This is a genomic window from Streptomyces sp. NPDC037203 (genome assembly GCF_055605065.1).
The window spans coordinates 373,128-1,040,178 of sequence record NZ_JBVJUC010000002.1 but is presented as its reverse complement, the minus strand read 5'-3'; the positions used below and the strand labels follow the sequence as shown (position 1 = coordinate 1,040,178).

Here is a 667,051-nt window from a genome sequence, read left to right as displayed (position 1 = left end):
AACACATCGGTGGCGGCGGCGAGTTCCCGCAGCAGGGTCAGGGTCTGATCCGTGATCAGGTGCTTGCTGTAGTCGATGTACAGATCACCGACCCGCAGCGTGTACCCGGTGCCGCGCTCGGGGTCGGCGGCGAACAGCTCCCTCAGATGGGTGCCGGCCAGCTCCTCCCGGTGCTTGGCGAGAGCGGTCCACTCGGGCGTCTGGTTGAGCCTGGTACGGCCGTCTGCGTTCATTTCCGACTTCCGCCTTCTTTCGTGCCTGTCCCAGAGGTTCCAACCTAATTGATCACCTGGGGACGCGGGCCGCCACGGCGCCGTCCTCGGGCGCGGCGACCGGGGCGTCCGCCGACGGGTATCAGCGCGCGGACGGAGCGGGCGGCGCCCGGAGGACGGGAGGCGGAGCCGGCCCGGCCGGGGCAAGCACCGTCGGGGCCGCACTGCCGCATCGGGGTGGTGGTGCCGGTGACGCTCCGCTGGGGCAGGTCGGATGCGAAGACCAGGACGAGGAGCGCTGCGGCCCACGCCGTACCCGCGCGCAGGACAGCACGCAGGAAGACGGCCAAGGCGGCCGGCAGCGCGATGGCGGGCACGGCGACGCGCCGCAGTCGCCCGGAGCCCCCGCGCCGTGTGGGCACTCTCGTCTCCCCCGCCGCCACCGTCGTCACAACTCCCCCTCGCGGTCGTCGCCTTCACAAGAACCGTAGAGGGTGCCACTGACAATCGGTCGGACGCGAGCGGCGGATACGGCTCCGGCCGGGCACCCGAGGGTGCCCGGCCGGGCCTCGATGTCTAGATCTCGCCGCGCAGTTTGGCGAGTGCCTCGGCGAGGATCGCCTCGCCGTCCGCGTCGCTGCGCCGCTCCCGCACATACGCGAGGTGCGTCTTGTACGGCTCGGTGCGCGGCGGGTCCGGCGGGTTGTCCCGGTCCTGGCCGGCCGGAAAGCCACAGCGCGGGCAGTCCCAGGTGTCGGGGACCTGTGCGTCGCTGGCGAAGCTCGGCTGGGTCTCGTGCCCGTTGGAGCACCAGAAGGAGATGCGCAGTCGCGGTGCGGACTCGCCGCGCTCGGCCTCGCCCATCGGCCCCGCCCCGACCCGGCTTCCCCGGATCGCGTTGCCACTTGCCACGGTCGTAACTCCCTGCGTGATGGTGCCGCGAAGCGAGTCGGCGTACCGCTTCGCTGCGAGCGCCTCAGTCTACGTAAGGCCCAACGCGCGTCCAGTGATGGGAGTTACCGCCCCCGCACTCAGACGCAAGCCCCATGATAGGCCGCGCTCGGGAGCGCGCGCCGGACATGGGGCTCGACGTACGGAATGTGTGCGCCTGGAAGGCCGGGATCAGCCGTTCGTCTTCATCAGGATGCCGAGGACCACGATGCACGCGAGCCACAGCACGCCGACCACGACGGTGATCCGGTCGAGGTTGCGCTCGGCGACCGAGGAGCCGCCGACGGAGGACTGCATGCCGCCACCGAACATGTCGGAGAGGCCGCCGCCCTTTCCCTTGTGCATCAGCACCAGCAGCATCAGCAGCAGGCTGAAGACGATCAGGGCGATCGAGAACCCCAAAACCACGGCTGGACCAACTTCCTCGGATTCGGATGGACGACGGGGGCACGGCACCTGGGCCGTGCCCCCGCAAGAGTACGACGTATCGCGGCTACCGCCTACTCACAGTCGGCGCCGCCGCACCGTCACTGATCGCGGAAGCGCACGATCTTGACGAACTCGTCGGTGTCCAGCGAGGCGCCGCCGACCAGGGCGCCGTCGATGTCGGCCTTGGCCATGATCTCGGCGACATTGCCCGACTTCACGGAGCCGCCGTACTGGACGCGGACCTTGTCGGCCACGTCCTGGGAGTACAGCTCGGCGACCTTGGCGCGGATGGCGGCGCAGACCTCCTGGGCGTCGTCGGCGCCGCAGACCTTGCCGGTGCCGATGGCCCACACGGGCTCGTAGGCGATCACGATCGTCTCGGCCTGCTCGGCCGGGAGGTCCTTCAGGCCGCCCTCGACCTGGGCGAGGGTGTGGCCGACGTGGTTGCCCGCCTCGCGGACGTCCAGTTCCTCGCCGACGCACAGGATCGGGGTCAGGCCGTGCTTGTAGGCGGCCTTGACCTTGGCGTTGACGATCTCGTCGGTCTCGTGGTGGTACTGGCGGCGCTCGGAGTGGCCGATGACCACGTAGGTGCACTTCAGCTTGGCCAGCATCGGGCCGGAGATCTCGCCGGTGTAGGCACCGGAGTCGTGCTGCGAGATGTCCTGGGCGCCGTACTTGATCTTGAGCTTGTCGCCGTCGACCAGGGTCTGTACGGAGCGCAGGTCGGTGAAGGGCGGCAGGACGGCGACCTCGACGGCCTCGTAGTCCTTGTCGGCCAGGGCGAAGGCGAGCTTCTGGACGTGGGCGATGGCCTCGAGGTGGTTGAGGTTCATCTTCCAGTTGCCCGCCATCAGCGGCGTGCGGGTGGTCATACGGGGTCAGTCCTCCAGTGCGGCGAGACCGGGAAGCGTCTTGCCCTCGAGGTATTCGAGGGAGGCGCCGCCGCCGGTCGAGATGTGGCCGAATGCGTTCTCGTCGAAGCCGAGCGTGCGCACGGCCGCGGCGGAGTCACCGCCGCCGACGACGGTGAAACCGTTCGAGTCTACGAGCGCCCGGGCGACCGCCTTGGTGCCCTCGGCGTAGTCGGGGTGCTCGAAGACGCCCATGGGACCGTTCCAGAACACGGTCTCGGCGTCGGCGAGCTTCGAGGCGTACAGCGCCCGCGTCTTCGGGCCGATGTCCAGGCCCTCCTGGTCGGCGGGGATCTTGTCCGCGTCGACGGTGTCGTACTGGCTCGGCGCCTTGGTCTTCAGGTCCGGGAACTCGCGGGAGACCAGGACGTCGACCGGGAGCAGCAGTTCCACACCGAGCTTCTCGGCGCGTTCCATGTACTCGGTGACGGCCGGGATCTGGTCCTCCTGGAGGAGGGAGATGCCGACCTCGTAGCCCTTGGCCTTGAGGAAGGTGTAGGCCATGCCGCCGCCGATGAGCAGCCGGTCGGCCTTGCCGAGCAGCTGGTCGATGACGGCGAGCTTGTCGGAGACCTTGGCACCGCCGAGCGCGACCACGTAGGGGCGCTTGACGTCCTCGGTGAGCTTCTTCAGGACGCCGACCTCGGTGGCGATGAGGTAGCCGGCGTAGTGCGGCAGCCGGGCCGGGAGGTCGTACACGGAGGCGTGCTTGCGGTGCACGGCGCCGAAGCCGTCGCCGACGTAGACATCGGCGAGGGCGGCCAGCCGGTCCGCGAACTCGCCGCGCTCGGTGTCGTCCTTGGCGGTCTCGCCGGGGTTGAAACGCAGGTTCTCGACGACGGCGACCTGGCCGGGCTGAAGGCCGTCGACGGCGTCGTGGGCCGCGGGGCCGACCGTGTCCTGGGCGAAGGCGACCGGGGCGCCGAGCAGTTCACCGAGCCGCTCGGCGGCGGGCAGCAGCGAGAAGGCGGGGTCCGGGGCGCCCTTGGGGCGGCCCAGGTGCGAGGCGACGATCACCTTGGCGCCCGCGTCCGCGAGGGCCTTGACGGTGGGCAGCACGGCGCGGATGCGGCCGTCGTCGGTGATCGTCCCGTCGGCCAGCGGCACGTTGAGGTCGGCGCGGACGAAGACCCGCTTGCCGCTTACGCCGTCGGCGAGAAGTTCGTCGATCGTCTTCATTGAGTGGACTCCTGAGGAGGGCTCGTGGTGCACCTTGATCGTATGAGGACGTGCTCCATGCGTGAGACAGGGCCCGGCCAGCGCGACGGTGCGCTGGCCGAGCCCTGCTCTCATGTCACGGTCGTGCTGCTGCGGTCTTCGGCGCTTCAGAGCTGGTTGCCGACGAAGACCGTGAGGTCCACGAGGCGGTTGGAGTAGCCCCACTCGTTGTCGTACCAGCCGATGACCTTCACGTTCTTGCCCTCCTGGACCATGGTCAGGGAGGAGTCGAAGGTGCAGGACGCCGGGGCGTTGACGATGTCCGAGGAGACGATCGGGTCCTCGGTGTAGTCGAGGAGACCCTTCAGCTCGCCCTCGGCGGCCTTCTGGAAGGCGGCGTTGACCTCTTCCTTGGTGACCTCGCGGCTGAGCTCGACCACCAGGTCGGTGACGGAGCCGGTCGGGACCGGGACGCGCATGGCGAGGCCGTCCAGCTTGCCCTTGAGCTGCGGCAGGACCAGGGCGGTGGCCTTGGCGGCACCGGTGGTGGTCGGGATGATGTTCTCGGCGGCGGCGCGGGCGCGGCGCAGGTCCTTGTGCGGGAAGTCCAGGATGCGCTGGTCGTTGGTGTACGCGTGCACCGTGGTCATCAGACCCTTGACGATGCCGAAGTTCTCGTCCAGGACCTTCGCCATCGGGGCCACACAGTTGGTGGTGCAGGACGCGTTCGAGATGACGTGGTGGTTGGCCGCGTCGTACTTGTCCTGGTTGACGCCCATCACGATGGTGATGTCCTCGTCCTTGGCCGGAGCCGAGATGAGGACCTTCTTGGCGCCGCCGGCCAGGTGCTTGGCGGCGTCCTCGCGCTTGGTGAAGATGCCGGTCGACTCGATGACGATGTCGACGCCCAGCTCGCCCCACGGGATGTCGGCCGGGTTGCGCTCGGACAGCACCTTGATGGTGTGGCCGTCGACGGTGATCGTGTCGGCGGTGTGGGAGACCTCCTGCTTGAGGCGGCCCAGGATCGTGTCGTACTTGAGCAGGTGGGCCGTGGTGGCCGTGTCACCCAGGTCGTTGACAGCCACAACCTCGATGTCCGCACCCTGCTCCAGCAGTGCGCGGAAGTAGTTACGGCCGATGCGGCCGAAGCCGTTGATGCCTACGCGGATCGTCACGAACCGATCTCCTCGTTGGTACGCCGGCCACGCGAGCCGGCGAGCTCTGTTTGGGATGTCCCCGACCACCACCGACCCTACCTCTCCGAGGGCCCCTCGGTGACATCGAGATGGCGCATACATGGGCAGGCGTTTCGTACCTGGCAGTAGAGGTACGGACCCTCTCGGATCGGCAGTTGATTCACCCGTTTTTGCTATCGAATGTCGCCCCTTGGTGACGTCGATGTCACTCGTTCGTGAGCGGGTCGGCTCACCTGTTCACTACCCCGATTTCGCACCGTTGATGGGGCCTGCGCTCACCTGTGGTATGCCCTCCTCCGGCGCGCCCGAGGAGGGCATACGAAAGCCGGTGCCGACCCCCTCGGACGGGGGTCGGCACCGGCCTGTCGGTTACCGGCCGCGGCGTGCGGCGTGCGGCGTGCGGCGGCTCAGCCGGCCAGGTTGTCCGCGAGCTCCTCCGACAGGTTCGCCTCCGTGCCCGGAATGCCCAGGTCCGAGGCGCGCTTGTCGGCCATGGCCAGCAGCCGGCGGATCCGGCCCGCGACCGCGTCCTTCGTCAGCGGCGGGTCGGCGAGCGCGCCCAGCTCCTCCAGCGAGGCCTGCTTGTGCTCCATGCGCAGCCGCCCGGCCGCCGCGAGGTGCTCGGGCACCTCCTCGCCGAGGATCTCCAGCGCGCGCTGCACCCGCGCCCCCGCGGCCACCGCCGCGCGGGCCGAGCGCCGCAGGTTCGCATCGTCGAAGTTGGCGAGCCGGTTGGCCGTGGCCCGCACCTCGCGGCGCATGCGGCGCTCCTCCCAGGCCAGCACCGACTCGTGCGCGCCGAGCCGGGTCAACAGCGCGCCGATCGCGTCACCGTCCCGGACGACCACGCGGTCCACCCCGCGCACCTCCCGCGCCTTGGCGGCGATCGACAGCCGGCGGGCGGCGCCGACCAGCGCCAGCGCGGCCTCGGGCCCCGGACAGGTCACCTCCAGGGAGGAGGAACGGCCGGGCTCGGTCAGCGAGCCGTGCGCGAGGAACGCCCCGCGCCAGGCCGCCTCCGCGTCGCAGGTGGCCCCCGAGACCACCTGCGGGGGCAGCCCGCGGATCGGCCGGCCGCGGCCGTCGACCAGGCCGGTCTGCCGGGCGAGCTGGTCCCCGCCCGCGACGACCCGGACGACGTAGCGCGAGCCGCGGCGCAGTCCGCCGGGCGCCATCACGATCAGCTCCGAGCTGTGCCCGAAGATCTCCAGGATGTCCCGCTTGAGGCGGCGGGCCGCCATCGCCGTGTCCAGCTCCGCCTCGATCACGATGCGCCCGCTCACCAGATGCAGGCCGCCGGCGAACCGCAGAATGGCGGAGACCTCCGCCTTCCTGCAGCAGGTCCGGGTGACGGGAAGCCGGGAGATCTCGTCCTTCACCGCTGCCGTCATCGCCATGGGCCGATCCTTCCATGCATCCGAAAAATACGGTCGTACGCGGCGGCCAACAGCTCCGGGTCGTGCCGGGGTGTTCCGTCGGTCCGGGCCACCGGGGCCAGCTCGACCGCGGCTCCCAGCCGCTTGGCGGCTTCGGTGAGCGAGTCGCGGTCGGGCACGGCGGCCTCGTCGGCCAGCACCACGTCCAGGGCGAGTTTAGGGGCGTGTCGCCCCAAAACCTCCAAATGACGCTGCGGGGAGAAGCCGTCGGTTTCGCCCGGCTGCGGCGCGAGGTTCAGGGAGAGGACTTTGCGGGCCTTGGTCTCGGTCAGGGCGTCCAGCAGCTCGGGCACCAGCAGATGCGGGATCACCGAGGAGAACCAGGAGCCGGGACCGAGCACCACCCAGTCGGCGTCCAGGACCGCCGCGAGGGCCTCCGGGACGGCCGGCGGGTCGTTCGGCACCAGATGCACGGACTGCACCTCGCCGGGTGTCAGCGCCACGGTGGCCTGTCCGCGCACCGTGTCCACGGCCTCCGGTTGCTCCGGATCGTGCCCCTTGACGAGGGCCTGGAGCTCCAGCGGCACGGCGGACATGGGCAGCACCCGTCCGTGCGCGCCGAGCAGCTTGCCGACCAGGTCCAGCGCCTGGACGTGGTCGCCGAGCTGCTCCCACAGGGCGACGATCAGCAGGTTGCCCACCGCGTGGTCGTGCAGGTCGCCCTGGGACTGGAAGCGGTGCTGGATGACACGGGACCACGTCTGGCCCCAGTCGTCGTCCCCGCACAGCGCGGCCAGCGCCTTGCGCAGATCGCCGGGCGGCAGCACACCCAGCTCGTCGCGCAGCCGTCCGCTGGAGCCGCCGTCGTCGGCCACGGTGACGACGGCGGTGAGATCGCCGGTGATCCGGCGCAGCGCGGCGAGGGAGGCGGACAGGCCCATGCCGCCGCCGAGCGCGACGACCTTGGGCTGTGCGCCCCTGCGGCGGGGCCGGCCCCCGCGGGCCTCGGCCGGGCGGCTGGCACGGGTCTCACCCGCGCGGCCGGAGCGAGCCTCGGGCACCACCCGGCGCAGCCGGCCCAGCCGCGGTGTACGTTCCGTCATTCCCGTCCCATGTCCCGGTGTACGACCACCGTTTCCACACCCTCGGCCGCAAGGCGCGCGGCGAGTTTCTCCGACATCGCGACCGAGCGGTGCTTGCCCCCGGTACAGCCGATCGCGATGGTCACATAGCGCTTGCCCTCACGGCGGTAGCCGGCCGCGATCAGCCGCAACAGCTCGGCGTAGCGGTCCAGGAACTCCTTGGCGCCGGGCTGGTTGAAGACGTAGCCGGCCACCTCCTCGTTGAGACCCGTGAAGGGGCGCAGTTCCGGGACCCAGTGCGGGTTGGGCAGGAAGCGCATGTCCGCGACGAGATCCGCGTCGACCGGGAGGCCGTACTTGAAGCCGAAGGACATCACGGTGGCCCGCAGCTCGGGCTCCTCCTCGCCGGCGAACTGGGCGTCCATCTTGGCCCGCAGCTCGTGCACGTTGAGGCTGGAGGTGTCGATCACCAGGTCGGCGTCGCCGCGCAGTTCGCGCAGCAGTTCCCGCTCGGCGGCGATGCCGTCCACGATGCGGCCGTCGCCCTGGAGCGGATGCGGGCGGCGCACCGACTCGAAGCGGCGCACCAGGGCCTCGTCGGAGGACTCCAGGAAGACGATCCGCCGGGTGACGTGCTTGGCCTCCAGGTCCGCCAGGGACTCGCGCAGATTGTCGAAGAAGCGCCGGCCGCGGACGTCCACCACGACCGCGATCCGCGCCACGTTTCCCTGGGAGCGGGCGCCCAGTTCGACCATGGTCGGGATGAGGGCGGGCGGCAGGTTGTCCACGACGAACCAGCCGAGGTCCTCCAGACACTTCGCGGCCGTCGAGCGGCCCGCTCCGGACATGCCGGAGATGATCACCAGCTCGGGGATCGCCGCTTCGGGGACCCCGGCCGCCTCGCCGCCCGTACTCACCTGTGCTCCGTTGTCGTCGCCCGTGTCCTGGCCGGTCTCCTGGCCCGCGGACCGCGGGGCGGTCTCCTCGCCCGGATCCGGGTGGGCCTGATCTCGGCGCTGTGCGGGCTGTGCGTCGTGCTCGGTCATGTCTCCTACCCCCGTCGTTCGTCCGGGGGACCCGCGGTCACGGGCTCCCCCGAGGAACCCGCCGTCGTCTCGGGTTCCTCGTCTTCCATGATCTCTCCGGTCGCCGTGTTCACGGCGGGTGCGGCCGGGGCCGACCGGGCGAGGGCCGCGGCGATGGTCTCGGCCGTCTTGCGGCCTATTCCGGGCACTTCCTGGATCTGTTCGATTGTGGCGGACCGCAGCCGCTTCACCGAGCCGAAATGCTTGATGAGCGCCTGTTTCCTGGTCTCGCCGAGGCCGGGGACGTCGTCCAGGGGGCCGGCGCGGAAGCGTTTGGCGCGCTTGGTTCGCTGGTAGGTGATCGCGAAGCGGTGTGCCTCGTCCCGCACACGCTGGAGCAGATACAGGCCCTCGCTGGTGCGGGGCAGCACCACGGGGTCGTCCTCACCGGGCAGCCAGACCTCCTCCAGCCGCTTGGCCAGGCCGCACACCGCGATGTCGTCGATCCCCAGTTCGTCCAGCGCCCGCCGGGCGGCCGCGACCTGCGGCTGACCACCGTCGACCACGACCAGCTGGGGCGGATACGCGAACTTCCGGGGCCGGCCGTCGTCATCCTTGAGGGAGCCGTTGAAGGGGCTTCCGAGAGGATCGTCGGGAGGGGCGGGCTCGGTGGTGGTCAGGGGGGCGGACCGGGGGGTTTCCGGGGTGGCGGGCACGCCGGACGCCGGGGCGGCGGGGGTGGGGGCGTCCGCGTCGGTGCGGATGCCGGAGTCCGGGGCGGCGGGAGCGCCGGAGTCCGTGCGGGCCGGGGTCGGCGAGGGGACGGTGTCGGTGGGCTCGGCCGGGGCGCCCTGCGGCGCGGTGCCGGAAGCGACGGGCGCGGGTCCGGCGTCAGCAGGCGCGGGCTCCTCGCCGGTGAGCGGGGCCCCGGCGTTCGCGGGCGCGGCTCCCTCGTCCGTCCGTGCGACCCCGGTGCCGACAGGCGCGGCCGGCCCGACCGTGAGCACGCTGTCGCCGTCGCTGCCCGGCTCCTCGCCGTCGGCCCACTCCCCCGTCCGCTCCTTCTCCGCGAGGTACCGCTTGAAGCGGCGGGTGATCACCTCGTGCATGGAGCGGACGTCGTCCTGGCCGGCGAAGCCCTTGATCTGGAAGCGGCGGTACTCGCCCTTGCGCTGGAGGCCGTCCTCGAAGACGACCATGGAGGCGACCACGTCGTCGCCCTGGAGGTGGGAGATGTCGTAGCACTCGATGCGCAGCGGGGCGCTGTCCAGGTCGAGGGCGTCGGCGATCTCCTCCAGGGCGCGCGAACGGGTGGTGAGGTCGGAGGCGCGCTTGGTCTTGTGCAGGGCGAGCGCCTGCTGGGCGTTGCGCTGCACGGTCTCCATGAGCGCCTTCTTGTCGCCGCGCTGCGGGATGCGCAGCGACACGTTCGACCCGCGGCGGCCGGTCAGCCACTCCTGGACCGGCTCGACCGGCTCGGGCAGCGCCGGGACCAGCACCTCCTTGGGCACGGCGTCTCCAGTCTCCTCGCCGTACAGCTGCTGGAGGGCGTGTTCGACCAGGGCGCCGGTCGTGATCTCTTCGACCTTGTCGGTCACCCAGCCGCGCTGGCCGCGGACCCGGCCGCCACGCACGTGGAAGATCTGCACGGCCGCTTCCAGTTCGTCCTCGGCGACCGCGATGAGGTCGGCGTCGGTCGCGTCGGCGAGCACGACCGCGCTCTTTTCCATGGCCTTCTTCAGGGCCCCGATGTCGTCGCGCAGCCGGGCGGCCCGCTCGTACTCCATGTCCTCGGCCGCGTCCATCATCTGCTTCTCCAGGCGGCGGAGGTAGGTGCCGGTGCGGCCGGCCATGAAGTCGCAGAACTCCTCGGCCAGCTCCCGGTGGTCCTCGGGGCTGATCCGGCCGACGCAGGGGGCGGAGCACTTGCCGATGTAGCCGAGCAGGCAGGGGCGGCCGGTGCGGGCGGCGTTCTTGAACACGCCCGCCGAGCAGGTGCGCACCGGGAAGACCCGCAGCAGCAGATCGACGGTGTCCCGGATGGCCCACGCGTGTCCGTACGGCCCGAAGTACCGCACGCCCTTCTTCTTGTGACCGCGCATCACCTGGACGCGCGGGAACTCCTCGTTCATCGTCACCGCGAGGTACGGGTAGCTCTTGTCGTCGCGGTACTTGACGTTGAACCGGGGGTCGAACTCCTTGATCCAGGAGTACTCCAGTTGCAGTGCCTCGACCTCGGTGGACACCACGGTCCACTCCACGGACGCGGCGGTGGTCACCATCGTCCGGGTGCGCGGGTGCAGGTTCGCCAGGTCCTGGAAGTAGTTCGCCAGGCGCTGGCGCAGGCTTTTCGCCTTTCCGACGTAGATCACCCGGCGGTGCTCGTCACGGAACCTGTACACCCCGGGGGTGTCCGGGATCTCACCCGGCCTGGGGCGGTAGCTGGAGGGATCGGCCATGTCTCACACCCTACTGGCGAGCACCGACACCGCGTCGGGCCTGTGGATAACCCCGGCCACGCGGCTCGTCCGGGGACACCCGCGCCGACTCCCGGCGCGCCGGCCCGCCGGCCCCGTGCGGGCCGTGGGGGACGCGGTCCGGCCAGTAGTACGGGGCGTACGACCTCAAGGTGTTGTCGGGTTCTGGTCAACACGCTTCAATGCGGGGGAACTCGGGGCCGGCACGCGCAGGAAGGGGCGCGGCGCGCGCAGCCAGGGGCGTCCACGGCGCCACGGGGGTGGCCCCGCACACCCGCGCAGGCGGTCCGACCAGCCGTCGTGACACCGACAGAAAGGCCCCTCGGCATGCGGCATGCCCTAGAGCACGCTGACCTCCCCACCGGGGAACTGGACACGGCCCTGCGGGGCGGCCCCTTCCACGTGGCGCTGCGTGCCGCGATCGCCGCGCGCGGCCTGCCGCTCCAGCGCGTCCAGCACCATCTCTCGCGCCACGGCGTCAAGGTCGGTGTGACCAGCCTGAGTTACTGGCAGCAGGGCGCGCGCCGCCCGCAGCGCCCCGAGTCGCTGCGTGCCGTCCGCGCCCTGGAGGAGATCCTCCAGCTGCCGGACGAATCCCTGATCCGGCTGCTGGCCGAGTCCGGCCGGTGCGGCGAGGCCGAGGCCCCGGCGGGCCGCTCGTACCGCTCCCTGGTCGAGGCCGCGGGCGTACTGGACCGGCTCAGGGCCGAGCTGGACCGGCCGGCCGACAGCGGGCTGCACACCCTGGGCCACCACGAGTGCGTCCGGATCGGCGCCGGGCGCGAGCTGATGGCCCGCGAGGCCCATCACATCGTGCGCGCGCACCGCGACGGCGTCGACCGCTTCCTGGTCGTCCACCAGGGCGACCCCGGCTGTGCCCCGCACGAGATGAGCGTGCGGGCCCTGGAGAACTGCCGCACGGGCCGCGTCCGCCGGGACCAGGACGCCGGTGTACTGGTGGCCGAACTGCTCTTTGACACCCGGCTGCGCGCCGGCGACACCTTCCTCTTCCGCTACGCCGTCGAGGACGGCACGGCCGGCGCCGCCCACGAGTACCTGCACCGGTTCGACGCGCCCGGCGGCCAGTACGCGCTCCAGGTGCGCTTCGACGCGTCCGCGCTGCCCCTGCGCTGCCGGCGCTTCACGCAGCACTCCCCGGAGGCTCCGCGCACCGTCCGGCAGGAACTCTTCGTCACCGGGCCGCATCACTGCGCGCATGTGGTCGAGCCGCGCATCAGGCCGGGCATCGTGGGCATCGCCTGGGACTGGCCCCGGTGAACGGGACCGCGCCGTCCGCCGGCCGGTGCGACCGCAGGAGTCGGCGGCGCGGGATCAGGCGGCCGGACCTGCGACGATCCTGCCGTTCTGCGTCTTCACCGACAGCTCGGTCAGCGGCTCGGTGGCGGGCGACTGGACCACCTTGCCGGTCACGGCGTCGAACTCGCTGCCGTGACAGGGGCAGATCAGGGTCGTCCCCTGGAGCTTGTTGATCGGGCACCCGGCATGCGTGCAGACCGTGCTGTACGCCTTCAGCGTGCCGCTCTTGTCCCGGCTGACCACCACGTTGTGGTCCCGGTAGAGCTTGGCACCGCCCTTGGCCACCTCGCTCTCCGCGCCGAGGTCGACCGAAGCGGTCGGGGTGGCGGCCGAGCCGTCGTTCCCAGGTGCGGAGCACGCGGCCAGGCCGAGCCCGGCGACCGGGACCACGGCGGCCCCTCGAAGGACGGTACGGCGGCTCGCGGAAGGACGCGTGGGCATCTCGGACTCCACTGGTCAAGGTGTTGTACACGGCGACGATACGGGGCCCGGTTTCGCCCCCGTGAGCCGGGGTGGGGAGCGCGAGGACCGGAGGAGACAAGCACCAGGGAAGCGCGTTCCCTAGGGCGAGATCGAGCGCGTAAACGCTTGCGCAAGCGTTTACGCGGGGGCGGCCGGTGGGGTACCTTCCCGGCCGGAGGGCGCCCGTCCGGGCGGCGAGGAGGGGAAACGATGGCCACCATGGCGGACGTCGCGCGGAGCGCCGGAGTCTCCGTGGCGACCGTCTCCCACGTCCTCAACGGCACGCGCCCGGTGTCGCCCGGCACCCGCCGGGCCGTCCTGGACGCCGTGGACGAGCTCGGCTACACGCCCAATACCCTGGCCCGCTCCCTGGTGACAGCGCGCACCCGTTCCATCGGGCTCGCGGTGTCGGCGGTCAGCAATCCGTACTTCACCGAGATCCTCCAAGGCGTGGAGACCGCGGCCCTGGAGTCCGGCTACGGGCTGCTCCTGGCCGACCCGCACGACGACCCCCTGCACGAGCGCAAGGTCGCACAGCTTCTCCATGAGCGCCGGGTGGACGGCATGATCGTCGCCCCGTCCGCGCGGCCGGGCGAGCTGGTCGACTACCTCGGCCGCCATGCCGTGCCGACCGTGTTCCTGGACCGGCTGATCGATCCGACCGGGCCCGGTGGTGCGCCGGACACCGCGGCCGCGGTCGCCCCGTTCTTCGATCAGGTCTGTGCGGAAAACGCCGCGCCGACGGCCCGCCTCGTCGCCCATCTCGCCGGGCTGGGGCATCGCAGGGTCGGTCTGATCGCCGGGCTGCCGGGGCTCAGCACGACCCGTGAGCGCGTCACGGGCTACCTGGACGGCCTCGCCACCGCGGGCCTCCCGTACGACGGCCGCCTTGTGGTGTCCGGCGACTCCGAGTCCGCCGGTGCCGAGCGGGCCACCGCCGCTCTGCTCACCCTCCCTGACCCGCCCACCGCCCTCGTCACCGCCAACAACGCGATGACCCTCGGCGCCCTGCGCGTCCTGCGGCGACGCGGTCTGTCCGTGCCCGGCGACATCGCCCTGTGCTGTTTCGACGACTTCCCCTGGGCCGACCTCTTCTCGCCCCGGCTCACCGCCGTCGCCCAGCCCAGCCGGGAGCTGGGCGCCCGCGCCGTACGGCTGCTGCTGGAACGCCTGGCCGAGCCGGAGCGGCCGTCCCGCACCGTGCGGCTGCCCTGCGCGTTCGTGCACCGCACTTCCTGCGGCTGCCCGGAGAGACCCGAGCGGCCCGAGGCAGCCGTGCCTGCCGCGTCGTCCGTCCTGTCCGAGATCCCGCCCGAGCCCCCGTCCGAGAAGGGAACCGCCTCGTGATCGTCGTCGCCGGTGAGGCACTGATCGACCTGGTACCGCAGGGCCCCGGCGCCCTCGCGGCCCTGAAACCCGCGCCCGGAGGCGGTCCGTACAACACCGCCCTGGCCCTCGGCCGGCTCGGCTCCCCCACCGCCTTCTGCTCCCGCACGTCGCACGACGCCTTCGGCGAGGCGCTGCTCGACGGGCTGCGGCGGGCCGGCGTCGAGGTGTCGGGGGTCCAGCGCGGGCCGGAGCCGACGACCCTCGCGGTGGCCACGATCGACGACGGCGGTTCGGCGTCGTACTCCTTCCATGTGGAGGGCACCGCCGACCGTCTCTTCACCGCGCCCGACGTGCTCCCCAAGGGCACCCGCGCGGTGTCCTTCGGCACCCTGTCGCTCGTCCTGGAACCGGGGGCGAGCGCCTATGAGGAGCTGATGCGCAGGGCGGCCGGGCAGGGGCTGTTCACCGCGCTCGACCCGAACATCCGGGCGGGGCTCATCCCGGACGCGGACGCCTACCGGGAGCGTTTCGCGGGCTGGCTGCCCTCGGTGACGCTGCTGAAGGTGTCCGCGGAGGACGCGGCGTGGCTGGGCGGGACGCCGCGCGAGTGGCTGGCCGAGGGACCGTCGGCCGTGGTGGTGACGCGGGGCGGCGAGGGTCTGACCGTCTACACGCGGGACGGCGGGGAGTGCTCCGTGCCCGGTGAGAAGGTCGATGTCATGGACACCATCGGTGCCGGTGACACGGTGAACGCGGCGCTGCTGCACGGTCTGTCCGCCCTGGACGCTCTGTCGCGGGAGGCGCTGGCCGCCCTCGGGACGGAGGGCTGGGCGCGGCTGCTGCGCTTCGCGGCGCGTGCGGCGGCGATCACCTGTTCACGAGCGGGGGCGGAACCGCCGTACGCGGACGAGCTGGGTGATGTGTGAGCCGTCCGCTCGCTGTCTGCTCTTGTCAAGGAGCGGCCGCCGGTTCATGCGGCTGATGGTGCAACGAACGGCGCCCCGCGGGGAGTTCCCGCGGGGCGCCGTATTTCTGACCGGATGTCAGGCTTTGGCCGTCCGCGTCGTCTTCTTCGCGGGCGCCGCCTTCTTCGCGGCCGTCTTCTTCGTGGCCGCGGCGGCCTTCTTGGTCACCGCGCTGTCGGACTTGGCCGTCACCGTCTTCTTCGACGCCGTCCCGGCCGCCGCGGTCTTCCTGGTGGCGGCCGTCTTCCTGGTCGCGCGCGGCGCCTTCACGGTCTCCGCGTCGCTGACCCGGTCGCCGAGGATCTCGCGCAGGAACTTGCCGGTGTGGCTGGCCGGGACCGCGGCGACCTCCTCGGGTGTGCCCTCGGCGACCACCAGGCCACCGCCGGCGCCGCCCTCGGGGCCCATGTCCACGAGCCAGTCGGCGGTCTTGATCACGTCGAGGTTGTGCTCGATGACGATGACCGTGTTGCCCTTGTCGACCAGGCCGCCGAGCACCTTCAGCAGCTTGCTGATGTCCTCGAAGTGCAGACCGGTGGTCGGCTCGTCCAGGACGTAGACCGTGCGTCCGGTGGAGCGCTTCTGCAGCTCGCTGGCGAGCTTGACGCGCTGCGCCTCGCCGCCGGAGAGCGTGGTGGCGGACTGGCCGAGGCGGACGTAGCCGAGGCCGACGTCGTGCAGCGTCTTCAGGTGGCGGGAGATCGCCGGGACCGCCTCGAAGAAGTGCATGGCCTCTTCGATCGGCATGTTCAGCACTTCGGCGATGGACTTGCCCTTGTAGTGGACCTCCAGGGTCTCCCGGTTGTACCGGGCGCCGTGGCAGACCTCGCACGGGACGTAGACGTCCGGGAGGAAGTTCATCTCGATCTTGATGGTGCCGTCGCCCGCGCAGTTCTCGCAGCGGCCGCCCTTGACGTTGAAGGAGAAGCGGCCGGGCTGGTAGCCACGGACCTTGGCCTCGGTGGTCTCGGCGAACAGGCGGCGGACGTGGTCGAAGACACCGGTGTAGGTCGCCGGGTTGGACCGCGGGGTGCGGCCGATCGGCGACTGGTCGACATGGACGACCTTGTCCACCAGGTCGTCGCCGGCCACGCGCGTGTGGCGGCCGGGGACCGTGCGCGCGCCGTTCAGCTCGCGTGCCAGGTGGGTGTACAGGATGTCGTTGACCAGAGTGGACTTGCCGGATCCCGAGACGCCCGTGACCGCCGTGAACACGCCCAGCGGGAAGGACACGTCGATGTCCTGGAGATTGTTCTCGCGGGCGCCGTGCACGGTGAGCTGGCGCGAGAGGTCGCGGGGGCGTCGGACGTCCGGGAGCGGAATGGCCTTGCGGCCGGACAGGTAGGCGCCGGTCTGCGACTCGGTGTTGGCGAGCAGTTCCTTCAGGGAGCCGCTGTGCACCACCTTGCCGCCGTGCTCACCGGCGCCGGGGCCGATGTCCACCACCCAGTCGGCGACCTTGATGGTGTCCTCGTCGTGCTCCACGACGATGAGGGTGTTGCCCATGTCGCGCAGCCGGACCAGGGTCTCGATCAGCCGGTGGTTGTCGCGCTGGTGCAGGCCGATGGAGGGTTCGTCCAGCACGTACAGAACGCCGACCAGGCCGGAGCCGATCTGGGTGGCCAGGCGGATGCGCTGGGCCTCGCCGCCGGAGAGGGTGCCGGCCGCGCGGTTGAGCGAGAGGTAGTCCAGGCCGACGTCGACCAGGAAGCGCAGTCGCTCGTTGACCTCCTTCAGCACGCGTTCGGCGATCTTCTTGTCGCGGGCGCTCAGCTTCAGCTCGCCCAGGAAGTCCGCGCAGTCGCTGATGGACATCGCCGAGACCTCGGCGATCGACTTCCCCATGATGGTGACGGCGAGGACGATCGGCTTGAGGCGGGTGCCCTGACAGGAGGGGCAGGGCACCTCGCGCATGTAGCCCTCGAAGCGCTCGCGGCTGGCGTCGCTCTCGGCCTCGCTGTGCCGGCGCTTGACGAAGGGCACCGCGCCCTCGAAGGGCGTGGTGTAGACCCGCTCGCGGCCGTACCGGTTGCGGTAGCGCACCTCGATCTGGGTCTTGTGGCCGTACAGCAGGGCCTTCCTGGCGCGCTGCGGCAGACCTGCGAACGGGATGTCCGTACGGAAGCCGAGCGCGTCCGCGAGCGCGCCGATCAGGCGGCCGAAGTAGTCCTTGGTGTGTCCGTGCGACCAGGGGTGGATGGCGCCTTCGTCCAGGGACTTGTCGGGGTCCGGGACGATCAGCTCTGGGTCGACCTCCATGCGGGTGCCGATGCCGGTGCACTCGGGGCACGCGCCGAAGGGCGAGTTGAAGGAGAAGGAGCGCGGCTCCAGCTCCTCGAACGACAGATCGTCGTACGGGCAGTACAGGTGCTCCGAGTACATGCGCTCGCGCTCGGGGTCGTCCTCGGGGAGGTCGACGAAGTCGAGCACGACCATGCCGCCGGACAGGCCGAGGGCGGTCTCCACGGAGTCGGTGAGGCGGCGCTTGGCGGAGTCCTTCACCGTGAGGCGGTCGACGACCACCTCGATGGTGTGCTTCTCCTGCTTCTTCAGGGTCGGCGGTTCGGACAGCTGGATGGTCGTGCCGTCCACCCGCGCGCGGGAGTAGCCCTTGGTCTGGAGGTCGGAGAAGAGGTCGACGAACTCGCCCTTGCGCTCGCGCACCAGCGGCGAGAGCACCTGGAAGCGGCTCCCCTCCGGCAGCTCCAGGACCTTGTCCACGATGGCCTGCGGCGACTGGCGCGTGATCGGGCGGCCGCACTCGGGGCAGTGCGGCTTGCCGATGCGCGCGAACAGCAGTCGCAGGTAGTCGTAGACCTCGGTGATGGTGCCGACGGTCGAGCGGGGGTTGCGCGAGGTCGACTTCTGGTCGATGGAGACCGCCGGGGACAGGCCCTCGATGAAGTCGACGTCCGGCTTGTCCATCTGTCCGAGGAACTGCCGTGCGTACGAGGAAAGCGACTCCACGTAGCGCCGCTGGCCCTCGGCGAAGATCGTGTCGAAGGCCAGGGAGGACTTGCCCGACCCGGACAGACCCGTGAAGACGATGAGCGAGTCACGAGGCAGGTCGAGCGAGACATTCTTCAAGTTGTGCTCGCGCGCGCCACGGACGATGAGACGGTCGGCCACGCCGGTCCGCACCTTTCTTGGGAGAAGTGACAGGGGCGAAGCCCCCGTGCTTCTTCACACTAGGGGGAGCCACTGACAACGCCGGTCGGATTGCCCGGTTGCATAACAATCCCCGGCCTTCCAGCATGCCCGACGCCACCTTCGACCATATAGCACGCGCATTCGAATTACGGATGAGCTTCGCCAGCTTCACCCGAACGTGTGGCGCGGCTAGGGTCGGGCCCATGATTGATCACGCTCATGACCTGGCATGTGTACGTGAGGCGACCGAGCGGCTGCTCAGCGCGGTCGCACAACTGGACAACGCCTCACTCGCCGAGGCGTCACGGCTTCCCGGCTGGACTCGCGGCCACGTCCTCGCCCATCTCGCCCGCAACGCGGACGCGCTCGTGAACGTCCTCGAGGGCCGCCCCATGTACGCGAGCGCCGAGGCGCGGGACGCGGACATCGACGGCGGCGCCGCGCGCCCCCTGGAGACCCAGCTCGCCGACCTGCGCGAGACGGCGGACAGGTTCCAGGCGGCGGGGGACGCGCCCGCGGACTGGACGCGCACGGTGGAGCTGCGCAACGGGGTCACCGACGACGCGGCGCGGCTGCCGTTCCGCCGGTGGGGCGAGGTGGAGCTGCACCATGTGGACCTCGGGATCGGGTACGAGCTGCAGGACCTGCCCGCCGAGTTCCTGGAGCGCGAGACCGACTTCCTGACCCGGCGCTTCTCCGGCAACCCCGAGGTCCCCGCGACCCTCGTCACGGACGGCACGCACGCGTGGACCACGGGCAGGCCCGCGGACAAGCCCGAGATCACCGTCTCGGGCACCCCGGCCGACGTGATCGGGTGGCTCGCCGGCCGCCGCGATGGCTCCGCCCTGACGACGGACGGCGGTGACCTGCCGAAGCTTCCGCCGCTCTAGGTTTCGAACGCGCGGCGCGGCAGAGCGGTCGCCGGCGCCGAGGCGGAAGTGGCGGGCGGGACAGTGCCCCGATCGTCAGTGGGGCACCGCTCCCCGCCCGGACGGCATAGGCTGATCGTCATGACGTACACGGGCGAGGTCAGGGTCGGCGGGCCGGCGGATGTGCACGAGCTCAAGGACCTGATGATCACGAAGATCGCGGTCGGGCCGATGGACAACAACGCCTACCTGCTGCGCTGCCGGGCCACCGACGAACAACTCCTGATCGATGCCGCGAACGAGCCGCGGACGCTCCTGGGGATGATCGGTGACGACGGCATCGCGTCCGTCGTCACCACCCACCAGCACGGCGACCACTGGCAGGCGCTCGCCGAGGTCGTGGCCGCGACGGGCGCGCGCACGTACGCCGGCCGCGAGGACGCGCCCGGCATCCCGGTGCCCACCGACGTGCCCGTGGACGACGGCGACGTCATCCGGGTGGGGCGGGTGGAACTCACCGTGCGCCACCTGGTGGGGCACACACCGGGCTCCATCGCGCTGGTCTACGACGACCCGCACGGCCATCCGCACGTCTTCACCGGCGACTGCCTCTTTCCGGGTGGTGTCGGCAACACGTACAAGGACCCGGAGGCGTTCGCCAGCCTGATCCACGACGTGGAGACGAAGATCTTCGACACGCTGCCGGACGAGACCTGGGTCTATCCGGGACACGGCGACGACACCACGCTCGGCGCCGAGCGCCCGCATCTGCCGGAATGGCACGCGCGCGGGTGGTGAACCCCGGCCGCTCGCAAGGGGCGTGCCGTACACCCGGCGCGGACGCCGTCCCGCACCCCGTGTGAACGTTTCGCACGCGCCAGGCACGCGCGCACGCTCCCCCGGCCCGGTGGCACGCGGTCAACTGGTCACAGCCCCGCTCGGGTTGACGGCTCCCGAGCGGCGGGGGCCGCCGGTCTGCCCACCCCACCCGGTCCGGCGGCCCGGCCAGGTCCCGTGTGCGGGTGTCCGGGACCGCGTTCACACGGCCGCAACACCCGCTCCCACTATGCGGACAAAAATGGTCGTGACCTCGACAAAGGCCGAGTTCACTGCCACTCTCCCGCCATGCACCTCGCTCCCCGCACAGTGCGCCGCGCGGTAGCGGCCGCCACCGTCGCCCTGCTCGCCACCGCCGTCGGCTGCGCCCCGCAGCCCGAGGCGAAGTCGCCGGCCACCGGATCCGGTTCGGCCGGCACGAGCTGCGCCAAGGGCAAGCTGGCCACCAAGACGTCCGGAAAGCTGACCATCGCGACGGACGAACCCGCGTACGAACCCTGGTTCAAGGACGACAAGCCCGCCAACGGCAAGGGCTTCGAGTCCGCAGTCGCCTACGCGGTGGCCCGGCAGCTCGGGTACGGCAAGGACGCGGTGGTCTGGCAGAGCGTGCCCTTCAACAAGGCGTTCGCGCCCGGTGTGAAGACCTTCGACTTCGACATCAACCAGGTTTCGATCAGCGCCGAACGCAAAAAGGCCGTCGACTTCTCCTCCGGCTACTACGACGTGCGCCAGGCCGTCATCGCGCTCAAGGACGGCAAGGCCGCGAAGGCGAGGAGCATCGCGGACCTGCGCGACCTCAAGCTGGGCGCCCAGGTGGGCACCACCAGCCTCGACTACATCACCGACGTGGTGAAGCCGAAGCAGGAGCCCGCCGTCTACGCCAAGAACGACCAGGCCAAGTCCGCCCTGAAGAACGGTCAGGTCGACGCCGTCGTCACCGATCTGCCGACCGCTTTCTACATCACCTCGGCCGAGGTGACGGACGCCAGGATCGTCGGTCAGTTCGAGAACCAGGGCGGCACGCCCGAGCAGTTCGGCCTGGTGCTCGACAAGGGCAGCGCGCTGACCCCGTGCGTGAGCGGCGCCGTGGACGCCCTGCGCAAGAACGGCACGCTGGCCCGGCTCGACCAGCAGTGGCTGTCCGACGCCGTCGGCGCCCCGGTGCTCAAGTGACCGTCATCAAGGGCGAGTCCGCGCGGGAGGGAGCCGACGACGAGGACGGCATGCCCGGCGACGACTACGTGCCCTCCGGGCGGCGGCTGGAGCGCGAGCGCCACAAGCGGGCGCGGGCCCGCCGCGCGACGGCCGTCGCGGCGCTGTCCACCCTGGTCACCGCCGCCGTGCTCTACCTGGTCGTGGTCGACGCGCCCGGCTGGCCGCGCACCAAGGAGACGTTCTTCAGCGCCCAGTACGCGCGCGAGGCACTGCCCAAGGTCCTCCAAGGGCTGTGGCTGAACGTCCGCCTGCTGGTGATCTGCGGGATCGCCGTCCTGGTCCTCGGCATGCTGATCGCGATCGCGCGGACCCTGCGCGGCCCGGTGTTCTTCCCCCTGCGCGTACTGGCGGCGGCATACACCGACTTCTTCCGCGGACTGCCGCTGATCATCAATCTGATGATCGTGGTCCTGGGCGTGCCCGCGCTGCGGCTCCAGGGCGTCACGGTCGATCCGGTACTGCTCGGCGGTACGGCGCTGACGCTGACGTACTCGGCGTACGTCGCCGAGGTGTTCCGGGCCGGCATCGAGTCGATCCACCCCTCCCAGCGCGCGGCGGCCCGCTCCCTGGGCCTGACCAACCGCCAGGCCCTGCGCTACGTGGTGCTCCCGCAGGCCGTGCGCCGGCAGGTGCCGCCGCTGCTCAACGACCTGGTGTCGCTCCAGAAGGACACCGGCCTGGTGTCGATCGGCGGCGCCGTGGACGCCGTACGGGCGGCCGACATCATCGTGGGCCGCAGCCTGAACTACACGCCGTACATCGTGGCGGGCCTCGTGTTCGTGGCGCTGACCATTCCGATGACCCGCTTCACGGACTGGGTGACGGCCCGGCTGGACCGGCGGCGGGAACAGGGGGGATCCCTATGAGCGACGCGCCTGTGCTGCGCATGGAGTCGGTCCGCAAGACCTTCGGCGAGTCGGTGGTGCTGCGGGACGTCGACCTGGAGGTCGCCCCGCACACGGTGACCGCGCTGATCGGCGCCTCCGGCTCCGGCAAGTCGACGCTGCTGCGGTGCGCCAACCTCCTGGAGGAGATCGACGACGGCGCGATCTGGCTGGACGGCGAGGAGATCACCGATCCGCGGACCGACCAGGACGCGGTGCGGCGCCGGATCGGGGTGGTCTTCCAGGCGTACAACCTCTTCCCGCACATGACCGTGCTGGACAACATCACGCTCGCCCCGCGCCGGGTGCACGGTGTCTGTCGCGCCGAGGCCGAGGAGCGGGCCAGGGGGCTGCTGGAGCGCCTCGGGCTGGCCGGCAAGGCGAACGCCTACCCGGACCGGCTCAGCGGCGGCCAGCAGCAGCGGGTGGCGATCGTACGGGCCCTGGCCGTGCGGCCCCGGCTGTTGCTGCTGGACGAGATCACGGCCGCGCTCGACCCCGAACTGGTCGGCGAGGTGCTGGAGGTGGTCCGGGGGCTGAAGGACGAGGGCATGACCATGGTGCTGGCCACCCATGAGATGGGCTTCGCGCGGGACGTCGCCGACCAGGTGTGCTTCCTGGACGGCGGCGTCGTCCTCGAACGCGGCACCGCGGAGCAGGTGTTCGGGGATCCGCGGCAGGAACGCACCCGGCGTTTCCTGCGGCGGATCGTCGAGGCGGGCCGCCTGTAGGACCGCCGCAGGGCCCTCCTGGGCGCGGGGCTATGCGTCGGCCCGCGCCGCGCCCAGGAGGGTCACGACGCGCTCGACGCCGAACGCGTAGCCCTGCACACCGCAGCCCGCGATCACGCCGTCGGCGCGCAGGGAGACGTACGAGTGGTGCCGGAACGACTCGCGCCGGTGGATGTTGGAGATGTGCACCTCGATGACGGGCATGCCGTCGCAGGTGTTGAGCGCGTCCAGGATCGCCACCGAAGTGTGGGAGTAGGCGCCGGGGTTGATGACGATCCCGCAGTGGCCGAGCCGGGCCTCGTGAATCCAGTCCACCAGTTCGCCCTCGTGGTTGGACTGCCGGAAGTCGATCGTGCCCCCGTGCGCGGCCGCCGCCTCGGCACACAGCGCCTCGACGTCGGCGAGGGTCTCCTTGCCGTAGATCTCCGGCTGGCGCTGGCCCAGCAGGTTCAGGTTCGGCCCGTTGAGGATCATGATCGGGGCGTTGGCCAGGGTGCGGGGCACGGTTCCTCCGGTCGTTCCGGGCGGTGCATCCGCGACCGCCGCTCGTCCCCGGTCTATCACGGCTCCGGCGTGCGCTCCGGCTCCGTGCCCCACTCGCCCCGTCGCGCGCTTCGACCACTCGGTCACCCCTGTACGCCCCCGTAACCCGCGATCACAGCGGGTAGTTGAAACGCCATGTACGACGTACGCCCTGTCACCAGGGTCTCTCTGCCGCGCCTCGCCGCCGCCTCCCTCGCCGGTAGCGCGGTCGAGTTCTACGACTTCTACGCCTACGGGACCGCGGCGGCACTGGTCCTCGGGCCGCTGTTCTTCCCCTCGTTCTCGCCGGCCACCGGGACGCTCGCGGCGTTCGCGACGTTCGGCGTGGGCTTCGTGGCCAGGCCGCTGGGCTCGGTGCTGTTCGGGCACCTCGGGGACCGGCGCGGGCGCCGCCCGGTGCTCATCGCCTCGCTGCTGCTCACCAGCGCCTCGACGATCGCGGTGGGCTGTGTGCCCTCGTACGCCTCGATCGGCTTGGCCGCGCCCGTGCTGCTCCTGATGCTGCGGTTCCTGCAAGGGCTCGGGCTCGGCGGCGAGTGGGGCGGGGCCGTCCTGCTCACCGTCGAGCACGCCCCCGCCGGACGGCGCGCCCTGTGGTCCAGCATTCCGCAACTGGGGCCCGCGATCGGCTTCATGCTCGCCAACGGGGTGATGCTGGCGCTGTCCTCCGGGCTCTCCGAAGCGCAATTCGCGCAGTGGGGCTGGCGGGTGCCGTTCTGGTCGGCCGCCGTGCCCGCGCTGGCCGGGCTGTGGCTGCGTTCGTCGCTCGCCGAGAGCCCCCGGTTCCTGGAGATCGACGACCACCCGCGCGTGCCCCTCATGGAGGTCGTACGGCATCACAGACGGCCGGTGCTGCTGGCGGCGGGGGCGCTGTCCGCCGGGTACGCGGTGTTCTACGCGGTGACCACCTGGTCGCTGTCGTACGCGACGGAACGGCTGGAGGTGAGCCGGAGTGTCATGCTGATCTGTGTCATGGCGGCGGTGCTCGTGCAGGCTCCGCTCATCCCCGCCGCGGCGATGCTGGGCGACCGCTACGGGCGCCGGCCGATGTGCGTGACCGGATGCGCGGCCTGCGCGCTGTGGATGCTGCCCATGGTCTCGCTGCTGGCGAGCGGCGAGCCGCTGCTGATGTTCCTCGGGATGCTGGGCGCGCTGCTCGCCTTCGTCACCGTGTTCGCGGTGGTCTCCGCCTATCTGCCGGAGCTGTTCGACGCGCGGGTGCGCTGCACGGGCGCCGCGGTGGGCTACAACCTCGGCGGGGTGTTCGGCGGCGCGCTCACCCCGATCGTGGCCACGGCGCTCGCGCAGGGCGGCGGGCGCGTTCCCTGGGGCGTGGGCGGCTATCTGACCGGCATGGCACTGCTCAGCCTGGGGTGCTTCGCGCTGCTGCCGGAGACGAACCCGGCGCCCGTACCGGCGGTGGAGACGGTGGCCGGCCCGGTCAGGGGTTGATCGCCAGCTCCAGGTAGGCCGCGAACAGCACCAGATGGACGCCGCCCTGCAAGGGGGTGGCCCGGCCCGGCACCACGGTCAGCGAGGCGACCACCACCGTCAGCGCGAGCAGCAGCATATGGACGGGATCGAGGCCGAGGACGAGCGGTCCGGGCAGCCAGACGGATGCCAGCGCCACGGCCGGGATGGTCAGTCCGATGCTGGCCATCGCCGAGCCGAGCGCAAGGTTGAGGCTGGTCTGCACACGGTCCCGGCGCGCGGCGCGCAACGCGGCGATGGTCTCCGGGAGCAGCACGAGCAGGGCGATGATCACACCGACGACGGCCTGGCGCAGGCCCGCCGCCGCCACACCCGCTTCGATGGCGGGCGACACGCCCTTGGCCAGGCCGACCACGCCGATCAGTGCCAGGGCGAGCATGGCGAGGCTGATCAGGGCGGTGCGCCTGGACGGGGGGCTGGCATGGTCCTCGCTGCTGATGACCTCCCCCTGCCGGGTGATGGGCAGGAAGTAGTCCCGGTGCCGCACGGTCTGGGTGGTCACGAACAGGCCGTAGAGGATCAGTGAGGACAGCGCGGCGAAGGTCAACTGGAGCGTGGAGAACTCCGGCCCCGGCTTGCTGGTGGTGAAGGTCGGCAGCACCAGGCTCAGCGTGGCCAGGGTCGCGACCGTCGCGAGCGCGGCGCCGGAGCCCTCGGGGTTGAAGACGGCGGTGCCGTGCCGCAGCGAGGCGACGAGCAGGCAGATGCCGACGATGCCGTTGCAGGTGATCATCACGGCGGCGAAGACGGTGTCCCTGGCCAGAGTGGAGCTTTTGTCGCCGCCGTCGGCCATCAGCGTGACGATCAGCGCCACCTCGATGACCGTGACGGCGATGGCCAGGACCAGGGAACCGAGGGGTTCGCCGATGCGGTGGGCGATCACTTCGGCGTGGTGCACCGCCGCGAGGACGGAGCCGGCGAGCACCACCGTCACCAGGGCGATGACCGGGCTGGGCATGGCCCGGTGCCAGGTGAGGATCAGCAGGACGACCGCGAGCACCGGCACGGGGATCGTCCAGCGCCGGGCGAGCGATCGCAGCCAAGTGATCATGCCGCGATCGTCGCAGAGAGCCACATGGTTCGCATTCCGTCCGTTCCGGATGCTTCCGTCCCTTCTTCGCGGCGCCCGGTACCGGCTCCGGGCCGGGCGCCGCGTGTCCGATCGTGTCCGGTGGAGGGGCTTCCGCGACCGGAGGCCCCTGCGTGGGTGGTGGCCCTGACGAGGCGTGCGAGCCGGTGGTCAGATGTCCACGGACTCCTTCTTCCCGGCCCCTTCGGTGTCGGCGCCCACGGCCTCGGCCGCCTGCTTCCTGGAGGCCATGAGGCTGGTGACCGTGGTGATGACCAGGACTCCGCAGATCACGCCGAGCGAGACCGGGATGCTGATCACGGGTACCGGGACGCCCGACTCGTGCAGGGCGTGCAGCACGAGCTTCACGCCGATGAAGCCGAGGATGACCGACAGGCCGTACGACAGGTGAACCAGCTTCTTCAGTAGGCCGCCGAGGAGGAAGTACAGCTGGCGCAAGCCCATCAGCGCGAAGGCGTTGGCGGTGAAGACGATGTACGGGTCCTGGGTCAGGCCGAAGATCGCGGGGATCGAGTCCAGGGCGAACAGGATGTCGGTGGTGCCGATGGCGAGCATCACGACCAGCATCGGGGTCATGACCCGCTTGCCGTTCTGCCGGATCCACAGCTTGGTGCCGTGGTACCGGTCGGCGACGCCGAACCTGCGCTCCGCGGCCTTCAGCAGCCGGTTCTCCTCGAACTCCTCCTCGCCCTCGTCGTCGGCGCGGGCCTCCTGGACGAGCTTCCAGGCGGTCCATATGAGGAAGGCGCCGAAGAGGTAGAACACCCAGGAGAAGCTGGTGACGATCGCGGCTCCGGCGGCGATGAACACCGCTCGCAGCACCAGGGCTATCAGGACGCCGATGAGCAGGACGCGCCGCTGGTAGAGGGCGGGGACAGCGAACTTCGTCATGATCAGCACGAAGATGAAGAGGTTGTCGACGCTCAGCGACTTCTCGGTGATGTAGCCCGCGAAGAACTCGCCGGCCGGCTGTCCGCCGCCGAAGACGAGGAGGCCGAGGCCGAAGAGACCGGCCAGGACGATCCAGACGACGGTCCAGACGCCCGCTTCCTTGATCGAGACCTCATGGGGCTTGCGCCCGATGAGGAAGTCGAAGCCGATCAGGGCGGCGAGGCCCACGACGGTCAGGACCCACAGGGTCATCGAAACTTCCACGGCTACCTCCGGCATTTCGAGATGGCAAGCACAGATGCGTTGTCACTGCCGGAGGTCTCTTCCACCCGCACGGGGGCCGACGCCCCGGAACCGGAACCGGTCCGTACTGACGGGTGCGCCGCAGTCAGGGAGTACTCCCCTCCGCACGGAAAACAGTACCCCAATAACCAAGCATTGGTAAAGAGAAAGGCAAAGAAAGATCAAAAGCGCACGTCAGGCATCCTTTACCTGCACTTGGTCCGAGCCGTGGCGATCTCGCCGAGCACCTGCTCCACGATCCGGCTGCCGGCCGGGACGAGCGCGGGCTCGTAGGTCCAGGCATGGCCCACCCAGGGGTCCGTGAAGTGCTCGTCAGGGACCGGGGTGAGGCGCGTCAGCGAGCGCCACAGCGGGTCCAGCAGGGGGCCGTAGGCGGCGGCGTCCGCGCGATCCGCCACCAGCAGAAGGTGGACGCCGACGGCCGGGCCCTCGTCCGCCAGGTAGCGCAGCCGCGTGACGGCCCGGTCGTCGAAGCCGTGCGGGAAGTCGTTGACGATCAGCAGCTGCTGTGCGGTGTCCACATCGTCCGGCAGCGACGCGGCCACGCCGCCTCGCATCGCCATCTGTACCAGATCGACCCGCCGGGTGAGCCGCTCCAGCTCCTCCCTGACGCCCGCCGCCCCGGTCGCGGGCAGCGCCGCGAGCACTCCGGCGCCGGTCAGCGGCCACAGCGCGCGTGCGCCCGCACCGGCCGGGTCGATGACCCGCACGGCGAACTCCCCCGCCGGATGCGCGGCGAGCAGCCGCACGGCGAGCGTCACCGCCGCCTCCATGGCCGACTGCCGCGGCGCGTCCGAGTCCGTGAAGGAAGCGCCGGATATGGCCGCGGTCCCGCTGTCGATCCACAGACCCTGCTCCAGCGGCAGTCTGACCAGCAGCGGGATGCGCAGCGGGAGGCTCTCGGGCAGATACAGATCGCCGAGCCGAAGCGCCATCGGTGGCTCGGCGGGCACACGGTAGCCATGCCAGACGGGGCTGTCCCAGCGGGCGTAGGCGGGCGGGAGCGCCGGTTCCACCACCTCGGATTCCGCGGTGAGCTGGGCGAGGTCGCGGTCGAAGGCGACGCGGGCCCGGTCGACCAGTTGGTCCCGGCGGGTCCGGGCCGCCTCGCGTGCGGCCGCGTTCCCGTCGCCGAGGCGGGCACGCGGGTCGGCGAGGGCCTGGTCGAGTTCCTCGTCCAGGCGGCTGTCGGCGAAGCCGACGGCGCTGCGGTACGCGGCCGTGGTGCGCGCCAGGTCCTCGAACATGCCCCAGACCTGGTTGTACAGCCGCTCGTGCATCGACCAGCCCACGGCATCGCCCGCGACCGGCGGCGCGGGCTGTCCGTCGGCGGCAGGGGAGGCCGGCGGGCGGGGCGGGGGTGGTGCGGTGCGTCCTGTGCGGCGGGGATGCGTGTAGTCGACCGGCCCACTGGTGGTGGGTACGTCCTCTGGCTCCGCAGGGCCGTAGGGGCTGCCGCGGTCCGTGCCGTCCGCGCGGTGCGTGTCGTGGTCGTATGCGCCTGTGGGGCCGGGTGCCGTCGTTCCCTGTATGAGGGTGGCGAGTGCGTCGGGCTCGGGCAGGCCATGGTCGGCGAGGAGGGCCGGGAGGCCGCCGGCGTATCCCTGGCCCGTCGCGCGGATTTTCCACGCGCCCTGTCTGCGGTACAGCTCCAGGGCGACGACGGCCGTCTCGGTGTCCAGGCCGGTGATGGTGTAGCGGGCGGTCCCGGTGCCGTCGGGTCCGTGCACCGCGGTCTGCGGGGCGGGGACGGCGCCGAAGCGGTGCGGGCCCGCGGTCCCGGTGGGCAGGGTGAGGAAGACGCCGACCCGGTGGACGTCCTCGGGCACGGCCGGCAGGTCCACGGCCAGGCGGTGTTCGGCGGCCGCCCGCCGGGGGACCTCGATGCCGGGGAGCGCGGGGGCGCCGGGGTGGGCGACCCTCCGGGGGCCGTGCACCGTGCCGTTCTCGTCGGCGAGCGTGGCCCCGGCCAGGACCGGGGCTCCGGCCCGGATCCGGATCTCCAGCCGGACCCGGAGCAGCGGATGGTTCTGCCCCCGCACCAGCTCGGCCGTCATCCCCGTCGCCCCCGTGCCGTGTCGTCGTAAGGCCCCGCCCGCCGGACCCGCGTCTACAGGTGCGGCAGGATCGCCGGCATCAGGTCCTGGAAGGTGCGCCCGTTGGCGGCCGTACCGAGCGCGGTCATCGTCCAGCCCGAGCCCGCCCGGTGCACCTTGGCCATGATCTGGGCGGTGTACTCGCCGCCGCCGGCCAGCGTGTAGCGGGCGAGTTCCTGGCCGTTGGACTCGTCCACCAGACGGCAGAACGCGTTCTCGACCTCCTGGAAGGTCTGGCCCGTGAAGGAGTTCACGGTGAAGACGATCTGGTCGATGTGGACGGGGACGCGCTGGAGGTCCACGAGGATCGCCTCGTCGTCGCCGCCCTGACCGGCGCCGCCCACCAGGTTGTCGCCGGTGTGGCGCACCGACCCGTCGTCGCTCACCAGGTGCCGGAAGAAGACGACGTCGACCGGCTGCTTCTCGGCGAAAAGCACCGCGGAGGCGTCCAGGTCGATCTCCTTGGTGCGCGAGCCGAACAGGCCGCGGCGCTTGGCCGCCTGCCAGCCCAGGCCCATGCGGACCGCGGTGAGGGTGCCCCCGTCGTTCTTCTCCAGGCTGATGGCCTGACCCTTGGCCAAGTTGACCGACACGGCTGAATCCCCTCTCGAAGGTCCCCTGTTGTCGCGCATCGCGCGGCTGATCAGAACCCTACGCAGGGGCACCGACACCGCCGAACCCCGGCCCGCGCTTTGTGTCGGTGTTGCAACACTCCGCGTGTATGCCGAGGTCCGGCGGTATGTCCCGGATCAGGCGATGCCCGCCTCCCGCATCTGGCGCAGCTCCTTCTTCATCTCGGAGACCTCGTCGCGCAGCCGGGCCGCGATCTCGAACTGCAGCTCAGCGGCGGCGGCGCGCATGCGCTCGGTCATCTCCTCGATCTGTTCGGCGAGCTCGGCCGCCGGACGGTCCGTGGGCACCGCGGCCGCGGCCTTGCCCTTCGCGCCCCTGGCCGCCTTGCCGCCCTTGAGTGCCTTGTCGCCCAGCGCGGGGACGGGGGCCTTGGCTCCCTTGCCGTCCTTCGACTTGCGGTAGCCGCTGCCGAGGAGCTGCTCGGTGTCGACCTCCTCGCGGGCGATCTGCGCGACGATGTCGTTGATCTTCTTGCGCAGCGGCTGCGGGTCGATGCCGTTCGCCTTGTTGTAGGCGATCTGCTTCTCACGGCGGCGGTTGGTCTCGTCGATGGCCCGCTCCATCGCCGGGGTGATCTTGTCGGCGTACATATGGACCTGGCCGGAGACATTGCGCGCCGCGCGGCCGATGGTCTGGATCAGCGAGGTGCCGGAGCGCAGGAAGCCCTCCTTGTCGGCGTCGAGGATCGCCACCAGGGACACCTCGGGCAGGTCGAGGCCCTCGCGGAGCAGGTTGATGCCGACCAGGACGTCGTACTCACCGGCGCGCAGTTCGCGCAGCAGCTCCACGCGGCGCAGGGTGTCGACGTCGCTGTGCAGGTAGCGCACCTGGATGCCCAGTTCCAGGAAGTAGTCGGTGAGGTCCTCGGCCATCTTCTTGGTGAGCGTGGTGACCAGGACGCGCTCGTCCTTCTCGGTGCGCTTGCGGATCTCGTGCACCAGGTCGTCGATCTGGCCCTCGGTGGGCTTGACGACGACCTCGGGGTCGACCAGGCCGGTGGGGCGGATGATCTGCTCGACGACGCCGTCGGAGCGCGACAGCTCGTAGTTGCCCGGAGTGGCCGACAGGTAGACGGTCTGGCCGATGCGCTCCTGGAACTCCTCCCACTTCAGGGGCCGGTTGTCCAGGGCGGAGGGCAGGCGGAAGCCGTGCTCCACGAGGGTCCGCTTGCGGGAGGCGTCGCCCTCGTACATCGCGCCGATCTGCGGGACGGTGACGTGTGACTCGTCGATGACGAGCAGGAAGTCGTCCGGGAAGTAGTCGAGCAGGGTGTTGGGCGGGGAGCCGGGCGAGCGGCCGTCGAAGTGCATCGAGTAGTTCTCCACGCCGGAGCAGGTGCCGATCTGGCGGAGCATCTCGATGTCGTAGGTGGTGCGCATCCGCAGCCGCTGGGCCTCCAGAAGCTTGCCCTGCTTCTCCAGCTCGGCCAGGCGCTCGACCAACTCCTTCTCGATGTCGTTGACGGCCCGCTCCATGCGTTCGGGGCCGGCGACGTAGTGGGAGGCCGGGAAGACGTACAGCTGCTGGTCCTCGCTGATGATCTCGCCGGTGAGCGGGTGGAGCGTGGACAGGGCCTCGATCTCGTCGCCGAACATCTCGATGCGGACGGCGAGCTCCTCGTAGACCGGGAAGATCTCGATGGTGTCGCCGCGGACGCGGAAGGTGCCGCGGGTGAAGGCCAGGTCGTTGCGCGTGTACTGGATGTCGACGAAGCGGCGCAGCAGCTCGTCCCGGTCGACCTCGTCACCGACTCTGAGGGGGACCATGCGGTCCACGTACTCCTGCGGGGTGCCCAGGCCGTAGATGCAGGACACGGACGCGACCACGACGACGTCGCGGCGGGTGAGCAGCGAGTTGGTCGCCGAGTGGCGCAGCCGCTCGACCTCCTCGTTGATCGAGGAGTCCTTCTCGATGTAGGTGTCCGACTGGGGGACGTACGCCTCGGGCTGGTAGTAGTCGTAGTACGAGACGAAGTACTCGACCGCGTTGTTCGGGAGGAGCTCGCGGAACTCGTTGGCCAGCTGGGCGGCCAGGGTCTTGTTCGGCGCCATCACCAGGGTGGGGCGCTGGAGCTTCTCGATCATCCACGCGGTGGTGGCGGACTTGCCGGTGCCGGTCGCGCCCAGCAGGACGACGTCCTTCTCGCCGGCCTTGATGCGCTTGGCCAGCTCGGCGATGGCCGCCGGCTGGTCGCCGCTGGGCTGGTAGGGACTGACGACCTCGATGGGCGCCACCGAGCGTTCGATGTGGGAAACGGGCCGCATGCCATCAACCGTACGACCCCCCACTGACAACGGAGCCCGGTCAGCGGTTCTGCGGGGTGCGGGCGCCCTGCCGTACGGGCCCCCTGCCGGGGTGTCGGTGCAGGTGAGAGGCGCGGCGTGGGCCGGTGCGGGGGGCGAGGGAGGTCGCGGGGACACCAGGTGCGGGCAGGGCGGGTGCCTGCTCGGGGCGGCGCAGGACCAGCATCGGGTCGAGGATCACGACGACACCGGCGAGGACCAGGAGGACGAGGGGGCCGAGCAGCATGGGGACGAGGGCGGAAGCGTCCGGTGTGTCGGCGGTGGTCTCGGCGGTGCCGTCGAGGTGGACGCGGAGGGCGGCCATGGCCGTGTAGTGCATGCCGCTGACCGCAAGGCCCATCAGAAGGCTCGCCCCCACGCTGGGCAGCAGGCCGCGGGCGCGTCCGGCGGCCCACAGGGCGGTGGTGGCTGCGGCGACCGCGATGACGACGGAGGCGACGACGGTGGGGGTGCTGTAGGCGAAGTTGCCGTGGAAGCGCATCCCGGCCATGCCGAGGTAGTGCATCGAGGCGAGGCCCAGCCCGGTGACGGTGCCGCCGGTGAAGAGTGGCGCCCCGGTGGCGCCCCGGTAGCCGACGATGAAGACACCCACGCCGACCATGACGACGGCGAGCCCGAGGCTGGCGTAGGTGACCGGCTCGTCGTAGTGGACCGGGGCCCCTTCGATGCTGAAGCCCATCATGGCGACGAAGTGCATGGTCCAGGTGCCGCAGCCGAGCGCGGCGGCGCCGAGGGCCAGCCAGGCCGGTCGTCGCGAGTGCGTGACCAGCAGGGACCGGGTGATGCAGCGCAGCCCGAGGGCGCCGCCGAGGCAGGCCATCAGATAGGCCACCAACGGGGTGACGGCCCCGTAGCCGAAACCGTCGACCGTGCCCTGCATCCGCGGCTGCCCTTCGCTTTCGTCTGTCCCGGAAACCCCGAAAATGCGCGCCGTACCAGGACCACGCGGGCGGCCGGGAGTATCGCTGAGAGTATGACTGCCACCGGAATGGTCGAACGACTTTCCGACAAAGAAACACGGGCTTGCCCCACTTGTGAGCCACTGGTGAGCGCTCGGCGGCGTCTTACCGGCATATGTGACCTTGGTGCGGCCGCGTCCCGCTGCCGCTCTGCTGTCACTCTGGTGCTGTCGGTTGCCGGTCCGTCCCGGGGTGCCGGTCCGGTGCCGTGGTTTTCCGTTCGACGCGAGGAGTAAGCATGCAGACGCGCCTGGTCGCCGTGATGACCGCCGTGGTCCTGGCGGTGTTGTCCGCGGTGGCCCTGGTGAGCCTCACCTCCGACGCCAAGGCGGGCGTCCGGCCGCCCTTGGTGATCGCCCACCGGGGTGCCCCGGCCCACGCTCCCGAGAACACGCTGCCCTCGATCGACGAGGCGGCGCGGCTGGGCTCCACGTGGGTCGAGAACGACGTCCAGCGGACCAAGGACGGCCGGCTGGTGGTCATCCACGACGACACTCTGAAGCGCACCACGAACGCCGAGAAGGTCTTCCCCGGCCGGGCGCCGTGGAAGGTGAAGGACTTCACCGCCGCCGAGATCGCCCGGCTGGACGCGGGAAGCTGGTTCTCCCCCGCCTTCGCGGGCACGCGCGTGCCGACGCTGGAGCAGTACATGCGCCGCGTCGAGCGCAACCACGAGAGTCTGCTCCTGGAGGTCAAGAACCCGGAGCTGTATCCGGGCATCGAGCAGCAGATCCTGAAGGTCCTCGGCAACGAGGGCTGGCTGGACCGCGGCCATCTGAAGCGGCTCGTCGTGCAGAGCTTCAGCGCGGACACTGTGCGGACCGTGCACGAGCTCAAGCCGGCGCTGACCACGGCCTACCTCGGGGCACCCCCGGTCTCGCAGCTGAAGCAGTACGCGCGCTTCGCCGACCTGATCAATCCGTCGTACGGATCACTCACCAAGTCGTACGTGTCGGCGGTGCACGGCGTCCGCGGGCCGCACGGCCGGCCGCTCGGGGTGTACGCCTGGACGGTGGACGACAAGGCCACCGCCCGCAAGGTCGCGGGGTACGGCGTCGACGGGATCATCAGCAGCAAGGCGGACGTGGTGCGGGCGGCGCTGGACCCGAAGTGAGCCGGTCCGCGGCCGGGGCGTAGGGGCGGGATGCCGGTGCGGGACCGGGCGGTGGGCGCGGGCGGTGCGGGGCAGGCGGGACGGATCGGTAAGCGGGGAGGCCGGGGCGGGCGGGCCGGGGCGGCGGGCGTTGTCAGTGGTGGGTCGTACCGTGGGCGCATGGACAGCCATGGGCAGGACGAGCAGCGGGTGGTGTGGACCGTCGTCGGGACCGACATCGGACCGCTGCTGCTGGCGGCGACCAGGCACGGACTGGTCAACGTGGTCTTCCACGCCACCGACGCGGTGCGCGAACGGACGCTGGAGCGGCTGGCGGCGTGGTCCGGCAGCGCGCCCGTGGCAGATCCGCGGGCGCCGGTGCTGGTCGAGGCGATACGTCAGCTGCGGGCCTACTTCGCGGGCGAGCGGCGGGACTTCGAGCTGCCGCTGGACTGGTCGCTGATCTCCGGGTTCAACCGGCAGGTGCTGCGGGAGCTGGCGACCGGGGTGCCGTACGGCAGCGTGGTGGGGTACGGCGATCTCGCCGGCCGGGTCGGGCAGCCCGGCGGGGCGCAGGCGGTCGGCGCGGCGATGGGCGCCAATCCGCTGCCGGTGATCGTGCCGTGCCACCGGGTGGTCGAGCGTGACGGCGGAATCGGGGGGTTCGGCGGCGGGCTGGAGACCAAGCGGCGGTTGCTCGCCCTGGAAGGGGTGCTGCCGGAACCGCTGTTCTGAGCGGTCGCCCACCGGATCCGGCCAGGGCCGGTCGCCGTTCGGCCAGGTACGGCCGGCTCGTGTGCGCCGCCGGGCCTCCCGGTGTTTAGCCGTGGCCGGTGCCCGCCAGGGATAGCGGCAGGGACCGGCGGACAGGAGGCGGGCACATGGTGCTGGTGGTGTCGGAAGAGGTCCGGGAGGCGATCGCGGCACGGCGGCCGGTGGTGGCCCTGGAGTCCACGATCATCGCCCATGGTCTGCCCCGCCCGCGCAATCTGCTGGTGGCCCTGGAACTGGAGGACGCGGTACGCGCCGAGGGCGCGGTCCCGGCGACCGTCGCCGTGCTCGACGGACGCCCGCTGATCGGCCTGGACAAGGCTCAGCTGGAGCGGGTCGCCCAGGGCGGTGGCATCCGCAAGCTGGGCCATCGCGATCTGCCGTTCGCCGTGGCGACGCGGGCGAGCGGGGCGACCACCGTGTCGGCGACCGCGCGGCTGGCGGCGCTGGCGGGCATCCGGGTCTTCGCCACCGGTGGACTCGGCGGGGTGCACCGGGAGTGGACGGTGACCCAGGACGAGTCGGCCGACCTGGGGCTGCTGGCGCGGACCGGGATCACCGTGGTGTGCGCGGGCGTGAAGTCGATCCTGGACGTGCCGGCGACCCTGCAACGGCTGGAGACGCTGGGCGTGCCCGTCGCCGGGTACGGCACGGACCGGTTCCCCGGCTTCTACCTCTCCGACTCGGGGTATCCGGTCGACTGGACGCTGAGCGGCCCGGAGGAGGTCGCGCGGGTGATGCGGGCCCAGGACGCGCTGGGCGGGGCCGAGTCGGCGCTGATCGTCGCCAATCCGGTGCCGGAGGCGGAGCAGCTCGACCCCGAGCTGCACGCGCGTGTGCTCGGCGAGGCGCTGGCCGCCTGCGCGGAGCAGGGCGTCACCGGTCAGGCGGTGACCCCGTTCCTCCTCGACTACCTGGTGCGGCACACCGACGGCGCGTCGCTGCGCGCCAACCTGGCGGCGGTGCGTGGCAACGTGCGGCTCGGGGCGCGGATCGCCACGGCGTGGGCGCGGGGGTGACCGGGGCCCGTACGGGGGCGCTCCTGGTCGTCGGGGACGTCGTCACGGACGTGGTCGTCCGGCACCGGGGGCCGCTCGCGACCGGCACGGACACCGCCGCGGTGATCCGGACGGTGCCGGGCGGCGCGGGTGCCAACGTGGCCTGCTGGGCCGCCCACTCGGGCCGTGCGGACGTACGGCTGCTCGGCCGGGTGGGCGCGGACGCGGTGGCGTGGCACGAACGGGAGCTGGTCGCGGCCGGGGTGCGGCCGCTGCTGGTGACGGACCCGCGGGCGGCGACCGGGACGGTGGTGTGCCTGGTCGACGCGGGCGCGGCGGCCGAACGTACGTTTCTGACGGACAGCGGGGCGTCCTTGCGGCTGGAGCCGGCGGACTGGTCGGACGCGTTGCTCGACGGGGTCGACTGGCTGCACTTGTCGGGTTATCTACTCTTCACGGAGTCGAGTCGGGCGCTCGCGCGGATCGCGCTCGATGCCGCACGCGCACGGGGCGTGCCGGTCAGCATGGATCCGGCGTCGGCCGGCTTCCTGCTGGAGCTGGGGGTGGACCGGTTCCTCGCCTTCGCCGAGGGGCTGGACGCGCTGCTGCCCAGCCGCGACGAGGCGTGCCTGCTGACGGGGCTGGCGGAACCGGCCGACGCGGCGGCCGAGTTGAGCCGTGCCGTCCCGCTGGTGGTGGTCACGGCGGGGGCGGACGGAGCGCTGGTGGTCCGCTCCGGGGGCGCGCCGGTGCGTGTCCCGGCCGTACCGGCGAACGCGCGCGACACCACGGGCGCCGGTGACGCCTTCACCGGCGCCTTCCTCGCCGCCCTCCTCGCGGGCGCGGACCCGAGGGAAGCGGCGGTGCGAGGGTGCCGGGCGGGCGCGCGGGCGGTGGCACGGACCGGCGGCAGACCACCGCGTCCGGGGCGGGTGGCCGGGGAGGGCGTGACGCGGGGCGGCTGAGGAGCGTGCCGGGCGGGGCGGCCGAGAGAACCCGTCGGGCGAGGCGGTTGCGCTCGCGCCGGTCGAGCCGGGTGAGGGCAGGTCGGTCGCGCGAGAGGTGCTGTGCGCCGCGTCGAGGGGGCGGGCTATGCCTTGCGGCCCCATGCCGAGATCATCGGCGCCGTGGTCAGGTCCATGCCGCCGGTCTCGACGTTGGAGAGGTGCTGGTCGATCTCCTCGTCGGTGGCCAGGCCCGCGTCGAGGAGGCGGCCGCGGATCTGGCGGACCGTCGCGGCTTCCAGGGCGGTGCACGCGGGCGAGGTCACGGGGAAGAAGCCGTCGGCCTCGACGTCGCGCAGTCCGGCCTCCCGGAGCAGGCGCGGCAGTCGGCGGCCGTAGGAGAGGTCGGCGCCCCGTTCGGCGAGCAGGCTGCGGAAGCCCTGGCGGAGCCGGTTGGCGAGCCGCTGCTCGGGGCCGTACTCGTCGGGGCAGGTGAGCGGCTGGAGGGCGGGGTCGGCGTCCTCGATCAGCAGTCGGCCGCCGGGCTTCAGCGCCTGGATCATGGACCTCAACGCGCGTGCGCGGTCCGGGACATGGACGAGGACGAGCCGGGCGTGGACCAGGTCGAACCCCTCCCCCGGCGGCTCCTCGGCGCCCACGTCGTGGGTGCGGATCTCCACCGGCGGCTGGTCCACGGGGGCCAGCCGGGAAGTGTCGATGTCGGTGGCCACGACCGTGCCGTCCGGCCCGACCTTCCGCGCGAGCCAGGACACCACGGAGGTGCCGCCGGCCCCGACCTCCCAGCAGCGCCAGCCCGGCTCGATACCGAGGGCCTCGATGTGCCGGAAGGTCGTGGGGTCGAACAGGGTGGCGAACGCGTCGAAGCGCTCCCCCGCCTCGCGCTGCCGGTTGTCCAGGAGATACCCGTCGGATGCTGTCATGACGGGCATCATCGCAGGTGACTGGCGGGTCCGGGCGGTCGGCTCCACTGGCGCGAGGGGCCGGCTCCGCGGGGGCGGACGGACGGTTCGGCGGGGGCGGCCGGTCGGTTCGGCGCAGGCGGACGGGGGTTTTCCACAGGCGGGAACAAAGCGGAATTCCCTGTTTCCACAGGCTTGCCCGCTCTTTGCCCGAGACTGGCACACTTTCGAGCCAGGGCGCCGAAGCGCCGCAGGGGGAGAACCACGCGAGGAGACCCGGATGTCCATGGCAGGGAATCTGCGGAAGGTCACGAAGCTGGGCGCGGCCGACGGTCTGCGCAAGGTCGCTCAGCTGGCCCGGCGGCGGCCGCGCGTGGACCTGAGCCATCCCGCCCGCTCGCCGCTGGGCTCCTCCGTGGTCAACTGCGTGATGTACCAGGACGGCATACGGGTACCGCAGTGCACCGATCTGCTGGAAGCCGTGCGGATGGTCCGCAAGACCGGCGAGGGCTTCGTCTGGCTGGGGTTGCACGAGCCGACGGACCGTGAGTTCGCGGGCGTGGCCGAGCTGTTCGACCTGCATCCGCTGGCGGTGGAGGACGCGGTCGAGGCCCATCAGCGGCCGAAGCTGGAGCACTACGGCAACACTCTGTTCGCGGTGTTCAAGACCGTCTGCTACGTCGAGCACGAACGGCTGACCGCGACCAGCGAGGTGGTGAACACCGGCGAGATCATGGCCTTCGTCGGTGAGGACTTCGTCATCACGGTGCGGCACGGGCGGCACGGCTCGCTCGGGCCGCTGCGCGAGGAGCTGGAGGCACACCCGCACCAGCTCTCCAAGGGGCCGGCGGCGGTGCTGCACGCGCTGGCGGACCATGTGGTCGACGGCTATCTGAGCGTGACGGACGCGGTGCAGGCCGACATCGACCAGGTGGAGACGGAGGTGTTCTCGGAAGGGGGTGCGCGGCTCGATCCGGGGCGCATCTACCAGATGAAGCGTGAACTGCTGGAGCTGAAGCGGGCGGTGATGCCCCTGGCCCGCCCCGTGGAAGACCTTGCCACCCGGCCCCTGCGGGTCGTCGCCCCCGACATACAGGCGTACTTCCGGGATGTGCTCGACCACCTGACCCGCGCCACGGAGCAGATAGCCGCCTTCGACGAACTGCTCAACTCCATCCTCCAAGCGCACCTCGCGCAGGTGACGGTCGCGCAGAACGAGGACATGCGGAAGATCACGGCATGGGCGGCCGTGATCGCCGTACCGACCATGGTGTGCGGGGTGTACGGCATGAACTTCGACCACATGCCGGAGCTGCACTGGCGGTTCGGCTATCCGCTGGCCATGGGGGTGATGGCGGCGGCGTGCCTGGCGCTGTACCGGGGGTTCCGCCGCAACGGGTGGCTCTGAGCCGCGACGGCCGCCTTGACCGGCCGTACGCCGGGCGGCGGGCGGGTGCCGGTGTCCGGTACGGGCGGTGCGCGCGACGCGGCCGTTCCGGTGGGGCAGGCGCCGGAGGTCAGCCGCGCCAGGCGGGGTGGCGTGGATCGTCGGCGCGGACGAGGACGTCCGCCGTGGTGGCCGGGTCGCTCTCCGCCTCGTAGCGTTCGAAGGCGGGAAGCGTCCAGTGGTCGGCTTCGGGAGTGCGGCGGCGCAGAGCGGCCGGGGACAGGAGGACGTGGACGGTCAGGTCGAACGGGAACCAGTGGCGCAGCAGAAGGGGGCCGTGAAGCAACAGAACGCCGCCGGGCGGGAGTTGGACGTACGGGCTGCGGGTGGCGCGGTCGGTGGTGGGGTCCCACAGGTCGGGCAGGACGCGCCCGCTGCCGCCGGGGTCGAGCGGGCCGAACACCTCGCGCCACAGGGCGCCGGTGTCGTACCAGCCGCCGTAGTACGACTCCGCGTCGCGCCGTCCGTGTTCCAGGCGCAGTGAGGCGGGGCGGAGAAAGCCCTCCGCTCCGACGACCAGCGAGGGTCGGCCGCGCACCCGGAGTGCCTCGCCGACCCGTTCGGCCAGGTCTCCGGGGTGGGCGGCCGGGGCCCCGTCGACGGCGACGCGCAGCCACGCGCCACCGTCGGCCGGCACCGACCCGGCAAGCCGGTCGGCGAGCAGTCCGGCGAGCCGTTCCCAGGTGATCGCTTCGAGTCGCACGGGGCCATGATGCCGGGTGGGAGAGGGGGGTGGGTGGGGGTGGGGGGGCCGGGGGGAGCCCCCCCTGTCTTTGGCCGAGCCATCGCGGATCCCCCACGCACGCACCACCAGGACGCGCCACAAAGAGGTCACGCGGAGAGAAGCCCAAGGGACGAGGACCACACGGACAGAGCCGGGGCCGAAAGGCAGCGCACCGAACGGGGAAGGAAACAAGCATGGAGACCCCCTCAACTCCCCTCCCTGCACACGGGCTTGTCGTCATCCAGCCCCTCAGGCACCAGCGCTGTTCGGCCTGTCGGCGTGGGCCGCTCTCCCTGCTGGTGCTGGAGGACGGTGCTCCCCGCTGCCTGGGCTGTGCGGATCTCGGGCATCTGGTCCTTCTGCCGCGCGGTGACACGGCGCTGACGCGCAGGTCGCGGGAGGAGAGCGCGTTGTCGGCGGTGGTGGTGCGGTTCAACCGGCGCAAGGGCCGTTACGAGCGGCAGGGTGTGCTCGTGGAGGAGGCGGCGCTGGCGCGGGCCGAGGAGCGGTGTCTGGCGGACGCGGAGGCCCGGCGCCGGCGGCGGGCACGGGACGCGCGGCGCAGAGGGGTGGAGGACGAGCGGTTCGCGGCGGCGTTCGCGGCGGAGATACTGCGGCTGTTTCCGGGCTGCCCGGCGGAGCGGGCGCGGGCGATCGCGGCGCATGCCTCCGTGCGGGGCAGCGGACGGGTGGGGCGCAGTGCGGCGGGGCGGGCGCTGTCCGAGGGTGCGGTGATCTCGGCGGTCGTGGCGGGTGTACGGCATGTGGACACGCCGTACGACCAGCTGCTGATGAGTGGGGTGCCGCGGTACGAGGCCCGGCGCCGGATCGTCCCTGTCGTGGAGGGCGTGCTGCGGTCGTGGCAGGGGGGCGAAGAGGAGGGCGTGGGCTGACGGTACGGGGGCCTGCGGCATCGGCTACAGAGTGTGACCCTCGCTGCGGACTGCGATACCCACCGCCCCGGACCCGCTCCGTCGCCCGCTCTGCGCCGCCCCCCGTGCGGTCGTATCGTGGCCAAAAGAGTGCCGATATGTGTCGCCCGGTGGCGTACGGCCGGTCGGGTGGGCGGTGCGGGGTGCCCGTAGGCGAGGAAGATGATCATGGCCGATCCCAAGGGGTTCATGACCACGCCGCGTCAGGAGTGGGCGCGGCGGCCCGTCGGGGAGCGGGTGCGGGACTGGGACGAGGTGTATGCGCCGGGGGCGCTGCTGCCGATCATCAGCAAGCAGGCGGACCGGTGCATGGACTGCGGGGTCCCCTTCTGCCATGACGCCTGTCCGCTGGGCAATCTCATCCCCGAGTGGAACGACCTGGTGGCCCGCGAGGACTGGCGGGCGGCGAGCGAACGGCTGCACGCGACGAACAACTTCCCCGAGTTCACCGGGCGGTTGTGTCCGGCGCCCTGTGAGGCGGGGTGTGTGCTGGCGATCAACCAGCCGGCCGTCACCATCAAGAACGTCGAGTGCGCGATCGCCGACCGGGCCTGGGAGGAGGGGTTCGTGCCGGCGCGGCCGCCGGAGCGGTTGTCGGGGAAGACGGTCGCCGTCATCGGCTCAGGGCCCACCGGGCTCGCCGCCGCGCAGCAGTTGACGCGGGCCGGGCACACGGTCGCGGTGTACGAGAAGGACGACCGGATCGGTGGGCTGATGCGGTACGGCATCCCCTCGTTCAAGATGGAGAAGCGGCATCTGGAGCGGCGCCTGGAGCAGATGCGTGCCGAGGGGACGAGGTTTCGGACCTCGATGTCGGTGGGCCGGGATGTCGACGCGGCGGAGCTGCGGACGCGGTACGACGCGGTGGTGCTCGCCACGGGCGCCACGGCGTGGCGGGAGCTTCCGGTGCCGGGGCGGGAGTTGGAGGGGATACATCAGGCGATGCGGTATCTTCCGCTTTCCAACCGGGTGGGCGAGGGGGATCTGGAGGTCTCGCCGTTGTCGGCGGCGGGGCGGCATGTGGTGATCGTCGGCGGCGGGGACACCGGGGCGGACTGCCTGGGCACGGCGGTGCGGGAGGGTGCCGCGTCGGTGACCCAGCTGGACATCTACGCGCAGCCGGGCACGGAGCGCGACGAGTACGCGGAGCCGTGGCCGACGTATCCGAAGGTGTACCGGTTGTCGCCCGCGCACGAGGAGGCGGCGGAGCTGCGGACGGCGCCTGCGGCGGACGCGGACGCGCGATTGTTCGCGGCGTCGACGCTGCGTTTCACCGGAGACGAGGGCGGGCATGTGCGGGCGCTCGAACTGGTGGAGGTGGACGAGCGGCGGCAGCCGGTGCCGGGGACCGAGCGGACGATCCCGGCGGACCTGGTGCTGCTCGCGCTGGGGTTCTCGGGGCCGGACCGGGAGGACGGGTTGGTCGAGCAGTTGGGGCTGGCGCTCGACGCGCGGGGCACGATCGCCCGTGACATCGGTTTCGCCACCAACGTTCCGGGGGTGTTCGCGGCCGGGGACGCGGCGCGCGGGCAGTCGTTGATCGTGTGGGCCATCGCGGAGGGGCGGGCGGTGGCGGCGGCCGTCGACCGGTATCTGACGGGTAGTTCGCAGCTGCCCGCACCGATCTCGCCCGGAGACAAGCCGATGCGGGTGTGAGCCGGGGGCGGCTGCCCGCCCGTGGGCACCCGCCGCCCCCGCCGCACTCACCGACCAGGACTTACGCCCCCCGCTCACGCCCCCCGCTCACGGCTTACGAGCTACGGCACCGTATCCGGGAATCACCCCGTCGTCCTGGCCCGGTACCGGCTCGCCGAGTTCCGGGTGCCACTTGTGGACGACCTCGACGCCGGGCTCGACGAGTTCGAGGCCGTCGAAGAAGCGGGTGAACTCCTCGCGGGAGCGCAGGGCGATGGTGATGCCGGCGCCCTTGAGCTTGTCGGTGGCGGTGGCGGACTCCTCCGGGGTGAAGTCGGAGGTGGCGTGGGTCATCATCAGGTAGCTGCCGGAGGGCAGTTCGGACAGCAGGCGGCGGACGAGTTCGTGCGCGCCGTCCGCGTCCGTGATGAAGTGCAGCAGGGCGATCAGGGAGAGGGCGACCGGCTGCTTCAGGTCGAGGACCTCGCGGGCGCCGGCGATGATCGCGTCCGGGTCGCGCACATCGGCCTGGAGGTACTCGGTGGCACCCTGGGGCGTGCTGCGCAGCAGGGCGGCCGCGTGGGCGAGCACGATCGGGTCGTTGTCGCAGTAGACGACGCGGGCGTCGGGCGCGACCTGCTGGGCGACCTGGTGCAGGTTCGGCTCGGTCGGTATGCCGGTGCCGATGTCGAGGAACTGCCGTACGCCCTGCTGGGCCAGCCACCTCGTGGCGCGGTGCATGAAGGCGCGGTTGACCCGTGCCATGACCGGCACGCGGGGTTCGAGCGCCAGCATCTGGCGGCCCATTTCCTCGTCGACGGGGTAGTTGTCCTTGCCCCCGAGGTACCAGTCGTACATCCGTGCGGGATGTGGCTTGCTGGTGTCGATCTCGATGGCCGTCGGGTCCTGCCCGCTCATGCGGCACTCCGTAAGCGTCTGTGGTGATGGTCGGTCAAGTCTTTGGTCAAGCCTGTTGTCAAGAGCAGAAGTCGAGCAAGTAACAACACAAACGACACGTGTCAGGAAAGCAGGAAGTCGGCCTCCCCCGCCTTGGCTCCTTCTATGAAGGCGGTCATCTCGTCCGTGGTGTAGATCAGGGCCGGTCCGTCGGGGTCGGTGGACTGGCGTACGGCGATGCGGCCGTCGGCCAGTTTCATCGCCTCCAGGCAGTTGCCGCCGTTGCCGCCACTCCAGGGCTTGTGCCAGCCCTCGCTGCCCAGCTCCCGTGCGGGCATGCCGTTGTAGACGCGGGCACGCGGCTCGATGCGTTTCATTCACAGCTCCTTGCAGAGATCCTGGAGGATCTCCTTCGTGCGTTGTGCCGTGGCGGCCTGCGCCGCCATGCGGTCCATGACCTCCAGGTGGGTCGCCACCTCGGCGCGCGCGTCGAGGTAGACCGCACCGGTCAGGTACTCGCTGTAGACCATGTCCGGCAGTTCTGACATGGCGAATCGGAACAGCACGAAGGGCCCGTACGTCCCCGGATGCGGGCCGTTCTCGAACGGGGCGACCTGAAGCGTCACATTCGGCAGGCTCGCGGCCTCGATGAGCCGTTCGAACTGGGCGCGCATCACCTCGGGGCCGCCGACCGGGCGGCGCAGGGCGGTCTCGTCCATCACGGCCCAGAACCGGGGAGCGTCGGGGCGCCGGAGGAGTTCCTGGCGGCGCATGCGCAGCGCGACATGGCGCTCGATGTCGTCCGGGCTGGTCTGGCCGATCGCCCCGGATCTGAGCACTCCGCGCGCGTAGTCCTCGGTCTGGAGCAGTCCGGGGACGAAGTGCGGCTCGTAGGAGCGGATGAGGCTCGCGGCACCCTCCAGGCTGACGTACATGGAGAACCAGTTCGGCAGGATGTCGTGGAATCGCTGCCACCAGCCGGGGCGGTTGGCCTCCTCGGCCAGCTGGACGAAGGCGTCGGCCTCCTCGTCGGGGACGCCGTAGGCCTTCAGCAGCAGCTGGAGGTACGGAATCTTGAGGGCGACCTCGGCCGTCTCCATGCGGCGGACGGTCGCGGGGGCGACGCGCAGTACCCGCGCGGCGTCCTCGCGCTTCAGTCCGGCGCGTTCCCGCAGGTCCAGCAGGCGCCGTCCGAGGACCACCTGACCCACCGTCGGCGCGGACCGCGGTTCGCTCACGCTCCCACCTCCACCGAAAGCCTTCTTCCGAAGGAACCCTGACAGCCCTGCGGCGCCGTTCGAAGACTCACTCGGAGATCGGGTCGGACCCCCGATGGACCCAATCGGCGCCGCGCGACGTGCTGTTGCGAGCAGTGTGCCACGGCGCCTGACCGAGTCACAGCGCACTCTGCATTTTTCAGAGTGACCCTTGCCAAGTGTCCGCGGCGGGGCGATAGTGGCAGGCGTGATTCCGTCCGCGCCTTTAGGAACAGACGCCGCCGCAGACCGTCCCGGTCCCGGCGCCGCGACGGCTGCGGCCCCTCGGGGCGGCGCCGCCGTCGAGCGCCGGTTCCGCTTCGAGCTGGCCGCGCATCCGGGTTCCGTCGCTCGGGCCCGGCGCCTGGCGCGGGCCCGGCTGACCGGCTGGTCGGTGTGCGCGGACACCTGTGACAGCGCGGCTCTGGTCATATCGGAGCTGGTCACCAACGCGATCGTGCACACCGCCGGTGAGCGGGTCGTGTGCGAGCTGCATGACCGGGACGGTCTGGTGCGCATCGCCGTACGCGACGAGGGCTGTGCCCCCGGCGAGCCCCACCCGTCCCCGCAGCGCCCCGACGAGGAGCACGGGAGGGGGTTGCTCCTCGTCGAGGCGCTCTGCCGGTCCTGGGGCGCGCGGGAGCACGGTTCCGGACTGCTGGTCTGGGCCGAGCTGGTGCGGGACGAGCTGTCTCCGGGTTCCGCCGGGCCGCGCGCCGACCTGGGCTGGGGTGCGGCACGCCCCAAACCGGACCGGCCGGACGGCTCCGACGGCGACGAGCAGGCCGAGAACCCCGGCATGGAGCACCACGGGGCTCCTGGCACGGACCATGGCTTGGATCACGGTATGGACGGTGACATGGGTACCGACCGAGTCGGGGACGCGCTGGAACAGCCCGCGCTCCGGGTACCGGCGCAGCATCCTGCGCACGAGGCGCCCGGCCGGCCTCCGCGGCGGACCCCGGACCACCGGTGGCACGGGGCGCAGGAGCGGTACGGCGTGCCGGAGCGCCGTCCTCACCGCGCCCCCGAGCAGCGTCTGCGGGAGCGGCCGTGACCGGCGCGGCGGGCCGGGGGCGGCACGGCCTCCGGGATTCCGGCAGGCGCCTCGACGTCCGCTCCGAGGCCGCCGGGTCCGAGCGGGCGATGGGGATGGACACCCTGGTACGACTACGGCGCCGCCGCTCCGCCTCGGAGCCACTCCTCCGCCTCCAGGTGCCGGAAGGCATGGCGGTGCCGCTCGGCTGCGACGCCGTGGGGGTGCCCGACCGGCTCGGGCCGCTCGTCGTGTCGCGGCTGCCGCGGCTGGGCTGTGTGTACGCCGACGAGGCCCACTGGTGGTGGCTCGTCCCCTCGGACTCCGACTACGCCCTGCCGTGGCCGGAGCCCGCCCAGTACGCTCCGGGTGCCCTGGTCAGGGGCGCCGCCCGGCTGGTCCACCGTCCGGGCGGGACGGCTCCGTACACCCCGCCGATCCCCCTCTACCTGGCGCTGTGCCGGGCGACGGGCACGACTCCGGACTGGTCGCGCACCGTCACCGCGTAAGCGCGTCGTCACCGCGTAAGCGCACCGCTGCCTAAGCGCGTCGTCATCGCCGCGCGCGGCTCATTCGACCGTTTCGCTCCGCCGTACGATCACCAGGAAGGTGTCCGTCGCGAGGTCCATGACGACCTCCGCGGGCAGGCCCTCCAGACGCCGCGCGTGCGCGAACTCCTCGGCGGGCCAGGATCCGCGTGGGCCCCCGGCGGGAAAGCGTTCGAGCACCGTTCTCCCGTTCACCATCGCGTACCTCCACAAAGCGTCGTCCTGCTTGGAGTGAACGCTTCGCGGGGGCCGAACGCTTCGCCCGGTGACCCTACTGAGACATGCCTGATACGAATCCGGCACAGATAGTGACGTTTCGGTCATCTATCGGCACGCAGCGTGCTGTGCCTGTCAGAAGTCGTACTCGTCGTGCAGGCGCAGCGCCTCGCTTCCCGCGGGGCGGCGGCCGAGGGCGGTCAGGTCGAGGAGGGCGGTGGTGGTTCCCAGCGCGTCCAGGTCCGCGTCGTACACCGAATAGGTGTGGAAGACCCGGTCGTGCTCGCGCAGGAAGCAGCTCAGGCCGGGTCGTTCGACCGGTTCTCCGCCGTCCCGCACGGTGGCCTCGAAGTCCTCGTTGAAGTCGCCCGGAGCCGAGGAGTACCAGGGCACCGCCCAGCCCATCCGCGCCTTGAACGGCAGGATCCGGGTGAACGGCGCCCGCGAGACGGCGGCGAACGAGGTGTCGCGGGCGCGCAGCTGGGCGAGGTGGCCGAGCTGGTCCAGGAAGGCGGCGCAGCACGGGCAGCCGGTCGTCCACTCGGGGGCGAACATGAAGTGGTGGACGACGAGTTGGGAGCGCCCTTCGAAGAGGTCGAGAAGGGTGGCCTTGCCGTCGCCGCCCTCGAACAGATACTCCGGATCGACCTCGACCATGGGCAGCCGCCGCCGCTCGGCGCCGAGGGCCTCGCGCGCTCGTTTGACCGACTCCTCCCGGCGCCGCAACTCCTCGCGCGCGGCGCGCCATTGCTCGCGCGAGACGATCTCCGGTAGCGACATGGGCCCTCCTGTCCGACGGTCGGTTCGGGGTGGTGACCGGCGGCGGAGGCGGAACTCATCGCCCAGGCGGGGATTTTCTCCGGCAGGTTTACGACGCCGCTGTCCGCCAAGTCGGACCCAGCGCCCCGGCGACGATCTCCTCGGCCCTGGTGACCGCCGCGCCCAGTGCGTCGGGAGTGGCCCGCAGCCGACCCGTCACCTCGTCGAACTCCCTTAGCCCGGCGCGCTCCAGCAGCCGCTTCTCATTGGTGATCCACTCGCCGCGGGCCGCGAGGACCGCGTGGGCCGTCTGGGCAGCGGCGGCGGCGAGGGCACCCGCGGTCTCGGTGAGGCGGCCTTGGGGCGCGTGGTTGGCCCCGGCGTAGCCGAGGGTGGCGCGGGCGGTGCCGCCCCAGTGCTCGGCGGCGGTACGGCGCAGCCGCTCGGGGTAGCCGGCCGGGCGGGGCAGTTCGCCGCGGAGCACCTGGTTGAGGGCGAGTTCGGCGACGATCAGGTAGGTGGGGATGCCGACGAGGTGGAACAGCAGCGGCTCCACCCGGAACCGTCCCTGTTCCGCCTCGGCCAGCTCGTGTTCCACGACTTCCAGGTCGCGGTAGTGCACATCGACGCGTCGTCCGTCGATGGTCAGCCAGGCGCCGCCGTTGAAGACGCCGCCGCCCCAGCCGCCGAGTTCGCCGACCTCGCCGGGCCAGCCGAGGGCGCGCAGGTCGGCGGGGTCGAAGGGACCGCGGTAGTAGACCGCGAGGTCCCAGTCGCTGTCCGGTCGGTGGGTGCCCTGTGCACGGGAGCCGCCGAGGGCCACCGCGCGGACGGTGGGAAGCGCGGCCAGCCGGTCGGCGGTGGCGGAGAGGAATCCGGAGTCGGGGCCGGGGGCGCAGTCGGGTCCGGGGCCGCCGGGGAGGGGGGCGGCTGCTCCAGGACGGGCGTCCGGGTCGGGGGGAGGCATGGGGCCAGTCTGTGTCATGGTCCGCCGGGTGCGCTCGCGGCTTTCCCCATGTCCCTTGCCGTGCCCTGTAAATGGGGTGCGCGCGCCTCCGCCGGAGGCCGATGATCGGGAGATTGTCCGCCGAGTGTCGTAGGAGCAGCTCCGTGATCCAGCGCATCGCCGTCCCCACTCTTCTTCCACCACCCGCGTCCTCACCCGGTGAGATCGTCGGACCGGGCGATGCGGGGCGTCGGGCCGGGCAGCTCCTGGAGATCAGGGCGACGCCGGTGGTACCGGGCGGCACGGAGGCCGAGGTGCGGGTCCGGCGCAACGAAGGGGTACGACGATGACCGGTGTCGTCCTCCGGCGGGCGCGGGCCGCCGACGCGCGGGCCGCCGCCGATGTCTGGCTGCGCTCCTTCGCCGCCGCACTGCCCACGGTCGTCCGGCCGCGCACCGACGACGACGTCCGCGACTACTTCCGGGACGTCGTCGTGCCGCTGCGGGAGACCTGGGTTGCGGAGGAGGACGGGGAGCGGATCATCGGGGTGATGGTGCTCGACGGACAGTTGCTGTCCCAGCTGTATCTGGAGCCGGACCGGCGGGGGCTGGGGCTCGGGGACCGGTTCGTCGCGCTGGCCAAGGAGCGCAGCCCGGAAGGGCTGACCCTGTGGACCTTCCAGGTCAACAAGCCCGCCCACCGTTTCTACGAACGCCACGGTTTCCTCGTCGCCGAGTCCACGGACGGCAGCGGCAACGAGGAGCGGGAACCGGATGTGCGGTACGTCTGGCGGCCCTGAATCCCACGGCACGGCCCATCGCGGCGGCTGGGGTGGCGGGGGGCGCGATGGGGCGGGGCGCGGTTCAGGACACCGGTAGCGGCGACTCAGGGCACCGGAAGCCCGGCCGTCCGTGCCGCCGTGCCCAGTACCTCGCGCAGCATCGCCGGGGTGAGCTTGCCGGTGAAGGTGTTGCGCTGGCTGACGTGGAAGCAGCCGAACAGATCCAGGCCGTCGAGCGGGACATGGGCGCCGTGGGCGAAGGCCGGGCGGGGGCGGGGCACGGTCCATCCGGCCTCGGTGAACGCCGGCAGCGCCGCCTGCCAGCCGAAGGCCCCGAGGACCACCGCGGACCGCAGCGTCGGGCGCAGCAGCTTCAGCTCCTGGACCAGCCAGGGGCGGCAGGTGTCGCGCTCGCCGGGTGTCGGCTTGTTGGCGGGCGGCGCGCAGTGCACGGGTGAGGTGACCCGGACGCCGTACAGCTCCAGGCCGTCGTCGACGCGGTCCGACGTGGGCCGGCTGGCGAGTCCGAGATCGTACAGCGCCTGGTACAGCACATCGCCGGAGCGGTCGCCGGTGAACATGCGGCCGGTGCGATTGCCTCCGTGCGCGGCCGGGGCCAGGCCGATGATCAGGAGCCGGGCGTCGGCGGGTCCGAAGCCGGGCACCGGGCGGCCCCAGTACGTCCAGTCCGCGAAGGCGGCACGCTTGGTCCGCGCCACCTCCTCGCGCCACTCCACCAGCCGGGGGCAGGCCCGACAGCCCGTGACCCGCCGGTCCAGCCGGGCAAGGGGGCTGCTGTCGTCCATGGGATCACCGTATGCCCAAGGCGTCGCCGCCCATGCCGGCGACCGGCCCCGCACACCGGCCGCCCCGCACGCTGCCTCCGCACGCGACGCCCCCGCTCCCGGACGGCCCCCACTCCCCCGTGGGCCTTCGACCGCACCGGAAATACCGTCCGGATCGCCCGGCCCGTGGAGTTAAGGTCAGGACATGGCTGTGGAGGATACGGACGAGAACGTGCACCGGGGCACCGGCGGGCGGACCGGGGCGGGACCTGCCGCGGGCACCGAGGAGGCCGGAGCGCAGGCCAGCAGGCCGGCGGACACCGAGGCCCAGCTGACGGTCGCCCCCGAGGCAAAGCCCGCGGAGGACACCGAAGCGAAGCCCGTGGAGGACGCCACGGTCGATCCCAAGGTCGCCGCCGCGGTCGCCGCCGCCGAGGCCGCGGGTCCCGGCAGCGGCGGGACGGTCCGGATCGACAGCTGGATCTGGGCCGTACGCCTGGTCAAGACGCGGTCCCAGGGCGCCACCGCCTGCCGTGGTGGGCATGTGCATGTGAACGGTGAACGGGTGAAGCCGGCCTACGCGGTGCGGGTGGGCGACGAGATCCGCGTGCGGAACGAGGGCCGGGAGCGGATCGTGGTCGTCAAGCGGCTCATCCGCAAGCGGGTCGGAGCGCCCGTGGCCGTGCAGTGCTACATCGACAACTCCCCTCCGCCGCCGCCCCGCGAGGCCCTCGCCGCCGTCGGTCTCCGCGACCGGGGCACCGGGCGGCCGACCAAGCGCGACCGCCGGGACATCGAGCGGCTGCGCGGTCTCATGCCGCCGGGGTTCAGCAGCGGCATGAGCGGGCGGGAGGAACGGCCCCGCGGGCGGTGACGCGGATCGCCGGACGCGCCGACCCCCGCCCCGGCGTCCGTTTCCCATCCATCGCACCCACCGAGCCCGCTGCATCCCCCGGCCCGCGCATCGCATCCGTCGGGCCCACCGCGCCCCGAGCGCCCACCGCGGCCCAGGGTGCCTACCGCCTCCGCACGGCCCGTACCCATGTCCCGTCCTCCGTCAGGTACTTGTCCACCGCCAGCCCCGCCTCCGCCAGCGCCGATTCGAACTGTTCCTTCGTCAGGGGCCGGGCGAGGAAGGTCTGGGTCCAGGTGCCGTCCGGGAAGTCGTACGCGACATGGACGGAGTCCACTCCGCCGCCGACGGGGGTCACCGAGGCGACGCGCACCGTGAAGCCGGCCGGGTCGGTCCGCTCTCTCGGCACATTCGTGTGGTAGTCGGCGCCCTCCCGCTGGATGAGTACGCAGCCGCCGTCGGCCACATGGCGGGCGCAGGTGCGCAGCAGGCCCCGGCGCACCTCCTCGTCGCCGGCGTGGACCAGGAACGAGGCGAGCAGCACGACATCGAACTTCTCGCCGTCCAGGTGCAGTTCCTCGATCGGGGCGCATATGGTGCGTGCCCCGTGGATCCGGGCCAGCATGTCGCCGGATTCGTCCACCGCGGTGACCGTGAAGCCGCGCTCCAGCAGGGGGTGGGTCATCCGGCCGGCCCCGCTGCCGAGTTCCAGGATGTGCGCCCCGGCCGGTACCGCCGCGGCGATGATGTCCGGCTCCGGGCCGACCGGCAGACGGGAGTAGACCTCCACCGCGCAGCCGTCCGGGGTGATCGCACCCGAGCCTGTGCCTTCGTATCCCTCACGCATCCCGACCGTCATGCCCGGAGAACGGACCGTCCCCGCCCTCCCGTTCCCGTTCGGCCGCAGTTCACCCGTTCGAGCGATGCGCCGCCGACCGGGAGCACAGGGGGCCGGACCAGCGGGGCCAGAGCCGACGGAATCGCCGGCCGCCGTGAGTGCGCCCCGCCGCCCTGCCATAGGGCGCCCCCACCATGAGTGCGGCCCGCCGACCTGGAGAGTACGTTGCAAGGAGGAGTGGTGTTCCGATGCGTACAGGGAGTGAACCGGCGACCGCGCGCAGTGCTCTGCGGGCGCGGTTGTGGCTGTGTGTGTGGGGGCTGGTCTGGACGGTCTTCGGCACGGCGGTGTTCGCGCTCGTCGGACGCCCCGGCTGGGCGGTCGGATGCGGGGTGCTGCTGCTGATCGTCACCGTCGACATGGCCATGATCGTCCGGCACCTCCGACAGGGTCCGCACTACCAGCCCGGCCGGGACGTGCCGCCGTACCAGCCACCGGACGACGAGGAACCCCGCGGTCTCCGGCTACCGCGGCGCGGACCCTCCCACCCCCGGCCGCCACGCCACCGGCACCCCTGAGGGACGTCGGCCCTCCGGCCGCGGGGTCAGCGCTCCGGCCACCCGGCCTCAGCCGTCGAACCGCGCCGCCTTCAGATACTCCGGGTTCGGATCCAGCGCCGCGGCCAGCCGGAAGTGGCGCTTGGCCTGGTCGGCGCGGCCCTGCCGCTCGTAGGTGCGGGCCAGGGCGAAGTGTGCGAACGCGTTGTCCGGCTCACGCTCCAGGACGATGGTGAACTCCAGCTCGGCGGGCCGCAGTTGCGCGGCGGCGAAGAAGGCGCGGGCGCGCAGCAGCCGGGCCGCGGTGTTCTCGGGATGGGCGGCGATGACTCCGTCGAGCAGCTTCACCGCGCCCCGCGGATCCCGCGCGTGGAGCAACTGCTCGGCGGCACGGAAGTCGATGACATGCGTCTCCGGAGTGGGTCCGGGGGAACCGCTGGTCTCGGGCACTGCTGAGTCCTTCCCTCGTTCCCGCAATTCAACGCCCCTCGCCGGGCCGCTATTCCGCAGGCCGGTCCCCGGCGGAGGTACCGCGGGCCCGGCGCGTCAGGTCGTCCCAGACCGCGTCGACCCGCTTGCGCAGCTCGTCCAGGGGGACGTCGTTGTCGATCACGATGTCGGCGATCGCGCGCCGCTGCTCGCGCGTGGCCTGGGCGGCCATGCGGGCGCGGGCGTCCTCCTCGGTCATTCCACGCAGCCGTATCAGCCGGTCGAGCTGGGTCTCGGGGCTCGCGTCCACCACGATCACGAGGTCGTACAACGGCGCCAGGCCGTTCTCGGTGAGCAGGGGTACGTCGTGGACCACCACGGCGTCGGGGGCCGCGGCCTCCTCCAGCTCGCGGGAGCGGGCGCCGACCAGGGGGTGCACGATCGAGTTGAGGACCGCGAGCCGGTCCGGGTCGGCGAAGACGATCGAGCCGAGGCGGGGCCGGTCCAGGCTGCCGTCCCCGGCGAGGATGTCCGGGCCGAACGCCTCGACCACCGCGGCGAGGCCGGGGGTGCCGGGCGCCACCACCTCGCGCGCGATGCGGTCCGCGTCGATCAGCACGGCTCCGTGCTCCACGAGCAGCCGCGACACCTCGCTCTTGCCGGCGCCGATCCCGCCGGTCAGGCCAACTTTCAGCATGAGCGGAAGCTTAGGCCCTGCCACCGACAGTGGCAGGGCCGGAGCCCGGACAGCGGCGGCGGCTCGGGGTTCAGGCCTCGCCCTCGCGCTCCGCCAGGAATCGCTCGAACTCGCGCCCGATCTCGTCGGCGGACGGGATCTCCACCGGCTCGGCGAGCATGTTGCCCCGCGTCTCGGCGCCCGCCGCCGCGTCGTACTGGTGCTCAAGGCCCTGGACGAGGGCGGTCAGCTCCTCGTCGCCCTCCTGGATCTGCCGGTCGATCTCGGTCTGGGTGCGCCGCGCGTCCGTGCGCAGGGAGTGCGCGATGCCGGGCAGGACCAGGCCGGTGGCGGCGGTGATGGCCTCCAGGACGGTCAGCGCGGCGTCCGGGTACGGGGAGCGCGCGATGTAGTGCGGGACGTGTGCGGCGACGCCCAGGACGTCGTGGCCCGCCTGCATGAGCCGGTACTCCACCAGCTGCTCCACGCTGCCGGGCACCTGGGCCTCCTCGAAGGGGCTGGTGTGGCCGGGGACCAGGTCGGCGCGGTTGCCGTGCGGGGTGAGGCCGACGGGGCGGGTGTGCGGGACGCCCATGGGCAGGCCGCTGAAGTTCACGGACAGGCGGACGCCCAGCCGGTCGGCGATCTGCCGTACCGCCGTGGCGAAGCGCTCCCACTCCACGTCCGGCTCGGGTCCGGACAGCAACAGGAAGGGGGCGCCGGTGGCGTCCTGGACGAGATGGACCTCGATCGCCGGGGTCTCGTAGTCGGTCCAGCGGTCGCGTTTGAAGGTGAGCAGAGGCCGGCGGGCCCGGTAGTCCACGAGCCGGTCGTGGTCGAACCGGGCGACGACCTGGTGGGGCAGTGAGTCGAGCAGCCGGTCGACGATGAGGTCACCGGTGTCGCCCGCGTCGATGTATCCGTCGAAGTGGTAGAGCATGACAAGGCCGGCCGATTCCTGGGCGAGCGCCATGTCGACCACGGCCAGGCCCTTCGGCTCCCATGCGTACAAACCCTGCGGATCAAGCACTGTGACCGCTCCTCCTCCTGTTCCATGCCTACAACGCGCCCTTGACCGGGGGCATTCCCGCCACCCGTCGCTGATCAGCGATCTCCCGCAGGCCGTCTTGACGGTCCGTCACCTGGTCCGTACCTTCGCGGTGCACTGTTCACCGTGTCGGCCACGATTCACGTATGAGATCGCAGCTCGTGCGTACGAGATCGCCCCGGAACAGGAAGGCACCCCCCATGCGCATATCCATGCCGCTCACCTCCCTGCTCGCCGCGGCCACCGTCACCGGTGGTCTGCTCCTCGCCACCCCCGGCCCGGCCAGGGCCGCCTCGACGGTCGAGGTGGCCACCGCGGCCCAGCTGAAGACCGCGCTGGCCGGCGCGCGGCCCGGCGCCACGATCCATCTCGCGGACGGCACCTACAAGGGCAACTTCAGCGCGTCCACACCGGCCACGGCGTCCGCCCGCATCACCCTCACCGGCTCCGCCAAGGCCGTCCTCACCGCGAGCGGCGGCTACGGACTGCATCTGAACGGTGCCTCCTACTGGACGGTCAGCGGGCTGACCGTGACCGGCGGCCAGAAGGGCATCATGATCGACGCGGCGAAGGGTGTGATCGTGGACGGTGTCACGGTGCACGGGCTCGCCATGGAGGGCGTGCACTTCCGCGATTCCAGCACGGACGGCGTGATCAGGAACTCGAAGATCTACGACACCGGGAACGACGGCGACGGCATGGGCGAGGGCGTCTATGTCGGCACCGCCGGCACGCTGTCCGACCACAGCGACCGGGTCCAGATCCTCGGCAACACCATCGGCCCCGACGTGGGCGGCGAGAACGTCGACGTCAAGGAGGGCACGACCGGCACACGGATCGTCGGCAACGCCTTCGACGGCAGCGGCCTGACGGGCGCCCACTACGACGACTCCTGGGTCGATGTGAAGGGCAACGGCGTCCTGGTCCAGGACAACACCGGCACCCATACCAGCAACGACGGCTACCAGACCCACACCCAGCAGCCCGGTTGGGGCTGCGGCACGGTCTTCAAGGGCAACCGGTCGACCCTGACCGGAGCCACGGGACCCGACCAACTGGCCATCGACGTCACCAATAAGGCCCCCGACTGTACGACGACGGTCTACACCTCGAACACGGTGACGGGCGGCAAGGGCCTGACGAATATCGGGGTGACGTCCTGACGAGGGCGCGCCGTCTGCCGGGCCCCGGAAAACCCTGAGGGGCCCCACCTCGGAAGATGGGGCCCCTCGGCAGCTACCTGCTAAGCCTCAGCGGTGGGGAATCCCCCCGCCAAGGGGATTCAGCTCTGGCCACCCGCGAGCTTCTCGCGGAGCGCGGCCAACGCCTCGTCCGACGCCAGGGCGCCGGAGGTGTCCGCACCCTCGGAGGAGTACGAGCCACCGGTCGCGACCGGAGCCGCAGCCTCGCCGCCCTCGGCCGCGGCAGCGGCGTCGGCCTCGCGGGACTTGATGACCTGCTGCTGGTGCTGCTCGAAGCGGGACTGCGCCTCGGCGTACTGGCGCTCCCACTCCTCGCGCTGCTTCTCGTAGCCCTCGAGCCAGTCGTTGGTCTCGGGGTCGAAGCCCTCGGGGTAGATGTAGTTGCCCTGGTCGTCGTAGGACGCAGCCATGCCGTACAGGGTCGGGTCGAACTCGACGGCGGCCGGGTCGGCGCCGAAGGACTCGTTGGCCTGCTTCAGCGAGAGGCTGATGCGACGGCGCTCGAGGTCGATGTCGATGACCTTGACGAAGATCTCGTCGTTGACCTGGACGACCTGCTCCGGGATCTCCACGTGGCGCTCGGCCAGCTCGGAGATGTGGACCAGACCCTCGATGCCCTCGTCCACGCGGACGAACGCACCGAACGGAACCAGCTTCGTGACCTTGCCGGGCACGACCTGGCCGATCTGGTGGGTGCGGGCGAACTGCTGCCACGGGTCTTCCTGGGTCGCCTTCAGCGACAGGGAGACACGCTCGCGGTCCATGTCGACGTCGAGGACCTCGACGGTGACTTCCTGGCCGACCTCGACAACCTCGGACGGGTGGTCGATGTGCTTCCAGGACAGCTCGGAGACGTGGACCAGACCGTCGACGCCACCCAGGTCCACGAAGGCACCGAAGTTGACGATCGAGGAGACCACGCCGGAGCGGACCTGACCCTTCTGGAGGGTCGTGAGGAACGTCTGGCGGACCTCGGACTGGGTCTGCTCCAGCCAGGCACGGCGGGACAGGACCACGTTGTTGCGGTTCTTGTCCAGCTCGATGATCTTGGCCTCGAGCTCCTTGCCGACGTACGGCTGGAGGTCGCGGACACGACGCATCTCGACCAGGGAGGCCGGCAGGAAGCCACGGAGGCCGATGTCGAGGATGAGACCACCCTTGACGACCTCGATGACGGTACCGGTGACGATGCCGTCCTCTTCCTTGATCTTCTCGATGGTGCCCCAGGCACGCTCGTACTGGGCGCGCTTCTTCGAGAGGATCAGGCGGCCTTCCTTGTCCTCCTTCTGGAGGACCAGGGCCTCGATCTCGTCGCCGACGGCCACGACCTCGTTCGGGTCGACGTCGTGCTTGATCGAGAGCTCGCGGCTCGGGATGACACCTTCGGTCTTGTAACCGATGTCGAGCAGGACCTCGTCCCGGTCGACCTTCACGATGACGCCGTCGACGATGTCGCCGTCGTTGAAGTACTTGATCGTCTCGTCGATCGCGGCGAGGAAAGCTTCCTCGTTACCGATGTCGTTGACCGCTACCTGCGGGGTGGTGGCGGTGGTCTCGGTGCTGCTCGTCATGTGGGAAAGGGCTCCGGTACGGACATTGAAGTCGTAGGTACTGCTTACGCCGGGAGCCTGTTTCGCTCTGCAGAAGCCGGACAGCCAAGGAAGCGCCACCTTTTCAGGACACCGGGTGCCCGGTGGCGCCTCGAGAACCGAGGGGACATACATACAGATGCGAGCGCAGCCTGCTACGTCTGAGGCGCGCAGGCCCGCAGCGCAACTTGTAGCATACGGGGGCAGCCGGACAGGGTCAATGCGCGAAGGCGGACACCAGGGGCGGATCGCCGTATACCCGGCAGGAAATGTCCCGTATGGCCGCGTGGCAGGGCTGTGCGACCCCCTTCGGCGGCGTACCGCCGTCCGGTGGTCGGGACGGAAGATTACGACGAGGGAGCCGATCATCCAAGAGTCCGAACGGCCCGAGCCCGAGGGGTTCGAGCCCGAAGCCACCCGCCGTGACGCCGATGTCGCGGAGAGCAGCCGGGCCAACCGGGGCTGGTGGGACCGCAACGCGGACGAGTACCAGGTCGAGCACGGCACGTTCCTCGGCGACGACCGCTTCGTGTGGGGCCCGGAGGGGCTGGACGAGGTGGAGGCCGAGCTGCTCGGTCCGCCGGAGGAGCTGAAGGGCAAGGACGTCCTGGAGATCGGCGCGGGCGCGGCGCAGTGCGCGCGCTGGCTGGCCGCCCAGGGCGCCCGTCCGGTGGCCCTGGACCTCTCGCACCGCCAGCTCCAGCACGCGCTGCGCATCGGTGGATCGTTTCCGCTGGTGTGCGCGGACGCGGGCGCGCTGCCCTTCGCGGACGGCTCCTTCGACCTGGCGTGCTCGGCGTACGGCGCGCTGCCGTTCGTCGCCGATCCGCGGCTGGTGCTGCGCGAGGTGCGGCGGGTGCTGCGGCCCGGCGGCCGGTTCGTCTTCTCGGTGACCCATCCGATCCGCTGGGCGTTCCCGGACGAGCCGGGTCCCGAGGGCCTGGCGGTGTCCGCCTCCTATTTCGACCGCACGCCCTATGTCGAGCAGGACGAGCAGGGCCGGGCGGTCTACGTGGAGCACCACAGGACGCTGGGCGACCGGGTGCGGGACATCGTGTCCGCCGGGTTCCGGCTGGTGGACCTGGTGGAGCCGGAGTGGCCGGCCTGGAACACCTCGGAGTGGGGCGGCTGGTCCCCGCTGCGGGGCAGCCTGATTCCGGGGACGGCCGTCTTCGTGTGCGAGCGGGACTGAAACGTCCACGATCGGGGGAGGCGGGGGCGGACCCTCCGGACGGGGGGGCCGGCTACGGGTTCGCCCGGACGAGGGACGCCGGGCGGGTTCGGGGGTCGTACGACACTTGAGGGCGTGATCCGTTACGACGCCCTGGACGCGCTGCCCGTGCGCTCCGCCCTGCCCGCCCTGACCGACGCGCTCGCGGCCGGCGGCACCGCCGTCCTGGTGGCGCCGCCCGGCACCGGCAAGACCACGCTGGTGCCGCTGGTGCTGGCGGGGCTGGTCGGGGACGGGCCCGCGCGGCGGGTCGTGGTGGCCGAGCCTCGGCGGATCGCGGCCCGTGCGGCGGCGCGCCGGATGGCGTGGCTGCTGGATGAGCGGCCGGGCGAGAGCGTGGGCTTCACGGTGCGCGGCGAGCGGGCCGTGGGGCGGCGCACACGGGTGGAGGTCGTGACCACGGGGGTGCTGCTCCAGCGGCTGCAGCGCGATCAGGAGCTGGCCGGGGTGGACGTCGTGGTGCTCGACGAGTGCCATGAGCGGCATCTGGACGCGGACACGGTGGCAGCCTTCCTGTGGGACGTGCGGCAGGCGCTGCGGCCGGAGCTGCGACTGGTGGCCGCTTCGGCGACCACGGACGCCGAGGGGTGGGCGCGGCTGCTGGGCGGTGCGCCGGTGGTGGAGGCGGCGGGGACCGCGCATCCCGTGGAGGTGGTGTGGGCGCCGCCCGTGCGCCCGGTACGGCCGCCGCACGGGATGCGGGTGGATCCCGCGCTGCTCGCGCATGTGGCGTCGGTGGTGCGGCGGGCGCTGGCCGAGCGGGATGGTGACGTGCTGTGTTTCCTGCCCGGAGTCGGCGAGATCGCGCGGGTGGCCGGTCAGTTGGGCGACCTGGGCGGCGTCGAGGTGCTCCAGGTGCACGGACGGGCACCGGCGGGCGTCCAGGAGGCGGTGCTCTCGCCCGGTGAGCGGCGGCGGGTGGTGCTGGCGACGTCGGTCGCGGAGTCCTCGCTGACGGTGCCCGGTGTGCGGGTGGTGGTGGACTCGGGGCTGGCCCGCGAGCCTCGGGTGGACCACGCGCGCGGGCTCAGCGGGCTGACGACGGTACGGGCGTCGCGCGCGGCCGGGCGGCAGCGGGCGGGGCGGGCCGGGCGGGAGGCGCCGGGCGCGGTGTACCGATGCTGGGCGGAGGCCGAGGACGGCCGGCTGCCGGCGTTTCCGGCGCCGGAGATCAAGGTGGCCGATCTGACGTCGTTCGCCCTTCAGGCGGCCTGCTGGGGCGATCCGGACGCCTCTGGTCTGGCGCTGCTGGATCCGCCGCCGGGCGGAGCGATGGCGGCGGCGCGCTCCGCGCTGTCGGCGGTGGGCGCGGTGGACCGCGCCGGGCGGCCGACGGAGCGCGGGGTACGGCTCTCCCGGCTCGGGCTGCACCCGCGGCTGGGGCGGGCGCTGCTGGACACGTCCGGGGCGGGGGCGGAGGTGGTCGCGCTGCTCTCGGAGGAGGTGCCGCGGGAGTACGGCGACGATCTCGCCGGGGCGTTGCGCTCCGCCCGGCGCGGGGGCGACGGCTACGCGGCGCGCTGGGCCAGGGAGGTGCGGCGGCTGCGGTCCGCCTCCGCGGAGGTTTCCCGCGCACCCGCCGACGCCGGCCGGCCGCCGGTTGAGGCCGGGGAGGAGAACCTCGTCGGGCTCGTCGCCGCGTCGGCGTTCCCCGAGCGGGTGGCGAGGCTGGACGGTGGGTCGTACCTGATGGTGTCCGGGACGCGGGCCGAGCCGGCGCAGGGGTCGGCGTTGCGGGGGGCGCCGTGGATCGTCGTGGCCGTGGCCGACCGGCCGGGCGGCAAGGGGCATGCGCGGGTGCGGCTCGGGGCCGCCGTGTCCGAGGAGGTGGCGCGGGCGGCTGCGGGCGCGGCGCTGGACGAGCGGGACGAGGTGCGCTGGGCGGACGGTGATGTCGTGGCCCGGCGGGTCGAGCGGCTCGGGGCGATCGAGCTGGCGGTGCGGCCCCTGCGGGACGCCGCGCCGGAACTGGTGCGTGCGGCGCTGCTCGAAGGGCTGCGGCAGGAAGGGCCGGGGCTGCTGCGGTGGACGCCGGACGCGGAGGTGCTGCGGCAGCGGCTGGCGTTCCTGCGCGCCCGGTTCGGGGAGCCGTGGCCGGACGTGTCGGACGAGGCGCTGGTCGCGGGGTCGGAGCGGTGGCTGGAGCCGGAGCTGGGCCGGGCCCGGCGACGGGCGGATCTCGCGCGGATCGACGCCGGGCAGGCGCTGGCGCGGCTGCTGCCCTGGGCGAGCGGGGAGGCCGTACGCCTGGACGAGCTGGCGCCCGAGCGGCTGGCCGTGCCGAGCGGGTCCAGGATCCGGATCGACTACGGGGATCCCGAGCGGCCGGTGCTCGCGGTCAAGCTCCAGGAGATGTTCGGGCTGCGCGAGACGCCGTCCGTGGCGGGCGTGCCGCTGCTCGTGCACCTGCTCTCCCCCGCGGGCCGGCCGGCCGCCGTCACGGCCGATCTGGCGTCGTTCTGGCGGGACGGCTACAAGGCCGTGCGGGCCGAGCTGCGCGGCCGTTATCCGAAGCACCCGTGGCCGGAGGACCCGGCGACGGCCGAGCCCACCCGGCACACCAACGCGCGGCTCCGGCGCTGACCGGTCGCGGCCGGGTCGGCGCAGGGGCGAGGGCGGGTCTCCGGACGCCGTGCGGTCGTGGTGGCGGGCAGGGGGCGGCCGGGCCTTCGGTGGACGGGCGGCCCGCGGACGGTTCCCTGACCGGGCGTCGGCACGGACGGACGGCGCCCTCCTCGCGGGGGGCGGGGAGGGCGCCGTCGGGGTCCGGTCGGGTCAGGAGGTGGCGGATGCGCTCGGGGACGGGGACGGGCTGGTCGTGGCGGTGCCGTCGGCGGCCACCGTCAGCCGGACGGTGAGGGTGCCGCCGCCGGGCGTGGTGATGCGCAGCAGGAAGGTGCCGGTGGTGTCGTCCGCGTACAGCTTCGGCAGCGTCAACTGGCCCTCGGCGTCGGTCTTCAGCCCGGTGAGGGTGCGTACGGCCTTGCCGGTGGCGTCCTTGAAGTAGGGGCCCTTGTCGTTCTCGGTGGCGTCGATGGCGGACGTGACCAGGGTGGCGGTGGCCGCGACCTGGTCCGCGACGGCGCCCTTGTACGTCGCCTTCACCTTGACCCGGTCGGCGAACTCACCGCCCGGCGTGCAGGTCAGCGGGGTGTCCCCGGCGGTGACGGCGGTCAGCTCGTCGGCGCCGCGTTCGGTGACGGTCGCCCGGTAGTCCACGCCCTTGACCGAGCGGCCCACGACGGTCGCGGTGACCTTGAAGTCGCCGGTCTTCTCGCCCGCCGTGAGCACCGGCGCCTTGGCGATGCCCCGGGCGTCGGTGGTGACCGTGGCCACGTCCTCGCCGTCGAAGGTGGCGTCGGAGTCCGCGGAGACGGTGAACCGGATCCTGACCTTGGCCACCGGGGCGCCCGACGCGGTCTCGGCGCGGGCGCTGATCGTCCCCGTGAAGGCGTGTCCGGCCATCGCGGTGAGCTTGGTGGTGACCGTGGCCGCGTCTTCCAGGTGGTCCACCGTGTCGGTGGGGGTGGGCGGGGCGGGCGTCCCCGGCGGGCGCGGGGCCGGGTCGCCGCCGTCCTGGCCGCCACCGGGGTCGGTGGGCGAGGGGCCCGGCCGGCCGCCCTGGTCCTTCGAACCCGGCTTGCCGTGGTCCTTCGGGCCGGGCTTGCCCTGGTGCGGGTCCACGGGTGCCGGCGTCGTGCGCGGGGTGTCGTCGTCGCTGCGGTGGCCGGGCGCGGGCCCGGTGCCGTCGGGCACGGAGTAGGTGCCCTTGCTGTAGTACTCCATCCACGACAGGACGGTGTTCAGGTAGTCCTGCGAGTCGTTGTAGCCGAGGATCGCGCTGTGCAGGTCGGCCTCTTGGGACAGGTCCCGGTCGCCGCGGCACAGGTAGTGGCCGGCGGCGAGGGCGGCGTCGTAGATGTTGTTGGGGTCCTTCTTGCCGTCGCCGTTGCCGTCGCGGCCGGCCCAGGCCCAGGTGGACGGGATGAACTGCATGGGTCCGACGGCCTGGTCGTACTGGGCGTTGCCGTCGTACGCGCCGTGGTCGGTGTCCTTGATGAGCGCGAAGCCGTTGCCGTCGAGGACCGGTCCGAGGATCGGTCGCAGCGTGGTGCCGGCGGCGTCGACCTCGCCGCCGCGCGCCTGGCCGGACTCCACCTTGCCGATGGCGGCGAGGAGTTGCCAGGGCAGGTTGCAGCCGGGCTTGGAGGTGCGCAGCTCCGCCTCGGCCTTCTTGTACGCGTCGAGGACCGTGGCGGGTATGCCGGCCTCGCCCGCGCCCTGGACGACGGGAGGGCCGGCACTCGGCGAGGGGCTGGGGTTGGGGCTGTTCAGGGGCGGCAGGTCCGTGTAGTACGGCGAGTTGCCCGTGGCGTCGCCGCCCGCGGCGGGGTCCGGTACGGGGGCGGAGGCGCCGGCCGTCGCCGGTCTGCCGTGGTCCTCGCCGGTCGCTCCCGGAGCCTGGGACGCGGACAGAGCCGCGACCGCCGCCGCGGCCACGGCGGTGGTCGCCGCCCCCTTGCGCAGCCGCCTGCCGAAATGCGCCGCCATAGAGTGAACCCCTCCCAAGGACGTCCTGCGTCCGTATCCACATGTGTGTCCCGCCTTGGTCTGACGTACGACCCGGCGTTCCGGTTGCCCCTGTGCCGCCCTTTCACCTGTGCGATGGGTGTCGGCCCGTGCGCCCGGCACGGCGCCGCAGGCGACCCTACGACAACTTGCTTTGCGGGGGCACCCGTTCGTGCCCGATTTTCACCGGTTGGCCACCTGCCGTTGGGGTGGGCACGCCCGGCGCTGCGCCAGGGCGGTGACGCTGGCCCGCTCTTGAGTTCGGGGGGAATGGCCTGCCGTCAGAAGGCGGCGCGCGGTCCGGGGTCGCGCGGGTCCCGGCGGGCCGGGCGTTCGGCGAGGGGCGCGACGAAGACCGTGAGGGTGGGGCGGGGGCGGGACCTCGGCACCAGGGTGAGGGTGAGCGCGAGATAGCCGCGGGCCAGATCGGCCCACTGGCGCCAGTCGGGGGCCCGGCCGGCCAGTGCGGCGGTGCGAGTCCGGGCGGCGCGGTCCTTGAGCCCGCGCCGGGCGTTCCGGGCGGTCCTGCGCAGGGCCGTGGCGGGGTCGGCGGGGATGCGGGCGGTGCTTGCGCCGGCCGCGAGGGCCGGGACCGGCGAGGCGGGCAGTGCCTGCGCCGAGGCGGTGTCCGCCCAGACCCGGCTGACTGCCTCGGGCGTCCGGCGGTGAAGCATGCGTATACCCATGCCCGCAGTGTTGCGGCTGCGGAGGGCGGGAGGCGTTTTGGCGGGGGCCACGTGAGTGACGGTCCCGCCGGGGGTTGAGCCGTCTTTGTGGTGCTGGTGCGGAATGGACGATTCCGGGTTGCGGGGACGGCGGGCCGCAGGGGGTGCCGTATTCCGTCGGAGTACGGCACCCCCGCGCAGGTGCGGCCCGGATGCGGCCCGGATGCGGCGGGCGCCGCGGGGAGCGCGGGGGTGCCGCGCGGGCCCGGCAGGACCCGAGCGAGAGGCGTCAGTGCGCCGCCGACTCCCAGTCCGGGCCGACGCCGACCGAGACGTCCAGGGGGGCCTTGAGGGTCACGGCGTTGGACATCTCGTGGCGGACGAGTTCCTCGACGCGGGCGCGCTCGCCGGGGGCGACCTCCAGGACGATTTCGTCGTGCACCTGGAGGAGCATCCGGGACTTCAGGTCCGCGGCCCGCAGGGCGGAGTCCACCTTGAGCATGGCGATCTTGACGATGTCCGCCGCCGTGCCCTGGATGGGCGCGTTGAGGGCCATCCGCTCGGCGGCCTCGCGGCGCTGGCGGTTGTCGCTGTTGAGGTCGGGCAGGTAGCGGCGGCGGCCGAAGACGGTCGCCGTGTAACCCGTGGCGCGGGCTTCGTCCACGGCGCGGCGCAGATAGTCGCGGACGCCGCCGAAGCGCTCGAAGTACGCGTCCATCAGGGCGCGGGACTCCGCCGCCTCGATGTTCAGCTGCTGGGAGAGGCCGAACGCGGACAGGCCGTACGCCAGGCCGTACGACATCGCCTTGATCTTGCGGCGCATCTCCGCGTCCACCGCGGCCGGCTCGACGCCGAAGACCTGGGCGGCGGCGGTGGTGTGCAGGTCCTCGCCGGAGGTGAACGCCCTGATCAGGCCCTCGTCCTCGGAGAGGTGCGCCATCACGCGCAGCTCGATCTGGCTGTAGTCGGCGGTCATCAGGGACTCGAAGCCCTCGCCGACGACGAAGCCGCGGCGGATCGCCCGGCCCTCGTCGGTGCGCACCGGGATGTTCTGGAGGTTCGGGTCCGTGGAGGACAGCCGGCCGGTCGCGGCCACCGTCTGGTTGAAGGTGGTGTGGATACGGCCGTCGCCCGCGATGGTCTTGACCAGGCCCTCGACGGTGACGCGGAGCTTGGCCTGCTCGCGGTGGCGGAGCATGATCACCGGCAGCTCGTTGTCCGTCTGGGTGGCGAGCCAGGCCAGGGCGTCGGCGTCCGTGGTGTAGCCGGTCTTGGTCTTCTTGGTCCTGGGCAGGGCCAGCTCGCCGAAGAGGACCTCCTGGAGCTGCTTGGGCGAACCCAGGTTGAACTCGTGGCCCGCGGCCGCGTGCGCCTCCTTCACGGCCTGCTGCACCGCACCGGCGAACATCTGCTCCATCGCGTCGAGGTGCGCGCGGTCCGCGGCGATGCCGTGCCGCTCCATGCGGGCGAGCAGGGCGGAGGTGGGCAGTTCCATGTCGCGCAGCAGATCGGCGGCGCCGACCTCCTCCAGGCGGCCTTCGAACGCCTCGCCGAGGTCCAGGACGGCGCGGGCCTGGATCATCAGGGCCTCGGCCTCGGCGGCCTCGTCCGTGCCGAAGGCCAGCTGGCCGTCGGCCGCGGCGGCGGGGGCAAGCTCACGGTGCAGGTACTCCAGGGACAGCGCGTCCAGGTCGAAGGAGCGCCGGCCGGGCTTGACCAGGTAGGCGGCGAGCGCGGTGTCCATGCGCACGCCGTCGATGCGCCAGCCGTGCTCGGCGAAGACGCGCATGGCGCCCTTGGCGTTGTGGAACACCTTGGGGCGCCCGGCGTCCGCCAGCCAGGCCGCGAACGCGTTCTCGTCGGCCTCGTCGAGTTCCGCGGGGTCGAACCAGGCGGCCGCTCCACCGGCCGCCGCCAGGGCGACCTCGGCGACCGAGCCGGTGCCCAGCGCCCAGGTGTCGACGGTGGCGACGCCCAGGGGCTGCGTGCCGTGTTCGGCGAGCCAGGGGGCGAGCTCACCGGTGCGCAGGACGGTGCCGTCGACCTCGACGCCCTCGGTGGTGACCGGGGTGGTCTCGGCCTCCTCGGCGCCGGGGTCGACGGCGAAGAGGCGCTCGCGCAGGGACGGGTTGCGGATCTCCAGGGTGTCCAGGATCATCGCGACGCCCTTGCGGTCGTACGGCGCGCGCTCCAGGTCGGTGACCGACTTCGGCAGCTCGACCTGGCGCTCCAGCTCGGTGAGGACGCGGTTGAGCTTGACCGATTCCAGGTGGTCGCGGAGGTTCTGGCCCGCCTTGCCCTTGACCTCCTCGGCGCGCTCGACCAGCTCGGCGAACGAGCCGAACTGGTTGATCCACTTCGCGGCGGTCTTCTCGCCGACGCCGGGGATGCCGGGGAGGTTGTCGGACGGGTCGCCGCGCAGGGCGGCGAAGTCGGGGTACTGGGCGGGCGTCAAGCCGTACTTCTCGAAAACCTTCTCCGGGGTGAACCGGGTCAGCTCGGAGACGCCCTTGGTCGGGTAGAGCACGGTGGTGTGCTCGCTGACCAGCTGGAAGGAGTCGCGGTCGCCGGTGACGATCAGTACGTCGAAGCCCTCGGCCTCGGCCTGGGTGGCGAGGGTGGCGATGATGTCGTCGGCCTCGAAGCCGTCGACGGCGAAGCGCGGCGCGTGCATCGCGTCCAGCAGCTCGCCGATCAGCTCGACCTGGCCCTTGAACTCGTCGGGGCTCTTGGAGCGGTTCGCCTTGTACTCGGTGAAGCGCTCGGAGCGCCAGGTCTTGCGGGAGACGTCGAAGGCCACGGCGAAGTGGGTGGGCGCCTCGTCACGCAGGGTGTTGGCCAGCATCGACGCGAAACCGTAGATCGCGTTCGTCGGCTGGCCCGTCGCGGTGGTGAAGTTCTCCGCGGGCAGCGCGAAGAACGCGCGGTAGGCCAGCGAGTGCCCGTCCATGAGCATCAGCCGGGGACGGTCGCCGCCGGGGGTCTTGTCGGTCTTCTTCGATGCTGTCTCTGCCACGCCACCGATCCTGCCACGCCCCACTGACACTCCGGACCGCGTGCGCCCGCGGGCCGCCTCCGGCGGGGGCCGAGCGGGACACGAGCGGGACAGGAGACGACGGCGGACCGCCGGGCGGACAGGCGCCGGGGCCGGCCACCGAGTGGAGATGCCCCCCCTCCCCGCCCTCATGGAACCGCCCGTTCCCGGTGTCGGTGCCCCGTGGGAGGATCGGGCCCGTACGTGGGAGACGCAGTCGAAGGGGAGCGTGCGATGGCGACGAAGCCGCCGAAGGGTGATCCGGTGCAGGACGCGCCGCAGGTCGCGGAGCCGAAGCACGCGGCGGCGGGGCTGCCGGCCATCGGGCACACCCTGCGGATCGCACAGCGGCAGATGGGGGTCAAGCGCACCGCGCTGACGCTGCTGCGGGTGAACCAGAAGGACGGCTTCGACTGTCCGGGCTGCGCCTGGCCGGAGCCGGAGCACCGGCACACCGCGGAGTTCTGCGAGAACGGCGCGAAGGCGGTGGCCGAGGAGGCCACCCTGCGCCGGGTCACCCCGGAGTTCTTCGCCGCGCACCCCGTCGCCGACCTGGCGACCAGGAGCGGGTACTGGCTGGGCCAGCAGGGCCGGCTCACCCATCCCATGTACCTCCCCGAAGGGGCGGCGCATTACGAGCCGGTCACCTGGGAGCGCGCCTTCGGCATCATCGCCGAGGAGATCGCCGCGCTCGCCTCCCCGGACGAGGCCGTCTTCTACACCTCGGGCCGCACCAGCAACGAGGCGGCGTTCCTGTACCAGCTGTTCGCGCGCGAGCTGGGCACGAACAACCTGCCGGACTGTTCCAACATGTGCCACGAGTCGTCCGGCTCGGCGCTCACGGAGACCATCGGCATCGGCAAGGGCAGCGTCCTCCTGGAAGACCTCTACCAGGCCGATCTGATCATCGTGGCAGGCCAGAATCCGGGCACGAACCACCCCCGGATGCTGTCCGCGCTGGAGAAGGCCAAGGCCAACGGCGCGAAGATCATCAGCGTCAACCCGCTGCCCGAGGCCGGCCTGGAGCGGTTCAAGAACCCGCAGACCCCGCAGGGCATGCTCAAGGGCGCCGCCCTCACCGATCTGTTCCTCCAGATCCGCATCGGCGGCGACCAGGCACTCTTCCGTCTTCTGAACAAGCTGATCCTGGAGACCGAGGACGCGGTCGACGAGGAGTTCGTGCGGGAACACACGCATGGATTCGAGGAGTTCGCCAAGGCCGCGCGGTCCGCCGACTGGGAGCAGACGCTGGCCGCCACCGGTCTGGGCCGCGCGGAGATCGAGCGGGCGCTGGAGCTGGTGCTCGCCTCCGAGCGGACCATCGTGTGCTGGGCGATGGGTCTGACCCAGCACAAGCACTCCGTGCCGACGATCCGCGAGGTCGTCAACTTCCTGCTGCTGCGCGGCAACATCGGCCGGCCGGGTGCGGGTGTGTGCCCGGTGCGCGGCCATTCCAACGTGCAGGGTGACCGCACGATGGGCATCTTCGAGCGGCCCGCGCCCGCCTTCCTGGACGCGCTGGAGCGGGAGTTCGGCTTCGCTCCCCCGCGGGAGCACGGCTTCGACGTCGTACGGGCGATCCGCGCGCTGCGCGACGGCGAGGCGAAGGTGTTCTTCGCCATGGGCGGCAACTTCGTCTCCGCGTCCCCGGACACGGAGGTGACCGAGGCGGCGATGCGGCGGGCGCGCCTGACGGTGCATGTGTCGACCAAGCTGAACCGCTCGCACACGGTCACCGGCGCGCGGGCGCTGATCCTGCCCACCCTGGGCCGCACCGAGCGCGACGCGCAGGCGAGCGGCGAGCAGTTCGTGACCGTCGAGGACTCCATGGGCATGGTGCACGCCTCGCGCGGCCGGCTGGCGCCCGCGAGCGGGTATCTGCTGTCCGAGCCGGCGATCGTGTGCCGGATGGCGCGTGCGGTGCTCGGGGAGCGCAGCGTCGTGCCGTGGGAGGAGTTCGAGAAGGACTACGCGGCCGTCCGCGACCGTATCGCGCGGGTGGTGCCGGGGTTCGCGGACTTCAACGCGCGGGTGGCCCGGCCCGGCGGATTCGCGCTGCCGCACGCGCCGCGCGACGAGCGCCGCTTCCCGACCGCCACCGGCAAGGCGAACTTCACGGCGGCGCCGGTGGAGTACCCCGAACTGCCCGCGGGGCGGCTGCTGTTGCAGACGCTGCGCTCGCACGACCAGTACAACACCACGATCTACGGCCTGGACGACCGCTACCGGGGCATCACGGGCGGCCGCCGGGTGGTGCTGGTGAACGCCGAGGACGCGCGGGCGCTCGGGTTCGCCGAGGGGACGTACGTGGACCTGGTGAGCGAGTGGCGGGACGGCGTGGAGCGGCGGGCGCCCGGCTTCCGGGTGGTGCTCTACCCGACGGCCCGCGGCTGCGCGGCCGCCTACTACCCGGAGACCAACGTGCTGGTGCCGCTGGACGCGACGGCCGACACCAGCAACACCCCGGCCAGCAAGTCGGTGATCGTACGCCTGGAGGCGCACGTGGAAGGCCGTCTGGAACAATCGGCGACCGACTGAGCGTTCGCTCAGGTTAAGACAGGTGTACGACGAACGGAGCCGGCCCATGGGCGAGCAGCAGCAGGTGCGATTCCCGCAGGAGGTCATCGAGGAGTACGCGGCGCTCGGCGTGGACCTGCCCGCCCTGTTCTCGGCCGGCGACCTCGGCACGCGGATGGGCGTGCAGATCCTGGAGGCGTCCGCCGACAAGGTCGTCGGGACGATGCCGGTGGAGGGCAACACGCAGCCGTACGGCCTGCTGCACGGCGGCGCCTCGGCGGTGCTCGCGGAGACGCTGGGCTCGGTCGGCGCGATGCTGCACGGCGGCAGCACCAAGGTCGCGGTCGGCGTGGACCTCAACTGCACGCATCACCGCGGGGTCCGCTCGGGCCTGGTGACCGGCGTGGCCACGCCCGTGCACCGGGGCCGGTCGACGGCGACGTACGAGGTCGTCATCAGCGACGAGCAGGGCCGCCGGGTGTGCAGCGCGCGGCTGACCTGCATGCTCCGCGACCTCGGCGCGCGAAACGGCGAGCAGGCGCCCGCGGCGGTCTGACGGCTCCTCAACGAAAGGCCCGGCCCACTCCCCAAAAGGGGTGGGACCGGGCCTTTTTGTCTCCGATACCGCGCCATCCCGCATACGGAAAGTGGAATTCCCGCGTCCGGCCGAGACGACCCCTTGACGGCTCGTGAGACGGAGACGGATATACCGGCGCCCGGCCGACCGAAATTGCTGTACACCGCACCTTTATTTTCCGGCGTAACGCTGCGTAACACGCGCGCAATAAGCCCCCTTCCGCCTCCGGCGCGGAGCCGCGCCCGCGGGTGATCTTCGCCGGGCGCCCCTGGGGCGCGGGGCTCTCCGGGCCGCGACCTCGGCACGAGGGCCAACCGGAAGTGCGCATTCTCAAAATGTGGACCTCGGGGAAATTCCGCCAAACCGGCCGAGAGTATCCCCGGCGGAACTTTCCCGTCCACGCCGTCATAACAAGAAAGTCACAAGGAAGCCCACGGCGCTGCCCAGGTCTCCATAGCGGGCTTAGAGTCACGGCCAGTCACCGCTCCAACGGGAGTTCGGTACCAACGCGGCTCTACGCCGTCCCGTTCCAGGGACCGCCCATGCCTGCGGAAAGGATCGATTGTGCGACAGCGTTCTCTGGTGATTCTCGCCTCCGTTCTGACGACCGGGGCTCTGACTCTCACCGCCTGCGGCTCCCGCAACAACGACAGCAAGGGCGGCGACAGCGGCAACGTGACGGTCACCATCGGCGTGGACGCGCCGCTGACCGGCCAGAACTCCGCGACCGGCCTCGGCATCCAGTACGGCGCGCAGATAGCGGTCGACGACGCGAACAAGAACAAGACCGTGCCCGGCGTCACCTTCAAGGTCAAGGCCCTGGACGACAAGGCGATCCCGGCCACCGGCCAGCAGAACGCCACCCAGTTGGTCGCCGAGAAGGACGTCCTCGGTGTGGTCGGCCCGCTCAACTCCGGTGTGGCCACCCAGATGCAGCAGGTCCTGGACACCGCCAACCTGGTGGAGATCTCCCCGTCCAACACCTCCCCCGAGCTGACGCAGGGCAAGAACTGGCAGACCAAGAAGGTCCGTCCGTTCAAGACCTACTTCCGCACCGCGACCACCGACGCCCTCCAGGGCGCGTTCGCGGCGGACTACGCCTTCAACGGGCTGCACAAGAAGAAGGCGTTCGTCGTCGACGACAAGCAGACCTACGGCGCCGGCCTCACCAAGATCTTCAAGGAGCAGTTCACCAAGCAGGGCGGCACGGTCATCGGCACCGACCACGTGAGCGTGGGCGACCGCGACTTCTCCACCCTCGTCACCAAGATCAAGAGCTCCGGCGCCGACATCCTGTACTACGGCGGCCAGTACGACGAGTCCCAGGTGCTGACCAAGCAGCTCAAGGACGCCGGCGCCAAGATCCCGCTGTTCGGCGGCGACGGCATGTTCACCCCGACCTACATCCAGACCGCCGGCAAGGCCGCCGAGGGCGACCTCGCGACCTCCATCGGCGTCCCGGTCGACACCCTGCCCGCCGCCAAGGACTTCGTGGCCACCTACAAGGCCAAGAAGTACCCCGGTGACTACGGCACCTACGGCTCGTACTCCTACGACGCCACCACCGCGATCATCAAGGCCGTCGGCCAGGTCGTGAAGGACGGCAAGCTCCCGGACGACGCCCGCGCCAAGGTGGTCGACGCCGTGCAGCACAACTCCTTCGAGGGCATCTCCGGCAAGATCTCCTTCGACGAGTTCGGTGACACCACGAACAAGCAGCTGACCGTCTACCAGGTCGTCAACGGCGCGTGGAAGGCCGTCAAGAGCGGCGTCGCCAACCCCAAGTAGCCCGCGGCACACACCGCGACACCCAGGGCCGCGCGGCACTGACCACCGTCACCGCGCGGCCCGCCTTCTACCGCCCTCTTGACTCTCCCCACCACATGGAGGCCATGCGGTGAACACCCTGCCGCAGCAGCTGGCCAACGGGCTGTTCCTCGGCTCGATGTACGGCCTGATCGCCATCGGGTACACGATGGTGTACGGCATCGTCCAGCTCATCAACTTCGCTCACGGCGAGATCTTCATGACGGGAGGCTTCGGCGCCCTCACGGTGTATCTCGTCCTGCCGCACGGCATATCCATGTGGATAGCCCTGCCGGCGATGCTCGTCGGCGGCGCCCTGGTCGCCGTACTCATCGCCGTCGGCGCCGAACGCTTCGCCTACCGGCCGCTGCGCGGCGCGCCACGCCTGGCGCCCCTCATCACGGCCATCGGTCTCTCGCTCGCGCTCCAGCAGCTCGTCTTCAACCTGTACCCGAACGCCAAGTCCGCCCGTGTCTTTCCGCAGCTGCCGTTCGGGCCCTACCACCTGGGCTCGGTCACCGTGCAGAGCGGCGACCTCTTCCTGATCATCGCCGCCCCGCTGTGCATGGCGGTCCTCGCCTTCTTCGTACGGCTCTCGCGCACCGGCCGCGCCATGCAGGCCACCGCGCAGGACCCGGACACCGCCCAGCTGATGGGCATCGACACCAACCGCATCATCGTGATCGCGTTCGCCATCGGCGGCCTGTTCGCGGCGGTCGCGGGCACGGCGTACGGCCTCAAGTACGGCGCCGTCGACTACCAGATGGGCTTCCTCGCCGGTCTCAAGGCGTTCACCGCGGCCGTCCTCGGCGGCATCGGCAACATCTACGGCGCCATGCTCGGCGGTCTCGTCCTCGGCCTCGCCGAAGCCATGGCCACCGCCTACATCGCCAACATCCCCGGTATGCACCAGCTCGGCGGCCAGGGCTGGGCGCCGGTGTGGGCCTTCGTCCTCCTCATCCTCGTACTCCTCATCAGGCCACAGGGCCTGCTCGGCGAACGCGTCGCGGACAGGGCGTGAGCACCATGACCGACACCACCCTCCAGACCCCGGCAGCGCGCGGCCCCCTGCCGCTCCCGCCCGCCGTGGCCCGGCCGCTCATCGCCGCCGGCGCCGCCGGCACCATCGCCAGCGCCTTCATGAGCTGGACCTGGACGCCCGACTTCCCCGGCAATCTGACCATCTACGGCTACCCCGCCGGCCTGCAGATCCTGGCCCTGGTCGCCGCCGCGCTCACCCTGCTGCACGTGCTCGCCGTCTGGCGGGTCAGGGGCCTGGGCTGGCTCAACCCGTCGGGCGCCACCAGCCCGGTGCTGCTGACCAGCCTGTCGGCGTTCACCGTCTGCTGGTTCACCGGCATCGCCATCGCCGTCGACCTCGGCGGCCTGGTCAACCTGGATCCGGGCGCGTACGTCGCGATGGTGGCCTCCGCGCTCTGTGTCCTCGGCGCGCTCGCCCTGCCCCGCCCGGCATTGGGCACCGGCCTCAAGGGCTACCTCACCAAGCCCGAAAAGCCCCGCCCCGGCACCCTGTCGCCGCTCGCCGAGCGCGCCGTCGTCACCGTCGGCACCGCCCTCGGCCTGGTGGTCTTCACCTACGGCATCGGCATCAACGACGACGACAGCGAGACCTTCATCGGCTTCCTGCTGGTCTGCGCGTTCGCCGCCTGGGGCCTGGTGCACGCCGGGCTCCTCGACCGGTACGCGACCATGTCCACCCGCCACAAGGGCTTCGCGGCCTGCCTGGCGTTCGTGGCCGCCGTGATCTTCCCGTTCACGCAGAGCGACGACCACAACGCCAACATCGGCGTGAACATCCTCATCTTCGCCACCGTCGCGCTCGGCCTGAACATCGTCGTCGGCCTCACCGGACTGCTCGACCTCGGCTACGTCGCCTTCCTCGGCGTCGGCGCCTACGCGGCCGCTCTGGTCTCCGGCTCCGAGTACTCCCCCATCCACGCGCAGTTCCCCTTCTGGGCCGCCGCCCTCACCGGCATGGCCGCCTCGCTGGTCTTCGGCGTCCTGATCGGCGCGCCGACCCTGCGGCTGCGCGGTGACTACCTGGCCATCGTGACGCTCGGCTTCGGAGAGATCTTCCGTATCGCCGTCAACAACCTGGACGGCGACTCCGGTCCGAACATCACCCGCGGTCCCAACGGCATCACCCAGATCCCCGACATCAAACTCTTCGGGTTCAACCTGGGCGACGCCCACACCCTCGGCTCGTTCACCCTCGGCCGGTTCGCCAACTACCTGTTCCTGATGCTGATCATCACGGCCATCGTGGTGCTCGTCTTCACCCGTGCCGCCGACTCCCGTATCGGCCGCTCCTGGATCGCCATCCGCGAGGACGAGACCGCCGCGACCGCCATGGGCATCAACGGCTTCCGGGCCAAGCTGATCGCCTTCGCGCTCGGCGCCTCCCTGGCGGGCCTGGCCGGCACCGTGATGGCGCACGTGAACTACAGCGTCAACCCGCAGCCGTACCAGTTCGCCGGGGCCGCGCCGCCCAACTCGGCCTTCCTGCTGGCCGCCGTCGTCCTCGGCGGCATGGGCACCGTCAGCGGCCCGCTGCTCGGCGCCAGCCTGCTGTACCTCATCCCGGAGAAGCTCCAGTTCATGCAGAACTACGAGCTGCTCACCTTCGGTGTCGCGCTGATCCTGCTCATGCGGTTCAGGCCGGAGGGCGTCATCGCCGACCGCCGCCGCAAGCTGGAGTTCCACGAGACCGGCCAGCTCGACGTACCGGCACAGACGACGCTGTCCGAGGACGCGGCCGTCACCAAGGCAGGGGCGTGAGGAACCATGACGACACCTGTACTCGAAGCCCGTGACGTGACCATGCGGTTCGGCGGTCTGACCGCCGTACGGTCCGTGGACTTCACGGTGAACAGCGGCGAGATCGTCGGCCTGATCGGGCCGAACGGCGCCGGCAAGACCACCTTCTTCAACTGCCTCACCGGCCTGTACGTCCCGACCGAGGGCACCGTCGCCTACCAGGGCAAGGTGCTGCCGCCCAAGCCGCACCTGGTGACGCAGGCGGGCATCGCCCGCACCTTCCAGAACATCCGCCTCTTCGCCAACATGACCGTGCTGGAGAACGTCCTCGTGGGCCGCCACACGCGGACCAGGGAGGGCCTGTGGTCGGCGCTGCTGCGCGGCCCCGGCTTCCGCAAGGCCGAACGCGAGTCCGAGGCGCGGGCCGTGGAGCTCCTGGAGTTCGTCGGACTGGCCGGCAAGCGCGAGCACCTGGCACGCAATCTGCCCTACGGCGAGCAGCGCAAGCTGGAGATCGCGCGGGCGCTGGCCAGCGAGCCGGGCCTGCTGCTCCTGGACGAGCCGACGGCGGGCATGAACCCGCAGGAGACCCGCGCCACCGAGGAACTGGTCTTCGCCATCCGGGACATGGGCATCGCCGTCCTCGTCATCGAGCACGACATGCGGTTCATCTTCAACCTGTGCGATCGCGTCGCCGTGCTCGTGCAGGGCGAGAAGCTGATCGAGGGCACCTCCGAGGTCGTCCAGGCCGACGAGCGGGTCATCGCCGCCTACCTGGGCGAGCCCTTCGAGGGCGATCCGGGCGCGGCGGAGGCCGCGGAGGTCGAGGCAGCGGAGGCCGGAGCGGCCCCGGCCGGGACCGCCGGGGCCGGGACCGCCGGCGGCGAGACGGCCGGGGGCGAGGCGGCGGGATCCGGGGCCGCCGAGGGTGAGGCGGCGGGGACCGCCGACAGCACAGAGGGAGAGACCCAGTGACCGCACTGCTGGAGGTCGAGGACCTCAGGGTCGCCTACGGCAAGATCGAGGCCGTCAAGGGCATCTCGTTCAGCGTCGAGGCCGGCCAGGTCGTGACCCTCATCGGCACCAACGGCGCCGGCAAGACGACCACCCTGCGCACCCTGTCCGGGCTGCTCAAGCCGGTCGGCGGCAGGATCCTGTTCGACGGCAAGCCGCTCACCGGCGTCCCGGCGCACAAGATCGTCGCCCTGGGGCTCGCCCACTCCCCCGAGGGCCGGCACATCTTCCCGCGTCTGAGCATCGCGGAGAACCTCCAGCTCGGCGCCTTCCTGCGCAAGGACAAGGACGGCATCGAGCGGGACGTCCAGCGTGCCTACGACCTCTTCCCGATCCTGGGCGAGCGGCGCAAGCAGGCCGCGGGCACCCTCTCGGGCGGCGAGCAGCAGATGCTGGCCATGGGCAGGGCGCTGATGTCCCGGCCGAAGCTGCTGATGCTGGACGAGCCGTCCATGGGCCTGTCGCCGATCATGATGCAGAAGATCCTGGCGACGATCGCCGAGCTGAAGTCCCAGGGCACCACCATCCTGCTGGTCGAGCAGAACGCCCAGGCGGCGCTCTCGCTCGCCGACCAGGGCCATGTGATGGAGGTCGGCTCGATCGTGCTGTCCGGCACCGGACAGGACCTGCTGCACGACGAGTCGGTCCGCAAGGCGTATCTGGGCGAGGACTGACGCCCTGCGCGTACGGCGATGCCCGCGGCCCCCGGCGAGGGGGGCGCGGGCATCGCCGTACCGCCGGGGCTCAGCCCTTCTTCGCGGCCTTCTTCTCCTCGTTGTCCGTGATCACGGCCTCGGCGACCTGCTGCATCGACATGCGGCGGTCCATGGAGGTCTTCTGGATCCAGCGGAAGGCGGCCGGCTCGGTCAGGCCGTACTCGGTCTGGAGGATGGACTTGGCGCGGTCGACCAGCTTGCGGGTCTCCAGGCGCAGGGTGAGGTCGGCGACCTCCTGCTCCAGCTGCTTCAGCTCCGTGAAGCGGGAGACGGCCATCTCGATCGCCGGCACCACGTCGCTCTTGCTGAACGGCTTGACCAGGTACGCCATCGCGCCGGCGTCCCGCGCGCGCTCGACCAGGTCGCGCTGGGAGAAGGCGGTGAGCATCAGGACCGGGGCGATGGACTCCTCGGCGATCTTCTCGGCCGCGGAGATGCCGTCCAGCTTGGGCATCTTCACGTCCAGGATGACCAGGTCCGGCCGGTGCTCGCGGGCCAGCTCGACGGCCTGCTCGCCGTCGCCGGCCTCACCGACGACGGTGTAGCCCTCCTCCTCCAGCATCTCCTTGAGGTCGAGCCGGATCAGGGCCTCGTCCTCGGCGATGACGACACGGGTCGTCAGCGGAGGCACGTGCGACTTGTCGTCGTCGGGCGCGTCTACGGGCTGGGGCGACTCGGCGGTCACGGGGGCTCCTCGTTCGGTGCAGGGGTACTGCTGACAAGAGCCTACCTAGCTACGGTATGGTGGACGCGCGGAGGGTCGGGGGAAACCTTGGATTCTGCGAGCCCCGGTAGCCCAATTGGCAGCAGGCAACGGATTCAAAACCCGTACAGTGTCGGTTCGAGTCCGACTCGGGGCACTTTTTCCTTGTTTTCCAAGGTCACCGGTTTTCCCGATTCACAGGTTTGTGCGGGCCCCTTCGACAAAGGGGCCCTTTTCGTATGCCGGACGGACGGCTACGCCTCCGGGTCGTTCTCGCCGATGCGGTGGACGCGGACCAGGTTGGTGGAGCCGGAGACTCCGGGCGGGGAACCGGCCGTGATCACCACGAGGTCGCCCTTCTCGCAGCGGCCGTACCGCAGCAGCAGCTCGTCCACCTGGTCGACCATGGCGTCCGTGGAGTCCACGTGCGGGCCGAGGAAGGTCTCGGCGCCCCAGGTGAGGCTGAGCTGGGAGCGGGTGGCCGGCACCGGGGTGAAGGCGAGCAGCGGGATCGGCGGCCGGTAGCGGGAGAGCCGGCGGGCGGTGTCCCCGGACTGGGTGAAGGCCACGAGGAACTTGGCGCCGAGGAAGTCGCCCATCTCGGCGGCCGCGCGGGCGACCGCGCCGCCCTGGGTGCGCGGCTTGTTCCGCTCGGTCAGCGTCGGCAGCCCCTTGGCCAGCATGTCCTCCTCGGCCGCCGTGACGATCTTCGCCATGGTGCGCACGGTCTCCACGGGGTACTTGCCGACGCTGGTCTCGCCGGAGAGCATCACCGCGTCCGTGCCGTCGAGGACCGCGTTGGCCACGTCGGAGGCCTCGGCGCGGGTGGGCCGGGAGTTGTCGATCATGGAGTCGAGCATCTGGGTGGCGACGATGACCGGCTTGGCGTTGCGCCGGGCGAGCTTGATGGCACGCTTCTGGACGATCGGCACCTGCTCCAGGGGCATTTCCACCCCGAGGTCGCCGCGCGCGACCATCAGTCCGTCGAAGGCGGCCACGATGTCGTCCAGGTTGGCGACCGCCTGCGGCTTCTCGATCTTGGCGATCACCGGGAGGCGGCGGCCCTCCTCGGCCATGATGCGGTGCACCACCCGGATGTCGTCACCGCTGCGCACGAAGGACAGGGCGATGACGTCGACGCCGGCGTGCAGCGCCCAGCGCAGGTCCTCCTCGTCCTTCTCCGACAGGGCGGGCACGGAGACGGCGACACCGGGCAGGTTGAGGCCCTTGTGGTCGGAGACCATGCCGCCCTCGACCACGCGGGTGCGCACGCGGGGGCCGTCGACGGCGGTGACCTCCAGGCAGACTCGGCCGTCGTCCACCAGGACGCGCTCACCGGGGGCGACGTCACCGGCGAGCCCCGCGTACGTGGTGCCGCACCGGTGGCGGTCGCCCTCGACGCCCTCTTCGACGGTGATGGTGAATTCATCGCCGCGTTCAAGGAGTACCGGTCCTTCGGCGAACCGGCCCAGGCGGATCTTCGGACCTTGAAGGTCGGCGAGGATTCCGACACTGCGGCCGGTTTCGTCGGCAGCCTCGCGCACGCGTTGGTAACGCTCCTCGTGTTCGGCGCGGGTGCCGTGGCTGAGGTTGAGGCGGGCGACGTCCATTCCGGCCCCGACCAGTGCCTTGATCTGGTCGTACGAGTCGGTGGCGGGCCCCAATGTACAAACGATCTTTGCTCGGCGCATGGTTCGAGCCTAGGGCTTACCCGCCGGTAGAGATTCCGGGCGGCATGACCACTCAACAACCTTCAGGTGAAGCCTTATTGACAAGTGTTGAATTGTGCGGGCAGCCGCTCCTATGAGCGAATTCGCTCACCGTTCTTCGACGAGCGGAGTGAGCCGCTGGGCGGAGTGCCGGGCCTGGGGAACGGCGGAATGCGGTTCGCGCAGCCCGAAGGTGGTGAAGGCCGTACGGGCCGGAAGGGGGTACGACTCCTTTCCGGTGAGCGAGTTGAGGATGGTGGCGCCGCGCCAGGCGGCGAGGCCCAGGTCGGGGGCGCCGACGCCGTGGGTGTGCAGTTCGGCGTTCTGGACGTAGACGGAGCCCTTGACCGAGGGGTCGAGGACCAGGCGGAAGTCGGCGTCGATGCGCGGGCGCTCGGCGGCGTCGCGGCGCATATAGGGGTCGAGCCCGGCGAGCAGCCGGCCGAGGGGCCGCTGCTGGTAGCCGGTGGCGAGGACGACGGCGTCGGTGGCGAGCCGGGAGCGGCTGCCCTCCTCCAGGTGTTCCAGATGGAGTTCGATCTTGTTGCTGGCGATCCGGCCCGCGGTGCGCACGCGCACGCCGGGGGTGAGGACGGCGTCGGGCCAGCCGCCGTCCAGGGTGCGCCGGTACAGCTCGTCGTGGATGGCGGCGAGGGTGCCGGCGTCGACGGCCTTGTGCAGCTGCCACTGGGCGTCGACCAGCCGGTCGCGGACGGGTTCGGCGAGGGCGTGGAAGTAGCGGGTGTAGTCGGGGGTGAAGTGCTCCAGGCCGAGCTTGGAGTACTCCATCGGCGAGAACGCGGGGCTGCGGCCGATCCAGTGCAGCCGCTCCGCGCCGGCCGGGCGGCGGCGCAGCAGGTCGAGGAAGATCTCGGCGCCGGACTGCCCGGAGCCCACCACGGTGATGTGCCCGGCGGCCAGCAGCTCCTCGCGGTGGTCGAGGTAGTCGGCGGCATGGCAGACGGGCAGCCCCTCGGCGTCCACCATGGGCTTGAGGGGGGCCGGCACATGGGGGACGGTGCCGACGCCGAGGACGAGGTTGCGGGTGTAGGCGCGGCCGAGGGCGTCGGCCTCGCCGTCGGCGTCCAGCTGGGTGAAGTCGACCTCGAACAGGTCGCGTTCGGGGTTCCAGCGGACGGCGTCGACCTGGTGGCCGAAGCGCAGTCCGGGCAGGCTCTCGGCGGCCCAGCGGCAGTAGGCGTCGTACTCGGCGCGCTCGATGTGGAAGCGCTCGGCGAAGTAGAAGGGGAACAGTCGCTCGCGGGTCCTGAGGTAGTTGAGGAAGCTCCAGGGGCTGGTCGGGTCGGCGAGGCTCACCAGGTCGGCGAGGAAGGGCACCTGGATGGTGGAGCCCTCGATGAGCAGGCCGGGGTGCCAGCTGAAGCCGGGCCGCTGTTCGTAGAAGACGGCGTCGAGTTCGGGCAGCGGGTGGGCGAGGGCGGCGAGGGAGAGGTTGCAGGGGCCGATGCCGATACCGACCAGGTCGCGGGGCGCGTCGGGGTCGCGGCGCGGCAGCAGGGAGGTGCGGGCGGCCGTCTGCGGAGCCGGGTGGGGGGTCATCTTGGGATGCTTCCTTCGACGAGTTTCAACAGGTGGGCCAGGTCGTCCGGCCGGGTGTGGGGGTTGAGGAGGGTGGCCTTGAGCCAGAGGCGGCCGTCGAGCCGGGCGCGGCCGAGGACGGCACGGCCTTCGTGCAGCAGCTCCCGGCGGACACCGGCCACGGCGGCGTCGGTGGCCTCGGCGGGGCGGAACAGGACGGTGCTGATGACGGGCGTGTCGTACAGCTCGAAGCCGGGGTGCGCCCGGATGAGCGCGGCGAACTCCCGTGCCAGGTCGCAGACGTGGTCGACCAGGGCGCCGAGGCCGCGGCGGCCGAGGGTGCGCAGGGTGACCGCGGCCTTGAGGATGTCGGGGCGGCGGGTGGTGCGCAGGGAGCGGCCGAGCAGGTCGGGGTGGCCGGCCTCGGTGTCGTCGTCGGCGTTCAGATAGTCGGCGCGGTGGTGGAGTACGGAGAGGTCGGCCGGGTCGGCGACGGCGAGCAGGCCGGCGGCGACCGGTTGCCAGCCGAGTTTGTGCAGGTCGAGGGTGACGGTGTGGGCGGCGTCGAGTCCGGCGAGCCGGGCGCGGTGCCGGTCGCTGAACAGCAGTCCGCCCCCGTAGGCGGCGTCGATGTGCAGCCGGGCGCCGTGGGCCGCGCACAGGGCGGCGATCTCGGGCAGCGGGTCGATGAGTCCGGCGTCGGTGGTGCCGGCGGTGGCGGCGACCAGCAGGGGGCCGGGGAGCGCGGTGAGGGCGGCGTCGAGGGCGGCCGGGTCGAGGGTGCCGCCGGGGGTCGGGACGAGCACCGGGTCGGGCAGTCCGAGCAGCCAGGCGGCGCGGGCCAGCGAGTGGTGGGCGGAAGCGCCGCAGACGAGCTGGACGCTGCCGTGGCCGGCCTCGCGGGCGAGCAGCAGGGCGAGTTGGTTGGACTCGGTGCCGCCGGTGGTGACCAGGGCGTCGGCCAGTCCCGCCGCGCGCGCGAGGTCCCGCGCGACGACGGCTTCCAGGGCGGTGGCGCCGGGGGCCTGGTCCCAGGAGTCGAGGGAGGGGTTGAGGGCGCTGACCGCGAGGTCGGCGGCGGTGGCCACGGCGAGGGGCGGGCAGTGCAGATGGCCGGCGCACAGCGGGTCGGCGGGGTCGGCGGCGCCCTCGGCGAGGAGCCGTACGAGAACGCGCAGGCCGTCCGGGTCGCCCTCGTCGGGCAGTACGTCCCCGAGCGCGTCGGCGACCCGGCGGGCGGTGGCCTCCGGTCCACCCGCGGGCAGCGGGCCGCCGCGCGCCTCGCGGCCTTCCGCCAGCGCGTCCAGCACGGTGCCGAGGAGCGGGCGGAGGGCGTCCGGGCCGTGCGGGCCCGAGGCGAGGGGCTGGGTCGGCATGGGCTTGCCTCCGCTCTCGGGGCTGCTCGGGGCGCGCCGGGTGGGCTCCGGGTGGTACGGGAAGAGGGGCGTGGGTCCCCTGTCTCCAACGAGCGGAACCCGTGCGTGGGTACTGCCGTACGGGGAAAACTTGTTGGAGCCGGTGCCCGGCACTACCGTCGGCCGGATGGTGGAAGCGTGGATGCTCGACGTGCCCGGCGAGCGGGTACTGGTGCGTGAACTCGGCCCGGCGGACGAGGCACCGCTGATCCGGCTGTTCGAGGAGTGCGAGGACTATTTCCTGGCGGCCACCGGGCTGCCGTCGGCGCCGGGCGATGTGCAGAGCCTGTGCTACGCCCTGCCCGAGGGCGCGTGCCCGGACGCCAAGGTGCTGCTGGTGCTGGAGCGGGACGGGGTGGTCGCGGGCGTGGTGGACGCGGTGCGCGACCATCCGGAGCCGGGCGCGGTGGCCGTCGGCCTGTTCCTGCTGGCTCCCTGGGCCCGCGGCCGGGGCCTCGGCGGCACCCTGGCCCGCTCCCTGCTGGCACGGGCCGGCGACGCTCCCCTGGTGACGGCGACGGTTCCGCCCGGCTGGCATTCCGGCGAGCGCTTCCTGGAGCGGCTCGGCTTCGAGATCGACCCGGCCCCCGGACCGGGCGCCGCGAACCGGCGGCCGGGCCCACGGGAGGGGGCAGTGCGACGGGCGGTACTGCGACGGCGGGACGGGGCTTCCTGAGCCACCGCCGGAGCCAGGACGAAACCGGGGCCGCAGCGGGGCGGGACCGGAGCCGGAGCCACGGGGTGGACCGGAGTTGGGGCCGCGGGGGGGGGACCAGAGCCGAGGCCGGGGCGGAGTGAAGTCGGAGCCGGAGCCGGGGCCGCGGCGGGACCGGAGTCGGGCCAGGACCGGGACCGGTGCTGCGGCTGGGACCGGGGCCATGGCCGACGCCAAGACCTGAGCCGCGGCCGGAGTCGGGCCTGGGCTGCGGCTGAAGCCGGGGCCGAAGTTCGGGCCGGCGCCAAGACCTCAGCCACGCCGGAGTGGGGGCCAGGACTGTGGCCAGGACTGTGGCCAAGACCGGAGCCGAGGCCAAGAGACGAGCCGAGGCCAGGAGCCGAGCCGCACCCAAGGCCGGAGCCGGGGCCAGGACCGGGGCCTGAGCCGGGCCGAAGTCCGGGCCGGGGCCGGGGCCAAGACATGAGCCGCGGCCGGAGTCGGGCCTGGGCTGTGGTCAAGTCCGGAGCCCAGGCCAAGACCTGTGTTGCGGCTGGAGCCGCGGCAAGGAGCCGAACCGCAGCCAAGGCCGGGGTCAGGACCGGGGCCGCGGCCAAGGCAGGAGTCGGGGCGAGGGTGTTGCACGGCGTCGGGATCCGTGTCGCCGGGGCCGCGGCGCGAACCGGCCTCTAGGCCGCGGCGGCGCCGAAGTCCGGGGCGTGGTCACGGGCCCAGTGGGCGAAGGTGCGGGCCGGGGTGCCCGTGATCCGCTCGACCGTGCCGGTGATCTCCGGGGGGACGCCGATGGTGGCCTCGAAGGTTTCGAGGAGGCGGGCGAGCGTGTGCGGGTCCAGGTACGGGAACAGCTCGGGGCCGGCCGTGCGGGGGTCGGCCTCCACGAAGGTCAGCTCCCGGCCGACGGCCGCGCCGATCGCCGCGACCTGGCCGGCGTTGGTGATCGCCTCCGGCCCGGTCAGGCGGTGTACGGCGCCCTCGTGGCCGTCGTCCAGGAACGCGCGCTCGGCGACGGCGGCGATGTCGTCCTCGTGGATCGGCGCGGTGACCGCGTCCGCGTAGACGCCCCGGACGGTGTTCCCGGCACGGATCCGGGGTGCCCATTGCAGGGCGTTGGTGGCGAACGCGTTGGGCCGCAGGAACGTCCACGCGAGGCCGCTGTCGCGGATCAGCCGCTCGGCGGTGGCGTGCAGGGCGTGGATGGGGTGGGTCTCGTCGGCGCCCTCCTGGACGATGCCGCTGGAGAGCAGGACGGCGTGCCGGACCCCGGCCGCGCGGGCCGCCGCCAGCAGGGGTGCGGTGACGGCCTGCGCGTAGAGGAAGACTCCGGTCACCCCGTCGAACAGGGCCGCGGGTTCCTCGGACCGGAACCGCACCACCTCGGCCCGCTCGGGCAGCGCGGCCCGCTCCGGATCGCGGGTCAGCGCGCGTACCGGCCGGCCCGCGGCGAGGAGTCGGTCCACCAGGGCGCGGCCCACGTTTCCGGTCGCGCCGGTCACTGCGATCACGATGGTTGCCTCCCGGCTCGGTCGATCATGTCGGTGCACCGAGCCTAGGGGGGCGGTGCCGGGCGCCGCACGGACCGGCGGCGCCCTGGGCGCGGGTCCTACCGCCGTGCCCCGCCCTCGCGGGCCCGCAGCGCGCGGCCCAGGTCGTCCAGGCGGTCGGCCAGGGCGCGGCGCAGGGACGGGGTGAGGTCGTCGCGGTCCAGGCATGCCTCGCCCAGACGCAGGTGCTCGGCGTCCACGGCGTGCACCGGGAAGCACCAGCGGCCGGCGGAGGCGGCGATGGCGTGGCCGCGGCGGGCGGCGAGCGGGACCGACTCCTCGTAGAAGCGCGGCACGTACTCCCGTAGCAGCTCGGCCTGTTCGGGCTGCCAGAAGCCGTGGGCCGTGGCCTTGAACAGGTAGTTGGACAGCTCGTCGCCGCCGAACATCGCCGCCCAGGCCGCGCGCTTGGCCTCCGGGTCGGGCAGGGCGGCGCGGCAGCGGGCGGCGCCCTCCTGTCCGGTGGCGCTCGGATCACGGGCGAGTTCGGCGGCGATGGCGGCCTCGTCGGTGGCGCCGAGTACGGCGAGCCGGGCGAGGACGCGCCAGCGCAGGTCGGGGTCGAGCTCGGGGCCGCCGGGGACGGTGCCGTCGGCGAGCCAGGCGGCGATGGTGTCCGGGTGGGCGGCCACGTCGATCAGCTGGCGGACGGCGATCAGCCGCAGGCCGGGCTGGTCGCCGTCCTCGGTGCGGCGCAGCAGGTCGCGGCAGAGGGCGGTGAGGGTGGCGAGCGCGGCCGGGCGCTCCTCGGCCGGCAGGTACTGGTCGGCGATCTGGCCGCGCGCGAAGTCGAGCACGCCCTGCGTGACGGCGAGGTCGGTCTCGCGCGGCAGATGGGCGCGGGCGATCTCCAGGTAGGCGGCGGGCGCGAGTTCGCCGTCGCGCACCGCGTCCCGCAGGGAGTTCCACACGATCGCGCGGGTGAGCGGGTCGGGCAGTCCGGACAGGCTGCTGCGGACCGTCGCGAAGGACTCGGCGTCGAAGCGGACCTTGGCGTAGGTGAGGTCGCCGTCGTTGAGCAGGAGGAGCGCGGGGCGCTTGCCGATGGGGCGCGGGGTGTCCTGCGGGACGTCGAGTTCGAGGCGCTCGCGCAGGATCAGCCGGTCCTCGTCGGCGACGTCGTGGTCGTACAGCCCGGCGACGATGCGGTGCGGGCGGCTGCCCCGGTGGTCGACGGCCAGCGTGCAGGCGCCGTCGGCGGTCTCCACCACGGGCGTGAGGGTGTCGACGCCGGTGGTGCGCAGCCAGCTGTCGGCCCAGGCGCGCACATCGCGCTCGGTGACGGAGGCGAGGGAGTCGAGGAAGTCGGCGAGGGTCGCGTTGCCGAACCGGTGCCGGGCGAAGTGGGCGTTGATGCCCGCGAGGAAGTCCTTCTCGCCCAGCCAGGCCGCCAGTTGGCGCAGCGCGGAGGCGCCCTTGGCGTACGAGATGCCGTCGAAGTTGAGCAGGGCGGTGGCGGCGTCGTCCACGCCCTCGGGGGCGACCGGGTGGGTGGTGGGGCGCTGGTCCGCTTCGTACCCCCACGCCTTGCGGGTGACGCCGAACTCGGTCCAGGGGTCGGTGAAGCGGGTGGCCTCGGCGGTGGTCTGGTAGCCCATGTACTCGGCGAAGGACTCGTTCAGCCAGATGTCGTCCCACCACTTGAGGGTGACGAGGTCGCCGAACCACATGTGGGCCATCTCGTGCGAGATGACCATGGCGCGCAGCTGGCGCTCGGTGTCGGTGACGGCGGAGCGGTAGACGAACTCGTCGCGGAAGGTGACCAGGCCCGGATTCTCCATGGCGCCCGCGTTGAACTCGGGCACGAACGCCTGGTCGTAGGAGTCGAAGGGGTACGGCTCCTCGAACTTCTCGTGGTAGCGGTCGAAGCACGCGCGCGTGACCTCGAAGATCTCCTCGGCGTCGGCGTCGAGGTGGGGCGCGAGCGAGCGGCGGCAGTGGATGCCGAAGGGCAGCCCGCGGTGCTCGGTGCGCACCGAGTGCCAGGGGCCGGCGGCGACGGCGACCAGGTAGGTGGAGATCGGCGGGGTGGGCGCGGCCCGCCAGATGCCGTCGGCGCCGCGCTCGGTGACGCCGTTGGCGAGGACGGTCCACTCCTCGGGCGCCTTGACCGAGATCTCGAAGACGGCCTTCAGGTCGGGCTGGTCGAAGGCGGGGAAGACCCGCTGGACGTCGTCCATGGCCAGCTGGGTGTAGACGTACGCCTCGCCGTCGACCGGGTCGGTGAAGCGGTGCATGCCCTCGCCGGTGCGCGAGTAGCGCATGGCCGCCTCGGTGCGCAGCTCGTGCTCGCCCGCGGTGAGGTTCTTCAGCAGCAGCCGGTCCTCGCGCAGCGCGTCCGGGGTCAGGGGCTGTCCGTCGAGGGTCACGGAGCGCAGCTCGGCGGGCTTCACTTCGAGGAACGTGTCCCCGTCGGACCGCGTGGTGAACCGGATCACGGTACGGCAGTCGAAGGTCTCGTCCCCGGTGGTGAGGTCCAGTTCGACCGTGTAGCGGTGGACGTCGAGGAGCTGAGCTCGGAGCTGCGCTTCATCGCGCGTGAGTACGGACATGGACGCCATGCTGCCTGATGGGACTGACAGCGCACAGCGGAGGAGCGTTACACGGTTATTATCCGACCTACCCTTTTCTTCCCCTTGTTCGGGATTCGGTGTCCGGGCTCCGGGTTCCGGATTCAGCTGCCGTTGGTGTCCTCGGCGATGCGCTCGTGGTGTCTGATCACCTCGGCGATGATGAAGTTGAGGAACTTCTCGGCGAACGCGGGATCGAGCTTGGCGTTCTCGGCGAGCCGGCGCAGCCGGTCGATCTGGCGGGCCTCGCGGGCCGGGTCGGCGGGCGGCAGCTGGTGCACGGCCTTGAGCCGGCCGACCTGCTGGGTGGCCTTGAAGCGTTCGGCGAGCATGTGGACGACGGCCGCGTCGATGTTGTCGATGCTGTCGCGCAGCCGCTCCAGTTCCTGGCGGACCGCGGGGTCCACGTCACCCGTACCGGTGTTGCTGGTGGTCATGGACGCCCACCCTATGTGGTCGGCGGGTGTGGCTCGTGCGGTGTCCGAGGGGTGGATCACCGGGGGGTCGTCCGGGTCCGGGACCCGGTCGCTCCAGCCGCCGGGGACGCTGCGGCCCTGCTGGGCGCGGAAGCGGGCCGGGGCGAGGCCGACGCGCCGGGTGAACAGGCGGGAGAAGTAGGCGGGATCGTCGTAGCCGACGCGGCGGGCGACGGCGGCGACGGGCAGTTCGGTGGCGGCGAGGAGCTCCTTGGCGCGGCCGAGCCGGATGCCGAGCAGGTAGTCCTTCGGGGTGCAGCCGGCCGCCCGGCGGACCGCGCCGCGCAGTTCGGCGGTGGTCATGCCGTGCCGGGCGGCGTGGTCGGCGACGCTGAGCGGGGCGCAGGCGTCCCGCGCGAGGGCTTCGAGTACCTGGTCGCCGTCGGGGGCGAGGTCGGCGCGGGCGCGGCGCAGGGCGACGAGGAGTTCGTGCACGGCGGCGCCGGTCTCCACCTCGAGGAGGGGGTTGCCGCGGCGGGCGGCGCGGGCGATGCGGGCGACGACCGCGCGTGGTCCCGCGGCGTCGGAGAGGGCCACGACGGGCCGTTCGGGCTCGATGTAGCCCAGCTCGGTGTAGGTGCCGGTGGCGGGCCCGGCGAAGTCCACGAAACCCTCGTCCCAGCCGGTGTCCGGACCGGGTGCGTAGTGGTGGGGCACGCCGGGGGTGAGCCAGAGCAGCGCGGGCGCGGTGACGGTCGTACGGCGGCCGTCGGCGCCGGCGTACCAGCCGCCGCCGGAGCTGATCACGACGGCCACGTGGTGGTCGAGGGTGCGCGGGCCGACGGTGGGCAGCGCGCCGTGCTGGAGTCCGACGCCGAGGCAGACCAGGCCGAGGCGGTGGTGGGCGGGGCCGGGGCTGAAGAACCGCATCCAGGTCTGGTACACCGCTGCTCCTCCCGGCGTCGGCGGCGGCCGGTTTTTGTCCAAGTGGTGCCGATCTTCGTCCATGGCGCGGGGCACCGGAAGGGATGAGCCTTGGCGGTATGGGCGAGTTCACCGTGGGCGAGAGGGACTTCCTGCTGGACGGGCGGCCGGTGCGGCTGCTGTCCGGCGCGCTGCACTACTTCCGGGTGCACGAGGAGTTGTGGGGGCACCGGCTCGCGATGCTGCGGGCGATGGGCCTGAACTGCGTGGAGACCTATGTGCCGTGGAATCTGCACGAGCCGGCTCCGGGGCGCCACCGGGACGTGGCGGCGGTGGGCCGGTTCCTGGACGCGGCGCGCGCGGCGGGCCTGTGGGCGATCGTGCGGCCCGGCCCCTATATCTGCGCCGAGTGGGAGAACGGCGGTCTGCCGGCCTGGCTGACCGGCGAGCTGGGCCGGCGGGTGCGCACACGGGACGAGCGGTATCTGCGCCGGGTCCGCGACTGGTTCGGCCGGCTGCTGCCCGAGATCGTGCCCCGGCAGGCCGACCGCGGCGGCCCGGTGGTGCTGGTGCAGGTGGAGAACGAGTACGGCAGTTACGGCTCCGACGCGGGCTACCTCGCCGGACTGACCGCCTTGTTGCGCGCCGGGGGCGTCACGGTGCCGCTGGTCACCTCCGACGGCCCCGAGGACCACATGCTGACCGGCGGGTCCGTGCCCGGTGTGCTCGCCACGGCGAACTTCGGCTCCCGCGCGCGCGAGGCGTTCGCCGCGCTGCGCCGGCACCGTCCCTCGGGCCCGCTGATGTGCATGGAGTTCTGGTGCGGCTGGTTCGACCACTGGTCCGGCACGCCCGCCGCGCGCGATCCGCGGGAGGCCGCCGAGGCGCTGCGGGAGATCCTGGAGTGCGGCGCCTCGGTGAACCTCTACATGGCGCACGGCGGCACCAGCTTCGGCGGCTGGGCGGGCGCGAACCGGGGCGGCGAGCTGCACGAGGGCGCCCTCCAACCGGATGTGACCTCGTACGACTACGACGCCCCGGTGGACGAATACGGCCGCCCCACCGAGAAGTTCCGGCGCTTCCGGCAGGTGCTGGCGCGCTACCGGGAGGGCCCCTTGCCGAAACTCCCGCCGGAGCCCGCGCGATTGTCCTCCCCGGTCGGGGTCCCGCTCACCGGATGGGCGCCCGTGGACGCCGTCCTGGCCGCTCTGGGCGGCGAGGAGACGACACGCCCCCTGGCGCCCACGTTCGAGGACCTGGGTGTCACGCGCGGCCTGGTCCGCTACGAGGTGGACGTGCCCGGACCGCGCGAGCCGTACCCGCTGACCGTGCGGGGGCTGCGGGATCTGGCCGTGGTGTACGTCGACGGGGTGCGGGCCGGGGTGCTCACCGAGGCGGAACCCCGGCTGAAGGAGCCCGTCGCGGGTCCGGCGCGGGTGGAGCTGTGGGTGGAGTCCCTCGGCCGGGTGAACTACGGGCCGCTCCTGGGCGAGGCGAAGGGGATCACCGGGGGCGTGCTGCACGAGCGGCAGTACCTGCACGGGGTGCGGGCCCGCGGGCTGGACCTGGACGCGTTCGAGGACGGCGTGTCCGCGGTGCCGTTCGGCGCGCCGCCCGCCGCGGGGGCGCGGGGACTGTACCGGGGCACGGCCACGGTGCTCGGGACGGCCGGGGACGCCCGGCTGGAGCTGGCGGGCCTGACGCGCGGTTTCGCGTGGATCAACGGCTTCTGCCTGGGCCGCTACTGGTCGGCGGGGCCCCAGCGGTCGCTGTACGTCCCCGGTCCGGTGCTGCGGTCGGGGGCGAACGAGGTGTGGGTGCTGGAGCTGGCGGGCACGGAGGAGGGCGGGGTGGCGCCGCGGCTGCTGCCGGTGTGAGGCCGGGGCCGCGCCGGGTGTCTCCGGGCGGCGGGGCGCCTACCCTGGAGGAGCGGTGCGGGCTCGGGCGCGGCGGTCGCGAGGGCTCATCGGCTGTCGGGGTCTGGGGGTGCCGACGTGGCGAACGGCGGGCCGGTGGAGCACGGGTTCCCGCATCTGGAGACGGTGCGGGCGGCGATCACCGCGCTGTACCGGCGGCTGTCGCCGACGACCGTGCGGACGTTCCCGGTCAGCGTGGCCCCCGCGGACGTGGCGTTCCGCGACACCGACGACCTGCATCTGGGGGCGCAGCGGGTGGCCCGCGCGCTGGTGCGGCACTTCCGGCTGCCGGACGCGCGGCTGATCGTCGGCTTCCGGGAGATGACCCATGCGGCGAACGTCGAACTGGCTGCGGGCCCCGAGTACTTCGTGGAGCTGAACGACCGTTTCCGCACCCATCGCCGGGACATCGGCGCGGCGCTCGCGCACGAGGTGGCGCACGTGTATCTGCACCGCCTGGACCTCGCCTTCCCCACGACGGCGGAGAACGAGATCCTCACGGACACGGTGACGACGTACCTGGGCGCGGGCTGGCTCCTGCTGGACGCCTACCGCGAGGACTCGCTCTCCTCGCAGAAGCTGGGCTACCTCACCCCGGAGGAGTTCGGCTATGTGCTGGCCAAGCGGTCCCTGCTGTTCGGCGAGGACCCCTCGGTCCGGTTCACCAGCCCGCAGGCGTACACCGCGTACACCAAGGGCCTGGCCCGCGCCCGGCAGGACGCCCGGCAGCCCCCGCTGGCCGGCGCCGGCTGGGCGGGCCGCCACCGCTACGCCCACGACCGCCGCCGGGCCGGGCCGGCTCCCGCGGGCGTCCCCTACTCCTTCGGCTCCGACCCCGCGGGCCGCCGCCACGTCACCTTCCCCTGCCCGACGTGCCACCAGCGGATCCGGGTGCCGGTGCGGGGGCGGGTACGGGCGCGGTGCGGGTTGTGCGGGACGGTGCTGGAGTGCGACACGTGAGGCGTCCGGGAGGGGGCTGAGCGGGGGCCGTGCGCCGCGCACAGCCGGGTTCAGGCGGGGCGGACGATGCCGGCGGCGCGGGCGGCCGACAGCCAGGAGGGGAACTCGCCGACGAGACGGTCGTACAGCTCGGCGTCGGGGACGCGCCGGGGGTCCTCGCCCGCGTGGAAGAAGCCGGCGTTGTCCACGATCCGCTTGCCGGGCACCGGGAGTTCGTCCAGTCTCCGCAGGAAGTCGAACTGCTTGCCGTGCGGGTCGCCGAAGCCGACGAACTGCCAGAACAGGGGCAGCTTGGCGGACTTGCAGAGGTGGCGTTCCGCGGCGAGCTTGTTGATCGGGCCGCCGTCGGTCTGGAAGACGACCAGGGCGGGGTCGGTGGCGCCGCCGTCCAGGTAGTGGTCGATGACGGCGTCCATCGCCAGGTGGTAGCTGGTCTTGCCCATGTGGCCGAGCCCGGCGGCGATCCGCTCGACGCTGCCCGCGTGCCCGGCGAGGGGTATGTCGGTGACGGCGTCGATGCCGGTGGAGAAGAACACCACCGGCACCCGGCCGTCGTCGTCCAGGTGCGCGGACAGCCCCAGCACCCGGTCGGCGAACGCCTGGACGCTGCCGTCCTGGTAGTACGGCCGCATGGAACCGGAGTGGTCGAGGACGAGGTAGACGGCGGCCCGCAGCCCGTCCAGGCCGTGTTTGCGCAGGCTGACCCCGGCCGAGCGGTAGGCGCCGACGAGCGCGGGCGCGGTCTCCTCCACCTTGCGCAGGCTGATCGCGGCCATGGCCCCCTCCGGCTGTTCCGAGGAGCCGAGCCTACGTGAGGCGCGGACGGGGGAATTTCAACGGCGCCTGCCCGGTCGTCCGGTCGGGGACAGGTGGGCAGGCGCCATTGGTGTTCCGCACGCCTTTGTGCGGGACGCTCCAGGGGTGCCGTCAGACCGCGAGCGCGCGGTCGGTCGGGCGGATCGGGGCCGGCAGGTCGCTGGCCCCGGTCAGGTAGCGGTCGACGCCGCGGGCGGCCGAGCGGCCCTCCGCGATCGCCCAGACGATCAGGGACTGCCCGCGGCCGGCGTCACCGGCGACGAACACCCCCGGCACATTGGTCTGGAAGTCGGCGTCGCGGGCGATGTTACCGCGCTCATCGAGGTCTAGACCAAACTGCTCCACCAGGCCGTTCTCCCGGTCGGTGCCGGTGAAGCCCATCGCCAGGGTGACCAGCTGGGCCGGGATACGGCGCTCGGTGCCCGGCTTCTGGGTGAGCTTGCCGTCCACGAACGCGACCTCGGCCAGGTGCAGCCACTGCACATTGCCGTCCTCGTCGCCCTCGAAGTGGGTGGTGGAGACGGAGTAGAGCCGCTCGCCGCCCTCCTCGTGGGCCGAGGTCACCTTGTAGAGGATCGGGAAGGTGGGCCAGGGCTGCCCGGTCGGGTGCCGCTCCTCGTTCGGGCGGGGCATGATCTCCAGCTGGGTGACCGAGGCCGCGCCCTGCCGGTGGGCGGTGCCCACGCAGTCCGCGCCGGTGTCACCGCCGCCGATCACGACGACGTGCTTGCCCTCGGCCGACACCGGCGAGGTCACGTAGTCGCCTTCCTGGACCTTGTTGGCCAGGGGCAGGTACTCCATCGCCTGGTAGATGCCCTTCAGCTCCCGTCCGGGGACGGGGAGGTCACGGGCGGTGGTGGAGCCGGCGGCGATCACGATGGCGTCGTAGCGCTTCTTCAGGTCGCGCGCGTTCAGGTCGCGGCCGATCTCGACGCCGGTGCGGAAGCGGGTGCCCTCCGCGCGCATCTGCTCGATACGGCGGTTGATGTGCCGCTTCTCCATCTTGAACTCGGGGATGCCGTACCGCAGGAGGCCGCCGATGCGGTCCGCGCGCTCGTAGACGGCGACCGTGTGTCCCGCGCGGGTCAGCTGCTGGGCGGCGGCCAGGCCGGAGGGGCCCGAGCCGATCACCGCGACCGTCTTGCCGGACAGGCGCTCGGGGATGCGCGGCACGACGTGCCCGCCGTCCCACGCCTTGTCGATGATGGAGACCTCGACGTTCTTGATGGTGACCGGCTGCTGGTTGATGCCGAGCACGCAGGCCGACTCGCACGGTGCCGGGCACAGCCGCCCGGTGAACTCCGGGAAGTTGTTGGTGGCGTGCAGCCGCTCGTAGGCGGCGGCCCAGTCCTCGCGGTAGGCGTAGTCGTTCCACTCGGGGATCAGGTTCCCGAGCGGACAGCCGTTGTGGCAGAACGGGATGCCGCAGTCCATGCACCGGCTGGCCTGCTTGCCGATGATCGGTAGCAGGGAGCCGGGGACGTAGACCTCGTTCCAGTCCTTGACGCGCTCACCGACGGGGCGGGTCCTGGCGACCTCGCGGCCGTGGTTGAGGAAGCCCTTCGGATCAGCCATTGGTCGCCGCCTCCATCATCTTCTCGGTGATCTCGGTCTCGGAGAGACCGGCTCGCTCGGCGGCGTCCTTGGCGGCGAGCACTGCCTGGTACGTGCGGGGGATGATCTTGCTGAACCGGGTCGCGGCCGTGTCCCAGTCGGCGAGCAGCTTCGCGGCGACGGTCGAGCCGGTCTCCTCGGCGTGCCGGCGCACCACGTCGTGCAGCCACGCCTTGTCCGACTCGTCCGGCTCCTGGATGGCGTCCGCGTTGCCCGCGTTGACGTTGTCGGGGTCGAGGTCGACGACGTAGGCGATGCCACCGGACATGCCCGCCGCGAAGTTGCGGCCGGTCGGGCCGAGGACGACCGCGTGACCGCCGGTCATGTACTCGCAGCCGTGGTCGCCCACGCCCTCGGAGACGACCAGCGCTCCGGAGTTGCGCACGCAGAACCGCTCGCCGGTACGACCGCGCAGGAACAGCTCGCCGCCGGTGGCGCCGTAGCCGATGGTGTTGCCCGCGATCGTCGAGTACTCGGCGAGGTGGTCGGCGGCGCGGTCCGGGCGGACGATGATCCGGCCGCCGGACAGGCCCTTGCCCACGTAGTCGTTGGCGTCGCCCTCCAGGCGCAGCGTGATGCCGCGCGGCAGGAAGGCGCCGAAGGACTGGCCCGCGGAACCGGTGAAGGTGATGTCGATGGTGTCCTCGGGCAGGCCCGCGCCGCCGAACTTCCGGGTCACCTCGTGGCCCAGCATGGTGCCGACCGTGCGGTTGATGTTGCGGATGGCGACCTGGGCGCGCACCGGCTGGGCCTCGGTCGCCTCGTTCGCGGCCAGGGCGTCGGCGGCGAGCTTGATCAGCTCATTGTCCAGGGCCTTCTCCAGGCCGTGGTCCTGGGCGGTCAGCCGGTGGCGGGCGGCGCCCTCGGGCAGGTCCGGGACGTGGAACAGCGGCTCCAGGTCCAGTCCCTGCGCCTTCCAGTGGTCGACGGCCCGCCGCACGTCCAGCACCTCGGCGTGGCCGACGGCCTCCTCGATGGAGCGGAAGCCCAGCTCGGCGAGGAGCTCGCGGACCTCCTCGGCGATGAACCGGAAGAAGTTCACGATGTGCTCGGCCTTGCCGGCGAAGCGCTCGCGCAGCACCGGGTTCTGGGTGGCGATGCCGACCGGACAGGTGTCCAGGTGGCAGACGCGCATCATGACGCAGCCCGAGACGACGAGCGGCGCGGTCGCGAAACCGAACTCCTCGGCGCCGAGCAGCGCGGCGATGACCACATCGCGGCCGGTCTTGAGCTGACCGTCGGTCTGTACGACGATCCGGTCGCGCAGCCCGTTGAGCAGCAGCGTCTGCTGGGTCTCGGCGAGGCCCAGTTCCCAGGGGCCGCCCGCGTGCTTCAGCGAGGTCAGCGGGGAGGCGCCGGTGCCGCCGTCGTGGCCGGAGATCAGCACGACGTCCGCGTGCGCCTTGGACACCCCGGCCGCGACGGTGCCGACGCCGACCTCGGAGACCAGCTTGACGTGGATCCGGGCGCGGGGGTTGGCGTTCTTGAGGTCGTGGATCAGCTGGGCCAGATCCTCGATGGAGTAGATGTCGTGGTGCGGCGGCGGGGAGATCAGGCCCACGCCCGGCGTCGAGTGCCGGGTCTTGGCGACCCAGGGGTAGACCTTGTGGCCGGGCAGCTGGCCGCCCTCGCCGGGCTTGGCGCCCTGGGCCATCTTGATCTGGATGTCGTCCGCGTTGACCAGGTACTCGGAGGTGACGCCGAAGCGGCCGGAGGCGACCTGCTTGATCGCCGAGCGGCGCGCGGGGTCGTACAGGCGCTCCGGGTCCTCGCCGCCCTCACCGGTGTTGGACTTGCCGCCCAGCTGGTTCATGGCGATGGCGAGGGTCTCGTGCGCCTCCTTGGAGATGGAGCCGTACGACATCGCACCGGTCGAGAACCGCTTGACGATCTCGCTGACCGGCTCGACCTCCTCGACCGGGATCGGCGCCCGGTCCGAGGTGAAGCCGAACAGGCCGCGCAGGGTCATCAGGCGCTCGGACTGCTCGTTCACCCGCGAGGTGTACTTCTTGAAGATGTCGAAGCGGCCGCTGCGCGTGGAGTGCTGGAGGCGGAAGACCGTCTCCGGGTCGAACAGGTGCGGTTCGCCCTCGCGGCGCCACTGGTACTCGCCGCCGATGTCCAGGGCGCGGTGCGCCGGGGCGATGCCGGAGGCCGGGTACGCCTTGGCGTGGCGGGCGGCGACCTCGCCGGCGATGACGTCGATGCCGACGCCGCCGATCTTGGTGGCGGTGCCGTTGAAGTACTTCTCCACGAAGGCCTCGTCCAGGCCGACGGCCTCGAAGACCTGGGCGCCGCGGTAGGAGGCGACGGTGGAGATGCCCATCTTGGACATGACCTTCAGGACGCCCTTGCCGAGGGCGTAGATCAGGTTCTTGATGGCCTTCTCGGGCTCGATGCCCTGGAGGAAGGTGCCCGCACGCAGCAGGTCCTCCACCGACTCCATGGCGAGGTACGGGTTGACGGCGGCGGCGCCGTAGCCGATCAGCAGGGCGACGTGGTGGACCTCGCGGACGTCGCCGGCCTCGACCAGCAGGCCCACGTGGGTGCGCTGCTTGGTGCGGATGAGGTGGTGGTGGACGGCGGCGGTGAGCAGCAGCGAGGGGATCGGCGCGTGCTCGGCGTCGGAGTGCCGGTCGGAGAGGACGATCAGACGGGCACCGTTCTCGATGGCCGCGTCGGCCTCGGCGCAGATCTCCTCTATGCGGGCGGCCAGCGACTCGCCGCCGCCGCTCACCCGGAACAGACCGGAGAGGGTCACGGCCTTGAAGCCGGGCATGTCGCCGTCGGCGTTGATGTGGATGAGCTTGGCCAGCTCGTCGTTGTCGATCACCGGGAAGGGCAGCAGGACGGACCGGCAGGAGGCGGCGGACGGCTCCAGCAGGTTGCCCTGCGGGCCCAGCGCGCTGCGCAGGGAGGTGACCAGTTCCTCGCGGATGGCGTCCAGCGGCGGGTTGGTGACCTGGGCGAACAGCTGGGTGAAGTAGTCGAACAGCAGCCGGGGACGCTCGGACAGGGCCGCGATCGGGGAGTCGGTGCCCATGGAGCCGATCGGCTCGGCGCCGGCGCGGGCCATCGGGGCGAGGATGACGCGCAGCTCCTCCTCGGTGTAACCGAAGGTCTGCTGGCGGCGGGTGACCGAGGCGTGGGTGTGCACGATGTGCTCGCGCTCGGGCAGGTCGGCCAGCTCGATCTCGCCGGCCTCCAGCCAGTCCGCGTACGGCTCGGCGCCGGCGAGGGCGGCCTTGACCTCGTCGTCCTCGATGATGCGGTGCTCGGCGGTGTCCACGAGGAACATCCGGCCGGGCTGGAGGCGGCCCTTGCGGACGACCCGTGCGGGGTCGATGTCCAGGACGCCGACCTCGGAGCCGAGGACGACCAGGCCGTCGTCGGTGACCCAGTAGCGGCCGGGGCGCAGGCCGTTGCGGTCGAGTACGGCGCCGACCTGGGTGCCGTCGGTGAAGGTGACGCAGGCGGGGCCGTCCCAGGGCTCCATCATGGTGGCGTGGTAGCCGTAGAAGGCGCGCCGGGCCGGGTCCATGGTGGCGTGGTTCTCCCAGGCCTCCGGGATCATCATCAGCACGGCGTGCGGCAGCGAACGGCCGCCGAGGTGGAGCAGCTCCAGGACCTCGTCGAAGGAGGCGGAGTCGGAGGCGCCCGGAGTGCACACCGGGAAGAGGCGGTCCAGCTTCTCCGCGGGGCCGAACAGGTCGGTGGCCAGCCGGGACTCGCGGGCACGCATCCAGTTGCGGTTGCCCTGGACGGTGTTGATCTCACCGTTGTGGGCGACGAAGCGGTAGGGGTGTGCCAGCGGCCACGACGGGAAGGTGTTCGTGGAGAACCGGGAGTGCACCAGCGCGATCGCGGAGGCGAAGCGGCGGTCGGACAGGTCCGGGAAGAAGGGCTCCAGCTGGCCGGTGGTCAGCATGCCCTTGTAGACGATGGTGCGCGCGGACAGCGAGGGGAAGTAGACGCCCGCCTCGCGCTCGGCGCGCTTGCGCAGCACGAACGCCTTGCGGTCCAGGGCGATGCCCTCGCTGGCCCCGTCGGTCACGAAGATCTGCCGGAAGGCCGGCATGGTGGAGCGGGCGGTGGCGCCCAGCAGCTCGGGGGCGACCGGCACCTCGCGCCAGCCGAGGACGGTCAGGCCCTCCTCGGCGGCGATGGCGTCGATGGCCGCCGCGGCGTCCTCGGTGCCCTCGGGGGGCAGGAAGGCGATGCCGGCGGCGTAGGAACCGGCGGCGGGCAGCTCGAATCCGGCCACCTCGCGGAAGAAGGCGTCCGGCACCTGCGAGAGCAGGCCCGCGCCGTCGCCCGAGTCCGGCTCGGAGCCGGTGGCGCCGCGATGCTCCAGGTTGCGCAGCACGGTCAGTGCCTGCTCGACCAGGGTGTGGGAGGCCTCGCCGGTGAGAGTGGCGACGAAACCGACGCCGCAGGCATCGTGTTCGTTGCGGGGGTCGTACATACCCTGCGCAGCAGGGCGAGCATCCATGAACGACCAGTTCTGGCCGTTCTCGGAATGCTGGGACGGCTGGCGCGGCGTACGCATCGGCTCTCCCGTCGTCGTCATGTGGCATGTGGCGTGTGCCGAGGGACGACGTTGGCCCTCTGCGGAGATGGCGAAATTTCGTGCAGGTTACATGATGGCCCGGTTCTCGGGAAGCGGATACTCCGTTTCATCATGCGGACACCGCGGGAGTTCATGGCCGGTGTCCGGGAGCCGCGCGGGGCGGCCGGGTACCGCACGAAACGGCCGGAGCCGCATGGCGCGACGACCGTGTGCCGCACGGGGCGGGCCGGCCGCCGCGGTGGCGGCGAACGCGTGTGGGTGGACCGCTGCGACACCATCGGTCGGATCGGTGTCCATCGGTCCGGGGGGAGCAGGGGGGTCTTCGTCGGCCCGCCCCGCAGGGGGTGCGGCAGGCGTCATTGCCCACGGCGCTTACGGCTCATGCCCCGCGGTCATGCATCCGAAACCAACGGGTAACGGCTACTTATTCGTCATCCCGTATAAGTACCGGTCGCGCCTTATCCTACGGCCGTTCCGAACAACGTTCCCAGGGCGTACGTCACACCGGCGGCCGCGCCGCCCAGCGCGAGCTGCCGCAGGCCGCTGAACCACCAGCTGCGCGCGGTCACCTTGGCCACGACGGCGCCACAGCCGAACAGTCCGATGAGCGCGAGCAGCAGGGCGGGCCACAGATCGGTCGCGCCGAGCAGGTACGGCAGCAGGGGCAGCAGCGCGCCGAGGGCGAAGGAGCCGAAGGAGGAGACGGCCGCGACCAGCGGGGAGGGCAGGTCGCCGGGATCGATGCCCAGCTCCTCGCGGGCGTGTATCTCCAGGGCCTGCTCGGGGTCCCTGGAGAGCTGCCGGGCGACTTCGCGGGCCAGCTCGGGGGTCACGCCCCGCGCCACGTACAGCGCGGCCAGCTCGTCCTCCTCGTCCTGCGGGTGCCGGCGCAGTTCGCGGCGCTCGACGTCCAGCTCGGCCTCGACCAGCTCCCGCTGGGAGGCGACGGAGGTGTACTCGCCGGCGGCCATGGAGAAGGCGCCGGCGGCGAGGCCCGCGAGTCCGGTGATGACGATGGTCTGGTGGCCGACGGAGCCGCCGGCCACGCCGGTCATCAGGGCGAGGTTGGAGACCAGGCCGTCCATCGCGCCGAAGACGGCGGGGCGCAGCCAGCCGCCGTTGACATCGCGGTGCGTGTGGTTGTCGCGGTGCGCCTCGTGCAGCGCGGCCTCGGTTTCGATGAGGGCCATGATCCTCTTCCCCGATTTAGCTTAGCCAAAGCTAACTTTGGACGAGTTCTACTTTTCGACACCACAGAATCTACGTCGTCACTGATCGCGCCGCCAGCAAGGAAAGGCTGGGCTTACCTGCGGCTTTGCGGTTCCCGAGGGCCACCGGTGGCATCGCCGGCCGACACTCCCCCGCCCCCGCTCCGCGCCCGGCCGTCCGAACACTCCGTCGCGCTCACGGAGTTCGACGCCCGCCGCACCCAGGACGCCGACGGCCCGGCCGCGCTCCGTCCGCACGGTCGGCGCCCGGCCGGTGGAACTCGCCGGACTCCCGGAAACCGCGCAACCGGCCCGGCCCGGAGGATGATTCGGGCATGACGCCCAAGCAACCCAAAGGCACCGGACAGCCCGATCTGGACGAACGGATCACCGGCGCCCTCGTCGGCGCGGCCGTCGGCGACGCCCTCGGCGGGCCGGTGGAGGGCTACTCCCCGGGCCGGATCACCGAGCGGCACGGCGGCCCCGAGCACGGCGTCGCCGGTCTCCGGGGCGGCGACGCCCGGCGCACCGCCGGCCCGCTCGCGCCGTACCCCCGGGGCGACGGCCACGTCACCGACCGCACCCTGACGACCCACGCTCTGGTCCGGGTCTACGACCGCGTCCGCGACCACCTCGACGCCCGCACGCTCGCCGAGCACCTGGTGCCGGACGTGACGACCGACCCCCGCTGGGGCCTCGGCACCAACCTCGACTGCGGTGCGGCGATGTGCATGGCCCCGGTCGGCCTGGTCAACGCGGCCGACCCGCGCGCCGCGTACACCGAGGCGCTGGGCATCGCCGGTGCCCACCAGTCCTCGTACGGCCGGGAGGCGGCCGGTGTCTTCGCCGCGGCCGTCGCCGCCGCCACCGCGCCGGACGCGACGCCGGACTCGGTGGTGACCGCCTGCCTCGCGCCGGCCAGGGACGGCACCCGCGAGGCGATCGAGAAGGTCTGCGCAGTGGCGTACCGGCACAGCGACGTCGTATCGGCGCTCGGTCCGCTGCGGGCGGCGGTGGAGCCGTACGCCACGGTCGGCCCGGATCACCGGTCCCCCTCGCCCCCCTCACGGCTGCACTCCATCGAGGAACTGCCCGTCGCGCTGGGCCTGTTGGTGGTCTCCGGCGGTGACTACCGGCACGCGGTGCTCGGTTCGGTCGGCTACGGGCGGGGCTGCGGCTCGATCGCCGCCATGGCCGGTGCCCTCGCGGGCGCGCTCGGCTCGCCGGTGCCGCAGGAGTGGGCGAAGACGGTCGCGGAGGCGAGCCGCCTGGACCTGTGGCAGCCGGCCCGCGTCCTCGCCCAGGTCGCGCGCGAGGTCTTCGCCCTCGACCGCGCCCGGCGCCGCGCCCGTGAACTGGCCTTCGCGGCCCTGGGCGGCGCACCGGACACGAGCGACGCGTTCCCCTGCGACCGGGGAGGCGCGCCGTGCTCCGCCTGACCTGGGTACAGCCCGAGGACCTGCTCGGCCACGAGCTCCGCCAGGCCCGGCTCGACGGCCGTGAGCCGTGCCGGATCGAGGAGCGCTGGCGCGCGGCGGGCGGCTCGGACGCACCGGAGCACGCGGGCGCCTCCCCGCACCGCGTCTCCCGCTATCTGCGGCTGCTCGCCGAGGACCTGCTGGACGAACTCGCCGATCTGCCCAGCCGGCTGGCCGACGACGAACCGACCGAGCTGTCCGCGATCCGGGCCGCCTGCCCCGACTGGCCCACCGCGCGGCCCTCCGGCACGCCGGGACCGCTCGCGTACGAGGCGTCCTGGCTGGGCCGGGCCATCGGCTGCCTGCTGGGCAAGCCGGTCGTGCAGCTCCCTCTGGAAGCGGTGCGCTCCCTCGGCCGGGCGGCCGGGAACTGGCCGCTCTCCGGCTACTTCACCGCACGGGGCGTACCCGCGGAACTGCTCGACGCGCACCCGTGGGACCGCCGCTCGGCCGCCACCTCGCTCGCCGAGAACATCGACGGCATGCCCGCGGCCGGCGACCTCGACCATCCGCTGCTCCACCTGCTGCTGCTCCAGCGGCACGGAAAGGGCTTCAGCACCACGGACGTCGCCCGGCTGTGGCTGGAGGAGCTGCCGCCCGGCCGGACCGGCACCGCCGAACGCCTCGCCTACCGCAACCTCCTCACCGGCGTGGAACCCCCGTACACCGCCCGGTACCGCAACCCCTTCCGGGAGTGGACCGGCGCCCTGGTCCGCGCCGACGTCCACGGCTGGACCCATCCGGGCGACCCGGCCGCCGCGGCCGAACAGGCATACCGCGACGCGGTGTTGAGTCACACGGCCAACGGCGTCTACGCGGCCATGTTCACCGCCGCCGCCCTGGCCGCAGCGGCCACCGGCGACCACGACGTGCACGCCTGCCTGCGGGTGGGCCGCTCGGTCGTCCCGCACCGCTCCCGGCTGGCCCACGCCATCGACCACGCCGTCCGACTGGCCGCGTCCCACGACGACTTCGACACCGTGGTGGACGAACTCCACGCCCGCTACCTCCCCGCCCACCCCTGGATGCACGCCCTGCCCAACACCGCCTTGCTGGCCGCCGCGCTCACCCACGCGGACGGCGACTTCACCGGCTCGGTCGGGCGGGCGGTGGCGGGCGGCCTGGTCACCGATTCGGTCGGCGCGAGCGCGGGCAGCATTGCCGGGCTCCTCGCGGGCTCCCCCGCCGCGCTCCCCGAGCGCTGGCGGGCCCCGCTGAAGAACCGGCTCGCCACCTCCGTCGCCGACTTCGACGGCACCGGCTTCGACACCCTCGCCCACCTCACCCGTCTGGAGGCGAACCGCCCATGACCCATATCGCCGTCCTCGGCAGCACCAACATGGACCTCGTCACCTTCGTCGCCAGGGCCCCGCGGCGCGGCGAGACCGTGACCGGCCGGGAGTTCCGCACGATCCCCGGCGGCAAGGGCGCGGGCCAGGCGATCGCCGCCGCGCGGGCCGGTGCCACCGTCTCGATGATCGGCGCGGTCGGCAACGACGCGGCCGGGGCCCGGCTGCGGGAGACCCTCGAACACTCCGGCGTGGACACCGACTTCCTGCGCACGGTCGAGGGCCCCTCCGGCACCGCGCACATCGTGGTGGACGACGAGGGCGGCAACTCCATCGTCGTCATTCCGGGCGCCAACGGCACCGTCGACCACCTCTCACCCGGCGACGAGGGGCTGATCGCCACCGCCGACACCCTGCTGCTCCAGCTGGAGATCCCGCTGGCCGCGGTGGTCGCGGGCGCGGCGGCGGCCCACCGGCACGGAGTGCGGACGATCCTCACCCCCTCCCCCGTCCAGCCGTTGCCGCCCGAACTCCTCGCCGCCACCGACCTGTTGGTGTCCAACCAGCACGAGGCGATCACCCTCACCGGCCGCACCGACCCGCGCGAGGCCGCCACCGCGCTGCTGGAACTGGTGCCGCGCGCGGTGGTCACCCTGGGCGCGACCGGCTGCCTGTACGTCGCGCGGGACGCCCCCGAGCCGCTGGTGGTGCCCGCGCCGCGGGTCGAGGCCGTGGACAGCACAGGCGCGGGCGACACCTTCACCGGGGCGCTCGCGGTGGCCCTCGCCGAGGAGAAGCCCGTACGGGAGGCCCTGTCCTGGGCGGCCGCCGCGGCGTCCCTCTCGGTGGAGCGGGCCGGGGCGTCGGCGTCGATGCCGTACCGCCCGGAGATCGACACCCGGTTCACCGCATGAGCGCAGGGGCGGGCGACACTGCGGCACGCGCCGCGGCGCTGGAGGGGGTGCGGGTGCTGGACCTGGCGACCCTCTTCGCCGGGCCCATGGCCGCGACGCTGCTCGGCGACTTCGGCGCCGAGGTGATCAAGGTCGAGCATCCGGGGCGCCCCGACCCCTGCCGGGGGCACGGGCCGGCGAAGGACGGGATCGGCCTGTGGTGGAAGGTGCTCGGCCGCAACAAGCGGGCGATCACCCTGGACCTGTCCCGGCCGGGCGGCCGGGCGATCCTGCTGCGGCTCGCCGCCACCGCCGACGTCGTGATCGAGAACTTCCGCCCCGGCACGCTGGAGAAGTGGGACCTGGGCTGGGCGGAGCTGTCCGCGGCCAATCCGCGCCTCGTGCTCGCGCGGGTCACCGCGTTCGGGCAGTTCGGGCCGTACGCCCACCGGCCCGGATTCGGCACCCTCGCCGAGGCGCTGAGCGGTTTCGCCGCGCTCACCGGGGAGCCGGACGGACCGCCGACGCTGCCGCCCTTCGGGCTGGCCGACTCCATCGCGGGTCTCACCACCGCCTACGCCGTGCTCACGGCGCTGGCCGCGCGGGATCGCACCGGCGCCGGGCAGGTCGTGGACATGGCGATCATCGAGCCGATCCTGTCGGTGCTCGGCCCGCACCCCAGCTGGTACGACCAGCTCGGTTACGTCCAGGAACGCACCGGCAACCGGTCCGCGAACAACGCCCCCCGCAACACGTACCGCACCGCCGACGGCACCTGGGTGGCCGTCTCCACGTCCGCGCAGTCGGTGGCGGAGCGGGTGATGCGGCTGGTGGGGCGGCCGGACCTGATCGAGGAGCCCTGGTTCGCGACGGGCGCGCAGCGGGCCGCGCACGCGGAGGTGCTGGACGCGGCGGTCGGCTCCTGGGTCGCCGCCCGCACCCGTACGGAGGTCATCGCGGCGTTCGAGAAGGCGGAGGCGGCGGTGGCGCCGGTGCAGGATGTGCGGGACGTGTTCGAGGACCCCCAGTACCAGGCGCTGAACACGGTGACGACCGTGCCGGACCCGGAGCTGGGCTCGCTGCGCCTCCAGAACGTGCTGTTCCGGCTGTCCGCGACGCCCGGCGCGATCCGCTGGGCCGGCCGGCCGCACGGCGCGGACACCGACGCGGTCCTCACCGAGCTGGGCCTGGCCCCGGCCGACATCGCCGCCCTGCGCGCCGAGGGCGCCCTGTGACCGCGGGGACCGGACCCCCGTGGTCGCCACGGCGCCGGTGACCGGCGATGCCGGGCTTCGCGGCGGGGCCGGTCGCACGCGCGAGGGGCGCCCGGAGATCTCCGGGCGCCCCTCGGCGTCGTACGAACCGCTCGTCAGGTCTTCTTCGGCGCCGACTCGGCTTCCTCGGCCGCCGCCTTCGGCTCGTCCGCAGGCTCCGCGGCGGGCGTGCCGGCCTCGGCGTCCGGCTCCCTGCCCGCGGCCGAATCACCGGAAGCACGCGGCTCCGAGTCCTCCGCCGGGCCGCCGGAGGCGAGCGGCTCCACGATCTCCTCGCGGCCCGGACGCAGGCGGGCCGAGAGGATCATGTAGGTGACCGCCAGCAGGAAGACGATCAGTGCCGTCCAGTCGTTGAGGCGGAGGCCGAGGATGTGGTGGGCGTCGTCCACCCGCATGTACTCGATCCAGCCGCGGCCCACGCAGTACGCCGCGACGTACAGGGCGAACGCCCGGCCGTGGCCCAGTGCGAAGCGGCGGTCGGCCCACATCACCAGGAAGGCGACGCCGATGCACCACAGGGACTCGTAGAGGAAGGTCGGGTGGTAGTAGCCCGGCACCCGGCCGCCCTCGGAGGACGTGATGTGCAGCGCCCAGGGCAGGTGGGTCTCCCTGCCATACAACTCCTGGTTGAACCAGTTGCCCCAGCGCCCCATGGCCTGCGCGAGGGCGATGCCGGGCGCCACCGCGTCGGCGTACGCGGGCATCGGGATGCCACGGCGCCGCGCCCCGATCCACGCGCCCAGCGCCCCGAGCGCGATCGCGCCCCAGATGCCCAGGCCGCCCTGCCACACCTTGAACGCGTCCACCCAGTCACGGCCGGGGCTGAAGTACAGCTCGTAGTCCGTGATCACGTGGTAGAGACGGCCGCCGACCAGGCCGAACGGCACGGCCCACACCGCGATGTCGGCGACCGTGCCGGACCGGCCGCCACGGGCGACCCAGCGCCGGTTGCCGAGCCAGACGGCGATGAAGACGCCGATGATGATGCAGAAGGCGTAGCCGCGCAGCGGAATGGGGCCGAGGTACAGCACCCCGCGGGACGGGCTGGGAATGTAGGCAAGTTCCATGGCAAGTCCGACGCTACCGTGCCGGGCCCCGGCGGCACCAAGCCGCCTGGCTACGGGTCCATAACAGGGACATGGGATTCGCCCGCCCGCGGCCCCCTAACCCCGGTCCGCCGACTCCACCAGCTGCTTCAGCTTGGCCGGGGACATCGTCTGGTCCTGGTAGATGTTCTTGCCGCCGAGCAGCACCGTGGGCGTGCCGCTGAAGTTGCCGCTCTGGAACGCCTTCTGCGAGCGGTTCACCCAGCTGTCGTGCGTCCCCGCGTCCACACACTTGCGGAACGCCGGGGTGTCCAGGCCGCCGACCTTGCCCGCCAGCGTGATCAGCTTGGCGTTGCCGGCGAAGGCGTCGTCGGTCTCCTTGGGCTGATTCGCGTACAGCGTGTCGTGGTAGTCGCGGAACTTCCCGGCGTCCTGGGCGCAGGCCGCCGCGTTGGCCGCGCGCAGCGAGCCGGTGCCGCCGAGATTGCCGTCGATCAACCGGACCAGGTGGTACTCGATGCGGAGCTTGCCCGCGTCGACCAGCTCATGGAGCGTGGGCCGGTACGCCGCCTCGAAGGCCTGGCAGGCGGGGCAGCGGAAGTCCTCCCAGATCGTGAGCGTCGACTTCGCGCCGTCCTTGCCGACCGGGATCGCGAGGCTGTCCTTGCCCTGCGCCCCGGAGGGCGCCACGACCGGGCCCGCGCTGCCGCTCGCCTTGTTCTTGCCCGCGTTCGCGGCGATCACGCCGATCACCGCCGCGAGGGCCAGCACGCAGGCGACGCTGGCGCCCACGATCAGCGCCCGCCGCCGCTTCTCCGCGGACTTCTGCTTCTCGCGCTCGACCGCCAGCCGCTGCCGGGCGGTCCGCTTTCCGTCACGGTTCTTCTCGCTCACACCCCCAGAACGAACCGGGGAGGCGCAGCGCGCCTCCCCGGCCCGAGGTCCACCCGTTCGAGTGACCGGAATGCCCGATACATGACGACCGGGCCGTGCCAGGGCGTCCGGCCGCGCCCCGTGGTCGCGGCCGGCGGCGCCCCGCGGTCACGCCTGGCCGCGCACGCCCTTCGCCAGGTCCCCGGCCAGCTCGCGCACCGCCGCCAGGCCGGACGCGTGGTCCGGGGCGTCCAGCATCCGCTTGACGAAGGCCGATCCGACGATCACACCGTCGGCGAAAGTGGCGACCTCTGCGGCCTGGACCGCGTTGGAGACGCCGAGGCCGACGCAGACGGGCAGTTCGGGGCGGCTGACGCGGGTGCGCTGCACCAGGTCCTGGGCCTGTGCGCCGACGGACTCACGGGTGCCGGTGACGCCCATGAGCGAGGCGGCGTAGACGAAGCCGCTGCCCGCCGCGGTGATCTCGGCGAGCCGTGCGTCCTTGCTGCTCGGCGCGACCACGAAGACGGTGGCGAGGCCGTGCTTGTCGGCGTGCTCCCGCCACAGCGCCGACTCCTGCACCGGCAGGTCGGGCAGGATGCACCCCGCGCCGCCCGCCTCGGCCAGCTCGGCGGTGAACCGCTCGACGCCGTAGCGGTCGATGGGGTTCCAGTACGTCATCACGAGCACGGGCTTGCCGGTGGCCGCGTGCGCCTCGCGCACCGTGCGCATCACGTCCGCGATCTTGACGCCGCCGCGCAGGGCGATGTCGTCGGCGGTCTGGATGACCGGGCCGTCCAGCACCGGGTCGCTGTGCGGCAGGCCCACCTCGACCACGTCGGCGCCGCCGTCGAACACGTTCTTGATCGCCTCGATGCCGCCGTCCACGGTCGGGAACCCGGCCGGCAGGTAGGCGATCAGCGCGGCCCGGCTCTCGGCCTTCGCGGCGGCGAGGGTGTCCGTCAACAGCTGGATGTTGCCGCTCACTTGGCGTCCCCCTCGATCTCGGCGGTGGCGGCGGCGTCCGCGGCCACCTCGGCGTCGGTGTCGTACAGCCCGAAGTAGCGGGCCGCGGTGTCCATGTCCTTGTCGCCGCGCCCGGAGAGGTTGACGACGATCAGCCCGTCCGGGCCCAGTTCCCTGCCGACCTCCAGGGCCCCCGCGAGGGCGTGGGCGCTCTCGATGGCCGGGATGATGCCCTCGGTGCGCGAGAGCAGGCGCAGGGCCTGCATGGCGGCGTCGTCGGTGACCGCGCGGTACTCGCCACGGCCCGAGTCCTTGAGGTAGGCGTGCTCGGGCCCGATGCCGGGGTAGTCCAGACCGGCCGAGATCGAGTACGGCTCGGTGATCTGGCCCTCCTCGTCCTGGAGGACGTAGGAGCGGGAGCCGTGCAGGATGCCGGGCTCGCCCGCGGTCAGGGTCGCCGCGTGCTCGCCGGTGTCGATGCCGTGGCCGGCCGGCTCGCAGCCGATGAGGCGGACGCCGGCGTCGGGCACGAAGGCGTGGAAGAGGCCGATGGCGTTGGAGCCGCCGCCGACGCAGGCGACGGCCGCGTCGGGCAGGCGTCCGGCGCGCTCCAGGATCTGGCGGCGGGCCTCGACGCCGATGACCCGGTGGAAGTCGCGGACCATGGCCGGGAAGGGGTGGGGGCCCGCGACGGTGCCGAACAGGTAGTGGGTGCGGTCGACGTTGGCGACCCAGTCCCGGAACGCCTCGTTGATGGCGTCCTTGAGCGTGCGGCTGCCGGACTTCACGGCCACCACCTCGGCGCCGAGCATGCGCATCCGGGCCACGTTCAGGGCCTGGCGCTCGGTGTCGATCTCGCCCATGTAGATGGTGCAGTCGAGGCCGAACAGCGCGCAGGCGGTGGCGGTGGCGACGCCGTGCTGGCCCGCGCCGGTCTCGGCGATGACGCGGGTCTTGCCCATGCGCTTGGTGAGCAGCGCCTGGCCGAGCACATTGTTGATCTTGTGTGAGCCGGTGTGGTTCAGGTCCTCGCGCTTGAGGAACACCCGTGCGCCACCGGCGTGTCCGGCGAACCGGGGCACCTCGGTGAGCGCCGAGGGGCGGCCGGTGTAGTTGACCATCAGGTCGTCGAGTTCACGGGCGAACTCGGGGTCCTGCCTGGCCTTGTCGTACTCGACGGCGACCTCGTCCACGGCGGCGACGAGGGCCTCCGGGATGAACTTGCCGCCGAACGCTCCGAAGTAGCCCTCGGAGCTGGGGACCTGACCCTCCGGGTCGGGGAAGAAGTAGTTGCTGGGCATGCGGAAACCTCACGGTGAGTGCGGTGAAGAGACACGGTTCGCCGTGGGGCGGGAGGCCGGCTGCGGGCCGTCAGTGGCCCGTCGCGCTCACGCGGTGGAGCCGCGCATTCAGCTCTGCCCCGCGCCCCTGAAGGCCGGCCGGTGCCATCGCATGCCGTTGACCTGGCCGGGCTCGTCGCCGATGACATAGCGGACCCGGCGGCCGTGGACGCGGCGCGCGGGCGCGCGGCAGCCGCGGGGGCGGCAGCCGCGGGCGAGGCGCGCGTAGCGGTCCACGGTGGTCGTCGCAGTCATCGGAGGGCAGCCTAGTGGAGGATCAGTCGCGGCCGTGCCGCAGCGCCGGGTGCTCGCCGGCGGCGACCATGTCGGAGACGGCGGTCCGCGGGTCGCGGCCGGTGACCAGGGACTCGCCCACCAGGACGGCGTCGGCGCCGGCGTTGGCGTAGGCGATCAGGTCGTGCGGGCCGCGCACACCCGACTCGGCGACCTTGACGATGCCCTCGGGGATCTCCGGGGCGACCCGCTCGAAGGTGCCGCGGTCGACCTCCAGGGTCTTGAGGTTGCGCGCGTTGACGCCGATGATCCGGGCACCCGCGGCCACCGCGCGCTCGGCCTCGTCCTCGTCGTGCACCTCGACCAGCGGGGTGAGGCCGATGGAGACGGCGCGCTCGATCAGGGACTCCAGGGCCGGCTGCTCCAGGGCGGCCACGATCAGCAGGGCGAGGTCGGCGCCGTACGCGCGGGCCTCCCACAGCTGGTACGAGGTGACGATGAAGTCCTTGCGCAGGACCGGGATGTCCACGCGGGCGCGGACGGCCTCCAGGTCGGCGAGGGAGCCGCCGAAGCGGCGCTGCTCGGTGAGGACGGAGATGACGGCGGCGCCGCCCGCCTCGTAGTCCGCGGCGAGTCCGGCCGGGTCGGCGATCGCGGCCAGCGCGCCCTTGGAGGGGCTGGAGCGCTTGACCTCGCAGATCACCTTGACGCCGTCGCCCTTGAGCGCGGCCACCCCGTCCTTGGCGGCGGGTGCTTTGGCCGCGCGCTCCTTGAGCTCGTCGAGGCTGACGCGTGCCTGCCGCTCCGCGAGGTCGGCACGGACTCCGTCGATGATCTCGTCGAGCACACTCACGCGAGCGGCCCCCTTTCAGACGGTTCGTTCCTTCGGGTTCCTTCAGGTGGTGGAAACCCGTGGTCACTCGATGGTATCCGGAGCAGGGCCGGAGCCTCGCATCCGGTGGACGCCGGTTTCACTTCCTGGACACCGGCGCCGCAGGTCAGGGGTGCAGCCAGGCACCGAAGGGCAGGTTGCGGACCACGGTGAACACCAGCAGCAGGCCGCCGAGGGCCCACATCTGGGCGTTGCCCGGGGCGAGCCGTGCGGGCCGGCCGCGCCACGCCCGTACGGCCCAGACCACCCACAGCACCGCGAAGAGGACGTAGCCGGCCACGGCGGGCGCGTTGTCGTGCAGAGCCGCCACCAGGTCCCCGTGCACGAACGCGTGCGCGCTGCGCAGCCCGCCGCAGCCGGGGCAGTACAGGCCGGTGAACCGGTAGAGGGGGCACACCGGGTAGTGGCCCGGATGGTTCGGGTCGACGGCCCCGACGTAGGCGAAGGCACCGGCGACCGCCGCGAGCACACCGGCGGGGGTGGCAAGGCGCCACCACCGGGGGGTGGGCGGAGCGGCCCACACGGGCCGGGCGGGGGCGCCGGACCAGGCGAGAGCGGCCGGAGCGGCCGGGTGCGGGGCGGTCCGGGCGGGGGGCGCGGCGGGCGGGGCCGGTCGGTTGGCGGCGGTCACGTCAGGCATTCTCGCCGACACGGCGGCCGTGCGCGCGGGAGAGCCCTCTGCCGTGCCCTGGGACGCGAAAGGGCGGTCCGGGTCCGTCAGGGACTCCGGTCCGCCCTCGGGGAAGAGGTGCCGTACCCGGCGGCTCAGCTCTCCACCGCGACCGGCTCGCGCATGGCGATGGGGGTACCGCCGACCATCTTGAGCGGCTTGGCGCTGGCGCCGAGACCCATGGCCTTCATGATGCCGCCGACGAGAGCGCCACCGATGATGAGCGCCATGCCGACCCAGAAGCCGATGGTGTTGGCCATCACCATGAAGGCGCCCGCGACCAGGAAGCCGATGAAGGAAATGATGACGCCGGTCCAGGCCGCCGGGGTGTGACCGTGGCCGTGGCTGCTGCCCGCCATGTCTGTGCTCCTCGTTGCTGTGTACGTGTCCCAGGAGAGCGACGTACGTGTCGTACGGCGCCGAGCCCGCCCGTCACTGTCCGAGCCGGACGCTCGCCGTCCATTGTCCCGTACGCCTGCGCGCGCCGGACGCGGGGGTGGCGTCTGGTTCGCCACATCCGCGCGGGGTCAGGTGCCGGTGGGGTCCTCGCCCCGGTCCAGGGCCTTCCAGATCTCCTCGGGCCGCTCCGGGTCGACCGGCCTGGCCGCCTTGCGCGGGCGGTCGGTGCCGCGTTCGTAGCGCCCGGACATGGCGGGCCAGCCGCTGCCGAAGCGGAGCGCGAGCAGGCCCGCGAGCAGGATCAGCAGGCCGCCGACGGCCGCCACGTAGGGCCAGCCGGTGTGGCTCAGCGCCGCGACCGTGGCGGTGGTGTCGCCGCTGGCCTGGGCGGCCTTCTCGTCCAGCGCGCTGTCGTCGGAGGCGGAGAAGAGGGCGGCGGCCATGATGCCCGCGCCGGACAGCGCGAGCAGAGCGGCGACGAGGAAGCGGCCGGCCCGGCGGACGGCGAAGACGGCGACGAGCGCGGCGAGGCCCACTATGGCGAGGGCCGCGGGCACGCCCGTGACCTCGCTGCCCTTCGCGGTGAGCGGGAACGCTCCGCCGGCCACCGACGCGGTGCCCTCCGCCCAGCGCTGCCGGCTGGCGAGCAGCGCCACGGCCGCGCCGAGCGCGCCGAACAGGAGGGCCATGGCGAGGCTCCGGCGGCCGGTCCGGGCGGGCGCGGCGGCTTCGGAACGGGGGTGAGGAACAGCAGTCACGTACTCCACTATCGCCTGAACCCCCGCCGAAGCGTCATCCGGGGTTCCGTGCGGCAGGATTCCCTGAGCCCGGCCCGGACGAAGGACCCTGGCGGCCGAGCCGGTTGGCGGTGTGCACCGCCCGCAGCACCGCCGCGGCCTTGTTGCGGCACTCCTGGTCCTCGGCGACCGGGTCGGAGTCGGCGACGATGCCCGCTCCGGCCTGCACGTAGGCCGTGCCGTCGCGCAGCAGGGCGGTGCGGATGGCGATCGCGGTGTCGGAGTCCCCGGCGAAGTCCAGGTAGCCGACGCAGCCGCCGTACAGCCCGCGCCGGGACGGTTCCAGTTCGTCGATGATCTGCATCGCGCGGGGCTTGGGGGCGCCGGAGAGGGTGCCGGCCGGGAAGCAGGCGGTGAGCACGTCGAAGGCGGTGCGGCCGTCGGCGACCCGCCCGGTGACGGTGGAGACGATGTGCATCACGTGCGAGTAGCGCTCGATGGACATGAAGTCGACCACCTCGACCGAGCCGGGCTCGCAGACCCGCCCGAGGTCGTTGCGCCCGAGGTCGACCAGCATGAGGTGTTCGGCGCGCTCCTTGGGGTCGGCGAGCAGCTCGTCGGCGAGCGCCTGGTCCTCCTGCGGGGTGGCGCCGCGGTGCCGGGTGCCGGCGATGGGGTGGACCATGGCCCGGCCGTCCTCGACCTTGACCAGCGCCTCGGGGGACGAGCCGACGACGTCGAATCCGTCGAAGCGGAAGAGGTACATGTACGGCGACGGGTTGGTGGCCCGCAGCACCCGGTACACGTCCAGGGCGCCGGCCGTGCACGGCGTCTCGAAGCGCTGGGAGGGGACCACCTGGAAGGCCTCGCCCGCGCGGATGCGCTCCTTGACGTCCTCCACGGCGCGCCGGAAGTCGGGGCCGCCCCACAGCGCGGTGTACTCGGGCAGCTCGGAGGGCGGCAGCACGGCGGGGGGCTGGGCCACCGCGCGGGTGAGGTCGGCCTCCATGGCGTCGAGGCGGGCGACCGCGTCGTGGTACGCCTCGTCCACGCCGGTGTCCAGGTCGTTGTGGTTGATCGCGTTGGCGATCAGCAGGACCGAGCCCTCCCAGTGGTCCATCACCGCGAGGTCGCTGGTCAGGAGCATGGTCAGCTCGGGAAGCTTCAGGTCGTCGCGCTCGCCGGGGCCGATCTTCTCCAGGCGGCGCACGATGTCGTAGCCGAGGTAGCCGACCATGCCGCCGGTGAAGGGGGGCAGGCCCTCGGTGTGCGGGGTGTGCAGGGCCTGGAGGGTGGCGCGCAGGGCCTTGAGGGGGTCGCCGTCCGCGGGGACGCCGACCGGCGGGGTGCCGAGCCAGTGGGCCTGGCCGTCGCGGGCGGTGAGGGTGGCGGCGCTGCGGACGCCCACGAAGGAGTAGCGGGACCAGGAGCGGCCGTTCTCCGCGGACTCCAGCAGGAAGGTGCCGGGGCGTTCGCCGGCCAGCTTGCGGTAGAGGGCGACGGGGGTGTCGCCGTCGGCGAGGAGCTTGCGGGTGACGGGGATGACGCGCCGGTCGGCGGCGAGCTTGCGGAAGGTCTCCAGGTCCATGGCGGCGGGCCTCACTGGTCCGCGCCGGACGGCAGACCGGCGTCCTTGAGCAGGACGTCCTCGTCGAAGCAGGTGCGCGCGCCGGTGTGGCAGGCGGCGCCCTCCTGGTCGACCTGGACCAGCACGGTGTCGGCGTCGCAGTCCAGCGCGACCGACTTCACCCACTGGACGTGCCCGGAGGTGTCGCCCTTGACCCAGTACTCCTGGCGGCTGCGCGACCAGTAGGTGCAGCGGCCGGTGGTCAGGGTCCGGTGCAGCGCCTCGTCGTCCATCCAGCCGAGCATGAGCACCTCTCCGGTGTCGTGCTGCTGGGCGATGGCGGGCAGGAGGCCGTCGGCGCTGCGCTTGAGGCGGGCGGCGATCTCCGGGTCGAGGCTGCTGGGCCGGGGGGTTCCGGGCGTACTGGTCATGGGTGCCATTGTGCCGCGCGCCACCGGCAGTGCCGGGCGGGTGTCCACTGCGCGGACCGGTGGCTGGTCGTAGGCTGACCCCATGTCGACCTTCGCCAAGCGTGAACGGCTCCTGTTCGCCGACCTCTTGGAAACCGTGGGCCCGGACGCGCCGACCCTGTGCGAGGGCTGGCGCACCCGCGACCTGGCCGCGCACGTGATCGTGCGCGAGCGCCGCCCGGACGCGGCCGGCGGCGCGCTGATCAAGCAGCTCGCGCCGCGCCTGGAGAAGGTGATGGCGGAGTACACCGCGAAGCCGTACGAGGAGCTGATCCAGCTGATCCGCACGGGGCCGCCGCGGTTCTCGCCGTTCCAGGTCAAGCAGGTGGACGAGGCCGCGAACACGGTGGAGTTCTACGTGCACACCGAGGACGTGCGCCGGGCGCAGCCGGACTGGAGCGCGCGGGAGCTGGACCCGGTGTTCCAGGACGCGCTGTGGTCGCGCCTGGAGCGCACGGCGCGGCTGCTGGGGCGCGGGGTGCCGACGGGGCTGGTGCTGCGCCGGCCCGACGGGCAGACCGTGGTGGCGCACAAGGGCGCGCCGGTGGTCACGGCGACCGGGGAGCCGTCGGAGCTGCTGCTGTTCGCGTTCGGCCGGGACCGGGCGGCCCGCGTCGAGGTGGAGGGCGAGGCGGACGCGATCGACAAGCTGCACTCCTCCAAGCAGCTGGGGCTCTGACGTGGGAGGCCGCCCGTGATCAAGGTCGCGATGACCGGGGTGTACGTGGACGACGTGGCGCGGGCGCACGCCTTCTACACGGATGTCCTCGGCTTCGAGACGCGCACCCACATGGATCTCGGTGACGGCACGCCGTTCGTCACGGTCGGCGCGCCCGAGGGAGCGCAGCCGGACCTCCAGCTCCTCCTGGAACCGGGCGAGGGCCCGATCGCCGAGTCCTACCGCCGCGCGCTGTACGAGGCGGGTATCCCCTGCATCGTCTTCTCCGTGGACGATCTCGCCGCCGAGCACCACCGGCTGAGCGGGCTGGGGGTCCGCTTCCCGCACGGTCCGCGGGAGCAGGGGCCGGTGCTGGCGGCGGTGTTCGACGACACGTGCGGCAATCTCGTGCAGCTGGTTCAGCCGAAGGGATGAATGCCGGGGGGAGCCTCAGCCGGGCAGCTCGGCGCGGCGCAGGGCCGGTACGACGAGGGCGACGACCCCGCCGAGGGCGCACACGAAGGCGCTGACCAGGTAGACGGGGCCGAGCCCGAAGGCGCCGATCGCGGCGGCGGCGAGGGGCATGCTGAGCGGGGTGAGGCCGAGGCTGATCAGGCTGGAGACGGCGGTGACCCGGCCGAGGTAGGCGGGGTCGGCCCGGGTCTGGAGCAGAGCGCCGCACATCGCGCCGCTGAGCCCGGTCAGCAGGCCGACGAGCAGGGCGGTACCGGCGGCCGCCCAGAGGCCGGGCGCGTAGGCGAGGGCGCCGATGGCCGCGGACCCGGCGACGATGGTGACGCCGACGAGGAGGCCGGCGCGCGGCAGCCGTCCCCGGAGGGTGAGCAGCAGCGAGGCGGCGCCGGCTCCGACGCCGAACCCGGCGAGCACCCAGCCCATCCCGGAGGCGCCCCAGCCGCGGTGGTCCGCGAGCAGGGTCAGGCCGACGTTGAGCGGGCCGACGAAGCCCAGGTCGCCGAGGGCGATGGTGAGCATCAGCGGGGCGAGGACGCGGTGGCCGCGGATGTGGCGCAGCCCGGCCGCGAGGTCGGCCCGCGCGGTGGTGCGGGGGGCGTCCGCACGGTCGCCGGGCAGCTCCCGTATCCGTACAGAGAGCAGCAGGGGCACGGACACGGCGATCAGCGCTCCCGCGAGGGCGAAGGCCGCGGGGGCGCCGCCGGCGGCCACGGCGAGGCCGCCGAGCGGGGCGCCGACGACGCTCGCGAAGCGGATGGCCAGGCCGCGCATGCCCTGGACGCGGGCCAGCTGGTCCTTGCCGGTGACCCGCGCGGGGAGGGCGCCCACGGCGGGCACGAACACGGCGTCCACGGTGCCGAAGACCAGCGCGAGCAGGGCGAGCGGCCACAGTCCGGGGCGGGTGAGGTACAGCAGGGCGGCCACCGCGAGGACGGCGGCGCAGCGCAGGGCGTCGCTGCCGATGACGACCCGCCGGGGCCCGAGCCGGTCGGCGAGCACTCCCCCGCCGAGCATCAGCAGGGCACGGGGCAGCGCACTCGCCGACATCACCAGCCCGGCCTGCGCCGCGGTGCCGGCCCGTACGGCCGCCCAGGAGAGCGCCAGGTAGTACACGCTGTCCCCGAGCATGGAGCACGTGTAGGCGGCCAGCCACCGCCGCACCTGGGGGTCCCGGTGGGCTTGGACGGGGGCCGGGGTGACGAGGGTCGAGCTCAAGTCGGGTTCCTTGTGAGGCCGGGACGGAAGGGCGGCTGCCACCGGCGCTCCCGCCCGTCCCCGCTCCGGCCCGTGACCGGCCCGGCCGCGGGAACGCGGAAGCGCACGGGTCAGCGCACCGGATGCCCCGCCCCGCGCAGCGTCTCCTTCACCTCGCCGATCCGCAGGTCGCCGAAGTGGAAGACGGAGGCCGCGAGGACCGCGTCCGCGCCGGCGGTGATGGCCGGCGGGAAGTGGGCCAGCGCGCCCGCGCCGCCGGAGGCGATGACCGGCACGGAGACGTGCTTGCGGACGGCGGAGATCATCTCCAGGTCGTAGCCGTCCTTGGTGCCGTCGGCGTCCATCGAGTTCAGCAGGATCTCGCCCGCGCCCAGCTCGGCGGCCCGGTGCGCCCACTCGACGGCGTCGATGCCGGTGCCCCGGCGGCCGCCGTGCGTGGTCACCTCGAAGGAGCCGGACCCGGTGCGCCGGGCGTCCACCGACAGGACCAGCACCTGGCGGCCGAAGCGCTCGGCGATCTCACGGATCAGCTCGGGGCGGGCGATCGCCGCGGTGTTCACGCCCACCTTGTCGGCGCCCGCCCGCAGCAGCTTGTCCACGTCCTCGGCGGTGCGCACGCCGCCGCCGACGGTGAGCGGGATGAACACCTGCTCGGCGGTGCGGCGCACCACGTCGTACGTCGTCTCCCGGTCGCCCGAGGACGCGGTGATGTCCAGGAACGTCAGCTCGTCGGCGCCCTCGGCGTCGTACACCTTGGCCATCTCGACGGGGTCGCCCGCGTCGCGCAGGTTCTGGAAGTTGACGCCCTTGACGACCCGGCCGTTGTCCACGTCCAGGCAGGGGATGACTCGGACCGCCAGGGTCATGACTGCTCAGGCTCCTCTGAATGCTTCAAGCTCTACTTCGACCAGGATGCGCGGGTCCACGAAGCCCGCGACCACCAGCAGGGTGGAGGCGGGGCGCACGGAGTCGAACAGGTCCTTGTGGGCCCGGCCCGCCTCGTCGACGTCGCGCACATGGCTCAGGTACATACGGGTGCGGATCACGGACTCGATGCCGAGACCGAACTCCTTGAGCGCCTCCAGGGCGTTGCCGAAGGCGACCCTGGTCTGCTCGTACGGATCGCCCTCGCCGTACAGGACCGTGCCCCGGAAGGGCGTGGTGCCGCCCACCGACACCCGGTCCCCCGCCGCGACGGCGCGTGCGAAACCGAAACTCTCTTCCCAGGGACTCCCGCTCTGCACCCGCCGTACGGCATCCGATGTCATGACGCCACAGCCTCCAAGGCCTCTTCCAGGGTGAACGCCTTCGCGTAGAGGGCCTTCCCGACGATGGAGCCCTCGACACCGAGGGGCACCAGTTCGGCGATGGCGCGCAGGTCGTCCAGGGAGGAGACGCCGCCGGAGGCGACGACCGGCCGGTCGGTGGCCGCGCACACGTTGCGCAGCAGTTCCAGGTTGGGGCCCTGGAGAGTGCCGTCCTTGGCGATGTCGGTGACGACGTAGCGCGCGCAGCCCTCCTTGTTCAGCCGGTCCAGCGTCTCGTAGAGGTCGCCGCCGTCGCGGGTCCAGCCGCGGCCGCGCAGGGTGGTGCCGCGCACGTCCAGGCCGACCGCGATCCTGTCGCCGTGCTCGGCGATCACCTTGGCGACCCACTCGGGGCTCTCCAGGGCGGCGGTGCCGAGGTTGACGCGGGTGCAGCCGGTGGCGAGGGCGGCAGCGAGGGTGTCGTCGTCGCGGATGCCGCCGGACAGCTCCACCTTGATGTCCATGGCCCCCGCCACCTCGGCGATCAGCGCGCGGTTGTCACCGGTGCCGAAGGCCGCGTCCAGGTCGACCAGGTGCAACCACTCGGCGCCGGACCGCTGCCAGGCGAGCGCGGCCTCCAGCGGGGAGCCGTAGGAGGTCTCGGTCCCGGACTCGCCGTGGACGAGGCGTACGGCCTGGCCGTCGCGCACGTCGACGGCGGGGAGGAGTTCGAGCTTGGCCATGGTCTACAGGGTTCCGATCCAGTTGGTGAGGAGCTGGGCGCCGGCGTCGCCGGACTTCTCGGGGTGGAACTGGGTGGCCCACAGGGCGCCGTTCTCCACCGCGGCGACGAAGGGCTTGCCGTGGGTGGCCCAGGTGACCTTGGGGGCGGCGATCACCGGGTTGTGGGTCTCCTGCGTCCAGTCGTGGACGGCGTAGGAGTGCACGAAGTAGAAGCGGGCGTCCGCGTCCAGGCCGGCGAACAGCTCGGAGTCGGCCGGGGCGTCCACGGTGTTCCAGCCCATGTGCGGCACGACGTCGGCCTCCAGCGGTCCGACGGTGCCGGGCCATTCCTCCAGGCCCTCGGCCTGCACGCCGTGCTCGATGCCGCGCGAGAACAGGATCTGCATGCCGACGCAGATGCCCATCACCGGGCGGCCGCCGGACAGCCGGCGGTCGATGACCCAGTCGCCGCGGGCGTCGAGCAGGCCCCGCATGCAGGCGGCGAAGGCGCCGACGCCCGGTACCAGCAGGCCGTCGGCGTTCATCGCCGCGTCGAAGTCACGGGTGATCTCCACGTCGGCGCCGACCCGCGCGAGGGCGCGCTCGGCCGAGCGGACGTTGCCGAAGCCGTAGTCGAAGACGACGACCTTCTTGGCTGTCGCGGTCAATTCCACACCTCCAGCCGCATGACACCGGCGACCAGGCACAGTCCGGCCGCGAGGGAGAGCAGCACGATCAGGCTGGTGGGCATCTTCTGCTTGGCGAAGGAGATGATGCCGCCGACCAGGAAGAGGCCGACGACGATCAGCAGGGTCGACAGACCGGTCATGGGTTACAGCGCGCCCTTCGTCGACGGGAGGATGCCGGCCGCGCGCGGGTCGCGCTCGGAGGCATAGCGCAGCGCCCTGGCGAGCGCCTTGAACTGGCACTCCACGATGTGGTGGGCGTTACGTCCGTACGGTACGTGAACGTGCAGCGCGATCTGCGCCTGGGCCACGAAGGACTCCAGGATGTGGCGGGTCATCGTGGTGTCGTACTCGCCGATCATCGGCGCCATGCGCTCGGGCTCGGTGTGCACGAGGTAGGGGCGGCCGGAGAGGTCGACGGTGACCTGGGCGAGGGACTCGTCCAGCGGCACCGTGCAGTTGCCGAAGCGGTAGATGCCCACCTTGTCGCCGAGCGCCTGCTTGAAGGCGGCACCGAGCGCGAGGGCGGTGTCCTCGATGGTGTGGTGGGAGTCGATGTGCAGATCGCCGTCGGTCTTCACGGTCAGGTCGAACAGACCGTGCCGGCCGAGCTGGTCGAGCATGTGGTCGTAGAAGCCGACGCCGGTGGCGATGTCGGTCCGCCCGGTGCCGTCGAGGTCTATCTCGACCAGGACCGAGGTCTCCTTGGTGGTGCGCTCGACGCGCCCTACGCGGCTCATGCCTCAAGCTCCTTCTTGACTTCACGTGCGGCGTCGAGGAACGCGTCGTTCTCCGCGGGGGTGCCGGCCGAGACCCGCAGCCATCCCGGTACGCCGTTGTCCCGGACCAGGACGCCCCGGTCGAGGATCTTCCGCCAGGCCTCGTGGGCGTCGGCGAACCGGCCGAACTGCACGAAGTTGGCGTCGGACTCGACGACGTCGTAGCCGATCGCGCGCAGTTCGGCGACCAGCCGGTCCCGCTCGGACTTCAGCTGCTCGACATAGCCGAGCAGGGTGCCGGTGTGCTCCAGGGCGGCCAGCGCGGTCGCCTGGGTGATCGCCGACAGGTGGTACGGCAGCCGGACCAGCTGGACGGCGTCCACCACGGCCGGGTCGGCCGCGAGGTAGCCGAGACGCAGGCCCGCGGCGCCGAACGCCTTGGACATGGTGCGCGAGATCACCAGGTGCGGGCGGCCGTCGAGCAGCGGCAGCAGCGAGTCGCCGTGGCTGAACTCGACGTACGCCTCGTCCACGACCACCATCGACGGCTTGGCCGCCTGCGCCGCCTCGTACAGCGCGAGCACCGTCTCGGGCGGGATCGCGTTGCCGGTGGGGTTGTTGGGGGTGGTGAGGAAGACGACGTCCGGCTTGTGCTCGGCGATGGCGCGCTCGGCGGCGGCCGGGTCGATCGTGAAGTCCTCGCCTCGGGGACCGGAGATCCAGCCGGTGCCGGTGCCGCGCGCGATGAGCGCGTGCATCGAGTACGACGGCTCGAAGCCGATCGCGCTGCGGCCGGGGCCGCCGAAGGTCTGGAGCAGCTGCTGGATGACCTCGTTCGAGCCGTTGGCCGCCCAGACGTTCGCCAGGGTCAGCGGGAACTTGCCGGTCTCGCTGAGGTACTTGGCCAGCTCGGTGCGCAGCTGGACCGCGTCCCGGTCGGGGTAGCGGTTCAGGCCGCGGGCGGCCTCCCGGACCCGCTCGGCGATCCGCTCGACCAGCGGCTCGGGCAGCGGGTACGGGTTCTCGTTCGTGTTCAGGCGGACGGGGACGTCCAACTGGGGCGCGCCGTAAGGGGACTTGCCGCGCAGCTCGTCCCGGATGGGAAGGTCGTCGATCCTTACGTCGCTCACTTGCTCTCCGGTACCTTCCAGCCGAACCTCGCCTTGACCGCCGCGCCGTGCGCCGGCAGGTCCTCCGCCTCCGCCAGCGTCACCACGTGGTGCGCGACCTCGGCGAGCGCGTCCTTGGAGTAGTCGACGATGTGGATGCCGCGCAGGAAGGACTGCACGGACAGGCCCGAGGAGTGGCAGGCGCAGCCGCCGGTGGGCAGCACGTGGTTGGACCCGGCCGCGTAGTCCCCGAGGGAGACGGGGGCCCAGGGGCCGATGAAGATCGCGCCCGCGTTGCGTACCCGGTCGGCGACGGCGGCGGCGTCGGCGGTCTGGATCTCCAGGTGCTCGGCGCCGTACGCGTCGACCACCTTCAGGCCCTCCTCGACGCCGTCCACCAGGACGATCGCGGACTGCCGGCCGGCGAGGGCCGGGCGGATCCGGTCGTCGGTGTGCTTGGTGGCCGCGACCTGCGGCTCCAGCTCCTTCTCCACCGCGTCCGCGAGGTCCGGGGAGTCGGTGACGAGGACGGCGGCCGCGAGCGGGTCGTGCTCGGCCTGGCTGATCAGGTCGGCCGCCACGTGCACCGGGTCGGCGGTGTCGTCGGCGAGGATCGCGATCTCGGTGGGTCCGGCCTCGGTGTCGATGCCGATCCGGCCGGTGAAGTAGCGCTTGGCGGCGGCCACCCAGATGTTGCCGGGGCCGGTGACCATGGTGGCGGGCGGGCAGGACTCGGTGCCGTAGGCGAACATCGCGACGGCGGTGGCGCCGCCCGCCGCGTACACCTCGTCCACGCCGAGCAGCGCGCAGGCGGCCAGGATCGTCGGGTGCGGCAGGCCGCCGAACTCGGCCTGCGGCGGCGAGGCGAGCGCGACGGACTCGACGCCGGCCTCCTGGGCCGGGACCGCGTTCATGATCACCGAGGAGGGGTAGACCGAGCGGCCGCCCGGCGCGTACAGCCCGACGCGCTCGACCGGAACCCACTTCTCGGTCACCGCGCCGCCGGGGACGACCTGGGTGGTGTGGGCGGTGCGGCGCTGCGCGCGGTGCACCAGGCGGGCGCGCCGGATGGACTCCTCCAGGGCGGCGCGCACGGCCGGGTCGAGGCCGGTCAGCGCGTCGGCGAGGGCGCGGGCCGGGACACGGACGGATTCCAGCCGTACTCCGTCGAACTTCTCGGCGAAGTCGATCAGCGCCGCGTCGCCGCGATGATGCACGTCCTCGCAGATCGGACGCACCTTCTCCAGGGCGGCCTGAACGTCGAAGTCGGCTCGGGGCAGCAGGTCACGCAGGGCGGGACCCTCGGGGAGGGCGTCGCCGCGCAGATCGATTCGGGAAATCACGGTTCCAATTCTCTCAGACCCCCGTCCGTAGTCGTCCGCACGTATCAATGGCTGATACAGGCCGCGGGCCAATGCCTGGTACAGACGCTGGCCGGAACCCGGAAGATCCCGTTCACCACGGGTGTTCCGTGCGTCACTCAGCGGGCATCAACCGCGGGACGAACCACCCGGACGGCGGAGAAAGAGGGAACAGCGGTGACCGAGGGGACCGGCTTCGTCGCCGGGGACCTGCCGGACGACCTGACCGCGGCCGAGGCCGGCATGTGGCAGGCCTTCCGCAACGGCAGTGTGTACGACCTGAGCAGCGGCGACACCGTCGTGGACGACCCGCACGGCGGGCATCCGTGGGGGCCCGAGCGGTCCGTGCGGGCGCGCATCATCGCCTGGCTGCTGCTGGACGGGCCGCCGGCGCTGGCCGGGCGGGTGTCCGCGCTCAAACTCGCCGGGGTGCGCGTCACGGGCACCCTGGACGTGGCGGGCGGCACCGTGCGGCCGTACGCCGAGCTGCGCGACTGCCGCTTCGACGAGCAGGTGCTGGTGCCGGAGGCGCGGTTCAGCACGCTGCGGCTGGTGAACTGCTCGGTGCCGCGCCTGGAGGCGGCCCGGCTGCACACCGAGGGCGATCTCCATCTGCCGCGCTGCCGGTTCCAGAGCGGGGTCCGGCTGACCGACGCGCACATCGGCACCGATCTGCTGCTCAACCAGTCGATCGTGTACCGGGACCGCAGCGGGCGCTCGATCTCCGCGGACGGCCTCAACGTCGGCCAGGACCTCCAGGCGGAGCTGCTGGAGTCGCACGGCGAACTGCGGCTGCGCGGCGCCCAGATCGGCGTCTCGCTGAGCCTGCGCGGCGCGCGCCTGTCCAACCCGTACTCCAGGCTCGCCCTGAACGCGCCCCAGCTCAGTGTGGAGCGCACCCTGTACCTGACCCCGGCCGGGGTGGGGAACCCGCTGCTCAGCGGGACCACACCGGCGCGCGGGACCCGGATCCAGCGGTTCGAGTGCCAGGGCGGGCTGCGGCTGGACGACGGGCGGTTCGGGGACGCGGTGGACCTGGAGCAGGCCCGGTTCACCCTCACCGACGACCAGGAGCTGTCGCTGCGCCGGGTGCACGCGCCCGAACTGCGTTTCCTCGGGGACGGCCCGCAGCGCGGCAAGGTGGTGCTGTCGGGGGCGCAGATCATGAATCTGGTGGACCGCGCGGGCGCCTGGCCCGGCGCCGGGCGGCTGCACATGGGCGGCTTCACCTACGAGAACCTGGTGCCGCAGGGTCCGTTCCCGCTGGCCCGGCGCCTGGACTGGATCGCGGCGGCCACCGCCGAGTACGCCCCGGAGCCGTACGAGCGCCTCGCCTCGGTGCTGCGGCAGGCCGGGGAGGACGAGGACGCCCGCGAGGTGTTGCTCGCCAAGCAGCGCAGGCGCCGGGAGACGCTGCCGCTGGCGGGCAAGCTCTGGGGCTACGCCCAGGACCTGGCGGTCGCGTACGGCTACCGGCCCGGCCGTGCCGCGGTGTGGATGGCGGTGCTCTGGGCGGCCGGCACCCTCGCCTTCTCGCACGCGACGCATCTCCCGGCCAACCACGACGACCGCCCCTACTGGAGCTCGGCCCTGTTCACCCTGGACCTGCTGCTGCCGGTGATCGACCTCGGCCAGGTCGGCGAGTGGCAGCTGCGCGGCCCCTGGCAGTGGCTGTCGGCCGCGATGATCCTGCTGGGCTGGGTACTGGCGACGACGGTGGCGGCGGGCGCGACCCGGCTGCTGCGGCGCAGCTGACGTCGCGGCAAGCCGGGCCGCGGCAGCGGGTGCGCGGTCATGTGCGGGCATGTGCGGGCATGTGGGTAAAGGCCGCCCTTGACCGTCCTCTCCGCACAAAACTCGAACAGTCGCCCTTTGCCGGTCCTTGACCCTGGGCCGTACAACCTTCCATGACTTCCCCCAAGCCTCTGGCGCAGCCGCGACCTGCGGACTTTCAATGGTCCGCACCATGGTTCCGCTGCCCTCCTTCCTCCGCCGCTCCTGGATGTCCCGACCTTCCGCGCGCCCGGCCGGAGGGATCGCCTCCGGGGACGAAGCCGTGCTCGACGCACCCGACGACCGGCTCTCGCCCGCGCTGGTCGCCGCCGGGCAGGGCGAGTACCGCGCCGCGGCCGAGCTGCTGGCCGGCACCCGCGCCGCGGCCGAGTGGGAGAACCACGACGGGTACGCCCGGCGGCTGGCCGCCTTCGCCCGGCTGCGCTCCGAGTGGTTCGAGGACTGGCGGGCGGCCGAACCGGACGACCCCGGCGCCCTGCTGGTCGCGGCCCAGCTGGCGGTGGACCGGGTGTGGTCCTCGCCGGCCCGTGCCGAGCTGCTGCGCGAGGTCAGCCCGCTGATCACGGCCGCCGCGCGGGCCGACGACCGGGACCCGGTGCCCTGGCGGATCGCCCTGGACCACGCGCGCGGCTCGCGGGCCGGGCACCGCTACTTCGAGGAGCTGTGGGAGGCGGCGCTGCGCCGCGACCCGCACCACTACGGCTGCCACGTGGCCGCCCTCCGCTACCTGGGCGCGTTCTGCTGCATCCGCTTCGGGGACACCCCGCACGTGCCGAGCGCCGCGCACCACGCCTGCTTCGACTTCGCCGAGCTGGCCGCGCAGGACGCCCCGGCGGACTCGCTGGTGCAGGCCCTGCCCGCGTGGGCGGCCTACGGCTATCTGATCGAGGGCGGCGGGCCCGGAGTGACCCGCGAGCGGCTGGACGAGGCGGCCGACCGCGCCCTCGCCCTGTCGGCGCGGTTCGCGGCGGCCGAGCCGTGGCCCGCCGCGGTGCGCAACAAGCTGCTCTACGTGCTGCTGCGCCTGGACCGCGGCGAGGACGCGCGCGCCCTGGTGCGGCTGATCGGCCCCTATGTGACCTCCTCCCCCTGGGACCGGTTCTCGGACGACCCGCTCGGCCACTTCCTGCGGCTGCGCGAGCACCTGCTGTCGGGCGGCGGGACACCCGCCGCGGCCGGGCTGCTGCCGGCCGCCGGGGACGTGGTGCCGGGACACCGCGGACACCACCGCGCCGCGGACCATTAGGCTGGGGCGCCGTGACCACCGTCCGTCTGCCCCTCTTCCCGCTGAACACGGTCCTCTTCCCCGGACTCGTGCTCCCGCTGAGCGTCTTCGAGGAGCGGTATCGCGCCATGATGCGCGAGCTGCTGAAGACCCCCGAGGAGGAGCCGCGCCGGTTCGCCGTCGTGGCCATCCGCGACGGGTACGAAGTGGCGCCCAGCGCCCCCGGCATGCCCGACCCCACGGCGGAGCCCGAGCGCGGGCCGGCCGCGGGCTTCGGCCCGGACCCGCTCACCTCCTTCCACCAGGTCGGCTGCATCGCGGACGCCGCCACCATCCGGGAGCGCGCCGACGGCACCTTCGAGGTGCTCGCGACCGGTACGACGCGGGTGCGGCTGCTGTCCGTGGACGCCTCGGGGCCCTGTCTGACGGCCGAGCTGGAGGAGCTGGCGGAGGAGCCGGGCGACGAGGCGGGGGCGCTCGCGGAGGGCGTGCTGAGGGCCTTCCGGCAGTACCAGAAGCGACTGGCGGGGGCACGGGAGCGGTCGCTCGCCACGAGCGCGGAGCTGCCGGACGAACCCAGCGTGGTGTCGTACCTGGTGGCGGCCGCGATGATGCACGACACGCCGACCAAGCAGCGGCTGCTCCAGGCGCCGGACACCGCCTCCCGGCTGCGGGACGAGCTGAAGATCCTGCGCGGCGAGACCGCCATCATCCGCAACCTGCCGTCGCTGCCCGCGTCCGAGCTGACGCGGACGCCGACCAGTCTGAACTGAGCGCGCATCCTCATGGCGAAGAAATCGAAGAAGCAGCAGTCCGGCGGGACCCCGGCGACGGTCGCGCTGAGCGCGGCGGGCGTGGAGTTCACGGTCCACGCCTACGAGCACGACCCCGCCCACCCCTCCTACGGCGAGGAGGCCGCGGAGGCGATGGGCGTCTCCCCCGACCGCGTCTTCAAGACCCTGGTGGCCGACGTGGACGGCAACCTCGTCGTCGGGGTCGTCCCGGTCGCCGGCACCCTCGATCTGAAGGCCCTGGCCTCGGCGGTGGGCGGCAAGCGCGCCGCCATGGCCGATCCGGCCCTGGCCGAGCGCACCACCGGCTACGTCCGCGGCGGCATCTCCCCGCTCGGCCAGCGCAAGAAGCTCCCCACCGTCCTCGACGACTCGGCCCTCGGCCACCTCACGATCTGCGTGTCGGCGGGGCGGCGGGGCCTGGAGGTGGAGCTGGCGCCCGGCGACCTGGCGGAGCTGACGGGAGCGGTGACGGCGCCGATCGGACGGGGCTGAGGGGCCGGGCGCGGGACGGGGCCGAGCGAGCGGGGCAAGGGGGCCGGGGTCGAGCCCCGAGCCCCCGCCGGGCCGGGACCCTGCCGCGAGCGGTGCGCCGCGGCTACGGGGCGGGGGTGAGCGGTGCCTCGCCGGGCTGCTGCGGCTCGGGGTCGCGGGGGCCGAACAGCGCGGTGAGCCCGAGGTGCGCCAGCACCGCGGCGAACGGCCAGGACAGCAGCGCCGCCTTCGCCCCCAGGCGCAGCGGCGCCGGGAAGGTGACCCCCTTGCCGACCGCACGGGCGTGGGCGATGACGTCGGACGTGGGCCCGAGCCACACGCCGAGCCGCCAGGCCAGCAGGGAGCCGAGCAGTCCGCCGAGCGCCAGCCCGACGACCAGCGGTACGCCGCCCCGCCTGCGCCACAGGAAGGCCGCGAGCCCGCTCACCGCGCCGAACGCGAGCGCCAGCAGGGTGAAGGTGCCGTCCACGCCGACCGCCTGCTCGCCCTCGCTGTCCTTGAGGTAGACCACCCAGCTGTTGCCCGACTGGTCCCCCACCAGCGGCACATGGGGTGCCAGCCGCCACCACAGCAGCCCGAGCAGCGCCCCGCACACCGCCGTCAGCACGGCGATCACGGCGCCCTCGCGCACTTCGGTCTTCATTCCGGGGCCGTCCTCTTCGGGGGCACCCGCCGTCGGCACCCCGGCGGGCGGCGCCTGCCAGACCTGGTGCGCGGAGTGGTCGTGCGGGGGCGGGGGCGGGTTCAGCGGTGCGGTCACCCTGCCATCGTGCCAGGTCGGCCTGTGCGCCGCGTCACCGGACGGCGGCCCTGCGGTACGCCCACGCGGCCGCGGCCAGCGAGACCACTCCGACCCCCGCGCACACCCCCAGGTCAGCGAAGACGACGGCCCAGTCCGGATGCGCGCCGAACGTGCGGGCGTACGCCTCCACGCCGTAGGTGGAGGGCAGCAGGTCCCGCGCCAGCCGGATGATCTCCGGCATCCGGTCGGCCGGCAGCACCCCGAGCAGCAGGGCGGCCGACATGCCGAGCTGCCCGAGCAGCGTGGCCAGTTCGGGGCGGGGCGCGAGCAGGCCCAGCGCCGCGCCGAGCCCGGACAGCGCGGCCCCGGCGAGCGGCACGACGGCCAGCAGCACCCACAGGTTGGCCAGCGGCAGACCGAACAGCACACAGCCGAAGACGGCGGTCACCAGCGTGCCGGGCACGGTGAAGGAGGCGTACGCCGCGGCCGTGCCCAGCACCACCGCGGCGGGCGGCACCGGCAGTGTGGCGTAGTGGTCGAGGCCGCCGCCGGCCCGCAGCTGCCCGAAGTACTGGGCCAGCAGGTTGAGCGCGACGAACGCGACGACGAGCACGGAGGAGCCGGCCACCACGGACCGCGCCTCGAAGCCGTTGTCGACGACGCCGCGCATCATCACGGTGATGCCGATCGACTGGAAGGTCGCCACGAACAGCAGCGGGATCCGCGCCACCCTCGCACGGGACAGCTGCGCCCGGTACACGGCCGCCAGCGACGGCCACAGCCGCGCCGCGGGGGCGAGCTCGGCCGCGGCCGGCCCCGCCTCCGGTACGGCGGTCCGGGCCCCGTCGGGCAGAACCTGCGCGGGTACGACACTCACGACGAGCTGCTCCTCTTCCCTACGGCAGCCGTACCGGCCCCACCGGGTACGGCCCGCGCCCTGTGTACGGCCCGCGTGCTCATGCCTTCACCAGCCCCTGCCGGGCGGCGCCGCCGAGGGCCAGGTAGACGTCCTCCAGGCTGGGCGTGGCCAGGGTGAAGTCGTCCAGGGCGGCGAAGGCGGCGCCGCCGGTCACCGTGGCGACGGCGGCGCGGGCCTCCTCGGGGGCGAGCCGCAGCGTCCAGCGCCGACCGGACTCGACCGCGCGCTCGCGCAGCACGGCGACCTCGGGCACCTCCAGCGGCGCCCGCTCCCGCCACACCAGCTCCACCCGGACCTCGCCGGCGACGCGTTCCTTCAGCCCGGCGGGGGTGTCGCAGGCGATGACCCGGCCCCGGTCGAGCACGGCGACCCGGTCGAGCACGGTCTCGGCCTCGATGACGTTGTGGGTGACGAGGAGGACGGTGGTGCCGCGTTCGGCGCGCCGCCGGTCCACGGCCGCCCAGACCGCGCGCCGGGCCACCGGGTCCATGCCGGTGGTCGGCTCGTCCAGGACGAGCAGCGGGCGCTCGCCGACGAGGGCGGCGGCGAAGGTGGCGAGCCGGCGCTGCCCGCCGGACAGCTTCTTCAGCGGCCGCCCGGCGATCGGGGTGAGCCCCAGCTCCTCCAGTACGGCGTCCCGCTCGGCTCGCGCCGCCCGCGCGTCCAGGCCGCGCAGGCGTCCGGTGGTCTCGGCAGCGAGGGAGACGGTCAGCTCGTCCAGGGCGGTGGACTCCTGGCCCAGGTAGGCGAGGAGCCGTGCGGCCCGCTCGGGGTGGCGCACGATGTCGTGGCCGAGGATCTCGACGCTGCCGGTGTCGGGGCGCAGCAGACCGGTGAGCTGTCGTACGAGGGTGGACTTGCCGGCGCCGTTGGGGCCGAGCAGCCCGAAGATCTCGCCGCGCCGTACCGTCAGCTCCAGGGCATCGGTGGCCCGCACCTCGGGGGTGCCGGGTGCGCCGCGGCGGCCCTTGACGGCCGGATAGGTCTTGGCGAGCCCGCGTACGCGGACGACCTCGTCCTGCCGAAGTGCCTGCCCCACGCGCGTACTCACAAGGGGAGAGGGTACGGGGTCCGGCCCCTTTACCCACCCTTGGGGCCACCCGGAGCAACACCGGGCGCGGAGCCGGTGTGCCCCCGTCCGGGCCTCGTACCGGCCCCGTGCGGCCCGCTCCGCCTCACACCGGTCGCGGCTCCCGGCCTCGTCCCCGCCGCGCCGCTCCCCCGTGCCGGGCGCCGCCTCACTCCCCCGCGTTCGCGGGTTCCGCCGCGGCCGGGATGTCGCACTCGCGCCAGAAGCCTGCCCGAATGGCGTAACGGTCGTGCTCGTCGATCTGGTCGTCCTTGTGCGCGAGCAGCCCGAAGCGGGCGGCGTAGCGCAGCAGCTCCCCGTCGATGCGGTGCGGGATGCGCGGGTACATCTGGGACAGCCGCTGGAGATGGCTCTGGTCGCCGAGCCGGGAGATCCAGCGGCGGGCGAAGACCTGCCCGACCTCGTACGGATCGCCGCCGACGGTGGTGATGTCCTCCTCACGGTCGGCCCAGCGCTGCTCGGCCGTGGTGAGCTGGGCGAGGGTCGGCATGGCGGCGGCCTCGGCCGGTTCGGTCACCGCGCCCGGCCGGTCCACCCAGCCCTTGTCGGAGGACCAGCGCAGGGTCGCGGTGGCCGGCTGCTGGGCGGTCTGGACGGCGCCGGGGGCGCGCAGCGCGGCGAGGTCCTTGGGAGTGGGGACGCCCTTGGTCACCGGCACCCGCTCCTGGGTCCCGTTCGCGGCGGCGTCGCCGGCCGGGCGCGTCTCCTGCTCGGCGGAGCGCTCGGCGGCCGCGGCGAGCGCGGACTCGGGCAGCGGCGCGGAGAGGATCGCAGCGATCTCGGGCCGCGGCACCGGCTGCGGCGCGCACACACCGGTCAGCTCCTTGGCCCGGACCGCCTGGGTGATCCACGCCCGGTCCAGGACGCGCCGCTCGTCGGCCTCGGCGACCAGGTCCTCGGACTGGTTGTAGTCCCCGTCGGCGGCCTGTACGGCCCACAGGTGGACGGCGACGCCATGCTCCTTGGCCGCCATCATGCCGGGCAGCAGATCGCCGTCGCCGGTGACCAGGACGACGTCGGAGCAGGCCCGGTTGCGGGCCAGCTCGGTCAGCTCGGCGTGCATGGCGGCGTCCACGCCCTTCTGCGCCCAGCGCCCGTCACTGCGCGTGAGGGCGCCGAGGCGGACGGTGACGCGGGGCATCACGCGCAATCTGCGGTGCTCGGGCTGCGGAACCCGGTCGGGGGCGCCGTCGAACCAGTAGATGCGCAGCAGGGGGCGCTCGGTCTCGAACTCCGCGCGCTCGCGCAGCGCCTGGATCAGCGCGGGGTGGTCGACGGTGATCCGGGACCGCGAGGGCTCGCCCGCGAGGAGACTGGCGGCTGCGCCCAGCAGATACCCGGCGTCCACCAGGACGATGCAGCGGTCCACGCGACTCACCCTCTTTCCGGGAGGTTTTGCTTCGGACTTCCTTCGAGTCTGCCCGACCGCGCGGGGGTTAACGGCCCGAACTCGATCTTCGGCGTGGCGTTTGCGGCTGTTACCCGCCAACCTACCCTGTCACACAGGGTAATTGTCCGACATGCGATTGATGTCAGCTTATGTGAATCTGAATCCGGTCCTGGCCCCCAGATCCCCCGCAGGAGGCAGATCACCATGGCCAAGAACAAGAACCGCAAGCAGGGCGGCTCGCAGAACCGCGCCGCGCAGCACGCCGGTCCGGCGCACGAGCAGACGCAGCACGCCGCGGAGTCCCACGAGTCCCCGGTGACACACATCCAGGGCAGTTCCGGTGATACCGGGCGCGGCCGGAAGCAAAAGAGCTTCGGCCACAACTAAGGGGCGCTGGACGCCTGTTGCGTAAGAAAGAGGGGCGCACCCGCCGCGGGTGCGCCCCTCTCGCGAACTCGGCGCCGCGCCGCCGGCAGCCCGCTCAGCCCGCCAGGCAGGACGGGCCGAGCAGCACCTTCAGGTCACCGAACAGCGCCGGGTCGGGCTTGACCCGGTGCCGGTCCAGGCGCAGCACCGTGGTCTTGCGCGGGCCCTGGAGCTTGATCCGCACCTCGCTGTCGCCCTTGTGGTGGCTGAGGATCTCGCCGAGGCGGCTGACCATGGGCGGGGTGACCCGCGTCGCCGGGATGGTGAGGACCACCGGCGCGTTGGCGCCCGCGTTGGACAGGTCCGGGACCATCAGCTCCATGGCGACGAGCCGGGGCACGTCCTCGCGCTTGTCGAGGCGGCCCTTGACGAACACCACGGCGTCCTCGACCAGTTGGGTCGACACCAGCTGGTAGGTGGCCGGGAAGAACATGCACTCGATGGAGCCCGCGAGGTCCTCGACGGTGGCGATCGCCCAGGCGTTGCCCTGCTTGGTCATCTTGCGCTGGAGGCCCGAGATGATGCCGCCGATGGTGACCACCGCGCCGTCCGCGTGCTCACCGCCGGTGAGCTGGGAGATGCCCGCGTCGGCCTTGTCGGACAGCACGTGTTCGAGGCCGAACAGCGGGTGGTCGGAGACGTACAGACCGAGCATCTCGCGCTCCTGGGCGAGCAGATAGGTCTTGTCCCACTCCTCGTCGGTGAACTGCACGTCGAGACCGAAGCCGGGCTCGTCGGCGCTGTCGTCGCCCATGCCGCCGAAGAGGTCGAACTGGCCCTCGGCCTCCTTGCGCTTGACCGCCACCACGTTGTCGATCATCGGCTCGTACTGCGCCGTGAGGCCCTTGCGGGTGTGGCCCATGGTGTCGAACGCGCCGGCCTTGATCAGCGATTCGGTGGTGCGCTTGTTGCAGACGACCGCCTCGACCTTGTCGAGGTAGTCGGGGAAGGAGGCGTACTTCCCCTTGGCCTTGCGGCTCCTGATGATCGACTCGACCACGTTGGTGCCGACGTTGCGCACCGCGGAGAGGCCGAAGAGGATCACGTCGTCGCCCTGGGCGGCGAAGTTGGCCTCCGACTCGTTGACGTTCGGCGGGAGCACCCGGATGCCCATGCGGCGGCATTCGTTGAGGTACACCGCCGACTTGTCCTTGTCGTCCTTGACGGAGGTCAGCAGTCCGGCCATGTACTCGGCGGGGTGGTTGGCCTTGAGGTAGGCGGTCCAGTACGACACCAGGCCGTACGCGGCCGAGTGCGCCTTGTTGAAGGCGTAGCCGGCGAACGGGACCAGCACGTCCCACAGCGCCTGGATGGCCTCGTCGCTGTAGCCGTTCTTGCGGGCGCCGGCCTGGAAGATGGTGAAGTTCTTCGCCAGCTCCTCGGGCTTCTTCTTGCCCATCACACGGCGCAGGATGTCGGCCTCGCCGAGCGAGTACCCGGCGATGATCTGGGCGGCCTTCTGCACCTGCTCCTGGTAGACGATCAGGCCGTAGGTGACGTCCAGGACCTCCTTGAGCGGCTCCTCCAGCTCGGGGTGGATCGGCGTGATCTCCTGCTGCCCGTTCTTGCGCAGCGCGTAGTTCGTGTGGGAGTTCATGCCCATCGGGCCCGGCCGGTACAGGGCCGACACGGCGGAGATGTCTTCGAAGTTGTCGGGCTTCATCAGCCGCAGCAGCGAGCGCATGGGGCCGCCGTCGAACTGGAAGACGCCGAGGGTGTCGCCGCGCTGGAGCAGTTCGAAGGTCTTGGGGTCGTCCAGCGGCAGGGACAGCAGGTCGATGTCGAGGCCCTTGTTGGCCTTCACCATCTTGACCGCGTCGTCCATGATCGTGAGGTTGCGCAGGCCCAGGAAGTCCATCTTCAGCAGGCCGAGCGACTCGCAGCTCGGGTAGTCCCACTGCGTGATGGTCACGCCGTCGGTGTGCCTGACCCAGACCGGGACGTGGTCGGTGATGGTCTCGCTGGACATGATCACGCCGGCCGCGTGCACACCCATCTGCCGGACCAGGCCCTCCACACCGCGGGCGGTGTCGATGACCTTCTTCACGTCCGGTTCGTTCTCGTACATCGCCCGGACCTCGCCCGCCTCCGAGTAACGGGGGTGGCTGGGGTCGGTGATGCCGGACAGCGGGATGCCCTTGCCGAGGACGTCGGCGGGCATGGCCTTGGTGATGCGGTCGCCCATCGCGTACGGGTAGCCCAGCACACGCGCCGAGTCCTTGATCGCGTTCTTGGCCTTGATGGTGCCGTAGGTGCCGATCTGGGCGACCTTGTCGGCGCCGTACTTCTCGGTGACGTACCGGATCACCTCGGCGCGCCGGCGCTCGTCGAAGTCGATGTCGACATCGGGCATCGAGATGCGCTCGGGGTTGAGGAAGCGCTCGAAGATCAGGCCGTGCGGGATCGGGTCGAGGTCGGTGATGCCCATGGCGTAGGCGACGATCGAGCCGGCCGCGGAGCCTCGGCCGGGGCCGACCGCGATGCCGTTGTTCTTGGCCCACATGATGAAGTCGGCGACCACGAGGAAGTAGCCGGGGAAGCCCATCGAGATGATGACGTCCATCTCGTAGTCCGCCTGCTTCTGGCGGTCCTCGGGGATGCCGCCGGGGAAGCGGCGCTCCATGCCGCGGCGGACCTCCTCCTTGAACCAGGTGACCTCGGTGTACCCCTCGGGGATGTCGAACTTCGGCATCAGGTCGCGCTTCTCGAACATGCCGGTGGTGTCCACCATCTCGGCGATCAGGAGCGTGTTGGCGCAGCCCTCCTGCCAGGCGTCCGAGGAGTCGATGGCGTACATCTCGTCCGTGGACTTCAGGTAGTAGCCGGTGCCGTCGAACTTGAAGCGGTCGGGGTCGGAGAGGTTCTTGCCGGTCTGGATGCACAGCAGCGCGTCGTGAGCGGTCGCCTCATGGGCGTACGTGTAGTGCGAGTCGTTGGTGACCAGCGGGGGGATGCCGAGCTTCTTGCCGATCTCCAGGAGGCCGTCGCGGACCCGGTGCTCGATGTCGATGCCGTGGTCCATCAGCTCCAGGAAGTACTTGTCCTTGCCGAAGATGTCCTGGTACTCGGCGGCGGCCTTGAGCGCCTCGTCGAACTGGCCGAGGCGCAGCCGGGTCTGCACCTCGCCGGAGGGGCACCCGGTGGAGGCGACGATGCCCTCGGACCACTGGGAGATGGTCTCCTTGTCCATCCGGGGCCACTTCTGGAGCCAGCCCTCGGCGTAGGCGTCGGAGGACAGCCGGAAGAGGTTGTGCAGACCGGTCCTGTTCACCGCCCACATCGTCTTGTGGGTGTAACCACCGGAGCCGGAGACGTCGTCGCGCTTCTGGTGCGGCTGGCCCCACTGGATCTTGCGCTTGTTGCGCCGGGACTCGGGGGCGACATAGGCCTCGATCCCGATGATCGGGGTGATCCCGGCCTTCTGCGCGGAGTGGAAGAAGTCGTACGCGCCGTGCAGGTTGCCGTGGTCGGACATGGCGATGTGCGTCATGCCCATTTCATTGCAGGCGTTGAACATGTCCTTCAGCCGCGCGGCACCGTCCAGCAGCGAGTACTGGGTGTGGACGTGCAGGTGCGTGAACGGCGGCTTTGACACGGTTCGGCCTCCAAGGAGAACGTCAGGCGACGGGCGGGCGGACACTCTGGGGGACAGCCTCGAATCCTATGCCCTGCCACTGACAGCCGGGACGGATCCCCGCGTACGGTCGGGCGGGAACCGGGCACTCCCGCACGGCGTCGCCCGTTGGAGACGGCGAAAGCACTGTCGTATCCATGGACGCACAGTGACGCACCACTCCCGCACCAGGAGGCATCCCGCGATGTCGGATTCCCAGCCCGGCGCCGAGCAGCGCGGCGAGGAGATCCTCGCCGTGTTCGACACCGCCTTCGGCAGGCTCCTGGCCGCCGACCCGGCCGCGTTCCGGGTGAAGTTCCGGAAGATGGCGGCCTCGGCCTTCGCCTTCTACCGGGGCACGGCGTGCCTCTTCTACCACGACATCGACGCCGAGCGGCGGGGCGGCCCCTATCTGGACGACCGCACCTCGCGCGTATGGATCCACGGCGACCTGCACGCGGAGAACTTCGGCACGTACATGGACTCGTACGGCCGCCTGGTGTTCAACGTGAACGACTTCGACGAGGCGTACGTCGGCCCCTTCACCTGGGACCTGAAGCGCTTCGCCGCCTCGATCGCGCTCCTCGGCTACGCCAAGGCGCTCGGCGACGACCAGATCAGCGAGCTGGTGACGGTCTACGCGGCCGCCTACCGGGAGCGGATCCACGCCCTGGCCACCGGCGCCAAGAGCGACGAGGTGCCGCCGTTCACCCTGGACACCGCGGAGGGCCCGCTGCTCGGCGCGCTGCGCGCGGCCCGCTCGATGACCCGGTTCGAGCTGCTGGAGTCGATGACCGAGATCCGCGACTTCGAACGCCGGTTCACCTCGGGGCCCGGCACGGTCGAGCTGGACGCGGCCGACCGCTACAAGATCCTCGCGGCCTTCGACGGCTACCTGGAGACGCTGCCCGACTCCTCCCTGGCCCGCCCCGACTCCTACCGGGTCAAGGACGTCGTGGGCCGCCGGGGCGTCGGCATCGGCTCGGCCGGGCTGCCGTCGTACAACATCCTCCTGGAGGGCCACAGCGACGCCCTGGAGAACGACGTCGTGATCTACATCAAGCAGGCCCAGACCCCGGCGGTCTCCCGGCACATCACGGACCCGGCCATCGCCGGGTACTTCCAGCACGAGGGCCACCGCACGGTGATCTCCCAGCGCGCCCTCCAGGCACACGCCGACCCGTGGCTGGGCTGGACCGAGCTGGACGGCGCGGGCCAGCTGGTCGCCGAGATCTCGCCGTACGCCGTCGACCTGGACTGGAGCGAGCTCGACGACCCGGAGGAGATCGCGCTGGTCGTGGCCGACCTGGGCCGGGCCACGGCCACCATGCACGCGGCGGCCGACGACACCTCCGGCGAGTCCCTGGTGCCCTTCTCCACCGAGCGGGCCATCGACGCGGCGATCGCGGCCGACGAGGAGGGCTTCGCCCCCCTGCTGGTGGACTTCGCCCACACCTACGGCGCCCGCGCCCGCGCGGACCACCAGATCTTCGTGGACCTCTTCCGCAACGGCCGGATTCCGGGGCTTCAGGACGCCTCGCCGAGGCGGTAGCGTGCGGGTACTCACAGGCCCCCTTTAGGGGTCCCTTACTCCGGTTCGTGACAGACTCTGCTCTCGCTATGGACATATCCGGGACCTATCTCAGAGCCGTACGCGCGGTGCTGTTCACGGCCTTCGTCGTGACCCTCGGCACCGCGTCGCACGTGCTGCTGTCCCGGACGCCGCTGCCGGCCGCGACCGTGGCCGCGGTCGCCGCCGGAGTCTTCGCCGGCGCGTACGCGCTGGCGGGCCGCGAGCGCGGCTTCGGCCGGATCGCGGCCCTGCTGGTCCCCCTGGAACTGACCGCCGACACGGTGTTCACCACCGGCCAGCGGACCTGCTACGGCCCGGCGGGCGGCCCGGTCGCCGGACCCCTGCACGCCTTCGGCTTCGACCTGCTGTGCCACGGCGGCGCGGTGGGCACCCCGCTGGCCCAGGTGAGCCGCGGCCAGGCCGCCGGTGTACTGGCGCATGCCTCCCCGGCCACCGCCTGGCTGCTGCTCGCCGCGCACATCGGCGTGAGCCTGCTGGCCGCCGCCTGGCTGCGCCGGGGCGAGCGGGCCCTGGTGCAGCTGCTGCGCGCGGTGGCCGCCGCCTCCTTCCGGCCGCTGCTCCTCGCGGTGGCCGCGGTCACCGTACGACTCCTTCCCGAGGGCCGGCCGCCCCGCCCGGCCCGGCACCCGGCCGCCGTCCGCGACCGGCTGCTCGCGCACTCCCAGAAACGGCGTGGACCGCCGTGCTCCGCCCCGCTCACCGCCTGGTGAGCGACCTGGAGCACCCCACCCGTATCCCGCGCACGTCAGGTGCGCGCCCCCCAGGGAGAACACCCACATGAGCAAGCGGAACAGCCAGGCGGCGAAGACGGCGGCCCGAGAGCGGCTGCGCGAGGAGCGCGAGCGCCAGGCCAAGCGCGCCAAGGCCAGGCGCCAGGCACTGGTGGCCGGCGGCATCGTGGTCGTCCTGGCCGCCGCGGGCGGCATCGGCTACCTGGTCGTCCAGGCCAACAAGCCCGGCCACTGGGAGAAGATGAAGACGGCCAAGGTCGTCGCGCCCGCCCACACCGAGGGCACCGACGGCACCACGGTCGTCATCGGCAAGGCGAGCGCCAAGAAGACCCTCAAGATGTACGAGGACCCGCGCTGCCCGGTGTGCGCCCAGTTCGAGCAGACGGTCGGCACGACGCTGCACAAGGACATCGAGGACGGCAAGTTCAAGTACCAGTACGTGGGTGCCACCTTCCTGGACGCCCATGACAACGGCCAGGGCTCCAAGAACGCGCTGAGCGCGCTCGGCGCCGCGCTGAACGTGAGCCCCGAGGCGTTCCTGGACTACAAGTCCGCGCTGTACTCCACGAAGTGGCACCCGGACGAGAACGACGACAAGTTCAAGGACGACAGCTACCTCATCAAGGTCGCCGACACCGTCCCGGCGCTGAAGAACAACACCACGTTCCAGAACGCCGTCAAGAAGGGCACCTACGACGCCTGGGCGATGGCCATGTCGAAGCAGTTCGACGACAACAAGGACGGTGTGACCGGCACTCCGGGCTTCGTCATGGACGGCAAGCAGCTCAACGGCGGCAACATGATCACGTCGGTGGCCGAGTTCAACAAGATCATCGACGCGGCCCTCAAGAGCTGACGGCTCCCTGCGGGCCGCCGGACTCCGGGGTGCCGGCACCCTTTCGGAAACCGACGGCCCGGTGAAGGGCGGGCGAACATTGCCTGTTCGCCCGCCCTTTCGCCCTACCGGCCGGTAACCTGATCGGCCGTGACCAGTCGAAACAGTTCGCTGCCGGCCTCCCAGGGCCCCAACTGCCTTGCCCCCAGCCGCCGTACGGTCGTCAAGGCCGCCGCGGCGACCGCCGTGCTGGCCGGGCCGCTCGCCGCCGCCCTTCCGGCCCGCGCCGCCGCCCAGGCCCCCGCCTTCCTGCACGGCGTGGCCTCCGGTGACCCGCTGCCCGACGGCATCCTGCTGTGGACCCGCATCACCCCGACCCCGGACGCCACCCCCGGTTCGGGCATCGGCCCGGACACCGCGGTCAGTTGGGTCGTCGCCACCGACAAGGCGCTCACCCAGGTCGTCAGCCGGGGCTCCACCACCGCGACGGCCGCCTCGGACCACACCGTGAAGGCCGACATCCGCGGCCTCCAGCCGGCCACCGACTACTGGTTCCGCTTCTCCTGCGGCGGCACCGACTCCCCGGTCGCCCGCACCCGCACCGCCCCGGCCGCCACCGCGGACGTCGCCGGGCTCCGCTTCGGCGTGGTCACCTGCGCCAACTGGGAGGCGGGTTACTTCTCCTCGTACCGCCACCTCGCCACGCGCAACGACCTCGACGCCTGGCTGCACCTCGGCGACTACATCTACGAGTACGAGTCCGGCGAGTACGCGGCCCGCGGCAAGGTGGTCCGGCAGCACGCCCCCACCAACGAGATCATCACGCTCGCCGACTACCGCACCCGGCACGGCAAGTACAAGACCGACCCCGACCTCCAGGCCCTGCACCTGAAGGCACCGGTCATCGCGATCTGGGACGACCACGAGTTCGCCGACAACGCGTGGTCGGGCGGCGCGGTCAACCACACCGAGGGCGCCGAGGGCACCTGGACCGCCCGCAAGGCCGCCGCCAAGCAGGCCTACTTCGAGTGGATGCCGGTGCGCCCGGCGATCGAGGGCACCACCTACCGGCGGCTGCGCTTCGGCAAGCTCGCCGACCTGGCCCTGCTGGACCTGCGCTCCTTCCGCTCCCAGCAGGTGTCCGGCACCAGCGGCTCGGTGGACGACGCGAACCGCACCATCACCGGGCGGGCCCAGCTCGACTGGCTGAAGGCGGGCCTGAAGGCGTCCGACACCACGTGGCGCCTGGTCGGCAACTCGGTGATGATCGCGCCGTTCGTCATCGGCTCGCTCACCGCCGACCTGCTCAAGCCGCTCGCCAAGCTGCTCGACCTGCCGCAGGGCGGCATAGGCGTCAACACCGACCAGTGGGACGGCTACACCCACGACCGCCGGGAACTCCTCGACCACCTGACGTCGAACAGCATCGGCAACACCGTCTTCCTGACCGGCGACATCCACATGTCCTGGGCCAACGACGTGCCGGTGGACGCGGGCACCTACCCGCTGTCGGAGTCGGCCGCCACCGAGTTCGTCATCACCTCGGTGACCTCCGACAACCTCGACGACATCGTCAAGGTGCCCGAGGGCGTGGTCTCCACGGTCGCAGCGCCGCTCATCGAGGCCGCCAACCGGCATGTGCACTGGGTGGACACCGACCGGCACGGCTTCGGCGTCCTCGACATCACCGCCGACCGCGCCCAGATGGACTACTACGTCCTCTCCGACCGCACCGACCCGAACGCCACCGCCTCCTGGGAGCGCTCGTACCGCACCCGCACCGGCACCCAGAAGATCGAGCGGACCTACGACCCGGTCTAGGGACTTACCCCGGATCGTGCCGGGGTCGCGGAGCCTAGGCGCTCCGCAGGCCGTCGAGGAAACCGAGTGCCACGCGCCAGGTCGCCTCGGCGGCCTGCGCGTCGTAGTCCGGCAGGCCGGGGTCCGTGTACAGGTGCCCGGCCCCGGCGTACCGGTAGACCTCCACATCGGCGCCCGCCCGGCCCATCCGGAGGTACCAGGCGCCGAGCCAGTCGTCCGTCTCGAACGGGTCCGGCTCGGCCACGTGCAGCTGCACCGGCAGCTCGTCCACGTACGCGTTCGGGGCGATGTCCGAGGTGCCGTGCACCAGCAGCAGCCCGCGCGCCTTGTCGTCGCCGAGCGCGAGGGTCTGCGCCACGGAGGCGCCCAGCGAGAACCCGGCGTAGACCAGTCCGCGCTCGGAGTACGGTGCCGCCGCCAGCACGGCCCGCTTCAGCAGCTCCTCCTTGCCGATCCCGTCGCCGAACTCCATGCCCTCCTCGACGGTGTCGAACGTCCGGCCCTCGAAGAGATCCGGCGTCCACACCTCGTGGCCGGCCGTGCGCAGCCGCTCGGCGGCATCGCGCACCGCGGGCCGGAGCCCGTAGGACGAGTGAAAGAGCATGATGTTCATGAGCCCATGGTGCCAGCCGCGGGTGCCCGGCCCCGGAGCGGGACAAGTCACAGGTTCACGATCGCCGTAGCCGGTTACGTTCCAAGGCATGGAGACCGTACTGCGCCCTGTCGTCGTGGTCGGCGCGTCCGTGTTCCTGACCGTCCTCGTCGGCTGGGCCACGGACCTGCTGCTGCGCAAGGCGGACGAACGCCACCCCGAGACCCCCCTGTGGGGCCGGCTGCGGCGCGCCCGCGTTCCGTACCAGCTGGTTCTATGCGCCGCCCTGCTCAGAGGCTCCTACGACCAGGCGGAGCTGCTGGAGGAGCACCGGGTCGGCATCGGGCGCACCCTGACCCTGGTGCTGATCGGGGCGGCGGCCTGGCTGGTGATCCGGATCGCTGGGGCCGTGGTCGAGACGACGTACAGCCGCTACGCGCGCGCCCATCACGACGCGGCGCGGGTGCGCCGGGTGCGCACCCAGGTCACGCTGATCATGCGCGTGGTCTCGGCGATCGTCGGGGTGGTCGCGGTGGCCGCGATGCTGCTGACCTTCCCGGCGATGCGCGCGGCGGGCGCCTCCCTGCTGGCCTCGGCCGGTGTGCTCGGCATCGTGGCCGGCGTCGCCGCGCAGTCGACACTCTCCAACCTGTTCGCCGGGCTCCAGATAGCCTTCGGGGACATGGTCCGCATCGGCGACACGGTGGTCGTGGACGGCGAGTGGGGCACGGTCGAGGAGATCACCCTGACCTTTCTGACGGTACGGACCTGGGACGAGCGCCGGATCACCATGCCGGTGTCGTACTTCACCTCCAAACCCTTCGAGAACTGGTCGCGGGGCACCTCGCAGATGACCGGGATCGTTTTCTGGCAGCTCGATCACAGCGCGCCGCTGGAGGCGATGCGCGAGAAGCTGCGCGACATCCTGCGCCACTGCGCGGCCTGGGACGGCCGCGCCGCCAACCTGGTGGTCACCGACTCCACCCCCAACACCATCGAGGTGCGCGCGCTGGTGACCGCGAAGGACGCCGACGACATCTGGACGGTCCGGGTCGCGGTCCGCGAGCAGATGATCACCTGGCTGTCCGCGGAGCACCCCTACGCGCTGCCCCGTGTCAACACCGCGGACGCGGTGCTGCCGCCTTACCGCGTCCCCGCCCCGGACCGCCACTCCCTGCGCAAGGCGTACGAGTTCCCGCGCACCGGCCGGGGCTGAGCGGGGTGGGGCCGCCGGCCGGCGCGGCTTCGCTCAGTGTCCGCGTTCCGCGCCCCCGTTGACCTGGATGATCTGGGAGGTGATGTGCCCGGCGGCGGGCGAGGCCAGCCAGTGCAGGGTGGCGGCCACATCGCCCGGTTCGCCGGGGCGGCCGGTGGAGGTCTCGGCGATGAGCTGTGCGCGCCGCTCCTCGGGCAAGCCGTCGCCGAAGAAGCCGGTGTCCTCGATATAGCCGGGCGCCACCACGTTCACGGTGATGCCCCGGTGGCCCAGCCGGCGGGCCAGATCATGGGCGTACGGATGCAGCGCGGCCTTGGACGCGGCGTAGGCGCCGGTGCCCGAGCCGCGGTAGGCGGCGATGGAGCTGAGAAAGAGCACCCGGCCGCCGGGCTCGGCGAGCCGCTCCTCAAGGGCCTCGGTGAGCAGCGCCGCGGTCAGCGTGTTGAGTCTGAAGGCGGTGGTCCAGGCATGGGCCACCCGGTCCAGCGGGTCCTCGCTCCCGGCCGGGGCTTCCAGGCCGCCGGAGCCCCCGGCGCTGTGCACGAGCACGTCGACGGTGCCGAACTCACGGGCCACGAGGCGGGCGACCTCGCGCACGTCGGCGGGCTCGGTGAGGTCGGCCGCGTGGGTGAGCGCCCCCGGCACCCCGGCCTTCTCCAGCACCTGCGCACGCCGCCCGAGAAGCAGCACCCGGTCCCCGTCCGCGGCGAAGGCCCGTGCCGTCGCGAGGCCGATGCCCGTGCCGCCACCACTGATCACGATGTTGCGAGTCATGATCCGAGAGTAGGAGTCCCCGGCGGACGGCGCTTCCGGTTATCCACAGCCGCCTCATATTCGTATGACCGGAGGTACACATCCGGCCTGATCGCCTGATCCAAACGAGAGGCCCTAGCGCAGGCTGCGCACGTCGAGGTGGCGCAGGACCCGGTCCACGATCTCCGGGTCCATCCCCGGTTCGCTGCGCGCGGCGAGCACCTCGTGCCGGGCCGCGCTGAGCATCTCGCCCTGGATGCGCCGGATCCGCTTCAGCCGCTTGGCCCGCTGGTGCTGTGCCTCCCGGCGCTCCTCCTCGCCCATGTCGGGGCTGATCCGGATGCCGATGTCGAAGGCCTGCCGGAGCATCTGCTCGGACAGTTCCTCGGGCAGCTCCTCCACCTGCTCGATCTCCCGCAGCCGCCGCTTGGCCGCCTTCGCCGCGCGCACCGCGAGATCCTTCTCGTACTCCTTCTCCCGCTCGGCGTCGGCCCGCACCCGCAGCCGCCTGACCAGCCACGGCAGGGTCAGTCCCTGGATCACCAGGGTGGCGACGATCACCCCGAAGGCGATGAAGACGATCTCGTCCCGGTCGGGGAAGGGTCCTCCGGCGTCGGTCTTCAGCGGGATGGCCAGCGCCAGCGCGACCGAGGCCACCCCGCGCATCCCGGACCACCACATCACGACCGTCTCCCGCCAGCTCGCCGGGATCTCCTCGTCCAGGTCCCGCCGGGCGTGCAGCCGTTTGGTCAGCCAGGTCGCCGGCAGCAGCCACAGCAGTCGTACGACGATCACCACGCCGGCGACGGCGGCCGACCAGCCGAGCAGTTCGCCCCACCGTCCGCTGGCCGTGCGGATCGCGTTGTGCAGTTCCAGGCCGATCAGGCCGAAGGCGACGCCCGTGACGAGGGTGTCGATGATGTCCCAGAAGGTGTGTCCGGCCAGCCGGGTCATCACGTCGTCGGCGCCGGTGGCGTACTCGGACAGGTAGAGGGCCGTGGTGAGCACGGCGAGGACGCCGGAGCCCTGGAGCTTCTCCGCGAGCACATAGGAGGCGTAGGGCACCAGCAGGGTCAGGCCGATCTGGAGCGTCGGGTCCCCCAGCAGGTCCATCACCCGGTTCGCGCCCCAGCCGAGCAGCAGTCCCACGGCGACCGCGACCACGGCGGACAGCACCAGTGCCAGACCGGCCCGCCAGGGCGAGAAGACGCCGCTCACCGCGGCGGCGATCGCCACGTGGTAGAGCACGATGGCCGTGACGTCGTTGAACAGCCCCTCGCCCTCCAGGATCGACACCAGGCGGCGCGGCAGCCCGAGTTGCCCGGCGACGCTGGTCGCGGCGACCGGATCGGGCGGGGCGATCAGGGCGCCCAGCGCCACGGCGGCGGCGACCGACAGTCCGGGCACGATCGCGTGGGCCACGACGGCGACGCACACCATGGTCACGAACACCAGGGCGACGGCCAGGGTGAGGATCGGGCGCCTGTTGGTCGCGAACTGCCGCCAGGAGGTGCGCCGTACGGCCGCGTACAGCAGCGGCGGGAGCAGTCCCGGCAGGATCAGCTCGGGCGGGATGTTCACGTTGGGCACGAAGTCGGCCACCGCGAGGACCCCGCCGAACAGCGTCATCAGCACCGGGGCCGGCACCCCGAGGCGGTCGCCCACCGGGACGCTCACCAGGGCCCCGAGCAGCAGGGCGAACAACAGAGCCAACTGATCCAAGGCCGGCGCTCCGGGGTCGACAGGGTGGGCGAGGCTTCAAGCCTGCCATGCCGCCCGGCCCCCGGCCGTTTCTGCGCATCGCCTCGGGGGTGCCGCCACACCCTGTTCACCGGCTCTTTCGCCGGCCGTCACAGGGCGCGGCGCATCGCCCTGTGGGGTATGCCGGCGTCCGGGAACTCCGGTCCGTAGGCCGCGTAGCCGAGCCGTTCGTAGAAGCCCAGGGCCCGCGTCTGCGCGTGCAGGTCCACCGCGGTCAGGCCGCGCGCACGGGCCGCGTCCTCGATGGCCCGCACCAGGGCGGCGCCGACGCCGAGCCCACGCGCCTCACGGGAGACCGCGAGCCGGCCGAGGGAGCCGACGGAGGGGTCCGCGCCGGTCTTGGCGACGGCCGCCTCGCCGGTCAGCAGCCGGCCGGTGCCCAGCGGGGCGCCGTCCGCGCCCAGGGCCAGCACATGCACGGCGACGGCGTCGTACGCGTCGTACTCGATGGTCTCGTCCACGCCTTGTTCGCGGACGAAGACCTCCTTGCGCACCGCGAAGCACGCCTCCAGGTCGGCGGGACTCTCGGCGACGCGGACGGTGCAGGTCATCCGTAGGTCTCCTCGCGGACCTGGTCGAGGGCCTGCTGGAGGTCCTCGGGGTAGTCGGAGGCGAACTCCGCCCAGCGGCCGTCGCCCGGATGCTCGAAGCCGAGGCGCACGGCGTGCAGCCACTGGCGGGTGAGGCGCAGCCGCTTGGCCAGGGTGGGATCGGCGCCGTAGGTGAGGTCGCCGACGCACGGATGGCGGTGGGCGGCCATGTGGACGCGGATCTGGTGGGTGCGGCCGGTCTCCAGCTTCACGTCGAGCAGGGAGGCGGCGCGGAATGCCTCGATGAGGTCGTAATGCGTCACCGAGGGCTTGCCGTCGGCGGTGACCGCCCACTTGTAGTCATGGTTGGGGTGGCGGCCGATCGGGGCGTCGATGGTGCCGCTCGTCGGGTCCGGGTGGCCCTGGACCAGGGTGTGGTAGCGCTTGTCGACCGTGCGCTCCTTGAACTGGCGCTTGAGCGAGGTGTACGCGTACTCCGACTTGGCCACCACCATCAGGCCGGATGTGCCCACGTCCAGGCGGTGCACGATGCCCTGGCGCTCGGCGGCGCCGGAGGTGGAGATCCGGTACCCGGCGGCGGCGAGGCCGCCGATGACGGTCGGTCCGGTCCAGCCCGGAGAGGGGTGCGCGGCCACGCCGACCGGCTTGACGATCACGACCACGTCATCGTCGTCGTGCACGATCTCCATGCCCTCGACGGGCTCGGCGACCACCTGCACCGGCGCGGGGGCCCCCGGCATCTCGACCTCCAGCCAGGCGCCGCCGCGCACCCGCTCGGACTTGCCGACGACCGCGCCGTCGACCTGCACCTTGCCGGACGCGGCCAGCTCGGCCGCCTTCGTGCGGGAGAAGCCGAACATGCGGGAAATGGCGGCGTCGACGCGCTCGCCCTCCAGGCCGTCGGGCACGGGCAGGGTACGGATCTCGGGAAGCGTGCTCACCCGTCGAGTATGCCGGACGGGCGGGGCGCCCCCGACCGGGCCTGTGGAAAACCGGCTCCGGCCGGTCCGCCGGGGCCGTGCCGTCAGTCCTTGTGGACCGTGCCGTCCGGGTCCAGACCGCGGAAGGAGAGCAGCACGATCAGGATGCCGCCGCACACGATCGCCGAGTCGGCGAGGTTGAAGATCGCGAAGCCCTTGGGCGCGATGAAGTCCACGACCTGGCCCTCGAAGACCCCCGGCGCGCGGAAGATCCGGTCGGTGAGGTTGCCGAGCGCGCCGCCGAGCAGCAGGCCGAGCGCGATGGCCCAGGGGAAGCTGTAGAGCTTGCGGGCCAGACGCATGATCACCACGATCACCGCGGCCGCGATCACCGTGAAGATCACGGTGAAGGCCGCGCCGAAGCCGAAGGCGGCGCCCGGATTGCGGATGGCGTTCAGTTCCAGCAGGTCCCCGACGAGCTTGATCGGCGCATGGCCCTCCAGCTTGGCCACCACCAGCGTCTTGCTGATCAGGTCGAGCGCGTACGCGAACGCGGCCACGGCGAACAGCACGGCGATGCGGCGGCCGCGGCCGGTCCGCTCCGGCGCCCGTGCCGCCGTCTGCTCAGGGGCCTGATGTGCGCCGTCCTCCGGGGTGTCCGGCGTATTGATGATGCGCTCCGCCTCTGCCACGTGCGTCCCTCGACCTAGGTACCTGACTGAGGACGAGACTACGGCACGCTCCGGCGGCCCCACACGCTCAGGAGCGGCGTTCCTGCTTCTGCTTGCACTCCACGCACAGGGTGGCCCGCGGGAAGGCCTGCATCCGGGCCTTGCCGATGGGTTTGCCGCAGTTCTCGCACAGGCCGTAGGTGCCCGCGTCCAGTCGCTCGATCGCGCGTTCGGTCTGGGTGAGCATCTCGCGGGCGTTAGCGGCCAGCGCCAGCTCGTGCTCGCGGGTGATGTTCTTGGTCCCGGTGTCGGCCTGGTCGTCGCCGGCACCGTCCCCGGAGTCGCGCATCAGGCCGACGAGCGACTCCTCGGACGAGCTGATCTCCCGCCGCAGCCGCTCCATCTCGGACTGGAGCTCCGCACGCGCCTCGGCGACCTCCTGCGCGGTCCAGGGGTCCTCACCGGGGCGCACCGCCAGCTCGCCGGGCTCCGCCGCGGCGAGGCGCGCCTTGGGAACGGCGGTGTCCTCCGCCGTGACCGTGCCAGGAGTCTTCTTCGCAACCACCTTGGTGGCTCCCGTCTGCTTGGCGGCCCGCGCCGCGCCCGCCTTCTTGGCCGTGCTCTCGTCGTCCGGCTCCGCCTTGTGGGCCACGGTCTTCGCGGCCTTCCTGGCGCCCGGTTTCTTCGCCGCGGCCTTCCTGGCCGGCGTCTTCCCGGCCGCCGGGGTCTCCCGCGCGGCCGCCGTGGTCTTCCCGGCCGCCGCCTTCTTCGCCGGCGTCTTCTTGGCGGCCGTCTTCCGCGCCACCGGGTGGGCGTCGGCCTCCTCGGCCCCGCCCGTCTGCTCCAGGACCGGCTTCACGGCGGCTCCCTTCCCGGCCGCGGCCCTGGTGGCCGCAGCCTTCCCTTCCCCCTCCCCGGCCGCGGCCTGCCCCGCCGCCGTCCTGGCAGCGGCCTTCTCGGCAGCGGTTGTCTCGGTATCCGTCTTCCCGGCCACGGCCTTCTTCGCGCTCTTTCTCGGCACCATGGCCGCGGCCCCTTCACATAGGGTGATCTTGCTCGCGAATCGTGCTGGGACGATAAATCGACTTGCCTCCCGCGGCAACGGGGCACACCGCCCGATTCGCCCGCCCGCACCCCCGCGCGGCGGGCCTGCATCCGTTGTGCCCAGCTCCCCGCGGGGTAATCCGCCGCGCCGGGCATCACCCCGGCCACCCTCGCCATTCGGGGCACCCACCACCCGCGCCGGGCCCCCGGCGGCCTCCGCCCCGAAAAGCGGTCGGCCGCTGTCCGCGGGGCGCCGTACACTGGGCGCAGCGAGAAGCGTGGATGGGGACGAGTAGCGGCGTACGCAGCCCAGAGCGACCCGGGGACGGTGGAAGCCCGGGGGCGAGCGCGACGTGAAGATCACCCCGGAGCCGCCGGAAGAAAGCCGCAGCCGCAGGGCAAGGCCAGTAGAACCGGCTTCGCGAACCCAATGAGGGGGCTCACCCGCGGCCGAGGCCGTGGCGGGCCAAGGAGGGTGGTACCGCGGGAGCGCGCCGCACACGGCGTAGGAATCGAAGCTCTCGTCCCTCCGACGGAAGGCAGCAAGTCCGTTGGAGGATGCTCGCAGATGACAGCGCCGACGTACCGCCAGGTGCCCGCACAGGTCGACCTGCCCGCGCTTGAGCACGCCGTGCTCGACTTCTGGCGTGAGCAGAAGATCTTCGCCAAGACCCTGGAGCAGTCCGAGGGCCGCCCCGAATGGGTGTTCTACGAGGGGCCGCCCACCGCCAACGGCATGCCCGGCGCCCACCACATCGAGGCGCGCGTCTTCAAGGACGTCTTCCCGCGCTTCCGCACCATGCGCGGCTACCACGTGGCCCGCAAGGCCGGCTGGGACTGCCACGGCCTGCCCGTGGAGCTGGCCGTGGAGAAGGAGCTGGGCTTCTCCGGCAAGCAGGACATCGAGGCGTACGGCATCGCGGAGTTCAACGACAAGTGCCGCGAGTCCGTCACCCGGCACACCGACGCCTTCGCCGAGCTGACGACCCGCATGGGCTACTGGGTCGACCTGGACGACGCCTACCGGACCATGGACCCGGAGTACGTGGAGTCGGTCTGGTGGTCGCTGAAGGAGATCTTCGGCAAGGGCCTGCTGGTCCAGGACCACCGCGTCGCCCCCTGGTGCCCGCGCTGCGGCACCGGCCTGTCCGACCACGAGCTGGCGCAGGGCTACGAGACGGTCGTCGACCCCTCGGTGTACGTCCGCTTCCCGCTCACCTCCGGCCCGCTCGCCGGCGAGGCCGCGCTCCTGGTGTGGACGACGACCCCCTGGACCCTGGTCTCCAACACGGCGGTCGCCGCCCACCCGGAGGTCACCTACGTCGTCGCGGCGAACGGCGAGGAGAAGGTCGTCGTCGCCGAGCCGCTGCTCGCCAAGGCGCTCGGCGAGGGCTGGGAGCCCACCGGGCAGACCTTCACCGGTGCCGAGATGGAACGCTGGACCTACCAGCGCCCCTTCGAGCTCGTCGAGTTCCCGGAGCCGGCCCACTACGTGGTGAACGCGGACTACGTGACCACCGAGGACGGCACCGGCCTGGTCCACCAGTCCCCCGCCTTCGGCGAGGACGACCTCAGGGTCTGCCGCTCCTACGGACTGCCCGTCGTCAACCCGGTGCGCCCCGACGGCACCTTCGAGGAGGACGTGCCGCTGGTCGGCGGCGTCTTCTTCAAGAAGGCCGACGAACAGCTCACCGAGGACCTCAAGCAGCGCGGCCTGCTGTTCCGGCACCTGCCGTACGAGCACAGCTACCCGCACTGCTGGCGCTGCCACACCGCGCTGCTCTACTACGCGCAGCCCTCCTGGTACATCCGCACGACGGCCGTCAAGGACCGCCTGATCCAGGAGAACGAGAAGACCAACTGGTTCCCGGAGACGGTCAAGCACGGCCGCTTCGGCGACTGGCTGAACAACAACATCGACTGGGCGCTGTCCCGCAACCGCTACTGGGGCACCCCGCTGCCGATCTGGCGCTGCGAGGACGACCACCTCACGTGCGTCGGCTCCCGCGCGGAGCTGTCCGAGCTGTCCGGCACCGACCAGTCGGAACTCGACCCGCACCGCCCCTACATCGACGCGGTCACCTTCGCCTGCCCGCACGAGGGCTGCGGCAGGACGGCCACACGCGTGCCGGAGGTCATCGACGCCTGGTACGACTCCGGTTCGATGCCGTTCGCGCAGTGGGGCTACCCGTACAAGAACAAGGAGCTGTTCGAGAGCCGTTACCCGGCCCAGTTCATCTCCGAGGCGATCGACCAGACCCGCGGCTGGTTCTACACGCTGATGGCCGTCGGCACCCTGGTGTTCGACAAGTCGTCGTACGAGAACGTCGTGTGCCTCGGCCACATCCTGGCCGAGGACGGCCGCAAGATGTCCAAGCACCTGGGCAACATCCTCCAGCCGATCCCGCTGATGGACCAGCACGGCGCGGATGCGGTGCGCTGGTTCATGGCGGCGGGCGGCTCCCCCTGGGCGGCCCGCCGGGTGGGCCACGGCACCATCCAGGAGGTCGTCCGCAAGACGCTGCTGACGTACTGGAACACGGTCGCCTTCCAGGCGCTGTACGCGCGCACCTCGGACTGGGCGCCGAGCGCGGCCGACCCGGCCCCGGCCGAGCGCCCGCTGCTGGACCGCTGGCTGCTGTCCGAACTGCACGCCCTCACCGACCAGGTGACACAGGCGCTGGAGGGGTACGACACCCAGCGCGCCGGCAAGCTGCTGTCCGCGTTCGTCGACGACCTGTCCAACTGGTACGTCCGCCGTTCGCGCCGCCGCTTCTGGCAGGGCGACAAGGCCGCGCTGCGCACGCTGCACGAGGTGCTGGAGACGGTCACCCGGCTGATGGCCCCGATCACGCCGTTCATCACCGAGCGGGTGTGGCAGGACCTGATCGTGCCGGTCTCGCCGGGCGCGCCCGAGTCGGTGCACCTGGCGTCGTGGCCGGAGCCGGACCTCGGTTCGATCGACCCGGAGCTGTCGAAGCAGATGGTGCTGGTGCGCCGGCTCGTGGAGCTGGGCCGGGCCACGCGCGCCGAGTCGGGCGTCAAGACGCGTCAGCCGCTGTCCCGTGCGCTGATCGCGGCGAGCGGTTTCGAGACCCTGGACGGCGAGCTGCACGCGCAGATCACGGAGGAGCTGAACGTCTCCTCGCTGGCGTCGCTGTCCGAGGTCGGCGGCTCCCTGGTGGACACCACCGCCAAGGCCAACTTCCGTGCGCTGGGCAAGCGGTTCGGCAAGCGGGTGCAGGACGTGGCCAAGGCGGTCGCGGCAGCCGATGCCGCCGCGCTCTCGCTGGCGCTGCGACAGGGCACGGCGTCGGTGGAGGTCGACGGTGAGACGATCACACTGGCGCCGGACGAGGTGATCATCACCGAGACGCCGCGCGAGGGCTGGTCGGTGGCGTCCGACTCCGGTGCGACGGTGGCGCTGGACCTGGAGATCACGGAGGAGCTGCGGCAGGCGGGGCTCGCGCGTGACGCGATCCGGCTGATCCAGGAGGCCCGCAAGAACAGCGGCCTGGATGTGGCGGACCGGATCGCGCTGCGCTGGACGTCCACGGACCCGGCGGTGATCGCGGCGCTGAACGAGCACGCCGGGTTGATCGCGGAGGAGGTCCTGGCGACGGACTTCGCCCAGGGCGAGGCCGACGACAGCTTCGGGGACGCCTTCACCGACGAGGGGCTGAGCCTGGAGTTCCGGCTGCGCAAGGCGTAGGTGCCGGTAGCCACTTGAGCGAAGGGCCCGGTCTCCGACTCGGAGACCGGGCCCTTCTTGGCGGTGCCGGCTCGGCGCCCTTGGCGTCCCCGTGCCCTGAAAGCTCCGGCATACCCCGGTCGGAAGGGGCACCGCACACACAGTTTGAAAGGGCACCGCGCACACAAGAACGCGGCCCCGGACCGGAGTCCAGGGCCGCGTTCTCAGCGCTGCCGACGCCTACGGCGTACTACTCACCGTGGCCGGCGCTCAGTTGTCGTCCTCGTCGATCAGGAAACCGCGCATCGGCGAGGGGGCCTGGCCCATCGGGGACGGGCCCTGGGGGCGGACCGGAGCCATCGGCTGGGTCATGGCGGGCGTCATCTGCTGCTGACCGCCGTAGGACGGGCCGGACGACTGGGAGGGCGAGCCACCCATCGACTGGTTGCCGCCGTAGGACGGGGCGCTCGCGCCGGCCGGAGCCATGGAAGGCGCCGGGGACGGCGGCAGGGACGCGGCGGCCGGGGTGCGCGGCGGGGCCAGCGAGTCGTCGGCCTGGGTCTCCAGCTGGCGCAGCTGCGACTCCAGGTACGACTTCAGGCGCGTGCGGTACTCGCGTTCGAAGCCGCGCAGGTCCTCGACCTTGCGCTCCAGCGTGGCGCGAGCGGACTCCAGGGAGCCCATCGCGACGCGGTGCTTCTCCTGCGCGTCCCGCTCCAGGGCGTCGGCCTTGGCACGGGCGTCACGCTCCAGACCCTCGGCGCGGCTGCGGGCCTCGCCGACGATCTTGTTGGCCTCGGAGCGGGCCTCGGCGATCGCCTGGTCGGCGGTCTGCTGGGCCAGCGAGAGGACACGGGCGGCGCTGTCGCCGCCGGGGCCCTGACCGGGACCGCCCATGGGACCGCCCATCGGGCCACCCATCGGACCGCCCATGGGGCCACCCATCTGCTGCTGCATGGGCGGCTGACCGCCCATCGGGCCCTGACCCATCGAACCCTGGCCCATGCCGCCCTGGCCCATGGGGCCCTGTCCCATCGGACCCTGGCCCATCGGGCCGGGACCCTGCGGACCACCCTGCCCACTGGGACCGGCGGGCAGCTGCGGGGCACCGCTCGGCAGCTGGGGCGGACCACCCATGGGGCCACCCATCTGCTGCTGCGGCGGGCCCGATATGCCGGCGGGTACCGGAGCGCCGGGACCTCGCATGCCCTGCTGTTGCTGCTGTTCCTGCTCCGGAGGCTTCCGGGCGTTCTGTTGGTTCTGCGCCGCGGCCCGCGTGGCGGCGGCCAGCTTCGCGCGCAGGTCCTCGTTCTCCCGGAGCAGGCGGGTCAGTTCGGCTTCGACCTCATCGAGGAAGGCATCGACCTCGTCCTCGTCATAGCCTTCTCGGAGGCGGACGGTCGTGAACTGCTTGTTCCGCACGTCCTCGGGGGTCAACGGCATCTCTTCACCTCAACGTAGTCATCGGCAGTCGGCAAGACCGGATCGTCCACACGCTCATCTCACGAAGTTCTGCACGATGGCGATGAGAATGTAGACGATGATCATCAGTACGAAGAAGGACAGGTCGAGCGCCACGCCCCCGAGACGCAGCGGCGGAATGAACCGCCGCAGAAGCTTCAGCGGTGGATCGGTGACAGTGTAGGTGGCCTCCAGTACGACCACCATCGCCTTGCCGGGTTGCCACGAGCGGGCGAACTGGAAGACGTAGTCCATGACCAGCCGGAAGATGAGCACGACGAGAAACACCATCAGCGCGATGTAGATCACCTGCGCGAACACGCCCATGGCCTGTGTTTCCCTCTCCCCTGTTCCGAGCTCTTGCGTACTGCGGTCCGGTCTGCGTCTCAGCTCTGGTTGAAGAACCCGCCCTCTGCGATGCGGGCCTTGTCCTCCGCCGTGACATCGACGTTAGCAGGAGACAACAGGAACACCTTCTGCGTCACCCGCTCGATACTGCCGTGAAGACCAAACACCAAACCGGCCGCAAAGTCGACAAGTCGCTTCGCATCTGTGTCATCCATCTCGGTCAGATTCATGATCACCGGGGTGCCCTCACGGAAGTGTTCCCCGATGGTACGGGCCTCGTTGTAGGTCCGCGGGTGCAATGTGGTGATCCGGTAAGGCTCTCGTTCCGACACGACCTTGGGCATGATCACCGGCGCGTTCTTCTCCAGGGACTGACGTTCTTGTGTGATGGACGCCACGGGCGCGATCCGCGCCGGGCGACCCGATTCCGCGGGTAGCGAAGCCGCTCTGGAGACCGGTTCGCGAGGCGCCGGAGGCTGCACCACTCGCACCGATTCATCCCTTTGGGGCTGATGTGCATCATGCGGTTGATGCAACGGCTCGTGCCGTCGGTGGTCGCGCTCGGGCTCCGGGTCCAACTCGGGCTCGAAATCGTCATCGGGGTCGAATCCGCGGCCGTCGTACCCATCGTCCTCCACGAGGCCGAGGTAGACCGCCATCTTGCGCATCGCGCCGGCCATGCTCTGAGTCCTCCGCTCTGTGGTGGATCGGCTGACGACTGCCAAGTGCCCGCGATCCACGCGGTCGTTGTGTCCGTTTCGCGAACACTGACCATATTTTCTGCTGTGGTCCGACTTCCTGGCGACGTTACCCGAGCCGGGGACGGACGCCGAGTACCGCAGTGCCGACGCGCACATGTGTCGCCCCGGCCGCCACGGCCTGCTCGAGGTCCGCACTCATCCCTGCCGACACCATGGTTGCAGCCGGATGGACTCGGCGCAGGTGGGTCGACAAATCCATGAGGCGCTCGAACGCCGCCTGTTCGCGTCCCGCGTACTCGCCGGTGAGCGGAGCGACCGTCATCAGACCGTCGAGCCGCAGCCCCGGCGAGCCGGCGACGAGGTCGGCCAACTCTTCGATTCCTTCGGGGGCTACACCCCCGCGCTCGCCCCGGCCGTCGGCACCGGCGTCGAGCGCGACCTGGATCAGGCACCCCACTTCGCGCCCGGCGCGCACCGCCTCCTTGGAGAGCGCGGTGACGAGCCGCGCGCGGTCGATCGACTGCACGACGTCGGCGTAACCGACCACGGAACGCACCTTGTTGGTCTGCAACTGGCCGACAAAATGCCATTTCAGGGGCAGATCCGCACAAGCCGCCGCCTTCGGCGCGGCGTCCTGGTCGCGGTTCTCGGCGACATGGCTCACACCGAGTTCCGACAGGAACCGCACATCGCTCGCCGGGTAGGTCTTGGTGACCACGATCAGGGTCACGTCCTCCCGCCGCCGGCCCGCGGATGCGCAGGCGCGGGCGATGCGCTGCTCCACATGCGCCAGATTCCCGGCGAGTTCGGTCTTACGGTCCGTCATGCCCCATCAGTCCAGCCAGACATAGGCCGCGAGCCGCCCCGTGGTGCGGTCCCGGCGGTAAGAGAAGTGGTCCCCCGACTCCAGCGTGCACACCGGCGAATGCGCCCGGTCGCACACCCCGAGCCGGTCGAGCTGCGCGTGCACTCCGGCGCTCACGTCGACCGCCGGTGTGCCCCAGCTGGTTTCAGCGTGCGCCGTCGGCTCCACCGCCGCCACCTCGGCCCGCATGGTCTCCGGCACCTCGTAGCACCGGCCACAGACGGCCGGCCCGGTGCGGGCGACGATCCGCTCGGACACGGCGCCGAGTTCGACCATGGCCCGTACGGCGGCGGGGACGACCCCCTTGACCATGCCGGGCCGGCCCGCGTGGGCCGCGGCGGCGATCCCCGCGACGGGGTCGGCGAGCAGCACCGGCACGCAGTCGGCGGTGAGCACGGCGAGGGCGAGTCCGCGCCGTGCGGTGACGAGGGCGTCGACCTCCGGCGCGGGCCGGGTGCCCCAGGGCTCGTCCACCACGGCCACCTCGGCACCGTGCACCTGGTTCATCCACACCACGCGGGCGGGGTCCAGGTCGAGTGCCCTGGCGGCGAGTTCCCGGTTGGTCCGGACCGCCTCGGGCGTGTCGCCGACCGCGCCGCCGAGGTTCAGCTCCTCATACGGAGCGGCGCTCACCCCGCCCCACCGGTCGGTGAAGGCGAAGTGCGCGCCGCTGACGCTCTCGCGCTGTCCTATCACTTGAGGAAGTCCGGGACGTCCAGTTCCTCGGCCGCGCTGTCCGAGTAGGCGGGGCGCGGCGCCGGGGTGATCGGCGGGGCGACCGGGATGTCGGCCACCGGCTCGGGGGCCGGCTCCGGCTCCTCCTTCGGCTTCACGCTGCCGAGCGAGCCGAAGGACGGACGGCTCTCGGACTGCCGTACCGGAGCGGGCTCCTCGCGGCGGGCGGGGGGCGGCGTGGACGCCGAGCCGAGGGTGCTCTCCCGGCGGGCCGGCGGCTGGCCGCCGTCGAAGCCGGCCGCGATCACGGTGACGCGCACCTCGTCGCCGAGGGCGTCGTCGATGACCGCGCCGAAGATGATGTTGGCCTCGGGGTGGGCGGCCTCGCTGACCAGTTGCGCCGCCTCGTTGATCTCGAAGAGGCCCAGGTCGGAGCCGCCGGAGATGGAGAGCAGCACGCCGCGGGCGCCGTCGATGGACGCCTCCAGGAGCGGCGAGGAGATCGCCATCTCGGCGGCGGCCACCGCGCGGTCGTCGCCGCGGGCGGAGCCGATGCCCATGAGGGCCGAACCGGCCTCGGACATGACCGACTTCACGTCGGCGAAGTCCAGGTTGATCAGGCCCGGAGTGGTGATGAGGTCGGTGATGCCCTGGACACCGGAGAGCAGGACCTGGTCGGCGGACTTGAAGGCGTCCAGGACCGAGACCTGGCGGTCCGAGATGGACAGCAGCCGGTCGTTCGGGATGACGATGAGGGTGTCGACCTCTTCGCGCAGCTCGGCGATGCCGTCCTCGGCCTGGTTCGCGCGGCGCCGTCCCTCGAAGGTGAACGGGCGCGTGACCACGCCGATGGTGAGGGCGCCCAGGGAGCGCGCGATGTTGGCCACGACGGGTGCGCCGCCGGTGCCGGTGCCGCCGCCTTCACCGGCGGTCACGAAGACCATGTCGGCCCCCTTGAGGACCTCCTCGATCTCCTCGCGGTGGTCCTCGGCGGCCTTGCGGCCGACGGCCGGGTTGGCGCCGGCGCCGAGTCCGCGGGTGAGTTCCCTGCCGACGTCCAGCTTGACGTCGGCGTCGCTCATCAACAGCGCCTGCGCGTCGGTGTTGATGGCGATGAACTCGACACCCTTGAGACCGACCTCGATCATCCGGTTGATGGCATTGACACCACCGCCGCCGACACCGATGACCTTGATGACTGCGAGGTAGTTCTGCGGTGCTGCCACGTCGAAGGCCTCTCGCCTCGAATTACGTCGTCGCCACCGGGCGGTTGCCCGCGCCGTGACGACAGATGCCGAATGGGACGGTCCGTAGCGCCGACCCGAACCCTAAGCCTGAAGTTTAGGGTTACCAGTGTGTCTGTTCCCTGGAGTCTTCTGAACAGGACACTAAGTCGACAAGTGGCGCCCGTTCAACGAACACGCCGAACCTCCCGTTTTTCTTTTCACCCTATGTGATCAGCCATAGCCGTGCCCAACCAGGGTGCTGGCCTGCACTGATGCGCGTCAACTCGCCGATGACGCAGGGGCGGTGGGGACGCTGACGTCGAAGTGGCGCGCGCCGGGAGCTGCTTTCATGAGTGCCGTGAGGGTCCGTGCCTTGGCGCGGCCGCTCTCCGCGCTTCCCCAGGCCACGACGCGGCCGTCGGTCAACTCCAGCCGGATGTCGTCGTAGGAGTGGACCTCGACGGTGCCGGTGAGGCGGCGGACGGGGCCCGGCAGTTCGCCGGCGACCAGGACCGCCTCGCGGGTCAGCCGGTCGGTGCCGAAGCGCCGCAGGCTCGCGGCGGCCGAGCCCGAGGCGGACACCGACATCCGCAGCAGCGGGATGCCTCCGGGCGCCTGGGAGACGGTGGCGAACCGGACACCCTTGTGGTCGACTTCGAGGAAGTTCCCGCCTTTTCGGACCAGGAGGACCGCGGTCCGCTCGGTCACCTTCAGCTCGATGCCGTGCGGCCAGGAACGGGACACGTCGACCGTGTCAATTCGTGGCAGTTTGCGACGGGTTCGGGCCGCGATGGCTTCGGTGTCGACCGACATCAGGGGCGCTCCCACCGGTACGGCGGCGGCGGCACGCACCTCGGCGGGCGTCAGCACCCGCGTTCCGGAAACCGGGACGCGCTCGACGCGCAGCCACGGGGAGCCGTACAACACCCATACCGAACCGGCCGTTACGAGCACCACGACCAGCGCCAGGATGACGATCGTACGAAGACGTAGTCGCTTTATCGTTCGGGCGAGCGGCGGGCCGGACGACTCCTGCTGGCGTTCCCCACGTTCACGAGTCGCTGGTCCGGCCACGCCCACTACCCTTTCGTCATACGGTCCTAACGGCGCGAGGCGATGGCCTCGTACACCATGCCGACGAGGAGGTCGTCGGCGTCCCGGCGGCCGAACTCGCTTGCGGCGCGGGACATCTCGTAGAGCCGGTGCGGGTCGGCGAGCACGGGCAGCACGTTGTTCTGTACCCACTCGGGCGTCAGTTCCGCGTCGTCCACGAGGAGTCCGCCGCCCGCCTTGACCACCGGCTGGGCGTTCAGCCGCTGTTCGCCGTTGCCGATGGGCAGCGGTACGTAGGCGGCCGGCAGTCCGACGGCGGAGAGTTCGGCGACGGTCATCGCGCCCGCGCGGCAGAGCATCATGTCGGCCGCGGCGTACGCGAGGTCCATCCGGTCCAGGTAACTTACCGGGATGTAGGGGGGCATCCCCGGCATCTGCTGGACATGCGGCAGTTCGTTCTTCGGGCCGACCGCGTGCAGGATCTGGATGCCGGCCTGCTGGAGCCACGGGGCGACCTGCTGGACGACCTCGTTGAGCCGGCGCGCGCCCTGCGAGCCGCCGGAGACCAGCAGCGTGGGCAGGTTGGGGTCGAGGCCGAAGCGGTGCCGGGCCTCGGGGCGCACGGCGGCGCGGTCCAGCGTAGCGATGGAGCGGCGCAGCGGGATGCCGATGTAGCGGGCGCCGCGCAGCTTGCTGTCCGGCGTGGAGACGGCGACCTGCGCCGCGTACCGGGACCCGATCTTGTTGGCCAGGCCGGGGCGGGCGTTGGCCTCGTGGATCACGATGGGCACGCCGAGCCGCTTGGCGGCGAGGTAGGCGGGCAGCGCGACGTAGCCGCCGAAGCCGGCCACGGCGTCCGCCTTGGTGCGTTCGAGGATCTGCTCGGCGGCCTTGATGGTGCCGCGCAGCCGGCCCGGAACGGTGATCAGCTCGGGAGTGGGCTTGCGCGGCAGCGGCACCGCCGGGATCAGCGCCAGCTCGTAGCCGCGCTCCGGGACGAGCCGGGTCTCCAGGCCGCGCTCCGTGCCCAGGGCCGTGATCCCCACGCTCGGGTCCTGCCTGCGCAGGGCGTCCGCGAGGGCGAGCGCGGGCTCGATGTGGCCGGCGGTCCCTCCACCGGCGAGTACGACATGCACCGAAATTCACCGCTCTCCGGACGAACGCGCCGCCGAGGCACGCCGTCGCATCGTGTTCCATCTCCGAGGCCCCCGATCCGCTCCGGGGCCTCCCGCCCGCTTTCTACCAAAGCGAGGTTGCCGCAGCGCAAGCGCCGTCCGCGCAGCGGGGTCGTCGCGCGCGAACGCGATCAGCAGCCCGATGGCGAACATGGTCGGCAGCAGGGCGGATCCTCCGTAGGAGAACAGCGGGAGCGGGACACCGGCGATCGGCAGCAGGCCGAGCACCGCACCGATGTTGATCACCGCCTGAGCGATGATCCAGGTGGTCACGCCTCCCGCGGCGTACCTCACGAAGGGGTCTTTCGTGCGTCCGGCCACGCGGATACCCGCATAGCCTAGAGCCGCGAACAGGGCGAGCACCGACAGTGTCCCCGCCAGGCCCAGTTCCTCACCGGTGACCGCGAAGATGAAGTCGGTGTGCGCTTCCGGCAGTTGACCCCATTTTTCCACACTCGCGCCGAGGCCGGAGCCGAAGAGTCCGCCGGAGGCGAGCGCGTAGATGCCGTGCACGGCCTGCCAGCAGTCGGCGCCGCGGGCCCGCGGTTCGGTGGCGCCGATGCAGGCGAGGCGGGCCATCCGGTTGGGGCTGGTCTCGATCAGGATCACCCCGATCACCACCGCGACCGACAGGACGCCCGAGAACAGCCGGGTCGGCGCGCCCGCGAGCCACAGCAGTCCGAACAGGATCGCTGTGAGAATGATCGCGGTACCCATGTCGCCGCCCAGCATGATCAGTCCGAGCAGCAGGAAGGCGACCGGCACCAGCGGCACCAGCATGTGCTTCCACTGGGTGAGCAGCTTCCGCTCCTGCTTGCGGGCGATCAGGTCGGCGCCCCACAGCACCAGGGCGAGCTTGCCGAACTCGCTGGGCTGGATCTGGAAGGAGCCGCCCAGCGAGATCCAGTTCTGGTTGCCGTTGACCGACATCCCTATTCCGGGGACCTGCACCAGGGCCATCATGAAGACGGCACCGGCCAGGATCGGATAGGCCAGCGCCCGGTGCAGCTTCACCGGCATCCGGGAGGCCGCGAACAGCAGGATGCCGCCGATCACGGCGGCCAGCAGCTGCTTGCGGAAGAAGTACGAGCCCGGCAGCGACATCTGGAGCGCGGTGACCTGGGAGGCCGAGTAGACCATCACCAGGCCGAGCACCGTGATCAGGACGCTGCCGCCGACGATCAGGTAATAGGCGGTCAGCGGCCGGTCCCAGGCCCGCCGGGCACGCGTGACGAACCGCTGTACCGGGTTCTCGCGCACGGACCTGGACAGGACGGGCCGCCGGGAGGCCCGCTGCACGGGGGGCTTTCCGGTACGGCTACTGGGCATCGGCGCCTCCACTGGACGTCGGCCGCCCCACGCGTCCCTCCCTGGGATCCACCCGGCGGGCGGCCGGGATCAGGCGCGGAGTTCGCCGACCGCCGTCGCGAACGCGTCACCGCGCTGGTTGTAGTTGGTGAACATGTCCATGGAGGCGCAGGCCGGAGCGAGAAGCACCGTGTCGCCGGCGACCGCGAGCCGCCTGGCCTCCGTCACCGCCTGGAGCATCGCCCCAGTGTCGGTCCGGTCGAGGTCGACCACGGGTACTTCCGGGGCGTGTCGCGCAAGGGCCTCGCGGATCAGGGCCCGGTCGGCGCCGATCAGGACGACGGCGCGCAGGTGCTTGGCCGAGGCGGCGACCAGTTCGTCGAAGGTCGCGCCCTTGGCGAGGCCGCCCGCGATCCAGACGACCGACTCGTACGCCGCCAACGATGCCTGCGCGGCATGGGTGTTGGTCGCCTTGGAGTCGTCCACGTAGGCCACGCCGTCGATGTCGGCGACGTGCTCGATGCGGTGGGCGTCCGGCCGGAAGGCGCGCAGTCCGTCCCGTACGGCCTGGGCGGGCACCCCGAAGGCGCGCGCGAGGGCCGCCGCCGCGAGGGCGTTGGCGATGTTGTGCGGGGCCGGCGGCCGGACGTCGGAGACCTCGGCCAGTTCCTGCGCGTTCTTCTGCCGGTTCTCGACGAAGGCGCGGTCGACCAGGATGCCGTCCACGACGCCGAGTTGGGAGGGTCCGGGGGTGCCGAGGGTGAACCCGACGGCCCGGCAGCCCTCTTCGACGTCGGCCTCGCGCACCAGGTCCTCGGTGACCTTGTCGGCCACGTTGTAGACGCAGGCGACCTGGTTGCCCTCGTAGATACGGCCCTTGTCCGCGGCGTACGCCGCCATGGAGCCGTGCCAGTCGAGGTGGTCGGGCGCGAGGTTGAGGACGGCGGCGGAGTGGGCGCGCAGCGAGGGCGCCCAGTGCAGCTGGTAGCTGGACAGCTCCACGGCGAGGACGTCGTACGTCTCCTCGCCCAGGACGGCGTCCAGCAGCGAGACCCCGATGTTGCCGACGGCCGCCGTGCGCAGCCCGGCCGCCTCCAGGATGGAGGCGAGCATCCGCACGGTGGTGGTCTTGCCGTTGGTGCCGGTGACGGCCAGCCAGGGGGCCGCGTCGGGTCCCCGCAGCCGCCAGGCCAGCTCCACATCGCCCCAGACCGGCACGCCCGCCTTGTCGGCCGCCTGGAACAGCGGCTTGCCGGGCTGCCAGCCGGGGGTGGTGACGATCAGCTCGGTGCCCTCCGGGAGGGTCGCCCCGTCGCCCAGGCGCACGGTGATGCCGAGCGCCCGGAGCCCTTCGGCCTGCTCGCGGGCGCGGGCGTCGTCGCCTTCGTTGACGACCGTGACGATCGCGCCGCGCGCGTGCAGGGCCCTGGCCGCCGGGATGCCGGAGACGCCGAGTCCCGCGACGGTGACGTGCATGCCCTCTACGTCGAAGGGCGCCGAGCCGGTGGTCATTTTTCCGCTGCCCATCCCGCGTAGAAGAGGCCGAGTCCGACGATCACGCAGATGCCCTGGATGATCCAGAAGCGGACCACGACCAGGACCTCGGACCAGCCCTTGAGTTCGAAGTGGTGCTGGAGTGGCGCCATCCGGAAGACGCGCTTCCCGGTGAGCCGGAAGGAGCCGACCTGGATGACGACCGACATGGTGATGAGGACGAACAGACCGCCCATGATGGCCACCAGCAGCTCCGTGCGGGAGAGGATGGCCAGGCCGGTGAGGACACCGCCGAGGGCGAGCGAGCCGGTGTCGCCCATGAAGATCTTCGCCGGCGAGGTGTTCCACCACAGGAAGCCCAGGCAGGCACCCATCAGCGCGGAGGCGACCACGGCGAGGTCGAGTGGGTCGCGCACCTCGTAGCAGGCGGCCGGGTTGGTCAGGGTCTGCGCGTTGGCGCAGGACTCCTGGTACTGCCAGACGCCGATGAACGTGTAGGCGCCGAAGACGAGGACGGAGGCGCCGGTGGCGAGACCGTCCAGACCGTCGGTCAGGTTCACGCCGTTCGACATCGCGAGGATCATGAACAGCGCCCAGATGACGAACAGCACCGGGCCGATCGACCAGCCGAAGTCCGTGATGAACGACAGCTTGGTGGAGGCCGGGGTGTTGCCGCGGGCGTCGGGGAACATCAGCGCCAGTACGGCGAAGGCGATGCCGACGATCAGCTGGCCGGCCATCTTCGCCTTCGCCCGCAGGCCCAGCGAACGCCGCTTGACGATCTTGATGTAGTCGTCCAGGAAGCCGACCAGGCCCATGCCGACCATCAGGCCGAGCACCAGCAGACCGGAGAACGTCGGCGGCTTGCCGGTGATCACCTTGGACAGGAAGTACGCGGCGACCGTCGCCAGGATGAAGGCGATACCACCCATGGTCGGCGTACCGCGCTTGCTGAGGTGCTCGCGCGGGCCGTCGTCGCGGATGAACTGGCCGTAGCCCTTGCGGGCCAGGAGCTTGATCAGCAGCGGGGTGCCGACCAGGGTGAGGAAGAGGCCAATGACACCCGAGAACAGGATCTGGTTCATCATCGGGCGGCAACCTCACCCTCGGCGCCGGTCTCCAGCAGCGCCGCGGCGACACCTTCGAGCCCCACCGAACGGGACGCCTTCACGAGGACGACGTCCCCCGGACGCAACTCGCTGCGCAACAGGTCGATCGCCGCCTGTGCGTCGGACACGTGCACCGACTCCTCACCCCACGAACCCTCGTTATATGCGCCCAGTTGCAGCCAGGAGGCCTCAATCCCCCCGACGGCGACGAGCTTGCTGACGTTGAGCCGGACGGCGAGCCGTCCGACGGCGTCGTGCTCGGCGAGCGCCTCGTCCCCCAGCTCGGCCATCTTGCCGAGCACCGCCCAGGTGCGCCGCCCCTTGCCCATGGCCGCGAGTGCCCGGAGGGCGGCCCGCACGGACTCGGGGTTGGCGTTGTAGGCGTCGTTGACGATGGTCACGCCGTCCGGGCGCTCGGTGACCTCCATGCGCCAGCGGGAGAGGGAGCCCGCCCCGGAGAGCGCGGTGGCGATCTCTTCCGCGGACATGCCCAGCTCATGGGCGACGGCGGCCGCGGCGAGCGCGTTCGACACGTGATGCTCACCGTACAGGCGCATGGTCACATCGGCTGCACCGGAGGGTGTGTGAAGCCTGAAGGAAGGCTGTCCGGTGTCCGTGAGTCGTACATTCTCGGCACGTACGTCCGCTTCGGCCGACTCTCCGAAAAGGACCACCTTCGCCTTGGTTCGCGGTGCCATGGCGCGCACCAGCGGGTCGTCGGCGTTGAGGACCGCCGCGCCGTCCTCGGGCAGCCCCTCGATGATCTCGCCCTTGGCCTGCGCGATCTGCTCGCGTCCGCCGAACTCGCCGATGTGCGCGGAGCCGACGTTGAGGACGACGCCGATCCGCGGCGGGGTGAGGCCGGTGAGGTAGCGGATGTGGCCGATGCCGCGGGCGCCCATCTCCAGGACCAGGAAACGGGTTTCCTCGGTGGCGGTGAGGGCGGTCAGCGGCAGCCCGATCTCGTTGTTGAACGAACCCGGTGTGAACACCGTGGGCGCCTTGTCGCTCAGCACCTGGGCGATGAGGTCCTTGGTGCTGGTCTTGCCCGCCGAGCCGGTCAGGGCGACGAGGGTCGCGCCGAGCTTGCCGACGACGTGCCGGGCGAGGGCACCGAGGGCGTTCTGGACGTCCTCGACCACGATCGCGGGCACACCGACCGGGCGCGACGCCAGTACGGCGACCGCGCCCGCCCCGACGACCTGCGGTGCGAAGTCGTGGCCGTCCACGCGCTCGCCGACGAAGGCGGCGAACAGGCTGCCGGGCACCACCTCGCGGGAGTCCCGGACGACCGGTCCGGTGACCTCGACGGACGGATCCGGTATGTCGTGCGTCTGCCCGCCGACGACAGCTGCGATCTCGGCGAGGGAGAGGGCGATCACAAGTTCATCCCTGGGTCTTCTGGATAGCTTCGCGAAGCACCTGGCGGTCGTCGAAGGGACGGACCACACCGGCGATGTCCTGGCCCTGCTCGTGGCCCTTGCCCGCGACCAGCACCGTGTCGCCGGCCTGGGCGCGGCCCACGGCGGCGGCGATGGCGGCGGCCCGCTCCTCGAAGAGGAGCACCTCGCCACGCTCGTGCGCGGGCACGGACGCCGCGCCCTGGAGCATGGTCGCGAGGATCGCGAGCGGGTCCTCGGAGCGGGGGTTGTCCGACGTCAGTACGGCCGTGTCGGCGAGCCGGGCCGCGGCGGCGCCCATCGGGGCGCGCTTGGTCTGGTCGCGGTCGCCGCCGCAGCCCAGGACGATGTGCACCCGGCCCTTGGTGACCTTGCGCAGTGCCTTGAGCACCGACTCGACCGCGTCGGTCTTGTGGGCGTAGTCCACGACCGCGAGGTAGGGCTGCCCGGCGTCGACGCGCTCCAGGCGGCCGGGGACGCCCGGAACGGCGGCGATGCCGTCGGCGGCGGCCTGCGGGTCGAGGCCGGCCGCGGCGAGGGCGACGATGGCGGCGAGGGTGTTGGCCACGTTGAAGGGTCCGGCCAGCGGCGACCTGGCCTGCACCCGCTCGCCGTTCGGGCCGAGGACCGTGAACGTCGAGTCCAGCGGGCCCACGTGGACGTGCTCGGCGCGCCAGTCGGCGTCGGGGTGGCCCTCGGCGGAGTAGGTGACGACGGGGACGGTGGCCTCGGCGGCGAGGCGGCGGCCGTACTCGTCGTCCGCGTTGACGACGCCGAGCCTGCTGCGCTTCGGCGTGAAGAGTTGTGCCTTGGCCCGGAAGTAGTCCTCCATGTCGGAGTGGAACTCCATGTGCTCCGGGCTGAGGTTGGTGAAGACCGCGATGTCGAAGACGCAGCCGTCGACCCGGCCGAGGACCAGGGCGTGGCTGGAGACCTCCATGGCGACCGCCTCGGTGCCGCGCTCGCGCATGACGGCGAACAGGGCCTGGAGGTCGGTGGCTTCGGGGGTGGTGCGCTCGGACTTGATGCGCTCGTCGCCGATGCGCGTCTCGACGGTGCCGATGAGACCGGTGGCCTTCGCGCTCTTGAGGCCGCCCTCGACCAGGTAGGCCGTGGTGGTCTTGCCGGAGGTGCCGGTGATGCCGATCTGGAGCAGGTCGCGGCCCGGCCGGCCGTAGATGGTGGCGGCCAGTTCGCCCATCAGGGCCCGCGGGTCGGGCACCACCAGGACCGGCAGGCCGGTCGCGGCGGCGCGCTCGGCACCGGCCGGGTCGGTCAGCACGGCGGCCGCGCCGAGGCCGGCGGCCTGGGTGACGAAGTCGGCGCCGTGCAGGCGGGCGCCCGGCAGGGCGGCGTACAGGTCGCCGGGGCGGACGGCGCGCGAGTCGTGGGTGATCCCGGTGATCTCGGCGGCGGCGTCCGGGGCGGCGGCACCCAGCTGATCGGCCAGCTCCGCGAGGGGTGTGGCGGAGACGTGGACCGGTCGCGGCGGTCCCGGATATGTCACGGAAGCGCCCTTCTGGGTGGTTTGGGACTGATCAGCGTGTGGCACGGCGGTGAGCGTACCGGGCGTACCGGCCTCGGAGCGAAGCGAGGGCTCGGGGCCCGCGTGGTTCCCGGGGCCTGGGGTGATCGTCGTCACTGGCTGATTCCTGTGCTTTCGGTGCTGGTCAGGGCTTGTAGTCGACCGGCAGGTTCGCGGGCGGCGCGCCGGTGGGCGGGACCTGGAGGGTCTTCAGGGCGAACTCCATGACCTTCTTGTAGATGGGCCCGCAGATCTGGCCGCCGAAGTAGCCTCCGGAGGTGGCGTTCTGGATGGCGCAGTAGACGGTGATGCGGGGCTTGTCCGCGGGGGCGAACCCGGCGAAGGACGAGGTGTAGCCGCGGTACCTGCCGGTGGCCGGATCCACTCGGTTGGCGGTGCCGGTCTTGCCGGCGACGTTGTAGCCGGGGATGCGCGCGGAGATGCCGGTGCCCTGTTCGTCGTCGACCACGGACTCCAGCATCTCGGCGACCGATTTGGCGGTCTTCGCGCTGACGACCCTGGTCTCTCCGGGCTTCGCGGCCGGGGTGAACCGTCCGTCGGGCCCCTTGGTGCCGCGAATCAGGGTCGGCTGGATGCGGACGCCGCCGTTGGCGATGGTCGAGTACACGGAGGCGGCCTGGAGGGCGTTGATGGAGAAGCCCTGCCCGAAGGGGATCGTGTACTGCTGCGAGGTGGACCACTTCTGCGGCGGCGCGAGGATGCCCGGCGTCTCGCCGGGGAAGCCCAGCCCGGTGTAGCTGCCGATGCCGAACTTGCGCAGGTAGGAGTAGAGGACCTGGTTGGCCTGCGGCTGGGTCTTGCCGAGCTGGCCGGTGGCGAGGATGGTGCCGATGTTGCTGGACTTGGCGAGCACGCCGTTGAGCGTGAGGTTCCAGGTGGCGTGGTCGACGTCGTCCTGGAACAGCCGGTCGCCGCGGTGCAGCCGGTTGGGTACGACGACGTGGGTGAGCGGGGTCGCCGCGTCCTCCTGGAGGACGGCCGCCATGGACATCACCTTGGCGGTGGAACCGGGCTCGTAGGCGTCCTGGACGGCCGCGTTGCCCAGGGCGTCCGGGTCCGCCTTGGAGAGGTCGTTGGGGTCGAACCCCGGCGCGTCGGCCATGGCGAGGATCTGGCCGGTGCGGGTGTCCTGGACGACGACGTAGCCGCGGTCGGCCCTGGACTTCTTGACCTGCTGGGTGATCGCGTCCTGGGCCGCCCACTGGATGTCGCGGTCGATGGTCAGCTCGACGTCGGAACCGGGCACCGCCGGGGTCTCGGCGGAGCCCGCGGTGGGCACCTCGCGGCCGCCGGACTGGGCGTAGCGGATCTTGCCGTTCTTGCCCGCGAGCTGCTTCTCCAGCATGCGTTCGATGCCGCCGCCGCCCTTGCCGTCGGCGTTCACCCAGCCCAGTATCGCGGCGGCGAGGTCGCCGTTGGGGTACACGCGCTGGCTGCTGGGGTCGGCGAAGACCCCGGCGAGTACGTTGACGGCGCCGGCCTTCTGGGCAAGCGCCGACTTCAGGTCCTTGATCTGCTTCCAGACCTGGGGGGTCTGCCGGGTGGCGAGCCGGGTGTAGCGGGAGTTCTTGTCGGCGGGCCGCAGCTTCTTCACCAGCGTGGCCTGGTCCTGGCCGAGGATCGGCGCGAGCAGCGCGGCGGCCCGCTCGGGGCCGTCGCTGATCTTCAGCTGCTTGGCGCTGAACATCGTCGGGTCGGCGGTGATGTCGTAGGCGTCCTCGCTGACGGCGAGGGCCACGCCGTTGCGGTCGGTGATCCCGCCGCGCTCGGCGGCCAGCGTGTGGACGACATACCGGTTCACCTCGGCCTTCGCGGCGTACGCGCTCGCCTCCACGGCCTGCACCTGGAGCAGCCGCACCACGAAGGTGAGCAGCACCAGGCCGAGGGCGAGGCCGACCAGGCGCAGCCGGGGTCGGGGGCTGCCGAGCCGCAGCGGGCGCTGCACGGGCACCCGGCCCGCGCTCGGGCGCCGGGCGGGACGGGCGCCGGGTCCTTGCTGCCGGCGGCCGGCGCCCTGCGGCCGGGGCGGCTTCGCGGGGCGGGGCACGCGGCGGCGCGGGGGTTCCCTGTCGGACACTTCCGTCACCTGCCGGGGGTCGGGGTGGGAGCGGACTGGGGGGCGAGGGCGGTCGGGGCCGTAAGGCCGGGAACCGCCGGGGCGGCGTTCTGCGGCGGGGCGGGGCTCGGCGTCCCGGTGGCCGTGAGGCCGGGCGGCGGGGTGAGGGTCAGGGACTCGGGGGCGGGCGGGCCGTCGAGGACGGCCGCGGGGGAGGCCGCGCCGGGTACGCCCCTGACCGTGCCGTTCGGATCGAGGAAGGCGGGGTCGCCGCCGGGGACCATGCCGAGTTCACGGGCCCGGCGCTGCAGGGCGTCGGGGGACGAGTAGGCGTCGATGTCCCGCTGGAGGGCCTGTTCCTCGTCGGTGAGGTTCTGGGTCCGCTTCTGGAGGTCGGCGAGTTTGAAGGAACCCTCGCTCAGGGCGGAGTTCAGTACCAGCAGCCCGATGAGGCCGCCGCCGAGGAGCAGGACGACGAGGAGGACGAAGGGGGTGCGGGCGGCCTTGGCGCGGCCGGCCGGAAAGAGCCGGGCGAGCCGGGCGGCCCGCCCTTTCAGTTCGGGTTTCCTAGGCACCGCTCCCCCAGTGAGTTCCGAGGACCGAGGCCCCGCGGACCAGCCCACCCGTCCGGCTCACTCGGCGTCCTCCCTGATGCGTTCGGCACCCCGCAGCCTGGCGGGGGCGGCCCTGCGGTTCTCGGCGACCTCCTCCTCGGTGGGAAGTTCGGCACCGCGGGTGAGCAGCTTGAGTCGCGGCTGGAAGCGCTCGGGCACCACCGGCAGTCCGGGCGGCGCGGTGTTCGCCGCCCCCGCCGCGAACACCTGTTTGACGAGCCGGTCCTCCAGCGAGTGGTACGACAGCACGGCGACCCGCCCGCCGACCGCGAGGGCCCGCACGGCGGCCGGGATCGCCCGCTCCAGGACCGACAGCTCGCCGTTGACCTCGATGCGCAGCGCCTGGAAGGTGCGCTTGGCCGGGTTGCCACCGGTGCGCTTGGCCGCCTGCGGCAGGGCGTCGCGGATCAGTTCGACCAGGCGGGCGCTGTTGCCGAACGGCTCCTTCTCGCGCTCGCGCACGATCGCCCCGACGATCCGCTTGGCCTGCTTCTCCTCGCCGTAGGCACGCAGGATCCGCACCAGCTCGCCCGGCGGATAGGTGTTGAGGACCTCGGCGGCGCTCATGCCGGTCGTCTGGTCCATGCGCATGTCGAGCGGCGCGTCCTGGGCGTAGGCGAAGCCGCGGTCGGCCTCGTCCAGCTGCATGGAGGAGACGCCGAGGTCGAACAGGACGCCCTGGACGCGCGGGACGCCCAGCCGGTCGAGGACGTCGGGCAGCTCGTCGTAGACGGCGTGCACCAGGGTGGCCCGCTCGCCGAAGGGCGCGAGGCGCTCCCCGGACAGGCGCAGCGCCTCCTTGTCCCGGTCGAGGCCGATCAGCCGGGCCTCGGGGAACCGGGTCAGCAGCGCCTCGCTGTGCCCGCCGAGACCGAGGGTGCAGTCGACGACCACCGCTCCAGGGCGCTCCAGGGCGGGTGCCAGCAGGTCCAGGCACCGCTGGAGCATCACCGGGACGTGTCGACTCTGGCTCAAGGGGGCCTCTCATTCCGGCGAGGCGCCGTGCGCACCGCGGGCCCCCGCCAGCTCGTGAACAGGGGGACGGCCGGCGCCGGAAGCGTCAGCCGACCGGGAGCGGGAGGAGGCCGAGCCGTACGTACGCGCCGCGCACGCGGGGAGACGGGTCCGGGCGGGTGCCGGGTCTCCGTGGTTTCACCAGCAGGGAGAGCCACGCCTCCCGCTTCGCGTCACTTTAGTCCACGGTGTCTCACGGTCAATCAACCGGCCTGCGCGTCGCGCACCGCCTCCGCACGGACGCCGCCTTTCGAACATATTCACCCTCCCGGCCCTGGTTTGCCGTCCGTATGGGGTAGCTCACAACAAGCCACGATGATGTTCTTTGTCCGCTCTCACAGCGGGCCATGTCCGCGGGTGACCAGTAACGTCATGAGTATGTCGACTTCCGCAGCAATTCCCACTGGATCCGACGGCGCCATAACCGGTGGCGGCACCGTTACCGACCGCCTGGTGGAGGCCAACCAGCGGTACGCCGCCGAATTCACCGATCCCGGCATGGACGCCCGTCCCGTGCTCAAGGTCGCCGTCGTGGCGTGCATGGACGCCCGTCTCGACCTGCACGCCGCCCTCGGCCTGAAGCTGGGCGACTGTCACACCATCCGCAACGCGGGCGGGGTGGTCACCGACGACGTGATCCGCTCCCTGACCATCAGCCAGCGGGCGCTGGGCACCCGCAGCGTCGTCCTCATCCACCACACCGGCTGTGGCATGGAGACGATCACCGAGGAGTTCCGGCACGACCTGGAGATGGAGGTCGGCCAGCGCCCGTCGTGGGCGGTGGAGGCTTTCCGGGACGTCGACCAGGACGTACGGCAGTCGATGCAGCGGGTGCGTACCTCGCCGTTCCTGCTGAGCACCGAGGACGTGCGCGGTTTCGTCTTCGACGTGCGCACGGGCGCGCTGCGCGAGGTCGACCCGGCCTGACCGCCGCCCGGCCCGCTCCGGGGCACCTCCCGTTCCGGCTGCCGCCCCCGAGGCGTTCCCCGCCGAGACGTATCGAAAGCCTGATCGAAAAGCTCGTACGACCGACATCGTTCGGGCAGTTGTCCACAGGCGGTGACACGAATCGGTAACGACAGCGAGAATGCGGTGTGCGACATCGCGCGGAACCATTTCCGCGTGGTGTCCGTGTTTCGGGGTGGGCCGGCCGCGATCAAGCGCGCCGGCCCGGCGGAGAACGGGCCGAGGAGGGCCGGGTGACGACCTATGACGGTCGAGGGAGCCTCAGCGAGCTGAGCGCCACGGTGGAGCGGGTGCGCGGTTCGGTGGAGGACGTGATCGAGGGCAAGCCCGAGGTCGTACGGCTCGCGCTGACCGTGCTGCTCGCCGAGGGCCATCTGCTGATCGAGGACGTCCCCGGCGTGGGCAAGACGATGCTCGCCAAGGCGCTGGCGCGGTCCATCGACTGCTCGGTGCGGCGCATCCAGTTCACGCCCGACCTGCTGCCCTCGGACATCACCGGCGTCTCCATCTGGGACCAGCAGCGCCGCGACTTCGAGTTCAAGCCGGGCGCGGTCTTCGCGCAGATCGTGATCGGCGACGAGATCAACCGCGCCTCGCCCAAGACCCAGTCGGCGCTGCTGGAGTCCATGGAGGAGCGCCAGGTCACCATCGACGGGCAGACCTATGAACTGCCCGCCCCGTTCATGGTGGTGGCCACCCAGAACCCGGTCGAGATGGAGGGCACCTACCCGCTGCCCGAGGCCCAGCGCGACCGTTTCATGGCCCGCGTCTCCGTCGGCTACCCGAGCGCGGAGGCCGAGCTGCGGATGCTGGACGTACACGGCGGGGCCAACCCGCTGGACGACCTCCAGCCGGTGGCGCACGCGGACGAGATCGTGAAGCTGATCGACGCGGTGCGCGGGGTGCACGTCGCCGAACCGGTGCGGCGGTACGCCGTGCAGCTGGTCGCCGCCACCCGTGTCCACCCCGACCTCAGACTCGGTGCCTCGCCGCGCGCCACCCTGCATCTGCTGCGCGCGGCGAAGGCGTCCGCCGCCCTCGCCGGCCGGGAGTACGCGCTCCCGGACGACGTGCAGGAACTCGCCGTGGCCGTCCTCGCGCACCGGCTGCTGCCCACCGCGCGGGCGCAGCTCGACCGCCGCGGCGCCGAGCAGGTGGTGCAGGAGATCCTCCGGCACACCCCGGTGCCCGCGGCTCCGGGCCCGCGCGGCGGACTCGACGGCATCGGCCGGGGCGTACCGGCCTATCCCCAGCAGCCCCCGCGGGGCCTGTGATGAGCGCCGCGGGGCGGGAGCGGACGGCGGACGAACGCAGGGAGGCGGGCGGGTTCCGCACCGCGCTGGCCGGTCTGACCACCCGCGGCCGCTCCTTCCTGGCGGCCGGGATCGCCGCCGCGATCTGCGCCTACGCCCTGGGCCAGAGCGAACTGCTGCGGGTCGGCCTGCTGCTGGCCGTGCTCCCGCTGACCTGCGCGACCGTGCTCTACCGCACCCGCCACCGGGTGACCGGCACCCGGACACTCGACCCCGCGCGCGTCCCGGCCGGCGGCGAGGCCCGCGTCCGGCTGCGGATGGACAACGTCTCCCGGCTGCCCACCGGACTGCTGATGCTCCAGGACCGGGTGCCGTACGTGCTCGGGCCCCGGCCCCGGTTCGTGCTGGACCGGGTGGAGCCGGGCGGCCGGCGCGAGGTGTCCTACCGGGTCCGCTCGGACCTGCGCGGCCGCTATCCGCTCGGCCCGCTCCAGCTCCGGCTCACCGACCCCTTCGGGATGTGCGAACTGACCCGCTCCTTCGCGGAGTCCGACACCCTCACCGTCGTCCCCCGCGTGGTCCCGCTGCCCCCGGCCCGGTTCGCCGGCGAGGCCAGGGGCTACGGCGAGGGGCACCGGCGCGCGCCCGCCCTGGCCGGCGAGGACGACATGATCCCGCGCGGCTACCGGTACGGCGACGATCTGCGCCGCGTGCACTGGCGGTCCACCGCGCGCTACGGCGAGCTGATGGTGCGCCGCGAGGAACAGCCCCGGCGCGCCCGCTGCACCGTCCTGCTGGACACCCGCGGCGGCGCCTACGAGGGGGCGGGCCCCGACTCGGCCTTCGAGTGGGCCGTCTCCGGCGCCGCCTCCGCCCTGGTGCACCTGCTCGAACGGGGCTTCTCGGTACGGCTGCTGACGGACACCGGCAGCGCCGTGCCCGGCGAGAGCGCCGAGGGCTTCGCGGGCGGCGGCCAGGACGCCGCGGACGCGGCCGGGCTGATCCTGGACACCCTCGCGGTGATCGGCCACTCCGGCGGCGAGGACTTCTCACGGGCCCACGACGCGCTGCGCGGCGGCGAGGGCCTGCTGATCGCCTTCCTCGGCGACCTGGACGAGGAACAGGCCACCGCGGTCGCCGGGCTGGGCCGGCGCGGCGGCGCCGTCGCCTTCGTACTGGACCCGACCGCCTGGACCCGTGACCCCGCCGAGCCCCCGCCCCCCGGCGACCCGCACACGGAACGGCTGCGGCTGCTGCGCGACGCGGGCTGGACGGCGTGCGCGGTGCCGCGCGCCGCCGCCCTCGACGAGCTGTGGCAGCAGGCGGACCGCGAGCGCTCGGGACTGGCCGCGGTGGCGCGTGAGGCGCGCGCATGAGCGGGCGGGCGCGGCTGACGCTGTGCGCGGCGGCGGCCACCCTGATGGCCTCCTGCGCGCTGCTGCCGCTGGTGAACGGACCGTCCTGGCTGCTGGAGCTGGTCCCGCTGGTGGCCGTGCAGAGCGGGGTGGGCGCGGCGGCACGGCGGGTACCGCTCGGACGGCCGCTGACCGTGGTGGCGCAGGCGGTGGCCACGCTGCTGCTGCTCACCCTCGTCTTCGCCCGCGGCCACGCGATCGCCGGAATGATCCCCGGCCCGGACACCTTCGCCTACCTCGCCGACCTCCTGCGGCAGGGCGCGCAGGACGTGAGCCAGTACGCGATACCGGCGCCGCTCACCGACGGCATCCGGCTGATGCTGATCGGGGGCGCGCTGCTGATCGGCCTGCTGGTGGACACCCTCGCGGTGACCTTCCGCAGCGCGGCGCCGGCCGGGCTGCCGCTGCTCGCGCTGTACTCGGTGGCCGCCGGGCTTTCCCGCGGCGGAGCGGACTGGCTGTGGTTCCTGGTGGCGGCGGGCGGCTATCTGATGCTGCTGCTCGCCGAGGGCCGGGACCGGCTCGCCCAGTGGGGCCGCGTCTTCGGTGCCACGCCCCGCGACCCGGACGGCGGCGCCCTCGCTCCGGTGCGCACCGGTCGGCGGATCGGCGCGGTCGCCCTCGGGGCGGCCGTGCTGGTGCCGCTCGCGCTGCCCGCGATGCAGGGCGGCCTGCTGGCCGGGGAGGGCGCCGGAATGGGCACGGGCCCCGGCGGCACCATCTCGGCGGTCAACCCGCTGGTCTCGCTGCGCGACAGCCTGAACACCACCGACGACCGCACGGCGCTGTCCGTGCGCACCAGCTCCGCCGACCTCTCGGACCTGTATCTGCGCATCGTCTCCCTGGACGACTTCGACGGCACCACGTGGAAGCCGGCCCAGCGGCACATCGTGGGCGTGCCGGACACGTTCCCGGCGCCGGCCGGGCTGAGCCCGGACGTCCGGCGGGACACCCTGCGGACCACGGTCCAGGCGGCGGACTGGTACGCCCAGGACTGGCTGCCGATGCCCTACCCCCCGAGCAAGGTGCAGATCGGCGGCAGCTGGCGCTACGAACCGGTCGGCATGACGCTGGTGGGCGACCACGGCCAGACCACGCGCGGCAAGACGTACGACGTGACCAGCCTGGACGTGCGGCCGACCGCGGCGCAGCTGGCGTCGGCGCCCGAGCCGCCGGCCGCGCTGCGGCGGGCGTACACCACGGTGCCGGACTCGCTGCCGAAGGTGGTGGCGCGGACCGCCCGCGAGGTCACGGCCGGCGCGAGGAACCACTACGAGGAGGCCGTCCGGCTCCAGGACTGGTTCTCCACCGACGGCGGCTTCCAGTACGACACGCAGGTGGCGGTCGGCAGCGGCCCCGACGCGATCGCGAACTTCCTGGAGAAGAAGCAGGGGTTCTGCGTCCACTTCTCCTTCGCGATGGCGGCGATGGCCCGCACCCTCGGCATCCCGGCGCGGGTCGCGGTGGGCTTCGCGCCCGGCACCCCGCAGGCGGACGGTTCGGTGGCGGTGACCCTGAAGGACGCGCACGCCTGGCCCGAGCTGTACTTCCAGGGTGTGGGCTGGACGCGGTTCGAGCCGACGCCGACGCGGGGCGTGGTGCCGTCGTACGCCCAGTCGGTCACGCCCGGCACCTCGCAGCCGGACCAGTCGCTGCCGTCCAGGAACGGCTCCGCGCAGCCCTCGGCGGCCCCGTCGGCCGGTTCGGACTGCGCGCACGATCCGGGGATGTGCGACGCGCCGTCGCCGGCGGCGGCCCCGTCCGGGGGCGGCGTCGGTCCGGGCCCGTGGTCGTTCGCGCTGATCGCTCTGGCCGTGCTGGTGCTGCTCGCCGTTCCGTTCGCGCCGTTGCTGTGGCGGGCCCGGCTGCGGTCGGTTCGGCTCGGTGGCCACGCCCGCACCGGCGAGGGGGCGGCGGCGCGGACGCCGGCCGCGTGGCAGGAGCTGACCGACAGCGCCTGGGACCTGGGCATCGTGCCGGACGAGTCGCTGACGCCGCGGAGCGCGGCCGACCGGATCATCCGCCTGGGCCGTCTCGACGGAGCAGCGGGCGACGCGGTGCACCGTGTCGCCACCGCTCTGGAACAGGTCCTGTACGCCCCCCGGCCCCGCCCCGCTCCGGGGGTGGCCGACGACGTACGCCGGGCCGCGGCCGCCCTCTACGGCACGGCCTCCCGCGGGACGCGCCTGCGGGCCCGTTTCCTGCCGCGCTCGACGGTCCGGGTGCTGTGGGCGGTCGCCGCCCGCTGGTCGGCGCTGCGCGCACGGGCGACGGCGGCCCGACCGCTGGTTCGCCGCCCGCGTTCCTCGGAGCGTTAGCCGCCGCGGGGGCGCCGCCGCGGTGGGGGCTCCGTGGACCGTGGGGCGGCGGCACGGGCGCGGCAACGCCTGAGGGGTGACCACCGGTACGGGTGGTCACCCCTCAGGAAAGCTCAGGTACGCCCGGCCGGACCGGCGGAGCGCTACCGCCCCTGTTCGTCCCGCCGTCTCTGCCACCGCTCCTCGATGCGATCCATCATGGACCGCTTGGGCCGCAGCGGGCGCCGCACGGCACCCGCGGGTTGTTCCCCCGGCTTGGGCGCCTTGCGCCAGCCCGTGACCGCGAGCACCGCGCAGCCGAGCATGACGAGGAAACCGACGACGCTGACCCAGATCAGCTGGGCGACCATTCCGGCCATGAGGAGCGCGATACCGACGAGGAAGCCCGCGACCGCCTGGTAGACCCGCCGCCGGGTGTACGTACGCAGCCCGCTTCCCTCAAGCGCTGACGCGAACTTGGGATCTTCGGCGTACAGCGCTCGCTCCATTTGCTCGAGCATGCGCTGCTCGTGCTCCGAGAGCGGCACGGAGTCCTCCTCATCGTGCGGTCGCCGGGGGCGACCCGGGGGGTCCCTTCAGGATAGGCAGGGAATCGCCCCCGTGAAACCCGCCCCTCTGCGCCAACTGACCAACCGGGGTCCCGCCATGGCCGTCCCGACTCGCCGATGCTTCCATTCCCCGGCGGCCGACCCGTCATGCCGGGTGGTGTACCTCGATCATACGGCGCAAACCCCTCGATCGGGGGGCTTGTGCTGTACTCCATCCGCCGTCGATGCCCTGATCAGCGGCGGGTCGGCCCGTGACTCAGACCTCCGCGGCACCCGGCGTCTCGCCGAGCACGTGCAGCTGGGTGGCCACGGAGTGGAACGCGGGCAGCTCGGCCGCCGCCGCCTCCAGCCGCAGCAGCGCGTCCAGCGCGGCGGGCTCGGTGTCCACGAGGACGCCGGGCACCAGGTCGGCGAAGACCCGCACGCCGTGCACCGCGCCGACCCGCAGGCCCGCGTCCTCGACCAGCGCGGTCAGCTGGTCGGCGGTGAAGCGGCGCGGCATCGGGTCGCCGGGGCCCCAGCGGCCGTCGGGGTCCTGGAGGGCCTGCCGGGCGTCGGTGAAGTGGCCGGCGAGGGCGCGGGCGAGCACGGCGCCGCCGAGGCCCGCGGCCAGCAGGCTGAGCACGCCCTCGGGGCGCAGGGCCGCGACCGCGTTGCGCACGCCCTCGGCCGGGTCGTCCACGTACTCCAGGACGCCGTGGCACAGCACCGCGTCGTAACCGCCGCGCTCGACCACGTCGAACAGGCCGTGGGCGTCGCCCTGGACGCCCTTGACCCGGTCGGCGACGCCGGCCTCGGCGGCGCGGCGCTCCAGTGCGAACAGCGCGTTCGGGCTGGGGTCGACCACGGTGACCCGGTGGCCGGCCCGCGCGAGCGGCACCGCGAAGTTGCCGCTGCCGCCGCCGGTGTCGAGGACGTCCAGCGCGTCCCGTCCCGTCGCCTTGATCCGCCGGTCGAGGGCGTCCTGGAGGACCTCCGAGACCACGGCGGTGCGCAGCGAGGCGCGGGTGCCGGAGCGGTCGGAGCGCAGCGAGGCCGTATGCGGGTGGTGAGGGGAGACGGGCGGGCGCATCGGGTCCGACACGGCAGTGGGCTCCTCGGCAGGGCTGGACGTCTTTCAGGCTTCTCCACCCTATTGCCTCCGGCGCTCCGCCTGGTCATCGCGGGCGCCGCCGCCGTGTCCGTCTCGCTCGGCGGACGCCGGGCGCACCACCTGTGGTCAGCCCGCATCCGGTAGGTCACCGCGGCCTCCCGGACGGCCCGCCTCCCCGGTGTCCGGGCGGGGCCGGGGCAGGACCGGCTGGAGGGCGAGCATCCGCTCGACGAGGCGCAGGAACATCGCCGCGTCACGTATCAGGTCGTCGGCGTCCCGACGGCTCGCGGCGCCCCGGATGCCGGCCTCGGCGCGGGCCCGGCGGGCGGCGCCGGAGGCGAACAGGGCGCTCCATTCGGTCAGTTCGGGGGCGATCTCGGGCAGCACCTCCCAGGCGCTGCGGATCCGGGCGCGGCGGCGCGCGGTGGTCTCGGGGCGGCCGCGGGCGGCGAGCACGGCGGCGGCGGTGCGCAGGGCGGCGAGGTGGGCCGTGGCATAGCGCTCGTTCGGCACTTCGAGGGCGGCGGCCTCTTCCAGGCCGGCGCGCGCCTGGGCGAGCAGGTCGAGGGCGGCGGGCGGGGCGGCGGCCTGCCGGAGCACGGGGTGCACATCGCTCGCCGGGCCGGTCGCGGAGGGGACGGCGCGGTGCAGTGAGGGGGCAGGGCCGAGGGGGCGGCGCCGGGATGCGGCGGCCGCGGACGAGTGGGCCATGACGAACCTCCTGTCGTCTGGGTCACGGCACGGGTGCCGTATGTGCCCCATCGTGAGGTATGCCACTGACAATCCGATCCGACCTGGGCTTTTGCTCCGGGCGATGACGGGGCATATTTTGTACTGACCAGTCAGTTCAAAACACCGAACCGCAGGGGGGCTTGTGGACGGCGCGCACGTCACGGCCGAGCACCTCGGGCTCAGGGGACCGCGGGGGTGGGCCTTTCGCGGCATCACCCTCGACGCGGAACCCGGCTCGCTGACCGCGATCGAGGGACCGTCCGGCTCCGGCCGTACGTGTCTGCTGCTCGCGCTCACCGGACGGATGAAGTCCACCGAGGGAGTAGCCACCGTCGGCGGATCCACACTTCCGGGACACCTGGCCGCCGTGCGCCGCGTCAGCGCGCTCGCCAACGTGGCCGGGGTGACGGATCTGGAACCCGCCCTGACCGTCGGCGAGCATCTGCGCGAACGCGCCCTGCTCCAGCGCAGGTTCGGCGACTCCCTGCGCGAGCTGCTGCACCCGCGGGGCCGGCGCTCGCACGAGGCGCGGCTGCGTGTCGACGCGGCGCTCGCCGCGGCCGGACTCGACCTGGAGTCGCTGCCCAAGGGCCCCAGGACGGCCGTACGCGACCTGGAGCGGGTGCAGGAGCTGCGCCTGTCCATCGCCCTGGCCCTCGTCGGCCGGCCCCGGCTGCTGGGCGTGGACGACCTCGACACCAAGCTGTCGGAGGCCGAACGCGCCGACGTGTGGGGCCTCCTGCGCTCCCTGGCGCGCGCGGGCACGACGGTCCTCGCGGTGTGCCGTACCGCCCCCGAGGGCTGCGCCGCCGTGTCCACGGGAGGCGCGGAGGACGCCGCGGACCGGGGCCCCGCGGACCGCACCGAGGAGGACGCCGATGCGCTCGCCTAGGCTGGCCGCCCTCGAACTGCGGCGCTTCGGGCGCGGCAGGCTGCCGCGCGCCGCCCTCGTCGCCCTGCTCGTGCTGCCGCTGCTCTACGGCGGCCTGTACCTGTGGTCCTTCTGGGACCCGTACGGCCGCCTGGACCGCATCCCGGTGGCGCTGGTGAACGACGACAAGGGCGCCACCGCGGGCGGCAAGAAGATCAGCGCGGGCGACGACCTGGTGTCCGGGCTGCGCGACAGCAAGACCTTCGACTGGCACGAGGTGAGCGACGCCGAGGCCCGCGAGGGCGTGGAGAACGGCACGTACTACCTGTCGCTCACCATGCCGCGCGACTTCAGCGCACGCATCGCCTCCAGCTCCGGGGCCGACCCGGAGACCGGCGCCCTCCAGGTGCGCAGCAACGACGCGAACAACTACATCGTCGGGCAGATATCCCGCACGGTCTTCAACGAGGTCCGCTCGGCGGCCTCCAGCAAGGCGTCGCGGTCCTTCCTGGACAAGATCTTCATCTCGTTCTCCGACATCCACGACAAGACGGTCACCGCCGCCAAGGGCGCCGACAAGCTGAACACCGGCCTGGGGAAGGCCGCGAAGGGCTCCAAGGACCTCGCCGACGGGCTGGTGGACGCCAAGAGCGGCAGCGGAAAGCTCGCCAAGGGCATCAAGAAGCTGGACACGGGCTCCGGCGACCTCCAGCAGGGCTCCCAGCAGGTCGCCGACGGCACCAAGGCGCTCGCCGACAAGGTCGACGGCGTCTACGCCCAGGCGGGCCCCTTCCTCAAGGCCAACCAGAAGACCATCGGGGACACCGCGGGCCTGGTCGCCGACTCCGCCAGGACGGTCCAGGACAACCTCGGCACCCTGGTGAAACGCGCGCCCCTGGCGGCGAAGGCCGCGCATCTGTCCGCCACCGTCCTCGCGGACTTCTACAAGGAGCGCTGCGAGACCGCCACCGTCCCCGATCCGGCCTGCCCGCAGCTCAAGAAGGCGAAGCAGGCCGCCGAGGACGTGGCCGGCGTCGCCGACGACCTCGACACGCTGATCGCCGACCAGAACGGCGATCTGACGACCATGCGGGACAACCTGGGCACCCTGCGGAAGCAGGCGACCGCCCTCCAGAAGGCCGCACCCCACCTCTCCGAGGACGTCCACGACGCCGTCGAGAAGATCGACAAGCTGAACGACGGCGCGCAGCAGGTCGCCCAGGGGGCCAAGAAGCTGCACACCGGCCTCGCCACCGCCGACACCGGCGCGACCACCCTGGACGCGGGCATCGGCACCGCGGAGACCGGCGCCCAGACCCTCGACGGCGGCCTGTACAAGCTGACCGACGGCTCCGGCAAGCTGGCCGGCGGGCTGCACGACGGCGCCGGGAAGATCCCCGACTACGACAAGCACGACCGCGACCGGCGCACCGGCGTCATGGCCGACCCGGTCCAGCTCGCCTCCCACGACCTGCACAAGGCGCCCAACTACGGCACCGGCTTCGCCCCGTACTTCATCCCGCTGTCCCTGTGGGTGGGCGCGATGGTGGCCTACATGCTGATCGCGCCGCTCAACCGGCGTGCCCTGGCGGCCGGTTCCCCGGCGTGGCGGATCGCGCTCGCGGGCTGGCTGCCGGTGGTCGCGGTGGGCGTGCTCCAGGTGGGCGCGCTGATGGCCGTACTGCACTGGGGGATCGGGCTCCGGATGCTGCGGGCCACCGGCACCATCGGCTTCCTGCTCCTGGTCGCCGCGTGCTTCGCGGCCATCGTGCAGTGGCTCAACGCCCGCTTCGGCCCGGCCGGCCGGATCCTGGTCCTCGCCCTGCTGATGCTCCAGCTGACCTCGGCGGGCGGCACCTATCCGGTGCAGACCAGCCCCGGCTTCTTCAACCTCATCCACCCGTACCTGCCGATGAGTTACGTCGTGACGGCGCTGCGCCGGCTGATCACGGGCGGCGGGCTCGGCCCGGTGTGGCAGGCGTGCGCGGTGCTGACCGCGTTCACGGTGGGCGCCCTCGCACTGACCGCGCTCGCGGCCCGCAAGCGGCAGGTGTGGACGCTGGACCGGCTGCACCCGGAGCTGAGCCTGTGAGCCCCGCACCGGCCCGGCAGGCCCCGGCACCTGTGAGAATCGGTGCCATGGAAAGCAGCAGCGCCAGGTCCGGCGGCAGCACGCGCCGGGAGGCGACCCGGCAGAAGCTCTACGAGGCGGCCGTCACCCTCATCGCCGAGCAGGGCTTCTCCGCGACCACCGTGGACGAGATCGCCGAGCGGGCGGGAGTGGCCAAGGGCACCGTCTACTACAACTTCGCGAGCAAGTCGGTCCTCTTCGAGGAGCTGCTGCGGCACGGGGTCAGCCTGCTCACCGCGTCCCTGAAGGAGGCCGCGGAGCAGACCGCGCACGAGGGCGGCAGCAGGGTGGACGCGCTGGACGCGATGGTCCGCGCCGGCCTGGTCTTCATCGACCGCTATCCGGCCTTCACCCAGCTGTACGTGGCCGAGCTGTGGCGCACCAACCGGGCCTGGCAGTCCACGCTGATGGTGGTGCGCCAGGAGGCCGTCGCCGTGGTCGAGGGCGTGCTGCGCGCGGGGGTGGCGGGCGGCGAGTTCAGCGAGGAGATCGACGTCCAGCTCACCGCGGCGGCCCTGGTCGGCATGGTCCTGGTGGCCGCACTGGACTGGAAGTCCTTCCAGCCGCAGCGCTCCCTGGACGATGTGCACGCGGCCCTGTCCCGGCTGCTCCAGGGCCGGGTCAGCGGCAGGGTCTGAGCCACCGGGTCGGCGGCACCCCCGCACGGCATGCGAAAGGCGCCGGTCCGCTCCCGGACCGGCGCCTTCGCGCTCCCCCCGTACCCCCCGTCTCCCCCGTCTCCCCCTGGGTCGTGGCCAGGCTGCGGGCGCCGTTCCGCCGCCCCGTGCCGGCGGTTCCGGGCCGCGCCCCCTTGCCGGGTTCCACTCTCCCGTGCCGGCCCCCGCCGGCACATCCGTGCGCCTACTCATCCGGTGACCTAGGTACGGATACTCAGACCGCGCGTACCCGCCGCGGGACGACCGCCCTGCGCCCTCGCTACGATCGCCTGCGTGTCCGTGCTCCCGCTCGTCTTCACCAGTGGCTGGGCCAGCGGCATCAACGCCTACGCGGTGGTGCTGCTGCTCGGCCTGTTCGGCGTGACCGGGGTGAGCGACGACGTGCCCCGGACCCTCCAGCGGCCCGAGGTGCTGATCATCGCGGGCGTGCTGTTCCTGTGCGAGGCTGCCGCCGACAAGGTCCCCTACGTCGACTCGGTGTGGGACTCCGTGCACACCGTGATCCGGCCCGCCGCGGGCGCCTGGGTGGGCGCGCTGCTCGCCGGGCACAGCGGCTCGTACTCCGAGGTGACGGCCGCGCTGATCGGCGGTGCGACGGCGCTGGCCAGCCACTCGGTCAAGGCCGGCACACGGATGGCGGTCAACGCCTCGCCGGAGCCGTTCAGCAACATCGCGCTGAGCATCGGCGAGGACCTGGGCGTCGGCGCGCTGGTCTCCTTCGCGATCTTCCATCCGCAGGCCGCCGCGGTCGTCGCCGCGGTGCTGCTGGCCGCCGGACTGGCCGCGCTGTTCTTCCTCGTCTCCCGCATCCGGCGCTTCCTGCGCCGCCGCGCCCAGCGCCGGGAGGCGCGCCGGCCGGCCCCGCGGGTGCCCTGAGCTGCCCGGACCCCGCCCGGCGGCCGGATTGTCAGTGGTGGTCGCTAGAGTCGCAGACATGGCACGGATCGCGGTGATGGGCGCCGGTATGGGCGCGATGGCGGCCGCCGCCCGGCTGGCCGTCGCGGGCCACCGGGTGGTGGTGTACGAGCGCACGGACACCTACGGCGGTGCCCTGCGCCGCTTCGAGCGGGACGGATTCGGCTTCGACACCGGTCCGGGGCTGCTGACGCTGCCCGCCGTCTACCGCGACCTGTTCGTCAAGACCGGCAAGGAGCCGCTGGAGGACCGCGTCGAGCTGGTCCAGGTCGACCCGTCCGCACGGCACCTCTTCGCGGACGGCACCGAGGCCGCCCTGCCGAACGCCTCGCGCGCCGGCGTCGTCGCCGCGCTGGACGAAGCGCTGGGCGGTGGCGCGGGCGGCCGCTGGGGCGACTTCCTGGTGCGGGCCCGCGAGGCCTGGGACCGCACCCGCCGGCCGCTGCTGGAGGAGCCGCTGTGGCCCGACTGGCGGGTGCTGACCCAGAAGGAGCCCTATCCGGCGGTCCCGCACAAGCGGCTGCTGCGCACCCGTCGGGCGGCCACCCTGGCCGAGATCGGCGCCTGGGAGCTGCGCGACCCCCGGCTTTCGGCGCTGCTCGCCGGATACGCCCTGGCCTACGGCGTCGACCCGGCCACCGCCCCGGCGAGCGCGGCCGTGCTGCCGTACATGGAGCACGCCTTCGGCACCTGGTATGTGCGCGGCGGGATGAGGGAGTTGGCACGCGCGGTGTACGAGCGGTGCCTGGCGCGGCGGGTGGAGTTCGTCTTCGGCGCCGAGATCACCCGCGTACTGCACAAGGACGGCCGGGCGGCCGGGGTCGAGCTGGCCGACGGGACGCATGCCGGGGCCGACTTCGTGGTCGGGGCGGAGCCCTGGCGGCTGGGCGGTCTGGTCGAGGGCGCGCCGTACGGACCGGGGGCGGTCGCGCCGGAGCCCGAGGACCGGTTTCCGGGGCGGCTGGTGGTCTGCCTCGCCCTGCGCGGCGCCCGCGAGCCCGGCGCCGCGCATCGCACGGTGGTGCACTCGGCCGACACCGAGGGCGAACTCGGCCTGTTCCGGCACGGCACCCCGCCGGAGCTGCCGACGGTCCGCGTCGACCGGCCCGACGACCCGGCGCTGCGCCCCGACGACGGGCACGAATCGATGGTGCTGACGGCGACGGTCCCCGCGGCGACGCGGTACGACTGGGGTGCGCCGGGTGTCGCCGACGCGTTCGCCGAGCGCATGATCACCGCGGCCGAGCGCGCCGTGCCCGGCCTGGGGGAGCGGATCCTGTGGCGCGCGGTACGCACTCCCCTGGACACCGCGCGGGAGACGGGCGCCACCGGGGGCGCGGTCCCGCCGCCGGCCCTGGCCGCGCCGCAGGGCGTGCTGCACCCGGCCAACACCACGGCGATACCGGGCCTGTTCGCCGTCGGCGGCTGGTCCCATCCCGGCGGCGGGCTGCCGCACGCGGGCATGTCGGGCGCGCTGGTGTCCGGGCTGATCGTGGAGGGGCCGGACTTCCGGGGCTCGCAGTGACCCCGTGAGCCGGGCCCGAGAGCCGGGACCCGTGCGCCGGGGTCCGTGAGCCGCTTCGGCCCCGGCCCGCCCGGCTCCCGTCGTCTCAGTAGCGGTACTGCTGCTGCTCGTCGTACCCGGCGCCCGGCTGCTGCTGGCCGTGGCTCTGGTAGGGGTACGGCTGCTCCTGCTGGGGTTCGCCGCCCTGGCCCTCGTCGGTGCGCTGCTGCGGCACCCACACCCCGCCGGCCGGGGTCTCCCCGTAGCCGCCGGTGGCGTAGGGGTCCTGGGTGTAGTCCTGCGGGGCGTAGCCGGGGTCGTAGCCGGTGCCGGCGTAGGACTGGCTGCCGATGTAGGGGTCGGAGTAGTTGGCGTAGCCCTGCTGGGGGGCGGCGTCGTATCCGTACCCCTGTTGCTGTGCGTAGCCGGAGTAGTCGTAGGACGGGTCCTGCTGGGGGGCCGCGTGGGTGGCGGTGTCGCCGTAGACGCCGTAGTTGCCGGTGTCGTCGGGCAGGGGCTGCGGCTCGTAGACGGAGCCGGTGTCGGCGGCCGGGGGGCGCGCGGGGGTGAAGACGTCGTCGCGGTCGTAGTCGTCGTACGCGTCCGGGGCGGAGCCGTCCTGGGCGTAGCCGTCCTGAGCGGCGGCCGGGTCCTCGTCGGCGCCGGTGGGAGCGGGGGCCGGGGCCTGCGCGGTGCGGGTGTTGCGGTCGCCGCGGCCGCGGCGGCGCTTGCTGCCGCCGGACGCCACGGCGCCCGCGTCGGGGCGCCGGACCGCCCAACCCGCCGCGAAGCCGCGGCGGAAGGAGAGCGTCACGAGGGTCTGGCCGACGGCGAAGGCGATCGCGCCCGCCCCGATGACGAGGACGGACGGCATCATGACGCCGACCACCACGCCGAGGAAGCCGGCGAAGGCGAGCAGCCGCCAGCGCAGGCGCGCCTTGTACTGCAGCAGCACCTCGCCGAGCAACCACAGCGCGACGCCGCCGAATGCGATGTAGAGGACCGTCCAGCCCATGTACGCCCCTCTCCCAGTGGCCGTTACGCAGTGTGTCGCAACAGGGTGCGGCAGGTCTAGGCCCGCGGGGGGTGGTGCAGGCCCAGGTTCTCGTAGATCTCCAGGGTCGCCGTGGAGCTGTTGAGCGTGATGAAGTGCAGTCCGGGCACGCCTTCGGACAGCAGTCGCGCGCAGAACTCCGTGGCGAATTCGACCCCGATCGAGCGTACAGCCGCCGGATCGTCCTTCGCCGCGAGGATCCGCTCTTTGAGGGCGTCCGGGAACCGGGCGTTGCTGAGCTTGGGCAGCCGCTCCAGCATCCGCACGCTCGTGACCGGCAGGATCTCCGGGATGACCGGGGTGTCGCAACCCGCCTCCACCACCCGGTCGCGCAGCCGCAGATAGGACTCCGGCTGGAAGAACATCTGGGTGATGGCGTAGTCGGCGCCCGCGCGGCACTTGTCCACGAAGTGGGCGACGTCGGTGTCCCAGTCCGTGGAGCGGGGGTGCATCTCGGGGAAGGCGGCGACGCCCACGCAGAAGTCGCCCGACTCCTTGATGAGGCGCACCAGTTCGGCCGCGTAGGTCAGGCCCTTGGGGTGTGCCACCCACTCGCCCATGGGGTCGCCGGGCGGGTCGCCGCGCACGGCGAGCATGTTCCGGATCCCGGCGTCCGCGTACTGGCCGATGATGTTGCGCAGTTCGGCGATGGAGTGGTCGACGGCGGTGAGGTGGGCGACCGGGGTGAGCGTGGTGTCGGCGACGATCTGCTGCGTCTCCCGGACGGTGCCCGCGCGGGTCGAGCCGCCGGCGCCGTACGTCACCGAGACGAAGTCGGGGGCGACCGCCTCGACCCTGCGCAGCGCGGTCCACAGGCTCCGCTCGCCCTTGGGCGTCTTCGGCGCCGAGAACTCGAAGGAGTACGTGGTCTTGCCGCCGGCGAGCATGTCACGCACGGTGCGCGCGCGATCAGTCCTGGTGGATGCGGTTCCGAGGGCCATACCCGCAGGTTAGCCAGGGGACGCCGGTCCCCCAACCGCACTCCGGGAATTTGCCGGAATTGTCGGTTTGTCGTCCACCCCTTGGGACGGGGCCCCGAGACGTCGCCGCTCAGGCCTTCCGCAGCCGCCGGGCGAACTCGGCTGCCGCGGCGCCCGGATCGTCGGCCTCGGTGAGCGCGCGCACCACGACCACCCGGCGGGCCCCGGCCGCCAGGACCTCGTCCAGATTGCCGAGATCGATGCCGCCGATGGCGAACCAGGGGCGCCCGGTGCCGAGCGCGGCCGTGTACCGGACCAGGTCCAGGCCCGGTGCGGGGCGGCCCGGCTTGGTGGGGGTGGGCCAGCAGGGCCCGGTGCAGAAGTAGTCCACGCCCTCCTGGACGGCGGCCGCGGCGGCCTCGTCCTCGGTGTGGGTGGAGCGGCCGATCAGCACGTCGCCGCCGAGGATCGCGCGGGCCGCGGGGACCGGCAGGTCGCCCTGGCCGAGGTGGAGCACATCGGCGCCGGCGGCGTGGGCGACGTCGGCCCGGTCGTTGACCGCGAGGAGCCGGCCGTGCCGGGCGCAGGCCTCGGCGAAGACCTCCAGGCAGGCCAGCTCCTCGGCGGCCTCCATGCCCTTGTCGCGCAGCTGCACGATGTCGACACCGCCGGCCAGCACCGCGTCCAGGAACTCGGGCAGGTCGCCCTGGCGCCTGCGGGCGTCCGTGCACAGGTAGAGCCGGGCGTCGGCGAGCTCGGCGCGGGCGGTGTCGGGCATGCGTGGTCCCCCGGAGTCGGTGTGCGTGCTGGGCGGGTGGTGGCGTACGGCGCGCGGGGCGTCGTACACCACCCCTCGGCGGTCGGGCCCGGACGGCCCGCGGGCGGTGGGCCCGGACGGCCCTCATGTGGTCCGGCTCAGACGGCGAGCGCCTGGGCGCGGCGCTTCACCTCCGTGCCGCGATTCTCGCTGAGGGCCTGCGCCGGGGTGCCCGGCAGGGTCGGGTCGGGGGTGAAAAGCCATTCGATCATCTCTTCGACCGTGAAGCCGTCGTCCCGCAGGAGCGTCAGGGTCCCGGACAGGCCCTTGACGACCTTGTCCCCGTCGATGAAGGCGGCGGGAACGTGCAGCGCGCGGTTCTCACCCCGGCGTACGGCGATGAGCTGGCCGTCCTTGACCAGCTGCCGCACCCGCGTCACCTCGACGCCGAACTGTTCGGCGATGTCGGGGAGGGTGAGCCAGGCGGGGACGAGCGCGTCGATCTTCGTGTCAATCTCGGTCACGGGTACAGGGTAGGCGCTCGGCCGGGTTCGGCGCTTTACGCCGGTGGCCTGGCGGGGGCTCAGTCGGCCGTGGCGTCCTTCAGCGGCCGGCTCGGGTCCGCCAGTGCCTCCGGGTCGAGGGCGCGGCCCGCCTCGATCAGCTTGCGGCCCTGGGCGAGGTCGCGCGGGCGGCCCACCGCCAGCAGGGCGACCAGGCGGCCCTCGCGCAGCCAGCACACCGTCCAGGCGGGGCCCGCGGGATCGCCGCGCCAGACCAGCCGGTCGGCGGCGGCATGGTGCCCCGCGTACTGGACGAAGCGGCCGAACTGCTCGGACCAGAAGTACGGCACCGGGTCGTAGACGGCGCTCTCGCCGAGGATGCCGGCGGCGACGGTGCGCGGGCCCTGGAGGGCGTTGTCCCAGTGGTGCACGAGGAGGCGTTCGCCGTAGCGGGCCGAGGGGAAGGACGCGCAGTCGCCCACGGCGTACACATCGGGCGCGGAGGCGTGCAGCCGGGCGTCGGTGACGACCTCGCCGAACGCGCCCAGCTCGATGCCCGAGCCGGCCAGCCAGCCGGTGGCGGGGCGGGCGCCGATGCCGACGACGACCGCCCCCGCGGGCAGCCGGGTGCCGTCGGCGAGTACCACCGCGCCGGGCTCGACGCGCTCCACCCGCGCGCCGGTGCGCAGTTCGGCCCCGCTGTCGGCGTACCAGCCGGCCATGGGGGCGGCGACCTCGGCGGGCAGCACTCCGGCGAGCGGCCGGTCGGCGGCCTCGACGACGGTGACCGCGCAACCGGCCTCGCGGGCGGCCGTGGCGAACTCGGCGCCGATCCAGCCGGCGCCGACGACCACGATGTCGTGCTGCCGGGCGAGCACGGGCCGCAGCCGTTCGGCGTCGTCCAGGGTGCGCAGCAGATGCACGCCGGGGACGCCCTCGCTGCCGGGCAGGGTGACCGGCTCGGCGCCGGTGGCCAGCACCAGCACGTCGTACGGCACCGGGCCCGCCTCGGTGTCCAGTTCATGGTCGGCGGGGCGGGCGCCGAGAACCTCGCAGCCGAGCCGGAGGCCGACGCCGAGCGCGTCGAAGTCGAGGTCGAACGCGGAGCCCTCGGCCTTGCCGAGCAGCACGGCCTTGGACAGCGGCGGCCGGTCGTACGGCTGGTGGGGTTCGGCGCCGATGACGGTCACCTCGCCCGTGAAACCCCGTTCCCGCAGCGCGACCGCGGTCTGCACCCCGGCCATGCCCGCGCCCACGACGACCACGCGCCGCGTCCCTGCCGTGCCCTGCCGGGCTGTCTGCTCGCTCACCCGATCACCTTAGACAGATGACGATCAGTCAGTCAGCGGGTGTGCACGGTGAGCTGTTCCACGACGCTCGTGCCGGAGCCCGGTCCGGACTCCCACTCCCAGGTCTCCTCCAGGCGCACCCGGCCGTCGGGCAGTTCCACGACCGTGGAGACGCAGTGGCCCGAGGCCGTGCTGCCGTCGGTGCGCAGCTGCACGTACCGGAAGTCCAGCCGGTCGCCCGCACGCGTGCCGACCAGATGGCCGCGGACGATGTCGCCGCCCTGGTACTCGGCCCAGACCGCGCCGTCCCGCTCGTGGTAGGCGAAGCGGGTGCGGGTACCCACCTGACCTGCGGACTGGTCGGCGACGGGGGCGAGGATCAGACCGTCCAGCGACGGGGCCATGGGCGAGGGCTCCCTTACGGGTGACGAGGGGGGCGGGCTAGGGTGGCCACCGTACAAGCACTCGCGGGAGCCCGGACGCACCGGGCTGAGAGGGAGGCTGGCGGCCTCCGACCGTACGAACCTGATCCGGGTCATGCCGGCGAAGGGAGGGGCTGGACGCCCATGTCCACACGTACGCCCGACACCTCGGGAACCTCCGACGTCCTCGTCGTCGGGGGCGGGATCATCGGCCTGGTGACGGCCTGGCGCGCGGCGCGCCGCGGGCTCGCCACGGCCGTGGTGGACCCGGTACCCGGCGGCGGGGCCGCGCAGGTCGCGGCCGGGATGCTGGCCGCGGTCACCGAACTGCACTACGGCGAGGAGACGCTGCTCGCCCTCAACCTGGAGTCGGCGCGCCGCTACCCCGGCTTCGTGGCCGAGCTGACCGAGGCGAGCGGCCGGGACCTCGGCTACCGGCGCTGCGGCACCCTCGCGGTCGCGCTGGACGCCGACGACCGCGCCCATCTGCGGGAACTGCACGCCCTCCAGCAGAGCTGCGGCCTCGACGCGCAGTGGCTGCCGGGCCGGGAGTGCCGCCGTCTGGAGCCGATGCTGGCGCCGGGCGTGCGCGGCGGCCTGCGGGTGGACGGCGATCACCAGATCGATCCGCGCCGGCTGGCCGCGGCGCTGGTGATCGCGTGCGAGCGGGCCGGGGTGGTGTTCCACCGGGTGTGGGCCGAGCGGCTGGACGTCGTACGGGACCGGGCCGTCGGGGTGACCACGGCGGACGGTACGGCGCTCGCCGCCGGGCAGGTGGTGCTCGCGGGCGGCAGCCTCAGCGGGCGGCTCGCGGGGGTGCCGCGGGAGGTGCTGCCGCCGGTGCGGCCGGTGAAGGGGCAGGTGCTGCGTCTCGCGGTGCCGAAGCGGTACGCGCCGTTCCTCAGCCGGACGGTGCGGGCCGTGGTCCGGGGCGGGCAGCTGTACCTGGTGCCGCGGGAGAACGGCGAGCTGGTCGTCGGCGCCACCAGCGAGGAGCAGGGCTGGGACACGACGGTCACCGCGGGCGGGGTGTACGAGCTGCTGCGCGACGCGCACGAGCTGGTGCCGGGCATCACCGAGCTGCCGCTCACCGAGACGCGGGCGGGGCTGCGGCCCGGCTCCCCGGACAACGCGCCGCTGCTCGGGCCGTCCGGCCTCGCCGGGCTGCTGCTGGCCACCGGGCACCATCGCAACGGGGTGCTGCTCACGCCCGTGACCGGGGATGTGATGGGGCAGTTGCTGGCCGGCGGCCCGCTGCCCGAGGAAGCCCGTCCGTTCACGCCGGGGCGCTTCGGCGCGCCGCGCACACAGCAGCTGGAGCAGACCGCATGAGCGCCGTGCCGTCCACCATCACCATCTCCGTCAACGGGCAGCGGCGGCAGGTCGCGCCGGGGACCGCGCTCGACGCGGTCGTACGGTCCCTCGTGCGGGCCCCCGCCGGGGTGGCGGCCGCCGTCAACGAGACCGTCGTACCGCGCACGCGGTGGGCCGGGACGGCGCTCGCCGAGGGCGACCGGGTCGAGGTGCTGACCGCGGTACAGGGGGGCTGAGCGGTGACCGACGATCGCCTTGTCATCGGGGACGCGGCCTTCGGGTCGCGGTTGATCATGGGGACCGGCGGGGCGCCCAGCCTCGACGTGCTGGAGCGGGCCCTCGTGGCGTCCGGGACGGAGCTGACGACGGTCGCGATGCGGCGGGTCGATCCGTCCGTGCACGGCTCGGTGCTGTCCGTGCTGGAGAAGCTCGGCATCCGGGTGCTGCCGAACACGGCGGGGTGCTTCACCGCCGGAGAGGCCGTGCTCACGGCGCGGCTCGCGCGGGAGGCGCTCGGTACGTCGCTGGTGAAGCTGGAGGTCATCGCCGACGAGCGGACGCTGCTGCCGGATCCGGTGGAGCTGCTGGAGGCGGCGGAGACGCTGGTGGACGACGGGTTCACGGTGCTGCCGTACACCAACGACGATCCCGTGCTCGCGCGGAAACTGGAGGACGTGGGGTGTGCGGCGGTGATGCCGCTGGGGTCGCCGATCGGGTCGGGGCTCGGGATCCGCAACCCGCACAACTTCCAGCTGATCGTGGAGCGGGCGGGGGTGCCGGTGATCCTGGACGCGGGGGCGGGGACGGCGTCGGACGTGGCGCTGGCGATGGAGCTGGGGTGCGCGGGGGTGATGCTGGCGTCGGCGGTGACGCGGGCGCGGGAGCCGGAGGTGATGGCGGCGGCGATGCGGCACGCGGTGACCGGCGGGAGGCTGGCGCGGCTCGCGGGGCGGATACCCCGGCGGTACTGGGCGGAGGCGTCCTCTCCTGCCGAGGGCCTGGCCGCGTTGGACCCCGAGCGCCCGGCGTTCTGACCTCCGAAGGCCGGACGGACGCCGCCGACGGCGCTGGCGCCCCGTGGGGGCGGTCGACGTCGGTGGCTGTCCGGTCGCGGGGGTGGATTCAGGGGGTCGGGTGGCCGCCGGCTCCGGTGGAATGTGGCGTGGCCGCGTAAGAAGCGTCACAGGTGGGCTTCAGTGGGCAGGTGGGAGAGGCCGGCGGGGCCGGGGCGGGGTCGGGGGCTCGTAGACTCGCCGTGTGGATATGACCCTTCAGGACGCCCTCGTCGGGCACGTGCTCGACGGTCGGTATCGCGTGGACGCGCGGATCGCGGCCGGCGGGATGGCGACGGTGTACCGGGCGCTGGACACGCGCCTGGACCGGGTGCTCGCGCTGAAGGTGATGCATCCCGCGCTGGCGGCCGACGGCGTCTTCGTGGAGCGGTTCATCCGCGAGGCCAAGTCCGCGGCCCGGCTCGACCACCCGAACGTGGTGCAGGTCTACGACCAGGGCACCGACGGGTCGTACGTGTACATGGCGATGGAGTACGTCGCCGGGTGCACCCTCCGTGACGTGCTGCGCGAGCGCGGCGCCCTGCGCCCGCGTGCCGCGCTGGACATCCTGGAGCCGGTGCTCGCCGCGCTCGGCGCCGCCCATCGGGCCGGTTTCGTGCACCGGGACATGAAGCCCGAGAACGTGCTGATAGGCGACGACGGCCGGGTCAAGGTCGCCGACTTCGGCCTGGTCCGCTCCGTGGACACGGTGACCAGCACGACCGGCTCCGTGCTCGGCACCGTCGCCTACCTCGCCCCCGAGCAGATCGACCAGGGCGCCGCCGACCCCCGCGTCGACGTGTACGCCTGCGGTGTCGTCCTGTACGAGATGCTGACCGGCGCCAAGCCGCACTCCGGTGACTCCCCCGCGCAGGTGCTCTACCGGCACATCAACGAGGACGTCCCGCCGCCCTCCGCACTGGTGCCGGGGCTCGCGCCGCAGCTGGACGAGCTGGTCGCCTCGGCCACCGCCCGCACCCCCGAGCTGCGCCCGTACGACGCGGTCGCGCTGCTCGCCGAGGCCCGCGAGGCCCGCGCGGCGCTGACCGGGGAGCAGCTGGACGCCGTACCGCCGCAGGCGAGGACGGTGGAGCACGAGAACGCGGAGAACCGTACGAGCGTGATCCCGCGCGCGCTGACCGTGCCCGGACCGCTTAGCGTCGACGGGGACGGCGACGGCGTCAGCCGCACCGCCCGCTTCCAGGCCGCGCCCGTGCCGCCCCCGCGCCGGTCCCGGCGGCTCGTGCTCACCCTCGCCGTCGCCGTGCTTCTGGTGCTCGGCGCCGGCACCGGGATCTGGTACATCAACTCCGGCCAGTTCACCAAGGTCCCCCCGCTGCTGACGAAGACGGAGGCACAGGCCCGGAACCGGCTGGCGGACGCCGGGCTGGAGGTCGGGAAGGTGAAGCGGGCCTACGACGACACCGTCGAGCGCGGCACCGTGATCAGCACCGACCCGGCGGCCGGGGCCCGGATCCGGGACCACGACGCGGTGACGCTGACCGTCTCGCTCGGCCCGGAGACGGTCAAGGTGCCGGACCTCGCCGACCTGCCGCTCGCGAAGGCCAGGCAGAAGCTGAAGGCGGCCGGCCTCGAACCGGGCATGGTCACCCGGAACTTCAGCGACGACATCGACCAGGGCGCCGTGATCTCCACGGCCCCCGGCGCGGGCACCGAGCGGCACGCGGGCTCCGCGATCGCGCTGACCGTCAGCAAGGGCAGCCCCGTCGACGTGCCCGACGTCACCGGCGACGACCCGGCCGACGCCCGGCAGGAGCTGACGGACGCCGGGCTCAAGGTGAAGATCGCGAGCGAGCAGGTCGACTCCGAGTACGACAAGGGCAAGGTGGCCCGGCAGAGCCCCGGCGACGGCAAGCAGGCCGCCGCGGGCGACACGGTGACGCTCACCCTGTCCAAGGGCCCGCAGATGATCGAGGTCCCGGACGTGACCGGCGACAGCGTGGACGACGCCCACCAGGCGCTGGAGGGCGCCGGGTTCAAGGTCAGCGAGGACCGCGGGCTGCTCGGGCTGTTCGGCGACACCGTGAAGAAGCAGTCCGTCGAGGGCGGCGGGACGGCGCCCAAGGGGTCCACGATCACGATCACCATCAGGTGAGGGCCGCGGGACCGGTGAGCGGGTTCACGCCCGCCGCCGGTCCGGGCCCCCCGCGGACATGACACCCTGGACAGGTGAGTCCCGTTTCCCCGTCCCGCCCTCCGTCCCTCCCTCGCAACCCCGTCGGCGGCCATGTCCCGGTGGCCGGCGGCCTGCACTCCGTGGGGCTGTCGTACGCCCGTGAGCTGAAGGCGGAGACCGTCCAGGTCTTCGTGGCCAACCCGCGCGGCTGGGCCACCCCGGCCGGCAACCCGAAGCAGGACGAGGCGTTCCGCGCGGCCTGCGCCGAGGAGTCGATCCCGGCGTACGTGCACGCCCCCTACCTGATCAACTTCGGCTCGCACACCGAGGCGACGGTGGAGAAGTCGGCCGAGTCGCTGCGGCACTCGCTGCGGCGCGGCCGGGAGATCGGCGCGCTCGGCGTGGTGGTGCACACCGGCAGCGCGACCGGCGGCCGGGCCCGCGAGGTGGCACTGAAGCAGGTACGGGAGCACCTGCTTCCGCTGCTGGACGAGCTGACCCATGACGACGACCCGTTCCTGCTGCTGGAGTCCACCGCGGGCCAGGGTGCCTCGCTGTGCTCGCGGACCTGGGACTTCGGGCCGTACTTCGAGGCGCTGGACGCCCACCCCAGGCTGGGCGTCTGCCTGGACACCTGCCACATCTTCGCCGCCGGGCACGATCTGACCGGCCCGGCCGGGATGCGCCAGACCCTCGATCTGCTGGTGGAGACCGTCGGCGAGGGGCGGCTGAAGCTGATCCACGCCAACGACTCCAAGGACGTGGTGGGCGCGCACAAGGACCGGCACGAGAACATCGGCTCCGGGCACATCGGCGAGGAGCCCTTCCGCGCCCTGATGAGCCACCCGGCGACCGCGGGCGTCCCGCTGGTCATCGAGACTCCGGGCGGCAAGGAGGGCCACGCGGCGGACGTGGCCCGGCTCAAGCGCCTCAGGGACGGCTGACGCGAGCCTCGGGGGCCGGTGGCCGGGCCGTCACAGCTCCGGCCCCTCCCCCGGTTCCTCCTGGTAGGAGTAGCGCTGCTCCTTCCACGGGTCGCCCACGTTGTGGTACCCGCGCTCCTCCCAGAAACCGCGCCGGTCGGCCGTCATGTACTCCACGCCCCGCACCCACTTGGGCCCCTTCCAGGCGTACAGATGGGGCACGATCAGGCGGACCGGGAAGCCGTGCTCGGCGGTCAGCAGCTCGCCGTCCTTGTGGGTGGCGAAGAGGGTGCTCTCGGAGAGGAAGTCCGTGAGGCGCAGGTTGGAGCTGAAGCCGTACTCCGCCCAGACCATCACATGGGTGACGTCCGGGGCCGGCGGGGCCAGCTCCACGATCGCGGCGGCCGGCACCCCGCCCCACTCCGCGCCGAGCATGCTGAACTTGGTCACGCAGTGCAGATCGGCCACCACGGTGGCGTACGGCAGGGCCGTGAACTCCTCGTGGCTCCAGCCGTGCTTGTCGCCGTCGGCGGTGGCGCCGAAGACCCGGAAGTCCCAGCGCTCGGGCCGGAACTTGGGCACGGGTCCGTAGTGCGTGACCGGCCAGCCGCGCTGGAGTCGCTGCCCCGGCGGAAGCTCGGACCCTGCCGTTGCTCCAGACTCTCGCTCCACCGGATGACCCATGTAACCATCCTGACAGACCTCGGGCAGTGCCCTTGACCGCCCCCATCCAAAACGGGCAAATGACATCAAACCTCAGCGTATTTACTAAGTACGCACTTACTGGACGATCTTCGCGTCCGGTGCAATCATGCGGCCCACACCCTCCCCCGATATCCGTGCGGGAGACATCCGCGTGGAAGGAGCCGCTGCGATGCAGGGCGACCCCGACGTCATCGAACTGCTCAACGAGCAGTTGACCGCCGAGCTGACGGCGATCAACCAGTACTTCCTGCACTCCAAGATCCAGGATCACCGGGGGTGGTCCAAGCTCGCGGAGTACACCCGGCGCGAGTCGTTCGACGAGATGCGGCACGCGGAACTCCTGACCGACCGCATCCTGCTGCTCGACGGGCTGCCGAACTACCAGCGGCTCTCCCATATCGAGGTGGGACAGACGGTGACCGAGATGTTCCGGGCCGACCGGCAGATCGAGGTCGAGGCGATCGACCGGCTGCGCCGGGGCGTGCAGATCATGCGCGACAAGGACGACATCACGTCCGCGAACATCTTCGAGGCGATCCTGGCCGACGAGGAGCACCACATCGACTACCTGGACACCCAGCTGGAGCTGGTGGACAAGCTGGGCGAGGCGCTCTACATCTCGACGCTGATCGAGCAGAACCAGCCGGACCCGTCGGGGCCGGGCACCAGCAGCTTCTAGCGGCGCGCCTAGGCGGCGTCGTCCAGCCGGTCGAGGGTCGCCGGGGAGCGCTGTTCGATCAGTTCGCGGCGGGGGCAGGCGCCCCGGCCGAGCAGCGCCTGGATGCGCCGTACGCAGCGGCCGCAGTCCGTGCCCGCCTTGCAGGCGGAGGCGATCTGGCGCGGAGTGCCTGCGCCGTCCTCCGCGTGCTGCCGGACCTGGGCCTCGGTGATGCCGAAGCAGCTGCACACGTACACGCGGACTCACCTCCCGACGGGATCGCCGTAGCTCTGCCACCCCGTTCCCGGTGAGGCAAACCTAACCTTACCCGTCGCTTCGCGACCGCAAAAGGCCGAGGGGCGCGGATCGCATGTGATCCGCGCCCCAGCGGCACCGTCGGCGAACCGGTCGCCTACTGGTCCCGGTACATCTCCGCGACCAGGAACGCCAGGTCCAGGGACTGGCTGCGGTTGAGCCGCGGGTCGCAGGCCGTCTCGTAGCGCTGGTGCAGGTCGTCCACGAAGATCTCGTCGCCGCCGCCCACGCACTCGGTGACGTCGTCGCCGGTCAGCTCCACGTGGATGCCGCCCGGATGGGTGCCGAGGCCCTTGTGCACCTCGAAGAAGCCCTTGACCTCGTCGAGCACGTCGTCGAAGCGGCGGGTCTTGTGCCCGGAGGCCGCCTCGAAGGTGTTGCCGTGCATCGGGTCGGTCACCCAGGCCACCGTGGCGCCGGACGCCGTGACCTTCTCGACCAGCTCGGGCAGCCGGTCGCGGATCTTGTCGGCGCCCATGCGGACGATGAAGGTCAGCCGGCCCGGCTCCCGCTCGGGGTCGAGGCGGTCGATGTACTTCAGCGCCTCCTCGGCCGTGGTGGTCGGGCCGAGCTTGATGCCGATCGGGTTGCGGATCTTCGAGGCGAACTCGATGTGCGCGTGGTCCAGCTGCCGGGTGCGCTCGCCGATCCACACCATGTGCGCGGAGACGTCGTACAGCTTGCCGGTGCGGGAGTCGACGCGGGTCAGGGCGGACTCGTAGTCCAGCAGCAGCGCCTCGTGCGAGGAGAAGAACTCGACGGTCTTGAACTCCTCCGGGTCGGTGCCGCAGGCCCGCATGAAGTTCAGCGCGTTGTCGATCTCCCGCGCGAGCTGCTCGTAGCGCTGGCCGGAGGGGGACGTCTTCACGAAGTCCTGGTTCCAGGCGTGCACCTGGCGCAGGTCGGCGTATCCGCCGGTGGTGAAGGCACGCACCAGGTTCAGCGTGGACGCCGAGGCGTGGTACATCCGCTTCAGCCGCTCGGGGTCCGGGATGCGGGCGGCCTCGGTGAACTCGAAGCCGTTGACGGAGTCGCCCCGGTAGGTCGGCAGCGTCACCCCGTCGCGGGTCTCGGTCGGCTTGGAGCGCGGCTTGGAGTACTGCCCGGCGATCCGGCCGACCTTCACCACGGGCACGGAGGCCGCGTAGGTGAGGACGGCGCCCATCTGGAGCAGCGTCTTGAGCTTCTGCCGGATCTGGTCGGCGGACACCGCGTCGAACGCCTCGGCGCAGTCGCCGCCCTGGAGGAGGAACGCCTCTCCCTTGGCGACGGCCGCCATCCGGGCACGCAGCTGGTCGCACTCGCCCGCGAAGACGAGCGGCGGATACGACTCCAGCTCCGCGACGACTTCGCGCAGAGCCACGGGGTCGGGGTACTCGGGCTGCTGCGCCGCGGGCAGGTCTCGCCAGGTGTTGCCAGCGCTCGCGCTGGACTTAGCGTTCACGGTCACCTTGTACACATTACGGGGTCGTATCCCCTGCCCCACGAGTCGCCCGGAACGTGAGACGCGGTGACTGAGTCGTGGACGGTGGTGGTGCGGTAGGGTCTTTCGCATGTTCGCGCTTTCCAACCGGAACTGGTGGTGGACCGCTTCTTCGGCGGCCCACTGATTCGCGCGCACCCAGACTTCGCGAAGGCCGCCCGAGGGGCGGCCTTCGGCGTTTCCGCGGTCGTTCCTCTCCTTCAGCCGATTCCTCACCTGATCGAGTAGGAGCCCGACCCGTGGACCTCATGGACCTGCTGTCCGACCCCCGCCCCTTCGCCCTGCTGCGCCGCCGTCTGCCGGGCCGCGCCGAGCACCCGGTGGAGGTGCTGATCGGCCCGGTCGGCAGCCGGGACCGGCTCGCCGAGCTGCCGGACGAGGGCCTCGCCCTGGTGCCGTTCCGGCAGATCCGCGAGCGCGGCTTCGACGTCCGCGACGACGGCACCCCGCTGCTGGTGCTGACGCCCGAGGAGTCGTACGAGATCCCGCTGGACGAGGCGCTGCGGCAGCTCCCGGCGCACGCGGTGCGTGTCGAGGGCGGCGGCTTCGACGTCGGCGACGAGGAGTACGCCGGGATCGTCGGGCGGGTGCTGGAGCGGGAGATCGGCGGCGGTGAGGGCGCGAACTTCGTGATCCGGCGGACGTACGAGGGGCGGATCCCGGACTTCGGCCGGGCGGACGCGCTGGCGCTGTTCCGGCGGCTGCTGGAGGGCGAGCGCGGGGCGTACTGGACGTTCGTGGTGCACACCGGAGAGCAGCAGGGGCCCGGAGGGCATCGCCTGGAAGGGCAGGAGACGGGCGGGCGCACCCTGGTCGGCGCGAGCCCCGAGGTGCATGTGCGGATGTCCGGCGGGACGGTCGTCATGAACCCGATCAGCGGGACCTACCGCTATCCCGCCGGAGGGCCGACGCCGGAGCACCTGCTGGACTTCCTCGCCGACGGCAAGGAGATCGAGGAGCTGTCGATGGTGGTCGACGAGGAGCTGAAGATGATGTGCACCGTCGGCGACATGGGCGGGGTCGTCGTCGGGCCGCGGCTGAAGGAGATGGCGCACCTCGCGCACACCGAGTACGAGCTGCGCGGCAGGTCCTCCCTGGACGCCCGCGAGGTGCTGCGGGAGACCATGTTCGCGGCGACGGTCACCGGGTCGCCGGTGCAGAACGCGTGCCGGGTGATCGAGCGGCACGAGGTCGGCGGGCGCGGCTACTACGCGGGGGCGCTGGCCCTGCTCGGGCGGGACGCGGGCGGCGCGCAGACGCTGGACTCCCCCATTGTGATCCGCACCGCCGACATCGGCGCGGACGGGCGGCTGCGGGTGCCGGTCGGGGCCACCCTGGTGCGCGGCTCGGAGCCGGCGGGCGAGGTCGCCGAGACCCATGCGAAGGCGGCGGGCGTGCTGGCGGCGCTCGGGGTGCGGCCCGGTCGGCCGCGCGCGGAGCGGGAGCTGCCCCGGCTGGCCGACGACCCGCGGGTGCGGGCCGCGCTGGACGGGCGGCGGGCCCGGCTCGCCCCGTTCTGGCTGCGGATGCGGCAGCCGTCCGCCGAGGTGTGCGGGCATGCCCTGATGGTCGACGGCGAGGACACCTTCACCGCGATGCTGGCCCACCTGCTGCGCTCGACCGGCCTGGAGGTGACGGTACGGCGCTACGACGAGCCGGGGCTGCGGGCCGCGGTGCTCGCGCACGAGGGCCCGGTGGTGCTGGGCCCCGGCCCCGGCGACCCCGGCGACCTCACCGATCCGAAGATGCGCTTCCTGCGCGAGCTGACCCGGACCGTCGTGCGGGAGCACCGGCACGGGGTGCTGGGCGTGTGCCTGGGCCATGAACTGCTCGCCGCGGAGCTGGGGTTGGAGATCGTCCGCAAGGAGGTGCCGTACCAGGGGGCGCAGACGGAGATCGAGCTGTTCGGGCGCCACGAGACCGTCGGCTTCTACAACAGCTTCACGGCCCGCTGCGACGAGGAGGCGGCGCGGGAGCTGGCGGCGCACGGGATCGAGGTGAGCCGGTCGGCGGCCGGTGAGGTGCATGCCGTACGGGGGCCCGGTTTCGCGGGGGTGCAGTTCCACCCGGAGTCGGTGCTGACGCTCGACGGGGCGGCGATCGTCGGTGAGTTGATGGGGCGGCTGCGCGGCGCGAGCGCGTTCTGAGACGGCCGGCCGGGGGCTGTGGGCCGGTGCCGGCCCACAGCCCTGAGTGGCCGCTCGGTCCCTCAGCCGAAGAACACCCCGACCTCCTCGTACAGCTTCGGGTCGACGGTCTTCAGCTTGGCGGTGGCCTCGGCGAGGGGCACGCGGACGACGTCGGTGCCGCGCAGGGCGACCATCTTGCCGAAGTCGCCGTCGCGGACGCAGTCCACGGCGTGCAGCCCGAAGCGGGTGGCGAGCCAGCGGTCGAAGGCGCTGGGGGTGCCGCCGCGCTGGATGTGCCCGAGGACGGTGGTGCGCGCCTCCTTGCCGGTGCGCTTCTCGATCTCCTTGGCCAGCCACTCGCCGACCCCGGAGAGCCGCACATGCCCGAAGGAGTCCAGCGACTGGTCCTTGAGCACCATCTCGCCGTCCTTGGGCATGGCGCCCTCGGCGACCACCACGATCGGGGCGTACGACGCCCTGAAGCGCGAGGTGATCCAGGCGCACACCTGGTCGAGGTCGAAGCGCTGCTCGGGGATGAGGATGACGTTGGCGCCGCCGGCGAGGCCCGAGTGGAGGGCGATCCAGCCGGCGTGCCGGCCCATCACCTCGCAGACCAGGACCCGCATATGGGACTCGGCGGTGGTGTGGAGCCGGTCGATGGCCTCGGTGGCGATGTTGACGGCGGTGTCGAAGCCGAAGGTGTAGTCGGTGGCGGACAGGTCGTTGTCGATGGTCTTGGGCACGCCGACGCAGGGCACGCCGTACTCGCCGGACAGTCGCGCGGCGACGCCGAGGGTGTCCTCGCCGCCGATCGCGATCAGGGCCTCGACCTCCTGCTTGGCGAGGTTGTCCTTGATCCGGCGGATGCCGCCCTCGATCTTGAGGGGGTTGGTCCTGGAGGAGCCGAGGATGGTGCCGCCGCGGGGCAGGATGCCGCGCACGGCGGGGATGTCGAGGGGGACGGCGCGGCCTTCGAGGGGGCCCCGCCAGCCGTCCCGGAAGCCGACGAACTGATAGTCGTACTCCTGCACGCCTTTGCGCACGATGCCTCGGATGACGGCGTTGAGTCCGGGGCAGTCGCCGCCTCCGGTCAGTACTCCGACCCGCATGGAAATGTCCCTTCACCCGCAGTGCCTGACGTTTCGTCACGCTAATGGTGATGCGCGTCACACCGGGAGAGGCGGTACGGGTGAATCGGGGGGATTGCGGCGGGAACCGGGGGCACGACCGCCGGAGCGGGGCGCTACTCGCCGTCGAGGCCGCGTTCGATCGCGTACCTCACCAGCTCGACGCGGTTGTGCAGTTGGAGCTTGCCGAGGGTGTTCTGGACGTGGTTCTGCACGGTGCGGTGGGAGATGACGAGGCGTTCGGCGATCTGCTTGTAGCTCAGGCCCTTGGCGACCAGCCGCAGCACCTCCGTCTCCCGCTCGGTCAGCCGGGGCGCGCCCGGCCGCCCGGCGTCGGGCGCGGGCGCCGGTTCGGCGGCCAGCCGCCGGTACTCGCCGAGGACGAGGCCGGCGAGGCCCGGCGTGAACACCGCGTCGCCGACGGCCGTGCGGCGCACCGCGTCCAGCAGTTCGGCGGTGGACGCGGACTTCAGCAGATAGCCGGTCGCGCCGGACTTCACCGCCTCCAGGACATCGGCGTGCTCCCCGCTCGCGGACAGGACCAGGACGCGCAACGCCGGGTTGTGCGCGACGAGTTCCTTGCACACCTGGACACCCGGCCTGGCGGGCAGGTTGAGGTCCAGGACCAGCACATCGGGGGCGGCGGCCTTGGCGCGGCGCACGGCCTGGTCGCCGTCGCCCGCGGTGGCGACCACCTCGAAGCCGGACTCGGCCAGGTCACGGGCGACCGCGTCGCGCCACATGGGGTGGTCGTCCACCACCATGACCTTGATCGGGTCCTGCCGCTGTGTCATCGCCGCTCCGCCTTCTTCCCCCGCGCCGCAACGGCGCCCTTCGGTACCTTCAGTTCGACCTCCGTGCCCTGGCCGGGCACCGAGATCAGCTCGGCGCTGCCGCCGAGGTCGCGCAGTCTGCCCCGGATGGACTGGGCGACGCCGAGCCGCCCCTCGCCCTCCGCCTCGGCGAGCCGGCCGTCCGGGATGCCGGGCCCGTCGTCCCGGACGGTGACGAGGACGTCCTCCGGCTCGTCCTCGACCAGGATCCAGGCCCGCGCCCCCTCGCCGGCGTGCCTGCGCACATTGTCCAGGGCGGCGCCGACGGCCGCGGCCAGCTCGCGGGCGGCGGCCGGGGGCAGCGGCACCGGGGCGCCGGGCTCGGCCAGGCTCACCCGGTCGCGGGCGAACGGGGCGAGGAGGGTGCGCAGATCGACCGGCCCGTCGCCGTCCGCCGCTCCCGCCGTCCCGGCGGCGGGTCCGACACCGCCCCCGCCGGCCGGCGCGGTTCGGGGAACCGGCGGCAGGCCGCCGGAGACCAGGGTGCGCAGGGCCACCTCCTGCTCCCCGGCCAACCTGCCCAGTTCGGCCGCCTCGCCGCCGAGGGCGGTGCCGCGCCGCTTCACCATCGCCAGCACCTGGAGCACGCTGTCGTGGATGTCCCGTGCCAGCCGCTCCCGCTCACGGGTGGCGGCATCGATCTCCAGGGCGCGGGCGAGGGTGCGCTCGGAGGCGCGGGCCACCTCCACCACGTAGCCGATGCCGATGGAGGCCACCCACACGAGGATCAGGCTGTGCACGGTGTCCCGCGCGAACTGGCCGCGCTCGACCAGGTTGGCGGCGGCCACCGCGGTGGAGGCGACGGCGGCCCAGCGCCAGCCGCCCTTGACCGCGAAGGCGAGGACCGCGCCGCCGGTCCATATCGTCGGCAGGGTGGGGCCGCCCGCGGCCCGCTGGTGGCTGTCGGCGAACGCGGTGAGCAGGACGCCGGCGAGGCCGATGGCCAGGTCGGCGGCGAGGAAGCCCCTGGTGCAGTCGGCCGCGCCGCGCACGCGGGGCAGGGTGGCGAGGGTCCAGACGGCGAGGACGGCGTCGTAGCCGACCGCGATCCACGGACGGGTGAAGTGCTCGTACGAGGTGACGCACAGGCCGAGCGCGTACAGCATGGTCAGCACGCGGTAGCCGGCCAGCGCCCGCCACAGCGGCAGCTCCACCGACATCCTCAGCACACGCTCGCGCCCGGCCATCCCCCGCGCCCCCCGTGAACCCCGTAGGCCCGCTGCGGTTACCTGCTCTCCGCGTCCTTCGCCTTCTCGGCTTCCTTCTCCGCCTTCTCCGCCTTCTCCGCTTCCTTGGCCGCCTTCGCCGCCTCCGCGATCTGCCGCTTGGCGGCGGTCGCGTACATGTCGACGTACTCCTGGCCGGAGAGCTTCATGATCTCGTACATGACCTCGTCGGTCAGCGCCCGCAGCACGAAGCGGTCGTGCTCCATGCCCTGGTAGCGGCTGAAGTCGAGGGGCTTGCCGATGCGGATGCCCGGCCGCATCAGCTTCGGCATCACCTTGCCGGGCGGCTGGATCTTCTCGGTGTCGATCATCGCCACCGGGATGACCGGGGCACCGCTCGCGAGCGCCACGCGGGCGAGGCCGCCGGGCTTGCCCCGGTAGAGCCGCCCGTCGGGCGAGCGGGTGCCCTCCGGGTAGATGCCGAACAGCTCGCCGCGCTCCAGCACCTCGATGCCGCTCCTGACCGCGGCCTCGCCGGCACCGCGCGCCCCCGAGCGGTCCACCGGGAGCTGGCCGACGCCCTTGAAGAACGCGGCGGTGAGCCGGCCCTTCACACCGGGCGTGGTGAAGTACTCGGCCTTCGCGATGAAGGTGACCTTGCGGTCCAGCATCGTCGGCAGGAAGAACGAGTCCGAGAAGGACAGGTGGTTGCTGGCCAGGATCGCCGGGCCCTCGGCCGGAATGTTCTCCAGCCCCTCCACCCAGGGCCTGAAGGCGAGCTTCAGCGGCCCTCCGATGGCGACCTTCATCGTGCCGTACAACACCCGTGTGCCTCCCGTTTCCGTCGGACAGACCATAACCCGCTGGACCGTCAAAGCACCCGACGGCCCTGGTCGGTGTCCGTGCGGTCGCGTACCGTGAAGCACATCCGCGTGTTCTCCGCGCCCCGGCCCGACGGCGGCGGGGCCCTTCCCCAGGAACAGGAGCGTCGAAGGTGCCGGTTCTCCCTGGAGCCGAGCCGTACCGCCACTCCGGCGGCGAGGTGGGCGTCCTCTTCTGCCACGGCTTCACCGGCTCCCCGCAGTCACTGCGCCCCTGGGCCGCACACCACGCCGCGCACGGTCTGACGGTGTCGCTGCCCCTGCTGCCGGGACACGGCACCCGCTGGCAGGACATGCAGGTCACCGGCTGGCAGGACTGGTACGCGGAGGTGGACCGCGAGCTGCGGCTGCTGTCCGAGCGCTGCTCGCGGGTGTTCGTCGCGGGCCTGTCCATGGGCGGCGCCCTCGCGCTGCGGCTGGCCGCCCTGCACAGCGAGCGGATCAGCGGCGTGGTCGTCGTCAACCCGGCGAACAAGGTCCACGGACTGTCCGCGTACGCCCTACCCGTGGCCCGGTACCTGGTGCCCTCCACCAAGGGCATCGCCAGCGACATCGCCAAGGACGGGGTGGCGGAGACGGGTTACGACCGGGTGCCGCTGCACGCGGCGCACTCGCTGCGCCGGTTCCTGCGCCGGCTGGACGGCGAGCTGCCCCGGATCACCCAGCCGCTGCTGCTGCTGCGCAGCGCCCGGGACCATGTCGTACCGGCCGTCGACTCGGCGCGGGTGCTGAGCCGGATCTCGTCCGCGGACGTCCGGGAGATCGTGCTGGAACACAGCTACCACGTCGCGACGTTGGATGTGGACGCGGACCGGATCTTCGAGGAGAGCCTCGGTTTCATCGGCCGGCTCGCACCGATTCCGGGCAAGGAAGGGACGGCCGCAGTTGGCTGAGCACGATCCGGGTCCCGAGGGCCGGGAGGACCGGGAGCCGGAGGAGAACGGGCTGCGCTTCGACGAGGACGCCGCCTGGCGGGCCATCGTGGCCGGGTACGGCGAGGAGCCGCCGGACCCGCCGGGCAGCAAGCCCTTCAAGCCGGTGGAGGACCTCGCGCTGCTGGAGAAGGACGCGCTGCTGGAGAAGCTGGAGCAGGACGCGGCGGCGGACGAGGGCGCCGGCAAGAAGGAGGACCCGCGGCCCGCCCGGCCCCCGCTGGGCAGCTCCGTCTCCTTCGCACCCGGCGTCGGCCCCCGCGACCATCACGCGCCGGAGCCGTCCGAGGACGACTTCGACGAGGACGACGAGGGCCACTTCGTGCCGCCCGAGCCGCCCCCGCTGGACACCGGCGACACCACGTCCAGGTTCGCCTGGCTGGGCGTGATCGGCGGGCCGGTCCTGCTGCTCCTGGCGGTGCTGCTCGGCTGGGACATGACCTGGTGGCTGACGACCGCCTGCATCGGCGGCTTCCTCGGCGGCTTCGCGACGCTGGTGGCGCGGATGCGGACGGACGAGGACGACGACGACGATCCGGGCCGGGGGGCCGTGGTCTAGCGGCCCTGGCCGGGGACCGGGGGCCGTGGTCTAGCGGCCCTGGCCGGGAGCGGCTTCCGACCCGGTGGCCGGGACGCGCAGGGCGGCCAGGACCGGGAGGTGGTCCGTGGCGGCGGCCAGGTCGGCGCGCGTGACGCCCGGCTGGTCCTCGGGAACCCCGCAGCCGAGGACCTCGATGCCCTTGGTGGCGAACACCGCGTCGATACGCCGTCCCGGCGCGCTGTGCGTCCAGGTCTCCTCGCCGCCCCACGGGGCCACCGTCCGGCAGTCCTGGAGGGCGCCGGCGAGCAGCCGGAAGGTGCGGCCGTCGGGGCCCTCGTTCAGATCGCCGCCCACGAGCGCGTGCTCCACACCGAGTCCGTCGAGCCGGTCGAGGAGCAGACCGCCCTGGGCGTAGCGCTCGCCGCCGTCGAGGCCGAGGTGGCAGCTGACCACGCCGAGCCGGGCGCCGCCGAAGCGGACCACGGCGGTGGCCAGACCGCGCCGGTGCAGGCCGGGGGTGAGGGGCAGCAGGACGTCCTCGGTGCGCTCCACGGTGGCTCGCAGCGAGCACAGGATCGCGGGTCCCGCGCTGGTGCCGCCGCCGGTCAGGACGACCAGACCGCAGGCCCCGGCCAGCCGCGCGAGCTTCTTGCGCCAGCGGAAGAACCGGGGCGCCTCCTGGAGGAGGACCAGGTCGGGGGCGCAGGCGGTGATCACCCGGACGAGGGCGTCGGTGTCGTCGCGCAGCGAGCGGATGTTGTAGCTCAGGACGCGGAGGACGGCTGAACCATCGGGTTCTGTGTGGGAGTTGGGGAGCGGCGCCATGTGGATCAATGTACGCCGCGCTGTCGGGAGCGGGCGACTGTGCCGGCCCGGGGGGCGCGGGGAACTGCGCGACGAGCCACGTCGAACGGGCAGCCGCACACGAACCTCGCGCCCCGAGCTGTTCGCGTCCCGCTTACATGATCGGGTCGGGCTCGCGGGCCAGGTCCGCCGCGCCGACCATGCCCGCCTTGTTGCCGAGCTGCGCCGCGATCACGTCGGCGACGGGGCGCCAGTTCCCGCCGACCAGCCACCGCTTGTACGACTTGCGGATCGGGTCGAGGACCAGCTCGCCCTCGTCGGAGAGGCCGCCGCCGACGATGAAGGCGGAGGGGTCGAAGAGGGAGGCCAGGTCGGCGAGGCCGGCGCCGGCCCAGCGGGCCAGCTCGCGGTAGGAGTCGACGGCGACCGGGTCGCCCTGCCGGGCGGCCATGGAGATGTGCTTGCCCTCGATGCCGTCCGGGGTGCCGTCGCCGAGCGAGAGCAGCAGCTCCGCGTTCTCGGGGGTGGCGTTGGCGCGCTGCTTGGCGTAGCGGACCAGGGCGCGCCCGGAGGCGTACTGCTCCCAGCAGCCCTGCGAGCCGCAGCCGCACAGCAGGCCGTCCGGGACCATCCGGATGTGGCCGAACTCGGCGGCCACGCCGAAGTGTCCGCGGCGCAGCTTGTTGCCGATGATGATGCCGCCGCCGAGACCGGTGCCGAGGGTGATGCAGATGACGTTGCGGTGGCCCTTGCCGGCGCCGAACTTGTACTCGCCCCAGGCGGCGGCGTTGGCGTCGTTCTCGACCACGACGGGGAGGCCGGTGCGGGCCTCGACCTTCTCCTTGAGCGGCTCGTTGCGCCAGTCGATGTTGGGCGCGAAGTAGACGGTGGAGCGCTGCCGGTTGACGTAACCGGCCGCGCCGATGCCCACGCCGACGATCTCGTGCCCGGCACGCGCGCCCTCCACCGCGGAGGCGATGGCGTCCACGATGGCCTCGGGCGTGGTGGGGGTCGGCACCTTGAAGGTCGAGAGGATGTTGCCTTCCTCGTCGACCACGCCGGCCGCGATCTTTGTGCCGCCGATGTCGACGCCGATGGTGAGTCCCATGAATCCCTCAGTTTCGGTCGAGCCCCGCTACGGCCAACCGTACCCGAGGCCCCTGCGGGCGAGGGCTTCAGTCCAGGTCGATGCGCTCTCCCGAGCCGGTGCCCTCGCCCCGGTCGCGCCCCTTGCCGTCGCCCTGCTCCCCCCGCCACTCGTCGGCGAGGCCGGACGGGCCGGAGGTCCAGCGGCGCTCCTGGGACTGGACGGCGGAGCGGTAGGCGGCGAGCAGTTCGCCGCCGGCGGCGGCGAGGTGGTCGAAGACGCCGGGGTTGCGCTCGATGACGGGCTCGACGGCGGCCTTCGCCTGCTGGACGACCTGCTTGACCATCTGCTGGGCGGCGGGTCCGGCGAGCGCGCCGAGGGGGGACTGGAGGCCGGACAGCTTGTCGGCCACCGTGTCCACGAGCTTCTTCAGTTCCTCGGCGGCGGAGCCGGGGGGCGGGCCGTAGCTGGTGCGGTGGCGGGCCTTCTCGGCCTCCAGGTCCTCGGCGCAGGCCGTGGCCCAGGCGTCGGCGTCGCTCACCCGCGGCTCCTCGTGCGGCTCGGCGGGGCGCTCATCGCTCATGGCGGACTCCTGACTGCGGTACGCCCTTACCCCTACGACGTTACCCGAACAGCAGGGGGCCGTTCACCGTGCGGCGGCGGGCCACAGGCCGGGATCGGGGGCGAAGCGCACCCGCAGCTCGCCCTCGCGCAGTCCGGCCCCGGAGACGGTGCAGCGGCGCAGGGCGGAGGGCAGGGAGACGATCCGCCGGAAGGAGCCCGTGGTGATCACGAGTTCGTCGCCGCGCCGGATGAGGTCGAGTTCCTCGCGTATGGCGCCGGGCAGCGGGATGTGCCACACCAGCACCCCGTCCTCGGCGATCCGGTCGGCGACGGGCCACTCGACGGGGCGGGCGGTGTCGGCGACGGCGGGTACGGCGAGGGCGGCGAGGTCGTCCGGGCCGTGCGGGTCGCGGCCGAGGTGCGGCACGGGGTGCACGGCGCACTCCCCGTCGTCCTCCCACTCCCTGAGCGCCTTGCGCTGCTGGGCGGCCAGGGCGGCTAGCCAGGTGTCCGGGGTGGTGTCGGGCAGGACGCGGTTGGCCACGAGGGCCTCGGTGCGCAGGCCGCGCAGGGCGAGGCCGAGGCGGGCGGTGCGCAGGGCGTCCAGGGCGGCGGGGCCGGGTTCGGCGACCAGGCGTACGGCGGTGTCGCGGTCGGTGAGCACGGCCTCCACGGCGGCCAGCTCCACGTCCCAGCGACCGGCCGTCTCGTACAGCCAGTCGGCGGGCATGGGGACCCCGGCGAGCCGGCCGAGCACCGGGCGCAGGGCACGGGCGGCCTGGCGCTCGGGAGGCAGCAGGCGGCGCAGATAGCGGCGCAGTTCCTCGGGGAGGGAGAGCAGGGCGAGGGCCTGCGGGAGGGGTGGCAGGTCGACGACGAGGAGGTCGTACTCCTCGCAGAGCGCGGCGTCGCGCAGCGCGCGCAGGAACGTCAGCTCCTCGGCGCCGGGCAGCGGCGTGACCTCCTCGGCGTCCAGGCGGGAGGCGCCGAGCAGGTCGAGGACGCCGGCGGCGCGGCGCTGGAACTCGGCGAGGTCCTGGCGGAAGCCGGCGGCGGCGTCGGGGCGCCAGGCGGTGAGCCGGGGCGCGACCTCGACGGGCCGGGCCCCGGTCGGCACTCCCAGCACCGCGCCGGGGGTGTCCGCGCGCTCCGCGCTCAGCAACAAGGTCCGACTGCCCTCACGGGCGGCACGCAGCGCGGTGGCGGCGCCGACGGTCGTCCGCCCACTGCCACCGGGCCCCGTGATCAGGATGGTCCGCATAGCTCCGAACGGTAACGGACACTCCGCGCGGTGCGCGGCGGCGAGGGAACGGGGGCGGGGCGCGACGGCGGGCGCGACGGCAGGACGGGGACGGCCGACCAGGGTCGGGCGGGGTCGGCCGGGAGTCGGGCGGGGATTGGGCGCACGGCCCGGCCGCGCGACGGCAGGACGCGGACAAGCAGCCCGGTGCGACGGCCGACCGGGATCGGGGGACCGACCGGGAGCGGTCGTACGGCGCGGTGCCGACGGGGGTGCTTCCTACCGCCCGGTGCCTCCCGTCGGCGGACCCGACGGCAGGACGCGGACAGGCGGCCCGGCGCCGGCGGGGTGCCTCCCGCGCCCGTCCGCCCGTGCCGTCCCAGAGCCGCACGGCTGCCCGCGGCCGACGAGCTCCTGTGGTCCCGCCACTCATCCGACCGAGCCGGGTGGGAGGCGGGCAGGAGGGGTCAGGGGGTTTCGACGCGCTTCTTCAGGCCGGCCAGGGCGCGGTCGATGATGACCTTCTCCGCCTTGCGCTTGATCATGCCGAGCATGGGGATCTTGACGTCGACGGTGAGCCGGTACGTGACCTCCGTGCCGCCCGGTCCCGCCGGCCGCAGCAGGTAGGACCCGTCGAGCGAGCGCAGCATCTGGGACTTGACCAGCGTCCAGGAGACCTCGTTGTCGCCGGCCCAGGTGTACGCCAGCGTCTGGTCGTCCTTGATCGCACCGGCGTCCATGACGAGCCGTACCTGCTCGGCACGCCCCCGCTCGTCGGTCTTGAGGACCTCCGCCTCCTTCACCTCGCCGGTCCAGTCCGGGTAGCGCGCGAAGTCGGCGATCACCGCCATGACGTCGGCCGGAGCCGCCTCGATCGTGATGCTCGAACTGGTGTGTTCCGCCATCGCCGTGGCTCCTCCAGATGCGGACCGAAGAGACTCTTGCCGTGCGCGACCTGCGCAGGTGTGTGCAGCGTGAAGGCTACCGTGCGCCCGCCTCCCCCCGGCCCCCGCCCCGTCACCACTCCAGCGCCCAGGGCTTCCCGGCGCTCGCGAAGTGCCCCACGTTCACACACTCCGTCGCCCCGATCCGCATCCTGCGCACCAGCGGCTGGTGGACGTGCCCGAACAGCGCGTACCGGGGCCGGGTGCGCCGGATGGCGTCCAGCAGCGCCCGGCTCCCCCGCTCGAAGCGGCGCGCGACGGTGTCGTACACCAGCTCCGGCACCTCCGGCGGGATGTGGGTGCACAGCACGTCGACCTCGCCCACCGCCTCGACCTTCGCGGCGTACTCCTCGTCGGAGATCTCGTACGGCGTCCGCATGGGCGTGCGCAGTCCCCCGCCGACGAACCCGAACGTCCAGCCGCCGATCTCCACCCGCTGCGCGTCGAGCACGGTGGTACCGGGACGGGCGTATTCCGGCCACAGCCCCGGCATGTCGACATTGCCGTAGGTGGCGTACGTCGGAGTGGGGAACGCGGCGAAGAGTCCGGCGTACTGCTTGCGCACCGCCTTCTCGATGGCCGTGAACCGGTCGCCCTCGATCCCGCTCCACAGCCCGGCGCCGAACGCGCGGGCCTCCTCGAAGCGCCGGGCGGTGCGCAACTCCACGAGCCGGTCGGCGTTCTCCTCGCCGAACAGGTCGGGGAAGATGCCGCGCGAGTGGTCGGCGTAGTCGAGGAACAGCACCAGGTCGCCCAGGCAGATCAGGGCATCGGCACCCTCGCCGGCCCGCGCCAGGTCCCGTGCGTTGCCGTGCACATCGCTGACCACATGGACCCGGTGCCGGCTGCTTCGAGGGGGTGTGGATGCCATGGCGATCAAGCGTAGGCGTGTGTGCCGCAGGTGAACAGTCCCGGTCGTGGCCTGCGGTTACTCGCCCGTCGCGAAGGCCGTGGACTACTGTGCGCGAAGGAACGCCATCGCGTGTGACGCAGCGAACATCTGGCCGGGACCCCCTGTCGGGAACCGCATACCGACGGGTAACGTCCGGGCAGTCCAGTCGTGCTCTGGGTTTCAGCCACCGGTAGCCCCGAGCACCAGCCCGAGCCTTGGACCGCACCGTCGCAGCACACAACGTCGTGGCGCCGGCGCCCTATGAGGAGCAGCAGTCTTGCGCGAGTTCAGCCTTCCGGCCTTGTACGAGGTCCCTGCGGACGGAAACCTGACCGACATCGTCCGCAGAAACGCCGCGCAGCATCCCGACGTCGCCGTGATCGCCCGCAAGTCCGGCGGGGTGTGGCAGGACGTGACGGCCCGGCAGTTCCTGGCCGAGGTGCACTCCGCGGCCAGGGGGCTCATCGCCGCCGGGGTGCAGCCGGGCGACCGCGTGGGCCTGATGTCCCGGACGCGCTACGAGTGGACGCTCCTCGACTTCGCCATCTGGAGCGCGGGCGCGGTGACCGTGCCGGTGTACGAGACCAGCTCGCCCGAGCAGGTGCAGTGGATCCTCTCCGACTCGGGCGCGACCGCCTGCGTCGTGGAACTGGACGCGCACGCGGCCGCGGTGGAGGCCGTACGCGAGACGCTGCCCGCACTGAAGCACGTCTGGCAGATCGAGGCCGGCGCCGTGGAGGAGCTGGAGCGGCTCGGGCAGGACGTGTCGCAGGAGACGGTGGACGAGCGCTCCTCGCTGGCCTGCGCCGACGACCCGGCCACCATCGTCTACACCAGCGGCACCACCGGCCGCCCCAAGGGCTGTGTGCTCACCCACCGCAGCTTCTTCGCGGAGTGCGGCAACATCGTGGAGCGGCTGCGTCCACTGTTCCGCACCGGCGAGTGCTCGGTGCTGCTCTTTCTGCCGCTCGCCCACGTCTTCGGCCGGCTGGTGCAGATCGCGCCGATGATGGCGCCCATCAAGCTGGGCTGCGTCCCGGACATCAAGCACCTCACCGATGAACTGGCCGCGTTCCGGCCGACGTTGATCCTCGGCGTGCCGCGTGTCTTCGAGAAGGTCTACAACTCCGCGCGGGCCAAGGCGCAGGCGGACGGCAAGGGCGCCGTCTTCGACAAGGCGGCCGACACCGCGATCGCCTACAGCCGGGCCCAGGACACCGAGTCCGGACCGTCGCTGGGGCTGAAGATCAAGCACAAGGTCTTCGACAAGCTGGTCTACGGCAAGCTGCGCGCGGTCCTCGGCGGCCGGGGCGAGTACGCCATCTCCGGCGGCGCCCCGCTGGGCGAGCGGCTCGGCCACTTCTTCCGGGGCATCGGCTTCACGGTGCTGGAGGGGTACGGCCTCACCGAGTCCTGCGCGGCGACCGCGTTCAACCCGTGGGACCGGCAGAAGATCGGCACGGTGGGGCAGCCGCTGCCCGGCTCCGTGGTGCGGATCGCGGACGACGGCGAGGTGCTGCTGCACGGCGAGCACCTGTTCAAGGAGTACTGGAACAATCCGGGTGCGACGGCGGAGGCGCTGGCCGACGGATGGTTCCACACCGGGGACATCGGCACCCTGGACGAGGACGGCTACCTGCGGATCACCGGCCGCAAGAAGGAGATCATCGTCACAGCGGGCGGCAAGAACGTCGCCCCGGCGGTGATCGAGGACCGTATCCGCGCGCACGCGCTGGTCGCGGAGTGCATGGTGGTCGGCGACGGGCGGCCGTTCGTCGGCGCGCTGATCACGCTGGACGAGGAGTTCCTGGGGCGCTGGGCCGCGGAGCACGGCAAGCCGGCGGGTTCCACGGCGTCGTCCCTGCGCGACGACCCGGACCTGAACGCGGCGATCCAGGACGCGGTGAACGACGGCAACGCGGCGGTGTCCAAGGCCGAGTCGGTGCGCAAGTTCCGCATTCTCGCCGCCCAGTTCACGGAGGACTCGGGCCACCTCACCCCGTCGCTGAAGCTCAAGCGGAACGTGGTGGCGAAGGACTACGCGGACGACATCGAGGCGATCTACGCCAAGTAGTCGGCCCCGCCTTGCGGCTGACAGGGCGTCAGTCGCGAGGCGGTGTTCACAGAAGGTCCTTCAGCCGCTCCGCGAGCAGGTCCCAGCGCCACTTCTCCTCCACCCACCGGCGGCCCCGCTCCCCCATCCGGCGGCGCAGCGCGGCATCGCCCAGCAGCGTGACGACGCGGTCGGCGGTGTCGAGCACGTCGCCGCCGCGCACCACCCAGCCCGTCTCCCCGTCGAGGACCGCGTCCGGCGCGCCGCCGGAGTCGCCCGCGATGACCGGCAGGCCGGTCGCGGACGCCTCCAGGTAGACGATGCCGAGGCCCTCGACGTCGAGGCCGCCGCGGCGGGTGCGGCAGGGCATGGCGAAGACGTCGCCGGCGCCGTAGTGGGCGGGCAGCTCGGACCAGGGGACGGCACCGGTGAAGCGGACCGAGGGGGCGACGCCGGTCTCGCGGGCGAGCCGGCGCAGGTCCTGCTCGTAGGGGCCGCCGCCGACGATCAGCAGCACGGCGTCCGGCTCGGCGGCGAGGATCCGGGGCATGGCCCGGATCAGCGTGTCCTGGCCCTTGCGCGGCACCAGCCGGGAGACGCAGACGACGACCGGGTGGTCGGTGAGGCCGAGCCGGGCGCGCACCTCGTCGCCGCCGGAGGCCGGGTGGAAGGTCTTCTCGTCGACTCCGGGCGGCAGTTGCACCATCCGCGCGGCCGCCTCGGCGGTGAGCGCGCCGGCGATCCGGGAGCGGGTGTACTCGCCCAGATAGGTGATCGTGTCCGTGGTCTCGCCGATCCGGCGCAGCAGCTGCCGGGCGGCGGGCAGCTGGGCCCAGCCGGCCTCGTGCCCGTGGGTGGTGGCCACCAGGCGCTCGGCACCGGCCCGGCGCAGCGCGGGCGCCATCAGCCCGAGCGGTGCCGCGGCCCCGAACCACACCGAGGTGCAGCCGTGCTCGCGCAGCAGCCCGGCCGCGCGCCGGGTCGCGCCGGGGGTCGGCAGCAGCATGGTCGTACGGTCGCGTACGACGGTGAAGGGCTGCTCGGCGTCGAAGGCGGCCGTCGCCTCGATCCCCTCGCGGCCGCGCTTCCAGGTGGAGGCGTAGACGACCAGCCGGCCGGGGTCCAGGCGCAGCGCCATGTTGTGCAGGAAGGCCTGGATGCCGCCCGGCCGGGGCGGGAAGTCGTTGGTCACGATCAGGGTCTTGTGCATCGCCGCCGACCCTACCGAATCGGCCGCCGACCGGCGCCGGGCGGCGGCCGGTGCGTTGGCACGGTCCGGGGTGGTCGGGACATCATGGTCCGCGACACGGGACTCGAATCGGAAACGAACGGCAGGGGAAGACGTGGAGACCAAGGACGCCCGGCGCTCGCCGGCGTACCTGCTCGCGACCTGGTGCGTCACCCGTGTGGTGCTGCTGCTCCTTGTCCTCGGGGTGTACGTCCTGCCCGGCCCGGACGTCACCACGGACGTCTCGGTGATCTACCACAACTGGTACGAGGTGCTGCGCCAGGGCACGTTCCCGCTGGACGACGTCACCTGGCAGTACCCGCCCGCCGCCGCGCTCCCGATCCTCGCCCCCGCCCTGCTGCCCTTCCTCTCCTACCCGCACGCCTTCTTCGCGCTGGCGTGCTTCGCCGACCTGGCGGTGCTGGTGCTGCTGCTGCGGTCGGCCCGGCACCCCGGCCGGTCGCGGCGCGGGGCCTGGGTGTGGGTGGCGGGCGTCCCGCTGCTCGGGCCGACCGTGTACGCGCGCTACGACGTGATGGTGACCGCGGTGGCCGTGGCCGCGCTGCTCGCGGGGGTCCGGCATCCGCGGGTGATGGGCGCGCTGGCGGCCTTCGGGGCGCTGCTGAAGGTGTGGCCGGCGCTGCTGCTGGCCGGGGCGGTGCGGCGCCGGGCCTGGGTGTCGGCGGCGGTGACCGGGGCGGTGCTCGCGGCGGTGTTCACGGCGACGATGCCGGGCGCGTTCGCCTTCCTGGCCTTCCAGCGGGAGCGGGGCACGGAGGTGGAGTCGCTGGGTGCCCTGGTCTTCCATGTGGCCCGGCACTTCGGCTGGAGCGGGCAGGTGCTGCTGAACTACGGCTCGCTGGAGTTCCTGGGCCCGTACGTGCCCGAGGTGAGCGCGGCGGCGCTGGCACTGAGCGTGGGCGCCTTCGGCTGGCTGCTGCTGTGGCGGTTGCGGGCCCGCCGCTTCCCCCCGCACACCCTGGCGGACGCGGCGCTGACCGCCGTCCTGCTGTTCACCGTCACCAGCCGCGTGATCAGCCCGCAGTACCTGGTCTGGCTGATCGGCCTGGCCGCCGTCTGCCTCACCCACCGGGTGAGCCGCATGACCGCGCCCGCCCTCCTGATCCTGGCCTCCTCCCTCCTGACCGTCCTGGAATTCCCCATCGGCTTCGTCGACGTGGTGACGAGCGACTGGTACGGCATCGCCCTGATGGCCCTGCGCAACGGCCTGCTGACCGCCGCCACCCTGCTGGCGGCCCACCGCCTGTGGCGTACGACCGTCTCCCGCGACAGGGCCGTCACCGCCGAACCCGCCGAGCCGGAACTCAGCGCAGCTCGCTCCTGACGTACTTCTGCCAGCGGGCCGTGAAGGAGGCCGGTGTCAGGCCGAGGATCCGGTGGAGGGCGCTGGTGAGGGCGGTGGGGCGGGTGGGGCGGGTGCCGACGGCGCGGTAGAAGGCGGTCAGGCGGGCCGGGCCCCACTGGTCGGCGATCATGCGGCAGGCCAGCCAGCCGCCCTCGTAGGCGCGGGCCAGCTCGGTGGGGTCGCTGGTGAAGCCGAAGTCCTTGTCGGTGGGGAGCGCCGCGGGGACCTGGCCGGCGTCGACGGCGCGGGCCAGCTCGGGGGCGGCCTGGGCCGGGGTGCGGTCGGTGCCCAGGTAGCCGATCCAGTCGGCGTAGCCCTCGGAGAGCCAGAGCGGGGTGGCCACGGTGGTGTGGGCGCGGGTGGCCACGTGGGTGGTCTCGTGGGTGAGGACGACCTGTTTGCCCATCGCGCCGAGGACCGCGTACGCGTCCGGGTTGATCACCACCCGGTCGGCCGGCGTCTGTCCCGCGCCCCCCGCCTCCCCAGTGGTCACGGCGGCGATCCCCCGGTAGTTCGCGGCGGGCGAGCCGAGCAGACCGGCCATGCCCGTCAGGGACGCGGGGACCAGGACGACCACCCGGCGCGTCCAGTCGGTGCCCCACGCCCCGGACACCGCCGGGACCGCCTCGTCGGCCATCCTGGCGTACGCCCGCAGATCGGCCGCCGGCTGCCCGGTGCCGAGCACCAGGCTGTGCGCGCCGGGTACGGCGGTCACGGTGCCCTGGTCCCACAGCTGCTGCCCGGACGTCCCGGCCGGCCGGTCCGCGGTGACGTACCAGGTGCCGGAGGTGGTGCGGGTCAGGGTGAGGGTGCGCCGGGTGTCGACGGGGGCCCGGTCGTACCCGGCGACCCGGTAGCTGAGGTCGGCGTCGGCGGTGGCCCCCGCGGGGGTGCGGCGCAGGGTGGTGATCCGGTAGGCCCAGGAGGCCAGCGGCAGGGCGCGCAGCCTGGTGTACTCGGCGCCCGCGCCCGTCGCGCCGTACGCCTGCGCGTCGTGCCGCAGCAGCGCCGCCGAGCGCAGGTCGAGGAGGTGCTGCACCTCGGCCTTCGCGGAGTCGGCCGCCGACCGCCCGCCGCACCCGGCCAGGAACAGCAGCAGACACAGGGCCATCGCCCCGACGCTTCTCACCCGCCTGCCACCGGCCATCACACGATCGTACGGCGCGCCGCGCGGGCGTCAGGGCCTGGTCACCGAGGAGATCGGCATCATCCCCACCGGGTCGTAGCGCACCGCCGCCCCCGGATGCGGGGCGTGGATCACCTGGCCGTGGCCGACGTACATGGCCACATGGCTGGCGTCGGAGCGGTAGACCACCAGGTCACCGGGGCGGGCCTGGGAGAGCGGGACGCGCCGCCCGGCGTACCGCTGCTCCTGGGAGGTGCGCGGCAGCTGGACGCCGGCCTGCGCGTACGCCCACTGCATCAGGCCCGAACAGTCGAAGCCGGAGGGCCCGTTGGCGCCCCAGACATAGGGGCGGCCGAGCGCGGAGCGGGCGGCGGCCAGGGCGGCGGCGGCGCGCGCGCCGGGCGCACCGGCCGCGCCGGTCAGGGCGGACAGGTCGAGGCGGTCGGGGCCGGCCGAGCGGGAGGACCGGTCGTAGGCCGCGCGGTCGGCCGCGGACAGCGAGTTCAGCAGCTGCCGGGCCCGCGCGAGCTTGCCCTCCACCGTCCGCTTGTGCGCGGCGACCGCCCGGCGGCTGCGGTCCAGCGCGTCGAGCTCGTCGGCCGCCTCCGCCCGCTCCTGGCCCAGCTCGCGCAGCGCGGCGCGCAACTCCCGCAGCCGGCCCGCCTCCTGGGCGCTGATCCGGTCGAGGGTGGCGGCCTTGTCGAGGTAGTCGTCCGGGTCGTCGGAGAACAGCAGCGCGACGGCCGGATCGATGCCGCCCGAGCGGTACTGCGCCCCGGCCAGCGAACCGAGCTCCTCGCGCAGCGCGTTGACGTCCTGCTGGCGGCGGGCGACGCGGTCCTGGGCGTAGCGGACCTCGCGGCGCAGCGCGTCCGTGCGTTCCTGCGCCTTGTCGTAAGCCTGGGTCGCCTGCTCGGCCTGGGTGTAGAGCCGGTCCACCTCGGCGCGGGCGTCGGGGTGCGGCGCGGCGTGCGCCGGTACCGAGCCGAGGGCCGCGGCGGCGGCCGACAGGGCGCACAGGGCTGCTGCGGCACCCCGGTCGAATCCGGCCGGTGTGCGGTGCTGACCGGACGGTGCAAGGCGGCGATGGGAGCCCACGGGTTGCCGAACTCCTTCCACTGGCTGACAGGACGGCGTTCCCCGGCGCCTGGGGACGGGGAGGCCCCGGCGCCGGGGAAACGCGGCAGACAGTAGCCGTGCGGAAGGGCCGCGGCCAAAGACCGCGGCGGCGACGAAGAGTGACGCCCCGCCGCTGACGCAGGTCACCGGCGGGGCGTGGAGTCAGTTTCCGTCCCGTGGATTCGCCCGATCGGACGACCTCCTCCGGGAGCGTCGGGGGTTTAAACCCGGACGCCGAACTGGAAGGGCATGTCGGACATCGCCTCATAGCGCACCACGGCACCGGTGTGCGGGGCGTGCAGCACCTGGCCGTTGCCCGCGTACAGACCGACGTGGTGGATGTCGCCGTAGAAGAACACCAGGTCGCCGACCTTGAGGTCGCTCTGGTTGTAGATCCGGGTGCCGATGTTGGCCTGCTCCTCGGAGGTGCGCGGGATGGAGACGCCGGCCTGCGCGTAGGCGTAGGAGGTCAGACCCGAGCAGTCGAAGGAGGAGGGGCCGGTGGCGCCGTAGACGTACGGCTTGCCGAGCTGGCCCTGGGCGGCGGCGAAGGCGGCCGCGGCCCTGCCGGAGGCGGGCGGGGCGTCGCCGAGGTTCACGCGCTCGCTGGAGGAGCGGTCGGCACGCTGCTGCTGGGCGGCGAGGTCGGCCTTCTCCTTGGCGGTGAGGCTGTTGAGGATCTTCTGGGCCGCGGCGAGCTTGGCCTGGACTTCCTTCTTCTTGTCGCCCAGTTCGGTGCGGGTGTCCGCGAGGTCCTTGAGCTTCTCGGTGGCCTCGGAGCGCTCCTGGGCCAGCTCGCGCTGCTTGGCCTGGATCTTGCGCAGCGCGTCGACCTGCTGGCTGCTCAGCTGGTCGAGGGTGGACGCCTTGTCGAGGAAGTCGTCCGGGTTGGAGGAGAGGAACAGCTGGACCGAGGGGTCGATACCGCCGGAGCGGTACTGGGCCGTGGCCAGCGAACCCAGGCCGTCGCGCAGCTTGTTGAGGTCTTCCTGACCCCGCGCGACGTTGTCCTGGATCGTGGAGATCTCCTTTTGGAGCTGCTGCTGCTTCTCCTTGGCGCCGTTGTACTTCTCGGTGGCCTGCTCGGCCTGCTGGTACAGGTTGTCGACCTTGGACTTGACCTGGTCCTTGCTGAGCTTCTCGCTCGGCGCGGCGTTCGCGGCGTTCGCGCTGAGCACGACCGCTGCGGCGGCTGCGGTGGTCAGCACGGTCACGCGTGCACGGCTCTGCTGTTTGGGTCGACGGTGGGACGCCACGGAGGACGAACTCCTTCTTGTGAGTGTTCACCCGTTCGGAGGTTCGAGCCCCGACCCTAGTGACCATGTTGTGATCATTCAAATCCTCACGGCAAAAATTCCCGTCACGCAATGCATTCTTTGCACACAAGCCACAAGCTGTGATGACGGATTGACCCTACGTTGCGTGACGGGCTGACCAATTCGGGCATTGCGTATGCCCGTTGGGCCTTCAGGACAGTCGCTTCAGAAGTACCGCAGAGGCCACGGGGCGGGCACCGGCCCGCGCCACGCCGTCGGCCACCTCACGGTCGGTGGAGGCGACGATGACCGGCCGGCCCGGCGGCTCCGCGCGCACCAGCTGGCGGATCAGCTCGTCGGCCGTGACGCCCGGCTTGGAGAACAGCACCCGCACCCCGCGCGGCGGCGCGAGCAGCACCGGCGCGGCCAGCTCGGCGCCGTCGAAGACGCAGGTCACCTCGGCGCCGGTCTGCGCGGCGAGCGCGGACAACTGGCCCAGCAGCCGCAGCCGCTGCTTCTCCAGCGGCATCTGCGGATAGCCGGTCTTGGTCACGTTGTAGCCGTCGACGACCAGATGCGCCTGCGGCAGAGCGAGCAACTGGTCGAGGATCGCCGGGTCGTGCTCGGACAGGGCGCGCGCCGCGATGTCCTTCGGTGTCATCCGGCCCGGCTCCACCGCGTCGACGGTCTCGGCCGGCCGCACAGACACCGGCGGCAGCGCCAGCTCGCGGCGCAGGCCCTGGGTGGCGTCCAGCAGGGTGTCCAGCAGCAGCCGTACCCGCATGTCCTCCACGCTGCGGCCCTCGCGGGCGGCCCGGCGGGTGGCCTCCAGGGCCGCCTCCGCCTCGCCGAGCCGCGTCTTGAGCCGCCGGGACTCGCTCTCCGCGGCCGACACCCGAGCGCCCGCCTCGGCGCGTACGGCGTCCATCTCGCCCTGCGCCTTGCGCAGCGCTGCCTCGCCCCGGCGCACATCGCTCTGCGCCGAGCGCAGCTTGCGGTTCAGGGACTCCAGGTCCCGCTTCGCCGACTCCAGCTCCGCGCGCAGCCGCTCGGTCTCGGTTCTGGTCTGCTCGCGGGCGCGGTCCAGTTCGGCGCGCAGCCGCTCCAGTTCGGCGCGGCTCTCCTCGTCGGCCCGCTCGGCGTCGGCGCGCTGGGCCTCCTCGCCGGCCGCGGTGACCAGCTTCACCCAGCCCGCCGGGCGCAGCACACAGGCCGCCGCCGCCACATCGAGCGGGTCGGCGGCCGCGGGCACCGACCCGGCCTCCAGGGCGCCGGCCAACTCCGGCTGCGCGGCGCGGAACTTCTCGCCGATACGCTGCCGGAACAGCGTGTCGGTCTCCAGCGCCGCGGCCATCGCGTTCCCGGCGAACTTCGCCCGGCGATTCGGGGCGAACCGGACGTACTGTCGCAGTTGTGCGGGCAGTTCGGCCACGGTCAGCTTGCCGAAGCACTCCGAGACGATCGCGACGACCCTGCGGCGCACCCCGTCGGGCAGCGGACGGTCAAGCACCTCGGCGGTGCCGTCGCCCGGCCCCCCGCTCGCGCTCTCCACCATCCGTCACACCCCACTACCTTGCCGAAACATGCCTCTTCGGGCCCGACCCGGCCCCGTCAGGAGCCGGCGCCCGGCCGGTCCACGAGTTCCACCTGGTCCACCGCGTTGCACCAGCGGCAGCGCACCGATTCGATGGTCTCACCGACCACCTGGCGCTCCTCCACCGTCGGCTCGCCCGCGAGGTCGAGGTGGACGTACTCCACGACCTTCGAGGAGCGCGTGACGTCGAAGCGGGTGAGGTTGCCGCACAGGGTGCAGCGCCATCGCGTCGTGGCGGTCGGCTGGGGAACCGTCATCATGCCCTTCTCGGGTCGGTCGGAGCGCGCCGGCGGGCCGACGCGTGTGGCTCGTAACCCTACGGCCTGGGGGCCTGTCGCCGCCCGTCCGTTCGCGGCGGCGAGGCGGTCTGTCAGCTTGCGTCCGGTTACGTCATGCTCTGTGTTCATGATCAGCGAGTGGAGCGCGGCGGCCGGCAGGACCTTCAGGACACTCCGGGACGCGCCGATGACGTACGGCCTGATCGCCCTGTGCTGCCTGATCTTCGTACTGGGCCCGGCCTCCGGGATCGTCCCCGGATACGGCACCGGGTACGTACTCCAGGACGCGCAGCGGGTGTACTTCCGGCACTGGGGGGTGGTCCCGGCCGAGCTGTTCGCCGGTCCGGGGGCGCATGCGCTGGCCCCGGTCACGGCGCTGTTCGTGCACGGCAACTGGGTGCATCTGCTCGGCAACATGCTTTTCCTCCTCGTCTTCGGTGTGCTGACCGAGGAGCGGATGGGCCGGGTGGAGTTCACCCTCTTCTACGTCGGCTGCGGCTATCTGGCGCTGCTGGGGTACGCGGTCGCCAACGACACTTCCGAGCAGTCGCTGGTGGGCGCGTCGGGGGCGATCTCGGCGGTGCTCGGGGCGTTTCTCTTCCTGTTCCCGCGGGCCCGTGTCACCAGTCTCCTGCCGTTCCTCTTCTTCCTGCCGCTGCGCTTTCCCGCGTGGGTCGTGCTGCCGTTCTGGGTGACGCTCCAGTGGCTGGCGGCGGGGCGCTCGGTGCAGGGGCCGGGGGTGGCGTATCTGGCACACCTGGTGGGGTTCGGGGCGGGGTTCGTCTACGCGTGGGTGCGGTACGGCCGCTCCAAGGACCCGGAGGGCGGCCTCGGCGGGGCGGTGGCGGGAGACGGGCGGGCTAGAGTGAAATGCGCACCCGAACCGGCCCCCGAGGGAGAGAACCAGCCGTGATCACCGCGATCGTCCTCATCAAGACCAGCGTGGACCGGATTCCCGAGATCGCGGAGCAGATCGCCTCGCTGGAGTCGGTGAGCGAGGTCTTCTCCGTCACCGGTACGTACGATCTGATCGCCATGGTGCGGGTGCGGGAGCACGAGGATCTGGCCGATGTGATTCCGGGCCGGATCAGCAGGATTCCGGGCGTGGAGGCGACGGACACGCATGTGGCGTTCCGTACGTACTCGCAGCACGACCTGGAGGCGGCGTTCGCCATCGGCCTGGACTCCTGACCGTCCGCCGAAAGCCGCCCCACCAACTCGTCCGGCCTTTCACGCCACCGGCACGCAGCGTCCCTGCTCCGTCCGGTACGTCCACTTCGCACCCTCGGTCACCAGCTGTCGCACGGCCGTGACGAAGCGGTCCACGTGCTCGTCCGGGGTGCCCGCGCCGAAGCTCACGCGGAGGGCGTTCAGGGACGGTGCGCCGCACTCGGCCGGGGACTCGGGGGCCGTGCCGAGCAGGGTGCGCAGCAGCGGGTGGGCGCAGAAGAGGCCGTCGCGGACGCCGATGCCGTACTCGGCGGAGAGCGCGGCCGCGAAGTGGGAGCTGTTCCAGCCGTCCACCACGAAGGAGAGCACGCCGACCCGCGGGGCCTCGTCCCCGAACAGGGACAGGACCCTGACCTGCGGAATCCCGGCGAGGCCCGAGCGCACCCGGTCGATCAGGTACTGCTCGCGGGCGACCAGCGCGTCCCAGCCGGCCTCGGTGAGGGCCGTGCAGGCGGAGGCGATGGCGTAGGCGCCGATGACGTTCGGGGAGCCCGCCTCGTGCCGGGCGGCGCTCTCGTGCCACTCCACTTCCACTCCCCCGTCCGCGCGCCGGGCGACGCTGCGGCTGGCGCCGCCGCCCGCGAGGTACGGCTCGGCGGCCCGCAGCCAGTCGGCACGCCCGGCCAGCACGCCCGCGCCGAAGGGGGCGTACAGCTTGTGCCCGGAGAAGGCGACCCAGTCGACGTCCAGGTCGGCGAGGGAGACCGGGTGGTGCGGGGCCAGCTGGGCGGCGTCCAGGACGATCCGGGCGCCGTGGGCGTGCGCGGCGGCGGCCAGCTCGCGCACCGGCCACAGCTCCCCGGTGACATTGGAGGCGCCGGTGACGCAGACCAGGGCCGGCCCGTACGGCTCCCGGTCGGCGAGGGCCCGCTCCAGCGTCTGGACGGCCTGCCGCGGGCTGCGCGGCGCGTCCAGGTAGGTGACCCGGTCGTCCCGCCAGGGCAGCAGCGAGGCGTGGTGCTCGGTCTCGAAGACGAAGACCTGGCAGTCGGCCGGGATCACCCGCGCCAGCAGGTTCAGCGAGTCGGTGGTCGAGCGGGTGAAGACCACCTGGTCGCCGGCGCGGCAGCCGAGGAACTCCGCGACCGTGCGGCGGGCCTTCTCGAACAGGTCGGTGGAGAACTGGGAGAGGTACCCGGCACCCCGGTGGACGCTGCCGTAGTACGGCGCGTAGGCGGCGACGTCGTCCCAGACGCGCTGGAGGGCGGGGGCGCTGGCCGCGTAGTCGAGGGCCGCGTAGGTGATGGTGCCGCCGGTGACGAGCGGAACGGTGACATCACGGCCCAGAACGGGCAGCGGGGTGCAGATCGACGGGCGGACGGCAACGGTGGAGACAGACATGGGGGAACTCCCGTGAGGACGCACGCCGCGGGGGGGCGTACGGAAGAAAAGTGAAAGGGGTGCGCGGAGGCGGGGCTCGGCGGCCCTAGCGCATTCGCTTGCTCACGGAAGGCTCCCTCGACCGACCAGGACCCCTGGCCCGGCGCTGTCGAGAGCGCCCGAGGGGTCCGCGCTTGCCGTAGACCTCGCTGCCTACGACCTGGTCCTCACCCGGGGCACCCCGCCACGGACGGAGGGTTGCCGGACAGTCGGCCGGGGCCTCATGACTGTCACTCATGACCTGTCAGGGAACGTACGCGAAAAGATCGAGGTCCCGCAACCCGTGTCCGGATCGCGGGACGATCAGCCGTCGGACGGCGCGGTCAGGCGTTGCTGGCGGCCACCCAGCGCTCCAGCGTCCTTTTTGCCGCGCCCGAGTCGATGGACCGCGCGGCCTTCGCCATACCGGCCCGCAACTGCTCGGTGAGCGGCGCGTCGGTCGGCTCCAGCGCCGTCAGCGCCGCCGCCGAGTTCAGCAGCACGGCATCCCGTACGGCGCCCCGCTCGCCGTCCAGCACCCGGCGGGCGACCTGCGCGTTGTACGCCGCGTCCGCGCCGCGCAGGGCCTCCAGGGAGACCGGCTCGATGCCGGTGTCCCGCGGGTCGAAGACCTCCTCGGTGACCTTGCCGTCGCGTACCACCCACACCCGCGAGGTGCCGGTGACGGTCAGCTCGTCCAGCCCGTCGTCGCCGCGGAAGACCAGCGCGGAGTTGCCGCGCTCGGCGAACACCCCGGCCACCACGGGTGCCATCCGCGGGTCGGCGACGCCCACCGCCTGGGCGCGCACCTGGGCCGGGTTGGTCAGCGGACCGAGCACGTTGAAGGTCGTACGGATGCCCAACTGGCCGCGTGCGGCAGCGACATGGCGCAGCGCGGGGTGGAACTTGACCGCGAAGCAGATGGTGATGCCGGCTTCCTCGGCGACCTCGGCGACCCGCTTCGGGGTCAGCTGGAGGTTGACGCCCAGCTTCTCCAGGACGTCGGAGGAGCCGGAGGCGGAGGAGGCGGCGCGGTTGCCGTGCTTGACGACCTTGGCGCCGGTGCCCGCGACCACGATCGAGGACATGGTGGAGATGTTCACCGTCTTGGCGCCGTCGCCGCCGGTGCCGACGATGTCCACCGCCGGTCCGGGCACCTCGATCACGTTCGCGTGCGCGTACATGGTGCGCACGAGACCGGAGATCTCCTCGACGGTCTCGCCCTTGGCGCGCAGCGCGACCATGAAACCGGCGATCTGGGCGTCGGTCGCCTCGCCCCGCATGATCAGGTCCATCGCCCAGGCGGTGTCGTCGGCGGACAGGTTCTGACCGGTCAGCAGGCCGTTCAGCAGGGCGGGCCAGGAGCGGCCCGCCGCGGTGTCGCCTCCAGCGGGGGTCACAGCGCTCATCAGCCGCTCCTCGGGAAAAGTCGTACTCGGTGGTGCTCGGCGGGGAAAACCCGTACCCACCCTATCGAGCCCCCGGCACGGGGAAGGGCCCCGTCCGGCTCGCGGACGGGGCCCTTCTGTGGCGTGGCGACGCGGGGATCAGTGGTGGCCGTGGCCGCTCGTGATCTCCTTGTACTCCTCGGAGGTCGGCTTCGGGATCTGGTTGTCCTCGCCGTAGTAGGCGTTGGACAGCTTCACCCGGAGCTTCTCGGACGCCTTCACCTTGCGCTCGACACCGTTCTCGTCGACCGCGGGGCCGATCTCGGCCGGGGCGTACTGCGTGTGCGTGGTGAGCGTGTGCAGCTGCTCCTGGCTGAGCGGCTCGTGCACCTCGATGAACTCACCGTGCGGCAGCCGCTTGATGATGCCGGTCTCGCGGCCGTGCAGCACCTTGTCGCGGTCGCGGCGCTGGAGGCCGAGGCAGATCCGCTTGGTGGCGATGAACGCGATGACCGGGCCGACGAAGAAGAAGATCCGGACGAACCAGGTCACGGAGTTGATCGACAGGTGGAAGTGGGTGGCCCACAGGTCGTTGCCACCACCGACCAGCGTGATCATGTACATCGTCACCCAGGCGACACCGAGACCGGTACGGGTCGGGGCGTTGCGCGGGCGGTCCAGGATGTGGTGCTCGCTCTTGTCGCCGGTGATCCAGGACTCGATGAACGGGTAGAGCGCCATCGCGCCCAGGACCACGCCGAACAGCACCAGCGGGATGAAGACGCCCAGGACCAGGGTGTGGCCCCAGAAGTTGATCTCCCAGCCCGGCATGAAGCGGATCAGACCCTCGGCGAAGCCCATGTACCAGTCGGGCTGGGCGCCGGTGGACACCTGGTCCGGACGGTAGGGGCCCATGGCCCAGATCGGGTTGATCTGCGCGACCGCGGCGATGGCCGCGATGACACCGAAGACCAGGAAGAAGAAGCCACCGGCCTTGGCCATGTACACCGGCAGCAGCGGCATGCCGACGACGTTGTTGTTGGTCTTGCCCGGACCCGCGAACTGCGTGTGCTTGTGGTAGAAGACCAGGATCAGGTGCGCCACCATCAGGCCGAGCATGATGCCCGGCAGCAGCAGGATGTGGATCGAGTAGAACCGGGCGACGAAGTCGTGGCCGGGGAACTGACCGCCGAAGAGGAAGTACGAGATGTACGTGCCGACGATCGGCATGGACAGGATCGCACCCTCGGTGAAGCGCACACCGGTGCCGGAGAGCAGGTCGTCCGGGAGCGAGTAACCGGTGAAACCGGTGAACATGCCGAGGACGAACAGCAGGAAGCCGAACAGCCAGTTGATCTCACGCGGCTTGCGGAACGCGCCGGTGAAGAACACGCGCATCATGTGCACGAACATGCCGGCGAGGAAGATCAGCGCGGCCCAGTGGTGGATCTGCCGGACCAGCAGACCACCGCGCACGTCGAAGGAGATGTGCAGGGTCGAGTTGAAGGCCTCCGACATCATCTGCCCCTGGAGCGGGACATAGCTGCCGTGGTACACGACCTCGTTCATCGACGGGTGGAAGAACAGCGTCAGATAGACACCCGTCAGGATGATGATGATGAAGCTGTACATGCACACTTCGCCCAACATGAACGACCAGTGGTCGGGGAAGATCTTGCGCATGTTGGCCTTGGCCAGGGAGTAGATCCCGAGCCGGCCGTCGGCCCAGTCGGCGATCCGCTCGCCGGCCGGTGCCTTCCCGCGCGCGCGGGAGGTCTCGTTCGCTGCAGTACTCATCCGCGCTCCCAGAATGCAGGACCGACGGGCTCCTCGAAGTCGCCGAGCGCCTGGAGGTAACCCTCACTGTCCACACCGATGCGCAGCTGCGGCAGGGCGTGGCCGGCGGGGCCGAAGATCACTCGGGCGCCGTCGGAGAGGTCGAAGGTGGACTGGTGGCACGGGCACAGCACGTGGTGCGTCTGCTGCTCGTACAGCGAGATCGGGCAGCCGACGTGCGTGCAGATCTTGGAGAAGGCGACGACGCCCTCGTGCGACCAGTCGAGCTCGCGCTTGTCCTTGATGTTGTCCGGCTGGAGCCGGACGATCATCAGGGCCGCCTTGGCCAGCTCGTTCTGGAACTCCTCGTCCGTCTCCTCCAGGCCGTCCGGCTTGGCGAAGGTGAGCGAGCCGACGGCGATGTCCTCGGGGCGCAGCGGCTGGTTGGTGTTCATGTTGACCAGGCGCTTGCCCTTGGCCCACAGGGTGTGCCGCAGCGAGGTGCCGGGCAGCGGGCCGAGGTCGCGCAGCAGCATGACGCCGGAGAGCGGCACCAGGGCCAGCGCGCCGAACATCGTGTTGCGGATCAGCTTGCGACGGCCGAGCGCCGACTCCTTGGCGCCCTGGCGGAAGTCCGCGTGGACCTTCGCCCGGACCTCCTCGGGGGCCGCGATCGCGTGCCGCTCGTCGGCGACCTCGACGTCGGACATCAGGGTGCGGGCCCAGTGGACCGCGCCCGCGCCGATGCAGAACAGCGCCACGCCGAGGGTCAGGCCGAGCGCGAAGTTCAGCGCGCTGATGTGACCGATCGGGAAGACGAAGATGTTCTTGTCGTGCGGGATCGTCACGTACGAGACGATGAAGCCGACGGTGGCCAGCATCGAGATCGTGAACAGCAGGGCGACCATACGCTCGGACCGCTTGGCGGCCCGCTCGTCGATGTCCTGGATGCGGTGCTCGTGGGGCGGCAGCCCCGGATCGGCGAACGGGTTCTCCTCGTCCGCGATCGCTACCGCGCCGCGCGCGTGGTCCTGCTCAGCGGGCAGGTTCTCTTCTGGAATGTCTTGGCTACTCATGACTTCTTGGCCTTTGCGGTCCGAGCGGCGACCCAGACGGCGACGGCGATCAGCGCGCCGAGACCGAAGATCCAGGCGAACAGGCCCTCACTGACCGGCCCGAGGCCGCCCAGCTCCAGACCGCCCGGATTCGTCGTCTGGCTGCTGTCGATCGCGTGCAGGTACGCGATGATGTCCTTCTTGTTCTGGGAGGACATCGTGGTGTCCGGGAAGGACGGCATGTTCTGCGGGCCGGTCTGCATGGCCTCGTAGATGTGCTTCGGGTCGACACCCTCCAGCGTGGGCGCGAACTTGCCCTCGGTGAGGGCACCGCCCTTGCCGGTGAAGTTGTGGCACTGCGCGCAGTTGGTGCGGAACAGCTCGCCACCCTTGGCGATGTCCGCGCCGTCCGGACCGTACTGCTGCTTGGTCGGCACCACCGGACCGGCGCCCAGCGACGCGACGTACGCGGCGAGCTGGTCGATCTGGGTCTGGGTGTACACGGTCTTCTTGCGCGGGACCTGGGCGCCCTGCGAGGTCGCGGCCGGCATACGGCCGGTACCGACCTGGAAGTCGACGGCCGCGGCGCCCACGCCGACCAGGCTCGGCCCGTCGGAGGAGCCCTGCCCACCGGTGCCGTGGCAGCTGGCGCAGCCGACCTCGAAGAGCTTCCTACCCTCCTTGATGGTCAGGGACTGGGAGCCTGCGTCGGCCTGCGCCTTGCCCGCGGGCGCGAACGCGGTGTACAGCCCCCCCGTGGCCGCCAGCGCGAGGAGTAGGACGACGACCGCCGCCAGCGGATGGCGTCGTCGTGCGGAGAGCTTTTTCACGGATTACCCCGGTGTCAGGATCTTCTGCGTCGGTGCTTCTGGACTTAGCGGGAGCGGTCCCGGCTACTTGATCAAATAGATCGTGGCGAAGAGGCCGATCCAGACGACATCGACGAAGTGCCAGTAGTAGGACACGACGATGGCGGCCGTCGCCTGCTCGTGGGTGAACCTCTTGGCCATGTAGGTGCGGCCGAGGACCAGCAGGAAGGCGATGAGACCGCCCGTCACATGCAGGCCGTGGAAGCCGGTGGTCAGGTAGAACACCGAGCCGTACGGGTCGGAGGAGAGCGAGAGGCCGTCCTCCTTCACCAGGCTCGTGTACTCGTAGATCTGACCGCCGATGAAGATCGCACCCATGATGAAGGTGAGGATGAACCAGCCACGGAGCTTCTTCACGTCGCCCCGCTCGGCCGCGAACACGCCGAGCTGACAGGTGAGCGACGAGAGCACCAGGATCGTGGTGTTCGTCGCGGAGAAAGGCACATTGAGGCTTGAAGCCATGTGCTTCCAGTGAGCCGGTCCGGTCACCGACCGGAGGGTGAAGTACATCGCGAAGAGGGCCGCGAAGAACATCAGCTCGGAACTCAGCCAGATGATGGTTCCGACGCTGGTGAGGTTCGGCCGGTTGACCGACGGGTGCGCGTGCCCGGTTTCTACTGTCGTTGCTGTCGCCACGACCGACATTATGTCGGTCGCTTATCTCGCCCTCACTCCGGGGGGTGCCGTTCGGAGTGTTGCTGCCCTCCGAACCGGTGTTGACGTGGTGTTCATGGGAGTAACATCCGCCCAAACGGCCCCGTCCGTCCTGTCCGTACGACGCCGACGTCGACCCGGAGGAACAATGCAGCCGACCGCCACTGTGCTGGTCTACAGCGACGACTCCAACACCCGCGAGCAAGTACGGCTGGCCACCGGGCGGCAGCCCGCGCCGGACGTGCCCCGAGTGGAGTTCGTGGAGTGCGCCACGCCCGCGGCGGTGCTGCGCGAACTGGACCGCGGGGGCATCGATGCCTGCGTGCTCGACGGCGAGGCCGTCCCGATGGGCGGCATGGGGATGTGCCGGCAGATCAAGGACGAGGTGTTCCAGTGCCCGCCCGTGCTGCTGCTCATCGGGCGGCCCCAGGACGCCTGGCTGGCCACCTGGAGCCGTGCGGACGCCGCCGTGACCCTGCCGGTGGACCCGGTGGAGTTCGCCGCCTCGCTGGCCGCCCTGCTGCGGCGCAAGAGGCTGGTGAGCGCCTAGCGCGACGGGGCGCGGGTCCGTGCCGGCGCACGGCCCGCGCCCCGTCGGAACGCTGCTCACACGGCCGCTGGCTGGAGGCGGACCGTGTCCGCGGAGGACTGGCCGTTGGTCTGGGTGCCGGTCAACGCGGAGCCCGTGCGCCACTTCTTCCAGGTGACGTTCCAGTCGCCGAAGCCGTTGCCGAAGGGTTCCATCGGCCGGCCGTTGGAATTGACGACCCGGACGATGTCACCTGGATGGACGGTGTCGAAGAACCAGCGCGCGTTGGACGTACTCATGCCGGTGCAGCCGTGGCTGACGTTGGCGTACCCCTGTGAGCCGACCGACCAGGGCGCCGCGTGCACGTACTCGCCGGACCAGGTCACTCGGGTGGCGTAGTACACGGGCAGGTCGTAGTTGTCCCGGCTGCCCTCGGCGATGCCGACGGTGACGCCGCGCATGCGTACGAAGTACTGCTTCTCCAGGACCACCTTGACGCCGTTGCGGGTCTCGTAGCCGGGCTTGCCGGTGGTGACCGGGATGCTGTTGATCACAGCACCGTTCTTGAGCACCGTCATCTCGTGCGCGGAGGCGTCCGTGAGGGCCTCGATCCGGTCGCCCGTGGTGAGCTTCACCGGCTTCGACTTGGCGCCCCACAGCGCGTCGCCGATCTTCACGCCGTCCAGGTTGCTGTGCACCAGGATCGTGGCGTGGGCGGGCCAGTAGTCCTTGGGCCGGTAGTGGAGTTCCTTGCCGCTCACCCAGTACCAGGAGCCGGGTACGGCGGGCACGGAGTCCACCCGCAGGCCGCGCTCCACGACGGCCCGCTGCGCCTTGTCCTTGACCTCCTGGCCGAGTTGGGCGGTGATGATCTGCCCGACGCCGTACTGGCCCGTGTCCGGCCCGAAGGTGACGCCCAGCTGCTTCTTGGCGGTGGGCTGGGTGGTCTCGAAGCTGAGGACCTTGCGGCCGGGCGCCCCGTCCTCGTCCTCGGTGCTCACCGTGACCGTGTAGCGGGCGCTCGCGGCCAGCGGGGAGGTGCTGTGCCAGCGACTGCCGTCGGCGGTGAGTTCGCCCGCCACATAGCGCCCTGTGGAGTCCTGGGCGGTCACGTCGGTGATGCGCCCCTCGTCCTTGACGGTGACCTCCAGGGGCTTGTCCGGGTCGGCCCGCTTGCCCGCTTCGGTGGGCGCGTTGAAGGAGATCAGGCCCGCCGCGTCGTACGGCGTGGCGGACAGGGGATCGCCGTGCGAACCGCAGGCGGTGCTGCCCGCGCCCAGGGCGGTCACCAGCACGGCACAGCTGACGACGGTACGGGTCCGCGGAATGTGGTTCATACGATCACGCTATGAGATGGAGACCCTACTGGCGCGGTAGGTAACCCATACGAGGGAACGACACTCCCGCATCCGAGGGACACCCCGTACGGACGCCGAAAAGCCGGGAGCCCGGACCCTCCTGACGGGGGGTCCGGGCTCCCGGAGTGGAACTCGATGTCCTACTGGGTGCGGTTCTCACCGTGGTAGTACTCGAACACCCAGCCGAACAGACCGATCACGATGAACGGCGCGGAGAAGTAGATCAGCCACCAGCCGACCGCGATGCTGAGGAAGGCGATCGCGCCGCCGAAGCCCAGCATGAGCGGCTGCCAGCTGTGCGGGCTGAAGAAGCCCAGCTCGCCCGCGTCGTCCGCGACATCGGCCTCCTTGTCGTCCTGCGCACCGGCGTCCACCCGGCGGGCGGTGAAGCCCAGGTAGAAGCCGATCATGATCGACAGGCCGAAGGCCAGGAAGAGTGCCGTGGTACCGGCTGGCTCCTTCGACCACACGCCGTACACGACGGCCATGATCAGGATGAAGAAGCTCAGCCAGATGAACATCCGGCCCTGGATCTTCACTTGCCGGCCTCCTTGCTGTCCGCGACGGCAGGCGCGTGACCGGCGTACTCGAGCTGCTCGAGCGCGGCGATCTCGGGGTGGTGCAGGTCGAACGCCGGGGATTCACTGCGGATCCGCGGCAGGGTGGTGAAGTTGTGCCGCGGCGGCGGGCAGGAGGTCGCCCACTCCAGCGAGCGGCCGTAGCCCCACGGGTCGTCCACGCCGACCGGCTTGCCGTACTTGGCCGTCTTCCAGACGTTGTAGAGGAACGGCAGGATCGACAGGCCGAGCACGAACGAACCGATGGTGGAGACCGTGTTCAGCGCGGTGAAGCCGTCGGCCGCCAGGTAGTCGGCGTACCGGCGCGGCATACCCTCGGCGCCCAGCCAGTGCTGGACGAGGAAGGTGGTGTGGAAGCCGATGAACAGCGTCCAGAAGGTGATCTTGCCGAGGCGCTCGTCCAGCATCTTGCCGGTGAACTTCGGCCACCAGAAGTGGAAGCCGGCGAACATGGCGAACACGACCGTACCGAAGACCACGTAGTGGAAGTGGGCCACCACGAAGTACGAGTCGGAGACGTGGAAGTCCAGCGGCGGCGCGGCCAGGATGACACCGGTCAGACCACCGAACGTGAAGGTGATCAGGAAGCCGGTCGCCCAGAGCATCGGCGTCTCGAAGGACAGCGAGCCCTTCCACATGGTGCCGATCCAGTTGAAGAACTTCACACCGGTCGGTACCGCGATCAGGAAGGTCATGAAGGAGAAGAACGGGAGCAGCACACCGCCGGTGACGTACATGTGGTGCGCCCACACGGTCACGGACAGACCGGCGATGGAGATCGTCGCCGCGATCAGGCCCATGTAGCCGAACATCGGCTTGCGGGAGAAGACCGGGATGATCTCGGAGATGATGCCGAAGAACGGCAGGGCGATGATGTACACCTCTGGGTGGCCGAAGAACCAGAAGAGGTGCTGCCACAGCAACGCGCCGCCATTTGCCGCGTCGAAGACATGCGCACCGAACTTGCGGTCCGCCTCCAGGGCGAACAGCGCGGCGGCCAGCACCGGGAAGGCCAGCAGGACCAGCACACCGGTCAGCAGCACGTTCCACACGAAGATCGGCATGCGGAACATCGTCATGCCCGGAGCGCGCATGCAGATGATCGTGGTGATGAAGTTGACCGAGCCGAGGATGGTGCCGAAGCCGGACAGGGCCAGACCCATGATCCACATGTCGGCGCCGGCGCCCGGCGAGCGGACCGCGTCCGACAGCGGGGAGTAGGCGAACCAGCCGAAGTCGGCCGCGCCCTCGGGGGTGAGGAAGCCACCCACCGCGATCGTCGAGCCGAACAGGTACAGCCAGTAGGCGAACATGTTCAGCCGCGGGAACGCCACGTCGGGCGCGCCGATCTGGAGCGGCATGATCCAGTTCGCGAAACCCGCGAACAGCGGCGTCGCGAACATCAGCAGCATGATCGTGCCGTGCATCGTGAACGCCTGGTTGAACTGCTCGTTCGTCATGATCTGCAGGCCCGGACGGGCCAGCTCGGCGCGCATGAGCAGCGCCATGACGCCGCCGATCAGGAAGAACGCGAACGACGTGACGAGGTACATCGTCCCGATCGTCTTGTGGTCGGTGGTCGTCAGCCACTTCACCGCGGAATTGCCGGGCTGCTTGCGCCGAACCGGCTGCTCGTCCACGTACGAGCCTTCAGCGGCCGCGGCACCCTGGGGTTCGTTGAGGATGCTCACAGGTTGTTCGTCTCCCGGTTCTTCTCGTGGCTCGTCTGCGCGATGCCGGCGGGAATGTAACCGGTCTGCCCCTTCTTGGCGAGGTCCTTGAGGTGCTGCTCGTACGCCGCCGGGGAGACGACCTTCACGTTGAACAGCATCCGGGAGTGGTCGACGCCGCAGAGCTCGGCGCACTTGCCGAGGAAGGTGCCCTCCTTGTTGGGGGTCACCTGGAAGGCATTGGTGTGGCCCGGAATGACGTCCTGCTTCATGAGGAACGGCACCACCCAGAAGGAGTGGATGACGTCACGCGAGGTCAGGACGAAGCGGACCGTCTTGCCCTTGGGGAGCCAGAGCGTCGGACCAGGGTTGCCGGTCTGCGGGTTGCGCGTGCCCGGAGTGCCGACGTCGTAGACGCCGCCGGCGTGCGCCGGGAAGGCGGCCTTGAACCGGTCGGGGATCGCGGACAGGTTGGTGTCCGTCTTCGCGTCACCCGAGACACCGGGGACGTTCTCGATGTAGTTGAAGCCCCAGCTCCACTGGAAGCCGACCACGTTGACCGTGACGTCCGGCTTCTTGTCGAGGCTCAGGAGCTTCGTCTCGTCCCGTGCCGTGAAGTAGAACAGCACCGAGATGATGATGATCGGGACCACCGTGTACAGGGCCTCGATCGGCATGTTGTACCGGGTCTGCGGAGGTACCTCGACCTTGGTGCGGCTGCGCCGGTGGAACATGGCGCTCCACAGGATCAGGCCCCACACCAGCACGCCGACGGCGAGCGCGGCAGCCCAGGATCCCTGCCACAGGGAGAGGATCCGCGGAGCCTCTTCCGTGGTCGGGGTGGGCATGCCAAGGCGGGGGAAGTCCTTGTATGTGCAACCGGTTGCGGTCGCCAGGACCAGGCCCGCGGTCAGTGCCTGCAGCAGCTTCCGCCGCATCGGGCGCCGCGGCGAGCGGTCGGAGCCGTTGGGACTCACGTAGCGCCTTCCCGAGAGTCTCGCCCGCGCGGTCGGCTGCGGCCTTCTCGCTGGTCGGTCGCCGCCCTGCGTCGGGCAGGGGTTTGGATGTTTATGCGGACCAAACCCTAGCCGACGCCCTCCGGGGGTTCGCGGGGAGGGGGGCATACGCGTCGCGCCTCACTCAGTTGGGGTGCGGATGGGCGCCCAATAGCTCGGGTTGTGTGGATTTGGGGGGAGCGCGGGGGTGGGTCGCGCCCGGCGGCGCAGCCGCTCCGGACACGGCTCCGCGCCCCCCGGGTGAGGTCGGCTCACCAGCGCTTTAACGTTGGACCGTGGCCTACTTCGACGCGGCTTCCGCCGCTCCTCTCCATCCTGTCGCCCGTCAGGCCCTGTTGGCCGCCCTCGACGACGGGTGGGCGGACCCCGCGCGGCTGTACCGGGAGGGGCGCAAGGCGCGGATGCTGCTGGACGCGGCGCGGGAGGCGGCGGCCGAAACGGTCGGATGCCGGGCGGACGAACTGGTCTTCACCTCCTCCGGGACACGGGCCGTACATACGGGTGTCGCGGGGGCGTTGGCCGGAAGACGGCGGGTGGGACGCCACCTGATCGTGTCAGCGGTCGAACATTCATCCGTCCTCCATTCGGCGGAACTGTTCGAGGCGGAGGGCGGGTCGGTGAGCCGGGTGCCGGTGCTCCGGACGGGCGCCGTCTCCCCCGCGGGCTACGCGGACGCGCTGCGCGCCGACACCGCGCTCGCCGTGCTCCAGTCGGCCAACCACGAGGTGGGGACCGTCCAGCCGGTGGCGGAGGTGGCCGAGGTCTGCCGGGCGGCCGGGGTGCCGCTGCTGGTGGACGCGGCGCAGTCGCTGGGGTGGGGACCGGTCGGGGGCGGCTGGTCGCTGCTCGCGGCCAGCGCGCACAAGTGGGGCGGCCCTTCGGGGGTCGGGCTGCTCGTCGTACGCAAGGGGGTGCGGTTCGCCGCCCAAGGCCCGGCGGACGAGCGGGAGTCGGGGCGGGCGCCCGGCTTCGAGAACATCCCGGCCGTCGTCGCGGCGGCCGCGTCCCTGCGCGCCGTACGGGCCGAGGTGGCGCGGGAGGCGGTACGGCTGCGGGAGCTGACGGAGCGGATCCGGGCGCGGGTGCCGCGGCTGGTGCCGGACGTGGAGGTGGTGGGCGACCCGGAGCGGCGGCTGCCGGGGATCGTCACCTTCTCGTGTCTCTATGTCGACGGGGAGACCCTGCTGCACGAGCTGGATCGCGAGGGCTTCGCCGTCTCGTCCGGCTCCTCCTGCACCAGCAGCACCCTGACCCCGAGCCACGTCCTGAAGGCCATGGGGGTGCTCAGCGAGGGCAACGTCCGCGTATCGCTGCCGCCGGGCACGGCGGAGGAGGACGTGGAGCGCTTCCTGACCGTGCTGCCGGGTGTGGTCGCCGGGGTGCGGGAGAAGCTGGGCGCGAGCGCACCGGTCGCCGTCGCCCAGCCGGACGCCCTGGTCGTGGACGCCCTCGGCAAGCGCTGCCCCATCCCGGTCATCGAGCTGGCCAAGGTGTTCCCCGGCGTCCCCGTGGGCGGCATCGTCCGCGTCCTCTCGGACGACGAGGCGGCCCGCCTGGACATCCCGGCGTGGTGCGAGATGAGGGGACAGGAGTACGCGGGCGAGGAGCCGGCGGAGAAGGGTAAGGCGTACCTGGTCCGCCGGCTCGGCTGAACGGCGTCGTCAGCGCAGGTGCCGGCGGACCTCGTCGCCCGCCTCGTCGCCGTACGCCTTCACGAACCGCTCCATGAAGTGACCGCGGCGCAGCTGGTACTCCTGGGTGCCCACGGTCTCGATGACCAGCGTCGCGAGCATGCAGCCCACCTGCGCGGCGCGCTCCAGCGAGACGCCCCAGGCCAGGCCCGACAGGAACCCGGCGCGGAAGGCGTCGCCGACACCGGTGGGGTCGGCCTTGCGCTCCTCCTCCGCGCAGCCGACCTCGATCGGGTCCGCGCCGGCCTGCTCGATGCGCACGCCCCGCGAGCCGAGCGTGGTCACCCGGTGGCCGACCTTCGCGAGGATCTCCTCGTCGGTGAGGCCGGTCTTGGTCTGGATGAGGCCCTTCTCGTACTCGTTCGAGAACAGGTACGTCGCGCCCTCCAGCAGTATCCGGATCTCCTCGCCCTCCATGCGGGCGATCTGCTGCGAGAAGTCGGCGGCGAACGGGATCGAACGGGACCGGCACTCCTCCGTGTGGCGGAGCATCGCCTCGGGGTCGTCGGCGCCGATCAGCACCAGGTCGAGGCCGCCCACCCGGTCGGCGACCGTCTTGAGCTCGATCAGCCGGGCCTCGCTCATCGCGCCCGTGTAGAAGGAGCCGATCTGGTTGTGGTCGGCGTCGGTGGTGCACACGAAGCGCGCGGTGTGCAGGGTGTCGGAGATGCGCACCGACTCGGTGTCGACGCCGTGCCGGTCGAGCCAGGCCCGGTACTCGTCGAAGTCGAAGCCGGCCGCGCCCACCAGGATCGGCCGGGTGCCGAGCTGGCCCATGCCGAAGGCGATGTTCGCGGCGACACCGCCGCGGCGCACGTCGAGGTTGTCGACGAGGAAGGAGAGCGAAACCGTGTGCAGCTGGTCCGCGACGAGCTGGTCGGCGAACCGGCCGGGGAAGGTCATGAGGTGGTCGGTGGCGATGGAGCCGGTGACTGCGATGCGCACGACGGGGATTCTCCTGCGGAATAAGAAGGTGCGCGCGAGAGCGCTCGTGGGAAGGGCGGCGATGGGAGACGGGGCTTCGATGACAGTTCACGCTACCCGGTGGGGGCGGGCGCTGTAGTTGACGAAACTACCCGATAGTAGATCTTTCTTCGCGAGCTCGACCGTGCCTACGGTGCCCTCATGACGAACCTCAAGGGCTCCTCGTCCACCGGCTCCGGCGCTCCCGTCTCCCCCGCCCCCGGCGATCTCGAAGGCGGCCTCGACACCCTGCGCGGCGACTGCGCCCGGATGGCCCAGCGCTGGCCGGCGCCCGCGCGCTCCGCGTCACGGCCGGTTCCGCCGTCCCGCATCCGCAAGGTCTCCGTGTCGCAGCGCTCCGTCCGGCTGCTCGACGGCATGTCCGACTACGGCGACTGATCCCCGACCGGACCCGCTCACCCGTACGGCGTAAGCGCGGGAACCTCCCGCTTCCCTCCCTCGTCCCACCGTCGTCCCCTCACGCGGGGCACGCGAACACGGACCGGCGACGGCGAGGAGCGATGCGGTGAACACGGAGCGACCCGAGACCGAGGTACGGGACGGACAAGGGGCGGTGCGGTCCGGGCGGCGGCGCTCGCGTGCCGCGGTCCTCTCCGTCGCGGCCGCCGTCCTGCTGCTCGGGGGCGGTGGCGCGTACGTCGCGGCGAGCGACGCCCCGAGCGGTCGTACGACCCCCGCCGCGGCGGACTCCGGCACTCCCCCGCCGCTCACCCTGGACGACCTGGCGGATCCGTACGGCGCCCACTACACCGCGTCCGGCGCGCTGCCGAAGGGGCCCGGTTCGGCGCCGGTGTACGGCGCGGGGACGCAGGTCCGGGAGGAGCAGGTGGTCCGGCTGGCCAGGGCGCTCGGGGTGAGCGGGACGCCGGTGGCCGAGGGGCACGGCTGGCGGATCGGCGGCAAGGACGGCTCGGGACCGAGTCTCCAGGTGAACAGGGACGCGCCGGGCAGCTGGACCTTCAGCCGGTACGCGCCGGGGACCGACGACTGCGGGAAGGGACCCCTGTGCGCGCCCGGACCGGTGGGTCCGACCGGGGCGCCGGTGAGCGCGGCGGCGGCCGAGAAGGCGGCGGCGCCGGTGCTGAGGGCGGCCGGGCTGGCCGGTGCGCGGACCGACGCGGACCAGGTGATGGGCAAGCAGCGGGTGGTGACCGCCGACCCGGTGGTGGGCGGGCTGCCCACCACCGGCTGGGCGACCGGGCTGACGATCAGCAGGCAGGGCGAGGTGGTGGGCGGCCACGGGCTGCTGTCGACGCCGGTGGAGGGGGCGTCGTACCCCGTCCTGGACGCGGAGCGGACCCTCGCGCTGATGAACGCGGCGCCGAAGGGCGACCACCGGATGGGGCCGGGCGGCTGTCCGGGCCCGGCGCGGTTCGCGACGCGGCTGGAGGGGCCGTGCGGGTCGGCGTCCCCGGCGTCCGGGGCCGCGGTCACGGTGGAGAAGGCGGTGTTCGGGCTGGCCGCGCACCCGGTCGCCGGCCGGCCGGCCCTGGTGCCGTCCTGGCTGTTCGTGACGCGGGGCTCGGGAACGGTGTCGTACCCGGCGATCGACCCCCGCTACCTGGTCTCGTCCCCGGCGTCCCCGACGGCGGCCCCCGAGAACCCCGTCAAGATCACCGGCTACACGGCCGCCGGCCGAAACCTCACCGTGGGCTTCTACGGCGGTCTGTGCGCCGACTACACGGCGACGGCACGGGAGAGCGCCGACCGGGTGGCGGTCACGGTCACCGAGCACCGGCAGGAGGGCAAGGTCTGCCCGCTGATCGCCAAGGAGTTCACCCGGACCGTGCATCTGAAGGCGCCGGTGGACGGCCGGAGGGTGGTCGGTGCGGACGGCGCGCGGATCCCGCAGGCCAAGCCGGGCGCGCTGCGGCCGTCGTCCTCCTGAGGGCCGCGGCCCTGCCGCACCGCGCCGCCCCGGCCAGGCCGGGCCTCGCACCGCCAGCGGCCCGCGCCCGGCCGACGAACAGGGCGGCGAGCCCCGCTCACGGGGCTCGCCGCCTCTGTCTCTTGCTCTCCCGGCTGGAGCGACGGCTCAGCTGAAGGAGTCACCGCAGGCGCAGGAGCCGGTCGCGTTCGGGTTGTCGATCGTGAAGCCCTGCTTCTCGATCGTGTCCACGAAGTCGACGGTGGCGCCGCCCAGGTACGGGGCGCTCATGCGGTCGGTGACGACCTTGACCCCGCCGAAGTCCTTCTCCACGTCGCCGTCGAGCGAGCGCTCGTCGAAGAACAGCTGGTACCGCAGACCGGAGCAGCCGCCGGGCTGAACGGCGACGCGCAGCGCGAGGTCGTCACGGCCTTCCTGGTCGAGCAGGGCCTTGACCTTGGCCGCGGCGGCGTCGGTCAGGATGATGCCGTCGCTGACGGTTGTGGTCTCGTCCGATACGGACATCTACATCTCTCCCGGTTTGTACGGAGACTGCTTGCCGACGAGTGCAACCGGCGCTTCCGCGGATTCATTCCGGGCCGGGCGTCACGTGGTCGCGATTTTGCTTTCTGCCCCTTCATGCTCGCATACGCGCGCGAAGGCGCACAGCGTCCCCGTGGGGGATCCGTGCCCCCGTGCGCGGGCCGGGATTCACGTCACATGGACACAATGGCCATCGTCAAACTGACGTGAAGCGTTTATGATAGATAACGTCAGATAGACGAGAAATAGAAAGGGTGCGTGCCGTGACCACCGCCCAGACCCCGGAGCTCGACGTCCAGCCGACTCCGCTCGCCCTGTTGCTGCTCGGCCGCGAGGCCGACCCCAAGAGTGAGCGGGGTGTCGAGTGCCCCGGCGATCTGCCCTCGCCGTCCGACCCCGCCCTGGTCGAGCGCGCCCGCGCCGCCAAGGAGAAGCTCGGCGACAAGGTGTTCGTGCTCGGTCACCACTACCAGCGTGACGAGGTGATCCAGTTCGCCGACGTCACGGGCGACTCCTTCAAGCTGGCCCGCGACGCGGCCGCGCGCCCGGAGGCCGAGTACATCGTGTTCTGCGGTGTGCACTTCATGGCCGAGTCGGCGGACATCCTCACCTCCGACGACCAGAAGGTCGTCCTGCCCGACCTGGCGGCCGGCTGCTCCATGGCCGACATGGCGACGGCGGAGCAGGTCGCGGAGTGCTGGGACGTGCTGACCGAGGCCGGGATATCCGGGCAGGTCGTCCCGGTGTCGTACATGAACTCCTCGGCCGACATCAAGGCGTTCACCGGCAAGCACGGCGGCACCATCTGCACGTCCTCCAACGCCAAGCGGGCGCTGGACTGGGCGTTCGAGCAGGGCGAGAAGGTCCTCTTCCTGCCCGACCAGCACCTCGGCCGCAACACCGCGGTGCGGGACATGGGCATGTCCCTGGAGGACTGCGTCGTCTACAACCCGCACAAGCCGAACGGCGGCCTGACGGCGGACGAGCTGCGCGCCGCGAAGATGATCCTTTGGCGCGGCCACTGCTCGGTCCACGGCCGCTTCAGCCTCGACTCGGTCAACGATGTGCGTGCCCGCATCCCCGGCGTGAACGTGCTGGTCCACCCGGAGTGCAAGCACGAGGTCGTGGCCGCGGCGGACTACGTCGGCTCGACCGAGTACATCATCAAGGCGCTGGAGGCGGCGCCCGCCGGCTCCAAGTGGGCGATCGGCACGGAGCTGAACCTGGTCCGCCGCCTCGCCAACCGCTTCGCCCCCGAGGGCAAGGAGATCGTCTTCCTCGACCGCACGGTCTGCTTCTGCTCCACCATGAACCGCATCGACCTCCCCCACCTGGTCTGGACCCTGGAATCCCTCGCCGAGGGCAACCTGGTCAACCACATCCAGGTCGACCAGGAGACGGAATCCTTCGCGAAGCTGGCACTGGAACGGATGCTGGCACTGCCGTAACCGCGGACGGCACGACGCCCTGCGCCTGGTCTCGGGGGCGGGGCGTCGCCGTACGTGCCGACGACGGACGACATGGGTGACGCCGGCCGGGCGGGGCCCGCGCGCACCACATGACCCACCTCCGGTCGTACCAGGCGGCCCCCATGTGCGGGCGTCGTACTGTTCCTCCCGTGACCACTCTCGAACGCGCACGTTGCGAGCTCAAGGCGCATCCGCTCGCGCTCGATGCGGCGCTCGCCGGGGCTGTTCTCGTCTGTATGGTCGCCGGGGCCTTCGCCGCTCCGCGGGATGGTGGCGGTGTCAGGTGGGAGGTCCGGGCGCCGGCCGCGCTCAGTCTGCTGCTCATGCTGCTCGCCGCCGTCGCGCTCGTCTTCCGGCGCCGTGCCCCCCGTACCGTCCTCGCCCTCACCGGCACCTTCTCCGTCGTGGAGTGCGTCACCGGGGATCCGCGTGCGCCCGTCACGATGTCCGCCGTCGTCGCCCTGTACACCGTCGCCGCCACCACCGACCGCACCACCACCTTCCGCGTCGGCCTGCTCACCATGACCGTGCTGACCGCCGCCGCGATGCTCGCCGGTCCGCTGCCCTGGTACGCGCAGGAGAACCTGGGCGTCCTCGCCTGGACCGGCATCGGTGCCACCGCCGGGGACGCGGTGCGCAGTCGCAGAGCCGTCGTCCGGGCCATCCGGGAACGCGCCGAACGCGCCGAGCGCACACGGGAGGAGGAGGCCCGTCGCAGGGTCGCCGAGGAACGCCTGCGCATCGCCCGCGACCTGCACGACGTCGTCGCCCACCACATCGCCCTGGTCAATGTGCAGGCCGGCGTCGCCGCCCATGTCATGGACAAGCGCCCCGACCAGGCCAAGGAAGCCCTCGCCCACGTCCGCGAGGCCAGCCGCAGCGCGCTCAACGAGCTGCGCGCCACCGTCGGCCTGCTGCGCCAGTCCGGCGACCCGGAGGCACCCACCGAACCCGCCCCCGGCCTCAGCCTCCTCGACGAGCTGGCCGGCACCTTCCGCAGCGCCGGGCTGCCCGTGCAGGTCGCCCGCGCCGACCAGGGCACCCGGCTCCCGGCGGCCGTGGACCTCGCCGCGTACCGCATCGTCCAGGAGGCCCTGACCAACGTCCGCAAACACGCGGGCGCGGGCGCGCGGGCCGAGGTGAGCGTCGTACGCGTCGGAGGGGACATCGAGATCACGGTCGTGGACGACGGCACCGGCATCCACGCCGGGGGCCCCGAGCCCGAGTCCGGCGGCGGGCACGGACTCCTCGGCATGCGCGAACGCGTCGGCGCGCTCGGCGGCACCCTCACCACCGGCCCCCGCTACGGCGGCGGCTTCCGCGTCCATGCGATCCTGCCGGTCAGCACCACCGACACCCGCATCGACGGCCGTACGACGGCACCGGGGGAGCCCGTATGACCATCCGTGTCCTGCTCGCCGACGACCAGGCCCTGCTGCGCAGCGCCTTCCGGGTACTGGTCGACTCCGAGCCGGACATGGAGGTGGTGGGCGAAGCGTCCGACGGCGCGCAGGCGGTGCTGCTGGCCAGGGAGCGGCGCCCCGACGTCGTCCTCATGGACATCCGCATGTCCGGCACCGACGGACTCGCCGCCACCCGCCTGATCGGCGAGGACGCGGAGCTGGCGGATGTCCGCGTGGTCATCCTGACCACCTTCGAGGTGGACGACTACGTCGTCCAGTCGCTGCGCGCCGGTGCGTCCGGCTTCCTCGGCAAGGGCAGCGAACCCGAGGAACTGCTCAGCGCCATCCGGATCGCCGCGGCCGGCGACGCCCTGCTCTCCCCGGCCGCCACCAAGGGCCTGATCGCCCGTTTCCTCGCCCAGGGCGACGGCGACGACGGCCGCGCCACCCTCGGCTCCGAGCGGCTCGGCACGCTCACCGTCCGCGAGCGCGAGGTCCTCGTCCAGGTCGCCGGCGGGCACTCCAACGACGAGATCGCCGAACGCCTCGCGGTCAGCCCGCTGACCGTGAAGACGCACGTCAACCGGGCGATGGCCAAGCTCGGCGCACGCGACCGGGCGCAACTCGTGGTCATCGCGTACGAGTCCGGTCTGGTCCGGCCGCGGGTGGAGTGATCTCCACCCGCGCACCCCCGTACGTCTCCACCCGCGCACCCCGTACGTCTCCACCCGCGTGTACTGCGCGCGGAGTAGGGGCCGGGTAAGGAAACGGGACCTGCGGCTTACGGACCGGGCCTCCCCCATGGCCGAGGGTGGTGAGGGTGGTGATGTGGACGCTCACCGGCGTCCCGCCATCGCTGTCCTGCCGCTTCCTTTGTGTCCTCCGTGAACGGAAGCGCTTCTGCCGCTCACAGAAGAGAGACCCACACCCATGTCCTGGCTGTCCAGATTCAGCCTCGCCCAGCGGGCCCTCGTCGGCCTGGTCTCGATCGTCGCCCTGGTCTTCGGCGCGATCGCGATACCCCAGATCAAACAGCAGCTGCTGCCCACCATCGACCTGCCCATGGTGTCGGTGATCGCGCCGTACCAGGGCGCCGCGCCCGATGCGGTCGAGAAGCAGGTGGTCGAGCCGATCGAGGACGGCCTCCAGGGCGTCGACGGCGTCACCTCGGTCACCTCCACCGCGGGCGAGGGCAACGCCGTGATCATGGCGTCCTTCGACTACGGCAACGACACCAAGCAGATCGTCGCCGATGTGCAGCAGGCCGTGAACCGGGCCCGCAACCAGCTGCCGGCCGGGGTCGATCCGCAGGTGATCTCCGGCTCCACCGACGACATGCCGACCGTGGTGCTCGCCGCCACCTCCGACAAGGACCAGCAGGCGCTCGCCGACCAGCTCGACAAGACGGTCGTACCGGCCCTGAAGGACATCGACGGCGTCGGCCGCGTCCAGGTCACCGGCGTCCGCGACCTCCAGGTCGCCGTCACCCCCGACGATGCCGAGCTGGCGCGGGACGGCCTCACCCCCGCCGCTCTCGCCCAGGCGCTCCAGGCGGGCGGCGCGAGCGTCCCGGCCGGCTCCTTCGACGAGAACGGCGCCAACCGCACCGTCCAGGTCGGTGGCGGCTTCACCACGCTGGCGCAGATCAGGGACCTCACCGTCACCGGCGCGGACGGGCACAAGGCCGTACGCCTCGGCGATGTGGCCACCGTCAAGGAGCAGCCGGCCCCGGCCGACTCCCTCACCCGCACCGACGGCAGGCCCAGCCTCGCCGTCAACGTGACCATGGACCACGACGGCAGCGCCGTCACCATCTCCAAGGGGGTCAAGGACAAGCTGCCCGGACTGCGCGCGCAGCTCGGCACCGGCGCGAAGCTGACCGTCGTCAGCGATCAGGGTCCGGCCGTCTCCAAGTCCATCAAGGGCCTGACCACCGAGGGAGCGCTCGGCCTCCTCTTCGCGGTGCTGGTCATCCTCCTCTTCCTGGCCTCGCTGCGCTCGACGCTGGTCACCGCGGTCTCCATCCCGCTGTCCGTGGTCCTCGCGCTGATCGTGCTGTGGATCGGCGGCCTGTCCCTGAACATGCTCACGCTCGGCGCGCTGACCATCGCCATCGGCCGGGTCGTGGACGACTCGATCGTGGTCCTGGAGAACATCAAGCGGCACCTGGGCTACGGCGAGGAGCGCCGGTCGGCGATCATCGAGGCGGTGCGCGAGGTGGCCGGCGCGGTCACCTCCTCCACCCTCACCACGGTCGCGGTGTTCCTGCCGATCGGCCTGGTCGGCGGCATGGTGGGCGCGCTGTTCGGCTCCTTCAGCATCACGGTCACGGCGGCCCTGCTGGCCTCGCTGCTGGTCTCGCTGACCGTCGTACCCGTCCTGTCCTACTGGTTCCTGCGCGCCCCCAAGGGCACCCCCGAGGACGCGGCTCAGGCCCGCCGCGCGGCCGAGGAGAAGGAGGCCGACAGCCGCCTCCAGCGCGCCTATGTGCCCGTGCTGCGGTTCGCGACGCGCCGCCGTCTCACCAGTGTGCTGATCGCGATCGTCGTCCTGGTCGTCACGTTCGGCATGTCCGGCCTGCTCAAGACCAACTTCTTCGACCAGGGCGAGCAGGAGGTCATCACGGTCAAGCAGGAGCTGAAGCCCGGTACCAGCCTGGCGGCGACCGACGCGCAGGCGAAGCGGGTGGAGAAGCTCCTCGCCTCCACCAAGGGCGTCAAGGACTACCAGGTCACCATCGGTTCCTCCGGCTTCATGGCGGCCTTCGGCGGCGGCACGGACACCAACCAGGCGTCCTACCAGGTGATGCTGGAGGACTCGACGTCGTACGACAGCGTGCAGCGGCACCTGGAGAGCGGTCTGAAGGGCCTCAAGGGCATCGGTACGACCACGGTGTCGGCCGGTGACGGCTTCGGCAGCCAGAACCTCAGCGTCGTGGTGAAGTCCGCGGACCCGGCGGCCCTGCGTACGGCGGCCGAGCAGGTCCGTGCGGCGGTGGCCGGGCTCGACGGCGTCACCGACGTCACCAGCGACCTGTCCACCAGCGTGCCGCGGATCTCCGTGACGGCCAATGCCAGGGCGGCCGCGGCCGGTTTCGACAACCAGAAGCTCGGCGCGGCGGTGGCGCAGGCGGTGGGCGGTACGACGGCGGCGAAGGCGACGCTCGACGGCACCGAGCGCGATGTCGTCGTCAGGTCGGCCAAGCCCGCGACGACGGTGGCGCAGCTGAGGAACCTGCGGCTCGGGCAGGTCAGGCTCGGGGACATCGCCACGGTGAAGCTGGTGGACGGGCCGGTCTCGCTGACCCGGATCGACGGCCAGCGGGCCGCGACGATCACGGCGAAGCCGACCGGGGACAACACGGGCGCGGTCAGCACCCGGCTCCAGTCGAAGATCAAGGCCCTGAAGCTGCCGGCGGGCGCCGAGGCGCAGATCGGCGGGGTGACGTCCGACCAGAACGACGCCTTCAAGAACCTCGGCCTCGCGATGCTGGCCGCGATCGCGATCGTCTTCATGCTGCTGGTGGCGACGTTCCGGTCGCTGGTCCAGCCGCTGATCCTGCTGGTGTCCATCCCGTTCGCGGCGACGGGCGCGCTCGGGCTGCTGATCGTCACGGGGACCCCGATGGGTGTCCCGGCCATGATCGGCATGCTGATGCTGATCGGCATCGTGGTGACGAACGCGATCGTGCTGATCGACCTGATCAACCAGTACCGGGCTCAGGGGCACGGCGTGGTCGAGGCCGTGATCGAGGGGGGCCGCCACCGGCTGCGCCCCATCCTCATGACGGCCCTGGCCACGATCTTCGCCCTGCTGCCGATGGCCCTGGGCGTGACGGGCGAGGGCGGCTTCATCGCCCAGCCGCTGGCGGTCGTGGTGATCGGCGGCCTGATCACGTCCACACTGCTGACGCTCCTGCTGGTGCCGACCCTCTACGCGATGCTGGAGCTCCGCAAGGAGCGCCGCGCGAAGAAGAAGTCGGCCAAGCACCAGCCGCCGGCCCCGGCCGAGCCGGACCTGGCCCGCGTCTGACGACGGTTCCCATCCCCGCAGGGGCGTCTCCGCATCCGCGGAGACGCCCCTGCGGGCTTTCTCCGGCCGGCCGTCCCGCGTTCCGGGTCGGCCGCAATCCGTTTGTCCCGGCGAACCGCGCCGCCCTGACGTGAGATCACTTCACCGAGACGTTCCCCGGAAGCACGCCGCAGAGCGGGCACGTCCCACCTCGCGGTCCCGCGCCGGCCCGGCCCGGCGGCCCCGAGGTGCTGTTCGGCGGCTTCCAGCCCGCCGCGATCGAACGCGTCGGGCGCTGGGGTGACGGCTTCCTGGCCGCCGCGACGGCGAACCGCGCATCGTCGCGCAGGTCAATGTCGCGCTGGGCCCGGCGGACGTGGTCGACGACGCCCGAGCCGCCATGCACGCGTGCTACGCGTTCACCGGCATGGCCGACCGGATGGTGGCCGGGATGCTCAGCACGCCGGCCGGGATCCGCGAGGCGATCGCCGGCTTCGCGGACCTCGGTGCGGACGAGGTCATGCTCTACTGCCACGGCCTCGACCCGGACCAGGTGGACCGCCTCGCCGACGTCCGGTGACAGGGGTTCCTCGGGGCCCGTTCAGTCCGGGATCAGGCCGTCTTCGCCGAGCAGGGCGCGGACCTCGGGCAGGGAGGCGTCCGGGGCGGGGAGGATCAGGTCGGAGGGCTGGAGTTCGGCGTCCGGGAGGGGGGTGCCGAGGCGGCGGACCGCGGCGAGGAGGGCGCCCAGGGTGCGCCGGAAGCCCTCTTCGTCGCCGCTCTCCGTCTCGGCCAGGAGTTCGTCGTCCAGCCTGTTCAGCTCGGCGAAGTGGGAGTCGTCCAGCCTGACCTGGCCCTCCCCCATGATCCGTACGATCACGTCGGCCTCCTCGGCTCGTCTCCCGGCGGCACCCCCGCCACCGCTTGCTACTGCTTGTCGAAGCGCGGGGTGTCCTGCGGCTGCTGCTGGGGCTGCCCCTGTCCGGTGCCGCCCTCGATGGCCTGCTGCTGGCTGCCTCCGGCCAGCTCGGCCTTCATGCGCTGAAGCTCCAGCTCTACATCACTACCACCGGAGAGCCGGTCCAGCTCGGCCGCGATGTCGTCCTTGGCCATGCCGCTCGGGTCGTCCAGGGCACCGGAGGCGAGCAGCTCGTCGATCGCGCCGGCGCGCGCCTGGAGCTGCTGCGTCTTGTCCTCGGCCCGCTGGATCGCGAGGCCGACGTCGCCCATCTCCTCGGAGATGCCGGAGAAGGCCTCGCCGATACGGGTCTGGGCCTGGGCGGCGGTGTAGGTGGCCTTGATGGTCTCCTTCTTCGTACGGAAGGCGTCCACCTTGGCCTGGAGGCGCTGCGCCGCCAGGGTGAGCTTCTCCTCCTCGCCCTGGAGGGTGGCGTGCTGGGTCTCCAGGTCGGTCACCTGCTGCTGGAGCGCGGCGCGCCGGGACAGCGCCTCGCGGGCCAGGTCCTCGCGGCCCAGCGCGAGCGCCTTGCGGCCCTGGTCCTCCAGCTTCCCGGACTGCTGCTGGAGCTGGTTGAGCTGGAGCTCCAGACGCTTGCGGCTGGTCGCCACGTCGGCGACCCCGCGGCGCACCTTCTGGAGCAGCTCCAACTGCTTCTGGTACGAGTAATCGAGGGTCTCGCGCGGGTCCTCGGCCCGGTCAAGGGCCTTGTTCGCTTTCGCGCGGAAGATCATCCCCATACGCTTCATGACACCGCTCATGGGCTTCGCGCGCCCCCTTCTGACGGACTCCAGCTCACCGATCCTGCGACAAGACCCACAGTACGGGCCCTGCGTCCATTACCGCACTGTCCGGGGCGTGATGCGCTCATCCCCGAGAACGACTGCGGAGAGTGCCGCTCCGGCGCAGGGAGGAGGCCGCCCCTCACCCCGGCCCGTGCGAACGCCCCCTCTGCGTCCTGTAGACGCACGGTGTTGCCGGATCGTTCCCGGCCGGGCTGCGGTCCATGCCCCGGATGCCCTTACCCTTGGTCTTTGTGTTCCGTAGCCGTGCCAAGGAAGAGAAGTCCCAGGCCGACAAGCCGGTGAACTTCTCCAAGCAGCCCCGTGACCCGCAGGCCCCCAAGGGCAGGCCCACGCCCAAGCGCAGTGAGGCCCAGTCCCAGCGCCGCAGCGTCGCCCATACGCCGACGACGCGCAAGGACGCCTCCAAGCGCCAGCGCGAGGAGCGCCGCCTCGCGCTCCAGAGGCAGCGGGAGGCGCTGGCCAGCGGTGACGAGCGCTATCTGCCGGCCCGCGACAAGGGCCCGGTCCGCAGGTTCGCCCGCGACTGGGTGGACTCGCGGTTCAACGTCGCGGAGTTCTTCCTGCCGCTGGCGATCGTGATCCTCGTGCTCAGCGTGGTGCGGGTGCCCTCGATCCAGAACATCGCGCTGCTGCTGTGGGCGCTGGTGATCGTCCTGATCGTGGTGGACGCCGCCGTCAGCGGTCTGCGGCTGAAGAAGCGGCTCAAGGAGCGCTTCCCGGACGGCAACACGCGCGGCGCGGTGGCCTACGCGCTGATGCGCTCGCTCCAGATGCGCCGGCTCCGGCTGCCGAAGCCGCAGGTCAAGCGCGGAGAGCGACCCTGAGCGCAGACGCTTTCACCGGGGGTGCCGCGCACTCCTGGCTGGACAAGGTGGGCGGGCTCCGCGATGTCGTACGCCAGGAACTGGTGGCGCGGCAGCTCGACGAGCAGATAGCCGGGCGGTTCCCGGTCGGGCAGCGGCTGCGGGTGCTCGACGTGGGGATCGGGCAGGGCACCCAGGCCCTGCGCCTGGCCCGCCTCGGCCACCAGGTGACCGGGGTCGAGCAGGACCCGGTGATGGTCGCCGCGGCGCGCGAGGCGCTGAACCGGGAGCCGGTGGGCATCCGGGAGCGGGTGCGGCTGGTGCAGGGCGACGCACGGGACACCGGCGTGCACTTCCTGCCCGGCAGCTTCGACCTGGTGCTCTGCCACGGCGTGCTGATGTACGTCGCCGAGCCCGATCCCCTGGTGGCGGGGCTGGCGCGGGTGCTGGCGCCGGGCGGGCTGCTCTCGCTGCTGGTGCGCAACGGCGACGCGCTCGCCATGCGGCCCGGTCTCGCCGGTGAGGCGGCGGGCGCGCTGGCCGCCTTCGACACCACCGCCTACACCAACCGCCTCGGCCTGAACGTGCGGGCCGACCGGCTGTCCGAGCTGACCGCCACCCTCGCCGGCATCGCCGCCCCGCTGCACGCCTGGTACGGCGTGCGGGTCTTCACGGACCTGGCGGCGGACGACGCGCCGCTGCCGTACGACCTGGAGGCGCTGCTCGCGGCCGAGGAGCGGGCGGGCCGCACGGACCCCTACCGGGGCGTCGCGGCGCTGCTGCATCTGTGCGGGGTTCGGGGCTGAATCCCGAGGGCGTACGGCGCCGAGCCCGATAGGGGCAATACGGCGGGCCCGCCGGTCGGCGCGCGGTCAGACTCGGTACATGGCCGCTTCCGCACCCCGCGCCCCCTTCCCCCGCCGCCTCCCGATGTCCTCCTGCCGCCTGCTCGCGGCCGTCGTCCTGCTGTGCTGCGCGGCGCTCACGGCGGGCTGCGAGGGCCCCGGCGTCCCGAGCGCCGGGCGGCCGGACGCGGCGACGGCGAGCCCGGTGACCGTGCCGCTGGCGGCGGGCGATCTCCAGAGCGCGTACCAGCGGGTGATCAGGCAGGTGCTGCCCTCGGTGGTGCAGATCGAGGCGAGCCGTGATCTGGGCTCCGGGATCGTGTACGACGACCGGGGGCACATCGTCACCAACGCGCACGTGGTCGGCGACGAGAAGACCTTCCGGGTGACCACGGCGGGCAACGAGGAGCCGCTCACCGCGAGCCTCGTCTACTCCTACCCCCAGCAGGACCTCGCCGTGATCAAGCTGGACCGGGTGCCGGACGGGCTGAAGCCCGCGGTGTTCGGGGACTCCGAGAAGGTGGAGGTCGGCCAGATCGTGCTGGCGATGGGCTCGCCGCTCGGGCTGTCGTCCAGCGTCACCCAGGGGATCGTCTCGGCGACCGGACGGACCGTCAGCGAGGGCAGCAGCGGCGGCGGTACGGGCGCCACCATCGCCAACATGGTGCAGACCTCGGCGGCCATCAATCCGGGCAACAGCGGCGGCGCCCTGGTCAACCTGGACGGGCAGGTCGTCGGCATCCCGACGCTGGCCGCGGCCGACCCCAACCTGGGCAGCGCGGCGGCCGGGATCGGCTTCGCCATCCCCGCGTCGATGGCGCGGACCATCGCCGGTCAGATCGTGCGCGAGGGGCGGGTCGTGGACTCGGGCCGGGCCGCGCTCGGCATCACCGGGCGGACCGTGGTGGACGACCGCCTCCAGCCGGCCGGGGTCGCCCTCGCGAGCGTGCACGGCGGGGGCCCCGCGGCGCGGGCGGGACTGCGCACCGGCGACATCGTCACCAGGGTCGGCGACCAGCCCATCACCACCATCACCTCGCTCCAGGAGGCCCTGGCGGCGGACAAGCCGGGCCAGCGGACGACGGTGACGTATCTGCGCGACGGAGCGCGGCGGACCGCGCAGGTGACGCTCGGCGAGCAGTGAGAGGGCGAGGAGGGGCGCGGCCTTGCGGAGTACGGCCTTCGGAGTACGGCCGGCCGGGTGCCCCCGGTCCGCGGAGCGCGCCCCTCCTCACCGGGGGTCAGGAGGCGTCGGCGTGCAGGCTCATCGGACCGTAGATCTCGGTGGTCTCCTCGAACAGCCGTACCTGGTCCGCGCCGCCCTCCAGCAGCGTCCGCCAGTGCTCCCCCACCCAGGACTCGGCGTCCCCCTGGGTGCCGAACTCCTCGGGCTGGACGGCCGGCTGGACCTCCGTCCCGTCGGCCTTCTCGAACCGCCACGTCCATGCCGTCATCTGGGCCTCCTAGTGATCCGACACCTGCTGGAAGAGTAGACGGAAGCGCAATACCCGATCGGACAGGCGAAAATCGTCCCGTGGAAGTGACTCTGCTCGGTACCGGCGCCCCCGCCGGCCTGCCCCGCCCCGACTGCCCCTGTGCCGCCTGCGCGACGGCGCTGGGCCCCGACGCGCGGGCGGCCACCGCGATGCTGGTGGACGGCGTGCTGCTGCTGGACCTCACGCCGGGCGCGGCCTTCGCGGCGGCGCGGGCCGGGCACTCCCTCGGCGGGGTGCGCCAGGTGCTGCTCTCCCACCCGCACGACGGGCCGCCGGTGGAGGTGCCGGCCGGGCTGCCGCATCCGGTGCGGGTGCCGGACGGGCGGGAGCTGACGCTGCTGACGGGGCATCGGGTGCGGGCGGTGGCGATGGACGCGGGCGGCACGGGGTACGCGGTGACCGGTCCGGACGGGCAGCGGCTGCTGTATCTGCCGCCGGGCGGGGCACCGGCGGGTCTGGAGGGGGCGACGGCGGAGTCGTACCACATGGTCCTCGCGGACGTCGTGGGCCGGCCCGACGCGCTGGCCCGGCTGCGGGCGGTCGGTTCGCTCGGGCCCACCACGGATGTGCTCGCCGTCCATCTCGACCATGATGTGCCGCCCGGCCGTGAGCTGCGGCGGCGGCTCGCGGCGGCGGGGGCGCGGGCGGTGCCCGACGGTACGACGCTGGTGGTCGGCGCGTACGAGGACGTGCCGGACGTGCCGCGGCGCACGCTGGTGCTCGGCGGGGCGCGCTCCGGGAAGTCGGTCGAGGCGGAGCGGCGGCTGGAGTCCTTCCCCGAGGTGCTGTACGTGGCGACGGGCGGGACGCGGGGCGGGGACACGGAGTGGGCGGCGCGGGTGGCGACGCACCGGGAGCGGCGGCCGGGGTCGTGGCGTACGTCCGAGACGACGGATCTGGTGCCGGTGCTCGCCGAGGACGGACCGCCGGTGCTGATCGACTGCCTGTCGCTGTGGCTGACGGATGCGATGGACGCGGTGGGGGCGTGGGACGACGCGGAGTGGGCGGGCGGGGGCGAGAAGGCGCTGCGCGAGCGGGTGCGGGAGTTGGCGGAGGCGGTGCGGTGCACGCGGCGGACGGTGGTGGCCGTGTCGAACGAGGTGGGCTCGGGGATCGTGCCGGCGACGGCGTCGGGGCGGCGGTACCGCGACGAACTGGGGCGACTGAACGCGGCGTTCGCGGGAGAGTGCGAGGAGGTACTGCTGGTGGTGGCGGGGCAGGCGGTGGTGTTGCGGGGGTGAGGGGCGCCCTGCGTGGGGCGGGGCGCGGCTGCCGGCGCTACGGCACCTCCGCCGCGGCGGGTTTGCGGGCCACGATTCTGTGGTGGGACAGCCAGGGGATCCGGTGGATGCCGGTCAGGAGCGTGCCGGGCGGGATCTCCGCGGCGGTCGGTGCCCAGCCCGCGCCCAGGACGATGTGACCGCCGGGCCGCAGGACCAGGTACGCGCAGCGGAGATCGGCCGGGTCGGTCGGCGGGGTGAGGAGGCTCACCACGTCGTAGCGGGAGTGCAGGCGGGCCGCCACGTCCGGCAGACCGCCCCGGTACGCCTCCTCCACCCGGCCCTCCGCGAGCGCCCGCTCCACCCGGTCCGTGGGGTCGACGCCGTCGAAGCTCGTGTAGGGGAAGAACCGCTTCGCCGCCTCGGGGAAGCGGCCCTCCCCCGTGCCGACGTCCAGCCAGCTCTCCGGTTCGGGGAGCCTTGAGAGCGCGCGGGCGGTGAGGTGGTGCCGGATCCGGGCCAACTGGTTTTCGCAGAAACCTGGTTGGTCGGCAGGCTCCAGTGTGCGGGGCGAGGGCGGCATGGACGGCGGCTCCCTGTGCGACATTTCGCTGCAAAACGGAACGTATGGGATGCCGATCTTGGACGCAACGACATCGCCGGGTCGTGAGGGCGATGTGGCGCGGAAGCGTTCGCCCGCTGGCGGTACTGTTCGGCGAATGAGCAGGATTGATCTGGACGACTTCACCGATCTGATCGAGCGCCCGGACGGGGGCGTGCGCCGTGACGCCGAGGCCCGGCGGGAGCGCCAGATCGTGCCGCCCGGAGCGCTGGGGCGGCTCGACGAGCTGGGCGAGTGGCTGGCCGCCGCCCAGGGCGCCGTACCGGTGCGGACCGTCGAACGGCCGCGGCTGATCCTCTTCGCCGGCGACCACGGCATCGCCGGACGGGACGTCTCCGCGCGGCCCGCGGGCGGCACGCGGGAACTGGTGCGCGATGTGCTGGAGGGCGTGAGCCCCGCCGCGGTGCTGGCGCGCCGGCTCCGGGTGCCGGTCCGGGTCGTGGACATGGCCGTGGACTGCGACCCGGCCGACTTCCCCGAGGAGGTCGGGCGGTACCGGGTGCGGCGCGGCAGCGGCCGTATCGACATCGAGGACGCGCTCACCGAGGAGGAGGCGGACGCCGCGCTGCGGGCCGGTATCGCGGTGGCCGACGAGGAGGCCGACTCCGGTACGGACCTGGTGGTGCTCGGCGACCTCAGCGTGGGCGGCACCACCGTGGCCGCGGTGCTGATCGCGGCACTGTGCGGGACCGACGCGTCGGTGGTGACCGGGCGGGGCGGCGTGCCGATCGACGACCTCGCCTGGATGCGCAAGTGCGCGGCGATCCGGGACGCGCTGCGGCGGGCGCGGCCGGTCCTCGGCGACCAGGTGGAGCTGCTGGCGACGGTCGGCGGGGCGGACCTCGCGGCGATGACCGGGTTCCTGCTCCAGTGCGCGGTGCGCAAGCTGCCGGTGATCCTGGACGGCGTGGTGGGCGCGGCGTGCGCGCTGGTGGCGCAGCGGGTCGCGTTCCGGGCGCCGGACTGGTGGCTGGCGGCGCACGACAGCGGGGAGCCGGGGCAGCGGAAGGCGCTGGACCGGATGGCCCTGGAGCCGCTGCTCCAGCAGGGCGTCAAGGCCGGCGAGGGCCTGGGCGGGCTGCTGGCCCTCCCCCTGGTCCAGGCCGCGGCGGCACTGGCCGCGGAGATGCCGGAACGCCCGGAGACCGAGAAGGAAGCGGAGAGCGGGAAGGAATCGGAGGCCGGGGAGGAATCGGAGGCCGGGGAGGGGTAGCCGACGGGAAACAGCCGGCCCAAAGGGCCGATTGGCACCCCTTCGTTCGGGCAACCCCCATATGATCCGTCTCCATGGGAGATACCCGGATTGCCGTTCCGCCGCGGGTCGAGGCGGGGCGGGGAAGTGAGGTCGGGCGGCGGCCGGGTGGGCTGTCCTCCAGGGCCGCCGCCTTCGCCGTCTGGTATCTGCGGGTCATCGCGTTCGTCAACTTCCTCACCGCGGTGTGGGTCTCGCTGTACCAGGACGTGCGCCGGCACAACCAGGACGACTTCTTCACCCCGTACCTGCTGACCGCCGGCTTCGCCTCCGGTGTGTTCACCGCGTTCCTGGCGATCACGATGCGGCGCCGCAAGCGCGCGGCCTGGATCCTCAACCTCGTGCTCAGCGGTGTCTTCCTCGCGCTGTTCGCGTTCGCCATGGCGTTCCCGGAGATCCACCGGTACGCGCAGAACTGGGTGTCCCTGGTGCTGACCGCCGCGTTCGTCGCGGCGCTGCTGGTGGGGCGGCGGGAGTTCTACGCGAAGGGCGACCGCGCCAACCCCCGGCTCGCGGCCACCGTCGCCGTCGGCGGCGGGCTGGCCGCCAGCCTGCTGGCCGGGCTGCTGGTGACGGTCACCAACCAGGCGCCGGACGCGGCCCGTTCGACGTTCCGGGAGCGCTGGCACTACGGCACCCTGCGCCTGATCTCGGTCTCCGCCGACGAGCGCCACTTCCCCGGCATCGCCCCGCCCACCTGGGCCGACGTCGCCGTCAACGTGCTCAGTACGGCCCTGGTCCTCGCCGTGTTCTACGCCGCCTTCCGCTCCCGGCGCGCCGTCGACCCGCTCACCGCGGACGACGAGAAGCGGCTGCGGGAGCTGCTGGACCGGCACGGCGAGCGGGACTCGCTCGGCTACTTCGCGCTGCGCCGGGAAAAGAGCGTCATCTGGTCGCCGACCGGCAAGGCGGCCGTCGCCTACCGCGTGATCGGCGGGGTGAGCCTCGCCTCCGGGGACCCGCTCGGCGACCCGGAGGCCTGGCCGGGCGCGATCGTGCCGTGGCTGGAGGAGGCGCGGGCGCACGGCTGGATCCCGGCGGTGATGGGGGCGAGCGAGGAGGCGGGCACCGTCTACCACCGGCACGGCCTGGACGCGCTGGAACTCGGGGACGAGGCGATCGTGGAGGTCGCCGACTTCACCCTCGACGGGCGGGCGATGCGCACCGTACGGCAGGCGTACAACCGGGTGCGGCGGGCCGGGTACCAGGTGCGCGTGCGGCGCCACGAGGACATCCCGGCGGCCGAGATGGCGCTGCTGGTGGAGCGCGCGGACGCCTGGCGGGACGGGGCCACCGAGCGAGGGTTCAGCATGGCGCTGGGGCGGCTCGGGGACCCGGAGGACGGCCGGTGCGTGATGCTGGAGTGCACGGACGCCGAGGGCCGGCCGCGCGCGCTGCTGTCCTTCGTGCCGTGGGGTCCCGGCGGCCTCTCGCTGGACCTGATGCGGCGCGACCGCGACGCCGAGAACGGGCTGATGGAGTTCATGGTCATCGAACTGCTGCGGCGCGCCGGGGAGATCGGGATCACACAGGTGTCGCTGAACTTCGCGATGTTCCGCTCGGTCTTCGAACGCGGGGCGCGGCTCGGCGCCGGACCGGTGCTGCGGCTGTGGCGCTCGCTGCTCAGCTTCTTCTCCCGCTGGTGGCAGATCGAGTCGCTGTACCGCGCCAACGCCAAGTACCGGCCCATCTGGGAGCCGCGGTTCCTGTGCTTCGAGAAAAGCGCGGACCTGCCGCGCATCGGCCTCGCCTCGGCCCGCGCGGAGGGCTTCCTGGAAGCGCCGGGACTGCCCGGCTGGCTGCACCGAGGACGGCTCGGCGCGCGCCGCTGACCGTACCGAGGTAGGGAATGTCGTATGGGATCGCTCGCCCGCTGGGCCCGCGCCGAGTGGGGGCCGCTGTACGGCACCGTGCGCGGACCCCTGCGCGGACCGCGCCCGTGGGCGACGCCGGTGACCGCGCTGCCGATGACCGCGCTGGCGGTGCTCCTGACCGCGCTCCTCCAGTTCGCGCAGAACCGGCCGTGGGGTTTCCGGCTGGTGCAGGGCCTCGGCGCGGTCCGGGCCGAGGACCCGTTGTGGCTGAGCCTGCTGCGCACTCCCCTGTCGCTGTTCGTGCCCGCCCTCGACCTGCCGGTGTGGGGGGCGCTGGCGCAGATCCTGCTGGTGTTCGGGATCGCCGAGCTGTGCCTGGGCTGGCGGCGCACGCTCGGCATCGCGTATCTCGCCACGCTCGCCGGGACGCTGTACGCGCGCCTGGGCATCACCCTCGGCGCGCACGCCCCCTTCGGGCTGCCCTGGACGGACGCGCAGGTGGTGGACACCGGCCCGTCCGCCGCCGTGGTGGGCCTCGCGGTGTTCGTGGCCTGGCGGCACGGGGCGTACGCCACGGCGGGCGCGGTGACCGTGGCGATGGTCGCGGAGGTGCTGATGAAGGAGAACCTGGCGGGCAAGGAGCATCTGGCCGCGCTGATGGCGGTGGGCTCGCTGTGCCTGGCGGTGGCGGTACGGCACCGCCCCTGCCGGCTGCTTCAGGGACGACTGTCGGGCAACCGGGCCGGGGCGGGGTCGGGCCTGCCGCCGATCCAGTCCTGAAGGGCGCGGCTGCGGGGGGTCCAGCGGCGGTCGTGGCGGTAGGCGCGCAGGGTGGCCCGCGCGCGGGCGCGGGGGCGGCGGCCGTAGAAGCGGCGGGCCCAGAAGGAGTCGGGGCGGGCCAGCCGGAGCGCGCCGACCAGGGCGACCAGCGGCACGACCGCGCCGAACACCGCGGTGCGGGTCTTGCCCTTGCTCAGCGCGACCAGGGAGAGCAGGAAGTTGGCGGCGATGTTGGCGACGGCCGTGCCGCGGTCGGCGAGTTCCTCCCGGCTCAGGTCGTTGACGCCGAACGGCGCGAATCCGGAGAGCAGCAGTCCCACCAGGGCGGCGGTGAGCACGACGGCCTCGACGCTCTTGCGGCCCTCCTCGGTCCAGTAGACGTCGTTCAGGTGCAGGATCAGCGCGAACTCGTCCAGGACCAGGCCCGCGCCGATCCCGAACACCACGGCGGCGAGCGCTCCGCCGGTGCCGTGCCGGTCGCTGGCGACCGCGCCGAAGCCGCCGACGACGGTGAGCACCACGCCGGGGACCACGTGGTGGATGTGCAGCCCGCCAGCGCTGACATTGCGGAACGGGCCCTTGCCCGCCCGGATCAGACGGGTGATCACCCGTGTGACGACGAACGTCAGCAGGAAGGCGGCGAGGGCGAGCAGCAGCGGAAGCTTGCCCGGTTCGACGATGTTCCGCATCCACCAGTGCCCCATGTGCGCACTTTATCCCCGGTGCCCGGCCCGCGGCGGTCCCCCGGTCGCCGGGTAGCCTGCGCCGATGCGCACGTCCTCGCCGCCCACCGCCCTCGACGGCCTCCGGTTCGCCTTCGGCACGCTCACGGTGCTGCCCGTACGGGTGCGCCGCTGGGACCGGGGGGCCGCGCGCGGGGGCATGCTCGCCGCCGCCCTCGTGGGCCTGGTCGCCGGCGTCCTCGCGGCCGCCCTCGGGCTGCTCCTGCTCCTGCTGGGCGCGGGCCCGCTGCTCGCCGCCGTCGGCTCGGTCGCCGTACCCGCCGTCCTCACCCGCGGCCTGCACCTGGACGGGCTCGCCGACACCGCCGACGGGCTGGGCAGCGGCAAGCCGGCCGAGGAGGCGCTGCGCGTCATGAAGCGCTCGGACATCGGTCCGTTCGGGGTGCTCACCCTGGTTTTCGCGCTGCTGGCCCAGGTGGCCGTGCTGGCGCAGTCGTACGGCGACGGATGGGCGCGCGGGGCCGCGGCGGCGGTGATCTCCGCGGTGACCGCCCGGCTCGCGCTCACCCTGGCCGCCCGCACCGGGGTGCCGGCCGCGCGGCCCGAGGGGCTCGGCGCGGCCGTCGCGGGGGTGGTGCCGGTGCCGGGCGCGCTCGCCGTCACCGTGCTGTGCGCGGCGGGCGCGGCCTTGTGGGGCGCTGAGTGGGGCCCGTACGGCGCGCTGCGCGCCGCGGTCGCCGTGCTGTTCGCGCTCGCCGCCGCCGAACTCCTGCTGCGCCGCTGCCTGCGCCGCTTCGGCGGGGTGACCGGGGACGTGTTCGGCGCGCTCGCGGAGACGGCCGCGACGGCGTCCCTGGTGGTGCTGGCCTTCGGCCGCTGACGAACCGGGAGCCAACTCCGGTGCGCGAGGGGGTGCTTGACCGCGAATGGGGCGTCCGGCGGGGGGCGGCGGCCGCCGCGCCGCGTACGGGTGAAGACCGCGGGCATGAGCGCGGGCGGGCGCGAGCGTACCCTCGTCCCCTGGGTGTTCGCCCACCAGGCGGGGACCCCGGTTGCCACCTGCCCCGGACCTGGACCCAGGGTCGGCTGTCGGGCCCGGTCGACCCACCCCACCGCAACTTCACACCGGAAGCGAGAATTCACCACCGTGACTGCTCTGACTCTCAGCACCGCCGCGGCGCCCGGCCTGCGGGCCGACGCGATCGTGATCGGTGTCGCCAAGGGCGCCAAGGGCCCCGTCGTCGCGCCGGGCGCCGAGGCCGTGGACAAGGCGTACGACGGCAGGCTGGCCGGCGTCCTGGAGACCCTCGGCGCCTCGGGTGCCGAGGGCGAGCTGACGAAGCTGCCCGCCCCCGCGGGCTTCAAGGCCCCGCTCGTGGTGGCGGTGGGCCTGGGCGCGGAGCCCGGCACCGAGGACGGCTTCGACGCCGAGGCGCTGCGCAAGGCCGCGGGTACGGCGGCGCGGACGCTCGCCGGCGCCAGGAAGGCCGCGTTCGCGCTGCCCGTGGACGGCCCCGGCGCGCTGGAGGCGATCGGCGAGGGCGCGCTCCTCGGCGCGTACTCCTTCGACGTCTACAAGGAGAACAACGCCAAGGCCAAGGGCGCCCGCGCGAAGAACGGCAAGGCCCCGCTGGGCGAGGCCGTGCTGCTCGGCGGCAAGCCGCGGGACGCCGCCCACAAGGGCGCCCTCGCCCGCGCCGTCGCGGTCGGCGAGGAGCTGAACCGCGCCCGCGACCTGGTCAACACCCCGCCGAACGACCTCACCCCCGAGGGTTTCGCGGGCATCGTGCAGGCCGCGGCCAAGGAGCACGGCCTCAAGGTGCAGGTGCTCGACGAGAAGGCGCTGGTCAAGGGCGGCTACGGCGGCATCCTGGGCGTCGGCGGCGGCTCGGCCGCGGCCCCCCGCCTGGTCAAGATCGCGTACACGCACCCCAAGGCCGAGCGGAGCCTCGCCTTCGTCGGCAAGGGCATCACCTACGACTCGGGCGGCATCTCGCTGAAGCCGGCCGGTCACAACGAGACGATGAAGTGCGACATGGCCGGCGCCGCCGCCGTGTTCGCGGCCGTCGTCGCCGCGGCCCGGCTCGGTCTGGAGGCGAACGTCACCGGCTGGCTGGCGCTGGCCGAGAACATGCCGTCCGGCTCGGCGGTGCGTCCGGGTGACGTGCTGCGCATGTACAGCGGCAAGACGGTGGAGGTGCTCAACACCGACGCGGAGGGCCGGCTGGTGCTGGCCGACGCGCTGTGGGCGGCGTCGCAGGAGGAGCCGGACGCGATCGTGGACGTCGCGACGCTGACCGGCGCGATGATGGTGGCGCTGGGCAGCCGGACGCTGGGCGTCATCGCCAACGACGACGCGTTCCGCACCACGGTGTACGAGGCCGCGGAGGAGACCGGCGAGCCGGCGTGGCCGATGCCGATGCCGGAGCACCTGGCCAAGGGCCTGGAGTCCCAGGTCGCCGACATGACCAACGTCGGCGAGCGGTGGGGCGGCGGCCTGCTGGCCGGCCTCTTCCTGCGCGAGTTCGTGGGCGAGGGCATCCCCTGGGCGCACCTCGACATCGCGGGACCGGCCTTCAACGAGGGCGGCCCCTTCGGGTACACGCCGAAGGGCGGCACCGGCACGGCGGTGCGGACGCTGGTCCGCCTCGTGGAGCTGACGGCCGAGGGTGAGCTGGGCTGACGCTCGCCCGCCCGCCGGCCGGGACCGCACGGTCCGTGGCGCATCCTCGGGGGCGCGGGGGCTGCTCGCGCAGTTCCCCGCGCCCCTTCGGGGCGCTCGGGGCGCCCGTAGTGGGACGTCTCACACACCAGCCCGGCGTCTCGTCCGCCTCCAACAAGTGCAAAGATGGAGCCCGGCAGGACAGGGCCCCCACCGAAGGGCCGAAGCATCAAGCGGCCGGACACCAGCCGCCCGCCGGTCATCGGAGATCGGCGCAAGGCGCACATGCATGGAGGACGTGACGTGGCGAACGACGCCAGCACCGTTTTCGACCTAGTGATCCTCGGCGGTGGTAGCGGTGGTTACGCCGCGGCCCTGCGCGGGGCGCAGCTGGGCCTGGACGTCGCCCTGATCGAGAAGGACAAGGTCGGCGGCACCTGCCTGCACCGGGGCTGCATCCCCACCAAGGCCCTGCTGCACGCGGGCGAGATCGCCGACCAGGCCCGCGAGAGCGAGCAGTTCGGCGTCAAGGCCACCTTCGAGGGCATCGACGTACCGGCCGTGCACAAGTACAAGGACGGCGTGATCGCCGGCCTGTACAAGGGCCTCCAGGGTCTGATCGCGTCCCGCAAGGTGACGTACATCGAGGGCGAGGGCCGGCTGTCCTCCCCCACCTCCGTCGATGTGAACGGTCAGCGCATCCAGGGCCGCCACGTCCTGCTGGCGACCGGCTCCGTGCCGAAGTCGCTGCCGGGCCTGGAGATCGACGGCAACCGGATCATCTCCTCCGACCACGCCCTCGTCCTGGACCGCGTGCCCAAGTCCGCGATCATCCTCGGCGGCGGTGTCATCGGCGTCGAGTTCGCCTCCGCGTGGAAGTCCTTCGGCTCCGACGTGACCGTGATCGAGGGCCTCAAGCACCTCGTGCCGGTCGAGGACGAGAACTCCTCGAAGCTGCTGGAGCGCGCGTTCCGCAAGCGCGGGATCAAGTTCAACCTCGGCACCTTCTTCCAGAAGGCCGAGTACACCCAGGACGGCGTCAAGGTCACCCTCGCCGACGGCAAGGAGTTCGAGGCCGAGGTCCTCCTCGTCGCCGTCGGCCGCGGTCCGGTCTCCCAGGGCCTCGGCTACGAGGAGCAGGGTGTCGCCATGGACCGTGGCTACGTCCTGGTCGACGAGTACATGCGGACCAACGTCCCGACCATCTCCGCCGTCGGCGACCTGGTCCCGACCCTCCAGCTCGCGCACGTCGGCTTCGCCGAGGGCATCCTGGTGGCGGAGCGTCTGGCCGGTCTGAAGGTCGTCCCGATCGACTACGACGGTGTCCCGCGGGTGACGTACTGCCACCCCGAGGTCGCCTCCGTCGGCATCACCGAGGCCAAGGCCAAGGAGATCTACGGCGCGGACAAGGTCGTCGCTCTGAAGTACAACCTGGCGGGCAACGGCAAGAGCAAGATCCTGAACACCGCGGGCGAGATCAAGCTCGTCCAGGTGAAGGACGGTGCCGTGGTCGGCGTCCACATGGTCGGCGACCGCATGGGCGAGCAGGTCGGCGAGGCCCAGCTGATCTACAACTGGGAGGCGCTGCCGGCCGAGGTGGCCCAGCTCATCCACGCCCACCCGACGCAGAACGAGGCGATGGGCGAGGCCCACCTGGCCCTGGCCGGCAAGCCGCTGCACTCCCACGACTGAGCCCTCGGTCACGGGCGCGACGACACAGACTTCCGCAATTCGTAAGGAGCAACCGAAACCATGGCGGTTTCCGTAACCCTTCCGGCGCTCGGTGAGAGCGTCACCGAGGGCACCGTCACCCGTTGGCTGAAGGCCGAGGGTGAGCGCGTCGAGGCCGACGAGCCGCTGCTCGAGGTCTCGACCGACAAGGTCGACACCGAGATCCCCTCGCCCGTCTCCGGCGTGCTGGCGTCCATCAAGGTCGCCGAGGACGAGACCGTCGAGGTCGGTGCCGAGCTGGCCCTGATCGACGACGGCAGCGGCGCCCCCGCGGCTGCCCCGGCCCCCGCGGCCGAGCCCGCGCCGGCTCCGGCTCCGGCCGCCGAGGAGGCCCCCGCCGCCCCGGCGCCGGCCGCCGAGGCCCCCGCCGCTCCCGCCCCGGCCGCCGCCCCCGCCGGTGGCGCCCAGGGCACCGACGTGGTCCTGCCCGCGCTCGGCGAGTCCGTCACCGAGGGCACCGTCACCCGCTGGCTGAAGTCGGTCGGCGACTCCGTCGAGGCCGACGAGCCGCTGCTCGAGGTCTCCACGGACAAGGTCGACACCGAGATCCCGGCGCCTGCCTCCGGCGTGCTGCTGGAGATCGTGGTCGGCGAGGACGAGACCGCCGAGGTCGGCGCCAAGCTCGCCGTCATCGGCGCGCCGGGCGCGGCTCCGGCCGCCGCTCCGGCCCCGGCCGCCCCGGCCCCCGCCGCCGAGCCCACCCCGGCGCCCGCTCCGGCCGCCCCCGCGGCTCCGGCTCCGGCCGCCGCCCCGGCTCCGGCTCCGGCCCAGGCCGCCCCGGCGCAGCCCGCCGCTCCGGCCCCGGCTCCGGCGCCCGCGCCGGCTCCGGTCACCCCGGCCACCGCGCCGACCTCCCCGACCGCCACCCAGGCGACGGACGAGGGCGCGTACGTGACCCCGCTGGTGCGCAAGCTCGCCGCCGAGAACGGCGTCGACCTGGCCACCGTCAAGGGCACCGGCGTCGGCGGCCGTATCCGCAAGCAGGACGTCATCGCCGCCGCCGAGGCCGCGAAGGCGCCCGCCGCCGCTCCGGCTCCGGCCGCCGCGGCCGCGCCCGCCCCGGCCGCCAAGAAGGCCCCGGCGCTGGAGGCTTCCCCGCTGCGCGGCCAGACCGTCAAGATGCCCCGCATCCGCAAGGTCATCGGCGACAACATGGTCAAGGCGCTGCACGAGCAGGCCCAGCTGTCCTCGGTCGTCGAGGTCGACGTGACGCGCCTGATGCGGCTGCGCGCCGCCGCGAAGGACTCCTTCGCGGCGCGCGAGGGCGTCAAGCTCTCCCCGATGCCGTTCTTCGTCAAGGCCGCCGCGCAGGCGCTGAAGGCCCACCCGGTCATCAACGCCAAGATCAACGAGGCCGAGGGCACGATCACCTACTTCGACACCGAGAACGTCGGTATCGCGGTGGACTCCGAGAAGGGCCTGATGACCCCGGTCATCAAGCACGCCGGCGACCTCAACATCGCGGGCATCGCCAAGGCCACGGCGGAGCTGGCCGGCAAGGTCCGCGCCAACAAGATCACCCCGGACGAGCTGTCCGGTGCGACCTTCACCATCTCCAACACCGGTTCGCGCGGTGCCCTGTTCGACACGATCATCGTGCCGCCGGGCCAGGTCGCGATCCTCGGCATCGGTGCCACGGTCAAGCGTCCGGCCGTCATCGAGACCGAGGAGGGCACGGTCATCGGCGTCCGCGACATGACCTACCTGACCCTCTCCTACGACCACCGCCTGGTGGACGGCGCCGACGCGGCCCGCTACCTGACGGCGGTCAAGGCGATCCTGGAGGCGGGCGAGTTCGAGGTCGAGCTCGGCCTCTGACCCCGATCGGGGCTTTTGGCCTGATCAAGCGGTACGACACCCCGTCCGGAACGTTCCGGGCGGGGTGTTCGTGTTTGTCGTCCCGCCTGCCGTGTAAGCCTCGTCTCACCTGTACGGGAGCGCCCTCCGTACACGCTCCCGCCGACCGAACCCGCCGTATTGTCTAGAGGTCAGCCCCCTGGGAGGAGCCCTCATGACCGCGCCCGTAGTCCACTCGCTGCGCGAACAGATCCGCGAGCACATCGTGGAGGGGATCGTCAGCGGGCGCTGGCAGCCGGGCGAGCGCATCGTGGAGCGCCGTATCGCCACCGAACTGGAGGTCAGCCAGACCCCGGTGCGCGAGGCGCTGCGGGAGCTGGAGACGCTGCGGCTGATCGAGTCCGCGCCGAACAAGGGCGTCCGGGTCCGCAACCTCACCGCGGCCGACCTGGAGGAGAGCTACCCCGTCCGGGCTGGGCTGGAGGCCATCGCCGCCGAGCTGGCCGCCGACCGCCTGTCCGCCGACTGCTCGGCCCTGGAACCCCATGTGCTGGCCCTGTACGAGGCCGACCGGGCCGCCGACGGCACCGCACAGGTGCGGCACACCGTCGGCTTCCACCGCGAACTCGTGCGCGCCGCCGACAACTCGGTGCTGCTGCACACCTGGGAGGGCCTCGGCATCGAGGTCTTCACCGCCCTGTCGATCCGCTGGCTGGGCACCGTGCAGCAGTCGTACGCGGAGGAGCACGAGGAGCTGGTGCAGGCGTTCAAGCGCCGGGACCCGCGGATCGCGGAGCTGGTGAAGGCGCACGTGCTCGGCTGCGCCCCGCGCGCCTGACGCCCGGCTGATGCCCGCCTGACGCGACGCACCCGAGCGCAGCCCCGCTCACCTGCGATTTCTCTGATCAAAGTCGGCACCGGGTGCCCGGTTCCAAGGCACCCGGTGCCGACTTTCTTGGAATCGAGAGGTTTTGCCGGTCAACCCTTTGATCGATCATCGATCAGGGAGTTACAGTCACCGACGGACTTCCACCCGAGGTCCGCCTGCCCTGTCCTGCCAAAGACCAAGGGCACCCCCGAACCCTTACCGATGAGGGAACCCCCTTCGACTGAGGAAGGCGGCGACATGACCGACCCCCACGCCATCCAGCCGAGCGAGCTCGACCAGCTCCCGGACCGCGACCCCGAGGAGACCGCCGAATGGCAGGCCTCCCTGGACGCCGTGGCCAGGGAGGCAGGCCCGCATCGCGCCGCGTACCTGATGCGGCGCACGCTGGAGCGCGCCGAGGCGGGCGGCGTCGCGCTGCCGAAGCTGCTGGAGACGGACTACGTCAACACCATCCCCACCTCCGCGGAGCCGGCCCTGCCCGGCGACCCGGAGATGGAGGCCCGGATCACCGCCTGGAACCGCTGGAACGCGGCCGCGATGGTCACCCGCGGCAGCAAGCACGGCGTCGGCGGCCACATCGCCACCTTCGCCTCCGCGGCCTGGCTGTACGAGACCGGCTTCAACCACTTCTTCAAGGGCAAGGAGGGTGACGGGTCCGGCGACCAGCTGTACATCCAGGGCCACGCCTCCCCCGGCATCTACGCCCGCGCCTTCCTGGACGGCCGCCTGAACGAGGCGCAGCTGGACAACTTCCGCCAGGAGGCGGGCGGCGACGGCCTGCCGTCGTACCCGCACCCGCGCCGGCTGCCCTGGCTGTGGGAGTTCCCGACCGTCTCGATGGGCCTCGGCCCGCTGTCGGCGATCTACCAGGCGCGCTTCAACCGCTACCTCACCAACCGCGGCATCAAGGACGTCTCGGCCTCGCACGTATGGGCGTTCCTCGGCGACGGCGAGATGGACGAGCCGGAGTCCACGGCGGCCCTCGCGCTCGCCTCCCGCGAGGGTCTGGACAACCTGACCTTCGTCATCAACTGCAACCTCCAGCGCCTGGACGGCCCGGTCCGCGCCAACTTCAAGATCGTGCAGGAGCTGGAGGCCCAGTTCCGCGGCGCCGGCTGGAACGTCGTCAAGACGCTGTGGGGCACCGCCTGGGACGAGCTGTTCGCGCTCGACACCACGGGCGCGCTGGTCCGCCGGCTGCGCCAGGTACCGGACGCGCAGGTCCAGACGTACCAGACCCGCGACGCCGCCTACATCCGCCAGGACTTCTTCGGCGCCGACCCGGCGCTCGCGGAGATGGCGAAGCTGCTCAGCGACGACAAGATCCTGGAGTGCTTCCACCTCTCGCGCGGCGGTCACGAGGCGAGCAAGGTGTACGCCGCGTACAAGGCGGCCGTCGAGCACAAGGGCGCGCCGACCGTGATCCTGGCCCAGACGGTCAAGGGCCACACCCTGGGCGACGGCTTCGCGTCGAAGAACGCCAACCACCAGATGAAGAAGCTGACGGTGGACGAGTTCAAGACGATGCGGGACCTGCTCGAACTGCCGATCAAGGACAGCGACTTCGTGGACGGCGTGGTGCCTTACGGCCACCCCGGCGTCGACTCCCCCGAGGTCCGCTACCTCCAGGAGCGCCGCGCGGCCCTCGGCGGCCCGGCCCCGGCCCGTCGTACGCACCCGCTGGCCCCGCTGCCCGCCCCGGCCGAGAAGGCGTTCGCCTCCTTCGACAAGGGCTCCGGCACGCAGAACGTGGCGACCACGATGGCCTTCGTCCGCCTCGTCAAGGACCTGGTCCGCGACAAGGAGACGGGCAAGCGGTGGGTGCCGATCGTCCCGGACGAGGCGCGCACCTTCGGCATGGAGTCGCTGTTCCCGTCACTCGGGATCTACTCTCCCAAGGGCCAGACGTACGAGCCGGTCGACCGCGACCAGCTGATGTACTACAAGGAGGCCAAGAACGGCCAGATCCTCAACGAGGGGATCACCGAGGCCGGTTCGATGGCGGACTTCATCGCCGCGTCCACCGCGTACGCGACGCACGGCGAGGCGATGATCCCGTTCTACATCTTCTACTCGATGTTCGGCTGGCAGCGCACCGCCGACCAGATGTGGCAGCTCGGCGACCAGCTCGGCCGCGGCTTCCTCGTCGGCGCGACGGCCGGCCGCACGACGCTGACGGGCGAGGGCCTCCAGCACGCCGACGGCCACTCGCCGGTGATCGCCGCGACCAACCCGGCCGCGCTGTCGTACGACCCCGCGTTCGCGTACGAGATCGCGGTGATCGTCCGCGAGGGCCTGCGCCGGATGTACGGCGAGGCCAAGCCGGGCGAGGACCAGAACGTCTTCTACTACCTCACCGTCTACAACGAGCCGCTGCCGCAGCCCGCGAAGCCCGGTGTCCCCGGCGTCGACGAGGGCATCGTCAAGGGCCTGTACCGCTTCAACACCGCGGAGTCCGCGGGCGTGACGGTCCCGGCGAACGCCCCGCGCATCCAGCTGCTGGGTTCCGGTACGGCGATCCACTGGGCGCTCGACGCGCAGCGCCTGCTGGCCGAGGAGTGGGGTATCGCGGCCGACGTCTGGTCGGCGACGTCCTGGACCGAGCTGCGCCGCGACGCGCTGGAGGCCGACGCGGCCCTGCTGCGCGGCGAGGAGCGCGTGCCGTTCGTCCGCCAGGCGCTCCAGGGCGCCGAGGGCCCGGTCCTCGCGGTCTCCGACTACATGCGCCAGGTCCCGGACCAGATCGCGCAGTGGGTCGAGCAGGACTGGTCCTCGCTCGGCACCGACGGCTTCGGTCTCTCGGACACCCGTCCGGCCGCCCGCCGCCACTTCGGCGTGGACGCCGAGTCCATCGTGGTCGCCGCCCTCGCCCAGCTCGCCAAGCGCGGCGAGGTCAAGGCGACGGCGGTGAAGGAGGCGCGGGAGAAGTACGGCCTGTAAGCACCGCGGGCGATCAGGGAAAGGGGTACGGCAGGCTGCCGTACCCCTTCTCTGTCGGTGCCTCCCGGCATCATGGGGCCATGCGTGCGGCCCGGCTCATCAAGATGGTGCTCCTCCTCCAGACGCGGTCCTGTATGACCGCCGGCGAGCTGGCGCGGGAGCTGGAGGTGTCGGAGCGGACGGTGATGCGGGACGCGCAGGCGCTGTCGGAGGCGGGTGTGCCGGTGTACGCGGACCGGGGGCGCACCGGCGGGTACCGGCTGGTCGGCGGGTACCGGACGCGGCTGACGGGGCTGGCGCGCGGCGAGGCGGAGGCGCTGTTCCTCAGCGGGGTGCCGGGGGCGCTGCGGGAGATGGGGCTCGCGGACGCGGCGTCGGCGGCCCGGCTGAAGGTGGCGGCGGCGCTGCTGCCCTCCCTCCAGGACGCCCCCCGTACCGCGGCCCAGCGCTTCCACCTGGACGCGCCCGGCTGGTTCCGCGCGCCCGAGACGCCCGCGCTGCTGCCCGCGCTCGCCGAGGCGGTGTGGGACGACCGGTGCGTCACCGCCCGGTACCGGCGCGGGGACGGCGAGGTGGAGCGGCTGCTGGAGCCGTACGGGCTGGTGCTGAAGGCGGGCGCCTGGTACCTGTGCGCGCGGGTGCCGGACGCGGGGGCCTTGCGCACCTACCGCGTCGACCGGTTCGCCTCCGTGGCCGCGGCGGACCTCCGCTTCGAGCGCGACGAGGACTTCGACCTCCCCGGTTACTGGGCCGCCCAGGCCGAGCGGTTCGCGCGCTCGCTGCTGCGCGCCGAGGCCGTCGTACGGCTCTCCCCCGAGGGGGTGCGCCGGCTGCCGGACGCCGTCGGCCCGGCGGCCGCGCGGGAGGGGCTGGCCGGCGCCGGGGAGCCGGACGGGTCGGGATGGGTGGCGGTGACACTGCCGGTGGAGTCGGAGGAGGTGGCGTACGACCAGCTGACCGGGCTGGGGCCCGAGGTGGAGGTGCTGGCGCCGGGGAGCCTGCGGGAGCGGTTCGCACGGGACGCGGCGCGGCTCGCGGAACTGTACGGCGCGGGCTGACACGGCCGTCGTCATCCCGCGTGCGCCCCACCGGCGCAGGCCCGATGCTGGAGCGGTGATGGACGAGACGGAGTTCTGGGAGCTGGTCGACAGCACGCGCGAGGCCGCCGGGGGCGATCCCGAGGACCAGGCCGAGCTGCTGGTGGACCGGCTCACCCAACTGGACCCGGAGCAGGTCCTGGACTTCGCCCGTCATTTCGAGGCCCGCTACAACCGCGCCTACCGCTGGGACCTGTGGGGCGCCGCCGCGGTGCTCCTGGACGGTGCCGATGACGAGGCGTTCGACTTCTTCCGGTGCTGGCTGATCGGCCAGGGCCGGGAGGTCTTCGAGGGCGCCCTGCACGACCCGGACGCGCTGGCCGGGCTGCTGGGCGACTTCGACGAGGAGGTCGACGGCGACGCCGAGGAGCTGGGATACGCGGCCGACGAGGCGTACGAGCAGCTCACCGGCACCGTGGCGGCCGACCTCGGCCTTCCGCCGGCACCCGCGGAACCGGCGGGCACGCCGCTCGACCCGGAGGACGACGCGCTGCTCGCCCGCCTCTACCCGAGACTCTGGGAACGCTTCAGGGGCTGAGGGACGGCCGGGACGACGCCGGGGCGGGGCGGCTCGGCGGATGCGAGACGGGCGTGCTCGGCGGATGCGAGACGGGCGTGCTCGGCGGATGCGAGACGGGCGTGCCGGGCTGGTGTCGGGCGGGCGCGGACGTGCCCGGCGAGGGCGTGGCGGGCGGGTGTGCGGCGGGTCGGGTGGGTGTGAGGGGCCGGTTCGGCGTAAGGGGCCGGTGCCGGAGGGGGGCGCGGCCCTGGAGGCGGGCCGCGGTCTCCCTGATCTCGGGCAGCCGGGCGGTGAGGGCGGCGCCGGGGCAGTTGGTCATGAAGCCGTCGTCGTGACCGGCGATGGCGGGCAGCATGACGGTGGTGCCCGCGCGGAAGCGGCTGTGCCCGTTGCTGGAGACCAGCCGTACCCGCTCGCGCGGATCGATGTCGGCCAGGCCCAGTTTCCAGGCGGCGAGGGCCGCGATGGCGTCGGTCATGGCCCGCGGCACCGGCACCCCCGCGGTGAAGGTGCCGATCGCGGCGATCCCGGCGGTGCGGTGGTTGAAGCCCTGCGCGTGGGCACCGGTGACGGCCCGGTCGACACCGCCCGCGCGGCCCTCGTAGATCGTGCCGCAGCGGTCGACGAGGAAGTTGTAGCCGATGTCGTCCCACCGCCGGGCGCCGGTCTGGCCGGCGTACAGGCGGCGGATGATCTCGGGGGTGTCCGCGCACCGGTAGCCGTTGGGCGAGTCGGTGTGGTGCACGAAGACGGCGATCACCCTGTCGTCGTAACGCGGCGGCGGCTGGGAGTGCCCGGTGGCGCGGTCCAGCCAGGCGGAGCGCGGCACGATCAGGGGCCGCCCGGCGAGATGGGCGCCCGCGGTCCCCGGCAGGGCGGAGCGCAGGTCCAGCGCGGCGGGCCGGTCGGGCGGGATCACGGCGGACCGCTCCGCGCCGCGTGTGTACAGGGCGAGCGCGAGGACGGCCAGCAGACCGGGCAGGGAGCCCAGCAGCACCAGCAGCGGGCCGGGGACGATCCTCCTGGCCCTTCGGACGACGGACATGAGCCCACTGTCGAGCCGGCCGCCACTGCCCGCGATGTGCGCTGTGCCACCTGGCGGAACCAACGTCCCGGTCCGGGACGTTTCTGCGGGTAGCGGCACACGTGGCCGGTTCGCCGTCGGCGCCCGATCATGTACCTGTGACCCTTCAGCGGGCCCGGCCCGCCCGTGTGCGGGGTGCGAAGAGAAAGGCGGCTCCGTGGACCTCCTCGATCTGCTGCTGGTGCTGGTGATCCTCCTGTACGCCGCGTCCGGTTACCGGCGGGGCCTGGTGGCCGGGTGTGTCTCGCTGGCCGGGTTCGTCGGCGGCGCGGTCGTCGGCGTCTGGGCGCTGCCGTGGGTGACCGGCCAGGTGGACCGGGGCACGGCGACCGCCACGGTGCTCGCGGTGCTGACCGTGCTGGTGCCCGCCGCGGTGGGCCATGAACTGGCGGGCCGGCTCGCGCTGCGGCTGCGCGGCGGCCTGGACCGGGGTCCGCTGCGCGTGGTGGACGGCGTCGGGGGCGCGGCGGCCAACACGGTCGCGGTGCTGATCGTGGCCTGGGTGGCGGCGAGCGTGCTCAGCGCGGCCCCCTCGCCGGCCCTGACCACGGCGATCCGGGACTCCTCGCTGCTCGGCGCCGTGCAGCGGACGATGCCGGACACCACGCCCGCCTGGTTCTCGCGGGCCACCTCGGCGCTGACGGACGCGGGCTTCCCACAGGTCTTCAACCCGTTCGAGAACGAGTCGACGGCGCAGGTGCCGCGTCCCACCGGGGACAGCGTGACGGCGGCCGCGACGAACGCCGCCAAGGCGAGCACGGTCAAGATCGAGGGGGTCTCGGGCAGCGAGGGCCGGGAGGGCAGCGGGTTCGTGTACGCGCCGGGGCGGGTGATGACCAACGCGCACGTGGTGGCGGGCATCGCCCGGCCGAGCGTGCGGGTGGGCGGGGTCGGCCCGGTCTACCCGGCGCGGGTGGTGCTGTTCGACCCCGACCGGGATGTCGCGGTGCTGTACGTGCCGGGGCTCGACGCTCCGGTGCTGCGCTTCGACACCGGCGCCTCGCGCGGGGACTCCGCGGTGGTGGCGGGCTATCCGCAGGACGGCAGCCTGAATCTCCAGGCGGCGACCGTGGGGAACCTGGTGCGGGCGACCGGGCAGAACATCTACAGCGACGGCGCGGTCACCCGCGAGATCTACTCGATCCGCTCCACGGTCCGGCCGGGCAACTCCGGCGGGCCGCTGCTGACGACGGACGGGCGGGTGTTCGGGGTGGTGTTCGCCCGCTCCACCTCGGACGCCGAGACGGGATATGTGCTGACGGCGTCCGAGGTGGCCTCGGACGCCCGGCGGGGGGCCACCGCGACGGCGGCGGTGGACACGGGCGCGCTGGTGGGCTGAGCGGGCGGTGCGGGGCGCGGCGCCGTCACAGGGCGCGGCCCATGCAGATGTCGTCGACGTACGCGCCGTCGAGGAGGAACTCGCCCGGCAGGACGCCCTCGACGGCGAAGCCCTCGGCCTCGTAGAGCTTCCTGGCCGGGGTGTTGTGGCCGAGCACGCGCAGGGTGAGGCGGCGGGCGCCGCGGGCGCGGGCCTCGGTGACGGCGGCCCGGATCAGCGCCCGCCCCAGGCCCCGGCCGCGGGCCTCCTCGGCGACCACGAATCCCTGGATCGTGAGGACATGGGCGTGGGTGGGGAGCGGGATCGTCTGGGCGAGGCGGACGTAGCCGGCGACGCGGCCGTCCAGCTCGGCGAGGAGGAAGTCGCCGGGGTGGTGGCGCTCGTCGAAGACCGGCGGGTACGGCGGCTCGGGGCGGGGCATCACCGCGTGCAGGGTGGACCAGGTGTCGCGTTCGAGGCGGCCGAGGGCCTCCTCGTCGGCGAGCGTGGCGGGGCGTATGTGCGGCTCGGGCATGGGGGCCACCTTAAGCGGGGCGGTGCGGGGGACCCAGCGGGTTTCCGTGTCCCGTGCTCCCGGCGCGCGCGGGCGCTTCGTGGTGGCGCGCGAGGGCGCTGTGCGGCGCACGGAACGGATGTGACCGTATGCGACCTCCATGCGACCGTGCTCTGTCGATGCGCGACTCCTTACGACCGATCACGGCCCTGATACTCGACGCGAACTCGCGTATCGCTGAAGCCGGTTGGGGGCACAACGTCTCCACCGACCGCTCAGCGCAACCACAGGAGGGGCCTCGTGCTTGAGCCCGCGAACCAGGTGGACGTCGTCATCGTGGGGGCCGGCATCGCCGGTCTCTCGGCGGCCCACCGGCTCACCAGCGCAGGAGTAACGACCGCGGTCCTGGAGGCCGCCTCGTGTGTCGGCGGCCGCATGTCGACGGAGAAGGTCGACGGTTTCCGGCTCGACCGCATCGGACAGCTGCTGTCCACGGCGTATCCCGAGCTCCGGCTGACGCCTGGGCTGGACTCCCTGGTCCTGCGGCCCTTCGCGCCGGGCGTGCTGCTGCACCGCGACGGGCGCACCCACCGGGCGGGCGCGCCGGCGAGCGGGGGAAGCGCGAGGGGCGCACTCCATGCGGTGCGCGCCCTGGCGAGCGCCCCCAGGGGGGTGGCGGCGCCGCCCGGCCGGGGCGCCCCGGTGGGCGGCGCGATGGACCAGGCGCGGCTGGGCGCGGCGCTGAACCGGATCGCCGCGATGCCGGTCGAGCGGCTCCTCGCCCGGCCGGAGCTGCCCGCCGCGCAGGCCCTCGCGGCCCGCGGGGTGCCGGCCCGCACGATCGAGGGGTTCCTGCGGCCGCTGCTCGCCGCGCTGCTGTGCGACCCGGAGCTGACGACGTCCAGCAGGTGCGCCGACCTGGCGCTGCGGGCGTTCGCGGGCGGGCGGCTGTGCGTGCCGGAGGGCGGTGCGGACATGCTGCCGGAGCTGCTGGCGCGGGCGCTGCCGCCGGGCACCGTGCACACCGGGGTGCGGGCCACCTCGGTGTCCACGACGTCGGTGACCACGGCGGAGCACGGGGAGATCCGCTGCCGTGCGGTGCTGCTGGCGACCGACGCGCGCTCGGCGGCGGAGCTGCTGCCGGGGCTCAGGGTGCCCCGGTTCCACCCGGTGACGGTGGTCCACCACACCACGGACGAGTCGGCGGGTGCGTTCTCCACCGGCGCCTCGCTGCTGCTGGACGCGGACCGGGGCGGGCCGGTGGCGCACACGTCGGTGCTCAGCAACGTGGACCCGAGCCGGGCGCCGGAGGGCCGGGTGCTCATCTCCTCGACGGTGCTCGGCACCCCGCCGGAGGGGGTGGACACCGCGGTCCGCATCCACCTCTCCCGCCTCTACGGCACCTCCACGCGCCGCTGGGAGACGCTGGCCGTGCACCACACCCCGGAGGCGGTCCCGGTCATGCGGCCCCCGCACGACCTGCGCCGTCCGGTGCGGCTCCTCGCCGGCCTCTACGTCTGCGGCGACCACCGCGGCACCAGCACCCTCCAGGGCGCCCTGCACTCCGCCCACCGCGCCGCCCGGTCCATCCTCTCGGACCTCGGCGCCGCGGGTTCCCTGCACAGCGCCGACCCGGCCCGGACGATGCCGAGGGCCGCCTGACACCCCGGCGGTGCCGGGCGCCGTCGCGGCGGGCTTCGTTTCGGCCCCGGCGAACGGCCGGACCGGCCCGGCACCGCCGACCACCACCGTGGCCACCGTCGGGCTCAGTTCAGGGCCGCCACCTTCTCGTGGTACGTCCGGACCGGGGCCGCGTCCTTGTAGGGCTCCAGGCGGCGTTCGAAGTCGCGGATGTACTCGATGGCCCGCGCGCTGCGCATGTCCGCCGCCTGGGCCGCGGCCTCGGTGGCCAGCGCGCACGCCTGGTCGAGTTCGCCGAGGCCGAGGCGGGCCGTGGCGAGGACGACCCGGCAGAACAGCCGACTGCGGGCGTACGCGGGCGCGCGCAACTGGAGGGAACGCTCCGCGTGTTGCGCGGCCGCCCGGAACTGCTGGAGATCCCGGTAGCAGTGCCCCAGCTCGTCCGCGAGCTGCGCCTCGTCGAAGAACCGTGCCCAGTACGGCACGTCGTCCCCCGGCCGAGCCGCCTCCAGCGCCCGCTCGGCCCGCGCCAGCGCGGCCGTGCACGCCCGCACCTCCCCCAGCACGCCGTGTGCCCGCGCCTCCGCCGCGTGCAGCAGCGACTGCACGGCCGGCGGTCCCCCGGTGCCGATCCCCTGCTGGGCGACCCGCGCGAGCTGCACCGCCTCCCGGCCGTGCCCGAGGTACACCGCCTGCCTGCTCATCGTGACCAGCACGAAGGAGCCGTACGGCCGGTCCCCCGCCGCCTGCGCGAGCCGCAGCGCCTGCACGAAGTACCGCTGGGCCAGCCCGTGCGCCGCGATGTCGTACGACGTCCAGCCCGCCAGCCGGGTCAGGTCCGCCGCCGCCGAGAACAGCCGGCGCCCGGTGTGCTCGTCGTAGCTGCCGCGCAGCATCGGCTCGCACTCGTGCTCCAGGTAGCGCACCAGCGCCTGCCGTGCGTGTCCGCCGCCGAAGCGGTCGTCCAGGGTGCGGAACAGCTCGCCCACCGAGCGCAGCGCGGCGATGTCGCCCCCGCCGACCCGGTGTCCGGGGACCCGCTCCAGGGGTCCGCGCGTCCGGGGCCGGCCGGCCGGGGGCCGCGGCACGCCCGGCCGGCCCTGGGCGGGCACCCGCGGCGCCGGCTCCCTGGCCACCCGTTCGTCGGGCTTGCCGATCAGCCAGTCCCGGCTCGGCACCACGAGTCCCGCCGGGGTGAACGCGATCTTGCGCAGTTCGGCGTGGCTGCCGGAGTCCTTGCGCCACAGCCCGCTGACGATGTCCACGGCCTCCTGCGGGGTGGCCGCGAACTCCAGCCCGGCGTACACCGGCGCGCACGCGTCCAGGCCGAGGTCCTGGGCGGAGAGCCGGCGTCCGAGCCGGCGGGTGAACACCTCGGCGATCAGCGCGGGCGTCGTCCCCCTCGGCTGCTGGCCGCGCAGCCAGCGGGTGACGGAGGTCTTGTCGTATCTGAGATCCAGCCCGTGTTCGAGGCCGAGCTGGTCGACGCGCCGGGCCAGACCCGCGTTGGAGAACCCCGCCTCTGCGATGAGCGCGGCGAGCTGACGGTTGGGGGTGCGCTGCGCGGGTCGGTCCGTCATCGGTGGTGCGGTCTCCTGCCTCCGGGCCTCGTTACGTGCCGGGATTGCCTGTGAGCAGCCCTTTTGGCCTCATGAACGGCGCGAATGTAGCGGAGAGTGAGCACCCGCTCTGATACTTCAGCTTTCATTCATCCGATCGTGTGAGGATTGCCCGCAGGGCTGACGTCCCACGGACGGACGTACAGTGGCGTGGGCGCGTGACGTGCCTGACATCGCTAGGGAGGCGCTTGCCGTGAGTGAATTGCGGTTCGTCCGTATGGGGTTCGGCGCGGAGGCCGTCGACTACCAGGAGGCATGGGACGAGCAGCGCCGGGTGCACGCCGCCCGGTTCGCCGACGAGATCCCGGACACAGTGCTGCTCCTGGAGCACCCCCCGGTCTACACGGCGGGCCGGCGCACCGAGGACAGCGAGCGGCCGCTGGACGGCACCCCGGTGATCGACGTGGACCGCGGCGGCAAGATCACCTGGCACGGCCCCGGCCAGCTGGTGGGCTACCCGATCCAGAAGCTCCCGCGCCCGGTGGACGTGGTGGCGCACGTACGGCGCCTGGAGGAGGCCCTGATCCGCACCTGCGCGGAGTTCGGTCTGGAGACCACCCGCGTCGAGGGGCGCAGCGGTGTGTGGGTGCTCGGCGACCCGGTCGAGCAGCGGCCCGCGCTCGGCGGTCTCTCCCTCGACTTCGACCCCCGGCTGACCGACGAGGAGTTCGACCCCCGCCTCAACGGCCCGGAGTACGCACCCTCCAACGCCGGCCAGCGCCGCGAGGACCGCAAGATCGCCCAGATCGGCATCCGGGTCGCCAAGGGCGTCACCATGCACGGCTTCTCGTTCAACGTCTGCCCCGACATGAAGTGGTTCGACCGGATCATCCCGTGCGGCATCCGCGACGCGGGCGTGGCCTCCCTGGCCGGCGAGCTGGGCCGGGACGTCACGGTGGAGGAGGTCGTGCCGGTGGCCGAGAAGCATCTGCGGGACATCCTGGAGAACGCCGACCTCAGGCCGCGGCCGGTCGAGAAGGCGTCGGCCTGACGGAACCCCCGCGCGGGAATGCGCCCTGCGGTCATGAGGTTGATCTCGGCGCCAGGGCGTGCAGAACACGGGCGTACCCTGGGGGACGCCGAAGAATCAAAGCTGAGGGAGCCGGTCGTGTCCGCAGTCGCACCCGACGGACGCAAATTGCTGCGCCTGGAGGTCCGCAACAGCCAGACCCCCATCGAGCGCAAGCCCGAGTGGATCAAGACGCGGGCGAAAATGGGCCCCGAGTACACCAAGATGCAGAGCCTCGTGAAAAGCGAGGGCCTGCACACGGTCTGCCAGGAAGCCGGCTGCCCGAACATCTACGAGTGCTGGGAGGACCGCGAGGCCACCTTCCTCATCGGCGGCGACCAGTGCACCCGGCGCTGCGACTTCTGCCAGATCGACACGGGCAAGCCCGAGGCCCTGGACCGCGACGAGCCCCGCCGGGTGGGCGAGTCCGTGGTCACGATGGACCTCAACTACGCCACCATCACCGGCGTGGCCCGCGACGACCTGCCGGACGGCGGCGCCTGGCTGTACGCCGAGACCGTGCGCCAGATCCACCGGCAGACCGCCGGGCGCGCGGAGGGCCGTACCAAGGTCGAACTGCTCGCCCCGGACTTCAACGCGGTCCCCGAGCAGCTGGCCGAGGTCTTCGAGTCCCGCCCCGAGGTCTTCGCGCACAACGTCGAGACGGTGCCCCGGATCTTCAAGCGGATCCGCCCCGGCTTCCGCTACGAGCGCTCCCTGAAGGTCATCACCGACGCCCGCGACTTCGGCCTGGTCACCAAGTCCAACCTGATCCTCGGCATGGGCGAGACCCGCGAGGAGGTCAGCGAGGCCCTCAGGCAGCTGCACGAGGCCGGCTGCGAGCTGATCACCATCACGCAGTACCTGCGCCCCTCCGTGCGCCACCACCCGGTCGAGCGCTGGGTGAAGCCGCAGGAGTTCGTGGAGCTGAAGGAGGAGGCGGAGGAGCTGGGCTTCTCCGGGGTGATGTCCGGCCCGCTGGTGCGCTCCTCGTACCGCGCCGGGCGCCTGTACCAGATGGCGATCGAGAAGCGCGGCAGCTACGTGGCGAGCCAGGCGGTGTGAGCACCGCCCGACGGCGCGGTCGCCCCGCGACCCCTCCCCCCGGTGTGTGAATTCGCGCACAAGTAATTACCGGCCAGTAACGGCTTGTTCGACGCGGTCCTGACCGTCCTCGCTGATGAGGGCACCCGTCAGGGCCGCGTCAGGGTTTGCGGCCGCCGTATCAAGGTTTCATCGGTGTTTGACCGCTGGGACACGCCCTGGTAACACCGATCAGTGACCCTCGAATCACGCCTCGTACACCACCCGCTCGCAGGGGGTATCTCGACCATGCAGGCCCCGCCGGTACGCGCCACCGCCATCCCCTCCCTCACCGACGCCCTCCGCGCCGTCGAGTCGCTGCTGATGAGCGGCGGCCAGCGCACCGCCCGCCGCAACGCCTGGACCTCGGTCCTGGAGGACCGCCGCCGGGCCAGGGACCGGGTGGAGGCGCAGCGCTTCTACGAGCGGTCCGCGGACGGCTCGTAGCCCCGCCGCCCCCGCGGGCACTGCCGTCGTCCGCGCTCCCGGCGCCACGTAGACTTCGTGCCATGGCGAGGAAGGAAACCGCGGCGGACGCCGCGAATGCCGGGCGACTGAAGCAGATCGCCCTCACATACAAGATGACCCGCAAGGTCGACTCCAAGATCGGCCTTGTGCTCTCGGCCGTCGGGCTCGGCACGCTCGCGGTGTTCCTCGTGATCGGCTTCTTGCTGGGCCACCCGGTCTACCTGGGCATCTTCGGTCTGCTGGTGGGTCTGCTGGGGGCGGCGGTCGTGTTCGGCCGCCGGGCCGAGCGGGCCGCCTTCGGCCAGATGGAGGGCCAGCCGGGCGCCGCGGCGGCGGTGCTGGACAACGTCGGCCGGGGCTGGACCACCACCCCCGCGGTGGCGATGAACCGCAGCCAGGACGTGGTGCACCGCGCGGTCGGCAAGGCCGGCATCGTGCTGGTCGCCGAGGGCAACCCGAACCGGGTCAAGAGCCTGCTGGCCGCCGAGAAGAAGAAGATGAACCGCATCGTCGCCGATGTGCCGGTGCACGACATCATCGTGGGCAACGGCGAGGGCCAGGTCGAGCTGAAGAAGCTGCGCACCACCATGCTGAAGCTCCCGCGCGTGCTCACCGGTCCCCAGGTGACCACCACCAACGACCGGCTGCGCGCGCTCGGCGACCTGATGAGCAACATGCCGGTGCCGAAGGGTCCGATGCCCAAGGGCATGCGGATGCCGAAGGGCGGCAAGAGCGGCCGCTGAGCCGCGACGTGCAACGCGTACGACGATGGGGGCGCCCGGTGTCACACCGGGCGCCCCCATCGTCGTACTCCTCGTCCCGGCCCCTACGGGTTCCCGGCCCTCACGGGTCAGACCCGGACCTCGACCGTCTTCGCCAGCCGGTCGTGCAGGCCACGGCCGTCGCGGTCCCAGACCAGGGCCGGGATGGCGAGGCACAGCAGGACGGTGCGCACCAGGGAGCGCAGCGGGTTGACGGTGCCGGTCCCCAGGGCCACGACCCGGATGCCGAACAGGCGCTTGCCCGGAGTGAACCCGATGGTGCCGACCAGCAGGGCGCTCATGACGAAGAAGACCCCGAGGGCCCAGTTGCCCGTGCCCTGGTCGTAGCCATGGGTGATCAAGCTGTATGCGATCAGCAGGCACAGCGCCCAGTCGACCGCGATGGCCCCGAGCCGCCTGCCCGGCCGGGCCAGCGAGCCCGGACCCTCCTCGGGCAGCCCCAGCTGTTCCCCCCGGTAACCGAAGTCCGCGCCGGCGTCTTCCATGGCCGCGCGAGGGCCGGAGAGCCACGATCCGAGTGCCTGCCTGTTGTCCACCCGACCACGGTACTGCGTCCCCATATGACCGGGGGACGCCGGGGTGTCCCGGAGCTACGGTGGACGAGTGCCCGGTTAACTTCTGCGAAACAATCGGGTCACGCCGGAGAAATCACCCGTCCCTAGGGTCGGGACGAGCGTGTGCCACCGCACTGGCCGCACGAACGATCTACCACCCCGGCGCGGACGGCCGGGAGTAGGAGGAGCTGGATGTTCCAGAACGCCGACGAGGCCAAGAAGTTCATCGCGGACGAGGACGTCAAGTTCATCGACGTCCGGTTCTGCGACCTGCCGGGCATCATGCAGCACTTCACCGTGCCCGCCGAGGCGTTCGACCCGGACGAGGAGCTGGCCTTCGACGGATCGTCGATCCGCGGCTTCCAGGCCATCCACGAGTCCGACATGGCGCTGCGGGCCGACCTGTCCACGGCTCGGGTCGACTCGTTCCGCCGGGACAAGACGCTCAACGTCAACTTCTTCATCCACGACCCGATCACGGGCGAGCAGTACTCCCGCGACCCGCGCAACGTGGCCCGCAAGGCCGAGGCGTACCTCGCCTCGACCGGCATCGCGGACACCGCGTACTTCGGCCCCGAGGCCGAGTTCTACGTCTTCGACTCGGTGCGCTTCCAGACCAGCGCGAACGAGTCCTTCTACCACATCGACTCCGAGGCGGGCGCCTGGAACACCGGTGCGGTGGAGAACAACCGCGGCTACAAGGTCCGCTACAAGGGCGGCTACTTCCCGGTCGCGCCGGTGGACCACTTCGCCGACCTGCGCGCCGAGATCTCCCTGGAGCTGGAGAAGTCCGGCCTGAAGGTGGAGCGCCAGCACCACGAGGTGGGCACGGCCGGCCAGGCGGAGATCAACTACAAGTTCAACACGCTGCTCGCCGCCGCCGACGACCTCCAGCTGTTCAAGTACATCGTGAAGAACGTGGCCTGGCGCAACGGCAAGACCGCGACCTTCATGCCGAAGCCGATCTTCGGTGACAACGGCTCGGGCATGCACGTCCACCAGTCGCTGTGGAGCAACGGCGACCCGCTGTTCTACGACGAGGCCGGGTACGCGGGCCTGTCGGACACCGCCCGCTACTACATCGGCGGCATCCTCAAGCACGCCCCCTCGCTGCTCGCCTTCACCAACCCGACGGTGAACTCGTACCACCGCCTGGTGCCGGGCTTCGAGGCGCCGATCAACCTGGTGTACTCGCAGCGCAACCGCTCCGCCGCGATGCGCATCCCGATCACCGGCTCCAACCCGAAGGCCAAGCGCGTCGAGTTCCGCGCGCCCGACTCCTCCGGCAACCCGTACCTCGCCTTCTCGGCGCTGCTCCTCGCGGGCCTGGACGGCATCAAGAACAAGATCGAGCCGGCCGAGCCGATCGACAAGGACCTCTACGAGCTGGCTCCCGAGGAGCACGCCAACGTCGCGCAGGTCCCGACCTCCCTCGGCGCCGTCCTCGACCGCCTGGAGGCCGACCACGAGTTCCTCCTCCAGGGCGACGTCTTCACGTCCGACCTGATCGAGACCTGGATCGACCTCAAGCGCACCCAGGAAATCGCCCCCCTCCAGCTGCGCCCGCACCCGCACGAGTTCGAGCTGTACTTCGACGTGTGACAGACCCGTCGCACGACCGGGGCCGCCTCCCGCGAGGGAGGCGGCCCCGGTCGTGTGTCACGGCGTGAGTGCGTCAGGGCACCACGACCACCACCACGGGCGAGTTGTAGCCGTAGCCGAAGCCGTTGTTGAAGCCGAAGAAGCCGCCGCGATTGAAGCCCCGGTTGAAGCCGAAGCAGTTACGGCCGTAGCAGCCGCGGTTGGTGCTGACGTGGGTCTGGGTCGACGCCGACGCGGTGCTCGCGGTGGCCACGGTGGCCCCGCCCGCCAGCAGCACGCCGACGGCGGACACCGCGGCGAGACGCCTCGCGCGCTGTGCATTCATCGAACTGCCCTCCTTCCATTCCCCCGGCGCCGTTTCGGGCACCGGAAGATGGCCGCACCCGCGCCTTCGGCGGGACACGGTCGTGGGTGATGCCGCCTGTATTCAGGAAGCAGGGCTGACGTTCCCCTGGTCGGCGGGGATGGCGCACGTCCGGCGCACCCTGCGGCGCGGCTCTGCTGAAAATGCTAGCGGCCGGATCAGCACCCGGCATCCGGACGCGAATCGGGCGTAAACGGGCTGCTCAGGGGCCCTGTGCAACCTTTCGTACCGCTCAGGCTTCCTCTTTCCGGGGGGCCGACGGGATCATGCCCCCGTAACTGTCCCGACGAGGAAGGTTGAACGGGGAATGTCTGAACAGGACGATTGGCAGCAGGAGTTCGATCTTCGCTGGGCGAACTCCGCCCCGCACAAGGAGCCTTCCGCCCGCGCCCGGATGCTCGCCGCCCGCTGGAAGCAGAACCCCCCGGACCCCGCCCCCTTCCGCGCCGACCCGGAGCCCGCGGGGCCCCGCCGCTCCTCCTGGGTGTCCACCGCGGTGGTCCTCGGCTGCGTGGCCGCGGTGATCGTGCTGCTGGGGTACGCTCAGATACGTGACGGTTACTGACCGATCACGGAGAGCCACGGAAAGCCGTCGGTCGGGTGAGCGGGCCGTCCGGCCCCCTCCCCATATCGTGCGGCAGGTGCACACTGGACAGCGGGACGAAGGTGCCTGACTGCGGGGTGATGCGAGATGCGGAGCCGCTTGAGGAGCGACCGGCGACTGACCGTGCGGATGACGGTCACGATGTTTCTGCTCGGACTGCTGTACGTGGCGTTCATCGCCGCGCTGCTCGTACTGCTGAAGTCCTGGCTGCTGGTCGTGGTCCTGATGGCCGCGATGTTCGTGGCACAGTTCTGGTTCTCCGACCGGATCGCGATGTTCGCCATGCACGGGCGGGTCGTGGAGCGGGAGGAGTACCCGGAGCTGCACGCGGTGGTGGACCGGCTGTGCGCGATCGCGGACATGCCGAAGCCGACGGTCGCCGTGTCCGACATGGAGATGCCGAACGCCTTCGCGACCGGACGCAACGCCGATCACGCCGTGGTCTGCGTGACCACCGGGCTGCTGCGCCGCCTGGAGCCCGGCGAGCTGGAGGGCGTCCTCGCGCACGAGCTGTCGCACGTGGCGCACAAGGATGTCGCCGTGATCACCATCGCCTCCTTCCTCGGCGTGGTCGCGGGCCTGCTGGTGCGCTTCGCCTTCTACTCGCAGATCTTCGGCGGGGGCCGCAGGGACCAGAACACCGCCGTCGTCTTCGCGGGCGTGATGGGCGTCTCGGCGGCCGTGTACGCGATCAGCTTCCTGCTGATCCGGACGCTGTCGCGGTACCGGGAACTGGCCGCCGACCGCGCGGCCGCGCAGCTGACCGGGCGCCCCTCGGCGCTGGCCTCGGCGCTCACCAAGGTCACCGGGGACATCGCCCGCATCCCGACCAAGGACCTGCGTACGGCCCAGGCGTTCAACGCCTTCTACTTCACCCCGGCGACCGGCAAGGAGCCGGGCATCGAGCGGTTCTTCTCCACCCACCCGACGCTCCAGCAGCGGCTGGACCAGCTGGGCCGGATCTCGGCGGAGCTGGGCGAGACCGTACCGGGGGAGGCCGACCGGGCATGAGCGGGACTTCGGAGAGCAGCGGAACGGAGAACATGGCGCTGTCGCGGAAGGCGGGCTGAGCATTGGGCCTGCTGGACATCCTGCTGGGGCGCACCAAGCCCGTGGCCCCGAACCTCGACCAGTTGTTCGCACTGCCCTCCGCCGCCATCACGCTCCAGGCGGCGATGGGCTTCGCCCCGACCGGGCGGGGGGCGGTGTGCTTCGCCACCGTGGAGGGCGCGGCCTTCGAGCAGACCCACCGGGAGGTGCAGGCGCTGCTGGACGCGGACGCGGAACGCGCCGGGACGCCGGTGGAGCTGCGCCGGGACGACTACGGCTACTCGTGGCTGGTCTCGCGCCGCTCCCCCGACCAGCTGCCGCAGCTCGTCAACGATCTGCACGCGGTGAACAGTTCCCTGGAGATCAACGGCTTCGGCCCGCAGCTGCTGTGCTCGCTGGCCGGCTTCGCCGACGACTCGGGACGCGCTCTCGCGCTCGTCTACCTCTACAAACGGGGCACCTTCTACCCCTTCGCCCCGCTGGCCGGGGGCGGCGAACGCCGGGACAACGCGCTGGAGCTCCAGGTGAAGTCCGCACTCGCCGACGATCTGCGGATCGAGCAGGACCTGTCCCGCTGGTTCCCGGTGTGGGGCGCCCCCGGTCTGTGAGCGCCCCGGCGCAGGCGGGCCGGCGGCGCCGGGCGGTCCCGTGGGGGGCGTGCCCGGCGCCGCGGTGGATCAGCGGCTGTAGCGCATCAGCGCCCGCACCATGCGGCACGTGGTGTCGGACGGCGGGCGCATGCCGATCGTCTCGGCGGTGTCCCGGATGGTGTCGTCGTGCGCCTGGTCCGGCAGGTAGACGCCGGAGTCGAGCAGGGCGATGGCCAGGCGCATGGCCTTCAGGCGGCGGTTGTGCGCGACGTACCACTCGCGGGGGCGGCCGGCCGGCAGGGGGCGCTTCACGGCGGGCTCGTACGGCGAGTCGAACAGCACCGGGTGCCGGGTGGTGGACTGGGTCGGCGACGGCTTCGGCTTGAGAGCGGCAGCGGGCACGGGCATCCTCCAGACGCGATCAGGGCGCCGGCCGGCGAGCCCGGCGACACCCTCGAACACTGCTTCTATTCTACGGCCGACCACTGACAAAAGGCCCTGGCCACAAGGGCTTTGGGGGCTGCCGGTACAGGGGTTGCGCACGGGTTCTCGCGTACCGTGGAGACATGGAGATCTGGATCAATCCGGCCTGTTCGAAGTGCCGCAGCGCGATCAGCCTGCTCGAAGCCGAGGGCGTCGGCTACACCGTGCGGCGCTATCTGGAGGACGTGCCGAGCGAGGACGAGATCAAGGCCGTACTCGGGCGCCTCGGCCTGGAGCCGTGGGACATCACCCGGACCCAGGAGGCGGCCGCGAAGGAACTGGGGCTCAAGGACTGGCCGCGGGACGAGGGTGCGCGCCCGCGGTGGATCCGGGCGCTGGCCGGACATCCGAAGCTGATCCAGCGGCCCATCATCACGGCGGACGACGGCACGACGGTGGTGGCCCGGACGGAGGAGGCGGTACGGGAGGCGATCGCCCACGACTCCGCGTCCCGCTGACGGGACGTCGCACGGCCGACCACGAGCCGGGCGGGCGGCGCGAGCCGGGCGGGCGGTGCGCGGGGGTCAGTCCGCCAGGAAGGCGGCCAGCCGGTCGCTCAGCTCCGGCGGGGCAGGCTTGGGCAGGGCGTGGTGGGAGACGCCCCGCGGTACGGCGGTGGTGACGTGCCGCAGCAGCGCCCCGGCCGCCGCCGTGACCCGGCTCGGGCCGTGCACCTTGCCGGCCCCGGCCGCGAGCGGCAGCGCCGGCACGTCGAGCGCGCGCGGCGCCCGTGCGTCCGGGCGCGGACGGGGGCGGGGGTGCTCAGGCCGGGGGCGCCGACGATGTCGGGGGCGTACACCCGGTGCGTACGGGCGAGGCCGGTGGCCTGGGCGTACCAGGAGGGGGAGGGGGCTTTGCCGCCGCCCGGCGGCGGGAGTGCCAGGCATCGCTGCCGTAACCGTGATCCGGGACACAAACCCCCAGGTAACACGGGGTTCACATCAGGGCAATGGCCGGGAAACGCCCTGTTGACAGGCTTCCGGGCAGATCGACAGACGGCGCACGGCGCCGCACGGCACCCGCGAGTGCGCCCGAACCACCCCGAAGGATGTGTCCCCGTGACCTTCAAGGCCGAGTACATCTGGATCGACGGCACCACGCCGACGGCCAAGCTCCGATCCAAGACGAAGATCATCGCGGGCACTCCGGCCGGTCTCGACGCACTGCCGCTGTGGGGCTTCGACGGCTCCTCCACCAACCAGGCCGAGGGCCACGCCTCGGACCGTGTGCTCAAGCCGGTCTTCACCTGCCCGGACCCCATCCGCGGCGGCGACGACGTGCTGGTGCTGTGCGAGGTCCTGAACACGGACATGACGCCGCACGCCTCCAACACCCGCGCCGAACTGGCCGAGGTCGCCGCCCGGTTCGCCGCGCAGCAGCCGGTCTTCGGCATCGAGCAGGAGTACACCTTCTTCGACGGCACCCGCCCGCTGGGCTTTCCCGAGGGCGGCTTCCCGGCCCCCCAGGGCGGCTACTACTGCGGTGTCGGCGCCGACGAGATCTTCGGCCGCGAGGTCGTCGAGGCGCACCTCGACAACTGCCTGAAGGCCGGTCTCGGCATTTCCGGCATCAACGCCGAGGTCATGCCGGGCCAGTGGGAGTTCCAGGTCGGCCCGCTCGCCCCGCTGGAGGTCTCCGACCAGCTGTGGGTGGCCCGCTGGCTGCTGTACCGCACCGCCGAGGACTTCAAGGTCTCCGCGACCCTCGACCCCAAGCCGGTCAAGGGCGACTGGAACGGCGCGGGCGCGCACACCAACTTCTCCACCAAGGCGATGCGCGAGGGCTACGACGCGATCATCACCGCGTGCGAGGCGCTGGGCGAGGGCTCCAAGCCGCTGGACCACGTCAAGAACTACGGCGCCGGCATCGACGAGCGGCTGACCGGACTGCACGAGACCGCCCCGTGGGACGAGTACAGCTACGGCGTCTCCGACCGCGGTGCCTCGGTGCGCATCCCGTGGCAGGTCGAGGTGGAGGGCAAGGGCTACATCGAGGACCGCCGCCCGAACGCCAACGTCGACCCCTACCTGGTGACCCGCCTGATCGTGGACACCTGCTGCACGGCGCTGGAGAAGGCCGGCCAGGTCTGATCCGCCCCGGAACTCCGTCAGGGCCCTCAGGGGCGCCCGCCGTTCGCGGCCGGGCGCCCCTGAGGTGTGTCCGGTGCCGCTCGGCGCGTGCGTCCGGGTGCGCCTCGGCGCGTGCGTCCGGGTGCGTCTCGGCGCGTACGGCCGGTGTGCCTCGGCGGGTGTGCGCCGGCGGAACCCGACCGGTGCCCGGAAGCCCCCGCCGGTCTCCATGCCCGGCCCACCTCTGTCCACATACCGAGACACCGATTCGGCCTTCTCCACACCGGCAACTCGCTGATCAGGGGCTTGACTACGGCCCCCGAGGCCCTCGCAACGCAGACTTCACGCCAATGACACGTCCAACCTGTGAGAGGACTCTCGTGCCCGGCGCGCGCCTCTGCTTCAATGGGCGCATGGCCAGCTTCCAGAAGATCACCGCGACGGGTCGTCACGACCTCGAGCCCTTCTGGCCCTCCCGCCAGCATCACGACTTCGACCGGGTGTGTTGTCGCGCGATATCCGCGCGGGCCCTGTGAAGCCGTAACCCCGGCCTTCGGCCAGCGCGGAACGACGTACGTCCCGGCGCGCCCCGACCACGAATCGCGGCCGCCGTCCCTCCCGACGAACCTCTCGCGCGAAAGAGCTGACCTCTCATGGCGACCACTCGTTCCGTCTCCCCCGTCTCCGCCGCCGCTCCCGCCCCCTCCGCGACCCCTCTGAACGCTCCCGCCCGGCACCGGCTGCGCGCCGTCGACCGGGACGAGGTGGTCGACGTGGCGGACTTCCTGCCGCCGGGCGCCACCTGGCTGCCCGCACCGCAGCACACCCTGCCCGTCCTGCCCGGCCGCCCGCCGATGGTCGGCTACCTGGTGCTGGTCCCCGCCGACCAGCAGCCGCCGTTCCTGCCGGTCGCGGTGCCGGACCAGACCGGGCAGGCGGAACAGGCCGGGCACGCGGTGCAGCCGGGCGCCGACCGTACCGGCCGGGCGGCCGCGGCGGTCCGGACGGCCCCCGAACCACTGGTGCGGATCGACGCCGGGCGCCGCACCGCCTTCATCGAAGGCCGCGAACTCGACCTGACCTACCTGGAGTTCGAGCTGCTCGCCCACCTGGTGGCGCATCCGCACCGGGTGCACACCCGCGACCAGCTGGTCACCACGGTGTGGGGGTACGGCCATGTCGGCGACGGCCGCACGGTCGACGTCCACATCGCCCGGCTGCGCCGCAAGCTGGGCGCCGAGCACCGCCGGACCATCCAGACCGTGCGCCGGGTCGGTTACAAGTACATTCCGCCGACCGGCCGCTGAACCGCCGCTTCCGCCCTCGGCGTAGCCCCGCACCGCCCCCCGCCTGACCGGGCAGGCTGCCCGGTATGAGACTTCTGGTACTGGGCGGAACGGAGTTCGTGGGGCGCGCCGTGGCCGAGGCCGCCGTCGGGCGCGGCTGGGAGGTGACCGTCTTCAACCGCGGCAGCCGCCAGCCACCGCCCGGAGCAAGGGCGTTGACCGGCGACCGCACCGCGCCGGGCGGACTGGACGCGCTCGCCGAGGGCGCCTGGGACGCGGTGGTGGACACCTGGTCGGCGGCCCCGCGCGCGGTACGGGACACGGCCCGCCTGCTGCGGGGCCGCGCCGGGCGGTACGCGTACGTCTCCAGTTGCTCGGTGTACGCCTGGCCCTGGCCGGCCGGGCCCAGGGAGGGCGCCGCGCTGGTCGAGGGCGCGGCGGACGCGGAGCCGCGCGCGTACGCACAGGACAAGCGGGGCGGTGAGCTGGCCGCGCTGGAGTCCTTCGGCGCGGACGGCTCGCTGCTGGTGCGGGCGGGGCTGATCCTCGGGCCGTACGAGAACGTGGGCCGGCTGCCCTGGTGGCTGAGCCGGATCGCCCGCGGGGGCCCCGTCCTCGCGCCCGGCCCGCGCGACCTGCCGCTCCAGTACATCGACGTCCGCGACCTGGCGGACTGGCTGCTCGGCGCCCTGGAGCAGGAGTCGAGCGGCCCGTACGACCTGGCGAGCCCGCCCGGTCACACCACCATGGGCGCGCTCCTCGACGCCTGCCTCGCGGCCACCGGTGCGGACGCCGAGCTGTGCTGGGCCGACCCGCGGACGGTTCTGGACGCCGGGATCGAGCCGTGGACCGAGCTGCCGGTGTGGGTGCCACCGGGCAGTGAGATGTACGACGCCGCCCACGGCTGCGATGTGTCGCGGGCGCTCGCCACCGGGCTGGTCTGCCGGCCGGTGGCGGCGACCGTCGCGGACACCTGGCGCTGGCTGACCGGCATCGGCGGCACCCCGCCCCGGCAGTCCGACCGCCGCGCGCTCGGGGTCGCGCCCGAGGTGGAGGCGCAGGTGCTGGCCGTGCTGCGAGACGGCGTCCCCGGCGCCGCTTACCCGGCTGGCGGCCGCGAAGGGCTGGGGAAGTAGCCGGCACCACCCGAGCGGGGGTGCACCTAACCCCACCCGAAGAGGGGGGCCCGGACCAGTGACCCGTGCCCCGCGCCTCGGCCAGACTCGCGGTATGAACAGCGACACCATGCGTGACCGGGCCCGGCAGTCCCTGCTCTGCGCCGTGCGGGGATTGGCGCTGGCCCTCCTCACGCTGCCCTTCGGCATAGCGTTCCTGGTGCTGACCCTGCTCTCCCTGGCTTTCATCCCGCTCGGCATCGGACTGCTCACGACTCCCCTCGTGCTGACGGGAGTCAGGGCCCTGGCGGACGTGCGCCGCAGGCTGGCGGCCGAGTGGTGCGGGGTGCGGATCCGCGCGGCGTACCGGCCGATACCGCGCGGCACCAACCCGTGGACCCGTGCCTTCACGATGCTCGGCGACCCCCAGACCTGGCGGGACCTGCGCTGGCTGCCGGTGGACATGACCGCGGGCTTCTTCACCGCGCTGCTCCCGGCCGTGCTGCTGTTCTACCCCGTCGAGGGGCTGATGCTGCCCTTCGGACTGTGGCGGGCGTATGCCCAGGGGGGCACCTACTGGTACGCGTTCGTCCCGGTCAGCGGTGAGGGCGGTGCCATCGTCGCGGCTCTGCTGGCCCTCGTGGTCCTGCGGGCCGCCCTGCGGTTCACGCCGAGCCTGCTGACCGCGCACTTCCGGCTCGTCCGGGCGGTGCTGGGCAACGGCGAGGGCGAACTCGTCGAGCGGGTCCGGGTGCTGACCGAGACGCGGCGGGACGCGGTGGACACCTCCGCCGCCGAACTGCGCCGCATCGAGCGGGACCTGCACGACGGCGCCCAGGCCCGCCTCGTCGCCATGGGCATGGACCTCGGCACCGTCGAGATGCTGCTCGACAAGGACCCGGCGCAGGCCCGGCAACTGCTCGCGCAGGCCCGCCGCAACTCCGCGGACGCCCTGGAGGAACTGCGCGACCTGGTCCGCGGCATCCATCCGCCGGTCCTCGCCGAGCGCGGACTCGGCGACGCGGTGCGGGCACTGGCACTGCGGCTGCCGCTGCCCGCCGAGGTCACGGTGGAGCTGCCGGGCCGCGCCGATCCGCCGGTGGAGTCGGCCGCCTACTTCGCGGTCAGCGAGCTGCTCACCAACGCGGCCAAGCACGCGGGCGCCGACCGGATATGGGTGGATCTGCACCACACCGACGGCCGGCTGCGGATCACGGTCACCGACAACGGCAGGGGCGGCGCCGCGGTCGGTGCCGGCTCCGGGCTCGCCGGGGTCGAGAAGCGGCTCGGTACATTCGACGGCGTCCTGGCCGTCAGCTCCCCCGCGGGCGGCCCCACCATGGTGACCATGGAGATTCCGTGCGTGTTGTCCTAGCCGAAGACCTCTTCCTGCTGCGCGACGGGCTGGTCCGGCTGCTTCAGGCGTACGACTTCGAGATCGCGGCGGCCGTCGAGTCGGGCCCCGAACTGACGCGGGCGCTGGCCGAGTCGCGGCCGGACGTGGCGGTGGTCGACGTACGGCTGCCGCCCACACACACCGACGAGGGCCTCCAGTGCGCCCTGGCCGCCCGGCGCGCCCGGCCGGGGCTGCCGGTGCTGGTCCTCTCCCAGCACGTGGAGCAGTTGTACGCGCGCGAACTGCTCGCGGACGGCGAGGGCGGGATCGGGTACCTCCTCAAGGACCGGGTGTTCGACGCGGAGCAGTTCGTGGACGCCGTACGGCGGGTCGCGGCGGGTGGTACGGCGATGGATCCGCAGGTCATCCAGCAGTTGCTGGCCCGCGGCGGGCCGGCCGGGGACCGGCCGCTGGACCGGCTCACCCCGCGCGAGCGGGAAGTGCTGGAGCTGATGGCCCAGGGCCGGTCGAACGCGGGCATCGCCGCCCAACTGGTCGTCACCGAGCGGGCGGTGGCCAAGCACACCTCCAACATCTTCGGCAAGCTCGGCCTGGAGGTGTCGGACGACGACAACCGGCGCGTGCTCGCGGTGCTGGCGTATCTCGACGGCGGGTCCCGCTGAGGGCCGGCCGCCGGCCCGAATCCGGCGACCCCAAAGGCACATGTGTGCGAGGCTGACGCGGTGAACCAGGACTGGGAAGACCGGGTGGACGCCGCCTGGGCCGGCTTCGAGCGCGGCGAGTACCCCGAGGAGCGGGCGGCGGAGTTCCGCGCCCTGATCGACGGCCTCGTCGCCGAACTGCCCGGCGACAGCCCGCGGGGCCCCTTCGAGCGGGCCTGCGCCTTCGACTCGACCGGGCACTCGGACCGTGCCGTGCCGCTGTACCGGGAGGCGCTGGCGCGCGGCCTCGACGGCTACCGGGGACGGCGGGCCCGGATCCAGCTGGCGAGCTCGCTGCGCAACACCGGGCAGCCGGAGGAGGGCGTGCGGCTCCTCACCCCCGAACTGGACAGCCCGAGCGACGAGTTGGACGACGCGGTGCGTGCCTGCCTGGCGCTGTGCCTGTCCAGCCTCGGCCGCGACCGCGAGGGCCTGTCCCTGGTGCTGGAGGCACTGGCCGCCCATCTGCCGCGCTACCAGCGGTCGATGACCAACTACGCGCGCACGTTGGCCGGTCCGGAGATCTGAGAGGGCCGGTTCCGTGGCCGCGGCGCCCGTCCCCTCCCTGAACTCACCGAACCGGCAGGCCGAACGCGCTGAGCCCGAGGGCCCGAACGCGCCGCTTCCGGCGGACCGGACGCGTCCGGTCCGCGTCCCGGACCGGCCCGCACCCGACGCCCGGACGCGCCGGCGCGGCGCTTGACGGTGACCAACCAAGGACTCGCTCGTTTTCCCGGACGTGCAGTCACAGGATGTAGCCCAGCGTCACGCGCCCGCCTCCGGACCGGCCGACGTCGAGCAGGCCGAAGCCACGCTCGTCGAGCACTACCCACGGCTGGTCCGGCTCGCCTATCTGGTATTGCCGCCGGGCCTCGGCCGCGGGCGCCGGGTGCTGACCGCACACGCCCTCACCCAGCGCGCCCTGCCCCGAGGCAAGCAGGCCGACCGGATCCCGGCGCAGTCCTCGGGCCGTACCCCCGCCCGCCGGGGCTCCGCGGAGCCTGCGGCCCGCCCGGACGACCCCGGCTACGCCTATCTGCGCGAGCGCGTCCTGCGCGCCGCCCTCACCGCCGCGCGCCCGCGCCGGGCCCTGCCCCAGCCCCTGCCCCGCGTCTGGGGCCTGCGGCTGCTCCCCCGCTCGGGCGGCGCCGACGAACTCGCCCTGGACCAGCGGCTGTCCAAGCTGTCCGCACCGGCCCGCGCCGCCTACGTCCTGCGCGGCCTGGACGGGCTCTCCGACGACGACGTCCGCGAGCTCCTGGACGCCGCCGGGGTGGACGATCCGGGCGGCGCGCTCGCCATGGCGAACAGCGTGCCCGCCCAGCCGGGCCTGCTGTCCTCGCCCGAGTTCGACCCCTGCACCCTCCAGGCCCGGCCCACCGACCTGCTCCGCCGCCGGCAGCACACCAAGGCCGCGCTCGGCGCCGCGGCCGCCCTCGCGGTGTGCGGGGCGCTGCTCGGGCTGCCGCACTCCGGCTGGGGCCCGGACGGCGCCGCCGCCCCCGCCTACGCCGGTAACCCGGCCGCCCAGGCCGCCCTCGACCCGGCGAAGCTGACCCGCGTCTCCCCCGCCGCCTGGCACACCGCGGCCCGGACCGACTTCTCGGCCTGGCCCGCGCGCGGTCCGCTCACCGGCGACCAGGACCTGCTGCGCCGCGCCCTCGCGGTCTGGGCGCGGCCCGGTCGCAACGTCCGGGTCTCGGCCACCCCCGGCACCCAGACCGGTGGCCCGGCGGGCCCGCCCCAACTGCTGTACGCGGGCCAGGTCGACGCGGCCCGTGTGGTGATCCTCTACGACGGCCTGCGCATCGCCCGCTACGCCGAACCGGCCGACGGCACCCAGGGCGCCGCCCTGGACTTCGCGCGGGTGGACGGCGCGACCGGCGCCGAGGCGAGCGCCCTGGTGCTCGGCCGCGCCGACGGCAATGTGCAGTACCTGCTGGCCCCCTGGGTGAAGAAGGCGGCCACCCGCGACCTGATGAAGCCGGCCGCCGCACCCACCCCGCTCGCGGTCCACGGCGGCGTCACCGCCCCGCTGACCAGCCCCGCCCTGGCGACCGGCAATTGCACCTCCTGGACGGTGCTCCAGGTGACCGGCGGATCCGGCACCCAACTCGCCACCGACCTCGGCGAGCTGGTCCCGGCCCGCCTCACCGCGGGCCGCCCCGGCGCCACCGGCGAGGCCGCGACCGCCGGAGGGCTCCAGGCGTGGGCGCCGTTCGCCTGCTCGCTGGCCACCGAGCGTTCCTCGGGCGTGCGCGGTGTCAACGTCTGGGACTTCGCGGAGCAGCCGCTGCCCGACGGCAGCGGGGCCGGGCAGTGGGCCTGCACCCGCGCCGAGACCTGGCGCGGCGACGGCGCCGCCGCGCTGGCGCAGTTCCGCGTCCCCGGCTCCCGCTACGGCGCGGTCACCGCGAAGGGCACCGGCACCGCGGCGTGCGGTCCGCGCGATCCGCATGTGCTGGCCGGGGTGCTGTGGAAGTCCCGCGGCGGGCACTGGTACCTGCTGGCCGCGGGGTCCCCGGACACGGTGGCGATCCACGCCAGCGGCGGGATCACCGCGTCCGCGCCGGGCTCGCTGCTGGTCGCCAAGGCCACTCAGGGAGCGCAGGCCCAGCTGAAGGGCACGCTGGCGGGCGGCCGGGCGATCGAGGGGCTGCACTAGGACCCGTGGGCGTGGGGCGGGGCGAGGCGCTGCTGACACCACCGTAAACAACCCGTGCCCCACCCCTTCTCAGGGCGTCTACCCGTCAGTACATTGACGCCATGTCTCATAAGCAGGCCCGGCCGGTGGAGTCCGAGCGCATCGCGCTCAAGGCCCGCAACGTGTCCTTCTCGTGGGAGGACACGCCGCTGCACTGGGTGCCCGGCGATCCGTTCACCACGCACACCATCAACGTGCTGCACCTGCTGCTGCCCGCCGGCGAACGCTGGTTCGTGCACGTGTACAAGCAGGTGCTGCCGCTGATCACGGACGAGCGGCTGCGCGAGGACGTCATCGGGTTCATCGGACAGGAGGCGATGCACTCCCAGTCCCATGACGAGGTGCTGCCGCACCTGCGCGCCCAGGGCCTGGACCCGACGCCGTACACCGCGCAGGTCGACTGGTTCTTCGAGAAGCTGCTCGGCGACCGCACCCTGCCGCCGGGCCGGGCGCGCCGCTGGTGGCTGCTGGAGCGGGTGGCGCTGATCGCGGCCATCGAGCACTACACCGCGTTCCTCGGCGACTGGGTGCTCGGCGCGGCCGAACTGGACCGGCGCGGCGCCGACCCCACCATGCTGGACCTGCTGCGCTGGCACGGCGCGGAGGAGGTCGAGCACCGCTCGGTCGCCTTCGACCTGTTCACGCACCTTGACGGCAGCTACCGGCGGCGGGCCCGCACCTGGGCGAGCGCGTTCTCCGCCCTGCTGTTCCTGTGGCAGCGCGGGGTGCGCTTCTTCATGACCAACGACCCGACGCTGACCGACCCCAAGGCGTCCTTCAAGGACTTCCACGCCCGCGGTCGCGCGGGCCTGCTCCCCGGCACCGGCGCCATGCTGCGGTCCATCCCGCGCTATCTCGGCCGGGACTACCACCCGTCCCACGAGTTCTCCACCGCGCGGGCCGTCGCCTATCTGGCCGCCTCCCCCGCCGCGCTCGCCGCCGAGCGGGCGGAGCACTCCGTGCGGGGCGCCGCCTGATGCCCAAGCTGCGTACGGTCGCCCTGGTCGCGGGCGCCGCCCTGCTCACCCGCAGCGCGCTGCGCCGCCGCGTCGAGGTCTCACCGCTGTGGCCGATGCCCTCGCTGGAGACGCCGGTCTCCGGCCGGCCGCGCTCGCGGTCCCTCAGACTCCTGCTCACCGCGCACGAGACGATCGCCGACGGCGTCGTACGACTGCGCCTGGAGGGCACGGAGTTGCCGCGCTGGACGCCGGGGGCGCATCTGGACCTGGTGCTGCCCTCGGGGCTGGTGCGGCAGTACTCGCTGTGCGGGGATCCAAAGGACACCTCGTCGTACACGGTCGCCACCCGGCTGGTGGCGGACGGGCGGGGCGGTTCGCGGGAGGTGCACGAGCAGCTGGCCGAGGGCATGGAGCTGGAGGTGCGCGGGCCACGCAACCGGTTCCCGCTGGTCGAGGCCGGGTCGTACGTCTTCGTCGCCGGCGGGATCGGCATCACCCCGGTGCTGCCGATGCTCCGGGCGCTGCCGGAGGGTGCCGCGTGGCGGCTGCTGTACTGCGGGCGGACGCGGGCCTCGATGCCCTTCCTGGAGGAGGTGCGCGAGCTGGCCGGGGACCGGCTCACGCTCGTCGCACAGGACGAGGACGGGCGGCCCGACCTGGACGCGCTGCTCGCACGGGTGGCGCCTGGCACGGCGGTGTACTGCTGCGGTCCCGAGGGGCTGATGGAGGCGGTGGCGGAGCGGGTGCCCGAGGGGGCAGCGCTGCATCTGGAGCGGTTCGCGCCGCGCGCTCCGGCGGACGGGGACACCGCGTTCGAGGTGGAACTGCGGCGCAGCGGGCGCACGGTGAGCGTGCCGGCCGGCTCCTCGGTGCTGGCCGCCGTGCGCCGGGAGCTGCCGGGCACCGTCTACTCCTGCGAACAGGGGTTCTGCGGGACGTGCCGGCAGCGGGTGCTGGAAGGCGAGGTGGAACACCGGGACGAGCTGCTCACGGACGCGGAGCGTGCCGACTCGATGCTGATCTGTGTGTCGCGGGCCCGCGGCGAACGCCTCGTGCTCGATCTGTGACGCACCGATGCCCTGAGGCACCGGTGTGAACACCGGCCCCGGTCCGGACCGTTGGCGGCCGGATTCGCTCGGTAAGGTGTTCGTATGGGTACCGGGGTGCGCCGCAGGATGGGTGTCGAGGAGCGACGGCAGCAGCTGATCGGTGTCGCTCTCGACCTGTTCAGCCGCCGCTCGCCCGACGAGGTCTCCATCGACGACATAGCGGCGGCCGCGGGCATCTCGCGGCCGCTGGTGTACCACTACTTTCCGGGCAAACTCAGCCTGTACGAGGCCGCGTTGCGGCGTGCCTCCGAGGAGCTGAAGGCCCGCTTCACCGAGCCGCACGAGGGGCCGCTGGGCGAGCGGCTGCTGCATGTGATGCACCGCTTCTTCGCCCACGTGGAGGAGTACGGCCCCGGATTCTCGGCCCTGATGCGCGGCGGGCCGGCCGTGTCCGCGACCGGCTCTCGCGAGAAGGAGCACGTCTCGGCCACCAACGCGCTGATCGAGGACGTGCGGCAGGCGGCGTACGACCAGATGCTCTCCCATCTGGGGATCGCCGAGGCGCCCCCGCGCCTGGAGCTGGTCATCCGCTCCTGGATCTCGCTCGCCGAGTCCACGGCGCTGATCTGGCTGGACGGCCGCCGCATCCCGCGCGAGGAGCTGGAGCTCCAGCTGGTGCACGACTTCGCCGCCCTGGTCGCGGTGAGCGCGGCACGGGACGAGGGCATGGCGGACGTGCTGCGCACCATGCTCGAGAACGAACCGGCCGACGGCCCCTTCGCGGAGCTCGTCGGCCGGCTGGTCTCGCTCGGTTCCTAGGGCCTCTCGTTTGGATCTTGCCGGGCTCGCGGGCCCTGGCACCGCGCCCTGATCCGGCCTGATCCAAACGAAAGACCCTAGCGGTCGGTCACCGGTCGGACTTCCGGTACGACGGGTCGAGGTCGCGGACCTCGGCCGAGGCGTGCAGGGTGACCCCGTCCTCGGGGCGCACATGCCGGGCGAGCAGTTCCAGCACGGTCTCCGTGAGCCTCGCCTTCGTCTCCTCGGTGCGGCCGGCGAGGAGACCGATGGTCACGTGCACGATGGCGTGCCGCCGCTCCCCGGTCCCCTCGTACCCGTACACCGCGGTCCCGTCGCGGAGCACCGTCTTGCATGCCTCGGGCTTCGCCGCCGCGATCCCGACGACCGCCTCGTGCAGTTCCCGGACGAAGTCGCCGGCCTGCGCGGGCTCCTTCCAGACCTGGGTGTGGTCGACGGTGATCTGCGGCATGAGCACTCCTGTTCCGGGGGGGGACGGCCCGACCCTACTGCGCCGCCCGCCTGAAGACCGCCACGGTCCGCGCCGGGACGGTGAAGGTGCCCGAGCCGGCCGCGTAGGAGGAGGTCTTCACCACCGGGTCCGCGCCGGACGCCTGCACCGGGTGCAACCGGTAGGCGGTCCCGGCCAGGGCGGGGACCGTCTGCTGCCGGGTCCCCGGAGTGGCGTTGAAGACGACGACCAGGTCGCCGAGCTTCATCGTGATGACGCCCGGTGTCTCGTCCGTGCCGGACAGCGGGAAGGACAGCTCGCTCTGCACCTGGCCGGCCGTGCCGAGCGCGAACGCCTTCTCGGTCGTACGGATCTTCAGCAGGTCCTGGTAGGCGGCCGAACTGCCCTCGATCTGGGGGCAGCCGACCCTGACCGAGGCCAGCAGCGGCTTGGCGTACGCCCACTTGTCCTGGTTGCCTGACGCCATCGGCAGGCCCCGGCCGAAACCGTTGCCGTCGGCGCAGTTCCAGTGGATGGCGTTGAACCAGTCGCCGCTGTCGAAGGAGTTGCGGTCCAGCGACTTCGAGCGCAGCAGGTCGGTGCCGGCCTGCGACAGGGACGGGCCCTGGGAGAGGGTGGCGGTGGCCATCGCGAGGACCTGCATCCGGGCCCGGTCCGCCGCGGACGTGTCCTTGGGCAGCTTGTAGGCGAGGGCGTCGAACAGGGACTCGTTGTCGTGGGCGTCGACGTAGGCGAGGGCGTCGCCGGGCGCGTCCGCGTATCCGGCGGGCGAGCCGTTGTAGTCGATCTCGGCGCCGGTGACCTCCTTGCCGTCGGTGTCCGTGAAGTGGTACTTGGCGAGGTTGCCGGTCAGCCCGACCTTGATCAGGTCCTGGTAGTGCAGCAGCCGGGCCTTCTGCTCGGCCGAAGTGCCGTTCGCGGCCGATCCGTTGGGGTCGGTGTAGAGGCCGGAGGCGAAGCCCTGGACGCCGGGGTCTGCGTCGAAGGGGCTTCCGCCGCGCACCGCGTCGCGGGCCCGGTCGGAGAAGGTGGCGATGCCGGTGCCGGCCATGTTGGCCTGGGTGGCCTGCACGAAGCGGGCGTTGTCGGCGACCTCGCCGAAGTTCCAGCCCTCGCCGTACAGGATGATCTTCCTGCCGTCGACGCCGTCCTTCTTCAGGGTGAGCGCGTCGAGGGCCTTGCGGACGGCGAGGATGTTGGCCTTCGGGTGGTGGCCCATGAGGTCGAAGCGGAACCCGTCGACCTTGTACTCCTTGGCCCAGGTGACGATGGAGTCCACGACCAGCTTGCCCATCATCGCGTTCTCGGGCGCGGTGTTGGAGCAGCAGGTGGAGTTCGCCACCGAGCCGTCGGCGAGCAGCCGCTGGTAGTAGCCGGGCACGATCTTGTCCAGGACGGAGGTGTCCGCCTGGCCGCTGGCCGAGGTGTGGTTGTAGACGACGTCCATCACGACCCGCAGGCCGTCCTGGTTCAGCCCCTGCACCATCTGCCGGAACTGCCTGGTGCGCGCGGTGCCGTCCGGGTCGGTGGCGTAGGAGCCCTCGGGGACGGTGAAGTGGTACGGGTCGTAGCCCCAGTTGTAGGCGTCCTTCGCGGCGCTCGCGGCCACGCACGCCTGCTGCCGGTCGGAGTCGGCCGGGTAGGCGGCGAGGTCGCAGCCGGGGCTCTGCTGGTCTGCCTTCTTCTCGGGCACGGTGGCGAAGTCGAAGGCGGGCAGCAGGTGCACGTACGACGTCCCGGACTTCGCCAGCTCCTTGAGATGCCGGGAGCCGTCGCTGTCCTTGTCCGTGAAGGCGAGGTAGGTGCCCCGGTCCTTCGCCGGGACGGTCTTGTCCGCGATCGAGAAGTCCCGTACGTGCAGCTCCTGGATCTGCGCGTCCCTCAGCGGTACGGCCTCGGGCTTGCGCAGGGTGGACCAGCCGCTCGGGGCGAGGGACGGGTCGTCCAGATCGGCGACGACGCTGCGCTCGGAGTTCGCGGTGAGGGCGACCGAGTAGGGGTCGGTGACCTTGTTGGTGACCATCCGGCGGACGCTGGGCGCCCACACTCTGACCACGTACCGGTAGGTTTCGCCCTTCCAAGACGCGGGTCCGGTGAGCGACCAGACGCCGGTGGTGTCGTCGCGGTGCATGGGCTCGATCCGGCCCCCGATCTCCAGACCGACGCTCTGGGCGGTCGGCGCCCACACGGACAGGGTCGGCTTTCCGCCGTGGAGGACCGGGCCGAGCCGGGCCTTGGTGGCGGTCGGGTACAGGTCGTCCAGGACGCCCGCGATCTGCACGCCGGTCGCGGCGAGCACGGCACCATCGGCGGCGCGCTGGGAAGCGACCAGCTGACCGGTGAGCGCCTCGCGCACCCGACTGCGGTCCCGCGGGTCCACGGACCAGGCCGTGTAGTCCTTCAGATAGGGGAACCTGGCCTTCTGGGCATCCGTGAGGGTGGTCTTCTCCAGCCGCAGCCAGCGCTCGTCGTCGCTGGTGAGGGTCCCGTCCTTGACGGCGATGGAGCCGTCGTGGGAGTAGACGAGCTGGGTGGAGGCGGCGCCGTCGGCGCCGTCCCAGGCGACGGTGTCCCTGTCGATCCAGACCGCCTTCGAGGTGGCCGGGTCGAGGGCCGCGGCGCTGCCGGCGGGCTGCGGCAGCAGGTGCTTGTCCTGGCCGTTCAACAGCCACACCTCGTAGCCGTCGGCCTTGAGGTCCAGGGACTGGTCGGCGGCGAGGTCCTTCTCGTCGCCCTTGTGGATGATGTAGCTGAGGCTGGTGGCACCCGCGGCGAGCGGGACCTCGAAGACGGCGCCATAGGCATCAGTCTTCACCGGCTTCAGCGGGGCCGACCAGTCGGTGGGGTTCGCGGCACCCGTCCAGACGTGCAGGCCCCAGCCGTCGTAGTCGCCGTCGGCGCGGTGGTAGTGGAGGACCGCCTTGGTGGTGTCCGGCGCGGGGTACGACGACGGCCGCTGGGTCTGGACGCCGTCCTTGCCCTGCTGGACCCAGACCTCACCCGTCTTGGTGACGTCGATGCTCCGGTCGGCGTCGCCGTCCTTGTTCCCGTTCTTGTCCACGACCAGGAAGCCCACGTTCGAGGCGCCCGGCCTGACCTTGACGTAGGCGAAGGCGCCCCAGGCGTCCCGGCCGGTGAAGGGGTGCCCGGCCGGCCAGGTGGTGGCCTCGCCGTCGGCGATGTCGCCCCAGGCGTACAGGCCCCAGTCGGCGTAGTCGCCGTCGGTGCGCTGGTAGTGGACGATCACGTAGTCGCGCGCGGAGGCGGTGGGCGGGGCGGGCGCGGGTACGGCGCCGGTGGTGCTGTGCGCCGTGGCGCTCGCGGTGTGTCCGGCGCTGTCGGTCACGACGGCCTTGTAGCGCAGCGCGGTACCGGCCGGGACCTTGCCGCTCAGGGTCTGGGTGACCTGGTAGGGCGCGTGGTCGGCGGAGCCGAGGACCTGCCACTTCGCGTCGCCGACCTGGGCGGCGAAGACCACCCGGTTCAGCTGCCCGCCGGTGACGTCGGCACCGACGGTCACCGTGCCGGTGGCGCCGGCGGCCGGGGCGTCCAGGGTGAGGGCCGGCCTGGTGGCCGGCTTGTCGAGCGGGCCGGACGCCTTGTAGACGACGGCGGACTCGGCCGGGACGGTCACGGTGACCCGGCGCTCGCCGTCGGAGCTGACGCTGCCGGTCGCGCCGTAGACGCCCCGGTACGGCATCCCGGCCGAACCGGTCGCGAAGGTGGCCGTCCTGGCCTCACTCGCGTTGTTGAAGGCGACGATGTACTCCTGGCCGCTCCTGGCGTCGGTGCGGGTGAAGGCGTAGATCCCGGCGCCGTCGGCGGCGTACCGCTCGCTCTGGACGCCGTCGGTCAGGGCCGGGTTGGCCTTGCGCAGCGCCGCGAGGCCGGCGATCTGCCGGTACAGCGGCGCCTTCGTGTCGTAGGAGTCGTCGGCGTGGGTGCGGTCGGTGCCGATCTCGTCGTCGGCGAGGTAGGCGGGCACCTTGGAGGCGAACATGGTCTGGCGGGCTTCCTTGTCGCCGCCGTTCCCGGTGAAGCCCTGTTCGTCGCCGTAGTAGACGACCGGGTTGCCGCGGCTGAGGAACATCACCTCGTTGGCCAGCTCGTCCTTCTTCAGCAGTTCGGCGTCCGGGGCGTTCGGGTTGTCCTGCTTCAGGAAGTACCCGATGCGGCCCATGTCGTGGTTGCCGAGGAAGGTGACCTGCTCGTACGCGTTGGCCCGGTCGGTCGTGTACTTGTAGTCGTCGCCGAGGACGCCCGCCAGCTTCCGCGCGCTCGCGCCCCGGGAGGCGTAGCCGCGGGCGGCCTGCTGGAAGGGGAAGTCGAGGGTGGCGTCGAGGCGGCCGCGGGTGACGTAGGGGGCGGTGACCGAGGTGTCGGTGTCGTACGTCTCGCCGAACAGGAAGAAGTTCTTCCGGCCGTGCGCCGCCGCGTAGCGGTCGAGTGCGGTGGCCCACTGGGTCCAGAAGGGCAGGTCGACGTTCTTGGCGGTGTCGATGCGGAACCCGTCGACGGCGAAGTCCTTCACCCACCGCTCGTAGATCCGCTCCATGCCGTGCACGACCTCGGGACGCTCGGTCCACAGGTCGTCCAGGCCGTCGAAGTCGCCGTAGGTGCCGGACTCGCCGGCGAAGGTGGAGTCGCCCCGGTTGTGGTACATCGTCGGATCGTTGAGCCAGGCCGGGACCTTGGACTCGCTGGTGACCCGCGGGGTGTACGGGAAGGAGGCGGCGGAGACGGCCGGGAACTTCTTGGTGCCGTCCGCGTAGTCGGCGTCGTCGAAGGGCCTGCCGTCCTTGGTGAGGTACGGGTAGGCGCCCTTGGAGCGGTAGTCGGAGGAGTTCTCCTGGTTCGTCACCACGTCGGCGGTGTGGTTGGTGATGACGTCGAAGAAGACCTTCATGCCCCTGGCGTGGGCCTTGGAGATGAGGTCCTTCAGGTCCTGGTTGGTGCCGAAGTGCGGGTCGACACGGGTGAAGTCGGTGATCCAGTACCCGTGGTAGCCCGCCGAGGCGTTGGCGCCGGTCCCCTGCACCGGGATGTTCTTGAAGATGGGTGCCAGCCACAGGGCGGTGGTGCCGAGTCCCTTGATGTAGTCCAGCTTCCGGGTGACGCCCTTGAGGTCGCCGCCCTGGAAGAAGCCCTCGTCGGTGGGGTCGTACCCGGTCGTCATGCGCGAACCGGTGAGCCCGCCCCGGTCGTTGGCCTTGTCGCCGTTGGCGAACCGGTCCGGCATGAGGAAGTAGAACTGCTCGTGGGTGTCGCCGTGCCGGGCCGGCTGGGCCGCGAGGGCCGTGTCCGACGGGGGCGGGGGCGGGGTGGCGGCCTGCGCGGCGGGCGCGGCCAGTGGCTGCACGAGTGCGGCCGTGAGCGCGGCGACGGCGAGGGCCGCGGCTCTCCTGCGGTGGGTGGTGCGACGCCGTGCGGGCGTCGGCCATCTTGGTATCACAGGCAAGAACTCCTTGCGATGGCGGCTCGATCGGGGCCGACCCGAGGCCGCGGCTCGGGCCTCGATGCCGGGCGCCCGCGCGACCGTACCGCCCGCGAAAGGCTTGCAGCAAGAGTCCTGAAACAGGCGGAAAGAAATTTCAACCGCAGTGGCCCGCATCGCCATGGGGGTGCGATGCGGGCCGGCTCCCGGTTCAGCAGGAGGACTTGCCGGTGTAGATCGCCAGCGCGGTGTTCGGGGCGACCGAGGCGGTGAACCAGCCGGTGCCGTTGACCGTCACCGTGGTGTTGTTCTGCACGTTGCAGTAGGTGCCGGCGGGCAGCGAGGTCTGGAAAGAGCGGTTGGCCGTGGTGCCCTCGTGGTTGACGACCACATAGCCCTTGGCGCCGCGGCCGAAGGCGATCAGGTTGTCGCCGTCGTCCCACCAGTTGGAGACCGGCTGCCCGCGGGTGGCGTTGCGGAAGGCGACCATGGACTTGATCTCCGGCCAGGCGTGCTGGCATTTCCAGCCGTCCTGCCAGCAGGCGTTGACCTGACCGTTGTTCGGCGGGCCCGCGTCGGCGTCGCTCCACTCGTAGCCGGAGTTGATGTCCGGGGCGCCGTAGGGCCAGGCCAGCATGAAGACGTTGGCCAGCGTGTAGTTGGCGCCGTCCTTGTAGTTCAGGGTGGAGCCGTTGCGCTCGGTGTCGTGGTTGTCCACGAAGACCCCGGCAACGTTGCCGGGCAGATAGCCCCAGCCCTCGCCGAAGTTGTTCAGGTAGGCGAGCTTCTCGCTGTTGAAGACGCGCTTGAGGTCGTAGGCGTAGCGGAACTCCTGGACGTCCCCGTTGCCCGTGTACTCGGTGGGCTGGACGGCCTCGCCCGCGCCGTAGATGACCTCCTGCTTCCAGTAGACGCCGGGGTTGGTCAGCCGGCTCTTGATGTTCGCCAGGTCGGCGGCGGCGATGTGCTTGGCCGCGTCGATGCGGAAGCCGTCGGCGCCGAGGGAGAGCAGGTCGTTCATGTACCCGGCGATCGTCGCGCGGACGTGCTCGGAGCCGGTGTCCAGGTCGGCCAGGCCGACGAGTTCGCAGTTCTGGACGTTCGAGCGGTCCTGGTAGTTGTCGACCGGTGTCCGGCAGGTGTGGAAGTCGGAGTCCGAGTACAGGCCGGGGTAGCTGTACTTGGTGTACTGCGTGCCCCCGGTCCCGGTGCCGCTGCCGGCCGTCATGTGGTTGACGACCGTGTCCACCACGACCTTCACGCCGGCCGCGTGGCAGGTGGAGATCATGTTCTTGAAGGTGCTCCGGTCGCCGAGCCGGCCCGCGATCTTGTACGACACGGGCTGGTACGAGGTCCACCACTGGGAGCCCTGTATGTGCTCCTCGGGCGGCGAGACCTGCACATAGCCGTATCCCGCGGGCCCCAGCGTGCTGGTGCACTCGCGGGCCACCGAGGCGTAGTTCCACTCGAACAGGACGGCGGTGACGTCTTTGGTGCCGGGTGGGGAGGCGGCGGCACTCGTCGGGGTCATGACAAGGGCGGCGGCCGCGAGGGCGACCACCCCCGAGAGGGTCTTGCGTACCATGTGGGGTTCCTTCGTCGCTGAAGGTACTTTCTGCAAAGTTTCAGAAACCTTGCGGTGACGCAGATGTTAAAGGCCCGCTGCCGGAAAAGGCAGCGGGCCGAAGAGAAGTTGATGCAAGAAATTTCACACGGGGCGTCAGACCGCCGCGGTCCACCACACGGTGGTGTCGGCGGCCACCTTCGCCTCGCCGCCGGTCTCGGCCACCTCACCGCTCGCCAGCAGCACTCGGCCGTACGCCGGGGTGGTCACCGACTCACCCGTGGTGTTGGTGACGCACACGAACTCGCCCCGGCGGAAGGCCAGGACGCCCTCGGGCGCGCGCAGCCACTCCAGGGTGTCCCCGGCGCCCAGGCCGGGCTGGGCACGGCGGGCGGCGAGGGCGGCGCGGTACAGCTCCAGGGTGGAGCCGGCCGCCCCGGTCTGCGCCTCGACGCTCAGCTCGCCCCAGCCCTCCGGCTGCGGGAGCCAGCTGCCGCCGTCGCCGAAGCCGTACGACGGGCCCGTGCGGGTCCACGGGATCGGCACCCGGCAGCCGTCGCGGAAGCCGTCCTGACCCGCGCCGCGGAAGTACGCGGGGTCCTGGCGCACCTCGTCGGGCAGGTCCACGACGTCCGGCAGGCCCAGCTCCTCGCCCTGGTAGAGGTAGGCGGAGCCGGGCAGCGCCAGCATCAGCAGGGTGGCGGCGCGGGCCCGGCGCAGGCCGAGTTCGCGGTCGCCGGCGGTGCGGATCTGGGTGCCGAGGCCGGGCGGGTTGGCGAAGCGGGTGGCGTGCCGGGTGACGTCGTGGTTGGACAGCACCCAGGTGGCCGGGGCGCCGACCGGGCGCATCGCCGCCAGCGTGGAGTCGATGACCGCGCGCAGCTCCGCCGCGTCCCAGGCCGTCGAGAGGTACTGGAAGTTGAACGCCTGGTGCAGTTCGTCCGGGCGGACGTAGTTGGCGGTGCGCTCGACGGTCGGGGTCCACGCCTCTGCGACGAAGATTCGCTCCGGGGGTTCCCCTGGCCGAAGGCTGGGGGCGTACTCGTCGAGGATGGTCCGCCACTGCCGGTAGATGGCGTGCACGCCGTCCTGGTCGAAGAACGGCATGACATCGTTGCCCAGCAGTTTCAGCTGCTCGCCCGCGCCGAGGTCGGGCAGCCCCTCGGCCTTGACCAGGCCGTGCGCCACGTCGATGCGAAAGCCGTCCACGCCCATGTCCAGCCAGAAGCGCAGGATGGAGCGGAACTCGTCGCCGACCGCCGGGTGTTCCCAGTTGAGGTCGGGCTGCTCGGGCGCGAACAGGTGCAGGTACCACTCGCCGGGCGTGCCGTCGGGCTCGGTGACACGGGTCCAGGCCGGGCCGCCGAAGATGGACTCCCAGTCGTTGGGCGGCAGTTCGCCGTCCGCGCCCTTGCCGGGGCGGAAGTGGTAGCGCTCCCGCAGCGGGGAGCCGGGGCCCTCGGCGAGGGCGCGCTTGAACCACTCGTGCTGGTCGGAGGAGTGGTTGGGCACCAGGTCCACGATGATGCGCAGGCCGAGCCCGTGGGCCTCGCGGATCAGCGCGTCGGCGTCCAGCAGGGTGCCGAACATCGGGTCGACCGCGCGGTAGTCGGCCACGTCGTAGCCGGCGTCGGCCTGCGGGGAGGCGTAGAAGGGGCTGAGCCACACCGCGTCGACGCCGAGGTCGCGCAGGTACGGCAGGCGGGAGCGTACGCCCTCCAGGTCGCCCATGCCGTCGCCGTTGCTGTCGGCGAAACTGCGCGGGTAGACCTGGTAGATGACCGCCTCCCGCCACCAGTCGCGGCGGTGGCCGGCGACGGTGGCGGTGGCGGAGTCGGTGGCCGGGGCGGCGGTGTGCTGCTGGCTCATGGCTTCCTTGGTGGTGACGGAATTCGGGATGGGGGCACCCCCCGGCTCGAGCGAGGCGGCCGCGATGTCAGCGGGGTCGGAGGGACACCGCGGCCGCCTACCCGCGCGGCCAGGCGCGCGGGAGCCTCTGGTGGTGCGGGCGCGTCAGCCCTTGGTGCCGCCGGAGGTGAGACCGGTGACGAGGTTCTTCTGCACCAGGTAGAAGAACACCGAGACGGGTATCGCGATCAGCACCGCGGTGGCGGCCATGTAGTTCCACTCGGCGTCGTGCTCGCTGACGAAGGTCTGGAGGCCGACGGCGAAGGTGTACTTGGAGTCGTCCAGCATGAAGGTGGTCGCGAAGGCCACCTCGGCGACCGCGGTGATGAAGTTGTAGAACGCGGCGACGGCCAGGCCCGGCCGGGCCAGCGGCAGGATCAGCCGGAAGAAGGTGCCGAACGGGGTGAGGCCGTCCACCCGGCCCGCCTCGTCGATCTCGATCGGGATCGTGTCGAAGTAGCCCTTGAGCAGCCAGGCGCTGTACGGCACCGCGGTGGTGCAGTTGACGAGGATCAGCGCCCAGTAGGAGTCGATGAGACCCAGGTCGCTGAAGATCTGGTACATCGGCACGATCAGGACGGCGATCGGGAACGCCTGCGTGAGCAGCAGGACCCACATCAGCTGCTTGTGGCCGGGGAAGCGCATCCGGGACACGGCGTAGCCGGTGGTCGCGGCGAGCAGTACGCCGACGACGGTGGTGCCGAGGGCCACGATCATCGTGGACTTGAACCAGCTGAAGAACTCGGTGTGCTGGAGCACGAAGCCGTAGTTGGAGAAGCTCATCTTCCCGGCGATGCCGCCGGGGTGCAGGTAGTCGTTCTTGTCCGGCCCGAGCGAGAGGTAGACCAGCCAGGCCACGGGCGCCAGCGCGACGAGGCTCGCGACGATGAGGCCGGCGTGCAGCAGGACGGTGCCGAGGGGGCCGCGCTCGCCCGGTCGGCGGCCCTGGCGGGCGGGCTTCGCGGCGGGGGCCGGTGCGTCGGCCGGCTTTGCGAGGGTGGTGGTGCTCATGGCGGCGGCTCCTGCGGCGTCAGACGGCGAGCTGGTCATTGCGCTTCAGCCAGCGGAAGTAGAAGGAGGTGAAGACGGTGACGATCGACAGCAGCAGTACGCCGTACGCGGCGGACTGGGCGAAGTCGCGCGGCTGCTGGCCGAAGCCCAGGTAGTAGGCCCAGGTGACGAGGATCTGGGCGTCCGGGGCGCTGGTCGGGCCGAACAGCAGGAAGATGATGGCGAACTGGTTGAAGGTCCAGATGACGCCGAGCAGCACCACCGTGGAGCTGACCGAGCGCAGGCCGGGCAGGGTGACGTGCCGGAAGCGCTGCCAGGCGTTGGCGCCGTCCATCCGCGCCGCCTCGTACAGGGCGGTGTCGATGGACTGGAGGCCGCCGAGCAGCGAGAGCATCATGAACGGCACACCGCACCAGGTGTTGACCATGATGGCGGCGAAGCGCTGCCAGAAGGTGTCCTCCAGCCACTGCGGCTGCGGCAGGTGCAGCGCGTGCAGGAGCTGGTTGAGCACTCCGGAGTCGGAGAGCATGATCCGCCAGGAGAAGACGGTGACGAAGGTGGGCACCGCCCACGGCAGGACGAGCAGCACCCGGTAGACGGTGCGCCCGCGCAGCTTCTGGTTCAGCATCAGCGCGAGGCCGAGGCCGAAGGTGTAGTGCAGGGTCACACAGGCGACCGTCCACACGATCGTCCAGATCATGTGGGACCAGAAGCGGTCGTAGGACAGCGGGCCCCACAGGATGTTCTTGTAGTTGTCCAGCCCGACGAACTTGTAGGTCGCGGCGATGTGGTTGACACCGATGGTGCGCGCCGAGTTGAGGCTGTTGGCGTCGGTCAGGGTGAGATAGAAGCCCCGCACGAGCGGGTAGCCGACGAGCACGGCGAGCACGATGACCACCGGGGCGATCATCGCGTAGGCGTACCAGTATTTCTGGAGGCTGTTCCGCATGCGCTGCCCCAGCCCTGGCCGAGGCGCGCGGTCACCGCGGCTCTTGCCGGTCACGCGGTCGATGGCGACTGTCATGGTTCGACACCTTCAGATGGTTCAAGGATGGCCGGGCACAGGGCGGGGGCCGCCGGCTGCCTCCTCGTGGGTGAGGCAGCCGGCGGCCGTCCGGGCTTACTTGGCGAAGTCGGGGACCAGCTTGCCGATCGCGATGTCGGCGTTGCTCAGACCCGTGTCCAGCGACTCCTTGCCGCTGGCGATCTTCGGCAGCTCGGTGTCGAGCGGCGCCCACAGGGAGCCGTACTCGGGCAGCGACGGGCGGGGCTGGGCGGCGGACAGCACGCGCTGGAAGCCGGCGGTGCCCGGATCGGCCGTCACCTTGGCGGTGTAGGCGTCCATGCGGGTCGGCAGGGTGGCGTTGTTCAGCGCGATGGTCTCCTGGGAGGAGGCCGACGTCATGAAGTTGACGAACTTCAGGGCCGCCGCCTGGTGCGCCTTGTCGGAGCCGGCGTACACCGAGAGGTTGTGACCGCCGGTCGGGGCCTCCGCCTTGCCGGTGGAGCCGGCCGGGACGACCGCGACGCCCAGGTTGGCCTTGTCCTTGAAGGCGCTGCCCTTGTAGATGTTCGTGTTCTCCCAGGGGCCCTGGATGATCGCGGCGACCTTGCCGCCTGAGAACGCGTCCATGATGTGGGCGTAGGCGTCCGGGGTGGTGTCGGCCTTGTGCAGGCCCTTGCCGGAGAACAGGCTCAGCCAGGTGCCGAACGCCTTCTTGGCGGCCGGCGTGTCGATGGTGACCTTCTTGGCGTTCACGTCGACGGTGTCGGTGCCCTCGCCGTACAGGAACGGCTGGCCGTAGTAGCCCTGGGTGGAACCCCAGTAGCCGTCGGCGCCGGTCTTGTCCTTGATCTTGGCGGCGTCGGACTTCAGCTCGTCCCAGGTCTTCGGCGGCGTGGTGATGCCGGCCTTCGCGAACAGGGCCTTGTTGTAGACCAGGGCCAGGGTGTCGGTGACCAGCGGTACGCCGTAGGTCTTGCCCTCGTACTGCGCCTGCTTGACCAGGTTCGGCTCGAACTTGGCCTGGTCGGCAAGGGCCTCGGTGCCGTCCAGCGGCAGGAAGTAGCCCTTCTTGGCGAAGGCGGGGGTCCAGCCGACCTCGGAGCGCAGCACGTCCGGGGCGCCGGAGGCACCCGCGGCGGTGTCGAACTTGTTCTGCGCCTGGTCGAAGGGGACGTTGACGTACTTGACCTTGATGTCCTTGTTCGCGGCTTCGAACTTCTGGACGAGCGCTTTGTACGTCGGTGCCTCGTTCGTGGCGTTGGAGGTGTCCCACCAGGTGATGGTGACCGGCCCGTCCGACTTGCCGTCGCCGCTTCCGCCGCCACAGGCCGTCGCCGCGAGGGCGAGGGACGCCACCAGTGCGGAGGCCGCTATGCCACGCCGCATGAGTTCTCCTTGAGGGTTAAGCCCGAGTGATGCCGACTGCGCCGATGGAGGAGGCTGCCGGGCGACAGGGAACGTAACAGCGATGTAAGCATTACGAAAGGCCTTGCAGAAAAAAAGTGCAAGGGAACCCGATGGTTACCCTGTCGTTACCGCTCAGCGGCTTGCGGCAACGTGTGCAAGACTCTGCAAGCTCTTGCCACCGACGCACATAGACGAACTCGAGGGAGCGCGATGAGGCAGCAACCCGCAGGGGGTCGTTCGACCGGGCGAGCCCGGCGCCCGAGCGGTGTGCAAGGCGGGAGACGACCGGTACAGTCCAGTGGCGTGACCACACGGCTTGCCGACATCGCAGCGCAGGCGGGGGTGAGCGAAGCGACCGTCAGCCGGGTCCTCAACGGGAAGCCGGGCGTCGCCGCCACCACCCGCCAGTCCGTGCTCGCCGCACTCGACGTGCTCGGCTACGAGCGGCCGGTGCGCCTGCGCCAGCGCAGCGAGGGTCTGGTCGGACTGATCACGCCGGAGCTGGAGAACCCGATATTCCCCGCCCTGGCGCAGGTCATCGGGCAGGCGCTGACCCGCCAGGGCTACACCCCGGTGCTCGCCACCCAGACGCCGGGCGGCTCCACCGAGGACGAGCTGACCGAGATGCTGGTGGACCGCGGGGTGGCGGGCATCATCTACGTCTCCGGGCTGCACGCCGACACCACCGCCGACATGCAGCGCTACGAGCGACTGCGGGCGCGGGGCGTGCCGTTCGTGCTGGTGGACGGGTTCTCACCGCGGGTGCAGGCGCCGTTCATCTCCCCTGACGACCGTGCCGCGATGACGCTCGCGGTGACCCACCTGGCCTCGCTCGGCCACACCCGGATCGGGCTCGCGCTGGGGCCGAAGCGGTTCGTGCCCGTGCAGCGCAAGATCGAGGGCTTCCTGCGGGCGATGCAGGACCAGTTGGGGCTCGGCGCCGAGATGGTGGAGACCGAGCTGGTGCAGCACTCGCTGTACACGCTGGAGGGCGGTCAGGCGGCCGCGACGGCGCTGATCGACCGGGACTGCACCGCGGTGGTCTGCGCCAGCGACATGATGGCCCTCGGCGCCATACGGGCCGCCCGGCAGCGGGGCCTGGAGGTCCCGCGGGACGTGTCCGTGGTCGGTTTCGACGACTCCCCGCTGATCGCGTTCACCGATCCGCCGCTGACCACGGTCCGCAAGCCGGTCCCGGCGATGGGTCAGGCGGCGGTGCGCACGCTCCTGGAGGAGATCGGCGGTACGCCCGCGCCGCACAGCGAGTTCGTGTTCATGCCGGAGCTGGTGGTGCGCGGCTCGACGGCATCGGCGCCGCATCTCCTGCGTACGTCGTAGAAACGTGCGCGGCGGACCCGACTTTGGGTTGATCGGGCGCTGAGGCCGTTTTCTGGCAGACTTGATGCCCATGAGTGACTCGACCGTGACGCAGTGGGAAGGTCGCGAAGAGGCGTCCGGACCGCGGGCCGACACGGGCAGGGACGGCAGCCCGGCGCGCGGTGTGCTGGGCCGGCTGCGGCGGCCGCGCAGACCCCGGCTCTGGTTCGAGATCCTGTTGATCGCGGTGAGTTACTGGACGTACTCGCTGATCCGCAACGCGGTGCCGGAGCAGAAGGCCGAGGCGCTGCGCAACGCGGACTGGATCTGGCGCACGGAGCACGCGCTGGGCATCGACGTCGAGCGATCCGTCAACCACGCGGTGAACGCGGTGACTTGGCTGATCATCGGCATGAACTACTACTACGCCACCCTGCACTTCGTCATGACGCTCGGCGTCCTGGTGTGGCTGTACCGGTGGCATCCGGGCCGGTACGCGGCCGCGCGCCTCGCGCTGTTCGCCACCACGGGGGGCGCGTTGGTGGGCTACTACCTGTTCCCGCTCGCCCCGCCCCGCCTGATGCGGGGCGGGGGGTTCGTGGACACGGTGATGGTGCACCACACCTGGGGCTCGATGGCCTCCGGGGACCTCAAGCACATGTCCAACCAGTACGCGGCGATGCCGTCCATGCACATCGGCTGGTCGCTGTGGTGCGGGCTGACGATCTTCGCGCTGGCGTCGGTGCCCTGGGTGCGGGTGCTGGGGCTGCTGTATCCGCTGGCCACGCTGCTGGTCATCGTCTCCACCGCCAACCACTTCTGGCTGGACGCGGTGGGCGGCGTCCTCTGCCTCTCGTTCGGGTTCGGGGTGGCACGGGTCTGGTACGGAGCGGGGCCGTACGCCCTGCCCCGCAGGGTGCGCGAGGGCGCGGGCCGCCGGCCCGGTTACGCCTCGTCGTCGTAGAAGAGTTCCTCCATGACCATGCGGGCCTTGCGCGTCGTACGGCCGTAGGCGTCCAGCATGTCGCCGGCGTGGCCCTCGCCGTAGCCCAGGTAGCGGCCCACCGCGGCCAGCTCGCGGGGCTGGGTGGGGAAGGTGTCGCCCGCCCGGCCGCGCACCAGCATCACCGCGTTGCGCACCCGTGTGGCCAGCACCCACGCCTCGTCCAGGGTGGCCGCCTCCTCCTCGCCCAGCAGGCCCGCCTCCCGCGCGGCCGCCAGCGCGGCGCGGGTGCGGGTGGTGCGCAGGCCGGGGATCTCGTGGGCGTGCCGCAGCTGGAGCAGCTGGACCGTCCACTCCACGTCGGAGAGGCCGCCGGGGCCCAGCTTGGTGTGCAGCCGGGGGTCGGCGCCGCGGGGCAGCCGTTCCGACTCCATGCGGGCCTTCAGCCGGCGGATCTCGCGCACGGAGTCGTCGGTCAGGCCGCGCGCCGGGTAGCGCAGCGGGTCGATCAGCTCGACGAAGCGGCGGCCGAGGTCGGCGTCGCCCGCGAACGGCTCGGCCCGCAGCAGCGCCTGGGACTCCCAGACAAGGGACCAGCGGCGGTAGTACGCCGCGTACGACTTCAGCGTGCGCACCAGCGGGCCCGACTTGCCCTCCGGGCGCAGGCCGGCGTCGATCAGCAGGGGCGGGTCGGCGCTGGGGAGCTGGAGCAGCCGGCGCATCTCGGCGACGACCTTGTTCGCGGCGGCGGCGGCCTCGTGCTCGTCCACGCCCTCCTGCGGTTCGTGGACGAACAGCACATCGGCGTCGGAGCCGTAGCCCAGTTCGTGGCCGCCGAACCGGCCCATGCCGATGATCGCGAACCGGGTGGGCAGCGTGTCGCCCCAGCCGGCCCGGACCACCGCGCGCAGCGTGCCAGCCAGGGTGGCCGCGGTGAGGTCGGAGACGGCACCGCCGACGAGGTCCACCAGGGCGCCCTGGTCGGCCTGAACGGGGGTGGCGTCGGTGCCGTAGGAGGCGACGATGTCGGCGGCGGCGGTGCGGAAGAGTTCGCGGCGGCGCACGCCGCGGGCCGCGGTGACACCCTGCTCGCTGTTCTCCGCCCGGCCGACGGCGGCCAGGATCTCCTGTTCGAGCGCGGCACGGCCACGGGGCGTCAGACCGCTCGCCGCGCCGTCCCCGTCGCCGAGCAGGGCGACCGCTTCGGGGGCGCGCATCAGGAGGTCGGGGGCCAGCCGGCCCGCCGACAGCACGCGGGCCAGGTTCTCGGCGGCGGCGCCCTCGTCGCGCAGCAGGCGCAGGTACCAGGGGGTCTTGCCGAGGGCGTCGGAGACCTTGCGGAAGTTCAGCAGACCGGCGTCCGGGTCGGCGGAGTCCGCGAACCAGCCCAGGAGTACGGGCAGCAGGGTGCGCTGGATCGCGGCCTTGCGGGTGACGCCCGAGGCGAGGGCCTCCAGGTGGCGCAGGGCCGCGGCGGGGTCGGCGTAGCCGAGGGCGACCAGGCGTTCGCGGGCGGCCTCGGGCCGCAGCCGGGCCTCGCCGGGGGCGAGCTGGGCGACGGCGTCCAGGAGCGGGCGGTAGAACAGCTTCTCGTGCAGCCGTCGTACGACGCCGGCGTGCCGCTTCCACTCGCGGTTCAGCTCGGTGACGGGGTCGGCGCGCAGGCCGAGGGAGCGGCCCAGGCGGCGCAGGTCCTCCTCGGCGGTGGGGACGAGGTGGGTGCGGCGCAGGCGGTAGAGCTGGATGCGGTGCTCCATCGCGCGCAGGAAGCGGTACGCCTCGTCCAGGCGGGCGGCGTCCTCGCGGCCCACGTAGCCGCCGGCGGCGAGGGCCTCCAGGGCGGCCAGGGTGCTGCCGCTGCGCAGGGCGGGGTCGGCGCGGCCGTGGACCAACTGGAGGAGCTGTACGGCGAATTCGACGTCCCGCAGGCCGCCGGGGCCGAGCTTGAGTTCGCGGTCGACTTCGGCGGCGGGGATGTTGTCGACCACGCGGCGGCGCATCTTCTGCACGTCCGCCACGAAGTTGTCGCGGTCGGCGGCCTGCCAGACCAGGGGGTGCAGCGCGGCCAGGTATTCCTGGCCCAGGTTCTCGTCGCCGGCCACCGGGCGGGCCTTGAGGAGGGCCTGGAACTCCCAGGTCTTCGCCCAGCGTTGGTAGTAGGCGAGGTGGGAGGAGAGGGTGCGGACGAGGGGGCCGTTGCGGCCCTCGGGGCGGAGGTTGGCGTCCACCGGCCAGATGGAGCCCTCGACGGTGGTCTCGGAGCAGATCCGCATCAGGTGGGAGGCGAGGTTGGTGGCCGCGCGCAGGGCCTTGGTCTCGTCGGTGCCCTCGGTGGCTTCCGCCACGAAGATCACGTCCACGTCGGAGACGTAGTTCAGTTCGTGGCCGCCGCACTTGCCCATGCCGATCACGGCGAGGCGGCAGGCGGCGGCGTCCTCGGGGGCCGCGGCCCGCGCCATGGCCAGGGCGGCGCGGAGGGTGGCGGTGGCGAGGTCGGCCAGTTCGGCGGCGGTCTCGGCGACGTCCGTGGTGCCGCAGACGTCGCGGGCGGCGATGGACAGCAGGCAGCGGCGGTAGGCGACGCGGAGGGTGACGGGGTCGGTGGCGTCCGCCAGGCAGCGTTCGAATTCCGTGACGCCGGGGTGGAGGTCCTGGGGCTCGTAGGTGACCAGGGCCTGCCAGTCGGAGGGGTGGCGGGCGAGGTGGTCGGCGAGGGCGGTGGAGGCGCCGAGGACGCCCAGGAGGCGGTCGCGCAGGGGTTTGGCCGCGAGGAGGGTGTCGAGGAGTTCGCGGTGGGAGTCCGGGGCGGGCTGGGCTTCCAGGAGGCGGACGAGGCCGTGCAGGGCGAGGTCGGGGTCGGCGGTGGCGCCCAGGGCTTCGAGGAGGAAGGGGTCGTCGCGGACGTGGGCGAGTCCGGGGGTGTCGAGGAGGCGTTCGGCGGCGGTGGCGTCGGTGAAGCCGTGTCGGAGCAGGCGCGTGAAGGTGCTGCTTCTGCGGCCCGGCGTCATGTTCGGGGCTCCCCTCGGGGTGGCTCTGGTCCTGGAGGGGAGCGTAGTCGCCTGCGGCGGGCTGTGCCGGGTCGGGTGGGGGGTGGGCGTGGGGTTGGGGGTGGGGGCGGCAGCACGGTGGGTGCGGGTTCGCGTCGGGTACGGCAGCAGACGGATGCCTGCGGCGCAGGCGCGGCGCCGTCGTGGCCTTTGACGCGCCTCGCAGGGGCGGTGCGTCGGTGCCGCGCCGGGTGGTGTCCGTCCTCGGTCCGGCGGTCCGGGGGTTCAGGGGTGCGGGGGGTTTTCGCCGGCCGCTGCGGGCGGACACCACCCGGCACGTCCCCTCCCCGCCGTGCGCGGGTGCGGCAGCGTCGTGGTGAGGAGGGTCGTCTGCATCGTCTCCGCCGCCTTGACGGCCGCGTCGCCGCAGCAGTTGTTGAAGAGGAGATGGACTTCCTCGGTGCGGGTGGCCAGGTGGTGGACGCGGGGGAGCCAGTCCGTCAGCTCCTGGGGGGTGTAGTGGTGGCGGAAGCGGTCCTCCTTGGTGCCGGTGCCCCAGTGGGGGCTGTGGCCGTGGAAGCGGATCAGGGAGAGGTGGGGGGTGGTGACGAGAGGGGTCGGGGGGAGGGTGGGGGCGTCCACGGAGACGGCGGTGGCGTTCAGGTCCGTGAGGAACGGGAGCGTGCGGGCGCTCTGCCACCAGGCGGGGTTGCGGAACTCCACGGCGAAGGGCCAGTCGCGGGCCCGTTCGCGGGCCGCGCGGATGAAGGTCTCGGCGGCCGGGCCGGGGGTGAGGGACGGCGGGTACTGGAAGAGGAGGGTGCCGAGGCGGCCGGCGGTGCGCAGGGGGGTCAGGGCCTCGGCGTAGCGGGTCCACACCTCGGTCAGGAGGGCGTCGTCGCGGGGGTGGCCGCGCAGGTCCGGGGGGAGGGCGGAGGGGCGGGTGGGGTGGCCGGTGAGGAGGGCGTGGGCCTTGACGTCGAAGCGGAAGCCGTCGGGGGTGCGCTCGGCCCAGTGGGCGGTGGTGCGGGCTGTCGGCAGGGCGTAGTACGGGGAGTCCACCTCGACCACGGGGAAGCGGGTGGCGTAGTGGCGCAGGCGGCCCTCGGTGTCGCGGTGGCCGGGCGGGTACCAGCCGCTGGCCAGGAGGGCGCGGTCGGTCCAGCCGCAGGTGCCGATGAGGATGTTCGCCATGGGAGCGGGGGTACCCAGTAGTTCACCGGGTTTTCATCGCGGGGGGTCGGCCGGCGCCGGGAAGGAGCATTCTGGCGTGTGCATGCTCAGTTCGTACGTCAACCCCGATCCTCCCGGAGGTCGTTGTGTCCGGCAGTTCCCCGTTCCGCCGTACCCGTACCGCCATGGCGTCCGTGGCTTCCCTCGTCGCCGCGACCGGTCTGTGGGCCGGACTCGGCGGTGAGACCGCGCAGGCCGCGAGTGGTGTGCCCCGCCCGGACCACGTGGTGGTCGTGGTGTTCGAGAACCACGCCGACAGCCAGGTCATCGGGTCCTCCAGCGCGCCGTACATCAACTCGCTGAAGAGTGGCGGGGCTTACCTGTCGCAGTCGTACGCCATCACGCATCCCAGTCAGCCGAACTACTTCGCCCTGTTCTCGGGGGCGACCCAGGGCATCACGGACGACAGCTGCTACACGCCGGGGTTCTCGTCCGCGCCGAACCTGGCGTCCGAGCTGATCGCGGCCGGGCGCAGTTGGGCGAGTTACAACGAGTCGCTGCCCAGCCAGGGATCGACCGTGTGCAGCAGCGGGAAGTACGCGCGCAAGCACAATCCGTGGTTCGGGTTCGCCAACGTGCCCACGTCGAGCGCGAAGACCTTCGCGCAGTTCCCGGCGGACTACTCGACGCTGCCGCAGGTGTCGTTCGTGACGCCGAACCTGTGCAGCGACATGCACGACTGCTCGGTGGCCACCGGGGACACCTGGCTGAAGAACAACCTCGGCGGGTACGCGAGTTGGGCCAAGACGCACAACAGCCTGCTCGTCGTCACCTTCGACGAGGACGACTCCAGCAGCGGCAACCGGATTCCGACCCTGCTGTACGGGCAGCCGGTGGTCGCGGGGTCGTCCAGTTCCGTCACGTACAACCACTACGACGTCCTGCGCACCCTGGAGGACAGCCAGGGGCTGAGCGCGCACGCGGGCAACGCCGCCACCGCGAAGGACATCGGCGGGATCTGGGCGTCCTCCTGACGAGGGGCTTCCCGGCCCAGGTGCGCTGGGCCGGGGAGTCATCCACTCCGCCCAGGAATAGGAGGAGTCCCGCGGTGGAGCCGTCCGCTCCGGTGCCGCGCGGCCCCTGCGGGGGCGGCTACAGCACCGGCAGGTTCTTCCGCAGCTCGAACGCCGTGACCTCCGAGCGGTACTCCTCCCACTCCTGGCGCTTGTTGCGCAGGAAGAAGTCGAAGACGTGCTCGCCCAGGGTCTCGGCGACCAGGTCGCTGCGTTCCATCAGGGTCAGGGCCTCGCCGAGGTTCTGCGGGAGGGGTTCGATGCCCATCGCGCGGCGCTCGGCGTCCGAGAGGGCCCAGACGTCGTCCTCGGCGCCCGGCGGCAGCTCGTAGCCCTCCTCGATGCCCTTCAGGCCCGCGGCGAGCAGGACGGCGTAGGCCAGATAGGGGTTGGCGCCGGAGTCCAGGGAGCGGACCTCGACGCGGGCCGAGCCGGTCTTGCCGGGCTTGTACATCGGGACGCGGACCAGGGCGCTGCGGTTGTTGTGGCCCCAGCAGATGTACGAGGGGGCCTCGCCGCCCGCCCCCGCCGTGCGCTCGGAGCCGCCCCAGATGCGCTTGTAGGAGTTGACCCACTGGTTGGTGACCGCGGACGCCTCCGCGGCGTGCTTGAGCAGGCCCGCGATGAAGGAGCGGCCCACCTTGGAGAGCTGGTACTCCGCGCCGGACTCGTAGAACGCGTTGCGGTCGCCCTCGAAGAGGGAGAGGTGGGTGTGCATGCCGCTGCCGGGGTGCTCGGAGAACGGCTTCGGCATGAAGGTGGCCTGGACGCCCTGCTCCAGCGCGACCTGCTTCATGACCAGGCGGAAGGTCATGATGTTGTCGGCGGTGGAGAGGGCGTCGGCGTAGCGCAGGTCGATCTCCTGCTGGCCCGGTGCGCCCTCGTGGTGGGAGAACTCCACCGAGATGCCCATCGACTCCAGCATCGTGATCGCCTGGCGGCGGAAGTCCATGCCGACGCTGGTCGGCGTGTGGTCGAAGTAGCCCGAGTTGTCGGCCGGCGTCGGGCGGGAGCCGTCCAGCGGGCGGTCCTTCAGCAGGAAGAACTCGATCTCCGGGTGGGTGTAGAAGGTGAAGCCCAGGTCGGAGGTGCGGGCCAGGGCGCGCTTGAGGACGTAGCGCGGGTCGGCGAAGGACGGAGAGCCGTCCGGCATCAGGATGTCGCAGAACATCCGGGCCGTGCCGGGGGTCTCCGCGCGCCACGGCAGCATCTGGAAGGTGGACGGGTCCGGCTTGGCGATCATGTCGGACTCGTAGACGCGGGCGAAGCCCTCGATGGCGGAGCCGTCGAAGCCGATGCCCTCGTCGAAGGCCTGTTCCAGCTCGGCGGGGGCCACGGCGACCGACTTGAGGAAGCCCAGCACGTCCGTGAACCACAGGCGTACGAACCGGATGTCGCGCTCCTCCAGGGTGCGGAGCACGAACTCCTGCTGCTTGTCCATCTTCCGATTCCCCATCCTTGCTGGTCAGGAGCATCCCACCACAACACCGTTTCATCCGTGTTGCGGACCTTGATCGCCCCGACGTCCACCTACTGAACGCCTCTCCTACGGCAGGTGTACTGCCCTGCCGCCCATCTTGCCTGTCGGCGGCGGCATCCGTAACGGCCGGGCCGGGCGGGGCGTGGGGCGGCCTCTTGAATTTGCATCGCGAATGAGAATTTTTCGTCCCCTGTTTCCGGCGGGCGGCCCTTCGCGCCGTTCAGGAGAGCGGGGCTCCGGCAGGGCGCAGGGAGATGCCCAGCAGCACCGGGCCGGTGGGGTCCGTGACGAGCTGGTCCAGGGTGATCGGGTCCAGGAAGGCGCAGAACGCCTCCCGAGCCCGGCGCAGGGCGTCGCGCAGGCGGCAGTCCGAGCGCAGCGGGCAGGGGGTGGCGCCCTCGCACTCCACCACCTCGCCGTCGCCCTCGAAGGCGCGCACGATCGCGCCGACGGAGGCGGTGCGGCCGCGTTCGGTGAGCGCCAGGCCGCCGCCGCGCCCGCGCCGGGCGTCGAGCAGGCCCAGGTGCTGGAGCTCGGCGACGACCTTCGCGGCATGCGTGTAGGGCACGCCCATGTCCTCGGCGACCTTGCGGGTAGCGGGCGTGTCGTCGGTGGACACGGCGAGGCGCATCAGGATGCGCAGGGCGAGGTCGGTGGACCGCAGCAGCCTCATGGCGCGAGCGTAAATAATACGCATCTCGGGTGCAAATTCAACGCCTTTGCCGCGCTCGCTCTACGGCACTCCCCCACTCCCCCATTACGATCAGCGGGCTCCACCCCTGTCCGCCCCCTTTCCCCAGAAGGACATCGCCTCATGGGTTCCGCCAACAACAGCAACAGCGCGGCACGCAAGGCGCGCATCGAGGAGATGCGGCGCGCGGAGCGTTCGCGGGCGCGCCGGAACCGGGCGCTCGTGATCGCCGCGTCCGTCGTGGTCGTCGCCGGGCTCGTGGTGGGCGGTGTCGTGCTCATGGACGACGGGTCCGGCAAGAAGGACACGACGGCGAGCGGCGGCGACGGCAAGAGCGGCGGCGACACGAGCAGCAAGAGCTCCGGGGACTCCGGGCACTTCACCACCGGGAAGGACGGCGTGCGCGCCTGGCAGGGCACGCTGTCGCGGACGCACGTGACGACCCCGGTGTCGTACCCGATGCACCCGCCGGTCGGCGGCAACCACAACCCGGTGTGGGCCGATTGCAACGGCGACGTCTACACGCAGCAGCTGCACGACGAGAACGCGGTGCACTCGCTGGAGCACGGCGCGGTGTGGGTGACGTACACCGCCAAGGCGCCCAAGGCCGATGTGGCGGCGCTCGCGGCGAAGGTGAAGAAGACGCCGTACTCGCTGATGAGCCCCTACGAGAACCAGGCGGCGCCGCTGATGCTGTCGGCATGGGGCCACCAGGTGGCGGTCAAGAGCGCCAAGGATCCCGAAGTGGACAAGTTCTTCGCGGACTTCGTGCAGGGGCCGCAGACGCCCGAGCCGGGCGCCTCGTGCACCGGTGGGGTGATGAAGTGAGCCGGCGCACCCTCGGCTGGGGGGCGGGAGCCGCGGCGGCGGTGCTCGTCGCCGCCGGTGCCGTCACGTACGCGGTCGCCGACTCCGGCTCGGGTGGCGGCAAGGCGGTCCTGCGGGTCCCGAGTGCGGACTCGGCGGACGCGGGCTTCGCGCGGGACATGGCCGTGCACCACCAGCAGGCCGTCGAGATGTCGTACATCGTCCGCGACCACACGAAGAACGAGGACGTGCGGCGGCTCGCCTACGACATCGCGCAGACGCAGGCCAACCAGCGCGGGATGCTGCTCGGTTGGCTGGATCTGTGGGGGCTGCCGAAGGTGTCCGCGGACCCGCCGATGACCTGGATGGGCATGGGCGGCATGGTCACCGCGAAGGACGGCTCGCTGATGCCCGGTATGGCCACCAATACGCAGATGAGGAAGCTCGCGACCCTGAACGGCAAGCAGGCCGAGATCTTCTACCTCCAGCTGATGACGAACCATCACAAGGGCGGCATCCACATGGCCGAGGGCTGCGTGGCCAAGTGCACGGTGGGCGTGGAGAAGCGGCTGGCCCAGGGCATGGTGGACGCGCAGCAGTCGGAGCTCCAGGTGATGGCCGGGATGCTCAAGGAGCGCGGAGCCGCACCGCTCTCCTGACCAGGGAACAACTCCCTTCGTAATACAGCTGTAAGGAAAAACAGCCCAAATCCCCCTGGATGACGGTTACTTGAGTCTCTCTTTTCGTCCCTTTTACCTGGCATGAACGGTTCATCGGCCAGAGTTGCCCCCATCGTGTGATCCATTCGCCGGCTGTTCACCACCGCCGCCGGCCGGCGCGGAGCCGCGTGTACCTACCTACTACGTGCATGCGCAACGCATCGCAGGGGGTTCTATGAGATCCAAGAGCGCCAAGACGCGCGCCGTGAGCATGGCAGCCGCGCTGCCCATGATCGCCGGTGCGCTGGCGCTGGGCATACCCGCGGCCCACGCCGCGGACAGCCCCGCCCGTAACGCCCTGAAGGGCACCAAGCCGCTGTGGGCCACGGCCAAGGCGGACAAGGGTGCCACCAGCAATGGCGCCCAGGTCAAGGCCCGCGTCTACCTGGCCGGCCAGGACTCGGCGGGCCTCGCGGCCTACGCCAAGGCCGTGTCGGACCCCAGCTCGCCGTCCTACGGCAAGTACCTGTCGGCCAAGCAGGTCCAGGCCCGCTACGGCGCCACCAAGGCCCAGGTCGCCGCCGTCAAGTCCTGGCTGAAGTCGGCCGGTCTGAAGGTCACCGAGGTCACGCAGCACTACGTCGCCGTCTCCGGTGACGTGGCCTCCGCCGAGAAGGCGTTCGGCACCCAGCTGCACAACTACGCCAAGGGCTCGAAGACGTACCGCGCCCCCGTGCAGGCGGCCTCCGTCCCGGCGTCCCTCAAGGGCACCGTGCTGACCGTCACCGGTCTGGACAGCGCCCCGCACAAGGCCGACCACGACGACACGCTGCCGCCCCCGGACGCGGTGTTCAAGAACGCCGGTCCGTTCTCGTCGTACTACGGCTCGAAGACCGCGAGCACGCTGCCGGACGCGTACGGCACCAAGCTGCCGTACGCCGTCAAGGGTTACACCGGCAAGCAGCTGCGCTCGGTCTACGGCGCCGGCAAGTACACCGGCAAGGGTGTCCGCGTCGCCATCACCGACGCCTACGCCTCGCCGACCATCGCCTACGACGCCGGCACGTACGCGGCGAAGAACGGCGACAAGGCGTGGAAGACCAGCCAGCTCAAGCAGGTGCTGCCGGCCGCCTACACCAAGACCGACGAGTGCAAGGCGTCGGGCTGGTACGGCGAGGAGACCCTCGACGTCGAGGCCGTGCACGCGGTCGCGCCGGACGCCGACGTCACCTACGTGGGTGCGGCGTCCTGCTACGACGACGACCTGCTCGACTCGCTGAGCAAGGTGGTCGACAACCACCTGGCCGACATCGTCTCCAACTCGTGGGGCGACGTCGAGGCCAACCAGACGCCGGACCTCGCGGCCGCCTACGACCAGGTCTTCCAGCTGGGCGCGGTGCAGGGCATCGGCTTCTACTTCTCCTCCGGTGACGACGGCGACCAGGTCGCCAACACCGGCACCAAGCAGGTCGACACCCCGGCCAACTCCGCCTGGGTGACCGCCGTCGGCGGCACCTCCCTCGCGGTCGGCAAGGGCGACAAGTACCTGTGGGAGACCGGCTGGGGCACCGAGAAGTCGAGCCTGTCGGCCGACGGCAAGAGCTGGGTCAACTTCCCCGGCGCCTTCACCTCGGGCGCGGGCGGCGGCACCAGCAGCACGGTCGCCGAGCCGTACTACCAGAAGGGCGTCGTCCCGGACTCGCTCGCCAAGGCGAACAACGCCTCCGGCAACCGCGTCGTCCCGGACATCGCGGCCATCGCCGACCCGAACACCGGGTTCCTGGTGGGCCAGACGCAGACCTTCCCCGACGGGTCGCAGCAGTACAGCGAGTACCGCATCGGCGGCACCTCGCTGGCCGCGCCGACCATCGCGGCGGTCCAGGCCCTCGCCGAGGAAGCGCGCGGCGGCAAGGCGATCGGTTTCGCCAACCCGTCGATCTACGCCAAGTTCGGCAAGGATGGCGTCTACCACGACGTCACGGACAACCCCACGGGCCACGGCCTGGGCGTCGTCCGCGTGGACTACGCCAACGGCATCGACGCCACCGGTGGCCTGCTCTACTCCGTCCGCAGCCTGGGCAAGGACAGCTCCCTGTCCGCCACCAAGGGCTACGACGACGTGACGGGCGTCGGCTCCCCGGCGGACGGCTACGTCGCGTCGTACGCCAAGAGCAACGGCAAGAAGCACTGAACGGCTCCACCGAGCTGAACTGAGCTTCGGAAGAAGGGGACGCGGGGCTTTTAGGCCGCGCGTCCCCTTCGTGTTGCCCGCCCTCAAGCTCGGCGCCGCGCGCGGTCGATTCCCGTTCCAGGGGTTCGATAGGGTCGTATCTCCCTGACGCGGGAGACAGTCGCATGACCTTGATCGTGATCGCGCAGACGACCGTCGACGACGAGGAGCGGGCGCAGGTCCTCGCGCGTGGCGCGGTGGAGAACCGGCTGGCGGCCTGCGCGCACATCGATCCGCCGTTCACCGCGGTGTACCGGTGGCAGGGGGCGGTCGAGACGGCGCGGGAGTGGCGGATCTCGTACAAGACGACCACGGAACGGCTGCCGGACCTGGAAGCCTGGGTCGCCGAGCGGCACGGCTACGAGGTGCCGGAGTGGATCACACTGCCGGTGACCGGGGGGTCCGAGGCGTATCTGCGGTGGGTGGCCGAGGAGTGTTCGGCGGGGGCGGCCGGGTGACGCCCCACGTCGGGGGTGCGTCACCCGGCCCCTGGAGCGCCGCGCCGTGCGGGTCGGGTCAGCGGACGCGGACCGTGACCACGGTGGAGGTGTGCAGGCGCGCGGGGTGGCGGTCGTGCTTGTTCTTCAGGCCGTAGAGGACCGCGCGGAATTGCAGGTCGCCGCGGTGGGCGGCGGAGCCGTGGGCGGTGACGCGGGCGCCGTCCTCGACCGCGGCGCTGCACGTCTCCTGGTGCCATGCCTGCTTGCCGCTGCGCTCCTCCAGGCACAGCTGGTGCAGGAAGCCGGCGCTGTCGTCGTCGCCGTCCGCCTTGATCGTGAACGTCTTGCCGACGTGCGCCGTGCGCGGTGCCGTGATCTCCACGTCGCCCTTGGCGAACGCCGGTACGGCGGCCAGCGTGACCGAGGCGAGCCCCAGTGCGCCGATCACGGCCGCGCGAACGCCCCGCGACTTCTTCGTTCCGTTCATGCGTTTCCCTCCCCTGGGTCCCCCGGCATCCGGCGAGACCCGCTTCATCACGAAAGCGCCCGATTGCGCCTCGCTGGTCCTTGAGAGGGCCGGAGAGGCGGGTCGGGTTGGGTCTCGCCGGGCGGCTTTACGAAACCATGCCGAATCCTCCGGGGGCCGCCGGGCGGTACGAGTACGGGGAGAGGCTCAGGCGACAGGCAGTCCCAGGGCACGCAGCCGGGCGGCAAGACGGTCCGGTGCGAGGTGGTCCGGCAAGTGCGGGCTTCGAGGGGGCGTGCGGGGGTGCGCAGGCGGGCGTGCGGCCCATCGGGGAGCGATCCCTTTCACGCGAACGAGGGACGCCTCTGGGCCGTTCGGGCGACGCTGGGCATGTCGCCGTTTGTCGGCCGATGGGTTGGAACAGCACTGCATCGACACTGCGGCGACCCCCTGCTCCGGCCGGGCCCCTCGCGGGGTACTCCGGGCCGGGGGCCGTCCGATCTCGTCGGCGTGAAAGGTGAGTCACTTCATGACCCTCGGACTTCGCAAAGCCGTCACGGTGGCAGTTCTCACGGTGACAGCCTCGTTACTGCCGGCCGTCAGCGCCACGGCCTCCGCGCCGAGCGCCGGCGCCCGCGCGGCGGGCAACTACTGTCTCGCCAACACCTGGGAGACCCCTGAAGTACGCACCCGCCCCTGCGACGGGTTCGACCGCGGGCAGCACTGGACCGTCCGCGGCCAGCAGATCAGCCTCACCTACGCACCCGGCTACTGCCTCGCCAACACCTGGAACACCCCCGAAGTACGCACCCGCCCCTGCGACGACTTCGACCGCGGGCAGCACTGGACGATCAGCGGCGACGCGATCAGCCTGACCTACGCCTGATCCGCTCCGGGCCGCCGGCCCGAGGCCACCGCCCTGTCCGGACTTCCCGGCCGGGACCTCCGAGGCGTCCGAGGGGTTCCAGGGGTCCGGACAGGGCGCAGCGGACGCGGGGGCGATGCCCGGTCAGCGGTGCAGCGCCCCCGCGTCCTCCGGCAGGTGCGAGGTGACGACCCGGCCCGCCGAGGGGGCCGCACGGCGGCGGTCCACCGCGTACGCCGCGCCCGCCACGGCCAGTCCCAGCACCGCGAGCGCCGCGCCCGCGAGGGCCGGGGAGGTCGTACCGAAACCCGCGGCCAGAGCGATGCCGCCGACCCACGCGCCGCCCGCGTTGGCCAGGTTGAACGCGGCCTGGTTGGCGGAGGAGGCGAGGGAGGGGGCGGCCGAGGCCTTCTCCATCACCATCAGCTGGAGCGGGGAGCCGGTGATGAAGGCGGCCATGCCCAGCAGGGTGACCGCCACCGCCGCGCTCCACTCCGCCCGCATCAGCAGCGGGAACAGGGCCAGGACCACCGCGAGTGAGGTCAGTCCGCCGAACAGGGTGCCCCGCAGGGAGTGGTCGGCGAGACGGCCGCCCAGCAGGTTTCCGGCGGTCGCGCCGACGCCGAACAGGGCGAGCAGGAGCGTCACGTTCGTCTCGGCGTAGCCCGCCGCGTCCGTCAGCATCGGCGTCACGTAGCTGTACGCCGCGAACAGGGCGCCGAAACCCGCCACCGTCGTGCCGAGCGCCAGCCACACCGGCAGGGAGCGCAGCGCGGCCAGTTCACCGCGCAGGCCGGTCGCGGAGGTGTGGGTGTGGTCGTGCGGGATCAGCAGGGCCAGGGAGGCGATCGCGGCGAGGCCGATCGCGCTCACGCCGAGGAAGGTGGCCCGCCAGCCCAGGTGCTGGCCCATGAGCGTCGCCGCCGGGACGCCCGCGATGTTGGCGACCGTCAGGCCGAGGAACATCAGGGAGACCGAGCGTGCCTTGCGCTCGGGCGGGACCATGCCGGTCGCCACCACCGCGCCCACCCCGAAGAACGCCCCGTGCGGCAGCCCGCTGAGGAAGCGCGCGGCGAGCAGGGAGCCGTTGCCGGGGGCGAAGGCCGACAGCGCGTTGCCCACGACGAACAGGACCATGAGGGCGATGAGGACGGTACGGCGGGACATCCGGGCCGTGACGGCGGCCAGCAGCGGGGCGCCGATGACGACGCCCAGCGCGTACGCCGAGACCAGATGGCCGGCCGAGGGTATGGAGATGTGCAGGTCGGACGCGACGTCGGGGAGCAGTCCCATCATCACGAACTCGGTCGTACCGATACCGAAGGCGCCGACGGCCAGCGCGAGCAGGGCCAGGGGCATGGAGGGGCCTGTGCCTTTCCGAAGCGGAGGGGGAAGCGTCGTACCGTAAAGTTCAGTTACGGAACAAAGTCTCTCAGGCCCGCTATTCCGGCAGGTTACGACGGCGTGTCCAGGTTCACACGGGCGGCCACCGGAAGATGGTCGCTGCCCGTGCGCGGCAGGATCCAGCTGCTCTCCGGCTCGACGCCCTTGACCATGATCTGGTCGATCCGCGCCATCGGGAACGCCGCCGGCCAGCTGAAGCCGAAGCCGCTGCCCGCCGCGCCCTGGGTGGAGCGCAGCTGGGAGGTGACGCCGTTGAGCGAGCGGTCGTTCATCGTGCCGTTGAGGTCGCCGAGGAGGATGACCCGGCTCAGCGTCTCGTCGGCCACGGCCTCGCCGAGCGCGCTGGCGCTGGTGTCCCGCTGCCGCGCGGTGAAGCCGGCCTTCAGCTTCACCCGTACCGAGGGCATGTGGGCGACGTACACCGCGACCGGCCCCTCGGGCGTGGTCACGGTCGCCCGCATCGCCCGCTTCCAGCCGAGCTTGATGTCCACGGCCCGCACGCCGGTCATCGGGTACTTGCTCCACAGCCCGACCGTGCCCTCGATCGCGTGGTACTTGTACGTCGAGGCGAGCGCCCCCTCGTAGACCGGCACCTTGGACGCGGGGATCTCCTCCAGCGCGAGGACGTCGGCGCCGGAGCCGGCCACGGCGCGGGCGGTGCCGACCGGGTCGGGGTTGTCGGCGTTGACGTTGTGCGTGGCCACCATCAGGTCGCCGCCGCCGCCCGCCTTGTCGGTGAGCAGCCCGCCGAAGAGGTTGAGCCAGACGATCGCCGGGAGGAGTACGGCGATGAGCGTGATCGCCGACTTGCGCCACAGGCCGAGCAGCAGCAGGAGCGGGACGAACACGCCCAGCCAGGGCAGGAACGTCTCGGTGAGGCTGCCCAGGTTGCCCACGGTGTTGGGCACGTGCGCGTGCAGCAGCATCACGAGGGCGAGCAGCAGCGCGAGTGCGGCGAGGACGGCGCCCCGGCGCCAGATGCCGGGATCGTTGCGCCAGGGGGCGAACATCCGGTGCAGCAGGCGCCGAAGCCGGGATCCCGGTCGCTCGGGCCCCGAGCCGCCGTCCGCCGTCTCCGTCATGTATGCCTGCTGCGCCATACCGCCTGCCTCACTGCCCGCCGTGCACACCGTTCGTCCCCCGTTACTCCGACCCTAGGGGATGATCGGCTCCGTTCTCGCCGTCCCATGACGGCCGTACGGAAGACGATGACGAACGGGTGGCACGGGGAGTTCCGGTCAGCGGTGCGTCGCCCGCCGTCTGTGACAAAACATGCACATCAGTGCGACGAGACTGTGGAGCTGACGGGCCGTAGGCCCTCCAGGGTGGTGTCCACGATGCGTGCCGCCAGGTCCTCGGGGAGGTCCCCGTCGGGGCGCATGACGGTGCGCACCAGCATGGCGCCGACGAACATGTCGTTGGCCAGTTCGAGGTCGATGTCGTCGCGCAGTTCCCCGTCGCGCCGGCCGCGCCGCAGCACGTCGAGCATGAGGACGCGCCGGGGGGCGACGACGCCCGCGTGGTAGGCGGCCCAGATGCGGGGGCTGGACTTCATCTGCACGTACACGTTGTGCAGGATCGCCGAGGAGCGGCTGACCAGACCGCGCTGGCGCAGGGACTCCAGGATGACGATCAGATCGTCGCGCATGGAGGTGCCGGGGAGTTCGGGGTCGGGGGGTTCGGCGGTGCGCAGCACGTCGACGAAGAGTTCCTCCTTGCCGCTCCACCGGCGGTAGATGGTGGCCTTGCCGACCCCGGCGGTGCGGGCGATGCGCTCGATGGACAGCTCGGCCAGGGGTACGCCGTCCTCCAGGAGCTGCATCACGCCCTCCAGGATGGCCTGTTCCACGGCCTCGCTGCGGGGCCGGCCCCGAGCGGGTCCGGCAGGGCAGGACCGGTTCTCGGCAAAGCTCACGTCAATCCGTCCTCTCAGTGTGCTGCGGAAATTGTCCCGCAGCCGCCTCCCTCCCCCGTGGAGCCGCCGTGGAGCCGTTCATGGGCCCGCGGGGAACGGCCGGTCGGCCGTCCCCCGCGGGCCCATGACGTCAGTCCATCGCGGCGACCAGCTCCTGGTCTTCGGTCTCCTGCTCGTTCGGCCGCGCCTTGCCCGGCAGGTACAGGGCGGTGATCACGGCGCCGATCAGCGCCACGCCCGCGCCCCAGAAGGCGGTGACGTGCATGGCGTGCAGGAAGGCGTCGTCGGCCGGGCCGACCAGGAGCTTGCCCTGCGGGCCGAGCTTGTCGGCGATGCCGAGGGTGGCCTCGATGGAGTCGCCGGCCTTGCCGCGCAGTGCGGCGGGCAGCACGGTGAGCTTGTCCTCGATGCCGTTGCGGTAGGCGGTGGCGAGCACCGAGCCGAGGACGGCGATGCCGAGGGCGCCGCCGACCTGGCGGAAGGTGTTGCTCAGCGCGGAGGCGGAGCCGGCCTTCTCGCGCGGCAGCGCCTGCATGATGACGACGGAGGTCGGCGTCATGATGTGCGCCATGCCGGTGCCCATCAGGAAGAAGACGATCTCCAGCAGCCAGATCGGCGTGTCGCTGTCGAAGGTGGCGAAGGTCGCCAGGGTGCCGGCGATCACCACCAGGCCGGCGGTCGTCGTGGCCTTGTTGCCGAACCGCTGGACCACCAGGCGGGCCCGCGGCGCGAAGATCATCTGCGCGGCGGCCAGCGGCAGCATCAGCAGGCCGGACTGGAGCGGCGAGTAGCCCCGCACGCTCTGCATGTAGAAGACTGAGAAGAAGGTGACGCCCATCAGCGCGAAGAAGACCAGCGCGATGGCGGCCATGGCGCTGGAGAACACCTTGTTCTTGAAGTAGGTCACGTCCAGCGACGGGTGGTCGCTGCGCTTCTCGAACACCACGAACGCGGCGAGTACGACGATGCCCGCGCCGATCGTGGCGAGCACGGTCGGGTCGGTGAAGTCGGCCAGCTGGCCGCCCTTGATGATGCCGTAGACCAGCAGGACGAGGCCGACGACGGACAGGACGACGCCGACCGGGTCGAGGCGGCCGGGGTTCGGGTCGCGGGAGTCGGGCACGAGCCAGAGCATCAGCACCAGCGCGATGACCACGATCGGCACGTTGACGAAGAAGACCGAGCCCCACCAGAAGTGGTCGAGGAGGGCGCCGCCGGTGATCGGGCCGATGGCGATGGCGAGGCCGACGCCGCCGGCCCAGATGCCGATGGCCTTCGGCTGCTCCTCGCGCTCGAAGACGTTCATCAGGACGGCGAGCGTGGCCGGCATGACGAACGCGGCACCGAGGGCCATCAGCGCGCGGTAGGCGATCAGCTGGCCCGGAGAGCCGGACTCGGCGGCGAGGGCGGAGCCGATGCCGAAGACGGCGATGCCGCCCAGCAGCACCTTCTTGCGGCCGAGCCGGTCACCGATCAGACCGGAGGTGAACAGCAGGCCCGCGAAGACGAGGGTGTACGCGTTGATCGCCCACTCGATCTGGCTCTGAGTGGCGCCCAGGCCGACGGGGGCCGGGGTGGAGATGGTCTTGATGGCGACGTTCAGGATCGAGTTGTCGAGCACCACGATGAGCAGGCTCAACATCAACACACCGAGGATCGCCCAACGGCGGCGGTGCACCGCCTCAGGTATGCGAGAGGCAGGGACGGAAGTTGTCATGTGTTCGAGCGTAGGGGTATTCCGATACGGAACCGTCTCGTATCGGAATCTCTTTGCCGATAACTTACCCGTTCGGGGGATTGACATTGCCCGGAAGCGGAGGCTGGGGTTCGGGGCCGGGGAGGATCACGGGACCCCCTCTGGCCCTGGGTGGCACGAGGTGCCACCATGGGAGCGATCCGGGGACGCCGTCAGGGCGCCTCGAGATGACTTGAAGGAGCCGTTGCCATGACGCAGCTTTCGGCTGCCCAGAACAAGCCCTCCGACGGCAGCAAGACGCTGTACGGAGGGAAGGGCACGCGCCGCATCACGGTCCGCGACATCGCCCTCGCCAAGGAACGCGGCGAGAAGTGGCCCATGCTCACCGCCTACGACGCGATGACCGCGTCCGTCTTCGACGAGGCCGGCATCCCGGTCCTGCTGGTCGGCGACTCGGCGGGCAACTGCCACCTCGGCTACGACACGACGGTGCCCGTCACCCTGGACGAGATGACGGTGCTCTCGTCGGCGGTCGTCCGGGGTACCAGCCGCGCCCTGATCGTCGCCGACCTGCCCTTCGGCACGTACCAAGAGGGCCCGGTGCAGGCGCTGCGCTCGGCCACCCGGCTGGTCAAGGAGGCCGGGGTCGGCGCGGTCAAGCTGGAGGGCGGCCAGCGCTCGCACGAACAGATCCGGCTGCTGGTCGAGGCCGGCATCCCGGTCATGGCCCACATCGGGCTGACCCCGCAGTCCGTCAACGCGATGGGCTACCGCGTCCAGGGGCGCGGCGAGGAGGCGGCGGCGCGGCTGCTCCAGGACGCCAAGGCGGTCCAGGACGCGGGCGCGTTCGCGGTCGTGCTCGAACTGGTCCCGGCCGAGCTCGCCGCCGAGGTGACGCGCTCGCTCCAGATCCCCACGGTCGGCATCGGCGCCGGTCCCGACACCGACGCGCAGGTCCTGGTGTGGACGGACATGCTGGGCCTGACCTCCGGGCGCGTGCCCAAGTTCGTCAAGAAGTACGCCGATCTGCGCGACGTGATGGGCACCGCGGCGAAGTCCTTCGCCGAGGACGTGGTCGGCGGTGCCTTCCCCGCGGAGGAGCACTCCGTCCACTGACCGCGCCCCGCGCGTCCCGGCCCCGGACCACCACGGCACCACCCGGCAGCCCCGTCGATCGTCCCCCGTCGGCGGGGCTGCCCCCGTGCCGGATACCGTGAGGCCCGGTGGACGTCCGGGGGGATGTCCGGTGGCCACCCCTGGGGGGAAGATGACCGCGCCGCACCGCGACCCGGACGACGTGAACGACGTGAACGGCCGCCTGGTGGCGGCGGTGCTGACCGGGGACGCCCGCGCGGTGGCGGACTGCCTGGCCGAGGGCGCCGATCCGCATACGCCGGGGCCCGACGGTCTTCCGCTGCTGTGCGCCGCCGTGCGCGGATTCGACCACGCGAGCGCCGGGGCGCTGACGGACGGCGGCGCCGACCCGGACGTCGTCCTGCCGGACGGGACGACACCGCTCCTGCGGGCGGTCGACCTCGGTTCCCCGGCACTGGTCGGCGCCACGCTCGGCAAGGACCCGCGGCTGCGGATCGCCGGGAGCGAGCGGCAGCGGCTGCTCGACCTCGCCCGGCACTGGCACGAGACCGGTGCGGCCGGGGAACTGCGCCGCCGTACAGGGGACTTGGGCCCGGTCGCCCGGCGGACGGTCGAGGAGGAGTACACGGACATCGAGGAGCTGACGCTCGGCGGACTCACCGTCCGGGCGGGCCACGGCGGTGTACTCAGCGATCTGGAAGTGTCGTTCGGCGTCCTGCCACCGGTGGCCGAGCTGGTGGCGCGGGCCGTGCCGTACCCGGACGGGCTCGACGCCAACTGGTCCGCCGCGCGGCACGCCCTCGCCTGCCGCAGGAACCCGCGGGACTGGTCGGAGCTGGCGGCCCTGCGCCGGCACCCCGACCCCGTGCACCGCCGGCTGCTCGCCGATGTCCTGCGGTTGCGGCGCTTTTTGGCGGATCACGTCGGCCGTCCGGACACCGCGGGGGACGCCGACTTCCTGGCCCGGTGGGCACGGGACGAGCCGGACGGCGAGGTGCTCGCCTCCGTCCTGGAGGTCTACACGGACGCCGGCCATCCCGGACAGGAGGCCATCGGGCTGCGCCATGCCGGTCATCCCGATCCGCGGGTGCGCCGCGCGGTGCCGTACTGCCTGCCGCCGACCGGGGCCGCCGGGCGCGTCCTGCTCGGTCTGGCGCGCGACTCCGACGCCGGGGTCCGGCACGTCGTCGCCGAGGTCCTCGGCCGCTCCCCCGACCCGGCGGCGGTCCGGGAGAGCCTGCTCGCCCTGCTCCGGGACCCCGATCACGCCGTCCGGGTCCGGGCCGCCGCCTCCCTGGCCGGCTCCCCCGACCGGTCGGCCGCGGTCACGGAGGCGCTCGCCGCCCTGCTGGACGAGGCGGACCAGAGCCTGCGCCTGGAGGCGGCTTACGCCCTCGCCGTCCGCGACGACCCGCGCACCGATACGGCGTACGAGCGGGTGGGTCCGCTCGGGCCCGGCTTCGAGCACGACCACCGGGTGTCCGCACACTGGCGCTACCGGGTCCGCAACCGGCCCGGCGGCAGCTGAGGAGAGCGCTCCGGGCCGCTTCCGGAACCGGCCGCCTCAGCGGCGCTCCGCGACGGCAACGCGGCCCGAGGCCAGGGAGGCGCGGCTCCGGGACGGGGTGCCGAGGGAGCGGGCGACGGTGAGAAGGTCGTCATCGGAGGTCACGCGCAGGCCGTACGCGCCGAGCAGGGCGGCCATCCGCGCCGGCTGCCAGAGGGAGAGCCAGGGCTCGCCCCCGGTGGCGGAGTCGCCGAGCAGCCGGGCCAGCAGACGGCCCGCGGCGGCCTTCAGGGACGGGGCCTGGTAGTTGACGACGAGGCTGCTGCCGGGGGCCGTCCGGGCGGTGAGGGCAGCCAGGGTGGCGCGCACCTGGTCGCGGGTCAGATAGGGGACGACGCCCTCCCACAGCCAGGTCGTCGGCGCCGAGGGATCGTGTCCGGCGGCGTCCAGCGCGGCGCCGAGATCACCGGCGGCGAAGTCGACGGGGGTGAACCGTACGGACCGGGCGGTGGTCGGCAGACCGGGGCCCGCCTCCGTGAGGCGGGCGCGTTTGTCCCGCTGGGAGGCCGGATGGTCGACCTCCCAGACATCCGTCCGCGCCAGCTCCGGCAGCCGCCACGCACGGGTGTCGAGACCGGCGCCCAGGATCACCAACTGGCCGGCCGGGCGGGCGCGCAGCGCCTCGTCGATCGCGACCGTCCGCGCCGCCACCACCTCGGCGCACGCCCGCACGCCCTCGTACGCCATGCGCGCCTGCCGGCCCCCCGGCGGGGTGCCCGCGCGTACCTCGTCCACCGGCGTGCGCTCCCCGGCCCGCAGCAGCCGCACCGCCACCGGATCGGCGAACCGGCCCACCGCTGCCCTGCCGTCGGCGGCCGCCCGCCCCTGGCAGACCAGCACCGCCGTACGGCTCGCCGCGCGCTCGTTCTCGCTCATGCGGCCGATTCAACACCACCCGCCACCACCGCGTGCGGGGCTGTCGGCGCCCTGTCGGCTCGCTGTCGGCGGTTTGTCGGTGGGGCCTGGCACTGTCGGGGGCATGACGCGAATCGATGAGAACCCCGGCGGCGGACGCAACGCCGTGACGGTGCGGGGACTGGTCAAGCACTACGGCGAGACCAAGGCGCTGGACGGCGTCGACCTGGACGTGCGCGAGGGCACCGTGATGGGTGTGCTCGGACCGAACGGCGCCGGCAAGACCACGCTGGTGCGGATCCTGTCGACCCTGATCACCCCGGACGCCGGGCAGGCGACGGTGGCCGGGTACGACGTGCTGCGGCAGCCCCGGCAGCTGCGCAGGGTGATCGGTCTGACCGGCCAGTACGCCTCCGTGGACGAGAAGCTCCCCGGCTGGGAGAACCTGTACATGATCGGCCGGCTGCTGGACCTGTCCCGCAAGGACGCCCGCCACCGCGCCGACGAGCTGCTGGAGCGGTTCTCCCTGACGGAGGCCGCCAAGCGCCCGGCGAGCACCTACTCCGGCGGTATGCGCCGCCGGCTGGACCTGGCCGCCTCGATGATCGGCCGCCCGGCCGTGCTGTACCTGGACGAGCCGACGACCGGCCTCGACCCCCGCACCCGCAACGAGGTGTGGGAAGAGGTCAAGGCCATGGTGGGCGAAGGCGTGACCGTGCTGCTCACCACCCAGTACATGGAGGAGGCCGAGCAGCTGGCCTCGGAGCTGACCGTGGTGGACCGCGGCAAGGTGATCGCGACCGGCGGCATCGAGGAGCTGAAGGCACGGGTCGGCGGCCGCACCCTGCGCGTGCGTCCGGCGGACCCGCAGGAGCTGCGCCCGCTCGCCTCGATGCTGGACGAGCTGGGCATCACCGGTCTCGCCGCCACCACCGTGGACGGCGAGACCGGCACCCTGCTGGTGCCGATCCTGAGCGACGAGCAGCTGACCGCGGTGGTCGGCGCGGTCACCGCGCGCGGCATCACCCTCTCCTCCATCACCACCGAACTTCCCAGCCTGGACGAGGTGTTCCTCTCGCTCACCGGCCACCGCGCCGGCGACGCCCAGGACACCGAGCCCGCCGACGCCCGCCAGGAGGTCGCCGTATGAGCGCCTATCCGTCTCCCGCCACCGCCGACGACGTCCGCATCCCGCTGCGCGGGCACCTGCGGCACACCGGCGCGCTCATCCGGCGCAACCTGCTGTGGATCCGGCAGGACCCGGAGTCGATGTTCGACGCGCTGCTGATGCCGATCGTCTTCACGCTGCTGTTCGTGTACGTCTTCGGCGGCTCGATCGGGCAGGCGCTCGGCGGCGGCCAGGAGAGATACGTCCAGTACGTCATTCCGGGCATGCTGGCGATGATGAGCATGACCCTGTCCCAGGGCGTCGGCACCGGCTTCAGCCAGGACTTCAACAGCGGTGTGATGGACCGGTTCCGGTCGCTGCCGATCGGGCGCGGCTCGGTGCTGTTCGCGAAGATCGCGGTCGAGCTGGGCCGGATGCTGTTCGCGACCGCCATCCTGATGGTCGTCGCCGTGCTGGTCGGCTTCCACATCACCAGCTGGCCGGGGCTGTTCGCGACCGTGGGTCTGTCGGCGCTGTTCGCCTCCTCGATCATGTGGGTGTTCCTCACCCTCGGTGTGATCCTCAAGAGCGCGCAGTCCGTGCAGGGCGTCGGCTTCCTGGTGCTGTTCCCGCTCCAGTTCGGCTCCTCGATCTTCGCGCCGACCTCCTCGATGCCGGGCTGGCTCCGGGCCTTCACCGACTACAACCCGCTCTCCACGCTCGCCGACGCGGCCCGCGGCCTGATGACCGGCGGCCCGGTGACGCACGATCTGTGGGTGACCGTGGGCTGGTCGGTGGCGATCACCGCGGTGATGGCGCCGGTCGCGATCCACAAGTTCCGTACCAAGAGCTGACGTTCACGCCGGTCTCACAGCAGGGCGGTGGCCTCCGCGAGGCAGAGGCCACCGCCTTCGGCGTACGCCCGCTGGTACGACTTCTCGTCCAGCGCCTCGCGGATCCGGCCCTCGGTGATGGCGCGGGCCCGGCGCTCCACACCGGAGAGGACATGGCCGGCCGGCAGCAACCGGTCGGCGGCGGCCAGCATCCGGGCGGCGTCGGCGGCGCGGGCGCCGGAGTCGGTGCGGGCGAGCGCCATGGCGCCCACGGTGAGGGCGGTGGAGGACAGTTGGGGGATGACGGCCTCGGCGAGCGGGTCGGTCGCGTGCCCGAGCGCCGCGCGGATCTTTTCCAGCGCCTCCGCGTCGCAGTCGTCCATCGCGTCCACCCAGGCTTCCTGGCAGAGCAGCAGCGCGTCGAAGACGACGAAGTTGGCGATCCGGAACTCCGCGCGCAGCAGCCGCAGTTGCTCCCGAGCCTCCGCGGTGCGCCCGGTCAGACCCAGCCAGCAGGCCAGGAAGAGGCGGGCGGCGGGCATCGCCTCGGTGTGCATGACGTCCTTCCGCTCCACCACCTCCCGCAGCAGCCGCTCACCCTCCTCGTGCTCGCCCGACTCCATGAGGACACTGCCGAGGCGGGCGCCGAGCACGGCGGTCTGGGCGCGGGCACCGAGACGTTCGGCGTGCTCGATGGCCGCCCGGTAGTCGGCGGCGGCCGCGTCGTACAGGCCCTTGCGCTCGCGGGCCTCGCCGCGCGCGGACAGCGCCTCCGCGGTGCCCCAGTCGTCGCCGATGCGGCGGTAGATGGCGAGCGCCTCGTCGGCGTCGCGGGTGGCGTCACCGGCCCAGGCGGTGCGGTTGGCGAGGAAGTTGGCGCGCATCTGGAGGGAGCCGGCCAGCTCCCACTCGAAGCCGGGGGTGTCGCGGCAGGTCTCCACGTTGGCGTCGGCGATCGTCCGTATCCGCTCCGCCCCGCCCGTGAGCATCACGGCGAAGAACCACACCACGCCGGGCGACCGGCAGGTCTGCGGCAGCCCCGGCTCGTAGACCTGGGCGACGATGCGCAGCTTGGCCTGGGCCGCGGGGGTCTGCCAGGCGTCCAGCTCGGTGTCCATGCAGGAGATATGGGCGAGGTGGACACCGCGCCGGGCCTCTTCGAGGACTTCGCCGGTGTAGGGCGGCGGGGTCTCGGTGCAGCGCTGCCACACCGGCTCGGCGCGGCGCACCGGTTCGGCGAACGGGTCCGGTCCGAGCGCCATCACCTCACGGCACCAGGTGCGGGTCTCCATGCGCTGGTCCCGCATCTGCCAGAACCACAGCAGGGACAGCACCAGGCAAAGCCCCTCCTGTTCGTCGCGCGCGGCGACGGCGTGCCGCAGGGCGGTGCGCAGGTTCTCGTACTCCAGCTGGAAGCGTTCGATCGCGGCGCGCTGCCGGGGGCCGCGCAGCAACGGGTCGGTGGTGCGGGCGAGTTCGCGGTAGTACGTCAGGTGGGCGCGCTCGGCCTCGGCGCGGTGGCCGTTCTCCGCGAGCCGCTCGGCGGCGTACTCGGCGACGGTCTCCAGGAGCCGGTAGCGCATGGTGCCGTCGGCCGAAGGGGCGGCCACCACCAGGGACTTGTCGACCAGGGAGCCGAGGGCGTCCAGGGCGGCGGGCCCGCACACGGCCTCGGCGGCGGCCAGGTCGCAGCCGCCCGCGAAGACGGACAGCCGGGCGAGCACGGCGCGTTCGCCGGCGTCCAGCAGGTCCCAGGACCAGTCCACGACGGCGCGCAGGGTCTGCTGGCGGGGCAGCACGGTGCGGCTGCCGGAGGTGAGCAGCCGGAACCGGTCGTCGAGGCGGTCCGCGATCTGGCGGGGCGTCAGCATCCGCAGCCGGGCCGCCGCCAGTTCGATGGCGAGGGGCAGTCCGTCGAGGCGGCGGCAGATCTCGGCGCACGCCGCCGGATCGTCCGCGACCCGGAAGCCGGGCCGGGCCGCCGCGCCGCGCTCGGCCAGCAGCCGCAGCGCGACGGGTTCCGGCAGCGGCTCCACCGGGCGTACCAACTCCCCCGGCACGCCGAGGGGTTCGCGGCTGGTGGCGAGGACGGTCAGCTCGGGGCAGTGGGCCAGCAGCCGTTCGGCGAGCCGGGCGGCGGCGTCGATGACGTGCTCGCAGTTGTCGAGGATGATCAGCATCCGGCGCCGGGCGCAGTGCTCCACCAGCCGGTCCAGCGGTCCGTGCCCGTCGACCACCGCGCGCATGCTCTCGGCACCGGCGCCGTGCAGCACGGTCTCGCGGGCGCCGATCGCGGTGAGGACGGCCTGGGGCACGGCCTCCGGGTCGTCCACGGGGGCGAGTTCGGCGAGCCACACCCCGTCGCGCACAAAGTGGCGTACCGCCTCCGCGGCCTCCTGGGAGAGCCGGGTCTTGCCCGCGCCGCCGGGCCCGAGCAGGGTCACGAGGCGGGCGGTCGCGAGGTCGGCGCCCAGGGCCGCGAGGTCGGCTTCGCGGCCGACGAAGGAGGTGAGGCGGGCGGGGAGGTTGCCCTGGGCGGGCCCGTCGGGGGCGTGGGAGCGGGCGGGCGGATGGAGCGGTCCGGGGGCGGGGGACGTGTGGGACGTCCGGGACCGCTCGGGCGGGTGGTGCCGGTCCGGAGTCCGGTACCGGTCGGGGCCGTAGTGCCGGTCGGGCGTGTGGTGCGGGTCGGTGGGGGTATGGGGGCCGGGGTGGGGATCCTGGACGACATGGCCGACCAGGCCGCCGGTCGGCGCGCCGGTGCCGCCGCGGGCGCCGGACCCGTCACGCCGACCGCTCCAAGCGCGCCGCGCCGCACCCGGATCGCGGTCGGGCCCGCCGCCCGTGCCCAGCAACTCCGCGTGCAGGGCGCGCAGTTCGGCACCCGGATCGGAGCCGAGGCGCTCGGCGAGGAGGCGTCGTACGTCCTCGTACCCGGCGAGCGCCTGGGCCGGACGGCCGAGGTCGCGCAGGGCGCGCAGCCGCAGCGCCTGGAGGGGTTCGTCCAGGGGGTGGGCGTCGCACAGGGCGGTCAGTTCCGGCAGGGCGTTCTCGGCCTGCCCGAGGGCGAGGGCGGCGGCGTGCCGGGCGCGCTGGGCGTCGAGGCGGCGCGTCTCCCAGCGGGCGGCCTCGGCGGTGCGGTCGGGCAGGTCGGCGAGGGCCTGGCCGTGCCACAGCGCGAGGGCGTCGTCCAGCAGATTGGCGGCCTTGGCGGGGTCGCCCTCGGCGAGGGCGGCGAGGCCGTCGCCGGTCAGCCGGTCGAAGCGGTGGAGGTCGATGTCGTCGGCGGTGGCGGCGAGCCGGTACCCGCCGTCGGCGGAGGCCACGGCGTCCGCGCCGAGCGCGCGCCGCAGCCGGCCCACGAGCGCCTGGAGTGCGCCGGCGGCATCGGCGGGCGGTTCCCCGGCCCAGACCTCGTCCACCAGCACGCCCACCGGCAGGGTCCGCCCGGCCCGCAGCGCCAGCACGGTGAGCAGCGCACGCAGCCGCGCCCCGCCGACCGGGACGGCCGTACCGTCGGGGCGGAGCGCCTGGGTGGGGCCGAGAAGGCGATAGCGCACGGGGTCCATTGTCTCCGGGGGCTCGGGAAGCGGTCGGGGGGTGGTCACCGGAGGCGATCGGCGCATCCGGCGGGGTCACCGGAGGCGGCAGCCGCATCCGGCGGGGTCACCGGAGGCGGCAGCCGCTTCCGGCGGGGGTCAGCGGGCGCGGCGGGCGCTCCCGGTGATGTCCAGGGTGACGAGGACGCCCACGGTACGACGGACGCGGACCGGGCCGACCGCCGCGCCGAGGACGGTCTCCCCGAACCACCTCGGGCAGGTGTCGGCGGTCTCCATTGTCACGGACCCGGCAACCGGGTCGAGGCGGCACCCCGCAGCGGCGGGGTGAGAGGTGTGCGCGCCGTAGGAGACCAGCGGCCGGGTCACCTCGTCACCCACCTCGAACGGCTCCCCGCGGCAGCCCGGCCGCCAGTCCGCGTGGAACACCCTCTTCCGTGGCATTCACCCACTCTCCAGGAACCGGACGGCGCGTGCGAGACGTTTTCCGCGTGCCGGCCGGTATCGCCCCGCCGGCCGAGCCGCCCACCCGCCTGTCCACCGCCCGTACGGTGGGCGTACATCCCCCAGCTCAGGAGCCGCCGATGACCACCGCCACCACCCGACGTCCCGGCGACCGCGGGATCAGCCCGGTGTTCATCGGGATCCTGGCCGTCGCCGCCGTGGCCGGCTGGGCCACCTGGACCGGGTACGCGGCGCGGCCGGGTATCGCGGTGTTCCTGTTCGTGACCGCCGCCTGGGTCGTCTCGTTGTGCCTGCACGAATACGCGCACGCGCGCACCGCCCTGCACAGCGGCGACATCACGATCGGCGCGAAGGGCTATCTCACGCTGAATCCGCTGAAGTACACGCACGCGCTGCTGAGCATCGTGCTGCCGGTGCTGTTCGTGATCATGGGCGGGATCGGTCTGCCGGGCGGCGCGGTGTTCATCGAGCGGGGCCGGATCCGGGGCCGCGGGCGGCTGAGCCTGATCTCGGCGGCGGGCCCGCTGACGAACGCGCTGTTCGCGGCGGTGTGCACCGCGCCGTTCTGGCTGCACGCGCTCGACGGGGTGCCGATGACCTTCCGCTTCGCGCTGGCGTTCCTCGCGCTGCTCCAGGTGACGGCGGCGCTGCTGAACCTCCTGCCGGTGCCGGGCCTGGACGGGTACGGCGTGCTGGAGCCCTGGCTGCCGTACGGCGTGAAGCGGCAGGTGGAGGCGTTCCCCATGTTCGGGCTGCTGATCGTGTTCGCGCTGCTGTGGATCCCGTCGCTGAACAGCGCGTTCTTCGGCCTGATCGACGGCATCCTGCGCGGGCTCGGGGTGGAGACGGCCTACTCGGACTGCGGGTACTGGCTCTACCGCTTCTGGAGCGGCACCCCGGAGGTGTGCGCGGTCAGTTCGTGACCGGCTCCTCCCGCGCGGCGGCGCGGGCGCGCTTGACGTAGTACCAGGTCATGTTGGACGACAGGCCCGCCAGCAGCACCCAGACGATCCCCAGCCAGCTGCCCTGCACGAAGGAGACCACGGCCGCGGCCAGCGAGAGGGCGCAGACGACGAGGGTGTAGAGGGCGATGCGGGGCATGACGGGTGGCTCCTGTCGGGGGACACTGCTACGCGAACAGTGTCCCCCATGGCCATGGCCGGCTCGCCGGAAGGTCGGCCCGCGCGTGCCGGACGAACGGCTCACACGTCGGTGAGCCGGAGCCCCGCGTGCGCCTTGTAGCGGCGGTTGACCGAGATCAGGTTGGCGACCAGGGACTCGACCTGGTGGGCGTTGCGCAGCCGGCCCGCGAAGATGCCGCGCATGCCGGGGATGCGGCCGGCCAGCGCCTGGACGATCTCCACGTCGGCACGCTCCTCGCCGAGCACCATGACGTCGGTGTCGATCTGCTCGATCTCCGGGTCCTGGAGCAGGACGGCGGACAGATGGTGGAAGGCGGCGGTGACCCGCGAGTCCGGGAGCAGGGCGGCGGCCTGCTCGGCGGCGCTGCCCTCCTCGGGCTTGAGCGCGTAGGCGCCCTTCTTGTCGAAGCCGAGGGGGTTGACACAGTCCACGACGAGCTTGCCGGCCAGGTCGGCGGCGAGCGACTTCAGCGTGTCGCCGTGCCCGTCCCACGGTACGGCGACGATCACGATGTCGCTGCGGCGCGCGGTCTCGGCGTTGTCGGCGCCCTCGACGCCGTGCCCGAGTTCGTCCGCGGCGGCGCGGGCGCGGTCGGCGGACCGGGAGCCGATGATCACCTTCTGGCCGGCCCTGGCGAGCCGGTAGGCGAGGCCCTTGCCCTGCGGTCCGGTGCCGCCGAGCACGCCGACGACGTACCCGGAGACGTCGGGCAGGTCCCAGGGGTCCTTGGCGGGGGCCTTCTGTGCGCTGTCGGTAGAGGTCATGGGGCGACTCTACGTCGCCGGACGCGGCCACGACCGGGAAGATCGTGACGCGGCCGGGGACGGGCGGGGCACGGCCGGAAAGGCCGGGGTGCGGCGGGGGCGGGCGGGGAGATCCGAGAGTGGCCGGGGACGGGCGGAGTGCGGCCGGGGCACGGGCGGGGTGTGGCCGGGGACGGGCGGAGTGCGGCCGGGGCACGGGCGGGGAGACCCGAGAGTGGCCGGGGACGGGCGGAGTGCGGCCGGGGCACGGGCGGGGTGTGGCCGGGGACGGGCGGAGTGCGGCCGGGGCACGGGCGGGGTGTGGCCGGGGACGGGCGGAGTGCGGCGGGGGCGGGCGGGGAGACCCGAGTGCGGCCGGGTAGGCCGAGGTACGGGCGGGCACGGGCTGGGTGTGGCCGGGGACGAGCGGGGTGCGGCCGGAAAGATCCGGGGAACGCCGGGGGCGGCCAGGGATGGGCGGGGTGCGGCCGGGGACGGGCGAGGAGCGACCGGGGATGGGCGGGGTGTGTCCGGAAAGGCCGGGGTGCGGCGGGGGCAGGCGGAAGGCGGAGGCACGGCCGGGCAAGGGCGGGGCGCCGCCGGGAAAGTCCGGGGGCGGCCGGGGACGGGCTGGGTGTGGCCGGGGACGAGCGGGGCGCGGCCAGAAAGGTCCGGGAGCGGCCGGGAAGGCCGAGGCACGGCGACCGGGCAAGGGCGGGGCGCCGCCGGAAAATCCGGGGCGGCCGGGTGGAGCCGGGGGGCGGCCGGGTGGGTCCGAGTGCGGCCGGGAAGGGCGGGGGTGGGGAAAAGCGGTTGATCCGGTGCCCCGGCTCGTCCGAGCATGCTCAGGGTGACCTCCGCGCTGCTTCCCGATCTCGCTCCCTGGCGGGCCTCCGCGGACTTCCGCCGACTGTGGAAGTCCGGGCTGATCAGCAATTTCGGCAGTTTCCTGACCCTCGTCGCGCTGCCCGTCCAGCTGAAGGACCTCACCAACTCCACGACGGCCGTCGGAGCGATCGGCGCGGTGGAGCTGCTGCCCCTGATCGTGTGCGGTCTCTACGGCGGTGCGCTCGCCGACGCCCTGGAGAAGCGGGGCCTGATCATGTGGACGGAGGCCGGCCAGGGCCTGCTCAGCGCGGTGCTGCTGCTCAACGCCCTGCTGCCGAGCCCCGCCTGCTGGCCGCTGTACGCCGTCGCCGCGCTCTCCTCCGCGCTCGGCGCGGTGCAGCGCCCGGCCCTGGAGTCGCTGTGGCCGAGGATCGTCGCCCATGAGGACATGCCCGCCGCGGCCTCGCTGAACTCGCTGCGCTGGACGGTGGGCGGCGTCGCGGGCCCCGCGCTCGCGGGGGTGGTCGTGGCCTACGCCGGCCTGCCCTGGGCGTACGCCGCCGACGTGCTGACCTTCGCCGTCTCGCTGGCGTACATCGCGCGGATCGCGGTCTCCCCCGCCGCGCACGAGGCCGCGAAGCCCTCGCTGCGGGCGATCGCGGAGGGCGCCCGGTACGCGTGGAGCCGCAAGGAACTCCTCGGCACGTACGTCGTGGACATCGCGGCGATGACCCTGGCGATGCCGCTCGCCGTGCTGCCGTTCCTCGCCGACGAGCTGGGCGCCGACTGGGCGCTCGGGCTGATGTACGCGAGCATCCCCGCGGGGTCGCTGCTGGTGAGCCTGGTCAGCGGCTGGGCCTCGCGGGTGCACCGGCACGGCCTGATGGTGGTGCTGGCGGCGGCCGGCTGGGGCCTGTCGATCGCGGCGGTGGGGCTGACCCGGAACGTCTGGCTGGTGCTGCTCCTGCTCGCCGTCGGCGGCGGGTTCGACATGGTCAGCGGCATCTTCCGGTCCGCCATGTGGAACCAGACGATCCCCGACGAGCTGCGCGGCCGGCTCGCCGGGATCGAGCTTCTGTCCTACTCCGTGGGGCCCCAGCTGGGCCAGGTCCGCGCGGGCGGCCTCGCCGCGTGGACGGGGCTGCGCACGTCCATCGCGTGCGGCGGCCTGGCCTGCGCGGGCGTGGTGGGGCTGCTCGCGCTGTGCCTGCCGGGCCTCATGACCTACGACGCCCGGACGAACCGGCACGCGGTGCGGATGCGGGAGCGCCGCGCCGAGGCCGCCGCCGCGAGGGCCTGATCACTTCCCGCCGGCGTCACCGGGGCCCCCGGAGTCACCGGAGTCCGCCCTGGAGGCGTCGTGCCACCGCGGGTCGTTCTCCCACTCCACATTGCGCTCGGCCGCCAGCTCCATCGCGTGCCGGGCCTCCTCGGGGGAGGCGTACGGCCCGAACCGGTCCTTGCCCGGACAGTCGGGCCCTTCCTCGACCTTCTTGTGCTCCAGGCAGTAGTACCACTCGCCCGGCTTGCCCACGGTGCGCTTCTTGAACAGGGCCATGGACCGCTCCTCTCGCCGACCACCGACATGTTCCCCCATGTCCGCGTGGATAGACTCCCTGACATGTCTGGCCAGTCGCTGCTCGTACCGGGGGAACAGTCCCCCATCCGTTCCGTTCCGGGGAACATCCGTCGCCCGGAGTACGTCGGCAAGCCCGCGCCGGCGCCGTACACCGGGCCCGAGGTGCAGACCCCGGAGACCGTCGAGGCGATGCGGGTCGCCGGGCGGATCGCCGCGCGGGCGATGGAGGAGGCCGCGAAGATCATCGCGCCCGGCGTCACGACGGACCAGCTGGACAAGGTGGCCCATGAGTACATGTGCGACCACGGCGCCTACCCGTCCACGCTCGGCTACCGCGGCTTCCCCAAGTCCCTGTGCACGTCGGTCAACGAGGTCATCTGCCACGGCATCCCGGACTCGACGGTCCTCAGGGACGGCGACATCGTCAACCTGGACGTGACCGCCTACATCGGCGGGGTGCACGGCGACAACAACGCCACGTACCTGGTCGGGGACGTGGACGAGGAGTCGCGGCTGCTGGTGGAGCGCACCCGCGAGTCCCTCGACCGGGCGATCAAGGCCGTCAAGCCGGGCCGGCAGATCAACATCATCGGCCGGGTCATCGAGTCGTACGCCAAGCGGTTCGGCTACGGCGTGGTGCGGGACTTCACCGGCCACGGCATCAGCTCGTCGTTCCACTCGGGGCTGATCATCCCGCACTACGACAGCCCGCACGCCACCACGGTGATGCGGCCGGGCATGACCTTCACCATCGAACCGATGCTGACGCTGGGCACCCACGAGTACGACATGTGGGACGACGGCTGGACGGTCGTGACGAAGGACCGCAAGCGGACCGCGCAGTTCGAGCACACGCTGGTGGTCACGGACGACGGCGCGGAGATCCTGACGCTGCCCTGAGTGCCGCCCCACGACGGAAACCCGCCCCTGCGAGGGCGGGTTTTCTCTTGTACGATTTTACCGACACGATGTCGGCAAAGAAGCCGACACGGAGTCGGCAAGGCCATTGACTTAGGTAAGCCTTACCTTAAAGGATGTGCGTCATGGACTCCTTCTCGCGCCTCATCCGCACCGCGTCCCACGAACAGCACACAGAGGCGGAAACCTCGACGTTCATGAGCGATCTGCTCGGCGGCCGGCTCGGTGTGGACGCCTACGCCCGCTACACCGAACAGCTGTGGTTCGTGTACGAGGCGCTGGAGAGCGCGGCCGGGCGGCTGGCCGGGAACCCGGTCGCGGGTCCGTTCATCCGGCCGGAACTGCTGCGGCTGGCCGCGCTGGAGCAGGATCTGGCACATCTGCGGGGCCCGGACTGGCGGGCGGCCCTGAGCGCCCTGCCCGCGACCCGCGAGTACGCCGACCGGGTGCGGGAGTGCGCCGCGCGGTGGCCCGGCGGCTATGTCGCCCACCACTACACCCGCTACCTGGGCGACCTGTCGGGCGGTCAGATCATCCGCGACCGGGCGGAGAAGACCTGGGGCTTCGCCCGCAAGGGCGACGGTGTGCGCTTCTACGTCTTCGAGGAGATCGCCAACCCGGCCGCGTTCAAGCGCGAGTACCGGGAGCTGCTGGACCGGATACCGGCGGACGACCTGGAGAAGCAGCGCGTCGTGGCCGAGTGCAAGCGGGCGTTCGCCCTGAACACGGCCGTCTTCCGGGCTCTGGGCGAGGAGTTCGCGCTCTCCGCCTGACCCGCGGGCCGCCGCCGGCTCAGCGCTCCAGGAAGACCCGGCCGCCCAGCTCCACCCAGCCCGCCGGCTGCGGCGCGGTGAGGAGCTGGGAGCCCCTGCCCTGGGTGATGTTGAGGGCGCGGTCCAGCCGGGCGGTGAGCTGGATCGCGGCCGCGCCCGTGGCCTCGTCCTCCTCGATGCCGTCGCCGCGACCGGGGAAGCCGCGCGCCCTGACCCGCCCGGCCGCCTCGTCCTCCCACGCCCAGGCGTACAACCACGCGCCGGGTGCGGGCACCTGGAGCGCGTCGACCTCCGCCGGCGTGGCGTACTGACGCAGAGTGCGCGGCTCGGGCCACTCCGGGCGGGCCTCGATCCAGCAGAACTCGCCGTCCTGCCGGGCGCCCACCACACCGGCGGGGACGACGAGTTCGGGCACGTCCAGCAGCCAGGCGGCGCCGACGCACGGGTATCCGGCGAACGGCAGCCGCGCGGAGGGCGTGTAGATGTCGATCTCGCCGCGCTCGGGGTCGTCCACGAACACGGTCTCGCTGAAGCCGAGTTTGGCGGCGAGCGCCTGCCGGTCGGCGCGCTCGGGCAGCCTGGAGCCGTCTCGGACGACGCCGAGCTCATTGCCGTAGCCGCCGTGCGGTGCGCAGAAGACGCGCAGTACGTCGTAGTCGGTCACACGGGAATTGAAGCACCGCCCACCCCACGCGCGCGTCCCGGAGCGGGCCGCCGGTCGCCGGCCCGAGGGGCACCCCGTGAGAGCCGGATCACGCCCCCCGAGGGTATGAGGAGGGTAAGGCTCAGGTAAGTTAGGGCAGCCTCACCACACTGGATCGTCAGGGAGTCCGTATGCGTGCCGTCCGTCCGACCGTCATCGCCGCCGCCACCGCGGCCGCCTTGACCGCCCTCGCGGCCTGCACCGCCAAGAGCGAGGCCACGGACGGCGACGCCATCCGGGTCACCGCCGCCGACTCGGCGTGCGACACCTCGGCCACGTCGGTCCCCGCCGGCCAGGTCACCCTGAAGATAGAGAACAAGGGCTCGCGGGCCACCGAGGTGGAGATCCTCTTCCCGGACGACCGGATCGTCTCGGAGAAGGAGAACATCGGCCCCGGCACCAAGTACACGCTGACCGCCGAGGTGAAGGCGGGGTCGTACGAGATAGCCTGCCGCCCCGGCATGAAGGGCCACGGCGTCCGGCAGAAGCTCACCGTCACCGGTGGTTCCGCGGCGGCCGAGCGCGATCCGAAGCTGGACCAGGCGGTCGCCGAGTACCGGCAGTACGCCCAGGACCAGGCCGACGCCACCGTGCCGCTCGCGCAGAAGTTCGCCGACGCGATCAAGGCCGGCGACCTCGACGCCGCCAGGAAGGCGTACGCCCCCTCGCGCCTGGGCTGGGAGCGCACCGAGCCGGTCGCGGAGTCCTTCGGTGACATCGACCCGAAGACCGACACCCGCGCCGACGGCCTGGAGAAGGGCCAGAAGTGGACCGGCTGGCACCGCCTGGAGAAGGCGCTGTGGGCCGACAAGAAGATCGGCGCCGCGGAGAAGACCCTCGCCGACCAGCTCGTGAGCGACCTGAAGGATTGGCAGCGGCGGGTCGGCAAGGCCGAGATCACCCCGACGTCCATGGCCAACGGCGCCAAGGAGCTGCTGGACGAGGTCGCCACCGGCAAGGTCACCGGCGAGGAGGACCGCTACTCGCACACCGACCTGGCCGACTTCGAGGGCAACGTCGAGGGCGCGCAGAAGTCGTACGAGCTGCTCAAGCCGGTCGCCGTGCAGAACGACCCGGCGCTCGCCAAGGAGCTGGACAAGCAGTTCGCCGCGCTGGACAAGGTGCTGGACGGCTACCGCTCGCAGCAGACCTCGTACGGCTTCGTCTCCTACGACAAGGTCACCGAGGCCCAGCGCAAGGAGCTGTCGGACGCGGTGAACGCGCTCGCCGAACCGCTGTCGAAGCTCGCCGCCGCGGTCGTCAGGTAAGGGCCGGGCGGATGACCGAGATCGAGGAGAGCCGTCCCTCGCGCCGGGCGCTGATCGGCTGGGGCGGGGCCGGGATCGCGCTCGGGGCCGTGGCGGCCGGGGGCGCGGTGGCGCTGACCGACACGGGTCCGGGAACGGCGGAGGCGGCCGGCGGCGCGGTGCGGTTCCACGGCGCCCACCAGGCGGGCATCGCGACGCCCGTGCAGGACCGGCTGCACTTCGCCGCGTTCGACGTGAAGACCGACGACCGCGAGGAGTTCGTCCAGTTGCTGAAGGACTGGACGGCGGCGGCCCGGCGGATGACCGCGGGCAAGCCGGTCGGCGCGGGCGCCTACGGCGGGCTCCCCGAGGCCCCGCCGGACGACACCGGCGAGGCGCTGGACCTCTCCCCGTGCCGGCTGACCCTGACCATCGGCTTCGGGCCCTCCCTGTTCGACAAGTTCGCGCTGCGCGGCAAGCGGCCGGAAGCCCTCGTCGACCTGCCCGCGTTCCCCGGCGACAACCTGGACAGGACCCGCACCGGCGGCGATCTGTGCGTCCAGGCCTGCGCGGACGACCCCCAGGTCGCCGTGCACGCCATCCGCAACCTCGCCCGCATCGGCTTCGGCAAGGTCGCCGTGCGCTGGTCCCAGCTCGGCTTCGGCAAGACCTCCTCGACCACCCCGGACGCGCAGACCCCGCGCAACCTGTTCGGCTTCAAGGACGGCACCCGCAACATCGCGGGCACCGAGACCGGCCGGCTGGAGAAGCACGTGTGGGTCGGTGACGGGGACGGCCCGGACTGGATGACCGGCGGCTCGTACCTGGTCGCCCGGCGCATCCGGATGAACATCGAGACCTGGGACCGCACCTCGCTCCAGGAGCAGGAGGACGTGTTCGGGCGGGACAAGCGCGAGGGCGCGCCGGCCGGCAAGGCGGGCGAGCACGACGAGCCGTTCCTGAAGGCGATGAAGCCCACCGCGCACGTACGGCTCGCGCACCCGGACGCCAACGGCGGGATCACCATCCTGCGCCGCGGCTACTCCTTCACCGACGGCACCGACGGCCTCGGCCGGCTGGACGCGGGCCTGTTCTTCCTCGCCTACCAGCGCGATGTGCGCCACGGCTTCATCCCGCTCCAGCGCAGGCTGTCGGCGCACGACGCCCTCAACGAGTACATCCAGCACGTGGGTTCGGCGGTCTTCGCCATTCCGCCGGGTGTCCGGGACGCCGACGACTGGTGGGGCCGTTCACTGTTCTCGAAGGAGGCGTAGCCCGTGATCTCCAACTACCTGATCGGCCTGCGGGAGGGCCTCGAGGCGTCGCTCGTCGTCTGCATCCTGATCGCGTACCTGGTCAAGACCGGCCGCCGGGACGCCCTGCGGCCCATCTGGACCGGCATCGCGGTCGCGATCGCGCTGGCGCTGGGCTTCGGCTGCGCGCTCGAATTCGGTTCCCAGGAAATGACGTTCCAGGCTCAGGAGGCACTCGGCGGTTCGCTGTCGATCGTCGCCGTGGGCCTGGTGACCTGGATGGTGTTCTGGATGCGGCGCACCGCCCGGCACCTGAAGTCCGAGCTGGGCGCCAAGCTGGACGCGGCGCTCGCGATGGGCACCGGCGCGCTGGTCGCCACCGCCTTCCTCGCGGTCGGCCGGGAGGGCCTGGAGACCGCGCTGTTCGTGTGGGCCTCGGTGCACGCGGCCGGCGACGGCACCCCGCGCCCGCTGATCGGCGTCGCCCTCGGCCTCGCCACCGCGGTGCTGCTGGGCTGGCTGTTCTACCGGGGCGCGCTGCGCATCAACCTGGCGAAGTTCTTCACCTGGACCGGCGGGATGCTGGTCGTGGTCGCGGCGGGCGTGCTGGCGTACGGCTTCCACGACCTCCAGGAGGCCGGCTGGATCCCCGGACTCACCCACCTGGCCTTCGACATCAGCGACACCGTCGAGCCGGACAGCTGGTACGGCACGCTGCTGAAGGGCGTGTTCAACTTCCAGCCGGACCCGACGGTCGTCCAGGTCACGGTCTGGGCCCTGTACCTGGTCCCGGTGCTCACGGTGTTCCTCGCCCCGGTAGGGTTCGCCTCCGGGAAGGGGAAGGTGAAGGAGCCCGATGACCAGGGAACGCAGCCCTCGACGGCTTCGCCGGCGTGACCGGAACGCACTGCTCGCGGCGGCGCTGACCGCCTTGTCCTGCACGGCGAGCGGGTGCGTGGTGGTGCACGGGGAGCGGGTGGTGGTGCCCGGCGCCACCCGGACCGAGGCCGCGAAGGCGGTGACCGCGTTCACCGAGGCGTACAACAAGGCGGACAAGGCGTACGACCGTTCGCTGGACGCGCCCTATGTCACCGGGCCGTTCGCCGACATCGACGCCGCCCGGCTGAAGGCGGGGCATGCCGGCAGCCCGTCCGGCAACGCGAGTCACGTCCCGCTGAAGCTGTCGGACGTGAAGATCACGATCCCCCGGAAGGCGGGCTGGCCCCGCTGGTTCCTCGCGGACGCGCGGGCCAACAAGGGCGGTGACTACCGCTGGCTGCTGGTGTTCACGCGGGCCGACCTGGGCCAGCGGTGGCGGGTGGCGTATCTGACGCTGGCCGCGCCCGGCGCCGTGCCGCGGTTCGCGAAGGACAAGGACGGCTGGGGCGAGGCGGTGCCGGTGTCCTCCACGCGACTGGCGGTGGAACCCGATGAGTTGAGCCGCTCGTACGCCGACTACCTGAAGAAGGGCGGCACGGCGTTCGCCGACGGGCCGAACACCAGCGAGTTGCGCGCCTACCGCCGGACTCAGGCCCGCAAGCCGGGTCTCGTGCGCCAGTACATCGACCAGCCGCTGACCCATGGCGACTATGCCCCGCTCGCGCTGCGCACGGCGGACGGCGGTGCGCTGGTCTTCTTCAGCACGCACCACTACGAGAAGGAGACCGCCGCCGCGAACACCTCGGTGCCGACGCCCAGCAAGGCCGTGCAGGCCCTCACCAGGGGCGAGATCCACCAGTCCCTCACGCTGGAGTCGGTGGCCGGGCAGGCAGCGCTGGACCCGGCGGGCAAGGGGAAGGTGTCGATCGTGGCGAAGGTGAACGGTGTGACGGGGGCGAAGGGCGAGTAAAACCGCCGGTCAGTTGCGCAGCGGCCAGGGCCCATCGAGGTGCGAGGCGGTCTCCCCGGCGGCGTGCCGGGCGCAGGCGTCGGTGAGGGATTCCAGCAGGGTCAGGGGCTCGGGCAGCGGATGCTCGGGGCCGCGCACCCAGCGGACCTGCTGCCCGTCGTCGCCGGGCAGGCGGGCCGGGGGCACGAGGACGTAGGAGCCCCGGCAGTGCCAGCGCAGGCCGGGGTGTTCGGCCATGGTCTCGGGGTGGCAGTCCAGCTCGCAGGGCCACCACTCGTCCTCGTCCTCGGGGGTGCCGCGGGTGAGGGTGAAGAACAGCATCCGGCCGTCGTCGCTCTCGGCGACCGGCCCCACCTCGACGCCCTCGGCGAGCAGCCGCTCCAGCGCCTCCCGGCCGGCCTCCAGGGGCACGTCCAGGACATCGTGGACCATGCCGGTCGCGGTGATGAAGTTGGCCTGCGGCTGGTGCCGGGCCCAGCGCTCGATCTGCGGGCGGTCGATCGTGGACTGCGTCTGCCAGGCGAACGACACGGGGTGCCGGGCCGGCGTGGGACAGCCCACGCGGTCGCAGGAACACCGGTAACCGGGCGCGGGGTGGGCGGCCGGCGCGAGCGGAAGTCCGGCCTCGGCGGCGGCGAGCAGCAGGGCCTCACGGCCGTCGTCGGCGGCGGCAGCGGCTTCCTTCGGGCGGCGTCCACGCAGCCACTGGGAGAGTTTGCCCTGCCGGCCGCTCCGGCCGTCGAACGTCCCGCTCATCAATCCCCTCGCCTCGCTGGTGTGCGGACAGCATGCCTCATGGTCCCACCTTCGTGCGCTCCGGGGGGCGGCGGGTGGATACGGGGGGAATCGGACGCGAGGTGCCTCACATCGCCGGTTCCGGGGGCCAGGCCGCGCCCCAGTCCGTGTCGCGGGCCGCCTTGTACAGGTCGCCGTGGCGTTTGGTGATCGTCGTACGGCTCAGTCGCCCGTCCGCCTCGCACAGATCCAGGAGCACCTGGCCCTTGCGGATCTGGGGGCGGCGGACGACGCGGGCGGGGGCGGGCGCGGCGGGCAGGCGGGTGGCGGCGACGTAGGAGAACTTCTCGTCCTCGTAGGCCAGGGAGCCGCCCTTGACCCGGCGGTGCAGGGAGGAGCGGGGGACGCGGGCGGAGAAGTGGCACCAGTCGGTGCCGGGCGCGATCGGGCAGGCGGCGCTGTGCGGGCAGGGCGCGGCGACGCGGAACCCGGCGCGGATCAGCCGGTCGCGGGCCTCGATGACCCGCGCGTACCCGGCAGGCGTGCCGGCCTCCACGATCACCACGGTCTGCGCGGCGGCCGCGGCGGCGTCCACGAGCGCGGTGCGGTCGGACTCGGTCAGCTCGTTCAGGACGTACGACACCGTGAGCAGGTCGGCGGGGTCCAGGGCGAGCGCGGCGCCGATGCGGGCACGCTGCCAGCGGGCTCCGGTCAGGGCGGGGTTGGCGGCGGCCAGCTCCCGGCCGAGGGCGAGCGCGGGCTCGGCCCAGTCGAGGACGGTGACCGGGCGGGTGCCGGCCCAGGTGTCGGTGACCGCCCAGGTCGCGGCGCCGGTGCCGCCGCCGACGTCCACATGGCTGCCGGGCACCCAGCCGGGTACGGCGTCGGCGAACGCCGCGAGGGCCGAGCGCACGGCCTGGAAGGTGGCCGGCATCCGGTAGGCGGCGTAGGCGGCGACGTCGGCGCGGTCGCGGAGGATCGGCGCGTGGGTCGGGGTGTCGCCGCGGTAGGTGGCGATCAGCCGTTCGACGGCGCCGGCGGCCTGGCTGGGCGGGAGTCCGTCGAGCATCTCGGCGAGGCTTCGGCGGAGGACGTCGGCCGGTGGTACGGGGGCGGTCACCTGGAGATTCTATGGCGCACACCGAACCCCCCGAACCGACCCCGCCCCACCCGAGGGCCCTCGCGCGGAGACGACCCACCGGCCCTGCCCCGCCGACGACCCACGCCACGGAATCCCCGGACCGGCGCCGGCCCCGCCAACGGCTCACGCGCCGAAGGCGACGTACCGGTCCCCATCCGGCCAAGGGCCTGCGCGGTGGGAGCAACCTACCGGTCCCCGTCCGACCGACCGCCCACACGGCGGAGACGGCCGACCGACCCTGACCCGCCCCTGCCCAGCCGACGGCCCGCGCGCCGGAAGCGACGCACCGGTCCCCGCCCAGCCGACCGCCCACACGGCGGAGACGGCCCACCGCCCCTGAACCGGCCCCGGCCCGCCGACGGCCCGCGCTGTCGGAATCCCCGGACCGGCCCCGCGACGGCCCGCGCCGCGGAATCCCCGGACCGGCCCCCGCCCAGCCGACGGCCCGCGCGCCGGAAGCAACGTACCGGTCCCCACCTGACCGACAGCCCACCCGGCGGGAGCGATGTACCAGTCCCCATCCCGCCGACCGCCCACAAGGCGGAGACGGCCGACCGGCCTCGAACCGGCCCGACCCCGCCGACGACCCGCGCTGTCGGAATCCCCGGACCGGCCCCGCGACGGCCCGCGCCGCGGAATCCCCGGACCCGCCCCCGCCCAGCCGACGGCCCACGCGCGGGAAGCGACGTCCTGGTCCCCACCCGGCCGACAGCCCGCCCGGCGGGAGCGATGTACCAGTCCCCGTCCCACCGACCGCCCACACGGCGGAGACGGCCGACCGGCCCTGACCCCGGCCCCTGCCCGCCGACGGCCCGCGCAGCGGATCGGCGGCGGTCCCGTGCCGGGTCGGCTGAGGGTGCCGGGTCGGCTCCCTCACACCACCGCCCGTGCCAGCCATGTGCCGAGCGCCGCCCTCGGGGTGCTGTCCGGGGGGCGGCGGCGCGGGTGGACCGTGTTCGCGAGGAGGACCAGGAAGGTGTCCGTCGCCCGGTCGAGGACCAGGGAGGTGCCGGTGAAGCCGGTGTGCCCGGCGGCGCCGCGGCCGGCGAGGGCGCCCATGAACCAGGGCTGGTCGAGGGTGAAACCGAGGCCGGGCGGGGCGAGGAGGAGGTCGGTGAACTCGGGGGCGAGGATGCGGGCGGGGCCGTAGGAGCCGCCGGCCAGCAGGGCGCGGCAGAAGACGGCGAGGTCGCGGCCGGTGGAGAAGAGGCCGGCGTGCCCTGCGATGCCGCCGAGGGCCCACGCGTTCTCGTCGTGTACGACGCCCCGCAGCATCCCCCGGTCGGCCTTGGCCCACGGCCGCCACTGGTCCTCGGTGGCCGCGGCGCCCGGCCAGGGCCCGAACCCGGTGGCGGTCATGCCGAGCGGGCGGGTGATGCCGTTGCGCACGAGGACGTCGAGGGTGCGGCCGGTGACGCGCTCCAGGACGAACTGGAGGAGCAGCATGTTCAGGTCCGAGTACCGGTACGTGCCGGGCGGGCTCGACGGCGCCTCGGCGCGCAGCATCGTCAGCCGGGCGGCGCGGTCCGGGCAGTCGTACAGCGGGAGTTCGGGGCGCAGCCCGGAGGTGTGGCTGAGCAACTGCCGTACCGTGACCCGGTGTTCGGCGAGGGTCCGGAACTCCGGCAGGTAGTGGCCCACCGGGGTGTCCATGCCCACGGTGCCGCGCTCGATCTGCTGCACCGCCGCGACCGAGGTGAACAGCTTGGTCAGGGAGGCCAGGTCGAAGGGGGTGTCGACGGTGGCCGGCACCCGGTCGGCGGGCGGCAGTTCGACGCCCGTGTCGGTGCGGGGGTCGTAGGAGGAGTAGCGGACCGCCCAGCCCGCCGCCTCGGCCACGGCGATCACGGGTCCGCGTCCGGCCACCACGACCGCGCCGGGTGCCCAGGGGCGCGGCCCGGCGGTGCGGGCGTGCACCTCGCCCACCAGGTGTTCCAGCGCTCCGGGGTCCAGCCCGGCCCGCTCCGGTGTGTCGGCGCGCAGTCTCGGTGCGCTCAGCTCTCGTCTCCTTCCGACCCCGCACGGGTGTGCTCCCGCGTGTTCCAGGGACGGCACATTCCCACGAAGCAGGCCCCCGCGACCAGTGCGGCCGCCAGTTGGACGACGGCCATCGGAACGGCGGTGCGCTCCCCGGCGATCCCGACGAGCGGCGAGGCGACCGCGCCGACGAGGAAGGAGGAGGTGCCGAGCAGCGCGGACGCCGATCCGGCGGCGTGCTTGGTGCGCAGCAGGGCGAGGGTCTGGGCGTTGGGCATGGTCAGGCCCATCGCGGACATCAGCACGAACAGCGCGGCGGCGATGGGCGCGAGCCCCACCTCGCCGAGGACGCCGGTGGACATCAGCAGCAGCGCGGTCGCGGCGAGCGTGATCACCGCGAGCCCGGTGGCCAGCACCTTGTCCAGGCTGACCCGGCCGACCAGCACCTTGCCGTTGATCTGTCCGGCGACCACCAGGCCGACCGAGTTGAGGCCGAACAGCAGGCTGAAGGTCTGCGGGGAGGCGCCGTAGATCTCCTGGATCACGAACGGGGACGCCGATATGTAGGCGAACAGCGCGGCGAAGGCGAAGCCCCCGGCCAGCATGTAGCCGGTGAAGGGCAGGTCGGCGAGGAGCGAGCGCATCGAGCGCAGGGCGTGCCCCACTCCCCCGCCGTGGCGGCCGGCGGGCGGCAGGGTCTCGGGCAGTCGCAGCCAGACCAGCGCGCCGAGCAGCGCCCCGATCACGGTGAGCACCAGGAACACCCCGCGCCAGTCGGTCACCCGCAGGATCTGCCCGCCGATCAGCGGCGCCACGACCGGCGCGACCCCGGAGATCAGCATCAGGGTGGAGAAGAAGCGGGCCATGGCGACACCGTCGTACAGGTCGCGTACGACGGCCCGCGCGATGACGATGCCGGCCGCGCCCGCGAGGCCCTGGACCAGCCGGAAGGCGACCAGCGTCTCGACGTTCGGGGCGAGGGCGCACAGGGCGGTCGCGACGAGGTTCACGGCGAGCCCGATCAGCAGCGGGCGGCGCCGGCCCCAGCGGTCGCTCATCGGGCCGACGACCAGCTGCCCGAGGGCCATGCCGAGCAGGCAGGCGGTGAGGGTGAGCTGCACGGTGGCGGCGGGCGCGTGCAGGGACCGGGTCACCTCCGGCAGCGAGGGAAGGTACATGTCCATGGCGAGCGGGGGCGTCGCGGTGAGGCCGCCGAGGACGAAGGTGACGAGGAGGCCGGTGCGGCGGTCGGCGGGGGGCGCGGTGGCGGTCTCCGGATCTTCCGTCCGCGGTGTCGGTGCCGCCGCGTGCTCGGGCATGAGTCCCCTCCCTGGGTCCAGGCGTCCCGGCCGGGACGCCTTGCTTGAAACTTCCACTGAAGCGCGCCTCCCATGTTCCCAGCTCGGACAAACTGCCGAGGAACATACGGACGACGAAGTGGACGCCTACGCTCCGTGCCATGACTGACACCCAATCGAAGATCGCGGTGGTGACCGGCGCCGGTTCCGGGATCGGCCGGGCGGTCGCCGTGGAGCTGCTGCGCACCGGCTGGTCGGTGACGCTGGCCGGACGGCACGTCGAGACGCTCGAGGAGACGGCGGCCCTCGCGCCCGCGGCGCCCTCGATCGCCGTCCGCGCCGACGTGTCCCGGCCCGAGGACGTGGCGACGCTGTTCGAGGCGGCCGTGGACCGGTTCGGCCGGCTGGATCTGCTGTTCAACAACGCGGGCACGTTCGGGCCCGGCGGGGTCCCGGTCGAGGAACTCCCCTACGACGCCTGGCGGCACGTGGTGGACACCAATCTCAACGGGGCGTTCCTGTGCGCGCAGGCCGCGTACCGGACGATGAAGGAGCAGACCCCGCAGGGCGGTCGGATCATCAACAACGGATCGATCTCCGCGCACGCGCCCCGCCCGCACTCGGTCGCCTACACCGCGACCAAGCACGCGCTGACCGGCCTCACCAAGTCCCTGTCCCTGGACGGGCGTCCGTACCGGATCGCGGTCGGGCAGATCGACATCGGCAACGCGGCGACGGACATGACGCGGCGGATGAGCACCGGCGTGCTCCAGGCGAACGGCGAGACGGCGCCGGAGCCGATGATGGACGTGGCCGAAGTGGCGTGCACCGTACGGCACATGGCGGAGCTGCCGCTGGAGGCGAATGTGCAGTTCGCGACGGTGCTGGCGACGGCGATGCCGTACATCGGACGCGGCTGACCCCCGACTCCCGCCCTCGGCACGAACATTCGCGCCACCGGAAATCCAACAGCCTTGCCCTTGCGCCCCGTTGATCCCTCGTGCTCAACTCTTCTCCACAAGAGCTTCACACTTGGAGCGGACGCATTCCGAAGCCACCGCGAGGGGGGATACGGCGGTCGTTCCACCGCACCGGCCGTCGCACCGAGGCGGCCCGGCCGCCGGTGGGCGACCGCCGTACGGCGTCAGCGCCGGTGCCGGCCACCCGGCTGGTCGGTCGGGGCCGGCGGCTCCGCGAGGTCCGGCTCCGCCGCGCGGGGCGCGGGGGGCCTGCCGGTACCGGCCGCGTCCCGCGCCGCGAGGGACCGGCGGCGGCGCCGCAGCAGGAAGCCGCCCGCCGCCGCGAGCAGGGCCGCGGTGCCCGCCGCGCCCTCCACGAGGCGGTCGGCGGAGGGACCCTTGGCCGGTGCGCCCGCCCCGCCGGCCTGCCCGCCCGCGTGTCCGGGCGCCGCGGACGCGGTCGCGCCGCCCTCGCTGAGCGGCTCGACCAGCGTGCCCACCGGCCGGGCCGTACGGCCGCGCGTGAAGCCCCAGTCGAGGAGGGCGGCGGTCTGCTCGTAGACGGCGTTGCTGCCGGTGGCCGGGTGCATGACCGTGACCAGCAGGGTGCGGCCGTCGCGGGTGGCGGCGCCGGTGAAGGTGTTGCCGGCGTGGCTGGTGTAACCGTTCTTCACGCCGATCAGGCCGTCGTACGTCTTCAGGCCCCACGCCCCGGTCAGCAGGCGGTCGGTGTTCTGGATCTGGAAGGTCTTCTTGCCGCCGGCCGGGAAGTTTGCGGTGCGGGTGCCGCAGTAGCCCCGGAAGTCGGGGTCCTTCAGTCCGTGCCGGGCGAAGAGGGTCAGGTCGTACGCCGAGGAGAGCTGGCCGGGGTGGTCGAAGCCGTCGGGACTGACCACATGGGTGTCGAGGGCCTGGAGGTCCCGCGCCCTGGCCTGCATCTCGGCGACGGTCTTGGCGATGCCGCCGTTCATGTGCGCGAGGACGTGCACGGCGTCGTTGCCGGAGCGCAGGAAAACGCCCTGCCACAGTTGCTCGACGGTGTAGGTGATGCCCGCCTTGATCCCGACGAGGCTGGAGCCGGCCGGGACGTCGGAGATGTCGGAGTCCTTGACCGTGTACTTCTCGGTGCGGTCGAACTTCTTCAGCACGGTGTCCGCGAACAGCATCTTCAGCGTGGACGCGGGCGCGAGCCGCTGATGGGCGTTGAAGGAGGCGAGCACCTCACCGGTCGTACCGTCGGCGACCAGCCAGGCGCGGGCCGTGAGCAGCTTCGCGGGCACCCCGGTGGCGCCCTCCACCTGGAGGCCGCCGCGGGCCAGCCGTTCGCCGCCGATGGCGGTGACCGGGGGCGCGGCGAGGGCCGGGGCGGCCGCGGACAGGGGAAGGGCGGCGGCGGGCAGAGGAAGGGCGGCGGCCGTCAGCCCGAGGACGGCACGCCGGCTGAGCCGGGAGGATTCGCGCACTCCGGGACGGTACACCGCGCCGAGCAGCGGATTCGGCAGCGAAGGGGGATGACCGCCAGGGAATTTGCCACGTTATGAAAATCTGACCGATGAACGTGACGTGCCCAACATGAGCAGCTTCACGCCTGACCGGTCTCGAACCGCGAGATCCGGCCGTCCTCGTCGACGGTGAAGTTCCACCGGGTCTTCATCTCGCCCCAGGTGTCGTTGCGGTAGCGGGCGACCAGAGCGCGTCCGCCGCGGGACTCGTTGTCGACGTCGATATGCCCGCGGGAGGAGAAGATCTCCTGGTCGATCCAGTCGGCGAGATCGCGGTCGGTGCCGTCGTCGGACATGGTCGCGCCGGGCGCGAGCAGGGCCAGGAAGCCGTCGCGATCATGGGCGTTGACGGCGTTGACGAAGGCCCGGACGACCGGGTCGCTGAGTTTGGCTGGCTGAATCGTCATGGCGCCAGGCTCACACCGGGCCCCCGGCCCCGCCACCGGAACCCACGCTTGGATGCGTCCGATGGTGTGACCGGTGTGGCGGTGGTAACACGGGAGAGGCTTCGTCGTACGACCTTCGCTGTGTCTCTGTCCCGCTCTCTCCGACGCCTTGGCTTGGGAGTCACCATGACCTGTTACGACCGACGTGATCTGGGCCTGCTGCTGCTCCGGCTGGGCACGGGCGGGGTACTGGCGGCGCACGGCGCGCAGAAGCTGTTCGGCTGGTTCGGCGGCCACGGTCTGGAGGGCACCGGCCAGTTCATGGAGTCCGTCGGCTACGCCCCCGGCAAGGCGAGCGCCACGGCGGCGGGCCTCGCGGAGACCGGCGGCGGCACGCTCCTCGCGCTGGGCCTGGCCACCCCGGCGGCGGGCGCGGCGGCCGCGGGCGCCATGGCGGGGGCGGCGGCGGTGCACGCGCCCAACGGCTTCTTCGCCCAGGAGGGCGGCTACGAGTACGCGGCGACGCTGGGCCTCGCCGCGGTGGGCCTCGCGATCACCGGTCCGGGCCGGCTCTCCCTGGACCACGCACTCGGCCACGTCCTCGACCGCGGCTGGATGGTCCCCGCCGCCCTCGCGGCGACGGCGGCGGGCACGGCGGTGGTGGTGGGGGCGCGGACGAGGCGGGTACGGGCGAAGAAGGAAGGCCGGCAGGGCGCGCTGTTCGAGGAGTTCGAGGAGGAGTGAGCCGCGCGCTCGCACGGCGTGCCGGACACCCGCCCGTGGCAGGCTGCCCCGCATGACCGACCAGCACCCCGCTCCCCTCGCCCTCTGGCCCGCCATCGACGAACTCTTCTCCCGCCTGGAGGCCGCGCAGACGCCCCAACCGGGCCGGGAGGGCCTGCTGTTGCGCATCCTCAAACTGTCCGAGGAGGCCGGCGAGGTCGCGGAGGCGGTGATCGGCGCGACCGGCCAGAACCCCCGCAAGGGCGTCACCCACACCTGGGACGACGTCCAGGCGGAACTGTGCGACGTCGTCATCACCGCCCTGGTCGCTCTGCGGACCCTGACCCCGGAGGCGGGCGAGGTGTTCGAACGGCATCTGAGGGGGGTGCGGGAGCGACCGCTGAAGCCGTCGGCGTAGCCTCCTGTTCGGTTGGCCACCCGCGCCGGACCGGCGGATCGGCGGTGCCGCCCGGCGTGCGGTCAAGCTCTCGTCACTTGGTGAAGACGAGACTGACGTTGTGTCCGCCGAAGCCGAACGAGTTGGCCAGCGCGGCAGACCACTGACCGGTGCGCCGCTCACCGCGCACCACGTCCAGTTCCACGCGCGGGTCGAGTTCGTCAAGATTGCGCGTGGCCGGCATCGTGCCGTCCCTGAGCGCGAACAGAGCGGCCATGGCGCCGACCGTCCCGGACGCGCCCATCATGTGACCCGTCATCGACTTCGTGGCCGTCACCGCGGCGTCGCTGCCGATGACCCGAGTGATCGCCTCGGCCTCCGCCAGGTCACCGGACTCCGTCGACGTGGCGTGGGCATGCACGACCCCGATGTCCTGCGGGCCCAGGCCGGCGTCGCGCAGGGCCAGTTGCATGGCGAATGCCTGGCCTTCCGCATCGGAGGCCGTGATGTGGTTCGCGCTCGAACTCACAGCGCTGCCGGCCAGCGTGCCATAGGCACGTGCTCCACGGGCTCGCGCGAACTCGGCACGTTCGAGCACCATCATCCCCGCGCCCTCGCCCATGACGAACCCGGAACGCCTGACGTCGAACGGGCGGGACACGGCCTCTGGGTCCATGGACTGCGTCGACAATGCCTTCATCTGGGCGAACGCCGCGATGGTGAAGGGGTGCAGGCATGCCTCCACCCCGCCTGCGACGACCACGTCCGCCCGCCCGCTGCGGATCAGGTCCTGCCCCATGGCGAGCGCCTCCGCGCCGGACGCACAGGCACTCACCGCAGTCCTGGCGCCTCCCTTCGCGCCCAGGTCCATACTCACCCAGGCGGCCGGTCCATTGGGCATCAGCATGGGGACCGCGAACGGCGACAGCCGCCGAATGCCGGCGCGTTCGAAGATGTCGTCCTGCCCGAGCGTGGTGAGGACACCACCGGTCCCGGTACCGATGACGACGGCGAGTCGTTCCGGTTCGACCTCCGGAGTACCGGCGTCCTGCCATGCCTCGCGCGTGCTGAGGATGGCGATCTGCTCACCGCGGTCCAGCTTCCTTGCCTCGGTCCTCGGGAGGAGGGCGGCAGGGTCCACCGTGAGCCCGGCCGCCACGTGCACGGGCAGGTCCGCGGCCCACTCCTCCTCCAGGAAGCGCACCCCCGACTTTCCGTCCAGTAGCGCCGCCCACGATGACGGCGCATCGGCTCCCACCGGCGTCATCGCCCCGACACCCGTCACCAGCACACGACCGTTACGGGTCACACACGCCTCCTTGAATTGTCCAGATGCTACATAGCACCTAGCTTGCCCTCACGGAGATCATGCCAGCGCTCACAATGGAGATCAGGCCAGGAGCCGACCGATTTGGAAGTGAGGGATTGTCAGATTCCAACAATGCGATCCCGTGAGCGGGAGCGCACGCTCGCTCAGCTCCGGCCGTCCGTCACAGCGAACTGCGCGGCGACGACCGCCAGCCAGCCGCTGGGTGAGTACGGCGCGGGAGGGTCGACCTCCATGCCGAGTTCCGCGACGGCGAGGGCGTAGCCGGACTCGTCCAGGTCCAGCGCGAGCAGTTCCTGCAACTCCCCGACGAGGCGGGCCACAAGGTGGCGGTCGGTGGAGTTCCGGTGGTCCTCGACGGCGGAATGATGGTGCCAGGACTGGATCTCGCCTTGGGGCAGGCCGACGTCGGGGATGGCGTAGAACTCGCCGAGCCGCAGCCGGTGCCGCCCCGGCGGGTTGTCGGCGTACTCCCGCAACTGCCGTTCGGCGCCGGCGAGGGCCCACGGCCGCGCTTCTCCCGCGCGGGCCAGGCCGCCTTGATACTCAACCGCGCCCGCGTGGACTGCGCGAGCCAGCGGTGGATGAGCTGCTCATTGGCGGTGACGACCTGCTGGGTGGCCCATTGGGCGGTCTCGCGGTCGGGGTAGGTGGCGGATCGGGTGCGCACCGTCGGTACTCCCCTGGGGCTGTGGGCGGCGGTCGGACTGTCGCGGACGGTTCAGCCGTCCTCGAAACGCCAGAGCACCAGGACGTTCTCGTCCGAAACCCCGATGAGGCAGATGTCGACGGTGAGGCCCGCAAGGACGTTGGCGTGGAACGACGAGGCCAGGAAGTCGGCCTCCGCACCGTACTCCGCATGCCCGTGATTGGTGAAGAAGAGCGCGCTGTCCCCCACGGTCGCGAGGACTTCTCGCAGACAGGTGTCACGTTCCGCGTCGGGGACGCGAAGGGAGGGGTGTGGGCCGTACAGAAGAGACCCGACCGAGATCAGCCCGGCCAGCTCCAGTGCCTGGGCAGCGGAGATCTCCAGGAGGCTGTCCCGTAATTCTCCCAAGTCAACCTGCCGGAGTACGGCATTCCCCCGGATGGCATTCATCACCGTGTCGTGCCAGTCCGATTCGCCGCGGGTGGCGAGCACGGCGAAGGACTGACGCTCGTCGAAGCGCCCCCGTGCGCAGGCGGGCAGGTCCCTCGCCGCGCTCGCCCTGGGGTCGCCTGCTGCGGTCTCTCGGTCGGGGTAGGTGGCGGATCGGGTGCGCATGATGGATCTCAGTCCTCGGAAAAGGCCCAGAAGACTCCGGCCTCAGAGTCGGAGACAACGACGAGGCCGCAGTCGGTGGTGAACTCGGACAGGCAGTTCCACTCGGTATCAGGATTCATGAGGTTGGCGTTCGGATCATCCCGAGCCTCGGCCGCATTCGTATAACATCTGGCATCCCGGCCGAAGCGAGAGAGAATCTCCTTGGCACAGACGACGAGCCGCTTCTCACGGTTTGCGAAATCCGGGATATTGATCGACTGGTAGAACTCCCCTTGCAGAGCGACCAGCAACTGCGTGGCGGATTCCCTCCCCACCGGGTACAGGAGCCTGTCGAATTCTTCGAGGCGAAGGGCGGCGAACGGCTTCTCGTCGGTCGCCGCGGAAGCGCTGCTCGGTGGGGGGACGATCAGGGCACTCCAGTCGCGCGGGTCCTTGGCCTCGAGCATCATGACCGCCTGCACATCGCGGCGCCAGTCGTCCTGGGTCCGCGGACCCACCGCCGCGAAGGCGAAAGCCCCGCCGAACAATTCCAGCAGGCCGGCCTGCCAGGAAGCGGAATCGAGCACCCTGCCTCCTTTCGTGGCTACGGCTCGTTGCTCACGCCGCGAGAGTCATTGGATTTCATCGAAGGGTTGCCGGGAGAGCTATGAACAACGCTGAGTCCTCGACCGACGCAACCGACCTCGCTTGGTTCAAGAGCAACTACAGCGGACCCGAGGGCGGCCAGTGTGTGGAGGTCGCGGCTGGTACGAGAACCGCCGTGTCGCGCGAGGCGTGGGCGGGGTTCGTCGGGTCGGCTTCGCCGGAGGCGTAGGCGGCAGACGAGTCGGGCTGTACGCCGGGTTCTGTTCTCCGGGGCCCTCGCGGGCCCCGGAGCGACGGCCATCCATCTAGGGCCGGCGTTGCCGCCGGCCTCGTGCGGTCTACCCGCGGACTCGGGCGGGCAGCCCTCGAACGTCCGCGCAGAGCGCTTGTGACGGCGCTCCTTTTGACCTTGCTCCGGGTGGGGTTTACCTAGCTGCCCAGGTCACCCTGGGCACTGGTGGTCTCTTACACCACCGTTTCACCCTTACCCAGTGCCTGAGCACCGGGCGGTTTGCTTTCTGTGGCACTGTCCCGCGGGTCACCCCGGATGGCCGTTAGCCATCACCCTGCCCTGTGGAGCCCGGACGTTCCTCGGGAAGCCCCCTAGGGGGACTCCACGCGGCCGTCCGCCCGGCTCGTCTGCCGTGCCGACCATGGTACCGGTCGTACGCGCCGCCGCGGACCGGCCGCCGTCCCCAGCACCGAGCCCGCCAGGATGAAAGCGAAGGCCAGGAGCACGGTGAGGGTCAGGGGCTCGTGCAGGACGGCGGCGCCCGCGGCCACCGCCACCGCCGGGTTCACGTAGGTGATGACCGTGGCGCGGGCGGGGCCCGCCTCCTTGATCAGCTCCAGGAAGGCGACGAAGGCGAGGGCGGTGCAGAGCACGCCCAGCGCGGCGAGGGCGGCCAGGGCCTGGGCGGAAGGGAGCGTGGCCGGGCGGGTGAGGGCGGCGGCGGGGGCGTAGACCAGGGCGGCCAGGGTGAGACAGGGGGCCGTCAGATGCAGGGAGGGGACGTCCCTTAGGTGGCGGGCGGCTATCAGGGGTGCCGTGGCGTAGCCCACGACGGTGAGCAGGACCTCGGCGAGGGAGCGGGCGTCGCCGCCGGTGAGGTGGGGCAGGGCCAGGACCGCGACCCCGGCGAGGCCCAGGGCGAGGCCGGTCAGTCGCCGGGCGCCGAGGTGTTCCGCGGTGCCGAGGAAGCGGGCCGCGAGGAGGCCCACGATCGGCACCCCCGCGATGAGCAGGCCGGACGTGGAGCTGGACAGGTGCCGTTCGGCGTCGGTGAGGGTGAACCAGGGGACGACGATCTCCAGGACCGCGAAGGCCAGCATGGGCCGCCAGTGGGTGCGGACGGTGCGCGGCAGGCCGCCCTGGCGCAGCGCGAACGGCAGCAGCAGGGCCGCGCCCAGCGCGCAGCGGGTGAACACCAGGAAGGGCGGGGACACCTCGGCCACCGCGACCTTGATCAGCAGATAGGGGATGCCCCAGACCACTCCCATCAGGGAGAACAGGAACCAGCCACGTGCAGTCATGCGGCGAGTCTCGGCCACTCCCTCACCGGGTGTCTTGAACGCTGTTGCGGTACGCCGCCGGGGTCACCCCGAGCACCCTGCGGAACCAGCGGGTCAGATGCGCCTGGTCCGCGAAGCCGACGAGGCCCGCCACCTCCGCCGGCCGCAGCCCCGCCTCCAGCAGCGCCCGCGCCCTGCCCACCCGGTACTGGGCGAGCCAGGCGTACGGCGGTATGCCCGTCGCCGTACGGAAGGCCCGCAGCAACTGGTACCGGGAAAGGCCCAAGTCGGCGGCGAGCGAGGCGAGCGTCGGCGGGGCGGTCAGCTCGTCGGCGAGCCGGTCGCGGACCGTGCGCGCGATGCCGGCCGCGCCGGGGACGCGGTCGGGCACCGGCCGGGCGGTGGAGTGCCGCCGGGCGAGCGCGGTGAGCAGCCAGGGAAACCGGGACTCGGCCTCCAGCGGGTCCGGGCAGGCGCCGAGCTCGGTGTGCGCGCGGGCCAGCGCCAGGGCCAGCTCGGGGTCGTCCAGCAGGGGTTCGGGGAAGTGCGGGGCGCCCCCGGCGGTGCCCTCTCCCAGCAGGGACGGCTCGGCGTACAGGGCGCGGTAGGCGTAGCCGTCGGTGGCGTTGGCGGGTCCGCCGGTGTGCATCTCGCCGGGGTCCAGTACGACGATCGTCCCGGCGCCGGTGCGGATGTGGCCGCCCCGGTAGTCGATCACCTCGTACCCGCCGACGCAGACCCCGATCGTGTACTCGTCGTGGGCGTGCGGGGCGTAGGTGTGGCGCCGGAAGCTCGCCGTGAGCAGGTCGAGCGGCGGCCCCTCGCGGCCGAGTCTGGTCCGCCGCCACAGGGCCCGTTCGGGTCCGGATGCGATCACTGCCTCGGTCATGGACGCCCCCCTCGTCGTACGGCGGTCACGCCGCCCGCCATCGGGAACGCCGGACGGGCCCCGCTTCCTTCCACGCGACCGGCGACGCCGAGCCCGTGCCCCCTCCGGCGGCGTCAGCGCTTGGGCGGCGGACACGGAGGGCGACATGGGGAGCGCCGCCGGCGGCCGCGCGCTCTGCTGGACGCCGGGGAGCCGGACTCGCACCAACTGGCCGCTATATCCTGCGTGTTGGGGCAGATCGAGGTCTCTCCCGTGGCCGCCGGGGCCGGGAGTTCCTCGTACTGATCGGCATCGGGGCGCGGTCCGGGGAACGCGCGCGTCGGAGGGGAGGACGCATGAGGGGCGTGCGACGGCTGGTGCTGCACGAGGCTCGGGTGTTCGGGAGTCTCGCGCTGTGGGTGGGGAGGCGGCGTCAAGGGACGGAAGGCGGGCGGGAGTTCGGGTACGCGCGCGGACAGGGGGCGACGCTGCTGGGGCTCGCGTTCGTCTGCGTGGTCGAGACGATCGGGGTGTCCGTGATGCTGCGCGACTGGCCCCTCGCGCACGACGTCATGCTGGTGCTGGACGTCTACACCGTGCTGCTCGTCCTCGGCCTGCACGCGGCCGGTGTCGTGCGGCCGCACGTGCTGACCGGGGACGTCCTGCGGGTGCGGTACGGGGTGCACGTGGACGTGCGGATACCGCTGGACGCGATCAGCTCCGTACGGCGGGAGACCCGGACGACGCACGAACGGGCGGAGGGCGAACTCGATCTGCCCGTCGGGGCGCAGACATCGGTGACCGTCGAACTCGCCTCTCCTGTCCGGTACTTGACGCTGCTCGGGCGACGGAAGGAGGTACGGGTGGTACGGCTGTACACCGACGAACCCGCGGCGCTCGTGAGGACGCTCACACCGGCGTGAACAGGGGGTTCGCCGGGCCGGAGGAGGCGCGGGGCGCGGGCGGCACCCCGTACGCTGGCGGCTGAGCGCAAGTGAAGGAGTACGTGTTGCTGGTCCTGCTGCCGCCCTCGGAAGGTAAGGCCGACTCGGGCGAGGGCGCCCCGCTGCGGCTGGAGTCGCTGTCCCTGCCGGGGCTGACCGGCGCGCGCGAGGCCGTGCTCGGGGAGTTGGTCGGGCTGTGCGCGGGCGACGAGGAGAAGGCGCGCGAGGTGCTGGGGCTCAGCGAGGGGCTGCGCGGCGAGGTCGCGAAGAACGCGGCCCTGCGCACGGCCGGCGCCCGGCCCGCGGGGGAGATCTACACCGGTGTCCTGTACGACGCCCTCGATCTGGCCTCCCTGGACGCGGCGGCGAAGCGGCGGGCGGCGCGCTCGCTGCTGGTGTTCTCCGGGCTGTGGGGCGCGGTCCGGGTGACCGACCGCATCCCCTCCTACCGCTGCTCGATGGGGATCAAGCTGCCGGGTCTCGGCGCGCTGGCCGGGCACTGGCGGGCGCCGATGGCCGAGGTGCTGCCGGAGGCGGCCGGGAACGGGCTGGTGCTGGACCTGCGCTCGGCCGCGTACGCGGCGGCGTGGAAGCCGAAGGGCGAGGTCGCGGGGCGGACGGCGACGGTACGGGTCCTGCACGCGCCGACCCGCAAGGTCGTCAGCCACTTCAACAAGGCGACGAAGGGGCGGATCGTACGCTCCCTGCTCTCGAACGGCCTGGCACCCCGCGACCCCGCCGAACTGGTGGAGGCGCTGCGCGAGCTCGGGTACGCGGTGGAGGCGCAGGCCCCGGAACGGCCGGGGAAGGCATGGGGGCTGGATGTGCTGGTGGAGGAGGTCCACTAAGGACCGTTGCGCTGTGCGCAACGGTGATTGCGGAGGGTGTGGCGGCTCGCGACGATGAGGGCATGATCCCGCCTGAGCCCATGCCGTTGCCGCCGTTGCCGCCGCCGTCGTCGCCGTCGCCGTCTCCGTCTCCGGTCGACTCCGTGCTCGATCTCGCGGCCGTCGTGCCGGTGGTCGTGCTCGCGGACGCCTCCGCCGCCGTGCCGCTGGCGCGGGCGCTCGTGGGCGGTGGGTTGCGGGTGGTCGAGGTGACGCTTCGCACGCCCGCCGCGCTGGAGGCGATCCGGGCGATCGCCGAGCAGGTGCCCGAGGCGGTGGTCGGGGCGGGGACGGTGATCACGCCGGAGCAGGTGGCGGCGGCCGTGGGGGCCGGGGCGCGGTTCCTCGTCAGTCCCGGCTGGACGGAGGGGCTGCTGGCGGCGATGCGGGGGTGCGGGGTGCCGTTCCTGCCGGGGGTGTCGACGGCGTCGGAGGTCGTGGCGCTGCTGGAGCGCGGGGTGCGGGAGATGAAGTTCTTCCCGGCGCAGGCGGCGGGGGGTACGGCGTATCTGCGGTCGCTGGCCGGGCCGTTGCCGCAGGCGCGGTTCTGCCCGACCGGCGGGATCGGGCCGGCGAACGCGGCGGAGTATCTGGCCCTGCCCAACGTCGGCTGCGTGGGCGGGAGTTGGATGGTGCCGGCGGACGCGGTGGCGGCCGGGGACTGGGCGCGGATCGAGGGTCTGGCGCGGGCGGCGGCGGGGCTGCGGGGGCCGGCGTCAGCGCAGGTGTGAGGTGTCGTTGAAGAGGCGGACGCTCGCGTTGCCGTCGGCGTAGTACGCCACGGCGGACAGGGAGGCGGCCGAGAGTTCCATGCGGAACAGGGACTCGGGCGGGGCGCCGAGGGCGAGGCGGACGAGGGTCTTGATCGGGGTGACGTGGGTGACGAGCAGGACGGTGCGGCCCGCGTGGGCGGTGACCAGCTCGTCCTTCGTGACCGCGATGCGGGCGGCGACCTCGGCGAAGCTCTCGCCGCCGCCGGTGGGACGGGCGGCGGGGTCGGCGAGCCAGGCGTTCAGGTCGTCCGGGTAGCGGTCGCGGACCTCGCCGAAGGTCAGGCCCTCCCAGGCCCCGAAGTCCGTTTCGCGCAGGCCGTCTTCGAGGACGACGTCCAGGTTCAGGCGGGCGGCGACGATCTCGGCGGTCTCGCGGGTGCGGGCGAGGGGGGAGGCGAGGATGGTCTGGACGGTGCCGCGGCTCGCCAGGGCGGCGGCGACGCGGTGGGCCTGTTCGCGGCCGGTGTCGGAGAGGGGCGGGTTGGTGCCGCCGCTGCCCGAGAATCGTTTCTGGGGTGTCAGGGGGGTTTCGCCGTGGCGGAGGAGGACGAGGGTGGCGGGGGCACCGAGGTCGGGGGCGGCGGACCAGCCACGGGCGGAGGACTGCTGCCGGTCTGAGCTACGGAGGTGCTGCCGGCTTCCCTCACGCGGGGTGCCCCCCATCGCGGCAGTGGCACGAGCGCCCGCGGCTACGGCGGAAACAGCCGCCGACTCCACGCGCCGATCACCTGCGGCGGGGCCGGGGGCCGCCTCAGCGGCACGGCTGCCCTCGGCCGCGGCGGACGGCTCCTGCGGGACAGACGGCGACTCAGCGGCACGACCGCCCGCAGGCGGGGCGTGGGCGGGCGTCGGCTCGGCGGCGTGGCTGCCCTCGGCCGCGGCGGACGGCCCCTGCGGGACGGACGGCGGCTCAATGGCCCGACCACCCGCGGCTACGGCGGCTGCACCGGCCTCCCCGGCGGCCGCGGCCGCGCTCCCCGTCCCGGCTTCGGCACCGGTTTCCGCTTCCGCCCAGGCTTCCACTTCCGTCCCGGCGTCGGCGGTCGCCTCAAGCTCCGCCGCCGACTCCCCCGCGCTCCACTGCTCCCCCCGTGCCCCCGCGTCCATCGCCTCGTTGGCCAGGCGGTCGGCGTGTTTGTTCTCGGCGCGGGGGATCCACTCGTACGTCACGCGGTCCGGCGGGAAGACGTTCCGGGCCTGCGTCGCCAGGGGTTTCAGCGAGGGGTGTTTGATCTTCCAGCGGCCGGCCATCTGCTCGACGACCAGCTTGGAGTCCATGCGGACGTGGACGGTGGCGGCGGGGTCCAGGGTGCGGGCGGCGCACAGGCCGGCCAGCAGGCCGCGGTACTCGGCGACGTTGTTGGTGGCGACACCGATGTACTCGGCCGCCTCCAGCAGCGTCTGCCCCGTCGCCGCGTCGCGGACCACCGCGCCGTAGCCCGCGGGGCCGGGATTGCCCCGCGAGCCGCCGTCCGCCTCGACGATGAACTCCCGCACGCCGTAAGCCCCCTACAGCCCGGACTCGGCCGTACGCACCAGGATCCGGCGGCAGTTCTCGCAGCGCAGCACGGTGTCGGGGGCGGCCGAGCGGACCTCGTTCAGCTCGGTGATGGCCAGCTCCTGGCGGCAGCCCTGGCAGGTGCGGGCGTACAGCTTGGCCGCGCCGATGCCGCCCTGCTGCTCGCGCAGCTTGTCGTACAGCTTGAGCAGGTCCGCCGGGACGGAGCCCGCGACGACCTCGCGCTCCTTGGTGACGGACGCGGCCTCGCGGTCGATCTCCTCGAACGCGGCGTCCCGGCGGCCGGTCGCGTCGTCGATCTTCGACTGGACGGAGGCGACCCGCTCGGTCAGCTCGTGCACCCGCTCCTGCGCGGACTCGCGGCGCTCCATGACCTCCAGGACGACGTCCTCCAGGTCGCCCTGCCGCTTGGCGAGCGAGGCGATCTCGTGCTGGAGGTTGGCCAGGTCCTTCGGCGAGCTGACCGCGCCGGAGTCCAGGCGCTGCTGGTCGCGGGCGGCGCGCTGGCGCACCTGGTCGACGTCCTGCTCGGCCTTGGTCTGCTCGCGGGCGGTGTCGCTCTCCTCGGTCTGCGCGGCCACGAGCAGGTCGCGCAGCTGGGTGAGGTCCTTGTTCAGCGTCTCGATCTCGGCGTGCTCGGGCAGCGACCTCCGCTTGTGCGCGAGCTGCTGCAGGCGGACGTCGAGGGCCTGGACGTCGAGGAGACGGATCTGGTCGGCGGGCGCGGCGTTCAGTTGGGGGCTCCCATTAGCTAGTGGTGGCGGAGGACGCCGCGTGGGCGGTCCAGGGGTCGGTGACCGTCTTGGAGACATGGACCCGCAGGTCCCAGCCGTGGCGGTCGGAGATCTCGTCGAGCTGGCCTGCGGCCTGTTCGCACCAGGGCCACTCGGTGGCCCAGTGCGCCGCGTCGAGCAGCGCGAGCGGGGACTGCGCGACGGCCTCGGAGGCCGGGTGGTGGCGCAGGTCGGCGGTGAGGAAGGCGTCCACGCCGGCCGCGCGCACCTGGTCGAAGAGGCTGTCGCCGGAGCCGCCGCTGACCGCGAGGGTGCGGATGACGGCCTCGGGGTCACCGGCCACCCGGATGCCCTGCGCGGTGGCGGGCAGCCGCTCGGCGGCGCGTGCGGCCAGTTCCCGCAGGGTGAGCGGGTGGTCGAGTTCGCATACCCGGCCGAGGCCCCGACGCCCGTGCGAGTCGGTGGGGTCCGGCACGAGGGGGCGTACGACACGGACGTCGAGCGCGCCCGCGAGGGCGTCGGAGACGCCCGGATCGGCGGTGTCGGCGTTGGTGTGGGCGACGTGCAGCGCGATGTCGTTCTTGATCAGGGTGTGCACGACCCGGCCCTTGAAATGCGCGGCCGCGACCGTGGTGGTGCCGCGCAGATAGAGCGGGTGATGGGTGACCAGCAGGTCGGCGCCGAGCCGCACGGCCTCGTCGACGATCTCCTGGACGGGGTCGACGGCGAACAGGACTCGGGTGACCTCCTGGTCGGGGTCGCCCACGACCGTGCCGACCGCGTCCCAGGACTCGGCCCGCTCGGCGGGCCACAGGTTCTCCAGCGCGGCGATGACTTCAGACAGACGGGGCACGGGAAAAGGCTACCTGGCTGTTCGGCGGGGCCGTACCGCGTCCGCCCCGCCCGGCCGCCCGCAGCACAGTCATGCCCGCGTCCTCAGAGGAATCGCTTCTGCGCCACCCGTATGTGTGAAGCGGGGGACGGCGCCCCGCACGGCCGTGCGTTCAAAACTAGCTTCGTCGCCGGAGGTGACCGAACGATGACGGTCTGTGCCATCGATGCCCCGTCCGCCGGTACGGACGACCGCTCCCCGGAGCGCGGTTGCGTGCTCACGGCGGACGGCGCGTACGCCGCGCGGCTCGCGCGGAGCGGTGACTCCTGGTTCCCGGAGCGCTGGACGCTGGACGGCCCGGAGCCGTACGCGGTGCCGCTGCCCGGCAATCAGCCCGAGGAGCCCGGCACCGAGCTCCAGCCGCTGGCCGACGGGCGGGTCCTGATCCACCGGCGGGCGGGGGTACGGCACCTCTTCGCGCTGCTGTACCCGACCGGGCCCGGCACCGGGGAGCTGCCGCTGGGCGCCATGGAGTGCGCCGGAACCGGTGTCCGGCTCGCGCTGCTGCCCCCGGCGCCGGGGGGCGCGCGGGCGTACGCCGTCACGGTCGGCCCCCGCGGCAGCGCGGTGTGGCAGGTGGCGGGCGGACCGGGCGGGCCCGAGCGGCTGGTGGAGGTGCCGGGGCGCTGTTCGGGCGGGGTCTGGCTGGACCGTGCCGGGCTGCTGCTGGCGCTGGACCGGGAGCTGGAGGGGTGCGTCAAGACGGTCGTGGTGGACCTGGAGCGGGGCGAGGTGACGCCGCTGCTCCAGATCGCGCCGGGCAGCGACGACAGGCTGCTCATGGCCGACCCGGACAGCGGGCTGCTGCTGATCTCCTCCGACGCCCCCTCGCCGGGGCGGGCCCGGCTGGGCTGGGGCGTCCTCGGCTCGACGCTGCCGGTGCGCTTCCCCACCTCGCTGCGGCTGCCGGAGTGCACGGCGGTGCCGTTCGCGATCCAGCCGGGGCAGGTGCTGGAGCCGGAGAGCTGCGGGGTGGCGCTGCGCATCGAGGGTCCGGTGGGCACCTGGGTGGGCGTCTGGCGGCCGGCCGAGCGGCGGGTACGGCATGTCGCCGCGCCCAAGGGCTGGCTGACCGGGGCGGGGCTGTGGACCCCGGAGGGCGTGCTGCGGCTGCCGTATTCCACCCGCGAGACACCGTGCGGGGTGGCCGAGCTGCGGGCGCCGGCGGGCGGGCCGCGCACGGGGGCGGACGGGGCCGGACCGGCCGGTGCGCGCGAGGCCGGGCCGGCCTCCGGCGCGCCCGCCGAGAAGGGGGCCGAGGCGGCCGATCCGGGCCCCGCGGAGCCGGCCCCGCCGCGTCCGGTGCCCTTGGCGCAGGCGCCTCTGGGACGTCTTGTAACGAACTAGTGCCGGTTGGCGTGTGCGCCTGGATTCGGCCCGTGGTGTGCCGGTTACACTCCTCCGGCTGTACGAAAGATGATGTTGACGGGGTGAATACGTCCGATGAGCGACACCAGCACGACGCAGCAGCTGTCTGCCGACTCTCTGGAGAACGCCGGCCACGGCCGGCACCGCGGCCCGGTCTCGGCCACGGAGACTGACACGTCTCCGCACGGCCGGCACCGCAAGACCGCCGAGGAGACCGCCGAGGCGGCTGCCTGAAGGTAGCGAGGACGAGAGGGGGCACCCGACGGGCGCCCCCTCTCGTCGTGTCGACACCCGTTCGCCGATACCCGTCTCAGCCGGTAACTGCTCCAGCCGGTACCCGGCTCAGGAGTGCGCCACGACCGTGTCCGCGAGCACGGGCGCGTCGTCCCGTTCGGCGGCGCTGACGGCGACCCGCAGCCGGCCCGCCTGCCCCCGCCACACGCGGACGCGCAGGGTCTCGCCGGGGAAGACGACGCCCGCGAACCGGGTGGTGTACGAGCGCACCCGGCTCGCGTCGCCGTCGAGGAGGGTGTCGACCACGGCCTTGAGCGTCATCCCGTAGGTGCACAGCCCGTGCAGGACCGGCCGGTCGAACCCGGCGAGCCTGGCGAACGCGGGGTCGGCGTGCAGAGGGTTGAGGTCGCCGGAGAGGCGGTACAGGAGGGCCTGGTCCGGGCGGGTCGGGCGCTCGACGGTGCGGTCCGGCTCGCCGTCCGGTTCCGGCAGCCGGGCCGAGGGGCCCCGATCGCCGCCCCAGCCGCCCTCGCCGCGCACGAAGATCCGTGCGTCATCCGTCCACAACGGGCCCTCGGGGCCGGCCACTTCGGTGCGCAGCACCAGCACGGCGGCCGTGCCCTTGTCGTAAACGGCCGTGATGCGGGAGGTGGCCGTGGCGCGGCCCTCGACCGGGATGGGCCGGTGCACGCGCAGGGCCTGTCCGCCGTGCAGCACCCTGGCCAGGTCGACGTCCACGCCCGGCATGGACAGCCCGGCGGTCACACCGGGTTCGCCCGCGCCCGCGACGGTGGCGAAGCTCGGCAGCACCCGCAGCCGGTCCTCCAGCGTGTAGCGCAGCTCGTCCGGGTCGGTGGCGGGGCGGCCCGCGCCGATGCCCAGGTGGTAGAGCTGGACGTCCTTGGCGGTCCAGGCGATCTCGACGGAGCGGGGTGCGGCGGCGAGGGCCTTGGCCGCGTCGACGGGCATGGGGCTCCTCAGAGGTCCTCGGGTCTGGAACGCGTCCAGACCGCCGCCCCTTGTATAGCCCAGCCGTCCACGGCTGTGAAGGTTTCCGACGGTACGCAGGCTCTCCTCGGAACCGGTGACATTCGTCCTGCCCGAGTCCGTACAAGCGCGTCTACCCGCGCGGTGGGCCCGGCCCCTACCGTCGCAGGCATGACACAGAGGGACGGGGACGCCATCGCCGGGGCCGGGCGGCGCGATGACAGAGGGGCACGCGCCCGGTGCCGGTGCGATCATCGTGCTGACGGGCTGGCGACTGGTCCTCGGATCGTACGCCGTGTTGTCGTACCGCCGTGCGGCGGAGACCGTCTGACCAGGGGGAACGAAGAGATGTCGGCGTGGCGGAAGATACGGTGCCAGGTGCGGGCCTGGCAGGCACAGCGGCTGGAGTGGAAGGCGCAGCTGGACCGCTGGAAGACGGAGAACGAGCGGTTCAAGGCCGACGCGCGCGCCGCCCGGAAACGGGGTGAGGCACCGTCCGTCAGCGATCCCGGACCGCCGCCCACCGGCTTCGCGCTGCTGCCCTGGCTGCTGCTGGGGATGGGCGCCTTCTCCAACCTGCTCCAGGGGAGGACCCCCAACCCGCTGATCGGCGGGCTGGGCCTGTTCGTCTTCAACTCCCTGTACATCTACGTCACCTTCCGCTCCTTCGAGCGGGCCAAGCGCGAGGAGCCGCGCACACGGGTGGCGCTGCTGCTGATGGCCCTGCTGACCACGGGCCTGGCAGTCGGTTACGGCGGCAACTGGCTGGCGTTCTTCCCGCTGCTGGGCCTGGCCGCGGGCGCCGTCCTGCGCGGCCCGTGGCTGGGCCGCTCGGCCATCCTGCTGGCGGTCTACGCGGCCGTGCTCTCCGGGGCGCGCGGCGACTGGTCGGAGGCGGCGAACGTCGGCTACGCCACCTTCCTGTCCACCGTGGTGACCGCGGCGATCCTCGGACTGGCCGAGGCGGTACGGGAGTTGCGCGCCGCCCGTGAGGAACTGGCCCGGCGCGCGGTGGAGAAGGAGCGGCTGCGCTTCTCGCGCGACCTGCACGACCTGCTCGGGCACACCCTGTCGGTGATCGTGGTGAAGTCGGAGGCGGCCCGGCGGCTGGCGCCGCGCGACCTGGACGCGGCGCTGGGCCAGGTCGCGGACATCGAGTCGGTGGGCCGGCAGGCGCTGACCGAGATCCGCGAGGCGGTCACCGGCTATCGCGAGGGCAGTCTGGCGACGGAGTTGGTCCGGGCCCGCTCGGCCCTGCTGGCGGCGAGCGTCGAGCCGGTCTTCCACCAGTCCGGCACCCCCCTCGACCCCCGGACGGAGGCCCTGCTGGGCTGGGTGGTCCGCGAGGCGGTCACCAATGTGCTCCGGCACAGCGACGCGAGCCGCTGCGAGATCGCCGTGACCAACGCCGCGGAACGCGTCCGGCTGACGGTCACCGACGACGGCTCCGGCGCCCCGGTGGGCCGCTCCGCGCAGGGCATCGTCGGCACCGGCCTCACGGGCCTCACCGAACGCCTGGCCGCCGCGGGCGGCTCCCTCACGGCCGGTCCGGCTCCCCGCGGCGGTTTCGCGGTGACGGCGGAACTCCCGCTGGCCGACGAGGAACTCGCCTCGGTGGGGGCGCGGCCGCCCGCCGCGGGCTGAGCGGAGCGGCCGTACGCTGAGCCCATGGACGAGACGCCTCGGGAGGCGATCCGGGTCCTGCTCGCCGAGGACCAGGGCATGATGCGCGGCGCGCTCGCCCTGCTGCTCGGGATGGAGCCGGACATCGAGGTCGTGGCGCAGGTGGCCGCGGGGGACGCGATCGTGGCGGAGGTGCTCCGGCACGGGCCGGACGTGGCGCTGCTGGACATCGAGATGCCCGGAATGAGCGGGCTGGACGCGGCGGAGGAGTTGCGGGCGCGGGCGCCGGGCTGCCGGGTGCTGATCCTGACGACCTTCGGGCGGCCGGGGTATCTGCGGCGGGCCCTGGAGGCCGGGGCGGGCGGGTTCCTGGTCAAGGACGGGCCGGTGGAGGAGCTGGCGGCGGCGATCCGGCGGGTGCTGGCCGGGGAGACCGTGGTAGATCCGGCGCTGGCGACGGCCGCGCTCAGCGCCGGGCCGAACCCGCTCACCCCGCGCGAGCGCGAGGTGCTGAACGCGTCCGTGGACGGGGCGACCGTCGCCGATGTCGCGGGCCGGCTGCACCTGTCCGAGTCGACCGTGCGCAACTACCTCTCCTCGGCCATCGGCAAGACCGGCACCCGCAACCGCGCGGAGGCGGTGCGGGAGGCCCGCCAGCAGGGGTGGCTGTGAGACCGCGACCGGGAGCGCCGGCCGGCCAGGCGGCGGCTGTGGCGGCGGGACCGGCCGCGGCGGCGGCGCGACCGAGCAGGCGGCGGCTGTGATGGCGTGGCCGGCCACGGCAGCGGCGGCGGGACCGGCCGCGGCAGTGCCGGACCGGCCAAGGCAGTAGCGGCCGGACCGGCGGAGGAACCGGTCAGGAGACCGGCGGCCAGGGCGGTCCCGCAGCCTGCGAGGCAGCAGTGGTGACGCGACCGACCACGGCAGCGGCGGCCGGACCGGCCGTGGCAGTGACCGCACGACCGGCCACCGCAATGCCGGACCAGCCACAGCAGTAGCGGCCGGACCGGCGGACGAGACGGTCAGGGGACCGGCGGCCAGGGCGGTCCCGGAACCTGCGGGCGGGGCGGTCGTGGGATCGGCGGTGGGGATGGCCGCCGTACGCGGTCACTTCTGCGGCAGGTGGCGCGGCAGCCAGAGCAGCATCAGCAGCGCGCCGCCCAGCAGGACCGCCGTGGAGGCGCGGAAGGCCAGCGCGTAGCCGTCGGTCAGGGCCTGCGGGCCGGTGCCGGTGCCCATGCCGGTGGCGGCGATGGTGGACATCACCGCGAGGCCGAGCGAACCGCCCATCGTGCGCGAGGTGTTGATGAGCCCCGAGACCACCCCGGCCTCGTGGTGCGCCGCCCCCGATGTCGCGAGGGCCGCCAGCGGGGTCATCGCCAGACCGGCGCCCAGCATCATCAGGATGCCGGGGCACATGATCGCGGTGACGTACGCCTCGTGCGCGCTCATCGTGGACTGCCAGGCGAACCCGCCCGCGGCGATCAGCGTGCCCACCACCGCCACGCCGCGCGGCCCCGCCGTGCGCATCAGCCGCGGCGCCACCTTGGAGCCGATGATCACGGCCAGCGAGCTGGGCACCAGCGCGGCGCCCGCCTCCAGCGGGGAGTAGCCGAGCACGTTCTGCGCGTACAGCGTCATGAAGTACCACATGCAGAACATCGCCGAGCCGGACAGCAGCATTGCCGCGTTCGCCGAGGCCACCGGGCGCCTGCGCAGCAGGCCGAGCGGCATCAGCGGCGCCGGTGTGCGCGCCTCGACCAGCAGGAACAGGGCGAGCAGCAGCACCCCGGCGGCCAGCGGCAGCAGGCTGGCCGGGGCGGTCCAGCCCTTCTCCTCGGTGCGCGAGATGCCGTACGCCAGCGTGCCCAGACCGGCGGTGACCAGCAGCGCACCGGGCAGGTCGAGGCGGCGGCCGTCCCCGGCACGGCTCTCCACCAGCCAGCGCAGCGAGCCGGCCAGTACGACCGCGCCGACCGGCACGTTGATCAGCAGCACCCACCGCCAGGACAGCACGTCGACCAGGACGCCGCCGACGAGTCCGCCCGCGGCGCCGCCGCCCGCGCCGACCGCGGCCCAGGTGGCGATGGCCCGCGCGCGGGCGGCGCCCTCCGGTACGGCGGCGGTCAGCAGGGTGAGGGTGGAGGGCGCGAGGACGGCCGCGCCGAGCCCCTGCACCGCGCGGGCGAGCAGCAGTTGCCAGCCCTCCTGGGCGAGGCCGCCGCCCAGTGAGGCCAGGGTGAACAGGCCGAGGCCGACGAGGAACATCCGCTTGCGGCCGTACAGGTCGCCGGCCCGGCCGCCGAGGAGCATGAACCCGGCGAAGGCGATCGCGTACGCGTTCACCACCCATTGCAGGCCGGACGCGCTGAGGCCGAGGTCGGTGCGCATGGAGGGCAGTGCGACGTTCACCACGGAGACGTCCAGTACCACCAGGAACTGCCCGGCGCAGGCCAGGGCCACCACCAGCCAGGTCGGGGGCGTCGTGCGTCGGGATATGAGGGGCGGGGTGTCGGCGGTCTCCAGCATGGATGTCATGGTCTCAGGCCGGTTGCGGTCCTTGCATCGGCATTTCGGACCAGGGGGTCCTACCCCGCGCGGACTACGTCGTCCGGCCCGTACCGATCCCGTTCGCGCCTGACGGAAAGTCAGAAACCCATAGGATGGTCAAATAATCATTAGAGGCCCGAAGCAACGGAATAGTTGCTCGTGCATACGAGGTTTACCCCGCACTTATGTCTTACGGGAGGCCGCACTCAATGACCCACACGACGACCGACGAACCGCGTCGCGAGGCGAGCGGGGCCGTCGTCCCGGTGCTCGCGTTCGCGGGCATCGTGGTCGCGGTGATGCAGACCCTGCTCGTGCCGGTCATCAAAGACCTGCCGCAACTGCTGCACACCGCGCCCAGCAACGCCAACTGGGTACTCACCTCGACCCTGCTGTCCGGCGCCGTCGCCACCCCGATCATGGGCCGGCTCGGCGACCTGTACGGCAAGCGGCGCATGCTGATCGCCAGCCTCGCCGTCATGGTGATCGGCGCGCTGGTCAGCGCGCTCACCAGCCAGCTGCTCGTCATGATCGCCGGCCGTACCCTCCAGGGCTTCGCGATGGGCGCCATCCCCCTCGGCATCGGCCTGATGCGGGACATGCTGCCGCGCGAACGCCTCGGCTCCGCCATGGCCCTGATGAGCTCCTCCATAGGCGTGGGCGGTGGCCTCGCCCTGCCCGCCGCCGCGCTGGTCGCCCAGCACACGGACTGGCACGCGCTGTTCTACGGCGCCGCCGGCCTCGGCGTCCTCGCCATCGCCCTCACCCTGCTGACCGTCCCCGAGTCCCCGATGCGCGCGGCGGGCTCCTTCGACCTGCCCGGCGCGCTCGGTCTGTCCGCCGGTCTGGTGCTGCTCCTGCTGCCCATCACCAAGGGCAGCGACTGGGGCTGGTCCTCGGCGACCACCCTCGGTCTGTTCGCCGCGGCCGTCGCCGTGCTGCTGCTGTGGGGCCTGTACGAGCTGCGCGCCAAGGCGCCGCTGGTCGACCTGCGCACCACCGCGCGCCCCGCGGTCCTCTTCACCAACCTGGCGTCGATCATGGTCGGCGTCGCGTTCTACGTCGTCTCGCTCGTCCTGCCCCAGCTGCTCCAGCTCCCGCGGGCCACGGGCTACGGGCTCGGCCAGTCGATGGTCGTCGCCGGTCTGTGCGTGGCGCCGCTGGGCCTGACCATGATGTTCACCGCGCCGGTGTACGCCCGCCTGTCCGCCCGCTACGGCCCCAGGACCACGCTCATCATCGGCCTGCTGATCATCGCGCTCGGCTACGGCGGCGGGCTCGGCCTGATGCAGGCGCCCTGGGAGACGATCCTCACGTCCGTGATCCTCGGCGCGGGCATCGGACTCGCGTACTCCTCGCTGCCCGCGCTGATCGTCGGCGCGGTGCCGGCGTCGGAGACGGGCGCGGCGAACGGGCTCAACACGCTGATGCGGTCCATCGGCACGTCGGTGTCGAGCGCCGTCATCGGGATGGTGCTCGCCAACACGGCGCACACCGTGGGCGGCATGGCGATCCCGACGATGCACGGGTTCCGGGTGTCCTTCCTCATCGCGACGGGGGCGGTGGCGGCGGGCCTGGTGCTCGCCCTGTTCCTGCCGAGGACGGGCCGCCCGGTGCAGCAGCTGCGGCCGCTGGCCGGCAGCGAGGAGGACGACGCCGTGCTGGAGGCGGCAGAGGAAGTACTGCGCGGATTCCGCGGGCGGGTTCTGGACGCGAGCGGCGTTCCGGTCGCCCGTGCCAAGGTGACGCTGATCGACCGGCGCGGCCGGCAGGCGGGGGCGGCCGTCTCCGACGACGACGGCCGGTACGAGCTGGTGGTGCCGGCGCAGGGGGCGTACGTCCTCGCCGCGCGGGCGTTCGGGCACGGGCCGCTCGCTTCGGCAGCGACGCACTCCGGTCAGGAGTCGGTCGAGATGGACCTCGCCCTGCCGGGTGAGACGGTGAGCCTGTAGCGCCTCGGGGGGCGCCCCCGTGACCCCTGTCGAAGAGGTGTACGGCAGCATGGGGCGCGCACGCTGCCGTACGACCGAAAGGGCGCCCATGCCGGTCCTCGCCCCCCAGCCCGAGATTCTCGCCGCGTTCGAGGCGGCCAAGGGGTTCATGCCCGTGGACGAGGGGCTGGCGCTCTACGCGGCGGCGGTGGAGGCGGGGGCGCTGGGGTTGCCCCTGCTGGAGGTGGGGACGTACTGCGGTCGGTCGACCCTGCTGGTGGCCGACGCGGCGCGGGCGGCGGGGGTGACCGCGCTGACCGTGGACCACCACCGGGGCAGCGAGGAGCAGCAGCCGGGCTGGGACTACCACGACCCGGAGACCGTGGACCCCGAGGTCGGCCTGATGGACACGCTGCCCGCCTTCCGGCGCACGCTGTTCCGGGCGGGTCTCGAGGAGCACGTGATCGCGCTGGTCGGGCGGTCGCCGCAGGTCGCGGCCGTGTGGGGCAGCCCCCTGGGGTTCGTGTTCATCGACGGCGGCCACACCGACGAGCACGCGAACGCCGACTACGAGGGCTGGGCCCCGCACATCGCCGAGGGCGGGCTGCTCGTCATCCACGACGTCTTCCCGGAGCCCGAGGACGAGTTCACCGGCCAGGCCCCCTACCGGGTGTACCTGCGCGCCCTCGGCTCCGGAGCGTTCACCGAGGTGGCGGTCGCCGGTTCGCTGCGGGTGCTGCGGCGCACGGGGGCGGGGATCTGAGGTCCCGGTTAGAGTCGCTGGCGTGTCCTACACCGGTCAGCAGTCCGAACCCCCGCAGCGGCGTCGTTCCCGGCGGGGGCCGCTTGTCGTCACGCTCGCCGCGCTGCTGGCCGGGGGGCTGATCGGGTGGGGTGTGTACGAGGTGGCGGGCGACGGGGGTGCGGCGGATGCCGGGGCCCCGGCGGAACCGGCCGCGCCCACCTCGCCGTCCGCCGCCTCCCCCCGCGGCGACGGCAAGGCCGCCGCCCCGCTCGCGGGCAAGGTCGTCGTGGTCGATCCGGGGCACAACACCGGCAACTTCCGGCACCCGGCCGAGATCAACCGCCAGGTGGACGTCGGCAACGGCCGCAAGGAGTGCGACACCACCGGCACGTCCACCGACGACGGGTACGCGGAGGCGCGGTTCACACTCGATGTGGCGCACCGGCTGCGGGCGTTGCTGGAGCGGCAGGGGGCCACCGTGCGGCTGACCCATGACGAACAGGGCCCGGACTGGGGGCCGTGCGTGGACGAGCGGGCGCGGATCGGCAACGAGGCGCACGCGGACGCGGCCATCTCGATCCACGCCGACGGGGCGCCGGCGGGCGACCGGGGCTTCCATGTGATCCTGCCGGGCACCGTGCACGCGGGCGCCGCCGACACCCGGCCGATCACCGGCCCCTCGCGCGAGCTGGGCGAGCGGGTCGCCGCGGACTTCCGCCGGGTCACCGGTGAGCCGCCGTCCAACTACATCGGGCACGGCACCGCGCTCGACACCCGCACCGACCTCGGCGGTCTCAATCTGTCAACGGTTCCCAAGGTGTTCATCGAGTGCGGCAACATGCGCGACGCCCGCGACGCGGCGCTGCTGACCAGCGGCTCCTGGCGGCAGAAGGCCGCGCAGGGGTTGTCTGAGGGAATCGTGAGTTTCCTGCGCGAGTCCTGACCGGGGTCGTGACCAGCCGGACAGCCGGATCTTGCGGACGGTAGTGTCTACCGACGACGAGACGACTCACGAAGGACCTGAAGTGAACATCCGCTCCCTCACTAGAGGCGACGGCGTGGTGATCGGAGCAGCGGTGTTGCTGTTCATCGCGTCGTTCCTCGATCTCTACTCCTACTCGGCCGCCGGCTACTCGGACAGCCAGAGTGTGTGGGACAACCTCGGGACGGGCCTCGGCACGTACATGGGGGCCGTCATCGGTGCCGCGCTGATCGTGCTCAACCGCTGCATGCCGCAGCAGCGCAAGGTACTGGGCCTGGACCTGGGCATGGTGGGCACGGGCTTCACGATCCTTTCCGCGTGGACCCTGTTCTGGACGCTGGTGGACGTGCCGGACCACATCAGCGCGGGTGCCGGGCTCGTGCTCGGGTTCATCGCCGCGCTGGTCCTCGCCGGCGCGGCCGTCGCCACCCCGCTCGTCCCGGCGCTCCAGGGCGCGCTGCTCCCGGCCCCCAAGCCGGTCGCCCCGTCGCCCTACGGCGCCCAGCCGCCCGCCGGTTACGGCTATCCCGGCGCCCCGCAGCAGCCGTACGGCGCCCAGCCGCAGCAGGGCCAGCCGTACGGCCAGCAGCAGCCGGCGCCCGCGCAGGGTGCCGCGCCGCAGCAGGCCGCTCCGGCGGACTTCTCGCCGTTCTGGTTCGCGGTGCCGGTGACCCGTCCGCTGTTCGCGGAGGACGGCTCGCCCACCCCGATCGCCGAACTGGCGCCGGGTACCTGGTACTTGGCGGTCGAGCAGCGCGGTGCCGCGCTGGTCGCGCAGACCCAGGACGGTCGTCGCGGCGTGCTCCAGGACACCTCGGGCATCCAGCGCGGCTGAACAGCACCCCACGCACCACCAGGCAATGGCCCCCCGCCCTTCCGGGCGGGGGGCCGTTGCCGTACAGCTGCCTCCGGTCTGCTGCCTGACGTCACGTCAGGAGGGCGCCGTACACGGTAGGTTCGGGGTGTTCACTGGCCGCCGTTGCGGAGCTGAGCCGCCGACGGCACCTTGTTCTGGACCGGGGCACCCGCACTCTTCCCCGCGTCCTTCACGTGGTCGATGACGTTGGTGAAGTCGCCCGCCGCGCCGGTGTCACCGTGACGCAGCTTGGCCGGCAGGTCCTTCAGGTTGTCGATGCTCTTGCTCAGCGGCGCGAGGGCCTTGGAGAGCAGCGGGTCGCCCTTGGCGTTGCGCTCGGCGGCCTTCAGCCGGTTGTAGGTGAACAGACCGGCGACACCGGCCTTCACCAGGGCCAGCCTGCGCCCGTGGGCGCCCTTCTTGAACTTGCCCGCCTTCCACGGCTTGTAGATCCACTCGTAGGTGGCACCGGCCGCGAGGCCCGCGTTCGCCACGAACCTGGTCTTCGCGAACCGCTGTTTCTCGGCGGAGGTGGTGGGGCTTGGCGCGGCCGCGGGCTGGTCCAGGGCCGCGGCGGTGACGTTCGCCTTGGGGTCGTGGCGGGCGCCGGCGTTGCTGTTTCCGCAGGCCGTCGCACCGGCCACCAGGGCGCAGCACAGGGTCAGCGCCACGCACAGACGCCGTATCGGTACAGGCACGAGGTCCTCCCGACGTGTCTTTCCGAGTGGGGAGCTTCCTCCTCCACCGTTACTCCGCCTCCGTGGTTACGCCACTCGGGGGACACGCCGGGGAACGCGCCGGGTCGGCTCAGCAGCAGTCCGGGTCCAGGCCCGCCGGGAGGTGCGTGCCGCCGAAGACCGCGCAGGTGGCCTCGTGTCCGCCGAGCGCGGCGACCGCCAGCAGCAGGGACCCGGCGGTCCAGGTGGTCAGTTCGCGCGGCCAGATCGCGTCGTCGTCGAAGACGTAGCCCGTCCAGTAGAGGCCGGACTCGGCGTCCCGCAGGTGCTGGACGGACTTCAGGATCTCCAGGGCCCGGTCCGACTCCCCCACCGCCCACAGCGCGAGCGCCAGTTCGCAGGACTCGCCGCCGGTCACCCAGGGATTGGGCACGACGCAGCGCACCCCGAGGCCCGGCACGACGAACCGGTCCCAGGACGCGGCTATCCGCGCCCCGGCCTCCGCGCCGGTCAGGGCGCCGCCGAGGACCGGGTAGTACCAGTCCATCGAGTAGCGGTCCTTGTCCAGGAACCGCTCCGGGTGCCTGCGGATCGCGTGCCGCAGCGCACCGGCCGCCAACTCCCAGTCCGGCTGGGCCTCTTCGCGCTGCTCGGCGATGGCGAGCGCGCAGCGCAGCGCGTGGTGGATGGAGGAGCTGCCGGTGAGCAGGGCGTCCGCGGTGGGCGTCCCGTCGTCCTCGCGCCGCCAGCCGATCTGCCCGCCGGGCTGCTGGAGGCCGAGCACCCACTCCACGGCCGCGTAGACGCAGGGCCACATGCGGTCCAGGAACGTGTCGTCGCCCGTGGACAGGTAGTGGTGCCAGACGCCGACGGCCGTGTACGCCACGAAGTTGGACTCGCGGGCGCGGTCGGTGACCTCGTCGTGGGCGCCGTCCGCGTAGGCCGCGTACCAGGAGCCGTCCTCGTTCTGGTGCCGGGCGAGCCACAGGTAGGCACGCTCGGCGGCCTCGTGCTCACCGGCCGCGTCCAGGGCCATCGCGGCCTCGGTGTGGTCCCACGGGTCCAGGTGGTGGCCCCGGAACCACGGGATCGCGCCGTCCTCCCGCTGCACGGCGAGGATGCCGCGTACGGTCGCGGCGGCCTGCTCCGCGGTGAGGACTCCGGGCAGGACGAGGTGTTCTGTCCGGGGGGTGGTCACTGGGCGGCCGCCTCCTCGGCGAGCCGGGGCAGGTGGGGCTTGGTCGCGTAGACCACGAAGCTCTTGCCCATCACGGGGTTGAGCGTGCGCTCGGCGAGCCGGGTGGCCAGCGGCTTCTTCATGATGTCCCAGACCAGGAGCTTGTGGTACGCGCGCACCGGCAGCGCCTTGTCGTTGTCGACGCCGAAGGCGCACTTCAGCCACCAGTAGGGGGCGTGCAGGGCGTGCGCGTGGTGGCTGCCGTACGGCTTCAGGCCGGCCCCGCGGACCTTGGCCACCAGTTCGTCCGCCTTGTAGATGCGGATGTGGCCGCCCTCGACCTCGTGGTAGGCGTCGGACAGCGCCCAGCAGACCTTCTCCGGGCCGTAGCGGGGCACGGTGATCGCGATCCGGCCGCCGGGGCGCAGCACGCGCACCATCTCGGCGAGGACACCCTTGTCGTCGGGGATGTGCTCCATCACCTCGGAGATGATCACCACGTCGAAGGAGTCGTCCGGGAAGGGCAGCGCCAGCGCGTCGCCCTCCAGCGCGGTCGCGGTGGCGCCCTCGGGGGCCTCGCCGGCCTCCTTCATCGCCGCGAACCACGTGGCGACCTCGCGGATCTCCTCCGCGTTCTGGTCGAGGGCCACGACTCGGGCGCCGCGCCGGTAACACTCGAACGCGTGCCGGCCGGCTCCGCAGCCGAGGTCCAGGACGCGGTCTCCCGGAGCGATGGGGAACCGGGAGAAGTCGACGGTCAGCACGTGGCCCTGCTTTCGGGATAGACGCTGGTGTCACTCGGGGAGGCCGTGGAAACGGCGGCGGCGGAAGCGGCCGCGGGACGGCCGGGAGTCTGGGGCGCCGGGCGGCGGGGGGCCGCGGTCAAGGCGCCCGAGGAGCGGGCGATGGCCTCCCGGTACCGCGCCACCGTGCCCTGCGCCGCGCGGGCCCAGGTGAAGTTGGCCAGGACCCGCTCGCGGCCCGCCGCGCCGAGCCGGGCGCGCAGCCCGGCGTCGCCCAGCAGCCGGCCGAGCCCGGCGGCCAGCGCCCCCGCGTCGCCGGGCGGCACCGCGAGGCAGGTCTCGCCGTCGCGGCCCGCGACCTCGGGGATGGCGCCGCCGGTCGTGGCGAGCAGCGGCGTCCCGGTGGCCATGGCCTCCGCGGCGGGCAGCGAGAACCCCTCGTACAGCGAGGGCACGCAGGCGACCTCGGCGGAACGGATCAGGTCGACCAGTTCGGCGTCCGAGATGCCCTTGACGAACTCGACGGCGCCGTCCAGGCCGTACCGTTCGATCGCCTGGGCGACCGGCCCCTCCGCGGGGCGCTTGCCGACGACGACGAGGTGCGCGGCCGGGTGCTCGGTGCGCACCTTGGCCAGCGCCTCCACGAGGAACACCAGCCCCTTGAGCGGCACATCGGCGCTGGAGGTGGTGACGATCCGCCCCGGCACCTCGGGCACCGCGGGATCCGGCGCGAACAGGTCGGTGTCGGCGCCGATGTGCACCACGTGGATACGGTCCTGCCGCACCCCGAGGTGGTCCACGATCTCCTGCCGGGAGGTGCCGGAGACGGTGAGCACCGAGGGCAGTCGGCGCGCGACCCGCTTCTGCATGCGGGTGAAGGCGTACCAGCGGCGCACCGAGTACCGGCGCTGCCAGCCGTCGGCCGCGTCCAGTTCCAGCTGCCGGTCCACGGTGATGGGGTGGTGGATGGTGGTGACCAGGGGCGCGCCGATGTCGCCGAGGAGGCCGTAGCCGAGGGTCTGGTTGTCGTGCACGACGTCGAAGTCGCCGCGCCGGGCCCGCAGCATCCGGCGGGCGCGCAGCGAGAAGGTGAGCGGCTCGGGGAAGCCGCCGGTCCACATCGTGCCCACTTCGAGGGCGTCGATCCAGTCCCGGTACTCGTCGCGGCCGGGGGTGCGGAAGGGGTCGGGCTGGCGGTAGAGGTCGAGGCTCGGCAGCTCGGTCAGGGTGAGCGCGGGGTAGCCCTCGTCGAGCACGGGGTAGGGCTGGGAGCCGATGACCTCGACGCGGTGTCCGAGGCGGGCCAGTTCGCGTGAGAGGTGCCGTACGTAGACGCCCTGGCCGCCGCAGAACGGGTTCCCTTTGTAGGTGAGGAGCGCGATGTCGAGCGGTCGCTCCCCGTCGGCGGCGAAGTCCTCACGGGCACCCGCTTGCCGGGCCTCGGCGGTCACTCTGTGCCCCCTTCTGCCTGCACTGTCCCGCGAGACTACGACGGGACGCTAATCTAGAACAAGTTTCAGACTTGATCGTTCGAGAGCCTCTGAATCTACCGGCAGGTAGGGGTGCTGTGAGCAGTGGATCAGGTGATTCGCGCCACGGCGCGGCCCCGCCGCGCCGTGGCGATCACATGCCCTGCCGACGCCCTCACCGATTGTCACGGAACGGGGACCCATGCCTGCGGAAGCCAGTACGTCGCGCACTCCCCCGCCGCCCCTCACGGAGCGTCAGGAGGCCCGCCGCCGCCGGATCCTCCAGGCGAGCGCGCGGCTGGCGGGGCGGGGCGGCTTCGACGCGGTGCAGATGCGCGAGGTGGCCGAGTCCTCCCGAGTGGCCCTGGGCACGCTGTACCGCTACTTCCCGTCCAAGGTGCACCTGCTGGTGGCCACCATGCAGGACCAGTTGGAGCGGATGCACGGCACCCTGCGCCGCCGGCCGCCCGCCGGGGACACCGCCGCCGAACGGGTCGCCGAGACCCTGATGCGGGCCTTCCGGGCGCTCCAGCGCGAGCCGTACCTGGCCGACGCGATGGTCCGCGCGCTGACCTTCGCGGACCGCAGCGTCAGCCCCGAGGTGGACCAGGTCTCCCGGCTGACCACGGCGATCATCCTGGACGCGATGGACCTGGACGACGACCCGACCCCCGAGCAGCTCTCCGCCGTCCGGGTCATCGAGCACACCTGGCACTCGGCCCTCGTCACCTGGCTCTCCGGCCGGGCCTCGATCGCCCAGGTGAAGGTCGACATCGAGACCGCCTGCCGCCTGATCGACCTGCCGCGCCCCGGCGGGGCGGCCGCGACCGGGACCGAAGGGCTGCGGCCCCGGTAATTCCCTTGCCGGCACGGGTCCTCGGGCTGCTAGACAGGGTCATGGACCCTGTGCAGCGGCTGCTCGCCGAGCGCGCGTGTGAGCGCCTGATCCTGGAGTTCGTCCACCGCCTCGACCTCGGTGAACCGGCCACGGTGGCCGAGCTGTTCACCGAGGACGGCAGCTGGGAGTGGCCCCCGCCGGGAGACGGGCGGGCGGTGCGGGGCCGGGCCGCGCTCGGGGAGTACTTCGGCGCCCGGCCCGCCGAGCGGCTCTCCCGCCGGCTGATGTCCAACGTCCTGGTCACGGTGGCCTCCGCGGAGACGGCGACGGCGGTGTCGTACTTCTCCACCCACCGCGTCGACGGCCACACCGGCGGCCTGGTGCCCGCCGGGCCGCCGGTCCAGGTGGGGCACTACGAGGACCGGTTCCGCCGCGTCGGCGGGCGCTGGCTGTTCACCTCCCGAGTGCTCCACCTGCCCTTCGGCGGGCCTACGCCCAGGGTTTGAGCCCGGCCAGGAAGTCCCGCTCGGCGGGGGTCAGCGGCGGGCCCGCGAGGGCGGGCAGCGGCGGCCCGGTGAGGGCGTGCAGGAGGGCGTCGGGGCGGAAGAGGCGGCTGGGCGGGGTACCGAGCGTGGTGACGTCCCAGAGGGCGGCGGCCGCGGCGTAGGAGCCGGTGGCCGCGCGGTTCAGCCGCCGGGAGTAGGCGGCGGCCAGCCGGTCCGCGGGCGTGGCGCGGCCGCCCTCCACCCCCGGATACAGGACATCGGTGCCGACCGCCGCCGTCCACGGCCCCTGTGCCGCGCGGGCCACCGCCCGCTGCACCCGCCGGGCCAGACCCGGCGCCTCGATGCCGTTGTCCCGCACCGCCCGCGCGAGGACGCGGGCGCCGAACGCGGCGGCCGACATGCCCTGCCCGTAGATCGGGTTGAAGGTGGCCGCCGCGTCCCCGATCGCGACCAGCCGCTCCGGCCACAGGCGCGCCTTCTCCAGGTACCGGCGGGAGTTGCTGGTGCTGCGGCTGACGTGCACCGGGCCGAGCGGCTCGGCGGCCTCGATCAGCCGGCCCACCAGGGGGCTCGGCAGGTCCAGCGCGTACGCGACGAAGGCGTCCGGGTCCTTCGGGGGCTCGCTGCCCCGCATCCCGCCGAGGCTCACCATCCACTGGCCGTCCTCGATCGGCACGATCATGCCGCTGCGTCCGGGCCGCCCGCTCCAGGGGTCGGCCTGCACCAGGGTCATCGGCCAGTCGGGGGCGCCGGGCGGGGTGCGGTAGACGCGGGTGGCGTTGGCGAGGCCGCTGTCGACGTGCCGCTCGGGGATCCCGTGCACGCCGAGGACGTCGAGCCAGGGCAGCAGCCGGGTGCCCCGGCCGCTCGCGTCCACCACCCAGTCGGCGTCCAGGTCCGCCGGGGGGCCGCCGTCGGCCGCGGCCAGCCGTACGCCGGTCACCCGCCGGGCACTGCCGCGCAGCCCGCTCACCCGGCCGCGGCACACCGTGACGTTGGGGTACGTGTCCAGCACCGCCCGGCGCACGCCCCACTCCAGCAGCGGTCTGCTCGCGGTCATGGTGACGTAGGTGCGGTGCCGCCAGCGCCGGAACCAGCCGACCGGGGAGAGGGTCAGCAGGTCCGAGCTGAGCGCCGTCTGTCCGGCCCCGGCCGCCACCAGCCGCCCCCGCAGGTCCGCCCCCGGCAGCAGCTCCTCCATCACGGCGAGGCCGCCGGGCATCAGCAGATGGGCGTGCCGGGACTGGGGTACGCCCTTGCGGTGTCCGGGCCCCTCGGGCAGCTCGTCGTGGTCGAGTACGACGACCTCGGACACGGCGGGCGCGAGCGCCGCGGCGGCGAGCAGTCCGGCCGGTCCGGCCCCGATGACAACGGCTTTTCGTGCGTTCACGATTCCCCATTCCTCTGCTGGGACGTCCGGCGGGACGTCCGGTGACACGTGCGCGGGGACGTCCGGGCGCGCGCCGGCTCGGGGCGGCGCGCGCCTCGGGTGCGTTCCCTCAGCTCCGGGCGGTGCGTGCCGCGCCCTCCCGCGCCGCCCTGACCACCGGCGACCCGGCCAACGCCCGCGCCAGCCGCACCAGTTCGCCGGTGTCGGAGAACAGCGCGGTGTGCAGCCGTGAGCCCGGCTCCGGGTCCTGAGGGGGCCGGGGCCGTCCTGCCTGGCGGGCGGCGTCCACGACCATGGCGGCCGCCGCGATGAAGTGCGCCTCGCCCGGTGGGCTGCCCTGGCCGCGGGCCTGCCGGTACGCCGTCTCGCGCACCCGGCCGTCGCAGCGGGACTGGAGGGCGAGCAGCGCGTCGAGGATGCGCAGCTCGCGGTAGTACAGCCGGCCGCGCGGCAACTGCCAGCGCGGAGGCGCGGGTTTGGGCGCGGTCGGCACGTTCCGCAGCTCCGCCCACAGGGGGCCGAGCGCCCGGTAGTCCCAGATGCTGTGCCACTGGGCGAGGGTCGCGGGCAGCAGCCGGGGCAGCACGAAGCCCGCCGCGCACAGCAGAGCGCCCAGCGCGGCGGCGCGCGGGGCCACGCCGGTGGACAGCCGGTCCAGATCACCGCCCGCCCAACGGGCCGCCACCGCGGCCGACTTGGCGCACTCGAAGCCGAGCACGTCCACGGCCAGGCCGGCCATGATGAGCCGCAGCCCCGTCCGCAGGATGCCGGTCACCTCACGGGACCAGCGCAGGCACACATAGATGGTGATCACCGCGCAGGCGCCGTGCCCGAGGAGATAGAGCGCGATCATCTCGCGCATGTACGGCGTGTTCGCGTAGTAGGTGTCGAGGTCCCGCAGCCGTTCGACGGGTGCGTGGGCGAGCGCGAACAGCGTGATGACGGCGATGATCACCAGGCTGTACACGGTGGCGACCCGCACCACCTGGCGCCGTACCCGTTCGGCGGGGCCGCCGCGCCAGTTGATCAGCAGGATCAGCAGGGAGGCGCTGTAGGCGGAGATGACGCTGTAGGTCATCGGGGCACCGAAGTTGGGGACGCGGGTGAGATGGTTGACCGCGCCCAGGGTGACGGGGGCGGAGCAGAAGAAGCAGAGCCCGCCGAGGAAGATGGACGCGCAGGTGGAGGCGGTCAGCGGGTCCCGCAGGGCGAGCCGGGGGCGGCGGAAGATCAGCAGGGCGGTCGCGGTGAACAGGCTCGCCACCGTGTACACGATCAGGCTCATGGTGCGGCGGCCCCTTCAGCAGACGGCCAGGGCGCGGTCGCCGGTGCCCTCGGCGAGGGCGTCGGAGATGCGCAGCAGCGCCGGGAGATCGGGCCGGCCGGCGAGCGGTACCACCGCGTCCGCCCGTTCCTCGTGCAGCGCCCGGACGGCGGCGGCGATGGCCGCGGCCCACGCGGCGGCCTCCGCCTGCTGCGGGTCCGCGCCGCCCCGCGACCGGTCGGCGTACGTCTGCCGGAACAGCCCCGCGTCGAGGTGGCGCCCCAGATGGTGCAGCCCGTTGTAGATGGAGCTCTGCCGCCAGGTCAGCCAGCGGGTCGCGGAGGGCCACAGCGGGCGCGGCGCGCGCAGGCTCTCGCGGGTGAGCAGCCCGGTCAGCGTCCGCTCCAGCGGGCCGAGGCGCGCGTACGCCCGCCAGCAGCGCGCCCGCAGGGCCAGGAAGGGGGCGAACAGCGGGATGACGATGCCGACGACGGTGACCGCGGCCCCGAGCCCGGCGCAGGCTGCCGGGAACGTCGTACCGAGCGCGGACCAGTCCCGGCCGCACCAACGGGCGGCGACCGCGACGAGTTTGGCGGCGCTGTAGCCACCGCCGACGAGGTTGCCGACGCCCATCAGCACCAGGCCCGCGCGCAGCGAGCCGCGCAACTGCCGGGCCCAGGACAGGGACCGGCACGCGGTGACGAAGACGGCGGTCAGGTGCGCGCCGAGGTACAGGACGATCATCTCGGCGATGTACGGCGTGGTGGCGTAGTACGTGTCGAAGTCCGTACGGCGTTCCACGCTCGCGTCGCCGAGCAGGAACAGGGCGGCGATGCCCGCGAGTACGGCGGTGTAGCCGAGGGTCCAGCGGCGGATCGCGCGGCCGGTGCCGGGGCCGCCGCGCCAGCGCAGGACGAGCGCGAGGGAGGCGGCGCCGTACGCGGTGACGGTGCCGTACGTCAGCGGGGCGGCCAGGTTGGGCACGCCGCTGGCGCCGTTGACGTACCCGACCGTGCCGGGGGCGCCGAGCAGGAAGCACAGCGAGGCCAGGGCCAGCACACCGCTGAGGGTGAGCAGGAACGGGTCCCGCCAGCGGCGCGCCAGATCGGGCGCCTTCGCCAGCAGGCCGAGCCACAGCAGTCCGCAGCTGGCGTAGTTGATCAGGTCGCTCACCTTCTGGCACCGCGGTAGTTGAGGGCCGCGCCGATGCGTCCGGCGAGGTCGTCGTGGCCGGAGGTGTGTGCCGCGTACACGGAGTCGGGGGACGCTTTCAGCCAGGGCCGCAGCCGGTCCCCGATCAGCATGCCGAACAGGTCCGCGCGCTGCTCCGCGGCCTCCAGGAAGCGGGTGCGGGCGGCGGTCGCCACCGCCGCGTCGGGGCCGGCGGGCGCGGGGGCGCCCTCGGTGTGCGCGGCGCGGTGGGCGGGGTCGTCGTCGGCCATGTGCCACAGCTCGTGGCCCAGGATCACGAGCTTCATCCAGGGCGGGGCGTCGGCCTCGATGACGATGTCGTCGCGGCCGCCGCGCTCGATCCACAGCCCGGTCGCGGCGGTCTGCGGCGGGAAGTTCGCCTGGTGGACGACGATGGGACGACCGCGCCAGCGGATCGCGGACTCCACCAGGGCGTCCAGCAGATCGCCGGGGTCGGCGGGGATCGGCACGCGCAGGGGGTCGATCAGCTCGTTGGCGAACCGGCGCATCTTCCTGGTTGTCCGCACCATTCCCCCGGAGGCTGCGAGCGGTCACGTCTGACCGCAATATGCCAACTCCGGGCCGCTCGGGCCAGCTTCACCCGTCCGGCCCGGTCGGCACAAATGCGATGTACTTCGCCAACGGGACACCGCCCGCCCCGCCCCCTGGCCGAAACCGCCACTGCGCGCCCCGCGTGCCACCGGCGCTTTCAGCCAACCCCGGTGGGGCCCTCGTACCAGCAGGGCGTGCAGCCGCCGCAGCCCGGCGAGCAGCGAGCCCTCCCGGTGTTGTCATGCCGTGACCCTCATCACCGTCACGGTGTGCTCACGGGCCCTCCCCGGCGCCGGCGGGGCTGCCGGTAAAGTGGCGGGGTCGTCATCACACCCGTACGGGGGGAAGCCGGTGCAAGTCCGGCGCTGACCCTTCCCCACTTCCCGGCTTCGCCCGAAGCGGGGAGACCCCGAGCCGTGAGCCGTTCCCAAGGAACCGGTGAGCCGGAATGCCCCGCAGCGGACGTGACCGGCTCGTGTGCGTCGGCCGCTCGCCGCGCACGGCACCGTCGAGGTACACGGAGCCGAGCCGCTCGGGGCCCTCCCGTGCGCTGCCCGGCTCCCCGCAGGGAGAGGCACCCGCCGACCATGAACGTCCGCCGCACCGCCGCGGCTCTCGCCGCCATAGGCGTGCTGGCAGCCGCCGCACCCGCCGTGGCCGCCGGCCCGTCCCCTTCCCCCAAGGCATCGGTCCCGGCCGGTCTCTACGGCACATCGGACCCCACCTACGACGGTGTGTGGCGCCAGTCGCTCACCCTCGTCGCCCAGCGCACCATCGGCTACCGGCCGGCCCTCGCCGCCGTCGACTGGCTCACCGGCCAGCAGTGCGCGAACGGCTCCTTCGCCGCGTTCCGCGCCGCCCCCGCCAGGGCGTGCGACGCCAAGACCGTGGTGGACACCAACAGCACGGCCGCCGCGGTGCAGGCGCTGCACGCGACCGGCGGCCACGACGCCGCCGTCACCAAGGCCGTCGACTGGCTGAAGTCGGTGCAGAACAAGGACGGCGGCTGGGGCTACAACCCCGGCAGCCCCAGCGACGCCAACTCCACCTCCGTCGTCGTCGGCGCGCTGACCGCGACCGGCGCCGACCCGGCGGGCGTGCGGAAGTCCGGCAAGTCCCCGTACGACGCGCTGGCCTCCTGGTCCATCCCCTGCGACCAGGACGGCGGCGGCGCGCTGGCCTACCAGCCGGACAAGAAGGGCAAGCTGGCCGCCAACGCCGACGCCACCGCGGCCGGGGTGACCGCCGCGCTCGGCAAGGGCTTCGTGGCCGAGGCCGGCAAGGCCCCCGCCGCGGACGGCTGCGCCAAGGCCGGCCACCCCACCCCGGCCCGGATCGCCGACAACGGCGGCGCGTACCTCGCGGCGGCGGTCGCCAAGACCGGCCACCTCATGTCCGTGCTGCCCGGCGCCACCGACCAGCCCGACTACGGCAACACCGCCGACACCGTCGTCGCCCTCGCCGCGGACGGGCGCACCGCTGCGGCGAAGCAGGCGTACGCCTACCTGGAGAAGCACGCCGGCCCCTGGGCCGCCCAGACCGGCCCGGCGGCGTACGCCCAGCTGATCCTGGCCGCGCACGCGGTCGGCGCCCAGCCCGGCGACTTCGGCGGCACCAGCCTCGTGACCGCCCTCAACTCCCTCGGTCCGGCCCCGGCGATGAAGGACGCGGCCGCGAACCCGGCCAAGGCGTCCGACGGCACCTCGCACGCCGGGGTCTGGTGGAGCGTCGGCATCTGCCTCGTCGCGGGCATCGGCATCGGGTTCCTGCTCAGCACCCGCAAGAAGCGGCAGCCGTGACCGCCGTCCGCCGTGCCGTGCCGGTACTGCTGGCCGCGCTCGCCCTGCTGCTCGGCACGGGTGCGGGGCAGGCGGCGGCCACGGGGTACCGCTACTGGTCGTTCTGGGAGCGCTCCGGCGGCCACTGGACGTACGCCACCCAGGGCCCCTCGCTCGCCCGGCCCGAGGACGGCGCCGTGGAGGGGTTCCGCTTCTCCGTGAGCGCGGACTCCGGCGACGCGAGCAAGCCGCGCGGTACGGCGGACTTCGGGACGATCTGCGCGGGGACGGCGGCGAAGCCGGGCACGAAGCGGGTGGCGCTGGTCGTCGACTTCGGCGTCCCGGCGGACGCACCCACCGGCGAGACCCCGCCGGCCCGCCGCACCGCGTGCGCACGGGTCGCGCCCTCGGCCTCCGCGGCGGAGGCCCTGGCCGCGGTGGCGAAGCCGCTGCGGTACGACACGAATGCCCTGCTGTGCGCGATCGCCGGGTATCCGCGGAAGGGGTGCGGCGAGCAGGTGTCGGCCGACCGCGGGATGACGAAGCCGGGCCGCACGGAGAACCGGACCTCTTCCTCCGACGGACCGTCACTGGGGCTGCCGATCGGCGCCGGTGTCGTCGTCCTCCTGGCGGGGGCGGCGGTGTGGCAGTTCCGCCGGCGACGCGTATGACTCCGCCGGAGCGGCCGGCGGGGGCGGAACGCGTGGTCTTCCGCGGGCGGGAGGGCGGCCGGGGCGGGGACCGTCCTGCCCCGTCCGCCGTACCCGGCCGCGGGCCGACCGCGACCGGTCGCGCGGTTCCCCGCGCCCCTGGCGAGTCGCGGTCCCGTCGGCTGCGAAGTGCCGCGGCCGCGGGCGGTCGTGCCGCTCGGGGCGACGGGGGTCCCCCCGCGCCGGCGGAGCCGGCAGTGGCGGAGGGCGGGCGCGGCACCCGGCAAGCGCCGGTGAGCGAGGCCGCCCCCGGACAGCACCGGCGTCGCGCGACCGTGCATCCCGGTGCCTGGTGGCTGTGGGCGATATCGCTGGGGACGGCGGCGACCCGTACCACCAATCCCCTGCTCCTCGCCCTGCTCATCGCCGCGTCCGGGTACGTCGTGGCGACGCACCGCTCCACCGCCCCCTGGGCCCGCTCCTACTCGGCGTTCGCCAAGCTCGCGTTCGCGGTGCTGCTCATCCGCCTGGTCTTCGCGGTGGCCCTCGGCTCCCCGATCCCCGGCACCCATGTCCTGCTCACCCTCCCGGAGATCCCCCTCCCGCACTGGGCGCAGGGCATCCGGCTCGGCGGCGAGGTCACCGCGGAGGCGCTGGTCTTCGCGGCGTACGACGGGCTGAAGCTGGCCACCCTGCTGATCTGCGTCGGCGCCGCGAACGCCCTCGCGAGCCCCTCCCGCCTGCTGAAGTCCCTGCCCGGCGCCCTGTACGAGACCGGCGTCGCCGTCGTCGTCGCCCTCACGTTCGCACCGCACCTCATCGCCGACGTCCAGCGGTTGCGCGCCGCCCGCCGGCTGCGCGGTCGCCCGGACCGGGGCGTGCGGGGCCTGCTCCAGGTCGGACTCCCGGTCCTGGAGGGCGCGCTGGAACGCTCCGTCGCCCTCGCCGCCGCCATGGAGGCCCGCGGGTACGGCCGCAGCGCCGACGTCCCCGCACGGGTGCGCCGTACGACCGCCGCCCTCACCCTCGGCGGTCTGCTCGGCGTCTGCGCGGGCACGTACGGGCTGCTCACCGCCGAGGGCGGCGGGTACGGCGCCCCGCTGCTGCTCGCCGGGGTCGTCGCCGCCCTCGCCGGACTGCGCCTGGGCGGCCGCCGCTCGCTGCGCACCCGGTACCGTCCCGACCCCTGGGGCGCCCACGCCTGGCTGGTCACCGGTTCCGGCGTCGCCGTGGCCGCGCTGCTGGCCCTCGCCTCGGCCCGTTCCCCCGAGGCCCTGCACCCCGGCGTGGTCCCGCTGGCCGCCCCCGCCCTGCCCCTGTGGCCGGCCGCGTCGGTCCTCCTCGCCCTGCTGCCCGCCTTCGTCGTCCCGAGGGAGCACTCGTGATCCGCTTCGAGAAGGTCGGCGTCACGTACGACGGCGCCGCCGAACCCACCGTCCGGGACGTCGACTTCGAGGTGCCGGAGGGTGAACTGGTGCTGCTCGTCGGCCCGTCCGGGGTCGGCAAGTCCACCGTGCTCGGCGCGGTCAGCGGTCTCGTCCCGCACTTCACCGGCGGCACCCTGAGCGGCCGGGTGACCGTGGCCGGCCGGGACACCCGCACCCACAAGCCCCGCGAACTCGCCGATGTCGTCGGCACGGTGGGCCAGGATCCGCTCGCCCACTTCGTCACCGACACCGTCGAGGACGAACTCGCCTACGGCATGGAGTCGTTGGGCCTCGCGCCCGAGGTGATGCGCCGCCGCGTCGAGGAGACCCTCGATCTGCTGGGCCTCGCGGGGCTGCGGGACCGGCCCATCGCGACCCTCTCCGGCGGTCAGCGCCAGCGCGTGGCCATCGGCTCCGTGCTCACCCCGCACCCTCGGGTGCTCGTCCTCGACGAACCGACGTCCGCGCTGGACCCCGCCGCCGCGGAGGAGGTCCTCGCGGTCCTCCAGCGCCTCGTGCACGACCTCGGCACGACCGTCCTCCTGGCCGAGCACCGCCTGGAACGCGTCATCCCCTACGCCGACCGCGTCGTCCTGCTCCCCGCCCCCGGCACACCCCCCGTCACCGGCACTCCCCAGGACGTCATGTCGGTCTCCCCGGTCCACCCCCCGGTCGTGGCCCTGGGCCGCCTGGCCGGCTGGACCCCCCTCCCCCTGACCGTGCGCGACGCCCGCCGCAAGGCCGGTGACCTGCGGGAGCGCCTTGCCACCGCGGCGCCGGGCGGACCGGCCGCCGCAGCCGCTCCGACCGCGGGCGATCGTGCCGCAGGAGCGACGGGGAGGGCGGGCGCAGCGGCCTCCCGCGAGCGCGGGCAGGCGGCCCCGCTCCCGGCCACCGGCACCACCGGGCGCCTGTTCCGGCGCCGTACCAGGACCACCACCGCGCCCGGACAAGCCCCCATCGCCACCGCCCGCGACCTCACCGTCCGCCGCTCCGCCCGCACCGCCCTCCACCACGTCGATCTCACCGTCTCCCCCGGCGAGACCATCGCCCTCATGGGCCGCAACGGCGCCGGCAAGTCCACCCTGCTCAGCAGCTTCGTCGGCCTCCTCGAACCCACCAGCGGCACGGTGACCGTCGGCGGCCACACCCCCCACCGCACCCCGCCCCGCGCCCTGATCCGCCAGGTCGGCCTGGTCCCCCAGGAACCGCGGGACCTCCTGTACGCCGACACCGTGGCAGCGGAGTGCACCGCCGCCGACCAGGACGCCGACGCCTCCCCCGGCACCTGCCGCGCCCTCCTGGACCGGCTCCTGCCCGGCATCGCCGGCGGCACCCACCCCCGCGACCTCTCCGAGGGCCAGTGCCTCGCCCTCGCGCTGGCCGTCGTCCTGACCGCCCGCCCGCCCCTGCTCCTGCTGGACGAGCCGACCCGCGGTCTGGACTACGCCGCGAAGGCCCGCCTGGTCACCGCGCTGCGCGAACTCGCCGCCGAGGGGCACGCGATCGTCCTGGCCACGCACGACGTGGAGCTGGCCGCGGAGATCGCCCACCGGGTGGTGCTGCTGGCCGAGGGCGAGGTGATCGCGGACGGCCCGACGGCGGAGATCGTCGTGTCCTCCCCCTCCTTCGCCCCGCAGGTGACCAAGATCCTCGCCCCCCAGCGGTGGCTGACCGTCTCCCAGGTCCAGGAGGCCCTGGGATGACCCAGCCCCCGCCCGCGCCCGCCACCACTCCCGCACCCGCCACCGCGCCCGCCGCCGGCCGCATCCGCGCCGTCCGCCTCGGCCCCCGCTCCGTCGCCGCGCTCGCCCTCGCCACCGCCGTCGGCGTGGTCGCCTTCGGCTGGCCCTTCCTCGCGCCGCCCGCCTCCCAGCTCAACGCCCACGCCCAGGACGCCCCCTGGCTGTTCGCGGGCCTGCTGATCCTGCTCGTCGCGGTGGTCGCGGCCACCATTTCGGAGTCGGACCTCGGCCCGAAGGCGGTGGCGATGCTGGGTGTGCTCGCCGCCACCGGTGCCGCGCTGCGCCCGATCGGCGCGGGCACCGCCGGGATCGAGCCGATGTTCTTCCTGCTGGTGCTCAGCGGCCGGGTCCTCGGCCCCGGCTTCGGCTTCGCGCTGGGCTCGGTGACGATGTTCGCCTCCGCGCTGCTGACCGGCGGTGTCGGCCCCTGGCTGCCGTTCCAGATGCTGTCGATGGGCTGGTTCGCGATGGGCGCGGGCCTGCTGCCGGGCCCGGTGCGGCTGCGCGGCCGGGCCGAGCTGCTGCTCCTGGCCGGGTACGGCTTCCTCGCCTCCCTCGCCTACGGCACGGTGATGAACCTGGCCGGCTGGCCCTTCATGGGCGCCACCGCCTCGGGCATCTCCTTCCATCCGGGCGCCTCGGTCGCCGCCAACCTGGCCCGCTTCGCCGCCTACTGCCTGGCCACCTCCCTGGGCTGGGACCTGGGCCGGGCCCTGTGCACGGTGGTGCTGACCTGCGCGCTCGGCCCGGCGGTGCTGCGCGCGCTGCGCCGGGCCACCCGGCGGGCCGCGTTCGAGACGCCGGTCACCTTCGACGAGCCCGGTGCGTGAGGGGCCGTACCCGCGCGGTGAGCGGGCCGGTGAAGCAGCCCACATGACGCAGCTCACCTACGAAGCGGGATCGTAGCGGCTTTTGTCCGATACGTTCCACTGGACACCCTCTCCGACCTGCGGTTTGAGAGCTGCGCCACAGAATGCTCATTCCCGCCCCATCCGGCCACAACTAGTAAAAGGGGTGATTGCGGACGGATTTCCGGGCTGCTTATCTGTTCGACGTCGCCAGGCACCACGAGCCCCCAGGGGCTCACGCCGGCTCTCCCCGTCCCCGACGCAAGAGGTGCTCCGTGTCCGTCTCCGTCATCCGTCGCATCGCTTCCCCGAAGAAGGCCCTCACCGTCGCCGCCGTGGCCGCCGCCACCGCCGGCATGGCGCTGTCCGCGGCGCCCGCCCAGGCCGCCGCCCCGGCCTCGGCCTCCTCGGCGCAGGCGATCGCGCACAAGATGATCCCGGACGCCGCGCAGTTCAACGCGTTCAGCCAGATCGTCCAGCGCGAGAGCGGCTGGAACCCGACCGCCACCAACGCCTCCTCGGGCGCCTACGGCCTGGTCCAGGCGCTGCCGGGCGCGAAGATGGCGTCCGCGGGTGCCGACTGGAAGACCAACCCGGCCACCCAGATCAAGTGGGGCCTGGACTACATGAACTCCCGCTACGGCAGCCCCGCCAAGGCCTGGGCCTTCTGGCAGGCCAACCACTGGTACTGAGCCGGCCCGCGCCGCAGCCGCGACATCGAGAAGCACCCCCGCCGCCCGCCCGGCGAGGGTGCTTCCCGCATGTCCGGGGCATTGCCGGCCGGCCCGTGGTGAAGTGGTTCCCGCCCCCGCCCGTCCGGCGAACCGGAGGAACCGTGACGACCCCGCCGACCCCGCCGACACCCCCGACGCCGCCCGCCCCCGACGCCGCGGCGGCTCCCGCGCCGGACCCGGAGGCGCGCGGGCTGCGGCTGGTGCTCGTGCTGATCGCGCTGACCGTGGTGAGCGGTCTGATCGACGCCGTCAGCTATCTGGGCCTGGGCCGGGTCTTCACCGCGAACATGACCGGCAACGTGGTGGTGCTGGGCTTCGCGGCGGCCGGGGCGGCCGGGTTCTCGGTGCCGCGCACGGCGACCTCGCTGTGCTGCTTCCTGATCGGCGCGGTGGCGGGCGGCCGGGTGGCGGCCCGGTACGGGGGCGGGTCCCGGCGCTGCTGGGCACGGCTGACGCTCGCGGCCGAGGCGGTCCTGGTGGGGCTGTCGGCGGCGGTCGCCATCGCCTGGCCGGGCCGCACCGGCACGGTCTACGCCCTCATCGCCCTGACCGCCTTCGCGATGGGCGTGCGCAACGCGACGGTCCGCAAGCTCGGGGTCCCCGATCTGACGACCACGGTGCTGACCATGACCCTGACCGGCCTGGCCGCCGACTCCCGCCTCGGCGACGGCACCGGGCACCGCTCCCCGCGCCGTACCGCCTCGGTGATCGCGATGCTCGGCGGCGCGTTCCTCGGCGCGTGGCTGGTGCTCCACCACGGCCTGGGCGTCCCGCTGCTGATCGCGGCCGCCGGCTCGGCGGCGCTCGCGGTGTGCGCCTCCGGCAAGGAGTGACGGCGCCCGGCCGGGGCGCCCGCTATCTCACCGGCACCGGCTCCATCAGCCCGGCCGTGGTGCGGGCCGTACCCCTCGCCGCCCGCGGCCCCTGGACCACGTACGACAGGGCGAAGCCCGCGGTGACCACCACGGCGCCGCCCACCGCGTCGAGCACCCAGTGGTTGGCGGTGGCGAGGATGGCGCAGACGGTGAAGAAGGGGTGGAGCAGGCCGAGGGCCTTCATCCACCACCTGGGGGCGAGCACGGCGATGACCACACCGCACCACAGGGCCCAGCCGAAGTGCAGGGACGGCATCGCCGCGTACTGGTTGGTGAGGGCCGTCATCGCGCCGTAGTCCGGGTGGGCGAGGTCCTGCGCGCCGTGCACGGTGTCGATGAAGCCGAGGCCCGGCATCAGGCGCGGCGGAGCCAGCGGGAACAGCCAGAAGCCGATCAGGGCGAGGAAGGTGGCGAAGCCGAGGGAGGTGCGGGCCCAGCGGTAGTCGACGGGACGGCGCCAGTACAGCACCGCGAGGACCGTGAGCGGCAGCACGAAGTGGAAGGACTCGTAGTAGAAGTCGAAGAAGTCCCGCAGCCAGCCGATCCCCGCGACCGTGTGGTTGAGCCAGTGCTCGATGTCTATGTGCAGGAACCGCTCGATGTGCACCACGATCCGCCCGTGGTGCTCGGCGATGGCCCGGCCCCGGTCGTCCCCGCTCGCGCCCGCGGCCAGCCGGACCTGCGCGTACGCGGCGTACACGACCCGGATCAGCAGCAGCTCCAGCAGGAGGTTGGGGCGGGTGAGGACCCGGCGCAGAAAGGGCAGCAGCGGGATGTGCCGGAAGCGGGCGGGGACCGCGGGGGCGTACTCGGTCGGGACGGGCTGCCGGTAGTACGGCGAGGTCCGGGACAGGAACGGTACGGCGACGGCGGCGGCCAGCGCCGCGACCAGCACCAGTTCGTCGCGCAGGGCGTACAGCGCGGGGGTGTTCGGCAGCATCATCTTCGCCGGCAGGGTCGTCACCAGCACCACCGCGACCGGCCACACGGTGCGGTCCGAGGCCCGGCGGCCGACCCGGCCGACCACCGCGAGCAGCAGCCACAGCAGCTGGTGCTGCCAGGTGGTGGGCGAGACGGCCACCGCGGCGCAGCCGGTGATCGCCACGGCGAGCAGCAGCTGCCCGTCGTGCGCGTAGCGGGCCGCGCGGCGCAGGGCGAGCACGGAGACGGCCGCGCCGAGCAGCAGGAAGAGGGTGATCTCCAGCGGACCGCTGAGGCCGAGGCGGAGCAGGGCGCCGTGCAGGGACTGGTTGCCGAGGGCGTCGGCCTTGCCGCCGAGGCCCACGCCGGCCGGGTGGCGCAGCCAGTAGGTGGCCGAGTCGTGCGGCAGCGCGGCCCAGGCGAGCGCGGTCAGCCCGGCGAAGGTGCCGGCGCCGGTGAGGGCGGCCCGGCGGCGGCCGGTGCACCACAGCAGCGGTACGAACAGCAGCACGGTGGGCTGGAGGGCCGCGGCGAGGCCGAGGCACAGCCCGCTCGCCCGCTGTCCCCGTACGGTGAAGCAGCCGAGCAGCACCAGCAGGACCGGGATGATGCTGGTCTGGCCGAGCCAGAGCGCGTTGCGCACCGGCAGCGAGAGCATGAGCAGGCTGATCGCGACCGGCGTGGCCAGCAGGGAGGTGCGCCGGCTCACCGGCTGGGGCAGCGCACGGGCGGCGACCACGCCGAGCGCGACCACCAGCAGCAGGCTGGCGAAGGTCCAGCTCCAGCCGAGGGCGGCCTCCGCGGCGCGGGTGAGCGGCTTGAGCACGAGCCCGGCGAGGGGGGTGCCGGTGAACTGCGTGGAGTCGTAGAGGGAGCCCTTGACGTGCAGGACGCCGTTCGGGCCGACCCATGTCTCCAGGTCGGTCAGGCGCTTGCCGCTCGGAGTGGTGAGGACGGCGGTCAGCTGCCGGACGGCGAGGATGGCGGCCACTGCCCACAGCGCGAACCGCGCCGCGCGCAGCCGCCCCCCGGCATCCGCCGGACCGAAGCCGTCCCCCGGTCCCGCCCCGTGTTCCACATTCGCCACGCCTCGTCGGCCTCCCGCCCCGTTTTCGTCCCGCCGTGCGTCGTTCACGCCGGGTCATCCCCACGCAACCCTACGAGGCTCGCAGACCCCCTGGAAGGGGAAGCAGGCAACCCCCGGTTCACCTGGTACCCGCTCCCCTTTTGTCCGGATGTTTGTCCGGATGACGTCAGCGCGGGGGGCCTCGGTTGCGCCGCGGGGGCGCGAGAAGGGTCACAGCCAGGGCGCCGGCAGGCGGCTCGTGAGCGGGCGGAGTTGCCTGTTGACACGCCCTTTAGCTGCCCTATGCACGCATCCGCGTACGGCGCGTAAGGCCGCAATCAGTGCCTATGGTCGGTATTCGGCCCTTCGCACGTCCGGTGTTCCCGCCGGTGCCGCCGGGGCCGCGTCTCTGTCCCCGTCGAAAGGCAGGCGAGCCCCGTTTTGGCGACCGTCACAGCCGTCACCCCCCACATGAAGGCCCGCGGGGCCGCGCCGTCGGCCGCCCGCGACGTCACCGTCACCGATCCCGCGCTCGTCCGGCGCGCCGTCAAGGCGGCCGCGCTCGGCAACGCGATGGAATGGTTCGACTTCGGCGTCTACAGCTACATCGCGGTCACCCTCGGCAAGGTCTTCTTCCCGTCCGGCAACCCGACGGCCCAGCTGCTGTCGACGTTCGGCGCCTTCGCGGCGGCGTTCCTGGTGCGCCCGCTCGGCGGCATGGTCTTCGGCCCGCTGGGCGACCGGGTGGGCCGGCAGAAGGTCCTCGCGGTCACCATGATCATGATGGCGGCGGGCACCTTCGCGATCGGTCTGATCCCGTCGTACGCCTCGATCGGCGTGGGCGCGCCGCTGCTGCTGCTCGCCGCGCGGCTGGTGCAGGGCTTCTCCACCGGCGGCGAGTACGCCGGTGCCTCGACCTTCATCGCCGAGTACGCCCCCGACAAGAAGCGCGGCTTCTTCGGCAGCTGGCTGGAGTTCGGCACGCTCGCGGGCTACATCGGCGGCGCGGGTCTGGTGACGCTGATGACGGCGCTGCTCCCCTCGGCCGACCTGCTCTCCTGGGGCTGGCGCGTCCCGTTCCTGATCGCCGGTCCGATGGGCCTCATCGGCCTGTACCTGCGGATGCGCCTGGAGGAGACCCCGGCGTTCGCGGCGGAGGTCGAGAAGGCGGAGGCGTCCCGGCCGAAGGTGCCGCTGCGGGAGATGGTGGCGGGCCAGTGGAAGGCGCTGCTGCTGTGCATGGGGCTGGTGCTGGTCTTCAACGTCACCGACTACATGCTGCTGTCGTACATGCCGAGCTACCTCACCAGCGAGCTGAAGTACAACGAGACGCACGGGCTGCTCGTCGTGCTCGGTGTGATGGCGCTGATGATGATCGTCCAGCCGTTCGCCGGGGCGCTGACCGACCGGGTCGGGCGCCGGCCGGTGATCGCGGCGGGGTGTGCGGGCTTCCTGTTCCTGTCCGTCCCCGCGCTGCTGCTGATCCGCCAGGGCAGTCTGCTCGCGGTGGCGCTGGGCATGGGCGCGCTGGGTCTGCTGCTGGTCTGCTTCACGGCGGCCATGCCGGCGGCGCTGCCCGCGCTCTTCCCGACGCGGGTGCGGTACGGGTCGCTGTCCATCGGGTTCAACGTCTCCGTGTCGCTGTTCGGCGGGACGACGCCGCTGGTGGTGACGGCGCTGATCGGGGCGACGGGGAACATGATGATGCCCGCGTACTACATGATGGGCGCGGCGGTCATCGGCGGGTTCGCGGTGTGGCGGATGTCGGAGTCGGCGGGCCGCCCGCTGCCGGGTTCCGCACCGGCGGTGGAGAACCGGTAAGCGCGGTACGGCCGGGCCGCCGCCGACACTCCGGTCGGGCAGGTGGTCCACGACGACGAGCTGGACGGCGGCCCCGCCGCCGTCACGGCCTTACGGGGACGCGCACGGCGGCCCGTGCCGTCCCCGCTCCGCCGCCCCTGGTCTGATCCCTCCCCCGGACTCCCGGCCGATCCTCTCCCCGTCTCCGCGCGCCAACTGAGATGATCGGAAGACGGCAGCGGGCCGGCGGCCTCGCCAGGCACTCGGGAAAGGCAGCAGGCACATGAGCGGGCAGCAGCTCTGGGACGACGTCGACGACTACTTCATCAGCAACCTCTCGCCCGACGACGAGGCGCTGCGGGCGGCCCTGCGGGAGAACGACGCCGCCGGGCTGCCGCCCATCGGGGTCACCGCCGCCCAGGGCAAGCTGCTCCAGCTGCTCGCCCGGCTGCAGGGCGCGCGCACCATCCTGGAGATCGGCACGCTCGGCGGCTACAGCACCATCTGGCTGGCCCGCGCCCTGCCCGAGGACGGCAGGCTGGTCACCCTGGAGTACAGCGCCCGGCACGCCGAGGTGGCCACCCGCAACATCGCGCGCGCCGGCCTCGACCGGATCGCCGAGGTGCGGGTGGGCCCGGCCCTGGAGTCGCTGCCGAAACTGGCCGACGAGAACCCGGCCCCCTTCGACCTGGTCTTCATCGACGCGGACAAGGCCAACAACCCCCACTACGTGGAGTGGGCGCTGCGCCTGACCCGTACGGGCAGCCTGATCGTCCTGGACAACGTGGTGCGCGAGGGCCGCGTCGCCGACCCGGACACCACCGACCCGGAGATCGTCGGCACCCGTACGGCCATCGAGCTGATCTCCTCCCACCCGAGGCTCAGCGGCACGGCCATCCAGACGGTCGGCAGCAAGGGGTACGACGGCTTCGCGCTCGCCCTCGTACTGGGCTGATGTACTGGGCTGAGGCCCCTGCCGACCGCGGGGCCTCAGAGCTCGTGGCAGAAGCCGACGCTCACGCTGCGCGGCCCGCCGCGGTCCTGGACGGTGATCTCGCCGGAGCCCCCGCGCGGCAGCGGCACGGTGGCGCCGGGGGTCAGGAGCCGGGCGCTCCCCCCGGCCGTCAGCCGCACCTCGGACGCCGGGTCGGGCTGGGAGCCGCGCAGCCAGGTCAGTTCCCAGGTGCCGTCGGCTCCGCAGCGGAACTCCAGGTGCGCGCGGGAGACGAACAGCCAGTCCTCGGGGGTGACCAGCCGGCACCCGGCGGCGTCCCGGCCGACCCGCAGCACCGCGCCGGGCGCGCTCGGCGCCTGGGCCATCGTCATGCCGGCCGTGGCCCCCGCGTCGGCCGCGGAGACGGCGACCATGGTGAGTTCGAGCACCTGCGTTCCCCCTGAAACCTCGTTGCGCGACGGGCGGTTGCCCTGCGCGCCGCCGCCGCATGATAAGACGCCCGGCCGGGCCCCGTCCGGCACACTGGGGTCATGACCGAGCGAAAGCCACCCGGCGTCCCGTTCGAGTCCTGGGTCGACAAGCAGATCCAGGAGGCCCAGGCGCGCGGAGAGTTCGAGCGGCTGCCGGGAGTGGGCGAGCCGCTGCCCCCGGAGGTCGAGTCCGGCTACGACGAACTGTGGTGGGTCAAGCGGAAGATGGCGCGCGAGGGCCTCGCCGTGCTGCCACCCGCGCTGGCCCTGCGCAAGGAGGCCGAGGACGCGCTGACGGCGGCGTACGCGGCGCCCTCGGAACGGATGGCCCGGAAGATCATCGAGGACGTCAACGCCAAGATCCGAGACATGATGTTCAAGCCGCCGCCGGGCCCCCCGCTGGGGAAGAAGCCGTACGACGTGGAGGACGTCCTCGGCGAGTGGCGGCGGCTCAGACAGCCCCGCCCCTGACCCGAGGGCCGGGGCCGCGGCCCTCGGGTCGAGCAACGGGCCCTAGCCGTGCAGCAGGCGTTCCGCCAGGTCGCGGTAGTCGCGCAGCGCCAGCCGCAGTTGTTCGGTGCCGGTCTCGTTCGCCGCGCCCCGGTCCTCGCCGTCCTCCCAGGACATGCGCAGGCTGCGGCGGCGCCGGGTCACGGCCTCGCCGAACCGCGCGGCAATCTCCTCCAGCGCCCGGTCGGCCTCCTCCACGGCCGCCCTGGGCCGGTCCACGAACCCGGCCGCGACCTGCCGCATCCGCTCCTCCCAGCGCTCGGTCTCCTCGCGCGGCAGCAGCGGGGCGGCGGCTGGCGACCCCGCGTCCCCGCCCGCGGGCCCGGCGCCCATGCCGGCTCCCGTGCCGGTCCCCGCCGACGTCGCCGTCGGCCAGGCGTCCGGCGCACTGCCCTCGGTGGCGCCCGCCTCGCGTGTGCTGACGTCTCCGGGCGAGGGCACGCCCAGCCCGTTCTCCGGCATCCGCGCCATGTCCGGGGCGGGCGCGGACGTCCCGAGGTCGCCCTCTCCGCGCGCGGTCATGGACCGGTCACGCCCGGCCGCGTCCGGATCACGCCCGGCCATACCTGAATCGGGTCCGGCCCTACCGGGTTCCCGCCCGGTCGGCATCCCCGTCTCGCGCCCGCTCGGCGCTCCCGGCCCACGCCCGCTCGGCGTCCCCGGCTCGCGGCCGAGTGTGCCCGGATCGCGGCCCGGCGCGCCCATCCCCTCGGTACCGGGCCGCAGCCCCTCCGTGCCGTGCTCCTCCCGCTGCTCGGCCTCCGGCACCCACTCCTCGTCCGGCGGGCGGGCGTAGCGGCTGGTGGGGTACCGCTCGTCACCGGGGCCGTTTCTCCTGTCCGGCATGGTGTTCGTCCCTTCTTCGCTCGCGGATGGGCTGCTTCGGTCAGGCCGCGCGGTGGCGGCCGGACGCCGACGCGCCGCTGCCGGCACCGGTCAGGTCGTCGAACAGCTCGTGCGCCCCGACCAGGGCGGCGCGCATCTCCTCGGTCCCGGCGCCCGGCGCGGCACCGGCCCCGGCCCGTGCCATCCGGTGGACCCGGCGGTAGCCGTCGATGTGCTCCGCGTGGTGCACGGACAGCGCGGCCAGCTGCTCCTCGTACCGTCCGCCGTCGGGGTAGCCGCGGACATGCGCGACCTCCCCGAGCAGCTGGTCGGCCTCGGCCACCGCCTGCCGCGGGGACTCCACGAAGTGTTCCTGGACGCTCGTCCAGCGGGCCGCGTACCGCTCCCGCTCCTCCGGGGCGAGGGGCCGCTCGCGCAGGTCGCCGTGGCGTTCGAGGCGCTCGTTCAGCTCGCGTTCCGCGGCGCGCGTGTCCCCGTCGTGGGCGGCCACGGTCCGGTCGTACTCGGGGCCGAACCGCCGCTTCAGACCGGGTCCGGCGCCGCTGCGACGGCCGATCAGCATCGTGACCAGCGCGGCGACGACCACGAGCGCCACGATCACGACCAACAAGATGATCAAGCCAGTGGACATGGTTGCCTTCCGCTCGGATCGCGGACCGGCCCGGCCGACCGGTCCCCTTACCGGGTCTCCCGGAAGCCCGCCCACAAACGGCACACGACGCTCACCGGGGGCCGGGCCCGGAAAACCGCTCGGACCGGTGTGCTCCGGCGCCGCACAATGACCCGCATGACGACATGGACGATCACCGCCGAGGCGCCCGGCTCCCCGGTCGCCGCCGCGCTGTGGCGGGCGTACTACACGGAGGTCAGCGACCGCTGGTACCTGCACTACGAGGGCCACCGCACCGACCCGGTGGAGCTGGAGCGGGAGATCGCGGCCGCCACCGGCGCCGAACTCGCGCCGCCGGCCGGGCGGTTGCTGGTGGGGTGGTACGACGGGACACCGGCCGGCAGCGCGGGCGTACGGCTCCTCGATCCCCAAACCGCCGAACTGACCCGCGTGTTCGTGGCGCAGGGCCTGCGCGGCAAGGGCGGGGCGGCACTCCTGGTGGCCGCCGCCGAGGACGCGGCCCGCGCGCTCGGCGCCCGCCGGATCGTCCTCGACACCCGCGGCGACCTCGTCGAGGCCCGCGCCCTGTACGCCCGCCTCGGCTACACCGAGACCGAACCGCACAACTCCAGCCCGTACGCCGAGCACTGGTTCCGCAAGAAACTCGTCAACTGATCCCCGGCGCAGGCGGGTTGTGCGGATGGGCGGTGGCGGTGTGCGGGCGTTCGCGTTCGGCGCCGCACAGTTCCGAGGACAGTTCCTTCACCAGTTTCACCAGGTCGGTCGAGCGGCCCGGCTGCCACCAGTCGCCGAGCAGTTCGGCGAGCGACTCCTCGCGGGCCACGGCGAGCCGTTCGGCGGCCTCCCGTCCGGCGGCGGTCAAGTACAGCTCCAGGCCCCGGCGTTCGGCCAGCCGCCGCTCCTCCACCTGGCGGGCCGCGTCGAGGACGGCCTCCAGCGGGACGGGGCTGCGCTCGGCCAGCACGCCCGGTTCCACGGAGCCGTTGCGGCGAATGCGCAGCAGCAGCCAGCTGGCGGCGGGCAGCAGGTCGTATCCGGCCCGCTCGGTGATGCCCCGGTAGATCTCGCGGCGCCCCTCGCGGGTGCCGAGCACCGACAGGGCGCGGCACACCTCGTCGTAGGAGGAGCGCTGGACCGGGTTGGGCGGGAGGGTCTCGGAGACGTCCGGCGCGGTGACCGAGCCGCGCAGCGGGTCCTCCTTCAGCAGCCAGGCCAGCAGGAAGCCGAGGAGGGCGACGGGGGCGGCGTAGAGGAAGACGTCGGTGATGGACGAGGCGTAGGCGTGCAGGGCGGCGGGGCGCAGGGCGGGCGGCAGGCCCGCGATGCCGCGCGGGTCGGCCTTGAGGGTGTCGGCGCTGATGCCGGGCGGGAGACGGACGCCCGCGAAGGCGGCGGCGAGCTTGTCGGCGAGGCGGCTCGCGAAGACCGTGCCGAAGATCGCGACGCCGAAGGAGGCCCCGATGGAGCGGAAGAAGGTGGCCCCGGAGGTGGCGACGCCCAGGTCCTCGTACGAGACGGCGTTCTGCACGATCAGCACCAGGACCTGCATGACCAGGCCCAGGCCGAGGCCGAAGACGAAGAAGCAGGCGCTCATCTCGGCGGTGGAGCTGGTCTCGTCCAGGCGGTGCAGCAGGAGCAGGCCGATGGCGGTGACGGCGGTGCCGGTGACCGGGAAGACCTTCCAGCGGCCGGTACGGCTGACGATCTGCCCGGAGACGGTGGAGGACAGCAGCAGCCCGAAGACCATCGGCAGCATGTACACCCCGGACACGGTCGGGGAGACGCCGTGCACGACCTGGAGGAAGGTCGGCAGGTAGGTCATCGCGCCGAACATGGCGAAGCCGACGATGAAGCTGATGACGGCGGCGAGGGTGAAGGTGCGGATGCCGAACAGCCCGAGCGGGAGCACCGGTTCGGCGGCCCGCCGCTCCACGGCCACGAACGCGACCGCGAGCAGCACCCCGGCCACCGCGAGGGCGACGATCTGCGGGGAGCCCCAGGCCCAGGTGGTGCCGCCGAGGGAGGCCACCAGGACCAGGCAGGTGGCGACGCAGGCGATCAGGAGGGTGCCGAGGTAGTCGATGACGTGGCGGGCGCTGCGGACCGGGATGTGCAGGGCGGCGGCGATCACGGCGAGCGCCACGACGCCGATGGGCAGGTTGACGTAGAACACCCAGCGCCAGCTCAGATGCTCGGTGAACAGGCCGCCCAGCAGCGGTCCGAGCACGCTGGTCGCGCCGAACACGGCGCCGAACAGGCCCTGGTAGCGGCCCCGGTCGCGAGGCGGCACGATGTCGCCGACGATCGCCATCGACAGCACCATCAGCCCGCCGCCGCCCAGGCCCTGGAGCGCCCGGAAGCCGATCAGCTGGGGCATGTTCCGCGCCATGCCGCACAGCGCCGAGCCGACCAGGAAGATCACGATGGCGGTCTGGAACAGCTTCTTGCGCCCGTACTGGTCGCCGAGCTTGCCCCACAGCGGGGTCGCGGCGGTCGAGGCCAGCAGATAGGCGGTGACCACCCAGGAGAGGTGTTCGAGGCCGCCGAGGTCGCTGACGATGGTCGGCAGCGCGGTCGACACGATGGTCTGGTCGAGCGCGGCGAGCAGCAGCCCGAGGAGCAGCGCCCCGATCGAGACGAACACGCCGCGCGCCACGTGTTCCTCCCCGCTCACGTCCTTCGCCGCACCGTGCGTGTCCAGGGCCATGGCGACCTCCCTCGGGGCTCGGGGCTGGGATGCGCCTCTTCCATCCTGGGCGGAGACGCCGTTCACGGCCTGTCGAGTCCTGCGGATGCGGAGGCGATGGGCATACCCTGTGCGGCTTCGGGGGGTCCGACGGTGATCTGGGCGGCGTCTCCACACGCCCCGTGCGGCACGCCGTCAGCACGTATCGGCCGGCCCGCGGCGTCCAGGGCGGCCCCCTGGGCGGGTACGGGCCGCGGACGCGGGCGAGCCTCGGAGACCTCCGGGCCGTGGGACCGGCGGGCGCGGCCACCCGGCCGTCAGCCGATGTGCAGCCGGATCCCGCCGCCCGGCAGGGCCGCCACCCGCACCCGCGTCAGGTCGGGCACGACGACGTCGGGACCGTGGGCGGCCGCGCGGGGGCCGACCCCCACCACCGTCATCCCCGCGGCCCGGCCCGCCGCGATGCCCGCCCCGGAGTCCTCGAAGACGACGCACTCGGCCGGGGCGACGCCCAGCTCGGCCGCGCCCTTGAGGAAGCCCTCGGGGTCGGGCTTGCTCGCGCCGACCGACTCGGCGGTGACGCGGACCGCGGGCAGCGGCAGCCCGGCGGCGTTCATCCGCGCGGTGGACAGGCCGACGTCCGCCGAGGTCACCAGGGCGTGCGGCAGATCGCGCAGCGCGGCGAGGAAGACGGAGGCACCGGCGATCTCGACCACGCCGTCCATGTCGGCGGTCTCCTCGGCGAGCATCCTGGCGTTCTCGGCGAGGTTCTGCTCCACGGGCCGCTGGGGCAGCAGCGCGGCCATCGTGGCGTGGCCCTGGCGGCCGTGGACGACCTTCATCACCGCGGCGCCGTCCAGCCCGTGCCGCTCCGCCCAGCGCCGCCAGACGCGTTCGACCACGGCATCCGAGTTGACGAGGGTGCCGTCCATGTCGAGCAGCAGGGCGCCGGCATCGAGGACGGTGGGGGCGGGGGCGGGGGTGGCCGTCATCGGCAGTGGCTCCAGGAACGAGAGGCCCCGCACGAAGCGGCGGGGAGGGACAAGGCGGCCCCGCCCGCCGGTCAGGGAAAACGGGCGGGAGCCACTTTGTTTTTCTACGGTACAAAACACGGCGGCGTTCCCGCCACCACCCCCCGCGATGATTCACCCGCCGTTCGCCTCGGCTCGCGGGCGCCGGGCTCAGCCCGCGACCGCCTCGTACAGGCTCCAGATGCCGAGGCCCAGCATCAGCAGCGCCGCGATCCGCGTGATCAGCCGCAGCGGAACCTTCTTCATCAGGGCCTTTCCGCCCACGATGCCGAGCCCGGCGACGGCCCACAGACCGAGCACCGCGCCGAGGCCGACGGAGATCGGGTCGTCGTAGCGGGCGGCGAGGTTGGCGGTCATGATCTGGGTGAGATCGCCGAACTCGGCGACCAGGATGAGCATGAAGCCCGTCCCCGCGACCCGCCAGAAGGACTGGTCGGCGGGCTTCTTGATCTCCTCTTCCTCCTCGCCCTTGCCGAACAGCAGCATGGCGGCGCCGCCGAGGAAGAGGAGACCGGTGATGGCGTGCACGAGCCGCTGGGGCAGCAGGGTGAGCACGCTGCCCGCGGCCACCGCGAGCACGACGTGCACCAGGAAGGCAGCGGCGACACCCGCGAAGACATAACTGGCGCGGTACCGGGTGCCGAGGACGAGACCGGCGAGCGCGGTCTTGTCCGGCAGTTCGGCGAGGAAGATGACGCCGAAGACGAGCGCCGTCACGGTGATGCTGATCAAGGGTCCTCAATCGGTCGGGGCCACCCCGCCGAGAGTGCGCTCCGTCCTTGCGACGACACCTCGGCACGGCAGCACACTGGGCGCCCGCGCCTGGTCGCGCGGACGTGCACTGCTTGCCGAAGGTCTCGCTGGGCGGAACCAAGGGTCCGCCTCCGGGCGCCGGCTCAGGCTCGCTGAGCAGTATGTCGACGGTCCGGCGAGGAGCTACTCCCCTTCTGCGCCCCCCATGATACGGGACGGCAAAGTCCACCCTTGAACCTTGCCCTGACATGCGCATGTCACTAGCTTCTTACGGGGCGCTCACCCACCGGCCACACCCCACCGCGAGCATTCCCTGACCGGCGACCAACGCCCCACCCCCACAAGGGAGTTCAGCCATGCCCACGTTCTACGCGCGTCGACGCCTGAGCATACTCGCCGGCCTCACCGGCATGGTCGCCACCGCCGCGCTGTGCAACTCCCCCACCGCCTCCGCGGCCCTGCCGACGCCCGTCGCCGCGTCCACCGCCCGCAGCCACCTCTCCCGGCTCACCGTCGCCGCCGAGGACCGCACCGGCTACAGCCGCGACAAGTTCCCGACCTGGATCACCATCGAGGGCACCCGCAACACCCGCGAGTGGATCCTCAAGCGGGACGGCACGAACGTCGTCACCAACTCCGTCTGCACGGCCACCAGCGGCAGCTGGTACTCGCCGTACGACGGCGCGACCACCTCGCATCCGTACCCGCCATAGCGAATTCGACCTGACCCCCCGGTCGGACCGTCGGCGGCATGTCGGCCACACCTCACGTGAGCAGGCTCCGTCGACGAACCACACACTCCCCTGCGAACCGATCGCGACGAACCGACCCCGATCCCCCCGTATGTCATGAGCATGACTATTCACAAGGAGTTCCCCATGCTTTCTCCTGCTCGTATATCAACTGCCGCCGGCTCCGCCCTCGTCCTGGCGGTCAGCGGTCTCGTCCTCGGCGTCGGCGTCGGCACGGCGCAGGCCAGCACATGCTCGCAGTCCCGCCTGCCGCTGCCGGACTCCTCCTGCACGCCTGGCGCGTACAACCCCGATGTCACTCAGTCGACCATCAACTCGACCATCTGTGTCTCCGGGTGGACCAGCACCGTTCGTCCGCCGACCTCCTACACCAATCCGCTCAAGGTGCAAGGCATCGCCGACTACGGCTACTCGGACACCAACACCGCCGATTACGAGGAAGACCATCTCGTCCCCCTGGAACTTGGCGGTGCGCCGCGCGATCCCAGCAACCTGTGGCCGGAGCCCCATTACGGCTCTCCCACCGCGTACACCAAGGACGGCGTGGAGACGAAGCTGAAGAACGCCGTGTGCGATGGCCGGATCACCCTGTCCGCCGCGCGCTCAGCCATCAAGACGAACTGGACCACCGCGCTGAATGTCACCGGTATCGGCTGACCGCAATGAACCTGGCCGGTGAATCGCGCATCGGGCGACGCCGGCCAGTTCCAGCCCGTCAGTCACTCGTATTGGGCGAGCCTCCTCCGTGGAGACAGATTGCGGCTGAGGCCGACGATTCTCCCGGCGGGTCTGCGGGTGCCGCGGAAGCCGACGCATCCTTGGCACGGTGCCGTTCGATCCGGCTGCGTAGCTCCGGGCTCCGGTAGAGGCAGGTAGGCGCGAGCAAGTGGACCACGGCCCAGCGCCAGGCGGCCGGGACCCGGCCACCTGGATTCCGTCGCGCACCGCGTACGACTGCACGTACGTCCGCGCCTGGGTGCAGGTGAAGTACTACTACAACCTGTCCGTCGACCCGGCGGAGAAGACCGCGCTCCAGAACGACCTCGCGGGCTGCTGACCCGGCCACCGCGCAAGGGGGCCCGGCCGGTCGACTCCGGCCGGGCCTTCGCGTACGGCCGCCACGGCATCGCGCCCGGCCCGGAGCACCGGCCGCCGCACCCGGCCTCAGCACACCGGCGCGCGTGCCCGGCCCCGGAAGACCGGCGCCTGTGCCCGGCCTCAGGACACCGGGTGCCTGCGCATCAGGTAGCCCGCCGCCGCGCCCGCCCCGAACAGCGCGGCCAGGGAGACACCGGTCGCCAGCCAGGTGGCGCCGAGCCAGCGGGCGCCGAAATAGCCGAGCGCGACGCTGTAGGCGGCCCAGGACAGACCGGCGAGGGCGGACCAGGGGAGGAAGTCGCGGGCCCTGCGGTGGGCGGCGCCGGCGCAGAAGGAGACGACCGAGCGACCGGCGGGCGCGAAGCGGGCGAGGACGACGAGCGCGCCGCCGCCGCGGGCGAGGGCACCGCCGAGGCGCTCCTGTGCGGTGGTCAGCCGCCGGGAGCGGGCTATCGCGCGGTCGAGGCGCGCTCCGCCGCGCCAGGCCAGCCGGTAGGCCACCAGGTCGCCGAGGAGCGAGGCCGCCGCGGCCAGGAGGACCAGGGCCAGCAGGCCCGGCAACCCGTGCGGGACCCGGCCGGTCGCCGCCGTCGCCGCGCCCGAGCCCGCGGCCGCCGCCGTGCCCGCCGTGATGACGAGCACACCGCTCGGCAGCACCGGCAGGAACACGTCGAGCAGCACGGACAGGGACACCACGGCATAGATCCACGGTCCGGCCGCCAGCGACCCCACACTCTCGAACACGTCTTCTCCTGTTACTTCCCCCGATGACAGCCGTACAGCGTACGCCGGGGGGTGTGACAGGAGGGGCGCGGGGGGCCGCGGAACCGGTCGAACAGGACGGCGCCCCCTCCCCGGACCGGCCGGGAAGGGGGCGCCGTGAGGACGCCGGGGGCGTGGGGTGATCCGTCAGGCGGCTATCGGGGCCCGCTCCGGGACGGGCTCGCCCTGCGCCGCCGCGCGCCGGGCGAAGATCCGGTCGAGGCCGAAGGCACCGGAGCCGGTGAAGACCAGCAGGAGGAAGGCCCAGCAGAACATGACCGCGGGCTCACCGCCGTTCTGGATGGGCAGCAGGGCGTTCTGCTGGTGGATGTCGAAGTACGCGAAGGCCATCGAGCCGGAGGCGATCAGCGCGGCGCCGCGGGTGCCGAGGCCGATGAGCACCAGGGCGCCGGCGACCAGCTGGATCACGGCCGCGTACCAGCCGGGCCAGGTGCCGGCGGCGATGGTGCCGCCGTGGGTGCCCATGGCACCGCCGAAGACGCCGAACAGCGAGGCGGCGCCGTGCGCGGTGAAAAGCAGGCCGACGACGATGCGGAACAGCCCGAGGACATAGGGCTGCGCGGAATGGAAACGAGCGGAAGGCATGGGGAGTCGACCCTCTCGGTGTCGGGGCGGCACGCCGGGGGACGGGCGGGCCGGTGGGGGCGGCGGTACCGAATGAGGGGTATAGGTTAGGCGCCCCTAACCATTGCTTGCAAGTTCAAGTTCTGGCCACCGTTCCACGTCTGGTGGAAGCCCTGACCCCGACCCGACAGCATGTAGGGTCGCATGCGTCTCCGCGCGGGCGCCCGAAAATATGACCGAAACTGGGCTTGGCCGACCGGATCGCTCGCGGGAAGGGCGCTCCGGGGGACGCGGGAGCCGCCCAGTCACGGGCGTTCCTCCGCTTCCGCGACGGCGCGTGGCCCGTGCCCGCGCACCTCCAGGCCCCCGAGCAGTTCGGCCGTGGCACGGGCCACGGCGGCCACGGCGGCGTCGAAGACCTCACGGTTGTGGGCGGCGGGGGCGCGAAAGCCCGAGACCTTGCGCACGTACTGAAGCGCGGCGGCATGGATGTCGTCCTCCGTGGCCTCGGTGGGCAGCACGGGCGGACGCAGCGTCTTGATACTCCGGCACATGCCTTCAGTCTCGCGCCGGAGCGGGGGCGACGGGAGGGGTGGCGAGAGGAGTGCGGGAGGCCGGGAATGCCCAGGAGGCAAAAGGAAAGGCAAGGACGTCACCGGACTCCTTGCCACTCTCAACGTATAGCGCATGGGGGGCCTTGCGGCAAGGCCCCCCTGATGCCGCAGAATCACGCGTCCGACCCCAAAGCCACCGAAACGGGGAGCCGACCGTCACCGAAGGCAGAAGACCACCGGCCACCACCGCGCCCACCGCCACCTGCGAGACAACGCCCTCCCTCACCCCCGTCCGCCCCTCCGCCCCTCCCTCTCCCCCCTCGAACCGGAGCCTCCCCGTGCCCACCGCCACCAGCGCCTTCGACCTCCCCGACCGCCTCTCCGCCAAGGCGGCTCCCGAGCTGATCGCCACCGACGACGACCACTTCGCGGCGATCGCGCGGTGCCTGGAGCGGACGATCGCCGACGTCTCCGGCCAGCTGGACGAGGAGCGCCGGGCCCCCGGCGGCCTGGGCCGGCAGGCGCTGGACCGGGACGCCGAGGTGCACCGGCTCACCGCCCGCCTGCGCGCCCTGCGCCGCTTCGGCCTCGACCTGTGCCTCGGTCGGATGGTGAGCGCCGAGAACCCCGGCGAGCCGGTCTACGTCGGCCGGCTCGGGCTGACCGACCACACCGGCCGCCGGCTGCTGCTGGACTGGCGTTCCCCGGCCGCGGAACCCTTCTTCGGCGCCACCCACGGCAATCCGATGGGCCTGGTGAGCCGTCGCAGGTACCGCTGGGCGGACGGCCGTATCCGTGACTACTGGGACGAGGTGTTCGCCCCGGACGTGCTGGAGGGCCATGCCGCGCTGGACGACCAGTCGGCGTTCATCGCGAGCCTGGGCGGCACCCGTTCACCGCGGATGCGCGATGTGCTCGGCACCATCCAGGCCGACCAGGACGCCATCATCCGGGCGGGCTCGCGCGGCGCCCTCGTCGTGGACGGCGGCCCCGGCACCGGCAAGACGGTCGTCGCCCTGCACCGCTCCGCCTACCTCCTCTACTCCGACCCGCGCCTCGGCCACCGGCGCGGCGGAGTGCTGTTCGTCGGCCCGCACCGGCCGTACCTGGCGTACGTCTCCGACGTGCTGCCGAGCCTCGGCGAGGAGGGGGTGCGGACCTGCGTGCTGCGGGACCTCGTCGCCGAGGGCGCGACCGCGCGCACCGAGCCCGACCCGGAGGTGGCCCGGCTGAAGTCGTCCGCGCGGCTGGTGGGGGCGATCGAGCGGGCCGTACGGTTCTACGAGGAGCCGCCCACCGAGCCGCTGACGGTCACCACCCCCTGGGGCGACCTCGAACTGACCGCCGCGGACTGGGAGTCGGCGTTCGACTCGGCCGAGCCCGGCACCCCGCACAACGAGGCCCGCGCACAGGTCTGGGACGAACTCCTGACGGTCCTGGCCGACCGGCACGACGGCGGCGCCCCCGCCGAGCTGCTGCGCAGGTCGCTGGCGGGCGACCGGGAGCTGCGCACCGCCTTCGACCGCTCCTGGCCCCTGCTGGAGGCGGCCGACCTGGTCGGGGACCTCTGGTCGGTACCGGCGTATCTGCGGCTGTGCGCCCCGTGGCTCACCCCCGAGGAGGTACGACTGCTGCGGCGCGCGGACGCGCAGGCGTGGACGGTGTCCGATCTGCCGTTCCTGGACGCGGCGCGGCAGCGGCTCGGTGACCCGAAGGCGGCGGTGCGCGAGCGCCGGCGCAAGGCGGCGGTGGCCGCCGAACACGCGCGCATGGCCGGGGTCATCGACAACATGCTCGCGGCCGACCACGACGGCGAGGGCGCGGTGACGATGCTGCACGGACAGGACCTGCGGGACGCCCTGATCGACGAGACGGTGCTGCCGACCGCCGAACCGGACGAGCTCGCCGGGCCGTTCGCGCACATCGTGGTGGACGAGGCGCAGGAACTCACCGACGCGGAATGGCAGATGCTGCTCTCGCGGTGCCCCTCGCGCAGCTTCACCGTCGTCGGCGACCGCGCCCAGGCCCGGCAGGGGTTCACCGAGTCCTGGCAGGAGCGGCTTGCCCGAGTCGGCTTCGGGCGGGTCGAGTTGGCCGCGCTGACCGTCAACTACCGTACGCCGAAGGAGATCATGGCGGAGGCGGAGCCGGTCGTCCGGGCCGCGCTGCCGGACGCCAATGTGCCGGTCTCGATCCGCGGCAACGGACTGCCGGTGCGCCGCGGGGCGGCGGCCGAGCTGACCGCGGTCCTCGACGACTGGCTCGCCGCCCACCCCGAGGGCACCGCCTGCGTCATCGGCGCCCCGGCCTTCCGGCCGGCCGGCCCGCGCGTCCGCTCCCTGACGCCCGGTCTGTCGAAGGGCCTGGAGTTCGACCTGGTGGTGCTGGTCGACCCGGAGCGCTTCGGGGAAGGTGTCGCGGGGGCGGTCGACCGCTATGTGGCGATGACCAGGGCCACCCAGCAGCTGATCATCCTCACCACCCCGGACTCCGGGGCCGGCTCCCCCGATCATGAACACCCGTTCGGATGAACCTGCCGATCGACCTCGCACCCGTAAATCGAACAGGCGTAGCATTGTCGTGTGGCTACGACCTATGAATTCCCCAGTGACCTCCTCGCCGGCCAGGAGGAGCTGCACCAGGTCAGGGCCGAGCTGTCGGCCCTGCTCAGGCGGCTGCCCTGGTCGGTCGAGCCGGCCGACGGCTTCAGCGACGACAACGGCTGGCGCAAGGTGGAACGCCCCGCGTCGCCGGGCTGGACGGCCGACGAACAGGCCGAGGTGGAGAAGCTGCGCCGCCGCGAACACGAACTCGCGGTGTTCATCAGCACCCACCGCTTCTGGGCGGAGGTAGCCACCGAGCAGCGCGTGCAGGCACGCAGCCGGCTGAAGCACGTCCGCGAGGAAGAGACGTCCGGGGACCCCGGAGATTCCTGACCGGCCGATCCGCTCCGACCAGCCGGCCACCGCCTCCGGGGCCTCCGCCCTGACCGCGGTCCTCGCGTGCCGTGCGCCGGCGTGGACCGACGCGAGAAGCCCCCGGCCGACGACGGCCGGGGGCTTCTCCCCTCTACTGTGGGCGCGGACGGTTTCGAACCGCCGACATCCTGCTTGTAAGGCAGGCGCTCTACCCCTGAGCTACGCACCCGTGTCCTGAGCGGGTGCCCAGGTCGAGTCGACAGCCTACCCTGCCCGAGCCGGTGCACGGCAAACCCGAGCGCGGCGGGAAAGGCCACCGCGCACACGGTGAACTGACGGGCCCGTGTGTTCGTCTGTACAGGGTGGGAGAATGGCACCCCAGGGCGGATCACAGCACGGGAGAGGGATGTGACGGCGAGACCGGGCACGCCAGTGACACAGTCGTACCCGCCGTCGTCCGGCCCGCGGACCCGGCACGGGGCGAGCGCGGGTCTGCGTGACGCCCTCGCCCTGATGAGCCTGCCGGTGCTCGTCGCGCTCACGCTGCCCGCGGCGTTCGCGGGCGGTGGCACCCGGCGCTGGTTCGGCGGCCGGGCGGAGAGTCAGCGGGCGCAGGCCCAGGAGGCGAAGGACGCGGCGGCCACCGCGTTCTACGAACTGGACACCGCCCAGCGCGACCTGCGCATCTCGATCGAGACCATCACGGCCGTGGACGACTCCCCCGCCGCCCGCCGTGCCGCCGCCGACTTCGAGGGGCTGGGCCGGCGGATCGACGAGGTCAGCCAGCGGTACATCCAGGCGGTCGACGCCCATGACCTGGACCGCGCCGATCTGGAGGCCGGTGCGGCGGGGCGGGCCCGCACCGAGCTGACGGCGGCGCGGGACGAACTGGTGCGGGTCAAGCAGGAGCTGGACCGGTTCGGCAGCTCACTCGCTCCGCTGCTGGGCTCGGCCGAGACCCTGCTCGCCCGCGTCGCGCCCGCCGTGGAGCGGGCCCGCCAGGCGCTGCTGGCCGCGAGCAACGCGCTGGACGGCGTCCGCGAGCAGGGGCTGCGCGCCGACGACCTCGCCGGCCGGCTGGCCGCGCTGGCACCCGAGCTGACCAGGCTGAACGAGGGCGCGGGCCGGCACGGCGTGCAGCAGACGCTGGAGCGGGCCGAGCGGGTGCAGCGGGAGGCCGGGGCGATCCGGGCGCAGGCCGGGGAGCTGCCCGGCAAGGCCGCCGAGATCGATCACCGGCTGGTCTCGCTGCGCACCCGCGCACAGGCGCTGACCACGCGCGCCGGGCAGGTGGACCCGGTCCTCAGCGAGCTGCGGCGGCGGTTCGCGGCGGCATGCTGGCAGGACCTCCAGCAGGTGCCGGCGCAGGCGGTGGAGAACGTACGGCAGGCCGAGCGGAAGCTGGACGAGGCGCGGGCCGCGCGGGACGCGCAGCGCTGGGCGGACGCCACCTCGCTGCTGTCGACGGTGCGGGCGCTGCTGAACGCGACCGATGACGCGGTCTCGGCGGCTGGCGACCGGCTGGCGAGGCTGAACGCCGTGCAGAAGGATCCGCAGGCGGAGATCGAGCGGACCCGGTTCGCGATCCGGGACGCGCAGCGGCTGGCGATGGCCGGGCGGGCGGCGCCAGATCCGCGCCACGCCCGGCCGCTGGACGAGGCGGTGGCCCGGCTGGAGCGGGCGGTCGCGGGTCTTCAGGGCGGCCGGCATCCGGACTACTGGCACTTCCTGACGGAGACGGAGGCGGTGCGGCAGGCGGTGGCGCAGGTGGTCGCCCGGATCCGGGAGGACCGCGGGGGCGTCGCGCACTGAGGGGCGGCGCCGGCGGTCCGCCATGTTGCCGGTTGACCCGGTTCGGGCGGATATTTGATGGAGCCACGTTCTGGGATGGACGGCCGCCGCCAGCGCCCGAGGGAGGCCGAGATGGCCGCACACGCAGCGCACACGCAGGAAAAGCAGCGGATCCGGTTCGATCAGCATCTGCCGACCGATCACCGGCTGAACCTGGTGTACCGGGTCGGCGCGGGGCTGATCGGCGCGTTCCTCGTCGTCTTCGGGATCCTCGGCCTGATCAACCACATCGGGTTCTTCGACATCGGCGGCGCGACCGTCGCCGGGCTGAACACGAACGGCACCCTGAGCGTGCTCTCGATCTGCATCGGCGCGCTGCTGCTGGTCGGCATGGTGATCGGCGGGAACGTCGCCTCCACCCTGAACATGGTGCTGGGCATCCTGTTCCTGCTGAACGGGTTCCTGTTCCTGGCCCTGCTGGACACCCCGGACAACTTCCTGGCGTTCCGCATCCAGAACGTGCTGTTCAGCTTCGTGGTGGGGCTGCTGCTGATGACCTTCGGGATGTACGGGCGGGTCGGTCACGCCCTGCCGCACGACAACCCGTACTGGCGGGCCCGCCACCCCGAGTCCTCCCCGCGGGAGGAGCCGGAGCGGCGGGACGACCGGCGAGGTCAGGTCCTGTAGGCGTAGTAGTACGCCGTCGGGTAGGACGCGACGAGGCTGGCCACCGACCTGTTGTAGGTGTTGGTGGAGTGGTACGTCACGTAGGGGACACCGGAGCTGTCCCGGTAGGTGACGACCATGGAGTGGTCCTTGGACCCGTCCCGGTTGAAGTCCATCTGGATCACGTCACCGAGGTCCGCCTGGTAGACGTTGGCGAGCGGGGTGACGCGCTTGGAGGACAGCGCGAACCAGGAGAACTCGTTGACGCCGACGAAGGAGTCGGACTGGATGTCGGCGGTGCCGAACCACTTGGTGTAGTCGTCGGTGTAGCCGGGGACGTGCTTCCAGCCGCCCGCCTTCAGCACCTGGCTGACGAAGTTGGTGCAGTCGCCGCCGGCGCCCTCGTTGTTGTAGTTCGGGTACGCGGTGTTGTAGTGGTTCCAGTACTTCTGCGCGTAGGCGACCATCGCCTTGTAGTCGTACGTACCCCCGGTGAGCTTTTTGGGGTTCGCCGGCGCCGGGTAGCTGGTGGCCGCGCGGGGCGCGGTGGGCGGGCCGTCGTCGGACGAGGTGGCGGGCTTGTCGTCCTTGGGCGCGGCGGGCGTGGCGACCTGGTTGACGGCGAGGTAGCCGTCGTCGGTGTCCTTGATGCCCGTGAGCTGCCAGTCGCCGTCCCGGCCGGCCTGGAAGGTCAGCTCGTGGTGGGCCTGGAAGCCGGTGGTCTTCGGGCCCTTGGCCGGGGTGGTGCCGGGCTTGTAGGTCAGCGACGTGGTCTCGGTGACGGCGACCTTGGCGCTGCGGCCGTGCACCTCGGTGGCGTCGAGCGTCACCGAGGTCGTGCCGGCGCTGTACTTCTCGCCCAGCTTGGCGAGCCGGTCCTTGCGGGCGCGCAGCTGGCCGAGGGCGGAGGACTGCTCGCGGTTCTGGCCGCCGGAGAGGCGGACGGAGCCGTGGAAGCCCTTGGTGTGCTGAGTGCGGCCGCCGGTGGAGCCGTCCACCAGGGCCTGGGTGCGGTCGGTGAAGACCGCGTCGGCGAGCTTCTGGAAGGTCGCCTTGGTGGCCGCGTCCACGGTCGGGTCGTTGGTGACCGCCGCGCCCGCGCTCCAGTTGGGTATGAGCGCCACACCGGCGACGACGGCGGCGGCGGAGGCCCCGACGATGGTGGTGCGACGCCCCTTACGGCTGAGTCTTCTCGACTTCAATGATGTTCCCCTCTATGCCGGTACACCTACCGGGAGGGGGCATCTTCGCATGGCTTCCGGGGCGTGTGTGAAGGGGGTTGCACAAGTGGAACCTCGCCTGCTTTTACGTCATTTGACGACCGTGGACCAGTCCGGGGACTGCGCGGGGTCGAGGCTGCGCAGGGCGGCGAGCGTCGAGGGCTTCTGGACGTCCATCCAGTCGGCGAGCTCCTTGAAGGACACGCACTTGACGCCCTTTTTGGTGCAGATCTTCGGGATGATCTGGTCGATGGCCTTCATGTAGATGCTGCCGTTCCAGTGCTCGAAGTGGTTGCCGATGAACAGCGGCGCGCGGCTGCCGTAGTAGACGCGGTCGAAGCCGGCCATGTAGGAGTCGACCGTCTGCTGCTGCCACAGCGGGTACTTGGCGGCATCGCCGTCCGTCTCGCCGTTGGACTGGTTGTAGAGGAAGTTGAAGTCCATCGACAGACCCTGGAACTTGCCGTTCTCGTACGGGAGCATCTCCAGCGGGAAGTCCCAGACGCCGTTCTTCTTGGCGGGCCATATCTGGAAGTCGCCCGGCGAGCTGGCGTCGTAGCGCCAGCCGTAACTCTTGATGGCCTTCAGCAGGTTGGGCTGGCCCTCCAGGCAGGGCGCGCGGCCGCCGGCGACCTCCTGCTTGAAGTCGAAGGGCAGCGGCGGGATGTCGGTGTAACCGGTGTTGGTCTTCCAGTTCTCCACGAAGGAGTAGAACTGGTCGATCTCGCTTTTCCACTGCTCGACGCTCCAGTCGCCGCCGCCCTTGGCGCCGCAGAAGTGGCCGTTGAAGTGGGTGCCGATGTCGTTGCCCTGCTCGTAGGCGAGGCGGAGCTGCTCCAGGGTGGTGCGGATGTGCTCGTCGGTCGGGTAGTCGATGGCAGCGTCGCCGGGCTGGTGCATCGGGCCGTGGTAGAGGTCCTTCTTGCTCTTGGGCAGCAGGTAGATGCCGGTGAGGAAGAAGGTCATGTGAGCGTTGTACTCCTTGGCCATCTCCCGGTAGTGCGAGAAGAGATGGTCGTCGCCCTCCAGGGCGCCGTCCCAGGAGAAGACGACGAACTGGGGCGGCTTCTCACCGGGCTTGAGCGGTACGGCCTTCAGCGTGCCCTTCTGCGGCCCGGTGTAGGAGGTGGAGCCGTCGCCGAGGACGTGGGTCTTGCCGTCCCACTTGGCGGACGCGGAGGGCTTGGGGGCGGCCGTCCGGCCGTCCTTGCCGGAGGCGGCGGTGGGCGTGGTGTCGTCGGGGCGGCTCAGCGCGAGGTAGCCGGCCACCAGCGAGGCCACGACGAGGAAGGCGGCGAGCGTGAAGATCTGCGGGCGGGTGGCGGCGGGGAGGCGGCGGCCGGGGGCGCGACGCCGGCCCCGGCCCGGCTGTTGCTTCTTGCGAGACATGCGCGGCTCAATCTCCGTGTGGGCGAGGGAATTTCAGGGCCCGGCGCGCTCAGTCCAGGCCCATGGCGGCCGACCAGAGGGCGTAGGGCACGGTGTCCGGCGAGGCACCCGCGAGGCCCTTCAGGGGCAGCGGCTCCAGGGACTTGGCCAGGTCCATGCGGTAGACGACGACCGCCGTGGACACGGAGCCGGCCGTCCCCGCGTACCAGGCGGCGGTGTTCTGGTCCGCGCTGCCGTCGCCGGTGGCGCCCTGGGCGGCGGTGCCGGCCTTGCCCGCCACGTCCGGGGTGGTGACGTCCGGGTGGGCGGCGCGGAAGGAGTCGGTGAGCGCCTGATCGACGTCCTCGGCGACCCGGGCGCCGACCGCGCGGGTGGGGCGCGGGGTGGCCAGGGCGACGGGGGCGCCGTTGCGGGTGATGCGGCGCACCGAGTACGGCTCCGTGTGGGTGCCGCCGGCGGCGAAGGTGGCGTATCCGCTGGCCATCCGGATGGCGCTGGGCGTGGAACTGCCGAGCGAGAGGGCGGGCACCTGGGGGCCGATGCTGGCGGACAGCAGCCCGGATGCCTGGGCGGTCTGGCGGACCTCGCCGAGGCCGGTGTCCATGCCGAGCTGCATGAACGGGGTGTTCACCGATTTGGCGAGGGCCTCGCGCAGGGTGATCCGGCCGTACGACTTGTCACCGTCGTTGTGCGCGGCGACCTTCTTGCCGCTGCGGTCCCAGTAGGGGCCCTCGGGGGTGGTGACGGGGACGGCGTTGTCGCCGTCGTAGACGGTGTCGGGGGTGACCGGGGTGGCGGGCCCGCCGCGGGTCGTGTGGACGCCGTGTTCGAGCCCGGCGGCGTAGACGAAGGGCAGGAAGGCGGTGCCGGCCGGGACGGTGGTGGCGTTGGACTCGTTGTAGCCCTGGGTGCGGTGGTCGGGGCCGCCGTAGACGGCGAGGATCCGGCCGTCGGTGGAGACGGAGGCGGCCCCGTAGTGGCCGTCCTTCGCGGTGTCGGGGTCGTCCCGCTCGGCCTGCTTGCGGGCCTTGGTGACGGCGTCGGTGAGCGCCTTCTCCCGCTTGCGGTCGAAGGTGGTGTAGATCTGGTAGCCGCCGAGGTCGAACTGCTGGTCGGTCAGGTGCGCGGCCTTCTTGGCGTACTGGGAGGCCAGCTCCACCAGGTAGTCGCTCTGCTCGCCGGTGTTGTAGAGCGGGTTGGACTTCAGCGGCTCGGGAAACGTCTTGTACTGGGCGCGCTGGGCCGGCGTCAACTTGTGGATCTTGACCATGCGGTCGAGGATCCAGGACCAGCGGGCCACCGCGCGCTGGTGGTTGGCCTTGCCCAGGGTGGGGTCGTACAGGCCCGCGCCCTTGAGGAGTCCGGCGAGCATGGCCGCCTCGGACGCGTTGAGCTTGCTGACGTCCTTGCCGTAGTAGGCCTGGGAGGCGCGCTGGATGCCGTAGGTGCCGCGGCCGAACCAGCTGGTGTTGAGATAGCCCTCGAGGATCTTGTCCTTGCTCATCTTGTTGTCGAGCTTGAGCGAGATCATCGCCTCGGTGAACTTACGGCTGACCGTCTGGTTCTGGTTCAGATAGACGTTCTTCACGTACTGCTGGGTAATGGTGGAGCCGCCCTGCGTGTCGCCCTCGCCCACGGTGCGGAACAGGGCCCGGCTGATGCCCTTCACGGAAATGCCGGGATCGGAGTAGAAGGTCTCGTTCTCCGCCGCGAGCACCGCCCAGCGGACGTCCGGGGGGATGTCCTTCAGGGGCATCGCCTGCCGCTGCACCCATCCCGTACGGGCCATCGGGGTGCCGTCGGACCAGAAGTAGACGTTGTCCTGCTGGGTGGCGTACGAGTTCAGGTCGCTCGGTATCCCGGTGAGGGCGTACGCGCTCACCAGGAAGACGCCGAGGAGGCCGAAGGAGGCGAGGGTGCCGCCGAGCCACTGCCGCCAGGAGGGCGTCCAGCGCCGCCAGCCGGTGCGGCCGGGGCGGGGGTAGGCGGGCTTGAGGCGGCGGGCGAAGCGCGCGAGGGGGCGCAGGTACGGTGCGAGCCGGCTCGTCAGTGGCGCGAGCGGGCCCAGTATTCGGGCCGTCGCGCTCCCGGCGCGCTCCCGCGCGGAGGGGCGAGCGCTGCGCCTGCGTGCGGCCCGCCCGCCGCCGGGCGACGACTCGGGCGGCGCGGCCACGCGCAGCTGCATCGTCTCGTCGGCTCTCAGGGCGTCCACTCTCAGATGGAGGGTCTGGTCGGCGTCGAGCGGCTGCTGCCCCCGGCCGGAACGGCCCTCCCCCTGCGACGCATCGGTCACTATGCGTCTCCCCTCCGCACTCGCTCTTGCTCGCGCGGTGAGCTGAGCGTCCTCGCAACGGCCGTTCACAAGTTATCAGCGAAGTTTTCGAATCCTCCGCACGAGCTCCTGCTGTAGCCAAACGCTCATAAAACATTGAGGCCGCGCCCGCGCGCCGCCGTTACCCTGTGCTCATGCCTCGCTATGAGTACCGCTGCCGGAGCTGCGGCGACACGTTCGAACTGAGTCGGCCGATGTCGGAGTCCTCGGCGCCGGCGGAATGCCCGGCCGGGCACACGGACACGGTGAAGCTCCTGTCCGCCGTGGCGGTGGGCGGCAGCGGCGGCTCACCGGCCCCGGCATCCGGTGGCGGAGGCTGCTGCGGCGGGGGTTGCTGCGGCTAGCCGCCGGGGCACTACCGCCCGGCTTCCCGCAGGAACTCCCTCAGGATCCGCTCCCCCGCCAGGACCCCCCGCTCCGGCAGCGCGCTGATCCGCGGGGCCAGCCAGCCGGTGTCGGCCAGTTCGCCGTGGCCGGGGCGCCACCCCCGGTCCGCGGCCAGCAGCAGGTCGGCATCGAGCAGGGAGTCGCCGGCGGCCAGGGTCAGCTCCGCGCCCGTGCGGCGGGCCACCTCCCGGACGGCGGCGCTCTTGGTGAGCGGTCCGGGGACGGCGTAGAGCTTGCGGCCCTGGAGCGAGATCGTCCAGCCGCGGTCCTCCGCCCAGGCCGCCAGTTCCTTCACCCACTCCTCCGGCAGCAGCTCGCGCTCGACCACGAGGTAGGCGAAGAGGTCCTCGGCGACCCGCTGCTTGCGCAGCCACACGGGGTCGCTGGTGCGCGCCAGATGCTCCTGGACCTCGGCCAGCGGCGCGCACTCGTCGGCGAGCCGGGCCAGCACCAGAGCGTGCCAGTCGCGGTCGGTGACCCCGTCGACCAGCAGATGGCCGCCGTTGGCGCAGATCGCGAACGCGGGCGGCGGGCCGGGCAGGTTGATGCGCCGGTACTGCTTGCGGGTGCGGGTCGTGGTCGGCACGAACACGGCCGCGTTCCCGAGGTCGGTCAGCAACCGCGCCGCCGTCTCGGTCATGTACGACAGCGGTCTGTTCTCGTGCACCTCCACGCACAGCAGCCGGGGCGCGCGGGCGTCCGGCATGGTCAGCGCGAGGGCCGCCGCGGAGTAGATCAGGGTGCGGTCGAGGTCGCTCGCCACCAGCACCGGCATCAGACGTTCACCGCCTTTCCGTCCGCGCCGGTCGCCCCGCGCGTGTACCGGGGGTGGATCAGCCCGACGCAGCTGTACGGCAGTTCGTCCACCTCCTCGACCGGCACCCCGCGCTGCTGTGCGAGCAGCCGGACGTGGTCCAGGTCGGCGCCCGCGTCCTTGTGGGCGAGGATCTTCCAGGGCACCCGGCGCAGCAGCACCCGCGTGGTCTCGCCGACGCCCGGCTTGACGAGGTTCACGTCGTGGATGCCGTACTCCTCGCTGATCCGCTCGACGGCCCGCCAGCCCGCCCAGGTCGGTGTGCGGTCCTCGGCCAGCAGCTCCTTGACCTCCTCCGCCACGCTGTCGGCGACCTCGGAAAAGCGTGCCTCGACGGCGTCGAGGAAGGCCAACGAGACGTCGAGATGGGCGAGTTCGCGGTAGAACTTCGCGCCGTGGAAGTCGTCCGGCCCGACCAGGTCGGCGCGCAGCACCGTGCGGGAGATCAGCCCGGAGACGGTCGAGTTGAGGCAGGCGGAGGGGACGAGGAAGTCCTCGCGGGTGCCGTAGGTGCGCACGCAGGAGCCGGGGTCGGCGAGGACGGCGATCTCCGGGTCGAATCCGGCGACGCCCTCCTTGCGCTCGAACTCCTCGACGGCCTGGACGAGTTCACGGGTGATGGCGCCCTTGCCGGTCCAGCCGTCCACGAACACCACGTCGCGCGGGTCGTGGTGGGCGGCGAGCCAGCGCAGCGCGTTGGCGTCGATGCCCCGGCCGCGCACGATCGACACGGCGTAGTGCGGCAGTTCGAGGCCGTGCCGGAACCGCGCCCAGCGGCGCATCAGCACGCCGACCGGGGTGCCGGCGCGGGCCAGCGACACCAGCACGGGGCGCGGCGACCGCTCGGTGAGGACCGTGTCGGTGACCACGCCGACGGCGCGGGCGATCCGGGCGGCCGAGGTGGCGAGGGCCGCGTGGAACAGCTCCTGGTACCGCGCGCTGGGCTGGTACTCCACGGGCAGCGACTCGGCGTAGTGCGCTCCGCCGCGCTGGACGGCCTCCTCGCGCTCCTCGGTCGGCGCCTCCAGGGTGACGTCGGAGAGGTCCTGGAGCAGCCAACCGACCTCGTCGGGCGGGTACGAGGAGAACGCGGGGCCGCGGAGGGGCTCGGGCAGCATGGCCGGCCTTTCGGGAGCGTGCGGGGGCTCGGGGACGAAGGAGGGGACGACGGCGAGCAGCACGTGCGGCACCTGCTCGGCGAGCCGCGCGAGCAGGCCGTCCGGGGCGTGCAGCGCGGGGGTGTCGCCGGCCGAGTCGACCACGGCGACGACGGCGTCGAAACCGCCGCCGGCCACGTTGTAGGCGTAGCGCTCCTTGGGCCCGTCGGCCGGCTCGTCGTGCGCGGGGAAGACGATGCGGCTGCGGATCGCGTAGCCGGGATCGTCCACCGCGAGCACCGGCGACCGGGTGGTGGTGGAGAACCGCACCTCGCCGTCCAGCACCCGCTCCAGCTCACCGGCGAGCCGGAGGGGGGCGTACATCAGCTCCTCGGAGCCGAGGACCAGGATCTTCCCGGCGCCGGCGGGGAGGGCGCCGGATATTCGCCCGGCCATCGCGGGGAGGGCGGCCTCCAGGCGGGCGCGGTGGGCGGGGGTGAATCCGTGCCGGCCCCCGTCGGGAAGGCCGGCCGGCCAGTCCAGGTCCACCGACTCGGGGGCGCGGGGCGGGACGTTCCGCGGCTGCGCCCCCGAGTCGGTGGCAGCCGCGTGAGGCCCGCCCCCGCTCTCGTACCGCGCGACCAGCGCCCGTCCTTTGTCCAGCACGTCCTCGGGCAGCGTCACCACCCCGGACGCGGCGGACACGAGGTCCACCCGCGCCCCGATCTCCCCCGCGAACCGCTCCAGCCGCCGGACGTCCCGCGCAGGCCGCATGTCCACCAGCGCGACCACCACGTACCGGCGCCGCGGATACCGGGCGTGCAGATCGCGGATCGTGTTCAGCACCGTGTTCCCGGTGGAGAACTCGTCGTCCACCAGCACCAGCGGCCCGTCCCCGCCCAGCAGTCCGGGGTCCGACGGCAGCAGCAGATGCGAGGTGGCGTGGGAGTGCGACTCCTCGAACCCGCCCGCGGGGGTCACTCCGGCGACCGGCCGCCGGGTGGAGTGCAGGTACGGCGCCGTGCCGAGCCCGTCGGCCACCGCGTGCCCGAGTCCCGTCGCGGTCTCCGCGTAGCCGAGGACGACCGCGCGGGCCGCCTCGGCCGGGCCCAGCAGCGCGTGCACCCGGCGGCCGAGCCGCACCCCGTGGCCGTACACCACCGACGGCGTCTGCGGGACGTGCTTGCCGAGCACGTGGGAGACGAGCAGATGGGCCCGCTTGGGGTTGCGGCGCAGGGCGAGGCCCAGCATGGCCCGCAGGTCCGCGCCGCTTCGGCCGTCGGTGCCCTCCAGTCCGATTCCGAGTCGCTCGGCGACCCAGCTGCCGGACCAGACCCCGTCGTTCACTGCGTTGTTCATGCGTTCCTTGCTGTGTTTCCCCGGACCGGGGTGGTCAGCCGGGTATTCCGGCGGCGAGCAGTTCCACGAAGTTGACGTCTTCGCGCGCGACGCCGAACACCTCCGCGCGCAGCAGGATGCGCTCGGCCCAGGCGCGGTGGGGTTTCACCTCGTTCATCTTGTTCGTGTAGGCGGACCTGAGGACGCCCCCGCCGCCGCGTTCCGGCCGCAGGATGTCCTGGGCGTCGCTGTATTCCTCGTGGCTGACCACGGACAGCGCGTGCACGGGCAGGACGTGGGAGGGGTGTATGCAGGTCTTGCCGAGCAGGCCGTTGGCCTGGTCGAGGGAGATCTCCCGCAGCAGCCCGTCCATGGCGTGCTCCAGCAGCTTGGCGCGCAGCTCGGCGGCCTGCACCTCCAGGAAGGGGCTCTGCCGCAGCTGGGGCTTGAACATGCGCTCGGAGAGACGGAAGTACTCCCACACGGGCCCGGTGACCGTGAACCCGGTGCCGTCGGCGCGGCCCAGCATGTTCACCACGTCGGCGATGACGGACGCGACGACCTGGACGTCGTACGCGGTCATGTCGGGGGCGCGGCGCAGGCCGTAGGAGGAGCAGAAGTCGGTGACGCCGAGGCGGAGCGCGAGGACGCGGTCGCGGTACTTGTCGACGGCGCGGAAGATGCCCTCCAGGGTCTCCACGCGCGACTCGCGGTAGAGCAGCTCCGGGGATTCCAGGACCGGCATGGCGAACAGCCGCCGCCCGACGCCGGCCTCGGCGGCGGTCAGGGCCTCCAGGAAGGGCAGTCCGCGCTCCCCGGTGAACTTGGGCAGTACGAATCCGGACAGCAGCCGCACGGACGGGCCGAGGCGGCGGACGAGGTCGGGGATCTGCTCGGGGGTGCGCACCCGGACGAACAGCAGCGGGGGCTCCGCGCCCGGCCGGGAGGCGAGGTCGGCGAACTGCCGGACCAGGTTCTCCTCACCGGCCGCGACGTCCGCGTCGCCGATGGAGTCCTCCAGGCACAGCACCATGGAGACCACGCCGTTGCCCGCCTGCTTGAGGACGTCGTCGGCGAGCCGCGGCCGGGTGGCCGGGCTGTACAGCGTGGCGCCGAGGGCGGCGGCGAGCAGTCCGGCCGGCGAGTCGGTGGTGAACGCGCACGGCTCCCGGTGGAAGAGGCGCTGCCGGACCTCGGGGGCGATATGCCCGAAATGACGCATAAGACTCCCCAAGAGATATGGCCCAGAGATTGAGGATTCGGTAAAGGGTGGCCGGTAATAGTACGTAGGGAGACCTGTCCGGGGTTCCCTCCTGGTGTGAATTTCCGGTAACTCCACCATGTCGGCCGCCGACACCCCCCGCATTGTCGTGGCCAGGGCCGAGAGGGCAGGATGACGGGCATGACGCACGCGATGCTGAAAGGGTCGAACGTCCCGCTGGAGGCCACCACGGTGCGCGCCGTGCTGCGCTGGACGCCGGGGACGTCGGTCCCGGACGTGGACGCGTCGGCACTGCTGCTGGGCCCGGACGGCCGTGTGCGCTCGGACGAGGACTTCGTCTTCTACAACCAGCCCCGGCACCCGTCGGGGAAGGTGTGGCGGCTGGGCAAGAAGCGGGTCGCCGAGGGGCTGACCGACACGATCCAGTCGGAGCTGGCGGGGGTCGAGCCGGAGATCGGACGGATCCTGCTGGTGGCGTCCGCGGACGGGGTCACCTTCGACCAGGTGCCGAATCTGAGCATCACGCTGTACGACGCGGCCGTCGCGGACGGCGAGCCGTGGGCGGTGTTCGAGATCAGGCCGGAGACCGGTGCGGAGACGGCGATGATCTGCGGCGAGCTGTACCGCCGCGGGGAGGGCTGGAAGTTCCGGGCGCTGGGCGAGGGCTACTCCGACGGTCTCAAGGGCCTCGCCACGGATTTCGGCATCTCGGTGGACGAGTCGGAGGAACCGGAGCAGCCGGCGGCGGACGAGGGCGTCACCTCCTCCCAGCCGCTGCCCCCGGAGCAGCCGACCTCGGCGGTGCCACCGCAGCCGGCCTACGGTTTCCCCCCGCCGGCCTCGGCACCGGCATACGGCTACCCGCGGCCCGCGCCCGCGCCGTTCGCCCCGGACCCGGACTTCCGGCTGCCGCCGCAGGGCCCGCAGTTCATCGGGCGGTAGGAACCGGGGACGGCGGAACCGTCCCCGTGGATCAGACCTTCGTCTTGTATCCCCGGCCCCACTGGAGCCCCCACCCGTACAGCCGGTCCAGTTCGGCCTGGAAGCCGTAGACGAACTTGACCTCGCGGCGGACCATCAGCTCGCCCTTGACGTTCTCGATCAGCAGGACGGCGCAGGAGCGGGCCTGGGGGTGGCGTTCGTCCAGGCTGATCTCCAGGCGGGGGCCGCTGCTGGGGTACAGGGTGACGATGGCGTGCGTGCGGTCGAACGCCGGGGTCTGGTCGTAGATGTACACGAAGACCAGGATCCGCTTGATGGCCTCGCGGTGGTCGAGGTTGATGTACATCGTCTCGCCGGAGCCCGAGCCGAACCGGTCGTCACCGCTGATCTTGATGTACGGCGCCGCGTTGATGTCGCCCAGGTAGTCGCCCAGCGGCTGTACGACGCCCTTGGTGCCGTCGGTCAGTTCGTACAGGCAGCCCAGGTCGAGGTCGACGTCGACCATGCTCTGCCCGTGGCCCTGGATCTCCGGCGGCTTCAGGGCCCTGAGGGGGTGCCGCAGCAGGCTGGGGCGCTGGGCGTCGAAGTCGGAGGTGCGCATCCGCCAGGTGAGGTTGACGCGCAGATGGCCGGTGGCCGCGCCCTGTTTGGTGAGGGACGCCGAGTGCCGCCGCTTGGTGAGTTCGATGGCGTTGGTCGCGTTGCCGGAGTCGAAGTCGACCGCGCGAGCGCCCAGCAGTCCGTCGAAGAAGCCCATGTCCCGCCCCCAGGTCGTCGTCCCTCATGCGTCCGGGGCGGCCGGCCGCGCCCGCCGCCCCGAACAGAGCGTTCCTCATGGATCAGGGTGTCACACCCCGGAGGGGACCCCGGCCTTCTCCCCGCTGCCGCCTTCGGCCGCGGCGAGGGCCCGGTTGCGCCGCACGGAGGACCAGAAGGACAGGGCGATCAGGACGACGCCGACGAGGCCGGTGATCACCTCGTTGATCTCGTGCTGGATGGTGACCATGAGGATGATGGCCAGGGCGCCGATCGCGTAGTGGGCGCCGTGCTCCAGGTAGACGTAGTCGTCGAGGGTGCCCTGGCGGACCAGGTAGACGGTGAGCGAACGGACGTACATCGCGCCGATGCCGAGGCCGAGGGCCATCATCACGATGTCGTTGGTGATGGCGAAGGCGCCGATCACGCCGTCGAAGGAGAAGGACGCGTCCAGGACCTCCAGGTAGAGGAACATGAAGAACGCGGCCTGGCCGGCCAGCAGCACGGCCGACTTCTGCTTGCCCGAGCGGGCGGCCTCTTCCTCCGCCTCGTGCTCGCGCTCCTCCTCTTCTTCGAGGCGGTCCTCGAAGAAGCCGGAGAGACCGCCGACGATCATGTACGTGATCAGGCCGGCGATGCCGGAGATCAGAACCGTCTGCGCCTTGTCGACGTGCGCGCCGCCGTGCTGGTGGGCGTGGGTGGCGAAGGTGAAGGAGGTGACCAGCAGGACGATCAGGGCGATGCAGACCGACAGCATGTCGACCTTGCCGAGCTTGGCGAGCGGCCGCTCGATCCACTGGAGCCACTTGATGTCCCGGTCCTCGAAGATGAAGTCCAGGAAGATCATCAGCAGGAACATGCCGCCGAAGGCCGCGATCGCCGGGTGGGCATCGGTGACGAGCTGCTGGTAGCGGTCCTTGTCGGCGAAGGCGAGGTGCACCGCGTCGACCGGGTTGAGCTTGGCGGTGATGGCCACGATGACGACGGGGAAGACCAGCCGCATGCCGAAGACTGCGATGAGGACGCCCACCGTGAGGAAGATCTTCTGCCAGAAGGCGTTCATCTTCTTCAGGATTCCGGCGTTGACCACCGCGTTGTCGAAGGACAGCGAGATCTCCAGGACGGCGAGGATCGCCACGACCCCGAAGGCCTCCCACCCCCCGTAGAACACGGCGGCCACCAAGCCGATCGCGGTGACCGCGAACGACCAGCCGAAGGTTTTCAGTAGCACTGGTTACCCCATCGTGTTGTGGGGGCGCCTCCCCTGAGGGTCTCCCCCGCGCCGAGCACGGCTTTACGAAACGTTGACCCCAAAGTCTAGAGCGATGCCGCGCAGCCCCGACGCGTACCCCTGACCGACCGCCCGGAACTTCCATTCGCCCTGGTAGCGGTACAGCTCGCCGAAGATCATGGCGGTTTCGGTGGAGGCGTCCTCGCTGAGGTCGTACCGGGCGAGTTCTTGACCGTCCGACTGGTTGACCACCCGGATGAACGCGTTGGAGACCTGTCCGAAGGTCTGGCCGCGCTCGTCGGCCATATGGATGGAGACCGGGAAGATGATCTTCTCGCACTGCGGGGGCACCTTGGCGAGGTCCACCAGGATCGACTCGTCGTCGCCCTCGCCCTCACCCGTGAGGTTGTCACCGGTGTGCTCGACGGAACCGTCCGGGCTCTTGAGCTGGTTGTAGAAGACGAACCACTCGTCGCCCATCACCCGGTTGTTGGCGCCGCACAGCAGCGCGCTGGCATCCAGGTCGAAGGGGGCGCCGGTGGTGGAGCGCGCGTCCCAGCCGAGCCCGATCATGACGTTGGTGAGGTTCGGTGCGGCCTTGGAGAGGGAGACATTGCCTCCCTTGGCGAGCGTCACGCCCATGTTTGCTGGTCCTCCCCTGACGGTGCTTCCTGTTTCCTGCGCGTCCGGCGCCGGCCGTAAACGGCGCGGCGCCGGACGGTGTACCAGCTGTCGGACGTCGGACGTCAGACGTTGACGCCGAAGTCCTGGGCGATGCCGCGCAGCCCGGACGCGTAGCCCTGGCCGATGGCGCGGAACTTCCACTCCGCGCCGTTGCGGTACAGCTCGCCGAAGACCATGGCGGTCTCGGTGGAGGCGTCCTCGCTGAGGTCGTAGCGGGCGATCTCGGTCTCGCCGGCCTGGTTGACGACGCGGATGAACGCGTTGCGCACCTGGCCGAAGGACTGCTGGCGGTTCTCGGCGTCGTAGATCGACACCGGGAACACGATCTTGTCGACGTCGGCGGGGACGGCGGCGAGGTCGATCTTGATCTGCTCGTCGTCGCCCTCGCCCTCACCGGTGATGTTGTCGCCGGTGTGCTCCACGGAGCCGTCGGGGCTCTTGAGGTTGTTGAAGAAGACGAAGTGCTGGTCGCTGATGACCTTGCCGGAGCTGTTCAGCAGCAGCGCGCTCGCGTCGAGGTCGAAGTCCGTGCCGGTCGTGGTGCGCACGTCCCAGCCGAGTCCGACGATGACGGCGGTCAGGCCCGGTGCCTCCTTGGTCAGCGAGACGTTGCCGCCCTTGCTGAGGCTGACTCCCACGAGTCCTCCATGTGGTGTCGAGGGGCGGGGAGCCCCGTCGTGCTTCGGATATGGGATCAACGAGCCGATCCTAGTGACGAGTTCCCGCCCCCCGCAGACCCTGGACCCGAAGGTTCCCAGGTTCGGCCGACCGGCCGACTAGAGGGTGTCGAGCGCCTTCACGTACTCGTTCAGGTCGCGCGCGTCCGGCAGCCCGTTCACCACGGTCCAGCGCACGACGCCTTCCTTGTCGATGATGAAGGTGCCCCGCACCGCGCAACCCTTGTCCTCGTCGAAGACGCCGTAGTCACGCGAGACGTTGCCATGCGGCCAGAAGTCGCTGAGCAGCGGGTATTCCAGGCCCTCCTGCTCGGCGAAGACCCGCAGGCTGTGGATGGAGTCGTTCGAGACGGCGAGCAGCTGCGTGTCGCGGTCGGCGAACTTCGGCAGGTTGTCGCGCAGCTCGCACAGCTCGCCGGTGCACACGCCGGTGAAGGCGAAGGGGTAGAAGAGCAGGACCACGTTCTTCTCGCCGCGGAAATCGGCGAGCCGCACAGTGCGGCCGTGGTTGTCCTTGAGCTCGAAGTCGGGTGCCTTGTCGCCGACCTGGATCGCCATGTCGTGCTTCCCTTCGGTGGGCTGTTCGGGTGAGAGCACAGCAAACGCTCGGTTCCACCCTACGCAGCGATCACCTGGGTTCCGGACGGGCCGGGGCGAGATCCGGCCCGTCCGGTCGCGGTCACCGCTTCGACTTGGCCGCCTTCGGCGTGGCCAGCCGGCTGCCGCTCCAGTCCTTGCCGACGCTGACGCTCTTGGCGGCGGTGAGGCCGGCCGTCGTCGCGGCTTCCGAGATGTCGCTCGGCTCGACGTATCCCGAACGGCCGGTCTTCGGCGTGAGGAGCAGAATCGCGCCGCCCTCTTCGATGTACGTGGTGGCATCCACCAGCGCATCCGTCAGGTCGCCGTCGTCGTCACGGAACCAGAGCACGACGGCGTCGGCCACGTCGTCGTATTCCTCGTCCATCAGGTCGCCCTCGATGGCTTCCTCGATGGCCTGGCGGAGTTCCTGGTCGACGTCCTCGTCGTAGCCGATCTCCTGGACCACCTGTCCGGGCTGGAACCCCAGCCTGGCGGCAGGGTTCGTCCGCTCCTCCGCGTGGTCCGCGGTCGCGCTCACGGGTTGCCTCCTGATCATGTCTGGTGAATATCTCAGCCACGCGCGTGCGCGAAGCATTGGCCGTAGTCCACACGGGCGGGGCGGATAGCGCAAGTACCCGGCCGTCCTGACCGCCGAAACGGTGACGATCCCGGCCGTGTCGTGGCAACTCCTGGCACCGTATCTCGATTCCGCGCCACCCACATCACCCGCATGTGCCCGGTTTGCGCTCGGCGGAATCTTCCGCGGCCGGAACCATCGAACAACTTTGCCAAGCGCGTCACACCTCGGGCGTATCGTTGCGTTTTGACCGGCGGTGTGCTCCGGCGGTACGCGGGGTGGCGACGGTGGAGATGACGGACGTCCTCCCGCGGTACACGATGGGGAACGGCGCGGGCACTGGCAGTAGGCATGAGCGGCAGTGCCGACGAGCAGTAGGCACGAGCAGCGACAACCGGCCCTCCGACAGGTAAGGAACAGCGTGGCTTCCGGATCCGATCGCACCCCGATCATCATTGGCGGCCTTCCGAGTCAGGTTCCTGACTTCGATCCCGAAGAGACCCAGGAGTGGCTCGACTCCCTCGACGCCGTCGTGGACGAACGCGGCCGGGAGCGGGCCCGCTATCTCATGCTGCGGCTGATCGAGCGGGCCCGCGAGAAGCGCGTGGCCGTGCCCGAGATGCGCAGCACGGACTACGTCAACACGATCCCGACCAAGAGCGAGCCGTTCTTTCCGGGCAACGAGGAGATCGAGCGCAGGATCCTGAACGCGACCCGCTGGAACGCGGCCGTGATGGTCTCGCGCGCCCAGCGGCCCGGCATCGGCGTGGGCGGCCACATCGCCACCTTCGCCTCCTCGGCGTCCCTCTACGACGTCGGCTTCAACCACTTCTTCCGCGGCAAGGACGAGGGCGACGGCGGCGACCAGGTCTTCTTCCAGGGCCACGCCTCCCCCGGCATCTACGCCCGCGCCTATCTGCTGGACCGGCTCACCGAGCACCAGCTGGACGGCTTCCGCCAGGAGAAGTCGGCGTACCCGAACGGACTGTCCAGCTATCCGCACCCGCGCTCCATGCCGGACTTCTGGGAGTTCCCGACGGTCTCCATGGGCCTCGGCCCGCTGGGCGCGATCTACCAGGCGCGGATGAACCGCTACATGGAGGCGCGCGGCATCGCGGACACCTCCAGGTCGCATGTGTGGGCGTTCCTGGGCGACGGCGAGATGGACGAGCCGGAGTCGCTCGGCCAGCTCACGCTCGCGGCCCGCGAGGGCCTGGACAACCTGACCTTCGTGGTCAACTGCAACCTCCAGCGCCTGGACGGCCCGGTGCGCGGCAACGGCAAGATCATCCAGGAGCTGGAGTCGGTCTTCCGGGGCGCCGGATGGAACGTGATCAAGCTGATCTGGGACCGCTCCTGGGACCCGCTGCTGGCCCAGGACCGGGACGGCGTCCTGGTCAACAAGATGAACATGACACCGGACGGGCAGTTCCAGACGTACGCCACCGAGTCCGGCGCGTACATCCGGCAGCACTTCTTCGGCGACGACCACCGGCTGCGGGCGATGGTCGAGAACCTGACCGACGACCAGATCCTGCACCTGGGCCGCGGCGGCCACGACCACCGCAAGATCTTCGCGGCCTTCAAGGCAGCCAAGGAGCACAAGGGCCAGCCGACGGTCATCCTGGCCAAGACGATCAAGGGCTGGACGCTGGGCCCGAACTTCGAGGGCCGCAACGCCACGCACCAGATGAAGAAGCTGACGGTCGACGACCTGAAGCGCTTCCGGGACCGGCTGCACCTGCCGATCTCCGACCGGGAGCTGGAGTCCGGCCTGCCGCCTTACTACCATCCGGGGCGGAACTCGGAGGAGATCCAGTACATGCACGACCGCCGCAAGGGCCTCGGCGGGTACGTCCCCACGCGCGTCGTGCGTTCCAAGGCGCTCGCGCTGCCGGACGACAAGGCGTACGCGACCGTGAAGAAGGGCACCGGTCAGCAGTCCATCGCGACCACGATGGCCTTTGTGCGGCTGCTCAAGGACCTCATGCGGGACAAGGAGATCGGGCGGCGCTTCGTACTGATCGCGCCGGACGAGTACCGCACCTTCGGCATGGACTCCTTCTTCCCGAGCGCGAAGATCTACAACCCGCTCGGGCAGCAGTACGAGTCGGTGGACCGGGAACTGCTCCTCGCCTACAAAGAGTCGCCGACGGGCCAGATGCTGCACGACGGCATCTCCGAGGCGGGGTGCACGGCCTCGCTGATCGCGGCGGGGTCCGCGTACGCGACGCACGGCGAGCCGATGATCCCGGTGTACGTCTTCTACTCGATGTTCGGGTTCCAGCGCACGGGCGACCAGTTCTGGCAGATGGCCGACCAGCTCGCGCGCGGGTTCGTCCTCGGCGCGACCGCGGGTCGTACGACGCTCACCGGCGAGGGGCTGCAGCACGCCGACGGGCACTCGCAGTTGCTGGCCTCCACGAACCCGGCGTGCGTCGCGTACGACCCGGCGTACGCCTACGAGATCGCGCACATCGTCCAGGACGGGCTGCGGCGGATGTACGGCAGCTCGGCGGAGCACCCGCACGGCGAGGACGTCTTCTACTACCTCACCGTCTACAACGAGCCCATCCAGCACCCCGCGGAGCCGGCCGGGGTGGACGTCGAGGGCATCGTCAAGGGCATCCACAAGCTGTCCGACGGCCCCGGCGGGGAGGTTCCGGCGCAGATCATGGCGTCCGGTGTCGCGGTGCCGTGGGCGCTCGAGGCGCAGCGGATCCTCGCGGAGGACTGGAACGTACGGGCCTCGGTGTGGTCCGCGACGTCCTGGAACGAGCTGCGGCGGGAGGCGGTGGCCTGCGAACAGCACAACCTGCTGCACCCGGAGGAGGAGCAGCTGGTGCCGTACGTGACGCGCAAGCTGAGCGGCTCGGAGGGGCCGTTCGTGGCGGTGTCGGACTGGATGCGGTCGGTGCCGGACCAGATCGCGCGCTGGGTGCCCGGTCCCTACCAGTCGCTGGGCGCCGACGGGTTCGGCTTCGCGGACACGCGGGGGGCGGCGCGGCGCTTCTTCCACATCGACGCGCAGTCGATCGTGGTGGCGGTGCTCACGGAGCTGGCACGGGCGGGGAAGGTGGATCGCTCGGTACTGAAGCAGGCGATCGACCGGTACCAGGTGCTGGACGTCACCGCGGCGCATCCTGGTGTCGCCGGGGGCGACGCGTAGTCCAGGTCTGCCGGGGCGGGCCGGGGGCGGGGTGACGCTCGCCGGCACCGGCAGGGTGCCTCCCCCGAGGGGGCACCCCCACCGGCGGGCCCCCACCCGGCGGCCCCCTCGGCGGTCTACAGACGCGCACCGCCCCCCTCCTGCCGTGCGCGTCTGCAAACCCGGCTACCGGTGGAAACTCTGTCCCGCCCCGGCCGCGCCACGCCAGCGAACGCCCCGCACATCACCCGGCCGGGCGACCGCGGGTCAGATGTGACCCACGCCGGCCCCCGCCTCCGCGTTGTCCCCGCGCTTGGTGAGCAGGGCGACCAGGACCGCGACCACGGCGACGCCCGCGGCCACCAGGCACGCGAGGCTCATCCCGGAGATGAACGTGTCGTGCGCCACGGAAGTGATCTTGGCGGCGACCGGCGCCGGTATTCCCTTCTGCACCGGCGCCACACCTGCCTGCACCGCCTCCGACGCCTGGTCCAGCTGGGCCGGAGTCAGCGGCGGCAGCCCCGCGCGGGACCAGTTGCCCGGCAGCGCGCTGTCGACCTTGGACGCCATCACCGCGCCGAGCACCGCCGTACCGAGGCTGCCGCCGATCTGCATGGCGGCCTGCTGGAGACCGCCGGCGACACCGGACAGCTCCATGGGCGCGTTGCCCACGATGACCTCGGTCGCGCCGACCATGACCGGGGCGAGGCCGAGGCCGAGGAGGGCGAACCAGATCGACATCACGCCGCTGCCGGTGCCGGCCTTCAGCGTGGACATGCCGTACATCGCGATCGCGGTCGCGGCCATGCCGCCGGCCAGCGGGATCCGCGGGCCGAGCTTGGTGATCGCGGCGCCGGCGAGCGGCGAGGCGACGATCATCATGCCGGTGAGCGGCAGCAGGTGCAGGCCCGCGTTCACCGGGGACATCCCGTGCACGTTCTGGAGGTAGAAGGTCACGAAGAACAGGCCGCCCATGAAGGCGATGGCCATCAGGACCATCAGGACCACACCGGCCGACAGCGGCACGGAACGGAACAGGCCGAGCGGCACGAGCGGTTCGGCGACCCTGGTCTCCCAGAACGCGAAGAACGCGAAGAGGAGGACCGAGGCGGCGATGAAGCCCCAGGTCCTGCCGTCGCCCCAGCCCCAGCCCGGCGCCTTGATGAGGGCCCAGACGAGGCAGAACATCGCGCCGGACAGCAGGGCGATGCCGAGCACGTCGAAGGAGCGCGGGGCGTTGCGCGCGCGGTGGTCGAGCAGGATCAGCAGGCCGAGGACCAGGGCGATGGCGCCGACCGGCACGTTGATGAAGAACACCGACTGCCAGTTGACGTGCTGCACGAGCACGCCGCCGAGGATCGGGCCGCCCGCGGTGGACGCGCCGATCACCATGCCCCAGATGCCGATGGCCATGTTGAGCCGCTCGGCCGGGAACGTGGCCCGCAGCAGGCCGAGCGCGGCCGGCATCAGCAGCGCGCCGAACAGGCCCTGGAAGACGCGGAAGGTGACGACCGCGGCGATGCTGTGGGACAGCCCGATCGCGCCGGAGGCGGCGGCGAAGCCGGTCACGCCGATGAGGAAGGTCTGCCGGTGCCCGAAGCGGTCACCGAGCTTGCCCGCGGTGATCAGGGTGACCGCGAGGGCGAGGAAGTAGGCGTTGGTGATCCACTGCACGTCGGCGAAGGTCGCGTGCAGATGGTCGCGGATGGCCGGGTTGGCGATGGCCACGATGGTGCCGTCCAGGGCCACCATCATGACCCCTACGGCCACGGTGATCAGGGTGAGCCACGGGTGGCCGCGCATCCCGGTGGGCGCGGCCTGCTCCGCCGGGGCCGACGGGGCTCCGTCGCCCGGCCCCGTCGCGTCGATGGTGGTCTGACCAGTCATGCGTTCGAGACTAGTGACAGCCACTGACAGTTGACAAACAGTTTCATAAGTCGGTGACTGACAGGGCAGACTGTCGGTCCACGCCGATCCACTTCGATCAGGCCGGATGTTCGGAAAGGGGCCGTCGAGGGGCCATGGAGACGCTGCGCGAACGCAAGAAGCGGCGCACTCGGGAGTCGCTGCTGCGGGCCGCTCTCGAACTGTTCACCACGCAGGGGTACGAGCGCACGACGGTGGACGAGATCGCCGCGGCCTGCGACGTCTCGCAGCGCACCTTCTTCCGCTACTTCGCGGGCAAGGAGGACGCGGCCTTCGCGGTGCAGGAGACGACGGAGGCCCTCTTCCTGTCCGCCCTGCGCGCCCGGCCGCCGCACGAGGCTCCGATGGAGGCGCTGCGGCACGCCCTCCTCGAGGACTGGGAGCCGATCCGGGAGACCGTCGAGTCCACCGTGCCGATGGAGCTGTATCTGCGGATGTACCGGACGATCGAGTCGACGCCCGCGCTGCTCGCCGCCCATCTGCGCCGCTCGACCGCCGTCGAGGAGTCCCTCGCCCGGCTACTGGCCGAGCGGGAGGGCGTGGACGTGGACACGGACCCCCGGCCGCGGCTCGCGGTGGCGGTGTTCGGCGGGGTGATTCGGGTCACGGAACGGCAGTGGTGCCTGGGCCGGGACTTCAGCCTGGAGGCCGTCAGATCGCTTACCGCCGCCTACCTCGATCAGGTGAGTTCGGCCCTCCAGGGGAACTGGCGCGCGGGCTGAGGCCGTTGGCACCATGCCGCGAAGATCGGCACAAGTGTGTCCGGGGGGCCGCCGACGGGGTGTTCGGCAGATCGACCGGGACCGGCCGAAAAGATCGTTCACCGCGTGTTCGATCTCCGTCGAAACGTGATCCCGGTCACTGGGTTACCGCGAGACCGTCCCGTTCTCCTAGTGTGTCCTCCCAGTGACTTCCTTCGACCCCTCCTCCCCGCAACTCAACGTCTGGCGCGCGATGCTGGCGCTGGCCGTCGTGTTCGTGATGCTCGCCACCACCGGCTGGACCGCCCTGCACACCCACCGCGAGTCGGGCCCGCTCCAGGCGTCGCTCGACCAGTGGACGCACGGCACCCTGCACGGACAGCGGCTGCCGGACCCCGAGGCCGGCCCCGCGCGACTCACCCGCTTCTTCGTCTCGCTCTCCGCCCAGGACCGCGGCCGCCTCGCGCACCGCTATCCGCTCGCGGTGGGCAACATGAACGGCGCGCCGGCCGCCCTGCGCTACCAGGCGAACCACATCGCCCTGGAGCAGCAGCGCGACGTCGAGCGCGAACGGATGCACGACAACCGGCTCAGCACGGCCGGCCAGCAGGACGCCGGCCGTCGTATGCACCGCTACGAGTCGCTGCTGACCCCCGGCCGCCAGATCCTGTCCTTCGACCCGGCGGGCGCCGGCCGCATCGCCGAGGTCTTCGGGAACCTGGCCACGGCGCAGCGGATCTCGGTCGTCGTCCCCGGTGTCGACACCGATCTGCTCACCTTCCAGAAGACCAACCGCCCCTACACCGCCCCGGTCGGCATGGCCAAGGCGCTGTTCGCGGCGGAGCACACCGCCGCCCCGAAGACGCGTACGGCCGTGATCGCCTGGGCCGACTACACCGCCCCCGACGGCCTCGGGGTGGACGCGGCCACCGGGGCACGCGCGGCGGAGGGCTCTCTGCGGCTGAACGCGCTGCTGCGGGCCCTGCCCGGCCGGTCCCCGGTGTCGCTGTTCTGCCACAGCTACGGCTCCGTGCTGTGCGGGGTCGCCGCGCACGACATGCCCGCACGGGTCGCCGACATAGCGGTGGCCGCCAGCCCCGGCATGCGCACCTCCAAGGCCGCCGACCTCGGCACCACCGCGCGCGTGTGGGCCATGCGGGACGCCACCGACTGGATCCAGGACGTGCCGTACCTGGAGCTGGGCGGGCTCGGGCACGGCGCCGATCCGGTCGCCGCCGGCTTCGGGGCGCGGGTGCTGTCCGCGCGGGACGCGCAGGGCCACGCCGGGTACTTCACGCCGGGCACGGACAGCCTGCGCAACCTCGCCGACATCGGCACCGGCGCGTACTCCGCGGTGACGTGCGCCGACGGAAATGACGGGTGCCGCTCCGGTCTGCCCGCCGCGACGACGGCCCAACGCGCGTAGAAACAGCAGGAAGTGCGGTCCGCGAAGGTGGCGACGGAGGAGGTCGGGCCGCATACGATGAGCCGCATGGGTGACGTACTGGCGGGTTTTCATGCCGTCTGGGAGTTCGAGTCCGACTCCGTCCTCATCCGCTACGAACGGGGGATTCGAGCACCGAAGCTGTTCCAGGCGCTCGGAGAGCGGCGGATTCCGCTGTCCGCGCTGGAAGAGGTCACGCTCGCGCCGGGCCGGCGCGGCACCCTCGTCCTGCGGCTGGTGCCCCGAGCGGGCGCGGATCCACTCATGGACGCGGCGGACGGGCAGCTGAAGGAGGGTTCCGATCCGTACCGGCTGGTCGTGCCGGCCGAGCGGGAGTCCCAGGCGGCGTCCTGCGCCGAGGAACTGGCGGCGCTGCTGACGGAGTCGGGGCCGGCCGACCGGTATCTGGTGGCCGCGCCCACGGCGCCGCTCCAGTTCAAGGCGTACGACGGGAAGGCGACGTTCGACGGGACGTCCGTGCAGTTCCGCTGGTCCTGGACGGGCGCGTCCACGGCCAAGTGGAAGGCGGGCGACCGGAGTTACGCGGTCGCCGAGCTCAGCGGGGTGGAGTGGCGCTCGCCGGAGGCCCTGAAGGGGTTCCTGCGGCTGCGCGCCGCGGGCACGGAGCCGGTACCGGAACCCGACCAGGACCCGGCGGCGGTGGTGTTCGGACTGGGCTACGGCCCGGTGCACGAGTCGCTGCCGTTCGCCGCGGCGGTGCTCGCGGCCGTACGCGCGCGCCGGCCGGTGCCCGCGGTGCCGCAGTGCCGCCGCGACCCCGCGGACATCGCCGAGCGGATCAGGCACCTCGGGGAACTGCACCAGGCCGGGCTGGTGACCGACGAGGAGTTCGCCGGCAAGAAGGCCGAGTTGCTGGCCGAGCTCTGAGGCGTCCGCCGGGTCCGGCGGGGCGCGGGGCGGTCGGCCGCGCGGCCCCCGCGTTCCCGCCGGGGCCGGCCTACGCCTCCCTGCCCGCCGACGTGAACGTCATGTCCGCGTACCGGTCGCCCGCCACCTTGCCCGCGATCGGCTCCAGCCGGTCGAGCTCGTCCCCGGTCAGGGTGATCCGGGTCGCGGCCACGTTCTCCTCCACCCGGCTCGCCTTGCGGGTGCCCGGAATGGGGATCACCGGGAGGGAGTCGACCGCGGCGCGCTGCTGGACCCAGGCCAGGGCGATCTGCGCCGGGGTGGCGCCATGGGCGGTGGCGATGGCGCGCAGCGGCTCCAGGAGGGCCGCGTTGGCGGCGGCGTTGTCACCGGTGAAGCGGGGCTGCTGACGGCGGAAGTCGTCGGCCGGCAGATCCTTGTCCGCGTCGGCGAACGCGCCGGTGAGGAAGCCCCGGCCGAGCGGCGAGTACGGCACCAGGGCGACACCCAGCTCCCGCGCGGCCGGCACGACATGCGTCTCGATGTCCCGGCTGAACAGGGACCACTCCGACTGCACGGCCGCGATCGGGTGCACGGCGTGCGCGGCGCGCAGCTCCTCGGCGGTGACCTCGCTGAGGCCCAGGTGCTTGACCTTGCCCTCGCGCACCAGCTCCGCCATCGTGCCCACGCTCTCCTCGATGGGCACGTTCACATCGCGGCGGTGCATGTAGTAGAGGTCGATCACGTCCACGCCGAGCCGCTGGAGGCTGGCCTCGACGGCCGCGCGGATGTACGGGGGGTCGTTGCGGATGATCCGCTTGGTCGGGTCGTCCTCCGGGATGGACAGGGCGAACTTGGTGGCGATCACCACCTCGTCGCGGTGGGCCCGGAAGAACGGGGCGAGGAACCGCTCGTTCTCGCCGGCGCCGTACGCGTCGGCGGTGTCGTAGAGGGTCACGCCCAGCTCCAGGGCGCGGTCCAGGGCGGCGCGCGCCTGGCCGGCGTCGGTGGGGCCGTAGGCGAAGCTCATGCCCATGCAGCCGAGTCCCTGCACACCGACCTCGGGCCCCTGTGCGCCCAGGCGGGCCGTCGGAATCCTGGTGTCGGTCATCGCTTGTTCCCCTCGTCGGCGTAAAAGTTGATCTTGTAGTCGAGCACGGCGAGCGTCTCCCGCAGCTCCGCGATCCGGCCGAGCACGTCCCGGCGGGTCTGCTCCAGCAGCTCCTGCCGCTCCCGGTAGGTCCCGGCTCCCTCGCGCACCAGCTCCGCGTACCTCACCATGTCCGCCACCGGCATGCCGGTCAGCCGCAGCTTGGACACCAGGTGCAGCCAGTCCAGGTCGCGGTTGGTGTAGCGGCGCTGACCGGTGTGCGAGCGGTCGACGTGCGGCATCAGGCCGATCCGTTCGTACCAGCGCAGCGTGTGCGCGGTCAGGCCGGTGCAGGCGACGACCTCGCTGATCGTGTAGCTGTCCTGGCCGTCCGGGCGCGGGTGGCGCGGGGGCCGGGCGGAGCAGATGTCGGCGGGGTGGGAGTCCTCGAGCGTCGCAGGCGTGGTCTGCATCACCGTCATGCCTCAACGCTATGACGTTGGAGTGCGCTCCAAGCAAGCCGAGCCGGTGAGAAATCCGCACGACCGGGCGCCGGGCCGGTGGATAGCCTGCGGGCCATGAGTCTCGCACGCCGGGCCGCGCCCGAGGATGCCGCCGAAGTACTGCGCCTGCGCCAGGTCATGATCGACTCGCTGGACCGGCCGGGCTTCACCGGAGAGACGGGCTGGCAGGCCGAGTCCCTGCCGCTGCTGCGCGAGCGGCTCGCCGGCGCCGGCAGCGACGGCGGCGGTGACTTCGCGGCGTTCGTCGTCGAGTCGCCGGACCGGCCGGGCGCGCTGGCCGCGCTGGCGGCGGGCACCGTGGACTACCGCGTCGGCACCCCCCTCAACCCGCGGGGCCGGGTCGGCTACGTGTTCAGCGTGGCCACCGACCCGGACGCCCGGCGCCGGGGCTACGCGCGGGCGTGCATGGACGAGCTGCTGACCTGGTTCCGGGAGCGGGGCGCCGGTCATGTCCTGCTCACCGCCTCGCCGGACGCGCGGCCGCTGTACGAGTCGCTGGGCTTCACCCGTGATCCCGACCCGTCGATGCGGCTCGTGCTGTGAGCCGCATAGGCTCGGCGGCATGTCGTTGAACAGCCTGGCGTCGATCGAGAACTGGCCCGTGCCCACCGCGGCCGCGGGTGTCGTCCGAGCCGACGGGACCGTGCTCGGGACGCACGGACCCCTCGCCCACCGCTTCCCCCTCGCCTCGGTCACCAAGCCGCTGGCCGCCTACGCGGCGCTGGTGGCGTACGAGGAGGGGGCGATCGAGCTGGACGAGCCGGCCGGGCCGCCCGGCGCGACGGTGCGGCATCTGCTCGCGCACACCTCGGGACTCGCCTTCGACGAGCACCGGGTGATGGCACCGCCCGGAGAGCGGCGGCTGTACTCCAACGCCGGGTTCGAGCAGCTCGGCGACCACATCGCCAAGGCGACGGACATCCCGTTCGCGGACTACGCGCGGCAGGCGGTGCTGGAGCCGCTGGGCATGACGTCCACCTCGCTCGCCGGCTCCCCGGCGAAGGACGGCGTCTCGACGGTGGCGGACCTGCTGCGGTTCGCGGCGGAGGTGCAGGCACCCCGGCTGCTGGACGCGCGTACGGTCGTGGAGGCGATGACCGTCCAATTCCCCGGCGCCAAGGGCGTGCTGCCGGGCTACGGCCACCAGAACCCGAACGACTGGGGCCTCGGCTTCGAGATCCGCGACGGCAAGTCCCCGCACTGGACCGGGAGTTCCTCCTCCCCGCGCACCTTCGGCCACTTCGGGCAGGCCGGCACCTTCCTGTGGATCGACCCGGACGCGGGCCTCGCCTGCACCGCCCTGGCCGACCGCGCCTTCGGCCCCTGGGCCGTCGAGGCATGGCCGGTCCTCACCGACGCGGTGCTGGCCGAGACGCGCGGCGTGCGCTGACCAGCGGTCCGGCGGCCTCCCCCGGCCGCAGCACGGGCGACCTGACCGCCTGGCGCGACGGCGAGGGCCGAGCCGTCAGCCGGTCATCTCCCACACCAGCAGCTCGGCCGGGGTCACCGCCACCGCCGACAGGTCCCGCGCGCCGGTGATCCGGGCCGCGTCCCCCGCGCCCAGCTCCACGCCGTCCAGCAGCGCCCCGCCGCGCACCACGTGGACGTACAGGTACGGCGCGTCCGGTACGGCCGTCCGCTCCCCCGCGCCCAGCCGGCGCACATGCAGCACCGCGCCCGCGGCCGGGACGGCGTAGGGGGTGGCGTCGGCGATGCCCGGCACGATGTCGTACGACGGTTCGCCGCCCGGCTCCCGCGGCGCCAGCCACATCTGGAGGAAGGCCAGGGGGCCCGGCCCGTCGTTGCGTTCGACGTGCCGGACGCCCGCCGCCGCGCTGAGGTGCTGGACGTCGCCCGGACGCACGGTGCGCCGGTGGCCCGAGGAGTCGCGGTGGGTCAGCTCGCCCTCGATCACCCAGGTGACGATCTCGGTGTGGCTGTGCGGGTGTTCGCCGAATCCGGCGCCGGGCGCGAGCCGTTCCTCGTTGCAGGCGATCAGCGGGCCGAAGCGCACATTTCCGGGGTCGTAGTGCGGGCCGAAGGAGAAGGCGTGGCGGGTCTCGATCCCGGCCGCCGGGTCCCCGCCCGGATAGCGCTCGGCGGCGCGCCGTACGTCGATCACGAGCCCACCGTAGCCCCGCGCCCGGTGCGCGCGGACGCCGGGTCGCCGACCCGCCGACGCATGGTCCCGTCCGGATAAGGCACCCTTGTCCCCGTGCCCGAACCCGAATCCCACCCTGGTGACCCCGCGGCATCCGCCGCCCATACGCACGCCGCGACCCTGAAACGGCTGGAGAAGTCCTCCGGGAGTCTCGCCGCCCAGGCCATCGCGCGGATGGACGAGACCCTGCCGTGGTACCGGGCCATGCCCCCGGAGAACCGGTCCTGGATCGGGCTGGTCGCCCAGGCGGGCATCGCGGCGTTCACCGAGTGGTTCCGGCATCCGGGCGCCCCGCAGGCGATCTCCACGGACGTCTTCGGGACCGCGCCGCGCGAGCTGACGCGGGCGATCACGCTGCGGCAGACCGTGGAGATGGTGCGCACCACCATCGAGGTCATGGAGAGCGCCATCGACGAGGTGGCCGCGCCGGGTGACGAACGGGTGCTGCGCGAGGCGCTGCTGGTGTACGCGCGGGAGATCGCCTTCGCGACCGCCCAGGTGTACGCCCAGGCCGCCGAGGCACGCGGTGCCTGGGACGCGCGCCTGGAGTCGCTGGTGGTCAACGCCGTGCTCAGCGGCGAGGCCGACGAGGGCGCGGTCAGCCGGGCCGCGGCGCTGGGCTGGAACTCGCCGGAGCATGTGTGCGTCGTCCTCGGCACCGCGCCGGACGGGGACAGCGAGCTGACCGTGGAGGCGATCCGGCGGGCCGCGCGGCACGCCAAGCTCCAGGTGCTCACCGGCGTCCTCGGGGACCGCCTGGTGGTGATCGCGGGCGGCAGCAACAACCCGCTCGCGGTGGCCAAGTCGCTGATCGGGCCGTACGCGGCCGGTCCGGTGGTCGCCGGTCCGGTGGTACCGGACCTGCTGGCCGCCACCCGGTCCGCGCAGGCCGCCGCGGCAGGGCTGAAGGCGTGCACGGCGTGGCAGGACGCGCCGCGGCCCGTGCTGGCGGACGATCTGCTGCCGGAGCGCGCGATCGCGGGCGACCCGAGCGCCCGTGAGCAGTTGGTGGAGGAGATCTACAGACCGCTGGGAGAGGCCGGATCGGCGCTCCTGGAGACCCTGAGTGTGTACCTGGAGCAGGCGAGCAGCCTGGAGGGCGCGGCGCGGATGCTTTTCGTTCACCCGAACACCGTGCGCTACCGGCTCCGACGTGTGACAGACGTCACCGGGTGGTCGCCTTCGGATGTACGATCCGCGTTCACGCTGCGGATCGCGCTGATCCTGGGGCGCCTGGCCGACGGTGACCCCCAGGCATAGGGTTTTGTCGGAGGTCAACAAAAGCCCTCCATGTTCTTCGTCCCTGTCCCCACGGGCGGCCGTGCCCGTACCCAAGAGAGAGTGTGAGAGTGCTCGTACTCGTCGCTCCCGGCCAGGGCGCCCAGACGCCCGGCTTCCTGACCCCCTGGCTCGAACTCCCCGGTGCCGCCGACCGTGTCGCCGCCTGGTCGGACGCCATCGGCCTCGACCTGGTGCACTACGGGACCCAGGCCGACGCCGACGCGATCCGGGACACCGCCGTGGCCCAGCCGCTGCTGGTCGCCGCCGGGATCCTGTCCGCCGCGGCACTCGGTGCCATGTCGGAGATCGCGCCGGGCGCGGTGGCCGGGCACAGCGTCGGCGAGATCACCGCGGCCGCCTTCGCGGGCGTGCTGTCGGACGCCGCGGCCCTGAAGCTGGTCCGCACCCGCGGCCTCGCCATGGCGGAGGCCGCCGCGATCACCGAGACCGGCATGTCCGCGCTGCTCGGCGGCGACCCGGAGACCTCGGTCGCGCACCTGGAGAAGCTGGGCCTGACGCCGGCGAACGTCAACGGCGCGGGGCAGATCGTCGCGGCGGGCACGCTGGAGCAGCTGGCCGCGCTGAACGAGGACAAGCCCGAGGGCGTGCGCAAGGTCGTCCCGCTCAAGGTGGCCGGTGCCTTCCACACCCGGCACATGGCTCCCGCGGTCGATGCGCTGGCCGGGGCCGCCGCCGGGCTCGCGCCCGCCGATCCCAAGATCGCCTACGTCTCCAACAAGGACGGCAGGACCGTCGCCTCCGGCGGCGAGGTGCTGGAGCGCCTGGTCGGCCAGGTGGCCAACCCGGTGCGCTGGGACCTGTGCATGGAGACGTTCAAGGAACTGGGTGTCACCGCGCTCATCGAGGTGTGCCCCGGCGGCACGCTCACCGGACTGGCCAAGCGGGCGCTGCCCGGCGTCAAGACGCTGGCCCTGAAGACCCCCGACGACCTCGACGCGGCCCGTGCGCTCATCACCGAGCACGTCGACGCCTGACGCCTAAGGAGCCGTAGATGGCGAAGATCAAGCCCAGCAAGGGCGCCCCGTACGCGCGCATCCTCGGTGTCGGCGGCTACCGCCCGACCCGTGTGGTGCCCAACGAGGTGATCCTGGAGAAGATCGACTCCTCCGACGAGTGGATCCGCTCCCGCTCCGGCATCGAGACCCGGCACTGGGCGGGCCCCGAGGAGACGGTCGCCGCGATGTCGGTCGAGGCGGCCGGCAAGGCGATCGCCGACGCCGGTATCGACGCCTCGCGGATCGGCGCGGTCGTCGTCTCGACGGTGTCGCACTTCGCCCAGACCCCGGCCATCGCCACCTCGATCGCCGACCAGCTCGGCACCGACAAGGCGGCCGCCTTCGACATCTCGGCCGGCTGCGCGGGCTTCGGCTACGGCCTCACCCTGGCCAAGGGCATGGTGGTGGAGGGCTCCGCCGAGTACGTCGTGGTGATCGGCGTGGAGCGGCTCAGCGACCTGACCGACCTGGAGGACCGGGCCACGGCCTTCCTGTTCGGCGACGGCGCCGGCGCGGTCGTGGTGGGCCCCTCCGAGGAGCCGGCCATCGGCCCGACCGTATGGGGCTCCGAGGGTGACAAGTCCGACATCATCAAGCAGACCGTCCCGTGGGACCGCTTCCACATCGGCGACGTCGGCGAGCTCCCGCTGGACAGCGCGGGGAACATCAAGTTCCCCGCGATCACGCAGGAGGGCCAGGCGGTGTTCCGCTGGGCCGTGTTCGAGATGGCGAAGGTCGCCCAGCAGGCGCTGGACGCGGCCGGGATCACCTCGGAAGACCTGGACGTCTTCATCCCGCACCAGGCCAATGTGCGGATCATCGACTCGATGGTGAAGACTCTCAAGCTGCCGGAGCATGTCACGGTCGCCCGTGACATCCGCACCACCGGCAACACCTCGGCCGCCTCGATCCCGCTCGCCATGGAGCGGCTCCTGGCGACCGGGGAGGCCAAGAGCGGCGACACCGCGCTCGTCATCGGATTCGGGGCGGGTCTCGTCTACGCCGCCACGGTCGTTACCCTCCCCTAGGCACTCCGTGCCGGATCATGCGATCCGGTGGGGAGACCAATGCCACCAACCCGTCTGGATTATCGAAGAAGGAGCGCCTGACATGGCCGCCACCAAGGAAGAGATCGTCGAGGGTCTCGCGGAAATCGTGAACGAGATCGCCGGTATCCCGGTCGAGGACGTCGAGCTGGACAAGTCCTTCACCGACGACCTGGACGTCGACTCGCTGTCCATGGTCGAGGTCGTCGTCGCCGCCGAGGAGCGCTTCGACGTGAAGATCCCGGACGAGGACGTCAAGAACCTCAAGACCGTCGGCGACGCGACCGACTACATCCTCAAGCACCAGGCCTGAGCCATTCGCTGAGGCCCTCTGGTCCGGCAGGCCGCGAGGCCGCCGGGCTGCAAGGCCCCGCCACCCGGCGGTGGCGCCGTAGATTCCCGCATCCGTTGGAGAAAGAATTCCCGTGAGCCCGACCAATCGCACCGTGGTCGTCACCGGTATCGGCGCAACCACACCGCTGGGTGGCGACGCAGCCTCGTTCTGGGAGGCCCTGGTCGCCGGCACGTCCGGTGTCCGCCTCCTGGAAGAAGACTGGGCGGCGGACCTGCCGGTCCGCATCGCCGCCCGGATCGCCGTCGAGCCGGGTGAGATCCTCCCCCGGCCGCAGGCCCGCAAGCTCGACCGCTCGGCGCAGTTCGCGCTGATCGCCGCGCGCGAGGCGTGGCAGGACGCCGGCTTCACCGCCAGGGCCGGCGAGGACGCCTCGGTCAACCCCGACCGGCTCGGCGCGGTCATCGCCTCCGGCATCGGCGGCGTGACCACGCTCCTCGACCAGTACGACGTGCTGCGGGAGAAGGGCGTCCGCCGCGTCTCCCCGCACACCGTGCCGATGCTCATGCCCAACTCCCCGGCAGCCAACGTCGGTATCGACCTGGGCGCGCGCGCCGGCGTGCACACCCCCGTCTCGGCCTGCGCCTCGGGCGCGGAGGCCATCGGGTACGCGGTCGAGATGATCCGCACCGGGCGTGCGGACGTGGTCATCGCCGGTGGCACCGAGGCCGCGATCCACCCGCTGCCCATCGCCGCGTTCGGCAACATGATGGCGATGTCCAAGAACAACGACGACCCGACGGGCGCGTCCCGGCCCTTCGACGCGGGCCGCGACGGCTTCGTGCTCGGCGAGGGCGCCGGTGTGATCATCCTGGAGTCCGAGGAGCACGCGAAGGCCCGCGGCGCCCGGATCTACGTGGAGGCGGTCGGCCAGGGCATCTCCGCCGACAGCCACCACATCACGCAGCCGGAGCCCTCGGGCAACGGCATCGCGCAGGCGCTCCAGAACCTGATGGACAACACGGACCTGAAGCCGGCCGAGGTCGTGCACGTCAACGCGCACGCCACGTCCACCCCGCAGGGCGATGTCGCCGAGATCAAGGCGCTGTGGAAGGTGTTCGGCGACGACGTCGAGCACATGGCGATCTCCGCCACGAAGTCGATGACCGGTCACCTGCTCGGCGGCGCCGGCGGCATCGAGACCGTGGCGTCGATCCTGGCGCTGGTGAACCGCACGGCGCCGCCGACGATCAACGTGAAGGACCTCGACGCCGAGGTCAACGCGGACATCGTGGTCGGCGAGGCGCGGCAGTTGCCGCAGGGCCGGATCGCCGCGCTGAACGACTCGTTCGGCTTCGGCGGCCACAACGTGGTGCTGGCGTTCCGCACGATCTAGTACGTGCCTGCGAGTACGCACAGGGAAGGGCCCCCACCGGCTGGTGGGGGCCCTTCCCGCGTCCATGGACCACCGGGTGGTACTCAGACCACCTGGTGCAGCCACCGCACCGGCGCGCCCTCGCCCGCGTAGCGGAACGGTTCCAGTTCGTCGTCCCACGGCTTGCCGAGCAGCTTGGCGATCTCGGCCTCCAGGTCGGTCTCCTCGCGCTGGGAGCGGGTGAGGGCGGCGCGCAGCCGGTCCTCGGGGATGAGGATGTCGCCGTGGATGCCGGTGACGGCGTGGAAGATGCCCAGGTCGGGGGTGCAGCTGTAGCGCTCGCCCTCGGCGGTGGCGCAGGGTTCCGCGGTGACCTCGAAGCGCAGCAGGTGCCAGCCGCGCAGCGCGGAGGCGAGCTTGGAGGCGGTGCCGGGCCGGCCCTGCCAGGAGAACTCCGAGCGCCAGGTGCCGGGGGCCGCGGGCTGCCGGATCCAGTCCAGGTTGACGCGCGTGCCGAGCACCCCCGCGACGGCCCACTCGACGTGCGGGCACAGCGCGCGCGGCGCGGAGTGCACGTACAGAACTCCACGTGTCGTCACCGGAACCTCCGGGCAGAGCGGGACATCTTGCTGGCTTGCTGGCGGCCGTGGCACGAACGGCCGCGCTGATGGCGAGGCTACCTTGCGGCGGGGCAAGGAGGGTGACGTACCGTCGGTCCCGGTGCCAGGAATCCTTCACCATTCACCCAGTGGGACGCTTGTACGGGCCCCGTTCGTTCCAGCGGCCCGGACACCGGGAACCCTCGCACGTTGTCATGGGGAAAGCACCACTTCGAGCGAGGAGAACACCAGGGATGCGGAAGCGAAGCCACCGGGCGCGGCTCGCCCTGGCCGTGGCGGCGGCCACCGTGCTGGGCGTCGCCGGGTGCGACACCGGGGGCTCGGCCGCGACTCGGGGCACCGCGGCCAGGGCCGCCAAGGCGCCGCTGTGGAACCGCAGTCCGGCCTCGATCGCCGCGGTCGGCGACTCCATCACCCGTGGCTTCGACGCGTGCACGGTGCTGTCGGACTGCCCCGAGGTGTCCTGGGCGACGGGCAGCGACGCCCAGGTGGACAGTCTGGCGGTGCGGCTGCTCGGTGCGCGGGGCGCGGCCGCGCACAGCTGGAACTACGCGATGACGGGCGCCCGGATGGCGGATCTTTCGCAGCAGATGGCGGACGCGGCGAGTCGCGACCCGGAACTGGTCACGGTGCTGGTGGGCGCGAACGACGCCTGCCGCTCCTCCACGAGGGCGATGACCCCGGTCGCCGGCTTCCGCGCGGACTTCGAGGAGGCCCTGCGCACGCTGCGCGCGACCGCGCCCAGGACGCAGGTGTACGTCGCGAGCGTGCCGAACCTGAAGCGGCTCTGGGAGCAGGGCCGGGGCAATCCGCTGGGCAAGGAGGTGTGGAAGCTCGGCATCTGCCCCTCGATGCTGGGCGACGCCGACGACCTGGGCGCGGCGGCCGAGCACCGGCGCGACCAGGTGGCGGACCGGGTGGTCGCCTACAACAAGGTGCTGAAGGAGGTCTGCGCCGCCGACCGCCGCTGCCGCTTCGACGGCGACGCGGTGTACGACTACCGCTTCGGCACCGGCCAGCTCAGCCAGTGGGACTGGTTCCACCCCAGCAAGGACGGCCAGGCCCGGCTGGCGGCGATCGCGTACCGGACGGTCACGGCCGCCGGTCCGGTGGCGTAGCGTCCGCCTCCCGGTACCGGGCCAGTTCGGCGGCCAGGCGGCGCATGGCCGTCCGGTTGGCGCGGCGCATCGTGGCGCGGACGACGGGGGCCAGCAGGCGTTCGGGCAGCGGGGCGCGCAGCCAGGTGTAGGTGAAGGAGACGCGGCTGCCGCCGTCCGGGAGCGGGGCGATGGTGTATATGCCGTGGGCCTGGCGGCGGCCGGCGGCGCTGACGTTGTGCTCGACGATGCGGTGCGGCGGGCGGGAGTTGATGACCTCGATGCCGACGTCGGTCCTGGTGCCGCCCAGGGCGGCGGTGACGGTGGCGCGGGCGCCGAAGCCGCGGCTCGGGCCGCTGCAGCGCCAGTCGGTCAGGTAGTGGTCGGTGAACCGCTCGTGGTGGGCCAGCACATCGAGGAAGTCGTGGACCTGTGCGGGCGGGCAGGGAACCTGGGTCGACACGGTGACGGGTCGCATGACCGCACGCTACAGAGGTCCGGGGCGGTCACCTAGGGTTTTGGCATGAGCGAACTCTTCGGCACACTTCCCGACGGCACCGAGGTCCACCGCTGGACGCTGGAGCGGGGCGGCACGCGGGTGGAGATCCTGACGTACGGCGGGATCGTACGGTCCGTCGAGGTGCCGGACCGGGCGGGCCGGACGGCGGACGTGGTGCTCGGGTTCCCCGGCCTCGACGGCTACCTCGCGCATCCGGAGCCGTACCTGGGCGCGCTGGTCGGGCGGTACGCCAACCGGCTCGCGGGGGCGCGGTTCGCGCTGGACGACGCGGTGTACGCCCTGGAGCCGAACGAGGGGCCGCATCTGCTGCACGGGGGTGCGCGCGGGTTCGACAAGCGGGTGTGGGAGGCGACGGCGGTCGGGCACGGGGTGCGGCTGGCGCGGGTGAGTCCGCACGGCGAGGAGGGCTTCCCCGGCCGGCTCGACGTGGTGGTGACGTACACGCTGGACGCGTCCGGTGCGCTGCGGATCGCGTACGAGGCGACGACGGACGCGCCGACGGTGGTCGCGCTCACCAGCCACGGCTACTTCAACCTCGCGGGCGCCGGGACCGGTTCGGCCGCCGGGCACGAACTGCGGCTCGCCGCCTCCCGGTTGACGCCGGTCACCGGGGAGCTGATCCCGACGGGCGAGCTGCGCGACGTGACCGGCTCGCGCTTCGACTTCCGCGAGGCCCGCAAGGTGGGCACGGGCTACGACCACAACTTCGTGCTCGACAAGGGAGTCACGGCCGCCCCCGAGGAGGTCGCCGAGCTGCACGACCCCTCCTCCGGCCGCACCCTCACGGTCTCCACCACCGAGCCCGGCCTCCAGCTCTACACCGGCGACCACCTCCCCGCGCCCTTCGCCCCCGGCGACGGGATCGCCCTGGAGACCCAGCACTTCCCGGACTCCCCGAACCACCCGTCCTTCCCGTCCACGGTGCTGCGCCCCGGCGAGGTGTACCGCTCCGAGACGGTGTACGCCTTCTCCGTGCGCTGAACCCGCCGGCCCCGCCTGATGCGGTCAGGCCAGGGACTCCGGTGCGGGTACGACGACGCCGTACAGGTCGGCGACGGTGGCCAGGGCGCCGAGGTGGACCGCGGGGGCGTCCAGTTCCCCGCCGGTGACCGGCAGCGCGCGGGTGGCGCAGGCGTCGGCGACCACCGTGGGGCGGTTGCCGCGCAGGAAGGCGCCCTGGGCGGTGAAGGCGACGCACATGTGGGTCATGAATCCGGCGATGACCAGGTCGCCGCGGCCGGCCTCGTCCACCAGCCGGCCCAGTCCGGTGCCGTGGAAGGCGTCGGGCGCCTGCTTGACGACGACGGGCTCGCCCTCGGCCGGGGCGACGCTCGGGTGGATCCGCCCGATCTCGGCGCGGATGTCGTAGGGGGTGCCCTCGCCGCCGTCGTTGACGACGTGGATGACCGGGGTGCCTTCCCGGCGGGCGCGCTCCAGCAGCCGGGCCGCCGCGCCGAGGGCGGGACGCCAGCCGTCCAGCTCCATCACGCCGGTGGTGTAGGTGTTCTGGTAGTCGATCAGGACCAGCGTGGCGCCGGCGAGCTTCGGGGGTGTGTCGTCGAAGCCGTTCAGCTGACGCAGCGTCGTTCGGGGCATGGCAGAACCACCTTGTGCGGTCGGGAGTCGGGAGCGGCGCACCGATGCGGCGGCCGGTGCCCTCGACGCTATGGCGCTCCCCCGCACGTCGGCAATGACGTCTAACATGCAGAAACCGACGCCGCACAAGCGGACATCGCCGCGTTCCACCGCCAGGGGGGTCTGTGCACACCGTCGACCGGCTGATCGTTATCGTCCTCTTCGACCAGGTCGACCTGCTCGATGTCACGGGGCCGCCGGAGGTCTTCCATCTCGCCCGGCGGGAGACGGAGGAGGCCGCGGCGTACGAGGTCCTCCTCGCGGCCGGGACCCCGGATCCCGTCGTCACGGCCGCCGGGGTGCGGGTGCTGCCCGATGCCACCTTCGACGCGCTGGCGGCCCGGAGCATCGACACCGTGATCGTGCCGGGCGCGGTCGAGGCCGACGGCGACGGCCGGCTGCGGCCGGCGGTGGATCCGGTGGTCGTACGGCGGGTGCGGGCGCTCGCCCCGCGGGCCCGGCGGATCGCCTCGGTCTGCGTCGGGGCGCACATCCTCGCGGCCGCCGGGCTCCTCGACGGCAAGCGGGCCACCACGCACTGGTCGACCGCGCCGCAGCTCGCCGCCGACCACCCGGCCGTCCGGGTCGACGCCGACCCGATCTTCATCCGCCAGGGCGAGGTGTGGACCGGCGCCGGCATCAGCGCCTGCCTCGACCTGTCCCTCGCGCTGATCGCGGACGACCTCGGCGAGGCGGTCGCGCTGCGGGTCGCCCGGCAATTGGTGATGTACCTGAAACGGCCCGGCGGGCAGAGCCAGTTCAGCGTCCCGCTGGAGCAGCCGTCCACGACCCGGCGGATCGAGGACCTGCGCCACTACATCCTGCGCCACCTCGCCGAGCCCCTCACGGTCGGCCGGCTCGCCGGGTACGCCCACATCAGCGACCGGCAGCTCACCCGGATCTTCAAGAACGAGCTGGGCACGACCCCGCACGCCTACATCGAGTCGGTCCGCGTCGAACGCGCCCGCAACGAGCTGGAGTCCACAGACGCCACCCTCGAACGCATCGCCGCCGCCTGCGGGTTCGGCACCCCCGACACCCTCGTCCGGGCCTTCCGCCGCAGGCTGGACACCACGCCGACGGAATACCGCCGCCGCTTCCGCACGACGCCCGGCTGAGATCCCGGCGCGGTCAGCCGTCCGTGGCCCGCGCGGGGGAGGCGGGCTCGGATTCCGCCGGGCCGGACTCCTCGTCCAGCAGGTCCCGCGCCAGCAGGGTCGCGCCGGCCACCGCGCCGGGCATCAGGAAGACGGCGACGAAGGGGACGAGGAAGGCGAGGCCGAGCGGGGTGCCGTAGCCCCAGACCAGGAGGCGGCGGGAGCGCAGGAGGGCGAGACGGGCGCGCAGGTCGAGGCCCCGGCGCTGCAAGGGGATCGAGGTCAGCTCCTCCGCGAGGAAGAAGCCGGTCACGAAGAAGCCCAGCACCGGTATCACCGTCTGGCCGACGACCGGCAGCAGGCCGAGCGCGAACAGCAGGACGCCCCACACCGCCGCCCGGACCAGGACGCGGACGCTGTCGCGGGCCGACAGCCACAGCTCGCGCCAGAAGGGGAGCGCGGACCGGGGGGCCGTACCGTCGGGCGACCGGGAGGCGTCCACCCGCTCCGAGAGGTTGTCGTAGAACGGCTGTCCGATGATCAGCGTCACCGCGGTGAAGGTGAGCACCGCCAGCAGCAGCCCCAGCGCGAACAGCACCGCCGTGAGGAAACCCCGGAACAGCGTGCCCCAGGGGCCCGGCCAGTGGTCCGCGAAGGGCGTGGCCCCAGTCACCGCGTCGTCGCCCCATATGGCCAGCGCGATCAGCGCGGCCACGTACAGGACCAGTGCTATCAGGCCCGGCAGCAGGGCGAGACCGTACTGCCGGCCGTGCCGCGCCACCCACCGCTGGCCCTCGACCAGGTACTTGAATCCCGCCCCCAGATCACGCATGGCGGAAACCTTACGCGTCGAGCACGCGCCGCAGCAGATCCCGCAGCGTCCCCCGCTCCTGCGCCGACAGTCCCGCCAGCGGCTCGCGCGCGAAGTGCAGCCCCTCCCGCAGTTCGCGGGCCACCCGCAGCCCCTCCTCCGTGGCCGCCGCCATCTTGACGCGGCGGTCGGCGGGGTCCGGGCGGCGCTCGGCGAGGCCCCGCGCCTCCAGGCGGTCCATGATCCCCGTCACGTTCGACGGCTCGCACTTGAGCTTCTGTGCGAGCTTGCGCATGGGCAGCGGCCCGAGGGAGAGCAGGCTGAGGAGCTTGGCCTGCGCACCGGTCAGGGCGTGCTCGGCCGCCGCCTCGTCGTAGTCCGCGTGATAGCGCGCCACGACCTCGGCGATCAGTTCGACGACGTCCAGGGTGAGCTGGTCCGGACGGCGGGGATGCGGTGGTGCCATACCCCCCAGCCTACCCGGTTACTTGACAATCTTAAATATTCAGCCTAACCATTGTTTCAGGTAGTGAAATAAATGAAAGGCACCACCGCGATGACGACGAACATCAACCGCGAATGGCACCTGCTCAGCCGCCCCGTCGGCTGGCCGAAGCCGGAGGACTTCGCGCTCGTGGAGACGCCCGTCCCCACGCCGGGCGAGGGGCAGATCCTGGTACGGAACACGTACCTCTCCGTGGACCCGTACATGCGGGGCCGGATGAGTGCCGCGAAGTCGTACGTCGAGCCGTTCGAGCTGGGCAAGGCCATGCAGGGCGGCGCGGTCGGCGAGGTGATCGAGTCCCGCGCCGAGGGGATCGCCGCCGGCGACCACGTGCTGCACTTCCTCGGCTGGCGCGAGTACGCCGTGCTGGACGCGGAGCACGCCGTGAAGGTCGACCCGGAGGCCGCGCCGCTGTCGGCGTACCTCGGGGTGCTCGGCATGACCGGGCTGACCGCGTACGCGGGCCTGCTGCGCACCGCCTCCTTCAAGGAGGGCGACATCGTGTTCGTCTCCGGCGCCGCCGGGGCCGTCGGCAGCCAGGTGGGGCAGATCGCGAAGCTCAAGGGTGCCTCGCGGGTCATCGGCTCGGCCGGCTCGGACGAGAAGGTGCGGCTGCTGGTGGAGGAGTACGGCTTCGACGCGGCGTTCAACTACAAGAACGGCCCGGTGTCCAAGCAGCTGCGCGAGGCCGCGCCCGACGGGATCGACGTGTACTTCGACAACGTCGGCGGGGACCACCTGGAGGCGGCGATCGGCTCGCTGCGAGAGGGCGGCCGGATCGCCGTCTGCGGCATGATCTCGGTCTACAACGACACCGAGCCCGCGCCCGGCCCGCGCAACCTGGCGCGGCTGATCCAGACGCGGGGCCGGATCGAGGGCTTCCTCGTCAACGACCACCGCGACCTCCAGCCGCAGTTCGTGCGGGAGGTCGGGCCGTGGGTGGCCTCGGGACGGCTGAAGTACCGGGAGACCGTGGTGGAGGGCATCGAGAACACCCTGGAGGCGTTCCTGGGGCTGCTGCGCGGCGACAACACCGGGAAGATGGTCGTCAAGCCGTAGCCCATGGGCATTCCGGGCCACTGGGTGGGGATGCGCCTCCCCACCCGTGAGGGCCGTCACCCGGCGGCCGTCGCCGCCCGGTGCACCGCCCGTACCAGCCGGTCGTTCTCCGGCGCCGCTCCGTAGGGGAAGGTGAAGCGGCGCCGGGTGTACCCGTACGCCAGGCCGGCGTGCGGGTCGGCGAACGCCTGGGTGCCGTTGGCGCCGCTGTGGCCCACGGAGCCGGCGCCCAGGACGGGGTGCCAGAGGTCGGCGGTGGCCTGGAAGCCGAGGCCGAAGGACCGGTGGTCGCGGGTCACCAGGTCGTAGCCGGCGGAGTGGATCCGGCCGAACTCCGCGATCGTGTCCGCCTTCAGCAGCGGCGCCTTGCCGTCGACCTCCCCGATCATCGCCGCGTACATCCGCGCGAGCCCCCGCGCCGAGGCGATCCCGCCCGCCGAGGCGGGGCCCTTGGCGCGGATCAGCGGGTCCTCGTACAGCCGCTCCAGGACGGTCGGTTCGGCGCCGTGCCGGTTGAAGGCGATCGCCTCCAGGGTGTGCGGGCCGCGCGGCGAGGCGTCGATGAGCGCCTGCTGTCCGGGGGTGGGGAGCAGCGGCTGGGGGCCGCGGAAGCGGGGTTCGGCGGTGGCCGGCAGGCCCAGGTGGAAGTCCAGCCCGTAGGGGACGCGGACCCGGTCCTCGTACAGGTCCTGGATCGTACGGCCCGTCGCCCGGCGCACCACCTCGCCCGTCAGCGCGCCGATGACCAGCGCGTGATAGCCGAACGCGGCTCCCGGTCGCCAGAACGGCCGCTGGTCGGCGAGGTGTTCGGCGACCGCACGGTCGTCCGCCAGCTCGGCGCGGGTGAACCCGGCGTCCGTGCCGACCAGTCCGGCCCGGTGTGCGAGCAGGTCCCTGAGGGTCAGCTCGCCCTTGCCCTCGGTGGTGAACTCCGGCCAGTAGTAGGTGACTTTGCGGTTCAGCTCCAGCGTGCCGTCCTGCACCAGCAGCGCCGCGACCAGGTGGGCCGCGCCCTTGGTGGCGGAGAAGACGCCGTACAGCGCCTCGCCCGTCCCGCTCGGGCCCGCCCACAGGTCCACGACGCACCGCCCGCGCACGTAGGCGCACAACTGACCCTCGTAGTCGTCCCGTTCGGCCGCGACTAATGCGGCGAATTCCTCCCTGACCGCCTCGAACCCCTCGGCGACCGTGCCGTGCACGGCGTTGTTCTGCGTCATCCGCACTCCTTCGGAACCTGTCCCTGTAACGACTCAACCGCCGTGACGTCCCTTCGGTGTCATCGATGCCCCGAACGGCCGATGGCATGGGAGAGGCGCAATTCCGGCGGTCCGGTGCCGTTCAGGTCCCGATCAGGTGCACCACCAAAGGAAGCGGTCGCAGGTGCGGGTCGGGGACGGCGCCGGGGGTGGCGCGGAGGTCGCGGGGGCGGTGGTGGGGGGCGGGGCGGCCGGCGGTGTCGTGGGCGCGGTGCTGGGGACCGTGACGGGCGAGCCGCCGCCGGTGGTCGCGGACGGCGGCGCCTTTGCCGTACCGGTTGCGGAGGCGGAGGGCGAGGCGGAGCCGCTGGCCCCCGCGGACGGGGACCCGCTCACGGAGGCCGTCGCGCCGGAGGTCGCCGGGCCGTTGGCGGCCTGGAGCGGGGCGGTCGTCCGACCCGAGGGGCTGGAGCCGCCCTGATCGTCGGCCGAGGTGTCCTTGACGGTGGCCGTACCGCCGCCGGTGAAGGGCAGTGGCGCGTCGGTGCCGAGTTCGGCGAGGCCGAGGCCGGCCGCCGCGAGCAGGAAGCCGGCGGCGAGGAGGACGGTACGGCGACGCCGCCGACGGTGTGCGGCGGCCTTGCGGCTCCGCCGCTCCGCCCGGCCCCCTGCGGGCTCCGGGAGCTCTCCCCCCATCCCCTGTCCGGGCTCCCCGGCTTCCGGCTCCACCCGCGCCGGACCGGGTATCCGGTCGGCCGGTTCGGCCGGTGCTCCGCACCCCGGACAGACCAGGGCGCCGTTGAGGTGCCGTCGGCACGGGAGGCAGTAGTCCATGACGCGGGAAGACTAGGGTCGACGCGCGTCACGTTCCTAGGCACGGCTGTGAATGTTTGGTGCGGGATCGAAAACGTTCTCGAAAGACGCCGGTACGGCGACGACCGCCCGCACGGTCTTGCCCGGCGGCGACTCGCGCGGAGTCAGTACGTCGGCGCAGGCGGGAGGCCGCCGCCGGGAACAGGCAACGCAAGGCTATGGCCTGCAACAAGACGTCCCCGCCCGGATCGGCCCCGGACGGGGACGTCGTCGCGCCTGAGATCAGACGGTCCCCTCGATGCGTTCGAAGATGTCCGCGTCCGTCTCCCGCTGCCAGGCGGGCAGGTCGGACCAGTCGGCCACATAACCGGGCTTCGGGTCCTCGAAGTGCCTGAACATCTGGGCGGTCCAGCAGATCGCGACGAATCGGCCCTCTTCCCCAGCTTCGCCCAGAGCCCGGTTTAGGCTCCCTCCCTGTGCTGGGAGCACCGGATCGTCTGACCCACTACGCTCCGGGCATGGCCGACGAACCGCTCTCCCAGTGGGCCGAGCGTCGCGACGCGAGGATCGGGGAGCTCCGCGCCGTACCCCTCGTGACCGGTGACGGCCCGAGGGCATCGCATCTGAACCCCGATGCGCCCCGTGCGATCCAGCGGTGGAACGGCCATCTGTGGGAGGCGCACGGCTTCGCGGCGGACCTCGCGGAAGCAAGGCGCATCCTGTTTCCCCGCGCCGAGGCCGCCGCCGCTCCGGAGGCGTCACCGAAGCTCGGCCCCGGAACGGGCAGGCATCGGAAGCCACCGACGCCCTGATCGCCTCCGCGCAGGACGCTTTGGTCCCACCGGCCGCCCGAGTCTGCGGGGCGACGCCCACGATTCCAGGAAAACGGCCCCTGAGAGGCGGGCGGCCCGGTCAGGCGTGCGCGAACTCCGGTTCCACCGCGGGGGCGACCCGCTCGGGGCGCATCAGGATCAGGGCCAGGGCTCCGGCGGTCAGGCCCACGACTCCGGCGACGGTGAAGCCGGCCCGCAGGGCGTGCGCCGCGGCGCCGTGCAGGGCCTCGGCCAGTCCGGCGCGGCCGACGGCCGGGGTGGCGGCCAGGACGTGCCCGGCACCGCCCCCGGAGAGGGCCCGGCCGAGGGCGGCGGCGCCCTGGATCCGGTGGTCGGTGAGCCACGCGGCCGACGAGGACGCGAAGACGCTGCCGAGGACGGCGATGCCGATGGCGTGGCCCAGCTGGCGTGCGCTGTTGGTCGCGCCCGCGGCCATCCCGGCGCGCTGCCAGCCCACCGCCGCGGTCGCCGAGGAGCCCAGCGTGGGCAGCGTGGCGCCGGCTCCGACGCCGATCACCGCGTAGCCGACGATCAGTGCCGTCCAGTCGGAGCCCGCGCCGATCAGCAGGCTCTCGGCCAGGGCACCGGCACCGATCAGCACCATTCCCCCGCCTATCAGCAGCTGCGGGCGGACGCCGTGCAGGAAGCGGCCGGCGACCAGCGAGGTGCAGAACGAGGCGGCGGACAGCGGCAGTCCGGTCAGCCCCGCCTCCAGCGGAGTCAGGCCGAGCAGGGACTGCAGCCAGATCGACGTGTAGGCGAGCATCGCGAACGCCGCGACGTTCACCGTCAGCGACGCGATCATGATGCCGGTGAACGAGCGGCTGCGGAACAGGGAAAGGTCGAGCATCGCGTGCCGCGAGCGGGCCTGGACGGCCAGGAACACGACGAAGGCGACGACGGCGAGGGCGAACAGGCCCAGGACCGCCCCGGAGGTCCAGCCGTGCTCCTGCGCGCGGATCACCGCCAGGACGAGCGCCGAGGCGGCCACCGTGAACAGGACGGTTCCCGCCCAGTCGGGCCGGCGTCCCGGTGTGGGCCGGTCCGCGGAGAGCGCCTTGGCCGCGAGCCAGACCGCCGCCACGCTGATCGGGATGTTGACGTAGAAGATCCACCGCCAGTCGGCGGCCTCGGTGAGCAGACCGCCGAGGACGGGGCCGACCGCGGCGGCGGCGCCGGAGACCGCGCCCCACACGCCGTAGGCGGTACCCCGGTCGCGCCCCTGGTAGGAGGCGTTCAGGAGCGGGAAGGCGGTCGCGAACATCGCGGCGCCGCCCAGGCCCTGCACGGCACGGGCCGTGATCAGCGTGCCCGGATTCGGCGCCGCGCCGCACACCGCGGAGGCGAGCGCGAAGGCCACGAGGCCGGCCAGGTAGACGCGCCGGTGCCCGGTCAGGTCGGCAAGCGCTCCCACGCCGAGCAGCACCACGGCGAGGGCCAGGGCGTAGGCGTCGATCACCCATTGCAGCGAGGCGAACGTGCTGTGCAGGGCGAGGGACATGTCGGGGAGGGCGACATTCACGATGGTGACGTCGATCAACAGCATGAACGAGCCGAGACAGACCGCCAGGAGGGGCAGCCATTTACGCATGGGAACACGCGTCCTTTCCTCTGGTACGCCCACCACCCTCGGCGAGCGCCGGACCGTGCTCCAAACCAGCCCCCCGACTCGGTCCGAAACCTCCACACCGCCGCCGCTCATGGAACGATCGACTCATGCCCGACACCCTGGACCGACAGATCATCCGCGCCCTGCAATGCGCGCCACGCGCCCCGTTCGCCCGGATAGCGGAGGCCGTGGGCGCCTCGGAGCAGACCGTCGCCCGCCGCTACCAGGCGCTGGTGCGCAGCGGTGTGGTCCGTGTCCACGGACGGGTCGCGCCCGCCGCGTACGGGCAGGTCGAGTGGGTCGCCCGGATCGCCTGCCGGCCCGACCGGGTGGGGGCGCTGGCCGAGGCCCTGGTGCGCCGCCCCGAGGTGTCGTTCGTACGGCTCGCCTCGGGTGGCTCGGAGATCATCTGCCTGCTGCGCTCCTCGGCGGGCGACTCCGGGGACACCGTCCTCCTGACGGAGCTGCCCCGCACCTCGGCCGTGCTGAACCTGCACATCGACATGATCCTGCACGACTTCGGCACCGGGCTGTCCGCCGAGTGGAACGGCTACGGCGGCCGGCTGACGGCCGGACAGCAGGCCCTGCTGACCGCCGGCACCGCGCCCCCGTCCGGGCCGTACCTCGAGGTCACGGACGACGACGGGCCGCTGCTCGCCGCGCTCGCCGACGACGGCCGTGCCACCCATGCCCGGCTGGCCGCCGAGACGGGCTGGAGCAAGGGCCGGGTGCTGCGCCGGCTGGCGGCGCTGGAGGAGTCCGGCACCCTCTCCTACGACGTGGACCTGCTCCCCGAACTGCTCGGGCACCATCTGCACGCCACGCTCTGGCTCCGTGTCCCGCCGCACCGTCTGGAGGCGGTCGGCGAGGAGATCGCCCGGCACGACCAGATCGCCTTCGCCGGTGCCATCAGCGGGCCGGACAACATCATGGCCATCGCCATCTGCCGCGACACCGACGACCTCTACCGCTTCCTGACCCGGCAGATCGCGTCGATCCCGGACATCGGCGGCTACGAGGTGAGCATCCGCGTCCGCGGCTTGAAACAGGCCGGTTCCCTCATCACCGGGGGCCGTCTCACTCCGGCCCCGCGGCCGTACGTCCGCCCCAGGGGCGCGGGCCGCGGTGAGCCGCCCCGCGGCGCGAAGGGGTCGTGACCGGACCCCGCGGGGCACAAGGCCCTCCCCCTACGGGTTCTCCCACGCCGCCGGTTCCGCGGCCAGCGTGCTGACCGGGTCCGGCAAGCCGCCCGCGGCCAGGTCCCCGATCGTCACGCCCTCCAGGATGCGTCGGACGCCCGCGCGCAGGGCGATCCAGAGGGGGAGCAGGGGTTCGGCCGTGCCGGTGTAGGTGAGGCCCGTCGGGCGTTCGCCGCGGACCGAGACGATCGGGCCGTCCACGCCCCGGATGACGTCGGCCACGGTGATCGCCGGGGCCTCGCGGGCGAGCCGGTAGCCGCCGCCCCCGCCGCGCCGGCTGTCCACGATCCCGGCGCGGCGCAGATCGCCGAGGATCCCCTCCAGGAACTTGTGCGGGATCCCCTGGGCGGCCGCGATTTCCTCTGCTTTCACCGGCCCGTTACCCTGCCGTACGGCCAGCTCCAGTACCGCCCGTACCGCGTAATCCGCCCGTGCCGAGATCCTCATGGGTCCATTGTGGGTCGTCCGCGCGTGGAGAATGGCCGCACCCGCGCCCCGAAGATCGCCGGGAGGATCCACCTTGGCGCTCAGCAGACGTACCTTCAGTGCCCTCACCGGCTCGGCCGCGCTCGGTCTCGCCCTCGGCGGCAGCGGCGGGACCGGGGCGCCCTCGGCGTACGCGGCCCGCAGCGTGCCGACCGGTCCGGTGCCCGCCGCGCCGCGCGCGGACGGCGAGCACCACACCATCGGGTACGACCGCTACTCCCTGCTGGTGGACGGCAGACGGCTGGTCGTGTGGTCGGGCGAACTGCACCCCTTCCGGCTGCCGAGCCCGTCGCTGTGGCGGGACGTGCTCCAGAAGATGCGCGCGCACGGCTACAACGCCGTGAGTGTCTACGTCGCCTGGAACTACCACTCCCCCGCTCCGGGCACGTACGACTTCCGCGGCGTCCGCGATCTGGGCCTGTTCCTGCGCACGGCCGCCGAGACCGGGCTCTACGTCATCCTGCGCCCCGGCCCGTACATCAACGCCGAGGTGGACGGCGGCGGTTTCCCCGGCTGGCTCACGGCGGCCGAGGGGCGGGCGCGCTCGGCCGATCCGGCGTACCTCGCGCACGTGGACGAGTGGCTGACGCAGGTGAACCGGATCGCCCGCGAGCACCTGTTCACCCAGGGCAAGGGCACCGTGCTGCTCTACCAGATCGAGAACGAGTTCGACGCGCGGGTGGGCTCGGCGGACAGCAGCGCCTACATGTCCCACCTGTACAAGAAGGTGCGCGCCGACGGCATCGACGTACCGCTGTTCCACAACGACAAGGGCCGCAACGGGTATTGGACCCCCGGCTCCTTCGACACCGGTGGCGAGCGCGGCGGTTGGCTGTACGGCTTCGACGGGTACCCCTCGCCGTCCCAGACTCCCCCGGACTGGGGGGCGTTCGGGCCCGGCGGGGCGAAGGGCGGCGCCAGTGCCTCGCCCACGACGCCCGGATTCGTGCCCGAGTTCGGCGGCGGCTGGTTCGACCCGTGGGGCGGTTCCTTCTACGACGGCAAGGGGTACGCCGAGGCCCGCCGCACCCGCGACGCCGCCTACGAGCGCCGCTTCTACCTGACCAACCTCGCCAACGGCATCACCCTGCACAACGTCTACATGACCTTCGGCGGCACCTCCTGGGGCTGGCTGCCCGCGCCGGTCGTCTACACGTCGTACGACTACGGCGCCGCGATCGACGAGGCCCGCAACGTCACCGCGAAGATCGCCCCGATGCACCAGCTCGGGCATCTGCTGCAGCGCGTCCCCGACTTCGCCAAGCTGGACCGCGCGGCGGAGGTGCGTGCCGAGGGGCTGAAGGTCTACCACCTGGCCAACCCGGACACCGGCGCCCATGTGTACGTCGCCCGGAACGACGGCACCGAGGCGGTGACGGCCGAACTGCCCACCGCCGAGGGCGAGGTGCGCGTCACCGTGCCCGGCAAGGACGCCAAGCTGCTGGCCACCGGCCTGTCCCTGGGCAAGCGGAAGCTGAAGTACGCGACCGTGCAGCCGACCATGTGCCTGACCGCCGGGCGGCAGGACGTCGCCGTGTTCACCGGGCGCAAGGGCGAGATGGCCGAGCTGGTGCTGCACTGCGACACCGACCCCGACGTCATGCGGCTGGACCCGGAGGCCGCGTGGGGGGTGGACGACACGGGCCTGCACGTCAACGCCCCGCTCGGGCAGAGCGGACTGATCCGCGTGCTGGTGGAGAAGGGCGACACGGACACCCCGCTGCTCCTCCTCTTCGCCGATGACGCCACCTCCGTGCGGCTGTTCCCGTACGACACCGCCTCCGGCTCCCTGCTGGTGTACGGCCCCCAGCTGCTGCGCCACGTCGAACTGCGCGGCTCGGAAGTCCACTTGAGCGGTGACATCACCGATCCGACGAGCGTGGAGGTGTGGGGGCCGCGCGGCATCTCCAGCCTGGTGTGGAACGGGCGCAGGCTCGCCACCCGTGTGACGATGTCCGGCAGCCTGATGACCACCCGGATGCTGCCCGCGGTGCCGGAGGTCCGGTTGCCCGCCCTCGGCTCCTGGCGGATGCGCCGGGAGAACCCCGAGGTGGGCCCGAGCTACGACGACTCCACGTGGAAGACCGCCGACAAGAAGACGTCGTACAGCACCACGGCCGTCCCGGAGGGCCAGCCGGTGCTGTTCGCGGACGACTACGGCTTCCACTACGGGGACGTCTGGTACCGGGGCGTCTTCGACGACTCCACGGACATCTCCGAGGTCGCGCTCGGCTACAGCACCGGCACCCAGGGGCTGTTGATGGCGTGGCTGGACGGGGAGCCGCTGGGCACGCACCGGATGCCGGTGCCGGACGCCGCCACGATCCGCAGGGGCACCTGGTCGGACACGGCCTCCTTCCCGGTGCGCGAAGCGCTGCGCTCGCCCGGCCGGCATGTGCTGTCCGTCCTCGTCCGGCGGATGCAGCACGACCAGGACGGCACGTCGCAGGACACCCACAAGGCCGCGCGGGGCCTCACCGCCGCGGTCTTCAAGGGCGCCTCCCCGAAGGTGCGCTGGCGCATCCAGGGCGAGGGCCGTCCCGACCCGGTGCGCGGGCCGCTGAACAACGGCGGTCTGCACGGGGAGCGTTCGGGCTGGCATCTGCCGGGGTTCGCGGACGGGGACTGGGACACCGTGGACTTCCCGCGCGCCGAGCGGTATCAGGGGGTGACCTGGTACCGGACGACCTTCCGGCTGGCCGTGCCCGGCGACGTGGACGCGTCGATCGGGCTGACGCTCCAGGACGATCCGTACCGGGCGTACCGGGCCCAGATCTTCCTCAACGGCTGGAACATGGGGCAGTACATCAACGACGTGGGCCCGCAGCACACGTTCGTGCTGCCGAACGGGGTGCTGCGCACGCGGGGCGAGAACACGCTGGCGCTCGCGGTCCTGTCCGAGTTCACGACCCTGTCGGGGCCCGGGGAGGTCGGGCTGACCCTGCTCGGGAAGGCGGCCGGCGGGTTGGTTGTGTCTTGAACCACGCCTCCGGGATCGCGTGACGCGGGCGTGTCCCGGCACGTACGCTCGACGGAACCGCGGCGGCGCGCGGCGGTGCGCGGCGGTGCGCGGCGGGGAGTGCGGGCAGGAGCGGCGGACGCGGGAAGGGGACGGATGGGTATCGCGGGCGCGCGACGGCGGGCGGTACGGCTGACCGCACGACTGCGACGCTCCGGCGACTCCGGCACGGCCATGCGCTCCCTCGCCGGCGCACTTGCCTCGGCGGTCCGCGCCCGGCCCGAAGTACCCGCTGATGTACGGGGGTTGTGCCGGGCGCTGTGCGAGGAGATGAGCGTGCTGCGCGGCGGGCGGCCGCTGGAGCTGCGGTTCGAACGCTTCCCGGACGAGATCGAAGTGACCGGTCTGTGGGTGGAGTTCGCCGACTTCGACCTGGTCATCGTGGAGGACCGGGCCGAGGATGTGCAGCAACTGGTGATCCTCGGACATGAGTTGTGGCATCTGCACGCCGGGCACCGGCACCACCACATGGCCGGTGACGCGGCGGCGCGAGCCCTCGCGGACGCCCCCGGCTGGCCGGACAGGGCGCTCACGGTGGCCGCGCGCGACGGGTCCCGCGAGGCGGACGAAGCCGAGGCGGACGACTTCGGGCACCGGCTCGCCACGCTGTTCCGGACCCGGCCCGGCGGGTCCGGGGGCGCGCCGTCCGACCCCCTGCAGCGGGCGCTCGGCTATCGCGGGCGGGGCGGAGCGGCGCGGTGAGCACGCTGGCGCTGGACCCTTCGGCGCTGCTCGGCCGGCTGTACATCTCCTTCTGGATCCCGACGGCGCTGCTGACCGCCGCGCTGCTGCTGAAGCTGCCCACGATCATCCGGCTGTGGCGCGACCCCCTGCTGCGCGCGGTCGGCGGGGTGCTCCTGTTCGCCTGCACGGTGTTCGTGTGCTGCATGCCGTCGATGATCCACCGGATGAACGTGCTCACCGGAGTGCCCAACTTCGCGGCTCCGCTGTGCTATTCGCTGATCGCCGCGAACTCCGGGGCGGGGCTGCTGTTCATCGTCACCTGGCGCAACGGGCTGCCCGAGCGGTCCGCCGTCACCCGGCGGGCGACACGGTGGATCGTCTCCGGGTACGCGGTGGTGATCGTCGCGCTGTGGGTGCTGTTCGCGCTCGCCGACGTGCCGGTGGAGCGGGTGCGGGACCTCGACACGTACTACGCCCGTACGCCCTTCATGCGCGAGGAGATCCTGCTCTATCTGCTGGCCCACACCGTCGCCTGCGCGCTGAGTGCCCGGCTGATCTGGAACTGGGTACGGGACCGGGGGCTGGACGCGTGGCTGCGGTGGGGGCTGCGGCTGCTGGGCGGCGGGTACGCGCTGAGCCTGCTGTACGACGCGGCGAAGGTGACGGCGGTGGCCGCGCGCTGGCTCGGCCGGGATCCGGACTGGCTCAGCACGAACCTGGCGCCGCCGGTGGCCTCGCTCTCCGCGATCCTGCTGGCGGCGGGCTTCATCCTTCCGCACGCCGGGCAGGCCCTGCACGAGCGGTACCGGGTCCGGCTGGCGCATCACCGGCTGGGACCGCTGTACCGGCTGCTGCGCTCGGCGACCGGAGCAGGCCCGCGGTTCTCGCTGCGCGCCCCGGCGGAACTCCGGCTGACCCGCCGCGAGACGTACATCCGCGACGCCCTGCTGCCGCTCGCCCGGCGCGTGGACACGGAGCTGACGGACCGGGCCTACACGGCGGCCCGCGCGCTGGGGCATCCGGCGGCGCGGGCGCGGGCGCTGTCGGCGGCGGTGGGGGTGCTGGACGCGATCGAGAACGGGAGCGCGGCGGGGACGGCCGGCGACTGCGCCCCCGCGTCGCTGCTGCGGGACATCGCGTCCATCTCGTCGGCGCTGCGGCGGCCGAAGACGGTGGCGACGGTGCGCGCGCTGGCGACGGCGGCACCGGTCCGGGGGGTCGGGGTTCCGGAGTAAGGGGCCCGCGGGGGGCGTCCCGGCGCGGTGCCGCCGGTCGGGAGGTGCTGCGTCCGCCCCTCGCTCCAGGGCACCATGGATCCCGTGGCTCTTGATTTCCAGTTGGTGTTGCTGCGTCGTATGGCCGATCACAATCCGGAACTCGTGGACGAGGCCCGGAAGACGCTGGGCGTGTCCATCGCGGAGATGCGGGAGGCCAACAAGCGGTGGCAGGCGATGGTGCGGTCGCCCGGGGCGCGGGGGGCCGCCGCGCGGTACCGGTCGGTCTCGGGGAACCCGAGAGCACCGAGCCGCGCAGGCTCGGGGACGTCGACTGCGAGGCCCGCCGGTGGGCGCTGCCCCTGTGGCCCGACCTCCGGTTCGAGGTACTCGTGGGTCCCGACGGCGCCGTATGGAACGAATGGCTCGTACGGGCGCCCGGCGCCGCGCCCCCCGGCCTGCGCACCGTGGAAGACCTCGTCCCCTGGTCCTGCACCGTGGACGAACTCGCCCGCGCCTTCCCCCCGGCCCGCCCCCTGGAGGGCACCGCCCCCACCCGCTGGGGCCTCGCCTTCACCGCGCCCGACCGGGACGGCATACCCCACGAGATGGTCGCCGAGTTCACCTGGGGGCTGCTCCAGCGCACCGCGCGGGTCGATCCCCGGACCCCGCGCTGAGGATCGCCGCCACCGTGCGGGGCAGGGACTCGGGGTGCAGGAAGAGGAAGAGGTTCGGCTCGACCAGTTCGAGTTCCATCAGGCGGGGAGTGCCGTCCGGGCCGTCGGCGAGGTCCACGCGGGCGTAGAGGAGGGGCGCGGAGGCGGCGGGTACGGCCGCCAACGCCTTGTCCGCCACGGCGAGTTCCGCGTCCGTCGGCTGCCAGGGGGCGAGGTCGGGGTGGGCGACCTTGTCGGCGTCGTACGGGGTGCCGGGTGAGAGGACGGCGCCCTTGCGGCTCGCGTGCAGCAGGCAGCCGCCGAAGAACTGGAGGGCGCGTTCGCCGGTGGCGTCGATGCCCTTCAGGTAGGGCTGCACCATCGCGGTGAAGCCCTCGGCGTGCATCCGCGCGAGGTGCCGTACGGCCGTTACGTGCTCGGCGGGCGTGTAGCGGGCGGCGAAGCGGGCGCCCGCGCCGGAGGTCGGCTTGATGACGTACTCGTGGTCCGTGGGCAGGGCGGGAGAGGCGTCCTGACCGGGGGCGAGGTAGCGCGTGGGAACGGTGGGGACGCCGGCGGCGGCCAGCTCGCCCAGGTAGCGCTTGTCGAGGTTCCAGCGGATGACCTCGGCGGGGTTGGCGATCCGGGTCGTCCGGGCCACCCGGTCCAGCCAGGCCGTGAACTCCGCCGCGCGCCAGCTGTAGTCCCAGGTGGAGCGGATGACGACGAGGTCGTACACGGACCAGTCGATGTCGGGGCCGTCCCAGTAGGGGGCGTCGGCCTGTGCGCCGGCCTCGTTCAGCGCCCGCACCAGCACCGGCAGGTCCGCGTCCCTGCTCGGGGCGGCGCCGGGGTCGTAGGTGGCGAGGGCGATGCGGGGCACGGCGGGACTCCCTGTCGTACGGCGTGCGGACACCCGCGAGGCTAACAAGCGGCCCGGAACCGGGACAGGGGGTTTGACCTTCACCTTTGGTGAAGCCCCAGCATCGGTGGCGGACGACGGGAGACGGGGGCGCGATGGAACCGCTGACGATCGGGGCGTTCGCCCGGCTGAGCCGGCTGTCACCGAAGGCACTGCGGCTGTACGACGAGCTGGCGCTGCTGTGGACCGGGTCCCGGCTGGCGCTCGCGCACATCGGGGACTCGCGGGCGTATCTGCTGCGCGGTGGCGAGCTGTACCGGATCACGCGGGACCACCGGGTCTCGCCGCGGGGGCTGCTGCTGTCCAAGGCGCTGACCGGTGGCGCGGAGGTCGTCCCGGATCTGTGCCTCCGGGAGCCGCTGTCCGGGGACCGGTACCTGGTGTGCTCCGACGGGCTGACGGAGGCGGTACCCGATGCCCGTATCAGGGAACTGCTGGCGTCCGCCGCGGGGCCGGCGGAGCTGGTCGCGGCGGCGCGGGCGGCGGGGGCGCCCGACAACGTGACGTGCGTCGTCGCGGACGTGTCCGTCCGGGCCGACTGACTCGCCCTCCCGCCCGCCGGAAACGGTCGGCTGGGAGGCGGGAGCCGGGGGACGGCCCCGTCCACGCACGGTCGTCCCCCGGTCGATCCTGGTGTAGGAAGGGGCTGAACGGTCGCGAGAGTGAAGGGGTGCGTGGGTGTCCTCGCTTTTTCCTGGTCTGGTCGGTGGGCCGCGCGAGCGGTCCGCGGTGCGGTTCGGTGAGCGTTCGCTGACGTACGGCGGTCTCGCGGACGCCGCCGCCGCGGTGGCCCGGCGCGTCCCTCGGGGCGGTCGCGTGGCCGTGTGGGCGACGCCCGAGCTGGAGACCGTGGTCGCCGTCGTCGGCGTGCTGCTCGCCGGTGCCGCCGCCGTGCCGCTCAACCCCAAGTCCGGGGAGAAGGAGCTGGCCCATATCGTCTCGGACAGCGCCCCCTCCCTCCTCCTCGCCGCTCCGGGCGCCCGACTCCCGCGGGCGCTGGGCGACATGGAGCGCGTCGACGTCGACGCCGGCGCCCGCGCGGACGCCCCGCGCCCCGAACTCCCCGGCGACGCCCCCGCCCTCGTCGTCTACACCTCCGGCACCACCGGCCCGCCCAAGGGCGCCGTGCTCCCCCGCCGGGCCCTCGCCTCCACCCTCGACGCGCTCGCCGACGCCTGGCAGTGGACGGAGGACGACGTGCTGGTGCACGGGCTGCCGCTGTTCCATGTGCACGGGCTCGTGCTCGGCGTCCTCGGCCCGCTGCGCCGCGGCGGCTCGGTGCGGCACCTGGGGAGGTTCTCCACCGCGGGCGTGGCCCGCGCGCTGGCCGAGGGCGCGACCATGCTGTTCGGCGTGCCGACGATGTACCACCGCATCGCCGAGGCCCTTCCCGGCGACCCCGAGCTGGCCGAGGCGCTCGGCGGGGCCCGGCTGCTGGTCTCCGGCTCGGCCGCGCTGCCGGTGCACGACCACGAGCGGATCGCCGCGGCCACCGGTCGCCGGGTCATCGAGCGGTACGGCATGACGGAGACGCTGATGAACACCAGCGTCCGCGCGGACGGGGAGCCGCGGCCGGGGACGGTCGGCGTGCCGTTGCCCGGCGTCGGGCTGCGGCTCGTGGAGGAGGACGGGACGGAGATCGGCGACCGGGACGGGGAGACCGTCGGGGAGATCCAGGTCCGCGGGCCCAACCTGTTCACCGAGTACCTGAACCGCCCCGACGCCACCGCCGCCGCGTTCACCGCCGACGGCTGGTTCCGTACCGGTGACATGGCCGTGCGCGAGCCCGACGGGTATGTGCGGATCGTCGGCCGCAAGGCCACCGACCTCATCAAGAGCGGCGGCTACAAGATCGGGGCGGGCGAGATCGAGAACGCGCTCCTGGAGCACCCGGCCGTCCGGGAGGCGGCGGTCACCGGGGAACCGGACCCGGACCTGGGCGAACGGATCGTCGCCTGGATCGTCCCAGCCGACCCGGAAACCCCGCCCGGCGCCCAGGAGTTGGCGGACCATGTCGCCCGCCGGCTCGCGCCGCACAAGCGGCCCCGCGTCGTCCGCTACCTGGAGGTGCTGCCCCGCAACGACATGGGGAAGATCATGAAACGGGCCCTGGCCGCCGACACCGTTCCCGGTGCCGCCGCCGATGCCTGAGCAGCGGCGCACCGCGCGCGAGGTGCTGGCCCTCGTCACGGACGACGGCACCTTCGCCGAACTTCCCTCCCCCGAGCGGCGGTCCGGGCCGGACGGCCCGCTCGCCTGGCAGGGGTACGACGCCTCGCACGCCCGCGCCGCCGAACGCACCGGCGAGCGGGAGTCCGTCGTCTGCGGCACAGCGACCGTCCAAGGTACCCGCGCCGTGCTGATCGCCTTCGAGTTCGGCTTCCTCGGCGGTTCCCTGGGCGAGCGCACCGGGGACCGGCTGGAGGGGGCGTACGCACACGCCCGTGCGCACCGGCTGCCGGTCGTGCCGTTGATCGCGACCGGGGGCAGCCGGATGCAGGAGGGCATGGTCGCGCTGACCCAACTCCAGCGGGTCGCCCGCCAGTCGGCGCTCACCCGTGCGGCGGGACTGCCCCAGATCGCCGTCCTGCGCGACCCCACGACGGGCGGCGGCTGGGCCACCCTGGGCGCCGGCGCGGATGTGATCCTGGCCCTCCCCGGTGCCCAGGTGGGCTTCGCCGGCTCACGCGTCCGCCCGGCCGACGCCGACCCCACCGCCTACACGGCCGAGGCCCAGATGGCCGCGGGCGCGGCGGACGCGGTCGTCCGGGCGGAGGAACTCAAGGAGGTCCTGGGGGTGTGGCTGCGGCTGCTGTCGGGGACGAGCCAGGCGCCGACCGCGTCCGCCGACCACCCGCTGCCCGCGCCCGTCCCGGCGGCTCTCGCCCCGACCGGTCTCCCCGCCACCGGCTGGGCCGCCGTCCGGCGCGCCCGTGCACCCGAACGCCCTCGCGCAGGCGCCTACTTGGACGCCTACTTCGCGCACCGCGTCCACCTCCGCGGCGACCGGTGCGGCGGTACCGACCCCGACGGCATCCTCTGCGGGTTCGGCGAGCACCAGGGCCGTACCGTCGCGTTCGCCGCGCAGACCGGGGTGGGGACGCGGCCCGCCGGGTACCGGACGGCGGCCCGGCTGATCCGGCTGGCGGACCGGCTCGGGGTGCCGGTGCTGACGCTGGTGGACACCCCCGGCGCCGCGAACGACGCTCAGGCCGAGCGGCAGGGCGCCGGCGCGGCCATCGCCGAGGTGTTCGGGGCGGTGGCCGGGGCGCGGGTGCCGGTGACCACACTGGTGATCGGCGAGGGCGGCTCCGGCGGCGCCCTCGCCCTGGCCGCACCGGGCAACACCTGGGCCACGCCGGACAGTTACTTCTCCGTGATCGCCCCGGAACTGGCCGCGGCCATCCTCAAGCGCCCGGAAGGGGAGATCGAGCACACCGCCGACCAGCTCCGCATCCGCCCACAGGACCTGGTGGAGCTGGGGGTCATCCGGGGCATCGTCGGGGCCACCGGCGCGGACGGCGCCTCCTGAGGGGCGCGATGCGCGGCTCCGCCGCGGGGGCGCGGACGACCACCAGGCGCCCGCGGCCCCGCCGCACCCTCGGGGGCGTCCCCTACGGCTTCCGCACCCCCACCGCCCTGATGATCTCCTCCGAGACCGACCCGCCCCTGTCGTCCCGCGCCGACGCCCGCAGGGAGACGGACGCCGCACCCGAGGGCACCGACAGCGTGCCGTGCCACGACGCCCCGGCCCCCGTCAGCCGCACCTGCCGCCAGCTCGCGCCCCCGTCGTACGACACCGCCAGCCGGCCCCCGCCGAGCGTGCCCGTCCCGGTGGCGCCCGCCAGGTGGCTCGCGCCCAGTGTCACCGGCAGCCGCCGCCCGGCGGGCACCGTGCCGGCGAGGTCGGTGGGCAGGCCGTAGGAGAGGTTGATCAGCGGCAGTGTCGTCGCGTGGTCGTCCGGTGTCCGGGCCGAGCGGAACGTCCACGCGGTGTGTCCCCGCGTGGCGAGGCTCCAGTGGTCCGCGTCGAGGGCGGTGTCGGTCACGACCCGGTACGTGTGCTCGTCGGCCGGGGCGTCCCGGACGAAGGCGGTCGAGCCGGACTCGCGGTCGGCGAGGGTGCCGTCCTGGTAGACGGAGGTGGTCTGGGTCATGCCGCTGTCGCCCCAGACATCGCCGAACCCGGTGTGGTCGGGGCCCGAGTCGCCCCAGCCCGGCGTGTTCAGCTGGATCCGGTTCCCGGTGCGCTGCTCGCCCCAGCCGAGCCCGGTGCCGAGCCAGGGGTGCCACACCGGCTGGAACCAGTGCAGCCGGGGCCGGCTGCCGCCCCGGTAGCGGACCGGTCCGCCGCGTTCCTCCAGGGTGCCCGCGCCGATCGTGACGGACTCGGTCCACAGCTGGCCGGGGCCGGTGGAGACGTAGTCCGTGCGCTCGGCGGGCAGGTCGATGTCCTCCTGGAAGCCGACGCCGACGGGGAAGGCGCCGGTGATGGAGTAGCGGAACTCACCGCCGCTCGTCGGCCGCGCCGCGTGGAACGTGACGTGCAGGGCGGCGAGTCGGCGCGGTGCGGGACGGTAGGTGAGGTCGCGGTCGGGGATCGAGCCGGTGTGGCCCTCGGAGAGGTCGTACACGTAAGGGGAGTCGGGGGTGCCGGTCATGTCGGCGGTCGGGTGGGCCCGCAGCCGGGCCGCGTCCGCCTGGTTCACCGTGGCGATCGGCAGCGGGCGGTCGGTGTCGTCGTCGTTGCCCCACCAGTCCATCAGCCGTCCCGGCGCGTCGTCCGTGACGAACAGCGCCTTGGCGCCCGCGTCCTGGGCGGCCCGTGCGAGGGCCAGCGGGTCCGCGCCGGTGGCGAGGTGTGCCAGCACCGCCTTGCCCGAGGCGGAGGCGGGCACGGGACCGTCGCCGACGTCCACCAGCGGGAGCCGGTGCCGTCCGGCGGTCAGGGTGCCGCCCGGCTGGACGGTCGCCTCTCCGACGCCCCTGACCTCCAGTCGCGGCTTCGCGAGCCGCCATACCGTGCGGTACTCGAAGGTGCCCTGGGTGACCTCGGGGGTGGGCGCGGCGAAGACGCTGTCGTAGGTGAGGGGCACCTGGACCGTGGCGGACAGGTCGGTGCCGTCGGCGGAGCGGTCGTACTCCATGAGGAGCTGGCGGGTCTCGGTGCGCCGGGGGACGGCCGCCTCGATCTCGCGCAGCCTGGTGCCGTCGAGGGTGATGTCGCTGTCGTGGTCGAGGGTGACCTCGGGTGCGCAGAGGAAGCCGAGGCCGAGCGAGTCGGCGCCGTGGCTCCCGTGCACGTCGAGGAAGGAGGTGAGGGCGTAAGTCCCCGGTTCGAGGCGCAGTTTGAGGGTTCCGGAGTCGTCGACGTGATCCGACTCGGGGTCCGCGTTCCGGGCGAGTCGCTGCACGGTGAGGTCGGCGGCCGCGGGGTTGCCCGCGCGGTCCTTGACGTGGACCGTGAGGGTGTATCGCTCATCCTCCTTGACCAGCCCGAACACGGTGTGCGCGCGCACCGTGCCGGTGTCGTCGGTGGCCGTGATCCGGCCGCTGGTGGTGCCGACCGGCGCCCTGGAGCCGTCGCCGGTGACGGTGGTGGTCGCGGTGCCGTGCGCGGGGACGGTGAGGGAGGTGTCGGCGAGGGTGGCGACGCCGTCCGGGGCGCCCTGCGCCGAGAGGGTCAAGTGGACGGCGGTGGCCGAGGAGTTGGTGTAGGTGAGGGTGCGCGTGACCGGCTTGTCCGCGGGGTAGGGCCAGCGGTAAAAGCCGAGGTCGGCGCTGCCGGTGGCGGTCACCGTGGCCCGTACGGCGTCCGGCACGCTCACCCGTCCGGCGCCCACCGTGTAGGCGGAGGCACCGAGTTGCTTCGAGGTGGACATCAGCGCGTCCTTCAACCGGGGGCCGGTCCAGTCGGGATGCTCCTGCGCGAGCAGCGCGGCCACCCCGGCGACGTGCGGCGTCGCCATCGACGTACCGCTCATGGTGGTGTAGTAGCCGCTGCCGTCGGTGAGTTGGGAGCGGGCGGCGAGGATGTCCACGCCGGGGGCGGACAGGTCGGGCTTGAGGGCGTCGTCGCCGCTGCGGGGGCCCGCGCTGGTGAAGGAGGCGGGCTGGTCGGCGGAGTCGACCGCGCCGACGGTCAGGGCCGCGTCGGCGGCGCCGGGCGAGGTGATGGACGAGGGGGCGCCGGCGTTTCCGGCGGCGACCACGAACAGCGCGCCGGTCTCCTGGGCCAGGCTGTCGAGGGCCTGCGACATCGGGTCGGTGCCGTCGCCCGGTTCGCTGGAGCCGAGGCTCATCGAGACGATCCGGGCGCGCACGTCCCGCGCGGCCCACTCCATCCCGGCGATGATCTGCGACTCGCTGCCGGAGCCCGTGTCGTCGAGCACCTTGCCGACGGCGAGGGTCGCGTCCGGCGCCACGCCCTTCTCCTTGCCTCCGGAGGCGGCGCCGCTGCCGCCGATGGTGGAGGTGACATGGGTGCCGTGGCCGTCGCGGTCGGCGACCTCCTCGCCGTCGACGAAGCTCTTGGACCGGCTGATCCGGTCCACCAGGTCGGGGTGGGTCGGGTCCGCGCCGGAGTCGAGGACGGCGACGGTGACGCCCTTGCCGGTCAGTCCGGCGCCCCACGCGCTCGGGGTGCCGATCTGGGCGTTGCTCTCGGCCATGTCGGCCTCGACCCGCCCGTCCAGCCACACCGTCTGGACGCCGTCACCGCGGGTGAACGACCGCCAGAACGCCGTCCCCCGGCCCGCCTCGACGGCCGCGCCGCGCAGGCTGGGCAGGCTCCGGGTGCGGGAGGTGCCGGCCGGGGCGGCGGCGGGGACGCGGGTGTCCGCGCCGTAACCGACGATCAGCGGGAGGGCCTTGGTGCGGGCGTCGGTGAGGCCCTGGCGGATCAGCGCGCTCACGTCGAACAGCCGCTTGTCCAGCCTCCCGGAGCGCAGGTACGGCTGCGCCTCGTCCGGTACGACGGTCAGATCGCCGTTGCTCGTCTGCGTGCGCACGGCCCCGGTGGCGCCGCGTGGCCGCCGCACGGTGACGGTCTTCCTGCCGTGCCCGAGACCGGTGACGGTCACCTGGTCGCCGGTGACCAGGGTGACGGTCGCCGGAGCGGGGCCGGAGTGTCGCGCCGCCGCGTCCGCCGGTGCCGGTCCGGTCCCCGCGGCGGCGGTCGCTCCGGGTACCGGCACCCCGGCCAGCACGAGCCCCGCCGACAGCAGCGCCGCCCGGCGTCCGACCGGCCCCGCGGCCAGGCGTCCGGCTGGTCCTCTGGTCATCCGCGCCCTCTTCCGCGTGCTCCGTCCCGTCCGGACCGCGCGCCCACGGCCCGTCCGGGACTGTCGTGTACATGCTTTTCGGGTCGGCACGAGTGTGGTGCGCGCGCCGGGGGCGCACAGGGGGCCGGGCGTGGCGGGTTGTCACGGTGGCGGGTTCTCGCCACACCGCGCCGGTTGACCCGCTCGGGCGTAATGAGTGGGACGGCCGAAGGCCCGTCCGTACCATGGTGGTTGCTCACAGGTCTGCGACGAGGGGGAGCGAACGGCGGCATGGACCAGCTGGTGGAGTTCAGGACCGAGGACGGCGCGCTCGTCGTGGTGGAGGGGGCCGGCACCACCCCCCGGCCGGGCACCCGGCTGGTCTCGCGCGGCGACGAGATGGTGCGCGCGGCGCAGACCTTCGAGGGCGCGCTGGACGGCGTGCGGGCGGCGGCGGAGGCCGCGCTGCGGGTCTTCCGGGACGGCAGTCTGCGGCCCGACTCGGTGGAGATCGAGTTCGGCGTGAAGATGTCCGCGGAGGCCGGCGCGATCATCGCCAAGGGGTCCGCGGAGGGCCAGTTGGTCGTCAAGCTCCACTGGACGCCGGGGAGTTCGCCGGGCGGGGCGCTGCCCGGCGTGCCGGGTCAGGCCACCGCCGCACCGGAGTCCGCCGAGCGCCCGTGAACAGCGCCGCCTGGCATGCCCGGATCCACTGCGGCCATGAGGTGGGGGCGGGTTTCCTGGTCACCGCCCGCCGGGTGCTCACCTGCGCCCATGTCGTCCGCTCCAGCGGCCGGGACCCGGTGACGGTGGTCTTCCCGCACGCCAGGGAGCTGGGCGAGGTCGCCGCGTCGGTGATCGCGCACGGCGGCTGGGCTGGCGGCGCCACCGACCCCGGTGACGTGGCCGTGCTCGAACTCGACCGCGACGTCCCCCTCGCCCCGGCCGGTTTCGCACCGCCCGGCGCCGCGTACACCGAACCGCACCCCCGGCTGCTCGCCTACGGCTTCCCGGTCGGCTACGACGAGGGCACGCTCGCCGAATACCGGGCTGTCTCCGGCCAGTTGATCGCGGGCGAGTGGCTGGAGCTGGTGGCTTGGCAGGGGCACGGGCAGCCGATCGAGGCCGGGTTCAGCGGGGCGGCGGCGACCCTGCCGGACGGCCGGGTGGTCGGCATGGTCACCTCGGCCGCGGAGGCGCCGCAGGTGCGCAAGGGCCGGATGCTGCCGCTGGACGTACTGGCCCGGTACTGGCCCGAGCTGGGCGAGCTGGTGCCCACGCCGGGCCACCGGGCGGACATCCTGCGGGAGCTGTACGGACTGCTGCGGCGCCTGCCGGACGCCCGCGCGTGCGATCCCAACCGGCTGTACGTGGACGCGGTGGGCGCCTTCGGGCCCCCGCTGCCCGAGGGCGGGTTCCCGACGCTCAAGGCGGCCGCCGCCTACGTGCAGTGGGAGGTGCCCGATCCGGCGGCGGTGGACCGGTTCGCGGGCCGGCTGCGGGACGTGGTGGGCGCGGGACCGGCGACGGCACCCGCCCCGCCGGCCGCCAGGGCCCCGCAGGCCACCGAGTCCGCGCCGTTCGCCGAGGCAGCCCGGACCCCGCAGGTCACGCGGGCCACGCCGGTCGGGGGCCTCCCGGAGGGCGGGGGGCCCGAGCAGGCGTCCCCGCGCTGGGCGCCGGTCGTCGTGGAGATCGACCACAGCGGCGCCGGGCCCGACCAGGTGACCGTGGAGGTGTCGGCGTACCGCGACGGGCAGCGCCGCCCGGTGGGCACGCGCCGGCTGCCGCGCTCCGGCGTACGGTCGTACGTCCAGCACCGCATCGACGAGGCCGTCGCCCATCTCGACCCGGACGCCGAGGAACTGGTGACCTTCGTGCTGCCGCGCGAATGGCTCAACGAGGCGGTGGCGCACTGGGAGTGCGGCGCGGACGACAGCACGCCGCTCGGCTGCGCCTACCCCCTCGTGGTGACCGACCGGGCGCGGCACCGCAGCAACCGGCTGCGACACCAGCTGCGCAAGAAGTGGCAGAAGCTGGACGCCGGGCGCCCGGTGCGGGTGCACCGGGTGGAGTGCGGCAGCCAGGAACGGCCGCCCAGCCTGCGCAAACGGCTGTGGGACGACGACGCGGGGCTCGCCGGGTTCGCGGTCCCGCCCGCGGCGGCCCGCGAGCACTTCGAGATCGGCCTCACCGTCCCGGTCCCCATCCTGCTGTGGTCCCGTACGGGCTGCCCCGCCGGGGCACACGGCGAACCGCCGTACGCGCGCGCGGCGGGCGGCGGACCGGGCGGGTACGAGGACCCGCGCCCGGCCCGCGGCGGTCCCCGCGACACGGCCGCCGCCGGCACCGCGACCGCCGCACCGCCCCGCCCCGAAGCCCCCGCCCGCTGCCCCGGCACCGCCTTCCTGGACCAGCTCGCCGCCTCCGTCGCCGGGGTCCCGCCAGCCGAACTCCCGCGCCACATCCTCTCGTTACGGGTGACCGCGGACGCCGCCGACGAACCCGAGCGGCACTGGGCCCGCAATCTCCAGCTGCTCTGGGACGACCCCCGCTGCTTCCCCGAGCCCGCCGCCGGCCTGCGCTCCCCCGTCGACTGAACCGCCCCGCCCCCCACCACGGAGAAGAAGAAGCCATGCCCTTGTGGCCCGTCTACACCGGTACGAGCGCGCCGCACGACGGCATCACGCACCTGCCCCCGCCGCCGCCCTGGCGCGCCTTCGACGGCGGCCCGGTGCTGGATGCGCCGGACGCGGCCGCCGACCGCGCGGCCGTCTCCCCCGACCGGGTGCACCGCGCCGAGACGTACCGGGCCACCGAGGAGACGGTGCAACTGGTCAACGCGGCCCTGTACCTGCGCCGCCCGCTGCTGGTCACCGGCCCGCCCGGCACCGGCAAGTCCTCCCTGGCGTACGCCGTCGCGCGCGAGCTGCGGCTCGGCCCGGTGCTGCGCTGGAACATCACCAGCCGCAGCACGCTGCACGACGGGCTCTACAGCTACGACCCGCTGTCCCGCCTGTACGCGGCCCGGCAGCGGGCCGCGCACCAGGAGAGCGGGCCCGAGGCGCCGGACGAGTCGGGGATCGAGCACCATCTGCGCCTCGGCCCGCTCGGCACCGCCCTGCTGCCCTACGCCCGCCCCCGCGCCCTGCTCATCGACGAGATCGACAAGAGCGACCTCGACCTGCCCAACGACCTGCTGAACGTGCTGGAGGAGGGCCAGTACCAGATCCCCGAGCTGGTGCGCGCCGCCCGGCTGGCCCCGGACGGCACCGCGTGGGTCCCGGCCGACAGCACCGGCGAACCGGTGCCGGTGGTGCGCGGCCAGGTCCGCTGCCGTGCCTTCCCGTTCGTCGTCCTCACCAGCAACGGCGAGCGCGAGTTCCCGCCCGCCTTCCTGCGCCGCTGCGTCACGCTCCACCTGCGACGGCCGGACGACCGGCACCTGGCCGACATCGTCCGCGCCCACCTGGGCGAACCGGACTCCTACGCGCGGGAGTTGATCGGCCGCTTCCTGGACCGCACCAGCGCCGGGGACCTGGCCACCGACCAGCTCCTCAACGCGATCTACCTGGCCCGCACCAGCAACCTGGACACCGGGTCCCTGGACCAGCTGGCCGAGCGGCTGATGCCGCACCTGGGACAGGGCACGCAGACCGATGTCTTCTGACCCGCGGGGCACCCCGGACACCCCCGGCTGCCCGGACGCCCCGGACGCCCTGGCCCGTCTCGCCGCCGTACTGGCCGAGGCGGGCCAGGGCGCGCCCCCGACACCGCGCGAACTGGCCGAACTGCTCTGGCTGGCCGGCCACATGGCCCCCATGGGCACGACGGACACCGGAACCACCGGACCGACCGGAACCACCGGATTCACCGGCAGCGGGGACCCGGAGGACGCCGGGGACCCCGAGGGGATGGGCGGCGACGGCAGCACGGAGCCGGAGCCGGGACCGGCGCCCGAACCCGCCCGCGCACCTCGGCCGCCCGAGGGGGAGCGTCGCCCGCCGCGCCCCGCCCCCGACACCCCCGCCCGCGTCCCGCTGCACCTGCCCTCCCCCGCCCCCTCCACGGAGCGCGCGCCGCACGCCGCCCTGATGGCCCCCGCGCCCCCGATGCTGCCCCACCCGCTCGCCCTCCAGCGCGCGCTGCGCCCCCTGCGGCGCCGGGTGGACGCGCCCATGGGCCGGGAGCTGGACGAGCTGGCGACCGCCGACCGCATCGCCCGGCTGGGCGCCGATCCCGACCACTGGCTCCCGGTGCTGCGTCCCGCCCGCGAGCGCTGGCTGAGCCTGAACCTGGTGTACGACGCGGGTCCCACGATGCCCCTGTGGCGGCCCCTGATCCAGGAACTGCACACCGCGCTGGCCCAGTCGGGCGCCTTCCGCACGGTCACCCTGTACCGCGCCGGAGCCGACGGCACGGTACGCGGCCCGGACGGGCACCCGTCCGCCGACGGCCGGAGCGTCACCCTGCTGATCAGCGACTGCATGGGCCCGCAGTGGCGGCAGGGCCCCGCCGGCACCCTGTGGTACGCCACCCTGCACCGCTGGGCGCGCCGGATGCCGCTGGCCGTCGTACAGCCGCTGCCCGAACATCACTGGCGGGACACGGCGTTGCCCGCCACGCCCGGCCGGCTCTCGGCCCCGTACCCGGCGGCGCCCTCGGCCGCGCTCACCTTCACGCCGTACGACGCGCCGGAGCCGGACTGCGGGACGGAGCAGGACGGCGCGGCGGGCGCGGTGGTCCTGCCGGTGCTGGAGCCCGAGCCGCGCTGGCTGGCGAACTGGGCCGGGCTGATCGGCGCGCCCGGCGGCACCCGGTTCCCGGCGGCGGCGGCCCGGTTGACGCGTCCGCTGCCGGCCGACGCCGAGGACCGTACGGACGTCGGCCGGCTGTCCGCCGAGGAGTTGGTGCTGCGGTTCCGGGCGACGGCGTCCCCGGAGGCGTTCCGGCTGGCCGGGCATCTCGCGGTGGGGCGGCCCGATCTGCCGGTGATGCGGCTGGTGCAGGCGGCGGTGGAGCCGGAGCCGCGGCCCCGGCATCTGGCCGAGGTGGTGCTCAGCGGCATGCTCGTCGCGCTGCCCGGCGCACCGGCGGGCTCGTACACGTTCCGGGAGGGGGTGCGGGAGCTGCTGCTGCTCGGGCTGCCCCGGACCGAACGCAATCGCACCGTCGAACTCCTGGAGCGGATGGGCGAGTTCATCGACGATCTGGCGGGGCGGGCGCCGGGCGGGTTCCGGGCGGTGGTGCCGTCTTCGGGGGGCGCGCCGACGCCGGTGGAGCGGCAGCCGGTCGCCACGCTCAGCGAGGAGAGCGTGCGCAGGCTGGCGCCGGCCGGTGGCGAGCGGCTGCTGGCCGGCCGGTACCGGCTGGTGCGCAAGTCGGCGACCGGGAGCGGGAGTTGGGTCGCCGAGGACACGTGGAACGGTGGCGCCCCGGTCGTCGTGTGCCGGTATGCGCGGGGCGAGTGCCCGGAGCCCTTCGAGCAGCTCTGCCGGGATCTCGCGAAGGTGCGGCATCCGGGGATCGCGCGGGTCCTCGACCACGGTTTCGCCGAGGGAAAGCCGTACCTGGTGCGGGAGTTCGTGGCGGGGCCGACGCTGCACGAGCATCTGGCGGACGCCTCGTACCGGCCGCACACCGACGAGGTGCGCGTCCTGCGGCGCGGGCTCCGCGAGGCGGCCCAAGCCCTGCACGCCCAGGAAGGCCCGCGCGGCGAGCTGGACGCCCGGTCCGTGGTGCTCTCCCCGAACGGGCCGGTGCTGACCTGCCTGGAGGCCGCGCCCGTCGTTCCGGGGAGCCGGGAGCGGACCATGGCGGCGCTCGCGGACCTCCTCGTCACCCTCTGGGGCAGCACCCAGGTCCTCTTCACCACCGGCGATCTCACCGGGCGTCCGGAGGCCCGCATCACCCTGGAAGCCGCCGTGCACGAGGTCTTCTCCCGCTCGCTGTCCCCCGAGCGGTTCCGGGTGGAGGCCCGCGCGGACGGCTACTGGGTGCGCACCGATCCGTACGCCTATCTGCTGCCGGTCCTCGTCGCCGTCCTGCGTGAACTCCCCCTCGCGCTGGCCGGTCTGTCCGAGCCGATGTGGCTGCGGGTGGTGTTCGGGGCGCCGTCCGTCCGGCCGCCGCGGACGGCCGGCGGCGTCGACGTCCTGGTGCCGCCCGCGCTGTACGACGAGTTCGCCGCCAGCTCCGCCGCGGGGGACGCCCCGCCCTTCGAACCGCTCTACCGCGACGACGCCCCGGACGCTCCCCCCGCGGCCTGGTACTGCCCGCTCACCGCCGAGCGCCCCGAACGGGAGCTGGTCCAGGGGCCGTTCATCACCCGCGACCTGCGGGAGCTGGGCGTGCCGACGCCGGGGCGTACGGCCATCGTGCACACGAGTCCGGACGGCACGCTCGCCCTGTTCGACCCGATCCACCCGTACGCCCCCCGCCCGGAGACCTACTACACGGTGGACCTCACCGTGCAGCACGCCCGGCACCCGCTGTCGCTGCCCAGTTCCGGGAAGGCCGTGTTCAGCGCGGTGGCGGAGCTGACCTGGCAGGTGACCGACCCCGTCGCCTTCGTCCGGGCCGGTCCCCCCGGCGTCGCCGCCCGGCTGCTCGACCATCTGCGCGACGCGGCGGCCCGGATCACCGGGCGGCACCCGGCGCGCCGGGCGAACGCGGCCGAACGCGCCCTGAACGACGGGGTGCGGGACTGGCCGGTGCCGGGGCTCACCGTGTCGTACACCGTGCGGCTGGCCGCGGACAGCGCCACCGGACCCGCGCCCGCCGCCGCCCGGCCCCCCGAGGCGCTGCTCACCGGGGCCGAGTGCGTGCTGTTCGGCTTCGACGGGCCCCTCACCCGGCTGTTCACGGCGGCGTCCGCGCGCGCGGCCGTACTCGATCTGCTGAACGTCGTGGCCGAGCACCGCGATCCGCGGGACGCGCTGGCGGGGCGACCGCTGCCGGCGGCCGCGGGGGCGGCGGGCCTGGAGGCATTCCCGCATCCGCTGGATCTGCTGCGCGCCTTCGCCCACGACCGGCTCGGACCGGTGCTGCGGGACCGGCTGGAGGAGCTGGAGCTGGCCGCCGTGCCGGACGCGCCGATGACGCACCGCTCGCTCGCGCTGGTGCGGGCGCTGCACGCGTCCGGGCGACGGGTGAGCGTGGTGTCGGACGTGAGCTCCCGTGCGGTGCAGCGGGGCGTGGAGTCGTACAAGCTGCCGCTCGCGGGGGTGCACGGGCGGCGCGAGGACCTGGGTCTGCTGACCCCGGACCCCGGCACCCTGCTGCGGGCCCTGACCCATCTCGGCCGGCCGGCCGGGCGGGCCGTGCTGCTCGGTTCCTCGGTGGCCGAGCTGACGGCGGCCCAGCGGCTCGGCCTGCCCTTCATCGGGTTCGCCCCGTCCGCCGCCGGGCGGCGGCTGCTGCGCGAGGCCGGCGGGGCGGCGGTCGTCTCCTCGCTCGAACCGCTCCTGGAGGCGGTACGCGCCGGCTGACCCGGCGACACTCCGGGCGGCCGGTGATGAACGCCCGTTCGGCGGCGCCCCGCCCGGCCCCCCACAAAAGGCGGTCCGCCGCGGGTGGCGCGCAGGATACGGAGAGTAAGGAATTCGCCCCGCGCTCGGAGGAGCTGCCGTGTCCGTCAGCCTGGAGCAGTTGCGCCGCTGTCACTTCGCCGTCGACCTGGGCGCGGCCCGTACACGGGTGTATGTGAAGGGCGCGGGACTCGTCGTGGACCAGCCCTCGGTCGCGGCCGTGAACGGGCGGACCGGTTCGCTGATCGCGGTCGGCGACTTCGCGGAGCAGATGACCGGCCGCACCCCCGACTACATCCGGGTCGTGCGGCCCATCTCCGGCGGCACGGTGGTCGACATCGACATGGCCCAGCGGATGCTGCGGCATCTGATCGGGGACAAGATGCGCCGGGCGCTGCGCCGCAAGCCCCGGCTGCGGGCCGCCGCGTGCACCCCGCACGACGCCGATCCGCTGGCCCAGCGGGCGACGATCGAGACGCTGCTCGGGCTCGGCGCGCGCCGGGTGGAGCTGGTGGACACGCTGATCGCGGCGGCGGTGGGCTGCGGGCTGCCGGTGGAGCGGCCCGAGGCCACCATGATCATGGTGTGCGGGGCGGCGGCCACCCAGGTCGCGGTGCTGTCGCTGGGCTCGATCGTGACGGCCGAGCGGATTCCGGTGGGCGGCGAGGCCGTGGACCACGCGGTCGTGCAGTATCTGCGGCACGCGCACGAGCTGCTGCTGCCGAGCCAGTCGGTACGACCGCTGCAACTGGCCCTGGCCGGGAACGGGTTGACCCCGCAGGGCCCGCCGCAGACCGAGATCAACGGCCGGGACGTGGCCACCGGGCTGCCGCGCACCGTGCGGGTGGAGACCTCGGCGGTGCGGGAGGCGATCCAGACCCCGCTGACGGCCGTCCTGGACGGCATCGGCAAGGTGCTGCGCGAGTGCCCGCCGGATCTGGTGGCCGATCTCGCGGACCGCGGGATCATCATGGTCGGCGGTTCGGCGCTGCTGCCCGGTCTCGACCAGATGGTGCGCGAGGCCACCGGGATGCCGGTGTTCATCGCCGAGCGCCCGGACATCTGCGCGGCCCGCGGGCTCGGCGAGATGCTGGAGGGCCGGATCGAACCACTGGTCCTGGACCCGCTGGCCGCGTGAACTCCCCTGCGCGGGGCGGGCGTTCAGTAGGCGTGGTCGGCCGTGACGTCCGCCGACAGGTCGAGCCGGCGGCGCGCGGTCTCGGGGCGCAGGCCCATCAGAAGGTGGGTCAGGGCGTCCACGGCGGCGAGGTGGGCGATCCGGCTGGCGGAGGTCTCCAGGCCGAACACCAGGTCCTGGCCGCCGGCGACGAGCACCGGGCCGCTGGTCTCGCTCAGCGGTGAGCGGGCGTAGCTGGTGAGCGTGACCACGGTCGCCCCGGCCCGCCTGGCGCGGCGGGCGGCGTCGACCGTGGTGCGGGTGGCTCCGGTGTGGCTGATGGCGAAGCACACGCCGTCCGCCGGGAGTTGGGCGGCGGCGAGCTGGGCGGTGAGGGGGTCGGGCGGCGCGTCGACCTGGCAACCCAGGGCGCGCAGCCGGTAGGCGACGTCGAGGGCGACCGCGCCGGAGAGCCCCGCGCCGATCACGACGACGCGCGACGCGGCGTGCAGGGCCTCGGCCGCGGCGGTGAGCGCGCCGGGGTCGAGGGTCGCGGCGAGGCCGTCCAGGGCGTCGCGGGAGGCGCCCAGCGTGGCGGCGAGCGCGTGCGCGGCGGGCTCGTCCACCGGTGGCGGGGGCGGTGCGGGCGCCTGCCGCGCGGCCTCCAGCTTCAGCTCCTGGAACCCCCGGAAGCCGAGCCGCTGGCAGGTGCGGACGACGGTGGAGGACGCGGTGCCGGCCAGCGCGGCCACGTCGCTGACGCTGAGGTGGACCAGCGCGGCGCCCTGTTCGAGCACCACCCGCCCCACACGGGCCTCGGTCTCGCGCAGCTCGGGCAGCCGGGCCCGGATCCGGGCGGACAGGCTGGCGGAATTTCGTTCCATGCGATTAGCGTACCGTGGAACTAAATTCCACCATCGCAGTCCCGGCCCTCCGCCTCCCGCTCGCACCGCCCCGCCAGGAGTCGCTCCGCCATGCCAGGAACCATGTCCGCGCCCGTGCTCGCCGCCGTCCTCACGGCCGCGGTGCTGCACGCCGTCTGGAACTCGATCGCCCACCGGATACCGGACAAACTCATCGGATTCACGCTGATCAGCGTGGCCTGCACCGGGTGCGCGGCCGTCCTGGTCTGCCTCACGCCGCTGCCCCCGGCGGGCGCCTGGCCGTTCCTCGCGGCCTCGGCCGCGCTCCAGGTCACCTCGCAGCTGTTCCTGCTGCGCGCCTACGAGCTGGGCGACTTCGGGCAGATGTACCCGCTGGCCCGCGGCGTCGCCCCGCTGCTCGTGGCCATCGCCTCGGTGACCCTGCTCGGCGGCACGCTCACCGCGCTCCAGGGGGCGGGGGTGCTGCTGGTCTCCGGGGGCCTCGCCGCCCTGGCCCTCGCCTCCGGCCGCATCCGGCGCGCCCAGCTTCCCGCCCTCGGCGCCGCGCTCGGCTCGGGGACGATCATCGCGTCGTACACCCTGGTCGACAGCATGGGCGTACGGCATACACCCGACGCCCTCGCCTACACCGCCTGGCTCTTTCTGCTCCAGGGCCCGGTCATCCCCGCGATCGCACTGGCCCGGCGCCGCGGCGGGCTGCTCGACCGGGTGCGCCCGGTCCTCGGCACCGGGCTGCTGGGCGGTGTGCTGTCCATGACGGCGTACGGCCTGGTCGTCTGGGCGCAGGCACACGGCGAGGTCGCCGCGGTCGCCGCCCTGCGCGAGACCGGCATCCTGGTCGCCGCGGTGATCGCCACCCTGCTGTTCCGGGAGCCGTTCGGACGGCTGCGGCTGGTGGCGGGGGCGGTGGTCCTGACGGGGATCGGGCTCATTCGCTAGCTGGAGCGAGCGGTGCTCGGGCGGTCGTGCTCCGCCGTATGGGTCTCCGCTTGTGCCCGGTGGGCGGCTGCGATCGCGCAAGCGGCGCGTACGAAGGCGGCGACGGCCGGAGAGCGGGCTTCTCGGGGCCAGGCGACGGCCAGTGTGCAGTCCGGCAGGTCGCCGACCGGCCGGTAGGCGACGCCGGGGCGCGGGTTGTGCCGGGCGACCGAGGCGGGCGCGAAGAACACGATGCCTCCGGTCTCGACGAGGCTGAAGATCTCCGACAAGTTGGAGGCTGTTCTCGCCGCCCCCCGAGGCGGGGACGGCGTGGTCCGGCCGGTGTCGGCCGGCGCGCCGCCGGGGAGCTTCCGGCCGGCCAGGTCCGCCAGGCACAGCTCGGTACGGGCGGCCAGCGGGTCGGTGGCCGCCATGGCGACCAGGACCGGCTCGGTCAGCAGCGGCTCACTGTCCAGCCCGCGGTCGTCCATGGGGCGGAGCACGAGTGCGACGTCGGCAAGGCCGGCGCGCAGTGCGCGGGGTTGATCGCCGAATCCTCCGAGGACCAGTTCGGGGGGCAGGGCGGCGGGGTCGCTGCGGTAGGCGTCCAGGATCTGCGGCAGCAGGCCACCGTCGATGTCGGCCTTGAGCGCGATCCGCAGCCGCGGCGACGCACTGCCCGCGTGCCGAGCCCGGTGGGCGGCGGCGGTCACCGCCTCCAGGGCGGTTCTGGCGTCGCGCAGCAGGACCTCTCCGGCGCCGGTGAGTCTCACCTGCCGGGTGGTCCGCTCGAACAGCGCCACACCGAGCTGTCGTTCGAGGTCCCGGATCGTACGGGACAGAGGGGGCTGCGCCATCCCCAGCCGGACGGCGGCACGCCCGAAGTGCAGTTCCTCCGCCACCGCGACGAAGTAGCGGAGCTGCCGCACCTCCAGGTCATTCATATCTCCAGGGTATCAATCGCGACCGAGGTGGTCCTTCACCTGCGGCGTTGCGCCGAGTTCACTGGAGAGCGACCGCCCGGTACGCCCCGTGGGGCCGCCGTCGACCGCCCTGGATGGAGGCATTCGTGATCGCATGGAGGCACTCGTGATCGTCATTACCACGCCGACCGGTGACATCGGCCGGCAGGTCCTGGACCGCGTCCTGGACAGCGGCGAGGCCATCCGGGTCATCGCCCGCGATCCCTCCCGCCTCCCGGAGCAGGTGCGCACGCGGGCGGAGGTGGTGGAGGGCTCACACGCCGGCACCGCCACGATCGCGAAGGCGCTGGAGGGCGCCGACCGCCTGTTCTGGCTCGTGCCCCCGGCCGGCTTCCGGGACGCCGGTCCCGCCGGCGACTACTACGCGGACTTCAGCCGGGCCGCGGCCCGCGAAGCCGCGAGCCGGGGCGTGCGGATCGTGCACGTCACTTCCCTGGGGCACGGGTACCGGGGCGAGGCGGGGCTTCTGTCGGCCGCGCTCGACATGGACGAGCTGATCGAGAGCGCCGGTGTGCAGTACCGGGCCCTCGCCCTGCCGTTCTTCATGGAGAACATCCTTCGCCAGACCCAGTCGATCGCACAGCAGGGCGTGTTCTCCCTGGCGAACGCCGCGGACCGGCCGTTGCCGACCGTCGCCACCCGCGACGTGGCCGCCACGGCGGCAGCCCTCCTGCTGGACACCGCCTGGAGCGGTCAGGCCCGCGTTCCCCTGGTCGGCCCCGACAACCTGACGCCCGACGCCATGGCCGGGATCATCTCCGAGACCCTGGGCCGTACCGTGCGCTACCAGCAGGTGCCGCTCGCGGACTTCCGGGCCCGGCTGGTGCAGCACGGCGCGAGCCCTTCGCTGGCCCGCGACATGGCGGCCATGGTCGACGCGCAGAACCACGGCATCTACGACGCCGAACCCCGCGACCCGGCCTCCGCCGCCGCCACCGACTTCCGCCAGTGGTGCCAGACCGTCCTGAAGCCGGCCGTCCAGTCCTGACCGACCTTCAGAGGTACAGGTGTCCCCCTGCCAGGGGGCAGCGGGGTGCGCGGGGGGCTCACCGCTCACGAGACACCTCGCTTCCCGGCGACACGGACCACGCCCGCGCGCTGTTCCGGCCGCTGTTTCGACCACAGGGGGTGTAGGCGCCCGCACGCAGGGCAGGCGAGCGCGTGGCGCCCTTGGGACCGAGCGGGAGGGGAGACATGACCTCAGCGGGACTCGCAGCTCACACCGTGGGACTGGCCGCGCTGGTGATCGACACCTGCCAGGAGGGCCGCCGCGCCCTGCTGACGGCCCGCGGCGAACTGGTCCACGGCGGCACCGGCACCCTCGGCGACACGCTGGCCGCCCTGCCGCCGGACATCACCGCGGTCGAACTGGACCTGGCCGGGGTGTCGTTCCTGGACACGACGGGCCTGGCCTGTCTCGACCTGCTGAGCGAGTACGGCCGGCGGCACGGCGTACGGGTCACCACCCGCGGTTGGCGGGGCCAGCCGCGGCGCGTCCTGGAACTGGTCGGCCTGGACACGCGGGACCCGCTGCGCACCCGTGCGACCGCCGCGCCGGACCCCTCGGTCCGCACCGCCTCCGCGGTCGCCCGCGAACGCGCCGAGCAACTCGACCTGCTGCGCCTGGAGATAGCCCAGCTCCGGCACGCCCTGGATTCCCGCCCGGTGATCGACCAGGCCCGCGGCGTCCTGATGGCGGCCCACGGCTGCACACCGGACCAGGCCTGGGAGATCCTGCGCGAGGCCTCCCAGCACTCCAACACCAAGCTCCACCACGTCGCCGCCGCCATCACCGCGAGCGCGGCACCGGACGGCCCGCCCCCACCGGAACCCCTGCGCCGCGCCCTGCGCACGGCGGCGGCCCACCACGCCCCTTGAGGCGCGGGCGACTTCAGTACGGCAGCACGCGCCCCGACGGCGTCCTGCGATCGATCTCCTGCTCCCGCGGCGCGATGGGCCGCCGGCTGACACGTACCCGGATCCGACGGTCCATGACGCCTCCCTCTGCCTACATCGGTAGGGGGTCCGTGCCCACGGGAGAGCGACTTCAAGCCCCGCGACCGCCACGGATCCACGCGGCGACCTCCGTGCGCCGTACGGGACTTACCCGCGCTCGCCGAACGGATCGACCGCGATCGACTCCTGGACACCGAGCAACCGGCACTCACCGGTCACACCGTGCACGGAGACCTGGCAAGGCCCGTAGCAGAAGTACTTCTCTTCCCTGATGGCGACATACTGCGGACTGGAGTTGGCAGCCCGCCAACCCACCCGCACCCCAAAGGGGGCAGCCGGGGGGTCGCTCCTGAGAGGTCAGGTGGCGATCGATTCTGCTCTGGTGGGGCGGGTGGGACTCGAACCCACGGCCGACGGATTATGAGTCCGCTGCTCTAACCGGCTGAGCTACCGCCCCATAGCGGCGTGTCGCGTACAAGTGTGCGCGCCGTCTGCCGCAGCATAGCCGCTCATACGATCTCCTGCTTCGGATGGTCGGCTTCCGCGCTGCTCACGACCTTGAGGACATCGGTGCAGGCGCGACGGTTCCCGCGGACATGAAAAAGGACCCCTGAGGGGCCCTCGTTCAGCGTGCTCCCCCGACTGGACTCGAACCAGTAACCTGCCGGTTAACAGCCGGCTGCTCTGCCAATTGAGCTACGGAGGACCGAAGCTCCCCCGACTGGACTCGAACCAGTAACCTGCCGGTTAACAGCCGGCTGCTCTGCCAATTGAGCTACGGAGGATCGCCTCGATTGCATCGAACGCCCCTCCCTGGGTATTCGCCGGGGGGCGGTCGCTCGCTGCGACACATACATTAGCGCAAGCAGGGGGGTGCTCCGCCAATCGGTACCCTCGGGCACCGCGTCGCACCACAGACCTACGCACGGGAAGGGTGGCAGCCATGCGCTACCGGCTCACGTTCATCGCCGGAGTGGCCCTCGGTTACGTACTCGGCACACGGGCCGGACGCGAGCGCTACGAGCAGATCAAGAAGTCCGCTCGTCAGTTCGCCCAGAACCCGGCCGTCCGCAACACCGCCGAAACCGCCGCCCAACAGGGCCGCGCGTACGCCGGCAAGGCCGTCCACACCGTCTCCGACAAGGTCGGCGACCATGTGCCGTCGTCCGTGGCCCAGCGGGTGCGCTCGCTGCGGGACCGCGCCTCGGGCGGCTCCGCGGGCGACGACTGGGGCACCAGCAACACCTAGCGCCTCGCGCATACGGCAATATTCTCCGCATGGGGATAGTCGCCGGTCTGGACAGCTCACCTGATTTCACCCGCATCGTGGTCTGCGACACGGACACCGGTGCCGTGCTCAGGCAGGGGTACGCCCCCCATCCGGTCGATGCGCCGGAGGGGACCCGCCCGAGCGACGTGGACCCCCAGGCCTGGCTGCTCTCCCTCGGGGAGGCCGCCGGCGGGGGTCTGCTGGAGGGCGTCCAGGCCATCGGCGTCTCCGCCCAGCAGCACGCGCTGATCCCCCTGGACGCCCAGGGCAACACCGTGCGCCCGGCCCTCGTCGGCGGTGACCGGCGCGCGCAGGCCGCCGCCGCCGACCTCGTGGACGCCCTCGGCTCCCGCGAGGCGTGGGCGCAGGCCGTCGGCTGTGTGCCGGGGGCCGCGCAGCCGGTCACCAAGCTGCGCTGGCTCGCCCGGAGCGAACCCGAGAACGCCCAGCGCACCGCCGCCCTGCTCCAGGCCCACGACTGGCTGGTCTGGCAGTTGCTCGGCCGCCCGGCCCGGCGCACCACCGACCGCGGCGGGGCCTCCGGCACCGGGTACTGGTCCGCGGCCACCGGCACCTACCGCCCCGACCTGGTCGACCTGGCGCTCGGCCACCAGGCGATGCTGCCGGAGGTGATCGGCCCCGCCGAGGCGGCCGGCACGACCCCGGAGGGGCTGCTGATCTCGGCCGGGACCGGGGAGACCATGGCGGCCGCGTTCGGGCTCGGGATCGGGCTCGGGGACGCGGTGGTGTCCCTCGGCGCCTCCGGCTCGGTGATGGCCGTGCACCCGCAGGCGCTGGCCGACCAGTCAGGGATGATCACCTCGCTCGCCGACGCCACCGGCATGCACCTGCCCGTCGTCACCACCCTGAACGCCGTGCGCACCCTGCGCGGCACCGCCGAACTCCTCGGCCTGCCCGACCTGGGCGCCCTCTCCGAGCTGGCGATGAAGTCCACACCGGGCGCCCACGGCCTCGTCCTCCTCCCCTACCTGGAGGGCGAGCGCACCCCGAACCTGCCGCACGCGGCGGGCACCCTGACCGGGCTGCGGCGCGAGTCGATGAAGCCGGAGCATCTGGCGCGGGCCGCGTTCGAGGGCATGCTGTGCGGGCTCGCCGACGCGCTGGACGTGCTGCGCGGGCGGGGCGTGGAGGTGCGCCGGATCTTCCTGCTCGGTCCGGCCGCCGAGCTGCCCGCCGTGCAGGCCGCGGCGCCCTCGCTGTTCGGCGCGCAGGTCGTCGTACCGCAGCCCGCGGACTACACGGCGATCGGCGCGGCCCGGCAGGCGGCCTGGGCGCTCGGGGTCTCGCAGGGCACGCTGGACCCGCGCACCCCGCCGGCCTGGCAGGGCGCGGCGGCGCAGATCCTGGAGCCGGGCGAGGAACTGGCCGCCGGGCAGGCGGTGCGGCAGCAGTTCACGGCGGTACGGGAGCAGACCCACCCGGCCGCGTTCCACTAGGCGGCACGAATCCAGGGACGCGCAGCAAGAGGAACAGAACGCCTCAAACCACCCCGTAACAACCAGCACCCATAAGGCCCTACGCGAATCCGCTGTCGGGTTAATCAGTTGAGGTAACGCGGGTGGAGTGTCGGACGATAGGGGCCAAGGGCAGACCGACCTGCCCCTGCCGCCCACTCCGAGAGACGTAGCGTGCTCATACGACTTCTACGGACCTATCTCAGGCCCTACAAGAAACCCATAACCCTTCAGGTCCTGCTCCAGTTCCTGCAGACCTGCGCCACCCTGTACCTGCCCACCCTGAACGCCCACATCATCGACAACGGCGTCGTGAAGGGGGACACGGGTTACATCCTGTCCTTCGGCGCCCTGATGATCGGCATCTCGCTGGTGCAGGTCGTGTGCAACATCGGCGCCGTCTACCTGGGCGCCCGTACCGCCTCGGCGCTCGGCCGGGACGTGCGCGGTGCCGTCTTCGACCGGGTGCAGTCCTTCTCCGCCCGTGAGGTGGGTCACTTCGGCGCGCCCTCGCTCATCACGCGGACGACGAACGACGTCCAGCAGATCCAGATGCTGGTCCTGATGACGTTCACGCTGATGGTGTCGGCGCCCATCATGTGCGTCGGCGGCATCGTGCTGGCGCTCGGCCTGGACGTGCCGCTGTCCGGGGTGCTGATCGCGGTCGTGCCGGTGCTGGCCGTCTGCGTGACCCTGATCGTGCGCAAGCTGCGGCCGCTGTTCCGCACCATGCAGACCCGCGTGGACAGGGTGAACCGGGTGCTGCGCGAGCAGATCACCGGCAACCGGGTCATCCGCGCCTTCGTCCGCGACGAGTACGAGCAGGACCGCTTCGGCCGGGTCAACGGCGAGCTGACCGAGATGCAGCTGGCCACCGGGCGGCTGCTGTCGCTGATGTTCCCGATGGTGATGACCGTGGTGAACGTGTCCTCCATCGCGGTGGTGTGGTTCGGCGCGCACCGCATCGACAGCGGCGGGATGCAGATCGGCGACCTGACGGCGTTCCTCGCCTATCTGATGCAGATCGTGATGTCCGTGATGATGGCCACCTTCATGTTCATGATGGTGCCGCGCGCCGAGGTGTGCGCCGAGCGCGTCCAGGAGGTCCTGGAGACGGACTCCAGCGTGGTGCCGCCGCTCGCGCCGGTCACCGAGCTGCGCCGGCACGGGCATCTGGAGATCCGCGCGGCCGGCTTCCGCTATCCGGGGGCCGAGGAGCCGGTGCTGCGCGCGGTCCGGCTGGAGGCCAGGCCCGGCGAGACCACGGCCGTGATCGGGTCCACCGGCAGCGGCAAGTCGACCCTGCTCGGGCTGGTCCCGCGGCTGTTCGACGCCACCGAGGGCGAGGTCCTGGTGAACGGCGTGGACGTCCGCGAGGTCGATCCGGCACTGCTGGCACGGACGGTCGGACTCGTGCCGCAGAAGCCGTACCTCTTCGCGGGCACCGTCGCCACGAATCTGCGCTACGGCAATCCGGACGCCACCGACGAGGAGCTGTGGCACGCGCTGGAGGTGGCGCAGGCCAAGGAGTTCGTGAGCAGGCTGGAGGGCGGCCTGGACGCGCCGATCGCCCAGGGCGGCACCAATGTGTCGGGCGGTCAGCGCCAGCGGCTCGCGATCGCGCGCACCCTCGTGCAGCGACCGGAGATCTACCTGTTCGACGACTCCTTCTCCGCGCTCGACTACGCCACCGACGCGGCCCTGCGCGCGGCGCTGGCCGAGGAGACCGCCGAGGCGACCGTCGTCATCGTCGCCCAGCGGGTGGCGACCATCCGGGACGCCGACCGGATCATCGTCCTCGACGAAGGCCGGGTGGTCGGCTCCGGCCGGCACCAGGAGCTGATGGCGGGCAACGACACCTACCGGGAGATCGTGCTCTCCCAGCTGACGGAAGCGGAGGCCGCCTGATGTCCGGGCCCATGGGACGCATGATGGCCGGGGGCGGCCCCGACCAGCGGTCGATGGACTTCAAGGGATCGGGCAAACGCCTGATCGCCCAGTTCAAGCCCGAACGGCTCACCGTGTACGGCCTGCTGGTCTGCGTGGTGGTCAGCGTGGCCCTCAACGTGATCGGCCCGAAGATCCTCGGCCGCGCCACCGACCTGGTCTTCTCCGGCATCATCGGCCGGCAGATGCCCGCCGGGGCCACCAAGGCGCAGGTGCTGGAGCAGATGCGGGCGCACGGCAAGGGCGCCATCGCGGACATGCTCCAGAGCACCGACTTCACGCCGGGCAAGGGCATCGACTTCGGCGCGGTCGGTGACGTACTGCTGCTCGCGCTGGCCACCTTCTTGGTCGCCGGGCTGCTGATGGCCGTGGCGACGCGGCTGGTCAACCGGTCGGTGAACCGCACGATGTACCGGCTGCGCGAGTCCGTGCAGGCGAAGCTGTCGCGGCTGCCGCTGTCGTACTTCGACCAGCGCCAGCGCGGTGAGGTGCTCTCGCGGGCGACCAACGACATCGACAACATCGGGCAGACGCTCCAGCAGTCGATGGGCCAGCTGATCAACTCGGTGCTGACCATCGTCGGTGTGCTGGCGATGATGTTCTGGGTCTCCTGGATCCTCGCGCTGGTCGCGCTGGTCACGGTGCCGCTGTCGTTCTTCGTGGCCACGCGGGTCGGCAAGCGTTCGCAGCCGCACTTCGTGCAGCAGTGGCGCTCCACGGGCAAGCTCAACGCCCACGTGGAGGAGATGTACACCGGGCACACGCTGGTGAAGGTGTTCGGGCGGCAGCAGGAGTCGGCGCAGCAGTTCGCCGAGCAGAACGAGGCGCTGTACGAGGCCGCGTTCAAGGCGCAGTTCAACAGCGGCGTGATGCAGCCGCTGATGATGTTCGTGTCGAACCTGAACTATGTGCTGGTCGCGGTGGTCGGCGGGCTGCGGGTCGCGTCCGGCGCCCTGTCCATCGGCGACGTGCAGGCGTTCATCCAGTACTCGCGGCAGTTCTCCATGCCGCTGACGCAGGTGGCCTCCATGGCGAACCTGGTGCAGTCCGGTGTGGCCTCGGCCGAGCGGGTCTTCGAACTCCTGGACGCGGAGGAGCAGGAGGCGGACCCGGTGCCGGGCGAGCGCCCCGCGGAGCTGCGCGGGCGGGTGCGGCTGGAGCATGTGTCCTTCCGGTACGAGCCGGAGAAGCCGCTGATCGAGGACCTCTCGCTCACGGTGGAGCCCGGCCACACGGTGGCCATCGTCGGCCCCACGGGCGCGGGCAAGACCACGCTGGTCAACCTGCTGATGCGGTTCTACGACGTCTCCGGCGGCCAGATCACCCTGGACGGGGTGGACGTGCGCAAGATGACCCGCGACGAGCTGCGCTCCGGGATCGGCATGGTGCTCCAGGACACCTGGCTGTTCGGCGGCACCATCGCGGAGAACATCGCGTACGGCGCCTCGCGGGAGGTCACGCGGGGTGAGATCGAGGAGGCCGCGCGGGCCGCGCACGCCGACCGGTTCATCCGGACGCTGCCCGAGGGCTACGACACCGTGATCGACGACGAGGGCACGGGGGTGAGCGCCGGTGAGAAGCAGCTCATCACCATCGCGCGGGCGTTCCTGTCCGACCCGGTGATCCTGGTGCTGGACGAGGCGACGAGTTCCGTGGACACGCGGACCGAGGTGCTGATCCAGAAGGGCATGGCGAAACTCGCCGCCGGGCGTACGTCGTTCGTGATCGCGCACCGGTTGTCGACCATCCGGGACGCGGACACGATCCTCGTCATGGAGAACGGCTCCATCGTCGAACAGGGCGCGCACGCCGAGCTGTTGGCGGCGGACGGAGCGTACGCCCGGCTGTACAAGGCGCAGTTCGCGCAGGCGGTGGCGGAGGTCGACTAGACGGGCCGGGGGCCGCCCGCGGGTGGCCCCCGTGCTCAGTCGAGGTAGCCCCGCAACTGGTCCGCGTACGCGTGGTCCCTGAGCTTGTTGAGGGTCTTGGACTCGATCTGGCGTATCCGCTCGCGGGTGACGCCGAAGAGGCGGCCGATCTCCTCCAGGGTGCGGGGGCGGCCGTCGAGGAGGCCGTAGCGCAGCTGTACGACCTTGCGCTCGCGCTCGCCCAGCGTGGACAGCACGGCGTCCAGGTGCTGCTTGAGCAGCAGAAACGCGGCGGACTCCACGGGGCTCGCGGCGTCGCCGTCCTCGATGAGGTCGCCGAGCGCCACGTCGTCCTCCTCGCCGACGGGGGCGTGCAGCGAGACGGGTTCCTGGGCGAGCCGCAGCACCTCGCCGACCCGCTCGGGCGGGAGGTCGAGATGGGCGGCGACCTCCTCGGGCGTCGGCTCGTACCCCCGCTCCTGGAGCATGCGGCGCTGCACGCGTACGACCCGGTTGATCAGCTCCACGACATGGACCGGGACGCGGATGGTGCGGGCCTGGTCGGCGAGGGCGCGGGACATGGCCTGGCGGATCCACCAGGTGGCGTACGTGGAGAACTTGTAGCCGCGCGCGTAGTCGAACTTCTCCACGGCGCGGATCAGCCCGAGGTTGCCCTCCTGCACCAGGTCGAGCATGGTGAGGCCGCGTCCGACGTACCGCTTGGCGACGGAGACGACGAGCCGCAGGTTGGCCTCGATCAGCCTGCGCTTGGCCACTCTCCCCATGACCACGAGACGGTCCAGGTCGTGCGCCAGGTCTCCGTCCAGGTCCGGGGTGTTGCCGAGCTTCTCCTCGGCGAACAGCCCGGCCTCCACCCGGCGGGCGAGCTCGACCTCCTCGGCGGCGGTGAGCAGCGGGATGCGGCCGATCTCGCGCAGGTACTGCCGGAACAGGTCGGCGGACGGCCCGCCGGTCTCCGGGTGCCGCGCGGCACTCCCCTGGGGTGGCACCGCCACGAGAACGTCCGGCTCCGCGTCCGGCTCGTCCGCGACGGCACCGGTACCGCTGGGGGCAGGGGTGAGGGTCTGGGTCTGCACGAGGGCGACCTCCAGGATGTACGCCGGACTCGGCACCCCCCACAGTGTGGGGGAAGACACATCGCCGCCACGAGGGGTGTGCGGTGACTTTTTGCGTCCGGTTCGTGACCCGCTGCTGACGGCGGCCCGCCGGGGGCGGCTCTAGAGCGCCGCCGCGCCCCGTTCCCGCAGGGATTGGTCGTACTGCTGGAGGATCCACATCTCGTTCTGGACGGCGGCCAGTTGGCTCGGGTCGCCGCCGGTGGACAGGCGGGTCATCTGGAACTCGATGTCGCGGATGCGGCGTTCGACCGCGCGGCGGCGGATCTGGACCAGCACGGTGCCGGCGTAGGTCTCGTCCACGGTGCGGCGCAGGATCGGTTCGACGGCCAACTCGGTGACCATGGCGCGCACGGTGTCGTCCGGCGCCGCCTCGCGGACCCGGACCAGGTACTCCTGCGGGTCGCTCACCCCGAACTCCGCGCCGCCCGCCTCCGCGATGGTCTGGCGTACCGCGGCGTACGGCGGCGCGGTGAACTCGTCCACCCCGTACGCGTCGAAGGCCGGGGAGACCAACTCGGGCCGCTGGAGGGCGAGTTTGAGCAGCTCGCGTTCGGCGGCGTACACCGGGTTGCGCAGGGTGAGGGCGGGGCCGGAGTTCGCGCCGCGCGGAGCCGCCGCCCACTGCTGCTCACCGCCGCGCGGGCGTTCCTGCTGCGGGCCCCGGCCGCCCCGGTCCCGCGCCCAGCGGGCCAGCTGGGCCACCCGGCGCACCACGAACTGCGTGTCCAGGATGCCGAGCAGACCGGCGAGTTCGACCGCGACCTCGTGCTGCGCGCCGCTGTTCTTGATGCGGGCCACGATCGGCGCGGCCTCGTCCAGGGCGGCGGCGCGGCCCCCCGAGGTGTCCAGGTCGTACCGGCCGACGATCTGCCGCAGCGCGAACTCGAACAGCGGGGTGCGGGGTTCGGTCAGGTCGACGACCGCGTCGTCCCCCTTGGCGAGCCGCAGCTCACAGGGGTCCATGCCGTCCGGGGCGATGGCGATGTACGTCTCGGCGGCGAACTTCTGGTCGTCCTCGAACGCCCGCAGCGCCGCCTTCTGCCCGGCCGCGTCGCCGTCGAAGGTGAAGATCACCCGTGCCGAACCGTTGTCCATGAGCAGCCGGCGCAGGATCTTGATGTGCTCGCCGCCGAAGGCCGTGCCGCAGGTCGCGATGGCCGTCTTCACCCCGGCGAGATGGCAGGCCATGACGTCGGTGTAGCCCTCGACCACGACCGCCCGGCTGGACTTCGCGATCTCCTTCTTCGCCAGGTCGATGCCGTACAGGACCTGGGACTTCTTGTAGATCGCGGTCTCGGGGGTGTTGAGGTACTTGGGGCCGTTGTCGGACTCGTACAGCTTGCGCGCGCCGAAGCCGACGACCTCGCCGCCGATGTCCCGGATCGGCCACATCAGCCGGCCCCGGAAGCGGTCGATGGGCCCGCGCCGGCCCTCCTGGGAGAGCCCGGAGAGGACCAGCTCCTTGTCGCTGAAGCCCTTGCCGCGCAGATAGCGGGTGAGGTGGTCCCAGCCCTGGGGGCTGTAGCCGACGCCGAAGTGCAGCGCCGCGTCCTGGTCGAAGCCGCGCTCGGCGAGGAAGACCCGGCCGGTCTCCGCCTCGGGGCTGTTCGCCAGCTGCTCGGCGTACCACTGCGCGGCGAGCTTGTGCGCCTCGACCAGCCGGATGCGTTCGCCGCGCTGGTGGGCCGGGTTGTACCCGCCCTCCTCGTACCGCAGCGTGATCCCGGCCTGCCCGGCGAGCCGTTCCACCGCCTCCGAGAAGGAGAGGTGGTCCACCTTCATCACGAAGGTGATGGTGTCGCCGCCCTCCTGGCAGCCGAAGCAGTGGAAGAGGCCCTTGGCGGGGCTGACCTGGAAGGACGGCGACTTCTCGTCATGGAACGGGCACAGGCCCTTGAGGTTCCCGCCGCCCGCGTTGCGCAGCTGGAGGTACTCGGAGACCACGGCGTCGATCGGGACCGCGTCCCGTACCGCCTTCACGTCCTCGTCGTTGATCCGTCCTGCCACGCGTGAATTCTACGGTGGCGGACGGACACGGCAGGGGCACGTGGGGCGCACCGGGGGCGCGGGCGATCGCGCGACGGGTCGGTAGGGCACCCCGGCCCCGCGCCGGCGGCCCGCGGCGGCCCGCCTGCGGACGCGTCACCCGCCTCAGCCGGCCAGCCGCTCCAACGGCACGCGCGGATCGGCCAGCGCTTCCGTGTCCACCCGCGACCGGGACCGGATCAGCCGCTGGATGTGTTCCGTGACGTTCCACACATTCACGTTCATCCCCGCGAGCACCCGCCCCTCGCGCACCCAGAACGCGATGAACTCCCGCCTGCCCATGTCACCGCGGATGACCACCTGGTCGTACGACCCCGGCGGTGCCCACCCGCTGTACTCCATCCCCAGGTCGTACTGGTCGGTGAAGAAGTACGGCACCCGGTCGTACACCGCGTCCTGCCCGAGCATCGAGCGCGCCGCGGCCGGGCCCCCGTTGAGCGCGTTGGCCCAGTGCTCGACCCGGACGCGGGTGCCGAACAGCTCCAGCGGGAACGCGGCCACGTCACCGGCGGCGTAGATGTCGGGGTCGGACGTCCGCAGCCGCTCGTCCACCACGATCCCGCCGCCGTGCGCCCGGTCGGCGATCTCCAGGCCCGCCGCCTCGGCGAGCGCCACCCGCGGCACCGCGCCGATCGCCGCGAGGACGTCGTGCGCCGGGTGCTCCTCGCCGTCGTCGGTGCGCACCGCGAGGACCATGCCGTCCTGGCCGATGATCTCGGTGAGCCGGCGCCCGAAGTGGAAGCGCACGCCGTGCGCGCTGTGCAGCTGGGCGAAGACATTGCCCAGCTCGGGTCCGAGCACGGCGGCCAGCGGGGTCGGCTCCGGCTCGATCACGGTGACCTCCGCGCCGTACTCGCGCGCCGCCGCCGCGACCTCCAGGCCGATCCACCCGGCGCCGGCGATCACCAGGTGCCCGTTGTCCCGGCCGAGGGCGGCCAGCACGCCCTTGAGCCGCTCGGCGTGTGCGAGCCGGCGCAGATGGTGGACGCCCGCGAGGCCGGTGCCGGGGATGTCCAGGCGGCGGGGTTCGGCGCCGGTGACGAGCAGCAGCTTGTCGTAGCGGACGAGGGTGCCGTCGTCGCCGTAGCGCACGGTCTTGGCCGGGCGGTCGATGTGGTCGACGGTCTGGCCGAGGTGCAGCTCGATGTCGTTGCGCGCGTACCAGGCGGGCTCGTGCACGAAGACGCTGTCGCGCTCGGCCTTGCCGAGCAGGAAGCCCTTGGAGAGCGGGGGTCGCTCGTACGGGTGGTCGCGTTCGTCGCAGATCAGTATCACCCTGCCGGTGAAGCCCTCCGCGCGGAGCGTCTCCGCCGCCTTCGCGCCGGCGAGGCCGCCTCCGACGATGACGAATGTCTGATCCGCGTCGACCACTTGTCTGCCTCCTCGTAAGGGTGCCGCCACCCGCGAGCGTCCCGCACACGGGGGGCCGCGGGAAGGGGGAGTGACCCGATCAGGCCACGGGTGTCACGTTCCTCTCACATGTGCCCGGTCAGTCTCGCGTGCAGCGAGAGCGCGGAGGCGTCGGTGAGGGATGCGATCTGGTCGACGATCACCCGCTTGCGCGCGTGGTCGTCGGATGCCCCGTCGAACAGGGTCCGAAACTGCGGATCCAGGCCGTCCGGCGCGCGGACGGTGAGCGCCTCGGCCAGCTCCGCCACGATCACCCGCTGATCGGCCCGCAGCCGCTCCTGCTCGGCGCGCTGCATCACATACCGGTCGGCGACCGCCTTGAGCACCGCGCACTCCATCCGGGTCTCGCGGGGTACGACGAGACGCGCCTCGTAGCGGGTGAGCCGGCCGCTTCCGTAGGCGGCGCGGGTGGCGGTCTCGGCGGCCAGGCAGAACCGCCCGATGAGCTGGCTGGTGGCGTCCTTCAGGCGGGCCTGGGCGACCGCGGTGCCGTCGTAGCCGTGCGGCCACCACTCGGCGTCCTGCAGGCGGTCGAGGGCGGCGGCGAGTTCGGCCGGATCGGTGCCGGCGGGGACGTAGCGGCCGACGGCCACCTCGAACACGGCCTGCCGTTCGGGCTCGGCGTGCAGGCAGTTGGGGTCGATGTGGCCGGCGTGCAGGCCGTCCTCGACGTCGTGCACCGAGTAGGCCACGTCGTCGGACCAGTCCATGACCTGGGCCTCGAAGCAGGTGCGGGCGCCGGGGGCGCCGGCCCTGACCCAGTCGAACACCGGGCGGTCGTCCTCGTACACGCCGAACTTGCCCGAGGCGGGGTCGGTGGGGTGGGCGCCGCGCGGCCAGGGGTACTTGGTGGCGGCGTCGAGGGCGGCGCGGGTGAGGTTGAGGCCGACGGAGCCCTTCCCGGTGAACCGCTTGGGCTCGATGCGGGTGAGCAGCCGCAGGGACTGGGCGTTGCCCTCGAAGCCGCCGCAGTCGTCCGCGAACGCGTTGAGCGCCTGTTCGCCGTTGTGCCCGAAGGGCGGATGGCCCAGGTCGTGGGAGAGGCAGGCGGCCTCCACCAGGTCCGGGTCGCAGCCGAGGGCCGCGCCCAGTTCCCGGCCGACCTGGGCGCACTCCAGGGAGTGGGTGAGCCGGGTGCGGGGGCTGGCGTCCCAGACCTGGCTGTGGCTGCCCGGCGTGACGACCTGTGTCTTGCCGGCGAGGCGGCGCAGCGCGGCGGAGTGCAGGACGCGGGCGCGGTCGCGCTGGAAGGCGGTGCGGCCGGGGCGTTTGTCGGGCTCGGGCGCGAAGCGCTCCAGGTCCGCGGGGCCGTAGGGGTCGGGGCCGCAGGGGACGGGGGGTGCGCTGCCTTCCATGATTCGACAGTAGACGCACGCGGTGACGATCGGGGGTGCCGGGTGGCCCAGTCGTATGGCGGAGCGGGAATCCGGCCGTCCCGGCGGGCGGGAGAACCGCACAGGGAGGCGAACCGGGCGCGTGCCGGTGGCGTCCTCCTTGCGGGGCCGGATCACCGGTGCCGGACCGGGGCCGGGCAAGGGGCTTCGTACCGAGGGGGACCGCATGAGGATCGGACGACCGCGGCTGCCGCGCACCCGCACGGGGCAGCGGCGCCTGGTGCAGGCCGTGATGGCGGTGTGCGTGCTGGCGCTGCTGCCGGGGGCATGGCTGTTCACGTCCACGGCGGACCGGCTGCGCACGGTCGCGGACGCGCCGCCCGCGCCGGTCGCGGTGGTGTTCGGGGCCGGTTTGTGGAACGGGGCGCCGTCGCCGTACCTCGCGCGCCGTCTGGACGCGACGGCGGCGCTGTACCGCGCGGGCCGGGTCAGGGCCGTCCTGGTCACCGGCGACAACAGCCGCGAGGACTACGACGAGCCGGACGCCATGCGCACCTACCTGATCCGGCACGGCGTGCCGGGCGGCAGGATCGTGCGGGACTACGCCGGGTTCGACACCTGGGACTCCTGCGTCCGGGCCAGGAGGATCTTCGGCGTGGACCGGGCGCTGCTGGTCAGCCAGGGCTTCCACATCCGGCGGGCGGTCGCGCTGTGCGAGGCGGCGGGCGTCGACTCGTACGGCGTCGGGGTCGACGAACCGCACGACGTCACCTGGTACTACGGCGGCACGCGCGAGCTGTTCGCGGCGGGCAAGGCGGCGCTGGACGCGGTCTTCCACCCGGACCCGACGTTCCTGGGCCCGCGTGACCACGGGGTCGCGAACGCGCTTGCCCGGACGGGGAGTCGGGGCCGCCGAACGGAGACCCGGAGTCCGGGCGGCAGCGCAGCGCGCGGGGACGGCTGAGCATGGACGCCACCGAACTGACGCCCGCCGAACGCCGGATCCTGGCCGCCTTCCCGCTCGGCGAGGGGGTCGACTTCCGGGAGGGCGAGGACGACGACCCCGCGCGCGGTGCCGACTGGGGGCCCGAACGCACCGTACGGGCGGAGTTCCTGCGGGAGTTGCTGCTGGCCGGGCCGGTGCGGGAGGGCCGTACGGCCGGGCTGAAGATACGCGGCGCGCGGATCACCGGGATGCTGGACCTGAAGTACGGCACGGTCGCGCACGCCGTCCGGCTGCGCCACTGCCACTTCGAGCAGGCGCCCGACCTGTACGGGGCGCGGATCGTCGTCCTCGCCCTGAGCGACTCGGTACTGCCGGGGCTGACGGCGGGCGCGCTGCGCTCCGAGGGGGTCGTACGGCTCACCTGCTGCCGTTTTTCCGGTCCGGTACGGCTCCAGGGCGCCAGGCTGGCCGGGGCGCTGTTCGTCAACGGGGCGCGGTTCGGGACGCCGGACGAGGAGCCCGAGGAGCCCGTGCTCCAGCTCAACCACGCCGAGGTGGCCACGGACGTATGGGCCCGGCGGCTGGTGGCGCACGGCGAGGTACGGCTGAACGGGGCCGTCGTCGGCGGTCAGGTGCGCCTGGACGACGCGGTGCTCGACACGCCGGGCGGCACCGCGCTGCACGCCGAGGTCCTGGCCGTCGGCACCGACGTGCACGCGATGCGGCTGCGCGCACGGGGCCGGGTGAATCTGGGCGGCGCCCGCATCCCCCGCCAACTCAACCTCGCCTATGCCCGGTTGTCGAACCCCGGCGGCCACGCCCTGCGCGCCAGCAGCGGCGTCATCGGCGAGCTGTGGCTCCGGGAGGCCGCGCCGATCGAGGGCACCGTCAATCTGCGCCGCGCCCAGCTGGACCTGCTGCACGTGCCGCCGGAGGTCTGGCCCGAGCAGGTCCAGCTCGACGGTCTCGCCTACCGGGTGCTGGCTCCGCACCTGCCCGCGGGACAGCGCCTGCCGCTGCTGGAGCGCGAACCGGACGGCGGCTATCTCCCCCAGCCCTACGAGCAGTTGACCGCCGCCTACCGGGCGGTGGGCGACGACGCGGCCGCCCGCACCGTCCAGCTGGCCAAGCTCCGCCGCCACCGCCGCACCCTGCCGGGGTACGCCCGCCTGTGGGGCTACCTCCAGGACGCCGCCGTCGGCTACGGCTTCCGCCCGATGCGCGCCGCGTTCTGGCTGCTGCTGCTCCTGTGCACGGGCACCCTCGTCTTCGCCCTGCACCATCCGCCCGCCCTCAAGCCGGCCGAGGCCCCCGCCTTCAACCCGCTGTTCTACACCCTGGACCTGCTCCTGCCGATCATCGACTTCGGCCAGGAAGGCGCGTACGCCCCGCGCGGCGGCTTCCAGTGGCTGTCGTACATGCTGATCGCCCTGGGCTGGGTGCTGGCGACGACGATCGCGGCGGGCGTCACCCGCTCGCTGAACCGGCAGTAGCCGAGGGGGAGTTCACGGCGGCGGTACGCACCGGCGAGGCACCCGCCCCGCCCCGGCTCCGGGGGAAGCGGCTCCGGAGGAAGCGGCCCCGCGTTCCGCGGCCCGGCCGCCGGCACGGGCTCGGATGACGCCCCGTCACCCGTTCCGCGACCCCCGTCGCTCCATTCGTGTGTTCTTCGTACTTTCTTCTCGTGCTCCCCGGCACACCGCCCCTGACCTGCCCCGACTCCCCCACGCCTCAGCCGTATGGCCGCCGGGCCGGCCACCCGTTCACCGCAGTCCGGGCGATCTCTCGGCAAGCGGATCACGGCGCGAGCCCTTTACCTCGGAAGGGCAGGGGACACACCAGTCGGACAAGCTCTGGGGAGCACCATGCGACGTACCGCCCGTCTGCTGACCGGTACCGCGCTCGCCGTGGGCACGGCGGCGCTCGCCGCCGCGCCCGCCTACGGCGGCGCCACGGCCGCGCGCCCCTTGCGCGCCCCCACCGGCAGCCTGGAGGTGTACCCGTCCACCGCGATCCCCGGCGGACAGGTCACGGTCAACACCGCTGCCTGCGGGGAAAGGGGCGGCGCGACGGGGGACGCGGGCGCGGTCGGCGCCGGCGTCTTCATGCTGGCGCCCACCACGCACCAGGGCGAGTCGATCGGCCAGTTCCAGGTGCCGCCGAGCGCGCAGCCGGGGACGTACGAGATCGTCGCGAAGTGCGCGGAGGGCAGCAGGCAGGTGACGGGCGACCTGGTGGTGGCCCTCGGCGCGGTGCACGAGCAGGTGCAGCCGCGGGGAAGTGTGAAGACGGGGGTCGGCGGCGCGCTCGGTCCCGACCCCGTGCAGACCGCGGCGGGCGTGACGGCGCTGGCCGTCGCCGCCGCGGGCGGTACCTGGCTCCTGCATCGCCGGGCGAGAGGCGACGGGATCTGACGGGCACCCTCCGCTGTCCGTCCGCCGGTACCGCACGTCCCGCCCCCTCCGGGTCCGATGCCCCTCGCGGCCCGGAGGGGGAGGGGGTCCGCCGCCCCCGGCAGGCCCCCGGACCCGCGCCGGACCGCTCCACACCCGGCCCGGTCCGCCCCAGGGGTCCCGTCCGGGGGCTCGTGTCCAGTCGGGGGCTCGCCTCCGGGAGAGGGGTTCACATGCGCAGCACACGCCGTCTCGGCAGCCGTACCCGCGGCACACGCAGGCTCCGCGGGCGCCGGACGCGCCGGCTCGGGGACACCGCGATAGCCGCGGTCACCGCCGTGGCCCTCGCCTCGGGGGTCTGGCTGCTGGGCGGCCAGTCGCACACTCCCCCGCAGCCGGCCGCCGCCGAGGGCCGCCCCGACCCCGGTGAGGAGCGGCTGACCGCGCCCTCCCTGCCGCCGTCCCCGCCGCTGCGCATCCGCATCCCGGCCATCCGCGTGAACGCCCCGCTGATGGGTCTCGCCCTGACCTCCTCCGGCAGCCTGGACGTACCGCCCGCGCAGAACAAGAACCTGGCCGGCTGGTACGAGGCCGGGACCATGCCCGGCGAGACGGGGACCGCGATCGTCGCCGGGCACGTGGACAACACGGAGGGCCCGGCCGTCTTCTACAACCTGGGTGCCCTCAAGCGGGGCGCCCGGATCGAGGTGGACCGCCGGGACGGCACGGTGGCCGAGTTCACCGTGGACGCCGTCGAGGTCTACGCCGCCAGCGCCTTTCCCGACCAGAAGGTCTACGGCGCCGCCCGCCGCCCGGAGCTGCGCGTGATCACCTGCGGCGGCGGCTACTCGAAGACCACCGGCTACCAGGGCAACGTGGTCGTCTTCGCCCATCTGACCGGCAGCCGCTGAGCCGCCGTCGCCGCTCCGTTTCCGGCCGACGCCGGATCGCTCAGTCGATGCCGGACCGCTCCACCCCCGCCACGATCCACCGCTGGAAGCACAGGAACACCACCAGCAGCGGCAGGATCGAGACGGCCGCCGCGACGAACAGCTCGTGCAGGCGCACCACCTGGGCGGTGGTGAAGGAGGACAGCGCCACCTGGACCGTCCAGGCACTCTGGTCCTGCCCGATCACCAGCGGCCACAGGAAGGAGTTCCAGGCGCCGAGGAAGACGATGGTGCCGACCGCCGCGAACACCGGGCGCGCGTTGGGCACGACCACCAGCCAGTACGTCCGCCAGTAGCCGAGCCCGTCGACCTGGGCCGCGTCCTCCAGCTCCCGCGGGAACCCCAGGAAGTACTGCCGGAAGACGAAGCAGGCGAACGCCGAGAACAGGGTCGGGACGATGAGTCCGCGCAGCGTGGAGACCCAGCCGAGGGAGGACACCAGCACGAAGGTCGGTACGAAAGTGACGGCGGCCGGGACCAGCAGGGTGCCGAGGATGCCGTAGAACACCTTGTTCGCGTGCCGGTAGGGGATGCGGGCGAGGCCGTACCCGGCGAGGGAGGCGAGCAGCAGGGTGCCGAGGGTGGTGGCGGCGGCGATCAGGGCGGAGTTGAGCAGCGAGCGGGCGAACGGCACGGAGGGGTCGTCGAACAGCTCCCGTACGTTCCCCCACCTCAACTCGCCCGGAAAGAAGGTCCATTCGGGCGAGGTGATGTCCCGCTCGCTGGACAGCCCGTTGCGCACCAGCAGGTAGAAGGGGATGAGGAAGACCAGCGCGAGCGCCACGAGCAGCACGGCCCGCAGCGCCCGCCCGGCCCTCACCAGGGCATCGTCCATCGGTCTCATTCCGCCTCACTCCTCCTCGTTTTGCCCGAGCCCGAGCCAGCGCGCCTGCCCGACCGTGACGATCGCGATGATCAGCGCGAGGATCACCGCGCCCGCGCTGCCGAGCCCCAGGTTCTGCCCCTGGCCGAGGGCGGTGTAGTAGAGGTACACGAGCGGCGGACGGGCGTACGGCGGGTAACCCCGCGCGTCCGACAGCAGGTTGTAGAACTCGTCGAAGGCCTGGAAGGCGTTGATGACGAGCAGCAGCACCACCGCGACCGAGGTGGCGCGCAGTTGCGGCAGGGTGACGTGGCGCAGCACCGTCCAGCCGGGCCGGGCCCCGTCCACGGCGGCGGCCTCGTAGAGCACCGGGTCGATGCGCTGGAGCCCGGCGAGGAACAGGATCATGTAGAACCCGGCCTGGAGCCACAGCCGTACGGTCACGATGACCAGCCAGTACCAGGGCGGATGAGTGGTCGACAGCCAGGCCACCGGGTCGGTGCCGAACCAGCCGAGCACGGTGTTGGCGAGGCCGAAGCGCACCCCGTTGAAGATCGACATCTTCCAGATCAGGGCGGCCACGACATAACTGCACGCGGCCGGCAGGAAGAAGACCGACCGGAAGAACGCCCGCGCCCGCCGCACCCGGTTGACCATCAGCGCGAGGGCCAGGGAGAGGGCGAAGGTGACGGGCACGATGAAGGCGGTGAACACCAGGAAGGTGCGCAGGCTGCCGGTGAACGCGCCGTCCTTCAGCATGGCCGTGTAGTTGTCCAGGCCGACGAAGTGGGTGGGTGTCACGGTGTTGTGCGCGTCGAAGAAGCTCAGGCCGACGCTCCACAGCAGCGGGATGTACGTGAACAGCGCGAGCCCGGCCGCGAAGGGCCCGACGAACACCCAGAACCACAGGGCCCGCCGGTGCCTCACGACGTGTGCTGGACGCGGTCGAGTTCTGCGGACACCTTCCGTACGACGCCCCGCAGTTCGCTCTCCGGGTTCGCCCCGTCCTTGATGATCCGGCTGAGCGCGTCCTGGTAGGCGGTCTGGGAGGCGGGGGTCCACAGCAGCGGCTGGGCGTACCCGTGGTCGGTGGCGAACCGTACGGCGTCGGCGGCGGCGCCCGTCCTCAGCTCGGCGGCCTTCTTCGCGAGCGAGATCCGCGCCGGGATGTGGAACCCGTACCCGAGCGCGAAGTCCTCCTGGTAGTCGGCCCGTTCCACCCAGAGCCACTTCACATAGTCCTCGGCCGCCGCCTTGTGCCGGCTCCGCGCGCTGACGGCGGCCCCGTACGCTCCCACGGGAACGGTCGGCCTGCCTTGGCCTCCGTCCTTCGGGAACGGCAACACCCCGAAGTCGTCGCCGAGTTCCTTCCGCACCTGCGGCAGCGCCCACAGTCCGGACCACTGCATCGCGGTGAGCCCCTGGAGAAAGGCCGAGGGGTCGGACCAGTCGGTGGGCGCGCCGAGGAGCAGCGACTTGGCGGCGTACAGCTCCCTCAGCTTCCCGAGCGTCCGGGCCGCCACGGGATCGTCGAAGCCGACCTTCCCGTCCTCCGTGACCAGCCGGAGCCCCGCGGCGTACAGGGGGGTGCCGCCGAGCACCCCGGCGCCGCCGTCATTGCCGAGAAACAGCCCCTTGACCTTGCTGCTGGTCAACGTGCGGGCAGCATCCACGAGTTCGTCGAGCGACTGCGGAGGCCGCACGCCCGCGTCCCGCAGCATGCTCTTGCGGTAGTAGAGCATCTGCATGTCGATGGTCTGCGGAATGCCGTAGACCTTCCCCTGGTACGTCTTCGGCGCCAGCACCGCCGGGTTGAAGTCGTCCTTGACCCCGTCCAGCAGCGCGGTGAGATCCACGACCTGCCCGCCCTGGATCTGGTCGAGTGTGGGCCCGTTGACCTCGAACACATCGGGTCCGGAATCGGTGAGCAGGGCCGCGGCCGTCTGCTGATCGTAATTTCCGGGCCGCCACTCCACCGTGACGTGCGCCTTGGTGTACGCGGCCGCGTACCGCTTCACCGCCTGCTCGGTCCCGGCCTCGCCGTACTGGTGATACCACTGCGCCAACTGCACCCCACCGGAACCCCCGCCACCGCGCCCGGTATTGGACCCGCAGGCACCCAACACACCCACCCCGACCCCGGCACCCGCACCCAGCAGCGCCCTACGGCTGATCGTCATCCACTCCCCCTGACGTCGTCCTCAACGCACGGCCCAACGATCAACCATGCGGCGCGATTACGAAAGGGGTGTTGCGGCGGTGTGTCACTGCGCAGGGACGGCGGGTGAGGGTGGCCCCCGCCAGGTAAGCCGAGAGGCGGCACCCCCGCACAGGATGCCGCCTCCTTCGTGCGCCGGGGCCGTCGTCGATCGGTTGAGGGTCGGGGACCGACGACGGACCCGGAGTGCGTGGACCCGCAGGGGTCAGCGGTGGTCGCTGCCCGTGGACTGGGTGGCCGCGCGGCCCGCTTCGAGGCGGGCGACCGGGATGCGGAACGGGGAGCAGGAGACGTAGTCGAGGCCGGCCTCGTGGAAGAAGTGGACCGACTCGGGGTCGCCGCCGTGCTCACCGCAGACGCCGAGCTTGAGGTCGGGGCGGGTGCGCCGGCCGGCCTCCGCGGCGGCCTTCACCAGGGAGCCCACACCGTCCTTGTCGATCGTCTCGAAGGGGGAGACGCCGAAGATGCCCTTCTCCAGGTACGCCGTGAAGAAGGATGCCTCCACGTCGTCCCGGCTGAAGCCCCAGACCGTCTGGGTGAGGTCGTTCGTGCCGAAGGAGAAGAACTCCGCCGCCTCCGCGATCTGACCGGCGGTCAGCGCGGCGCGCGGCAGCTCGATCATCGTGCCGATCGCCAGCTTCAGCTCCGTGCCCGTCGCCGCCTGGACCTCCGCGATGACCTTGTCGGCCTCCTCGCGGACGATCTCCAGCTCCTGGACCGTGCCCACCAACGGGATCATGACCTCGGCGCGCGGGTCGCCCTTCGCCGCCTTGCGCTCCGCCGCCGCCTCGGCGATCGCGCGGACCTGCATCGCGAACAGGCCGGGGATGACGAGGCCGAGGCGCACGCCGCGCAGGCCCAGCATGGGGTTCTGCTCGTGCAGGCGGTGCACGGCCTGGAGCAGGCGCAGGTCGTTCTCGTGCGGCTCCTGCCGGGACTCGGCGAGGGCCACGCGCACGGAGAGTTCCGTGATGTCGGGCAGGAACTCGTGCAGCGGCGGGTCGAGGAGGCGGATGGTGACCGGCAGGCCGTCCATCGCCTCGAACAGCTCGACGAAGTCCTTCTTCTGGAGCGGGAGCAGCTCGGACAGGGCCGCCTCACGCTCCCGCGCGGTGTCCGCGAGGATCAGCTTCTCGACCATCTCGCGCCGCTCGCCGAGGAACATGTGCTCGGTGCGGCACAGGCCGATGCCCTGGGCGCCGAAGCGGCGGGCGCGCAGCGCGTCCTCGGCGTTGTCCGCGTTGGCCCGCACCCGCAGCCGGCGCTTGCGGTCGGCGAAGGCCATCATCCGGTGCACGGCCTCGACCAGCTCGTCCGCGTCGTCCGCGCCCGGATGCATCCGGCCCTCGAAGTACTCCACGACCGGGGACGGGACCACCGGGACCTCGCCCAGGTAGACCTTGCCGGTGGAGCCGTCGATGGAGATGACGTCGCCCTCCTCGACCACCTGGCCGCCGGGGACCGTCATCCGGCGCCGCTTGGTGTCGACCTCCAGCTCCTCCGCCCCGCACACACAGGTCTTGCCCATGCCGCGCGCGACCACGGCCGCGTGGGAGGTCTTGCCGCCGCGCGAGGTCAGGATGCCCTCGGCCGCGATCATGCCGTCCAGGTCGTCGGGGTTGGTCTCCCGGCGGACCAGGATGACCTTCTCCCCCGAGCGCGACCACTTGACGGCGGTGTACGAGTCGAAGACCGCCTTGCCGACCGCGGCGCCCGGCGACGCCGCGATGCCGCGCCCGACCTGCTCGACCTTCGCCTTCTCGTCGAAGCGCGGGAACATCAGCTGGGCCAGCTGGGCGCCGGTGACGCGCTGGAGCGCCTCGGTCTCGTCGATCAGGCCCTGGTCGACCAGCTGGGTGGCGATGCGGAACGCGGCGCCCGCGGTGCGCTTGCCGACGCGGGTCTGGAGCATCCACAGCTGACCGCGCTCGATCGTGAACTCGATGTCGCAGAGGTCCTTGTAGTGGTTCTCCAGGGTCTCCATGATCTGCATCAGCTGGTCGTACGACTTCTTGTCGATCTGCTCCAGCTCCGCCAGCGGGACGGTGTTGCGGATGCCCGCCACCACGTCCTCGCCCTGGGCGTTCTGGAGGTAGTCGCCGTAGACGCCCTGGTGGCCGGAGGCGGGGTCGCGGGTGAAGGCGACGCCGGTGCCGGAGTCGGGACCGAGGTTGCCGAAGACCATCGAGCAGACGTTGACGGCCGTGCCCAGGTCGTGCGGGATGCGCTCCTGGCGGCGGTAGAGCTTGGCGCGGTCGCCGTTCCAGGACTCGAAGACGGCCTTGATGGCGAGGTCCATCTGCTCCCGCGGGTCCTGCGGGAACTCCCGGCCGGCCTCCTTCTTGACGATCTTCTTGAAGGCGGTGACCAGCTTCTTCAGGTCGGCGGCCTCCAGGTCGGTGTCGACCTTGACCTTCTTGGCCTCCTTGGCCTTCTCCAGGGCCTCCTCGAAGAGGTCGCCGTCGACGCCGAGGACGGTCTTGCCGAACATCTGGATGAGGCGGCGGTAGGAGTCCCAGGCGAAGCGCTCGTCGCCGGCCTGCTTGGCCAGGCCCTGGACCGACTTGTCCGACAGCCCGATGTTGAGGACGGTGTCCATCATGCCGGGCATGGAGAACTTGGCGCCCGAGCGCACCGACACCAGCAGCGGGTCGTCCGCCTGGCCGAGCTTCTTGCCCATGCGGGCTTCGAGGGCGTCGAGGTGGGCGCTCACCTCGTCACGCAGTGCCGCCGGCTCCTCGCCGTTCGCCAGGTAGCTCTTGCAGGCCTCCGTGGTGATGGTGAAACCGGGAGGAACCGGAAGTCCGAGGTTGGTCATCTCGGCGAGGTTCGCACCCTTGCCACCGAGGAGGTCTTTGAGGTCCTTGTTTCCCTCGGTGAAGTCGTAAACGAACTTCGCTACGTGGGGTGCTTTGTTTTCCGACACGGGACTCGACTCCTTGAGGCCACGGTGGCTGCCCTGACGGCCAGGAACATACCCAGATCGAAGGCACATGGGTACGTCCACTTGCGGGTCATGTGCATGTAACCACCCGTCCGCCAGCGGATCGAAAGTCAAAGCTTGGCAAGGCGCAGCGCCGTTATGCGTTCACTTCTTGAATGAAAACCAGCCGAAAGAGTGGACTCATCGCTCACTTGAGCGCCTCCCGCCACGATTGAGTTCGATCGATGAACGATCAAGGGGTGGCACCCAGTGCCACCCCTTGGAGAAGTGCAGTCACCCCTTAATCGCTCATATGAGCGCAGTCCTTATCAAGGGTGGCGAGAATCACGCTGTCACAGAGCCCCGGATTTCACCATCCGGACCCGCTCCGGCGCGCCCTCACACCCCCAGCGCCCGCAGCCGCTCCTCCACCCGCTCCGGCGCATACAGGTGTTCCACCACCAGCGCCCCCGCTCCGACGAGCGCGGCCCGTTCCCCCAGCCGGGAGGTGACCACGTCCAGATGGGCCGTGGAGCGCGGCAGCGCCCGCTGGTAGAGCAGCTCCCGGACGCCGGTGAGGAAGGGTGTTCCGGCCAGATCTCCGGCGATCATCAGCACGCCCGGATTGAGCAGCGTGACGACGGTCGCCAGCACGTCCCCGACCCGGCGCCCCGCCTCGCGGGCCAGCGCCGCCGCCTCCGGGTGCCCCGCCGCCAGCAGGTCCCGTACATCCGAACCGGAAGCGGCCGGCACCCCGGAGGCCGCCAGCCGCCGGGCCACGGCACCGCCGCTCGCGACGGCGGCGAGACAGCCGTGTGAACCGCACCGGCACAGCGCGTCCGCGCCCACCCGGATGTGCCCGATGTCGCCCGCGCCGCCGTCGATCCCCCGGTATATGGAGCCGTCGACCACGACGCCCGCGCCTATGCCGGTGGACACCTTCACCAGGACGAACGCCGCGCACTCGGGATGGCCCGCGCGCTGTTCGCCGTACGCCATGAGATTGGCGTCGTTGTCCACCAGGACCGGGACCGGCGGCGCGCCGGTGTGTTCGGTGAGGGCGCGGGAGAGGCGGCCCGTTATGTCGTAGCCGTCCCAGCCGGGCATCATCGGGGGCTGCACCACCCGGCCGGTCGAGGTGTCCACCGGCCCTGGCACCGCGAGTCCGATACCGCACACCTCGGCCGGTCCCGACCCGGCCTTCTCCAGCAACTCGCCGAACCAGCGCCCGAGTTCGCCGAGGACCGGCTCCGGGCCCTCCTCGATCACCAGGGTGCCGGAGTGCTCGGCCAGGATCTCGCCGGTCAGCGAGAGCACGGCGGCGCGCGCGTGCCGGGTGTCGAGGTCGGCGGCGAGGACCACCGCGTGGGAGCCGTCGAACTCCAGGGTGATGGAGGGGCGTCCGCCGAGCGGCGAGTCGACCGGCCCGCCGGCGCCCTCGCGCAGCCAGCCGGCCCGGAACAGCCGGTCCAGGCGCTGGCCGACGGTGGCCCGCGACAGCCCGGTCTCCCGCTGGAGCGCACCCCGTGTCACGGCCCGCCCGCTGCGCACCAGTTCGAGCAGATCCCCGGCGCCTGCCTGACTGCCGTGCCTGGAGTTCATCCCGTTCCTCCCCGGACGTCCGGTCATGCGCACCCCCTTGTGTTTCCCAAGCGTGCATTACATAGTGGGTTTTGCGTGTTAAATAGACGTAACTCTACGGCGGCCGATGCCGAACCCGGTCGGCCGTGCGTCCGGACGTCGTCGTCTTGGGGGAGCCCCGAGTGGACCGCACCGCCCAACTCACCGCCCACGCGCTGTCGTACGCGCCACCGGACACCCTGCCGGTACGGGCCGCGCGGGTGCTGGACGCCAACTGGACGGGCGCCTCGACGGTCCCCTCCCGGAGCCTGTATCCGCACCAGTGGTCCTGGGACTCGGCGTTCATCGCGATCGGGCTGCGGCACCTGTCGCCGCTGCGCGCGCAGGGCGAGCTGGAGACGCTGCTGGCCGCCCAGTGGACGGACGGGCGCGTGCCGCACATCGTCTTCAACCCCTCCGTCCCGCTCGACGCCTACTTCCCCGGCCCCGACTTCTGGCGCTCCACCACCGCCGGACGCGCGGCGGGCGCCCCGCGCACGGTACAGACGTCCGGCATCGTGCAGCCACCGGTGCACGCGCTGGCGGCCTGGCTGGTGCACCGCGCCGATCCCGGACTCTCGCACGCCCGCGGCTTCCTGGCGCGGGTCTATCCGAGGCTGGCCGCCTGGCACCGCTATCTGCTGCGCCACCGGGACCTGGGCGGCGGCGGTCTGGTCTCCGTCGTCCACCCCTGGGAGCAGGGGATGGACAACAGCCCCTGCTGGGACGCGCCGCTCGCGCGGGTCACCCCGGCCCCGGCCCGCTCCTTCCGCCGGGCCGACCTGGACCACGGCGCGCCCGAGGACCGGCCGACGGATCTGGACTACGGGCGGTACGTACGGCTGGCCGTCGAGTACCGGGACGACCACTACGCGGACGGGAACGGGGAGTTCGCGGTGGAGGACCCGTCCTTCAACGCCCTGCTCATCGCCTCCGAGCACGCGCTCGCCCATATCGCCGCCGAGTTGGGCGCCGGTCCCGGCGCCCGGCACGCGCGGGCCGAACGGCTGACGTCGGCGCTGGTGGAGCGGCTGTGGAGCGCGGAGGCCGGGATGTTCCTGTGCCGGGACGTACGCGGCGGCGAACCGATCCCCGAGCGGAGTGTGTCGGGGCTGGTCCCGCTCCTTCTGCCCACGCTCCCGCGCGAGTTGGTCACCGCCCTCGTGCGCACCCTGACCGGTCCGCACTTCGGGCTCGGCGGCGCGACCCGGCTCGTGCCCAGTTACGACCTGCTCGGCGAGGCGTTCGATCCACACCGGTACTGGCGCGGCCCGGCCTGGTTCAACACCAGCTGGCTGGTGGAGCGGGGGCTGCGGCTGCACGGCGAGCGGGCGGCGGCCGACGCGCTGCGGGCGGCGTTCCTCACGCTGGCCGAGGCGACCGGCTTCGCCGAGTACGTCGACCCGTACACCGGCGAGGCGTGCGGCGCGACCGGCTTCGGCTGGACCGCCGCGCTCGCGCTCGATCTGCACCACAGGCTTCTCGACCGGCCCGCCTGACGGGCCACCCCCGCATAAAGGACGTCCCAAGCGACCTGCATAAAGAGCTCAAGCGCCCGTCGCGAGGCGTGTCCCACGCGGGCACCGGCACGTTCGACAGGAGTGACGAGGGAAGGGACCGGGGATGACCGACCGGCATCATCTGCTCGTGCACGGGGCGACGTTCGCCGCCGTGGGCGATCGGGGCGACATCAGCGGGGTCCGGGGCGGCGGCTCCCCGGACGGGTTGTTCGTGCGCGACGCCCGGCATCTCAGCCGCTGGCAGCTCACCGCGGACGGCGCGGTGCCCGAGGTGCTCACCCCGGTGGGGGACGGCGGCACCGCGCGCTGTGTGCTCGTACCGCGCGGGGCGCGTCCGGAGCCGCCCGCGCACACGCTCTTTCGTGAACAGGCGGTCGGCGACGGCTCGTTCGTGGAGACGGTACGGGTGACGAGCAATCGCCCGGTGCCGACGACCATCCGGCTGGCGATCACCGCGGACGTGGACTTCGCCGACCAGTTCGAGCTGCGCCCCGACCACCGCACGTACGTCAAGGCGGGCGCCCTGCGCTCGCGGACCGTGCTGGACGACGGGATCGAGTTCACGTACCGGCGCGCGGAATGGCGTTCGTGTACGACGATCACGGCCGATCCGGCACCGGACGCGGTGGAGGAGACGGGGACCGGTGCCCGCCGTCTGGTGTGGGCGCTGGAACTGCCCCCCTACGGCACGCGGGAGCTGGTCCTGCGGGTGATGGCGCGGCCGCACGGCGACCGGCGCGCGCTCCGGGTGCCGCGGGACCCGTCCGCCATGGCGGCCCAACTCGCCTCGGCCGAGGCCGAGTTCGTGGAGGGCGTGGCCTTCCCGACCGGTTGGCCGGAGCTGGCGGCGGCCTGTGCGCGGGGGCTCACGGATCTCGCGGCGCTCCAGATCCCGGCCGCCGGGCCCGACGGCGAGGAGCTGCGGGTGCCGGCCGGCGGAGCGCCCTGGTACCTGACCCTGCTCGCCCGTGACGCCCTGCTCACCTCCCTGTTCGCGCTCCCCTACCGCCCCCGCCCGGCCGCCGCGACGCTCCTCGCGCTGGCCGCGACCCAGGCGACCGGCGCCAAGGGCACGCGGGGCGCCGAGCCGGGGAAGATCGTGCACGAGGTACGGCACGGGGAGCTGGCGCACTTCGGGCAGGTGCCGTACGCGCGGTACTACGGCTCGGTCGACGCGACCCCGCTCTTTCTCGTGCTGCTCGGCGCGTACACCGAGCAGACCGGCGATCCGGCGCCGGCCCGCCGTCTGGAGCCGCACGCGCGGGCCGCGGTCGGCTGGATGCTGGACCACGGCGGGCTGACCTCGCGCGGCTATCTCGTCTACCGCGCCGACGAGGGCGGTCTCGCGAACCAGAACTGGAAGGACTCGCCCGGCGCGATCTGCCGCGCCGACGGCAGCCGGCCGAGCGGGGCGGTGATGGCGGCGGGCGCGCAGGGCTATGCGTACGACGCGCTGCGGCGCACGGCGTGGGTGGCGCGGACGGTGTGGGCCGACGAGACGTACGCGGCGCTGCTGGAGCAGGCGGCGGCCGATCTGCGCGACCGCTTCCAGCGGGACTTCTGGATGCGGGAGGCGTCCTTCCCGGCGCTGGCGCTGGACGGCGAGGGCCGCCGGATCGACGCGCTGGCCTCCGACGCGGGGCATCTGCTGTGGACCGGTCTGCTGGACAAGGAGTACGGCGAGGTGGTGGGCCGGCGGCTGCTGGAACCCGACTTCTTCTCCGGCTGGGGGGTGCGCACGCTCGCCTCCGGCCAGCCCGCCTACCATCCCCTGTCCCCGCACCGCGGCTCGGTCTGGCCCCACGACAACGCGCTGATCGCGCTTGGCCTGGCGCGCTACGGCCTGCACGACGAGGCCCGCGCGGTGGCGGGCGCGCTGGTCGACGCCGCCGGGCACTCCCCCGCCCGCCGTCTCCCCGAGGTGCTGGCCGGCTATCCGCGGGCCACCCACCCGGAACCGGTCCCCTATCCCCACGCCTGCACCCGTGAAGCCCGCTCCGCGGCGGCCCCGCTGGCGCTGCTGACGGCGGTGGGGGGCGCGTAGCGGTACGGGGCCTCCTTCCGGCGCGGGGCCGGTGCCCGCGGTCGCGGGGCCCCGCACCACGTCCCGCTCGAAGGGTCAGCCGCCCGAGGTGTCCAGTTCGGCGTCCTCGGTCACGCCCGCGCAGTCGTACGGGTCCTTCAGCCAGCCGTCCGGCAGGACCACGCGGTTGTTGCCGGAGGTGCGCCCACGGGGACCGTCGGCGCCGGCGGGCCAGGGCTGGGAGAGGTCGAGTTCGTCGAGGCCGGCGCGGAGTTCGGCAAGGGAGGAGGTGATCGCGAGGCGCCCCCGCATCTCGGAGCCGACCGCGAAGCCCTTCAGGTACCAGGCGACGTGCTTGCGGAAGTCGATCACGCCCTTGGACTCGTCGCCGAGCCACTCTCCGAGCAGTCGGGCGTGCCGGACCATGACGTCGGCCACCTCCCGCAGCGCGGGACGGTGGAAGTCGGCGCGCCCCTCGAACGCGGCGACCAGATCGGCGAACAGCCAGGGGCGGCCCAGGCAGCCGCGGCCCACGACCACGCCGTCGCACCCGGTCTCGCGGACCATCCGCAGCGCGTCCTGTGCCGACCAGATGTCCCCGTTGCCGAGCACGGGGATCTCCGGCACATGCTCCTTCAGCCGCGCGATGGCGGACCAGTCGGCGGTGCCGCCGTAGTGCTGCGCCGCCGTACGGCCGTGCAGCGCGATCGCCGTCACGCCCTCCTCGACGGCGATCCGGCCGGCGTCGAGGTAGGTCATGTGATCGTCGTCGATGCCCTTGCGCATCTTCATCGTCACGGGCAGGTCCCCCGCCCCGGACACCGCCTCGCGCAGGATCGCCCGCAGCAGGTTCCGCTTGTACGGCAGCGCCGAGCCGCCGCCCTTGCGGGTCACCTTGGGGACGGGGCAGCCGAAGTTCAGGTCGATGTGATCGGCCAGGTCCTCTTCCACGATCATGCGGACGGCCTTGCCGACGGTCGCGGGGTCCACGCCGTACAGCTGGATCGAACGGGGCGTCTCGCTCGCGTCGAACCTGATCAGCTGCATGGTCTTCTCGTTGCGCTCGACCAGCGCCCGCGTCGTGATCATCTCGCTGACGAACAGGCCCTTGCCCCCGCTGAACTCCCGGCACAGCGTGCGGAAGGGCGCGTTCGTGATCCCCGCCATGGGTGCGAGCACGACGGGCGGAGTCACGGTGTGCGGGCCGATGGAAAGCGGGTGGGTCATCAGACGGCTCCGGGACGGATGTACAACGGAAGGGACAGCTCGGGGCGAGCACCCATTGTCCCCCACCGGCCGCGTACGGGACGACCCCGCCCGCGCCGGGGCCCGCCGGTGCCCGTGTAACGGTCATTAGTTAGACGCACTATTGAAATCGGCGTACGATGACGCGCATGCCAGAGTTGAGTCCCCGCAGGCGCATGCTCGTGCTCGCGATCTGCTGCATGAGCCTGCTGATCGTGAGCCTGGACAACACCGTGCTGAACGTGGCGCTGCCCTCGATGCAGCGCGATCTGCACGCCACCACCTCCGGTCTGCAGTGGACCATCGACGCCTACACCCTGGTCCTGGCCTCGCTGCTGATGCTGGCCGGGTCCACCGCCGACCGGATCGGCCGCAAGCGCGTCTTCATGGCCGGCCTCGTGGTGTTCACCATCGGCTCGGTGCTGTGCTCGCTCGCCCCCAGCCTGTCCCTGCTCGTCGTCTTCCGCATGGTCCAGGCGGTCGGCGGCTCGATGCTCAACCCGGTCGCCATGTCGATCATCACCAACACCTTCACCGACGCCCGCGAGCGCGCCCGCGCCATCGGCGTCTGGGGCGCGGTGGTCGGCATATCCATGGCCCTCGGTCCGCTGGTCGGCGGCCTGCTGGTGCAGTCCGTGAGTTGGCGCGCGATCTTCTGGATCAACCTCCCGATCGGCCTCGCCGCCCTGCTGCTCACCCTGCGCTTCGTCCCGGAGTCCCGCGCTCCCAGGGGCCGCCGCCCCGACCCGGTGGGCCAGGTCCTGGTGATCGCCCTGTTCGGCGCGCTGACGTACGGGATCATCCAGGCGCCCGACTCCGGCCTCGCCTCGGTCGCGCCGTACTTCGCGATCGCCCTCGTCGCTCTGGGCGCCCTGCTGTGGTACGAGCCCCGGCGTGACGAACCCCTCATCGACCTGCGCTTCTTCCGCTCCGCGCCGTTCAGCGGGGCGACCGTGATCGCGATCAGCGCCTTCGCCGCGCTCGGCGGCTTCCTGTTCATGTCGACGCTGTACCTCCAGAACGTGCGCGGCCTCGACGCCCTGCACGCGGGCCTGTGGATGCTCCCCATGGCCGCGCCGACCTTCTTGTGCGCCCCGCTGTCCGGCCGGCTGGTCGGCACCCGCGGGCCCCGGCTGCCGCTGCTGATCGCCGGTACGGCGATGACCGTCAGCGGCATCCTGTTCGCGCTGTTCGAGGCCGAGACCTCGGACGTCACCCTGTTCCTCGGCTACGTCCTGTTCGGCATCGGCTTCGGCTTCGTCAACGCGCCGATCACCAACACGGCGGTCTCGGGCATGCCCCGCGCCCAGGCCGGGGTCGCCGCCGCCGTCGCCTCCACCAGCCGGCAGCTCGGCTCCACCCTCGGCGTCGCGGTGATCGGCGCGGTCCTCGCCTCCGGCATCGGCGCGACGTCGTACCGCGCCACCTTCGTGGACGCCGCCCGCCCCGGCTGGTGGATCCTCACCGCCTGCGGCCTCTCGGTGCTCGCCCTGGGCCTGCTCACCAGCGGCCGCTGGGCCCGGCGTACGGCCGAGCGCGCGGCGGAGCGGCTGGAGACCGCGGAGATCCGCCAGGCGGTGGGCGCCGGCAGCCGCGGCTGAGCCCAAGCGGACGGCGCGGGAGCCGGTCCGGGTGCCGTACCCGGACCGGCTCCCGCGCATGCGTCCGCTTCCTCAGCGGCGGGCGGCCTTCGCCAGCGACTTGACGAAGCCCGGCGCGTCCAGCGTGCCGACGCCGGTGGCCATGTCGTAGCCGTTGACGGCCTTGTAGCCGGTCACGCCGCCGTACGTGTTGTCCGTGCCGTCGTTGACGTCCACGACGCCGGTGCCCTTGTGCTTGGCGAGGCTGTAGAGCGCGCCGTTGATGTCCCCGAGGCGGTGTCCGGCGACCTGGTCGGCGAGCGCCACGATGCCCGAGAACAGCGGGCTGGACTCGCTGGTGCCGCCGTAGACGTCCCAGCCGACGGCCGTCGGGTCGTAGCTGGAGTACACCCAGGCGCCGCCGTCGACGGCGGCGGACATCGAGATGTCCGGGGTGCCGCGGTGGTTGCCGACGACCTTCTTCACGCCGTTCTGGAAGGCGGGCCGGGAGAACACGTGGGAGATGCCGCCGCCGCCCGCGCCGTGGTCGTTGTAGACGCTGTCGGGGCTGACGCGGTGGCCCTTCTCGTCGAGGTGCAGCTGGGTGCCGCCGACCGAGGTGACCAGCGGGTCGGACGAGGGCCAGGAGTTGACCTGCTGCTTGTAGTCGGCCGAGCCGTCCAGGACGCTGCCGGTGGGGCCGTCGTCGCCGGAGGAGCCGAGGACGGTCACGTGCTTGCGGGCCGCGTCCTTGAACGCGTACCGCAGGTTCTGGATGCTGGAGAAGTCGCCCTTCCCGAAGCCCGGAAAGGTGTTCTCGGTCGCGCTGAAGCTCTGCGTGATGACATCGCCGACCCCGTGGTCGATCAGCGACTTCTCGGCGCTCATCATCTCGGGCAGACCGGTGACGCCCTCGGTCTCGGCGACCCCGGTCTCCACCAGCACGATCTTCGCGCCCGGCGCCACGGCGTGCGCCATCTCGACGTCCAGGGTGGTCTCGCCGGCCCAGCCCGTCATGTCGCCGTTCTTCGGGTCGAAGGGGGGCACCTTGCCCCACTTGACGACCGAGACCTTGGTGCTCGGCATGCCGAACTGCTTGCTGTACACGTCCAGGTCGTGCTGGATCGTCGGGGAGCCGAACGAGTCGACGATGACGATCGTGCGCCCCTTGCCCGTCACACCCTTGCGGTACAGCGGGTTCAGGTTGTACGCGGTGCGGTACTGGAGCGGGGTGTAGCAGTTGATGTGCCACTTGGCCTGGCACTGCGCGATGGAGATCGGGCTGGCCACGTCGTGGGCGAGGGTGTGCCCGGCGACGGCCGGGGCCGCGAAGGTGTGCGGCACGGCGGCGGGGGTCGCGGTGGCGACACCCACGGGGGCGGCGGTCGCCAGCGCGGCGGCGACGAGAGCGGCAGCGCCCGTGGTGGCGGCCGCGATGCCTCGCCCGGTACGGGATATGTGCATGAAATCCCCTGAGTGGTCTGGTGTCGACCGAAGTGGTCTCGCGCATCCCATCGAGCGAGTCATGCACAGGACAACCCTATTGAGCTGAGATTTCGAATCTTTTACCGAAACCGCACCGGCACCCGGCGGATTGATCAACTCCCCTGCGCGGGCACCGCCTGCGCCAGCCGGTGCAGCCGCTCCAGGCGCTCGCGCGTCTCCTCGTTGCCCGGCGTGTACATCACCACCCGGCTGCCCGTCTCGGGGGCCAGCCACAGATCCGTGTGCTCCACCGTCAGCAGCCCGACATGGGGGTTGAGGTACTCCTTGGTCTTGGAGCGGTAGCCGGCCACCTCGTACCGCTCCCAGTTCCGCCGGAACTCGGGCGACTCCTTGAGCCGCTTCAGGAGCATCTTCCAGGCGGGCTCGCCGAGATGACCGGCGAGGGCCGCGCGCAGCCGGGCGGTCATCAGCCGCTGGGTCTCCTCCAGGTGTACGACCGCGGACCGCCAGTCCTCGTTGAAGTAGGCGAGCAGTATGCAGTTGCGGTCCTCGGGCGGCAGCGCGTCCATGTCGCACAGGAGCAGGCCGTAGGCGCGGTTGTAGGCGACGACGTCGTACCGGCTGTTCTGCACCGCGGCCGGAATCGGCCCGAGCCGGTCCAGCATCTCGCGGACGGCCGGCGTCACACTCGGACAACTCGCGGCCGGCATGGGGTCGTTGGCCCCGGCCAGCTGGAACAGGTGGGCGCGCTCGCTGGCGTCGAGCCGCAGGGTGCGCGCGAGGGCGTCCAGCACCTGTACGGAGACCTGGATGGGACGGGCCTGTTCGAGCCACGTGTACCAGGTGACACCGACCGCGGACAGGTGGGCCACCTCCTCGCGGCGCAGCCCCGGCGTACGACGGCGCGGACCGCGCGGCAGACCGACCTCCTCGGGGCTGATGCGCTCGCGGCGGTTGCGCAGGAACGCGGCCAGTTCGTGCCGCCGGATCTCCGCGCCGCCGGCGGCGCCTCCCGACCGGGGCGCGGTGGTCGTCATCGTGGCCATGCGCTCCAGAATGCCGCGCCGGTGAGCCTGTTTCCAGGTACTCCTGATACCAGGATGAGGACACTCTGGTACCCGGCTGGGCCGCACCGCAGGCTCGATGTCATGAGTGAGACCGTCACCGTCCACGCCGTCCGCCGGGCGCCCGCCGCAGCGCCCGTGCTCGGCGGCCCCGGACTGTTCACCGTTCTGCTGGCCGCGGCGCTGCCGCTGGTCGACTTCTTCATCGTCAACGTCGCCCTGCCGACCATGGGCACCGATCTGGGCGCCGGCGAGGCCGTGCTGGAGCTGGTGGTCGCGGGCTACGGCGTCGCCTACGCCGTGCTGCTGGTGCTCGGCGGCCGGCTCGGGGACCTGTTCGGGCGCCGCCGGCTGTTCCTCGGCGGCATGGCGGCCTTCGGGCTGACCTCCCTGGCCTGCGGGCTGGCGCCCGACGCGTGGAGCCTGGTGGCCGCGCGGGTGGCCCAGGGCGCGGCGGCGGCCGCGATGCTGCCGCAGGTGCTCGCCACCATCCAGTCCGCCACGCAGGGCGCGCGCCGCGCCAAGGCGATGAGCCTGTACGGCGCCACGGCCGGCCTGTCCATGGTGGCCGGGCAGGTGCTCGGCGGGGTCCTGGTCGCCGCCGACATCGCCGGGAGCGGCTGGCGGTCGGTGTTCCTCGTCAACGTGCCGGTGGTCGCGGTGGGCCTGGTGCTGGCCGTACGGCTCGTACCCGAGACCCGTTCGCAGCACCCGGAACCCGTCGACGGCCCCGGCACCGCGCTGCTCGCGGTGTCCCTGCTGACGCTGCTCGCGCCGCTGACCGAGGGCCGGGCGGCGGGCTGGCCGCTGTGGACGTGGCTGTCGCTGGCCGCGTTCCCGGGCGCGGCGGCCGGGTTCTGGCTGGTGGAGCGGCGGGCGGACCGGGCGGGGCGCACCCCCCTGGTGCCGCCGAGCCTGCTGCGCCTCACCTCGCTGCGGCGCGGGCTGGTGCTGATCGTGCCGTTCTCGGTCGGCTTCAGCGGGTTCATGTTCGTGATCGCGCTGGCCCTCCAGCAGGGCGCGGGTCTGGGTCCGGTGCCGGCGGGGCTCGCGCTCGCGCCGATGGCCGTGGTGTTCCTCTTCGTGTCGCTCGCGGGCCCGCGGCTGATGGGCCGGTTCGGCACACGGGTGATACCGGTCGGATCGGCCGTGCAGGGCGTCGGGGTGCTGCTGATCGCGGCAGCCGTCTGGCGGGACTGGCCGCAGGTGAGCGTGGCCGCGCTGCTGCCGGGAATGGCGGTGGCCGGAGCCGGTCAGGCGCTCCAACTCCCCAATGTGATGCGGCTGGTGCTGTCCGAGGTGCCGGCGGCTCGGGCCGGTGTGGGCGGTGGGGTGCTGGTCACCACGCAGCAGTCGGGACTGGCGCTCGGGGTGGCCACGCTGGGGACGCTGTTCCTCACGCTCGTGCCGCATGTGGGGATGCGGGAGGCGCTGATCGTCACGCTGCTCGCGCAGGTGGCCGGGATCGTGCTGACCGGGGTGCTGGGGGTCCGGCTGCCGCGGAGGGTGGGCTGAGCGGGTGCCTCCGGCACGGGCGCTGGTCCGGGTGGTCGTGGTCGGGCGCGGGTGGGCAAGAGCCGTAACGGGGGTTCCGGAAATTGCCGTATACCGCGGTTGACCTGCACTTTCACGGGTTCGGAAGTCCGGTTACACAGCGCTTCGAGTGGCCGACGGAGCGAAGTCGGGTCAGCCTGGGAAACGTCCGATCGAGCGAACGATCGAGCGACAGGAGAGAACCATGACTTCCGCACTCCGCCACCACCGCTACGGCCGCGCTCTGGGCGCCGGTGTACTGTCCGTGGCGCTGCTCTCCGGCGGTACGGCCGGAGCCTTCGCCGCGACCAGCACCCCCAGCCCCAAGGCCACCGCGACCAAGGGCATGCCGACCAGGAAGCCGATGCCCAAGCGCACGGCGACGATGAAGCCGAAACCGATGCCCACGCGCTCGGCGACCAAGAAGGCGATGCCGAAGGCCGCGGCGGCGACGACCGCGGCGGGCTCCATCACCCTCTCGACCGCCCACAAGACCGTCCGGCACGGCGAGTCCGTCGCCTTCGTCGGTCGCGTCACGGGCGTGAAGGCCGGCACCACGCTGGTCCTCCAGCACCGGACGAACGGCAAGTGGACCACGCTGCGGACCACGGCCGTCGTCAACCGCAACGGCACCTTCACCATCCGCCGGGCGTTCACCGCCAAGGGCAACGAGACGGTGCGCGTGGTGACCAAGGACGGCAAGGTCGTGTCCTCGCCGGTCAGCGTGAAGGTCAGCTGACGGCCCGAGGCCGGCGGACGGCTCGGGGCCGGCTGGCCCCAGGCCGTCAGCGAAGACCCCGCACCACCAGGTCCACGACGGCCGTGAACTCCTCGCCGACGCCGGGCAGGGCCCACTCCCTGGCATAACAGGGATCGTGGAACCGGCCGGTGGCGTGGAAGACGGCTCGGGCCGCGGCGGCCGGGTCGGACACCGAGAAGGTGCCCGACCCGGCCCCTTGCGCGATGACCTCCGTCAGCTGCGCGGTCAGCTCGGCTATGTGCTCGCCGACGACCGCGCCGTTCTCGTCCGTCAGCACGGTGTACGTGGCGAACAGCTCCGGGTCGTCGCCCGCCTTGTGCCGCTTGGCCTCGAACAGCGCGGCCAGCCACTCCCGCAGCCGGGTCTCCGGGTCCCGCTCGCGCGCGGCGGCGATCTCGGCGAGCTTCCGGGAGGTCCGGTCCAGCCAGCGCTTGGTGACCGCCTCGCGCAGCGCGGCCTTGGTACGGAAGTGCCGGTAGACACTGCCGTGGCTGACGCCGAGGGCGCGGGCCACGTCCACCACGGTGGCCTTGGCCGGGCCGTGCCGGCGCAGCACCTCCTCGGTCGCCTCCAGGATGCGCTCGGCGGTCAGGATCTCGCTGGTCGATGCCATGCCTAGACCGTACCCGGCATCCGGATCAGCGCTCGCTGTCCAGGTGTGCCATCTGCGCGCTCGGGTAGCGGTCGCCGGCCGCCGCGTCCGCCGGCACGGCCTCCTCGATCGCCGCCAGGTCGGCCGCGTCCAGGGTCACCTCCAGGGCGCCGAGCGACTCGGCCAGCCGCTCGCGGGTGCGGGCGCCGACCAGTGGCACGATGTCCTCGCCGCGGGAGAGCACCCAGGCGATGGCGGTCTGCGCCACGGTGGCGCCCTTGCGCTCGGCGATCTCGCGCAGGGCGTCGACCAGGTTCAGGTTGTGCTGGAGGTTCTCGCCCTGGAAGCGGGGCGAGTGGGCGCGGAAGTCGCTCGCGGAGAGCTGCCGGTCGCGGGTGAAGTGGCCGGAGATCAGGCCGCGGGACAGGACGCCGTACGCGGTGATGCCGATGCCCAGTTCACGGGTGGTCGGCAGGATCTCCCGCTCGATGCCCCGCGAGATGAGCGAGTACTCGATCTGCAGGTCGGAGACGGGGGCGGTGGCGGCGGCCCGGCGGATCGTCTCGGCGCCGACCTCGCTGAGGCCGACGTGGCGGACGTACCCCTTCTCGATCAGTTCGGCGACGGCACCGACAGTCTCCTCGATCGGGACGTCCGGGTCGAGGCGGGCGATCCGGTAGACGTCGATGTGGTCGACGCCGAGGCGCTGGAGGGAGTAGGCGGCGAAGTTCTTCACGGCGGCGGGCCGGCCGTCGTAGCCGCTCCAGTTGCCCTCCGGGTCACGCAGGGCGCCGAACTTCACGCTGACCAGGGCCTGTTCGCGCCGGGCGGCGGGCGCGGTGCGCAGGGCCTCGCCGATCAGCATCTCGTTGTGCCCCATGGCGTAGAAGTCGCCGGTGTCGAGCAGGGTCACGCCCGCCTCCAGGGCGGCGTGGATGGTCGCGATGGACTCGGCGCGGTCGGCCGCTCCGTACAGCGCGGACATGCCCATGCAGCCGAGGCCGAGGGCGGAGACCCGCGGGCCGGTGGTGCCGAGGTTTCGGGTGTGCGGTGTCGTCGTCATGGATCCAGCATGGCATGACAGATGACAGATTTCAATATCTGTCATTCCATACTTGCCATTCAGTGGCGGCGCGGCGGCACCGAGAGCCCCGGCTTGGTCCAGACCTCTTGACGAAAGGTCTGGACCAACAGCATGGTCATGCACAGGACACGCCCATCCGGTACCTCGCTGCACCCCCACCAGGAGGCCCGTATGCTCCGCCGCTCGCTGTCCCTGCTCGCCGCCGCCCTCGCGACCGCCTGCCTCACCCAGCTCCCCGCCGCGCAGCCCGCCTCGGCCGCCGACACCTGCGCGGTGCGGTCCCGCCCGGCAGGCAAGGTGCTCCAGGGCTACTGGGAGAACTGGGACGGCGCGGCCAACGGGGTCCACCCGCCCTTCGGCTGGACCCCGATCACCGACTCCCGCATCCCCGCGCACGGTTACAACGTCCTCGACGCGGCCTTCCCGGTGATCCGCTCCGACGGCACGGCGCTGTGGGAGGACGGCATGGACACGGGGGTGAAGGTGCCCACGCCCGCGGAGATGTGCGCGGCGAAGGCGTCCGGCGAGACGATCCTGCTCTCCATCGGGGGCGCGGCGGCCGGTATCGACCTCAACTCCACCGCGGTCGCGGACAGGTTCGTCTCGACCGTCGTACCGATCCTGAAGCGGTACAACTTCGACGGCATCGACATCGACATCGAGACCGGCCTGACGGGCAGCGGGAACATCGGCCAACTGTCCACGTCCCAGGCCAACCTGGTCCGCATCATCGACGGCATCCTCGCGCAGATGCCGGCCGGCTTCGGGCTGACGATGGCCCCGGAGACGGCGTACGTCACCGGCGGCAGCGTCACCTACGGCTCGATCTGGGGCGCGTATCTGCCGATCATCAAGAAGTACGCGGACAACGGCCGCCTGTGGTGGCTGAACATGCAGTACTACAACGGCAGCATGTACGGCTGCTCCGGCGACTCCTACGAGGCCGGCACGGTGGCGGGCTTCACCGCCCAGACCGACTGCCTGAACAAGGGCCTGGTGGTGCAGGGCACGACCGTCCGGGTGCCCTACGACAAGCAGGTTCCGGGGCTGCCCGCCCAGCCGGGCGCGGGCGGCGGCTACATGTCCCCGTCCCTGGTCGCCCAGGCCTGGCGGCACTACGGCACCTCGCTGAAGGGCCTGATGGACTGGTCCCTCAACTGGGACGGCTCGAAGAACTGGACCTTCGGCGACAACGTCAGGGCACTGCAAGGGCGTTGACCCGGCGCCGACGCGAACGCGCCCGCCCACCGGCCGGCGGAAGCGGCTGGTGGGCGGGCGCGGGCCGGGCATCCGGGGGCCGGGCCCCCGGAACGGCGACGGCGGCGGGGGTCAGCAGCCCAGCAGGCGCTGCGCCAGGTACCCCTCGATCTGGTCGAGCGAGACCCGCTCCTGCTTCATCGTGTCGCGCTCGCGCACGGTGACCGCGTTGTCCTCGAGGGTGTCGAAGTCGACGGTCACGCAGAACGGCGTACCGATCTCGTCCTGGCGGCGGTAGCGGCGGCCGATGGCGCCCGCGTCGTCGAACTCGATGTTCCAGTTCTGCCGCAGCGCCTGCGCGAGGCCCTTGGCCTTCGGCGACAGCTCCGGGTTGCGGGACAGCGGCAGCACGGCCACCTTCACCGGGGCGAGACGGTGGTCGAGGCGCAGCACCGTACGCTTCTCCATCTTGCCCTTGGCGTTGGGCGCCTCGTCCTCGATGTACGCGTCGAGCAGGAAGGCCAGCATGGTGCGGCCGACACCCGCCGCCGGCTCGATGACGTACGGCGTCCAGCGCTCCCCGGCCTCCTGGTCGAAGTAGGAGAGGTCCTGGCCGGAGGCCTTGGAGTGCGCGCCGAGGTCGTAGTCGGTGCGGTTGGCGACGCCCTCCAGCTCGCCCCACTCACTGCCGCCGAACTGGAAGCGGTACTCGATGTCCGCGGTCCGCTTCGAGTAGTGGGAGAGCTTCTCCTTCGGGTGCTCGTACCAGCGCATGTTCTCGGTGCGCAGGCCGAGGCCCGTGTACCAGTTCCAGCGCTGCTCCATCCAGTATTCCTGCCACTGCTCGTCCTCGCCCGGCTTGACGAAGAACTCCATCTCCATCTGCTCGAACTCGCGGGTGCGGAAGATGAAGTTGCCCGGCGTGATCTCGTTGCGGAAGGACTTGCCCATCTGCGCGATGCCGAACGGCGGCTTGCGGCGCGAGGTGGTCTGCACCTGGGCGAAGTTGGTGAAGATGCCCTGGGCGGTCTCGGGGCGCAGGTAGGCGACCGAGCCGGAGTCCTGGGTCGGGCCGAGGTGCGTGGACAGCAGGCCGGAGAACTGCTTGGGCTCGGTGAACTGGCCCTTGTTGCCGCAGTTCGGGCAGTTGATGTCGGCCAGGCCGTTCGCCGGCGCGTGGCCCTTCTTCTCCTCGTAGGCCTCTTCGAGGTGGTCGGCACGGAACCGCTTGTGGCACGCGGTGCACTCGGTCAGCGGGTCCGTGAAGGTGGCGACGTGGCCGGACGCGACCCAGACCTCGGGGGCCAGGATGACGGACGAGTCGATACCGACCACGTCCTCGCGGGACGTCACCATGTAGCGCCACCACTGGCGCTTGATGTTCTCCTTGAGCTCGACACCCAGCGGTCCGTAGTCCCAGGCGGCACGCTGGCCGCCGTAGATCTCACTGCACGGGAAAACGAAGCCACGGCGCTTGCTCAGGCTGACGATGGTGTCGATCTTGTCGGCGGCCACGGTGCTCTCTTCATTACGACGACGGGCGTTGAAGCGAGATGCTTCCAGCGAATGCTTCAGGTTACCGGCGCAGGCTCCCCCACGACCAAATCGGCCCTGCCTACGGGCACCCCGAGGGCGCCCCGAGGGGGTTGTTGACAACGGTTTCCATTTTTGTTGAAAATGACTGTCATGAACATACGTGGACGTCTGATACCCGCAGCCGCACTGACCGCCGTCACCGCCCTCGGCCTCGGCACCCTCACCGGCTGCTCCGGCAGCGGCACGGCCGCGGCTCACGACGGCCGGCTCGACGTCATCGCGTCCTTCTATCCGATGTCCTTCCTCGCCGAGCGGATCGGCGGCGACCACGTCCACGTCACCAGTCTCACCACACCCGGCCAGGAGCCGCACGATCTGGAGATCAGCCCCAAGCAGATCGTCGCGATCGACGGCGCGGACGCCGTCCTCTACCTCAAGAACCTCCAGCCCTCCGTGGACGCCGCGGTCGCCCAGTCCTCGGTGAAGACGAAGATCGACGCCGCCTCCCTGACCACCCTGGAGTCGCACGGCAACGAGGTCGGCGGGCACGCGGCCGCGCACGACACCCGCGCGGGCGAGGAGTCCGCGGGCAAGGACCCGCACATCTGGCTCGACCCGGTGCGCTACGCCCGGGTCGCGCGCGGCGTCGGCAAGGCCCTGGAGAAGGCCGACCCGAAGCACGCGGCCGACTACCGGAAGAACACCGCCTCTCTGGTCGAGCAGCTGAACGAGCTGGACCAGCGCTTCCGCACCGGCCTCGCGCACACCCAGTCCAAGGTCTTCATCACCACCCACGCCGCCTTCGGCTACCTCGCCGAGCGCTACGGCCTCACCGAGGAGGCGATCAACGGCCTCGACCCGGACTCCGAGCCGAGCGTCGCGCGGGTGACCGACCTGGAACGCATGGCGAAGGCCGACCATGTCTCCACCGTCTTCTACGAGACGCTCGTCAGCGACAAGACCGCGAAGACCATCGCGCACGACGCGCACCTGAAGACCGACGTCCTCGACCCGATCGAGGGCATCACGGACAAGTCCCGCGGCACGGACTACTTCTCCGTCCAGAACGCCAACCTCAAGGCGCTCCAGCAGGCGCTGGGCGCGAAGTGACGGGAGACGTCGTGGAAACCAGCGAACCTGTCATATCCCTGCGCGGCGTGCGGGCCGACCTCGGCGCCCGCCCGGTCCTGCGCGGCATCGACCTCACGGTCCGGCGCGGCGAGGTCGTCGCGCTCCTCGGCGCCAACGGCTCCGGCAAGTCCACCGCGATCCGTACGATCATCGGCCAGGTACCGGTCGCCGGCGGGACCATCGAGCTGTTCGGCACCCCCCGGCGCGCCTTCCGCGACTGGGCCCGCGTGGGCTACGTGCCCCAGCGCACCACGGCCGCGGGCGGGGTCCCGGCGACGGTCACCGAGATCGTCTCCTCCGGCCGCCTGTCCCGCACCCGCTTCGGCCTCTTCCGCAAGGACGACCGGGACGCCGTACGCGCCGCCCTGGAGCAGGTCGGCATGGCGGATCGCGCGAAGGACTCGGTGAACGCCCTGTCCGGGGGCCAGCACCAGCGCGTCCTGATCGCCCGCGCGCTCGTCGCCCGCCCGGAACTGCTGATCATGGACGAGCCGATGGCCGGCGTCGACCTGGCCAGCCAGGAGATCCTCGCGCGGACGCTCGGCGAGCAGGTGGCGGCCGGTACGACGGTCCTCCTCGTCCTGCACGAACTGGGCGCCCTGGAACCGCTGATCGACCGCGCGGTCGTCCTGCGCGACGGCTGTGTCGTGCACGACGGACCCCCGCCGAGAGCAACCGGCCAGCACGCGCTGCCCGGCCACGACCACGTACACCCGCACACCTCCGCGGGCTCCGGACCGATCCGCACGGGATTGCTGAGCTGATGGACTTCCTCCACTACGCCCTCATGCAGCGGGCCCTGTTCGCCGCCGTCCTGGTCGGCATCACCGCCCCCGCCATCGGCATCTACCTGGTCCAGCGCCGCCAGGCCCTGATGGGCGACGGCATCGGGCACGTCGCCATGACCGGCGTCGGCCTCGGCTTCCTGCTGTCCACGTCCCCGGTCTGGATGGCGATGGCGGTCTCCGTCGTCGGCGCCCTGCTGATGGAGCTGATCCGCTGGTACAGCAAGACGCGCGGCGACATCGCGCTGGCCATGCTGTTCTACGGCGGCATGGCGGGCGGCGTGCTGTTCATCAACATGGCGCCGACCGGCTCCAACGCGAACCTCGGCACCTATCTCTTCGGTTCCCTGTCCACGGTCTCCCGGTCCGACGTCCTCACGATCTGCCTGCTGGCCGCGTTCGTGGTGCTGGTCACACTGGGCCTGCGCCGCCAACTGTTCGCGGTGAGCCAGGACGAGGAGTTCGCGCGGGTGACCGGCCTGCCGGTGCGCGCCCTGAACCTGCTGACGGCGGTCACGGCGGCGGTGACGGTGACGGTCGCCATGCGCATCGTCGGGCTGCTCCTGGTCTCCGCGCTGATGGTGGTGCCGGTGGCGGCCGCCCAGCAGCTCACCCGCAGCTTCGCCGCCACGTTCGCGATCGCGGTGGCGCTCGGCATCACGGTGACCGTCAGCGGCACGATCGCGTCGTTCTACCAGGACGTGCCGCCCGGCGCGACGATCGTCCTGCTCACCATCGCCGCGTTCGTCGCACTGACCGCGCTGGCCGCCCCGCTGGCCCGCCGACGCGCCCGCGCCGCCAGGGCGGCCGGGGCCGGCGGGGAACCGGCGGAATGCGTGATCCCGGCCGCGCGCGGCACGGGAGAGGAGATCAGCGCCTGACCGCCGGGGTGCCGGACTGGCACAATGGCCCGCGTCAGGGGTGAGACGTGAGGAGGCAGCAGTGACGACCGCTGGACCGCCCGTGAAGGGCCGCGCGACCCGTCAGCGGGCAGCAGTGGCGGCCGCGCTGGACGAGGTCGACGAGTTCCGCAGCGCGCAGGAGCTCCACGACATGCTCAAGCACAAGGGCGACTCCGTCGGGCTCACCACCGTCTACCGCACCCTCCAGTCCCTCGCGGACGCCGGCGAGGTCGACGTGCTGCGCACGTCCGAGGGCGAATCCGTCTACCGCCGCTGCTCCAGCGGCGAACACCACCACCACCTCGTCTGCCGCGGCTGCGGCAAGGCGGTGGAGGTGGAGGGCCCGGCGGTGGAGAAATGGGCGGAGGCGATCGCGGCGGAGCACGGGTACGTCAACGTGGCGCACACCGTGGAGATCTTCGGCACGTGCGCGGAGTGCGCGGGGCGCTAGGGCCTTTCTCCCGGATCAGGTCGGCTTGAGTTGGCGGTGCCGTACGGCCGAGCCGAGCGGGGGCTGGTGCGTGCAGATGCAAGGCGGAGGAGGGAGTCGACGCGGAGCGTCGACGACCGACGACAACGCCGCAGATGTGCGTGCCAGCCCCCGCGACCCCGGCAAGATCCGGAAGAAAGGCCCTAGGGCTTTCGGCCCCGGACCCCGCGGGGCCGCCCCGCCGGGCGCTACCGCGGGGGCTGCTCCGAGCCGTCGCCCTCCGTCGCCAGCAGCTCCTCGTTCGGGATCGCGCCGCCGAACCGCCGGTCGCGGGAGGCGAATTCGACGCAGGCCCGCCACAGGTCGCGCCGGTCGAAGTCCGGCCACAGCACGTCCTGGAAGACCAGCTCGGCGTAAGCGCTCTGCCAGAGCAGGTAGTTGGACGTCCGCTGCTCCCCGCTGGGCCGCAGGAACATGTCGACGTCCGGCATGTCCGGGTAGTACAGGTACTTCTGGATCGTCTTCTCGGACACCTTCGCCGGGTCCAGCCGCCCGGCCCGTACGTCCTCCGCCAACGCCTTGGCCGCGTCGGCGAGTTCGGCCCGGCCGCCGTAGTTCATGCAGAAGTACAGCGTCAACCGGTCGTTGTCCTTTGTCTGTTCCTGCGCGACCTGGAGTTCCCTGGCGACCGACTTCCACAGCCGGGGCATCCGCCCGGCCCAGCGCACCCGCACGCCCAGCCCGTCGAGCTGGTCCCGGCTCTTGCGGATGAAGTCGCGGTTGAAGTTCATGAGGAAGCGCACCTCCTCGGGCGAGCGCTTCCAGTTCTCGGTGGAGAAGGCGTACAGCGAGATGTTGCGCACGCCCATCTCGATCGCCCCCTGGAGCACGTCGAGCACCTGCTCGGCACCGACCTTGTGCCCCTCGGTGCGCGGCAGCCCCCGCTCCTTGGCCCACCGCCCGTTGCCGTCCATGACGATCGCCACGTGGTTCGGGACCAGCTCACCGGGGAGCTTCGGCGGCCGGGCCCCCGAGGGGTGCGGCTCCGGCGCCGTGTACTCGCGCCGCTGGCGCCCCAGGATCCCGCGTACCACCATGTGCTCCGACTCCCTCTACGACTTCTCGGGCCGGCTCCCCGGCCCGGCTAGGACTTCTCCACGTACCGCAGCGACCGCAGCCCGCGTTCCAGATGCCAGTGCAGATAGGCGGAGACCAGCCCACTGCCCTCCCGGACGTACCGCGCCTCGCACGCGTCCGCCGTCTCCCAGTCTCCCGTAAGCAGGGCGCCCAGCAGTACCAGGGTCCCCGGTGACGGTACGACGCTGCCGGGCACCCGGCAGTCGGCGCACACCGAGCCGCCGGAGGCGACGGAGAAGAACCGGTTGGGTCCCGGCATCCCGCACCGCGCGCAGTCGCCGAAGCTGGGCGCGTACCCGTTGACGGCGAGCGAGCGCAGCAGGAACGCGTCCAGCACCAGGTGCGGGGCGTGCTCCCCGCGGGCCAGCGTGCGCAGCGCGCCGACCAGCAGCAGGTACTGCTGTACGGCCGGTTCGCCCTCGTGGTCGGTGAACCGCTCGGCGGTCTCCAGCATGGCCGTACCGGCGGTGTAGCGGGCGTAGTCGGTCACGATGCCGCCGCCGTACGGCGCGATCGTCTCGCTCTGGGTGCACAGCGGCAGCCCGCGCCCGATCAGTTCGCTGCCGCGCGCGAAGAACTGCACGTCCACATGGGAGAAGGGCTCCAGCCGCGCCCCGAACTTCGACTTGGTGCGCCGCACGCCCCGCGCCACGGCCCGGACCCGGCCGTGGCCGCGGGTGAGCAGGGTGATGATCCGGTCCGCCTCGCCCAGCTTCTGGGTGCGCAGCACGATGCCGTCGTCGCGGAACAGACTCATGCCGCCCATTCTCGCCCATGGCGCCGCAGGCCCTCCGCCACCGGCCCGGTACGGCACGAACGCGTTCGTTACGATCGCGCCATGACAGCGAGAAGAGAGCCGGTCAGCCGCCGGGAGCGGCCCGCGAAGCCCGCGCTGACCCGGCAGGGCATCGTGGACACCGCCGTACGGCTGATGCGGGCCGAGGGGCTGGAGAAGGTCACCATGCGCCGGCTGGCGCAGGAGCTGGACACCGGCCCGGCCTCGCTGTACGTGTACGTGGCGAGCACCGCCGAGCTGCACGCGGCCGTGCTGGACGCGCTGCTCGGGGAGGTCGACCTGGCGGCCGGGGGTGCCGGGGAGGACTGGCGGGAGCGGCTTCGGGCCGTCCTGGCGTCGTACACCCGCGTCCTGTTCACGCACCCGCAGCTCGCGCGGTCGGCACTCGTGGCGCGGCCCAGCGGCGAGAACTATCTGCGGCTGGTGGAACGGGTCCTGGAGCTGCTCTCCCGCAGCGGGGCCGCGCGCGAGCAGGTCGCCTGGGGGGTGGACAAGCTGCTCCAGGACGCCACGGCAGCCGCCGCCGAGCACGCGACGCAGGCGCAGGACCCCGCGCACGCGGACGACTGGGACGCGCTCGCCCGTGCCCTGCACTCGGTGAGCGGGACGACGCACCCGGCGATCAAGGCGCACATGCCGGCCCTGCTCGGCGGCGCGGTGGCGGACCGCATGCGCTGGAGCTTCGACGTGCTGGTCAACGGCATCACACGGACCCCGGTCCCCACCCCGGCGGACTGACCGGACTCGCCCCCGCCGCCCTTCTCCGCCTCCGCACCCCCTTCTACGAACTTGTTCGTTACGAACGCGTTCGCTACGGTGGAGCCGTTCGGTAGACCCCTCGGCCGGGAGGCCCCATGACGCACAGCAGCCACGTCCCCATCGCGATCATCGGCGGGGGGCTCGGCGGTCTCACGGCCGCGCGGGTCCTGCGGGTGCACGGGATCGAGGCGGCGGTCTTCGAGGCGGAGGCATCCGCGGCGACCCGTACGCAGGGCGGCATGCTCGACATCCACGAGGAGGACGGGCAGCGGGCGCTGCGCTCCGCGGGTCTTCACGACGCGTTCCGGAAACTCGTCCACGAGGGCGGCCAGGCGATGCGGCTGGTCGGCCCCGACGGCGTCGTGCGGGTCGCGCGGGAGGACGAGGGCACGGGCGGTCGGCCGGAGGTGGACCGCGGCGACCTGCGCGACCTGCTGCTGGGCTCGCTGCCGGACGGCACGATCCGCTGGGGCGCCAAGGCGACCGGGGCGCGGGGGCTGGGCGGGGGCCGGCACGAGGTGACGTTCGCCGACGGTTCGGTCGTCACCACCGACCTGCTGATCGGCGCGGACGGCGCGTGGTCCCGGATCCGGCCGCTGGTCTCGTCCGCGCGGCCCGCGTACGCCGGCATCTCCTTCGTGGAGACGGACCTGCTGGACGCCGACACCCGCCATCCGCGCGCCGCGGCGCTGATCGGCGGCGGGTTCTTCCTCTGCCCGGCCCCCGGCCGCGGCTTCCTGGCCCACCGGGAGCCGGACGGGAGCCTGCACGTGTACACCGCGGTGAAGGCGGACGAGGGCTGGCTCGACACGATCGACTTCGGCGACACCGCGGCGGCGAAGGCGGCGGTCCTCGCGGGCTTCGAGGGCTGGGACGAGGGCCTGCGGGGGCTGATCGCGGACGCCGACGGCCCGCTCACTCCGCGCCGCATCCACGCCCTGCCCGTCGGCCACCGCTGGGACCGGGTTCCGGGGGTGACGCTGCTGGGCGACGCCGCGCACCTGATGTCCCCCTTCGCCGGCGAGGGCGCCAACCTGGCCATGTACGACGGCGCGACCCTCGCCGAGGCCATCGCCGCCCACCCCACGGACACCGAATCCGCCCTGACCGCCTACGAGTCGGCCCTCTTCCCCCGCAGCACCTCCTCCGCCACCGAATCCGCGGCCAGCCTGGACACCCTGTTCGGCGAGGACGGCCTGGCCCGGATGACCGCCTTCTTCACCACCGCCCCGGCGACCGCGTAACCCCTCTCGACGGCAGAGGTCCGGCCGTGTGCGCACAGGTGGTGCCGGAACTTCTCGGTCGCGTCGTGGCCGGCGTGCCGCTACCGCTGTCGCCATCCTGGGGAGGAGGACCTGTCGACCCGCGACCTCACCCGCAGGAGCCGTGCATGACCTTCCCCGCCCCGCTCACCGGAGTCGTCCCGCCCGTCTGCACGCCCCTGACGCCCGAGCGCGAGGTCGATGTGCCCTCGCTGCTGCGGCTGGTGGACCACCTGGTGGGGGCGGGGGTGCACGGGCTGTTCGTGCTCGGCTCGACCTCTGAGGCGGCGTTCCTCACGGACACCCAGCGGCGCCGGGTGGTGGAGGCGGTCGCGGGGCACGTGGGCGGCCGACTGCCGGTGCTGGCCGGGGTGATCGACATGACCACCCCGAGGGTCCTGGACCAGGTGCGCGCGGCGACGGCGGCGGGCGCGGAGGCGGTCGTGGTCACCGCGCCGTTCTACGCCCGCACCCACCCCTCGGAGATCGTCCACCACTACCGCCGGATCGCGGCCGTGAGCCCGGTGCCGGTCATCGCCTACGACATCCCGGTCGCCGTGCACACCAAGCTGCCCCCCGAACTGGTGCTGGGGCTCGCCGGGGACGGCGTGCTGGCGGGGATCAAGGATTCCAGCGGGGATCTGGCGGCCTTCCGGGAGCTGGTCACCGGGGCCCGCGCCCACCCCGGATTCGCCGTGCTGACCGGCTCGGAGCTGATCGCCGACGCCGCGCTGGCGCTGGGCGCGGACGGGGTGGTGCCGGGGCTCGCCAATGTCGATCCGCACGGGTATGTGCGGCTGTACCGGCAGTGCCGGGCGGGCGACTGGGCGGGGGCGCGGGCCGAACAGGACCGGCTGTGCGCGCTGTTCGGGCTGACCGGGGCGGGCGATCCGGCACGGATGGGCGGCAGCTCCTCGGCGCTGGGCGCGTTCAAGGCCGCCCTGCATCTGCGGGGCGTGATCGACTGCCCGGTCACCGCGGAGCCGCAGGTGCCGCTGTCGGGCGAGGAGACGGAGAAGGTCGCCACGTTCCTCGCCTCGGCGGGGCTGTTGTAGCCCTCCGTACCGCCGAGCGCCTCAGTCCGGTTCCGGTGCCCCGGTGACGCGGGTCTGCGCCCAGGCGAGCACCTCCGGTTCGCGCAGCGACGGTACCCACAGGTCGGCCCGTTTCGCGTCGTCCCCGGCGGGGCGGGGGCCGACCCCGAGCACCCGCAGCCCGGCGCGGTGGGCGGACTCCACCCCGGTCAGCGAGTCCTCGACGGCGAGCGCCCCGAGCGGGGGCACCCCGCACAGGCGGGCCGCGAGGAGGTACACGTCCGGCCAGGGTTTGGGCCGTACGGTGCCCCCGCTCTCGGGGACGACGATGTGCTGGAAGTGGGTGCGCAGCCCGGCCCGTTCGAGGCTGCCCTCGACCACCACCATCGGGCAGTTGCTGGCCACCGCCAGCGGCACCCGCCCGGACAGCGTCCGCACGAGCTGGACGGCGCCCGGCATGGTGACCGGGTCGTCGGTGACCAGTTCCAGGAAGTGGTCGAGGAGCGCTCCGGTCAGGCCGGCCGCCAGCTCGGGTTTGTGCACCGAGTCGGCCATCAGGCGGCCGCATTCCTCGTAGTGCATGCCCTTGGCCCGCTCGGCGAAGCCGGGCGGCGCCTGGAGGCCGAATTCCCGGAAGGCCAGGGTGCGGGCTTCCACCCAATGGCGTTCGCTGTCCATCAGGGTGCCGTCGCAGTCGAAGACGACGGCCTCGGGCGACCAGTCGAGCAGTGGGCGGACGTGAGGGGTCACCATGGCCTCCTAGGGTGGCAGGGACAGGGGGTGGCGTGCGGCGCACGCGTCATCGAATCGCGTCATTCCCGACGTTCCACAGGAAACGGAAAGATAGCGACGACTACGATATTTTCGCGCACGTAAATCAGGCAATAACCCCATAGAGGGACTGGACTGTGGCGCCGCCGAGGGTGTATGAGGCGGAGAAAACGCCCCCCTTACCACCCGCTCGCGTTGGCCCTCGAAAGAAATACGTAATTACCGCGCGAGTGTGATTCCTGTTTGCCCCCGGCGTACGCGGGCGCACTACATTCTTGGCCGTCGGACATGCCGAGCGAGGGCAGGCGGAACGTTGCAGGAACGGGCCAGGACAACCCGCAGAACACTTCTGGAAGCGGCCGCCCAGCTTTTCGCCGAACAAGGGTACGCGGGCACCAGCGTCAACGACATAAGCGCCCGGTCCGGCCGGACCAGCGGCGCCGTCTACTTCCACTACGCCAGCAAGGAGGGCATCGCACTCGCCGTCGTCCAGGACCGCTTCGCCACCTGGCCCCAGCTGACCGCGCGCTACGCGGACGCGGCCGTCCCCCCGGTCGAACGGCTCGTCGCGCTCAGCTACGACATCGCCCGCGCCCTCGCCGAGGATCCGGTGACACGCGCGGGCGCACGCCTGTGGGCCGAGCGCGCCACCATCGACGCCCCCTTGCCCGACCCCTTCGCGCTGTGGACCGCCGCCGCGACCCGCCTGCTCGCCGAGGCGCGCAGCGCCGGCCACCTGGCCAGACACGTGCGCCCCGCACCCACCGCCCGGACCCTGGTACGCGCGTTCTTCGGACTGTGCTCACTCACCGAGGCACTGGAGGGCGCGGCCACCGTCACCGACCGGCTCACCGACTGGTGGCAGCTGACCCTCCCCTCGCTCGGTGCCGATCCGTCGGCTCACCGGCGGGCGGGCGCCCCGGCGGGCGAGTGAGCACCGACCCCGGTGAGCCGCCGGAACGTCAGACCGTCGTAGGAACCCGTCTCGTACAGCACGCCGACCGTGCCGGTGCCGAGCTGGACCAGGTCGGAGTAGGCGGCCGGGCCGTCGTCCAGGGTGGTCAGGCGGCTGAAGGTGCGGCCGGCGTCGGTGCTGGACCACACGGCCATGGCGCGGCGGGCGGTGGGCACGGAGGGCGCGGAGAACAGCAACGGGGCATCGGCGCCCCGGAGTTGCAGCACGCTGCCCTGGACCACGGGTACGTCCTTCAGGGTGCTCTGGGCGGCGTAGGGGCGGTCGAGGGTGGCGCCGCCGTCGGAGGAGTAGGTGTCGAGACGGTTGCCGGGGGCGCTGCCGTACTGGTCGCGAGCGCTGAAGTAGAGGCGCCCGTCGGGCAGTTGAGTGGCGCTGGTCTCGTTGACGTCGGCCACCCCGCCGGGGCCGGTGGTGGTGAAGCCGAGGTGCCAGGTGCGCCCGCCGTCGTCGCTGTAGAGGGCGTGGCCGGCGTAGTACCGGGACTCGCGGCCGGTGTCCCCGGAGCCCTTGGGCGGGGTGGTGGAGTGGTCGGCGGGCACGAGGAGGCGTCCGGCGTGCGGGCCGCGGGTGAGGGCGACGGCGTGGCCGGGGCCGGTGGCGTACCAGCGCCAGTCGGGCCGTTTCACCTCGGCCGTGATGTCCCGAGGCGCGGTGAAGGTACGGCCGTCGTCCGAGCTGCGCTGCACCTGGACCCGGCGGCCCCGGTCGGCCGTGACCTGGCCCCGCATGATCTGGTCCTCCGTCACGTCTCCGGCGTTTGCGCAGGTCACGAGGACGATGGTGCCGGTGTGCGGGTCGATGACGGGCGCCGGGTTGCCGCGGGTGTTCCCGTCACCCGCGGCCACCACGGTGAGCGCGCCCCAGGTGCAGCCGCCGTCGGTGGAGCGGCGCACCACCACGTCGATGTCCCCGCTGTCGCCGAAGCCGTCGCGCCGGCCCTCGGCGAAGGCGAGCACGGTGCCGCGCGGGGTGCGGACCACGGCGGGGATGCGGTAGGCGGCGTACCCGCCCTGCCCCGAGATGTACGGCCGTGAGGAGGCGCAGCCCGGCGCGGGGTTCAGGGGCCTCGCGACGGCGGGGTGCGGGGCCGCCACGAGGGCGGCGAGGAGGGTGAGGCCGGTGAGTACGGTGCGGCGCGGCGGGGTCACGCCCTCATGCTGCCCCGGTACGGGCGCACACCCCTACTCCGTTCGAGTTAATCAGCGGGAGCCGATAGGACGGCCGTCGAGGGTCAGGACGGGGCGTGGACGGCCGTCCGGGTCAGGACGGGGTGCGGGCCGCCTCCAGGAGCCGGGCCACGTCCTCGGCCGGGAGCGTCAGGGCCGCGCCGACCGTGGTCAGGGCGTCGCGTTCGGCGGGGGTGTAGGGGCCGTCGGCGAGGGCGATGCGGGCGCCGTTCAGGAGCAGGGCCTCGCGCCCGGCCGGGGCGAGGTGCGGGGCGAGCGGGTCCAGCGCCTCGTGCAGCTCTATCGTCAGACCGCTCCCGCAGGGCTCGCCCAGGAGCCGCCCGGTGTCGGCGGCCAGGGCGTCGACCAGGGCGGCGAGCTGCTCCTCTGTGCAGTCGTCGACGCCGCCCGCGCGGACCGCGGCGCAGGCGGTCTCCAGGGAGGCGCGGGAGCCGGCGCCGCCCGCGGCGAGCACGGCGAGGGCGACGGTGTGCACGCCGTCGCGGAGCATCGCGGAGAAGCGGCGGGTGGTGGGGTGGTCCAGGACGTCGGTGCCGTAGTGGTGGCCGCAGGCGGCGCACTCCACGACGGGCCCGGTGGTCCCGCGCGGCAGCACCGGCACCCCGAGCAGGGTGAGCCGGCGGCGTCCGGTGAGCCGCTGGTAGTTGCGGTCACCCCCGCAGCCGGGGCAGTAGAACTCGCCGTCGCCGACGGGTGTCCACGCGGTGCGGGTGCCCAGGACGCGCAGGGCCCTGGTGGCACGGTCTTCTCGTCCCCTTACCGGCAGCACGTCGCACCTCCCTAGAGCACGGCACCATCGCCGCGCTGGCGTGATGTTAGCCACATCGCGCGGCGGAGTCAGTACCCCGGACGAGACCGATCTGTGACCTGTCCGGCCCTGTGGCCGGGAATCGACGAGGCTCCGGCCGCCCTGTGCGGCGGCCGGAGCCTCGAAACCCCCGGTGGGGGTGGGTCAGCGGGTGGCGCGGTTGACGGCGGAGACGACCGCCTTCAGCGAGGCACGCGTCGTGTTCGCGTCGATGCCGATGCCCCACAGGACCTGGCCGTCGATCGCGCACTCGATGTAGGAGGCGGCCTGCGCGGAGGCGCCCTCGCTCATCGTGTGCTCCTGGTAGTCCAGCAGGCGTACGTCGATGCCGATGGCCTGGAGGGCGTCGAAGAAGGCCGAGATCGGGCCGTTGCCGGAGCCGGTCAGCACGCGGTCCTCGCCGTCCACCGTGGCCTCGACGGTGAGCGTGTCCACGCCGTCGTTGTCCGTGGTCGACTGCCCGTTCCTGACCTGGATGCGGCCCCACGGGTTGGCGGCGTTGGGCAGGTACTCGTCCTGGAAGACCGCCCAGATGTCCTTCGGGGTGATCTCGCCGCCCTCGGCGTCCGTCTTGGCCTGGATGATCTTCGAGAACTCGATCTGCATCCGGCGCGGCAGGTCCAGCTTGTGGTCGTTCTTCAGGACGTACGACACACCGCCCTTGCCGGACTGCGAGTTGACGCGGATGACCGCCTCGTAGGAGCGGCCGACGTCCTTGGGGTCGATGGGCAGGTACGGCACCGCCCACTCCAGGTCGTCCACCGTGACGCCCCTGGCCCGCGCGTCGGCCTCCATCGCGTCGAAGCCCTTCTTGATGGCGTCCTGGTGGGAGCCGGAGAAGGACGTGTAGACCAGGTCGCCCACGTACGGGTGGCGCGGGTGGACCTCCATCTGGTTGCAGTACTCCCACGTACGACGGATCTCGTCGATGTCGGAGAAGTCGATCTGCGGGTCGACGCCCTGGGAGAACAGGTTCATGCCCAGGGTGACCAGGTCGACGTTGCCGGTGCGCTCGCCCTGCCCGAACAGGCAGCCCTCGATGCGGTCGGCGCCGGCCATCAGCGCCAGTTCGGCCGCCGCCACCGCCGTACCGCGGTCGTTGTGCGGGTGCACGGACAGGCATACGTACTCGCGGCGGGACAGGTTGCGGTGCATCCACTCGAAGCGGTCCGCGTGCGTGGAGGGGGTCGAACGCTCCACCGTGGCGGGCAGGTTGAGGATGATCTCGCGGCCCGGACCCGGCTGGTAGACGTCCATCACCGCCTCGCAGACCTCCAGCGCGAAGTCCAGCTCGGTGTCGGTGAAGATCTCCGGGCTGTACTGGTAGCCGAACTCGGTCTCCGGGCCCAGCAGCTTCTCCGCGTACTCCATCACCAGGCGGGTGCCGTCGACGGCGATCTGCTTGATGTCGTCCCTGGAGCCGCGGAAGACGACCCGGCGGAAGACCGGGGCGGTGGCGTTGTACAGGTGGACGGTGGCGCGCCGCGCGCCCTTGAGGGACTCCACGGTCCGCTCGATCAGGTCCTCGCGGGCCTGGGTCAGGACGGAGATCGTCACGTCCTCGGGGATCGCGCCCTCTTCCTCGATGATCGAGCGCACGAAGTCGAAGTCGGTCTGGCCGGAGGCGGGGAAGCCGACCTCGATCTCCTTGTAGCCCATCTTGACCAGCTGGTCGAACATCCGGCGCTTGCGCTCGGGCGACATCGGGTCGATCAGGGCCTGGTTGCCGTCGCGCAGGTCGGTGGAGAGCCAGCGGGGGGCCGCGGTGACCCGCTGGTCGGGCCAGGTGCGGTCCGGGATGTCCACCTGGTCGTAACGACCGTACTTGTGGATCGGCATGGAACTGGGCTGCTGGCGGTTGGCCATGGTGCGTGGCTCCTCAGGGGGTCCGGATGTCCGAGTGGACGGCCGACGACGCGACGCCGAGCTCCGCGGGGAGGGAGTCGGCCTCGACTACAGACCCTCGCCGCGGCAGCTAAGAAGAAGCAGCACGAAACGCATGATGCAGCGCAGCCTAGCCGAGCGGTTCAGGATGCGGCGATGCGGTCCAGTATGCGGGACCGGCGGGATGAAAGGGACAAAAAGTGCGAGAAGCCACAGGGGTGCGGCACGGGCGATCCACGGGGGGCGCACCGCGGTAGCACAATGTCACGCTCCGTCGCGCCCCCTGTCCCGGTATTTCACCAATCATGGTTGCGAGTAGTGACTTTGGCGTCACTCAGTGCGATGGTCGATAGCATGACGACGAGGAACGGGGCCCTCGGGCCCGTCTTCTGCTCCATCGTGCCGCCGCACGTCCTCGACCGGCTCTCGCAGGCCCAGGACCCGGACGTGTCGGCACCCGCACGCCGCTCCCTGGAACACGACGCCTACCAGCGCACCCGGCGCCGGCTGACCACCGTGATCGGTGCGAGTGCCGCCGCACCGCCCGAGGGCGCCGCCGCCGACCAGCCGCACCGCACCATCTACGACACCCACCACTCCCAGGACCTGCCCGGCGACAAGGTCCGCGAGGAGGGCTCGGATCCCGGCTCCGACGCCTCCGTCAACCGCGCCTACGCCGGCCTCGGCGCCACCTTCGAGCTGTATCTGAAGGTGTACGGCCGCCACTCCATCGACGGCAACGGAATGCCGCTCGACGCCACCGTGCACTTCGGTGAGGGCTACGACAACGCCTTCTGGAACGGCGAGCAGATGGTGTTCGGCGACGGCGACGGAAAGGTCTTCCTCGACTTCACCATCCCGGTCGACGTCATCGGCCACGAGCTGACCCACGGCGTCACCCAGCACACCGCCAACCTGGAGTACTTCGGCCAGTCCGGCGCGCTCAACGAATCGGTCTCCGATGTCTTCGGCTCGCTGATCAAGCAGTACGCGCTGGGCCAGACCGCAGCCGAGGCCGACTGGCTGATCGGCGCCGGTCTTCTCGCGCCGGGCGTGCACGGCACCGCGCTGCGCTCGATGAAGGCGCCGGGCACGGCGTACGACGACCCGAACCTCGGCAAGGACCCGCAGCCCGCGACCATGGAGCACTACGTGCGCACCGGCCGCGACAACGGCGGGGTGCACATCAACTCCGGCATCCCCAACCACGCCTTCTACCTGGCCGCCAAGGCCCTCGGCGGCCATGCCTGGGAGAAGGCGGGACAGGTCTGGTACGACGCGCTGACCGGCGGCGACCTCAAACCGGACGCGCAGTTCGCCGACTTCGCCAAGCTCACCGTGAAGGCGGCGCGCCACCGGTTCGGCGCCGACGAACTGGAGGCCGTGCAGAAGGCGTGGGAGCAGGTCGGGGTGCATACGCGCTAGCGCGCACCCGGTAGTCCCCCCACGGCGGCCCGCGCGCTGCGACACTGGACCCATGCGGATTCAAGTGACGCGCACGGGCGGTTTCGCGGGCTTCGAGCGCCGGGCCGAGGTGGACACCTCTTCCCGGCCCGACGCCGAGGAGTGGGAGGCACTGGCCGGACGCGTCCTCGCGTCCGGCCAGGACACCCCGCCGACCGGTGTGCCGGACGGGTTCAGTTACGAGATCACGGTGGACGGCCGCACGGTGTACGCGGCCGATCCCCGGCTGACCGAGGACCAGCGGGAGTTGGTCTCCCGCGCCCTCAAGGAAGGCGCCTAGTAGAGCGCTCCGGTCAGCAGTAGCCCCTCCGGAGGAAGCCGCGCCGGTGCGGGGCGCCGAGGTCCAGCGGGATGTCGACGTGGCTCGGCAGCTCCGCGAAGGACGCGTTCGGCAGGATGAACTCCCGCCCGGTGTACCGCTGCCGTACGGTCTGGGCGGCGGCGGGCTTGCACACGAACGGGTTGGCGTACGTGTTGTAGCCGAGGCCCACCCCGGTGTTGAGGAACCCGGCGTCCTGGCACTGGTACAGGACGGCGCGCAGGGCGGCGGCGTCGCGCGGGCCGGTGTAGCCGGACTGGAAGTTGGCGAAGCAGTCCAGCGTGGACGCGCCGTCGTACGGGGAGGGTCCGGCGGCGGCCAGCGCGTCGAGGAAGTCGCGGCGGCACCCGATCGCCGCCGAGGGCGCCGCACCCGCCAGGAGCCGGCTGCGCCTGCACCCGGTCACCTCCTGGAAGGCGCCGACGACGTCCTCGTCGCGGCCGAGGCGTGAATAGGCGAGTACGAGGTCCCGCTGCGCGGCGAGCGGATAGGCGCCCGTGTGCCCGAACTCCTCGTCCAGCAGCCGGAACCAGGTCTCGAACGCCGGGACCTGGGCGCGGACCCCGGACGGCAGGGTGTAGACGGCGAGATCGGTCGGCGTGTCCCAGGTGTCTAGGCCCGGATAGCCGACGAAGGACAGGACGCCGATGCCGGTCTTCGGGGGCTGGTCGCCGTACCGGCTGCGCAGCTGGAGGTAGCGCTCCAGATTGGTGTCGGAGCCCGCCCACGCGTACCAGAACCCGCTCGGATAGAGGGTGGTGTCGCCGCGGGTGTGGGTGGTGCCGAACAGCGTGGGGGACACGCAGCGCACCTGGCGGGCGTCCCAGGCGGCCTTGTACTCGGCCGGGGTGGAGATGCAGTCGGTGGACGCCGTGCCGCGGCGGGTGTCGGCGAGCGCGCCGGGCACGCCGCCCAGCAGGACGAACAGACACGCCGCGAGCACGGTGAGCAGCCGTGCACGCGGCCTGGTGGTCAGCTGATGGACTGTCATACGGCTCAGTTTCGGAACGACCGGGCGGCGAATGCCAGTCGATTGGGCCATGCGGCCCACACCCGGCGACCACTGGAGCCGCTGGACGCACGGGCGTTGACCCGTACACGGCCGCCGACTCGCGCACGGCCGCGTGGACACGTACGAGCGCCGGCCAGCGTACGGCCGCCGGTTCGCGCGCGGCAGTCGACTGACGCACAACTACTGGCTCACGCACGGGCGTTGACTTCGTTACCGACGGTACGGATGATCCGGCCATGGCGACTGACACAGGCACTCCGCTCCCCCGGTTCCCGGCCGGCTTCCTGTGGGGCGTGTCGACCTCCGCCCACCAGATCGAGGGCGCCGCCGACCGGCGCGCGCCCTCCGTGTGGGACGTGTTCACCGCCGAGCCGGGCCGGGTGAAGGACGGCTCGACGGCGGCGGTGGCCTGCGACCACTACCACCGCTACCCCGAGGACGTGGCGCTCCTCGCCGGTCTCGGCGTGGACGCCTACCGCTTCTCCGTCTCCTGGCCCCGCGTCAGCTCGCCGGGCGGCCTGGACTTCTACGACCGGCTGGTGGACGAGCTGTGCGCGGCGGGCGTCCGGCCGGTGCCCACCCTCTTCCACTGGGATCTGCCCGCGTCCCTGGACTGGCTGGAGCGGGACACGGCGGCCCGGTTCGCGGACCATGCGGCGGTGGTCGCCGCCCGCCTGGGCGACCGGGTCACCAAGTGGATCACTCTCAACGAACCCGCCGAGCACACCCTGCTCGGCCACGCCCTCGGCGTGCACGCCCCCGGCCGGCGGCTGCTGTTCGACGCCCTCCCGGTCGCCCACCACCAGCTCCTCGCGCACGGCCTCGCGGTACGGGCCCTGCGCGCGGCCGGCGCGGCCGACATCGGCATCGCCAACTCCCACGGTCCGACCTGGCCGGCCTCCGCCGATCCGGCCGACGCGGCGGCGGCGGACTTCTACGACACGCTGCTCAACCGGCTTTTCGCGGAGCCGGTACTGCTGGGCGCCTATCCGGACGGGCTGGGCGAGCTGATGCCCGCGGCCGACCTTCCGGCGGATCTGGAGGTGATCGCGGAACCCCTGGACTGGTACGGCGTCAACTACTACGCGCCGACGCGGGTGGGCGCCCCGCTGGGCACGGAGACGGAGTCCGGCGGCGTGCCCATACCCGCCGAACTCCCTTTTTCGATAAGGGAGATCGAGGGCCGGCCGCGGACCGACTTCGGCTGGCCGGTGGTCCCCGAGGGGCTGACCGAACTGCTGTGCGGCTTCCGCGAGCGCTACGGCAACCGGCTGCCGCCGATCGTCATCACCGAGAACGGCTGCTCGTACGAGGGCCTCGACGATCAGGACCGCATCGCCTACCTGGACGCCCATCTCCGCGCCCTGCACGCCGCGTTGAGCGCCGGGGTGGAGGTGCGCGGCTACTTCGTGTGGTCCCTCCTGGACAACTTCGAGTGGGCCGAGGGGTATGCGCGGCGCTTCGGTCTGGTGCACGTGGACTACGCGACACTCAAGCGGGTGCCGAAGGCGTCGTACCACTGGTTCCGGGATGTGCTGCGGGCGCAGAGATGACCACCGGCCGCCCGCCGGCCGCGCCCGCCGAGCCGTCCGCGCCGGTGGGCCGGGGCTGGACGGCGGCCCTCTCGCTGGCCAACGGGGCGATCTGGGTGGGCTGGTTCGGCCCGCTCCAGATCCTGCTGGCCGCCCAGGCGAAGGACCTCGCGCCCGGCACCGGGATGTCCAAGGAGTCCCTGCTGGCCTGGGTGACCGGCACGGGCGCGGTGGTCTCCCTGCTCGCGAACCCCGTCTTCGGCGCCCTGTCCGACCGTACGACCGCCCGTGCGGGCCGCCGGGCACCGTGGATCGTGGCCGGGGCGGCGGGCGGGGCGCTGTCCCTGCTGCTGCTCGCGGGCGCGGGCGGGCCGTGGTCGATGGCGCTCGGCTGGTGTCTCGTCCAGCTCACCCTGAACGCGGCCTTCGCGGCGGTGACGGCGGCCGTCCCGGACCGGGTGCCGAGGCGCCAACGGGGCGCGGTGGGCGGATGGTTGGGCGCGGCGCAGATCCTGGGCGTGGTCGCGGGCACGGGCCTGGCGACGGCGGTGGGCGGCGTCCGCGCCGGGTACCTGGCGTGCGCGGTGTGCGCGGCGGCGGGCGTCCTGCCGTACGTCCTCCTCTTCCGCGACATCCCCCTGGCGCGCGCGGACCGGCCGCCGTGGTCCTGGCGGGGGTTCCTGGCGGGCTTCCGGCTGAGCCCGCGCCGGTATCCCGACCTGGGCTGGGCCTGGCTGACCCGTTTCCTGATCAACCTCGGCAACGCGCTGGTGCTGCTGTACCTGCTCTACTACCTGCGCGACCGCATCCACTACCCCGACCCCGGCCGGGGCGTCCTGATCCTGACGGCGGTGAACGGCGCGACCCTGCTGGCGACGGTGGTGGCCGGCGGGGTCTGGTCCGACCGCACGGGCCGCCGCAAGCCGTTCGTGGTGTGGTCGGGGGTGCTGATGGCGGTGGCGACGGCGGCGCTGGCCGGCTGGCAGACCTGGCCGGGCGCGGTGCTGGCCGCGGCCGTCCTCGGCGTCGGCTTCGGCGTCTTCACCTCCGTCGACTTCGCCCTGATGACGGACGTCCTGCCGCACGCCCCGGACCGGGGCAAGGACCTGGGCGTCCTCAACGTGGCCAACGCCCTTCCCCAGGCCGCGGCCCCGGTCCTGGCGGCGCCCCTGGTGACGCATCTGGGCGGGTACCGGGTGCTGTACCTGGTCGCGGCGGCGATCGGGCTGGCGGGGGCGGTGCTGGTGGGGCGGATCAGGGGGGTGGACTAGGGTCTCTCGTTCGGATCAGGCCGGGGTATGACGGCACCCACCCGCCCGGCCTTCCGGACGGGTGGGTGGGAGGAGATCGTCAGAAGCCGAGCTTGCGGAGCTGCTTCGGGTCGCGCTGCCAGTCCTTCGCCACCTTGACGTGCAGGTCCAGGAAGACCGGCGTGCCCAGCAGCGCCTCGATCTGCTTGCGGGACTTGATGCCGACCTCCTTGAGCCGCTTGCCCTTCGGGCCGATGATGATGCCCTTCTGGCTGGGCCGCTCGATGTAGACGTTGGCGTGGATGTCGAGCAGCGGACGCTCCGCCGGCCGGTCCTCGCGCGGCAGCATCTCCTCCACGACCACCGCGATGGAGTGCGGCAGCTCGTCCCGCACGCCCTCCAGCGCCGCCTCGCGGATCAGCTCGGCGACCATCACCTGCTCGGGCTCGTCCGTGAGGTCGCCCTCGGGGTAGAGCGCGGGCCCCTCGGGCAGCAGCGGCACCAGCAGGTCGGCCAGCAGCTCCACCTGCTTGTCCCCGACCGCCGACACCGGCACGATCTCCGCCCACTCGAACCCCAGCTCCTTGCCGAGCTGGTCGATGGCGATCAGCTGCTCGGCGAGGGTCTTGGAGTCCACGAGGTCGGTCTTGGTGACAACGGCGACCTTGGGCGTCTTCTTGATCCCGGCCAGTTCCTTCGCGATGAACCGGTCACCGGGCCCGAGCTTCTGGTCGGCCGGCAGGCAGAAGCCGATCACGTCCACCTCGGCCCACGTCGTGCGCACCACGTCGTTCAGCCGCTCGCCCAGCAGGGTGCGCGGCTTGTGCAGTCCGGGGGTGTCGACCAGGATCAGCTGGGCGTCCGGGCGGTGCACGATGCCCCGCACCGTGTGCCGTGTGGTCTGCGGCCGGTTCGAGGTGATCGCCACCTTCTGCCCGACCAGAGCGTTCGTGAGGGTGGACTTGCCCGCGTTGGGGCGGCCCACGAAGCAGGCGAAGCCGGCGCGGTGGACGGTTTCCGCCGGCTGCTCGGATGACTGGGTGCGAACGCTCATGCCGTTCATTGTCCCTGATCCCGGAGCCCCCGCCGTACCGCGAATCCGTGGTGACGCGCTGTCGCCGTCACGTCACGGAAACGTACCCGCGCCGCCCCGTCTCCTTGCGGCGGTCAGCCCGCGGTGACGGTCGTACGGACCGTGCCGTCCGCCCCCGCGAGCAGCACGGGCGTGTCCGCGCCCCCGAGGTCGGCCACCGCGGCCAGGTCCTCGGCCGGCACCGACTCCGCGTCGCTCACCACCGCGGCCGCCTCCAGCGAGGCCGCCCCGGACGCCACCGCCATCGCGACGGCGGTGCGCAGCGCGCTGAGCTTCAGCGAGGCCAGGTCCACCGTCCCGGCGACATAGGTGCGCCCGGTGTCGTCCCGTACGGCCGCGCCCTCGGGCACGTGGTTGCGGGCCCGCGCGGAACGGGCCAGGGTCACGATCTTGCGGTCCTCGGGGTCAAGCGCGCTGCTCTCCGTCATGCCCCGAGCATACGAAGCCCCGCGGCGCTCACCCCGCGACGGGGTACATCGCGCCCCGCCGGCCCTCCGGGGAGGCCAGCCACTCCAGTTTCTCCGCGGTGTTCGCCTCGTCCAGCGGAGTGTGCAGCACGATCATCAGATCGGGCCGGGCGGGAACCTTCAGCACCGTCGACTCCACCACCAGCAGCCCCGCCAGCGGATGCGACAGCTCCTTGCGCACCTGCCCCTGGTCCTCGATGTCCCGCTCGGCCCACAGAGCCGTGAACTCCTCGCTGGCGGCGCTCACTTCGGCGAGCACCTCCCGGAAGCCCTCGTCGTCGGGGCGTGCCGCGCACGCGGCCCGGAACTGCGCCACGACGGTGCGCGCGTTGCGCTCCCAGCTGTGGCTGCGCTCGCGGTACAGCGGATCGGTGAAGAAGTCGATCAGGCAGTTCTGGGTGATGCCGGGGCGCATGCCGAGCACGATCGCGGCCGCGTCGTTGTACTGCACGCAGTTGTAGTAGAGGTCCATGATGTGCGCCGGGTACGGCATCCAGGTGTCGATGAGCCGCCGCAGCCCGTCGCACATGTCCTTCCTGCCGGGTACCACCTGCGGCGCGGGCGGGTTCAGCCCGGCCAGCAGATACAGGTGCCGCCGCTCGGCGTCGCTGAGCCGCAGCACCCGCGCGACCGCGTCCAGCACCTGCGGGGACACGGAGATCTCCCGCCCCTGCTCCAGCCACTGGTACCAGGAGGCGCCCACCCCGGCGAGCACGGCCACCTCCTCCCGGCGCAGTCCGGGCGTACGGCGCCTGCCGCCCCCGGCGGGCAGTCCCGCCTCCTCGGGGCTGACCCGAGCACGCCGGCTCATCAGGAACTCCCGCAGTTCGTCGCGCCGATGACTGCGCGTCGCCTCAGCAGCAGGCACGTGCCGCCCTCCCCCGTCGGTCCCTCGTGTCTGGTGGTGCCACCACCACCATAAGTTCCGACTCCCCACCCGTATTCCGTTCGCCCGATGCTCGGTCCATGGCGATCGACACCACCACCCCGACCTCCCCCGCAGCGGTCACCGCGGCGCCCGGCACCCCCCGGTTGTCGACGCGTGACAAGCTCGTCCTGTTCGTGCTGTGCGCGGCCCAGTTCATGGTCGCGCTGGACTTCTCCGTGCTGAACGTGGCGCTGCCCGCCCTCGGCCGCGACCTCGGCATGGGCCAGTCCGCGCTCCAGTGGGCCGTCACCGCGTTCGCACTGCCCTCCGGCGGCTTCCTGCTGCTGTTCGGCCGCGCCGGCGACCTGTTCGGGCGGCGGAGACTGTTCCTGGCCGGCCTGGCCCTGTTCGGCGCGGCCTCGCTGCTGTCCACCCTCGCCTGGGACCCGGCCTCGTTCCTCACCGGGCGCGCCCTCCAGGGGCTCGGCGCGGCGGCGATCGTACCGACCGGCATGTCCCTGCTGACCACTACTTTCCCGGAGGGCCCGGCCCGCGACCGCGCCCTCGGCATCTCCGGCACCCTGCTGTCGCTGGGCTTCACCATCGGCATGGTCGCGGGCGGCACCCTCACCGACACCTTCGGCTGGCGCTCCACGATGGCCCTGCTGACCCTGTTCGCGCTGATCGTGCTGCCGCTGGCACCCGGCCTGCTGCCGCAGTCGCTCCCCCATGCCGTTGAAGGCGCGGACGGTACCCCCGTCCCGGACCGCCCGCGCCTGGACGTGCCCGGCGCCGTCACCGTCACCACCGGGCTGCTGTCCCTGATCTACGGCCTGTCCACCGCCGCCGACCACGGCTTCGGCCGCGCCGACGTCATCGCGGCCCTGACCGCGGGGCTGCTGCTGCTGACCGCGTTCGTGCTGGTGGAGTCCCGCTCGGCGGCGCCCCTGGTCTCCCTGCCGATGCTGCGCCGGCGCACGGTGGCGTGGGGCAACATCGGCGGTCTGGTCACCTTCTCGATGATGTCCGCGATCGTCTTCGTGCTGACCCTGTACCTGCAGGAGATCCTGGGCCTGTCCGCCTTCGAGACCGGGCTGGTCTTCGGCTTCCAGGGCCTGCTGTCCGTCGTCGCCGGCACCCTCGCCCCGAAGGTCATCGGCCGCCTCGGCGCTCGCCGCACCCTGGTCGGCTCGCTGACCGGCCAGGGCGCGCTGACCGCGAGCCTGCTCCTGCTGGGCACCCACGGCTGGTCGGTGTGGCTCGCCACGGCCGCGGTGGCCCTGGCCAGCATGTGCCATCTGGGCGCGATCATCTCGTACGGCCTGACGGTGACCTCCGGTGTGCCGGACGAGGAGCAGGGGCTGGCCACCGGACTGGTGACCTCCACCCAGCAGGTCGGCATCACGGTCGGCATCCCGCTGCTGGGCGTGCTGGCCACCACCTCCGGCTCCCTGCTGACCGGCGTGCACACGGTGATCGCCCTGGACACGGCGATCGTGCTCGGCGCCGCCCTCCTGATCGGGGCGGGCCTGCGCCGCTCCAGGGCCTGACCTCAGTCCAGGGTCTGGACGATCTCGCTGCGCGCGGCCGTGTGCACCACACGGCCGCGCGCGCCGTTGACCAGCGGGAGGTACGGCGCGACATGCCCGCACTCGACGTCGGCGAGGATCGGCACGCCCAGCGGCCCGAGGGCGTCGAGGACGGCCGCGTCCTGGGTGAGGTCCGGGGTGTCGGGGGCGCGGGTGCGGCCGACGAGGACCGCGGCGGCCCGGTCGAAGAACCCGGCGAGGCGCATGCCGTGCAACTGGCGGGCGATGGCGAACGCGTCGTCCCCGCCGGCCTCGACATAGACGAGCAGCGGCTCGTCGCCCGCGAAGCGCGTGGTGTCGAGCCAGGGGCTCCCGGCGAGCGGACCGGCGGTCTCCACGCAGCCGCCGATCAGCCGCCCCTCGACGTCCAGGTCGCCCTCGCCGTCGAGCCGCCGCCAGCCGCCCCTTCCCTCCAGCGGCAGTTCGCGCATTCCGGGGTCGCCGACCCAGTCGGGGCGGCCCCCGGTGTAGTGCCGGCCGGGCGGGCTCTGGGTGAACGGCTCGCCGTGGGGCGCGGCCACGATGTCCAGCCAGGACAGCAGCCCCTCGGGCGTCCGGTACGGGGTCTCCATGAGGCAGTTGCCGTGCACGGTCGCCACCCCGGTCAGCAGGGTCAGCGGGGCGAGCACGGTCGACATGTCCGAGTAGCCGACGAGCCAGGTGGGTTCGGCCCGGCGGATCGCCTCGAAGTCCAGGTGGGGCATCAGGTCGATGGCCGTCTCGCCGCCCCACGGGGGGACGACGGCCCGGATGGCGGGGTCGGTGAGCATCCCCGTCAGCTCGGCGGCGCGTTCGGCGGCCGGGGCGCTGATGTGGGTGGTGCCGTCCATGCAGTGGCCGACGACGACCTCGTAGCCGCGTGCCTCGACCTCCTTGATCGCGGCGTCGAGGCGGGGCCTGAGGGGCTCGGCCACACCCGAGGACGGAGAGGTCACACCGACACGGTCACCGGGGCGCAGGGGGCGCGGATATCGGATGGTCATACGGGATGCTCTCGAATCCCCAGGGCTCCGGGCAACGCGATTACGGCCGGTCGAGCCGCAGCCGCTCCGCCCACGGCAGCCCCGCGACGACGAGGTCGTACGAGTCCTCGACCAGCTCGCGCACCAGCCGGTCCGGCAGTGCGCCGTCGACCGTGACCGTGTTCCAGTGGCGCTTGTTCATGTGCCAGCCGGGGATGATCAGGCCCTCGTGGTCGGCGCGCAGCCGTACCGCGTCCTCCGGGTCGCATTTGAGGTTGACCGTCAGGGGCCGCGCGGCCAGGTCGGTCAGGGCGAACATCTTGCCCAGCACCTTGAAGACCGAGGTCCGCGGGTCGAACGGGAAGTCCTCCACGGCCGCGTTGAAGGACAGGCAGAAGGCGCGCAGCTCCTCGGGGGTCACTCGGGCTTCTCCTCGGCCGCGGGTTCGACCAGCACCGTGACGATCTTGTTCCGGCGGCCGGCGGAGGACTCCGCGGTGAGCCTCAGCCGCCGCTCGTCGGGGAGTTCGACCTCGGCGGACGCGCCCGCGATGGGGACGCGGCCGAGGGCCTTGGCGAGCAGTCCGCCGACGGTCTCCACGTCCTCGTCGTCGTACTCCTCCAGGCCGTAGAGCTCGCCGAGGTCGGTGATGTCCAGGCGCGCGGTGACCCGGAAGCGGCCCTCGCCCAGGTCCACCACCGGCGGCAGCTCGCGGTCGTACTCGTCGGTGATCTCGCCGACGATCTCCTCCAGGATGTCCTCGATGGTGACGATGCCCGCGGTGCCGCCGTACTCGTCGATGACGACGGCGACGTGGTTGCGCTCCTTCTGCATCTCGCGCAGCAGGTCGCCCGCGTTCTTGGTGTCGGGCACGAAGACCGCCGGGCGCATGGCCGTGGAGACCAGGTCGCTCTCCGCGTCCCGGCTGATGTGCGTCTTGCGGACCAGGTCCTTGAGGTACACGATCCCGACGATGTCGTCCTCGCTCTCCCCGGTGACCGGTATCCGGGAGAACCCGGAGCGCAGGGCGAGGGTGAGGGCCTGCCGGATGGTCTTGAAGCGCTCGATGGTGATCAGGTCGGTGCGCGGCACCATCACCTCCCGCACCAGGGTGTCGCCCAGCTCGAAGACGGAGTGCACCATGCGGCGCTCCTCGTCCTCGATCAGCGACTCCTTCTCGGCGAGGTCGACCAGCGCGCGCAGCTCCGCCTCGGAGGCGAACGGGCCGCGCCGGAAGCCCTTGCCGGGGGTGAGGGCGTTGCCGATGAGGATCAGCAGCGAGGGGATCGGGCCCATGATCCGGGCCAGCGGCACCAGGACGTACGCGGCCACGGTCGCGGTGTTCAGCGGGTGCTGGCGGCCGATGGTGCGCGGGGAGACCCCGACGGCGACGTACGACACCAGGACCATCACCGCGATGGCGACCAGCAGCGCCTGCCAGGTGACCGGGAAGGCCTCCAGGCAGGCGTAGGTGACCAGGGCCGCGGCCGCCATCTCGCAGGCGACGCGGACCAGCAGGGCCACATTGAGGTAGCGGGTGGGGTCGGCGGCGATCTGCGCCAGCTTCTCGCCGCCGCGCCGCCCGGACTTCACGGCCTCCTCGGCCCGGAAGCTGGAGACACGGGCGAGGCCCGCCTCCGCGCAGGCGGCGAGCCAGGCGACGACGACCAGCGCGATCGCGCCGATCACGATCTGCGGGGACATCCGGCCGCTTACGAGACGGTCGGGGCCGGAGACGGCCCGGTCAGGCCGCGCTCGGCCCGCCAGCCGTCCACGATGGCGGCCTGCAGGCCGAACATCTCGGCCTTCTCGTCCGGCTCCTCGTGATCGTAGCCGAGCAGGTGCAGCACGCCGTGGACGGTGAGCAGCTGAAGCTCCTCGTCCATGGAGTGCTGCGTCGGCGCCTCGGCGCCCTGCTTGGCGGCGACCTCCGGGCACAGCACGATGTCGCCGAGCAGGCCCTGCGGGGGCTCGTCGTCGTCCTTGCCCGGCGGACGCAGCTCGTCCATCGGGAAGGACATGACATCGGTGGGTCCGGGCAGGTCCATCCACTGGATGTGCAGCTGCTCCATGGCGTCCTCGTCCACGACGATCACGGAGAGCTCGGAGAGCGGGTGGATGCGCATCCGTGCGAGCGCATAGCGGGCGATGTCGAGGATCGCCTGCTCGTCGACCTCGGTGCCGGATTCGTTGTTGACGTCGATCGACATGCTCGTGCCGGTCTACTTCCCCTTGGTGCCCTTGGCGCCCGGTCGGTGGCCGCCCGTGTGGGAGCCGTTCTCGGTGCCGTTCTTGCTGTCGTACTTCTCGTACGCGTCGACAATACGGCCCACCAGCTTGTGCCGTACGACATCGTGCGACGTCAGCCGGGAGAAGTGCACGTCCTCGACGCCCTCCAGGATCTCCTGGACCTGACGCAGACCCGACTTCTGCCCGTTCGGCAGGTCGACCTGCGTCACATCGCCCGTGATCACGATCTTCGAGTCGAAGCCGAGCCGGGTGAGGAACATCTTCATCTGCTCGGGGCTCGTGTTCTGGGCCTCGTCCAGGATGATGAAGGCGTCGTTGAGGGTCCGCCCGCGCATGTACGCCAGCGGTGCGACCTCGATGGTTCCGGCCGCCATCAGCTTGGGGATGGAGTCCGGGTCGAGCATGTCGTGCAGCGCGTCGTACAGCGGGCGCAGGTAGGGGTCGATCTTCTCGTAGAGGGTGCCCGGCAGGAAGCCCAGCCGCTCGCCGGCCTCGACCGCGGGGCGGGTCAGGATGATCCGGTTGACCTGCTTGGCCTGGAGGGCCTGGACGGCCTTGGCCATGGCCAGGTACGTCTTGCCGGTGCCGGCGGGGCCGATGCCGAAGACGACCGTGTGCTTGTCGATGGCGTCGACATAGCGCTTCTGGTTGAGGGTCTTGGGGCGGATGGTGCGGCCGCGCGAGGACAGGATGTTCTGCGTCAGCACCTCGGCCGGGGTCTCCGAGCCTTCGCCCGTACCGTTGTCGCTCGCCTTGAGCATGGCGATCGAGCGCTCCACTGCGTCCTCCGTCATCGGCTGCCCGGTGCGGAGCACCAGCATCATCTCGTCGAACACGCGTGAGATCAGGGCGACGTCCACCGGATCGCCGACCGTGCTGATCTCATTGCCCCGGACATGGATGTCGGCCGCCGGGAAGGCCCTCTCGATCACACGCAGGAGGGAGTCGCCGGAGCCCAGAACGGTCACCATGGGGTGCTGGGCGGGGACGGTGAGCTGTGCTCTCGCCTGCTCCTGCGCGGGGGTGTGAGCTGTGGGTGTCTGTGTCATGGGCCGGCGCGAAGGCCTTGCGCTTCCTCCTGATCACGACCGCACAACCAAGGGCGGCCTCGTCGCTGTCCAGAGTACGCCGGACGGCTCAGAAGCCTGTAGGACTTTTCCCCCGGCCGGGCGGCGCGCCCCGGCCGTCAGCCGGGACCCCGGAAGCCGATCGTGGGCACGGCCCGGCGCAGCGGCCACGGCCGGTCCAGCTCCTCCGGGACCAGCCGGTCGAGGAACGCGTACCGCTGGAGCGCCATCGGGTCCTGGGCCGGCAGCGACTGGACCCGCCGCCACCAGGCGCCGATCTCCGACCAGCCCGGCGCCGACAGGGACCCGCCGAACTCCTGCACCGACAGCGCGGCCGTGAGCCCCGCGAACGCCAGCCGGTCGGCCAGCGGCCAGCCCGCGAGCGACCCGGTCACGAAGCCGGCCACGAAGACGTCCCCCGCGCCCGTGGGGTCCAGCGCCTCCACCGCGATCGCCGGGACCTCCGCCGCCTCGCCGGTACGGCGGTCCACCGCGTACGCGCCCTCCGAGCCCAGCGTCACCACCGCCACCGGCACGTACTCGGTGAGCGCGTGCGCAGCCAGCCGCGGGCAGTCGGCGCCGGTGTACCGCTTCGCCTCCTCCGCGTTGGGCAGAAACGCCTCGCAGTGTTCGAGGTCGGGCAGCCCGGCGAGGTCCCAGGCGCCGGTCTCGTCCCAGCCCACGTCGGCGAAGATCCGGGCCCCGCCGCGCGCGGCCTGGGCGATCCAGGGGGCGCGGCGGCCCGGTGTGAGGGAGGCGACGGCGGCCCGTGCGCGCGGCGGGCAGTCGGGGGCCGGCTCCTCGGGCGGCGGCTCGTGCCCGTGCGAGACCATCGTCCGCTCGCCCTCGTACGCCATGGACACGGTCACCGGCGAGTGCCAGCCGGGCACCGTCCGCGAGGGCGTGAGGTCGATGCCCTCGCCCTGTTCGAGGGCGTCCCAGCAGTACTCGCCGTAGTGGTCGTCCCCGAAGGCCGCCGCGAGCGAGGTGCGCAGTCCGAGCCGGGCCAGCGCGCTGGCCATGTTGGCGACCCCGCCGGGGCTGGAGCCCATGCCGCGCGCCCAGGACTCGGTGCCGCGCACGGGCGCCGAGTCCAGGCCGGTGAAGATGATGTCGAGGAAGACGGTGCCCGTGAGATAGACGTCCCAGGGCGGGTCTCCGGGGGCGCGCAGCGCGGCGAGCGGATCGACCTGGGCCTGGCGGTGGCCCGCCGGGGTGAGGTGCTCGGGTTCCTCTCCGATGAGGGTGTGCGACGAGGTCACGGTGCGCTCCCTGGTGTGCTGGATCTGGCCAGTGTGCACCACCGCGGCCGCCGCGCACGCGTATACGGGCGGGCCCGCGCACAGCGAAAGAGCCCCGTCCCGCACACGGCGGGACGGGGCTCTGTGTCGAGCGCCGGGCAGGCCTTGCACCTGCATCTCCCCGCAGGAAGCGGGGCGTCTTTCCTTGGACCACCAACGCACTGTCCGGCTACCGGAGTTCCGGCGGCCTCGACATGATCAATCATAGCCCATGCCGGGGCCGGGTCCGGACACACTCAGAACACGTACGCGTCCACTTCGGCCAGGTAGCGGGCGCGGCGCTCCTCGTCGTCCTCCAGGAAGGAGGCGAGGAAGGAGTTGCGGGCCAGCTCGCGCAGCCGCTCCCCGGTCAGCCCCAGACTCTCGCGCACCGCCTGGAAGTTGTCGTCGGCGTAGCCGCCGAAGTAGGCCGGGTCGTCGGAGTTGACCGTGCACAGCAGCCCCGCGTCCAGCATGGCCGGCAGCGGGTGGTCGGCCAGGGTGTCCACCGTGCGCAGCCGGACGTTGGACAGCGGGCACAGGGTGAGCGGGATGCGCTCGCGCACCAGCCGCTCCACCAGCGCGGGGTCCTCCATGCAGCGCAGCCCGTGGTCGACGCGCTCGACGCCGAGCAGGTCCAGGGACTCGGTGATGTACTCCGGCGGCCCCTCCTCGCCGGCGTGCGCCACCCGGCGCAGCCCGAGCGCGGCGGCGGTCTCGTACACCTCGCGGAATTTCACCGGCGGGTGCCCGACCTCGGCGGAGTCCAGGCCGATGCCGGTGATCCGGTCGAGGTACGGCCGCGCGGCCTCCAGGGTCTCCAGCGCGGAGTCGGCGGACTCGTCGCGCAGGAAGCACAGGATGAGCCTGGTGGAGACGCCGTGGTTCTCCTCGCTGCGGCCGAGCGCCCGCCACAGCCCTTCCACGACGGTGCCCATGTCCAGGCCCCGCGCGAGGTGGGCCTGCGGGTCGAAGAAGATCTCCGCGTGCCGCACGCCCTGCGCCGCGGCGCGGGTCAGATAGGCGTTGGCCAGGTCCTCGAAGTCCCGCTCGGTCCGCAGGACGGTCATCAGCTCGTAGTACAGGTTCAGAAAGGACTGGAGGTCCTCGAACCGGTACGCCTCGCGCAGCTCGTCCGTGTCGGCGTAGCGCAGCTTCACGCCGTTGCGGGCGGCCAGCTCGAAGGCCAGCTCCGGCTCCAGGGTGCCTTCGATGTGGAGGTGCAGTTCTGCTTTGGGGAGGGGCATCAAAGCATCGTACGGCGCACTTACCGTCGTTTCGGAACCGGCACTCGCTGGAGGTCGTATGCCACGGTCAGCTCACCCGCGAAGCCGGCGGCCCGCGCCTGCCGCTCGAACTCCTCCGGCTCCGGGTACCGCTGGCTGAAGTGGGTGAGCACGAGGTGCCGTACCCCTGCGTCCCGCGCGACCGCCCCCGCCTGTCCGGCGGTCAAGTGGCCGTGTTCCGCGGCGAGTTCCGCGTCCTCGTCCAGGAAGGTGGACTCGATGACCAGCAGGTCGCAGCCCTCGGCCAGCGCGTGCACTCCCGCGCAGAGCCGGGTGTCCATGACGAACGCGAACCGCTGTCCGCGCCGCACCTCGCTGACCTGATCCAGCGACACGTTCCCGAGCCGCCCCTCGCGCTGGAGCACGCCCACGTCCGGCCCCTCGATCCCGTGCGCGGCCAGCCGCTCGGGCAGCATCCGGCGGCCGTCGGGCTCGGTCAGCCGGTACCCGTACGACTCCACCGGGTGCGACAGCCTGCGGGCCTCCAGGGTGTACGACGGGGTCACCGCGAGGGTGCCGTCGGCGGTCACCGGGACCTCGGTGAGGCCGACGGTCTCCCGGTAGGCGGTGGCGTACCGCAGCCGCTCGAAGAAGCGCCGGCCGGAGGCCGGGTAGTGCGCGGTGATCTCGTGCGGCACCCGGTCCAGGTTGATGCGCTGGATGACCCCGGCGAGGCCGAGGCTGTGATCGCCGTGGAAGTGGGTGACGCAGAGCCGGTTCAGGTCGTGCGCGGCGACCCCGGCGCGCAGCATCTGCCGCTGGGTGCCCTCGCCGGGGTCGAAGAGGATGCCCTCGCCGTCCCAGCGCAGCAGGTAGCCGTTGTGGTTGCGGTGCCGGGTCGGGACCTGGCTCGCGGTGCCGAGGACGACGAGTTCACGGACGGACATGGCGGGTTATCCAGGCGGCCATTCGAGACTGCGGCCGCCGAGCACGTGCCCGTGGGCGTGCCAGACGGTCTGACCGGCGCCGGCCCCGGTGTTGAAGACGACGCGGTAGCTGTCGAGCTTCTCCTCGTCGGCCACGGCGCGGGTCTCGCGCAGCACGTCCGCGGCGATCTCGGGGGCGCCGGCGGCGAGCGTGGCGATGTCCCGGTAGTGGGCCTTGGGGATCACCAGGACGTGCGTGGGGGCCTGGGGATTGATGTCCCGGAAGGCGACGGTGGTCTCCGTCTCGCGGACGACGGTGGCCGGGATGTGGCCCGCGACGATTTTGCAGAACAGGCAGTCGTCCTGCGGTTCTCCAGCCATTTCGCGTGCGCTCGCTTTCGCCGGGAGGTCGGGTTCGGGGGGATCATCGTAGTCGGTCGGATGCGGGTGGTTCGTGGCCGGTCGCGCCCACGCGGCGGGGCCGCAATCGGCACGGCCCCGCGTCCCTTTCAGGTCGGCAGGGCGGGCGGGGCCTTCGCGGGGACGGACTCCAGCGACTCCAGCGCCAGCCTGATCGCCTCGTCCAATTGGGGGTCGCGGCCGGCGGCCCAGTCCCGCGGAGTCTGCACGACCTCGACGTCCGGGTCGACGCCGTGGTTCTCCACGGACCAGCCGGGGCCGTCCAGCCACATGGCGTATTTGGGCTGGGTGACCAGGGTGCCGTCGACCAGGCGGTAGCGGCTGTCGATGCCGATGACGCCGCCCCAGGTGCGGGTGCCGACGACGGGGCCGATGCCGAGCGCCTTGATGGCGGCGTTGACGATGTCGCCGTCGGAGCCGGAGAACTCGTTGGCGACGGCGACGACGGGGCCCCGCGGGGCGTACATGGGGTAGCTGAACGCGCGGCCCCCACGCGGGAGGTCCCAGCCGACGATGCGGCGGGCCAGGATCTCCACGACGAGCTGGGAGGTGTGGCCGCCGCGGTTCTCCCGGACATCCACGATCAGGCCCTCGCGGGCGACCTCGACGCGCAGGTCGCGGTGGATCTGGGCCCAGCCGGGGGCCTGCATGTCGGGCACGTGGAGGTAGCCCAGACGGCCGCCGGAGCGCTCGTGGACATGGGCGCGGCGATCCGCGACCCAGGCGTGGTAGCGCAGGGGTTCCTCGTCGGCGAGCGGGATGACGACGACGTGCCGGGGGTCGCCGCCCGCCGCGGGCGAGACGGTGAGTTCGACGGGCCGGCCGGCCGTGCCGGTGAGCAGCGGGCCGGGTCCGGTCACCGGGTCGACGGGGTGGCCGGCGACGGCGAGGATCGCGTCCTGGGGGCGGACGGCGACACCGGGCGCGGCGAGCGGGCTGCGCGCCTGCGGGTCGGAGGTCTCCGAGGGCAGGACCCGGTCGACGCGCCAACTGCCGTCCTCGTGGCGGGAGATGTCCGCGCCGAGCAGGCCCTGGCGGGGGCCGCCGCCGTAGCCGCCGCGGGGGCTGACGTAGGCGTGCGAGGTGCCGAGTTCGCCGTGCACCTCCCACAGCAGGTCCATCAGGTCGTCGTGGGTGGCGAGGCGGTCCAGGAGGGGGCGGTAGCGGTCCAGGACGCCGTCCCAGTCGACGCCGCCGAGGTCGGGGCGCCAGAAGTTGTCGCGCATGAGGCGGCCGGTCTCGTCGTACATCTGCCGCCACTCGGCGGCGGGGTCGACGGTCTGCCGGATGCGGCCGAGGTCGACGGTGATGTGGGAGTCGCTGTCCTCGTCGGCGGAGGCGCGGCGGTCGCTGGGTACGACCTTGAGCTTGCCGTCGGTCCACAGCAGGACCCGCTTGCCGTCGCCGCTGACCTCGAAGTGGTCGGCGTCGGCGGCGAGGTGCTCCAGGCGCCGCTGGACGAGGTCGTAGCGCTCCAGCTCCGTGTGCGGGTAGGGCTCGTCGGGGGTGGCGCGGGTGGTGCCGAGGACGCCGTGCAGCGGGTGGCGCAGCCAGAGCACGCCCTCCTTGGCGGCACGCAGACGGCCGTAGCGGGCGGACTCGACCGGGAAGGGCACGATGCGGTCGGCCAGTCCGTCGAGGTCGATCCGGGTGCTGGGCACGCCCTCGCTGTCGGGGGTCTCCTCCTTGTCGGAGGTCTCGAACGGGCGGCCGTGGCGCTGCGGTCCGAACGGGGAGGGGGTGGTCGCGGCGAGGGTGATCAGGTAGGGGCGGGTGCCGCCCACGAAGGCCAGGTCGAAGGCGTGTTCGTCGTAGACCGGGTCGAAGGAGCGGTTGGAGAGGAAGGCGAGGTGCTTGCCGTCGAGGGTGAAGGCGGGCGCGTGGTCCTGGAAGCGCAGCGGGGTGGCCTCGCTGACGCTCAGGTCGGTGGTGTGGGCGAGGCGCAGCTGGCTGAGCGGGCGGGGGCCGGGGTGGGTCCAGGCCAGCCAGGCGGAGTCGGGCGAGAAGGTGAGGTCGCGGACGTCGCCGTCCGCGCTGTGGTCGACCTCGCGGACCTCGCCGGTCTCCCGTTCGACCAGCAGGAGCCGGCCGTCGTGGGCGGCGACGGCGGCGCGGCTGCCGTCGGGGGCCATGGCGAGTTCCAGGACCCGGCCGAGGCGTCCGGCGGCGAGCCGGCGGGGGGTGGCGCCGAGGGCGGCGCCGGTGGCGGGGGCGAACTCCAGGGCGTCCTCGCCCTCGGCGTCGGTGACCCAGACCACCCACTCCTCGCCGTCGGCGCGGAAGGTGCGGGGCAGCCGGGCGCGGACGCCGGGTTCGGCCGCGAGGGCGCGTACCGGGCCGGCGCGGTGGGTCACCCAGTGGACGGTGCCGCGCAGGCCGACGGCGCTGCCGCGGGCGGTGTGGTCGGGGGCGGCCGAGCCGAACCAGCGGGAGGCGTCCACCTGGAAGGGCTGGAGATCGACGCGGGGGCCGCCGAGGCGGATGTCCAGTGCGCGCGGGGCGGCGCCGTCGAGGTCGTCCAGGAGCCAGAGCCGGCCGGCGCTGGAGTAGACGACACGGGTGCCGTCGGTGGCGGCGTGCCGGGCGTAGAAGGTGTCGAGGGGGGTGTGCCGGCGCAGGTCGGAGGCGTCGGCTCGGGAGGAGTAGAGGGCGCCGGTGCCCTCGTGGTCGGAGAGGAAGGCCAGGCGGTCGCCGACCCAGAAGGGGTACTCGATGTTGCCGTCGAGTTCCTCGTGCAGCCGGGTGAACTCCCCGTCTCCGCCGTCCGTGTCCCGGTCGATCCACAGCTTGCCGGCGGTGCCGCCGCGGTAGCGCTTCCACCAGGCGGCCTCGCGGCCCATCGGGACGGACAGCAGCACGGTGTGCGGGCCGTGGGCGACATCGCCGACGGGGCCGTACGGCAGGGTGGTGGCGGGTCCGCCGTCGAGGGGGACGGCGCGGGCCCAGGTGCGGCGCCGGCTGGGCTGGCCGGCGGTGCTGAGCGCGAGGACCTGGCCCTCGGGGGTCCAGCCGCACACCCGCGTCTGCCAACTGCCCCAGTACGTGAGGCGTTTGGCGGGGCCGCCGGCGACGGGCGCGATGTGCACCTCGGGGGCGCCGTCGCGGGTGGAGGTCCAGGCGAGGGTGGTGCCGTCGGGCGAGACGCGGGGGTGGTTCACCGCGACGTTGTCGGCACTGGCCCGCCAGGCGCGGCCCCCGTCGAGGGGGGCGAGCCACACGTCGTCCTCGGCGGTGAAGGCCACCAAGTCGCCGTGCAGGTGCGGGAATCGGAGGTAGCCGGAGGTTCCTGTCGAAGCGCCCTGAGTCACCCCGTCACCTTACGCAGCGACCGCCGTCCGCGGGCCCGTTCCGATCACTTCCCCGCCACGGGCAGGCAGGCGGGGTCGCTCTGGCACCAGAGGGTGCGGGTCACGGTGACCGTGACGGCGGGTCGCGCGCCGACGGGCGGGTAGCTGGGCGGACGGTAGGTGAAGGTGGGCGGCCGGTAGGTGAAGGTGGGCGGCCGGTACGCCGGTGACGGCGCGGACGCGCAGTCGCCGAGCCCGCTGACGTGGAACACCTGCCTCCCCTCGACCCTGGCCCGCAGATCGCCCCGGACGCAGGCTCCGTCCACGGCACGGGTGACCTCGCCGTTCACGGTGATCCGCTCCCGGTCGCCGGTCTCGCCCCGGCAGTCGACGGAGACCCCCGCGCCGCGCCCCGGCGCGGCGGTCGCCCCGGCGGCCGGGCGCGAGTCGCCGCTGCAGGTGAGCCAGCCGACGTGGACGTCCGCCTGTTCCAGCCGCGCGGTCGCCGTCGTCCCGGTGGTGTACGCGACCCCGGCCGCCCCGAGCACGTCCGACTGGCAGCCCACGGCACCGGCCCCGGCCACACCGACGATCCCGGCGAGAACGGCCACGCGCGGCCGGATCCACATGAATGCCCCCATGCACGGCAGAGTGCCAGCGCGAGGGGGACGGACGGAAGCGCCCGCCCCCGCACTCACCCGTTCGGCGTGCCGGTTCCTGCGAAACGGCGTACCCGCCGGGGGGGTTCAGCCCCGCAGCAGCAGCCACTCCTGGAGTTCCACCAGATTGCCCTCGGGGTCCTTCAGGTGGGCGACGCGCATGCGGTCGGTCAGGGGGGTGGGGGGCTGGAGGAGGGTGGCGCCGCGGGCGGTGATCTCGGCGCAGTAGGCGTCGAGGTCGTCGACGCGCAGGACGACCAGGGAGCGGTGGCCGTCGGCGGCACCGGCGAGTTCGGGCAGCAGCTCGGCCATCATGGCGCGGTCCTGGAGGGCGATGCCGGCGGACCCGGTGTGGGGGCTGAACTTCTCGTAGGGACCCTCGCTGGCGCCGGACTGCGGCTTCAGGCCGAGGACATCGGCGTAGAAGCGGTAGCAGGCGGCGAAGTCGGTGACGAGGAGCCGTACTTGGGCGAGTTCCATGGTGTCCCTCCGGTCGAGGTTCAGGACCAGCGGCCGGTGCGCCCCAGGAGGAGGGCGGCGGCCGCGGTGCCGGCGGTGGAGGTGCGCAACACGCTGGGCCCGAGGACGTACGCCCGCGCGCCCGCCTCCTCGAACAGCGCCAACTCGTCGCGGGAGACGCCTCCTTCGGGCCCGACGACGAGCACGATCTCGCCCTCGGCGGGGAGTTCGGCGGTGGCCAGCGGCTCGCTGGTGTGCTCGAAGTCGGAGTGCAGCACGCCGGCGAAGTCGGCCGCGGCCAGAAGTGCCGCCACCTGCTTGGTGGTCGCCGCCTCGGCGACCTCCGGGAAGCGGACCCGGCGGGACTGCTTGCCGGCCTCGCGCGCGGTGGCCCGCCACTTGCCGAGCGCCTTGAGACCGCGCTCGCCCCGCCACTGCGTGATGCAGCGCGCGGCCTGCCACGGCACGATCGCGTCGACCCCGACCTCGGTCATCGTCTCGACGGCCAACTCCCCCCGGTCGCCCTTGGGCAGAGCCTGTACGACCGTGATCCGGGGCCGCGGCGCGGGCTCCTCGGACACCTCGGGCATCCGTACGACGAGGCGGTCCTTGCCCTCGCTGCCGAGCACCTCGCACACCGCGTAGCGCCCGGCGCCGTCGGTGAGGACCACCTCCTCACCGGCTTCGAGACGCTTGACCGAGACGGCGTGCCGGCCCTCGGGTCCGTCCAGGACGTAGCGGTCGCCGTCCGCGGTGAAGTCCGGCACGACGAAGACGGGCGCGGTCACCGGGCACCCCCCGCGGCGAACGCCGTCCCGGCCTCGGCGAGTTCGGAGGCGAGCAGCTCCACCAGCGGTCCGGCGGGCAGTTCCCTGGCCAGCCGGTGGCCCTGGCCCGCCCACAGCGCCATGCCCTGCGCGTCCCCGGCCTTCGCGGCGGCCTTGCGCAGCGGCGAGGTGAGGTGGTTGACCTCCGGGTAGGCGGCGGGCGCGTACGGGCCGTGCTCGCGCAGGAAGCGGTTGACCAGTCCGCGCGCGGGACGGCCGGTGAACGCGCGGGTCAGCTCGGTGCGGACGAACAGGGGGTTGGTCAGCGCCTCCTTGTGCACGGCGGGCGCGCCGGACTCGGGGGTGGCGAGGAAGGCGGTGCCCAGCTGGGCCGCGCTCGCGCCGGCCGCGAGGACGGCCGCGATCTGGGCGCCGCGCATGATGCCGCCGGCCGCGACGACGGGGATGTGCACGGCCTCGCGGATCTGTGTGATCAGGGAGAGCAGGCCGAGGCCGGTGCCGTCGTTCTCCGGGACGTCCCGGTGCGTGCCCTGGTGGCCGCCGGCCTCCACGCCCTGCGCGATCACCGCGTCCGCCCCGGCCCGCTCCACCGCGACGGCCTCCTCGGCGGTGGTGGCGGTGACCAGCGTGAGGGTTCCGGCCCGCCGCAGCCGCTCCAGCGCCTGGCGGTCCGGCACCCCGAAGTGGAAGGAGACCACCGGCACCGGGTCGTCCAGGAGCACCGCGAGCTTGGCGTCGTAGCCGTCGTCACGGCCGTGGTCCGGGTCCCCCAGCTCGGTCTCGTACCAGGCGGCCTCGCCCGCGAGCTGATGGGCGTAGACCTCGACCGCGCCGGAAAGGGGCGCGGCCTCGGCCGCTCCGGTGGAGCCGGTGCTCGCACCGGGGTATTCGGACTGCGGCATGAAGACGTTGACGCCGAAGGGCCGGTCGGTGAGGCTCCGCAGCCGCTTGATCTCCTGGTACATGCCGTCGGCCGTCTTGTATCCGGCGGCCAGGAACCCGAGCCCGCCGGCCCCGGAGACGGCGGCGGCGAGCTCCGGCACCGAGACGCCGCCCGCCATGGGGGCCTGCACGATCGGGTGCCGGAGGAGATCGGTCAGTGCGGAGGACATGCCCGCATGGTGTCACGTCCACCGAACAAGTCCGAATCGGGCACCAGGATCGGCATATTCCACTCCGTGCCCGGTCAGAGGCCGTGACGGGCGCCGTGGCAGCCCCGGCCGGAGGCCGGGCCGGGTGCCGTGGCAGCCCCCGGTCGGAGGGCGCCGCGGCACCTGCGCGGCCGGACGCTCAGCGTCCGTTGAACGCGTCCTTCAGCCGCGAGAACAGCCCCTGCTGACCCGGCTGGAACTGCCCCTGCGGGCGCTCCTCGCCGCGCAGCTTGGCCAGCTCGCGCAGCAGCCGCTCCTGCTCGGGGTCGAGCTTCGTCGGCGTCTGCACCTCGACGTGCACGATCAGGTCGCCCCGGCCGCCGCCCCGCAGATGCGTGACGCCCCGGTTGTGCAGCGGGATCGACTGCCCGGACTGGGTGCCGGGCCGGATGTCGATCTCCTCCATGCCGTCCAGCGTCTCCAGCGGCACCTTGGTGCCGAGCGCCGCCGCGGTCATCGGGATCGTCACCGTGCAGTGCAGATCGTCGCCGCGGCGCTGGAAGCGCGGGTGCGGCAGCTCGTGGATCTCGACGTACAGGTCGCCGGCCGGACCGCCGCCGGGGCCGACCTCGCCCTCGCCGGCGAGCTGGATCCGGGTGCCGTTGTCCACACCGGCCGGGATCTTCACGGTCAGCGTGCGCCGCGAGCGGACCCGTCCGTCGCCGGCGCACTCCGGGCACGGCGTGGGCACCACGGTCCCGAAGCCCTGGCACTGGGGGCACGGCCGCGAGGTCATGACCTGGCCCAGGAAGGACCGGGTGACCTGCGAGACCTCGCCGCGACCACGGCACATGTCGCAGGTCTGCGCCGACGTGCCCGGAGCCGCGCCCTCGCCGTTGCAGGTGTTGCAGACGACCGCGGTGTCGACCTGGATGTCCTTGGTCGTCCCGAAGGCCGCCTCGTCCAGCTCGACCTCGATCCGGATCATCGCGTCCTGGCCGCGCCGGGTGCGCGAGCGCGGTCCGCGCTGCGACGCCGTGCCGAAGAACGCGTCCATGATGTCGGAGAAGTTGCCGAAGCCACCGGCCCCGAAGCCGCCCGCGCCGGCGCCGCCGGACTGCGAGAGGGGGTCGCCGCCGAGGTCGTAGACCTGCTTCTTCTGCGGGTCCGACAGCACCTCGTAAGCGGCGTTGATCTCCTTGAACCGCTCCTGGGTCTTCGGATCGGGGTTGACGTCCGGGTGCAGCTCGCGCGCGAGCCGACGGAACGCCTTCTTGATCTCATCCTGCGACGCGTCGCGGCGCACGCCGAGAACGGCGTAGTAGTCCGTGGCCACTTACGACTCCGCCAGGATCTGTCCGACGTACCGTGCCACTGCGCGTACCGCTCCCATCGTTCCCGGATAGTCCATGCGGGTCGGTCCGACCACGCCGAGCTTGGCAACCGCCTCGCCGCCCGAACCGTAGCCCACCGACACCACGGAGGTTGAGTTGAGTCCTTCGTGGGCGATCTCGTGCCCGATGCGCACGGTCATGCCCGGATCCTTCGCCTCGCCGAGGAGCTTGAGGAGCACGACCTGCTCCTCCAGGGCCTCCAGGACGGGCCGGATCGTGAGGGGGAAATCATGTCCGAAGCGGGTGAGATTGGCGGTGCCGCCGATCATCAGCCGCTCCTCGTTCTCCTCGACCAGTGTCTCCAGAAGGGTGGAGAGCACCGTGGAGACCGTACCGCGATCCTCGTGTTCGAAGGCGTCCGGCAGGTCCTCGACCAGCTTCGGCACGTCCGCGAACCGGCGGCCGGCGACCCGGCTGTTGAGCCGCGCGCGCAGGTCCGCGAGGGACGCCTCGCCGAACGGCGCCGGGCAGTCGACCATCCGCTGCTCGACCCGGCCGGTGTCCGTGATCAGCACCAGCATCACGCGCGCCGGGGCGAGCGCCAGCAGCTCCACGTGCCGCACGGTGGACCGGGTCAGGGACGGGTACTGCACGACGGCGACCTGCCGGGTCAGCTGCGCGAGCAGCCGCACCGTACGCGCCACCACGTCGTCGAGATCGACGGCGCCGTCGAGGAAGTTCTGGATCGCGCGGCGCTCGGGCGCGGTCATCGGCTTGACGCCCGCGAGCTTGTCGACGAACAGCCGGTAGCCCTTGTCGGTGGGGATGCGCCCCGCGCTGGTGTGCGGCTGCGCGATGTACCCCTCGTCCTCCAGGGCCGACATGTCGTTGCGCACGGTCGCCGGGGACACGCCGAGGTTGTGCCGCTCGGTCAGGGCCTTGGAGCCGACCGGCTCCTCGGTGCCGACATAGTCCTGGACGATGGCGCGCAGCACCTGAAGCCTGCGTTCACTCAGCATTCGCGCGCACCTCCAGCACGTCGTCCCCTCACTTGCGAGGCTGTCCCTCTTGTGTCCGTCTTGGCACTCTTCGCATGCGAGTGCCAGCGTTCCCCGGCCCAGTGTACGGCCGTGGGGTACGCACCGGGCAAGGTCGGTGCCCGTGCCACCGCTCCTGCGGCTAGCGTCGCGGTATGACGGTGACTTGGGAAGAGGGTGGCTGGGAGCGGCTGACCGCCGGGGTGGGGCGGTGCCGGCTGCCGGGCTGGGACTGCACGGCGGGGCTGGTCCTGGGCGCGGACACGGCGCTGATGGTGGACGCCGGGTCGAGCCTGGCGGAGGGGGCTCGGCTGCGGTCCGCGGCCGAGGTACTGGCCGGCGGACGTGTGACCCATCTCGCGCTGACCCACGTCCATTTCGACCATGTCTTCGGGGCCCCGGCGTTCGCGGGGGCCGAGGTGTACGCGGCGGTGGGCGCGGACGGGGTGTTCCGCCGCGGGCGGGACGAGCTGCGGCACGACGCGGTCCGCCACGGGCTGCCGGCGGACGAGGCCGAGGAGGCGGCGCTGGCGCTGGTGCCGCCGCGGCACCTGGTCTCCGGGGAGCGGACCCTGGAGCTGGGCGGCGGCCGCCAGGCGCTGCTGGCCAATGTGGGCCCCGGCCATACCGCCCATGACCTGGTGGTCCTGGTGCCGGGAGAGCAGGAGGTGGTGTTCTGCGGGGACCTGGTGGAGGAGTCCGGGGAGCCCCAGGCTGGTCCGGACGCCGTGCCGTCGCGCTGGCCGGACGCGCTGGACCGGCTGCTGGCGCTGGGCGGCGAGGACGCGCTGTACGTGCCCGGTCACGGCGCGGTGGTCGACGCGGCGTTCGTACGGCGCCAACGGGACGCGCTGGCCGCCCGGTTCGGCGTGAACTGAGCCGCACGCACACCGACTTACCGGCGTGTCGTGAGCGCGCGCCCGCGGCTTCTCCTATCGTCATCCGAATGTGCCCACCCGTCTCCCACCACCGCCCCTCCAACGGGGGCCCTTCGGGCCCGCGCTCCCGCCGGTACTCCGCCGACCTGACCCCGCCCTGGAAGAAGTCCCAGCCGGTGCCGGAGGTGCCCGCCGAGCCGGGGCTGGTCGTGGAGGAGCCCGGAACCGGGTTCTGCGGGGCGGTGATCCGCTGCGAGGCGGGCACGGTGACGCTGGAGGACCGCTTCGGCAAGCACCGGGTGTTCCCGCTGGAGCCGCGCGGCTTCCTGCTGGAGGGCCGGGTGGTGACGCTCGTACGGCCCTCCGCCGGCCCGGCGCGCCCCGCCCGCACCGCCTCGGGCTCCGTCGCCGTCCCCGGCGCCCGTGCCCGTGTGGCCCGCGCCGGGCGCATCTACGTCGAGGGCCGGCACGACGCCGAGCTGGTGGAGAAGGTCTGGGGCGACGATCTGCGCATCGAGGGCGTGGTCGTGGAGTACCTGGAGGGTGTGGACGACCTCCCGGCGATCGTCGCCGAATTCGCCCCCGGCCCGGACGCCCGCCTCGGTGTCCTCGTGGACCACCTGGTGCCGGGCACGAAGGAATTCCGCATCGCACGGTCGGTGACCAGCGAACACGCGCTGGTGGTGGGCCATCCGTACATCGACATCTGGGAAGCGGTGAAACCGGCGTCGCTGGGGATCGCGGGATGGCCTCGGGTGCCGCACGGCCAGGATTGGAAGACGGGCGTGTGCCGCGCCCTGGGCTGGCCCTCGGACAACACCGGCGCGGTGTGGCAGGCGATCCTGAAGCGGGTGAACTCCTACAAGGACCTGGAGCCGGAACTGCTCGGCCGGGTGGAGGAGCTGATCGACTTCGTCACGGGTAGCGGTGGGGCCTGACGTTGGGGAGAACCTCGAAATCGCCTGTCGCCAGCTCGACGCCGAGCAGTTCCAGCGGCACCGGGTCGCCGAACTTGGTGACTCGCTGCAGCTGGTAGTCGGCGTCCTCCCCGGCACCAGTGGGCTCGGTGAGCAGAACGCAGTGAGCGACGACGGGGTCGATGATCAGGTACGCAGGCACCTTGCCTGCCGCGTAGATCGAGCGCTTGACGCCGTAGTCCCGATCGACACTCGCCTTGGAGACGACTTCGACCACCACGGTGACGAGGTGAGACGGCAGGAGACGCCCGGAGGCCGGGCCCACTCCCCGCTCCAGGATCACAAGATCCGGTACCGGCTCACTCGCCTCGGTGACGATGTCGACGTCGGTGGTCTGCAGACGCTCCCAACGCTCCCTCGGAATCTGGTCCTGCACGTCAGCGACGATCCGGTTGTGCACCAGATCAGGGCTGGACATCATGACGATTTCCCCCCGGAGAAGCTCGGCTTTCACGCCCTCCGGGGGCTCGAACGCCGAGAAGAACTCGGTCATCCTGCGCTCGTCCACAGCGGTCATCTCCGTGGCCCTCCACATCCGCCGCGTCCTTTTGGCGGCAGCCTACGAATCAGGTTAAGGACCGAACCGGCGTTCCGCACCGGTTCACTCGCCGGGGTGATCAGTCCACCAGGTCCCGTACCACCGCGTCCGCTAGCAGCCGGCCCCGCAGGGTGAGGACGGCGCGGCCCTCGCGGTAGGGGGCGGGCTGGAGGAGGCCGTCCGCGAGGGCGCGGCGGGAGGCGGCGAGGCCGGTCTCCTTCAGCAGGGAGAGCGGGACGCCCTCGCGGAGCCGGAGTTCCAGGAGGATGCGCTCGACCCGGCGGTCCTCCGCGGACAGCACCTCGCGGCCCGCGCCCGGCGAGCGGCCACCGGCCAGCGCGGCAGCGTAGGCGCCGGGGTGCTTCACGTTCCACCAGCGCACGCCGCCCACGTGGGAGTGCGCGCCGGGGCCCGCGCCCCACCAGTCCGCGCCCCGCCAGTACAGCTCGTTGTGCAGGCAGCGGCCCGCCTCGGAGGTGGCCCAGTTGGAGACCTCGTACCAGTCGAAGCCGGCGGCGGAGAGCGTCTCCTCGGCGATCAGATAACGGTCGGCGTGCACGTCGTCGTCGGTCATCGGGACCTCGCCCCGGCGGATCCGGCGGGCGAGCTGCGTGCCCTCCTCCACGATCAGGGCGTACGCGCTGATGTGGTCGGGGCCCGCGCCGATCGCCGCGTCGAGGGAGGCCCGCCAGTCGTCGTCGCTCTCGCCGGGAGTGCCGTAGATCAGGTCGAGGTTCACATGCGCGAAGCCCGCCGCACGGGCCTGTGCCACGCACGCCTCGGGACGGCCGGGGGTGTGGGTGCGGTCGAGGATCTTCAGCACATGCTGCTTCGCGCTCTGCATCCCGAAGGAGATCCGGTTGAAGCCGCCCTGGCGGAGGGTGGCGAGATAGGCCGGGTCGACCGACTCGGGGTTCGCCTCCGTGGTGACCTCGGCATCCGGGGCGAGCCCGAACTCGTCGCGGACGGCCGCCAGCATCCGTACGAGATCGCCGGCCGCCAGCAGCGTGGGCGTACCACCGCCGACGAACACCGTGCGCACCGGCCGGGGGTCGTCGCCGAGCACCTTGCGGGCGAGCCGGATCTCGTCGACGAGCGTCCGCGCGTAGTTGTCACGGGAGGCCAGCACCCCGCCGGTGCCGCGCAGCTCGGTCGCGGTGTACGTGTTGAAGTCGCAGTACCCGCAGCGGGTCGCGCAGTACGGGACGTGCAGATAGAAACCGAGCGGACGCTCCCCCGCCCCGTCGAGCGCGTGCGCGGGCAGCGCGCCGTCGTCGGGTACGGGCTCACCGTCGGGGAGTGCGGAAGGCATGGACCCATTGTCCAGCACCGCCGCACGGACCCGGCGGGCCGGCCGGGACGCCCGCTCACTCCGCCTGGAGTACCAGGAGGGCCAGGTCGTCGTCCGGGGGTGACTCGCTGAAGGTGTGGACCAGGTGGCGGATCCTTTCCGCGATCTCCTCCGCGGTGAGGCCGGCGCAGGAGGCGAGGGCGGTGGCGAGGCCGTCGGCGTCGTCGAACTGGTGGGGGCCGCGGCGCCGCTCGGTCACTCCGTCGGTGACGCACAGCAGGCTCTCGCCGGGCCCGAGGTCCAGGGTCTCGCTGGTGTAGGTCTCGTCCTCGACCACGCCGAGCAGGGTCTGCGGGCGGGCCGCGGTGCGCACCCCGCCGTCGGGGCCGAGGACCAGCGGCAGGGGGTGCCCGGCGGAGGCGAGGGTGCAGCGGACCCCGCCGTCGTACGGGATCAGCTCGCCGTACAGGAGGGAGAGGAAGCGGGTCTGCGGGCCCTCCCCGCGGCCGTCGGCGGCGACCAGGGCGCGCGCCGCGGCGTCGGCGGCCTCCATGGCGTCGTCCAGCAGGAGCTGGTTGAGACGGTCGAGGACGTCGGCGACCCGGTACCCCTCACGGGCCAGCAGCCGCAGCCAGGGCCGGGCGAGGCCGATCACGACCGCCGCCTCCGGGCCCTTGCCCTGGACGTCGCCGATCGCGAAGCACCAGCGGCCGTCGCCCGCCGGGAACAGGTCGTAGAAGTCGCCGCTGGGGCCGCTCTGGTCGCAGGGCTCGTAGACCAGCGCGCTGGTCATGCCGGGGATCTCCGCGACCGCGCCGGGCAGCAGTCCGCGCTGCAGGACGGCGCTGATGGTGGCCTGCCGGGCGTACTGCCGGGCCGCGCCGATGGCGAGCGCCACCCGGCGGCCCAGGTCCTCGACCAGGCCGGTGATCTCGTCGGGGAAGCGGGCGAGGCCGCACCGCCCGATGACCAGCGTGCCCAGCGGCCGCCCGCCCGCCACCAGCCGGTACGCCAGCGCCGTCCCGTCCAGGCCGTGGACGCCCAGCGCGTCGCCGGGCCAGGGGTAGGGCACGGGTCCGAAGCCGTCCCCCGGCCGCGGCGGCTCCTTCTCCAGGGCGTGGCGCAGTTCCTCGATGCGGTTCTCGCAGGCGTGCCAGACCCGCGCCGGGCCGTCGTACGACGCGCCGCGCGCCGACGCCTCGTCCTCCAGCCAGACCGCGCACCAGTCGGCGAGCCGGGGCACGATCAGCTGGCCGGTGAGGGCCGTCACCAGGTTCTCGTCCAGCTGGCCCGCGAGCAGGTCGGACGCCTCGGCGAGAAAGGACAGCGCGCCCCGGCCGAGCCAGTCCCGGTCGCTCTGCGCGCGCTGCGACTGCGGGGCCAGCGCCTCGGCGACCTCCAGGGCGTCCCGCGCCCCGCCGCCGGCCGGCGGTTCGCTGCCGCCCGGAGGCAGCCTGGCCCACACCGACTTGGCGCCGGTGCGGTAGGTGACCCCCCAGGACTCGGCGAGCGCCCCGACCAGGCGCAGCCCCCGGCCGTACTCCAGAGTGTCGTACGACGGCTCGCCCGCGGTCGCGTCCCGCGGTGGCCGGGCCGGGTGCCGGTCCCCGACCTCGACCAGGAACGTGCCGCCGTCCTCCAGGCACCAGTCGAGGGAGATCTCGGTACCCGCGTGCACCACGGCGTTGGTGACCAGCTCGCTGACGACCGCCGTGGCGTCGTCGACGAGCCGGGGTGCCACGGGTGCCTCGGCCAGCGTAGCCCGCACCAGGGCCCGCGCGTTGCCCGGCGCGAGCGGGCTGCCGGGCAGCGCGGCGTGCCCGCGGGTCCGGCCCGTCGTCTCCCGCTGCAGGGGTATGGCCGCCATGTCCATGCGGCCAGGGTGACAGACGGGTGTCGCGCATAAGCGTGAAGTCACCGAAGTGGCCACGCATGGCCGAGAAGCGTGCTAGGACGGCATCGGAAGGGGCACCTTTTCGAGCGCCGGTGGCCAAAAAGCCGCCCTGGCGGGCAAGCCCTACTTCTCCCGCGTCCCGGCGTACATCTCGTCGATCAGCCCCTTGTACTCGCGCTCCACCACGGGCCGCTTCAGCTTCAGGCTCGGCGTGATCTCGCCGTGCTCCACGTCCAGATCACGCGGCAGCAGCCGGAACTTCTTGATCGTCTGCCAGCGCTGGAGCCCGGCGTTGAGCTGCTGGACGTACCCGTCGACCATCTCCACCGTCTGCGGCGCCGCGACGATCTCGGCGTACGGCCTGCCGCCGAGGCCGTTCTCCTTCGCCCACTCCGCGAGCGCGATCTCGTCCAGGGCGATGAGCGCGGTGCAGTAGTTCCGGTCGGCGCCGTGCACGAGGATGTTGGAGACGTACGGGCAGACCGCCTTGAACTGGCCTTCCACCTCGGCCGGCGCGACGTACTTGCCGCCGGAGGTCTTGATGAGGTCCTTCTTGCGGTCGGTGATCCGCAGGTACCCGTCGGGCGAGAGCTCGCCGATGTCGCCGGTGTGGAACCAGCCGTCGGTCTCCAGCACCTCGGCGGTCTTGTCGGGCAGCTTGTGGTAGCCCTGCATGATGCCGGGGCCGCGCAGCAGGATCTCGCCGTCGTCGGCGATGCGCACCTCCGTGCCGGGCAGCGGCTTGCCGACCGTGCCGGTGCGGTAGGCCTCGCCGGGGTTCACGAAGGACGCGGCGGAGGACTCGGTGAGGCCGTAGCCCTCCAGGATGTGGATGCCGGCGCCGGCGAAGAAGTAGCCGATCTCGGGCGCGAGCGCGGCGGAGCCGGAGACACAGGCGCGCAGCCGGCCGCCGAACGCCTCGCGGATCTTCGCGTAGACCAGGGTGTCGGCGACCTTGTGCCGGGCGGCGAGGCCGAAGGGCACCGAGCGGCTGCCGGTGTGGCGGAAGTTGTCCTGCTCGGTCTTGGCGTACTCGCGGGCGACCTCGGCCGCCCACTGGAAGATCTTGTACTTGGCCGCGCCGCCCTCGCGCGCCTTGGCCGCGACGCCGTTGTAGACCTTCTCGAAGATGCGCGGCACGGCGGCCATGTACGTCGGCTGCACCACCGGGAGGTTCTCGATGATCTTGTCGACGCGGCCGTCCACGGCGGTCACGTGCCCGATCTCGATCTGGCCGGAGGTGAGCACCTTGCCGAAGACGTGCGCGAGCGGCAGCCACAGGTACTGCACGTCGTCCGGGCCGAGCAGGCCGGTCGAGGCGATGGCCTTGGCCATGTACGACCAGTTGTCGTGCGGCAGCCGCACACCCTTGGGGCGGCCGGTGGTGCCGGAGGTGTAGATGAGGGTGGCGAGCTGGTCGCCGGTGATCGCGCCGACCCGTTCCTTGACGAGCTGCGGGTGCTGCTCCAGGTAGGCGGCGCCGCGCTTCTCCAGCTCGGCGAGGGTGATCACCCAGTCGTCGCCCTCCGGCACGCCGGCCGGGTCGACGACGACGACCTTCGTCAGCTCGGGCAGCTCGGCGCGCTTCTCGGCCGCCTTGGCGACCTGGGCCGCGTTCTCGGCGATCAGTACCCGGCTCTCGGAGTCGGCGAGGATGAACGCGGACTCGTCGGCGTTGGTCTGCGGGTAGATCGTGGTGGTGGCACCGCCGGCGCACAGGATGCCGAGGTCGGCGAGGATCCACTCGACGCGGGTGGAGCAGGCGAGCGCCACGCGCTGCTCGGGCTCGATGCCCAGCTCGGTGAGTCCGGCCGCGATCGCGTACACCCGGTCGGCCGACTGGGCCCAGCTGAGCGACTTCCAGTCGTCCGGGCCCTGCCCGGACGCGGGAGGCACCGGGTAGCGGTAGGCCTCGGCGTCCGGTGTCGCCGCCACGCGCTCAAGGAAGAGGGCCGCGACGGACGGCGGACGGTTCTCGATCTGGGTCTGTGTGTCGCTCACGACATCCTCCGGGGCCCGCGACAGCGCGGCTGGTACTCGTGCGGCTGGGTTAACTCACGGTGGGGTTTCGGGCTGTTGTTTAACTCGCGAGTAACTATCGAGCAGGCATCAGAGTAAGGCGCGACCGCCCGCTGCGTAAGGGGCTTCACCCTGTCTCTTTCCCCGCGGCGGCGACGTGGAGTGACGGCGCCGGCGCGCGAAGGCCCGCCGCGCTTTCGCACGACGGGCCCCCTGGTGTCCGTTTTGCGGACACAACCGCTTGTTTACCTTCGGTTACCGACCGATGTCCCCGGTTACTTCTTGCCCTTGGCCGACCCCGCGCTGTCATCGCTGGAGAGGACCGCGATGAAGGCCTCCTGCGGAACCTCCACCGAACCCACCATCTTCATCCGCTTCTTGCCTTCCTTCTGCTTCTCCAGCAGCTTGCGCTTGCGGGAGATGTCGCCGCCGTAGCACTTGGCGAGGACGTCCTTGCGGATGGCGCGGATGGTCTCGCGGGCGATCACCCGCGAGCCGACGGCGGCCTGGACCGGCACCTCGAAGCTCTGCCGCGGGATCAGCTCCCTGAGCTTGGCGACGAGCCGCACGCCGTACGCGTACGCCTGGTCCTTGTGGGTGATCGCCGAGAAGGCGTCCACCTTGTCGCCGTGCAGCAGGATGTCGACCTTGACGAGGCTGCTGGACTGCTCGCCGGTGGGCTCGTAGTCGAGCGAGGCGTAGCCACGGGTCTTGGACTTCAGCTGGTCGAAGAAATCGAAGACGATCTCCGCGAGCGGCAGCGTGTAGCGGATCTCGACACGGTCCTCGGAGAGGTAGTCCATGCCGAGCAGGGTGCCGCGCCGGGTCTGGCACAGCTCCATGATCGCGCCGATGAACTCGGTGGGGGCGAGGATGGTGGCCCGTACGACCGGCTCGTAGACCTCGTCGATCTTCCCCTCGGGGAACTCGCTCGGGTTGGTCACCGTGTGCTCGGTGCCGTCCTCCATGACCACGCGGTAGACCACGTTCGGGGCGGTGGCGATCAGGTCGAGGCCGAACTCGCGCTCCAGGCGCTCGCGGATCACGTCCAGGTGCAGCAGGCCGAGGAAGCCGACGCGGAAGCCGAAGCCGAGGGCGGCGGAGGTCTCCGGCTCGTAGACCAGGGCGGCGTCGTTGAGCTGGAGCTTGTCCAGGGCCTCGCGCAGCTCGGGGTAGTCGGAGCCGTCCAGCGGGTACAGGCCCGAGAACACCATCGGCTTCGGGTCCTTGTAGCCGCCGAGGGCCTCGGTGGCGCCCTTGTTCTGGCTGGTGACGGTGTCACCGACCTTGGACTGGCGGACGTCCTTCACACCGGTGATCAGATAGCCCACCTCGCCGACGCCCAGGCCGTCGGCCGGGAGCATCTCGGGCGAGCTGACACCGATCTCCAGCAGCTCGTGGGTGGCGCCGGTCGACATCATCCTGATGCGCTCGCGCTTGTTGAGCTGGCCGTCGATGACACGGACGTACGTCACGACACCGCGGTAGGAGTCGTAGACCGAGTCGAAGATCATCGCGCGGGCGGGGGCGTCGGCGACACCGACCGGGGCCGGGATCTCCTGGACGACCCGGTCCAGCAGCGCCTCGACGCCGAGGCCCGTCTTGGCGGAGACCTTGAGCACGTCCTCCGGCTCGCAGCCGACCAGGTTCGCCAGCTCCTCGGCGAACTTCTCCGGCTGGGCGGCCGGCAGGTCGATCTTGTTGAGCACCGGAATGATCTTGAGGTCGTTCTCCATCGCCAGGTAGAGGTTGGCGAGGGTCTGCGCCTCGATGCCCTGGGCGGCGTCGACGAGGAGAATGGTGCCCTCGCAGGCGGCCAGCGACCGCGAGACCTCGTAGGTGAAGTCGACGTGCCCCGGAGTGTCGATCATGTTGAGGATGTGCGTGGTGCCCTGGTCGGGGCCCTCGGTGGGGGCCCAGGGCAGTCGCACCGCCTGGGACTTGATCGTGATGCCGCGCTCGCGCTCGATGTCCATCCGGTCGAGGTACTGAGCGCGCATCTGCCGCTGCTCGACCACACCGGTCAGCTGGAGCATCCGGTCGGCGAGCGTGGACTTGCCGTGGTCGATGTGCGCGATGATGCAGAAATTGCGGATCAGCGCCGGGGCGGTACGGCTCGGCTCGGGCACGTGGTTAGGGGTCGCGGGCACGCAGGGTCCTGTCTCTTGAGGCGCCTTATGCCTCGGGTCGGATCGATACGTAGTCTCCATGGTCCCACGCGGAGGGACCGAAGGGCGTTTTGGGCCGCTCGCAGGGCCACTGGTACTGTAGATGGCTGTGCCTCATGCCCTCTCGGCCGAGGCACGATCAGAGAAATTTTGGATCACCGGTTCGGGACCCGTGCGGCCCCGTGCCTGAACCTGAAAAGGCTCCTTCGTGGCGAACATCAAGTCCCAGATCAAGCGGATCAAGACCAACGAGAAGGCGCGGCTGCGCAACAAGGCCGTCAAGTCTTCCCTGAAGACCGCGATCCGCAAGGCCCGTGAGGCCGCTGCCGCGGGTGACACCGCCAAGGCCCTCGAGCTCCAGCGCGCTGCCGCGCGTGCGCTCGACAAGGCCGTCTCCAAGGGCGTCATCCACAAGAACCAGGCCGCCAACAAGAAGTCGGCGCTTGCTTCCAAGGTCGCGTCCCTCCAGGGCTGAACCACCCCTTTGATCTGACCGCCGGAAAGACCCAGAGCGGGCCCTCTCTCATCCGCTCCCGACCGGCAGCCCCGAAGCCTCACGCGGCCTGCGTTCGCCACGCGGGTGAGGCTTCAGCATCCTGAACCGGAACCCCGTCCCACCTGCCCTTCCCCAGGGCAAGGGGCGGGGTTTTCGGCATGTCGGGGGGTGAGGGCTCGCCGGGGAGGAACAGGGGGCGGCAGGGGTGACGGGTTCGGCGGAGGATCGAGGGCGGGCACGGTGGGGCTGGGATGGAGACCCTGGGGACCGTTGCCCTCGGTCGCTATCCCCGGCCGCGTGAGCGTGCCGCGCGGGCGATGGTCACCACTGCCTTCTCCAGGGCGTACTCGGGATCGTCGCCCCCGCCCTTCACTCCCGCGTCCGCCTCCGCGATCGCCCGCATCGCCACCGAGACGCCGTCCGGCGTCCATCCCCGCATCTGCTGGCGCACCCGGTCGATCTTCCACGGCGGCATCCCCAGCTCCCGCGCCAGGTCCCCCGGCCGCCCGCCCCGCGCCGACGACAGCTTCCCGATCGCCCGCACCCCCTGCGCCAACGCGCTGGTGATCATCACCGGTGCCACCCCCGTCGACAGCGACCACCGCAGCGCCTCCAGCGCCTCCGCCGTGCGCCCCTCCACCGCCCGGTCCGCGACCGTGAAACTGGAGGCCTCGGCCCGCCCGGTGTAGTACCGCCCGACGACGGCCTCGTCGATCGTGCCCTCGACATCCGCGGTCAACTGCGCCACCGCCGACGCCAGCTCCCGCAGATCGCTCCCGATCGCGTCGCACAGCGCCTGGCACGCCTCGGGCGTCGCGGACCGCCCTGCCGTACGGAACTCCCCCCGCACGAACGCCAGCCGGTCCGCCGGCTTGGTCATCTTCGGGCAGGCCACCTCCCGCGCCCCCGCCTTGCGCGCGGCGTCCAGCAGGCCCTTCCCCTTGGCGCCGCCCGCGTGCAGCAGCACCAGCGTGATCTCCTCGGCGGGCGAGCCGAGGTACGCCTTCACGTCCTTGACGGTGTCGGCCGCCAGATCCTGCGCATTGCGTACGACGACGACCTTGCGCTCGGCGAACAGCGACGGGCTGGTCAGCTCGGCGAGCGTGCCGGGCTGCAACTGGTCCGGGGTCAGGTCCCGCACATCCGTGTCGGCGTCGGCGGCGCGCGCGGCGGCCACCACCTCCCGCACGGCGCGGTCCAGCAGCAGGTCCTCCTGGCCCACGGCAAGCGTCACCGGGGCGAGAACGTCGTCATTCGCAGTCTTCCTGGCCATCGCACCAAGCATCCCACGCCCCACCGACAACGCCCCGGCCCACGACCCGCGGCCCGCGGCGGCCTACGGCTCCTCGCGCCACCCGTCCCACTCGCCCGCGAACTCGTCCAGCTCCCGCGGGTCCAGCCGCTCCTCCTCGTCGGCCAGTACGACCAACCACTGCGCGTCCTCGGCGTCGTCCTCGCCGGCCAGCGCGTCCCGGAGCAGCCGGGGTTCCTCGTCGAGGGCGAACCGCTCCCCGAGCGCCTCCGCCGCTTCCTCGGCCGCGTCCCGGTCGGGCAGCACCAGCACATGTCTCACATCGCTCACGCCGCCATTGTCCGACACGCCCGCGGCAGCGAAGCGCCAGGTCAGCCCACGGGCCCCTGGGGCACGAGCTGGACGTCCAGATCGACGCGGATGCTCGGCCCCACCGCCGCGATCCCCCGCGCCAGCATCGACTGCCAGCTGACCGTGAAGTCGTCCCGGTGCAGCTCGGTGGTGGCCCGGCAGGCGGCCCGCGTCTCGCCCTCGACGCCGTTGCCGAGCCCGAGGTACTCGGTGTCGAGCGTCACCGTGCGGGTCACCCCGTGCAGCGACAGCCCGCCGGTGACCGTCCACCGGCTGCCGCCCCGGTGCGTGAGCCGGTCGCCGTAGAACTCCAGCGTCGGGAACCGCCGTACGTCCAGGAAATCGCCCGAGCGCAGATGGTCGTCGCGCATCCGCACCTCGGTGTCGATGGACGCCGCGTCGATCACCACGTGCATCGCCGACCGCTCGATCCGCTCGGCGATCCGCACCGCGCCCGCGAAGGAGTTGAACCGCCCGTGGATCCGGGCCAGCCCGATGTGCCGCGCGGTGAAGCCGATCGAGGAGTGACCGGGGTCGAGCTGCCACTCGCCGGGCGCGGGCGGCTCCGGTGGCGCGGCGACCTGGAGGGTGACATCGCCCAGCGAGGCGAAGGAGTCCTCGCCGACCAGCACGGTGGCCCGGTAGGGCGTGAACCCCTCCGCCGACACCGCGAGCCGGTACTCCCCCGCCGGCACGGCGGCCAGGAACGATCCGTACGGGCCCGTCCCCCCGGTCACCATCTTGCGCCCCGTGGTGTCGCCGACCGTGAACTCGGCCCCGGTGACGGGCTGGTTGACCGGATCGAGCACCCGGCAGCCGATCACCCCCGCACCGGCCGGCATCCGCACCGCCCCCAGTGGGCTCGCCGGTCGCGCCCCGTTCGCCCGGTTACCCAGCCAGCGGCCGAACATCCACTGCACCCCTGTACATCTCGACATCTTCTGTTGCCGAAGATCCATTCGATCACTGTTGCGGCTTTCGAGGCAACACGGGCCCACATCAAGGGAATCCGGCGCATGCGCCACAACTGAGCGCATTTGATCGCCCCCTGCCCGATCCGCATCACCCTTGCGATGTCACGAACAAGAGACTTCCGCACTAAAACTTCACATGAACATCACATGCGGAGTTACGGTCATCCCTCCGACGCACCTGGGGGGACACCCATGAGCAACCCGTACCAGCCGTATGCCATGCCACCGCAGCCACCGCAGCCGCCCATCCGCACGGCTCCCAAGTGGGCCAGGAAGCGCTACGTGTTGCCCGCCCTCGGTCTCGCCTTCTTCATGGGCATCGGAGCCGGTGCGAGCGGCCAGGACAGCGGGACGGACGCCAAGCCGACGGCCGCCAGGGTGCAGCCGACCGCCACGGTCACGGCGACCGCGACCGCCACCGCCACGGAGACGGCGGCGCCCGAACCCGCGCCGACGGTCACGGCGACGAAGACCGTCAAGGTGAAGGTGACCGTCACCGCGCACGCCCCGGCCGCCGGTTCCGGCAGCAGCGGCGGCTCGTCGGGCGGTTCCTCCGGCGGTTCCTCCGGCGGCTCGTCGAGCAGCGGCGGCTCCGGCTCCTCGGGAGGCTCGACCAGCGCCGGCAACGGCGCCACCGCCCTGTGCAACGACGGCACCTACTCCTACGCCGCCCATCACCAGGGCGCCTGCTCGCACCACGGCGGCGTGGCCGTCTTCTACCGCTAGGGCCTCTCGTTTGGATCTTGCCGGGCTCGCGGGCCCTGGCACCGCGCCTCGCGGCGTTGTCGTCGGTTGCCATGGCTCCGCCATGTCGCCCTCCTCCGCCTTGCGATGCACGGCACCAGACCCCGCTCCCTGATCCGGCCTGATCAAAACGAAAGACCCTAGCCGGACGGGCCGTCCCGCGACACTGTCACCTCCCTGCCCGCACCTTCGGCCCCGCCCACCGCGACCGCCCCGTCCCTGTCGGTCCGCAGCACCAGCGCGCCGCCGGCCCGCAGCGCGGCGACCGTCGACGGGGCCGGATGCCCGTAAGGGTTTCCGGTACCGCACGAGATGAGCGCCACGCGGGGAGCCACGAGCCGTATCAACTCCGGGTCCTGGTAAGCCGATCCGTGATGGGCCACCTTCAGTACGTCCACCCCGGCCAGCCCCGCCGCCTCCGGGGACCGCAACAGGGCCTGCTGGTCCGGGGGTTCGAGGTCCCCGAGCAGCAGCAACCGCAGCCTGCCCGTGCGCACCAGCAGGGCCACGCTGGCGTCGTTCGGACCGTCGAACTCGGGGGCGGCGACCGGGCCGGGCCCCCCGAACGGACCGGTCCCCGTCGGCGGACCGGTGCCCGCCAACGGGCCGGTGTCCGCTGGTGGCCACAGCACCCGCCAGGACAGGGGGCCGGTGCGCCCTTCCTCCCCCGCGGCGGCACGGGTGACCGGGATGTGCCGCCTGGCCGCCTCCTTCCTGACGAACTCCGCCTCCTGTCCCGGCTCCTCGAATCCCGTCGTCTCGATCGCGCCCACCTCCCGCCCCCGCAGCACCCCGGTCAGCCCCGCCACATGGTCGGCGTGGAAATGGGTCAGCACGAGGAGCGGGACACGGGTGATGCCCAGCTGCCGGAGACAGCGGTCCACCGCCGCCGGATCGGGCCCGGCGTCCACGACGACCCCGGCCCCGGCGCCCGCCGCCAGCACGGTCGCGTCGCCCTGCCCGACGTCGCACATCGCGTACCTCCAACCCGGCGGCGGCCAGCCCGTCAGCACGCGGGTCAGCGGTGCGGGGCGCACCACCGCCAGCAGGAGCAGCGCCCCGAACAGCCCGCACCACCACGGATGCCGCACCAACCGCCGCCCGGCCAGGACGACGGCCACCGTGACCGCCGCGAGCAGCAGCGCCCCCGGCCAGCCGCCCGGCCAGTCCACTCCCGCGCCGGGCAGCGCGGCCCCGGCCCTCGCGACCCCGGCGATCCACCGGGCCGGCCAACTCGCGCCCCAGGCGAGCACCCTGGCCAGCGGCATCACCATCGGTGCGGTCGCCAGCGCGGCGAACCCCAGCACCGTCGCGGGCGCCACCGCCACCTCGGCCAGCAGATTGCAGGGCACCGCCACCAGGCTCACCCGTGCCGACAGCACCGCCACGACCGGCGCGCACACCGCCTGCGCCGCGGCGGCCGCGCCCAGCGCCTCGGCGAGCCGCGGCGGCACCCCGCGCCGCCGCAGCCCCTCGCTCCAGCCCGGAGCCAGTACCAGCAGGGCGCCGGTGGCCAGCACGGAGAGCAGGAAGCCGTAGCCACGGGCCAGCCATGGGTCGTACAGCACCAGCAGCAGTACGGCCGTGGCCAGGGCCGGGACGAGGGATCTGCGGCGGCCCGTGGCGAGGGCGAGCAGCGCGATCGCTCCGCAGGCGGCGGCCCGCAGCACGCTGGGATCGGGCCGGCACACGATCACGAAGGCCAGTGTGAGCGCCCCCGCGAGCAGGGCGGTCGCCCGGAGGGAGAGCCCCAGGCGCGGGGCCAGGCCCCGTCGCTCGGTCAGCTGGGCCAGTCCCGGCGGGCCGATGAGCAGGGCGAGCAGCACGGTGAGATTGCTGCCGGAGACCGCGAGGGTGTGGGTCAGATCGGTCGCCTTGAAGGCGTCGTCCAGCTCGGGCGTGATCCGGGAGGTGTCCCCGACGACCAGGCCGGGCAGCAACGCCCGCGCGTCTGCGGGCAGCCCATCGGTCGCCGCCCGCAGGCCGTCCCGCAGCCGCCCCGCCCACCGCTGTGCCCCGCTCGGGCCCGCGACGACCCTCGCTCCGGGCAGCCCCCGCACCCTGAGCACGGCCGCCGTCCGCTCACCCCCGGCAAGGGCGGGTGCCAGCCGCCCGCCCACCCGCAACCGCGTGGACGGCAGCAGCCGCAACCAGGCGGCTTGCCCGGCACGCCTCCGGGAACCCGCGGACGCCGCCACCCCGTCCGACGGTACCCCGGCATCCGCGGCCACCGCTGCCGGCCCTTCTCCGGTCACCGCACGCCCCCGGCCCGGCGGCCCAGGACCGCCCGGAGCGTCCTGCGGCGGTGCGACCCCCTCGGGCCCCGCCGCATCCCCGTCGACCACCACCAGCACCGGCGCCCGAGTCCGCGTACTCCTCCCGTCGCTCTCCTCGACCCGTCTCGCCTCCGCCCGGATCAGCACCGCCACCGGAGCCGTGTGGTCCCCGCGCACACGGGGCCTGCTCAGCCAGGGGTCGCCGGTCAGCTCGACTTCGGCGGTGACGGTGGCCGAGCGGCGGGCCAGCTCGGGGACGGGACCGCGTCGTACGTCCGCGCCGTGCAGCCCGGACGATGTGGCCGACGCGGCGACGCACAGCAGCACGGCGGCGAGCGAGGAGCGGGCCCAGGCCGGGTGCCCGCCCGGCAGCCGCGGGGCCGCCCGGCTCGCGCTCAGCAGGACCATCCCGCCGAGCAGGGAGACGGCCGCGATCCACACGGTCCAGCCCGTCGGCGCGTCCAGGGTCAGCGCCGCCGTGGCCCAGGCCGCGAGTGCGGGCGGGACCAGGCGCAGGTCCATGGGGCCCGGCTCGGGCGCGGGCTCGGGGCCGGTGCCGTGGGCGGACATGGCGCTCACGGCCGTACCAGGTCACGGAGGTCGGTGAAGCGGCGGTCGCCGATGCCGTCGACCTGGCGGAGTTCGTCCACCGAGCGGAAACCGCCGTGCCGGGTGCGGTAGTCGAGGATGCGCCGGGCCAGCACCGGGCCGACGCCCGGCAGTGTGTCGAGCTGGTCCTCGGTGGCCGTGCTGAGGGAGACCGGTGCGGCCGGACCGGACGGGGCCGCGGGGCCGGCGGGGGCGAGGGCGGCCGGGCCGCCGACGATCACCTGCTCGCCGTCGACCAGGAAGCGGGCCCGGTTGAGACCGTCGGTGTCCACACCCGGCCGGACTCCGCCCGCCGCCCGCAACGCGTCGGCCACGCGGGAACCCGCGGGGAGGCGGCGGACCCCCGGAGCGCGGACCTTGCCACCGACGTCCACGACGATCTCCGCGCCCGCGGTCGCCGCGCCGGCGCGGTCCGCGCCGGGCGTCTTCGCGTACGTCGGCTGCGCGCGCACCACTCTGGGCGCGCCGACCGTCTCGGACCGGCCCGCCCAGAAGTGCTGCACGGCGAACAGCGCGGCCACCACCAGCAGCACCGCGAGCGCCACGGTCCCGCGCCGCTCCACCCCGCACCGCGACTGCAACCACACCGGCAGCCGCTCCCGCAGCGCCGTCCCGGCCCGCTCCCGCCAGTCGGACGGCACGGGAGCGGCGGCATCGGAGGGCTCCGGCGGCGGCACCGGCCCCGGTGCGCTCGTGTCCGGCGGGGCCTTCCCCGACTCCCGCCGCAGCACGGCTTGTTCGCCGAAGAGGAGTTCCGCCCGGTGCCGCAGATCCTCCGCGGGTGCGTGCGCGCGCTGCCGGCTACGCCGGTGCTCGCTCGCGCGATGCCGCACGCGGACGTCGGAGGCGGGGCCGCGGCCGGGGCCGCTGGTCGGGATGACGGTACGAGGACGTGATCGAAGTGCCATGCGAGGAGGATCGGGCATCCCGACACTTCGCGATGATCTTGGTCAAATTCCGGGGAAACCAGGCGGGTTGTGGATAACTCCACCACTCGTGTGGGTGACCTCCCCCGTGGCCCCGGACCTCCCGCCAACCCGACCGGTCCGAGGCGAGATCCTCACCGCGGCGAGACCACCGCCCCCAGCAGCCCCGGCCCGGTGTGTGCGCCGATCACCGCTCCCACCTCGCTGACGTGCAACTCGCCCAGTCCCGGCACCCGTTCGCGCAATCGGTCGGCGAGCGCGGCGGCGCGCTCGGGCGCGGCCAGATGGTGGACGGCGATATCGACCTCCGCGTCCCCGGCCCGTTCGGCGGCGAGCTCCTCCAGACGGGCGATCGCCTTCGAGGCCGTACGGACCTTCTCCAGCAGCCCGATGCGGCCACCGTCCAGCCTCAGCAGGGGTTTGACCGCGAGCGCGGAGCCGAGCAGGGCCTGGGCGGCACCGATGCGACCGCCGCGGCGCAGGTAGTCGAGGGTGTCGACGTAGAAGTAGGCGGAGGTGCCGGCGGCCCGCTTCTCGGCGGCGGCGACGGCCTCGTCCACGGTGCCGCCCGCCTCCGCCGTCTCGGCCGCGGCGAGGGCGCAGAAGCCGAGGGCCATCGCGACCATCCCGGTGTCCACCACCCGCACGGGCACCGGTGCCTCGCGGGCAGCGAGGACGGCCGCGTCGTAGGTGCCGGACAGTTCTCCCGACAGGTGCAGGGAGACGATGCCGCGCGCACCGGACTCGGCGACCCGGTGGTAGGTCTCGGCGAACATCCGGGGGCTCGGGCGCGAGGTGGTGACGGGACGCCGCTTGGTCAGGGCCTGGGCGAGGGCGCGGGTGGAGATCTCGGTGCCCTCTTCGAGCGCCTGATCGCCGAGGACGACGGTCAGCGGGACCGCGGTGATGCCGTGCCGCTCCATCGTCCGGTGCGGCAAGTAGGCCGTGGAATCGGTGACGATGGCGACATGGCGGGACATGAGCTGGAGGTTACCCGCCGGGGCGCGCGCACGGCAGCCCGGCCCCTGACGTGTGCCCTTGAGACGGACCCCGCACGCCCGGAACCCGGCGGTCCGGTGAAGGTCAGGTGGTGCTCTCGGGGCGGCGGGCCTTCTGCCACGGATAGGACGGGCGCGGGGTGGGCGGGGTGAGGGAGTGGGGCGCGGGCTTCGGGGCCGGCTCCTCGGCGGGGCCGGGACGGGTCCAGTGGCGCAGGGCGTCGGCCTCTATGTCGATCTGGGCGCTGAGGGTGCCGAGATCGTCGTCGGCGAAGCGCCGGGCCCGGTCCCGGACGGCCCAGCGCAGGGCGTCGGCGGACTGGGTGATGCGCTCGGTGCGGGCGCGCAGGCCGGGCAGCCGGGACGCGAGCGTGGCGCGGTCGGGCTCGGCCTCCAGGCGCTTGAGGTCGGCGTCCAGCTCGTGTCCGTGCGCGCTGAGGCGCTCGAACAGGCCCAGGGACTCCTTCAGCGACTCGTCCTCGGCTGCGCCCGCGTGCAGTGCGTCCTGGGTGGCGCGCAGGGAGGTGCGCAGGGTCAGGCGCAGCTGGGCCAGCTCGGCGGCGGGGCCGACCTGGGCGAAGGACTTGGCGCGCAGCGTGTGGTCCTCGACGGTGCGCCGGGCCTGGACGATGGTGCGGTCCACGCCGCGCTTGGCGGCGCCCACCACCTTGACCGCGGCGTACACGCCCAGGGCGACGAAGGCCAGGAAGAACAGGGAGATGACGATGATCAATGCTTCCACGACGCTCCTCCTGGGGCCGGTGCGCCACGCGTCGCGGCACTCCTCAACGGTAAACGCAGCGGGCAGGCCCGAGGTTCCAGAAAAACCCCGAACCTGCCCGTAGGGGAGTACCCCGAGAGGCGCCGCGATTACGCCGGAACGATGTTCACCAGCTTCGGCGCGCGCACGATCACCTTGCGGATGCTCGCGCCGTCCAGCGCCGCGACGACCTTCTCGTCGGCCAGCGCCACCTTCTCCAGTTCCTCCTCGGAGATGCCCGGCGGCACCTCCAGGCGGGCCTTGACCTTGCCCTTGATCTGGACGACGCAGGTCACGGTCTCGTCCACCACGTAGGCGGGGTCGGCGACCGGGAAGTCCTGGTGGACGACCGAGTCGGTGTGGCCCAGGCGGCGCCACAGTTCCTCGGCGACGTGCGGGGCCAGCGGGGCGATCATCAGCACCAGCGGCTCGGCGACCGTACGCGGCAGGGCGGCATTGGCCTTGGTCAGGTGGTTGTTCAGCTCGGTGACCTTGGCGATGGCGGTGTTGAAGCGCAGGCCCTCCAGGTCCTGGCGCACCCCGTCGATCGCCTTGTGCAGGGCGCGCAGCGTGTCCTCGTCGGGCGCCGCGTCGGACACGGTCACCTCGCCGGTGTTCTCGTCCACGATGTTGCGCCACAGCCGCTGCAGCAGCCGGAACTGGCCGACGACCGCGCGCGTGTCCCAGGGGCGGGAGACGTCCAGCGGGCCCATGGCCATCTCGTACAGGCGCAGGGTGTCGGCGCCGTACTCGGCGGCGATCTCGTCCGGGGTCACCGCGTTCTTCAGGGACTTGCCCATCTTGCCCAGCAGGCGGCTGACCTTCTCGCCCCGGTAGTAGTACGCGCCGTCGCGCTCCTCCACCTCGGCGGCCGGCACGGCGATGCCGCGGCTGTCGCGGTAGACGTAGGCCTGGATCATGCCCTGGTTGAACAGCTTGTGGAACGGCTCCGCGGAGGAGACGTGCCCCAGGTCGAACAGCACCTTGGACCAGAAGCGGGCGTACAGCAGGTGCAGCACGGCGTGCTCGGCGCCGCCCACGTACAGGTCGACACCGCCGTGCGGCCGGCCCTCGGCCGGGCCCATCCAGTAGCGCTCGATCTCCGGGTCGACCATCTTCCGGTCGTTGTGCGGGTCCAGGTAGCGGAACTCGTACCAGCAGGAACCGGCCCAGTTGGGCATGGTGTTGGTCTCACGGCGGTACTTCTTCGGCCCGTCGCCCAGGTCCAGGGTGACGTTGACCCATTCCTCGTTGCGCGACAGGGGGGTCTCGGGCCGGGTGTCCGCGTCGTCCGGGTCGAAGGTGCGCGGGCTGTAGTCCTCGACCTCGGGCAGCTCCAGCGGCAGCATCGACTCGGGCAGCGGGTGGGCGATGCCGTCCTCGTCGTAGACGATCGGGAAGGGCTCGCCCCAGTAGCGCTGGCGGCTGAACAGCCAGTCGCGCAGCCGGAAGTTGACGGTGCCCCGGCCGATGCCCTTGCGCTCCAGCCACTCGGTGATGCGCGCCTTGGCCTCGGCGACGCCCAGGCCGTCCAGGGTGACGCCCTCGCCGGCCGAGTTGACGATCTTCGCGTCGTACGAGGAGAACGCGTCGTCCCAGTCGGCGGTGTCGGTGCCGCGGCCGTCGGTCGGCTCGACCACGCAGCGCACCGGCAGCTCGAAGGCGCGCGCGAAGGCGAAGTCACGGCTGTCGTGCGCCGGGACGGCCATGATCGCGCCGGTGCCGTAGCCCATCAGCACGTAGTCGGCGATGAAGACGGGGATCTGCTCGCCGTTGACCGGGTTGGTGGCGTACACGCCGGTGAAGACGCCGGTCTTGTCCTTGGCCTCGGCCTGGCGCTCGACGTCGGACTTGGCGGCGGCCTGCGCGCGGTAGGCGGCGACGGCCTCGGCGGGGGTGGCATGGCCGCCGGTCCACGCCCGGTGGGTGCCCTCGGGCCAGGCCGCGGGGGTGAATTTGTCGACCAGGGGGTGCTCGGGCGCCAGCACCATGTAGGTCGCGCCGAACAGGGTGTCCGGGCGGGTGGTGAAGACCGTGATCCGCTCGCCGTCCACGGGGAAGTCGACGCGGGCGCCCTCGCTGCGGCCGATCCAGTTGCGCTGCTGCAGCTTGATGGCCTCGGGCCAGTCCAGCTCCTCCAGGTCCTCCAGCAGGCGGTCCGCGTAGGCGGTGATGCGCATGTTCCACTGGCGCAGCTTGGACTTGAAGACCGGGAAGTTGCCGCGCTCGGAGCGGCCGTCGGCGGTGACCTCCTCGTTGGCCAGCACGGTGCCCAGACCGGGGCACCAGTTGACCGGCGCGTCGGAGGCGTAGGCCAGGCGGTACTCGCCCAGGACGTCGGCGCGCTCGGCGGCACTCAGCTCGTTCCAGCCGCGCGTGGTGCCCGGAATCGCGCGCTCACCGGTCTCGAACTGGGCGATCAGTTCGGCGATCGGACGGGCCTTGCGGGCCTCGTCGTCGTACCAGGAGTTGAAGATCTGCAGGAAGATCCACTGGGTCCACTTGTAGTACTCGGGGTCGATCGTGGCGAAGGACCGGCGCTTGTCGTGGCCCAGGCCCAGCCGGCGCAGCTGGGCCTTCATGTTCTCCATGTTGGCCTCGGTGGACACGCGCGGGTGCGTGCCGGTCTGCACCGCGTACTGCTCGGCGGGCAGGCCGAAGGCGTCGAAGCCCAGGGTGTGCAGCACGTTGTGGCCGGTCATGCGCTGGAACCGGGCGTAGACGTCGGTGGCGATGTAGCCCAGCGGGTGGCCGACGTGCAGGCCCGCACCGGAGGGGTACGGGAACATGTCCATGATGAACTTCTTGGGCTTGGCGGCGTCCTCGCCCGCCAGGTCGCCCCGCGGGTTGTCGGCGGCATACGTGCCGTCGGCGTCCCAGAAGTCCTGCCAGCGTGCCTCGATCTCGGCGGCCATGGCGGCCGTGTAGCGGTACGGGGCGGCATCCGCGCCCGTCGCGGCGGCAGCGGGGTTCGTCTCGCTCATGATCCTCAAAGCTCCATCGATCGTCTCTGCCTGCAGAAATGAAAAATCCCCTCACGCAGGAGGGGACGCCGCGCCGATGCCGACCTCACAGGAACACCGGGGTCGGGACTGATCAGCGCGGCCCGCTAAGCAGAAGGCGTACGGCACGCATGGCGCCTAGGGTACCGCAGGCACCGATCGGGCGGGGACACAGGGCACGAATAGGCCGAGAGCGGACCATCCTTCCGGATGATCCGCTCTCGACTTCTGTGGAGCTAAGGAGAATTGAACTCCTGACCTCCTGCATGCCATGCAGGCGCTCTACCAACTGAGCTATAGCCCCTTGTTTTGTTTCTCCGCCGGGTTCCCCCGGCGACGTCGTAAACATTACAGGCACCCGGCCGGAGCGCCAAATCGGTTTCCCGTGCGCCCACTTGGTCCCGAATGTCCGTTTTTACGATGATCAACTCAGGCTGCGACGAAGGAGTAGAACCGCTTGAGGGTGCAGTGCTCCTCCAGGAGGCGCCCGTAGATCGGCTCGCCCTCCAGCTCCCGGTACGTCTCGATGGGGTCGCCTTTTATGATCAGCGCCCGCGCGCATTCCTCGCACCAGTACTGGTAGTCGGCGTTGACCGGCTCCATGTCGCGCACGATGGGCGTACCGCTGCCGCACCAGTCGCACTTCCGCCTGTGTGCACCCATCGATCAGCTCCCGTCGGACCGCGCCCCCTTCCGGCCGTCCGATTCTGCCACGAGGGGACCGACACGGTCAGCGACGCTTCAGTAGCGCAAACAGAAGATCCCGCCCCCCTGACGGGGACGGGATCTTCCTCCTGTGGAGCTAAGGAGAATTGAACTCCTGACCTCCTGCATGCCATGCAGGCGCTCTACCAACTGAGCTATAGCCCCTTGCTGTGTTCTTCCCGCTCGGCGGGGCGAACAAGAAGAACTTTAGCCTGTGACCTGCCGGAAAGTGAAATCCGGGGTGGGGGGCGCCGTCGCCGGCTCAGTCGTCGTCACCGAGGACCGGCTCGGGGAGGGTCCCCGCGTTGTGCTCCAGCAGGCGCCAGCCGCGCGCGCCCTCGCCCAGCACGGACCAGCAGCAGTTGGAGAGGCCGCCCAGGCTCTCCCAGTGCGGGGCCTGGAGGCCGAGCAGCCGGCCGATGGTGGTGCGGATGGTGCCGCCGTGGCTGACGACCACCAGGGTGCCGTCCGCCGGCAGCTTCTCCACATGCCGCAGGACGACGGGCGCGGCCCGGTCGGCGACCTCGGTCTCCAGTTCGCCCCCGCCGCGGCGGACCGCCTCGCCGCGCTTCCAGGCGGCGTACTCCGCGCCGTGGCGGGCGATGATCTCCTCGTGCGTCAGACCCTGCCAGACGCCCGCGTACGTCTCGCGCAGGCCCTCCTCGCGGGTGACCTCGAGGCCGGTGAGGGCGGCCAGCTCGGCGGCCGTGTCCGCGGCCCGCGCGAGGTCCGAGGAGACGATCGCGTCGGGGCGCAGGGAGGCCAGCAGCCGGGCGGCGCGGCGGGCCTGCCCGACGCCGGTCTCGGTCAGCGGCACATCGGTGCTGCCCTGGAAGCGGCGCTCCACGTTCCACGAGGTCTGGCCGTGCCGCCACAGGATGACGCGGCGGCCCCGGTCCCTGCGGTCGGTCACCTCACCTGTGGCGCTCATCACCACTCCCCGCCCGGCTCACCGCCGGCCTCGGACTCCTGGAGCTTGGCGTGCTCCTCGCCCTTGCCGCGGGTGGCCTTGGCGTCGGCGGGCAGCTCCAGCTCGGGGCAGTCCTTCCACAGCCGCTCCAGGGCGTAGAAGACGCGCTCCTCGCTGTGCTGGACGTGGACCACGATGTCGACGTAGTCGAGCAGGATCCAGCGGGCGTCGCGGTCGCCCTCGCGGCGCACCGGCTTGGCGCCGAGCTCCTTCTGGAGGCGCTCCTCGATCTCGTCCACGATGGCCTTGACCTGGCGGTCGTTCGGCGCGGAGGCGAGCAGGAAGGCGTCCGTGATCGACAGGACGTCGCTGACGTCGTAGGCGATGACGTCGTGGGCGAGCTTGTCCGCGGCCGCCTGGGCGGCGACGTTGATGAGCTCAAGGGAACGATCGGTGGCGGTCACTGCATGGCTTTCCGTCGGCGGGCACTGAACCTCAAGGGTCTCACGGACCGCCGGGGGCACCCCACGCGATGACCGGGGGTGCCCCAGGGGGCCGGCGACCGGGCGCTCCGGTGCGGACGTGCTCAGGAGCCGGACGGCTTGTAGTCCTTGCCCAGGACCACCGAGACGTCGGCGCCCGAGGAGACCGTGCCCTTGGCGACGGAGGCGGCGGGCAGACCGAGGGTCTTGGCGACCTCGGTGGCGTTCTGCTTGTCCGAGGCGTCCTGGTAGACGACCTCGGAGGTTGTCCGGCTGCCGCCGCTGCCGCCCTCCAGGAAGGTGAAACCGCCGTTCAGGAGCACCACACGGGCCTGCTCGGTGTCGTCCTTGACCCCGGTGGCGTTCTGCACCGAGACCCGGACCGCGCTGCCGGCGTCGGGGCTCTTGGCGGTGCCGCCGAGGATGTCCTTGACCACACTGTCGCTGGTCCGCGCGGAGAGCGTGCCGTCGGGCTGCACGGGCAGCAGCGCCGTCTTGTAGGCGCCCTCCTTGGCGAGACCGGCGAGCTTGGCGAGGAAGGCGCCGAGGTCCTTGTCGGTGAGCGAGGGGTCGAGGATCTGCGCGAGGCTCTGCACGGTCACCGTGGCGTCCGAGGGGTCCGTCGAGATCTTGCGCAGAACGGCCTGCATGACCTGCCCGAACCGCTCCAGCTGGGCGTCCTCCGACTCGCCGGGGGCCCGGTAGGTCGCGTAGGCGACGGCCATCTTGCCGCTGAGGGTCTGGTCGCTGCCCTTGCTGACGAGCGGCTCGGCGCCCTTCTTCTTGGCGTCCGGGTCGGGCACGTCGATGTCGGTGTCCATGTCGATGTTGCCGACGAGATCGACCAGGTTCTGGAGGTAGGGCGTGTCCAGCCGCCAGGTGCCCTGGATGCTGGTGCCGAGGACGGTGTCCAGCTGGTCGCGGGTGCCGGAGGAGCCGTCGTCGTCCACGGACTTGGCGAGGGTCGTGGTGGAGCCGTCGTCGTCGGTCAGCGCCAGCGAGTTGGGCAGCAGGACGGTGGTGCCCCGCTTGGTGGTGGTGTTGTCGACCAGCAGCACGGTCGAGGTGCCGCCCTTGCCGGTGTTGTGCAGATGGACGACGATCACATCGCGCTTCTGGGCGCCGACCGCCGTGGCCGCGCCGGTGCCGGCGCCGGAGGAGGACAGGAAGGGCAGCTTCCCGGCGTACCAGAGGTAGCCGACGCCGCCGGCCGCGACGAGGGCGAGCACGACGCCGAGGGCGACGAGCCGGCTGCGGGCGCGGCGGCGGGCCTCCTCGCGCCGCTCGGTGCGGTTCTCGGTGAACTTCAGCCAGTCGATGACGTCCTCGGAGTCGCCGTCCGGCTCCTCCACGAACGCGAACTGCTCGGTGCGGTAGCCCGGTTCGCCGTCCGCGCGCCCCTCGTCCCCGTCGTCGTCGCTCGCGAGTTCCGCGTAGGGGTTGTGCCGGGGCTCGTCCTGGGGTCCCGCCTGCTGGGGGATGTGCGCCGTCTGCCCGGCGACCCGCGGCTGCTGCCCGCTGTCCGCGGTCTGCCCGTAGGGGTCGTACCCGGAATTCCCCCCGTGCCCTGGGTGCGCCGGGGCCTGGGTCCCGTAGGGGTCGTAGCCGCCGAAGCCGCCGTACCCGCCGTAGCCGTCGTCCGCGGGGTACGACGACGGGGCCTGCGGCTGCTGCCCGGTGCCGTACGACTCGTAGGGCCGGGCCGGCTCAGGGGTGCCGGTGCCGTAGGGGTCGTAGCCGTATCCCTGCTGCTGGGCATAGGGGTCGTAGGAGCCGCCCGGAGCCTGCTGCGCCGGAACCTGGCGGTAGACGGGCTGTCCGTACTCGTCGTATCCGACGATCTCGTACGGCCCCGCGTCGTATCGGTCGTTCACCGGTGCCCCTCTCGGCTCACTCGCCGCGGTACAGCTCGCGCTTGTCGATATAGCGCACGACTCCGTCCGGCACCATGTACCAGATGGGGTCGCCCTTGGCGACTCTCGCACGGCAGTCCGTGGAGGAGATGGCGAGCGCCGGGACCTCGACCAGCGAGACGCCGCCCTCGGGCAGTCCGGGGTTGCTGAGGTGGTGGCCGGGGCGGGTGACGCCGATGAAGTGCGCGAGGGAGAACAACTCCTCGCTGTCGCGCCAGGTCAGCAGCTGGGCGAGGGCGTCGGCACCGGTGATGAAGAACAGGTCGGTGTCCGGGTTCAGGGCGCGCAGGTCGCGCAGGGTGTCCACGGTGTAGGTGGGGCCGCCGCGGTCGAGGTCGATGCGGCTGACGGAGAACTGCGGGTTCTCCGCGGTGGCGATGACCGTCATGAGGTAGCGGTCCTCGGCCGGGGAGACCTGGCGGTGGGACTTCTGCCACGGCTGGCCGGTGGGGACGAACACCACCTCGTCCAGCTCGAACCGCGCGGCGACCTCGCTGGCCGCCACGAGGTGCCCGTGGTGGATCGGGTCGAAGGTGCCGCCCATGACGCCCAGGCGCCGCTTGCCGGAGCGGGCGGGGCCGTGGCCCGGCCGGTGCCGGCGGTACTGCGGCTGGTCGACCGTGTCGGCGTCGGCGGCGCCATCGTGCGCCGGACCGGTAGGCATGTCCTGCTCTCCCATGCGTGCAGACCCTACCGGCCCGGTCCTCGGCGTCCGGCCGGGGCCGGTCTCCCGGCTCAGCGGTCGCGGTTGAAGCGGGTGGTGATCCACAGCAGGAGCAGCAGGATGACGAAGGCGGCGCCGCCGGTGACGGCGGGGTTCAGGCTGTCGTGGTGACCGCCCTCTTCGGCGGCGAGGGAGATCAGCGGGGCTGCGGCGCTGGTGAGCATCATCTTCGACAGGACCTATCGCGTGTGGGCGGGATAAAGACGTCGGCTCATCGTATGCGGGCGGTTCCGCGGCGATCACGCCGACTCCGCCGTTGGGAAGCGAGGGGGCCGGGGCGGGGAACTCCGGCGGACCGTCACTCGTCCTTCTGCTTGTAGCCGCGCAGCAGGAACCAGGCGGTCAGCGCGCAGCCCACGATCATCACGACCAGCACGATGCGGAGCAGAGGGCCTCCGCCGTGCTGTTGGGCGGCGCTCGCTGCGGCCTCGGTCAGCCGGGCGGCTGCGGGGTGGTGCTCCATGGCGTGGACTCCTTCGGCTGTCTGCCCGTCCACGGTATCTCCGCCTAGGCTGAGCCCCGCCTCGGGGGCTCACCGCACTCACACGCACTTGGGGGAACACATGCACGACGGCGATCGGCAGAGCGGGCACGAGCGGGTGCCCGGCAGGCAGCGGACGCGCTTTCCGGGGATCTCCTCGCGGGCGTACGAGCATCCGGCCGACCGGTCCGCCCTGGTGGCGCTGCGCAAGCTGAGCGGCTTCGACCAGGTGTTCAAGGCGCTGAGCGGACTGCTGCCGGAGCGGAGCCTGCGGCTGTTGTTCCTGTCCGACTCGGTGCGCGTTTCCGAACGGCAGTTCGGCCATCTGCACGCCATGCTGCTGGACGCCTGCTACATCCTGGACCTGCCCAAGGTCCCGCCGATGTACGTCACCCAGGACCCGCAGCCGAACGCGATGTGCATCGGCCTGGACGAGCCGATCATCGTGATCTCCACGGGCCTGGTGGAGCTGCTGGACGAGGAGGAGATGCGGGCGGTCGTCGGCCACGAGGTCGGACACGCCCTGTCCGGGCACTCCGTGTACCGCACCGTCCTGCTGTTCCTGACGAATCTCGCGGTCAAGGTCGCCTGGATCCCGCTGGGCAACCTCGCGATCATGGCGATCGTCACGGCGCTGCGGGAGTGGTTCCGCAAGTCCGAGCTGTCCGCTGACCGGGCCGGGCTGCTGGTGGGCCAGGACGTACGGGCCTCGATGCGCGGCCTGATGAAGATCGCGGGCGGCAACCATCTGCACGAGATGAACGTGGACGCGTTCCTGGAGCAGGCCGAGGAGTACGACTCCGGCGGCGACCTGCGCGACTCCGTGCTGAAGATCCTCAATGTGCTGCCCCGCTCGCACCCGTTCACCACGGTGCGCGCCGCCGAGCTGAAGAAATGGGCCGGGTCGCGGGACTACCAGCGGATCATGGACGGCCACTACCCGCGTCGCGACGACGACAAGGAGGCCAAGGTCAGCGACTCCTTCCGGGAGTCCGCGGCGAGCTACGCGAGCGACGTCAAGGACTCCAAGGACCCGCTGATGAAGCTGGTCACCGACCTGGCGGGCGGCGCGGGCGACCTGGGCGGCCGGGTCAAGCGCGGCTTCGACGGTTTCAAGAGCCCCCCACCGGCCAAGGGCGGCCCGGCCCCGGCGGCGGAGTAGGGCGCCCTCACCCCTGCGGCCGGGCCACGGACAGCGTGCCGCACAGGGCGGCGGGGCTGTCCGTCCGGTACGGGTCGGTGCCCGCGGGGGCGCCCGGCCGCGTGGTCTGGCCCGCCAGGAGGGGACGCAGGGAGGAAGTGGCGTCCTCGGCGCAGGACAGTGGGCCGGCCTCGACGTAGGCCGTGGTCAGCTGGACCTGGCGGGTGCGCAGGTCGTCGCGGGTGAACCGGAAGGTCAGCGCGCGGCGGACGGTGAACAGGGAGACCGGGGCGCTCGCGGTGCCGGCGGCGCGCAGGGCGTAGACGAAGGTGTGGTCCGCGCTGACCTCCAGGGTGGCCGGGTCCGCCTCGGTGATGCGCAGCGCGCCCCGGACCCGGATCCGGTCGTCGGCCAGCCGGTCGCGGGCCGGGTCGAGGCGCACCACCCAGCCGGTCGCGGCGTGCCGGCCGTCCGCCGCCGGGTGGTCGAAGCTCTGGTCGAACTGGGTGAGCTGGTCGGAGTCCACCAGCGCCCGCGCGGGAGCCGTCGTGCGGCCGGTGAGCACCTCGGGGTAGAGCGAGGAGCGGACGATGTAGTCCTTGGCCGTGGTCAGCGCCGCCATGACCTGGGTGTCGGAGAAGTGCGCGGTGCCCCGCGCGGCCGGCAGCGGCACCCCTTCGGCGCCGATGCCGAACTGCGCGGCGGGACTGTGCGCGTACAGCGCCTCCGCGTCCGTCCCGCCGGGTACCGGGCCCTGCGGGGCGAGCGGTATGACCGTCATCCGCAGCGGCTCCACGGGCCGCGGGGCCTCGGCGGAGTCGTAGGGGTGGCGCACCCCCATGTAGACGGCGGTGCCGAAGGCCACGGCGATCAGCAGCACCAGGATCATCGCCTGGCGGGCCAGCCCCCGGTGCAGCGGGCGGCGGCGCACGGCGGGCGCGTGGTCGGCCATCCGCTCCTCGGCCGAGTACTCCTGGAGACGGGCAGCGCGCACGAACGACTCGTCGAAGACGACGGATCGGTATTCGTCCTCCGCACCTCCGGGGCCGCCCTCGGGTGTCCCCTCCGGTGGGTCTCCAGGCCCGCCCATACTTTCAGAGTGGGTTTCCGGGGCGCCGGGTAAACGCCCCGCTCCACCACAACTTCTGACAAGTCCTCACCCCGGACCGCTCAGGGCAGGTGGGGCACCGCCGACACCGCGGGGCGGGCGGACGCCGCCGACGGGGCCTGGTTCTGGCCGGTCGTGCTGGACGGAAGCTGATCGCGGGTACCCGAGGAAGCGCCCCGGTACACCGCGGCGAAGGCGAGGGCGACCATGCCGATGCCCAGCACCGCGGCGAGCACCCAGGCCACCGGCCGGTGCCAGCGGGCCTGCTTGCCGTGGCCGTCGAAGGGGCCCCGGTCGAGGGCGTAGCCGTCGTCCAGGTCGTCGAGGTCGTCGTCCGGGTCCTCGCCGAGGTCGGCGCCGCCGTACCCGTCGTCGTAGCGCTCGCGCCGGGCGCGGGCGCGGCGGGCCGCCTCGGATGCCTCGGCTCTGGCCTCCGCGGCGGCGAGGAGGCGTTCGACGGCGGTCGGCTCATGGACCGTGGCCGCCCGTACGAAGTCCTCGTCGAAGACCACGGAGGCGAACTCTTCGTCCGACACCCCGCGGTCGTGGTCGTCGTCGGGCTCCCAGCCGTCAGGGAACGGCGTGCCCCCCACGTCCTCCGGCACGCGTCCAGAGTAGACCTGAGGGATCAATTTGGGCAGACGGTATGGAAATTCATCCACCTGTCGAGACGCCCGGAACCACCGGGGGTCAGCGGCGGACGTGCCCGTCGCCGGTGACGATGTACTTGGTGCTGGTCAGCTCCGGCAGGCCCATCGGGCCACGGGCGTGCAGCTTCTGGGTGGAGATGCCGATCTCCGCGCCGAAGCCGAACTGACCGCCGTCGGTGAACCGGGTGGAGGCGTTCACGGCGACCGTGGTCGAGTCGACCAACTGGGTGAACCGGCGGGCGGCCTGCTGCGAGGTGGTGACGATCGCCTCGGTGTGCCCGGAGGTCCACAGCCGGATGTGCTCGACGGCCTTGTCGAGGGAGTCCACGACGGCGGCGGCGATGTCGTACGACAGGTACTCGGTCTCCCAGTCCTCCGGGGTCGCCTCGACCACGGTGGCCCTGGAGTCCTTGGCGTGGGCCATGACCCGCTCGTCGGCGTGCACGGTGACGCCGGCGTCGGCGAGGGCGTCCAGGGCGCGCGGCAGGAACTCGGCGGCGATGTCCTGGTGGACCAGCAGCGTCTCGGCCGCGTTGCACACGCTGACCCGCTGGGCCTTGGAGTTGACGAGGATGTCGATCGCCATGTCGATGTCGGCCTGCGCGTCGACGTAGACGTGGCAGTTGCCGGTGCCGGTCTCGATGACGGGGACGGTGGACTCGTTCACCACGGTCCTGATCAGGGAGGCGCCGCCGCGCGGGATGAGGACGTCGACCAGGCCGCGGGCGCGCATCAGCTCGCGCACGGACTCCCGGCCCTCCCCCGGCACCAGCTGTACGGCGTCGGCGGGCAGCCCGGCGCCGCCGACCGCGTCCCGGATCACCCGGACGAGGGCGGTGTTGGAGGCGTAGGCGGAGGCGGAGCCGCGCAGCAGGACGGCGTTGCCGGACTTCAGGCAGAGGGCGGCGGCGTCCACGGTGACATTGGGCCGGGCCTCGTAGACGATGCCGACGACGCCGAGCGGGACGCGGACCTGGCGCAGGTCGATGCCGTTGGGCAGGGTGGAGCCGCGGACCACCTCGCCGACCGGGTCGGGCAGCCCCGCCACGTCGCGGACGTCGGCGGCGATGGCCCGGACCCGCTCGGGGGTGAGGGTGAGCCGGTCCACGATGGCCTCGCTGGTGCCGCTCTCGCGGGCCCTTGCCACGTCCTCGGCGTTGGCCTCGATGACATCCCCGGCGCGTACCTCCAGGGCGTCGGCGATCGCCAGCAGCGCGTCGTCCTTCACGGCGCGCGGCAGCGGCGCGAGGCCGGCGGCGGCCGCCCTGGCCCGGTAGGCGGCCTGGCTGACCGGGGACATCGAGTCGTACGGCGAGAGCGTGGTCATGGGGGAAGCGTAGTGCGCGGCGCGGAGCGCTTCCGCGCACGTTTCACACCCCGAGACGCGACCTCGGGCAAGGGTCAGAAGGGGTGGACCCCTACGGGGGTCGCGGGCGGCGGCCCGTACCCCTCCGCGATGCGCTGGTGGTACGTCTCGCGGTCGATGACCTCCAGGCCGACGATCTCCCACGGGGGCAGCCCGGCACTGAGCCGGTGCTCACCCCACAGGCGCAGTGCGACGGCCGCCGCGTCATGCAGGTCGCGGGCCTCTTCCCAGTACCGGATCTCGGCGTGGTCGCTCGCGTATCTGCTGGTCAGCAGGAAGGGGTGGTCGTGAGCCAGCTGTTCCAGGGACCGGCGCAGCTCCGTGAGGGGGACGCTCTTGCCGGCCACGCTGAGCGTGACGTGCCACAGCCGGGGCAGATCCCTGGGTTCCCCGTAGGTGTCCCCGGCCGCGACGCTCGTCAGGGCACCTCGGGTGGTACCCCCAGGGCGCACTCGTCTCACGACGGCCTCCTTCACCCAAGTGCTCGGAAACATGTCTCGCACACAAAGTTGAGCAGGCCGTAAGGCTTCGCGGGGCGGTTTTACGGAACGTCCCCCACCGGAGGCCCTGGCGTGCGCCCCGCTGTACGAGTGTCACCCGTGCAGGAGCACCAGGTCGTCCCTGTGTACGACCTCGCGTTCGTACGCCGGGCCCAGTTCGCGCGCCAGTTCGTGGGTCGAACGCCCGATCAGCCGGGGGATCTCCTTGGCGTCGAAGCTGACGAGCCCCCGCGCCACCGCGCGGCCGGCGGCGTCCCGCAGCTCCACCGGGTCGCCCGCGCTGAACTCGCCCTCGACGGCGGCGATCCCGGCGGGCAGCAGCGACTTGCGGCCCCGCACGACCGCCTCCACGGCGCCGTCGTCCAGGGTGAGCGCGCCCTGCGGGGTGGAGGCGTGCTGGAGCCAGAGCAGCCGGTCGGCGGAGCGCTTGCCGGTGGGGTGGAAGTACGTGCCGGTGTCACCGCCGGCGAGGGCGTCCGCCGCGTGCACGGCGGAGGTCAGCACCACCGGGATGCCGGCGGCGGCGGCGATCCGGGCGGCCTCCACCTTGGTCACCATGCCGCCGGTGCCGACGCCCGCCTTGCCCGCGCTGCCGATCTCGACACCCGCGAGGTCCGCGGGGCCGCGGACCTCCGCTATCCGGGAGGTGCCGGGCCTGCTGGGGTCCCCGTCGTAGACGCCGTCGACGTCGGAGAGGAGGACGAGCAGGTCGGCGTGGACGAGGTGGGCGACGAGGGCGGCGAGCCGGTCGTTGTCGCCGAAGCGGATCTCGTCGGTGGCGACGGTGTCGTTCTCGTTGACGATCGGCAGGGCGCCCATCGCGAGCAGCTTGTCCAGGGTGCGCGAGGCGTTGCGGTGGTGGGCGCGGCGGCTCATGTCGTCGCTGGTGAGCAGGACTTGGCCGACGCGGACGCCGTAGCGGGCGAAGGAGGCGGTGTAGCGGGCCACCAGCAGCCCCTGTCCGACGCTGGCGGCGGCCTGCTGCCGGGCGAGGTCGCGGGGCCGGCGGCGCAGCCCGAGCGGCGCGAGTCCGGCGGCGATGGCGCCGGAGGAGACGAGGACGACCTCCCGGTCGCCGCTGCCCCGGCTCTTGGCCAGCACGTCCACCAGGGCGTCCACGCGGTCGGCGTCCAGGCCGCCCGCCGCGCTGGTCAGGGAGGAGGAACCCACCTTGACGACGATCCTGCGGGCCGAGCCCACGGCCTGCCTCGCGCTTGCCACCTTGCCCGCCGTCCCTTTCGCCCGTGTACCGGCCTCGTGCTGCGCAATGTACGCGACCGGGGACCTCCGGCGCGCTCCGGTTTCGCCGGCCGGACGCCGGACCGCCGCAGCCCGGCCGGCGAGGGGTACCGGCTGCGCCCGGCCAGGGGGAACCCGCGGCGCCCGGCGACAGGGAGCCTGCGGGAAACGAGGTCCGCGCGGCCCTTCGCTCCACGGATTCGCAATTCGTCCGTAATTCTGGACAGGAGCGGCGCTTTCCCCTTTCCGGCCTCTTTTCCGGCTCCCGGAGAGAATTCCCGCACGCCGCCGCTACCACCGCCGCAGTCGCGGCCGGCGCCCGCGATGCCGTCCGCCGACGCATCCGCCGATGCCGCCGGGCGCCGGGTGTGCGCGCGGTGTGCCGATCCATGTCGGATCCACCACATCCGGCGCGAATCCAGGGGCCGGGACACACACCGTCCGCACCACGGAACCCGGCGGCCACGGCGCGGGACGAGTTGACCGGATCGTCCGGTTCGCTCCGCCGAAGGCGCCGTTTCTCACCGTGGCCTCACCTTGTCTTACCCGGTCGGGCGGCCACTGGCGCGCGCCGACGCCATCCGGCCCCGCCGCCGGATCCGGCCACGCGGGAGCCCTTTCGCGTGCGCCCGTGAGTCACGCCACACCCGCGCTGGCGGGGCCCGTGCGGTCGTACGGTGAGACCATCCGGCAGGGCACGTTAGGGTAGGGTTAAACGCCCCTTAACCTCGCACTCCTTGTGCCTCTCGCCTCCCTCGCCGCACCGGCAGCGGGAGGCGGTTGAGAGTCTGACCGACAGTCCAGGAGCCCCAAGCATGCCCGTAGCGAATGGAAACGCTTCGCCGAAAATAAGCGTTGTCGTCCCTGTCTACAAAGTCCAGGGATATCTGCGCGCGTGCTTGGACTCCATTCTGTCCCAGTCCTTCGAGGACTTCGAGATCGTCGCCATCGACGACCATTCCCCCGACTCGTGCGGGAAGATACTCGATGAATACGCCGCCCTCGACAGCCGTGTCATACCCGTGCACTTCGAGGAGAACCGGGGCATCGGAAAGGCGCGCGACGCCGGGGCGCTGAAGTCCCGCGGCGAGTACATCCTCTTCCTGGACAGCGACGACACCCTGGCCGACGGCGCGCTCCAGGCGATCGCCGACCGCCTGGAGGTCACGGGCGACCCGGACATCCTGCTGCTCAACCACGTCCGCACGTACTGGAACAACCGGGTCCAGGCGAGCGCGGCCGGTGAACTCCTGGCGAGCGCGGGCACGGACGTCTTCACGGCCCTCGAACGGCCCGATTTCCTCACCATGTTCGCCGTCGTGTGGAACCGCGCCTACCGCCGCGAGTTCTACGTCGGCAACAACTTCATCTTCACCGACGGCATTTACGAAGACGCGCTCATGGTCTACAAGACCATGCTGACCGCCAAGCGCATCGCCGCCACCGACCACGTCTGCGTCGAGTACCGCCAGCGCCGCCAGGGCAACTCGATGCGCACGCCCGGCCGCAAGCACTTCGGCATCTTCCAGCAGTACGCCCGCCTCTTCGAGTTCCTCGACGAGCACCCGGAGGCGGAGTCGGTGCGCCCCCTGCTGTTCGAGCGCGCGGCGAGCCACTACCTGTTCACGCTGGCCCGCGAGGACCGCATCGTCCCCAAGGACCGCGCGGAGTTCTTCAAGCTCGCGGCAGCCTCGTACAAGCGTTACAAGCCCAAGGGCTTCGTGCTCCCGGAGGGCTCCCAGGGCGTCCGGTTCCAGCTGCTGGAGCGCGGCTCCTACACGGCCTACGCCGCGGTGACCGCCGCCGGCAACACCCGCCGCCAGGTGATCCAGCGGGCCACCAAGGTCAAGACCAAGCTCGGCAAGACCGCCTACGACCGGCTGTACCGGCTGCACCTGCGCCGCCCGGTGGACGAGAACCTCGCGGTCTACGCGGCCTACTGGAACCGCGGTGTCGCCTGCAACCCCGCGGCCATCTACTACAAGGCCAAGGAACTCGCCCCGAATGTGCACGGGGTGTGGGTCGTGCGCCGCGACATGGTGGACAAGGTCCCCGCGGGCGTCGACTACGTGGTGGCCAACTCGCCGCGTTACTGGGAGGTCATGGCCCGCGCCAAGTACCTCGTCAACAACGTCAACTTCCCGAACAACATCGTCAAGCGCCCCGAGCAGGTCTTCCTCCAGACCCATCACGGCACCCCGCTGAAGCAGATGGGCATCGACCAGCAGAAGTACCCGGCGGCGGCGAAGAACATGAGCTTCGCCAAGATGCTGGAGCGGGCCGACAAGTGGGACCTCAGCCTCACCTCCAACCAGCACTCCACGGAGAACTGGGAGCGGGTCTACCCCTGCGCGTTCGAGGCGATCGAGTTCGGCTACCCGCGCAACGACGTCTACTTCCGCACCGACGGTGACGACGTCCTGCGCATCCGCCGCGAGCTGGGCATCGAGGACGGCAAGAAGGCCATCCTGTACTGCCCGACCGTGCGCGACTACCAGAAGGGCTACGTCCCCCGCATCGACCTGGAGCGCTTCTGCTCCGAGCTCGGCCCGGACTTCGTCGTCCTGGTGCGCACCCACTACTTCTACGGTGCCGACCCCCGCCTGGAGGCCCTCCAGGAGCGCGGTCTGATCAAGGACGTGTCGACGTACCCGGTGGTGGAGGACCTCTGCCTGGCCGCCGACGCGCTGATCACGGACTACTCGTCCATCATGTTCGACTACGCGTGCCTGGACCGCCCGATCGTCACCTACGCGGACGACTGGGAGGTCTACCGCAAGGCCCGCGGTGTCTACTTCGACATCCTCTCCGGCCAGCCGGGCGAGACGCCGGGTGCCACCGCGACCGACGAGGACCAGCTGATCGAGGTCTTCCGCTCCGGTGCCTGGAACGACGCCAGGGCCGCCGAGCTGCGCGCCGCGTTCCGTGCGCGCTTCGTGCAGTTCGACGACGGAAACGCGGCCGAGCGCGTGGTGCGCCGGCTGTTCCTCGGCCAGCAGGAGACCACCCCCGCGGTGATCCCGCTGGACGAGCGGACGCCCGCGCCCGCGCCGGGAGCCCTCGCCCAGGCCCGCATCCCGCGGCAGCCCACCGGCGAGCACGGCCTCATCGACGCCTGACCCGGCCGCGGCCGCACCCGGCCGCGCCGGCGCCCGCCGTGCACAACGAGAGAGACGAACACCTGATGGCTTCCCGCCCCACCATTTCCAAGGCGGTCATTCCGGCGGCGGGTCTCGGTACCCGGTTCCTGCCGGCGACCAAGGCGACTCCCAAGGAGATGCTTCCGGTCGTCGACAAGCCCGCGATCCAGTACGTGGTCGAGGAGGCCGTGTCCGCGGGGCTCGACGACGTCCTCATGGTCACCGGTCGGAACAAGCGTCCCCTGGAGGACCACTTCGACCGCAACTACGAGCTGGAATCCGCCCTCCAGAAGAAGGGCGACGCGGGCCGCCTGGCCAGGGTGCAGGAGTCCAGCGACCTGGCGACCATGCACTACGTCCGCCAGGGCGACCCCAGGGGCCTCGGCCACGCCGTGCTGTGCGCCGCCCCGCACGTCGGCGACGAGCCCTTCGCCGTCCTGCTCGGCGACGACCTGATCGACCCCCGCGACCCCCTGCTCCAGCGCATGATCGAGGTCCAGGAGCGGCACGGCGGCAGCGTGATCGCCCTCATGGAGGTCGCGCCCGAGCAGATCCACCTCTACGGCTGCGCCGCCGTGGACGCCACCGGCGAGGGCGACGTCGTCGGGATCACCGGCCTGGTCGAGAAGCCCGATCCGGCCGAGGCACCGTCGAACTACGCGATCATCGGCCGCTACGTGCTCGCGCCGGAGATCTTCGACGTCCTGCGCAAGACGGAGCCGGGCCGCGGCGGCGAGATCCAGCTGACCGACGCGCTCCAGCAGCTCGCCGCCGACGAGAAGCTCGGCGGCCCCGTGCACGGCGTCGTCTTCCGCGGGCGCCGCTACGACACCGGCGACCGCGGCGACTACCTGCGTGCCATCGTGCGGCTCGCATGCGAACGTGAAGACCTGGGCCCGGAGTTCCGGACCTGGCTCCGCAGTTACGTCGGCCAGGAGCTGGCCGAGGACTGACCGCCGGCCCGGCGGGCACGGCAGGACGTCCGGCACGGCGGACACGACAGAGGGCGGGCCCGGAGGATCTCTCCTCCGGGCCCGCCCTTTCTCACCGGCTCCGCTCTGCTCAGAACGGCTCGAAGTCGTCGAACTCCCGGCCGGCCTCGTCCCGTTCGGCCTCCTTGTCCCGGCGGCGCTGGGCCGCGGGCCGGGGTGCCTCGAAACGGTGGTCCTCGCCGCGGCGGCCGAGCATCTCGGCGCCCGCCGTGACCGACGGCTCCCAGTCGAAGACGACCGCGTTCTCCTCGGGGCCGATGGCGACGCCGTCGCCGCCGCGGGCGCCCGCCTTCATCAGCTGCTCCTCGACACCGAGGCGGTTGAGCCGGTCGGCGAGGTAGCCGACGGCCTCGTCGTTGTTGAAGTCGGTCTGGCGCACCCAGCGTTCCGGCTTCTCGCCGCGCACCCGGAACAGCGGCTCCCCGCCGATCTCCTCACGGGTGACGGTGAACCCGGCGTCGTCCACGGCCTTGGGCCGGATGACGATCCGCGTGGCCTCTTCCCTGGGCTTGGCGGCACGCGCCTTGCCGACCAGGTCGCCGAGGGCGAAGGACAGCTCGCGCAGGCCGATGTGGGCCACGGCCGACACCTCGAAGACGCGGTAGCCGCGGGCCTCCAGGTCGGGGCGGACCATCTCGGCGAGGTCCTTGCCGTCGGGCACGTCGATCTTGTTCAGGACGACGATCCGGGGCCGGTTCTCCAGACCGCCGTACTGCCGCAGCTCCTCCTCGATGATGTCGAGGTCGGAGAGCGGGTCGCGGTCGGACTCCAGGGTCGCGGTGTCCAGGACGTGCACCAGCACGCTGCACCGCTCCACGTGCCGCAGGAACTCCAGGCCCAGGCCCTTGCCCTGGCTGGCGCCCGGAATCAGTCCCGGCACGTCGGCGATGGTGTAGACGGTCGAACCGGCGGTCACCACACCGAGGTTGGGCACCAGGGTGGTGAACGGGTAGTCCGCGATCTTCGGCTTGGCGGCGCTGAGCACGGAGATCAGCGAGGACTTGCCGGCGCTCGGGTAGCCGACCAGCGCCACATCGGCGACGGTCTTCAGCTCCAGGACGATGTCCTGGAGGTCTCCGGGCACGCCGAGCAGCGCGAAACCGGGCGCCTTGCGGCGGGCCGAGGCCAGTGCCGCGTTGCCGAGCCCGCCACGGCCGCCCTGTGCGGCGACGTACGACGTTCCCTGCCCGACCAGGTCGGCGAGGACGTTGCCCGCCTTGTCGAGCACCACGGTGCCGTCCGGGACCGGCAGGATCAGGTCCTCGCCGTCCTTGCCGGAGCGGTTGCCGCCCTCGCCGGGCTTGCCGTTGGTGGCCTTGCGGTGCGGGGAGTGGTGGTAGTCGAGCAGCGTGGTGACCGACTGCTCCACGGTCAGGATGACGTCACCGCCACGCCCGCCGTTACCGCCGTCCGGGCCGCCCAGCGGCTTGAACTTCTCGCGGTGGACGGAGGCACAGCCGTGGCCTCCGTTACCCGCGGCGACATGCAGTTCGACGCGGTCCACGAAGGTGGTCATGGTTCAGTGCCTCCAGAAAGTACGGGTATGTCTAGGTACTAACACGCGAAAGGCGGACCCGCCTTCCCGACCGGGAAGTGAGGTCCGCCTCGCGAAACGCTCGGTGCCGAATCAGCTGATTCAGGCGACCGGAACGATGTTCACGACCTTGCGGCCACGGTGGGTACCGAACTCCACCGCGCCCGGCAGCAGGGCGAACAGGGTGTCGTCGCCGCCACGGCCGACGCCGGCGCCGGGGTGGAAGTGGGTGCCGCGCTGGCGGACCAGGATCTCACCAGCGTTGACGACCTGACCGCCGAAGCGCTTCACGCCGAGCCGCTGGGCATTGGAGTCGCGACCGTTCCGGGTGGACGATGCGCCCTTCTTGTGTGCCATGTCTTCTCAGTCCCTTACTTCGCAGCCGTGGGGATCGACGTGACCTTGATCGCCGTGTACTGCTGGCGGTGGCCCTGCCGACGGCGGTAGCCGGTCTTGTTCTTGTAGCGCAGAATGTCGATCTTCTGGCCCTTGTGGTGGTCCACGACCTCGGCCTGGACCTTGATGCCGGCCAGCACCCACGGGTCGCTGGTCACAGCGTCGCCGTCGACAACGAGCAGGGTCGAGAGCTCGACCGTGTCGCCAACCTTGGCAGTGGAAATCTTGTCAACCTCAACGATGTCGCCGACAGCAACCTTGTGCTGGCGACCACCGCTGCGCACGATGGCGTACACGCGGATCTCTCTTTCGCTCGAAGAAACGGCACCCCCGCAGGCCAGCCGCCCGGCATACGCATGGGCGACCTCTCCCGGCCGGCCTAGCGTCCGGGAGGAACAGGTTTACGGGGATGTGGCGGGCTCGATGACACGCCGACGGTCAAGGTTACGGGCCGGGGCCGTAGAGGTCAAACTGGGCGCCCGGCAGCGGCGGCGTACCCGGCGTACGCCTCCGCGATCTGCTCGGCGGACAGGCCGAGGTGCTCCAGGATGGTGTAGCGGCCCGGCCGGGTCTCCGGCGCGAACTCCACGGCCCGGACGAACTCCTCGTCGCTGAAGCCGATCTCCTCGGCCAGCACGGGCAGCCCGTGCCGGCGCAGGCACTCCACGATCAGCCGGGAGCCGTCGTGGTCGCCGCGCAGGTACATGGCGAACGCGGCGCCGAGACCCACCTGTTCGCCGTGCGCGGCGGCCCGGCGCGGGTGGAGCAGGTCCAGCGCGTGACTGATCTCATGGCAGGCGCCCGAGGAGGGCCGGGTGTGCCCGGCTATCGACATGGCGATGCCGGTGAGCACCAGCCCCTCGGACAGCACGGTGAGAAATCCGTCGTCGCCGCAGCCGCCGGGGTGCCGCAGCACCGCCTCGCCGGCCTGGCGGGCCATGGCGGCGGCCAGACCGTCGATCTTCTCGCCGTTGACCCGGTGGTCCAGCTCCCAGTCCGCGACCGCGGAGATGTTGGACAGGGCGTCGCCGATCCCGGAGCGCACGAAGCGCAGCGGGGCCTCGCGGATCACGTCCAGGTCGATGAACAGGGCGACGGGCGCGGGCACTCCGTAGGAGCCGCGCCCCGCGTCGTTGTCCAGGTTGGACACGGGCGAGCAGATGCCGTCGTGCGAGAGGTTCGTCGGTACGACGACCAGGGGCAGGCCGATGCGCGCCGCGGAGTACTTGGCGCAGTCGATGATCTTGCCGCCGCCGATGCCCACGACCGCGTCGAAGTCGCCGGGCTTCATCCGGTCGGCCAGGTCGACCGCCTCGTCCAGGGTGCCGCCGCCCACCTCGAACCAGGCGGCGGCGGGCAGCGCCGGTGCGAGCCGTTCGCGCAGCTGGGCGCCGTAGCCGCGGCTGACGGCGACGGCGAGCCGCCCGGAGTCCGAGATGCGCTGGTCGGCGAGCACGGCCGCCAGATCGTCGAGGGCACCCGCGCGGATGTCCATGACGATCGGCGAGGGGAACAGCCGGGTCAGTACCGGCATGCGATCTCCCGCCCGCGGGCGAGGTCCTCGTGGTTGTCGATCTCGACCCAGTCGACGTCGCCGATGGGCGCCACGTCGATCCGGAAGCCGCGGTCGACCAGCTCCTGGTAGCCGTCCTCGTAGTACAGCTGCGGGTCGCGCTCGAAGGTCGCGCGCAGGGCGTCGGCCAGCTCCCCGGCCGCGTCGCCCTCGATCAGGGTGACGCCGATGTACTCGCCGGTCGCCTCGGCCGGGTCCATCAGCTTGGTGATCCTCGTCATCCCCTTCTCGGGGTCGACGACGACCTTCATCTCCTCGTCCGCCAGCGACTTCACGGTGTCGAGCGCGAGGATGATCTTCTTGCCGTCACCGCGCGCGGCCAGCAGCGTCTCCTCGACGGAGACCGGGTGCACGGTGTCGCCGTTGGCGAGGATCACGCCGTCCTTGAGCGCGTCCCGGCCGCACCACAGGGAGTAGGCGTTGTTCCACTCCTCGGCCTTGTCGTTGTCGATGAGCGTCAGCTTCAGGCCGTACTTCTCCTCGAACTCGGCCTGGCGGGCGTAGACGGCCTCCTTGCGGTAGCCGACGATGACCGCGACCTCGGTCAGACCGATCCGGGCGAAGTTGCCGAGGGTCAGGTCCAGGACGGAGACCGGCTCGGGCCCCTCCTCCGCGCCGACCGGCACCAGGGCCTTGGGCAGGGTGTCCGTGTAGGGGCGCAGTCGCCGTCCGGCGCCGGCCGCCAGCACGAGGCCTATCATCGCGGTTCTCTCCTTCGGTTCGGGGCGCGGGCACAGGGCGCGGTGCCCCGGCCCGCTGAAAATGCGGGTGCGGCCCTCTCCTCGCGGACAGGACCGCACCCAGATGTGCCGGTGACCGGATCAGTCGACGGAGGCCGACTCCGGGGCCGCGGCGGTCTTCTTGGCTGCCGTCTTCTTCGTGGCGGCTGCCTTCTTGGCCGTCGTCTTCTTCGCGGCGGTCTTCTTGGCGGCGGTCTTCTTCGCCGCCGTCTTCTTGGTGGCCGCCTTCTTCGCCGTGGTCTTCTTGGCCGCCTTGCGGGCGGTCTTCTTGGCCGGAGCCTCCTCGGCGGCGGCCTCCTCGGCGGGGGCTTCCGCGACGGGAGCCTCCGCGGCGGGGGACTCGGCAGCGGGGACGACCACGACGGCCGTCTCCTCGGACGCGGTCGGCGCGGCCGCCTGCCGTACCGCACGGCGGCGCGGACGGGCCGGCGCGGCGCTCTCGGCGGGCGCCGGTGCCTCCTCGGCGGCGGGCTCGGCCACCGGGGCCGCGGGCGCGGTCTCGGCGACGGTCACCACGGCGGCCTCGGCACCCGCGGGGGAACCGGCCGGTGCGGACACCTTCCGGGTCGCCCGACGGCGGGTACGGCCCTTCGGCGCCTCCTCGGCGGCCGGGGCCTCGGGGGCGGGGACCACCTGGTCCTCGGCGGCCACCGGCTCGGCCAGCGCCTCGGCGGCCGGTTCGGGCCGCACCGGGCGGGCCGCGGCCTCCTCGGCGGTGACGTCCTGCGCGGTCGGCACGGCGGCCCCCGCGGTGACGTCCTCGGCGGCGGCCTGCTCGGCGTCCTTCGTCCGGGCGGCCTTCCTGGCGGACTTCTCCGCCTTCGGCGCGCCGGCCGGGGCCGATGCGCGGCGGCTCGCCCGGCGGCGGGTACGGCCGCGACCGGCCGCCGCCTCCGCCTCGGCGACGCTGCTGTACAGCTCCTCGTCCGGCGCGAACTCCGGCGCCGTGAGGGCGACCGGCTCGGCGATCTCGGCGGCCACCTCGGCGGCCGTCTCGATCTCCGGCTCGACCGCCTCACCGCTCTCCACGGCGACCGCGGCGGTCTCGTGCACGTGCTCGTGCTCGTGCGGCTGCTCCTGCGCGTCGCCGCCACGGCCGCGCTTCTTGCGCTTGCCGCCGCCACCGGCCGAGCCGGGCTGCTCCATGTGCACGATGACACCGCGGCCGTTGCAGTGCACACAGGTCTCGGAGAAGGACTCCAGCAGGCCCTGGCCGACCCGCTTGCGGGTCATCTGCACCAGGCCCAGCGAGGTCACCTCGGCCACCTGGTGCTTCGTCCGGTCGCGGCCCAGGCACTCCAGCAGGCGGCGCAGCACCAGGTCGCGGTTGGACTCCAGGACCATGTCGATGAAGTCGATCACGATGATGCCGCCGAGGTCGCGCAGCCGAAGCTGGCGCACGATCTCCTCGGCCGCCTCCAGGTTGTTCCTGGTGACCGTCTCCTCCAGGTTGCCGCCCTGGCCGGTGAACTTGCCGGTGTTGACGTCGACGACGACCATCGCCTCGGTCCGGTCGATCACCAGCGAACCGCCGCTGGGCAGCCAGACCTTGCGGTCCAGCGCCTTGGCGAGCTGCTCGTCGATCCGGTAGGTGGCGAAGACGTCCACCTCGGAGGTCCACTTCGACAGGCGGCCCGCGAGGTCCGGGGCGACGTGCGAAACGTACCCGTGGATCGTCTGCCAGGCGTCGTCGCCGCTGACGATGACCTTGGAGAAGTCCTCGTTGAAGATGTCGCGCACGACCCGGACGGTCATGTCCGGCTCGCCGTACAGCAGCGTCGGGGCGTTGCCGTTCTTGGCCTTCTTCTGGATGTCCTCCCACTGCGCCTGGAGCCGCTCGACGTCGCGGCGCAGCTCGTCCTCGCTCGCGCCCTCGGCGGCGGTGCGCACGATGACGCCCGCGTCCTCGGGGACGATCTTCTTGAGGATCGTCTTCAGCCGGGCCCGCTCGGTGTCGGGCAGCTTGCGGCTGATGCCGGTCATGGAGCCCTCGGGGACGTACACGAGGTAGCGGCCCGGCAGGGAGACCTGGCTGGTCAGCCGCGCGCCCTTGTGCCCGATCGGGTCCTTGGTGACCTGTACCAGGACCGACTGCCCGGACTTGAGGGCGGACTCGATGCGCCGCGGGCCGTTGCCCATGCCGAGCGCGCCGAAGTTGACCTCGCCGGCGTACAGCACGGCGTTGCGGCCCTTGCCGATGTCGATGAAGGCGGCCTCCATCGACGGCAGCACGTTCTGCACCTTGCCGAGGTAGACGTTGCCGACGTACGACGTCGACTGCTCCTTGTTGACGTAGTGCTCCACGAGCACGTTGTCCTCGAGGACGCCGATCTGCGTGCGCTCGCCGTGCTGGCGGACGACCATCACGCGGTCGACGGCCTCGCGGCGGGCCAGGAACTCGGCCTCGGTGATGATCGGGACGCGGCGGCGGCCCTGCTCACGGCCCTCGCGGCGGCGCTGCTTCTTCGCCTCCAGACGGGTCGAGCCCTTGATGGACTGCACCTCGTCGGACGGCTCGCTCGGCTTGCGCGGCTCGCGGACCTTGACGACCGTACGCTCCGGGTCGTCGGCGGACGGCTCGCCGTCCACGGCGCTCTCCCCGGCGCGGCGACGGCGGCGACGACGGCGACGGCTGCCGGCGCTGGAGCCGGCCGGCTCCTCGCCGTGCGCCTCCTCGGCGTCCTCTTCCTCCTGCTCGGCGGTGTCCTCGGCGTCCTGCGCGGCCTGCTCGGCGGCCAGTTCCTCGGACTCCTCGCCCTCGCCCTCGGCGGCGTCCCCGCGGCGGCGGCGACGGCCGCCCCGGCGGCGACGGCGGCGCGAGGACGACTCCTCGTAGCCCTCGCCGTCCTCGGCCTCGCCCTCGGCGCCCTCCGGCTCCTCGTCCTCGTCCTCGTCCTCGACGGCGGCCGGGGCGGCCGGGGCCTCCTCGGCCCGCTCGCCGCGGCGGCGGCGACGACGGCGGGAACCGGTCTCGGGGCGCTCCTCGGCGAACTCCTCGCGCTGCGGCTCCGCGGGCTGCTCGGCCTCGACCGGCTCGGCGGCCTCCGCGGCGGCCTCGGCGGCGGCCCGCTCCGGGGTCTGGAAGCGCGGCTCGGCGAACACCGGCGCCTGGAAGACGGCGACGGCCGGACGGGCGGGACGGCGTGCGCCCTCCTCGCCGCCGGCGGAGCGCGCGGGCTCGGAGAAGCCGGAGGCGGGGCGGACGGCCCGGCGCCGGGCCCGGCGCGGCGCGGGGCTCTCGGCGGCCCCGGACACCTCGGCGGCGGCCGGCACGGACTGCGCGGCGGGGGCGGCCTCGGTGGTGTGCGTGGTGACGGGAGCCTCCGGGGTGTGCGCGGCCTCCGCGGGGGCGCTCTCGGGCGCGGTGACCCGGCGGGTGGCGCGGCGGCGGGTGCGCCGGGGGGCGGCGTCCTCGGTGTCCTCGGCGGGGATCGGCGCCTCGGTGGCGGGCTCGGCCGACTCGGTCACGGCCTGCTCGGTCGCGGTCGGCTCGGTCGCGGTCGGCTCGGTCGCGGCCGGCGCATCCTCGGCGGCCTTCGGCGTGCCGGTGGGGGCGGTGGCGCGGCGGGTGGCGCGACGGCGGGTACGGGCGGGGGCGGCCTCGGCCGCGGGCTCCTCCTCGGCCTGCGGGGCCTCGGGAGCGTCCTCGGCGGTGACCCGGACGACGGTCTCGGCGGTCTCGGCGGCTTCGGGCGCACCGGCGGGCGCGGTGGCGCGGCGGGTGGCCCGGCGACGGGTACGGGCGGCGGGCGCGGCCTCTTCGGCGGCCTCCTGAGCGACGGCTTCCGTCTGGCGGGCGACCTCGGCGACGGCCGGTGCGACGGTCTCCGCCTGCTCGACGGCCTCGGCGACCTCGGCGGCGGCGGGCGCACCTGCGGGCGCCGACGCACGGCGCGCGGCACGGCGGCGCGGACGGGCCGCGGGCGCCTCCTCCTCGGCCGTCCCGGCCCCGGCGGCCGGGGTCTGGTCCGCCTCGGCGGCCGGTGCGGCGGTCTCGGTGACCTCGGCGGCGGGCGCGGCGGCACGACGGCTGGTACGGCGGCGCGGACGCGCGGCGGGTGCCTCGGCCTCCGCGGGGGTTTCGGTCACGGCCGGCGCCTCGGTCTCGGCCGGGGTCTCCGCGGCGGCCTCGGCCTCCGCGCCCGGCGTCGCGACGCTGCGGGTGGCCCGACGGCGGGTGCGCCGCGGGGCGGCCTCCTCGCCGACGACGACCTCGCCGCCCTCGGCGACCCCGGCGGCAGCGGCCGGCGCGACGGTCTCCGCGGACTCGGCGGTCCCGGCTGCGGCGGGGGCGCCGGCGGGCGCCGAGGCGCGGCGCGCGGCACGGCGGCGCGGACGGGCGGCGGGTGCGGCCTCCCCCGCCTCCTCGGTCGCCTGCGGGGCGGCCTGGGAAGCCTGGGCAGCGGCGGCGGTCTCCGCCGCCTCCTCGGTGTCCTCCTCGGTCTCCTCCGCGGCCGCTATGGCCGGGACGGTCACCTCGGCGGGCGCCTCCGCGGCGACGGGCGGACCCGCGGGCCGGGAGGCGGCACGGCGACGCCTGCGCGGCGGCAGCGTGTCGCTCGGTGTGTTCAGTTCGGAACCCTCGGTGGGTTCGGTCGGCTCGAGCATGCGGGCTTATCTCCCGTCAGGCTCCCGGGCGCCGCGCCTGGTTCCGGCACCGGCCCGAAGGGGCCGTCCACCGGTGACGTCCGCGGCCCGCGCGATGCGCGATGGCCGCCGTCCGGGGCGCGGGCGCCGCACGGGAGCACTCTGTGTCCTGTCTCGCCGGTTCCGTACGCCTTGTCGGTACGGCCTGGCGAAAGTCTTCTGGTCGGTGCGCTGCCCGACCCAGGTGGCTCCCGAGTACGAGGGCGGCGCTACGACGTCCGTCCTACGCGGAACCTTCCGGCGCCTGCGCCGTCGCGGCGGCAGCCGGTACGGCCTCGGGGGCCTTGGCTGCCTCGCGGTCGGGCGCGAGCGGGTCGGTCACCGTGCCGGTCTCTTCATCGAACAGCCCCTGCGCCAGCCTGGTCACCGCTGCGGGGACCGGCGGCGCCAGGTCGGCCACGGCGCGGAGACCGGACAGGACGTCGTCGGGTCGTACGGCAGGCGTCACGTGCCGAACAACCAGCCGCAGTATCGCACAGGGCTGGTCGTTCGGCCCATCAGCCGGTGCGCCGTACGCCTGAAGGCTCGCCACGGCCGGGCGGGCGTCGAAGGTGCGCACGCCGTTCTTGGTCATGCGCTGCACCTCCACGGACCCGGCCCCGTTGAAGGCCCCGACCGCGCGCTCGGCGTCGGCCGGATCGACTCCGGCGAGCCTGAGCTCCCAGACGGAGGCCGTCAGCCGGTCGGCGAGACCCGAGGTGTGCGCCTCGACCGCGTCGACGATGTCGAGCCCGGCGGGCAGCGACTCGTCGAGGAGGACGCGCAGTTTCTCGGGGTCGCGCGGCGCGGTGAGCGCGATCTCCAGGTACTCCGCCTCACTGCCGGTGCCGGTGGGTGCGGCATTGGCATACGACACCTTCGGGTGCGGCGTGAATCCGGCCGAGTACGCCATGGGCACCTCGGCGCGGCGCAGCGCACGCTCGAAGGCGCGCTGGAAGTCTCGGTGGCTGGTGAACCTCAGGCGGCCGCGCTTGGTGTAGCGCAGTCGGATGCGCTGCACCGCGGGTGCGGGCGGCGGGCCTTCGGGCTGTCGCTTGCCCAGTGTCCTGATCCTTCGTGAGAGCGGTCGTACTTCTCTCAAGAGTACGTGCCGCGGCGCCGTGAGGTTCCCGCCGTGTCGGCCGGCAGCGGGACGGCCACGGACGGCTACTCTCCCTTTTGCTGACTTTGCCCCCTTCTGAACGCTGCCCCGGAGGGTACGACGGCGGAGAACCGTGGCCGGCGCCTGCTCAGGACCCTCACCTTCTGGCTGCGTCCTGCGTTCACGCTGCGGGTGCTGGGCCGCTTCCAGCGGGTCGCGGGCTTCGACCGCTCCATGGCCCTCGCCTCCAGCGCCCTGACCGCGCTGGTGCCGCTGGTGATCCTGGGCGCGGCGGTGGTGACCAGCGTCGGATCGTACGACGTGGCACGGCGGCTGATCACGCGGTACGGCCTGACGGGCGAGGGCGCCGCGGCGGTCGACGCGCTCTTTGCGCCCGAGCAGGAGAAGGCGAACGTCAGTGTCCTCGGCGTGCTGTTCCTCGCGGTCTCGGCGCTGAGCTTCACCCGAGTCCTGCAACGCCTGTTCGAGCAGACCTGGGAGCTGAGGTCCCTCAGTGTGCGCAACACCCGCAACGGTCTGGGCTGGCTGCTCTCCGGCGCCTGCTACGTGGCGGTGAGCGCCCTGATCCAGGCGCTGCCGAGCGAGAGCCGGGCGCATCTGCTGAGCGTGGCGGTCGAGTTGCCGGTGACCGCGGTCTTCCTCGTCTGGACCGGCGTCCTGCTGTCCGCCCGCCGGGTCGCCTGGCGGGACCTGGTCCCCTTCGGGGTCACCGGCGCCGTGGCCATCGGGGCCTACTCCGTGGGCGCCACCCTCTACCTCCCCCACCTCTTCAACGCCTCGGCCCAGCGCTACGGCGTCGTCGGCGCCGTCTTCGCGATGATCTCGGCCCTCTTCGCGGTGATGCTCTGCATCGTCGGCGCCTCCGTGGTGGGCCGCGAGATCCGCGACGAGCTGACCCGCATCTCCCACGGCGAGCGCACCCCCGACGACGAGGTCCACCGCCAGTGGAACGACGTTGTCGCCCGGACCCGCTCCCGCTGGCGCTCGGTCCGCCGCCACGTGGTCCGGCATGACACGGACACTCCGCCCGACCGCTGAGCCCGGTCGCCGCGGCGACGCGGATCCGCTGGGCCGCCCCCTGGTGGTGAGCCCCGCCTCGGGGGTTCAGGATGGAGACAGCGGCGGATCAGACGGCAAGACGGTGATCATGCGGTCGGACTGGTACTGGTCATGCATTCCACTCGGCGACCGGTCCGTGGACGCAGGAACGCCGGGGTGAGGAAGGCTGCCATGACCACAGAGGCCGAACTGCTCAAATCCGACGATCAGCGGCTCGAGGAACTGTTCCGCAAGAGTCCGGCAGGCGAGATCCCCAGGGGCCCGATGGAGGGCCTGGCGATCTTCCCCGTGGCCGGACGTGCGGGAGCCTGGCTGCTTGCCGGCCTCCTGAACCTGACCGTGTGGCGAGGCAAGGTCTTCAGCCCGGACGGCTACCTCAGCAACCGGCTCACCGCGCTGGACATCCTGTCCATCGCCGCCATGGTCCGGCCCGGCCCGAGCCGTCTGGACGACCAGGAGTGCATCGTCATCGACTACTCCCACACCTCCTTGGTGTGCGGAGGCGTGCGCGACGAGCTCCGTCAGGTCGGCCCGCACCTGTACCTGGGCCTGATCTGGCTGGCCGGCCGCAAGATCGGCTGGTTTACGCTGCGCGACCCGGACAGCGCGGACAACAGCGACGCATAGCACCAGCCGCACCGAAATCCCGGTGCCCTCATCACCGGCGTCGAAGCGCCCGCGGCGACAGGGCGGCCTCCCCGCGGACACTCGGCGAGACCCCGTAGCACGTCGGTTGTCCGGTCCGCGGGTGAGCGTTCGGCGCCGTGCCGACATCGCGAGAGGTCATGACCTTGTCTCCCTCCATGGATCGCCCTCACGGAGCCGCACACGACGCGCCGCGCGGCTCGGCACCGGCCAAGCTCTCCCGGCACCGGACGCTCGCCGCCCTGACGGCATCGGCCACCATGGCGCTGGCCTTGCCGGGACTCCTTGCCGCCGAGCCCCCCAGCACACCGACAGCGTTGCACGGAACCGTCACCAGCGCGGGAGCACCGCTGTCCCACGCCGACGTCACTCTCTTCACCGGAGACCGGCAAGGCGTCCGGGAACTGGGGCGTGCCGTGACCGACGCCGGCGGAGCCTTCCGGATCCGGGCCACCCGGCCCGCGGGCTCGGTGCTGTACGTCGACGCCACGCCCCACGGCGACCGGTCGCTGCGCCTGCGCTCCGTCGTCGGGTTCGGCTCCGGAGGCGGCGTCGCCCGGCGCTCCGAGTCCGCTGTCACGGTGAACGAGCTCACGACCGTCGCCGCCTCCTACGCCCTGGCCCAGTTCACCGACTCCCACGGCATCACCGGGCCGAGCCCTGGCCTGGAAAACGCCGCGGCCACGTCCTACAGCCTCGCCGACCCGGCGTCCGGCAGACCTGGCAAGGTCGTCACCGACCAGGACAACGGCAGCAGGAACGACACCCTCGCCACCCTCGGCACCTTGGCCAACCTCGTCTCCCTCTGCGCACCGGCCGCGGACACCGGGCGATGCCACGACCTGCTGCGCCTGGCGACACCACAGCACGGAAGCGCTCCCGCCGACACGGCACAAGCCGTGCTCGACCTCGCCCGCAACCCGCGACTTGCCACCGGCAAGCTGTACGCCCTGACCCGGCAGGCCCACACCTACAGCCCCGCGCTCACCGCGGCACCGGCGGCCTGGGTCCTGGCCCTGCACTACACCGCCCCCGATGTCTACGCCCCCGGCCGGATGGCCATCGACGCCAAGGGCAACGTCTGGGCCTCCAACAACTGGCTGCCCGGAACGCGGAACCCCAGCCCTTACGTCACCGTGCAGGACCCGGTGGGCAACCCCACTCTGAACAGCCCCATCAGCGGCGGCGGCATGAAGGCGGGCGCCTGGGGCATCGCCATCGACCACGAGGGCGCCGTGTGGGTGCCCAGCTACGCCGGCAACGCCATGGCGAAGTACTCACCGTCAGGAAGGCCGCTGTCGCCCGGCACGGGGTTCGAGAACGGCGACCTGAACCACCCCCAGGGCACCGCGGTCGACCAGAAGGGCAACATCTGGATCGCCAATTTCTACGGCCTGAAAGGCAACCGCGGCCAGGGAAGCGTGATCGTCTATCCCCACGGGGACCCCTCGAAAGCGATCACCATCAAGGGCGGCGGCCTCGACCACCCGTTCTCCCTCCAGATCGACGGCTACGGCCGGGCCTGGGTCAGCAATGCCCGCCTCAACGGGGCAGCGCTTCTGGACAGCCGCGTGCCCAAGGGCCACGTCGGCGGGAGCGTCACCGTGATCGGACCCGACTTCAAGCCGACCTCGTTCTCCCCCGTCAAGGACGACTCGCTCGACTGGCCTCTCGCCCTGGCCGTCGACTCCAGGAACAACGTCTGGGTGCCCAGCTTCGTCAGCAACTCGGTCACCGAGATCGCGCCGAGCGGAAAGGTCGCGGGCGTCTACAAACTGCCGACGGCCACCGCTCCCTGGTCCGTGGCCATCGACGGATCGGACCGCGTATGGGTCGCCGGCTTCGGCACCCCCTCCGTCTCCGTCCTGTGCGGCGTGCACACCAGCGCCTGCCCGCCCGGCTCCTCCACCGGTTCGCTGCTGTCACCGCCGCACGGCTACCGCAGCAACTCCATCCAGCACCTCACCGCGATCCAGCTCGACCAGTCCGGCAACGTCTGGCTGGCCAACAACTGGTCCAAGCTCGTTCCCCCCACCGGCGGCAACGGCCTGGTCGAACTCATCGGAGTCGCCACACCTGTCTGCACACCTCTGACCCCGCTACCCGTCCGCCCATCCTCGACCAGCCCGACCACCTGTCCCGCCGGAACCAGCACACAGCCCGGATGACACCACGGGCCACCCGAACCGGCCTATGCCCCAGGGGCGCCGACAGACCTGCGTTCTCGACTGTCAAGGGCGGCAGCTTCTCGCCGCGCGTCAACGTTGGCCGCAGTCGGGCGCTCTCAGCGGTCCGCCTGGTTGACGAAATAGCCCACGACAAGAAGCACGCCGAGGACGCCCACCCCGAAGAGTCCGAGGACCGCCCAGATCCCCTTGCCGTCCATCGCAGAGCGCACCCCACCGGCGAAGCCTCCGACGGACATACACATGCCCAGAACGACGGACCGTGAACTCCGGGGCTTCAACCAGTGCCGCAGCTCTGGGCGGCGGCGCCCCGACGTGGGTGGGCCGGCAGAGTGCGTCATCGGTACCTCACCTTTCCCGGTTCGCCCGGAGCATCCACGTGCGTGTCGCCCGGTGCCTTGGGCGCTTCGGGCGTGTAGTAGAAGTCGATGCCGGTCGCGATCACTGCGACCGGCGCGCCGAATATCTTCTCGCCAGCCTTGCCGATCGTGTTGATGAACGTGGGGCGATGGTGCTTTCCGCGTACATCGCTCAGGAGCGCTCCCTTCGAGAGGTGCTTGCTGGCCTCGCCACCCGCCGCGGAGGGGGCACCGCCGATCAGGCCCTGTATCGCACCGTTGACGTCTCCACGCAAAAGCGCCTCGCCACCGTCCATCCAGGAGCGGTAGCTGAGGAACTCGGCGACGGGCTTGATGGTGCCGCTGCCCCATTTCGCGGGCGGCGTGTACTCCTCCGTGTCCGTCTTGCTCTGCAGTTCCAGACGGGCGTCGGTTTTGGCGTCCTTGAGGGAGCCGTAGTACGTGCTTCCGAACTTGTGCCTGTTCTTGGTGAGTTGCCTCAGGCCCCAGGAGCAGGTCGAGTCCGCTTCCGCAGCCTGGCCGAGGATGAGATCGATGCGGCGCTGCAGTGCGTCGAGGTCGTCCTGCGTCACCACGACCTGTGGATCCCCGTGCGACATGCGAGGGGGCTGTGGGCTACGCGCCAGCGAGCCGTCGGTGTGAATCGTGATGCCCTCGGGCGGGCTCTCACAGAGACTCTTCAGGTCATCCCTGGCCGCCTTGATCTTGTCGTGCGCGGAACTCAGAAGGTTTCCGATGGACTCTGCCTCGGTGACGGCATCTGTGAACTCGTCACACACCCGAACGACGAACGCCTTGGTGACGGTGGCGTTCTCGCCCTTCCACCCGGTGCCTTGCGCCAGACTGCGCATGTCCCCAGCCTCTTTGGCCGCCTTCTTCAGCAAGGCCGTCGTAGCAGCCCAGTCGTCAGCCGCCGACTGCAGCGACGAGAGATTGACGTGAAGAAGCTCTTCAAAAGTCGGCATCGGTCCCCCTGTCGTCCACGGCGTCGTCGCCGTTTCCTTCCGGACGGTCCCAGTCCACTTGCGGGACCTCGTCTTCCGCACACACCGGCCGGCCGTCACATGACAGGGCCTTCCGCCTTCGGTATCCGGGGCACCTCGTCATCCGAGGGGGGCGACGGCACGTCCAGATACTGGGAGATCCTGGAGGCGCTGAGCTGTGTGGCAATGAACTCATCGTCCCGTCGCGACGACTTCACCGAGTAGTCCAGATGGTTGGATATTTGAGCACAAGCGTCGAGCAGCACCTGCAACTGTGCTCGCCAACCCCCGTCGGCCTCGGTCAACGCCGCACCTATGTCGAACCCATCGTTCTCCAGGCTTTTCGCGGCCGCCTCGCTGTGAGACTGGGCATGCTTGCCAGCGCTCGACAGATGCTGGTGCAGCAGGAATGCGGCATGGCCGATCTCCCCCATGTCGTCGTACTTGACGACCAAGTCCGCCCGACTAGGCGACGGCCCGCCTGAATCCGCCCCGTCCAGCCGCATCCGAGCCTTGGCCTTCAGCTGGGCCCACTCTTGATCGAACGACAAATCTTCACGCCCCGTAACCTCATCGATCAGATGAAACTACCCATCTCAAGAGGGTCAGTGGCGATCAGTCACGGTAAGAGCGCGTTAGAGGAGTGCTTGCATCGGGAGCTGAATCGCGGACGCTTGGGGCATGTCAGCCACATCGCTGACTCCGCCGATTCAGCCCTCACCGATCACCTTGAGGCCCTGGGCCGATGGGCAGGCCGTCGGGCGGAGACAGGACTGAGCCCCTCCGTTGGCGAGGAAGTGGCTTAGGCTGCACACGCTCTACCGGCGCCGAGGGCGCCAGCGGGCGAGGGGCCGAAGCGCCGGCTGCAACCAGTGCAGCCGCCGCCACCTCCTCGCTCACCCCTCGAGCGCCCCCTCACCTCAATGCGTGTGCCCGCTCGAAGCCGGTGTCGGGCCCGCGTTCTTGACCGTCAGCGGGAGCAGCTTCTTGCCCGTCGGGCCGATCTGGATGTGGGTGTCCATCTGGGGGCAGACGCCGCAGTCGAAGCACGGGGTCCAGCGGCAGTCCTCGACCTCGGTCTCGTCGAGGGCGTCCTGCCAGTCCTCCCAGAGCCAGTCCTTGTCCAGGCCGGAGTCGAGGTGGTCCCAGGGGAGGACCTCCTCGTAGGTGCGCTCGCGGGTGGTGTACCAGTCGACGTCCACGCCGTGGGCGGCGAGGGCCTTGTCGGCGCAGGCCATCCAGCGGTCGTAGGAGAAGTGCTCGCGCCAGCCGTCGAACCGGCCGCCGTCCTCGTAGACCGCGCGGATGACGTCGCCGATCCTGCGGTCGCCGCGGGACAGCAGGCCCTCCACGATGCCGGGCTTGCCGTCGTGGTAGCGGAAGCCGATGGAACGGCCGTACTTCTTGTCGCCGCGGATCTTGTCGCGCAGCTTCTCCAGGCGCGCGTCCGTCTCCTCCGCCGACAGCTGCGGGGCCCACTGGAAGGGGGTGTGGGGCTTGGGGACGAAGCCGCCGATCGAGACGGTGCAGCGGATGTCGTTGGACCCGGAGACCTCCCGGCCCTTCTGGATGACGTGGGTCGCCATGTCGGCGATCTGGAGCACGTCCTCGTCGGTCTCCGTGGGCAGACCGCACATGAAGTACAGCTTCACCTGGCGCCAGCCGTTGCCGTAGGCGGTGGCGACCGTGCGGATCAGGTCGTCCTCGGAGACCATCTTGTTGATGACCTTGCGCATGCGCTCGGAGCCGCCCTCGGGGGCGAAGGTCAGTCCGGAGCGGCGGCCGTTGCGGGTCAGCTCGTTGGCCAGGTCGACGTTGAAGGCGTCCACGCGGGTGGAGGGCAGCGAGAGGCCGATCTTGTCGTCCGTGTAGCGGTCCGCGAGGCCCTTGGCGATGTCGCCGATCTCCGAGTGGTCCGCCGAGGACAGGGAGAGGAGGCCGACCTCCTCGAAGCCCGTCGCGTTCAGGCCGCGCTCCACCATGTCGCCGATGCCCGTGATCGAGCGCTCGCGCACCGGACGGGTGATCATGCCGGCCTGGCAGAAGCGGCAGCCGCGGGTGCAGCCGCGGAAGATCTCCACCGACATGCGCTCATGGACGGTCTCGGCGAGCGGCACCAGGGGCTGCTTGGGGTAGGGCCACTCGTCCAGGTCCATGACGGTGTGCTTGGAGACCCGCCACGGCACGCCCGACCGGTTCGGCACCACACGGGCGATCCGGCCGTCCGGGAGGTACTCGACGTCGTAGAACGCCGGGATGTACACCCCGCCCGTCCTGGCCAGCCGGAAGAGGACCTCCTCGCGGCCGCCGGGGCGGCCCTCGGCCTTCCACTCCCGGATGATCCGCGTCATGTCCAGCACGGCCTGCTCGCCGTCGCCGATGACCGCCGCGTCGATGAAGTCGGCGATCGGCTCCGGGTTGAACGCCGCGTGGCCGCCGGCCAGGACGATCGGGTCGTCCTCGGTGCGGTCCTTGGACTCCAGCGGGATGCCGGCCAGATCGAGCGCGGTGAGCATGTTCGTGTAGCCCAGCTCCGTGGAGAAGCTGAGGCCGAACACGTCGAAGGCGCGGACCGGGCGGTGGCTGTCCACCGTGAACTGCGGGACGCGGTGCTCGCGCATCAGCGCCTCCAGGTCCGGCCACACGCTGTACGTGCGCTCGGCGAGGACGCCGTCCTGCTCGTTCAGCACCTCGTAGAGGATCATGACGCCCTGGTTGGGCAGACCGACCTCGTACGCGTCCGGGTACATGAGCGCCCAGCGGACGTCGCACTCGTCCCAGTCCTTGACGGTGGAGTTGAGTTCTCCGCCTACGTACTGGATCGGCTTCTGCACGTGCGGGAGCAGAGCTTCGAGCTGCGGGAAAACCGACTCGACAGGCATCTCGCGAACCTTCATGAGCTGACAGGGGGGACCATCCAGCCTAACCCGCCCGCGGACCTCCTCCGAACGGTCAGCCCGGCCAGCGCTGCGCGGCCTTGTGCCACCGCTTCGGCAGTTCGGCCTCGGAGGCCGCCGCCCGCGCCTCCTCCCTGCCGTAGAGCACCCCGTAGGGGAACGCGCTCTCCCCTGCGGCATGGGCCACCGCGGCCAGCTCGCGCAGGGCCCGGCGGGCCATGACGCTGTCCTGGTGGTCGCCGAGGAGGGTGGTGAGGGACTTCATGGCGGCGGTGAGATCGCGGGCGCGGGCGCCGAGGGCGGGGGTGGCGGCCTCGGCGACGTACCGGATGCGCTTGGCCCTCTTGCGGGCCTCGTGCAGGGCGAGGTCGCGCTCCGTGCCGGGCGGCAGGGCCAGCGCCCGCTCCACGAGGGTGGTGAGCTTCGCGAGGTCCTTGCGTACGGCCTTGCCGAGCCCCTTCTTCGGCTTCCGCGCGGCCGCCCTGCGCAGCGGCGGGTCCGCGAGCAGGGCGTCCAGGGTGTTCAGCAGGGCGAGGTGCCGGGGGGAGTCCAGGACGCCGGCGAGGTGGGCGTGGGCGCCGGCTCCTGCGGCCCGCGCCCAGGAGGCGAGGCGCGCGCGGGCGGGGCCGGTGGACAGGTCGGCCGGGAGGGCGTCGAGGGCCGTGGTCAGCCGCTCGGCCAGCACCTCCTGGTCGCGGTCCACGCCCAGCTCGCCCGCGAGCCACTTCAGCTCGGCGGCGAGGGGCTCGGTCGCGGCGCGGTCGAGGACGGTGCGGAAGGCGCGCAGGGCGGAGCGGGCGCGGCGGGTGGCGACCCGCATCCGGTGCACGGCGTCGGGGGTGCCGAGGCGGACGGCCGGGTCGAGGCGGACCAGGGCGTCCCGCTGGGCGCGGAGGTAGGCGAGGACGTGGTCGCCCGCGGTGACCGGCTCGGCAAAGGTGACGGGCGGGCGGCGCAGGCCCCCGGTCTGTTCGAGGGCGCGGGCCAGTTTGGAGGGCGAGGCGGACGGCCGTACGCCCGCCCTGGCCAGCCGTTTCTCCACCTGGTCGAGGAAGGCGGGGTCTCCCCCGTCGGCCAGCTCGATCTCGATCTCGGTCCACTGGGTGGTGCCGCCCGGAGCGGTGAGCCGCTCGGCGGTCACGGCGTCCACGCTCGCCTCGGCCAGCAGGGTGCCGTCCGCGTCCACCAGATGGCGTACGTCGCGGGCGGAGCGCAGCCGGACCAGCGGGACCAGCTCCGCCTCCCGGACCCGTGAACGGACCAGGGCGGCGAGTTCTCCGGGCAGGGTGTCGGAGAGCGGGGCGCGGATCTCGTCGCGGACGCCGGGGGCGACCGGAAGCTTGAGATGCCAGCCGGCGTCCGAGCCGCCGGTGCGGCGGCGCAGGGTGAGCGAGGCGGCGGCGAGGCGCTGGTCGGCGGTGTCGTAGTAGGTGGCGTCCAGCTCGACCAGGCCCTTGTCGAGTACGGCCGCCACCCCGCCGACGCCGGTCAGGTCGGGCAGCCCGCTGCCATCGGATGCGTACGTGCGCTCGATCTCGCGTTTCGTCTCCGCCATGAACCGAATCTAGTGCGCGCCGGGCGGGTACGGCAGAGGGCGCCCCCGCGGGGACGCCCTGTGCCGGGTGGTGGGTTCTCACGCCGACATCGGCCGCTGCACCTTGATCGATTGCAGGAGCCCCACGGCCACCCACACCGCGAACATCGACGATCCGCCGTACGACACGAACGGCAGCGGCAGACCGGTGACCGGCATGATGCCGAGGGTCATGCCGATGTTCTCGAACGACTGGAAGGCGAACCAGGCCACGATCCCCGCGGCCACGATGGTGCCGTACAGCTCCGTCGAGTCCCGCGCGATCCGGCAGGCGCGCCACAGGATGACGCCGATCAGGAAGATGATGAAACCGGCGCCCAGGAAGCCCAGTTCCTCGCCCGCGACCGTGAACACGAAGTCGGTCTGCTGCTCGGGCACGAACTGGCCGGTGGTCTGCGAGCCGTGGAACAGCCCGGCGCCGGTCAGTCCGCCGGAGCCGATGGCGATGCGGGCCTGGTTGGTGTTGTAGCCGACGCCGGCCGGGTCGAGGTCCGGGTTGGCGAAGGCCGCGAAGCGGTTGATCTGGTACTGGTCCAGGATGTGCAGCTGCCAGATGGCGAGGCAGCCCACCACCCCGGCGGCGAGCAGCCCGAACACCCAGCGGTTGGAGGAGCCGGAGGCGAGCAGCACGCCCAGGATGATGGCCACCATCGCCAGCACCGAGCCGAGGTCCGGCATCAGCAGCAGGATCATGCAGGGCACGGCGGCCAGGCCGAGCGACTGCGCCACCGTGCGGTGGTCCGGGAACGGCTTGTCGCCCGCGTCCACCCGCGCGGACAGCAGCATCGCCATGCCGAGGATGATGGCGATCTTGAGGAACTCGGCGGGCTGGACGGAGAAGCCGCCGATCACGATCCAGTTCCGCTGGCCGTTGATCGTCGCGCCGAGCGGGGTGAGCACCACCAGGGCGAGCAGGACCGAGGCGCCGTAGAGGATCGGCACCGCGTTGCGCAGGGCGCGGTGGCCCAGCCAGAGGGTGGCGAGCATCAGGGCGAACCCGATGCCCAGGTTCACCAGGTGCCGCTCCAGGAAGAAGTACGGGTCTCCCTGGTTGATCTCGGTGCGGTTGCGGGTCGCCGAGAAGACCAGCAGCGAGCCGATCAGCGACAGGGCGAGCGCGGCCAGCAGTATCGGCCAGTCCAGGCGCCGCGCCAGCGAGTCGCGGGCGAAGATCCTGGTCCAGCCGGCCCGCGCGGGTCCGTACCCGGAGACGGAGAAGCTGTTCACGCCGGTCATGAGGGCATCCTCCGGCTTCCCCGCTTGCGGCGCGGGCGCCTTCGGGTGTTGCTGTTGCCGTTCGTGTTCGTGGGTGGCGCGGTGCCGGCGGGCTGCTGGTCGCCGCCATTGCTCGGGTTGTTCTTCTGGGCGGCCTCGGTGTCCTTCGCCGGGTCCCTGGGGATGGCCGGGGCGGCGATGGTGCCGTCCGCGCGGACCTTGGGCAGGGTCTGCTGCGGCTGGGGCAGCAGCGCCTTCCCGGTGTCGATGGAGCCGTCGCCCTGGACGCCGTAGAGCGCGCTGTAGATGTTGCGCACGGCCTCACCGGAGGCTCCGGAACCCGTACCGGCCTGGGCGATCGTCATGATCACCGTGTAGTCCTTGGAGTAGGTGGCCATCCAGGAGGTGGTCTGCTTGCCGTAGACCTCCGCCGTACCGGTCTTGCCGTGCAGCGGGATCTTGTCCTGCGGCCAGCCGCTGAACTTCCAGGCGGCCGTACCGCGGGTGATGACGCCCGCGAAGGCGTCGTCCATGCCCTTGAGGGTGGCCTGGGTGACCGGCAGCTTGCGCTCGACCTTCGGCTTGATCTCCTGGACGGTCTTGCCGTCGGGGCTGATGATCGCCTTGCCGATGGTCGGGACGTACTCGGTGCCGCCGTTGGCGACGGCGCCGTAGATCATCGCCTCCTGTATCGGCGTGACGAGGGTGTCGCCCTGGCCGATGGAGTAGTTGATCTCGTCACCCTCGCGCATCTTGTCGCCTTCGAGGCAGTTCTCGTAGGCGATCTTCTCGACGTACGTGCCGTCCTTCTTGCCGGTCCTGCACCAGGAGTCCTTGTTGGCCTTCCAGTAGTCCAGCTTCCACTGGCGGTCCGGGACGCGGCCGCCCACCTCGTTCGGCAGGTCGATGCCGGTCGGCTTGCCGAGGCCGAACTGGTGGGCGGTCTTGAAGAAGTAGTCCTTCGGCTGCCCCTTCTTGGGGTTGATGCCGCCGTCCTTCTTCCACTCCTTGTCGGCGATGCCGTAGAAGACGGTGTCGCAGGAGACTTCCAGGGCGCGGCCCAGCGAGATGTCGCCGAAGTTCTCGCCCTCGAAGTTCTTGAAGACCTGGTTGCCCACCCGGTAGTCGCTGGTGCACGGGTAGCCGCCGTTCCACGCGTATCCCGCCTGGACGGCGGCGGCCGTGGAGACCACCTTGAAGGTCGAGCCGGGCGCGGCCTGACCCTGTATGGCCCGGTTGAGCAGCGGGTAGTCGGAGTCCTTGCCGGTGAGGGCCTTGTAGTCCTTGGCGGAGATGCCGCCCACCCAGGCGTTCGGGTCGTACGTGGGCGCGGAGGCCATGGCGACGATGCGGCCGGTCTTGGCCTCCATGACCACGACGGCGCCGGAGTCGGCCTTGTAGTTCTCGCCGGTGATGGAGTCGTACTGGGTGCGGGCGGCCTTCATCGCCTTGTCCAGTTCGTACTCGGCGACACGCTGGACGCGGGAGTCGATGCTGGTGACCAGGTTCGAACCGGGCTGGGCGGCGTCCGACTTGGCCTTGCCGATGACCCGGCCGAGGTTGTCCACCTCGTAGCGGGTCACGCCGGCCTTGCCGCGCAGCTCCTTGTCGTACTCCCGCTCCAGGCCCGAGCGGCCGACCATGTCCGAGCGCAGGTAGGGCGAGCTGGTGTCCTTGGCCTTCTGGATCTCGTCGTCGGTGACCGGGGAGAGATAGCCGAGGACCTGCGCGGTGTTGGACTTGCCGGGGCTCGGGTAGCGGCGCACGGCCTCGGGCTCGGCGGTGATGCCGGGGAAGTCCTCGGAGCGCTCGCGGATCTGCAGGGCCTGGCGGGGCGTGGCCTTGTCGGTGATCGGGATCGGCTGGTACGGCGATCCGTTCCAGCACGGCTGGGGGGTCTTGGCGTCGCAGAGGCGGACCTTCTGCATGACGTCCTCGGTCGGCATGCCGAGGACCCCGGCCAGCTTGGTCAGGACCGCCTTGCCGTCGTCCTTCTGCTTCAGCAGGTCGGTACGGGAGGCGGAGACCACCAGCCGCGTCTCGTTGTCCGCGAGGGGCACGCCGCGGGCGTCCAGGATCTCGCCGCGCACGGCGGGCTGGACGACCTGCTGGACGTGGTTGCCCGACGCCTCCTTCTGGTACTGGGCGCCCTCCCGGATCTGGAGGTACCACAGCCGGCCGCCGAGCGTGCCGAGCAGGGAGAGGACGAGGATCTGGATCACGACGAGCCGGATCTGGACCCGTGGGGTCCGGCCGGTCTCGGGGATGTTGGTCACTGCGGGCTGCTCCCCCTCTCAGCGCACGGACGTCCGGACGCGCGGCACGTGTGTGCGACCGGACCGCGCGCGTACGAATGATGAACGATCAGTCTGTGAGCCCGCGTTCCGCGACAGCTGACCCGTTCGAGTGAATTGTCCCGGTTCACCGGGGGCCTGACGCGCGTTCACAGGCGCTTGACCCCCTTGATCCGGCCGACCCGCGCGGAGCGGGTGCGGGCCTTCGCCTTGAGCGCGCCGAGGCCGCCGCGCTGGCTGCCGATGCGCAGCCCGGTGCCGGAGGACAGCCAGCCGGAGGAGATGTCGGCCGCCTTGGCGCTGGTGGCGGTCTCGGCCAGCGGGTCGTGCTCGCCGCGGCGGGCCAGCCACATCACCGCCGGGACCACGAAGGGGGCCAGCAGCAGGTCGTACAGGGCGGCCGAGATCAGCAGGCCGGGCAGCCCGACGTGGCGGGCGGCGGTGTCGCCGACCAGGGCGCCGACCCCGGCGTACAGCAGTGTGGAGCCGATCGCGGCGACGACGACCACGGCCATCGGGCCGGTCGCCGACCGCAGCCGGCCGTGGTCCGGCTTGACCAGCCCGGCGAAGTAGCCGGTCACGCAGAGCACCAGGGCGTAGCGGCCGGCCGCGTGGTCCGCGGGCGGGGCCAGGTCGGCCAGCAGACCGGCGGCGAACCCGACGAGGGCGCCCCCGACATGGCCGTAGACCATGGCCAGGCCGAGGACGGTCAGCAGCAGCAGATCGGGGACGGCGCCCGGCAGATGGAGGCGGGCGAGGACGCTCACCTGGATCACCAGGGCGACCACGACCAGCGGCACGGAGAGCAGGATCCGGTTGACACGCATGGGGGTTGGGCTCCTACGGCTGGACGTCGGTCTGCGGTTCGCCGGACGGGGACGGGCCGCCCGACGACTGGTCGCCCTGTGACCGGTCGCTCTGCCCGCCGCCCGAGCCGGTGCCCGCGGACGGGGTCACCGTGACCGTCACGGTGGGCGTCGGGACCGGCTTGGGCTTGGCGGGCAGGACCTCGTCGCGCGGGTCCTTCTTCGGCGCCTGGACGACCACGCCGACGACGTCCAGCTTGGTGAAGCTGACGTACGGGGTGACGTACAGGGTGCGGGTCAGGCCGCCGCCGGAGGGGTCGACACGCGAGACCACGCCGACCGGCACGCCGGGCACGAACGGCTTGTCGGACTCCGAGCCGAAGGTGACCAGGCGGTCGCCCTTCTTCACCTCCGCCTTGCCGTTGAGGAGCTGGACGCGCAGCGGGCGGTCGCCCTGCCCGGAGGCGAAGCCGAGTTCGTCGGTGCCCTCCATCCGGGTGCCGACGGTGAAGTCGGGGTCGTTGGCGAGCAGCACCGTGGAGGTGTCGGGCCCGACCGTGGTGACCCGGCCGACCAGGCCGTCGGCGTTGAGGACCGTCATGTCCCGCTTGATGCCGTCGCTCGCGCCGGCGTCGATGGTGATGGTCCAGGAGAAGCCCTGCGCCGACCCTATGGCGATGACCTGGGCGCCCTTGATGCCGTACTGGCCCTCGCCCGCGAGCTTCAGCATGCCGTCGAGCTGCTTGAGCCGGCTGCGGTCGCGGTCGTCGCTGCCGAGCTTCGCCTTGAGGGCCGCGTTCTCCTTCTCCAGCGTGGCGAGTCTGCTGTGCCGGGAGCCCGAGTCGCGGATCGCGGAGACGGCGTTGCCGACCGGGTCGACCGCCGAGGACAGTCCGTCCTCCACCGGGCCGAACACGGTGGCCGCGACCTGCCGGGCACCGTCGACCGGGGAGTTCCGGCCCCCTCGGATATCCACGGTGATCAACGCGAACGCGACGGCGATCAGCAGGACCAGGAGCAGCCGGCTCTCTTTGGTGTCCCTCACGTGCGGCGGCCGTGCCCTTCCTCGAGTAGGAATTCGTGGGACCCCCCGGAAAAAGCGCGAAAGGTGCGGCGCAAATCCAAGCAGCCCATGGGGTGGAGCTTTGGGGGAGCTTATGCCTCTATACCAACGATCCGCCGTACGAGAGGAGAACGTCTCGTACGGCGGAATCGATGCGCCGTGTCATCGACGCGGCTGGGCGTCCAGAACCTGCTGGAGCGCCTCGAACTCCTCGACGCACTTCCCGGAGCCGAGCGCCACGCTGTCCAGCGGGTCCTCGGCGATGTGGATCGGCATGCCGGTCTCGCGGCGCAGCCGCTCGTCCAGGCCGCGCAGCAGGGCGCCGCCGCCGGTCAGCACGATGCCCCGGTCCATGATGTCGCCGGACAGCTCCGGCGGGCACTTGTCGAGGGTCGTCTTGACCGCGTCCACGATCGCGTTGACCGGTTCCTCGATCGCCTTGCGGACCTCGGCGGCCGAGATGACGACGGTCTTGGGCAGCCCGGACACCAGGTCCCGGCCGCGCACTTCGGTGTGCTCGTCGGAGTCGAGTTCGTACGCGGAACCGATGGTGATCTTGATCTGCTCGGCGGTGCGCTCACCCAGGAGAAGGCTGTACTCCTTCTTGATGTACTGGATGATCGCGTTGTCCAGCTCGTCGCCCGCCACCCGGATGGACTGAGCCGTGACGATGCCGCCGAGGGAGATGACCGCGACCTCCGTGGTGCCGCCGCCGATGTCCACCACCATGTTGCCCGTGGCCTCGTGGACCGGCAGGCCGGAGCCGATGGCCGCGGCCATGGGCTCCTCGATGATGTGCACCTGGCGGGCGCCCGCCTGGGTGGAGGCCTCGATCACCGCGCGGCGCTCGACGCCCGTGATGCCCGAGGGCACGCAGACGACGACGCGCGGGCGGGCCAGATAGCGGCGCTTGTGGATCTTCAGGATGAAGTAGCGCAGCATCCGCTCGGTGATCTCGAAGTCGGCGATGACGCCGTCCTTCAGCGGCCGGACCGCCACGATGTTCCCCGGCGTCCGGCCGATCATCTTCTTCGCTTCGGCGCCGACCGCCAGGATGCCACCGGTGTTCGTGTTGATCGCGACGACGGACGGCTCGTTGAGCACGATTCCGCGACCCCTGACGTACACCAGCGTGTTGGCGGTCCCGAGGTCGACAGCCATGTCACGGCCGATGAACGACATTGAGTTCCCCATCCGGATTCATCTGGCCTTCCTGAGCTTTTGAGGGCATGTCAGGCAGGCGAGGCGGGTGCTGTGACGTGAAGGCTTCCATCGTAAACGCGCCTGCACGAACACTGCGCGAGGGTCATGGCCATTGTCACCAGATGGCGGGCCGCCCCGCTTGTGGAGACGGGCGTTCGGGGGCGCTCGTTCCCTCTATCGCCGGTATCACGCGCGCGTCGGGAAGAAGATCTTCACCTCGCGCTCGGCGGACTCCTCGGAGTCGGAGGCGTGGATCAGGTTCTCCCGGACGATGACGCCGAAGTCGCCGCGGATGGAGCCGGGCTGGGCGGCGATCGGGTCGGTCGGGCCGGCGAGCTGCCGCACGCCCTCGATGACCCGCTCGCCCTCGACGATCAGGGCGACGACGGGACCGGAGGCCATGAACGCGACCAGCGGCTCGTAGAAGGGCTTGCCCTTGTGCTCGCCGTAGTGCTGCTCCAGCGTGTCCTGGTCCAGGGTGCGCAGCTCCAGCGCGGTGATCTGCCAGCCGGCCTTGCGCTCGATACGGCTGATGATCTCGCCGGTCAGGCCGCGACGGACGGCGTCGGGCTTGAGCAGGACGAGGGTGCGCTGGCTCACGGGGGACTCCTTACGCGTGGGACGTGTGCGGTGGGACGAGGTTACAGGGCGTGTCCCTGCACCCGTTACGCAGCGTCAGCCGGGGACTCGGCGCGGGCCGCGAACCGGGCCTTCGCCTCGTCCACCTTCCGGCCGAAGTGCACCGAGGCCCACCACAGGGCCGCGAACACCGCGCCCATGAAATACATGGTCGGCACGAAGACACCGGAGGCGACCAGGGCGATCTGGAGGGCCCAGCCGAGGGCGACGCCGCCGGGGCGGGTCACCATGCCGCACAGCAGCACGCACAGGACCATGGCGATGCCGCTGACCAGCCAGACGGTGGAGACCGACAGGCTCGGGTCCTTCATGGCGACCAGACCGGCGAAGCCGATGACGAAGAACTCGCCGATCAGCGTGGATGAACAGAGCGTACGCACGTCGGACTCCTCAGCCCTTGCCCAGCAGCAGCCGGGCCTCGCCGACCGTGATGACGGAACCGGTGACCAGCACCCCGCCGCCCGCGAACTCGCCCTCCTCCTCGGCCAGCGTGATCGCGGCCTCCAGGGCGTCCGGCAGCCGCGGTTCGACCTGGACCCGCTCGTCGCCGAAGACCTCGACGGCGATGGCGGCCAGTTCGTCCGCGTCCATGGCGCGGTGGCTGGAGTTCTGGGTGACGACGACCTCGGCGAAGATCGGCTCGAAGGCCTCCAGCAGCCCGCGCACGTTCTTGTCGCCGCTCGCGCCGACCACGCCGATCAGCCGCGTGAAGTCGAACGCCTCGCGCACCGCCTCCGCGGTGGCCTCGGCGCCGGCCGGGTTGTGCGCGGCGTCCAGGACGACGGTGGGAGAGCGCCGTACGACCTCCAGGCGGCCCGGCGAGGAGACGGCGGCGAACGCCTTGCGGACGGTGTCGATGTCCAGCGGTTCGGCGCGCTGGGCGCCGACGCCGAAGAACGCCTCCACGGCGGCGAGCGCCACGGCCGCGTTGTGCGCCTGGTGGGCGCCGTGCAGCGGGAGGTAGACCTCGGGGTACTCGCCGCCGAGGCCGCGCAGGGTGAGCATCTGCCCGCCGACGGCGACCTGGCGGGCCATGACGCCGAACTCCAGGCCCTCGCGGGCCACGGTGGCGTCGACCTCCACGGCCTTCTTCAGCAGCACCTGGGCGGCGTCCACCGGCTGCTGGGCGAGGATGACGGTGGCACCCTCCTTGATGATGCCGGCCTTCTCGCCGGCGATCTCGCCGGTGGTGCCGCCGAGGCGGTCCGTGTGGTCCAGGCCGATCGGGGTGACGACGGCGACATCGCCGTCGATCACGTTGGTGGCGTCCCAGGAGCCGCCCATGCCGACCTCCACGACGGCCACGTCGACCGGCGCGTCCGCGAAGGCGGCGTAGGCCATGCCGGTGAGGACCTCGAAGAAGGACAGCCGGTACTCCTGGGCGGCGTCCACCATCTCGATGTACGGCTTGATGTCCTGGTACGTCTCGATGAAGCGCTCGGCGGAGACCGGGGCGCCGTCCAGGCTGATCCGCTCGGTGACCGACTGCACGTGGGGGCTGGTGTAGCGGCCGGTGCGCAGTTCGAAGGCGCCGAGCAGGCACTCGATCATGCGGGCGGTGGAGGTCTTGCCGTTGGTGCCCGTGATGTGGATCGACGGGTACGAACGCTGGGGGTCGCCCAGGACGTCCATCAGCGCGGAGATCCTGCTGACCGAGGGCTCCAGCTTGGTCTCGCCCCAGCGGGTCGCCAGCTCCGCCTCGACCTCGCGCAGCGCCTTGTCGACCGCCGGGTCCTCGGGCCGCGCGGGCACGTCGGCCACCGGCGCGCCGCCCTGGGTGCGGAGGGTACGGCTGCCGGCCTCGATGACGGCGAGGTCGGGGTCGCGGTCGGTCTCGGCCTCGATGATCTCCTGGAAGGAGTCGAGGGGGTCGGGCCGGTCGTTCTCGTGCGGGAGGTCGCTCACGGGTATCAGTCTACGGAGCCCCGCCGACATGGGTGCCCGAAGGCCCCGGCACCTTGCCGGTACCGGGGCCTTCGGGCCGTACGGGCCGTTACGCCTGCGGCAGCTTCGCCAGCTGGTTCTCGATGCGGGAGATGTCCTCGCCGGCCTTGGCGAGGCGGGTGCGGATCTTCTCCACGACGTGGTCCGGGGCCTTCGCCAGGAATGCCTCGTTGCCCAGCTTGGCCTCGGCCTGCTGGCGCTCCTTCTCCGCGGCCGCCAGGTCCTTCGCCAGGCGCTTGCGCTCGGCGGCCACGTCGATGGTGCCGGAGAGGTCGAGGGCGACCTCGGCACCGGCGATCGGCAGGGTGGCCGTCGCCGTGAAGGAGTCGCCCTCCGGCTGGAGGCGCAGCAGCTGGCGGATGGCCGCCTCGTGCGGGGCGAGCGGCGTGCCGTCCAGGGTGAGCCGGGCCGGGACCCGCTGGCCCGGCTGCAGGCCCTGGTCTGCGCGGAAGCGGCGGACCTCGGTGATCACCGTCTGGAGCGCGGAGATCTCCTGCTCGGCGGCCGCGTCCCGGAACCCGCTGTCGGCCGGCCACTCGGCGATGACGACGGACTCGCCGCCGGTCAGCGTCGTCCACAGCGTCTCCGTGACGAACGGGACCACCGGGTGCAGCAGCTTCAGGGTGACGTCCAGGACCTCGCCGAGGACCCGCTTGGAGACCTCGGCCGGCTCGCCGCCCGCCTGGAAGACGGTCTTGGACAGCTCGACGTACCAGTCGAAGACCTCGTCCCACGCGAAGTGGAAGAGGGCGTCCGACAGCTTGGCGAACTGGAAGTCCTCGTACAGCGCGTCGACTTCGGCCACGACCGAGTTGAGGCGGGAGAGGATCCAGCGGTCCGTCGCCGACAGCTTCGAGGCGTCCGGCAGCGGGCCCTCGACCGTCGCGCCGTTCATCAGCGCGAAGCGCGTCGCGTTCCAGATCTTGTTGGCGAAGTTGCGCGAGCCCTGGACCCAGTCCTCGCCGATCGGCACGTCGACGCCGGGGTTGGCGCCGCGGGCCAGCGTGAAGCGGAGGGCGTCGCTGCCGTACTTGTCCATCCAGTCCAGCGGGTTGACCGCGTTGCCGAAGGACTTCGACATCTTCTTGCCGAACTGGTCGCGGACCATGCCGTGCAGGGCGATGGTGTGGAACGGCGGGGTGCCGTCCATCGCGTACAGGCCGAACATCATCATCCGGGCGACCCAGAAGAAGAGGATGTCGTAGCCGGTGACCAGGACGGAGTTCGGGTAGAACTTCGCGAGCGACTCGGTCCGCTCCGGCCAGCCCAGGGTGGAGAAGGGCCACAGGCCGGAGGAGAACCAGGTGTCGAGGACGTCGGTGTCCTGGTGCCAGCCCTCGCCGGCGGGCGGCTGCTCGCCGGGGCCGACGCAGACGACCTCGCCCTCGGGGCCGTACCACACCGGGATCCGATGGCCCCACCACAACTGCCGCGAGATGCACCAGTCGTGCAGGTTGTCGACCCAGTCGAAGTACCGCTTCTCCATCTCCTGCGGATGGATCCTGACCTTCCCCTCGCGGACCGCGTCACCCGCGGCCTTGGCGAGCGGGCCGACCTTGACCCACCACTGCATGGACAGGCGCGGCTCGATGGTGGTCTTGCAGCGCGAGCAGTGGCCGACCGAGTGGACGTACGGCCGCTTCTCGGCGACGATCCGGCCCTCGGCGCGCAGCGCGGCGACGATCGCGGAGCGGGCCTCCAGGCGGTCCATGCCCTGGAAGGGGCCGTGGACGGTGATCACGGCGTGCTCGTCCATCACGGTGATGGACGGCAGGTCGTGGCGCTGGCCGATCTCGAAGTCGTTCGGGTCGTGCGCCGGGGTCACCTTGACGGCGCCGGTGCCGAACTCGGGGTCGACATGGGCGTCGGCGACGACCGGGATAGAGCGGTCGGTCAGCGGGAGCTTGATGAGCTTGCCGACGAGGTGCCGGTAGCGCTCGTCCTCGGGGTGGACGGCGACGGCGGTGTCGCCGAGCATCGTCTCGGCACGGGTGGTGGCGACGACGATCGAGTCGTCCCCGTCGCCGTACCGCATGGAGACCAGCTCGCCGTCGTCGTCCTGGTACTCCACCTCGATGTCCGAGATGGCCGTCAGACAGCGCGGGCACCAGTTGATGATGCGCTCGGCGCGGTAGATCAGCTCGTCGTCGTACAGCCGCTTGAAGATGGTCTGGACGGCCTTGGAGAGGCCCTCGTCCATGGTGAAGCGCTCGCGGGACCAGGCGACGCCGTCGCCGAGGCGGCGCATCTGGCCGGAGATCTGGCCGCCGGACTCGCCCTTCCACTTCCAGACGCGCTCGACGAACGCCTCGCGGCCCAGGTCGTGGCGGGACTTGCCCTCCTTGGCCAGCTCGCGCTCGACCACGTTCTGGGTGGCGATGCCGGCGTGGTCCATACCGGGCTGCCACAGGGTCTCGTAGCCCTGCATGCGCTTGCGGCGGGTCAGGGCGTCGATGAGCGTGTGCTCGAAGGCGTGGCCCAGGTGGAGGGAGCCGGTGACGTTGGGCGGCGGGATGACGACGGTGTACGGCGGCTTGTCGCTCGCCGCGTCCGCCTCGAAGTAGCCCCGCTCTACCCAGCGCTCGTACAGCGGCCCCTCTACATCGGCCGGCGCGTACTGGGTCGGCAGTTCGGTGTCGGGCGCGGGTGGCTGCTGCTGAGCGTTCTCGGTCACGGGGGTCAGTTTAGAGGGGTCACGGGCGGGTCCCGAAACGCGTTTGTTCTGTAACGGTGCGGCCCCCGGTGCCCTGCGCCCGCACGGGCTGGTTCAGGATGTCAGGTACATATAAGCGTCCTAGGGGGATCCCAGAGATGAGCACCAACCAGCCGGGCCCGTACGGCCAGCCACCCCAGCAGCCGGGCCCCTACGGCCCGCCGGGGCAGCCCGGCCCCTACGGGCAGCCGCCGCAGCCCGGTCCGTACGGCCAGCAGCCCCCGGCCGGCCCGTACGGCCAGCCGCCGCAGGCCCCGCCCCAGGCGCCGCCGCAGCCCGGTTACGGCTACCCGCAGCAGGCCCCGCCGCAGCCGGGCTACGGCTACCCCCAGCAGCCGGGGACGCCCCCGCAGCAGCACCCGTACGGCCAGCAGCCCTACGGCCAGGGGCCTTACGGTCAGCAGCCGTACGGCGGCATGCCGCAGCCGCCCCAGCCGGGCGGCGGCAAGAAGAAGACCGTTCTGATCATCGGCTCGGTCGTGGTCGTGGCGGCGATCGTGGCGGTTGCGGCCGTCCTGCTCGGTGGCAGCAGCGGCGGCGGCAGCGTCGCGGACGACGGTCCGCACAAGCTGATCACCCCGAACTCGGTGATCAACGGGACGTACACCAAGCAGGACGGCTCGGACGGGACCTCGGGCGGGTTCGACGACTCCGACAAGTCGGACTTCCAGAAGTGGGGCGTGAAGAACCCCACCGAGGTCAGCGCCGGTTACGAGTCCGGGACCGGGCTGACGAAGAAGGGCCTGTCCCTCAGCGGGGTGTACGGCACCATCGACGACCCCGAGAGCGTGGTGGACGCCATGTTCGCCAAGGCCAAGTCGGAGGCGTCGAAGGACCAGAGCGGCTCCGGCGTCACGGGCAAGCTGATCGGCAGCCCGCAGACCGTCCATCCGGCCGGGTTCTCCAACGGCGTCATGAAGTGCCAGATGGCGCAGATCGACAGCACCGACTCCTCGTCCTCGGGCGCCGGCATGCCCAAGAGCTTCAAGATGCCGGTGTGCATCTGGGGCGACCACAGCACCGTCGCGCTGGTGTCGAACTACAGCGTGGCCTCCCTCGCCTCGGGCCAGGCCGGCTCGCTGGACGACACGGCGGACCTGACGGCGAAGCTGCGCAACGACGTACGGGTCAAGGCCTGACCGCTCGGGCACACAAGCCTGTTGGTTCCTTGTCGGCTTGCCGGCTTGTCGGACACCCCCACGGCACGCAAGGGGCCCCGGTCGAGTGACCGGGGCCCCTTCGGCGTCGTACGGGCGGCTGCTTACGCCGTCTTCTGCTCGCCCGAGCCCCTGCCGCGGGCGTCGCGCGGGATCAGGGTCGGGTTGACGTTCGAGAGGACCACGTCGGCGGTGATGACGACGCGGGCGACGTCCTTGCGGGACGGGACCTCGTACATCACGCCCTGGAGGACTTCCTCCATGATGGCGCGCAGACCGCGGGCGCCGGTCTGGCGGAGGATGGCCTGGTCGGCGATGGCCTCCAGGGCCTCGCGCTCGAAGTCCAGCTCCACGCCGTCGAGTTCGAAGAGGCGCTGGTACTGCTTGACCAGTGCGTTGCGCGGCTCGACGAGGATCTTCAGCAGGGCCTCGCGGTCCAGGTTGTGCACCGAGGTGATCACCGGCAGCCGGCCGATGAACTCGGGGATCATGCCGAACTTGACCAGGTCCTCCGGCATGATGTCCTCGAAGACGTCCTTGGACTCCAGCTCGCGCTTGGACAGGATGGTGGCGCCGAAGCCGATGCCCTTGGCGCCCGCGCGCGCCTCGATGATCTTCTCCAGACCGGCGAAGGCGCCGCCCACGATGAACAGCACGTTCGTCGTGTCGATCTGGATGAACTCCTGGTGCGGGTGCTTGCGGCCGCCCTGCGGCGGGACCGAGGCGGTGGTGCCCTCCAGGATCTTCAGCAGGGCCTGCTGCACGCCCTCGCCGCTGACGTCGCGGGTGATCGAGGGGTTCTCGCTCTTGCGGGCCACCTTGTCGATCTCGTCGATGTAGATGATGCCCGTCTCGGCCTTCTTGACGTCGTAGTCGGCGGCCTGGATGAGCTTGAGGAGGATGTTCTCCACGTCCTCGCCGACATAGCCCGCCTCGGTGAGCGCGGTCGCGTCGGCGATGGCGAACGGCACGTTCAGCATGCGGGCCAGGGTCTGGGCGAGGAGGGTCTTGCCGGAGCCCGTGGGGCCCAGCAGGAGGATGTTGGACTTCGCCAGCTCGATGGCGTCGTCACGGCCGCTGCCGCCGCCGTTCTCGCCCGCCTGGACGCGCTTGTAGTGGTTGTACACCGCGACGGACAGGGCCTTCTTGGCGGCCTCCTGGCCGACCACGTAGCCCTCGAGGAACTCGTAGATCTCGCGGGGCTTGGGCAGCTCCTCCCAGCGCACCTCGCTGGTCTCGGCGAGCTCCTCCTCGATGATCTCGTTGCAGAGATCGATGCACTCGTCGCAGATGTACACACCGGGCCCTGCGATGAGCTTCTTGACCTGCTTCTGGCTCTTGCCGCAGAACGAGCACTTGAGCAGATCGCCGCCGTCACCGATGCGTGCCACGGTGTGCTTCCCCTTCGCCTGGGAGCCGCCTGGACACTGCGTTCCAGCGGCTCCTGGTGCTGCCTTATGTCCGACGGTACCTTGCCGGGCCCGATGTTCGGGCCCCCCTTGGCAGGGTTCACTTGCCGTGAGCCCTGCCGTGGGGGCCTGAGAGCGCGCCGCTCCGCGTCAGCGGACCTCGGCGTTGTTCAGCTTGCGGGTGGAGATGATCTGGTCGACGAGGCCGTACTCCAGCGCCTCCTCGGCCGTGAGGATCTTGTCGCGCTCGATGTCCTCGCGGATCTTCTCCAGCGGCTGGTTCGAGTGCTTGGCCAGCATGTTCTCCAGCTGCTCGCGCATCCGGGTGAACTCCTTGGCGATGATCTCCAGGTCGGAGAGCTGCCCGCGGCCGGTGGAACCGGCCGGCTGGTGGATCAGCACGCGGGAGTTCGGCAGGGCCATGCGCTTGCCCGGAGTGCCGGCGGCGAGCAGCACGGCCGCGGCGGAGGCCGCCTGGCCCATGCACACCGTCTGGATGTCGGGCTTCACGAACTGCATCGTGTCGTAGATCGCCGTCAGGGCGGTCATGTCGCCGCCCGGGCTGTTGATGTAGATCGAGATGTCCCGGTCCGGGTCCATCGACTCCAGGCACAGCAGCTGCGCCATGACGTCGTTGGCGGAGGCGTCGTCGATCTGGACGCCCAGGAAGATCACGCGCTCCTCGAAAAGCTTCGCGTACGGGTCGTACTCGCGGACGCCCTGGGAGGTGCGCTCGACGAAGCGCGGGATCACGTAGCGCGCGTCGGGCCGGGGCCCTTCGTACAGGCCGCTGGCCGCGCCGGGGAAGTTGCTCATGGGATGTTCACCGTCCTGGTGGCGTTCTGGGGGGCGTGGGTGGTGGCGGTGCGTGGCGTGGCCGGGCCGGTCAGGCACCGGTGCCGCCGCCTCCCGGAACACCCGAGGCGTTCGTGATGATCTCGTCAATGAGACCGTACTCCTTGGCCTCTTCCGGGGTGAACCAGCGGTCGCGGTCGGCGTCGCGGGTGATCGTCTCGAAGGTCTGGCCGGAGTGCAGCGCGGTCAGCTCGGCCATGCGGTGCTTGGTGCGCAGCAGGTACTCGGCCTGGATCTTGATGTCCGTGACCGAGCCGCCGAGGCCCGCGGAGCCCTGGTGCATCATGATGTCCGCGTGCGGCAGCGCGAAGCGCTTGCCCGCGGCGCCGCCGGTGAGCAGGAACTGGCCCATGGAGGCCGCCATGCCCATCGCGATGGTGACCACGTCGTTCGGGATGTACTGCATGGTGTCGTAGATCGCCATGCCGGCCGTCACCGAGCCACCGGGGCTGTTGATGTAGAGGTAGATGTCCTTGTCCGGATCGGCGGCGAGGAGCAGCAGCTGAGCGGTGATCTTGTTGGCGATGTCGTCGTCGACCTGCTGGCCGAGGAAGATGATCCGCTCGCCGAGCAGCCGGTTGTAGACCTGGTCGCCGAGGCCGCCACCGATGGAGGGCTCGCCGGCGGCGGAGGGCATCAGATTCGTCACGTATCCACCTGCTCGTCTCACGACGGCGCCGGGCCGTCTCACGTCGTCCTGCCGGGGGTTCGGGAGTTTCAGGAGACTCCCCTGCCCCCGTACTCATGGACCCTAACGCTCGGGCACCTTCGGGGAATCCCGGAGTAGCGACTGTTCGCCGGGGGCGTAGCGCTCGGCTGGGGTGAGGCGGGGTGCGGACGGGGCCGCGGGGTGCGGTCGGCGCCGGGACGCGGGGCCGGATGCGGCCTGTGGCGCCCCGTGGGCCGGCTGTCCGCGCCGGGTACGGCGACGGGCCCCCGAGAAGTCCCGGAGGCCCGTCGTGCGCGCTTCAGAGGTGCTGTGAGGCGGTTCAGGCCTCGGTGGACTCCTCGGTGGCCTCGGCCTCGGGGGCCTCGGCCGCCTCGGCCGCCTCGTCCTCGTCGTCGCCGAGGTCCACGATCTCGCCGTTGGTGTCCTTCACCGTGGCGGCCTCGACCACGACGGCCAGGGCCTTGCCGCGGGCGACCTCGCCGACCAGGAGCGGCACCTGGCCGCCCTCGACGACGGCCTGGGCGAACTGGTCGGGGGACATGCCGGAGGAGGCCGCACGCCGCATGAGGTGCTCGGTGAGCTCCTCCTGGTTGACGTTCAGCTGCTCCTTCTTGACCAGCTCGTCCAGGACGAACTGGGTCTTGATGCCCTTGACCGCGGCCTCGCGGGTCTCGGTCTCGAACTCCTCGGCGGTCTTGCCCTGGATCTCCAGGTACTTGTCGAGGGTGAGGCCCATCTGGCCGAGCTGGTGGTGCTCCAGGTTGTGCTTGCGGGTGTTGACCTCGTCCTCGAGCAGCTTCTCGGGGACCGGGACCTCGACCAGCTCCAGGAGCTTCTCCAGGACGCGCTCCTGGGCCTGCGTGGCCTGGTCGAACTCCTTCATGTCCGCGAGGCGCTTGCGGCTGTCCGCCTTGAGCTCGTCCAGGGTGTCGAACTCGGAGGCGAGCTGCGCGAACTCGTCGTCCAGCTCCGGCAGTTCACGCTTGGCGACCTGGGTGACCTTGACGGTGACCTCGGCCTCCTTGCCCGCGGCGGAGCCGCCCTTCAGCTCGGAGGTGAAGGTGCCCTCCTCGCCGGCGGACAGGCCCTTGACGGCGTCGTCGATGCCGTCGAGAAGCTCACCGGAGCCGATGGTGTACGAGACGCCGCTCGCGATGCCGTCCTCCAGCACCTCGCCGTCGACCTTGGCCTCCAGGTCGATGGTGACGACGTCGCCGTCCTCGGCGGCGCGCTCCACCGGGGAGGTGGAGGCGAAGCGCTCGCGCAGCTGCTCGACCGACTTCTCGACGTCCTCGTCGGTGACCTCGATGGCGTCGACCTCGACCTCGATGCCGGAGTAGTCCGGGATCTCGAGGGCCGGGCGGACGTCGACCTCGGCGGTGAAGTTCAGCGTCTCGCCGTCCTTCAGCTCGGTGATGTCGACGTCGGGCTGGCCCAGCGGGCTCAGCTCGGCCTCGTTGACCGCCTCGGTGTAGAACTTCGGAAGCGCGTCGTTGACCGCCTCCTCCAGGACCGCACCGCGGCCGAACCGCTGGTCGATGACGCGGGCAGGGATCTTGCCCTTGCGGAAGCCCTTCACCGTGACCTGCTGGTTGATCTTGCTGTACGCCGCGTCGAGGCTGTCCTTGAGCTCCTCGAAGGGCACCTCGACAGTGAGCCGAACCCGAGTCGGGTTCAGGGTCTCCACGGCGCTCTTCACGGTTCGGTCTCCTTGTGGCTGACTGCTTGGTTTCTGCCGGAGCCAGACAGCTCCGGCGGATTCGCCGCCCGGAGGAGTACGTAGGCCGTGAGGGCCGGGGCACACGGGCGTGCAGCTTGCATAGTAACCGCAGGTGTTCGGCGCCCCAAAAGGCGATCTTCCCGGCGCCGTCGGCGGACGCGGCCGGGAATCGGCAGGGACGGCCGATCGGTGGTCGGGGTGGCGGGATTTGAACCCACGGCCTTCCGCTCCCAAAGCGGACGCGCTACCAAGCTGCGCCACACCCCGTTCGTGTGCGACACGTAGGGTACATGGCCGGGCGGTCCACGCCGGCCGCATTCTCCGCGGCGGGGCGCGTGGCGTCCACGGGCGGAACGTGTTGGCCCAAGCGGCGGACGACCCGCTACGATGCCTGAGTGCCGCGGTCCCCGGACCTGCGGCGCAGCGCTGCGGGCGTAGCTCAATGGTAGAGCCCTAGTCTTCCAAACTAGCTACGCGGGTTCGATTCCCGTCGCCCGCTCTGAACGGCGAAGGCCCAGGTCAGGGGGTAAATTTACCCTCACCTGGGCCTTTTCCGTCCGCCGTCGGCCCCAGCGGCGACGCCTGGTGATCGACGCGCCCACCGCAGCCCTGGCCGTACCGCCCGACCCGGACACCTGCCGCACGGGTGCCTGCCGCACAGCCGCGTACGGCCCGGCCGGGCGGTGGCGGGGCCGGACGGGGTCCGCGAGCGGGCGGCCGGTCAGAACTTGATCGAGGAGATCGAGTCCGCTATCGAGTTCAGGAACCGCTGGATGGACGGCGCCATGCCGCTGGAGGCCAGGAAGAAGCCGAAGAGGACCGCGACCAGGGCCGGTCCGGCCTTGAGGCTCTTCCCCCTGATGAGCACCACCAGGATGACCGCCAACAGCACCACTACGGACAGCGAAATGGCCACAACTGATCACAACCCTCGGTCGGTCCCGCTCCCGGCCCGGGGATACGGCCCGCACCCCCGCCAGAACCATCGTGCCACCAACGGGCCTGCTCCATGCGGCCCCTGACGGGATGTCGTACCGGCGCCCCGGCGCGGGCGACGCACCGCACTGCAATTCGAGGGACACCCGCGCGGTACTCCGGCCGAAATCGGGCCGGTTCGTTTCCATGCCCACACATCTCGTGTGCAGGTAATTCGAATTGATGTCACTCGTATGGACACCCCATAGGCACCCCGGTGCGGTATGCACCAATTATTGGGGATGAATCTGGACATCAGGGGCCAACGGTGGACCTCCGTGTGTGCACCATCACGCGTGCACCGGAGGCAAGTTCGGAAAATCCGGGGGCATACGAAGGCGATAACCAGGAATGACGAGGATGGTTTTACGGAATCCCGCCGACGACGCTAGGGTGCCTGAGATGTTTGACGCCGCCTCCTCCCCCGGCCAGAACCCACGGACGCTCCCCCCGGCGCAGTCGCCGGCGGACGGAGTGCCCGGACCGCGCGCCCCGCAGCGCCCGCAGGAGGAGCCGGCGAAGGCGGTCAGACCCGGCAAAGAGCGCGATCCGTTCTTCGACAACGCCAAGTACCTGGCCATCGCACTGGTCGCGATCGGGCACTCCTGGTCCCCCCTGAAGACCGACAACCGGGCCCTCGAAGACCTGTACAACGTCGTCTACACGTTCCACATGCCGGCGTTCATCGTCATCTCCGGCTATTTCTCGCGCAGTTTCGACATGCGCCCGGACCGGCTGAAGCGCCTGGTCACCGGCGTCGCGGTGCCGTATGTGCTGTTCCAGCTCGCCTACTCGCTGTTCAAGCGGTACGCGGGCCACATGGGCGGTCCGATCAACCTCTTCTCGCCGTACTACCTGACCTGGTTCCTGCTCGCGCTGTTCGTGTGGCGGATGACCAGTCCCCTGTGGAAGCTGGTGCGCTGGCCGCTGCCGGTCGCGCTCGGGCTCGCCATGCTCGGCTCGGTCACGCCGGGGGTCGACGACAGCCTGGACTTCGGTCGCATCCTGCAGTTCCTGCCGTGTTTCGTCCTCGGACTGCTGCTGAAGCCGGAGCACTTCGCGCTGATGCGCACCCGCCGGATGCGGATCCTGTCGCTGCCGGTGTTCGCGGCGGCGCTGGCCATCGGCTGGTGGACCGCGCCCCATATGAACGACAACTGGTTCTACCGGCAGGACTCCGCGCAGGAGCTGGGCGCCCCGTGGTGGATCGGGCCGCTGATGACGCTGGCCATGTTCGGCTGCGCCGTGCTGCTCACCGCCTGCTTCCTGGCCTGGGTACCGGGCCGCCGTACCTGGTTCACCGCGCTCGGCGCGGGCACGCTGTACGGCTATCTGCTGCACGGCTTCGTGATCAAGAGCGTGCTTTTCCTGGGCGGCTTCGACATCGCCCTGCGCTACGGCGACTACGGCTCGGCCGTCGTCACCGTCCTCGCGGTGGCCACCGTCACGGTGCTGTGCACCAAGCCGGTGCAGCGGGTGTTCCGCTTCGCCATGGAACCCAGGATGGCGTGGGCCTTCGTCCAGGACGCGACCCAGCTGGCCCGCGAACGGCAGGGCAAGGAGCGGGAGCCGGTGAAGGCGGGCGTCTGAGGGCGAAGCGCGCGGCACCGGGCGCCCGGTGCCGCGCGCCGAGGCGGCCCCTCAGTCGCCCTTGAGGTGCCTCGTCAGCAGGTCGAAGTCCGCCCATCCCGACAGGTCCGAGGGGTTGCCCGGCAGGGGGTAGTACAACGCCGGGCGGCGCTTCGGGCCCAGCTCGCGCGGCTGCCGGGGCAGCGGGGTGCGCCGGGCCCGGTCGCCGGGCATCTCCCGCACCTCGTCGGCGCCGAGCACGAAGGCGTACGGGACGCCGGGCCCCTCGAAGCGCGGCGGCACGGACAGATCACGGCGGGCCCGGCGGACCTGCACCAGCATCGACTGGAGGTCGTGCCGGGTGGCGAGGACCTCGGCCGCCCGGACCACGGCGTCCTCCGCCGGAAGCTCCTCGCCCGGCCCGTAACCGAACGCCAGCGTGACGTCCTCCTCCACCCCGGCCTCGGTCCGGCTGACCCGGACCGTCGCGAGTCCGGGGCGCTCCGGGCCGCCGACGGCCACCAGCCAGGTCGGCCGGGGTGCCCGCTCGTACGCCACGTCCGTCAGCCGACGCGGCGACCACGGCAGGTTGACGGGCTCCTCGGTGCCCCAGCCGGCCGGCGGCTCGCCGGTCAGTTCACGCCATACGGCCTCCAGGGCTCCGCCGAGCACGAGCCGTTCGTCCGCGGGGTGGACGGCCCGGAAGGACACGGCGAGCTGGCGTTCGCCGTCGTCCGCGGTCGCGGGGGCGAACGCCTTCGCCATCGGGGTGCGGGGCTCCTCCGGGGTCGCCTCCGGGTCCGGGGACGGCACCGGCGCGAACATGCCGTCGTGCCAGTGCAGTACGGCCCCGGACAGGCCGTCGTAGTAGCCGTCCCGCTCGTCCTGCACGACCCAGCGCGAGGGCCAGCCCGGCAGGCTGTTGCGGACCGCCGGGGAGAGCCGCGTCCCGGCGGGGGTGACGATCTGGAGGCCGAGTCCGGCGTCGGCGGCGGCCCGGAAGGCGTCCGAGAGCCAGGCGGTCATCGCGACCACCGGACGGTCCTGGATCACCACGGCGACCTTGTCGGTGAGCACGTCCACGGCGGGCTGCGCCGCGGCCGGGGCCGGCACCGCGCGGATCCCGTCCGTCTTCACCACGGCCAGCGAGCGCGCCGCCTCCCGCGGCCAGGCGGTGCCGCCGACCAGGGTGGCGATCCGGGCCGCGAAGGTCCCGGCGAGTTCCTCGGCCTGCTTGACCCCGGTGGTGGCACGGGCCTCCGTCCACCAGTACGGCGGCTCCGGCTCGCTCGCCCCGAGCAGCCGCCGCGCCTCCCCCCTGACCTGCACCAGCAGGGGTGCCTCGACGGAGACCAGGGGGCGGCCCTGCGCGTCGCAGAGCTGCACCACCGCGCCGCCTCCCGCGGCGCCGGCCAGCACGTCCGGGCCGCCGGCGAGCAGGGCCGCGAGCACGCTGAGCGGGTCGGGCATCTTCCTGGTGAGAGCGACGACGTCCTTCGTCATGGTCTTCCCGTCCCTGTCTGTTCTACCGGTCGCCCGCGTACACGGTCTGGATCAGCCGGTTCGGCTCGCCCCTGCGGACCAGGAGGCCGCGGCCGGGCGGCTGCGGGCCGGCGTACACACCGGGGAACAGCTGCCCCTCGCCGCGGTCGCCCGCCATCACCAGCGCCGAGGCACCGGACTCGCGCAGGCTCTGCAGCAGCGGCTCGTACAGGCCGCGGGAGGCGCCGGCCACCCGGCGGGTGAGGACGAAGTGCAGCCCGATGTCCTGGGCCGAGGGGATGTACGGCAGGAAAGGGGCGAGCGGCTGCTGGCCCGCGGTGGTGAGGACGTCGTAGTCGTCGACCAGGATCACGATCCGCGGGCCCGATCCCCAGCTGCCCGGTTCCAGGTCCGCGGCGTCCGCGCTCTCGTCGGGCATCCGCTTCTCCAGTTCGGTGGCGATGCCCGCGGACAGGGCCGCGCTCAGCTTGGCGTTGTAGGCGTAGCCGCCCCGGTACTCCTCCGGGATGGCGCCGCGCAGCCCGCGCCGCGGGTCCATGACGCCGAAGACCAGTTCCTCCTCGCCGTAGCGCTCGATCAGGCCCTCGGCGACGGCCTTGAGCAGGTTGGTCTTGCCGCACTCGCTGTCGCCCATGATCAGCAGGTGCTGGTCGTGCCGGAACAGGTCGAGCAGGACCGGCGCCAGCTGGGTCTGGTCCAGGCCGATCGGGACCCGGTGCGGTTCGGCCGCCGGGCCGGGCAGCAGGTGGGGCTCCAGCAGGTGCGGCAGCACCCGGACCGGCTGGGCGGTCTCGCCGGTCCAGGTGGCGCGGATCGTACGGGCCGTGCGCTCCAGGACCGCGCCGAGGTCGGCGGTGTCGGCGATGCCGTCGGTGCGGGGCAGGGCGACCTGGGCGAAGAGTCTGCCGTCGGTGAGGACGCGGCCCTTCTCCTCGGGCGCGAGGGTCTGGGCGAGCTTGCGCTCGATGCTGGACTCGCCCGCGTCGTTCAGCCGCAGCTCCACGCGGGTGCCGAACTGGGACTGGGCGGCGATGCGCACGTCGTTCCAGCGGAGCATGCCGGCGACCACGTGGATGCCGTAGCCGCTGCCGCGCCTGAGGATGTCGCCGACCGCGTCGTCGAGTTCCTCGAAGTCGTCGCGCAGGGCGCCGAAGCCGTCGATGAGCAGCACGATCTCGGTGGAGGCCAGCTCGGGCACGCGCCCGGCCGCGCGCAGGGTCCGCAGCTGCTCCAGGGAGTCCACGTTGTGCAGCCGGAACAGTTCCTCGCGCTGGTCCAGCATGCCGCGCACGGAGTCGATGGTGCGGGCGCAGCGCTCCCGGTCGGCCCGGCCCGCCACCCCGCCCACGTGCGGCAGCGCGGACAGCGCCTGGAGGCCGCCGCCGACCAGGTCGAGGCCGTAGACGCCGACCTCCTGCGGGGTGTGGGTGAGCGCCAGGGACAGGGCGAGGGTGCGCAGCAGGGTGGTCTTGCCGGACTGGGGGCCGCCGATGACCGCCGCGTGGCCGCCCGCCACCGTGAGGTCCAGGTACCACTGGCCCTGCCACTGGCGTGTCGGGTCGTCCAGGAGGCCCAGCGGCACCTGGAGCGGGCCCCGGCGCCGGGAGAGCCGCATGCCGCGGGCGCCCACCTCGATCGGGCCGGCGACCTGGTCGAGGGCGATGGCACCGGGCAGCGGGGGCAGCCAGATCCGGCGCACGGCAGGGGCGCCGGAGTCCTCGATCTGCCGGACCATGACGCCCATCTCGGTCGGCCCGGTCTCCCGGCGCCGCAGCTGCGGCTCCTCGGGCCCGGTGTCCTCCTCCTGGCCCAGGGTGTTGTACGCCGGGTACTCCAGGGCGAGCGGCCCGGTGTCCCCGGTCTCCCGCTGGACGGGGCCGCGGTAGCCGCCGGAGACGTAGCCCGCCTTGAACCGCTCGTAGTGGCTGGTGTCGACCTTGAGGTAGCCGAAGCCGGGCAGCGGCGGCAGATGGAAGGCGTCCGTGGTGTCGAGGACGGTACGGGACTCGTCGGCGGAGAAGGTGCGCAGACCGAGCCGGTACGACAGATACGTGTCCAGGCCCTTGAGCTTGCCGCCCTCGATGCGCTGGCTGGACAGCAGCAGGTGGACGCCGATGGAACGGCCGATGCGGCCGATGGACAGGAACAGGTCGATGAAGTCGGGCTTGGCGGTGAGCAGTTCACCGAACTCGTCGATCACCACGAACAGGTGGGGAAGCGGGTCGAGGTCGGGGCGCCGCTCGGCGCGCAGGGCGGCGTAGTGGCCGATGTCGGCGACGTTGCCGGCCTCCTTGAGGACCTGCTGGCGCCGCTTGACCTCGCCGGCCAGCGAGGCGTGGACGCGTTCGACCAGGCCGGCCTGGTTCTCCAGGTTGGTGATCACACCGGCGACGTGCGGGAGGCCCGCGAAGGGGGCGAAGGTGGCGCCGCCCTTGTAGTCGACGAGGACCAGCGCGAGATCCTCCGGCGGGTGGGTGGCGACCAGCGCGAGGACGAGGGTGCGCAGCAGCTCGGACTTGCCGGAGCCGGTGGCGCCGACACACAGTCCGTGCGGGCCCATGCCCAGCTCGGAGCTTTCCTTGAGGTCGAGGAGCACGGGTTCGCGGCCGTCGCCGACGCCGATCGGGACGCGCAGGAAGGCGCGTTCGCCGCGCGGTGCCCACAGCCGCTCCAGGTCGAGCCGGGCGACGTCCTCGATGCCGAGCAGCTCCGCGAAGTCGACCGGGCCGGTCAGCGGGGCGTCGACCAGGGACTCCGCGGACAGCCGCAGCGGGGCGAGCATCCGGGCCAGCCCCTCGGCGAGCGCGGTCCCGGCCTCGTCGACCGTGCCGCTGGAGCTGACCGGCTCGTCCGCGCGCAGGTCCTCGATGAGGACGCGGGCGCCGTCGACGGTGATCCGCACCCCGACGCTGCCGGGCTCCCGCACCCGCTCGTCGAGCAGGTGCAGCACGGTGACCCCCATCTCCCGCAGCCCGACCGCGTCGTCGGGGCGCGGCAGGTCCACGGCGTCCTCGCCGTGCGCGTCGGCGACGACGAGGAGCCGGGAGGTCATGGCGAGGGCGTCCTTGCCGGACAGGCCGCGGCGCACCTCGGCCGCGTAGGAGGCGCGGCGGCGCAGCTCGGCGCCGATCTGCCGGGCGAGCTGGGGCAGCGAGGGCGCGATCCGGCGGGCGGCGACCGGGCCGTCGTACTGCTCGGTGTCCAGCAGGTGCGGCAGCCACTTGGCCCATTCCCAGTCGGCCAGCCGGTCGCCGGGTGCCGCGACGGCGAGGGCCACGTCGTCCGGGGCGTGGGCGGCGGCGGTCTGGAGGACCAGCGCGCGGGCGACGCGCAGGGTGTCCTCGCGCGGGCCGATGACGCTGACGTTGCCGACGCGGTCGAGCGGGACGGTGAGCGGCAGCTCGGAGCCGGTGCCGAAGCGGGCGGTCAGCGCGGAGGCCTCGTTGAGCATGAACTGGTCGGGCGGGGTGAGCACGGAGGAACCCTGCTGGGCGATCTTCAGATCGCGTACCGGCATCCGGCCGGTGCCGACCCGCACCCGCAGGAAGTCGCCGTCCGTGCGGCGCCGCTCCCACAGCCGGGCGGGGTCGCGCACGATGTCGTAGAGGGCGTCCGGCGGCGGGTCGAGCACCTGGGCGCTCTCGCGCCGCTCGCGTTCCTCCCCGGCCAGCTGTTCGCGCAGTTCCTCCAGGTAGGCGAGGTAGGCCTCGCGCTGGGTGCGGCGGGTGCGCTGGGCCTTGCCGCGCTGCGAGAAGGCCATGGCGAGGGAGCCGGTCAGGGTGACGACGAGGATGATCGCGCCGAGCCCGGCGAACTGGCTGTTGCGTACGACGGTCATCATCACGACGGACGACATGACCCCGGCGATGGGCAGCAGCGAGTGCAGCACCGAACCGGCCTTGCCCTCGGGCAGGTTGGGCGGTGCCTCTATGGTGCGCGGCTCGGGCGCGGCCGGCGGCCGGGTGGTGCGCGCGGGGCGGTGGATCAGTCGTGTGCTCATCGTCGTTGCCTCGTCCTCGGGTTCCTCGGTCCCTTCCCGCCGGGCGGTCAGCGCTGTTTCTGGGAGAGCCGGAAGACCTCGGCGGCGATCCGGGTGACGGCGTCGCGGGTGGCGCGGGCGAGGAGTCCGGTGTGGATGGTGCCGCCGGCCGCGAGGTGGCGGTCGTAGGGCAGGGCCGCCACGGTGGCCCCGGCCTCGGTCAGTTCCTCGGTGGCCTTGCGCAGGTCGAGGCCGGGGTGCGGGGCGGTCTCGGTGAGGACGACGACGGTGGAGGCGAGCACGTGCCGGGGCAGGTTGCGCATCCACTCCAGGACGGCGCGGGTGCTGGCGATGCCCTCCAGGGTCGCGGGCACGGTGAGCACGCGGGCCTGTGCCGCGGCCAGCGCGGTGCGGGCGACCTCGGCGGGCAGGGTCTCGCAGTCGACGACGGTCACCCCGAAGTAGCGGCGCAGCGAGACCATGACCCGTTCGTACGCCCTGGTGTCGAGCATGGCGCCGACCTGCCCCTGGCTGCCGGGCAGCAGCCAGGAGTTGCCGTGGAGCTGGACCAGGTAGCCGGTGACGTCGAGCAGCGACATCTGGGGTTCCACCAGGGCGGCGAGGTCGCCGGTGGTCCAGCGCAGCGCCTGGGCGCCGAGCCGGAGCGGCAGCGAGCCGAGCGCCGGGTCGGCCTCGACGACGAGTACCGGGTCCTGGCGGTAGTGGGCGTAGGTGGTGCCGAGCAGCGCGGTGACGGTCGTCTTGCCGGAGCCGCCGCGGATGGACGTCACCGCGATCTGGCGGCCGGTGGTGACGGCCTGCTGGAGCACTTCGGCGGTCGCGGCGGCACCGGCGACCTCGCGGGCCGCGGAGGAGGAGACGGTACGGCGTACGGCGCGCAGGGCGCGGGTGCCGAAGGGTTCGCCCCGGCGCGGCTTGAGCGCGGCGGAGGCGAGCCGTTTGTCGAGCACCGGCCGGGATTCGGGGGTGGCGCGCCGCGCGGCCCCGGTCTGCTGCCGGTGCCCGGCGTGCGGCGGCGGCTGCTGGTGGTGGTGGTGTGCCGGTGCGTCGGTGTGCGGCTGCTGCGGGGGGCCGTACGCCGGTCCCTGCGCGGGTCCGGCCTGCTGCCCCGGTGCGGCGGTCCCCTGTAGCGGCTGCTGCGGTGCGGGCTGCTGCGGCGTGCCGCCCCTCAGCTCCCGCAACACGTCGCCCTGCCAGTTCTCCCCGTTCGGCATGTCGCCCTTCACCCCTGCCCTGGCCTCAGAATTTGTCGAGCAGTTGCCCGTAGATGCCGAACACGCCGACGGCGAGCGGGAAAAGCCCGATCAGACCGGCGGACTCGATCAGGTCGCCGATCCGCCGCAGCCGCACCCGCACATGCTCGGCCGGCTGGGCCACGAGGGCCGGCAGCGGGAGCGCCCCGGCGGCGCACAGCAGCACCAGCGGGCCGGCCCCGCCCGCGTGGTCCATCCATTCCACGGCGAGCCGTACGACGAGCACCGCGGCCGCGCCGAACAGCGCCACCACCTCGGCGACCAGCGGGAAGGCACGGGCCCGGCACAGCAGGACGACGGCGGTGAGCGAGGTGAGGGTGATCGTCCACACGGTCGGCTGCCCGGCCGAGGTGAGCAGCCACCCTCCGGCGGCGGCCGAGGCGACGGTCGCGATGGTGGCCAGCGCGAGCCCCCGGTGGGTCGCGGCGAGCGCGTTGGCGACCTGGTGGCGGCTGACCGACGCGCCCGCGGAACGCCGGTCGTCCAGTCCCGTCAGACCGGAGGCCATCAGCGCGAGCCGGGGCAGCACTCCGAGCAGGACGACGGAGAACACGGCCATCACCGCGCCGAGCCGGTCCGGCCGGTCCTGCACGGCGGCGACGGCCTCCCACACCAGGGTGATACCGGCGCCCGCGCCCGCGCCGATGAGCGCGCCGCGGCCGAACGGGGAGGAATAAGCGAGCAGCACGAGGGTGAGCACCAGCGCGGCGGCGACCCCGGCCAGCCGGGCGGGACCGGACCAGCCGTGCGCGTCGGCGGCGGTCCAGGCGGCGAGCACCCCGAGTCCCCCGGCGGCGAACAGCAGCGCGGTGGCGAGCCCCCGGTTGCCGGCGCCGATCCGGGCGACGAGCGCGCCGCTCGCCAGGAAGACGACGCTGACGGTCGCGAGCGCGAGGGCGACGGAGTCGAGCGCGAACTCGCGCCGGGCCAGCAGGGCCGCGGCGACGGCGAACAGGACGCTGGCCACCCCGGCGCTGGCCCGGCGGGCGGCGGGCCGCCAGCGCCAGGCGCGCAGATCGAGGTCGTCGGCGACCTGGTCGGTGACGTCGTGCACGACGGGTGCGGGCGGCGCGGCATGGGCGCGCACCAGGTGGAGCACGGCGCCGTCGGGCACGTCGGCCGAGGCCAGCGTGGCCTCGTGGGGCAGTACCGAGCCGTCGGGGGTGACCAGTTGCCGGGTCATGGGCCGGGCGGCGGTCCGGTCGTCGAGCAACCGGAGTATGTCGGGCAGCAGTTGGCCGATCGGGGTGTCCGACGGCAGGACGATGTCGGCCCTGCGGCGTTCACCGACCAGCGTGACCCGGCTCAGTTGTGTCCGGGACGTCGTTGCTGTGCTCACCACTCACCGGAACCTATCATCGCGAAATCGGGGCCGAGGACGCCGAGGACGGCGGTGCGGAGGGGATGCCGTACTGCTGCTGTTGCTGTTGTTGCTGCTTCTGCTTGGCGAGGGTGGCCTGGAGGAAGGACCAGCCGACGCAGCCGGCGCACAGGACGGCCGCGATCGCGATGCCCGCGAACACCTTGCCGAGCCGTTCGTCCGCCGAGCGCCGGGCCCGCTGCGCGCCGAACAGCAGGGCATCGCGCATCCGGCGCCGGCGTACCGCCACCGACTCCAGCAGTTGGCTGTCGTAGTCCCGTGCCATTGAGTTGGTCCCCCGTGCCTGTGTTCTCTGCGGTCGGTGGTCGGTCAGTCGGCGGCGGTGGCGGGGGCGGCGGTGGCACCGTCGGCGGTGAGCCCGAGGTACTCGCGCATGGCGGCGTACTTCCCGGTCAGCCGCCGCGCGGTGGGCTCGTCCAGGGCGGCCAGCCGGCGCGGGTCGGCGTTGTGCGCGAGGTCGGCCGCCTTGACCAGCCGCGCGCCCGGCGTGGCCAGGATCCGCTCGGCGTACGCCCGCGGCTCCTCCCCCGGCCGCTTGGTCACGGCCCGTACGACGTCCTTGGTGCGCTGGGCGAGCGGGGCCGCCGCCAGCCATTCCTCGCCGAGCACCCCGTCCTCGACCGCGTCGTGCAGCCAGGCGGCGGCAATCAGCTCGGCACCGCCACCACGGGCCCGTACGCCCTCGGCGACGGCCCGCAGGTGCTCGGCGTAGGGGCGTCCGGCCTTGTCCCGCTGCCCGGCGTGCGCGGCGCACGCGACGGCCTCGACCTCGGCGAGCGTCATGCCCGGCGCTTCGGACAGCCCGTCGTACGGCATACAGGGTCCCCTCACTTTGCCCGTGCAAGATAGAACACGAACGCGCGGGTGGCACAGCCGGGTCGACCGGTTTCGCGGACGCAACCGGGAGTCCTCCACGGAACCGGCATACCCAGGGCGCCGAGGCGTATGCGACATCCCACCGGGGAGGCCGCCCTCCGGTGGATACAGCAGCTTCGCCACCACCTCCGGGTCCGCCACCGCGATGGCCGCCGGTTCCGTGCCGTCGACCGCGGCCACCGGTTTCGCCCCGAGGTCTGCGCCGCACGTACGGCTGCGGGCCGGTGGCTTGGAGCGTGCGGTCCTTGTCCGCGATGCGGCAGCTCACACGTTCGTCGGTCGTGAGCGCTGTGACGAACACGGCGGAGCCGACCTGTATGGCGTCGACCCAGGATTCCCACATGGGGAGCTGCGCTGCTTCGGGGTCGAGCAGACAGTGCGACTTGGCGAGGGTGAGCCTGGTACGCAGAGCGTCCTCCGGGGTGCCGGAGTTGGTCTCCAGCCTTTCGATCGCCCGTGAGGCGTTCTCGGCGAGCACGGCGAGACCCGCCGCCGCGTTCCCCGTGGGGCAGGGGTGGCGTGGAACGATCGCGACCAACGCGTCTCTCCTTGGCCCGAAGTGTTGCTGCGCGCTGCCGAGTGCCGGGGGTCTAGGGCTCGTTGGGGGCGTTCAGTACCCGGAGTTCTGCGCCACGGCCCTGAAGCCATTTCTGGAGCTCTGCTCCCGAGAGTTCCCGTGAGCCCTCTTCGTCCTCGACCGTGGCGGGCCCGAAAACCGTTCCGGACGCGCCTTCGAGCTTCGTACCCTGATCCAGGGTCACCCGGAACGCGTTCTCGTCGAATACCGAATTGCTCAGATCCGCGGAGCGGAAGTCCACCCCCAGCAGCGAGGAACCCATGAAGCGGGTGCCACGGCAGCTGGCGCCGGACGCATCGACATCGTAGAGCGACGCCTTCACCAGATTGGCGTCGTCAAGAATCGCGTTCCGCAGGATCGCGTCATCGAGATTCACGCGGACGAGAGAACATCCCGTCAGGTCGGCCCCAGTCAGGTCGGCCCCTTGAGCGTCCGAGCGGTACAACTCCGCGCCCGCCAGCTTCGTACCCGCCAACCTGGCATCGGTGAACCACGATTCAGAGAAATCGCCACCCGACAGATCGGCTCCGCCGAGGTCGAGCCCGATGACGTCGAGTCCCCCTTCGCCGGCACTGATCCATTCCCGCAGGCGCCGGGAGGCGGCGATGTCCGTGATCCGCACCCTCAGAGCAGATCAGTCAGGTCCGGTCCGCGGCCATCCGTGACTTCCGGCTCGCCGACTCCATAGCCTTCGGCCCTGCCGAAATACGTCGGCTGACCGGGCTCGGCCGGCACACCGAGCAGCCCGTCCAGATCCTTGAGTGCAGCGGCGAGCCGCGGAGCGTTCTGCTGGTGCACTTCCGGATGCGGCGTACCGCGGAAGTCGAATGGGCCCCAGATATCGTGATGGACGGCAACATCAGCCGACAGACCCAGAGGCTCCGCAGAGACCGTCAATTCCACCAGACCGTATTCCTGGCGCTGCACACCGCGTTCATCGAGCCACATACCCGGCCCGGTGACGAGAAATCCGCTGAACTCGGCCTGCGGGAACGCCACAGGACGCAATTCCTCGACCTGTGCCGCCAGTTGCTCGCCGTCGAGTGGCCTCGGCAGGGGCAGACGAGTCTTCGCGACCGAGCCTCGGCCCGGCACGGCCCAGTGCCACTCCAGGGCACTCGGCTTCAGCAGCTCGTAGTCCCGCAGAACAGCCGACATACGCGCAGCGGTGCCGAGCGCCGAGCACAGCCCAGGGGAGGCATAATCTTCCAAATCCCAGAACCAGGAAGCGCATTCGCGCGGCGCGCGCATGAGCAGAGACATCGATTACTTCCTCACGGATATGTGGGGCCATTGGCGGGGACGGTGATCGAGCCATCCTCGAAGCGCAAAATGAAGGTGGCGTTCGTGATCCTAGCGCGATGAGCGATGCGCCCGAGAATCTTGTCCGTCAGCGCTTCCTTGGTGTCATGCACATCCAGAATTGCGACCTTCTGCCCGTCAATGCTACCAACCAGCTGCTTCTCCGCGATGCCCTTCGTCGCACTGTTGAGCCCCGACGCACTCGCGACGTCCTTCAGCTGCGCACCATATTCGATCCGGTCGCCGGACTTCACCAATACGTCCAGGTCGAGGCCGTCTTCCGGCACTTTCATTTCCAGCGCAAGCCCTTGTACACCACGGTTTTGCAGTTCTGTGGCGTGCTCCATCGCCATATAGACGGCGGGACTCATATCGCTGTGCTTGCTGACCTGCTTGCACTGGGACAGGAGGTCGTCGTAGCCAGGAAGGTCCGCAAGGTTTCCGTCGCTGATGTATTTGGCGATTCCGGCTCCGTACTCACTCCTTCGAAGTCCTGCGAGTGACTTCTCGATATCCGCGGGTGGCATCTTGGCGCGCGCGAGTTGCTCGGCAACCGTCGCTTCCTGGTCCGGCTGCATGCGCCCAGTCGGCGCGGACGGCCGCTCGTCCCCCTCGCTGTAGTCCACGTGCGGGGGCTCGTGACCGCCGCCGGCCCCGGACGGGTGGCTTCCTCCCACCCCCGGATGATGGCCCGGCCCGCCCGTCACTTCCGCGGGCCCGCCGGTGGCCGGGTCATGGTGCACCGTCCGAGGTCCGTCACCTTGCCCCAAGGGGCCGTCCGTGTGGTGACCGCCCTGGCCGCTGTGCGGCGGTTCATGGCTGGCGCTGGGCCCTGACCCATGCTCGTGTGCGGTGCCGCCGGGCAGGTGGTCGCCGCTGTGGCCGCCGGGTAGGTGGTCGCCCGCATGGGTGGTCGGGCGGCCGGGGTCGCCGAGGTCGTGGCCGGTGCTGTCGCCGAGTTTGATGTGCTCGCCGGCCTGTTCCGCGCCGTGGGTGCCTGCGCCGATCAGGGCTGGTTGTTTGGCCGGGGACGGGGTGTGGGGGAGGTCCGAGCCGGTGGGGGGTCGGTGGGTGATGTCCGGGGGGCCGCCGTCGTGGTGCATCAGGACGTCGCCCTTGTGGTCCACGATGTTGCCGTGTTCGTCGGCGAACAGCGGGGGCGTGCCTTCGGGGGTGTGCAGGGGGTCCGTGCCCGCCGGGTGCAGGGGTGCGTCGTGGGGCAAGCGGACGTTGCCGTCGGGGAGGCGGACGGCGTCTTTGGGGAGCGGGGCTCCCTCGGGGAGGCGGACCGTGCCGTCGGGGAGGTGGACGGTTCCGCGGGGCAGGGTGATCGCGTTGTCGGGGAGCTTGGGAATGTCGATCTTCCCGGCGCCCTTGAGGGCCTTGCCGATATCGCCGATCTTCGACAGGCCGGCGCCCGCGCCCTTCATGACGTACGTCATCGGGTCGATGACCCGGCCGGCCTTGCCCGCGAACGAGATCGCCTTCGCGACCGCGCCCGCCTTGCCCGCGCCCTCGGCCGCGGCGCCCGCGCCGTCGGTGAAGACCGCGGTGAGAACGTTGAAGGTGACCCCGCCGGCCGCGCGGGCGGGGTTCTTGCCCCACTCGTCCCACGCCAGCAACGCCTTGCCGGTCTGCTTCATCGTATTGCGCGACTCACGCAGCCACGACGGCATGTACTTGTCCGGTGTAGCCCAGAACGCCACCGCCAGTACGGGGTTGCTCATGAACGCGAGACCTGTGGCCAGCTGCGCCAGCCCCTTCCAGGCCGTCTTCATCGCATCCCAGCCGTCGACACCGACCAGGGTGCCCAGACCCTTGACCGTGCCCCAGATGCCGTCCACCACGATGCCGTCCCAGACGAACGACTTCACCCAGTGCCCGACGTCGTACCAGTGGTGCTTCTGCTCCACCGGATCGCCCCACGGCAGCCCCTTCGCGCCCTTCAGGTCGGACGCGCTGTAGCCGTACATGTTCTTCTTGTCGGTGCCGTCACCGGCGATCATCTGCGTGCCGTGCCACAACGCCGTGATCTTGTTGTGGCAGGTGCGCTCCGCCGCCCAGAACGCCGCGACCGTCGCCGTGACATCGTCGCGGAGCTGGTTGTTCTTCTTGACCTTGTCCTCGTCGTACTGCCAGTCGTCGTCGCCCTCGACCGAGTCGACGAACGCCTGCGCGTCGTGCTTGAGCTGCTTCAGCCTCTCCACCAGCGGCCGGACCTCGGCCGCATACCCCGACAGCGCCGCGGACACCGTCTCCAGATCCGTCCCGAACGAATCCGCGCGGTCCGACACCGGCTTCGTCGAGGCGAACAGCTGATCCGCCTCGGGGGCCTTGTAGTACGCCGACAGGCCCTGGAACTGCGTATGCACATCCGCGCCCGTGGAACGGATCTGCCCCGCGTCCTTCTTCAGGGAGCCGTAGTCCTTCTCCAACTGCTCCAGGTCACCGGTGAACTCGGGTATTTCCTCCGGCTTGATCACTGCTTGCCGATCCCCGGCATCTTCACCCCGGGCGTGGACGCCTCGCGCTGCGCCTGGGCCGCCATCGCCTCGTCACCGTTCATGTAGGCCGTCGTCGCGTCCACCGCGCCCTGCAACGACTTACCGGCCCGCGCCGCGATGAACTGCAGGTCCTTGGTCGCGTGCTCGGCGTACTCCGACAACGCCAGCGCCACCAGGCCGCCCTGCGTCTTGCCGCCCTGACCACCCTGGCCGCCGGAGCCGCCCGAGCCGCCCGAGCCGCCGGCGGAGATCGTGCCCGCACTCGACGCCGCCGACTGCAGATGCGCCCCGAAATCCTTCGCCTGCGTCTCCAGATGCGACGCCGTCTTCCCCGTCACCGACAGCACCTGACTGATGCCCTGCGGATGCAGATCCCAGCCCGTCATACCCGATCCCCCATGACCCTCGTGAACCGACCACCGGTCAACCGATGTTGTCGACCGCCGACTTCGCCTTCGCCAGGGTCGAATGCGCCGTCGAGTCGTTCTTCTCCATCGTCGTCTTCAGCAGATGGATGATGTTCCGGACCTCCTGCGACGCACTGTTCCAGCGCTGCTCCTTGCCGTGGTACTCATCCGCCACACCATCGGCCGTGAAGTCCGCCATCGCCTTCTTCACCTGCTTGTCCCGCGCCGCGATCACCGACTCCAACTGAGCGATCACCCCCGCCAGATTCCCCTGCACATCCGCCGACGCCCCCGTGTCGTACGACCGGCGATCCGCACCAGAACCCGCCATCACACACCACTCCCCGTGAAAGAACCGGACATCCCGAAGAACTCAACGACCCGAGAACCGCGCCGCGTCGAAATTGGCCGCACCCATCTGCGCCCTCGCGTTCTCCCCCTGCTCCTGATCACCCGAGCCGAACGCGCCCTCCATCCCCGACTGACCACCCAGGATCGCCGACAACGAACCGTTCAGCTCCTTCGTGATCCCGTCCGCACGCGCCTTGAACTGATCGAACGCCGTACGCCCCGCACCGTTGAACTTCCCCTCCAACGGCTCCGCCGCCTGCACCAACAGCCGGATCAGCGTGCCCAGATCCTGACTCGACCCACGCGACTCACGCATCAGCGTCGACAACGTCTGCGCACCCATGTCGAACTTCATATCGCCTCCCCCGGACGCATTCCCACGGCACCCGCCGCCCTGTCACATACCGCATCCGATTATGAACTCCCGGACGCAAGGAGGGCGAGCCCGGGGGGCGGGCTGTCACAGGATCGGCGAACTTCCGTGACGAAGGCTCAGGGGGACGTCTGCCCGGTCGGCGACTGCCGGCAGATCAGCAGCAGCGCCCGGTCGTCGTTGACGTCCTTGGCGACGGCCTCGATGAGGTGCCAGGCGGCGCCGTGGAAGCCGCCGGCGACATAGCGGTCGGCCTCGCCGGTGAGGCGGTCGATGCCTTCCACGATGTCCCGGTCGGAGGTCTCCACCAGGCCGTCGGTGAACAGCATCAGGACGTCGCCGGGGCGCAGCGAGCCCTTGACGGAGTCGAACTGGGCGCCGTCGTAGACCCCGAGGAGCGGCCCCTCGGCGGACTTCTCCTCCCAGCGGCCGCTGCCCGCGCTGAGCTGGAGGCCCGGCGGATGGCCCGCGGAGTACAGCTCGTAGTCCCCGGAGTCGAGGTCCAGGACGAGGTGGATGGAGGTGGCGAAGCCCTCCTCCCAGTCCTGGCGCAGCAGATAGCCGTTGGCGGCGGGCAGGAAGGCGTGCGGGGGCAGGGAGCCGAGCAGGCCGCCGAAGGCGCCGGACAGCAGCAGAGCGCGGGAGCCGGCATCCATGCCCTTGCCGGAGACATCGGTCAGGACGACTTCCAGGGTGCGGCCGCCGTTGGTGCGGGCGGCCACCACGAAGTCGCCGGAGAAGGACTGGCCGCCGGCGGGGCGCAGCGCCATCTCGTGGTGCCAGCCGCGGGGCAGCTTGGGCAGCGTGGACTGCACCCGGATCCGCTCGCGCAGGTCGAACAGCATGGTGCCGCCGCGCCGCCAGGGCACGCCGACGCGGCTGCGGAACTGGGCGGTGAGCAGGCCGAAGAAGCCGCAGGCGGCCACCACCAGGACGACGCCCGGTGTCACGCGGGAGGGGCCTTCGGTGTACGGGCCGAGGCGTACCGACTCCACGATCAGCGCGGTGGCCGCGGCCGCGTACAGACCGAGCAGGCTGGCCGGGCGCAGCAGCAGCCCGCCGGCCACGATCGGCAGGACCAGCAGGGCCGGGGAGCACCACACGGAGTCGAACAGGGTCATGGCCGCGAAAAGCGGGACGGTGAGCAGCAGGCCGGCGAAGGCGATCCAGTCGGGGCCGTCACCGCGGAAGTAGTCGACGGCGCTTCTGCGCAGCCCGACGCGGGCCCGGTGCCACTGCATCCTCCACCGGGCCGTGAGCGTGTCCGCCTTCGCGCGCGTGTCTCGTCCTGCTGCCATTAGTTCGGGACCCTATCCATCGCACCGGCCGCTCGGCACGGGAGGTCCTGCTTGTCCCCCGTGCGGGGCGCGGGTTCACAGGTTCGCTCAGGCACCGGAATTCCGTAAACCCACCCGAAGGAGTGTCAGTGCTTCTGACAGGTGGGACACCAGAAGAGGTTGCGGGCGGCGAGGCCGGCGGTGCGGATGTGGTCGCCGCAGATGTGGCAGGGCTGGGTGGCGCGGCGGTAGACGTAGACCTCGCCGCCGTGGTCGTCCACGCGGGGCGGGCGGCCCATGGCCTCGGGGGTGTGTTCCGGTCGTACGGTGTCGATCCGGTTGTTGCGGACGCCCTCCCGCATCAGGGCGGCCAGGTCGCTCCAGAGGGCGTCCCACTCGGCGGGGGTGAGGTCGCGGCCCGCGCGGTAGGGGTCGATGCCATGGCGGAAGAGGACCTCGGCGCGGTAGACGTTGCCGACGCCCGCCACGATCTTCTGGTCCATGAGCAGGGCGGCGATCGTCGTACGGCTGCGGCTGATCTTCCGGTAGGCCGCCGCCGGGTCGGCGTCCTCGCGCAGCGGGTCGGGGCCGAGGCGGGAGTGGACGGCGCGCTTCTCCTCGCCGGTGATCAGGGCGCAGGTGGTGGGGCCGCGGAGATCGACATACGACAGGTCGTTCGCGAGCCGGAGCCGGACGGTGTCGGTGGGCGGGGGTGCGGGGGCGTCGCCGAAGCCGACCTTGCCGAACAGGCCGAGGTGGATGTGGACCCAGTCGGTGTCCCGGAAGCGCAGGAAGAGGTGCTTGCCGTGGGCCTCGGTGGCGGTCAGTTCGGCGCGGTCCAGCAGGGCGGCGGCGTCGGAGAACTTGCCCTGGGGGCTGGTGACGCGGGGGGCGGTGCCCTGGAAGCGGGCGGCGTAGTCCTGCGCCAACCGGTGAATCGTGTGCCCTTCCGGCAAGGCGGGCCGTCCTTTCCTGTCCTCTTCTTCCGTCCCCACCCGTCCGTCTCGCTCGGCCGGAGGGCGCCACTCGTCCCCTCAGCCTAGGCGGGCCCGCCGCCCCGTACGCGCGGCGCCCACCCGTCGCCGAGCGGCTCGGCGGGGGTGGGCGCGGGGAGAGAAGGGGACTACTGCTGGGGGTGGTGGGCGGGGACCGGGGGGAGGTCGCCCGTGGTCTCGTACGCGGTCAGCATGTCGATGCGGCGGATGTGGCGCTCGTCACCGGAGAAGGGGGTGGCGAGGAACGTCTCGACGAACTTGGTCGCCTCCTCGGTGCTGTGCATGCGCGCGCCGACGGCCACCACGTTGGCGTTGTTGTGCTGCCGGCCCAGCGACGCGGTCTCCTCGCTCCACGCCAGCGCCGCGCGCACGCCCTTCACCTTGTTCGCGGCGATCTGCTCCCCGTTGCCGGAGCCGCCGATCACGATGCCGAGGGCGTCGGGGTCGGCGGCCGTGCGCTCGGCGGCGCGCAGGCAGAAGGGCGGGTAGTCGTCCTGGGCGTCGTAGATGTGCGGCCCGCAGTCGACGGGCTCGTGCCCCGCCGCCTTGAGCCACTCGACGAGGTGGTTCTTGAGTTCGAAGCCCGCATGGTCGGAGCCGAGGTACACGCGCATGACACGAGTGTGACACGCCGGAATCGGGGCAGCAGCCTGGGGTCCGCGGCATCCGGAGGGCATCCGTCAAGAGGTCCGGCGGTGACTCATGCGACACCCGGAGACCTACGGATTTCGTCGTCGAATGTGAGCGGGACCATAGAACCTCAAGGGAACCTCAAGTAACAATCCGGATTCAGAGGTTCCCGAATTCGTTCGCCTCGGATTCACTGGACCGACTCGTACACCGCTCGTACGAATCCCGTACCGGACCCCACACGGCACCCCGTTTCCGTACGGGAACCCCCGCTCAACAGGCGCAAAGGAATCCGTCCATGACCCCTCCTGGTTCCGGACTTCAAGCAGGCCTCAAGAACCGGCACCTGACGATGATCGCCATCGGCGGTGTGATCGGCGCCGGACTGTTCGTCGGCTCCAGCTCCGGCATCGCCGCGGCCGGACCGGGCATTCTGCTGTCCTACGCCCTCGTCGGCACCCTCGTCGTCCTCGTGATGCGCATGCTGGGCGAGATGTCCGCGGCCAACCCGTCCTCCGGCTCCTTCTCGGAGCACGCCGACCGCGCGCTCGGCCGCTGGGCCGGTTTCTCCATCGGCTGGCTGTACTGGTTCTTCTGGGTCGTCGTGCTCGCCGTCGAGGGAACGGCGGGCGCGAAGATCCTGGCGGGCTGGGTACCGGCAGTACCGCAGTGGGGCTGGGCGCTCATCGTGATGCTGGTGCTGACCGCGTCGAACCTCGTCTCGGTCGGTTCCTACGGCGAGTTCGAGTTCTGGTTCGCCGGCATCAAGGTCGTGGCGATCGGCGCGTTCATCGTCGTCGGCCTGCTCGCGATCTTCGGTGTGCTGCCGGGCGCGCACACCGACAAGGCGTCCTTCGCGAACCTCACCAGTCACGGCGGGTTCCTGCCACACGGTCCGGGCGCGATCCTCACCGGTGTGCTGCTGGTCGTCTTCTCCTTCATGGGCAGCGAGATCGCCACCCTGGCCGCGGGCGAGTCGGAGGACCCGCAGCGCGCGGTCACCAAGGCCACCAACAGCATCATCTGGCGTATCGGCGTCTTCTACCTGGGCTCGATCCTCGTCGTGGTCACGCTGCTGCCGTGGAACGACGCCTCGCTGGTGAAGCAGGGCTCGTACGTCGCCGCGCTGAACTCCCTCGGCATCGCGCACGCCGGCCAGATCATGAACGTCATCGTGCTGACCGCGGTGCTGTCCTGTCTCAACTCCGGTCTGTACACGGCCTCCCGTATGGCCTTCTCGCTGGGTCAGCGCGGTGACGCGCCGAAGGCGTTCGCCCGTACCACCTCGCGCGGTGTGCCGATGTGGGCGATCCTCGCGTCGGTCGTCTTCGGCTTCGTGGCGGTCTTCTTCAACTACGAGTTCCCGGACACCGTCTTCCTCTTCCTGGTCAACTCCAGCGGTGCGGTGGCCCTGTTCGTGTGGCTGGTCATCTGCTTCTCGCAGTTGCGGATGCGCCGGATCATCCAGCGCGAGGCGCCGGAGAAGCTCGTCGTGCGGATGTGGCTGTACCCGTACCTGACCTGGGCGGCGGCCGCGGTGATCGTGGCGGTCCTGGTGTACATGCTGTTCGACACCGAGCACGACGGCCGCGAGACCGTGCTGCTGTCGCTGCTCGTCGCGGCGGTCGTGGTGGCGATCGCCTTCATCAAGCAGAAGGTCACGGGCGACCGTCCGGCCCCGGCCGCGGAGGCCGCGGTGGACAAGGTCTCCATCGGCTGACCCACCGCCTGGGACGTACGACGGCCGCGGGGGGGGGGGGGGGGTGGGGGGGGGGGGGGGGGGGGGGGGGGGGGGGGGGGGGGTTTTTCCGTATTTTCCCCTTTACTCTATCTAGTGTGTGGGCAACCCCGTGCAAAGGA

At 72.3% G+C, this 667,051-nt stretch carries 582 protein-coding genes, 9 tRNA genes, 1 other RNA gene, 11 pseudogenes and 2 riboswitches; of the genes and pseudogenes, 251 read left to right on the top strand and 352 right to left on the bottom strand.

What is annotated here, in order from left to right; all coding sequences use genetic code 11:
* The 11 genes and pseudogenes from ACZ7EC_RS09170 to uvrC all read right to left on the bottom strand — a co-directional run.
* Positions 1–233: pseudogene (locus tag ACZ7EC_RS09170) on the bottom strand (glucose-6-phosphate isomerase); the annotation flags it as partial.
* Positions 234–277: 44 nt separating this feature from the next.
* Positions 278–634, bottom strand: a complete 357-nt coding sequence (locus tag ACZ7EC_RS09165) for a hypothetical protein (RefSeq protein ID WP_471059701.1) — start codon at positions 632–634, stop codon at positions 278–280.
* 154 nt (positions 635–788) lie between these two features.
* Positions 789–1,124: an RNA polymerase-binding protein RbpA gene (locus tag ACZ7EC_RS09160; protein ID WP_003957010.1), complete on the bottom strand. Its 336-nt coding sequence runs from the start codon at positions 1,122–1,124 to the stop codon at positions 789–791.
* 210 nt (positions 1,125–1,334) lie between these two features.
* Entirely contained in the window at positions 1,335–1,571 is a 237-nt protein-coding gene (gene secG, locus ACZ7EC_RS09155) for a preprotein translocase subunit SecG (RefSeq protein WP_471059699.1), read from the bottom strand.
* 119 nt (positions 1,572–1,690) lie between these two features.
* A complete protein-coding gene (gene tpiA / locus ACZ7EC_RS09150) occupies positions 1,691–2,467 on the bottom strand; it encodes a triose-phosphate isomerase (protein WP_471059697.1) in 777 nt (258 codons plus the stop codon).
* Between the two features lie 6 nt (positions 2,468–2,473).
* Positions 2,474–3,685, bottom strand: a complete 1,212-nt coding sequence (locus tag ACZ7EC_RS09145) for a phosphoglycerate kinase (protein WP_471059695.1) — start codon at positions 3,683–3,685, stop codon at positions 2,474–2,476.
* A gap of 146 nt (positions 3,686–3,831) precedes the next feature.
* Positions 3,832–4,839, bottom strand: a complete 1,008-nt coding sequence (gene gap, locus ACZ7EC_RS09140; RefSeq protein ID WP_145491580.1) for a type I glyceraldehyde-3-phosphate dehydrogenase — start codon at positions 4,837–4,839, stop codon at positions 3,832–3,834.
* 428 nt (positions 4,840–5,267) lie between these two features.
* Positions 5,268–6,257, bottom strand: coding sequence for a DNA-binding protein WhiA (gene whiA / locus ACZ7EC_RS09135; RefSeq protein WP_061919442.1), 990 nt, complete (start codon positions 6,255–6,257; stop codon positions 5,268–5,270).
* Positions 6,248–7,339, bottom strand: coding sequence for a gluconeogenesis factor YvcK family protein (locus ACZ7EC_RS09130; protein WP_471059691.1), 1,092 nt, complete (start codon positions 7,337–7,339; stop codon positions 6,248–6,250). Before ACZ7EC_RS09130 ends, whiA begins: the two co-directional genes overlap by 10 nt.
* Positions 7,336–8,364: an RNase adapter RapZ gene (gene rapZ, locus ACZ7EC_RS09125; RefSeq protein ID WP_471059689.1), complete on the bottom strand. Its 1,029-nt coding sequence runs from the start codon at positions 8,362–8,364 to the stop codon at positions 7,336–7,338. The genes ACZ7EC_RS09130 and rapZ overlap by 4 nt, the downstream gene beginning before the upstream one ends.
* A gap of 5 nt (positions 8,365–8,369) precedes the next feature.
* Positions 8,370–10,802 (bottom strand): excinuclease ABC subunit UvrC, encoded by a 2,433-nt coding sequence (gene uvrC, locus ACZ7EC_RS09120; protein ID WP_471059687.1) that lies wholly within the window; start codon positions 10,800–10,802, stop codon positions 8,370–8,372.
* A 345-nt stretch (positions 10,803–11,147) separates the two neighbouring features.
* On the opposite strand from uvrC, the gene ACZ7EC_RS09115 reads away from it, so the two are divergent.
* Positions 11,148–12,098 (top strand): hypothetical protein, encoded by a 951-nt coding sequence (locus ACZ7EC_RS09115; protein ID WP_471059685.1) that lies wholly within the window; start codon positions 11,148–11,150, stop codon positions 12,096–12,098.
* 54 nt (positions 12,099–12,152) lie between these two features.
* Here ACZ7EC_RS09115 and ACZ7EC_RS09110 read toward each other — a convergent pair whose 3' ends face one another.
* Positions 12,153–12,578: a Rieske (2Fe-2S) protein gene (locus tag ACZ7EC_RS09110; RefSeq protein ID WP_471059683.1), complete on the bottom strand. Its 426-nt coding sequence runs from the start codon at positions 12,576–12,578 to the stop codon at positions 12,153–12,155.
* 231 nt (positions 12,579–12,809) lie between these two features.
* Between ACZ7EC_RS09110 and ACZ7EC_RS09105 the strand changes: the two genes are divergently transcribed.
* Together ACZ7EC_RS09105 and ACZ7EC_RS09100 are read left to right on the top strand one after the other, a co-directional pair.
* Positions 12,810–13,946: a LacI family DNA-binding transcriptional regulator gene (locus ACZ7EC_RS09105; protein ID WP_471059680.1), complete on the top strand. Its 1,137-nt coding sequence runs from the start codon at positions 12,810–12,812 to the stop codon at positions 13,944–13,946.
* Positions 13,943–14,854, top strand: coding sequence for a carbohydrate kinase family protein (locus tag ACZ7EC_RS09100; protein ID WP_471059678.1), 912 nt, complete (start codon positions 13,943–13,945; stop codon positions 14,852–14,854). The genes ACZ7EC_RS09105 and ACZ7EC_RS09100 overlap by 4 nt, the downstream gene beginning before the upstream one ends.
* Before the next feature lie 117 nt (positions 14,855–14,971).
* Here ACZ7EC_RS09100 and uvrA read toward each other — a convergent pair whose 3' ends face one another.
* Positions 14,972–18,022: an excinuclease ABC subunit UvrA gene (gene uvrA, locus ACZ7EC_RS09095; RefSeq protein WP_471059676.1), complete on the bottom strand. Its 3,051-nt coding sequence runs from the start codon at positions 18,020–18,022 to the stop codon at positions 14,972–14,974.
* 224 nt (positions 18,023–18,246) lie between these two features.
* On the opposite strand from uvrA, the gene ACZ7EC_RS09090 reads away from it, so the two are divergent.
* The 5 genes from ACZ7EC_RS09090 to ACZ7EC_RS09070 all read left to right on the top strand — a co-directional run bounded on the left by ACZ7EC_RS09090 (position 18,247) and on the right by ACZ7EC_RS09070 (position 22,579).
* The gene (locus ACZ7EC_RS09090) at positions 18,247–18,933 is read left to right on the top strand and encodes a maleylpyruvate isomerase family mycothiol-dependent enzyme (RefSeq protein WP_471059674.1); all 687 of its coding nucleotides are present in this window, start codon (positions 18,247–18,249) and stop codon (positions 18,931–18,933) included.
* 120 nt (positions 18,934–19,053) lie between these two features.
* Positions 19,054–19,710 carry an MBL fold metallo-hydrolase gene (locus ACZ7EC_RS09085; protein ID WP_471059672.1) on the top strand — a complete coding sequence of 219 codons (657 nt, stop codon included), beginning with the start codon at positions 19,054–19,056 and terminating at the stop codon, positions 19,708–19,710.
* A 327-nt stretch (positions 19,711–20,037) separates the two neighbouring features.
* Complete coding sequence (locus ACZ7EC_RS09080; protein WP_471059670.1) at positions 20,038–20,922, top strand: ABC transporter substrate-binding protein; 885 nt, start codon at positions 20,038–20,040, stop codon at positions 20,920–20,922.
* A complete protein-coding gene (locus ACZ7EC_RS09075; RefSeq protein ID WP_471059667.1) occupies positions 20,919–21,830 on the top strand; it encodes an amino acid ABC transporter permease in 912 nt (303 codons plus the stop codon). Before ACZ7EC_RS09080 ends, ACZ7EC_RS09075 begins: the two co-directional genes overlap by 4 nt.
* Positions 21,827–22,579 (top strand): amino acid ABC transporter ATP-binding protein, encoded by a 753-nt coding sequence (locus ACZ7EC_RS09070; protein WP_471059665.1) that lies wholly within the window; start codon positions 21,827–21,829, stop codon positions 22,577–22,579. The genes ACZ7EC_RS09075 and ACZ7EC_RS09070 overlap by 4 nt, the downstream gene beginning before the upstream one ends.
* A gap of 30 nt (positions 22,580–22,609) precedes the next feature.
* Here the strand turns inward: ACZ7EC_RS09070 and aroQ are convergent, their stop codons facing one another.
* Complete coding sequence (gene aroQ / locus ACZ7EC_RS09065) at positions 22,610–23,083, bottom strand: type II 3-dehydroquinate dehydratase (protein WP_471059663.1); 474 nt, start codon at positions 23,081–23,083, stop codon at positions 22,610–22,612.
* 174 nt (positions 23,084–23,257) lie between these two features.
* Here aroQ and ACZ7EC_RS09060 point away from each other — a divergent pair, with 174 nt between their 5' ends.
* Positions 23,258–24,574, top strand: coding sequence for an MFS transporter (locus tag ACZ7EC_RS09060; protein ID WP_471059661.1), 1,317 nt, complete (start codon positions 23,258–23,260; stop codon positions 24,572–24,574).
* Here ACZ7EC_RS09060 and ACZ7EC_RS09055 read toward each other — a convergent pair.
* The 6 genes from ACZ7EC_RS09055 to ACZ7EC_RS09030 all read right to left on the bottom strand — a co-directional run bounded on the left by ACZ7EC_RS09055 (position 24,564) and on the right by ACZ7EC_RS09030 (position 32,809).
* Positions 24,564–25,664: a calcium:cation antiporter gene (locus ACZ7EC_RS09055; protein ID WP_471059659.1), complete on the bottom strand. Its 1,101-nt coding sequence runs from the start codon at positions 25,662–25,664 to the stop codon at positions 24,564–24,566. The two genes, ACZ7EC_RS09060 and ACZ7EC_RS09055, sit on opposite strands and share 11 nt — an antisense overlap.
* A 189-nt stretch (positions 25,665–25,853) precedes the next feature.
* Entirely contained in the window at positions 25,854–26,858 is a 1,005-nt protein-coding gene (locus tag ACZ7EC_RS09050) for a TerC family protein (RefSeq protein WP_471059657.1), read from the bottom strand.
* Between the two features lie 224 nt (positions 26,859–27,082).
* A complete protein-coding gene (locus ACZ7EC_RS09045; protein WP_471059655.1) occupies positions 27,083–28,954 on the bottom strand; it encodes a TerD family protein in 1,872 nt (623 codons plus the stop codon).
* Between the two features lie 53 nt (positions 28,955–29,007).
* A complete protein-coding gene (locus ACZ7EC_RS09040; RefSeq protein ID WP_471059653.1) occupies positions 29,008–29,586 on the bottom strand; it encodes a TerD family protein in 579 nt (192 codons plus the stop codon).
* Between the two features lie 156 nt (positions 29,587–29,742).
* Positions 29,743–31,890, bottom strand: coding sequence for an excinuclease ABC subunit UvrB (gene uvrB, locus ACZ7EC_RS09035; protein WP_471059651.1), 2,148 nt, complete (start codon positions 31,888–31,890; stop codon positions 29,743–29,745).
* A gap of 40 nt (positions 31,891–31,930) precedes the next feature.
* On the bottom strand, positions 31,931–32,809 hold the full coding sequence (locus ACZ7EC_RS09030; RefSeq protein ID WP_471059649.1) for an MHYT domain-containing protein: 879 nt from the start codon (positions 32,807–32,809) through the stop codon (positions 31,931–31,933).
* A 317-nt stretch (positions 32,810–33,126) separates the two neighbouring features.
* On the opposite strand from ACZ7EC_RS09030, the gene ACZ7EC_RS09025 reads away from it, so the two are divergent.
* From ACZ7EC_RS09025 to ACZ7EC_RS09010, 4 genes are all read left to right on the top strand, one after another.
* Positions 33,127–34,002: a glycerophosphodiester phosphodiesterase gene (locus ACZ7EC_RS09025; RefSeq protein WP_471059647.1), complete on the top strand. Its 876-nt coding sequence runs from the start codon at positions 33,127–33,129 to the stop codon at positions 34,000–34,002.
* Positions 34,003–34,161: 159 nt separating this feature from the next.
* A complete protein-coding gene (locus tag ACZ7EC_RS09020) occupies positions 34,162–34,716 on the top strand; it encodes a methylated-DNA--[protein]-cysteine S-methyltransferase (protein WP_471059645.1) in 555 nt (184 codons plus the stop codon).
* A gap of 146 nt (positions 34,717–34,862) precedes the next feature.
* Positions 34,863–35,771 carry a pseudouridine-5'-phosphate glycosidase gene (locus ACZ7EC_RS09015; RefSeq protein WP_471059643.1) on the top strand — a complete coding sequence of 303 codons (909 nt, stop codon included), beginning with the start codon at positions 34,863–34,865 and terminating at the stop codon, positions 35,769–35,771.
* Positions 35,756–36,715 (top strand): carbohydrate kinase family protein, encoded by a 960-nt coding sequence (locus ACZ7EC_RS09010; RefSeq protein WP_471059641.1) that lies wholly within the window; start codon positions 35,756–35,758, stop codon positions 36,713–36,715. The genes ACZ7EC_RS09015 and ACZ7EC_RS09010 overlap by 16 nt, the downstream gene beginning before the upstream one ends.
* A 125-nt stretch (positions 36,716–36,840) precedes the next feature.
* On the opposite strand, the gene ACZ7EC_RS09005 is transcribed toward ACZ7EC_RS09010, so the two are convergent.
* A complete protein-coding gene (locus ACZ7EC_RS09005; protein WP_471059639.1) occupies positions 36,841–37,635 on the bottom strand; it encodes a class I SAM-dependent methyltransferase in 795 nt (264 codons plus the stop codon).
* Positions 37,636–37,894: 259 nt separating this feature from the next.
* On the opposite strand from ACZ7EC_RS09005, the gene corA reads away from it, so the two are divergent.
* Positions 37,895–39,022 (top strand): magnesium/cobalt transporter CorA, encoded by a 1,128-nt coding sequence (corA, locus tag ACZ7EC_RS09000; protein ID WP_471059636.1) that lies wholly within the window; start codon positions 37,895–37,897, stop codon positions 39,020–39,022.
* A 109-nt stretch (positions 39,023–39,131) separates the two neighbouring features.
* On the opposite strand, the gene ACZ7EC_RS08995 is transcribed toward corA, so the two are convergent.
* The gene (locus ACZ7EC_RS08995) at positions 39,132–39,764 is read right to left on the bottom strand and encodes a nucleoside/nucleotide kinase family protein (protein WP_471059634.1); all 633 of its coding nucleotides are present in this window, start codon (positions 39,762–39,764) and stop codon (positions 39,132–39,134) included.
* 215 nt (positions 39,765–39,979) lie between these two features.
* Between ACZ7EC_RS08995 and ACZ7EC_RS08990 the strand changes: the two genes are divergently transcribed.
* Both ACZ7EC_RS08990 and ACZ7EC_RS08985 read left to right on the top strand, forming a co-directional pair.
* Entirely contained in the window at positions 39,980–40,678 is a 699-nt protein-coding gene (locus tag ACZ7EC_RS08990) for a DUF2293 domain-containing protein (RefSeq protein ID WP_471059633.1), read from the top strand.
* A gap of 207 nt (positions 40,679–40,885) precedes the next feature.
* Entirely contained in the window at positions 40,886–42,373 is a 1,488-nt protein-coding gene (locus ACZ7EC_RS08985; protein WP_471059631.1) for a glutamate synthase subunit beta, read from the top strand.
* 87 nt (positions 42,374–42,460) lie between these two features.
* On the opposite strand, the gene ACZ7EC_RS08980 is transcribed toward ACZ7EC_RS08985, so the two are convergent.
* The 3 genes from ACZ7EC_RS08980 to ACZ7EC_RS08970 all read right to left on the bottom strand — a co-directional run bounded on the left by ACZ7EC_RS08980 (position 42,461) and on the right by ACZ7EC_RS08970 (position 44,487).
* Complete coding sequence (locus tag ACZ7EC_RS08980) at positions 42,461–43,270, bottom strand: SAM-dependent methyltransferase (protein ID WP_471059629.1); 810 nt, start codon at positions 43,268–43,270, stop codon at positions 42,461–42,463.
* A 101-nt stretch (positions 43,271–43,371) separates the two neighbouring features.
* Positions 43,372–43,626 carry a DUF397 domain-containing protein gene (locus tag ACZ7EC_RS08975; protein WP_471059627.1) on the bottom strand — a complete coding sequence of 85 codons (255 nt, stop codon included), beginning with the start codon at positions 43,624–43,626 and terminating at the stop codon, positions 43,372–43,374.
* The gene (locus tag ACZ7EC_RS08970) at positions 43,627–44,487 is read right to left on the bottom strand and encodes a helix-turn-helix domain-containing protein (RefSeq protein ID WP_471059625.1); all 861 of its coding nucleotides are present in this window, start codon (positions 44,485–44,487) and stop codon (positions 43,627–43,629) included.
* Between the two features lie 217 nt (positions 44,488–44,704).
* Between ACZ7EC_RS08970 and ACZ7EC_RS08965 the strand changes: the two are divergent.
* Positions 44,705–45,316: pseudogene (locus ACZ7EC_RS08965) on the top strand (ATP-binding protein); the annotation flags it as partial.
* A 335-nt stretch (positions 45,317–45,651) separates the two neighbouring features.
* Complete coding sequence (locus ACZ7EC_RS08960) at positions 45,652–46,050, top strand: hypothetical protein (protein ID WP_471059791.1); 399 nt, start codon at positions 45,652–45,654, stop codon at positions 46,048–46,050.
* A gap of 60 nt (positions 46,051–46,110) precedes the next feature.
* Here ACZ7EC_RS08960 and ACZ7EC_RS08955 read toward each other — a convergent pair whose 3' ends face one another.
* The 3 genes from ACZ7EC_RS08955 to ACZ7EC_RS08945 form a co-directional block, all read right to left on the bottom strand.
* Complete coding sequence (locus tag ACZ7EC_RS08955; RefSeq protein WP_471059623.1) at positions 46,111–46,287, bottom strand: hypothetical protein; 177 nt, start codon at positions 46,285–46,287, stop codon at positions 46,111–46,113.
* A gap of 153 nt (positions 46,288–46,440) precedes the next feature.
* On the bottom strand, positions 46,441–47,085 hold the full coding sequence (locus ACZ7EC_RS08950) for a DUF899 domain-containing protein (protein WP_471059621.1): 645 nt from the start codon (positions 47,083–47,085) through the stop codon (positions 46,441–46,443).
* A gap of 88 nt (positions 47,086–47,173) precedes the next feature.
* Entirely contained in the window at positions 47,174–48,031 is an 858-nt protein-coding gene (locus ACZ7EC_RS08945; RefSeq protein WP_471059619.1) for a nucleotidyltransferase domain-containing protein, read from the bottom strand.
* A gap of 325 nt (positions 48,032–48,356) precedes the next feature.
* On the opposite strand from ACZ7EC_RS08945, the gene ACZ7EC_RS08940 reads away from it, so the two are divergent.
* Entirely contained in the window at positions 48,357–48,809 is a 453-nt protein-coding gene (locus ACZ7EC_RS08940) for a GNAT family N-acetyltransferase (protein WP_471059617.1), read from the top strand.
* Positions 48,810–48,895: 86 nt separating this feature from the next.
* On the opposite strand, the gene ACZ7EC_RS08935 is transcribed toward ACZ7EC_RS08940, so the two are convergent.
* Positions 48,896–49,597: a uracil-DNA glycosylase gene (locus ACZ7EC_RS08935; RefSeq protein ID WP_471059614.1), complete on the bottom strand. Its 702-nt coding sequence runs from the start codon at positions 49,595–49,597 to the stop codon at positions 48,896–48,898.
* Positions 49,598–49,781: 184 nt separating this feature from the next.
* Between ACZ7EC_RS08935 and ACZ7EC_RS08930 the strand changes: the two genes are divergently transcribed.
* On the top strand, positions 49,782–50,450 hold the full coding sequence (locus ACZ7EC_RS08930; RefSeq protein WP_471059612.1) for an RNA-binding S4 domain-containing protein: 669 nt from the start codon (positions 49,782–49,784) through the stop codon (positions 50,448–50,450).
* A gap of 142 nt (positions 50,451–50,592) precedes the next feature.
* Here the strand turns inward: ACZ7EC_RS08930 and ACZ7EC_RS08925 are convergent, their stop codons facing one another.
* On the bottom strand, positions 50,593–51,276 hold the full coding sequence (locus ACZ7EC_RS08925) for a class I SAM-dependent methyltransferase (protein ID WP_471059610.1): 684 nt from the start codon (positions 51,274–51,276) through the stop codon (positions 50,593–50,595).
* 239 nt (positions 51,277–51,515) lie between these two features.
* Between ACZ7EC_RS08925 and ACZ7EC_RS08920 the strand changes: the two genes are divergently transcribed.
* Positions 51,516–51,845, top strand: coding sequence for a DUF6343 family protein (locus ACZ7EC_RS08920; RefSeq protein WP_471059608.1), 330 nt, complete (start codon positions 51,516–51,518; stop codon positions 51,843–51,845).
* A gap of 48 nt (positions 51,846–51,893) precedes the next feature.
* On the opposite strand, the gene ACZ7EC_RS08915 is transcribed toward ACZ7EC_RS08920, so the two are convergent.
* The 3 genes from ACZ7EC_RS08915 to ACZ7EC_RS08905 form a co-directional block, all read right to left on the bottom strand.
* Positions 51,894–52,274 carry a tetratricopeptide repeat protein gene (locus ACZ7EC_RS08915; protein ID WP_037653237.1) on the bottom strand — a complete coding sequence of 127 codons (381 nt, stop codon included), beginning with the start codon at positions 52,272–52,274 and terminating at the stop codon, positions 51,894–51,896.
* Between the two features lie 49 nt (positions 52,275–52,323).
* Positions 52,324–52,950: a dephospho-CoA kinase gene (gene coaE, locus ACZ7EC_RS08910; protein WP_471059605.1), complete on the bottom strand. Its 627-nt coding sequence runs from the start codon at positions 52,948–52,950 to the stop codon at positions 52,324–52,326.
* Between the two features lie 70 nt (positions 52,951–53,020).
* On the bottom strand, positions 53,021–53,959 hold the full coding sequence (locus tag ACZ7EC_RS08905) for a PAC2 family protein (protein WP_471059603.1): 939 nt from the start codon (positions 53,957–53,959) through the stop codon (positions 53,021–53,023).
* 218 nt (positions 53,960–54,177) lie between these two features.
* Here ACZ7EC_RS08905 and ACZ7EC_RS08900 point away from each other — a divergent pair, with 218 nt between their 5' ends.
* A complete protein-coding gene (locus ACZ7EC_RS08900) occupies positions 54,178–55,140 on the top strand; it encodes a right-handed parallel beta-helix repeat-containing protein (protein ID WP_471059601.1) in 963 nt (320 codons plus the stop codon).
* A 119-nt stretch (positions 55,141–55,259) separates the two neighbouring features.
* Here ACZ7EC_RS08900 and rpsA read toward each other — a convergent pair whose 3' ends face one another.
* The gene (gene rpsA, locus ACZ7EC_RS08895) at positions 55,260–56,750 is read right to left on the bottom strand and encodes a 30S ribosomal protein S1 (protein ID WP_471059599.1); all 1,491 of its coding nucleotides are present in this window, start codon (positions 56,748–56,750) and stop codon (positions 55,260–55,262) included.
* A 364-nt stretch (positions 56,751–57,114) separates the two neighbouring features.
* On the opposite strand from rpsA, the gene ACZ7EC_RS08890 reads away from it, so the two are divergent.
* Together ACZ7EC_RS08890 and hrpB are read left to right on the top strand one after the other, a co-directional pair.
* Complete coding sequence (locus tag ACZ7EC_RS08890; protein ID WP_471059789.1) at positions 57,115–57,960, top strand: class I SAM-dependent methyltransferase; 846 nt, start codon at positions 57,115–57,117, stop codon at positions 57,958–57,960.
* A 114-nt stretch (positions 57,961–58,074) separates the two neighbouring features.
* Positions 58,075–60,582 carry an ATP-dependent helicase HrpB gene (hrpB, locus tag ACZ7EC_RS08885; RefSeq protein WP_471059598.1) on the top strand — a complete coding sequence of 836 codons (2,508 nt, stop codon included), beginning with the start codon at positions 58,075–58,077 and terminating at the stop codon, positions 60,580–60,582.
* 192 nt (positions 60,583–60,774) lie between these two features.
* Here the strand turns inward: hrpB and ACZ7EC_RS08880 are convergent, their stop codons facing one another.
* The 3 genes from ACZ7EC_RS08880 to polA form a co-directional block, all read right to left on the bottom strand.
* Positions 60,775–62,550: a lytic transglycosylase domain-containing protein gene (locus ACZ7EC_RS08880; RefSeq protein WP_471059596.1), complete on the bottom strand. Its 1,776-nt coding sequence runs from the start codon at positions 62,548–62,550 to the stop codon at positions 60,775–60,777.
* A 299-nt stretch (positions 62,551–62,849) separates the two neighbouring features.
* Positions 62,850–63,254 carry a hypothetical protein gene (locus ACZ7EC_RS08875; RefSeq protein WP_471059593.1) on the bottom strand — a complete coding sequence of 135 codons (405 nt, stop codon included), beginning with the start codon at positions 63,252–63,254 and terminating at the stop codon, positions 62,850–62,852.
* A gap of 268 nt (positions 63,255–63,522) precedes the next feature.
* Positions 63,523–66,249, bottom strand: a complete 2,727-nt coding sequence (gene polA / locus ACZ7EC_RS08870) for a DNA polymerase I (protein ID WP_471059591.1) — start codon at positions 66,247–66,249, stop codon at positions 63,523–63,525.
* A gap of 252 nt (positions 66,250–66,501) precedes the next feature.
* Between polA and ACZ7EC_RS08865 the strand changes: the two genes are divergently transcribed.
* The 7 genes from ACZ7EC_RS08865 to ACZ7EC_RS08835 all read left to right on the top strand — a co-directional run bounded on the left by ACZ7EC_RS08865 (position 66,502) and on the right by ACZ7EC_RS08835 (position 75,633).
* Positions 66,502–68,805, top strand: a complete 2,304-nt coding sequence (locus tag ACZ7EC_RS08865) for an FdhF/YdeP family oxidoreductase (RefSeq protein ID WP_471059589.1) — start codon at positions 66,502–66,504, stop codon at positions 68,803–68,805.
* 46 nt (positions 68,806–68,851) lie between these two features.
* Positions 68,852–69,340, top strand: coding sequence for a hotdog fold thioesterase (locus ACZ7EC_RS08860; protein WP_471059587.1), 489 nt, complete (start codon positions 68,852–68,854; stop codon positions 69,338–69,340).
* 585 nt (positions 69,341–69,925) lie between these two features.
* Complete coding sequence (locus tag ACZ7EC_RS08855) at positions 69,926–71,149, top strand: branched-chain amino acid ABC transporter substrate-binding protein (protein ID WP_471059585.1); 1,224 nt, start codon at positions 69,926–69,928, stop codon at positions 71,147–71,149.
* Between the two features lie 109 nt (positions 71,150–71,258).
* On the top strand, positions 71,259–72,188 hold the full coding sequence (locus ACZ7EC_RS08850; protein ID WP_471059583.1) for a branched-chain amino acid ABC transporter permease: 930 nt from the start codon (positions 71,259–71,261) through the stop codon (positions 72,186–72,188).
* Positions 72,189–72,193: 5 nt separating this feature from the next.
* Positions 72,194–73,966, top strand: a complete 1,773-nt coding sequence (locus ACZ7EC_RS08845) for a branched-chain amino acid ABC transporter permease (RefSeq protein ID WP_471059787.1) — start codon at positions 72,194–72,196, stop codon at positions 73,964–73,966.
* Positions 73,967–73,972: 6 nt separating this feature from the next.
* Complete coding sequence (locus ACZ7EC_RS08840) at positions 73,973–74,920, top strand: ABC transporter ATP-binding protein (protein ID WP_471059580.1); 948 nt, start codon at positions 73,973–73,975, stop codon at positions 74,918–74,920.
* Positions 74,917–75,633: an ABC transporter ATP-binding protein gene (locus tag ACZ7EC_RS08835; protein WP_471059579.1), complete on the top strand. Its 717-nt coding sequence runs from the start codon at positions 74,917–74,919 to the stop codon at positions 75,631–75,633. The genes ACZ7EC_RS08840 and ACZ7EC_RS08835 overlap by 4 nt, the downstream gene beginning before the upstream one ends.
* 70 nt (positions 75,634–75,703) lie before the next feature.
* Here the strand turns inward: ACZ7EC_RS08835 and ACZ7EC_RS08830 are convergent, their stop codons facing one another.
* The gene (locus tag ACZ7EC_RS08830; protein ID WP_471059577.1) at positions 75,704–76,360 is read right to left on the bottom strand and encodes an ANTAR domain-containing response regulator; all 657 of its coding nucleotides are present in this window, start codon (positions 76,358–76,360) and stop codon (positions 75,704–75,706) included.
* 100 nt (positions 76,361–76,460) lie between these two features.
* Here ACZ7EC_RS08830 and ACZ7EC_RS08825 point away from each other — a divergent pair.
* A tRNA-Leu gene (locus ACZ7EC_RS08825) sits at positions 76,461–76,535 on the top strand.
* Between the two features lie 97 nt (positions 76,536–76,632).
* Here the strand turns inward: ACZ7EC_RS08825 and pyk are convergent.
* The 3 genes from pyk to ACZ7EC_RS08810 all read right to left on the bottom strand — a co-directional run bounded on the left by pyk (position 76,633) and on the right by ACZ7EC_RS08810 (position 81,002).
* Positions 76,633–78,069 carry a pyruvate kinase gene (pyk, locus tag ACZ7EC_RS08820; RefSeq protein WP_471059575.1) on the bottom strand — a complete coding sequence of 479 codons (1,437 nt, stop codon included), beginning with the start codon at positions 78,067–78,069 and terminating at the stop codon, positions 76,633–76,635.
* A 126-nt stretch (positions 78,070–78,195) separates the two neighbouring features.
* On the bottom strand, positions 78,196–79,647 hold the full coding sequence (locus ACZ7EC_RS08815; protein ID WP_471059573.1) for a lysine N(6)-hydroxylase/L-ornithine N(5)-oxygenase family protein: 1,452 nt from the start codon (positions 79,645–79,647) through the stop codon (positions 78,196–78,198).
* Positions 79,644–81,002, bottom strand: coding sequence for a pyridoxal phosphate-dependent decarboxylase family protein (locus ACZ7EC_RS08810; protein ID WP_471059571.1), 1,359 nt, complete (start codon positions 81,000–81,002; stop codon positions 79,644–79,646). The genes ACZ7EC_RS08815 and ACZ7EC_RS08810 overlap by 4 nt, the downstream gene beginning before the upstream one ends.
* 166 nt (positions 81,003–81,168) lie before the next feature.
* On the opposite strand from ACZ7EC_RS08810, the gene ACZ7EC_RS08805 reads away from it, so the two are divergent.
* Positions 81,169–81,717, top strand: coding sequence for a GNAT family N-acetyltransferase (locus tag ACZ7EC_RS08805; RefSeq protein ID WP_471059569.1), 549 nt, complete (start codon positions 81,169–81,171; stop codon positions 81,715–81,717).
* Positions 81,718–82,385: 668 nt separating this feature from the next.
* On the opposite strand, the gene ACZ7EC_RS08800 is transcribed toward ACZ7EC_RS08805, so the two are convergent.
* The 4 genes and pseudogenes from ACZ7EC_RS08800 to ACZ7EC_RS08785 all read right to left on the bottom strand — a co-directional run.
* The gene (locus ACZ7EC_RS08800; protein ID WP_471059567.1) at positions 82,386–83,219 is read right to left on the bottom strand and encodes an NAD(P)H-binding protein; all 834 of its coding nucleotides are present in this window, start codon (positions 83,217–83,219) and stop codon (positions 82,386–82,388) included.
* Between the two features lie 98 nt (positions 83,220–83,317).
* Positions 83,318–85,810 (bottom strand): aminopeptidase N, encoded by a 2,493-nt coding sequence (gene pepN / locus ACZ7EC_RS08795; protein ID WP_471059565.1) that lies wholly within the window; start codon positions 85,808–85,810, stop codon positions 83,318–83,320.
* A 122-nt stretch (positions 85,811–85,932) separates the two neighbouring features.
* Positions 85,933–86,265 carry a chorismate mutase gene (locus ACZ7EC_RS08790; protein WP_046426519.1) on the bottom strand — a complete coding sequence of 111 codons (333 nt, stop codon included), beginning with the start codon at positions 86,263–86,265 and terminating at the stop codon, positions 85,933–85,935.
* A 51-nt stretch (positions 86,266–86,316) separates the two neighbouring features.
* A pseudogene (locus ACZ7EC_RS08785) lies at positions 86,317–87,189 on the bottom strand (AraC family transcriptional regulator); the annotation flags it as partial.
* A 98-nt stretch (positions 87,190–87,287) separates the two neighbouring features.
* Between ACZ7EC_RS08785 and ACZ7EC_RS08780 the strand changes: the two are divergent.
* Both ACZ7EC_RS08780 and ACZ7EC_RS08775 read left to right on the top strand, forming a co-directional pair.
* Positions 87,288–89,045 carry a glycoside hydrolase family 35 protein gene (locus ACZ7EC_RS08780; RefSeq protein WP_471059562.1) on the top strand — a complete coding sequence of 586 codons (1,758 nt, stop codon included), beginning with the start codon at positions 87,288–87,290 and terminating at the stop codon, positions 89,043–89,045.
* 117 nt (positions 89,046–89,162) lie between these two features.
* Positions 89,163–90,044, top strand: a complete 882-nt coding sequence (locus ACZ7EC_RS08775) for a hypothetical protein (RefSeq protein ID WP_471059560.1) — start codon at positions 89,163–89,165, stop codon at positions 90,042–90,044.
* Positions 90,045–90,094: 50 nt separating this feature from the next.
* Here ACZ7EC_RS08775 and ACZ7EC_RS08770 read toward each other — a convergent pair whose 3' ends face one another.
* The 4 genes from ACZ7EC_RS08770 to ACZ7EC_RS08755 all read right to left on the bottom strand — a co-directional run bounded on the left by ACZ7EC_RS08770 (position 90,095) and on the right by ACZ7EC_RS08755 (position 98,234).
* Positions 90,095–90,820 carry a vWA domain-containing protein gene (locus ACZ7EC_RS08770; RefSeq protein ID WP_471059558.1) on the bottom strand — a complete coding sequence of 242 codons (726 nt, stop codon included), beginning with the start codon at positions 90,818–90,820 and terminating at the stop codon, positions 90,095–90,097.
* Between the two features lie 151 nt (positions 90,821–90,971).
* Entirely contained in the window at positions 90,972–92,435 is a 1,464-nt protein-coding gene (locus tag ACZ7EC_RS08765) for a glutamate synthase subunit beta (protein WP_471059556.1), read from the bottom strand.
* Positions 92,428–96,939 (bottom strand): glutamate synthase large subunit, encoded by a 4,512-nt coding sequence (gltB, locus tag ACZ7EC_RS08760; protein WP_471059786.1) that lies wholly within the window; start codon positions 96,937–96,939, stop codon positions 92,428–92,430. The genes ACZ7EC_RS08765 and gltB overlap by 8 nt, the downstream gene beginning before the upstream one ends.
* A gap of 563 nt (positions 96,940–97,502) precedes the next feature.
* Positions 97,503–98,234 carry a VIT1/CCC1 transporter family protein gene (locus tag ACZ7EC_RS08755; RefSeq protein ID WP_471059554.1) on the bottom strand — a complete coding sequence of 244 codons (732 nt, stop codon included), beginning with the start codon at positions 98,232–98,234 and terminating at the stop codon, positions 97,503–97,505.
* 353 nt (positions 98,235–98,587) lie between these two features.
* Here ACZ7EC_RS08755 and ACZ7EC_RS08750 point away from each other — a divergent pair, with 353 nt between their 5' ends.
* The 4 genes from ACZ7EC_RS08750 to ACZ7EC_RS08735 are packed head-to-tail and all read left to right on the top strand — an operon-like array spanning position 98,588 to position 103,147.
* Positions 98,588–99,691, top strand: a complete 1,104-nt coding sequence (locus ACZ7EC_RS08750; protein ID WP_471059552.1) for an ADP-ribosylglycohydrolase family protein — start codon at positions 98,588–98,590, stop codon at positions 99,689–99,691.
* Complete coding sequence (locus ACZ7EC_RS08745) at positions 99,679–101,040, top strand: ADP-ribosylglycohydrolase family protein (RefSeq protein ID WP_471059550.1); 1,362 nt, start codon at positions 99,679–99,681, stop codon at positions 101,038–101,040. The genes ACZ7EC_RS08750 and ACZ7EC_RS08745 overlap by 13 nt, the downstream gene beginning before the upstream one ends.
* Positions 101,037–101,933, top strand: a complete 897-nt coding sequence (locus ACZ7EC_RS08740) for a ribokinase (protein ID WP_471059548.1) — start codon at positions 101,037–101,039, stop codon at positions 101,931–101,933. Before ACZ7EC_RS08745 ends, ACZ7EC_RS08740 begins: the two co-directional genes overlap by 4 nt.
* Positions 101,930–103,147 carry a CaiB/BaiF CoA transferase family protein gene (locus ACZ7EC_RS08735; RefSeq protein WP_471059546.1) on the top strand — a complete coding sequence of 406 codons (1,218 nt, stop codon included), beginning with the start codon at positions 101,930–101,932 and terminating at the stop codon, positions 103,145–103,147. Before ACZ7EC_RS08740 ends, ACZ7EC_RS08735 begins: the two co-directional genes overlap by 4 nt.
* 134 nt (positions 103,148–103,281) lie before the next feature.
* Here the strand turns inward: ACZ7EC_RS08735 and lgt are convergent, their stop codons facing one another.
* The 11 genes from lgt to hisI all read right to left on the bottom strand — a co-directional run bounded on the left by lgt (position 103,282) and on the right by hisI (position 112,341).
* A complete protein-coding gene (gene lgt / locus ACZ7EC_RS08730) occupies positions 103,282–104,253 on the bottom strand; it encodes a prolipoprotein diacylglyceryl transferase (RefSeq protein ID WP_471059544.1) in 972 nt (323 codons plus the stop codon).
* A 96-nt stretch (positions 104,254–104,349) separates the two neighbouring features.
* Positions 104,350–105,126 carry a DsbA family protein gene (locus tag ACZ7EC_RS08725; RefSeq protein ID WP_471059542.1) on the bottom strand — a complete coding sequence of 259 codons (777 nt, stop codon included), beginning with the start codon at positions 105,124–105,126 and terminating at the stop codon, positions 104,350–104,352.
* Between the two features lie 147 nt (positions 105,127–105,273).
* Positions 105,274–106,092 carry a tryptophan synthase subunit alpha gene (trpA, locus tag ACZ7EC_RS08720; protein WP_471059539.1) on the bottom strand — a complete coding sequence of 273 codons (819 nt, stop codon included), beginning with the start codon at positions 106,090–106,092 and terminating at the stop codon, positions 105,274–105,276.
* A complete protein-coding gene (gene trpB, locus ACZ7EC_RS08715; RefSeq protein ID WP_471059537.1) occupies positions 106,089–107,372 on the bottom strand; it encodes a tryptophan synthase subunit beta in 1,284 nt (427 codons plus the stop codon). The genes trpA and trpB overlap by 4 nt, the downstream gene beginning before the upstream one ends.
* 108 nt (positions 107,373–107,480) lie before the next feature.
* Entirely contained in the window at positions 107,481–107,666 is a 186-nt protein-coding gene (trpM, locus tag ACZ7EC_RS08710; RefSeq protein WP_471059535.1) for a tryptophan biosynthesis modulator TrpM, read from the bottom strand.
* 22 nt (positions 107,667–107,688) lie between these two features.
* Positions 107,689–108,498 (bottom strand): indole-3-glycerol phosphate synthase TrpC, encoded by an 810-nt coding sequence (gene trpC / locus ACZ7EC_RS08705; RefSeq protein ID WP_397986444.1) that lies wholly within the window; start codon positions 108,496–108,498, stop codon positions 107,689–107,691.
* A 145-nt stretch (positions 108,499–108,643) separates the two neighbouring features.
* Complete coding sequence (locus ACZ7EC_RS08700; protein WP_471059532.1) at positions 108,644–109,177, bottom strand: DUF2752 domain-containing protein; 534 nt, start codon at positions 109,175–109,177, stop codon at positions 108,644–108,646.
* A 125-nt stretch (positions 109,178–109,302) separates the two neighbouring features.
* Positions 109,303–109,566, bottom strand: a complete 264-nt coding sequence (locus ACZ7EC_RS08695) for an HGxxPAAW family protein (RefSeq protein ID WP_471059530.1) — start codon at positions 109,564–109,566, stop codon at positions 109,303–109,305.
* Positions 109,567–109,734: 168 nt separating this feature from the next.
* On the bottom strand, positions 109,735–110,373 hold the full coding sequence (locus ACZ7EC_RS08690) for a TIGR02234 family membrane protein (RefSeq protein WP_471059528.1): 639 nt from the start codon (positions 110,371–110,373) through the stop codon (positions 109,735–109,737).
* Between the two features lie 25 nt (positions 110,374–110,398).
* A complete protein-coding gene (locus ACZ7EC_RS08685) occupies positions 110,399–111,931 on the bottom strand; it encodes an anthranilate synthase component I (RefSeq protein ID WP_471059526.1) in 1,533 nt (510 codons plus the stop codon).
* 11 nt (positions 111,932–111,942) lie between these two features.
* Complete coding sequence (gene hisI, locus ACZ7EC_RS08680; protein ID WP_085564265.1) at positions 111,943–112,341, bottom strand: phosphoribosyl-AMP cyclohydrolase; 399 nt, start codon at positions 112,339–112,341, stop codon at positions 111,943–111,945.
* An 82-nt stretch (positions 112,342–112,423) separates the two neighbouring features.
* Here hisI and ACZ7EC_RS08675 point away from each other — a divergent pair, with 82 nt between their 5' ends.
* Both ACZ7EC_RS08675 and ACZ7EC_RS08670 read left to right on the top strand, forming a co-directional pair.
* The gene (locus ACZ7EC_RS08675; protein ID WP_471059524.1) at positions 112,424–113,059 is read left to right on the top strand and encodes a TIGR03085 family metal-binding protein; all 636 of its coding nucleotides are present in this window, start codon (positions 112,424–112,426) and stop codon (positions 113,057–113,059) included.
* Between the two features lie 15 nt (positions 113,060–113,074).
* On the top strand, positions 113,075–113,473 hold the full coding sequence (locus tag ACZ7EC_RS08670; protein ID WP_471059521.1) for a VOC family protein: 399 nt from the start codon (positions 113,075–113,077) through the stop codon (positions 113,471–113,473).
* A gap of 15 nt (positions 113,474–113,488) precedes the next feature.
* Here the strand turns inward: ACZ7EC_RS08670 and ACZ7EC_RS08665 are convergent, their stop codons facing one another.
* The 9 genes from ACZ7EC_RS08665 to hisD all read right to left on the bottom strand — a co-directional run bounded on the left by ACZ7EC_RS08665 (position 113,489) and on the right by hisD (position 120,554).
* Positions 113,489–114,727 (bottom strand): MFS transporter, encoded by a 1,239-nt coding sequence (locus ACZ7EC_RS08665; protein ID WP_471059519.1) that lies wholly within the window; start codon positions 114,725–114,727, stop codon positions 113,489–113,491.
* A 110-nt stretch (positions 114,728–114,837) separates the two neighbouring features.
* Positions 114,838–115,593, bottom strand: a complete 756-nt coding sequence (gene hisF, locus ACZ7EC_RS08660) for an imidazole glycerol phosphate synthase subunit HisF (RefSeq protein WP_471059517.1) — start codon at positions 115,591–115,593, stop codon at positions 114,838–114,840.
* A gap of 6 nt (positions 115,594–115,599) precedes the next feature.
* Positions 115,600–115,995 (bottom strand): RidA family protein, encoded by a 396-nt coding sequence (locus ACZ7EC_RS08655; protein ID WP_471059515.1) that lies wholly within the window; start codon positions 115,993–115,995, stop codon positions 115,600–115,602.
* Entirely contained in the window at positions 115,992–116,717 is a 726-nt protein-coding gene (priA, locus tag ACZ7EC_RS08650; protein ID WP_397986434.1) for a bifunctional 1-(5-phosphoribosyl)-5-((5-phosphoribosylamino)methylideneamino)imidazole-4-carboxamide isomerase/phosphoribosylanthranilate isomerase PriA, read from the bottom strand. Before priA ends, ACZ7EC_RS08655 begins: the two co-directional genes overlap by 4 nt.
* Before the next feature lie 3 nt (positions 116,718–116,720).
* Entirely contained in the window at positions 116,721–117,365 is a 645-nt protein-coding gene (gene hisH, locus ACZ7EC_RS08645; RefSeq protein WP_471059513.1) for an imidazole glycerol phosphate synthase subunit HisH, read from the bottom strand.
* Positions 117,362–117,526, bottom strand: a complete 165-nt coding sequence (locus ACZ7EC_RS08640; protein WP_397986432.1) for a hypothetical protein — start codon at positions 117,524–117,526, stop codon at positions 117,362–117,364. The genes hisH and ACZ7EC_RS08640 overlap by 4 nt, the downstream gene beginning before the upstream one ends.
* A gap of 3 nt (positions 117,527–117,529) precedes the next feature.
* Complete coding sequence (hisB, locus tag ACZ7EC_RS08635; protein WP_085564273.1) at positions 117,530–118,123, bottom strand: imidazoleglycerol-phosphate dehydratase HisB; 594 nt, start codon at positions 118,121–118,123, stop codon at positions 117,530–117,532.
* The gene (locus ACZ7EC_RS08630; RefSeq protein ID WP_471059510.1) at positions 118,120–119,232 is read right to left on the bottom strand and encodes a histidinol-phosphate transaminase; all 1,113 of its coding nucleotides are present in this window, start codon (positions 119,230–119,232) and stop codon (positions 118,120–118,122) included. The genes hisB and ACZ7EC_RS08630 overlap by 4 nt, the downstream gene beginning before the upstream one ends.
* Entirely contained in the window at positions 119,229–120,554 is a 1,326-nt protein-coding gene (gene hisD, locus ACZ7EC_RS08625; protein WP_471059508.1) for a histidinol dehydrogenase, read from the bottom strand. The genes ACZ7EC_RS08630 and hisD overlap by 4 nt, the downstream gene beginning before the upstream one ends.
* Positions 120,555–120,749: 195 nt before the next feature.
* Between hisD and ACZ7EC_RS08620 the strand changes: the two genes are divergently transcribed.
* From ACZ7EC_RS08620 to ybaK, 4 genes are all read left to right on the top strand, one after another.
* Entirely contained in the window at positions 120,750–122,327 is a 1,578-nt protein-coding gene (locus ACZ7EC_RS08620) for an oxidoreductase (RefSeq protein WP_471059506.1), read from the top strand.
* Between the two features lie 199 nt (positions 122,328–122,526).
* On the top strand, positions 122,527–123,612 hold the full coding sequence (locus ACZ7EC_RS08615) for a hypothetical protein (protein ID WP_471059504.1): 1,086 nt from the start codon (positions 122,527–122,529) through the stop codon (positions 123,610–123,612).
* Between the two features lie 11 nt (positions 123,613–123,623).
* Entirely contained in the window at positions 123,624–124,364 is a 741-nt protein-coding gene (locus ACZ7EC_RS08610) for an LON peptidase substrate-binding domain-containing protein (protein WP_471059502.1), read from the top strand.
* 12 nt (positions 124,365–124,376) lie between these two features.
* Complete coding sequence (gene ybaK, locus ACZ7EC_RS08605) at positions 124,377–124,877, top strand: Cys-tRNA(Pro) deacylase (protein WP_471059500.1); 501 nt, start codon at positions 124,377–124,379, stop codon at positions 124,875–124,877.
* Between the two features lie 103 nt (positions 124,878–124,980).
* On the opposite strand, the gene ACZ7EC_RS08600 is transcribed toward ybaK, so the two are convergent.
* The 4 genes from ACZ7EC_RS08600 to ACZ7EC_RS08585 all read right to left on the bottom strand — a co-directional run bounded on the left by ACZ7EC_RS08600 (position 124,981) and on the right by ACZ7EC_RS08585 (position 128,997).
* Positions 124,981–125,637, bottom strand: a complete 657-nt coding sequence (locus tag ACZ7EC_RS08600) for an AAA family ATPase (protein WP_471059498.1) — start codon at positions 125,635–125,637, stop codon at positions 124,981–124,983.
* 34 nt (positions 125,638–125,671) lie between these two features.
* On the bottom strand, positions 125,672–126,496 hold the full coding sequence (locus ACZ7EC_RS08595) for an ABC transporter permease (protein WP_471059496.1): 825 nt from the start codon (positions 126,494–126,496) through the stop codon (positions 125,672–125,674).
* Positions 126,497–126,575: 79 nt separating this feature from the next.
* A complete protein-coding gene (locus ACZ7EC_RS08590; RefSeq protein ID WP_471059494.1) occupies positions 126,576–127,589 on the bottom strand; it encodes an ABC transporter ATP-binding protein in 1,014 nt (337 codons plus the stop codon).
* A gap of 187 nt (positions 127,590–127,776) precedes the next feature.
* The gene (locus ACZ7EC_RS08585; protein ID WP_471059492.1) at positions 127,777–128,997 is read right to left on the bottom strand and encodes an NYN domain-containing protein; all 1,221 of its coding nucleotides are present in this window, start codon (positions 128,995–128,997) and stop codon (positions 127,777–127,779) included.
* A gap of 225 nt (positions 128,998–129,222) precedes the next feature.
* On the opposite strand from ACZ7EC_RS08585, the gene ACZ7EC_RS08580 reads away from it, so the two are divergent.
* Positions 129,223–129,405, top strand: a complete 183-nt coding sequence (locus tag ACZ7EC_RS08580) for a hypothetical protein (protein ID WP_471059490.1) — start codon at positions 129,223–129,225, stop codon at positions 129,403–129,405.
* Positions 129,406–129,499: 94 nt separating this feature from the next.
* Here ACZ7EC_RS08580 and dnaE read toward each other — a convergent pair whose 3' ends face one another.
* Complete coding sequence (gene dnaE, locus ACZ7EC_RS08575; RefSeq protein WP_471059488.1) at positions 129,500–133,039, bottom strand: DNA polymerase III subunit alpha; 3,540 nt, start codon at positions 133,037–133,039, stop codon at positions 129,500–129,502.
* 223 nt (positions 133,040–133,262) lie between these two features.
* Between dnaE and ACZ7EC_RS08570 the strand changes: the two genes are divergently transcribed.
* The 4 genes from ACZ7EC_RS08570 (at position 133,263) to ACZ7EC_RS08555 (ending at position 138,038) form a co-directional block, all read left to right on the top strand.
* Entirely contained in the window at positions 133,263–134,609 is a 1,347-nt protein-coding gene (locus tag ACZ7EC_RS08570; RefSeq protein WP_471059486.1) for a DUF2252 domain-containing protein, read from the top strand.
* Between the two features lie 68 nt (positions 134,610–134,677).
* Entirely contained in the window at positions 134,678–135,361 is a 684-nt protein-coding gene (locus ACZ7EC_RS08565; protein WP_471059484.1) for a hypothetical protein, read from the top strand.
* 67 nt (positions 135,362–135,428) lie between these two features.
* Positions 135,429–136,238 (top strand): thioredoxin domain-containing protein, encoded by an 810-nt coding sequence (locus ACZ7EC_RS08560; RefSeq protein ID WP_471059482.1) that lies wholly within the window; start codon positions 135,429–135,431, stop codon positions 136,236–136,238.
* A gap of 129 nt (positions 136,239–136,367) precedes the next feature.
* Entirely contained in the window at positions 136,368–138,038 is a 1,671-nt protein-coding gene (locus ACZ7EC_RS08555; RefSeq protein WP_471059480.1) for an alkaline phosphatase D family protein, read from the top strand.
* Between the two features lie 34 nt (positions 138,039–138,072).
* Here ACZ7EC_RS08555 and ACZ7EC_RS08550 read toward each other — a convergent pair whose 3' ends face one another.
* Positions 138,073–138,651 (bottom strand): dienelactone hydrolase family protein, encoded by a 579-nt coding sequence (locus tag ACZ7EC_RS08550; protein ID WP_471059478.1) that lies wholly within the window; start codon positions 138,649–138,651, stop codon positions 138,073–138,075.
* 88 nt (positions 138,652–138,739) lie between these two features.
* Here ACZ7EC_RS08550 and ACZ7EC_RS08545 point away from each other — a divergent pair, with 88 nt between their 5' ends.
* A complete protein-coding gene (locus ACZ7EC_RS08545; RefSeq protein ID WP_471059476.1) occupies positions 138,740–139,846 on the top strand; it encodes a mechanosensitive ion channel family protein in 1,107 nt (368 codons plus the stop codon).
* 33 nt (positions 139,847–139,879) lie between these two features.
* Here ACZ7EC_RS08545 and ACZ7EC_RS08540 read toward each other — a convergent pair whose 3' ends face one another.
* From ACZ7EC_RS08540 to ACZ7EC_RS08515, 6 genes are all read right to left on the bottom strand, one after another.
* Positions 139,880–140,620, bottom strand: coding sequence for an SDR family NAD(P)-dependent oxidoreductase (locus ACZ7EC_RS08540; protein ID WP_471059474.1), 741 nt, complete (start codon positions 140,618–140,620; stop codon positions 139,880–139,882).
* Positions 140,621–140,734: 114 nt separating this feature from the next.
* The gene (locus tag ACZ7EC_RS08535; protein ID WP_471059473.1) at positions 140,735–142,321 is read right to left on the bottom strand and encodes a Na+/H+ antiporter; all 1,587 of its coding nucleotides are present in this window, start codon (positions 142,319–142,321) and stop codon (positions 140,735–140,737) included.
* 128 nt (positions 142,322–142,449) lie between these two features.
* A complete protein-coding gene (locus tag ACZ7EC_RS08530) occupies positions 142,450–142,911 on the bottom strand; it encodes a GNAT family N-acetyltransferase (RefSeq protein ID WP_471059471.1) in 462 nt (153 codons plus the stop codon).
* Positions 142,908–143,852, bottom strand: a complete 945-nt coding sequence (locus ACZ7EC_RS08525; protein ID WP_471059469.1) for an RluA family pseudouridine synthase — start codon at positions 143,850–143,852, stop codon at positions 142,908–142,910. The genes ACZ7EC_RS08530 and ACZ7EC_RS08525 overlap by 4 nt, the downstream gene beginning before the upstream one ends.
* An 83-nt stretch (positions 143,853–143,935) precedes the next feature.
* Entirely contained in the window at positions 143,936–144,523 is a 588-nt protein-coding gene (lspA, locus tag ACZ7EC_RS08520; RefSeq protein ID WP_471059467.1) for a signal peptidase II, read from the bottom strand.
* 67 nt (positions 144,524–144,590) lie between these two features.
* Positions 144,591–145,526 carry a TraR/DksA family transcriptional regulator gene (locus ACZ7EC_RS08515; protein ID WP_471059465.1) on the bottom strand — a complete coding sequence of 312 codons (936 nt, stop codon included), beginning with the start codon at positions 145,524–145,526 and terminating at the stop codon, positions 144,591–144,593.
* Positions 145,527–146,114: 588 nt separating this feature from the next.
* On the opposite strand from ACZ7EC_RS08515, the gene ileS reads away from it, so the two are divergent.
* On the top strand, positions 146,115–149,258 hold the full coding sequence (gene ileS / locus ACZ7EC_RS08510; protein WP_471059463.1) for an isoleucine--tRNA ligase: 3,144 nt from the start codon (positions 146,115–146,117) through the stop codon (positions 149,256–149,258).
* Positions 149,259–149,507: 249 nt separating this feature from the next.
* Here ileS and ACZ7EC_RS08505 read toward each other — a convergent pair whose 3' ends face one another.
* From ACZ7EC_RS08505 to rsmH, 16 genes are all read right to left on the bottom strand, one after another.
* Positions 149,508–150,680 (bottom strand): DivIVA domain-containing protein, encoded by a 1,173-nt coding sequence (locus ACZ7EC_RS08505; RefSeq protein ID WP_471059461.1) that lies wholly within the window; start codon positions 150,678–150,680, stop codon positions 149,508–149,510.
* A gap of 54 nt (positions 150,681–150,734) precedes the next feature.
* Positions 150,735–151,025, bottom strand: coding sequence for a YggT family protein (locus ACZ7EC_RS08500; RefSeq protein WP_037653106.1), 291 nt, complete (start codon positions 151,023–151,025; stop codon positions 150,735–150,737).
* A 59-nt stretch (positions 151,026–151,084) separates the two neighbouring features.
* Positions 151,085–151,726, bottom strand: a complete 642-nt coding sequence (locus tag ACZ7EC_RS08495; protein ID WP_037653104.1) for a cell division protein SepF — start codon at positions 151,724–151,726, stop codon at positions 151,085–151,087.
* Between the two features lie 127 nt (positions 151,727–151,853).
* A complete protein-coding gene (locus ACZ7EC_RS08490) occupies positions 151,854–152,573 on the bottom strand; it encodes a YggS family pyridoxal phosphate-dependent enzyme (protein WP_471059459.1) in 720 nt (239 codons plus the stop codon).
* Positions 152,574–152,579: 6 nt separating this feature from the next.
* Positions 152,580–153,308, bottom strand: coding sequence for a peptidoglycan editing factor PgeF (pgeF, locus tag ACZ7EC_RS08485; protein WP_471059457.1), 729 nt, complete (start codon positions 153,306–153,308; stop codon positions 152,580–152,582).
* Positions 153,305–154,513, bottom strand: coding sequence for a cell division protein FtsZ (ftsZ, locus tag ACZ7EC_RS08480; protein ID WP_471059455.1), 1,209 nt, complete (start codon positions 154,511–154,513; stop codon positions 153,305–153,307). Before ftsZ ends, pgeF begins: the two co-directional genes overlap by 4 nt.
* Positions 154,514–154,792: 279 nt before the next feature.
* Entirely contained in the window at positions 154,793–155,587 is a 795-nt protein-coding gene (locus ACZ7EC_RS08475) for a cell division protein FtsQ/DivIB (protein WP_471059453.1), read from the bottom strand.
* A 26-nt stretch (positions 155,588–155,613) separates the two neighbouring features.
* Positions 155,614–156,702: an undecaprenyldiphospho-muramoylpentapeptide beta-N-acetylglucosaminyltransferase gene (murG, locus tag ACZ7EC_RS08470; protein ID WP_397986401.1), complete on the bottom strand. Its 1,089-nt coding sequence runs from the start codon at positions 156,700–156,702 to the stop codon at positions 155,614–155,616.
* Positions 156,703–156,708: 6 nt separating this feature from the next.
* Positions 156,709–158,070: a putative lipid II flippase FtsW gene (gene ftsW / locus ACZ7EC_RS08465; RefSeq protein WP_471059451.1), complete on the bottom strand. Its 1,362-nt coding sequence runs from the start codon at positions 158,068–158,070 to the stop codon at positions 156,709–156,711.
* Between the two features lie 69 nt (positions 158,071–158,139).
* On the bottom strand, positions 158,140–159,576 hold the full coding sequence (murD, locus tag ACZ7EC_RS08460; protein WP_471059449.1) for a UDP-N-acetylmuramoyl-L-alanine--D-glutamate ligase: 1,437 nt from the start codon (positions 159,574–159,576) through the stop codon (positions 158,140–158,142).
* The gene (gene mraY, locus ACZ7EC_RS08455; protein ID WP_285553910.1) at positions 159,558–160,631 is read right to left on the bottom strand and encodes a phospho-N-acetylmuramoyl-pentapeptide-transferase; all 1,074 of its coding nucleotides are present in this window, start codon (positions 160,629–160,631) and stop codon (positions 159,558–159,560) included. Before mraY ends, murD begins: the two co-directional genes overlap by 19 nt.
* The gene (locus tag ACZ7EC_RS08450) at positions 160,628–162,034 is read right to left on the bottom strand and encodes a UDP-N-acetylmuramoyl-tripeptide--D-alanyl-D-alanine ligase (protein WP_471059447.1); all 1,407 of its coding nucleotides are present in this window, start codon (positions 162,032–162,034) and stop codon (positions 160,628–160,630) included. Before ACZ7EC_RS08450 ends, mraY begins: the two co-directional genes overlap by 4 nt.
* A 4-nt stretch (positions 162,035–162,038) precedes the next feature.
* Positions 162,039–163,559: a UDP-N-acetylmuramoyl-L-alanyl-D-glutamate--2,6-diaminopimelate ligase gene (locus ACZ7EC_RS08445; RefSeq protein WP_471059445.1), complete on the bottom strand. Its 1,521-nt coding sequence runs from the start codon at positions 163,557–163,559 to the stop codon at positions 162,039–162,041.
* 163 nt (positions 163,560–163,722) lie between these two features.
* Complete coding sequence (locus ACZ7EC_RS08440; protein ID WP_471059443.1) at positions 163,723–165,675, bottom strand: peptidoglycan D,D-transpeptidase FtsI family protein; 1,953 nt, start codon at positions 165,673–165,675, stop codon at positions 163,723–163,725.
* A gap of 5 nt (positions 165,676–165,680) precedes the next feature.
* Complete coding sequence (ftsL, locus tag ACZ7EC_RS08435) at positions 165,681–166,229, bottom strand: cell division protein FtsL (protein WP_471059441.1); 549 nt, start codon at positions 166,227–166,229, stop codon at positions 165,681–165,683.
* A 57-nt stretch (positions 166,230–166,286) separates the two neighbouring features.
* Positions 166,287–167,243, bottom strand: a complete 957-nt coding sequence (rsmH, locus tag ACZ7EC_RS08430) for a 16S rRNA (cytosine(1402)-N(4))-methyltransferase RsmH (protein WP_471059439.1) — start codon at positions 167,241–167,243, stop codon at positions 166,287–166,289.
* A gap of 417 nt (positions 167,244–167,660) precedes the next feature.
* Between rsmH and ACZ7EC_RS08425 the strand changes: the two genes are divergently transcribed.
* From ACZ7EC_RS08425 to ACZ7EC_RS08410, 4 genes are all read left to right on the top strand, one after another.
* Positions 167,661–168,209 (top strand): beta-class carbonic anhydrase, encoded by a 549-nt coding sequence (locus tag ACZ7EC_RS08425; protein ID WP_471059437.1) that lies wholly within the window; start codon positions 167,661–167,663, stop codon positions 168,207–168,209.
* A gap of 272 nt (positions 168,210–168,481) precedes the next feature.
* Positions 168,482–169,522, top strand: coding sequence for an AAA family ATPase (locus ACZ7EC_RS08420; RefSeq protein ID WP_471059435.1), 1,041 nt, complete (start codon positions 168,482–168,484; stop codon positions 169,520–169,522).
* Positions 169,522–170,877, top strand: a complete 1,356-nt coding sequence (locus ACZ7EC_RS08415) for a DUF58 domain-containing protein (protein ID WP_471059433.1) — start codon at positions 169,522–169,524, stop codon at positions 170,875–170,877. Before ACZ7EC_RS08420 ends, ACZ7EC_RS08415 begins: the two co-directional genes overlap by 1 nt.
* Positions 170,874–173,234, top strand: a complete 2,361-nt coding sequence (locus ACZ7EC_RS08410) for a transglutaminase TgpA family protein (protein ID WP_471059431.1) — start codon at positions 170,874–170,876, stop codon at positions 173,232–173,234. The genes ACZ7EC_RS08415 and ACZ7EC_RS08410 overlap by 4 nt, the downstream gene beginning before the upstream one ends.
* Positions 173,235–173,377: 143 nt before the next feature.
* Here ACZ7EC_RS08410 and ACZ7EC_RS08405 read toward each other — a convergent pair whose 3' ends face one another.
* The 3 genes from ACZ7EC_RS08405 to ACZ7EC_RS08395 form a co-directional block, all read right to left on the bottom strand.
* Complete coding sequence (locus ACZ7EC_RS08405; RefSeq protein WP_397986388.1) at positions 173,378–173,761, bottom strand: DUF3040 domain-containing protein; 384 nt, start codon at positions 173,759–173,761, stop codon at positions 173,378–173,380.
* A 277-nt stretch (positions 173,762–174,038) separates the two neighbouring features.
* On the bottom strand, positions 174,039–174,866 hold the full coding sequence (locus ACZ7EC_RS08400; RefSeq protein WP_471059429.1) for a class I SAM-dependent methyltransferase: 828 nt from the start codon (positions 174,864–174,866) through the stop codon (positions 174,039–174,041).
* A gap of 135 nt (positions 174,867–175,001) precedes the next feature.
* Positions 175,002–175,586, bottom strand: coding sequence for an SAV_6107 family HEPN domain-containing protein (locus tag ACZ7EC_RS08395; RefSeq protein WP_471059427.1), 585 nt, complete (start codon positions 175,584–175,586; stop codon positions 175,002–175,004).
* A gap of 163 nt (positions 175,587–175,749) precedes the next feature.
* Between ACZ7EC_RS08395 and ACZ7EC_RS08390 the strand changes: the two genes are divergently transcribed.
* The 5 genes from ACZ7EC_RS08390 (at position 175,750) to ACZ7EC_RS08370 (ending at position 181,726) form a co-directional block, all read left to right on the top strand.
* Positions 175,750–176,499 (top strand): ATP-binding cassette domain-containing protein, encoded by a 750-nt coding sequence (locus ACZ7EC_RS08390; RefSeq protein WP_471059424.1) that lies wholly within the window; start codon positions 175,750–175,752, stop codon positions 176,497–176,499.
* Positions 176,486–178,570: a YhgE/Pip family protein gene (locus tag ACZ7EC_RS08385; protein WP_471059422.1), complete on the top strand. Its 2,085-nt coding sequence runs from the start codon at positions 176,486–176,488 to the stop codon at positions 178,568–178,570. Before ACZ7EC_RS08390 ends, ACZ7EC_RS08385 begins: the two co-directional genes overlap by 14 nt.
* Positions 178,571–178,617: 47 nt before the next feature.
* Complete coding sequence (locus tag ACZ7EC_RS08380; RefSeq protein ID WP_471059420.1) at positions 178,618–179,247, top strand: TetR/AcrR family transcriptional regulator; 630 nt, start codon at positions 178,618–178,620, stop codon at positions 179,245–179,247.
* A 312-nt stretch (positions 179,248–179,559) separates the two neighbouring features.
* Positions 179,560–180,162 carry a DUF4126 domain-containing protein gene (locus ACZ7EC_RS08375; RefSeq protein ID WP_471059418.1) on the top strand — a complete coding sequence of 201 codons (603 nt, stop codon included), beginning with the start codon at positions 179,560–179,562 and terminating at the stop codon, positions 180,160–180,162.
* 58 nt (positions 180,163–180,220) lie between these two features.
* Positions 180,221–181,726 (top strand): phytoene desaturase family protein, encoded by a 1,506-nt coding sequence (locus ACZ7EC_RS08370; RefSeq protein ID WP_471059416.1) that lies wholly within the window; start codon positions 180,221–180,223, stop codon positions 181,724–181,726.
* Between the two features lie 85 nt (positions 181,727–181,811).
* Here the strand turns inward: ACZ7EC_RS08370 and ACZ7EC_RS08365 are convergent, their stop codons facing one another.
* From ACZ7EC_RS08365 to ACZ7EC_RS08340, 6 genes are all read right to left on the bottom strand, one after another.
* Positions 181,812–182,720, bottom strand: coding sequence for an SCO2102 family sporulation regulator (locus ACZ7EC_RS08365; RefSeq protein WP_471059414.1), 909 nt, complete (start codon positions 182,718–182,720; stop codon positions 181,812–181,814).
* A gap of 56 nt (positions 182,721–182,776) precedes the next feature.
* The gene (gene metF / locus ACZ7EC_RS08360) at positions 182,777–183,700 is read right to left on the bottom strand and encodes a methylenetetrahydrofolate reductase [NAD(P)H] (protein WP_471059412.1); all 924 of its coding nucleotides are present in this window, start codon (positions 183,698–183,700) and stop codon (positions 182,777–182,779) included.
* Positions 183,701–183,809: 109 nt separating this feature from the next.
* Positions 183,810–184,457: a thiamine phosphate synthase gene (thiE, locus tag ACZ7EC_RS08355; protein WP_471059410.1), complete on the bottom strand. Its 648-nt coding sequence runs from the start codon at positions 184,455–184,457 to the stop codon at positions 183,810–183,812.
* 137 nt (positions 184,458–184,594) lie between these two features.
* On the bottom strand, positions 184,595–184,960 hold the full coding sequence (locus ACZ7EC_RS08350; RefSeq protein ID WP_471059408.1) for an Rv2175c family DNA-binding protein: 366 nt from the start codon (positions 184,958–184,960) through the stop codon (positions 184,595–184,597).
* Positions 184,961–185,019: 59 nt separating this feature from the next.
* Positions 185,020–186,249: an NAD(P)/FAD-dependent oxidoreductase gene (locus tag ACZ7EC_RS08345; protein ID WP_471059406.1), complete on the bottom strand. Its 1,230-nt coding sequence runs from the start codon at positions 186,247–186,249 to the stop codon at positions 185,020–185,022.
* 32 nt (positions 186,250–186,281) lie between these two features.
* Positions 186,282–186,632: an avidin-fold protein gene (locus ACZ7EC_RS08340; RefSeq protein ID WP_471059404.1), complete on the bottom strand. Its 351-nt coding sequence runs from the start codon at positions 186,630–186,632 to the stop codon at positions 186,282–186,284.
* A 53-nt stretch (positions 186,633–186,685) separates the two neighbouring features.
* A riboswitch (TPP riboswitch) is annotated at positions 186,686–186,797 on the top strand.
* On the opposite strand from ACZ7EC_RS08340, the gene thiO reads away from it, so the two are divergent.
* The 5 genes from thiO (at position 186,795) to ACZ7EC_RS08315 (ending at position 192,097) form a co-directional block, all read left to right on the top strand.
* The gene (thiO, locus tag ACZ7EC_RS08335) at positions 186,795–187,982 is read left to right on the top strand and encodes a glycine oxidase ThiO (protein WP_471059402.1); all 1,188 of its coding nucleotides are present in this window, start codon (positions 186,795–186,797) and stop codon (positions 187,980–187,982) included. Its footprint overlaps the riboswitch before it by 3 nt.
* Positions 187,979–188,200: a sulfur carrier protein ThiS gene (thiS, locus tag ACZ7EC_RS08330; protein WP_471059399.1), complete on the top strand. Its 222-nt coding sequence runs from the start codon at positions 187,979–187,981 to the stop codon at positions 188,198–188,200. Before thiO ends, thiS begins: the two co-directional genes overlap by 4 nt.
* A gap of 3 nt (positions 188,201–188,203) precedes the next feature.
* A complete protein-coding gene (locus ACZ7EC_RS08325; RefSeq protein ID WP_471059397.1) occupies positions 188,204–188,998 on the top strand; it encodes a thiazole synthase in 795 nt (264 codons plus the stop codon).
* Positions 188,999–189,221: 223 nt separating this feature from the next.
* Positions 189,222–191,132, top strand: a complete 1,911-nt coding sequence (gene pknB / locus ACZ7EC_RS08320) for a Stk1 family PASTA domain-containing Ser/Thr kinase (protein WP_471059395.1) — start codon at positions 189,222–189,224, stop codon at positions 191,130–191,132.
* A 74-nt stretch (positions 191,133–191,206) separates the two neighbouring features.
* The gene (locus tag ACZ7EC_RS08315) at positions 191,207–192,097 is read left to right on the top strand and encodes a deoxyribonuclease IV (RefSeq protein WP_471059393.1); all 891 of its coding nucleotides are present in this window, start codon (positions 191,207–191,209) and stop codon (positions 192,095–192,097) included.
* Between the two features lie 30 nt (positions 192,098–192,127).
* Here the strand turns inward: ACZ7EC_RS08315 and ACZ7EC_RS08310 are convergent, their stop codons facing one another.
* A complete protein-coding gene (locus ACZ7EC_RS08310; RefSeq protein WP_471059391.1) occupies positions 192,128–192,760 on the bottom strand; it encodes a sulfite oxidase-like oxidoreductase in 633 nt (210 codons plus the stop codon).
* A gap of 190 nt (positions 192,761–192,950) precedes the next feature.
* Here ACZ7EC_RS08310 and bfr point away from each other — a divergent pair, with 190 nt between their 5' ends.
* The gene (gene bfr / locus ACZ7EC_RS08305) at positions 192,951–193,460 is read left to right on the top strand and encodes a bacterioferritin (protein WP_471059389.1); all 510 of its coding nucleotides are present in this window, start codon (positions 192,951–192,953) and stop codon (positions 193,458–193,460) included.
* Positions 193,461–193,468: 8 nt separating this feature from the next.
* Here bfr and ACZ7EC_RS08300 read toward each other — a convergent pair whose 3' ends face one another.
* Together ACZ7EC_RS08300 and ACZ7EC_RS08295 are read right to left on the bottom strand one after the other, a co-directional pair.
* Positions 193,469–193,696 (bottom strand): bacterioferritin-associated ferredoxin, encoded by a 228-nt coding sequence (locus ACZ7EC_RS08300; RefSeq protein ID WP_397986368.1) that lies wholly within the window; start codon positions 193,694–193,696, stop codon positions 193,469–193,471.
* Between the two features lie 155 nt (positions 193,697–193,851).
* Positions 193,852–195,204, bottom strand: a complete 1,353-nt coding sequence (locus ACZ7EC_RS08295; RefSeq protein WP_471059387.1) for a class II 3-deoxy-7-phosphoheptulonate synthase — start codon at positions 195,202–195,204, stop codon at positions 193,852–193,854.
* A 103-nt stretch (positions 195,205–195,307) separates the two neighbouring features.
* Between ACZ7EC_RS08295 and ACZ7EC_RS08290 the strand changes: the two genes are divergently transcribed.
* Both ACZ7EC_RS08290 and ACZ7EC_RS08285 read left to right on the top strand, forming a co-directional pair.
* Positions 195,308–195,364, top strand: a complete 57-nt coding sequence (locus tag ACZ7EC_RS08290; protein WP_471059784.1) for a trp operon leader peptide — start codon at positions 195,308–195,310, stop codon at positions 195,362–195,364.
* Positions 195,365–195,476: 112 nt separating this feature from the next.
* Entirely contained in the window at positions 195,477–197,384 is a 1,908-nt protein-coding gene (locus ACZ7EC_RS08285) for an anthranilate synthase family protein (protein ID WP_471059385.1), read from the top strand.
* Positions 197,385–197,446: 62 nt separating this feature from the next.
* Here ACZ7EC_RS08285 and ACZ7EC_RS08280 read toward each other — a convergent pair whose 3' ends face one another.
* The 4 genes from ACZ7EC_RS08280 to ACZ7EC_RS08265 form a co-directional block, all read right to left on the bottom strand.
* On the bottom strand, positions 197,447–198,475 hold the full coding sequence (locus ACZ7EC_RS08280; protein ID WP_471059383.1) for a 6-phosphofructokinase: 1,029 nt from the start codon (positions 198,473–198,475) through the stop codon (positions 197,447–197,449).
* A 134-nt stretch (positions 198,476–198,609) separates the two neighbouring features.
* Positions 198,610–199,287 carry a response regulator gene (locus tag ACZ7EC_RS08275; protein ID WP_471059382.1) on the bottom strand — a complete coding sequence of 226 codons (678 nt, stop codon included), beginning with the start codon at positions 199,285–199,287 and terminating at the stop codon, positions 198,610–198,612.
* Positions 199,284–200,513 carry a MacS family sensor histidine kinase gene (gene macS / locus ACZ7EC_RS08270; protein ID WP_471059380.1) on the bottom strand — a complete coding sequence of 410 codons (1,230 nt, stop codon included), beginning with the start codon at positions 200,511–200,513 and terminating at the stop codon, positions 199,284–199,286. Before macS ends, ACZ7EC_RS08275 begins: the two co-directional genes overlap by 4 nt.
* Before the next feature lie 38 nt (positions 200,514–200,551).
* A complete protein-coding gene (locus ACZ7EC_RS08265) occupies positions 200,552–201,313 on the bottom strand; it encodes a lysophospholipid acyltransferase family protein (protein ID WP_471059781.1) in 762 nt (253 codons plus the stop codon).
* Positions 201,314–201,486: 173 nt separating this feature from the next.
* On the opposite strand from ACZ7EC_RS08265, the gene ACZ7EC_RS08260 reads away from it, so the two are divergent.
* Positions 201,487–202,266, top strand: a complete 780-nt coding sequence (locus ACZ7EC_RS08260) for an alpha/beta hydrolase (protein WP_471059378.1) — start codon at positions 201,487–201,489, stop codon at positions 202,264–202,266.
* Positions 202,259–202,864, top strand: a complete 606-nt coding sequence (locus ACZ7EC_RS08255) for a hypothetical protein (protein WP_471059376.1) — start codon at positions 202,259–202,261, stop codon at positions 202,862–202,864. The genes ACZ7EC_RS08260 and ACZ7EC_RS08255 overlap by 8 nt, the downstream gene beginning before the upstream one ends.
* Before the next feature lie 30 nt (positions 202,865–202,894).
* On the opposite strand, the gene ACZ7EC_RS08250 is transcribed toward ACZ7EC_RS08255, so the two are convergent.
* The 6 genes from ACZ7EC_RS08250 to ACZ7EC_RS08225 form a co-directional block, all read right to left on the bottom strand.
* Complete coding sequence (locus ACZ7EC_RS08250) at positions 202,895–203,671, bottom strand: endonuclease/exonuclease/phosphatase family protein (RefSeq protein WP_471059374.1); 777 nt, start codon at positions 203,669–203,671, stop codon at positions 202,895–202,897.
* A gap of 133 nt (positions 203,672–203,804) precedes the next feature.
* Positions 203,805–204,758, bottom strand: coding sequence for an ROK family glucokinase (locus ACZ7EC_RS08245; protein WP_471059372.1), 954 nt, complete (start codon positions 204,756–204,758; stop codon positions 203,805–203,807).
* A gap of 67 nt (positions 204,759–204,825) precedes the next feature.
* Positions 204,826–205,320 carry a DUF5304 domain-containing protein gene (locus tag ACZ7EC_RS08240; RefSeq protein WP_471059370.1) on the bottom strand — a complete coding sequence of 165 codons (495 nt, stop codon included), beginning with the start codon at positions 205,318–205,320 and terminating at the stop codon, positions 204,826–204,828.
* Between the two features lie 63 nt (positions 205,321–205,383).
* Positions 205,384–206,562, bottom strand: a complete 1,179-nt coding sequence (locus ACZ7EC_RS08235; RefSeq protein ID WP_471059368.1) for an ArsA family ATPase — start codon at positions 206,560–206,562, stop codon at positions 205,384–205,386.
* Between the two features lie 446 nt (positions 206,563–207,008).
* Complete coding sequence (locus tag ACZ7EC_RS08230; RefSeq protein ID WP_471059366.1) at positions 207,009–207,446, bottom strand: SRPBCC family protein; 438 nt, start codon at positions 207,444–207,446, stop codon at positions 207,009–207,011.
* A 112-nt stretch (positions 207,447–207,558) separates the two neighbouring features.
* Positions 207,559–208,356 carry a metallophosphoesterase family protein gene (locus tag ACZ7EC_RS08225; RefSeq protein WP_471059364.1) on the bottom strand — a complete coding sequence of 266 codons (798 nt, stop codon included), beginning with the start codon at positions 208,354–208,356 and terminating at the stop codon, positions 207,559–207,561.
* A 298-nt stretch (positions 208,357–208,654) separates the two neighbouring features.
* Between ACZ7EC_RS08225 and ACZ7EC_RS08220 the strand changes: the two genes are divergently transcribed.
* Positions 208,655–210,451, top strand: a complete 1,797-nt coding sequence (locus tag ACZ7EC_RS08220; RefSeq protein ID WP_471059362.1) for an AMP-dependent synthetase/ligase — start codon at positions 208,655–208,657, stop codon at positions 210,449–210,451.
* A 46-nt stretch (positions 210,452–210,497) separates the two neighbouring features.
* Here ACZ7EC_RS08220 and ACZ7EC_RS08215 read toward each other — a convergent pair whose 3' ends face one another.
* The gene (locus ACZ7EC_RS08215; protein WP_471059360.1) at positions 210,498–211,640 is read right to left on the bottom strand and encodes a glycosyltransferase family 4 protein; all 1,143 of its coding nucleotides are present in this window, start codon (positions 211,638–211,640) and stop codon (positions 210,498–210,500) included.
* Between the two features lie 133 nt (positions 211,641–211,773).
* On the opposite strand from ACZ7EC_RS08215, the gene ACZ7EC_RS08210 reads away from it, so the two are divergent.
* The gene (locus ACZ7EC_RS08210) at positions 211,774–213,003 is read left to right on the top strand and encodes a glycosyltransferase 87 family protein (protein WP_471059358.1); all 1,230 of its coding nucleotides are present in this window, start codon (positions 211,774–211,776) and stop codon (positions 213,001–213,003) included.
* On the opposite strand, the gene ACZ7EC_RS08205 is transcribed toward ACZ7EC_RS08210, so the two are convergent.
* The 5 genes from ACZ7EC_RS08205 to ACZ7EC_RS08185 form a co-directional block, all read right to left on the bottom strand.
* A complete protein-coding gene (locus ACZ7EC_RS08205; protein WP_471059356.1) occupies positions 212,984–214,171 on the bottom strand; it encodes a hypothetical protein in 1,188 nt (395 codons plus the stop codon). The two genes, ACZ7EC_RS08210 and ACZ7EC_RS08205, sit on opposite strands and share 20 nt — an antisense overlap.
* Positions 214,172–214,201: 30 nt before the next feature.
* On the bottom strand, positions 214,202–215,248 hold the full coding sequence (locus ACZ7EC_RS08200) for a C40 family peptidase (RefSeq protein WP_471059354.1): 1,047 nt from the start codon (positions 215,246–215,248) through the stop codon (positions 214,202–214,204).
* Between the two features lie 242 nt (positions 215,249–215,490).
* A complete protein-coding gene (locus ACZ7EC_RS08195) occupies positions 215,491–216,525 on the bottom strand; it encodes a C40 family peptidase (RefSeq protein WP_471059352.1) in 1,035 nt (344 codons plus the stop codon).
* Between the two features lie 211 nt (positions 216,526–216,736).
* Positions 216,737–218,080, bottom strand: a complete 1,344-nt coding sequence (locus tag ACZ7EC_RS08190) for an NYN domain-containing protein (RefSeq protein ID WP_471059350.1) — start codon at positions 218,078–218,080, stop codon at positions 216,737–216,739.
* Positions 218,081–218,136: 56 nt separating this feature from the next.
* Positions 218,137–218,376, bottom strand: a complete 240-nt coding sequence (locus ACZ7EC_RS08185) for a hypothetical protein (protein ID WP_471059348.1) — start codon at positions 218,374–218,376, stop codon at positions 218,137–218,139.
* A gap of 148 nt (positions 218,377–218,524) precedes the next feature.
* On the opposite strand from ACZ7EC_RS08185, the gene ACZ7EC_RS08180 reads away from it, so the two are divergent.
* On the top strand, positions 218,525–219,310 hold the full coding sequence (locus tag ACZ7EC_RS08180) for a rhomboid family intramembrane serine protease (RefSeq protein ID WP_471059346.1): 786 nt from the start codon (positions 218,525–218,527) through the stop codon (positions 219,308–219,310).
* The gene (locus tag ACZ7EC_RS08175; protein ID WP_046421294.1) at positions 219,307–219,588 is read left to right on the top strand and encodes an Lrp/AsnC family transcriptional regulator; all 282 of its coding nucleotides are present in this window, start codon (positions 219,307–219,309) and stop codon (positions 219,586–219,588) included. Before ACZ7EC_RS08180 ends, ACZ7EC_RS08175 begins: the two co-directional genes overlap by 4 nt.
* Positions 219,589–219,627: 39 nt before the next feature.
* Here ACZ7EC_RS08175 and ACZ7EC_RS08170 read toward each other — a convergent pair whose 3' ends face one another.
* The 6 genes from ACZ7EC_RS08170 to ctaE form a co-directional block, all read right to left on the bottom strand.
* The gene (locus tag ACZ7EC_RS08170; protein ID WP_471059343.1) at positions 219,628–220,968 is read right to left on the bottom strand and encodes an aminotransferase class V-fold PLP-dependent enzyme; all 1,341 of its coding nucleotides are present in this window, start codon (positions 220,966–220,968) and stop codon (positions 219,628–219,630) included.
* Between the two features lie 164 nt (positions 220,969–221,132).
* A riboswitch (SAM riboswitch) is annotated at positions 221,133–221,249 on the bottom strand.
* Between the two features lie 81 nt (positions 221,250–221,330).
* A complete protein-coding gene (gene trpD, locus ACZ7EC_RS08165; RefSeq protein ID WP_471059341.1) occupies positions 221,331–222,395 on the bottom strand; it encodes an anthranilate phosphoribosyltransferase in 1,065 nt (354 codons plus the stop codon).
* 138 nt (positions 222,396–222,533) lie between these two features.
* Positions 222,534–224,171: a cytochrome bc1 complex cytochrome b subunit gene (gene qcrB / locus ACZ7EC_RS08160; protein ID WP_471059339.1), complete on the bottom strand. Its 1,638-nt coding sequence runs from the start codon at positions 224,169–224,171 to the stop codon at positions 222,534–222,536.
* Positions 224,168–225,226, bottom strand: coding sequence for a cytochrome bc1 complex Rieske iron-sulfur subunit (gene qcrA, locus ACZ7EC_RS08155; protein WP_471059337.1), 1,059 nt, complete (start codon positions 225,224–225,226; stop codon positions 224,168–224,170). Before qcrA ends, qcrB begins: the two co-directional genes overlap by 4 nt.
* Positions 225,223–226,035 (bottom strand): cytochrome bc1 complex diheme cytochrome c subunit, encoded by an 813-nt coding sequence (gene qcrC / locus ACZ7EC_RS08150; RefSeq protein WP_471059336.1) that lies wholly within the window; start codon positions 226,033–226,035, stop codon positions 225,223–225,225. Before qcrC ends, qcrA begins: the two co-directional genes overlap by 4 nt.
* A 63-nt stretch (positions 226,036–226,098) precedes the next feature.
* A complete protein-coding gene (ctaE, locus tag ACZ7EC_RS08145; RefSeq protein WP_111582346.1) occupies positions 226,099–226,719 on the bottom strand; it encodes an aa3-type cytochrome oxidase subunit III in 621 nt (206 codons plus the stop codon).
* A gap of 157 nt (positions 226,720–226,876) precedes the next feature.
* Between ctaE and ACZ7EC_RS08140 the strand changes: the two genes are divergently transcribed.
* Positions 226,877–227,278 (top strand): response regulator, encoded by a 402-nt coding sequence (locus ACZ7EC_RS08140; protein WP_471059333.1) that lies wholly within the window; start codon positions 226,877–226,879, stop codon positions 227,276–227,278.
* A 56-nt stretch (positions 227,279–227,334) separates the two neighbouring features.
* On the opposite strand, the gene ACZ7EC_RS08135 is transcribed toward ACZ7EC_RS08140, so the two are convergent.
* The 4 genes from ACZ7EC_RS08135 to ctaC form a co-directional block, all read right to left on the bottom strand.
* Positions 227,335–228,594: a L,D-transpeptidase gene (locus ACZ7EC_RS08135; protein WP_471059331.1), complete on the bottom strand. Its 1,260-nt coding sequence runs from the start codon at positions 228,592–228,594 to the stop codon at positions 227,335–227,337.
* 161 nt (positions 228,595–228,755) lie between these two features.
* Complete coding sequence (locus ACZ7EC_RS08130; protein ID WP_046421283.1) at positions 228,756–229,154, bottom strand: cytochrome c oxidase subunit 4; 399 nt, start codon at positions 229,152–229,154, stop codon at positions 228,756–228,758.
* A complete protein-coding gene (gene ctaD / locus ACZ7EC_RS08125; protein ID WP_471059328.1) occupies positions 229,151–230,884 on the bottom strand; it encodes an aa3-type cytochrome oxidase subunit I in 1,734 nt (577 codons plus the stop codon). Before ctaD ends, ACZ7EC_RS08130 begins: the two co-directional genes overlap by 4 nt.
* Positions 230,881–231,840 carry an aa3-type cytochrome oxidase subunit II gene (ctaC, locus tag ACZ7EC_RS08120; RefSeq protein ID WP_471059326.1) on the bottom strand — a complete coding sequence of 320 codons (960 nt, stop codon included), beginning with the start codon at positions 231,838–231,840 and terminating at the stop codon, positions 230,881–230,883. Before ctaC ends, ctaD begins: the two co-directional genes overlap by 4 nt.
* A gap of 314 nt (positions 231,841–232,154) precedes the next feature.
* On the opposite strand from ctaC, the gene ACZ7EC_RS08115 reads away from it, so the two are divergent.
* The gene (locus ACZ7EC_RS08115) at positions 232,155–233,531 is read left to right on the top strand and encodes an aminotransferase class V-fold PLP-dependent enzyme (protein WP_471059324.1); all 1,377 of its coding nucleotides are present in this window, start codon (positions 232,155–232,157) and stop codon (positions 233,529–233,531) included.
* A gap of 9 nt (positions 233,532–233,540) precedes the next feature.
* Here the strand turns inward: ACZ7EC_RS08115 and ACZ7EC_RS08110 are convergent, their stop codons facing one another.
* A complete protein-coding gene (locus tag ACZ7EC_RS08110; RefSeq protein ID WP_471059322.1) occupies positions 233,541–234,515 on the bottom strand; it encodes a carbohydrate kinase family protein in 975 nt (324 codons plus the stop codon).
* 180 nt (positions 234,516–234,695) lie between these two features.
* On the opposite strand from ACZ7EC_RS08110, the gene ACZ7EC_RS08105 reads away from it, so the two are divergent.
* Together ACZ7EC_RS08105 and ACZ7EC_RS08100 are read left to right on the top strand one after the other, a co-directional pair.
* Positions 234,696–234,932, top strand: a complete 237-nt coding sequence (locus ACZ7EC_RS08105; protein WP_471059320.1) for a hypothetical protein — start codon at positions 234,696–234,698, stop codon at positions 234,930–234,932.
* Between the two features lie 127 nt (positions 234,933–235,059).
* Positions 235,060–236,442 (top strand): hypothetical protein, encoded by a 1,383-nt coding sequence (locus ACZ7EC_RS08100; RefSeq protein WP_471059318.1) that lies wholly within the window; start codon positions 235,060–235,062, stop codon positions 236,440–236,442.
* A 147-nt stretch (positions 236,443–236,589) separates the two neighbouring features.
* Here the strand turns inward: ACZ7EC_RS08100 and ACZ7EC_RS08095 are convergent, their stop codons facing one another.
* The gene (locus tag ACZ7EC_RS08095; RefSeq protein WP_046421274.1) at positions 236,590–236,946 is read right to left on the bottom strand and encodes an iron-sulfur cluster assembly accessory protein; all 357 of its coding nucleotides are present in this window, start codon (positions 236,944–236,946) and stop codon (positions 236,590–236,592) included.
* A gap of 281 nt (positions 236,947–237,227) precedes the next feature.
* Here ACZ7EC_RS08095 and nadA point away from each other — a divergent pair, with 281 nt between their 5' ends.
* The 5 genes and pseudogenes from nadA to ACZ7EC_RS08070 all read left to right on the top strand — a co-directional run.
* A complete protein-coding gene (gene nadA, locus ACZ7EC_RS08090) occupies positions 237,228–238,412 on the top strand; it encodes a quinolinate synthase NadA (RefSeq protein ID WP_471059316.1) in 1,185 nt (394 codons plus the stop codon).
* Positions 238,413–238,582: 170 nt separating this feature from the next.
* Entirely contained in the window at positions 238,583–239,833 is a 1,251-nt protein-coding gene (locus ACZ7EC_RS08085; protein ID WP_471059315.1) for a sensor histidine kinase, read from the top strand.
* On the top strand, positions 239,830–240,510 hold the full coding sequence (locus tag ACZ7EC_RS08080) for a response regulator (protein ID WP_471059313.1): 681 nt from the start codon (positions 239,830–239,832) through the stop codon (positions 240,508–240,510). The genes ACZ7EC_RS08085 and ACZ7EC_RS08080 overlap by 4 nt, the downstream gene beginning before the upstream one ends.
* 256 nt (positions 240,511–240,766) lie before the next feature.
* Positions 240,767–243,868 (top strand): efflux RND transporter permease subunit, encoded by a 3,102-nt coding sequence (locus ACZ7EC_RS08075; protein ID WP_471059311.1) that lies wholly within the window; start codon positions 240,767–240,769, stop codon positions 243,866–243,868.
* Positions 243,869–244,035: 167 nt separating this feature from the next.
* Positions 244,036–244,427: pseudogene (locus ACZ7EC_RS08070) on the top strand (LLM class flavin-dependent oxidoreductase); the annotation flags it as partial.
* Positions 244,428–244,448: 21 nt separating this feature from the next.
* Here ACZ7EC_RS08070 and pspAA read toward each other — a convergent pair.
* A complete protein-coding gene (gene pspAA, locus ACZ7EC_RS08065; protein WP_471059309.1) occupies positions 244,449–244,727 on the bottom strand; it encodes a PspA-associated protein PspAA in 279 nt (92 codons plus the stop codon).
* A 47-nt stretch (positions 244,728–244,774) separates the two neighbouring features.
* Positions 244,775–245,566, bottom strand: coding sequence for a PspA/IM30 family protein (locus tag ACZ7EC_RS08060; RefSeq protein ID WP_471059307.1), 792 nt, complete (start codon positions 245,564–245,566; stop codon positions 244,775–244,777).
* 245 nt (positions 245,567–245,811) lie between these two features.
* Here ACZ7EC_RS08060 and ACZ7EC_RS08055 point away from each other — a divergent pair, with 245 nt between their 5' ends.
* From ACZ7EC_RS08055 to ACZ7EC_RS08045, 3 genes are all read left to right on the top strand, one after another.
* Entirely contained in the window at positions 245,812–246,435 is a 624-nt protein-coding gene (locus tag ACZ7EC_RS08055) for a DUF3043 domain-containing protein (RefSeq protein ID WP_471059305.1), read from the top strand.
* Positions 246,436–246,518: 83 nt separating this feature from the next.
* The gene (locus ACZ7EC_RS08050; RefSeq protein WP_471059779.1) at positions 246,519–247,220 is read left to right on the top strand and encodes a class I SAM-dependent methyltransferase; all 702 of its coding nucleotides are present in this window, start codon (positions 246,519–246,521) and stop codon (positions 247,218–247,220) included.
* A 124-nt stretch (positions 247,221–247,344) separates the two neighbouring features.
* Entirely contained in the window at positions 247,345–248,403 is a 1,059-nt protein-coding gene (locus tag ACZ7EC_RS08045) for a S1C family serine protease (protein WP_471059777.1), read from the top strand.
* 97 nt (positions 248,404–248,500) lie between these two features.
* Here ACZ7EC_RS08045 and ACZ7EC_RS08040 read toward each other — a convergent pair whose 3' ends face one another.
* On the bottom strand, positions 248,501–248,713 hold the full coding sequence (locus tag ACZ7EC_RS08040) for a hypothetical protein (protein ID WP_471059303.1): 213 nt from the start codon (positions 248,711–248,713) through the stop codon (positions 248,501–248,503).
* A gap of 80 nt (positions 248,714–248,793) precedes the next feature.
* Between ACZ7EC_RS08040 and ACZ7EC_RS08035 the strand changes: the two genes are divergently transcribed.
* On the top strand, positions 248,794–249,996 hold the full coding sequence (locus ACZ7EC_RS08035; RefSeq protein WP_471059301.1) for a bifunctional adenosylcobinamide kinase/adenosylcobinamide-phosphate guanylyltransferase: 1,203 nt from the start codon (positions 248,794–248,796) through the stop codon (positions 249,994–249,996).
* Positions 249,997–250,033: 37 nt separating this feature from the next.
* Here ACZ7EC_RS08035 and ACZ7EC_RS08030 read toward each other — a convergent pair whose 3' ends face one another.
* Positions 250,034–250,558 carry a methyltransferase domain-containing protein gene (locus ACZ7EC_RS08030; RefSeq protein WP_471059299.1) on the bottom strand — a complete coding sequence of 175 codons (525 nt, stop codon included), beginning with the start codon at positions 250,556–250,558 and terminating at the stop codon, positions 250,034–250,036.
* 136 nt (positions 250,559–250,694) lie between these two features.
* Here ACZ7EC_RS08030 and cobT point away from each other — a divergent pair, with 136 nt between their 5' ends.
* The 3 genes from cobT (at position 250,695) to ACZ7EC_RS08015 (ending at position 254,443) form a co-directional block, all read left to right on the top strand.
* The gene (cobT, locus tag ACZ7EC_RS08025) at positions 250,695–251,810 is read left to right on the top strand and encodes a nicotinate-nucleotide--dimethylbenzimidazole phosphoribosyltransferase (protein ID WP_471059297.1); all 1,116 of its coding nucleotides are present in this window, start codon (positions 250,695–250,697) and stop codon (positions 251,808–251,810) included.
* A 74-nt stretch (positions 251,811–251,884) separates the two neighbouring features.
* Complete coding sequence (locus ACZ7EC_RS08020; RefSeq protein WP_471059295.1) at positions 251,885–253,681, top strand: phosphatidylglycerol lysyltransferase domain-containing protein; 1,797 nt, start codon at positions 251,885–251,887, stop codon at positions 253,679–253,681.
* Between the two features lie 24 nt (positions 253,682–253,705).
* Positions 253,706–254,443 (top strand): hypothetical protein, encoded by a 738-nt coding sequence (locus ACZ7EC_RS08015; protein WP_471059293.1) that lies wholly within the window; start codon positions 253,706–253,708, stop codon positions 254,441–254,443.
* On the opposite strand, the gene ACZ7EC_RS08010 is transcribed toward ACZ7EC_RS08015, so the two are convergent.
* On the bottom strand, positions 254,380–255,147 hold the full coding sequence (locus ACZ7EC_RS08010; RefSeq protein ID WP_471059291.1) for a hypothetical protein: 768 nt from the start codon (positions 255,145–255,147) through the stop codon (positions 254,380–254,382). The genes ACZ7EC_RS08015 and ACZ7EC_RS08010 overlap by 64 nt on opposite strands.
* Positions 255,148–255,211: 64 nt before the next feature.
* Here ACZ7EC_RS08010 and ACZ7EC_RS08005 point away from each other — a divergent pair, with 64 nt between their 5' ends.
* From ACZ7EC_RS08005 to ACZ7EC_RS07970, 8 genes are all read left to right on the top strand, one after another.
* Complete coding sequence (locus tag ACZ7EC_RS08005) at positions 255,212–256,006, top strand: adenosylcobinamide-GDP ribazoletransferase (protein ID WP_471059289.1); 795 nt, start codon at positions 255,212–255,214, stop codon at positions 256,004–256,006.
* Positions 256,007–256,273: 267 nt separating this feature from the next.
* Positions 256,274–257,809 carry a leucyl aminopeptidase gene (locus ACZ7EC_RS08000; RefSeq protein ID WP_471059287.1) on the top strand — a complete coding sequence of 512 codons (1,536 nt, stop codon included), beginning with the start codon at positions 256,274–256,276 and terminating at the stop codon, positions 257,807–257,809.
* A gap of 282 nt (positions 257,810–258,091) precedes the next feature.
* Positions 258,092–259,480: a dihydrolipoyl dehydrogenase gene (lpdA, locus tag ACZ7EC_RS07995; protein WP_471059285.1), complete on the top strand. Its 1,389-nt coding sequence runs from the start codon at positions 258,092–258,094 to the stop codon at positions 259,478–259,480.
* A 60-nt stretch (positions 259,481–259,540) separates the two neighbouring features.
* Entirely contained in the window at positions 259,541–261,337 is a 1,797-nt protein-coding gene (sucB, locus tag ACZ7EC_RS07990) for a 2-oxoglutarate dehydrogenase, E2 component, dihydrolipoamide succinyltransferase (protein ID WP_471059283.1), read from the top strand.
* A gap of 193 nt (positions 261,338–261,530) precedes the next feature.
* Positions 261,531–262,154, top strand: coding sequence for a GntR family transcriptional regulator (locus ACZ7EC_RS07985; RefSeq protein WP_471059281.1), 624 nt, complete (start codon positions 261,531–261,533; stop codon positions 262,152–262,154).
* Between the two features lie 288 nt (positions 262,155–262,442).
* Complete coding sequence (gene aceE, locus ACZ7EC_RS07980) at positions 262,443–265,145, top strand: pyruvate dehydrogenase (acetyl-transferring), homodimeric type (protein ID WP_471059279.1); 2,703 nt, start codon at positions 262,443–262,445, stop codon at positions 265,143–265,145.
* A gap of 80 nt (positions 265,146–265,225) precedes the next feature.
* On the top strand, positions 265,226–266,203 hold the full coding sequence (locus tag ACZ7EC_RS07975; protein ID WP_471059277.1) for a helix-turn-helix transcriptional regulator: 978 nt from the start codon (positions 265,226–265,228) through the stop codon (positions 266,201–266,203).
* 58 nt (positions 266,204–266,261) lie between these two features.
* On the top strand, positions 266,262–266,780 hold the full coding sequence (locus tag ACZ7EC_RS07970; RefSeq protein ID WP_471059275.1) for a DUF4240 domain-containing protein: 519 nt from the start codon (positions 266,262–266,264) through the stop codon (positions 266,778–266,780).
* 223 nt (positions 266,781–267,003) lie between these two features.
* Here ACZ7EC_RS07970 and ACZ7EC_RS07965 read toward each other — a convergent pair.
* Positions 267,004–267,807: pseudogene (locus ACZ7EC_RS07965) on the bottom strand (peptidoglycan recognition protein family protein); the annotation flags it as partial.
* A 196-nt stretch (positions 267,808–268,003) separates the two neighbouring features.
* Here ACZ7EC_RS07965 and ACZ7EC_RS07960 point away from each other — a divergent pair.
* The gene (locus tag ACZ7EC_RS07960; protein ID WP_471059273.1) at positions 268,004–269,185 is read left to right on the top strand and encodes a MarP family serine protease; all 1,182 of its coding nucleotides are present in this window, start codon (positions 268,004–268,006) and stop codon (positions 269,183–269,185) included.
* A gap of 25 nt (positions 269,186–269,210) precedes the next feature.
* On the opposite strand, the gene ACZ7EC_RS07955 is transcribed toward ACZ7EC_RS07960, so the two are convergent.
* Positions 269,211–269,699, bottom strand: a complete 489-nt coding sequence (locus ACZ7EC_RS07955) for a GNAT family N-acetyltransferase (protein ID WP_471059271.1) — start codon at positions 269,697–269,699, stop codon at positions 269,211–269,213.
* A 279-nt stretch (positions 269,700–269,978) separates the two neighbouring features.
* Here ACZ7EC_RS07955 and ACZ7EC_RS07950 point away from each other — a divergent pair, with 279 nt between their 5' ends.
* A complete protein-coding gene (locus tag ACZ7EC_RS07950; RefSeq protein WP_471059269.1) occupies positions 269,979–271,340 on the top strand; it encodes an NAD(P)/FAD-dependent oxidoreductase in 1,362 nt (453 codons plus the stop codon).
* Positions 271,341–271,444: 104 nt separating this feature from the next.
* Here ACZ7EC_RS07950 and ACZ7EC_RS07945 read toward each other — a convergent pair whose 3' ends face one another.
* Entirely contained in the window at positions 271,445–272,899 is a 1,455-nt protein-coding gene (locus ACZ7EC_RS07945; protein WP_471059267.1) for a regulator, read from the bottom strand.
* 232 nt (positions 272,900–273,131) lie between these two features.
* Between ACZ7EC_RS07945 and lipB the strand changes: the two genes are divergently transcribed.
* The 4 genes from lipB (at position 273,132) to ACZ7EC_RS07925 (ending at position 276,241) form a co-directional block, all read left to right on the top strand.
* Complete coding sequence (lipB, locus tag ACZ7EC_RS07940; RefSeq protein WP_471059261.1) at positions 273,132–273,929, top strand: lipoyl(octanoyl) transferase LipB; 798 nt, start codon at positions 273,132–273,134, stop codon at positions 273,927–273,929.
* Positions 273,930–274,046: 117 nt separating this feature from the next.
* A complete protein-coding gene (lipA, locus tag ACZ7EC_RS07935; RefSeq protein WP_471059260.1) occupies positions 274,047–275,012 on the top strand; it encodes a lipoyl synthase in 966 nt (321 codons plus the stop codon).
* 267 nt (positions 275,013–275,279) lie between these two features.
* On the top strand, positions 275,280–275,477 hold the full coding sequence (locus tag ACZ7EC_RS07930) for an SCO2195 family GlnR-regulated protein (protein WP_397987314.1): 198 nt from the start codon (positions 275,280–275,282) through the stop codon (positions 275,475–275,477).
* A 62-nt stretch (positions 275,478–275,539) separates the two neighbouring features.
* Positions 275,540–276,241: a DUF4191 domain-containing protein gene (locus tag ACZ7EC_RS07925; protein ID WP_471059258.1), complete on the top strand. Its 702-nt coding sequence runs from the start codon at positions 275,540–275,542 to the stop codon at positions 276,239–276,241.
* Positions 276,242–276,348: 107 nt separating this feature from the next.
* Here ACZ7EC_RS07925 and ACZ7EC_RS07920 read toward each other — a convergent pair whose 3' ends face one another.
* Positions 276,349–276,816, bottom strand: a complete 468-nt coding sequence (locus tag ACZ7EC_RS07920; protein ID WP_471059256.1) for an RDD family protein — start codon at positions 276,814–276,816, stop codon at positions 276,349–276,351.
* Positions 276,817–277,026: 210 nt separating this feature from the next.
* Here ACZ7EC_RS07920 and glnA point away from each other — a divergent pair, with 210 nt between their 5' ends.
* Complete coding sequence (gene glnA / locus ACZ7EC_RS07915; protein ID WP_397986302.1) at positions 277,027–278,436, top strand: type I glutamate--ammonia ligase; 1,410 nt, start codon at positions 277,027–277,029, stop codon at positions 278,434–278,436.
* 73 nt (positions 278,437–278,509) lie between these two features.
* On the opposite strand, the gene ACZ7EC_RS07910 is transcribed toward glnA, so the two are convergent.
* Complete coding sequence (locus ACZ7EC_RS07910) at positions 278,510–278,761, bottom strand: hypothetical protein (protein WP_471059254.1); 252 nt, start codon at positions 278,759–278,761, stop codon at positions 278,510–278,512.
* A gap of 346 nt (positions 278,762–279,107) precedes the next feature.
* Here ACZ7EC_RS07910 and ACZ7EC_RS07905 point away from each other — a divergent pair, with 346 nt between their 5' ends.
* The 3 genes from ACZ7EC_RS07905 to pspAB all read left to right on the top strand — a co-directional run bounded on the left by ACZ7EC_RS07905 (position 279,108) and on the right by pspAB (position 281,062).
* Positions 279,108–279,365, top strand: a complete 258-nt coding sequence (locus ACZ7EC_RS07905; protein ID WP_471059252.1) for an SCO2583/SCO2584 N-terminal domain-containing protein — start codon at positions 279,108–279,110, stop codon at positions 279,363–279,365.
* A 126-nt stretch (positions 279,366–279,491) separates the two neighbouring features.
* Positions 279,492–280,415, top strand: coding sequence for a zinc metalloprotease HtpX (htpX, locus tag ACZ7EC_RS07900; RefSeq protein WP_471059250.1), 924 nt, complete (start codon positions 279,492–279,494; stop codon positions 280,413–280,415).
* 62 nt (positions 280,416–280,477) lie between these two features.
* On the top strand, positions 280,478–281,062 hold the full coding sequence (pspAB, locus tag ACZ7EC_RS07895; RefSeq protein WP_471059249.1) for a PspA-associated protein PspAB: 585 nt from the start codon (positions 280,478–280,480) through the stop codon (positions 281,060–281,062).
* Positions 281,063–281,131: 69 nt separating this feature from the next.
* On the opposite strand, the gene ACZ7EC_RS07890 is transcribed toward pspAB, so the two are convergent.
* On the bottom strand, positions 281,132–281,446 hold the full coding sequence (locus ACZ7EC_RS07890) for a hypothetical protein (RefSeq protein WP_471059247.1): 315 nt from the start codon (positions 281,444–281,446) through the stop codon (positions 281,132–281,134).
* Between the two features lie 164 nt (positions 281,447–281,610).
* On the opposite strand from ACZ7EC_RS07890, the gene ACZ7EC_RS07885 reads away from it, so the two are divergent.
* Positions 281,611–281,985: an arsenate reductase family protein gene (locus ACZ7EC_RS07885; RefSeq protein WP_471059245.1), complete on the top strand. Its 375-nt coding sequence runs from the start codon at positions 281,611–281,613 to the stop codon at positions 281,983–281,985.
* A 66-nt stretch (positions 281,986–282,051) separates the two neighbouring features.
* On the opposite strand, the gene ACZ7EC_RS07880 is transcribed toward ACZ7EC_RS07885, so the two are convergent.
* Positions 282,052–282,237 (bottom strand): hypothetical protein, encoded by a 186-nt coding sequence (locus ACZ7EC_RS07880; protein WP_471059244.1) that lies wholly within the window; start codon positions 282,235–282,237, stop codon positions 282,052–282,054.
* 348 nt (positions 282,238–282,585) lie between these two features.
* Between ACZ7EC_RS07880 and glnII the strand changes: the two genes are divergently transcribed.
* From glnII to ACZ7EC_RS07825, 11 genes are all read left to right on the top strand, one after another.
* Positions 282,586–283,617, top strand: coding sequence for a glutamine synthetase (gene glnII / locus ACZ7EC_RS07875; protein WP_471059243.1), 1,032 nt, complete (start codon positions 282,586–282,588; stop codon positions 283,615–283,617).
* A gap of 392 nt (positions 283,618–284,009) precedes the next feature.
* Positions 284,010–284,132, top strand: coding sequence for a hypothetical protein (locus ACZ7EC_RS07870; protein WP_259332457.1), 123 nt, complete (start codon positions 284,010–284,012; stop codon positions 284,130–284,132).
* Positions 284,133–284,249: 117 nt separating this feature from the next.
* On the top strand, positions 284,250–284,903 hold the full coding sequence (locus ACZ7EC_RS07865) for a winged helix-turn-helix domain-containing protein (protein WP_471059241.1): 654 nt from the start codon (positions 284,250–284,252) through the stop codon (positions 284,901–284,903).
* Positions 284,904–284,968: 65 nt separating this feature from the next.
* Positions 284,969–286,018 carry an NAD-dependent epimerase/dehydratase family protein gene (locus ACZ7EC_RS07860; protein ID WP_471059240.1) on the top strand — a complete coding sequence of 350 codons (1,050 nt, stop codon included), beginning with the start codon at positions 284,969–284,971 and terminating at the stop codon, positions 286,016–286,018.
* 94 nt (positions 286,019–286,112) lie between these two features.
* Entirely contained in the window at positions 286,113–287,372 is a 1,260-nt protein-coding gene (locus tag ACZ7EC_RS07855; RefSeq protein ID WP_471059238.1) for a sensor histidine kinase, read from the top strand.
* A complete protein-coding gene (locus ACZ7EC_RS07850) occupies positions 287,357–288,016 on the top strand; it encodes a LuxR C-terminal-related transcriptional regulator (RefSeq protein ID WP_471059236.1) in 660 nt (219 codons plus the stop codon). Before ACZ7EC_RS07855 ends, ACZ7EC_RS07850 begins: the two co-directional genes overlap by 16 nt.
* 60 nt (positions 288,017–288,076) lie before the next feature.
* Complete coding sequence (locus ACZ7EC_RS07845) at positions 288,077–288,583, top strand: tetratricopeptide repeat protein (RefSeq protein ID WP_471059234.1); 507 nt, start codon at positions 288,077–288,079, stop codon at positions 288,581–288,583.
* Between the two features lie 211 nt (positions 288,584–288,794).
* Positions 288,795–290,720 (top strand): hypothetical protein, encoded by a 1,926-nt coding sequence (locus tag ACZ7EC_RS07840; protein WP_471059232.1) that lies wholly within the window; start codon positions 288,795–288,797, stop codon positions 290,718–290,720.
* 101 nt (positions 290,721–290,821) lie between these two features.
* Complete coding sequence (locus ACZ7EC_RS07835) at positions 290,822–291,736, top strand: metal-dependent hydrolase (RefSeq protein ID WP_471059230.1); 915 nt, start codon at positions 290,822–290,824, stop codon at positions 291,734–291,736.
* Positions 291,736–292,785, top strand: coding sequence for a PDR/VanB family oxidoreductase (locus ACZ7EC_RS07830; protein ID WP_471059228.1), 1,050 nt, complete (start codon positions 291,736–291,738; stop codon positions 292,783–292,785). Before ACZ7EC_RS07835 ends, ACZ7EC_RS07830 begins: the two co-directional genes overlap by 1 nt.
* An 84-nt stretch (positions 292,786–292,869) precedes the next feature.
* A complete protein-coding gene (locus ACZ7EC_RS07825; RefSeq protein ID WP_471059227.1) occupies positions 292,870–293,586 on the top strand; it encodes a TetR/AcrR family transcriptional regulator in 717 nt (238 codons plus the stop codon).
* 88 nt (positions 293,587–293,674) lie between these two features.
* Here the strand turns inward: ACZ7EC_RS07825 and ACZ7EC_RS07820 are convergent, their stop codons facing one another.
* The 7 genes from ACZ7EC_RS07820 to ACZ7EC_RS07790 form a co-directional block, all read right to left on the bottom strand.
* Positions 293,675–294,037, bottom strand: a complete 363-nt coding sequence (locus tag ACZ7EC_RS07820; protein ID WP_471059225.1) for a 5-carboxymethyl-2-hydroxymuconate Delta-isomerase — start codon at positions 294,035–294,037, stop codon at positions 293,675–293,677.
* Positions 294,038–294,071: 34 nt separating this feature from the next.
* Positions 294,072–299,489, bottom strand: a complete 5,418-nt coding sequence (gene pulA, locus ACZ7EC_RS07815; protein WP_471059224.1) for a pullulanase-type alpha-1,6-glucosidase — start codon at positions 299,487–299,489, stop codon at positions 294,072–294,074.
* 193 nt (positions 299,490–299,682) lie between these two features.
* A complete protein-coding gene (locus tag ACZ7EC_RS07810; RefSeq protein WP_471059222.1) occupies positions 299,683–301,056 on the bottom strand; it encodes an alpha-amylase in 1,374 nt (457 codons plus the stop codon).
* A 135-nt stretch (positions 301,057–301,191) separates the two neighbouring features.
* Positions 301,192–302,904: a glycoside hydrolase family 13 protein gene (locus ACZ7EC_RS07805; RefSeq protein WP_471059221.1), complete on the bottom strand. Its 1,713-nt coding sequence runs from the start codon at positions 302,902–302,904 to the stop codon at positions 301,192–301,194.
* Positions 302,905–303,048: 144 nt separating this feature from the next.
* Positions 303,049–303,954, bottom strand: a complete 906-nt coding sequence (locus ACZ7EC_RS07800) for a sugar ABC transporter permease (protein WP_471059219.1) — start codon at positions 303,952–303,954, stop codon at positions 303,049–303,051.
* A gap of 19 nt (positions 303,955–303,973) precedes the next feature.
* Positions 303,974–304,978 carry a carbohydrate ABC transporter permease gene (locus ACZ7EC_RS07795; RefSeq protein WP_471059217.1) on the bottom strand — a complete coding sequence of 335 codons (1,005 nt, stop codon included), beginning with the start codon at positions 304,976–304,978 and terminating at the stop codon, positions 303,974–303,976.
* Positions 304,979–305,074: 96 nt separating this feature from the next.
* Entirely contained in the window at positions 305,075–306,346 is a 1,272-nt protein-coding gene (locus tag ACZ7EC_RS07790; RefSeq protein ID WP_471059216.1) for an extracellular solute-binding protein, read from the bottom strand.
* 324 nt (positions 306,347–306,670) lie between these two features.
* On the opposite strand from ACZ7EC_RS07790, the gene ACZ7EC_RS07785 reads away from it, so the two are divergent.
* On the top strand, positions 306,671–307,705 hold the full coding sequence (locus tag ACZ7EC_RS07785; protein WP_471059214.1) for a LacI family DNA-binding transcriptional regulator: 1,035 nt from the start codon (positions 306,671–306,673) through the stop codon (positions 307,703–307,705).
* Between the two features lie 70 nt (positions 307,706–307,775).
* The gene (locus ACZ7EC_RS07780) at positions 307,776–308,648 is read left to right on the top strand and encodes a phosphatase PAP2 family protein (protein ID WP_471059212.1); all 873 of its coding nucleotides are present in this window, start codon (positions 307,776–307,778) and stop codon (positions 308,646–308,648) included.
* On the opposite strand, the gene ACZ7EC_RS07775 is transcribed toward ACZ7EC_RS07780, so the two are convergent.
* Both ACZ7EC_RS07775 and ACZ7EC_RS07770 read right to left on the bottom strand, forming a co-directional pair.
* Positions 308,630–311,635: a bifunctional [glutamine synthetase] adenylyltransferase/[glutamine synthetase]-adenylyl-L-tyrosine phosphorylase gene (locus ACZ7EC_RS07775; RefSeq protein ID WP_471059210.1), complete on the bottom strand. Its 3,006-nt coding sequence runs from the start codon at positions 311,633–311,635 to the stop codon at positions 308,630–308,632. The two genes, ACZ7EC_RS07780 and ACZ7EC_RS07775, sit on opposite strands and share 19 nt — an antisense overlap.
* 264 nt (positions 311,636–311,899) lie before the next feature.
* Positions 311,900–312,808 carry a DUF72 domain-containing protein gene (locus tag ACZ7EC_RS07770; protein ID WP_471059208.1) on the bottom strand — a complete coding sequence of 303 codons (909 nt, stop codon included), beginning with the start codon at positions 312,806–312,808 and terminating at the stop codon, positions 311,900–311,902.
* A gap of 164 nt (positions 312,809–312,972) precedes the next feature.
* On the opposite strand from ACZ7EC_RS07770, the gene ACZ7EC_RS07765 reads away from it, so the two are divergent.
* Positions 312,973–313,821, top strand: a complete 849-nt coding sequence (locus ACZ7EC_RS07765; RefSeq protein WP_471059206.1) for an alkaline phosphatase family protein — start codon at positions 312,973–312,975, stop codon at positions 313,819–313,821.
* Positions 313,822–313,939: 118 nt separating this feature from the next.
* Here the strand turns inward: ACZ7EC_RS07765 and ACZ7EC_RS07760 are convergent, their stop codons facing one another.
* Together ACZ7EC_RS07760 and ACZ7EC_RS07755 are read right to left on the bottom strand one after the other, a co-directional pair.
* Positions 313,940–315,301 carry a glutamine synthetase family protein gene (locus tag ACZ7EC_RS07760; protein ID WP_471059205.1) on the bottom strand — a complete coding sequence of 454 codons (1,362 nt, stop codon included), beginning with the start codon at positions 315,299–315,301 and terminating at the stop codon, positions 313,940–313,942.
* A gap of 259 nt (positions 315,302–315,560) precedes the next feature.
* Positions 315,561–316,013, bottom strand: a complete 453-nt coding sequence (locus ACZ7EC_RS07755) for an RrF2 family transcriptional regulator (protein ID WP_471059203.1) — start codon at positions 316,011–316,013, stop codon at positions 315,561–315,563.
* Between the two features lie 141 nt (positions 316,014–316,154).
* Here ACZ7EC_RS07755 and ACZ7EC_RS07750 point away from each other — a divergent pair, with 141 nt between their 5' ends.
* The 4 genes from ACZ7EC_RS07750 to cutA all read left to right on the top strand — a co-directional run bounded on the left by ACZ7EC_RS07750 (position 316,155) and on the right by cutA (position 320,185).
* Positions 316,155–316,859 carry a DUF3105 domain-containing protein gene (locus ACZ7EC_RS07750; RefSeq protein WP_471059201.1) on the top strand — a complete coding sequence of 235 codons (705 nt, stop codon included), beginning with the start codon at positions 316,155–316,157 and terminating at the stop codon, positions 316,857–316,859.
* On the top strand, positions 316,856–317,497 hold the full coding sequence (locus ACZ7EC_RS07745) for a DUF305 domain-containing protein (protein ID WP_471059199.1): 642 nt from the start codon (positions 316,856–316,858) through the stop codon (positions 317,495–317,497). The genes ACZ7EC_RS07750 and ACZ7EC_RS07745 overlap by 4 nt, the downstream gene beginning before the upstream one ends.
* 235 nt (positions 317,498–317,732) lie before the next feature.
* Positions 317,733–319,688 (top strand): S53 family peptidase, encoded by a 1,956-nt coding sequence (locus ACZ7EC_RS07740; protein ID WP_471059197.1) that lies wholly within the window; start codon positions 317,733–317,735, stop codon positions 319,686–319,688.
* Between the two features lie 164 nt (positions 319,689–319,852).
* A complete protein-coding gene (cutA, locus tag ACZ7EC_RS07735; protein ID WP_471059195.1) occupies positions 319,853–320,185 on the top strand; it encodes a divalent-cation tolerance protein CutA in 333 nt (110 codons plus the stop codon).
* A gap of 58 nt (positions 320,186–320,243) precedes the next feature.
* On the opposite strand, the gene ACZ7EC_RS07730 is transcribed toward cutA, so the two are convergent.
* On the bottom strand, positions 320,244–320,654 hold the full coding sequence (locus ACZ7EC_RS07730) for a hypothetical protein (protein ID WP_471059193.1): 411 nt from the start codon (positions 320,652–320,654) through the stop codon (positions 320,244–320,246).
* 508 nt (positions 320,655–321,162) lie between these two features.
* Here ACZ7EC_RS07730 and ACZ7EC_RS07725 point away from each other — a divergent pair.
* Positions 321,163–321,519 (top strand): hypothetical protein, encoded by a 357-nt coding sequence (locus ACZ7EC_RS07725; RefSeq protein ID WP_471059191.1) that lies wholly within the window; start codon positions 321,163–321,165, stop codon positions 321,517–321,519.
* A 123-nt stretch (positions 321,520–321,642) separates the two neighbouring features.
* Here the strand turns inward: ACZ7EC_RS07725 and ACZ7EC_RS07720 are convergent, their stop codons facing one another.
* The 4 genes from ACZ7EC_RS07720 to ACZ7EC_RS07705 all read right to left on the bottom strand — a co-directional run bounded on the left by ACZ7EC_RS07720 (position 321,643) and on the right by ACZ7EC_RS07705 (position 326,534).
* Positions 321,643–322,857, bottom strand: coding sequence for an MFS transporter (locus ACZ7EC_RS07720; RefSeq protein ID WP_471059189.1), 1,215 nt, complete (start codon positions 322,855–322,857; stop codon positions 321,643–321,645).
* Positions 322,858–322,952: 95 nt separating this feature from the next.
* Positions 322,953–323,912 (bottom strand): endonuclease/exonuclease/phosphatase family protein, encoded by a 960-nt coding sequence (locus tag ACZ7EC_RS07715; RefSeq protein ID WP_471059774.1) that lies wholly within the window; start codon positions 323,910–323,912, stop codon positions 322,953–322,955.
* 269 nt (positions 323,913–324,181) lie between these two features.
* Positions 324,182–324,724 carry a TetR/AcrR family transcriptional regulator gene (locus tag ACZ7EC_RS07710; protein WP_471059773.1) on the bottom strand — a complete coding sequence of 181 codons (543 nt, stop codon included), beginning with the start codon at positions 324,722–324,724 and terminating at the stop codon, positions 324,182–324,184.
* Between the two features lie 223 nt (positions 324,725–324,947).
* A complete protein-coding gene (locus tag ACZ7EC_RS07705; RefSeq protein WP_471059187.1) occupies positions 324,948–326,534 on the bottom strand; it encodes an MFS transporter in 1,587 nt (528 codons plus the stop codon).
* 228 nt (positions 326,535–326,762) lie between these two features.
* Here ACZ7EC_RS07705 and panB point away from each other — a divergent pair, with 228 nt between their 5' ends.
* Together panB and ACZ7EC_RS07695 are read left to right on the top strand one after the other, a co-directional pair.
* Entirely contained in the window at positions 326,763–327,629 is an 867-nt protein-coding gene (panB, locus tag ACZ7EC_RS07700; RefSeq protein WP_471059185.1) for a 3-methyl-2-oxobutanoate hydroxymethyltransferase, read from the top strand.
* A gap of 130 nt (positions 327,630–327,759) precedes the next feature.
* Positions 327,760–329,136, top strand: a complete 1,377-nt coding sequence (locus tag ACZ7EC_RS07695) for a HEAT repeat domain-containing protein (protein ID WP_471059183.1) — start codon at positions 327,760–327,762, stop codon at positions 329,134–329,136.
* A gap of 36 nt (positions 329,137–329,172) precedes the next feature.
* Here ACZ7EC_RS07695 and ACZ7EC_RS07690 read toward each other — a convergent pair whose 3' ends face one another.
* Positions 329,173–330,051, bottom strand: coding sequence for a class I SAM-dependent methyltransferase (locus ACZ7EC_RS07690; RefSeq protein WP_471059181.1), 879 nt, complete (start codon positions 330,049–330,051; stop codon positions 329,173–329,175).
* Between the two features lie 103 nt (positions 330,052–330,154).
* Here ACZ7EC_RS07690 and ACZ7EC_RS07685 point away from each other — a divergent pair, with 103 nt between their 5' ends.
* Together ACZ7EC_RS07685 and ACZ7EC_RS07680 are read left to right on the top strand one after the other, a co-directional pair.
* Positions 330,155–331,180: an ATP-binding cassette domain-containing protein gene (locus ACZ7EC_RS07685; RefSeq protein WP_471059179.1), complete on the top strand. Its 1,026-nt coding sequence runs from the start codon at positions 330,155–330,157 to the stop codon at positions 331,178–331,180.
* Positions 331,177–331,992, top strand: a complete 816-nt coding sequence (locus ACZ7EC_RS07680) for an ABC transporter permease (protein ID WP_397986229.1) — start codon at positions 331,177–331,179, stop codon at positions 331,990–331,992. Before ACZ7EC_RS07685 ends, ACZ7EC_RS07680 begins: the two co-directional genes overlap by 4 nt.
* 14 nt (positions 331,993–332,006) lie before the next feature.
* Here the strand turns inward: ACZ7EC_RS07680 and ACZ7EC_RS07675 are convergent, their stop codons facing one another.
* The gene (locus ACZ7EC_RS07675; protein WP_471059177.1) at positions 332,007–335,540 is read right to left on the bottom strand and encodes an AfsR/SARP family transcriptional regulator; all 3,534 of its coding nucleotides are present in this window, start codon (positions 335,538–335,540) and stop codon (positions 332,007–332,009) included.
* Positions 335,541–335,669: 129 nt separating this feature from the next.
* Entirely contained in the window at positions 335,670–335,972 is a 303-nt protein-coding gene (locus tag ACZ7EC_RS07670; protein ID WP_471059175.1) for a hypothetical protein, read from the bottom strand.
* A gap of 140 nt (positions 335,973–336,112) precedes the next feature.
* On the opposite strand from ACZ7EC_RS07670, the gene ACZ7EC_RS07665 reads away from it, so the two are divergent.
* Positions 336,113–336,916, top strand: coding sequence for a site-2 protease family protein (locus ACZ7EC_RS07665; protein WP_471059173.1), 804 nt, complete (start codon positions 336,113–336,115; stop codon positions 336,914–336,916).
* Here the strand turns inward: ACZ7EC_RS07665 and ACZ7EC_RS07660 are convergent.
* Both ACZ7EC_RS07660 and npdG read right to left on the bottom strand, forming a co-directional pair.
* Positions 336,906–337,094, bottom strand: a complete 189-nt coding sequence (locus tag ACZ7EC_RS07660; protein ID WP_471059171.1) for a hypothetical protein — start codon at positions 337,092–337,094, stop codon at positions 336,906–336,908. The two genes, ACZ7EC_RS07665 and ACZ7EC_RS07660, sit on opposite strands and share 11 nt — an antisense overlap.
* Before the next feature lie 101 nt (positions 337,095–337,195).
* A complete protein-coding gene (gene npdG / locus ACZ7EC_RS07655; RefSeq protein WP_471059169.1) occupies positions 337,196–337,900 on the bottom strand; it encodes an NADPH-dependent F420 reductase in 705 nt (234 codons plus the stop codon).
* A gap of 820 nt (positions 337,901–338,720) precedes the next feature.
* Here npdG and ACZ7EC_RS07650 point away from each other — a divergent pair.
* The gene (locus ACZ7EC_RS07650) at positions 338,721–340,007 is read left to right on the top strand and encodes an MFS transporter (RefSeq protein ID WP_471059167.1); all 1,287 of its coding nucleotides are present in this window, start codon (positions 338,721–338,723) and stop codon (positions 340,005–340,007) included.
* Here the strand turns inward: ACZ7EC_RS07650 and ACZ7EC_RS07645 are convergent, their stop codons facing one another.
* Entirely contained in the window at positions 340,008–340,265 is a 258-nt protein-coding gene (locus tag ACZ7EC_RS07645) for a hypothetical protein (protein ID WP_471059165.1), read from the bottom strand. It abuts the gene before it with no gap.
* Positions 340,266–340,328: 63 nt separating this feature from the next.
* Here ACZ7EC_RS07645 and map point away from each other — a divergent pair, with 63 nt between their 5' ends.
* Together map and ACZ7EC_RS07635 are read left to right on the top strand one after the other, a co-directional pair.
* Positions 340,329–341,186: a type I methionyl aminopeptidase gene (gene map, locus ACZ7EC_RS07640; protein ID WP_471059163.1), complete on the top strand. Its 858-nt coding sequence runs from the start codon at positions 340,329–340,331 to the stop codon at positions 341,184–341,186.
* A 143-nt stretch (positions 341,187–341,329) separates the two neighbouring features.
* On the top strand, positions 341,330–341,977 hold the full coding sequence (locus ACZ7EC_RS07635; protein WP_471059161.1) for a biliverdin-producing heme oxygenase: 648 nt from the start codon (positions 341,330–341,332) through the stop codon (positions 341,975–341,977).
* A gap of 19 nt (positions 341,978–341,996) precedes the next feature.
* On the opposite strand, the gene ACZ7EC_RS07630 is transcribed toward ACZ7EC_RS07635, so the two are convergent.
* On the bottom strand, positions 341,997–342,641 hold the full coding sequence (locus ACZ7EC_RS07630; RefSeq protein ID WP_471059159.1) for a PhzF family phenazine biosynthesis protein: 645 nt from the start codon (positions 342,639–342,641) through the stop codon (positions 341,997–341,999).
* 170 nt (positions 342,642–342,811) lie between these two features.
* On the opposite strand from ACZ7EC_RS07630, the gene efeO reads away from it, so the two are divergent.
* The 4 genes from efeO to ACZ7EC_RS07610 are packed head-to-tail and all read left to right on the top strand — an operon-like array spanning position 342,812 to position 347,029.
* A complete protein-coding gene (gene efeO, locus ACZ7EC_RS07625; RefSeq protein WP_471059157.1) occupies positions 342,812–343,948 on the top strand; it encodes an iron uptake system protein EfeO in 1,137 nt (378 codons plus the stop codon).
* A gap of 11 nt (positions 343,949–343,959) precedes the next feature.
* Complete coding sequence (efeB, locus tag ACZ7EC_RS07620) at positions 343,960–345,201, top strand: iron uptake transporter deferrochelatase/peroxidase subunit (RefSeq protein WP_471059155.1); 1,242 nt, start codon at positions 343,960–343,962, stop codon at positions 345,199–345,201.
* Positions 345,202–345,204: 3 nt separating this feature from the next.
* Positions 345,205–346,077, top strand: coding sequence for an iron uptake transporter permease EfeU (efeU, locus tag ACZ7EC_RS07615; protein WP_471059153.1), 873 nt, complete (start codon positions 345,205–345,207; stop codon positions 346,075–346,077).
* A complete protein-coding gene (locus ACZ7EC_RS07610) occupies positions 346,037–347,029 on the top strand; it encodes an SCO2278 family lipoprotein (RefSeq protein WP_471059151.1) in 993 nt (330 codons plus the stop codon). The genes efeU and ACZ7EC_RS07610 overlap by 41 nt, the downstream gene beginning before the upstream one ends.
* A gap of 9 nt (positions 347,030–347,038) precedes the next feature.
* Here ACZ7EC_RS07610 and ACZ7EC_RS07605 read toward each other — a convergent pair whose 3' ends face one another.
* The 4 genes from ACZ7EC_RS07605 to ACZ7EC_RS07590 form a co-directional block, all read right to left on the bottom strand.
* Entirely contained in the window at positions 347,039–347,785 is a 747-nt protein-coding gene (locus ACZ7EC_RS07605) for a bifunctional DNA primase/polymerase (protein WP_471059149.1), read from the bottom strand.
* 106 nt (positions 347,786–347,891) lie between these two features.
* A complete protein-coding gene (locus ACZ7EC_RS07600) occupies positions 347,892–348,884 on the bottom strand; it encodes a small ribosomal subunit Rsm22 family protein (RefSeq protein WP_471059147.1) in 993 nt (330 codons plus the stop codon).
* A gap of 894 nt (positions 348,885–349,778) precedes the next feature.
* Entirely contained in the window at positions 349,779–350,960 is a 1,182-nt protein-coding gene (locus ACZ7EC_RS07595; RefSeq protein WP_471059145.1) for a serine hydrolase domain-containing protein, read from the bottom strand.
* Positions 350,900–352,201 (bottom strand): multidrug effflux MFS transporter, encoded by a 1,302-nt coding sequence (locus tag ACZ7EC_RS07590; RefSeq protein WP_471059143.1) that lies wholly within the window; start codon positions 352,199–352,201, stop codon positions 350,900–350,902. The genes ACZ7EC_RS07595 and ACZ7EC_RS07590 overlap by 61 nt, the downstream gene beginning before the upstream one ends.
* A gap of 140 nt (positions 352,202–352,341) precedes the next feature.
* On the opposite strand from ACZ7EC_RS07590, the gene ACZ7EC_RS07585 reads away from it, so the two are divergent.
* Positions 352,342–353,100 carry an SDR family oxidoreductase gene (locus tag ACZ7EC_RS07585; RefSeq protein ID WP_471059141.1) on the top strand — a complete coding sequence of 253 codons (759 nt, stop codon included), beginning with the start codon at positions 352,342–352,344 and terminating at the stop codon, positions 353,098–353,100.
* A gap of 224 nt (positions 353,101–353,324) precedes the next feature.
* On the opposite strand, the gene ACZ7EC_RS07580 is transcribed toward ACZ7EC_RS07585, so the two are convergent.
* Both ACZ7EC_RS07580 and ACZ7EC_RS07575 read right to left on the bottom strand, forming a co-directional pair.
* Complete coding sequence (locus tag ACZ7EC_RS07580; RefSeq protein WP_471059139.1) at positions 353,325–354,602, bottom strand: D-alanyl-D-alanine carboxypeptidase family protein; 1,278 nt, start codon at positions 354,600–354,602, stop codon at positions 353,325–353,327.
* Positions 354,603–354,721: 119 nt separating this feature from the next.
* Positions 354,722–355,048 (bottom strand): nuclear transport factor 2 family protein, encoded by a 327-nt coding sequence (locus ACZ7EC_RS07575; protein ID WP_471059137.1) that lies wholly within the window; start codon positions 355,046–355,048, stop codon positions 354,722–354,724.
* Positions 355,049–355,213: 165 nt separating this feature from the next.
* Between ACZ7EC_RS07575 and ACZ7EC_RS07570 the strand changes: the two genes are divergently transcribed.
* Positions 355,214–355,771, top strand: a complete 558-nt coding sequence (locus ACZ7EC_RS07570) for a DoxX family protein (protein WP_471059135.1) — start codon at positions 355,214–355,216, stop codon at positions 355,769–355,771.
* Positions 355,772–355,823: 52 nt separating this feature from the next.
* A complete protein-coding gene (locus ACZ7EC_RS07565; protein ID WP_471059133.1) occupies positions 355,824–356,168 on the top strand; it encodes a MazG-like family protein in 345 nt (114 codons plus the stop codon).
* A 73-nt stretch (positions 356,169–356,241) separates the two neighbouring features.
* Here ACZ7EC_RS07565 and ACZ7EC_RS07560 read toward each other — a convergent pair whose 3' ends face one another.
* The 5 genes and pseudogenes from ACZ7EC_RS07560 to ACZ7EC_RS07540 all read right to left on the bottom strand — a co-directional run bounded on the left by ACZ7EC_RS07560 (position 356,242) and on the right by ACZ7EC_RS07540 (position 359,304).
* Positions 356,242–357,456, bottom strand: a complete 1,215-nt coding sequence (locus ACZ7EC_RS07560; RefSeq protein WP_471059132.1) for a beta-ketoacyl-[acyl-carrier-protein] synthase family protein — start codon at positions 357,454–357,456, stop codon at positions 356,242–356,244.
* Positions 357,457–357,620: 164 nt separating this feature from the next.
* Positions 357,621–358,007: pseudogene (locus ACZ7EC_RS07555) on the bottom strand (contact-dependent growth inhibition system immunity protein); the annotation flags it as partial.
* Positions 357,992–358,144, bottom strand: a pseudogene (locus tag ACZ7EC_RS07550) (RNase A-like domain-containing protein); the annotation flags it as partial. The pseudogenes ACZ7EC_RS07555 and ACZ7EC_RS07550, both read right to left, overlap by 16 nt.
* Positions 358,145–358,195: 51 nt before the next feature.
* On the bottom strand, positions 358,196–358,738 hold the full coding sequence (locus tag ACZ7EC_RS07545; protein WP_471059130.1) for a hypothetical protein: 543 nt from the start codon (positions 358,736–358,738) through the stop codon (positions 358,196–358,198).
* Positions 358,739–358,746: 8 nt separating this feature from the next.
* Complete coding sequence (locus ACZ7EC_RS07540; RefSeq protein WP_471059128.1) at positions 358,747–359,304, bottom strand: hypothetical protein; 558 nt, start codon at positions 359,302–359,304, stop codon at positions 358,747–358,749.
* A gap of 80 nt (positions 359,305–359,384) precedes the next feature.
* On the opposite strand from ACZ7EC_RS07540, the gene ACZ7EC_RS07535 reads away from it, so the two are divergent.
* The gene (locus tag ACZ7EC_RS07535; RefSeq protein ID WP_471059126.1) at positions 359,385–359,552 is read left to right on the top strand and encodes a DUF397 domain-containing protein; all 168 of its coding nucleotides are present in this window, start codon (positions 359,385–359,387) and stop codon (positions 359,550–359,552) included.
* Between the two features lie 4 nt (positions 359,553–359,556).
* Here ACZ7EC_RS07535 and rnpB read toward each other — a convergent pair.
* The 3 genes and pseudogenes from rnpB to ACZ7EC_RS07520 form a co-directional block, all read right to left on the bottom strand.
* An RNA gene (gene rnpB / locus ACZ7EC_RS07530) (RNase P RNA component class A) lies at positions 359,557–359,961 on the bottom strand.
* A gap of 118 nt (positions 359,962–360,079) precedes the next feature.
* A pseudogene (locus ACZ7EC_RS07525) lies at positions 360,080–360,823 on the bottom strand (DMT family transporter); the annotation flags it as partial.
* Positions 360,824–360,878: 55 nt separating this feature from the next.
* The gene (locus ACZ7EC_RS07520; protein WP_471059124.1) at positions 360,879–361,724 is read right to left on the bottom strand and encodes an AraC family transcriptional regulator; all 846 of its coding nucleotides are present in this window, start codon (positions 361,722–361,724) and stop codon (positions 360,879–360,881) included.
* A 335-nt stretch (positions 361,725–362,059) separates the two neighbouring features.
* On the opposite strand from ACZ7EC_RS07520, the gene ACZ7EC_RS07515 reads away from it, so the two are divergent.
* The 3 genes from ACZ7EC_RS07515 to eda all read left to right on the top strand — a co-directional run bounded on the left by ACZ7EC_RS07515 (position 362,060) and on the right by eda (position 364,265).
* On the top strand, positions 362,060–362,626 hold the full coding sequence (locus ACZ7EC_RS07515) for a hypothetical protein (protein WP_471059122.1): 567 nt from the start codon (positions 362,060–362,062) through the stop codon (positions 362,624–362,626).
* An 86-nt stretch (positions 362,627–362,712) separates the two neighbouring features.
* Complete coding sequence (gene yaaA / locus ACZ7EC_RS07510) at positions 362,713–363,495, top strand: peroxide stress protein YaaA (RefSeq protein WP_471059772.1); 783 nt, start codon at positions 362,713–362,715, stop codon at positions 363,493–363,495.
* An 80-nt stretch (positions 363,496–363,575) separates the two neighbouring features.
* The gene (gene eda / locus ACZ7EC_RS07505) at positions 363,576–364,265 is read left to right on the top strand and encodes a bifunctional 4-hydroxy-2-oxoglutarate aldolase/2-dehydro-3-deoxy-phosphogluconate aldolase (RefSeq protein WP_471059770.1); all 690 of its coding nucleotides are present in this window, start codon (positions 363,576–363,578) and stop codon (positions 364,263–364,265) included.
* On the opposite strand, the gene ACZ7EC_RS07500 is transcribed toward eda, so the two are convergent.
* Genes ACZ7EC_RS07500 through ACZ7EC_RS07490 form a run of 3 tightly spaced genes read right to left on the bottom strand, consistent with a single transcriptional unit; the run spans position 364,251 to position 367,413 of the window.
* Complete coding sequence (locus tag ACZ7EC_RS07500; RefSeq protein WP_471059120.1) at positions 364,251–365,804, bottom strand: bifunctional RNase H/acid phosphatase; 1,554 nt, start codon at positions 365,802–365,804, stop codon at positions 364,251–364,253. The genes eda and ACZ7EC_RS07500 overlap by 15 nt on opposite strands.
* Before the next feature lie 12 nt (positions 365,805–365,816).
* Positions 365,817–366,560 (bottom strand): zinc ribbon domain-containing protein, encoded by a 744-nt coding sequence (locus ACZ7EC_RS07495; RefSeq protein WP_471059768.1) that lies wholly within the window; start codon positions 366,558–366,560, stop codon positions 365,817–365,819.
* Positions 366,561–366,573: 13 nt separating this feature from the next.
* Positions 366,574–367,413, bottom strand: coding sequence for a Nif3-like dinuclear metal center hexameric protein (locus tag ACZ7EC_RS07490; protein ID WP_471059118.1), 840 nt, complete (start codon positions 367,411–367,413; stop codon positions 366,574–366,576).
* Between the two features lie 186 nt (positions 367,414–367,599).
* Here ACZ7EC_RS07490 and ACZ7EC_RS07485 point away from each other — a divergent pair, with 186 nt between their 5' ends.
* Together ACZ7EC_RS07485 and ACZ7EC_RS07480 are read left to right on the top strand one after the other, a co-directional pair.
* On the top strand, positions 367,600–368,799 hold the full coding sequence (locus ACZ7EC_RS07485; protein ID WP_471059116.1) for a hypothetical protein: 1,200 nt from the start codon (positions 367,600–367,602) through the stop codon (positions 368,797–368,799).
* Between the two features lie 96 nt (positions 368,800–368,895).
* The gene (locus ACZ7EC_RS07480) at positions 368,896–369,054 is read left to right on the top strand and encodes a hypothetical protein (protein WP_471059114.1); all 159 of its coding nucleotides are present in this window, start codon (positions 368,896–368,898) and stop codon (positions 369,052–369,054) included.
* A gap of 108 nt (positions 369,055–369,162) precedes the next feature.
* Here the strand turns inward: ACZ7EC_RS07480 and ACZ7EC_RS07475 are convergent, their stop codons facing one another.
* Positions 369,163–370,023, bottom strand: a complete 861-nt coding sequence (locus ACZ7EC_RS07475; protein ID WP_471059112.1) for a MaoC/PaaZ C-terminal domain-containing protein — start codon at positions 370,021–370,023, stop codon at positions 369,163–369,165.
* A gap of 366 nt (positions 370,024–370,389) precedes the next feature.
* Here ACZ7EC_RS07475 and ACZ7EC_RS07470 point away from each other — a divergent pair, with 366 nt between their 5' ends.
* Both ACZ7EC_RS07470 and ACZ7EC_RS07465 read left to right on the top strand, forming a co-directional pair.
* Complete coding sequence (locus ACZ7EC_RS07470; protein WP_471059110.1) at positions 370,390–371,685, top strand: sensor histidine kinase; 1,296 nt, start codon at positions 370,390–370,392, stop codon at positions 371,683–371,685.
* A 24-nt stretch (positions 371,686–371,709) separates the two neighbouring features.
* Positions 371,710–372,336 carry a response regulator gene (locus ACZ7EC_RS07465; protein WP_471059108.1) on the top strand — a complete coding sequence of 209 codons (627 nt, stop codon included), beginning with the start codon at positions 371,710–371,712 and terminating at the stop codon, positions 372,334–372,336.
* A 435-nt stretch (positions 372,337–372,771) separates the two neighbouring features.
* Here the strand turns inward: ACZ7EC_RS07465 and ACZ7EC_RS07460 are convergent, their stop codons facing one another.
* The gene (locus ACZ7EC_RS07460; protein ID WP_471059106.1) at positions 372,772–374,202 is read right to left on the bottom strand and encodes an MFS transporter; all 1,431 of its coding nucleotides are present in this window, start codon (positions 374,200–374,202) and stop codon (positions 372,772–372,774) included.
* A gap of 221 nt (positions 374,203–374,423) precedes the next feature.
* On the opposite strand from ACZ7EC_RS07460, the gene ACZ7EC_RS07455 reads away from it, so the two are divergent.
* The 4 genes from ACZ7EC_RS07455 (at position 374,424) to ACZ7EC_RS07440 (ending at position 378,707) form a co-directional block, all read left to right on the top strand.
* Positions 374,424–376,166, top strand: a complete 1,743-nt coding sequence (locus ACZ7EC_RS07455) for an MFS transporter (RefSeq protein ID WP_471059104.1) — start codon at positions 374,424–374,426, stop codon at positions 376,164–376,166.
* Positions 376,167–376,254: 88 nt separating this feature from the next.
* A complete protein-coding gene (locus ACZ7EC_RS07450) occupies positions 376,255–376,908 on the top strand; it encodes a class I SAM-dependent methyltransferase (RefSeq protein WP_471059766.1) in 654 nt (217 codons plus the stop codon).
* Between the two features lie 22 nt (positions 376,909–376,930).
* Positions 376,931–377,833 (top strand): N-acetylmuramoyl-L-alanine amidase, encoded by a 903-nt coding sequence (locus tag ACZ7EC_RS07445; RefSeq protein ID WP_471059102.1) that lies wholly within the window; start codon positions 376,931–376,933, stop codon positions 377,831–377,833.
* Between the two features lie 115 nt (positions 377,834–377,948).
* Entirely contained in the window at positions 377,949–378,707 is a 759-nt protein-coding gene (locus ACZ7EC_RS07440; protein WP_471059101.1) for a hypothetical protein, read from the top strand.
* Between the two features lie 131 nt (positions 378,708–378,838).
* Here the strand turns inward: ACZ7EC_RS07440 and ACZ7EC_RS07435 are convergent, their stop codons facing one another.
* From ACZ7EC_RS07435 to ACZ7EC_RS07420, 4 genes are all read right to left on the bottom strand, one after another.
* On the bottom strand, positions 378,839–379,426 hold the full coding sequence (locus tag ACZ7EC_RS07435) for a hypothetical protein (protein ID WP_471059099.1): 588 nt from the start codon (positions 379,424–379,426) through the stop codon (positions 378,839–378,841).
* Positions 379,427–379,535: 109 nt separating this feature from the next.
* Positions 379,536–380,603 (bottom strand): prenyltransferase/squalene oxidase repeat-containing protein, encoded by a 1,068-nt coding sequence (locus tag ACZ7EC_RS07430; protein WP_471059097.1) that lies wholly within the window; start codon positions 380,601–380,603, stop codon positions 379,536–379,538.
* Positions 380,600–381,346 (bottom strand): class I SAM-dependent methyltransferase, encoded by a 747-nt coding sequence (locus ACZ7EC_RS07425; RefSeq protein ID WP_471059095.1) that lies wholly within the window; start codon positions 381,344–381,346, stop codon positions 380,600–380,602. The genes ACZ7EC_RS07430 and ACZ7EC_RS07425 overlap by 4 nt, the downstream gene beginning before the upstream one ends.
* Positions 381,340–382,776: a glycosyltransferase family 4 protein gene (locus ACZ7EC_RS07420; protein ID WP_471059093.1), complete on the bottom strand. Its 1,437-nt coding sequence runs from the start codon at positions 382,774–382,776 to the stop codon at positions 381,340–381,342. Before ACZ7EC_RS07420 ends, ACZ7EC_RS07425 begins: the two co-directional genes overlap by 7 nt.
* Positions 382,777–382,996: 220 nt before the next feature.
* Between ACZ7EC_RS07420 and ACZ7EC_RS07415 the strand changes: the two genes are divergently transcribed.
* The gene (locus ACZ7EC_RS07415) at positions 382,997–383,650 is read left to right on the top strand and encodes a TetR family transcriptional regulator (RefSeq protein ID WP_471059091.1); all 654 of its coding nucleotides are present in this window, start codon (positions 382,997–382,999) and stop codon (positions 383,648–383,650) included.
* Between the two features lie 41 nt (positions 383,651–383,691).
* Positions 383,692–384,138, top strand: a complete 447-nt coding sequence (locus ACZ7EC_RS07410; protein ID WP_471059089.1) for a nuclear transport factor 2 family protein — start codon at positions 383,692–383,694, stop codon at positions 384,136–384,138.
* Here ACZ7EC_RS07410 and ACZ7EC_RS07405 read toward each other — a convergent pair.
* The 4 genes from ACZ7EC_RS07405 to ACZ7EC_RS07390 all read right to left on the bottom strand — a co-directional run bounded on the left by ACZ7EC_RS07405 (position 384,122) and on the right by ACZ7EC_RS07390 (position 388,510).
* Positions 384,122–385,528, bottom strand: coding sequence for an NAD(P)/FAD-dependent oxidoreductase (locus tag ACZ7EC_RS07405; protein WP_471059087.1), 1,407 nt, complete (start codon positions 385,526–385,528; stop codon positions 384,122–384,124). The two genes, ACZ7EC_RS07410 and ACZ7EC_RS07405, sit on opposite strands and share 17 nt — an antisense overlap.
* Positions 385,529–385,637: 109 nt before the next feature.
* Positions 385,638–386,813 (bottom strand): MAB_1171c family putative transporter, encoded by a 1,176-nt coding sequence (locus ACZ7EC_RS07400; RefSeq protein WP_471059085.1) that lies wholly within the window; start codon positions 386,811–386,813, stop codon positions 385,638–385,640.
* Between the two features lie 15 nt (positions 386,814–386,828).
* Entirely contained in the window at positions 386,829–387,965 is a 1,137-nt protein-coding gene (locus ACZ7EC_RS07395) for a DUF6545 domain-containing protein (RefSeq protein WP_471059083.1), read from the bottom strand.
* Positions 387,962–388,510, bottom strand: a complete 549-nt coding sequence (locus ACZ7EC_RS07390; RefSeq protein ID WP_471059764.1) for a toxin — start codon at positions 388,508–388,510, stop codon at positions 387,962–387,964. Before ACZ7EC_RS07390 ends, ACZ7EC_RS07395 begins: the two co-directional genes overlap by 4 nt.
* Before the next feature lie 612 nt (positions 388,511–389,122).
* Between ACZ7EC_RS07390 and ACZ7EC_RS07385 the strand changes: the two genes are divergently transcribed.
* The 7 genes from ACZ7EC_RS07385 (at position 389,123) to ACZ7EC_RS07355 (ending at position 396,550) form a co-directional block, all read left to right on the top strand.
* Positions 389,123–390,334 (top strand): prenyltransferase/squalene oxidase repeat-containing protein, encoded by a 1,212-nt coding sequence (locus ACZ7EC_RS07385; RefSeq protein ID WP_471059081.1) that lies wholly within the window; start codon positions 389,123–389,125, stop codon positions 390,332–390,334.
* Positions 390,331–390,984 (top strand): SCO2322 family protein, encoded by a 654-nt coding sequence (locus ACZ7EC_RS07380; protein ID WP_471059079.1) that lies wholly within the window; start codon positions 390,331–390,333, stop codon positions 390,982–390,984. The genes ACZ7EC_RS07385 and ACZ7EC_RS07380 overlap by 4 nt, the downstream gene beginning before the upstream one ends.
* A complete protein-coding gene (locus ACZ7EC_RS07375) occupies positions 390,957–392,348 on the top strand; it encodes a CbiQ family ECF transporter T component (RefSeq protein WP_471059077.1) in 1,392 nt (463 codons plus the stop codon). The genes ACZ7EC_RS07380 and ACZ7EC_RS07375 overlap by 28 nt, the downstream gene beginning before the upstream one ends.
* Positions 392,345–394,096, top strand: coding sequence for an ABC transporter ATP-binding protein (locus ACZ7EC_RS07370; protein ID WP_471059075.1), 1,752 nt, complete (start codon positions 392,345–392,347; stop codon positions 394,094–394,096). The genes ACZ7EC_RS07375 and ACZ7EC_RS07370 overlap by 4 nt, the downstream gene beginning before the upstream one ends.
* Positions 394,093–394,965 (top strand): ECF transporter S component, encoded by an 873-nt coding sequence (locus ACZ7EC_RS07365; RefSeq protein ID WP_471059073.1) that lies wholly within the window; start codon positions 394,093–394,095, stop codon positions 394,963–394,965. Before ACZ7EC_RS07370 ends, ACZ7EC_RS07365 begins: the two co-directional genes overlap by 4 nt.
* Positions 394,966–395,258: 293 nt before the next feature.
* Positions 395,259–395,675, top strand: coding sequence for an aggregation-promoting factor C-terminal-like domain-containing protein (locus ACZ7EC_RS07360; protein WP_471059071.1), 417 nt, complete (start codon positions 395,259–395,261; stop codon positions 395,673–395,675).
* 233 nt (positions 395,676–395,908) lie between these two features.
* Positions 395,909–396,550 (top strand): YoaK family protein, encoded by a 642-nt coding sequence (locus ACZ7EC_RS07355; RefSeq protein ID WP_471059762.1) that lies wholly within the window; start codon positions 395,909–395,911, stop codon positions 396,548–396,550.
* Positions 396,551–396,572: 22 nt separating this feature from the next.
* Here the strand turns inward: ACZ7EC_RS07355 and ACZ7EC_RS07350 are convergent, their stop codons facing one another.
* A complete protein-coding gene (locus ACZ7EC_RS07350) occupies positions 396,573–398,600 on the bottom strand; it encodes a bifunctional glycosyltransferase 87/phosphatase PAP2 family protein (protein ID WP_471059069.1) in 2,028 nt (675 codons plus the stop codon).
* A 450-nt stretch (positions 398,601–399,050) separates the two neighbouring features.
* On the opposite strand from ACZ7EC_RS07350, the gene proP reads away from it, so the two are divergent.
* Entirely contained in the window at positions 399,051–400,400 is a 1,350-nt protein-coding gene (gene proP / locus ACZ7EC_RS07345; RefSeq protein ID WP_471059760.1) for a glycine betaine/L-proline transporter ProP, read from the top strand.
* Between the two features lie 262 nt (positions 400,401–400,662).
* Positions 400,663–401,334 carry an O-methyltransferase gene (locus tag ACZ7EC_RS07340; RefSeq protein ID WP_471059068.1) on the top strand — a complete coding sequence of 224 codons (672 nt, stop codon included), beginning with the start codon at positions 400,663–400,665 and terminating at the stop codon, positions 401,332–401,334.
* A gap of 35 nt (positions 401,335–401,369) precedes the next feature.
* Here ACZ7EC_RS07340 and ACZ7EC_RS07335 read toward each other — a convergent pair whose 3' ends face one another.
* The gene (locus ACZ7EC_RS07335) at positions 401,370–401,762 is read right to left on the bottom strand and encodes a hypothetical protein (RefSeq protein ID WP_471059066.1); all 393 of its coding nucleotides are present in this window, start codon (positions 401,760–401,762) and stop codon (positions 401,370–401,372) included.
* Between the two features lie 102 nt (positions 401,763–401,864).
* Between ACZ7EC_RS07335 and ACZ7EC_RS07330 the strand changes: the two genes are divergently transcribed.
* A complete protein-coding gene (locus ACZ7EC_RS07330; RefSeq protein WP_471059064.1) occupies positions 401,865–402,275 on the top strand; it encodes a DnaJ family domain-containing protein in 411 nt (136 codons plus the stop codon).
* 42 nt (positions 402,276–402,317) lie between these two features.
* On the opposite strand, the gene ACZ7EC_RS07325 is transcribed toward ACZ7EC_RS07330, so the two are convergent.
* Positions 402,318–403,160, bottom strand: coding sequence for a hypothetical protein (locus tag ACZ7EC_RS07325; protein ID WP_471059062.1), 843 nt, complete (start codon positions 403,158–403,160; stop codon positions 402,318–402,320).
* A gap of 40 nt (positions 403,161–403,200) precedes the next feature.
* On the bottom strand, positions 403,201–403,791 hold the full coding sequence (locus ACZ7EC_RS07320; RefSeq protein ID WP_471059060.1) for a hypothetical protein: 591 nt from the start codon (positions 403,789–403,791) through the stop codon (positions 403,201–403,203).
* A 156-nt stretch (positions 403,792–403,947) separates the two neighbouring features.
* On the opposite strand from ACZ7EC_RS07320, the gene ACZ7EC_RS07315 reads away from it, so the two are divergent.
* Positions 403,948–404,445 carry a GNAT family N-acetyltransferase gene (locus ACZ7EC_RS07315; RefSeq protein ID WP_471059058.1) on the top strand — a complete coding sequence of 166 codons (498 nt, stop codon included), beginning with the start codon at positions 403,948–403,950 and terminating at the stop codon, positions 404,443–404,445.
* On the opposite strand, the gene ACZ7EC_RS07310 is transcribed toward ACZ7EC_RS07315, so the two are convergent.
* The 3 genes from ACZ7EC_RS07310 to ACZ7EC_RS07300 form a co-directional block, all read right to left on the bottom strand.
* Positions 404,438–406,498, bottom strand: coding sequence for a DHA2 family efflux MFS transporter permease subunit (locus ACZ7EC_RS07310; RefSeq protein WP_471059056.1), 2,061 nt, complete (start codon positions 406,496–406,498; stop codon positions 404,438–404,440). The genes ACZ7EC_RS07315 and ACZ7EC_RS07310 overlap by 8 nt on opposite strands.
* Before the next feature lie 296 nt (positions 406,499–406,794).
* Positions 406,795–407,469: an HAD-IA family hydrolase gene (locus ACZ7EC_RS07305; RefSeq protein ID WP_471059054.1), complete on the bottom strand. Its 675-nt coding sequence runs from the start codon at positions 407,467–407,469 to the stop codon at positions 406,795–406,797.
* A gap of 189 nt (positions 407,470–407,658) precedes the next feature.
* Positions 407,659–408,240, bottom strand: coding sequence for a TMEM165/GDT1 family protein (locus ACZ7EC_RS07300; RefSeq protein WP_471059052.1), 582 nt, complete (start codon positions 408,238–408,240; stop codon positions 407,659–407,661).
* A gap of 377 nt (positions 408,241–408,617) precedes the next feature.
* Between ACZ7EC_RS07300 and ACZ7EC_RS07295 the strand changes: the two are divergent.
* The 3 genes and pseudogenes from ACZ7EC_RS07295 to ACZ7EC_RS07285 form a co-directional block, all read left to right on the top strand.
* Positions 408,618–408,956: pseudogene (locus ACZ7EC_RS07295) on the top strand (hypothetical protein); the annotation flags it as partial.
* Between the two features lie 159 nt (positions 408,957–409,115).
* A complete protein-coding gene (locus ACZ7EC_RS07290) occupies positions 409,116–409,670 on the top strand; it encodes a hypothetical protein (protein WP_471059050.1) in 555 nt (184 codons plus the stop codon).
* Positions 409,671–409,899: 229 nt separating this feature from the next.
* Positions 409,900–410,070, top strand: a complete 171-nt coding sequence (locus tag ACZ7EC_RS07285) for a hypothetical protein (protein WP_471059795.1) — start codon at positions 409,900–409,902, stop codon at positions 410,068–410,070.
* A 161-nt stretch (positions 410,071–410,231) separates the two neighbouring features.
* On the opposite strand, the gene ACZ7EC_RS07280 is transcribed toward ACZ7EC_RS07285, so the two are convergent.
* The 3 genes from ACZ7EC_RS07280 to ACZ7EC_RS07270 form a co-directional block, all read right to left on the bottom strand.
* Entirely contained in the window at positions 410,232–410,855 is a 624-nt protein-coding gene (locus ACZ7EC_RS07280; protein WP_471059048.1) for a DedA family protein, read from the bottom strand.
* A 165-nt stretch (positions 410,856–411,020) separates the two neighbouring features.
* Complete coding sequence (locus ACZ7EC_RS07275) at positions 411,021–411,479, bottom strand: DoxX family protein (RefSeq protein WP_471059046.1); 459 nt, start codon at positions 411,477–411,479, stop codon at positions 411,021–411,023.
* Positions 411,480–411,763: 284 nt separating this feature from the next.
* Complete coding sequence (locus ACZ7EC_RS07270) at positions 411,764–412,012, bottom strand: DUF2277 domain-containing protein (RefSeq protein WP_471059044.1); 249 nt, start codon at positions 412,010–412,012, stop codon at positions 411,764–411,766.
* A gap of 338 nt (positions 412,013–412,350) precedes the next feature.
* Between ACZ7EC_RS07270 and helR the strand changes: the two genes are divergently transcribed.
* Both helR and ACZ7EC_RS07260 read left to right on the top strand, forming a co-directional pair.
* Complete coding sequence (gene helR / locus ACZ7EC_RS07265) at positions 412,351–414,543, top strand: RNA polymerase recycling motor ATPase HelR (protein ID WP_471059042.1); 2,193 nt, start codon at positions 412,351–412,353, stop codon at positions 414,541–414,543.
* 51 nt (positions 414,544–414,594) lie between these two features.
* Positions 414,595–414,948: a hypothetical protein gene (locus ACZ7EC_RS07260; protein WP_471059040.1), complete on the top strand. Its 354-nt coding sequence runs from the start codon at positions 414,595–414,597 to the stop codon at positions 414,946–414,948.
* Between the two features lie 139 nt (positions 414,949–415,087).
* Here ACZ7EC_RS07260 and ACZ7EC_RS07255 read toward each other — a convergent pair.
* Positions 415,088–415,159, bottom strand: a tRNA-Val gene (locus ACZ7EC_RS07255).
* A 179-nt stretch (positions 415,160–415,338) separates the two neighbouring features.
* On the opposite strand from ACZ7EC_RS07255, the gene ACZ7EC_RS07250 reads away from it, so the two are divergent.
* Both ACZ7EC_RS07250 and ACZ7EC_RS07245 read left to right on the top strand, forming a co-directional pair.
* A complete protein-coding gene (locus ACZ7EC_RS07250; RefSeq protein WP_471059038.1) occupies positions 415,339–416,742 on the top strand; it encodes a hypothetical protein in 1,404 nt (467 codons plus the stop codon).
* A 111-nt stretch (positions 416,743–416,853) separates the two neighbouring features.
* Entirely contained in the window at positions 416,854–417,408 is a 555-nt protein-coding gene (locus ACZ7EC_RS07245) for a DUF4383 domain-containing protein (RefSeq protein ID WP_471059036.1), read from the top strand.
* Here ACZ7EC_RS07245 and ACZ7EC_RS07240 read toward each other — a convergent pair.
* The 3 genes from ACZ7EC_RS07240 to ACZ7EC_RS07230 all read right to left on the bottom strand — a co-directional run bounded on the left by ACZ7EC_RS07240 (position 417,396) and on the right by ACZ7EC_RS07230 (position 422,181).
* Positions 417,396–418,511: an amidase domain-containing protein gene (locus ACZ7EC_RS07240; protein ID WP_471059758.1), complete on the bottom strand. Its 1,116-nt coding sequence runs from the start codon at positions 418,509–418,511 to the stop codon at positions 417,396–417,398. The two genes, ACZ7EC_RS07245 and ACZ7EC_RS07240, sit on opposite strands and share 13 nt — an antisense overlap.
* A 186-nt stretch (positions 418,512–418,697) precedes the next feature.
* On the bottom strand, positions 418,698–419,996 hold the full coding sequence (locus tag ACZ7EC_RS07235; RefSeq protein ID WP_471059034.1) for a polysaccharide deacetylase family protein: 1,299 nt from the start codon (positions 419,994–419,996) through the stop codon (positions 418,698–418,700).
* A 49-nt stretch (positions 419,997–420,045) separates the two neighbouring features.
* Entirely contained in the window at positions 420,046–422,181 is a 2,136-nt protein-coding gene (locus ACZ7EC_RS07230) for a transglycosylase domain-containing protein (RefSeq protein ID WP_471059756.1), read from the bottom strand.
* Between the two features lie 281 nt (positions 422,182–422,462).
* Here ACZ7EC_RS07230 and ACZ7EC_RS07225 point away from each other — a divergent pair, with 281 nt between their 5' ends.
* Complete coding sequence (locus ACZ7EC_RS07225) at positions 422,463–422,672, top strand: FmdB family zinc ribbon protein (RefSeq protein ID WP_471059032.1); 210 nt, start codon at positions 422,463–422,465, stop codon at positions 422,670–422,672.
* Positions 422,673–422,683: 11 nt separating this feature from the next.
* On the opposite strand, the gene ACZ7EC_RS07220 is transcribed toward ACZ7EC_RS07225, so the two are convergent.
* From ACZ7EC_RS07220 to ACZ7EC_RS07210, 3 genes are read right to left on the bottom strand one after another with little or no spacing between them, the layout of a single operon-like run.
* The gene (locus tag ACZ7EC_RS07220) at positions 422,684–423,490 is read right to left on the bottom strand and encodes an HAD family hydrolase (protein ID WP_471059030.1); all 807 of its coding nucleotides are present in this window, start codon (positions 423,488–423,490) and stop codon (positions 422,684–422,686) included.
* Positions 423,490–425,985: a phosphoribosyltransferase gene (locus ACZ7EC_RS07215; protein ID WP_471059028.1), complete on the bottom strand. Its 2,496-nt coding sequence runs from the start codon at positions 425,983–425,985 to the stop codon at positions 423,490–423,492. The genes ACZ7EC_RS07220 and ACZ7EC_RS07215 overlap by 1 nt, the downstream gene beginning before the upstream one ends.
* A 34-nt stretch (positions 425,986–426,019) precedes the next feature.
* Positions 426,020–427,186: an HpcH/HpaI aldolase/citrate lyase family protein gene (locus tag ACZ7EC_RS07210; protein ID WP_471059026.1), complete on the bottom strand. Its 1,167-nt coding sequence runs from the start codon at positions 427,184–427,186 to the stop codon at positions 426,020–426,022.
* A gap of 180 nt (positions 427,187–427,366) precedes the next feature.
* Here ACZ7EC_RS07210 and ACZ7EC_RS07205 point away from each other — a divergent pair, with 180 nt between their 5' ends.
* Positions 427,367–428,128 (top strand): TerD family protein, encoded by a 762-nt coding sequence (locus ACZ7EC_RS07205; protein WP_471059024.1) that lies wholly within the window; start codon positions 427,367–427,369, stop codon positions 428,126–428,128.
* A gap of 31 nt (positions 428,129–428,159) precedes the next feature.
* On the opposite strand, the gene ACZ7EC_RS07200 is transcribed toward ACZ7EC_RS07205, so the two are convergent.
* The 6 genes from ACZ7EC_RS07200 to ACZ7EC_RS07175 all read right to left on the bottom strand — a co-directional run bounded on the left by ACZ7EC_RS07200 (position 428,160) and on the right by ACZ7EC_RS07175 (position 432,593).
* Positions 428,160–428,885 (bottom strand): TerD family protein, encoded by a 726-nt coding sequence (locus tag ACZ7EC_RS07200; protein WP_471059022.1) that lies wholly within the window; start codon positions 428,883–428,885, stop codon positions 428,160–428,162.
* Between the two features lie 90 nt (positions 428,886–428,975).
* Positions 428,976–430,115, bottom strand: coding sequence for a DUF475 domain-containing protein (locus ACZ7EC_RS07195; RefSeq protein WP_471059021.1), 1,140 nt, complete (start codon positions 430,113–430,115; stop codon positions 428,976–428,978).
* Positions 430,116–430,178: 63 nt separating this feature from the next.
* The gene (locus tag ACZ7EC_RS07190; protein ID WP_397986133.1) at positions 430,179–430,757 is read right to left on the bottom strand and encodes a TerD family protein; all 579 of its coding nucleotides are present in this window, start codon (positions 430,755–430,757) and stop codon (positions 430,179–430,181) included.
* 104 nt (positions 430,758–430,861) lie between these two features.
* On the bottom strand, positions 430,862–431,437 hold the full coding sequence (locus ACZ7EC_RS07185; protein ID WP_471059020.1) for a calcium homeostasis/redox stress adaptation protein: 576 nt from the start codon (positions 431,435–431,437) through the stop codon (positions 430,862–430,864).
* A 138-nt stretch (positions 431,438–431,575) separates the two neighbouring features.
* Positions 431,576–432,034 (bottom strand): peroxiredoxin, encoded by a 459-nt coding sequence (locus ACZ7EC_RS07180; protein WP_471059019.1) that lies wholly within the window; start codon positions 432,032–432,034, stop codon positions 431,576–431,578.
* A 121-nt stretch (positions 432,035–432,155) separates the two neighbouring features.
* Positions 432,156–432,593 (bottom strand): DUF3052 domain-containing protein, encoded by a 438-nt coding sequence (locus ACZ7EC_RS07175; protein WP_471059017.1) that lies wholly within the window; start codon positions 432,591–432,593, stop codon positions 432,156–432,158.
* 460 nt (positions 432,594–433,053) lie between these two features.
* Here ACZ7EC_RS07175 and aceE (ACZ7EC_RS07170) point away from each other — a divergent pair, with 460 nt between their 5' ends.
* Positions 433,054–435,801 (top strand): pyruvate dehydrogenase (acetyl-transferring), homodimeric type, encoded by a 2,748-nt coding sequence (gene aceE / locus ACZ7EC_RS07170; RefSeq protein WP_471059015.1) that lies wholly within the window; start codon positions 433,054–433,056, stop codon positions 435,799–435,801.
* A gap of 246 nt (positions 435,802–436,047) precedes the next feature.
* Here aceE (ACZ7EC_RS07170) and ACZ7EC_RS07165 read toward each other — a convergent pair whose 3' ends face one another.
* The gene (locus ACZ7EC_RS07165; RefSeq protein ID WP_471059753.1) at positions 436,048–437,583 is read right to left on the bottom strand and encodes an MFS transporter; all 1,536 of its coding nucleotides are present in this window, start codon (positions 437,581–437,583) and stop codon (positions 436,048–436,050) included.
* A gap of 218 nt (positions 437,584–437,801) precedes the next feature.
* Here ACZ7EC_RS07165 and ACZ7EC_RS07160 point away from each other — a divergent pair, with 218 nt between their 5' ends.
* The 3 genes from ACZ7EC_RS07160 (at position 437,802) to ACZ7EC_RS07150 (ending at position 440,739) form a co-directional block, all read left to right on the top strand.
* Positions 437,802–438,428: a TetR family transcriptional regulator gene (locus tag ACZ7EC_RS07160; protein ID WP_471059013.1), complete on the top strand. Its 627-nt coding sequence runs from the start codon at positions 437,802–437,804 to the stop codon at positions 438,426–438,428.
* A 184-nt stretch (positions 438,429–438,612) separates the two neighbouring features.
* Positions 438,613–439,833, top strand: a complete 1,221-nt coding sequence (locus tag ACZ7EC_RS07155) for an alpha/beta hydrolase (protein ID WP_471059011.1) — start codon at positions 438,613–438,615, stop codon at positions 439,831–439,833.
* Between the two features lie 66 nt (positions 439,834–439,899).
* Positions 439,900–440,739 carry a DUF4429 domain-containing protein gene (locus ACZ7EC_RS07150; RefSeq protein ID WP_471059009.1) on the top strand — a complete coding sequence of 280 codons (840 nt, stop codon included), beginning with the start codon at positions 439,900–439,902 and terminating at the stop codon, positions 440,737–440,739.
* Between the two features lie 70 nt (positions 440,740–440,809).
* Here the strand turns inward: ACZ7EC_RS07150 and ACZ7EC_RS07145 are convergent, their stop codons facing one another.
* Positions 440,810–441,829: an aldo/keto reductase gene (locus ACZ7EC_RS07145; protein ID WP_471059007.1), complete on the bottom strand. Its 1,020-nt coding sequence runs from the start codon at positions 441,827–441,829 to the stop codon at positions 440,810–440,812.
* Entirely contained in the window at positions 441,826–442,290 is a 465-nt protein-coding gene (locus ACZ7EC_RS07140; RefSeq protein ID WP_471059005.1) for a MerR family transcriptional regulator, read from the bottom strand. Before ACZ7EC_RS07140 ends, ACZ7EC_RS07145 begins: the two co-directional genes overlap by 4 nt.
* 96 nt (positions 442,291–442,386) lie before the next feature.
* Between ACZ7EC_RS07140 and ACZ7EC_RS07135 the strand changes: the two genes are divergently transcribed.
* Complete coding sequence (locus tag ACZ7EC_RS07135; protein WP_471059003.1) at positions 442,387–442,875, top strand: GNAT family N-acetyltransferase; 489 nt, start codon at positions 442,387–442,389, stop codon at positions 442,873–442,875.
* A 19-nt stretch (positions 442,876–442,894) separates the two neighbouring features.
* Positions 442,895–443,722 (top strand): serine hydrolase domain-containing protein, encoded by an 828-nt coding sequence (locus ACZ7EC_RS07130; protein WP_471059001.1) that lies wholly within the window; start codon positions 442,895–442,897, stop codon positions 443,720–443,722.
* Between the two features lie 75 nt (positions 443,723–443,797).
* On the opposite strand, the gene ACZ7EC_RS07125 is transcribed toward ACZ7EC_RS07130, so the two are convergent.
* Complete coding sequence (locus ACZ7EC_RS07125) at positions 443,798–444,454, bottom strand: pirin family protein (RefSeq protein WP_471058999.1); 657 nt, start codon at positions 444,452–444,454, stop codon at positions 443,798–443,800.
* A 93-nt stretch (positions 444,455–444,547) separates the two neighbouring features.
* Between ACZ7EC_RS07125 and fasR the strand changes: the two genes are divergently transcribed.
* The 5 genes from fasR (at position 444,548) to fabF (ending at position 449,524) form a co-directional block, all read left to right on the top strand.
* On the top strand, positions 444,548–445,753 hold the full coding sequence (fasR, locus tag ACZ7EC_RS07120; RefSeq protein WP_471058997.1) for a fatty acid biosynthesis transcriptional regulator FasR: 1,206 nt from the start codon (positions 444,548–444,550) through the stop codon (positions 445,751–445,753).
* 89 nt (positions 445,754–445,842) lie between these two features.
* Positions 445,843–446,769, top strand: a complete 927-nt coding sequence (locus tag ACZ7EC_RS07115) for an ACP S-malonyltransferase (protein ID WP_471058995.1) — start codon at positions 445,843–445,845, stop codon at positions 446,767–446,769.
* A 17-nt stretch (positions 446,770–446,786) separates the two neighbouring features.
* A complete protein-coding gene (locus tag ACZ7EC_RS07110; protein ID WP_471058993.1) occupies positions 446,787–447,818 on the top strand; it encodes a beta-ketoacyl-ACP synthase 3 in 1,032 nt (343 codons plus the stop codon).
* Between the two features lie 82 nt (positions 447,819–447,900).
* Positions 447,901–448,149: an acyl carrier protein gene (locus tag ACZ7EC_RS07105; protein ID WP_397986116.1), complete on the top strand. Its 249-nt coding sequence runs from the start codon at positions 447,901–447,903 to the stop codon at positions 448,147–448,149.
* Between the two features lie 112 nt (positions 448,150–448,261).
* Complete coding sequence (gene fabF / locus ACZ7EC_RS07100) at positions 448,262–449,524, top strand: beta-ketoacyl-ACP synthase II (RefSeq protein WP_471058991.1); 1,263 nt, start codon at positions 448,262–448,264, stop codon at positions 449,522–449,524.
* Between the two features lie 83 nt (positions 449,525–449,607).
* Here fabF and ACZ7EC_RS07095 read toward each other — a convergent pair whose 3' ends face one another.
* Complete coding sequence (locus ACZ7EC_RS07095) at positions 449,608–450,102, bottom strand: DUF3145 domain-containing protein (RefSeq protein ID WP_046425085.1); 495 nt, start codon at positions 450,100–450,102, stop codon at positions 449,608–449,610.
* Between the two features lie 254 nt (positions 450,103–450,356).
* On the opposite strand from ACZ7EC_RS07095, the gene ACZ7EC_RS07090 reads away from it, so the two are divergent.
* Positions 450,357–451,241: an SGNH/GDSL hydrolase family protein gene (locus tag ACZ7EC_RS07090; RefSeq protein ID WP_471058989.1), complete on the top strand. Its 885-nt coding sequence runs from the start codon at positions 450,357–450,359 to the stop codon at positions 451,239–451,241.
* On the opposite strand, the gene ACZ7EC_RS07085 is transcribed toward ACZ7EC_RS07090, so the two are convergent.
* On the bottom strand, positions 451,216–451,698 hold the full coding sequence (locus tag ACZ7EC_RS07085) for an SRPBCC family protein (RefSeq protein WP_471058988.1): 483 nt from the start codon (positions 451,696–451,698) through the stop codon (positions 451,216–451,218). The two genes, ACZ7EC_RS07090 and ACZ7EC_RS07085, sit on opposite strands and share 26 nt — an antisense overlap.
* A gap of 45 nt (positions 451,699–451,743) precedes the next feature.
* Here ACZ7EC_RS07085 and ACZ7EC_RS07080 point away from each other — a divergent pair, with 45 nt between their 5' ends.
* Positions 451,744–452,721, top strand: coding sequence for an aldose epimerase family protein (locus tag ACZ7EC_RS07080; RefSeq protein ID WP_471058986.1), 978 nt, complete (start codon positions 451,744–451,746; stop codon positions 452,719–452,721).
* A 24-nt stretch (positions 452,722–452,745) separates the two neighbouring features.
* Here ACZ7EC_RS07080 and ACZ7EC_RS07075 read toward each other — a convergent pair whose 3' ends face one another.
* Positions 452,746–453,336 (bottom strand): cysteine hydrolase family protein, encoded by a 591-nt coding sequence (locus tag ACZ7EC_RS07075; RefSeq protein WP_471058984.1) that lies wholly within the window; start codon positions 453,334–453,336, stop codon positions 452,746–452,748.
* A 164-nt stretch (positions 453,337–453,500) separates the two neighbouring features.
* Between ACZ7EC_RS07075 and ACZ7EC_RS07070 the strand changes: the two genes are divergently transcribed.
* Positions 453,501–454,493 carry a GlxA family transcriptional regulator gene (locus ACZ7EC_RS07070; protein ID WP_471058982.1) on the top strand — a complete coding sequence of 331 codons (993 nt, stop codon included), beginning with the start codon at positions 453,501–453,503 and terminating at the stop codon, positions 454,491–454,493.
* A gap of 13 nt (positions 454,494–454,506) precedes the next feature.
* On the opposite strand, the gene ACZ7EC_RS07065 is transcribed toward ACZ7EC_RS07070, so the two are convergent.
* Positions 454,507–455,304 carry an EI24 domain-containing protein gene (locus tag ACZ7EC_RS07065; protein ID WP_471058980.1) on the bottom strand — a complete coding sequence of 266 codons (798 nt, stop codon included), beginning with the start codon at positions 455,302–455,304 and terminating at the stop codon, positions 454,507–454,509.
* Between the two features lie 10 nt (positions 455,305–455,314).
* Positions 455,315–455,749 (bottom strand): MarR family winged helix-turn-helix transcriptional regulator, encoded by a 435-nt coding sequence (locus ACZ7EC_RS07060; RefSeq protein ID WP_471058978.1) that lies wholly within the window; start codon positions 455,747–455,749, stop codon positions 455,315–455,317.
* 72 nt (positions 455,750–455,821) lie between these two features.
* Between ACZ7EC_RS07060 and ACZ7EC_RS07055 the strand changes: the two genes are divergently transcribed.
* On the top strand, positions 455,822–456,847 hold the full coding sequence (locus ACZ7EC_RS07055) for an NADP-dependent oxidoreductase (RefSeq protein WP_471058976.1): 1,026 nt from the start codon (positions 455,822–455,824) through the stop codon (positions 456,845–456,847).
* Positions 456,848–456,903: 56 nt separating this feature from the next.
* On the opposite strand, the gene ACZ7EC_RS07050 is transcribed toward ACZ7EC_RS07055, so the two are convergent.
* The 3 genes and pseudogenes from ACZ7EC_RS07050 to ACZ7EC_RS07040 form a co-directional block, all read right to left on the bottom strand.
* A complete protein-coding gene (locus tag ACZ7EC_RS07050; protein WP_471058974.1) occupies positions 456,904–458,064 on the bottom strand; it encodes a serine hydrolase domain-containing protein in 1,161 nt (386 codons plus the stop codon).
* 132 nt (positions 458,065–458,196) lie between these two features.
* Positions 458,197–458,739: a hypothetical protein gene (locus tag ACZ7EC_RS07045; RefSeq protein ID WP_471059793.1), complete on the bottom strand. Its 543-nt coding sequence runs from the start codon at positions 458,737–458,739 to the stop codon at positions 458,197–458,199.
* Between the two features lie 81 nt (positions 458,740–458,820).
* Positions 458,821–458,877 (bottom strand): annotated as a pseudogene (locus ACZ7EC_RS07040) (hypothetical protein); the annotation flags it as partial.
* Positions 458,878–459,374: 497 nt separating this feature from the next.
* Between ACZ7EC_RS07040 and ACZ7EC_RS07035 the strand changes: the two are divergent.
* Positions 459,375–459,668, top strand: coding sequence for a DUF6087 family protein (locus tag ACZ7EC_RS07035; protein WP_471058972.1), 294 nt, complete (start codon positions 459,375–459,377; stop codon positions 459,666–459,668).
* 100 nt (positions 459,669–459,768) lie between these two features.
* Here ACZ7EC_RS07035 and ACZ7EC_RS07030 read toward each other — a convergent pair whose 3' ends face one another.
* Positions 459,769–461,280, bottom strand: coding sequence for a DHA2 family efflux MFS transporter permease subunit (locus tag ACZ7EC_RS07030; protein WP_471058970.1), 1,512 nt, complete (start codon positions 461,278–461,280; stop codon positions 459,769–459,771).
* Positions 461,281–461,405: 125 nt separating this feature from the next.
* On the opposite strand from ACZ7EC_RS07030, the gene ACZ7EC_RS07025 reads away from it, so the two are divergent.
* A complete protein-coding gene (locus ACZ7EC_RS07025; protein ID WP_471058968.1) occupies positions 461,406–462,455 on the top strand; it encodes an Lrp/AsnC family transcriptional regulator in 1,050 nt (349 codons plus the stop codon).
* Positions 462,456–462,485: 30 nt separating this feature from the next.
* Here ACZ7EC_RS07025 and ACZ7EC_RS07020 read toward each other — a convergent pair whose 3' ends face one another.
* Complete coding sequence (locus ACZ7EC_RS07020) at positions 462,486–462,944, bottom strand: RrF2 family transcriptional regulator (protein WP_471058966.1); 459 nt, start codon at positions 462,942–462,944, stop codon at positions 462,486–462,488.
* A 73-nt stretch (positions 462,945–463,017) separates the two neighbouring features.
* Here ACZ7EC_RS07020 and ACZ7EC_RS07015 point away from each other — a divergent pair, with 73 nt between their 5' ends.
* From ACZ7EC_RS07015 to ACZ7EC_RS07000, 4 genes and pseudogenes are all read left to right on the top strand, one after another.
* Positions 463,018–465,963: a glycoside hydrolase family 35 protein gene (locus ACZ7EC_RS07015; RefSeq protein WP_471058964.1), complete on the top strand. Its 2,946-nt coding sequence runs from the start codon at positions 463,018–463,020 to the stop codon at positions 465,961–465,963.
* Positions 465,964–466,098: 135 nt separating this feature from the next.
* Positions 466,099–466,704, top strand: coding sequence for a toxin-antitoxin system, toxin component family protein (locus ACZ7EC_RS07010; RefSeq protein ID WP_471058962.1), 606 nt, complete (start codon positions 466,099–466,101; stop codon positions 466,702–466,704).
* Positions 466,701–467,921, top strand: coding sequence for an MAB_1171c family putative transporter (locus ACZ7EC_RS07005; RefSeq protein WP_471058960.1), 1,221 nt, complete (start codon positions 466,701–466,703; stop codon positions 467,919–467,921). The genes ACZ7EC_RS07010 and ACZ7EC_RS07005 overlap by 4 nt, the downstream gene beginning before the upstream one ends.
* Positions 467,922–467,996: 75 nt before the next feature.
* Positions 467,997–468,577 (top strand): annotated as a pseudogene (locus ACZ7EC_RS07000) (hypothetical protein).
* Here the strand turns inward: ACZ7EC_RS07000 and ACZ7EC_RS06995 are convergent.
* Positions 468,522–469,439 carry an ATP-grasp domain-containing protein gene (locus tag ACZ7EC_RS06995; protein ID WP_471058958.1) on the bottom strand — a complete coding sequence of 306 codons (918 nt, stop codon included), beginning with the start codon at positions 469,437–469,439 and terminating at the stop codon, positions 468,522–468,524. The pseudogene ACZ7EC_RS07000 and the gene ACZ7EC_RS06995 overlap by 56 nt on opposite strands.
* A 134-nt stretch (positions 469,440–469,573) precedes the next feature.
* Here ACZ7EC_RS06995 and ACZ7EC_RS06990 point away from each other — a divergent pair, with 134 nt between their 5' ends.
* The 3 genes from ACZ7EC_RS06990 (at position 469,574) to ACZ7EC_RS06980 (ending at position 473,010) form a co-directional block, all read left to right on the top strand.
* Complete coding sequence (locus tag ACZ7EC_RS06990; protein ID WP_471058956.1) at positions 469,574–470,020, top strand: PP2C family protein-serine/threonine phosphatase; 447 nt, start codon at positions 469,574–469,576, stop codon at positions 470,018–470,020.
* Between the two features lie 136 nt (positions 470,021–470,156).
* Entirely contained in the window at positions 470,157–471,629 is a 1,473-nt protein-coding gene (locus tag ACZ7EC_RS06985) for an acyl-CoA synthetase (protein WP_471058954.1), read from the top strand.
* Complete coding sequence (locus ACZ7EC_RS06980; RefSeq protein WP_471058952.1) at positions 471,622–473,010, top strand: carboxyl transferase domain-containing protein; 1,389 nt, start codon at positions 471,622–471,624, stop codon at positions 473,008–473,010. The genes ACZ7EC_RS06985 and ACZ7EC_RS06980 overlap by 8 nt, the downstream gene beginning before the upstream one ends.
* An 82-nt stretch (positions 473,011–473,092) precedes the next feature.
* Here the strand turns inward: ACZ7EC_RS06980 and ACZ7EC_RS06975 are convergent, their stop codons facing one another.
* Positions 473,093–476,761, bottom strand: a complete 3,669-nt coding sequence (locus ACZ7EC_RS06975; protein WP_471058950.1) for a S8 family serine peptidase — start codon at positions 476,759–476,761, stop codon at positions 473,093–473,095.
* 270 nt (positions 476,762–477,031) lie between these two features.
* Here ACZ7EC_RS06975 and ACZ7EC_RS06970 point away from each other — a divergent pair, with 270 nt between their 5' ends.
* The 5 genes from ACZ7EC_RS06970 to mreB all read left to right on the top strand — a co-directional run bounded on the left by ACZ7EC_RS06970 (position 477,032) and on the right by mreB (position 485,407).
* On the top strand, positions 477,032–477,424 hold the full coding sequence (locus ACZ7EC_RS06970) for a CU044_2847 family protein (RefSeq protein WP_471058948.1): 393 nt from the start codon (positions 477,032–477,034) through the stop codon (positions 477,422–477,424).
* Positions 477,421–479,340, top strand: a complete 1,920-nt coding sequence (locus ACZ7EC_RS06965; RefSeq protein ID WP_471058946.1) for a VMAP-C domain-containing protein — start codon at positions 477,421–477,423, stop codon at positions 479,338–479,340. The genes ACZ7EC_RS06970 and ACZ7EC_RS06965 overlap by 4 nt, the downstream gene beginning before the upstream one ends.
* A gap of 35 nt (positions 479,341–479,375) precedes the next feature.
* Positions 479,376–480,410, top strand: coding sequence for an AAA family ATPase (locus ACZ7EC_RS06960; protein WP_471058944.1), 1,035 nt, complete (start codon positions 479,376–479,378; stop codon positions 480,408–480,410).
* Positions 480,400–484,230, top strand: coding sequence for an SAV_2336 N-terminal domain-related protein (locus ACZ7EC_RS06955; RefSeq protein WP_471058942.1), 3,831 nt, complete (start codon positions 480,400–480,402; stop codon positions 484,228–484,230). Before ACZ7EC_RS06960 ends, ACZ7EC_RS06955 begins: the two co-directional genes overlap by 11 nt.
* Before the next feature lie 139 nt (positions 484,231–484,369).
* A complete protein-coding gene (gene mreB / locus ACZ7EC_RS06950; RefSeq protein ID WP_471058940.1) occupies positions 484,370–485,407 on the top strand; it encodes a rod shape-determining protein MreB in 1,038 nt (345 codons plus the stop codon).
* Between the two features lie 23 nt (positions 485,408–485,430).
* Here the strand turns inward: mreB and ACZ7EC_RS06945 are convergent, their stop codons facing one another.
* On the bottom strand, positions 485,431–486,270 hold the full coding sequence (locus ACZ7EC_RS06945; protein WP_471058938.1) for a MurR/RpiR family transcriptional regulator: 840 nt from the start codon (positions 486,268–486,270) through the stop codon (positions 485,431–485,433).
* Between the two features lie 90 nt (positions 486,271–486,360).
* Here ACZ7EC_RS06945 and ACZ7EC_RS06940 point away from each other — a divergent pair, with 90 nt between their 5' ends.
* The gene (locus ACZ7EC_RS06940; RefSeq protein WP_471058936.1) at positions 486,361–487,209 is read left to right on the top strand and encodes an EamA family transporter; all 849 of its coding nucleotides are present in this window, start codon (positions 486,361–486,363) and stop codon (positions 487,207–487,209) included.
* Here the strand turns inward: ACZ7EC_RS06940 and ACZ7EC_RS06935 are convergent.
* Entirely contained in the window at positions 487,206–488,132 is a 927-nt protein-coding gene (locus ACZ7EC_RS06935; protein ID WP_471058934.1) for a LysR family transcriptional regulator, read from the bottom strand. The two genes, ACZ7EC_RS06940 and ACZ7EC_RS06935, sit on opposite strands and share 4 nt — an antisense overlap.
* 145 nt (positions 488,133–488,277) lie before the next feature.
* Between ACZ7EC_RS06935 and ACZ7EC_RS06930 the strand changes: the two genes are divergently transcribed.
* On the top strand, positions 488,278–489,159 hold the full coding sequence (locus tag ACZ7EC_RS06930; protein ID WP_471058932.1) for an NmrA family NAD(P)-binding protein: 882 nt from the start codon (positions 488,278–488,280) through the stop codon (positions 489,157–489,159).
* Positions 489,160–489,365: 206 nt separating this feature from the next.
* Positions 489,366–490,049 carry an ANTAR domain-containing response regulator gene (locus ACZ7EC_RS06925; protein WP_471058930.1) on the top strand — a complete coding sequence of 228 codons (684 nt, stop codon included), beginning with the start codon at positions 489,366–489,368 and terminating at the stop codon, positions 490,047–490,049.
* Between the two features lie 458 nt (positions 490,050–490,507).
* Here ACZ7EC_RS06925 and ACZ7EC_RS06920 read toward each other — a convergent pair.
* From ACZ7EC_RS06920 to ACZ7EC_RS06910, 3 genes are all read right to left on the bottom strand, one after another.
* A tRNA-Ile gene (locus tag ACZ7EC_RS06920) sits at positions 490,508–490,584 on the bottom strand.
* 176 nt (positions 490,585–490,760) lie between these two features.
* Positions 490,761–490,833 (bottom strand) — tRNA-Asn (locus ACZ7EC_RS06915).
* Positions 490,834–490,839: 6 nt separating this feature from the next.
* A tRNA-Asn gene (locus tag ACZ7EC_RS06910) sits at positions 490,840–490,912 on the bottom strand.
* Positions 490,913–491,070: 158 nt separating this feature from the next.
* Here ACZ7EC_RS06910 and ACZ7EC_RS06905 point away from each other — a divergent pair.
* From ACZ7EC_RS06905 to ACZ7EC_RS06890, 4 genes are all read left to right on the top strand, one after another.
* Complete coding sequence (locus tag ACZ7EC_RS06905; RefSeq protein WP_471058928.1) at positions 491,071–491,376, top strand: YtxH domain-containing protein; 306 nt, start codon at positions 491,071–491,073, stop codon at positions 491,374–491,376.
* Between the two features lie 29 nt (positions 491,377–491,405).
* Positions 491,406–492,854, top strand: coding sequence for a xylulokinase (locus ACZ7EC_RS06900; protein ID WP_471058926.1), 1,449 nt, complete (start codon positions 491,406–491,408; stop codon positions 492,852–492,854).
* Positions 492,855–493,046: 192 nt separating this feature from the next.
* Complete coding sequence (locus tag ACZ7EC_RS06895) at positions 493,047–494,780, top strand: ABC transporter ATP-binding protein (protein ID WP_471058924.1); 1,734 nt, start codon at positions 493,047–493,049, stop codon at positions 494,778–494,780.
* Positions 494,780–496,708 carry an ABC transporter ATP-binding protein gene (locus ACZ7EC_RS06890; RefSeq protein WP_471058922.1) on the top strand — a complete coding sequence of 643 codons (1,929 nt, stop codon included), beginning with the start codon at positions 494,780–494,782 and terminating at the stop codon, positions 496,706–496,708. The genes ACZ7EC_RS06895 and ACZ7EC_RS06890 overlap by 1 nt, the downstream gene beginning before the upstream one ends.
* Positions 496,709–496,743: 35 nt before the next feature.
* On the opposite strand, the gene ACZ7EC_RS06885 is transcribed toward ACZ7EC_RS06890, so the two are convergent.
* The 4 genes from ACZ7EC_RS06885 to ACZ7EC_RS06870 all read right to left on the bottom strand — a co-directional run bounded on the left by ACZ7EC_RS06885 (position 496,744) and on the right by ACZ7EC_RS06870 (position 502,637).
* Positions 496,744–497,820, bottom strand: coding sequence for an RNA polymerase sigma factor (locus tag ACZ7EC_RS06885; RefSeq protein ID WP_471058920.1), 1,077 nt, complete (start codon positions 497,818–497,820; stop codon positions 496,744–496,746).
* Between the two features lie 105 nt (positions 497,821–497,925).
* Entirely contained in the window at positions 497,926–499,833 is a 1,908-nt protein-coding gene (gene dnaG, locus ACZ7EC_RS06880) for a DNA primase (RefSeq protein WP_471058918.1), read from the bottom strand.
* Positions 499,834–499,977: 144 nt separating this feature from the next.
* Positions 499,978–501,243, bottom strand: coding sequence for an NAD(P)/FAD-dependent oxidoreductase (locus ACZ7EC_RS06875; RefSeq protein WP_471058916.1), 1,266 nt, complete (start codon positions 501,241–501,243; stop codon positions 499,978–499,980).
* Between the two features lie 104 nt (positions 501,244–501,347).
* Positions 501,348–502,637, bottom strand: coding sequence for a deoxyguanosinetriphosphate triphosphohydrolase (locus tag ACZ7EC_RS06870; RefSeq protein ID WP_471058914.1), 1,290 nt, complete (start codon positions 502,635–502,637; stop codon positions 501,348–501,350).
* A 205-nt stretch (positions 502,638–502,842) separates the two neighbouring features.
* Here ACZ7EC_RS06870 and ACZ7EC_RS06865 point away from each other — a divergent pair, with 205 nt between their 5' ends.
* From ACZ7EC_RS06865 to ACZ7EC_RS06850, 4 genes are all read left to right on the top strand, one after another.
* On the top strand, positions 502,843–503,580 hold the full coding sequence (locus ACZ7EC_RS06865; RefSeq protein WP_471058912.1) for a SanA/YdcF family protein: 738 nt from the start codon (positions 502,843–502,845) through the stop codon (positions 503,578–503,580).
* 2 nt (positions 503,581–503,582) lie between these two features.
* Positions 503,583–505,055 (top strand): membrane-associated oxidoreductase, encoded by a 1,473-nt coding sequence (locus ACZ7EC_RS06860; RefSeq protein ID WP_471058911.1) that lies wholly within the window; start codon positions 503,583–503,585, stop codon positions 505,053–505,055.
* Between the two features lie 372 nt (positions 505,056–505,427).
* Positions 505,428–505,976, top strand: coding sequence for a hypothetical protein (locus tag ACZ7EC_RS06855; RefSeq protein WP_471058909.1), 549 nt, complete (start codon positions 505,428–505,430; stop codon positions 505,974–505,976).
* Positions 505,977–506,188: 212 nt separating this feature from the next.
* Positions 506,189–506,866 (top strand): class F sortase, encoded by a 678-nt coding sequence (locus ACZ7EC_RS06850; protein ID WP_471058907.1) that lies wholly within the window; start codon positions 506,189–506,191, stop codon positions 506,864–506,866.
* Positions 506,867–506,906: 40 nt separating this feature from the next.
* On the opposite strand, the gene ACZ7EC_RS06845 is transcribed toward ACZ7EC_RS06850, so the two are convergent.
* The 5 genes from ACZ7EC_RS06845 to ACZ7EC_RS06825 form a co-directional block, all read right to left on the bottom strand.
* The gene (locus tag ACZ7EC_RS06845) at positions 506,907–507,740 is read right to left on the bottom strand and encodes a carbohydrate ABC transporter permease (RefSeq protein WP_471059751.1); all 834 of its coding nucleotides are present in this window, start codon (positions 507,738–507,740) and stop codon (positions 506,907–506,909) included.
* A gap of 15 nt (positions 507,741–507,755) precedes the next feature.
* Positions 507,756–508,655, bottom strand: coding sequence for a carbohydrate ABC transporter permease (locus tag ACZ7EC_RS06840; protein WP_471058905.1), 900 nt, complete (start codon positions 508,653–508,655; stop codon positions 507,756–507,758).
* On the bottom strand, positions 508,652–509,908 hold the full coding sequence (locus ACZ7EC_RS06835) for an ABC transporter substrate-binding protein (RefSeq protein WP_471058903.1): 1,257 nt from the start codon (positions 509,906–509,908) through the stop codon (positions 508,652–508,654). Before ACZ7EC_RS06835 ends, ACZ7EC_RS06840 begins: the two co-directional genes overlap by 4 nt.
* Positions 509,909–510,151: 243 nt before the next feature.
* Positions 510,152–512,872, bottom strand: coding sequence for a pyruvate, phosphate dikinase (gene ppdK / locus ACZ7EC_RS06830; RefSeq protein WP_471058901.1), 2,721 nt, complete (start codon positions 512,870–512,872; stop codon positions 510,152–510,154).
* Between the two features lie 396 nt (positions 512,873–513,268).
* A complete protein-coding gene (locus ACZ7EC_RS06825; RefSeq protein ID WP_471058899.1) occupies positions 513,269–514,498 on the bottom strand; it encodes an ROK family protein in 1,230 nt (409 codons plus the stop codon).
* 134 nt (positions 514,499–514,632) lie between these two features.
* Here ACZ7EC_RS06825 and ACZ7EC_RS06820 point away from each other — a divergent pair, with 134 nt between their 5' ends.
* Positions 514,633–515,988, top strand: a complete 1,356-nt coding sequence (locus tag ACZ7EC_RS06820) for an MGH1-like glycoside hydrolase domain-containing protein (protein WP_471058897.1) — start codon at positions 514,633–514,635, stop codon at positions 515,986–515,988.
* 124 nt (positions 515,989–516,112) lie between these two features.
* Positions 516,113–518,053 carry an amylo-alpha-1,6-glucosidase gene (locus ACZ7EC_RS06815; protein WP_471058895.1) on the top strand — a complete coding sequence of 647 codons (1,941 nt, stop codon included), beginning with the start codon at positions 516,113–516,115 and terminating at the stop codon, positions 518,051–518,053.
* Positions 518,054–518,128: 75 nt separating this feature from the next.
* Here ACZ7EC_RS06815 and dusB read toward each other — a convergent pair whose 3' ends face one another.
* Positions 518,129–519,259, bottom strand: a complete 1,131-nt coding sequence (gene dusB, locus ACZ7EC_RS06810) for a tRNA dihydrouridine synthase DusB (protein WP_471058893.1) — start codon at positions 519,257–519,259, stop codon at positions 518,129–518,131.
* A 167-nt stretch (positions 519,260–519,426) separates the two neighbouring features.
* Here dusB and ACZ7EC_RS06805 point away from each other — a divergent pair, with 167 nt between their 5' ends.
* The gene (locus ACZ7EC_RS06805; RefSeq protein WP_471058891.1) at positions 519,427–520,878 is read left to right on the top strand and encodes an MFS transporter; all 1,452 of its coding nucleotides are present in this window, start codon (positions 519,427–519,429) and stop codon (positions 520,876–520,878) included.
* 72 nt (positions 520,879–520,950) lie between these two features.
* On the opposite strand, the gene ACZ7EC_RS06800 is transcribed toward ACZ7EC_RS06805, so the two are convergent.
* Positions 520,951–522,321 carry a S53 family peptidase gene (locus tag ACZ7EC_RS06800; RefSeq protein ID WP_471058889.1) on the bottom strand — a complete coding sequence of 457 codons (1,371 nt, stop codon included), beginning with the start codon at positions 522,319–522,321 and terminating at the stop codon, positions 520,951–520,953.
* A gap of 134 nt (positions 522,322–522,455) precedes the next feature.
* Positions 522,456–523,349 (bottom strand): helix-turn-helix transcriptional regulator, encoded by an 894-nt coding sequence (locus ACZ7EC_RS06795; protein WP_471058887.1) that lies wholly within the window; start codon positions 523,347–523,349, stop codon positions 522,456–522,458.
* A gap of 102 nt (positions 523,350–523,451) precedes the next feature.
* On the opposite strand from ACZ7EC_RS06795, the gene ACZ7EC_RS06790 reads away from it, so the two are divergent.
* Both ACZ7EC_RS06790 and ACZ7EC_RS06785 read left to right on the top strand, forming a co-directional pair.
* Entirely contained in the window at positions 523,452–524,882 is a 1,431-nt protein-coding gene (locus ACZ7EC_RS06790; RefSeq protein ID WP_471058885.1) for an MFS transporter, read from the top strand.
* Between the two features lie 223 nt (positions 524,883–525,105).
* Complete coding sequence (locus ACZ7EC_RS06785; protein ID WP_471058883.1) at positions 525,106–525,639, top strand: hypothetical protein; 534 nt, start codon at positions 525,106–525,108, stop codon at positions 525,637–525,639.
* A 46-nt stretch (positions 525,640–525,685) separates the two neighbouring features.
* Here ACZ7EC_RS06785 and ACZ7EC_RS06780 read toward each other — a convergent pair whose 3' ends face one another.
* Together ACZ7EC_RS06780 and ACZ7EC_RS06775 are read right to left on the bottom strand one after the other, a co-directional pair.
* The gene (locus tag ACZ7EC_RS06780; protein WP_471058881.1) at positions 525,686–526,273 is read right to left on the bottom strand and encodes a TetR/AcrR family transcriptional regulator; all 588 of its coding nucleotides are present in this window, start codon (positions 526,271–526,273) and stop codon (positions 525,686–525,688) included.
* Positions 526,274–526,298: 25 nt separating this feature from the next.
* Positions 526,299–527,315 (bottom strand): aldo/keto reductase, encoded by a 1,017-nt coding sequence (locus ACZ7EC_RS06775; protein ID WP_471058879.1) that lies wholly within the window; start codon positions 527,313–527,315, stop codon positions 526,299–526,301.
* A 192-nt stretch (positions 527,316–527,507) separates the two neighbouring features.
* Here ACZ7EC_RS06775 and ACZ7EC_RS06770 point away from each other — a divergent pair, with 192 nt between their 5' ends.
* Complete coding sequence (locus tag ACZ7EC_RS06770) at positions 527,508–528,554, top strand: chitinase (protein ID WP_471058877.1); 1,047 nt, start codon at positions 527,508–527,510, stop codon at positions 528,552–528,554.
* Positions 528,555–528,665: 111 nt separating this feature from the next.
* Here the strand turns inward: ACZ7EC_RS06770 and ACZ7EC_RS06765 are convergent, their stop codons facing one another.
* Positions 528,666–530,048, bottom strand: coding sequence for a glycine--tRNA ligase (locus ACZ7EC_RS06765; RefSeq protein ID WP_471058875.1), 1,383 nt, complete (start codon positions 530,046–530,048; stop codon positions 528,666–528,668).
* Between the two features lie 171 nt (positions 530,049–530,219).
* Between ACZ7EC_RS06765 and ACZ7EC_RS06760 the strand changes: the two genes are divergently transcribed.
* From ACZ7EC_RS06760 to ACZ7EC_RS06745, 4 genes are all read left to right on the top strand, one after another.
* Positions 530,220–531,179 (top strand): metal ABC transporter substrate-binding protein, encoded by a 960-nt coding sequence (locus ACZ7EC_RS06760; protein ID WP_471058873.1) that lies wholly within the window; start codon positions 530,220–530,222, stop codon positions 531,177–531,179.
* Between the two features lie 11 nt (positions 531,180–531,190).
* Positions 531,191–531,964, top strand: coding sequence for a metal ABC transporter ATP-binding protein (locus ACZ7EC_RS06755; protein WP_471058871.1), 774 nt, complete (start codon positions 531,191–531,193; stop codon positions 531,962–531,964).
* Positions 531,964–532,866, top strand: coding sequence for a metal ABC transporter permease (locus tag ACZ7EC_RS06750; protein WP_471058869.1), 903 nt, complete (start codon positions 531,964–531,966; stop codon positions 532,864–532,866). Before ACZ7EC_RS06755 ends, ACZ7EC_RS06750 begins: the two co-directional genes overlap by 1 nt.
* 61 nt (positions 532,867–532,927) lie before the next feature.
* Entirely contained in the window at positions 532,928–533,338 is a 411-nt protein-coding gene (locus tag ACZ7EC_RS06745) for a Fur family transcriptional regulator (protein ID WP_471058867.1), read from the top strand.
* 227 nt (positions 533,339–533,565) lie between these two features.
* On the opposite strand, the gene ACZ7EC_RS06740 is transcribed toward ACZ7EC_RS06745, so the two are convergent.
* Positions 533,566–534,414, bottom strand: a complete 849-nt coding sequence (locus ACZ7EC_RS06740) for an isoprenyl transferase (RefSeq protein WP_471058865.1) — start codon at positions 534,412–534,414, stop codon at positions 533,566–533,568.
* Positions 534,415–534,461: 47 nt separating this feature from the next.
* On the bottom strand, positions 534,462–535,211 hold the full coding sequence (gene recO, locus ACZ7EC_RS06735) for a DNA repair protein RecO (RefSeq protein WP_471058863.1): 750 nt from the start codon (positions 535,209–535,211) through the stop codon (positions 534,462–534,464).
* Between the two features lie 81 nt (positions 535,212–535,292).
* Here recO and ACZ7EC_RS06730 point away from each other — a divergent pair, with 81 nt between their 5' ends.
* From ACZ7EC_RS06730 to ACZ7EC_RS06720, 3 genes are all read left to right on the top strand, one after another.
* Positions 535,293–535,988: a TetR/AcrR family transcriptional regulator gene (locus ACZ7EC_RS06730; protein WP_471058861.1), complete on the top strand. Its 696-nt coding sequence runs from the start codon at positions 535,293–535,295 to the stop codon at positions 535,986–535,988.
* Between the two features lie 116 nt (positions 535,989–536,104).
* Entirely contained in the window at positions 536,105–537,253 is a 1,149-nt protein-coding gene (locus ACZ7EC_RS06725; protein WP_471058859.1) for an FAD-dependent oxidoreductase, read from the top strand.
* A 146-nt stretch (positions 537,254–537,399) separates the two neighbouring features.
* Positions 537,400–538,326: a dihydrodipicolinate synthase family protein gene (locus tag ACZ7EC_RS06720; protein ID WP_471058857.1), complete on the top strand. Its 927-nt coding sequence runs from the start codon at positions 537,400–537,402 to the stop codon at positions 538,324–538,326.
* Between the two features lie 21 nt (positions 538,327–538,347).
* Here the strand turns inward: ACZ7EC_RS06720 and ACZ7EC_RS06715 are convergent, their stop codons facing one another.
* Complete coding sequence (locus ACZ7EC_RS06715) at positions 538,348–539,055, bottom strand: HAD family hydrolase (RefSeq protein WP_471059749.1); 708 nt, start codon at positions 539,053–539,055, stop codon at positions 538,348–538,350.
* 334 nt (positions 539,056–539,389) lie between these two features.
* Between ACZ7EC_RS06715 and ACZ7EC_RS06710 the strand changes: the two genes are divergently transcribed.
* Positions 539,390–540,010 carry a ScbR family autoregulator-binding transcription factor gene (locus ACZ7EC_RS06710; protein ID WP_471058855.1) on the top strand — a complete coding sequence of 207 codons (621 nt, stop codon included), beginning with the start codon at positions 539,390–539,392 and terminating at the stop codon, positions 540,008–540,010.
* Here ACZ7EC_RS06710 and ACZ7EC_RS06705 read toward each other — a convergent pair.
* The 3 genes from ACZ7EC_RS06705 to leuA form a co-directional block, all read right to left on the bottom strand.
* Positions 539,977–541,200, bottom strand: coding sequence for a sialidase family protein (locus ACZ7EC_RS06705; RefSeq protein WP_471058853.1), 1,224 nt, complete (start codon positions 541,198–541,200; stop codon positions 539,977–539,979). The genes ACZ7EC_RS06710 and ACZ7EC_RS06705 overlap by 34 nt on opposite strands.
* Positions 541,201–541,312: 112 nt before the next feature.
* On the bottom strand, positions 541,313–542,008 hold the full coding sequence (locus tag ACZ7EC_RS06700) for a TerB family tellurite resistance protein (RefSeq protein WP_471058851.1): 696 nt from the start codon (positions 542,006–542,008) through the stop codon (positions 541,313–541,315).
* Between the two features lie 183 nt (positions 542,009–542,191).
* Positions 542,192–543,913, bottom strand: coding sequence for a 2-isopropylmalate synthase (gene leuA / locus ACZ7EC_RS06695; RefSeq protein ID WP_471058849.1), 1,722 nt, complete (start codon positions 543,911–543,913; stop codon positions 542,192–542,194).
* A 372-nt stretch (positions 543,914–544,285) separates the two neighbouring features.
* On the opposite strand from leuA, the gene ACZ7EC_RS06690 reads away from it, so the two are divergent.
* Positions 544,286–545,356, top strand: a complete 1,071-nt coding sequence (locus ACZ7EC_RS06690) for a M4 family metallopeptidase (RefSeq protein ID WP_471058847.1) — start codon at positions 544,286–544,288, stop codon at positions 545,354–545,356.
* Between the two features lie 52 nt (positions 545,357–545,408).
* Entirely contained in the window at positions 545,409–545,675 is a 267-nt protein-coding gene (locus ACZ7EC_RS06685; protein WP_471058845.1) for a protealysin inhibitor emfourin, read from the top strand.
* Positions 545,676–545,688: 13 nt separating this feature from the next.
* On the opposite strand, the gene ACZ7EC_RS06680 is transcribed toward ACZ7EC_RS06685, so the two are convergent.
* Positions 545,689–546,705 carry a hypothetical protein gene (locus ACZ7EC_RS06680; RefSeq protein WP_471058843.1) on the bottom strand — a complete coding sequence of 339 codons (1,017 nt, stop codon included), beginning with the start codon at positions 546,703–546,705 and terminating at the stop codon, positions 545,689–545,691.
* 257 nt (positions 546,706–546,962) lie between these two features.
* On the opposite strand from ACZ7EC_RS06680, the gene ACZ7EC_RS06675 reads away from it, so the two are divergent.
* Both ACZ7EC_RS06675 and ACZ7EC_RS06670 read left to right on the top strand, forming a co-directional pair.
* Entirely contained in the window at positions 546,963–548,279 is a 1,317-nt protein-coding gene (locus tag ACZ7EC_RS06675) for a GH1 family beta-glucosidase (RefSeq protein WP_471058841.1), read from the top strand.
* The gene (locus ACZ7EC_RS06670; RefSeq protein WP_471058839.1) at positions 548,276–549,529 is read left to right on the top strand and encodes an MFS transporter; all 1,254 of its coding nucleotides are present in this window, start codon (positions 548,276–548,278) and stop codon (positions 549,527–549,529) included. The genes ACZ7EC_RS06675 and ACZ7EC_RS06670 overlap by 4 nt, the downstream gene beginning before the upstream one ends.
* Before the next feature lie 79 nt (positions 549,530–549,608).
* On the opposite strand, the gene era is transcribed toward ACZ7EC_RS06670, so the two are convergent.
* From era to ACZ7EC_RS06655, 3 genes are all read right to left on the bottom strand, one after another.
* On the bottom strand, positions 549,609–550,562 hold the full coding sequence (era, locus tag ACZ7EC_RS06665; RefSeq protein ID WP_397986020.1) for a GTPase Era: 954 nt from the start codon (positions 550,560–550,562) through the stop codon (positions 549,609–549,611).
* Between the two features lie 113 nt (positions 550,563–550,675).
* On the bottom strand, positions 550,676–551,029 hold the full coding sequence (locus ACZ7EC_RS06660) for a cytidine deaminase (protein WP_471058838.1): 354 nt from the start codon (positions 551,027–551,029) through the stop codon (positions 550,676–550,678).
* A gap of 28 nt (positions 551,030–551,057) precedes the next feature.
* Complete coding sequence (locus ACZ7EC_RS06655) at positions 551,058–551,879, bottom strand: helix-turn-helix transcriptional regulator (protein WP_471059747.1); 822 nt, start codon at positions 551,877–551,879, stop codon at positions 551,058–551,060.
* Between the two features lie 155 nt (positions 551,880–552,034).
* Here ACZ7EC_RS06655 and ACZ7EC_RS06650 point away from each other — a divergent pair, with 155 nt between their 5' ends.
* Positions 552,035–553,486: an MFS transporter gene (locus ACZ7EC_RS06650; protein ID WP_471058836.1), complete on the top strand. Its 1,452-nt coding sequence runs from the start codon at positions 552,035–552,037 to the stop codon at positions 553,484–553,486.
* 2 nt (positions 553,487–553,488) lie between these two features.
* Here ACZ7EC_RS06650 and ACZ7EC_RS06645 read toward each other — a convergent pair whose 3' ends face one another.
* From ACZ7EC_RS06645 to hrcA, 16 genes are all read right to left on the bottom strand, one after another.
* Positions 553,489–554,508, bottom strand: a complete 1,020-nt coding sequence (locus ACZ7EC_RS06645) for a S66 family peptidase (protein ID WP_471058834.1) — start codon at positions 554,506–554,508, stop codon at positions 553,489–553,491.
* Positions 554,509–554,548: 40 nt separating this feature from the next.
* Positions 554,549–554,908 carry an MmcQ/YjbR family DNA-binding protein gene (locus tag ACZ7EC_RS06640; protein WP_471058832.1) on the bottom strand — a complete coding sequence of 120 codons (360 nt, stop codon included), beginning with the start codon at positions 554,906–554,908 and terminating at the stop codon, positions 554,549–554,551.
* A complete protein-coding gene (locus tag ACZ7EC_RS06635) occupies positions 554,905–556,191 on the bottom strand; it encodes a hemolysin family protein (protein ID WP_471058830.1) in 1,287 nt (428 codons plus the stop codon). Before ACZ7EC_RS06635 ends, ACZ7EC_RS06640 begins: the two co-directional genes overlap by 4 nt.
* An 8-nt stretch (positions 556,192–556,199) precedes the next feature.
* On the bottom strand, positions 556,200–556,697 hold the full coding sequence (ybeY, locus tag ACZ7EC_RS06630) for an rRNA maturation RNase YbeY (RefSeq protein WP_397986014.1): 498 nt from the start codon (positions 556,695–556,697) through the stop codon (positions 556,200–556,202).
* A 12-nt stretch (positions 556,698–556,709) separates the two neighbouring features.
* Positions 556,710–557,786, bottom strand: coding sequence for a PhoH family protein (locus tag ACZ7EC_RS06625; RefSeq protein ID WP_471058827.1), 1,077 nt, complete (start codon positions 557,784–557,786; stop codon positions 556,710–556,712).
* A 137-nt stretch (positions 557,787–557,923) separates the two neighbouring features.
* Positions 557,924–559,066 (bottom strand): carbohydrate kinase family protein, encoded by a 1,143-nt coding sequence (locus ACZ7EC_RS06620; RefSeq protein ID WP_471058825.1) that lies wholly within the window; start codon positions 559,064–559,066, stop codon positions 557,924–557,926.
* A gap of 275 nt (positions 559,067–559,341) precedes the next feature.
* On the bottom strand, positions 559,342–560,331 hold the full coding sequence (locus ACZ7EC_RS06615) for an adenosine deaminase (RefSeq protein ID WP_471058823.1): 990 nt from the start codon (positions 560,329–560,331) through the stop codon (positions 559,342–559,344).
* Between the two features lie 20 nt (positions 560,332–560,351).
* Positions 560,352–561,257, bottom strand: a complete 906-nt coding sequence (locus tag ACZ7EC_RS06610; protein WP_471058821.1) for a ribonuclease Z — start codon at positions 561,255–561,257, stop codon at positions 560,352–560,354.
* Positions 561,258–561,263: 6 nt separating this feature from the next.
* Positions 561,264–561,617: a histidine triad nucleotide-binding protein gene (locus ACZ7EC_RS06605; RefSeq protein WP_471058819.1), complete on the bottom strand. Its 354-nt coding sequence runs from the start codon at positions 561,615–561,617 to the stop codon at positions 561,264–561,266.
* 128 nt (positions 561,618–561,745) lie between these two features.
* Positions 561,746–564,964 carry a S41 family peptidase gene (locus tag ACZ7EC_RS06600; RefSeq protein WP_471058817.1) on the bottom strand — a complete coding sequence of 1,073 codons (3,219 nt, stop codon included), beginning with the start codon at positions 564,962–564,964 and terminating at the stop codon, positions 561,746–561,748.
* Between the two features lie 44 nt (positions 564,965–565,008).
* The gene (locus tag ACZ7EC_RS06595) at positions 565,009–565,584 is read right to left on the bottom strand and encodes a hypothetical protein (protein ID WP_471058815.1); all 576 of its coding nucleotides are present in this window, start codon (positions 565,582–565,584) and stop codon (positions 565,009–565,011) included.
* A gap of 105 nt (positions 565,585–565,689) precedes the next feature.
* Positions 565,690–566,082 carry a VOC family protein gene (locus tag ACZ7EC_RS06590; protein WP_471058813.1) on the bottom strand — a complete coding sequence of 131 codons (393 nt, stop codon included), beginning with the start codon at positions 566,080–566,082 and terminating at the stop codon, positions 565,690–565,692.
* Between the two features lie 20 nt (positions 566,083–566,102).
* On the bottom strand, positions 566,103–566,849 hold the full coding sequence (locus tag ACZ7EC_RS06585; protein WP_471058811.1) for a 16S rRNA (uracil(1498)-N(3))-methyltransferase: 747 nt from the start codon (positions 566,847–566,849) through the stop codon (positions 566,103–566,105).
* Positions 566,846–567,961, bottom strand: coding sequence for a nitronate monooxygenase (locus ACZ7EC_RS06580; protein WP_471058809.1), 1,116 nt, complete (start codon positions 567,959–567,961; stop codon positions 566,846–566,848). Before ACZ7EC_RS06580 ends, ACZ7EC_RS06585 begins: the two co-directional genes overlap by 4 nt.
* Positions 567,962–568,139: 178 nt before the next feature.
* A complete protein-coding gene (gene dnaJ / locus ACZ7EC_RS06575) occupies positions 568,140–569,276 on the bottom strand; it encodes a molecular chaperone DnaJ (RefSeq protein WP_397986004.1) in 1,137 nt (378 codons plus the stop codon).
* A complete protein-coding gene (gene hrcA, locus ACZ7EC_RS06570) occupies positions 569,277–570,293 on the bottom strand; it encodes a heat-inducible transcriptional repressor HrcA (RefSeq protein ID WP_111582045.1) in 1,017 nt (338 codons plus the stop codon).
* Between the two features lie 173 nt (positions 570,294–570,466).
* Between hrcA and ACZ7EC_RS06565 the strand changes: the two genes are divergently transcribed.
* Both ACZ7EC_RS06565 and ACZ7EC_RS06560 read left to right on the top strand, forming a co-directional pair.
* Positions 570,467–571,189: an MBL fold metallo-hydrolase gene (locus tag ACZ7EC_RS06565; RefSeq protein ID WP_471058807.1), complete on the top strand. Its 723-nt coding sequence runs from the start codon at positions 570,467–570,469 to the stop codon at positions 571,187–571,189.
* Positions 571,190–571,257: 68 nt separating this feature from the next.
* Entirely contained in the window at positions 571,258–572,127 is an 870-nt protein-coding gene (locus tag ACZ7EC_RS06560) for a DUF3097 domain-containing protein (RefSeq protein WP_471058805.1), read from the top strand.
* On the opposite strand, the gene ACZ7EC_RS06555 is transcribed toward ACZ7EC_RS06560, so the two are convergent.
* The 5 genes from ACZ7EC_RS06555 to lepA all read right to left on the bottom strand — a co-directional run bounded on the left by ACZ7EC_RS06555 (position 572,105) and on the right by lepA (position 580,058).
* The gene (locus ACZ7EC_RS06555; RefSeq protein WP_471058803.1) at positions 572,105–572,683 is read right to left on the bottom strand and encodes a Uma2 family endonuclease; all 579 of its coding nucleotides are present in this window, start codon (positions 572,681–572,683) and stop codon (positions 572,105–572,107) included. The two genes, ACZ7EC_RS06560 and ACZ7EC_RS06555, sit on opposite strands and share 23 nt — an antisense overlap.
* A gap of 100 nt (positions 572,684–572,783) precedes the next feature.
* Positions 572,784–574,016 (bottom strand): radical SAM family heme chaperone HemW, encoded by a 1,233-nt coding sequence (gene hemW / locus ACZ7EC_RS06550; RefSeq protein WP_471058801.1) that lies wholly within the window; start codon positions 574,014–574,016, stop codon positions 572,784–572,786.
* 55 nt (positions 574,017–574,071) lie between these two features.
* Positions 574,072–575,862 (bottom strand): SpoIIE family protein phosphatase, encoded by a 1,791-nt coding sequence (locus ACZ7EC_RS06545; RefSeq protein WP_471059745.1) that lies wholly within the window; start codon positions 575,860–575,862, stop codon positions 574,072–574,074.
* Between the two features lie 150 nt (positions 575,863–576,012).
* Positions 576,013–577,890: an AMP-dependent synthetase/ligase gene (locus ACZ7EC_RS06540; RefSeq protein WP_471058799.1), complete on the bottom strand. Its 1,878-nt coding sequence runs from the start codon at positions 577,888–577,890 to the stop codon at positions 576,013–576,015.
* A gap of 293 nt (positions 577,891–578,183) precedes the next feature.
* Positions 578,184–580,058 (bottom strand): translation elongation factor 4, encoded by a 1,875-nt coding sequence (lepA, locus tag ACZ7EC_RS06535; protein ID WP_471058791.1) that lies wholly within the window; start codon positions 580,056–580,058, stop codon positions 578,184–578,186.
* Positions 580,059–580,284: 226 nt separating this feature from the next.
* Between lepA and rpsT the strand changes: the two genes are divergently transcribed.
* Complete coding sequence (gene rpsT / locus ACZ7EC_RS06530; protein WP_471058789.1) at positions 580,285–580,551, top strand: 30S ribosomal protein S20; 267 nt, start codon at positions 580,285–580,287, stop codon at positions 580,549–580,551.
* A 304-nt stretch (positions 580,552–580,855) separates the two neighbouring features.
* On the opposite strand, the gene holA is transcribed toward rpsT, so the two are convergent.
* From holA to ACZ7EC_RS06515, 3 genes are all read right to left on the bottom strand, one after another.
* Positions 580,856–581,845: a DNA polymerase III subunit delta gene (holA, locus tag ACZ7EC_RS06525; protein WP_471058787.1), complete on the bottom strand. Its 990-nt coding sequence runs from the start codon at positions 581,843–581,845 to the stop codon at positions 580,856–580,858.
* 63 nt (positions 581,846–581,908) lie between these two features.
* Positions 581,909–582,154, bottom strand: coding sequence for a hypothetical protein (locus tag ACZ7EC_RS06520; protein ID WP_471058786.1), 246 nt, complete (start codon positions 582,152–582,154; stop codon positions 581,909–581,911).
* Between the two features lie 41 nt (positions 582,155–582,195).
* Positions 582,196–583,086: a YceI family protein gene (locus ACZ7EC_RS06515; protein WP_471059743.1), complete on the bottom strand. Its 891-nt coding sequence runs from the start codon at positions 583,084–583,086 to the stop codon at positions 582,196–582,198.
* Between the two features lie 255 nt (positions 583,087–583,341).
* Between ACZ7EC_RS06515 and ACZ7EC_RS06510 the strand changes: the two genes are divergently transcribed.
* Positions 583,342–583,875 carry a DUF3761 domain-containing protein gene (locus ACZ7EC_RS06510; protein WP_471058784.1) on the top strand — a complete coding sequence of 178 codons (534 nt, stop codon included), beginning with the start codon at positions 583,342–583,344 and terminating at the stop codon, positions 583,873–583,875.
* Between the two features lie 158 nt (positions 583,876–584,033).
* Here the strand turns inward: ACZ7EC_RS06510 and ACZ7EC_RS06505 are convergent, their stop codons facing one another.
* The 14 genes from ACZ7EC_RS06505 to ACZ7EC_RS06440 form a co-directional block, all read right to left on the bottom strand.
* Positions 584,034–586,748, bottom strand: a complete 2,715-nt coding sequence (locus tag ACZ7EC_RS06505; RefSeq protein ID WP_471058782.1) for a ComEC/Rec2 family competence protein — start codon at positions 586,746–586,748, stop codon at positions 584,034–584,036.
* Positions 586,745–587,686 carry a ComEA family DNA-binding protein gene (locus ACZ7EC_RS06500; RefSeq protein ID WP_471058780.1) on the bottom strand — a complete coding sequence of 314 codons (942 nt, stop codon included), beginning with the start codon at positions 587,684–587,686 and terminating at the stop codon, positions 586,745–586,747. Before ACZ7EC_RS06500 ends, ACZ7EC_RS06505 begins: the two co-directional genes overlap by 4 nt.
* Positions 587,687–587,838: 152 nt before the next feature.
* On the bottom strand, positions 587,839–588,684 hold the full coding sequence (locus tag ACZ7EC_RS06495; RefSeq protein ID WP_471058778.1) for a DegV family protein: 846 nt from the start codon (positions 588,682–588,684) through the stop codon (positions 587,839–587,841).
* Positions 588,685–588,787: 103 nt separating this feature from the next.
* On the bottom strand, positions 588,788–589,444 hold the full coding sequence (locus tag ACZ7EC_RS06490; protein ID WP_471058776.1) for a hypothetical protein: 657 nt from the start codon (positions 589,442–589,444) through the stop codon (positions 588,788–588,790).
* Positions 589,445–589,572: 128 nt separating this feature from the next.
* Positions 589,573–592,446 (bottom strand): leucine--tRNA ligase, encoded by a 2,874-nt coding sequence (gene leuS, locus ACZ7EC_RS06485; protein ID WP_471058774.1) that lies wholly within the window; start codon positions 592,444–592,446, stop codon positions 589,573–589,575.
* 249 nt (positions 592,447–592,695) lie between these two features.
* Positions 592,696–592,768 (bottom strand) — tRNA-Ala (locus ACZ7EC_RS06480).
* A gap of 125 nt (positions 592,769–592,893) precedes the next feature.
* On the bottom strand, positions 592,894–593,127 hold the full coding sequence (locus tag ACZ7EC_RS06475; RefSeq protein ID WP_037655034.1) for a hypothetical protein: 234 nt from the start codon (positions 593,125–593,127) through the stop codon (positions 592,894–592,896).
* 134 nt (positions 593,128–593,261) lie between these two features.
* A tRNA-Ala gene (locus tag ACZ7EC_RS06470) sits at positions 593,262–593,334 on the bottom strand.
* A 97-nt stretch (positions 593,335–593,431) separates the two neighbouring features.
* Positions 593,432–594,100 (bottom strand): histidine phosphatase family protein, encoded by a 669-nt coding sequence (locus ACZ7EC_RS06465; protein WP_471058771.1) that lies wholly within the window; start codon positions 594,098–594,100, stop codon positions 593,432–593,434.
* Positions 594,100–594,543, bottom strand: coding sequence for a ribosome silencing factor (gene rsfS, locus ACZ7EC_RS06460; protein WP_397985987.1), 444 nt, complete (start codon positions 594,541–594,543; stop codon positions 594,100–594,102). Before rsfS ends, ACZ7EC_RS06465 begins: the two co-directional genes overlap by 1 nt.
* 122 nt (positions 594,544–594,665) lie before the next feature.
* Positions 594,666–596,435, bottom strand: coding sequence for a LytR C-terminal domain-containing protein (locus ACZ7EC_RS06455; protein ID WP_471058769.1), 1,770 nt, complete (start codon positions 596,433–596,435; stop codon positions 594,666–594,668).
* A gap of 16 nt (positions 596,436–596,451) precedes the next feature.
* Positions 596,452–597,153, bottom strand: a complete 702-nt coding sequence (gene nadD / locus ACZ7EC_RS06450; protein WP_471058767.1) for a nicotinate-nucleotide adenylyltransferase — start codon at positions 597,151–597,153, stop codon at positions 596,452–596,454.
* 56 nt (positions 597,154–597,209) lie between these two features.
* Complete coding sequence (locus ACZ7EC_RS06445) at positions 597,210–597,365, bottom strand: hypothetical protein (RefSeq protein WP_366669998.1); 156 nt, start codon at positions 597,363–597,365, stop codon at positions 597,210–597,212.
* Between the two features lie 131 nt (positions 597,366–597,496).
* A complete protein-coding gene (locus tag ACZ7EC_RS06440; RefSeq protein ID WP_471058765.1) occupies positions 597,497–597,661 on the bottom strand; it encodes a hypothetical protein in 165 nt (54 codons plus the stop codon).
* A 100-nt stretch (positions 597,662–597,761) separates the two neighbouring features.
* Here ACZ7EC_RS06440 and ACZ7EC_RS06435 point away from each other — a divergent pair, with 100 nt between their 5' ends.
* Positions 597,762–598,841, top strand: a complete 1,080-nt coding sequence (locus ACZ7EC_RS06435) for a M48 family metallopeptidase (protein WP_471058763.1) — start codon at positions 597,762–597,764, stop codon at positions 598,839–598,841.
* A gap of 7 nt (positions 598,842–598,848) precedes the next feature.
* On the opposite strand, the gene ACZ7EC_RS06430 is transcribed toward ACZ7EC_RS06435, so the two are convergent.
* The 5 genes from ACZ7EC_RS06430 to proB form a co-directional block, all read right to left on the bottom strand.
* Positions 598,849–599,910: an SCO2583 family membrane protein gene (locus ACZ7EC_RS06430; RefSeq protein WP_471058761.1), complete on the bottom strand. Its 1,062-nt coding sequence runs from the start codon at positions 599,908–599,910 to the stop codon at positions 598,849–598,851.
* 80 nt (positions 599,911–599,990) lie between these two features.
* Positions 599,991–600,533 carry an SCO2584 family spore wall biosynthesis protein gene (locus ACZ7EC_RS06425; protein WP_471058759.1) on the bottom strand — a complete coding sequence of 181 codons (543 nt, stop codon included), beginning with the start codon at positions 600,531–600,533 and terminating at the stop codon, positions 599,991–599,993.
* Positions 600,534–600,618: 85 nt separating this feature from the next.
* The gene (locus tag ACZ7EC_RS06420) at positions 600,619–601,905 is read right to left on the bottom strand and encodes a glutamate-5-semialdehyde dehydrogenase (protein WP_471058757.1); all 1,287 of its coding nucleotides are present in this window, start codon (positions 601,903–601,905) and stop codon (positions 600,619–600,621) included.
* A gap of 74 nt (positions 601,906–601,979) precedes the next feature.
* On the bottom strand, positions 601,980–602,405 hold the full coding sequence (locus tag ACZ7EC_RS06415; protein ID WP_471058755.1) for a hypothetical protein: 426 nt from the start codon (positions 602,403–602,405) through the stop codon (positions 601,980–601,982).
* A 132-nt stretch (positions 602,406–602,537) separates the two neighbouring features.
* Positions 602,538–603,644 carry a glutamate 5-kinase gene (proB, locus tag ACZ7EC_RS06410; protein ID WP_471059741.1) on the bottom strand — a complete coding sequence of 369 codons (1,107 nt, stop codon included), beginning with the start codon at positions 603,642–603,644 and terminating at the stop codon, positions 602,538–602,540.
* 938 nt (positions 603,645–604,582) lie between these two features.
* Here proB and ACZ7EC_RS06405 point away from each other — a divergent pair.
* Together ACZ7EC_RS06405 and galU are read left to right on the top strand one after the other, a co-directional pair.
* On the top strand, positions 604,583–606,802 hold the full coding sequence (locus ACZ7EC_RS06405) for a bifunctional glycosyltransferase/CDP-glycerol:glycerophosphate glycerophosphotransferase (RefSeq protein ID WP_471058753.1): 2,220 nt from the start codon (positions 604,583–604,585) through the stop codon (positions 606,800–606,802).
* Between the two features lie 65 nt (positions 606,803–606,867).
* A complete protein-coding gene (galU, locus tag ACZ7EC_RS06400) occupies positions 606,868–607,776 on the top strand; it encodes a UTP--glucose-1-phosphate uridylyltransferase GalU (RefSeq protein ID WP_471058751.1) in 909 nt (302 codons plus the stop codon).
* 109 nt (positions 607,777–607,885) lie between these two features.
* On the opposite strand, the gene obgE is transcribed toward galU, so the two are convergent.
* The 7 genes from obgE to ACZ7EC_RS06365 form a co-directional block, all read right to left on the bottom strand.
* Complete coding sequence (obgE, locus tag ACZ7EC_RS06395) at positions 607,886–609,331, bottom strand: GTPase ObgE (protein ID WP_471058749.1); 1,446 nt, start codon at positions 609,329–609,331, stop codon at positions 607,886–607,888.
* 120 nt (positions 609,332–609,451) lie between these two features.
* On the bottom strand, positions 609,452–609,706 hold the full coding sequence (gene rpmA / locus ACZ7EC_RS06390) for a 50S ribosomal protein L27 (protein WP_030779398.1): 255 nt from the start codon (positions 609,704–609,706) through the stop codon (positions 609,452–609,454).
* A 14-nt stretch (positions 609,707–609,720) separates the two neighbouring features.
* Complete coding sequence (gene rplU / locus ACZ7EC_RS06385) at positions 609,721–610,041, bottom strand: 50S ribosomal protein L21 (RefSeq protein ID WP_009188585.1); 321 nt, start codon at positions 610,039–610,041, stop codon at positions 609,721–609,723.
* Between the two features lie 170 nt (positions 610,042–610,211).
* Positions 610,212–611,279 carry an iron-containing alcohol dehydrogenase family protein gene (locus tag ACZ7EC_RS06380; protein WP_471058746.1) on the bottom strand — a complete coding sequence of 356 codons (1,068 nt, stop codon included), beginning with the start codon at positions 611,277–611,279 and terminating at the stop codon, positions 610,212–610,214.
* Entirely contained in the window at positions 611,267–612,019 is a 753-nt protein-coding gene (locus ACZ7EC_RS06375; RefSeq protein ID WP_471058744.1) for a phosphocholine cytidylyltransferase family protein, read from the bottom strand. Before ACZ7EC_RS06375 ends, ACZ7EC_RS06380 begins: the two co-directional genes overlap by 13 nt.
* Positions 612,020–612,139: 120 nt before the next feature.
* Positions 612,140–616,666 (bottom strand): Rne/Rng family ribonuclease, encoded by a 4,527-nt coding sequence (locus ACZ7EC_RS06370; RefSeq protein WP_471058742.1) that lies wholly within the window; start codon positions 616,664–616,666, stop codon positions 612,140–612,142.
* A gap of 262 nt (positions 616,667–616,928) precedes the next feature.
* On the bottom strand, positions 616,929–617,705 hold the full coding sequence (locus tag ACZ7EC_RS06365) for a TIGR03936 family radical SAM-associated protein (RefSeq protein ID WP_471058740.1): 777 nt from the start codon (positions 617,703–617,705) through the stop codon (positions 616,929–616,931).
* Between the two features lie 273 nt (positions 617,706–617,978).
* Here ACZ7EC_RS06365 and ACZ7EC_RS06360 point away from each other — a divergent pair, with 273 nt between their 5' ends.
* The 3 genes from ACZ7EC_RS06360 (at position 617,979) to ACZ7EC_RS06350 (ending at position 621,679) form a co-directional block, all read left to right on the top strand.
* Entirely contained in the window at positions 617,979–618,845 is an 867-nt protein-coding gene (locus tag ACZ7EC_RS06360; protein WP_471058738.1) for a YhjD/YihY/BrkB family envelope integrity protein, read from the top strand.
* 192 nt (positions 618,846–619,037) lie between these two features.
* A complete protein-coding gene (locus ACZ7EC_RS06355; protein WP_471058736.1) occupies positions 619,038–619,493 on the top strand; it encodes a hypothetical protein in 456 nt (151 codons plus the stop codon).
* 176 nt (positions 619,494–619,669) lie between these two features.
* Positions 619,670–621,679 carry an NHL repeat-containing protein gene (locus tag ACZ7EC_RS06350; RefSeq protein WP_471058734.1) on the top strand — a complete coding sequence of 670 codons (2,010 nt, stop codon included), beginning with the start codon at positions 619,670–619,672 and terminating at the stop codon, positions 621,677–621,679.
* A gap of 355 nt (positions 621,680–622,034) precedes the next feature.
* Here ACZ7EC_RS06350 and ACZ7EC_RS06345 read toward each other — a convergent pair whose 3' ends face one another.
* The 13 genes from ACZ7EC_RS06345 to ACZ7EC_RS06285 form a co-directional block, all read right to left on the bottom strand.
* The gene (locus ACZ7EC_RS06345) at positions 622,035–623,021 is read right to left on the bottom strand and encodes a hypothetical protein (protein ID WP_471058732.1); all 987 of its coding nucleotides are present in this window, start codon (positions 623,019–623,021) and stop codon (positions 622,035–622,037) included.
* Positions 623,022–623,116: 95 nt separating this feature from the next.
* Complete coding sequence (locus ACZ7EC_RS06340) at positions 623,117–623,494, bottom strand: hypothetical protein (RefSeq protein ID WP_471058730.1); 378 nt, start codon at positions 623,492–623,494, stop codon at positions 623,117–623,119.
* A gap of 465 nt (positions 623,495–623,959) precedes the next feature.
* On the bottom strand, positions 623,960–625,921 hold the full coding sequence (locus tag ACZ7EC_RS06335) for a TIGR03960 family B12-binding radical SAM protein (RefSeq protein ID WP_471058728.1): 1,962 nt from the start codon (positions 625,919–625,921) through the stop codon (positions 623,960–623,962).
* Between the two features lie 70 nt (positions 625,922–625,991).
* On the bottom strand, positions 625,992–627,491 hold the full coding sequence (locus ACZ7EC_RS06330) for a CYTH and CHAD domain-containing protein (protein ID WP_471058726.1): 1,500 nt from the start codon (positions 627,489–627,491) through the stop codon (positions 625,992–625,994).
* Between the two features lie 78 nt (positions 627,492–627,569).
* The gene (gene rodA / locus ACZ7EC_RS06325; protein WP_471058724.1) at positions 627,570–628,766 is read right to left on the bottom strand and encodes a rod shape-determining protein RodA; all 1,197 of its coding nucleotides are present in this window, start codon (positions 628,764–628,766) and stop codon (positions 627,570–627,572) included.
* Entirely contained in the window at positions 628,763–631,021 is a 2,259-nt protein-coding gene (gene mrdA / locus ACZ7EC_RS06320; protein WP_471058722.1) for a penicillin-binding protein 2, read from the bottom strand. The genes rodA and mrdA overlap by 4 nt, the downstream gene beginning before the upstream one ends.
* Positions 631,022–631,188: 167 nt before the next feature.
* Positions 631,189–631,866: a rod shape-determining protein MreD gene (mreD, locus tag ACZ7EC_RS06315; RefSeq protein WP_397985966.1), complete on the bottom strand. Its 678-nt coding sequence runs from the start codon at positions 631,864–631,866 to the stop codon at positions 631,189–631,191.
* Between the two features lie 13 nt (positions 631,867–631,879).
* The gene (mreC, locus tag ACZ7EC_RS06310) at positions 631,880–632,890 is read right to left on the bottom strand and encodes a rod shape-determining protein MreC (RefSeq protein WP_471058720.1); all 1,011 of its coding nucleotides are present in this window, start codon (positions 632,888–632,890) and stop codon (positions 631,880–631,882) included.
* A gap of 180 nt (positions 632,891–633,070) precedes the next feature.
* Positions 633,071–634,090 (bottom strand): rod shape-determining protein, encoded by a 1,020-nt coding sequence (locus ACZ7EC_RS06305; RefSeq protein ID WP_046421714.1) that lies wholly within the window; start codon positions 634,088–634,090, stop codon positions 633,071–633,073.
* Between the two features lie 207 nt (positions 634,091–634,297).
* Complete coding sequence (gene ndk, locus ACZ7EC_RS06300; RefSeq protein WP_471058718.1) at positions 634,298–634,711, bottom strand: nucleoside-diphosphate kinase; 414 nt, start codon at positions 634,709–634,711, stop codon at positions 634,298–634,300.
* A gap of 65 nt (positions 634,712–634,776) precedes the next feature.
* Positions 634,777–635,130, bottom strand: a complete 354-nt coding sequence (locus ACZ7EC_RS06295; protein ID WP_471058716.1) for a DUF4233 domain-containing protein — start codon at positions 635,128–635,130, stop codon at positions 634,777–634,779.
* A gap of 10 nt (positions 635,131–635,140) precedes the next feature.
* Positions 635,141–636,685 (bottom strand): bifunctional tetrahydrofolate synthase/dihydrofolate synthase, encoded by a 1,545-nt coding sequence (folC, locus tag ACZ7EC_RS06290; RefSeq protein WP_471058714.1) that lies wholly within the window; start codon positions 636,683–636,685, stop codon positions 635,141–635,143.
* Positions 636,686–636,743: 58 nt separating this feature from the next.
* Complete coding sequence (locus ACZ7EC_RS06285; protein WP_471058712.1) at positions 636,744–639,368, bottom strand: valine--tRNA ligase; 2,625 nt, start codon at positions 639,366–639,368, stop codon at positions 636,744–636,746.
* Between the two features lie 137 nt (positions 639,369–639,505).
* On the opposite strand from ACZ7EC_RS06285, the gene ACZ7EC_RS06280 reads away from it, so the two are divergent.
* Entirely contained in the window at positions 639,506–640,546 is a 1,041-nt protein-coding gene (locus ACZ7EC_RS06280; RefSeq protein WP_471058710.1) for a hypothetical protein, read from the top strand.
* 122 nt (positions 640,547–640,668) lie between these two features.
* On the opposite strand, the gene clpX is transcribed toward ACZ7EC_RS06280, so the two are convergent.
* From clpX to ACZ7EC_RS06255, 5 genes are all read right to left on the bottom strand, one after another.
* Complete coding sequence (gene clpX / locus ACZ7EC_RS06275) at positions 640,669–641,955, bottom strand: ATP-dependent Clp protease ATP-binding subunit ClpX (RefSeq protein WP_471058708.1); 1,287 nt, start codon at positions 641,953–641,955, stop codon at positions 640,669–640,671.
* Between the two features lie 168 nt (positions 641,956–642,123).
* Entirely contained in the window at positions 642,124–642,789 is a 666-nt protein-coding gene (locus ACZ7EC_RS06270) for an ATP-dependent Clp protease proteolytic subunit (protein ID WP_397985959.1), read from the bottom strand.
* A gap of 70 nt (positions 642,790–642,859) precedes the next feature.
* A complete protein-coding gene (locus tag ACZ7EC_RS06265) occupies positions 642,860–643,465 on the bottom strand; it encodes an ATP-dependent Clp protease proteolytic subunit (protein ID WP_085568519.1) in 606 nt (201 codons plus the stop codon).
* Between the two features lie 352 nt (positions 643,466–643,817).
* Complete coding sequence (gene tig, locus ACZ7EC_RS06260) at positions 643,818–645,197, bottom strand: trigger factor (RefSeq protein ID WP_471058706.1); 1,380 nt, start codon at positions 645,195–645,197, stop codon at positions 643,818–643,820.
* 211 nt (positions 645,198–645,408) lie between these two features.
* Positions 645,409–645,485 (bottom strand) — tRNA-Pro (locus tag ACZ7EC_RS06255).
* Positions 645,486–645,646: 161 nt separating this feature from the next.
* On the opposite strand from ACZ7EC_RS06255, the gene ACZ7EC_RS06250 reads away from it, so the two are divergent.
* A tRNA-Gly gene (locus ACZ7EC_RS06250) sits at positions 645,647–645,717 on the top strand.
* Positions 645,718–645,939: 222 nt separating this feature from the next.
* Here the strand turns inward: ACZ7EC_RS06250 and ACZ7EC_RS06245 are convergent.
* Complete coding sequence (locus ACZ7EC_RS06245) at positions 645,940–646,134, bottom strand: hypothetical protein (protein ID WP_037651818.1); 195 nt, start codon at positions 646,132–646,134, stop codon at positions 645,940–645,942.
* A gap of 461 nt (positions 646,135–646,595) precedes the next feature.
* On the opposite strand from ACZ7EC_RS06245, the gene ACZ7EC_RS06240 reads away from it, so the two are divergent.
* Positions 646,596–647,783 carry an acyltransferase family protein gene (locus ACZ7EC_RS06240; RefSeq protein ID WP_471058704.1) on the top strand — a complete coding sequence of 396 codons (1,188 nt, stop codon included), beginning with the start codon at positions 646,596–646,598 and terminating at the stop codon, positions 647,781–647,783.
* Between the two features lie 51 nt (positions 647,784–647,834).
* Here the strand turns inward: ACZ7EC_RS06240 and ACZ7EC_RS06235 are convergent, their stop codons facing one another.
* The 15 genes from ACZ7EC_RS06235 to ACZ7EC_RS06165 all read right to left on the bottom strand — a co-directional run bounded on the left by ACZ7EC_RS06235 (position 647,835) and on the right by ACZ7EC_RS06165 (position 665,175).
* Complete coding sequence (locus tag ACZ7EC_RS06235; RefSeq protein ID WP_471058702.1) at positions 647,835–649,265, bottom strand: DUF6177 family protein; 1,431 nt, start codon at positions 649,263–649,265, stop codon at positions 647,835–647,837.
* Between the two features lie 22 nt (positions 649,266–649,287).
* On the bottom strand, positions 649,288–653,265 hold the full coding sequence (eccCa, locus tag ACZ7EC_RS06230) for a type VII secretion protein EccCa (protein ID WP_471058700.1): 3,978 nt from the start codon (positions 653,263–653,265) through the stop codon (positions 649,288–649,290).
* Positions 653,266–653,312: 47 nt separating this feature from the next.
* Positions 653,313–654,479, bottom strand: a complete 1,167-nt coding sequence (locus ACZ7EC_RS06225) for a nucleotide-binding protein (RefSeq protein ID WP_471058698.1) — start codon at positions 654,477–654,479, stop codon at positions 653,313–653,315.
* A 25-nt stretch (positions 654,480–654,504) separates the two neighbouring features.
* Positions 654,505–655,860 carry a type VII secretion integral membrane protein EccD gene (eccD, locus tag ACZ7EC_RS06220; protein ID WP_471058696.1) on the bottom strand — a complete coding sequence of 452 codons (1,356 nt, stop codon included), beginning with the start codon at positions 655,858–655,860 and terminating at the stop codon, positions 654,505–654,507.
* 13 nt (positions 655,861–655,873) lie between these two features.
* Positions 655,874–656,164, bottom strand: coding sequence for a hypothetical protein (locus ACZ7EC_RS06215; RefSeq protein ID WP_471058694.1), 291 nt, complete (start codon positions 656,162–656,164; stop codon positions 655,874–655,876).
* 44 nt (positions 656,165–656,208) lie between these two features.
* A complete protein-coding gene (locus ACZ7EC_RS06210) occupies positions 656,209–656,715 on the bottom strand; it encodes an HD domain-containing protein (protein ID WP_471058692.1) in 507 nt (168 codons plus the stop codon).
* Between the two features lie 650 nt (positions 656,716–657,365).
* On the bottom strand, positions 657,366–657,974 hold the full coding sequence (locus ACZ7EC_RS06205; protein WP_471058690.1) for a pentapeptide repeat-containing protein: 609 nt from the start codon (positions 657,972–657,974) through the stop codon (positions 657,366–657,368).
* A 2-nt stretch (positions 657,975–657,976) separates the two neighbouring features.
* Positions 657,977–658,615 carry a hypothetical protein gene (locus ACZ7EC_RS06200; RefSeq protein ID WP_471058688.1) on the bottom strand — a complete coding sequence of 213 codons (639 nt, stop codon included), beginning with the start codon at positions 658,613–658,615 and terminating at the stop codon, positions 657,977–657,979.
* A gap of 11 nt (positions 658,616–658,626) precedes the next feature.
* Complete coding sequence (locus tag ACZ7EC_RS06195; protein WP_471058686.1) at positions 658,627–661,137, bottom strand: hypothetical protein; 2,511 nt, start codon at positions 661,135–661,137, stop codon at positions 658,627–658,629.
* A complete protein-coding gene (locus ACZ7EC_RS06190; RefSeq protein WP_471058684.1) occupies positions 661,134–661,544 on the bottom strand; it encodes a DUF6507 family protein in 411 nt (136 codons plus the stop codon). Before ACZ7EC_RS06190 ends, ACZ7EC_RS06195 begins: the two co-directional genes overlap by 4 nt.
* A 37-nt stretch (positions 661,545–661,581) precedes the next feature.
* The gene (locus ACZ7EC_RS06185; RefSeq protein WP_471058682.1) at positions 661,582–661,896 is read right to left on the bottom strand and encodes a pore-forming ESAT-6 family protein; all 315 of its coding nucleotides are present in this window, start codon (positions 661,894–661,896) and stop codon (positions 661,582–661,584) included.
* A gap of 42 nt (positions 661,897–661,938) precedes the next feature.
* On the bottom strand, positions 661,939–662,271 hold the full coding sequence (locus ACZ7EC_RS06180) for a hypothetical protein (protein ID WP_397985943.1): 333 nt from the start codon (positions 662,269–662,271) through the stop codon (positions 661,939–661,941).
* 137 nt (positions 662,272–662,408) lie between these two features.
* Positions 662,409–663,587 carry a SpoIIE family protein phosphatase gene (locus ACZ7EC_RS06175; RefSeq protein WP_471058680.1) on the bottom strand — a complete coding sequence of 393 codons (1,179 nt, stop codon included), beginning with the start codon at positions 663,585–663,587 and terminating at the stop codon, positions 662,409–662,411.
* Between the two features lie 125 nt (positions 663,588–663,712).
* Positions 663,713–664,522, bottom strand: coding sequence for an Fpg/Nei family DNA glycosylase (locus ACZ7EC_RS06170; protein WP_471058678.1), 810 nt, complete (start codon positions 664,520–664,522; stop codon positions 663,713–663,715).
* Between the two features lie 167 nt (positions 664,523–664,689).
* Positions 664,690–665,175: a ribose-5-phosphate isomerase gene (locus ACZ7EC_RS06165; protein WP_397985940.1), complete on the bottom strand. Its 486-nt coding sequence runs from the start codon at positions 665,173–665,175 to the stop codon at positions 664,690–664,692.
* A gap of 314 nt (positions 665,176–665,489) precedes the next feature.
* Here ACZ7EC_RS06165 and ACZ7EC_RS06160 point away from each other — a divergent pair, with 314 nt between their 5' ends.
* A complete protein-coding gene (locus ACZ7EC_RS06160) occupies positions 665,490–666,911 on the top strand; it encodes an amino acid permease (protein WP_471058676.1) in 1,422 nt (473 codons plus the stop codon).
* Positions 666,912–667,051: the final 140 nt, after the last annotated feature.

What these genes read in the sequence shown, in the direction of transcription:
- ACZ7EC_RS08075 (WP_471059311.1), top strand. Translation starts at nt 240,767, where the DNA reads ATGTCCTGGCTGTCCAGATTCAGCCTCGCCCAGCGGGCCCTCGTCGGC.
- ACZ7EC_RS08570 (WP_471059486.1), top strand. Translation starts at nt 133,263, where the DNA reads ATGTCGGATTCCCAGCCCGGCGCCGAGCAGCGCGGCGAGGAGATCCTC.
- thiE (WP_471059410.1), bottom strand. Translation starts at nt 184,457, where the DNA reads ATGCCCGACACCGCCCGCGCCGAGCTCGCCGACGCCCGGCTCTACCTG.
- ACZ7EC_RS06795 (WP_471058887.1), bottom strand. Translation starts at nt 523,349, where the DNA reads ATGGCCACGATGACGACCACCGCGCCCCGGTCGGGAGGCGCCGCCGGC.
- ACZ7EC_RS06420 (WP_471058757.1), bottom strand. Translation starts at nt 601,905, where the DNA reads ATGACCACGCTCTCGCCGTACGACTCGATGTCCCCGGTCAGCCAGGCC.
- ACZ7EC_RS07385 (WP_471059081.1), top strand. Translation starts at nt 389,123, where the DNA reads ATGAACGTCCGCCGCACCGCCGCGGCTCTCGCCGCCATAGGCGTGCTG.
- ACZ7EC_RS07060 (WP_471058978.1), bottom strand. Translation starts at nt 455,749, where the DNA reads ATGGCACCACCGCATCCCCGCCGTCCGGACCAGCTCACCCTGGACGTC.
- ACZ7EC_RS06935 (WP_471058934.1), bottom strand. Translation starts at nt 488,132, where the DNA reads ATGAATGACCTGGAGGTGCGGCAGCTCCGCTACTTCGTCGCGGTGGCG.
- ACZ7EC_RS07985 (WP_471059281.1), top strand. Translation starts at nt 261,531, where the DNA reads ATGACCGCGCCCGTAGTCCACTCGCTGCGCGAACAGATCCGCGAGCAC.
- ACZ7EC_RS07665 (WP_471059173.1), top strand. Translation starts at nt 336,113, where the DNA reads ATGACCACCGCCACCACCCGACGTCCCGGCGACCGCGGGATCAGCCCG.
- ACZ7EC_RS08840 (WP_471059580.1), top strand. Translation starts at nt 73,973, where the DNA reads ATGACGACACCTGTACTCGAAGCCCGTGACGTGACCATGCGGTTCGGC.
- ACZ7EC_RS07575 (WP_471059137.1), bottom strand. Translation starts at nt 355,048, where the DNA reads ATGACGATTCAGCCAGCCAAACTCAGCGACCCGGTCGTCCGGGCCTTC.
- proP (WP_471059760.1), top strand. Translation starts at nt 399,051, where the DNA reads ATGAAGGCCCGCGGGGCCGCGCCGTCGGCCGCCCGCGACGTCACCGTC.
- cutA (WP_471059195.1), top strand. Translation starts at nt 319,853, where the DNA reads ATGACCTTGATCGTGATCGCGCAGACGACCGTCGACGACGAGGAGCGG.
- rapZ (WP_471059689.1), bottom strand. Translation starts at nt 8,364, where the DNA reads ATGACCGAGCACGACGCACAGCCCGCACAGCGCCGAGATCAGGCCCAC.
- ACZ7EC_RS07020 (WP_471058966.1), bottom strand. Translation starts at nt 462,944, where the DNA reads ATGAGGATCTCGGCACGGGCGGATTACGCGGTACGGGCGGTACTGGAG.
- macS (WP_471059380.1), bottom strand. Translation starts at nt 200,513, where the DNA reads ATGGCCGGGCGCGAGCGTGTGCTGAGGATGTCGGTGGAGCTGCCGCTG.
- ACZ7EC_RS08765 (WP_471059556.1), bottom strand. Translation starts at nt 92,435, where the DNA reads ATGGCTGATCCGAAGGGCTTCCTCAACCACGGCCGCGAGGTCGCCAGG.
- ACZ7EC_RS07135 (WP_471059003.1), top strand. Translation starts at nt 442,387, where the DNA reads ATGAGTCTCGCACGCCGGGCCGCGCCCGAGGATGCCGCCGAAGTACTG.
- ACZ7EC_RS08770 (WP_471059558.1), bottom strand. Translation starts at nt 90,820, where the DNA reads ATGGCCGCGATCAGCCTGCGCAAGGTGGAGGAGACCGCGCCCGCGCTC.
- ACZ7EC_RS09055 (WP_471059659.1), bottom strand. Translation starts at nt 25,664, where the DNA reads ATGATCACTTGGCTGCGATCGCTCGCCCGGCGCTGGACGATCCCCGTG.
- ACZ7EC_RS06940 (WP_471058936.1), top strand. Translation starts at nt 486,361, where the DNA reads ATGCCAGGAACCATGTCCGCGCCCGTGCTCGCCGCCGTCCTCACGGCC.
- ACZ7EC_RS08580 (WP_471059490.1), top strand. Translation starts at nt 129,223, where the DNA reads ATGGCCAAGAACAAGAACCGCAAGCAGGGCGGCTCGCAGAACCGCGCC.
- ileS (WP_471059463.1), top strand. Translation starts at nt 146,115, where the DNA reads ATGACAGCGCCGACGTACCGCCAGGTGCCCGCACAGGTCGACCTGCCC.
- ACZ7EC_RS06815 (WP_471058895.1), top strand. Translation starts at nt 516,113, where the DNA reads ATGACCGACCGGCATCATCTGCTCGTGCACGGGGCGACGTTCGCCGCC.
- ACZ7EC_RS08170 (WP_471059343.1), bottom strand. Translation starts at nt 220,968, where the DNA reads ATGTCTGTCTCCACCGTTGCCGTCCGCCCGTCGATCTGCACCCCGCTG.
- ACZ7EC_RS09110 (WP_471059683.1), bottom strand. Translation starts at nt 12,578, where the DNA reads ATGCCCACGCGTCCTTCCGCGAGCCGCCGTACCGTCCTTCGAGGGGCC.
- ACZ7EC_RS06955 (WP_471058942.1), top strand. Translation starts at nt 480,400, where the DNA reads ATGTCTTCTGACCCGCGGGGCACCCCGGACACCCCCGGCTGCCCGGAC.
- ACZ7EC_RS07165 (WP_471059753.1), bottom strand. Translation starts at nt 437,583, where the DNA reads ATGCGCGGCCACCCGTGGCTCACCCTGATCACCGTGGCCGTAGGGGTC.
- ACZ7EC_RS06190 (WP_471058684.1), bottom strand. Translation starts at nt 661,544, where the DNA reads ATGACGGGCTGGGATCTGCATCCGCAGGGCATCAGTCAGGTGCTGTCG.
- ACZ7EC_RS09070 (WP_471059665.1), top strand. Translation starts at nt 21,827, where the DNA reads ATGAGCGACGCGCCTGTGCTGCGCATGGAGTCGGTCCGCAAGACCTTC.
- ACZ7EC_RS06865 (WP_471058912.1), top strand. Translation starts at nt 502,843, where the DNA reads ATGAGGATCGGACGACCGCGGCTGCCGCGCACCCGCACGGGGCAGCGG.
- ACZ7EC_RS06775 (WP_471058879.1), bottom strand. Translation starts at nt 527,315, where the DNA reads ATGACGACGACACCGCACACCCGAAACCTCGGCACCACCGGCCCGCGG.
- ACZ7EC_RS07055 (WP_471058976.1), top strand. Translation starts at nt 455,822, where the DNA reads ATGAAAGGCACCACCGCGATGACGACGAACATCAACCGCGAATGGCAC.
- ACZ7EC_RS06475 (WP_037655034.1), bottom strand. Translation starts at nt 593,127, where the DNA reads ATGGGTGCACACAGGCGGAAGTGCGACTGGTGCGGCAGCGGTACGCCC.
- ACZ7EC_RS07870 (WP_259332457.1), top strand. Translation starts at nt 284,010, where the DNA reads ATGGCCAGCTTCCAGAAGATCACCGCGACGGGTCGTCACGACCTCGAG.
- ACZ7EC_RS06265 (WP_085568519.1), bottom strand. Translation starts at nt 643,465, where the DNA reads ATGCCCTCCGCCGCCGGCGAGCCCTCCATCGGTGGCGGCCTCGGCGAC.
- ACZ7EC_RS06770 (WP_471058877.1), top strand. Translation starts at nt 527,508, where the DNA reads ATGCTCCGCCGCTCGCTGTCCCTGCTCGCCGCCGCCCTCGCGACCGCC.
- obgE (WP_471058749.1), bottom strand. Translation starts at nt 609,331, where the DNA reads ATGACCACCTTCGTGGACCGCGTCGAACTGCATGTCGCCGCGGGTAAC.
- ACZ7EC_RS06330 (WP_471058726.1), bottom strand. Translation starts at nt 627,491, where the DNA reads ATGGCGGAGACGAAACGCGAGATCGAGCGCACGTACGCATCCGATGGC.
- ACZ7EC_RS06680 (WP_471058843.1), bottom strand. Translation starts at nt 546,705, where the DNA reads ATGACAGTCCATCAGCTGACCACCAGGCCGCGTGCACGGCTGCTCACC.
- ACZ7EC_RS06580 (WP_471058809.1), bottom strand. Translation starts at nt 567,961, where the DNA reads ATGTCCTCCGCACTGACCGATCTCCTCCGGCACCCGATCGTGCAGGCC.
- ACZ7EC_RS07760 (WP_471059205.1), bottom strand. Translation starts at nt 315,301, where the DNA reads ATGGACAAGCAGCAGGAGTTCGTGCTCCGCACCCTGGAGGAGCGCGAC.
- ACZ7EC_RS06785 (WP_471058883.1), top strand. Translation starts at nt 525,106, where the DNA reads ATGACTTCCGCACTCCGCCACCACCGCTACGGCCGCGCTCTGGGCGCC.
- ACZ7EC_RS08015 (WP_471059293.1), top strand. Translation starts at nt 253,706, where the DNA reads ATGGGATCGCTCGCCCGCTGGGCCCGCGCCGAGTGGGGGCCGCTGTAC.
- ACZ7EC_RS07585 (WP_471059141.1), top strand. Translation starts at nt 352,342, where the DNA reads ATGACTGACACCCAATCGAAGATCGCGGTGGTGACCGGCGCCGGTTCC.
- ACZ7EC_RS09020 (WP_471059645.1), top strand. Translation starts at nt 34,162, where the DNA reads ATGGACAGCCATGGGCAGGACGAGCAGCGGGTGGTGTGGACCGTCGTC.
- ACZ7EC_RS08845 (WP_471059787.1), top strand. Translation starts at nt 72,194, where the DNA reads ATGACCGACACCACCCTCCAGACCCCGGCAGCGCGCGGCCCCCTGCCG.
- ACZ7EC_RS07710 (WP_471059773.1), bottom strand. Translation starts at nt 324,724, where the DNA reads ATGCAGCTCCTGGAGGACGGCGTACCCCTGGCCGAGCTGTCCATCGAG.
- ACZ7EC_RS06370 (WP_471058742.1), bottom strand. Translation starts at nt 616,666, where the DNA reads ATGCTCGAGCCGACCGAACCCACCGAGGGTTCCGAACTGAACACACCG.
- ACZ7EC_RS07860 (WP_471059240.1), top strand. Translation starts at nt 284,969, where the DNA reads ATGAGACTTCTGGTACTGGGCGGAACGGAGTTCGTGGGGCGCGCCGTG.
- ACZ7EC_RS06270 (WP_397985959.1), bottom strand. Translation starts at nt 642,789, where the DNA reads ATGAGCAACTTCCCCGGCGCGGCCAGCGGCCTGTACGAAGGGCCCCGG.
- ACZ7EC_RS06635 (WP_471058830.1), bottom strand. Translation starts at nt 556,191, where the DNA reads ATGTCCCCGCAGATCGTGATCGGCGCGATCGCGCTGGTCGTCGTCGCC.
- ACZ7EC_RS06890 (WP_471058922.1), top strand. Translation starts at nt 494,780, where the DNA reads ATGTCCGGGCCCATGGGACGCATGATGGCCGGGGGCGGCCCCGACCAG.
- uvrC (WP_471059687.1), bottom strand. Translation starts at nt 10,802, where the DNA reads ATGGCCGATCCCTCCAGCTACCGCCCCAGGCCGGGTGAGATCCCGGAC.
- ACZ7EC_RS08235 (WP_471059368.1), bottom strand. Translation starts at nt 206,562, where the DNA reads ATGCGGACCATCCTGATCACGGGGCCCGGTGGCAGTGGGCGGACGACC.
- ACZ7EC_RS07905 (WP_471059252.1), top strand. Translation starts at nt 279,108, where the DNA reads ATGTCTGAACAGGACGATTGGCAGCAGGAGTTCGATCTTCGCTGGGCG.
- ACZ7EC_RS07275 (WP_471059046.1), bottom strand. Translation starts at nt 411,479, where the DNA reads ATGCCTTCCGCTCGTTTCCATTCCGCGCAGCCCTATGTCCTCGGGCTG.
- ACZ7EC_RS08370 (WP_471059416.1), top strand. Translation starts at nt 180,221, where the DNA reads ATGGCACGGATCGCGGTGATGGGCGCCGGTATGGGCGCGATGGCGGCC.
- ACZ7EC_RS09105 (WP_471059680.1), top strand. Translation starts at nt 12,810, where the DNA reads ATGGCCACCATGGCGGACGTCGCGCGGAGCGCCGGAGTCTCCGTGGCG.
- panB (WP_471059185.1), top strand. Translation starts at nt 326,763, where the DNA reads ATGACGCAGCTTTCGGCTGCCCAGAACAAGCCCTCCGACGGCAGCAAG.
- ACZ7EC_RS07450 (WP_471059766.1), top strand. Translation starts at nt 376,255, where the DNA reads ATGCCGGTCCTCGCCCCCCAGCCCGAGATTCTCGCCGCGTTCGAGGCG.
- ACZ7EC_RS07215 (WP_471059028.1), bottom strand. Translation starts at nt 425,985, where the DNA reads ATGAACAACGCAGTGAACGACGGGGTCTGGTCCGGCAGCTGGGTCGCC.
- ACZ7EC_RS06165 (WP_397985940.1), bottom strand. Translation starts at nt 665,175, where the DNA reads ATGCGCGTGTACCTCGGCTCCGACCATGCGGGCTTCGAACTCAAGAAC.
- ACZ7EC_RS08640 (WP_397986432.1), bottom strand. Translation starts at nt 117,526, where the DNA reads ATGACCGGTCTGTCGACCCTGCTGATCGTCGTCGGCCTCTTCCTGGTC.
- thiS (WP_471059399.1), top strand. Translation starts at nt 187,979, where the DNA reads ATGAGCGCCGTGCCGTCCACCATCACCATCTCCGTCAACGGGCAGCGG.
- eccCa (WP_471058700.1), bottom strand. Translation starts at nt 653,265, where the DNA reads ATGAGCACACGACTGATCCACCGCCCCGCGCGCACCACCCGGCCGCCG.
- ACZ7EC_RS06975 (WP_471058950.1), bottom strand. Translation starts at nt 476,761, where the DNA reads ATGACCAGAGGACCAGCCGGACGCCTGGCCGCGGGGCCGGTCGGACGC.
- ACZ7EC_RS08105 (WP_471059320.1), top strand. Translation starts at nt 234,696, where the DNA reads ATGACGAACCTCAAGGGCTCCTCGTCCACCGGCTCCGGCGCTCCCGTC.
- ACZ7EC_RS08310 (WP_471059391.1), bottom strand. Translation starts at nt 192,760, where the DNA reads ATGGGTCATCCGGTGGAGCGAGAGTCTGGAGCAACGGCAGGGTCCGAG.
- ACZ7EC_RS06860 (WP_471058911.1), top strand. Translation starts at nt 503,583, where the DNA reads ATGGACGCCACCGAACTGACGCCCGCCGAACGCCGGATCCTGGCCGCC.
- ACZ7EC_RS07910 (WP_471059254.1), bottom strand. Translation starts at nt 278,761, where the DNA reads ATGAATGCACAGCGCGCGAGGCGTCTCGCCGCGGTGTCCGCCGTCGGC.
- ACZ7EC_RS06990 (WP_471058956.1), top strand. Translation starts at nt 469,574, where the DNA reads ATGGAACCGCTGACGATCGGGGCGTTCGCCCGGCTGAGCCGGCTGTCA.
- ACZ7EC_RS07485 (WP_471059116.1), top strand. Translation starts at nt 367,600, where the DNA reads ATGACGGTCTGTGCCATCGATGCCCCGTCCGCCGGTACGGACGACCGC.
- ACZ7EC_RS07810 (WP_471059222.1), bottom strand. Translation starts at nt 301,056, where the DNA reads ATGGTACGCAAGACCCTCTCGGGGGTGGTCGCCCTCGCGGCCGCCGCC.
- ACZ7EC_RS08250 (WP_471059374.1), bottom strand. Translation starts at nt 203,671, where the DNA reads ATGGCGCCGCTCCCCAACTCCCACACAGAACCCGATGGTTCAGCCGTC.
- ACZ7EC_RS06780 (WP_471058881.1), bottom strand. Translation starts at nt 526,273, where the DNA reads ATGGCATCGACCAGCGAGATCCTGACCGCCGAGCGCATCCTGGAGGCG.
- ACZ7EC_RS08030 (WP_471059299.1), bottom strand. Translation starts at nt 250,558, where the DNA reads ATGCCGCCCTCGCCCCGCACACTGGAGCCTGCCGACCAACCAGGTTTC.
- ACZ7EC_RS09030 (WP_471059649.1), bottom strand. Translation starts at nt 32,809, where the DNA reads ATGCAGGGCACGGTCGACGGTTTCGGCTACGGGGCCGTCACCCCGTTG.
- ACZ7EC_RS08180 (WP_471059346.1), top strand. Translation starts at nt 218,525, where the DNA reads ATGATCAGCGAGTGGAGCGCGGCGGCCGGCAGGACCTTCAGGACACTC.
- ACZ7EC_RS06355 (WP_471058736.1), top strand. Translation starts at nt 619,038, where the DNA reads ATGACCACAGAGGCCGAACTGCTCAAATCCGACGATCAGCGGCTCGAG.
- ACZ7EC_RS08245 (WP_471059372.1), bottom strand. Translation starts at nt 204,758, where the DNA reads ATGGGACTCACCATCGGCGTCGACATCGGCGGCACAAAGATCGCGGCC.
- ACZ7EC_RS08495 (WP_037653104.1), bottom strand. Translation starts at nt 151,726, where the DNA reads ATGGCCGGCGCGATGCGCAAGATGGCGGTCTACCTCGGCCTCGTGGAG.
- ACZ7EC_RS06970 (WP_471058948.1), top strand. Translation starts at nt 477,032, where the DNA reads ATGGACCAGCTGGTGGAGTTCAGGACCGAGGACGGCGCGCTCGTCGTG.
- ACZ7EC_RS08790 (WP_046426519.1), bottom strand. Translation starts at nt 86,265, where the DNA reads ATGACCACCAGCAACACCGGTACGGGTGACGTGGACCCCGCGGTCCGC.
- ybaK (WP_471059500.1), top strand. Translation starts at nt 124,377, where the DNA reads ATGGCGAAGAAATCGAAGAAGCAGCAGTCCGGCGGGACCCCGGCGACG.
- ACZ7EC_RS06430 (WP_471058761.1), bottom strand. Translation starts at nt 599,910, where the DNA reads ATGGGCGGGCCTGGAGACCCACCGGAGGGGACACCCGAGGGCGGCCCC.
- ACZ7EC_RS06720 (WP_471058857.1), top strand. Translation starts at nt 537,400, where the DNA reads ATGACCTTCCCCGCCCCGCTCACCGGAGTCGTCCCGCCCGTCTGCACG.
- ACZ7EC_RS06945 (WP_471058938.1), bottom strand. Translation starts at nt 486,270, where the DNA reads ATGGAACGAAATTCCGCCAGCCTGTCCGCCCGGATCCGGGCCCGGCTG.
- ACZ7EC_RS06500 (WP_471058780.1), bottom strand. Translation starts at nt 587,686, where the DNA reads ATGGCACTTCGATCACGTCCTCGTACCGTCATCCCGACCAGCGGCCCC.
- ACZ7EC_RS08545 (WP_471059476.1), top strand. Translation starts at nt 138,740, where the DNA reads ATGGAGACCGTACTGCGCCCTGTCGTCGTGGTCGGCGCGTCCGTGTTC.
- ACZ7EC_RS06670 (WP_471058839.1), top strand. Translation starts at nt 548,276, where the DNA reads ATGACCACCGGCCGCCCGCCGGCCGCGCCCGCCGAGCCGTCCGCGCCG.
- hisB (WP_085564273.1), bottom strand. Translation starts at nt 118,123, where the DNA reads ATGAGCCGCGTAGGGCGCGTCGAGCGCACCACCAAGGAGACCTCGGTC.
- ACZ7EC_RS06465 (WP_471058771.1), bottom strand. Translation starts at nt 594,100, where the DNA reads ATGAGCGCCACAGGTGAGGTGACCGACCGCAGGGACCGGGGCCGCCGC.
- ACZ7EC_RS08005 (WP_471059289.1), top strand. Translation starts at nt 255,212, where the DNA reads ATGCGCACGTCCTCGCCGCCCACCGCCCTCGACGGCCTCCGGTTCGCC.
- ACZ7EC_RS08920 (WP_471059608.1), top strand. Translation starts at nt 51,516, where the DNA reads ATGCGTACAGGGAGTGAACCGGCGACCGCGCGCAGTGCTCTGCGGGCG.
- gltB (WP_471059786.1), bottom strand. Translation starts at nt 96,939, where the DNA reads ATGTACGACCCCCGCAACGAACACGATGCCTGCGGCGTCGGTTTCGTC.
- ACZ7EC_RS07605 (WP_471059149.1), bottom strand. Translation starts at nt 347,785, where the DNA reads ATGAGCGGGACGTTCGACGGCCGGAGCGGCCGGCAGGGCAAACTCTCC.
- recO (WP_471058863.1), bottom strand. Translation starts at nt 535,211, where the DNA reads ATGAGTCTGTTCCGCGACGACGGCATCGTGCTGCGCACCCAGAAGCTG.
- ACZ7EC_RS07310 (WP_471059056.1), bottom strand. Translation starts at nt 406,498, where the DNA reads ATGGCCCTGGACACGCACGGTGCGGCGAAGGACGTGAGCGGGGAGGAA.
- ACZ7EC_RS07675 (WP_471059177.1), bottom strand. Translation starts at nt 335,540, where the DNA reads ATGGACCCCGTGCGCTATCGCCTTCTCGGCCCCACCCAGGCGCTCCGC.
- ACZ7EC_RS06805 (WP_471058891.1), top strand. Translation starts at nt 519,427, where the DNA reads ATGCCAGAGTTGAGTCCCCGCAGGCGCATGCTCGTGCTCGCGATCTGC.
- ACZ7EC_RS07245 (WP_471059036.1), top strand. Translation starts at nt 416,854, where the DNA reads ATGGCCGCACACGCAGCGCACACGCAGGAAAAGCAGCGGATCCGGTTC.
- ACZ7EC_RS08755 (WP_471059554.1), bottom strand. Translation starts at nt 98,234, where the DNA reads ATGGCCCTCATCGAAACCGAGGCCGCGCTGCACGAGGCGCACCGCGAC.
- ACZ7EC_RS08925 (WP_471059610.1), bottom strand. Translation starts at nt 51,276, where the DNA reads ATGCGTGAGGGATACGAAGGCACAGGCTCGGGTGCGATCACCCCGGAC.
- ACZ7EC_RS06445 (WP_366669998.1), bottom strand. Translation starts at nt 597,365, where the DNA reads ATGATGCTCACCAGCGCCGCAGCCCCGCTGATCTCCCTCGCCGCCGAA.
- ACZ7EC_RS07105 (WP_397986116.1), top strand. Translation starts at nt 447,901, where the DNA reads ATGGCCGCCACCAAGGAAGAGATCGTCGAGGGTCTCGCGGAAATCGTG.
- ACZ7EC_RS08080 (WP_471059313.1), top strand. Translation starts at nt 239,830, where the DNA reads ATGACCATCCGTGTCCTGCTCGCCGACGACCAGGCCCTGCTGCGCAGC.
- ACZ7EC_RS09085 (WP_471059672.1), top strand. Translation starts at nt 19,054, where the DNA reads ATGACGTACACGGGCGAGGTCAGGGTCGGCGGGCCGGCGGATGTGCAC.
- ACZ7EC_RS08280 (WP_471059383.1), bottom strand. Translation starts at nt 198,475, where the DNA reads ATGCGGGTCGGAGTACTGACCGGAGGCGGCGACTGCCCCGGACTCAAC.
- ACZ7EC_RS08185 (WP_471059348.1), bottom strand. Translation starts at nt 218,376, where the DNA reads ATGACGGTTCCCCAGCCGACCGCCACGACGCGATGGCGCTGCACCCTG.
- ACZ7EC_RS06240 (WP_471058704.1), top strand. Translation starts at nt 646,596, where the DNA reads ATGTTTGACGCCGCCTCCTCCCCCGGCCAGAACCCACGGACGCTCCCC.
- ACZ7EC_RS08530 (WP_471059471.1), bottom strand. Translation starts at nt 142,911, where the DNA reads ATGACCTGCACCGTCCGCGTCGCCGAGAGTCCCGCCGACCTGGAGGCG.
- ACZ7EC_RS07755 (WP_471059203.1), bottom strand. Translation starts at nt 316,013, where the DNA reads ATGAGGCTGCTGCGGTCCACCGACCTCGCCCTGCGCATCCTGATGCGC.
- folC (WP_471058714.1), bottom strand. Translation starts at nt 636,685, where the DNA reads ATGTCGGCGGGGCTCCGTAGACTGATACCCGTGAGCGACCTCCCGCAC.
- ACZ7EC_RS08780 (WP_471059562.1), top strand. Translation starts at nt 87,288, where the DNA reads ATGGGCGAGTTCACCGTGGGCGAGAGGGACTTCCTGCTGGACGGGCGG.
- ACZ7EC_RS06605 (WP_471058819.1), bottom strand. Translation starts at nt 561,617, where the DNA reads ATGGCTGGAGAACCGCAGGACGACTGCCTGTTCTGCAAAATCGTCGCG.
- ACZ7EC_RS06660 (WP_471058838.1), bottom strand. Translation starts at nt 551,029, where the DNA reads ATGACGGAGAGCAGCGCGCTTGACCCCGAGGACCGCAAGATCGTGACC.
- metF (WP_471059412.1), bottom strand. Translation starts at nt 183,700, where the DNA reads ATGGCCCTCGGAACCGCATCCACCAGGACTGATCGCGCGCGCACCGTG.
- ACZ7EC_RS08860 (WP_471059587.1), top strand. Translation starts at nt 68,852, where the DNA reads ATGGGCGAGCAGCAGCAGGTGCGATTCCCGCAGGAGGTCATCGAGGAG.
- ACZ7EC_RS08940 (WP_471059617.1), top strand. Translation starts at nt 48,357, where the DNA reads ATGACCGGTGTCGTCCTCCGGCGGGCGCGGGCCGCCGACGCGCGGGCC.
- ACZ7EC_RS06200 (WP_471058688.1), bottom strand. Translation starts at nt 658,615, where the DNA reads ATGTCTCTGCTCATGCGCGCGCCGCGCGAATGCGCTTCCTGGTTCTGG.
- ACZ7EC_RS06185 (WP_471058682.1), bottom strand. Translation starts at nt 661,896, where the DNA reads ATGGCGGGTTCTGGTGCGGATCGCCGGTCGTACGACACGGGGGCGTCG.
- ACZ7EC_RS07705 (WP_471059187.1), bottom strand. Translation starts at nt 326,534, where the DNA reads ATGACAACTTCCGTCCCTGCCTCTCGCATACCTGAGGCGGTGCACCGC.
- dusB (WP_471058893.1), bottom strand. Translation starts at nt 519,259, where the DNA reads ATGACCCACCCGCTTTCCATCGGCCCGCACACCGTGACTCCGCCCGTC.
- ACZ7EC_RS07065 (WP_471058980.1), bottom strand. Translation starts at nt 455,304, where the DNA reads ATGCGTGATCTGGGGGCGGGATTCAAGTACCTGGTCGAGGGCCAGCGG.
- ACZ7EC_RS08190 (WP_471059350.1), bottom strand. Translation starts at nt 218,080, where the DNA reads ATGGTGGAGAGCGCGAGCGGGGGGCCGGGCGACGGCACCGCCGAGGTG.
- corA (WP_471059636.1), top strand. Translation starts at nt 37,895, where the DNA reads ATGTCCATGGCAGGGAATCTGCGGAAGGTCACGAAGCTGGGCGCGGCC.
- ACZ7EC_RS07795 (WP_471059217.1), bottom strand. Translation starts at nt 304,978, where the DNA reads ATGACAGTCGCCATCGACCGCGTGACCGGCAAGAGCCGCGGTGACCGC.
- ACZ7EC_RS06690 (WP_471058847.1), top strand. Translation starts at nt 544,286, where the DNA reads ATGACGACGAGGAACGGGGCCCTCGGGCCCGTCTTCTGCTCCATCGTG.
- ACZ7EC_RS07150 (WP_471059009.1), top strand. Translation starts at nt 439,900, where the DNA reads ATGGGTGACGTACTGGCGGGTTTTCATGCCGTCTGGGAGTTCGAGTCC.
- ACZ7EC_RS07030 (WP_471058970.1), bottom strand. Translation starts at nt 461,280, where the DNA reads ATGCGTAAATGGCTGCCCCTCCTGGCGGTCTGTCTCGGCTCGTTCATG.
- ACZ7EC_RS07885 (WP_471059245.1), top strand. Translation starts at nt 281,611, where the DNA reads ATGGAGATCTGGATCAATCCGGCCTGTTCGAAGTGCCGCAGCGCGATC.
- holA (WP_471058787.1), bottom strand. Translation starts at nt 581,845, where the DNA reads ATGGCCAGGAAGACTGCGAATGACGACGTTCTCGCCCCGGTGACGCTT.
- qcrA (WP_471059337.1), bottom strand. Translation starts at nt 225,226, where the DNA reads ATGAGTAGCCAAGACATTCCAGAAGAGAACCTGCCCGCTGAGCAGGAC.
- ACZ7EC_RS07790 (WP_471059216.1), bottom strand. Translation starts at nt 306,346, where the DNA reads ATGCGGCGTGGCATAGCGGCCTCCGCACTGGTGGCGTCCCTCGCCCTC.
- ACZ7EC_RS08675 (WP_471059524.1), top strand. Translation starts at nt 112,424, where the DNA reads ATGTCGACCTTCGCCAAGCGTGAACGGCTCCTGTTCGCCGACCTCTTG.
- ACZ7EC_RS08960 (WP_471059791.1), top strand. Translation starts at nt 45,652, where the DNA reads ATGGGGATGGACACCCTGGTACGACTACGGCGCCGCCGCTCCGCCTCG.
- ACZ7EC_RS07075 (WP_471058984.1), bottom strand. Translation starts at nt 453,336, where the DNA reads ATGCCCCGAACGACGCTGCGTCAGCTGAACGGCTTCGACGACACACCC.
- ACZ7EC_RS07090 (WP_471058989.1), top strand. Translation starts at nt 450,357, where the DNA reads ATGCGGAAGCGAAGCCACCGGGCGCGGCTCGCCCTGGCCGTGGCGGCG.
- efeO (WP_471059157.1), top strand. Translation starts at nt 342,812, where the DNA reads ATGCGTGCCGTCCGTCCGACCGTCATCGCCGCCGCCACCGCGGCCGCC.
- ACZ7EC_RS08810 (WP_471059571.1), bottom strand. Translation starts at nt 81,002, where the DNA reads ATGCCGACCCAGCCCCTCGCCTCGGGCCCGCACGGCCCGGACGCCCTC.
- trpM (WP_471059535.1), bottom strand. Translation starts at nt 107,666, where the DNA reads ATGACTGCGACGACCACCGTGGACCGCTACGCGCGCCTCGCCCGCGGC.
- ACZ7EC_RS06675 (WP_471058841.1), top strand. Translation starts at nt 546,963, where the DNA reads ATGGCGACTGACACAGGCACTCCGCTCCCCCGGTTCCCGGCCGGCTTC.
- trpD (WP_471059341.1), bottom strand. Translation starts at nt 222,395, where the DNA reads ATGAGCGCTGTGACCCCCGCTGGAGGCGACACCGCGGCGGGCCGCTCC.
- ACZ7EC_RS08225 (WP_471059364.1), bottom strand. Translation starts at nt 208,356, where the DNA reads ATGGCATCCACACCCCCTCGAAGCAGCCGGCACCGGGTCCATGTGGTC.
- ACZ7EC_RS07610 (WP_471059151.1), top strand. Translation starts at nt 346,037, where the DNA reads ATGACCAGGGAACGCAGCCCTCGACGGCTTCGCCGGCGTGACCGGAAC.
- ACZ7EC_RS08875 (WP_471059593.1), bottom strand. Translation starts at nt 63,254, where the DNA reads ATGGGTATACGCATGCTTCACCGCCGGACGCCCGAGGCAGTCAGCCGG.
- ACZ7EC_RS07325 (WP_471059062.1), bottom strand. Translation starts at nt 403,160, where the DNA reads ATGCCGGACAGGAGAAACGGCCCCGGTGACGAGCGGTACCCCACCAGC.
- ACZ7EC_RS09090 (WP_471059674.1), top strand. Translation starts at nt 18,247, where the DNA reads ATGATTGATCACGCTCATGACCTGGCATGTGTACGTGAGGCGACCGAG.
- ACZ7EC_RS09005 (WP_471059639.1), bottom strand. Translation starts at nt 37,635, where the DNA reads ATGACAGCATCCGACGGGTATCTCCTGGACAACCGGCAGCGCGAGGCG.
- ACZ7EC_RS09060 (WP_471059661.1), top strand. Translation starts at nt 23,258, where the DNA reads ATGTACGACGTACGCCCTGTCACCAGGGTCTCTCTGCCGCGCCTCGCC.
- ACZ7EC_RS08695 (WP_471059530.1), bottom strand. Translation starts at nt 109,566, where the DNA reads ATGGCGGGCAGCAGCCACGGCCACGGTCACACCCCGGCGGCCTGGACC.
- ACZ7EC_RS07520 (WP_471059124.1), bottom strand. Translation starts at nt 361,724, where the DNA reads ATGACCGAGGCAGTGATCGCATCCGGACCCGAACGGGCCCTGTGGCGG.
- ACZ7EC_RS06845 (WP_471059751.1), bottom strand. Translation starts at nt 507,740, where the DNA reads ATGGACGATGCCCTGGTGAGGGCCGGGCGGGCGCTGCGGGCCGTGCTG.
- ACZ7EC_RS08560 (WP_471059482.1), top strand. Translation starts at nt 135,429, where the DNA reads ATGAGCAAGCGGAACAGCCAGGCGGCGAAGACGGCGGCCCGAGAGCGG.
- ACZ7EC_RS06725 (WP_471058859.1), top strand. Translation starts at nt 536,105, where the DNA reads ATGACGCACAGCAGCCACGTCCCCATCGCGATCATCGGCGGGGGGCTC.
- ACZ7EC_RS06350 (WP_471058734.1), top strand. Translation starts at nt 619,670, where the DNA reads ATGGATCGCCCTCACGGAGCCGCACACGACGCGCCGCGCGGCTCGGCA.
- ACZ7EC_RS07290 (WP_471059050.1), top strand. Translation starts at nt 409,116, where the DNA reads ATGACTATTCACAAGGAGTTCCCCATGCTTTCTCCTGCTCGTATATCA.
- nadD (WP_471058767.1), bottom strand. Translation starts at nt 597,153, where the DNA reads ATGGGAGAGCAGGACATGCCTACCGGTCCGGCGCACGATGGCGCCGCC.
- ACZ7EC_RS06900 (WP_471058926.1), top strand. Translation starts at nt 491,406, where the DNA reads ATGGGGATAGTCGCCGGTCTGGACAGCTCACCTGATTTCACCCGCATC.
- whiA (WP_061919442.1), bottom strand. Translation starts at nt 6,257, where the DNA reads ATGGCGATGACGGCAGCGGTGAAGGACGAGATCTCCCGGCTTCCCGTC.
- ACZ7EC_RS07925 (WP_471059258.1), top strand. Translation starts at nt 275,540, where the DNA reads ATGGCGAGGAAGGAAACCGCGGCGGACGCCGCGAATGCCGGGCGACTG.
- ACZ7EC_RS06565 (WP_471058807.1), top strand. Translation starts at nt 570,467, where the DNA reads ATGACGGTGACTTGGGAAGAGGGTGGCTGGGAGCGGCTGACCGCCGGG.
- ACZ7EC_RS07180 (WP_471059019.1), bottom strand. Translation starts at nt 432,034, where the DNA reads ATGGCGATCCAGGTCGGCGACAAGGCACCCGACTTCGAGCTCAAGGAC.
- ACZ7EC_RS07855 (WP_471059238.1), top strand. Translation starts at nt 286,113, where the DNA reads ATGAACAGCGACACCATGCGTGACCGGGCCCGGCAGTCCCTGCTCTGC.
- ACZ7EC_RS06345 (WP_471058732.1), bottom strand. Translation starts at nt 623,021, where the DNA reads ATGCCGACTTTTGAAGAGCTTCTTCACGTCAATCTCTCGTCGCTGCAG.
- ACZ7EC_RS08490 (WP_471059459.1), bottom strand. Translation starts at nt 152,573, where the DNA reads ATGACGGACCGTAAGACCGAACTCGCCGGGAATCTGGCGCATGTGGAG.
- ACZ7EC_RS07730 (WP_471059193.1), bottom strand. Translation starts at nt 320,654, where the DNA reads ATGAACGGAACGAAGAAGTCGCGGGGCGTTCGCGCGGCCGTGATCGGC.
- thiO (WP_471059402.1), top strand. Translation starts at nt 186,795, where the DNA reads ATGTCCACACGTACGCCCGACACCTCGGGAACCTCCGACGTCCTCGTC.
- ACZ7EC_RS08945 (WP_471059619.1), bottom strand. Translation starts at nt 48,031, where the DNA reads ATGCCTCCCCCCGACCCGGACGCCCGTCCTGGAGCAGCCGCCCCCCTC.
- ACZ7EC_RS07515 (WP_471059122.1), top strand. Translation starts at nt 362,060, where the DNA reads ATGAGGGGCGTGCGACGGCTGGTGCTGCACGAGGCTCGGGTGTTCGGG.
- ACZ7EC_RS08425 (WP_471059437.1), top strand. Translation starts at nt 167,661, where the DNA reads ATGTCGACTTCCGCAGCAATTCCCACTGGATCCGACGGCGCCATAACC.
- ACZ7EC_RS06375 (WP_471058744.1), bottom strand. Translation starts at nt 612,019, where the DNA reads ATGATAGGCCTCGTGCTGGCGGCCGGCGCCGGACGGCGACTGCGCCCC.
- era (WP_397986020.1), bottom strand. Translation starts at nt 550,562, where the DNA reads ATGAGCGTTCGCACCCAGTCATCCGAGCAGCCGGCGGAAACCGTCCAC.
- ACZ7EC_RS07410 (WP_471059089.1), top strand. Translation starts at nt 383,692, where the DNA reads ATGGACCCTGTGCAGCGGCTGCTCGCCGAGCGCGCGTGTGAGCGCCTG.
- ACZ7EC_RS06685 (WP_471058845.1), top strand. Translation starts at nt 545,409, where the DNA reads ATGCGGATTCAAGTGACGCGCACGGGCGGTTTCGCGGGCTTCGAGCGC.
- ACZ7EC_RS07720 (WP_471059189.1), bottom strand. Translation starts at nt 322,857, where the DNA reads ATGCCCCTGGCCCTGCTCGCGCTGGCCGTCGGCGCCTTCGGTATCGGT.
- ACZ7EC_RS06615 (WP_471058823.1), bottom strand. Translation starts at nt 560,331, where the DNA reads ATGCCCCTCCCCAAAGCAGAACTGCACCTCCACATCGAAGGCACCCTG.
- ACZ7EC_RS07145 (WP_471059007.1), bottom strand. Translation starts at nt 441,829, where the DNA reads ATGACCGACACCAGGATTCCGACGGCCCGCCTGGGCGCACAGGGGCCC.
- ACZ7EC_RS06435 (WP_471058763.1), top strand. Translation starts at nt 597,762, where the DNA reads ATGCACGACGGCGATCGGCAGAGCGGGCACGAGCGGGTGCCCGGCAGG.
- ACZ7EC_RS06655 (WP_471059747.1), bottom strand. Translation starts at nt 551,879, where the DNA reads ATGAGCCGGCGTGCTCGGGTCAGCCCCGAGGAGGCGGGACTGCCCGCC.
- ACZ7EC_RS08095 (WP_046421274.1), bottom strand. Translation starts at nt 236,946, where the DNA reads ATGTCCGTATCGGACGAGACCACAACCGTCAGCGACGGCATCATCCTG.
- ACZ7EC_RS07570 (WP_471059135.1), top strand. Translation starts at nt 355,214, where the DNA reads ATGACCTGTTACGACCGACGTGATCTGGGCCTGCTGCTGCTCCGGCTG.
- ACZ7EC_RS07590 (WP_471059143.1), bottom strand. Translation starts at nt 352,201, where the DNA reads ATGCCCGAGCACGCGGCGGCACCGACACCGCGGACGGAAGATCCGGAG.
- hemW (WP_471058801.1), bottom strand. Translation starts at nt 574,016, where the DNA reads ATGCCTTCCGCACTCCCCGACGGTGAGCCCGTACCCGACGACGGCGCG.
- ACZ7EC_RS07835 (WP_471059230.1), top strand. Translation starts at nt 290,822, where the DNA reads ATGTCTCATAAGCAGGCCCGGCCGGTGGAGTCCGAGCGCATCGCGCTC.
- ACZ7EC_RS07225 (WP_471059032.1), top strand. Translation starts at nt 422,463, where the DNA reads ATGCCTCGCTATGAGTACCGCTGCCGGAGCTGCGGCGACACGTTCGAA.
- ACZ7EC_RS07805 (WP_471059221.1), bottom strand. Translation starts at nt 302,904, where the DNA reads ATGAGCCAGCAGCACACCGCCGCCCCGGCCACCGACTCCGCCACCGCC.
- leuS (WP_471058774.1), bottom strand. Translation starts at nt 592,446, where the DNA reads ATGAGCGAGACGAACCCCGCTGCCGCCGCGACGGGCGCGGATGCCGCC.
- rpmA (WP_030779398.1), bottom strand. Translation starts at nt 609,706, where the DNA reads ATGGCACACAAGAAGGGCGCATCGTCCACCCGGAACGGTCGCGACTCC.
- rpsA (WP_471059599.1), bottom strand. Translation starts at nt 56,750, where the DNA reads ATGACGAGCAGCACCGAGACCACCGCCACCACCCCGCAGGTAGCGGTC.
- ACZ7EC_RS08385 (WP_471059422.1), top strand. Translation starts at nt 176,486, where the DNA reads ATGCGCTCGCCTAGGCTGGCCGCCCTCGAACTGCGGCGCTTCGGGCGC.
- ACZ7EC_RS06225 (WP_471058698.1), bottom strand. Translation starts at nt 654,479, where the DNA reads ATGCCGAACGGGGAGAACTGGCAGGGCGACGTGTTGCGGGAGCTGAGG.
- mraY (WP_285553910.1), bottom strand. Translation starts at nt 160,631, where the DNA reads ATGATGAACCAGATCCTGTTCTCGGGTGTCATTGGCCTCTTCCTCACC.
- ACZ7EC_RS06280 (WP_471058710.1), top strand. Translation starts at nt 639,506, where the DNA reads ATGAGCACCAACCAGCCGGGCCCGTACGGCCAGCCACCCCAGCAGCCG.
- ACZ7EC_RS07110 (WP_471058993.1), top strand. Translation starts at nt 446,787, where the DNA reads ATGGCGAAGATCAAGCCCAGCAAGGGCGCCCCGTACGCGCGCATCCTC.
- ACZ7EC_RS08565 (WP_471059484.1), top strand. Translation starts at nt 134,678, where the DNA reads ATGGACATATCCGGGACCTATCTCAGAGCCGTACGCGCGGTGCTGTTC.
- ACZ7EC_RS06800 (WP_471058889.1), bottom strand. Translation starts at nt 522,321, where the DNA reads ATGCACATATCCCGTACCGGGCGAGGCATCGCGGCCGCCACCACGGGC.
- ACZ7EC_RS06305 (WP_046421714.1), bottom strand. Translation starts at nt 634,090, where the DNA reads ATGTCGTTCATCGGCCGTGACATGGCTGTCGACCTCGGGACCGCCAAC.
- ACZ7EC_RS07085 (WP_471058988.1), bottom strand. Translation starts at nt 451,698, where the DNA reads ATGCGACCCGTCACCGTGTCGACCCAGGTTCCCTGCCCGCCCGCACAG.
- ACZ7EC_RS07770 (WP_471059208.1), bottom strand. Translation starts at nt 312,808, where the DNA reads ATGGCGAACATCCTCATCGGCACCTGCGGCTGGACCGACCGCGCCCTC.
- hrcA (WP_111582045.1), bottom strand. Translation starts at nt 570,293, where the DNA reads ATGCTGAGTGAACGCAGGCTTCAGGTGCTGCGCGCCATCGTCCAGGAC.
- ACZ7EC_RS07080 (WP_471058986.1), top strand. Translation starts at nt 451,744, where the DNA reads ATGAGCGAACTCTTCGGCACACTTCCCGACGGCACCGAGGTCCACCGC.
- ACZ7EC_RS07545 (WP_471059130.1), bottom strand. Translation starts at nt 358,738, where the DNA reads ATGCGCACCCGATCCGCCACCTACCCCGACCGAGAGACCGCAGCAGGC.
- tpiA (WP_471059697.1), bottom strand. Translation starts at nt 2,467, where the DNA reads ATGACCACCCGCACGCCGCTGATGGCGGGCAACTGGAAGATGAACCTC.
- ACZ7EC_RS07670 (WP_471059175.1), bottom strand. Translation starts at nt 335,972, where the DNA reads ATGCCACGGAAGAGGGTGTTCCACGCGGACTGGCGGCCGGGCTGCCGC.
- ctaE (WP_111582346.1), bottom strand. Translation starts at nt 226,719, where the DNA reads ATGTCGGTCGTGGCGACAGCAACGACAGTAGAAACCGGGCACGCGCAC.
- ACZ7EC_RS07230 (WP_471059756.1), bottom strand. Translation starts at nt 422,181, where the DNA reads ATGCAGCTGCGCGTGGCCGCGCCGCCCGAGTCGTCGCCCGGCGGCGGG.
- ACZ7EC_RS06625 (WP_471058827.1), bottom strand. Translation starts at nt 557,786, where the DNA reads ATGACACAGACACCCACAGCTCACACCCCCGCGCAGGAGCAGGCGAGA.
- ACZ7EC_RS07190 (WP_397986133.1), bottom strand. Translation starts at nt 430,757, where the DNA reads ATGGGCGTGACGCTCGCCAAGGGAGGCAATGTCTCCCTCTCCAAGGCC.
- murD (WP_471059449.1), bottom strand. Translation starts at nt 159,576, where the DNA reads ATGGGCAGCGGAAAAATGACCACCGGCTCGGCGCCCTTCGACGTAGAG.
- ACZ7EC_RS08010 (WP_471059291.1), bottom strand. Translation starts at nt 255,147, where the DNA reads ATGGGGCACTGGTGGATGCGGAACATCGTCGAACCGGGCAAGCTTCCG.
- ACZ7EC_RS07305 (WP_471059054.1), bottom strand. Translation starts at nt 407,469, where the DNA reads ATGACGGCCACCCCCGCCCCCGCCCCCACCGTCCTCGATGCCGGCGCC.
- ACZ7EC_RS07775 (WP_471059210.1), bottom strand. Translation starts at nt 311,635, where the DNA reads ATGACGCCGGGCCGCAGAAGCAGCACCTTCACGCGCCTGCTCCGACAC.
- ACZ7EC_RS07650 (WP_471059167.1), top strand. Translation starts at nt 338,721, where the DNA reads ATGCTCAGGGTGACCTCCGCGCTGCTTCCCGATCTCGCTCCCTGGCGG.
- ACZ7EC_RS08815 (WP_471059573.1), bottom strand. Translation starts at nt 79,647, where the DNA reads ATGACCCCCCACCCGGCTCCGCAGACGGCCGCCCGCACCTCCCTGCTG.
- ACZ7EC_RS07975 (WP_471059277.1), top strand. Translation starts at nt 265,226, where the DNA reads ATGCGTGCGGCCCGGCTCATCAAGATGGTGCTCCTCCTCCAGACGCGG.
- ACZ7EC_RS06650 (WP_471058836.1), top strand. Translation starts at nt 552,035, where the DNA reads ATGGCGATCGACACCACCACCCCGACCTCCCCCGCAGCGGTCACCGCG.
- ACZ7EC_RS08215 (WP_471059360.1), bottom strand. Translation starts at nt 211,640, where the DNA reads ATGCACAAGACCCTGATCGTGACCAACGACTTCCCGCCCCGGCCGGGC.
- ACZ7EC_RS06160 (WP_471058676.1), top strand. Translation starts at nt 665,490, where the DNA reads ATGACCCCTCCTGGTTCCGGACTTCAAGCAGGCCTCAAGAACCGGCAC.
- ACZ7EC_RS09115 (WP_471059685.1), top strand. Translation starts at nt 11,148, where the DNA reads ATGCGGCATGCCCTAGAGCACGCTGACCTCCCCACCGGGGAACTGGAC.
- ACZ7EC_RS07945 (WP_471059267.1), bottom strand. Translation starts at nt 272,899, where the DNA reads ATGACGGACCGACCCGCGCAGCGCACCCCCAACCGTCAGCTCGCCGCG.
- ACZ7EC_RS06980 (WP_471058952.1), top strand. Translation starts at nt 471,622, where the DNA reads ATGCCTGAGCAGCGGCGCACCGCGCGCGAGGTGCTGGCCCTCGTCACG.
- ACZ7EC_RS06825 (WP_471058899.1), bottom strand. Translation starts at nt 514,498, where the DNA reads ATGACCGGACGTCCGGGGAGGAACGGGATGAACTCCAGGCACGGCAGT.
- ACZ7EC_RS07535 (WP_471059126.1), top strand. Translation starts at nt 359,385, where the DNA reads ATGAACAACGCTGAGTCCTCGACCGACGCAACCGACCTCGCTTGGTTC.
- ACZ7EC_RS08415 (WP_471059433.1), top strand. Translation starts at nt 169,522, where the DNA reads ATGAGCGCCGCGGGGCGGGAGCGGACGGCGGACGAACGCAGGGAGGCG.
- ACZ7EC_RS08900 (WP_471059601.1), top strand. Translation starts at nt 54,178, where the DNA reads ATGCGCATATCCATGCCGCTCACCTCCCTGCTCGCCGCGGCCACCGTC.
- ACZ7EC_RS08655 (WP_471059515.1), bottom strand. Translation starts at nt 115,995, where the DNA reads ATGACATCGGATGCCGTACGGCGGGTGCAGAGCGGGAGTCCCTGGGAA.
- eda (WP_471059770.1), top strand. Translation starts at nt 363,576, where the DNA reads ATGCCGTTGCCGCCGTTGCCGCCGCCGTCGTCGCCGTCGCCGTCTCCG.
- ACZ7EC_RS06905 (WP_471058928.1), top strand. Translation starts at nt 491,071, where the DNA reads ATGCGCTACCGGCTCACGTTCATCGCCGGAGTGGCCCTCGGTTACGTA.
- ACZ7EC_RS08700 (WP_471059532.1), bottom strand. Translation starts at nt 109,177, where the DNA reads ATGCCTGACGTGACCGCCGCCAACCGACCGGCCCCGCCCGCCGCGCCC.
- ACZ7EC_RS08410 (WP_471059431.1), top strand. Translation starts at nt 170,874, where the DNA reads ATGAGCGGGCGGGCGCGGCTGACGCTGTGCGCGGCGGCGGCCACCCTG.
- ACZ7EC_RS08550 (WP_471059478.1), bottom strand. Translation starts at nt 138,651, where the DNA reads ATGAACATCATGCTCTTTCACTCGTCCTACGGGCTCCGGCCCGCGGTG.
- hisF (WP_471059517.1), bottom strand. Translation starts at nt 115,593, where the DNA reads ATGACCCTGGCGGTCCGAGTCATCCCCTGCCTGGACGTGGACAACGGC.
- ACZ7EC_RS07740 (WP_471059197.1), top strand. Translation starts at nt 317,733, where the DNA reads ATGAGATCCAAGAGCGCCAAGACGCGCGCCGTGAGCATGGCAGCCGCG.
- ACZ7EC_RS07635 (WP_471059161.1), top strand. Translation starts at nt 341,330, where the DNA reads ATGGACTCCTTCTCGCGCCTCATCCGCACCGCGTCCCACGAACAGCAC.
- ACZ7EC_RS07320 (WP_471059060.1), bottom strand. Translation starts at nt 403,791, where the DNA reads ATGTCCACTGGCTTGATCATCTTGTTGGTCGTGATCGTGGCGCTCGTG.
- ACZ7EC_RS08980 (WP_471059629.1), bottom strand. Translation starts at nt 43,270, where the DNA reads ATGAGCGGGCAGGACCCGACGGCCATCGAGATCGACACCAGCAAGCCA.
- ACZ7EC_RS08275 (WP_471059382.1), bottom strand. Translation starts at nt 199,287, where the DNA reads ATGACACAGCGGCAGGACCCGATCAAGGTCATGGTGGTGGACGACCAC.
- ACZ7EC_RS06235 (WP_471058702.1), bottom strand. Translation starts at nt 649,265, where the DNA reads ATGACGAAGGACGTCGTCGCTCTCACCAGGAAGATGCCCGACCCGCTC.
- ACZ7EC_RS06215 (WP_471058694.1), bottom strand. Translation starts at nt 656,164, where the DNA reads ATGGCACGGGACTACGACAGCCAACTGCTGGAGTCGGTGGCGGTACGC.
- ACZ7EC_RS07470 (WP_471059110.1), top strand. Translation starts at nt 370,390, where the DNA reads ATGTCGGCGTGGCGGAAGATACGGTGCCAGGTGCGGGCCTGGCAGGCA.
- ACZ7EC_RS07210 (WP_471059026.1), bottom strand. Translation starts at nt 427,186, where the DNA reads ATGCGTCATTTCGGGCATATCGCCCCCGAGGTCCGGCAGCGCCTCTTC.
- ACZ7EC_RS08395 (WP_471059427.1), bottom strand. Translation starts at nt 175,586, where the DNA reads ATGGCCCACTCGTCCGCGGCCGCCGCATCCCGGCGCCGCCCCCTCGGC.
- ACZ7EC_RS07130 (WP_471059001.1), top strand. Translation starts at nt 442,895, where the DNA reads ATGTCGTTGAACAGCCTGGCGTCGATCGAGAACTGGCCCGTGCCCACC.
- ACZ7EC_RS07460 (WP_471059106.1), bottom strand. Translation starts at nt 374,202, where the DNA reads ATGACATCCATGCTGGAGACCGCCGACACCCCGCCCCTCATATCCCGA.
- ACZ7EC_RS07715 (WP_471059774.1), bottom strand. Translation starts at nt 323,912, where the DNA reads ATGTTCGCCCCCTGGCGCAACGATCCCGGCATCTGGCGCCGGGGCGCC.
- ACZ7EC_RS07565 (WP_471059133.1), top strand. Translation starts at nt 355,824, where the DNA reads ATGACCGACCAGCACCCCGCTCCCCTCGCCCTCTGGCCCGCCATCGAC.
- ACZ7EC_RS06925 (WP_471058930.1), top strand. Translation starts at nt 489,366, where the DNA reads ATGACCTCAGCGGGACTCGCAGCTCACACCGTGGGACTGGCCGCGCTG.
- mreD (WP_397985966.1), bottom strand. Translation starts at nt 631,866, where the DNA reads ATGCGTGTCAACCGGATCCTGCTCTCCGTGCCGCTGGTCGTGGTCGCC.
- bfr (WP_471059389.1), top strand. Translation starts at nt 192,951, where the DNA reads ATGCAGGGCGACCCCGACGTCATCGAACTGCTCAACGAGCAGTTGACC.
- ACZ7EC_RS08990 (WP_471059633.1), top strand. Translation starts at nt 39,980, where the DNA reads ATGGAGACCCCCTCAACTCCCCTCCCTGCACACGGGCTTGTCGTCATC.
- ACZ7EC_RS07205 (WP_471059024.1), top strand. Translation starts at nt 427,367, where the DNA reads ATGACGCACGCGATGCTGAAAGGGTCGAACGTCCCGCTGGAGGCCACC.
- aceE (WP_471059279.1), top strand. Translation starts at nt 262,443, where the DNA reads ATGACCGACCCCCACGCCATCCAGCCGAGCGAGCTCGACCAGCTCCCG.
- ACZ7EC_RS07825 (WP_471059227.1), top strand. Translation starts at nt 292,870, where the DNA reads ATGGGTACCGGGGTGCGCCGCAGGATGGGTGTCGAGGAGCGACGGCAG.
- ACZ7EC_RS07330 (WP_471059064.1), top strand. Translation starts at nt 401,865, where the DNA reads ATGACCGAGCGAAAGCCACCCGGCGTCCCGTTCGAGTCCTGGGTCGAC.
- ACZ7EC_RS08735 (WP_471059546.1), top strand. Translation starts at nt 101,930, where the DNA reads ATGAGCGCAGGGGCGGGCGACACTGCGGCACGCGCCGCGGCGCTGGAG.
- ACZ7EC_RS08240 (WP_471059370.1), bottom strand. Translation starts at nt 205,320, where the DNA reads ATGAGCGATGAGCGCCCCGCCGAGCCGCACGAGGAGCCGCGGGTGAGC.
- map (WP_471059163.1), top strand. Translation starts at nt 340,329, where the DNA reads ATGTCTGGCCAGTCGCTGCTCGTACCGGGGGAACAGTCCCCCATCCGT.
- ACZ7EC_RS06495 (WP_471058778.1), bottom strand. Translation starts at nt 588,684, where the DNA reads ATGTCCCGCCATGTCGCCATCGTCACCGATTCCACGGCCTACTTGCCG.
- ACZ7EC_RS08805 (WP_471059569.1), top strand. Translation starts at nt 81,169, where the DNA reads ATGGTGGAAGCGTGGATGCTCGACGTGCCCGGCGAGCGGGTACTGGTG.
- ACZ7EC_RS07660 (WP_471059171.1), bottom strand. Translation starts at nt 337,094, where the DNA reads ATGCCCCGCATCGCCCTCTACACCCTCGTCGTCTGCGCCCTCTCGCTG.
- pepN (WP_471059565.1), bottom strand. Translation starts at nt 85,810, where the DNA reads ATGTCCGTACTCACGCGCGATGAAGCGCAGCTCCGAGCTCAGCTCCTC.
- ACZ7EC_RS08540 (WP_471059474.1), bottom strand. Translation starts at nt 140,620, where the DNA reads ATGACTCGCAACATCGTGATCAGTGGTGGCGGCACGGGCATCGGCCTC.
- ACZ7EC_RS07475 (WP_471059112.1), bottom strand. Translation starts at nt 370,023, where the DNA reads ATGCCCGTCGACGCGGCCAAGGCCCTCGCCGCCGCACCCCGCTCCGTC.
- ACZ7EC_RS07765 (WP_471059206.1), top strand. Translation starts at nt 312,973, where the DNA reads ATGGCGTCCGTGGCTTCCCTCGTCGCCGCGACCGGTCTGTGGGCCGGA.
- ACZ7EC_RS08865 (WP_471059589.1), top strand. Translation starts at nt 66,502, where the DNA reads ATGGCGACGAAGCCGCCGAAGGGTGATCCGGTGCAGGACGCGCCGCAG.
- ACZ7EC_RS07930 (WP_397987314.1), top strand. Translation starts at nt 275,280, where the DNA reads ATGCAGGCCCCGCCGGTACGCGCCACCGCCATCCCCTCCCTCACCGAC.
- ACZ7EC_RS08975 (WP_471059627.1), bottom strand. Translation starts at nt 43,626, where the DNA reads ATGAAACGCATCGAGCCGCGTGCCCGCGTCTACAACGGCATGCCCGCA.
- ACZ7EC_RS07365 (WP_471059073.1), top strand. Translation starts at nt 394,093, where the DNA reads ATGACCCAGCCCCCGCCCGCGCCCGCCACCACTCCCGCACCCGCCACC.
- ACZ7EC_RS07025 (WP_471058968.1), top strand. Translation starts at nt 461,406, where the DNA reads ATGCCCGACACCCTGGACCGACAGATCATCCGCGCCCTGCAATGCGCG.
- ACZ7EC_RS07400 (WP_471059085.1), bottom strand. Translation starts at nt 386,813, where the DNA reads ATGAGCCTGATCGTGTACACGGTGGCGAGCCTGTTCACCGCGACCGCC.
- ACZ7EC_RS07140 (WP_471059005.1), bottom strand. Translation starts at nt 442,290, where the DNA reads ATGACGGTGATGCAGACCACGCCTGCGACGCTCGAGGACTCCCACCCC.
- ACZ7EC_RS08040 (WP_471059303.1), bottom strand. Translation starts at nt 248,713, where the DNA reads ATGACGGCATGGACGTGGCGGTTCGAGAAGGCCGACGGGACGGAGGTC.
- ACZ7EC_RS07270 (WP_471059044.1), bottom strand. Translation starts at nt 412,012, where the DNA reads ATGTGCCGGAGTATCAAGACGCTGCGTCCGCCCGTGCTGCCCACCGAG.
- ACZ7EC_RS08205 (WP_471059356.1), bottom strand. Translation starts at nt 214,171, where the DNA reads ATGGCCGGTGGCAGGCGGGTGAGAAGCGTCGGGGCGATGGCCCTGTGT.
- ACZ7EC_RS06750 (WP_471058869.1), top strand. Translation starts at nt 531,964, where the DNA reads ATGGACTTCCTCCACTACGCCCTCATGCAGCGGGCCCTGTTCGCCGCC.
- ACZ7EC_RS08060 (WP_471059307.1), bottom strand. Translation starts at nt 245,566, where the DNA reads ATGAGCGGTGTCATGAAGCGTATGGGGATGATCTTCCGCGCGAAAGCG.
- ACZ7EC_RS08615 (WP_471059504.1), top strand. Translation starts at nt 122,527, where the DNA reads ATGGTCCGCACCATGGTTCCGCTGCCCTCCTTCCTCCGCCGCTCCTGG.
- ACZ7EC_RS06515 (WP_471059743.1), bottom strand. Translation starts at nt 583,086, where the DNA reads ATGTTCGGCCGCTGGCTGGGTAACCGGGCGAACGGGGCGCGACCGGCG.
- rodA (WP_471058724.1), bottom strand. Translation starts at nt 628,766, where the DNA reads ATGACCGGCGTGAACAGCTTCTCCGTCTCCGGGTACGGACCCGCGCGG.
- ACZ7EC_RS08140 (WP_471059333.1), top strand. Translation starts at nt 226,877, where the DNA reads ATGCAGCCGACCGCCACTGTGCTGGTCTACAGCGACGACTCCAACACC.
- ACZ7EC_RS07035 (WP_471058972.1), top strand. Translation starts at nt 459,375, where the DNA reads ATGGCCGACGAACCGCTCTCCCAGTGGGCCGAGCGTCGCGACGCGAGG.
- glnA (WP_397986302.1), top strand. Translation starts at nt 277,027, where the DNA reads ATGTTCCAGAACGCCGACGAGGCCAAGAAGTTCATCGCGGACGAGGAC.
- ACZ7EC_RS07780 (WP_471059212.1), top strand. Translation starts at nt 307,776, where the DNA reads ATGAGTGACTCGACCGTGACGCAGTGGGAAGGTCGCGAAGAGGCGTCC.
- ACZ7EC_RS07970 (WP_471059275.1), top strand. Translation starts at nt 266,262, where the DNA reads ATGGACGAGACGGAGTTCTGGGAGCTGGTCGACAGCACGCGCGAGGCC.
- ftsW (WP_471059451.1), bottom strand. Translation starts at nt 158,070, where the DNA reads ATGCCCAGTAGCCGTACCGGAAAGCCCCCCGTGCAGCGGGCCTCCCGG.
- ACZ7EC_RS07645 (WP_471059165.1), bottom strand. Translation starts at nt 340,265, where the DNA reads ATGGCCCTGTTCAAGAAGCGCACCGTGGGCAAGCCGGGCGAGTGGTAC.
- ACZ7EC_RS06850 (WP_471058907.1), top strand. Translation starts at nt 506,189, where the DNA reads ATGCGCAGCACACGCCGTCTCGGCAGCCGTACCCGCGGCACACGCAGG.
- ACZ7EC_RS07680 (WP_397986229.1), top strand. Translation starts at nt 331,177, where the DNA reads ATGAGCGCCTATCCGTCTCCCGCCACCGCCGACGACGTCCGCATCCCG.
- ACZ7EC_RS08685 (WP_471059526.1), bottom strand. Translation starts at nt 111,931, where the DNA reads ATGGACCTGGAGACCTTCCGCAAGCTCGCCGCCGACCGGCGCGTCATC.
- ACZ7EC_RS07415 (WP_471059091.1), top strand. Translation starts at nt 382,997, where the DNA reads ATGCCTGCGGAAGCCAGTACGTCGCGCACTCCCCCGCCGCCCCTCACG.
- ACZ7EC_RS07315 (WP_471059058.1), top strand. Translation starts at nt 403,948, where the DNA reads ATGACGACATGGACGATCACCGCCGAGGCGCCCGGCTCCCCGGTCGCC.
- uvrB (WP_471059651.1), bottom strand. Translation starts at nt 31,890, where the DNA reads ATGCGGCCCGTTTCCCACATCGAACGCTCGGTGGCGCCCATCGAGGTC.
- ACZ7EC_RS06740 (WP_471058865.1), bottom strand. Translation starts at nt 534,414, where the DNA reads ATGGTGGTACGCGGGATCCTGGGGCGCCAGCGGCGCGAGTACACGGCG.
- ACZ7EC_RS06835 (WP_471058903.1), bottom strand. Translation starts at nt 509,908, where the DNA reads ATGACGATCAGCCGTAGGGCGCTGCTGGGTGCGGGTGCCGGGGTCGGG.
- ACZ7EC_RS07200 (WP_471059022.1), bottom strand. Translation starts at nt 428,885, where the DNA reads ATGGGCTTCTTCGACGGACTGCTGGGCGCTCGCGCGGTCGACTTCGAC.
- ACZ7EC_RS06545 (WP_471059745.1), bottom strand. Translation starts at nt 575,862, where the DNA reads ATGGCGGCCATACCCCTGCAGCGGGAGACGACGGGCCGGACCCGCGGG.
- ACZ7EC_RS09025 (WP_471059647.1), top strand. Translation starts at nt 33,127, where the DNA reads ATGCAGACGCGCCTGGTCGCCGTGATGACCGCCGTGGTCCTGGCGGTG.
- ACZ7EC_RS09130 (WP_471059691.1), bottom strand. Translation starts at nt 7,339, where the DNA reads ATGACGGAACGTACACCGCGGCTGGGCCGGCTGCGCCGGGTGGTGCCC.
- ACZ7EC_RS06335 (WP_471058728.1), bottom strand. Translation starts at nt 625,921, where the DNA reads ATGCCTGTCGAGTCGGTTTTCCCGCAGCTCGAAGCTCTGCTCCCGCAC.
- ACZ7EC_RS06595 (WP_471058815.1), bottom strand. Translation starts at nt 565,584, where the DNA reads ATGGGGGCATTCATGTGGATCCGGCCGCGCGTGGCCGTTCTCGCCGGG.
- htpX (WP_471059250.1), top strand. Translation starts at nt 279,492, where the DNA reads ATGCGGAGCCGCTTGAGGAGCGACCGGCGACTGACCGTGCGGATGACG.
- ybeY (WP_397986014.1), bottom strand. Translation starts at nt 556,697, where the DNA reads ATGTCGATCGACGTCAACAACGAATCCGGCACCGAGGTCGACGAGCAG.
- ACZ7EC_RS08955 (WP_471059623.1), bottom strand. Translation starts at nt 46,287, where the DNA reads ATGGTGAACGGGAGAACGGTGCTCGAACGCTTTCCCGCCGGGGGCCCA.
- ACZ7EC_RS07010 (WP_471058962.1), top strand. Translation starts at nt 466,099, where the DNA reads ATGGGTATCGCGGGCGCGCGACGGCGGGCGGTACGGCTGACCGCACGA.
- ACZ7EC_RS08505 (WP_471059461.1), bottom strand. Translation starts at nt 150,680, where the DNA reads ATGCCGTTGACCCCCGAGGACGTGCGGAACAAGCAGTTCACGACCGTC.
- ACZ7EC_RS07955 (WP_471059271.1), bottom strand. Translation starts at nt 269,699, where the DNA reads ATGCCCGAGCCGCACATACGCCCCGCCACGCTCGCCGACGAGGAGGCC.
- coaE (WP_471059605.1), bottom strand. Translation starts at nt 52,950, where the DNA reads ATGCTGAAAGTTGGCCTGACCGGCGGGATCGGCGCCGGCAAGAGCGAG.
- ACZ7EC_RS06855 (WP_471058909.1), top strand. Translation starts at nt 505,428, where the DNA reads ATGCGACGTACCGCCCGTCTGCTGACCGGTACCGCGCTCGCCGTGGGC.
- qcrB (WP_471059339.1), bottom strand. Translation starts at nt 224,171, where the DNA reads ATGAGTACTGCAGCGAACGAGACCTCCCGCGCGCGCGGGAAGGCACCG.
- ACZ7EC_RS09080 (WP_471059670.1), top strand. Translation starts at nt 20,038, where the DNA reads ATGCACCTCGCTCCCCGCACAGTGCGCCGCGCGGTAGCGGCCGCCACC.
- galU (WP_471058751.1), top strand. Translation starts at nt 606,868, where the DNA reads ATGGCTTCCCGCCCCACCATTTCCAAGGCGGTCATTCCGGCGGCGGGT.
- ACZ7EC_RS06555 (WP_471058803.1), bottom strand. Translation starts at nt 572,683, where the DNA reads ATGACCGCTGTGGACGAGCGCAGGATGACCGAGTTCTTCTCGGCGTTC.
- ACZ7EC_RS07685 (WP_471059179.1), top strand. Translation starts at nt 330,155, where the DNA reads ATGACGCGAATCGATGAGAACCCCGGCGGCGGACGCAACGCCGTGACG.
- ACZ7EC_RS08055 (WP_471059305.1), top strand. Translation starts at nt 245,812, where the DNA reads ATGCCCCGGATGCCCTTACCCTTGGTCTTTGTGTTCCGTAGCCGTGCC.
- ACZ7EC_RS08985 (WP_471059631.1), top strand. Translation starts at nt 40,886, where the DNA reads ATGGCCGATCCCAAGGGGTTCATGACCACGCCGCGTCAGGAGTGGGCG.
- ACZ7EC_RS08380 (WP_471059420.1), top strand. Translation starts at nt 178,618, where the DNA reads ATGGAAAGCAGCAGCGCCAGGTCCGGCGGCAGCACGCGCCGGGAGGCG.
- ACZ7EC_RS06210 (WP_471058692.1), bottom strand. Translation starts at nt 656,715, where the DNA reads ATGCCGTACGACGGGCTGTCCGAAGCGCCGGGCATGACGCTCGCCGAG.
- ACZ7EC_RS06510 (WP_471058784.1), top strand. Translation starts at nt 583,342, where the DNA reads ATGAGCAACCCGTACCAGCCGTATGCCATGCCACCGCAGCCACCGCAG.
- ACZ7EC_RS09045 (WP_471059655.1), bottom strand. Translation starts at nt 28,954, where the DNA reads ATGACGGCCGAGCTGGTGCGGGGGCAGAACCATCCGCTGCTCCGGGTC.
- ACZ7EC_RS08750 (WP_471059552.1), top strand. Translation starts at nt 98,588, where the DNA reads ATGACGCCCAAGCAACCCAAAGGCACCGGACAGCCCGATCTGGACGAA.
- ACZ7EC_RS07455 (WP_471059104.1), top strand. Translation starts at nt 374,424, where the DNA reads ATGACCCACACGACGACCGACGAACCGCGTCGCGAGGCGAGCGGGGCC.
- ACZ7EC_RS06960 (WP_471058944.1), top strand. Translation starts at nt 479,376, where the DNA reads ATGCCCTTGTGGCCCGTCTACACCGGTACGAGCGCGCCGCACGACGGC.
- ACZ7EC_RS09145 (WP_471059695.1), bottom strand. Translation starts at nt 3,685, where the DNA reads ATGAAGACGATCGACGAACTTCTCGCCGACGGCGTAAGCGGCAAGCGG.
- ACZ7EC_RS08950 (WP_471059621.1), bottom strand. Translation starts at nt 47,085, where the DNA reads ATGTCGCTACCGGAGATCGTCTCGCGCGAGCAATGGCGCGCCGCGCGC.
- ACZ7EC_RS07750 (WP_471059201.1), top strand. Translation starts at nt 316,155, where the DNA reads ATGGGTTCCGCCAACAACAGCAACAGCGCGGCACGCAAGGCGCGCATC.
- lgt (WP_471059544.1), bottom strand. Translation starts at nt 104,253, where the DNA reads ATGGAACTTGCCTACATTCCCAGCCCGTCCCGCGGGGTGCTGTACCTC.
- ACZ7EC_RS07160 (WP_471059013.1), top strand. Translation starts at nt 437,802, where the DNA reads ATGGAGACGCTGCGCGAACGCAAGAAGCGGCGCACTCGGGAGTCGCTG.
- ACZ7EC_RS06760 (WP_471058873.1), top strand. Translation starts at nt 530,220, where the DNA reads ATGAACATACGTGGACGTCTGATACCCGCAGCCGCACTGACCGCCGTC.
- ACZ7EC_RS06870 (WP_471058914.1), bottom strand. Translation starts at nt 502,637, where the DNA reads ATGGAAGGCAGCGCACCCCCCGTCCCCTGCGGCCCCGACCCCTACGGC.
- trpB (WP_471059537.1), bottom strand. Translation starts at nt 107,372, where the DNA reads ATGCCCAGCAACTACTTCTTCCCCGACCCGGAGGGTCAGGTCCCCAGC.
- ACZ7EC_RS06590 (WP_471058813.1), bottom strand. Translation starts at nt 566,082, where the DNA reads ATGGAACTCGCCCAAGTACGGCTCCTCGTCACCGACTTCGCCGCCTGC.
- ACZ7EC_RS07820 (WP_471059225.1), bottom strand. Translation starts at nt 294,037, where the DNA reads ATGCCGCAGATCACCGTCGACCACACCCAGGTCTGGAAGGAGCCCGCG.
- hisI (WP_085564265.1), bottom strand. Translation starts at nt 112,341, where the DNA reads ATGACCAGTACGCCCGGAACCCCCCGGCCCAGCAGCCTCGACCCGGAG.
- ACZ7EC_RS08020 (WP_471059295.1), top strand. Translation starts at nt 251,885, where the DNA reads ATGGGAGATACCCGGATTGCCGTTCCGCCGCGGGTCGAGGCGGGGCGG.
- ACZ7EC_RS08340 (WP_471059404.1), bottom strand. Translation starts at nt 186,632, where the DNA reads ATGGCCCCGTCGCTGGACGGTCTGATCCTCGCCCCCGTCGCCGACCAG.
- pyk (WP_471059575.1), bottom strand. Translation starts at nt 78,069, where the DNA reads ATGCGCCGAGCAAAGATCGTTTGTACATTGGGGCCCGCCACCGACTCG.
- ACZ7EC_RS06380 (WP_471058746.1), bottom strand. Translation starts at nt 611,279, where the DNA reads ATGCCGGTACTGACCCGGCTGTTCCCCTCGCCGATCGTCATGGACATC.
- ACZ7EC_RS08230 (WP_471059366.1), bottom strand. Translation starts at nt 207,446, where the DNA reads ATGGCGGAACACACCAGTTCGAGCATCACGATCGAGGCGGCTCCGGCC.
- ACZ7EC_RS07465 (WP_471059108.1), top strand. Translation starts at nt 371,710, where the DNA reads ATGGACGAGACGCCTCGGGAGGCGATCCGGGTCCTGCTCGCCGAGGAC.
- ACZ7EC_RS07220 (WP_471059030.1), bottom strand. Translation starts at nt 423,490, where the DNA reads ATGCCGGTGCTGGTGGCGAGCGACCTCGACCGCACCCTGATCTACTCC.
- ACZ7EC_RS08880 (WP_471059596.1), bottom strand. Translation starts at nt 62,550, where the DNA reads ATGGCGGCGCATTTCGGCAGGCGGCTGCGCAAGGGGGCGGCGACCACC.
- sucB (WP_471059283.1), top strand. Translation starts at nt 259,541, where the DNA reads ATGGCGGTTTCCGTAACCCTTCCGGCGCTCGGTGAGAGCGTCACCGAG.
- cobT (WP_471059297.1), top strand. Translation starts at nt 250,695, where the DNA reads ATGAGCAGGATTGATCTGGACGACTTCACCGATCTGATCGAGCGCCCG.
- ACZ7EC_RS08365 (WP_471059414.1), bottom strand. Translation starts at nt 182,720, where the DNA reads ATGGGCTGGACGGTCCTCTACATCGCATTCGGCGGCGTCGCGCTGTGG.
- ACZ7EC_RS07865 (WP_471059241.1), top strand. Translation starts at nt 284,250, where the DNA reads ATGGCGACCACTCGTTCCGTCTCCCCCGTCTCCGCCGCCGCTCCCGCC.
- ACZ7EC_RS08135 (WP_471059331.1), bottom strand. Translation starts at nt 228,594, where the DNA reads ATGAACCACATTCCGCGGACCCGTACCGTCGTCAGCTGTGCCGTGCTG.
- ACZ7EC_RS07830 (WP_471059228.1), top strand. Translation starts at nt 291,736, where the DNA reads ATGCCCAAGCTGCGTACGGTCGCCCTGGTCGCGGGCGCCGCCCTGCTC.
- ACZ7EC_RS06560 (WP_471058805.1), top strand. Translation starts at nt 571,258, where the DNA reads ATGTGCCCACCCGTCTCCCACCACCGCCCCTCCAACGGGGGCCCTTCG.
- npdG (WP_471059169.1), bottom strand. Translation starts at nt 337,900, where the DNA reads ATGACCTCTACCGACAGCGCACAGAAGGCCCCCGCCAAGGACCCCTGG.
- ACZ7EC_RS08500 (WP_037653106.1), bottom strand. Translation starts at nt 151,025, where the DNA reads ATGGGCGTGTTCGCGCAGGTGATCTACATCGCGCTGATGGTGTTTCTC.
- ACZ7EC_RS08515 (WP_471059465.1), bottom strand. Translation starts at nt 145,526, where the DNA reads ATGGTGCCGAGAAAGAGCGCGAAGAAGGCCGTGGCCGGGAAGACGGAT.
- ACZ7EC_RS06730 (WP_471058861.1), top strand. Translation starts at nt 535,293, where the DNA reads ATGACAGCGAGAAGAGAGCCGGTCAGCCGCCGGGAGCGGCCCGCGAAG.
- ACZ7EC_RS06645 (WP_471058834.1), bottom strand. Translation starts at nt 554,508, where the DNA reads ATGACCATCCGATATCCGCGCCCCCTGCGCCCCGGTGACCGTGTCGGT.
- ACZ7EC_RS06610 (WP_471058821.1), bottom strand. Translation starts at nt 561,257, where the DNA reads ATGTCCGTCCGTGAACTCGTCGTCCTCGGCACCGCGAGCCAGGTCCCG.
- ACZ7EC_RS08935 (WP_471059614.1), bottom strand. Translation starts at nt 49,597, where the DNA reads ATGGACGACAGCAGCCCCCTTGCCCGGCTGGACCGGCGGGTCACGGGC.
- ACZ7EC_RS07690 (WP_471059181.1), bottom strand. Translation starts at nt 330,051, where the DNA reads ATGAGCGAGAACGAGCGCGCGGCGAGCCGTACGGCGGTGCTGGTCTGC.
- ACZ7EC_RS07045 (WP_471059793.1), bottom strand. Translation starts at nt 458,739, where the DNA reads ATGGGGGGAGAGCTCCCGGAGCCCGCAGGGGGCCGGGCGGAGCGGCGG.
- ACZ7EC_RS06180 (WP_397985943.1), bottom strand. Translation starts at nt 662,271, where the DNA reads ATGAAGTTCGACATGGGTGCGCAGACGTTGTCGACGCTGATGCGTGAG.
- ACZ7EC_RS09015 (WP_471059643.1), top strand. Translation starts at nt 34,863, where the DNA reads ATGGTGCTGGTGGTGTCGGAAGAGGTCCGGGAGGCGATCGCGGCACGG.
- ACZ7EC_RS07050 (WP_471058974.1), bottom strand. Translation starts at nt 458,064, where the DNA reads ATGACGCAGAACAACGCCGTGCACGGCACGGTCGCCGAGGGGTTCGAG.
- leuA (WP_471058849.1), bottom strand. Translation starts at nt 543,913, where the DNA reads ATGGCCAACCGCCAGCAGCCCAGTTCCATGCCGATCCACAAGTACGGT.
- efeB (WP_471059155.1), top strand. Translation starts at nt 343,960, where the DNA reads ATGACCGAGATCGAGGAGAGCCGTCCCTCGCGCCGGGCGCTGATCGGC.
- ACZ7EC_RS07480 (WP_471059114.1), top strand. Translation starts at nt 368,896, where the DNA reads ATGAGCGACACCAGCACGACGCAGCAGCTGTCTGCCGACTCTCTGGAG.
- priA (WP_397986434.1), bottom strand. Translation starts at nt 116,717, where the DNA reads ATGGCCAAGCTCGAACTCCTCCCCGCCGTCGACGTGCGCGACGGCCAG.
- ACZ7EC_RS06175 (WP_471058680.1), bottom strand. Translation starts at nt 663,587, where the DNA reads ATGGCAGCAGGACGAGACACGCGCGCGAAGGCGGACACGCTCACGGCC.
- ACZ7EC_RS06790 (WP_471058885.1), top strand. Translation starts at nt 523,452, where the DNA reads ATGAGTGAGACCGTCACCGTCCACGCCGTCCGCCGGGCGCCCGCCGCA.
- ACZ7EC_RS06440 (WP_471058765.1), bottom strand. Translation starts at nt 597,661, where the DNA reads ATGGAGCACCACCCCGCAGCCGCCCGGCTGACCGAGGCCGCAGCGAGC.
- ACZ7EC_RS07340 (WP_471059068.1), top strand. Translation starts at nt 400,663, where the DNA reads ATGAGCGGGCAGCAGCTCTGGGACGACGTCGACGACTACTTCATCAGC.
- ACZ7EC_RS08045 (WP_471059777.1), top strand. Translation starts at nt 247,345, where the DNA reads ATGTCCTCCTGCCGCCTGCTCGCGGCCGTCGTCCTGCTGTGCTGCGCG.
- ACZ7EC_RS07800 (WP_471059219.1), bottom strand. Translation starts at nt 303,954, where the DNA reads ATGAGCACCACCACCCTCGCAAAGCCGGCCGACGCACCGGCCCCCGCC.
- ACZ7EC_RS08930 (WP_471059612.1), top strand. Translation starts at nt 49,782, where the DNA reads ATGGCTGTGGAGGATACGGACGAGAACGTGCACCGGGGCACCGGCGGG.
- ACZ7EC_RS08740 (WP_471059548.1), top strand. Translation starts at nt 101,037, where the DNA reads ATGACCCATATCGCCGTCCTCGGCAGCACCAACATGGACCTCGTCACC.
- ACZ7EC_RS07235 (WP_471059034.1), bottom strand. Translation starts at nt 419,996, where the DNA reads ATGTCTCGCAAGAAGCAACAGCCGGGCCGGGGCCGGCGTCGCGCCCCC.
- ACZ7EC_RS07725 (WP_471059191.1), top strand. Translation starts at nt 321,163, where the DNA reads ATGACCCTCGGACTTCGCAAAGCCGTCACGGTGGCAGTTCTCACGGTG.